This is a genomic window from Actinosynnema sp. CA-299493, assembly GCF_050946825.1.
GTDB lineage: Bacteria > Actinomycetota > Actinomycetes > Mycobacteriales > Pseudonocardiaceae > Actinosynnema.
Window position 1 is genome coordinate 4,176,027 of the sequence record NZ_CP191993.1, and the last position, 922,746, is coordinate 5,098,772.

The 922,746-nt window shown below is 72.2% G+C and carries 683 protein-coding genes, 2 tRNA genes, 15 pseudogenes and 1 riboswitch (2 of these 701 running past the window's edge); of the genes and pseudogenes, 360 read left to right on the plus strand and 340 right to left on the minus strand.

What is annotated here, in order from left to right; all coding sequences use genetic code 11:
- The 6 genes and pseudogenes from ACQPYE_RS17650 to ACQPYE_RS17675 all read left to right on the plus strand — a co-directional run.
- On the plus strand, nucleotides 1–2,514 hold the 3' portion of the coding sequence (locus ACQPYE_RS17650) for an SDR family NAD(P)-dependent oxidoreductase (protein ID WP_498722424.1). It extends 12,105 nt beyond the left edge of the window; only the last 2,514 of its 14,619 coding nucleotides appear in the window; its start codon lies beyond the left edge, outside the window; it ends in the stop codon at nucleotides 2,512–2,514.
- A gap of 41 nt (nucleotides 2,515–2,555) precedes the next feature.
- A complete protein-coding gene (locus tag ACQPYE_RS17655; RefSeq protein WP_498722425.1) occupies nucleotides 2,556–27,245 on the plus strand; it encodes a type I polyketide synthase in 24,690 nt (8,229 codons plus the stop codon).
- A 40-nt stretch (nucleotides 27,246–27,285) separates the two neighbouring features.
- Nucleotides 27,286–42,804 (plus strand): SDR family NAD(P)-dependent oxidoreductase, encoded by a 15,519-nt coding sequence (locus ACQPYE_RS17660; RefSeq protein ID WP_498722426.1) that lies wholly within the window; start codon nucleotides 27,286–27,288, stop codon nucleotides 42,802–42,804.
- A 53-nt stretch (nucleotides 42,805–42,857) separates the two neighbouring features.
- Nucleotides 42,858–56,684, plus strand: a pseudogene (locus ACQPYE_RS17665) (type I polyketide synthase); the annotation flags it as partial.
- Nucleotides 56,685–56,718: 34 nt separating this feature from the next.
- Nucleotides 56,719–62,157 (plus strand): annotated as a pseudogene (locus ACQPYE_RS17670) (type I polyketide synthase); the annotation flags it as partial.
- Between the two features lie 104 nt (nucleotides 62,158–62,261).
- Nucleotides 62,262–63,656 carry an NAD(P)/FAD-dependent oxidoreductase gene (locus tag ACQPYE_RS17675; RefSeq protein ID WP_498722427.1) on the plus strand — a complete coding sequence of 465 codons (1,395 nt, stop codon included), beginning with the start codon at nucleotides 62,262–62,264 and terminating at the stop codon, nucleotides 63,654–63,656.
- An 11-nt stretch (nucleotides 63,657–63,667) separates the two neighbouring features.
- On the opposite strand, the gene ACQPYE_RS17680 is transcribed toward ACQPYE_RS17675, so the two are convergent.
- Together ACQPYE_RS17680 and ACQPYE_RS17685 are read right to left on the minus strand one after the other, a co-directional pair.
- Nucleotides 63,668–64,411 carry an ABC transporter permease gene (locus tag ACQPYE_RS17680; RefSeq protein WP_498722428.1) on the minus strand — a complete coding sequence of 248 codons (744 nt, stop codon included), beginning with the start codon at nucleotides 64,409–64,411 and terminating at the stop codon, nucleotides 63,668–63,670.
- A 31-nt stretch (nucleotides 64,412–64,442) separates the two neighbouring features.
- Nucleotides 64,443–65,348 (minus strand): ABC transporter ATP-binding protein, encoded by a 906-nt coding sequence (locus tag ACQPYE_RS17685; protein ID WP_498722429.1) that lies wholly within the window; start codon nucleotides 65,346–65,348, stop codon nucleotides 64,443–64,445.
- 460 nt (nucleotides 65,349–65,808) lie between these two features.
- On the opposite strand from ACQPYE_RS17685, the gene ACQPYE_RS17690 reads away from it, so the two are divergent.
- Both ACQPYE_RS17690 and ACQPYE_RS17695 read left to right on the plus strand, forming a co-directional pair.
- Nucleotides 65,809–66,564 carry an NAD-dependent epimerase/dehydratase family protein gene (locus ACQPYE_RS17690; RefSeq protein ID WP_498722430.1) on the plus strand — a complete coding sequence of 252 codons (756 nt, stop codon included), beginning with the start codon at nucleotides 65,809–65,811 and terminating at the stop codon, nucleotides 66,562–66,564.
- A gap of 355 nt (nucleotides 66,565–66,919) precedes the next feature.
- Nucleotides 66,920–67,588, plus strand: a complete 669-nt coding sequence (locus tag ACQPYE_RS17695) for a hypothetical protein (RefSeq protein ID WP_498722432.1) — start codon at nucleotides 66,920–66,922, stop codon at nucleotides 67,586–67,588.
- On the opposite strand, the gene ACQPYE_RS17700 is transcribed toward ACQPYE_RS17695, so the two are convergent.
- Complete coding sequence (locus ACQPYE_RS17700) at nucleotides 67,538–68,302, minus strand: ISAs1 family transposase (protein WP_498722433.1); 765 nt, start codon at nucleotides 68,300–68,302, stop codon at nucleotides 67,538–67,540. The genes ACQPYE_RS17695 and ACQPYE_RS17700 overlap by 51 nt on opposite strands.
- On the opposite strand from ACQPYE_RS17700, the gene ACQPYE_RS17705 reads away from it, so the two are divergent.
- The gene (locus tag ACQPYE_RS17705) at nucleotides 68,234–69,520 is read left to right on the plus strand and encodes an ISAs1 family transposase (RefSeq protein ID WP_498722937.1); all 1,287 of its coding nucleotides are present in this window, start codon (nucleotides 68,234–68,236) and stop codon (nucleotides 69,518–69,520) included. The two genes, ACQPYE_RS17700 and ACQPYE_RS17705, sit on opposite strands and share 69 nt — an antisense overlap.
- A 144-nt stretch (nucleotides 69,521–69,664) precedes the next feature.
- Entirely contained in the window at nucleotides 69,665–69,898 is a 234-nt protein-coding gene (locus ACQPYE_RS17710) for a helix-turn-helix domain-containing protein (protein WP_498722938.1), read from the plus strand.
- Between the two features lie 616 nt (nucleotides 69,899–70,514).
- On the opposite strand, the gene ACQPYE_RS17715 is transcribed toward ACQPYE_RS17710, so the two are convergent.
- The 8 genes and pseudogenes from ACQPYE_RS17715 to ACQPYE_RS17750 all read right to left on the minus strand — a co-directional run bounded on the left by ACQPYE_RS17715 (nucleotide 70,515) and on the right by ACQPYE_RS17750 (nucleotide 77,326).
- Entirely contained in the window at nucleotides 70,515–73,820 is a 3,306-nt protein-coding gene (locus ACQPYE_RS17715; RefSeq protein WP_498722434.1) for a tetratricopeptide repeat protein, read from the minus strand.
- Between the two features lie 283 nt (nucleotides 73,821–74,103).
- A complete protein-coding gene (locus ACQPYE_RS17720; protein WP_498722435.1) occupies nucleotides 74,104–74,445 on the minus strand; it encodes a hypothetical protein in 342 nt (113 codons plus the stop codon).
- 118 nt (nucleotides 74,446–74,563) lie between these two features.
- On the minus strand, nucleotides 74,564–74,761 hold the full coding sequence (locus ACQPYE_RS17725; RefSeq protein ID WP_498722436.1) for an IS3 family transposase: 198 nt from the start codon (nucleotides 74,759–74,761) through the stop codon (nucleotides 74,564–74,566).
- Nucleotides 74,762–74,783: 22 nt separating this feature from the next.
- Nucleotides 74,784–75,866, minus strand: a complete 1,083-nt coding sequence (locus tag ACQPYE_RS17730; RefSeq protein ID WP_498722437.1) for an IS110 family RNA-guided transposase — start codon at nucleotides 75,864–75,866, stop codon at nucleotides 74,784–74,786.
- 203 nt (nucleotides 75,867–76,069) lie between these two features.
- Nucleotides 76,070–76,393, minus strand: a pseudogene (locus ACQPYE_RS17735) (transposase); the annotation flags it as partial.
- A 63-nt stretch (nucleotides 76,394–76,456) separates the two neighbouring features.
- The gene (locus ACQPYE_RS17740; RefSeq protein ID WP_498722438.1) at nucleotides 76,457–76,750 is read right to left on the minus strand and encodes an IS3 family transposase; all 294 of its coding nucleotides are present in this window, start codon (nucleotides 76,748–76,750) and stop codon (nucleotides 76,457–76,459) included.
- Nucleotides 76,747–77,049 carry a transposase gene (locus ACQPYE_RS17745; RefSeq protein ID WP_498722439.1) on the minus strand — a complete coding sequence of 101 codons (303 nt, stop codon included), beginning with the start codon at nucleotides 77,047–77,049 and terminating at the stop codon, nucleotides 76,747–76,749. The genes ACQPYE_RS17740 and ACQPYE_RS17745 overlap by 4 nt, the downstream gene beginning before the upstream one ends.
- Nucleotides 77,050–77,182: 133 nt before the next feature.
- Nucleotides 77,183–77,326, minus strand: coding sequence for a hypothetical protein (locus ACQPYE_RS17750; RefSeq protein WP_498722440.1), 144 nt, complete (start codon nucleotides 77,324–77,326; stop codon nucleotides 77,183–77,185).
- Nucleotides 77,327–77,423: 97 nt separating this feature from the next.
- Here ACQPYE_RS17750 and ACQPYE_RS17755 point away from each other — a divergent pair, with 97 nt between their 5' ends.
- Both ACQPYE_RS17755 and ACQPYE_RS17760 read left to right on the plus strand, forming a co-directional pair.
- Nucleotides 77,424–82,364, plus strand: coding sequence for a HEAT repeat domain-containing protein (locus tag ACQPYE_RS17755; protein ID WP_498722441.1), 4,941 nt, complete (start codon nucleotides 77,424–77,426; stop codon nucleotides 82,362–82,364).
- Between the two features lie 1,179 nt (nucleotides 82,365–83,543).
- Nucleotides 83,544–87,401, plus strand: coding sequence for a serine protease (locus ACQPYE_RS17760; protein ID WP_498722442.1), 3,858 nt, complete (start codon nucleotides 83,544–83,546; stop codon nucleotides 87,399–87,401).
- Between the two features lie 227 nt (nucleotides 87,402–87,628).
- Here ACQPYE_RS17760 and ACQPYE_RS17765 read toward each other — a convergent pair whose 3' ends face one another.
- Nucleotides 87,629–89,047 (minus strand): pentapeptide repeat-containing protein, encoded by a 1,419-nt coding sequence (locus ACQPYE_RS17765; RefSeq protein WP_498722443.1) that lies wholly within the window; start codon nucleotides 89,045–89,047, stop codon nucleotides 87,629–87,631.
- A 991-nt stretch (nucleotides 89,048–90,038) separates the two neighbouring features.
- On the opposite strand from ACQPYE_RS17765, the gene ACQPYE_RS17770 reads away from it, so the two are divergent.
- The gene (locus ACQPYE_RS17770; protein ID WP_498722444.1) at nucleotides 90,039–91,319 is read left to right on the plus strand and encodes a hypothetical protein; all 1,281 of its coding nucleotides are present in this window, start codon (nucleotides 90,039–90,041) and stop codon (nucleotides 91,317–91,319) included.
- A gap of 167 nt (nucleotides 91,320–91,486) precedes the next feature.
- On the opposite strand, the gene ACQPYE_RS17775 is transcribed toward ACQPYE_RS17770, so the two are convergent.
- Entirely contained in the window at nucleotides 91,487–94,648 is a 3,162-nt protein-coding gene (locus ACQPYE_RS17775) for an NACHT domain-containing protein (protein ID WP_498722445.1), read from the minus strand.
- Between the two features lie 384 nt (nucleotides 94,649–95,032).
- Nucleotides 95,033–95,767, minus strand: a complete 735-nt coding sequence (locus ACQPYE_RS17780) for a hypothetical protein (RefSeq protein ID WP_498722446.1) — start codon at nucleotides 95,765–95,767, stop codon at nucleotides 95,033–95,035.
- 71 nt (nucleotides 95,768–95,838) lie between these two features.
- Here ACQPYE_RS17780 and ACQPYE_RS17785 point away from each other — a divergent pair, with 71 nt between their 5' ends.
- The 4 genes from ACQPYE_RS17785 (at nucleotide 95,839) to ACQPYE_RS17800 (ending at nucleotide 98,490) form a co-directional block, all read left to right on the plus strand.
- A complete protein-coding gene (locus ACQPYE_RS17785; protein WP_498722447.1) occupies nucleotides 95,839–96,792 on the plus strand; it encodes a hypothetical protein in 954 nt (317 codons plus the stop codon).
- 486 nt (nucleotides 96,793–97,278) lie between these two features.
- Nucleotides 97,279–97,926, plus strand: coding sequence for a hypothetical protein (locus tag ACQPYE_RS17790; protein WP_498722448.1), 648 nt, complete (start codon nucleotides 97,279–97,281; stop codon nucleotides 97,924–97,926).
- Nucleotides 97,886–98,191, plus strand: a complete 306-nt coding sequence (locus ACQPYE_RS17795; RefSeq protein WP_498722449.1) for a hypothetical protein — start codon at nucleotides 97,886–97,888, stop codon at nucleotides 98,189–98,191. The genes ACQPYE_RS17790 and ACQPYE_RS17795 overlap by 41 nt, the downstream gene beginning before the upstream one ends.
- A 167-nt stretch (nucleotides 98,192–98,358) precedes the next feature.
- The gene (locus ACQPYE_RS17800; RefSeq protein ID WP_498722451.1) at nucleotides 98,359–98,490 is read left to right on the plus strand and encodes a hypothetical protein; all 132 of its coding nucleotides are present in this window, start codon (nucleotides 98,359–98,361) and stop codon (nucleotides 98,488–98,490) included.
- Between the two features lie 89 nt (nucleotides 98,491–98,579).
- Here ACQPYE_RS17800 and ACQPYE_RS17805 read toward each other — a convergent pair whose 3' ends face one another.
- A complete protein-coding gene (locus ACQPYE_RS17805) occupies nucleotides 98,580–98,957 on the minus strand; it encodes an STAS domain-containing protein (protein WP_498722452.1) in 378 nt (125 codons plus the stop codon).
- A gap of 433 nt (nucleotides 98,958–99,390) precedes the next feature.
- Here ACQPYE_RS17805 and ACQPYE_RS17810 point away from each other — a divergent pair, with 433 nt between their 5' ends.
- A complete protein-coding gene (locus tag ACQPYE_RS17810; RefSeq protein ID WP_498722453.1) occupies nucleotides 99,391–100,599 on the plus strand; it encodes a serine/threonine-protein kinase in 1,209 nt (402 codons plus the stop codon).
- A 68-nt stretch (nucleotides 100,600–100,667) separates the two neighbouring features.
- Here the strand turns inward: ACQPYE_RS17810 and ACQPYE_RS17815 are convergent, their stop codons facing one another.
- The gene (locus tag ACQPYE_RS17815) at nucleotides 100,668–101,630 is read right to left on the minus strand and encodes an anti-sigma factor RsbA family regulatory protein (RefSeq protein ID WP_498722454.1); all 963 of its coding nucleotides are present in this window, start codon (nucleotides 101,628–101,630) and stop codon (nucleotides 100,668–100,670) included.
- Nucleotides 101,631–102,021: 391 nt separating this feature from the next.
- On the opposite strand from ACQPYE_RS17815, the gene ACQPYE_RS17820 reads away from it, so the two are divergent.
- The 4 genes from ACQPYE_RS17820 (at nucleotide 102,022) to ACQPYE_RS17835 (ending at nucleotide 105,829) form a co-directional block, all read left to right on the plus strand.
- Complete coding sequence (locus ACQPYE_RS17820) at nucleotides 102,022–102,318, plus strand: hypothetical protein (RefSeq protein WP_498722455.1); 297 nt, start codon at nucleotides 102,022–102,024, stop codon at nucleotides 102,316–102,318.
- A 512-nt stretch (nucleotides 102,319–102,830) separates the two neighbouring features.
- Nucleotides 102,831–103,289 (plus strand): PAS domain-containing protein, encoded by a 459-nt coding sequence (locus ACQPYE_RS17825; protein WP_498722456.1) that lies wholly within the window; start codon nucleotides 102,831–102,833, stop codon nucleotides 103,287–103,289.
- A 469-nt stretch (nucleotides 103,290–103,758) separates the two neighbouring features.
- Nucleotides 103,759–104,889, plus strand: coding sequence for a substrate-binding periplasmic protein (locus tag ACQPYE_RS17830; RefSeq protein WP_498722458.1), 1,131 nt, complete (start codon nucleotides 103,759–103,761; stop codon nucleotides 104,887–104,889).
- 151 nt (nucleotides 104,890–105,040) lie between these two features.
- Nucleotides 105,041–105,829 carry an endonuclease domain-containing protein gene (locus ACQPYE_RS17835; RefSeq protein ID WP_498722460.1) on the plus strand — a complete coding sequence of 263 codons (789 nt, stop codon included), beginning with the start codon at nucleotides 105,041–105,043 and terminating at the stop codon, nucleotides 105,827–105,829.
- Between the two features lie 76 nt (nucleotides 105,830–105,905).
- Here the strand turns inward: ACQPYE_RS17835 and ACQPYE_RS17840 are convergent, their stop codons facing one another.
- Nucleotides 105,906–106,382: a hypothetical protein gene (locus ACQPYE_RS17840; RefSeq protein ID WP_498722462.1), complete on the minus strand. Its 477-nt coding sequence runs from the start codon at nucleotides 106,380–106,382 to the stop codon at nucleotides 105,906–105,908.
- 224 nt (nucleotides 106,383–106,606) lie between these two features.
- Here ACQPYE_RS17840 and ACQPYE_RS17845 point away from each other — a divergent pair, with 224 nt between their 5' ends.
- The 4 genes from ACQPYE_RS17845 to ACQPYE_RS17860 all read left to right on the plus strand — a co-directional run bounded on the left by ACQPYE_RS17845 (nucleotide 106,607) and on the right by ACQPYE_RS17860 (nucleotide 109,122).
- Nucleotides 106,607–107,077 (plus strand): hypothetical protein, encoded by a 471-nt coding sequence (locus tag ACQPYE_RS17845; protein ID WP_498722464.1) that lies wholly within the window; start codon nucleotides 106,607–106,609, stop codon nucleotides 107,075–107,077.
- A gap of 572 nt (nucleotides 107,078–107,649) precedes the next feature.
- Entirely contained in the window at nucleotides 107,650–107,997 is a 348-nt protein-coding gene (locus tag ACQPYE_RS17850) for a hypothetical protein (RefSeq protein ID WP_498722466.1), read from the plus strand.
- Nucleotides 107,998–108,084: 87 nt separating this feature from the next.
- Complete coding sequence (locus ACQPYE_RS17855) at nucleotides 108,085–108,906, plus strand: hypothetical protein (protein ID WP_498722467.1); 822 nt, start codon at nucleotides 108,085–108,087, stop codon at nucleotides 108,904–108,906.
- A 30-nt stretch (nucleotides 108,907–108,936) separates the two neighbouring features.
- The gene (locus ACQPYE_RS17860; RefSeq protein WP_498722469.1) at nucleotides 108,937–109,122 is read left to right on the plus strand and encodes a hypothetical protein; all 186 of its coding nucleotides are present in this window, start codon (nucleotides 108,937–108,939) and stop codon (nucleotides 109,120–109,122) included.
- 156 nt (nucleotides 109,123–109,278) lie between these two features.
- On the opposite strand, the gene ACQPYE_RS17865 is transcribed toward ACQPYE_RS17860, so the two are convergent.
- Both ACQPYE_RS17865 and ACQPYE_RS17870 read right to left on the minus strand, forming a co-directional pair.
- The gene (locus tag ACQPYE_RS17865; protein WP_498722470.1) at nucleotides 109,279–109,641 is read right to left on the minus strand and encodes a hypothetical protein; all 363 of its coding nucleotides are present in this window, start codon (nucleotides 109,639–109,641) and stop codon (nucleotides 109,279–109,281) included.
- Between the two features lie 10 nt (nucleotides 109,642–109,651).
- Nucleotides 109,652–113,794, minus strand: coding sequence for a helix-turn-helix domain-containing protein (locus ACQPYE_RS17870; RefSeq protein ID WP_498722471.1), 4,143 nt, complete (start codon nucleotides 113,792–113,794; stop codon nucleotides 109,652–109,654).
- A 39-nt stretch (nucleotides 113,795–113,833) separates the two neighbouring features.
- Here ACQPYE_RS17870 and ACQPYE_RS17875 point away from each other — a divergent pair, with 39 nt between their 5' ends.
- The gene (locus tag ACQPYE_RS17875; protein WP_498722473.1) at nucleotides 113,834–114,079 is read left to right on the plus strand and encodes a hypothetical protein; all 246 of its coding nucleotides are present in this window, start codon (nucleotides 113,834–113,836) and stop codon (nucleotides 114,077–114,079) included.
- Nucleotides 114,080–114,557: 478 nt separating this feature from the next.
- Nucleotides 114,558–118,448, plus strand: coding sequence for a hypothetical protein (locus ACQPYE_RS17880; RefSeq protein ID WP_498722475.1), 3,891 nt, complete (start codon nucleotides 114,558–114,560; stop codon nucleotides 118,446–118,448).
- 3 nt (nucleotides 118,449–118,451) lie between these two features.
- Here the strand turns inward: ACQPYE_RS17880 and ACQPYE_RS17885 are convergent, their stop codons facing one another.
- Complete coding sequence (locus ACQPYE_RS17885) at nucleotides 118,452–119,534, minus strand: IS110 family RNA-guided transposase (RefSeq protein WP_498722437.1); 1,083 nt, start codon at nucleotides 119,532–119,534, stop codon at nucleotides 118,452–118,454.
- 339 nt (nucleotides 119,535–119,873) lie between these two features.
- Here ACQPYE_RS17885 and ACQPYE_RS17890 point away from each other — a divergent pair, with 339 nt between their 5' ends.
- From ACQPYE_RS17890 to ACQPYE_RS17900, 3 genes are all read left to right on the plus strand, one after another.
- Nucleotides 119,874–121,001 (plus strand): hypothetical protein, encoded by a 1,128-nt coding sequence (locus tag ACQPYE_RS17890; protein ID WP_498722477.1) that lies wholly within the window; start codon nucleotides 119,874–119,876, stop codon nucleotides 120,999–121,001.
- Nucleotides 121,002–121,133: 132 nt separating this feature from the next.
- Nucleotides 121,134–122,024, plus strand: a complete 891-nt coding sequence (locus ACQPYE_RS17895; protein WP_498713008.1) for an IS5 family transposase — start codon at nucleotides 121,134–121,136, stop codon at nucleotides 122,022–122,024.
- 640 nt (nucleotides 122,025–122,664) lie between these two features.
- On the plus strand, nucleotides 122,665–124,287 hold the full coding sequence (locus ACQPYE_RS17900; protein WP_498722479.1) for a recombinase family protein: 1,623 nt from the start codon (nucleotides 122,665–122,667) through the stop codon (nucleotides 124,285–124,287).
- A 290-nt stretch (nucleotides 124,288–124,577) separates the two neighbouring features.
- Here the strand turns inward: ACQPYE_RS17900 and ACQPYE_RS17905 are convergent, their stop codons facing one another.
- From ACQPYE_RS17905 to ACQPYE_RS17920, 4 genes are all read right to left on the minus strand, one after another.
- Complete coding sequence (locus ACQPYE_RS17905; RefSeq protein WP_498722939.1) at nucleotides 124,578–125,357, minus strand: transposase family protein; 780 nt, start codon at nucleotides 125,355–125,357, stop codon at nucleotides 124,578–124,580.
- 202 nt (nucleotides 125,358–125,559) lie between these two features.
- Nucleotides 125,560–125,847, minus strand: coding sequence for a hypothetical protein (locus ACQPYE_RS17910; protein WP_498722480.1), 288 nt, complete (start codon nucleotides 125,845–125,847; stop codon nucleotides 125,560–125,562).
- The gene (locus ACQPYE_RS17915) at nucleotides 125,844–126,305 is read right to left on the minus strand and encodes a hypothetical protein (RefSeq protein WP_498722481.1); all 462 of its coding nucleotides are present in this window, start codon (nucleotides 126,303–126,305) and stop codon (nucleotides 125,844–125,846) included. The genes ACQPYE_RS17910 and ACQPYE_RS17915 overlap by 4 nt, the downstream gene beginning before the upstream one ends.
- Nucleotides 126,306–126,319: 14 nt before the next feature.
- Nucleotides 126,320–126,649, minus strand: coding sequence for a PadR family transcriptional regulator (locus ACQPYE_RS17920; RefSeq protein WP_498722482.1), 330 nt, complete (start codon nucleotides 126,647–126,649; stop codon nucleotides 126,320–126,322).
- Nucleotides 126,650–126,898: 249 nt separating this feature from the next.
- Here ACQPYE_RS17920 and ACQPYE_RS17925 point away from each other — a divergent pair, with 249 nt between their 5' ends.
- Together ACQPYE_RS17925 and ACQPYE_RS17930 are read left to right on the plus strand one after the other, a co-directional pair.
- Nucleotides 126,899–127,240, plus strand: coding sequence for a PadR family transcriptional regulator (locus tag ACQPYE_RS17925; RefSeq protein ID WP_498722484.1), 342 nt, complete (start codon nucleotides 126,899–126,901; stop codon nucleotides 127,238–127,240).
- Nucleotides 127,237–128,085, plus strand: a complete 849-nt coding sequence (locus tag ACQPYE_RS17930; RefSeq protein ID WP_498722486.1) for a hypothetical protein — start codon at nucleotides 127,237–127,239, stop codon at nucleotides 128,083–128,085. The genes ACQPYE_RS17925 and ACQPYE_RS17930 overlap by 4 nt, the downstream gene beginning before the upstream one ends.
- Here the strand turns inward: ACQPYE_RS17930 and ACQPYE_RS17935 are convergent.
- Both ACQPYE_RS17935 and ACQPYE_RS17940 read right to left on the minus strand, forming a co-directional pair.
- Complete coding sequence (locus ACQPYE_RS17935) at nucleotides 128,063–128,296, minus strand: hypothetical protein (RefSeq protein ID WP_498722488.1); 234 nt, start codon at nucleotides 128,294–128,296, stop codon at nucleotides 128,063–128,065. The two genes, ACQPYE_RS17930 and ACQPYE_RS17935, sit on opposite strands and share 23 nt — an antisense overlap.
- 354 nt (nucleotides 128,297–128,650) lie before the next feature.
- On the minus strand, nucleotides 128,651–129,430 hold the full coding sequence (locus tag ACQPYE_RS17940; RefSeq protein WP_498722940.1) for a transposase family protein: 780 nt from the start codon (nucleotides 129,428–129,430) through the stop codon (nucleotides 128,651–128,653).
- Nucleotides 129,431–130,457: 1,027 nt separating this feature from the next.
- Between ACQPYE_RS17940 and ACQPYE_RS17945 the strand changes: the two genes are divergently transcribed.
- Nucleotides 130,458–130,955: a helix-turn-helix domain-containing protein gene (locus ACQPYE_RS17945; protein ID WP_498722490.1), complete on the plus strand. Its 498-nt coding sequence runs from the start codon at nucleotides 130,458–130,460 to the stop codon at nucleotides 130,953–130,955.
- 248 nt (nucleotides 130,956–131,203) lie between these two features.
- Here the strand turns inward: ACQPYE_RS17945 and ACQPYE_RS17950 are convergent, their stop codons facing one another.
- From ACQPYE_RS17950 to ACQPYE_RS17960, 3 genes are all read right to left on the minus strand, one after another.
- Entirely contained in the window at nucleotides 131,204–131,596 is a 393-nt protein-coding gene (locus ACQPYE_RS17950) for a GNAT family N-acetyltransferase (protein ID WP_498722491.1), read from the minus strand.
- 333 nt (nucleotides 131,597–131,929) lie between these two features.
- Entirely contained in the window at nucleotides 131,930–133,324 is a 1,395-nt protein-coding gene (locus tag ACQPYE_RS17955) for a competence protein CoiA family protein (protein ID WP_498722493.1), read from the minus strand.
- Nucleotides 133,325–133,671: 347 nt separating this feature from the next.
- Nucleotides 133,672–134,028 (minus strand): hypothetical protein, encoded by a 357-nt coding sequence (locus tag ACQPYE_RS17960; RefSeq protein ID WP_498722495.1) that lies wholly within the window; start codon nucleotides 134,026–134,028, stop codon nucleotides 133,672–133,674.
- 134 nt (nucleotides 134,029–134,162) lie between these two features.
- Here ACQPYE_RS17960 and ACQPYE_RS17965 point away from each other — a divergent pair, with 134 nt between their 5' ends.
- Nucleotides 134,163–135,572: a hypothetical protein gene (locus ACQPYE_RS17965; protein WP_498722496.1), complete on the plus strand. Its 1,410-nt coding sequence runs from the start codon at nucleotides 134,163–134,165 to the stop codon at nucleotides 135,570–135,572.
- Nucleotides 135,573–135,711: 139 nt separating this feature from the next.
- Here the strand turns inward: ACQPYE_RS17965 and ACQPYE_RS17970 are convergent, their stop codons facing one another.
- From ACQPYE_RS17970 to ACQPYE_RS17980, 3 genes are all read right to left on the minus strand, one after another.
- Nucleotides 135,712–136,254, minus strand: a complete 543-nt coding sequence (locus tag ACQPYE_RS17970; RefSeq protein WP_498722498.1) for a hypothetical protein — start codon at nucleotides 136,252–136,254, stop codon at nucleotides 135,712–135,714.
- Nucleotides 136,255–136,596: 342 nt separating this feature from the next.
- Nucleotides 136,597–137,727 (minus strand): tyrosine-type recombinase/integrase, encoded by a 1,131-nt coding sequence (locus ACQPYE_RS17975; RefSeq protein ID WP_498722500.1) that lies wholly within the window; start codon nucleotides 137,725–137,727, stop codon nucleotides 136,597–136,599.
- Nucleotides 137,720–138,379 carry a hypothetical protein gene (locus ACQPYE_RS17980; RefSeq protein WP_498722502.1) on the minus strand — a complete coding sequence of 220 codons (660 nt, stop codon included), beginning with the start codon at nucleotides 138,377–138,379 and terminating at the stop codon, nucleotides 137,720–137,722. Before ACQPYE_RS17980 ends, ACQPYE_RS17975 begins: the two co-directional genes overlap by 8 nt.
- A gap of 270 nt (nucleotides 138,380–138,649) precedes the next feature.
- Here ACQPYE_RS17980 and ACQPYE_RS17985 point away from each other — a divergent pair, with 270 nt between their 5' ends.
- From ACQPYE_RS17985 to ACQPYE_RS18005, 5 genes are all read left to right on the plus strand, one after another.
- A complete protein-coding gene (locus tag ACQPYE_RS17985; protein ID WP_498722504.1) occupies nucleotides 138,650–140,941 on the plus strand; it encodes a hypothetical protein in 2,292 nt (763 codons plus the stop codon).
- The gene (locus ACQPYE_RS17990) at nucleotides 140,934–141,221 is read left to right on the plus strand and encodes a DUF3850 domain-containing protein (protein WP_498722506.1); all 288 of its coding nucleotides are present in this window, start codon (nucleotides 140,934–140,936) and stop codon (nucleotides 141,219–141,221) included. The genes ACQPYE_RS17985 and ACQPYE_RS17990 overlap by 8 nt, the downstream gene beginning before the upstream one ends.
- Before the next feature lie 285 nt (nucleotides 141,222–141,506).
- Nucleotides 141,507–141,842 (plus strand): hypothetical protein, encoded by a 336-nt coding sequence (locus tag ACQPYE_RS17995; protein WP_498722508.1) that lies wholly within the window; start codon nucleotides 141,507–141,509, stop codon nucleotides 141,840–141,842.
- A gap of 133 nt (nucleotides 141,843–141,975) precedes the next feature.
- Nucleotides 141,976–142,389 (plus strand): hypothetical protein, encoded by a 414-nt coding sequence (locus tag ACQPYE_RS18000; RefSeq protein ID WP_498722510.1) that lies wholly within the window; start codon nucleotides 141,976–141,978, stop codon nucleotides 142,387–142,389.
- Between the two features lie 328 nt (nucleotides 142,390–142,717).
- A complete protein-coding gene (locus ACQPYE_RS18005; RefSeq protein WP_498722511.1) occupies nucleotides 142,718–144,274 on the plus strand; it encodes a transcriptional regulator in 1,557 nt (518 codons plus the stop codon).
- Here the strand turns inward: ACQPYE_RS18005 and ACQPYE_RS18010 are convergent.
- The 3 genes from ACQPYE_RS18010 to ACQPYE_RS18020 all read right to left on the minus strand — a co-directional run bounded on the left by ACQPYE_RS18010 (nucleotide 144,263) and on the right by ACQPYE_RS18020 (nucleotide 146,699).
- Nucleotides 144,263–144,613: a signal peptidase I gene (locus ACQPYE_RS18010; RefSeq protein ID WP_498722513.1), complete on the minus strand. Its 351-nt coding sequence runs from the start codon at nucleotides 144,611–144,613 to the stop codon at nucleotides 144,263–144,265. The genes ACQPYE_RS18005 and ACQPYE_RS18010 overlap by 12 nt on opposite strands.
- Nucleotides 144,610–146,178, minus strand: a complete 1,569-nt coding sequence (locus ACQPYE_RS18015; RefSeq protein ID WP_498722514.1) for a transcriptional regulator — start codon at nucleotides 146,176–146,178, stop codon at nucleotides 144,610–144,612. The genes ACQPYE_RS18010 and ACQPYE_RS18015 overlap by 4 nt, the downstream gene beginning before the upstream one ends.
- A 137-nt stretch (nucleotides 146,179–146,315) precedes the next feature.
- On the minus strand, nucleotides 146,316–146,699 hold the full coding sequence (locus ACQPYE_RS18020) for a helix-turn-helix domain-containing protein (RefSeq protein ID WP_106614129.1): 384 nt from the start codon (nucleotides 146,697–146,699) through the stop codon (nucleotides 146,316–146,318).
- Nucleotides 146,700–146,866: 167 nt separating this feature from the next.
- Here ACQPYE_RS18020 and ACQPYE_RS18025 point away from each other — a divergent pair, with 167 nt between their 5' ends.
- From ACQPYE_RS18025 to ACQPYE_RS18050, 6 genes are all read left to right on the plus strand, one after another.
- Nucleotides 146,867–147,061: a helix-turn-helix domain-containing protein gene (locus tag ACQPYE_RS18025; protein WP_498722516.1), complete on the plus strand. Its 195-nt coding sequence runs from the start codon at nucleotides 146,867–146,869 to the stop codon at nucleotides 147,059–147,061.
- Nucleotides 147,058–147,387 (plus strand): WhiB family transcriptional regulator, encoded by a 330-nt coding sequence (locus tag ACQPYE_RS18030; protein ID WP_498722517.1) that lies wholly within the window; start codon nucleotides 147,058–147,060, stop codon nucleotides 147,385–147,387. The genes ACQPYE_RS18025 and ACQPYE_RS18030 overlap by 4 nt, the downstream gene beginning before the upstream one ends.
- Nucleotides 147,384–147,716 carry a hypothetical protein gene (locus tag ACQPYE_RS18035; RefSeq protein WP_498722519.1) on the plus strand — a complete coding sequence of 111 codons (333 nt, stop codon included), beginning with the start codon at nucleotides 147,384–147,386 and terminating at the stop codon, nucleotides 147,714–147,716. The genes ACQPYE_RS18030 and ACQPYE_RS18035 overlap by 4 nt, the downstream gene beginning before the upstream one ends.
- The gene (locus ACQPYE_RS18040; protein WP_498722521.1) at nucleotides 147,713–148,324 is read left to right on the plus strand and encodes a hypothetical protein; all 612 of its coding nucleotides are present in this window, start codon (nucleotides 147,713–147,715) and stop codon (nucleotides 148,322–148,324) included. The genes ACQPYE_RS18035 and ACQPYE_RS18040 overlap by 4 nt, the downstream gene beginning before the upstream one ends.
- Complete coding sequence (locus ACQPYE_RS18045) at nucleotides 148,321–150,414, plus strand: cell division protein FtsK (RefSeq protein ID WP_498722523.1); 2,094 nt, start codon at nucleotides 148,321–148,323, stop codon at nucleotides 150,412–150,414. The genes ACQPYE_RS18040 and ACQPYE_RS18045 overlap by 4 nt, the downstream gene beginning before the upstream one ends.
- Nucleotides 150,415–150,552: 138 nt before the next feature.
- Nucleotides 150,553–152,313: a recombinase family protein gene (locus ACQPYE_RS18050; protein WP_498722525.1), complete on the plus strand. Its 1,761-nt coding sequence runs from the start codon at nucleotides 150,553–150,555 to the stop codon at nucleotides 152,311–152,313.
- Here ACQPYE_RS18050 and ACQPYE_RS18055 read toward each other — a convergent pair.
- Nucleotides 152,295–152,377, minus strand: a tRNA-Leu gene (locus ACQPYE_RS18055). The genes ACQPYE_RS18050 and ACQPYE_RS18055 overlap by 19 nt on opposite strands.
- 335 nt (nucleotides 152,378–152,712) lie before the next feature.
- On the opposite strand from ACQPYE_RS18055, the gene ACQPYE_RS18060 reads away from it, so the two are divergent.
- Nucleotides 152,713–152,955: a hypothetical protein gene (locus tag ACQPYE_RS18060; protein WP_498722527.1), complete on the plus strand. Its 243-nt coding sequence runs from the start codon at nucleotides 152,713–152,715 to the stop codon at nucleotides 152,953–152,955.
- A 551-nt stretch (nucleotides 152,956–153,506) separates the two neighbouring features.
- Here ACQPYE_RS18060 and ACQPYE_RS18065 read toward each other — a convergent pair.
- From ACQPYE_RS18065 to ACQPYE_RS18075, 3 genes are all read right to left on the minus strand, one after another.
- Nucleotides 153,507–154,691: a hypothetical protein gene (locus tag ACQPYE_RS18065; RefSeq protein ID WP_498722528.1), complete on the minus strand. Its 1,185-nt coding sequence runs from the start codon at nucleotides 154,689–154,691 to the stop codon at nucleotides 153,507–153,509.
- An 80-nt stretch (nucleotides 154,692–154,771) separates the two neighbouring features.
- Nucleotides 154,772–156,217, minus strand: a complete 1,446-nt coding sequence (locus ACQPYE_RS18070; protein WP_498722530.1) for a class I adenylate-forming enzyme family protein — start codon at nucleotides 156,215–156,217, stop codon at nucleotides 154,772–154,774.
- A 44-nt stretch (nucleotides 156,218–156,261) separates the two neighbouring features.
- Nucleotides 156,262–158,001 carry a glycosyltransferase gene (locus tag ACQPYE_RS18075; RefSeq protein WP_498722531.1) on the minus strand — a complete coding sequence of 580 codons (1,740 nt, stop codon included), beginning with the start codon at nucleotides 157,999–158,001 and terminating at the stop codon, nucleotides 156,262–156,264.
- Between the two features lie 125 nt (nucleotides 158,002–158,126).
- On the opposite strand from ACQPYE_RS18075, the gene ACQPYE_RS18080 reads away from it, so the two are divergent.
- Complete coding sequence (locus ACQPYE_RS18080; RefSeq protein WP_498722532.1) at nucleotides 158,127–159,092, plus strand: alpha/beta fold hydrolase; 966 nt, start codon at nucleotides 158,127–158,129, stop codon at nucleotides 159,090–159,092.
- 89 nt (nucleotides 159,093–159,181) lie between these two features.
- On the opposite strand, the gene xynA is transcribed toward ACQPYE_RS18080, so the two are convergent.
- The 6 genes from xynA to ACQPYE_RS18110 all read right to left on the minus strand — a co-directional run bounded on the left by xynA (nucleotide 159,182) and on the right by ACQPYE_RS18110 (nucleotide 163,297).
- Nucleotides 159,182–159,859 (minus strand): endo-1,4-beta-xylanase XynA, encoded by a 678-nt coding sequence (gene xynA, locus ACQPYE_RS18085; RefSeq protein WP_498722533.1) that lies wholly within the window; start codon nucleotides 159,857–159,859, stop codon nucleotides 159,182–159,184.
- A gap of 318 nt (nucleotides 159,860–160,177) precedes the next feature.
- On the minus strand, nucleotides 160,178–160,561 hold the full coding sequence (locus ACQPYE_RS18090; protein ID WP_498722535.1) for an STAS domain-containing protein: 384 nt from the start codon (nucleotides 160,559–160,561) through the stop codon (nucleotides 160,178–160,180).
- A 54-nt stretch (nucleotides 160,562–160,615) separates the two neighbouring features.
- On the minus strand, nucleotides 160,616–161,035 hold the full coding sequence (locus ACQPYE_RS18095; RefSeq protein WP_498722536.1) for a response regulator: 420 nt from the start codon (nucleotides 161,033–161,035) through the stop codon (nucleotides 160,616–160,618).
- On the minus strand, nucleotides 161,032–162,126 hold the full coding sequence (locus ACQPYE_RS18100) for a PAS domain-containing sensor histidine kinase (RefSeq protein ID WP_498722537.1): 1,095 nt from the start codon (nucleotides 162,124–162,126) through the stop codon (nucleotides 161,032–161,034). Before ACQPYE_RS18100 ends, ACQPYE_RS18095 begins: the two co-directional genes overlap by 4 nt.
- 53 nt (nucleotides 162,127–162,179) lie before the next feature.
- On the minus strand, nucleotides 162,180–162,575 hold the full coding sequence (locus tag ACQPYE_RS18105; RefSeq protein WP_498722538.1) for an ATP-binding protein: 396 nt from the start codon (nucleotides 162,573–162,575) through the stop codon (nucleotides 162,180–162,182).
- 71 nt (nucleotides 162,576–162,646) lie between these two features.
- A complete protein-coding gene (locus ACQPYE_RS18110) occupies nucleotides 162,647–163,297 on the minus strand; it encodes a response regulator transcription factor (protein WP_498722539.1) in 651 nt (216 codons plus the stop codon).
- A gap of 221 nt (nucleotides 163,298–163,518) precedes the next feature.
- Here ACQPYE_RS18110 and ACQPYE_RS18115 point away from each other — a divergent pair, with 221 nt between their 5' ends.
- Nucleotides 163,519–165,033, plus strand: coding sequence for an outer membrane protein assembly factor BamB family protein (locus ACQPYE_RS18115; RefSeq protein WP_498722540.1), 1,515 nt, complete (start codon nucleotides 163,519–163,521; stop codon nucleotides 165,031–165,033).
- A 196-nt stretch (nucleotides 165,034–165,229) separates the two neighbouring features.
- Here ACQPYE_RS18115 and ACQPYE_RS18120 read toward each other — a convergent pair whose 3' ends face one another.
- The 4 genes from ACQPYE_RS18120 to ACQPYE_RS18135 form a co-directional block, all read right to left on the minus strand.
- On the minus strand, nucleotides 165,230–166,135 hold the full coding sequence (locus ACQPYE_RS18120; protein ID WP_498722541.1) for a GDSL-type esterase/lipase family protein: 906 nt from the start codon (nucleotides 166,133–166,135) through the stop codon (nucleotides 165,230–165,232).
- A gap of 383 nt (nucleotides 166,136–166,518) precedes the next feature.
- Nucleotides 166,519–168,345 (minus strand): S9 family peptidase, encoded by a 1,827-nt coding sequence (locus ACQPYE_RS18125; RefSeq protein ID WP_498722542.1) that lies wholly within the window; start codon nucleotides 168,343–168,345, stop codon nucleotides 166,519–166,521.
- Nucleotides 168,346–168,419: 74 nt separating this feature from the next.
- Nucleotides 168,420–168,806 (minus strand): VOC family protein, encoded by a 387-nt coding sequence (locus ACQPYE_RS18130; RefSeq protein WP_498722543.1) that lies wholly within the window; start codon nucleotides 168,804–168,806, stop codon nucleotides 168,420–168,422.
- Complete coding sequence (locus ACQPYE_RS18135; protein ID WP_498722544.1) at nucleotides 168,803–169,096, minus strand: ArsR/SmtB family transcription factor; 294 nt, start codon at nucleotides 169,094–169,096, stop codon at nucleotides 168,803–168,805. The genes ACQPYE_RS18130 and ACQPYE_RS18135 overlap by 4 nt, the downstream gene beginning before the upstream one ends.
- 189 nt (nucleotides 169,097–169,285) lie before the next feature.
- Here ACQPYE_RS18135 and ACQPYE_RS18140 point away from each other — a divergent pair, with 189 nt between their 5' ends.
- From ACQPYE_RS18140 to ACQPYE_RS18150, 3 genes are all read left to right on the plus strand, one after another.
- The gene (locus ACQPYE_RS18140) at nucleotides 169,286–172,510 is read left to right on the plus strand and encodes a GH92 family glycosyl hydrolase (RefSeq protein ID WP_498722546.1); all 3,225 of its coding nucleotides are present in this window, start codon (nucleotides 169,286–169,288) and stop codon (nucleotides 172,508–172,510) included.
- A gap of 267 nt (nucleotides 172,511–172,777) precedes the next feature.
- Nucleotides 172,778–173,497: an ATP-binding cassette domain-containing protein gene (locus ACQPYE_RS18145; RefSeq protein WP_498722548.1), complete on the plus strand. Its 720-nt coding sequence runs from the start codon at nucleotides 172,778–172,780 to the stop codon at nucleotides 173,495–173,497.
- 16 nt (nucleotides 173,498–173,513) lie between these two features.
- Complete coding sequence (locus ACQPYE_RS18150) at nucleotides 173,514–173,780, plus strand: hypothetical protein (protein ID WP_498722550.1); 267 nt, start codon at nucleotides 173,514–173,516, stop codon at nucleotides 173,778–173,780.
- A 12-nt stretch (nucleotides 173,781–173,792) separates the two neighbouring features.
- Here ACQPYE_RS18150 and ACQPYE_RS18155 read toward each other — a convergent pair whose 3' ends face one another.
- Together ACQPYE_RS18155 and ACQPYE_RS18160 are read right to left on the minus strand one after the other, a co-directional pair.
- Nucleotides 173,793–174,539 (minus strand): thioesterase II family protein, encoded by a 747-nt coding sequence (locus ACQPYE_RS18155; RefSeq protein ID WP_498722551.1) that lies wholly within the window; start codon nucleotides 174,537–174,539, stop codon nucleotides 173,793–173,795.
- 125 nt (nucleotides 174,540–174,664) lie between these two features.
- On the minus strand, nucleotides 174,665–175,324 hold the full coding sequence (locus ACQPYE_RS18160) for a TetR/AcrR family transcriptional regulator (RefSeq protein ID WP_498722552.1): 660 nt from the start codon (nucleotides 175,322–175,324) through the stop codon (nucleotides 174,665–174,667).
- Between the two features lie 82 nt (nucleotides 175,325–175,406).
- Here ACQPYE_RS18160 and ACQPYE_RS18165 point away from each other — a divergent pair.
- The 6 genes and pseudogenes from ACQPYE_RS18165 to ACQPYE_RS18190 all read left to right on the plus strand — a co-directional run.
- Nucleotides 175,407–176,897: pseudogene (locus ACQPYE_RS18165) on the plus strand (MFS transporter); the annotation flags it as partial.
- A 564-nt stretch (nucleotides 176,898–177,461) separates the two neighbouring features.
- The gene (locus tag ACQPYE_RS18170) at nucleotides 177,462–182,831 is read left to right on the plus strand and encodes a type I polyketide synthase (RefSeq protein ID WP_498722553.1); all 5,370 of its coding nucleotides are present in this window, start codon (nucleotides 177,462–177,464) and stop codon (nucleotides 182,829–182,831) included.
- Nucleotides 182,832–182,886: 55 nt separating this feature from the next.
- Complete coding sequence (locus tag ACQPYE_RS18175; RefSeq protein WP_498722554.1) at nucleotides 182,887–192,105, plus strand: type I polyketide synthase; 9,219 nt, start codon at nucleotides 182,887–182,889, stop codon at nucleotides 192,103–192,105.
- Nucleotides 192,102–196,889 (plus strand): type I polyketide synthase, encoded by a 4,788-nt coding sequence (locus ACQPYE_RS18180; RefSeq protein ID WP_498722555.1) that lies wholly within the window; start codon nucleotides 192,102–192,104, stop codon nucleotides 196,887–196,889. Before ACQPYE_RS18175 ends, ACQPYE_RS18180 begins: the two co-directional genes overlap by 4 nt.
- A gap of 55 nt (nucleotides 196,890–196,944) precedes the next feature.
- Entirely contained in the window at nucleotides 196,945–212,883 is a 15,939-nt protein-coding gene (locus ACQPYE_RS18185) for an SDR family NAD(P)-dependent oxidoreductase (RefSeq protein WP_498722556.1), read from the plus strand.
- Nucleotides 212,884–212,940: 57 nt separating this feature from the next.
- Nucleotides 212,941–213,834: a proline iminopeptidase-family hydrolase gene (locus ACQPYE_RS18190; RefSeq protein ID WP_498722558.1), complete on the plus strand. Its 894-nt coding sequence runs from the start codon at nucleotides 212,941–212,943 to the stop codon at nucleotides 213,832–213,834.
- 45 nt (nucleotides 213,835–213,879) lie between these two features.
- On the opposite strand, the gene ACQPYE_RS18195 is transcribed toward ACQPYE_RS18190, so the two are convergent.
- Nucleotides 213,880–214,128, minus strand: coding sequence for an acyl carrier protein (locus ACQPYE_RS18195; RefSeq protein WP_498722559.1), 249 nt, complete (start codon nucleotides 214,126–214,128; stop codon nucleotides 213,880–213,882).
- Between the two features lie 224 nt (nucleotides 214,129–214,352).
- Here ACQPYE_RS18195 and ACQPYE_RS18200 point away from each other — a divergent pair, with 224 nt between their 5' ends.
- Entirely contained in the window at nucleotides 214,353–215,951 is a 1,599-nt protein-coding gene (locus tag ACQPYE_RS18200; RefSeq protein ID WP_498722560.1) for an AMP-binding protein, read from the plus strand.
- 101 nt (nucleotides 215,952–216,052) lie between these two features.
- Here the strand turns inward: ACQPYE_RS18200 and ACQPYE_RS18205 are convergent, their stop codons facing one another.
- From ACQPYE_RS18205 to ACQPYE_RS18220, 4 genes are all read right to left on the minus strand, one after another.
- Nucleotides 216,053–217,588 (minus strand): AMP-binding protein, encoded by a 1,536-nt coding sequence (locus ACQPYE_RS18205; RefSeq protein ID WP_498722562.1) that lies wholly within the window; start codon nucleotides 217,586–217,588, stop codon nucleotides 216,053–216,055.
- A 17-nt stretch (nucleotides 217,589–217,605) separates the two neighbouring features.
- Nucleotides 217,606–218,532 (minus strand): ACP S-malonyltransferase, encoded by a 927-nt coding sequence (locus ACQPYE_RS18210; RefSeq protein ID WP_498722563.1) that lies wholly within the window; start codon nucleotides 218,530–218,532, stop codon nucleotides 217,606–217,608.
- Entirely contained in the window at nucleotides 218,529–219,803 is a 1,275-nt protein-coding gene (locus tag ACQPYE_RS18215) for a pyridoxal phosphate-dependent aminotransferase (RefSeq protein WP_498722564.1), read from the minus strand. The genes ACQPYE_RS18210 and ACQPYE_RS18215 overlap by 4 nt, the downstream gene beginning before the upstream one ends.
- Nucleotides 219,804–219,876: 73 nt before the next feature.
- Complete coding sequence (locus ACQPYE_RS18220; protein WP_498722565.1) at nucleotides 219,877–221,217, minus strand: KamA family radical SAM protein; 1,341 nt, start codon at nucleotides 221,215–221,217, stop codon at nucleotides 219,877–219,879.
- A 445-nt stretch (nucleotides 221,218–221,662) separates the two neighbouring features.
- On the opposite strand from ACQPYE_RS18220, the gene ACQPYE_RS18225 reads away from it, so the two are divergent.
- The 5 genes from ACQPYE_RS18225 (at nucleotide 221,663) to ACQPYE_RS18245 (ending at nucleotide 251,141) form a co-directional block, all read left to right on the plus strand.
- Entirely contained in the window at nucleotides 221,663–222,850 is a 1,188-nt protein-coding gene (locus ACQPYE_RS18225) for a cytochrome P450 (protein ID WP_498722567.1), read from the plus strand.
- A 143-nt stretch (nucleotides 222,851–222,993) separates the two neighbouring features.
- Nucleotides 222,994–244,122, plus strand: a complete 21,129-nt coding sequence (locus ACQPYE_RS18230) for an SDR family NAD(P)-dependent oxidoreductase (protein WP_498722569.1) — start codon at nucleotides 222,994–222,996, stop codon at nucleotides 244,120–244,122.
- Nucleotides 244,123–244,696: 574 nt separating this feature from the next.
- Nucleotides 244,697–247,501, plus strand: a complete 2,805-nt coding sequence (locus ACQPYE_RS18235) for a helix-turn-helix transcriptional regulator (protein WP_498722571.1) — start codon at nucleotides 244,697–244,699, stop codon at nucleotides 247,499–247,501.
- A gap of 305 nt (nucleotides 247,502–247,806) precedes the next feature.
- Complete coding sequence (locus ACQPYE_RS18240; protein ID WP_498722572.1) at nucleotides 247,807–248,574, plus strand: ABC transporter ATP-binding protein; 768 nt, start codon at nucleotides 247,807–247,809, stop codon at nucleotides 248,572–248,574.
- Nucleotides 248,574–251,141, plus strand: coding sequence for an ABC transporter permease (locus ACQPYE_RS18245; RefSeq protein WP_498722574.1), 2,568 nt, complete (start codon nucleotides 248,574–248,576; stop codon nucleotides 251,139–251,141). Before ACQPYE_RS18240 ends, ACQPYE_RS18245 begins: the two co-directional genes overlap by 1 nt.
- Before the next feature lie 85 nt (nucleotides 251,142–251,226).
- Here the strand turns inward: ACQPYE_RS18245 and ACQPYE_RS18250 are convergent, their stop codons facing one another.
- Nucleotides 251,227–251,889, minus strand: coding sequence for a response regulator transcription factor (locus ACQPYE_RS18250; RefSeq protein ID WP_498722575.1), 663 nt, complete (start codon nucleotides 251,887–251,889; stop codon nucleotides 251,227–251,229).
- The gene (locus ACQPYE_RS18255) at nucleotides 251,853–253,145 is read right to left on the minus strand and encodes a sensor histidine kinase (RefSeq protein ID WP_498722576.1); all 1,293 of its coding nucleotides are present in this window, start codon (nucleotides 253,143–253,145) and stop codon (nucleotides 251,853–251,855) included. Before ACQPYE_RS18255 ends, ACQPYE_RS18250 begins: the two co-directional genes overlap by 37 nt.
- 255 nt (nucleotides 253,146–253,400) lie before the next feature.
- On the opposite strand from ACQPYE_RS18255, the gene ACQPYE_RS18260 reads away from it, so the two are divergent.
- The 4 genes from ACQPYE_RS18260 (at nucleotide 253,401) to ACQPYE_RS18275 (ending at nucleotide 257,800) form a co-directional block, all read left to right on the plus strand.
- Nucleotides 253,401–254,444, plus strand: a complete 1,044-nt coding sequence (locus ACQPYE_RS18260; protein ID WP_498722577.1) for a GDSL-type esterase/lipase family protein — start codon at nucleotides 253,401–253,403, stop codon at nucleotides 254,442–254,444.
- 291 nt (nucleotides 254,445–254,735) lie between these two features.
- A complete protein-coding gene (locus ACQPYE_RS18265; RefSeq protein ID WP_498722578.1) occupies nucleotides 254,736–255,077 on the plus strand; it encodes an STAS domain-containing protein in 342 nt (113 codons plus the stop codon).
- Between the two features lie 96 nt (nucleotides 255,078–255,173).
- Entirely contained in the window at nucleotides 255,174–256,037 is an 864-nt protein-coding gene (locus tag ACQPYE_RS18270) for a TIGR03619 family F420-dependent LLM class oxidoreductase (protein WP_498722579.1), read from the plus strand.
- 212 nt (nucleotides 256,038–256,249) lie between these two features.
- The gene (locus tag ACQPYE_RS18275) at nucleotides 256,250–257,800 is read left to right on the plus strand and encodes a S8 family peptidase (protein ID WP_498722580.1); all 1,551 of its coding nucleotides are present in this window, start codon (nucleotides 256,250–256,252) and stop codon (nucleotides 257,798–257,800) included.
- A gap of 239 nt (nucleotides 257,801–258,039) precedes the next feature.
- Here the strand turns inward: ACQPYE_RS18275 and ACQPYE_RS18280 are convergent, their stop codons facing one another.
- Nucleotides 258,040–259,905: an ABC transporter ATP-binding protein gene (locus tag ACQPYE_RS18280; RefSeq protein ID WP_498722582.1), complete on the minus strand. Its 1,866-nt coding sequence runs from the start codon at nucleotides 259,903–259,905 to the stop codon at nucleotides 258,040–258,042.
- Nucleotides 259,902–261,635, minus strand: a complete 1,734-nt coding sequence (locus tag ACQPYE_RS18285; protein WP_498722583.1) for an ABC transporter ATP-binding protein — start codon at nucleotides 261,633–261,635, stop codon at nucleotides 259,902–259,904. Before ACQPYE_RS18285 ends, ACQPYE_RS18280 begins: the two co-directional genes overlap by 4 nt.
- A 162-nt stretch (nucleotides 261,636–261,797) precedes the next feature.
- Here ACQPYE_RS18285 and ACQPYE_RS18290 point away from each other — a divergent pair, with 162 nt between their 5' ends.
- On the plus strand, nucleotides 261,798–262,397 hold the full coding sequence (locus tag ACQPYE_RS18290; protein WP_498722584.1) for a TetR/AcrR family transcriptional regulator: 600 nt from the start codon (nucleotides 261,798–261,800) through the stop codon (nucleotides 262,395–262,397).
- Between the two features lie 335 nt (nucleotides 262,398–262,732).
- Here ACQPYE_RS18290 and ACQPYE_RS18295 read toward each other — a convergent pair whose 3' ends face one another.
- Entirely contained in the window at nucleotides 262,733–264,136 is a 1,404-nt protein-coding gene (locus ACQPYE_RS18295; RefSeq protein WP_498722586.1) for a protein kinase domain-containing protein, read from the minus strand.
- A 356-nt stretch (nucleotides 264,137–264,492) separates the two neighbouring features.
- Here ACQPYE_RS18295 and ACQPYE_RS18300 point away from each other — a divergent pair, with 356 nt between their 5' ends.
- Nucleotides 264,493–265,830, plus strand: coding sequence for a glycosyltransferase 87 family protein (locus tag ACQPYE_RS18300; RefSeq protein WP_498722587.1), 1,338 nt, complete (start codon nucleotides 264,493–264,495; stop codon nucleotides 265,828–265,830).
- Between the two features lie 38 nt (nucleotides 265,831–265,868).
- Here the strand turns inward: ACQPYE_RS18300 and qhpG are convergent, their stop codons facing one another.
- From qhpG to ACQPYE_RS18355, 11 genes are all read right to left on the minus strand, one after another.
- On the minus strand, nucleotides 265,869–267,218 hold the full coding sequence (gene qhpG / locus ACQPYE_RS18305; protein WP_498722588.1) for a flavin-dependent monooxygenase QhpG: 1,350 nt from the start codon (nucleotides 267,216–267,218) through the stop codon (nucleotides 265,869–265,871).
- A complete protein-coding gene (locus ACQPYE_RS18310) occupies nucleotides 267,215–268,546 on the minus strand; it encodes an SPASM domain-containing protein (RefSeq protein WP_498722589.1) in 1,332 nt (443 codons plus the stop codon). The genes qhpG and ACQPYE_RS18310 overlap by 4 nt, the downstream gene beginning before the upstream one ends.
- Nucleotides 268,543–269,409, minus strand: coding sequence for a hypothetical protein (locus ACQPYE_RS18315; RefSeq protein WP_498722590.1), 867 nt, complete (start codon nucleotides 269,407–269,409; stop codon nucleotides 268,543–268,545). The genes ACQPYE_RS18310 and ACQPYE_RS18315 overlap by 4 nt, the downstream gene beginning before the upstream one ends.
- Nucleotides 269,406–270,794 (minus strand): hypothetical protein, encoded by a 1,389-nt coding sequence (locus ACQPYE_RS18320; RefSeq protein WP_498722591.1) that lies wholly within the window; start codon nucleotides 270,792–270,794, stop codon nucleotides 269,406–269,408. Before ACQPYE_RS18320 ends, ACQPYE_RS18315 begins: the two co-directional genes overlap by 4 nt.
- Nucleotides 270,791–272,218 carry a ferritin-like domain-containing protein gene (locus tag ACQPYE_RS18325; RefSeq protein WP_498722592.1) on the minus strand — a complete coding sequence of 476 codons (1,428 nt, stop codon included), beginning with the start codon at nucleotides 272,216–272,218 and terminating at the stop codon, nucleotides 270,791–270,793. Before ACQPYE_RS18325 ends, ACQPYE_RS18320 begins: the two co-directional genes overlap by 4 nt.
- A gap of 349 nt (nucleotides 272,219–272,567) precedes the next feature.
- Nucleotides 272,568–273,092 (minus strand): molybdenum cofactor biosysynthesis protein, encoded by a 525-nt coding sequence (locus tag ACQPYE_RS18330; protein ID WP_498722593.1) that lies wholly within the window; start codon nucleotides 273,090–273,092, stop codon nucleotides 272,568–272,570.
- Nucleotides 273,071–273,574 carry a peptide-methionine (S)-S-oxide reductase MsrA gene (gene msrA / locus ACQPYE_RS18335; protein WP_123741744.1) on the minus strand — a complete coding sequence of 168 codons (504 nt, stop codon included), beginning with the start codon at nucleotides 273,572–273,574 and terminating at the stop codon, nucleotides 273,071–273,073. Before msrA ends, ACQPYE_RS18330 begins: the two co-directional genes overlap by 22 nt.
- A 160-nt stretch (nucleotides 273,575–273,734) precedes the next feature.
- Entirely contained in the window at nucleotides 273,735–275,387 is a 1,653-nt protein-coding gene (locus tag ACQPYE_RS18340) for a glucuronyl esterase domain-containing protein (protein WP_498722594.1), read from the minus strand.
- 204 nt (nucleotides 275,388–275,591) lie between these two features.
- Nucleotides 275,592–277,736 carry a serine/threonine-protein kinase gene (locus ACQPYE_RS18345; protein WP_498722595.1) on the minus strand — a complete coding sequence of 715 codons (2,145 nt, stop codon included), beginning with the start codon at nucleotides 277,734–277,736 and terminating at the stop codon, nucleotides 275,592–275,594.
- Nucleotides 277,699–278,484, minus strand: coding sequence for a protein phosphatase 2C domain-containing protein (locus ACQPYE_RS18350; RefSeq protein WP_498722596.1), 786 nt, complete (start codon nucleotides 278,482–278,484; stop codon nucleotides 277,699–277,701). The genes ACQPYE_RS18345 and ACQPYE_RS18350 overlap by 38 nt, the downstream gene beginning before the upstream one ends.
- Nucleotides 278,485–278,492: 8 nt before the next feature.
- On the minus strand, nucleotides 278,493–279,326 hold the full coding sequence (locus ACQPYE_RS18355) for a vWA domain-containing protein (protein ID WP_498722597.1): 834 nt from the start codon (nucleotides 279,324–279,326) through the stop codon (nucleotides 278,493–278,495).
- Nucleotides 279,327–279,729: 403 nt separating this feature from the next.
- Between ACQPYE_RS18355 and ACQPYE_RS18360 the strand changes: the two genes are divergently transcribed.
- Complete coding sequence (locus ACQPYE_RS18360) at nucleotides 279,730–280,293, plus strand: PadR family transcriptional regulator (protein WP_498722598.1); 564 nt, start codon at nucleotides 279,730–279,732, stop codon at nucleotides 280,291–280,293.
- Complete coding sequence (locus ACQPYE_RS18365; RefSeq protein WP_498722599.1) at nucleotides 280,290–280,910, plus strand: GyrI-like domain-containing protein; 621 nt, start codon at nucleotides 280,290–280,292, stop codon at nucleotides 280,908–280,910. The genes ACQPYE_RS18360 and ACQPYE_RS18365 overlap by 4 nt, the downstream gene beginning before the upstream one ends.
- Here ACQPYE_RS18365 and ACQPYE_RS18370 read toward each other — a convergent pair.
- Nucleotides 280,907–281,803 (minus strand): oxidoreductase, encoded by an 897-nt coding sequence (locus ACQPYE_RS18370; protein ID WP_498722600.1) that lies wholly within the window; start codon nucleotides 281,801–281,803, stop codon nucleotides 280,907–280,909. The two genes, ACQPYE_RS18365 and ACQPYE_RS18370, sit on opposite strands and share 4 nt — an antisense overlap.
- 64 nt (nucleotides 281,804–281,867) lie before the next feature.
- Here ACQPYE_RS18370 and ACQPYE_RS18375 point away from each other — a divergent pair, with 64 nt between their 5' ends.
- A complete protein-coding gene (locus tag ACQPYE_RS18375; protein ID WP_498722601.1) occupies nucleotides 281,868–282,473 on the plus strand; it encodes a TetR/AcrR family transcriptional regulator in 606 nt (201 codons plus the stop codon).
- 308 nt (nucleotides 282,474–282,781) lie between these two features.
- Here the strand turns inward: ACQPYE_RS18375 and ACQPYE_RS18380 are convergent, their stop codons facing one another.
- The 5 genes from ACQPYE_RS18380 to ACQPYE_RS18400 form a co-directional block, all read right to left on the minus strand.
- Nucleotides 282,782–283,411 carry a phosphotransferase family protein gene (locus ACQPYE_RS18380; protein ID WP_498722602.1) on the minus strand — a complete coding sequence of 210 codons (630 nt, stop codon included), beginning with the start codon at nucleotides 283,409–283,411 and terminating at the stop codon, nucleotides 282,782–282,784.
- Between the two features lie 58 nt (nucleotides 283,412–283,469).
- On the minus strand, nucleotides 283,470–284,630 hold the full coding sequence (locus tag ACQPYE_RS18385; protein ID WP_498722603.1) for a hypothetical protein: 1,161 nt from the start codon (nucleotides 284,628–284,630) through the stop codon (nucleotides 283,470–283,472).
- A gap of 74 nt (nucleotides 284,631–284,704) precedes the next feature.
- On the minus strand, nucleotides 284,705–285,205 hold the full coding sequence (locus ACQPYE_RS18390) for a hypothetical protein (RefSeq protein ID WP_498722604.1): 501 nt from the start codon (nucleotides 285,203–285,205) through the stop codon (nucleotides 284,705–284,707).
- Nucleotides 285,206–285,212: 7 nt separating this feature from the next.
- The gene (locus tag ACQPYE_RS18395; RefSeq protein ID WP_498722605.1) at nucleotides 285,213–285,974 is read right to left on the minus strand and encodes an SGNH/GDSL hydrolase family protein; all 762 of its coding nucleotides are present in this window, start codon (nucleotides 285,972–285,974) and stop codon (nucleotides 285,213–285,215) included.
- Nucleotides 285,975–286,043: 69 nt separating this feature from the next.
- Nucleotides 286,044–287,234: a glycoside hydrolase family 3 N-terminal domain-containing protein gene (locus tag ACQPYE_RS18400; RefSeq protein WP_498722606.1), complete on the minus strand. Its 1,191-nt coding sequence runs from the start codon at nucleotides 287,232–287,234 to the stop codon at nucleotides 286,044–286,046.
- 507 nt (nucleotides 287,235–287,741) lie between these two features.
- Here ACQPYE_RS18400 and ACQPYE_RS18405 point away from each other — a divergent pair.
- Both ACQPYE_RS18405 and ACQPYE_RS18410 read left to right on the plus strand, forming a co-directional pair.
- Entirely contained in the window at nucleotides 287,742–288,863 is a 1,122-nt protein-coding gene (locus ACQPYE_RS18405) for an NAD(P)/FAD-dependent oxidoreductase (protein WP_498722607.1), read from the plus strand.
- A 112-nt stretch (nucleotides 288,864–288,975) separates the two neighbouring features.
- Nucleotides 288,976–290,379 (plus strand): amino acid permease, encoded by a 1,404-nt coding sequence (locus ACQPYE_RS18410; RefSeq protein WP_498722608.1) that lies wholly within the window; start codon nucleotides 288,976–288,978, stop codon nucleotides 290,377–290,379.
- Here ACQPYE_RS18410 and ACQPYE_RS18415 read toward each other — a convergent pair.
- From ACQPYE_RS18415 to ACQPYE_RS18425, 3 genes are all read right to left on the minus strand, one after another.
- Nucleotides 290,361–290,909 (minus strand): carboxymuconolactone decarboxylase family protein, encoded by a 549-nt coding sequence (locus tag ACQPYE_RS18415; RefSeq protein WP_498722609.1) that lies wholly within the window; start codon nucleotides 290,907–290,909, stop codon nucleotides 290,361–290,363. The genes ACQPYE_RS18410 and ACQPYE_RS18415 overlap by 19 nt on opposite strands.
- A 121-nt stretch (nucleotides 290,910–291,030) precedes the next feature.
- Nucleotides 291,031–291,495, minus strand: coding sequence for a hypothetical protein (locus ACQPYE_RS18420; RefSeq protein ID WP_498722610.1), 465 nt, complete (start codon nucleotides 291,493–291,495; stop codon nucleotides 291,031–291,033).
- 14 nt (nucleotides 291,496–291,509) lie between these two features.
- Nucleotides 291,510–292,421 carry a hypothetical protein gene (locus ACQPYE_RS18425; RefSeq protein WP_498722611.1) on the minus strand — a complete coding sequence of 304 codons (912 nt, stop codon included), beginning with the start codon at nucleotides 292,419–292,421 and terminating at the stop codon, nucleotides 291,510–291,512.
- 493 nt (nucleotides 292,422–292,914) lie between these two features.
- Between ACQPYE_RS18425 and ACQPYE_RS18430 the strand changes: the two genes are divergently transcribed.
- Genes ACQPYE_RS18430 through ACQPYE_RS18445 form a run of 4 tightly spaced genes read left to right on the plus strand, consistent with a single transcriptional unit; the run spans nucleotide 292,915 to nucleotide 335,754 of the window.
- Nucleotides 292,915–315,216, plus strand: a complete 22,302-nt coding sequence (locus ACQPYE_RS18430; protein ID WP_498722612.1) for an SDR family NAD(P)-dependent oxidoreductase — start codon at nucleotides 292,915–292,917, stop codon at nucleotides 315,214–315,216.
- A gap of 6 nt (nucleotides 315,217–315,222) precedes the next feature.
- Entirely contained in the window at nucleotides 315,223–332,358 is a 17,136-nt protein-coding gene (locus ACQPYE_RS18435) for an SDR family NAD(P)-dependent oxidoreductase (protein WP_498722613.1), read from the plus strand.
- The gene (locus ACQPYE_RS18440; protein WP_498722615.1) at nucleotides 332,345–334,588 is read left to right on the plus strand and encodes a cytochrome P450; all 2,244 of its coding nucleotides are present in this window, start codon (nucleotides 332,345–332,347) and stop codon (nucleotides 334,586–334,588) included. Before ACQPYE_RS18435 ends, ACQPYE_RS18440 begins: the two co-directional genes overlap by 14 nt.
- A 2-nt stretch (nucleotides 334,589–334,590) precedes the next feature.
- On the plus strand, nucleotides 334,591–335,754 hold the full coding sequence (locus ACQPYE_RS18445; RefSeq protein WP_498722616.1) for a macrolide family glycosyltransferase: 1,164 nt from the start codon (nucleotides 334,591–334,593) through the stop codon (nucleotides 335,752–335,754).
- 42 nt (nucleotides 335,755–335,796) lie between these two features.
- Here ACQPYE_RS18445 and ACQPYE_RS18450 read toward each other — a convergent pair whose 3' ends face one another.
- The 4 genes from ACQPYE_RS18450 to ACQPYE_RS18465 all read right to left on the minus strand — a co-directional run bounded on the left by ACQPYE_RS18450 (nucleotide 335,797) and on the right by ACQPYE_RS18465 (nucleotide 342,107).
- Nucleotides 335,797–337,773, minus strand: a complete 1,977-nt coding sequence (locus ACQPYE_RS18450) for a carbamoyltransferase family protein (protein ID WP_498722617.1) — start codon at nucleotides 337,771–337,773, stop codon at nucleotides 335,797–335,799.
- A 374-nt stretch (nucleotides 337,774–338,147) separates the two neighbouring features.
- A complete protein-coding gene (locus ACQPYE_RS18455) occupies nucleotides 338,148–339,614 on the minus strand; it encodes an amidase (RefSeq protein WP_498722618.1) in 1,467 nt (488 codons plus the stop codon).
- A 98-nt stretch (nucleotides 339,615–339,712) separates the two neighbouring features.
- Entirely contained in the window at nucleotides 339,713–340,762 is a 1,050-nt protein-coding gene (locus tag ACQPYE_RS18460; protein ID WP_498722620.1) for a glycoside hydrolase family 10 protein, read from the minus strand.
- A 181-nt stretch (nucleotides 340,763–340,943) separates the two neighbouring features.
- Nucleotides 340,944–342,107, minus strand: a complete 1,164-nt coding sequence (locus ACQPYE_RS18465; RefSeq protein ID WP_498722621.1) for a M20 metallopeptidase family protein — start codon at nucleotides 342,105–342,107, stop codon at nucleotides 340,944–340,946.
- A 104-nt stretch (nucleotides 342,108–342,211) separates the two neighbouring features.
- On the opposite strand from ACQPYE_RS18465, the gene ACQPYE_RS18470 reads away from it, so the two are divergent.
- From ACQPYE_RS18470 to ACQPYE_RS18490, 5 genes are all read left to right on the plus strand, one after another.
- Nucleotides 342,212–343,219 carry an Lrp/AsnC family transcriptional regulator gene (locus tag ACQPYE_RS18470; RefSeq protein WP_498722622.1) on the plus strand — a complete coding sequence of 336 codons (1,008 nt, stop codon included), beginning with the start codon at nucleotides 342,212–342,214 and terminating at the stop codon, nucleotides 343,217–343,219.
- Between the two features lie 32 nt (nucleotides 343,220–343,251).
- Nucleotides 343,252–344,253, plus strand: coding sequence for a glycosyltransferase (locus ACQPYE_RS18475; protein WP_498722623.1), 1,002 nt, complete (start codon nucleotides 343,252–343,254; stop codon nucleotides 344,251–344,253).
- Nucleotides 344,254–344,415: 162 nt separating this feature from the next.
- Entirely contained in the window at nucleotides 344,416–346,629 is a 2,214-nt protein-coding gene (locus ACQPYE_RS18480; protein ID WP_498722941.1) for a GH92 family glycosyl hydrolase, read from the plus strand.
- Nucleotides 346,626–347,894: a glycosyltransferase gene (locus ACQPYE_RS18485; protein ID WP_498722625.1), complete on the plus strand. Its 1,269-nt coding sequence runs from the start codon at nucleotides 346,626–346,628 to the stop codon at nucleotides 347,892–347,894. Before ACQPYE_RS18480 ends, ACQPYE_RS18485 begins: the two co-directional genes overlap by 4 nt.
- A gap of 205 nt (nucleotides 347,895–348,099) precedes the next feature.
- Nucleotides 348,100–349,464 carry an MFS transporter gene (locus tag ACQPYE_RS18490; protein ID WP_498722627.1) on the plus strand — a complete coding sequence of 455 codons (1,365 nt, stop codon included), beginning with the start codon at nucleotides 348,100–348,102 and terminating at the stop codon, nucleotides 349,462–349,464.
- Nucleotides 349,465–349,485: 21 nt separating this feature from the next.
- Here ACQPYE_RS18490 and ACQPYE_RS18495 read toward each other — a convergent pair whose 3' ends face one another.
- Entirely contained in the window at nucleotides 349,486–350,877 is a 1,392-nt protein-coding gene (locus ACQPYE_RS18495) for an FAD-dependent oxidoreductase (RefSeq protein ID WP_498722629.1), read from the minus strand.
- Between the two features lie 264 nt (nucleotides 350,878–351,141).
- Here ACQPYE_RS18495 and ACQPYE_RS18500 point away from each other — a divergent pair, with 264 nt between their 5' ends.
- Complete coding sequence (locus tag ACQPYE_RS18500; protein WP_498722630.1) at nucleotides 351,142–352,119, plus strand: universal stress protein; 978 nt, start codon at nucleotides 351,142–351,144, stop codon at nucleotides 352,117–352,119.
- Between the two features lie 61 nt (nucleotides 352,120–352,180).
- Complete coding sequence (locus tag ACQPYE_RS18505) at nucleotides 352,181–353,503, plus strand: M20/M25/M40 family metallo-hydrolase (RefSeq protein WP_498722942.1); 1,323 nt, start codon at nucleotides 352,181–352,183, stop codon at nucleotides 353,501–353,503.
- A gap of 42 nt (nucleotides 353,504–353,545) precedes the next feature.
- Here ACQPYE_RS18505 and ACQPYE_RS18510 read toward each other — a convergent pair whose 3' ends face one another.
- Complete coding sequence (locus ACQPYE_RS18510) at nucleotides 353,546–354,544, minus strand: hypothetical protein (protein WP_498722632.1); 999 nt, start codon at nucleotides 354,542–354,544, stop codon at nucleotides 353,546–353,548.
- 347 nt (nucleotides 354,545–354,891) lie between these two features.
- Here ACQPYE_RS18510 and ACQPYE_RS18515 point away from each other — a divergent pair, with 347 nt between their 5' ends.
- The 7 genes from ACQPYE_RS18515 (at nucleotide 354,892) to ACQPYE_RS18545 (ending at nucleotide 367,367) form a co-directional block, all read left to right on the plus strand.
- Nucleotides 354,892–356,028 carry a S1 family peptidase gene (locus ACQPYE_RS18515; RefSeq protein ID WP_498722634.1) on the plus strand — a complete coding sequence of 379 codons (1,137 nt, stop codon included), beginning with the start codon at nucleotides 354,892–354,894 and terminating at the stop codon, nucleotides 356,026–356,028.
- A 319-nt stretch (nucleotides 356,029–356,347) separates the two neighbouring features.
- The gene (locus ACQPYE_RS18520; RefSeq protein WP_498722636.1) at nucleotides 356,348–359,263 is read left to right on the plus strand and encodes a glycoside hydrolase family 3 protein; all 2,916 of its coding nucleotides are present in this window, start codon (nucleotides 356,348–356,350) and stop codon (nucleotides 359,261–359,263) included.
- Complete coding sequence (locus tag ACQPYE_RS18525) at nucleotides 359,263–360,540, plus strand: ABC transporter substrate-binding protein (RefSeq protein WP_498722638.1); 1,278 nt, start codon at nucleotides 359,263–359,265, stop codon at nucleotides 360,538–360,540. The genes ACQPYE_RS18520 and ACQPYE_RS18525 overlap by 1 nt, the downstream gene beginning before the upstream one ends.
- Nucleotides 360,537–361,439, plus strand: coding sequence for a carbohydrate ABC transporter permease (locus ACQPYE_RS18530; protein ID WP_498722639.1), 903 nt, complete (start codon nucleotides 360,537–360,539; stop codon nucleotides 361,437–361,439). Before ACQPYE_RS18525 ends, ACQPYE_RS18530 begins: the two co-directional genes overlap by 4 nt.
- Nucleotides 361,439–362,251, plus strand: coding sequence for a carbohydrate ABC transporter permease (locus tag ACQPYE_RS18535; RefSeq protein WP_498722640.1), 813 nt, complete (start codon nucleotides 361,439–361,441; stop codon nucleotides 362,249–362,251). The genes ACQPYE_RS18530 and ACQPYE_RS18535 overlap by 1 nt, the downstream gene beginning before the upstream one ends.
- The gene (gene yicI / locus ACQPYE_RS18540; RefSeq protein ID WP_498722642.1) at nucleotides 362,248–364,545 is read left to right on the plus strand and encodes an alpha-xylosidase; all 2,298 of its coding nucleotides are present in this window, start codon (nucleotides 362,248–362,250) and stop codon (nucleotides 364,543–364,545) included. Before ACQPYE_RS18535 ends, yicI begins: the two co-directional genes overlap by 4 nt.
- Nucleotides 364,542–367,367, plus strand: a complete 2,826-nt coding sequence (locus ACQPYE_RS18545) for a beta-galactosidase (RefSeq protein WP_498722644.1) — start codon at nucleotides 364,542–364,544, stop codon at nucleotides 367,365–367,367. Before yicI ends, ACQPYE_RS18545 begins: the two co-directional genes overlap by 4 nt.
- Here the strand turns inward: ACQPYE_RS18545 and ACQPYE_RS18550 are convergent.
- The gene (locus ACQPYE_RS18550) at nucleotides 367,317–368,324 is read right to left on the minus strand and encodes a LacI family DNA-binding transcriptional regulator (protein ID WP_498722646.1); all 1,008 of its coding nucleotides are present in this window, start codon (nucleotides 368,322–368,324) and stop codon (nucleotides 367,317–367,319) included. The two genes, ACQPYE_RS18545 and ACQPYE_RS18550, sit on opposite strands and share 51 nt — an antisense overlap.
- A gap of 373 nt (nucleotides 368,325–368,697) precedes the next feature.
- Between ACQPYE_RS18550 and ACQPYE_RS18555 the strand changes: the two genes are divergently transcribed.
- The 7 genes from ACQPYE_RS18555 to ACQPYE_RS18585 are packed head-to-tail and all read left to right on the plus strand — an operon-like array spanning nucleotide 368,698 to nucleotide 372,581.
- Nucleotides 368,698–369,033, plus strand: a complete 336-nt coding sequence (locus tag ACQPYE_RS18555) for a hypothetical protein (protein WP_498722648.1) — start codon at nucleotides 368,698–368,700, stop codon at nucleotides 369,031–369,033.
- Nucleotides 369,030–369,983: a DUF3558 domain-containing protein gene (locus tag ACQPYE_RS18560; protein ID WP_498722649.1), complete on the plus strand. Its 954-nt coding sequence runs from the start codon at nucleotides 369,030–369,032 to the stop codon at nucleotides 369,981–369,983. Before ACQPYE_RS18555 ends, ACQPYE_RS18560 begins: the two co-directional genes overlap by 4 nt.
- Complete coding sequence (locus ACQPYE_RS18565) at nucleotides 369,929–370,159, plus strand: ESX secretion-associated protein EspG (protein ID WP_498722943.1); 231 nt, start codon at nucleotides 369,929–369,931, stop codon at nucleotides 370,157–370,159. Before ACQPYE_RS18560 ends, ACQPYE_RS18565 begins: the two co-directional genes overlap by 55 nt.
- Nucleotides 370,160–370,188: 29 nt before the next feature.
- On the plus strand, nucleotides 370,189–370,929 hold the full coding sequence (locus ACQPYE_RS18570; protein WP_498722651.1) for a hypothetical protein: 741 nt from the start codon (nucleotides 370,189–370,191) through the stop codon (nucleotides 370,927–370,929).
- Nucleotides 370,916–371,263, plus strand: coding sequence for a hypothetical protein (locus tag ACQPYE_RS18575; RefSeq protein WP_498722652.1), 348 nt, complete (start codon nucleotides 370,916–370,918; stop codon nucleotides 371,261–371,263). The genes ACQPYE_RS18570 and ACQPYE_RS18575 overlap by 14 nt, the downstream gene beginning before the upstream one ends.
- Before the next feature lie 14 nt (nucleotides 371,264–371,277).
- Nucleotides 371,278–372,003 (plus strand): hypothetical protein, encoded by a 726-nt coding sequence (locus tag ACQPYE_RS18580; protein ID WP_498722653.1) that lies wholly within the window; start codon nucleotides 371,278–371,280, stop codon nucleotides 372,001–372,003.
- Nucleotides 372,000–372,581: a hypothetical protein gene (locus tag ACQPYE_RS18585; protein WP_498722654.1), complete on the plus strand. Its 582-nt coding sequence runs from the start codon at nucleotides 372,000–372,002 to the stop codon at nucleotides 372,579–372,581. Before ACQPYE_RS18580 ends, ACQPYE_RS18585 begins: the two co-directional genes overlap by 4 nt.
- A gap of 43 nt (nucleotides 372,582–372,624) precedes the next feature.
- Here ACQPYE_RS18585 and ACQPYE_RS18590 read toward each other — a convergent pair whose 3' ends face one another.
- Entirely contained in the window at nucleotides 372,625–373,566 is a 942-nt protein-coding gene (locus tag ACQPYE_RS18590; protein ID WP_498722656.1) for an aldo/keto reductase, read from the minus strand.
- Nucleotides 373,567–373,612: 46 nt separating this feature from the next.
- Between ACQPYE_RS18590 and pdxR the strand changes: the two genes are divergently transcribed.
- From pdxR to ACQPYE_RS18610, 4 genes are all read left to right on the plus strand, one after another.
- On the plus strand, nucleotides 373,613–375,022 hold the full coding sequence (gene pdxR, locus ACQPYE_RS18595) for a MocR-like pyridoxine biosynthesis transcription factor PdxR (protein ID WP_498722658.1): 1,410 nt from the start codon (nucleotides 373,613–373,615) through the stop codon (nucleotides 375,020–375,022).
- A gap of 44 nt (nucleotides 375,023–375,066) precedes the next feature.
- Complete coding sequence (locus tag ACQPYE_RS18600; protein ID WP_498722659.1) at nucleotides 375,067–375,801, plus strand: hypothetical protein; 735 nt, start codon at nucleotides 375,067–375,069, stop codon at nucleotides 375,799–375,801.
- 75 nt (nucleotides 375,802–375,876) lie between these two features.
- The gene (locus ACQPYE_RS18605; protein WP_498722661.1) at nucleotides 375,877–376,728 is read left to right on the plus strand and encodes an alpha/beta fold hydrolase; all 852 of its coding nucleotides are present in this window, start codon (nucleotides 375,877–375,879) and stop codon (nucleotides 376,726–376,728) included.
- An 84-nt stretch (nucleotides 376,729–376,812) separates the two neighbouring features.
- Nucleotides 376,813–377,364, plus strand: a complete 552-nt coding sequence (locus ACQPYE_RS18610) for a hypothetical protein (RefSeq protein WP_498722662.1) — start codon at nucleotides 376,813–376,815, stop codon at nucleotides 377,362–377,364.
- A 58-nt stretch (nucleotides 377,365–377,422) separates the two neighbouring features.
- Here the strand turns inward: ACQPYE_RS18610 and ACQPYE_RS18615 are convergent, their stop codons facing one another.
- The 6 genes from ACQPYE_RS18615 to ACQPYE_RS18640 all read right to left on the minus strand — a co-directional run bounded on the left by ACQPYE_RS18615 (nucleotide 377,423) and on the right by ACQPYE_RS18640 (nucleotide 382,491).
- Nucleotides 377,423–377,863, minus strand: a complete 441-nt coding sequence (locus tag ACQPYE_RS18615) for a PRC-barrel domain containing protein (protein ID WP_498722664.1) — start codon at nucleotides 377,861–377,863, stop codon at nucleotides 377,423–377,425.
- 121 nt (nucleotides 377,864–377,984) lie between these two features.
- Nucleotides 377,985–378,620, minus strand: a complete 636-nt coding sequence (locus ACQPYE_RS18620; protein ID WP_498722665.1) for an NUDIX hydrolase — start codon at nucleotides 378,618–378,620, stop codon at nucleotides 377,985–377,987.
- Nucleotides 378,621–378,637: 17 nt separating this feature from the next.
- Nucleotides 378,638–379,867: an adenylosuccinate synthetase gene (locus ACQPYE_RS18625; protein ID WP_498722667.1), complete on the minus strand. Its 1,230-nt coding sequence runs from the start codon at nucleotides 379,865–379,867 to the stop codon at nucleotides 378,638–378,640.
- Nucleotides 379,867–380,847, minus strand: a complete 981-nt coding sequence (locus ACQPYE_RS18630; RefSeq protein ID WP_498722668.1) for a hypothetical protein — start codon at nucleotides 380,845–380,847, stop codon at nucleotides 379,867–379,869. Before ACQPYE_RS18630 ends, ACQPYE_RS18625 begins: the two co-directional genes overlap by 1 nt.
- A 1-nt stretch (nucleotide 380,848) precedes the next feature.
- Nucleotides 380,849–381,856, minus strand: a complete 1,008-nt coding sequence (locus tag ACQPYE_RS18635) for a protein kinase family protein (protein WP_498722669.1) — start codon at nucleotides 381,854–381,856, stop codon at nucleotides 380,849–380,851.
- Nucleotides 381,857–381,960: 104 nt separating this feature from the next.
- On the minus strand, nucleotides 381,961–382,491 hold the full coding sequence (locus tag ACQPYE_RS18640) for an MFS transporter (protein WP_498722671.1): 531 nt from the start codon (nucleotides 382,489–382,491) through the stop codon (nucleotides 381,961–381,963).
- Between the two features lie 153 nt (nucleotides 382,492–382,644).
- Here ACQPYE_RS18640 and ACQPYE_RS18645 point away from each other — a divergent pair, with 153 nt between their 5' ends.
- Nucleotides 382,645–383,343, plus strand: a complete 699-nt coding sequence (locus tag ACQPYE_RS18645) for a GNAT family N-acetyltransferase (RefSeq protein WP_498722672.1) — start codon at nucleotides 382,645–382,647, stop codon at nucleotides 383,341–383,343.
- 7 nt (nucleotides 383,344–383,350) lie between these two features.
- Here ACQPYE_RS18645 and ACQPYE_RS18650 read toward each other — a convergent pair whose 3' ends face one another.
- A complete protein-coding gene (locus ACQPYE_RS18650) occupies nucleotides 383,351–383,536 on the minus strand; it encodes a hypothetical protein (protein WP_498722673.1) in 186 nt (61 codons plus the stop codon).
- Between the two features lie 120 nt (nucleotides 383,537–383,656).
- Between ACQPYE_RS18650 and ACQPYE_RS18655 the strand changes: the two genes are divergently transcribed.
- Both ACQPYE_RS18655 and ACQPYE_RS18660 read left to right on the plus strand, forming a co-directional pair.
- A complete protein-coding gene (locus ACQPYE_RS18655; RefSeq protein ID WP_498722674.1) occupies nucleotides 383,657–385,396 on the plus strand; it encodes a glycoside hydrolase family 13 protein in 1,740 nt (579 codons plus the stop codon).
- Between the two features lie 15 nt (nucleotides 385,397–385,411).
- Entirely contained in the window at nucleotides 385,412–386,260 is an 849-nt protein-coding gene (locus ACQPYE_RS18660; protein WP_498722675.1) for a phosphotransferase, read from the plus strand.
- A gap of 90 nt (nucleotides 386,261–386,350) precedes the next feature.
- Here ACQPYE_RS18660 and argS read toward each other — a convergent pair whose 3' ends face one another.
- The 9 genes from argS to ACQPYE_RS18705 all read right to left on the minus strand — a co-directional run bounded on the left by argS (nucleotide 386,351) and on the right by ACQPYE_RS18705 (nucleotide 396,001).
- Complete coding sequence (gene argS / locus ACQPYE_RS18665) at nucleotides 386,351–388,123, minus strand: arginine--tRNA ligase (protein ID WP_498722677.1); 1,773 nt, start codon at nucleotides 388,121–388,123, stop codon at nucleotides 386,351–386,353.
- Between the two features lie 79 nt (nucleotides 388,124–388,202).
- Nucleotides 388,203–389,615: a family 2B encapsulin nanocompartment shell protein gene (locus ACQPYE_RS18670; protein ID WP_498722678.1), complete on the minus strand. Its 1,413-nt coding sequence runs from the start codon at nucleotides 389,613–389,615 to the stop codon at nucleotides 388,203–388,205.
- Nucleotides 389,616–389,661: 46 nt separating this feature from the next.
- Entirely contained in the window at nucleotides 389,662–390,762 is a 1,101-nt protein-coding gene (locus tag ACQPYE_RS18675; protein WP_498722680.1) for a family 2 encapsulin nanocompartment cargo protein terpene cyclase, read from the minus strand.
- Complete coding sequence (locus tag ACQPYE_RS18680; RefSeq protein ID WP_498722681.1) at nucleotides 390,755–391,618, minus strand: geranyl diphosphate 2-C-methyltransferase; 864 nt, start codon at nucleotides 391,616–391,618, stop codon at nucleotides 390,755–390,757. The genes ACQPYE_RS18675 and ACQPYE_RS18680 overlap by 8 nt, the downstream gene beginning before the upstream one ends.
- Before the next feature lie 228 nt (nucleotides 391,619–391,846).
- Nucleotides 391,847–392,884, minus strand: coding sequence for a medium chain dehydrogenase/reductase family protein (locus ACQPYE_RS18685; RefSeq protein ID WP_498722682.1), 1,038 nt, complete (start codon nucleotides 392,882–392,884; stop codon nucleotides 391,847–391,849).
- A 108-nt stretch (nucleotides 392,885–392,992) separates the two neighbouring features.
- A complete protein-coding gene (locus ACQPYE_RS18690; RefSeq protein WP_498722683.1) occupies nucleotides 392,993–394,042 on the minus strand; it encodes an ABC transporter ATP-binding protein in 1,050 nt (349 codons plus the stop codon).
- Nucleotides 394,039–394,860, minus strand: coding sequence for a molybdate ABC transporter permease subunit (modB, locus tag ACQPYE_RS18695; RefSeq protein WP_498722684.1), 822 nt, complete (start codon nucleotides 394,858–394,860; stop codon nucleotides 394,039–394,041). The genes ACQPYE_RS18690 and modB overlap by 4 nt, the downstream gene beginning before the upstream one ends.
- Nucleotides 394,857–395,603, minus strand: coding sequence for a molybdate ABC transporter substrate-binding protein (modA, locus tag ACQPYE_RS18700; RefSeq protein ID WP_498722686.1), 747 nt, complete (start codon nucleotides 395,601–395,603; stop codon nucleotides 394,857–394,859). The genes modB and modA overlap by 4 nt, the downstream gene beginning before the upstream one ends.
- A complete protein-coding gene (locus ACQPYE_RS18705; protein WP_498722687.1) occupies nucleotides 395,603–396,001 on the minus strand; it encodes a TOBE domain-containing protein in 399 nt (132 codons plus the stop codon). The genes modA and ACQPYE_RS18705 overlap by 1 nt, the downstream gene beginning before the upstream one ends.
- Nucleotides 396,002–396,099: 98 nt before the next feature.
- On the opposite strand from ACQPYE_RS18705, the gene ACQPYE_RS18710 reads away from it, so the two are divergent.
- A complete protein-coding gene (locus ACQPYE_RS18710) occupies nucleotides 396,100–396,591 on the plus strand; it encodes a DUF4383 domain-containing protein (RefSeq protein WP_498722688.1) in 492 nt (163 codons plus the stop codon).
- Between the two features lie 73 nt (nucleotides 396,592–396,664).
- Nucleotides 396,665–396,916, plus strand: coding sequence for a hypothetical protein (locus tag ACQPYE_RS18715; RefSeq protein WP_498722689.1), 252 nt, complete (start codon nucleotides 396,665–396,667; stop codon nucleotides 396,914–396,916).
- A gap of 28 nt (nucleotides 396,917–396,944) precedes the next feature.
- On the opposite strand, the gene ACQPYE_RS18720 is transcribed toward ACQPYE_RS18715, so the two are convergent.
- From ACQPYE_RS18720 to ACQPYE_RS18735, 4 genes are all read right to left on the minus strand, one after another.
- Complete coding sequence (locus ACQPYE_RS18720) at nucleotides 396,945–397,859, minus strand: NAD-dependent epimerase/dehydratase family protein (RefSeq protein ID WP_498722690.1); 915 nt, start codon at nucleotides 397,857–397,859, stop codon at nucleotides 396,945–396,947.
- A 21-nt stretch (nucleotides 397,860–397,880) separates the two neighbouring features.
- Entirely contained in the window at nucleotides 397,881–398,702 is an 822-nt protein-coding gene (locus ACQPYE_RS18725) for a tyrosinase family protein (protein WP_498722691.1), read from the minus strand.
- 33 nt (nucleotides 398,703–398,735) lie between these two features.
- A complete protein-coding gene (locus ACQPYE_RS18730) occupies nucleotides 398,736–399,173 on the minus strand; it encodes a tyrosinase family oxidase copper chaperone (RefSeq protein ID WP_498722693.1) in 438 nt (145 codons plus the stop codon).
- Between the two features lie 200 nt (nucleotides 399,174–399,373).
- Nucleotides 399,374–400,546, minus strand: coding sequence for a metallophosphoesterase (locus ACQPYE_RS18735; RefSeq protein WP_498722695.1), 1,173 nt, complete (start codon nucleotides 400,544–400,546; stop codon nucleotides 399,374–399,376).
- 106 nt (nucleotides 400,547–400,652) lie between these two features.
- Here ACQPYE_RS18735 and ACQPYE_RS18740 point away from each other — a divergent pair, with 106 nt between their 5' ends.
- Together ACQPYE_RS18740 and ACQPYE_RS18745 are read left to right on the plus strand one after the other, a co-directional pair.
- Nucleotides 400,653–400,847, plus strand: a complete 195-nt coding sequence (locus tag ACQPYE_RS18740) for a hypothetical protein (protein WP_498722696.1) — start codon at nucleotides 400,653–400,655, stop codon at nucleotides 400,845–400,847.
- A 136-nt stretch (nucleotides 400,848–400,983) separates the two neighbouring features.
- On the plus strand, nucleotides 400,984–403,128 hold the full coding sequence (locus tag ACQPYE_RS18745) for a putative bifunctional diguanylate cyclase/phosphodiesterase (protein ID WP_498722698.1): 2,145 nt from the start codon (nucleotides 400,984–400,986) through the stop codon (nucleotides 403,126–403,128).
- A gap of 156 nt (nucleotides 403,129–403,284) precedes the next feature.
- Here ACQPYE_RS18745 and ACQPYE_RS18750 read toward each other — a convergent pair whose 3' ends face one another.
- The gene (locus ACQPYE_RS18750; RefSeq protein ID WP_498722699.1) at nucleotides 403,285–403,941 is read right to left on the minus strand and encodes a thiaminase II/PqqC family protein; all 657 of its coding nucleotides are present in this window, start codon (nucleotides 403,939–403,941) and stop codon (nucleotides 403,285–403,287) included.
- Between the two features lie 281 nt (nucleotides 403,942–404,222).
- On the opposite strand from ACQPYE_RS18750, the gene ACQPYE_RS18755 reads away from it, so the two are divergent.
- The 5 genes from ACQPYE_RS18755 (at nucleotide 404,223) to ACQPYE_RS18775 (ending at nucleotide 411,341) form a co-directional block, all read left to right on the plus strand.
- Nucleotides 404,223–406,283: a diguanylate cyclase gene (locus tag ACQPYE_RS18755; RefSeq protein ID WP_498722701.1), complete on the plus strand. Its 2,061-nt coding sequence runs from the start codon at nucleotides 404,223–404,225 to the stop codon at nucleotides 406,281–406,283.
- Nucleotides 406,284–406,288: 5 nt separating this feature from the next.
- Nucleotides 406,289–406,747 (plus strand): pyridoxamine 5'-phosphate oxidase family protein, encoded by a 459-nt coding sequence (locus tag ACQPYE_RS18760; RefSeq protein WP_498722703.1) that lies wholly within the window; start codon nucleotides 406,289–406,291, stop codon nucleotides 406,745–406,747.
- Between the two features lie 255 nt (nucleotides 406,748–407,002).
- The gene (locus ACQPYE_RS18765; RefSeq protein WP_498722705.1) at nucleotides 407,003–409,777 is read left to right on the plus strand and encodes a discoidin domain-containing protein; all 2,775 of its coding nucleotides are present in this window, start codon (nucleotides 407,003–407,005) and stop codon (nucleotides 409,775–409,777) included.
- Nucleotides 409,778–409,924: 147 nt separating this feature from the next.
- Nucleotides 409,925–411,115 (plus strand): esterase-like activity of phytase family protein, encoded by a 1,191-nt coding sequence (locus tag ACQPYE_RS18770; RefSeq protein WP_498722707.1) that lies wholly within the window; start codon nucleotides 409,925–409,927, stop codon nucleotides 411,113–411,115.
- 79 nt (nucleotides 411,116–411,194) lie between these two features.
- Nucleotides 411,195–411,341: a DUF1059 domain-containing protein gene (locus ACQPYE_RS18775; RefSeq protein WP_498722709.1), complete on the plus strand. Its 147-nt coding sequence runs from the start codon at nucleotides 411,195–411,197 to the stop codon at nucleotides 411,339–411,341.
- Here the strand turns inward: ACQPYE_RS18775 and ACQPYE_RS18780 are convergent.
- Nucleotides 411,335–411,799, minus strand: a complete 465-nt coding sequence (locus tag ACQPYE_RS18780) for a helix-turn-helix transcriptional regulator (protein WP_498722710.1) — start codon at nucleotides 411,797–411,799, stop codon at nucleotides 411,335–411,337. The two genes, ACQPYE_RS18775 and ACQPYE_RS18780, sit on opposite strands and share 7 nt — an antisense overlap.
- 58 nt (nucleotides 411,800–411,857) lie before the next feature.
- Between ACQPYE_RS18780 and ACQPYE_RS18785 the strand changes: the two genes are divergently transcribed.
- The 6 genes from ACQPYE_RS18785 (at nucleotide 411,858) to ACQPYE_RS18810 (ending at nucleotide 418,260) form a co-directional block, all read left to right on the plus strand.
- Nucleotides 411,858–413,048 carry an MFS transporter gene (locus tag ACQPYE_RS18785; protein ID WP_498722712.1) on the plus strand — a complete coding sequence of 397 codons (1,191 nt, stop codon included), beginning with the start codon at nucleotides 411,858–411,860 and terminating at the stop codon, nucleotides 413,046–413,048.
- Nucleotides 413,049–413,120: 72 nt separating this feature from the next.
- Complete coding sequence (locus ACQPYE_RS18790) at nucleotides 413,121–414,197, plus strand: hypothetical protein (protein WP_498722713.1); 1,077 nt, start codon at nucleotides 413,121–413,123, stop codon at nucleotides 414,195–414,197.
- Complete coding sequence (locus ACQPYE_RS18795) at nucleotides 414,197–415,348, plus strand: toxic anion resistance protein (protein WP_498722715.1); 1,152 nt, start codon at nucleotides 414,197–414,199, stop codon at nucleotides 415,346–415,348. Before ACQPYE_RS18790 ends, ACQPYE_RS18795 begins: the two co-directional genes overlap by 1 nt.
- Complete coding sequence (locus tag ACQPYE_RS18800) at nucleotides 415,345–416,964, plus strand: substrate-binding domain-containing protein (RefSeq protein WP_498722716.1); 1,620 nt, start codon at nucleotides 415,345–415,347, stop codon at nucleotides 416,962–416,964. The genes ACQPYE_RS18795 and ACQPYE_RS18800 overlap by 4 nt, the downstream gene beginning before the upstream one ends.
- Entirely contained in the window at nucleotides 416,961–417,563 is a 603-nt protein-coding gene (locus tag ACQPYE_RS18805) for a hypothetical protein (RefSeq protein WP_498722717.1), read from the plus strand. Before ACQPYE_RS18800 ends, ACQPYE_RS18805 begins: the two co-directional genes overlap by 4 nt.
- Nucleotides 417,564–417,702: 139 nt before the next feature.
- Nucleotides 417,703–418,260, plus strand: coding sequence for a hypothetical protein (locus tag ACQPYE_RS18810; protein WP_498722719.1), 558 nt, complete (start codon nucleotides 417,703–417,705; stop codon nucleotides 418,258–418,260).
- Nucleotides 418,261–418,747: 487 nt separating this feature from the next.
- Here the strand turns inward: ACQPYE_RS18810 and ACQPYE_RS18815 are convergent, their stop codons facing one another.
- The gene (locus tag ACQPYE_RS18815) at nucleotides 418,748–419,914 is read right to left on the minus strand and encodes an endo-1,4-beta-xylanase (RefSeq protein ID WP_498722720.1); all 1,167 of its coding nucleotides are present in this window, start codon (nucleotides 419,912–419,914) and stop codon (nucleotides 418,748–418,750) included.
- 223 nt (nucleotides 419,915–420,137) lie between these two features.
- Between ACQPYE_RS18815 and ACQPYE_RS18820 the strand changes: the two genes are divergently transcribed.
- Together ACQPYE_RS18820 and ACQPYE_RS18825 are read left to right on the plus strand one after the other, a co-directional pair.
- Nucleotides 420,138–421,370, plus strand: coding sequence for an SGNH/GDSL hydrolase family protein (locus tag ACQPYE_RS18820; RefSeq protein ID WP_498722721.1), 1,233 nt, complete (start codon nucleotides 420,138–420,140; stop codon nucleotides 421,368–421,370).
- Between the two features lie 211 nt (nucleotides 421,371–421,581).
- Entirely contained in the window at nucleotides 421,582–422,244 is a 663-nt protein-coding gene (locus tag ACQPYE_RS18825) for a lytic polysaccharide monooxygenase auxiliary activity family 9 protein (protein WP_498722722.1), read from the plus strand.
- 54 nt (nucleotides 422,245–422,298) lie between these two features.
- Here ACQPYE_RS18825 and ACQPYE_RS18830 read toward each other — a convergent pair whose 3' ends face one another.
- The 11 genes from ACQPYE_RS18830 to ACQPYE_RS18880 form a co-directional block, all read right to left on the minus strand.
- Nucleotides 422,299–423,870, minus strand: coding sequence for a hypothetical protein (locus tag ACQPYE_RS18830; protein ID WP_498722724.1), 1,572 nt, complete (start codon nucleotides 423,868–423,870; stop codon nucleotides 422,299–422,301).
- 118 nt (nucleotides 423,871–423,988) lie between these two features.
- Nucleotides 423,989–424,990, minus strand: coding sequence for a pectate lyase family protein (locus ACQPYE_RS18835; RefSeq protein WP_498722726.1), 1,002 nt, complete (start codon nucleotides 424,988–424,990; stop codon nucleotides 423,989–423,991).
- Nucleotides 424,987–425,982: a pectate lyase family protein gene (locus tag ACQPYE_RS18840; RefSeq protein WP_498722727.1), complete on the minus strand. Its 996-nt coding sequence runs from the start codon at nucleotides 425,980–425,982 to the stop codon at nucleotides 424,987–424,989. Before ACQPYE_RS18840 ends, ACQPYE_RS18835 begins: the two co-directional genes overlap by 4 nt.
- 16 nt (nucleotides 425,983–425,998) lie before the next feature.
- A complete protein-coding gene (locus tag ACQPYE_RS18845; RefSeq protein WP_498722728.1) occupies nucleotides 425,999–427,003 on the minus strand; it encodes a pectate lyase family protein in 1,005 nt (334 codons plus the stop codon).
- Nucleotides 427,004–427,017: 14 nt separating this feature from the next.
- Nucleotides 427,018–428,046 carry a pectate lyase family protein gene (locus ACQPYE_RS18850; RefSeq protein ID WP_498722729.1) on the minus strand — a complete coding sequence of 343 codons (1,029 nt, stop codon included), beginning with the start codon at nucleotides 428,044–428,046 and terminating at the stop codon, nucleotides 427,018–427,020.
- A gap of 309 nt (nucleotides 428,047–428,355) precedes the next feature.
- Nucleotides 428,356–428,429: transfer RNA gene (locus ACQPYE_RS18855), tRNA-Arg, on the minus strand.
- Nucleotides 428,430–429,056: 627 nt separating this feature from the next.
- The gene (gene ahcY / locus ACQPYE_RS18860) at nucleotides 429,057–430,520 is read right to left on the minus strand and encodes an adenosylhomocysteinase (protein ID WP_498722730.1); all 1,464 of its coding nucleotides are present in this window, start codon (nucleotides 430,518–430,520) and stop codon (nucleotides 429,057–429,059) included.
- Between the two features lie 32 nt (nucleotides 430,521–430,552).
- Nucleotides 430,553–434,083, minus strand: a complete 3,531-nt coding sequence (gene metH, locus ACQPYE_RS18865) for a methionine synthase (protein WP_498722732.1) — start codon at nucleotides 434,081–434,083, stop codon at nucleotides 430,553–430,555.
- Nucleotides 434,080–435,051, minus strand: coding sequence for a carbohydrate kinase family protein (locus ACQPYE_RS18870; protein ID WP_498722733.1), 972 nt, complete (start codon nucleotides 435,049–435,051; stop codon nucleotides 434,080–434,082). The genes metH and ACQPYE_RS18870 overlap by 4 nt, the downstream gene beginning before the upstream one ends.
- A gap of 29 nt (nucleotides 435,052–435,080) precedes the next feature.
- A complete protein-coding gene (metK, locus tag ACQPYE_RS18875; protein ID WP_498722734.1) occupies nucleotides 435,081–436,274 on the minus strand; it encodes a methionine adenosyltransferase in 1,194 nt (397 codons plus the stop codon).
- Between the two features lie 145 nt (nucleotides 436,275–436,419).
- Nucleotides 436,420–437,838 (minus strand): MFS transporter, encoded by a 1,419-nt coding sequence (locus ACQPYE_RS18880; RefSeq protein WP_498722736.1) that lies wholly within the window; start codon nucleotides 437,836–437,838, stop codon nucleotides 436,420–436,422.
- Nucleotides 437,839–438,057: 219 nt separating this feature from the next.
- On the opposite strand from ACQPYE_RS18880, the gene ACQPYE_RS18885 reads away from it, so the two are divergent.
- Nucleotides 438,058–438,420: an ArsR/SmtB family transcription factor gene (locus ACQPYE_RS18885; RefSeq protein WP_498722737.1), complete on the plus strand. Its 363-nt coding sequence runs from the start codon at nucleotides 438,058–438,060 to the stop codon at nucleotides 438,418–438,420.
- A gap of 133 nt (nucleotides 438,421–438,553) precedes the next feature.
- Here ACQPYE_RS18885 and ACQPYE_RS18890 read toward each other — a convergent pair whose 3' ends face one another.
- Together ACQPYE_RS18890 and ACQPYE_RS18895 are read right to left on the minus strand one after the other, a co-directional pair.
- On the minus strand, nucleotides 438,554–439,549 hold the full coding sequence (locus ACQPYE_RS18890) for a methyltransferase (RefSeq protein ID WP_498722739.1): 996 nt from the start codon (nucleotides 439,547–439,549) through the stop codon (nucleotides 438,554–438,556).
- Nucleotides 439,550–439,817: 268 nt separating this feature from the next.
- The gene (locus tag ACQPYE_RS18895) at nucleotides 439,818–440,159 is read right to left on the minus strand and encodes an ArsR/SmtB family transcription factor (protein ID WP_498722740.1); all 342 of its coding nucleotides are present in this window, start codon (nucleotides 440,157–440,159) and stop codon (nucleotides 439,818–439,820) included.
- 137 nt (nucleotides 440,160–440,296) lie between these two features.
- Here ACQPYE_RS18895 and ACQPYE_RS18900 point away from each other — a divergent pair, with 137 nt between their 5' ends.
- Nucleotides 440,297–440,776 carry a flavin reductase family protein gene (locus ACQPYE_RS18900; protein WP_498722742.1) on the plus strand — a complete coding sequence of 160 codons (480 nt, stop codon included), beginning with the start codon at nucleotides 440,297–440,299 and terminating at the stop codon, nucleotides 440,774–440,776.
- Between the two features lie 2 nt (nucleotides 440,777–440,778).
- A complete protein-coding gene (locus ACQPYE_RS18905) occupies nucleotides 440,779–441,720 on the plus strand; it encodes a Gfo/Idh/MocA family protein (protein ID WP_498722744.1) in 942 nt (313 codons plus the stop codon).
- Between the two features lie 35 nt (nucleotides 441,721–441,755).
- Here the strand turns inward: ACQPYE_RS18905 and ACQPYE_RS18910 are convergent, their stop codons facing one another.
- Complete coding sequence (locus tag ACQPYE_RS18910) at nucleotides 441,756–442,760, minus strand: alcohol dehydrogenase catalytic domain-containing protein (protein ID WP_498722746.1); 1,005 nt, start codon at nucleotides 442,758–442,760, stop codon at nucleotides 441,756–441,758.
- An 83-nt stretch (nucleotides 442,761–442,843) separates the two neighbouring features.
- A complete protein-coding gene (locus ACQPYE_RS18915) occupies nucleotides 442,844–444,037 on the minus strand; it encodes an acyl-CoA dehydrogenase family protein (protein ID WP_498722747.1) in 1,194 nt (397 codons plus the stop codon).
- A gap of 981 nt (nucleotides 444,038–445,018) precedes the next feature.
- Between ACQPYE_RS18915 and ACQPYE_RS18920 the strand changes: the two genes are divergently transcribed.
- Nucleotides 445,019–446,890 (plus strand): PLP-dependent aminotransferase family protein, encoded by a 1,872-nt coding sequence (locus tag ACQPYE_RS18920; protein ID WP_498722748.1) that lies wholly within the window; start codon nucleotides 445,019–445,021, stop codon nucleotides 446,888–446,890.
- A 128-nt stretch (nucleotides 446,891–447,018) separates the two neighbouring features.
- Here the strand turns inward: ACQPYE_RS18920 and ACQPYE_RS18925 are convergent, their stop codons facing one another.
- Complete coding sequence (locus tag ACQPYE_RS18925) at nucleotides 447,019–449,121, minus strand: PKD domain-containing protein (RefSeq protein ID WP_498722750.1); 2,103 nt, start codon at nucleotides 449,119–449,121, stop codon at nucleotides 447,019–447,021.
- A 187-nt stretch (nucleotides 449,122–449,308) separates the two neighbouring features.
- On the opposite strand from ACQPYE_RS18925, the gene ACQPYE_RS18930 reads away from it, so the two are divergent.
- Nucleotides 449,309–449,446 (plus strand): hypothetical protein, encoded by a 138-nt coding sequence (locus ACQPYE_RS18930; protein ID WP_498722752.1) that lies wholly within the window; start codon nucleotides 449,309–449,311, stop codon nucleotides 449,444–449,446.
- Nucleotides 449,447–449,599: 153 nt separating this feature from the next.
- Here ACQPYE_RS18930 and ACQPYE_RS18935 read toward each other — a convergent pair whose 3' ends face one another.
- Complete coding sequence (locus ACQPYE_RS18935; protein WP_498722753.1) at nucleotides 449,600–450,835, minus strand: amidohydrolase family protein; 1,236 nt, start codon at nucleotides 450,833–450,835, stop codon at nucleotides 449,600–449,602.
- A 109-nt stretch (nucleotides 450,836–450,944) separates the two neighbouring features.
- On the opposite strand from ACQPYE_RS18935, the gene ACQPYE_RS18940 reads away from it, so the two are divergent.
- Together ACQPYE_RS18940 and ACQPYE_RS18945 are read left to right on the plus strand one after the other, a co-directional pair.
- Nucleotides 450,945–451,520, plus strand: a complete 576-nt coding sequence (locus ACQPYE_RS18940; protein WP_498722755.1) for a TetR/AcrR family transcriptional regulator — start codon at nucleotides 450,945–450,947, stop codon at nucleotides 451,518–451,520.
- A 701-nt stretch (nucleotides 451,521–452,221) separates the two neighbouring features.
- The gene (locus ACQPYE_RS18945) at nucleotides 452,222–452,536 is read left to right on the plus strand and encodes a hypothetical protein (protein ID WP_498722757.1); all 315 of its coding nucleotides are present in this window, start codon (nucleotides 452,222–452,224) and stop codon (nucleotides 452,534–452,536) included.
- 548 nt (nucleotides 452,537–453,084) lie between these two features.
- On the opposite strand, the gene ACQPYE_RS18950 is transcribed toward ACQPYE_RS18945, so the two are convergent.
- A complete protein-coding gene (locus tag ACQPYE_RS18950) occupies nucleotides 453,085–454,056 on the minus strand; it encodes a hypothetical protein (protein ID WP_498722758.1) in 972 nt (323 codons plus the stop codon).
- A 216-nt stretch (nucleotides 454,057–454,272) separates the two neighbouring features.
- Between ACQPYE_RS18950 and ACQPYE_RS18955 the strand changes: the two genes are divergently transcribed.
- The 4 genes from ACQPYE_RS18955 to ACQPYE_RS18970 all read left to right on the plus strand — a co-directional run bounded on the left by ACQPYE_RS18955 (nucleotide 454,273) and on the right by ACQPYE_RS18970 (nucleotide 458,669).
- Nucleotides 454,273–455,526 carry a TRAFAC clade GTPase domain-containing protein gene (locus tag ACQPYE_RS18955; RefSeq protein WP_498722759.1) on the plus strand — a complete coding sequence of 418 codons (1,254 nt, stop codon included), beginning with the start codon at nucleotides 454,273–454,275 and terminating at the stop codon, nucleotides 455,524–455,526.
- Between the two features lies 1 nt (nucleotide 455,527).
- Nucleotides 455,528–456,193, plus strand: coding sequence for a hypothetical protein (locus ACQPYE_RS18960; RefSeq protein ID WP_498722760.1), 666 nt, complete (start codon nucleotides 455,528–455,530; stop codon nucleotides 456,191–456,193).
- A gap of 70 nt (nucleotides 456,194–456,263) precedes the next feature.
- Nucleotides 456,264–457,994 carry a sensor histidine kinase gene (locus ACQPYE_RS18965; RefSeq protein WP_498722762.1) on the plus strand — a complete coding sequence of 577 codons (1,731 nt, stop codon included), beginning with the start codon at nucleotides 456,264–456,266 and terminating at the stop codon, nucleotides 457,992–457,994.
- 12 nt (nucleotides 457,995–458,006) lie between these two features.
- Entirely contained in the window at nucleotides 458,007–458,669 is a 663-nt protein-coding gene (locus ACQPYE_RS18970) for a response regulator transcription factor (protein ID WP_498722944.1), read from the plus strand.
- A 451-nt stretch (nucleotides 458,670–459,120) separates the two neighbouring features.
- Here ACQPYE_RS18970 and ACQPYE_RS18975 read toward each other — a convergent pair whose 3' ends face one another.
- The 7 genes from ACQPYE_RS18975 to ACQPYE_RS19005 form a co-directional block, all read right to left on the minus strand.
- Nucleotides 459,121–459,663 (minus strand): Rossmann-fold NAD(P)-binding domain-containing protein, encoded by a 543-nt coding sequence (locus ACQPYE_RS18975; protein WP_498722764.1) that lies wholly within the window; start codon nucleotides 459,661–459,663, stop codon nucleotides 459,121–459,123.
- A gap of 267 nt (nucleotides 459,664–459,930) precedes the next feature.
- On the minus strand, nucleotides 459,931–460,299 hold the full coding sequence (locus ACQPYE_RS18980; RefSeq protein WP_498722945.1) for a CU044_2847 family protein: 369 nt from the start codon (nucleotides 460,297–460,299) through the stop codon (nucleotides 459,931–459,933).
- 19 nt (nucleotides 460,300–460,318) lie between these two features.
- Nucleotides 460,319–461,626 carry an ABC transporter substrate-binding protein gene (locus ACQPYE_RS18985; protein ID WP_498722765.1) on the minus strand — a complete coding sequence of 436 codons (1,308 nt, stop codon included), beginning with the start codon at nucleotides 461,624–461,626 and terminating at the stop codon, nucleotides 460,319–460,321.
- Nucleotides 461,623–462,741, minus strand: coding sequence for a GlnX family signal transduction membrane protein (locus tag ACQPYE_RS18990; protein ID WP_498722767.1), 1,119 nt, complete (start codon nucleotides 462,739–462,741; stop codon nucleotides 461,623–461,625). The genes ACQPYE_RS18985 and ACQPYE_RS18990 overlap by 4 nt, the downstream gene beginning before the upstream one ends.
- Nucleotides 462,738–464,144 (minus strand): VWA domain-containing protein, encoded by a 1,407-nt coding sequence (locus tag ACQPYE_RS18995; RefSeq protein ID WP_498722768.1) that lies wholly within the window; start codon nucleotides 464,142–464,144, stop codon nucleotides 462,738–462,740. The genes ACQPYE_RS18990 and ACQPYE_RS18995 overlap by 4 nt, the downstream gene beginning before the upstream one ends.
- Before the next feature lie 36 nt (nucleotides 464,145–464,180).
- Nucleotides 464,181–466,472, minus strand: a complete 2,292-nt coding sequence (locus ACQPYE_RS19000; RefSeq protein WP_498722770.1) for a tetratricopeptide repeat protein — start codon at nucleotides 466,470–466,472, stop codon at nucleotides 464,181–464,183.
- Complete coding sequence (locus ACQPYE_RS19005) at nucleotides 466,472–468,091, minus strand: S1 family peptidase (RefSeq protein ID WP_498722772.1); 1,620 nt, start codon at nucleotides 468,089–468,091, stop codon at nucleotides 466,472–466,474. The genes ACQPYE_RS19000 and ACQPYE_RS19005 overlap by 1 nt, the downstream gene beginning before the upstream one ends.
- 297 nt (nucleotides 468,092–468,388) lie before the next feature.
- On the opposite strand from ACQPYE_RS19005, the gene ACQPYE_RS19010 reads away from it, so the two are divergent.
- Complete coding sequence (locus tag ACQPYE_RS19010; RefSeq protein WP_498722774.1) at nucleotides 468,389–469,180, plus strand: NlpC/P60 family protein; 792 nt, start codon at nucleotides 468,389–468,391, stop codon at nucleotides 469,178–469,180.
- Here the strand turns inward: ACQPYE_RS19010 and ACQPYE_RS19015 are convergent.
- The 4 genes from ACQPYE_RS19015 to ACQPYE_RS19030 form a co-directional block, all read right to left on the minus strand.
- Nucleotides 469,173–469,517 carry a hypothetical protein gene (locus ACQPYE_RS19015; protein ID WP_498722776.1) on the minus strand — a complete coding sequence of 115 codons (345 nt, stop codon included), beginning with the start codon at nucleotides 469,515–469,517 and terminating at the stop codon, nucleotides 469,173–469,175. The two genes, ACQPYE_RS19010 and ACQPYE_RS19015, sit on opposite strands and share 8 nt — an antisense overlap.
- Before the next feature lie 176 nt (nucleotides 469,518–469,693).
- The gene (locus tag ACQPYE_RS19020; protein ID WP_498722778.1) at nucleotides 469,694–469,888 is read right to left on the minus strand and encodes a ferredoxin; all 195 of its coding nucleotides are present in this window, start codon (nucleotides 469,886–469,888) and stop codon (nucleotides 469,694–469,696) included.
- A gap of 37 nt (nucleotides 469,889–469,925) precedes the next feature.
- A complete protein-coding gene (locus ACQPYE_RS19025; protein WP_498722779.1) occupies nucleotides 469,926–471,131 on the minus strand; it encodes a cytochrome P450 in 1,206 nt (401 codons plus the stop codon).
- 158 nt (nucleotides 471,132–471,289) lie between these two features.
- The gene (locus tag ACQPYE_RS19030; protein ID WP_498722781.1) at nucleotides 471,290–472,255 is read right to left on the minus strand and encodes a ketopantoate reductase family protein; all 966 of its coding nucleotides are present in this window, start codon (nucleotides 472,253–472,255) and stop codon (nucleotides 471,290–471,292) included.
- An 89-nt stretch (nucleotides 472,256–472,344) separates the two neighbouring features.
- On the opposite strand from ACQPYE_RS19030, the gene ACQPYE_RS19035 reads away from it, so the two are divergent.
- Complete coding sequence (locus tag ACQPYE_RS19035) at nucleotides 472,345–472,914, plus strand: TetR/AcrR family transcriptional regulator (protein ID WP_498722782.1); 570 nt, start codon at nucleotides 472,345–472,347, stop codon at nucleotides 472,912–472,914.
- Nucleotides 472,915–472,965: 51 nt separating this feature from the next.
- On the opposite strand, the gene ACQPYE_RS19040 is transcribed toward ACQPYE_RS19035, so the two are convergent.
- Together ACQPYE_RS19040 and ACQPYE_RS19045 are read right to left on the minus strand one after the other, a co-directional pair.
- Nucleotides 472,966–473,325: a hypothetical protein gene (locus ACQPYE_RS19040; RefSeq protein WP_498722784.1), complete on the minus strand. Its 360-nt coding sequence runs from the start codon at nucleotides 473,323–473,325 to the stop codon at nucleotides 472,966–472,968.
- Between the two features lie 466 nt (nucleotides 473,326–473,791).
- A complete protein-coding gene (locus ACQPYE_RS19045) occupies nucleotides 473,792–474,037 on the minus strand; it encodes a helix-turn-helix domain-containing protein (protein WP_498722785.1) in 246 nt (81 codons plus the stop codon).
- A gap of 144 nt (nucleotides 474,038–474,181) precedes the next feature.
- Here ACQPYE_RS19045 and ACQPYE_RS19050 point away from each other — a divergent pair, with 144 nt between their 5' ends.
- From ACQPYE_RS19050 to ACQPYE_RS19060, 3 genes are read left to right on the plus strand one after another with little or no spacing between them, the layout of a single operon-like run.
- Nucleotides 474,182–475,675 (plus strand): PKD domain-containing protein, encoded by a 1,494-nt coding sequence (locus tag ACQPYE_RS19050; protein WP_498722786.1) that lies wholly within the window; start codon nucleotides 474,182–474,184, stop codon nucleotides 475,673–475,675.
- Between the two features lie 32 nt (nucleotides 475,676–475,707).
- Complete coding sequence (locus ACQPYE_RS19055) at nucleotides 475,708–477,210, plus strand: PKD domain-containing protein (RefSeq protein WP_498722788.1); 1,503 nt, start codon at nucleotides 475,708–475,710, stop codon at nucleotides 477,208–477,210.
- A gap of 14 nt (nucleotides 477,211–477,224) precedes the next feature.
- Complete coding sequence (locus ACQPYE_RS19060; protein WP_498722946.1) at nucleotides 477,225–477,896, plus strand: helix-turn-helix domain-containing protein; 672 nt, start codon at nucleotides 477,225–477,227, stop codon at nucleotides 477,894–477,896.
- A gap of 70 nt (nucleotides 477,897–477,966) precedes the next feature.
- Here ACQPYE_RS19060 and asnB read toward each other — a convergent pair whose 3' ends face one another.
- The gene (gene asnB, locus ACQPYE_RS19065) at nucleotides 477,967–479,838 is read right to left on the minus strand and encodes an asparagine synthase (glutamine-hydrolyzing) (RefSeq protein ID WP_498722790.1); all 1,872 of its coding nucleotides are present in this window, start codon (nucleotides 479,836–479,838) and stop codon (nucleotides 477,967–477,969) included.
- 63 nt (nucleotides 479,839–479,901) lie between these two features.
- Complete coding sequence (locus tag ACQPYE_RS19070; protein ID WP_498722792.1) at nucleotides 479,902–481,110, minus strand: MFS transporter; 1,209 nt, start codon at nucleotides 481,108–481,110, stop codon at nucleotides 479,902–479,904.
- 163 nt (nucleotides 481,111–481,273) lie between these two features.
- Between ACQPYE_RS19070 and ACQPYE_RS19075 the strand changes: the two genes are divergently transcribed.
- Nucleotides 481,274–481,819, plus strand: a complete 546-nt coding sequence (locus tag ACQPYE_RS19075; RefSeq protein ID WP_498722793.1) for a TetR/AcrR family transcriptional regulator — start codon at nucleotides 481,274–481,276, stop codon at nucleotides 481,817–481,819.
- A 169-nt stretch (nucleotides 481,820–481,988) separates the two neighbouring features.
- A complete protein-coding gene (locus ACQPYE_RS19080) occupies nucleotides 481,989–482,498 on the plus strand; it encodes a hypothetical protein (protein ID WP_498722795.1) in 510 nt (169 codons plus the stop codon).
- Nucleotides 482,499–482,581: 83 nt separating this feature from the next.
- On the opposite strand, the pseudogene ACQPYE_RS19085 reads toward ACQPYE_RS19080, so the two are convergent.
- Nucleotides 482,582–483,220, minus strand: a pseudogene (locus tag ACQPYE_RS19085) (AfsR/SARP family transcriptional regulator); the annotation flags it as partial.
- Nucleotides 483,221–483,472: 252 nt separating this feature from the next.
- Here ACQPYE_RS19085 and ACQPYE_RS19090 point away from each other — a divergent pair.
- Genes ACQPYE_RS19090 through ACQPYE_RS19100 form a run of 3 tightly spaced genes read left to right on the plus strand, consistent with a single transcriptional unit; the run spans nucleotide 483,473 to nucleotide 486,013 of the window.
- Nucleotides 483,473–484,291, plus strand: a complete 819-nt coding sequence (locus ACQPYE_RS19090) for a helix-turn-helix domain-containing protein (RefSeq protein ID WP_498722796.1) — start codon at nucleotides 483,473–483,475, stop codon at nucleotides 484,289–484,291.
- Complete coding sequence (locus ACQPYE_RS19095) at nucleotides 484,288–485,034, plus strand: thioesterase II family protein (protein WP_498722797.1); 747 nt, start codon at nucleotides 484,288–484,290, stop codon at nucleotides 485,032–485,034. Before ACQPYE_RS19090 ends, ACQPYE_RS19095 begins: the two co-directional genes overlap by 4 nt.
- A complete protein-coding gene (locus ACQPYE_RS19100; RefSeq protein ID WP_498722798.1) occupies nucleotides 485,009–486,013 on the plus strand; it encodes a helix-turn-helix transcriptional regulator in 1,005 nt (334 codons plus the stop codon). The genes ACQPYE_RS19095 and ACQPYE_RS19100 overlap by 26 nt, the downstream gene beginning before the upstream one ends.
- Nucleotides 486,014–486,234: 221 nt before the next feature.
- On the opposite strand, the gene ACQPYE_RS19105 is transcribed toward ACQPYE_RS19100, so the two are convergent.
- From ACQPYE_RS19105 to ACQPYE_RS19120, 4 genes are read right to left on the minus strand one after another with little or no spacing between them, the layout of a single operon-like run.
- Nucleotides 486,235–487,050: a class I SAM-dependent methyltransferase gene (locus tag ACQPYE_RS19105; RefSeq protein ID WP_498722799.1), complete on the minus strand. Its 816-nt coding sequence runs from the start codon at nucleotides 487,048–487,050 to the stop codon at nucleotides 486,235–486,237.
- Between the two features lie 15 nt (nucleotides 487,051–487,065).
- A complete protein-coding gene (locus ACQPYE_RS19110) occupies nucleotides 487,066–487,710 on the minus strand; it encodes a holo-ACP synthase (RefSeq protein ID WP_498722800.1) in 645 nt (214 codons plus the stop codon).
- 1 nt (nucleotide 487,711) lies between these two features.
- Nucleotides 487,712–488,554, minus strand: coding sequence for a class-II aminoacyl-tRNA synthetase family protein (locus ACQPYE_RS19115; protein WP_498722801.1), 843 nt, complete (start codon nucleotides 488,552–488,554; stop codon nucleotides 487,712–487,714).
- Complete coding sequence (locus ACQPYE_RS19120) at nucleotides 488,551–489,420, minus strand: diiron oxygenase (RefSeq protein WP_498722802.1); 870 nt, start codon at nucleotides 489,418–489,420, stop codon at nucleotides 488,551–488,553. The genes ACQPYE_RS19115 and ACQPYE_RS19120 overlap by 4 nt, the downstream gene beginning before the upstream one ends.
- Nucleotides 489,421–489,637: 217 nt before the next feature.
- Between ACQPYE_RS19120 and ACQPYE_RS19125 the strand changes: the two genes are divergently transcribed.
- From ACQPYE_RS19125 to ACQPYE_RS19160, 8 genes are read left to right on the plus strand one after another with little or no spacing between them, the layout of a single operon-like run.
- A complete protein-coding gene (locus ACQPYE_RS19125; RefSeq protein WP_498722803.1) occupies nucleotides 489,638–490,591 on the plus strand; it encodes a 3-oxoacyl-[acyl-carrier-protein] synthase III C-terminal domain-containing protein in 954 nt (317 codons plus the stop codon).
- Entirely contained in the window at nucleotides 490,588–491,934 is a 1,347-nt protein-coding gene (locus ACQPYE_RS19130) for a preATP grasp domain-containing protein (protein ID WP_498722804.1), read from the plus strand. The genes ACQPYE_RS19125 and ACQPYE_RS19130 overlap by 4 nt, the downstream gene beginning before the upstream one ends.
- Entirely contained in the window at nucleotides 491,931–493,199 is a 1,269-nt protein-coding gene (locus ACQPYE_RS19135; RefSeq protein WP_498722805.1) for a type III PLP-dependent enzyme, read from the plus strand. Before ACQPYE_RS19130 ends, ACQPYE_RS19135 begins: the two co-directional genes overlap by 4 nt.
- Before the next feature lie 42 nt (nucleotides 493,200–493,241).
- Nucleotides 493,242–493,502, plus strand: coding sequence for an acyl carrier protein (locus ACQPYE_RS19140; RefSeq protein ID WP_498722806.1), 261 nt, complete (start codon nucleotides 493,242–493,244; stop codon nucleotides 493,500–493,502).
- Nucleotides 493,503–494,300 (plus strand): hypothetical protein, encoded by a 798-nt coding sequence (locus ACQPYE_RS19145; protein ID WP_498722807.1) that lies wholly within the window; start codon nucleotides 493,503–493,505, stop codon nucleotides 494,298–494,300.
- The gene (locus tag ACQPYE_RS19150; protein ID WP_498722808.1) at nucleotides 494,297–494,860 is read left to right on the plus strand and encodes an acyl-CoA dehydrogenase family protein; all 564 of its coding nucleotides are present in this window, start codon (nucleotides 494,297–494,299) and stop codon (nucleotides 494,858–494,860) included. Before ACQPYE_RS19145 ends, ACQPYE_RS19150 begins: the two co-directional genes overlap by 4 nt.
- Nucleotides 494,857–496,017, plus strand: a complete 1,161-nt coding sequence (locus ACQPYE_RS19155) for an acyl-CoA dehydrogenase family protein (protein ID WP_498722809.1) — start codon at nucleotides 494,857–494,859, stop codon at nucleotides 496,015–496,017. The genes ACQPYE_RS19150 and ACQPYE_RS19155 overlap by 4 nt, the downstream gene beginning before the upstream one ends.
- A complete protein-coding gene (locus tag ACQPYE_RS19160; protein ID WP_498722810.1) occupies nucleotides 496,014–496,385 on the plus strand; it encodes a holo-ACP synthase in 372 nt (123 codons plus the stop codon). The genes ACQPYE_RS19155 and ACQPYE_RS19160 overlap by 4 nt, the downstream gene beginning before the upstream one ends.
- A gap of 178 nt (nucleotides 496,386–496,563) precedes the next feature.
- Here ACQPYE_RS19160 and ACQPYE_RS19165 read toward each other — a convergent pair whose 3' ends face one another.
- Nucleotides 496,564–496,941 carry a winged helix-turn-helix transcriptional regulator gene (locus ACQPYE_RS19165; RefSeq protein ID WP_498722811.1) on the minus strand — a complete coding sequence of 126 codons (378 nt, stop codon included), beginning with the start codon at nucleotides 496,939–496,941 and terminating at the stop codon, nucleotides 496,564–496,566.
- A 171-nt stretch (nucleotides 496,942–497,112) separates the two neighbouring features.
- Here ACQPYE_RS19165 and ACQPYE_RS19170 point away from each other — a divergent pair, with 171 nt between their 5' ends.
- From ACQPYE_RS19170 to ACQPYE_RS19200, 7 genes are all read left to right on the plus strand, one after another.
- A complete protein-coding gene (locus ACQPYE_RS19170) occupies nucleotides 497,113–498,777 on the plus strand; it encodes an MFS transporter (protein WP_498722812.1) in 1,665 nt (554 codons plus the stop codon).
- 195 nt (nucleotides 498,778–498,972) lie between these two features.
- A complete protein-coding gene (locus ACQPYE_RS19175) occupies nucleotides 498,973–499,530 on the plus strand; it encodes a nucleoside 2-deoxyribosyltransferase (protein WP_498722813.1) in 558 nt (185 codons plus the stop codon).
- Nucleotides 499,531–499,545: 15 nt separating this feature from the next.
- Nucleotides 499,546–500,421: a beta/alpha barrel domain-containing protein gene (locus ACQPYE_RS19180; protein ID WP_498712996.1), complete on the plus strand. Its 876-nt coding sequence runs from the start codon at nucleotides 499,546–499,548 to the stop codon at nucleotides 500,419–500,421.
- Nucleotides 500,418–501,221 carry a creatininase family protein gene (locus ACQPYE_RS19185; RefSeq protein WP_498712998.1) on the plus strand — a complete coding sequence of 268 codons (804 nt, stop codon included), beginning with the start codon at nucleotides 500,418–500,420 and terminating at the stop codon, nucleotides 501,219–501,221. The genes ACQPYE_RS19180 and ACQPYE_RS19185 overlap by 4 nt, the downstream gene beginning before the upstream one ends.
- Before the next feature lie 21 nt (nucleotides 501,222–501,242).
- Entirely contained in the window at nucleotides 501,243–502,556 is a 1,314-nt protein-coding gene (locus tag ACQPYE_RS19190) for an NtaA/DmoA family FMN-dependent monooxygenase (RefSeq protein ID WP_498712999.1), read from the plus strand.
- A 6-nt stretch (nucleotides 502,557–502,562) separates the two neighbouring features.
- Nucleotides 502,563–503,105, plus strand: coding sequence for an NUDIX hydrolase (locus ACQPYE_RS19195; RefSeq protein ID WP_498713000.1), 543 nt, complete (start codon nucleotides 502,563–502,565; stop codon nucleotides 503,103–503,105).
- 9 nt (nucleotides 503,106–503,114) lie between these two features.
- Complete coding sequence (locus ACQPYE_RS19200) at nucleotides 503,115–503,708, plus strand: NADPH-dependent FMN reductase (protein WP_498713002.1); 594 nt, start codon at nucleotides 503,115–503,117, stop codon at nucleotides 503,706–503,708.
- A 189-nt stretch (nucleotides 503,709–503,897) separates the two neighbouring features.
- Here the strand turns inward: ACQPYE_RS19200 and ACQPYE_RS19205 are convergent, their stop codons facing one another.
- Both ACQPYE_RS19205 and ACQPYE_RS19210 read right to left on the minus strand, forming a co-directional pair.
- A complete protein-coding gene (locus ACQPYE_RS19205; RefSeq protein ID WP_498713004.1) occupies nucleotides 503,898–504,062 on the minus strand; it encodes a winged helix-turn-helix domain-containing protein in 165 nt (54 codons plus the stop codon).
- A gap of 81 nt (nucleotides 504,063–504,143) precedes the next feature.
- Entirely contained in the window at nucleotides 504,144–504,890 is a 747-nt protein-coding gene (locus ACQPYE_RS19210) for an alpha/beta fold hydrolase (protein ID WP_498713006.1), read from the minus strand.
- A gap of 703 nt (nucleotides 504,891–505,593) precedes the next feature.
- On the opposite strand from ACQPYE_RS19210, the gene ACQPYE_RS19215 reads away from it, so the two are divergent.
- Nucleotides 505,594–506,484, plus strand: coding sequence for an IS5 family transposase (locus tag ACQPYE_RS19215; RefSeq protein ID WP_498713008.1), 891 nt, complete (start codon nucleotides 505,594–505,596; stop codon nucleotides 506,482–506,484).
- Nucleotides 506,485–507,340: 856 nt separating this feature from the next.
- Here the strand turns inward: ACQPYE_RS19215 and ACQPYE_RS19220 are convergent.
- Nucleotides 507,341–507,637: a hypothetical protein gene (locus ACQPYE_RS19220; RefSeq protein WP_498713010.1), complete on the minus strand. Its 297-nt coding sequence runs from the start codon at nucleotides 507,635–507,637 to the stop codon at nucleotides 507,341–507,343.
- Between the two features lie 372 nt (nucleotides 507,638–508,009).
- Here ACQPYE_RS19220 and ACQPYE_RS19225 point away from each other — a divergent pair, with 372 nt between their 5' ends.
- Both ACQPYE_RS19225 and ACQPYE_RS19230 read left to right on the plus strand, forming a co-directional pair.
- A complete protein-coding gene (locus tag ACQPYE_RS19225; RefSeq protein WP_498713011.1) occupies nucleotides 508,010–508,624 on the plus strand; it encodes a cysteine hydrolase family protein in 615 nt (204 codons plus the stop codon).
- A 104-nt stretch (nucleotides 508,625–508,728) separates the two neighbouring features.
- Nucleotides 508,729–509,598, plus strand: coding sequence for an isocitrate lyase/PEP mutase family protein (locus ACQPYE_RS19230; RefSeq protein ID WP_498713013.1), 870 nt, complete (start codon nucleotides 508,729–508,731; stop codon nucleotides 509,596–509,598).
- Nucleotides 509,599–509,617: 19 nt separating this feature from the next.
- Here ACQPYE_RS19230 and ACQPYE_RS19235 read toward each other — a convergent pair whose 3' ends face one another.
- Both ACQPYE_RS19235 and ACQPYE_RS19240 read right to left on the minus strand, forming a co-directional pair.
- The gene (locus ACQPYE_RS19235; protein WP_498713015.1) at nucleotides 509,618–509,854 is read right to left on the minus strand and encodes a DUF6343 family protein; all 237 of its coding nucleotides are present in this window, start codon (nucleotides 509,852–509,854) and stop codon (nucleotides 509,618–509,620) included.
- Nucleotides 509,851–510,192 carry a hypothetical protein gene (locus ACQPYE_RS19240; protein ID WP_498713017.1) on the minus strand — a complete coding sequence of 114 codons (342 nt, stop codon included), beginning with the start codon at nucleotides 510,190–510,192 and terminating at the stop codon, nucleotides 509,851–509,853. The genes ACQPYE_RS19235 and ACQPYE_RS19240 overlap by 4 nt, the downstream gene beginning before the upstream one ends.
- 78 nt (nucleotides 510,193–510,270) lie before the next feature.
- On the opposite strand from ACQPYE_RS19240, the gene ACQPYE_RS19245 reads away from it, so the two are divergent.
- The 4 genes from ACQPYE_RS19245 to ACQPYE_RS19260 are packed head-to-tail and all read left to right on the plus strand — an operon-like array spanning nucleotide 510,271 to nucleotide 513,874.
- Nucleotides 510,271–511,728 (plus strand): MFS transporter, encoded by a 1,458-nt coding sequence (locus ACQPYE_RS19245; protein ID WP_498713019.1) that lies wholly within the window; start codon nucleotides 510,271–510,273, stop codon nucleotides 511,726–511,728.
- A 37-nt stretch (nucleotides 511,729–511,765) separates the two neighbouring features.
- On the plus strand, nucleotides 511,766–512,851 hold the full coding sequence (locus ACQPYE_RS19250; protein ID WP_498713021.1) for a M20 family metallopeptidase: 1,086 nt from the start codon (nucleotides 511,766–511,768) through the stop codon (nucleotides 512,849–512,851).
- Nucleotides 512,852–512,879: 28 nt separating this feature from the next.
- Nucleotides 512,880–513,377 carry a metalloregulator ArsR/SmtB family transcription factor gene (locus ACQPYE_RS19255; protein ID WP_498713023.1) on the plus strand — a complete coding sequence of 166 codons (498 nt, stop codon included), beginning with the start codon at nucleotides 512,880–512,882 and terminating at the stop codon, nucleotides 513,375–513,377.
- A complete protein-coding gene (locus tag ACQPYE_RS19260; protein WP_498713026.1) occupies nucleotides 513,374–513,874 on the plus strand; it encodes an SRPBCC family protein in 501 nt (166 codons plus the stop codon). Before ACQPYE_RS19255 ends, ACQPYE_RS19260 begins: the two co-directional genes overlap by 4 nt.
- An 11-nt stretch (nucleotides 513,875–513,885) precedes the next feature.
- Here the strand turns inward: ACQPYE_RS19260 and ACQPYE_RS19265 are convergent, their stop codons facing one another.
- Together ACQPYE_RS19265 and ACQPYE_RS19270 are read right to left on the minus strand one after the other, a co-directional pair.
- The gene (locus ACQPYE_RS19265; RefSeq protein ID WP_498713028.1) at nucleotides 513,886–514,248 is read right to left on the minus strand and encodes a VOC family protein; all 363 of its coding nucleotides are present in this window, start codon (nucleotides 514,246–514,248) and stop codon (nucleotides 513,886–513,888) included.
- A gap of 22 nt (nucleotides 514,249–514,270) precedes the next feature.
- Entirely contained in the window at nucleotides 514,271–514,450 is a 180-nt protein-coding gene (locus ACQPYE_RS19270) for a hypothetical protein (protein ID WP_498723098.1), read from the minus strand.
- Between ACQPYE_RS19270 and ACQPYE_RS19275 the strand changes: the two genes are divergently transcribed.
- The 3 genes and pseudogenes from ACQPYE_RS19275 to ACQPYE_RS19285 form a co-directional block, all read left to right on the plus strand.
- Nucleotides 514,373–514,837, plus strand: a complete 465-nt coding sequence (locus ACQPYE_RS19275) for a class I SAM-dependent methyltransferase (protein WP_498722947.1) — start codon at nucleotides 514,373–514,375, stop codon at nucleotides 514,835–514,837. The genes ACQPYE_RS19270 and ACQPYE_RS19275 overlap by 78 nt on opposite strands.
- Before the next feature lie 208 nt (nucleotides 514,838–515,045).
- Nucleotides 515,046–515,450 (plus strand): STAS domain-containing protein, encoded by a 405-nt coding sequence (locus ACQPYE_RS19280; RefSeq protein ID WP_498713030.1) that lies wholly within the window; start codon nucleotides 515,046–515,048, stop codon nucleotides 515,448–515,450.
- Between the two features lie 426 nt (nucleotides 515,451–515,876).
- Nucleotides 515,877–516,013 (plus strand): annotated as a pseudogene (locus tag ACQPYE_RS19285) (IS982 family transposase); the annotation flags it as partial.
- Nucleotides 516,014–516,034: 21 nt separating this feature from the next.
- Here ACQPYE_RS19285 and ACQPYE_RS19290 read toward each other — a convergent pair.
- Nucleotides 516,035–516,736, minus strand: a complete 702-nt coding sequence (locus tag ACQPYE_RS19290; protein ID WP_498713032.1) for a hypothetical protein — start codon at nucleotides 516,734–516,736, stop codon at nucleotides 516,035–516,037.
- Between the two features lie 486 nt (nucleotides 516,737–517,222).
- Between ACQPYE_RS19290 and ACQPYE_RS19295 the strand changes: the two genes are divergently transcribed.
- Nucleotides 517,223–519,493 carry a catalase gene (locus tag ACQPYE_RS19295; protein WP_498713034.1) on the plus strand — a complete coding sequence of 757 codons (2,271 nt, stop codon included), beginning with the start codon at nucleotides 517,223–517,225 and terminating at the stop codon, nucleotides 519,491–519,493.
- A 48-nt stretch (nucleotides 519,494–519,541) separates the two neighbouring features.
- On the opposite strand, the gene ACQPYE_RS19300 is transcribed toward ACQPYE_RS19295, so the two are convergent.
- Both ACQPYE_RS19300 and ACQPYE_RS19305 read right to left on the minus strand, forming a co-directional pair.
- Nucleotides 519,542–521,827: a PQQ-dependent sugar dehydrogenase gene (locus ACQPYE_RS19300; RefSeq protein WP_498713036.1), complete on the minus strand. Its 2,286-nt coding sequence runs from the start codon at nucleotides 521,825–521,827 to the stop codon at nucleotides 519,542–519,544.
- Nucleotides 521,828–522,028: 201 nt separating this feature from the next.
- Nucleotides 522,029–522,907, minus strand: a complete 879-nt coding sequence (locus tag ACQPYE_RS19305) for a bile acid:sodium symporter family protein (RefSeq protein WP_498713038.1) — start codon at nucleotides 522,905–522,907, stop codon at nucleotides 522,029–522,031.
- Nucleotides 522,908–523,347: 440 nt separating this feature from the next.
- Between ACQPYE_RS19305 and ACQPYE_RS19310 the strand changes: the two genes are divergently transcribed.
- Together ACQPYE_RS19310 and ACQPYE_RS19315 are read left to right on the plus strand one after the other, a co-directional pair.
- Nucleotides 523,348–524,820 carry a family 43 glycosylhydrolase gene (locus ACQPYE_RS19310; protein ID WP_498713040.1) on the plus strand — a complete coding sequence of 491 codons (1,473 nt, stop codon included), beginning with the start codon at nucleotides 523,348–523,350 and terminating at the stop codon, nucleotides 524,818–524,820.
- Between the two features lie 61 nt (nucleotides 524,821–524,881).
- Nucleotides 524,882–526,249 carry a glycoside hydrolase family 43 protein gene (locus tag ACQPYE_RS19315; RefSeq protein ID WP_498713042.1) on the plus strand — a complete coding sequence of 456 codons (1,368 nt, stop codon included), beginning with the start codon at nucleotides 524,882–524,884 and terminating at the stop codon, nucleotides 526,247–526,249.
- Between the two features lie 127 nt (nucleotides 526,250–526,376).
- On the opposite strand, the gene ACQPYE_RS19320 is transcribed toward ACQPYE_RS19315, so the two are convergent.
- Complete coding sequence (locus ACQPYE_RS19320; RefSeq protein WP_498713044.1) at nucleotides 526,377–528,092, minus strand: DUF4082 domain-containing protein; 1,716 nt, start codon at nucleotides 528,090–528,092, stop codon at nucleotides 526,377–526,379.
- Between the two features lie 460 nt (nucleotides 528,093–528,552).
- On the opposite strand from ACQPYE_RS19320, the gene ACQPYE_RS19325 reads away from it, so the two are divergent.
- Nucleotides 528,553–529,110, plus strand: coding sequence for a hypothetical protein (locus tag ACQPYE_RS19325; protein WP_498713046.1), 558 nt, complete (start codon nucleotides 528,553–528,555; stop codon nucleotides 529,108–529,110).
- Between the two features lie 6 nt (nucleotides 529,111–529,116).
- On the opposite strand, the gene ACQPYE_RS19330 is transcribed toward ACQPYE_RS19325, so the two are convergent.
- The 8 genes from ACQPYE_RS19330 to ACQPYE_RS19365 all read right to left on the minus strand — a co-directional run bounded on the left by ACQPYE_RS19330 (nucleotide 529,117) and on the right by ACQPYE_RS19365 (nucleotide 538,667).
- Complete coding sequence (locus ACQPYE_RS19330) at nucleotides 529,117–529,911, minus strand: SDR family NAD(P)-dependent oxidoreductase (protein ID WP_498713048.1); 795 nt, start codon at nucleotides 529,909–529,911, stop codon at nucleotides 529,117–529,119.
- A gap of 37 nt (nucleotides 529,912–529,948) precedes the next feature.
- Nucleotides 529,949–531,349 (minus strand): pyridoxal phosphate-dependent decarboxylase family protein, encoded by a 1,401-nt coding sequence (locus tag ACQPYE_RS19335; RefSeq protein WP_498713049.1) that lies wholly within the window; start codon nucleotides 531,347–531,349, stop codon nucleotides 529,949–529,951.
- The gene (locus ACQPYE_RS19340) at nucleotides 531,346–532,608 is read right to left on the minus strand and encodes an MFS transporter (protein ID WP_498713051.1); all 1,263 of its coding nucleotides are present in this window, start codon (nucleotides 532,606–532,608) and stop codon (nucleotides 531,346–531,348) included. Before ACQPYE_RS19340 ends, ACQPYE_RS19335 begins: the two co-directional genes overlap by 4 nt.
- Nucleotides 532,609–532,735: 127 nt before the next feature.
- Nucleotides 532,736–534,118 carry a cellulose binding domain-containing protein gene (locus tag ACQPYE_RS19345; RefSeq protein WP_498713052.1) on the minus strand — a complete coding sequence of 461 codons (1,383 nt, stop codon included), beginning with the start codon at nucleotides 534,116–534,118 and terminating at the stop codon, nucleotides 532,736–532,738.
- Between the two features lie 16 nt (nucleotides 534,119–534,134).
- Nucleotides 534,135–535,613 (minus strand): beta-N-acetylhexosaminidase, encoded by a 1,479-nt coding sequence (locus tag ACQPYE_RS19350; protein ID WP_498713054.1) that lies wholly within the window; start codon nucleotides 535,611–535,613, stop codon nucleotides 534,135–534,137.
- 24 nt (nucleotides 535,614–535,637) lie between these two features.
- A complete protein-coding gene (locus tag ACQPYE_RS19355) occupies nucleotides 535,638–536,474 on the minus strand; it encodes a carbohydrate ABC transporter permease (RefSeq protein WP_498713056.1) in 837 nt (278 codons plus the stop codon).
- Entirely contained in the window at nucleotides 536,471–537,421 is a 951-nt protein-coding gene (locus ACQPYE_RS19360; RefSeq protein ID WP_498713058.1) for a carbohydrate ABC transporter permease, read from the minus strand. The genes ACQPYE_RS19355 and ACQPYE_RS19360 overlap by 4 nt, the downstream gene beginning before the upstream one ends.
- A 1-nt stretch (nucleotide 537,422) precedes the next feature.
- Nucleotides 537,423–538,667 (minus strand): extracellular solute-binding protein, encoded by a 1,245-nt coding sequence (locus ACQPYE_RS19365; RefSeq protein ID WP_498713060.1) that lies wholly within the window; start codon nucleotides 538,665–538,667, stop codon nucleotides 537,423–537,425.
- Nucleotides 538,668–538,848: 181 nt separating this feature from the next.
- Between ACQPYE_RS19365 and ACQPYE_RS19370 the strand changes: the two genes are divergently transcribed.
- The 6 genes from ACQPYE_RS19370 to ccsB all read left to right on the plus strand — a co-directional run bounded on the left by ACQPYE_RS19370 (nucleotide 538,849) and on the right by ccsB (nucleotide 542,399).
- Complete coding sequence (locus tag ACQPYE_RS19370) at nucleotides 538,849–539,661, plus strand: GntR family transcriptional regulator (RefSeq protein WP_498713062.1); 813 nt, start codon at nucleotides 538,849–538,851, stop codon at nucleotides 539,659–539,661.
- Nucleotides 539,662–539,688: 27 nt separating this feature from the next.
- A complete protein-coding gene (locus ACQPYE_RS19375) occupies nucleotides 539,689–539,853 on the plus strand; it encodes a hypothetical protein (protein ID WP_498713064.1) in 165 nt (54 codons plus the stop codon).
- Entirely contained in the window at nucleotides 539,850–540,200 is a 351-nt protein-coding gene (locus ACQPYE_RS19380; RefSeq protein WP_498713067.1) for a BlaI/MecI/CopY family transcriptional regulator, read from the plus strand. The genes ACQPYE_RS19375 and ACQPYE_RS19380 overlap by 4 nt, the downstream gene beginning before the upstream one ends.
- Nucleotides 540,197–541,078 carry a M56 family metallopeptidase gene (locus ACQPYE_RS19385; protein ID WP_498713069.1) on the plus strand — a complete coding sequence of 294 codons (882 nt, stop codon included), beginning with the start codon at nucleotides 540,197–540,199 and terminating at the stop codon, nucleotides 541,076–541,078. The genes ACQPYE_RS19380 and ACQPYE_RS19385 overlap by 4 nt, the downstream gene beginning before the upstream one ends.
- 69 nt (nucleotides 541,079–541,147) lie before the next feature.
- Entirely contained in the window at nucleotides 541,148–541,528 is a 381-nt protein-coding gene (locus ACQPYE_RS19390) for a hypothetical protein (RefSeq protein WP_498713071.1), read from the plus strand.
- A 61-nt stretch (nucleotides 541,529–541,589) separates the two neighbouring features.
- On the plus strand, nucleotides 541,590–542,399 hold the full coding sequence (gene ccsB, locus ACQPYE_RS19395) for a c-type cytochrome biogenesis protein CcsB (RefSeq protein ID WP_498722948.1): 810 nt from the start codon (nucleotides 541,590–541,592) through the stop codon (nucleotides 542,397–542,399).
- Here the strand turns inward: ccsB and ACQPYE_RS19400 are convergent.
- The gene (locus tag ACQPYE_RS19400; protein WP_498713073.1) at nucleotides 542,381–543,343 is read right to left on the minus strand and encodes a GlxA family transcriptional regulator; all 963 of its coding nucleotides are present in this window, start codon (nucleotides 543,341–543,343) and stop codon (nucleotides 542,381–542,383) included. The two genes, ccsB and ACQPYE_RS19400, sit on opposite strands and share 19 nt — an antisense overlap.
- Nucleotides 543,344–543,455: 112 nt before the next feature.
- On the minus strand, nucleotides 543,456–544,013 hold the full coding sequence (locus tag ACQPYE_RS19405; protein ID WP_498713075.1) for an EF-hand domain-containing protein: 558 nt from the start codon (nucleotides 544,011–544,013) through the stop codon (nucleotides 543,456–543,458).
- Between the two features lie 84 nt (nucleotides 544,014–544,097).
- On the opposite strand from ACQPYE_RS19405, the gene ACQPYE_RS19410 reads away from it, so the two are divergent.
- From ACQPYE_RS19410 to ACQPYE_RS19425, 4 genes are all read left to right on the plus strand, one after another.
- On the plus strand, nucleotides 544,098–545,156 hold the full coding sequence (locus ACQPYE_RS19410) for an SDR family oxidoreductase (protein ID WP_498713077.1): 1,059 nt from the start codon (nucleotides 544,098–544,100) through the stop codon (nucleotides 545,154–545,156).
- Nucleotides 545,153–546,832, plus strand: coding sequence for a fatty acyl-AMP ligase (locus tag ACQPYE_RS19415; protein WP_498713078.1), 1,680 nt, complete (start codon nucleotides 545,153–545,155; stop codon nucleotides 546,830–546,832). Before ACQPYE_RS19410 ends, ACQPYE_RS19415 begins: the two co-directional genes overlap by 4 nt.
- The gene (locus tag ACQPYE_RS19420; RefSeq protein WP_498713081.1) at nucleotides 546,825–547,070 is read left to right on the plus strand and encodes an acyl carrier protein; all 246 of its coding nucleotides are present in this window, start codon (nucleotides 546,825–546,827) and stop codon (nucleotides 547,068–547,070) included. Before ACQPYE_RS19415 ends, ACQPYE_RS19420 begins: the two co-directional genes overlap by 8 nt.
- A gap of 104 nt (nucleotides 547,071–547,174) precedes the next feature.
- Nucleotides 547,175–549,181 carry a neutral/alkaline ceramidase gene (locus ACQPYE_RS19425; RefSeq protein ID WP_498713083.1) on the plus strand — a complete coding sequence of 669 codons (2,007 nt, stop codon included), beginning with the start codon at nucleotides 547,175–547,177 and terminating at the stop codon, nucleotides 549,179–549,181.
- A 5-nt stretch (nucleotides 549,182–549,186) separates the two neighbouring features.
- Here ACQPYE_RS19425 and ACQPYE_RS19430 read toward each other — a convergent pair whose 3' ends face one another.
- A complete protein-coding gene (locus tag ACQPYE_RS19430; protein ID WP_498713085.1) occupies nucleotides 549,187–549,627 on the minus strand; it encodes a DUF6098 family protein in 441 nt (146 codons plus the stop codon).
- Between the two features lie 61 nt (nucleotides 549,628–549,688).
- On the opposite strand from ACQPYE_RS19430, the gene ACQPYE_RS19435 reads away from it, so the two are divergent.
- Genes ACQPYE_RS19435 through ACQPYE_RS19445 form a run of 3 tightly spaced genes read left to right on the plus strand, consistent with a single transcriptional unit; the run spans nucleotide 549,689 to nucleotide 553,265 of the window.
- The gene (locus ACQPYE_RS19435) at nucleotides 549,689–551,197 is read left to right on the plus strand and encodes an FAD-dependent oxidoreductase (protein ID WP_498713087.1); all 1,509 of its coding nucleotides are present in this window, start codon (nucleotides 549,689–549,691) and stop codon (nucleotides 551,195–551,197) included.
- Nucleotides 551,197–552,270: a carboxylate-amine ligase gene (locus ACQPYE_RS19440; RefSeq protein ID WP_498713088.1), complete on the plus strand. Its 1,074-nt coding sequence runs from the start codon at nucleotides 551,197–551,199 to the stop codon at nucleotides 552,268–552,270. Before ACQPYE_RS19435 ends, ACQPYE_RS19440 begins: the two co-directional genes overlap by 1 nt.
- Nucleotides 552,267–553,265, plus strand: a complete 999-nt coding sequence (locus ACQPYE_RS19445; RefSeq protein WP_498713090.1) for an iron-containing redox enzyme family protein — start codon at nucleotides 552,267–552,269, stop codon at nucleotides 553,263–553,265. Before ACQPYE_RS19440 ends, ACQPYE_RS19445 begins: the two co-directional genes overlap by 4 nt.
- A 20-nt stretch (nucleotides 553,266–553,285) precedes the next feature.
- Here ACQPYE_RS19445 and ACQPYE_RS19450 read toward each other — a convergent pair whose 3' ends face one another.
- On the minus strand, nucleotides 553,286–553,477 hold the full coding sequence (locus tag ACQPYE_RS19450) for a CDGSH iron-sulfur domain-containing protein (RefSeq protein ID WP_498713092.1): 192 nt from the start codon (nucleotides 553,475–553,477) through the stop codon (nucleotides 553,286–553,288).
- Complete coding sequence (locus ACQPYE_RS19455; protein WP_498713093.1) at nucleotides 553,461–554,108, minus strand: HemK2/MTQ2 family protein methyltransferase; 648 nt, start codon at nucleotides 554,106–554,108, stop codon at nucleotides 553,461–553,463. The genes ACQPYE_RS19450 and ACQPYE_RS19455 overlap by 17 nt, the downstream gene beginning before the upstream one ends.
- A gap of 94 nt (nucleotides 554,109–554,202) precedes the next feature.
- On the opposite strand from ACQPYE_RS19455, the gene ACQPYE_RS19460 reads away from it, so the two are divergent.
- The 7 genes and pseudogenes from ACQPYE_RS19460 (at nucleotide 554,203) to ACQPYE_RS19490 (ending at nucleotide 560,622) form a co-directional block, all read left to right on the plus strand.
- Nucleotides 554,203–554,964 (plus strand): alpha/beta fold hydrolase, encoded by a 762-nt coding sequence (locus tag ACQPYE_RS19460; RefSeq protein WP_498713095.1) that lies wholly within the window; start codon nucleotides 554,203–554,205, stop codon nucleotides 554,962–554,964.
- Between the two features lie 52 nt (nucleotides 554,965–555,016).
- Nucleotides 555,017–555,535 (plus strand): hemerythrin domain-containing protein, encoded by a 519-nt coding sequence (locus ACQPYE_RS19465; protein ID WP_498713097.1) that lies wholly within the window; start codon nucleotides 555,017–555,019, stop codon nucleotides 555,533–555,535.
- A gap of 150 nt (nucleotides 555,536–555,685) precedes the next feature.
- A pseudogene (locus tag ACQPYE_RS19470) lies at nucleotides 555,686–556,084 on the plus strand (DUF6359 domain-containing protein); the annotation flags it as partial.
- Between the two features lie 93 nt (nucleotides 556,085–556,177).
- Nucleotides 556,178–556,861 (plus strand): annotated as a pseudogene (locus tag ACQPYE_RS19475) (endonuclease I family protein); the annotation flags it as partial.
- 164 nt (nucleotides 556,862–557,025) lie between these two features.
- Nucleotides 557,026–557,900, plus strand: a pseudogene (locus ACQPYE_RS19480) (LLM class flavin-dependent oxidoreductase).
- An 841-nt stretch (nucleotides 557,901–558,741) separates the two neighbouring features.
- Complete coding sequence (locus tag ACQPYE_RS19485) at nucleotides 558,742–559,989, plus strand: nucleotide sugar dehydrogenase (RefSeq protein WP_498713099.1); 1,248 nt, start codon at nucleotides 558,742–558,744, stop codon at nucleotides 559,987–559,989.
- 90 nt (nucleotides 559,990–560,079) lie between these two features.
- Nucleotides 560,080–560,622, plus strand: a complete 543-nt coding sequence (locus ACQPYE_RS19490; protein WP_498713101.1) for an EF-hand domain-containing protein — start codon at nucleotides 560,080–560,082, stop codon at nucleotides 560,620–560,622.
- Nucleotides 560,623–560,682: 60 nt separating this feature from the next.
- Here the strand turns inward: ACQPYE_RS19490 and ACQPYE_RS19495 are convergent, their stop codons facing one another.
- The 6 genes and pseudogenes from ACQPYE_RS19495 to ACQPYE_RS19520 form a co-directional block, all read right to left on the minus strand.
- A complete protein-coding gene (locus tag ACQPYE_RS19495) occupies nucleotides 560,683–561,102 on the minus strand; it encodes a DUF6917 domain-containing protein (protein WP_498713103.1) in 420 nt (139 codons plus the stop codon).
- 2 nt (nucleotides 561,103–561,104) lie between these two features.
- Nucleotides 561,105–562,088, minus strand: a pseudogene (locus ACQPYE_RS19500) (Gfo/Idh/MocA family protein); the annotation flags it as partial.
- Entirely contained in the window at nucleotides 562,085–563,137 is a 1,053-nt protein-coding gene (locus ACQPYE_RS19505; protein ID WP_498713105.1) for an Ldh family oxidoreductase, read from the minus strand. The pseudogene ACQPYE_RS19500 and the gene ACQPYE_RS19505, both read right to left, overlap by 4 nt.
- On the minus strand, nucleotides 563,134–564,369 hold the full coding sequence (locus ACQPYE_RS19510; protein WP_498713107.1) for a M20/M25/M40 family metallo-hydrolase: 1,236 nt from the start codon (nucleotides 564,367–564,369) through the stop codon (nucleotides 563,134–563,136). Before ACQPYE_RS19510 ends, ACQPYE_RS19505 begins: the two co-directional genes overlap by 4 nt.
- An 83-nt stretch (nucleotides 564,370–564,452) precedes the next feature.
- Nucleotides 564,453–565,271, minus strand: coding sequence for a sugar phosphate isomerase/epimerase family protein (locus tag ACQPYE_RS19515; protein WP_498713109.1), 819 nt, complete (start codon nucleotides 565,269–565,271; stop codon nucleotides 564,453–564,455).
- A complete protein-coding gene (locus tag ACQPYE_RS19520) occupies nucleotides 565,261–566,283 on the minus strand; it encodes a Gfo/Idh/MocA family protein (protein ID WP_498713110.1) in 1,023 nt (340 codons plus the stop codon). The genes ACQPYE_RS19515 and ACQPYE_RS19520 overlap by 11 nt, the downstream gene beginning before the upstream one ends.
- A gap of 262 nt (nucleotides 566,284–566,545) precedes the next feature.
- Here ACQPYE_RS19520 and ACQPYE_RS19525 point away from each other — a divergent pair, with 262 nt between their 5' ends.
- The 9 genes from ACQPYE_RS19525 to ACQPYE_RS19565 are packed head-to-tail and all read left to right on the plus strand — an operon-like array spanning nucleotide 566,546 to nucleotide 576,640.
- Complete coding sequence (locus ACQPYE_RS19525) at nucleotides 566,546–567,658, plus strand: DegT/DnrJ/EryC1/StrS family aminotransferase (protein ID WP_498713112.1); 1,113 nt, start codon at nucleotides 566,546–566,548, stop codon at nucleotides 567,656–567,658.
- Nucleotides 567,655–568,782, plus strand: coding sequence for a DegT/DnrJ/EryC1/StrS family aminotransferase (locus tag ACQPYE_RS19530; RefSeq protein ID WP_498713114.1), 1,128 nt, complete (start codon nucleotides 567,655–567,657; stop codon nucleotides 568,780–568,782). Before ACQPYE_RS19525 ends, ACQPYE_RS19530 begins: the two co-directional genes overlap by 4 nt.
- Before the next feature lie 10 nt (nucleotides 568,783–568,792).
- Complete coding sequence (locus ACQPYE_RS19535; protein WP_498713116.1) at nucleotides 568,793–569,716, plus strand: UbiA family prenyltransferase; 924 nt, start codon at nucleotides 568,793–568,795, stop codon at nucleotides 569,714–569,716.
- On the plus strand, nucleotides 569,716–571,017 hold the full coding sequence (locus ACQPYE_RS19540) for an NAD(P)/FAD-dependent oxidoreductase (RefSeq protein WP_498713118.1): 1,302 nt from the start codon (nucleotides 569,716–569,718) through the stop codon (nucleotides 571,015–571,017). Before ACQPYE_RS19535 ends, ACQPYE_RS19540 begins: the two co-directional genes overlap by 1 nt.
- Nucleotides 571,014–572,567: a class I adenylate-forming enzyme family protein gene (locus ACQPYE_RS19545; RefSeq protein WP_498713120.1), complete on the plus strand. Its 1,554-nt coding sequence runs from the start codon at nucleotides 571,014–571,016 to the stop codon at nucleotides 572,565–572,567. The genes ACQPYE_RS19540 and ACQPYE_RS19545 overlap by 4 nt, the downstream gene beginning before the upstream one ends.
- On the plus strand, nucleotides 572,564–573,331 hold the full coding sequence (locus tag ACQPYE_RS19550; protein WP_498713122.1) for a class I SAM-dependent methyltransferase: 768 nt from the start codon (nucleotides 572,564–572,566) through the stop codon (nucleotides 573,329–573,331). The genes ACQPYE_RS19545 and ACQPYE_RS19550 overlap by 4 nt, the downstream gene beginning before the upstream one ends.
- Complete coding sequence (locus ACQPYE_RS19555) at nucleotides 573,328–574,725, plus strand: CoA transferase (protein WP_498713124.1); 1,398 nt, start codon at nucleotides 573,328–573,330, stop codon at nucleotides 574,723–574,725. The genes ACQPYE_RS19550 and ACQPYE_RS19555 overlap by 4 nt, the downstream gene beginning before the upstream one ends.
- A complete protein-coding gene (locus ACQPYE_RS19560; protein ID WP_498713126.1) occupies nucleotides 574,722–576,236 on the plus strand; it encodes a class I adenylate-forming enzyme family protein in 1,515 nt (504 codons plus the stop codon). Before ACQPYE_RS19555 ends, ACQPYE_RS19560 begins: the two co-directional genes overlap by 4 nt.
- Nucleotides 576,233–576,640, plus strand: a complete 408-nt coding sequence (locus ACQPYE_RS19565) for a carboxymuconolactone decarboxylase family protein (protein ID WP_498713128.1) — start codon at nucleotides 576,233–576,235, stop codon at nucleotides 576,638–576,640. The genes ACQPYE_RS19560 and ACQPYE_RS19565 overlap by 4 nt, the downstream gene beginning before the upstream one ends.
- 6 nt (nucleotides 576,641–576,646) lie before the next feature.
- On the opposite strand, the gene ACQPYE_RS19570 is transcribed toward ACQPYE_RS19565, so the two are convergent.
- Complete coding sequence (locus ACQPYE_RS19570; RefSeq protein WP_498713130.1) at nucleotides 576,647–578,233, minus strand: outer membrane protein assembly factor BamB family protein; 1,587 nt, start codon at nucleotides 578,231–578,233, stop codon at nucleotides 576,647–576,649.
- A 247-nt stretch (nucleotides 578,234–578,480) separates the two neighbouring features.
- Between ACQPYE_RS19570 and ACQPYE_RS19575 the strand changes: the two genes are divergently transcribed.
- Nucleotides 578,481–579,704: an FAD-binding protein gene (locus ACQPYE_RS19575; RefSeq protein WP_498713132.1), complete on the plus strand. Its 1,224-nt coding sequence runs from the start codon at nucleotides 578,481–578,483 to the stop codon at nucleotides 579,702–579,704.
- Between the two features lie 38 nt (nucleotides 579,705–579,742).
- Here ACQPYE_RS19575 and ACQPYE_RS19580 read toward each other — a convergent pair whose 3' ends face one another.
- The gene (locus tag ACQPYE_RS19580) at nucleotides 579,743–580,654 is read right to left on the minus strand and encodes a hypothetical protein (RefSeq protein ID WP_498713134.1); all 912 of its coding nucleotides are present in this window, start codon (nucleotides 580,652–580,654) and stop codon (nucleotides 579,743–579,745) included.
- A gap of 88 nt (nucleotides 580,655–580,742) precedes the next feature.
- Nucleotides 580,743–582,545 carry a Crp/Fnr family transcriptional regulator gene (locus tag ACQPYE_RS19585; protein ID WP_498713136.1) on the minus strand — a complete coding sequence of 601 codons (1,803 nt, stop codon included), beginning with the start codon at nucleotides 582,543–582,545 and terminating at the stop codon, nucleotides 580,743–580,745.
- A gap of 388 nt (nucleotides 582,546–582,933) precedes the next feature.
- Between ACQPYE_RS19585 and ACQPYE_RS19590 the strand changes: the two genes are divergently transcribed.
- Both ACQPYE_RS19590 and ACQPYE_RS19595 read left to right on the plus strand, forming a co-directional pair.
- A complete protein-coding gene (locus ACQPYE_RS19590) occupies nucleotides 582,934–586,020 on the plus strand; it encodes an ATP-binding protein (RefSeq protein WP_498713138.1) in 3,087 nt (1,028 codons plus the stop codon).
- A gap of 365 nt (nucleotides 586,021–586,385) precedes the next feature.
- Nucleotides 586,386–587,546, plus strand: a complete 1,161-nt coding sequence (locus ACQPYE_RS19595; protein ID WP_498713140.1) for a S1 family peptidase — start codon at nucleotides 586,386–586,388, stop codon at nucleotides 587,544–587,546.
- 68 nt (nucleotides 587,547–587,614) lie between these two features.
- On the opposite strand, the gene ACQPYE_RS19600 is transcribed toward ACQPYE_RS19595, so the two are convergent.
- The gene (locus tag ACQPYE_RS19600; protein ID WP_498713142.1) at nucleotides 587,615–588,427 is read right to left on the minus strand and encodes an ABC transporter permease; all 813 of its coding nucleotides are present in this window, start codon (nucleotides 588,425–588,427) and stop codon (nucleotides 587,615–587,617) included.
- Nucleotides 588,424–589,368: an ATP-binding cassette domain-containing protein gene (locus ACQPYE_RS19605; RefSeq protein WP_498713144.1), complete on the minus strand. Its 945-nt coding sequence runs from the start codon at nucleotides 589,366–589,368 to the stop codon at nucleotides 588,424–588,426. Before ACQPYE_RS19605 ends, ACQPYE_RS19600 begins: the two co-directional genes overlap by 4 nt.
- A 370-nt stretch (nucleotides 589,369–589,738) precedes the next feature.
- Between ACQPYE_RS19605 and ACQPYE_RS19610 the strand changes: the two genes are divergently transcribed.
- From ACQPYE_RS19610 to ACQPYE_RS19635, 6 genes are all read left to right on the plus strand, one after another.
- Complete coding sequence (locus ACQPYE_RS19610; RefSeq protein ID WP_498713146.1) at nucleotides 589,739–590,809, plus strand: acyl-CoA reductase; 1,071 nt, start codon at nucleotides 589,739–589,741, stop codon at nucleotides 590,807–590,809.
- Nucleotides 590,806–592,182 carry an acyl-CoA reductase gene (locus ACQPYE_RS19615; protein WP_498713148.1) on the plus strand — a complete coding sequence of 459 codons (1,377 nt, stop codon included), beginning with the start codon at nucleotides 590,806–590,808 and terminating at the stop codon, nucleotides 592,180–592,182. The genes ACQPYE_RS19610 and ACQPYE_RS19615 overlap by 4 nt, the downstream gene beginning before the upstream one ends.
- Before the next feature lie 75 nt (nucleotides 592,183–592,257).
- A complete protein-coding gene (locus ACQPYE_RS19620; RefSeq protein WP_498713150.1) occupies nucleotides 592,258–593,838 on the plus strand; it encodes a methyltransferase in 1,581 nt (526 codons plus the stop codon).
- 70 nt (nucleotides 593,839–593,908) lie between these two features.
- Complete coding sequence (locus tag ACQPYE_RS19625; protein WP_498713152.1) at nucleotides 593,909–595,102, plus strand: sugar efflux transporter; 1,194 nt, start codon at nucleotides 593,909–593,911, stop codon at nucleotides 595,100–595,102.
- Nucleotides 595,099–595,257, plus strand: a complete 159-nt coding sequence (locus ACQPYE_RS19630) for a hypothetical protein (protein ID WP_498713154.1) — start codon at nucleotides 595,099–595,101, stop codon at nucleotides 595,255–595,257. Before ACQPYE_RS19625 ends, ACQPYE_RS19630 begins: the two co-directional genes overlap by 4 nt.
- Before the next feature lie 99 nt (nucleotides 595,258–595,356).
- A complete protein-coding gene (locus ACQPYE_RS19635; protein ID WP_498713155.1) occupies nucleotides 595,357–596,022 on the plus strand; it encodes a hypothetical protein in 666 nt (221 codons plus the stop codon).
- Here ACQPYE_RS19635 and ACQPYE_RS19640 read toward each other — a convergent pair.
- The 5 genes from ACQPYE_RS19640 to ACQPYE_RS19660 are packed head-to-tail and all read right to left on the minus strand — an operon-like array spanning nucleotide 595,967 to nucleotide 601,637.
- Nucleotides 595,967–596,800 (minus strand): ECF transporter S component, encoded by an 834-nt coding sequence (locus ACQPYE_RS19640; RefSeq protein WP_498713157.1) that lies wholly within the window; start codon nucleotides 596,798–596,800, stop codon nucleotides 595,967–595,969. The two genes, ACQPYE_RS19635 and ACQPYE_RS19640, sit on opposite strands and share 56 nt — an antisense overlap.
- Nucleotides 596,797–598,398 (minus strand): ABC transporter ATP-binding protein, encoded by a 1,602-nt coding sequence (locus ACQPYE_RS19645; protein WP_498713159.1) that lies wholly within the window; start codon nucleotides 598,396–598,398, stop codon nucleotides 596,797–596,799. The genes ACQPYE_RS19640 and ACQPYE_RS19645 overlap by 4 nt, the downstream gene beginning before the upstream one ends.
- On the minus strand, nucleotides 598,395–599,474 hold the full coding sequence (locus ACQPYE_RS19650; protein ID WP_498713161.1) for a CbiQ family ECF transporter T component: 1,080 nt from the start codon (nucleotides 599,472–599,474) through the stop codon (nucleotides 598,395–598,397). Before ACQPYE_RS19650 ends, ACQPYE_RS19645 begins: the two co-directional genes overlap by 4 nt.
- Entirely contained in the window at nucleotides 599,471–600,301 is an 831-nt protein-coding gene (locus ACQPYE_RS19655; protein ID WP_498713163.1) for a hypothetical protein, read from the minus strand. The genes ACQPYE_RS19650 and ACQPYE_RS19655 overlap by 4 nt, the downstream gene beginning before the upstream one ends.
- A 40-nt stretch (nucleotides 600,302–600,341) precedes the next feature.
- Complete coding sequence (locus ACQPYE_RS19660; protein ID WP_498713165.1) at nucleotides 600,342–601,637, minus strand: peptidase; 1,296 nt, start codon at nucleotides 601,635–601,637, stop codon at nucleotides 600,342–600,344.
- A 91-nt stretch (nucleotides 601,638–601,728) separates the two neighbouring features.
- Nucleotides 601,729–601,841, minus strand: a riboswitch (cobalamin riboswitch).
- A 103-nt stretch (nucleotides 601,842–601,944) separates the two neighbouring features.
- Here ACQPYE_RS19660 and ACQPYE_RS19665 point away from each other — a divergent pair.
- The 5 genes from ACQPYE_RS19665 (at nucleotide 601,945) to ACQPYE_RS19685 (ending at nucleotide 607,671) form a co-directional block, all read left to right on the plus strand.
- Entirely contained in the window at nucleotides 601,945–603,204 is a 1,260-nt protein-coding gene (locus ACQPYE_RS19665) for a cytochrome P450 (RefSeq protein WP_498713167.1), read from the plus strand.
- A 186-nt stretch (nucleotides 603,205–603,390) separates the two neighbouring features.
- Nucleotides 603,391–604,353: a DMT family transporter gene (locus tag ACQPYE_RS19670; protein WP_498713169.1), complete on the plus strand. Its 963-nt coding sequence runs from the start codon at nucleotides 603,391–603,393 to the stop codon at nucleotides 604,351–604,353.
- A gap of 114 nt (nucleotides 604,354–604,467) precedes the next feature.
- A complete protein-coding gene (locus tag ACQPYE_RS19675) occupies nucleotides 604,468–605,649 on the plus strand; it encodes a S8 family peptidase (RefSeq protein ID WP_498713171.1) in 1,182 nt (393 codons plus the stop codon).
- Between the two features lie 369 nt (nucleotides 605,650–606,018).
- Nucleotides 606,019–606,318, plus strand: coding sequence for a hypothetical protein (locus tag ACQPYE_RS19680; protein WP_498713173.1), 300 nt, complete (start codon nucleotides 606,019–606,021; stop codon nucleotides 606,316–606,318).
- Between the two features lie 171 nt (nucleotides 606,319–606,489).
- The gene (locus ACQPYE_RS19685; RefSeq protein ID WP_498713175.1) at nucleotides 606,490–607,671 is read left to right on the plus strand and encodes a cellulose-binding domain-containing protein; all 1,182 of its coding nucleotides are present in this window, start codon (nucleotides 606,490–606,492) and stop codon (nucleotides 607,669–607,671) included.
- 54 nt (nucleotides 607,672–607,725) lie between these two features.
- Here ACQPYE_RS19685 and ACQPYE_RS19690 read toward each other — a convergent pair whose 3' ends face one another.
- Both ACQPYE_RS19690 and ACQPYE_RS19695 read right to left on the minus strand, forming a co-directional pair.
- Nucleotides 607,726–609,660, minus strand: coding sequence for a S8 family peptidase (locus tag ACQPYE_RS19690; RefSeq protein WP_498713177.1), 1,935 nt, complete (start codon nucleotides 609,658–609,660; stop codon nucleotides 607,726–607,728).
- A 304-nt stretch (nucleotides 609,661–609,964) separates the two neighbouring features.
- Nucleotides 609,965–612,226: an ATP-binding cassette domain-containing protein gene (locus ACQPYE_RS19695; RefSeq protein ID WP_498713179.1), complete on the minus strand. Its 2,262-nt coding sequence runs from the start codon at nucleotides 612,224–612,226 to the stop codon at nucleotides 609,965–609,967.
- Nucleotides 612,227–612,303: 77 nt separating this feature from the next.
- Between ACQPYE_RS19695 and ACQPYE_RS19700 the strand changes: the two genes are divergently transcribed.
- Together ACQPYE_RS19700 and ACQPYE_RS19705 are read left to right on the plus strand one after the other, a co-directional pair.
- Nucleotides 612,304–613,092 (plus strand): TetR/AcrR family transcriptional regulator, encoded by a 789-nt coding sequence (locus ACQPYE_RS19700; RefSeq protein ID WP_498713182.1) that lies wholly within the window; start codon nucleotides 612,304–612,306, stop codon nucleotides 613,090–613,092.
- A 148-nt stretch (nucleotides 613,093–613,240) separates the two neighbouring features.
- Complete coding sequence (locus ACQPYE_RS19705) at nucleotides 613,241–614,017, plus strand: putative protein N(5)-glutamine methyltransferase (protein WP_498713184.1); 777 nt, start codon at nucleotides 613,241–613,243, stop codon at nucleotides 614,015–614,017.
- A gap of 197 nt (nucleotides 614,018–614,214) precedes the next feature.
- Here the strand turns inward: ACQPYE_RS19705 and ACQPYE_RS19710 are convergent, their stop codons facing one another.
- Together ACQPYE_RS19710 and ACQPYE_RS19715 are read right to left on the minus strand one after the other, a co-directional pair.
- A complete protein-coding gene (locus ACQPYE_RS19710) occupies nucleotides 614,215–614,667 on the minus strand; it encodes a GNAT family N-acetyltransferase (RefSeq protein ID WP_498713186.1) in 453 nt (150 codons plus the stop codon).
- Entirely contained in the window at nucleotides 614,664–615,821 is a 1,158-nt protein-coding gene (locus ACQPYE_RS19715) for a winged helix DNA-binding domain-containing protein (protein ID WP_498713188.1), read from the minus strand. The genes ACQPYE_RS19710 and ACQPYE_RS19715 overlap by 4 nt, the downstream gene beginning before the upstream one ends.
- Before the next feature lie 83 nt (nucleotides 615,822–615,904).
- Between ACQPYE_RS19715 and ACQPYE_RS19720 the strand changes: the two genes are divergently transcribed.
- From ACQPYE_RS19720 to ACQPYE_RS19730, 3 genes are read left to right on the plus strand one after another with little or no spacing between them, the layout of a single operon-like run.
- Nucleotides 615,905–616,486 (plus strand): PadR family transcriptional regulator, encoded by a 582-nt coding sequence (locus ACQPYE_RS19720; RefSeq protein ID WP_498713190.1) that lies wholly within the window; start codon nucleotides 615,905–615,907, stop codon nucleotides 616,484–616,486.
- A 24-nt stretch (nucleotides 616,487–616,510) separates the two neighbouring features.
- Entirely contained in the window at nucleotides 616,511–619,249 is a 2,739-nt protein-coding gene (locus tag ACQPYE_RS19725; RefSeq protein ID WP_498713192.1) for an SCO1167/SCO6262 family helicase, read from the plus strand.
- A complete protein-coding gene (locus ACQPYE_RS19730; RefSeq protein WP_498713194.1) occupies nucleotides 619,246–620,349 on the plus strand; it encodes an SWIM zinc finger family protein in 1,104 nt (367 codons plus the stop codon). The genes ACQPYE_RS19725 and ACQPYE_RS19730 overlap by 4 nt, the downstream gene beginning before the upstream one ends.
- Before the next feature lie 158 nt (nucleotides 620,350–620,507).
- Here ACQPYE_RS19730 and ACQPYE_RS19735 read toward each other — a convergent pair whose 3' ends face one another.
- A complete protein-coding gene (locus tag ACQPYE_RS19735; RefSeq protein WP_123741564.1) occupies nucleotides 620,508–620,723 on the minus strand; it encodes a DUF5703 family protein in 216 nt (71 codons plus the stop codon).
- Nucleotides 620,720–621,682, minus strand: coding sequence for a YncE family protein (locus ACQPYE_RS19740; RefSeq protein ID WP_498713197.1), 963 nt, complete (start codon nucleotides 621,680–621,682; stop codon nucleotides 620,720–620,722). The genes ACQPYE_RS19735 and ACQPYE_RS19740 overlap by 4 nt, the downstream gene beginning before the upstream one ends.
- A gap of 169 nt (nucleotides 621,683–621,851) precedes the next feature.
- On the opposite strand from ACQPYE_RS19740, the gene ACQPYE_RS19745 reads away from it, so the two are divergent.
- Nucleotides 621,852–622,937: a M48 family metalloprotease gene (locus ACQPYE_RS19745; protein WP_498713198.1), complete on the plus strand. Its 1,086-nt coding sequence runs from the start codon at nucleotides 621,852–621,854 to the stop codon at nucleotides 622,935–622,937.
- A 48-nt stretch (nucleotides 622,938–622,985) separates the two neighbouring features.
- Here ACQPYE_RS19745 and ACQPYE_RS19750 read toward each other — a convergent pair whose 3' ends face one another.
- Nucleotides 622,986–623,951: an aldo/keto reductase gene (locus ACQPYE_RS19750; protein WP_498713200.1), complete on the minus strand. Its 966-nt coding sequence runs from the start codon at nucleotides 623,949–623,951 to the stop codon at nucleotides 622,986–622,988.
- Between the two features lie 140 nt (nucleotides 623,952–624,091).
- Here ACQPYE_RS19750 and ACQPYE_RS19755 point away from each other — a divergent pair, with 140 nt between their 5' ends.
- Genes ACQPYE_RS19755 through ACQPYE_RS19765 form a run of 3 tightly spaced genes read left to right on the plus strand, consistent with a single transcriptional unit; the run spans nucleotide 624,092 to nucleotide 626,668 of the window.
- A complete protein-coding gene (locus tag ACQPYE_RS19755) occupies nucleotides 624,092–625,141 on the plus strand; it encodes an LLM class F420-dependent oxidoreductase (protein WP_498713202.1) in 1,050 nt (349 codons plus the stop codon).
- The gene (locus ACQPYE_RS19760) at nucleotides 625,138–625,962 is read left to right on the plus strand and encodes an undecaprenyl-diphosphate phosphatase (RefSeq protein WP_498713204.1); all 825 of its coding nucleotides are present in this window, start codon (nucleotides 625,138–625,140) and stop codon (nucleotides 625,960–625,962) included. The genes ACQPYE_RS19755 and ACQPYE_RS19760 overlap by 4 nt, the downstream gene beginning before the upstream one ends.
- A gap of 10 nt (nucleotides 625,963–625,972) precedes the next feature.
- Nucleotides 625,973–626,668 (plus strand): histidine phosphatase family protein, encoded by a 696-nt coding sequence (locus ACQPYE_RS19765; RefSeq protein ID WP_498713206.1) that lies wholly within the window; start codon nucleotides 625,973–625,975, stop codon nucleotides 626,666–626,668.
- Between the two features lie 344 nt (nucleotides 626,669–627,012).
- Here ACQPYE_RS19765 and ACQPYE_RS19770 read toward each other — a convergent pair whose 3' ends face one another.
- Nucleotides 627,013–628,167: a site-specific integrase gene (locus ACQPYE_RS19770; RefSeq protein WP_498713208.1), complete on the minus strand. Its 1,155-nt coding sequence runs from the start codon at nucleotides 628,165–628,167 to the stop codon at nucleotides 627,013–627,015.
- 119 nt (nucleotides 628,168–628,286) lie between these two features.
- Here ACQPYE_RS19770 and ACQPYE_RS19775 point away from each other — a divergent pair, with 119 nt between their 5' ends.
- Nucleotides 628,287–628,562 (plus strand): ArsR/SmtB family transcription factor, encoded by a 276-nt coding sequence (locus tag ACQPYE_RS19775; RefSeq protein ID WP_498713210.1) that lies wholly within the window; start codon nucleotides 628,287–628,289, stop codon nucleotides 628,560–628,562.
- Nucleotides 628,563–628,572: 10 nt separating this feature from the next.
- Here the strand turns inward: ACQPYE_RS19775 and ACQPYE_RS19780 are convergent, their stop codons facing one another.
- The 7 genes from ACQPYE_RS19780 to ACQPYE_RS19810 all read right to left on the minus strand — a co-directional run bounded on the left by ACQPYE_RS19780 (nucleotide 628,573) and on the right by ACQPYE_RS19810 (nucleotide 635,570).
- Entirely contained in the window at nucleotides 628,573–628,938 is a 366-nt protein-coding gene (locus ACQPYE_RS19780) for a VOC family protein (RefSeq protein WP_498722949.1), read from the minus strand.
- A 106-nt stretch (nucleotides 628,939–629,044) separates the two neighbouring features.
- On the minus strand, nucleotides 629,045–630,724 hold the full coding sequence (locus ACQPYE_RS19785; RefSeq protein WP_498713212.1) for a hypothetical protein: 1,680 nt from the start codon (nucleotides 630,722–630,724) through the stop codon (nucleotides 629,045–629,047).
- Nucleotides 630,725–630,730: 6 nt separating this feature from the next.
- Entirely contained in the window at nucleotides 630,731–631,639 is a 909-nt protein-coding gene (locus tag ACQPYE_RS19790) for a glycosyltransferase family 2 protein (RefSeq protein ID WP_498713214.1), read from the minus strand.
- A 501-nt stretch (nucleotides 631,640–632,140) separates the two neighbouring features.
- Entirely contained in the window at nucleotides 632,141–632,857 is a 717-nt protein-coding gene (locus tag ACQPYE_RS19795) for an MBL fold metallo-hydrolase (protein WP_498713216.1), read from the minus strand.
- A 31-nt stretch (nucleotides 632,858–632,888) separates the two neighbouring features.
- Nucleotides 632,889–633,863: a hypothetical protein gene (locus ACQPYE_RS19800; RefSeq protein ID WP_498713218.1), complete on the minus strand. Its 975-nt coding sequence runs from the start codon at nucleotides 633,861–633,863 to the stop codon at nucleotides 632,889–632,891.
- Between the two features lie 115 nt (nucleotides 633,864–633,978).
- Nucleotides 633,979–635,199 carry an RNA polymerase sigma factor gene (locus tag ACQPYE_RS19805; protein ID WP_498713220.1) on the minus strand — a complete coding sequence of 407 codons (1,221 nt, stop codon included), beginning with the start codon at nucleotides 635,197–635,199 and terminating at the stop codon, nucleotides 633,979–633,981.
- The gene (locus ACQPYE_RS19810; RefSeq protein ID WP_498713222.1) at nucleotides 635,196–635,570 is read right to left on the minus strand and encodes a YciI family protein; all 375 of its coding nucleotides are present in this window, start codon (nucleotides 635,568–635,570) and stop codon (nucleotides 635,196–635,198) included. The genes ACQPYE_RS19805 and ACQPYE_RS19810 overlap by 4 nt, the downstream gene beginning before the upstream one ends.
- A gap of 107 nt (nucleotides 635,571–635,677) precedes the next feature.
- On the opposite strand from ACQPYE_RS19810, the gene ACQPYE_RS19815 reads away from it, so the two are divergent.
- From ACQPYE_RS19815 to hrpA, 4 genes are all read left to right on the plus strand, one after another.
- Nucleotides 635,678–636,112: a YybH family protein gene (locus ACQPYE_RS19815; RefSeq protein ID WP_498713224.1), complete on the plus strand. Its 435-nt coding sequence runs from the start codon at nucleotides 635,678–635,680 to the stop codon at nucleotides 636,110–636,112.
- 164 nt (nucleotides 636,113–636,276) lie between these two features.
- Nucleotides 636,277–637,035: an isocitrate lyase/PEP mutase family protein gene (locus ACQPYE_RS19820; RefSeq protein WP_498713226.1), complete on the plus strand. Its 759-nt coding sequence runs from the start codon at nucleotides 636,277–636,279 to the stop codon at nucleotides 637,033–637,035.
- Between the two features lie 61 nt (nucleotides 637,036–637,096).
- Nucleotides 637,097–637,519 carry a hypothetical protein gene (locus ACQPYE_RS19825; protein ID WP_498713228.1) on the plus strand — a complete coding sequence of 141 codons (423 nt, stop codon included), beginning with the start codon at nucleotides 637,097–637,099 and terminating at the stop codon, nucleotides 637,517–637,519.
- 49 nt (nucleotides 637,520–637,568) lie between these two features.
- The gene (gene hrpA, locus ACQPYE_RS19830) at nucleotides 637,569–641,486 is read left to right on the plus strand and encodes an ATP-dependent RNA helicase HrpA (RefSeq protein WP_498713230.1); all 3,918 of its coding nucleotides are present in this window, start codon (nucleotides 637,569–637,571) and stop codon (nucleotides 641,484–641,486) included.
- A 22-nt stretch (nucleotides 641,487–641,508) separates the two neighbouring features.
- On the opposite strand, the gene ACQPYE_RS19835 is transcribed toward hrpA, so the two are convergent.
- Nucleotides 641,509–642,192 carry a hypothetical protein gene (locus ACQPYE_RS19835; protein ID WP_498713232.1) on the minus strand — a complete coding sequence of 228 codons (684 nt, stop codon included), beginning with the start codon at nucleotides 642,190–642,192 and terminating at the stop codon, nucleotides 641,509–641,511.
- A gap of 79 nt (nucleotides 642,193–642,271) precedes the next feature.
- Nucleotides 642,272–642,757, minus strand: coding sequence for a MarR family winged helix-turn-helix transcriptional regulator (locus tag ACQPYE_RS19840; protein ID WP_498713234.1), 486 nt, complete (start codon nucleotides 642,755–642,757; stop codon nucleotides 642,272–642,274).
- 469 nt (nucleotides 642,758–643,226) lie between these two features.
- Between ACQPYE_RS19840 and ACQPYE_RS19845 the strand changes: the two genes are divergently transcribed.
- Together ACQPYE_RS19845 and ACQPYE_RS19850 are read left to right on the plus strand one after the other, a co-directional pair.
- Nucleotides 643,227–643,958, plus strand: coding sequence for an IclR family transcriptional regulator (locus ACQPYE_RS19845; RefSeq protein ID WP_498713236.1), 732 nt, complete (start codon nucleotides 643,227–643,229; stop codon nucleotides 643,956–643,958).
- 87 nt (nucleotides 643,959–644,045) lie between these two features.
- Entirely contained in the window at nucleotides 644,046–644,567 is a 522-nt protein-coding gene (locus ACQPYE_RS19850) for an AbfB domain-containing protein (protein ID WP_498713238.1), read from the plus strand.
- Nucleotides 644,568–644,699: 132 nt separating this feature from the next.
- Here ACQPYE_RS19850 and ACQPYE_RS19855 read toward each other — a convergent pair whose 3' ends face one another.
- From ACQPYE_RS19855 to ACQPYE_RS19900, 10 genes are all read right to left on the minus strand, one after another.
- Complete coding sequence (locus ACQPYE_RS19855) at nucleotides 644,700–645,341, minus strand: FHA domain-containing protein (RefSeq protein WP_498713240.1); 642 nt, start codon at nucleotides 645,339–645,341, stop codon at nucleotides 644,700–644,702.
- Nucleotides 645,342–645,345: 4 nt separating this feature from the next.
- Nucleotides 645,346–646,626 carry a vWA domain-containing protein gene (locus ACQPYE_RS19860; RefSeq protein WP_498713242.1) on the minus strand — a complete coding sequence of 427 codons (1,281 nt, stop codon included), beginning with the start codon at nucleotides 646,624–646,626 and terminating at the stop codon, nucleotides 645,346–645,348.
- Nucleotides 646,616–647,584 carry a protein phosphatase 2C domain-containing protein gene (locus ACQPYE_RS19865; protein ID WP_498713244.1) on the minus strand — a complete coding sequence of 323 codons (969 nt, stop codon included), beginning with the start codon at nucleotides 647,582–647,584 and terminating at the stop codon, nucleotides 646,616–646,618. Before ACQPYE_RS19865 ends, ACQPYE_RS19860 begins: the two co-directional genes overlap by 11 nt.
- A gap of 2 nt (nucleotides 647,585–647,586) precedes the next feature.
- Complete coding sequence (locus ACQPYE_RS19870; protein ID WP_498713246.1) at nucleotides 647,587–650,100, minus strand: serine/threonine-protein kinase; 2,514 nt, start codon at nucleotides 650,098–650,100, stop codon at nucleotides 647,587–647,589.
- Nucleotides 650,097–651,158 (minus strand): hypothetical protein, encoded by a 1,062-nt coding sequence (locus ACQPYE_RS19875; protein WP_498713248.1) that lies wholly within the window; start codon nucleotides 651,156–651,158, stop codon nucleotides 650,097–650,099. Before ACQPYE_RS19875 ends, ACQPYE_RS19870 begins: the two co-directional genes overlap by 4 nt.
- A 1-nt stretch (nucleotide 651,159) precedes the next feature.
- A complete protein-coding gene (locus tag ACQPYE_RS19880) occupies nucleotides 651,160–652,119 on the minus strand; it encodes a glutamate ABC transporter substrate-binding protein (protein ID WP_498713249.1) in 960 nt (319 codons plus the stop codon).
- Nucleotides 652,116–653,399, minus strand: a complete 1,284-nt coding sequence (locus ACQPYE_RS19885) for a GlnX family signal transduction membrane protein (protein WP_498713251.1) — start codon at nucleotides 653,397–653,399, stop codon at nucleotides 652,116–652,118. Before ACQPYE_RS19885 ends, ACQPYE_RS19880 begins: the two co-directional genes overlap by 4 nt.
- Before the next feature lie 134 nt (nucleotides 653,400–653,533).
- On the minus strand, nucleotides 653,534–654,037 hold the full coding sequence (ybiA, locus tag ACQPYE_RS19890; protein WP_498713253.1) for a riboflavin biosynthesis intermediates N-glycosidase: 504 nt from the start codon (nucleotides 654,035–654,037) through the stop codon (nucleotides 653,534–653,536).
- 64 nt (nucleotides 654,038–654,101) lie between these two features.
- Nucleotides 654,102–654,677 (minus strand): pyridoxamine 5'-phosphate oxidase family protein, encoded by a 576-nt coding sequence (locus ACQPYE_RS19895; RefSeq protein WP_498713256.1) that lies wholly within the window; start codon nucleotides 654,675–654,677, stop codon nucleotides 654,102–654,104.
- Nucleotides 654,661–655,215: an antibiotic biosynthesis monooxygenase family protein gene (locus tag ACQPYE_RS19900; RefSeq protein ID WP_498713258.1), complete on the minus strand. Its 555-nt coding sequence runs from the start codon at nucleotides 655,213–655,215 to the stop codon at nucleotides 654,661–654,663. Before ACQPYE_RS19900 ends, ACQPYE_RS19895 begins: the two co-directional genes overlap by 17 nt.
- Nucleotides 655,216–655,312: 97 nt before the next feature.
- Between ACQPYE_RS19900 and ACQPYE_RS19905 the strand changes: the two genes are divergently transcribed.
- Nucleotides 655,313–656,356: a threonine aldolase family protein gene (locus ACQPYE_RS19905; RefSeq protein WP_498713259.1), complete on the plus strand. Its 1,044-nt coding sequence runs from the start codon at nucleotides 655,313–655,315 to the stop codon at nucleotides 656,354–656,356.
- Here ACQPYE_RS19905 and ACQPYE_RS19910 read toward each other — a convergent pair.
- From ACQPYE_RS19910 to ACQPYE_RS19925, 4 genes are all read right to left on the minus strand, one after another.
- Nucleotides 656,313–657,551 (minus strand): RNA polymerase sigma factor, encoded by a 1,239-nt coding sequence (locus ACQPYE_RS19910; RefSeq protein WP_498713261.1) that lies wholly within the window; start codon nucleotides 657,549–657,551, stop codon nucleotides 656,313–656,315. The genes ACQPYE_RS19905 and ACQPYE_RS19910 overlap by 44 nt on opposite strands.
- A 1-nt stretch (nucleotide 657,552) precedes the next feature.
- On the minus strand, nucleotides 657,553–657,909 hold the full coding sequence (locus tag ACQPYE_RS19915) for a YciI family protein (RefSeq protein WP_498713264.1): 357 nt from the start codon (nucleotides 657,907–657,909) through the stop codon (nucleotides 657,553–657,555).
- An 81-nt stretch (nucleotides 657,910–657,990) separates the two neighbouring features.
- Nucleotides 657,991–658,185 (minus strand): hypothetical protein, encoded by a 195-nt coding sequence (locus tag ACQPYE_RS19920; RefSeq protein ID WP_498713266.1) that lies wholly within the window; start codon nucleotides 658,183–658,185, stop codon nucleotides 657,991–657,993.
- Nucleotides 658,182–658,622, minus strand: coding sequence for a MarR family winged helix-turn-helix transcriptional regulator (locus ACQPYE_RS19925; protein ID WP_498713268.1), 441 nt, complete (start codon nucleotides 658,620–658,622; stop codon nucleotides 658,182–658,184). Before ACQPYE_RS19925 ends, ACQPYE_RS19920 begins: the two co-directional genes overlap by 4 nt.
- A 227-nt stretch (nucleotides 658,623–658,849) precedes the next feature.
- On the opposite strand from ACQPYE_RS19925, the gene rox reads away from it, so the two are divergent.
- Nucleotides 658,850–660,268: a rifampin monooxygenase gene (gene rox, locus ACQPYE_RS19930; protein WP_498713269.1), complete on the plus strand. Its 1,419-nt coding sequence runs from the start codon at nucleotides 658,850–658,852 to the stop codon at nucleotides 660,266–660,268.
- 46 nt (nucleotides 660,269–660,314) lie between these two features.
- On the opposite strand, the gene ACQPYE_RS19935 is transcribed toward rox, so the two are convergent.
- The 8 genes and pseudogenes from ACQPYE_RS19935 to ACQPYE_RS19970 all read right to left on the minus strand — a co-directional run bounded on the left by ACQPYE_RS19935 (nucleotide 660,315) and on the right by ACQPYE_RS19970 (nucleotide 665,450).
- Complete coding sequence (locus ACQPYE_RS19935) at nucleotides 660,315–661,403, minus strand: winged helix DNA-binding domain-containing protein (protein ID WP_498713271.1); 1,089 nt, start codon at nucleotides 661,401–661,403, stop codon at nucleotides 660,315–660,317.
- Nucleotides 661,400–662,248, minus strand: a complete 849-nt coding sequence (locus tag ACQPYE_RS19940) for an alpha/beta fold hydrolase (protein WP_498722950.1) — start codon at nucleotides 662,246–662,248, stop codon at nucleotides 661,400–661,402. The genes ACQPYE_RS19935 and ACQPYE_RS19940 overlap by 4 nt, the downstream gene beginning before the upstream one ends.
- A pseudogene (locus ACQPYE_RS19945) lies at nucleotides 662,222–662,487 on the minus strand (epoxide hydrolase N-terminal domain-containing protein); the annotation flags it as partial. The gene ACQPYE_RS19940 and the pseudogene ACQPYE_RS19945, both read right to left, overlap by 27 nt.
- A 38-nt stretch (nucleotides 662,488–662,525) precedes the next feature.
- Complete coding sequence (locus ACQPYE_RS19950; protein ID WP_498713273.1) at nucleotides 662,526–662,975, minus strand: GNAT family N-acetyltransferase; 450 nt, start codon at nucleotides 662,973–662,975, stop codon at nucleotides 662,526–662,528.
- A 304-nt stretch (nucleotides 662,976–663,279) separates the two neighbouring features.
- Nucleotides 663,280–663,837 carry a MerR family DNA-binding protein gene (locus ACQPYE_RS19955; RefSeq protein ID WP_498713275.1) on the minus strand — a complete coding sequence of 186 codons (558 nt, stop codon included), beginning with the start codon at nucleotides 663,835–663,837 and terminating at the stop codon, nucleotides 663,280–663,282.
- Nucleotides 663,726–663,980 (minus strand): MerR family DNA-binding transcriptional regulator, encoded by a 255-nt coding sequence (locus ACQPYE_RS19960; RefSeq protein ID WP_498713277.1) that lies wholly within the window; start codon nucleotides 663,978–663,980, stop codon nucleotides 663,726–663,728. The genes ACQPYE_RS19955 and ACQPYE_RS19960 overlap by 112 nt, the downstream gene beginning before the upstream one ends.
- Nucleotides 663,977–664,297, minus strand: coding sequence for a hypothetical protein (locus ACQPYE_RS19965; RefSeq protein ID WP_498713279.1), 321 nt, complete (start codon nucleotides 664,295–664,297; stop codon nucleotides 663,977–663,979). Before ACQPYE_RS19965 ends, ACQPYE_RS19960 begins: the two co-directional genes overlap by 4 nt.
- Nucleotides 664,298–664,319: 22 nt before the next feature.
- Entirely contained in the window at nucleotides 664,320–665,450 is a 1,131-nt protein-coding gene (locus tag ACQPYE_RS19970; protein ID WP_498713281.1) for a SagB/ThcOx family dehydrogenase, read from the minus strand.
- A 374-nt stretch (nucleotides 665,451–665,824) separates the two neighbouring features.
- Here ACQPYE_RS19970 and ACQPYE_RS19975 point away from each other — a divergent pair, with 374 nt between their 5' ends.
- Together ACQPYE_RS19975 and ACQPYE_RS19980 are read left to right on the plus strand one after the other, a co-directional pair.
- A complete protein-coding gene (locus ACQPYE_RS19975; RefSeq protein ID WP_498713283.1) occupies nucleotides 665,825–666,025 on the plus strand; it encodes a hypothetical protein in 201 nt (66 codons plus the stop codon).
- Between the two features lie 206 nt (nucleotides 666,026–666,231).
- Nucleotides 666,232–667,416 carry a hypothetical protein gene (locus ACQPYE_RS19980; protein ID WP_498713285.1) on the plus strand — a complete coding sequence of 395 codons (1,185 nt, stop codon included), beginning with the start codon at nucleotides 666,232–666,234 and terminating at the stop codon, nucleotides 667,414–667,416.
- Here ACQPYE_RS19980 and ACQPYE_RS19985 read toward each other — a convergent pair.
- The 5 genes from ACQPYE_RS19985 to glyA form a co-directional block, all read right to left on the minus strand.
- Nucleotides 667,406–667,870, minus strand: a complete 465-nt coding sequence (locus tag ACQPYE_RS19985) for a hypothetical protein (protein ID WP_498713287.1) — start codon at nucleotides 667,868–667,870, stop codon at nucleotides 667,406–667,408. The two genes, ACQPYE_RS19980 and ACQPYE_RS19985, sit on opposite strands and share 11 nt — an antisense overlap.
- A 34-nt stretch (nucleotides 667,871–667,904) precedes the next feature.
- Nucleotides 667,905–669,032 (minus strand): FAD-dependent monooxygenase, encoded by a 1,128-nt coding sequence (locus ACQPYE_RS19990; protein ID WP_498713289.1) that lies wholly within the window; start codon nucleotides 669,030–669,032, stop codon nucleotides 667,905–667,907.
- A complete protein-coding gene (locus tag ACQPYE_RS19995; protein ID WP_498713291.1) occupies nucleotides 669,029–669,550 on the minus strand; it encodes a TetR/AcrR family transcriptional regulator in 522 nt (173 codons plus the stop codon). Before ACQPYE_RS19995 ends, ACQPYE_RS19990 begins: the two co-directional genes overlap by 4 nt.
- A gap of 30 nt (nucleotides 669,551–669,580) precedes the next feature.
- The gene (locus tag ACQPYE_RS20000; RefSeq protein ID WP_498713293.1) at nucleotides 669,581–670,639 is read right to left on the minus strand and encodes a winged helix DNA-binding domain-containing protein; all 1,059 of its coding nucleotides are present in this window, start codon (nucleotides 670,637–670,639) and stop codon (nucleotides 669,581–669,583) included.
- Between the two features lie 81 nt (nucleotides 670,640–670,720).
- Nucleotides 670,721–672,037, minus strand: coding sequence for a serine hydroxymethyltransferase (glyA, locus tag ACQPYE_RS20005; protein ID WP_498713295.1), 1,317 nt, complete (start codon nucleotides 672,035–672,037; stop codon nucleotides 670,721–670,723).
- Nucleotides 672,038–672,112: 75 nt separating this feature from the next.
- On the opposite strand from glyA, the gene ACQPYE_RS20010 reads away from it, so the two are divergent.
- From ACQPYE_RS20010 to ACQPYE_RS20020, 3 genes are all read left to right on the plus strand, one after another.
- Entirely contained in the window at nucleotides 672,113–672,955 is an 843-nt protein-coding gene (locus tag ACQPYE_RS20010) for a PucR family transcriptional regulator (protein WP_498713297.1), read from the plus strand.
- Between the two features lie 10 nt (nucleotides 672,956–672,965).
- A complete protein-coding gene (locus ACQPYE_RS20015; protein WP_498713299.1) occupies nucleotides 672,966–673,598 on the plus strand; it encodes an AAA family ATPase in 633 nt (210 codons plus the stop codon).
- Nucleotides 673,599–673,664: 66 nt separating this feature from the next.
- A complete protein-coding gene (locus tag ACQPYE_RS20020; RefSeq protein ID WP_498713301.1) occupies nucleotides 673,665–674,093 on the plus strand; it encodes a MarR family winged helix-turn-helix transcriptional regulator in 429 nt (142 codons plus the stop codon).
- Here ACQPYE_RS20020 and ACQPYE_RS20025 read toward each other — a convergent pair.
- The 4 genes from ACQPYE_RS20025 to ACQPYE_RS20040 all read right to left on the minus strand — a co-directional run bounded on the left by ACQPYE_RS20025 (nucleotide 674,074) and on the right by ACQPYE_RS20040 (nucleotide 677,537).
- Nucleotides 674,074–674,967, minus strand: a complete 894-nt coding sequence (locus ACQPYE_RS20025; protein ID WP_498713303.1) for a hypothetical protein — start codon at nucleotides 674,965–674,967, stop codon at nucleotides 674,074–674,076. The two genes, ACQPYE_RS20020 and ACQPYE_RS20025, sit on opposite strands and share 20 nt — an antisense overlap.
- Nucleotides 674,964–675,344, minus strand: a complete 381-nt coding sequence (locus tag ACQPYE_RS20030) for a hypothetical protein (protein WP_498713305.1) — start codon at nucleotides 675,342–675,344, stop codon at nucleotides 674,964–674,966. Before ACQPYE_RS20030 ends, ACQPYE_RS20025 begins: the two co-directional genes overlap by 4 nt.
- An 86-nt stretch (nucleotides 675,345–675,430) precedes the next feature.
- Nucleotides 675,431–676,717: a M20/M25/M40 family metallo-hydrolase gene (locus tag ACQPYE_RS20035; RefSeq protein ID WP_498713307.1), complete on the minus strand. Its 1,287-nt coding sequence runs from the start codon at nucleotides 676,715–676,717 to the stop codon at nucleotides 675,431–675,433.
- Nucleotides 676,710–677,537 (minus strand): M55 family metallopeptidase, encoded by an 828-nt coding sequence (locus ACQPYE_RS20040; protein ID WP_498713309.1) that lies wholly within the window; start codon nucleotides 677,535–677,537, stop codon nucleotides 676,710–676,712. The genes ACQPYE_RS20035 and ACQPYE_RS20040 overlap by 8 nt, the downstream gene beginning before the upstream one ends.
- A 130-nt stretch (nucleotides 677,538–677,667) precedes the next feature.
- Between ACQPYE_RS20040 and ACQPYE_RS20045 the strand changes: the two genes are divergently transcribed.
- From ACQPYE_RS20045 to nikE, 4 genes are read left to right on the plus strand one after another with little or no spacing between them, the layout of a single operon-like run.
- Nucleotides 677,668–679,413 carry an ABC transporter substrate-binding protein gene (locus ACQPYE_RS20045; RefSeq protein ID WP_498713311.1) on the plus strand — a complete coding sequence of 582 codons (1,746 nt, stop codon included), beginning with the start codon at nucleotides 677,668–677,670 and terminating at the stop codon, nucleotides 679,411–679,413.
- Nucleotides 679,410–680,366, plus strand: coding sequence for an ABC transporter permease (locus ACQPYE_RS20050; RefSeq protein ID WP_498713313.1), 957 nt, complete (start codon nucleotides 679,410–679,412; stop codon nucleotides 680,364–680,366). The genes ACQPYE_RS20045 and ACQPYE_RS20050 overlap by 4 nt, the downstream gene beginning before the upstream one ends.
- Nucleotides 680,363–681,247, plus strand: coding sequence for an ABC transporter permease (locus ACQPYE_RS20055; RefSeq protein WP_498713315.1), 885 nt, complete (start codon nucleotides 680,363–680,365; stop codon nucleotides 681,245–681,247). The genes ACQPYE_RS20050 and ACQPYE_RS20055 overlap by 4 nt, the downstream gene beginning before the upstream one ends.
- A complete protein-coding gene (gene nikE, locus ACQPYE_RS20060) occupies nucleotides 681,244–682,833 on the plus strand; it encodes a nickel ABC transporter ATP-binding protein NikE (RefSeq protein ID WP_498713317.1) in 1,590 nt (529 codons plus the stop codon). Before ACQPYE_RS20055 ends, nikE begins: the two co-directional genes overlap by 4 nt.
- Here nikE and ACQPYE_RS20065 read toward each other — a convergent pair.
- The 6 genes from ACQPYE_RS20065 to ACQPYE_RS20090 all read right to left on the minus strand — a co-directional run bounded on the left by ACQPYE_RS20065 (nucleotide 682,788) and on the right by ACQPYE_RS20090 (nucleotide 687,857).
- Nucleotides 682,788–683,609: an SDR family NAD(P)-dependent oxidoreductase gene (locus ACQPYE_RS20065; protein ID WP_498713319.1), complete on the minus strand. Its 822-nt coding sequence runs from the start codon at nucleotides 683,607–683,609 to the stop codon at nucleotides 682,788–682,790. The two genes, nikE and ACQPYE_RS20065, sit on opposite strands and share 46 nt — an antisense overlap.
- A gap of 245 nt (nucleotides 683,610–683,854) precedes the next feature.
- Nucleotides 683,855–684,355 (minus strand): winged helix-turn-helix transcriptional regulator, encoded by a 501-nt coding sequence (locus ACQPYE_RS20070; RefSeq protein WP_498713320.1) that lies wholly within the window; start codon nucleotides 684,353–684,355, stop codon nucleotides 683,855–683,857.
- Between the two features lie 4 nt (nucleotides 684,356–684,359).
- Nucleotides 684,360–685,571 carry an acyl-CoA dehydrogenase family protein gene (locus ACQPYE_RS20075; RefSeq protein ID WP_498713322.1) on the minus strand — a complete coding sequence of 404 codons (1,212 nt, stop codon included), beginning with the start codon at nucleotides 685,569–685,571 and terminating at the stop codon, nucleotides 684,360–684,362.
- Nucleotides 685,571–686,578 (minus strand): phosphotransferase family protein, encoded by a 1,008-nt coding sequence (locus tag ACQPYE_RS20080; RefSeq protein ID WP_498713324.1) that lies wholly within the window; start codon nucleotides 686,576–686,578, stop codon nucleotides 685,571–685,573. Before ACQPYE_RS20080 ends, ACQPYE_RS20075 begins: the two co-directional genes overlap by 1 nt.
- Entirely contained in the window at nucleotides 686,575–687,216 is a 642-nt protein-coding gene (locus tag ACQPYE_RS20085; protein WP_498713327.1) for an HAD family hydrolase, read from the minus strand. The genes ACQPYE_RS20080 and ACQPYE_RS20085 overlap by 4 nt, the downstream gene beginning before the upstream one ends.
- A 116-nt stretch (nucleotides 687,217–687,332) precedes the next feature.
- On the minus strand, nucleotides 687,333–687,857 hold the full coding sequence (locus ACQPYE_RS20090; RefSeq protein ID WP_498713329.1) for a DUF6886 family protein: 525 nt from the start codon (nucleotides 687,855–687,857) through the stop codon (nucleotides 687,333–687,335).
- Nucleotides 687,858–687,920: 63 nt separating this feature from the next.
- Between ACQPYE_RS20090 and ACQPYE_RS20095 the strand changes: the two genes are divergently transcribed.
- Nucleotides 687,921–688,046, plus strand: coding sequence for a hypothetical protein (locus ACQPYE_RS20095; RefSeq protein ID WP_498713331.1), 126 nt, complete (start codon nucleotides 687,921–687,923; stop codon nucleotides 688,044–688,046).
- 37 nt (nucleotides 688,047–688,083) lie between these two features.
- Here the strand turns inward: ACQPYE_RS20095 and ACQPYE_RS20100 are convergent, their stop codons facing one another.
- Nucleotides 688,084–688,518 (minus strand): Hsp20/alpha crystallin family protein, encoded by a 435-nt coding sequence (locus ACQPYE_RS20100; protein WP_498713333.1) that lies wholly within the window; start codon nucleotides 688,516–688,518, stop codon nucleotides 688,084–688,086.
- A gap of 112 nt (nucleotides 688,519–688,630) precedes the next feature.
- Between ACQPYE_RS20100 and ACQPYE_RS20105 the strand changes: the two genes are divergently transcribed.
- Nucleotides 688,631–689,200: an HSP18 transcriptional regulator gene (locus ACQPYE_RS20105; protein WP_498713335.1), complete on the plus strand. Its 570-nt coding sequence runs from the start codon at nucleotides 688,631–688,633 to the stop codon at nucleotides 689,198–689,200.
- Nucleotides 689,201–689,531: 331 nt separating this feature from the next.
- Here ACQPYE_RS20105 and ACQPYE_RS20110 read toward each other — a convergent pair whose 3' ends face one another.
- The gene (locus tag ACQPYE_RS20110; protein ID WP_498722951.1) at nucleotides 689,532–690,440 is read right to left on the minus strand and encodes a S66 peptidase family protein; all 909 of its coding nucleotides are present in this window, start codon (nucleotides 690,438–690,440) and stop codon (nucleotides 689,532–689,534) included.
- A gap of 68 nt (nucleotides 690,441–690,508) precedes the next feature.
- Entirely contained in the window at nucleotides 690,509–692,440 is a 1,932-nt protein-coding gene (locus ACQPYE_RS20115) for a prolyl oligopeptidase family serine peptidase (RefSeq protein ID WP_498713337.1), read from the minus strand.
- 128 nt (nucleotides 692,441–692,568) lie between these two features.
- Here ACQPYE_RS20115 and ACQPYE_RS20120 point away from each other — a divergent pair, with 128 nt between their 5' ends.
- The 8 genes from ACQPYE_RS20120 (at nucleotide 692,569) to ACQPYE_RS20155 (ending at nucleotide 698,974) form a co-directional block, all read left to right on the plus strand.
- A complete protein-coding gene (locus tag ACQPYE_RS20120; RefSeq protein ID WP_498713339.1) occupies nucleotides 692,569–693,135 on the plus strand; it encodes a DUF3090 domain-containing protein in 567 nt (188 codons plus the stop codon).
- 29 nt (nucleotides 693,136–693,164) lie between these two features.
- Nucleotides 693,165–693,938: an SCO1664 family protein gene (locus tag ACQPYE_RS20125; protein ID WP_498713341.1), complete on the plus strand. Its 774-nt coding sequence runs from the start codon at nucleotides 693,165–693,167 to the stop codon at nucleotides 693,936–693,938.
- Nucleotides 693,939–694,048: 110 nt separating this feature from the next.
- The gene (locus ACQPYE_RS20130; RefSeq protein WP_498713343.1) at nucleotides 694,049–694,522 is read left to right on the plus strand and encodes a GNAT family N-acetyltransferase; all 474 of its coding nucleotides are present in this window, start codon (nucleotides 694,049–694,051) and stop codon (nucleotides 694,520–694,522) included.
- Nucleotides 694,522–695,283 carry an aminoglycoside phosphotransferase family protein gene (locus ACQPYE_RS20135; RefSeq protein WP_498713345.1) on the plus strand — a complete coding sequence of 254 codons (762 nt, stop codon included), beginning with the start codon at nucleotides 694,522–694,524 and terminating at the stop codon, nucleotides 695,281–695,283. Before ACQPYE_RS20130 ends, ACQPYE_RS20135 begins: the two co-directional genes overlap by 1 nt.
- 37 nt (nucleotides 695,284–695,320) lie before the next feature.
- The gene (locus tag ACQPYE_RS20140) at nucleotides 695,321–696,127 is read left to right on the plus strand and encodes a DUF3097 domain-containing protein (protein ID WP_498713347.1); all 807 of its coding nucleotides are present in this window, start codon (nucleotides 695,321–695,323) and stop codon (nucleotides 696,125–696,127) included.
- A gap of 41 nt (nucleotides 696,128–696,168) precedes the next feature.
- Complete coding sequence (locus ACQPYE_RS20145; protein ID WP_498713349.1) at nucleotides 696,169–696,594, plus strand: NfeD family protein; 426 nt, start codon at nucleotides 696,169–696,171, stop codon at nucleotides 696,592–696,594.
- Nucleotides 696,595–696,610: 16 nt separating this feature from the next.
- Entirely contained in the window at nucleotides 696,611–697,819 is a 1,209-nt protein-coding gene (locus ACQPYE_RS20150; RefSeq protein WP_498713351.1) for an SPFH domain-containing protein, read from the plus strand.
- 189 nt (nucleotides 697,820–698,008) lie between these two features.
- The gene (locus ACQPYE_RS20155) at nucleotides 698,009–698,974 is read left to right on the plus strand and encodes a hypothetical protein (protein ID WP_498713353.1); all 966 of its coding nucleotides are present in this window, start codon (nucleotides 698,009–698,011) and stop codon (nucleotides 698,972–698,974) included.
- 99 nt (nucleotides 698,975–699,073) lie between these two features.
- Here ACQPYE_RS20155 and ACQPYE_RS20160 read toward each other — a convergent pair whose 3' ends face one another.
- Nucleotides 699,074–700,450 carry an amidase gene (locus ACQPYE_RS20160; RefSeq protein WP_498713355.1) on the minus strand — a complete coding sequence of 459 codons (1,377 nt, stop codon included), beginning with the start codon at nucleotides 700,448–700,450 and terminating at the stop codon, nucleotides 699,074–699,076.
- Between the two features lie 225 nt (nucleotides 700,451–700,675).
- Here ACQPYE_RS20160 and ACQPYE_RS20165 point away from each other — a divergent pair, with 225 nt between their 5' ends.
- Nucleotides 700,676–701,560 (plus strand): pentapeptide repeat-containing protein, encoded by an 885-nt coding sequence (locus ACQPYE_RS20165; RefSeq protein WP_498713357.1) that lies wholly within the window; start codon nucleotides 700,676–700,678, stop codon nucleotides 701,558–701,560.
- Nucleotides 701,561–701,594: 34 nt separating this feature from the next.
- Here the strand turns inward: ACQPYE_RS20165 and ACQPYE_RS20170 are convergent, their stop codons facing one another.
- Complete coding sequence (locus tag ACQPYE_RS20170) at nucleotides 701,595–702,107, minus strand: CGNR zinc finger domain-containing protein (protein WP_498713359.1); 513 nt, start codon at nucleotides 702,105–702,107, stop codon at nucleotides 701,595–701,597.
- 198 nt (nucleotides 702,108–702,305) lie between these two features.
- On the opposite strand from ACQPYE_RS20170, the gene ACQPYE_RS20175 reads away from it, so the two are divergent.
- Entirely contained in the window at nucleotides 702,306–702,974 is a 669-nt protein-coding gene (locus ACQPYE_RS20175; RefSeq protein WP_498713361.1) for a TetR/AcrR family transcriptional regulator, read from the plus strand.
- On the opposite strand, the gene ACQPYE_RS20180 is transcribed toward ACQPYE_RS20175, so the two are convergent.
- Nucleotides 702,879–703,766 (minus strand): ferredoxin family protein, encoded by an 888-nt coding sequence (locus tag ACQPYE_RS20180; RefSeq protein WP_498713363.1) that lies wholly within the window; start codon nucleotides 703,764–703,766, stop codon nucleotides 702,879–702,881. The two genes, ACQPYE_RS20175 and ACQPYE_RS20180, sit on opposite strands and share 96 nt — an antisense overlap.
- A gap of 143 nt (nucleotides 703,767–703,909) precedes the next feature.
- Here ACQPYE_RS20180 and ACQPYE_RS20185 point away from each other — a divergent pair, with 143 nt between their 5' ends.
- From ACQPYE_RS20185 to ACQPYE_RS20195, 3 genes are all read left to right on the plus strand, one after another.
- Nucleotides 703,910–704,608 (plus strand): alpha/beta fold hydrolase, encoded by a 699-nt coding sequence (locus ACQPYE_RS20185; RefSeq protein ID WP_498713365.1) that lies wholly within the window; start codon nucleotides 703,910–703,912, stop codon nucleotides 704,606–704,608.
- Complete coding sequence (locus ACQPYE_RS20190; protein ID WP_498713367.1) at nucleotides 704,596–705,309, plus strand: SDR family oxidoreductase; 714 nt, start codon at nucleotides 704,596–704,598, stop codon at nucleotides 705,307–705,309. The genes ACQPYE_RS20185 and ACQPYE_RS20190 overlap by 13 nt, the downstream gene beginning before the upstream one ends.
- A 100-nt stretch (nucleotides 705,310–705,409) precedes the next feature.
- The gene (locus ACQPYE_RS20195) at nucleotides 705,410–706,030 is read left to right on the plus strand and encodes a class I SAM-dependent methyltransferase (protein WP_498713369.1); all 621 of its coding nucleotides are present in this window, start codon (nucleotides 705,410–705,412) and stop codon (nucleotides 706,028–706,030) included.
- Between the two features lie 154 nt (nucleotides 706,031–706,184).
- On the opposite strand, the pseudogene ACQPYE_RS20200 reads toward ACQPYE_RS20195, so the two are convergent.
- Nucleotides 706,185–706,589: pseudogene (locus tag ACQPYE_RS20200) on the minus strand (alpha/beta fold hydrolase); the annotation flags it as partial.
- A gap of 43 nt (nucleotides 706,590–706,632) precedes the next feature.
- Here ACQPYE_RS20200 and ACQPYE_RS20205 point away from each other — a divergent pair.
- A complete protein-coding gene (locus ACQPYE_RS20205; RefSeq protein WP_498713370.1) occupies nucleotides 706,633–707,100 on the plus strand; it encodes a MarR family winged helix-turn-helix transcriptional regulator in 468 nt (155 codons plus the stop codon).
- 113 nt (nucleotides 707,101–707,213) lie between these two features.
- On the opposite strand, the gene ACQPYE_RS20210 is transcribed toward ACQPYE_RS20205, so the two are convergent.
- Entirely contained in the window at nucleotides 707,214–708,158 is a 945-nt protein-coding gene (locus ACQPYE_RS20210; RefSeq protein WP_498713372.1) for a helix-turn-helix transcriptional regulator, read from the minus strand.
- Nucleotides 708,159–708,249: 91 nt separating this feature from the next.
- On the opposite strand from ACQPYE_RS20210, the gene ACQPYE_RS20215 reads away from it, so the two are divergent.
- The 10 genes from ACQPYE_RS20215 (at nucleotide 708,250) to ACQPYE_RS20260 (ending at nucleotide 717,881) form a co-directional block, all read left to right on the plus strand.
- Complete coding sequence (locus ACQPYE_RS20215) at nucleotides 708,250–708,651, plus strand: VOC family protein (RefSeq protein WP_498713374.1); 402 nt, start codon at nucleotides 708,250–708,252, stop codon at nucleotides 708,649–708,651.
- A 93-nt stretch (nucleotides 708,652–708,744) separates the two neighbouring features.
- Nucleotides 708,745–709,956 (plus strand): glycosyltransferase family 2 protein, encoded by a 1,212-nt coding sequence (locus ACQPYE_RS20220; RefSeq protein ID WP_498713375.1) that lies wholly within the window; start codon nucleotides 708,745–708,747, stop codon nucleotides 709,954–709,956.
- Between the two features lie 864 nt (nucleotides 709,957–710,820).
- Nucleotides 710,821–711,792 (plus strand): tyrosine-type recombinase/integrase, encoded by a 972-nt coding sequence (locus tag ACQPYE_RS20225; RefSeq protein WP_498713377.1) that lies wholly within the window; start codon nucleotides 710,821–710,823, stop codon nucleotides 711,790–711,792.
- A gap of 72 nt (nucleotides 711,793–711,864) precedes the next feature.
- Complete coding sequence (ku, locus tag ACQPYE_RS20230) at nucleotides 711,865–712,656, plus strand: non-homologous end joining protein Ku (RefSeq protein ID WP_498713378.1); 792 nt, start codon at nucleotides 711,865–711,867, stop codon at nucleotides 712,654–712,656.
- Nucleotides 712,657–712,789: 133 nt separating this feature from the next.
- Nucleotides 712,790–713,659: a non-homologous end joining protein Ku gene (gene ku / locus ACQPYE_RS20235; protein ID WP_498713380.1), complete on the plus strand. Its 870-nt coding sequence runs from the start codon at nucleotides 712,790–712,792 to the stop codon at nucleotides 713,657–713,659.
- A 16-nt stretch (nucleotides 713,660–713,675) separates the two neighbouring features.
- Nucleotides 713,676–715,130: a non-homologous end-joining DNA ligase gene (ligD, locus tag ACQPYE_RS20240; protein ID WP_498713382.1), complete on the plus strand. Its 1,455-nt coding sequence runs from the start codon at nucleotides 713,676–713,678 to the stop codon at nucleotides 715,128–715,130.
- The gene (gene ligD, locus ACQPYE_RS20245) at nucleotides 715,120–716,025 is read left to right on the plus strand and encodes a non-homologous end-joining DNA ligase (protein ID WP_498713384.1); all 906 of its coding nucleotides are present in this window, start codon (nucleotides 715,120–715,122) and stop codon (nucleotides 716,023–716,025) included. Before ligD (ACQPYE_RS20240) ends, ligD (ACQPYE_RS20245) begins: the two co-directional genes overlap by 11 nt.
- Nucleotides 716,022–716,615, plus strand: coding sequence for a GrpB family protein (locus ACQPYE_RS20250; protein WP_498713386.1), 594 nt, complete (start codon nucleotides 716,022–716,024; stop codon nucleotides 716,613–716,615). The genes ligD (ACQPYE_RS20245) and ACQPYE_RS20250 overlap by 4 nt, the downstream gene beginning before the upstream one ends.
- A 120-nt stretch (nucleotides 716,616–716,735) precedes the next feature.
- Nucleotides 716,736–717,203, plus strand: coding sequence for a PPOX class F420-dependent oxidoreductase (locus ACQPYE_RS20255; protein ID WP_498713388.1), 468 nt, complete (start codon nucleotides 716,736–716,738; stop codon nucleotides 717,201–717,203).
- 198 nt (nucleotides 717,204–717,401) lie between these two features.
- Nucleotides 717,402–717,881 carry a hypothetical protein gene (locus ACQPYE_RS20260; RefSeq protein ID WP_498713390.1) on the plus strand — a complete coding sequence of 160 codons (480 nt, stop codon included), beginning with the start codon at nucleotides 717,402–717,404 and terminating at the stop codon, nucleotides 717,879–717,881.
- Nucleotides 717,882–717,893: 12 nt separating this feature from the next.
- Here the strand turns inward: ACQPYE_RS20260 and ACQPYE_RS20265 are convergent, their stop codons facing one another.
- The 3 genes from ACQPYE_RS20265 to ACQPYE_RS20275 all read right to left on the minus strand — a co-directional run bounded on the left by ACQPYE_RS20265 (nucleotide 717,894) and on the right by ACQPYE_RS20275 (nucleotide 721,070).
- The gene (locus ACQPYE_RS20265; RefSeq protein WP_498713392.1) at nucleotides 717,894–718,562 is read right to left on the minus strand and encodes a VOC family protein; all 669 of its coding nucleotides are present in this window, start codon (nucleotides 718,560–718,562) and stop codon (nucleotides 717,894–717,896) included.
- Nucleotides 718,563–718,599: 37 nt separating this feature from the next.
- Nucleotides 718,600–720,645 carry a putative bifunctional diguanylate cyclase/phosphodiesterase gene (locus ACQPYE_RS20270; protein WP_498713394.1) on the minus strand — a complete coding sequence of 682 codons (2,046 nt, stop codon included), beginning with the start codon at nucleotides 720,643–720,645 and terminating at the stop codon, nucleotides 718,600–718,602.
- 68 nt (nucleotides 720,646–720,713) lie between these two features.
- On the minus strand, nucleotides 720,714–721,070 hold the full coding sequence (locus ACQPYE_RS20275) for a hypothetical protein (RefSeq protein ID WP_498713396.1): 357 nt from the start codon (nucleotides 721,068–721,070) through the stop codon (nucleotides 720,714–720,716).
- Between the two features lie 67 nt (nucleotides 721,071–721,137).
- Here ACQPYE_RS20275 and ACQPYE_RS20280 point away from each other — a divergent pair, with 67 nt between their 5' ends.
- A complete protein-coding gene (locus ACQPYE_RS20280; RefSeq protein ID WP_498713398.1) occupies nucleotides 721,138–721,914 on the plus strand; it encodes a glycerophosphodiester phosphodiesterase family protein in 777 nt (258 codons plus the stop codon).
- Nucleotides 721,915–722,052: 138 nt separating this feature from the next.
- Nucleotides 722,053–723,450 (plus strand): MFS transporter, encoded by a 1,398-nt coding sequence (locus ACQPYE_RS20285; protein WP_498713400.1) that lies wholly within the window; start codon nucleotides 722,053–722,055, stop codon nucleotides 723,448–723,450.
- A gap of 45 nt (nucleotides 723,451–723,495) precedes the next feature.
- On the opposite strand, the gene ACQPYE_RS20290 is transcribed toward ACQPYE_RS20285, so the two are convergent.
- Both ACQPYE_RS20290 and ACQPYE_RS20295 read right to left on the minus strand, forming a co-directional pair.
- Nucleotides 723,496–724,242, minus strand: a complete 747-nt coding sequence (locus ACQPYE_RS20290; RefSeq protein WP_498713402.1) for a hypothetical protein — start codon at nucleotides 724,240–724,242, stop codon at nucleotides 723,496–723,498.
- Nucleotides 724,239–724,553, minus strand: a complete 315-nt coding sequence (locus ACQPYE_RS20295; RefSeq protein WP_498722952.1) for a PadR family transcriptional regulator — start codon at nucleotides 724,551–724,553, stop codon at nucleotides 724,239–724,241. The genes ACQPYE_RS20290 and ACQPYE_RS20295 overlap by 4 nt, the downstream gene beginning before the upstream one ends.
- Nucleotides 724,554–724,763: 210 nt before the next feature.
- Between ACQPYE_RS20295 and ACQPYE_RS20300 the strand changes: the two genes are divergently transcribed.
- From ACQPYE_RS20300 to ACQPYE_RS20315, 4 genes are all read left to right on the plus strand, one after another.
- Nucleotides 724,764–725,483 carry a thymidine kinase gene (locus ACQPYE_RS20300; RefSeq protein ID WP_123741475.1) on the plus strand — a complete coding sequence of 240 codons (720 nt, stop codon included), beginning with the start codon at nucleotides 724,764–724,766 and terminating at the stop codon, nucleotides 725,481–725,483.
- Nucleotides 725,484–725,604: 121 nt separating this feature from the next.
- Nucleotides 725,605–726,210 (plus strand): helix-turn-helix domain-containing protein, encoded by a 606-nt coding sequence (locus tag ACQPYE_RS20305; protein ID WP_498713404.1) that lies wholly within the window; start codon nucleotides 725,605–725,607, stop codon nucleotides 726,208–726,210.
- Between the two features lie 88 nt (nucleotides 726,211–726,298).
- Entirely contained in the window at nucleotides 726,299–726,769 is a 471-nt protein-coding gene (locus tag ACQPYE_RS20310) for an NUDIX hydrolase (RefSeq protein ID WP_498713406.1), read from the plus strand.
- Between the two features lie 470 nt (nucleotides 726,770–727,239).
- Nucleotides 727,240–727,584, plus strand: a complete 345-nt coding sequence (locus ACQPYE_RS20315) for an RNA polymerase-binding protein RbpA (protein ID WP_344037057.1) — start codon at nucleotides 727,240–727,242, stop codon at nucleotides 727,582–727,584.
- A 70-nt stretch (nucleotides 727,585–727,654) separates the two neighbouring features.
- On the opposite strand, the gene ACQPYE_RS20320 is transcribed toward ACQPYE_RS20315, so the two are convergent.
- Entirely contained in the window at nucleotides 727,655–728,449 is a 795-nt protein-coding gene (locus ACQPYE_RS20320) for a polyprenol monophosphomannose synthase (protein ID WP_498713408.1), read from the minus strand.
- Nucleotides 728,424–730,031 (minus strand): apolipoprotein N-acyltransferase, encoded by a 1,608-nt coding sequence (lnt, locus tag ACQPYE_RS20325; RefSeq protein WP_498713412.1) that lies wholly within the window; start codon nucleotides 730,029–730,031, stop codon nucleotides 728,424–728,426. The genes ACQPYE_RS20320 and lnt overlap by 26 nt, the downstream gene beginning before the upstream one ends.
- Nucleotides 730,032–730,322: 291 nt before the next feature.
- Between lnt and ACQPYE_RS20330 the strand changes: the two genes are divergently transcribed.
- Entirely contained in the window at nucleotides 730,323–730,508 is a 186-nt protein-coding gene (locus ACQPYE_RS20330) for a PspC domain-containing protein (RefSeq protein ID WP_498713413.1), read from the plus strand.
- Here the strand turns inward: ACQPYE_RS20330 and ACQPYE_RS20335 are convergent.
- Together ACQPYE_RS20335 and ACQPYE_RS20340 are read right to left on the minus strand one after the other, a co-directional pair.
- Entirely contained in the window at nucleotides 730,502–731,248 is a 747-nt protein-coding gene (locus ACQPYE_RS20335; protein WP_498713414.1) for a TetR/AcrR family transcriptional regulator, read from the minus strand. The two genes, ACQPYE_RS20330 and ACQPYE_RS20335, sit on opposite strands and share 7 nt — an antisense overlap.
- Nucleotides 731,249–731,258: 10 nt before the next feature.
- Nucleotides 731,259–731,624: a GntR family transcriptional regulator gene (locus tag ACQPYE_RS20340; RefSeq protein WP_123741469.1), complete on the minus strand. Its 366-nt coding sequence runs from the start codon at nucleotides 731,622–731,624 to the stop codon at nucleotides 731,259–731,261.
- Nucleotides 731,625–731,722: 98 nt separating this feature from the next.
- Here ACQPYE_RS20340 and ACQPYE_RS20345 point away from each other — a divergent pair, with 98 nt between their 5' ends.
- Entirely contained in the window at nucleotides 731,723–732,148 is a 426-nt protein-coding gene (locus tag ACQPYE_RS20345) for a hypothetical protein (protein ID WP_498713416.1), read from the plus strand.
- On the opposite strand, the gene kal is transcribed toward ACQPYE_RS20345, so the two are convergent.
- The 9 genes from kal to ACQPYE_RS20390 all read right to left on the minus strand — a co-directional run bounded on the left by kal (nucleotide 732,145) and on the right by ACQPYE_RS20390 (nucleotide 741,562).
- Nucleotides 732,145–732,534 carry a 3-aminobutyryl-CoA ammonia lyase gene (kal, locus tag ACQPYE_RS20350; RefSeq protein ID WP_498713418.1) on the minus strand — a complete coding sequence of 130 codons (390 nt, stop codon included), beginning with the start codon at nucleotides 732,532–732,534 and terminating at the stop codon, nucleotides 732,145–732,147. The genes ACQPYE_RS20345 and kal overlap by 4 nt on opposite strands.
- Nucleotides 732,531–733,370: a lysine 5,6-aminomutase subunit beta gene (kamE, locus tag ACQPYE_RS20355; RefSeq protein ID WP_498713420.1), complete on the minus strand. Its 840-nt coding sequence runs from the start codon at nucleotides 733,368–733,370 to the stop codon at nucleotides 732,531–732,533. The genes kal and kamE overlap by 4 nt, the downstream gene beginning before the upstream one ends.
- The gene (kamD, locus tag ACQPYE_RS20360) at nucleotides 733,367–734,935 is read right to left on the minus strand and encodes a lysine 5,6-aminomutase subunit alpha (RefSeq protein WP_498713422.1); all 1,569 of its coding nucleotides are present in this window, start codon (nucleotides 734,933–734,935) and stop codon (nucleotides 733,367–733,369) included. Before kamD ends, kamE begins: the two co-directional genes overlap by 4 nt.
- Nucleotides 734,936–735,088: 153 nt before the next feature.
- Complete coding sequence (locus ACQPYE_RS20365) at nucleotides 735,089–736,672, minus strand: amidohydrolase (RefSeq protein ID WP_498713425.1); 1,584 nt, start codon at nucleotides 736,670–736,672, stop codon at nucleotides 735,089–735,091.
- A complete protein-coding gene (gene kdd / locus ACQPYE_RS20370; protein WP_498713426.1) occupies nucleotides 736,669–737,685 on the minus strand; it encodes an L-erythro-3,5-diaminohexanoate dehydrogenase in 1,017 nt (338 codons plus the stop codon). The genes ACQPYE_RS20365 and kdd overlap by 4 nt, the downstream gene beginning before the upstream one ends.
- A gap of 215 nt (nucleotides 737,686–737,900) precedes the next feature.
- Nucleotides 737,901–739,448 (minus strand): alpha-amylase family protein, encoded by a 1,548-nt coding sequence (locus ACQPYE_RS20375; RefSeq protein WP_498713428.1) that lies wholly within the window; start codon nucleotides 739,446–739,448, stop codon nucleotides 737,901–737,903.
- On the minus strand, nucleotides 739,445–740,404 hold the full coding sequence (locus ACQPYE_RS20380) for a TIGR03885 family FMN-dependent LLM class oxidoreductase (RefSeq protein WP_498713430.1): 960 nt from the start codon (nucleotides 740,402–740,404) through the stop codon (nucleotides 739,445–739,447). The genes ACQPYE_RS20375 and ACQPYE_RS20380 overlap by 4 nt, the downstream gene beginning before the upstream one ends.
- 50 nt (nucleotides 740,405–740,454) lie before the next feature.
- Entirely contained in the window at nucleotides 740,455–741,000 is a 546-nt protein-coding gene (locus ACQPYE_RS20385; protein ID WP_498713432.1) for an EF-hand domain-containing protein, read from the minus strand.
- A gap of 88 nt (nucleotides 741,001–741,088) precedes the next feature.
- On the minus strand, nucleotides 741,089–741,562 hold the full coding sequence (locus ACQPYE_RS20390; RefSeq protein WP_498713433.1) for an FxsA family protein: 474 nt from the start codon (nucleotides 741,560–741,562) through the stop codon (nucleotides 741,089–741,091).
- Between the two features lie 108 nt (nucleotides 741,563–741,670).
- On the opposite strand from ACQPYE_RS20390, the gene ACQPYE_RS20395 reads away from it, so the two are divergent.
- Together ACQPYE_RS20395 and ACQPYE_RS20400 are read left to right on the plus strand one after the other, a co-directional pair.
- Nucleotides 741,671–743,059 (plus strand): KamA family radical SAM protein, encoded by a 1,389-nt coding sequence (locus ACQPYE_RS20395; RefSeq protein WP_498713435.1) that lies wholly within the window; start codon nucleotides 741,671–741,673, stop codon nucleotides 743,057–743,059.
- 159 nt (nucleotides 743,060–743,218) lie between these two features.
- On the plus strand, nucleotides 743,219–744,436 hold the full coding sequence (locus ACQPYE_RS20400; protein ID WP_498713436.1) for a cytochrome P450: 1,218 nt from the start codon (nucleotides 743,219–743,221) through the stop codon (nucleotides 744,434–744,436).
- A 51-nt stretch (nucleotides 744,437–744,487) separates the two neighbouring features.
- Here the strand turns inward: ACQPYE_RS20400 and ACQPYE_RS20405 are convergent, their stop codons facing one another.
- Complete coding sequence (locus tag ACQPYE_RS20405) at nucleotides 744,488–745,141, minus strand: hypothetical protein (RefSeq protein ID WP_498713438.1); 654 nt, start codon at nucleotides 745,139–745,141, stop codon at nucleotides 744,488–744,490.
- 118 nt (nucleotides 745,142–745,259) lie between these two features.
- Here ACQPYE_RS20405 and ACQPYE_RS20410 point away from each other — a divergent pair, with 118 nt between their 5' ends.
- The 3 genes from ACQPYE_RS20410 to ACQPYE_RS20420 all read left to right on the plus strand — a co-directional run bounded on the left by ACQPYE_RS20410 (nucleotide 745,260) and on the right by ACQPYE_RS20420 (nucleotide 748,166).
- A complete protein-coding gene (locus ACQPYE_RS20410; protein ID WP_498713440.1) occupies nucleotides 745,260–746,105 on the plus strand; it encodes a carbohydrate kinase family protein in 846 nt (281 codons plus the stop codon).
- Nucleotides 746,106–746,181: 76 nt separating this feature from the next.
- Nucleotides 746,182–747,207: a LacI family DNA-binding transcriptional regulator gene (locus ACQPYE_RS20415; protein ID WP_498713443.1), complete on the plus strand. Its 1,026-nt coding sequence runs from the start codon at nucleotides 746,182–746,184 to the stop codon at nucleotides 747,205–747,207.
- A complete protein-coding gene (locus ACQPYE_RS20420) occupies nucleotides 747,204–748,166 on the plus strand; it encodes a winged helix DNA-binding domain-containing protein (RefSeq protein WP_498713445.1) in 963 nt (320 codons plus the stop codon). The genes ACQPYE_RS20415 and ACQPYE_RS20420 overlap by 4 nt, the downstream gene beginning before the upstream one ends.
- Before the next feature lie 413 nt (nucleotides 748,167–748,579).
- On the opposite strand, the pseudogene ACQPYE_RS20425 reads toward ACQPYE_RS20420, so the two are convergent.
- Nucleotides 748,580–748,942: pseudogene (locus tag ACQPYE_RS20425) on the minus strand (carbohydrate binding domain-containing protein); the annotation flags it as partial.
- Between the two features lie 231 nt (nucleotides 748,943–749,173).
- Between ACQPYE_RS20425 and ACQPYE_RS20430 the strand changes: the two are divergent.
- On the plus strand, nucleotides 749,174–751,474 hold the full coding sequence (locus ACQPYE_RS20430) for a helix-turn-helix transcriptional regulator (RefSeq protein WP_498713447.1): 2,301 nt from the start codon (nucleotides 749,174–749,176) through the stop codon (nucleotides 751,472–751,474).
- Here the strand turns inward: ACQPYE_RS20430 and ACQPYE_RS20435 are convergent.
- Both ACQPYE_RS20435 and ACQPYE_RS20440 read right to left on the minus strand, forming a co-directional pair.
- Nucleotides 751,471–752,250 carry a MerR family transcriptional regulator gene (locus ACQPYE_RS20435; RefSeq protein WP_498713449.1) on the minus strand — a complete coding sequence of 260 codons (780 nt, stop codon included), beginning with the start codon at nucleotides 752,248–752,250 and terminating at the stop codon, nucleotides 751,471–751,473. The genes ACQPYE_RS20430 and ACQPYE_RS20435 overlap by 4 nt on opposite strands.
- Before the next feature lie 4 nt (nucleotides 752,251–752,254).
- Nucleotides 752,255–753,478 (minus strand): serine hydrolase domain-containing protein, encoded by a 1,224-nt coding sequence (locus tag ACQPYE_RS20440; RefSeq protein ID WP_498713451.1) that lies wholly within the window; start codon nucleotides 753,476–753,478, stop codon nucleotides 752,255–752,257.
- 243 nt (nucleotides 753,479–753,721) lie between these two features.
- Here ACQPYE_RS20440 and ACQPYE_RS20445 point away from each other — a divergent pair, with 243 nt between their 5' ends.
- Genes ACQPYE_RS20445 through ACQPYE_RS20455 form a run of 3 tightly spaced genes read left to right on the plus strand, consistent with a single transcriptional unit; the run spans nucleotide 753,722 to nucleotide 756,359 of the window.
- The gene (locus ACQPYE_RS20445) at nucleotides 753,722–754,558 is read left to right on the plus strand and encodes a CPBP family intramembrane glutamic endopeptidase (protein ID WP_498713453.1); all 837 of its coding nucleotides are present in this window, start codon (nucleotides 753,722–753,724) and stop codon (nucleotides 754,556–754,558) included.
- Nucleotides 754,555–755,703, plus strand: coding sequence for a sensor histidine kinase (locus tag ACQPYE_RS20450; RefSeq protein ID WP_498713456.1), 1,149 nt, complete (start codon nucleotides 754,555–754,557; stop codon nucleotides 755,701–755,703). The genes ACQPYE_RS20445 and ACQPYE_RS20450 overlap by 4 nt, the downstream gene beginning before the upstream one ends.
- Nucleotides 755,700–756,359: a response regulator gene (locus tag ACQPYE_RS20455; RefSeq protein ID WP_498713458.1), complete on the plus strand. Its 660-nt coding sequence runs from the start codon at nucleotides 755,700–755,702 to the stop codon at nucleotides 756,357–756,359. Before ACQPYE_RS20450 ends, ACQPYE_RS20455 begins: the two co-directional genes overlap by 4 nt.
- 4 nt (nucleotides 756,360–756,363) lie before the next feature.
- Here ACQPYE_RS20455 and ACQPYE_RS20460 read toward each other — a convergent pair whose 3' ends face one another.
- Nucleotides 756,364–757,662 (minus strand): cytochrome P450, encoded by a 1,299-nt coding sequence (locus tag ACQPYE_RS20460; protein ID WP_498713460.1) that lies wholly within the window; start codon nucleotides 757,660–757,662, stop codon nucleotides 756,364–756,366.
- A gap of 513 nt (nucleotides 757,663–758,175) precedes the next feature.
- Here ACQPYE_RS20460 and ACQPYE_RS20465 point away from each other — a divergent pair.
- The 4 genes from ACQPYE_RS20465 to surE all read left to right on the plus strand — a co-directional run bounded on the left by ACQPYE_RS20465 (nucleotide 758,176) and on the right by surE (nucleotide 764,966).
- Nucleotides 758,176–761,964 carry a Pls/PosA family non-ribosomal peptide synthetase gene (locus tag ACQPYE_RS20465; protein WP_498713462.1) on the plus strand — a complete coding sequence of 1,263 codons (3,789 nt, stop codon included), beginning with the start codon at nucleotides 758,176–758,178 and terminating at the stop codon, nucleotides 761,962–761,964.
- Nucleotides 761,961–763,232, plus strand: a complete 1,272-nt coding sequence (locus ACQPYE_RS20470) for a M1 family metallopeptidase (protein ID WP_498713464.1) — start codon at nucleotides 761,961–761,963, stop codon at nucleotides 763,230–763,232. The genes ACQPYE_RS20465 and ACQPYE_RS20470 overlap by 4 nt, the downstream gene beginning before the upstream one ends.
- A gap of 76 nt (nucleotides 763,233–763,308) precedes the next feature.
- Nucleotides 763,309–764,229, plus strand: a complete 921-nt coding sequence (locus ACQPYE_RS20475; protein WP_498713466.1) for a PfkB family carbohydrate kinase — start codon at nucleotides 763,309–763,311, stop codon at nucleotides 764,227–764,229.
- Entirely contained in the window at nucleotides 764,226–764,966 is a 741-nt protein-coding gene (gene surE / locus ACQPYE_RS20480) for a 5'/3'-nucleotidase SurE (protein ID WP_498713468.1), read from the plus strand. Before ACQPYE_RS20475 ends, surE begins: the two co-directional genes overlap by 4 nt.
- Here surE and ACQPYE_RS20485 read toward each other — a convergent pair.
- From ACQPYE_RS20485 to ACQPYE_RS20500, 4 genes are all read right to left on the minus strand, one after another.
- Entirely contained in the window at nucleotides 764,963–765,103 is a 141-nt protein-coding gene (locus ACQPYE_RS20485; protein WP_498713471.1) for a hypothetical protein, read from the minus strand. The two genes, surE and ACQPYE_RS20485, sit on opposite strands and share 4 nt — an antisense overlap.
- Nucleotides 765,104–765,227: 124 nt before the next feature.
- Nucleotides 765,228–767,483, minus strand: coding sequence for a rhamnogalacturonan lyase family protein (locus ACQPYE_RS20490; RefSeq protein WP_498713473.1), 2,256 nt, complete (start codon nucleotides 767,481–767,483; stop codon nucleotides 765,228–765,230).
- Between the two features lie 190 nt (nucleotides 767,484–767,673).
- On the minus strand, nucleotides 767,674–767,994 hold the full coding sequence (locus ACQPYE_RS20495; RefSeq protein WP_053722290.1) for an L-rhamnose mutarotase: 321 nt from the start codon (nucleotides 767,992–767,994) through the stop codon (nucleotides 767,674–767,676).
- Nucleotides 767,995–768,060: 66 nt separating this feature from the next.
- On the minus strand, nucleotides 768,061–769,884 hold the full coding sequence (locus ACQPYE_RS20500; RefSeq protein ID WP_498713475.1) for a DUF6807 family protein: 1,824 nt from the start codon (nucleotides 769,882–769,884) through the stop codon (nucleotides 768,061–768,063).
- Nucleotides 769,885–770,142: 258 nt separating this feature from the next.
- On the opposite strand from ACQPYE_RS20500, the gene ACQPYE_RS20505 reads away from it, so the two are divergent.
- The 5 genes from ACQPYE_RS20505 to ligD (ACQPYE_RS20525) all read left to right on the plus strand — a co-directional run bounded on the left by ACQPYE_RS20505 (nucleotide 770,143) and on the right by ligD (ACQPYE_RS20525) (nucleotide 776,347).
- Nucleotides 770,143–772,416 (plus strand): rhamnogalacturonan lyase, encoded by a 2,274-nt coding sequence (locus tag ACQPYE_RS20505; RefSeq protein ID WP_498713477.1) that lies wholly within the window; start codon nucleotides 770,143–770,145, stop codon nucleotides 772,414–772,416.
- 114 nt (nucleotides 772,417–772,530) lie between these two features.
- Nucleotides 772,531–773,304 carry a carbon-nitrogen hydrolase family protein gene (locus ACQPYE_RS20510; RefSeq protein WP_498713479.1) on the plus strand — a complete coding sequence of 258 codons (774 nt, stop codon included), beginning with the start codon at nucleotides 772,531–772,533 and terminating at the stop codon, nucleotides 773,302–773,304.
- A 342-nt stretch (nucleotides 773,305–773,646) separates the two neighbouring features.
- Complete coding sequence (locus tag ACQPYE_RS20515) at nucleotides 773,647–774,261, plus strand: hypothetical protein (RefSeq protein WP_498713481.1); 615 nt, start codon at nucleotides 773,647–773,649, stop codon at nucleotides 774,259–774,261.
- A complete protein-coding gene (locus tag ACQPYE_RS20520) occupies nucleotides 774,261–775,373 on the plus strand; it encodes an MFS transporter (RefSeq protein WP_498713483.1) in 1,113 nt (370 codons plus the stop codon). The genes ACQPYE_RS20515 and ACQPYE_RS20520 overlap by 1 nt, the downstream gene beginning before the upstream one ends.
- Before the next feature lie 29 nt (nucleotides 775,374–775,402).
- Nucleotides 775,403–776,347: a non-homologous end-joining DNA ligase gene (ligD, locus tag ACQPYE_RS20525; RefSeq protein ID WP_498713485.1), complete on the plus strand. Its 945-nt coding sequence runs from the start codon at nucleotides 775,403–775,405 to the stop codon at nucleotides 776,345–776,347.
- On the opposite strand, the gene ACQPYE_RS20530 is transcribed toward ligD (ACQPYE_RS20525), so the two are convergent.
- Nucleotides 776,344–777,165: a bifunctional DNA primase/polymerase gene (locus tag ACQPYE_RS20530; RefSeq protein ID WP_498713487.1), complete on the minus strand. Its 822-nt coding sequence runs from the start codon at nucleotides 777,163–777,165 to the stop codon at nucleotides 776,344–776,346. The two genes, ligD (ACQPYE_RS20525) and ACQPYE_RS20530, sit on opposite strands and share 4 nt — an antisense overlap.
- A gap of 318 nt (nucleotides 777,166–777,483) precedes the next feature.
- Here ACQPYE_RS20530 and ACQPYE_RS20535 point away from each other — a divergent pair, with 318 nt between their 5' ends.
- The 4 genes from ACQPYE_RS20535 to ACQPYE_RS20550 all read left to right on the plus strand — a co-directional run bounded on the left by ACQPYE_RS20535 (nucleotide 777,484) and on the right by ACQPYE_RS20550 (nucleotide 782,249).
- Nucleotides 777,484–777,969, plus strand: a complete 486-nt coding sequence (locus ACQPYE_RS20535) for a hypothetical protein (RefSeq protein ID WP_498713489.1) — start codon at nucleotides 777,484–777,486, stop codon at nucleotides 777,967–777,969.
- Between the two features lie 10 nt (nucleotides 777,970–777,979).
- The gene (locus tag ACQPYE_RS20540; RefSeq protein WP_498713491.1) at nucleotides 777,980–778,711 is read left to right on the plus strand and encodes a class I SAM-dependent methyltransferase; all 732 of its coding nucleotides are present in this window, start codon (nucleotides 777,980–777,982) and stop codon (nucleotides 778,709–778,711) included.
- Between the two features lie 92 nt (nucleotides 778,712–778,803).
- A complete protein-coding gene (locus ACQPYE_RS20545; RefSeq protein WP_498713493.1) occupies nucleotides 778,804–781,635 on the plus strand; it encodes a DEAD/DEAH box helicase in 2,832 nt (943 codons plus the stop codon).
- A 221-nt stretch (nucleotides 781,636–781,856) separates the two neighbouring features.
- Nucleotides 781,857–782,249 (plus strand): ATP-binding protein, encoded by a 393-nt coding sequence (locus ACQPYE_RS20550; protein WP_498713495.1) that lies wholly within the window; start codon nucleotides 781,857–781,859, stop codon nucleotides 782,247–782,249.
- Nucleotides 782,250–782,298: 49 nt separating this feature from the next.
- Here the strand turns inward: ACQPYE_RS20550 and ACQPYE_RS20555 are convergent, their stop codons facing one another.
- Complete coding sequence (locus ACQPYE_RS20555) at nucleotides 782,299–783,297, minus strand: alpha/beta hydrolase (protein ID WP_498713497.1); 999 nt, start codon at nucleotides 783,295–783,297, stop codon at nucleotides 782,299–782,301.
- A 325-nt stretch (nucleotides 783,298–783,622) separates the two neighbouring features.
- On the opposite strand from ACQPYE_RS20555, the gene ACQPYE_RS20560 reads away from it, so the two are divergent.
- Nucleotides 783,623–784,465: an SAM-dependent methyltransferase gene (locus ACQPYE_RS20560; RefSeq protein WP_498713498.1), complete on the plus strand. Its 843-nt coding sequence runs from the start codon at nucleotides 783,623–783,625 to the stop codon at nucleotides 784,463–784,465.
- The gene (locus ACQPYE_RS20565; protein WP_498713500.1) at nucleotides 784,465–786,633 is read left to right on the plus strand and encodes a putative bifunctional diguanylate cyclase/phosphodiesterase; all 2,169 of its coding nucleotides are present in this window, start codon (nucleotides 784,465–784,467) and stop codon (nucleotides 786,631–786,633) included. The genes ACQPYE_RS20560 and ACQPYE_RS20565 overlap by 1 nt, the downstream gene beginning before the upstream one ends.
- Here ACQPYE_RS20565 and ACQPYE_RS20570 read toward each other — a convergent pair.
- Nucleotides 786,623–788,701: a glycosyl hydrolase gene (locus tag ACQPYE_RS20570; protein ID WP_498713503.1), complete on the minus strand. Its 2,079-nt coding sequence runs from the start codon at nucleotides 788,699–788,701 to the stop codon at nucleotides 786,623–786,625. The genes ACQPYE_RS20565 and ACQPYE_RS20570 overlap by 11 nt on opposite strands.
- A gap of 354 nt (nucleotides 788,702–789,055) precedes the next feature.
- Here ACQPYE_RS20570 and ACQPYE_RS20575 point away from each other — a divergent pair, with 354 nt between their 5' ends.
- Nucleotides 789,056–792,076, plus strand: a complete 3,021-nt coding sequence (locus ACQPYE_RS20575) for a 3-keto-alpha-glucoside-1,2-lyase-like domain-containing protein (RefSeq protein ID WP_498713505.1) — start codon at nucleotides 789,056–789,058, stop codon at nucleotides 792,074–792,076.
- A 47-nt stretch (nucleotides 792,077–792,123) separates the two neighbouring features.
- Here ACQPYE_RS20575 and ACQPYE_RS20580 read toward each other — a convergent pair whose 3' ends face one another.
- Entirely contained in the window at nucleotides 792,124–793,002 is an 879-nt protein-coding gene (locus ACQPYE_RS20580) for an SDR family NAD(P)-dependent oxidoreductase (RefSeq protein WP_498713507.1), read from the minus strand.
- 85 nt (nucleotides 793,003–793,087) lie between these two features.
- Here ACQPYE_RS20580 and ACQPYE_RS20585 point away from each other — a divergent pair, with 85 nt between their 5' ends.
- Both ACQPYE_RS20585 and ACQPYE_RS20590 read left to right on the plus strand, forming a co-directional pair.
- On the plus strand, nucleotides 793,088–793,669 hold the full coding sequence (locus tag ACQPYE_RS20585; RefSeq protein WP_498713509.1) for a TetR/AcrR family transcriptional regulator: 582 nt from the start codon (nucleotides 793,088–793,090) through the stop codon (nucleotides 793,667–793,669).
- A gap of 411 nt (nucleotides 793,670–794,080) precedes the next feature.
- Nucleotides 794,081–797,020, plus strand: a complete 2,940-nt coding sequence (locus tag ACQPYE_RS20590; protein ID WP_498713511.1) for an ATP-binding protein — start codon at nucleotides 794,081–794,083, stop codon at nucleotides 797,018–797,020.
- Nucleotides 797,021–797,023: 3 nt separating this feature from the next.
- On the opposite strand, the gene ACQPYE_RS20595 is transcribed toward ACQPYE_RS20590, so the two are convergent.
- The 8 genes from ACQPYE_RS20595 to ACQPYE_RS20630 form a co-directional block, all read right to left on the minus strand.
- Nucleotides 797,024–797,866 (minus strand): ABC transporter permease, encoded by an 843-nt coding sequence (locus tag ACQPYE_RS20595; protein WP_498713513.1) that lies wholly within the window; start codon nucleotides 797,864–797,866, stop codon nucleotides 797,024–797,026.
- Nucleotides 797,863–798,810 (minus strand): ATP-binding cassette domain-containing protein, encoded by a 948-nt coding sequence (locus tag ACQPYE_RS20600; RefSeq protein ID WP_498713515.1) that lies wholly within the window; start codon nucleotides 798,808–798,810, stop codon nucleotides 797,863–797,865. Before ACQPYE_RS20600 ends, ACQPYE_RS20595 begins: the two co-directional genes overlap by 4 nt.
- Nucleotides 798,811–798,836: 26 nt before the next feature.
- Nucleotides 798,837–799,385, minus strand: a complete 549-nt coding sequence (locus ACQPYE_RS20605; protein ID WP_498713517.1) for an NADPH-dependent FMN reductase — start codon at nucleotides 799,383–799,385, stop codon at nucleotides 798,837–798,839.
- Nucleotides 799,386–799,564: 179 nt separating this feature from the next.
- The gene (gene hisG, locus ACQPYE_RS20610; RefSeq protein ID WP_498713519.1) at nucleotides 799,565–800,428 is read right to left on the minus strand and encodes an ATP phosphoribosyltransferase; all 864 of its coding nucleotides are present in this window, start codon (nucleotides 800,426–800,428) and stop codon (nucleotides 799,565–799,567) included.
- Nucleotides 800,429–800,596: 168 nt separating this feature from the next.
- Nucleotides 800,597–800,896, minus strand: coding sequence for a hypothetical protein (locus tag ACQPYE_RS20615; protein ID WP_498713521.1), 300 nt, complete (start codon nucleotides 800,894–800,896; stop codon nucleotides 800,597–800,599).
- Nucleotides 800,897–800,900: 4 nt separating this feature from the next.
- Nucleotides 800,901–801,611 (minus strand): GNAT family N-acetyltransferase, encoded by a 711-nt coding sequence (locus ACQPYE_RS20620; RefSeq protein ID WP_498713523.1) that lies wholly within the window; start codon nucleotides 801,609–801,611, stop codon nucleotides 800,901–800,903.
- Nucleotides 801,612–801,676: 65 nt separating this feature from the next.
- Nucleotides 801,677–802,261 carry an FMN reductase gene (locus tag ACQPYE_RS20625; protein WP_498713525.1) on the minus strand — a complete coding sequence of 195 codons (585 nt, stop codon included), beginning with the start codon at nucleotides 802,259–802,261 and terminating at the stop codon, nucleotides 801,677–801,679.
- Nucleotides 802,258–803,346: an LLM class flavin-dependent oxidoreductase gene (locus ACQPYE_RS20630; RefSeq protein ID WP_498713527.1), complete on the minus strand. Its 1,089-nt coding sequence runs from the start codon at nucleotides 803,344–803,346 to the stop codon at nucleotides 802,258–802,260. The genes ACQPYE_RS20625 and ACQPYE_RS20630 overlap by 4 nt, the downstream gene beginning before the upstream one ends.
- Nucleotides 803,347–803,486: 140 nt before the next feature.
- Here ACQPYE_RS20630 and ACQPYE_RS20635 point away from each other — a divergent pair, with 140 nt between their 5' ends.
- Nucleotides 803,487–804,581, plus strand: a complete 1,095-nt coding sequence (locus ACQPYE_RS20635; RefSeq protein WP_498713529.1) for an acyl-CoA dehydrogenase family protein — start codon at nucleotides 803,487–803,489, stop codon at nucleotides 804,579–804,581.
- 126 nt (nucleotides 804,582–804,707) lie between these two features.
- A complete protein-coding gene (locus tag ACQPYE_RS20640) occupies nucleotides 804,708–805,250 on the plus strand; it encodes a hypothetical protein (protein WP_498713531.1) in 543 nt (180 codons plus the stop codon).
- Between the two features lie 125 nt (nucleotides 805,251–805,375).
- Here the strand turns inward: ACQPYE_RS20640 and ACQPYE_RS20645 are convergent, their stop codons facing one another.
- On the minus strand, nucleotides 805,376–808,783 hold the full coding sequence (locus tag ACQPYE_RS20645; RefSeq protein ID WP_498713533.1) for a DNA gyrase/topoisomerase IV subunit A: 3,408 nt from the start codon (nucleotides 808,781–808,783) through the stop codon (nucleotides 805,376–805,378).
- Between the two features lie 30 nt (nucleotides 808,784–808,813).
- A complete protein-coding gene (locus tag ACQPYE_RS20650) occupies nucleotides 808,814–810,856 on the minus strand; it encodes a DNA gyrase/topoisomerase IV subunit B (RefSeq protein WP_498713534.1) in 2,043 nt (680 codons plus the stop codon).
- 269 nt (nucleotides 810,857–811,125) lie between these two features.
- Here ACQPYE_RS20650 and ACQPYE_RS20655 point away from each other — a divergent pair, with 269 nt between their 5' ends.
- On the plus strand, nucleotides 811,126–811,497 hold the full coding sequence (locus ACQPYE_RS20655; protein WP_498713536.1) for a hypothetical protein: 372 nt from the start codon (nucleotides 811,126–811,128) through the stop codon (nucleotides 811,495–811,497).
- Between the two features lie 108 nt (nucleotides 811,498–811,605).
- The gene (locus ACQPYE_RS20660) at nucleotides 811,606–813,612 is read left to right on the plus strand and encodes a hypothetical protein (protein WP_498713538.1); all 2,007 of its coding nucleotides are present in this window, start codon (nucleotides 811,606–811,608) and stop codon (nucleotides 813,610–813,612) included.
- 149 nt (nucleotides 813,613–813,761) lie between these two features.
- On the opposite strand, the gene ACQPYE_RS20665 is transcribed toward ACQPYE_RS20660, so the two are convergent.
- Nucleotides 813,762–814,805 carry a polysaccharide deacetylase family protein gene (locus ACQPYE_RS20665; protein WP_498713540.1) on the minus strand — a complete coding sequence of 348 codons (1,044 nt, stop codon included), beginning with the start codon at nucleotides 814,803–814,805 and terminating at the stop codon, nucleotides 813,762–813,764.
- 129 nt (nucleotides 814,806–814,934) lie between these two features.
- Between ACQPYE_RS20665 and ACQPYE_RS20670 the strand changes: the two genes are divergently transcribed.
- A complete protein-coding gene (locus ACQPYE_RS20670) occupies nucleotides 814,935–816,512 on the plus strand; it encodes a putative glycoside hydrolase (RefSeq protein WP_498713542.1) in 1,578 nt (525 codons plus the stop codon).
- Complete coding sequence (locus ACQPYE_RS20675; protein ID WP_498713545.1) at nucleotides 816,509–817,321, plus strand: DUF3152 domain-containing protein; 813 nt, start codon at nucleotides 816,509–816,511, stop codon at nucleotides 817,319–817,321. Before ACQPYE_RS20670 ends, ACQPYE_RS20675 begins: the two co-directional genes overlap by 4 nt.
- Before the next feature lie 96 nt (nucleotides 817,322–817,417).
- On the opposite strand, the gene ACQPYE_RS20680 is transcribed toward ACQPYE_RS20675, so the two are convergent.
- The 4 genes from ACQPYE_RS20680 to ACQPYE_RS20695 all read right to left on the minus strand — a co-directional run bounded on the left by ACQPYE_RS20680 (nucleotide 817,418) and on the right by ACQPYE_RS20695 (nucleotide 822,021).
- Nucleotides 817,418–818,788 carry a GH1 family beta-glucosidase gene (locus ACQPYE_RS20680; RefSeq protein WP_498713546.1) on the minus strand — a complete coding sequence of 457 codons (1,371 nt, stop codon included), beginning with the start codon at nucleotides 818,786–818,788 and terminating at the stop codon, nucleotides 817,418–817,420.
- Nucleotides 818,789–818,964: 176 nt separating this feature from the next.
- Nucleotides 818,965–819,843 carry a carbohydrate ABC transporter permease gene (locus ACQPYE_RS20685; RefSeq protein ID WP_498713548.1) on the minus strand — a complete coding sequence of 293 codons (879 nt, stop codon included), beginning with the start codon at nucleotides 819,841–819,843 and terminating at the stop codon, nucleotides 818,965–818,967.
- A gap of 10 nt (nucleotides 819,844–819,853) precedes the next feature.
- On the minus strand, nucleotides 819,854–820,774 hold the full coding sequence (locus ACQPYE_RS20690; RefSeq protein ID WP_498713550.1) for a carbohydrate ABC transporter permease: 921 nt from the start codon (nucleotides 820,772–820,774) through the stop codon (nucleotides 819,854–819,856).
- Entirely contained in the window at nucleotides 820,774–822,021 is a 1,248-nt protein-coding gene (locus ACQPYE_RS20695) for an ABC transporter substrate-binding protein (protein WP_498713552.1), read from the minus strand. Before ACQPYE_RS20695 ends, ACQPYE_RS20690 begins: the two co-directional genes overlap by 1 nt.
- A gap of 273 nt (nucleotides 822,022–822,294) precedes the next feature.
- Between ACQPYE_RS20695 and ACQPYE_RS20700 the strand changes: the two genes are divergently transcribed.
- Nucleotides 822,295–823,329, plus strand: coding sequence for a LacI family DNA-binding transcriptional regulator (locus tag ACQPYE_RS20700; protein ID WP_498713554.1), 1,035 nt, complete (start codon nucleotides 822,295–822,297; stop codon nucleotides 823,327–823,329).
- Between the two features lie 10 nt (nucleotides 823,330–823,339).
- Here the strand turns inward: ACQPYE_RS20700 and ACQPYE_RS20705 are convergent, their stop codons facing one another.
- The 6 genes from ACQPYE_RS20705 to ACQPYE_RS20730 form a co-directional block, all read right to left on the minus strand.
- Nucleotides 823,340–824,260 (minus strand): hypothetical protein, encoded by a 921-nt coding sequence (locus ACQPYE_RS20705; protein WP_498713555.1) that lies wholly within the window; start codon nucleotides 824,258–824,260, stop codon nucleotides 823,340–823,342.
- A complete protein-coding gene (locus ACQPYE_RS20710) occupies nucleotides 824,257–824,856 on the minus strand; it encodes a hypothetical protein (protein ID WP_498713557.1) in 600 nt (199 codons plus the stop codon). The genes ACQPYE_RS20705 and ACQPYE_RS20710 overlap by 4 nt, the downstream gene beginning before the upstream one ends.
- A gap of 81 nt (nucleotides 824,857–824,937) precedes the next feature.
- Nucleotides 824,938–826,107: a zinc-dependent alcohol dehydrogenase gene (locus ACQPYE_RS20715; RefSeq protein ID WP_498713559.1), complete on the minus strand. Its 1,170-nt coding sequence runs from the start codon at nucleotides 826,105–826,107 to the stop codon at nucleotides 824,938–824,940.
- A complete protein-coding gene (locus ACQPYE_RS20720; protein ID WP_498713561.1) occupies nucleotides 826,104–826,535 on the minus strand; it encodes a hypothetical protein in 432 nt (143 codons plus the stop codon). The genes ACQPYE_RS20715 and ACQPYE_RS20720 overlap by 4 nt, the downstream gene beginning before the upstream one ends.
- Before the next feature lie 71 nt (nucleotides 826,536–826,606).
- Nucleotides 826,607–826,831, minus strand: coding sequence for a hypothetical protein (locus ACQPYE_RS20725; RefSeq protein ID WP_498713562.1), 225 nt, complete (start codon nucleotides 826,829–826,831; stop codon nucleotides 826,607–826,609).
- Nucleotides 826,828–827,553: an AfsR/SARP family transcriptional regulator gene (locus ACQPYE_RS20730; RefSeq protein WP_498713564.1), complete on the minus strand. Its 726-nt coding sequence runs from the start codon at nucleotides 827,551–827,553 to the stop codon at nucleotides 826,828–826,830. Before ACQPYE_RS20730 ends, ACQPYE_RS20725 begins: the two co-directional genes overlap by 4 nt.
- A gap of 198 nt (nucleotides 827,554–827,751) precedes the next feature.
- Between ACQPYE_RS20730 and ACQPYE_RS20735 the strand changes: the two genes are divergently transcribed.
- Together ACQPYE_RS20735 and ACQPYE_RS20740 are read left to right on the plus strand one after the other, a co-directional pair.
- Nucleotides 827,752–828,612, plus strand: coding sequence for a manganese catalase (locus tag ACQPYE_RS20735; protein WP_498713566.1), 861 nt, complete (start codon nucleotides 827,752–827,754; stop codon nucleotides 828,610–828,612).
- 62 nt (nucleotides 828,613–828,674) lie between these two features.
- Nucleotides 828,675–829,907: an Nramp family divalent metal transporter gene (locus ACQPYE_RS20740; RefSeq protein WP_498713568.1), complete on the plus strand. Its 1,233-nt coding sequence runs from the start codon at nucleotides 828,675–828,677 to the stop codon at nucleotides 829,905–829,907.
- Nucleotides 829,908–829,911: 4 nt separating this feature from the next.
- On the opposite strand, the gene ACQPYE_RS20745 is transcribed toward ACQPYE_RS20740, so the two are convergent.
- From ACQPYE_RS20745 to mdlC, 8 genes are all read right to left on the minus strand, one after another.
- On the minus strand, nucleotides 829,912–830,709 hold the full coding sequence (locus ACQPYE_RS20745) for an MBL fold metallo-hydrolase (protein ID WP_498713569.1): 798 nt from the start codon (nucleotides 830,707–830,709) through the stop codon (nucleotides 829,912–829,914).
- Nucleotides 830,710–830,746: 37 nt separating this feature from the next.
- Nucleotides 830,747–833,989, minus strand: a complete 3,243-nt coding sequence (gene icmF / locus ACQPYE_RS20750; RefSeq protein WP_498713571.1) for a fused isobutyryl-CoA mutase/GTPase IcmF — start codon at nucleotides 833,987–833,989, stop codon at nucleotides 830,747–830,749.
- A gap of 82 nt (nucleotides 833,990–834,071) precedes the next feature.
- Nucleotides 834,072–834,968, minus strand: coding sequence for a LysR family transcriptional regulator (locus ACQPYE_RS20755; protein ID WP_498713573.1), 897 nt, complete (start codon nucleotides 834,966–834,968; stop codon nucleotides 834,072–834,074).
- Between the two features lie 100 nt (nucleotides 834,969–835,068).
- Nucleotides 835,069–835,695: a TetR/AcrR family transcriptional regulator gene (locus tag ACQPYE_RS20760; protein ID WP_498713575.1), complete on the minus strand. Its 627-nt coding sequence runs from the start codon at nucleotides 835,693–835,695 to the stop codon at nucleotides 835,069–835,071.
- A gap of 127 nt (nucleotides 835,696–835,822) precedes the next feature.
- Nucleotides 835,823–837,025 carry an IS701 family transposase gene (locus ACQPYE_RS20765; protein ID WP_498713577.1) on the minus strand — a complete coding sequence of 401 codons (1,203 nt, stop codon included), beginning with the start codon at nucleotides 837,023–837,025 and terminating at the stop codon, nucleotides 835,823–835,825.
- Between the two features lie 1,147 nt (nucleotides 837,026–838,172).
- Nucleotides 838,173–838,976, minus strand: a complete 804-nt coding sequence (locus tag ACQPYE_RS20770) for a helix-turn-helix transcriptional regulator (protein ID WP_498713578.1) — start codon at nucleotides 838,974–838,976, stop codon at nucleotides 838,173–838,175.
- A 121-nt stretch (nucleotides 838,977–839,097) separates the two neighbouring features.
- On the minus strand, nucleotides 839,098–839,490 hold the full coding sequence (locus ACQPYE_RS20775; RefSeq protein WP_123741385.1) for a cupin domain-containing protein: 393 nt from the start codon (nucleotides 839,488–839,490) through the stop codon (nucleotides 839,098–839,100).
- A gap of 27 nt (nucleotides 839,491–839,517) precedes the next feature.
- A complete protein-coding gene (mdlC, locus tag ACQPYE_RS20780) occupies nucleotides 839,518–841,302 on the minus strand; it encodes a benzoylformate decarboxylase (RefSeq protein ID WP_498713579.1) in 1,785 nt (594 codons plus the stop codon).
- A gap of 163 nt (nucleotides 841,303–841,465) precedes the next feature.
- On the opposite strand from mdlC, the gene ACQPYE_RS20785 reads away from it, so the two are divergent.
- From ACQPYE_RS20785 to ACQPYE_RS20805, 5 genes are all read left to right on the plus strand, one after another.
- Nucleotides 841,466–842,911 carry an ankyrin repeat domain-containing protein gene (locus ACQPYE_RS20785; RefSeq protein ID WP_498713581.1) on the plus strand — a complete coding sequence of 482 codons (1,446 nt, stop codon included), beginning with the start codon at nucleotides 841,466–841,468 and terminating at the stop codon, nucleotides 842,909–842,911.
- A 43-nt stretch (nucleotides 842,912–842,954) separates the two neighbouring features.
- Nucleotides 842,955–843,263: a muconolactone Delta-isomerase family protein gene (locus ACQPYE_RS20790; protein WP_077008801.1), complete on the plus strand. Its 309-nt coding sequence runs from the start codon at nucleotides 842,955–842,957 to the stop codon at nucleotides 843,261–843,263.
- Between the two features lie 10 nt (nucleotides 843,264–843,273).
- Complete coding sequence (locus ACQPYE_RS20795; RefSeq protein WP_498713584.1) at nucleotides 843,274–843,966, plus strand: EthD domain-containing protein; 693 nt, start codon at nucleotides 843,274–843,276, stop codon at nucleotides 843,964–843,966.
- 65 nt (nucleotides 843,967–844,031) lie between these two features.
- Complete coding sequence (locus ACQPYE_RS20800) at nucleotides 844,032–844,469, plus strand: nuclear transport factor 2 family protein (protein ID WP_498713586.1); 438 nt, start codon at nucleotides 844,032–844,034, stop codon at nucleotides 844,467–844,469.
- 20 nt (nucleotides 844,470–844,489) lie between these two features.
- Nucleotides 844,490–846,187, plus strand: coding sequence for an FAD-binding protein (locus ACQPYE_RS20805; protein WP_498713588.1), 1,698 nt, complete (start codon nucleotides 844,490–844,492; stop codon nucleotides 846,185–846,187).
- Here the strand turns inward: ACQPYE_RS20805 and ACQPYE_RS20810 are convergent.
- Entirely contained in the window at nucleotides 846,184–846,783 is a 600-nt protein-coding gene (locus ACQPYE_RS20810) for a TetR/AcrR family transcriptional regulator (protein ID WP_498713590.1), read from the minus strand. The genes ACQPYE_RS20805 and ACQPYE_RS20810 overlap by 4 nt on opposite strands.
- Nucleotides 846,784–846,985: 202 nt before the next feature.
- Here ACQPYE_RS20810 and ACQPYE_RS20815 point away from each other — a divergent pair, with 202 nt between their 5' ends.
- On the plus strand, nucleotides 846,986–847,771 hold the full coding sequence (locus tag ACQPYE_RS20815; RefSeq protein WP_498713592.1) for an oxidoreductase: 786 nt from the start codon (nucleotides 846,986–846,988) through the stop codon (nucleotides 847,769–847,771).
- Between the two features lie 642 nt (nucleotides 847,772–848,413).
- Here the strand turns inward: ACQPYE_RS20815 and ACQPYE_RS20820 are convergent.
- From ACQPYE_RS20820 to ACQPYE_RS20865, 10 genes are all read right to left on the minus strand, one after another.
- Complete coding sequence (locus tag ACQPYE_RS20820) at nucleotides 848,414–849,664, minus strand: MFS transporter (RefSeq protein WP_498713594.1); 1,251 nt, start codon at nucleotides 849,662–849,664, stop codon at nucleotides 848,414–848,416.
- 167 nt (nucleotides 849,665–849,831) lie between these two features.
- A complete protein-coding gene (locus ACQPYE_RS20825; protein WP_170184916.1) occupies nucleotides 849,832–850,260 on the minus strand; it encodes a GlcG/HbpS family heme-binding protein in 429 nt (142 codons plus the stop codon).
- A 187-nt stretch (nucleotides 850,261–850,447) separates the two neighbouring features.
- Nucleotides 850,448–851,641: a PP2C family protein-serine/threonine phosphatase gene (locus ACQPYE_RS20830; RefSeq protein WP_498713597.1), complete on the minus strand. Its 1,194-nt coding sequence runs from the start codon at nucleotides 851,639–851,641 to the stop codon at nucleotides 850,448–850,450.
- Nucleotides 851,601–852,056: an ATP-binding protein gene (locus ACQPYE_RS20835; RefSeq protein WP_498713598.1), complete on the minus strand. Its 456-nt coding sequence runs from the start codon at nucleotides 852,054–852,056 to the stop codon at nucleotides 851,601–851,603. Before ACQPYE_RS20835 ends, ACQPYE_RS20830 begins: the two co-directional genes overlap by 41 nt.
- A complete protein-coding gene (locus ACQPYE_RS20840; protein ID WP_123741373.1) occupies nucleotides 852,053–852,373 on the minus strand; it encodes an STAS domain-containing protein in 321 nt (106 codons plus the stop codon). The genes ACQPYE_RS20835 and ACQPYE_RS20840 overlap by 4 nt, the downstream gene beginning before the upstream one ends.
- A gap of 6 nt (nucleotides 852,374–852,379) precedes the next feature.
- Entirely contained in the window at nucleotides 852,380–854,428 is a 2,049-nt protein-coding gene (glgX, locus tag ACQPYE_RS20845; protein ID WP_498713600.1) for a glycogen debranching protein GlgX, read from the minus strand.
- Between the two features lie 3 nt (nucleotides 854,429–854,431).
- Nucleotides 854,432–856,258, minus strand: a complete 1,827-nt coding sequence (locus ACQPYE_RS20850) for an AGE family epimerase/isomerase (protein WP_498713602.1) — start codon at nucleotides 856,256–856,258, stop codon at nucleotides 854,432–854,434.
- A gap of 88 nt (nucleotides 856,259–856,346) precedes the next feature.
- A complete protein-coding gene (locus ACQPYE_RS20855) occupies nucleotides 856,347–857,033 on the minus strand; it encodes a DJ-1/PfpI family protein (RefSeq protein WP_498713604.1) in 687 nt (228 codons plus the stop codon).
- A 16-nt stretch (nucleotides 857,034–857,049) separates the two neighbouring features.
- On the minus strand, nucleotides 857,050–858,660 hold the full coding sequence (locus ACQPYE_RS20860; protein WP_498713606.1) for a thiamine pyrophosphate-binding protein: 1,611 nt from the start codon (nucleotides 858,658–858,660) through the stop codon (nucleotides 857,050–857,052).
- Between the two features lie 37 nt (nucleotides 858,661–858,697).
- Nucleotides 858,698–859,522 carry a type 1 glutamine amidotransferase domain-containing protein gene (locus tag ACQPYE_RS20865; RefSeq protein ID WP_498713608.1) on the minus strand — a complete coding sequence of 275 codons (825 nt, stop codon included), beginning with the start codon at nucleotides 859,520–859,522 and terminating at the stop codon, nucleotides 858,698–858,700.
- A 293-nt stretch (nucleotides 859,523–859,815) separates the two neighbouring features.
- Between ACQPYE_RS20865 and ACQPYE_RS20870 the strand changes: the two genes are divergently transcribed.
- From ACQPYE_RS20870 to ACQPYE_RS20900, 7 genes are all read left to right on the plus strand, one after another.
- Complete coding sequence (locus ACQPYE_RS20870; protein WP_498713610.1) at nucleotides 859,816–861,801, plus strand: alpha-1,4-glucan--maltose-1-phosphate maltosyltransferase; 1,986 nt, start codon at nucleotides 859,816–859,818, stop codon at nucleotides 861,799–861,801.
- A 4-nt stretch (nucleotides 861,802–861,805) separates the two neighbouring features.
- Nucleotides 861,806–863,488, plus strand: a complete 1,683-nt coding sequence (gene treS, locus ACQPYE_RS20875) for a maltose alpha-D-glucosyltransferase (RefSeq protein ID WP_498713612.1) — start codon at nucleotides 861,806–861,808, stop codon at nucleotides 863,486–863,488.
- On the plus strand, nucleotides 863,485–864,753 hold the full coding sequence (locus ACQPYE_RS20880) for a maltokinase N-terminal cap-like domain-containing protein (RefSeq protein WP_498713614.1): 1,269 nt from the start codon (nucleotides 863,485–863,487) through the stop codon (nucleotides 864,751–864,753). Before treS ends, ACQPYE_RS20880 begins: the two co-directional genes overlap by 4 nt.
- Nucleotides 864,750–866,876, plus strand: a complete 2,127-nt coding sequence (gene glgB / locus ACQPYE_RS20885) for a 1,4-alpha-glucan branching protein GlgB (protein WP_498713616.1) — start codon at nucleotides 864,750–864,752, stop codon at nucleotides 866,874–866,876. Before ACQPYE_RS20880 ends, glgB begins: the two co-directional genes overlap by 4 nt.
- Nucleotides 866,877–867,014: 138 nt before the next feature.
- Complete coding sequence (locus ACQPYE_RS20890) at nucleotides 867,015–867,182, plus strand: hypothetical protein (protein ID WP_498713618.1); 168 nt, start codon at nucleotides 867,015–867,017, stop codon at nucleotides 867,180–867,182.
- 76 nt (nucleotides 867,183–867,258) lie between these two features.
- Nucleotides 867,259–867,876, plus strand: coding sequence for an alpha-ketoglutarate-dependent dioxygenase AlkB (locus ACQPYE_RS20895; RefSeq protein ID WP_498713619.1), 618 nt, complete (start codon nucleotides 867,259–867,261; stop codon nucleotides 867,874–867,876).
- A gap of 188 nt (nucleotides 867,877–868,064) precedes the next feature.
- Entirely contained in the window at nucleotides 868,065–869,780 is a 1,716-nt protein-coding gene (locus ACQPYE_RS20900) for an LPXTG cell wall anchor domain-containing protein (protein WP_498713621.1), read from the plus strand.
- 123 nt (nucleotides 869,781–869,903) lie between these two features.
- Here ACQPYE_RS20900 and ACQPYE_RS20905 read toward each other — a convergent pair whose 3' ends face one another.
- The 4 genes from ACQPYE_RS20905 to ACQPYE_RS20920 all read right to left on the minus strand — a co-directional run bounded on the left by ACQPYE_RS20905 (nucleotide 869,904) and on the right by ACQPYE_RS20920 (nucleotide 872,361).
- Nucleotides 869,904–870,077: a CsbD family protein gene (locus ACQPYE_RS20905; protein WP_498722953.1), complete on the minus strand. Its 174-nt coding sequence runs from the start codon at nucleotides 870,075–870,077 to the stop codon at nucleotides 869,904–869,906.
- Between the two features lie 50 nt (nucleotides 870,078–870,127).
- Complete coding sequence (locus ACQPYE_RS20910; RefSeq protein WP_498713623.1) at nucleotides 870,128–870,352, minus strand: ATP-grasp domain-containing protein; 225 nt, start codon at nucleotides 870,350–870,352, stop codon at nucleotides 870,128–870,130.
- A gap of 90 nt (nucleotides 870,353–870,442) precedes the next feature.
- Nucleotides 870,443–870,916, minus strand: a complete 474-nt coding sequence (locus ACQPYE_RS20915; protein WP_498713625.1) for a winged helix-turn-helix transcriptional regulator — start codon at nucleotides 870,914–870,916, stop codon at nucleotides 870,443–870,445.
- Between the two features lie 278 nt (nucleotides 870,917–871,194).
- A complete protein-coding gene (locus tag ACQPYE_RS20920; RefSeq protein ID WP_498713627.1) occupies nucleotides 871,195–872,361 on the minus strand; it encodes an AI-2E family transporter in 1,167 nt (388 codons plus the stop codon).
- A 366-nt stretch (nucleotides 872,362–872,727) separates the two neighbouring features.
- Between ACQPYE_RS20920 and ACQPYE_RS20925 the strand changes: the two genes are divergently transcribed.
- On the plus strand, nucleotides 872,728–873,687 hold the full coding sequence (locus ACQPYE_RS20925) for a glutathione S-transferase family protein (RefSeq protein ID WP_498722954.1): 960 nt from the start codon (nucleotides 872,728–872,730) through the stop codon (nucleotides 873,685–873,687).
- Between the two features lie 92 nt (nucleotides 873,688–873,779).
- Here the strand turns inward: ACQPYE_RS20925 and ACQPYE_RS20930 are convergent, their stop codons facing one another.
- On the minus strand, nucleotides 873,780–874,841 hold the full coding sequence (locus tag ACQPYE_RS20930; protein WP_498713629.1) for a LacI family DNA-binding transcriptional regulator: 1,062 nt from the start codon (nucleotides 874,839–874,841) through the stop codon (nucleotides 873,780–873,782).
- Between the two features lie 312 nt (nucleotides 874,842–875,153).
- On the opposite strand from ACQPYE_RS20930, the gene ACQPYE_RS20935 reads away from it, so the two are divergent.
- From ACQPYE_RS20935 to ACQPYE_RS20965, 7 genes are all read left to right on the plus strand, one after another.
- Nucleotides 875,154–877,547, plus strand: a complete 2,394-nt coding sequence (locus ACQPYE_RS20935) for a beta-xylosidase/alpha-l-arabinosidase (RefSeq protein WP_498713631.1) — start codon at nucleotides 875,154–875,156, stop codon at nucleotides 877,545–877,547.
- Nucleotides 877,544–878,524, plus strand: coding sequence for an ABC transporter permease (locus tag ACQPYE_RS20940; protein WP_498713632.1), 981 nt, complete (start codon nucleotides 877,544–877,546; stop codon nucleotides 878,522–878,524). The genes ACQPYE_RS20935 and ACQPYE_RS20940 overlap by 4 nt, the downstream gene beginning before the upstream one ends.
- Entirely contained in the window at nucleotides 878,521–879,456 is a 936-nt protein-coding gene (locus ACQPYE_RS20945) for a carbohydrate ABC transporter permease (RefSeq protein ID WP_498713633.1), read from the plus strand. The genes ACQPYE_RS20940 and ACQPYE_RS20945 overlap by 4 nt, the downstream gene beginning before the upstream one ends.
- A gap of 51 nt (nucleotides 879,457–879,507) precedes the next feature.
- Nucleotides 879,508–881,139 (plus strand): ABC transporter substrate-binding protein, encoded by a 1,632-nt coding sequence (locus ACQPYE_RS20950; protein WP_498713635.1) that lies wholly within the window; start codon nucleotides 879,508–879,510, stop codon nucleotides 881,137–881,139.
- A gap of 101 nt (nucleotides 881,140–881,240) precedes the next feature.
- Nucleotides 881,241–882,773, plus strand: coding sequence for a GH39 family glycosyl hydrolase (locus tag ACQPYE_RS20955; protein WP_498713636.1), 1,533 nt, complete (start codon nucleotides 881,241–881,243; stop codon nucleotides 882,771–882,773).
- A 2-nt stretch (nucleotides 882,774–882,775) separates the two neighbouring features.
- On the plus strand, nucleotides 882,776–883,468 hold the full coding sequence (locus ACQPYE_RS20960; RefSeq protein ID WP_498713638.1) for a glycosyl transferase: 693 nt from the start codon (nucleotides 882,776–882,778) through the stop codon (nucleotides 883,466–883,468).
- The gene (locus ACQPYE_RS20965; RefSeq protein WP_498713640.1) at nucleotides 883,465–885,492 is read left to right on the plus strand and encodes a beta-galactosidase; all 2,028 of its coding nucleotides are present in this window, start codon (nucleotides 883,465–883,467) and stop codon (nucleotides 885,490–885,492) included. Before ACQPYE_RS20960 ends, ACQPYE_RS20965 begins: the two co-directional genes overlap by 4 nt.
- On the opposite strand, the gene ACQPYE_RS20970 is transcribed toward ACQPYE_RS20965, so the two are convergent.
- On the minus strand, nucleotides 885,486–887,477 hold the full coding sequence (locus tag ACQPYE_RS20970) for an alpha-glucuronidase (RefSeq protein ID WP_498713642.1): 1,992 nt from the start codon (nucleotides 887,475–887,477) through the stop codon (nucleotides 885,486–885,488). The genes ACQPYE_RS20965 and ACQPYE_RS20970 overlap by 7 nt on opposite strands.
- 167 nt (nucleotides 887,478–887,644) lie before the next feature.
- Nucleotides 887,645–888,871 (minus strand): SGNH/GDSL hydrolase family protein, encoded by a 1,227-nt coding sequence (locus ACQPYE_RS20975; protein WP_498713644.1) that lies wholly within the window; start codon nucleotides 888,869–888,871, stop codon nucleotides 887,645–887,647.
- Nucleotides 888,872–889,030: 159 nt separating this feature from the next.
- Here ACQPYE_RS20975 and ACQPYE_RS20980 point away from each other — a divergent pair, with 159 nt between their 5' ends.
- The 4 genes from ACQPYE_RS20980 (at nucleotide 889,031) to ACQPYE_RS20995 (ending at nucleotide 891,049) form a co-directional block, all read left to right on the plus strand.
- A complete protein-coding gene (locus ACQPYE_RS20980) occupies nucleotides 889,031–889,900 on the plus strand; it encodes a DUF4082 domain-containing protein (RefSeq protein WP_498713646.1) in 870 nt (289 codons plus the stop codon).
- 207 nt (nucleotides 889,901–890,107) lie between these two features.
- Entirely contained in the window at nucleotides 890,108–890,308 is a 201-nt protein-coding gene (locus tag ACQPYE_RS20985) for a hypothetical protein (protein WP_498713648.1), read from the plus strand.
- Between the two features lie 237 nt (nucleotides 890,309–890,545).
- Nucleotides 890,546–890,722 (plus strand): hypothetical protein, encoded by a 177-nt coding sequence (locus ACQPYE_RS20990; RefSeq protein ID WP_498713650.1) that lies wholly within the window; start codon nucleotides 890,546–890,548, stop codon nucleotides 890,720–890,722.
- Nucleotides 890,723–890,893: 171 nt separating this feature from the next.
- Nucleotides 890,894–891,049, plus strand: coding sequence for a hypothetical protein (locus tag ACQPYE_RS20995; RefSeq protein ID WP_498713652.1), 156 nt, complete (start codon nucleotides 890,894–890,896; stop codon nucleotides 891,047–891,049).
- Here ACQPYE_RS20995 and ACQPYE_RS21000 read toward each other — a convergent pair.
- Together ACQPYE_RS21000 and ACQPYE_RS21005 are read right to left on the minus strand one after the other, a co-directional pair.
- Nucleotides 891,030–895,448 (minus strand): cation-translocating P-type ATPase, encoded by a 4,419-nt coding sequence (locus ACQPYE_RS21000; protein ID WP_498713653.1) that lies wholly within the window; start codon nucleotides 895,446–895,448, stop codon nucleotides 891,030–891,032. The two genes, ACQPYE_RS20995 and ACQPYE_RS21000, sit on opposite strands and share 20 nt — an antisense overlap.
- Nucleotides 895,449–895,471: 23 nt before the next feature.
- The gene (locus tag ACQPYE_RS21005) at nucleotides 895,472–895,666 is read right to left on the minus strand and encodes a hypothetical protein (RefSeq protein WP_498713654.1); all 195 of its coding nucleotides are present in this window, start codon (nucleotides 895,664–895,666) and stop codon (nucleotides 895,472–895,474) included.
- Nucleotides 895,667–895,818: 152 nt separating this feature from the next.
- On the opposite strand from ACQPYE_RS21005, the gene ACQPYE_RS21010 reads away from it, so the two are divergent.
- The 5 genes from ACQPYE_RS21010 to ACQPYE_RS21030 all read left to right on the plus strand — a co-directional run bounded on the left by ACQPYE_RS21010 (nucleotide 895,819) and on the right by ACQPYE_RS21030 (nucleotide 900,469).
- Nucleotides 895,819–896,235, plus strand: coding sequence for a hypothetical protein (locus ACQPYE_RS21010; RefSeq protein ID WP_498713656.1), 417 nt, complete (start codon nucleotides 895,819–895,821; stop codon nucleotides 896,233–896,235).
- Nucleotides 896,236–896,368: 133 nt separating this feature from the next.
- Nucleotides 896,369–896,977: a QsdR family transcriptional regulator gene (locus tag ACQPYE_RS21015; protein ID WP_498713658.1), complete on the plus strand. Its 609-nt coding sequence runs from the start codon at nucleotides 896,369–896,371 to the stop codon at nucleotides 896,975–896,977.
- A gap of 239 nt (nucleotides 896,978–897,216) precedes the next feature.
- Nucleotides 897,217–898,566, plus strand: a complete 1,350-nt coding sequence (locus ACQPYE_RS21020; protein WP_498713660.1) for an alpha/beta hydrolase domain-containing protein — start codon at nucleotides 897,217–897,219, stop codon at nucleotides 898,564–898,566.
- Nucleotides 898,563–899,879: a hypothetical protein gene (locus ACQPYE_RS21025; protein WP_498713662.1), complete on the plus strand. Its 1,317-nt coding sequence runs from the start codon at nucleotides 898,563–898,565 to the stop codon at nucleotides 899,877–899,879. The genes ACQPYE_RS21020 and ACQPYE_RS21025 overlap by 4 nt, the downstream gene beginning before the upstream one ends.
- Before the next feature lie 17 nt (nucleotides 899,880–899,896).
- Entirely contained in the window at nucleotides 899,897–900,469 is a 573-nt protein-coding gene (locus ACQPYE_RS21030; protein WP_498713664.1) for a hypothetical protein, read from the plus strand.
- Here ACQPYE_RS21030 and ACQPYE_RS21035 read toward each other — a convergent pair.
- The gene (locus tag ACQPYE_RS21035) at nucleotides 900,453–900,746 is read right to left on the minus strand and encodes a hypothetical protein (protein WP_498713666.1); all 294 of its coding nucleotides are present in this window, start codon (nucleotides 900,744–900,746) and stop codon (nucleotides 900,453–900,455) included. The genes ACQPYE_RS21030 and ACQPYE_RS21035 overlap by 17 nt on opposite strands.
- Nucleotides 900,747–900,986: 240 nt before the next feature.
- On the opposite strand from ACQPYE_RS21035, the gene ACQPYE_RS21040 reads away from it, so the two are divergent.
- Complete coding sequence (locus tag ACQPYE_RS21040) at nucleotides 900,987–901,481, plus strand: SigE family RNA polymerase sigma factor (protein WP_498713668.1); 495 nt, start codon at nucleotides 900,987–900,989, stop codon at nucleotides 901,479–901,481.
- Complete coding sequence (locus ACQPYE_RS21045; RefSeq protein ID WP_498713670.1) at nucleotides 901,478–902,272, plus strand: hypothetical protein; 795 nt, start codon at nucleotides 901,478–901,480, stop codon at nucleotides 902,270–902,272. The genes ACQPYE_RS21040 and ACQPYE_RS21045 overlap by 4 nt, the downstream gene beginning before the upstream one ends.
- A gap of 111 nt (nucleotides 902,273–902,383) precedes the next feature.
- Here the strand turns inward: ACQPYE_RS21045 and ACQPYE_RS21050 are convergent, their stop codons facing one another.
- The gene (locus ACQPYE_RS21050) at nucleotides 902,384–903,520 is read right to left on the minus strand and encodes an extracellular catalytic domain type 1 short-chain-length polyhydroxyalkanoate depolymerase (protein WP_498713671.1); all 1,137 of its coding nucleotides are present in this window, start codon (nucleotides 903,518–903,520) and stop codon (nucleotides 902,384–902,386) included.
- A gap of 558 nt (nucleotides 903,521–904,078) precedes the next feature.
- Here ACQPYE_RS21050 and ACQPYE_RS21055 point away from each other — a divergent pair.
- The 4 genes and pseudogenes from ACQPYE_RS21055 to ACQPYE_RS21070 form a co-directional block, all read left to right on the plus strand.
- Nucleotides 904,079–905,488 (plus strand): annotated as a pseudogene (locus ACQPYE_RS21055) (endo-1,4-beta-xylanase); the annotation flags it as partial.
- A gap of 351 nt (nucleotides 905,489–905,839) precedes the next feature.
- Nucleotides 905,840–906,124, plus strand: a pseudogene (locus ACQPYE_RS21060) (cellulose binding domain-containing protein); the annotation flags it as partial.
- A gap of 205 nt (nucleotides 906,125–906,329) precedes the next feature.
- Nucleotides 906,330–906,749 carry a YciI family protein gene (locus tag ACQPYE_RS21065; protein WP_498713673.1) on the plus strand — a complete coding sequence of 140 codons (420 nt, stop codon included), beginning with the start codon at nucleotides 906,330–906,332 and terminating at the stop codon, nucleotides 906,747–906,749.
- Nucleotides 906,746–908,044 (plus strand): RNA polymerase sigma factor, encoded by a 1,299-nt coding sequence (locus ACQPYE_RS21070; RefSeq protein ID WP_498722955.1) that lies wholly within the window; start codon nucleotides 906,746–906,748, stop codon nucleotides 908,042–908,044. The genes ACQPYE_RS21065 and ACQPYE_RS21070 overlap by 4 nt, the downstream gene beginning before the upstream one ends.
- Here ACQPYE_RS21070 and ACQPYE_RS21075 read toward each other — a convergent pair.
- Nucleotides 908,028–909,785, minus strand: a complete 1,758-nt coding sequence (locus tag ACQPYE_RS21075) for a serine/threonine-protein kinase (protein ID WP_498713675.1) — start codon at nucleotides 909,783–909,785, stop codon at nucleotides 908,028–908,030. The genes ACQPYE_RS21070 and ACQPYE_RS21075 overlap by 17 nt on opposite strands.
- A 101-nt stretch (nucleotides 909,786–909,886) precedes the next feature.
- Nucleotides 909,887–911,038: a serine/threonine-protein kinase gene (locus ACQPYE_RS21080; protein WP_498713677.1), complete on the minus strand. Its 1,152-nt coding sequence runs from the start codon at nucleotides 911,036–911,038 to the stop codon at nucleotides 909,887–909,889.
- A 215-nt stretch (nucleotides 911,039–911,253) separates the two neighbouring features.
- On the opposite strand from ACQPYE_RS21080, the gene ACQPYE_RS21085 reads away from it, so the two are divergent.
- The 8 genes from ACQPYE_RS21085 (at nucleotide 911,254) to ACQPYE_RS21120 (ending at nucleotide 919,238) form a co-directional block, all read left to right on the plus strand.
- A complete protein-coding gene (locus ACQPYE_RS21085) occupies nucleotides 911,254–911,601 on the plus strand; it encodes a hypothetical protein (RefSeq protein WP_498713678.1) in 348 nt (115 codons plus the stop codon).
- 113 nt (nucleotides 911,602–911,714) lie between these two features.
- Nucleotides 911,715–912,302, plus strand: coding sequence for an LURP-one-related family protein (locus tag ACQPYE_RS21090; RefSeq protein ID WP_498713680.1), 588 nt, complete (start codon nucleotides 911,715–911,717; stop codon nucleotides 912,300–912,302).
- Between the two features lie 98 nt (nucleotides 912,303–912,400).
- Nucleotides 912,401–913,660: a carotenoid oxygenase family protein gene (locus ACQPYE_RS21095; RefSeq protein WP_498713682.1), complete on the plus strand. Its 1,260-nt coding sequence runs from the start codon at nucleotides 912,401–912,403 to the stop codon at nucleotides 913,658–913,660.
- Nucleotides 913,661–913,679: 19 nt separating this feature from the next.
- A complete protein-coding gene (locus ACQPYE_RS21100; protein ID WP_498713684.1) occupies nucleotides 913,680–914,567 on the plus strand; it encodes a TetR/AcrR family transcriptional regulator in 888 nt (295 codons plus the stop codon).
- 47 nt (nucleotides 914,568–914,614) lie between these two features.
- On the plus strand, nucleotides 914,615–915,361 hold the full coding sequence (locus ACQPYE_RS21105) for an IclR family transcriptional regulator (RefSeq protein WP_498713686.1): 747 nt from the start codon (nucleotides 914,615–914,617) through the stop codon (nucleotides 915,359–915,361).
- Between the two features lie 93 nt (nucleotides 915,362–915,454).
- Nucleotides 915,455–916,474, plus strand: coding sequence for an Ldh family oxidoreductase (locus ACQPYE_RS21110; protein WP_498713688.1), 1,020 nt, complete (start codon nucleotides 915,455–915,457; stop codon nucleotides 916,472–916,474).
- Nucleotides 916,471–917,889, plus strand: a complete 1,419-nt coding sequence (locus ACQPYE_RS21115) for an MFS transporter (RefSeq protein WP_498713690.1) — start codon at nucleotides 916,471–916,473, stop codon at nucleotides 917,887–917,889. Before ACQPYE_RS21110 ends, ACQPYE_RS21115 begins: the two co-directional genes overlap by 4 nt.
- Nucleotides 917,886–919,238 carry a mannitol dehydrogenase family protein gene (locus tag ACQPYE_RS21120; protein ID WP_498713692.1) on the plus strand — a complete coding sequence of 451 codons (1,353 nt, stop codon included), beginning with the start codon at nucleotides 917,886–917,888 and terminating at the stop codon, nucleotides 919,236–919,238. Before ACQPYE_RS21115 ends, ACQPYE_RS21120 begins: the two co-directional genes overlap by 4 nt.
- Before the next feature lie 131 nt (nucleotides 919,239–919,369).
- Here the strand turns inward: ACQPYE_RS21120 and ACQPYE_RS21125 are convergent, their stop codons facing one another.
- Together ACQPYE_RS21125 and ACQPYE_RS21130 are read right to left on the minus strand one after the other, a co-directional pair.
- Nucleotides 919,370–919,723, minus strand: a complete 354-nt coding sequence (locus ACQPYE_RS21125) for an ArsR/SmtB family transcription factor (protein ID WP_498713694.1) — start codon at nucleotides 919,721–919,723, stop codon at nucleotides 919,370–919,372.
- Nucleotides 919,724–919,762: 39 nt separating this feature from the next.
- Complete coding sequence (locus ACQPYE_RS21130) at nucleotides 919,763–920,359, minus strand: short chain dehydrogenase (RefSeq protein WP_498713696.1); 597 nt, start codon at nucleotides 920,357–920,359, stop codon at nucleotides 919,763–919,765.
- 70 nt (nucleotides 920,360–920,429) lie between these two features.
- On the opposite strand from ACQPYE_RS21130, the gene ACQPYE_RS21135 reads away from it, so the two are divergent.
- A complete protein-coding gene (locus ACQPYE_RS21135) occupies nucleotides 920,430–921,296 on the plus strand; it encodes a LysR family transcriptional regulator (protein ID WP_498713698.1) in 867 nt (288 codons plus the stop codon).
- 133 nt (nucleotides 921,297–921,429) lie between these two features.
- Entirely contained in the window at nucleotides 921,430–921,861 is a 432-nt protein-coding gene (locus ACQPYE_RS21140; protein WP_498713700.1) for an organic hydroperoxide resistance protein, read from the plus strand.
- Between the two features lie 69 nt (nucleotides 921,862–921,930).
- On the opposite strand, the gene ACQPYE_RS21145 is transcribed toward ACQPYE_RS21140, so the two are convergent.
- Nucleotides 921,931–922,746, minus strand: partial view of a helix-turn-helix transcriptional regulator gene (locus ACQPYE_RS21145; protein WP_498713702.1) — the 3' portion only. 2,028 nt of this gene lie beyond the right edge of the window; the window shows 816 of its 2,844 coding nt (coding positions 2,029–2,844); the start codon falls outside the window, past its right edge — the gene reads right to left on this strand; the stop codon is at nucleotides 921,931–921,933.

The following is a 922,746-nucleotide window of genomic DNA, read 5'->3' on the forward strand; positions in this document are numbered from 1 at the left end:
GGCAGGCTCTCGGTCGACACCCACCCCTGGCTCGCCGACCACGTCGTCGCCGGTCGGGTCGTGGTGCCCGGCACGGGCGTGCTGGAACTCGCGCTGCGCGCCGCCGACCACGTCGGTGCCGACGCGGTGGAGGAGTTGACGCTGCACGCGCCGTTCGTCGTGCCCGGCGGCGGTGCGGACGTCCAGGTGTCCGTCGGCGTGCCCGACGAGCACGGTCACCGGCCGATCTCGGTGCACACCAGGCCGGTCGACGAGGGCGCCGAGTGGACCCGCAACGCCACCGGCACGCTGGCCGACCGCGCCGAGGCGCCCGCACCCGACCTCACCACCTGGCCGCCGGAGGGCGCGGACGAAGTCCCCGTCGACTCCGCCTACGACGACCTCGCCGCCGTAGGCCTGGTGTACGGCCCGGTGTTCCGCGGCCTGCGGCGGGTCTGGCGGCACGACAGGTCCGTGTACGCCGAGGTGGCCTTGCCGGACGGGGTCGAGGCGGCGGCGTTCGGCGCGCACCCCGCCCTCACCGACGCGGCGCTGCACGCCGTGGGCTTCGGCGCTTTCGTCGCCGACCCGGCGCGGGCGTGGCTGCCCTTCTCCTGGCAGCGCGTGACCCTGCACGCCTCGGGCGCGAGCCGCCTGCGGGTGCGCCTCACCCCGGCCGGTGACAACGCGCTGAGCGTGGTCGCCGCCGACGAGACCGGCTCGCCGGTCCTGCACGTGGAATCCCTCGCGCTGCGTCCCCTGGCCTCCCCCGACCACGGCACGGCCTCGGCCGCCGCGCTGTACGGCGTCGACCTGGTCCGGCTGCCCGAACCGGCCGCTCACGACATGCCGCGGATCGGCACGTGGCCATCCGACCCGGCCGACGTGCTCGTGCTCGACGTCCCGCCCGCCGACGCGACGACCGCCCGCGACCGGGTGGTGGTGGTGCTGGACGCGGTGCGGGTCCTGCTGACCGACGACCGGTTCGCCGACAGCCGGCTCCTGGTGCGCACCGGCGGCGACGACCTCGGCGCGGGCGCGGTGCGCGGTCTGGTGCGCGCGGCGGCGACCGAGCACCCCGGCCGCTTCGTGCTGGTGGACGTGGCCGCCGTCCCGGACACCGGCCTGCTGGGGCGGGTCCTGGCCTGCGACGAGCCCGAGGTGCTGGTGCGCGACGGCGCGCTGTGGGCGCCCCGGTTGACCCGTGCGCAGACGCCCGCCACCGCGCCGGCCGCGTTCGGTCCGGACAGCCGGGTGTTGATCACCGGTGGTACGGGGACGTTGGGTGTTGTGCTGGCCCGGCACTTGGTGTCGGTGCACGGTGTGCGGCAGTTGGTGCTGGTCAGTCGGAGTGGTCCGGGTGCGTCGGGTGTGGCGGAGTTGGCGGGTCTGGACGCGCGGGTGGATGTGGTGGCGTGTGATGTCACCGATCGTGACGCGGTGGCTGGGTTGTTGGCTGAGTACCCGGTGACGGCGGTGGTGCACGCGGCGGGTGTGCTGGACGACGGTGTGATCACCGCGCTGACGCCCGAGCGGGTGGACGCGGTGTGGGCGCCGAAGGTCGACGCTGCCGTGCACCTGGACGAGCTGGCCGGCGACCTGGACGCGTTCGTCGTGTACTCCTCCGCGTCCGGGACCTTCGGCAACGCGGGCCAGGCCAACTACGCCGCCGCGAACGCCGCCCTGGACGCCCTGGTGGCCCGCAGGCGCGCCGCCGGTCGGCCCGGCCTGTCACTGGCGTGGGGTCTGTGGGAGCAGGCCAGCGGCATGACGGACCACCTGGACGCGGTGCGGTTGCGCCGTGCCGGACGTGGAGGCGGACGCCCGCTGGCCACCGCCGAGGCGCTGGCGCTGTTCGACGCGGCGCTCGGGTCCGACGCCGCGCTGCTGCTGCCCCTGAACCTCGACCTGGACGCCGTGCGGACCTCGGCCGCCGCCGAAGGTGCCGTGCCACCGCTGCTGCGCGGTCTGGTCCGCGCACCGCGCCGCCGTGCCGCGACGACTGCGACGACTCCGGCGACCCCGACCGCACCGACCGACGACCTCGCCGCGCTCCCACCGCGCAAGCGCGCCGAAGCGCTGGTGGACCTGGTCCGCTCGCACGTCGCCGCCGTCCTCGGCCACGCGTCGCCCGTCGCCGTCGACCCGGAGCGGGGGTTCCTCGACCTCGGGTTCGACTCGCTGACCGCCGTGGAGCTGCGCAACCGGCTCGCCGCGGCCACCGGTCTGCGGCTGCCCGCCACGACGGTCTTCGACCACCCGTCCTCGGTGGCGCTCGCCGCGCACCTGGACGAGCGCATCGGCGGCGGCGCGCCGTCCAACGCCAAGCGGGCGCTGAACGACCTGACGGCGCTGGAGTCGGTGCTGCGCGACATCGCACCCGACGACGCCGACCGGGACCGGGTCACCGCGCAGCTCCGGGCACTCCTGGCGGCTGTGAGCGGCGCCGCGGCGCCGACGACCGACGAGGACCTCGGCTCCGCGTCGGCGGAGGAGATCTTCGACCTGCTCGACAACGAACTCGGGATCTCGTGACATGTGCGGTCGGCTCAGTGGCTGCCTGGAGGTGGCTGTAGATGGCGGATGACGACAAGGTCCTGGACTACCTCAAGCGCGCGACCGCGGACCTGCGGGAGACCCGCAGGCGGTTGCGCGAGGCGGAGGACCGGCGACACGAGCCGATCGCCGTCATCGGCATGAGCTGCCAGTACCCCGGAGGCGTGCACTCGCCGGAGGACCTGTGGCGGCTGGTGGACGAGGGCCGCGACGGCATCGGCCGGTTCCCCACCGACCGCGGCTGGGAGACCGACGCGCTGCACGACCCCGACGGGCACGGCGCGCTGGAGGTGCGCGAGGGCGGCTTCCTGCACGACGCGGGCCTGTTCGACCCCGGGTTCTTCGGCATCAGCCCCCGTGAGGCGCTGGCCATGGACCCGCAGCAGCGGTTGCTGCTGGAGCACACCTGGACGGCGGTGGAACGCGCCGGTCTGGACCCCCGTTCGCTGCGCGGCAGCCGCACCGGGGTGTTCGCGGGTGTCATGTACCACGACTACGCCGTCCGCCTGCACGGCGCGGCGGAGGACGTCGGCGGCTACGTGGCCACCGGCAGCGCCGCCAGCGTGGTGTCCGGCCGCGTCTCCTACACGATGGGCCTGGAAGGGCCCGCGCTCACCGTCGACACCGCCTGCTCGTCGTCGCTGGTCGCGCTGCACCTCGCCGCGTCCGCGCTGCGCCAGGACGAGTGCACCCTCGCGGTCGCGGCGGGCGTCACCGTCATGTCGAACGTCGGCAGTTTCATCGAGTTCTCCCGGCAGCGCGGGCTCGCGCCCGACGGGCGCTGCAAGCCGTTCGCGGCGGCGGCCGACGGCACCGGCTTCGGCGAGGGCGTCGGCGTCCTGCTGCTGGAGAAGCTGTCCGACGCGCGCCGCAACGGCCACCGCGTGCTCGCCGTGGTCCGGGGCAGCGCGGTCAACCAGGACGGCGCCAGCAGCGGGCTGACCGCGCCGAACGGCCCGTCTCAGCAGCGGGTGATCCGGCAGGCGTTGGCGAACGCGCGGCTGGAGCCGTCGGACGTGGACCTGGTGGAGGCGCACGGCACCGGCACCACCCTCGGCGACCCGATCGAGGCGCAGGCCGTGCTGGCCACCTATGGTCAGGACCGCGAGCGGCCGGTGTTCCTCGGGTCGGTCAAGTCCAACATCGGCCACACCCAGGCCGCCGCCGGCGTGTCCGGCGTGATCAAGGCCGTGATGGCGCTCCGGCACGGCGTGCTGCCCAAGACCCTGCACGTGGACGAGCCGTCCCCGCAGGTGGACTGGGAATCGGGCTCGGTGCGGCTCCTCACCGAGCCCGCCGCCTGGCCTGAGCTGGACCGGCCGCGCCGGGCGGCGGTGTCGTCGTTCGGCATCAGCGGCACCAACGCGCACGTCGTGCTGGAACAGGCCGTCGACGAGCCGGCGGAGACCGCGGTCGAGCGGTCGGCGCCCGCGGGCCCGGTGCCGTGGCCGCTGGCGGCGCGTTCCCCGGAAGCGCTGCGCGCCCAGGCGGCCAGGCTGCGTGCGGACTTGGCGAACCGTGCCGACTGGTCGCCGGTGGACGTCGGGTTCTCGTTGGCCACGACCCGGTCTGTTTTCGAGCACCGTGCGGTGGTGGTGGGTTCGTCGCGCGAGGAGCTGTTGGCGGGGCTGGACGCCGTCGACAGCGGCGGCGTCGCGGTTCGTGGTGGGACGGCGTTCCTGTTCACGGGTCAGGGTTCGCAGCGGGTGGGCATGGGTCGTGGGTTGGCCGAGGTGTTCCCGGTGTTCGCCGAGGCGTGGGCTGAGGTGTTGTCGTACTTCCCGGCGGAGGTGCGGGAGGTCTTGTCGTCCGAGGATGCGCGTATTGATGAGACCGCTTTCGCCCAGCCGGGGTTGTTCGCGGTCGAGGTGGCGCTGTCGCGGTTGTTCGCGTCGTGGGGCGTGACGCCGGATGTCGTCGTCGGTCACTCCATCGGTGAGGTGGCTGCCGCGCACGTCGCGGGTGTGTTCTCGCTTGCGGACGCGTGTCGCCTGGTGGTGGCGCGTGGCGCTTTGATGCAGGCCTTGCCCACGGGTGGGGCGATGGTCGCGGTCGAGGCGTCCGAAGACGAGATCACCCTGGTCGACGGCGTATCCCTCGCCGCGGTGAACGGCCCCCGATCGGTGGTGCTCTCCGGCGACGAAGAGCCGGTGCTCGCGGTGGCGGCGGACCTCGCGGCGCGGGGCCGCCGCACGAAGCGGTTGACGGTCAGCCACGCGTTCCACTCGGCGCGCATGGACGCGATGCTGGACGACTTCCGGGCCGTCGTGGCGTCGGTGTCCTTCGCCGAGCCCCAGACGACCTTCTTGTCCACAGTGGATGATGGTTCGATTGTGGACCCGGAGTACTGGGTGCGCAACGTGCGGCAGGCGGTCCGGTTCGCCGACGCTGTCGCGAAGTTGCAGGGTGTCGTGCGGTGCGTGGAGATCGGGCCGGACGCGGTGCTGACCGCGTTGGTGCCGGACCTGCCGTGCACTCCGGCCCTACGAGCCGATCGGGACGAGGCAGTCACCGCCGTGTCCGCCCTCGGTGCCGTGCACGCCACGGGCGGCGTGGTGGGCTGGTCGGGCCTGCACGAGGGCGGCCGGGTCATCGACCTGCCCACCTACCCCTTCCAGCGCGAGAGGTTCTGGCCGGAGCCCACCGCACCCGCGGTCGTGGACGACGGGTTCTGGGACGTCCTCGACCGGCAGGACCTCGACGCGCTCTCCGCCACCCTCGAAGTCGACCGGGCGCAGCTCGAACCGGTCCTGGCCGCGCTCGCCACCTGGCGCCGCACCCGCCACGAGCGCTCCGCCGTGGACTCGTGGTGCTACCGGGACGAGTGGGTCGCCGTCCCGACCGCGCCCCCGGTCGCGCTGGACCGCTGGCTGGTCCTCCTGCCCGAGGACGCCACCACGCCGTTCACCCGGGTCGCCGAAGGCCTCGCCGGTCGCGGCGCGCACGTCCTCCGGGTCGACCCCGCCGCGAACCGCGGTGACCTCGCCGCGGCACTGGCTGACCACGCTCCCGAGGGTGTGCTGTGCCTATGGCCGACCTCGGCCGGGGTGCTGGCCGCGGTGCAGGCCCTCGGCGACTCCGGCACGGCGGTTCCGCTGTGGGCGTTGACCTCGGGCGCGGTGTCCACCGGCTCGGCGGACCCCGTCACCGCGCCGGAACAGGCCGCGGTGTGGGGTCTGGGCCGGACCGCCGCCGTCGAGGTGCCCGAGCGGTGGGGAGGACTGCTCGACCTGCCCTCGGACCCGGACGACACCGCGGTCGACGTGATCGCAGCCGCTCTCGGCTCCGGCGAGGACGAGATCGCCGTGCGGCCGGACGGCGTGCACGCCCGACGCCTGGTGCGGCCGGCCCCCGGCGGTCAGGACTGGACTCCGCGCGGCACCGTGCTGATCACCGGCGGCACCGGCGCGCTGGGTTCCCGCGTCGCCCGCTGGTGCGCGGCCGGCGGCGCGACGCGGATCGTGCTCGTCAGCCGGCGCGGTGAGGCCGCCCCCGGCGCGGCGGACCTGGTCGGCGAGCTGGCAGCCGCCGGGGTCGACGTCCGGGTCGAGGCCGCCGACGTGGCCGACCGGGACGCCATGGCCACGGTGCTGGCCGAGCACGACCCCGATGCCGTCGTGCACACGGCGGGCGTGCTGGACGACGGTGTGCTCGACCGGCTGACCCCGGAACGACTGCGCGCCGTCACCACCGCCAAGGCCGCTGCCGTCCGGGTGCTGGACGAGCTGACCCGCGATTCGGACCTGGACGCGTTCGTGGTGTTCTCCTCGGCTGCGGCCACCTTCGGCGCCGCGGGTCAGGGCAACTACGCCGCCGCCAACGCCGAGCTCGACGCCGTGGTCGCCCGACGCCACGCCACCGGTCTGCCCGGCACCTCCCTGGCCTGGGGACCGTGGGCAGACGAGGGCATGGCGGCGGGCGGCAAGGCCGCGGCCCGCACCGCCCGCGGCGGGTTCACCGCGCTGCCCGGCGAGCGTGCCGTGACCGCGATGGCCGTGGCGGTCGGCTCCGGTCTGCCCGTGGTCACCGTCGCCGACGTCGACTGGGCGGTGTTCGCGCCCGCCCTGCGCTCGACCAGGCCCACCCGGCTGCTCGACGAGCTGCCCGACGCCCGCCGCGCGCTCCCCGCCGTCGGGCGCGGCGACCTGGCGGACCGGTTGCGCACCCTGCCCGCCGACCGCCGACGCCAGGAGCTGCTCACCCTGGTCCGCGACCGGGCGGCGGCGGTCCTCGGGCACACCTCCGCCCGCCAGGTCACCCCCGACCGCGCGTTCCGCGACCTGGGCTTCGACTCCCTGACCGCGATGGAGCTGCGCACCGCGCTCAACGCGGCGACCGGCCTCGCCCTGCCCGCGACCGCCGTGTTCGACCACCCCACCCCGGCGGAGCTGGCCGAGCACGTCGAAGAACTCCTCGCCGGGGCGACCGCTGCCCGCGTGCCGTCGGTCGTCGCCGCGGCCGTGTCCGACGAGCCGATCGCGATCGTGGGGATGGCGTGTCGGTTCCCGGGTGGTGTGGTGTCGCCTGGGGATCTGTGGCGGTTGTTGGTGGAGAGTCGGGACGCGGTGGGTGCGTTCCCGGATGACCGGAATTGGGACTTGGGTGGGTTGTTCGATGCTGATCCGGACAACCTGGGCACGACTTACGCGGTGGAGGGTGCGTTCCTGAGGGACGCGTCGGGGTTCGACGCTGATTTCTTCGGTATTTCGCCGCGTGAGGCGCTGGCGATGGACCCCCAGCAGCGGCTCCTGCTGGAGACGACGTGGGAGGCGTTCGAAAACGCCGGAATTCCCGCGCACGCGTTGCGCGGCAGCGCGACCGGTGTGTTCATCGGCACCAACGGCCAGGACTACGCGCCCCTGTTCACCGGCTCCACCGAAGGCGTCGAGGGCCATCTCGCCACTGGGAACTCCGCCAGCGTGGTGTCGGGCCGGTTGTCCTACACCTTCGGTCTGGAGGGGCCTGCGGTCACGGTCGACACGGCCTGCTCGGCGTCGTTGGTGGCGCTGCACCTCGCCGCGCAGGCCCTGCGCTCGGGGGAGTGCGGGCTCGCCGTCGCCGGTGGCGTGACGATCATGTCGACGCCTGGCGCTTTCATCGAGTTCTCGCGGCAGCGGGGACTGGCCGCGGATGGTCGGTGCAAGGCGTTCGCGGCCGGTGCAGATGGCACCGGTTGGGGTGAGGGTGTCGGTGTGCTGGTGGTGGAGCGCTTGTCGGACGCCCGCCGCAACGGCCACCCGGTGTTGGCGGTGATGCGTGGCTCGGCGGTGAACCAGGACGGCGCGTCCAATGGGTTGACCGCGCCGAATGGGCCGGCTCAGCAGCGGGTCATCCGGGCCGCACTGGCGAACGCGGGTCTCGAACCGTCCGATGTGGACGTCGTAGAGGCCCACGGTACGGGTACCACTTTGGGCGACCCGATCGAGGCCCAGGCGTTGCTGGCGACCTACGGCCAGGACCGCGAAGAGCCGTTGTTGCTGGGGTCGGTGAAGTCGAACATCGGCCACACCCAGGCCGCCGCCGGCGTCGCCGCCGTCATCAAGACCGTTCTCGCGCTGCGCCACGGCGTGCTGCCCAAGACCCTGCACGTGGACGCGCCTTCGCCGCACGTGGACTGGTCCTCGGGTGCGGTGGAGCTGATCACCGAGTCCCGCCCTTGGCCCGACGTGGACCGGCCGCGACGCGCCGGTGTGTCATCGTTCGGCGTGAGCGGCACCAACGCGCACATCGTGCTGGAGCAGGCCGACGAGGACGACGTGCCGGTGGCCGACGACGTCACCGACGCCGTGGTGCCCTGGGTGCTGTCCGCGCGGTCCGATGACGCGCTGCGCCGGCAGGCCGCCCGCCTGCTGGCGGTGGTGGACGGCGGTGCGGACGCCGCCTCCGTCGCCCGCTCGCTCGTCGGCAACCGGACCCTCCTCGACCGCCGGGCCGTCGTCGTGGGTCGTGACGGTCTGCGTGCGTTGGCCGATGGTGTGGAGCATCCCGCGTTGGTGCGCGGAACGGTTGCCGACACCGGCCGTGTGGTGTTCGTGTTCCCGGGGCAGGGTTCGCAGTGGGTTGGTATGGCGTTGGAGTTGGCGGAGCAGTCGCCGGTGTTCGCGGAGCGGTTGAACGAGTGCGCTGCCGCGTTGGCACCGTTCTGCGACTGGTCTTTGCGCGATGCTCTCAATGATCCGCTCGCGTTGGAGCGGGTTGATGTGGTGCAGCCGGTGTTGTTCGCGGTGATGGTGTCCCTTGCCGCGTTGTGGCGTTCGTGGGGCATCGAACCGGCTGCGGTGGTGGGTCACTCGCAGGGCGAGATCGCGGCGGCCTGCGTCTCGGGTGCGTTGTCGCTCGAAGACGCGGCGCGTGTGGTGGCGTTGCGCTCGCGGGTGTTGCGCCGCCTGACTGGTCGTGGCGGCATGGTGTCGATCGCGGCCTCTGAGGCCGAGGTGCGTGCGCTGATCGAGCCGTTCGGTGAGTGGATTTCGATCGCGGCGGTGAACGGGCCGTCAGCGGTCGTCGTCTCGGGTGAGCCGGACGCGTTGGACGAGTTGGTCACGGACGGCTTGCGGGCGAAGCGGATCGCGGTGGACTACGCCTCGCACTCGGCCCAGGTCGAGGAACTGCGTGAGGAACTGGCCGAGGTGCTCGCGCCGATCCGGCCGCAGGTCGGTGGCGTGCCGTTGTACTCGACGCTCACCGGCGAGGTTGAGGACGGGTCGGGGCTGGACGCCGACTACTGGTTCCGCAACCTGCGTTCGACCGTGGAGTTCGCTGACGCGGTCGAGAAGCTGGCGGGTGACGGTTTCGGTGTGTTCGTGGAGTGCTCCCCGCACCCGCTGCTGACCATGGCGGTGCAGGAGCAGGCGGACGAGGTGATCGCGGTCGGCTCGCTGCGGCGTGACGACGGCGGGTTGGACCGGATGCTGCTGTCGCTGGGCGAGGCCGTGGTGCGCGGTGTCGCTCCGAAGTGGACGGACGTCGTCCCCGGCGGTCGCCGGATCGACCTGCCCACCTACCCCTTCCAGCACCGCCGCTTCTGGCCCAAGGGCGTCGCGTTCGGCCCCGCGGGTCCGGCGGGGTTCGGCCAGGGTGCGGCCGGGCACCCGTTGCTGGGAGCCGTGGTGACCCTCGCCGACGGCGACGGCACCGTGCTCACCGGCCGGCTCGGTCTCGACACCCAGCCGTGGATCGGTGACCACGTGGTCGCCGGTCGGCTGGTGGTGCCCGGCACCGCCCTGCTCGAACTCGCCCTGCGCGCCGGTGAGCACACCGCCACCCCGCACGTCGAGGAACTGACCCTCCACCACCCCGTCGTGGTGCCGGACGACACCGCGCTGCGGCTCCAGGTGTCCGTGGGCGCGGCCGACGCCACCGGCCGGCGGCCCGTGTCCATCCACTCGCTGCCCGACGACGCCCCCGATGGCACGTCCTGGACCCGCCATGCCGACGGCGTGCTCACCACGGACGTCCCGGCCGGTCTCGGCCTCGACCTGGACGAGTGGCCGCCGCCCGGCGCCACGGAGCTGGACATCACCGGCCTCTACCCGGACTTCGCCACCCGGGACCTGTCCTACGGCCCGGTGTTCCGCGGCTTGCGCCGCGCGTGGCGGCACGGTGCCGACGTCCTCGCCGAAGTGCGGTTGGACGACACCGAGCACGACGCCGCCGCCCGGTTCGGCATCCACCCCGCCGTGCTGGACGCGGCGCTGCACGCCGCCGGACTCGGTTCCTACGTCGGCGACCCGACCCGCGGCTGGCTGCCGTTCTCCTTCACCGACGTGCGGCTCGACGCCACCGGCGCGGTCGCGCTGCGCGTGCGGATCACCCCGGCCGGACCCGACGCGGTCGCCGTCACAGTCGCCGACCACACCGGCGCGCCGGTCGCGGGCATCGGCTCCCTGGCGTTGCGCCCGCTCGACCCCGCCGCGCTGGCCGGACCGACGACGGCCGTCCTCTACGCGGTGCGGCAGACCGAACTGGCCGAACCAGAGCAGTTCTCCCCGGTGCGCGGCGCGATCTGGCCACTGGGCGTGCCCCTGGCCGAGGTCGACACCACCGCCCCGGTCGTCGTGCTCGACGTCCCGCCCGGCGACACCGCGCAGGACGTGCACGAGCGGGTGCGTTCGGTGCTGGACGCCGTGCGGCAGTGGCTCGACGGCGCCGATGAGACCGGGGCACCGCTGGTGGTGCTGACGCGTGGCGCGGAGGACGGCGACCTCGCCTCGGCGGCCGTGCGCGGGTTCGTGCGGTCCGCCGCGAACGAGCACCCCGGCCGGTTCGTGCTGGTCGACGCTTACCCCGACGTCCCGGCGGACGACCCGGCGGTGCTCCGCGCGCCGGCGTTCGAGGAACCCGAGCTGCTCGTGCGGGACGGCCGGCTGCTCGCGCCCCGCTTGGCCCGCGCCACGACGTCCACGTCCCCCGAGCCGTTCCCGCCGGGCAGCCGGGTGTTGATCACCGGTGGCACCGGCACCCTCGGCGGGCTGCTCGCCCGCCACCTGGTCACCGAGCACGGCGTGCGCGACCTCGTGCTGGCCGGTCGCCGCGGCCCCGACGCGCCGGGCGCGGCGGAGCTGGTCGCCGAACTGGCCGAGCTGGGCGCCACCGCGCACCTACCCACCTGCGACGTCACCGACCGCGCCGCTCTCGGCGCGCTCCTCGCGGAGTTCCCGGTCACCGCCGTGGTCCACGCGGCCGGTGTCCTGGACGACGGCGTGGTCACCGCGCTCACCCCGGACCGGGTCGACGCCGTGCTGGCGCCCAAGGTGGACGCCGCGCTGCACCTGCACGAGCTGACCCGCGACCGGGAGCTGACCGCGTTCGTGCTGTTCTCCTCGGCCGCCGGGGTGTTCGGCAACGCGGGCCAAGCCGGCTACGCCGCGGCCAACGCCGCGCTCGACGCCTTGGCGCGCCGCCGCCGCGCCGCCGGGCTGCCCGGCCTCTCGCTGGCGTGGGGGCTGTGGGCCAGTGCCAGCGGCATGACCGGCCACCTGGGTGCCGTGGAGCTGCGCCGCGCCGGTCGCGGCGGCTCCGGAGCCCTCGGCGACGCCGAAGCGCTGCGGTTGTTCACCGCGGCCGTGACCACGTCCGAGGACGTGCTGCTGCCCCTCGACCTGAACCTGACGACCGCGCGGGCCGCCGCCGGCAGCGGGGTGGTGCCGCCGCTGCTGCGCGCCCTGGTGCCCGCCGCGCGCCGCCGTGCCGCCACCGCCCGACCCGACGTCGAGACCTCCGGCCTGGCCGCGCTGCCCGAGGCGGAACGCGCGACCGCCGTGCTGGAACTGGTCCGCTCCCACGTGGCCGCCGTGCTCGGGCACTCCGACGCCGATGCCGTGGACCCCGAACGCGCGTTCAAAGACCTCGGGTTCGACTCGCTCACCGCCGTGGAGCTGCGCAACCGCCTCGCCGTCGCGTCGGGGCTGCGCCTGCCCGCCACGCTGGTGTTCGACCACCCCCGACCCGTCCTGCTGGCCGCGCACGTCACCGCCGCGCTCGCCGGGCAGGCCACCGCGGTGCGGGCGCCGGTCACCACCGCCGCACCCGCCGACGAGCCGATCGCCATCGTGGCCATGGCCTGCCGCTACCCCGGTGGTGTCGAGTCGCCCGAGGACCTGTGGGACCTCGTCACGGCGAACCGCGACGTCGTCTCCGGGTTCCCCACCGACCGGGGCTGGGACCTCGCCGCGCTGACCGGCTCCGGGCGCTCCGCCACCGCCGCGGGCGGCTTCCTGCACGACGTGGCCGACTTCGACGCCGGGCTGTTCGGCATCTCGCCGCGCGAGGCGCTGGCGATGGACCCGCAGCAGCGGTTGCTGCTGGAGACGTCCTGGGAGGCGTTCGAGCGGGCCGGGATCGACCCGTCGAGCCTGCGCGGCAGCCGCACGGGTGTTTTCGCCGGCGTCATGTACCAGGACTACGCCAGCAGGCTGGTGTCCGTGCCCGAGGGCGTCGAAGGGCACCTGGGCACCGGCAACTCCGCCAGCGTGGTCTCCGGCCGCGTCGCCTACGCGTTCGGGCTGGAAGGCCCGGCGATCACGATCGACACGGCGTGCTCGTCGTCGTTGGTGGCCGTGCACCTGGCGGCGCAGGCGCTGCGGTCCGGTGAGTGCGACCTGGCGCTGGCCGGCGGCGTCACCGTCATGTCCACGCCGGGGCTGTTCGTCGAGTTCAGCCGCCAGCAGGGACTGTCGGCCGACGGCCGGTGCCGGTCCTTCGCGGGCTCCGCCGACGGCACCGGCTTCGCCGAGGGCGTCGGCCTGCTGCTGCTGGAGAAGCTGTCCGACGCGCGCAGGCGAGGCCACCGGGTGCTGGCCGTGGTGCGCGGCAGCGCGGTCAACTCCGATGGCGCGTCCAACGGCCTCACCGCCCCCAACGGCCCCTCCCAGCAGAGGGTCATCCTGGCGGCGGTGGCGAACGCGCGCCTGCGCCCGTCCGACGTGGACGTGGTCGAGGCGCACGGCACCGGCACCACCCTGGGCGACCCGATCGAGGCGCAGGCGTTGCTGGCGACCTACGGCCAGGACCGGGACGAGCCGCTGTGGCTGGGTTCGGTCAAGTCGAACCTGGGCCACACCCAGGCCGCCGCCGGCGTCGCCGGGATCATCAAGGTGGTCCAGGCGCTGGACCACGGGATCGTGCCCGCCACACTGCACGTGGACCAGCCGACCCCGCAGGTCGACTGGTCGGCGGGCGCCGTGCGGCTGACCACCGAGAACCGGCCGTGGCCGGAGGTGGGCCGACCGCGCCGAGCGGGCGTGTCGTCGTTCGGCATCAGCGGCACCAACGCCCACGTCGTGCTCGAACAAGCCCCCGCCGCGACCGAACCGGCCACTCCCGCCGCGTCACGCCCCGGTCCGCACGCGTGGGTGCTGTCCGCCCAGGACGCGGCGGGCCTGCGCGACCAAGCCGTCCGGCTGCGCGCCCTGCTCGACGCCGACCCCGCCGACGTCGCCCGATCGCTGGCGACCACCCGCGCGGCGCTCGACCACCGCGCGGTGGTGGTGGGTTCGTCGCGCGAGGAGCTGGCGGCCGGGCTGGACGCCGTCGACAGCCGGGGTGCTGTGGTTCGTGGTGGAACGGCGTTCCTGTTCACGGGTCAGGGTTCGCAGCGGATCGGGATGGGTCGTGGTTTGGCGGCGTCGTTCCCGGTGTTCGCCGAGGCGTGGGCCGAGGTGTTGTCGCACTTCCCGGCCAAGGTGCGGGAAGTTCTGTCGTCCGATGACGCGCGTATTGACGAGACGGAGTTCGCTCAGCCTGGTTTGTTCGCGGTCGAGGTGGCGTTGTCGCGGTTGTTCGCCTCGTGGGGTGTGACGCCGGATGTGGTGGTCGGTCACTCGATCGGTGAGATCGCCGCTGCTCACGTCGCCGGTGTGTTCTCGTTGGAAGACGCGTGCCGTGTGGTGGTGGCGCGTGGTGCGTTGATGCAAGCGCTGCCCACCGGCGGTGCGATGGTCGCCGTGGAGGCGTCCGAGGACGAAATTTCGCTGCCCGAGGGCGCGTCGTTGGCGGCGGTGAATGGTCCTCGTTCGGTGGTGCTGTCCGGTGACGAGGAGCCGGTGCTCGCGTTGGCGGCGGGGTTCGCGTCCCGGGGGCGTCGTACGAAGCGGCTCACGGTGAGTCACGCGTTCCACTCGGCACACATGGACGCGATGCTGGACGACTTCCGCGCTGTCGTGGCGTCGGTGTCGTTCGCGGAACCGAGCGTCACCTTCATGTCCACTGTGGATGAGGGGTCGATCGCGGATCCGGAGTACTGGGTTCGCAATGTGCGGCAGACGGTGCGGTTCGGCGATGCCGTCGCGCGGTTGCAGGGTGTGGCGCGGTGTGTGGAGATCGGGCCGGACGCGGTGTTGACCGCGTTGGTGCCGGACCTGCCGTGCACTCCCGCCCTACGAGCCGATCGGGATGAAGCGGTCACGGCTGTCTCCGCTCTGGGCGCTGTGTACGCCACGGGCGGATCGGTGGACTGGTCCAGCCTGCACGAGGGCGGCCGGGTCATCGACCTGCCCACCTACCCCTTCCAGCGCCGCCGCTACTGGCTCGACGCCGGTGAGCTGCCCACCGCCGCGGCGGACCCGGCCGAGTCGGGTTTCTGGACCTCGGTCGAGCAGGCCGACGTGGCGGAGTTCGCGGCCACGCTCGGCTTGAGCAGGGACGCCGTGGCACCCGTGCTGCCCGCGCTCACCGCGTGGCGCCGTGCCCGCCGTGAAGCCTCCGCCGTGGACGAGTGGTGCTACCGCGTCGAGTGGGCACCGACGACGATCCGGGCGACCGCGGACCTGCCGGGTAACTGGGTGGTCGTCACCACGCCCACCACCGCCGACGTCCTGGCTCCCGTCGTCGCGAGGGGAGTGCGCCTGGTCGAGGTGGCCGCCGACGCCGACCTGACCGGTCTGCTGGACGACCTCGGGCCGGTGGACGGGCTCCTCCTGGCCGCACCCGACCCCCGCCTGGTCGTGGCCGCGGTGCGCGCGGTGGCCGGTTCGACCGCCCGGATCTGGGCGGTCACCCGCAACGCGGTGGCGGTCGACCCCGCCGACTCCGTCGAGCCGGACCAGGCCGCGGTCTGGGGTGCGGGGCGCGTCGCCGCCCTGGAGCACCCCGACCGGTGGGGTGGTCTGGTCGACCTCCCGTCAACGCCGGACGAACGGACCTGGGACCTGCTCGGCGGTGTGCCGACCGCGGCCGAGGACCAGGTGGCGCTGCGTGCGGCGGGCGCGTTCGCGCGCAGGCTCGTCGTGGCGCCCGACACCCGCACCGGGTGGACGCCTCGCGGCACGGTGCTGATCACCGGTGGCACCGGCGCGCTGGGTGCGGAGGTGGCCCGTTGGGCTGCCCGCGCCGGCGCGGAGCGGTTGGTGCTGGTCGGTAGGCGTGGTCCGGACGCACCCGGCGCGGCCGGGCTGGTCGCTGAACTGGCCGGTGTCGAGGTGCACGTGGTGGCTGCCGACGTGGCCGATCGTGATGCGGTGGCGGCGTTGGTCGCGGAGTGGGAGCCGGATGCCGTGGTGCACACCGCCGGTGTCTCCTCGACCGGGCGGCTGCTCGACGTCACGCCCGCGGACCTGGCCGAAGCCTCGCGGGCGAAGGTGGTTGGTGCGCGGTTGTTGGACGAGGTGACGCGTGAGCGTGGGTTGGACGCGTTCGTGGTGTTCTCCTCGATCGCTGGAGTCTGGGGTAGTGGCGGTCAGGTGGCCTATGCCGCCGCGAATGCGGAGTTGGACGCGATCATGCAGAACCGTCGCGCGTCGGGTCTGCCGGGTATTTCCATCGCGTGGGGACCGTGGGCGGGCGACGGCATGGGCGCGGGCGCGGCGGGTGCCGACCTGGCGCGGCGCGGCCTGCGCGCGCTGGAGCCGAGCCGCGCGGTAACCGCGCTGACCCGCACCGGTGAGCCGCTGCTCGTGGTCGCCGACGTGGACTGGGCCCGGTTCACGGCCACCTTCACCACCGCGCGCCCGAGCCCTCTGCTCGGTCGCGTGACACCACACGGGACCGCGGTCCCGGCGGCTTCACCGCTGCGCGGGCAGTTGGCCGACCTCGCACCGGCGGAGGTCCGCCGCCACCTCGTGGAGCTGGTCCGCGGCAGCGTGGCGTCGGTCCTGGGGCACGACTCCGCGGCCCGCGTCCCGGCGGGCAAGGCGTTCCGCGACCTGGGCATCGACTCGCTGACCGCGGTGGAACTGCGGGACGTGCTCGGCGCGGCCACCGGGTTGGTGCTGCCCGCCACCCTGGCGTTCGACCACCCCACCTGCGAGGACCTCGCCGACTTCCTGCGCGGTGAGCTGCTGGGCGCGGACGACGCCGTCGCCGGCGGGCGGCCGAGGAGCGCGCGGTCCGACGAGCCGATCGCGATCGTGGCCATGGCCTGCCGCTTCCCCGGCGGCGCCGACTCGCCCGAGGCGCTGTGGGAACTGCTCGCCGAGGGCCGGGACGCCGTGCGCGGCTTCCCCGAGGACCGGGGCTGGGACACCAGCGCCCTCTACGACCCCGACCCGGACAACCAGGGCACCTCCTACGCCACCGAGGGCGGTTTCCTCGACGGCGTCGCCGACTTCGACGCCGGGTTCTTCGGCATCAGCCCGCGCGAGGCGCTGTGCACGGACCCGCAGCAGCGGCTGCTGCTGGAGGTGAGCTGGGAGGCGCTGGAGCGCGCGGGGATCGACCCGAACCGGTTGCGCGGCAGCGCCACGGGCGTGTTCGTCGGCACCAACAGCCAGGACTACGGCGCGTTGCTGGCCGCCTCGGTCGAACCCGTCGAGGGCTACCTCGCCACCGGCAACTCCGCCAGCGTCATCTCCGGCCGCATCTCCTACACCCTGGGCCTGGAGGGTCCGGCCGTCACGGTCGACACGGCGTGCTCCTCGTCGCTGGTCGCCCTGCACTGGGCGGCCCAGTCGCTGCGGTCGGGCGAGTGCGACCTGGCCCTGGCGGGCGGCGCCACGATCATGGCGACGCCGACCGCGTTCGTGGAGTTCTCCCGGCAGCGGGGACTGGCCGCCGATGGCCGCTGCAAGGCGTTCGCCGCCGCCGCGGACGGCACCGGTTGGGGCGAGGGCGCGGGCATCCTGCTGGTGGAGCGGCTGTCCGACGCCCGCCGCAACGGCCACCCGGTGCTGGCGGTGCTGCGCGGCAGTGCGGTGAACCAGGACGGGGCGTCCAACGGGCTCACCGCGCCCAACGGCCCCTCCCAGCAGCGGGTCATCCGCCAAGCACTGGCGGCGGCCGACCTGAGCCCGTCCGACGTGGACGTGGTGGAGGCGCACGGCACCGGCACCGCGCTCGGCGACCCGATCGAGGCCCAGGCGCTGCTGGCCACCTACGGTCGGGACCGCGACGCCGACCGGCCGCTGCTGCTGGGGTCGATCAAGTCCAACATCGGCCACACCCAGGCCGCCGCCGGCGTGGCGAGCGTGATCAAGTCCGTGGAGGCGCTGCGGCGCGGCGAGGTGCCCGCGACGCTGCACGTCGACGCGCCCAGCCCGCACGTGGACTGGTCGGCGGGCGCGGTGCGCCTGGTCACCGAGCACGTCCCGTGGCCCCGGACCGACCGGCCGCGTCGCGCGGGCGTGTCGTCGTTCGGCATCAGCGGCACCAACGCCCACGTCGTGCTGGAGCAGGCCGAGGACGTCCCCGACTCGCCGGCGGTCCCCGCCGCGACGACGTGGCCGCTGCTGCTGTCGGCCCGGTCCGAGACGGCGCTGCGCGCCCGCGCCGGCGACCTGGCCGCACGGCTGCGCGCCGACCCCGCCCTGGACCACGCCGCCGTGGCCCACTCGTTGGCCACCACCAGGGCGCACCTGGAACTGCGGGCCGCCGTCCCGCCCTCCGACGACCCGGACACCGTGCTGCGGGCGCTGGACGCCCTCGCGGCCGGCTCCACCGCGGGCGTGCTGACCGGCGACACCGCCACGGCCGGCCGCACGGCCTTCCTGTTCTCCGGTCAGGGCAGCCAGCGGCCCGGCTCGGGCGCGGAGCTGCACCGCGCGGAGCCGCTGTTCGCCGCGGCGTTCGACGAGGTCTGCGCGCACCTGGACCCGCACCTGGACCGGCCGCTGCGCGAGGTGCTGTTCGCCGAGGCGGGCACCCCCGAGGCGGCGCTGCTGGACCACACCGCCTGGACCCAGCCCGCGCTGTTCGCCCTGGAAGTCGCGCTGTTCCGGCTGGCGCAGGCCCGCGGTGTCGTGCCCGACCTGCTGCTGGGCCACTCCGTTGGCGAACTCGCCGCGGCGCACGTGGCCGGGGTGCTCGACCTGCCCGACGCCTGCGCGCTCGTCGCGGCCAGGGGTCGGTTGGTGGGCAGCCTGCCCGGCGGGGGCGCGATGGCGTCCCTCGCCGCGAACGAGGCCGAGGTCCTCGCGGTGCTCGCGGACGTGCCCGGTGCGGGCATCGCCGCGCTCAACGGGCCGGACTCCACCGTCGTCTCCGGTGACGCGGACGCCGTGCACGCCGTCGCCGAGCGGTTCCGCGCGCAGGGGCGCAAGGTGCGGTCGCTGCGGGTGAGCCACGCCTTCCACTCCGCGCACCTGGACCCGGTGCTGGCCGAGTTCCGCCGCGTCGCCGAGGGCCTGACGTTCCACCCGCCCCGCCTGCCGATCATCACCAACGTCACCGGGACCGCGGCCACGGCGGAGGAGCTGACCTCGCCGGAGCACTGGGTGCGCCAGCTCCGCCAGGCCGTCCGGTTCCACGACGGCGTGCGGCACCTGGTCGAGGCCGGCGTGACGGCCGTGCTCGAACTGGGTCCGGACGGCGGGCTCGCCGGGCTCGCCGGCGCGAGCCTGGGCGCCGGCTCGGTGAGCGTGCCGCTGCTGCGCCCCGGCAGGCCCGAACCGCTCACCGCCGCCACCGCGTTCGCCGCGCTGCACGTGGCGGGGGTCGAGGTCGACTGGACGGCGGGCCGCACCCCGTCGCGGCCCGTCGCGCTGCCGACCTACCCGTTCCAGCGCGCCAGGTTCTGGCCACGCGCGTTCGCCGTCGCGGGCGACGTGGGCGCGGCGGGCCTGGGCGCGGCCGGCCACCCGATGCTGGGCGCCGCCGTCGAACTGGCGGGCAGCGACGTCCACGTGTTCACCGCGCGCCTGTCCACCCGCAGCCACCCGTGGCTGGCCGACCACGGCATCGGCGACGCCGTCCTGCTGCCGGGCACCGCGTTCGTCGACCTGGCCGCGCACGTCGGCGCCGAGGTCGGCTGCCCGCTCGTGGCCGACCTGACGCTGTCCGCGCCGCTGGTCCTGCCCGCGCTGGACGCCGTGCAGCTACAGGTGACGGCCGGTGCGCGCGACGAGCACGGCGCCCGCACCCTCACCGTCCACTCCCGGCCCGCCGGTGATCCGGCCGCCGAGTGGACCGCGCACGCCACCGGCCTGCTCGCCCGGGACACCCCGCCGGCTCCCGCGCCGGCGGGGGAGTGGCCGCCGCCCGCCGCCGAACCCGTGCCGCTGGACGGCTTCTACGACCGGCTCGCCTCCGACGGCTTCCGCTACGGCCCCTCCTTCCGCGGCCTGCGCGCCGTGTGGCGGACCGACGGCGCGCTGCACGCCGACGTCGTGCTGCCCGAGCCCTTCGGCGCGGACGCCGCGGCCCACGGCCTGCACCCCGCGCTGCTGGACGCCGCGCTGCACGCGCTGGCCTGCGACCCCGGCAGCGGCGGCGTGCCGTTCGCGTTCACCGGCGTCACCCTCCACGCGGCCGGCGCCGACGCGCTGCGCGTCACCCTGCGCCGCACCGCGTCCGGCGCGGTGAGCCTGGTGGCCGTCGACCCCGCCGGCGCGCTCGTGGCCACCGTGGACTCCCTGGTGCTGCGCCCCGCCGCCACCGCGCGGGCGACCGCCGCGGGCACCGCCCTGCTGCACCTGCGCTGGACCGACCCCACCGGATCGGCCGACACCGACGCGCCCGTGCGCTGGGCCGCGCTGGGCGTCCCGCCGCGCTGCGACCAGAGCCCCGACCTGGTCGCCGAAGCGCTGGACGACCTGGCCGCCGGGGGCGCGGCGAGCGTCCCCGCCCTCGTCGTGGCGAGCATCGCCACCGGCGGGACCGCCCGCACCGCCACCCACGCGGCGCTGGGCCTGGTGCAGCGCTGGCTCTCCGACGACCGCTTCGCCGACTCCCGGCTGGTGGTGCTGACCGAGGGCGCCACGCTCGACGCGCCCGACGCCGCGCACCTGCCCGCCGCCGCGGTGCACGGCCTGGTCCGCTCCGCCCAGTCGGAGAACCCCGGTCGGCTGGTGCTGTGCGACCTCGACCACGCGGGAGCCAACCTGCCGGTCGCCGCGCTGCGCCTCGCGGCCTCGGGCGTCGAACCGCAGATCGCCGTCCGCGACGGCGCGCTCAAGGTGGCCCGGTTGGGCCGCGCCGCCGACACCCCCGTGCTCGCACCGCCCGCCGGGACCGCCGAGTGGCACCTGGCCGCCGGCGAGGAACGCACCGTGGACGCGGTGCGGGTCGTGCCCTCCGACGCGTCCCGCCCGCTGGGGTCCCACGAGGTCCGGCTCGCCGTGCGCGCGGCGGGCGTCAACTTCCGCGACGTCCTCATCGCGCTGGGCATGTACCCCGGTGACGCCCCGATGGGCAGCGAGGGCGCGGGCGTGGTCACCGAGGTCGGCCCGGACGTCACCCACCTGCTGCCGGGGCAGCGGGTGTTCGGCATGGTGCCCGAGGCGTTCGGCCCGGTCGCCGTCGCCGACGCCCGGATGCTCGCGCCGATGCCGCACGACTGGTCGTTCGAGCAGGCCGCGGCCGTTCCGCTGGCGTTCCTGACCGCCTACTACGCGTTGCGCGACCTGGGCGACCTCAAGGCCGGGGAATCCGTGCTGGTGCACTCCGCCGCCGGTGGCGTGGGCATGGCCGCTGTGCAGCTCGCGCGGCACTGGGGCGCGGAGGTCTACGGCACCGCCAGTAGCGGCAAGTGGGACGCGGTGCGGGCGCTGGGCGTGGCCGAGGACCACCTGGCGTCGTCGCGCACGCTGGGTTTCGCCGAGCGGTTCCCGCGGGTGGACGTGGTGCTGAACTCGCTGGCCGGTGAGTTCGTGGACGCCTCGCTCGGCTTGCTGGCCGAGGGCGGCCGGTTCCTGGAGATGGGCAAGACCGACGTCCGCGACGCCGCCGGGCTCGGTGTCGCCTACCGGGCGTTCGACCTGATCGAGGCGGGACCCGAGCGCATCGGCGAGATGCTCGCCGACCTGGTCGCGCTGTTCGACAGCGGTGCGCTGCGCCCGCTGCCGCGCAAGCACTGGGACGTCCGCGACGCCCGCCGGGCGTTCCGGTTCGTCAGCCAGGCCAAGCACGTCGGCAAGGTCGTGCTCACCGTGCCCCGCCCGCGCGACCCCGAGGGCACCGTCCTGGTCACCGGGGCCACCGGCGCGCTCGGCGGACGCGTGGCCAGGCACCTGGCCACCGAGGGCGGCGCACGGCACCTGCTGCTGGTGAGCAGGCGCGGCCCCGACGCCGACGGCGCGCCCGAGCTCCTGCGCGACCTCGCCGAGGCGGGCGCGCGGGCACGGGTCGTCGCCTGCGACCTCGCCGACCGCGCCGCCGCGGCCGCACTGCTCGACGGCATCCCCGCCGAACACCCGCTCACCGCCGTGGTGCACGTCGCCGGCGTCCTCGACGACGGCGTCATCGGATCCCTCACCCCGCAGCGCCTCGACACCGTGCTGGCGCCCAAGGCCGACGCGGTGCTGAACCTGCACGAGCTGACCCGTGACCGCGACCTGGCCGAGTTCGCCGTGTTCTCCTCCGCGGCCGGGGTGTTCGGCGGCGCGGGCCAGGGCAACTACGCCGCGGCCAACGCCTACCTGGACGCGCTGTCCCGGCACCGCCGCGGCCTCGGCCTGCCCGCGACCGCGCTGGCCTGGGGACTGTGGGACGAAGCCGACTCGATGGCCGCCGACCTGGGCTCCGCGGACCGGGAACGCCTCACCCGCGCCGGGGTCGCCGCCCTGTCGACGCGGGACGCCCTGAGCCTGTTCGACACCGCCGTGGCCGCGCCGGAGGCCGTGTGCGTGCCGATGCGGCTCGACCTCGCCGGGCTGCGCGCCAACCCGGACGCCGCGCCGGCGCTGCTGCGCGACCTGGTCGGCGACGCCCGCACCACCCGCAGGCGCGCCGGCCGCGCCGAGACCACCGCCGGTGAGCGTGGCCTGGCCGACAGGCTCGCCGGGACGTCACCGGAGGAAGCCGCACGACTGCTGCTCGACCTGGTGCGGACCCACGTCGCCGGGGTGCTCGGGCACAGCGGTCCCGACGCGGTCGAGCCGCGCCGCGCGTTCAAGGACAGCGGGTTCGACTCGTTGACCGCGGTGGAGCTGCGCAACCGCCTCAACGCCGAGACCGGGCTGCGGCTGCCCGCGACCCTGGTCTTCGACCACCCCACCCCCGTCGCGCTGGCCGAGCACCTGCGCTCCGAGCTGCTCGGCTCGGACGACCGGTCCACCGACGCGGCGCCCGCACGGGCCCGCTCCGACGAACCCATCGCCGTGGTGGGCATGGCGTGCCGGTTCCCCGGCGGGGTGGACTCCCCGGAAGCGCTGTGGCGGATGCTGGTCGAGGGCCGCGACGGCGTCTCCGCGTTCCCCGCCGACCGGGGCTGGGACCTGGCCGCGCTCTACGACCCGACGCTGGAACGCCCCGGCACCACGCACGTCCGCGAAGGCGGGTTCTTGCGCGGCGCCGGTGACTTCGACGCGGCGTTCTTCGGCATCAGCCCGCGTGAAGCGCTGGCGATGGACCCGCAGCAGCGGCTGCTGCTCCAGACGTCCTGGGAGGCGCTCGAACGCGGCGGCCTCGACCCGCACACCCTGCGCGGCAAGGACGTCGGTGTGTTCGTGGGCGTGGCGACCTCGAACTACGGCGCGGGCCTGCCCGCGTTCCCCGAAGGCGTCGAGGGCCACCTGCTGACCGGCAACGCGACCAGCGTCGCGTCCGGCCGGGTGTCCTACGCGCTCGGACTGGAAGGGCCTGCCGTCACTGTCGACACGGCGTGCTCGTCATCCCTGGTCGCCCTGCACCTCGCGGCGAACGCGCTGCGCGGCGGCGAGTGCTCCCTCGCGCTGGCGGGCGGCGCGACCGTCATGGCCATCCCCGGCGCGTTCACCGAGTTCTCCCGCCAGGGCGGCCTGGCGCCCGACGGCCGCTGCAAGCCGTTCGCCGAGGCCGCCGACGGCACGAGCTGGTCCGAGGGCGTCGGTGTCCTGGTCGTGGAGCGGCTGTCGGACGCGCAGCGCCTCGGTCATCCGGTGCTGGCAGTGCTGCGAGGCAGTGCGGTGAACCAGGACGGAGCGTCGAACGGACTCACCGCGCCGAACGGCCCGTCGCAGCAGCGCGTGATCCGGCAGGCGCTGGCCAACGCGGGCCTGGAACCGACCGACGTGGACTTCGTCGAGGCGCACGGCACCGGCACCGCGTTGGGCGACCCGATCGAGGCGCAGGCGTTGCTGGCGACCTACGGCCAGGACCGGGACGAGCCGCTGTGGCTGGGTTCGGTCAAGTCGAACCTGGGCCACACCCAGACCGCCGCCGGTGTCGCGGGCCTGATCAAGCTGGTCCTGGCGCTGCGGCACCGCGTGCTGCCGCGCACCCTGCACGTGGACCAGCCCTCCACGCACGTCGATTGGGAGTCCGGGGCGGTCCGCCTGCTCACCGATGCCGTCGACCTCAACGGAACCGGTCGGGTGCTGCGCGGCGCGGTGTCGTCGTTCGGCATCAGCGGCACCAACGCCCACCTGGTCCTGGAGCAGGCACCGGCGCCTACCGCCCCCGCACCGGCCGTCGCGCGACCCGTCGCGCTGCCGTGGTCGCTCTCGGGCCGCACGGAGAAGGCCCTGCGCGACCAGGCCGCCCGGCTGCTGTCCTCGGTGGACGGGCACGACCCGGCGGACGTGGCCTTCTCGCTGGCCACCACCCGATCGGCGTTCGAACAGCGCGCTGTCGTGGTCGGGCGCGATGGGGCGGAGCTGACGGCCGCGCTCCGGGCACTGGCCACCGACACCGAACACCCCGCGTTGGTGCGTGGTGTGGCGGGTGAGTCGGGTCGGGTGGTGTTCGTGTTCCCGGGTCAGGGTTCGCAGTGGGTCGGCATGGCCCTGGAACTGGCTGACCAGTCGCCCGTGTTCGCGGCGCGGTTGAACGAGTGCGCTGCCGCGTTGGAGCCGTTCTGTGACTGGTCGTTGGATGATGCTTTGCACGGTCGGGTGTCGTTGGATCGTGTGGATGTGGTGCAGCCGGTGCTGTTCGCGGTGATGGTGTCGTTGGCGGCGTTGTGGCGTTCGTGGGGTGTTGAGCCTGCGGCTGTGGTGGGTCACTCGCAGGGTGAGATCGCGGCGGCTTGCGTGTCGGGGGCGCTTTCGCTTGAGGACGCGGCACGAGTCGTGGCGTTGCGGTCGCAGGTGTTGCGCCGTCTGGCGGGTCGTGGCGGGATGGTGTCGGTCGCGGCGGCCGAGGCGGATGTGCGTGCGCGGATCGCGTTGTTCGGTGAGCGGATCTCGGTCGCTGCGGTGAACGGTCCGTCGGCTGTTGTCGTGTCGGGTGAGCCGGACGCGTTGGACGAGTTGGTCGCGGTCTGTGAGGCCGAGGGTGTTCGGGCGAAGCGGATCGCGGTGGACTACGCGTCGCATTCGGCCCAGGTGGAGGAGTTGCGCGAGGAGTTGGCCGGGGTGTTGGCTCCGATCCGGCCGCAGGTCGGTGAGGTGCCGCTGTACTCGACGCTCACGGGTCAGGTGGAGGACGGCTCCGCCCTGGACGCCGACTACTGGTTCCGGAACCTGCGCTCGACGGTGGGGTTCGCGGACGCGGTGGAGAAGTTGGCGGGTGACGGCTTCGGGACGTTCGTGGAGTGCTCCCCGCACCCGATCCTGACGATGGCGGTGCAGGAGCAGGCGGAGAACGTGGTGGCCGTGGGCTCGCTGCGGCGTGACGACGGTGGCCTGGAGCGGATGTTGCTGTCGCTGGGTGAGGCCGTGGTGCGCGGTGTCACTCCGAAGTGGCCGGACGTGGTCCCCGGCGGTCGGCGGGTCGACCTGCCCACCTACCCGTTCCAGCACCAGCACTACTGGATGACCGCGCCGGAGGGAAGCGGTCCGGCCTTGGCCGCCGACACGGTCGAGAGCAGGTTCTGGGACACCGTCGAGCGCGAAGACCTGGAACACCTCGCCGACACCCTCGCGCTCGACCCGGCCGCCCCGCTCAGCGCCGTGCTGCCCGCCCTGTCCGCGTGGCGGCGCAGGGGACGGGCCAGCTCCGCCGTCGACTCCTGGCGCTACCGGGTCGTCTGGCGTCCCGTGCCCGACCCGGCTCCCGCCGTCCTCACCGGCACCTGGCTGCTGGTCGTGCCCGGAGGTTTCGAGGAGGACCCGCTCGTGGGAGCCGTCACGGAGGCGCTGTCCCGGCACGGTGCCGCCGTGCGCGCCCTCGTGACACCCGCCGACGCCGACCGCGCCGTGCTGGCCGGCCTGCTCGGTGGTGGCGAACCCGCGGCGGGCGTCCTGTCCCTGCTCGCCCTGGCCGAGGAGCCCTTCCCCGGTCACCGGTCCGCCCGCCGAGGGGCTGTGCAGACCATCGCCCTGGTGCAGGCCGTCGGTGACGCGGGGCTGTCCGCGCCCGTGTGGTGCGCGACCAGCTCGGCGGTGGCGGTGTCGGACTCCGAGTCGCTCGACGCGCCCGTGCAGGCGTTGGTGTGGGGCCTGGGCCGCGTCGCGGCACTGGAGCACCCCGAGCGCTGGGGCGGCCTGGTCGACCTGCCCGCCGGGTTGGACCGGCAGGCGGGGGACCGGCTGGTCGCGCTGCTGTCCGGAGCCACCGGTGAGGACCAGGTGGCGGTGCGCGCGGCCGGGCTGTTCGGGCGTCGACTGGTGTCCGCCGCCCACACACCCGACCGGCCGGCCGACGAGCGCTGGCGTCCTGAGGGGACCGTGCTGGTCACCGGTGGCACCGGGGCGCTCGGCGCCAACGTGGCCCGCTGGCTGGCCGCGCGCGGCGCTCCGCACCTGCTGCTGGTGTCCCGCCGCGGCACGGGCGCGCCCGGCGCCGAGGAGCTGATCGCCGAGCTGACCGCGCTGGGCAGCCGGGTCACCGTCGCCGCCTGCGACGCCGGTGACCGCGACGCCCTCGCCGCCGTGCTCGCCGACGTGCCGGCGGACGTCCCGCTCACGACCGTCGTGCACACCGCGGCCGTGCTCGACGACACCGTGATCGACACCCTCGACGTCGCCAGGGTCGACCACGTCACCGGCCCGAAGGTCGACGCGGCCCTGCACCTGCACGAACTGACGCTGACCGGCTCGGTGTCGGCGTTCGTGCTGTTCTCGTCCTTCGCCGGCACCTTCGGCACGCCCGGCCAGGGCAACTACGCGCCGGGCAACGCCTTCCTCGACGCGCTCGCGGCGCACCGCCGGTCCCTCGGGCTCCCCGCCGTGTCCGTGGCGTGGGGTCCGTGGGGTGGTGCGGGCATGGCCGACGGCCCGGTCGGCGAGCTGGCCCGCAGGCACGGTGTGCCGGAGATGGACCCCGACCTCGCGCTGGAGGCGCTGCACCGCGCACTGGACGCCGGGGACGCCTTCACCGCGGTGGCCGACATCGACTGGTCCCGCTTCGCCACCGCGTTCACCGCGACCCGGCCCAGCCCGCTGCTCTCCGAGGTGCCGCAGGCGCGGGCGGTGCTGACCGAGGCGCGCCGCCACGCCGACGCGGCGGGTGGTCCCGACGACGGCGCCTCGCTGCCCCGGAAGCTGGCGGGTCTGTCGACCGCCGAACGGGACTCGGTGCTGCTCGACCTGGTCCGCTCGCACGTCGCCGCCGTCCTCGGCCACCGGGGACCCGACGACGTGGACCGCGACCGCGCGTTCCGCGAGCTGGGCTTCGACTCGGTGATGGCGGTCGAGCTGCGCAACCGGCTCGGCGCGGCCACCGGGCTGCGCCTGCCCGCGGGCCTGGTGTTCGACTACCCGTCCCCGACCGCGCTGGCCGCGCACCTGCGGGAAGAACTCGTCGGCGCCGACTCCGCGGAGGCGTCCTCGCCGCTGGACGAGGTCGACCGACTGGCGGACGCGCTGTCCTCGGTGGACGCGGACGCGACCACCCGGACCAGGGTGGCCCAGCGGTTGCAGGCGTTGTTGGCGCAGTGGCGCGACACCGAACCCGAGGCGCCGACCGCCGCGGCCGGCTTCGACTCCGCCACCACCGACGAGATGTTCGACTTCATCGACCGGGAACTGGGGCTGTCATGACCGGTCCGACCGCCGCGCGCGGAACGAAGGGGTGAGCCGGGTGGACGAGCAGGACAAGCTGCTGAGCTACCTCAAGCGCGTGACCGCGGACCTCCAGCAGACGAAGCAACGGCTGCGCGAGGTCGAGGAAGCACGCCAGGAGCCGATCGCCGTCGTGGCGATGGGCTGTCGCTTCCCCGGCGGGGTGCGCACGCCGGAGCAGCTGTGGGACCTGCTGGTCTCCGGCCGTGACGCCGTCACCGACGTGCCCGCCGACCGGGGCTGGGACGTCGAGGCCCTCTACGACCCCGACGCCACGCGCGTCGGGTCCAGCTACGTGCGGCGGGCCGCGTTCCTCGACGGCATCGGCGACTTCGACGCGGCGTTCTTCGGCATCAGCCCCCGCGAGGCGCTGGCGATGGACCCGCAGCAGCGGCTGCTGCTGGAGGTCTGCTGGGAGGCGCTGGAGCGCGCGGGCATCGACCCGCAGTCGTTGCGCGGCAGCGAGGTCGGCGTGTTCGCGGGCACCAACGGGCAGGACTACCCGTCGCTGCTCATGGGCGCGAGCGCGGACGTGATCGGCTACCTGGGCACCGGCAACGCGAGCAGCGTGCTGTCCGGCCGGGTCGCCTACGCGCTGGGGCTGGAAGGACCCGCGGTCACCATCGACACGGCGTGCTCGTCGTCGCTGGTCGCCATGCACCTGGCCGCCCAGGCGCTGCGGTCCGGCGAGTGCTCGATCGCCCTGGCGGGCGGTGTCACCGTCATGTCCACCCCGACGCTGTTCGTGGAGTTCTCCCGGCAGCGGGGACTGGCCGCCGACGGCCGCTGCAAGCCGTTCGCCGCCGCCGCCGACGGCACGGCGTGGGGCGAGGGCGCCGGTGTGCTGGTGCTCATGCGCCTGTCCGACGCCCGTCGCGACGGCCACGAGGTGCTGGCGGTGCTGCGCGGCAGCGCGGTGAACCAGGACGGCGCGTCCAACGGCCTCACCGCGCCCAACGGCCCGTCCCAGCGCCGGGTGATCCGGCACGCGCTGCGGCACGCCGGGCTCACGACCTCGGACGTGGATGTGGTGGAGGCGCACGGCACCGGCACCACCCTGGGCGACCCGATCGAGGCCGAAGCGCTGCTGGCCACCTACGGCCGGGACCGCGACGCCGACCGGCCGCTGCTGCTGGGGTCGATCAAGTCCAACCTCGGCCACACCCAGGCCGCCGCCGGCGTCGCCGGGGTGATGAAGGTCGTCCTCGCCATGCGGCACGGCGTGCTGCCCATGACCTTGAACGTGGACGAGCCCACACCCCACGTGAACTGGTCCGCGGGCCACGTCAAGCTGGCGACCGAGACCGCGCCCTGGCCGGAGGTGGACCGGCCGCGCCGGGCCGGCGTGTCGTCGTTCGGCATCAGCGGCACCAACGCGCACGTCGTCCTGGAGCAGGGACCGCCGACCGCACCCGCGGACCGGCCCGCGCCGGGTCCGGTCGTGGCGTGGCCGCTGTCCGGGCGGGACCGGCAGGCGGTGCTGGACCAGGCCGAACGGCTGGCGGAACTCCTCACCCGGCGACCGGAGCTCGACCCCGCCGACGTGGCCTTCTCGCTGGCCACCACCCGGTCGGCCTTCGACCACCGCGCCGTCGTCGTCGGCGCCTCCCGCGACGAACTGCTGACCGGACTGCGGTCGGTGGGGGAGCGCACCACCACCGCCCTTTCCGGCCGGACGGCGTTCCTGTTCACGGGTCAGGGTTCGCAGCGGGTGGGCATGGGTCGTGGTTTGGCGGCGTCGTTCCCGGTGTTCGCCGAGGCGTGGGCCGAGGTGTTGTCGTACTTCCCGGAGGAGGTGCGTGCGGTTCTCTCCTCGGACGATGTCCGGGTTGACGAGACGGAGTTCGCTCAGCCGGGTCTGTTCGCGGTCGAGGTGGCGTTGTCACGGCTGTTCGCGTCGTGGGGTGTGACGCCGGATGTGGTGGTGGGTCACTCGATCGGTGAAATTGCCGCTGCTCATATCGCCGGTGTGTTCTCGCTTGCGGACGCTTGCCGTTTGGTGGTGGCGCGTGGTGCGTTGATGCAGGCGTTGCCCACCGGTGGGGCGATGGTCGCGGTGGAGGCGTCCGAGGACGAGATCACTCTGCCCAGGGGTGTGTCGTTGGCGGCGGTGAACGGTCCGCGTTCGGTGGTGCTGTCCGGTGACGAGGAGCCGGTGCTCGCGTTGGCGGCGGAGTTCGCGTCCCGGGGGCGTCGTACGAAGCGGCTCACGGTCAGCCACGCGTTCCACTCGGCGCGCATGGACGCGATGCTCGACGACTTCCGGGCCGTTGCGGCGTCGGTGTCGTTCGCCGAGCCTCAGGTGACCTTCCTGTCCACTGTGGATGACGGGTCGATCGCGGACCCGGAGTACTGGGTGCGCAACGTCCGGCAGACCGTGCGGTTCTCCGACGCCGCCGCGAAGCTGTCGGACCACGACGTGGTGCGCTGCGTCGAGATCGGGCCCGATGCCGTCCTCAGCGCGCTGACCGGCGGCCTCCCCTGCACTCCCGCCCTGCGCGCGGACCGAGACGACGCGGTCACCGCCGTCACCGCCCTGAGCGCGGTGCACGCGACCGGCGGCACCGTCGACTGGCGGGCCGTGCACCCCGGTGGGCGGACCGTGGAACTGCCCACCTACCCGTTCCAGCGCAAGCGCTTCTGGCCCGAACCCCGCCGCGGCTGGTTCGGCGACCTCGCCGCCGCCGGGTTGGCCTCCGCCGAGCACCCGCTGCTCGCCGCCGTCGTCTCGCTGGCCGACTCGCACGGCCTCGTGCTCACCGGACGCCTCACGCCGGCCGGCCACCCGTGGCTGGCCGACCACACCGTGCTGGGCACCCCGATCCTGCCCGGCACCGCGTTCGTGGAACTCGCCGTCCGCGCCGGTGACCAGGTCGGTTGCCCGACCGTCGCCGACCTGGCCGTGGAAACACCGCTGGCGCTGCCCACCGACGGCAGCGGGGTGCAGCTCCGCGTCGCGGTGTCCGCCGCCGGGGACGACGGCGGGCGCGCCGTCACCATCCACTCCCGGCCCGAGGCGCTCGCCGACACCGACGAGTGGACCCGGCACGCCTCCGGTTCGCTGGTCCCGTCCGCCCCGGCGCCCGCCGCCGAGACCGAGCCCTGGCCGCCCGCGAACGCCGACGCGCTCGACGTGACCGACGCGTACGCGCACTTCGCCGAGCGCGGCTTCGGCTACGGCGACGCCTTCCGCGGGCTGCGTGCCGCGTGGCGGCGCGGTGACGACCTGTTCGCCGAGGTCGCCCTGCCCGAACCGGTCCGCGGCGACGCCGCGTCGTTTGGCGTGCACCCGGCGCTGCTCGACGCCGCGCTGCACGTCGTGCTGCTGGCCGCCCCGACCGGCGACCGGGCCGGCGCCCCGGCCGGTGGTCCGCTCCTGCCGTTCTCCTGGGGTGGCGTCACCGTGCACGCCACCGGTGCCACCGAGGCCCGTGTGCGCATCTCGCCGGCCGGTCCGGACGCCATCACCGTCACCGTCACCGACGTGGCGGGCAGCGCGCTGGTCACCGCCGAGTCCCTGGTGTTCCGGCCGTTGGCCGCCGAACGGGCGACCGGCGCCACCCGCTCCCTGTTCCGCACCCGCTGGGACCGGTGCGAACTGCCCTCCGCCGCCGAGGCGGTGCACCGGTGCGCCGACCCCGCCGCCGTCCGCGAGCTGCTGACCGCCGAACCGCCCGCGCGGATCGTCGTGGTGCCCACCGCCGCCGGTGCCGAGGCGCACGACGTGCACCGGGTCGTCAACGACGTGCTGGAGCTGGTGCGGGACTACCTGGCGGCGCCGGCCTGGGACGGTGTGCGGCTGGTCGTCAGGACCGGCGGTCCCGACGACCTCGCGGGCGCCGCGGTCCGCGGGTTGCTGCGCACCGCGCAGTCCGAGCACCCCGACCGGTTCGTGCTGCTCGACGCGACCGCGGAGCAGGTCCCGGACGCCGACGTGGCCGCCGCCGTGGCCTCCGGCGAGCCGGAGCTGGCCGTGCACGACGGCGTGTGGTCCGTCCCCCGCCTCGTCCGTGCCTCCGCCACACCGGACGACCGGGCGCCGTGGCGCGCGGACGACCGCGTGCTGATCACCGGCGGCACCGGCGCGCTCGGCGCGGTGATCGCCCGGCACCTGGTGACCGTCCACGGCGTGCGCGGCCTCGTGCTGGTGGGTCGCCGCGGCCCGGACGCGCCGGGCGCCGCCGAACTGGCCGCCGAGCTGCGCGACCTCGGAGCCGAGGTCGACGTGGTGGCCTGCGACGTCGCCGACCGCGACCAGCTCACCGCGCTCCTGCGCGCCCACCGCGTGACGGCGGTAGTGCACACGGCCGGCGTGCTCGACGACGGCACGGTGGAGGCGCTGACCCCGGAGCGGGTCTCCGCCGTGCTGCGCCCGAAGCTCGACGCCGCGCTGCTGCTGGACCAACTGGCGGGCGACCTGTCGGCCTTCGTGCTGTTCTCTTCCGCCGCGGGTGTGTTCGGCAACGCCGGGCAGGGTGGTTACGCCGCCGCGAACGCGGCGCTGGACGCGTTGGCCCGCCGCCGTCGCGCGCGCGGCCTCCCGGCCGTGTCGCTGGCCTGGGGCTTGTGGCAGACCGACGGCGGCATGACCGGCGACCTGGACGAGGTCGACCGGAACCGCATGACGCGCTCCGGCGTGCGGGCGTTCACCGCCGCCGAGGGCACCGAGCTGTTCGACGCCGCGCTGGCCGACGGGCACGACGTGCTGGTGCCCATCCGGCTGGACGTGGGCGTCATCCGCGCCCAGGCCCGCGGTGGCGCGGTGCCGCCGCTGCTGCGGTCGCTCGTGCCGTCCACCGCGCGCCGGGCCGCCGCGACCGGAAGCGACGACGGGTCGTCCTACGCGCAGCGGATCAACGGCCTCGACCCCGACGAGCGGGAACGGGTCGTGCTGGACCTGGTCCGCTCCGGCGTGGCGGGCGTGCTCGGCCACGCCGGGACCGACGCCGTCGCGCCGGACAGCTCGTTCGCCGACCTCGGGTTCGACTCGCTGACCGCGGTGGAGCTGCGCAACCGGCTCGCCTCGGCCACCGGCGTCCGACTGCCCGCGACCCTGGTCTTCGACCACCCCAGCCCGATCCGGCTGGCCGGTCACCTGGTCGAGCGGTTCTCCGACGCCGCGCCCGCCCAGGTCGTCGCCGTGGCCACCGCCACCACCGACGACCCGATCGCGATCGTCGGCATGGCCTGCCGCTACCCCGGCGGCATCACCACGCCGGAGCACCTGTGGCAGGTGGTGTTCGAGGGCCGTGACGCCGTGGGCCCGTTCCCCGACGACCGGGGCTGGGACGTGGCCGCGCTCTACCACCCCGACCCGGACAACCCCGGCACCTCCTACACCGCCGAGGGCGGCTTCCTGCGCGACGCGGGCGGGTTCGACCCGGTGCCGTTCGGGATCTCGCCGCGCGAGGCGCTGGCGATGGACCCGCAGCAGCGACTGCTGCTGGAGACCTCGTGGGAGGCGTTCGAGCGCGCGGGCATCGACCCCCGCTCGGTGCGCGGCACCGCCACCAGCGTGTTCACCGGCGTCATGTACCACGACTACGCGGGCAGGCTGCTCACCGTGCCCGAGGGGGTCGAGGGCTACCTCGGCACCGGCAACTCGGGCAGCGTCGCCTCCGGCCGCATCTCCTACACCTTCGGCCTGGAGGGCCCCGCCGTCACGGTGGACACGGCGTGCTCGTCATCGCTGGTGGCCCTGCACCTGGCCGCGCAGACCCTGCGGTCGGGTGAGTGCTCGCTCGCCCTCGCGGGCGGCGTCGCGGTGATGGCCACCCCGTCCACCTTCGTGGACTTCTCCCGGCAGCGCGGCCTGGCCGCCGACGGCCGGTGCAAGTCGTTCGCCGACGCCGCCGACGGCACCGGCTGGTCCGAGGGCGCGGGGATGCTCGTGCTGGAGCGGCTGTCCGACGCGCGCCGCAACGGCCACCCCGTGCTGGCCCTGGTGCGCGGCACGGCGGTGAACCAGGACGGCGCGTCCAACGGCCTCACCGCGCCCAACGGCCCGTCGCAGGAACGCGTGATCCGGCAGGCCCTGGCCAATGCGGGTGTGCGCGCGTCCGACGTGGACGCGGTGGAGGCCCACGGCACCGGCACCGTCCTCGGCGACCCGATCGAGGCGCAGGCGCTGATCGCCACCTACGGCCGGGACCGGCCCGCCGACCGACCCCTCGCGCTGGGGTCGATCAAGTCCAACATCGGGCACAGCCAGGCCGCCGCCGGTGTCGCCGGCATCATCAAGATGGTCGAGGCCATGCGGCACGGCGTGCTGCCCAAGACGCTGCACGTCGACCGGCCCAGCACCCACGTGGACTGGTCCGAGGGCGCGGTGGAGCTGCTCGTCGAGCAACGCCCCTGGCCGGCCGTCGACCGACCCCGCCGGGCGGGTGTGTCGTCCTTCGGCGTGAGCGGCACCAACGCCCACGTGATCCTGGAGCAACCGGTCCCCGACGCCGAGCCGCCGCGCGCGGAGCCGTCCGGAATCCCCGTGCCGTGGCTGCTGTCGGCGCAGAACGGGGAAGCGCTGCGCGACCAGGCCGCTCGCCTGCTGGCGACCGCGGGCGAGAACGACCCGGTGGACGTGGCGTTTTCGCTCGCCCGCAGCCGTGCCGCGTTCGAGCACCGCGCCGTCGTGGTCGGTGCGACCGGGGACGACTTCGCGGCGGCCTTGCGCGCGCTGGCCGAAGGGGACGTCCCGCGCAACGCCGTGCGCGGCCGGGCCACGCGGGTGGGCCGGCCGGTGTTCGTGTTCCCTGGTCAGGGTTCGCAGTGGGTCGGGATGGCTTTGGAGCTGGCGGAGCAGTCCGCGGTGTTCGCGGAGCGGTTGGCGGAGTGCGCTGCCGCGTTGGACCCGTTCTGCGACTGGTCCTTGCACGAGGCTTTGCGTGGTGAGGTGTCCCTGGACCGGGTGGATGTGGTCCAGCCGGTGCTGTTCGCGGTGATGGTGTCGTTGGCGGCGTTGTGGCGTTCGTGGGGGATCGAGCCCGCTGCTGTGGTCGGCCACTCCCAGGGCGAGATCGCGGCTGCTTGCGTCTCCGGTGCGCTCTCGCTTGAGGACGCGGCGCGGGTGGTGGCCTTGCGGTCGCAGGTGTTGCGCCGCTTGGCTGGTCGTGGCGGGATGGTGTCGATCGCCGCTCCCGAGGCCGAGGTGCGTGCGTTGATCGAGCCGTTCGGTGAGCGGATTTCGATCGCGGCGGTGAACGGTCCTTCGGCTGTTGTTGTGTCGGGTGAGCCGGACGCGTTGGACGCGTTGGTCACGGACGGTCTGCGGGCGAAGCGGATCGCGGTGGATTACGCGTCGCACTCCGCGCAGGTCGAGGAGTTGCGCGAGGAGTTGGCCGAGGTGCTGGCTCCGATCACCCCGCGGGCGGGTGCCATCCCGCTGTACTCGACGTTGACCGGTGAGGTGGAGGACGGGTCGGCGCTGGACGCCGACTACTGGTTCCGCAACCTGCGCTCCACGGTCGGCTTCGCGGATGCGGTGGAGAAGCTGGCGGGTGACGGGTTCGGCGTGTTCGTGGAGTGCTCGCCGCACCCGCTGCTGACCATGGCGGTGCAGGAACAGGGCGATGCGGTGGCCGTGGGCTCGCTGCGGCGTGATGACGGCGGCCTGGAGCGGATGCTGCTGTCCCTCGGCGAGCTGGTCGTCCAGGGCGTCACCCCGAAGTGGGTGGACGTGGTCGCCGGCGGCCGGCTCGCGGACCTGCCCACCTACCCGTTCCAGCACAACCACTTCTGGCTGCCCGCCGGGAAACCGGCCGGTGACGTCGCGTCGGCGGGTCTGCGCCCGGCCGGGCACCCCGTCCTCGGCGCCGCCGCCGTCCTCGCGGACGGCAGCGGCGCGCTGCTCACCGGCAGGCTGTCGGTGGAAACCCACCCGTGGCTCGCGGACCACGTCGTCGCGGGCCGGGTGCTGCTGCCCGGCACCGCACTGCTCGACCTGGTGCTGTGCGCGGCGGCGCACGTGGTCGGCGGGACGCCCGGCGTGCCCGAGCTGACCCTGCACGCGCCTCTCGTGCTCCCGGACCGGGGGGCGGTGGACCTCCAGGTGTCGGTCGGCGCGGACGACGGCGGCACCCGCCCGGTGACCGTCCACTCCCGCCCGGCCGACGCGGACGACGGCACGGCCTGGACCCGGCACGTCGCGGGCGTGGTCGGCCCGGTCGCCCCGTCCGGCGTCGACCTGCGGGAGTGGCCGCCCACCGGCGCGGAGGAGCTGCCGGTGGACGACGCCTACGAGGCGTTCGCCGCCGCCGGCGTGGAGTACGGCCCGGTGTTCCAGGGCCTGCGCCGGGTGTGGCGTCGCGACGCCGAGGTCTTCGCCGAGGTCGCGCTGCCCGGGCAGGTGGACGCGCGCGGCTTCGACCTGCACCCGGCCCTGCTCGACGCCGCCCTGCACGCGGTGGGATTCGGCGACTTCCTGGCCCGCGCCGACGAGTCGCCGTGGCTGCCGTTCACCTTCTCCGACGTGGCCGTGACCGCCACCGGCGCGACCGCGCTGCGCGTGCGGCTGAGCCGGGCGGGCGTGGACGCCGTCGCGGTCGACCTGGCCGACGTCGAGGGCGCGCCGGTGTGCTCGGTCGCGGGCCTGGCCCTGCGACCCCTGGCCACCGAAGCGCTCCCGGCGAGCACCGACGCCCTGTTCACCGTCGCGTGGACGGCGGTGGAGCGCCCGAGCACGCCCGGAGCGGTGCCCGCCGTCCTGGACGCCACGACCGGTGACCCGCGAGACGCGATCATCCGGGTGCTCGCCGCCGTGCGGGACCGGCTCGCCGACGAGTCCGACGACGGCCTCCTGGTCGTGCGGACGCGCGGCGCGGCGGGGCCGCACCCGGTCGACGTGGAGGGCGCGGGCGTCTGGGGCCTGGTGCGCACCGCGCAGTCCGAGCACCCCGGCCGGTTCATGCTCCTGGACACCGACCACGACCCCGCGCCGGCGGAACTGGCCGCGTGGGCGGCCACCGGCGAACCGCAGCTCGTGATCCGCGACGGCGCGGCGCTGGCACCCCGGCTGGTCCGGCCCGCGACCCCGACGCAACCGCTGCCGGAGACGTTCGGCCCGGACAGCGTGGTGCTGATCACCGGCGGCACCGGCACCCTCGGCGGGCTGCTGGCCCGCCACCTCGCCGGCACCCGAGGGGTGCGGAACTTCCTGCTGGTCGGCAGGCGCGGTCCGGAAGCGCCCGGTGCGGCCGACCTGGTCGCCGACCTGGGACCCGGCGCGCGGGCCATCGCCTGCGACGTGACCGACCGCGACGCCCTTGCGGCGTTGTTCGCCGAGCACGCCGTCACCGCCGTGATTCACGCGGCGGGCGTGCTGGACGACGGTGTGATCACCGCGTTGACGCCGGAGCGGGTCGCGGCGGTGCGGGCGCCGAAGCTGGACGCGGCCCTGTTGCTGGACGAGCTGGCCGGTGAGTTGGACGCGTTCGTGGTGTTCTCGTCGGCGGCCGGTGTGTTCGGTGGTGCCGGTCAGGGTGCTTATGCCGCCGCGAATGCCGCGGTGGACGCTCTGGTGGCCCGCAGGCGTGCCGCGGGTCGGCCGGGGTTGTCGTTGGCGTGGGGGTTGTGGGAGCAGGCCAGCGGCATGACCGGCCACCTCGACGAGGTCGCCCACCGCCGCATCGCCCGCTCGTCCACGTCCCTGTCGACGGCCGAAGCGCTGGAGCTGTTCGACCGCGCGCTGGCCCGACCCGAGCCGGTGCAGGTCCCTATCCGCCTGGACCTGGCCGCGGCACGGGCACGAGCACGCACGGACGACGTGCCGGCCCTGCTGCGCGCCCTGGTGCGCGCGCCGGCACGTCAGGCCGCTGTGGCGGTCGCCGCCGACCCGGCGGACCGCTTCGCCGCGCTGCCGCCGCAGGAACGGCTGGCCCGCCTGACCGACCTGGTCCGGGCACAGGCGGCGACCGTGCTCGGCCACGCCGGGCCGTCCGCCGTCGAGACCGACCGGGCGTTCAGCGACCTGGGCATCGACTCGCTCACCGCCGTGGAGCTGCGCAACCGGCTCAGCGCCGCCACCGGGCGCAAGCTGCCCGCCACCCTGGTCTTCGACCACCCCACCCCGCTGGCGCTCGCCCGGCACCTCGCGGGCACGTACGACGGCGCGACGGCGGCGGTGGTCCGGCGGAGCAGCGCCGACGACCCGATCGTGATCGTCGCCATGAGCTGCCGCTTCCCCGGCGGGGTCGGCACGCCCGAGCAGTTGTGGGACCTCGTCGCCGCGGGCGGCGACGCCATCGGCCCCTGGCCCACCGATCGGGGCTGGCCCACCGAGGCCCTGGTGCGGGCGGGCGCCACCGCGACCGGGCTGGGCGGCTTCCTGGCCGACGCCGCCGACTTCGACGCCGACTTCTTCGGCATCAGCCCCCGCGAGGCGCTGGCCATGGACCCGCAGCAGCGGCTGCTGCTGGAAACCGGCTGGGAGGCGCTGGAGCGGGCGGGCATCGACCCGCGCTCGGCCCGCGGCAGCCGCACCGGCGTGTTCGCCGGTGTCATGTACTCCGACTACGCCGCGACCGCGGGCCAGAGCGCGGAGGGCTACCTCGCCGGCAGCTCGGCCAGCGTGGTGTCCGGTCGGATGGCCTACACCTTCGGCTTCGAAGGGCCCGCGGTCACCGTCGACACGGCGTGCTCGTCGTCGTTGGTGGCCGTGCACCTGGCGGCGCAGGCGTTGCGGTCCGGTGAGTGCGACCTGGCGCTGGCCGGTGGCGTGACCGTGCTGGCCAACCCCGGCGTGTTCCTGGAGTTCACCCGGCAGGGCGGCGCGGCCTCCGACGGCCGCTGCAAGGCGTTCGCCGGTGCCGCCGACGGCTCCGGGTTCAGCGAGGGCGCGGGCCTGCTGCTGCTGGAGCGGCTGTCGGACGCGCGGGCCAACGGCCACCCGGTGCTGGCGGTGGTGCGCGGCAGCGCGGTCAACTCCGACGGCGCGTCCAACGGCCTCACCGCGCCCAACGGCCCGTCGCAGCAACGGGTGATCGGCGCGGCGCTGGCCGACGCCGGGCTCGGCGCAGGCGACGTCGACGCGGTCGAGGCGCACGGCACCGGCACCACCCTCGGCGACCCGATCGAGGCGCAGGCCCTGATCGCCACCTACGGGCAGCGCGACCCGGACCGGCCGCTGTGGCTGGGCACGGTGAAGTCCAACCTCGGCCACACCCAGGCCGCCGCGGGCGTCGCGGGCGTGATCAAGATGGTGATGGCGCTGCGCCACGGCGTGCTGCCCGAAACGCTGCACGTGGACGAACCCAGCCCGCACGTCGACTGGTCGGCCGGGCAGGTCCGGCTGCTCACCGAGTCCCGCCCGTGGCCGGAGGTGGACCGACCGCGGCGCGCGGCGGTGTCGTCGTTCGGCATCAGCGGCACCAACGCCCACCTGGTGCTCGAACACGCCGACGAGCCCGCGCCGGCGCCTTCCCCGGCCGCCCTGCCGGGTCCGCTGGCCTGGCCGCTGTCGGCGCGCACCGCCCCGGCGCTGCGCGCGCAGGCCGCCCGGCTGCTCGACCGCCTGGACGCCGCGAACCCGACCGACCTGGCCCGCTCGCTGGCCACCACCCGGTCGGTGTTCGAACACCGCGCCGTGCCGGTCGGACGCGGTGTCGAGGAGCTGCGGACCGCGCTGGAGCGGCTGGCCGACGGCCGCGCACCGGTGCCCCCCGCGCTCCGCGATGGCGGCCTGGCCTGGACGTTCTCCGGGCAGGGCAGCCAGCGACCGGGCATGGGCGCCGCGCTGCGCCGCGACGTGCCCGCGTTCGCCGAGGAGTTCGACCGGGTCGCCGCCGAGCTCGACCCGCTGCTGGACCGCCCGCTGGCCGACGTGATCGGCACGGACCTGGTCCACCACACCGCGCACACCCAACCCGCGCTGTTCGCGCTGGAGGTAGCGCTGGCGGCCGTGCTGCGCCGCTGGGGCCTGCGACCCGACGTGCTGCTGGGCCACTCCATCGGCGAACTCGCCGCCGCCCACGTGGCCGGGATCTTCGACCTGCCCGACGCCTGCGCGCTGGTCGCGGCCAGGGCCCGGCTCATGCGGGCGCTGCCGCCGACCGGGGCGATGCTGTCCCTGGTCGCCACCCCCGAGGAGGCGTCGGCCCTGGCCGACGGCGTGCCCGGCGTGCTCGACCTGGCCGCCGTCAACGGCCCGCGCGCCACCGTGCTGTCCGGCGACCTCGACGCCGTCGAGGAACTGGCCCGGCGCGCGTCCGCCGCCGGGGTGAAGACCCGCAGGCTGCGCGTGAGCCACGCCTTCCACTCCGCGCACCTGGACCCGGTGCTGGACGAGTTCCGGACCGTCGCGGCCGGGCTCACCGCGCACCCGCAGGTCGTGCCGGTGATCTCCGGCGTGACCGGCGCGCCGCTGACCGACGCCGAGGCCGCGGACCCCGAGCACTGGGTCCGGCAGGTGCGCCGCAGCGTGCTGTTCCACGACGCGGCCCGCTCCGCGCACGCCGCCGGTGCGGCCACGTTCCTGGAACTGGGACCCGACGGCGTGCTCACCGCCATGATCGGCGACTGCGTCGGACCCGACGCCGACGTGCGGGCCGCCGCCGTGCTGCGCGACGGCCGCGACGAGGCGGAGACCCTGCTGTCGGCCGTCGCCGCCGCCGCCGAGCGCGGCGCGCCGGTGGACTGGGCCGAGGTGCTGCGCGACCGCGGCGGCCGGGTCGTCGACCTGCCCACCTACCCGTTCCAGCGGCAGCGCCACTGGCCCGCACCGCACCCCGCCCGGGTCGGGGACCTGTCGGCGGCCGGCATCGACCAGGCAGGCCACCCGCTGCTCGGCGGCATCGTGCCGATGGCGGACGGCGGCGTCCTGGTCACCGCCGAGCTGTCCGCCGCCGCCCACCCGTGGCTGGCCGACCACGCGGTGTTCGGCACGACCCTGCTGTCCGGCACCACGTTGCTGGACCTGGTCCTGCACGTCGGTGACCGGGTCGGCTGCGCCGCGGTCGAGGAGCTGACGCTGGAGGCGCCGCTGGTGCTGCCCGCCGCCGACGCGGTCCGGCTCCAGGTCCGCGTCGACCCGCCCGGCCCGGACGGCAGGCGTGCCGTCGACATCCACTCCCGGCGGCGCGACGACGGTGACGGGACGTGGCTGCGGCAGGCCCGGGGTGTCCTGGCACCCACCGCGCCGCCGCCCGCCGCCGACACCGCCGCGTGGCCCCCGGCGGACGCGGAACCGCTGTCGGTGACCGGGTTGTACCCGGCGCTGGCGGCCGGCGGGTTCGGCTACGGTCCCGCCTTCCGCGGCCTGCGCGCCGCGTGGCGCCACGGCGCCGACGTGCTGGCCGAGGTCGAGCTGCCCGAGGCCGCCGGTGACGCCGCCGCGTTCGCGGTGCACCCGGCGCTGCTGGACGCCGCCCTGCACGCCGTCGCCCTCACCGGCGGCGACGCCCGCCTGCCGTTCGCCTTCACCGGCGTCGCGCTGCACCGGCGCGGCGTCGACCGGCTGCGCGTGCGGGTGCGCCCCGGTGACGCGGTGTCGGTCACCGCGCTGGGCCCGGACGGGACGCCCGGGGTCGAGATCGCGGGCCTGGTCCTGCGGCCGGTGTCCGCGGACCAGGTCCGGGGCGCGGACACCGACTCCCTGTTCCACATCGAATGGATCCCGCTCGCCGGCACCCCATCCGACGCGACCCCGTCCGCTGGGACCCCGTCCACCGCGAATCCCTTGGTGGTGAACCCCTCAGCGGCGAACCCCTCGGCCGCGCGCTGGGCGTTCCTCGGCGAAGAGGACTCGACCGCCGACCTGGAGCTGTCCGCCACCGGCACCGTCGACTCCTACCCCGACCTCGCCGGGCTGGTCGCGGCGATCCGCGCGGGCGCGCCCGTCCCGACGGCGGTGTTCGTCCCGCGCGGCCTGGCCGGTCCCCGCGACCGGTCGGCCCGCGCCGAGGTGGGCGGACTCCTGGCGCTGCTGCGCGCCTGGCTCGCCGCCGACGCCCTGACCGATTCCCGGCTGGTGCTGCTGACCAGGGGCACCGCCGCCGCGCTGCCCGGCGACCCGGTCGACCCGGAGCTCTCGGCGGCGGCCGGGCTGCTGCGCTCGGCGCAGGCGGAGAACCCCGGCCGGTTCCTGCTGCTGGACCTCGACCACGAGGAGGCGCTGCGCCGCGTCCTGCCCGCCGCGCTCGCCGCCGGCGAACCGGAGCTGGCGGTCCGCAGTGGACGGCTCCTCGCGCCCCGCCTGGTCCGCACGCCCGTGCCGGACGGACCCTCCGGGTCCTTCACGTCACGGGACGCGGTCCTGGTCACCGGCGCCACCGGGGCGCTGGGCCGCCTGGTCGCCCGGCACCTGGTGGTCGCGCACGGCGTGCGCGACCTGCTGCTGGTCAGCCGCAGCGGTCCCGCCGCCGACGGTGCGCGGGAGCTGCTGGCAGACCTCGCCGACCTCGGCGCTCGGGCCGACCTCGTGGCCTGCGACGTCGCCGACCCCGCCGCCGTCCGCGAGCTGCTCGCCGGGCACCGCGTCTCGGCGGTCGTGCACACCGCCGGTGTGCTGCGTGACGGTGTGCTCGACTCGCTCACCGACGAGCACCTGGACGACGTGCTGCGGCCGAAGGTCGACGGAGCCCGCGTCCTGCACGAGCTGACCGCGGACCTCGACCTGACCGCGTTCGTGCTGTTCTCCTCCGCCGCCTCGGTGCTGGGCAGCGCGGGTCAGGGCAACTACGCCGCCGCGAACTCCTACCTCGACGCGCTGGCACGCCGGCGTGCCGACGCCGGGTTGCCCGCGTTGTCCCTGGCGTGGGGGTCGTGGGCGCTGGGCGGCGGTATGGCCGCCGACCTCGCCGGGACCGACGTGCGGCGGATGAGCCGCGCCGGCGTCGTCCCGCTCGGTGAGCAGGAGGGCCTGGCCCTGTTCGACCTGGCGCTGCGCGGCGGCCACCCGGTGCGCGTGCCGGTGCGCCTGGACCTGACCGCCCTGCGGTCCCTGGCCGCGGTCCCCGCGCCGCTGCGGGCTCTCGCGCCCGCCGCGCCGCGCACCGCCGAGACCCCGGACGTCGTGACGCAGGTGCGCGACCGGCTGGCGTCCCTGCGCGGCGACGAGCTGGAACGCGCGGTGCGGTCGGTGGTGCGCGCCGAAGTCGCCGACATCCTCGGACACGCCGACCCGGGCGTGGTGGACACCGGGCGCGGCTTCCTCGACCTGGGCTTCGACTCGCTGACCGCCGTGGAACTGCGCAACCGGCTCAAGGCGCTCACCAACGTGCAACTACCCGCGACGCTGATCTTCGACCACCCCTCGCCGGACGCGCTGGCCCACCACCTGGCCGGGTTGCTGGCCGACACCGACGCGGGGGCGGCGGACCGCGCCGGTGCGCTGCTGGCGGAGCTGGACCGCCTGGAGGCGGAGCTGACCGGTGCCGCGCTGGACCCGGCGACCCAGCTCGGGGTCGCCACCCGGCTGCGGTCGCTGCTCAAGCGCGTCGGCGCCCGCGACGACGAGGACGACACCGCGGCCGCGGGTGTGGCGCTCGAAGACGCCTCCGACGAGGAGATCTTCGACTTCATCGACAACGAGCTCGGGGGGTCCTGACCGTGCCGACCCCTTCCCACCCTGCGACCGGCGAGGTTCGAATGGCCACTGAGCAGAAGCTGCGGGAGTACCTCAAGCGCGTCACCGCGGACCTGCACCAGACGCGCGAGCGGCTGCGCCGGGCCGAGGCCGCAGCGGGTGAGCCGATCGCGATCGTCGGCACGGCCTGCCGCTACCCCGGCGGCGTCGCCTCCCCGGAGGACCTGTGGCGGCTGGTCGAGTCCGGCGGCGACGCCATCGGGCCGTTCCCCGTGGACCGCGGTTGGGACGTGGCCGGGCTCTACGACCCGGACCCCGAAAACCCCGGCACGTCCTCGACCGCCGAGGGCGGGTTCCTGCACGAGGCGGCCGAGTTCGACCCCGCCTTCTTCGGGATCTCCCCGCGCGAGGCGCTGGTGATGGACCCGCAGCAGCGCCTGCTGCTGGAAACGTCGTGGGAAGCGCTCGAACGCGCCGCGATCGACCCGCGCGGGCTGCGCGGCACCGACACCGGCGTGTTCGTCGGCGTCATGTACTCCGACTACGCCTCGCAGATGCCCTTCATGCCCGAGGGTTCCGAGGCGTACCTGAGCACCGGCGCGAGCGCCAGCGTCGCCTCCGGCCGCATCTCCTACACCCTGGGACTGGAAGGCCCGGCGGTCACCGTCGACACGGCCTGCTCGTCGTCGCTGGTGGCCATGCACCTCGCCGCGCACGCGCTGCGGTCGGGGGAGTGCTCCCTCGCGCTGGCGGGCGGGGTGACCGTCATGTCCACGCCCGGCACGTTCATCGCCTTCTCCCGGCAGCGCGGCCTGGCCGCCGACGGCCGGTGCAAGTCGTTCGCCGACGCCGCCGACGGCACCGGCTGGTCCGAGGGCGTCGGGCTGCTGGTGCTGGAGAAGTTGTCCGACGCGCGCCGCAACGGCCACCCCGTGCTGGCGGTGCTGCGCGGCAGCGCGGTCAACCAGGACGGCGCCAGCAGCGGCCTGACCGCGCCCAACGGGCCCTCGCAGCAGCGGGTGATCCTGCGCGCCCTGGAGAACGCCGACCTCGGACCGTCCGATGTGGACGTCGTGGAGGCGCACGGCACCGGGACCGTCCTGGGCGACCCGATCGAGGCCCAGGCGCTGCTGGCCACCTACGGCCAGGACCGGCCCGGCGGCCGGCCGCTGTGGCTGGGTTCGGTGAAGTCCAACCTCGGTCACACGCAAGCGGCGGCGGGCGTCGCGGGCGTCATCAAGATGATCGAGGCCATGCGGCACGGCACGCTGCCGCGCACCCTCCACGTGGACGCGCCCTCGGCCAAGGTCGACTGGTCCGAGGGCGAAGTGGCCCTGCTGACCGAGCCCCGCCCGTGGGAGGCCGTCGCGGACCGGCCGCGCCGGGCGGGCGTGTCGTCGTTCGGGGTGAGCGGCACCAACGCGCACGTGATCCTGGAAGAGGCCGAACCCGCGGACCTCGTAGCGGACACCACCGAGGCCGCCGTGGTGCCGGTCGTCCTGTCCGCCAGGTCCGCCGCCGCGCTGCGCGAGCAGGCCACGCGCCTGCTGCCCCTGGCCGACGAGCACGCGCCCGCCGACCTCGCCCGCTCCCTGGCGACGACCAGGGCGCTGTTCGAGCACCGCGCGGTGCTGGTGAGCCGCGACCGGGCGGAACTGGCCGCCGGGCTGCGCGCGGTCGCCGCCGACGCCGGGCACCCGGCCGTGGTGACCGGCACCGCGAACGACCCCGGCCGGGTGGTGTTCGTGTTCCCGGGCCAGGGTTCGCAGTGGGTCGGGATGGCTCTGGAGCTGGCGGAGCAGTCACCGGTGTTCGCCGCCCGATTGGCGGAGTGCGCCGCTGCCCTGGATCCGTTCTGCGACTGGTCCTTGAACGATGCTTTGCACGGTCGCGTGTCGCTGGACCGGGTGGACGTGGTGCAGCCCGTGCTGTTCGCGGTGATGGTGTCTCTCGCCGCGTTGTGGCGTTCGTGGGGGATTGAGCCCGCGGCGGTGGTCGGTCACTCGCAGGGTGAGATCGCCGCCGCGTGCGTGTCGGGTGCGCTCTCGCTTGAGGACGCGGCACGAGTGGTGGCGTTGCGTTCGCGGGTGTTGCGCAGGCTGGCCGGTCGCGGTGGCATGGTGTCGATCGCCGCCTCCGAAACGGATGTGCGTGCGCGGATCGAGTCGTTCGGCGAGCGGATCTCGGTCGCCGCTGTGAACGGTCCCTCGGCTGTCGTCGTGTCGGGCGAACCGGACGCGCTGGACGGGCTGGTCGCGGCTTGCGAGGCCGACGGTGTCCGGGCCAAGCGCATCGCGGTCGACTACGCGTCGCACTCCGCCCAGGTGGAGGAACTGCGCGACGAGCTGGCCGAGGTGCTGGGTCCGATCCGGCCGCGGGTCGGTGACGTGCCGCTGTACTCGACGCTCACGGGCCGGGTGGAGGACGGCTCCGCCCTGGACGCCGACTACTGGTTCCGCAACCTGCGCTCGACGGTCGGTTTCGCCGATGCCGTGGACAAGCTCGTCGCCGACGAGTTCGGCGTCTTCGTCGAGTGCTCCCCGCACCCGATCCTGACCATGGCCGTGCAGGAGCAGGCCGACGACGTGATCGCGGTCGGCTCCCTGCGCCGCGAAGACGGCGGTCTCGACCGGATGCTGCTGTCCCTCGGTGAGACCGTGGTGCGCGGCGTCACCCCGAAGTGGACGGAGGTGATCCCCGACGGCCGGCGGGTCGACCTGCCCACCTACCCGTTCCAGCACCAGCACTTCTGGCCGAAGGCGACCGACCTCGCCGCGGCGCCCGCGCGAGCCGTCGAGGACGACGAGTTCTGGCGGACCGTCGACAGCGGTGACATCGACGCGCTCGCCACGGCGTTGGACCTCGATCCGGCCACCCCTCTCAGCGACGTGCTGCCCGCGCTGGCGGGCTGGCGCAAGAAGAGCCAGGACAGCACGACCGTCGCGGGGTGGCGCTACCGGATCGAGTGGAAGCCCGTCACCGGCGTCGTGCCGGCGGCGCCGGCCGGCACGTGGCTCCTGCTCGTGCCCGACACCCATCGCGACGACCGGCTCCTGACCTCGCTGACCGCCGCCCTCACCGCGCGCGGCACCCACTTCGTGCCGCTGGTCGTGGACACCGAGGCCGACCGGGTCGCCTTGGCGGACGCCCTCGACGCCCACCGCGACGTCGACGGCGTCCTCAGCGCGCTGGCGTTCGACGAGCGCACCCACCCCGACCACCCCTCGGCGGTGCTCGGCCACACCGCCACCGCGGCCCTGGTCCAGGCCCTGGGCGACCTCGGCGTGCGGGCACCGCTCTGGTGCCTGACCCGCGGCGCCGTCACCACCGGCCCCGGCGACGTCGAGGGCAACCCGGACCAGGCGCTGGTCTGGGGCTTCGGCCGGGTCGCCGCCCAGGAGTACCCCCAGCGCTGGGGCGGTCTGCTCGACCTGCCGCCCGCACCGGACGACCGCGTCGCCGACCTGCTGGGCGCGGTGCTGGCCGGCCGCACCGGCGAGGACCAGCTCGCGCTGCGCCCCACCGGGCTGCTGGCCCGCCGCATCGTGCGCGCCCCCGTCACCGGCTCCGGCCGGCCCTGGAAGCCGCGCGGCACGGTCCTGGTCACCGGCGGCACCGGCGGCCTGGGCGCGCACACCGCGCGCTGGCTGGCCGCGCAGGGCGCCGAGCACCTGCTGCTGGTCAGCAGGCGTGGCCCGGACGCACCCGGCGCGGCCGAGCTGACCGCCGAGCTGACCGCGCTCGGCGTGCGCGCCACCGTGGCCGCCTGCGACGTCACCGACCGCGCCGCGCTGGCCGACCTGCTCGCCGACGTGCCGCTCACCGCCGTGGTGCACACCGCTGCCGTGCTGGACGACGGCGTGATCGACTCGCTCACCACCGACCAGCTCGCGCGGGTGCTGGCGGTCAAGCGGGACGCCACCACCCACCTGCACGAGCTGACCCGCCACCTCGACCTCGACGCCTTCGTGCTGTTCTCCTCCATGGCGGGCACCTTCGGCGCGTCCGGCCAGGGCAACTACGCGCCCGGCAACGCCTTCCTCGACGCGTTCGCGCACCACCGCCGCGCGCTGGGCCTGCCGGCGACGTCGTTGGCGTGGGGACCGTGGGAGGGCGACGGCATGGCGGAGGGCGGGGTCGGCGCGCTCGCGCGCCGGCACGGCCTGCCCGGCATGGACCCCCGGTTGGCCGTGCTCGCCCTGGGACAGGCCGTCACCCAGCGGGACGTGCACGTGGCCCTGGCCGACATCGACTGGGACCGGTTCTTCGTGGCGATGACCGCCACCCGCACCTCCCACGTCCTGCGCGACATCCCCGAGGTGGCGACCCTGCTGGCCGCGCAGGCCGCGCAGGGCGGTCCCGTCGCCGAGCTGACCCTGGCCGACGAGCTGGCCGGGCTGAGCCGGGCCGACGCCACGGCCCGGTTGCTGGACCTGGTCCGGACGGCCGTGGCGCCGGTGCTCGGCCACGCCTCCGGCGAGGACGTGGGTCCCGACCGGGCGTTCCGCGACCTGGGCTTCGACTCGGTCACCGCCGTGGAGCTGCGCAACCGGCTGGCCGCGCTGACCGACCTGCGGCTGCCGGTCACCCTGGTCTTCGACCACCCCACACCCAGGGCACTGGCCGCCCACCTCAGCTCCGAGCTGTCCGCCGACGCGCGGGGCGACGTGGTGACCGCGGTGACCGCGACCGCCGAGCCGCGCGTGGACGACGACCCGATCGCCGTCATCGGCATGGCGTGCCGCTTCCCCGGCGGCGTGCGCGACCCCGAGCAGTTCTGGCGCCTGCTGGCCGAGGGGCACGACGCGACCGGTCCGTTCCCCGCCGACCGCGGCTGGGACCTCGACGCGGTCTACGCGCTGTCCGACGCCGAGGAGGTGCGGACCTTCCGGGGCGGGTTCCTCGACGACGTCGCCGAGTTCGATCCCGCCTTCTTCGGTATCTCCCCGCGCGAGGCGCTGGCCGTCGACCCGCAGCAGCGGCTGCTGCTGCAGACCTCGTGGGAGGCGCTGGAACGTGGCGGCATCGACCCGCGCAGCCTGCGCGGCACGTCTGTGGGCGTGTTCGCCGGCACCAACGGGCAGGACTACACGTCGCTGCTGATGAGCAGGCCCGCGAACCTCCAGGGGCAGATCGCGACCGGCAACACCGCCAGCGTGCTCTCCGGCCGCGTCTCCTACACCTTCGGGCTGGAAGGCCCGGCGGTCACCGTGGACACGGCGTGCTCGTCGTCGCTGGTGGCGCTGCACCTGGCCGCGCAGGCGCTGCGCAACGGCGACTGCTCGTTGGCCCTCGCGGGCGGGGTCACCACCATGTCCACGCCGGGGCTGTTCACCGAGTTCAGCAAGCAGGGCGGCCTGGCTTCGGACGGCCGCTGCAAGGCGTTCAGCTCCTCCGCCGACGGAACGGGCTTCGCCGAGGGCGTCGGCGTGCTGCTGGTGGAGCGGCTGTCGGACGCGCGCCGCAACGGCCACCCGGTGCTGGCGGTGCTGCGTGGCAGTGCGGTGAACCAGGACGGCGCGTCCAACGGGCTCACCGCGCCCAGCGGTCCCGCCCAGCAGCGGGTGATCCGCGCCGCGCTGGCCGACGCCGGGCTCACCGCGGCCGACGTGGAGTTCGTGGAAGCCCACGGCACCGGCACCACCCTCGGCGACCCGATCGAGGCCCAGGCACTGCTGGCCACCTACGGCCGGGGCCGGGACGAGCCGCTGTGGCTGGGCTCGGTGAAGTCCAACATCGGCCACACCCAGGCCGCGGCCGGTGTCGCCGGGGTGATCAAGGCGGTGCTGGCGCTGCGGCACGGCCGTATCCCGGCCACCCTGCACGTGGACGAGCCGAGCCCGCACGTGGACTGGGCCGAGGGCGCGGTGCGGGTGGCCACCGAGGCGCTGGACTGGCCGGAGACCACCGGCCCCCGCCGCGCCGGGGTGTCCTCCTTCGGCATCAGCGGCACGAACGCGCACGTGATCCTGGAGCAGGCCGACCCGGCACCGCCCGTCCCGGCCGACCGCCCCGCCCCGGCCGCCACGGCGTTGCCGCTGTCCGGCCGCACCCCGGCCGCGCTGCGCGACCAGGCGCGACGGCTCACCGCCGTGATCGACGCGCACGAACCCGTGGACGTGGCGTGGTCGCTGGCCACGACCCGATCGGCGTTCGAGCACCGGGCGGTCGTCGTGGGCCGCGACCGGTCGGACCTCACCACCGCCCTGGAAGCCCTGGCCCGCGACGAGGCGTCACCCGCGTTGGTGCGTGGTGTGGCGGGTGAGCCGGGTCGGGTGGTGTTCGTGTTCCCTGGTCAGGGTTCGCAGTGGGTCGGGATGGCTTTGGAGTTGGCCGAGCAGTCGTCGGTGTTCGCGGAGCGGTTGGCGGAGTGCGCTGCCGCGTTGGGCCCGTTCTGCGACTGGTCCTTGCACGAGGCTTTGCGTGGTGAGGTGTCGCTGGATCGCGTGGATGTGGTCCAGCCGGTGCTGTTCGCCGTAATGGTGTCCCTTGCGGCTCTCTGGCGTTCGTGGGGCGTTGAGCCGGCTGCGGTGGTGGGTCACTCCCAAGGCGAGATCGCTGCCGCGTGTGTTTCCGGTGCGTTGTCGCTCGAAGACGCGGCGCGGGTGGTGGCGTTGCGGTCTCGGGTGTTGCGGCGGTTGGCCGGTCGCGGCGGCATGGTGTCGGTCGCCGCCTCGGAGGCGGATGTCCGGACCCGGATCGCGTCGTTCGGTGAGCGGATTTCGGTCGCTGCGGTGAACGGTCCGTCGGCGGTCGTCGTCTCGGGTGAGCCGGGCGCGTTGGACGACCTGGTCGCGGCTTGTGAGGCCGAGGGTGTTCGGGCGAAGCGGATCGCGGTGGACTACGCGTCGCACTCGGCGCAGGTGGAGGAGTTGCGCGAGGAGTTGGCGCAGGTGCTGGCACCTATCGCGCCCCGCGCGGGTGACGTGCCGCTGTACTCGACGCTCACCGGTGAGGTGGAGGACGGGTCGGCGTTGGATGCGGACTACTGGTTCCGCAACCTGCGTTCGACGGTCGGCTTCGCGGACGCGGTGGAAAGTCTGGTGGGCAACGGTTTCGGTGTGTTCGTGGAGTGTTCGCCGCACCCGTTGCTGACGATGGCGGTGCAGGAGCAGGCGGACGAGGTGATCGCGGTCGGCTCCCTGCGCCGTGACGACGGTGGCTTGGACCGGATGCTGCTGTCGCTGGGCGAGGTCGCCGTGCGCGGCGTCACACCGAAGTGGGTGGCAGCCCTGGCCGGTGGACACCGCGTCGACCTGCCCACCTACCCGTTCCAGCAGGAGCGCTACTGGCCCGACCTGCCGGCGGCGGCTCCGGCGGCGCCGACCGCCTCCGCGGTCGACGCGGAGTTCTGGCACGCCGTGGACTCCGGTGACCTCACCGCGCTGGCGCTCGACCCGGCCACGCCGCTGCACGCCGCGCTGCCCGCCCTCGCGGCGTGGCGACGGGACCGGGACCGGGTCGCCGCGGTGGACACCTGGCGCTACCGCGAGACCTGGCACCACCTGCCCACCGGGCGCGCCGTCGACCTCGCGGGGACCTGGCTCGTCCTCGCCCCGGACGCCGAGGGCGCGCGGGCGTGGACCGACGCCGTGGTGGAGTCGCTGCACGTCCACGGTGCCACCCCGGTCCTCCTCACCTGCGCGGTGGACGTGGACCGGCTCGGCATCGGCGACGCCCTGCGCGACACCGACACCGACCTCGACGCCGTCACGGGCGTGGTGTCCCTGCTCGCCCTTGCCCACCGAGGTGACCACGCCGCGCCTGTCGCGGTGACCATGGCCGCCGTGCAGGCGTTGGGTGACCTGCGCGTCGAAGCGCCCTTGTGGTGCGCGACCCGGGACGCCGTCCAGGTCGGCCGCGGCGAGGCCGTCGCCCCCGAGCAGCACGCCGTGTGGGGTTTCGGGCGCGTGGTGGCGATGGAGCACCCGCAGCGCTGGGGCGGTCTGGTGGACCTGCCCGTCGCGCCCGACGCCCGTGACCGCACCCACCTCGCCCGCATCCTCGCGGGCGAGGAGGACCAGGTGGCGGTCCGCCCGTCCGGGGTGTTCGGCCGCCGGCTGGAGCGCGTGGTCGCCCGCCCGGTGGACGAGACCGACTGGACCGGCGGCGGGACCGTCGTCATCACCGGCGGCACCGGTGGTCTCGGCGCGGCCCTGGCCCGCAGGCTGGCTTCCCGCGGCGCGCGCAAGGTGCTGCTGCTCAGCCGCGGCGGCCCGCACGCGCCCGGCGCGGACGAGCTGGTGGCCGACCTGCGCGCGGCCGGGACCGACGCCCACGCGGTGGCCTGCGACGTCACCGACCGCGCCGCGCTCGCCGCCCTGCTGGACGACGAGCCGGTCACCGCCGTCGTGCACGCCGCCGGGCTGCTCGACGACGGCGTGGTCGACGCGATGACCCCGCACCGCGTCGACCGGGTGCTGAGGGTCAAGGCGCTGGGCGCGGCCCACCTGCACGAGCTGACCCGCGGGCACGACCTCGCCGCGTTCGTGCTGTTCTCCTCCGCGGCCGGGGGGATCGGCAGCGCGGGCCAGGCCAACTACGCCGCCGCGAACGCCTACCTCGACGCGCTGGCCGTGCACCGCCGCGGCCTGGGCCTGCCCGCCACCTCGGTGGCCTGGGGCGCGTGGGCCGACACCGGCCAGGCCGCCGACGGCGCGGTGCGCGAGACGCGCCTGCGCACCGGAGGGTTCCGGCCGATGGCGCCGGACGACGCGCTGACCGCGCTGGACCGGGTGATCACCACCGGTGAGCCGGTGGAGGTCGTGGCCGACGTGGACTGGGCGACCCTGCTGCCCGGCATCACCGCGATCCGCCCCGGACCGCTGTTCTCCGCCCTGCCGGAAGCCGCCGCGCCCGCCGCGCGGGAGTCGGGGGAGCCGGTCGTCGTCGGCCTGGCCGCGGTGCCCGCGGCCGACCGCGCCCGGGTGGCGCTGGACCTGGTGCGGACCCGCGCCGCCGCCGTGCTCCGGCACGCCGACGCGGACGCCGTCGAACCGGACAGGTCGTTCCGCGACCTGGGGTTCGACTCGCTCACGGCGGTGGAGTTCCGCAACGTGCTGGCCGCCGCGACCGGCGTGCGGCTGTCCGCGACCGCGGTGTTCGACCACCCCACGCCGTCGGCGCTCACCCACCACCTGCTGGCCCAGCTCGGCGACACCGGTCCGGATCTCCCGCCGGTGTCCCCGGCGGCCGTGCCGACGGCGGAGCCGATCGCCGTGGTCGGCCTCGGCCTCCGGTTGCCCGGCGGCGCCCACGACCCCGAGGCGCTGTGGCGGCTGCTGGTCGAGGGCCGTGACGCCGTGGGCGCGGTGCCCGCGAACCGGGGCTGGGACCTCGACGCGATCTACCACCCCGACCCCGACCAGCCCGGCACCTCCTACGCCCGCGAGGGCGGTTTCGTGCCCGAGGCGGGCGACTTCGACGCCGGTTTCTTCGGGATCTCGCCGCGCGAGGCCACCTCGATGGACCCGCAGCAGCGGTTGCTGCTGGAGATCTCGTGGGAGGCGGTGGAACGGGCCGGGATCGACCCGCACAGCCTGCGCGGCAGCAGCACCGGCGTGTTCGCGGGCATCAACTACCAGGACTACGGCGCGGTCGCCGGGGCGCAGGAGGGCGCGGAGGGTCACCTGCTCACCGGTGGCGCGGGCAGCGTGCTGTCCGGGCGCGTGTCCTACGCGATGGGGCTGGAGGGTCCGGCGGTCACCGTGGACACCGCGTGCTCGGCGTCCTTGGTGGCGCTGCACCTGGCCGCGCAGGCGCTGCGCGCGGGGGAGTGCGACCTGGCGCTGGCCGGTGGCGCGACCGTGATGGCGACACCCGGCATGTTCATCGGCTTCAGCCGGCAGCGCGGCCTGTCCCCGGACGGCCGCTGCAAGGCGTTCGCCGCCTCCGCCGACGGCACCGGCTGGGGTGAGGGCGCGGGCGTGGTGCTGCTGGAACGGCTCTCCGACGCCCGTCGTCGCGGCCACGAGGTGCTCGCGGTGCTGCGCGGCAGCGCGGTGAACCAGGACGGCGCGTCGAACGGGTTGACCGCGCCCAACGGCCCGTCGCAGCAGCGGGTGATCCGGCAGGCGCTGGCCAACGCCGGCCTGCGCCCGTCCGACGTGGACGCCGTGGAAGCGCACGGCACGGGCACGACGCTGGGCGACCCGATCGAGGCACAGGCGCTGATCGCCACCTACGGCCAGGACCGGGAGACCCCGCTGTTGCTGGGCTCCGTCAAGTCCAACATCGGCCACACCCAGGCCGCCGCGGGCGTCGCCGGGGTGATCAAGGCCGTGCTGGCGCTGCGCCACGGCGTGCTGCCGGCCACGCTGCACGTGGACGAGCCCAGCCCGCACGTGGACTGGTCGGCCGGGCGGGTCCGGCTGCTGACCGAGCACACCGAGTGGCCCTCGACCGGCGGGCCGCGGCGCATCGGCGTGTCGGCGTTCGGCATCAGCGGCACCAACGCCCACGCCATCCTCGAAGCGGCGCCCGCCGACCCGCCCGCGCCCCGGCCCACCCCGGCCGCCGTACCCGTGCCGTGGACGCTGTCGGGCGCCACCGCGGACGCGCTGCGGGCCCAGGCCGCGCGCCTGGCCGAGCACCTGCGCGCCGGACCCGAGCCCGTCCCGGTGGACGTGGCCCTGTCGTTGGCCACCACGCGGGCGCACCTGGAGCACCGGGCCGCCGTCGTGGGCAGCGACCCGGAGGAGCTGCTGCGCGGTCTCGACGCCGTCGCCGGGGGCCGGGCGGCCACCGGGTCGGCGCGGGGCAGGCACCAGGGCACGGCGTTCCTGTTCTCCGGGCAGGGCGCGCAACGCGCGGGTGCCGGCCGTGACCTCTACGCCGGGCACCCGGTGTTCGCCGACGCGTTCGACGAGGTGTGCGCCAGGGTGGACCCGCACCTGGACCGGCCGCTGCGCGAGGTGGCGTTCGCCGCGCCGGGCACCCCGGAGGCGGCGCTGCTGGACCGCACCGACTTCACCCAGGCCGCGCTGTTCGCCGTCGAGGTGGCGGTGTTCCGGCTGCTGGAGTCCTGGGGCGTGCGGCCCGACGTGCTGCTGGGGCACTCCATCGGCGAACTCGCCGCCGCGCACGTGGCGGGCGTGTTCGACCTGGACGACGCCTGCGCGCTCGTGGTCGCCAGGGGCACGCTCATGCGCGACCTGCCTGCGGGCGGTGCGATGGTCGCCGTGCAGGCCGCCGAGCACGAGGTCCGGTCCGCCGTGGACGGCGTGCCGGGGGTCGAGGTCGGCGCGGTCAACGGGCCGGAGTCGGTGGTGCTGTCCGGCGACGAGGACGCGGTGCTGCGCGTCGCCGCCGAGTTCGCCGCGCGTGGCCGCAAGACCTCGCGCCTGGCCGTCAGCCACGCCTTCCACTCGGCGCGGGTGGAACCGGCGCTGGACGCCTTCCGAACCGTCGCGCAGGGCCTGACCTTCACCGCTCCGCAGATCCCGATCGTCTCCAACGTCGACGGCGCCGTCGCGGGCGAGGAGATCGCGACGCCGGACCACTGGGTCTCCCACGCGCGCGGCGCCGTGCGGTTCGCCGACGGCATCGCGACCCTGCTGGCGCGGGACGTGCGGCGGTTCGTCGAGATCGGCCCGGACGGGGTGCTCGCCGCGCTGACCGCGGGCTGCCTGCCCGACGGCGAGAAGGCCGCCGTGGTGCCGCTGCTGCGCCGCGACAAGCCCGAGCGGGAGTCGCTGGTCGCCGGGGTCGCCGCGCTGCACGCGCACGGCGGGACCGTGGACTGGTCCGCGTTCTTCGCGGGCGCCGGGGCCCGCGTGGTCGGGCTGCCCACCTACGCCTTCCGGCACGAGCACTACTGGGCCCGCCCGGCGGTCCCGCCGGCGACGCCCGCCGAGCCGGTCGCGGACGCCGGTTTCTGGGCCGACCTGGAGCGCGCGGACGTGACCGCCCTGGCCGACCGGCTCGACGTCGACCCGGAGCACCTGGGCGGCGTGCTGCCCGCCCTGACCGCGCTGCGCAAGCGGCACACCGATCGCGGAGCCGCCGACGGCTGGCGCTACCGCACCGCGTGGCGGTCCGCCGCCGTTCCCGCGGCGGCGCTCACCGGTCGCCTGCTGGTCGTGCTGCCCGGGTCGGCGGGGGAGTGGGCGCACCCGGCGTGCGCCGCGCTCGCCGGCGACGGCGCCGAACCGGTGCTGTTCGAGCTGACCGGCGCCGAGGACCGCCAAGCGGTCGCGGTCCGGCTCTCGGCACTGCCCGACGTGGCCGGCGTCGTGTCGCTGCTCGCCTCGGGCGACGCGGGGTTCACCTCGACGCTGCTGCTGGCCCAGGCGCTGGACGACGCGGGGGTGGCCGCCCCGCTGTGGTGCCTGACCCGCGGCGCGGTCTCCACCGGCGCCGCCGACCCGCTGCGCGACCCCGACCAGGCGCAGGTGTGGGGCCTCGGCCGGGTCCTCGGCCTGGAGCGGCCCGAGCGGTGGGGCGGTCTGATCGACCTGCCCGCCGACCTCGACGCGACCGCGGCGGCGACCCTGAGGTCGCTGATCGCCGGGGCAGGCCCGGAGGACCAGCTCGCCCTGCGCTCCTCCGGCGTCCACGTCCGGCGCCTGGAGCACGCGCCGTCCCCCGCGGTCGGGCACGACTGGCGCACCAGCGGCACGGCCCTTGTCACCGGGGGCACCGGCGCGCTGGGCGCCCACGTGGCCCGTGCGCTGGTCGCCGCGGGCGCCGAGCACCTGGTGCTCACCAGCAGGCGCGGTCCCGAGGGCCCCGGCGCGGCGGAGCTGGTCGACGAACTGCGGGCGCTGGGCGCCGGGGTCAGCGTCGTCGCCTGCGACGCCGCCGACCGCGACGGGCTGGCCGCGCTGCTGGCCGACCTGGGCGAGGACCTGCGGACCGTGGTGCACACGGCGGGCGTCGGCCAGCTCACCCCCACGCCCCTGCTGGGCCCGGCCGAGGTCAGGACCGTGGTGCACGGCAAGGTGGAGGGCGCGCGGAACCTGCACGACCTGCTGGGCGACCGCGACCTGGACGCCTTCGTGCTGTTCTCGTCCGTCTCGGCCACCTGGGGCAGCGCGGGCCAAGCGGCCTACGCCGCCGCGAACAGCCACCTCGACGCGCTGGCCGAGCACCGACGCGCCCGCGGGCTGCCCGCCACCTCGCTGGCGTGGGGACCGTGGGCGCAGGGCGGCATGGCCGCCACCGGTGGCGCGGTGGACCTGCTCGACCACCAGGGCGTGCGCGCCATGGCGCCCGGCCCGGCGGTGTCGGCCATGCTGACCGCCCTCGCGGGCGGCGACACGCAGGTCACCGTCGCCGACGTGGACTGGGCGCGCTTCGCCCCCGCGTTCACCCTGGCCCGCCCCCGGCCGCTGCTCGACGAGCTGCCGGAGGCGCGGGCCGCGTCGGAGCCCGGGGAACCGGTGGGCGACGGCTCCGAGCTCCGTGCCCGGCTGGCCGGCCTGGACCGGGCCGGTGCGCGCGACCTGCTCACGGAGCTGGTCCGCGAGGAGGCCGCTGCGGTGCTCGGCCACCCCGACGCGGCGGCGGTGGAACCCGACCGGGCGTTCCGCGACCTGGGCTTCGACTCGCTCACCGCGGTGGAGCTGCGCAACCGGCTGGCCGACGCGACGGGGGCGGCCCTGTCGGCGGCCGTCGTGTTCGACTACCCCACCCCGGTGGAGCTGGCCGGGTGGCTGCTCGACGTCGTCGGCGGGCCGGAGGTGGACGAGGTCGGCGCGCTGCTGGCCGAGCTGGGTCGGGTGGAGGACCTGGTGACCGCGGGCGAGGTCGCCGACGAGGACCGCGCCCGCGTGGCGCTGCGGCTGCGCCGGGTGCTGTCGCACCTGGACACCGCCGAGGCGGCCACCGGACCGGACCTGGCGGACGCCACCGACCACGACCTCTTCGACCTGGTCGACAAGGACCTGGGGCTGCTGTGAACAGCCACGCCCGCCTGGAGGCCCCGTGACCGACAACGAGGACAAGCTCCGCGACTACCTCAAGAAGGTGATCGCCGAGCTGCACCGCACCCGGCAGCGCGTGCGGGAGCTGGAGGACGCCGAGCCCGACCCGGTCGCCGTGGTCGGCATGGGGTGCCGCTACCCCGGCGGGGTGCGCTCCCCGGAGGACCTGTGGGAGCTGGTGCGCACCGGCGCGGACGCGGTCGGCCGCTTCCCCGGCAACCGGGGCTGGGACCTGGCCGCGCTGCAGGCCGTCGACCTCGACGCCGGGTTGACCACCGAGGGCGGGTTCCTGCACGACGTGGCCGACTTCGACGCGGGTTTCTTCGGGATCTCCCCGCGCGAGGCGCTGGCGATGGACCCGCAGCAGCGGTTGCTGCTGGAGGTGGCGTGGGAGGCGTTCGAGCGCGCCGGGATCGACGCGCACTCCCTGCGCGGCAGCGCGACCGGGGTGTTCGTGGGGTGCAGCGGACAGGACTACACGCCGCTGCTGCTGGCCTCCGGGGAGCCGGTGGAAGGCCACCTGGCGACCGGCAACGCGGGCTCGGTGGTGTCCGGCCGCATCTCCTACACCTTCGGCTTCGAGGGGCCCGCGATCACCGTCGACACCGCCTGCTCGTCGTCGTTGGTCGCGCTGCACATGGCGGTGCGGTCGCTGCGCTCGGGGGAGTGCTCCCTGGCGCTGGCGGGCGGCGCCACCGTGATGGCCACACCGGGCGCCTTCCTGGAGTTCTCCCGCCAGGGCGGCCTGGCCGCCGACGGCCGGTGCAAGGCGTTCGCCGCCGCGGCCGACGGCACCGGCTGGGCGGAGGGCGCCGGGCTGGTGCTGCTGGAACGGCTGTCCGACGCCCGCCGCAACGGCCACCCCGTGCTGGCCCTGGTGCGTGGCACCGCGGTCAACTCCGACGGCGCGTCGAACGGCCTCACCGCCCCCAACGGCCCCGCCCAGCGCCGCGTCATCCGGCAGGCCCTGGCGGACGCGCGCCTGGAGCCCGCCGACGTGGACGCCGTGGAGGCGCACGGCACCGGCACCAGGCTCGGCGACCCGATCGAGGCGCAGGCCCTGCTGGAGACCTACGGCCGGGACCGACCCGCGGACCGGCCGCTGCTGCTCGGTTCCCTCAAGTCCAACCTCGGGCACACCCAGGCGGCCTCCGGTGTGGCCGGCGTGATCAAGACGGCCATGGCGCTGCGGCACGGCGCCCTTCCCCGCACCCTCCACGTCGACGCGCCCACCCCGCACGTGGACTGGTCGGCCGGTTCGGTGCGCCTGCTCACCGAGCACACGCCCTGGCCCGCGGGCGACCGGCCGCGCCGTGCCGGGGTGTCGGCGTTCGGCATCAGCGGCACCAACGCGCACGTCGTCATCGAGGAGCCACCCGCCCCGCACACCCCCAAACCCGACGACAACCGCGCCGACGACACCGGCACCGTCGCGGACGGCACCCGTGCGGAGAGGCCGGGCGCGGTGCCGTGGGTGCTGTCCGGGCACACCGCGGAAGCGCTGCGCGGCCAGGTGTCCCGGCTCCTGGCGCACGTGGAGACCGATCGCGACCTCCACCCCGCCGACGTCGCCCTCGCCCTGACCACCACCAGGGCCGCGCTCAAGCACCGCGCGGTCGTGGCGGGCTCCGGCCCGGAGGCGCTGGCCGCTGCGCTGCGCTCCTGGGACGGCCCCGTCCTCACCGCGTCCGCGGGCCGCACCGCGTTCCTGTGCACCGGCCAGGGCGCGCAACGCCCCGGCATGGGGCTGGCGCTCGCGGCGGCCCGACCCGAGTTCGCCGCCGCGTTCGAGGAGGTCCTGGCGCACCTGCCCGCCGAGGTGCGCGAGGTGCTGGCCACCGCCGACCCGGTGGTCGACCGCACCCGCTTCGCCCAGCCCGGCCTGTTCGCCGTCGAGGTGGCGCTGGCCCGCACGCTCCAGGCGTGGGGCGTGGAGCCCGACGTCCTGGTCGGCCACTCCGTCGGCGAGATCGCCGCCGCGCACCTGGCGGGCGTGCTGTCCCTGCCCGACGCGTGCCGCCTCGTCGTGGCCCGCGGCGCGCTGATGGACGCGCTGCCCGCCGGCGGGGCGATGGTCGCCGTCGAGGCCACACCCGGCGAGGTGGCGCCGCTGCTGTCCGACGCGGTGTCGCTGGCCGCCGTCAACGGCCCGCGCGCGGTGGTGCTGTCGGGCGACGAGGAAGCGGTGTCCGACGCCGTGCGGACGCTGGCCGGGCGTGGCCACCGGGTCAAGCGCCTGCCCGTCAGCCACGCCTTCCACTCCGCCCACGTCGATCCCGTGCTGGACGAGTTCCGGGCCGTGCTCCGCTCGATCGTCCTGCGCCGCCCGGAGCGGACCCTGGTGTCGTCGGTGACCGGCGGCCCGGTGACCGACGAGGTGACCGACCCCGAGCACTGGGTGCGCAACGCCCGCGACACGGTCCGCTTCGCCGACGCCGCCGCCGCGCTGCTCGCCCACGACGTGGTCCGGTGCGTGGAGGTCGGCCCGGACGGCGTGCTCACCGCGTTGGCGCGCGAGGTGCTCGACACCACCGGCGTGTGCGTGGCGGCGCTGCGGTCCGGGCACGACGAGCCGACCACGGTCGCGCACGCGCTCGGCGTCCTGCACGCCGCCGGCGCCGACGTGGACTGGCGCGCCGCCCTCCCCGGCGCACGACCGGCACCGCTGCCCACCTACGCCTTCCAGCACCGGGCGCACTGGCCGCGCCCGTCGGCGCCCCCGCAGGCGCCTGGCACGCCCGACGCGGACCTGTGGGCGGCGGTGCGCGCCGCCGACGCCGACGCGGTGGCCGCGGTCATCGACGCCGACCCCGCCGCCGTGCGCCCCCTGCTCCCCGCCCTCGCCTCGTGGCGGGAGGGCCGTGACCTCAAGTCCACGGTCGACGCCGTCCGCTACCGGGTCGCCTGGTCGCCGGTGGAACCGGGCGACACCGAGGACGGCCCGCGCGAGTGGCTGCTGGTCGCACCCCGCGCCCTGGTCGAACACCCGTGGGTGAGGACGGTGGCCGACCGCCTCACCGCGGCCGGCCGGGTCGTCACCGTCGTCGGCGTCGAGGACGACGAACCGGCCGCGCTCGTCCGCGCGCTCGCCGGGACCGGCGCGGACGACCCGGCGGTGCTGTCCTTCCTCGCGCTGGGCGGAGGCGACGCCCTGGTCCGGACCGTCGCGCTGGTCGCGGCGCTCACCGAGACCTGGCCCAACTGCCGCCTGTGGGCGGTGACGACGGCGGCGCGCCCGCGTGCCGACCGGCCGCACGGCGATCCCGCGCAGGCGGAGCTGTGGGCCTTCGGGCGCACCGCGGGGCTGGAGTGGCCGCAGGGCTGGGGTGGTGTGGTCGACCTGCCCGCCGTGCCGGACGAGGCCGCGACCGACCGGCTGGTCCGGGTGCTGACCACCCGGCACGACGAGGACCAGCTCGCCGTCGTGCGCGGCGGGCTGGAAGCCCGGCGGCTGGTCCGCGCGCTGCCGCTGGACCCCGCCGCCCCGACCTGGCGCCCGCGCGGCACGGTGGTCCTCACCGACACCGGGTCGACGCGCGCCCACCACGTCGCCCGCTGGCTGGCCCGCGGCGGGGCGTCCCGCGTCGCCGTGCTCGGCACCGTGCCGCCACCCGCCGACCTGGTCGCCGAGCTGGCCGCGCTGGGAGCGGCTTCGACGCACCTGCCGTGCGACCTGGCCGACCCGGTCGCGGTCGCCGCCGCCGTCGCCGAGCTCGACCGCGACGACCCGGTGCGCGCCGTGGTCCACCTGGCCGGGGAGGGGTGGCAGGAACCGGCGCCCGCGGGGATCATCGAGGGCCTGGCCGAGGCCGTCGGCGGCCCGGTGGCGGGCGCCCGGTCGCTCGACCTGGCCCTGGGCGAACGCGACCTGGACGCCTTCGTGCTGTTCTCCTCCGTCAGCACCACCTGGGGAGCGGCCGGCCAGGCGGTCCCGGCCGTGGCCGGCTGCCTGGTGGAGGCGTTGGCCGAGGAGCGCCGCACGCGGGGTCGCACCGCCACCGCCGTGGCGTGGGGACCGTGGGCGGGCGCGGAGCAGGACGACGACGGCGAGGCCGAGGCGCAGCTCCTGCAGCGCGGCCTGCGGCTGATGTCGCCCACCACGGCGTTGACCGCCCTGGGGCACGCGGTCGCGGCGGGGGAGGGCCACCTGGTGGTCGCCGACGTCGACTGGCCGCGCTTCGCCAACGCCTACACCGCCACCCGGCCCGGCACGCTGTTCGCCGAGCTGGCCGACGTGCGGAGCACGCTGCCCGGCGGTGAGGACGACAGCGCCGACGAGGGCGCGGTGCGCGGTTTCCTCGACCGCCTCGACGCGCTGCCGGTCACCGAGCGTGGCGAGGAGATGGTGGAGTTCGTGCGCCGGCACGCCGCCGCCGTGCTCGGCCACGCCGGACCGTCCGAAGTGGACCCCGAGCAGCCGTTCCTGGAAGCGGGCTTCGACTCGCTGACCGCGATGGACCTGCGCAACCGGCTGCGCGACGAGACCGGTCTGGCGCTGGCGGGCACGCTGCTGTTCACCCACCCGACGCCGACCGACCTGGCGACGTACCTGCTGTCGCGACTGGACGGCACGCGCGCCGCCGGTACCGACAGCGGACCGGGGCTGCTGGCGGAGCTGTACGACAGCGCGACCAAGGCGGGCCGCCTGGACGAGTTCCTGCCGCTGGTCAACGACATCGCCGCGTTCCGGCCCGCGACCACCGACCTGGCCCGGCTGCCCGCCGCCGCACCGGTGCGGCTGTGCCGGGGCGACACCCGCCCGACGCTGGTCTGCTGCAGCGGCCTGTCCCCGATCTCGGGCGCGCACGAGTTCGCGAGGGTCGCGGGCGCGTTGCGCGGCGTGCGGGAGGTCGTGGTCCTGACGCTGCCCGGCTTCGTGGAGGGCGAGGTCGTGCCCGCCGACGCCGACACCGTGCTGCGCCTGCTGGCCGACACCGTCGACCGGCACCTGACCGGGCCGATCGTGCTGGCGGGCCACTCCGCCGGCGCGATCCTGGCCCACGCGCTGGCCCGGCACCTGGAGGAGCAGGGCAGACCGGTGGCCGGTCTGGTCCTGCTCGACCTCTACAGCTGGGAGAACGCCGCGCCCATGGTGGAGTGGCGTTCGGAGCTGGTGGAGGGCGTGCTGGACCGGCAGGACGCCTACGTGTCCGTGGACGACACGCGCCTGACCGCGTCGTCCTGCTACTACGAGCGCTTCGTGGAGTGGAAGCCGACACCACTGGCCGCGCCGACGCTGCTGGTGCGCGCCTCGGAGCCGTTGGGCGAGTGGCACGGCGACGACGAGAGCTGGCGCGCTTCCTGGCCGTTCGAGCACACCTGCGCGGACGTGCCCGGCAACCACTTCAGCATGGTCGGCGAGCACGCCCCGCGCGTGGCGGAGGTCGTGGAGGACTGGCTGACCCGACGGACCACCCCGGACTCGGGGCACGGGGGAGGAACCGCATGACCGGCCCAGGAGGAATCGGCCCAGGAGCGGCCGGCCCGGCAGGAACCGGCCCGGTAGTCGGCTCCGAGGAGGTCGTTGCCGCACAAGGCGGCACGCACGCGGTGGTGCTCGGTGGAGGGCTCGCCGGGATGCTCACCGCCGCCGCGCTCGCCCGGCACACCGACCGCGTGACGGTCGTCGAGCGCGACGAGCTGCCGGACCACGCCGCGCCGCGCCGGGGCGTGCCGCAGACCCGGCAGTTGCACGTGCTGATGTCCGGCGGCGCGCGTGCCATCGACACCCTCGTGCCGGGCGCCACCGATCGGCTGCGCGCGCTGGGCGCACACCGGCTCGGCGTGCCCGAGGACGTGGTGACGCTGTCGGCCGACGGCTGGCAGCACCGGTTCCCGGCCACCCAGTTCATGATCACCTGCACCAGGGACCTGATCGACTGGGTCGTGCGCGACCAGGTGCTGCGCGACCCGCGGGTCCGGGTGCGCACCGGTGTGGAGATCGCCGGGCTGCTCGGCGAGGCCCGCCGGGTGACCGGTGTGCGCGTCGAGGCCGTGGACGGTTCCGGTGCGCTGGACCTGGCGGCGGACCTCGTCGTCGACTGCACCGGCCGGGCGTCCCGCTTGGAGCACTGGCTGGGCGCGCTCGGCACGCCGTCGATCCCGACGGAGGTCGTGGACTCCGGCCTGGCCTACAGCACGCGGATCTTCGCCGCGCCCGAGTCGCACCGCACCGGGTTCCCGGTGGTCAACCTGTTCGCCGACTACCGGGCGGGACGGCCGGGGCGCTCGGCGAGCCTGGTCCCGGTCGAGGACGGCCGGTGGCTGATCGGCCTGACCGGCACCCGCGGCGCCCGGCCGCCGGTGGACGAGGCGGGGTTCGCCGAGTACGCGGCGAGCCTGCGCGACCCGCTGATCTCCCGCCTGATGCGCATCGCCCGACCGCTCACCGCACCGCGCGGCTCGCACAGCGCGGCCAACCGCAGGCGGTACTGCGAGCGGGTCGAGCGGTGGCCGGACGGACTGGTGGTGCTCGGTGACGCGCTGGTCGCGTTCAACCCCGTCTACGGCACGGGCATGAGCTCGGCCGCGCGCTGCGCCGTGGTGCTGGCCGGCGTGCTGGCCGGGCACGGGCACGAACCCGGCCTGGCCCGCGCCGCCCAGCAGGCCATCGGCGAGCTGGTCGACACCCCGTGGCTCACCGCCACCACCCAGGACGTGCGCTACCCCGACTGCCGCACGTCCCTGGTCGACCCGAAGGCCCTGGAGGTGTCCGAGGAGCAGGACCGCATCGGGCGCTGGATCGGCGCGCTGTCGCTGCGGCACCCCGTGGTCAACGCGGCGATGACCGAGGTGATCACCATGACCTCGCCGCTGTCGGCCCTGCAGCGCCCCGAGGTGGTGGCGGCCATGGCGGGCGCGGGCAGCCGCCCGGTCCTGCGCGAGGCGCCGCTGCGCCCAGCCGAACGCGCACTGCTCGACGAGCACAGCGACCGCGTGGACGCCTGACCCGCGGTCGCTCACTCCCAGCGGAACGTCTTGGCGGCGATGCCGCTGAACACCGCGGTGTAAGCCGCCAGCAGCACCAGGTGCAGCGGTTCGGGGAACGTCCCGCTCCAGGAGTCGCGGACCGCCTGCAACGCCGCGCCCATCGGCGTCACCTCGCCGATCGTGCCCAGCGGCTCGGGCAGCAGCTCCACCGGCGTCCACACGCCGGCCAGGAACAGCAGCGGGAACATCACCGCCAGGCCGATCGCGGTCGCGGCCTTGCTGCTCGACGCCAGCGCGCCGATCACCAGGCCCAGCGCCAGCACCGTGGTCGCGCTCAGCAGGAACGCCAGCGCGAACCCGACCGCCTCGCCCGGCGGGCGCACGCCGAACGCGATGCGCGCGAACACGATCAGCAGCGCCACCGACGCGACCGCCAGCAGCGCGTTCACCAGGATCTGCGCCACCAGCAGCAGCATCGGCGACACCGGGGTGGTGGCCAGCCTGCGCAGGATGCCGCGCTCGCGGTAGGTGGCCAGGTACACCGGCATCACGCTGAGCCCCAGCACCGACAGCACCACCAGCACCGTCACGCCCGGGATGAAGGTGTCGATCACCGCGGCGCCCCCGAACCCGTCGTAGGGCTTGCGGAAGCCGGGGATGATCCCGAAGATCGTCATCAGGAACAGCGGGAACACCAGCGTCATGATCGCCGTGGACGGGTCCCGCAGCATCAGCTTGGACTCGGTGAAGGTGAGCTTGCCCAGTGCGCTCATCGTCGTGCCTCCTCGTGGTCGGTGGTGGCGGTCAACGCGCCGGTTCGCCGGTCAGGGCGAGGAACGCGTCCTCCAGGTCGGCGCGGTCCACCCGCAGCCCGGTGGGCACGACGTCCCGGCGCGCCAGCGCCGTCGTCAGCACCTGGAGCAGGTCGCCGGTGCCGCGCACCGACACCTCCTCGCCGTTGCGCTCCACCGAGTCGACCCCCGGCAGCGAGGCCAGTTCGGCGTCCTCGACCGGCGCGGAGGGCACGAACGTCACCCGCTGACCGCTGCCGGCGCGCGCGATCAGCCCGGCGGGGGTGTCGATCGCGGCGATGGAACCCTTGTCGAACACCGCGATCCGGTCGCACAGCCGCTCGGCCTCGTCCATGAAGTGCGTGACCAGCAGCACCGTCACACCCTTGTCCCGGATGCGCTCGACCAGGCCCCACGTCTCCCGGCGCGCCTGCGGGTCCAGGCCGGTGGTCAGCTCGTCCAGCACCGCGATGCTCGGGTTGCCCACCAGCGCCAGCGCGATGAACAGCCGCTGCTTCTGCCCGCCCGACAGCTTGCCGAACCGGGCGTTGCGCTTCTCGGCCAAGCCCCACTCGTCCAGCAACGTGCGCCAGTCGGCCGGGTCGGAGTGGAAGGAGCTGTAGAGGTCCAGGGCCTCCCACACCTTCATGTTGTCCGGCAGCGCGCTCTCCTGGAGCTGGACGCCGACCTTCGTGCGCAGCTCGGACGCGTCGCGGTGCGGGTCCTTGCCCAGCACGCTGATCCGCCCGGAGTCCGGTCGGCGCAACCCTTCGATGCACTCCACGGTGGTGGTCTTGCCGGCACCGTTGCGCCCGAGGATGCCGAAGACCTCGCCTTGCTCGACGGTGAAGCTCACGTCCCGCAGGGCGACGTGGTCCCCGTAGCGCTTCTCCAGGTGCTCGACCTCGATGATCGACATCTCGGCTCCTCTCCGGTGCGTGCCCGATCGTTGATCGACACCGTACGACCGGCGCGTACCGGTGCGGAATCCCGGAAGACCCCGTCCGGGGTGGGGCTGGCCCCACCCCGGCGGTGGGCCTGCGGGTGGCCGACCGGCACCCCTAACGGACGTGCGGCGCGACGAATTCACTAGGGGGTGCTCGCCGGTGAATAGGGGAATCGGCTGGCGTCGTTAAAGGCCGATCCTCTTTCGGGGTGGGTGCTCATTCGGTCCTGCCACCCCTCCTCGGGGCGCTGAGCAGTGGTTTCACTGTTCCGGGCACGACCGGCACCTATTTTCGCTTCGGTGGTCGGCAGCCCTTGGTTCGGTCGATCGTCCGGACTTAGCATTTAGCCTGTGTTCGGGGGGCGCGGCACGAACTGACGGGAAGTCACCGGTGGAAATAACGGGTCGCGGATTCATCGCCAGGAACCTGAGCGTGCTGTCCGACCGGCACGAAGACGTGCTGGCGCTGGCGGCGGGCGTGTCCTTCGTGTCCCCGGATGACCCGGACGCCGAGTTCTCCCGCGAGACCGCCCTGGTCACCTGGGCGGCGCAGCGGTGCCGCGCGCAGGGGCGGAAGCTCGTGCTGCTCACCACCGCGTCCGCCGCGGTCTACGGCACCCCGGGCTGCACCGGTGACGAGGAGTGCTCGCACCTGCCGACCACCCCGTACGGCAGGCACAAGCTGGCGATGGAGCGCATCGTCCGCGAGAGCGGCTGCCGGTGGCTCATCCTGAGGCTCAGCCACCTGGTCGGCCCCGACCAGCCACCGCACCAGCTCGTGCCCACCCTGACCAGGGACGTGCTCGCCGGCCGGGTCCGGATCTTCCGCGGCGCGCGGCGCGACATGCTCGACGTCCGGGACTTCGTGGCCATCCTGGACTCCCTGCTGGCCGCGGGCATCTCCGGCGAGGTGGTCAACGTCGCCTCGGGTACGTCGACCCCCGTGGTCGACCTGGTCCGGCACATCGCCGTGCTGCTGGCCGAGGACCCGCAGCACGAGTACGTCGACCGCGCCAGCGACCACCAGGTGTGCATCGACAAGCTCCTGAGCCTGGTCAGCCACCGCGACCACACCGTCGACCAGTACTACAAGCACGTGCTGAACCGCTACGTCCCGGAACTGTCGGCCCGTTGGCGAGCCCCCGGCCGGACCCCGGCGCCACGAGCCGGGGTGCCCTCCGGCGGCTGACCGCCACAGCGGGTACGAGGTGCCGCATCTGTGGCCTTGTTCTGTGCCTTGTGAGGCCACAGGCATCGAGGGCGTGCAGAACACTGTCGATCTTCCGCGAAAGAGCGTCGATCTCGACCCGCCCGACAGCCGCCCGTCCACAGCAGCCCTGATGGGACCGGTCGTCGGCGCGCAGTTGGTCGGCAACGCCTACCGGCATGCCCGAGCACCGCGGCGGTTGCGGGTGTACCGGTTTGTACCTGCCGATAACCTCATCCGAGCAGGTAGAGGACGTACGAAGCCCAAGTCCCCGAAGCGCTCACGGTCACGGCAGCCATCCGCCGTAGTATCGACCAGCGCGGCATGATCACCGGCTGTGCTGCTCCGACTGGCCTGCCTGGGCGTGACCAACGCCTTTGCGTTGCTGCGCCTGCTGCCCATGAGCGATCGGGACAAGGACGTGGAGATCCTGGCGCTGCGGCACCGGATCACCGTCCTGGAACGCCAACTGGGCAGGGACCGTCCGCGGTTCTTTCCCGGCGACCGGGCGTTCCTCGCGGCACTGCTGTACCGACTTCCCGTCGACACGCTTCGCCGGCTCCGACTGCTGGTCCGTCCGGAGACGGTACTGCGGTGGCACCGCAACCTCATCGCACGCCGCCACGCGATCAGATCCCGTCCCAAGCGTCCCGGCCGACCACGAACCATCCGCTCGATCCGGTTACTGGTGCTGCGCCTGGCACGCGAGAACTCCGCCTGGGGGTACCGACGTATCCACGGCGAACTCCTCGTGCTCGGCATCGAGGTCGCAGCCTCCACGGTGTGGCAAATCCTCAAGGACGCCGGAATCGACCCGGCAGCCAAGCGCACCTCGACACCGACACCGGCATCGTCCTGGCCCAGGTCACCGTGGACGCGAAGTCGAACGAGATCCCCGCGTTCACACCGCTTCTCGACGCCGTCCACAAGGTCGTGGGCACCCTGGAGGGCAGGGTCATTGCGTTGTGGGGTAGCTGCTGGTCACGGCGGTGATCAGGTCGTGTGATCGGCGGTTGGCGCGTCGGAGGGCGCGGGCGATGTTGGTGTCGCCGTTGGTGCGGTGCCGGCCGATCGCGGTGTTGCGCAGGGTCGCGATGACGGCGGTGCCGGTGCCGGTGCGGGCTTGGTGTGAGTCTTCACGGAACGTCACGTCGCGGACGTGGTGGACCTGGTTCTCGATGAGCCATTCGCGGCGGATCCAGTCCTGCAGCTCGGCCGGCGCGGCGTCGCCGGCGGGCAGGGACACGGTGAAATAGACCGTTTCGCGAGTCGTCTTCGCGCCGGTGGTGCGGCTGCGGGTGATCCGGACGGCCTGCTCGGCGTGCGGGAACGCGATGCCGCCGGGGGTGCGCGGGGTGACGGCTTTGACGGTGCGGGTCTCGCGGCGTCCGTGGCCGCGGTTTCGGGTGCGGTCCCCGACCGGGATTTCGGGCCAGGGTAAGGATGTGAGTTGGGCGAGGAGCTTCGGTTGGTTGCCTTTGACCGCGGTCATCAGGTGGGCTCCGCGGGCGGTGACCTGCCGGGCGTGGTCGGTTTGGGTGTGCAGTGCGTCGGCGACGAACACCACGCCCTCCAGGGCAGGGCGATTGCGTAGTCGGGCAGCAATACGCTGAGCTGGGAGTTTGCGGTGTGAAGGGCCTTCGTGGAGGCGATGGCGGCGGGTGGGACCGCATCGGTGATCATGGAGTTGCGACGCTTCACGACTCCGAGGAAGACCCACCCGCCGATGACATCATCTCCCATCACCGCACTGACCGTCACGCCGGCCCACGTCGGCAGCCCACCACCGCCCGTCACCGACGGTGAGCACGGTGATCTGCTGGACGCCCTGGCGAAGGTGCCGGACCCGCGTGACCCGCGTGGGATCCGATACCCGTTGTCGGCGCTGCTGATGGTCGCGGTGTGCGCGGTGCTGGCCGGGGCGTCGTCGTTCGCGGCGATCAGCGACTGGCTGCGGGATCTCGACGGCCATGCCCGTGAACGGCTCGGTTTCGACCGCATCCCTTCCGGCACAACGATGTGGCGGTTGTTGACCCGTCTCGACGCCGATCTGTTGGCGACTGTTCTCGCCGGTTGGCTCACCACCCGGGCCCGGCGATCACCACCGGTGCGTCCACGCCGACATCGTCATGTCATCGCCGTGGACGGCAAGACCCTGCGCGGCGCCCGCCTCGGCGACGGCCGACAGGTCCACCTGCTCTCCGCGTTGGACACCGACACCGGCATCGTCCTGGCCCAGGTCACCGTGGACGCGAAATCCAATGAGATCCCCGCGTTCACACCGCTTCTCGACGCGGTCCACACGGCCGTGGGCACCCTGGAGAACGTGGTGTTCGTCGCCGACGCCCTGCACAACCAGACCGGCCACGCCCACCGGGTCGCCGCCCGCGGAGCCCACCTGATGACCGCGGTCAAAGGCAACCAGCCCACGTTGCTCGCCCAACTCACATCCCTGCCCTGGCCCGACATTCCGGCCGGTAACCGTACTCGCGACCGTGGTCACGGACGCCGCGAGACCCGCACCGTCAAAGCCGTCACCCCGCGCACCCCCGGCGGCATCGCGTTCCCGCACGCCGAGCAGGCCGTCCGGATCACCCGCAGCCGCACCACCGGCGCGAAGACGACTCGCGAAACGGTCTATTTCACCGTGTCCCTGCCCGCCGGCGACGCCGCGCCGGCCGAGCTGCAGGACTGGATCCGCCGCGAATGGCTCATCGAGAACCAGGTCCACCACGTCCGCGACGTGACGTTCCGTGAAGACTCACACCAAGCCCGCACCGGCACCGGCACCGCCGTCATCGCGACCCTGCGCAACACCGCGATCGGCCGGCACCGCACCAACGGCGACACCAACATCGCCCGCGCCCTCCGACGCGCCAACCGCCGATCACACGACCTGATCACCGCCGTGACCAGCAGCTACCCCACAACGCAATGACCCTGCCCCGTCTCCCGCTACAACGAACGCCGCGACGACGGCAGACCCGATCGAAGCCGCACCGTCACCGCCCTCGACATCAGCGTCCTGGAACCCCCGGATCCGCAGCCCGCGCTGCCCACCGTCTCTCGGGACGACCGCAATATCACCCCTGCCGAGCGTCGCAGGCATCGGATCCTGGTTCTGTTACAGGAAGATTCCACCCGTCTCTGGCGACCTCGCGACATCGCGGTCCACTTTGGTGACATTACCCTCGACACCATATACAGACAGCTCTCCCGATGGGCCGACAGCGGACTCATCCACAAGATCGGCCCTGGCCTCTACGCCACCACGACGTGGTCACCGACTTCCCTGCAGGAGAACAAAAATCCTTAACTACCCGGCCTTGGGTCAGGGCCCGAGGAGTTCTCCGTGGATGCGGCGGTGGCCCCAGGTGGGGTTCTCTCGTGCCAGGCGCAGCGCCGGGAGCCGGATGGAGCGGACGGTTTGTGGTCGGCCGAGGGCCGGTTGGGGTGGGACTCGATTGCGTGGCGGTGGGAGAGGAGGTGTCGGTGCCAGCGCAGTACCGGCTCCGGGCGCGCCACGAGCCGGGGCCGATGGGGCGTGGCGGCCGGGAGGCGGTGCAGCAGTGCCGCGAGGAATGCCCGGTCGCTGGGGAGAACCGCGGACGGGCGTTGCCCGGTTGGCGTTCCAAAACCATGATCCGGTGCCGCAGCGCCAGGATTTCCGTGTCCTTGTCCCGGTTGCTCATGGGCAGTAGGCGCAGTAGCGCGAAGGCGTTGGTCACGCCTAGATAGGCCAGTCGGAGCAGTACGGTCGGTCATCATGCCATGTTGGCGGACGGCGTGGTGGACCTGCGCCCGCACCCGCAAGCATCTCGGCCCTACAAGCTGTCCAGGGCTTCAACCTGCATGGATGAGGTTTTCGGCAAGCACAAGATCCACTGCCGGATCAGGCGCCGCAAGCGTCACGGCGAGTTTCCCCGACCTGCTCACGAGCCTGCGCGCCCCAGTGCGATTACTTCGGTCGCGACCGCTGCCACGACGTCGGGTAGGTGGGCACCGACCTCTTCCATTACCAGGCTCCACTCGCCGAGCCGCAGGGCCTCGGCGATCAGCGGACTCGCCGTGGTCAGATCACTGTCCCGGAGCGCTGTCGCGGCGACCTGAAGCAGGACGATCGCCCGGTCGAACGGTTCGGCAGGCATGGCGCACAGCTCGAATGCGCCGGCCAGGTCTCCCCACTTGGTCCTAGCTTCGGCGAGAAGACTTGCGAGCATGCCCTGGTTCAGCAAGTCGTCCTGGTCGTTGGTGCGGAGACGGCCGACGACTCGGGCGACGAGGTCTTCGGCTTCGGCGGAGTCTCGCACAACGAGGACGGCTTCGGCTAGGGGCCCGAGGGTGGCGCTGGCGGGTTCCGGCTCGGGTGTCGCGCGGAGAAAAGCCTCAATGTCGGCGACGACGTCTAGTGCGCGCTCGGCCGCACCCACCTCGACCAACCGCCTGACGGTGATCGCGCGCAGCCACAGGCGGTCTTGGAGAGCCGTCACGGTGAAGGCGGACTTCTCGACCCTGAGCACGAGGGCGCGTGCCAGGTCGTGCTCGCCGGCGGCGAGCAGTGCCTCGTACAACGACTCCCAACCGCTCGTCTCGTTCTTGAACACGACGGACATTGCACGAGCCGTGTCGCCCGTGTGTGCCCAGGCCACCGCGATCGCTCCACACGCGTTCGACGGGTTGATGCCTTCATCGTCGGCCAAGCTCTCCGCTTGGTCGAGCAGGTCACGTGCCTGCGCCACATCACCCGACCGTGTGTGCGCTTCGGCGGCCCACGCGAGGACCCGCGCTGCGGCGGTGGGCGGCTTGAGCGCTTCGGCAAGGTCGATCAGTCTCGCGGGCGTGTCTGGGTCGGCGACGCCGGCGGTGACCTCCGCGTGCAGGAGTCGCGCCCGCTGCGCGGCCTCGGGCAGCCTATCCGTGATGATCCTGGCCCGGGTGAGGTCACCGGTCGCGATCAACGCCTGCGCGGTGGCCGCGTACCCGTCGGCTTCCGTGTGCGAGGTCTTGAGGCCGAGCACCGCTGCCTCGGCGTGTTGCAACAACGACTCGGCCCGGTCGGTTTCGCCACGCCGGATCAGGGCTCCCGCCACGACGGTCAGCGCTTCGGCCACGTCGCGCCCCTCGCCGAGGCTCCAGGCGGTGGCCTCGGCCTCGTCGAGATCGCCTATAGCGCAGAAGACGCGCGTCGCCTGGATAATGGTCGGGCCCTGGTTCGGGAAGTCGTGGGCTCGTCTGTCACGCAGGTCGTACGCGATTGCCCTTGCCCGAGCGGAGTTCCCGTTGAGGGCCAAGGCCAGTGCCACGTCGGCCAAGGTGGAGTGCCGGTCGTACGGCCCGATCCACAGCGCGATGACGTTGAGCGCCCACCGGTCTTCGCCCCGGCGGGCGTAGGCGACCGCCACGTGCATCGCGCAATTGGACCGGGCGTAGTCGTCGGCGATGTTCCTGATCACGATCCGCGCACCGATGAGATCTCCGACCTCGACCAGTGCTCGCACGGTGTTCTCAAGAGTGGAGCTGTCGTGCTCGTTGGGGCGCGCCCTGACGAGGAAGACCATTCTCCGGACGTGCATCCGCGCGCGTCGGCGCGCACCGACCGCTATCAGCCCGCGCGCCACAGCTGGCGCGGCATAGGCCCGCTCGACCGCGGTGTCCAAGTCCTGGGCCAGATCACGCGCTCGCCACGCCAGCTTGCGGGCACGCTTGTGGTCGCCGGTCAGCGCCAGCACGCGGGCCGTGTGCGCCAAGTCCACCGCCGGTGGCACCCGGCCGTCCACGAGCGACTCGATGTGGCGGAGCAGATGCCGCGCCCGCTCGTGCGCGCCCGACTCCGCCGGTTCTCCCGCTACCTCCAGCAGCGCCGTGATCGCCCAGGCGGGGCCACCTGCTCTGCGGTGCACCGTGATGAGCCGGTCCCACTCGCCCGCCTTGGCCAGGGTCTGCATGACCGACACCAATCGACTGTCGCGATCCACGAAGAAGGGCTGGGCGAGCGCTTCCACCACGGCCTGGTCGAGCACTTCGTGGGCGTGCTCGGGACGTCCGGCGGCGAACAGGGCCTCGGCGGTCTTCGTCAACGGGTCGTCGACAACCCGCCCGCCGGCCGATCGAGCCAGTGAGACCGCGCGGCCGGGAGATCCCAGAGCTACCCAGAGGGCGGGCAGTTCGGCCGGCAGATCGAAGTTGCGCTGGCGGAGGTAACTGTGATGTAGCGCCAGGCGGGCCAGCGCGGCCAGGTCCGGTGGATCGTGGTCTGCGAGCACGTCGAGCAGAGTGGTGAGCTCGTCCAGTGCTTGCGCGTCACCGCCGGAGAGGTGGAGCATGCGTTGGTGGCGGCCGGGGTCCGTGCTGAGCGCGACCGCCCGGTCGAACTCGCCGCCCGCTACCAGCATGGCGTGGTAGCCCTGCAGCAGGTACTCGGATGTGCCGGGCGGCCAGCCGGCGGCGCGGTAGTGCTCGGCCCACTCATGCAGCCGTCGCCGGTAGCCCGCCAGCCGGTCCTCACCGAACGCGGCCAGGACGCCGGCGTGCAGCTCTTCGTGGCCCAGGAGGTAGACGTCCGGCAGCTCCCTGGGCCGGAACCGGCTGTCGCGCCGGGTGAAGCTGCGACCGCCGACCGTACGCAGCTGGTCGTCGACCTGCTGCCGGGTTTTGCCGGTGAGCTCGGCGAGGTCGTCGCCGGTCAGGCCGCCACCGGCGGCGGCGAGTAGGCCCAGCAGGTCCTGCTCAGTGGCCGAGCCGTGCAGCAGGTGTTCCAGCTCGCGTTCCATGTCCGCCCGCGCCACCCATGCGGCCGTCGACGCGGTGAGCCGGTGGACGACGGCGGGCGAGCGCAGCGGGTGGTGCTCGGGTACGTCGCCCGGGACGGGCGGGTTCGGCCTGCTCGCGACGACCACGCGCATGCCCGCCGGGGGAGCCATCGGCAGCAGCGCGGCGATGCTGCGGTCCTCGCCTGGGCACGCATCCGCGCCCTGGTCCTCGTCGAGTCCGTCGACGAGCAGCACCAAATTCTCGCCGTCGGCCCGGCAGGCGTGGGCGGCGGTGTCGAGCATTCCAAGCAGGCGCGTCTCGCGGGTGGTGTCGGTGACGGCGGGTATCGGCCCGCCGACGAGCGCGTGCAGCTGCTCCAGGACGTTATCGACGAACGCGGCGCGGCTGTTCTGCCCAGCGAGACGGGCTGTCACGAAGAACGACACCACGCGCACGTCCTGCGGTGGGTGCAGCGCGAACCATGCCATCAGCGCCGTCTTGCCCGACCACGCGGGCGCCCGCCACCACGCATAGGCACCCGCCGCGGCCGGGTCGCGGCAGAACGCGGCCAGTTCGGCGAGCTCCCGCTCCGCGCCACCAGCTCGGGTGGTGCGATGCGGCGGACCTGGTGTAGGTACCCGCTGCGCGGCAGGCCGGTGGGCACCAGGTACACGTCGCCGATGTGCACGCCGGTGTTGGCGTACCCACTGGGACCCGCCGTGGCGTCACCGGTGTGGGACGCCTCGATACGTCGGCGACGAACCACGGGGCTCAGTCGAGCCGGACGCCGCTATTGGCATCGCCGTCGTCGGCCAGCGCGTCGCCAGTCCTGTCGACTCGCACGCGGCCCTGCATCCGACCGCGCACACCGCTGTTGGCCGCGCCGCCACCACGCGCTTCCGCCCGTCCGGTACGCCGCACGACCACCGATCGGCTCGCAGCGGAGGTCCGCAGCGCCGCCCAGACGGCCACGCCTACCGCAGCGACGGCGCCCAGTGCCGACGCGATCGCCGCCACCTTGTTCGCGTCGTCCCAGCGGGCCAGCGCAAACCAGCCGCCCAGCGCGGCGACGACCAGACATGTCAGCAGCAGCGCCGCACGCTCAGTGTTCACCCTGCCACGATCCCACAGCGCACCGGGCCGCGGCGGCGGTAACAAGATGGAACAAGCCGGATCAGAGGACCGGCCTGACTGATCCTCACCTCGTTTGACGGAGTCGGGTTACTGGAGTTCAGGCTACTGGAGCGATCCTGGTGTGTCGGAGTTCGTACTCGATCGGCGTGAGCATCCCGAGTGCGGTGTGGCGTCGGCGGTGGTTGTGGAACATCTCGAGGTACTCGAACAGGGCGTTGGCCAACTCGAGCCGAGTGCGCCATCGTCGGCGGTCGAGCAGCTCCGTTTGCACGCGTCCCCAGAAAGATTCGATCATGGCATTGACGCTCCTATAGTTGTCAAGCGGCCTGTGCGGTGCTGGTGGCGAGGGTGCGCAGGGGTCGTATCAGTGCCCAGATTTCCCTGGCCAGTAGGCGTTTGAGGCAGCGGATGATCTCGGCCTTGGTCTTGCCCTCGGTGGTTCGTCGGGCGACGTAGGCGATGGTGGGTTGGTGGAAGCGCATGCGGACGATGACGGCGCGGTAGAGGGCTGCGTTGGCCTGGCGGTGTCCGCCGCGGTTGAGGCGGTGTCGGTTGGTCATGCCGGAGGATGCCGGGATCGGGGCGACACCGCACAGCCGTGCCCAGGCGGGCTCGGAGCGGACGCGGTCGATGTTGTCGCCGGCGACGATGAGCATCTCGGAGGCGGTGTCGGCGCCGATGCCGAACGCGTCGACCAGTTGCGGCACAAGCCGTTCGGTGAGCTCGCCCAACAGTGTCTCGTGGGTCTTGATCTCCTCGTCGAGGTGTTGCCACCGGCGGGCGATGGCGCGCAGGGTGTGTTTGGTCGCGGCGGTGACGCTGTCGACCGTGCCGGGGCGCAGGCCGGCGCAGCGGTGGATCAGCGCCATCTTGGTCAGGGGTTGCAGTTGCTCGCGCAGTTCGGGGTCGGCGGTGACGAGCACGGCTTTGAGGGTGATCATGGCGGAGGTGCGGGCTTTGACCGCGACGTCCTTGGCGACCTTGATCTGGCGCAGCATCTCGACTGTGCCGTCGTTGGTCTTGGGCACGGCGGTGGCGGTGTCGTTGAGCACGGCGCGGGCGGCGTTCTCGGCGTCGATGGTGTCGCTCTTGCCGCGCAGCCTGCGGTCGCGGCGGTCGGTGCGCAGCACCTCGACCGCGCCCAGGCCGCGGCGGCGCACGGCGGAGGTCAGGCCGGCGCCGTAGGAGCCGGTGCCCTCGATGCCGAACACGAGCCGCTTCGCACCGAACCCGGCGGCCCAGTCCAGCAGCTGTCGGTAGCCGTCCTGGTCGGCGGTGAAGGAGCGGGTGTCGAGGCGTCCGCCGATGTCGTCCAGGGCGACGGCGACGTGGACGTGCTTGTGGGTGTCGACGCCGACGACGACTCGACGCAACCTCGGATCGCGCTTCACACTGGGCATCGCGGGCTCCACCTCCGGGACCGGGGACACGGGGTTCGTGACGCCGGCCGGTCGGGTGGACGGGACTGTGACGGGACCTGCTGCGATCAGGCTCCTATGAGGTCACTGCCCGTCCGGCCGGCACCACTGGGTGGTGCACCACCAGGCGGACGACAGATCAACAGCAAGGACACCCGAACCGCGGGGTCAGTCGTAAACAGGAGTCAGGCCGCCTGGTGGCGACTACCAGTCTCACAGTCGTAGCAGTCGCCGATCGAACCCATCGACGGCAGAAGCCCGGATTCCTTGGCACGCCTGGTGAAAGTCCACGACGTGAATTGGACTCCGTGGTTGGAGTGGATCACCGTGTCCGGCAGCGGGGACCGGTTCAAGATGGCCATGCCAAGCGCGTTGGTGGCGAGTGCGGCGGTCTGGCTGGAGTCGATCGACCAGTCGGCGACGCGGCGTGAATGGACGTCGAGCACGACCGCGCAGTACACCTTTCCTTCACGGGTGGGGTGCTCGGTGATGTCGGTGACCCACAGCTGGTTCGGCGCGGGTCTGGGCGAAGTCGCGGTCGACCAGGTCCACCGCGGTGGGCGTGTCGTGCCTCAGGCGCGGTTTGCGCCGGTTGGGCAGGCCTTGATTCCGTTGCGGCGCATGAGAAGCGCGATGGTGTTGTGCCCGACGGTGATTCCGCGGCCGAGGGTGAGCTCGGCGTGCACCCGCGGGGAGCCGTAGACCTGGAACGACTCGACGTGGATCTCACGGATGAGGTCGATGAGCCAAGCTTGGCGGATCGCCCGCGGCGAGGGAGCGCGGCCTCGCCAGTCGTAGAAGCCGGACTCGGACACCCCGAGCACCCGGCAGGCGAGCTGGATCGACCGCCCCTCGGAGGCGATCACCGTGACCGCCTCGTACCGCCTTTTGGGGTGCTGCCCTCCTTGAGCAGTTCGGCGGCGCGGCGGTGGACGGCGACCTCGGCCTCGAGTTCCGCGATCCGTCGACGCGCGGCGACCAGCTCGGCATTGTCCGCGCTGGTCGTCCCGGGCATCTGGCCGCTGTCGATGAGCTCCTGGCGGTGCCAGGCGTAGATCGTCTGGTCGCTGATGTCGAGGTCCGCCGCGACCTGGGCGACGCGGCGGCCGGACGCGACCAGGTCGAGCACCTCGCGCCGGAACTCGGGCGGGTACCGCTTGGGCATCGTGGGCTGTCCTCCGGGCTACTGAGATGAGCGATCATCCAGTAACCCGACTCCGAAGAACCAGGTGAGGATCAAAGACTCCGGGTTACCGGGGGAAGCTCAGTCGCTTCGCTGACCTGGTCCACCGTTCAGGTCAGCGGCCCGTCCGCCAGTAACGGGCGGCCTTGTGGATCGCAACTGCCAGACTGATAACGGCGGCCGTCACCTTGGCGATGGTCGTAATGGTCGGCAGCCACACCCATAGAGTGCGTGCGGCGTCGACGAGGATGATCTGCATCGGGGCCTCCCTGGCTCGATTCTGCGGACACCCCTGACGTTGGCGTTCGATCCGTGCAGGTTGGGGCAGTCTGGAAACGCTGGAAACTGGAGGGCCCGTGACACACGCACCGCTGGACGTGCTGGCCGATCTGCACTCGCTGGTGGGATCACCTGGGTATGAGGTGCTGGCGGGGCACGCCGTGGGGTTGTCCAAGTCGTCGGTGGGCAACCTGCTGACCGGCCGCACCAAGCCGCGGCGTGAAACCGTGGCGGCGTTCATTTCTGCGTGCCTCGCCTACTCCAAAGCCCACCGGTTCCGCGGTCTAGCCGCAGACCAACGTGAACAGAGCTTCTGGCAGAGCCGATACGAAGCGGCGAGGCGGCCTGCTGACCAGGCCGTTGACCGGGTTGTCAGGGATTACCTGGCGGTGGTCGGTGAGAGGTTCGGCAGGTTGGCCTTGGACACCTTGATCCCGCTCAACGACCAGGACGAGCATCCGCCGATGTGGCTGCGACAGGTGTTCGTCGGGCAGGACGTGCGGGCTGACCCGCCACCGGTGGACCTGCCCAAGGACGTGTGGCGCCGCGTCGTAGATGCTGGGTACCTCGCCGCGAGTGATGCGCACGGCGGTGTGGACCGTGAGGTGCTCGATCGGCTGCACCGTAGCTACCAGCAGCGTCCTCGGCGGTCGGTGCTCGGTGTGGTGGCGCACCCGTCCTCGATCAAGACGGTGTTGCTTGGTGACCCGGGTTCGGGCAAGTCCACCCTGGCCAGGTATCTCGCCCTCGCGCTGGCGGGCGGGGTGGCCCTGCCTGCGGAGTTGGAACCGCTGCGCGGCGTGGTGCCGTTGGTTGTCGAACTGCGGGTGTACATCTCGTCGAGCCAAGAGAGGGATTTCCTCGACTTGGTCGCCCACCTTTACGACACCGAGCACTTCGGCCTGCCCAGGGCTACGGTTGAGGCTTTGCTGACTTCCGGCCGCAGCTTGGTGGTCTTCGACGGGCTGGACGAGGTGTTCGACCCGGCCCTGCGGGAGACCATCACCAAGCGAATCATCGGCTTCACCGGCAAGTATCCGCAGGCCAAGGTGATCGTGACTTCCCGGCTGGTGGGTTATCAGCGGGCGCTGTTGGACACCGCCGGCTTCGCCCATCACAAGCTGGAAGACCTTGACCGGGATCAGATTGGCGCCTTTGTCGACCGCTGGTACGGCACGGCGTTCCCGGACGACCCCGGCGAGGTGGCAAGGATGTGCAGCCGACTGCTCTCGGCCGTTGACGGCGCCCGCGCGGTGGGCGACCTCGCGGGCAACCCGCTGCTACTGACCATCCTCGCCATCATCGGCAGGCGCCGCGAACTGCCCCGTGATCGTCGAGCCGTCTATCAGCACGCGGTGACCGTGCTGGTCCAGCATTGGGACATCGACAAGCACCTGGCTGGCATCCGAGTCGATGAGGGCCTATCGACCCTCGTCGAGGAAGACAAGCTCGAACTCCTGCGCCGGGTGGCCCGCCGCATGCAGGACGCACCGGCGGGCTTGGCTGGCAACCACATCCCGGGTACCGACCTGACCGAGGAGTTCGAGCGCTATCTGCGCGACGACCTCGAGTTGCCCGCACACCGGGCCCGCCCGGTCGCCAACGCGATGCTGGAGCAGTTCCGTCATCGCAACTTCATCTTGTCCCGCTTCGGAGCGGGTGTGTATGGGTTCGTGCACCGGGCGTTCTTGGAGTACTTGGCCGCTGACGACGTCGTACGGCGCTTCACCCACGAACGCAGCCTCGACGAGTCCGACCTCGTCGCTCTCTATGCCAACCGATGGAAGGACCCGGCCTGGCACGAGGTCCTGCGACACGTAGCAGGCATGCTCAACGAGAACTTCGCCCGCCTGGTCATCGAGCACCTGCTCAACCTCAATCCCACCTGGCGCCAATCACCGGATTCTCTGCCGCACCATCTGGTCTTGGCCGTGCAGTGCCTGGGCGAGATCAGACGGCTGGGTGCCCTCACACCGCTGAGTCGAGCCGTGGCCAAGGCCGTGACCGACCTACTGATGGTGGCAGGCCACCGTCAACGCAACTTCGACAGCAAGCTGACTAAGCTGATCGAAAGCAGTGTGGTGCCCGCGCTGTCCGAGTTCGGGCCCTATTGGGCCGGGCGCGAGGTGTTCCAGGAGTGGTACACGGCCGAACACGCCGTACTGGTTCGCCAAGCCCGCGACTGGGCCCCCGACGTGCCGACGCTCGCGACCCGCATCGCGGCGCTGCTCGCAGGGAACGATCCCGAGTTCCGCGATACGCTGCGCGAGCAGGCACGGACCGCGCCGGTTGCGACGCTCCGCGTCGCCGCAATCAACGGCTTGGCCTGCGGCAACATCACAATCGACGATGTCAGGCTGCTACGTGGACTCGTGGAGGATGACGAGGACGACACCGTCCGGGCAGCAGCACTCACCCATCTGATCCCCGCAGTCGCCAAGGACGAGCCCACGGCAATCTGGCTACGCGGCCTCACACCGCGCGAAGAGGGCTCCGCGCTGCCAGCCGCGGTGGTCTCCGCGCTGGCGACCGGATGGGCCGACCACCCCGACACCCTCCCGTGGCTCTACCGGCACCACATCGAGACGCCGACTGTGGTTCGAGTGCTGGCGACTGAGTGGAGCGGACACGAGGGCGTGCTGGCCTGGCTCCGCGAGCTGGTGGCGAGCGACGAGCCCATCAGTTCCCGCCGGCAGGCGGTCTGGGCGATCGGCCAGGGTTGGGGCCAGGTGGCGGGCGTCCGGAAGTGGCTGGCCGAACTGGCCGAGCACTCAGGGAGCGACGTGCGCGCGGAAGCGCTGGTCACGATCGGCGCCCGGTGGTGGCACGAGCCGGAGGTGATCAGGTGGTTGCGATCCCAGATCGAGGCCGAACGCGACCAAGGAGTTCGAAACCCCGTGATCGATCAGCTGTGCGAGGTGTGGACCGGGGAGGAGGCTGATGCTCAACTGCGGATATGGGGCCGCACTGATCGCGACGACGGAGTCCGACAAACGGTCATTAACGCCACGGCCGAGCGGGCGTCCGGCCCTGAACTGCGCGGCTGGCTGCGCGAGGTTTTCACCACCGAACACGGCTACCGCCCACGCACTGCGGCCGTGAGGCATTTAATACGGGCGGGCGAGGATTGGGCTTGGGTGGAGGCGCACCTCCTCCGCAACATGGACGCGAGTGTCCGGCTCGCGGCGGTGGCGGCCATCACCGCGCACTCGGCCAAAGACGACCTCCTGGCCTGGTTGAAGGACATCGCCACTAGTGATGCCTCATGGTTCGTACGCGAGAACGTGTTGAAGGTGATCGCTGCGGGGTGGCCGCGGGAACCGGCAACTCTGGAGTGGTTGCAGGAGCAGGCAGCCAGTGGGGATGTGAGAGGGGTGGCACTCACCGCGATCGCGACCGGCTGGCCCGACCAGCCGGGAACACTGGACCGATTGCGTGCCAAGGTCCACGCGCAGGCAAGCCACTCCGCCCGGTGGGCGGCCCTTGAAGTCGTGGTCGAGGACTGGTCGGCGGAGCCGACCACCCCACGTTGGCTGCTCACCCTCGCCGAGACCGACGTGGATCAGGACATCCGAGCCTCCGCTCTCACCGCAGTCATCAACACGCCACCGGAAGGCATTCCCCTGTTGGCATGGCTGTGCGACAAGGCCACCAACGATTGGGGCACGCAGGCGCGGGAAACCGCCATCAAGGCGATCGCCAAGCACTGGGGGGATGGCGCGGCCGTGCGGGACTGGGTAGTGGACCGGTTGCGGTCGATGGATTACCTCGGCTCCTGGCGGAGCAGCGGCACGATCAGGGATGCCTGGCTGAGAGACCCCGCAGTGCGAGCGCACCTAGTGGATCTCGCCGAGCAGGAACCCAACAGCGCATTTCGGAAGTTCGTGGTGGAGGCGGTGACGGAGGGTCGAGCGGATCTGCCTGCCGTCTCCGCGTGGCTGCGCAGCCGTGCGGTCGCTGATCCGGCCCCTGCGGTTCGGATGGCGGCCATGCGGCAGGCAGCGAGGCATACCGCGGACACGGAGTGGCTGGGCGCGATCTCGGCCACCGACCCGGATCCCGAGATCCGCGCCAGCGCGACAGCGTTACTGGCGGCGTCTCCCGAGGAGCTGCAAGAGGCATACCTGGCCGCGACAAATCCCGTCGAACGCCGGACGCTGTTGTGGGAGCTGATGTCCGCTTGGGCAGCGCGAGAAGACGCGCGCGCCTGGGTCCGGCAACTGGCCGAGAGTGCCGGGGACGCACAGGACCGAGCCTCGGCGCTGAATGCACTGAGCGCTTATTGGGAATGGTGGCCGGGAGCGTTTGACTGGTTGTGGGAGCGAGCCTCGGACGACAGCCCATTGGTGCGGCGAACCGCACTGGCGGCATTGGCGAACTCGTGGCAGTACCTACCTGATTTGGTAGATCGACTTACAGCGGTGGCTGACGACGATTGGGAAGTGCGGCTGGCGGTAGTGCGGTCGACCGAAGAATGGCCACCAGGTGCTGGGGCTGAGCAATGGTTGCGGGAGCAGGCCCGGAACGATATCGACCCGGCAGTCCGTGCCGTAGCCGTGACGTACGCAGCTGACGCTGCACCTGAAGACGGCGACTTGATCCCCTGGCTGCGGTCGGTAGTGGCATCCGACGAGGACTGGTTCCCTCGGAGCATGGCGGTGGAGGTGGCGGCAGTGTTCGGGGCGCGGTTGCCTGGGATCGTGGAGTGGCTGCGGGAGGTTGCCATCGGTGACAAAGATGCGCTGGTGCGGAGTGTGGCTGTCGAATGGTGGGCACTGGGGTGGGGGCACGACCCGGCAGTCCGGAACGAGCTGTCACGGCTAGGTGCAGAAGACCCACGCGCCAGCCAGCGACTGGCAGTAACGCGGGCGCTCGCCCAGTCGAGGCCCGGCGATACCGAGGTGACCGCGTGGCTGCGTGAGCAGGCCCAGGATCCCGACCCAGGTGTTGCCGCTGCGGCTGAGCGGGAACTGGGTGATCGGGCCGTAATCCCGGCACTGGTACTGGAGGCGGAATAGAGAAATATCTACTCGGCGGTTGGGGTAAGCAGGCCGTGGCGCGGATGCCGGTACCTGACCGGCGAGCGGAGGTTGCCCGGCAGCATGTCTGACGGTGCGCCGACCACCTCGACCAACTCGTCCTGCACCTGAAGCCCGAGCCGGATGTCCCGCAGACCAGCCCTCCCGGCACGCCCGCCGAGCCACCAGACACCGCCCAATCCAGGGCACGTCGTACCCGACACGCACGTCACTGGACCCGAAAGCGAACCCCGCACCGCGCGCCATCACGCCGCCAATCACCACAGGACAGGCTTTCCCTCGCCACCGGCAACGTCATCCGATCGACGGACACCGTCCGATCCGACACAGAAGGAACACGCGCCGCCGAGCGACCCGACAGTGCGGGGGAGCGTCAGAAGCGGAGACGCGGCGTCTGGCACTGCCGGCACCGACCGCACCCCTACGACGTGCCTCGCGCCGCAGAGGCGGCAGTCCGTCGCACCAGTCGGAGCGACCTGCGGAACACAAAGCCCCACGCCGCCTCCTGATAGACTCAGGAAAGCTTCGTGGGGCAATTGATGTGTCCGATTGCTCGTCCACTTGCTAGTGGGAAATCTCCCACCACCTTCGACAGGTAATGGTCCATGGGTACACCCTACCGGCTAAGATGACTCTATCGCATGCGTGGGAAATTTCCCACACCAGCTTTTGCTCAGCGAAACAGTTGGACGCCTCGGTAAGTACTCCCTGTGATGTCTCGGTGAGTCTGCGGCGCTCCTTCGGTCCACATCAGGCGATATGCTAACTGCGCACAACCGCGAAGACTGGCATGGTGACGGTTGGCCCCAGAGGAACCGTCTCTGCAGGAGGTCCCATCCAGAACCCGATTGCCTGGAAGACTCCGCTGTTCGGCCAGATTTACTGTAAAGCTCCGAGGGAACCGCCTCCGCTGAGTGAAATCATCGGTCGGGAAGATGGTTGATCTCAATTAGCGTGCCACCAACAGTAGCGCGAGAGAAAATTTGGCAAAGAACCGCTTGTAGGATCTCAGGCTGGCCGACGCAGATGCGGATCCAAATACCCGGAGAGGGACTTCTCCGACCTGTTCTACGTGCGATGGAAGGGCTGCTCCTGGATGCCGGGAGATCTGCTCGTGCCCGCCCGCCGCGTCTGGTACCGGCAGTAGGCTCAAGGACTGTGCGCGCGAGCTACCGGGAGCGCCCGCCCTGGTTGGCGCGGGTGGGTGAGGTCGGCTCGGGCGTGCTCATCGCACCGGACCTCGTGCTGACGTGCGCCCACGTCGTGCCCCACGATTCGGTGGACGTGACCCTGGTCCACCTCGGCGTCACGGTCGCCGCGTCGGTCGAGTTCCGTGACCCGGTCGAAGACGGCGACCTGGCCGTCCTGCGCCTGACCACCCCGGTTCCGGGCGCTGTGTGCGCGCCGTTGCGGGCGCCGACCGCGATGAGCGACCACACGTACCTGGTGCAGGGCTTCGCGGGCGGCCACCACACCGAGTCGCGCGGCCGGATCGGCGGGCGGGTCGGTCCGGGCTGGGTGCAGCTGGAACACACCTCCGGTCACCCCATCGCCCGCGGCTTCTCCGGTGCGCCGGTGTGGGACGACGACGTGCGCGCGGTCGTCGGCATCGTCGTGACCGCGCATAAGGCTGTGGGCGGCGGCAACCTCATCCCGGTCGAGGAGATCGTCCGGCGGTGGCCGTCCGCCGCCACCTACACGGGTTGGCGGGTCGACCTGGACGACGCGTTCGACACTCACTGGCTGCCCCGGGCGCGCGGCGTCGAACCGCACGAGCCCACCGACGTCTGGCACTTCGTCGGGCGGCACCGGGCGTTGACGGAACTGGCGTCCTACCTGCAAGGACCAGCCGACGGGCGGGTGCGGGCGGTGGTCGGCAGCCCCGGTTGCGGAAAGAGCGCCGTGATCGCGCGGACCGTCATGCTGGCCGATCGGGCGGGCCGCCCACTCGTGCCCGAGGACAGCCTCCCGCCCGAGGTCGCTCTCCCGCCGGTCGGCAGCGTGACCGTCGCCGTCCACGCCCGCGGCAAGACGTTGATGGACATCGTCCGTGCCATCGCCGACGCCGCCGATGTCGAAGCGGCCGACCAGATCGAGCTGCTGCAACGCTGCGGGCCCATCTCGGTCGTGGTCGACGCGCTGGACGAGGCGGCGGGCGACGCGCCGATGGCAATCGCCACCATGCTCAACCGGCTGGCCACGCACTCGGAGCGGCACGTCGTGGTCGGCACGCGCGTAGGCGCACGCGGGTCGACCACGAACGCCCTGCTGACCAGGCTCGGCAACCCAGTGGTGCTCGACCTCGACTCCGAGGGCTACCTCGACCACCAGGACGTGATCACCTACGTCGAACATCGGGTAGGCGACCATATTCGGGCCGCAGCCATCGCCGAGCACGCGGGCGGGAACTTCCTCGTCGCCCAACTGGCCTGCCTGACCGGCTTGGACCGGCTGCCGACTAGCGTCGGCGCAGCCGTCGACGACTACCTGACCGTGCGGTTCGACCGGCCGCAGTTGGCACGTGACCTGCTCCTGCCGCTCGCCTACGCCGAGGGCTCGGGCCTGCCGGAAGGACCGCTGTGGCTGGCCTTGGCCAACGCTGTGAGCGCCGCTGACTACACCGCCCGCGACCTTCGTGAAGTCCTGACTTATACGACCGGTTACCTGGTCGAGCAGACCGCCGGGACGTTCCGGCTCTTCCACCAGGCCTTGGACGATGCGTTCCGCGCCGAACGGCCGGGCGCGGAACCGGTGGTCTACGAAACCCTGCGCGGGCTGGTAACCAGGTGGGAGGACACGCCCGAGTACGTCCGCACGCATTTGACCCAGCACGCCGTCGCCGCCGGTCGTCTGGACGACCTGGTCGAAGACCTCGACTTCATGCTGGAGGTCGACCCAGAACGAATAGTGCCCCACTTTGCACACGTGACCTCCGAACGGGCCGGCCTGGTCCGCCACATCTATCGCCGCGCGCTGCACACCTTCAAGGACGGCGACCGCGCCCACCGTGCCGCCTGGTTCGCGTTGAAGGCGAGGCAGACTGGCTTCGACTCGCTCGCCGACGAGGTCAGCGGCCCGATCGCATGGCGCGCGGTGGTGTTGGCACAGCGACACCCGGAGGACAGTCACCAGGTGCTCGGCCCTGTTTCACAGCTGACGCGGGCTGGCATGTGGTTGGACTCTCGGGGTAACCCAGCAGTTTTGACCACCGGCCGCGACGGGGTCGCCGTACTGCACCGGTACCGGGATTACCGCCTTATCGAGGTGGACCGTTTAGTCACGGGTGACCCATACATTGAGGTACACGCGCAGGAGGTGCTGACTGACGGGCGAGAGGTGGGGTTGAGCACGAGCCGGGACGGCGTCCTCTTGAGGTGGTCGTTCACCGATCGGCTACACGTCACCGGGACAATCCAGCTCGGCGGGATGCGCGGCGTCGGCGACGTGGACACGACCGTCACCCAGGACGGCAGACTGCTCGCCAGCGTGGTGGACGGCTTCTCGCTGTGGGTCGTCGACTTCACTGACGATGTCCCCTCCCTGTTACACCGGGTGCCGCTCCCGGGCCACACGTGCGCGATCACCGCTGAGGGCGACACCGTCCATCTGGCTTGTGCTGACTCTGATCTCGTGCGATTCGCGGCCCTGACCTCGAATAGGGTCGTCATGCACGCGGCGACCCACCGGGCGGTAGGCACCTTCAGCGTCGTCCGCTTCGCTACCACGGCGGACGGACCAGTGCTGTTAGTCGCATTCACAGACCGGTCGCCGGGCCCGCTGGAGCAGATCGCCGATATACCGTTCCCCGTGGTCGCAGTAGGTATGAGGACCACGTCGCCCCCGCGGACCGCATGGCGGAACGTCCTCGCCACGGGCGTGCTGATGGACGGTCGGGCGGTCGCCGTGACGTCCGGCATGTTCGGCGGAGCCACGTTGTACGAGGTAGGTACCGAAGTTGTCCCGCTCGGCGAGCCCCTGGCCGTGAACCAGCCCATCGCCGGCTCGCTCGCGATCGGCAATGGCCCATACGGCGCTCCTGTAGTCCTCACGCACACTCTTGATCACGTCCAGATGTGGGACGTCGACCGGCCGCCGTCCTCGGCAGCCATACCGCCGGCTATCCCTGCCGACACCAAGGTGATTCGTTTCCTACGAGGTAACGGCACCGAGGTCGTCGCGAGGAACCTGCGAAGCGACGGCATGGAGGTGACAACGGTGACCGACTACCTCGTACAGCACGTCGAGACCGCAGCCGGGAAAGACATCGAAGTCATCACACACGCGCCCAACAGACCGGTGATCGCACTGCGTCGGCGCGCCGGAGCGGTGGAGTTGTGGGAGTACAGCCCGCAGGGATTCCGTAAGACGCGGCCAGCGATCACACCGGTCGGGCATCACGAGGATGAGTCGTACCTGTCCGTGGACGACACCGGGTCGCTAGTGGTCGTGTGGAACCCATACGGCGAGCTGACCTGGTGGAAGTGGGACGGCAACAGGTGGCACGCCACGACAGACCACTTCGAGGCGGACCCAATCGAACAGCGGGAGTGGCCTCAGCCCTACTGGGTGCGCGGTGAACCACGGATGCTCGTCACGGGCGCGGCGACATTCATCGCCCGTCCCGGCAAGCGGTTGGCCGATCTCGACCACGACTACATCGTCGAGGTCGCGATCGGGTACGACGCGGCTGAGCCGGTTGTCGCGTTGGACATCGGCGACCGCATTAGCCTGCTGTCGCTTGCGGCCGACCAGTTCGCTCCGTGGTCACGGCCATGGCACCACGGGCTCGCCTCGGTCCGCCGTGTCGACCTCGTATTTCCCACCGCTGGGCAGGCGCTCATCGCAGCTGGGGGTGCAGGAGGCCGGGTCCGCGTCTGGATGTGCGGTCGCGGCGGAACGGCCCGTGAACTGGCGTCGATCGACATGGAGTCCAAGCTGGAGGACCTGATCTGGACCCGGGACCACCGGCTGGTCGTGTGGCACACGGACGGCGTGTTGAAGCTGGACTTCGGCTAGTCTTTCTTGCTGTCGTCCCCGGTCTTGGGTTCGGTGGCCGCTGGCTTGTCGAAGAACGCGGGAACCTTCTTCAGGTGTTTTTATCGACCCGATCAAGAAGACCACCGCGATGAGGAACAGCACCAGGATCAGCAGGCCCAGCGGGAAAGGGCTTGCCGCATTCCTCCTCGGGATGTCGACTTGCTCTGTCGTTTACTGTCACATGACGCAGGGTCTCCCAGTATTACTCAATTATTCTGCTGTTTAAATTGTTGTGGGAAGCCTCGTTTGAAAGTTGCCGTGTTAGCATGGTGGACTTGGTTGAGTGTAACGCCGAAGAAATCGACCTCGCCTTCGAAGACGGCGTCAGTGAGCCAGAGATCCTGGGCAAACTTTACGCTGCCGTGAAATCGGGCATCGCAGAGGAACTTGACGTGTCGGAGGGTGACGCTTTCCTGGAACCGTGTCGACATGAAGTTAGCCTCGTTACTATTTTTGGGGGGCCACCACTCGATCTCGGTTGTCGGTTTTCCTAGGGCGAGGTGTGGCTTGTTGTGGAAACATGCATGGTCGAAATTTGTCACGCCCTGTACGACCATCAGGGTGAAGTAGGTGTCTCCGTAAAAGTTCGCTCCGCCAAAATGGAGGTCTCCAACCTCGCAGCCATTGAGGCTGAAGTTCATTAGAGTGGCGCCCGTAAGGTCAAGTTCGACCCTAGTGTCGCCGCCCCAGTATTTATGATTGGTTGGCTTACCCTGTTTGTCGCGAAGTGGACTAAGGTGAGTGTTGAGCAGTTTTTGAGCGGTCAGACGGACCTCGCGTTCCCTGATGTTGATCTGATAGTCGGTATGCGTCTTCGATGTCTGGTCTTCTCTGGACGGTGGAGCTTCTAGCAGGGTTGGATCTGGAGGTTCGAACGGCATCCTGAGATAACCGCATACAAGGTCTAGGACAGCCTCCCGCCGCGAGTCGCTTTCTTGGGCAAGTTGTTCCAGGGTGAGCAGACCGGCTAACCTCACTGGTGCCGCGTCTGATCCAAGATGGCTGATGGCTTGGGTAAACTGGTCGGCTTCCCGGCGGGCGGCGGCTTCGATTGCGGTGTCAATGGCAACCTGTTTGGCGAGTTCGCGTGTGCCCTCGGCGGCTTGCTCGGTGTGCTCTTGGGCTCGGTCGCGTTGAGCCAGTTCAGCATGAAGAACGTCCACTTCGGCGCGGCGCGTATCTAGCTCTGCACGGCGGGTCTCCAACTCCTGCTCGTGGGTACGTTGACGACGTACGGCCAGGTAGGCAACGAACACGGCGCCCACGGCGCCCAACGTCGACACCGAGAGGGCTGCCGCCCGCAGTACGGCGTCCACTCGTTTGTCCGAAGGCAGCGGTTGGCTGTCAAGCCAAGCAAGCTGTGCCCATAACGCTCCCGAGGCAAGGAGCAGCCCCACTACGATGTACGAGAGGACCGTCCAGCCTGACAAGGGCTTGTTCGCGGTTCGCCGTGGGGGTAGAGGCGCGGGCGGTGTATCACCGGCAGCACGGTGATTGGTCATGCAGCCAGCGTCCCGCATCCGGCCTTTGCGTGTCTTCGCGCCATAAGGGGGATGCTCGTCCATGGCGTGATTAGGTATGGCGGTGACGGTCGGACCTGCGGTGTCGTACGCGACGGTGAGCATGGGGTTGCGTCCGCCTCGTGTCGTGGTGGTGTTCGACGCTGGGGTGCACTGGCATCACCGTGCTCGGCGGGCGTTGTACGCGGCGGGGCGGGTGTGGGGAGGCGCTGGCTTCGCGTTGGTGCCGCACCGCGATGGTCGTGTCGATCAGCGGTTGCTGCGGGCGTGTCGTGCCTATGACCCCGACTTCGTCGTCACCGTCTCGATGCCCTTGGGGGAATTGGAGCGGCTGTCGCCGGGATCGGTTTGTGTGAACCGGGAGGACGGGGAGCTGCTGAGCGGGGCCGAGCACGAGCAGTGGGTGGCGGAGAACCAGTTGCTTCCGCTGCGGACCCAAGGTGATCAGGTGGCACGTGACATGGTCGCCGCGGTGTGCTCGCCCTACCGCGTCAGGCTGGATGACGATTGGGATGAGGACGAGGACGAACTCCACGACGATGGCGGTCGGGTGCTCCAGTCCGCTCTGTCGGTGTCTGGCACGTTCCCCGGCAGCGAGGGGGTGACGTGTCCGGGCCAGCTGGTGGTTGCGGCCTGTCCGCCAGGATGGGGTGGTTCTGTCGGGCTGCTTGTTACCGATCACGTGGGTTTGGTCGAGTCCCCGGATGTCGACGCTGCTGAGCCGGTGATGGAGGGTCGGACGCTTGATCGGCTGTTGTCCTGGATGTGGGAGGCTTCGACACGGCGGCGCCCGAGGAACTGGTCTGGAGTCCGCCGGAAGGTCCGACCGTGCGGATGGATCGACTCCCGACCGCGTGGACGCGGTCGATGGCGGGGTTGGTGGAGGTGTCGAGCTTCGGCCGACGGCGCACGGGGGTGGTGGTCGTCGGTGACGAGTCCGAGGATTTCGCCTTGGCCCGTTTGTGGCGGTTGACCTATGGTTTCGCCGCCTGGCTGCCCACGTCCCTGGTCGACCGCGGCGCCGATGACCCTGCGGATGATCGGTTTGTCCGGTGTTGCGTACCGGACACGACGTCAAGGTGGTGGGCTACGGGTGGTGTCGACGTCGTTGCCGCCCGAGCGGGTCACGTCGGCATATGATCGATTGTTCCGTGATACGGCGTGGGCGGCCATGAAGGTCACCGCTGCCGGTGACAGTACCCGGTACGGGCCGTTCGTCCGCTTGGAGGCGCTCAAGGTACTCGCGGAGCTGGCCGACAGGATTACACCTGAAGCAGCTGCGGAACTGCTCGACTACCTGCTGCCGTACGTTCCGCGAAAATCCAACACCTACCACCACACCGACGACAGCCATGTCCGCGCTTGCGTGGGCATCGCCGCCGGTCACCCGGCACTGCGTGTCGCTGCGATCGGGCAGCTGCTCGACTTGGTGGCCGCGGACGACTCCGGCGTCTCGCGCAAGGCGGAGTACGAAGCCCACAACCTGTTCTTGGACTACCCCGAACTCATACGCGACCGCCTCGGCACGCTCGCCTCCGATGGCAACCGCTACGCGGCCTCGCTGCTATCCCGGATCACCGACGAACCGACGGAAGCGCAACTGAATGCGGCACAAGCCGCGAGTGCCAACCTCAGCGCAACCCTGAACAACACGGCGACTTCCATCGGTCTCGGCACCGACGCCGAACGTCAGGCGCTGCTGGCGATGCCCTTGCCGAAAGAAGACCGCAAGAACCTGGTCCGCATACAACTGGAACGGGTGCGATCACCGTACGAGCCGGGGTGGAACCGCAGTAACTACTTCCTCGCCGCCGGTCACCTCGCCCACGATCTCGACGACGTGGACGAGTTCTTCGAGCAAGCGATGGAGCATGCCGCCGACTCCACGCCGACAGCAGCCGACCTGGCGCTGAACATGGGCAGCCACCCGCTGGGGCCAGTCCAGGTCAGCGGCATGACCCTGGACACCCGCCCGTACGCGCTGGTGCTGGCCGCATCCCTCGCCCGGACACAGGATCAGCGGGACCGGGTCCGCAACCGTGCGATCAACCTTCTCGGCACGAGCGAGAGCAGCGGCCGACTCGTCGTGCGCGCACTGCGCACAGTCAAGCCGGACGACCTGGCCAGAGACGTACCGCTGCTCGCGGTGCAACAGGACTGGGCCGCTCGCGCACTCGCAGGCATCACCTGGGCGGCCGGTGAACCCAACGACCCCATGATCGGCCTACTCCTCGCCGAGGACCGCGACCAACGAGTCCGGCGCTCCCTCGCAGACGGACTACGCCACGCGGTCACCACACCGACGATCAAGGCGGTCCAGGACAAACTCCGTACCGACCCCCGCTTCAGCGTCCGACGACTCGTGGGGAGCCCTTGACGTGCGGGCCGGTGCCACGCGGCCACCCGCGGTCACGGACTGCACGCCTTCGGCACCAAGATCCTAGATTTGGGCTTGGCCGGCCAAGAGTGCCAAAACCCCGGCCGTTCAGTGTGCAGGTTCGAGTCCCTCTCAGCTCAGTCGGGCGCTCGCCGCCGCGACCGAGTCTAATTGGTGGTCCGCACCGTCGTGGTGCGTTCTCCCACGACAGCCATCACCGCTTCGAAGGCGATCGTCTGAACTCCGTCGCACCCGTCCGTCCGCGCCGGGGACGCCTGCCGGACTGCCGCGTCACAGGCGGCGTGATCGAGTTCGCCACCCTGCTCCGAGGAGTAATGCACGGTGGCCGGGCTGAACTCGGCCATCTCGGCGGCGTCGGGCGTGTAACCGAGCACGACGTGGGTGACTCCGGGGCATTCGTCGAAGAGGTCGAGAGCTGTGAGCCTGTCGGGGATGAAGACTGCTGTCGGCTTGGTCGATCGACAGCTGTCGATCCAGTAGTGGCGAGTGTAGCTGTGCACCGGGGGCGGGCGGTCGCCGTTTAGGGTGCGGGCGTAGCTCCACAGGCGCGCGGCACCTGGCATCAGGCGCTCGTTCCTCGTCGCCGAGCCTCCGAGGAAGAAGTACGGCGCCGACCCGGCGATCCCACCCACGGTGTCGCTGGACCGGTCGGTGGCCTCGTCGAGGACGAGCAGCGCGATCGGCGACTTCTTCGTCCGTTCCATGAATGACATCAGGCGCTGCAGTGCTTCGGTGAACGAGCTGCCGCTGTACTTGTCGTGGTCCGCGTCGGGAACGGAGACCAGGATCGTCCGGAACGGGCGGTGCGCGCGGCTGTGGTGTTGGGCCGCGGTGATGGCGTCGAGCCGGCGCGCGAGGGAGTCGGCCTGGTCGGCCGCGGGCGAGCGCAGGGGGGCGACCACGACGAGCGCGGGCGTGTCGGGTCGGGCCGAGGTTAGCCGATTCCCCTCGCGCATCCGCCGCACCACGTCCGGTGGAAGTGCCAATCGGTCCCATTCGGATTCGGCGACGACACCGACGCACTCGTCACCGCGCGCGGTCGTGGTCAACGTCTGATCGGTCTGGTCCCCGAGGGTGAACAGGGGAGCGCAGCGGAAGCGGTTGTACGTGGTCCACGTGGCGAGGAGGGCCCCGACGAGCGTCAGCACGACTGCCAGCCCGATCAGCCGACGGCGCGGTCTCACGGCCTCGTCGGCCGGCCGGGTGTCGGCGGCACGTGCGTAGAGCTGTTCCTGGAGGCGGACGTGGCGGAACTGGTAGGTGCCGCCGTAGTGGCGCAGCAGGCCGCGTGCGCGGGCGTCCGCGAGGAAGGCGGGCAGCCGTACCGGGAGCCGGCGGCGCGCGGCCAGGGCCAGGCGGGCGAGGAGGAAACGCGGCCAGGCACGGGTGAAGAGGATGAGGATCGCGGCACCGACGCCCGGCAGGACGGCGGCGGTGGTGATCTGGTCGAGCGGTGTGTCGAGGTCGAGCGGACCCAGGTCCATTCGAGGCCCGCCGTGCCGGCCCAACCCGTGGGCCACGACCGCACCGAGCAGTTCGCCGACGATGCCCGCGACCATCAGCAGCGGCAGGCTGGTGATCGCCGCGACGATGCCCGCGAGAGTCGCGCCCACCAGGGACGACCGGCGATCCTGGCGCAGGAGCAGCGCGGGCGTCGACCGGGTCGAGTGCTCGGGCCGGTCACCGAGCCAGTCGTGTGCCGCGACGGAGGCTCCCGCCACGACCGCGAGGCCCGACAACAGCGCCATCACGCCGACCTGATCGCTCACGAACGCGAAGGTGGACGAGTCGTGGGCGAGGATCAGGACGGTCAGGCCGGCGAGCAGGGGCGCTGCGGGCAGCAGGACGAAGGCCGCACCCACCCGGAAGCCGCGGCGGGCGCGGGCAGCCGAGCCGCGCACCCGCAGGTTCATGCGCTCGGGTTCGCGGCCCGTCGTGCCGAACCACAGCGCGGTCGCCAGGACCGTGAGGACGGCACCCGCGCCGAGCCCGAACAGGAACAGGTTCTCGCTGGACCTCACCCCGGCCACCGGTCCCAAGGCGACGATCACCAGGAGCAACGACAGTCCCGCCGCGGCCCCGAAGACCGGCGCGAGCCACGGCGAGACCAGCCGGTCACCCATCCGCCACCACGCCAGGTCGCGTTCGCGGTGGCGGTGCAGGTAGCGGGCGAGAAACGCCAACCAGCGCCGGGCCTGTGCGGCCGACCAGCGGCTCGACGGCACGGTGCCCAACTCGCCCGACGGCAGCGGATCGGGTGCGTAGGCCGCGTCCACCAGCCGGTGCACCAGGTGGTGCTCGACGGCGTCACGACCGGGGAACGCCCGTGCGTCGAGCAGCTGCGCCGGATCGCCCCCACACCGCTGGTAGGTGGTGCGAGCCAGGCTCACCATCAACGGCGTCGACAGGGCCGCGGCGACGGCCGTGGAACGACCGCCGCGGAGGACCTCGAAGACGGGCGCCCACGACGTTCCCGGCGGCCACGGCGCCACCTCGCGCAGGTAGGTGACGGCGTCCTCGCCGGACAAGGGCAGAATGCGTGCGGGCACGGCCTTGCGCAACGGCGGGGCGCCGTTGGCGATCATGTCCTCGTACTCGGCGATCCGGCAGGTCACCACGATCGGTCGATCGCCGCCCAACGCGGCGTTGACGCCTTGCACCGCGTTGCGCCGGTCGATCTCGGGCATCTCGTCCAGACCGTCGAGCACGACCAGGAGCTTGTCGTCCCGCAGCAGCCTCGTCGCGACGTCCCGGCGGCCGTTGTAGTACTCGGCCGCGATGATCCGCACGACCCAGTCGTCGAAGGACTCCTCCACCGGGTCCCACGACCCCGCCGAGAGCAGCACCGGAACCGGATCACCCGGCCGCCGGGCCCGCAGCAGCCCCAGGACGAGCACGATGGCGACGACCGTCTTGCCCGACCCGGGCTCGCCGAGCAGCAGCAGCCGCTTGCCGCGGATCTCCCCGTAGGCGCGCGCGAGCCTGTCGCCGACCTCCTCGACCGGGCCGTCGAGCCGCCCGGTGCCGCGGCCGTCGGTCCACGTCAGCGGCAGCAAGCGCGGTTGGTGGAGACGACGTGCGGCGACCTCGTCACGCCACTGCTCGCGCACCGTGCCGGCCAGGTCGTCGGCGAGGGAGTCGGTGTCGCCGACAGCACGGTCGTCGACCGAGCCGAGCCCGGCGACGGTCAAGGCGGACATCACCATCGCGATGAACGACGCCGACACGCTGCCGAGCTTCTCGCCAGTGTCCAGATCGCCGGTCAGCAACGCCACGACCACGACTGCGAACATAACCGCGAGAAGCATCAGTAGCACCACGCGGACGCCCCGGGAGGGCAACAATCTCATCAAACCGGCCTATCCAGGTCAGCTACACCGCGGCTAATTGAGCGAGGTGACCCGTATATCAGTAACGGGACCGCAAGGCAAACCGTTAGCCGCGTTGATCTGGGCAGATATGCAATGCTGCGGAAAATGTCACCCTAAAGTGGCGATTGGGCTGCTCAGTCTATCGAGGTGATCTCACCAACGGCGCTGCGGTCGTGCTGGTGTTCGGAGAAGCGCTCGGCCGTTCGCCCGACGACCTGCACGGCCTCGGCGAGAAGGACGGGGGTTCTTGGTGCCTTGAACCTTCCCGAATCCCCTGTCCGGTCCCCGAAGAACCCAGGGACCGGACAGGGCGGGTGGATGTCAGCTGGTGACCACGAGGAGCCTGCGATAGCCGATCTCGCCCAGGCGTGGGCCGCCTGATGTGAGGGCCAGGCGGGCGGCCTCGGCGATGTCGGCGGGTTTGAGCTTGATGCATCCCTCAGAACGGTAGTCCGCAGGGCCGTCCCAGCACTGGTTCTCCCGATAGGCGCCGGGGGCGCAGGCCTGGGTGCGGTTCGGGGTCATCTCGCTGTGGATGAACAGATCCGTGCGCATGGTGCCAGCTGCACACTTCTTGTTCTGCAGCCGCCATACCGTGCCGAAAATCAGGCCACCGTCGAAGTTGTCGCGGTAGGAGGTCTCTCGTGGATGGGCGTCGTAGACGCCGTTGGGCAACCAGCCGACGCTCGTGGCGCAGGGGTCCTGTCCCCGGCCGTTACCGCCGATGCCGGAGCCTGCGCGCCAGGATCCGAGGGTGACCCGGCGGACAGGGCCGTCCTTGTACAAGGTCAGCCGGTAGAGGGTCAGTCGGGAGCGGGTCGGGTCCTGGTGGTTCTTGCGGAACTCGAACCGGATCCGCTGGACCGGCCCTGCGGAGTCAAGGGTGGCCTGGTCCTCGGCGATCGCCTGGCTCATCTCCGCCGAGACTTCGCCGGTGTCCTGCCCTGCCGCAGGTGCGGCGGAGGAGGAGACAGGTCCGGTCACGAGGCTCGCGGTGGTGAGGGTGATCAGCAGTCCCAGCCGGAGCCGGGCTCGGAATCGTCGTGGACGGGTCATGAGCGTCCTTTCGTGTTGCATGACGCAGTGGCTACTGTGTGTGCTCGACTGCATCCCCTATGTCACAGTGTGTGAGTGGCGGGCGGCAATCGGCGGCGAGTGTTCCGGAACGTTCCGGTGCTCTGACCGGCCAAAATGTCGCGCCACTGAAACAGGAGACGATCACCGTGCCCATGTCCCCGGCCTCGCCGCAGCTCGTGCCCACCCAAGATCCCCGGAAGCGCCTCGCTGCCCTCATCGACGAATTGCTGTGCGACGCCAGCTCTAGGTTGAGTGCGCGGGAGATCGTGCGGCGGTCGCGTGACGCGCGGTACCCGACGAACTTGTCGAACACATCGATCTCCCGCTACCGCGCGGGTAAGCAGATTCCGATCCCAGAGGCGCTGGACACCCTGCTGGCTGTGTTGGAGGTCGCGGCGGAGGTGCGGCTCCGGGCGCGGCACCTGCGAGAGCTGGCCGCCTATCCACCAGCCGGCATCGAGCACGACCACGCCGATCGGAAGGACTCAACCAACTCCGACCCGCGCCTCCTGTCCGGTTCGCAGTCCGCCGGCTTTTTCGAGGCCGCGCCCTCCGTCGGAGACCGCCCATCCAGACACCGGCACGCTCGACCGGTCAGCGCCGCAGCCGCGATCGTGCTCGCCCTACTTCTGGGTGCGGACATGCCCCCTGTACCGGCTCCAATGCCACTCGGTTCAGCAGACGCGGTTGCGCTGGCCAAGGCCAACCGCGCGCGAGCCGAGTTCTACCGCGAGGCAAACCAGATCAAGCTGTACGACACCCGAAGCGACGGCTACACCACAGCATTGGACCTGCGTGTGGACGGCCGAGGCCAGCCTCCTGTGCACAACCCCAACAGCCAGTACCGCAACAGCCCGCAAGGCAGGGTCCTCAACCCGCCCTTGACCGTCGACCTGGACCCATACGGGCCGTGGACCACCCTGGAATTCCGAGCCTGCGCCACCCAATCGGCACCCTCGACCGGCCGCTGCGGCCCTTGGAACAAGGTGACCTCATCCCGCTGATATCGGTGTCCGGTGTGCACCCAACGCCCACCGGACACCGGACAGCAACGCCCGACACTCGTCCTCGCTCAGATCACCACTTCGGAGCGGATCGGACATGGCGCCCTTCCTTGTCGCCACATGGCGTCACCGGGAACGCCCAGCACGGGCTCCGTCTAACACGGGAGGATCAACCGTCCCGAGTGGTCGGGGAACCCACGGCCCATGTGTGTCGCTGCTCGGCGTCGCAGTGGTGGCGTCGTGGGGGTGTACGGGACATCCGGGTGGTCTGCGGCCGGGACGTCGTCGAGATCCGCCGGGATCACGCCGCCCGCATTCCGCGTGCCTGCGTCGGACGGCGAGAACGTCGGCGACGGCCTACGTCGGGATGGACATCTCGCCCTCTACCGGGTTGGCGGCCCACCGGATCACCTGATCGGGTGTACTTATCCCGTCAGGCGGTCGGCGCAGCCGGTTTTGTCGGTGTCCGCTGGTGGAGTTCCGACCATGTTGACGCTCCAGGATGTGGAGGACGCGGTGGGCGGGTTCGCCGCCGCCGATCGGGACAGCTTGGCCGACCATGCACGACACGTACGCGACACCGCTCGCCGAAAGGGCCTGACGGTGTTGGCGGCGTCGCTGGACGTCGACACCGTCGTGTTCGACGACGAGGTCACCCTGGACCAGGCTCTCGACGCCGCAGCCGCCTGCGGCGCGGTGCTGTTGTACCTCAACCATCGCACCGTGGACGCCGCGGCGGTGCTGGCCGCAGCCGGTGACCATCTCGCCGAAGCCGATCATCGGAGGCTGCGTACCACCTTGGACAGGATCGACGGCTGGACCCGGCAGGTGGAGGTCGGCTTCGCCCACGGTGGTGTGGTCAATCTCTGGTCCGCCGTCGCGGCCTGGTCGGAGCCGCTGGAGCAGTTGACCGACACGGCGGCGGACAGGGTACGCACTGCACGGTGGTCGCCGGAGGACGACGAGGAGGAGGCGTCCGCAACATCTGCCCGAGAACGTCGTGCGGCGGTGGGTGGACACCGTGGCGGCCCATCCGGGATTCCGGCGCGCGAACTGGCGCGGCCACCAGGCTGCGGCACGGGGCGTGCCCGGCTTGGACGAGCTGCTGGGGAACCCACGCCTTCGCTGGTATGAGAACCATATCGTCAGCGTGGCCCTGGAACTCGTGCGTGACCAGGTTGAACAGCAGGAACAGGCGCTGCTGTCACGGAGGGCGGAGCTGGCCGCCCGACTGGCCGCCGACCCGGGCTACGCCGCGTGCATCACCGCGGCGGCGCGCAAGCGCTACGCCGCCGAGTGGATGGTCGAACATGCCGAAGGACTGCGTTTGTCCGCTGACTGGATCGGGGAGCTGGTCGCTGTGGCCAAGAAGACGCCGACAGGCCAGTTGAGCCTATGACCGTCCCTCCTTCCACCACCGTGGTCCCGGCTGGCGACGGTTCGCGGTGATGGTTCCTCGCTTTCCGGTTAACGCGGGAGCGGGGAAGATGCGATACATGAGGTGTGAGAACCCGTCTCCGCGAGCCTGTGGCCGGCCGCCCCGCGACGGTCCTGCGCTGGCTTGCCGTGGTGTTTCTGCTGGTAGCCCTGGTCAACGCCGTGGTGGCGGTGTGTGATCTGGTGGTGTGGCCGGCGGGCGTCGCGATGGTGGCGGTGGCGGTGGCGCTCGGCCTGGAAGGTTCTCGATCGGCACGGTAGCCGGTGAACAATGTTGCCCGCCCCGTCGACGTGTGAGGGACCAGGCGTTGGACGTCGCGGATGATGTCGTCCAGCGGGCGCGCTGTCGGCTATGCGGTGGATCGGGCGAGCTCCACGGCTTCGGCCAGTGTGCGGCGCACTCCGAGCGGTTGCAGCGTGTCGGTCACTTCGAGCGCTCTGCGGGCTTGACGCCTGTTGGCTACGACTGCGAATCCGACGCCGCGGCGTTCGGCGTGCTGTCGGGCTTGCAGGAGGGCGGTGATGCCCAGGGAGCCGAAGAAGTCGACCGCGTCGAGGTCGACGACCACGGCTGTGGGTTGTTGGCGGAGCCGGGTGGCCAGTTCGGTGTCGATCACCTCGACGGTGCTCAGGTCGATTTCTCCGGTGATGGTGGTGACGAGTACGCCCTCGTGCTCGGTGTGGGTGATGCCGACGAGTTGCCCGCTCTCGGTGGTGTGTCCGTTCATGTCGTGCGCTCCTCGCGTGGCTGGGCGGGAACGGTCGTACGGGTGCAGGTCGCATCCCGGGGTTGCGTCCGCCGACGCTCCGCGTGGTCGCCGAGCGCATCGACGTTACGACGTGTCGTCATGGAAGTTCAACGGGTCGCGGGTCGATCGGCTCCGAATATGAGTGATCGCTGTATCGAGGTGTGCGCGCCGGGGGTCGGGGGTGTGCCCCTGGCGCTGACCGGTTCATCGGCGTACGCGCTGTTGGCGTAACACGATCACATCGGCGTCACCCGTTCGGAACAGTGCGGTGGGTACGACGGTGGATTGTTCGGTTGTCGTCGATGTGAATATGTGAAACGGCCTTGTGCTGCTTCGTGGCAGGGTGGCGTTTGAGCTTCCGAAGAAGGGGCACCTGGGAATGTTGGGAGTCTGAGGACCGGAAGGGTCGACGGTGTCACCATCCCACGGCGACGACCTGTTGGCCGGTCGCTACAAGCTGGCCGGAGCGCTGGGTTCCGGCGGCATGGCCGAGGTGTACCGGGCGTGGGACACGGCGTTGTGCCGCGATGTCGCGGTCAAGCTGTTCCAGCCCAGCGCGGACCTCGACGACCGGCGGCGGTTCGACAACGAGGTGCGCACCCTGGCCGGGCTGTCGCACCCCGGTCTGGTGTCGGTCTACGACACCGGCGGCAGCGACCGCGGCGCGTTCCTCGTGCTCCAACTGGTCGACGGGCGCACGCTGCGCACCCACATCGCGCGAGGGCCTCTGGCGGTCGAGGAGGTGCGGCGGCTGGGAGCCCGTCTGGCCGAGGCACTGGCCTACGTGCACGAGCGGGGCGTCGTGCACCGGGACGTCAAACCGTCGAACATCCTGCTCGACCGCGACGGCAGGCCCTACCTGGCCGACTTCGGGCTAGCCCACCTGACCGGCGCCACCCGGTTCACTCGCACCGGGCAGATGGTCGGCACGGCCCCCCACCTCGCACCCGAGCAGGTCCGCGGCGAGGAAGTGGGCACGGCGGCCGACGTCTACGCGCTCGGGCTGGTGCTGCTGGAGTGCCTGACCGGCCGCCGCGAGTACCCGGGCGGCGACGTCGAGGCGGCCGTCGCCCGGCTGCACCGTCCGCCGGCCGTTCCCGCCGACCTGCCCGGCGACCTGGTGCGCCTGCTGTCGCTGATGACCTCGCTGTCACCGCGCCGACGCCCCACCGCTCGCGACTGCGCCCACATACTGGACACGGGCCTTCCTTGCGCCACCAAGGGCCGGCTCGGCGACGCCCACGGACGGGATACGCCGACACCGCTGCCCGAACCCCGTTCACCCGTGAAGGTGCCGAGGAAGACGCTTGCCGCTTCGGCCGCGGGACTGCTGTCTGCCGTGTGCGTCGCCTGGGCCGTATCACCGACCTTCACTCCGGCGACCTCCGCGCCGAGCGAATCCACATCCTCCACCCCGATCACCACCACGCCACCGAGTCCACCGCCGGGCCCCGCTACCGCTCCTGACGCCGATGTCGCTTCCGAGACCGCCACGGTTCCGATCGAGCAGGAAACCGGCGGGCTCGTCGTCCGGCAACCGCCCGCTCCGGAACACCAAGACCAACAGCCGGGCCGGGCGAAGGACAAGACCACAGGCAAGGACAACAAGGCGAAGCCCTGAACCGTGGCGGAGCCGGAGCCACGTGCGGCACGTTCCTCCTGCGCACCGGCCGAGAGGAGTCGTGGTGCTCAGCCGGTGCGGTGGGTGTCGCCCATGGTGAGGCGGATGGTGAAGCCGTCGTCATCGGCCGCGAAGGTGACGTGGTGGCACAGTTGGTGGGCCAGCCACAGCCCGAAGCCGCCGCTGGACCGGTCTGGTGCGGGCAGCAGACCCGCGAACGGGTCGTCCGGTCCGCTGCCGCGGTCGTGCACCGTGACCACCAACTGCCCGGCATCCGACCAGGCCCGCAGCCGGACGGGTGGGCGGCCGTGGCGAAGGGCGTTGGTCACGACCTCGGTCACCGCCAGCAGCAGGTCGTCGACCTCGTCGGGGGACAGGCGGGTCCGGTTGGCGGCCAGCATGGCGTGACGTGCGGCGATCGGAGCGGGGTCGGTCAGGTCGACCAACGGCGGCGTCTGCTGGATCGGGAGGTCGACCAACGCCCGTGGCGCGGACAGGAACGACGGTGGCTCGACGTAATGGTCGTTGCGCAGGTGCCGACCGTCCGCGGTGGCCACGAAGGGATGGGTGCGCGCCACGTCGTCCAGGACGTGGCGTGGGGTGGTGCGGGTGTCATAGCCGCACATGCTGCGCAGCGGGAACTCGTCGTAGATGTGGTTGACCGCCGCTTCGTACCGCGCCCACCAGTCCCACGTGGCGCCCAGGCCCGACCGGGGGACCTCGCCGAAGATGCGGATTCGCTGTGCACCACCGGCCACGTATCCGGCCATCAGCTCGCGGTAGGACTTGATCGCGGCGGCGGGCCGGGCGTAGAGGTCGTCGGCGACGAGGAACGTCACGTCCGCCTCATCCGGCAGGGCGGCGCGCACCAGCTCGGCTTTGTCCGGCTCCAGCGACACCACGGTCGGCTCACCGGCGTCCAGCCCCGCGCGGACGAACGGGAGCACCACGCCGAGCAGTTCATCGTAGGACCCGTAGTACACCGCCGCGTGGTCGTAGCCACGCTCACCTGCATTGACGCTGGTCCTCATGCTGCCCGTTCCACGAACTCGCTCAGCCGACGCTCCCGCGTCGAGGGGATCGGACTGCGGGCTGCCCTAACCGTCCCGGCAGGATAAGGGCCACTGTAGCCCGTGGCGGCAAAAGGGTGTACGGATCGGCGACAGCAACAGGCTGTTTCGCGATCTCGACCACCTGACGCCACTGCGACGGAATTGACGTGGTCGGAGTGCTGACCGGGGCCATCGGTGCCAATCGATCACGAGGTGATGGTCGGGCGTCGCGCAAGTCGTGGCGAGACCACTCCGGTGCGACCGCGCACTTGACACCGGACAGGCGACGCCCGCAGAGACATCATCATCTACGAACCGCTGGTCCGCTCGGCCGACCGAGCGCGATCACACGGTCGGGTGAAACGCAGTGATGCCCGGCATCCTGTACGAACCTCTGCCGTGGGACGACTTGTACCTGCTCGACGGCTTGGTGTTAGTCACCCGTGACCGGTTCTTCGACTCACCTGGACCCGGCCCGGTGGGCCTGGGGAGCGTCCTGACCGAGGACCTGGCCGCCGCAGCCGACGAAGACGGCCTGCTGGCCGGCTTTGACCGGATCAACGTCGGGTGTCTTGCGGTCCTGCGGTATCTCGGGGCTGTCGTCGTCGGCGCCGACCTGCGGGTGGAGTCCTGCCGTTCAGTCGGTGATCACCCGCTCCTATGGTGATCAGATCGGGTCGTCTGTCTGTGTCGGTAGTTCGTTTCGGATAGTCGCCAACTGGGTGCGTAACCTGGTCACGGCGTGGTGAACCGAGGAGCGAACTTCGTTCGGGTCGGGCAAGGTCGGTAGATCCCCCAGGGGCGACCCTGGCTGCTCAAGGTCGTTGTTCACGCCGCTGCCTTACCCCGCCCACCGGCCCGCCAAACAACGTCTCCGGCCTCATCCGCACGTGATGCCCGTGTTCCCGATTGCGCAGGTTCAGCCGACTCCTGTGGCGACACGGGAACGCGTCCTCGCCGTCGCGGGAGTCGGCCGGTAGTCGAGGTCTGCGTGTAGCGATTGGTGCGGGTTCGCGTGGCGGGCGCTGCCGTCAGTGGTGATCAGAGCGGTATACCATCACCGGGTGTGACGAGGCGTCATGGTCACGTCCGGTGGTCCACTGCCAGGTCCTGGCTCGGCGCGGTCGTGCGCGTGTGTGCCGGTCACCTGGCAGCAAGCGTGAAAGGGGCCGGATCCACGTGGGTGCCGCGACCGGGGGCGAGGCGGTGACCGCGCCGCAGGGTGCCAACCTGACCGGCCTTGTCGACGGCATGGGCGTGGTGGCGTGGGAGGTCGACGCGGGGGAGCGGCGGTTCACGTTCGTCTCCAGGTACGCCGAGACGCTGCTGGGGTACCCGCCGGAGCGCTGGTCCGACGACCTGGACACCCTGGCCGAGTTGATCCACCCCGCCGACCGCGCCGAGGTGCTGCACGATGACACCGGCGTGCCCCTGCGGGTGCGCGGCATGTTGGCCGATGTGACCCGGCGTCGGATCGCCGAGCAGCGCAACCGCTTCCTGGAGGCGCTGGAGCAGCGGTTGCGGGGGTGGACGACGCCGAGCAGGTCGTGGTGGCCGCCACCGGGCTGCTGCGGGAGCACCTGGGCGCCGACCGGTGCGCGTTCGCCCTGGCCGAGGCTGACGAGGACCACTTCGTGATCAGCGACGACCGCGCGGGCGTGCTGCCGCCGCTGCGGGGCAGGTTCGCGATGTCGGCGTTCGGGGAGCAGGCGCAGACCTCGACATCGCCAGCGGTCCACTGCCCGAACTCACGTGGAGATCGCTTGAACCCCTGCCGCCACCGCCCGACCGCCCCGCCGAACCTTGACGACCGGTCCGCAGCGGGCTCGCAGATGGTCGCGGAACCGTCAGCCCGGGAAGCGGCAGGCGCAGCAGACGCCGCAACGCGCCCGCGGGGGTGCGGAAGCTCGGTCGGCACGCGTCACCGCAGGTCTGCGGTCTGGCATTGTTGTTCGCGCCGGCTGCGTAACACCGCCGGTCATCCTCACGATCTTGCTGTGAACCGGCACGACGGACCCGTCGTCCACGCATGGCCTTGTCGTCGACCACCAGGTGGTTCTCCATGTCTTCGAGTGCGCGCCCTGACGTCTCGTTACCTTGGTTGCGGGTGCTCCTGCGGGAAGCCGTGTGGCTGGCGCCGACGACGGCTGTGACGGTGTTCCTGGCGGTCGTGCTGCTCACCGAGGACGACGTCGAAGTGCTGGGCGCGGTGGTGGGGACCGTGCTGGCGATGCTGGGAATCGCGATCGCGATCGTCACGTTCCGGATCCAGTCCGCGGGGCAGAAGTCGCCGTGGGTGCTGTCACCGCGGGCGACGTGGGTCTGGCGCGGCGTCTCGGTGGCCGTCACCATCACGCTCGTCGCGCTGACCATGTCGTGGCCGTTGTCCGACGACGACCCGGACACCTACTTCGCCGACGACGAGCTCGTGGTCGGCATCAACGGCGACCTGCCTGGGTGGGGCGAGGACGTCGACGACGTCGCCACGGCCAAGGGGTTCGACGTCGAGCTCGCGAAGTTCCTGGCCCAGCAGTACGAGATCCCCCGGATCAGGTTCGTGCGCCTCACCCAGGCGCAGCGGCTCAACCAGTGGTCGGGTCCCGCCAAGTCGGACGTCGACATCGTCATCTCGGCGTTCTCCATCACGCCGGGACGGCTGCCGTTCATCGACATGGCCGGGCCCTACTACGTCGACCGGTCGATGAGCTTCGGCAACGGCGACAAAGGCCCCGTTCTGCCCGGCGACGAACCACGCGGTTGTGCCGTGGGGACCACCACCGGACAGGACCGTCTGGCGAGCGTGTCGAACATGCTGGCCACGCGGAAGAACGCCAGCCTCAAGACCATGAACTACGACGAGCTGAAGCCCTGCTACGACGCGTTCTTCGATCCCGGCACCGACATGAAGTTCATCGCCTCGGACTGGAGCATCATCAAGGCGTTCCGCAGCGGCACCACCATCACCTACGCCGACGACCCGAACCAGACCCCGGTGACCGACCTCGAGGAGCCGGAGAAGCTATCGGACGGCCGCGAGGAGTACGGCGTGGCCATCCGCGAGGACCATCCCGCGGTCTGTGCGGACCTGGCCGACAAGATCCAGCTCTTCCTCGACACCCGGTGGCAGTCGACGTTCGTCGACACCGTCGGCCAGCACGGCCTCTCACCCCTGTGGCACAAGCCGGAGAAGGTCAACAAGGGCTACTGCGCCAGCGACGGCGTCGTCGACCAGAACTGACCGCGGTGTCCGGCGCGTGCCGGTCGCGGTGGCGGCCTGGAGGGCGCGACCACCGCGACCTCGGTCAGTAGACGCAGTACCAGCTGTACGGATCGCCGCAGACGTCGATACCGCGCTCCCGCCAAGCGTCGAATCGGGTACACCAGGTGTCGTGGAGTTGGCCGACCTGCCTGAGCACCGACGGCGCGCGCTGCTGTGGCGTTATGCGATGGAGTTGGACCGCGAGGGTGTGGCCGATCTGGTGCGCCGGGCGGATCCCAGGTGGTGCCTGGGTCAGGTGACCGTCAGTGCGGAGCCCGATCCCGTATCGGTAGCGGTGCTCGGTGATGACGGGCTGCATCATCTGTGTGTCGGTGACGAGTACATGTGTGCTCAGGCACGGCGGCGTGCTGACGCCCCCGGACTGCTGCGCCACACCAAGAGGTACGGGTGGTGGATCGATCAGGACGGGTTGGTCGTCTCCGAACCGAGAGGTCCTCGGCCGCGAGGATGCGGCAGCCGGTTGGTCCGGGAGCGTGTGTTGACGGTGCGGTGGACGATTCGCCTGACCGACACGGTGACCGAGCCTGATCTGGTGCCCTACCGGATGCGCTGTCACCGTCACTACCACTGGCCGCCGTTGCGGACCACCCGCAATGGACTGGGACGGGTCCGGGCCGCGCTGATCGAGGCTTTCGGGGATCGCTGCCAGACCTGCGGTCGCCGAGGTGAGGTCGTCGACCATGACCACTTCACCGGGTTCGTCCGCGGATGGCTGTGCAAGTTCTGCAACCACATCGTCGACGACTGCCCACACCCGGCGGGCTGCCCGTTCGCCGAGTACCTCAACAACCCGCCCGCGACACCGCTGCGCCTGCGACATCCCAAGGCGGGCGACGACGCCCGGAAACCGGCCAGCCTGGCCCGTATCGAATGGCTCGGCTACACCCCTTTCACGTGACGCGAACACCGCGACTGAGGATGGAGCAGGGAAGCCTCTCGGGTACGGGGTCTGGGCGGGCGTAGGCGCCGGGAGATCAAGTGGAGTAGCGCTCGGCGAGGCGGTCGAAGAGGGTCGTCAGCCGTTGACGGTTGGTGGGGGTGTCGGTGAGTTCGGTGCCGCCGAAGCGGTAGACCTCGTAGCCGCGCAGTCGCAGCTCGCGGTCTTCGGCGACCATCTCGGCGTACCGGCGTGGGTCGGCCTGTCCGGTGGTGGGGTGAGCGAGGCCGAAGCGGGGTTCGAACCGGTCTGGTTCGCCGTCGACGTGGAGCACCTGCCCTTGCCACTCAATGCGGTCGCGGTCGGTGACGGGCTCGTTGGTGAACAGCCGCCACCGGGTGACCGCGGGGCGGCGGCCGGGTTCGGTCGGCTCGGTCGACCCGAGCGGTTGCAGGTGACCCCACATCACCCGGCGGGCGGCGTCGGAGCCGTAGTCGAGGTCGGGCGTGGGGTTGTCGTAGGCGTTGGTGACCGGGGTGGGGGTGACGACGAGGAAGCGGTGGGGAAGCTGCACGGCGGCCTCCGTTCAGTCGGTGCGGATGGAGAACGCGCCGCGCGGTACGGGCGGCGGGGGCGCAGGAGGTCGAGTTCGTCTTCGGTCAGGTACAGCCCGCCGCCCTCGTGCGCGGTCACCCACGAGTGGCTGCCGGTGGTCTCGGACTTGTTGCCGTCCGGCGGCGAGGCCAGCGCGCGCAGCACCGCGGTGGCGATCACGCCGGGCGTGGTCGAGGGCGGCGGATGCGGCAGGTCGGGGACGCGGGCGCGGATGATCGCCGAGGCGTCGCCGATCAGCACCGCCGCGCGGGCCTGCTGTTCGGCGGTCAGCTGTACCTCGGTGCGGGTTTGGACGTCGGCGATGGTCGCCAGCGGGACGGGAGCGGTCACGTCGACCACCTCCCCGATCACAGCGGCCGGTCAGCACCACCCGCATCGCCCGCCACCTCAACGAACAGGCAGCCTTGGCCCTCCGGCGCCGATCCGGACCGCAACCCGCACCGCACCACTCCCGACTGGTCACTGCTCACCATCGCCGAGATCCTGCGCAACTCCCGCTACACCGATGCCTGCGTCATGGAGCCACTGGGCGCCGATGCCTTCGTCGCTGTGGTGGCGGATCGGTGCGTTCTCCGGCACCGCAGTCGAGTTGCCCCGGCGGCGCGTCGTCACCCGCGATCGGGGAACGGGGGTCTGTCAAACAAGCGGCTCTGACGCACTTTCGGTGGTGACGATGAGTAGCCGTTCGGGTCATGATCTTGTGATGGATGCCGATCCCCTTGTGGGGACGGTGTTTCCGGACTGTCGGTTCCGTCGTTGGGTGCGTGGCGGAGGGCGGTGGTCGAGCGGTCCGCACCTGGGTTGTGGCGGTGCGTCCGCTGCCCAGGCTGCGATGACGAAGGCGTCGGCAGCCCGAAAGCACCTTGCCCGGCAAGGGGATCGATTTCCACCGCGAGATCACGACCACGAAGGCTACTCACCGTTACCACCGAAGTGCGCCAGAGCCGACGTTTGTACAGTCCCAGGCACGAAGGTCGAGAGCGGCCTCGTTCTTGATCAGAAGTCATTCGCGAGGCGCTTTACCGCCTCTCCGTCGGCGATAGCCGTGGATCTTTCGAGACGATCCGGATCAAGTCCGCATTTTTGCGCTTGTGCGGCTTGATTCGACTGCTCGGACCAGGAACACCTCCATTCGGCTGTATGTGCGCGAGCCCGTCATTCGGCCGACCGTTCGAATCGTGACACCCTCGGTTACGAAGCTTCCTGCGGTGCGGGATGCTCTCCCGATGACCAAGGGCAGGATGGTACTGATTGTCACTCTTGTCGCGGTGGCCGTGCTTGGTGTCTGGATAACCGTGGTGACGTGGGATGAAGCGAACAAGATCGCTGTTGTGGCATCGGCGCTGGCTTCCGTGACTGCGGTAGGGGTGGCTGTGTGGACTGCGCTGCGAGGAACTCGATCAGCCGACTCGATCGACGTGTCGAGAACCGGCGACGCGGTATCCAAGGGGAACGGGCAGGCGAACACGGGCCTGTCGGGAAAGGTGCGCCGAACCGGTTCCGTGCGCGTCCGCGACACCGGCAGGGCGGAGGCGACGGGTGGCGAGGCGAACTCCGGGTTCCGGGCTGACTGACTTCCCGACCCGGCGCTCTGGTCGACAATGAGGGCCAGCACGTGCGGGGCTCGACTGTAGGTGGAGATGAAATCTGAGAATCACACGGTGTCGAACACCGGGCACGCTACGGCGTCCGGGGATTCATCTATAGGCAACACCGGCTACCTGAAGATCGTCAAGACGTCTATCGTCTTCCACATCAGGGAACTCATCAAGTTCCACGTGGTGATCCCCCTGAAGGGAGGCGCGGCGGACGACCGCCCGGCCCCACCCCTGGAGGATGTCCCGGGCGTCGAGGCAAGCGATCCGTCGGAGTCGGTACACAGGGTGACCGTGTCACCCAAGGTGTTGCTCGCTGCCTTGCTCGCTGCCATTGCGTTGATCGTTCTGTCCTGCCTTCCAGACCCGGACGACAGGTTCACGGAGGATGCCGGGGAGAGGCCGGCCGGCGCTACGGATGACGCCGTCAGAACTGCGGTGCGCAACGCAATCACGGACTGCGCGAAGGCGATGGTCGCGGCACCGGCCAATTGCCCTCAGAGCGAAGCGGTGGTGCCGGGTGAGTCCGTCACCTGGTCCGTGCACGGTGATCCGGTGGACGGCCTCCAGAGTGCTTGGCGTGAGGACAGGTTCAACGTCCGTGGCAACGCGGTGATGTCGATCAATTACGAAGAGACATGGGGGCAGAAGACCAAGACCCGCGTGGTCGGATACTCGGCTGAGGTGTCCTGGTGGGACGGCAAAGCGTCTGTGTCTCCGATCACCGGCCTGCCCGATCCGGTCAAGACTGTTCGGAAGATCGCCCCCGACGTTTCCCTCGATGATGTCCGACCCCTGGTGAGAAGTGTTTTCGACGACTGTGCGAAAGCGGTCCGCCTGCCCTTCCCGGCACGCTGCCCGGAAGTGCACCTGGGTGGCGGAGGGTGAGCTTCCTGGACGTTCAGCGGCGATCCCTTGGTGAACGCCAGCATGGCATTTGAGGAGTCGAGCGGGTTGCTGCACGTGACGGGCAGTTTCGCGTCCGAGATCGAGTACGAAGTCCCGATCTTCGGCTCGGCGAAGTATCCGCTCTCGGGTGACTTCGATGCGCTGGTCGCGGTCGACGACGGCCGGCCGCTGGTTCTGGAGGTGCGGAAGACATGAGCACTTGATCTCGGCCGGACGGGCCTGAACCGGCAACACCCGAGCGGCCGTTTCCACTCGAGTTGCCGACCAGGCCCGCCACGACCGGGACCTCCGCATCCTTGCCGGCAGTCAGCCAAATGCGTTGACTCGCAGGGAGTTTGTGGCGAGAGCCAGTCACCGTCTCCAGCGGAAGTGGTGGACCACCGTGCCGGCGGCGGCCAACGTGGTCAGGACCGCCAGTTTCAGCAGCCGGTGTTGTCTGGTCGCCGGGTCCTGGGCCTGGGCGTACGGGATCGTCGTGTTCGTCACCATCGCGTGCAACGGCATCCACCGGTGGTCCAGGAGCGTGTCGCACGCCCGTTCCAGCCGCACGGCCGGGGAGCGGACGGTGTCGCACAGTTCCGCGAAGTTGTGCCGGGACATGGTCGCCAGGGTGTCGGTGTTGGGCTTGCGGCGGGTACCACCGGGGCCACCCTGGTCTCGAACGGGAAGGACATGGCGGTCCAGTCCCAGCTCGGGGTCGTCGCCCACCTGCATGCTTGATCCTTTACCAAGTACGCCTGTCGTTCAACCGCTCATCCCGGTCGAGCTGCCATCTGATCTGGGACTCGGCGGCCGAGGCGAGCGACGTAAAGAACCGGTGTTCGATGGAGCCGAGGGGCAGACGTGCGGCGACCTGCGTTGCCTTGTCGCGCTGTTCGACGTCCTCTTGGAACGGTTCGCCTGGTGTGCCGACGCGCATGCCGCGGACCGTGGCCGAGTGGAGCGCACCACCGATGGCTTTGACGCAATCCTCGTCGTATCGCTCGGCGATCGTCAAGGCTTCAATCACGAACGCGGTCCTGGTCCAAGCGAAGTCGCGTGGCGCCTCGTTCAGCGCGACGCCCGCGGCCAGCACGTGCGCCCGGCTGCCGGATCGGAGTGCGTCGGACAGGATCTTCAGGACTTGGTCGTGAAAACCTCCGGAGACTGCGGCGAAGATTTGAGAGCCCATGCGTTCGCGGATCCAGGATTTGGGGTGCTCGGCGATCCAGGCCAGGACGTGACGCAGGTGCTGTTCGAAATGCGTGCTGTCGGTGAAGCGAAGCGGCTTGTGCCACCGGAACGGCAAGGGTTCGTAGCGCGAGGTGTGGTCGCTGCGTTCGTAGGTTTCGACGCGGCGGAGGAGCAGCTCCAGCACCTGTTCAGAGTGCTCGGCCGACATCTCGGTCAGCAGCGTGGTGATGTGGTGCTCGTCCAGGGACGGGCAATCGTGCAACTGCTCGAACAGATCGGCTCTGTCGGGGCTGGTCAGTTCCCTCCACGACAGGGGGCCGGGTGTGGCGAGCACGGCCGCGACCTCGCCGGCGAGTGCCTTCGAGTCGGAGAACCGGACGCCGGTCACGAGTTGCCTGGCCAGGTCCCGGTTTTGTTCTCCGAGCATCCGCGTAGCGGACACGGCGAGCCTGCGTACGTCGGGATCGCCGTGGACGGCGAGGGTGCGGAGTAGTTCCGCTTCGCCGTCGAGCAGGGTGGCACGGTTCCCTCGTCCCCAACTGAAGGCGTGCGCGACGGCACGGGCGTTGTGGAGATCGGGGGTGTCGAGGAGCGCTCGTGCCAGGTTCATCGCCTCGTCGGGCAATGACTCGGTCAATGCGCCGAGAACAACCGCGACGAGTTCGCGCAGCACGACCGACGGGTCGGAAGCGCCGATGGTGGCAGCGGCGGAGTCCGAGGCGACCCGTTTCACGAGTTCGACACCGACCTCGGGGTGGTTACGCGCCAACGTCCATACGAACGGGGCAGGTGTCGCCACGCTGTCGCGGTGGGCGTAGTGATCCGCGACCAACCGCTGAAGGATCTGCTCGACAACATCGTCGGGTGGCCACCGGTTGCACATGTCCGCAGCCAGGCTGGTGAAGTAATCTCGCTGGCGTCGGCTGTGTTCGTAGTAGTCGTCCATGTCCGGCAGAGATGGCCCCCACCCGTCGTGCAGGACGTGGGCCAACCGGTATTCGACGTCGTCGGGCAGGGCCGCGATCACTGCCTGTGCCGCCGGATTGGTCCCTGCTTCGGCGTAGTGGGCGTGCGCTGCCACGGCTTTGCGGACGGCGACCGCAACTACCGGTTCCACACCTGGACCAGTGACCAGTTCGGCCATGCGCTCGATGACGTCGACGAACACCGGCATCCAGTTGGAGCGTTCGATGTCGTCGACCGGGCGACCGAACATCCCGATCGGGTAGCGGATTGCGGCTTCCAGGGCTTGCACGCCGCACACGGCGCGTCGCACGTCGTCCGCACGTGCTTCGGTGAAGGCCACGTCGACGACACGGTCCCGGATCGGGCGGACCACGTCGGCGACGACCGCGAGGGGGCGCAGGATCAGGGTGAGCCCATCGGTGTGGCGTTCCTCGGCCTCGGTGGCCAGCATCGGTTCCAGGACCGCGAACGGTGAGTACGGGTGCTCGGCGATGTCGTCCTCGCGGAGCCAGCGTTGCACCGCCGTGATCATCCGGTCCTGGAAGGCAGTGGGCTTGTTGGCGGTGTACTCGGCCAAGTCGGTCAGCACGCGCATGGGATGCTCCGGGTGCTGGTGTGGCGGCCTGGTGTCCCAGCGCGCCAACCACCACAGCAGGTCGACCGCCTCCTGCAAGTGGTCGAAGTGCAAGGCGATGCGGTGCAGGATGCCGGGAAGCTCCCGAATCAGACCGCCGTCGATCGTGGCGGCCGGCACCCAGTCGACGCGACCATCGCCCGCCGGACGCCCGAGTGCGGTGCGAACCATGACCATCGCATGGGCCGGTTGGAAGGCCGCGACCTGGCGCACCATTTCGAGGATGCGGTGCCGATGGTGCTCCGTGCCTGCTTCGAACGCGGCAAGGAGGGCGTTCCACAGAACCTCGACCGCCGGACTGCGGCTGCCGCCCCGGTTCCGGGTCTGCCAGTCCACACGGCTGGCGTTGACCATGGCATGAAGCAGCGGCGCGTCCGCGGTGGCCTGGCACACCCGCTCCAGGTAGCCGGTGGAGAGACCGGAGGGACCGTCCACCGCTGCCTCGGCTAGCACCACATCCCCCAGTAGATCGGGCACGATCCGTACGGATTCGCCGCGACGGATCAGCACTCCCGCCTCCTGCAATGCCCGTACGTGTCGCATGACGTGGTCGAACGGCCTGCCGGTCAGCGTCGAGGCAGCCTGCTGGAAGTCGGGCTGGTCGAGCCTGAACGGCTGTAGCGCGGCGATCGCGTGCAACACCTCCCGCCGCAGTTCCGCATCGACGCCGCCCGGCGTGTCGACCACGACGTCGCGGAACGCGCTCAGAATCTCCTCTCGGACACCCTCGTCGGCTTCCAGGCGCCCTGGATCGAGCATTCCCTTGGCGATCAGGTTGGCGCCGACGACGACCAGCAGCGGGCAGTCCGGAGCAGCCTCCGCCAACCGCCTCGCCACCCAAGACTCGGTATCGGCGCCCAGAATGCAGCGCGCCAGCGCTTCGGCCTCCGGGATGGTGAGGTCGTTGAGCTCCCATGTTGGGATCTCTGACGGATGCACGCCGACCTGTCGGAGGTCGGCGAGCAGGGACGTCCGGCCGTAGGGCCGCAACGACAACAGCACCTTGGCTCGCGGCCGAAACCGGCGCACACCGGCGACGATTGTGGCCATGTCGGTCCGGTCATGGACGTCGTCGACTACGACGACCAAGCCGTCGTCGGGCGGGAGCTGCTCGAAATCACGCATGTCGACGGCGGCGTTCATGGCCAGGAAGCGGACGCTGTTCCTTCCCTGCTCAACGAGTTCGTCGGCCAGGGCACGCAGCAGGCGGGTCTTGCCGATCCCTCCCCGGCCGACGAGCAACGCGATCGTCTCGCGCCGATCGCGGTTACCCGCCCAGCTCAACAGGTCGGCCAGCGCGTCGTCCCGGCCGACGAGTTGCCAGACGTGCGAGTAGATGCGGTCCCGGGCGTAGGGCCGGAAGAACTCCTCGGCCGTCAACCACGAACCGGCGGACGCCACTCCCAGGAACGCCTCGCGCCACCCGGGAAAGTAGGTATCCACCAGCCGAACGGCCGCATCCCGGTCCGGTAGGGACCGCACCGCCGCGGACAGGTCATCGACGTCCCACAGCTCCCATGAGGAGTACTTGCCGATCTCCTGTCGAGCCTGCGGACTGGCGACACGGGTCAGGAAGATCCGGCAACGGTCGACTTCGAGTGTCAGCTTCCCGACGGCTTCGGCGATCTTGACGGGTCCGAACTTCTGTTCACGTTTGCACTGGACTCCGGTCGTCGTGCCGTCCGGATGCCGAACGATGACGTCGATCCCGTGCTGGGTGTGGCCTTGACCGCCGTAGCGGTGCACCTCCGAATCAGGATGGAGAGCGGCGGTCAGATCTGCACTGAACTGCTCGAAGACGTCGGGCGGCAGTTCGTGCAGCGGCAGCTTGATGAGCAGCGGTTTGATCGGCGACCGTACTCCGACCGGGCCGATCGCCTTCTCGTGCGAACCTGCCGTGCCCCGCATCGGGGCGAAATCGACGGGAAGTTCCTCGGCGAGGCGAGCGATGACGGCATCCTCCGGGCGCGCCAAACCGCGCTCCCAGGCGCTGACGGCCTGTTGACCCACGCCCATTCGTCGTGCGAGATCCCGCTGGGTCCACCCCAGCGCTCCTCGCCCCCGCTTGACGAGGTCGCCGAAATCGTCTTCCATGTACCTCACTCTACCATACGCACGGTGTGCGTATGGATCATGGAACGCGACGGCTGGAAGGTCCCGATGCCCGCTCCCGACACCAACCAGCCCGACCCCTCCGAGCCGACCCCACTGCTCGGACTGCGCGCCGCGCTGATTCTTACGCTCGCGGCGCTCAGCGGCATCGGCACCGGCGTGCTCGTCGCCTTCGCGGGCTACCACCCTGCCGAGGCTGTCCTCGGCGGCTGCGGTGCCACCGCCGCGGCAGCCGCTCTGTTCAACTGGGTCATCGCCCGACGCTGACCACGCCGGGGAACCCTGCGCCCCGCACGGATCACGACGCAGCGGGGACGACAGCGGCTGGTCACCGTGGTCGGCATTCGGCGAGCGACTCGGCTATGCCCGCCGTCGGTCTCGCGGTGAAGTGGCCCGTCGACACTTGACCGCCGAAGCCCCGGCCGGGGGTTGCGGCTCGCGGGTCGCGAGGCTAGATGTAGTGGCCTATGAGGTTGGGGACGCGGCTGGCTGATGGTTGGCCTTGGAGTGCGGTGTGGCTGCGGTGGCGATTGTAGGTGTGTAGCCACCGCGGTAGCGCCGCTCGGCGTTCGGTTTCGGAGCGGTAGGATTGGTTATAGGCCTATTCATCGAGCAGGTGCGGTTGAAGCGTTCGACCGGTATGCGTCAACAACGTGTATGAGGTGCGATAACTAGGGCTGCACCGTTCGGAGCACGCCGCTACACTCAGTCATCCTTCGAGAGCGCGATGCCAGCTGAGGAGTACATGAACGAGCCCGTTGCGCCAGACGATGTCGTTGGCTCCGAGGGTAATAGGACGCCTGCGACGGCGGCTGCTCCCCAACACTCGGGCGCCAAGTCCGGCGCGAAGGCAGCCGGTGCGACTGAGCGGGGTTCGAGCACCTACGCGACCGGCGGTGGAGGGGTTTCGTTCGCGCATCGTGTCGCGACAGTCTACCTGGCCAGCATGCTGACCGGGGATCGGCGGGCCGAGGCATCTGAGCTTCCGGTGCGAAGGGTGTCGTTTCAGACCGGTCCAGCGCACCCGGTCGACGACCTTCTTGTCGAGTGCGGTGACGAGGCAACCGAGGTAACACTCGCCGTGGCCTGTCGAGCAACGCCTGACTTCGTCCAGAGCGATGACGAGACGGTGAAGCTGGTCGGGTCGCTGCTCGCCGAGGTCGAGAAGTTCGACACCGATTCCCTGCAGGTGGCGGTCGCGACCGCCGGTTGGTCCAATCAGTGGGAGCAGCTCGCGACGGTGTGCGATATTGCGCGAGCTCATGCGGACCCTGGATCGTTCCAAGCAGCCATGGATGTAGACGGCCGCTGGTCCAAACCGGTGCGTAAGAGGTTTAGCCAGTTTCTGAAGATGGTTGAGCAAGCTGTCGAAGACGGCACCTCGCCCGAGGAAGTTCTGCGGCTGGCGTGGCGGCTACTTGGACGGCTGCACATCCTGGGGTTCGCGGTTCAGAGCCCGGATGTGAGTGACCGCACTGCGGTGGCGACATCGTTGGACGGCGTGGCCTCGGCGCAGGTTGACGGGGCCAAGATCCGGGACCGGCTTGAAGTCGAGGCGACCCGCTACGACCTGACAGGCGCAGTGGTGGACCTCAGTCTCCTACGCCGCGACCTTCACGTCGTTCTGGACTCGGCCGCGACACGAAGTCGGCACGCATGGACCGTCGTCGTTGAACATCGAAAGCTGGCCGTTGCCAGTGTGCGGACTGCCATCGGTGATGAGTCGTCAGGTGGACCGGTCGAAATCGCGTTCGCCGGCCGTCGTGAAGAGCTCCGTGGTGCTCTGCGCGCAGCAGGTACTCCGGGGTCGGCTCTGCTGATATCCGGTGAGTCCGGCACGGGCAAGAGCGCGTTGACGCTGTCGACCATCGCAGAACTTGAAGCCGCGGACCCTGCGGGCTTCGAGGCTGTCGTGGTGAACTTCCGCGGCCTGCCGCAGTTGAGTTTGGAGCTTCGCGCCGCGCTCGGCATGTCGATGGAGGACGTGCTTGCCGAACTTTCGGCACCGAGCCGGGTCCTGGTTGTCGACGCCGCTGATGCCGCACTGGAGCGGTCCTCTGCTCTGTTGAGCGACCTTGTGCTGGCCGCAGTTGCTGCAGGGGTCGGGGTCGTCGCGATCGCCTCCGACGTGGCATCCAGCTTCGTGCGGGAGCAACTGGAGCGGGGCTTCGGGAAATCCATTTCGTCATTCACGATGACGCCGCTGGGAGACGAGGATGTCTCAGCGGTCTCGGACCGCATCCCGCTTCTGCGTGCGGTCCTGCGTGATCTGCCTGCGAACTCGCTGTTGCGACGGCCTGTTGTGTTGGATCTGCTGGCACGGACGGGGTTGGAGCCTGACAGTTCGCTGGGTGAGTGGGAGTGTCTGCTGCTGGTGTGGAGCAAGGTTGTCCGGGGGGATGGGCGCCCGGGAGTGGGCTCGGCGGAGGCTCGCGAACAGACGTTGCTCGCGGTGGCCGCATCGACGATGCAACTGCCCGAGGACCGACGACCTCGTGCCGGCGTGGATGCTGCAGCGGTCGATGCGTTGCGTCGGGACCATCTGCTTGCGCCCGCGAGCCCGTATCAGGACAGGCCGGAGTTCGCGCACGACGAAGTGCGGCGATATGCGACCGCCATCCTTCTGGTCCGTGGCCAAATCCCGACCGAGGTGCTGGGAGCAGCCGGTGTGCCTCGGTGGGCGCTGTCAGCCGCCACGCTGGCGTGCAAGGGCCTGCTGAAAGCCCCAGGCGCTCGACCTGTCCGCGTGTTCGTCCTGCTGCTCTCGCAGTTCACGTCGTTTGCGGCAGCACACGGGTCTCGGTGGGCTGATGTCCCCGTTGAGGCGGTTCTGGAGACGCCGTTCGCGTACGAGTGCCTGGAGGCGGCGTTCAGGGATCAGTCCGTTGGCCTGGTGCTCGGTGATGTGGTTCGGGTGGTTCGGCAGAGGCACAAGGTCAATGTGCTGGTCGACCCTGTCGTCTCGACCCCCCTCGTGCGGATTCTCCTCGATCAAGAAGAGCCGTGGGGCGTGTCGGAGGAGTCGTTCGAACTGCTCGCGGAGTGGTTGCAGGCCCTGTCCTTGGCGGACGTACCGGCGGGAAACGAGCTGCGCATCAGGCTGCGAAGCCGCCTTCTTGTCTACCGGGAGTCGTTCCCGCGGCGCGACACCAGCGGTGGTAATCTGCCCAGCTTGATGTCCGGGCGGCGTCGCCGCCGACGTCAGCTGGACTACCACCTCACCAAGGAAGAGTTCGTCGAAACCTTGGCGTTGCTCGGCCCTGACATCGACGACGCCGTCGAAGCCTGCCTGCGGGCCATCGCCGACGACGCGGCGGCGTTCCTGGCACCGGCTGCCGACTCGCCGTTGAGTGCCCGGGCCTTGGCGCAGAAGAGCCCAGAGCTGTTGGCGGTGTTGATGGAGGCTTACTACGTCGACGACGAGCACAGCTGGCACCGCCATGAGGGCGTCCGGGGGCATCAAGGCCGCTGGACCAGCGTTGGGCCACCGTACTCTCAGTACTACTTCGGCGGATTCTGGCAACTTTTCCAGACCGCACCGTTGCGGACGTCGGCGCGGGTGCTAAACAACATTTTGAACAGCGGTGCGTGGGCGCGGGTTGAAACGTTGTCGCGGCGCAGCCTGTTCGACGTCTCCGCTGGGTCGGCCGCCGAGCTGGGTGAAGGATCCGACGCCGAGACCGACGACACGAACGAAGACAGGCAGGACCGCGGCGCCGTCCTGAACCTCGACGGCACCGCTCGCTTGTACATGGGCGACAGCCACGTGTGGAGTTGGTATCGAGGCACATCGGTCGGCCCGAACTCGGCGATGAGCGCGCTGCAGGCGATGGAACGCCTCGCTGACGAGTGGTTGAGCAGAGGGGTGTCGCCGAAGAAGGTCGTCGAGCTGCTTCTGGCCGGATGCGAGAATCTGGCGGTCCCGGGGATGCTGTTCGGTCTGCTGGTACGCCACATGGAGAACATCGACACCGAACTCGACGCGTTCCTCGCCGAACCGGCAGTCTGGGAACTGGAGTCCGGCCGCCTGCCGAATGAGTACTTCGGGCTGCGTGCAACAACGGAAGGCCTCGTGAACCTGGAACGTCGCCGGTGGCCACCACATGAGGTGGCCATGCGGCTGATGATCCACGGTGGACAGGCGCGTGCCGAGGCGTTGAAGAAGGTCGCCGAACAGCTCGTCGAGAAGGGCAACCGGCTCGGCATCGGCCAAGAGGTTACGAAGAACTGGGCGGCAAGCCTGAACTCCGATCAGTACCGGCTCACGCAGCACGGCGACGACCACTACATCGAAGTCGTTCCACCGCCTGAGGTCCGGGCCGCGCAAGAGACGCACGCGGCGTATCAGCAGGTCGTGCAGACCACCATGCGGCTGCAGAACCGGTACTGGGGTTCGGCCAAGTACGACGCCGACTACGCACCTCCCTCCTCGGAGGAGATCGCCGCGGACCTGACTGTCGGCCGTTCGTTGCTCGAGTCCGATGAAGACGTGATGCCCCCTAGGGCTGCGGACGCGGTGGCCCACGTCGTCCGCGCAGCCGTCGAACGCGCTGCGGCCGGCGACATGGATGCGTTGGGCGACGAGGCGAAGTTCGCGACCGAGTTCGTTCTCGAAATTGCATTGACGCTCCTATAGTTGTCAAGCGGCCTGTGCGGTGCTGGTGGCGAGGGTGCGCAGGGGTCGTATCAGTGCCCAGATTTCCCTGGCCAGTAGGCGTTTGAGGCAGCGGATGATCTCGGCCTTGGTCTTGCCCTCGGTGGTTCGTCGGGCGACGTAGGCGATGGTGGGTTGGTGGAAGCGCATGCGGACGATGACGGCGCGGTAGAGGGCTGCGTTGGCCTGGCGGTGTCCGCCGCGGTTGAGGCGGTGTCGGTTGGTCATGCCGGAGGATGCCGGGATCGGGGCGACACCGCACAGCCGTGCCCAGGCGGGCTCGGAGCGGACGCGGTCGATGTTGTCGCCGGCGACGATGAGCATCTCGGAGGCGGTGTCGGCGCCGATGCCGAACGCGTCGACCAGTTGCGGCACAAGCCGTTCGGTGAGCTCGCCCAACAGTGTCTCGTGGGTCTTGATCTCCTCGTCGAGGTGTTGCCACCGGCGGGCGATGGCGCGCAGGGTGTGTTTGGTCGCGGCGGTGACGCTGTCGACCGTGCCGGGGCGCAGGCCGGCGCAGCGGTGGATCAGCGCCATCTTGGTCAGGGGTTGCAGTTGCTCGCGCAGTTCGGGGTCGGCGGTGACGAGCACGGCTTTGAGGGTGATCATGGCGGAGGTGCGGGCTTTGACCGCGACGTCCTTGGCGACCTTGATCTGGCGCAGCATCTCGACTGTGCCGTCGTTGGTCTTGGGCACGGCGGTGGCGGTGTCGTTGAGCACGGCGCGGGCGGCGTTCTCGGCGTCGATGGTGTCGCTCTTGCCGCGCAGCCTGCGGTCGCGGCGGTCGGTGCGCAGCACCTCGACCGCGCCCAGGCCGCGGCGGCGCACGGCGGAGGTCAGGCCGGCGCCGTAGGAGCCGGTGCCCTCGATGCCGAACACGAGCCGCTTCGCACCGAACCCGGCGGCCCAGTCCAGCAGCTGTCGGTAGCCGTCCTGGTCGGCGGTGAAGGAGCGGGTGTCGAGGCGTCCGCCGATGTCGTCCAGGGCGACGGCGACGTGGACGTGCTTGTGGGTGTCGACGCCGACGACGACTCGACGCAACCTCGGATCGCGCTTCACACTGGGCATCGCGGGCTCCACCTCCGGGACCGGGGACACGGGGTTCGTGACGCCGGCCGGTCGGGTGGACGGGACTGTGACGGGACCTGCTGCGATCAGGCTCCTATGAGGTCACTGCCCGTCCGGCCGGCACCACTGGGTGGTGCACCACCAGGCGGACGACAGATCAACAGCAAGGACACCCGAACCGCGGGGTCAGTCGTAAACAGGAGTCAGGCCGCCTGGTGGCGACTACCAGTCTCACAGTCGTTCCAGGATGCCGAGGACCAGCACCACGAGGGCCAGTACTTCGACCTGGGCGCAGACCGAGCCGTGGCCCAAGCCCTGCCCGCGTTCATCACACCTGCGATGACCGCACCCCTGGAGACTGCAGGAAGCTCGACCGGTGAGGTTGTCGAGGCTGGCCTTGCGGTGGCAGGCAAGGCACCCCTGGAGACGCGGCTACACTTGGCACGCGGATGCGACGTCGTCTGGACGGCGCCCTGCCACGGCGACCCTTGCATTCACCGGATCGCGTTGAACTGGTTGGTCGAGACCGCTCGTAGCGCAGAAATCGGGCCGTGGGACCAGGACGGCCAGCAGCGGTCGAACGTCGAAATCGTCGGCGACATCGCCGAACGCCTTCGAGGGCTGGCTGGAGACTCCATCGACATCGCCATGCTTGACGCAGCCATTCGCGGCCTCGGCGCAGCCGCAGCTGCGGACCACTGCTGCGCCGACGACGCAGCCACGCTGCTCGCCACCCTCCTCGACGCCGAGCGACGTGCCATGGTCGCCCACGAGGAGAAAGGCTGGACGGCGGACGACCGAGGAACACACACCCTCGTCGCCGCACGGGCTCTGCTCCACGGCTTTTCGAAGAACGGCGACGTCGAGCCCGTGCTCGAACACCTCGATGTCCTTCGCGTGGACGCAGGCTTGATGATGAACTTCCTCCACGGTCTCGCGGCAGCAGGCGCGGAGAACGAACGCCTGGCCGAGGCTGCCCGAAAGGTCTGGCCATCGTTGCTGCGCCGCGCCATCGACTACTTGAACGACGACCTGAACCCCTACCAGGACCGCCACTGGGGCGACTGGGCTGCCGATGCCCTTCTGCCGGACCCGCTGCCATGGGCGCAAGGCCCGGACAACGAGGTCACCGGTGCACCCATCGACTGGGTCCGCGCTGAAGACCTCGTCGAACTGATCGACGGCTGGCTACCCGCCGCCCGCCGGAAGGCCAAATGCGTCGACGGGCTCATCTGCATCCTGCGGAGGCTTCCGGTGGAGGTGCAGGTCGCTCGCGGCTTGCGCTGGGTGGCCGATCTGTGTGTCCAAGACGGCCGAGTCACCGTCAAGCAGTCGCAACTATCGAACGACTGGCTCAAGGAGATTCGCAGCACGGCGGAGGAACTCGACCACCTAGCCAAGTGGCAGGTACTCGTCGACTCCCTGGTCGTCGCCGGGAACGAAGGACTGGCACCGTACAGCAGGTGACGCCTGAACATCTCCTGCTCGAACTCTTAGTAGCTGTTTCCGAGCTTGGGCTGGTGGAGGGCCTTTGGTGCGGACACAAGGAACTCCTGGTAGATCGGACGGTGTCTATGCGCCGTTCCACCAGGAGTTCCGTTGTTATCGTGCCCGATCCCCGCGGGCGGTTCCACCGCGGGTACCCCCTGCTGTCGTCTGGCCGCGTCCCACCAGCCCACCCGACGACGGACGGGTCGTTATCCCACCGACGTCACCGACGCCCAGTGGGCCGAGCTGGATCCGCTGTTGCCCGATCCGGCGTGCCTGGCCGGTCGGGGCGGGCGGTGGGAGAAGCACTGCCGACGGGTCATCGTGGACGCCATCCTGTACGTGGTCGACAATGGCATCAAGTGGCGGGCACTGCCCGCGGACTTCCCTCCGTGGCAGACGGTCTATAAGCGTTTCGCCGCGTGGGAGAAGGCGGGTGCGTCGCAGCGGCTGCTCGACGCGTTGCGTGACCGGGTCCGCCTGGCCGAGGGCCGGGTGGCGGCGCCGTCGGCGGCGGTGATGGACTCGCAGTCGGTGCGCGCAGCGGAGACCGTGAGCCGGGCCACGCGGGGTTGGGACGGTGGGAAGAAGGTCCAAGGCCGCAAGCGGCACATCGTCGTGGACACCCTGGGTTTGCTGGTGGCCGTGTTGGTCACGCCCGCCTCGACGCAGGACCGGGTCGCCGCCCGCAGCCTGCTGCGCCGCCTGCGCGACACCGCCGGGAAACGGGCCGCACTGGTGTGGGCCGACGGCGGCTACACCGGCTCGCTCCTCGACTGGGCCCGCAAGACCCTCGGCCTGATGGTGGAGGTCGTCCAACGTCCGCAGGTGCCGTATTTCACCGTGCTGCCGAGGAGATGGGTGGTCGAGCGAAGCCTTGCCTGGATTACCGGACACCGCCGCTGCGCCCGCGACTACGAACGCCTACCCCACCACCACGAGGCCATGGTCCGCTGGTCCATGATCCGCATCACCAGCCGTCGACTCGCCCAACGCCCGTAGCTCGGAAACGGCTACTTATAGGACTTTCGAATCTGCCGCTGACCGATTACGGCAACCGGTTTCGATCAGCCCGGTCACCGCCATGGTGCTCTGGCGAGTGTGAGGCCGTACACGGCAGCGGCTGTGCCGCTCGAAAAGTCATCGCCGCAGGTCAGGTCGCATGGACAGAGTTTCGGCGCCCACGGAGTCACGGCGCGGATCGTCTTCGAGAGGGGAAGGTACACGGCGACTCCTGCTGTTCGGCGCGGCACGCTGCTCCCTGCGGGTGAATCCGGCATGAGGCGCCGTCACCACGGCGGTGGTGCAGGCGTCACCTCGGCGCACATCACCTCTCCGACGTCGAGGACCGACCGCTGATGACCGTGTCCGCCCCTTTCCGGCCTGCGACGCTGGCCGAGTGGATCGCCGCCACCGTTCCACCGGGCATTCCAGCCTTGGATGCCGCCCCGGCGGGGGTGTTGACGTTTCTGTTCTACGGTCGGGCCTCGACCGCCGAGCATCAGGATCCGCGCACCTCCAGGGCGTGGCAGTTCGATGTCGCCGGCAGGCTCACCGCCGGGCACGGCACGATCGTTGGCGAGTACTTCGAGACCGCCTGCTCCCGCCAGGTGCCCTGGCCCCAGCGCCCCAGGCCGCGGCCTTGCTCCGAGCCATTGCCGATCCCGCCAACCGGGTCGACGCGATCGTGGTCGGCGAGTACGAACGGGCCTTCTTCGACAATGCTCAACTCGACGCCTTGCGCGTGGTGCTGGAACGGCACGGTGTGCAGCTGTGGCTGCCGGAGGCGGGCGGGCTCGTGCGGTTCGGCAGTCCTCTGCACGAGGCGCTGCTCACGGTGCTCGCGGCCCGCTCTCAGGCCGAGGTGGTCCGTTCCCGACACCGGGTCACGATCGCCATGCGCATGCAGACGGTCGAGCAGGGCCGCTACCTCGGTGGCCGACCTCCATACGGCTACCGCCTCGTCGACGCCGGAGCCCACCCCAACCGTGCCCTCGCGCGCCGCGGCGTGCGGCAACAGCGTCTGGAACCCGACCCCGCCACCGCACCCATCGTGAAACTGATCTTCGGTTTACGTCTGGCCGGGCACAGCACTGCCCGCATCGCCCGCCACCTCAACGAACAAGCAACCTCGGGGCCCTCCGGCGCCGACCCGGAGCGCAACCCGCACCGCACCGCTCGCGACTGGTCACTGCGCACTATCGCCGAGATCCTGCGCAACCCCCGCTACACCGGGCGCCAGGTGTGGAACCGCACCAGCGCCGACCGCGCCCAGCGCTCGGCGACAGGCCGGCGCGCCAGCGTCCGCAACGACCGCCACGACTGGGCCATCTCCACCAGCATCGCCCACACACCGCTGGTGTCCGAACACGACTTCCTCACCGCCCAGACCGTCGACACCGAGCACCGCGACACCGAGAACGGAAAGCATGTCTACGCCTTGTCCGGCAGGCTCCGGTGCGGACATTGTGGCCGACGTCTGGACGCTCACCGCGTCCACGATCGGCCCGCCTACCGCTGCCGCCACGGACACAACAGCGCCCACACCCGTCCCGAGAACGCGCCACGCAACCTCTACCTGCGCGAGGACCGACTGCTCACCCGCATCGGGCAGCACCTCACCGCCGCGGGCATCGCCACCGACCCCACACCCGAGCAGACCATCCGGCTCCTCCGCGACCTCGACCTCGCCTTCCGCTGCGACACCACCGGCATCACCCTCGTCGACCGGCGCACCAGCCCACCGCGAACGAGAAGGCCGCGCGGACGCACCGCCAAGCCGGCACCACGTCAGTTCGGCGCCGACCAACTCGTCCTGCACCTGAACCCCGAGCCGGATGTCCCGCAGACCAGCCCTCCCGGCACGCCCGCCGAGCCACCAGACACCGCCCAATCCAGGGCACGTCGTACCCGACACGCACGTCACCGGGCCCGAAAGCGAACCCCGCACCGCGCGCCATCACGCCGCCAATCACCACAGGACAGGCTTTCCCTCGCCACCGGCAACGTCATCCGATCGACGGACACCGTCCGATCCGACACGGAAGGAACACGCGCCGCCGAGCGACCCGACAGTGCGGGGGAGCGTCAGAAGCGGAGACGAGGCGTCAGGCGATGTAGGGCACTGCCGGCACCGACCGCACCCCTACGACGTGCCTCGCGCCGCAGAGGCGGCAGTCCGTCACACCAGCCGGAGCGACCTGCGGAAACACAAAGCCCCACGCCGCCTCCTGGTAGACTCAGGAAAGCTTCGTGGGGCAATTGATGTGTCCGAAAACCCCCAAATGTGGGCTTTAGCCCATCCCGGACACCGCCACGGTGCCGCATAAGTCAAGCATAGCAACAACTTCCGCCCACTGCCCAGGTGGGTCAGAGCCCACCTTCGACGCGACGTGAATATCCCGTCCACCATGCATGAGGTCGAACTTCCGGATATTCCACGGTTTACTTGCTTTCAATCCTTTGTGGACTTTCATCAATTCACTCAGCCCAGATCGTGGCATGAAGTCCACCGAGACGACTCCACGAAATCCAGGGCACATCAGTGAGCCTTTTTCATCCTGCGGTGGTCTCGTGGTTCTGTAGGACGTGGATGGCTTTGGCCAGGCGGCCGGCACGGTAGGGGCAGCTGCGTAGTTTGCGCAGGACGCGCCAGGTCTTGAGTTGGGCGTTGGCGCGCTCGCCCGGGCCGCGGAGTCGGGCGTGGGCACTGTTGGCATCCTTCTGCGACTGCGGCTTGTTGCGGCCCTTGTACGGGGTGATCACGTGCCGGCCGGTCTGGTCGTAGCCGTGGTAGCCCTTGTCGCCCAGGGCGATCAGCCCGGCCTCGCGCAGCGCGGCGAGAATCTGCCAGATGCGGGCCGCGGCGGTGTCGTGGGTGCTGCCCGGCAGTTGGCCGGACACCCACAGGATCGTGCCGTCCGGTGAGGCGATGACCTGCAGGTTCACCCCGTGCATCCGATGTTTGCCGGAATAGAAGGGCCGGTCGGCCGCGACGCGGTCGATCGGGATGAGCGTGCCGTCGACGATCACGTAGGCCATGCCCTGACGTTTCGCCCTGCGCAGCGCCTGCCGCAGTTTCGGGGCTCGTTGGGCGAGCAGTTCGACGGTCTCGTTGACGTAGCGCCAGGCTGTCGTGGTGGAGACGCCGAAGCCGGCGCCGATCTCGGCGAAGGTCTCGCCCTTGCCCAGGTACACCAGTACCAACAGGGCCTGCTGCCCCGGGTCGAGCCTGCGCCACACCGAACCCGACCGTCGGCGGTGGGCGCGGACCACGTCGGAGACGAAGGTCAGGGTCCGATGTGACAACGGCAGCGCGGCACGGTAAAACAGCACGTGAAGCCCCTGGGCAAGCTGGACGATCTTGGTCGAGAGTTCTGCTACCAGGGGCTTCGCCATGTCCGGGCACCGACACGCCGACCATGACCGGTATGTGATCGACATCCCTTGCGCACCAACACATCCAGACCAGGATGAAAAAGGCTCACTGTGTTAGCGCTGGTCAAGGACGTGGAGTGGTTCGTGGGGGCGCCGGAGGTCAGCCCGCGGTGGGTGGTTCGCTGATCGCGCGCCGAGGGTTTGTAGTGGCCGTCGCCCGTCGGGGTGTTGTGGTGGTGCCGTGGCGCCAGGTGGTGACGAGCAGGGCGAGTCGTTGCGGTCGGTCGGCGTCGGCAAGAATCCAGCAGATCGCGATGGTCGGCACGACGATGGCGATGATCAGCAGGGCGGCGCCGACCCAGCCCGCTGCGAGGGCGGCCGCTACCGCGCCGCCGGTGCCGCCCGTCACGCCGATGGTCTTGACGGTCTTGGCCGACGGTCGCTTCATCGGTCCACCGCCTGGCGCGCGGCCATCCGGAGCGTGACGGCCAGTCGCGGTACGGCGATCAGCACGATGGAGAGCAAGTGGATCCACCGTTGGATCTGGGGTGTTCCGTCGGTACGCAGGTCCAGCATCCAGGCGGCCCATTCTTCCTGGTATTTGTCCCTGACATCGGCAGGAAGCAACCGGCTGGCGTTCGTGACAGCGCGAGAAGATCGCAAGGGACGCCTTGCCTGGGCGAACGTAGACCTCGTTTCCATAAAGGTCACGAGCGACCTAATGATCAGAGTGGCGACGAGGCCGGTAGCTGTGGTGCTGATGCCCAATCCCAGTAGGAAAGGGGCGCTGATGAGGTCAGGGAAGATGGCCCTGATAGCGAAGGTGCCTGTGGTACTGACGGCGGCGCCGACGGCGATGGCGACGAGGGCGCGGGTGAGCCTTCTTCGTCGCGGGTTGTTCGGCACGGTGATGTCTCCCGTCAGTGTCCGGCTTGGGGACGCAGCGTCGGGAGAGCGCCGGTCGTGATGGCGTCCGCTCGTGCGACGGCCTGGTAGGCGGTGGTGGCGCCGTGTCCGGCGAAGCGGTAGTAGCGGCGCCGGGGACGGCCTTGGTCTTCGTGGTCGGCGGGGTCTTCCCAGAAGCTCTCGATCAGTCCGGCCTGCTGGAGGCGGTTGAGGATGGGGTGCAGGGTGCCGGTCTTGAGCCCGGCTTGGCGGGCGATGTCGAGGCCGTAGCGCGGTGTCGCCGGGTCCTCCAGCAGCACGCGCAGCACCGCGATCGTCTGCGGTGTCATCCGTGGTCCGGTCATGCCCGCTACTCTACCTAACTAGACTTACGAGCGCTACCTAGCTAGACAAGGCTTTGACCAGGTCTTATCGCTTAAGGTCAACTCCGTGCCGTTTGTTGGTAATCCCGGCTATTAGAAGTTGCGGAGTTCGACCTCTGCGGCCCGCCGGAGACGTCCTCCGTCAACCGCCTCTCCTGCTTCGGAGGAGTCCGTGCCTGTCGTGCTGTGGCGTTGCTCTTGAGGCTAATCCGACCTAGGTAAGATAAGAGGATGACAAGCTCCAGGCGGATCACCGGGCCGCTTCTGGACGTGCTGGAGGTCCTCGTCGAGGGCTTCCAGCTGGACCAGGACCCGCACGGTTGGACGATCATGAAGGCGATCAAGCGCTCCGGACCGACGGTGTATGGCGTTCTGGAGCGCTTGGAGGAGTGGGGATGGATCGTCGGCACCTGGGAGGAGCTGCCCGACGGCGAGGTTCGACCCCGTCGCCGGCACTATCGGCTGACGCCGACTGGACGGATTGAGGCGACCGCACTACTGGCCGCTCGCCGGCCAGCCACCGACCGTGCCCCGTCGATCGGGCGGCGGGCACTGCCCGGAGGTGCCCTGTGAGCAGATTGCTGGACGCAGTGGTGGCTGTCGTCTTGGGTGTTCTGGTAAATGAATGCACTGCGGTGTCGCCGTGGCTGGCCCGCAAGGTCGTCCGCAAGGCTGCCGCGATCCGCAGACCCCAGCGGACCGAGGTCTTAGCCGAGGAATGGTCAGCTCTGCTCGATGTGCGCCCAGGAAAACTGTTCAAGTTATTCACGGCCCTCGGCTTCCTACTCGCCGCACTGGCATACCGGGCTGCGAACCCGTATCAACCCGGCCGCCCGAGTTTTCTGTGGAGGGCGCGCGTCCGAGCCCAAGCCGCGGCCCTCGCCGGTGCGCTATACGCCGCAGTCTGGGGCTTGATCGGCCTCTTCGCAGGCGAGTTGCCGTTTCCGGTGATGATCGACGTGGGGGTGCCAGTGTTCGTGATTAGCATGGTGGCGCTCTACCTGCCATCACCGAAGCCCGTGTCGGTTCTGGCCTGGTCGCTGTTGTTCCTCGCGCTGGTGTTGTCGTTCTGGCTGGCCTATCCCGGACTGCCTGGCATGTTCTACCTAGTGGTGATCACCCCGATGTATGGTATCGCGCAGATGGTACGAATGACGATGCAGGGCAGAGCGCCGATTGCGAGGATCGCTTTGTTGTTCGTGATCAGCACCGTGATCACCGGCGCCGTAGGGTGGTGGAGTACGTGGGTCACGGCCGAGTACCTTTATTATCACTCCCTTTACGGTTTCCTCGCACTCATCTACTTTGGTGCCGCTGTGGGCCTGCACATAGGCGTTGCACTACTGGTGTTCGACCGCACCTGTAGGAGTTGGAACACCGAAGTGCCAGGGCGCTTCAGCCGCTCTGCAATGCTGTAACAAGTCTTCCGCTGGACCCATCCGGGTCCAGCGGAGACCGGTGCAATTCCGGGGCGTTGTCGGACCACACGGAGGTGTCAGCGTCCTCGTCCATCGCGTGGACTTTGTCGGGATCGAGGAACAGGCTCAGCGGGAGACCGGGGTGACGCACCCGGTCCGAGAGCGTCAGGAGCATCGTGCGAAGCCGGTCGTGCTTGCCTTGCTGCGTCATCGGCATCCTCACCGGTATATCCGTTATCCGGCGACGGGACTGCACCGGCTCGCGGGCCGAGACGCTCAGGCCGGGTGGGCCCGCTTGTGTAAGGCAGTGAAATCAGCGGCAATAGTTCATCGTTCGTATTCGGGACGCGGCCGGTTCGGCCGGACCGACGCTTTTGCCCATCGCTCAAATTGCACTATTCGAGTGAACCCGCGGCGTCGCGTCCTTCGTCTAGCGTCCACCCTTCGGGACATCTGCGCTGGTAAGAGGCGTTGGCATGCTCGTCATCTCGCACGTGGTCGTCGGAATGGACACCGTGAGACGCAGTCGGGAAAGATTCTGGCCGGAGTTTGGATTGAGCCTTTTTCATCCTGCGGTGGTCTCGTAGTTCTGTAGGACGTGGATGGCTTTGGCCAGGCGGCCGGCGCGGTAGGGGCAGCTGCGTAGTTTGCGCAGGACGCGCCAGGTCTTGAGTTGGGCGTTGGCGCGTTCGCCCGGGCCGCGCAGGCGGGCGTGGGCGCGGTTGGCGTCCTTCTGCGACTGTGGCTTGTTGCGGCCCTTGTACGGGGTGATCACATGGTGGCCGGTCTCGTCGTAGCCGTGGTAGCCCTTGTCGCCCAGGGCGATCAACCCTGCCTCGCGCAGCGCGGCGAGAATCTGCCATATCCGGGCGGCGGCGGTGTCGTGCGTGCTGCCGGGCAGTTGGCCCGACACCCACAGGATCGTGCCGTCCGGTGAGGCGATGACCTGCAGGTTCACCCCGTGCATGCGGTGTTTGCCCGAATAGAAGGGCCGGTCGGCGGCGACGCGGTCGATCGGGATGAGCGTGCCGTCGACGATCACGTAGGCCATGCCCCGACGCTTCGCCGTGCGCAGCGCCTCGCGCAGTTTCGGGGCCCGCGCCGCCAGGAGTTCGACGGTCTCGTTGACGTAGCGCCAGGCCGTCGTGGTGGAGACGCCGAACCCGGCGCCGATCTCGGCGAAGGTCTCGCCCTTGCGCAGGTACACCAGCACCAGCAGGGCCTGCTGACCCGGGTCGAGCCTGCGCCATACCGATCCGGACTGTCGGCGGTGGGCGCGGACCACGCCGGAGACGAAGGTCAGGGTCCGATGTGACAACGGCAGCGCGGCACGGTAGAACAGCATGTGAAGCCTTCGGTAACAACAGGACTGATCTTGGTCGACAGTCCTCCTACCGAGGGCTTCATCCCGTTGCGGCACCGACACGCCGACGATCGCCGGTTTGTGGCCCACATCCCTTGCCTGCCACCGCATCCCTACCAGGATGAAAAACGTTCATTGATTGGACTGGCTGCCCGATGGCTGTTCCTCCACATCGCTCCTCGGGGGTGTTGTGGTATCGGTTTGTGTCATCAGAATGAAGGAGGTCGGCCCTCGTGGCAGAAAAGCGTCATGGGGGCGCCCCCTGGCTCGAAGTCGATGCCGTGCCCACGCTATCTTGGGTTACTTGGCGACATGCCCCGGAACCTCATGTGCGGATCGCGATATCCGCATCTGCTCGACGGCGCACACGGCGAGGCTGTATGGCAGGCTTCCGGCTTTCCGCCCTGTTCACCTGCACTGTGGCCGGTCGGCTACTGGCTCGGGAGTTGATGACCGGTCGGCGGACGATCGCCTCCCAGGCTACCCGTGTCGGTCGTCTGGGCGCTCGGAGCCCTCGGTGAGTCAAGGGATAGGACGTCATAGGACGTAACGGGTGGCGCAGCTGCGCCACCCCAGCCCCGGCATAGCCTTGCCATCCCAGCCCCGGCGCGGCTACGCCACCGGTGGCAATCTGCCGGGGGTGGCATTCTGCCGGGGGTGTGGACAACTCCAGTGTCCGTCAGAAGCCGCTTGCGCAGCGGGAGCGGTTCGGCATGCAGAGTTTCACGCACTGAAATACCGGACCGATTCCGATTTACCTGCACGGTTTCATTCTTTGAAAACTTTGACACTCCGGCCGATCGATGTGACGATGCCCTGCGAAACAAACCGGGGGGTGTGAAGTCGGATGGTGGCCGCAAAGCAACATCGAACCACCGCGGGAAGTTTCGACCGACCGGCTGCGCGCACGAAAACCCGGCATGGATCGGCAGCGGAAGAGTAAATGGCGAACTGCGGTGGTTCCGTCGGTGGCCCATGTGGTCGGTGAGTCCACATGAGTATCCGTGTGATGACCTGGGTGTGGGAACACGCCGAGGCCGCAGGCACCGACCTGCTCCTGCTGCTGGCGATCGCCGACTCGGCCGACGATCAAGGCCGCAACGCCTGGCCGTCGATAGCCGATCTGTCCCGCAAGACCCGACTGGACGAGCGCACAGTCCAGCGCCGCCTCAAACGCCTGCACGACCAAGGACGCATCGCGATAGAGATCGGCGGCGGGCGGCGCCGCAACCGCTACGCCATCCTCATGAACCCGCCACAGATCCCGTCACCAACCACACCATCGCAGGACCGGCCCACCGCACCGGCCGAGCACCCCGCAGCCACCGTGCCTTCCCGCCGGGGTCGTGTCCGGGAGTCGGACCGGAGGTCCGACCGCGCCGACTGGCCGCAATGGTGCGGGCGCTGCGACGGCCCCGCACCGCAGGAACGCTACGTCGACGACGGCACCGGCCTGCTGATCCCATGTCCCCGCTGTCACCTCAAAGGACGCGATCGGAACACTTGATCGTCCACCAGTGCCTCATCCAGCAGTGACGGCCCCCCGGCGGTCCATTGCGCACCGCACCCCGCCGGCGGACGGTCTGGTCGGCCCCGGACCGGACCAGTACCGACGACCGCGCTTGAGGCACTACGGCCGGGAACGCTGAGGCCCGTCAGGCGACCCACGACGACCTCGTCGCATCCTCCCGCAATGTGGCGTCCCAGATCATGCCTGTCTGGCCCGTTCGAGGCACGAGCACGGAGACCCGGTGGTCATCGGCTCACAACGCCGTCGAGTCCCGGTTGCCGTTGCGCGGGACGCTGCAACGACCACACGGTGACCTCCCGACGGCGCGGGTGTGCGCCGGCCCGGACTACCCGCCAGCCCTGCCGCCGGTAGTACCGCAGAAGGCCGCGGTTGTCCTCACCGACAGTCAGGACTCCCTGTCGAACCCACTTGTAGCCCTGCCGGGCGGCGTGGTCCAAGGCCCAGAACGCGATGAGGATGCCGAGCCCAAGGCCGGAGTAGCGCGGGTCGGTGACCGTCGACTGGAGGCACATCGCGCTCCAGGTTCGTTCGTGCTCGCTCCACCCCATCAGTGACGTGTCGTGGGCGGCGGTGGTGATGCCGACGATGCCGTTGTCGATGTCGATGTCGAGCAGCACCCAGGTGGGCATCGCGGGTCGCCGAGCTGGGCGGCGAGTTCGTCGGCGTTGCGCTCCCACCCGGCCCACCGGCGGTGTCCCCGGTCGCGCATCCACGCCACGCGAGCACGGATCATGGCGGCTACCTCGATGCGATCCGCAGTGCGTCCCCACCGGATCGAGTACGCGGCTTTCCTGTTCACGGCAGACGCCTGGGGTGCTCATCTTCCGAGAATTGAGCGATCTGCATCGACCGCGCCGCTCGGCACTGTGGAAGCCATGTCGCCTGGCTGCTTCGGCTTCCTCGCCTGCAACGAACTATCACCACCTAGACGGACGGAGTGCCGGTGCTTGCTAGATCAATGACAGCTGCTCGAATTCCGGCAGGTCGAAGTGGACGACCCTGTCGGCACGGATCTTTCCCGTGTCGATGAGTTCACGGGCTTCGTGTGCGTTGCGCACGAAGACGGGAACACCACGGGGGACGCGGTGCAGCGACGCCGGGCTGGGACGCAGTACCCCGTAGAGCTGGCGGTTGCGGGAGATCGCGATCCCATGGCCGTAGGTGAGGGCGGGTCCCTGGGGATCGAACACCAGACGGATGCCTTCCTGCTTCCACACCGGGTCGCAGACCGCGGCACGCAGCTCGTCGACCTGTGTGGAGGACACCGCGTCCCACCATCGGCGTGCCTGCAGACGTTCCTGCTCTTCCTGCTCAAGCCGCTGTTGCTCGGCGACCAGTGTCTGCTCCTGCCGCAGGCGCTCCTCGGTCTCACGACGAAGCCGTTCCTGCTCGGCCCGGAGCTGCCACTGCCGTTCCTCCTCGATCCGGTACTGCTTGATGCGTTCGCGTGCCTCGGCTTCGCGGATCTCGAGCTGGCGCTGTTCCTCGAGGCGTCGTGCCTCGGCTTCGGCCTCGGCGAGTTGCCGCTCCCGGTGTTCCCGCTCCTGGCGTTCACGCTTCCGCTCGTCCTGTTCCTGGCGCATGACCTCGTGCCGGGCTTCCTCGCCGGCGCTGCGCCGCGTCGTCCAGAAGCTGCGGCGGTGGGCATAGCGCCTGTCGTCCAGCCGGATGAGCCGGTAGCGAGGCAGGGGTTCGTGGACGATCGCCTGCCCGTGCAGCATCCAGCCGATGAACCTGACCAGATCCGCAGTGACGGTGCGCCAAGCGCCGTCGACGTACCGGAATCCGGCGATACCGTCGACGACGGTCCACGCGGACCGGTCGTGGGGTTCGCGGACTTGGACTGCAGGCACCACGCCCAGCCAGGCAGGGCGCTGGTTGGGGGTGAACCAGCACACGTCGATGCCTTCGTGCCGGTAGCGGTCGGTGCGCGCGAGGATGTCGTCGTCGGTGATAGGCGAGAGCTGGGCCTCCAAGGCCACACGGCGATCGCCGTCGTGGGAGGTAGCCAGCACGTCGGCCCGCCAGCTGCCGTCGACGGCGCGAACCTCGAGCTCGGCGTGCCAGCCCACCGCGCGGACAGCGGTGGCCAGCTCCAGCTTGAGCAGGTGGTGCTCCAGCGACTCGCTGAGCCACGCACAGTCGTCCGGGCGACCGGGGTCGTGGGCGAAGTAGCGCAACCCGCGGCGGGAAACCTTGGCGTGAACACCGTGCGCGCACTCCGGGCACCGCAGCGCCACCCGGGGTCGCGCCTTGTGTACCGCGTCCCAACTCAATCCGCGCCCGAGATCGGCTTGGGTGGCGTCGATGCGCCCGGCCTCGGGATGCAGCGCGGCGAAAGCCATACGGGCGGATCACCTCCACGCCGACCGAGTGCCGACCAACCATGCTCTCGTGACGCGACCGCTTCGTGGTATCCCGCTCACGGGGGAAGTGGATCGAGGAGGCGGTGTGCCGGTCCGCGTGCAGAACGACATCGGATTATCCGGTGCGAAGCGGCAGGCTGGTCGAGTGCCTGCGCTCATGCGCGGACGCCACGCATTGCTCAGGGTGCGATGAGGACTCCGAACCTGTGACCTCTTTCTCCGCCGCTGCAGCGAACCGCGCCCAGGTGGCAGCTGGCGTGTCGGGCGAGGTCGGCGGCGATCATGACGGTGCGCCCGTGGGTACCTGGCCGGGTCCGGACAACCGGTCAAGCCTTGCGTTCGGTCCCGGCTGGCTGCGGTCGGCGGTGGAGTTCGGCCAGTACCTGCAGGTCGACGGCGAATAGCGCGTCGTCCAGCAGCTCGCGCAAACCTCCGTGGACGCTGCCGTCGACCGTGACCTCGTCGTCCTCGTCGATCAGCATCTCGGCGTCGGAGTTCACGGTGACGGCCAGGCGCGCGTTGACCGCAGCCCGGTAGGCGGCGGTCACGGCACTCAGGTCGTAGTCCGCGGCGAGCTGGTCGACCACCAACTCCCGCAGTGAAGTACGTCCGTCCAGGTCCACAAAGTCGGCAAGGCTTCCCAGCGATCGCATGGGCGTGATGATCCCGAGCGGGCACTTCACCCTATCGAGACACCCGGACCGCCGGATCGACCGGCCCGGTACACGTCGGCGCAGCGGCTTGGCCCTTCTGCGCTTAACGGCAGGTGACCGTAAGGTTCAGCCCTCGGTTGCCCGCAACCAAGGAGAGGGCGGACGTGGCGGTCGATCTGGAAACGCTGGTCGCGCAGATCTGGAGTCCGGACGTGCGTCCGTTGGCGGACGAGGCGTGGCGCTGTTACAACGCCGGTGCGATCCGCGCGAGCATCGCCGCAACCTGGTCGGCGGTGAGCGCGGACATCATCGTGAAGCTGGTTCGTCTGGCCGACGAGGGAGACAACCGGGCCCAGGACTTCCGCAGGCTGGTCAACGCCGCACAGGACAAGGGGCTGGCAACCGACGGAGTGCGGGCCATGCAGAAGGTCGAAGCCTCGCTGGTCGATAAGGCTCTAGAGTTCGAGTTGATCGACACCATCGGCAAGCGTGAGCTGGACCGCATCCGGGAGGACCGCCACCTGTGCGCGCATCCGTCGCTGCGCGCGGCGGGCGAGGTCTACAACCCGCGGCCGGAGGTCGCCCGCGGGCATCTGGCGGTCGCGTTAGCGACACTGCTGATCCATCCCCCCACGCAAGGTGGCAAGCTGCTGGAGGAGTTCCAGAACTTCATCTGCGATCCGCTGTTCGCCCCGTCGCCTCCCCACATCCGGGCGGCGTTCCATGACCGGGTCCGGCAGGCCACCCGCAGGAGCATCATCAGGGTCGCGGCGAAGGCATCGATGCTGGAGGTCGACCCGGACGGTCGGATGCCAGCGGACATGCATGCCGATCGGATGGCCGAAGCCCTGCGCGCTTTCGCCGAGGTGGCACGGACCACGGTGCGTGATGCCGTGGGGGAGACGAGGGAACGACTGCGGGTGCTCGACGGCGCGACCCAGTTGCGTGTCCTGGTGCGAATGGCCGAGGACGACTACTTCTGGGCGTCGGTCGACCAGCCCTTGATCGACCGGTTCGCAACCCTGCTCGACGTTCCTGCCACGAAAACATCGGCGGACCCGCTGCCACCCGAACTTGTCGCGCGCTTGGCGCTGGTAGGCGACACCCGCGCCAGGCAGCAACTGCCGTTCCTGACTGCCCGTTTCGAAGCCTTGGGCAACCTCCAGCGGCGCACCGTCGTGCTCGGGGCGCGGCCAAGCGAGTTCTTCGTGCCGTACGTCATCGAGTTTCTCCGGAACACTCGCAGCTTCCGCGGTGGTGAGGAGATCGGGCGTCTGCTGGTTCGGCACGCGGCATTCCTCTCGGTCCAGACGCTGACGGAAGCATTGACCGAGTGGTACGACAACGACCAGTGCCACAAGGCTTCGGACATGCCTGAGCTGGCTGTGCAGTTGTTCCACGCCACGGCTCACCTCGGCGCCGCGCGTGGACCTGCGTTCGCCGACTTCGTCACCAGGAGCAGGGAATCAGCGGGACCGGACGACTACTACAGCTACCCGGATCTCCAGGCGACGCTGCACACCACGGGCCTCCTACCCGCCGATTCCAGCCAGACCGGCGAGACGGCGCGTTGACAATCCGCCTGCACTGAGCCCTGCTAAGGCTGCGCGGTGCGGCCGGTGACCGGCACAGCGAGTGGACACGGCCCCCAGCCGCACCACCACCGCGCGCAGATCCGCGGGCCCGGCGAGGCCGTCGACCTGGCCAGGGAGGCTACGGTGCGGCTGGCGATGTAGTCGCGGGCCAGCATGGTACGGCGCGATGGGTGAACGCGGGCAGCCCGCCGCGGCCCACGATCAGCTGGTCGAGGTGGGCGCGCAGAGCGGCGGCTCCGGCCGGCCTGGAGGCCGCGGCGCGGGCAGTGCGGGTGAGGCGTCGGCGTACCGCCGCGCCGCCCAGGTCTTCGACCATGCGTAGCGCCCAGACCGGCAGCGGGCTCATCGTGTGCTCGAAGGGCGGTTCGGTGGTGTTCTCACCGCCGATGGTGGTAGCGGCGGTGAGGTAGTCGTCGATGCCCCGGTCTTCCCAGGGTGGTCGTCCGATCCGGCAGGGTCGGGCGCTGAGTCGGTCGAAAGCCCACAGCTGGGCCAACGCGATCAACCGGTGTAGGGCACGGTCGCGCGCGAACCCGGCGGTCCGGCAGTACAGGCCGTAGCCGTGCAGCACGCCGGTGTCGCAGTCGGCCAGGCGGTACACGCCCCGCTCGGCTAACCTGATCCAGTAGGTGACGGTCTGCGCGATCGTGTCCGCGCTCACGCAGGAGCGCAGCAGGGTGGCGCAGTCGCGCAGGTAGGTTAGAGCGCAGCTCGCTGTTGATCAGGTTCCGGGCCGCCAGCCGAAGCTCGTCGCGGAACTCGACTGGGCAGCGCAGCCAGCTGATGCTGGACGTGCGGGCGTTGGGGTTGCCGATCAGCGGGACCAGCGACCAGACGGGGTCGTCGAAGCGATCGTTGAGATGGACGTGCCGGTCATGGACCACGTGCGGCAGCACGACCGGGCTGCGCGGGCCGGGCAGCGGCAGCGCGTACGGGTCGAAAATGAGTGTTCGCAGAGGGTTGCCCGGCCGCCAACCAACGGCCGGGCAATCACCCCCCCGGACTACAGCGCCTGCGGCGCGACGAGAACCGCCCGCAACGGGTGCTCCTCCACCTCCCCGTATCCGGTGATCGCCAGCGGGTGCCGGATGCCGGTCATGGCCTGCAACGCCGTGGCCACCTCAGCCAGGCTGGCCTTGACGTAGGTGTAGGTCGCGCCGTGCTTGTTCGAAGTGGGCTCGGCGTGCCCGGCGTAGGCCCGCGCCACCGCGAACCCGAAGTTGCGCTCGACCCAGGTCAGCGTGGTATGCCGCAGCCAGTGGGTGCTGATCATCTGGGTGTGCACGGTGTCCAGGTGCTTACCGATGCGCCCCCACAGGGTCTCGTAGCGCTTGCGGGTCAGCGAGGTGCCGTCGTGGTAGCGCAGCACCGGGCTGTCCTCGTCCCGTGCGCCGCGCTGGTGGGCATGGTGGACCAGGGTGTCCATCAGCGTCGGCGACACCGGCTGCCACCGCGACGTCATGCCCTTCTCCCGCAGCAGCACCAGGCACTGCTCCCGGTCCAGATCCCGCAACCGCAGCCCGAGCGCGCCGCCGCGCCGGGCCGCGGTCTCGATGTGAAACCGCAGCAGCAACGCGTCCAACCCCGGATCGTTGCCCGTGGTCGAGGCGACCTCCTGGATCCTCGCCACCAGATCCGGATCCAGGCTGTGGCGACGCGACCGCACCCGCTTCGGTTTCGCCACCCGCAGCATCACGTTCTGCCGGACCGACAGCAACTCCTCGTCCATCGCGTACCGGTACAGGCACAACAACGCGTTGTAGGTGTGCTCAGCCGCACCCTGCCCGCCGTTGCCCGACCGCCGCTTCACCACCCCGGCCTTGACGAACTCGAACAACCCTTGGACGTCGGAGACGGTGACCTCGTCCAGCCGCCGCTCACCCCACACCGCGACGATCTTGCGCCAATAGGTGCCGTACACCCGCCGCGACGGCGCCGGAACCGCACCTTCGACCACCGGCACGAACTCCGCGAACGTCGGCACCCGCCGCACCGTCGGCACCGGCCCACGTGCCTCGACGCGCTCGGCCAACAACGCGTCGAGATCCACCAGGTCCTCGACGCGCAGATTCATCCGCGCCAGCAACTGCGTGGCCATCGCCACGTCGACCGGATCGGGAACAGTCTCAGCCACGACGCGCACCTCCCGACTCGGCGGATCCGACAGCGGGCCGCGACACCGATGTCCCGGCCTGAACCGCCTGGCCGGACGGGTGGCCGTCGGAACCACCGACTTGAACCCCCACGGCGCGGGCCGCGTCGACGACCCGACGCGGATCGGGCAGGGCCTGGTCCAACTTCTCCTGGCCGAAGATCAGCAGCGCCGACAACTCCGGCACCGCCCGCACCAGCACCAGCTCGCGTTCACCGAGGGAACACCAGCGGCGGACACTGGAGGGGATGTGCAGGAACCGTCGACTGTTCAACTCGTACTCGCCGCCACGACCGCCGCGCACCACGATCGTCCCGGCGTGCACGGCGATGTCGATCCGCGTTCCCGCTTCCCAGCCGAGAACGTCGAACAACATGCTGCACGTCAACCGGCCCTTGTGGTCCAGCACCGTCGTGGAATAGCGGCGCAGGTGCCGCAGACGGATCGGCGGCAGTTCACCGGGACCGGGCGGGGGAGTGCGCCGCAGATCCAATTCCCGTGGCTTCACGGGCTCGGCCGGCGGTGTGCCCGCGCCGCCGGGGGAGGTCCTCCGATTCGTCGTCGGCGGGCTGTCGCCGGGAGCGGCGCGGGGGACGCGGCCGGGCACGAGCGGCGGGATGATCCGGTCACTCATCGCGACCACCCCGCACGGGGTTGATCGGCCCTGGGAACGGCTTGAACCCTCGACCGCGTGCTGCGGTCGAGGGTCGGTACTGCCATGATGTGTAGTGGGAGATTTCCCACCTTTGAGTGTCCGAGGAGCGACTTGCGCACTATCCACACGCCTCGCTCTTGCGATTTCGCATGACTGAGATCAACCGCTGGTCCGTCGCATCTGGCCTCCGCGTCTCGTCCATCGCGCGCCTCCCGAGGTCTCCTAGCCCAGTGACGCGCCGTCTATTTGATGTTCGACGGCTCGATCATGGCGATGCGGATCAGTTTGTATCTTGATGCGTCGCGCCAAGATGCACACGCGGTAACACCAGCGGGCTTCGCGTCACAGGTCTATCATGCATGTATGAACGCACTCCATGCCAAACATGAAGATCAGCTCGATCAGATTGAAGCAATACTGAGTCAGTACAGAATTGGTTCGAGGCCTCTATTCATGATCGGAAGTCTCGATAAAGGTGTCACGATTCGAAGTCAACAAGTAAGAGCATTGAATCTGATATGGGCTTTGGTGCATTCGAAGCACGTTGCAACATGCGGATCCACTCCTAGATCACGCATCGCCATTGCGGGAGGGGGCTTTGCTGGACTTACAGCCGGAGCAGCATTGCTTCGTAAAGATGTGAATGCGGACATCGCAGTCTTCGAACGTTGTGATACGCCCATACCATTGCAACACGGGTGCGACACAAGATGGGTGCATCCGCATATCTATGAGTGGCCATTGCCGGGCAGTGAGGCATCCAGTGCCGCACTTCCTGTATTGAATTGGACCGCAGGTCGCGCGTCTGATGTGGTCGTCCAGGTTATGAAGGAGTGGACCGCAACCGTTCAAAGCCATGTCCAAGATCATGAGAACGTCGCTGATCATCAGCGTCTCAGTTTTTATTGCAATACAACAGATTTCCAGGTGAAGGAAGCCGACGACAGTTCTGGTTTCTATGTCGAGTGCACAGGTGATCCGCGAAGGCCGGACGAGCCATGGGTTCCGCTCAATAGTGAGAGACGTAAACTGGTGCATGAAAAGTATGACATGGTGATACTGGCTCTAGGGTTCGGCCTTGAGGTTCCCGAGAGTCGCCAAAGTCATACTGCAGCGCTTGGAAAAGCGTTGAAAACTTCCTATTGGCGGAACGAGCAGCTTGGTCAGCCGAATTTGATGCAAAAGCGGATCAAATACATAGTGTCCGGTGCCGGGGACGGCGCATTGCTCGATCTTTTCCGTTTGCGTATCACGTCGTTCCGGCAGGATAGAATCCTGTCGGAGCTATTTGAGGGTCGAAAAAGCCTGCTAACCTTCTTCCGGACGCAAGAAAAGCTGCAAAAAGATAGATATGAGTCTCTTGATGCCGCATGGCATCGTGATGGCGGCCAGTTGATTGCGATCGGCGATCTACTGAAAGAAAGACTTCGCCATGATACATGTGTCGAGTGGCACAACAGATATCAAGACCTTTCGGATGTACTCCGACGAAAAATATCTTTTCAGAACGGTGTGCTGATTTTCTTGCTAGACAAAATCAGTGGCTTCACTTGGTCTCGAGAGCCTGACATTGAAGTCCTGCGGTGGGAGCTTCGTGTTGATCCTGCCAATGTAATCATGAGATATGGCACCAAACCTGGCAAAACAGTTAATTCTGTACTACTCGATGACAAGCTCAAAAAAGTAGTTAATCAGGCGGTTCTAGATCCACGGGCACTGCGCCAAGACGATACCCCCCATTGGAGTGGGGGGTTCTTCGACTTTGCGGGAACGTGTGAATCAAAAGAACGCCACGATAGTGTCAGGGCACATTGGCGGAAAGAATACCTTCCGGGGCCTACGGAAGCAATCTCAACAGCGTTCTGCTCATCTATCGCAGGTTTTCTTGCGAAAGGCCACCCTGGGGACAAACGGCTTCGGGTCACAATGCACAGGACGCTTCTAATCGGGGATGAAGCAGTTTTGCAGCAATGTTGCGAGTATCAAGGAATAAATCTGAGTACTAAACCTGCAATGTCCTCCGCTCGAACATTCCCTGTAAACGCTGGGACTATAGGGGTGGCCTACCTAACCGGTAAGGTGGTGAGAACAAGAGCGAATGCAGATAAACGCGATTTGCGGAAAGATATGCAAGGTCGCAATCTGAACGATTATTCTCGCACAATGGCTCAGGAGGTAGCTTCCATCGCGGCAATACCCATGGTTTCCGCTATCAGGAAAAAGAAAGCCGTCATTGGGGTGTTGTATGCCGACTCGTACGTGGAAAACTTCTTCCGAAACGAACAGATCGCCCCAATGGTAGAGATGATCAGAGGATTTATGCGCACACTTGAGCGAACATCGTCCGTCGCTGCAGGAACACTTGTTAACAGTGAGTTCTGGCAGACAATGACGATGTGGCCCAAAATGTCTGGCCGTTTTATGCCAGTCGAGCCTCTAAAGTCCCTCGAAATAGGGACCGTTGAAGAACCGCTCGAGCATGACATTCCGTATTTGAATATTGACTTCGCCTCCTTTCCAAGAGTGATCAACTATGAATAAGTGGCATGAGTTGAAGAGTTGGCCCCAATTCTTCCGGTCCATCATTGACGGTCGCCGTACACACGAACTTCGATGCAATGATCGAGAATATTCAATAGGTGACGTACTTTTCCTTTGCGAATACGAGCCGTCCAGTGCCTCCTACACAGGCGCAACATGCAAGGTAGTAGTTACATCGATTACTTCCGATTCCGTGCCGTGCGCCGTTTCAACAAGCGGGTTGACGAAGGGCTACTGCATTATGAGCATCAGAGTCGTTGATCCTGGCATTGCTCAATGACCTGACTGGACTGGGTATGTCAGTCCCCGGTCATTCGCCTCTTTTGGGCCGTTGGCCACGCTGTTGTCAGCGGATCGTCTGAGGTGGTGATGGGTGTGGTGTGGAGTGAATTGGCGAGTGATCTCGGCGGCGTTGCGCTGTTCCTGGTGTGGCTCGTGATCCCTTTGCTCTACCTCGTTGCCGTCGGTAGGCGGTACGTGCGGCAGTGCCAGGAGAACGCACAGGCGGCGGTTTGGGCGCGGGATGAGGTGTGCCTGATCCGTGAGGAGCAGAGGGAAGGCAGTCATGACGGTGACGCTGGTGAGTGAGGGTGACCAGGGAGAGGGTGGGGAGAAGCCCGTCTCGCTGTTTGATGACCTGAAGGTCGTCGGTGAGGTTCAGGAGTTCGTGGACGATCAGGCTCCGCGGGTGTTCGCGGTGGTGCAGGAGACGTTCGGGCCTCCGGAGGATCTGAACATCGTGGCGTGGGGGATGACCACCAAGACGGGGGTCGAGGTGATCAGCGTGCACGGTGGGATGCGTATGGGTCTGCAGTCGGCGGAGAACGCGCTGCTCTTCTACCGGGCCGGTGGGAGTGCGAACCCTCGGATCTTCTGGGTCGGGGGCAAGGGTGACGAGTAACGGGCTGGAGACTGCGCTGGAATGCGTCGGGCGTGGGTGGCCGGTTGTGCCGGGGGCGCTGTGGGTCGGTGACTCCTATGTCGATCCGGTGACGAACGCCGAGTGCGATGCGCTCGCCTTGTCGTCGCCTGCGATGGCGACGCTGGATCCGGAGGAGGTCCGGCGGTTGTGGCCGGTGTCGGACGGCGGGGTCACGCGGTCGGCGTTGGCTGTGCTGGGCAAGCTGATGGCTGCGGTGGTGGTCGAGCCTGAGCCGGCGCGGCGGGTGGTCGAGTCGGAGGCGTTCCGGGCGTCGCCTACGCCGGTGGTGATGCTTCCGGTTCCGACGCTCGGTCTGATGATCGAGTCGGCGGTGTTCGTGGTGTCGTCGGCGGAGGGGTTGGACGAGAGGTTGGTCTTCCCTCGGGGCTCGATGTTGCCGCTGCCGCCCGCCGTGGTGGAAGGGCACAAGGCGGAGTGGCTGGTGTCGCTGGCCGAGTGCGACGGGCTGATGAGCGGGCCGGAGTTGGCGGGCCTGTTGGCGCTGGAGACTTCCAACCGTCGTTGACCGCGCCCTGACGGTTGGGCATGGGGTGCCGGACGCCTCCCCCGGCACCTGTGGGACGGGACGGCCGTGTGCGAACCATCCATTCGGATGGCGTCGCGCACGGCCGTTTCGTGCGTTTGGGACGGGTTGGAGGGTCCCGTCCCAGTCGTCACTTTGGCGTGTTTGCGCTGGTCATCAGCGGTGCGGGAGGTGTCCCGTTGGTCGGGACGGGCTGGCGTGATGGGACGGGGCTCGGGACGGGTAGCGGCTACGTCGTGACAAACTGAAATCAACGGCTTGTCAGCGCAGAATCAGCCGGTGAGAGGTGGTCATGCGGACGGCGCGGACGGTGCTTGAGCAGAAGATCTGGGACCGACAGCAGACGCTGGAGGAGTTCGCCGAGTACGTCGAGGTTTTCGCGCGGGAGGCTGGAGAACCCGGCACGATTAGCTTGCGTCACCTCCACAGGCTGGCGGCGGGGCGGAGGTCGTCGGGGCAACCGCTCGGTCCGGTCCGGCCGGTGACTGCTCGGCTGTTGGAGAAGATCTTCCGGACCAGCATCCACGAGTTGTTGGCGGAACCTTCGGTTGCTGGGTCCGCGGGGAACGACATCGGCAAGTTGGACGTGCGTGCGAACGCCGACTTGGCTGACATGGCGGATTGGTTGGACGAGCGGGCCGGGTGGGCGCCAGGGGAGAGCCGGGCGAAGGTTCACGCGAAGCTCGCCACCTTCGAGGCGGGCACGCTGGTCGATCGGCGGTATCGGTGCGCGAGGGTGAGTCGAGAGCAGATCGTTCGTGCGCTCCGCGCGTACTACCGACGTGGAGTCGCTGAGCACGACATGTACCGCGTGCGTTGTGGTGGTGAAGACGTCAGGACCAGCATCCTTGCTCGTCCCGAGTGGCTTGATCAGCCCGCTTCGTTGACGGCGGAGAACGACCGCCTGGTGCTCGCCGGCCGCCGTGATGGCCCGCGCGCTGCCCTGAGTGAAGCGGCGGCGGAAGCTGCTGTGTCACGGCTCGCGGAGTGGGCCGCTCTGGACGTGCGGGTCATGAACCTGCCGCTCTACCGACTGCTGCGCGTAGACGTCGGCTCGGCCATCGAGGGCACAGTGGGGCTGGTGGACTTCGCCGAGTACGCGTTGACGGCGGACCTGCTCGAAGGCGAGCTGGTCGAGGCGGTGGTCTCTGGTGCGGGAACGGGTGCGCTGCTGCTTCGGGACGAGTTCTTGCCGAGTCTCGATGCCGTGCTCGACCTACCGGGACGCGTGTGCGCAGGCGGTGTGCTGGCGCTGTGTGCGATCGCCCGTCCGCGTGATCCATATCGTGGGGCGCCGGACTATGCGCTTCTAGTGCAGGAGCGGTCCGGGCATGTGCTCAACACGTCCGGGCGGTTGGCTGTTGTTCCGAAGGGCTTCCACCAGCCGTTGACCGATGTGCGGGCGGACGCTCGTGTCAGTGCCACGCTGCTCCGTGAGCTGGAGGAGGAGCTGTTCGGCCGAGACGAGGTGGACACCATGATGGGGGAGAGTCGGGCGGCTTCGCCGATGCACCCTGGTCGGTGGTCTGCGCCGATGAGGTGGCTGCGCGATGATCCGAGCAGGATGCGGACGGAATGCACCGGGTTCGGGTTCAACCTGGTAAGCGGGAATTACGAGTTTGCCAGTCTGGTGGTTATCGAGGATGAGGAGTTCTGGACGCGCTTCGGCGGAGCGGTGGAAGCCAACTGGGAGGCGTCCGGGTTGCGGTTGTATTCGAGCCTTGATGAGGAATTGATCGCTGATTTGGTGACGCACGAGTCCTGGAGCAACGAAGGGCTGTTCGCGTTGCTCCAAGGACTTCGGCGGCTTGCGGAGATTGGAGGCTGGCGGGTGAAGCTGCCGGCGATCGAGGTGTCAGGTCTGTGACGGCCACCGGACCGTGAGGACGGTCGAGTCTTCGAGCGCTTCCCACGAGTGGTCGACGCCAGCGCCCCACATCACGTAGTCGCCGGGTCGAGTCATGGTGGTGTTGCCCTCGGTCGTGTCGACCCGGAAGTTGCCCTGTACCAACAGAACTAGGGTCGTTCGCTGGTCGTCGGAGGTCCACTCGACACGCTTGTCGCCAGCCGGGTGGTCGAACCACTTGACCTCAACGTCCTTCTGGGACCGGACGCCCTCGGACGGGTCGATGAAGTGGCCTACCAGCCAGCCGCGGGTCACCGCGCCGTCTTCGTTGGCGTTTCCGGCTTGCCAGTTGGCGGTCACTCTGTCTCCCATTCGATCGTTGGCAGGTTCACGCGGTTTCCGCCGATTTGCTGTAGACGGCGGAGGCCCTGGAGGAGCGCGAACAGTCCTTCGTTGCTCCACGCTACATCGTTGGCCAGTTCTTCTAGACCCTCGGTGTCGAGGCTGGAGAACTGACGGAGGTTCGCTGCTTCCCAGTTCGCACGGACTTGTCCGCCGAACTCCGTCCAGAACTGTTCGTCTTCGATGACGATCAGGCTGGCGAACTCGAAGTTGCCGCTGACGAGGTTCAGGCCGAACCCGGTGCACTCCATCCGGAGACGGCCAGGCTCGGCGAGCAGCCAGCGCATCGGCTCGGACAGGCGGGTCGGGTGCATCGGGTCCGCGTGGCGCTGGTCGCCGACCGTGTTGTCGATGTCGTCGCGGCCGAACAGCTCCTCTTCCATCTCGCGGCGGAGCGTCGCGCCGATCTGGGCGTCGGCCCGGTAGTCGGTCAGCGGCTGGTGGAAGCCCTTGGGGATCACGGCCAGGCGGCGAGCGGCGTTGATGACGTGGCCTGAGCGTTCCTGGACCAGCAGGAAGTAGTCCGCTTCGCCGCGGAACGTGTCGGCTGGTCGTGCGATCGCGGTCAGGGCGAGAGCGCCACCAGCGCACATGCGGCCGGAGACGTCGAGCACCGAGAACAGGTCGGGTAGGTAGGCGTCGCGGAGAGGCAGGGCACCGGGGCTGATCGGTTGGCCGGTGGTGAGCGCGTCGACCAGCTCGCCTTCGAGCAGGTCCATCGTCACCACGTACCCCACGAAGTTCGTCACGCCGACGCTGCCGCCGAGCTTGTTCCTTTGGACACCCACGTCGAGCAGTCGATACAGCGGCATGTTGACCATGCGGTTGCCGAGCGCCAGGGCTTCGGCCAGCCGTTGGGCCGCGCGTCCGGCGCTCTCCTCGGTCATCGTCTGATGATCGTCCGGGGTTACTGCGGAGAGCTTGAGGCGGTCGTGGGCCGGGATGAGCGGGCAGTCGAGGTCGAGCCAGTCCGGGTGCGTGAACACGGTCGTGGACGCGCGGGTGGTGGAGCCGAAGCGGGCGGCGTAGCGGCCGTGGCCGGTGGTGGTCGTGCCGTAGTAGTCGGCGAGCGCGCGTGCGGTGTCGCTTTGGTTCACCCGGCCTCGGCGGACACCTCGGTCCTGTAGTGCGCGGACGTCGAGGCGAAGGAGACGGGTCGCGACGTCGCGTCGTGCCGTTCCCGGCTCCCAGCCCGCGTGCTGGTCGAGCCAGTCGAGCGCCGCGACGATGTTCGGGTCGGAGCTGAGCCGTAGTTCGGCGTCGGCTGCCGAGCCGTCTGGGAGGTCGAGCTTCGGTGCGATCAGGGCGGCGAATCTGGCTTTGACGGCGGCGTCGGCTTGGTCGTGGGCGGTGTCGAGGAGCTGTTGCATCTCGGACTTCGGCTTGAGGTCCGGTTTCTGATGCCAGCCGGCGACCGTGCGGACGGCGATTCCCAGGTGCTCCGCGAACGCTTCGTTCGTGAGGCGCATGGCTGCCTGGAGTGCGCTGGCGGTTCGGCCGGTCCAGCCCTCGTGCAGGCTCATCTTCTCGCTATCCCCCCGGAGCGATGTGCACTGGTTGTGCAGTGGACGTGCATCGGTGATGCATGGGGTCGAAGGCGCTTCCGCAGTGGAATTGAGCCATGGAAAACAGCTCGCTCTACCAGCGGAAATGCATCGCGCTAGCGGCGGTCGCGGACGTGTTCGATCACGGTCGAGAGGTCCGACTTGAGGTCGTCGAGGCGGTCGGTGATGTCGTTGAGCCGTTGCTCGAAACCGTCCAAACGGGACCAGAGGCTGTCGGTGGGGTTGGTGATCGGCTCGTCGGCTTCGGGTGGCCTTCGACCGTGCAGCACGGAGTCGAGGTGCTGGGGGTGCCAACCGAGGGTTGTCGACAGGGACTCCAAGGTTCGCGGGCTGCGGCGGCGCTCGACTGTGTGGTGCTGGATCTCGCGGACGATCGCCTGCGAGACGTGCGAGCGTTCCGCAAGCTCCCGTTGACGCCAACCCAGCTCATTCACGCGCTGGTTGATGGCCTTGGCGACTGCCGCCCAATCCTCCGACACGTATTCCTCCGCGCTCCGCCTCAGCGCTGAGATTAGCCGTTCTCCGCTGTTCCGTGACGTGACACGGCGCATTTCGCGCCGGGTGCGATCAAACGCGCCTTCCGTTGCGCTGAAATCAGCAATCTAGAGCTGAAATCGTCAGCTCGATTAGTCGAAGGGCATTTCTGATGCGTACTTCTCTGCCTTCTTCCGGCTACACCGTTCGGCAGGCCGCTTGGCTGCTCGGCGTCGAGACGGCCACGGTGCACCGCGCTGTTCGGCTCGGACGTCTGCCGCTGGTGCGGCGGCGCGGCCGGTTCGTCATTCCGGCGAACGTGCTGGTGCGGCTGCTCGGCGAGCCCTGTTCGGGAGGCACGCCGTGAACCTGATCTCGATCGCTTGGGAGCTGGACCGGCTCCGATGGGTGCCGAGCGCGGTGCTGGCCCTGGTCGTGGAACGCGACGGGCTCTGCATGGAGGCGTTCCCGGACCTGCCGCCGTGGGTTGACGAGGAGATGACCGATCGGGAGTTGGCCGCGCGCATGTGCGCCGGCTGCCCGGTGCGGGACGAGTGCTTGGAACTGGCGTTGCGCACGGCCGGTGCGGACACGGTCGGTGTATGGGGCGGGCTGGCTGCCGACGATCGGCGCGAGCTGCACCCGCACTGGCTGCGACGCGGTGAACGGGTCGAGAGGGGGTCGCGTTCATGAACGCTCTCAGCGTCACTTCGACGCAACTGCTCGCTGGGCTCGGCGTGGTCCTGGTGTTGCTGCTCGTCTGGCGGGCTGGTGTTCGGCGAGCGAAGGCCGCAGCGAATGCGGCACGGACGAGTGCGCGGCTGGTGTCGCTCGCGGGTCGGGTGGCCATGAACGCGGTGTTCATCGTGCTCGTGCAGTGGGTGGTGATCACCCATCGCGGTGACGGGTGGTTGCTCCTGGCGGTGCTCGTCGTGCCGGCGCTGTTCGCGTCCTACGCGTTGACGCGGGCGCTGACCGTGACGACGTACGAGCCGTCTCGTCGTGGGGGTGAGCGGCGATGAGCGAGCCGGTCGAGCGGGTGGCTCGGCAGGTGGACCGGCTGTGCTGGACGGGGATCTTGCTCGGGTTGGCGTTCACGATGACGAACGTCCAGCAGTTCGCGGCGGCTGGTGCGCAGGTGTGGTCGCTCGCCTGGTCCGCGGCGTGGCTGCTCGATCCGATGGTGTCGCTGGTGCTGTTGGCGATCCTCCGGGCCGAGCAGGTCACCGCCCGGTATGGCGTCCGGATGGGCGGGTGGGTGCGTGCGGCGAAGTGGTTCACGCTCGCGGCCACGTACGTCATGAACACCTGGAGTGCGTTCGTGGCCGGCTCGGCGGCGCTCGTGGTGCTGCACTCGGTGCCGCCGTTGGTCGTGTTCGTGGCGGCGGAGGCGGTCACGGAGTTGCGGGACAAGCTCGGCGCGGCCGTGAACGCCGCGCCGAGCGCTCCGCCGGCACCGGTGCCTCCGGCTCCGCGGACGTCGTTCGCGGACTACCTCGCGGTGGCACGGGCGGCGCGGACGCCGGACGTGAAGGTGACGCCGGCGTGGGTGCGAGAGGTCACCGGGTGCTCGCGTGGGCTGTCGTCACGGCTCGCGGCGGCGCTCGCCGAGGACGGGGGCCATTCATGAACGGCGACCTGGTGCCCGCTGAGCCGGTGCTCGATGGCGAGTTGGTCAGTGAGCCCAAGACGTTGGTTCGGCGGTGGGGGAGCGGCTGGCGGCGAGCCGGTGTCGTACCGCCTAAGTTGAAGTCGTCACAATTGCTTCAGTGTTGGTTGAAAGACACACTCAGATGGCTTGTGCATCTGCCGAGCCGGTTCGTCGGCGGAATCGGCAGGGGAGTAGTCGTAGCGGCTCGCGCGTGGCGGCGCTGGGTTCGGGTGCGGGACTACCGAGAGGCCGCCGAGCAGTCCGAGAAGTTGGCGGACAAGTTCGTGGAGATCCGCGCGTTGACGCTGTTCCGGTGGAAGGTCACCGGTGCTGTGGTCGGGGCTGTCGCGGCGGTGCTGCTCGTGCTGTACGTGCTCTATGGCGGGATTGTCCTGTGGAGTGCGGCCGGGTTGGCGTCGGTGGCGCTGGCGATCGTGGGGCGTCGGAAGGACGGCTCGCCGGGGCGCAAGGCGGTGTTGGGTGGGCCGCGCACGCTGGCTTGGACGATGGACTCGCAGCTCCTGGTCGACGCGTTCCGGGATGCGAAGCTGATCGGCAAGGACGAGACCTTGCGGTTGGTCGAGCGCGCGGCACGCGTGGGAGAGGGCTGGGCGGTCACGGTCGACCTTCCGGCCACGCGGAAGGCTGCCGACGTCATCAAGCACCGGGACGCGCTCGCGTCGGCGCTGGCGGTGGATGAGGTACAGCTCATCGTGGAGCGGGTCCGTGGTCGCGGTGGGCACGCGGGGCGGGTGGCTCTGTGGGTCGCTGACGAAGACCCGTACGCGGGTCCGCCGTTGAGGACGCCGTTGCTGGATGTGGAGCGGTGGGACGCGTGGCGGCCGGTGCCGTTCGGGCGGGATGCGCGGAACCGGCGGATTGATCTCCCGTTGGTGTGGACGTCGTTGCTTGTAGGTGCGATACCTAGGCAGGGCAAGACGTTCGCGACGCGGTTGGCGGCCGCTGGGCTTGTGCTGGACCCGTACGCGCGGCTGTACGTGTTCGACGGTAAGGGCGGGAAGGACTGGGAGGCTGCTGAGCAGATCGCCTACCGGTACGTGTGCGGGGACGAGCTTGAGCACGCGTACGCCGTACGGGATCACCTCGTGGAGTTGGTGGCAGAGGTCCAAGCGCGCTATGCGCGAATGGCCACTTTGGACGATGAAGTGTGCCCGGAGTCCAAGATAACGCCAGCCATCTCGCGGGATGCGGACCTCGGGATGCCGATCACCGGAGTGGTGATCGATGAGGTACAGGTGTTCCTGGAGAACCCGACGCGTGAGCAGGTCGGTGGCAAGAAGACCACGCTCGGCGCGTACATCGCTGACCTGTTGACCTACCTTGTGCGCAAGGGACCGGCGGCCGGTGTGGTGGTCATCCTGGCCACCCAGCGGCCGGACTCGAACACGATCCCGTCGCGGCTGCGGGCGGTGCTCGGCTCGCGGTTCGCGTTGCGAGTGATGGACTGGCGCGACTCGAACATCGTCTTGGGCGAGCAGATGAACACGCGCGGATACGACGCTTCGACCCTGCTGCCGAGTCACAAGGGTGTCGGCATCCTGCGGCCGGACGGCGAGACGGACGCCGGGGCGGACATGGTCGCCATGACCGTGCGGACGTACTACATGCCCAACGCCGAGTGGCGGGTGATCTGTGCGCGGGGGCGAGCGCTGAGGGAAGCGGCGGGCACACTTGCCGGTCACGCTGTGGGTGATGGTGCGGCACGTCCGATCGACTCGACGTCGGTGGTCAAGGCGATCGTGAGCGGGACGGCTGATGGATGGGTCGTGGACCTGCCGGAACCGTTGGCGGCAGTCGTGGACTACCTCGGCGAGGAGCTGGACGAGCGCGAGTTCGTGCCCACGTCGGAGTTGGTCGAGGCACTGGAGGTCGAGGCGGTCACGTTCGCTCGCGAGATGAGCGAGCTGGGGTGCAAGCCGCTACGGCAGTACGTGCCGGACGGGGAGACCTCACGCCGGGTTCGTGGCTACCTGACGGCCGACATCCGGGCGGCTGTCGAGCGGGCGGCGGCTGATGAAATCGGCTCGCAGGCCGGTGATCAGGCATGACCGATGACGGCCGTGTCACCGTGCGCCTGCCGGATGAACTTCCTGTGCTGACACCCGCTACCAGCCGCATACTGCTTGCCATACTGGTCGAACTGACCGAGGTGGAGGTCTTGGACGGACCTCCGGGAGGAGGTGACAGTGACTGTTGAAATCAGCCGAGACCCGTGGGCGACGCTGGACGAGCTGCTGGGCGTCGAGGTGGTCGAAGCGATCGAGGACGGTATCGGGCCTGTAGCGGTCTACGGGCGGTGCTCGACGGAGGACAACCAAGATCCCGAGACGTCGCGCGGGTGGCAGTTCGGCAACGCGCGGAAGTTCGTGGAACCGCTCGGCGGTGTCGTCGCTGAAGAGTTCTTCGACGTGGGGCAGTCGCGGTCCGTGCCGTGGGAGCGTCGAGAGGAGGCTGCTCGGCTGCTGGCGGCGTTGAAGAACCCGTATCGCGGGTGGAACGCCCTGGTGGTCGGGGAGGGCACTCGGTGTTGGTTCGGCAATCAGTTCTCGCTCGTCGCGCCGAAGTTCGCCGCGTACGGCGTCGATCTGTGGGTGCCGGAGCTGGGCGGGAAGTTCGACGCCCGGAACCCGTCACACAAGATGCTGATGAGCGTGCTCGGCGGTATGAGCGAGTCCGAGCGTCAGCATGTGCAGGCTCGTGTCCGCGCGGCGATGGATGCGCAGGTGGTCAATGAGGGTCGGCACCAGGGCGGACGTGCGCCGTACGGCTACGTGGTCGTGGACGGCGGTCCGCATCCGAATCCGCGGAAGGCGAGTGAGGGCTACCGGTTGCGGGTGCTGGCCATTGACGAGCAGTCGGCGGAGGTGGTCCAGCGGATCTTCGCCGAGTACGTGAGCGGCCGAGGTGACCGGGCGATCGCAACGGGCCTCAATCGTGACGGGATTCCGTGCCCGTCTGCTCGGCGGCCGGACCAGAATCGGCACCGGTTGGCCGATGGTTGGCAGGGGAGCACGGTGCGTGCGATCTTGGACAACCCGAGGTACACGGGGTTCGCGTTCTTTGGGCGGTGGGCTCGGCAGGAGATGTTGCTCGACCCTGACGACGTGGCGGCTGGCTACGTGATCCGCTTCCGGCGGGCGAGCGCCGATCGGATCGTGCGGTCCCGCAAGCCAGCTCATCCGGCGATCGTGAGCGTCGAGGAGTTCACGCAGGCGCACCTACTGCGCAAGTCGAAGTCCGCCGGCGGGCTGAAGACGGCACGCAAGACCGAGCGCGCCGAGCGGCCCACGAAACGGCCGTACCTGTTCCGGGGCATCGTCAGGTGCACCGCCTGCGGTCGGAAGATGGAGGCAAGCCCACGGGCGCGCGGCGTGTACTACCGGTGTCCGGCTCGGACGCTCGCGCCCGGATCACCTGCGCTCGCTACGCATCCACCCACGGTCTACCTCCGCGAAGACGTTCTCCAAGAAGCGGTGAACGGGTGGCTCGGGCGATTGTTCGCGCCGGAGAACCGGGACCGGACTGTTGCGGCTCTCGTGGAGTCGCAGGGAACGAACGGCGCGGCAAACGGCAGGGAGGCGGCGAAAGTGCGGCTCGCCAAGGCGGAGGCTCAGTTGAGCCGGTTCCAAGAGGCCATCAAAGCCGGAATTGACCCGCTGGCGTTGGTCGAGCCGATGAACGAGGCGCAGGCGGTTCGGGCTGCCGCGCGGGCGGAGCTGGAGGGGACACCGGCACTGGACGCGCTGAGCGCTGCCGAGGTGCACGCGATGATCGACTCACTGGGTAACGTCGGAGCGGCCTTGGCCGATGCTGAGATAGAGAGCGTGGCGAGCCTCTACAGGGCGGTTGACCTGCAAGTTCGCTACACGCACACGGCCCACGAGGCTGATGTGATCATCAAACCCGTGGGCCGTGTGAATAGTGCGCGTGTCCGAGGGGGGACTTGAACCCCCACCCCCTTTCGGGGACTAGCACCTCAAGCTAGCGCGTCTGCCATTCCGCCACCCGGACTCGGCTCTCGCCGTGGTGTGGGCATAGATTACATGATCGTCTTCCAGGGTCCAAATCGGGGGGTCTGGTTGGTGGGCTGTGGGGGTTTTGGCTGGTCAGGGGGTTGGGGTGAGTGGTTGGTTGGTGAGGGCTGCTGGGGGGGTGAGGGGATGTTGGGTGGCGGGGTGGGTGGAGTGGTGGCCGGTGGGGGTGGCTGGTCGGGTGTTGGTGGTGGGGAAGGGGCTTGTGGTGGGCGTTGGGAGGGCAGGTGGGGGTAGGACCGGGGGTCGCTGTCCGGTTCATCGTCAGCCTATTGGGCACTGGTATTTGTTGTTCCGACCGGCGACGCTGACGCGGTGACTAATGATGTTCCACCTCTCATCTACGACGACGTGACGGATCTGGTGCCGGTCATGCTTCCGGCCGACGTTGCGACTCGGCTCGACATCGAGACCGAGCGCACCGCGCTCGCACTGAGGAACCGTGTTCCTGTCTCGGTTATTCGCGCCACGCTGCTCGCCGTGGGTCTGGATCGGGCGCACGTTGCGGCCAGTGCCCTTGTTGCGCGAGCTGCGAATACGGATACACAGAACCCCTGATCACGGCAGCGTCACGGCGCTGCTGCTGCCAGCCCCGTGTTCACTTGAACACGGGGCCGGTTCGTGTTGGGTGAGGGGCGACGCTCACGATGTTGCAGGTGATGCCCCTTTTGGGCGTCGCCGAGGAGGCTGATGGGACGCTGCGGACGGTCCATGGTCGTGGTCAACGTCTGAGGGGTGGGCGGGGGCCATGGGGTGCGCAGGCTGTCAGGTTGTGCGGGTGGGGTGGCTGGGCGTATGTGGCGTTACTTTGGTAAAAGGTCTTGGGGTGGTATCCGGTGGTTGAATGCGGTCGCTATTTCGAGGGTTCGTGTGAACGGTCATTGGGGGGGTGTGTGTGGGGGGGTGCGGGTGGGAGAGCGTTGAGGAGTAGAGGTGTGGGGGTGGTGCTTTTTGTGTGGCCAGGGCTTCGTCCAGTTGGTTTCCGTTCGTCGTTGAAGGTGATGCGCCGGCTAGTACAAGGGGTCGGGGATCGCGTTGCCGTAGGGCCAACACGTGGTGACGTCGCCCGATGGGGCACGGCTGGCTTGTCACCCGCAACGGGGGTGGGGTTAGAGGTGGCCGGTGGGGAGGCGGCCGTTGGTGAGGTCCGTGACTTGCTCGGGGGTGAACGGTGGGTTGAGGAGGTCGGGTCGGTGGGCGTGGCAGCGGAACATGTCGGCGATGTAGTGCATCCGGTCGGGTAGGTCCGACCAGTCGCGGGCGGCGGTGTCGAGGAGGCTGTCGGTGGTCGGGTCGACGGTCTTGAGCAGCGCGAGCAGGTCGGGGTCGGTCAGTTCGGTGAGCAGCGGCGGGAACTCGGAGTTCAGGTCCTGGCTGAGGTCGAGCAGTTCGCCGCCCGGCAGCGCCAGCGTCATGAGGTGCTCGGTGATCACCCGACGGGCCAGCGCACGGGCCTGGTCGGCGAGCCGTTCGCTGGCCAGCCGCACGGGCGCGCGGCGGCCGAGCACGGTCAGGAGCACGCGCCGCAGCCACTTGACCACGCGGTTGCCCGGCAGGAGGAGGTCGAGGACCCGGCGTTCGAGGTCGCGCGGGTCGACGAGGGGCGCTTCCAGGGCGGCGGTGATCTCCGGCTGGAGGCGGGTCTGCTCGTGCAGGCCGATCTCGATGTTGGCCAGGAGCAGGAGCTCGGCCCGTTCCTTCGGGTCGACGGCGGACATCGCTCGGTGGTAGTGGGTGAACGCCTGCCGGAGGTAGCGCTGGCCCTCGGGTGGCTCTCCGGGGCGGAGCGTGGCGCAGAACCCGTCGAGGTCGTCGGCGGCATCGGCCAGGAAGCGGGCGAACTCGCGGGCGATCTCCTCGAAGACCTTGAGGTTGCCCCGCGCGGACGCATCACCGGCCGCGTCGAGCCGGGTCGCGGCCACCACGGCTCGGCGCACCGACCGCTCGGCGTGGTCGAGGACGTGGTGGGGCACGGCTCGCCGCAGGCTGCGCACCAGCAGGTCGACGGCGGCGGTCGCCTCGGGCGAGGTCTTCAGCATCCGCTCCAGTGCGCGGGCGGGGTCTTCCTGCCGGATGGTCTGGCCGACCTGCTTGGACGCCCACACGGCGAACGTGCACCAGTTCGCGGACCCGCCGACCCTGTCGGCCAACGCCCGCGACAGCCGGTGGTAGCAGTGGGTGATCAGGAGGTTCCGGACGACCGGGTCGGGGTGCGCGGCGATCTCGTCGACGTCGGCGACCGTGGGCGGGCCGCCGTCGTGGAGTGCCCGCACGTCGCCACTGGTTCGCGTCATGGATCGCCGACCTTCCTGCCCGAGGTGTACACGTGATTCGTCGTCGGGAAGGCGGCGAATGTGACAGCCCGGTTCCGGGATCAGGGCCGCCAGGTCCGCACGACGTGGCGGCGGAGCTTGCCGGAGCCGGTGCGCGGCAGGGAAGGCACGAAGAGGATCTTGCGGGGGACCTTGTACGCGGTCAGGTGGTGGCGGGTCAGGGTGGTCAGGGCGTCGGCCAGCTCGGTGTCGTCGAGCGGGCCTTCGGTGCGGACGACGTAGGCGTGCAGTCGGGACGAGCCGTCGTCATCGGTGACGGCGCAGACGGCTGCCTCGCGCACCAGGGGGTGACCGGCCAGGAGTTCTTCGACCTCCAGCGGGTGGATCTTGATGCCGCCCACGTTCTCGATGTCGTCCAGGCGGCCGGTGACGGTGACGTAGCCGTCGGGGTCGGTCGAGGCCAGGTCGCCGGTGGCGTACCAGTCTGCGGTGCGCTTCGCGGTGCCGTCATCGTGGACGCCGAGCGTGATCGTCGGGCCGCGCACTTGCAGACGGCCGATCATGTTCGGTTCGAGGGGTTCGCCCCGGTCGTCCACCACGCGCACCTCGAACGGCGGGAGGGGACGTCCCGCGGTGCCGAAGCGGCGTGCGGAACGGGTGTTGTGGGTGAACGCCTGGCCGACCTCGGTGGTGCCGATGCCGTTGAGCAGGCGTTCGCCGAGGACCTCCATCAGGCGCTCTTCGAGCGCGGCGGAGAGGACTTCGCCTCCGGTGGCGGCGAGGCGCAGGGTCGCCAGGCGGTCGCTGCCGGGGTGGGCGACGAGCTTGCGGTAGAAGGTGGGCACGGCGAACAGGGCGGTGACGTCGTACTTGTCCACGATCGCCAGCACGTCGTCGACCAGCGGCGCCTCCGGGTTCAGCACCACGCGGCTGCCGCTGAGCAGGGGGAAGAACAGGGAGTTGCTCAGGCCGTAGGCGAAGTACATCTTCGACACCGAGTGCACGACGTCGTCCGGCCCCAGCTCCAGGGCCGGCACGGCGAACGAGCGGTGGTGCAGGATCGGGTCGCCGTGCAGTTGCGGGCACAGGCGGGGCGCTCCGGTCGTGCCCGAGGTGAAGGTCGCGTACACCTGATCGTCCACGGCACGCGGCGTGACCGGGACCGGCTCCCCGCCGTCGAGGGCGGTGAAGGTGGTCACCGGGAACCCCTCCGCCGAGAACCCCGGGCGGCCCACGACCAGCGCCGGTCCGGCGGAACGCAGCACCCGCCGCAGTTCGTCGGGGTGCAGCCGGGGGTTGACCGGCACGGCCACGGCCCCCGCGTGCGCGGCGCCCAGGAACGCCAGGACGAAGTCCGGTCCGTCGTCGAGCACCAGCACGACCCGGTCACCCGGCCGCACGCCCGAACCGGCCAGGGCGCCGGCGACGCTTGCCGCACCGGCGTACACGTCGGCGTGCGTCAGCATGGCGCCGTCGACCTCGTAGGCGGGCCGGTCCAGCCACCCTCCGGCGTCGGCTCCGGCACGCAGCGCGTCGACCAGGTTCATCCAAGGGCTCTTCCTGCTCGGGCCCGCCCGGGGGCGGGGGCACGTCACGGGGTCGCGCGCAGTGCGGCCACGTCCGAACGCCACCGCAGCACCACGTCGAACAGGCCGGCGACCGCGGCCAGCTCGGTCAACGGCGTCGGCCCGCCGCGCAGCGCGGCGACGAAGTCCGCGTACGCGCCGCTCACCGGCGGCACGGCCAGGTCAGCAGCGAGGTCGGCGGTCAGGTCGGTGGCGAGGGCGGCGCCCGTGACCGAGACATGGAACCGGGGTTCGCCCCAGCCGAGCTCGATCGACCCGGTCACCCCGCCGGCCACGGCCACCGCCCGCACCCGGGACCGGGTCGCCGCCACCGTCCGCACGTCGGTCACGGGCACGCCGAGCACCCGTTCGACGGCGTCCAGCGCGTCCGGGCCGAGTTCGGTGACGAGGTCGTGGCCCTCGGGTCGGTCCACGTGCACCGCGAAGCCCTCCGCGCCGCCTTCGGTGACCGCCTTGCCCAGCTCGACCAGTTCCGGGTGGTGCGCCCACGGCAGGTCGACGGAGCACCGGCCGGGCGCCTGCCGCGCGGCCTCGACCAACGGTGCCAGGTCGTCCACGGCCCGCTTGTCCAGCAGCACGTGCAGCCCTCGGCGCAACGCGGTCAGCGCCGCCGCCGTGTCCGGCGCCGACACCACGACACCCTCGGCGGGAACCGTCTCCACGAGCCGCGTGCCGTCCCGCAACGCCCACGGGGCACCGTGCGCGCGTGCGGTGTGCAGCAACGCGCGCACATCGGGATCGGCCACGCCGACCACCCGCACGCCGCGCATTGCCGGCACCGCGTCCGCGCCGACGAGCACGACCCGCACGTCGGCGGGCTCGGCGGTGGCCAGCGCGCGGTCGCTGGCGAAGAAGCTGAGGTCCGCCGCAGCGGAACCCGGGTCGGCGGGCACCGACACCCGCGGCCGGTCCAGGTCGGTGTAGTCCTTCTCGACCGGTACCCACGCCAGGTCCGCCGCCGCGTGCGTCGGCCCCGTCGCGAAGACCTCCGCCCAACGGCTGCGGATCACGCGCGTGTGGCGCTTCCAGATGGGCAGCTTGTCGTGGCCGACGTGGTTGAACGTGGTGCCCTCGAAGTGCCGCATCGCCACCGAGCCGACGTAGCGCAGCCGCTCGCCGTCGGCGCGCAGGCGACAGCACAGGTCGACGTCCTCGCACAGCGACACCGGGTCGAACGACTCGTCGAACCCGCCGACCCGTCGGAACGAGCTGTGCCGCACCATCAGCGCGGCGGTGGGCGCCCACGATTGCTCGCGGTGTTCGCGGTGCTCCGCGCCGAAGGGCTTGCCCCGGCCGACGGGTCCGATGCGGCCGTCGGCGGTGGACGCGCCGCCGGCGCACTGCACCAGTTCGCGGTCACCGGGGTAGAGCAGCAACGGCGACACCGCGCCGAGCCCGGGGTCGGCGGCCAGTTCGGCGGCGAGCACCTCGACGACGTCGGGGTCGTCGACGAGCACGTCGTTGTCGAGGAAGAACAGGAACTCGCCGCGCGCCACCGCCGCGCCGACGTTGCGCCGTTCGCTGCCGCCGCGGTCGTCCTCGTGCCGCAGGACCGTCATCGGGCGGGGGTGTTCCAGCGCGGCCAGGTGCTCGGCGGTGCCGTCGTCGGACCCGTTGTCCACCACGACGACCTCGAACGCGCCGGACGCGTGGGCGAGGGACGCCAACGCCCGGCGGGTGTGCTCCAGGCGGTTGCGGACCAGCATGACGACCGAGACCAGGCCCGGTACCGGGGACGGGTTCACACTGCGCCCTTCACCGAGGGAATCGTGCCGGTGCGGCACGTCGCCGCGTCGGTCGGGCACGACAGGGGGTGGGGTGGCGCCCGTGCGCGGCAATCGGCGTCGCCGCCTCGGTCGGCCATTCCACTATGGTGGAATCCGACCGCGGTGGATCACCGAACGAATTGTTGACCGGCGCTGATCGTAGGGGCTGTCCGACAGGTGTGCCAGCCCTTCGATCGGACTTCCGAAGGGATGCCGTGGACCACGTCGCCGACCTCGGACGATCCGGTTTCACGCGGTACTTCCCGAATGATCGCCGACAATCGGACGAGTCCATCCGGACGGCATTGTTCTGCCATGCGGCGGGCTTTACCGGACGCGTTTGGCGGACGGTCGTGAAAAACCTGCGGACACCGTTGCGCGCCGCCGCACCCGACTTGCGCGGCCACGGTTCCGCGCCGCCGTTGGCCGAGGACGCGGACTGGGGCGTGTTCGCCGACGACGTCCTCGGCGCGGCCCGCGCGTCGGGCGTCGGACCGCTGATCGGCGTCGGCCACTCGTTGGGCGCGACGTCGTTGCTGCTGGCCGAGGCACGGGCGCCGGGCACGTTCGACCTGCTGGTCTGCTTCGAGCCGATCCTCGCGACCCGGCACGACCCGACGTTCGCCGAGGCGGCGGCCCGGCGGCGCGGGGTGTTCCCGTCCCGGGCCGACGCGCTCGCCCGGTGGTCCGCCCGACCGCCGCTGTCCCGGCTCGCGCCGGACGTCCTCGCCGACTACGTCGACTCGGGGCTGGTCGAGGACCCGGACGGCGGGGTGCGGCTGCGTTGCGCGCCGGAGGTGGAGGCGCACCTGTTCCGCACCGCGGTCTCGTGCCCGTGGCGGGAGGCGCTGCCGGCCGTGCGGTGCCCGACGGTGTTCCTGCGCGGCGGCGAGTCCGCGGTGGTGACCGGCGAGTCGCTCGCGGCGGCGTGCGCCGAACTGCCCGCGGGACGGCTGGGCGAGGTGCCGGGCCTGGATCACCTGGGTCCGCTGGTCCGGCCCGACGTGTTCGCGGAAGTGCTCGACGGGCTGTTCGCGGACTTCGGGGTCGGCGCACCGCCGGGTTCCTGACCTGAACGCCGGGTCGCGTGTGTCGGGGTGACCCGAGCACGAAGTGGCGCGGCGGCTTTCATCGCCGCCGCGCCACGGGTTCCGCGTGCTCAGCTCACGGTGATGTTCGAGTTGCCGCTGCTCTGGTAACCCTCGGTCGCCATGATCATGTAGTAGCGGAAGCTGCCCAGCTGCATGCCGGCCCGGCTCCACGCGTCGAAGTGGTTGCCGGTGGTGATGCTGCCGCCGACCCTTCGCTGCTGGCGGACGCTCCAGTACTGCGCGAACGTCTTGTTGCCTTCCACGGACGGGGCGTTGTAGCGCATCGTGTGGTAGATGTCGTACGTGCCGCCGTCGGTGGTGACCGTGCCCCGGTGGGTGCCCGTGGGTCGGTAGTTGCCCCAGCTGTCGACGATGTAGTACTCGACGAGCGGGCCCGACGTCCAGCCGTAGAGGCACAGGTAGCCGTTGCCCGAGGGGTTGAAGCTGCCCGAATAGCGCACCGTCCGGCGGGAGCCGGTGCTCCAGCCCTTGCCGCACACGAAGTTGCCGGTGTTGCGCCACGAGGTGCTGTACTGCCCGCCCGACCCCATGGTCATGGAGACGGTGTTCTGGGCATCGGTCCAGAACGAGAAGTAGTAGCCGTTGTGGGTGCCGGTCTGGTTCGTGGTGACGGTCTGGGCTTGGGCGGTGCCGGGCAGGATCAGCCCGGAGGAGAGCGCCAGGGCTCCGGCGCCGCCGATGAACGTCCTGCGGCTGATCGAATGCGCAGGGGCGTTGTCGTCCATTGTTGTGCTTCCTCCTCGTTGAGGTCAGCGAAGGTCCACCCGATGTGCGGCGAAACCGGCGTGCCGGGTCGGCGGCGGCGAGGCGGCCATGGCACCGCGCGGTGTCGTACACCGCGGCGGGGCACCGTCCGTCGAATTCCACGGCCGGACCCGATCGCGTGGGCGACTCGATCGACATCGGTCCAGGGTCTGTCGATGCAGACAGTGTTCGGCCGGCTCTAACGCGCTGTCAACGATTCTCGTAAGGTTGCGAAAACCTCATCGCGCTATTGCGCAAATCAGTCGAACGCTCGCATGTCCCGAATACATCGGCCCTGGCTAGTCGGCGTGGCGGACGCGCCGGGTCGAGGGGAGCGAGGCCAGCGCCTCGTCGACGGACGGGAACACGGTCAGCAGCGGCCCGAGGGAGGTCAGCTGGATCGGCCTCAGGACGGCACGACTGGTCGCGACGACGGCGAGGGTGCCGACGAGGCGCCGGACCTCCAGCAGCAGCGACAACCCGGCGGAGCTGAAGAACGACACCCCCGACAGGTCGAGGACCAGGGCGGACGGGCGCTCGACCAGGCCCGACACGACGGTGGCGCGGACCTCGGAAGTGGTGTCCATGTCCAGCTCACCCGCCACGCCGACGACGAGGACGTCACCCGCTCGGGTGACACGGATGTCGAGGATCGGTGAGGGCTGCCCCATCGGCTCGGCCACGACGTCTCCCGGGTGTGCTGCGCGGTGTCGATCCACAGTTGTACCAGTCCGACGCTACGCCCCCGGGCGTGGCGACACGCCGGGGTGATCACCTCGCCCCGGTCGTCCCAACCTGCGGACGGCCGCCACGATGTCGCTGTTCGAGACGCCCTTGACCAGGTGCTCGCCGACGCCGACCGACTCGAACTCGCGGAAGGTCTCGCGGTCGGTGAAGGCCGACAGCGCCAGGATGCCGGTGTTGGGCGACCGGAGCCTGATCTCCCGCGCGGCCCGGCCACCGCCGCCGCCGGGCATGCGCACGTCGAGCACGACGACGGCGGGGCTGTGGCGCTCGACCAGCTCGATCGCCTCGTCCGCGTCCCGCGCCACCGCGACGACCTCGAAGTCCGGCTCGGCGTCGAGCACCTCGCGCAGGGCGTCCCGGATCATCGGGTTGTCGTCGGAGATCACCACGCTGAGCCGGTGGTCCGTCACGGCTCACCCCCGGACGAGTCCGGGACCCAGAACCGCACCACCGTGCCACCACCGTCGCCTTCTCCCACCGACCACCAACCGCCCGAGGTCTCCGCGCGCTCACGCATCTCGATCATGCCGAAGTGGTCGACCGCCGGTCGGTCGACCGGCGCGCCCGCCCTGGTGTCGACGCCCGCGCCGATCCCGACGCCGTTGTCCGCGACCTCCACCAGCGTGCCGCCGTCGACCGAGGTCAACGACACCTCGACCGCGGACGCCCGCGCGTGCTTGCGGATGTTGACGAGCGCTTCCTGGCAGATGCGGAAGATCGTGATCGCCGACTCGTCGGACGGCTCGTGGTCCAGCGCGTGCCGCAGCCGGTAGGAGATGCCCCACGGTCCGGCGACGTCGGTGAGGTAGTGGTCCAGGGCCTGGGTCAGGCTGTGCCGGTCGAGTTCGGGCGGGCGCAGCCGGAACACCAGGTCGCGCAGCCGTTCGACGGCCGCCCGCACCGCCTCGTCCAGCTGCCGCACGACGACGGCCTCCGGCTCGGGCAGCCGGTTGGCGAGCAGCTGCAGCCGCATGCCGACGGCGACCATGGACTGGATCGAGTCGTCGTGCACGTCCCAGGCGATGCGCCGCCGTTCCAGCTCCTGCGCCTCCACGAGGTGCCCGACGAGCTTGCGCTGCTCGGTCAACGTCCGCTCGACGCGCCGGCGTTCGGTCATGTCGCGGGTGACCTTGGCGAACCCGCGCAGCCGGCCGGACTTCTCGAACAGGGCCGTGATGATGACGTTGGCCCAGAAGCGGCTGCCGTCCTTGCGCAGCCGCCAGCCCTCGTCCTCGAACCGGCCGACCTCGGCGGCGACCTCCAGCTCGTGCCAGGGCTTGCGCGCGGCGAGGTCGTCGGGCGGGTAGAAGGTCGAGAAGTGCTTGCCGACGATGTCCTCGGCCGAGTAGCCCTTGATCCGCTCCGCGCCCGCGTTCCAGGTGATGACCCGGCCGGTCGGGTCGAGCATGAAGATCGCGTAGTCGACCACGCTGTCCACGAGCAGGCGGTACGCGTCCTCGGCCGGCGGTTCGAGGCCGGGCTCGGTGGGGTGATCAACCATGGCGTCACTGTGCACCACGGTCGGTAGGGGTGCCACGGCCGGCGCGCGGGGCGTCAGGGCGTGGCTTCGACGGCCATCTCGCACCACACGACCTTGCCGCCGGCGGCCTCGGGGTTCGAGCCCCAGACCGTGGTCAACTGCTGGACGAGCTGCAGACCCCACCCGCCGACGGCGGCGGACAAGCGGACGCGCGGCAGGACCGGGCTGCCGTCCTCGACCTCGACCCGGAGCTTGAGCGCGTTGCCCGCCAACCGGACGACGGGGATCGTGGTCGTGTGGCGCAGGGCGTTGGAGACCAGCTCGGAGACGACGAGCACGACATCGCTGTGATCGCCGAGGTAGCCGAGGTCGATGAGGGTCTTGCGGACGAAGTCGCGGGCCAGGCCGGCCGCCCCCCGGTCCAGCGGCGCGCTGAACACCGCCACCGGGCCAGACAGCGAAAGGTCCACGTTCACACTCTCCGGCATCGGGCGGCCGGCGCCCAGACGCACCGACACCGGCCGTGTCTAGTGCAGCTGCACTAGTCGAGCAGGCCGTCGCGGCGGGCGACGGCCACCGCCTCCAGCTTCGACCTGGCGCCCAGCTTCTCCAGCACCCGTTGCACGTGGTTGCGCACGGTGTTGCGGGCGACGCCCATGCGTTCGCCGATCTCCTCCGTGCTCGCGCCCTCGGCCATGAGCAGCAGCGCCTCGCGCTCACGGACCGTGAGCGGCACCCCAGTGACCTTGCCGCGCCCGGTGAGCCTGTCCAGCACGCCCGGGAGCAGCCCGCCGTCGAACACGACCTCACCGGCCGCCACCCGCAGCACGGCCTCGGTCAGCTCCTCCAGGCGGGCGGACTTGAGCACGAGGCCCGCGGCGCCCGACTCGGCGGCGCGGGCGGCGACGGACACGGTCGCCTCGCCGGTCAGCACCAGCACCCGCGCGCCGCACTCCTCGAAGCCGGGGATCGCGTCGAGGCCGTCGCCATCGGGCAGCCGGCGGTCCAGCAGCACGACGTCGGGCCGGTGCTCGCGGACCGCGGCGAGCGCGGCGGCCACCGAGCCGACCGTGGCCACGACCTCGACCTCGCCCGAGTCCGCCCAGGCCAGCCGGAACGCCTCGGCCACCATGCGGTGGTCCTCCACCAGGACCGCGCGGACCGGTCGGGACGGGTGGGATGGGTGCGCCATGCTGTGGAGATCCTCGTCGCTGGTCCGGCCACCCACCCTAGTCCTTCCGGCCCACCCGAACCGATCATCAGGCGCAAAGATCGCCACCACGGGGGATGCCCGCCGTGCCTCAGAAGGCCGGGCCGGCTGCGGGTGCTCGGCAGGTGGCGGGTGTCCGGGGCTGGACGGGCCGCGCGGAACGGGTGGGTGCGCGGTCGCGTCGCAGTGCTGTGCTGCGGTATGTGGTCCTCGCGGGTGCCGGTTGCGCCCTGGTGTCGTTGTTCGTGCCGCGTGAGCGCGCCCGGGTCGAGGTGATCGACTACCCGTACGTGCTGTTCGTGGTCGCGGTCGGAGTGGCTGCGCACCTCGTGATCAGCGGTCGCCGGTGGGTGGGTGTCGCGCTCGCCGGCGTCGTGTTCGGGCTCGTCGCGGTGGCGGTCGGGGTGGACGTCGCGCACGGGCTGCCCGAGGCGGACCTGCCCCTGCTGGCCGTCGGCGCGCTGGCGGTCGCGGTCGGCGGGCCGGCGGCCGGGTCGTGGCGGGTGCGTCCGCTCGGGGTGCTGGGTGCGGCCGTCGTGGTCGTCGCGGCGGTCGTCGCGCCGGGCGCGGTCGAGGCCGCGGCCGTGCGGTCGGAGGTGCGCGGCGCGTGGACCGAGCCGCCGCGACCGGTGGTGGAGCTGGCCGGCGTGAAGCGGTGGGAGTGGCAGCCCCCGGCGCGGTTGGTCGGTGTGGTGGCGGCCGGGCACGGCGTGGCCGTCGGCACGGAGGACGGCGCGGTGGTCGGGCTCGACGGGGCGGACGGTCGGCCGCAGTGGCGCTACGCGAGGTTCGGCGCGTTGCTGCTCTCGGTGTCCGCGTCACCGGACGGGCGGTCGGTGCTGGCGTTGTTCGACCGCGGCCGGCAGCCGCCGCGACGTCTCCTGGTCGGGCTGGACGCCGACACCGGGACGCCGCGGTTCGAGCGGGCGGTGGAGGGACGCGCCTTGGGGCAGAACCTGTTCGTCGGCGCCACCTCGGTGGTGACGGCGGACAGCGGCGGCGTCTCGGCCGACGACCCGGGGACCGGTGAGGAGCGCTGGCGGTGGCCGCGACCCGACGGGTGCACGGCGTCCGTGGCGGGCGCCGGTCCGGTGGGGGTGACCGTCGCGGTGTCGTGCGAGGACCGGCTCGCCGTGGTCGGGCTGGCCGAGGACGACGGGCGCGAGCTGTGGCGGCACACCACTGCCTTCGACCCCGACCGGGAGGCGAACCGCCAGGTGGAGGTCGTGACGACCACCGACGGGTCGGTGGCGCACGTGCGGATGTCCGGCGACGGGCTGCCGCCGGACGCCTTGACCGACGCGCTGGTGGACGTCGCGTCCGGGCGCGTGACCCGGCTGGTCGAGCCGCCCGCGGCGGTGGAGGTCGGGTTGGGCCCGACCCCCGTGCTGCGTGACCGCCGCCGTGACGCGCCGGTGCACGCCGTCGACCCCGCCACCGGACGTGCCGTGTCGCTCGACGTGACGGGCTGCCCGCTGACGCGCGCCGCAGTGACGACCACGACCCGGTTCGTGCGGCTGTGCTCGAACCCGTCGGGCGAGCTTTCCGTGTCCGCGCAGGGCTTGGACGGCAGCGCTCCCATCACCACCGCGCTCCCGCCGATCGGCGGGCTGCCGTTCGGGATCGACGGACGCCTCACACCCGCGCCGGGGGCGCTGGTGATCGGTGTGCCGGGCAGCCGTGACCGTCCCGGACCGGTCGTCGGGTTCGTGCCGTGATGCCTAGAGGGGTTCGTACTCGTCGCCTTCTCCGTTGCGCAGGCGGTAGTCCGGCGACAACTCGGTCACGGCGGCGCGCAGCCTGATCAGCAACTCGTCGACGTCGAGCCCCGTGACGCGCGGCGCCGGCCGCTCGTGTTCTGCGGGGGTGACGTGGCACCGGACGCCGTGACGCCGCGTTCGGCGGACGTCGGGGCTAACGGCCGGTGAGGACGGCGGTGGCGATCGCCTCGTGGCCGGCGGGGGTGGGGTGCACGTCGGTGAGCTCGCAGAAGTACGTCAGCGCGCAGACCTTCGCCACCGGGGTCGGGATCGGGCCGTAGGCGGGGTCCTGGGTGGTCTCCGTCAACGGGCCGTAACCGCCGGTCGTGGCGGTGACGTCGACGAACTCCGCGCCGACCTTCTCGTACTCGGACTTGAGGGCGGCGTTGAAGAAGTCGCGGAACAACGACACCGACAGGCGGGCGAGGTCCTGGCCGTTGGGGAACGCGGGGGACACCCACGCGCCGAGGAACACGTCCGGGTAGGTCAGGCCCACGATCGGGGCGTCACCGGCGGCTTCGCGCAGGGCGGGCAGGGTGGCGGCCAGGTTGGTCCGGACGGCGCCCACGGCCTGGGAGGCGCACGTCAACGCGTCGCGCGCCTGCGCGCACGGCGCCAGGTCGTTGCCGCCGATCACCACCGTCACCAGGCCGATCCGCCCCCGGTGCTCGCGCAGCGCCTGCACGGCCGCGTCGAGCTGGGTGCGGCCGGCGGGGTCGGGCGCGTCGGGGCCTCGGTTGGCGGGAGGGCAGCCGGGCTCGGTCCGCAATTGCTCGGACGTCGCGCCGCTGCACGCCAGGTTGATCAACCGCAGGTCCGACCGCTCGGCGACGAGGTAGGCGAAACCGTCCCGGTCGGTGCCCTCGCCCGCGGCGGCCGGCCGGTAGCCCGTCGCGTAGGAGTCGCCCAACGACACGTACACGCGCTCGGCAGGCGGCGCGGTGGACGGTTCCGTCGTTGCGGCGGAGGTCGCGGTGGGCGTCCCGGTGGGTGTTCCGGTGCACGCTCCGAGCGTCGCCAGCAGCACGCCGATCAGCGCGAATCGCCGAAGTCCCGGCACGTCGACCCCTTCCCTGGTCCCGGCCACCCAGGCTACCCGCCGGCGGAGGGGTCCACCTGTCGTCCACTGTGGACTAGTCGATGGTCGCGGCCCAGGCCCGGACGGCGTCCAGGTGCTCCGGGCACAGGCCCCGGCGCGGATCGACGTGGCACAGGTTGGTCGGCACGCTCCAGACCGGTTTCGTCGGCCAACGCCCGGAGCAGCGCGCCGTGCCCCGGGTTCGACCACACCCGCAGCCCCTTGTGCCAGCGCGCGTCACGGCCGGCGTGCCAGGTCCCGCGCGGGGTGTGCCGGAACGTGCGGTAGCCGTCGGGGCGGCGGTGTCGTTTCGCGGCGTACGGGTTCAGCGGTCCGTCGACGTCGAGCAGCAGCAGGCCGCGCCGTCATGTCGGTTCCGCGGTGGTGCCGGCGAGGTGGGTCAGCAGGAAATCGGCCGTGTCGCCGAGCGCGCGGACTTCGTTCTCCCGGTTGGTGAAGCCGTGCCCCTCGTCGTCGTACACGTCGTACCGCACCTCGACACCGCGTCCTCTCAGGGCGGCCACGATCTGGTCGCTCTCCGCCTTCGCCACGCGCGGGTCGTTCGCGCCCTGGATCACGAACAGCGGCGCGGTGATCGCGTCGGCGTACGTGATCGGCGAGCGTTCCAGCAGGAACTCCGCCTCGGTGTCCGGGTCGCCCACCAGGCGGGCCTTCTCGGCGTGCCAGGTGGCCGGCACCGAGCGGGTCATGGTGAGCAGGTTCGACGGGCCCACGATCGACACGCCCGCCGCCCACAGCGAGGGCAGCTGGGACAGGCAGGACAGCGCGGCGAACCCGCCGTAGGACCCGCCCCACACGCCGATCCGGGCCGGGTCCACCCAGTCCAGGCCGTGCAGGTACCTCACGGCGTGCTCGAAGTCGCCCAGCTCGCCGCCGCCCCAGTCGTGCCGGATCAGCCGCTGGTAGGTCTTGCCGTAGCCGGTCGAGCCGCGCACGTTCGGCGCGAGCACGGCGACACCCCGTGCGAGCAGGTACTGGTAGAGCCCGGAGTAGTTGTAGCGCAGCCGTTCCTGCGACTCCGGGCCGCCGTGGATGGAGACCACCACACCGTGCACGCCGCCGCCGCGCGGCCGGTACAGCCACGCGGGAACTTCGCGGCCGTCGTGCGTCGGGTAGCGGACCAGTTCCGGCTCGACCAGCGCGACGTCGACCGCCGGCGCGGCGGACGTCAGGTACCGCAGCTCGTTCGCGGCCAGGTCGAGCGCGACGACCTCGGCCGGCCGGGTGGCGGTGGAGAGCAGGAACACCAGCACGTCGCCGACCGCCGACAGCGATTCGACCACGCCCGCGGGCAGTTCGGGCAACGGCGCCGGTTCGCCGTCCCGCAGCACGGACAGCCGTGAGACGCCGTCCTCGTTGACGACCCACGCCCGCACCGCGCCGGAGGCCGCCACCTGCTCGACGTCCCACGGCGGCGTCGCCAGGTCGGTGACCTCGCCGGTGGCCAGGGAGTACGCGCCGAGCGAGAGGAACTCGCCGCCGGCGTCGTGCCGCAGGAGGAAGCCCGAGGAGTCGTCGGCCCACGGTCCGCCGACGTGCAGCCGGTGGCCCTCGTGCGCGGTCAGGACCCGGTGCGGCAAGTCCGGGTCGCGCAGGTCGACCAGGCCGAGGTCGGTGTCGGAGAGGCTGTGCTTGCCGGAGGTGAGCAGCCAGTGGCCGTCCGGCGAGACCGACACGGCGTGCAGCAGCGTGCCCGGGACCGACTCGACCCGCCGGACCGCGCCGGTCTCCAGGTCCTGGACCAGCACGTCCTGCACGCCGACGGCACGGTCGTTGCCCGCGTAGACGACGCTCCGGCCGTCCGGGGTGAACGGCGCGGGGCTGTCGAAGGTGAAGAGGGACGACCCGAGCACGTGCTGGCGGTCCGGGGCGTCGGTGAGCTGCCGGGGTGTGCCGCCCTCGGCGTCGACCAGGTACAGCTGGAACTGCTCGTCGCCCCGGAAATCGGCCGTGTAGAGCAGCTTCCGGCCGTCCGGCGACCACGCGACCTGCCGCACGGCGTGCTCGGTGTAGTCGGTGAGCCGGCGGGCGGGACCGCCGGCGACCGGCGCCACGTGCAGGTTGTGCTGCCCGTCGGTGTTGGTGGCGTACGCGACGGACGTGCCGTCCGGCGACAGGGCGACGTTGGCGCGGAACCGCAGCCTCGCCGCGTGGTCGCGGTACTCCGACATGATCCGAACGTAACGTCGCGGATCCGGCCGGTCAAAGGGGAAACCGGCCGGCGTCGCTCGCGTCCGGAGTGGACCTACTTGTACTGGGCGATCTGGATCAGGTTGCCGCAGGTGTCGTCCAGCACCGCGGTGACGACCGGGCCCATCTCCAGCGGCTCCTGGGTGAACCGCACGCCGAGGCCGCGCATCCGGTCGAACTCGGCGCGGACGTCGTCCACGGCGAAGGCGGTGGCCGGGATGCCGTCCGCGACCAGCGCGTCCTTGTACGGCTGCACCGCGGGGTGGCCGCTGGGCTCCAGCAGCAGTTCGGTGCCCTCGGGATCGTCGGGCGAGACCACGGTCAGCCAGCGGTCCTCGCCCACCGGCACGTCGTTCTTCTTCACGAAGCCCAGCACGTCGGTGTAGAAGCTCAGGGCCTTGGCCTGGTCGTCGACGAAGACGCTGGACAGGTGGATCCTCATGGGGTGTTCTCCGGTGCTTCGGGCCTGAGCCATCGAGTCACGATGAGCTCGAGCGGTTCGGTGTTCAACTCGTGGAACTTGTAGCGGCCCTCGCGCCGTGACCGGACCAGTCCCGCGGCTTCCAGCACGGCCAGGTGCTGGCTGACCGCCTGCCGGGTCAGTCCCAGCTCGTACTTGGTCAGCAGCCGTGAGCAGAGCTCGAACAGGGTCTGACCGTCCCGTTCGACCAGTTCGTCGAGGATGCGGCGGCGGGTGCGGTCGGCCAGCGCCTTGAAGAGTTCCTCCGCCACGGCCACCACGATAGGCAAGTGACGGCTTGCCTGCAAGCGGCGGCTTGCCTGTTGCCGTGGTTCGGATCTGTCCGGTCAGGGTCCTGGTCGGGGCTGGACGACCGGGGGAGCGGTGCGCGAGAGTCGAGGCGGTGATCGGGCACGCGGGTCACCTGACAACGTTGTCACCCAGAGAGGGCCACCCTGCCGATGCCGCTCAGACGAGGCAACACGCTCCTGCTCGCCGCCGCGCTGGCCCTCGGGGGAACACCGGCGGTCGCGGCGCCCGACGCCCGGGCCGACGTGGACCCGACCACCCTGGTGAACCCGTTCGTGGGCACGCAGAACTTCGGCAACACGTTCCCCGGCGCGAGCATGCCGTTCGGCATGGTCCAGGTCAGCCCGGACACCGGCGGCCAGGGCGGTTACGACTACCGGCAGCAGGAGATCCACGGCTTCAGCCAGACGCACCTGTCCGGCGTCGGCTGCGGCGTGGCGGGAGAGCTGCCGATCATGCCGACCACCGGCGTGGTGGACAACGTCGACGCCGCCGGTTACCGGTCGAGGTACTCGCACGCCGACGAGGAGGCTCGACCGGGCTACTACCGGGTCGGGTTGTCCCGCTACGGGGTGAACGCCGAGCTGACCGCCACGCCGCGCACCGGCTGGCAGCGCCACGCGTTCCCGGCGGGCGCGCAGGCGAACGTCCTGTTCAACACCGGCAAGGCCAACCAGCAGGTGCTGGACTCCGAGGTGCACGTGGTCGGCGACCGGACCGTGGAGGGCCGGATCAAGGCCGGGCGGTTCTGCGCCGGGCACGACGAGCACACCGTGTACTTCACGGCCACGTTCGACCGGCCGTTCGCGAGCTTCGGCACGTGGCGCGGCACGACCCGCGCGCCGGGCGTGCCGGACGCGGCGGGCCAGGGCGGCAACGGCGCGTGGGTGACGTTCGACGCGACGGCCGACCGGGACGTGGTGCTCAAGGTCGGCCTGTCCTACACCGGGATGGACGGTGCGCGGAAGAACCTCGCCGCCGAGACCGGCGACTCCTACGACTTCGACGCGACGAAGGCCGCGGCGCACCGGGCGTGGGTGCAGCGGCTGGACTCGATCCGGATCGACGGCGGCGCGCCGGAGCGGCGGACCGCGTTCTACACCGCGCTCTACCACTCGCTGCTGCACCCGAACCTGGCCGGCGACGTGGACGGCAAGTACCTGGGCTTCGACGGCCTGCCCCACGTCGCCGACGGCTTCACGCCGTACCAGAACCTGTCGTTGTGGGACACCTACCGGCCGCAGAACCAGCTGTTGGAGCTGCTGGAACCCCAGGTCGCCCGGGACGTGGCGCTCTCGGTGGTCGCGAGCGGCCGGGACGGCGGGTGGCTGCCGCGCTGGGCGCTGGCCAACAGCGAGACCAACATCATGACCGGTGACCCGGTGACGCCGTTCCTGGTCGAGGCGTGGTCGAAGGGCCTGCTCGCCGGGCACGAGGACGAGGCGTACGAGCTGCTCAAGCGCAACGCCACCACCCTCCCGCCGGCCGACTCGCCCTACAACGGGCGGTCCGGGGTGGAGTTCTACCGCGACCGCGGCTACATCCCGTCCGGTCTGGCGCTCGGCGCCGACTGCGCGCACAAGGGCGGTGACAACGACTGCGTGCACCCGGCGTCGGCGACGCTGGAGTACGCGGCGGCGGACGCGTCCCTCGCCGTCATGGCGCGCGGCCTGGGCAAGCACGATGACGCACGCGTGTTCGCCGAGCGCGGGCAGTGGTACCGCAACCTGTGGGACGCCTCGACCGGCCACTTCCGCCCCCGCACGGCCGAGGGCACGTGGGTGACCCCGTACAACCCGGTCGACGCCGGTCACCAGTTCCACGAGGGCGGCGCGTTCCAGTACCAGTGGCTGGTGCCGCAGGACCCGAACGGCCTGGTGCAGCTGATGGGCGGCCGGCGGGCGACCGAGCAGCGGCTCGACGCCTTCTTCGCCTACGACAAGCTGCTCGCCGACCCGGCCGGGACCGTGCGGGAGGACTGGATCACCCAGCCCTACGACTACTACGGCAAGCCCACGTACAACCCGAACAACGAACCCGACCTGCTCGCGCCGTACTTCTACCTGTCCACCGGCACGCCCGCGAAGACGGCGACCGTGGTGCGCGCGGCGATGACGCTGTTCACCACCGGTCCGGACGGCATGACCGGCAACGACGACCTGGGCACGATGTCGGCCTGGTACGTGTTCTCGTCGCTCGGCCTGTACCCGACGATGAGCGGCGGCGACTTCCTCGCGCTGTCCAGCCCGCAGTTCCCGAACGCGGTCGTGCGGACGGGGCAGAAGACGCTGACCATCACGGCGCCGGGCGCCAGCGACGCCAACCGGTACGTCCAGCAGGTGACGTTCGACGGCCGGGACGTGCGCAAGACGTGGCTGGACTGGGACGAGGTGGCCGGCGGCGGCACGCTGGCGCACCGGCTCGGCACCGCGCCGTCGTCCTGGGGCACCGGTCCCGGCGCCGAGCCGCCGTCGATCGACCGCGCGCAGGCAGACGGGCGGCGGCACGTGGACGCGTCGCTGCGGCAGGCGTCGGCGGTCGTGCCGACGGCGGACGCGCCGCAGACCGTCGAGCTGACCCTGGACGTGCTCGCCCAGGCGCCGGGCTCGGTGCCGGTCGGCGTCACGGCGACCGCGCCGGACGGCTGGTCGGTGACGAGCCCGGGGCAGTCGGTGATCAGGTCCGGCCGGCTGCCGACCCAGCGCACGGTGTCGGTGGTGGCGACGGTGCCGGCCGGCACGCCGGTCGGCCGCTACCCGGTGCGGGTCACCGTGACCGGGCCGAACACCGTGGTGCGCGAGGCGGTGGTGGAAGTCCGGCGGGCGGCGACGTGCGCGGTGGCGGGCGCGCAGTGCGCGGTCGACCTGACCGGCGAGCTCGACCACGACGGCACGGCCACGGTCGCCGCGTCCGACCAGGGCGACTTCGACGGCTCGGGCTGGAGCTACGACGCCGCGCTGCTGCCCGCCGCCGGTCCGGTGGTGTGGGGCGGCGTGACCTACCAGGCGCCGGACGCGTCCGGCACGGCGCCGAACTTCGTGGAGGCACGCGGGCAGGCGATGCTGCTGCCCACCGGCCGCTACTCCGCGCTGCGCCTCGTGGCGTCGGCGCACAACGGCCCGGTGACCGCCGCCGTGACCGTCCGGTACGCCGACGGCAGCACGGCGGAGGTGCCGGTGACGGTCGGCGACTGGGCCGGTTCCGGCGGCGCGGTGGTGCTGGAGATGCCGCACCGCATCAAGGCGGGTCAGGGCGTGGACGGCCCGCCGGTGCGCCTGTTCGGCCTGTCCCTGCCGCTCGACCCGGCCAAGGCGGTGCACTCGGTGACCCTGCCCGACGACCCGCGCGTGGAGGTGTACGCGATCACGCTGGCATAGGTGCGCCGGCCGTGGAGGATGCGTGCCGTACGACCGTCGAGGTGGACTCGGTCGTACGGCACGTTTCACTCCACCCAGTGACGATCACCGCCCAGCCAGGTATTGACAGCGCGCCCACCGGCCGGCTTGCGCCGGACAGCGGTCACGCACCGTTGTCGGGCTGCACGATCGGGGGGTGAGGTAGCCCTACCCTCGTTGTGGTTTTAGCGCCATGTTCCCGCCGCCCCGACGCCCCTAGCGTGGAGGCACGTGCCACAGGGAGGGCTCATGGGTGTGACGTTGGCGAGCGAGCAGGTCGGGTGCGGCCAGGTGGAGGTGGCACCCGGGCGCGCGGCCGTGCTGAGGATGTCCGGGGTCGGCAAGCAGTTCGGCGACCGGGTCGTGCTGCGTGACGTCGACCTGGTGGTGCCCGCGGGGACCGTCGTCGGCGTGGTCGGCGGCGCGGGCAGCGGGAAGACGACGGTCGCCTGCCTCGCGGCCGGGTTGCTGCCGCCCGACGAAGGGGTGGTGGAACTGGTCGGACGGGACCCGTGGGGCGGAGGTCGCCGGCCGGTCGTCGGGCTGGTGCCCGACCGCGTGCCGGTGAGCGATCGGCTGTCGTGCCGCGAGGTGCTGCTGCACGTGGCGCTGTTCCGGGGTTTCCCGCCCGTGGTGGCCGCGCGGCGGGTGGACTCGCTGCTGGCGGTGTGCCAACTCGACGACAGCGCCGGCGTGGCGGTGTCGGAGTGCACCGCCGGGCAGCAGCTGCTGGTGCGGCTGGCCGCGACGCTGCTGGGCGAACCGCGGCTGCTGGTCCTCGACGACGCGCTCGACGTCGACCGGTGGGCGCTCGACGTGGTCCGGGCGGTGGCGCGCGAGTTCGTCGCGGCCGGTGGCGGCGTGCTCTGCGTGGTCGGCCAGGCGTGGCAGGCGGCGTGGTGCGACGTGCGGCTGGAGCTGGCGCCGCCCGTGCTGCGCCCCTTGGACGAACGCCCCCGCCGCCGATGAGCCGGGTGAGGTGGCGGTGCGGGTCACCCTGACGAACCCGGTCGCGGCGACGGTCGACCAGCACGGCCGACTGCTGCTGACCGTGTCCGGGACCGGCGCCCGGCACGTGCTGGAGGCGCCGCACACCGCCATGTGGATAGCGCTGTGGCAGCACGACGGCGACGCGGACCGGGCGGGCGACGCGCTGGCCCGCAGCTGGGACGACGACCCCGCTCGGATCCGCGCCGACCTGCGCCGGTGGGTCGCCCACCTGTGCGCGATCGGACTGGCGGCGGAGACGTGACCGCGGGGCGGTTCACCTCGCGGCCGCGGCGAGCCGCGACGTGATCAGCGCGTCGACCGCGGCGGCGTGCTCGGTCAGGAAGAAGTGGCCACCGGGGAACACCTCCCGGGCGAACGGTCCGGTGGTGCACGCCGCCCAGCCCGCCGCTTCCGCCGGGGTGACCTTGGGGTCCGCGTCGCCCACGAGCGCGGTCACCGGGCACGTCAGCGGCTCGCCCGGCACGTGCTCGTAGTCCTCCACCGCCTGGTAGTCCACCCGCAGCGCGGCCAGCGCCAGGTCCAGCAGCTCCCGGTCCAGCAACCGGAGGTCGGTGCCGCCCAGCAGCTCCAGCTCGCGCAGCAGGTCCGCGTCCGGCTTGCTGTGCAGCACCTCGCCCCGGTGCGTCGCCGGAGGCTTGCGGGAGGAGGCGAACAACGCCACGGGGGTCACGCCGTGCCCGCGCAGCAGTCGGGCCACCTCGTACGCCACGGTGGCGCCCATGCTGTGCCCGAACAGCGCGATCGGCCGGTCCGCCAGCGGCAGCAGGTCGGCCACGACCCCCGCCGCCAAGCCGGTGATCGACGGCACGGGAGGTTCCCCGCGCCGGTCCTGCCGCGCCGGGTACTGCACGGCCAGCACGTCCACCCGCGGCGCGTGCCTGCGGGCGAACGGCGCGAACCAGGTGGCCGAGCCGCCCGCGTGGGGCAGGCAGACGAGGCGGGTGGGTGCGTCGGACGTCGGCTGGAACCGGCGTAACCAGGTTCCCGTCGCCGCCCTCACCGCGATGGCTCCCGCCGTGCCATGGAGCCTCCTCGATCGGTGTGCCGGGCAGGTCCGACCCTGCCGGTGCGCCGACCGACCCGACAACCCCTATCGCACCCCAGGCGGGGTAGGGGCCGGCGAGGTCAGGGCTGGGGCACCGGCGCGTCCGGCGCGGGTCCGGTGTCCCCGGTCGGCACGGCGGCGGTCGGGACCCCCTGACCGTCCGGGAACCGGACGTCCAAGCGGTCGGTGATGGCCCGGACCGCCGAGAGCAGGTCCGACGCGGTGGGCATCGCGGTCGGGTCGATGAGGCTCTGCACGGTCAGCCCCATCATCACGGCCAGCAGGAACGACCCGGCCGCCAGCCTGGTCGGGTCCTCCTCGTCACCGTCCGGCACCGCCAAGCCGCCCAACGACGGGCGGGCGCGGCGGTAGGTCGTGGCCAGGCGCTCGCGCAGCTCGGGCATCCGCTCGGCCAGGGCGAACGCCTCCAGGCCGGCCACCCACAGCGGCCGGTGGCTGGTGAACGACTCCAGCACGCCCGCCCACATGGCCTCCAGCCGGTTCGCCACGGTGCCGTCCGAGCCCGCGGCGGCCATCACCCGGTCGATCTCCGTGCCCCACTCCTCGAACGCGGCGACCAGGGCCGCGCTGAGCAGGGCGTCCTTCGACCCGAAGTGGTAACCGATGGACGCCAGGTTGGTGTTCGAGGCGGCGACGATGTCGCGAGCCGTCGTGCTTGCGTAGCCGCGCTCGTAGAGGCACTGCTTAGCCCCGGTGAGCAACTGTTCCCGGTGACCCATCAGGTGATCCTAGCCGATCACCGAACCCCTGTTCATACAAACGTCGTATACAAATGTATAGATCGCCGGGTAGTTTCTCCGCATGACTTCCGGCCCACGTGCAGGCAGGCGCGAGTGGTGGGGACTGGCCGTCCTCGTTCTCGTCACCGTGATCATCAGCATGGACATGACCGTGCTGTCCTACGCCCTGCCGTTCATCAGCGCCGAACAGGCGCCGACGAGCAGCCAGCTGCTCTGGATCACCGACATCTACGCCTTCGCGCTGGCCGGGCTGCTGATACCGATGGGCACGCTCGGCGACCGGATAGGGCGGCGCAAGCTGCTGATCATCGGGGCCGCGCTGTTCGGCGTCGCCTCCGCCGCGTCGGCCTACGCCGCCTCACCCGAGGCGCTGATCGGCACCCGGGCGCTGATGGGCGCCGCCGGGGCCACGCTCATGCCCTCCACCATGTCGTTGATCCGGACCATGTTCCGCGACGAGGGCCAGCGCCGGGCGGCGATCGGCATCTGGGCCTCGGGCTTCTCCGCCGGTGGCGCCATCGGGCTGCTGGTCGGCGGCGGGCTGCTCCAGACGTTCCACTGGGGCTCCGTGTTCCTCATCAACCTGCCGATCATGCTCGTGCTGGTGGTGCTCGCGCCGCTGCTGCTGCCCGAGTACCGCAACCCGCACGCGGGCCGGTTCGACGTGCTCAGCACGCTGCTGGTGTTCGCCGCCGTGCTGCCGGTGGTCTGGGGCATCAAGGAGTACGCCGAGGGCGACGCCTCCGTGCTCGCCCTGGTCGCGATCGTCGCGGGACTGCTGTTCGTGCCGCTCTTCGTCTGGCGGCAGCGCGGGCTCGACGACCCGATGGTCGACGTGCGGCTGTTCCGCAAGGCCGCGTTCTCCGCGGCGCTGGTCACCAGCCTGCTGACCAACTTCGCGCTGGTCGGCTTCCTCTTCTTCACCAGCCAGTACCTCCAGCTGGTGCTGGGGCTGCGGCCGTTCGAGGCCGGGCTGTGGTCGCTGCCCCAGGTGTTCACCGCGACCATCGGCGCGGCGGTGCTCGCCCCCGCGCTGGCCGCGAGGTTCCGCCACGCCGTCGTGATCGTGATCGGCCTGGTCGTCGGCGCCTGCGGTTTCCTGCTGATGACCCGGGTCGGCGTCGACCACGGCCTGGCCGAGGCCGTGATCGGCCAGGCGCTCAGCGCCATGGGCATGGCGATGGTGCTCACCCTGACCGCCGAACTCGTGGTGACCAACGCGCCACCGGAGCGGGCGGGCGCGGCGTCGGGGTTGTCCGAGACCGGCAGCCAGTTGGGCGGCGCGCTCGGTGTCGCGCTGCTCGGCAGCTTGGGCGCGTTCGTCTACCGCTCGGGGTTGGCCGACGTGGACGCGCCGGCCGACGCCGTCGCCGCGGCCCGGGAGACCCTCGGCTCGGCGCTGGAGGCCGCCGGGCGACTGCCCGCCACCGCGGGCGAGGTGCTGGCCGGGGCCGCGCGGTCGGCGTTCGTGGACGAGGTGCACGTGTCGGCCTACGCCGTGACCGGCACGCTGCTGGTCACCGCCGTGGTCGCGTTCGCCCTGCTGCGCAAGGTGGCCCGCCCGACGCCACCGCCCTCCGGGCCGCCGGAGCGGAACGCCGAGGACGACTCTGACGCGGACGACGCCATCAGGCACGACGCTGCCGAGCACGTCACCGTCGAGCACATCGGTGTCGAGCACATCGGTGTCGAGCACGTCGGTGTCGAGCAGGACGCCGTCGAGCAGGAGCCCGTCAAGCAGAGGGCCGTCAAGCAGGGTGCCGAGCCCGAGGGCACGGTCACGGTCTGAACCCCGCTCTTCCCCACGACGACCCCGGCCATCGGTCGGGGTCGTCGTCGTGTGCGCGGGTACGGGTGGATCGGGGTGGGCCGCCGGGCAGCAGGGGGACGCACCCGCCCCTAGGGGGACGCTAAGGGAGGCTAGGGGTGGGTGCGCCCAAGGGGCGACCGTAGCGTCAGGGCGGCTGAGCGAGCCGGAAAAAGCGCAGGCGAGAAGGGCTTCGCACGGCGGCGGGATACCGCGGGGGCGGTCTCGTGGAGGCGTCGCTCATCCCCAATTCCGCGGTGGTGTGCCGCGACCGGTCGGTGCGGCCGGGCGACGGTCCTGGAGGCGTGCGTGGAGAACGAGGAAAAGCTCCTGGGTTACCTCAAGCGGGCCACGGCGGACCTGCGGGAGGCGCGGCGGAGGCTGCGCGAGGCCGAGCGGCGGGATAACGACCCGATCGCGGTGGTCGGGATCGGCTGCCGGTTCCCCGGCGGGGTGACCGGCCCGGACGAGCTGTGGGACCTGGTCAGGGACGGCGTGGACGCCGTGTCGGACTTCCCCGCCGACCGGGGCTGGGACGTCGACGCGCTCTACGACCCGGACCCGGACAACCGCGGCCACACCTACGCCCGCACGGGCGGCTTCCTGCACGACGCCGCCGACTTCGACGCGGACTTCTTCGGCATCTCGCCGCGCGAGGCCACCGCGATGGACCCCCAGCAACGGTTGCTGCTGGAGGTCGCGTGGGAGGCGTTGGAGCACGCGGGCATCGCGCCGACCTCGCTCAAGGGCAGCCGCACAGGCGTCTACGCGGGCTTGATGTACCACGAGTACTCGTCCCGGATCCCCGTGGTGCCCGAGGAGTTCGAGGGTTTCATCGGCAACGGCAACGCCGGCAGCGTGTTCTCCGGCCGGGTCGCCTACGCCCTGGGGCTGGAAGGCCCCGCGCTCACCGTGGACACCGCGTGCTCGTCCTCGCTGGTGGCGCTGCACCTGGCGGTCACCGCGCTGCGCCGCGGCGAGTGCTCATTGGCCCTCGCGGGCGGTGTCACCGTCATGCCCTCGCCCGAGACCTTCGTGGACTTCTCCCGGCAGCGCGGCCTGTCGCCCGACGGCCGGTGCAAGCCGTTCTCCGACGCCGCCGACGGCACCGGCTGGGCCGAGGGCGCGGCGCTGCTGGTCGTCGAACGGCTCTCCGACGCGCGGCGGCACGGCCACCCGGTGCTGGCCGTGGTCAAGGGGACCGCGGTGAACCAGGACGGCGCGTCGAACGGGTTGACCGCGCCGAACGGCCCGTCGCAGCAGCGCGTGATCCGCGCGGCGCTCGCGAACGCGAGCCTGTCGCCCGAGCACGTGGACGTGCTGGAGGCGCACGGCACCGGTACGACGCTGGGCGACCCGATCGAGGCGCAGGCGGTGCTGGCCACCTACGGCCAGAACCGGGAGCACCCGCTGTTCCTCGGCTCGGTCAAGTCCAACCTGGGGCACACGCAGGCGGCGGCGGGCGCGGCCGGCGTGATCAAGGCGATCATGGCGATGCGGCACGGTCAGGTGCCGCCCACCCTGCACGTGGGCACGCCGTCGTCACACGTGGACTGGACGGCCGGCGACGTGCGGCTGCCGGTCGAGGCGCAGGAGTGGCCGGACACCGGCCGCCCGCGCCGGGCGGGCGTGTCGTCCTTCGGCATCAGCGGCACCAACGCGCACGTCGTGCTGGAGCAGGCCCCGCCGGTCGAGGAGACCGAGGACGAGCCCGTCACCCCGGCGACGGTCGACACCGCCGTCGTGCCCTGGCTGCTGTCGGCCCGGACGCCCGAAGCGCTGACCGCCCAGGTGCTGAAGCTGCGCGAGGCCGTGCGGGACCAGCGTGCCGAGGACGTCGCGTTCTCCCTGGCGACCGGTCGCGCGCACCTCGAACACCGGCTCGCGGTCGTGGGCGGCGACACCGCCGAGCTGGCGGCGGCGCTCTCCGACGCGTCCGTGCGCGGCCGGGTTACCCCGGGTCTGACCGCGTTCTTGTTCACGGGTCAGGGTTCGCAGCGGTTGGGCATGGGTCGTGCGCTGGGCGAGGCGTTCCCGGTGTTCAGGGAGGCGTTCGCCGAGGTGTGCGCGGTGGTGGACCCGTTGCTGTCCCGGCCGTTGGTCGAGGTCGTCGAGGACGAGGCCCTGCATCGGACGGAGTTCGCGCAGCCTGCGTTGTTCGCGTTCGAGGTGGCGTTGTTCCGGTTGTTGGAGTCGTGGGGGGTTCGGCCGGATCTTGTCGCGGGCCACTCGATCGGTGAGATCGCGGCGGCGCACGTGGCGGGCGTGTTCTCCCTTGAGGACGCGTGTTCGTTGGTTGTGGCGCGTGGTCGGTTGATGGGGGAGTTGTCGCCGGGTGGGGCGATGGTGGCGGTGGAGGCTTCGGAGTCCGAGGTCCTGCCGTTGCTGCAAGACGGTGTGGACATCGCGGCGGTGAACGGTCCGTCGTCGGTGGTGTTGTCGGGTGTTGAGGCTGGTGTCGAGGCGGTGGTGGCGGGGTTGGCCGGCAAGCGCACCAAGCGGTTGTCCGTCAGCCACGCGTTCCACTCGTCGTTGATGGAGCCGATGCTGGAGGAGTTCCGGCGGGTCGCGGAGAAGGTCGAGTACCGCGCGCCGGCGTTGCCGTTCGCCTCGGCGCTGACCGGTGAACTCGTCACCGACCGGATCGCCTCCGCCGACTACTGGGTGCGGCACGTGCGCGACACCGTGCGCTTCCAGGACGCCCTCGGGCTGCTGGCCGGGCAAGGGGTCTCGCGGTTCGTGGAGGTGGGCCCGGACGCCGTGCTCACCGGCCTGGCCGCCGACGCGGGCGTGGCCGTGCCGACCCAGCGGCGCGACCGCGACGAGGTGGTGTCGCTGACCACGGCGGTCGCGACAGCCTTCGTCCACGGGGTCGAGGTCGACTGGCGGGCGTTCTTCGCCGGCCGTGACGCGCGCGCCACGCCACTGCCCACCTACGCCTTCCAACGCCGCCGGTACTGGCTGGAGTCGGCCGACGCCGGTGGCGACGCCACGTCCTTCGGCCTGGTCGCGGGCGGACACCCGCTGCTGTCCGCCGTCGTGGAGGACCCGGCGACCGGCTCCGTGGTGCTCACCGGGCGGCTCTCCGGCGCGGGCCACCCCTGGGTGCTCGACCACGCGGTGCACGGCACGGTCCTGCTGCCCGGCACCGGCTTGCTCGAACTGGCGGTGCGCGCGGGCGACCAGGTCGGCTGCGACACCGTCGAGGAGCTGACCCTCGAAGCACCACTGGTGGTGCCGGCGGACGGCGCGCTCGCGCTGCGCGTCACGGCGGGCGGCGCGGACCAGGACGGGCGGCGCACCGTGACCGTCCACTCCCGACCCGAAGGCCGTGACGAGCCGTGGACCCGGCACGCGTCCGGCGTGCTCGACTCCTCGGCGGTCACGCCCGAGCCGTTGTCCGAGTGGCCGCCGCCGGGTGCCGAGGCCGTCGACCTGACCGGGTTCTACGACCGGCTGGCGGAGGCGGGCTACGGCTACGGCGAGGTGTTCCGAGGTCTGCGCGCGCTGTGGCGCGGACCGGACGGCGAGCTGTTCGCCCACGCGGCCGTGCCCGAGTCCGCGCACCGCGACGCCGCCCGGTTCGGCCTGCACCCGGCGCTGCTGGACGCCGCCCTGCACGCCAACCTCGCCGACGGCTCGGAGGAGCGCACCCCGCTGCCGTTCGCGTGGAACGACGTGGTGCTGCACGCGTCCGGCGCGACGGAGCTGCGCATCCACGTGCGGCCCGAGGGCGAGGACCGGTTGTCGGTGGTCGTGGCGGACGGCGCGGGCGCGCCGGTGGCCACGATCGGCCGGCTGGTCGCCCGCCCGGTGACCGCCGAGCAGCTGGCCCCGCGCCGGACCGACTCGCTGTTCCGGGTGAGCTGGACGTCCGCGACCACCGGGTCGACGTCCACGCCGGACGAAGGGGCCTGGGCGTCGCTGGGCGAGGTGTCCGCGCCCGCCTTCCGCTACGCCGACCTGACCGCGCTGCTCGCCGCGCTGGACAGCGGCGCCGCGGTGCCCGACGTCGTGCTGGCACCGGTGCCGGCCGGCGACGTCGCCGGCGACGTGCCCGCCCAGGCGCGGGCCGCCACCCACGACCTGCTCGCGCTGGTGCGGGCGTGGCTGGCCGACGACCGGCTGACCGCGTCCCGCCTGGTCGTGCTGACCCGCAACGAGGACCTCACCCAGGCGCCGCTGCGGGGTCTGCTGCGCGCGGCGCAGGCCGAGCACCCCGGCCGGTTCACCGTCGTCGACCTGGCCGACGGTGGCGAGGACCTGCTCGCGGTGGCCATCGGCACCGGCGAACCCGAGGTCGCGGTGCGCGGCGGCCAGGTGCTCACGCCCCGGCTGACGCGCGTGGCACCCGTCGAGGGCCCGACGCCGTGGCGCGCGGACGGCACCGTGCTGATCACCGGCGGCACCGGCGGCATCGGCGGGCTGCTCGCCCGGCACCTGGTCACCGAGCACGGGGTGACCCGGCTGCTGATCACGAGCAGACGCGGCCCGGACGCGCCCGGCGCGGCGGAACTGCGCGCCGACCTGGTCGCGGCCGGCGCGGACGTGGTGATCTCGGCCTGCGACACCGCCGACGCCGATGCCGTGGGCGCGCTGCTGGCCTCGGTGCCGGCGGAGCACCCGCTGACCGCCGTCGTGCACGCGGCGGGTGTCGCCGACAACGCGCTGCTCACCGACCTCACGACGGACCAGGTGGACGCCGTGCTGCGGGCCAAGGTCGACGCCGCCTGGAACCTGCACCGGCAGACCACCGGTCTGGCCGCGTTCGTGCTCATCTCCTCGTCCGCCGCCGTCGTGGCGGGTGCGGGCCAGGCCAACTACGCCGCCGCCAACGCCTTCCTCGACGCGCTCGCCGAGCACCGGCACCAGGCCGGCCTGCCCGCCACGTCGCTGGCGTACGGCCTGTGGACCGGCACCGGGATGGGCGTCCGCCTCGACGCGGCGGACCTGCGCCGGCTGGACCGGCTCGGGCTGCCCGCCCTGTCGCCGGAGGAGGGCGTGGCGTTGTTCGACACCGCGCTGGCCACGGGTGACCCGGCGCTGGTGCCGATGCGGGTGGACCCGCGCGCCCTGGCGGCGCGGGCCGACGAACTGCCCGCCGTGCTGCGCGGCCTGGTCCGCGCCTCCGTCCGGCGCACCACGCCCGCCGCGTCCGGCGCGGACGCCCGCGCGCTGGCCGACCGGCTCGCCGGCCTGTCCCCGGTGGAGCGCGACCAGGTGGTGCTGGACCTGGTGCGCGCGCACACGGCGTCCGTCCTCGGGCACCGCGACGTGGACGAGGTGCCGCCCACGCGCGCGTTCACGGAACTCGGCTTCGACTCGCTGACGGCCGTGGAGCTGCGCAACCTGCTCGGCGCGGCGACCGGGCTGCGGTTGCCCGCGACCCTGGTGTTCGACCACCCGACGCCGCTGGCGCTCGCCCGAGCCCTCCTGACCGACCTCACCGACGACCAGGACGACGCCAAGGCGGTGCTCGCCGAGGTCGACCGGCTGGAGGCCGCGCTCGCGGTCGTCGCCGGGTCGGACGTGCCGCGGGTGACCGCCAGGCTGGAGGCGCTGCTGCGCACCTGGCAGGACGCGCGCGGCGGGACCGAGGACGACGCGCCCGCCGACCTGGGCGGCGCGACCGACGAGGAGCTGTTCGCGGTCCTGGACAGCGAACTCGGCATCTCCTGACCGAGCCCGCACCCCGCACCTCCGCAGACCCCGTTGAAGAGGGTGGACCAGACCGATGGCGAACGACGACAGGCTCCGCGACTACCTGAAGCGGGCCACGGCGGACCTCCAACAAGCCCGCAGGCGCGTGCGCGAGTTGGAGGCACGGCAGCAGGAGCCGATCGCGATCGTGTCGATGGCGTGCCGCTACCCCGGCGGCGTCCGTTCCCCCGAGGACCTGTGGGAGCTGGTCGCCGGCGGCGTGGACGCGATCACCGCGTTCCCGGCCGACCGGGGCTGGGACGTCGACGGGCTGTACGACCCGGAACCCGGCACGCCCGGCAAGACCTACGCCCGTGAGGGCGGCTTCCTGCACGACGTGGCGGAGTTCGACCCGGTGTTCTTCGGGATGAGCCCGCGCGACGCCCTGGAGACCGATCCCCAGCAGCGGTTGCTGCTGGAGGTGGCCTGGGAGGCGTTCGAGCGCGCGGGCATCCCGCCGTCGTCCGTGCGGGGCAGCTCCACCGGGGTGTTCACCGGCTTGATGCACCACGACTACGCCGACAGCACCACGTCGGGCAGCATCGCGTCCGGCCGCGTCGCCTACACCTTCGGGCTGGAGGGGCCCGCGGTCACCGTGGACACGGCGTGCTCGTCGTCGTCGGTGGCGATCCACCTGGCGGCCGAGGCGTTGCGCCGCGGTGAGTGCTCGCTGGCGCTCGCGGGTGGTGTCGCGGTGATGGCGACGCCCCAGCTGTTCGTCGAGTTCTCCCGGCAGCGAGCGCTGTCACCGGACGGCCGCTGCCGCTCGTTCGGTCAGGGCGCCAACGGCGCGGCCTGGTCGGAGGGCGTGGGGTTGCTGGTGCTGGAGCGGCTGTCCGACGCGCGGCGCAACGGGCACCAGGTGCTGGCCGTGGTGCGCGGTTCGGCCATGAACCAGGACGGCGCGTCGAACGGCCTGACCGCGCCGAACGGCCCGGCGCAGCAGCGGGTGATCCGGGCCGCCCTGGCCGACGCGCGACTCTCGCCCGCCCAGGTGGACGCGGTGGAGGCGCACGGCACGGGCACGACGTTGGGTGACCCGATCGAGGCGCAGGCGTTGCTGGCCACCTACGGCCAGGAGCGCGAGCACCCGCTGTGGCTGGGCTCGGTGAAGTCCAACATCGGCCACCCGCAGGCGGCGGCGGGCGTCGCCGGCGTGATCAAGGTCGTCATGGCGATGCGCCACGGCCTGCTGCCCCGGACCCTGCACGCCGACGAGCCCACCGACCAGGTCGACTGGTCGGCCGGGAACGTGGCGCTGCTGACCGAGGCACGTCCCTGGCCGGCGGGCGACCGGCCACGCCGGGCGGGCATCTCGTCGTTCGGCATCTCCGGCACGAACGTGCACACCGTGATCGAGGAAGCCCCGGTCGAGGAGCCCGCTCAGGAGCCGGTCGAGGTCGTGGAGCCGCCCGTGCGGCTGTGGTCGGTGTCCGGTCGGTCGGCTGACGACCTCGCCGCCCAGGCCGCCCGGCTGGCGGCTTTCGCCGCCGCCGACCCGGCGTCCGATGTGGACATCGCCTACTCGCTCGGCGTGACCCGGGATGCCTTGGAACACCGTGCGGTGGTGGTGGGCTCGACGAGGGACGACCTGGTGGCGGGGCTGCGCTCGATCGCGGCGGGTGATCGGCTCGCCGGGGTGGAAGCGGGCGTGGTGCGGTCGGGCCTGACCGCGTTCTTGTTCACGGGTCAGGGTTCGCAGCGGTTGGGCATGGGTCGTGTGTTGGGTGGGGCGTTCCCGGTGTTCCGTGAGGCGTTCGCCGGGGTGTGCGCGGTGGTGGACCCGTTGCTGTCGCGGCCTTTGGTCGAGGTGGTCGAGGACGAGGTGTTGCATCGGACGGAGTTCGCGCAGCCTGCGTTGTTCGCGTTCGAGGTGGCGTTGTTCCGGTTGTTGGAGTCGTGGGGTGTTCGGCCGGATCTTGTCGCGGGTCATTCGATCGGTGAGATCGCGGCGGCGCACGTGGCCGGGGTGTTCTCGTTGGAGGACGCGTGTTCGTTGGTGGTCGCGCGTGGTCGGTTGATGGGGGAGTTGGCCTCGGGCGGGGCAATGGTCGCGGTGGAGGCGGCCGAGGCAGAGGTGTTGCCGTTGCTGGTGGACGGGGTGGACGTCGCGGCGGTGAACGGTCCGACATCGGTGGTGTTGTCGGGCGTCGAGGCCGAGGTCGAGGCGGTGGTGGCGCGGTTGGGTGATCGGCGCACCAAGCGGTTGTCCGTCAGCCACGCGTTCCACTCGTCGTTGATGGAGCCGATGCTGGAGGAGTTCCGGCGGGTCGCGGAGAAGGTCGAGTACCGCGCGCCCGCGATCCCGGTCGTGTCGTCGGTGACCGGTGCTCCGGCCGAGGACGGTGACCTGGTGACCGCCGACTACTGGGTGCGGCACGCGCGCCGCGCGGTGCGCTTCCACGCGGCGGTGGAGGCCCTGGTCTCGCGCGGCGTGACCCGGTTCCTGGAGGTCGGACCCGCCGGTGTGCTCACCGGTATGGCGCGGTCGTTCCTGGAACCCGATGCGGTCGTGCTCGCCGCCACCCAGCGCGAGGACCGCGAGGAGGTGGCGGCGTTCGCGGCGGCCGTCGCCCGGTTGCACGTCCACGGCGCGTCGCCGGACTGGACCGCGGTGCACCCCGGCGGCAAGAAGATCGAGCTGCCCACGCACGTGTTCCGGCGCAAGCGCTACTGGCTGGAGTCGACCGTCGTGCCGACCCGCGAGGCCGCCACGTCGGCGACCGCCGCCGAGGACGCCGAGTTCTGGGCCGCCGTCGCCGACGCGAACCTGGCCGACCTGCTGGGCCTGGACCGCGAGGACGTGGCACGGGTGCAGCCCGCGCTGGCCTCCTGGCGGGAACGCGGCCGGGAACGCGCGGAACTCGACCGGTGGCGTTACCGCGTGCGGTGGCAGCCGACCGCCGGTGGTTCCGGCGCGCCGCTGACCGGGCGGTGGCTGGTCCTGTCCGGCGCGGGCGAGCCGCGCGCGGCAGCGGTGGCCGAGCGGCTCGCGGCACGCGGCGCGGACGTGCTGGAACTGCCGGTCGACGCCGGTCGGGACGAGTTGGCCGACCGGTGGCGGGAGCTGGCGGACCTGTCGGGCGTCGTGCTGCTGACCGCGCTGGACGACACCCCGCACCCGGTGCACGCGACGATCACCGAGGGCGTGGCGCGGACCGTCCTGGCCGTGCAGGCGTTGGGCGACGCGCACGTCACCGCGCCCACCTGGCTGGTCACCTCGGGCGCGGTGGCCGCCGACCCGGGCGAGGAGATCACCTCCGCCGCCCAGGGCTCGCTCCTCGGACTGGCCGGTGTGCTCGCCCTGGACCACCCGCTGACCTGGGGCGGGTTCGCCGACCTGCCCGCCGGGTGGGACGGCGCGCTGCTCGACCGGCTGGTGGACGTGCTGGCCAACCGGGCGGAGGACCAGGTGGCGGTCCGAGCGGCGGGCGTCCTCGGCCGCAGGCTCGTACGCGCACCGCTGACCGGCGCCCCGAAGCGCGCCTGGGTCCCGCGCGGAACGGCTCTGGTCACCGGCGGCACCGGCGGGGTCGGCGCGCACGTGGCGCGGTGGCTCGCGGACCGGGGCGCACGGCACCTCGTCCTGGTCGGCCGGCGCGGAGCGGACACCCCGGGCGCGCGGGAGCTGGCCGCGGAGCTGGAGTCCCTCGGCACGACCGTGACGTTGACCGCGTGCGACGTGGCGGACCGGGACGCGGTGGCCGCGCTGGTCGCCGACCTGCCGCCGGACGGGCCGCTCACCGTGGTGCACGCGGCGGGCGTGCTGCCGGCCGAAGCCCGCCTGGCCGACCTGGACCTCGCCGACTTCGTGGCGGCGGGCCGGGCGAAGGTCGCCGGCGCGCGGCACCTGGACGAGCTGCTCGCCGACCGCGAGCTGGACGCGTTCGTGCTGTTCTCCTCCGGCGCGGCGGTGTGGGGTTCGGCCGGTCAGCCCGGCTACGGCGCCGCCAACGCCCACTTGGACGCCTTCGCGCACCAGCGCCGCCGACGTGGCCTGCCGGTCACCTCCGTCGCCTGGGGCACCTGGGGCGGTGGTGGCATGGTCGACGAGGACGCGCTCGGCGACGAGCTGCGCAAGCACGGCATCCCGCCGATGGACCCGGCGTCGGCGGTGGCCGCCCTCCAGCAAGCCCTCGACCACGACGAGCACCACTTGGTGGTGGCGCACCTGGACTGGGAGCGGTTCGCGCCCACCTACAGCGCGGCCCGCGCCCGCCCCCTGCTGCACGACCTGCCGGAGGTGCGGGAGCTGCTCGCCCTGGACCGGGCGGCCGACGCGCCGAACGTGTCCGCGCTCGCCGAGCGGCTGGCCGCGCTGTCGGCGGCCGAGCGGCACCGCGCCCTCACCGACCTGGTGCGCGACCACGTCGCGGCCGTGCTCGGCTACGACGACGCCTCGGGGGTGGAGCCCGGCCGGTCGTTCGGCGACCTCGGGTTCGACTCGCTGACCGCCGTGGAACTGCGCGACCGGCTCGGCGAGGCGGTGGGCACGCGGCTGCCCGCGACGCTGGTGTTCGACCACCCGACGCCGGTGGCGCTGGCCCGGTTCCTGGACGCGGAGCTGGTCGGCGCCGAGCCGGCCGCGGTCGGTCCCGCGCCCGTCGCGGTCACCGACGACCCGATCGCGATCGTGTCGATGGCGTGCCGCTACCCCGGCGGCGTCCGTTCCCCGGAAGAGCTGTGGGAGCTGGTCGCCGGCGGCGTGGACGCGATCACCGCGTTCCCGACCGACCGCGGCTGGGACACCCGCGCGCTCTACGACGCCGACCCGACCACGCCCGGCACCAGCTACGTCCGGGAAGGCGGGTTCCTGCACGACGCGGCGCTGTTCGACCCCGGCTTCTTCGGCATCTCGCCGCGCGAGGCGACCGCGATGGACCCCCAGCAGCGGGTGCTGCTGGAACTGACCTGGGAGGCGCTGGAACGCGCCGGGATGACACCGGAGTCGTTGCGCGGCGGGCAGGTCGGCGTGTTCGCCGGCACCGGCGGGCAGGACTACGCCGACCTGCTGGACCACGCCCCCGAAGGGGTCGAGGGCTACCTGGCGACCGCCACGTCCTCCGCGGTGTTGTCGGGCCGGGTCTCCTACACGTTCGGGTTCGAAGGTCCGGCGGTGTCGGTGGACACGGCGTGCTCGTCGTCGTTGGTGGCGATCCACCTGGCGGCGCAGGCGTTGCGCAACGGGGAGTGCTCCCTCGCGCTCGCGGGCGGCGTGCTCGTCATGGCCACCCCCGCACCGTTCGTCGCCTTCTCCCGCCAACGCGGGCTCGCGCCGGACGGCCGCTGCAAGCCGTTCTCCGACAGCGCGGACGGCACGGGCTGGTCCGAGGGCGCGGGACTGCTGGTGCTGGAACGGCTGTCGGACGCGCGGCGGCACGGCCACGAGGTGCTGGCCCTGGTCAAGGGTTCGGCGGTGAACCAGGACGGCGCGTCGAACGGTCTGACCGCGCCGAACGGCCCCTCGCAGCAGCGGGTGATCCGACAGGCGTTGGCGAACGCGGGGCTCACGCCCGCCGACGTGGACGCGGTCGAGGCGCACGGCACGGGCACCACGCTGGGTGACCCGATCGAGGCGCAGGCGCTGCTGGCCACCTACGGCCGGGACCGGGACCGGCCGCTGCTGGTCGGCTCGATCAAGTCCAACATCGGCCACGCGCAGGCGGCGGCGGGCGCGGCGGGTGTGATCAAGTCGGTGCTGGCGCTGCGCCACGAGCTGCTGCCGAAGACCCTGCACGTCGGCGAGCCCTCCCGGCACGTGGACTGGGCGTCCGGCCGGGTGGAGCTGCTGACCGGCGCCGTCCCGTGGCCCGCGCGGGAGACCCCGCGCCGCATCGGGGTCTCGTCGTTCGGCGTGAGCGGCACCAACGCGCACGTGATCATCGAAGAGGTGCCCGCGCCCGCCCCCGCACCGGTCGATCCCGACGTGGTGGCGACCGACGTGGTGGCCTGGCCGCTGTCCGCGCGCGGCCCCGAGGCGTTGCGGGCGCAGGCCGAACGGCTCGCCACGTGGGCGGCCGACCTGCGACCGGTCGACGTGGCGTGGTCGCTGGGCGCCACCCGCGCGGCGCTGGAGGACCGGGCGGTGGTGGTCGGCGCGTCCACCGAGGAGCTGGTGGCCGGGCTGCGCGCCCTGGCCGGCCGCGACACCGCCGTCGACGGCCCGACCGCGTTCCTGTTCACCGGTCAGGGCGCGCAGCGCATCGGCATGGGTCGACGGCTGCACGCGGCGTTCCCGGTGTTCCGGGAGGCGTTCGACGACGTGGTGGCCGTGCTGGACGGCGAGCTGGGCACGTCGCTGGCCGAGGTGGTGCTCGGCGACGACCAGGCGGTCCTCGACCGCACGGAGTTCAGCCAGCCCGCCCTGTTCGCGTTCGAGGTGGCGTTGTTCCGGCTGCTCACCGAGTGGGGCGTGACCCCGGACTACCTGGCGGGCCACTCGATCGGCGAGATCGCCGCCGCGCACGTCGCCGGGGTTTTCCCGCTGGCGGACGCCGCCCGGCTGGTGGTGGCGCGCGGCCGGTTGATGCAGGCGTTGCCCGCCGGCGGCGCGATGGTCGCGGTGGAGGCCACCGAGGACGAGGTGCGGCCACTGCTCACGGGCGCGGTCGGGCTCGCGGCGGTCAACGGACCCACCTCGGTGGTCGTCTCCGGCGCGGAGGCGGACGTCGAGGCGGTGGTGGCCGCGATGGGTGATCGGCGGGCCAAGCGGCTGCCGGTCAGCCACGCGTTCCACTCGCCCTTGGTGGAGCCGATGCTCGCCGGGTTCCGGCAGGTGCTGGACGGGATCTCGTTCGCGCCGCCGTCGATCCCGGTCGTCTCGACGGTGACCGGCGCGCTCGCGGAGGGCGGCGACCTGGTGACCGCCGACTACTGGGTGCGGCACGCGCGGGAGGCGGTCCGGTTCCACGACGGTGTGACCGCGCTGGCCGCGCAGGGGGTGCGCCGGTTCGTGGAGGTGGGTCCGGACGGCGTGCTCACGGGCGCGGCTCGGGTCGACGGCGTGCTGATCGCCGCCCAGCGGCGCGACCGGGACGAGGTGGTGGCGCTGACCACCGCCGTGGGCCGGGTGTTCACGACCGGCGGGCCGGTGGACTGGGCGCGCGTGCACGGCGGGCGCGGCGCGGTCCGGGTGGACCTGCCGACCTACGCCTTCCAGCGCACCCGGCACTGGATCGACGTGCCCGAGCGGTCCGCCGCGAGCACCGGGCAGGACGACGCGTTCTGGGCGGCCGTGGCGGACGGCGGGCTGGCCGACCTGTCCGCCGACCTCGCCGTGGACGAGGCGGCGCTGGCGCAGGTGGTGCCCGCGCTGTCGTCGTGGCGGGATCGGCTGCGCGCGCAGTCTGCGGTGGACTCCTGGCGCTACCGGGTGGAGTGGCGCTCGGTGCACTTGGCCGACCGCCGCGCCGAGGGTACGTGGGTGGTCGCCGGCCCGGACGACGAACGGGTCGACGCGGTCGCCGACGGCCTGGCCGGGCGGGGCTTGACCGTGGTGCGCGTCCCGGACGACACCGACCGCGCCGTCGTGGCCGACCGGGTGCGCGGGCTGGAGCCGGCGGGCGTGCTGGTGCTGTCGGCGCTGGACGACCGGCCGCACCCGCTCTCACCCGGCCTGTCGCTCGGCGTCGCCGCGGCCGTGGCCGTGGTGCAGGGCCTGGACGACGCGGGCGTGACCGCGCCGGTCTGGTTCGCCACGGCGGGCGCGGTGGCCGTCGACCGGTTCGACCGGCCCGGCGACCTGCGCCAGACGGCGTTGTGGGGCATCGGCACGGTGCTCGGGCTGGACCGGCCGCGCACGTGGGGCGGCGTGGTCGACCTGCCCGCCGACACGCCCGCCGCCGCCGGGGTGCTCGACCGGCTGGTGGCCGTGCTGGCCGCCGGCGAGGAGGACCAGGTGGCCGTGCGCCGGTCCGGTGCGTTCGGCCGCCGCCTGGTCCGCGCGCCGCAGGGACCGGCGGTGCGCGAGTGGCGCCCGCGCGGGACCGTGCTGGTCACCGGCGGCACGGGTGGCGTCGGTGCGCACCTGGCCCGCTGGCTGGTGGACGGCGGCGCGGACCGCGTGGTGCTCGCCGGGCGGCGCGGCGCCGAGACCCCGGGCGTGACCGGGCTGCTGGCCGAGCTCGGCGACCGCGCGGAAGCCGTGGCGTGCGACGTGGCCGACGAACGGGCGGTCGCCCGACTGCTGGCCGGGCTGCCCGACCTGACCTCGGTGTTCCACGCGGCGGGCACCCTGACCCGGGAGTCCGGTGTGGACGGTCTGACCGGGGCGGACCTCGCCGGAGCGGGCCGGGCGAAGGTGGTCGGCGCCCTCAACCTGGACGCCGCGCTCGGCGACCGTGAGCTGGACGCGTTCGTGGTGTTCTCCTCGGGCGCGGCGGTGTGGGGCTCCGGCGGCCAGGTCGGCTACGCGGCGTCGAACACGCTGGTGGACCAGCTGGTCCGGCACCGCCGGGCACGCGGGCTGACCGGCACGTCGGTGGCCTGGGGCTCGTGGGCGGGCGGCGGCATGGCGGTGGGCGAGGAGGACCGGCTGGCCCGGCTCGGCCTGCGCGTCATGGCGCCGGACACCGCGATCGCCGCCTTGCGGGGCGTCCTGGACCGGGACGAGGCGCACACCGTCGTCGCCGACCTGGACTGGGCGGTGTTCGCGCCGACCTACGCGCTGTCGCGGCGACGCCCGCTGCTGGACGCGATCCCGGAGGCACGCGCGGCCCTCGCCGAGGACGCCGCGCCGGCGCGCTCCGGCGACGCCGACGACCTGGCCGCCCGGCTCGCCGGGCTCACCGAGGCCGACCAGCGCGACCTGCTGCTGGAACTCGTGCGCGAGCGCGTCGCGGGTGTGCTCGGCCACGGCGGGGCGGCCCTGGTGGCCGCCGAACGGGCGTTCAGCGATCTCGGGTTCGACTCGCTGACGGCCGTGGAGCTGCGCAACGCGCTGGTCGCCGACACCGGTCTGCGGTTGCCCGCGACCCTGGTGTTCGACCACCCCACCCCGCTCGCGCTGGCCGAGGTGCTGCGCGGCGAGCTCGCGCCGGACACCGGCCGGTCGGTGCTCGACGACCTCGACCGGCTGGAGGCCGCGTTCGGCGCGGACCTGGACGACGAGGTGCGCGCGCTGGTGGACCGGCGGCTGCGCGCCCTGCTCGCCGGCGGGGCGAACGGCACGGGCGAGGTGGTCGCGGCCCTGCTGGAGGACGGCAGCGACGACGACCTCTTCCGGTTCATCGACGACAAGCTTGGCAACTCGTGAACGGTGGTTCGATGTCCAACGAAGCGAAGCTCCGCGAGTACCTGCGCCGGGTGACGGCCGACCTCCACGAGACCGGTCGACGGCTCAAGGAGGCGCAGGACCGGGCGGCCGAGCCGATCGCCGTGGTCGGCCTCGGCTGCCGCTACCCCGGCGACGTGGCCACGCCCGACGACCTCTGGGCGTTGCTGCGCGACGGCCGCGACGCCACGTCCGACATGCCGGCCGACCGCGGCTGGGACGTGGACGCGCTCTACCACCCCGACCCGGAGCACCAGGGCACGACCTACGTGCGGCGCGGCGGGTTCCTGCACAGCGCGCCGCTGTTCGACCCGGCGTTCTTCGGCATCAGCCCGCGCGAGGCCGCCGACATGGACCCGCAGCAGCGCGTCCTGCTGGAGACCTCGTGGGAGGCGCTGGAGCACGCCGGCATCAACCCGGCGGACCTCAAGGGCACCCGCACGGCCGTCTACGCGGGCATCGTCTACCACGACTACCCCAACAGCTACGGCGCGGGCAGCATGGTCTCCGGCCGGGTGGCCTACCACCTCGGCCTGGAAGGACCGGCGCTCACCGTCGACACGGGCTGCTCGTCCTCGCTGGTCGCGATCCACCTCGCGGTGCAGGCGCTGCGGTCCGGCCAGGTGTCGCTGGCGCTGGCCGGCGGCGCGACGGTCATCGCCACCCCGGCCACGTTCCTGGAGTTCTCCCGGCAGCGGGCGCTGGCGCCGGACGGCCGGTGCAAGTCGTTCGCGGCGGGCGCGGACGGCGCGGGCTGGTCCGAGGGCTCGGGCGTGGTCGTGCTGGAGCGGCTGTCGGACGCCCTGAGGCTGGGGCACGAGGTGCTGGCCGTGGTGCGCGGTTCGGCGGTGAACCAGGACGGCGCGTCCAACGGCATCACCGCGCCCAACGGGCCGTCGCAGCAGCGGGTCATCCGCGCCGCGCTGGCCGACGCCCGCCTCGAACCCGCCGACGTGGACGTGGTGGAGGCGCACGGCACCGGCACCCGGCTCGGCGACCCCATCGAGGCGCAGGCCGTGCTCGCCACCTACGGCCAGGACCGCGAGCACCCGCTGTGGCTGGGCTCGCTGAAGTCCAACCTCGGCCACTCGCAGGCGGCGGCCGGCGTCGCGGGCGTGATCAAGGTGGTGCTGGCGCTGCGCCACGGGCTGCTGCCCAGGACCCTGCACGTCACCGAGCCGTCCACCGAGGTGGACTGGAGCGCGGGCGACGTGGCGCTGCTGACCGAGGAGCAGCCGTGGCCCGCCGGGGAGCGGGTGCGGCGCGCGGGCGTGTCGTCGTTCGGCATCAGCGGCACCAACGCGCACGTCGTGCTGGAGCAGGCGCCCGACGTGGCGCCCGAGGAGCGCGACCCGGAACCGGCTGTCGTGGTGCCCTGGGTGCTTTCCGGGCACACCGCGGGCGCGTTGACGGCGCAGGCCGCCCGGTTGCACGACCACCTGACCCGCACGGACCTCCCCGCACGGGACGTCGCGTGGTCGCTGGCCACCACCCGCGCCGCGCGCGAGCACCGGGCCGTGGTGCTGGGCCGCGACACCGCCGAGCTGACCGCCGGGGTGTCCGCGCTCGCCGCCGGGACCCCTTCGCCCGCCGTGGTCACCGGCACGGCCGACGTCGAGGGCCGCACCGTCTTCGTCTACCCCGGGCAGGGCGCGCAGTGGGCGGGCATGGCCGCCGCGCTGCTGGAGACCTCGCCGGTGTTCGCCGCCCGGATGGCCGAGTGCGGGCGGGCGTTGTCGGCGTTCGTCGACTGGGACGTGGTCGCGGTGGCGCGCGGCGAGGAGGGCGCGCCCACGCTCGACCAGGTCGACGTCGTGCAACCGGCGCTGTGGGCGGTCATGGTGTCGCTGACCGCGTTGTGGGCGCACCACGGCATCCGGCCGGACGCCGTGGTGGGTCACTCGCAGGGCGAGATCGCCGCCGCCGTCGTGGCCGGGCACCTGTCGCTGGAGGACGGCGCCCGCGTCGTGGCGCTGCGCAGCCGGGCGATCCGGGAGAGCCTGGCCGGGCGCGGCGGGATGCTGTCCGTGGCGTTGTCGGCCGCCGGGGTCGTGCCGCACCTGGAGCCCTTCGGCGACCGCGTGTCGGTCGCGGCGGACAACGGCGCGTCGTCGGTCGTGGTGTCGGGCGAGCCAGGTGCCTTGGACGAGCTGGCCGCGCGGCTGACCGCGCTGGGCGTGCGGTGCAAGCGGGTCAACGTGGACTACGCCTCGCACTCCGCCCAGGTCGGCGACATCGAGCAGCGGCTGCTGGCCGACCTCGGCCCGGTGGGTCCCAAGGCGGGCGAGGTGCCGATGCTGTCCACCGTCACGGGGGAGTGGGTGCGCGGCGGCGAGCCGGACGCCCGCTACTGGTACACCAACCTGCGCTCCACGGTCCGCTTCGCCGACGCCGTGCGGTCGCTGGCCGCGCAGGGGCACTCGGCGTTCGTCGAGATCAGCCCGCACCCGGTGCTCCTGCCCAGCGTGGGCGAGACCCTGGACGGCCGCGAGCAGCCCGTCGTGGCCGCCGGGACGTTGCGCCGCGACGAGGGCGGGTTCGACCGGTTCCTGCGGTCGGTCGCCGAACTGCACGTGCGCGGCGTGTCGCCGGACTTCGCGGCGCTGCTGCCCGGGGCGCGTCCCGTGCGGCTGCCCACCTACGCGTTCCAGCACCGGCACTTCTGGCTCACCGAGGAGCCGCGTGCCGCCGCCGACCCGGCCGACGCGGCGTTCTGGGCCGTGGTCGAGGGCGGCGACCCGGCCTCGCTCCCGGCCGACCTCGCCGTGGACGAGGACGCGCTGGGCCGGGTGCTGCCCGCCCTGTCGGCGTGGCGCGCGCGGCTGCGCGAGCAGTCCACCGTGGACTCCTGGCGCTACCGGGTGCAGTGGCTGCCGGTGCCGACCGGAGCCGCGCTGCCCGGCCGGTGGCTGGTGGTGGTACCCGAAGCGCCGCACGGCGACGAGCGGTGCCGGGCGGTGGTCGAGGGCTTCGAGGCGCGTGGCGCGCGGGTGGTGCCCGTCGAGGTGGACGGGGAGGACCGCGACCTGATCGCCGCTCGGCTGCGCACCGCGCTCGCGGGCGAGACCGTCGACGGCGTGCTGTCGCTGCTCGGCCTGGACGCCCGGCCGCACCCGCTGTTCGGCGCGCTGTCCCGAGGGGTGGCGGCCTCCTTCGCGCTGGTGCAGGCGTTGGACGACGCGCGGGTCACCGCGCCGCTGTGGTTCGGCACGTCGGCGGCTGTCGCGGTCGACGCCGCCGAGCGGCTCGCCGACCGGTTCCAAGGCGCGCTGTGGGGGTTGGGCACCGTGCTCGGCCTGGACCGCCCCGACCGCTGGGGCGGGCTGGTGGACCTGCCCGCCGAGGTGTCCGACGACGTCGTGGCGCAGCTGCTCGGCGTGCTCACGGGCCCGGAGGACCAGGTGGCGCTGCGGGCGGGCGGCGCGCTGGCCCGCCGGCTGGTGCCCGCTCCCGCGCCGCCGAGCCGCGAGGCGTGGACACCGCGCGGGACCGTGCTGGTCACCGGCGGCACGGGCGGTGTCGGCGCGCACGTGGCCCGCTGGCTCGTGGCGGGTGGCGCGGACCGCGTCGTGCTCACCGGTCGGCGCGGTCCCGACACACCGGGGATCGCCGGGCTGCTCGCGGAACTCGACGGCCGCGCCGAGGTCGTGGCGTGCGACGTCGCGGACCGGGACGCGCTGGCCGGCCTGCTGGCCGACCTGCCGGACCTGACCGCCGTGTTCCACGCCGCGGGCTCGACGCACCTGGAGTCCGGTGTGGACGGCGCCGGGGTGGCCGACTTCGCCGACGTCGGCCGGGCCAAGGTGGTTGGCGCGCGGCACCTGGACGACCTGCTGGCCGACCGGGAGCTGGACGCGTTCGTGGTGTTCTCCTCGGGCGCGGCGGTGTGGGGCTCCGGCGGCCAGGTCGGTTACGCGGCGGCCAACGCGGCGCTCGACGCCATCGCGCACGACCGCCGCACCAGGGGCCTCGCGGCCACGTCCGTCGCGTGGGGCTCGTGGGGCGGTGACGGCATGGCGTCCGGCGAGGTCGGCGCGCACCTGGCCCGCCGGGGCGTGCGGACGATGGACCCGAAGCTCGCGCTGACCGCGCTGCAAGGCGTGCTGGACCGCGGAGAGGCGCACACCGTCGTCGCCGACCTGGACTGGGCCGTCTTCGCGCCCACCTACGCGTCGGCCCGGCCGCGTCCGCTGCTGGACACCATCCCGGCCGCCCGCGCCGCGCTCGCTCCCGCCGAGCCGACCTCCGACGGCGACGGGCTGGCCGCGCGACTGGCCGGGCTGGCCGACGGCGAGCGCCGGGCCGTGCTGCTCGACGTGGTGCGCGGGCACGTGGCCGCCGTGCTCGGCTACGGCGACTCGACCGAGGTCGACGCCGCGCGGGCATTCAAGGACCTGGGCTTCGACTCGGTGACCGCCGTCGAGCTGCGCAACGGGCTGGCCGCCGCGACCGGCGTGCGGCTGCCCGCGACCGTCGTGTTCGACCACCCGACGCCGCAGGCGCTCGTCGCGGTGCTGCTCGCCGAGCTCGTCGGCGACGACGCGGGCCCCGCCGACACGCTGCTCGCCGGGCTGGACCGCCTGGAGGTCGCCGTCGCGACCGCCGCGCCCGAGGAGATCGCGGCCGGCCACGTGACCACCCGCCTGCGGACCCTGCTCGCGAAGCTGGAACAGGGCGGGGACACCGTGACGGTGGTGGAGCGCCTGGACTCGGCGTCCGCCGACGACGTCTTCGCCTTCATCGACCGCGAGCTCGGCATGGCCTGACCCTCTCCCGCGCGCCGTTTCCCCGACCGCCACCAGCACCGGTGAGGCACCCCCGATGACGAACGAAGACAAGCTCCTCGGCTACCTCAAGAAAGTCACCGCCGACCTGCACCAGACCCGGCAGCGGCTGCACGACGTCGAGGCCGAGGCCCGCGAACCGATCGCGATCGTCGCCATGGCGTGCCGCTACCCCGGCGGGGTGAACTCGCCGGAGGACCTGTGGCGGCTGGTCGCGGACGGCGGCGACGCGATCGGCCCGTTCCCGACCGACCGGGGCTGGGACACCGACGCGCTGTTCGACGCGGACCCGGACCGCGCCGGGGCCAGCTACGTGCGCGAGGGCGGCTTCGTGCACGACGCGGCCGACTTCGACGCGGGCTTCTTCGGCATCAGCCCGCGCGAGGCGCTCGCCATGGACCCGCAGCAGCGGGTCGTGCTGGAGGCGGCGTGGGAGACCGTGGAACGGGCCGGGATCAACCCGGACGCGCTGCGCGGCAAGCCGGTCGGCGTGTACGTCGGCGCCAGCGTGCAGGACTACTGGGACCGGCTGACCGACCTGCCCGAGGCGGTCGAGGCGTACATGAGCACCGGCAGCACGGCGGCGGTCATCTCCGGTCGCGTCTCCTACACCATGGGGCTCGAAGGCCCGGCGCTGACGGTCAACACGGCGTGCTCCTCGGCGCTGGTGGCGATGCACCTGGCTGCGGAGGCGCTGCGCAAGCGGGAGTGCTCGCTGGCGCTGGCGGGCGGGGTCACGATCATGTCCACGCCGGGCGCGTTCGTGGCGTTCTCCCGGCAGCGCGGCCTGTCGGCGGACGGCCGGTGCAAGCCGTTCTCCGACGCCGCCGACGGCACCGGCTGGTCCGAGGGCGTCGGGATGCTGCTGCTGGAGCGGCTGTCGGACGCCCGCCGCAACGGGCACCCGGTGCTCGCCGTGATGCGCGGCTCCGCGCTCAACCAGGACGGCGCGTCCAACGGCCTGACCGCGCCCAACGGGCCGTCGCAGCAGCGGGTCATCCTCCAGGCGCTGGCCGACGCCGGGCTGTCGTCCACCGAGGTCGATTTGGTGGAGGCGCACGGCACGGGCACGACGTTGGGCGACCCGATCGAGGCGCAGGCGCTGCTGGCCACCTACGGCCGGGAGCGGAGCGCCGACCGCCCGCTCTACCTGGGGTCGGTCAAGTCCAACCTCGGCCACGCCCAGGCCTCCGCCGCCGTCAGCGGCGTGATCAAGGCGGTCATGGCCCTGCGGCACGGTGTGCTGCCCAAGTCGCTGCACGTGGGCGAGCCGTCGCGGCACGTCGACTGGTCCGCGGGGCACATCCGGCTGCTCGACGAGTCGCGGCCGTGGCCGGAGCTCGACCGGCCCCGCCGGGCCGCGGTGTCGTCGTTCGGGGTGAGCGGCACCAACGGCCACGTCATCCTGGAGCAGGCCGACCCCGAACCGGAACCCCGGCCCGGTACCGGCTGGCCCGAGGGCGTGCCGGTGCCGTGGCTGCTGTCCGCCCGCACCGCCGACGCGCTCGACGCGCAGGCCGCACGGCTCGCCGACGCCGTCGATCCCGGCTGGGACGTCCTGGACACGGCCGCCGCGCTGGCCACCTCCCGGTCCGCCATGGAGCACCGGGCGGTCGTGCCGGCCGCCGACACCGCCGACGCGGTGCGACGCCTGCGGTCGGGTGACGGTGTCGTGCGCGGTGTGGTGCGGTCGGGTTCGACGGCGTTCTTGTTCACGGGTCAGGGTTCGCAGCGGTTGGGCATGGGTCGTGTTCTGGGCGAGGCGTTCCCGGTGTTCCGGGAGGCGTTCGCCGAGGTGTGCGGCGTGCTGGACCCGTTGCTGCCACGCCCGTTGTCCGGCGTGCTGGACGACGAGGTGTTGCACCGGACGGAGTTCGCGCAGCCCGCGTTGTTCGCGTTCGAGGTGGCGTTGTTCCGGTTGTTGGAGTCGTGGGGTGTGGCTCCCGATTTCGTGGCGGGGCACTCGATCGGCGAGATCGTCGCCGCGCACGTGGCCGGGGTGTTCTCCCTGGAGGACGCCGCCCGGCTGGTGGTGGCGCGGGGGCGGCTGATGCAGGCGTTGCCCTCCGGCGGGGCGATGGTCGCGGTGCAGGCGGCCGAGTCCGAGGTGCTGCCGTTGCTGGTGGACGGCGTGGACATCGCGGCGGTGAACGGCCCGACGTCCGTGGTGTTGTCGGGCGTCGAGGCCGAGGTCGAGGCGGTGGTGGCGCGGCTGGGTGATCGGCGCACCAAGCGGTTGGTCGTCAGCCACGCGTTCCACTCGTCGTTGATGGAGCCGATGCTGGAGGAGTTCCGGCAGGTCGTCGGCCGCATCTCGTTCAGCGCGCCGAAGATCGCCTTCGTGTCGACCGTCGCCGGTGGTGCGACGGGCGATCCGGCCACGCCGGACTACTGGGTGCGGCACGTGCGCGGGGCGGTGCGGTTCGCGGACGCGGTGGCGGTGCTGACGGGGCACGGTGTGTCGCGGTTCGTGGAGGTCGGCCCGGACGCCGTGCTGACCGGGATGGCGCAGGACTCGGCGGAGGGCGCCGTGCTGGTGGCCTCCCAGCGGCGGGACAGGACCGAACCGGAGGCGCTGCTGACCGCGCTGGCCACCGCCCACGTCACCGGCCTGGCCGTGGACTGGGCGACGGTGTTCGCCGGTCGCGCCACGCGACGCGTGGACCTGCCCACCTACGCGTTCCAGCGGGAGCGGTTCTGGCTGGAGGCCACGCCCGGCACCGGCGGGGTCACGGCGGCCGGCCTCGACACCGCCGACCACCCCCTGCTCGGCGCGGCGATCGTGCTCGGCGGCTCGGAGGGCCTGGTGCTCACCGGGCGGCTGTCGCTGAAGTCGCACCCGTGGCTGGGCGACCACCGGGTCGGCGACGCCGTGCTCTTCCCCGGCACCGGGTTCCTGGAACTGGTCACCCGCGCCGGTGACGACGCGCGCTGCGGCGTGGTCGAGGAGCTGACGATCGCCGCGCCGCTCGTGCTGCCGGAGCACGGCGCGGTGCGGGTGCAGGTGGTCGTCGGCGCGCCCGAGGCGTCCGGAGCCCGGACCGCCGAGGTGTTCGCGCGGGACGAGGACGGCGACGCGCCGTGGACCCGGCACGCCGCGGGCCGGCTGCTGCCGGGACGGCGCCGCGCCGGGTTCGACCTGACGCAGTGGCCGCCCGCCGGGGCGGAGGAGCTGCCGGTGGCCGGCCTGTACGAGCGGCTGGCCGAGGGCGGGTTGGCCTACGGGCCGGCGTTCCGCGCCCTGCGGGCGGCGTGGCGGCGGGGAGACGAGCTGTTCGCCGAGGTGGCGCTGCCGGACGCGGACGCCGAGCGGTTCGGCGTGCACCCGGCCGCGTTGGACGCGGCGCTGCACGTCCTGGGCCTGAGCGACCGCGAGGAGCACCGGGGCCTGCCGTTCGCCTGGTCCGGGGTGTCGGTGCACGCGACCGGCGCGGCCGGGCTGCGGGTGCGGCTCGCGCCGTCGCCCGGCGGCGGCACGCTGGTGCAGGCCGCCGACCCCGCGGGAGCGCCCGTGCTGTCGGCGGAGTCGCTGGTGCTGCGCCCCAGTGGCGCGACCCGGTCCGTGGCCCGCTCGCCGCTGCGCGTGCTCGGGTGGACGCCGCTGGAGGTCGCCGACCCGATCGAGCCGGTGTGGGTCGAGTGGGACGCGGTCGGCGACGGGGACGTGCCCGCCGTGGTGGTGCTGCCGGTGCGCGACGGCGTCGAGCCGGCCGCCGTGCGCGCCGAGCTGCGCCGGGTGCTCGGCGTGCTCCAGGACTTCCTGGCGCAGGACCGGTTCGCCGCGTCCCACCTGGTGGTGGTGACCGGCGCGGCGGTGGCGAACCCGGTCGGCGCGGCGGTGTGGGGCCTGGTGCGGTCCGCGCAGGCGGAGCACCCCGACCGGTTCGTGCTGCTGGACTCCGACGCCGCGACGTTCGGCCGGCCGGTCGCGCTCGCCCTGGCCGCCGGCGAGCCGCAGGTCCGGGTGCGGGGGTCGAAGGTGTCGGTCGCCAGGCTCGCGACCACGGCCGAGAGCCCCGACCGGCCGGACTTCGGGACCGGGTCGGTGGTGGTGACGGGTGCGACGGGTGCGATCGGCGGGGTGGTGGCGCGTCACCTGGTGGCGGCGCACGGTGTCCGTGACCTGGTGTTGTTGAGTCGGCGTGGTGGTGGTGCGGAGCTGGTGGCCGAGTTGGCGGCGGCCGGCGCGCGGGTGGTGTCCAAGGCTTGCGATGTCGCTGATCGTGGGGCGTTGGTCGAGGCGTTGGCCGGTGTGGACGTGTCGGCGGTGGTGCACGTGGCGGGTGTCGTCGACGACGGTGTGGTGACGGCGCTGACCCCGGAGCGGGTGGATGCCGTGTTGCGGCCGAAGGTGGACGCGGCCTGGAACCTGCACGAGGTGGTCGGCGAGGTCCGGGCGTTCGTGCTGTTCTCGTCGTTGTCGGGGGTGCTGGGCGCGCCCGGCCAGGCCGGTTACGCGGCGGCGAACGCCTACCTGGACGAGTTGGCGCGGTTGCGGGTCGAGGCCGGTCTTCCGGCGACCTCGGTGGCGTGGGGCCTGTGGGACCTGGACAGCGCGATGACCGGGGACCTCACCGCCGAGGACCGGTCGCGGCTGTCCCGCAACGGCGTCCTGCCCCTGTCGCCGGAGGAGGGCGTGGCGCTGCTCGACGCGGCGCTCACCGCGGCCGTGCCCGCCGTCGTGGCCGCCCGCCTGGACCTGCCCGCGTTGCGCGCCCTCGGCGACGACGCGCATCCCGCGTTCGCCGGGCTCGTGCGCCGTCCCGTCCGCCGTGCCGCCACCGCCTCGGGTCCCGGACCCGTGAACGGGCTCGCCGGGCTGACCGCCGAACAGCGCCACGAGCACCTGCTCACCCTGGTGCGGACCAGGGTCGCCGGCGTCCTCGGCTACGGCTCGCCGGACGCGGTCGACCCCGAGCGCGCGTTCGGCGACCTCGGGTTCGACTCGCTGACGGCCGTGGAGCTGCGCAACGCGCTGGTCGCCGACACCGGCCTGCGGTTGCCCGCGACCCTGGTGTTCGACCACCCCACCCCGCTGGACCTGGTGGCCCGGCTGGACGTCGAGCTGCACGGCGCGGACGGTCCCGCGACCGTGGTCGCCGCCACCGGCGCGAACGACGACGACCCGATCGTGATCGTGTCCATGGCCTGCCGCTACCCGGGCGGGGTGTCCTCGCCCGAGGACCTGTGGGACCTGCTCGCCGACGGCCGCGACGCCATCGGCCCGTTCCCGACCGACCGGGGCTGGAACGTCGCGCGCCTGCACGACCCGACGCGCACCCGCCCGGACACGAGCTACGTCGCCGAGGGCGGGTTCCTCGACGGCGCGGCGCTGTTCGACCCCGGCTTCTTCGGCATCTCGCCGCGCGAAGCGGTCATCATGGACACCCAGCAGCGCGTGCTGCTCGAAACGTCCTGGGAGGCGTTCGAACGCGCCGGCATCGACCCCGCCTCGCTGAAGGGCAGCCCCACCGGCGTGTTCGCCGGTGTGATGTACCACGACTACGTCACCGGCCACAGCTCCGGCGGCGTGGTGTCCGGCCGGGTCTCCTACACGTTCGGGCTGGAAGGTCCGGCGGTGTCGGTGGACACGGCGTGCTCGTCGTCGTTGGTGGCGATCCACCTGGCGGCGCAGGCGTTGCGCAACGGCGAGTGCTCGCTGGCCATCGCGAGCGGTGTCACGGTCATGGCGACCCCCGAGACGTTCGTCGAGTTCTCCCGGCAGGGAGGTCTCGCGTCGGACGGCCGGTGCAAGCCGTTCGCCGACGCCGCCGACGGCACCGGCTGGTCCGAGGGCGTCGGCGTGCTGCTGCTCGAACGGCTCTCGGACGCGCGCCGAAACGGTCATGAGGTGCTGGCCGTGGTGCGCGGTTCGGCGGTGAACCAGGACGGCGCGTCGAACGGCCTGACCGCGCCGAACGGTCCCTCGCAGCAGCGGGTGATCCGACAGGCGTTGGCGAACGCGGGACTGGCCCCGTCCGAGGTGGACGCGGTGGAGGCGCACGGCACGGGCACGACGTTGGGCGATCCGATCGAGGCGCAGGCGTTGCTGGCCACCTACGGCCAGGAGCGCGAGCACCCGCTGTGGCTGGGCTCGGTGAAGTCGAACCTGGGCCACACCCAGGCCGCCGCCGGCGTCGCGGGCGTGATCAAGGTGGTGCTCGCCATGCGCCACGGCGTGCTGCCGAAGTCGCTGCACGTCGACCGCCCCTCCACCTACGTGGACTGGACGGAGGGCGACGTCGAGCTGCTGACCGAGGCGGTGCCGTGGCCGGAGACGGGCAGGCCGCGCCGCGCGGGCGTCTCGTCGTTCGGCATCTCCGGCACCAACGCGCACACGATCATCGAGCAGGCGCCCCCGGTCCCGACGCCCACGCCCGAACCGGTCAGCGTCACGGCCCCCGCGCCGTGGGTGCTGTCCGCCCGCACGGCCGCCGCGCTGCCCGCGCAGGCCGCCCGGCTGCTGTCCGTCATCGACGGCGCCACCGACGTCGACCTGGCGCTGTCGCTCGCTTCCCGCCCCGCGCTGGAGCACCGCGCCGCCGTCGTCGGCGACGGGCACGACGAGCTGGTGGCCGGGCTGCGCGCCCTGGCCGCGGACACCACGTCCCCCTCGGTGCTGCGCGGGACGGCGGGACGCGGCAAGGTGGCGTTCCTGTTCACGGGTCAGGGTTCGCAGCGGTTGGGCATGGGTCGTGTGTTGGGTGGGGCGTTCCCGGTGTTCCGGGAGTCGTTCGCCGAGGTGTGCGGCGTGCTGGACCCGTTGTTGCCGCGCCCGTTGTCCGGAGTGCTGGACGACGAGGTGTTGCACCGGACGGAGTTCGCGCAGCCTGCGTTGTTCGCGTTCGAGGTGGCGTTGTTCCGGTTGTTGGAGTCGTGGGGTGTCGGTCCGGATTTCGTCGCGGGTCATTCGATCGGTGAGATCGCGGCGGCGCACGTGGCGGGCGTGTTCTCGCTGGAGGACGCGTGTTCGTTGGTGGTCGCGCGCGGTCGGTTGATGGGGGAGTTGCCGCCGGGCGGGGCGATGGTCGCGGTCGGTGCGGCCGAAGCCGAGGTCCTGCCGTTGCTGGTGGACGGTGTGGACATCGCGGCGGTGAACGGTCCGTCGTCGGTGGTGGTCTCCGGTGCCGAGGCCGGTGTCGAGGCGGTGGTGGCGGGGTTGGCCGGCAAGCGCACCAAGCGGTTGGTGGTGAGCCACGCGTTCCACTCGCCGCTGATGGAGCCGATGCTGGACGAGTTCCGCGCGGTCGCGGAGCGGGTCGAGTACCGGGTGCCGGCGATCCCGGTGGTGTCGACGGTGACCGGCGCGCTCGCCGAGGGCGGCGACCTGGTGACCGCCGACTACTGGGTGCGGCACGTGCGCGGGGCGGTGCGGTTCGCGGACGCGGTGACCGCGTTGGCCGGCCGGGGCGTGTCGCGGTTCGTGGAGGTCGGCCCGGACGCCGTGCTGACCGGGATGGCGCAGGACTCGGCGGAAGACGTCGTGCTGATCGCGACCCAGCGGCGTGACCGCGGTGAGGTCACCGCGCTCAACTCGGCCGTCAGCCAGGCGCACGCGCACGGGATCGGCGTGGACTGGGCGCGGTTCTTCACCGGCCGGGGCGCGCGGCGGATCGCGCTGCCGACCTACGCGTTCACGCACGAGCGGTTCTGGATGGACGACCCGGCCGTGGTCGGCGACCCGGTCGGCGCGGGCATGGACGCCACCGACCACCCGCTGCTCGGCGGGGCGATGGTGCTCGCGGGGTCCGGTGGCGCGGTGTTCACCGGGCGGCTGTCGTCGCGCACGCACCCCTGGCTGGCCGACCACCGGGTGGGCGGCGCGGTGCTGTTCCCCGGCGCGGGCTTCGTGGAACTCGTGCTCCGCGCGGGGGTCGACGTGTCGTGCGGCACGGTGGAGGAGTTGACGCTGTCGACGCCGCTGGTGCTGCCGGCGGACGGCGCGGTGCAGGTGCAGGTCACCGTGGCGGCGGCGGACCCGACCGGCCGGCGTGCGGTGACCGTGCACTCCCGCGAGGACGCCGCGGGCGGCGAACCGTGGACACCGCACGCGACCGGCGTGCTGGCGCCCGGCGCACCCGACGTGCCCGTCCCGGCCGACGCGGCGCAGTGGCCGCCGGCCGCCGAACCCGTCGCGCTGGACGGCCTGTACGAGGCGCTCGCGGAGGCGGGTCTGGGCTACGGCCCGGTGTTCCGGGGTTTGCGGGCGGCGTGGCGGCGTGGTGACGAGGTCTTCGCCGAGGTCGGGCTGCCCGAGGGAGTGGCGGTCGACGGGTTCGGCGTGCACCCGGCGCTGCTGGACGCGGCGTTGCACGCGATCGCGTTGACCACCGATGCCGAGCGGCCCGCCGAGCTGCCCTTCGCGTGGCAGGGCGTGACCGTCCACGCGACCGGTGCCACGACCGCGCACGTGCACGTCGCGCCCGTCCCCGGTGGCGTGGCCGTGCGGTTGACCGACCCGGCCGGAGCGCCCGTGCTGACCGCGCGGACCTTGTCCCTGCGGCCGTTGGGCACCGGACCGGTGGCCCGCCGCGACCCGCTCTACGGCGTGCGCTGGACACCGGTGGACGTCACCGGCGGCAACCCGGTGCCGTGGGTCGAGTGGGGCGCGTCGGCCGACGACTCGCCCGCCGTGGTGGTGCTGCCGGTCGGCGGCGGCGCGGACGCGGCGACGGCGCGGTCGGAGGCGCACTGGGTGCTCGACGTGCTCCAGGAGTTCCTGACGCAGGACCGGTTCGCCTCGTCGAGCCTGGTGGTGACGAGCCGGGGCGCGGTGCCCGTGGCCGAGGGCGACCCGGTGGACCCGGCCGGCGCGGCGGTGTGGGGCCTGGTGCGCTCCGCGCAGGCGGAGCACCCCGATCGGGCGTTGGTGCTGCTGGACCTGGACGACGACACACCGGTCGAGCACGCGCTCCCGGTCGTGCTGGCGTCCGACGAACCCCAGCTCGCGTTCCGCGCCGGCGTCGCGCACCGGGCCCGACTGGTCCGCACCACGGACGCGGTCGGTCCGGTGGACTTCGGGACCGGCACGGTGGTGGTGACCGGTGCGACGGGCACGCTCGGCGGAGTGATCGCGCGTCACCTCGTGGCGGCGCACGGCGTCCGCGACCTCGTGTTGTTGAGCCGCCGCGGCGGCGGTGCGGAGCTGGTGGCCGAGTTGACGGCGACCGGCGCGCGGGTGGTGTCGAAGGCGTGCGACGTTGCTGATCGTGGGGCGTTGACCGAGGCGTTGAGCGGTGTGGACGTCTCGGCGGTGGTGCACGTCGCGGGTGTCGTGGACGACGGTGTGATCACCGCGCTGACCCCGGAGCGGGTCGACGCCGTCCTGCGGCCGAAGGTGGACGCGGCCTGGAACCTGCACGAGGTGGTCGGCGAGGTCCGGGCGTTCGTGCTGTTCTCGTCGTTGTCGGGGGTGCTGGGCGCGCCCGGCCAGGGCAACTACGCCGCCGCCAACGCCTACCTCGACGCGCTGGCGCAGCACCGGGTCGCCGCCGGCCTGCCCGCCACGTCGTTGGCCTGGGGCCTGTGGGAGCTGGACAGCACGATCACCGGCGAGCTGGGCGCCGAGGACCGGGCACGCATCGCACGGGGCGGCGTGCGGCCGATCTCCGCCGAGGCCGGCGTGGCGCTGTTCGACGCGGGCGTGGCGGCCGGTGCGGCACTCGTGGTGCCCGCCCGGTTCGACCCGGCCGGGTTGCGCGGGCGTGGCGACCACCTCGCCCCGCTGCTGCGCGACCTCGCCGGGCCGGTGCGCCGCACCGCGCAGACCGTCGCGGCGGGCTCCGGCGGCCTGGCCGACCGGGTGGCCGCGTTGCCCCGGGCCGAAGCCCACGAGGTCGTGCTCGACCTCGTCCTCACGCACGTCGCAGGTGTGCTGGGGCACGCGGTCGCGGTCGTGGTCGACCCCGACCGCGCGTTCACCGACCTCGGCTTCGACTCGCTGACCGCCGTCGAGTTCCGCAACGCGCTGGCCGGCGCGACCGGGCTGCGGCTGCCGACGACCCTGGTGTTCGACCACACCTCGCCCCGGTCGCTGGCCGCCCACGTGCTCACCGAACTCGTCGGCGACCGCGGCGACGCTCAGGCCGCCCCGATCGTCGCGGCGCGGTCCGACGACCCGGTGGTGGTCGTCGGCATGGCCTGCCGCTACCCCGGGGACGTGTCGTCGCCGGAAGACCTGTGGCGGTTGGTGGCCGAGGGTCGGGACGCCGTCACCGGGTTCCCGACCGACCGGGGCTGGGACGTGCGCCGGTTGCACGACCCGACGCGCACCCGACCGGACACCAGCTACGTCGCCGAGGGCGGGTTCCTGCACGACGCCGCCGAGTTCGACGCCGAGTTCTTCGGCATCTCGCCGCGCGAGGCGGTGCTGCTCGACCCGCAGCAGCGCGTGCTGCTGGAGACCGCCTGGGAGGCGCTGGAACGGGCGGGCATCGACCCCGCCGCGCTCAAGGGCACGGCGACCGGCGTGTACGCCGGCGCGATGTACCACGACTACATCACCGGTCACAACGCCGGCAGCGTGGTGTCCGGTCGCCTCGCCTACACCTTCGGGTTGGAGGGGCCTGCGGTCACGGTCGACACGGCCTGCTCGTCGTCGCTGGTCGCGATGCACCTGGCCGGGCAGGCGCTGCGCTCGGGCGAGTGCTCGATGGCGCTCGTCGGCGGCGTGACGGTGATGTCGACCCCGGAGACGTTCGTCGAGTTCTCCCGCCAGGGCGGCCTGTCGCCGGACGGCCGGTGCAAGTCGTTCGCCGACGGCGCCGACGGCACCGGGTGGGGCGAGGGCGTCGGCGTGCTGGTGCTGGAGCGGATGTCCGACGCCGTCCGCAACGGGCACGAGGTGCTGGCGGTCGTGCGCGGCACGGCGGTGAACCAGGACGGCGCGTCGAACGGCCTCACCGCGCCGAACGGCCCGGCGCAGCAGCGGGTGATCCGCCAGGCGCTGGCGAGCGCCGGGCTGTCCCCGGTGGACGTGGACGCGGTCGAGGCGCACGGCACCGGCACGGTGCTGGGCGACCCGATCGAGGCGCAGGCCGTGCTCGCGACCTACGGCCAGGGCCGGGCGGAGCCGCTCTACCTGGGCTCGATCAAGTCGAACATCGGCCACACCCAGGCCGCCGCCGGCGTCGCCGGCGTGATCAAGATGATCATGGCCATGCGGGCGGGCGTGCTGCCGAAGACCCTGCACGTCGACCGGCCGTCGTCCCGGGTGGACTGGACGTCCGGCGACATCGCGCTGCTCACGCGGTCGCGGCCGTGGCCCGTGACCGACCGGCCGCGCCGGGCGGGCATCTCGTCGTTCGGCATCTCCGGCACCAACGCGCACGTCATCGTCGAGCAGCCGCCCGCGCCGGTCGAGGTCGCGCCCCCGGCGGACGACCTCCCGGTCCCGGTGCTGGTGTCGGCCAGGTCGGCGGACGGGCTGCGCGCGCAGGCCGCCCGGCTGGCCGACCACCTGGCCGGCCACGACGGCGCGCTGGCCCCCGTCGCCGCCGCCACGGCCACCCGCCGGGCCGCGCTGGAGCACCGCGCCGCCGTGGTGGGCGACCGGGCGGAGGTCGTCGCCGGGTTGCGGGCGCTGGCCGCCGACGCGACGGGACCGGACGCCCTGCGCGGTCGGGTGACCCCGGGCAAGGTCGCGTTCCTGTTCACGGGTCAGGGTTCGCAGCGGCCCGGGATGGGATCGGGGCTCGTCGCGCACCCGGTGTTCCGCGAGGCGTTCGCCGAGGTGTGCGGCGCGGTGGACCCGTTGCTGTCGCGGCCGTTGGCCGAGGTGGTCGCGGACGAGGTCTTGCACCGGACGGAGTTCGCGCAGCCCGCGTTGTTCGCGTTCGAGGTGGCGTTGTTCCGCTTGGTGGAGTCGTGGGGCGTGACGCCGGCCCTGGTCGCGGGGCACTCGATCGGTGAGATCGCCGCCGCGCACGTGGCCGGGGTGTTCTCGCTGGCGGACGCCGCTCGACTGGTGGTGGCACGTGGCCGGTTGATGGGCGAGTTGCCCTCCGGCGGGGTGATGGTGGCGGTGCAGGCTTCGGAGGCCGAGGTGCTGCCGTTGCTCGTGGCCGGGGTGGACATCGCGGCGGTGAACGGTCCGACCTCCGTGGTGTTGTCGGGCGCCGAGGCCGAGGTCGAGGCGGTGGTGGCCCGGTTGGCCGGCAAGCGCACCAAGCGGTTGTCCGTCAGCCACGCGTTCCACTCACCGCTGATGGAGCCGATGCTCGACGAGTTCCGCGCGGTGGCCGAGCGGGTCGAGTACCGGGTGCCGGCGATCCCGGTGGTGTCGACGGTGACCGGCGCGCTCGCCGAGGGCGGCGACCTGGTGACCGCTGACTACTGGGTGCGGCACGCGCGAGAGGCGGTGCGCTTCCACGCCGCCGTGGTCGAACTGGAGGCCCGGGGCGTCACCAAGTTCCTGGAGATCGGCCCGGACGGCACGCTGACCGCCGCCGCGCGCGGCTTCAGCACCGCCGACCTGGTGCCCGCCCAGCGCGCCGGCCGCGACGAGCTGCGCACCGTCCTGACCGGGGTGGCGCGCCTGCACACCACCGGCGTGGCCGTGGACTGGGCGGCGTTGCACGCCGGGCGTTCCGCGGCGGGCGTCGTGCTGCCGAGCTACGCGTTCCAGCGCCGCCGCTACTGGATGGACGGTGTGACCGAAGGCGGCGACGTGTCCTCGGCGGGCCTGACGTCCGCCGGGCACCCGCTGCTGGTGGCCACCACGACGTTGCCCGACACGGACGGGCTGCTGGCGACCGGACTGCTGTCCCGGCACGCCCACCCGTGGCTGGCCGACCACGCGCTGGGCGACGCGGTGGTGTTCCCCGGCGCGGGGTTCGTGGAACTGGCGTTGCACGCCGGTGAGCTGGTCGGGTGCGACGCGCTGGCCGAGCTGACCCTCCACGCGCCCCTCGTGCTGCCCGAGGACGGCGGCGTCGGCGTCCAGGTGTCGGTCGGGGCGCCCGACGACCAGGGCCGCCGGCCGGTCGCCGTGTTCGGGCGGGACCAGGACGACGACGCGGCGTGGACCCGGCACGCGTCGGGCACGCTCACCACGACCGCCGGCGTCCCGGCCGGCGCGGCGTTGACCGAGTGGCCTCCCGCCGACGCCGCCGAGGTCGACCTCGACGGGTTCTACGAGCGGCTGGCCGACGCGGGCCTGCGCTACGGGCCGGTGTTCCAGGGGCTGCGGCGGGCCTGGCGGCGCGGGGACGAGCTGTTCGCCGAGATCGACCCCGTCGACGGCGCGGAGCGGTTCGGCCTGCACCCGGCCGCGCTGGACGCGGCGGTGCAGGCGATCGGCCTGCTGCGCGGCGAGGACGAGCCGCCCGCGCTGCCGTTCGAGTTCGGCGCCGTCACGCGGCACGCGTCCGGCGCGGCCGGGCTGCGCGCGCGGATCGCGATCACCGGCCGGGACGGCGCGGTGATCGACCTGGCGGACCGGGACGGCGTGCCGGTCGCGGCCATCGGGTCGCTGGCGCTGCGCCCGTTCGCCGACCGGCCGAGGCCGCGGGTGGACGGGCTGCACCGGCTCGACTGGACCCCGGTCGCGCTCTCCGCCGGGCCGAGCACGCGCTGGGCGTTGCTCGGCGCGGACGAGTTCGGGGTCGGCGAGGCGCTCAAGGCGGCCGGGCACGTGGTCGAAGCGCACACCGACCTCACCGCCCTGGGCCAGGCGCCCGACGGCGACGTGCCGGAACTGGCGGTGGCGCAGGTCGCGCCGTCCGCCGGGCCGACCGCCGCCGGCGTGCGCACGGTGCTGCACCGGGTGCTGGCGCTGCTGCACGAGTGGACCGGTCCGCGCTTCGACGCCACCCGGCTGGTGGTGCTCACGCGCGGCGCGCAGGACGGGACCGACCCGACCGCCTCGGCGGTGTGGGGCCTGGTCCGGTCCGCGCAGGCCGAGCACCCGGACCGGGTGCTGCTCGTCGACCTCGACGTGCACGAGGAGTCCGCGAGGTCGCTGCCGGACGTGGTGGCCTCGGGCGAGCCGCAGGTGGTGGTGCGCGCCGGAACGGCACACGTCCCGGCGCTCACCCGGGTGCCCGCGGCGGAAGGCGTGCCCGGCAGCGCGTTCGGACCGGACAGCACGGTGCTGGTCACCGGTGGCGTCGGCGCGTTGGGCGGGCGGGTGGCACGCCACCTGGTGACCGCGCACGGTGTGCGCGACCTGGTGCTGGCCGGACGTCGCGGACTCGCGGCGGACGGCGCGGCGGACCTCGCGGCCGAGCTGACCGGCCTCGGCGCACGCGTGGCGGTGGTGGCCTGCGACGCGGCCGATCGCGACGCGGTGGCCGCCCTGCTCGCCGACCACCCGGTGACCGCCGTGGTGCACGCGGCGGGCGTCCTCGACGACGGCGTGCTCGCGTCGATGACCCCGCAGCGGGTGGACGCCGTGCTGCGGCCCAAGGTCGACGCCGTGCTCAACCTGCACGAGCTGACCGGCGAGCTGACCGCGTTCACCGTCTTCTCCTCGGCGGCCGGTGTCGTGGGTGGCGCAGGTCAGGCCAACTACGCGGCGGCCAACGCGTTCCTCGACGCGTTCGCCCTGCACCGCCGGGCGGCCGGACTGCCCGCGCAGTCGCTCGCCTGGGGCTTGTGGGACGCGGCGAGCACGATGACCGGGGGACTCGGCGACGGCGGCCGGGAGCGCATGGCGCGCGGCGGCGTCGTGCCGCTGGGCGAAGCGGAAGGGCTGGCGCTGTTCGACGCCGCGTGCGCCCGGCCCGAGGCGACCGTGGTGCCGATCAAGCTCGACCTGCGCGGCGCCGGCCCGGTGCCGCCGCTGCTCCGGGGCCTGGCGCCCGCGTCGGTCCGCCGGGCCACGACCTCCGCGCCGACCGACCAGGCGGCACTGCGCCGGGACCTGGCCGGTCTGGACGCCGCGGCCCTGGACGCCCGGTTGCGCCTGCTGGTGCGCGAGGCCGCCGCGGCCGTGCTCGGGTTCGGCGGACCGGACGCGCTGGAGGACGACCGGGCGTTCGTGGAACTGGGCCTGGACTCGCTGACCGCCGTGGAGCTGCGCAACGCGGTGAGCGCGCGGACCGGCCTGCGACTGGCCACCACGGCGGTCTTCGACCACGGCACGCCGTCACGGCTGGCGGCGCACCTGCGGGCGGAACTGGCCGAGGAGCCGGCCGGCGGCTCGCGCGCCGGCGCCGACGACACGGTCGGCGCGTTGTTCCGCCAGGCGGTGGGCGCGGGCCGGGTGGCGGAGGCGCTGGCCCTGATCACCGCCGTGTCCGACGTCCGGGAGTCGTTCACGGAGGTGGCGCAGGCGGGGCCGGTCCCCGACCCCGTGGTGCTCTCCCGCGACTCGGGCGGCCCGGTGACGGTGGTGTGCTTCGGCTCGCCGATGGCCTTGGACGGCCCCCAGCAGTACGCCCGGTTCGCCGCACGCCTGCGTGGGCACGCCGACGTGCTGGTGCTGCCCACGCCCGGGTTCCGCGCCGACGAGCCGCTGCCCGCGACCGCCGAGGCGGCCGTGGCGTACTTCGCCGCCGCGCTGGAGCCGGTCGCCCGGCGCGGGCCGTACGCGCTGGTCGGCTACAGCTCCGGCGGGCTGTTCGCGCACGGCACGGCCGCTCTGCTGGCCGCGCGCGGGCACGGGCCGGCCGGTGTCGGACTGCTGGACACCTACCCGACCACCGGCTCCACCACGGCGGACTTCTTCAGCCGGATGCTCGGCGCGTTGTTGGCGAAGGAGTCGACCTTCGGCGAGTTCGGCGGCGCGCGGCTGTCGGCCATGGGACGGTACTCCCGGCTCCTGCCGTCGGTGCCGCTCGGCGACCCGGCGGCGCCGGTGCTGTTCGTGCGGCCGGCGGAGTCCCTGGCCGGGCCCGACGGCGGCGACTCGTGGCGAGCGGTCTGGCAGGGCGAGCACGAGCTGGTGGAGGTGCCGGGCGACCACTTCACGATGATGGAGTCGGACGTCGAGGGCACCGCCGACGCGGTCCTGGGTTGGCTGCGCGGTCTGTGATCAACCGGCGGGGCGCCCGGCGCGTCCCGCCCGACGAAGGTGGAGTGTGGTGTGCCGATGATCCCGCCGTCGAGCGCGAAGGGCACGGTGCCGTTCGGGCCGTACAAGACCTGGTACCGGGTCACCGGGGACCTCGGCGCGGATCGACCCGCGGTCGTCGTCGTGCACGGTGGTCCGGGCAGCACGCACGACTACCTGCTCGGCCTCGCCTCGCTCGTGGAGGAGGGGTGGCCGGTGGTGCACTACGACCAGCTGGGCAACGGCGGGTCGACGCACCTGCGCGACCGGGGCGCGGACTTCTGGACCCCGGAGCTGTTCCTGGACGAGCTGGCGAACCTGCTGGCGGCGCTGCGCGTGCGGCGGTACGTCCTGTTCGGACAGTCGTGGGGCGGCGTGCTGGCCGCCGCGCACGCCGCGCGCGGACCGGAGGGGCTCACCGGCCTGGTCGTCGCCGACTCGCCCGCCTCGTACCCGAGGTGGATCGAGGAGCTGGCCTCGCTGCGCCGGACGTTGCCGCCGGCGGTGGCGGCGGCGCTGGACCGGCACGAGGCCGCGGGCGACTACGAGCACCCCGAGTACAAGTGGGCCACCGGGGTCTTCTACACCACGCACGTGTGCCGGGTCCAGCCGTTGCCGCCGGAGCTGACCGCGTCGTTCCTGGAACTGGGGGCGGACCCGACCGTGTACGGGACGATGAACGGCCCCACCGAGTTCCACATCACCGGCACGCTCAAGGACTTCACCGTCGAGCCGGACCTGCCGAAGATCGCGGTGCCCACGCTGGTCGTGCGCGGCGAGCACGACGAGGTGACCCCGGCCGCCATCGCCCCGTTCCACGAGCTGGTGCCGGACGCCCGCTACGAGGAGGTGCCGGGCGCGAGCCACCTGCCGCACCTGGAGCGGCCCGAGCGGTTCCGGGCGGTCCTGCTGGACTTCCTCAAGGGCCTGTAGGGACGGTGGGAGGGCCGGACCAGCCCTCCCACCACCCCGGTTCGGTCACGCGGTGTGCTCCAACATGCCCGACAGCACGCCCCACAGCGCGTTCGCGGTGCGGAACGTCTCGGCCTTCAGCGCGTCGTCGCGGAACCGGACGCCGTAGCCCTTCTCCAGCGCGGCCAGCAGGTCGACCATCGCCAGCGAGTCCAACCCGAGGTCGCGCAGCTCGGCGTCCGGCGTCAGCTCCTCGTCCGGTTCGATGAACGGCAGGTGCGCGCGCAGGATCTCCTCGAAACGCTCGTCCCACATGGTGGCTGCCCTTTCGGTATTCACGATGGTCCACTGACCGGAACTTCGTGAAAGTAGCACGGAACAAGCCCGCCGAATGGGGGCCGGAAATACGTCGGGGTGACTCGGGGTAGGTCAGGGGGGTGCTAGGGGTGTCGTGGGGGTTAAGGCTTTGAGCTGCGTTGATAGCCTCACTCAAGGCACTTCTGGGTGATGTCGGAATTGGGATGAGGTGCACTCCGGACATGGTCCGTCCTGTTTTCGCACGCGCGCACGACTCGGTGGCGACGCTGCACGAATTCCTGCTCGTCGGTGCGCGGTTGACCCCCGAGGCGCCGGCCGTGGTGGAGACGACCGGCGAGGAGTTCGGCACCATTTCCCACCGGCAGCTGGAACGCCGCGTGGCCGAGCTCGCCGCGCAGCTGGACGACCTCGGCCTGGACGTCGGCGACCGGGTGGTGCTGGAGTCGGACACCACCTCGTGGTCCATCGCCGCGTTCCTCGCCTGCTCCACGCTCGGCCTGACCTACATCCCGGTCAGCCCGGAGACCCCGGCGCAACGGCTGCGCGCGATCGTGGACGCGGTCGCGCCGGCGCTGCACCTCCAGGCCGACACCGGCCGCCGAGACGGGTTACCCGAGGGGATCGGCCTGGCCCGCTTCGGTCCGGACGGCCTGGAAGTCGATCGCGCGCCCGCGCCGCGCCGCAGGCACCGCCGGGAGGTCACCCCCGCCGACCCGGCGTACATGATCTTCACCTCCGGCACCACCGGCCGGCCCAAGGGCGTGGTGATGAGCCACCGCGCCATCCTGGCGTTCTTCCGGGGGATGCTCGCCCACGGCATCGTGTCGGCCGAGGACCGCGTGGCCACCACCTCCCCGCTCCAGTTCGACTTCTCGCTGCTGGACATCGGTCTGGCGCTGGGCAGCGGCGCGGCGGTCGTGCCGGTGCCGCGCGAACTGCTGCGCTGGCCGCGCCGGCTGGTGCGGTTCCTGCACGACGCGCGGGCCACCCAGGTCAACGGCGTCCCCTCGATCTGGCGCCCCGTGCTGCGGCACGAGCCGGAGCTGCTGGCCGAGCTCGGCGGCGGCATCCGGGGCGTGCTGTACTCGGGGGAGAAGTTCCCGCTGCCCGAGCTGCGCCGGCTGCGCGAGGCGGTGCCGGGCGTGCGGATCGTCAACTGCTTCGGCAGCTCGGAGTCGGTGGCGGCGTCGTTCACCGACGTGCCGGACCCGCTGCCCGACGGGGTCGAGGAGCTGCCCATCGGCTTCGCCCACCCCGGCGCGGAGATGACGTTGATCGACGAGGACGGCGGACCGGTGGACGAGCCGGGCGGCCTCGGCGAGATCCACCTGCGCAGCGGCGCGCTCTTCACCGCCTACTGGGACGACCCGGAGGCCACCGCGCGCGCCCTGGTGCCCGACCCGCTCAACCCCCGCTCCGGCCAGGTGGTGTTCCGCACCGGTGACCTGGCCCGGCGGGGCGAGGACGGCGAGCTGTACTTCCGGGGGCGGGTCGACTCGCTGGTGAAGATCCGGGGCAACCGGGTCGAGCTGGGGGAGGTGGAGCGCCGGGTGGCCGAGTTCCCCGGCGTGGCGGCGGCGACGGCGCTGCTGCTGCCGCTCGCCGACCGGGAACCGGCGCTCGGGGTGTTCGTGGTGCTCGCGGCGGGCGTGGACGCCCTGGACGAGCTGGAGCTGAAGGCGTTCTGCATGGAAGCCCTGCCCGACTACATGGTGCCGCAACGGGTCGAGGTGCTCGACGAGCTGCCGACCACCCCGAACGGCAAGGTCGACCGCCCGGCGCTGGCGGCCCGGGTGCCGGGCGCCACCGGCCGCCGCTGACCCGCTCCCGGCCCGGCGGCGTGAGCGCGAGGACTCACGCCGCCGGTCGCCGGTCGTCTGCGGTCAGGTCTTGGCGGTTCGCGCGGTGAGCGTGCCTGCGGTCAGGCTTCGGCGGCCCGTGCCGTGAGCGCGCCGCGGTCGACCTTCCGGTTGGAGTTGAGCGGGAAGTCGTCGACGTGCCGGTACTCCCGGGGCAGCATCCCCGCCGGCAGCACGTCGCGCAGCTCCTTGGACAGCAGCCGCGCGGGCGTCCGCTCACCGGTGTAGAACACGACCAGCTCCAGGCCGTTCTCGGTCGCGCGCGTGACGGCGACCGCGTCCAGCACCCCCGCGCACGCCCGCAACGCGTGCTCCACCTCGGCCAGCTCGACCCGCCAGCCCGCCAGCTGCACCTGTGAGTCCAAGCGCCCCAGGTACACCAACGTCCCGTCGGCGTGCCGGCGCACCCGGTCACCGGTGCGGTACCAGCGCCGGCCGTCGTGCGCCAGGAACCTGCCCTCGTCGTCGGCCGGGTCGAGGTAGCCCCGCGTCATCTGCGGACCCGTGACGCACAGCTCGCCCTCGGTCGCCGAGAACGACCCGTCCTCGGCGACCAGCAGGTGCTCGTGCCCCTCGTGCACCTCGCCGATCGGCGTCAACCCGTTGAGGCACAACGCCGGGGTCGCGTCCGTCCAGCGGTGCCCGGTGATCGTGACGGTCAGCTCGGTGGGCCCGTAGATGTTCTCCAGCCCGGACGCCGGCGCGGCGCCCAGCCAGTCCAGCGCGTCGGCGGCGCGCAGCGCCTCGCCGGCGAACAGGCTCCAGCGCAGGCCCGGCATCGACCCGTGCGCCAGGCCGCCCCGGCGGCGCACCAGCGTGATCGCCGACGGGGTGGAGAACCACACCGTCACCCCGCGCTCCGCGACGAACGCGGGCAGGTCCAGGTAGGCCCCGCCGGGCACGGGGTGCACCTGCGCGCCGTGACCCCACGCGCAGAACAGGTCGAACATCGCGCAGTCGAAGTTCAGGTCGAAGGCCTGGGAGAACCGGTCGTCGGCGGTGAAGTCGAACCGCCGCTCGATCACCGAGAAGTAGTGGTCCGCCGCCCGGTGGGTGATCGGCACGCCCTTCGGCCGCCCCGAGGACCCCGAGGTGAACAGCACGTACGCGGTGTCCTCCGGCGACACCGGCCGGGGCGCGTCGAGCGGCTCGCCGACCGGCAGGCGCCGCAGGTCGCCCAGCGGGTCCGCGTCCGGCGCGAGGACGGCCACGCCTTCGGGCGCGAGCTCGGCCAGCACCGCCAGACCGGCCCGGTCGACCACGACGGCCTCCACGCGGGCGCTGCGCAGCATCCGGCTGGTGCGGGCGGTCGGGAAGCCCGGGTGCAGCGGCACGGCGGTCGCGCCCGCGTACAGCACGGCCAGCAGTCCCGCGTAGGCCTCGACGGTCTTGTCCGCCAGCACGCCCACCACCCCGGTGGTGCCCGCGTCGACCAGCGCGCCCGCCCAGCTCAGCGCCAGGTCGTGCAGCTCGCGGTAGGTGTGGCGGGTGCCGTCCTCCAGGTGCAGCGCCACCCCGTCGGGGTGGGCCGCCAGCCCGCGCAGGAACCGCGAGTGCAGCGCGGGGTCGTCGGCCGACAGCGATTCTCGCGTGGACATGGGTCCTCCCTCGGGTGTCACACCAGCGCGGGCCGCCTGCGCGGGCGCATCGCGAGCCTCGGCGTGGCGGCCAGCACGGTGAAGTTGTCGGTGGTGACGGGAACGCGCCCGAACAGGGCGTCCGGCCCGGCCACGCACAGCCGTTCGACGCCGTGGTCCTTCAACGACCGCACCACCGCCGGCCACCGCACCGCCCGCACCACGCCGTCCAGCAGCATGGTCCGCACGCCGTCGGCGGTGGTGCGCGGCGAGCCGTCCTGGTCGGCGATCACCGGCACGGCCGGGTCGCGGAACTCCAGCGCGGGCAGCAGTTCGGCCGCGATCCGGTCCCGCAGGTCGGTGAACAGGCTGACGTGCAGCGGCGGGTCCATCACGTACAGCGGGAGCCCGCCCGCCGCGCGCAGGCGGTCGGACAGCCACTCCACCCGGTCCCGCTTGATCGACACCATGGCGAGGTCGACGTCGACCTCGCAGGACAGCTCGTGCCAGTCGTCCAGGTCGGCGAGCGCGGCGGCCAGCTCGTCGGGCGGTGTGCGGGCGAACGACAGGGTCACCACGTCGGCGTGCCGGGTGGCGAAGTACTCGGTCTCCAGCCGCACGAGCCGCGCCGTGAGCAGGATGCCGTCGGCCGCGGACAGCGCACCGGAGTGCACGGCCGCGGCCTTGCCGCCGAAGCTCGCGCCGGTCACCAGCAGCGGCGTGAAACCGTGCTCGTGCTCCGCCCACCGGGCCAGCGCCAGGCTGTGCACCAGGAAGGCGACCTGGTCGGCCTCGGCGTAGTCCGACGTGCTGTCGCGCAGCGCGGCGAACAGGTCGTAGCCCAGCACGTCGCCCGCGACCGCGTACAGCTCCCGGGCGAACGGGTTGATCAGCGCGAACTTGGCCACGTCGGCGAACGGGCTCGGCCCCATGCCGGGGAACGCGGTCGCGGTGGGCTGCGTCACGGCCGTCCTCCCGGGTTCGTGCCCAACGCGGTGAACGCCGACTCGATCGCGTCCAGCGCCCGTGCCACGTGCGGCACCGCCGTCGGGTCGGTGGCGTCCATCGCCTGGTGCTGGAGCTCGGGGCGGTCGCCGTAGAGCACGCTCGTGGCCGCGCGGAACCGGAGACCACGCGGGTCGTCGCCGAAGTGGACGCCCGCGAGGACCGCCACGCCGTGCCGTTCCAGCAGGTGCTCCTGGAGCGAGGCGCCGTCGACCACGCCGGTCGCGGCCAGCCGGTCGCGCAGCGGCTCGAAGTCCGGGTACGCGTAGAACCCGCCGGTGGGCGGCCGGACCAGCGCTCCGGCCTTGACCGCGAGGTCGTGCACGGCCCGCGCGAGCGCGCCGTGCAACCGGGCGTCGGCGTCGCGGCGGGCCACCAGCTCGGCGGGCTCGTCGAACGCGTACTCCAGGACCTCCTGCATGGGACCGGCCAACGTGGACCAGACCTCGCTGGCCACCGACGCGACGTCCGCGCGCATCCGCTCGCCGTCCTCCGTGCCGGGGAAGCGCATCACGCCGATCCGCCACCCGCCCAGCGCCAGGCTCTTGCTCAGGCCGGTGACGACGACCGTGCGGTCGGGGGACACCTCGGCCGGGCTCAGGTACTCGAAGTCCGGGTCGTGCACGAGGTCGCGGTAGATCTCGTCGGACACCAGGAGGAGGTCCTCGTCCTCGGCGACCGCGCAGATCCGCCGGATCAGGTCGGGGGTCGCGGTGGTGCCGGTGGGGTTGTCGGGCGCGGTGAGCACGACGACGCGGGGGTCCGCGCCGCCCGCCCGCGCCGCTCGCACCGCCTCGCGCAGGGCGTCGGGATCCGGCACGCCGCCGCACTCGGCCGGGATCGGCACGGTGAACACCTTCTTGCCCGCCAGCACCGCCTGGGGCGCGTAGGTGACCCAGCAGGGCGCGGGCAGCAGCACGTCGCCGGGGACGGCGAGTTGCAGCGCGACCAGCAGGGCCTTGCTCCCGGGCGCGACCACCACCTGCTCCGGCCTGGTCGGCAGTCGGCGTCGGTCGAAGTAGCCGGCGACGGCCCGCAGCGCGCCCGCCGACCCCGGCACCGGACCGTAGGAGTTCCGCCCGGCGCCGGACACCAGCCGGTCGACCAGGCCCGGGAACACGGGCAGGCGGGCCTCGCCGAACCCGAGGTGCACGATCGACTCGCCCGCCGCCTGGCGCAACGCCACCGCGTGGTCGAGCGCCAGGTTGGCCGAGATCCTGCGGACAGCCACAGCGACCCTTTCGTCGTGGGAGGGGGCGGGCGCCCGGTGTGCCGCGCGTGCCCCCGGTGGGTGCCGGCTCCGGTCAGCCGGCCACGGCGGACCCGTTCGCGGTGGCGGCCAGCGCGTCCACGATGTCCGCGGGCGTGCCCGGGTCGATCTCCAACTCGTCCAGCCACGACGCGGTCTCGGAGAACCGGGCGCGGAACGGCCTGCCGACCAGGTCGGGGTTGCGGGACTGGGCCATCCGCAGCCGGAAGTGCTTGCCGTCGGCGGTGTCCTCGACCCCGTCGACCACGACCTTGCCCGGCGTCGCGGACATGCTCGGTCCGCGCACGGTCCGCGCCAGGCCCGGCAGCGTGCGGTAGGCGGTCTGGAAGATGTCGAGCGCCCGGGCCAGCGGCACCTTGAAGTACTCGCGCGGCCCGGTGTCGCGCTCGACGAACATGTAGTAGGGGACCAGGCCCGCCGACAGCTGGTCGCGCCACAGGTCCGTCCACACCCGGGCGTCGTCGTTGACGTGCTTGACCAGCGGCGCCTGGCAGTACACCACCGCACCCGTGGCGCGGATGCGTGCCAGGGCGTGGGAGGCGGCGGCCGTCCGCAGCTCGCGGGGGTGGCTGAAGTGCGCCATCACCGCCATCGTCCGGCCGGACGCCACCACCTGCTCGAACAGCCGCAGGACGTCGTCGGCGTCGGAGTCGGTGGTGAACCGGTAGGGCCAGTAGGCCACCGACTTGGTGCCGATCCGGATCGTGCGCACGGTGTCGACCCGCAGGATGGGTTCGATGTGCGACCGCAGCCGTTCGGTGCTCATGATCATCGGGTCGCCGCCGGTCATCAGCACGTCGGTGACGGCCGGGTGCCGGCGCAGGTAGCGCGTCAGCAGGTCCGGGCCGGGCGCGGCGAACCTGAGGTCCGCGTCGCCGACGAACTGCGCCCAGCGGAAGCAGTAGGTGCAGTAGGCGTGGCAGGTCTGGCCCTGCTGGGGGAAGTACAGCACCGTCTCGCGGTACTTGTGCTGCATCCCCGGCAGGTCGTCGCCCTCCAGGCTGGGCACGTTGAGCTGCTGCTGCCCGGCCGGGTGCGGGTTGAGCCCGGCGCGGATGCGGGAGACGGCCTCCCGCAGGCCGCGGCGGTCGGCGGCCCGCGCCAGCCGGGACAGCTCGGCCTCCTCCGCCTCGGCGAGCATGCCGCGCTGGGGGAACACGAGCCGGAAGATCGGGTCGTCGGGCACCCGGTCCCAGTCCACGAGGTGGGTGAGCACGTACTCGTTCACCCGGAACGGCAGCACGTGCGAGATCGTCCGGACGGCGTCGAGCAGGTCGGGTCGCAGGCCGTGCCGGGACGCGACCTCGGACAGGTGGTGCGGGCCGAACGAGCGGAACCTGGTCGGTTCCTCGGCGAACGCCGCCGTCAAGGACATGCGCGAGCACCTTTCCGTTTCCGGGATCGTGCGGGGTTCGGGCCGGCGAGCGTGCTCGCGCGCCGCGGTGGAACGCGCTCCGGATGGCAGCCGGGAGGTCTGCGGTGGGCCTGGGCCGACCCTAGGACGCAACCCGGTGGGCACAACCCCTACCGCTGCCCCTGCACACCCCCTCACCACGCCTGCCGACCGGGAGGGGTGGCCCCGGACGACCTCTCCGCCGGGGTCCGTCCCGGCCTGGTCGGGCCACCCGCCGGGCAGGGCCCCGATAGGGGAGGCGTAGGGGCTCACGGGGGTGTGATCGGGCCGCCGCGCGTTATTACGCTCCCCCCAGCGTGCCGGGGTGACCCCCACCAGCCCGTTCGCGGCGGTGTTCGTCGATCCACTCCCCGCAGGCCTTCGACGGGACCGGCGCGGCCCGGACGCACACCCGGAGGAGAACCCAGTGACAGCAACCCGGCAGGTCCGCAGGTACCCGTTCAGCGAGGCTCCCGGTGTCGACATCGACCCGCTGTACGGCGCCCTGCGGCGGGACGAGCCCGTCAGCCGGGTCCAGTTGCCGTACGGGGAGGTCGCCTGGCTGGCCACCCGCTACGACGACGTCAGGACCGTGCTGATCGACCCCCGGTTCAGCCGGGCCGCGGCGCAGGGGCAGGACCAACCGCGCACCCGCGAGGAGATCACGTACGAGGGCATCATCGGCGTCGACCCGCCGGAGCACACCCGGCTGCGCAAGCTCGTCGGCAAGGCGTTGACCGCCCGTCGGGTGAACGAGATGCGGGACAACGCGGTCCGCATCGCCAACGCCTGCCTGGACGACCTGGTGGCCAAGGGGCCGGGTGCCGACCTGGTCGAGCACTTCGCGATGCCGTTCCCGGTCACGGTGATCTGCGAGCTGCTGGGCGTGCCGGTCGAGGACCACGTCAGGTTCCGGGTCTGGACCGAGGGCCTGACCAGCACCGCGCACCCGATCATGGATCAGGTCGAGCAGCTGTTCGGCTACATCGGCGGCCTGGTCGCGCAGCGCCGCGAGCAGCCCACCGAGGACCTGCTGGGCGTGCTGGTGCACGCCCGCGACGAGCACGACCAGCTCACCGAGCAGGAGCTGCTGTCGATCGTCGGCGTCGGCCTGCTGCTGACCGGTTCGGAGACGGTGTCCACGCACATCCCGAACTTCCTGTACGCGTTGCTCAAGAGCCCCGAGCACTACGAGCTGCTGAAGGCGGAGCCGGAGCTGATCCCGGCCGCCGTCGAGGAGCTGCTCCGCCTGATCCCGCTCAACCCGGCGGCGATGTTCCCCCGCTACGCCACCGAGGACGTCCGGTTCGGCGACGTCGTGGTCAAGCAGGGCGAGCCGATCCTGGTGTCGCTGCCCGGCGCCAACCGCGACCCGGACATCTTCACCGACCCGGAGGACGTCGACTTCCGCCGGGCGTCGAACCCGCACGTCGCGTTCGGCCACGGGCCGCACCACTGCCTGGGCGCGCAACTCGCCCGGATGGAGTTGCAGGTCGCGCTGGAGACCGTCACCACCCGCTTCCCGGACCTCAGGCTCGCCGGCGGCGACGACGGCGTGGAGTGGAAGAAGGGACTGCTGGTGCGCGGTCCGAAGGTCCTCCGGGTGGAGTGGTGAACCCGGTGCTCGTGAAGTGACCCATCGCCGCCCCCGGCAGCCGCCGGGGGCGGCGCAGCGGTTCCCGCGACCGGGGCAGCGCCCGGTGGCGGGGTGCGTCGTGTCCAGGATCGACCCGAACGGTCAGACCGGTTGGAGCGCCGATGAGCGAGTCGGAGAACGTCGTGCCCGAGTCCACCGCACCGAACCCGGTCGTGGACCGGCTGGCCGGCCTGCACCGGGCGGAGCAGGAGCGCGTGCTGCTGGAGGTCGTGCTCCAGCAGGTCGTCGAGGTGCTCGCGGCGGCCTTGCCGGACGCGCCGCCGACCGTGGACGCCACGCGCCCGTTCCGCGACCTGGGCTTCGACTCGCTGGCCGCGGTCGACCTGCACCGCAGGCTCGGCGCGGCGACCGGCCTCGCGCTGCCGGTGACGCTGGTGTACGACCACCCGACGCCGCTGGCCGTGGCGCGGTTCGCGCTGGAGCGCGCGCTCGGCGAGCACGTCGCGGTCGAGATCGCCGCCCCGGCCGTGGCCGGACGCCGCGACGAGCCGATCGCGGTCGTCGGCGTCGGCGTGCGCTACCCCGGCGGCAGCGACACCCCCGAGAAGCTGTGGGACGTCGTCGCGCAGGGCCGCACCGTGATCAGCGGGTTCCCGACCGACCGCGGCTGGGACCTGGACGCGCTGTTCGACGACGAACCGGGCAAGCCCGGCAAGTCCTACGTCCGGCGCGGCGGGTTCCTCGACGCAGCCGCGGAGTTCGACGCGGAGTTCTTCGGCATCAGCCCGCGCGAGGCGCTGGCCATGGACCCCCAGCAGCGGCTGGTGCTGGAGACGGCGTGGGAAGCGCTGGAGCACGCCGGCGTCGACCCGCTCGCCCTGCGCGGCAGCGACACCGGCGTCTACATCGGGGTGGAGCCCCAGGACTACGGCCCCCGGCTGCACCAGGCCCCCGAGGGCCTGGACGGCTACCTGCTGACCGGCAACGCGCCCAGCGTCGTGTCCGGCCGGCTCGCCTACGCCTTCGGCCTGGAGGGGCCGACCGTCTCGGTGGACACCGCGTGCTCCGGTTCGCTGGTGGCGCTGCACCTGGCCGTGCGGGCACTGCGCGACGGCGACTGCACGACGGCGCTGGCCGGCGGTGTGGCGGTCATGGTGCACCCCGGCGCGTTCACCGCGTTCAGCACGCAGCGCGGCCTGGCGCCGGACGGGGTGTGCAAGCCGTTCGCGGCGGCGGCCGACGGCACCGGCTGGGCCGAGGGCGCGGGTGTCGTCGTGCTCATGCGGCTGTCCGACGCGCTGGCCGCCGGGCACCGGGTGCTCGGCGTGGTCCGCGGCACGGCGATCAACCAGGACGGCGCGTCCAACGGCCTGACCGCGCCCAGCGGCCCGGCCCAGCAGAAGGTGATCCTGCGCGCGCTGTCCGACGCCGGCCTCGAACCGTCCGAAGTGGACATGGTGGAGGCGCACGGCACCGGCACCCGGCTCGGCGACCCGATCGAGGCGCAGGCGCTGCTGGCCACCTACGGCCAAGGGCGCGACGAGCCGCTGTGGCTCGGCTCGATCAAGTCGAACATCGGCCACAGCCAGGCGTCGGCGGGCATCGCCGGCCTGGTGAAGGTCCTGTACGCGATGCGCGAGGGCGTGCTGCCCAAGACCCTCCACGTCGACGCGCCCACCCCGAACGTCGACTGGACCTCCGGCGACATCGAGCTGCTGACCGAGTCCCGCCCGTGGCTCCGTGGCGACCGGCCCCGGCGCGGCGCGGTGTCGTCGTTCGGCGTCAGCGGCACGAACGCGCACGTCATCCTGGAGGAGCCGCCCGCCGCCGAGCCGGCTGTCACCGGACCTGCCGCCACCGGGCCAGCCGCGGCGCCGGAACCGGGACCCGTGGTGCTCGTGGTGTCCGCGCGCGGCGATGCCGCCCTGCGCGCCCAGGCCGACCGCCTCGCCGGGTTCCTGGCCACGCCCGACCCGCGCACCGGCACCGCACCGGACCTGGTCGACACCGCGCGCGAGCTGGCCACCCGCCGTGCCGCGCTGGAGCACCGCGCGGTGATCTTCGCCGACGACCGCGACGACGCCGTCCGCGCGTTGACCGCGCTCGCGCGAGGAGAGGAAGCGCCCGGCCTGGTGCGCGGCGCGAAGGAACCGGGGCTGCTCGCGTTCCTGTTCACCGGCCAGGGCAGCCAGCGGCTGGACGCCGGCAGGCGGCTCTACCGGGCGTTCCCCGTGTTCGCCAAGGCCCTGGACGCCGCGTGCGGCTGGCTGGACCTGCAACTGGACCACCCGCTGGGCGACGTGATGTTCGCCGAGCCGGGCAGCGACCTGGCGGCGCTGCTCGACCGGACCTCCTACGCGCAGAGCGCCCTGTTCGCCCTGGAGACCGCGCTCTACCGACTGGTCGAGTCGTGGGGCGTGCGCCCGGACGTGCTCGTCGGCCACTCGTTGGGCGGGATCACCGCCGCGCACGTCGCGGGCGTGCTGTCGCTGGAGGACGCGGCGCTGCTGGTCGGCGCGCGTGGCCGGCTGATGCAGGAGCTGCCCGCCGGTGGCGCGATGGTGTCCGTGCGCGCCGCCGAGGACGAGGTGCGCCCGCTGCTCGCCGGCCGGGAGCACGAAGTCGACGTCGCCGCGGTCAACGGGCCGCGCGCCGTGGTGCTGTCCGGCGCGGAGGACGCCGTGCTGGAGATCGCCGGCGTGCTCGCCGAGCGCGGTGTGAAGACCAAGCGGCTGCGGGTCGGCCGGGCTTTCCACTCGCCGCTGATGGAGCCGGTGCTCGCCGAGTTCCGGCGGGTCGCCGAGGTCATGACCTACTCGCCGCCGACGATCCCGGTCGTCTCCGACGTCACCGGCCGGCCCGCGACGGCCGACCAGCTGTGCTCGCCGGAGTACTGGGTCGAGCAGGTGCGCCGCGCGGTCCGGTTCCACGACGCCGTGCGGCAGCTCGCGGGCAGCGGGGTGACCACGTTCCTCGAACTGGGCCCGGACCCGGTGCTCACCGCGATGGCGCAGGACACCGTGGACGACGAGGACAGCGCCTTCGCCTCACTGCTGCGCAAGGACCGCGACGAGGTCGCCGACGTGCGCGCCGCCGTGGCGCTGGCGCACGTGCGCGGCGCCGGCGTGGACTGGGCGGCGCTGCTGCCCAAGGGCGTCGGCGACCGCGTGGACCTGCCGACCTACGCGTTCCAGCGCACCCGCTTCTGGCTGGCGCCCGACGCAGCCGGTGCCGACGCCGCCGGCCTGGGCCAGCGCGCCGCCGACCACCCGCTGGTCGGCGCGGTGGTCGGGCTCGCGGGCGGCGACGGCGTGGTGCTCACCGGCCGGGTGTCCCGGCGCACCCACCCCTGGCTCGCCGACCACACCATCTCCGGCGCGGTGCTGCTGCCCGGCACCGCGTTCGTGGAGCTGGCGGTGCGCGCCGGGGACGAGGTCGCCTGCCCGGTGCTGGAGGAGCTGACCCTGGAAGCGCCGCTGGTGCTGCCCGACGAGGGCGGCGTGGTGCTCCAGGTGGTGGTGGACACGCCCGACGACGACGGCCGCCGCACCGTGACCGTCCACACGCGACCGGAGAACTCGCCCGGCGCGGTCGTGTGGACGCGGCACGCGGGCGGTGTGCTGGCCGCCGGTCCCGTGCCGACGCCGCAGTCCCTCGACGCGTGGCCGCCGGTGGGGGAGCGGGTGGACGTCTCCCGCGTCTACGCCGACCTGGCCGAGCGCGGCTACGGCTACGGGCCGGTGTTCCAGGGCCTGCGCGCGGTGTGGCGCCACGGCGACGACGTGTACGCCGAGGTGGCGTTGCCGGACGACGCGCGGGCCGCGGCCGCGGACTTCGGTCTGCACCCCGCCGTGCTCGACGCCGCGCTGCACGCGCTGGACGCGGCGGGCGTCGGCCCGGCGGACGAGGTGCGCATCCCGTTCGCCTGGAGCGACGTCGTGCTGCACGCCTCAGGCGCTTCGGCCGTGCGGGTGCGGATCTCCCCGGCGGGCGACGACGCGGTCACGCTGACCGTCGCGGACCCGAGCGGGGCGCCGGTCGCGACGATCGGGTCGTTCGTGTCCCGCGCGGTGACCGCCGAGCAGCTGGCCGCCGCCCGCCGCGAGCACCACGAGTCGCTGTTCCGGCTGGAGTGGACGGGCAGGCACGCCGCGCCCGCGCCGGCCGGTCGCGCCGTCGTCCTGGGCGCGAGCCGCCCGGGGGTGACCGGGTACGCCGACCTGACCGCGCTGTCGACGGCGCTGGCGACCGGCGCGGCGGTGCCGGAGGTGGTGCTCTACGAGGTGCCCGAGGCGGGCGGCGACCCGCTCACCGCCGTGCGCGCGTCGGTGAACGCGGTGCTGGACGTGCTGCGCGCCTGGTTGGCCGACGAGCGGTTCGCGTCGTCGCGGCTGGTCGTGGTGACCCGCGACGCGGCGGCCGACGACTTGGCGCACGCCCCGGTGTGGGGTCTCGTGCGCGCCGCGCGGGCGGAGCACCCCGACCGGTTCGCCCTGGTCGACCTGGACGGTGCCGCGGAGTCCGCGGCCAGGCTGGTCGACGCCGCCGCCACCGGCGAACCGGAACTCGCGGTGCGCGCGGGCGCGGTGCTGGCGCCGAGGCTGGCCCCGGTGCCGGTCGTCACCGACCCGCCGACCGTCCCGTTCGGTGGTGGGACGGTGCTGGTGACCGGCGGCACCGGTGGGCTGGGCGCGGTGTTGGCGCGGCACCTGGTCGCCCGGCACGGTGTGCGGTCGTTGGTGCTGACCAGCCGCCGCGGGCTCGACGCCACCGGCGCGGCGGAGTTGCGCGAGGAGCTGTCGACGGCGGGCGCGCGGGTCGAGGTGGTGGCGTGCGACGTGGCGGACCGGGACGCGGTGGCGGCGTTGGTGGCCGGCATCACCGACCTGACCGCCGTGGTGCACGCGGCCGGTGTCGTCGCCGACGGCACGGTCGGCACCCTGGACGCCGAGCAGGTCGACACCGTGCTGCGTCCCAAGGCCGACGCCGCCTGGCACCTGCACGAGCTGACCCGCGACCGCGAGCTGACCGCGTTCGTCCTGTACTCCTCCCTCGCCGCGCTGCTGGACAACCCCGGCCAGGGCAACTACGCGGCGGCCAACGCGTTCCTCAACGCCCTGGCCTCCCGCCGCCGTGCCGAGGGCCTGCCCGCGACCGCGTTGACCTGGGGCCTGTGGCTCGGCGACCACGGCATGGGCGCGGTCCTGGACGACGCCGCGCTCCAGCGCGTCGAGCGCTCCGGCATGCCCGGCCTGACGCCGGCGGAGAACTTGGCGCTCCTCGACGCCGCGCTCACCACGGCCGAACCGGTCGTCGTGCCGGTCCGGCTCGACCTGGCCGCGTTGAGCGCCCGCGTCGACGGCGTGCCCGCGCTGCTGCGCGGCCTGGTGCCGGCGGCCCGGCGCACGGCCGGCGGGTCGGTGGCCGGTGGCCCGGCGCCGCTGGCGGGACTCGCCGACCTGCCCGAGGCGGACCGCGACGCGAAGCTGCTGGAGCTGGTGCGCACGCACGTGGCGGCGGTGCTGGGGCACGACAGCCCGCAGGCCGTGGAACCGCGCAAGGCGTTCCGGGATTTGGGCTTCGACTCGTTGGCCGCGGTGGAGCTGCGCAACCGGTTGAACGTGGTGACGGGGTTGCGGCTGCCCGCGACGCTGGTGTTCGACCACCCGACTCCGGTGGCGCTCGTCGCGCACATCCGGGAGAAGGCGCTCGGCGCGGCCACCCCGACGGCCGCGCCGGGCCACCCCGTCGAGCGGGTCGCGGCGGTGATCGACGAGCCGATCGCGATCGTCGGCATGAGCTGCCGCTACCCGGGCGGCGTGACGACGCCCGAGCAGCTGTGGGACCTGGTCGCGAGCGGGACGGACGGCATCACGCGGTTCCCCGAGGACCGCGGCTGGCACGTGGCCGACCTGTACGACCCGGAGCCGGGCAAGCCCGGCAAGACCTACTCCGTGGAAGGCGGCTTCCTCACCGACGCGCTGGACTTCGACGCGGAGTTCTTCGGGGTCGGTCCGCGTGAGGCGACGGCGATGGACCCGCAGCAGCGGCTGCTGCTGGAGACCTCGTGGGAGGCGTTGGAGCGGGCGGGCATCGACCCGACGTCGCTCAAGGGCAGCCCGACCGGTGTGTTCGCCGGCGTGATGTACCACGACTACGCGTTGCGGCTCAAGCACATCCCCGAGGACCTGGCCGGCTACCTGGGCAACGGGTCGTTGGCGTCGGTCGCGTCCGGCCGGGTGTCCTACGTGCTCGGGCTGGAAGGTCCGGCGGTCACCATCGACACGGCGTGCTCGTCGTCGTTGGTGTCGATCCACCTGGCGGCGCAGGCGTTGCGCAACGGCGAGTGCACGCTCGCGCTCGCGGGCGGCGTCACGGTCATGGCGACGCCGGACACGTTCCTGGACTTCAGCCTCCAGCGCGGGTTGGCCGGTGACGGCCGGTCCAAGTCGTTCTCCGCCGACGCCGACGGCACGGGGTGGTCGGAGGGCGTGGGCATCGTGGTGCTGGAGCGGTTGTCGGACGCCCGGCGCAACGGTCACCAGGTGCTGGCGTTGTTGCGTGGTTCGGCGGTGAACCAGGACGGCGCGTCGAACGGCTTGACCGCGCCGAACGGTCCTTCGCAGCAGCGGGTGATCCGCGCGGCGTTGGCCAGCGCGGGTCTGTCGCACACGGAGGTCGATGCGGTGGAGGCGCACGGCACCGGCACCCGGTTGGGTGACCCGATCGAGGCCCAGGCGGTGATCGCGACGTACGGCCAGGACCGTTCGGAGCCGCTGTGGTTGGGCTCGATCAAGTCCAACATCGGTCACACGCAGGCGGCGGCGGGTGTGGCCGGTGTGATCAAGATGGTGATGGCGATGCGCGAGGGCGTGTTGCCCAGGACGTTGCACGTGGGTGAGCGGACTCCTCAGGTGGAGTGGTCGGAGGGGTCCGTCGAGTTGTTGACGGAGGCGCGTTCGTGGCCGGAGACGGGTCGTCCGCGTCGGGCCGGTGTGTCGTCGTTCGGGATCTCGGGCACGAACGCGCACCTCGTCCTGGAACAGGCCACCGACGAGCCGGACGTCGTGCGGTCCGAGGTCCCGCTGCGGGCGCCGATCGTGTTGTCCGGCCGCACGGACCAGGCCGTGCGCGATCAGGCGGCCCGGCTGGCGCAGCGGCTGACCGCCGAGCCCGACCTGGCGCTGCCGGACGTGGCGCGTTCGCTGGCCACCGCCCGTGCCGCGCACGAACGGCGGGCCGCCGTCGTCGCCGCCGACCGTGACGGCCTGGTCGCCGCGCTGACCGATCTCGCCGCCGGTGGCACCGGGTCCGGTGTGGTCCAGGGCGGTCGGGCGCCCGGCGGCTTGGCGATGTTGTTCACGGGTCAGGGTTCGCAGCGGCTCGGCATGGGTAGTGAGTTGTACGCGCGGTGGCCGGTGTTCGCGTCGGTGTTCGATGAGGTGTGCGCGGCGGTGGATGCCGAGCTGGGTCGTTCGTTGGCCGGTGTGGTGTTCGGCGACGATCAGGGTGCTCTGGACGACACGGCGATCAGTCAGCCGGCGTTGTTCGCGTTCGAGGTGGCGTTGTTCCGGTTGTTCGAGTCGTGGGGTGTGAGGCCTGATTACGTGGCGGGTCACTCTGTGGGTGAGATCGCGGCGGCGTACGTGGCCGGGGTGTTCTCGCTGGCGGACGCGGTGAAGTTGGTGGTGTCACGTGGTGCGTTGATGGGGGAGATGCGGTCGGACGGCGGCATGGTCGCGGTGGTCGCCGGCGAGGACGAGATCCGCACGTGGCTCGCGGGTGTCGAGGACAAGGTGGCCGTGGCGGCGGTGAACGGGCCGCGTTCGGTGGTCGTGTCGGGTGATCGTGCGGTGCTGGACGAGTTGGTGATGCGCTGGAAGGCCGAAGGGCTGAAGACTCGCGCGTTGAGGGTGTCCCGCGCGTTCCACTCTCCGCACGTGGAGCCGGTGTTGGACCGGTTCCGCGAGGTGGTGGGTTCCTTGTCCTTTGTTGAGCCTCGGGTTCCGGTGGTGTCGAACGTGACGGGTCGGGTCGCCGGTCCGGGTGAGCTGACCGACCCGGAGTACTGGGTGCGTCACGTCCGGGGTGCGGTCCGCTTCCACGACGGCGTGCGAGCGTTGGAGGAGCGGGGCGTCACGACCTACCTGGAAATCGGCCCGGACGCGGTGCTCACCGGTCTGGGCCAGGACTGCCTGGTCGAACCCGACTCGGCGTGGTTGGTGCCCGCGTTGCGCGCCGACCGGTCCGAGGCGGCGACCGCCGCGCTGGCGCTCGGCGCGTTGTTCGTGCGCGGCGCGGAACCGGACTGGGCCGAGCTGGTCGGCGACTCGCGCGTGGTGGACCTGCCGACCTACCCGTTCCAGCACCGCCGCTACTGGCTGGACGCGACGAGCGGTCCCGGCGACGTCACGGCGGCCGGACTCGGCCCGGCCGGGCACCCGCTGCTCGGCGCGGCGGTCACCACGGCCGACAACGGCGGCGTGCTGCTGACCGGCCGGCTGTCGCTGGGCACCCACCGCTGGCTGGCCGACCACGCCGCGGCGGGCACGACCCTGCTGCCCGGCACGGCGTTCGTGGAACTCGCCGTGCGCGCGGGCGACCAGGTCGGCTGCGACCGGGTCGAGGAGCTGACCCTGGAGGCGCCGCTGGTGCTGCCCGAGCTCGGCGGCGTGGTGCTCCAGGTCGCGGTGGGCGGTGAGGACGCGACCGGGCGTCGCGCGGTGACGATCCACTCGCGGCCCGACGGCGCCGAGGACGCGTGGACGCGGCACGCCACCGGGTTCGTGGACCGCGCACCGCGCACCGCGCCCGAGCGGCTCGCCCAGTGGCCGCCCGCCGACGCGACCCGCGTGGACGTCGAAGCGCTCTACGACGAACTGGCCGCCGGTGATTACCAGTACGGGCCGGTGTTCCGCGGTCTGCGTGCCGCGTGGCGGTCCGACGACGCGGTCTACGCGGAGGTGGCGCTGCCCGACGGCGTCGACGCGGCGGGTTTCGGCCTGCACCCGGCGTTGCTGGACGCCTGCCTGCACGCGACCGGCGCGGGCGGCGACGAGGGTTTCGTCGAGCTGCCGTTCGCGTGGACGGGCGTGTCGCTGCACGCCACCGGCGCGACCGCCGTCCGGGTGCGGGTGACCCCGGTCGGCGACCACGCGGTGGCGCTGCTGCTCACCGACCCGGCGGGCGACCCGGTGGCGACCGTCGACGCGCTGGTCACCCGGCCGGTGCCGGTCGCCGCGCTGACCGCCGCCACCGGCCCGGACGTGCTGTACCGGGTCGACTGGGTGCCCGCGTCGGCAACGCCCACGGCGGGCACGCTGGTCGAGGTGGCCGACCTCGCCGACCTCGCTGACCTGGTCGAGCTGGTCGACGTGCCGGACTGGGTGCTGCTGCGCCCGGCGCCCGCCACCGCCCGGTCCACGGTGGACGCCGTGCTGGCGACCGTGCGGACGTGGCTGGCCGATGACCGCTTCGCCTCCGCGCGCCTGGTCGTGACGACCTCGGGCGCGGTGCCCGCGGGCGGGACGGCCGTGGACGAGTCCGTCGCGCCCGCGTGGGCCCTGGTCCGGGCCGCCCAGGCGGAGAACCCGGACCGGTTCGTGCTGCTGGACCTGGACGACCCGGCCGCCGACCCGCGCCCCGCGCTCGGGCTGGCGGAGCCGGAGGTCGCGGTCCGCGCCGGCGCGCTGCTCGTGCCCCGGCTGGCCCGGGCGACCGGCGGGCCCGCGTTCGAGTGGACCGACGAGGACCGGGTGCTGGTCACCGGCGGGACCGGTGGCCTGGGCGCGCTGGTGGCGCGGCACCTGGTCGGGCGCGGCGTGCGGTCGTTGGTGCTGACCAGCCGCCGGGGGCTCGACGCGGCCGGCGCGGTGGAGCTGCGCGACGAGCTGACCGCGGCGGGAGCGCGGGTCGAGGTCGTGCCGTGCGACGTCGCCGACCGCGACGCGGTGGCCGCCGTGCTGGCAGGCGTCGACGGCCTCACCGCGGTGGTCCACGCGGCCGGCGTGCTGGCCGACGGGCTCGTGTCGGGCATGACGCCCGAGCAGGTGGACACCGTGTGGCGGCCCAAGGCCGACGGCGCGCGGCACCTGCACGAGCTGGCCGGCGACCTGCGCGCGTTCGTGCTGTTCTCCTCCGCCGCCGGCGTGGTGGACGGCGCGGGCCAGGGCAACTACGCCGCCGCGAACGCCTACCTCGATGCGCTCGCGCACGCCCGCCGCGCCGACGGCCTGCCCGCCGTCTCCCTGGCCTGGGGGCTGTGGGAGCAGCGCAGCGGGATGACCGCGCACCTGTCCGAGGCCGACGTGGCGCGGATGGGCCGGGCCGGGCTGCCCGCCCTGCCCACCGCGGACGGCCTGGCCGCCTTCGACGCCGCCCTGGCGGCGGCCGAACCGGCGTTGGTGCCGGTCAAGCTCGACTTCACCGCCCTGCGCGCTCGCGGCGGGCAGCTGCCCCCGCTGTTCCGGGGACTGGTGCGGCCGGCGCGACGTGCGGCGGGCGCGGTCGGCGCGGGCGGGACGCGCTTCGCCGACGAGCTGGCGGCCCGGCCCGCCGCCGAGCGCGACCGCGTGCTGCTGGACCTCGTGCGCGCCCACGTGGCGGCGGTGCTGGGGCACGACAGCCCGCAGGCCGTGGAGCCCGGACGCGCGTTCAGCGAGATCGGGTTCGACTCGCTGGCCGCGGTGGAGCTGCGCAACCGGTTGAACTCGGCGACCGGGTTGCGGTTGCCCGCGACGCTGGTGTTCGACTACGCGACCCCGGCGGCGCTCGCGGCGCACATCGGCGGCACGGTGCTGGGCGACGAGCCTCGGGTCGAGCCGGCGCCGACGCCGGTCCGCCCGGTCGACGACCCGATCGCCATCGTCGCGATGAGCTGCCGCTACCCCGGCGGGGTGACCACGCCCGAGCAGCTGTGGCGGCTGGTCGCGGACGGGGTGGACGCGGTGTCGGAGTTCCCCGGCGACCGGGGCTGGGACGTGGACGCGATCTTCGACCCGGAACCGGGCCGCGCCGGCAAGACCTACGTGCGCGAAGGCGGTTTCCTGCACGACGCGCTGGACTTCGACGCGGAGTTCTTCGGCATCGGTCCGCGTGAGGCGACGGCCATGGACCCGCAGCAGCGGCTGCTGCTGGAGGCGTCCTGGGAGGCGTTGGAGCGGGCGGGCATCGACCCGACGTCGCTCAAGGGCAGCCCGACCGGTGTGTTCGCCGGCGTGATGTACCACGACCACGGCACCCGGTTGCGCGAGGTGCCCGAGGACATCGCCGGGTACATCGGCAACGGCAGCATCGCCAGCGTCCTGTCCGGGCGCGTGTCCTACGTGCTCGGGCTGGAAGGTCCGGCGGTGTCGGTGGACACGGCGTGCTCGTCGTCGTTGGTGTCGATCCACCTGGCGGCGCAGGCGTTGCGCAACGGCGAGTGCACGCTCGCGCTCGCGGGCGGCGTCACGGTGATGGCGACGCCGGACACGTTCGTCGACTTCAGCCTCCAGCGCGGGTTGGCCGGTGACGGCCGGTCCAAGTCCTTCTCCGCCGACGCCGACGGCACGGGCTGGGGCGAGGGCGTGGGCCTGCTGGTGCTGGAGCGCCTGTCCGACGCCCGGCGCAACGGCCACCAGGTGCTGGCGCTGCTGCGCGGGTCGGCGGTCAACCAGGACGGCGCGTCGAACGGTCTGACCGCGCCGAACGGTCCTTCGCAGCAGCGGGTGATCCGGGCGGCGCTCGCGGCGGGCGGCGTGCGGCCCTCCGAGGTGGACGTGGTGGAGGCGCACGGCACCGGCACCCCGCTGGGTGACCCGATCGAGGCGCAAGCGGTCATCGCCACCTACGGCCAGGACCGCGACACGCCGCTCTACCTCGGTTCGATCAAGTCGAACATCGGCCACACCCAGGCGGCGGCGGGCGTCGCGGGCGTGATCAAGATGGTGCTGGCGCTGCGGGCGGGTGAGGTGCCGCGCACGCTCCACGTCACCGAGCCCAGCCCGCAGGTCGACTGGGCGCTCGGCGCGGTGGAACTGCCGACGAGCACGCTGCCGTGGCCCCGGACCGGGCGTCCGCGCCGCGCCGGCGTGTCGTCATTCGGCATCTCGGGCACCAACGCGCACGTCGTGCTGGAACAGGCGCCCGCCGAGTCCCCGGCGGACGCGCCCGAGCCGGTCGAGCCCGACCTGACCGAGGTCGGGCCGGTGCCGTTCGTGCTGTCCGGCCGGACCCGCGCGGCGGTGGCGGAGCAGGCCGCGCGGCTGGCCGCCCACCTGGCCGAGCACACCGACCTGCGTGCGGTGGACCTGGCGCACTCGCTGGTCACCACGCGTGCCGCGCTGGAGCACCGCGCGGTCGTCGTGGGCGAGGACCTGGCCGAGCTGCGGGCGGGTGTCCAGGCGCTCGCCGAGGGCGATGCGTCCGCCACCCCGGTCGAGGGCGTCGCCGGCGCCGATCCCCGCGTGGTGTTCGTGTTCCCCGGTCAGGGCACGCAGTGGGCGGGGATGGCCGTCGAGCTGCTGGACTCCTCGCCGGTGTTCGCCGGGCGGATGGCCGAGTGCGCCGCCGCGCTGGAGCGGCACGTGGACTGGCGGCTGCTCGACGTCGTGCGCGGTCTGCCCGGCACCCCGCCGCTGGAACGGGTCGACGTCGTGCAGCCCGTGCTGTGGTCGGTGATGGTGTCGCTGGCCGAGCTGTGGCAGTCGCACGGCGTGCGCCCGGACGCGGTCATCGGGCACTCCCAGGGCGAGATCGCGGCGGCCGTCGTCGCGGGCGGGCTGTCGGTGCAGGACGGCGCGGCGGTCGTGGCGCTGCGCAGCCTGGCGATCGCCGAGGACCTGGCCGGCAAGGGCGGGATGATGTCCGTGCTGCTGCCCGTGGAACGGGTGCGCGAGCACCTCGTGCCGGGCGTGTCCGTCGCGGCGGTCAACGGCCCGGCGTCGGTGGTGCTCTCCGGCGACCCGGCCGCGCTCGACGCCGTGGGCGAGGCGCTGACGGCCGGCGGCGCGCGGGTGCGGCGGGTGGCGGTGGACTACGCCTCGCACTCGTCACACGTGGAAGCGGTGCGCGACCGGCTCGCCGAGGTGCTCGCGGGCATCGCGCCGCGCACCGGGAACGTGCCGTTCTACTCGACGGTCACCGCCGAGCCGGTCGACACCGCGACGCTGGACGCCGACTACTGGTACACCAACCTGCGCGAGACCGTGGACTTCATCGGCGCCACCCGCGCGGTGGTCGCCGCCGGCCACGCGGTGTTCGTCGAGTGCAGCCCGCACCCGGTGCTCACCGCGGCCGTGCAGGACACGGCCGACGCGGACGGGGTCGAGGTCGCCGCCGTCGGTTCGCTGCGCCGCGACGACGGCGGCCCGCGCCGGGTGCTGCTCTCCCTCGCGGAGGCGTGGACGCGCGGCGCGCCGGTGGACTGGGCGGGACTGCTCGCCGAGGCCGCTCCGCGCACGATCGGCCTGCCCACCTACGCCTTCCAGCGCCGCCGCTTCTGGCTCGACGCGACCGCGCCCGCCGGTGACGTGTCGTCGGCCGGCCTCGGCTCCGCCGAGCACCCGCTGCTCGGCGCGGTCCTCACCGTCGCGGACTCCGACGAGGTGCTGCTCAGCGGCCGGTTGTCGCTGTCCTCGCACGGCTGGTTGGCCGACCACGCGCTGTCCGGGGCACCGCTGCTGCCGGGCACCGCGTTCGTCGAGCTCGCGCTGCGGGCCGGTGACGAGGTCGGCTGCGACCTGGTGGAGCAGCTCACGATCGAGGCGCCGCTGCCGCTGCCCGACCGCGGTCGGGTGCGGGTGCAGGTCCGGGTCGGCGCGGCCGACCGGACCGGGCGCCGTGCCGTGACCGTCCACTCGCGACCGGACGACCGGGACGGCCCGTGGACCCGCCACGCGTCGGGCTCGCTGGCCGCGACCGGCGCGGAGGCGGACTTCGAGCTGACCGCGTGGCCACCCGCGGGGGCCGAACCGGTCGACCTGACCGACGCCTACGACGTGCTGGCCGGTCGCGGTTACCACTACGGCCCGGCGTTGCGCGGGCTGCGCGCCGCGTGGCTGGCCGGCTCCGAGGTCTACGCCGAAGTCGCGCTGCCCGAGGGCGTGGCCGCGACCGGCTTCGGCCTGCACCCGGCGCTGCTCGACGCCGCGCTCCACGCGGCGCTGGTGGTGGAGGACCCGACCGGTCCGCCTCAAGTGCCGTTCGAGTGGACCGGTGTCGGGCTGTTCGCGACCGGCGCGACGGCGCTTCGCGTGCGGTTGACGCGGTCCGGCGCGGACGGTCTCGCGATCCGGGTCGCCGACCAGAGCGGCGCGCCGGTCGCCGCCGTGGCCGCACTGCTGTCCCGCGAGGTGTCCACGCCGACCGGTGGCGTGGCGGACGCGCTGTTCGGGATCGACTGGGTCCCGCTCACGGCCGACCCGACCGGTGGCCGGATCGTGGTCCTCGGCGGGCAGCTCGGCAAGTACGTGCCGCAGGTCGCGGGCCTGCCCGAACTGACCGACGTGCCGGACTGGGTGGTGCTCCCGGTCGTCCCGACGGGCGACAGGTCCACCGTGGACGAGGTGCTGGCGGTGGTCCGGGACTGGCTGGCCGACGAGCGGTTCGCCGCGGCCCGCCTGGTCGTGCTGACCCGGGGCGGCGCCGACGCCGGCGACGCGCCGGTCGACCCCGCCGTGGTCGCGGTGCACGGTCTGGTGCGCGCGGCGGCCTCGGAGCACCCCGACCGCTTCGTGCTGGTGGACACCGACCGGTGGCCGGTCGGGTGGGACGAGCTGACCTCGGCGCTCGGCGCGGGCGAACCCGAGATCGCGATCCGCGACGAGGAGCTGTTCACCCGCCGCCTGGTGCGGGTGCCGGTGGTGGCCGGTGCGCCGACCTCGTCGTTCGGTGGTGGCACGGTGCTGGTCACCGGTGGCACCGGCGGGCTGGGTGCGGTGCTGGCGCGGCACCTCGTGGTGGCGCACGGCGTGCGGTCGTTGGTGTTGACCGGGCGCCGGGGGCCGGCCGCGCCGGGTGCGGAGGAGCTGCGCGAGGAGCTGTCGACGGCGGGCGCGCGGGTCGAGGTGGTGGCGTGCGACGTGGCGGACCGGGGTTCGGTGGCGGAGTTGCTGGCCGGCATCACCGACCTGACCGCCGTCGTGCACGCCGCCGCCGCACTCGACGACGCGCTCGTCACCGACCTGGACGCCGCGCGCTTCGACACCGCGTGGCGGCCCAAGGCCGACGGCGCGCGGCACCTGCACGAGCTGACCCGCGACCGCGACTTGACGGCGTTCGTCGTCTTCTCGTCGGCGGCGGGCGCGGTGGACGGCGGCGGCCAGGGCAACTACGCCGCGGCCAACGCCTACGTGGACGGCCTGGTCCACGCCCGCCGCGCCGCCGGACTGCCCGGCACGTCGCTGGCCTGGGGCTTCTGGCAGCAGCGCAGCGGGATGACCGCGCACCTCACCGACGCCGACGTGGCCCGCATGGCGCGCTCGGGCCTGCTCGGGTTGACCACCGAGGAAGGCCTGGCGCTGTTCGACACCGCCCTGGCCGCCGACCGGGCGCTGCTCGTGCCGATGCGGCTGGACACGGCGGCGCTGCGGGCGCGGGGCGAGGTGCCCGCGCTGTTCCGCGCGCTGGTGCGCAAGCCCGTGCGCCGGGTGTCCGGTCCCGCGGACGCGGACGGGCCGTCGCTCGCCGACCGGCTCGCCGCGCTGCCCGGGGCCGACCGCGACCACCTGCTGCTGGAGCTGGTGCGCACGCACGTGGCGGCGGTGCTGGGGCACGACGGCGTCGAGGCGGTGCAACCGCGCAAGGCGTTCCGCGACCTGGGCTTCGACTCGTTGGCCTCGGTGGAGCTGCGCAACCGGCTCAACGCGGTGGCGGGGTTGCGGCTGCCCGCGACCCTGGTGTTCGACCACCCGACGCCGCTGGTCCTCGCGGCGCTGCTCAAGTCCGAGCTGCTGGGCGACGACACCCCGGCGGAGGCCGCACCCACCCCGGCGGTGGTGTCCGACGACCCGATCGTGGTGGTCGGCATGGGCTGCCGGTTCCCCGGCGGGGTGAGCACGCCCGAGCAGCTGTGGCAGCTGCTCGTGAACGGGCGCGACGGGATGACCCCGCTGCCGTCCGACCGGGGCTGGGACGTGGAGGGCCTGTACGACCCGGAGCCGGGCAAGGCGGGCAGGTTCTGCGCGCTGGAGGGCGGCTTCCTGCACGACGCCGCCGACTTCGACCCCACGTTCTTCGGCATCTCGCCGCGTGAGGCGCTGGCGATGGACCCGCAGCAGCGGTTGCTGCTGGAGACGTCGTGGGAGGCGTTGGAACGGGCGGGCATCGACCCGGCCGGCCTGCGCGGCAGCCACACCGGTGTGTTCGTGGGCATCATGTACAACGACTACGCGACCCGGCTGGACCACGTCCCGGACGACCTGGCGGGTTACGTGGGCAACGGGTCGTTGGCGTCGGTCGCGTCCGGCCGGGTGTCCTACGTCTTCGGGTTCGAGGGGCCCTCGTTGTCGGTGGACACGGCGTGCTCGTCGTCGTTGGTGTCGATCCACCTGGCGGCGCAGGCGTTGCGCAACGGTGAGTGCTCGCTCGCGCTCGCGGGCGGTGTGAGCGTGATGTCCACCCCGGACACGCTGATCGACTTCAGCCTCCAGCGCGGGCTCGCGCCCGACGGTCGGGCCAAGTCCTTCTCCGCCGACGCCGACGGCACCGCGATGTCCGAGGGTGTCGGCGTGGTGGTGCTGGAGCGGTTGTCGGACGCCCGGCGCAACGGTCACCAGGTGCTGGCGTTGTTGCGTGGTTCGGCGGTGAACCAGGACGGTGCGTCGAACGGCTTGACCGCGCCGAACGGTCCTTCCCAGCAGCGGGTGATCCGGGCGGCGTTGGCCAGTGCGGGCTTGTCGCACACGGAGGTCGATGCGGTGGAGGCGCACGGCACCGGCACCCGGCTCGGCGACCCGATCGAGGCCCAGGCGTTGTTGGCGACCTACGGCCAGGACCGTCCGGAGCCGTTGTACCTGGGTTCGGTGAAGTCGAACTTCGGTCACACGCAGGCTGCTGCGGGTGTGGCCGGTGTGATCAAGATGGTGATGGCGATGCGCGAGGGCGTGTTGCCGAAGACGTTGCACGTGGGTGAGCGGACTCCTCAGGTGGAGTGGTCGGAGGGGTCCGTCGAGTTGTTGACGGAGGCGCGTTCGTGGCCGGAGACGGGTCGTCCGCGTCGGGCGGGTGTGTCGTCGTTCGGGATTTCGGGCACCAACGCGCACCTCGTCCTGGAACAGGCCCCGGCGGCGGAACCGGTCCCGGTGGACACCGACGCCGTGACGCCGGTCGCGCCGCTGCTGGTCTCGGCGGTCGGTGAGGCGGCCCTCCGGGCGCAAGCGGCCAACCTGCGCGCGGCGCTGGCCGAGGGCTTGCCCCTGGCGGACGTGGTCCGCGCCGCCGCCACGACCCGGTCGGCGCTGGAGCACCGGGCCGCCGTCTCCACCGCCGACCCGGACGCCGTTCTCACGGCGCTGGACGCGTTGGCGCGCGACGGCGAAGGGCCGGGCGTGGTGCGCGCGGATCGTTCCGCGGGCCGGGTGGCGATGCTGTTCACGGGTCAGGGTTCGCAGCGGCTCGGCATGGGTCGTGAGTTGCACGCGCGGTGGCCGGTGTTCGCGTCGGCCTTCGACGAGGTGTGCGCGGCGGTCGACGCCGAACTGGGCCGTTCGTTGGCCGGCGTGGTGTTCGGCGACGATCAGGATGCTCTGGACGACACAGCGATCAGTCAGCCGGCGTTGTTCGCGTTCGAGGTGGCGTTGTTCCGGTTGTTCGAGTCGTGGGGCATCAGGCCTGATTACGTGGCGGGTCATTCCGTGGGTGAGATCGCGGCGGCGTATGTGGCCGGGGTGTTCTCGTTGGCGGATGCGGTGAGGTTGGTGGTGTCGCGGGGTGCGTTGATGGGGGAGATGCGGTCGGATGGCGGCATGGTCGCGGTGGTGGCGACCGAGGAGGAAGTGCGGCGCTGGCTGGTCGGGTTCGAGGGCCGGGTGGACGTGGCGGCGGTGAACGGGCCGCGTTCGGTGGTGGTGTCCGGTGATCGTGCGGTGTTGGACGAGTTGGTGGTGCGGTGGAGGGCGGAGGGTCTGAAGACTCGCGCGTTGCGGGTGTCGCGTGCTTTCCACTCTCCGCATGTGGAGCCGGTGTTGGACCGGTTCCGCGAGGTGGTGGGTTCGTTGTCCTTCGTGGAGCCTCGGGTTCCGGTGGTGTCGAACGTGACGGGTCGGGTCGCGGAGCCGGGTGAGTTGACCGATCCGGAGTACTGGGTGCGTCACGTCCGGGGCGCGGTCCGCTTCCACGACGGTGTGCGCGCGTTGGAGGGACAAGGGGTCACGACCTACCTGGAAATCGGCCCGGACGCCGTCCTGACCGGTCTCGCCCAGGAGTGCTTGCTCGACCCCTCGGCGGCGTTGTCGGTGCCGGCGTTGCGCGCCGACCGGTCCGAGGCGGCGACCGCCGCGCTGGCGCTCGGCGCGTTGTTCGTGCGCGGCGCGGAACCGGACTGGTCGGCGGTGTTCGCCGGGTCCGGCACGCGGGTCGTGGACCTGCCGACCTACCCGTTCCAGCGCCGCCGCTACTGGCTCGACGTGGTGGACGGGAGCGCGGGGCACCCGCTCGCGGGCGAGGTCGTGGCGCTCGCCGACGACGGCGTCCTGCTCACCGGCCGCGTCTCCCTGGCCGCGCAACCGTGGCTGGCCGACCACGTGGTGGCCGGTCGGGTGCTGGTGCCCGGCGCGGTGCTGGCGGAGCTGGCGGTCCACGCGGGTGACCAGGTCGGCGGCGACCGGGTCGAGGAGCTGACCCTGGAGGCGCCGCTCGTGCTGCCCCGGCGTGGCGGTGTGGTGCTCCAGGTCGCGGTGAGCGGTCCGGACCCGTCCGCGCGGCGGTCGCTGACCGTCCACACGCGGCCGGACGTCCCCGGCTCCGAGTGGACCCGGCACGCCACCGGTGTGCTCACGCCCGGCCTCGCGACCCCGGTCGCCGACTGGGACGAGTGGCCGCCCGCCGACGCGGTGGAGGTCGACCTGACCGGGTGGTACGACGCGCTGGCCGATCGCGGCTACGCCTACGGCCCGGCGTTCCGCGGCCTGGTGGCGGCGTGGCGACGCGGTGACGAGGTGTTCGGCGAGGTGCTGGCGGACGACGCGACGGCCGCCGGGTCGGACCGGTTCGGCCTGCACCCGGCGCTGCTGGACGCGGCTTTGCACACCACCGCGCTCCTGGACAACGGTGACGACGACGGGGTCAGCGTGCCGTTCGCCTGGCGCGACGTCGTCCTGCACGCGTCCGGCGCGTCGGTGCTGCGCGTGCGGCTGAGCCGGGCCGAGGACGGCGGCTACGCCTTCGAGCTGGCGGACGCGGCCGGTGCGCCGGTCGCGTCGGTCGGATCGCTGGCGGTGCGCCCGCTGCCCGCTTCCGGGCCGGGGCTGGACGCGCTGCACCGGGTCGACTGGACCTCGGCGCCCGGTGTGGCCGGCGCCCCGGTGCGGACGGCCGTCGTCGCGCCGGCGTCCCGGTTCGGCGCGGTCGCGTACCCCGATGTGGAGGCAGCCGTGGCCTCCGGCGCGGACTTCGTGCTGTTGCCGCTGGAACCGACCTCGGGCGACGATCCGGCGGACGCCGGTCGCGAGGCGGTGGCGCGACTGGTCGACGTGCTGCGCGACTGGGTCCGCGCCGCGCCGGCGGCGCGGTTGGCCGTGGTCACGACCGGCGCGGTCGCGGTCGCGGAGGACGAGTCGGTGGTGAACCTGGCGCACGCGCCGTTGTGGGGCCTGCTGCGGTCGGCGCAGGCCGAGCACTCCGGCGTGGTCGTGGCGGTGGACGTGGACGGACGCGCCGAGTCCGACCACGCCGTGGCCGCCGCCCTGGCGTCGGGTGAGCCGCAGGTGGCGGTGCGCGGTGGCCGGGTGACCGTGCCCCGGCTGGTGCGGGCCGCCGGCGGTGGCCGCCCCGACTTCGGCGAGGGCACGGTGCTGGTGACCGGTGGCACCGGCGGGATCGGCGCCGTGGTGGCCAGGCACCTGGTGACCGCCCACGGTGTGCGTCGGCTGCTGCTGGTCGGCCGGCGCGGGCCGTCCGCACCGGGCGCGAAGGAGCTGGTGGCGGAGCTGTCCGCGGCCGGTGCGGCGGTCGAGGTGGCGGCGTGCGACGTGGTCGACCGCGACGCGCTGGCCGGGTTGCTGGCCGGGGTCGAGCTGTCGGCGGTGGTGCACGCGGCGGGCGTGGTGGACGACGCGTTGCTGACCGACCTCGATGCCGGACGGGTCGACGCGGTGTGGCGGCCCAAGGCGGAAGCGGCGTGGCACCTGCACGAGCTGACCCGCGACCGCGACCTCAAGGCGTTCGTGCTGTTCTCGTCGCTGGCGTCGGTGCTCGGCGGCGCGGGCCAGGCGGCCTACGCGGCGGCGAACGCGTTCGTGGACGGCCTGGCGCGGGCACGTCGGGCGCAAGGCCTGCCGGCGACGGCCCTGGCCTGGGGTCTGTGGCAGGGGGTCGACAGCGCCATGACCGCGGGCCTCGGTGACCTGGACCTGCGGCGGATGGCGGAGTCGGGTGTGGTGGCGCTGAGCCCCGAGGAAGGGTTGGCGCTGTTCGACGCGGCGGTGGCGGCCGACCGGGCGGAGCTGGTGCCCGCGCGCCTGGACTTCGCGGCGGCGCGCTCGTCCTCGGGCGCCGTCCCGGCCGTGCTGCGCGGTGTGTCGCGCGGTGAGCGCCGTGCCGCGCGGTCCGCCGAACCGGAAGCCGTGCGGCTCGACGCGCTGCCGGCCGCCGAGCTCCGCACGCACCTGTTGGAGCTGGTCCGGGCCGCGACCGCCGCGGTCTTGGGCCACGACGGGCCGCAGGCGGTCGACCCGGCCAAGGGCTTCCTGGACCTCGGCTTCGACTCGCTGGCGGCGGTCGAGCTGCGCGACCGGCTGGGTGATCGGTTGGCCGACCGGCTGGGTGGGCGGCTGGACGTGCGGCTGTCGGCGACGCTGGCCTACGACCACCCCACGCCGGCGGAGGTGGCGGACTTCCTGGTGACCGAGCTGGGCGGCGCGGGCGAGGCGGCGCCGTCGCTGGAGGACGAGCTGGCCAGGCTGGAGGCGGCGCTCGACGTGACCGCGCCGGCCGAGGAGGAACGCGCCCGCGTGGAGGCGAGGTTGCGCGCCCTGGTGGCCCGGCTGGCCCTCGCCACGCCCGAGTCGGGGAACGCGGAGGCGTCGCTCGACGCGGTGACGGCCGACGAGCTGTTCGACATCCTCGACGAGGAGCTGGAGACGACGGACTGACCGGGTGGTGGAGCGTGGTTGCGCTCTCACGCTCCGTGTCGACGGGAGCCGGTCCGGCTCCCGTCGAACACCTCCCGGGGTGAACAGAGGCCACTCACGGCCACTCTGTGGTGTTGATCCGTACGGCCGCACCGACACGCCGAGTCATGGCCGACCGAACCCCGATTAGTGCGGAAATGCTTCGGGGGCGCAGGTGGCCCGTGTCACCAAAATGGGTGGCCCGGTTCGGGCCCGACCAATCGGCTCCGGTGCATTACCGGCAGGGCGAGAGGTGTCCGGGCCGAGACCGATTTCATGATCAACTTCCACTCAAGTCTCTGAACTGTGACTTTATGGGTGATTTACTGAGCAGTAGCTTGCAGGACGGTGTTTCATTTGGGTTCCATTCGGGCGTGGAACGGGCAGGGTGGCGAGCGATTCGGCCTTCGGGGAAAGCTCTGAATGACTTTCCCCGCCGCATCTACACTTCCGTCTTGTACAGTTGTCTAGCCGCTGGCATTGCGCTGGGTAGTCGTGCGGCTGCGCAACGTCGCGCGATTGATTACGGACAGCAACGCGGGACTGGGGAGGAACTGTGCGCCTAGTGGAACGCGACCAAGTCCTCGGGCAGCTGACGCAGTTGATCGCCGCGGCAGTCGACGGCCGGGGTCAGGTCATCCACGTGAGCGGTCCGGGCGCCGGTGGGAAGACCGTGCTCGTGCGCGCGCTCGACGAGCCGGCTCGCGCGGCGGGCGCACTGGTGTTCGCGGCCACCTGCTCGCGTGACGAGCGCGGTCTGCCCGGTGGGGTGCTGTCGCAGTTCGCCACCGGGCCGGCGGACGAGGCGACCGCCCGGTTGGGCGCGGCGCCGGACTCGGACGCCGACACCTCCGACCTGGCCCGGCGCTCACCGCACCTGGTCCGCGAGGCCGGCGAAGCCCTGCTCGACCTCGCCCGCACGCGGCCGGTGGTGCTGGTGGTGGACGACGTGGAGCACGCCGACCCGCTCAGCCTGCAGACCTTGCTCTACCTCATGCGCCGCGTCGGCGGCGCGCGGATCGCGGTCGTGCTCACCGAGTCCGACTACTCGGGCCGGGGCAACGCGCTGGTCCTGGCGGAGCTGACCCGGATGCCGTGGTACACCGGCGTGCGGCTGGCCCCGCTGTCGCAGCGCGGGGTCGCGCAGCTGGTCGCCGACCTGCTCGACCCCGCCACCGCGAACCGGTGCGCGCCGTCCTACCACGCCGTGACCGGCGGGAACCCGTTACTGGTCAAGGCACTCGTGCAGGACCACCGGGCGGCGTTGCACGACGACCCGGACACCGACGTCGCGATCGGTGAGGCGTTCCGCCAGGCGGTCCTGGCGTGCCTGCACCGCTGGGGCCCCGACCTGCTCCACGTCGTGCGGGCCATCGCGGTGCTCGGCGAGAACGCCGCGCCCGAACTGCTGGGCAGGTTGCGCGGCATCCCGGCCGCGGCGGCCGAGGCGGTGTCCGCGCTGGACCACGCCGGCCTGCTGGACGACGGTCGGTTCCGGCACCCGGCGGTGCGGGCGGCCGTGCTGGGCGACCTGCCCGCGTACGAGCACACCCGGCTGCACCGCGCCGCGGCCGACCTCCTCTTCGCCGAGGGGCTGCCCAGCACCGACATCGCCGCGCACCTGGTGGCGGCCGGATCGGCCGACGCGCCGTGGGCGGTGGCGGTGCTGCGCGACGCGGCGGACAGCGCGCTCGCCGAACACCGCCTCGACCGCGCGGCCGAGTGCCTGAAGCTGGCCCGCACCGTCGCACCGGGCGACGACCCGACCGCGACCGCCTCGCTCGTCGCCGCGCTGGCCGCCGTGCAGTGGCGCACCGCGCCGTCCGTCGTCGCGCGCCACCTGCCCCCGCTGCGCCGCGCGGCCCGCGAAGGCCACCTGACCGTGCGGGACACCAGGGCGTTGCTGCGCTACCAGCTCTGGCACGGGCACACCGCCGACGCCGAGGAGACCCTGCGCGCGCTGGAGGACGCCACCGACGTGGCCGTCCGCCCGGCGGGCGCCCCGGCGGTGACCGAGCACCGGGTGCTCCGGGACTGGGTGCGTGCCGTGCACCCCACCGTGGCCGTCGCGGTCCACTCCGGCAGCGGTGACCGCCGCACGGCGCTCGCCCGGGACCACCCCGAAGAGGTGCTGGCCTCCGCCGAGTGGGTCCTGCGCAACCGGTGGATGCCCGACAGCGCGCCCGAACTGGCGGTGCACGCCCTGCTCACGCTCGGCGCGTGCGGCGCGGTCGCCCGCGCGCGTCAGTGGTACGACGCGCTGCGCGAGGAGATCGGCCAGGGTCAGGCGTCGGCCTGGAAGGCCGTGCTCGCCGACGTCCGCGCCCACCTGGCGCTGATGGAAGGCGACCTGGTCACCGCGGAGCGGCTGGCCCGGCTCGCGCTCACCGCGCTGGCGCCGCACGACTGGGGCCCGGCGATCGCCTCGCCGCTGGCGGCCCTGGTGCTGTCCACGGCCTGGCAGGGCAAGCACGAGGACGCCCGCGCGCACCTGCGGCGCAGCGTGCCGATCGCGGCTCGCGACACCGCGCACTGGGCGGTGTACCTGCGGGCACGCGGGCACGCGCACCTGGCGGCGGGCAGGCCCGACGCCGCGTTCGCCGACTTCGACGAGTGCGGCGCCCTGGCCGTGCACTGGGACCTCGACCTGCCGGCGCTGCTGCCGTGGCGCACGGACCTGGCCCAGGCGTTGTTGCGCCTCCAGCGCCCCGAGCGGGTGGGCGAGCTCGCGCTGGCCCAGCTCGACCGGCCCGGCGCGCAGGTGCCCCGGGTGCGCGCCACGTCGCTGCGGTTGCTGGCCACCGCCGCCGAGGCGAAACCGCGGCTGCCCATGCTGCGCGAAGCGGTGACGCTGCTCCAGGAGGCGGGCGACCAGGTCGAGCTCTCGTTGGCCCTGGCCGCGTTGAGCACGACGCACGACGAGCTGGGCGAGACCGGCGCGGCCGAGATCGTCGCCAAGCGCGCGATCCGCGTCGCCGAGGCCTGCGGCGCCGGCGCCCTGTGCCGTCGTCACCTGTTGCCCCAGTTGGACCTCGCGCCCGCCACCGAGGGCGAGGGCGAGCCCGCCGCCGGCGTCGACGAGGAGTCGGACGACCTGGCCACGTTGAGCTCCGCCGAACGCCGGGTCGCGGCGCTGGCCGCGCTGGGGCACACCAACCGCGAGATCGGGCGCAAGCTCTACATCACGGTCAGCACCGTGGAACAGCACCTGACCCGCGTGTACCGCAAGCTCAAGGTCCGCCGCCGCGCCGACCTGCCGACCGGTCTGCTGCCGGGCTCCGCGGACCTGTGGGCGGGGCCGCTACCGGTCCAGACCACGGCGGCCATGACCTCGACCCGCTCCACCTCGGTCCACCGGTGACCGGTCGCCCGGGGCGTCGGACACCGGGCCGACGTCCCGGCGGCGTGCCCATCGCGTGAGGTGTCGGGGCGTCGAGCGCGCTCGCGGAGCCGGGGCCGTCGACGCGGTCCGGCCGACCGCGCCAGGACCGGAGCGGCGGGTAGGTCTAGGCCCACCTCAACTGTGTTCCTAGGGCCATAGGAAGCAATGCCCGCCGCCAATAGCTTTGTCATGAACGACAACCAGGACCGGAACCAGGAGTGATGATGTTCGGCAGGCGCCCTGAGCGAGTGGAGAGCGGCGGCGGGCCCCGAGCTGCAGTCCGCATGGAAGCCGTGCGCAAGACGTACGGCAAGGGGGACAGCGCGGTGGAGGCCCTGCGGGGCATCGACATCCAGTTCGACTACGGCAGCTTCACCGCCGTGATGGGCCCATCGGGTTCGGGCAAGTCCACGCTGCTGCAGACCGCGGCCGGCCTGGACCAGCCCTCGGCTGGCCGGGTGCTCCTGGACGGCGTCGACCTCACCGGCAAGAACGAGGTCGCCCTGACCGAGCTGCGCCGCGAGAAGGTCGGGTTCATCTTCCAGAGCTTCAACCTGCTCCCCGCGCTCACCATCGAGCAGAACGTCACGTTGCCGCTCAAGCTGGCGGGTCGGCGGATCGACCGGAACCGGGTGGCGGACGTGATCCGCCGCGTGGGCCTGGAGCAGCGGCTCAAGCACCTGCCCGGCGAGCTGTCCGGCGGCCAGCAGCAGCGCGTCGCGATCGCCCGCGCCGTGGTGACCGAGCCGGCGGTGGTCTTCGCCGACGAACCCACCGGCGCCCTGGACACCCGCACCGCGGCCGAGGTCCTCGACCTGCTGCGCGAGTCCGTCATGGTGACCGGCCAGACCATCGTCATGGTCACCCATGACCCGGTGGCCGCCTCGTACGCCGACGGCGTGGTGTTCCTCATCGACGGCCAGATCGCCGGGGAGATCCGCAACCCCACCCCGGAGTCGGTGGCCGACCGGATGACCCACCTGACCGCGCTGGTCGAGCAGCCGCGCCGGTCCTACGGCGCCGGCCAGAGCGGCAAGAGGGGTTACTACTGATGTGGGGAGTTGCTCTCGCGACGCTGCGATACCGCAGGCAGAGCTTCGTCGCGACGTTCATCGCGGTCATGCTGGGTTCCGCCCTGGTGGTGGCCTGCGCCGGGCTGATGGAGACCGGCATCCGGATCGCCGTGCCGCCGGAGCGGCTCGCCGCCGCGCCGATCGTGATCAGCGGCGAGCAGGCCTACCTGGTGCCCAAAGAGGACCCGAACAACGTCAAGGACATGAAGACGGTCGCCCTCGCCGAACGCCAGTGGCTGGACCCGGCGCTCGCCGGTGAACTGGCCGGTGTGGACGGGGTGGAGCGCGTCGTCGGCGAGGCGAACGTCGCCGCGACCGTCGTGCGCGACGGTCGACCCGTGGTGGTCGGCGCGCAGTCGTGGGGCCACGACTGGGCTTCGGCCGCGCTCGGACCGTTCGAGCTGACCGAGGGCGGCGAGCCGAGGGACGACCGGGACGTCGTCCTGGACGCGGCCACCGCCTCCGCCGCCGGTGCGAAGGTCGGCGACCGGGTGCAGGTCTCGACCAAGGGCGCGGTCGAGGAGTTCCGGCTCACCGGCCTGGTCCCCGCGGCGGGCGAGGACGCGCAGTCCCTGCTGTTCTTCGCCTCCTCCGCCATGGGCGACCTCGGCGAGCACGGCGACCAGGTCAGCTCCTACGGGCTGTTCCTCAAGCCGGGCACGGATGTCGACGCGCTGGCGGAGACGCTGGAGGAGAAGCTCGACGGCCGGCCGTACACGGTGCTCACCGAAGACGACCGGGGCGTGGCCGAGCACCCCGAAGCCGTCGGCGGCCGGGCGCAGCTGATCCCGCTCGCCGCGGTGTTCGCGGGCATGGCGATCTTCATCGCGATGTTCGTGGTGTCCAGCACCCTGGGGCTCTCGGTGCAGCAGCGCACCCGTGAGCTGGCGACGTTGCGGGCGATCGGCGCGACACCGCGCCAGGTGCGGCGGATGGTCGTCGGCGAGGCCTTCTTCATCGCGATCATCGCCGCCGCGCTCGGCTGCGTGCCGGGGATGCTGATCGGTCCGTTCCTGTTCTCGCTCATGTCGGACAACGGCGTGATCTCGCCGGTGGTGGAGTTCCACCAGGGTTTCCTGGCCTACCTGATCGGTCCGGCGGTCGCCCTGGTGACCACCCTGATCGCGGCGCGCATCACGAGCGCCCGCGCGGCCAAGGTGAGCCCGGCCACGGCGCTGGCCGAGGCGTCCGTGCAGCGGCGGTGGCTGAGCTTCTGGCGCGTGCTGTTCGCTTTCCTGTTCTTCGCCATCGGCGTCGGCCTGTTCATCGTGACCGGCGCGGTCATGTCGGGTCCGGTGGCGTCGGCCACCGCGGGCCCGGCCGTGATGGCCTGGGCGATCTCGTTGGCGCTGCTGGCGCCGGGGTTCACCAAGCTGTTCGCGAAGCTGTTGGCGGGTCCGGTCCGCGCGGCGGCCGGCATCTCCGGCTACCTGGCGAACGCGAACCTGCGGCTGCGCAACGTGCGGATGGCCGCCGCCGTCACCCCGATCATGCTCATGGTCGGCATCGCGCTGGCGAACTTCTACACCTCCTCGACCCAGGAGGCCGCGGCGGCGCGCTGGTTCACCGACCCGCTGCGCGCCGAAGCCGTGGTGTCCTCGACGATCGGCGGCCTCGCGCCGGACGTGGTCGACCGGGTCAGGTCGGTCGAGGGCGTCGAGGCGGCGTCGCAGTACATCACCAGCGCGGGCTGGATCGACAAGCCGTACGACGACTCGCACGAGGCGAGCCCGTGGCCCATCCAGGGGGTGGACGCGCAGAACGCGTCGTTGATCACGGGCATCACCCCGGTGCGGGGAGACCTCGGGCGCCTGTCCGGTGACACGGCCGCGCTGCCCACCGTGCAGGCGGCGGCCATGGGCGTCGACGTCGGGGACTCGGTGACCATGCGGATGGGCGACGGGCGGCAGGCGGAGGTCGAGGTCGTGGCACTCTTCGAGGCGAAGGAGGGCTACGAGATGATCGTCGCCCCGGCGTCCCTCGTCGCGGCGCACGCCACCACCGGCATGGTGCGGCAGATCCTCGTCGCGGGGAAGGACGGCGTCGACCCGGACGACCTGGCCGAGGCGGTGCGCGGGCAGGTCGCGAGCGTGCCGGGAGCGGTCGTCGGCGACCGGGACACCATCGTCGGTTTCGCCGAGGGCACCCGGACCCAGACCTGGGTGAACTACATGCTGATCGGCGTGATCACCGGCTACACGCTCATCTCCGTGACCAACACGCTGGTGATGGCGACCGCGGCGCGCAAGCGCGAGCTGGGCGTGCAGCGGTTGATCGGGTCCACGCCCAAGCAGGTGATGAGGATGCTGGCCGCGGAGGCCTCGGTGGTGGCGATCATCGGCATCGTGCTCGGCACGGTCGCCTCGCTGGCCACGCTGATCCCGTTCAGCGCGGTGGTGCTCGGGCGCCCGGTCCCGTCGGGCTCGGTGTTCATCTTCATCGGGGTCGCGGTGGCGTCGATCGCGCTGGCACTGGGCGCGACGCTGCTCCCGGCGCGCAAGTTGCTCGACGTGCCGGCGGCGGACGCCGCCCGGGCCGCCGACTGACCGACCTGACCCGACCCGGGCCGACAGGACCGACCGACCAGGCAGCGTCCCGCGGGAACCCCCGCCGCGGGGCGCTGCCGCCCGTTCAGGTCCCGGCGTCCTTGGGGGTGTTGAGGTACGCCAGCACGGCCAGCACCCGGCGGTTGTGGTCGTCGGACTGCACGATGTCGAGCTTGGTGAAGATGTTGGTGGTGTACTTGGCGACCGCGCCCTGGCTGATGTTCAGGCGCTGCGCCACCGCCGCGTTCGAGCACCCCTCGGCCATCAGGGACAACACCTCCCGCTCCCGCTGGGTCAGCGCGGCCAGCGGCTCCCGCCGCGCGTTGCCCGCCAGCAGCCGCGAGATCACCTGCGGGTCCATGGACGTGCCGCCGTCGGCGACCCGGCGCACCGCGTCCACGAACTGGTCGCTGTTGAACACCCGATCCTTGAGCAGGTAACCGATCCCGCCCGCACCGTCGGCCAGCAGCTCGCGCGCGTACAGGCTCTCCACGTGCTGGGACAGCACGAGCACCGGCAGGCCGGGCACCTGGCGGCGGGCCTCCAGCGCGGCTTGGATGCCCTCGTCGGTGAACGTCGGCGGCAACCGGACGTCCACCACGGCGACGTCCGGGCGCTCCTCCACCAGCACGCGCAGCAACTCGGGTCCGTTGTCCACGGCCGCGACGATCTCGAAGCCCTCCGCTTCGAGCAGCTGGACCAACCCTTGCCTCAGGAGGTAGAGATCCTCTGCGAGGACGACGCGCACGGCAGCTCCAGGGTGGCGACGGTCGGTCCTCCGACCGGGCTTCGGACGTCAAGGCTACCGTCGAAGGTCGCGCACCTCCGCGCGATCCCCCGCAACCCCGTGCCGTCGCCCATGTTCGCGCCGCCGCGACCGTCGTCCCGCACGACGATGCGCAGCAGGTCGCCGGTGATCCGGGCGGTGATCTCGACGTGCTGCGGATCGGCGTGCTTGGCCGCGTTCGTCAGCAGTTCCGACACCGCGAAGTAGGCGGCCGACTCGATCGGCGGGTACAGCCGGTGCGGCAGTTCGAGCTCCAGCTCGACGTCCAGCGGGCTCTCCAGCGCCAACGCGTGGATCGCCGGCCCCAGGCCGCGTTCGGCCAGCACCGGCGGGTGGATGCCGCGCACCAGGTTGCGCAGCTCCTCCAGCGCCTTCACCGACGCGTCGCTCGCCTCGGCGAGCAGGGTCCGCACCTTGTCCACATCGGACTCCAGGTACCGGTTCGCCGCGCCGAGCTTCAGGCCGATGGCGACGAGCCTGGCCTGGGCGCCGTCGTGCAGGTCGCGCTCGATGCGGCGCAGCTCGGCGGCCTGGATGTCGATGATCTCGTGCCGGGTCTCGGACAGCGCCCGGAGCCGGGCCGCCAGCTTGGACCGCTGCGTGGGCGACAGCAACGCCCGCGTCATCAGGGCGTGCGCCTTGACCGCGAGCGGCGCGGCGCCGAGCCAGAGTCCCAGCACCGCCAGGCCGATCAGCCCGGCCAGCGCCGCGAAGCCCCAGCCGGTCAGCGGCACGAAGGTGTACCAGAGGTCGATGCCCTCGTTCCGCAGCGGCATCCACAGGCCGCCGGCGATCAGCAGGCCCTCGACGGCGTAGCCGAGCACCGTGATCGGAATCATGCCCAGGATGAAGCCGATGAGCGCGTTGAGCAGGGACCACGCCAGGTCACGCCAGGTCGCCGGGTCGGTGAGCAACCAGTGCACGCGGTGCACCAGGCCCAGCATCGCGTGTTCGGCGGGGTCGGGGAGCGGGAGGTAGGGCGTCGGGACGGTCTCGCCGGCGGCCCCGGCCAGCCGGCGGCCCCAGTTCGCGGTCGCGCGCAGGAAACCCAGCGCGGCGGGCAGGAGCACCACGCCCACGCCCAGCAGCAGGAAGGCCAGCGACACCGCCGTGACGATGAACGCGGCCAGGCTGACCATGGCGTTCACGCACAGCAACAACCCGTGCCCGGTCGCGCGCAGCGCCGTGCGGTGGCGGCCGGTGGCCGAGGTGTTCATCGTGCTCCGCCTGTCGGGCCCGGGACGCCACCCCGGAACCGCGGGGGGACAACGCCGAAGCGATCCACTGCGGCAAGCCTAGCGGTGTCCGGCGGCGGTCGTGGGAGGTGCGGCCCCGGTGGTCCCGCGGGCTGCGGTGGCCGACCGTCCGAACGTCACGTTCGGTAGCCGGTGTCCGAGCCGTTCAGCTCCTTGTCGGTGATCGGGAACGTCTCTACCGTCGGTCCTGGGGAGTCGGGGCGGGGGAGGAATGCGTTGCTGCGCGCGGTGATCGGCGTCGTCGTCGGACTGGCGATCGGGGTGGCGGCCGGGATGGCGCTGCTGGCGTCGGAGGTGCCGGCGGTCGCCCCGACGGCGGACGAGCGCCCGACGGCAGTGGTGGCCCTCGGCGACAGCGTGCTGGCGGGCGAGGGCGCGGGCTCGTACGAACCCGGCACCGACGGCGAGAACGGCAACTGGTGCCACCGGTCGACCGAGGCGCTGGTGCACCGGCTGGCCGTGGCCGACCAGGCGGTCAACCTGGCGTGCTCCGGCGCCACCTCCGCCGACGTCGCCCTCGGCGAGGCCGTGCACAACACGGAGGGCTCGCAGGTGCGGCGCCTCGGCGACCTCGCGAAGCGCTACCGCGTGACCACCGTCGTCGTGCAGACCGGGGCGAACGACGACCCGCGCTTCGGGGACACGATGGTGGACTGCGTCATCGCCTGGCTGAACCCGTTCGGCCGGGGCTGCCGCACGTCCCTGCGCGACGAGTGGCCCGCGAGGCTGGCCGCGATGCGCCCGAAGGTCGCCGCCGTGCTGACCGACGTCCGGACGGTGTTGCGCGACGCCGGCTACCGGGACGAGGACTACGAGCTGGTGGTGTTGTCCTACGCGTCACCGGTGACGGAGAAGATGGACCGCGTCGGGCACGGGGTCGACGGCTGCCCGCTGAAGCTCGACGACGCGGCCTACGGCCGGCTCGAAGCCGTTCCCCAGCTGGCGGACGCGCTGCGCGAGGTGGCGAGCGGGGCGGGCGCCCGGTTCCTGGACATGTCCCGGGCCACCGAGGGCCGTGAGGCGTGCAGCGGCGGCGGCGACCGGAGCGGCGAGTGGCAGCGCGGCCTGACGGTGGACCCCCACGCCCTGCACGTCGGCGTGCCCACCGACGTGCTGCCGCGCGTGGTCCAGCAGTCGTTCCACCCCACGGCCGCGGGTCACGCCCGGTTCGCGGCCTGCCTGCGCGAGTTCCTGACCACCGACGCGACGACGGCGAAGTGCGTCCCCACCCCGGAAGGCGCTCTCCGGCTCCACCGGTGACCGAGGGCAAGCGACCTCCGCGGTCCGCGACCTCACGTGCCGGCGTGCCACCGCCGCTCGCCCAGCACCTCGACCAGAGCCTTGCGCAGGGTGGTGGCGAGACCGGCCGGTCGCGCACCCCGCAGGGCCGGGGGTTGGTGACGGCCTTCACCCGGTTGCCGAGGTTTGCCGGTTCACGAAGCAGGGAACCGGTAAGGGGCCGGCGTCCGCCGGCGTTCCGATTCGCGGACGGCACTGCCGTGATGGGCGAGGGGTGGAATGGGTCTGCATATTGCCGATGGCGATGTGGTCGTGTCGTTCAAGCGGCTGGGGTCGGCCTCGGTGCTGGTCGTGCGAGGCTGTGTCGACGCCGGAACCGCTCACGTGCTGCGAGAACGCCTGGACAGCGCGGCGGGGGTGTCGGATGACGTGGTGGTGGACCTGAGCGACGTCTCCTTCTTCTCGTCGGCCGGCGTGGCGGCGCTGGTCGCGGCGAGCCGGGAGGTCGGGCTCCACGTGGTCGTGACGCCGGTGGTCCGCCGGGTCCTGGCCGCGGCGGGGGTGGCCGACTCGCTGCGCCTGCACGACTTCCCCGCGGAAGCCGAGGAGGCGGCCACGGCCGGCTCCTCGCGGCACTTGTTGCTGGTGGGTTGACGACCCTGCCCTGCCGTGCCTCCCCGGCACGGCGGGGCAGGTGTTGCCTTGACGTCCGCGTCAACGCCTACGGTCGGCGTGCATGAGGACCGTCCGATGAAGTTCGCCGTCAGCTACAGCACGCCCTACTTCGGCGTGGACCCCGACCGGCTCGTCGCCCACACCCAACACGCGGAGGACTGCGGCTTCGAGGCGTTGTACGTGCCGGAGCACATCGCGGTGTACCCCGGCGCCGCGGTCGGCGGGCACGAGATCCCGCCCGCGCTGCCCTACGCCGACCCGCTCGACTGCCTGGCCTTCGTCGCCTCGGCGACGCGGCGGATCCTGCTCGGCACGGGCGTGTTGCTGCTGCCGTACCACCACCCGGTCGTCCTGGCCAAGCGGCTGGCGACCGTCGACGTGCTGTCGAAGGGCCGGATGCGGCTGCTGACCGTGGGTCTGGGCACGTTGCCGGGCGAGGCGAGGGCGGTCGGGGTGGACTTCGGCACGCGCGGTCGTCGTGCCGACGAGGCGATCGACGTGCTGCGGTCGTTGTGGGCGGGCGGCGAGGAGGGCGTGAGCTTCTCGGGGGAGTTCTTCGCCTTCGAGGACCTGTGCAGCTTCCCGAAACCACTCGGGGTGGCGCACCTGCCGATCCACGTCGGCGGTTCGAGCCGGGCCGCCGCACGCCGGGCCGGACGCCGTGGTGACGGCTACTTCCCGGGCGGTGTGCTCACGCCCGACGAGCGCGCGCTCCAGTGGGACCTCGCGCGGTCATCGGCGGTCGAGACCGGTCGTGATCCGGACGCGCTGGACTACACGCGGTGGGGCTCGATCGGGATGTCCGCGGACGCGGTGGAGGCGTTCGCCGGGCAGGGGGTGACCCGGATCGTGGTGAGCGCGACCAGCGCCGACCCCGGTGAGCAGCGGGACCAGTTGTCGGCGTTCGCGGAGAGGTTCCGCCTCACCCCCGGGACGTGACGCCCGGAACGGCGTGACGACCATTCGTGCCACGCGCCGCCGGCCGTTCGCACCAGGCGCGCACTGCGGATGACGACGCCGGTGGACGCCCTTCGGCCGTCCCCGGTCACGGCCGCGTGCCGCCGTCCTTCGGGCTGCCGCACCGGTCTGTCCCGCGCACCGGATCGGCGTGTCACGCTCGGTGGTCGGATCTCACCCCTGCGGAGGTTTCGATGAAGCGCAAGGTCTTTGCGGTCAACGGGGTGCTGGGCGCCGTGGCGCTCACCACCGGTCTGCTGGTCGGCGCGCCACCGGCGGGCGCGGCGGAGGGCGACATCGAGCTCGCCGCCGCCGGCACGGCCGTGCCGGGGCACTACCTGGTGGTGCTGGAGGACGCGGCGGGCGCCCAGGCGGCCGACCTCACCGCGAAGCACGGCGGCACGGTCACGGCCACGTGGCGGCACGCGTTGCGCGGCTTCGCCGTCAGCGCCAGTGAACGCGAAGCGAGAAGACTGGCCGCGGACCCCGCCGTGCGGTCCGTCAGCCAGGACGGCCTGGTCGAGGCGGTCGACACGCAGCCGAACCCGCCGTCGTGGGGGCTCGACCGCATCGACCAGCGCGACCTGCCGCTGAACTCCTCGTACAGCTACGACACGCCCGCCGCCACCGTGCGCGCCTACATCCTCGACACCGGCATCCGGACCACCCACTCGACGTTCAGCGGCCGGGCGTCGTGGGGCTACGACGCCGTGGACGGCACCAACACCGACTGCAACGGTCACGGCACCCACGTTGCGGGCACCGTCGGCGGCAGCCAGTACGGCGTCGCCAAGGGGGTGCAGCTGGTCGCCGTCCGCGTGCTCAACTGCGCGGGCTCGGGCACGTTCGCCCAGGTGATCAGCGGGGTCGACTGGGTGACCGCGAACGCCGTCAAGCCCGCGGTCGCGAACATGAGCCTCGGCGCGACCGCCTCCGCGGCCACCGCGCCCCTGGAGACGGCGGTGCGCAACTCCATCGCCTCCGGCGTCACGTACTCCCTCGCGTCCGGCAACTCCAGCGCCGACGCGTGCGGGTACAGCCCGGCGCTGGTGCGCGAGGCGGTCACCGTGAACGCCTCGACGATCACCGACGCGCGGGCGTCGTTCTCCAACTACGGCACGTGCACCGACATCTTCGCACCGGGTCTGGGCATCACGTCGTCGTGGCACACCAACGACACCGCCACCAACACCATCAGCGGCACCTCGATGGCCGCGCCGCACGTCGCGGGCGCCGCCGCGCTGTACCTGGCCACGCACCCCGGTGACGCGCCGGCGACCGTCCAGGCCGCGCTCGTCAACGCCTCGACGCCGAACAAGATCACCGACCCGGGCGCGGGCTCGCCGAACCGCCTGCTCTACACCGGCGCGACCACCGGCGGCCCGTCGACCGTCACCGCGATCCGCTACCTCGGCGGGCGCGGCGACCACCTCACCTCGGTCACCGGCGCGCCCTCGGGCTACGTGGTCGAGGCCTCCCTCGGCCGCCTGCTGACCAGCCAGGCCGCGGGCACCCACCCGCTGTACCGCTGCTCGATCGGCTGGGACAACTTCACCTCGTACGACGTGAACTGCGAGGGCCAGACCCGCGTCGGCCTGCTCGGCTACGCCCACGACGGCCAGGTCGCCGGCAGCCACCCGATCTACCGCTGCCTGGTGCGGGGCAACGGTGACCACATGGAGTCCTACGACTCGAACTGCGAGGGCCAGATCAGCGAGGGCAACCTGGGCTACTTCCTCGACTGATCGAATGACCGCGACCCGGCGGCGGCTCGACCGCCCCATCCGCCGCCGGGACCGGCCGTGACCCGTGGAGATAGGCGTCATCTACCGGCGCGAGATTTCGATGAGCAGGGCGGCGTTCACCGAGCGATCGGGACCGGTGTGGTCAGGGCGGGATCGGCGCCGTCGATGCGGCAACGAGCCCGGCAGGGTGAGGATCTGATCGATCCGCCCTGCCGGGCTCCGCACTGCCGCAACCGCGCTCAGACCGCGGCGGCGAACTGGGCCGCGTAGAGGCGGTGGTAGGCGCCCTCGGTGGCCATCAGCTCGTCGTGGCTGCCCTGCTCCACGATCTGCCCGGACTCCATCACCAGGATCACGTCGGCGTCCCGGATGGTCGACAGCCGGTGGGCGATGACGAAGCTCGTCCGCGACGACCGCAAGGCCGCCATGGCGTGCTGCACCAACGACTCCGTGCGGGTGTCCACCGAACTGGTCGCCTCGTCCAGGATGAGCAACGACGGGTTGGCCAGGAACGCCCGCGCGATGGTCAGCAGCTGCTTCTCCCCGGCGCTGACGTTCGTCGCCTCCTCGTCGATGACGGTGTCGTACCCGTCCGGCAAGGTGCGCACGAACCGGTCTACGTAGGTGGCGCGGGCTGCGGCCATGATCTCCTCCTCGGTGGCCGAGGAGTTGCCGTAGGCGATGTTGTCGCGGATCGTGCCGCCGAACAGCCAGGTGTCCTGGAGCACCATGCCGGTCTGCGAGCGCAGGTCCTCCCGCTTCAGCGCGGTGATGTCCACCCCGTCGAGCGTGATGCGGCCCGCGTCCAGCTCGTAGAACCGCATGATCAGGTTCACCAGCGTGGTCTTGCCCGCGCCGGTCGGGCCGACGATGGCGACCGTCTGCCCCGGCTCGGCCACCAGCGACAGGTCCTCGATCAACGGCTGCTCGGCCCGGTAGGAGAAGCTCACGTGCTCGAACTCCACCCGGCCGCGGCGTTCGGCGGGCAACGACGCCTCCGCCGGGTCCGGCTCCTGCTCCTCGGCGTCGAGCAGCTCGAACACCCGCTCGGCCGACGCCACACCCGACTGCATGAGGTTCGCCATCGACGCCACCTGCGTCAACGGCTGGGTGAACTGGCGGGAGTACTGGATGAACGCCTGCACCTCGCCCAGGCTCATCGAGCCGGACGTGATGCGCAGGCCGCCCACCACCGCCACCGCCACGTAGCTGACGTTCGACAGGAACATCATCATCGGCATGATCAGGCCGGACACGAACTGCGCGCCCATCGCCGAGCCGAGCAACTCGTCGTTGCGGCGCTTGAACTCCGCCTCCGACTCGCGCTGCCGACCGAAGACCTTGACCAGCTGGTGGCCGGTGAACGCCTCCTCGATGTGCGCGTTCAACGCGCCGGTGTGCTTCCACTGCGCCACGAACAACGCCTGCGACCGCTTGCGGATCCGTCCGGTCGTGATCACCGAGATCGGGATCAGCAGCAACGCGATCAGCGTCAGCAGCGGCGAGATGGTCAGCATCATCACCAGCACGCCGATGACCGTCAGCAACGACGTGAGCAGCTGGCTCAGCGTCTGCGTCAAGGTGGTCGACACGTTGTCGATGTCGTTGGTGACGCGGGACAGCAGCTCACCGCGCGGCTGGCCGTCGAAGTAGCGCAGCGGCAGCCGGTGGATCTTGTCCTCGACGTCGGAGCGCAGCCGGAACACGAAGCGCTGCACCACGTTGTTCAGCACGCGGCCCTGCCACCAGCCGAACAGCGACGACACGAGGTACAGGCCCATCACCCACACCAGGACCGTGGCGAGCGCGGCGAAGTCGACGCCCGCGCCCGCCGTGCCGCGCAGCCGGCCCAGGACGCCCTCGAAGATGATGTCGGTGGCCTGGCCGAGGATCTTCGGCCCGGCCACGGCGAACGCCACGCTGATGACGCCGAGCGCGACCACGGCCAGCAGGGCGATCCGCTCGCGGCGCATCCGACCGACGAGCCGGCGCGCGGTCGGGCCGAAGTTCTCCGCCTTGCCCATCGGCATGCCCATGCCGGGCATGCCGCCGCCCATCCGGGCCGGTGGCGGGGTGGCGGGACGGGGAGTGGTCGTGGTGCTCATGCGGCCTGCTCCGAGGTCAGCTGGGACTCGACGATTTCCACGTAGGTGGGGCAGGAGTCCAGCAATTCGTGGTGGGTGCCGATGCCGACGACGCTGCCGCCGTCCAGCACCACGATCCGGTCGGCGTCCAGGATCGTGGACACGCGCTGGGCCACGATCACCACGACCGCGTCCCGCGTGTGCGGTCGCAGCGCGGCGCGCAGCCGGGCGTCGGTGGACAGGTCGAGCGCCGAGAACGCGTCGTCGAACAGGTAGACGTCCGGCCTGCGCACCAACGCGCGGGCGATGGAGAGCCGCTGCCGCTGGCCGCCGGAGACGTTTGTGCCGCCCTGGGCGATCTCCGCGTCGAGCCCGTTCGGCATGGCCTCCACGAAGTCGCGCGCCTGGGCGATCTCCAGCGCCTCCCACAGCTCCTCGTCGGTGGCCTCGGGCCTGCCGTAGCGGAGGTTGGACGCGATCGTGCCGGTGAACAGGTACGGCCGCTGCGGCACCAGCCCGATGCGCGCGCACAGCGCGTCGGTGTCGATCTCGCGGACGTCCGTGCCGTTGACGAGCACGCCGCCGCCGGTCACGTCGATCAGCCGGGGCACGAGGTTGAGCAACGTCGTCTTGCCGGTGCCCGTGCTGCCGATGATCGCCGTGCGGTGACCGGCCTCGGCGCGGAAGCTGATGTCGTGCAGCACCGGCTCGTCCGCGCCGGGGTAGCGGAACTCCGCGCCGCGGAACTCCACCGACACCTGCCCGGGCAGTTCGAGCAGCGGCGCGGCCGGCGGCAGGACCGACGAGTCGGTCTCCAGTACCTCGTTGATCCGCTCGGCGCTCACGGCGGCACGCGGGATCATCATCGAGATGAAGGTCGCGAACATCACCGCCATGAGGATCTGCATCAGGTAGCTCAGGAACGCCGTCAGCGCGCCGATCTGCATCTCGCCGGTGTCCACGCGGAACGCGCCGAACCACAGCACGGCCACGCTGGAGGCGTTGAGCAGCAGCATCACCACGGGGAAGATCAAGGCTTGGAGCCGGCCGACGCGCAGCGTGGTGTCGGTGAGCGCGCCGTTGACGTCGGCGAAGCGCCGGGTCTCGGCGCGTTCCCGGACGAACGCCCGGACCACGCGGATGCCGGCCAGCTGCTCGCGCAGCACGCGGTTGACGTCGTCGATGCGCTCCTGCATCTGGCGGAACTGCGGCACCATGCGGATCACGATCAAGCCGACCGCGATGGCCAGCGCGGGCACGCAGACGACGAGCAGCCACGACAGGCCGACGTCCTCGCGCAGCGCCATCACGATGCCCGCCACGCACATGATCGGCGCGTTGACCAGCATCGTGCAGCCCATCACCACGAGCAGCTGGACCTGCTGCACGTCGTTGGTGGTGCGGGTGATCAGGGACGACGGGCCCAGCGTGGCGACCTCGCGCGCGGAGAACTCGCCGACGCGGTGGAAGACGGCCGCGCGGACGTCGCGGCCGAAGCTCATCGCCACGCGGGCGCTGTAGTACACCGCGCCGATCGAGGCGACGATCTGGATGACCGACACACCGACCATCCAGCCGCCGGTGGACAGGATGTAGCCGGTGTCACCGGCGGCGATGCCGAAGTCGATGATGTCGGCGTTGAGGCTCGGCAGGTACAGCGAGGCGACGGTGCCGATCAGCTGTAGCACGAGCACGACCGTCAGCTCGCGTCTGTACGGCCGCAGGTGGGTACGCAGCAAGCGGCTAAGCAACGGTGTTCCCCCATAAGAAACGGATCGTGTCTAACATGTGCAAAGGTAGACCCGCCCGATAAGAAACGCAACGTATCTAAAGAGTGGGTAAAGGTTTCATCCGGTAGTGGGTTCGTCGGTGACGGGCTCGGCAAGGTTCGCTGAAGGGGCACGGTGACGGTGGTGAAGTCGCGCCGACGTGGGGCGCAGCTGGAGCAGGCCATCCTGGACGCGGCCTGGGACGAGCTGCGCGAAGTCGGCTACGCACGGCTCACCATAGAGGCCGTGGCCGCCCGGGCGGGAACGAGTAAACCGGTCATCTACCGCCGCTGGGGCGGCCGGGCGGAACTGGTGCTGGCGGCGTGGTTCCGCAACCTCCCGGTGGAACCGGAGACGCCCGACACCGGCACGTTGCGGGGCGACCTGCGCACCCTGTTCGACCGCATCGCCCGCCGGGCCGACTCGATGATGAACGAGATGGTGGCGGGCGTGATGGGCGAGGCGTTCCGGCACCCCGAGGTGGCGACCCTGCTGGGCGAGCGCCTGGCCAACCCCACACCGCTGACCGACGCCGTGCGGACCATCGTCGACAGGGCGGTGGCCCGCGCCGAACTGCCACCGGTCGACATGTCGCACCGGGTGCAGCGACTGCCGCTGGACCTGATCCGCAACGAGTCGATGACCTGCGGCGCTCCGCTGACCGAGGAGACCGTGGCGTCGCTGGTGGACGACGTCTACGTGCCGTTGCTGCACGGTTTGGCGACGCTTCGGGACGACGGCTGATCAGGTTCGGGCGACGCGGGCCAGGGCGCCGGTCTCCAGGGCGATCCACAGCGCGCCGTCCGGGCCGGTGGTGATCGGGCACGGGCCGCTGTCGCGATCGGTGACGACGTGGGCTTCGACGGTGCGTGGCAGGCGGGGAGCTCGTCTCCTGGCACTCGGTTCGTGCTCGTACGTGTACGCAGCGTCCGACCGGGGTAGTCCGGGCTGGCCGTGTGCACGCGTGTCTACACGGTAGGTCGGCTCCGGTCGACCGGGTCAGACTGGCGCGGAACGTTGAGCAAACCAGCCTCCGCGCCGGTCTGACCACCTCATTTTCGGCCCCTCCGACCACTTGCTCAGTCGGACGTGCAGGTCAGGTCGGGGTCCGGGACGGACGGGCCGTTGGCGGTGAAGCCGAACGTGGTCGAGCCGTTGACGGGCAGCTTGCCGTTGTGGGCGGCGTTGATGACGGTCATCGAGTCGTCGTTCGTGGTGAGGCCGCCGTTCCACAGGTTGCTGATCGCGTGGCCGTCCGGGCGGGGCCAGGTCACGGTCCACGTGGTGAGCGCGTGGTCGCCGGTGTTGCGCACGGTCACGTGGGCCTGGTAGCCGCCCGGCCAGGAGTTGGTGATCCCGAAGCGGGCGGTGCAGGTGGGCGGTGCGCCGGCCGTCGAGGTGGTGGCGGCGTCGGTGGTGGCGGTGACGTCGGCGGTGGTGGCGGTGTCGGCGGTGGTGCTCGTCGTCGTGGTCGCGGTGGTGGTGTCGTCCGGGGCCGGTTCGGCGTTGCCGGTCGAGTCCGTGCGGGCCAGCGAGTTGCCGATCACGATGCCCGTCGCGACCAGCACGACGGCGCCCGCGATGAGGGCGATCCGGCGCCACGGCACGCGGCGCGGGGCGGGCAGCGGGCGGGTGTCGCCGTTCTGCGCGGCGGCGGGCTGGGGTTCCCCCGGCAGCGGCCGGCCCTCCATCACCGCGCCGAGGAGGCTGTGCAGCTCGGCCATCGTCGGCCGCTCGGCCGGGTCCCGGCGGAGCACGCGTTCCAGGACGTCGCCCAACCGGCCGGAGAAGCGCATCGGCGCGACCTCGCCGTCCGCGATGCGGCGGAGCAGGGCGTACGGGTTGTCGGTCGTGCCGAACGGCGGGTGGCCCTCCATCGCGGCGTAGAGGGTCGCGCCCAGCGAGTACACGTCGGAGGCGAACACCGCCTCCTGGCCCGCCGCCACCTCCGGCGCGAGGAACGCGGGCGTGCCGACGACCACCCGGGCGTCGGTCACGGTGTGCTCGCCGATCGCCCGGGCGATGCCGAAGTCGGCGATCTTCGCGGTGCCGTCCTCGGCCAGCAGGATGTTGAACGTCGTGACGTCCCGGTGCACGATCCCGTCGGCGTGGGCGGCGGCCAGCGCGGACGCCACCTGCCAGCCGACGCCGGCGACCAGCTCCACCGGCAACGGGCCGCGTTCGTCGACCAGCTCGGCCAGCGTCTTCGACGGCAGGTACTCCATCACCAAGCAGGGCTTGCCGCCGTGCTCCACGACGTCGTGCACGGTGACGGCGTGGGGGTGTCGCAGCCGTGCGGCGACCCGTCCCTCCCGGACGATCCGCTCGACCGCGCTCGGCGAGTCGGCCGCGGTGAGGAGCTTGACCGCGACCGACCGCCCCAGGCGCTCGTCGCGCGCTCGCCAGACGACCCCGGCCGCCCCGCGCCCGACCAACTCGACCAGCCGATACCGCCCGGCGATGACCTCGTCCCGTTCCGACACAGCCAGAAGCTACTTGTCCGACCGGCCGGTCGGCCACCTCCCCGTGCCGGCCGCGGCGCGACCCACCCGACGAGCCGCGCCCGCCCGGAACCGGTTGTCACCCGCATTCGGCCCCTATCGGGAAATGCTTCTCCGGGTAGTCACGCAAAGGTAGAAACCGCCCGGGAGTTTCACGCTTGACGGGGAGGTGCTTCACCGCTTCGTGGACGAACACGGCTGGTCAGGGCGTTGTAGGCTCGTGATCGAATTCGATCGGGCACCCGGTGTCGAGGGGATCGAACAATCGACGGGGCAGTTCTTCGCGGCCCCAGCCGGGAAATCGCCCGCTCTTCCGCACCGGTGAAGGACAACCCACCATGATCCACCTCAGCCGACGTCGGCTCGTCGCCTTCGGCCCGGTCCTCGCGGTCGCGGTGGCGCTCGCCGCGCACGCCGTGCTGTTCTCCGGCTTGTTCATCCCCTTCTGGATGATCGACCTCGCGGTCTACCGGGGCGCCGGCCAGGCCGTCCTGGCCGGCCACCGGCTGTACGAGACCGGCTTCCACAACGGCATGCTGTTCACCTACACCCCGTTCGCCGCCGTCGTGGCGGTGCCGACGGCGTTGCTGCCGGTGATGGCCACGCACTTCACCTGGACCGCCGCCGGCTACCTCGCGCTGGGCGCGTCGATCTGGCTGGTCCTGCGCATCACCGGCGCGACGACCGCCCGGCGGAACACGGCCCTGCTGGTGGCCGCCTGCACGGCCGGCGCCTCCCTGCTGGCGCCCGTGCAGCTCAACGTGCTGCTCGGGCAGGTCAACCTGCTGCTGATGGCGCTGATCCTGCTGGACTTCCTGCCGTCGCTGCCCGAGCGCTACCGCGGCATCGCCACCGGCATCGCCGCCGGGATCAAGCTCACGCCGCTGTTCTTCATCGCCTACCTGTTCTTCACCGGCCGCCGTCGTGCCGCCTACCAGGCGCTCGCCGCGTTCGCCGCCACCGTGCTGGTCGGGTTCGCCCTCCTGCTCCCCGATTCGCGCGCCTACTGGTTGCAGGGCACCTTCTTCGACACCACGCGCATCTCGCCCAACAACCTGGTGGTCAACCACTCGCTGTCGGGGTTCTTCGCGCGCCTGGCCGGCGAGGGGACCGCGCCGGGCTGGGCGCTGCCGGTGGCCGCGGTCGTGGCGGTCGGGTGCCTGGCCGGCGCGGTGTGGGCGCACCGCCGCGGCCAGGACGTGGTCGGGGTCCTGGTGATCGCCTTCGGCGCGCAGCTGGTCTCGCCGATCACGTGGGTGCACCACGCGGTGTGGGTGGTGCCTGCCCTGGTCTGGCTGGCCACCGCCACGTGGCGGCGTGCCACCGCGTTGCCGCGCGTGCTCCTGGTCCTGGCGGCGGCGTGGTACGCGATGCCGCTGTGGATCATCGGCATGAACGGGCCGTCCGAGGCCGTGCCGTTCGGCTTCACCCCGTGGGGCAACCTCTTCGTCACCCTCACCGGCATCGTCACGCCCGCCGCGATCGCGATCGCCCTGCTGCCGGTGTGGCTGCCGAGGTTGCGACCGGCCCGGACCGGGCGGGACGAACCGGCGACGGTGGAACCGGCGCGCGTCGAACCGGTGGACGCCGCACGAGGGGACGCCGCACGAGGGGACGCCGCACCGGAGCGGGTCGCACCGGAGCGGGCACGGCCGCGGGCGACGCACACGAGCTGAGTGCCGCCGCGTTCGGCGTGGCCGCGCGGGGGATCAGCTCACCGCGCGGCCACCAGCAGCCCCGCCTCGAACAGCCACTTCGCCGTCGCCTCGGCGCGGTGCGCGGGCAGGTGCGCCGACCAGGCGCGGAGCAGGTCGGCGAGGGACGCGCTGCGCTCGACGCAGTCCAGCAGCGGCGCCAGCTCGGCGCCCCCCACGTGGGCGACGGGGGTGGCCAGGGCCGGGTGCGTAAGCGCCCGGCGCAGGGTGACCAGGTCTCCCACCGGGCACGGGGTGGGCACGACGGCGGCGTCGGGTGCGAGCCGGACCGGGCGGAGCAGGTGCCCGGGGGTCAGCGGGGTGGGTGGGGCGGGCGGCCGGGTCCGGGGGAGCGGGGTGGCCCGGCGGCGCCAGAACGGCTGGTCGCGGTGGGTGCGGTGGCGGTCGTAGTGGGCGGCGGTCCAGGTGGTGTGGCGGGCCGCGGTCCGGTCCCGGCTGTCGCGGTAGAAGGCGAGGGCGGCGGCCCGGTCGCCGTGCGAGAGGACGGTGTGGACGGTGACGGCGGCGGCCATGGCGCTGTGCAGCGCGCTGTCCACTCCGAACGACGTCACCGGGTCGAGGGCGAAGGCCGCCTCACCGATCTTGACGCTGTCCTCGGTGACGGGATCGTCGTCGCGGTACGCGGTGGCATCGCAGACGGCGACGTCGAGCGATCCCGGCCGGTCCGCGAACAGGCCGGTGCTGTCCAGCAGCCGGTGGTAGAGGCGGTCCGGGCGGTGCGCGCGCAGGAGCTCGGCGTCGGTGAACGCCATGGCGCGGACCGTGCCGTCGGGCAGTGGCGCGCCCCAGCACCAGGTCCGCGGTCCGGCGCCGATCCGGGTCGGGCCCGCCCCGGGCCAGACGGCGTGCAGGGCGAGGGTCCTGGGGCCGGCGGCGGTGGTCGTGCCGCCCGAGACGCGGCGCCGCCCGCTCGCGTCGACCAGGAAGCGGGCTCGGAGCGTCCCGTCGGGCAGGGGGACGTCCCAGCCCGTGCCGGTGCGCCCGGGGCGTCCGGCGCGGACCGGTTGGCGGACCTCGACGCCGGCGGCCCGCGCGGCGGTGAGGAGGACGTGGTCGAACTGCCCTCGGTCGACCGTGACGGCACGGGGATCGGGTGCGACCAGGCGGGTCGTGGTGTCCTCCCAGCACACCAAGGCGCCTCGGGAGGGCAGGGCGTCGTCGAGGGCGTGCCGGAGGTCCAGCACGTCGAGCAGCGGCCGGACGCCGGGCGACAGCGCCTCGCCCACGTGCGGCCGGGGGAACGGTCGGCGTTCCAGCAGCACGACGCGGTGGCCGAGTCGGGCCAGGCGCAGCGCGCACACCGAGCCCGCCGGGCCGCCACCGAGCACGCAGACGTCCCAGGTCGTCATCCGGTGAAGTAGTCGGGGCGCGCGGCGAGCAGGCGGCTGTAGACGGACAGGCAGTGGTGCAGCCAGCCCCGGATGTAGTCGCAGGCGGGCCGACCGCGCCGGATCACCTCGTGGTGGCAGCCGCCGCCGCACAGGTACCGGGCCCAGCAGCCGTTGCACGGCTCCTGCCGGTGCACGTGGCGGTCGGTCAGCCAGCGGGCGCGCTTGACGTCGTCCACCCCGCTGGTCAGGTCGCCCATCGCGCCGTCCTCGTCGCCCACGAACCGGTGGCACGCCGAGAGGTCGCCGTCGGCCGACACGCCGAGGTAGCCCGCGCCCGCGCCGCACGGGTAGGGCCGGTGCGTGCCCCGGTGGATCTCGCGCAGCGCGGTGACCAGGTTGGTGAACGGGTAGCGCTGCCCGGCGAGGACCCGGCGGACGAACTCCTCGCCGCACGCGGTCATCTGCTCCAGCATGACCTCCAGGTCCGCCAGCGCCATCTCGCCCTGTCCGGTGGGCGAGCTGAGCATGGGGGAGAAGCCGACGCCGTGGAACCCGGCGGCGGTGAACTCGTCGAGCGTGCGCGGCAGGTCGAGGTTGAGCGGGGTGACCGTGACGCGGGCCGAGACCTGCATCCGGCGTTGCGCCGCCAGCAGGGGCGCGACCCGGTCCATGACGCGCCGGTAGCTGCCGCGCCCGTCGCGGTGCGGTCGCAGCAGGTCGTGCCGCGCGCCGACGCCGTCGAGGCTGACCGTGACCGCGAAACCGTGCGCCTCGAAGAACTCGCCGTCCTCGGGGGTGAGCAGGGTGCCGTTGGTGGTGATGGAGAACGTGACCGGGATCCCGGTCCGCCGCGACACCGTGACGGCGTACCCGGTCGCGGCGCGCACGACCGGCCGGTTGATCATCGGCTCGCCGCCGAGGAACGCGAGGTTGACGCGCTCGCCGGGGGCGGCGTCGCGGAACAGGGTGTCCACGGCGGCGAACGCGGTGGCCTCCGGCATGTTCTTGGCCGGCCCGCCGAAGTCGCCCTGCTGGGCGTAGCAGTAGGTGCAGCCGAGGTTGCACTTCTGGGCGACGGCCAGCGACAGCGCCCGCACCGGCGGCGGGTCGGGCGCGAGGTCGTCCACCTGCCGCGGCGCGTCGAGGCCGATGTCGGCCAGGAGCACGTCCATCGCCCGCGGGTCGGGATCGCGGCGCGCGGCGTCGATCCGGTCGTAGAGGGCTTGGCCGACGCCGAACAGACGGCTGCCGTCGGCGACGAGCACGCGCGGTCCGGCGTCGGTGTCGAGCAGGTGGACGTCGGGGTGGACGGGGGTGGACGCCTCGAACAGCCTGCTCGCGGTCATCGGTCCTCCGGGTCGGCTTCGAGGTGCTCGGGCGCGTCGTCGCCGCCGACGACGAACCGCAGCTTGCCCTGCCAGTCCTGGAACAGGTCGTCGTAGCTGACCAGCCGGGAGTCGGCGCGGCTGTCGAGGACGTACTCGCGCGGCTCGCGGTCGACGGCGAACCAGTGGTTGCCGGTGGTGGTGCCCGCCGCGGTGTCCTCGACGTTGACGTAGTCCGGCCGGCTGGCGGCCCAGTAGTAGCAGGCGCACTCGCGGTAGTCGTTCTGCCAGGGCGAGCACAGGCCGCGGGTCAGGTCGCCGGGCCCGGCCATCTCCTCGGCGATCACGGCGAGCGGTTCGCCGGTCTCCGCGCTCGTCGCGAACAGCGGCCTGACCTCCAGCTCCACCACCTCGAACCCCGGATCGGGCAGCTTCGCGGGCTTGCCGACCGGGTTCGGCGCGGGACCGCTGGTGAACAGGCACGGCACGGTCCGGCCCACGTGCCTGTCCAGCACGTCGGCCAGCGAGTTCGACCACTCCAGCATGGTCACGCCGTCCGGGTTGGTCGGCGAGGTCAGCGGCGCGGACCCGGCGCCGGGCCGGGTCGGGCCGACCAGTCCGCCGATGACGTCGTGGTCGGCGACGGTCAGCAGGCGGCGGCCGACGAGTCCTTCGTACCCCCGGTCGGCGCCCACGACGTAGTTGTCGGACTCGTGCAGCTCGATGCCGACCAGCAGCCTGCGCCAGATGTTGCGGATGTCGAACTCCAGGCCGGGGAAGGCGTTGGAGATCGCCGACTCCGGCAGCGTGCTCGGCGGGTTGCCGGCGGCGTTGTAGTGCAGTTGCGCGGTGAGGTTCATCGGGTCGATGCGGTCGTCGCTCATCGCGGCACCTCGGGGTCGTCTGTGTCCTGCCGGAAGATCGCCTGCCGGGCGGCCAGGCGGACGAGGTCGACCTGGCGGCGGGTCAGGGCCAGCGACCGGCCGTCCGCGCCGCGCATCAGGGCCGGCATCTTGCGCCTGCCCTTGGCGGTGAGGTCGCCCACCTCGTCGTGGTCGCGCAGCACGTCGGCGAACCACGGCGCGGTGCCGCTGCGCAGGGCGGCGAGCACGTTCTGGTGCAGGGCGAGGACCGCGGCGGCGTCCACCAGCGACGGGGCCATGATCGGCTCGAACAACCTGCCGGTGTCGGCCGTGTCCTGCCGCACCATCGTGCTGGCGGCGTCGACCCGGCCGTCCACGGTGTTGCCGTTCATCACCTCGGTGTTCATCAGCCGCACCGTCTCGGTGGCCCGGCGCAGCACCTCCTCGGCCACGGCGCGAGCCTGCTCCAGCGTGTCGTCGGCGGTGGCCCTGGGCCCGAACAACGCCTGGTCGAGCTCGTCCGCGACCGTGCGGATCGGGATCGAGTCCGGCGCGTAGGCGGGTGGGCCCGCGCCGATGCGGCCGAGCGCGGTCAGCTCCCGGCCCGAGACCTGGAGCTTGACGTGGACCAGGCCGTCGCACTCGTCGTCCAGGTAGCCGCGGCTCACCCAGGCGCCGTCCGGCCTGTCGTCGCCGGCGTAGATCTGGGCCGGGATCGTCAGCCTCGGGTCGCCCGCCTGGTCCGCGTGACCGCGCCACGTGCCTCTGGTGGCGTCGTAGAGGAAGTCGACGACGTTGGGGTCCGGGTCGGTGGGGCGGTCGGTGTACGCGGAGCCGTAGACGTGGCCGCCGGCGGGGGTGAACCGCAGGCGGATGCCGGGGAACTCCGGTGTCGGCTTGAGGTAGCGCACGTGGCCCAGCGGCAGGGACCGGTCCTCCAGGAAGTGGGGGCACAGACCGGTCAACGCGTGCGCGTCGTGGTCGCCGAACCACTCCGTGTCGGCGTCGATCCTGTCCCGGTCGTCGTAGGTGCGGCGCTGGATCTTGTGGTTGCCGACCCGCACCCGCCACCGCACGTCGTCCGGCGCCAGGCCGTTGAGGCGCAGCAGGTCGAGGGTGAGGGGCCGCAGCCCGTCGTCGGTGAGCGCCCAGACCTCCAGGAACGGCGCGACGGGGCGGACCTTGCCCCGCCCGTCGGTGAACCGCAGCTGTCCGGGGGTGTCGACGCCGGTGATCGCGCCGGACGAGTGGTCGACGTGGAACGTCGGCGCCGGGCGCAGCCGCCGCGGCGCGAGCGGCTGGTCGGGGTCGGTCTCGGCGGTGTAGTTGTCCATCGGCTCGGCGGCCGCGCCGAGCCGGCCCACGGCCAGCGGGGGCAGGATGCGCAGTTCCCGGATCGTCGTCATCGCGTGCACCCCTTGCGGCTGAGGATGTGCTCGACCTGCTCCAGCGCCCGCTGGTCGGACTCGCGCAGCGCGACCAGGTAGGGGTCGCCGCCGCACGACGGGTCGGTGCTCAGCAGTTGGTCGGTGAGCAGCCGCGAGGCCTGCACGAGGTCGCGTTGCAGCAGCCAGCGGTCGTGGTCGTGGTGCGGCAGTTCGAGGCTGTAGGGCATCTCGAACGGAGGCCCGGCGCGTCGGCCGGTCGGCGCGTCCCGCTCCAGCGGGAGGTCCACCAACCGCCCGGCGAGCGCGCGCAGGTGGTACATCTCGGCGAACGCCCGGTGCACCAGCGCGCCGCGCCCGGTGAGCACGCCGCCGTTGTCCGCCGGGCCGGCCAGCCGGAACGCGTGGGAGATGTCGGTGAGCAGCATCCGGTAGCGGAGGTTGAACAGGTGGCCCCACAACGCCGTGACGGGGTCGGTGATCGGGCTGGTCGTCACCTCCGCGGCGCCGAAGGCCGCCACCTCCGACTCGTTGAGCCGGTGCTCGGTCACCGGGTTCTCCGCGACCGGGCGGGACACCAGCGCCTGGTCGTCACCGGGCCACGCGGTCAGCTCCTCGTAGATGCCCAGGAACCGGTTGAAGTGGGAGGTCGCGTCCTCGAGGTCCGCGCCCGGCGCCTCGCCCTGCTCGCCGATCTCGTGCAGCGCCCGCCGCGCCGAGTCGCGCGAGAACACGCCGAAGATCAGCAGCTCGGGCGACTTGACGTCCGGCACGTTGCCGGAGTCCTGCCCCCGCTGACCCCGGGTGTAACCACGCCCCCACTCGTCCCAGGACGCCTGGTAGGGCAGCGTCTCGGCGTGGAACGACTCGTCCGGCAGGAAGTCCTTGTTCTTCAGGATCGCGTCGACCCGGCCGTAGAGGGCGCCGACCCGGTTGACGTGCTGCCCGGTGGACTCGAAGGCCACCCGCTTGATCTCGTCGGCCTTCGGGCCGGACCACGTCCCCGGGCTCTCCGCGACCACGTAGGCGGCCAGCGACTTCGCGCTGAACGGGCGCAGCGTGAACGGGAACGGGTAGAAGTCCGAACCCCACGGGTAGTCCTCGCGGTCGAGGTTGACGGGCGCGCCGAGGGCGGTGAGCAGGTTCTGCACCGTGACGAGGTGGCCCATCTCCTCCTTCGCGATGCCGAGGATGACCTCCTGCCACCGGCGCACGTCGTCCCGTCGCGCCGCGGGCACCTGCGGCCCGCCCATCGAGTAGGCGGCGAACAGGTACTGCACCATCAGCGAGTGCTCGATCTCGGCGGCGACGTGCAGCAGCATGACGGTGTAGTCGCGCCAGTTGAACTCCGGCGGCAGGACCGGCCGCTTGTCCTCCGCGTCGAGTGACCCCGCCACCGACAGGACCGCCACGGCCGGCGCCTGGTCCTCGAAGAGCTCCGGCACCACCGAAGCGAGATGCCTGTGCACCCTGGACCGCATGCCCTACCCCCGTTCCCGCCCGACTGTGTGGCGCACGGGTGAGAGTGCCGGCGGCGGACACCCCGCGCCCCCGTCGCGGCCAACGCCAGTCGAGCCGGTGAAACCCCTCATCCGGCCGGGTCTCCCGAGCTGACGGACAGTCGCCGTTGACGCCGGCCGCACCACCGTCGAGCGACACGGCCGTGACCGGTCGGCGGTGGGTCGGGGGTCGGTCTCGTCGTTTCGGGCGACGATGTGCAGGAGGTGGCCCTCGAAGCGGGCAGCGAGCGCGGTGGCCCACTGGACGGTGGTCACCGGGCCCACCGCCCTCCGCTCACGTGGTCAGCGTCGCCGGGCCGAGGCGGAGCACGCCGTCGTCGAGCGGGACGCACCGCTTGCCGCCACGGCCGCGCAGCGCCTTCAACGCGCCCGGCGCGATCACGGCGTCCAGCCAACCGCACGGGTTGGCGGCCCGGTGCGCCTCGAAGCGCACCGGGCCGTCGCCCGAGTCGAGGGTGAACACGTCGTGGCGCGCGAGCCCGTCCACGTCGAACCCGCGCAGCACGACGTTGCGCCGCACCACCAGCGGGCTCGGCGTGGTGCGCAGGCCGAGCCCCTCGGTGACGTGCTCCAGCGACTCGACGGCGAAGAACGTGACGGCGGCCGTGCGGTGCGCGGGCTGGTTGAAGTAGCGGTCGCCCACCAGGCCCAAGCCAGCCCGGACCACGACGTCCTCACGCGAGACCGGCCCGGGGTCGTGGCGGGGACCGTCGCCCGGTCGGCCCTCGTAGGCGTGCACGGGCGACACGTGCAGCGCCACGACCTCGACGGCCGTGATCACCGCTCGCCGAGCTGCCACTCAGGTCGCACGTAGTGGCAGGTGTACCCGTTCGGGTAGCGCTCGAGGTAGTCCTGGTGCTCCGGCTCGGCCTCCCAGAAGTCGCCGGCCTGCGCCACCTCGGTGACGACCCGGGCCGGCCACTTGCCGGACGCGTCCACGTCGGCGATCGTCGCCTCCGCGACCCGCTTCTGCTCGTCGTCGGTGTAGAAGATCGCCGAGCGGTAGCTCGCGCCGATGTCGTTGCCCTGGCGGTCACGCGTCGTCGGGTCGTGGATCTGGAAGAAGAACTCCAGGACCTGCCGGTAGCTCAGCTGGGCCGGGTCGAAGACGATCTCGATCGCCTCGGCGTGGCTGCCGTGGTTGCGGTACGTCGCGTTCGGGACGTCGCCGCCGCTGTAGCCGACGCGCGTGGAGACGACGCCCGGGTGGCGGCGGAACAGGTCCTGCATGCCCCAGAAACACCCGCCCGCGAGCACGGCCTTCTCGGTCACGGTAGCCATGTGGCGCTCCACTCCTCAGTTCGGAATATCTCCACCAGCGTGAACGCTCCCACACCCCGCTGTCATCCCGGGGTGGCTGTGACCCGTGGCTCCACGCGGACGAGCAGGCCCGGTGCGGAGGCTCGCGCCCTCCGCACCGGGCCTTGGACGACCGGGGAAACTACCTGGCCGCGCAGGTCGGCGTCATGCCGCTGCCGCTGCCCGTGGCCTGGTAGCCGAACTCGGTCGACTGGCCCGCGGCGAGGTTGCCGTTGAAGCTGACGTTGGTGAAGTTCACCGCACCGGTGTTGCCGCTGCGGTTGACGTTCCACGCGTTGGTGACGGTGGCGCCCGACGGCAGCGTCATGGCGACGGTCCAGCCGCTGACGGGCGAGGAACCGGCGGTGACCTTCACCGTGGCCACGAAACCGCCGGTCCACTGGTTCAGCGACACCGTCGCCGTGCAGCCACCTGGCTGTTGCGACGTCGTGGTGGTCGTGGTGGTGGTCGTCGTGGTCGTGTCGTCGGTGGTGGTTGTGGTCGTCGTGGTGCCGGTGGTCGTTGTGGTGCTGGTGGTGCTGGTGGGGCCGTCGGTGAGGGTGGGGGTGGTCCAGTCACGCCACTGCGACAGGTTGCCGGTGGCTTTGCTGTGCATCTGGATGACGCCGGTGTGGTTGCCGGTCTTGACCAGGTACTTCTGGACGGTCTGGGTGATGTGGGTGCGCCACTCCGACCGGTTGGCGCAGTGGTTTCCGTCGGTGACGTTGGAGTGGTAGGTGATGTTGGCTCCCGCGCCCAGCGCCTTGTAGACCTCCGCGCCACCCAACGCCGCCACACTCGCGGAACGGGGACCCAGGTTGGCGATGTGGGGGTTGTCCATGATGAGCAGGCCGCGTGGGGCGACCATGGCGACGAGGGAGTGGGTGTCGACGGGGGCGGCGTTGGGGTTGCCGGTGTAGGAGCTGAAGGCGTCGCCGAACCAGGGCTGTTCGCCGTAGGCGCTGGACAGGGTCTGGCCGCCTTCGGCGTTGACGCCCCGGTAGATCGGGACGCCGGCGGTGCCGGACTCGATCGGCATGGTCAGGGCGACGCGCTGGTCGAACACGCCGGCGGCGAAGGCACCCTTGCCGAAGCGGGAGCAGCCGGTGACGCCGACGTCGGCGCGCAGGATGTTGCCGCCGGAGGATTCGATGACGTCGATGATGCGGGACACGCCCCAGGCCCAGGCCATGAGCAGCCCGGTGGGGCTGGTGCTGCCGTAGACGCTGTAGAACGCGCCCTGCTTGTTGTTGCGCGGTGTGCCCTCGCGGCCGACCGAGTAGGGGTCGAAGCTGACGATCGCCGCGCCGGCGGCCCGGATGGTGGCGGTGTCGCCGCCGAACCCGCCGTAGACGATCACCGCCGGGAACGGACCCGTGCCCGACGGCAGCTGCACGCTCGCGGAGAAGCTGGAGCTGCGGCCGTTGTTCGACACGTTGACCGTGATGCTGCTGCTGGACACCGTCCCGGTCACGCTGGACGGCTTGGCGGGCTTGTCGCCGTAGACGTGGCGCTCGGCCAGCTCGCGGATCTCCGCCCGGCGGCAGCGCCAGTCCGACTGCGACGTGATCCGCTGCCCGTTGAGCTTGGTGAACGGGTCGGGCAGTCGCGAGTTCGACGGGAACGAGCCGGGCGGGCTGACCGGGCAGTCGGCGCCGTCGTCCTCGACCCCCGCGAGCGCCACGACGTCACCCGTGGCGGCGTTCGTGGTCGTGGACCGCGCCACCGCCGTCAACGTCCCGGCCAACGCCAACACCGCTACCACGAACACGAGCACGGCCGAACGCACTCTCACGCGGCCTGAACTGATGATCACCAGGGCTCTCCTTTGAGACAGGGTGGTGGAGACGGCAGCACCGAACGACGACCGGTGCGAAGCGCCTAAAGTTTCGGGCAGTACCTCGAAACGTGTCAATGAATCCGGGCGTCTCAGTTCAGGTCGCGGTCTCAGTTGGCGCGGCGGACCCGGGACGGCGGAGGCGTCCCGACGGTGGGGCGGTCAGTTCCGGCCGGTCAGGAGGAAGCGGAGGTAGCGGCGGTAGGTGATGGGCCGGAACGCGTCGGCGCGCGTGACGCCCTCGGCGGCGGCCCGCTCGGCGCGTTCGAGCCGCACGGCGGCTTCGGCCACCGCCCGGTCGTGGTCCACGCGGGTGTGCGCGGTGGCCGTGTTGGCGGCTTTCATCTCGTCGGCGAGGGCGACCTGGTCCGCGCGCAGCTCGGCCCGCAGCTCGGCGAACTTCGCCTCGGCCCCGACCAGCGCCTGCCGGTGCTCGGCGTCGAGCCGGGCCCGTTCCGCGGCGAAGCGGATCCTGATCGCCCGCTGCTCCACCGGGGTCACCGCGGTGGGTCGATCGGCCTCGACCTCGGCGGTGCGGCGTTCCCGCCACTGGTCGATGAGCACCGCCGACACCTCGCCGACCCGCGCGGCGCTCACCGAACGCCCGTCGACCAGGACGAAGAGCGCCACCCGGTCGGGGCCGTCCACCTCGTAGCGGACGCCGACGAAGTCGGCCGCGGTGCGGATGCCGACGGCTTCCAGGTTGGCGACCTGCGTCGGCCCGACGCCCTCGACGCCGGCGGTCGCGAGGGGGAACTTCGCGAGTTCCGCGCGCAGGTGCGCCTTCTGCCGCCGGACCAGCAGCCGCTGCTCCTCCAGGTGCATCCGGGCCGCCAAGCCCTGCCGGTCGCGGTCGATCTGGTCCAGGTGCACCTTCACGGTCCGCTGGTGCACGCGGAGGCGCTGGTCGTGCCGCTGGTGCAGGTCCTGCCGCCGCCGTTCCTGCTCCGCCTTGGACTTCCCGGTCGCCTCGGCGACCTTCCTGGCGTCCTGGTCGACCTGCCTGGCCTGCGCGGCGGCGGCCAGGCGGGCATCGGCGAGCCGCTTGCGCTCGGCGCGCGCGGCGCGGGCCGGGGCGGACTCGGGTTGCCGCCGGTAGCCGGCCGCCGTGGCCGCCGCCCAGACCAGCACGGCGGACAGGTCCGCGACCGCCACCGCCTCGTCCAGGAGGACCGCCGCCGGCACGCCGAACGGCAGCAGCACCGCCAGCACCCACGTCAGCGCGGCCAGGGCGGGCGCCCGGCGGTCGAACCGGACCGAGGGCGACGGCGCGGGCACGTGCGGCTCGACGCGTTCCGCCATCCACGACGGCAGGCCGGGGCCGACCGGCTCCACGCCGGCGAAAACTTCCCCGCCCGATAGCTCCACGGCGTCGAGCCGTTCGAGCGGCGGGGGAGCGGCGCGGTGGTGGAGCAGGATCTCCTCGAAGCGCTCGGCGAGCCCGCGCAGGCGCGCGTCGGGGTGACCGGTCAGCGTGGCCAACCGGAACGAGCCGGCCGGGTCGGCGAAGTCCGACTCGGCGAGCAGCAGGTGCTCGGCGTCCTCGTCGCGCAACTGCCGCCACAGCGAGGGGTCGGTCGCCAGGGCCACCAGCGACAGGTAGACCACCCAGGACGAGAACCGGTCGACCTCGGGGCCGAACTCGGCCGCGGTGCGGTCCGGCGACTGGTAGTTGCGGTGCCCGGTCTCGACGGCCGGCCGCCCGGCGAGCGCGGGCACGTACACGCCGTCGTAGTCGACCAGCTTCACCGAGCCGTCGGCGGTGATCAGCAGGTTGCCGTGCTGGAGGTCGCCGTGCCCGACGCCCGCCGCCGCGAGCCGGTCGACCAGGTCGGCGAACCGCTCGGCGAGGCGGGACACGGCCGCGGAGTCGTCGACGTGCCGGTCGAGCCAGCGCAGGAGGTTGACCGCCTCCACCCACTCCATCCGCAGCACCGGGTGCCAGACGCCCTCCACCAGGATGCCCCGGCCGAGGTACTCGAAGCCGACGGTCCAGTCGTCGTCCAGCCGCGCCAGGTGCTCGCCGACGGCGCGGTAGCGGGCGGCCTGCTCCGGCGCCTCACGGGTGAAGCACTTGATCGCGTAACGGGTGCCGTCGGCGACCGTCACCGAGAAGACGCCGGCGAAGTTGCCCGAGATCGCGCGCGGGCGGCCCAGCGCGTCGACCCGCACGTCGGCTCCCGCGAGGTCGGTGCCCCGGAAGCACAGCGCGGTGTCCTGCAACGCCTCCACGTAGGTCGCGCCGGACGGCCACGCCCGCGGCGGCTCGTCACCCGAGGTCGACGTGAACGACGGTGACGTCGTCATCGCGCATCAACCCCTCCGCCCGCGCGTTCGCCGACCAGGCCGCAAACCCGTCGAGATCACCCGCTCGCGTGAACTCCGCCAGCACCCGCCACGGTTGCTCACCCCGTTGCGCCGCGCGCAGGAACCAGGCGGCGAGCGCGTCCGTGCAGAGGAAGAACCCGTCGCCCCCGGACGCGGTGCCCGACACCGTCCGCACGTGCCGCGCCAGCAGTTCGTGGTCGTGGTTGAACGCGTTGACCAGTCCGGGCGCGTTGTCGAACGCCGCCGCCGACTCGATCGGGAACGCGCGCAGCAGCCCGTCGCCACGGGTGTGGAACAGGCAGCTGTCACCCAGCGCCGCGACATCCCACCTGGTTGTCCCGGACGGGTCGGTGTCAAACCGCGCGGCGAGCACGGTGGCGTGCGGTCCCCGTTCCAGCTTGGGCTGCTCGTACCACGCGATCGGGCGGTCGTCGGCTTCGCGCTCGGCCACGTACTCCGTGAGCCACTCGCCCCACGCCTGCCCGGCGCGCACCAGTGCCGCGGCGAAGCGGTCCGCGTCCCGCAGCGCCCGATCGTCGTCCCGCGCGGCGTCGGTGACGGTCCGCGTGAGCAGGTCGGCCCACTCGCCCGCGAGCAGGCTCTCCGAGGCGCCGTCGGCCACGGCGGCGAGCACGGGTCCGCCCGGGACCGCCACGACGTGGGCGGCGTCCTCGCATTCCCGCGGTGTGTGGCCCTGCTTGGGCACGCGGAGGGAAGAGGTGACCATGCCGCCGCTCAGCGCAGGTCCGTGGCACGTGTCCCGATGTCCAGGAACTGCACCAGGGAGGTGATGTCGGCGTTGTAGACGAACCCGCGTGCCAGGTCGCCGGCCGGCACGCCCTGCTGGAGCGCGTAGAAGCGCATGTGCGGCGGCAGCAGGCTGGACATGCCGAACAGGGTGCGGGCGTAGGCGTCCGGGAGCGCGACGTCGGTGTCGGGGAACGTCACCGGCACGGCGTTGGCGGCGGAGACGTGCAGGTTGAACAGCAGCGCGGCGCCGTCGGCGGTGACGTGCGTCTGCACGCCCCACGCGGCGCCGGCCGGGTCGCCGTCGGTGGACTCGCCGTCGGTCAGGTTGAGCACGATCGGCGGGAAGCCGTCCGGGTGCCGGGACACCCAGTCCGACACCAGCGACTCGGCCGAGGCCAGCGCGCGGCACATCGGCGTGGCGCCGTGGGCGACCGGGTCGACCCAGACCGGGAAGCGGGTCGTCGTCTCGACCAGCCCGCCCGCGCCGTCCGGCACCTTCTTGGTCCGCTTCTCCACTCGCGCGGGCTTCTCCGCGACCTGGCTGAGCGGCACGAGGTCGCGTCCCGCGAGCGGGCCGGTGAACGCGGAGCCGACCGCGTGCCCGTAACCGATGACGGCGACGTGGAAGTAGTCGCGGACGCCTTCCTCCTTCGCGCACTTCACGCTGAGCTCGGCGAGCAGCCGGTTGATGGCGTCGGCGACCACGTCGGCCTTGCGCTGCTGCCCGCCGCCGATCGAGTCGTTCATCGACGCCGACTGGTCGACCAGGAACACGAAGCAGGACGGGTTGGCGCGGCTGATCTCGGCTGCGTAGGTCACGAAGGGTGTCCACCTCTCCCACGGACGGCGCGTGGATCACCCGAAAGGCTAGCGCCAACCGGAGCGGGCACCTCGGGGTGTCACCACTCAGTCCCCGTACTCCCGCGCCGACCGGTCCATGCCGCGCTCGGCCTCGTCACCGCGACGAACCGAGTTGTCGCGAGGGGAAGGACGATCAGTCACCGTGGAGTCAGGCCGCGAAGTGCGCCTTCACGCTCGCGATCTCCTGCGCGAAGAGGGCTTCGAGGCCGTCCAGGAAACCGGCGGGCGCGCCGGGACCACCCGGAACTCCGTTCCCCGTCGATGAATCTGCGGCCGGGCTCGTTCCGCACACCGTCCTCGGCGGTGGTGCTCGGTGAACGCGACGGTTCCACGCGTCTTATTCTAGTGCTAGAATAGTAGGGTGCCCGAGGAGCTGACCCCCGCCGAACTGACCCTGCTGGGCCTGCTGGTGGAACGACCACGGCACGGCTACGAGCTGGAAGAGGTGATCACCGCCCGCGGCATGAGGGAGTGGACCGAGATCGGGTTCAGCTCCATCTACTACCTGCTGGCGAAGCTGCGCGACCGCGGCCTGGTGGCGGAGGTCGGCACGCCGATGCCCGGGCGGGGCAAGGCCCGCAAGGTCTTCGGCCCGACCGAGGACGGGCGCCGGGCGTGCGCGCGGGCGGCGGAAGCGGCGGTGGCCGAGCTCCGGCCGGTGTACCCGCCCGTCCTCGTCGGGCTGGCGAACCAGCCCGTGATCCCACCGGAACGGCTCCGCGTCGCGCTCGCCCGTCGTGCCGCCTCGGTGGCCGGGAAGATCGCGGAACTCCGCGCGGCCGTCGCCGCCCAACCGCACGCGCCCCGCTTCGCCCGGGCGATCTTCGACTACTCGCTGGCCCAACTGGAGGCCGAACAGCGCTGGCTGTCCGCCTACCGGGCCGAGCTGACCGACTCACCCGAGCAGGAGGACGGCGGACGATGAGCCTGGACCGCTACGACGTCAAGCGGGAGCTCAAGCAGCTCTACGCGCCGAGGAACACCGACTGGGCGCTCGTCGACGTGCCCGAACAGCAGTTCGTCGCCATCGACGGGCGCGGCGACCCCAACACCAGCGCCGCGCACGCCGACGCCGTCGCCGCGCTCTACTCGGTCGCGTACACGATCAAGTTCGCGAGCAAGCGCGAGGGCCGCGACCTCGTCGTCGCGCCCTTGGAAGGGCTGTGGTGGGCGGACGACCCGGAGGTCTTCACCGCCCGCGCCAAGGACTCCTGGCACTGGCGGATGCTCATCAGCCAACCCGGCTGGATCTCCGAGGAGGCGATCGAGGCGGCCAAGCAGGTCGCCTCGGCCAAGAAGGCTCTCCCCGCCATCGCCGACGTCCGCCGTGAGGTCCTGCACGAGGGGGTCAGCGCCCAAGTGCTGCACATCGGGTCCTACGACGACGAAGGACCGGTGCTGGCCAGGCTCCACGACGAGTGGCTCCAGGCGAACGGCCTGCGGATGAGCGGGCTGCACCACGAGGTCTACGTCGGAGACCCCCGCAAGACCGAGCCCGCGAAGCTCAGGACGGTGCTGCGCCAACCCGTCCGTCCCGGTTAGGCGGCCTGCGGGACGGGCCAGGGGAAGACGGCTCCGGTCAGCTTCTCGGAGACCTCCCACAGGCGGCGGGCCGTCCCGGCGTCCCGCGCCTTCGCCGAGCGGCCGACCAGCTTCGGCGCGCCGCGTCCCTCCAGGAAGCCGCTCGGGCCCGCGTAGCTGTCACCCGGGACGTCCGCCACGGCCGCGTACAACGTCGGCAGGGCGCCGTCGTCCTCGCTCTGCGCGAGGAGACCGGCCACCGCCTTCTGCGCGAGGTCGCGCACGCGTCGACCGTCCGACTTCAGCAGGTTCGTGGTCGCCATGCCGGGGTGCGCGGCGGTCGCGACCACCGGTGAGCCGGCCGCGGTCAGCCGCCGCTGGAGTTCCGAGCTGAACAGCAGGTTGGCGAGCTTGGACTGCGCGTAGGCGGACATCGCCCGGTACGGCTTGCGCTCCCAGTTCAGGTCGTCGAAGTCGATCGAGCCCACCTTGTGGCCGTTGGACGAGACGGTGACGACGCGGTCCCGGATCCGGGGCAGCAGCAGGTTGGTGAGCGCGAAGTGGCCGAGGTGGTTGGTCCCGAACTGCAGCTCGAAACCGTCGACCGTGCGGGTGAGGGGCGGGATCATCACACCCGCGTTGTTGATCAGCACGTCGACGGGGTCGGTGAGGTCGTCGGCGAACGCGCGGACCGAGGAGAGGTCGGCGAGGTCGAGCCGCCGGACCTCCACCTGCCCGGCCATCGCGGCGGCGGCCTCGCGGCCCTTCTCGAGGTCGCGCACGGCCAGCACGACCCGTGCGCCTTTGGCAGCGAGCACGCGGGCGGCGACGCGACCGATCCCGCTGTTCGCGCCGGTGACGACGACCGTGCGGCCGGTCAGGGGAGGAACGTCCGAGGCGCTGAATGTTGTCATGAGCTACAAAGTAGGCACCGGCAACTATGTTGTCAACGAAAACACCGTTCGCTATGGTTGCGCGGTGCCCGAAGCGACCCCCGAGCGGCCCTACCACCACGGGAACCTCCGCACCGCCCTGCTCGACGCGGCCGAGCGCGGCCTGCGCGGGCACGGCGCGGACCAGCTCTCGCTGCGTGACCTGGCCCGGGAGATCGGCGTCAGCCACGCCGCACCGCGCAGGCACTTCCCGGACCGCCAGGCGTTGCTCGACGCCCTCGCCGTGTCCGGGTTCGACCGCCTGGACGCCACGTTGCGCGCCGCGTTGGCGCGTGCGGGCGAGGACTTCCCGTCGCGCGTGCGGGTGACCATGACCGCCTACACCCGGTTCGCCACGGAGAACGCCGCGCTCCTCGAACTGATGTACACGAGCAAGCACCGGCCGGGCGCGGAGCGGATAGTCGAAGCGGCCGAGGCCCCGTTCCGGCTGATGCACGACCTGATCTTGCAAGGCCAGGCGCAAGGCGCACTCGAAGCCGGCGACCCCGAGCGGATCGGGATCGTCCTGTTCGCCACCCTCCAGGGCATCGCCACGATCATCAACGGCAACATCGTCAAGCCGGAACTGCTCGACGACCTGGTGGAAACCGCCGTCACCCAATTCCTGCGCGGCACCCGCCCACTCGGGTAGCGATCTTCGAGGCGACGGAAACGGGGTCGGTCACCTACCACTCAGGACTGACGTCGTGCGACGCCGAACCCGACCCACAACGCCCGCGCTTCGGGGCACCCCTGGTGGCGGGATATCCTTGCTGCCGCCGTCTGCGCTGGTCACGCCTGCTCGCCGCACGGCACGACCAGCCGGACCGCACCTCGGGGGGAACCGTGGAGTTCGACCGCGACGCCGCCTTGCCGACCCCGCCGCACGAGCCCGTCCCGGGACCTGCGCCGACTCCTCCGGCGCGCGTCGGCACGTCGTTCGGCCGGAGCCTGCTGGCGTCACTGGTGTGGGTGGGGGTCGTGCTGGTCGCGGCGGTCGTGATCGGGGGCGGGCCCGTGTCCGGGTACGGGGTCGGGTTGCTCGTCGGCCGGTTGGTCCTGCCCACCCTCGTGTCGGCCTGGTTGGTCCGGCGCTTCTTCGGGCACCGGCGGTTGGCGTTCGGGTGGTTGGTGCTGGCCTCGCTGCCGACGTTCTTCATCAGTTTCGTGGTGCTCGGCGCGATCCTGCTGGCCGGGCAGCGCTGACCCGCTCGGGACCTCGAGGTCAGCCGGCCGGCGCGAGGCCACCAGGCCGCGCAGCGACCACCAGGCGCGGATCACGTCCCGGTCCGCGCCGGCGCCGTAGCCGGCGAGCAGGTCCTCCAGGCGGTCCTCGTGCCCGAGCGTCAGGGTGGCGAGGTCGGCCATGGCGTCGCCGGGCGCCGCCTCGGACCAGTCGATGACGCCGGCGACGTCGTCGCCGACGACGAACACGTGGGTGATCTGCAGGTCGCCGTGCACGAACACCGGTGTCCACGGCCGGAGCGCGGCCTCGGCGATCTCGCGGTCGCCGTCGACCTTCAGGAACACGTCACCGACGCGCAGCGTCACCCGCCGGCTGTGGGCGAAGACGACCTCGACCTCTTCCACGCCGGCCATCCTGGCGGGCCCGGCCGCCGGTGTCGCCGGATTTCCGGGGGCGCGGGACCTAGTACGCGGAGGCGCGGACAGCGAAGACCGAACGGCTGCTGGCGTACTCGGTCAGCGACCAGAGCTGGCCCTTGGCGGGCCAGTACGAGAAGTCCTCCGGCCCGATCGGCAGCACGTCGTGGTGCATCACGACCGAGCCGCCCGGCGTGAACGTGGCCAGGTCGCCCGCGTTGCCGCTGCCGTCGCTGGTGGAGAGGTAGAACTTGCCGTTGACGGCGGTCGCGCCCTGCATGCTCTGCACCGACACGTCGTAGGCCTCGCTCGCGCGGGCGTAGCCGTCGGCACCGGTGGTGAGCATCCGGGTGGTGTAGTCGAGGGGGAAGCGGAACAGCCTGCTGCCCGCGCCGGGGTTGGCGTACTCGCCGACGACCACGCTGTCCGGCGTGCTGGTGCGGTCCAGCGAGGCGAACGAGAACCGGATGGCCGCCTGCCCGTCGGTGGTCGACTGGTTGTAGGCGAAGGCCTGCGGCAGCACGTACTTGTAGCCGTAGGCCTGGTAGCTGCCGTCGCCCTGGCGGCCGATCGCCGAGCCGTCGGTCGTGCTGGTCTGCCACAGGTGCCTCAGGTCGAACACGCGGAAACCGCTGCTCGTCGCCGCGACGTAGAGGTGGTGGCCGTACCAGAACATGCCGCCGGCGTGGAGGTTGACCGGTCGGAACGACGCCTGGCCCGCGCTGGTGGCGTAGGGCTCGACCAGCAGCACGTGGCGGTAGGTCGGCGCGGACGGCGTGGCGTAGTCGACGAACGAGACCCGGATGCCCCGGTCGATCCCGTCCGCGCCGTTGTCGTACCAGCTGACCAGGACCGCGGTCGAACCCTCGTAGGTCGCCTCGCCGTACGCGTCCGCGGTCGTCGTGATGCCCTGCGGCACCCAGTACGCGACGTCGTCGTCACCGCTGTTCCAGCAGAACGCGGCCACGCGGTTGGCCGCGGCGGGGGAGCAGGACGTCGCGGCGCGGTTGCCGTCGCCGACGACGGTCGGCACGCCGACGTTGGGCAGCGCGGCGTCCAGGTCGTCGATCAGGCTCGAGTAGGCGGTGGCCTTGAGCCGGAAGCTCGTCGCGGGCAACGTCGTCGCGGCCTGCGCGGGCACGGCGGGAGCGGTGCTCGCGACCAGCGCCGCCGCGAGCCCGGCGATCACCATCCGGTACTTGTTCACCAGACCACCACCATTGTTGGTTGAGTACTGACGAACCGCCATCATGGCGGGAGTCGGCACCCGGCGCAACGGGCTCAGTCCGCGGCGAGCACCCGGCGGCACAGGTCGGCGAGGTCACGGCCCTCGGGCAGGCGTGCCGCGGCGTCGAGGACCACCGGCACGGCGTCGAGGCAGCCCAAGGACGCCCGCGCGAAGAGCGCGTCCGCCAGTTCGAGGTCTTCGTAGATCGCGTCTTCGCGGTCCTCGGCGAGCAGGGCGACGACCTCGGCCTCCACGTCGCGCTCGGGCAGCGCCATGGCCTCGTGCTCGGCGCGGTGCCCGGGGTGGCAGGCCTCGGCCACGACGTCGGTCAGGAACGCGACCAGCTCGACGCGCAGCCAACCCGGTACCCGGTCGTCGCTCAGCAGCCCGGCCACCCGCACGACCGCGCCCGGCGTCGCGAGCCAGGGCGTGCCCTGGTGGATGATCGCCGAGCCGAGGTGTCGCACCGCGGCCTTCCGGGCGTCGGTGTCCCCCTCCACGAGGGCCGCGAGGTGACCGGGCGTGTCGGTGGCCGGTCCGTAGGCGTGCAGCACCGCGGTGTCAGACCCGCGGCCTGGCCTCGACGGGCACCCAGTCGGGGTGCTTGCCGGTCGCGTCGTCACCGGACGAGATGCCCCGGATCCGGCGGTTCACCCAGGGCAGGACGTGCTCGCGGTAGTAGCGGGTCTCGGCGAGCAGGCTGCGCCGCGCGGCCGGGCCCGGGTCGACCGCGTGCGCCTCCGCGGTGTGCCCGAGGGCCTTGAGCACGAGGGACGCGACCCGCCGGTGGCCGGCGGCGTTGAGGTGCAGCCGGTCCGGTGACCAGTACTCGGCCCGGCGGACCTCGACGTCGTTGAACGCGTCCACGAGCAGCACGTCGTGCCGCTCGGCGACCTTCGCGATCGCGGCCGTCAGCACCTCGCCCCGGCGGTGGACGGTGCGGCCGAACGGCAGCCGCTGCGACGGGTCGGCCCCGCTGAGCAGCACCAACCGCACGCCGGCCGCCACGCACCGGCGCACCGCCTGCTCGGTCAGCCGGACCAGCCGCGCCAGGTCGACGCCGGGCCGCATCATGTCGTTGCCGCCGCCGTTGAGGGTGAGCAGCGTGGGCGCGGGCGACAGGGCCAGCGCCGCGTCGAGCTGGGTGGTGGCGATCGGCTCCAGCAGGCGGCCCCGGACGGCGAGGTTGGCGTAGTGGACGGTCTCACCGAGCCCGACGGCCAGTCCCTCCGCCACCAGGTCGGCCCACCCCCTCGGCGTGCCGTCGGGGCGCTCGTCGCCGACCCCTTCGGTGAAGCTGTCGCCGATGGCCACGTATCGCACTGCGGGTGCCTCCCTGCTGGAAAACGTCACAGCCAGCATATGAGGCGGCGGCGGTGTCCCTCGCGTGAGTCAGCACACCTGCTTGGCCGCGAGCACCCGGCGGGCCGCTTCGTCCACGCGGGCCGGCGGCAGGGCACCCGAGGCGACCGCGCCTTCCAGGTGGTCGAGCACCTCGCCCACCCGGCCGCCCGACGACCACAGCGCGATGTCCGCGCCGGCCGAGAGCGCCTGCGTGACCGCGTCGGGGAGGCCGACCCGGTCCGTCACCGCGCGCATCGCGCCCAGGTCGTCGGTCATCGCGGGGCCCGTGAAGCCGAACTCGCCGCGCAGCAGCGCGTAGGCCTCGGGGCTGAGGGTGGCGGGCACGCCGCCGGTCAGGCCGGGCACGTCGATGTGCCCCAGCATCACCACCACGTCGCCGAACCGCGGCAGGTGCCGGTACGGGACGAGGTCGGTGTCGCGCAGCGCGTCCAGCGGGGGAGAGGTGACCGCGCCCAGGTGCGAGTCGCCGGTCGTGTTGCCGTGCCCCGGGAAGTGCTTGACCACCGGTGTGACGCCGGCGTTGTGCAGCCCTTCGGCGAACGCGAGGGCGTAGCCGAGGGCGGTGTCCGGGTCGGGGCTGAACGAGCGGTCGCCGATGACCGTGCGGTCGGGTTGGCCGCTGGTGTCCAGCACGGGCGCCAGGTCGGTGGTCACACCGCGTTCGCGCAGCGCGAGCCCCCGGTCCTCGGCCACCGCGCGGACCTGGTCCGGTGACAGGTCGGCCGCCATTCGCCGGGCGCTGGGCATCGAACCGTCCAGCGCGTCGAGCCGCTGGACCCGCCCGCCCTCGTCGTCCACGGCGACGGTCAACGGCAGGGACGCCGCCGCGTGCACGGGGGCCAGCGCGCCGGCGCTGAGCAGGCCGACGTCGTCGCCGCCGATGAAGATGCCGCCCACCTGCTCGTTCCGCACCACGGAGAGGGCGTCGGCGGACCCGCGCGGGTCGACCCCGACGACGAGCAACTGCGCGAGCCTGGCCCGCAGCGGCAGCGCGGCGATCTTCTCCGCGCACGGGTCCACCACCGGCGGTGGCGGCTCGACCGCCGTGGACGACGGCGGTGGCGTGGTCGTGGACGCCGTCGACAGGGCCGCGGGCTGCGCCGGCCGTTCGCCGCGCACGGAGGTCACCACGGCGAACGACCCGGCGACCAGCGCGCCGAGCGCCACGAACGCCAGCAGCGCCGACGTCCCCGCCCCGCGACCGCCGGTGCGCCTCACCGGCGGTCGCCCCCGTCGTCCGACGGGTGATTTCCCGCGTGCACAGCGCTCACTCCCACGTCCTCGCCGAGGTCACGTCCACATTCCGCGTCACGAGGCATCACGGCCATGATATCGGTTGCGCGGGCGGTGCGTGAACTGACGCGTTCGACCGGGTGACGGCCGCATTTCCGCGTTGATGTTGAAATGCGGGTCGATCCGCGCACCCGGCGCCAGGGCACGGTCGCCCCGGCGTCCGGCCAGGGATTTGCGCTGATCAGGACGTCCGCGCGAGGCCTGCCCGGGATCCGGGGTCCCGCTCGCCGTCGGTGCGAACGGCATTCACGGGCGACCGGCCGAGCGGTTTCCCGATTCCGCGCGCGGGAATGGCGGCGCCCGAATCGGGAACGGGGCCGCCCGGAAGTTTCCGCGCGGCCCGCACGACCACCCGAAAGCGTCTCAGTCGCGTGCTATACCTGAAGTGCCACAAGGAGAACAGCTCCGGCTGGTCGCGGGAGGCGGGTCGGCATGGTCGTGAACGCGGTCGTCATCGGCGCGGGCGTCTACGGCGCGGCGGTGGCCGCCTCGCTGACGCGCGGAGGGGCCCGGGTCACCGTGGTCGACGCGGGCTCGCCCGGCGGCGGCGCGTCCGGCGCGACGTTCTCGTGGACGAACTCCTGCGGCAAGCAGCCGCGCTCCTACCACGACTTCAACGTCATGGGCATGGAAGCGCACCGGCGGCTGGCGGCCGACGTGCCGCACAGCGACTGGTACCACGAGACCGGCAACCTGGAGTGGGCCGCCGGCGACGCCGACCGGGGAGCGCTGAGCCGGAAGGTTGCGGCCGTCCTCGACTACGGCTACGAGGCGCGGTGGCTCAGCCGGGCCGAGGCGTCGGACCTCGAACCCGACCTGGACCCGGCCGCGCTGCCCGACGACGGTATCGCCTACTTCCCGCGTGAGGGCTGGGTCGAGCCGGCCCGCCTGATCGGCCACCTGCTGTCGACGGCGGTCTCGGCCGGCGCGGAGGTGGCGCCGGACGACGCGGTGACGGGCCTGGAGGTGACGGCCGGCGCGGTGCGCGCGGTCCGGCTCGCCTCGGGACGTCGACTGCCCGCCGACGCCGTGGTGAACTGCGCGGGGCCGCGAGCCGCGCGGATCGCGGAACTGGCCGGGTTGGCGTTGCCGATGCGCAACACCCGCGGCGTGCTCGTCCGCACCACGCCGGTCGCGGTGGCGGTGGGGCGGGTGGTCCACGCGCCGCACGTCCACCTGCGCCCGGACGGCGGCGGACGGCTGCTGCTGCACACCCCGGAGGTCGATGGCGCGGCCCGCGTGTCGGACGCGGGCGAGGTCAGCGTGGACCGGTCGGCCGTGGACGAGGTGGTCGAGGCGAGCCGCGCGCTCTACCCGGGCCTGCGCGCGGCGTCCGTGGAGAGCGTGCGGGTGGGCGAGCGGCCCATCCCCGACGACGGGCTGCCGGTGCTGGGCCGGGTGCTCGGGCTGCCGAACTTCCACTTCGCCGTCTCGCACAGCGGCGCGACCTTGAGCCTGCACGCCGGCGACCTGGTTGCCGCCGAGGTGCTGGGCGAGGACCGCGGCGACGCCCTGGCCCCGTTCCGGTTCGAGCGGTCCGCCGCCGTCCACTGAGGACCGACCGGCTTCGGTCGGCCGTATCGGCGACGCGCCGGGTGCTGGCGTGCGCGCCGGGGGAGTGGCACTGTCGCGCTGCCCGCGGACCGTGCGACCGGCGGAGGACCTCGTGACGGACCACGCGAACGGCGGGCTGCTCCGGCAGTTGACGAGCCGCCAGATCGGCATGATCTCGCTCGGCGGCGCCATCGGGACCGGGTTGTTCCTCGGCTCCGGCCTCGCCATCTCCATGGCCGGACCGGCGGTCGTGCTGGTCTACCTGGTCGGTGCGCTGGCGGCGGTCGCGGTGGCCTACGCGGTCGCCGAGATGGTCGTGGTACACCCGGAGGCGGGCGGGTTCGGCGCGGTCGGCGCGCGGTACGCCGGACCGCTGGTCGGGTACGTCCAGCGGTGGTGCTACTGGGCGACCCAGGTGATCGCGGTCGGCGGCGAGGTGGTCGCGGCCGGGCTCTACGTCCGGTACTGGTGGCCTCAGGTGCCGCTGTGGGCGTCGGTGTGCCTGTTCTCGCTGGCGATCCTGGCGGTCAACTTCGCGGCCGTGCGGCTGTTCGGCGAGGTCGAGTACTGGTTCGCGATGATCAAGGTGACGGCGCTGGTCGTCTTCGTGGTCCTCGGCGTGCTGTGCATCGTGTTCGGGCTGCCGGGGCAGGACGCGGTCGGGCTGTCGGCCTGGACCGACCACGGCGGGTTCATGCCCAACGGCCTGGTGGGCGTGCTGCTGGCGGTCAGCGTGGCGACGTTCAGCTACGGCGGGGTGGAGTCGGTGGCGATGACGGCGGCCGAGTCGCGCAGCCCCGCCCGGGACATCCCGCGCGCCGCCCGCCGGGTGGTGCTGCGGCTGGCGTTGTTCTACGTGCTGGCCACCGGGATCATCGTGGCGATCGTGCCGTGGACGGAGGCGGCGGCGGTCGAGGGGGTGGCGGAGAGCCCGTTCGTGACGCTGTTCGCCTCGATCGGCATCCCCGCCGCCGCCGGCCTGATGAACCTGGTCATCCTCACGGCCGCGCTGTCGGCCGCGAACGCCACGCTCTACCTGGCGTCGAGGACCGTGCACTCGCTGGCGCTCGACCGGTACGCGCCGAAGGCCCTCGCCGCCGTGACCGAGCGGGGCAGCCCGGTGAACGCGGTGCTCGCCTCGACCGTCGGCTTGGCCGCCGCCGCGGTGGCCGCCGCCCTGTCACCGGACGCGGCGTTCCCGGTGCTGCTCGGCATCGCGCTGTTCAGCGGCATGGTGGCGTGGATGCTGATCTTCGTGAGCCACCTGGCGTTCCGGCGCGCCCGCCGGGGACTGCCACCGGCGCCGGTCCGGTTGCCGGGCGCGCCGGTGACGTCGGTGCTGAGCCTGCTGTACGTGGTGCTGGTGCTGGTGGCGACGGCGTTCACCGAGGCGTTCGGCCCGGCGTGGCAGGTCGGTGTGCCGTTCGTGGCGCTGGTGCTGCTGTCCTACCCGCTGGTGCGGCTGCGCCGGTCGGCCCGCGACCGGTCGGCGCAGGACTACACCGAGTCGACGTAGCCGTGCTCGACGATCCGCCGGGCGGAGTCGTGGTACCCCTCCGGGTCGTCCATCGGGAGCGTGCCGAGGCCGTCGACGTACCGGTTGAACATGCAGAACGCCGCCGCGATCAGCACGGTGTCGTGGACCTCCACGTCGGTGGCGCCGTGCGCCCGTGCGGCGTCGACCAGGTCGATGGTGACGTTGCGGCCCGACTGCTGCACCGCGCCCGCGATCCGCAGCAGCGCCCGCAGCTTCTCCGACACCGGCGCGGTGTCGAGGTCGTCCCGCACCTGGTGCACGAGGGTCATGCCCTCGTCGAGCTGCGCGGCGGCGAACGCCGAGTGCGAGTCGCGGCAGAAGCGGCACTCGTTCAACCCCGACACGTAGGCCGCGATCAGCTCGCGCTCGCCGGCGGGCAACGAGTTCGGGGCGCGCAACAGCGCCTCGGCCAACGCGTTGAGGGGTGCGGCCGTCTCGGGCCGGAACCGCATGGGGCCCCGGATGCCGGGGAAAAGGGACTCGTCCAAGCCGAGGTCGATGTGCGCCATGAGAGCACGCTAGCCGTTCACCGACCGCTCGGGGGATGGTCGGTGAACGGCCGCACTGCGTGTTCCCGCAGTAGGACGGCCCGGCCCGCCGCCGTGGGTGCGACGGGACCGGGCGGTGGCCTTACTTGGCGTCGCCGCGCAGCATGAGCAGCACGGCGCCCGTGCTCAGGCCGAAGCCGACCACGTGGCCGAACAGGCTGACCCACTGGGCGCCGCCGACCACGAACACCATGTCGCTCATCATCGGGTCGGCGGTCACGCTCAACCACAGCGGCATGACGACCAGCGCGCCGAGGACCCACCAGACCGCGCCGTAGATCATGCTCAGGGCGTAGACCGGCGGCACGAGCTTCAGGTTGCGGGTCAGGGCGCCGAAGCCGGCGCCGGCGATCGCGGAGATCACCATGTGGACGATGAAGCCGACGACGGCGTTCTCGACGCCGACCAGCATGCCGACCATGGACAGGGAGCCCATCCCGGCCATCAACAGCCCGAACACGAGACCGCCGGCGAGCCCGGCCAACGCCCCGTTCCGGATGGGGGACTCCGACCTCGTGGTCGTCGGGACAGCGATTGTCGTGGACACGAGCAGCTCCTTTGTCAGTTGTAGGGCATGGTCGGGAACCAGCCGAACCCGAAGATCGCCGGGACGCGGACGTCCCAGTACACGAGCAGGAACACACCGAGGGAGATGAGCAGCGCCGCGCTGACCAGGGCCGAACGGCGGCTGTTGGAGCTGAACCACCGCAGGAACCGGCCCTTGGTGCCCAGGGCGAGCGCCGCGAACACGACGGCGACGAGCAGGACGTTGCCGATCGACTGGAGCACGAACGTGCCCGCGCCGAAGAGCGGGTTGCCGGAGTCGACGGCGGAGCGGAACAGCTTGATGAACATCGGGTAGGGCCTGCCGATGAGGAACGCCCCGACCAGCGCGCCGAGCACCACCACGCGGGCCACCGGCCGGCCGCGGAACACGTCGGGCAGCACGCCGAGGGCGGCGAGCCCTAGGTAGGCCATCGCCAGTCCGACGACGCCGAACACGACGGCCGACTGCACCAACCGCACCGGCATGTCGCCGACCATCGCGCTCGACAGCTGCGGCAGGCTCGGCCCGACCAGCACGCCCACCGCGCCGTAGACCGCCGACACGCCGACCATGCCGGCGGTGAAGAAGCCCAACGGGCGCAGCAGTGATCGCAGCGTGCCCTGGGTCGACCCACCGGCTTCGCTCATCGGTCCGATCGACGCCGCCATGGCGATGTTGCACGCGGTGAACGTGCCCGCGAGGCCGGAGACGAACGCGAACACCAGGCCGGCTGCGGTGCCCGCGATCGAGGCGGTCGCGGCGTCCTCGCCGAGCAGGGTGTTGGCCACGTTCGCGCCGATCACGTGGTCGACGAACTCGTAGGACCACAGCACGGACAGCAGCACACCGGCGATGACGCTGCCGATGATCAGCCGTCCTGGTCGGGTGGTGCGGTCGGTCCCGATGACGGGCCGGACTTGGGTCATGGGCGTTCACCTCGTTGCGGTCGAAGCGCGCTTCGGTCGACTCAATGTCCTTGGCCGCGTGCCGGTCCGACAACTTCCATGCTGCTGTCCTGCGCCGCCGTCCCGCCCCACCTGACCGGGGCCACCTCCCGCAGGGACGACAGGGCCGTTCGGCGCGCGGGAAACACCCGGCGGGACCATTGGCCGATCGCGAATGCCCGTACCCCGGATACCGAATGGGGGACGGTGTGCGCGTTGTCGCCAAGCGCGGCGGCATTGAAGCCGAATCGCGTCGCCGGTGCCAGTGGCACGATCGGAATCCCGATGCCTGCTCGACGGAAACGCGATACGCCAGTAGCCGGGCCGTGCGGAACCGAGGTACGTTCGGGTCGTCCTTTTTCCACCGCCGGGGGAACAACTGCTCGACACCGCGGTGGCGCGGGCCGCGTTGCTTTCGTCCGGGAACCGTCCCGAATTCTCGCGAGCGGAACAGGGTGACCCGATGGGTGGGGAAATGTCTCGTGCGGACGACCGGATCGCGATCGTCGGAATGTCCTGCCGGCTGCCGGGCGCACCGGACACCGCCGCGTTCTGGCGGCTGCTGCGCGACGGCCTGGACGCGATCACCGCGCCGCCGCCCGGCCGTGCGGGCGACCTGCCCGCGGGCTTCCTGGACCAGGTGGACGCCTTCGACGCGGCGTTCTTCGGCGTCTCGCCCCGCGAGGCCGCCGCGATGGACCCGCAGCAGCGGCTGGTGCTGGAGCTGGCGTGGGAGGCCCTGGAGGACGCGCGGATCGTCCCCGGCACGCTCACCGGCGGACGCACGGGCGTGTTCATCGGCGCGACCTGGGACGACTACACCACCCTGAGCTACCCGGCGCACGTCACCCCGCACACGATGACCGGCACGAACCGGGGCGTCATCGCCAACCGCGTGTCGCACTTCCTCGGCGTGCGCGGACCCAGCCTCACCGTGGACGCGGCGCAGTCGTCCGCGCTGGTCGCGGTGCACCTGGCGGTGGAGAGCCTGCGGCGCGGCGAGACGGCGCTCGCCCTGGCCGGCGCGGTGAACCTCAACCTCGCCGCCGGTCGCGAGGCGAGCGGGGTCGAGTTCGGCGGGCTGTCGCCGGACGGCCGCAGCCACACCTTCGACGCCCGCGCCAACGGGTTCGCCCGCGGCGAGGGCGGCGGCGTGGTCGTGCTCAAGCCGCTGGCCCGGGCGCTCGCCGACGGCGACCCGGTGCACGCGGTGATCCTCGGCAGCGCGGTGAACAACGACGGCCCGACCCGCAGCCTCACCGTGCCCAGCGCCCACGCGCAGGCCCAGGTCATCGGCGACGCTTTGACCAGCGCGGACGTCCGACCGGACGACGTGCAGTACGTCGAGCTGCACGGCACCGGCACCCCGGTCGGCGACCCGGTCGAAGCCGCCGGCCTCGGCGCCGCGCACGCCGGGCGCGCCACCGAGCTGCTGGTCGGCTCGGCGAAGACCAACGTCGGCCACCTGGAGGGCGCGGCGGGCATCGTCGGCCTGCTCAAGACCGTGCTGAGCATCCGCCACCGCGCCCTGCCGGCCAGCCTCAACCACGTCACGCCCAACCCCGCCATCCCGTTCGACGAGCTGAAGCTGCGCGTGCAGACCGAGCTCACCCCGTGGCCGCGCGCCGACCGGCCGCTGATCGCGGGCGTGTCGGCCTTCGGCATGGGCGGCACGAACGCGCACGTCGTCGTCGCCCAACCCCCGGACCGGGAGCCGGTCGAGACCGAGGAGCCCGGGTCGGGAGCGATGCCGTGGTTGCTGTCCGGCAAGACCGAGCAGGCGCTGCGGGCGCAGGCCAGGCGGCTGCACGACCACCTCGCCGACCACCCCGGACCGACCCCCGCCGAGGTCGGCCACGCGCTGGCGACCACGCGCACGCACTTCACCCACCGGGCCGTCGTCCTCGGCGAGGCCTCGCTCACCGCGCTCGCCGAAGGCCGCCCGGCGCCGGACCTGGTCACCGGCCGGGCCGCCGACCTGGGCCGGACCGCGTTCGTCTTCCCCGGCCAGGGCGCGCAGTGGGTCGGCATGGGCCGCGACCTCTACGCGAGCGAGCCGGTGTTCCGGGACAGCGTCGACGCCTGCGCCGCCGCCCTCGCGCCCCACACCGACTGGTCGCTGGTCGACGTGCTGCACGGCGACGCGCTGGACCGGGTGGACGTGGTGCAGCCGACGCTGTTCGCGGTGATGGTGTCGCTGGCCGCGCTGTGGCGGTCCCACGGCGTCGAACCGGACGCGGTGGTCGGCCATTCCCAAGGCGAAATCGCCGCCGCGCACGTGGCGGGCGCATTGTCGTTGGCCGACGCGGCACGCGTGGTGGCATTGCGCAGCCGCGCCCTCATCTCATTGGCTGGACAGGGCGGAATGATTTCCGTCACACTTCCGGTCGACCAGGCCGAACAATTCACGGCACGCTGGGGCGACCGGTTGACGGTCGCCGTGGTGAATGCTCCCGGCGCGGTCGTGGTGTCCGGTGAGCCCGCCGCGCTGGCCGAGTTGTCGGCGGCGTGCGAGACGGCCGGCATTCGGGCGCGCGCCATTCCGGTGGATTACGCCGCCCATTCGGCGCAGGTGTCCGCCATTCGGCGACGGCTGCTGGCCGACCTCGCCGACGTGCGGCCCCGGCCGGGGGACGTGCCGTTCTACTCGGCGGTCACCGGCGGCCTGCTCGACACCACCGGCCTCGACGCCGACTACTGGTACCGCAACCTGCGCGAGCCGGTCCGGTTCGACCTGGCCACCGCCGCGCTGGCCGCCGACGGCCACGACGTGCTGATCGAGGTGAGCCCGCACCCGGTGCTGGCGCCGGCGCTGGACGTCGCGGTGGCCACCGGCACCCTGCGCCGCGACCAGGGCGGGCGGGAGGAGTTCCTGGCCGCGTTGAGCCGGGTGTTCGTGGCCGGTGGGCACGTCGACTTCACGCCCGCGTTCCCGGCCCGGGTCGAGCCGGTCGACCTGCCCGCGTACGCGTTCCAACGCCGGTCGCACTGGCTGGGCGGCGTCACGCCCGAAGCGCCCGCCGAGCCGACCGCCGACCCCGGCGACCAGGTGACGGCCGCCATCGCGGCCGTGCTCGGGCACGCCGACGCCGACGAGATCGACCCCACCCTGACGTTCAAGGACCTCGGGTTCGACTCGGTCATGGGTGTCGCGCTGCGCGACCGCATCAACAACGCGCTCGGCCTGCGGCTGTCGTCCGGGCTGATCTACGACCACCCGACGCCCGCCGAACTGGTGGCGCACCTGCGTGACGGCGCAGTGGACGAGCCGGCCGGCGTGGCGGTGGTGGCCCGCGCGGCGGCGGTGGACGACGACCCGATCGTCATCGTCGGGATGGGCTGCCGGTTCCCCGGCGGCGTGGCGTCGCCGGAGGACCTGTGGCGGCTGGTGACCGCCGAGGTGGACGCGATCGGCGGCTTCCCGGCCGACCGCGGCTGGGACCTGGGCCGGCTGCACGACCCGGAGCTGCGCAGCGGCGGCACGAGCGCCGTGGCCGAGGGCGGGTTCCTGGCCGACGTGGGTGGGTTCGACGCGTCGTTCTTCGGGATCTCGCCGCGTGAGGCGGTGGCGATGGATCCTCAGCAGCGTTTGGTGCTGGAGACGGCGTGGGAGACGTTCGAGCACGCGGGGATCGACCCGACCTCGTTGCACGGGAGCCGGACGGGGGTGTTCACCGGCATCTGGTCGTCCGGGTACGCGGTCGGCACGCCGGTGCCCGAGGACGTCGAGGGCTACCTGGTCACCGGCACGGCGACGAGCGTGACGTCCGGCCGGGTCGCCTACCACCTGGGTCTGCGCGGCCCGGCCCTGTCGGTCGACACGGCGTGCTCGTCGTCGCTGGTGGCGATCCACCTGGCGGCGCAGGCGCTGCGGTCCGGCGAGTGCGACCTGGCGCTGGCCGGTGGCGTCACGGTGATGGCGACGCCGGTCATCTTCACCGAGTTCTCGCGGCAGCGCGGGCTCGCGCCGGACGGCCGCAGCAAGCCGTTCTCCGCCTCCGCCGACGGCACGAGCTGGGGCGAGGGCGCGGGTCTGGTGCTGTTGGAGCGGTTGTCTGACGCGCGTCGGCTCGGGCACCGGGTGTTGGCGGTGGTGGCGGGTTCGGCGGTGAACCAGGACGGTGCGTCGAACGGTCTGACCGCGCCGAACGGTCCGTCTCAGGAGCGGGTGATCCGGCAGGCCCTGGCGAACGCCGGCCTGCGGCCGTCCGACGTGGACGCGGTCGAGGCGCACGGCACGGGCACCACCTTGGGCGACCCGATCGAGGCCCAGGCGCTGTTGACCACCTACGGCCAGGACCGCGCGGAGCCGTTGTGGTTGGGGTCGGTGAAGTCGAACATCGGCCACACGCAGGCGGCGGCCGGTGTGGCGGGTGTGATCAAGATGGTGATGGCGCTGCGGCACGGCGTGCTGCCCAAGACGTTGCACGTGGACGAGCCGACGCCGCACGTGGACTGGACGGCCGGGGACATCCGGCTGCTCACCGAGCCCGCCACCTGGCCGGACACCGACCGTCCTCGGCGCGCGGCCGTCTCGGCGTTCGGCATCAGCGGCACGAACGCCCACCTCGTGCTCCAGCAGTCCCCCGACGCCGTCGCCACGCCGGTCGACGAGGACCGGGCGGTGCCGTGGCTGGTGAGCGCGAAGACCGAGGCGGCGCTGCACACCCAAGTCGAACGGCTGCGCGAGTACGCGCTCACGCACCCGGACGTGCCGGTCGCCGCTGTCGCCGGTGAACTGGCCACCCGCGCCCGGTTCCGCCACCGCGCAGTGCTGGTCGGCGCGGATCGGGCCGGGCTGCTCGCCACCCCGCCACCGGCCGCCCCTCCGGCCACCACCGGTGACCTGGTGTTCGTGTTCCCGGGTCAGGGTGCGCAGTGGGTGGGGATGGGCCGGGAGTTGTACGCGACCGAGCCGGTGTTCCGGGAGACCGTCGACGCGTGCGAGCGGGCGTTGGAGCCGTACGTCGATTGGTCGTTGGTGGAGGTGTTGGCCGGCGGTTCGTTGGATCGTGTGGATGTGGTGCAGCCCGCGTTGTTCGCGATGATGGTGTCGCTGGCGGCGTTGTGGCGTTCGTTCGGTGTCGAGCCGGACGCCGTGGTCGGCCACTCGCAGGGTGAGATCGCGGCGGCTCACGTGGCCGGAGCGCTCTCCTTGGAGGACGCGGCCCGGGTCGTCGCGTTGCGCAGCAAAGCTCTGGTGGCGATTTCCGGCTTGGGCGGCATGGTGTCGGTGACCCTGCCTCCCGACGCGGAGTTGTTGTCCCGTTGGGGTGATCGGCTGACGGTCGCGGTGGTCAACTCGGCGTCCACGGTGGTGGTGTCCGGCGAACCGGGCGCGTTGGACGAGCTGGTGGCGCTGTGCGAGCGCGAGGGTGTCAACGCGCGGCGGATCCCGGTGGACTACGCGGCGCATTCGGCACAGGTGGAGGCGGTTCGGGAGCGGTTGTTGGCGGATTTGGCGGAGATCAGTCCACAGCCGGCGCGGGTTCCGTTCTACTCCACGGTGGCCGAGGGTTTGGTGGAGGTGGTCGATGCCGCTTATTGGTATCGGAACCTGCGTGAGCCGGTGCGGTTCGATCGTGCCGTCGAGGCGTTGACGGCTGCTGGGCACGGGGTGTTCGTGGAGGTCAGCCCGCATCCGGTGCTGGTGCCCGCGCTGGACGTCCCGGTCGCCACCGGCACCCTGCGCCGTGACCAGGGTGGGACCGGGGAGTTCCTCACGGCGGCCGGACGGCTGTTCGTCGCCGGCGTGGACGTCGACTGGACCCCCGCGCTGCCGCCGGCCGGTGGTGCGGACCTGCCGACCTACGCCTTCCAGCACGAGCAGTACTGGCTCACCCCCACGACGCAGACCGTGGACCCGTGGCGGTACGAGGTCACGTGGACGCCCGTGACGCCCACCTCCGCGCCGGCCGGGCGGTGGCTGGTGCTGCGACCCGACGGCGGGCACCCGTGGGTGGACGCGGCGGTCGAGGCGTTGCGGGACAGCGGTGTCGAGGTGGTCGACACGGCGGAACGGGTCGACGGCGTGCTGTCGTTCCTGGCGCTGGACGACTCGCCGCACCCGGACCACCCGGCCGTGCCCGTCGGCTTGGCGCGGACGTTGGCCGCGGTGCGGGACCTCGGAGCCCCGCTGTGGTGCGTGACCAGCGGCGCGTTCGGCGACCGGCCGCGGCAGGCGCTGGTCTGGGGACTGGGCACCTCGGCCGCCCTGGAGTTCCCCGACCGGTGGGGCGGTCTCGTGGACGTCCCGGCCACACCGGACGCGGTGGGCGTGCGACGCCTGCTTGCCGCGATCGGCGGCCGGGAGGACCAGGTGTCGATCCGCGCCGAGGGCGTCTTCGCCCGCAGGCTGCGCCGGGCCAGGCCGACCCCGCCGGTCCGGACGTGGCGGCCCGGGGGAACGGCCCTGATCACGGGCGGCACGGGCGCGCTCGGCGCGCAGGTGGCCCGCTGGCTCGTCGGCCAGGGCGCCGAGCACCTGGTGCTGGTCAGCCGCAGCGGGCCGGACGCCCCCGGCGCGGCCGAACTGCGGGAGGAACTGGCCTCCGCCGGCGCGCGGGTCACGGTGGCCGCGTGCGACGTGGCGGACCGGGCCGCGCTGGCGGCGTTGCTGGCCGAGGTCGGTGACGTCAGGTCGGTGTTCCACACGGCCGGCGTGATCAGGTCCGGCCGGCTGGCCGACGACGACGTGGCCGGGTTCGCCGACGTGATCACCGCCAAGGTCGCGGGCGCGACGCACCTCGCCGACCTGCTGCCCGACCTCGACGCGTTCGTGCTGTTCTCGTCCACGGCCGGGGTCTGGGGCGACGGGCACGGCGCGGCCTACGCGGCGGGCAACACGTTCCTCGACGCCCTCGCCGCCCGGCACCGCGCCGAGGGCCGGGCGACCACGTCGGTGGCGTGGGGCATCTGGGCCGAGGGCGGCATGGCCGCGCTGGAGTCGGTGCGGCGGCAGCGGCGGCTGCTCGGCCTCGGCGAGATGCCGTCCGGGCGGGCGCTGGCGGCGTTGCGGGACGTGCTCGACCAGGACGTGCCGCACGCCGTGGTCACCCCGGTCGACTGGGCGGAGTTCGCCCCCGCGTACACCCGCCTGCGGCCGAGCAGGCTGCTCGCCGACCTGCCCGAGGCCCAGGTCCGGGAGGAGCGGGCCGAGCCCGCCGCCGTGCCGTCCGACGTGGACGTGCTCGACGTGATCGCCACCCACACCGCCGCCGTGCTGGGCCACGCCTCGTCGGACGCCGTCGACACCGGCCGTGCGTTCAAGGACCTCGGCTTCGACTCGCTGACCGCCGTCGAACTGCGCAACCGCCTCGCCACCGCCCTGGGCCGCCGGCTGCCGTCCACGCTGGTCTTCGACCACCCCACGCCCGAACGGCTCGCCGCACACCTGCGCGGTGAGCGCGCCGCCACCGCCACCACGTCCGCGGTGGCGACCGACGAGCCGATCGCGATCGTCGGCATGGGCTGCCGGTTCCCCGGCGGCGTCGAGTCGCCGGACGACCTGTGGCGGCTGGTGTTCGGGGGAGTGGACGCCATCGGCGGGTTCCCCGACGACCGCGGCTGGGACCTGGACCGGCTGTTCGACCCCACGTCCGCCCGGCCACGCACGTCGTCCACCCGGCACGGCGGGTTCCTGACCGACGCGGCCGGGTTCGACGCGGCGTTCTTCGGGATCTCGCCGCGTGAGGCGTTGGCGATGGATCCTCAGCAGCGGGTGTTGTTGGAGACGGCGTGGGAGGCGTTCGAGCACGCGGGCATCGACCCGACGTCGTTGCAGGGCAGTGAGACGGGTGTGTTCACCGGCATCTGGTCCACCGGGTACGCCGCCGGGCCCATCCCGGACGACCTGGAGGGCTACCAGGTCACCGGCACGGCGACCAGCATCGGCTCCGGGCGGCTCTCCTACCTGCTCGGCCTGGTCGGGCCGGCGCTGTCGCTGGACACCGGGTGCTCGTCGTCGCTGGTCGCGCTGCACTTGGCCGCGCAGGCGCTGCGGTCCGGCGAGTGCGACCTCGCGCTGGCCGGCGGGGTCACGGTCAACGCCTCGCCGTCGTTGTTCACCGAGATGTCCCGGCAGGGCGCGAGCGCGCCGGACGGCCGCAGCAAGTCCTTCGCCGCCGCCGCCGACGGCGCCGGGTGGGCCGAGGGCGCGGGCCTGCTGCTGCTGGAACGCCTGTCCGACGCCCGCCGCAACGGCCACCACGTGCTGGCCGTCGTGCGGGGGACCGCGGTCAACCAGGACGGTGCGTCGAATGGTTTGACCGCGCCGAACGGTCCGTCTCAGGAGCGGGTGATCCGGCAGGCGTTGGCGAACGCGGGTCTGGAGCCGTCCGACGTGGACGCGGTGGAGGCGCACGGCACCGGCACCACGTTGGGTGATCCGATCGAAGCGCAGGCCCTGCTGGCCACGTACGGCGTCGGGCGTGCGGAGCCGTTGTGGCTGGGCTCCGTGAAGTCGAACATCGGCCACACGCAGGCCGCCGCCGGCGCCGCCGGTGTGATCAAGATGGTGATGGCGCTGCGGCACGGCGTGCTGCCCAAGACGTTGCACGTGGACGAGCCGTCGCCGCACGTGGACTGGGAGGCCGGCAACGTCCGGTTGCTGACCGAGTCCGTCGCCTGGCCGGACACCGACCGTCCTCGGCGGGCGGCCGTATCGGCGTTCGGCATCAGCGGCACGAACGCGCACACGATCATCGAGCAGGCGCCCGAGGTGGCGCGGCCGGAGGAGTCCGACCCGCTCTGGCTGTTGTCGGCCAAGACACCGGAGGCGTTGCGGGACCAAGCGCGTCGGCTGCGCGACTTCGTGGCCGAACGTCCGGGCGAGAACGCCGAGATCGGTCGGGCACTGGCTGGTCGGGCGCGTTTTGATCATCGTGCGGTGGTGTTGGATCCGGTGGCTTTGGGTGCGTTGGCGGAGGGTCGTGAGCATCCGGGTGTGGTGACGGGCACGGCGTCTGTGTTGGGGAAGTCTGTGTTCGTGTTCCCGGGTCAGGGTGCGCAGTGGGTGGGGATGGGTCGGGAGTTGTACGCGTCCGAGCCGGTGTTCCGGGATGCGGTGGACGCGTGCGAGCGGGCGTTGGCTCCGCATGTGGATTGGTCGTTGGTGGAGGTGTTGGCCGGCGGTGGGTTGGATCGTGTAGATGTGGTGCAGCCGGCGTTGTTCGCGATGATGGTGTCGTTGGCGGCGTTGTGGCGTTCGCGTGGTGTCGTGCCGGATGCGGTGGTGGGGCATTCGCAGGGTGAGATCGCGGCGGCGTATGTGGCGGGGGCGTTGTCGCTGGAGGATGCGGCGCGGGTGGTCGCGTTGCGCAGTAAGGCTTTGGTGGCGATCAGTGGTCAGGGCGGCATGGTGTCGGTGTCGTTGCCGCCGGACGCGGAGTTGTTGTCCCGTTGGGGTGATCGGCTGTCGATCGCGGTGATGAACTCTGCGTCCACGGTGGTGGTGTCGGGTGAGCCGGGCGCGTTGGACGAGCTGGTGGCGCTGTGCGAGCGGGAGGGTGTCAACGCGCGGCGGATCCCGGTGGACTACGCGGCGCACTCGGCGCAGGTCGAGGCGATCCGGGAACAACTGCTCGCCGACCTGGCCGACATCACGCCGAGGCGTGGCCGCGTGCCGTTCTACTCGACGGTGACCGGTGAGCCGGTCGAGACCGTCGATGCCGCCTACTGGTACCGGAACCTGCGGGAGCCGGTGCGCTTCGACCGGGCGACGGCGGCGCTGCTGGCCGCCGGGCACGAGGTGTTCGTGGAGGTCAGCCCGCACCCGGTGCTGGTGCCCGCGCTGGACGTCCCGGTCGCCACCGGCACCCTCCGCCGCGACCACGGCGACTTCCGCGCCGCACTGGCCACCCTGGTCGTGCGCGGCTTCCCGCTGCCCCGGTCGACCCCGGGGCGGATCGCAGTGCCGACCTACCCGTTCCAGCGGACGCGCTACTGGCTCGTGCCGAGCACGGCGGAGTCCACGCTCGGCCACCCGTTGCTGGACGCGTCCGTGGACCTGCCGGACGACCAGGGCGCGGTGCTGACCGGTCGCCTCTCGACCCGCACCCACCCGTGGCTGGCCGACCACGCCGTCGACGGCACGGTGCTGCTGCCCGGCACGGCGTTCGTGGAACTGGCCGCCGCGGCGGGACGTGCCCTGGGCTGCCCGGTCGTCGCGGACCTCGTGCTGCACGTGCCGCTGACCGTGACCGAACGCCCGACGCACGTCCAGGTGTCCGCAGGCGCGCCGGACCACGCGGGACGCCGACCGGTCGTCGTGCACTCGAAGGTCGACGGTGAGTGGGTCCGCCACGCCTCCGGCACGCTCGACCACGCCCAGGCACCGACCGCCTCCGCGTGGGAGCCCACGGGCGAGCAGGTCGACCCGGACGGGTTCTACGACCACCTCGCCGACCTCGGCTACGAGTACGGCCCGGCCTTCCGGGGCGTGCGGGCGCTGTGGCGCGGCGACGACGAGCTGTTCGCCGAGGTCCAGGTGCCGGACGGGGCCAAGTTCGGCCTGCACCCGGCGCTGCTGGACGCCGCGCTGCAACCGGTGATCCTGCTGCACCCGGACACCCGCCTGCGCCTGCCCTTCTCCTTCACCGGCATCGCCGTGCACACGACGGGTCTCTCGGCGGTCCGCGTCCACCTGACCCGCACCGGCCCGGACGCGTACGCGGTCACGTTGACCGACCTCGCGGGCGCGCCGGTGGCGACGATCGAAGCGCTGACCGTGCGACCCGCCGCCGAGCCCGCGACCACGCTGCTGCGCACCGAATGGGTGCCGCCGGCGGAGTCCGCACCGGTGCCCGTGCGCCTCGCGCCGCTGCTGAGCGGCCCGGCCGACGCCGAGTCCGTGCACGACCTCACCCGACGGGCGCTCGGCCTGGTCCAGGAGTTCCTGGCCTCCGACGACCGGGCGCGGCTGGTCGTGCCGACCCTGGCGGACGACCCGGCGGGTGCGGCGGTTCGCGGGCTGGTCCGCAGCGCCGCCGCCGAGCACCCGGGCCGGTTGGTGGCGGTCGGGTTGGCCGGCGACGCGACGGTGGCGCAGGCGTCGGACGCGGCGGCCGTGGCGGGCGACGAGGTGGAGCTGGCGATCCGCGGTGACGCGGTCCTGGCACCCCGGCAGGTGCCGTTCCGGTCGCGGCCGACGTCGCTCGACGGTCCGTGGCGACTGGTCGAGTCGGGCACGGGCAGCCTGGACGACCTGACGTTCGCGGAGGTGGCCGAGCCGCCGTTGGCACCGGGCCAGGTGCGCCTCGGGGTGCGCGCGGCGGGGGTGAACTTCCGGGACGTGCTCATCGCGTTGGGGATGTACCCGGACGCGGCGTCGCTGGGCGGCGAGGCGGCCGGGACGATCGTAGAGGTCGGGCCCGGTGTCACGCGGTGGCAGGTGGGTGACCGGGTGCTCGGTCTCGCGTCCGGCGCGTTCGGGCCGCGTGCCGTCGCCGACGGGCGGGTGCTCGCCCCGGTCCCGGACGGCTGGTCGTTCACGCAGGCCGCCGCGGTCCCGGTGGCGTTCCTGACCGCGTGGCACGGGCTGGTGGACCTCGGCCGCGTCCGGCCGGGCGACCGGGTCCTGATCCACTCCGGCGCGGGTGGCGTCGGCATGGCGGCCATCCAGTTGGCCCGGCACCTGGGCGCGGAGGTGTTCGCCACGGCGAGCCCCGGCAAGTGGGACGCGTTGCGTGGCTTGGGTTTGGCCGATGACCACATCGCGTCGTCGCGGACGTTGGAGTTCGAGCAGCTGTTCCCGCACGTGGACGTGGTGCTGAACTCCCTGGCCGGTGAGTTCACCGACGCGTCGTTGCGCCTGCTCGCGCCCGGTGGCCGGTTCGTGGAGATGGGCAAGACGGACATCCGGGTCCTCGACGGAGTCGACTACCGGGCGTTCGACCTCAACGACGCCGACCCCGCCCACCTGGGTGACGTGCTGACCGAGGTGCTGCGGCTGTTCGGCGACGGCGCGCTCCGGCTGCCGCCCGTCGCCACCCACGACGTCCGGCGCGCGGTGGACGCGTTCCGGCTGATGAGCCAGGCCGGGCACGTCGGCAAGCTGGTGCTCACCGTGCCCCGGCTCGCCGACGGCACGGTGTTGGTCACCGGCGGCACCGGGACGCTCGGGCGGGCGTTGGCGCGGCACCTGGTCTCCCGCCACGGCGTGCGGCGGCTGGTGCTGGCGAGCCGCAGCGGTGGCGAGGCACCGGAGCTGGACGCGGACGTGCGCGTGGTCGCGTGCGACGTGGCCGATCGCACGCAGGTCGCGGAGCTGCTGGCGTCGATCCCCGACCTGACCGTCGTGGTGCACGCCGCCGGTGTGCTGGACGACGCCGTGGTGCAGGGCCTCACCCCTGAACAGCTGGACCGCGTGCTGCGGCCCAAGGTGGACGGCGCCTGGCACCTGCACGAGCTGACCGCCGACCTGGACGCGTTCGTGCTGTTCTCCGCCGCCGCCGGCGTGCTGGGCAACGCCGGCCAGGCCAACTACGCCGCCGCCAACTCCTACCTCGACGCCCTCGCCCGGCACCGGCACGCCCTCGGCCTGCCGGCCGTCTCGATGGCCTGGGGCCACTGGGCCGAGACGTCGGGCATGACCGCGCACCTCACCGCGACGGACAAGGAGCGCTTCGCCCGCGCCGGCATCGCCCCGATGACGACCGAACAGGCATTGGCCCTGTTCGACGCGGCACTCGCGAGCGGACAGCCCGCGGTGACGACCGCGCACCTGACCACCCGCGCGCCCCGCGCGCTCCCGCCACCCGCCGCGCCCCGGACCGACCTGCTGTCCCTCGTCACCACCCACACCACGGCCGTGCTCGGGCACACCGACGCGTCCGCGATCAACCCCCGGCTGGCCTTCCGCGACCTCGGGTTCGACTCGCTCACCGCCGTGGAGCTGCGCAACCGGCTCACCACCGCGACCGGCCTCCGCCTGCCCGCGACCCTCGTCTTCGACCACCCGACGCCCGAGGAACTGGCCGAGCACCTGCGGCAGGAGCTGTCGGGCACGCGTCCCGAGACCGTCGAGCCGGTCGTGCGCGCCGCGGAGGACGACGACCCGATCGTGATCGTGGGCATGGGCTGTCGGCTGCCGGGCGGTGTCGAGTCGCCGGACGACCTGTGGCGGCTGGTGGTGGACGGGGTCGACGCCATCGGCGACTTCCCGACCGACCGCGGCTGGGACCTGGACCGCCTCTACCACCCGGACCCCGACCACCCCGGGACCAGCTACACCCGGTCCGGCGGCTTCCTGAGCGACGCGGCCGGGTTCGACGCGGACTTCTTCGGCATCTCGCCCCGTGAGGCGTTGGCGATGGACCCGCAACAACGCGTGCTGCTGGAGACCGCGTGGGAGACCATCGAGCACGCCGGCATCGACCCGACCTCGTTGCGGGGCAGTCAGACGGGCGTGTTCACCGGCCTGTGGTCTTCCGGGTACGGGGGCGTGGTCGACCAGGCCCCGCGTGACGCCGAGGGCTACCTGGCGACCGGCATCTCACCGAGCGTCACGTCCGGTCGCGTCGCCTACCTGCTCGGGTTGCGCGGCCAGGCCGTGTCGGTGGACTCCGCGTGCTCGTCGTCGCTGGTGGCGATGCACCTGGCCGCGCAGGCGCTGCGGTCGGGTGAGTGCGACCTGGCGTTGGCCGGCGGTGTGACGGTGATCGTGAACCCGCTGGGGTTCACCGAGTTCTCGCGGCAGCGCGGGTTGGCGGCGGACGGTCGGTGCAAGCCGTTCTCCGCTGCCGCCGACGGCACGAGTTGGGGTGAGGGCGCGGGTCTGGTGCTGTTGGAGCGGTTGTCGGACGCGCGTCGACTCGGGCACCGGGTGTTGGCGGTGGTGGCGGGTTCGGCCGTGAACCAGGACGGCGCGTCGAACGGTCTGACCGCGCCGAACGGTCCGTCGCAGGAGCGGGTTATCCGCCAGGCCCTGGCGAGTGCCGGCGTTCGTCCGTCCGAAGTGGACGCCGTCGAGGCGCACGGTACCGGCACCACGCTGGGCGATCCGATCGAGGCCCAGGCGTTGTTGGCGACGTACGGGGCGGAGCGGTCCGAGCCGCTGTGGTTGGGGTCGGTGAAGTCGAACATCGGTCACACGCAGGCGGCTGCGGGTGTGGCGGGTGTGATCAAGATGGTGATGGCGTTGCGGCACGGTCGGTTGCCGAAGACGTTGCACGTGGACGAGCCGACGCCGCACGTGGACTGGACGGCCGGGGATATCCGGTTGCTGACCGAACCGGTCGCGTGGCCTGAGGTCGGTCGTCCGCGCCGGGCGGGTGTGTCGTCGTTCGGGGTGAGCGGCACCAACGCGCACGTCATCATCGAGCAGGCCCCCGAGACCGTCGCGGAGTTGGCCGGGGACGTCGGTCAGGCCCCGTGGGTGATCACGGGCAAGTCCGAGCGGGCGTTGCGCGACCAGGCTCGCCGGCTGGCCCGGGCCGTCACCGAGGCTGACGCGTCCGCCGTGGCCCGCGTCCTGGCGGGTCGGGCGCGTTTTGATCATCGTGCGGTGGTGTTGGATCCGGTGGCTTTGGGTGCGTTGGCGGAGGGTCGTGAGCATCCGGGTGTGGTGACGGGTGTGGCGTCTGTGTTGGGGAAGTCGGTGTTCGTGTTCCCGGGTCAGGGTGCGCAGTGGGTGGGGATGGGTCGGGAGTTGTACGCGGCGGAGCCGGTGTTCCGGGATGCGGTCGACGCGTGTGGGCGGGCGTTGGAGCCGTACGTCGACTGGTCGTTGGTGGAGGTGTTGGCCGGCGGTTCGTTGGATCGTGTGGATGTGGTGCAGCCGGCGTTGTTCGCGATGATGGTGTCGTTGGCGGCGTTGTGGCGTTCGCGTGGTGTCGAGCCGGATGCGGTGGTGGGGCATTCGCAGGGTGAGATCGCGGCGGCTTACGTGGCGGGGGCGTTGTCGCTGGAGGATGCGGCGCGGGTGGTCGCGTTGCGCAGCAAGGCTTTGGTGGCGATTTCCGGCTTGGGCGGCATGGTGTCGGTGACCCTGCCTCCCGACGCGGAGTTGTTGTCCCGTTGGGGTGATCGGCTGTCGATCGCGGTGGTGAACGCGGCGGACTCGGTGGTCGTGTCCGGCGAACCGGTCGCGCTCGCCGAACTCGTGGCGGTCTGCGAGGCCGAAGGCATCCGGGCCCGCGTACTCCCGGTGGACTACGCGGCGCATTCGGCGCAGGTGGAGGCGGTTCGGGAGCGGTTGTTGGCGGATCTGGCGGAGATCAGCCCACAGCCGGCGCGGGTTCCGTTCTACTCCACGGTGGCCGAGGGTTTGGTGGAGGTGGTCGATGCCGCTTATTGGTATCGGAACTTGCGTGAGCCGGTGCGGTTCGATCGTGCCGTCGAGGCGTTGACGGCTGCTGGGCACGGGGTGTTCGTGGAGGTCAGTCCGCATCCGGTGCTGGTGCCCGCGTTGGACGTCCCGGTCGCCACCGGCACCCTGCGCCGCGATCACGGCGACTTCACCGCCGCCGCTGCCCGCCTGTTCGTCGCCGGCGTGGACGTCGACTGGACCCTGCCCGCCGCCGGTCACGTCGACCTGCCCACCTACCCGTTCCAGCACGACCGCTACTGGCTGGCCCCCGTGCCGGGGTCCGCCGACGTGACCGCGGCCGGCCTCGACGCGACCGACCACCCGCTGCTCGGCGCGGCCGTGGAACTCGCGGCGGGGCACGGGGTGGTGCTCACCGGGCGGCTGTCGACGGCCACCCAGCCGTGGCTGGCCGATCACGCCATCCACGGCTCGGTGCTCCTGCCCGGCACCGGTTTCGTCGAACTCGCCCTGCGGGCCGGCGCCCAGGTCGGCCGGCACGTGCTGGACGAGCTGCTGCTGGAAGCCCCGATGGTGCTGTCCGCGCAGGACCCCGTGCCGGTGCAGGTGGTGGTCGACGGCACGGAGGTCGCCGTCCACTCCCGCGTCGACGGCGACTGGGTCCGGCACGCCACCGGCACGCTCGGCGTCGACGTGCCCGCGTTCCGCCCCCTCCGGTGGCCGTCGGACGCCGAACCCGTCGACCTCACCGGCTTCTACGACGACCTCGCGGCCCGCGGCTACGAGTACGGCCCGGCGTTCGAGGGCGTGCGAGCGGTGTGGCGGCACGGTGACGAGCTGTACGCCGAGGTCGCCCTGGACACCCGTGACGGCTTCGGCCTGCACCCCGCGTTGCTGGACGCCGCGTTGCAGCCGCTCACGCTGGTCGCGGCGGGCCGGCTGCCGTTCTCGTTCGCCGGCGTCGCCGTGCTGAGGACCGACGTGACGGCGGCACGCGTCCGCCTGACGCCGACCGGGCCCGACACCTACCGGGTGCTGCTCACCACCGACGTGGGCGAGCCCGTGGCCGTGGTGGACGCGCTGACCGTGCGGCCGATGACGGCGGACTTCCAGACCCGCGACAACCGGGTGTTCCGGCTCGACTGGGTGCCGGTCGCACCGTCGTTCGAGGACACCGCCGTGCACCACGTGGTCAGCGCGCCGGGAGACGACCCGGTGCGAGCCGCGCACGCCCTGGCCGCCGGGACGTTGGCCGTCCTCCAGGACTTCCTGCGCACCTCCGACGACGGCAGGCTCGCGATCGTCACGCACGGCGCGGCCGGGCCAGGTGAGGTGACCGACCTGGCCGCCGCCGCGGTCTGGGGGTTGGTGCGGGCGGCCGAGACCGAGCACCCCGGCCGGTTCGCCCTGGTCGACGTGGACCACGACGGCGAGGTTCGCGTCCCGGCCGACGAGTTCCAGGTGGCGGTCCGCGGTGACGCGGTGCTCGCGCCCCGGTTGAACCGGGCGCCGGGCTCGAACCGCGCGCTCGACCTGGACGGCACCGTGCTGATCACCGGCGGCACCGGCACGCTGGGCGTCCTGGTGGCCCGGCACCTGGTGGCGCGGCACGGCGTCCGGCGGCTGGTGCTGCTCAGCCGTCGCGGCGGCGAGGTGGCGATCGAGGGCGCGGACGTGTCGGTGGTCGCGTGCGACGTGACCGACCGGGCGGCGCTCGCCGACGTGCTCGCCACGATCCCCGACCTGTGCGCCGTCGTGCACGCGGCGGGTGCGCTGGACGACGCCGTGGTGACCTCGCTGACCCCCGAACGCCTGCACGACGTGCTGCGGCCCAAGGTGGACGCCGCGTGGCACCTGCACGAGCTGACCCGTGACTTGACGGCGTTCGTGCTGTTCTCGTCGGCGGCCGGGGTGCTCGGTGGCGCGGGTCAGGGCAACTACGCCGCCGCCAACGCCTTCCTGGACGCCCTCGCCACCCACCGGCACGCCCTGGGCCTGCCCGCCGTGTCGCTGGCCTGGGGGCAGTGGGAGCAGGCCAGCGGCTTGACCGGTCACCTCACCGAAGCCGACCAGAGCCGCCTGGAGCGGTCCGGCATCGTGCCGATGTCCACCGAGCACGCCTTGGCGCTGTTCGACGCGGCATTGGCCGACGGCGCGCCCGCGGTGGTGCCCGCCCGGCTCGACCTCACCGCGCCGTCGTTGCGCGGGTTGACCCGGCGGGCGCGTCGGGTCGTGGACTCGGACCTGGCGCAGCGGCTCGCTTCGCTGCCCGAGACTGAACAGCACGCCGTCGTGCTCGACCTGGTCGGCACGCACACCGCCGTGGTGCTGGGACGCACCGACGGGGTGGCCGCGCACCGGGCGTTCAAGGACCTCGGGTTCGACTCGTTGACCGCGGTGGAGCTGCGCAACCGGCTGGCCTCCGCGCTGGGCGTGAAGCTGCCCGCCACGCTGACGTTCGACCACCCGACGCCGACCGCGCTCGCGACCCACCTGCGAGGACTCCTGCTCGGCCGGGAACGCGAGACCGTCGCGCCGGTCGCGGTGGCCGTCACCGACGACCCGATCGTGGTGGTCGGCATGGCGTGCCGCTACCCGGGCGGTGTCGCGTCGGCGGCGGACCTGTGGCGGCTCGTCGCGGACGGTGTCGACGCGATCGGCGACTTCCCGGACGATCGCGGCTGGGACCTGGACAGGCTCTACGACCCGGCGGGCGGGCCCGGCACCAGCTACACGCGTTCGGGTGGCTTCCTCCGCGACGCGGCCGGGTTCGACGCGGCGTTCTTCGGGATCTCGCCGCGTGAGGCGTTGGCGATGGATCCGCAGCAGCGGGTGTTGTTGGAGACGGCGTGGGAGGCGTTCGAGCACGCGGGCATCGACCCGACGTCGTTGCAGGGGAGCCACACGGGTGTCTTCACCGGCATCTGGTCGTCCGGGTACGGCTCCGGCGCCCAGCCGCCCGACCTGGAGGGCTACCTGTCGACCGGCACCGCCACGAGCGTGACGTCCGGGCGGGTGTCGTACCTGCTCGGTTTGGAAGGTCCGGCGGTGTCGGTGGACACGGCGTGCTCGTCGTCGTTGGTGGCGATCCACCTGGCCGCGCAGGCGCTGCGGTCGGGGGAGTGCACGCTGGCGCTGGCCGGTGGCGTGACGGTGATGGCGACGCCGTCCGGGTACGTGGAGTTCTCCCGGCAGCGGGGCCTGGCGGCGGACGGGCGGATCAAGTCGTTCGCCGACGCGGCCGACGGGACGAGCTGGTCCGAAGGCGCCGGTTTGGTGTTGTTGGAGCGGTTGTCGGAGGCGCGTCGGCTCGGGCATCGGGTGTTGGCGGTGGTGGCGGGTTCGGCGGTGAATCAGGATGGTGCGTCGAATGGTTTGACTGCGCCTAATGGTCCGTCTCAGGAGCGGGTGATTCGTCAGGCTTTGGCGAATGCGGGTTTGGTGTCGTCGGATGTGGATGCGGTGGAGGCGCATGGGACTGGTACGACGTTGGGTGATCCGATTGAGGCTCAGGCGTTGTTGGCTACGTATGGTCAGGAGCGTTCGGAGCCGTTGTGGTTGGGTTCGGTGAAGTCGAACATCGGTCATACGCAGGCGGCTGCGGGTATCGCGGGCGTCATCAAGATGATCATGGCCATGCGGCACGGCGTGCTGCCTCGCACGCTGCACGTCGACCGGCCGACCACGCACGTGGACTGGGAGACCGGCGATGTCCGGCTCCTCACCGAGCCCACGCCCTGGCCCGACGTCGACCGGCCCCGCCGTGCCGGTGTGTCGTCCTTCGGGATCAGCGGGACGAACGCGCACGTGATCCTGGAACACGTTCCTTCGGCTGAGCCGGTCGAGGTCGAGCGGGTGCCGTGGTTGTTGTCGGCGAAGTCGCCGGAGGCGCTGCGCGCGCAGGCACAGCGGCTGCGCGATTTTGCGGACGACCCGGCGGTCGGTGCCGCTCTGGCGACGCGGGCGCGGTTCTCCTATCGCGCCGCGCTCACCGATCCGGCGACGCTCGCCGCGGATCTCGACGCGCTGGCCCGGGGTGACGTGCCGATCGGCGAAGCTCGGACCGGCAAGACGGCGTTCGTGTTCTCGGGTCAGGGTTCGCAGTGGCGTGGTATGGGTCGTGGTCTTTATGACGCGTATCCGGTGTTCGCGGAGGTTGTGGACGAGGTGTGCGGTCGGCTTGGTTTGTCGTTGTGGGAGGCCGATCTGGATCAGACGGGGTTCACGCAGCCGGCGTTGTTCGCGGTCGAGGTTGCCCTGTTCCGGTTGGTGGAGTCGCTGGGTGTGCGGCCCGACTATTTGATCGGGCATTCGGTGGGTGAGATCGCCGCCGCGCATGTTGCGGGTGTGCTGAGCCTGGAGGACGCGTGCACGTTGGTGTTGGCGCGTGGTCGGTTGATGCAGGGGTTGCCGCCGGGTGGCGCGATGGTGTCGATCCGGGCCGCTTCGGCGGAGGTGGCGGAGACGTTGCCCGATGGTGTCGAGATCGCGGCCGTCAACGGGCCCGAGGCGGTGGTCATCTCCGGTGACGAGGACGCGGTGCTGGAGGTCGCGGACCTGTGGGAGACCTTGGGGCACGAGACGCGGCGGTTGGCGGTGAGTCATGCGTTCCACTCGGCTCACATGGAGCCGATGCTGGGGGAGTTCGGGCGGGTGGTGGAGGGGTTGTCGTTCGGTTATCCCCAGTTCCCGATCGTGTCGACGATTTCGTCGGACGGTTCGGATAGCGTTGAGAACAGGGGTCCCCTGGGCGGGGACCTCTCCGCAGGCACGATCTTCGACGCAGGCTATTGGGTGCGTCAGGCGCGGGAGGCGGTGCGGTTCGAGGATGGCATGGAGTGGTTGCGCGCCAATGGCGTGACCACGTTCCTGGAGATCGGTCCGCATCCCACGCTGGTGCCGACGGGGGTGATGCGTCGGGAGGACGACTCACCCGAACGACTCCTCGCCGCCCTGGGCAAGTTGTGGGTCGGTGGGGCCGAGTGGACGTTGCCTACCGAGCCCACCACGCACGCCGTGCACGCCGAGCTGCCGACCTACGCGTTCCAGCGTGAGCGGTTCTGGCTGATGCCGGCCGCGGCGACGGACGTCACGGGCGCCGGGCTCGCCGCGGTCGACCACCCGCTGCTGGGCGCGGTGGTGGAGTTGGCGGACGACCAGGGCGTGGTGCTGACCGGGCAGCTGTCCCCGGCCACCCAGCCCTGGCTCGCGGAGCACACCGTGCTCGGTTCCGTGCTGCTGCCGGGGGCGGCGTTGGTGGAGCTGGCGTTGCGGGCCGGCGGCCAGGTCGACTGCGCGGCGGTCGAGGAGTTGACGCTGGAGGCGCCGCTGGTGCTGGCGGGGGCGGTCGACGTGCGGGTCACGGTCGGCGCGCCCGACCAGGCCGGACGACGCGCCGTCGCCATCCACTCCAGGTCGGACGACGACTGGCGGCGGCACGCCACCGGTCTGCTGGGCGCGGCCTCGGCGCCGACGCCGTGGACGGAACCGGCCACCGAACCGGTCGACCTGACCGGCTTCTACGAGTCCCTGGCCGACGCCGGGTTCGAGTACGGCCCGACGTTCCGGGGCCTGCGGGCCGTCCGGCGGCACGGCGACGACCTCTACGCGGACGTCCGGCTCCCCGCCGACGGCGACCGGTTCACCCTGCACCCCGCGCTGCTGGACGCCGTCCTCCACGCCGTCACGATCGCCGACGACCGCGCCAAGCTGCCGTTCTCCTTCAGCGGCGTCACGGTCTGGTCGCCCGGTCACACCGCGGTCCGCGCCAAGCTCACCGCGACCGGCCCCGAGACCTACCGGGTCAGCCTGGTCGGCCCGGCCGGCGAGCCCGTCGCAGCCATCGAGTCGCTGACCCTCCGCACCCCGCAAGAGGCTCCGCGCCGGCAATCCCTGTACCGGGTCGCCTGGCACGAGACTGACGCTGCCACCGAACCGACCGGGCAGACCGACCAGGTCCACCACGCCACCGACCCCGTCGAGACCCTGGGCGTCGTGCAGGAGTTCCTGGCCGGGAACGACGGTGCGGCCCGGCTGGTCGTGGTGACGCGCGGCGCGGTGTCGGTGCGGGGTGAGGACGTGACCGACCTCCGGGCCGCCGCCGTGTGGGGCCTGGTCCGCTCCGCCGCGTCCGAGCACCCCGGGCGGTTCGTGCTGGTCGACAGCGACGGGCCGGTCCTGGTGGTCGGCGACGAGCCGCAGCTGGCGATCCGGGCCGGCCGCGCCCACCTGCCCAGCCTGGAACGCGCCGAGTACGCGCCGCTGCCGTCCACCCTCAGCCCGGACGGCGCGGTGCTCGTCACCGGCGGCACCGGCGTGCTCGGCGGCGCGGTCGCCCGCCACCTGGTCGCCGAGCACGGCGTCACGCGGCTGGTCCTGGCCAGTCGACGCGGGCCGGACGCGCCCGGCGTCGCCGAGCTGATCGCGGACCTGGCCGGGGCCGATGTCACGGTGGTCGCCTGCGACGTGGCCGACCGCGACGCCGTGGCGCGCCTGCTGGCCGAGCACCCCGTCACCTCGGTCGTCCACACGGCCGGTGTGCTGGACGACGCCGTGGTGCAGTCGCTGGACGCCGAGCGGTTCGCCGCGGTCTGGGAGCCCAAGGCCGCCGCCGCGCTGCACCTGCACGAGCTGACCGACGACCTGGAGGCGTTCGTCCTGTTCTCCTCCGCGGCCGGCCTGCTGGGCGGGCCGGGGCAGGCCAACTACGCCGCCGCGAACACGTTCCTCGACGCCCTGGCCACGCACCGGCACGCCAACGGCCTGCCCGCCGTGTCCCTGGCCTGGGGCCCGTGGGCGCAGACCAGCGGCATGACGGGCAAGCTCACCGACGCCGACCGGCGCCGGATCGCCAAGGCGGGCGTGCTGCCGATGGCGACCGAGGAGGCCCTGGCCCTGTTCGACGCCGCCCTCACGGCGGGTGAACCCGTGCTGGCGCCGGTCCGGCTCGACCGCCGCACGGCGGACCAGCCGCTGGTCCGGCCACGCCACGCGGCAGACCGGTCCGGCGCCGGTCAGGTCGAACCGACGCACGACGTGCTGGTCCTGGTCCGCCGCGCGGTGGCCCGGGTGCTCGGCCACGCCACCACCGACGCCATCGGCCCGCACCAGGCGTTCAAGGACCTCGGGTTCGACTCGCTGACCGCCGTGGAGCTGCGCAACCAGCTCGACGCGGACACCGGGCTGCGACTGCCCGCCACGCTCACCTTCGACCACCCGACCCCGGGCCGGCTGGCCGACCACCTGCGGGAACGGCTGTCCGCGAGCGCACCCGACCCGCTGCTGGCCGAACTCGACCAGCTCAAGTCCGCGCTGGACCGGGCGGAGGTCGCCGACCACGACGCCGTCGCCGCACGACTGGAAGCGCTGCTGGCGTCGTGGACCGCCAAGCGCGCCCAGCCCGAGGACGACCTGGACGACGCCACCGACAGCGAGCTGTTCAGCATCCTCGACGACGAACACCGCAGGACCCAGGTCATCCGATCGGGCGAGCACCGCACCGCGGGGGAGTAGCTGTTCATGGCCGACGAAGACAAGCTCCGCAGTTACCTCAAGCGCGCCACGGCCGACCTGCGGGTGATGGGCAAGCGCCTGGCCGAGGTGGAGGAAGCCGCCCGCGAGCCGATCGCCATCATCGGCATCGGCTGCCGCTACCCGGGCGGCGTCGAGTCGCCCGACGACCTGTGGCGGCTGGTCGCCGACGGGGTCGACGCGATCGGCGACTTCCCGACCGACCGGGGCTGGGACGTCCCCTACGACCCGGACCCGGACGCGCCCGGCGCGACCTACGCGCGGTCGGGCGGCTTCCTCGCCGACGGGGCCGGGTTCGACGCGGGCTTCTTCGGCATCTCGCCGCGCGAGGCGTTGGCGATGGACCCGCAGCAGCGCGTGCTGCTGGAAACGGCCTGGGAGACGTTCGACCACGCGGGCATCGACCCGACCTCGCTGCGCGGCAGCCGGACCGCCGTGTTCACCGGCGTGTGGTCCTCGGGCTACGCCGCCCAGCCGCCGCCCGACCTGGAGGGCTTCCTCGCCACCGGCATCGCCACCAGCACCACCTCCGGCCGCGTGTCCTACCTGCTCGGCCTGGAGGGCGCGGCGGTCTCGGTCGACACGGCCTGCTCGTCGTCGCTGGTCGCGATCCACCTGGCCGCGCAGGCGCTGCGCGCGGGCGAGTGCACGATGGCGCTGGCCGGCGGCGTCACGGTGATGGCGACCCCGGCCGGGTTCGTGGAGTTCGCCCGGCAGCGCGGCCTCGCGCCGGACGGGCGGATCAAGTCGTTCGCCGACGCCGCCGACGGCACCAGCTGGTCCGAGGGCGCGGGACTGGTGCTGCTGGAACGCCTGTCCGACGCGCGCCGCAACGGCCACCGGGTCCTCGCCGTGGTGCGCGGCAGCGCGGTGAACCAGGACGGCGCGTCCAACGGCCTGGCCGCGCCGAACGGCCCGTCGCAGGAACGCGTCATCCGCCAGGCCCTGGCGAGCGCCCTGCTGGAACCGTCGGACGTGGACGCCGTCGAGGCGCACGGCACCGGCACCACGCTCGGCGACCCGATCGAGGCGCAAGCCCTGCTGGCCACCTACGGCCAGGACCGCGCGGAACCGCTGCGCCTCGGCTCGATCAAGTCGAACATCGGCCACACCCAGGCCGCCGCCGGCATCGCGGGCGTGATCAAGATGGTCCTGGCGATGCGGCACGGCACCCTCCCGCGCACGCTCCACGTCGACCGGCCCACCGACCACGTGGACTGGACGGCGGGCAACGTCTCCCTCCTCACCGAGCCGACGCCGTGGCCGGAGACCGACCGCCCGCGCCGCGCCGCCGTGTCGTCGTTCGGCATCAGCGGCACCAACGCCCACGTCATCATCGAACACGTGCCGGCCGAACCCGAGTCCACAGTGGAGCAAGACCTCCCGTGGCTGGTGTCCGCACGCACCGCGCAAGCCCTCGCCGCCCAGGCCGAACGCCTCAAGGCGGTCGACGCCCCGGCAGCCAACGTCGCCCGAGCCCTCGCGAACCGCACCCGCTTCGAGCACCGCGCCGTCGTCCTGGACCGCGCGGGGCTGGACGCGCTGGCCACCGGCGGCAGCGCACCCGGCCTGGTCACCGGCGAGGTGGGCGTCCCGGGCAAGACCGTGTTCGTGTTCCCCGGTCAGGGCGCGCAGTGGGCCGGCATGGGCCGCGAGCTGTACGAGACGTCCGACGTGTTCCGCGCCCACGTCGACGCCTGCGCCGAAGCCCTGGCGCCACACGTCGACTGGTCCCTGGTCGACGTCCTGCGGGACGGCGCGCTCGACCGCGTGGACGTGGTCCAGCCCGCCCTGTTCGCCATGATGGTGGCGCTGGCCGGGCTCTGGCGCGCCCACGGCGTGGTCCCGGACGCGGTCGTCGGCCACTCGCAGGGCGAGATCGCCGCCGCGCACGTCGCGGGCATCCTGTCGCTGGCGGACGCCGCGAAGGTCGTCGCCCTGCGCGCCAAGGCCCTGGTGTCGCTGGCCGGGCAGGGCGGCATGGTGTCCGTGGCGCTGTCCCCCGAACGCGCCGCCGCCTACCTGGAGCGGTGGGCGGGCAGGCTCACCGTCGCCGTGGTCAACGCGCCCGGGACCGTCGTCGTCTCCGGCAACACCCGGGACCTGGCCGGGCTGCTGGCCGCCTGCGCCGACGACGACATCCGCGCCCGCTCGCTCCCGGTCGACTACGCCGCCCACTCCGTCGAGGTCGAAGCCCTCCGCGACCGGCTGCGGCACGACCTGGCCGGCATCACCCCGCGACCCGGCGACGTCCCGCTGTACTCGACGGTCACCGGCGAGCCGGCGACCGACCTGGACGCCGGGTACTGGTACCGCAACCTGCGCGAGCCGGTCCGGTTCGACCACGCCACGCGCACGCTGCTCGACCACGGCCACGGCGTGTTCGTCGAGGCCAGCCCGCACCCGGTGGTGACGTCGGCGGTGGAGGAGACGGCCGACGGGCGTGACGTCCTGGTCACCGGGACGCTGCGCCGCGACCAGCCGCGCGAGTTCCGCGCCGCGCTGGCCCGCCTGCACGTCCGGGGCGTCGAGGTCGACTGGCCGTTCCCGGCCGGCATCACGCCCGCGCCCCTGCCCACCTACCCGTTCCAGCGGCAGCGGTTCTGGCTGCGGCCGACCGCCGCCGAGACCGGCGACCACCCGCTGCTGACCACGGTGGTGGACCTGCCCGACGGCGGCGCGGCGCTCACCGGCAAGGTGTCGCTGTCCACCCACCCGTGGCTGGCCGACCACGCCGTGCGCGGTTCCGCGCTGCTGCCCGGCACGGCGTTCCTGGAGCTCGCCGCCCATGCCGCGACCAAGGTCGGGGCGCTCGCGGTGCGGGAACTGGTGCTGGAAACGCCGCTCGTGCTGGACCAGGACGCGGTGCGGCTCCAAGTCGTCGTCGGGCCGCCGGACGACTCCGGCCTCCGCCACCTCACCGTCCACTCCCACGCGGGCGAATGGGTCCGGCACGCCACCGGCACGCTCGGCGACGCACCGGAACCGACGTGGGCGACGCCGTGGCCGCCACCGGACGGCGAGCCGATCGACGTCACGCACCTCTACGACGCGTTCGCCGCCCTCGGCTACGACTACGGCCCGGCGTTCCAAGGCGTCACGGCGGCGTGGCGGGTCGGCGACGAGGTGCACGCCGAGGTCGAGGTGCCCGCCGAGGAGCACTTCGCCCTGCACCCGGCGCTGCTCGACGCGGCCCTGCACCCGATCGCCCTGCTGCACCCGGACGGCCCGGCCAAGCTGCCGTTCGCGTTCTCCGGGGTCGTGCTGCGCCCCACGGACGCGACCGTGCTGCGCGTGCGGCTGTCCGGCGGCCCGGACACCTACTCGGTCACGCTCGCCGACCCGGCCGGCGTCGCGGTCGCGTCCGTGGAGTCCCTGTCGGTGCGGGCCTTCGCCGACGCGCCGGACGACCTGTTCGGGCTCAAGTGGTCGCCGGTGACCGGGAACGACACCGCCGAGACCCGCCACTACGTGTCGGACCACCTGGGGGACACCCCCGACGTGGCCTTGGCGGCGGCCCAGGAGGTCCTGGCCGCGATCCAGGGCCACCAGGACCGGCTGGTGGTCGTCACGCGCAACGCGGTCGCCGCCGTGCCCGGTGACGTGATCGACCTGGCCCACGCGACCGTGTGGGGCCTGGTGCGGGCGGCGCAGGCCGAGCACCCGGGCCGGTTCGCGCTGGTCGACGCGGACGACTCGTGGGACGGCACGCTGGCCGACGAGTCGGAGCTGGTGGTGCGCCGGGGAGTCCTGCTCGCGCCCCGGCTCGTGCGGGTGGACCGCGCGCTCACCCCGCCGGACGGCCCGTGGCGGCTGGAGGACGTCGGCACCGGCAGCATCGACGACCTGGCGCTCGTGCCGAGGCCGGAGCTGACCGCGCCGTTGGCGCCGGGCGAGGTCCGGCTCGCCCTGCGGGCCGCCGGGCTGAACTTCCGCGACGTGCTCATCGCGCTGGACGTCTACCCCGGCGAGGCGTTGATGGGCGGCGAGGGCGCGGGCGTGGTGCTCGACGTGGGGCCGGACGTCGACCGGTTCCGGCCGGGCGACCGGGTGTTCGGCCTGGTGCCGGGCGCGTTCGGACCGATCGCCGTCGCCGACCACCGGGTGCTCGCCCCGATGCCGGACGACTGGTCGTTCGCGCGGGCAGCCGCCGTGCCGGTCGTGTTCCTGACCGCCTGGTACGGCCTGGTGGACCTGGGCCGCACCGGACCCGGCGACCGCGTGCTGATCCACGCCGGCACCGGTGGCGTCGGCATGGCGGCCATCCAGCTCGCCCGGCACCTGGGCGCGGAGGTGTTCGCCACCGCGAGCCCCGGCAAGTGGGACGTGCTGCGCGGACTGGGCCTGGACGACGACCACATCGCGTCGTCGCGGACGCTGGAGTTCGAGCAGCTCTTCCCGCACGTGGACGTGGTGCTCAACTCCCTGGCCGACGAGTTCACCGACGCGTCCCTGCGCCTGCTCGCGCCCGGCGGCCGGTTCGTGGAGATGGGCAAGACCGACATCCGCGCCGACACCGGCGTGGACTACACGGCGTTCGAGATCGCCGACGCCGGTCCGCGTCGGCTCGGCGACATCCTGGCCGAGGTGTCGCGGGCCTTCGCCGACGGCGTCCTGACGCCGTTGCCGATCGACGTCCGGGGCGTGCGCGACGCGGTGGACGTGTTCCGGCACATGAGCCAGGCCCAGCACATCGGCAAGATCGTGCTGACCCTGCCCGCCGCCCTCGACGGCACGGTGCTGGTCACCGGTGGCCTGGGCACGCTCGGCCGGGCCATCGCCGCGCACCTGGTCGCGGAGCACGGTGTGCGGCGGCTGGTGCTGGTCGGTCGCGGCGGCGGCGAAGCGCCGGAGCTGGACGCGGACGTGCGGGTCGTCGCGTGCGACGTGTCCGACCGCGACCAGGCGGCGGACCTGGTGGCCTCGATCCCGGACCTGACCGCCGTGGTGCACGCCGCCGGTGTGCTGGACGACGCCCTGGTCACCGAGCTGACGCCGCACCAGGTGGCCGCGGTGTTCGCGCCCAAGGCGCGGGCGGCCTGGCACCTGCACGAGCTGACCCGGCATCTCGACCTGGCCGCGTTCGTGCTGTTCTCCTCCGCCTCCGGCGTGCTGGGCAGCCCCGGCCAGGCCAACTACGCCGCCGCGAACACGTTCCTCGACGCCTTGGCCGTGCACCGGCGCGCCCTCGGCCTGCCCGCCGTCTCGCTGGCGTGGGGGTACTGGGCCGAGGCCAGCGGCATGACCGGGCACCTCTCCGACGCCGACCGGCAACGCCTGACCCGCGCGGGCGTCGTTCCGCTGGCCACCGAGCACGCGCTGGACCTGTTCGACGCCGCGCTGGCCGTCGACCGGGCCGCCGTCGCGCCCGTCGCGCTGAACCTGCCCGCCCTGGCCCGCACGCCCGTGCTGCCCTCGGCCCTGCGCGGGCTGGTGGGCCGCAAACCGGTCAAGCGGCCGGTCCACCGCGGTGTGCTGGCCGACCGGCTGCGGTCGCTGCCGGCGGCCGAGCAGGCCGCCGCGGTGCTCGACGTCGTCACGGCCAACACCGCCACCGTGCTCGGGCACGCGTCACCGGACGCCGTCGACACGCGGCAGCCGTTCAAGGACCTCGGGTTCGACTCGCTGACCGCCGTGGAGCTGCGCAACCGCCTCGGCACGGCCACCGGCCTGCGGCTGCCCGCCACCGTGACGTTCGACCACCCCACCCCGGCACGCCTGGCCGACTACCTGCGCGGCGAGCTCGTCGGCACGCGTCGGGAGATCGCCGCGCCGGTCGTGCGCGCGGTGGACGACGACCCGATCGTGATCGTGGGCATGGGCTGTCGGCTGCCCGGCGGCGTCGAGTCGCCGGACGACCTGTGGCGGCTGGTGTCCGACGGCGTGGACGCCATCACGGACTTCCCCGACGACCGCGGCTGGGACCTGGCCCGGCTCTACCACCCGGACCCCGACCACGCGGGCACCAGCTACACCCGCTCCGGCGGCTTCCTGAGCGACGTGGCGGGGTTCGACGCGGACTTCTTCGGCATCTCGCCGCGCGAGGCGTTGGCGATGGACCCGCAGCAGCGCGTGCTGCTGGAGACGGCCTGGGAGGCGTTCGAGCACGGCGGGATCGACCCGACCTCGTTGCACGGCAGCCGGACCGGGGTGTTCACCGGCATCTGGGCCTCCGGGTACGGCGCGGGCGCGCCCTCGGACGTCGAGGGCTACCTCGGCACCGGCGCGGCGACCAGCGTGGTGTCCGGCCGGATCGCCTACCTGCTCGGGTTGGAGGGCGTCGCGGTCTCCCTCGACACGGCGTGCTCGTCGTCGCTGGTCGCGATGCACCTGGCCGCGCAGGCGCTGCGCACGGGTGAGTGCGACCTGGCGTTGGCCGGCGGGGTCACGGTGATCGCGACGCCGGTGGGCTTCACCGAGTTCTCGCGGCAGCGGGGGTTGGCGGTCGACGGCCGGTGCAAGCCGTTCTCCGCCGCCGCCGACGGCACGAGCTGGGGCGAGGGCGCGGGTCTGGTGCTGCTGGAGCGGCTGTCGGACGCCCGTCGCAATGGTCACCAGGTGTTGGCGGTGCTGGCCGGCACGGCGGTGAACCAGGACGGCGCGTCGAACGGTCTGACCGCGCCGAACGGTCCGTCGCAGGAGCGGGTGATCCGCCAGGCGTTGGCGAACGCGGGTCTGGAGCCGTCCGACGTGGACGCGGTGGAGGCGCACGGCACCGGCACGTCGCTGGGTGATCCGATCGAGGCCCAGGCGTTGTTGGCGACGTACGGGGCGGAGCGGTCCGAGCCGTTGTGGCTGGGTTCCGTCAAGTCGAACATCGGCCACACGCAGGCGGCGGCCGGTGTCGCCGGTGTGATCAAGATGGTGTTGGCGCTGCGGCACGGCGTGCTGCCGAAGACGTTGCACGTGGACGAGCCGACGCCGCACGTGGACTGGACGGCCGGGGACATCCGGCTGTTGACCGAACCGGTCGCGTGGCCGGAGACCGGACGTCCCCGGCGCGCCGCCGTGTCGTCGTTCGGGATCAGCGGGACCAACGCGCACGTCGTGCTGGAGCAGGCGCCGGACCCGACCGGGCCGACCACCGGCGTGGAGCTGCCCTGGCTGGTGTCGGCGAAGAGCGAACCCGCGCTGCGGGAGCAGGTCCGACGGGTGCGGGAGTTCGCCGCCGACCACCCGGACGTGCGCGTCGGCCGCGCGCTGGCCGGTCGGACGAGGTTCCCGCACCGGGCCGCGATCCTCGGACCGGACGTGGTGTCCGGGGTGGCGGGCTCGCCGGACCGGACGGTGTTCGTGTTCCCGGGTCAGGGCGCGCAGTGGGTCGGGATGGGCCGGGACCTCTACGCGGCGGAGCCGGTGTTCCGCGAGGCGGTCGACGCGTGCGAGCGGGCGTTGGAGCCGCACGTCGACTGGTCGTTGGTCGAGGTACTGAACGGCGGTGGGCTGGACCGGGTCGACGTGGTGCAGCCCGCGTTGTTCGCGGTGATGGTGGCGCTGGCGCGGCTGTGGCAGTCGGTCGGCGTCGAGCCGGACGTGGTGGTCGGCCACTCGCAGGGCGAGATCGCCGCCGCGCACGTCGCGGGCGCGTTGTCGCTGGAGGACGCCGCCCGCGTGGTCGCGCTGCGGAGCAAGGCCCTGGTCGCGATCTCGGGCCGGGGCGGGATGGTGTCGCTCGGCCTGTCCGCCGACCGGGCCGCCGGCTACCTGGCCCGGTGGGGCGAGCGGCTGACCGTCGCGGTGGTCAACGCGCCCGGCTCGGTGGTCGTGTCCGGTGACACGGACGCGTTGGACGAGCTGCTGGCGGCGTTCGACGAGGTCCGCGCCCGCCGCCTGCCGGTGGACTACGCCGCCCACTCCGCCCAGGTCGAGGCCATCCGCGACCGGCTGCTGGCCGACCTCGCGGACATCACGCCGACGTCCGCGCGGATCCCGTTCCACTCCACGGTGACCGGCGAGGTGATCGACACCGCCGGGCTCGACGCCGCCTACTGGTACCGGAACCTGCGTGCGCCGGTGCTGTTCGAGCAGGCCGCACGCGCGTTGCTGGCCGAGGGCTCGCCGGTGTTCGTGGAGATCAGCCCGCACCCGGTGCTGGTGCCCGCGCTGGAGGAGCAGGACGCCACGACCAGCGGCACGCTGCGCCGCGACCAGGGCGGGCGTGACGACTTCCTGGCCGCCGCCGCGCGGTTGTTCGTGCTGGGCGTGGACGTCGACTGGGGCGTGCCGTCGCCGGCGGTCGGCCTGCCGACGTACCCGTTCCAGCGGGAGCGCTTCTGGCTGGCGCCGCGGGGCTCCGGCGACGTCTCCGGCGCGGGCCTCGACCCGGTCGACCACCCGCTGCTCGGCGCGTCCGTGGAGCTGCCCGGCGACCGGGCCGTGGTGCTGACCGGCACGGTGTCCACGGCCACGCACCCGTGGCTGGCCGACCACGCGGTGCTGGGGACCGTGCTGCTGCCCGCGACGGTGTTCGTGGAACTGGTCGCGCACGCGGCGGGGGTGGTCGGCTGCGCGGCGGTCGAGGAGCTGGTCCTCGAATCGCCCCTGGTGCTCGACGGCGCCGTGCGGGTGCAGGTGGTCGTGGGCGTGGCGGACGACGCGGGCCGCCACCCGGTGGAGGTGCGGTCCCAGGGGCAGGACGACTGGGTGCGGCACGCCACCGGCGTCCTCGCGGCCGAACCGGTCACCGCACCGGCGTTCCCGGCGAGCTGGCCACCGGCCGGCGCGCGGCCCGTCGACGTGCGGGACCTCTACGACGCGTTGGCGGGCGCGGGGTACGAGCACGGTCCGGCGTTCCAAGGCGTGCGCGCGGTGTGGCGTGCGGACGGCGAGGTGTTCGCCGAGGTGTCGGTGGACGACGCCGCCCGGTACGGCACGCATCCCGCGCTGCTCGACGCGGCGCTGCAACCGCTGGCGTTGTTGGCCGACGCGACCGGCGAGGTGCGGTTGCCGTTCTCCCTCACCGGGATCACGCTCCACCGCGCCGGCGCGTCGACCGCCCGGGTCAGGCTGTCGGGCACGGCGACCGCCGGTTACAGCGTCGCGCTCGCCGACGACTCCGGCTCGCCGATCGTCACGATCGGCTCGGTCACCACCCGCCCGATGGCGCGTCGAGCCGACGACGCCCTGTTCAAGCTGGACTGGATCCGCCGTGACGGCGACGCGGCCACCCCGGACCGCGTCGTGGCGCCGGCTTCGGTCGAGGAAGCGCTGGCGCTGCTCCAGGCCTTCCTCGCCGAGGACGGCGACGGGCGGTTGGTCGTGCACACCCGCGACGCGGTGGCCGCGGCGCCCGGCGACCACCTGGACGACCTCGACGGCGCGGCCGTGTGGGGCCTGGTCCGCGCCGCGCAGGCCGAACACCCCGGCCGCTTCGTCCTGGTGGACACCGACGACTCACCGCCGGTCGTCCTGGACGACGAAGACCAGCTCGCCGTCCGGCGTGGTGTGGTCCACGTGCCCCGGCTCGTCCGGGCCGCCGCGCACGGGCCGGTCACGGGCTCGCTGGTGGAGCCGGGCACCGGCAACCTCGACGACCTGGTGTTCGCCGAGGCCGTCGACACCCCGTTGCGGCCGCACGAGGTCCGGGTCGGGGTGCGGGCGGCGGGGATGAACTTCCGCGACGTGCTGATCGCGCTGGGCGTCTACCCGGTCCCGGCGACGCTCGGCAGCGAAGGCGCGGGCGTGGTCACCGAGGTCGGCTCGGCCGTCACCGGGTTGCGCGTCGGGGACCGGGTGCTCGGCCTGCTGTCCGGCGCGTTCGGGCCGAGCGCGGTCGCGGACCACCGGGTGCTCGCGCCGATGCCCGCCGACTGGACGTTCACCCGGGCCGCCGCCGTCCCGGTGGCGTTCCTGACCGCCTGGTACGGCCTGGTCGACCTCGGCGGGCTCCGGGAGGGCGACCGGGTGCTGATCCACGCCGGCACGGGCGGCGTCGGCATGGCGGCCATCCAGCTTGCCCGCCGGGCCGGCGCGGAGGTGTTCGCCACGGCGAGCCCCGGCAAGTGGGACGTGCTGCGCGGTCTGGGTCTGGACGACGACCACATCGCGTCGTCTCGGACGCTGGAGTTCGAGCAGCTCTTCCCGCACGTGGACGTGGTGCTCAACTCGTTGACCGGCGAGTTCACCGACGCGTCGCTGCGGCTGCTGGCCGACGGCGGCCGGTTCGTCGACATGGGCAAGGCCGACGTCCGCGACGTGCCCGGCTACCGGGCGTTCGACCTGGCCGAAGCCGGCCCGGAGCGGCTCGGCGAGGTGCTGGCGGAGGTCGTGCGGCTGATCGAGGCGGACGACCTGAGCGTGCCGCCGATCACCGCGTGGGACGTCCGGCGGGCGCGGGAGGCGTTCCGGCACATGAGCCAGGCCGGGCACGTCGGCAAGATCGTGCTGACCGTTCCCGCCCCGCTCGGTGTGGGTGGTCCCGATGGCCTGGGCGGCACGGTGCTCGTCACCGGCGGCACCGGCACGCTGGGCCTGCTGGTCGCCCGGCACCTCGTCACCGCGCACGGCGTGCGGAAGCTCGTGCTCGTGAGCCGGTCCGGCGGGTCGTCGGTCGCCATCGACGGCGCGGACGTCACCGTGGTCGCGTGCGACGTGGGCGACCGGGAGGCGCTGGCCGCACTCCTGGCCGGGATACCCGACCTGACGGCCGTGGTGCACGCGGCGGGGGTGCTGGACGACGGCGTGATCGAGTCGTTGACCCCCGAACGGCTCGCCGCGGTGCGCGCCGGGAAGGCCGACGCCGCCCGGCACCTGCACGAGCTGACCCGACACCTCGACCTGGGCGCGTTCGTGCTGTTCTCGTCGGCCGCCGGTGTGCTCGGCAGCGCCGGCCAGGGCAACTACGCCGCCGCCAACGCCTACCTGGACGCCCTGGCCGAGCACCGCCGCCGGCAGGGCTTGGCCGCGGTGTCGGTGGCATGGGGGCAGTGGGCGCAGGCCAGCGGGCTGACCGGGCGGTTGGCCGACGCCGACCAACGGCGCTTGGCGCGATCCGGCGTCGTGCCGCTGTCCACCGAACACGGCCTGGCCCTGTTCGACGCCGCCCTCACCGCGCCCGAGCCGACCCTGGTGGCCGCCGGGCTGCGGGTGTCGGCGCTGGGCGACCGGCCGGTGCTGCGCGCACTGACCCGTCGTCGGCCCGCCCGGACGGCAGGGGTGGCGCGGGACCTCGGCGCACTGCCCGAAGCCGAGCAGCGCGCGGCCCTGCTGGAGCTGATCACCACGCACAGCGCGGCCGTCCTCGGGCGCACGGACGGCGTCGACGTCGACCGGGCGTTCAAGGACCTCGGCTTCGACTCGCTGACCGCCGTGGAGCTGCGCAACCGGCTGGCCGCGGCGGTCGGCGTCCGGTTGTCGGCGACCATGACGTTCGACCACCCCACCCCGGCGAGACTGGCCGACCACCTGCGGGAAGTGCTGCTCGGCGCGGCCCGACCGGTCGTCGCGCCGGTCGCCGTGGCGGTCACCGACGACCCGATCGTGGTGGTCGGCATGGGGTGCCGCTACCCGGGCGGTGTCGCGTCGGCGGCGGACCTGTGGCGGCTCGTCGCGGACGGTGTCGACGCGATCGGCGACTTCCCGGACGATCGCGGCTGGGACCTGGACAGGCTCTACGACCCGGCGGGCGGACCCGGCACCACCTACACCAGGTCCGGCGGGTTCCTGGCCGACGTGGGTGGGTTCGACGCGTCGTTCTTCGGGATCTCGCCGCGTGAGGCGGTGGCGATGGATCCTCAGCAGCGCTTGGTGCTGGAGACGGCGTGGGAGACGTTCGAGCACGCCGGGATCGACCCGACCTCGTTGCGGGGCAGCCGGACCGGTGTGTTCACGGGTAGTTGGGCATCCGGGTACGCGGGCGGCGTGGACCAGGTCTCCCGGGACGTCGAGGGTTACCTGGCCACCGGCACGGCCCCCAGCGTGACGTCCGGGCGGGTGTCGTACCTGCTCGGTTTGGAAGGCCCGGCCCTGTCGGTCGACACGGCGTGCTCGTCATCGTTGGTGGCGATCCACCTGGCGGCGCAGGCGCTGCGGTCCGGCGAGTGCGACCTGGCGCTGGCGGGCGGCGTGACGGTCATGGCCACACCCGCGAGCTTCGTGGAGTTCTCCCGGCAGCACGGCCTGTCCGCCGACGGCCGCTCGAAGTCCTTCTCGTCCTCGGCTGACGGCACGAGCTGGGGTGAGGGCGCGGGTTTGGTGTTGTTGGAGCGGTTGTCGGAGGCGCGTCGGCTCGGGCATCGGGTGTTGGCGGTGGTGGCGGGTTCGGCGGTGAATCAGGATGGTGCGTCGAATGGTTTGACTGCGCCTAATGGTCCGTCTCAGGAGCGGGTGATTCGTCAGGCTTTGGCGAATGCGGGTTTGGTGTCGTCGGATGTGGATGTGGTGGAGGCGCATGGGACTGGTACGACGTTGGGTGATCCGATTGAGGCTCAGGCGTTGTTGGCTACGTATGGTCAGGAGCGTTCGGAGCCGTTGTGGTTGGGTTCGGTGAAGTCGAACATCGGTCATACGCAGGCGGCTGCGGGTATCGCGGGCGTCATCAAGATGATCATGGCGATGCGGCACGGGCAGATGCCGCGGACGCTGCACGTGGACGAGCCGACACCGCACGTCGAGTGGGAGCGCGGCGAGATCCGGCTCCTCACCGAGGACCGGCCGTGGCCGGAGACCGACCGCCCGCGCCGGGCCGGCGTCTCCGCGTTCGGGATCAGCGGGACGAATGCGCACGTGATCCTGGAACACGTTCCTCCGACTGAGTCGGTGGAGGTGGTCGAGCGGGTGCCGTGGTTGTTGTCGGCGAAGTCGCCGGAGGCGTTGAGGGCGCAGGCACAGCGGCTGCGCGACTACGCCGACGACCCGGCGGTGGGCCCGGTCCTGGCGATGCGGACGCGGTTCCCCTACCGTGCCGCGTTCACCGATCCGACCAGGCTCTTGGCCGACCTCGACGCCTTGGCCGACGCCCCGATCGAGGCGGCACGTGCGGGCAAGACGGCGTTCGTGTTCTCGGGTCAGGGTTCGCAGTGGCGTGGGATGGGTCGTGGTCTTTATGACGCGTATCCGGTGTTCGCGGGGGTTGTGGACGAGGTGTGCGGTCGGCTTGGTTTGTCGTTGTGGGAGGCCGATCTGGATCAGACCGGGTTCACGCAGCCGGCGTTGTTCGCGATCGAGGTTGCCCTGTTCCGGTTGGTCGAGTCGCTGGGGATGCGGCCCGATTACTTGATCGGGCATTCGGTGGGTGAGATCGCCGCCGCGCATGTTGCGGGTGTGCTGAGTTTGGATGATGCGTGCACGTTGGTGTTGGCGCGTGGCCGGTTGATGCAGGAGTTGCCGCCGGGTGGCGCGATGGTGTCGATCCGGGCGTCCGAGGCGGAGATCGACCTCACCGAGGGGGTCGAGATCGCGGCCGTGAACGGGCCCGAGGCGGTGGTGGTCTCCGGTGACGAGGACGCGGTGTTGCGGCTCGCCGAGCTGTGGCGGGAACGGGGACGCGAGACGCGGCGGTTGGCGGTGAGTCATGCGTTCCACTCGGCTCACATGGAGCCGATGCTGGTGGAGTTCGGGCGGGTGGTGGAGGGGTTGTCGTTCGGTTATCCCCAGTTCCCGATCGTGTCGACGATTTCGCCGGACGGTTCCGATAGCGTTGAGAACAGGGGTCCCCTGGGCGGGGACCTCTCCGCAGGCACGGTTTTTGACGCAGGCTATTGGGTGCGTCAGGCGCGGGAGGCGGTGCGGTTCGAGGATGGCATGGAGTGGTTGCGTGCCAGTGGTGTGACGACGTTCCTGGAGATCGGTCCGCATCCCACGCTGGTGCCGGTCGGGGTGATGCGTCGGGAGGACGACTCGCCCGAACGACTCCTCGCGGCGCTCGGCCGGCTTTGGGAACAGGGCGCGGACTGGCGTCCGCCGGCCCCGCGCGTCCACCTCGACCTGCCCGCCTACCCGTTCCAGCGGGAGCGGTTCTGGTTGGTGCCGAGCGTGCCGGTGGACGTGACCGGCGCGGGCCTCGACGCGCTGGACCACCCGTTGCTCCGCGCCTCCGTCACGCTGCCCGACGGCCAGGGCGTGGTGCTGACCGGTGTGCTCGCCCGGTCCGCGCACCCCTGGCTGGCCGAGCACACCGTCCTCGACACGGCGCTGCTGCCCGCCACCGGGTTCGTGGAGCTGGCGTTGCAGGCCGGCGGGCACGTCGGCTGCCCGGTGTTGGCCGAACTCGTGCTCGAAGCCCCCCTGCCGCTGCACGACACCGTGCACGTCCAGGTCACCGTCGGCACGCCGGACGGCACCGGGCGACGTCCCGTCACGCTGCACTCGCGCACCACCGCCGAGCCGGACGACTGGACCCGCCACGCCACCGGCGTCCTGCGCCCCGAACCGGCCACCCCGCCGACCGGGCCCGCCACGTGGCCACCGGCCGACGCGACCCCGGTCGACATCGCCACCCTGTACGACACGCTCGCCGACGCGGGCTACGACTACGGCCCGACGTTCCAAGGACTGCGCGCCATCTGGCGGCACGGCGACGACCTGCACGCCGAGGTCGCGTTCCCGGCCGACCACGCGCAGCTGACCGGCTTCGGCATCCACCCGGCCCTGCTGGACGCGGCGATCCAGCCGCTCACCCTGCTCACCGGCATCACCGCCGAGGTCGACGGCCCCGGCCAGGGCCTGGCCAGGTTGCCGTTCTCGTTCGCGGGCGTGTCGATCACCGGCACGGCGGCCACCCTGCGGGTCGTGCTGTCGCCCACCGCGCCGGACACCTACGCGGTCAGCGCCACCGACACCGCCGGCACGCCGGTGGCCACCATCGACTCCCTCGTGCTGCGTCCCGTCGAACTGGGCGGTCTCGCCGTCGCCCGCCACCCCAACTCCCTGTTCACCCTCGACTGGACGCCGTTGCCGGGCACCGACGCGCCGGACGTGGCGGCGGAGTTCCTCGACCTCGCGGCCACCGGGGGAGACCCGGTCGAACGGACCCACGCGCTCACCCGGCAGGTGCTCCACGACGTGCGGCGAGCCCTGGCCGACGACACCCGCCTGGTGATCGTCACCCGTGCCGACGACCTGCCCCACGCGGCGGCCCGAGGGCTGGTGCGCAGCGCGCAGACCGAGCACCCCGGCCGTTTCCTGCTGGTCGAGCACGACGACGCGGAGGCGTCCCGCCAGGCGCTGCCGGCCGCCGTGCGCACCGCGTTCGCCCAAGCGGAACCGCAACTGCGGCTGCGCGACGGCGAAGCGCTGGTCCCCAGGCTCACCAAGTCCACCAAGGACGCCGCGCCACGCCCGCTGCGCGGCACCGCGCTGATTACCGGTGGGTTGGGCGTCCTCGGCGGCCTGACCGCGCGTCACCTCGTCACCGACCACGGCGTGCGGCACGTGGTCCTGGCCGGACGGCGCGGTTCGGAGACCCCCGGCGCGGCGGAACTCCACGCCGAGCTGGCCGACCTCGGCGCGACCGTCACCGTGGCCGCGTGCGACGTCGCCGACCGCGCCGACCTCGCCCGCCTCCTCGCCACGATCGACGACCTGCGCGTCGTCGTGCACACCGCCGGGATCGTGGACGACGCCGTGGTCGACTCCCTCACCCCCGAGCAGCTGGACGCCGTGCTGCGGCCCAAGGTGGACGCGGCCTGGCACCTGCACGAGCTGACCCACGACCTGGACGCGTTCGTGCTGTTCTCGTCCGTGGCGGGCGTGCTGGGCAGTCCCGGCCAGGCCAACTACGCGGCGGCCAACTCGTTCCTCGACGCGCTCGCCCGCCACCGGCACGCGCTCGGCCTGCCCGCCGTGTCGCTGGCCTGGGGCTACTGGGCGCAGGAGAGCGGCATCACCGGCCACCTCGGCGAGGCCGACCGGCTCCGCCTGGCCCGCGCGGGACTGCTCGCGCTGCCGACGGACCGGGCGCTCGCGCTGCTCGACATCGGCCTGGCGACCGGCGAGCCGGTGCTGGTGCCCGCCCACCTCGACCCGGCCACGGCGAAGACGGCGTTGCTGCGCGACCAGGCGCGGTCCCGGCAGGCGAAGGTGCCCGCGGTCACGCCGGCCGACCTGATCGGCCGGCTCGCCGCACTGGCCGAGCCCGAGCAGCGCGCCCTGCTGCTGGACGTGATCAACACGCACGGCGCGGCCGTCCTCGGCCACACCACGCGGCTCACCGCCGACCCGCAGCAGGCCTTCCGCGACCACGGCGTCGACTCGCTCACCGCGATCGAGCTGCGCAACCGGCTCAACGCGGCCACCGGCCTGCAACTGGCCGCGACCGCCGTCTTCGACTTCCCGACACCCGCCCAGCTGGCCAACCACCTCTACGGGCTGCTGCGCGGCACCGCCAACCGGGACGCCGGACCGATGGAGACGTTGCTGCGCAAGGCGATCGACGTCGACCGCGCGCGGGACGGCGTCGAGCTGCTGGCCACCGCGGCTCGGCTCGGCCCGCTCGCCGACCGGCTCGACGTCACGCCGGTCAAGCTCACCACCGGGTTCGTGCCGCCCGCGCTGGTCTGCCTGCCGTCCGCGTTGGCGTTCACCGGCGTGGAGGAGTACGCCCGGTTCGCCGCCGCGCTGGAGGCGATGCGGGACGTGACCGCCGTGCCGCTGCCCGGTTTCGCCGGCGGTCCGCTGCCCGCCACCGCCGAAGCCCTGGTGGACGCGGTGACGGACGCGGTCGTCGACGCGGTCGTGGGCGAGTTCGCGCTGGTCGGCCGGTCGGTCGGGGCGTGGCTGGCCCGCGCCGTCGCCGGTCGCCTCGAAGCCAGGGGCGTGACACCGGCCGCGCTGGTGCTGATCACGCCTGCCGACGACCCGCGCGCGGTGCTCGACGGCGTGCTCGACCCCGAGCACCAGGTCCACCCCGTCGACGACGACCGGCTGGTCGCGATGGGCCGCTACCTCGACCTGGCCGGGCAGTGGGAACCGGACCCGATCGGCGCGCCGGTGCTGCACGTCGGCACGACGCACGAGCGCCCACCGTCCGGGCAGGAGTCGGTGGTGGTCACCGGCGACCACTTCTCCGTGCTCGAACAGCACTCCGCCTCCACCGCACTGGCGATCAGCAGCTGGCTCATGGACTTCCGCGGGTACGGCGCCGGGTTGTCCGAACTCAGGGAAAGGGACGTCCATGATCTGGGATGACGTGTTCATCGGCGGCACCGGGCACCACCTGCCGCCGCGCACGCGGGCGACGGACGCCGTGCCGGACACCGACACCATGCGGCGGCTGCTCGCGCTGTCCGACTTCACCTCCTTCACCCAGTCCGACGACCTGACCGAGCACGCCATGGCGGTGCGGGCGGCGATCGGCGCGCTGCGCCAGTCCGGGCTGACCGGCGCCGACATCTCGATGGCCGCCTACGCGCAGATGGACCACCAGGACCACATGGCGTCCTCGTGCCACCTCCAGCGCGTCCTGGGCCTCGGCCACGCCCTGGTCTACGAGGTGGAGGCGACCAGCAACGGCGGCTCGGCCGCGCTCCAGGCCGCCGCCGCCCACCTGGTGGCCGACCGGTCCGCCACCGCCACCCTGGTCACCGCGACCGCCCGGTTCCTGCCGCCCCGCTGGGAACGCTGGCAGCCCACCGTCGGCATCTTCCTGGCCGACGGCGCCGCGGCGGCCGTGCTCACCCGCGACGGCGGCCGGGCACGCCTGGTCTCCACCGCCAACAGCTCCGCCACCCAGATGGAAGTGCTCGCCACCCCGTCCATCCCCGACCCGCTCGGCCACCGCAACCGCACGCCCATCGAGGTCACCGGCCTCGCGCCCTACCTGACCCTGATGAGCGAGGCGCTGGTCAACGCGGTCGAGCAGGCCGCCAAGGAAGCGAACGTCGCGATCGCCGACATCACCCGGTTCGTCATCACCGGGCTCGGGCTGGCGCAGCTGCAGGTGGTCGTGCTGGAACCGCTCGGCATCGACCTGGACCGCACCACCTGGCCGTTCCTGCGCGAACTCGGCCACGTCGGGCCGTGCGACCAGCTGCTCGGCGTCGACCACCTGCTCAACGACGGCGACCTGGAGCCGGGCGACACGATCATGGTGGTCGGCCTGGGCATGGGCTCCCGGTTCACCGCCGCGCTGCTGGAGGTCACCGAGCCGCCCAAGCGCGGCACGACGTTCGTGACGGAGTCCGTCGAGATCCCGCCGGTCGAGCGGTACACCATCGACCCGTCCGGCGGCGACATCTTCGGCGAGGCGGCGGACCTGCGCGAACGCGGCCACACCACGCCCGTCGAGCTGCCCGGCGGCATCGGCGCGTGGGCGGTGACCGGCCACGAGGCCGTCAAGGCCGTGCTGCTGGACCCGGCCGTCTCCAAGGACGCCAACCGGCACTGGCCCGCGTGGCGCAACGGCGAGATCCCGCCCGACTGGCCGCTGATCATGTGGGTGGCGATGAAGAACATGTTCACCGCCTACGGCGAGGACCACGCCCGGCTGCGCAAGCTGGTGGCCAAGGCGTTCACCGCCCGGCGCATCGACGCCATGCGCCCGCGCGTGGAGGAGATCACCGCCGACCTGATCGACCGGCTGGCCGCCGTGCCGCGCGGCGAGGTGGTCGACCTGCGCGCGGAGTTCGCCTTCCAGCTGCCCATCCGGGTGATCAGCGGCTTGTTCGGGCTGTCCGCGCAGACCGGCGCGGACCTGCGCCGCCTCGTGGAGTCGGTGTTCAGCCTCGACGCCGACCCCGAAGGCGTGCAGGACGCGTCCGCCGAGCTGTACCTGCTGCTGAAGGGCCTCGTGGCGGAGAAGCGCGCGAACCCCGGCGACGACATGACCAGCGACCTGATCACCGCGCAGGAGGAGGACGGCAGCAGGCTCGGCGAGCAGGAGCTGCTGGACACGTTGCTGCTGACCATCAGCGCCGGCTTCGAGACCACGGTCAACCTGCTCGACAGCGCGGTGCACGCGCTGGCCACGCACCCGTCCCAGCTCGGCCTCGTCACGGCCGGGACGAGCACGTGGGACGACGTGGTGGACGAGACGCTGCGCTGGCAGGCGCCGGTGCCGAACCTGCCGCTGCGGTACGCGGTGCGCGACGTCGAGGTCGACGGCGTGCCGATCGCCAAGGGCGACGCGATCCTGGTGTCGTTCGGCGCGGCCGGCCGCGACCCGGCGCGCCACGGCGAGAACGCCGAGGCGTTCGACATCACCCGGCCGTCCCGGCGCGACCACCTGTCGTTCGGCCACGGCGTGCACTTCTGCCTCGGCTCGCCGCTGGCCCGGATGGAGGCCACGGTGGCGTTGCGGGCGTTGTTCGAGCGGTTCCCGAACCTTCGGCTCGCCGTGCCGTCGGCGGACCTGGAACCGTTGGGGTCGTTCTTCACCAACGGGCACAAGTCGCTGCCCGTGGTGCTGGAGGAGGACTGAGAATGGGGCACTTCGCCTTTGTCAGCGCGCCCGCCGCCGGGCACGTCAATCCCACCCTGCCGCTGGTGGAGGAGTTGGTCCGGCGCGGCCACCGGGTCAGCTACGCCACCGGTCCGGCCACCGCCGACGGCGCGGCCAGGGCGGGCGCCACGCCGGTCGTGCTGCCGTCCGAACTGCCGCCGGACCTGGACGCGCGCGGCGAGTTCACCGCCGAGCAGCTGTCGGTCACGCTGGAGTACTTCCTGGACGACGCCGAGGTGTCGTTCCCGGTGCTGGCCGCGCACTTCGAGGCCGACCGGCCCGACGCGGTGTGCTACGACTCGGTGACGTTCACCGGCCGGATGCTGGCCAACCTGCTCGGCGTGCCAGAGGTGGCGCTGGTGCCCACGTTCGCGGAGAACGAGCGGTTCTCGGCGACCCAGGTCTACCTGCCGCCGTCGTTCGACCACCAGCACCCGAAGCTGGTCGCGGCGATCGGGCGGATGGCGAAGTTCGCCTCCGGCTTCAGCTTCCTGGACGACCCGAACCTGATGTTCGGCCACGTCGCGCCGATGAGCGTGGTGTTCGTGCCGCGCTCGTTCCAGCTGTCCGCCGAGACCTTCGACGACCGGTTCCACTTCGTGGGGCCGTCGCTGGGCAGCTGGCAGGACGCCGAGGAGTGGTCGCCGAAGACCGACTCGCCGGTGCTGCTGGTCTCGCTGGGCACCGTGTTCAACTCGCGTCCCGAGTTCTACCGGGCGTGCGTCGAGGCGTTCGCGGACGAGCCGTGGGAGGTCGTGATGTCGATCGGCGACCTGGACCCCGCCCGGCTCGGACCGCTGCCCGCGAACATCTCGGCGCACCCCCGCGTGCCGCAGGTGGCCGTGCTGCGGCACGCGTCGGTGTTCCTCAGCCACGCGGGCATGAACTCGATCATGGAGTCGCTGTACCACGGCGTGCCGTTCGTGACCGTGCCGCAGATCCCCGAGCAGCGGGCCATCGCGGCACGGGCCGCGGAACTGGGCTTGGGCGTCACGCTGGAGGACCGGACGCCGGCCGGGTTGCGCGCGGCGGTGTCGGCGGCCTCCGCCAACCGGGCGGCCGTGGCGGAGATGGGCGAGGTGGTCCGCTCCAGCGGTGGGGCGCCCGCGGCGGCGGACGCGTTGGAGAAGCTGCTGGGCCGGTGACCCGGGAGCCGGTGGCCCCTTCCGGGACCACCGGCTCCGCCGTCAGGCCTTGGGTTCGAGCGAGAAGAACCGCCGCTGCCACAACGACACCAGCTCGTCGCGCACCTCGTCGGTCAGCGTGCCCGCCAACGCGGCCACGGTGCTCTCCCCGTCCGCCGCCGCCAACAGGTCGAACACCGCGGGCGACACCTTCGCCGACGGGCCGAACGAGTAGTCGAGGTAGACCTCGCCGCTCACCTCGTCGCCGGGCCGCCAGTCCTGGCGCAGCCGGGTGTCCGGGCGCAGCGTCAGCACCAGGTCGTCCAGTGCGTGCGCTGCCGGGCCGCGTCGTCGGACCAGGAAGTCCTCGACCACCAGGACGTCGATCTCGGTGGTGAGGTAGCTGGTGATGGCGTCGTGGATCGTTTGCACGATCGGTTCGGCGTTGTTGTTGAACGAGGTGTTGAGCAGTACGGGGGTGCCGGTGAGTTCGCCGAACCGGGTGATCAGGTCGTGGAAGCGGGGGTTGGCCTCGGGCGTGACGACCTGGACTCGCGCGGTGCCGTCGACGTGCGTCACGGCGCCCAACTCGGTCCGCCGGTCTTCCCGGACGTGCACCACGAAGGACATGAAGCTGTGGTCGGCTTCGGTGTCGGTGAGGTCGAAGTAGGTGGCGGCGGCTTCCGGTGTGACGGCGGGGGCGAAGGGGCGGAAACCTTCCCTTTTCTTGACCATGGCGTTGATGCGGTCCCGGTTGTCGATCGGGCGTGCGTCGGCGAGGATGCTCCGGTTGCCCAGGGCGCGTGGTCCGAACTCCGAGCGTCCGTGTGCCCAGCCGATCACCGCGCCGTCCGCGAGCAGCCGGGCCGTCGCGCCGACGACGTCCGGCACGCGTTCCACCTCGACGATCCCGCTCCACCGCGACAACTGCCGCTCCACCTCGTCCGGTGCGCCGAGGTCGGGGCCGAGGCTTGCGCTGACCAGCCGTTCGACGCGGGTGTGGGGTGTGCCGAGGCGCTGGGCGGCCACGATCGCCGCGCCTTCCGCCGCGCCCGCGTCGTGCGAGGAGGGGTGGACGAAGACCTCCTCGAACAGTCCCGACCGCAGGATCAGCCCGTTGAGGCTGCTGTTGTGCGCGACACCGCCGGTGAAGCACAACCTGGTCGCGCCGGTCTGCCGCGCCCAGTGCGTGAGCACGTGCATGGCCAGGATTTCGAGCGTCTCCTGGAGCCCGGCCGCGAAGTCCTTGTGCTCCTGCGTCACCGGTTCACCGGTGCGCCGCGCGACGAACCCCTTCTCGTAGAAAGCGGCCACGGTGGGGTTGATGTCCGGCATCGGCGGGGTCATCGCGTAGTCGCCGTCGGGGAGCAGGGTGTAGAGGCTGCGGAACTGCTCGCGGTAGGTCGCCGGATCGCCGTACGGCGCCAGTCCCATCACCTTGTACTCGTCGCCGAAACCGTAGCCGACGTGCCCGATCGCGTCCTGGTAGAGCTGGCCGAGCGAATGCGCCACCGAGTACGACCGCAGTTCCCGCATTTCACCCGACCCGGCCTGGTAGATCGTGGTCGACGTGTGCTCGCCGCGGCCGTCCATGACGACCACCAGCGCGTCCGCCATGCCCGACCGGGCGAACGACGACCAGGCGTGCGCGAGGTGGTGCCGGGTGAACATGATCCGGTCGGCGGGCAGTTCCCAGTCGAAGTGCTCGCGCAGCCGGTCCTGGAGGAGGTCCACGCCCCAGCGCACCGGCTGGACCGGTGTGGCCACGTGGAAGTTGCCCAACCCGAGGTCGACCAGGTCGCGGCCGAAGTAGTAGCCGAGGGCGTCGACGTCACCCGGCCCGACCCCCGCCAGTTCCAGGCACGCGCGAATGGCGCCGGCCGGGAACCTGTTCGTCTTCTTGATCCGGTTGAACCGTTCCTCCTCGACCGCCGCGACGAGTTCGCCGTCGGCGACCAGGCACGCGGTGGCGTCGTGCATGTAGGTCCGGTACAGCCCCGGCAGCAGGTCGAAATGACCGCTGATGCCCAACGTCAGCATGCCGCTCCACTCCCACGGACGGTGATTATCATTCGTCACCGAACCACGGTCCTCCGAGCTGCCATACCGCTGATCGGTCGGTTTGTCCGGAATGATTATTCCAGTGGTGTTGGAATTGATCGTTGTCAATGGTGATTGCCGAACTGTGAACGGGGTCACGTCCTTGGGTGACGTATTTATTCCGCGTTACCGTGCGGCGGCGGTCGCATTGTCGTATCGCATAATGGCTTTCCGGTGCGCCGGACCTCGCGGAGGGCTTTCATCGCATTCCTCGAAGTTGTGAGATTCCGGACGCGCATGTCCTGTTCGGCTGGACAGGCCTTCCGCCGGACCTGGCGCCAAGCCCGGCGGAATGGAGGAGTGGTCGCGCGTGGTCAGTCCAACGGTGGCCGGCGGTTCGCCCACGGACGAGCCTGTTCGAGCTGGCCGGCCAGCCGCAGCAGCGCGGCGTCGGCGCCCAGCGGACCGACGAACTGGGCGCCGATGGGCAGCCCGTCCGGAGTCCAGTGCAGCGGCACGCTCATCGCGGGTCGTCCGGTGAGGTTGGCCAGCTGGGTGTAGGGCACCCAGCCGAGATTCTCGGAGATCAGCCGTTCCACGATGGGCGTGTGCCGCAGCAGTCCTGCCGACCCGGCAGCGAGCAGCGCACGCTGCACCGCGCGAACTGGGGCCGGGGTGTCGAACGCCCCGATCTTCGGTGGCGGGGTCGCCGTCGTCGGGGTCAGGAGCAGGTCGTAGGACTCGTGGAACTCGGCGAGCCGCCGGGTGTGCACGTGGCGTCGTTCGATGGCGCGCATCAGGTCGACCGGATCGGTGGCGCGGCCCAGCGCGGCCATGGTGCGGGTGTCGAGCTCGAACGCCGCGTCGCCGGCTCCGCTCGCTGCCTTGCACTCGGCCATGGCGTGCGCGCAGCTGACGAACCAAGTGGTCAGGAAGTCCCTGGCCAGCGCGGCGTCGTCGAACGGCTGCGTGGGCAGCTCAACCACCTCGTGCCCGAGTTCTTCGAGCAGATCACCTGCCGCGCGCGCGGCGGCGATGGCCTCGGGGTGCGGCGTCGGGTTGATGGCGCTGGCGGTGCACAGCGCGACGCGCAGCTGGCCCGGTTCGCGCCCGACCTCGTCCGCGAACGGGGTCCGCGGACCGGCGGCCAGGTAGGGCGAGAGCGATGTGGGGCCGGTGAGGACGTCGAGCATGGCGGCGGTGTCCCGGACCGAGCGGGAGATGACGCCGTCGGTGGCGGTGCCGCCGAGCGCTTCGGCGCGGGCCGGCCCGGACGGGATCAGCCCGCGGGAAGGTTTGAGCCCGAACAGCCCGCACGCCGACGCCGGGATCCGGATCGAGCCGCCTCCGTCGCTGGCACCCGCGCACGGCACGACGCCCGCGGCGACGGCCGCGGCCGCGCCACCGGAGGACCCACCGGGGGTGTGGCCGGTGTGCCACGGGTTCCGCGCGGGCCCGAACAGATCCGGTTCGGTGATGCCCTTGGCCCCGAACTCGGGCGTGTTGGTCTTGCCGAACACGACCAGCCCGGCGTCGAGCCAGCGCTGGACAACGGTGCTGGTCTCGGTTGCGGGCACCGCCGTCATCGACCGCGAGCCGCCGGTGGTGGGTATCCCGGCCAAGTCCTGGTTGAGGTCTTTGAGCAGGAACGGGACGCCGGCGAAGGGGCCGTCCGATGCGTTCGTGGGCGGCGGGTCTACCTCACGCACGACGGCGTTGAGCCGGGAGTTCACCCGCGACAGCCGGCCCCGGGCGGCTTCGAGCAGCTCAGCCGGGGTGACCGCGCCTTCGCGGACCAAGGCGGCCAAGCCCACGGCGTCGTGATTCGGGTAGTCGTCCATGCGGTGATCGTGCCGCACGACGCGGGTGCCTACCCTGAGGGGTGCGGACGTGGACCCGGGGCAGGTCATGAACGCGTAACCGACGGCGGCACGGCCGCTCAGGGGCACGGGCCGCCGTTGAGGCTGTCCAGGACGGCGGTGTACGCGGGCTTCTTGGCGCCGGTCGAGTCGAACAGCAGCGGTGTGCCCGAGGAGCGCCACGAGTCGCTGTCGCGAATGCCCCACACCGTGATGCCGGTGCACCGGCTCACCGCCAGGCAGGCCGTCACGGCGCGCCGGTAGCTGTCCGCCTGGGCGGCGCCGGCGCCCTCGACGTCCAGTTCGGTCAGCTGCACGTCCACACCGAGGGCGGCGAAGTCGCGCAGCGTGGTGGCGAAGTCGGCGGGCACCGGGTGGTTGGCGGTGAAGTGCGACTGGAGGCCGACGCAGTCGATCGGCACGCCACGCGCCCGGAAGTCGCGCACCATCCGGTACACGGCCTGGGTCTTGGCGTGCGCCCAGTTCTCGACGTTGTAGTCGTTGTAGCAGAGCTTCGCGCCGGGGTCCGCCGCCCGTGCCGCGTGGAACGCCGCCTCGATCCAGTCGTCGCCGGTGCGCTGGAAGTTGGAGTCGCGCCGGGCGCCGGTCGTGCCGTCCGCGAACGCCTCGTTGACCACGTCCCAGGCGTAGGCCCGGCCCCGGTAGTAGGTGACGACCTGGGTGACGTGGTTGAGCATCGCCTGCCGCAGCGCCGTGCCACTCAGACCCGCCAGCCAGGACGGCTGCCCCGAGTGCCAGAGCAACGTGTGGCCGCGCACCCGCTTGCCCAGCCGCACGGCGTGGTCCACGACCCGGTCGGCCGGGGCGAAGGTGAACCGGCCCTGGGCAGGCTCGGTCGCGTCGAGCTTCATCTCGTTCTCGGGCGTGACCATCGCGAACTCGCGGTCGAGGATGCCCGCGTACGTCGGGTCGGCCAGCTTGCGGCCCTGGACGGCCACGCCGAAGTACCGGCCGCTGCGCTCGGCGGCCGAGGCGAGGGTCGTGGAGGCGGCGGTGGTGGTGGCTGCGGCGACGGTCGTGGCGGGCGCTGCGGCGGCCGGGCCGACCGGCAGCACGACCGCCGCGGCGAACGACGCGGTGATCAAGGACGTGGACAAGAGTTCTCGCACTTCGACGACCCCTTCCGACCGGGTGGCGATCAACGATGGGCGCGACCCGCCGTGCCGGGCAATGCTTGTCGAACATTTTCGAAACCCGTGCGGCCGCAGGAGCCGGCGCGGCAACCATTCGGCCGGACCGGTGCGGTCCGCGCGGCGCAACGCGTCGGCGGAACACCGGCGCGAACCGACCTCAAAGGGCGCAGCGGCGCAGTGCGAGCTCGGCGAGGACGGTGGCGCCGTCGGGCAGCAGCGCGTCGTCGAACCGGACGAGGGGGGAGTGGTTGTCGGTGCCGTTGCCCGCGCCGAACGGGATGAACGCGCCGGGGACCTCCCGCAGGACGCGGGAGAAGTCCTCGCCGCCCGGCATCGGGTTGGCCAGCGGCTGGAAGCGCCCGTCGAACAGGTCGGTGATCGTGCCGGCGACGAACGCGGTCTCCCGCGGGTCGTTGACCGTCATCGGGTACCCGTCGAGGTACTCCACCTCGGCGCGCAGGCCGTGCGCCTGCGCGATCGACCGCGCCAACGTGACCGCCGCGTCCTTGATCCTGGCCTTGGCCGGCGCGGAGAACGTGCGCACGGTCGCCTCGAACCGCGCGGTGTCGGGGATGACGTTGCGCTTGCTCCCGGCGTGGAACGACCCCACGGTCACCACGACCGGGTCGAAGACGTCGGACTGGCGGGTGACCATGACCTGCAACGCCGTGACGATCTCGCACGCCACCGGGATCGGGTCCCGCGCGCGGTGCGGCCGGGCGCCGTGCCCGCCCGAGCCGACGACGGTGACCTCCAGCCCGTCGGACGCCGCCATCGTGGTGCCAGGGCGGGCCGAGAACACGCCGTGCGGCACGCCCGCGCCGAACACGTGCAACGCGTAGGCGGCGTCCGGCCGGCGGCCCGCGGCGTCCAGCACCCCCTCGGCGATCATCGCGGCCGACCCGTCCCACCCCTCCTCGCCGGGCTGGAACATGAAGACCACGTCACCGGCCACCTCGTCCCGGCGGGCGGCGAGCAGGTGCGCGGCGCCCACCAGCATCGAGGTGTGCATGTCGTGGCCGCACGCGTGCATCACACCGTCCACCCTGGACGCGTAGTCGAGCCCGGTGCGCTCCTGGACGGGCAGCGCGTCCATGTCGGCGCGCAACAGCACCACCGGTCCAGGGCGTGCGCCGCGCAGCACGCCGGTCACCGAGGTCAGCGACCGCCCCGGTGTCAGCTCCAGCGGGAGGCCGTCCAGCGCGGCGAGCACCTTCTCCTGCGTGCGCGGTAGGTCGAGGCCGACCTCGGGGTCGGCGTGCAACTGTCGGCGCAGGCGCACCAGGTGGTTCATCAGGGCCGCGTTCTCGCTCTTCGACATGGGTGATCACTCCTCGGGTCGGCGGCGGGGCACTTGCCGAGGATCACGTCGAATGTCACTCTCAACGCTCGAATTGTCAAGATCGCTCACAGAGGCGGCCCGCTGTGCAGGATTCGTTCACACCCGACGAGACCGACCTGCGGCTCGTCCACGCCCTGCAAGCCGCACCGCGGGCGACGTGGCACGAGGTCGGGCGCTCGCTCGGCATCGACCCGGTCACCGCGGCGCGGCGGTGGCAGGCGCTGGCCGACGCGGGGTTCGCGCGCGTCACCGCCTACCCCGAGGTGCGGTCGTGGGCGAAGGACCACTGCAACGCGTTCATCGAGGTCGACATCGAGCCGACGTCCCGCGCGCACGCCGTCGAGGTGCTGTCCCGGGTGCCGCAGGTCGTCTCGATCTCCATCATCAGCAGCGGGCGGGACCTGTTCCTGACCCTGCTGACACCCGACCTGGCGAGCCTGTCGCACGTCGTGCTGCACCGGCTGCACGCGCTGCCCGGGTTGCGCCGGACGCGCACCCACACCGTCACCACCGTCTACGGCGAGGGCAACCACTGGCGGCTCGGCGCGCTCGAACCCCGGCGGCGCGGGTCACCGGGCGGGCCGACCGGCGGCGGCGCGGTCTGGAAGCCGCACCACCGGGAAGTGCTGCGGGCGCTGGACGACGGGCGCAGGCCGGCGGCCGAGATCGCGGCCCGCACCGGCAAGAGCGGGTCGACCGTGCGCCGGTGGCTCAACGAGATGGTGGACGGCAGGCTGCTGTCGCTGAGGTGCGAGGTCGCGCAACCCGTCACGGGGTGGCCGATCGCGGCGACGTTCTGGGCCAGGGTGCCACCGGACGAACTGGACCGGACCGCGACCGCGTTGACCGAACTGCCGGAGGTCCGGCTGTGCGCGGCCGTCACGGGAGCGGACAACCTGGTGATGACGTTGTGGCTGCGGTCCCTCGGCGACGTCCAACGGCTGGAGGCCGAGCTCGCCAGGCGGCTGCCCGCGCTCACCCTCACCGACCGCGCGGTGACGTTGCGCGCCGTGAAGCGGATGGGCTGCCTGCTGGACGAGACGGGGCGGATCACCGACGTGGTGCCCATCGATCCCTGGGCGGCGCCATGACGCCGTGACGCCAGGGCGTAGGTTTCGTGGCCATGCGCGTACTGTTCGCCGGCCTCGCGTCCGTGGGGCACACCTATCCGCTGATCCCGCTGGCGGTCGCCGCCCGGGAAGCCGGGCACGAAGTGCACTTCGCCGCCGGCGAGGAGGTGCACCCGCCGTTGGCCGCGAACGGGCTGCGGCCGTTCCGCCCCGCGGACGCGTTCTACGAGATGTACGCCGAGGACCTGGAGCCGGAACTGGCGCGCCTGCGGCCCGACCTGGTGGTGCACGGGTGGGGTGTGCCGGGTGCGGCGATCGCCGCGCGCCGGGCCGGGATCCCGGGCCTGTGGCACGGTTTCGGCCGCCTGTTCCCCGACGGGATCGGCTTGGAGCTGCCGACGAGGAGCGTGCCCGGCCTGCCGCACGTCGACATCTGCCCGCCGTCCATGCAGGACGAGGACTTCCTGGCGAACGAGGACCGGATCGAGCTGCGCCCGGTCGCGTACTCCGAGCCCGCCGCACCGCCCGCCTGGGACGGCCACCGCGCGTCACGGCCGTTGGTCTACCTGACGCTCGGCACCGCGTTCGGCACCGCGGAGCTGCTGACCACCGCCATCGAGGGCCTGGCCGAGCTGGACGCGCACGTGGTCGTCGCGACCGGCCGGGTGCGGCCGGAGGAACTCGGCGACGTGCCCGCCAACGTGACCGTGCACAAGTGGGTGTCACAAGCCGACCTGCTGCCGCACGTGGACGTCGTCGTGCACCACGGTGGCAGCGGCACCACGCTCGGCGCGCTCACCGTCGGCGCACCGCAGCTGGTCCTGCCCCAGGGCGCGGACCAGTTCGCCAACGCCGACGCCGTCACCGCCTCGGGGGCCGGCGTGCGCCTGCTCCCGGACGAGGTGAGCGCGGAAGCCGTCGCCTCGGCCGTCCGGACCCTGTCGCGGCCCGGCGGGCACTCCGACGCGGCCCGCGCGGTCGCCGAGGAGATCGCCCGGATGCCCGGCCCGGACGAGGTCGCCCGTCGACTCCCCGAGTACGCCGAACGCGGGTAGACCACTTCGCCGCCACACCGACCACGGACCGCCCGCCGCCCTGCCGCTCACCCGGACCGGTGAACGGCGGTCAGGCGTTCCCACCGAGTTCACGTCGCCGAAACCACCGGCGGCCCGGCGCCGACCTACAGTCTCGCCATCCTGTACGAGATCGATCCATTCATCGGAACGGCCGCGACCTCCCTGCCACCGGCGCAGGGTCTCGCGGCCACTTGGTGGTGGCCGAAAGCGCAGATCGGCAACACCCACCCGGGCGCGACGTCACCGCTGGGCATGGTGTCCGCCTGCGCCTACTCCGGCGCCTACCCGACCGGCTACGGCCGGTACACGAAGAACACCGAAGGCCTGCCGGAGGAGATGTTCGACCGGTCGCTCGCCTCCGGGTTCACCCACTTCCAGCAGTCCGGCACCGGCGCGATCCGCAAGTACTACAACTACGTCCGGGTCACGCCGATGGTCCAGCAGCTGGACGCGCTCGGCCAGGCCTGGCCGCTGCACGACGAGGTCGCCGAGGCCGGGTACTACGCGGCCACGCTCGACACCGACATCCGGTGCGAGATCACCGTCGGCGAGAAGGTCGCGGTGCACCGGTACACGTTCCCGGAGCACCGCGGCGCGCGCATCGTGGTGGACCTGTCGTGCGGCGGCCTGGCCATCGACCACGGCCGCACGGTGCCGCTGCGCGCACACGTGGAGAGCCTCGGCCACGGCCGCGCGCAGGGCACCGTCGTGGTGGAGGGCGTGCCGCTGTCGGTCTACCTGGAGGTCGACTCGCCGGGCTGGCGGCAGATGCTCTGGCACGACCGCAGGCTGATCGAGGGCGGCACCCGGCTGGACTTCGACCGCATCCGGCAGACCACCCTGCGCCCGTTCGGGCTGCTGTTCCTCGGGCCGACCGGCGCCGGGCAGAGCGTCGAGGTGCGGATCGGCTTCTCGCTGCGCGGCTGCGACCAGGCCAGGGACAACCTGTACCGGGAGTGCGGCGGGCAACCGCCCGCGTTCGACGCCGTCCGGGAGCGCACCACCGACCGGTGGCGCGACCACGTGGACCGGATCGAGGTGGAGGGCGGTTCCCCGGCCAGGCGGCAGGTGTTCGCCACCTCCCTGTACCACTCGCTGGTCAAGCCGTGCTTCGCCGACGACGAGAGCCCGTTCTGGCCGACGTCCGGACCGTTCGCGTTCGACGTCTGCACGATGTGGGACATCTACAAGACCCAGATCCCGCTGCTCGCGGCGATCGTCCCGGACCGGGCGGTCGACCTGCTGGAGTCGCTCGTGCGGGTGTGCGAGGAGGAGGGCAACTTCCCGATCGGCTACCGGATGGCGCGCGGCGCGGACCGGTTCTTCCGGCAGGCCAGCGCGCTGGTGCACACCGCGTTGGCGGACGCGCACGCGCTGGGCCTCGGCGACCTGGACTGGAACTGGGCGCTGGTGCACATGGAAGCCGACCTGCGCCGGCTGTACGGCGAGGACTTCTACGAGCACGGCGTGGTGCACCCGATCTCGCACACCCTCGACCTGGCCTACGCCTACCACTGCACCGCGGGCGTCGCGCGGGCGTTGAACGACGGCCGCCTCGCCGACGACCTCGCCGCGCGCAGCCTGCTGTGGACCAACGCGTTCGACCCGGCCACGGGCCTGCTGCACGACTCGTCGTTCTACGAGGGCGGCAAGTGGAACTACTCGTTCCGGCTGATGCACGACATGGCCGGGCGGATCGCGCTGGCGGGCGGCGACGACGCGTTCGTCGACATGCTGGACGCGTTCTTCGGCTTCGGCGCGCCGCCGGTGACGCAGCCCGGCAGGCGGCCCGACCCGGCCGAGATGGCGGTCGGCTACGCGCTGAACCGGTTCGAGGGCCTCAACAACGAGCCGGACATGGAAGCGCCCTGGTCCTACCACTACGCGGGACGGCCCGACCGCACGGCCGAGGTCGTGCACGCGGCGCTGACCTGGCAGTTCGGCACCGGCCCCGGCGGGCTGCCCGGCAACGACGACTCCGGCGGCCTCAGCTCCTGGTACGTCTGGGCCTCGCTCGGCCTGTTCCCGATCGCCGGCCAGAACCTGTTCCTGGTCAACGCGCCCGCGTTCGCGCGCGCCACGATCCACCTCGGCAACGGGGACTTCGTGATCGAGACCAGGGGCCACCGGGAGACGCCGATCAGCTCCGACGGGCTGGAACGCGTGCCGCCACCGCAGTACGTGCAGTCCGCCCGCCTCAACGGCGAGCCGCTGGACGTGGCGCACCTGAGCGCCACCGACGTGCACGCGGGCGGGCGGCTGCAACTCGAACTCGGCCCCGAACCCTCGGCCTGGGGCCGCCGGGTCCGGCCGCCGTCACTGTCCGACCCGCCCGATCCGGGAGCGCGCACATGAACAGGACCGACCGCCGCCTCGTCATCGTGGTCCGGGCCGACCCGGTGATCTGCGGCCACTCCGGCGAGGCCCGCAACCTCGCCGAGGTCGCCCTCACCCGCGGCTTCGACGACGTGCGGCTGCTGACGTGGCCGATACCCGCGCTCCAGGCGGCCGGGCTGCCGCTCAAGCCGCTCGACCGGATCACGCCCTACAGCGCGGGCATCACGGTGGAGCGGCCGGAGCCGGTCGGCGACTACCGCGTGCCCGACGGCCGCTACCTGGCCGGGCTCACCGGCCGCCTGGTCGAACTGCTCGCCGAACCGGTGCCGACCACGTGCCTGTCGATGTACCTGATGCCGCACACGGCGGTCGTGAACGAGGCCGTGGCGGTGGCGCGCGCGGCCGGGTTCTCGCCCGACGTCCGCACCATCGCCAAGGCGGTCGGCTCGGACGTCACCAACGTGATCCGCTCGTGCCTGCGCGAGGGGCGGTTCGGCGCGGCGGTGGCCCTGTTCACCACGTTCCTGGCCAACGACCAGGTGATCGCGGTCTCGGAGTACACGCGGCAGGAGATCGTGGCCGCCGCCGAGGCCGTCGACGCGAACTGCGGCACCCGGCTCGCCGACGAGTGCCGCGCGCGGGTCGAGGTCAGCTACCCGCCGATCGACACGTCCGCGTACCTCGACCTGGACCCGGCGCGGGTGGACGCCGCCCTCGCGCGTCGCGGCCTCGAACGCGACGGCTACGTGCTGTTCCTGTCGCGGGTGGCGCGGGCCAAGGGAGTCCACGACCTGGTGACGGCGTTCGCCCGGTCGAGGGCGCGGTCCCGGGTGAAGCTGGTGATCGCCGGGAACGGCCCGGCGCTGGAGGAGGTCCGGGCGCTCACGCGGGACGACGACCGGGTGGTGCTGCTGTCCGACGTGGACGACGAGGAGAAGCCGTCGCTGATGCGCGGCTGCGCCGCCTACGCGTTGCCGACCAAGGCGGAGCCGGACTTCGTGGAGACGTTCGGCATCGCGCTGACCGAGAAGATGCTCGCGGGCGGCGGGCCGGTGATCACCACGATCACCGGCGGCACCGGCGAGGCGGTCGGCGACACCGCGATCATCGTGGCGGCCGGTGACGTCGTGGACCTCGCCGCCGCGATCGACCGGGCGGTGCTGGACCTGTCGGTCGAGGAGCGGCGGTCCATGGAGGACCGGGCCAGGGCGCACGCCCTCTCGTTCGACCGGGCGCGGGTGTTCGACGACCTGTTCGCCACGTCGGTGCCCGTCCGGCGCTGAACCCCGGAGAGGCGCGGTGACCTGCGCTCTTCTTCGGTTTTCGACGCATCGCGGGTGATCCCGGCCCCACCCGCGGGCACGAGTCGACTGCACGGAAGGCAGCCGTGATCGCGCAACGCGCGGGAGGCGCGGAGCCGTCGTCGTTAGTCTGATCATCTGCGACTACGGCGGGGGTGGCGGCATTCAAGGCGACGGTGTCGGTGTGGTGGCCGACGGGGACGGCTCGGAGGAGGGCGAGGGGTCGACGGCCCGCCGCATCCGGGCGGTGCTGTCGATCGGGCCGTTCCGGCGGCTCTGGGGCGTCACGTTCCTGTGCAGCGTGGGCGACTGGCTGTCGCTGCTGGCGTTGACCGGCCTGGTCACGAAGCTGGCCCAGGGGTACGGCTGGGAGGGGTTCGCGCTCAGCGCGGTGGTGCTGACGCAACTGCTGCCGGGCGTGCTGTTCGCGCCGCTGGGCGGTGTGCTGGCCGACCGATTCGACCGGCGCAAGGTGATGGTCGCGTGCGACCTGGCCCGCGGCGGCCTGTTCCTGTCGATCGCGTTCGTCGGCACGGCGTGGTGGCTGTTCGTGGCGAACTTCCTGGTCGGCTGCTGCGCGATGCTGTGGATCCCGGCCAAGGACTCGGCCGTGCCGAACCTGCTGCGCCGACCGGACCAGGTCGACACGGCCAACCAGCTCGGCCTGGTGATGACCTACGGCATCGCCACCGTGAGCGGGTTCAGCCTGTACTCGCTGATCTCGGGCATCCCCGGCTACCTCGGCAGCCGCGACGGCGACCTGGAGTTCCGGATCGCGACCATCGCGGTCGTCGTCAACGGCCTGCTCTACCTGTCGTCGGCGGTGCTGATCGCGGTGCGGATCCCGGAGCTGTCCGGCCGGGTCGCGAAGCGCAGCGGACCAGGCGGCCCGGGCTTCCTGGTGATGATGCGCGACGGCCTGCGGCACGCGTGGCGGACACCGCTGCTGCGTGGCCTGGTCATCGGCATGACCGGCGCGTTCGCCGCGGCCGGCGGGGTGATCGGCAGCGCCCGGCGCTACGCGTCGAGCCTGGGCGGTGGGGAGAGCGCCTACGGCACGTTGTTCATCGCGGTCTTCGTCGGCCTGGCGGCGGGCATGGCGACCGCGCCGAAGCTGTCCCGCCGGCTCACCTACGACCGGCTGTTCGGCGTCACGATCGTGGGCGCGGGAGCGAGCCTGGTCGTCGTGTCGCTCGCGCCGCACCTGTGGTTCGCGCTGATCGCGGTGGCCGTGGTCGGCGCGTGCGCGGGCACCGCGTTCCTCACCGGGCTCACCATCATCGGCACCGGGGTCGAGGACGCCCTGCGCGGCCGGATGGTGGCGCTGGTCCAGTCGCTGATGAAGCTCGTCCTCGGCCTGTCGACCGTCCTCGGCCCACTGCTGGTGACCCTGGTCGGCCCCACGGTCGTGACCGTCTTCCACCGCTCGTTCGACATCGACGCCACCCGGCCCGTGCTGCTCGGCGCGGGTCTGCTCGCCGCCGTCGCCGGGCTGGTGTCGTACCGGCAGATGACCGACCGGCTGCTCGAACCCTCGCCCGACTGCCGTTGACGCGAGCCGCCGCGACGGTCGTCAGCGGAGGTCCTCGACGCGGGCGAGCACCCGCGACTCGGCCTCGGTGAGCGGCACGTCGGTCGTCGGCGGCCGGCCTGGTCCGCGCAGGGCGCCCAGGAACACCCGCGGTGACAGCACCAGCTTCCACAGCGGGGTGGACAACGTGTAGGCGTCGAGCTGCGCCCTGGTGACGGTCGGCCGACCGGTGGACGCCAGCACGAGCCGGTCGAGGTAGCGCTCCCGCAGTCGCGTGAGCCTGCCGCGCGCGGGCCCGATCGTGGCGGGGTAGCGCAGGTCCTGCGAGACGGCGAGGGCCCACGCGTCGTCCATCACGCGCGCGAACTCCCGTTGGAGCCGCTTGGCCGCCGTGCCTCGGGGACCGTGACGGGCGAGCCCGTCGCGCAGCGCCACCGCCTGCCGTGCCACGACCGTCATCCCGTGCCCGTACACCGGGTTGACCGTGCACGCGGCGTCGCCGATCACGACGAACCCGCTCGGCCAGGGGGAGAGGCGCTCGTAGCGGCGACGGCGGTTGACCGTGCCGTGGAACCCGAAGGGCCTGGTGAGCGGTTCCGCGGCGCTGATGAAGTCGGCGATGACGGGGTGCCGCAAGCCGCGCGCGAAGGCGAGGAACCCCTCCGGGCTGACCTCCGGCTCACCACCGCGCCCACCGCCGAGGCTGACGATCCACCGACGGCCCTCGATCGGCACCAGCGCGCCACCTCGGCTGAACCTCGACGTCCGCGGGTCGCCTTGGACGCTGATGCCCGGGAAGCCTTCCCCCGCACCGGGAGGCATGCGGTACAGGCACGTCGCGTAGACCATGCCGGAGTCGACGCGTTCCTCGCGGACGGGCGGCAGGCCCAGGTCGGCGAGCCAGGAGTCGGTCCTGGCGCCCCGGCCGGTCGCGTCCACCACGAAGTCGGCGTCGATCCCGCGTTCCGCCCCCGTGTCGCGGTCGCGCACACGTGCGCCGGTGACCTCCGAGCGGTCGCCGAGCAGCCCGACCACGTCGGTGGCCTCGACCAGCTCGACCCGGCCGAGCACCCGTTGCCGCACGACGGCGTCGAGCAGGGCGCGGCTGCACCCGATCACGAACTGCGCCTCGTCCAGCCGGGGCAACCAGCCCGACTGGGTGAACACGAGCAGCCGGTTCGGCAGCCCGAGGTGCTGCGCGCCGGCGTCGAGCAGGCTCGCGGTGAGGCCGGGCAGCAGCTCGTCCAGCGCCCGGCTCCCGCCGGCCATCAGCACGTGGGCGTGCCGGGCGTGGGGCACGCCCTTGCGGTCGCCGTCGTCGGTGAAGCGGTCCCGGTCCACGACCGTGACGCGGTCGACGTGCGCGGAGAGGGCGGTGGCGGCGAGCATCCCGGCCAGACCGCCGCCGAGGACCAGGGCGTGTGCACCCGGCACGCGGGCCTCCTCTCCGGGCTCACCGCCGAACGCGTGCTCGGCCCGTCTCGATCCGCACGGCTCTCGTCACCGCCCGGACCTCATCTTCGGCCATTCGGAGTACTTCGGCACATCGTCCGCCCGCGCCCGGCCGCTGCCCGACCACCTCCCCGGCCACCGGTCGCGACGGGCGACCACCCCGGAAAACCCGCCGATCACGTGTCGGGTCCGACTTCCTCGGCTACCCCGGTGGCACAGGACCAAGCAGAGAGCCGGAGGTGGGCGATGACCAGCCCCGACATCCTGAAGAGCCCGGAGAGCGCGGTCGGCCGGGGTGCGGTGGTGGTCGGGTTCGACGGTTCCGAGCGGTCGCGGCGCGCCGCGCGCTGGGCGGCGCGCGAGGCGGCGAGCCGAGGGCTGCGCCTGCTCGTCGTGAACGTGATCCGCGGGCCGTTCCCCGAGGTGCTGGTCACGCCCGTGTCCTCGCCGATGCCCCAGCTCGTCGGCGAGAAGGCGGTGCGCGCCTACACGAAGGACCACCTCGCCGAGCTCGCCGCGGAGTGCGCGGGCATCGCGCCGGGGATCGAGGTGGACGCCCGCGCGTTCGACGGGCACCCGGCCGCCGTGCTGGCCGAGGCCGGGCGGGAGGCGGCGCTGCTGGTCGTGGGCGCGTCCGGCGCGACCGGGCTGGCCAGGGTGTTCGCCGGTTCGGTCACGGTCGACTTGGCGCACCACTTCGCCGGACCGCTCGTGGTGGTCCGCGACTCCACCGACGGGACGGACGGGACCGACGACGTCACCGTCGTCGGGCGGGTGGTGGTCGGTGTGGACGGTTCGGGGCCCGGCGACCGGGCGATCGAGTTCGCGGTCGACCACGTGGCGCGGCACGGGGGAACCCTGGTCGGCGTGCACGCCACCACCGGACTGCCGGTGGACGCCCTGACGCCGGGCGGCGCCTGGGGCCAGGGCATGGGCCTCGGTCTGGACGTCGAGCAGCTGGCGGAGTCCGCCGACGCGCTGATCGCCCGGTCGTTCGAGGCGCCGCTGGCCCGCCACCCCGAGGTGCGGGCGGAACGGGTGGTGTCGTCGGCGCGGCCGGCCCAGGCGCTGGTCGAGGCGGCCGAGGGCGCGGCGCTGCTGGTCGTGGGCAGTCACGGGCACGGCGCGGTGCGGCGCGCGCTGCTCGGCTCGGTCAGCCACGCGGTGCTGCACCACGCGCCCTGCCCGCTGGCCGTCGTCCGCGGTGACGACCCCGAGCGGTGACGGCTCCGAGCGCTGACGAACCGCGCCGGGGCCCGGATGGTAGGAAGACCGGGTGAGCAACTTGGATGACGGGGCCGGGCTGCGGCTCGCGCAGGACGAGGTCGTGTCGCTGACCAGCGAGCTGATCAGGATCGACACGACCAACACCGGGGACCCGGCCACGGTCGTCGGTGAGCGCGCGGCGGCCGAGTGGGTCGCCGAGAAGCTGGGCGAGGTCGGCTACGAGACCACCTACGTCGAGTCGGGGGCCAAGGGGCGCGGCAACGTGATCGCCCGCCTGGCCGGCGCCGACCCCTCACGGGGCGCGCTGCTGGTGCACGGTCACCTGGACGTGGTGCCCGCCGACGCCTCCGAGTGGTCGGTGCACCCGTTCTCCGGCGCGGTCCAGGACGGGTACGTGTGGGGCCGCGGCGCGGTCGACATGAAGGACATGGTCGCGATGACGCTCGCCGTCGCGCGGCGGTTCAAGCGGGACGGCGTGGTGCCGCCGCGCGACATCGTGTTCGCCTTCCTGGCCGACGAGGAAGCCGGTGGCCAGTTCGGCGCCAAGTGGCTGGTGGACAACCGCCCGGAGCTGTTCGAGGGCGTCACCGAGGCGATCAGCGAGGTCGGCGGCTTCTCCATCACCCTCAAGGACGACGTCCGGGCCTACCTGGTGGAGACCGCCGAGAAGGGCATCCGGTGGCTCAAGCTGCGCGTGCGCGGCACCGCGGGCCACGGCTCGATGATCCACCACGACAACGCGGTGGCCAAGCTGGCGGCGGCGGTCACCAAGCTGGGGCAGCACCGGTTCCCGGTGATCCTCACGCCGTCCGTGCGCGAGTTCCTGGCCGGGGTGTCGGAGATCACCGGGCTGGACTTCCCCGAGGACGACCTCGAAGGCTCGATCGGCAAGCTGGGCGCGTTGTCGCGGATGATCGGCGCGACGCTGCGCGACACGGCCAACCCGACCATGCTGTCCGCCGGGTACAAGGCGAACGTGATCCCCTCGGTCGCGGAGGCCACCGTGGACTGCCGCATCCTGCCGGGCCGCGAGGAGGCGTTCGACCGCGAGCTCGCCGAGCTGCTCGGCCCGGACGTGGAGCGCGAGTGGCTCGGGCTGCCGCCGGTGGAGACCACGTTCGACGGCGCGCTGGTCGACGCGATGACGGCCTCGATCACCGCCGAGGACCCCGGCGCCAGGGTGCTGCCCTACATGCTGTCGGGCGGCACGGACGCCAAGTCGTTCCAGGAGCTGGGCATCCGCAACTTCGGCTTCGCCCCGCTGAAGCTGCCGGCCGACCTGGACTTCTCCGGCCTGTTCCACGGCGTGGACGAGCGCGTGCCGGTCGACGCCCTGCGCTTCGGCGTCCGCGTCCTGGACCGCTTCCTGCGCAACTCGTGAGCCGACGGGGTGCCGTCCACACCGGACGGCACCCCGCGCGGATCAGCCCGCGTACCAGCGCAGGGCGCGGTTCGGGCCCTGCTGGCCCGAGAACCCGACGATCACGCCCGCCCGGTTGACGGCCCACGCGCTACCCGCGTAGGCGCCCGTCGGCACCCCGAGGTAGAGCGCCTCGCCGCTCGCGCTCCAGCGCGTCGGCTGGTGCTGGCCCGAGGTGTCCTGCGCGTCGCCGACGACGATGCCGTTCTCGTTGATCCCCCGCGCGATGCTGTTGTACGGGGTGGCGGCGCCGAGGTCGATGATCCTGCCCTCGCGGGTCCAGCGCACCGCGTGCTGGTAGCCGTTCGCGGTCATCGCGTAGCCGGCCGTCTGGCCGTACCGGTTCACCGCGATCGCCCTGGTGTTGCCGCCGCCGGACAGCGAGGCCAGCAGGGTGAAGGTGCCGTCCAGGTTCCACCGCACGGCCTTCTCGACCTGCTGGGTGACGAACACGCTGCCCGCCGCGATGCCGTTGGGCGCGACCCCGCCGAGGAGGCTCTTGGTGGTCCCGTTGGGGAGGACGAACGGGGTCAGCACACCGTCGGCGTCCCACTTCACCGCGCGGCGGCCGGCCGTCGACCGGTCCCAGCCCTCGCCGACCACCACACCGGCCTCGTCGACGCCCAGGCCGAAGCTGTCGCTGTAGCCGGGGACCAGGCCCAGGTCGGTGATCGTGCCGTCCGGGTCGAACCGCACCGCGCGGCTGGTCCCGCCGGTCACCTCCGAGTGGCCCGAGGCCACCCCGGCGCCGTTGATCCCGGTCGCGATGCTGTACTGCCCGCCGGGCAGCGCGCCCAGGTCGGTGGTGCTGCCGGGCGCGGTCCACTTCGTCGCGCGTCCCCACCCGTCGCCGACGGAGCGACCCACGACCACGCCGGCGTTGTTCACGCCCATGGCGATGGCCCCGGTCGTGCCCGGCAGCACGCCCAGGTCGGTCATCGTGGTGGCGGCTTGCGCGGTGCCGGTCAGGACCGCGGTCGTGGTCACGGCCACCGTCAACACGGCGCCAAGTCTTCGGTGCAGGTGCACGGGTACTTCCCCCCTGTCGATCCGCGCTCGGGTTCGAGCCCGGCAAGGGTAAGCACGGGTCGCGCCGTCACGGGCGGAGTTTCGCCGATCACCGGTGACCGATCGCGACGAGCGGAACCACCGACCGGTTCCGGGAGCACCGGATCGCGCCCGCACGGCGTGAGGACCGGTCCACCGCAGGGGATTGACGACGGGCAGTCGGTGTTGGCATGGTCTGAACCAGCAGGCTGTGAGAGCGCTCTCTCGCAGCTTGCTCCAGGTGTCCGGCCGACCTGCATCGGACGGGCGCCTCCCTGTGGACGAGGAGGAACCGCGTGCGAATGACAACGTTGACGAAGATCGGTGTGGCCGCCGCGCTGGCGGTGAGCGGGCTGGTGGCCGCCCCGGGCGCCCAGGCCGAGCCGGCGGCGGAACAGCTGTCGCCGGGCCTGGTGTCCGCGATGCGGACCGCGTTCGGGCTGACCGAGCAGCAGGCCAGGACCAGGCTCGACCTGGAGGCGAAGGCGACCCGGCGGGCACCCTCGGCGCGCACCGCGGCCGGGGCGTCCTTCGGCGGCAGCTGGTTCGACCAGGACAAGGGCGTGCTCGTGGTCGGCGTGACCGACACCGCCGCCGCCGAACGGGTGCGGGCCACCGGCGCGCAGGCGCGGCTGGTCGGCCGGACCGCGGCCGAGCTGGACCGGGTCAAGGACCGCGTGGACGCGTTGTCGGCCTCCGGCGCGGTGCCCGCGGCCGTGACCAGCTGGCACCCGGACCCGCGCAGCGGCGCGGTGGTGGTCGACGTCCAGCCCGGCGTGCAGACCGCGGAGGTCGCGCGCTTCCTGGCCGCGGCGCGCGAGCTCGGCCCCATCGAGGTGAACACCGAGGGCGTCACCGCGCCCGTGCCGTTCGCCGCCGGAACCGTCGGCGGCGACCCGTACTACACCGGCAACGTCCGCTGCTCCATCGGCTTCTCGGTGCACGGCGGGTACGTCACGGCCGGCCACTGCGGCGGCACGGGCGCGCAGGTGTACGGCTGGGACCGGTCCTGGCAGGGCCAGTTCGCCGGTTCCTCGTTCCCCGGCAACGACTACGCGTGGGTCCGCACCGGCGGCGGCTGGTGGAACGCGCCCGTCGTGCTCGGCTGGGGCACGGTCAGCGACGCCCTCGTGCGCGGCTCGTGGGAGGCGCCGGTCGGCACGTCCGTCTGCCGCTCGGGCTCCACGACCCGCTGGCACTGCGGCGTGATCCAGTCCCGCAACGAGACCATCCACTACGCGCAGGGCGACGTGCACCAGATGGCGGGCACCAGCGTGTGCGCCGAGGGCGGCGACTCCGGCGGTTCGTTCATCACCGGCGACCAGGCGCAGGGCGTCACGTCCGGCGGCTACGGCAACTGCTCGTCCGGCGGCCGGACCTGGTTCCAGCCGATCAACGAGATCCTGTCCACCTACGGCTTGACGCTGCTCACCGCCTGACCGCGACCGCTGCCCCGCCCGCTCCACCGCGGGCGGGGCAGCGTCGTGGCGGGGCCGTCTCCACCGGCCCGGTGCTGCTCCGCAGGCTCAACGACAGGTGGCTCATCACCCGGCGGTAGCCCGATCCGAAGAACCGGGTGGCGGGCCGCCCCGCGCTGCGACGTGCGTGGACCGAGGTGGCGTCAGATGGATCAGTGTGGTCGGTCTTCACCCTGGCAGCCTGTTGCGCCCGTCACGGCCGGCCCTCTAGGGTCGCCAGTCGAAGCGCTTCGATGGCGAGGGGGCTCCACGGCTTCCCCGAAGACGGAGGGGGACGGTCGTGTCGAGGGTCCGCCGCTCGCTGTTGTTGCCGCTGGTCGGGCTGCTGCTCGCGGCCCCGCTGCCGGCCCACGCCGGTGAGCTCCCGTTCCGCGACCCGGACCTGCCGCGCGCCACCCGGATCGCCGACCTGCTCGGCAGGTTGACGGTCGACGAGAAGGTGTCGCTGCTGCACCAGTACCAACCGGCGGTGCCGAGGCTCGGGATCGGGGCGTTCAAGACCGGCACGGAGGCGCTGCACGGCGTGGCCTGGCTGGGCGAGGCGACGGTCTTCCCGCAGGCGCTGGGCCTGGCCAGCACCTGGCACCCCGGCCTGGTCGAGCGGGTCGGCGCGGTCACCGGGCGCGAGGCCCGCGGCTTCCACGCGAAGGACCCCGCGCTCAACGGCCTCAACCTGTGGGCGCCCGTGGTGAACCTGCTGCGCGACCCGAGGTGGGGCCGCAACGAGGAGGGCTACTCGGAGGACCCGTACCTGACCGGCCGGATCTCCACCGCGTTCGGCCGAGGCGTCCAGGGCGACCACCCCGACTACCTCCAGGCCGCGCCGACGGTGAAGCACTACGTGGCGTACAACGTCGAGGACGACCGCGTCACCGTCGACTCGACCGTCCCGCCGCGCATCCTGAAGGACTACGACGAGGCGGCCTTCAAGCCGGCCGTCTCGGCGGACGCGGCGACCGGCGTGATGGCGTCGTACAACCTGGTCAACGGCCGCCCGACGCACGTCGGCCACGAGCTGGACGAGGTCGTGCGCTCCTGGACCGACGAGGACCTGATGATCGTCGGCGACGCGGGCGGCGCGTCGAACGTCGCCGGCGCGCAGCGGTACCACCCGAACCGGGTCGAGGGCAACGCCGCCGCCCTCCGCGCGGGCCTGGACAGCTTCACCGAGGACAACCGGGACTCCGCCCCCACCACGACGTCGATCAAGGCCGCGGTCGCCCAGGGCCTGATCACGATGGCCGACGTCGAGGACGCGGCGCGGCACGTGCTGTCGATCAGGTTCCGCCTCGGCGAGTTCGACCCACCCGGCCGCAACCCGTACGCGGGCATCACGCCGGACGTGATCGACGCGCCGGAGCACCGGCGGCTCGCCCGCGAGGTGGCCGCCGAGCAGGTCGTGCTGCTGCGCAACGACAACAACACGCTGCCGCTGTCCACGACGGACACGAAGGAGGTCGCGGTCGTCGGTCAGCTCGCGGACACGCTCTACGAGGACTGGTACTCCGGCACGATGCCCTACCGGGTCACGCCGGTGAAGGGTCTCGCCGAACGGGCCGCGGTCACGTCGAGCGAAGGCGTCGACCGGATCCGGTTGAAGGACCTGGCCACCGGCGAGTACGTCACCGCGTCCACCTCGGACTCCGGGGCCGCGCTCACCGCCACCGAGGTGACGCCGGGCGACGCGAGCGGGTTCGACGTGTTCGACTGGGGCGAGGGCACGGTCACGCTGCGGGCCGCCGCGAACGGCAAGACGGTGTCCCTGGGCGACGGGCGGAGCCTCGTCAACAACGCGACGCAGCCCAACGGCTGGTTCGTCCAGCAGCAGTTCCAGCTCGTGGCGCAGGCCGACGGCTCGTCCGTGCTGCGGTACGCGGGCAACGACGTCACGCAATCGTGGTTCGGCCGGACCAGGTACGTGGTCGTCGGCGCGGACGGCAGGCTGGCCGTGACCGCCGAGACGCCGGCGGCGGCGACGAAGTTCGGGCGCGAGGTCGTGCGCAGCGGTGTGGACAGCGCGGTGGAGGCGGCGAAGGGCGCGGACGCGGCCGTGGTGGTGGTCGGCAGCATGCCGTTCATCAACGGCCGTGAGGACGACGACCGCAAGACCACCGTGCTGCCGGCCGGTCAGCGTGCCGTGATCGACGCGGTGCGCAAGGCGAACCCGCGCACGATCGTCGTGCTGGAGAGCGGCTACCCGTACGCGGGCGACTGGGACACCGCGGACCTGCCCGCGGTGCTGTGGACCACGCACGCGGGCCAGGAGACCGGCCACGCGATCGCCGACGTGCTGTTCGGCGACCACAACCCGAGCGCCAGGCTGACCCAGACCTGGTACCGGTCCGACGCGGACCTGCCGGACAAGCTCCGGTACGACATCTCGAAGTCCGGGCACACCTACCAGTACTTCACGGGCAAGCCGCTGTACCCGTTCGGGCACGGGCTGAGCTACACGTCGTTCGGCTACTCGCGGTTGCGGGTGGACCGGGCCGTGGTGGGCGCTTCCGACGAGGTCGAGGTCCGCGTGGACGTGACGAACGAGGGCGGGCGCGCGGGCGCCGAGGTGGTGCGGCTGTACTCGCACCAGGAGAAGTCGCGGGTGCAGCAGCCGATCAAGCGGTTGCGCGCGTTCGACCGGGTGGAGCTGCGGCCCGGTGAGACGAAGACGGTGGAGCTGACCGTGCGCGCCGCCGACCTGGCGTTCTGGGACGTGACCCGCGAGAAGCCGGTGGTGGAGAGCGCGCCGCACGAGCTCTCGGTCGGTCCGCTGACCCGCACCATCAGCGTGCGCGGCGAGACGATCCCCCCGCGCGACCTGCGCAAGACCACGCAGGCGCAGAACTTCGACGACTACTCCGGCGTCACCCTGGTGGACACCACCAAGGAACGCGGCACCGCGGTCGCCTCGACCGCGCCCGGCCAGTGGGTCGCGTTCGAGGACGTCGACCTGGGCCGGTCGTCCCGGTCGCTGACGGCCCGGGTGGCGAACCCGGACGCGCCGACGACCGTCGAGGCACGCCTCGGCGGCCCCACCGGCAGGCTGGTGGGCACCCTCGCGGTGCCGACCACGGCCGACGAGCACTCCTGGACCGCGGTCACGTCGCCGTTGCGCGGCGCGACCGGTCGGCAGGACGTCTACCTGGTCTTCACGGGGAAGGCCCGGATCGACAACCTCACCGTGGAGGGATCATCCTGATGTCCAAGCGTCTCCTGGTGGCCGCGGTCGCGGCCGTGCTGGCCGTGGCCGGCTGCGGTGGCTCCGACGGGGCCTCCGACCCCAACACCCTCAAGCTGTGGCACTACGAGGGCCCGGACAGCGCCATGGGCGTGGCCTGGGCGGAGGCGATCAAGCAGTTCGAGGCCTCGCACCCGGGCGTGAAGGTCCAGTTCGAGGAGAAGGGCTTCGAGCAGATCCAGAAGACGGCCTCGATGGTGCTCAACTCCAACGACGCGCCGGACATCCTGGAGTACAACAAGGGCAACGCGACCACCGGTCTGCTGTCCAAGCAGGGCCTGCTGACCGACCTCAGCGAAGAGGTCGCCAAGCGTGGGTGGGACAAGAAGCTCGGGCCGGGCATCGACACCACGGCGAAGTACGACGACCGCGGCGTGATGGGGTCCGGGAAGTGGTACGGCGTCCCCAACTACGCCGAGTACGTGATGGTCTACTACAACAAGACCATGTTCGACCAGCAGGGGCTGGCCGCGCCGAGGACGCTGGACGAGCTGACCGCCGCGATGGAGAAGTTCGTCGCCGCCGGGGTCACGCCGCTCGCGCTCGGCGGCGCCGAGTACCCGGCCGCGCAACTGTGGTACCAGCTGGCGCTGACCCAGGCCGACCGCGACTGGGTGAACCGGTTCCAGCGCTACACCGGTGACGTGGACTTCCACGACAAGCCGTGGGTGTTCGGCGCGGAGAGGTTCGCCGAGTGGCTGCGCGAGGGCTACTTCTCCAAGGACTCCGCCGGCGTGAAGGCCGAGGACATGGGCCTGTCGTTCATGCAGGGCAAGAACCCGATCATGATCAGCGGCAGCTGGTGGTACGGCCGGGTGCAGGCGCAGGTCAAGGACTTCGAGTGGGCCTCGGTGCCGTGGCCGGGCATGACGGCCGGGTCCAGCGGCAACCTGTGGGTCGTGCCCGAGGGCTCGAAGAACAAGCAGCTCGCCTACGACTTCATCGAGATCACCATGTCGCCGGCGATCCAGGACAAGCTGCGCGACGCGGGCGGCATCGCGGTCGCGCCGAGCGGCACCCCCGCGACCGACCCGAGGACCAAGCAGCTCAACGACGACTTCAAGGCGATCAGCGACGCCGACGAGCTGGCGTTCTACCCGGACTGGCCCGCACCCGGCTTCTACGACGCGCAGGTGTCGTCGGTGCAGAAGGTGATCACCGGGCAGATCGGCGCGCACGAGGCGTTGACCGAGATGGCGGACTACTACAAGGAGAACACGGCGAGCGTAGGCAAATGAGCCTGGTACCCGCCTCGATCCGCGACCGCGGGTCGTACCTGCTCTTCCTCATCCCCGGCGGGCTGCTGCTGCTCGCGGTGATCCTGGTGCCGTTCGGGATGAACATCGGCATCAGCTTCACCGAGTGGTCCGGCGCGGGCGCCCCGGAGTGGGTCGGGCTGGACAACTACACCCGGCTGATGGGCGACGGCACGTTCTGGGCGTCGTTCCGGCACAACGTCGGCCTGGTGGTGGCGATGGCGATCCTGCCGACCCTGGCCGGGCTCGTCATCGCCGCCGCCCTGTTCGACTTCATCGGCAAGCACTTCGGGTCGACGCACGCCGCCGTGCTGCGGGCGTGCGTCTACCTGCCGCAGGTGCTGCCGATCGCGGTGGCCGGGATCGTGTGGAGCTGGATCCTGGCGCCGCAGGACGGCGCGCTCAACGAGGTGCTGCGCGCGGTCGGGCTGGACTCGCTGGCGCGGAACTGGCTCGGCGACCCGGACTTCGCGTTGTGGTCGGTGATGGGCGTGATGCTGTGGATCCAGGTCGGCTACCCGGTGGTGATCTTCATGGCCGGGATGCAGCGCGTGGACCCGTCGCTGCACGAGGCCGCGGAGCTGGACGGCGCGTCGTGGTGGGGCCGGTTCTTCCACGTCACCGTGCCGCAGATCCGGCCGGAGATCTTCGTCGTGCTGCTGACCTGCACGATCGCCGCGTTGAAGGTGTTCGCGCCGATCTACGTGCTGACCAGGGGCGGGCCGGGCGGGTCGACGAACGTGCCGTCCTACTACTCGTTCCAGAACTTCTTCGAGAAGACCCAGGTCGGCTACGGCGCCGCCATCGCCACCGTGCTCACCGTGCTGATCCTGATCCTGACGACGGTGTTCCTGCGCGTGCAGAACCGGGGTGAGCGCTGATGAGGCGGCACGCGGTGCTGTGGTCGATGATCGTGCTGGCCGCGGTGATGCTGGCGCCGTTCGTCCTCGTCGCGCTCAACGCGGTCAAGACACCGGCCGAGTACTCCACCGGCGGCCCGCTCGACCTGCCCACCGGCATCTCGCTGGACGGCATCGTCGCCTTCTGGGAGCGCGTCGACTTCGGCGAGAAGCTGGTCAACAGCGTGGTGATCAGCGGGTCGGTGGCCGTGCTCGCGGTGGTGGTGTCGGTGTTCAACGCCTACGCCCTGGGCATCGGCCGCGTGAAGGGCCGGCTGTGGATCCTGGTCGTGTTCCTCATCGCGAACACCCTGCCGCAGGAGGCGCTGGCCTACCCGCTGTACTTCCTGGCCAACGAGGTGGGCCTGTACGACACGAAACTCGCCGTGATCATCATCTTCACGGTGGTCCAGGCCGCGTTCGGCACCTACCTGCTCACCTCCACGCTCGGCGGCTTCCCACGCGAACTGCTGGAGGCGGCCCGCATCGACGGCGCGAACAAGTGGCAGACGCTGGTGCGGATCGTGGTGCCGATCAGCAGGCCCACCCTGGGCGTGCTGTTCGTGTTCTTCTTCATCTGGACCTGGAACGAGTTCTTCCTCCCGCTGGTGCTGCTGATCTCCAACGAGAACCAGACCGTGCCGGTGGCGCTGGGCGTGCTCCAGGGCCAGCGGATGATGGACGCCACCATGACCAGCGCCTCGGCGCTGCTGGGGGTCGTCCCGGCCATCGTCTTCTTTCTCATCTTCCAGCGGGCGTTGACCCGCGGTATCACGGCAGGAGCGGTCAAGTGAAGTTCAGCGACGGGTACTGGCTGCTGCGGCCCGGGGTCGAGGCCGCCCACCCGGTGGAGGTGCGTGACGTCGCCGCGGGGAACGGGGAGGTCGTCGTGCACGCGTCGACCCGTCCGATCCGGCACCGCGGCGACACGCTCAAGGGCCCGGCGGTCACGCTGGGGCTCACCTCGCCGATGGCCGACGTGATCGGCGTGAAGATCACGCACTTCGCCGGGGGGACGCCCGAGGAGCCGGTGTTCTCGCTGGCCGCCGACGGCGCCCACGAGGCCAAGGTGGTGGAGGACGACGCCGGGGTGGTGATGACCGCCGGCGCGTTGTCGGCGCGGGTGCGCCGCGGCGAGGAGTGGCGGGTCGAGTTCACCGCCGACGGCCGTTCGCTGACCAGCAGCGGCGTCAAGGGCATCGGCTTCATGACGGTGGACGGCGCGCACCACGTCCGCGAGCAGCTGGTCCTGGGTGTCGGCGACACCGTCTACGGGCTGGGCGAGCGGTTCGGGCCGCTGGTCAAGAACGGCCAGACCGTCGACATCTGGAACGCCGACGGCGGCACGAGCAGCGAGCAGGCGTACAAGAACGTCCCGTTCTACCTCACGAACGCGGGCTACGGGATCTTCGTCAACCACCCCGGGCACGTGTCGTTCGAGGTCGGCTCCGAGGCGGTGTCGAAGGTCCAGTTCAGCGTCGAGGGCCAGGAGCTGGAGTACTTCCTGGTCTACGGTCCGACGCCGCGCGAGATCCTGCGCAAGTACACCGCGCTCACCGGACGGCCCGCGCTGCCGCCCGCGTGGTCGTTCGGCCTGTGGCTGTCGACGTCGTTCACCACGTCCTACGACGAGGAGACGGTGTCGGGGTTCATCGACGGGATGCTGGAGCGCGACCTGCCGTTGAGCGTGTTCCACTTCGACTGCTTCTGGATGCGCGAGTTCCACTGGTGCGACTTCGAGTGGGACCCGCGCACGTTCCCCGACCCGGTCGGGATGCTCGACCGCCTGCGCGCCAGGGGCCTGCGGATCTCGGTGTGGATCAACCCGTACATCGCGCAGCGGTCGCCGCTGTTCGCCGAGGGCAAGGCGAACGGCTACCTGCTGCGCAGGCCGAACGGCGACGTGTGGCAGTGGGACCTGTGGCAGCCGGGCATGGCGCTGGTCGACTTCACCAACCCGGCCGCCCGCGCGTGGTACTCGGCCAAGCTGGACGCGCTGCTGGCCCAGGGCGTGGACTGCTTCAAGACCGACTTCGGCGAGCGCGTGCCGACCGACGTCGTCTACCACGACGGCTCCGACCCGGAGCGGATGCACAACCACTACACCCACCTCTACAACCAGACCGTGTTCGAGGTGCTGCGCGAGCGGCGCGGCGACGGTGACGCGGTGGTGTTCGCCCGGTCCGCCACGGCGGGCTCGCAGCAGTTCCCGGTGCACTGGGGCGGTGACTGCGAGGCCACCTACGAGTCGATGGCGGAGAGCCTGCGCGGCGGGCTGTCGCTCGGCCTGTCCGGGTTCGGCTACTGGAGCCACGACATCGGCGGCTTCGAGGGCACGCCGTCGGCCGCGTTGTTCAAGCGGTGGATCGCGTTCGGCCTGCTGTCCTCGCACAGCCGGCTGCACGGCAGCTCGTCGTACCGCGTGCCGTGGCTGTTCGACGAGGAGTCCGTCGACGTGCTGCGGCACTTCACGAAGCTGAAGCTGCGGCTGATGCCGTACCTGGACGGCGCCGCGCGGCAGGCCGCCGCCGAAGGCGTGCCGATGATGCGGGCGATGGTGGTGGAGTTCCCGGACGACCCCGGCTGCACCCACCTCGAACGCCAGTACATGCTCGGTGACGACCTGCTGGTCGCGCCGGTGTTCTCGGATGAGGGCGACGTGTCGTACTACGTCCCCGAGGGCGTGTGGACCCACCTGCTGACCGGCGAGACCGTGCAGGGCCCGCGCTGGGTGCGCGACCGCTGCGACTTCCTCACCGCGCCGGTGCTCGTGCGCCCGAACGCGGTCCTGCCGGTGGGCGCGGTCGACGACCGGCCGGACTACGACTACGCCGAGGGCGTCACGCTGCGGGCGTACCGGCTGGCCGACGGCGACCACGTGACGGTGGTCGGCGGCGCCACGTTCCGCACCCACCGCCAGGGCGACGAGATCCGGGTCGAGGCCGAGGGCGCGCCGTCGAGCTGGGGGCTGCTGCTGGTCGGCGCCACCGCGGTCGACGGGGTCGACGGCGGCGCGGTCGGCTCGCACCCCGACGGTGTGCTCGTCAGCGCCGAGGGCGGCGCCCTGACGCTGCGAGGGGTGCGGTGAGGCTGTTGGCGGCCGTGCTCCTGTTAGCGGGTTCGCTGGCCGCGACCACCCCCGTGGTCGCGGCTCCCGCGTCGGCCGAGGAGCGGCACGTGGTCTCCTACGACCGGTACTCGCTGACCGTGGACGGCGAGCGGGTCATGCTGTGGTCGGGCGAGTTCCACTACTTCAGGTTGCCCAGCCCCGAGCTGTGGCGTGACGTGCTGGAGAAGATCCGGGCGGCCGGGTTCACCGGCGTGTCGCTGTACTTCCACTGGGGTTACCACTCGCCGTCGCCGGGCGTCTACGACTTCACCGGTGTGCGCGACGTGGACCGGCTGCTGGGGATGGCCGACGAGCTGGGCCTGTACGTGGTCGCCCGGCCCGGGCCGTACATCAACGCCGAGACCAGCGGCGGCGGCTTCCCGGCGTGGCTGAAGGCGGTGGAGGGCCGGGCCCGGTCGAGCGATCCGGGCTACACGGCCGCCTACCGCCAGTGGTTGGCGCACATCAACCCGATCATCGCCCGGCACCAGGTGTCGCGCGGCGGCTCGGTGATCGCCTACAACGTGGAGAACGAGTACGCGGTCAACGTCGACCCGGCCTACATGGAGGACCTCCAGCGGCAGGCCCGCGACGCCGGCGTCGACGTGCCGATCGTGCACAACAACTGCTGCGGCGGCGACCTGGCCAACTGGTCGTCCGGCCGCGGCGCGGTCCAGATCCCCGGTGTCGACGACTACCCGCAGTCCTTCGAGTGCGACGACCCGGACGCCTGGGGACCGTGGGGCGACGGCGTCACGCGCCGGCTGCGCGACGACGCGCCGGTGTACGCCGCCGAGTACCAGGCGGGCGCGATCGACCTGCGCGACGCCGGGTACGACAAGTGCCGCGAGCTGACCGGCCCGAACTACATGAAGGTGTTCTACAAGAACAACGCCATCTCCAGCGGCGCCACGATGTACGGCTACTACATGACGTTCGGCGGCACGTCCTGGGGATGGCTGCCGCAGCCGAACGACGTCTACACCTCCTACGACTACGGTTCGGCGATCACCGAGTCGCGGCAGCTCACCGCCAAGTACGACGAGTTCAAGCGGCAGGGCTACTTCATGACCACGGTGGCGCCGTTGACCAAGACCGACGAGACGGCCGCGCCGGCGCCCGCCGACCCCGCCGTGCTGACGCGGGCGCGGGCCAACCCCGACACCGGGACGCAGTTCGTGCTGGTGCGGCAGGCCGAGCTCGCCGGCGTCGACGACGTGTCCACGACCCTGGACTGGTCCACCCCGGACGGCCGCTACCAGGTGCCCGTGCGGGTGAACGGCCGCGACGCCAAGGTCCTCGTCGCCGGGTACGACCTCGGCGGCCAGCGGCTGGTGTGGTCCAGCTCCGAGATCCTCACGCACGTCGACGTCTCGGGTCGCGACGTGGCCGTGCTCTACGGCCGTGCCGGCGAGCAGGGCTCCACCGTCCTGCGCTACGACTCGGCGCCGACCGTCGAGGTCCTCGACGGACAGGTCCGCGGCTCCTTCGCCGACGGCGACCTGCGGCTGGACTACACCCACACCGGGCTGTCCCGGGTGCTGGTCACCGGCGGCGGGCGGCGGCCGGTGCTGCTGCTGCTCGGCACCGACGAGACCGCCGCGCGGTTCTGGCGGCAGGACACCGCGGCCGGCCCGGTCCTGGTCCGCGGCACGTCGCTGGTCCGCTCCGCCGAGATCGAGGGCGACCGGCTGGCGCTGCGCGCCGACACCGACCAAGCGTCCGACGTCGAGGTGTTCGCCCCGGCCCGTCACCTGTCCGTCGGCGGCCGGCCGGTGCCCGTGCGCCGGACGTCGAGCGGTTCCCTGCTCGGCTCGCTGCCCGGCCCGCAGCGGGTGCGCCTGCCCGAGCTGACCGACTGGCGGTACCGCCCCGAAGCGCCCGGCCAGGGCGAGTCGGGCTGGACCACGGCGGACAAGACGACCACGGCGAGCCCGATCAAGCCGAAGACGCTGCCGGTGCTGTACGCCGACGAGTACGGCCACCACAACGGCCACGTCTGGTACCGCGGCCGGTTCACCGCCACCGGCGCGGAGAAGACCGTCGCGGTCAACGCCATCACCGGCCGGCGCGGCGACTACCAGGTGTGGCTCGACGGGCATTACCTCGGCTCGGCCGCCGGCGGTGTCCAGGCCGACTCCGAACCGGTCAACCCCGATCCGGGGCGCGGCGACTTCGCCGTGCCCGCGGGCCTGCTGACCCAGGGGCGGCAGGCGACGTTGACCGTGCTGGTCGGGAACATGGGCCACAACGACGACTGGACCGCCGACGACATCCGCCACAAGCAGCCCCGCGGCCTGTTCGGGGTGGTGGTCGAGGGCTCGACCGCGCCGATCTCCTGGCAGATCCGCGGCTCCAGGCCCGTGGACGGCGAACGCGGCCCGATGAACGCCGGCGGCCTGTACGGCGAACGAGCCGGCTGGCACCTGCCCGGCTCCGGCGGCTGGCAGCAGCCGCCGCCGGGCAGGCTGACGCCGGGCGTGTCCTGGTACCGCACCGACTTCGAGCTGGACCTGCCGCGCGGGCACGACGTGTCGCTCGGCCTGCGGTTCGAGGACACCACCGCGCGTGGTTACCGGGTGCTGGTCTTCGTCAACGGCTGGAACATGGGCCAGTACCTCAACGGCGCCGGCCCGCAGCGGGAGTTCGTGCTCCCGAATGGAGTGCTGCGCGACCGCAACACGCTCACCTTCGCCGTGATCGCGACCGAGGCGGCGCAGGGTGACCCCGGGAAGGTGAGCCTGGTGACCCTAGGCAACCACCGGACCGGTGCTGCCACGGGCAGTCAGCCGGGGCGGTAGCAGCCGGACCTCGGGTTCGGCGGGGCCGTCGAGCCGGCGCATCGCCAGCTCGACGGCCAGCCGCCCGAGCTCGACGGCCGGCAGGTCGATCGAGGACAGCGGCACGGCCTGCGCCTGCGCCACGTCCGGCGGGCAGACGGCCAGCACGGAGATGTCGTCCGGGACGCTCCGGCCCCGCCGGGCCAGCTCCGAGAGCAGCGGGCCGAGGATGGCCTCGTTGTGCACCACCAGGCCGGTGACGGGGCGGTGACCGCCCAGCAGGCCGTCCAGGCACTCCCGGAGGCCGTCGTAGGTCGGTACGCACGCCAGCGCGGTGGCGTCTACGCCGCGGCTCGCGGCGGTCCGCCGGAACCCGCTCAGGAACCGGCCCGCGTAGCTCGTGCCGCGCTGGTAGACGGCGGGGGAGGGGCCGATGAGCGCGATGTCGCGGTGACCGAGGTCGGCGAGGTGGTGCACGCAGTCCGACCCGGCGGCGGTGAAGTCGAGGTCGACGCAGGTGAGCGCGTAGGGGTCGTCCGGCACGCCGATCAGCACCGCGGGGGTGCCCAGCTCGCGCAGCACGGGCACGCGTGGCTCGGCCGCTTCGACGTCCATCACGATGATCGCGTCGGCGAGCGAGGAGGCCACCACCCGGTGCAACCCCTCCGCGCCCTCGTCCGCGGTCAGCAGCAGCACGTCGTGGTCGTGGGAGCGGGCCGCGGTGACCGTGGCGGCGACGAACTGCATGACCACGGGGACGTTCAGGTCGGTGCGCAGCGGCACGACGAGGGCGAGCACGTTCGTGCGGCTGCTCGCCAGCGCCCGCGCGCCCGCGTTCGGCCGGTAACCGAGCGCGCGGATGCTGTGGTGCACGCGCTGCCGGGTGGTCTCCGAGATCGAGCGCTTGCCGGACAGCACGTAGGACACGGTGCTGGGCGAGACCCCCGCGGCTCGGGCGACGTCGGCGATGGTGACCATCGGTGGATCATAATACGCCGCACCCGGGTGCCGGCCCCGGTGTGTTCCATTGTGGACGACCTTTGTGGCGGTGCGGTCCGGGAGTGCTTGTGCGCCGCTGATCGCAGAGCTGTCGCGGGCTGTCCACAGCGGACTGGGAGTGATCCGCTCGCACGTCGGTCGACCCGCCCCGTCGGCACCGCTTTCGAATGGCGCCTACTGTGTTGCGCGGGGACAACTATTGCTCGGCCGCAATGAGGCGGACATCCGAATTGTGTGCCCCGTCCGGCTGACCACCATTCGAGTTAAGCTGACCGAAGCGCATTGTGCGCGCAGTACCCCGACGCTAATGTCGATATCCGCATTGGAGCACGACGCGAGGAGTTGCGCACACGTGTCCACTCCGCCCGCCGCCGGGGGTCAGGGTTTTGTTTTCGATCCGAACGGGATCGAAGTCGTCATCAGCGACTGGATGGCGCTCGCCGACGACTTGGCGGAAGACGACCGGAGGCTGGAGACCCTGCGCGACCTGAACGGTCCCGGTGACGAATTCTCCAGCACCGCTCTGGCGCGCAGGACGGTCGACGCGGTCGCGGCGTTCAAGGGTCACGTGGGCGCGATGTCCTTCTTCGCGGAGGACTGCATCACCAGACTGGCCGCTGCTCGCGACGAGTACCTGGCGAGGGATCGTGGCGCCGCCGACGCGTTCGAGCAGCGGGAGACCTCGTGAGGGGTGCGATCGCCGCGACAACCGTCGGCGTCCTCGCTCTGTCGTTGGCGGCCTGTTCGACTTCGGCAGAGGGGACCGAGGGGCCGGAAAAGACCGGTGTGCCGTCGCGGTCCGCGGTCCCCTCGATCGCACGTGCGCCCGAGGTGGCCGAACCGCTGACGCCCGACCCTTTCCTGTCCGACGCGTGCCGGGCCATCTCCGCGGACACTGCCGCGGCCTTGAACCTCGCCACGCCCGGCAACGGTGATCGGACCCCGGCCAGTTCGGGCTGCGTCTGGCGGACGGTGGACCGGCAATTCACCGTCGCGGTCAGCCGCATGACCACGTTGACGGCCGGGTTGTCGGAGATCTACGCGCAGTGGGCCAAGGACCCCGAGGTTTACCGGTACTTCGAACCGCTGGTCGTCCGCGGCTATCCGGCGTTGTACGCGGACAAGATAGACAAACGTGCGCGGGGTCATTGCACGCTGAACATCGGGGTGACCGACAGCCTTTACGTGAAAATATCGGTCAACCGCTTGGCGAGGGGTGAGAACGTCTGTGAATTGGCCGCTGCGCAGATCTACTGGCGCATCGGCATCGGCATCGGCATCGGCAACGGGCCCGGTAACGGTGACCTGGCCGCGGCGCAGGAGGAGCTGACCAGGCTCGAAGAGCGCTGCTCGGCACGGGAGGGCGTGCTGAGGGATCTGGCCGCCGAGCTCGACGCCGCCTGGCAGGGCAATGCCGCGGATTCGGCCGTCACCACCCTCGCGCCGCTCAACCGGGCGTTCCAGGACGCGACGTCGTCGTTGCAGCAGCTGGTGGACGCGGTCCGGGACCAGATCGAGTCGTTCTCCCGCATCTACCACGCGGTGGAGGAGGTCCCGGCCGAACCCGGACCGGTGCCGGGAACCTGTGCTCCGCGGTCCGCACGCCCGGCGGGCGCAAGCGCATCGAGCGCCCGGTGAACTACGTCGACACCGCGAACGGGCGGTGGCTGGTGCTGCTCGCCGACACCAGTGGTGGGTGGGCGACCGCGGCGCCGGCGACGCCCGCCCTGATCGCGCTGCGACTGCGGGAAGCAGCCGACGCGCTCGAAGCCGGTGGCGCACCGGGTTTTCTCGGCGATCCGCACCGGAAGTAGCCGGATGCCGACTTTCGAGGGGGAGGACCATGCCGCTTGACGACGTGGAGCTGCACGCGCTGAACGTTCCCGACAGCCCGCAGGCGCGGGCGCACTTCGCCGAGCTCACCCGCCCCGGAGGCGTCGAGCTGCGACCGGCCGACGCATACGAGGCCCGCGACCCCACAGGTTCCGTCACCGTCACGGTGGACAAGGCCCGGATGGTCACGAGCGTCCGCCTCCGCGCCCGGTGGCAGGACCACCTGCGGCCGGACGTCTTCCCCGCGGCGCTCTACAACACCTACGTGACCGCGGTCCAACGGGCGCTCGCCGTGGAACTCACCCACCGGTCGTCCGGTCCACCGACGCGACCGGCGCCGCAGGCGGTCCACGTCGACCCCGTGGACCTGCCGATCGAGGACTGGCTGGCTCGCACCCGGTCCAGGCTCGACGCCATCGACGACGCGTACGACGAGATCCGGCGTGGGCAGGGGGCCGTGCCACCGGACGTCACCGAGATCCGCAGCCCACTCGGCTACCTCACCCTGCGCCTCCGAGGTGGGGGGCCGATCGGGATCCACGGGAACGCCCAGGCGCTGAGCCACGCGGCAGACGCCGTCCTGGCCCAGGACGTCCGGCAGCTGTTCGGCCGAGCGGGTCTGGGAACCGGGGCGGGGGTTCCTCCTCGGGCGGTGCGACGCAGGTCCGACAACCGCGACGACGGTGGGGATGACGACTACTTCTCGGGGTTCAACGTCTTGCGGGACAGGGGTGGACATGGGCAACGGTGAGTTCGAGGTGGTCAGTCGGAGATTGCGCGACGAGGCCAAGCTCTGGGACCAGCGCGCGGCGGCCGCGCGGCCGATCGTGGAAGCGGTGGAGGACTCGCACCTGTCGCTGCCCGCGTTCTTCGTCGGTGATCTCTCGACGTTCGCCGCCGGTATCGCCAACGCCGCGCTCGAAGCCGACCAGTACGAGGAGTTCCGCGCGTTCATGGAGCAACTCGTGCAGGGTGCGGTCACCGAGTTCGGCCAGCTCGGCGCGACGCTGAGGAAGATCGCGGACGAGTACGACCGGACCGACAGCCTCAACGAGACCGACCTCGACAAGATCTACCGCGTGTAGGAGGTGGTGACCTCATGGCCGACGCCGGTCAGCTGACAGGGGAGTTCAACCGGTGCTTCGAGGGATTGGAGGACAAGGCTCGTGAGTGCGGCGGCAAGTACAACGCCGCGGTCGACCACATCAACGACTGGCGGTTCGTGCTCGGTCCGGTGCTGCTGGCCGTCCGCCCCGCTCTCGACGACATCCGAAAACACCTCGAGACGGTGTTCAAGCTGATCAGGACCGCGGTGGAGCACCACATGCCCGTGGTGTCGCTGATCGTCAAGTCGTTCGACTGGCTCAACCGGGTGCAGGCCCCCGCGAACGGGCTCGTCCTGCCGAAGACCCACCTGACCTACCACTGGCAAGGTCCGGCCAGCACGGCGTACCAGGACAAGGTCACGGTGCAGAACGAAGCGATCGCCGCCACCGCCGTCAAGGCGGACCAGGTCAGCAAGTGGCTCATGGACATCGCCAAGTACAACGTCGAGTACATGGTCGAGCTGTCCAAGATGGCGACCAGCTTCCTGGGGGCGCTCGTCACCGTCGCGCTCGAGGCGGTGACGGTGGTCGAGATCCCGTTCGCCGTCGACAAGCTCGCCACTGCCATCGGGACGCTGGTCACCCAGTCGCTGGACAACCTGACCGGGATCGCGAAGAGGTTCGTGGAGGCGCTCGGCAAGGTGCGGGACCTCCTCAGCCTGATGAGCGATCCCAAGCTGCTGCCCGGCGGCAAGTGGCCCCAGGCGGTGACGGGGTGAGTCGACGCCTGCTGATCGCCCTGGTGCTGACGGGGGTGGTCGCCGCCGGCTGCGGTGCCGAACCGGGACCGCCGACCACGTCGGGCTCGGGCACGACGACGAACAGCAGTCCGGCCTCAGAGCCGGTGAAGTACGCCTTCGACGCCTTCAAGAGCTGTCCGGAGATACGCCAGGAGGTGGGGGACCTGCCGCCACCCCTGCCGGCCGAGCCGCTGGAGGCCGCCGACCGGTACTCGTTGACCTGCACGTTCACCACGTCGAAGAACAACCAGCCCTTGATCACCTTCCAGGTCGAGCTGTACGGGGACCACGAGGGAGTGCCCGGGGCCGACCGTGCGGCGTCCGGCTTCTCCCTCGGTCCGGCGGGCGCGGAGGCCACCGACGTGGACCTGGGCTCCGCCGCCCGCTGGGCGGATCGGAGCACCGGCGCCAGCTGTCGGCTGGAATTCCTGGACGAGAACGCGGTGATGATCACGTCCTACCACTCCGGTGCGACAGCGCTCGACCCCCGGAGCGAGGAGTGCCGCCGAGGTGCTCGCGACTTCGCGAAGCGGATCCACGACGCCGTGCAGCCGTGACCAGGCCGGGTCCGTCGGCGCCGCTGCGACGGACCCGGCCTGGTCACCGCGCGGTGTCCAGCCGCCGGCGCTGCTCGGCGGTCAGCTCCAGCGACACCCCGGCGACCGCCTCGTCCAGTTGCTCGACCGTGCTGACGCCGACGATCGGCGTGATGTCCAGGTCGCCGCCGGTCAGCCACGCCAGCACGACCTGGTTGCGGTTCGTGCCGGTCTCGGCGGCGACCTCGTCGAGCACGGCCAGGCGGCGCATCGTGCCGGGGTGGTCGTACTCGGCGGGCAACGGCTTGTCCGCGCGGGTGTATCGGCCGCTGAGCAGTGGCGTGTAGGCCCACAGCGCCATGTCGGGGTGGTGCTCCAGGTAGTGGACCACCTCGTCGCCGACGGCGCCGAACCGGTGCACGACGGTCGGCCGCGTGCCCGGACGCGGTTGCAGGTAGGTGTGGTGCTGCTGGACGGCGGTGAAGCCGACGCGACCGTTCTCGCGGGCGATCCACCGGGCTCGGTCGACCTGCCACACCGGGTAGTTCGAGCCGCCGAGCCGGCCGACGACGCCGGCGGACACCAACTCGTCGAACGCGGCGACCGTCTCCTCCAGCGGTGTCACCGGGTCCGGCTTGTGCGCCCAGTACAGCTCGACGTGGTCCGTGCCGAGCCGCCGCAGGCTGCCCTCGATCCCGTTCTTGATCACCCCGGCCGAGAGGCCCTCGGCCGTCTCGGGGAACTTGCCGGCCTCGGTCGGCTCGCACCCCACCTTGGTGCTGATCCGCACCCGGTCACGCATCCCCGGCCGGGCGGCGAGCCAGCGGCCCAGCAACTCCTCGCTCTGCCCGCCGAACCCGCTCGGGGACTCCCAGAACGCGTAGCAGTTCGCGGTGTCGATCCAGACGCCGCCCGCGTCCACGAACCGGTCCAGCAGCTCGAACGACCGGCGTTCGTCGGTGATCGTGCCGAACAGCATGGCACCCAGGGCCAACTTGTCCATCATGCCCTTCACGGTAGGTCGGGTCGGCCCGGCAGTACTCTCCAATCCCGTGCCGGTTTCCCAGACCAATTTCGCGTGGGCGACGCTGGTGGAGGTCGGTGGGCGTGGCCGCCTGCACGACCGCCTGGCCCGCGCGCTGCGCACCGCGATCCGGGAGGGCCGGCTCGATGAGGGCGCGGCCGTGCCGCCGAGCCGGGCGCTGGCGGAGGAACTGGGCTGCTCGCGCTGGGTCGTGACGGAGGCCTACGGGCAACTCGTCGCCGAGGGCTACCTGTCCGCTCGGGTCGGTTCGGCCACGCGGGTGTCGTGGTCGCCCGAGGTGACGCCGAGGCAGCCACACGCCGAGCGCGCCCCGGCCCGGCCCTCGATCCGGTACGACCTCGCGCCCGGTCTGCCCGACCTGCGCGCGTTCCCGCGCCGGCGCTGGGCCGACGCGGTGCGCACGGTCATCGGCTCGGCCGTGCACTACGACCTCGACGTCCCCGACCCGGCCGGGCACGCCGTGCTGCGGTCCACCCTCGCGCGGTACCTGCGCCGGTCACGCGGTGCGGACGCCGGCACCACGTCGGTGTTCGTGTGCGCCGGCGTCACCGACGGCCTGGCCCGCACGTGCCGCGCGCTGCGCGCCGAAGGGATCACGGACCTGGCCGTCGAACACCCGGGGTGGCCGCGCCTGCGTGACGCCGCGACCGGCGCCGGCCTGCGCGTGCACCACGTGCCGGTGGACGACGACGGCCTGCGCGTGGACGACCTGACCCGCACACCGGCACGGGCGGTCGTGGTCGGCGCGGCGCACCAGTTCCCGACCGGCACGGTGCTGTCCCCGGCCCGCCGGGCACGCCTGGTGCGCTGGGCCCGCGAGGTCGACGGCTTCGTCATCGAGGACGACTACGACGCCGAGTTCCGCTACGACCACCACCCGGTCGCCGTCATGCAGGGCATGGACTCCGGCCGGGTCGTCCTGCTCGGCTCGGTCAGCAAGACCTTGTCGCCGGCGCTGGGCCTGGGCTGGCTGGTCGCGCCGACCGCGCTCGTCCCGGCGCTGCGCACCGCCAACCCCGTGGCCGCCGCACCGCCGGTCCTGGACCAACTGGCACTGGCGACGTTCATCGACCGCGGCTGGTACGACGCCCACCTGCGGGCGTCCCGCCGTCGCTTCCGCACCCGCCGGGACCTGCTGCTCGCCACCCTGGCCACCCGCCTGCCGCAGGCCAGGGCGTCCGGCACCGCCGCCGGCCTGCACGTCCTGCTGCACCTGCCGGACGACACCGATACCCGCGGCGCGGTCCGGGCCGCCGCCTCCGCCGGCCTGCGCTTGGCGGACCTCGACGACTACCGCGCGAAGCACGCGCCCGACCGTGCCCTGGTGCTCGGCTACGGCAACATCGGCGACACCGAGATCCCGGCGGCCGTGGCGCTGCTGGAGGAAGCCCTGACGATCACCGTGCGTACCCGATGACCTCGAAACGGTGACGTTACGCTGATGTCGGGAGGTGGTGCGGGGTGCGGTTGCCGTTCGGCGTGCACGAGTCGGTGCGGCCGGAGTTCGAGCGGCGGTGGTCGCGCGCGCGGCCGTCGGTGCGGCTCGGCTTCCTCGCGCCGCCGGCGGTGAGCCTGGTCGTCGCGCTGGTGTCCCGCTGGTCGGGACTGGCCGGGCCGGGCTGGGTCCTGCTGGTGGTCGGTGTCGTGACGCCGGTGCTGTTCCTGGCGCGCCGGGTCTACGTGCACCGGCCGGGGTGGTGGGTCGGGCTGGTCCTGTACGCGGGCGCGGCGCAGGTGCTCGGGATCGGCGCGCTCACCGGGAACGTGCTGCTCGCCCTGCCCGCCGTCGCGGCCACGGCGGTCGCGGGTGTGCTGCTGACCAAGGCGAAGGCGGTGCTGCTGGACGCGGCGGGTGGCGCGATCGCCGGCACCACCCTCGGCGTGCGCAGCGCGTCCCGGCAGGTGCGCAACCCCACCGGGCACCTCGTGCTCGCCCACGCCACCTTCGACGGCGAGTCGCTGCGCTGGCACGTGGGCACCGGACCGTCCACCCCGGACGTCTCCGGCGGCGAGCTGCCGCTGCGCGAGATCACCGACGTCCGGGTGGCCGACACGCGGGACGTGCCGGGCGGCGAGGTGGTCGTGGTCCGCACCTCGGCCGAGCACGCCGCCGAACTGGTCGTCGGGCGCCCGCACGACTTCGCCGCCCTCCTCGACCGGCGGTTGGCGCTGCTGCGGCAGCCCGACTGGTCGTGACGGCCGGCGCGCGTGACGTCCGCCCTTGTTACTCGTTGGTCAAGCAGACGTCCGACGACGGAAGGGGCAGCGGCCATGGCGACCGAACGGTTGCGGCTGGAGGACGGCACGGAGCTGAACGTGGCACGCAGCGGCCCGCCCGACGCCGAGTTGACCGTGGTGCTCGCCCACGGCTACGCGCTGGACCACCGCAGCTGGCACCGGGTGGTGGCGGCGCTGCCGGAGTCCGCGGGGGTGATCGCCTACGACCACCGCGGCCACGGCGCGTCCTCGCCCGCGGACAAGGAGACCGCGACGATCGAGCAGCTCGGCGACGACCTGGGCGAGTTGATCGAACGGCTGGTCCCCGAGGGGCGGGTCGTCGTCGCGGGGCACTCGATGGGCGGCATGGCCGCGATGGCGATGGCCGAACGCCGTCCCCGCCTCTACCGGCAGCGGGTGTCGGGCGTGGTGTTCGTCTCGACCGCCGCCACCGGCTTGGCGGAGACGTCGCTGGCCTGGCCCAAGGCGTTGGGCAAGCTGGTCCGCGAGCTGGAACGCGCGTTCGGGCCGCTGGTGCGGGCGGTGCGGGAGAAGATCGAGCCCGCGAAGACGGCCGGCTTGCGCTGGTGGCTGTTCGGCGACGAGCCGCGCGAGGAGGACGTCTCCCTCACCGCGGACATGGTGTGGGCGCACTGGCCGGAGACCATCGCGCTGTTCCGGCCGGCCGTCGACCGCTACGACCGCGAGGCCGCGTTGTCCGTCGCGGGGGAGCGCCCGGTGATCGCCGTCGTCGGCGACGAGGACCGACTGGTGCCAGAGTCGAACGCCAAGGCGCTGGCAGCGGCGGTCGGCGGCGAGTCGGTGGTGGTCGAGGACGCGGGCCACATGCTGCCGCTGGAAGCACCAGCCGAGGTGGCGGCCCGGATCATGGAGCTGGGCGTCTGACGCCTCACGGCGACCCTCTCCGAGACGTTCGGCGGGCGACCCGAACGGGTACGTGGACGGCAGGCGATCTCGGGGGAGGATTCGGTGGCGCAGCGGATTTCGTACGGCAAGGTGATCCTGGTGGGTCTGCTCGCCGGCGCGGTGTTCGGCGTCTCGCAGGGGTTGGTGCGCGACAACGCGTGGGTCGGTCTGGTCATGGGCGTGCTGTTCGGCGCCGTCATGGTGTTGGTGTTCCGGCGGGCCTTGGGTTCCACGGCGTTGCGCGGCCTGGACCGCGGCCAACGGCGCACCCTGTCCCGCGCGATGCGCCGGGGCGAGCCGGTCGAGGACCCGCGGCTCGCCCGACCGCTGGTGGACCAGGCCGACGCGGTGCTGGCCATGCCCTTCCCGGTGAAGACGATGCGGGTGGTGTTCGCACTGCTCGCCCTGCTCGGGGCGGTGGTCATGGTGCTCGGCTTCGCCGACGAGGGCGCGGCGGGACTGCTCGGCGGGTTGCCGCTGGTGATCATCTCGCTGCTGTTGGTGTTCGTGGTCATCCCGTTGGGCCAACGGCAGCGCGAACGGGTCCGGCGCTCGCGGGAGGCCACGCGGGAGCGGCACCTGCGGTCCGATGTGGCCCCATCCGCGGAGGGGTAGAACGCGTCGTGCCCGGCGGTGATCCGCCGGGCACGACGTCATCGGGTGGGTGAGCCCGCTAGGCGGGCGTGGTCCGGTAGCTCTCGGTGTAGTAGTCGCCGAGGCGTTGTCGGTAGTCGTCGGCGTCGAACGTGTCCGCGTCGTACTCCGGCGCCTGCCGCACCTGGTCCTTGGTGCGGTCCACGAAGACCTTCTTCGCGTCGTGGTCGACCTTCGCCACCGCGCCCACCGGTAGCACCACCTTCAGGTGCGACGACCACGTGCCCGCGTCGACCAGCAGGCAGTCGGCGGGCACGCGGGCGTTGGACTGGTCGACCTCGCCGATCCCGCCGTCGAGTGCCTCCACCTCGTACCCGAGCAGGCCGATGTCCGGGCGGTGGTGGCGGTCGGCGGACCGGGTCGCCTCGTCGGCCTCGGGGGAGTAGGTGTCGCGCCCGTCGAGCAGGTCGCCGACGTTGCGCCAGGCCCACGGCAGGAAGGGGATGGGGAGCGGGTGCATCTCGGCCTCCTTGATCGGATGGACAGCCGGTGAGTACCCGTTCGGGTGACCGCCAAGACCTCTTCTGCTCTCACAGTTACTTCAGTGCTGACCAAAACACACCATCAGGTGGACCTTGCGACTACGAAACCCAGCGCCAGACGGAAGGTGGTCGGCCGCCCTTGGGCAGGGCGGCGGCGTGCTGGGTGGTGCGTTCCAGACCGGGCACCCGTTCCATGGTGCGGCCGAGGTTGGCGGGGTAGGGCCGGTCGCCGGTCAAGGACTCGGTGACGTCGAGCGCCTGGGCCGTGGTGAACTCTCGGCCCAGGAGCCCGGCGGTGAAGGCGGGATCCCGCCAGAGGCGGTCGGCGAGGATCGGGCGGCAGTCGTGGACGATGCGGTCGTGGTCGAACGCCAGCGGCGGCACGTCGGCCAGCGGTGTCCACGTCGGACCGTCGCCGGTGAGCTCGGCGGGGTCGACGGTGGCCCACAGGGCGATCGACAACGTCGGGCCGCGCGGGTCGCGGGACGGTTCGTCGAACGTGGTGAGCTGGCCGGAGGCGGAGATCGCGGCCCCCGGCACGCCGAGCTTGCCGGTGACCGCGCGCCGTGCCGCGTCACGCAGCCGTTCGCCCTTGCCCAGCAGCACACCGGGCAGGGCGAGGACGCCGGCGAACGGTTCGAGCGCGCGGGGCGCGATGCCGAGGAGCACGGTGCGCGCGGTGGGGTCGAAGCGCAGCGCCAGCACGTCCACCGACACCGGGGTCGACTCGATCATGGCCTGATTCTCCCGCATCAGCGAAGTGCCGCCGCCCGCACGGTGTAGTCGCTCCGGTCGGGTCCGGCGCCGGTGACGAGCACCGGCACGTCGAGGTGCTCGGCGAGCCACGTCACGGGGTCCGGCATGGCGGTCAGCGCGGGTGTGCGGTGGTTCAGGAACGTGGTCAGGTCCGTGGCCGGCAGGGGAGCGTCGTACGCGGTGGCGACGTGGAGGTCACGCGCGTCGAGGTGCGTGACGGCCAACGCGTCCACGCCGCGGCAGGCGTCCACCGCGTAGCGCAGCAGCACGGCGTCGAGGTGCCCAGCGCGCCACGACCCCTGGTAGTGGCCGGTGTCGTTGTGGCGTTCCGGGAACCGGGCGAGCACGTGGTCGTCCTCGGTGGGCAGCGGTCCGGCGCCGTGCCGGGTCTGGTAGGTGCGGGTCACGCCGAGGACGGTGGCGCGGCGGTGTCCCAGCAGGCTCCGCGCGTTGTCCGGGGTGACGGTGGACCACGTGGTGTGGGGGTGGAAGCCGCGCCACTGGTCGAGCAGCACGCCTTGGGCGCCTTCGAACACCAGGCGTCCGCGATCGGCCAGGCGGCCCACTTCGTCGCCGGTCGTGACGCGGACCGCGCCCGCGAAGTCCCGGTACAGCGAGACGAGGTCGTCCACCGGTGGCCCGGCGCCGATCAGCGGCTCGTAGAACCTGGCCAGGGCGTCGAGCTTGGCCCGCAGCACGGCGGGGCGGGCGCAGTCGCCGACCGTGGGCGGCGGTCCGGGGTCGCCGATGACCTCCTGGTCCTCGACCACGTCGCCCGGCGCCGCGCCGCCGAGCAGCCCGTACCAGGCGGTCTCGCCGATCCCCTTGCCGCAGGAGCCGTGCCGGGCGTGCCCGCGAGCGTCCTCGCGGGCACGGTTGGCGGCGACGTGGATGGGGGTGGTGAGCAGGGCGTCGGCGTCGATCGACAGCAGCCGCAGCGGGTCGGTGACACCGAGTCGGGCCAGTTCGCGTGCTTCGCCGGCGAGGGCGATGGGTTCGACGAGGACGTGTCGGGAGAGGTGGGTCGGCACGCCCGCGAGCGTGCCGGACCCGAACTGGCTGAAGGTGTGGTGCCGGTTCCCGACGACGACGTTGTGCGCGGCCTGCGCGCCGCCGTTGAACCGGACGACCGCGGTCACCGGGGTGTGGTGGCACAGGGCGTCGACCACGGCGCCCTTGCCCTCGTCGCCGAACCCGAGTCCCACGACGACGACGTGCCCGTCCATCACGTGAGGGTGACGTCGTCGGGGCCGTCCAGCAGCGGGGGAGCGGCGGTGGTGGCGACCGCCTTGCCTCCGACGTGGACGAGGGCCTTGCCGACGGCCCGGCTCTCGGCGACCGAGCCGATCTCGGCCAGGTCGACCATCGCCTGGTCGAGGTCGACGACGCGTTCCTCCATGCCGATGGTGGCGGCGATGAGCTCGCACACCGCGCCGGGGTCGTCGAGCTTGAGGAAGTGCTGGCCGAGGAGGTCGCGCCAGTGGTCGGCGATCTGGGGGTCGTTGTAGTACGACGACTGGTTGGGCAGCACGAAGTAGACGTGCCACTTGCGGCTCAGCTCCCGGTAGACCGAGGCGGGGTCGATGTCCTCCTTGATGTCGTCGCCGATGATGCGGCGGATGTGGCGCGCCTCCAGGCGGGGCTTGTTGAGCTCGTCGCCGATGAGGAACAGGTAGCCCTTGCGGCCGCGCTTGCGCCACGCGTCGGTGACCACGTGCCGGGCGACGAAGTAGGCGGCGAGTTCGTAGGACTCGCTCTTCTGGCCGCCGCCGTTGCCTTCGAGGAAGATGGTGCGCAGTTGCTCGTCCATCCGGTTGTCGGACTCGAACTGGCCGACCTGAAGCGGCACGCGGTCGCTGTCGGCGTCACCGATGCCGCCGAACATCAGCTGCGGGTCGGTGAGGTAGCCCTTGCGCTGCAGCAGGCCGTGCAGCTTGCCGAGCTTGCGCTGCATGATCTGGGGCACTCGGCCCATCGAGCCGGTGACGTCGAACAGCACCGCGATCGGCGTCGAGTCGGCGTGGTCGGGTGAGTCGCGGCACTCGCGCGCGGCGACGTCCTTCGGGTCGAGCGACGGGTCGGCCCGCCACTCCTTCGAGGGGCGCGACCGCATCGTGGCGGTGTAGCCGAAGTCGTCGATGCCCTTGGCGGCGCGGAAGGTCCTGGCCGCCGCGTAGGCGTTGTCGTCCCACTTGCCGTGTCCCATGTCATGCTCCTGTCGCGGGTAGTGCGAACGGGCGGAAGGTCCGTTCGCCGTAGAGGTCTTGGAGGAGGTCGTCGTACTCGGTGAGCAGGTCGACGGCGTCCGGTCGTCGGTTCGGCTCGTCCTGGGTGCAGCCGCGGGCGAACCCGCGTTGCGCGGTTTCGTCCTCTGCCAGGAGGTCCAGCATCAGCGCGTGCGCCTGGTGGACGTCGGTGGCGGGGGTGACGGGTCGTCCGTCGTGGACTTCCGGCGGGTAGGGGATGGTCTTGTCGGTGGCCAGGGGGCGTTCGCCTGCGCTGACCGCGAAGGTCCAGCCGGCCAGCACTACGCCGTGCTGCTCGGGGTGGACGAGCACGTTCTCGGCGACGATCGCGCCGTGCACGAGGCCGGTCCGGTGGGCGCCGGCGATGGCTCGCAGCAGCCTGCGGTGCATCCAGGCGTAGTCGCGGCCGTCCAGGCCGTGGGGGAACGCGCGGCGCACGTCGACGAGCGTCACGAACCCGTCCACGAGCGGTGCGAGCACGGTGAACGCGCGGGATCCGCGGGCGACGTCGCCGGAGGTGTCGGCGAGGTGCGGGTAGTAGGGGCGCAGCCAGCGGTGCTCGTCGGTGAAGCGGGCGAGGCGGCGCAGGGCGTCCCACTCGGCGTGCAGGAGGGGGTTGAGCGCGGGGTTGCGCACGACCTTGACCACGTGGGGGCCGTCGGTGCGGTAGAGGTTGGTGACGCTGCCGACCGCGTGGCGTCCGGTGAGCCGGTAGGCGGCGCGGTCGGTGCGCAGTTCGACCGACGTGCCGTGCAGCCACTGGTGGTGCAGCCGGGTCAGTTCGGCCGACGCGGCGTGCGCGCGGGTGTCGTGCGGTCCGACGCGGTCGGGGTGCAGCACGGCGGCGAGGCCGCGGTAGAGCCGCTGTGCCTCCTTGCGGCGGGCCGGGTCGGGGTCGGCCGGGCCGAACAGGTCGGCCGGGGAGCCTGCCCGTTCGACTCGTTCGAGCGCTTCGTCCCTGGTGAACATGGTTTGAGTCTATACGACTCAAACTGCCCGGCGAAGTGGAATACGACTGTGTCGACGATCACTGACGCGGTGCCGGACCGTTCGGCTAGAGTGTCGGGCTCTTGTCACCAAGAGCCACCACGGCCACGTGGATCAGTGCGTGGCGGTGGCCGGCCGGTGCAGGTCGGTCGCCGCCGCGAACGGCCGCTACGCGACGACGGCCACGCCCGCCACCACCACGCCCGCGAACCAGAACGGCGCGGTGATGCCGAACTGGCGGGCGGCAGGCCGCCGACGAGCGCGCCCAGCGCGGACCCGCCGACGCCGAGCAGGAACAGGCAGGCGTACACGGCGGGCAGCGACACGTGCCCGGTCCAGATCGCCACCGCCAGCCCGGCCACGACCGCGCCCCGGGCCAGGTTCGCCGCCACGGCCAGTCTCCGCCGGTCGAACCGGTCCACGAGCACGCCGCTGAGCAGCGAGAACAGCAACCACGGCAGCTGCTGGGCGAACACCGCGCCCGCCACCAGGGCCGGGTCGTCGGTGAGCGAGGCCGGCAACAGGGGACCGGCGGCCATCGTCATGCCGTCGCCGAAGTTGGACACGGCGGAGGCGAACCACAGCTTGGTGAAGTCCGGTCCCAGTCGACGCGCCACGCCGGCGGACGCTAGCGATCCCACCCACCCGGGGCACGCCGATTTCCGCGCGTCCAGCCCAGAACGGATTCCGCCGAGAGCGATGAGGAGGTGACAGGAGGTCCCGGCGGCACGCATGATCCGACCGATCGCGAACTACTGGGGGTACCGCGCATGACCTCGCCGTTGGACAACCCGGCCTGGACGTCGTTGACCGGGCCGCACGCCCACTTCGCCGAACGGCACGGGCAGGTGCTGCGCTACCCGACGGACGTGGCGCCGTTCGTGGGGCTGCCGGACCGGCCGGACGACCGGGCGTGGTCCGACCTCGCCGCGCTCGCCGGCCCGGCCGCGGTCGTGCCGGTCATCTCGCCGCTCGCGCCGCCCGCCGGCTGGGAGCAGGTCGAGCGGTTCGACGTGGCGCAGCTGGTCGAGGACGGCGTGCGGGTCGCGCAGGACGCCGAGGCGGTCCGGCTCGGCCCGGCGGACGTGCCGGAGATGCTGGACCTGGTGGAGCGCACCCAGCCGGGACCGTTCCGGCCGAGGACCGTGGAACTGGGCTCCTACCTGGGCATCCGGCGGGACGGCGCGCTGGTCGCGATGGCGGGCGAACGCCTGCGCCCGCCGGGGTGGACGGAGATCAGCGCCGTGTGCACCGATCCCGCGCACCGCGGCCAGGGCCTGGCCACCCGGCTGGTGCTCGCCGTCGCGGCGGGGATCCGGGCGCGCGGCGAGCAGGTGCTGATGCACGCCGCCGCCACCAACACCACCGCGATCCGGCTGTACGAGTCGCTGGGCTTCCGGGTGCGCACGCACACCGTCATCACGCTGCTCCGCGTGCCCGCGCACACCGCAGCGGGCTTGTCCGCCTGACCGGGCGTCAGGCGTCGGGCAGCCCGGCCACGAACCGGGCGACGAGCAACGTGCCCGTCTCGGCTGGCACCTGCCGGGCCGGCGGCTCCAGCTCGTCCCACACCTCGGCCCAGCACTCCGCGTCGGGCACGCCGATCGCGCGCGGGTACTTGTCGCCCAGCACGGGGCGGATCGCCGCACCCAGACCGTCCACACAGGACCGGCGGCTTCCTGGTCGGCCCGTGCGCCCGAAGGTCGTCGGAGGTGTCGGGTGCGGCCCGATGCGGGTAGTGGTGGACTGGGACGATCTCCGACGACCGGGTGAGGATGGAACATGGCTCTGGACCGGCCCCTGGCGACAACCCCGACCACGGCCCCGTGGTGGACCTCGGCCGTGGTGTACCAGGTGTACCCGCGCAGCTTCGCCGACTCGGACGGTGACGGTGTCGGCGACCTGGCGGGTCTGTCCTCCCGGCTGGACCACTTGCGACGACTCGGCGTCGACGTGCTCTGGCTGTCGCCGGTCTACGCCTCGCCGCAGGCCGACAACGGCTATGACATCTCCGACTACCAGGCGATCGACCCGGTGTTCGGCACGCTGGAGGACTTCGACGCGCTGGTGGCGCAGGTGCACGCGCGCGGGATGAAGCTGGTGATGGACCTGGTGGTCAACCACACCTCCGACGAGCATCCGTGGTTCGTGGAGTCGCGCTCGTCGACCGACAACCCGAAGCGGGACTGGTACTGGTGGCGTCCGCCCCGCGACGGGTTCGAGGCCGGGCAGCCCGGCGCGGAGCCGACCAACTGGGAGTCGTTCTTCTCCGGCCCCACCTGGACCCTGGACGAGACGACCGGCGAGTACTACCTGCACCTGTTCGACCGCAAGCAGCCGGATCTGAACTGGGAGAACCCCGAGGTCCGCCGGGCCGTGCACGGGATGATGCGGTGGTGGCTGGACCGGGGCGTGGACGGCTTCCGGATGGACGTCATCAACCTGATCTCCAAGGACCCGGACCTGCCCGACGGCGCGACCACCGGCGTCGGCGGCCTCGGCGACGGGTTCCCGCACGTCGCGACCCGCCCCGGCGTGCACGACTTCCTCCGCGAGATGCACCGCGAGGTGTTCGAGGGCCGGGCCGGCGAGTTCCTGACCGTGGGGGAGATGCCGGGCGTGACGTGGGAGCAGGCGCGGCTGTTCACCGACCCGGCGCGGGGTGAGCTGGACATGGTGTTCCAGTTCGAGCACGTCTCGCTCGACCACGGTCCCGGTGGCAAGTTCGACCCGAAGCCGTTGGACCTGCGCGACCTGAAGGCGTCGCTGGGCCGGTGGCAGACCGCGCTGGGCGAGGTGGGCTGGAACAGCCTGTACTGGAACAACCACGACCAACCCCGCGTGGTGTCCCGCTTCGGCGACGACGGCACGTACTGGCGCGAATCCGCCACCGCGCTGGCCACGGTGCTGCACCTGCACCGCGGCACGCCGTACATCTACCAGGGCGAAGAGCTGGGCATGACCAACGCGCCGTTCGCCGGCGTGCACGAGATGCGCGACGTCGAATCCCTCAACCACTACCGCCAGTCCCTCGCCGCCGGCGGCGACCCCGAGTCGGTCCTGCGCGGCCTGCGCGCCATGGGCCGCGACAACGCCCGCACCCCCGTGCAGTGGGACACCACCCCCAACGCCGGCTTCACCACCGGCGAACCCTGGCTCCCGGCCAACCCCAACCACACCTGGCTCAACGCCCAAGCCCAGTACGACGACCCGGACTCCGTCTTCAACCACTACCGCCGACTCATCGAACTGCGCCACAACCTCCCCGTCATCGCCCTCGGCGACTTCCGCATGCTCCTGCCCGACCACCCGCACGTCTACGCCTACGAACGCACCCTGGACGACGACCGGCTGCTCGTCGTGGCCAACCTCAGCGGCACGAGGCAAACCGCCGAACTGGACCGCGAGTGGTCCGCCGCCGACGTCGTCCTGACCAACACCGGAGAGGCGCTGCTCTCGCCCGGCCGGGTCGACCTCCGGCCGTGGGAGGCGCTGGTCCTCACCCGGTCCCGCACGACCTGACCCGCGAAGAGGACCATGAAGACATCCGACGTTCGACGCGCGGTGGCCGCGAGCACCTCCACGGCCGCCGCGCTGGGCCTAGCGGTCGACGACGTGGTCGTGCTCCACGACTCGAACAAGCTCACCCTGCGCCTGCTGCCGTGTGACGTGCTGGCCCGGGTCGCACCCGGGGAAGAGCACGTCGCGCAGTTCGAGATCGACCTCGCCCGAGGGCTCGCCGCCTCCGGGAGCCCGGTGGCCGCTCTCGACCCCCGGGTGGAACCGCGCGTCCACGAACGCGACGGCTTCGCGATCACGCTGTGGACCTACTACGAACCCGCGGCGCGCGAGGTCGCACCGGCCGACTACGCCGAGGCGCTCGAACGGCTGCACGCCGGCATGCGCGAGCTCGACGTCCGCACGCCCCACTTCACCGACCGGGTCGAGCAGGCCCGACGACTCGTGGCGAGCCGTGACCGGACCCCGGCACTCGTCGACGCGGACCGGGAACTCCTCGCCGACGCGTTGCGGAGCCTGGGACGGGCGATCGGCGAGCGCGGCGCCGCCGAGCAGGTGCTGCACGGCGAGCCGCACCCCGGCAACCTGATCACCACCGGGAACGGGCCGCTGTTCGTGGACCTCGAGACGTGCTGCCGCGGACCTGTCGAGTTCGACCTCGCCCACGCTCCCGACGAGGTCGGCGACCACTACCCGGGTGTCGACCACGACCTGCTGCGCGAGTGCCGGCTCCTCGTGCTCGCGATGGTCACGACGTGGCGCTGGGACCGGGACGACCGGTTCCCGGACGGCCGCCGACTCGCCCGGGAGTGGCTCGACCACATGCGGTCCGACCTCACCCGCCACCACCTCGACCTCCGCCGCTGACCGCTCGTTTTCCGCCCGCCGCGCCGTTCGAGGTCAGGGCCGGCGGAGGTGGTGCCGCGTGCGGGGCGAGCCCGGCGCGGCACCACCGGGCTACATCCGTTCGGGCGCGGTGATGCCGAGCAGGTCGAGTCCGTGGCCCAGGGTTCGCGCGGTCAGCCGGCACAGCGCCAGTCGGTTGCCGCGCACCGGCTCGTCGGACTTCAGGACGGGGCAGGCCTCGTAGAAGGAGGTGAAGGCGCGGGCCAGGTCGTAGAGGTAGCCGCAGAGCCGGTGCGGTTCGAGGGTGGCGCCGACCTCGGCGACGACCGCGCCGTAGACGTCCAGCGCCAGGCCGAGCTCCCGTTCGGCGGGTTCCGGCCGGACGGTGCGGTCGACCGTCGTCCCCGGATCGCCGGCGTTGCGCAGGATCGAGCTGATCCGGGCGTGGGCGTACTGCAGGTAGACCCCGGTGTTGCCGGTGAAGGACACCATGCGGTCGACGTCGAAGGAGTAGTCCTTCACCCGTGAGGTCGACAGGTCGGCGTACTTGACCGCGGCGATGCCCGCCGACTCCGCGATCCGGTCGAGTTCGGCCGCGTCGAGGTCGGGGTTCTTCTCCGCGACGATCGCCCGCGCTCGCGACACCGCGTCGTCGAGCAGGTCCATCAGGCGGACCGTGCCGCCCGCCCTGGTCTTGAACGGGGTCCCGTCCGGACCGAGGATCGTGCCGTAGGCGGCGTGTTCGGCGGTGACGCCGTCGGTGAGCCACCCGGCCCGTCGGGCCGCATCGAAGACCAGCTGGAAGTGCAGCGCCTGCCGCGAGTCGGTCACGTAGACCAACCGGTCGGCCTTGAGCTCGCGCAGGCGGTAGCGGATGGTGGCCAGGTCGGTGGCGTCGTAGCCGTACCCGCCGTCGCGCTTGCGGACCATCAGGGTGACCGGCCTGCCCTCCGGCCCGGTGACCTCCCCCGAGTAGAAGACGAGCGCCCCCTCGCTCTGCACCGCCAGACCCGCGTCGACCAGCTCCTCGACGGTGTCGCCCAGCATCGGGTTGTAGAACGACTCCCCGACCGAGTCCTCGGGCGTGAGCAGCACGGTCAGCCGGTCGTAGATCGCGCTGAACGACCGCTCGGACTCGGCGACGATGTCCTGCCAGACCGCGACCGTGGCCGGGTCACCGGCCTGCAGGGCGACGACCCGCGAGCGGGACCGGTCGGCGAAGTCCGGGTCGGCGTCGAACTCCGCCCGCGCCGAGCGGTACAGGCCGTCCAGGGCGGACACCGCCGAGGCCCCTTCGCCCAGCTCGTCCTGGTGCCACGCGGCGTCGGGGTGCTCGTCGAGGTACTGGATCAGCATCCCGAACTGCGTGCCGAAGTCGCCGAGGTGGTTCTGCCGGAGCACGTCCGCGCCGAGGAACCCCGCCACCCGCGCGAGGCTGTCGCCGATGATCGTCGTGCGCAGGTGCCCGACGTGCATCTCCTTGGCGATGTTGGGCGCGGAGTAGTCGACCACCACCCGACGGCCCTGCTCGGTCGCGCCGACACCGAGGCGCGCGTCGGTCAGGCGGGCGGCGACCTGGTCCCAGATCGCGCCGTCGGCCACGGTGACGTTGAGGAAGCCCGGCCCGGACGGCTCCACGGACGTGATCACCGCGTCGTCGTCGAGATCGAGCCCGGCCACGACGCGCGCGGCCAGCTCGGCGGGCCTGGCGCCGACGCGCTTGGCCAACGCCAGGGGAGCGTTGCACTGGAAGTCGGCCCGGTCGGATCGTCGCACCACCGGGTCCGCGCCTGCCAGGTCCTCGCGGACCCGGCCGATCGCCTCCGACATCGTCGTGGCGATCCGTTCCGACAACGACGGCACCTCCCGGTGGTGGGCACTCACCTGACACAGCCTCCTTCGTAGGAGGCGAGTGTCCCAGGCCCACCCGCGCCGCCCGCCCGGGGCGCGCCGCCCACAAGGGTTACTCCCGGGAGACTTCCACGTCCTCCAGCACGCCGAGCGCGTCCGGCACCAGGACCGCGGCCGAGTAGTAGGCGCTGACCAGGTAGGACGTGATCGCCTTCTCGTCGGTGCCCATGAACCGCACGGTCAAGCCGGGCTGGTGCTCGTCGGGCAGCCCGGTCCGGCGCAGCCCGATCACGCCCTGCGCGTCCTCGCCGGTGCGCATCAGCATGATCGAACTGGTCCTGGTCCTGCCGATCGGGATCTTGCCGCACGGGAAGATGGGCACACCGCGCCAACCGGGGACCTGGTGCCCGTCGTGGTCGACGCCGCTCGGGTAGATCCCGCGGCTGCTGCACTCCCTCATGAACGCCGCGATCGCGCGCGGGTGGGCCAGGAAGAAGCTCGGCTCCTTCCACACCACCGCGAGCAGGGCGTCCATGTCGTCCGGGGTCGGCGGGCCGGTGCGGGAGTGGATGCGCTGGGACAGGTCGGCGTTGGCGAGCAGGCCGAACTCGCGGTTGTTGACCAGCTCGTGCTCCTGGCGCTCCCGCAACGCCTCGATGGTCAGCCGCACCTGCTGCTCGACCTGGTCCATCGGCTCGTTGTACAGGTCCGCGACCCGGGTGTGGACCCGCAGCACGGTCTGCGCCACGCTCAGCTCGTACTCCCGGGGCGACACCTCGTAGTCGACGAACGTGCTCGGCAGCGACACCTCGCCCTCGTGGCCCGACGCCAGCTCGATCTCGGCCTCGCCCGCCGCGTTCCGGGCGGGACCGCGGCGGGTGCGGAAGCTCTCCACGTGGGCGCGCAGCGCGTCGGACCGCTCGACCACCGCCTCGAACGCGGACTGCGTCATGCCCAGCACGGTGCACGCCGTGACCGCCTTGACGGTGTACTCCCAGAAGTCGTCCGACTCCACCACGGCGCGGTAGCTGAAGTGGTCGCCGCCCGCCAGCACACCCAGGACGACCTGGTCGCCGTACTCGCCCACGCCGATCTTGTCCGCCCTGCCGTGCGCGATGAGGAAGATGTCCTCGGCGGGACGGCCCCGCTCCACGATCACCTCGCCCGGCTCGAACTCCCGCTGGACGAACCCGTCGGCCAGCGCGGACAGCGCCCCGTCGTCGTCGAAGTCGCGCAGCAGCGGCAGTTCCCGCAGCTCCTGCGGGATGACCCGGGTCCGCGTCCCCACCCGGGTGAACGTCACCCGGCCGTCGCCGATGGTGTAGCTCAGGCGCCGGTTGACCCGGTACGCGCCGCCGGACGCCTCCACCCAGGGCAGCAGGCGCTGCAACCACCTGGAGGAGATGCCCTGCATCTGGGGTTCGGACTTGGTCGTCGTCGCGAGGTTCCGCGCGGCGGCCGTGTCCAGGCTCTGCCGCGGTCGTTCGCCGTTCACGCCCAGGCCCACGGGCTCGGTGACAGTCACTGCCGGAACCGCCAATCATCGGTGACGCGGTCGGGAGGTGGGGGCCTCAGGTCTGGTAACGGGGGTTGGTGCTGTGCCACTCGAACCCGCCCGCCAGCCACGCCCGGAGGCCGCGCAGGAACCGCCGCAGTTCCGGCGACGGCAGGACGTCGAGCTCCCGGTGGCCCGCCTCGAAGTCGCGGACCAGGTTGTTGTGCAGGTCGACGGTGATCTCGGTGGCCTCCTGCGTCGTGCAGCCGCGGTCGGCCACGATCTGCAGCACCATGTTGCAGACCTGCGCCTCGTCGGCCGCGTCCTTGGCCACCGAGTACAGGTCGTTGACCATCACCGAGGCGGTCCCGGCCTGCATGAGCAGGCGGCGCACGCGCGGGTCGTAGTACAGGTTCGCGGGCAGCTCGTAGCCGCCGACGGCGTCGACCACCGTCATCGACGTGGAGAAGCTGTCGTGCTGCCGGGTCGCGAGGTACTTCCACGCGGGCGGGTAGTCGCCGGTGTGCCGCCACGCCGCGTACGCGTTCCAGCCGACGAACATCGCGAACGTGGAGTAGCAGGCCCGATGCACCTGCGCCGGCGTGCCTCGGCGGGCGAGGTGGCCGATCGCCGAGTTCAGGGCGACCAGCACGGGGTCGCCGCGCAGCGCGTCGTCCAGCTCGGCGGTGAACTCGCCGGCGGGCGCGACCGGGTCCATGGCCGCCATCGCGAGCGCGAGCCGCGGCGGCAGCTCCACCGGCACGGCGCCCATCTCGCTGTCGTCGGCGTAGAGGTCGTCGGCCGCCCACCAGGCGGCGTTGAGCCGGGCCGCGATCAACAACTGGTCGGGGTCGTCCGAGTCGGTGTGGGTGAGCATCGCCAACCGCCCGAAGCCCGCCTTGCGCAGTGGTTCGAGGTCGTCGTCGGCGAACCCGCAGTCCTTGCCCCAGGCGACGAGCCGGTCGTCCACCTCCGCGCCGAGCGGCTCGTCGATCCGCTCCACCACCGGGACGTACAGCGGCGACGCCGTTCCGTCGCCCCACGGCCGTTCGACGTACGCGGGGTGGTCGGCGAAGAGCGAGGCGATGCGGGCCGCGGAGGTGCCCAGCCCGGACGGCCCGGCCAGCCTGGCCGCCGCCACCGCGCCGTCGAGCGTCGCGCTCGCCTGCTCAGACACGGTCGGCCGCGATGAGCAGGTAGTGGAAGCTGCCTTCGCGGTACGCGGTCAGGAACGCCTCCTCGATCCCGGTCGCCACGGAGGACTTCTCGCGCAACTCCCAGTAGGGGATCGTCGCCGCGGTCAGGTCGATCACGTTGATCGGCACGAAATCATTGGCCGCCAGCGCCTTGAAGTACGCGCTGCGCGGGTGGATGTTGCAGATGTAGTGCTGGTCGATCTGACTCACCGCGCGCGACCGGCCGCCGGTGACGTCGTTGTAGCACCCGGTGATGGTGACGTAGCGACCACCCGGCGCGAGTTGCCGCGCGTGTTCGGCGAACAGCTCGAACAGATCCACGTACATCGTGCTCTCGTTGTTCCAGATGCCTTTCATCGAACCCGTTTCGAAGCGGGTGTCGAGCATGTTGCGCAGGTGGTACTGGACCTGGTCGGCGACCCCCCGCTTCCGGGCCTGGCCGTTGGCGAACTCGACCTGCTTCTCCGAGATGGAGATGCCGTCGACCCGGCAGCCGAAGCGCTGGTTGGCCATGATGCTGGTGCCGCCCCGACCGCAGCCGGCGTCGAGCAGCCGGTCGCCGGGCCCGATGTCGCCCAGGTTGTCCAGCAGCACGTCGGCCTGCGCGGTCTCGAGCCGGTGCATCTCGGCGATCACGGCCTCGTCGCGCCGCTCGGCCGGCACCTCCAGCACGGCGGGGTCGTAGTCGCCGATGCCGTAGTGGTGGTGGTACAGCCCGTCGACCTCGCCCAGGCGCAGGTTGACCGGATTCTTTTCATTGTTCCAGTACGTGGCGATGGAGCGCTGGTAATCGGTGCGCAGCACCGGCCGGCCCTCGGTGTCCTGGAAGGTCGCCATGTGAATTAACTCCCCGCATCTGTTTCCTGGGACCTGCGCCTGTTTTGGTCCTCGGCGAAACTAACATCACGTTCTGCGCGGCGCAGTCACCCATCTGAGTGGCGTGGGGTGAGTGGAAAAAGATTCGTCCCGGGAAAGTTTCTAACTCATTGCCGCAATCTTCACCCGCACCGGTGATGGGATGGACACCCCTGGTGGGCGTCCCGGCGGACGATTGCTCCGTCCAGGTCAGGGGAGGAGCACCACCTTGCCGGTGACCGTGCCGGACTCGGCCAGGCGCACGGCGTCGGTGACCCGCTCCAGTGGCACGCGGGCCGCGATCGTGGGGGTCAGGGAGCCGTCGGCGAGCAGGGCGAGCACCGAACCGAGGTCACGGGCCAGGCGGGCGCGGAACGCGGTCGGGTTGCGCCTGCCCGCCCAGACGTTGAAGAACGTGGCGCGGCGCCCGTTGGGCAGGGCGTTCCACCACAGCAGTCGCAGGACCAGCTTCAGCACCGGCAGCGTGGACGAGCCGGGCTCGTCCTTCGTGGACGCGCTGCCGTACGCGACCAGCGCGCCGCGCCGGGCGAGCAGGCGGTAGGAGTCGACCAGGCCGGGGCCGCCGACGTGGTCGAACACCGCGTCCACGCCGCCCGGCGCCAGCTCCCGGACCCGGCCCGGCACGTCGGCGTCGCGGTAGTCGACCGGGAGGGCGCCCAGCGCCCGCACCGCGTCGTGGTGCCGCGCCGAGGCGGTCCCGATCACCCGTGCGCCGGCGAGCACGGCCAGTTGCACGAGCAGCGACCCGACGCCTCCGCCGGCCCCCAGCACGAGCACGGTCTGACCGGCGCGGACCCCGGCGAAGCCGTGCAGCATCCGCCACGCGGTGATCCCGTTGACGACCAGCGCCTCCGCCTCGGCCGCGTCGACGCCCGGCGGCACCGGCACCAGGTCCGCCGCGTCCACCAGCGCGTGGCTGGCCCAGCCGCCGGTCTTGGTCAGCGCCGCGAACCGGCCGCCGACCAGCGTCGCGTCCACCCCGGGTCCGACCTCGGCGACCGTGCCGACCAGGTCGTAGCCGGGCACGAACGGGAACGGGGGCTGGTCGAAGTACTTGCCCTTGCGCATCTGCTTCTCGGCGAAGGAGACCCCGGACGCCTCGACCCGCACCAACGCCTGCCCCGGACCGGGGACCGGGCGTTCGCGGCGGCGCAGCTCCAGGCCGTCGGGCTCGACCGCGCCCGGCAGCACGACTTCCAGGACCTGCTCGGCGGACTGCTCGCTCATCGCTTCCTCCAAAGTATGAGTGGTTAGTCACTCACTACGGAGTGAACGCGGTCGCCGAGGGTCCTGTCAAGGGAAGCCAGCATAAGAGTGGTTGGTCACTCACAGAGGTCAGGACGGGTAGACGCGTGCCTCGGTGGCCTTCACGGCGGCCCACAGCTCGTCACCGGGCTGGAGCCGGAGGTCGGCGACGGTCGCGGTGGTGATGTCGGCCAGCACGGGCGGCGCGCCGTCCAGCCGCACGCGCGTGGTGTGCGCGTGCCGCTCGATCCCGGCCACGGTGACGCGCCACGCGTTGCGCGGGCCGCCGGCCGGCTGCCGGGGGTGCAGGCCGACCGCGGTCGGGGGGAACACCACGTGCACCGGCCCGGTCGCCGGCGTCGCCACGGTGAGCGTGCCGCCGGCGTCCAGCGCCACGGTCGTGCCGTGCGCGGTGCCGCGGTACAGGTTGAGGCCGACCAGGTCGGCGACGTAGTCCGTGCGCGGCCGGCGGGCCACCTCGGTCGGCGTGCCCTCCTGCACGACCTCGCCGTGCTCCAGCACCACCAGCCGGTCGGCCAGCACCATCGCGTCCAGCGGGTCGTGCGTCACGAGCAGCGTGTGGCCGGGGAAGTCGCGCAGGTGCCGGCCGAGTTCCGCCCGCACGTGCAGCCGGGTGGCGGCGTCCAGCGCGGCCAGCGGCTCGTCCAGCAGCAGCAGGTCCGGGCCGGTGGCCAGGGCGCGGGCCAGCGCGACGCGTTGCGCCTGCCCGCCGGACAGCGTGCGCGGCTTGGCCTTCGCGTGCGCGGCCAGCCCGACGCGGTCCAGCCACCGTGCCGCCTCGGCCCGTGCCGCCGCGCGTCCCGCGCCCCGCGCGCGCAGCCCGAACGCGACGTTCTCCAGCGCGGACAGGTGCGCGAACAGCAGGTAGTCCTGGAACACCACGCCGATCGGACGCCGCTCGGCGGGCCGGAACACCTCCGGCGGCACGTCCCACGCCTGCCCGCCGAGCCGGATGTGCCCGCCGCTCAACGGCAGCAGCCCCGCCAGGGCGCGCAGCGCGGTGCTCTTGCCCGCACCGTTCGGGCCGAGCAGCGCGACCACCTCGCCCGGCTCCACCACCAGTTCCGCGGCCAGTCGGAACGCGCCGCGGGTGACCCTCAGGTCGGCGTGCAACGTCATGACGGCCCGCTGATCCACCGGTCGCGCAGGGCGGCCAGCACACCGACGGACACCAGCAGCAGCACCACGCTCAGCACGATCGCCGCGTCCGGATCGGTCTCCAGGGCCAGGTACACGGCCAGCGGCATGGTGGTCGTCTCGCCCGGGAAGTTGCCCGCGAACGTGATGGTGGCCCCGAACTCGCCCAGCGCCCGCGCCCAGCACAGCACCGTGCCCGCGACCACCCCCGGCAGGATCGACGGCAGCGTGACCCGCCGGAAGGCCGTCCAGCGCGACGCGCCCAGCGTCGCGGCGGCCTCCTCGTACCGCGGATCGGCCGCGCGCAACGCGCCCTCCACCGAGATGACCAGGAACGGCATCGCCACGAACGCCTCCGCCAGCACCACCCCGGCGGTGGTGAACGGCAGCGAGAGGCCGAACCACGCGTCGAGGTACTGCCCGACGAGCCCGCGCCTGCCGAGCACGAACAGCAACGCCACCCCGCCCACCACCGGCGGCAGCACCAGCGGCACCGTCACCAGCGCCCGCAGAACACCCCGTCCCGGCACGTCGCCACGCGCCAGCAGCCACGCCAGCGGCACGCCCAGCGCCAGGCACACCACCGTCGCCAGGGTCGCGCACACCAACGACAACCGCAGCGCCTCGCCGACCGACGCGCTGAACAACCGCGACGGCAACGTGCTCCACGGCGCGCGGAGCAGCAGGCCGACCAACGGGATCAGCAGGAACGCGAGCCCGGCCACGGCCGGCAGCACCAGCGCCACCGGCAGCCTGCCCCCGGTCCGACGGCGGGCGGCCCGACGACGGGTCGACGTCACGGCGCGTCGAACCCGGCCTCGGCGAGCACCGCCCGACCCCGGTCGGACCGCACGAAATCCACGAACGCCCGCGCGCCGGTCGGGTTGCGCGCCTCGACCAGGGGCGCGATCGGGTAGTCGTTGACCGTCCGGTCGGCTTCCGGGAACCCGATGCCCTCGACCTCGCCGCCGGCCGACCGCACGTCCGTGCGGTACACCAGCGCGGCGTCCACCTCGCCCAGCCGCACCTTGGTCAGCACCGCCTTCACGTCCTGCTCCACCGTGTCCGGTCGCGCCGTCACCCCGGCGGCCTCGAACGCCCGCTTCGCCGCCGCGCCGCACGGCACCTGCTCCGCGCACAACGCGATCTTGGCGTCGGCGTCCGCGAAGTCGGCCAGGCCGGTGATCCCCGCCGGGTTGCCCGCCGGCACCGCGATCGTCAACCGGTTGCGCGCGAACGTCACCGGCTCGGCGGCCGTCCCGCCCGCGTCGGCCACCTGCGCCATGTTGGCGGGCGCGGCCGAGGCGAACACGTCCGCCGGCGCGCCCTGCCCGATCTGCTGCGCCAACGCCGAGCTGCCGCCGAAGTTGAACACGACCTCCACACCGGGGTCGGCCGCCTCGAAGTCCTCGCCCAGCCTGGTGAACACCTCGGTCAACGACGCCGCCGCGAACACCGTGACCCGGTCGTCCGCGCCGGCTCCGGGCGTGCCGCAGCCGGCCACCACCACCAGCAGCAGCGCCGCCGGCGCCAGCGCGCGCATCACGCCTCCGGGATCTCGACCACGACGTGCGTGGACTTGATCGACGCGACCGCCACGCCCCCCACCTCCAGGCCCAGTTCGTCGGCCGAGTCGCGGCTCATCAGCGACACCAGGCGGAACGGCCCGGCCTGCAGCTCGACCTGCGCCATGACCCCGTCCTTGACCACGCGCGTGACGATCCCGCGCATCCGGTTGCGCGCCGACGCCGCCACCGTCACCCCCGGCTCCGGCGCCTCGGCCAGGTGTTGGGCGAACTCGGCCAGCTCGCGGCCGTCGACGCCCTTGCGCCCGTTGTCCAGCTGCACCTCGCTCAAGCGGCCCTGGTCGATCCACCGGCGCACGCTGTCGTCGCTCACCCCGAGCAGGGCGGCGGCGTCACTGATCCGCAGATTCGGCACGCTTTGAAGTATAACTCCGCATCTGCGGAAGGTATGACCGTCGTTTCAGCCGGCACCGGCCGGGTACGCCAAGCGCAGGAGTTGATCGGAGGACTGCCATGACGACCTCGACCGACCGCGTCGGCACCCGCCGCCGTCCCGTCCAGGCGATCGCGCTGTTCGTCGGCGTGGTGTTCCTGGTAGTGGGGGTGTTGGGCTTCGTGCCGGGTGTGACGTCCGCCCTCGACGGCATCCGCTTCGCCGGACCGGGATCCGAGGCCATGCTGTTCGGCCTGTTCCAGGTGTCGGTGCTGCACAACGCGGTGCACCTGCTGTTCGGCGTGGCCGGGATCCTGGCGGCGTCCTCGCGGGGCGCGTCCCGGCTGTTCCTCGGCGCGGGCGGGTTCGTCTACCTGCTGCTGTGGGTCTACGGGTCGGTGGTGCACTCGATCGACCACGACGGTGGCGCGGCGAACTTCGCGCCGTTCAACGCCGCCGACAACCTGCTGCACCTCGGGCTCGGCGTCGGCATGATCATCTCGGCCGTGCTCGCCACGGTCCTCGAACGCGCCCGCGGCCGGTACCCCGGTCGCGAGCAGCGCGGCGCGTGACCGCCCGGTTGATCGCCGTGCCGGACGTGTCGCGTAAGTTCACCCGGGGAGGCGCTTGACTGGGAGGGCGTAGATGGCGAGTTCCGGAGGACGGCGGCATTTCGGGCGTGTGGACCCGTTCTGCCTGTTCATGGTCCTGCCGCTGGTGCTGATCGCGGGCATCCTGATCTGGGGTGGTCTGGGCTGGGTCGGCGTCGTCGTCATCGTCTGCGCCGCCATCGTGGTGCTCGTCGACTCGTGGACCAACCGGCCCCTGCCGTTCGACGTGCCCGAGGACGACGGCTACGACTACGAGCCGCCGCAGACCGGCCGCCGGGCGTACTGACCGGTCCCGACGGCCCGTCCGGTCGGTCCTACCGGTTGCCGGGGAAGGTCTCGGCGATGGCGGCGTCCACCGACACCGGTCGGAGCGGCGTGACGAACAGCTCGCGCAGCAGCAGGCTGCCGGCGTGCGCCGGGTCCAACCCGGACTGCTTGCCCGTCAGCCGCTGCGCGAGCCCGGTCAGCCGCAACGCCACCCGCACCACCGCGCCGGGCAGGCGGCGCACCGCGCGCGGATGACCGGCGGCCGTCGCGATGCGGCCGATCATGTCCGGCCACGTCAGGTTCTCGGCCGCCACCGGGATGTCCTCACCGGACGCCCGCTCCAGCGCGTCGACGGCGATGTCGGCCACGTGCGCGGCCGTCGTGGCAGCGCTGCCACCGGGCGGCGCGAGCAGCGGTGACCGCGACCGGACCCACTTGTCCAACGGGCCCGACCAGTTCGGCAGCCGGTCACCGGCCCGGCCGAACACGAACGGCAGCTCCAGCACCGCCACCGGCAGCCCCGGCCCGGCCGCCACCCGACCCTCCCGCGCCTGCTCGACCCGGCTGCGGATGTACGGGTGGCGTTCGACCAGTCGCCACTCCGGGTGCAGCCGGTGGAAGTGCGTGTAGTACGACCCGAGCACCACGGCCCGGCTCAGCCCTTCCTCGCGCGCGGCGGCCAGCAGGCGCACGACCGGTGCGACGTTGCCCCGGTGGAACACCGGGTAAGCCGGCTTGCGCGGCACCTCCCGGTCGTCCGCGCCGGCCGCGAACACCACGCCGTCGTGACCCGCCAGCAGCGCCCGGAACACCGCCTCGGTGGCCGTCGTCGCGTCGAGGGTGTGGTCCACCCCGTCCCGCGCGGTCCGCGCCACCGACGTCACGTCGTGCCCCCGTGCCCGCAACCGCCCGACGACGTGCTGCCCGACCAACCCGCTCGCACCCACCACGAGAACCTTCACGGGCAGATCATGCCCGCCCGGTCACGCGTAGGTGTAACCGCCGCGGTGGTCCAGGGTCGAGGAGACGGTGACGCCGAACGGCTCCAGCACCTCGTCGACGTCGACGACGTTCGCGACGCCACCTCCCGGCAGGTACTGCCCGGCGCCGAAACCCCAGCGCGCCTGCCAGCGGGACCAGAGCCGGTCGATGTTGCAGTGGTGCAGGAAGAACACCGGGTCGTTCGGCGAGTCGACCTGCGCCATGTGCCCGCCGACCCAGACGTGGACGCGGTTGTGCAGGTTCGGCGACAGGCCGCCCTCCACCCGGTTGCGCATGCCGCTGCCCGACGAGGAGCTCCACGGCGACACGTCGTAGGTCGACACGCCCATGACGGAGTCGACGTCGGAGGTCGTGGGCAGCGAGCCGCGCAGCGTCATCGCCCGTCGCAGGGACGTCGAGCTCGTGGCGCTGACGTTGACGCGCCACCTCGTGGAACCGGCGAACGGGCCGGTGAGGACGGAGCCGTTGCCACCGGAGCCGTTGCCGCCCATGAAGTCGGAGGTGAAGGGCGCGCCGGTGGTGGAGCGGTTGGCCGCCCAGTTCCAGTACGGCAGGTTCACGGCCGGGTTGACCGCCTTCAGGCCGTTCTCGAGCTCCAGCAGGAAGCGCCGGTGCCACGGCAGGAACGACGGCGACATGTGCGCGTAGTTGTGGCTGTTGACGGCGTTGAAGTAGGTCATGTGGGTGCGCACGAACCAGTCGTAGTTACGACCACCGCTCTGCGCTTTCAGCGCCTTCACGGCGGCGACGAAGTCGGACTTCTCGGTGGCCGTCAGCGCGGCCACGCTCTTGCGGGTGCCCATGGCTCGTTCCTCTCGCGGGCGGTCGAGCGCCGATCACGGGTGCGGGTGGTCGGCGTCGTGGGTCAGCTCCTGGTCGCCGAGCTGGTCCACGGCGAGCTTCGCCAGCTTCTTGAGGCCGTCCCGGTTGTCCCCCTCGTCCAAGGGGATGGGGTCGAAGTGGTTGAGCGTGCTGACCACGGCGGTGTAGGTCGCGGTCGACTCGGGCGCCACGGGCAGCTGGACCTGCACGACCCCGAGCTTCTTGCCGTTGACGTGGACCTTGTGCCTGCCGTTGGCCTTGTCGTGCTCGCCCTTGATCTTCTTGCCCTTGTAGTCCTCCTCGAAGTCACGGGGATCGGCGAGGGCGGCGACCCGGCCCGGACCGGCCGCGGCGCCGGAGGAAGCGAGGCCGGCGAAACCGGCCGCGGTGACGGCGACCAGGGCGGCGGTCGCGCCGTGCCGGAAAACGTCTCGTCGGGAGAAGTCGTTCATGGGATTCCTTCGGCGGCGTCGGTGGTGCGAGGTCCCCCAACGGCGTCGTGACTGCGACCGCGACCGACCGTCCCTCTTCACCGAGCGTGCGACCGCGCCGTGCCACCGAACAACGGCACTCACTCGTTCGTGTGGGGCGTACACCTGTGTGGGTAGGGCCGAAATACCCACGGTGTACGCCTAGGTTCACGCAGGGTGGATCAGGCGGCGCGCAGCGTGAGCAAGGAGATCTCGCTCGGCGCGAAGACGCGCAGCGGCGGACCCCAGAAGCCCGCACCCCGGCTCGTGTACAACCGCGTGCGCTCGCCGTGGCGGCTCAACCCCGCCAGCACCGGCTGCTGGAGGCGCACCAGCAGGTGGAACGGCCAGATCTGGCCGCCGTGCGTGTGCCCGGACAGCTGGAGGTCGACGCCCGCCGCCACCGCCTTGGGGATCTCGCTGGGCTGGTGGGCCAGCAGCACCACCGGGTCGTCGGCGCGCGTGCCGGCGAGGGCGGCGTCGAGGTCCGCGCCGTGCCCCGTCTCGCCCGAGTACGCGCCGGTGACGTCGTCCACGCCCGCGAACACCAACCGCGCGTCGCCGCGCTCGATCACCCGGTGCTGGTTGTGCAGGCTCGTCCAGCCCAGCTCGGTCATGTGGTCCAGCCACGCCTGCGCATTGCTGCCGTACTCGTGGTTGCCCGACACGTAGAACAGGTGCCGCGCGCGGACGTCGCCGAGCGCGGCGGCCTGGCCGCGGCGTTGCGCCACCGTGCCGTCCGCGATGTCGCCGACGTGCACGACGACGTCGGGGTCCAGCGCGTTGACCGCCGCCACCGTGCCGACGGACCACTTCGTGCGGTCGATCGCGCCGTAGTGGGTGTCCGCGAGCACCGCGATGGTGAGGCCGTCGAACGCCTCGTCGAGCCGGGGGAGCGGCACGTCGGTCCGCTTCACCCGGGGCACGCGGCGCGCCTCGCGGATGCCGTACCCGACCAGTGCGAGACCGACGACGAGCAGGGTGATCGCGACGAACCGGGCGCGGAACGGGTTCTCCACGCCCGCCACCGCCAGCACGACCCGCAGGACGTGCGTGATCACGGTCCAGGCGAAGAACACCCACGCGACGCCCAGCATCAGGTGCGCGGCCCGTGACGCCCGGTCGGAGTGCCGGCGGCCGTGCGCGCGGACCAGCAGCAGCGGGAACGCCACCGACGTGACGACGAAGAACGCCGTGCCGAACACCTGCACCGGCCACGGCCACCGCGCGCTCGGCGCGAGCAGACCGGTCCAGGGCAGCCAGAACAGCAGCGCGGTCACCGTCAGGAGCACCGCCGTGAAGGTGACGCGCCGCCGCGCGGACGGGCGGGGCGGCGCGGTCGTCGTGCTCGACATCGGATCTCCTCGACGGCTTTACGAACCAGCGGGCTCTTATCGACGGTAGCCCGCCGTGCGGCCGGTGTCCAAGTTTGGCGGCGAGGTGGGCGGAAACCCCGGTCGCATGGCTGACGATCACGAACACGAGCACCGCTCGGCGGAGGACTTCCGGGTCGAGACGCCGGAGGAGGACGCGCGCCTGGCCGCCTCCCGGCGCAAGATCGACGAGGCCAAGGCGGTCGCCGCCGACCTCGTGGAGACCACGCCGGACCCGCTGCCCGACAGCGAACCGCCCAAGGGGTCCACCCCCGGGTCCTGACCGCCGGCACGCGCCCGGGCCCGGTCCATAGTGGACTCACCCGAATGGCGGTTGAGAACGCGAACACCGGTATGGATAGTTCGATCTTCCGCGGGGGTGTTCAGTCGATCGCCGCTTGATCTGGGGGTAACGGGGCGTGGCTCGTCCAAGCCGCACCGTGGTGGACGACGCGCTCTCGTCACCCGGCCAACCCGCGCTGCGCCGGATCCGGCTGCTGACCGGGGCCTACGCCTGGCTCAGCTCCGTCGCGTTCGCGGTCCAGCTGCTCGTCGTCGGCGACGGGCCGGGTCGCTTCGTGCTCCTCGCGCTGGTGCCGCTCGTGCTGGTGTCGTGGCTGCTGCGCCCGATGAGGGACAGCTGGCTGGTCGCGCTGGTGGAGTGCGCGATCGCGCACGGCGCGATCTTCGTGCTGCCCACGCCGCAGCCCGCCCTCGGCTTCGTGTTCGCGGTGACGGTGCAGCGCGCGCTCCGCGGCGCCGACCACGAACGGTTCCCGTTGCGGGCGATGCCCGCGCTGCTGGGGTTCCTGACCGGGTTCACGGTGTGGCTCTCCGTCACCCCGGTCACGGTGACCGGTCCGATGGTCGCCTCGGTCGTGATGCCGTTGGTGGGCCTGGCGGTCGTCGCGACCGCGCTGCACGAGGCGGTGCGCTCGGCGCGGCTCGTGCGCGACGCCCACCGCACCGTCGAGGCGGTGGTGCGGGCCAGCCCGGTCGGACTCGTGCTGGTCGACGCCGAGGGAGTGCCGCTGCTGCACAACGATCGGGCGCGCGAGCTGCTCTCGTGGTCCGAGGCGGCGCCCGGCCGGGTGCCGTGCCCGCACGGTCCCGACATCACCGCCTGTGCTCGCGGCTGCCGCACGGCCGATGACGCGGTGGAGGTCCGCGTGACCCGGGCGGACGGTTCGACCGGCGTGCTCGCGGTGCAGGCGGTGCCGGTCGAGCACGTCTCCGAACCGCACACCCTGGTCACCGCGCTGGACGTGAGCAAGCGCCGTGAGCTGGAGGACGAGTTGCGCACCCGCGCCGAGCGGGACGAGCTGACCGGGCTCGCCGGGCGCGCGCACTTCCTGCACCTCGTGGACGCGGCGCTGCCCGCCGGTGAGGCGGTGGGCCTGCTGGTGATCGACCTCGACGGGTTCAAGGAGATCAACGACGCCGAGGGGCACGAGGCGGGCGACTGGTACCTGGTGTCGGCGGCCGAGCGGATCGGCCGGGCCGTCGGGCCCGTGGCCACCGCCGCGCGGCTCGGCGGCGACGAGTTCGCGGTGCTCGCGCCCGGCCACGACGTGCGTGACGCGGCGCGGCTGGCGACCCGCATCCTGTCCGAGCTGGCGCGGCCGTTGACCGGGCTGGGGCACGACACGGTGATCCGGGCCAGCGTCGGCATCGCGGTGTCGTCGCCGGGGGTCGGGACGGCGGACCTGCTGCGTGACGCGGACACCGCGATGTACGTGGCCAAGCGCGAGGGCGGCGGGCGGATCCGGCTGTTCCGGCCCGAGATGGGCGAGCGGGTGCTGGCCCGGCAACGCGACAAGGCAGACCTGCGCACGGCCGTGTCCGACGGGCAGTTGGTGCTGCACTACCAGCCGATCGTGGACCTGGCGACGTCGGAGGCGGCGGGCGCGGAGGCGTTGGTCAGGTGGCAGCGGCCGGGGCACGGGCTGCTCCCGCCCGGCGAGTTCATCGGGCTGGCGGAGGAGACCGGGCTGATCGTGCCGCTGGGCAACAAGGTGCTGGCCGGCGCGTGCGAGCAGGCGATGCGGTGGCGCGAGCAGGGGCGCGCGCTCGGGGTGACGGTGAACGTCTCGACCAAGCAGCTGTCCGCGCCCGCGTTCCTGCCGTCGTTGGACCGGGTGCTGAAGACCACCGGCCTGCCGCCGGAACGGCTGACGATCGAGGTGACCGAGTCGGTGTGGGCCGACGGCGCCGCGATGCGCGGGCTGATGGAGGTGCGGGAGACCGGCGTGCGGGTCGCGTTGGACGACTTCGGCACCGGGTACTCGTCGCTCAGCTACCTTCAGCGCTACCCGTTCGACGTGGTGAAGATCGACCGGTCGTTCACCAACGCCCTCGCCGAGACCGGCCGCACCGCCGGCGTCGTGCGCTGCATCATCGACCTGGCGGAGGTGCTCGGGGCCCACACCGTCGCCGAGGGCATCGAGACGCAGGCCCAGGCGGACTGGCTGCGCAACGCCGGCTGCGCCTACGCCCAGGGCTACCTCTTCGGCCGCCCCGACCTGGCCGAGAACTGGGACGCCCAACCCTCCGTCCCCCACTAACCCCGAGAGTCCTACGTCCACCGCGCGAGAGTCCTACGTTCACGCACCCCGAGTTGAACGCTCGGCGATGCGTGAACGTAGAACTCAGTGGTCGTGAACGTAGGACTCTCGCGCCGTGAACGTAGGACTCTCGCGGGGGGAGGTAGGACTCTCGGGTCAGGGGAGGTCGGCGAGGGTGTTCCAGAACAGCAGTTCGTAGGAGTGCAGGAGGCGGGCGGCGGGCATCGCGCCGGCGGGGGACCAGCCGGTGGCCAGGACGGCGTCCAACGCGCGCAGGCCCAGCGCGTCCAGTTCCGGCGCGGGTTCGGCGAAGAAGTCGAAGAACGCGCAGCCCGCGTCGTCGAAACCGTAGTGCTCGCGCAGCGCGGCGGCGATCGTCGCGCAATAGCCACCCCATTCCGCGAAGTTCGCCAGAATCGCGAGGAGCGCGTCGTGCGGATTGCCGTCCAACGCCAGCCTGGCCACGTACGACGGATATGCCTGGCACCCCGGCAACGGTCGGTACGCGGCCACGTCATCCGGCGTCAGACCGCTCGCGGCGGCGAAATCGGCCAGTTTGGCCAACGCCAGTCCCTCGCCTCCCGCGACCGTCGCGAAGAACTCGCGCTGCGCTGGCAGGGGAGACTGCGCGGCCAACGTGAGGAACGCTCGCCAATCGCTCTGCACGATGCGGTGCTCTTCCGCCGCCAACGCCTTCACCGCGTCGAGCGGAGCCTCGCCGGATGCGATCAACGGCACCAGCCGGTTCGTCCCGCCCTCGTCTTTCAGCTCCTCCCGAACCCGCTCCAACAGGTCTTTCGCGTCCTTCGCCATCGTTCCCCCTCGTCCGGGCACCGCTCGTCACCGACGACGGCGGCATGACCAATAGGCACTCTATAGAGCCCTCCGACACCGTGGCGACGGGCATGTCCCGCCGGTTCTGTGGATGAAGACTCGGCAACGGGAGTTGACGCGGAGTCCTCTTTGCCGATCTCATAGCCCCGCCTTGTCGAACGTCAGCGTTGCCTCAGTGGGGAGTGCCGGGATTGCGCGTCGCCGGAGCCAAGTCGGTCGAAAACCGCGAAATCCCGATCGGCCGACAACATCAGCTGTGGATGGTCTACCTCGCTTTCGGCCTGTTATCGGTCGGTACCTACTACGCCCTGCCGATCTTCGTCGGCACGATTCCGCTGCGGGTGGTCGTCTACTGCGCGGTCAGCTCGTCCGCCGCGCTGGCCGTGTGGTGGGGCGTGCGGCGCAACCGGCCCGAGCCGCGCGCGCCGTGGCTCGTGCTCGGCCTGAGCCAACTCGTGTACGCCCTGGCCGACACCACGTTCTACATCTCGCACTACGTGCTCAACGACCCCAGCTACCCGGCCGTCGCCGACGCCTTCTACCTCGGCCACTACCCGCTCGTCGTGGTCGGCCTGCTCATGCTGATCCGGCAGCGCCGCTCCGACCGCGACCTGCCCAGCCTGATCGACGCGGTCTCGCTCACGGTCGTCGCGGGCCTGCTGTCGTGGGTCTTCGTGATCGGCCCGCAGACCCGCCTCGGCACGCCGCTGCTGGTCGAGATGGTGTCGCTGGCCTACCCGCTGATGGACCTGGTGCTGCTGCTGGTCTCCCTGCGGCTGCTGTTCGGCGGCGGGCGGCGTGACGCGTCGTTCGTGCTGCTGGCCCTGTGGCTGGTCGCGATCCTCACCGCCGACACCGCGTACGTGTTGCAGCGCCTGGACCTCAGCTACGCGGCGGGCAACTTCCTGGACGCGATCTGGCTGGCGGGCAACCTGGCCCTCGGCGCGTGCGCCCTGCACCCGTCGATGGGGCGGATGGCGCAGGCCGTCGACGTGCCCGCGCTGCGGTTGAGCTGGCCGCGGTTGGCGATCCTGTCCGGCGGCGCGCTGATCGGGCCCGCGTTGCTGCTCGTGCAGAACGCGCACGGCGTGCGCCGGGACGTGCCGGTGATCGCGGCCGGCTGCGCGGTGCTGTTCGCCCTGACCGCCACCCGACTCGCGGGCCTCGCGGTCGACCAGCGCAGGCTCGCCATCACCGACAGCCTCACCCGGCTGTGCAGCCGCCGCTACTTCGAGGCCCGCCTCGCCGAGGACGTGGCACGGGCCAGGCGCACGGGGGCGCCGCTGGGCGTGGTGATCCTCGACGTCGACCGGTTCAAGTCGATCAACGACCGGTTCGGGCACCCGGCCGGCGACCGGGTGCTGGTCGAGGTGGCCAACCGGCTGCGCGCGATCGCGGGCCAGGGCCGGGTGCTCGCCCGGTACGGCGGCGAGGAGTTCGCGCTGATCGCTACCGGTGCGGACGCCAAGAACCTGAGCCGCCTCGCGGAACGGCTGCGGCACGGCGTCTCCCACCATCCGATCGCCGTGAGCGGTCGTAGATCGGTGACGGTTACGCTCTCCGCCGGCACCGCCGCGTTCGCGCCGCACTACGGCAACGCGTCCGCGTTGGTGTCGGCGGCAGACCGTGCGCTGTACCTGGCCAAGGACCTCGGCCGGGACCGGGCGGTCGCCGGTGGCACATCGCTCACCGAGCACCGGGAGGACGTCGCGGTGGACTACCTGAACCAGGTCGCGGACCTGGTCGACCTGCGCATGGCCAGTCCGGGGCGCAGCCTGGCCGTCGCCGAGTGGGCGCGGACCATCGCCGACCACCTGAAGCGGAACCCCGCCGAGGTCCACACCGCGCACCGCGCTGGACGGCTGCTCGACGTCGGCATGATCGTGCTGCCCGACGACCTGCTCTCCGAGTCCGGCGCGCTCACCGACCAGCAGTGGCACCTGCTGAAGGAGCACCCCGACAGCGGCGCGCGCATGGTCGGCGTGCTGCCCGACCACGGCGAGGTGGCGGAGGTCGTCCGCCAGCACCACGAGCGCTGGGACGGCGCCGGTTACCCGAACGGCCTGGCCCGCGACGACATCCGGATCGAGGCGCGGATCCTGTTCGTCTGCGACGCGTGGGCGGCGATGCGCGCCGACCGGCCGCACCGGCGCGCGTTGACCCACGAGCAGGCCGTGCGCGAGCTGCGCTCCGGCCGCGGCGCGCGGTTCGACCCGGACCTGGTCGACGTGTTCCTGGTGTTGCTGGAGCAGGGCGTGGTCGGCGACCTGACCGCCGGACCCGGCTCGGCGGCGCCGCGCGAGGACAGCCGCCTATCCTGACGGTCATGTCGCGCCGGGCGCTGATCACGATGACGACGGACGAGGTGCGCGCGTTCCTGGAGGAGCAGCGCGTGGTCACGGTGGCCACGATCGGCCCGAACGGCAGACCGCACCTCGTGCCGCTGTGGTTCGTCGTGGAGGACGGCGAGCTGGTCGGCTGGACGTACCGGGCGTCGCAGAAGGTCGCGAACCTGCGCCGCAAGCCCGAGGCCACGGTGCAGCTGGAGGCGGGGGAGACCTACGACCAGCTGCGCGGCGTGACCATGGAGTGCGACGCGCGGCTGGTCGAGGAGCGGGCCGAGGTCACCCGCATCGGCGCGGCGGTGGCCGCCCGCTACTCCGGGCACAGCGGACCGGAACTGGACGCGTTCGTGGCCGCGCAGGCGGTGAAACGGGTCGGGCTGCGGTTCGCGCCCACCTCCGTGGTCTCCTGGGACCACCGCAAGCTCAGCGGTTCTTACTAGAGCGTTCGCCCTGCCCGCGCGCGGTCCCGAAGGCGCCGGCCGGCCTCCGAGCAGCCGCGCAAGCGTGCGCAAGTTTCCGCAAACACCCCGCAAGTCGGCGATCCGCCGTGCCGTGATCAGCCGTCGTCGGGATTTTGCGTGTTTAAGTAGACATCTTGCGGACGGCTGATCGTGCTGCTTATGGTGTGCGCCACGCCACACCCTGTGACATCCCTGCCCGCAGTTCGAGGTCCCGTCCAACGAAGGGCTGAACCCATGCGAGTCAACCCCACCCTCCGGCGTCCCCTGGCGCTCGGCGCGGCGGCGGTGGCCACCTCCCTGCTAGCCGCCCTGACGATCGCCGCCGCACCGGGCGAGGTCGCCGCCCAGGTCGCCGCGGCGGCCACGTCGCCGTTCGAGATCCCCGGCCGAGGCGCCGACGTGCCCTTCGTGGAGCACGAGGCCGAGACCGCCGCCACGAACGGCACGAAGATCGGACCCGGCCGACGCCAGGGCACGCTGGAGGGCGAGGCATCCGGCCGCCGCGCCGTGACGCTGTCCGGCCAGGGCAAGTACGTCGAGTTCACGCTCACCGAGCCGGCGAACTCGATCGACCTCCGGTACAGCGTCCCGGACGGGAACAACGGCGCGGGCATCACCGCGCCCCTGTCGCTCTACCTCGACGGCGCGAAGACCACGAGTCTCACGCTCACCTCGAAGTACGCGTGGCGCTACGGCGGCTACCCCTACGCCAACGACCCGAACCAGGGCAAGCCGCACCACCTCTACGACTCGACCCGCGCCCTGTTCGGCCGCACGCTCGCCGCGGGCTCGAAGGTCAGGCTCCAGGTCGACGCGGGCGACACCGCGCCGTCCTACACGATCGACCTGGCCGACTTCGAGCTCGTCGCGCCCGCCGCCACCAGGCCCGCGAACTCGGTCTCCGTCACCGAGCACGGCGCCACGCCGAACGACGGCGCCAACGACAACGCCGCCTTCGACGCCGCGGTCGCCGCCGCCAAGGCGTCCGGCCGCGAGGTGTGGATCCCGGCCGGCCGGTTCACCGTCACCAAGCACATCACCGTCGACCAGGTCACCGTCCGCGGCGCGGGCCACTGGCACAGCGTGGTCACCGGCGACCGGGTCGGCTTCTACGGCCTCGGCGAGCCGTCCAGTTGCGGCCAGGGCGGCAACTCCGGCGCGAGCTCCCGCGTCGGCCTGCACGACTTCGCGATCATCGGCGAGGTCACCAACCGGGTCGACTGCGATCAGACCAACGCCATCGGCGGCGCGCTGGGCGGCGGCTCGGTCATCTCCGGCATGTTCCTGCAGCACACCAAGGTCGGCCTGTGGCTGGACGGCCCGTTCTCCGGCCTCACCATCCGGAACAACAAGGTCGTCGACCAGCTCGCGGACGGCATGAACCTGCACCGCGGCATCAGCGACGTGCTGATCGAGCACAACCTGTTCCGCAACATCAGCGACGACGGCATCGCGTTCTGGTCGGAGCACCAGGCCGACCACGGCAACACCATCCGCCGCAACACGGTGGTCGTGCCGATGAAGGCCAACGGCATCGCGATCTACGGCGGGCGCGACAACGTCGCCACCGAGAACGTCGTGGCCGACACCCAGGACCAGGGCGGCGGCATCCACGTCGGCAACCGGTTCTCCTCGGTGCCCCTGTCCGGCACGACCACCCTGTCGAAGAACACCACGCTGCGCGCGGGCGTGCTCGACTCGAACTGGCAGTTCGGCGTGGGCGCGCTCTGGTTCGACGCCCGCGACGGCGCGATGAACGGCCGGATCGACGTCACCGACACCGACCTGATCGACAGCAACTACGAGGCCATCCAGTTCATCAGCGGCACGATCACCAACGTCCACTTCGACGGCGTGCGCATCAACGGCGCGGGCACGTTCGGCATCCAGCTCCAGTCGCCGGGCGCGGCGACGTTCACCAACGTCACCGCCACCGGTCTGGGCCGCGCGGGCATCTACAGCTGCCTCGGCGAGAACGGGTTCCAGCTCACCAAGGGCGCGGGCAACTCAGGCTGGGACGGCCCGTCGTACTGCGGCCCGTGGCCGGACCCGATCTACACCGATCCGACCAACCCGCCGACCAGCACCAGCACCACGACCACCACGACGACGACCACCACGACCACGACCGTTCCGCCGGGCGGCAACCTGGCCAGGGGCAAGGCGATCAGCGCCTCCACCGCCAACGGCGGCTTCCCGGCCGCCCAAGCCGTGGACGGCGACCCGGCCACCTACTGGGAGAGCGCGAACAGCCAGTTCCCGCAGTCGCTGACCGTCGACCTGGGGCGGTCGGAGAACGTCGGCCGCCTGGTGCTGAAGCTCCCGCCGCCCACCGCGTGGGAAGCGCGCACGCAGACCCTGAGCGTCTCCGGCAGCACGGACGGCGCGAACTTCACCCCACTCGTGGCGTCGGCCGGGTTCCGGTTCGACCCCGCGTCCGGCAACCAGGTCGCCATTCCGGTCTCCGGCACCCATCGCCACCTGCGGCTGACGTTCACCGGCAACACCGCCTGGCCCGCCGCCCAGCTGGCCGAACTGGAGGCGTACGCGTCGAGCACCACGACCACCACGACGACCACCACGACGCCACCGCCGCAGGGCAACGTGGCACGCGGCAAGCCGGTCCAGGCCACGGCCAACGGCGGCTTCCCCGGCGGCAACGCGGTGGACGGTGACGCCACCACCTACTGGGAGAGCCCGAACAACGCGTTCCCGCAGGCGTTCACCGTCGACCTGGGCAGCCGGATCGCGGTGAACCGGGTCGTGCTGAAGCTCCCGCCCGCCACGGCGTGGGCCGCGCGCACGCAGACCCTGAGCCTCTCCGGCAGCGCGGACGGCACGAGCTACAGCCCACTGGTGGCGTCGGCCGGGTTCCGGTTCGACCCCGCGTCCGGCAACCAGGTGAGCATCCCGGTCTCGGCGAACCACCGCTACCTGCGGCTGACCGTCACCGGCAACACGGGCTGGCCCGCCGCCCAGCTCGCCGAGTTCGAGGCGTACGCGGGCTGACGCCTCGGTCGGGGGTGGTCCCGCGGCAACGACGCCGGCGGGACCACCCCTGCGTCACCTCGGACGCCCCGCCCGTCCACCCGGCCCGCCTACCGTTCCGCCGACCGCGCGCCCCGAGCGCGGCGTGCCGAGGCAGAACGGAACACCATGAAGAGACCACTGGTCATCGGCCTGTCCGCGCTCGTGCTGGCGTCGCTGGCGGCGCCGGGCTCGGCCGCGCCGACCGGCCGCCACGACTTCGGCCGCGCCACGCTGACCGGGTTCGCCGCGCTGCCCGCCGTGACGTTCGTGCCCGGCAGCGAGCCGTCCGGCGCGGCCCTGGGCGCCACGCCGGTGAACGGGGTCGTGCCGCCGTTCGCCGACCAGCCGGTGCAGGGCTTCAGCGGTGTGCTGCGCAACGCCGACGGCACGTTCGACGTGCTCTCGGACAACGGCTACGGCACCAAGGCCAACAGCGCGGACTTCACCCTCCGCCTGCACCGGATCGGCCCGGACTTCGGCACGGGCGCCGTCGACGTCCTCGGCGGCGTCGCGCTGACCGACCCGAAGGGCCACGTGCCGTTCCCGCTCACCCGGCCCGACCGGGTGCTGACCGGCGCGGACTTCGACGTCGAGTCGATCGTCCGCGCCGGTGACGGCACGTACTGGGTGGGCGACGAGTTCGGCCCCTACCTGCTGCACTTCGACCGCGCGGGCCGGCTGCTCGCACCGCCCGTGCCGCTGCCGGGGGTCTTCGCGCCGGAGAACCCGGCGGGCACGCCCAACCTGGGCGGCAGCAAGGGCTACGAAGGACTGGCGCTGTCCGCCGACGGCCGCACGCTCGACGCCCTGCTGGAGGGCGCGGTCGCGGGCGACGAGCCCGGCGCGTTGCGGCTGAACGAGTTCGACGTCGCGCGCGGCCGGTACACCGGCGTCCGCTGGACCTACCAGCTCGACAAGCCGGAACACGCGATCGGCGACGCCGTCACGGTGGACCGCAACCGGCTGCTGGTGATCGAGCGGGACGGGGCGCAGGGCGTCGACGCCCAGGTCAAGCGCGTCTACCTGGCCGACAAGCGCGACCGCGACCGGGACGGCAAACTGGACAAGACGCTGGTGGCCGACCTGCTCGACATCGCCGACCCGCGCCGGCTCGGCGGCTTCGGCGAGACCTTCACCTTCCCGTTCACCACGATCGAGGACGTGGTGGTCCTGGACGACCGCACGATCGGCGTGCTCAACGACAACAACTTCCCGTCCTCGTCCGGCCGCACGCCCGGCAAGCCCGACGACAACGAGTTCATCACCCTGCGCCTGGGCGACGACCTCGACGCCGACCCACGCGTGCTGCGCCGGTGACGGCACCGAACTCGGTCGGTCGACAACGTCGTCACGTTCAGTAGAGTCGACGGGGAGAGATCACCAGCGGAGGATTGCGATGAAGCAGAACATCACCTGCCCCTGCGGCGAGCACATCACGGGTCAGGACGAGGACGACCTGGTGTCGAAGACCCAGCAGCACCTCAAGGAGAACCACCCGGGCCACGACTACTCGCGCGACGAGATCCTGTTCATGGCCTACTGAGCCCCTTCGCCCGGGTCGGGGTGCGCCGCGACGAGCAGCAGCGCGTCGAGCAGCCGCAGCCAGTCCGGCTCGGTGAGGTCCCGGCCGGTGAGGGCGGACAGGCGGGCCAGCGCGTCCAGCAGCCGCCCGGCCAGGCCGTCGGCGCTCTGACCGGTGGCCTCGGCCACGGCGTGGACGTCCCGGCGGAACCGGGTGGTGCGACCGAGCCGGACCAGCGCGGCGGGCAGCTCGGCGGGTGGGGGCGCGGGCTGGTCGTCGGTGTCGGCGAACCCGACGGTCAGCCGCGTGCCCAGCGCCTCCGCCAACCGGGTGAGCGCGTCGACGGTCGGGTTGCCCCGACCGTTCTCCAGGTTCGCCACGTACGGCACGGAGAGTCCCGCGTCGGCGGCGACCGCGGCCACCGTCCGCCCGTTCGCGGCGCGCAGCGCACGGAGCCGTTGCCCCAGTTCGTGTCCCACGCGGCCAATCTTGTCAGAACACTACCCGGGATGACTGTCTTCTTGGGATAGTCACCGGATGTTGACCGCTCTGCGCGTGAGGGACTTCCGGCTGCTGTGGGCGGCACGGACCGTCAGCGTGTTCGGCACCTGGCTGCTCGTCGTCGCCGTGCCCGCGCACGTCTTCCACCTGACCGGCTCGCTGATGGCGGCGGGTGCGGCACTGGCGGCGGAGTTCCTGCCGCCGCTGCTGTTCGGGCCGGTCGCGGGGGTGCTGGTCGACCGGTGGGACCGGCGGCGGGCGATGGTCGCGGCCGAGGTGCTGCGCGCCGCCGCCGTCACCCTCCTGCTGTTCGCCCGCGACCCCGGTGACCTCTGGCTGGTCTACGTCGCGCTGGTCGTGGAGAGCACGGGCACGGTGGTGTTCCGGCCCGCGGCCCAGGCGCACACCCCCGTCGTGGTCGGCACCGGCACGGCGCTGAGCGGGGCCAACGCCCTGAACTCCCTCACCGACGGCGTGGCCCGACTCGTCGGCGCACCGCTGGGTGGCGCCTTGACGGCGTTGGTGGGCTTCCCTGCCCTGGTGGCGGCGGACGCGGCGAGCTACCTGGTCGCGGCCGGGTTGATCGCGGCGACGGCCCGAGGCGGCGGTCGCGACCGGGGACCGGGCGTGCGCGAGGAACTGCGGGAAGGGCTCGCGTTCCTGCGCTCGGCACGAACGGCCAAGGCGCTCCTCGTCGTGAGCACGGCCTTCCTGGCCGCGAACGCCTCGCTCAGCGCGTTGCTGGTGCCGTTCGGGATGACCACGCTGGGCGGCGCGGGACCGGTCGGGGTGGTGATGTCCGCGCTGGGCGCGGGCTTCCTGCTGGGCGCTCCGGCGACCCGGGTCTTGGTCGACCGGCTCAGGTCGGGCCCGTTGCTGGCGAGCGCGCTCGTCGCCACCTCCGCCGGATTCGCGCTGCTGTTCAGCTCGACGTCGCTGCCCGCCGCGCTGCCCGCCGCCGCGTTGGTCGGGCTGTCGGGTTCGGCCGTCCTGGTCGTCACGCAGACCGTCCTGCAACGGGTGACGCCGACCGCGGTGCTGGGGCGGGTCGGCGCGGTGCTGTTCACGGGTGAGGCGGCGGCGACGGTCGTCGGCGCACTGGCCGGACCGGCGCTCGCCGAGCTCACCTCTCCGCGCACGACCGCGTACGTGGCGTGCGCGATCACCGTGCTGGCCGCCGGGTACGCGGCATCGTCACCTTCCGTTCATCAACCGTTCGCCCCGTGATCGCCGCTTCGCGCGTCAAACGAGTCGGGCGGCGGAGATGATCGCCGGGGAACACGGGGGTGAGCGGGTCCAGTGAAACGCCGGTTGTCCATCGGCTTGGCCGTGGTGTTGTTGGCGGCGGTCGTCGCGGTGGTCGTGTGGGGTCGTCCGGACGACGCGGAGGGCGGGGCTCCAGGTGGGTTGACCACCGTGCGCGGTGTCATCGGGTCGGAGAAGCTCGCCTTCTTCAGCGACCCGAGGGTGGCCGAGGCGTTCGCGGAGCACGGCCTGGCGGTCGAGGTGGACACGGCCGGCTCACGGCAGATCGCCACGTCCGTCGACCTGGGGAAGTACGAGTTCGCGTTCCCGTCGTCCTCGCCCGCCGCGCAGCGGATCCAGCGCGACCGCAAGACGACCGCCGCGCACACGCCGTTCCAGTCGCCCATGGCCGTCGCGACGTTCGAGCCGATCGTGGCGCTGCTCGAAGCCGCCGGCGTCGTGACCAAGGGCGCGGGCGACTACCGGGTGCTCGACGTGGCCGAGTACCTGGCGCTGACCGAGGCGGGCACGCGCTGGGACCAGCTGCCCGGCAACACCGCCTACCCGGCCCGCAAGAACGTCCTCATCACCACGACCAACCCGGCCGAGTCGAACTCCGCCGCGATGTACCTGTCGATCGTGTCGTTCGTGGCCAACGGCAACACCGTGGTCGGCACGCCCGAGCAGGAGGCGGCCGTGCTGCCCGACGTCGCCAGGCTCTTCCGCGACCAGGGCTACACGCAGAACAGCACCGAGGGCCCGTTCGAGGACTACCTCGCGGCCGGCATGGGCAAGACGCCGCTCGCGCTGATCTACGAGTCCCAGTACGTCGACCGGGTGCTGCGCGCCGACGGCTCGATCCGCGCCGACATGCGCCTGCTCTACCTCGCGCCGACCGTGTACTCCAAGCACACGCTGGTCCCGCTGTCCGACCGGGGCGACCGGGTCGGCCGGCTGCTGAGCACCGATCCCGAGCTGTCCAGGCTCGCCGCCACGTTCGGCTTCCGCACGTCCGACCCGCGCGTGTTCGCCGACGTCGTGGGCGACAAGGCGCCCGCGGACCTGGTGGACGCGGTCGAGCCGCCGTCGTTCGAGACGCTGGAACGCCTGCTCGACGCGGTCGCCTCCTGATGGACGAGTTCGCCCTCACCCCGCCGGAGCCCGTGGCGCCGATCCCGGTCGACCGCGCGGCCGGGCTGATCACGCTCGGCGAGGACGTGCGCGCGGACGTCGACCGCCGGGCCGAGCGGTTCGCCGACCGCCTGCGAGAGCTGGACGTGCGGTCACCGGAGTTCACCGCCGTGCTGGACGACGTGCTCGCCGTCGGCGAGGCGGACATGCGCGCGGCGGCGGGCGTGGCGGGCGCGATGCTGGACCGCTCGGCCCGCGCGCTGCGCGACGACTCGCCCCAGGTGCACGTCACCACGTCGTTGTCGGGCCTGCGCCGCACCGTCGCCGAGCTGGACCCGGCGAAGCTGCCGATCACCGGCCGCAAGCTGCTGAGGGTCTTCCCCGTCGCGAACGCCGCCAAGAAGGCCCTCGACCGCTACCGCGCGGCGGGCGAGCCGGTGAACGCCCTGGTGGGGGACCTGCGCAACCGGCAGGACGTGCTGCGCCGCGACAACGCCACCATCAAGGGCGAGCGGGAGCGGCTGTGGCGGGCCATGGGCAAGCTGGCCGAGGCCGCCGCGTTCGCCGAGGCGGTGGACGCGGCGGTCGACCGGCAGGCCGGGGTGTTCGACCTGACCGACCCGGCCCGGGCGCGGGCGTTGCGCGCGGACGTGCTGCACCCGATCCGGCAACGCCACCAGGACCTGCTGACGCAGCTCGCCGTGAGCGCGCAGGGCTACCTGGCGCTGGACCTGGTGCGGCGCAACAACGACGAGCTGATCCGGGGCGTGGAACGCGCGGTGACCACGACCGTGGCGGCGCTGCGGATCGCCCTGCTGGTGAGCGGCGCCTTGGCGAGCCAGCGCGACGTGCTGGACGAGGTCGCCGCCCTGCGGGCCACCACGGACGGCCTGATCCGCGCCAACACCGAACTGCTGGACCTGCAAGGCGCGGAGATCCGCCGGGCGAGCAGCGACCCGGCCGTCGCGGTGGAGACGATCCGCGCGTCGTTCGACCGCATCTACGCGGCGATCGACGCGGTCGACGGCTACCGGGCGGACGCGGTGCGCACGATGGCGGTCACGGTCGAGTCGCTGTCGGGGGAGATCCGCCGCGCGGAAGAGCACTTGCGCCGGTCGCACGACGCGACGGCGGTCGAGGGGGACCGATGAGGACAGCGTTCGTGCTCGCCGCCGTGCTGGTGGTCGCGGGGTGCACCGGCGAGGCCGAGCCCGATCCGGCGCAGCCCGCGGGTCCGGCGAGACCCGGTGTGCTGCGGGTGCTCGCGGGCAGCGAGCTGACCGACGTGCAGCCGGTGCTGGACGCGGCGGCGAAGGCCACCGGCGTCGAGGTGGAGTTCACCTTCACCGGCACGCTGGAAGGGGCCGAGGCGTTGGCGAAGGGCGAGGTCGACGGCAAGTACGACGCCGTCTGGTTCTCCTCCAACCGCTACCCGGCGGCCATCCCGGAGGCCGCGAGACGGCTCGGCAACCAGGTCAAGGTGATGAGCTCGCCGGTGGTGCTCGGCCTGTCGACGTCGTCGGCGAAGCGGTTGGGGTGGGCCGACCGGCGCGTCGGCTGGGGCGAGATCGCCGAGCAGGCGTCGCACAAGGCGTTCAGCTACGGGATGACCGACCCGTCGGCGTCGAACTCCGGCTTCTCCGCCCTGGTCGGTGTGGCGTCGGCGTTGGCGGGCGCGGGCAACGCCGTCGACGCGGGCCAGATCGCGGCGGTGACACCGCGCCTGAAGGGCTTCTTCGCCGCGCAGTCGCTCTCCGCCGGGTCGTCGGGCTGGCTGTCGGAGGCCTACCAGCGCCGCGCCACCGGCCAGGACCCCGGCGCGCAGGTCGACGGGCTGATCAACTACGAGTCCGTGCTGCTCTCGATGAACGCCGCCGGCGCCCTGCCCGAGCCGCTCACGCTGGTCTACCCGGCCGACGGCGTGGTCACCGCCGACTACCCGCTGACCCTGCTCGCGGACTCCGGCGACGACGCGCGTGACGCGCACCGACGCCTCACCGACCACCTGCGCACACCGGACGTGCAGCGGCAGATCGTGGAGACCACGCACCGGCGGCCGGTCGTGCCCGGTGTCGACCTGGACTCCCGGTTCGCCGTGCGCGACCTGGTGGAGCTGCCGTTCCCGGCCGCGCGCGACTCCGTCGACGCCCTGCTCTCGGCGTACTTCGACGAGATCCGGCGCCCGTCGCGCACGCTGTACGTGCTCGACACGTCCGGTTCGATGGCCGGCGACCGGATCGCGTCGCTGCGGTCCGCGCTGGTCGGCCTGACCGGCGCGGACGATTCGCTCACCGGTCGCTTCCGCCGCTTCCGCAGCCGGGAGGAGGTGACCATGCTGCCGTTCGACACCACGCCGGGCGCGCCGCGGACGTTCACCCTGCCCGAAGGCGACCCGCGGGCCGAGTTGGCGCGGATCAAGGCGTACGCCGAAGCGCTGGAGGAAGGCGGCGGCACGGCGATCTACGACAGCCTGTCCCGCGCGTACGAGGTGATGGAGCCGCTGGTCGCGGCCGACCCGGACCGGTTCACGTCGATCGTGCTGATGACCGACGGCGAGAACGCGAACGGCTCCGGCCTGGCCGAGTTCCAGGCGTCGTTCGGCTCGGTGCCCGCGTCGGTGCGGCAGGTGCCCGTGTTCACCGTGCTGTTCGGCGAGGGCAGCGGCGTGGAGCTGGGCCAGGTGGCCGCCATGACCGGCGGCAAGGTGTTCGACGCCCGCGCCGCCGAACTCGGCGACGTGTTCCAGGAGATCCGCGGTTACCAGTGATCCGCTACCTCGGCTCGACCAAGAACCTCGTCGGCTGCGTCGGCGGTCTCGTCGGCGTGCTGCTGCACCTCGGTGGCGTGGTCGGCGGCGTGTGGCCGGTCGTGGTGGCCGGGCTGTACGCGGTCGGCGCGCTGCTCGCGCCGCCGGAGAGGATCCGGCTGGTGCCGGTGGACGCGGTCACCGAGGCCGGTCTGCTCCGCGTGGAACTGGACGACCTGGTGCGCGAGGTGGGCGCGCGGTCGTCCCGGGTGCCGGAGCCCGCCGTCGCCGCCGTCGGCCGGATCGGCGCGGTGCTCGGCGACCTCCTCGCGCGGCCCGAGGCGCTGGCCGTCGACCCGGACCTGCGGCACACCGTGGTCCGGCTGGCGCGCACCGACCTGCCGCTGTCCGTGCAGACGTACCTGAACCTGCCGTGGTGGTTCGCGGTGAAGCAGCGGGCGGGCGGCGAGCCGAGCCCCGGCGACGAGCTGGTCACCCAGCTCGGCCTGCTGGAGGCCGAGGCCCACCGGCTGGCCGAACGCCTGTACGCGGCGGACGTGGACCAGCAGGCCGACCACACCCGGTACCTCAGGGATCGGGACGCCGGCGAGTCGGCCTGACCTGGCGATGCCACCGACGGTGTGCCGGAGCGGGCGAACGGGTGCACCCCGAACCACCTGAAAGGCCGCTCACGATGGGACAGCCGCCTACCGATTCTCTTCGCGGAAGACGATTGCCCATTCGAGAACGGATCCCGCGATGAAGCGCTCCTCTCCCCTCATGGCGTTCGTGACCGGCTGCGCGTTGCTCTGCGCGGCGCTCGTGACCACGCAACCGGCCCACGCCGACGCCGATGCGCCCCTGGTGGCGTGCCCCGGCTACGTCGAGCAGAGCATCGACCCGGGACTGACGCTGCTGCCCCGCTTGAACGAGGTGACCGTGGCCGGCAGATTCGGCCCCTGCGCGAACCAGGTCATCGATGACGAGCACGTGTTCGCCGACTACACCGCCTCCGCGTCGGGGTTGATCAGTTGCAGCATCAACGCGCCGATCACCAACGCGTCCGGCACGGTCAGGTGGGAGGACGCGGCGGGCCACCACACGGGCACGTCCCACTTCACCGGCGGCATCACGCTGAGCCAGCGGCCCGTCGGGGAGAACGTGGGGATCGTGGTGGCGACGATCAACTCCGGTGAGTTCGCCGGCCGCACCCTCGTGCTCATCAGCGCCCGGTTGACCTTCGACCCCCTCCAGTGCGTGACCGCCGGGGTCCGGCACGTCGCCGGACCGGGCTCGTTGGAGGTCCTGCCCGTCTGAGGCCGCCGACGGCCGGCTCGATCAAGGCCGAGCCGGCCGTCCCGTGCGGCCGGTCAGCGCCCGGTCGGGGGTTTGCGCCGTGCCGCGGGCGAAGTGCTCGGCGAGCGCCGCAGGTCCCAGGGCTCCCGTGACGCGTGCGGTGATGCGGTCGACGTCACCGACTCGGTGGACGTCGCTCCGGGAAGTCGAGGGTCGGCGCGGCGGTCGCCTCTCGGCGAGTGGCTCGACGCGGCTCCAGCCGAACGGTGTTCCGCGAAGGCGCTGGGTGAGGCCCGGGGACACGGACCGCACCGACCGGGTGTTCCAACGGCGTGGCGGCCACCGGTGTTCCCGCCCGCACGTGGCGTGCGTCACCGACCCGGGCTTCCGATGACCCGGGCTCCGGTGACCGCGTTCGGTCAACGGGTGGAATCGGCCCCCGCCCGAACTCCGGGTTCGAACGGGGGCCGACGGTCTCGCGGGGACGCGGTGGAGCGTGCGTCGGGACCTACTTGGCGCAGGCCGGCAGGTGCGGGTGGCGCTCGCCGCGCTCGACCGACTCCTTGGCCAGCGTGCACTGCATGACGTCGTACGCGGGCTTGCGGGTGAAGTCCTCCCACATCACCGTCGCCGCGCCCTCGCCGGCGAAGAACACCGGCACCCAGGAGTACTTGTCGGTGAAGCCCCAGATCGTGAAGGAGTCACAGCCCTCGACGTTGAGGCAGGCGACCAGCGTCCGGTTGTAGTAGTCGGCCTGCTTGGCCAGCATCTCCGGGGTCGGCACGCCGTTCGCCGGCAGGTCCATCCGCACGTCCAGCTCGGTGATGGCGGTGCCGAGGCCGAGGTCGGCGAACCGCTTCAGGTTCGTCTCCAGGTCGCCGGGGAAGCCGTACCGGGTGCTGAGGTGCGACTGGGCGGAGAAGCCGTGCACCGGCACGCCCTGCGCCTTCAAGTCCTTGATCAACGCGAGGTAGGCGTTGCTCTTGGCGTTGACGCTCTCCACGCCGTAGTCGTTGAAGTACAGGTCGGCCTTGGGGTCGGCCGCGTGCGCCCAGCGGAACGCGTCGGCGATGATGCCGGGGCCCAGCTCGCGGATCCAGATGTTGTCGGTGGTGCGCAGCGAGCCCGTGTCCGTGAAGATCTCGTTGGCCACGTCCCACTGCTGGATCTTGCCCTTGTAGCGGCCGACGACGGTGGTGATGTGCTCGCGCAGGATCTGGCGGAGCTCGTCGGCGGTGAAGTCGCCCTGCTCGAGCCACGCCGGGTTCTGGCTGTGCCACAGGAGCGTGTGCCCGCGGACCACCTGCCGGTTGCGCTGCGCGAACTTCACGATGGCGTCGGCCATCCCGAAGTTGTAGCGGTCGCGCTCCGGGTGGATGTACTCCCACTTCATCTGGTTCTCGGCGGACACCGAGCTGAACTCCTTGGCCAGCACGGAGCGGTACTCGAGGTCCTTGGTGAACGGGTCGGGGTAGGGCTGGTCCTCGTGGTGGCCACCACCGGCCGCGGCGGTGCCGATGTAGAACCCCTTCGGCGCCACCCAGCGGAGGCTGTCCTTCTTCGCGTGGCCTGCGGACAGCTCACCCGGGTCGGGCGAGGCCGCGGCCACGAGGGCCAGCGGCGTGGTCAGCGCCATCGCGGCGAGCGCGGCGGTGACGAGGCGGATCGGCTTCATGGCGGTCTTCGCTTTCTCGGACGACTACGACGGCGACGTTCGAAAGTTTCGGTATTGGTCCAGCAATTTTCGAGATGCCGGACCCTAAGACGCCCACCGGGCCAACGTCAAGCCTTCGTCAAGGACCCACCACGACCCGTCGGTGCTGGTCGGAGAGTTTTGTCGGGGTCGACGGATAGCGTGTCGGCGGAACGGGTCAGCGGGCGACTGGGGGAACGCGGACATGAGGAAACTGACAACGGTGCTCGTCGCGGTGCTGGGGGTCGCGCTGGTCCCGGGCGCGGCAGCGGGTTCGGCGGGGGCTTCGGGCCTCGGGTGGAACGCGACGTGGGCCGCTTCGCCGCACCCGCCGACGGACGTGTTCGGACCGGGTTGGGGTACGGCCGGTTTCGACGACCACACCGTTCGCCAGGTCGTGCGGACCAGCGACGGCGGCGCGGCGGTGCGGATCAGGCTGTCCAACGCCTACGGCGAGTCCCCGCTGGTCGTGACCGGCGCGACGGTCGCGCGGACGGCGCAGGGCGCGGCGGTGCGGCCGAACACGGTGCGGCACCTGACGTTCGGCGGTCGGCGCTCGGTGACGGTGCCGGTCGGCGGTGAGGCGGTGGGCGACCTCGCCCCGCTGGCGGTGGCGCCGCTGAGCCAGGTGACCGTGACGCTGTACCTGGCGGGGAAGACCGGGCCCGCCACCGGGCACGCGTTCGCCAGCGCCACGAGCTGGCGGGCGTCCGGCGACCACCGGGCCGACGTGGCGGCGGGGGCGTTCACCGAGACGTCGTCGTCGTGGTTCTACCTCGACGCCGTGGACGTCCTGGACCTCACCCCGCGGCGCGAGGTCGTGGTGGCGTTCGGCGACTCCATCACCGACGGCGTGGGGTCCACTGTGGACGCCGACAACCGCTACCCGGACGAGCTGGCGGAGCGGTTGGCCGGCCGGCGCGGCGTGGTGAACGCGGGCATCGGCGGCAACCGGGTGCTCAACGACTCGTCGTGCTTCGGCGAGAAGGCGACGTCGCGGTTCGAGCGGGACGCGTTGGCGCAGCCGGACGTGCGCACGGTGATCCTGCTGGAGGGCATCAACGACATCGGGTTCAGCCAGTTCCCGATCGACTGCGCCACGCCGAACCCGGTGGTCACCGCGGCCGAGCTGGTCGCCGGGTACCGGGAGCTGATCGGCAAGGCGCACGCGAAGGGCGTGCGGGTCGTCGGCGGCACGCTGCTGCCGTTCAAGGGCGCCATGTACCACACCGAGGAGGGCGAGGCGGTGCGGGACGAGGTGAACGCCTGGATCCGCACGTCCGGCGAGTTCGACGCGGTGGTCGACTTCGACCGCGCGTTGGCCGACCCGGCGGACCCCGACGCGCTGCGGCCCGCCTACGACAGCGGCGACCGCCTGCACCCGAACGACGCGGGTTACCGGGCGATGGCCGAGGCCGTCGACCTTTCGGCGCTGTAGCGGCGAGTTGCCCGAAACGCCCTCCCGGCAGTGGTCGGGAGGGCGTTCCGTCGAATTGCGGTCGAATGCGCGTCGAATGCGGACCCGTTGTCCGCCAACACTTCCCATTTCCGCGCACGCTTGGTTACAGTGCGATTTGGGAGCGCTCCCAGCCCACCCATGGACATTACTCAACATGGTTGTCCTCAACGAGGAGGAGAGAGTGGCGCTCATGTCCGTCCCCGTGAACAAGAACCTGCTCGCCAGAGCCTTCGCGACGCTCGCGGTCGTCGCCGGGCTCATGGCGAGCCTGCTGACCGGCGTCGCCGCCGCGCACGGGTCGACCGTCGACCCGCCGTCGCGGAACTACGGCTGCTGGCAGCGGTGGGGCAGCGATTTCCAGAACCCGACGATGGCCCAGCAGGATCCCATGTGCTGGCAGGCGTGGCAGGCCGACACCACTGCCATGTGGAATTGGAACGGCCTGTACCGCGAAGGTGTCGCGGGCAACCACCAGGGCGCCATTCCCAACGGCCAGCTGTGCAGCGGCGGGCGCACCGGCGGGATGCGGTACGCGGCCCTGGACAACCCGGGTCAGTGGAAGGCCGTGACCAAGCCGCGGCAGTTCACCCTCGACATCTGGGACCAGGCCAGGCACGGCGCGGACTACCTCCGGGTGTACGTGTCGAAGCAGGGCTACGACGCGACGACGACGCCGTTGGGCTGGAACCACCTGGACCTGGTCGCGACGACCGGCCGTTACGCGCCGTCGGACCACTACCGGGTCGCGGTGAACGCGGGCAGCCGCACCGGCCGCCACGTGGTCTACGTGATCTGGCAGGCCAGCCACTCCGACCAGTCGTACTACTTCTGCAGCGACGTGGTCTTCCAGTAGGCGGGCGGAGTTCCGTGCCCACCCGGGTAGCGGTGGGCACGGAACCCGTTGCCGTCACTGGTCGATGAACAGGCCTTGGCCGAGGCCGGAGCCGGAGGAGTCGTTGCCCGGCAGCACGGTCACGCCGTCGCCGCGAGCCGGCACGCCCGCCACCGCCGGCTCGCCGTCCACCACGTAGGTGTCGTCGGTGGTCGCGCGGTCGAGGAAGACGCCGAGGCCCTGGTTGTTGCCGAAGCCGAGGCTGCCCGCCCTGGTGCTCGGGTTCTGGATCGGGCCGACGAACTCACCGGCGAACGCGCCGTGGTAGCTGTCCGCGCCGGAGTCGTCGATCAGGACGCCGGTGGTGCCGGGCAGCACGTTGGCCGTGCCCTGGACGAACCGCGGGATCCGGTCGCACAGTCCTTCGCCCTCGTCGTCCCGCACACCGCCCGCACCCTCGGTCTGGTTGGGCGCGGAGGGGTTGATCGGGGCGGGCATGTAGTAGTCGTAGGTGTCGGCGCCCGACTGGTCGTGCAGCAGGCCGAAACCGCCGACCAGCGCGAAGCCCTGGCTGTTGCGCACGGCGGAGTACGTGTCGTTCCCGCCGTCGTCCGACAGCAGGCCGACGCCGAAGATGTGGCCCGCGCCGAGCGAGCCGGTCTTGCCGGTGTAGACATCGGCCGTGCCGCCCGAGTCGCGCAGGACGCTCACGCCGAGGAAGCCCGCGCCGGCGGTCATCATCCGGCGCACGACCGGGTCGGTGGTGCAGCCGGTGTCGTGGTCCGGGGTCTCCTTGACGCCGTAGGTGTCCTGGCCCGCCAGGTCGAGCAGGACGCCGACCGCGGGCACGCAGTCGAGCGCGGTCAGACCGGGGATGGCGCGCTGGCAGCCCTGCGCGGGGCCGGTGCCGCGCAAGCCGGTGACGGTCGAGCCGGCGGGGGAGAAGTTGAGGTCGACCATGTTGCCGCCGGCGTTGTTGCGGTACGTGTCGTCGCCGCCGACGTCGATGATCAGCATGTAGTCGTGCGCGTAGGTGTTGTCGCCGCACGTGCTGCCGTCCAGTCGGAGCACGGGCCAGAGGTCCAGGTCGGCGGTGCCGGGGACGGCGCACGAGGCGGCGGCCTGGCCGGACGCCAGGTCGTCCAGCGTGAGTTGCAGTTCGACCGTCCGCCGCCACACGGGCTCGGCGCACGCGCGGATGCCCGCGTGCGCCAAGGGGTCCAGTGCGCCGCCGGTCTTGAGCACGAGCGGCAGCAGGCCGGTCGGGATGGCGGCGAAGCGGGTCTCGGTGACCTGCCGGCAGGTGGTCATCGCGGTGAGCAGGTTCGCGACCCGGCCGGCGACCTCGGTGGAGAGGCCCGAGGAGCCGATGGCCGCGGCGGCGTCCTGCGGCAGGCCGACCCCGGCGGAGAGGCCGGAGACGGCGGTCGCCAGCGCGCCGACCGGGTTGGCGGGCAGCGGGGTCGTGATCGTGGTCGGTGCGCTCAGCAGGCTTTGGTGGGGCTGGAGCCGGGCGCCGACCACGGGGTCGACGGCGGCGATCGCCTGCCACGCCGAACCGCTCGCGGACGCCGTGCCGTTCGCGGCGATGATCAGCGCCACGCAGCCGGACAACGAGAGCAACGCTCGTCTTAATCGTCTCGACATCGTCGGAATTCCCTTCGAAACGCGGATCCGGGCGGCCGAACTATAGGATCGGCCGCCCCGATCCGCACCTCGGGGGAGGGCGGTGCGTGCGGAATACCGCTGTTCGTCGCCGCGCAGGTCAGACCTTGCCGGTGCCCGCTCCCTGGGTGACGAGCGCCTTCACGTTCGCGGGCGGGTCGAGGGCGTACTGGTAGTAGGTGCGCGGGTCGGTGACGGTTCCGCCGACGACCGGCTTGCCGCTGTTCACGTAGACGTTGTTCCGCTCGACGATGTTGCCCTTGGGTCCGGAGTAGCTGGTGGTCATGGGCTCCTCGACGTTGTCGAAGTAGTTGCCCTCGATCCAGCAGCCGGACTGGGCCTGGCACGCCGGGCCGGTGTCGCTGTTGTTGAGGAAGTAGTTGTTGAAGATGTGCACCGGGTTGCCGAACCGGGTGCGCGGGTTGCGCTGCGAGGTCCGGTCGTAGAAGTTGTGGTGGTAGGAGACCTTCAGGTAACCGGTGTCCTGGGCGCCGTTGCTGTCGGAGTGCCCGAGCAGCATGTTCTTGGCGTGGTCGTGGACGTGGTTCCAGGACACGGTGATGTAGCTGGACCCGCGCTTGATGTCGATGAGCCCGTCGTAGCCGCGGGACAGGTCGTTGTGGTCGATCCAGACGTGGTGGCTGAACATCTGCACGTTGATCGAGTCGTCGGTGGCGTTGCGGAACACCAGGTTGCGGATGATCACGTTGTGCACGGCGTCCGCCGGGGGAGTGGTCGTCTCGCTCACCGGCAGGCCGATGTTGAGCCCGCCGCCGGTGATGCCCGACGCCGCGCCGACGCCGACGACCGTCTTGTCCGAGGTGACGTCGTACATGCCCGCCGGCAGCGTGATCATGCCCTGCACCCGCACCACGCGCGGCCCGGTGGCCTTGATCGCGGCGATGAGGTCGGCGGCGGTGGACACCGTGACCTCGGGGCCGCCCGCGCCGCCCGTGGTGCCGTTCTGGCCGAGGGCGTTGACGGCGGCGAAGCCGATCGGCGCGGTGTCCGCGGCGACCGCGGGAGCGGCCGTCACAGGTGTGGCGACGGCCAGGCTCCCGATCAGCGTCGCGGCGAGCGCGACAGCGGTGCTCCTCTTCACCGTGCCACCCCCTGGACGCGGCCGACACCGGCGCCGGCCGTGACGAGGCGCGGCACGGACGCCGGGTCGTCCACCGTGTAGCTGTAGTAGGTGCGCGGCTCCACGACGGTGCCGAGCGTCTCCGGCGCACCGGATCCGGCGTAGATGTTGTTGCGCTCGATCACGCGTCCCGGACCGCTCTTGTCGTAGCCGGACAGGATCGGGTGCGCGACGTTCTCGAAGTAGTTCCCCTCGACCACGACCCCGGCGTCCATGGTGGAGGCGACGCCGTAGAGCGAGTTGCCCCGGTAGTAGTTGTTGTAGACGTGCACGGGCTCGCCGAAGCGGACGCGCGGGTGGCGCTGGTCCGTGCCGTCGAAGAAGTTGTGGTGGTAGGTGACGCGCAGCTTGCCCTTGTCGCTGGTGTAGCTGTCGGAGTGGCCGAGCAGGGCGGCCTTGCTGTGGTGGTGGAAGTGGTTCCACGACACGGTGACGTAGTCCGAGTTGCGCTTGATGTCCAGCAGGCCGTCGTAGCCGTCGGACAGGTCGCAGTGGTCGATCCACACGTGGTGCGCGGAGTTGGTGACGCTGATCGAGTCGTCCGAGGCGTTGGTGAACCGGAGGTTGCGGATGATCACGTTGTTGCCGGGGCGGGTGGTGGAGCCGAGCTGCAGGCCGCCGCCGGTGATCTCGGCGGTGGAGCCGACACCGACGATGGTCTTGTTCGCGACGACGGTCAGCATCTCGTCGCCGGTCTGGATCCGGCCGGACACCGAGATGACGTAGGGCTCCTTGCGTCCGACGTAGTCGGCGAGGGCGGCGGCCGTGGTCACGGTGACCGCCTGGCCGCCCGCGCCGCCGGTGGTGCCGTTCTGGCCGAGCGCGGTGACCCCGGCGAACCCGTCGGCGACGTTCAGCGCGTCCACACCGGCCCAGGCGGCGCGTGGCACGGCGGCGGCCACGGCGGCGAGTGCCGTGCCGGCGAGCAACCGACGACGGTTGATGGCGCTCATGCTGGTCCTCCTGGGATCAGATCCGGCCGACGCCGACGCCGGCGGGGACGGTGGTGGGCAGGGTCGACGGGTTGTCGGGGGTGTAGGCGTAGTAGGTGCGCGGTTCGACGACCGTGCCGAGGGTCTGCGGCGTGCCCGAGTTGACGAAGATGTTGTTGCGCTGCACCACGCGCCCCGGTCCGCTCTCGTCGTAGCCGGAGTAGATCGGGTGGGGCACGTTCTCGAAGTAGTTGGCCTCCACCAGCACGCCGGCGTTCTCGGTGGACGCGACCCCGTACAGGCGGTTGTTCCGGAAGTAGTTGTTGTAGACGTGGATCGGCTCGCCGAAGCGGACCCGGGGGTGCCGCTGCTCGGTGGCGTTGAAGTAGTTGTGGTGGAACGTGGTCCGCAGCTTGCCGGTGTCCGGCCCCGCGTTGGAGTCGGAGTGCCCCAGCAGCGCGGTCTTGCTGTGGTCGTGGAAGTTGTTCCACGACACGGTGATGAAGTCGGCGCCCCGGACGATGTCGATCAGCCCGTCCGCGCCGCCGCTGAGGTCGCAGTGGTCGATCCAGATGTGGTGCGAGGACTGCTGGATGCTGATCGCGTCGTCGTCCGCGCCGGTGAACCTCAGGTTGCGGATGATCACGTTCTGCCGGCGGTACATGTCCAGGCCGCCGCCGCGGATCTCCGCGCCGGGCAGGCCGATGACGGTTTTGTTGGACCGCAGGCCCTGCTTGCTGCTGAACGTCATGATCCCGTCCACCTGGATCACGTAGGGCTCGTTGCGGTCGCAGTAGTCCAGGAACGTCTCGGTGTCGCGCACCGTGACCACCGGTCCGCCCACGCCGCCGGTGGTGCCGTTCTGGCCGAGGGTGTTCGTGCCGGCGAACCCGTCGGCGGTCTGGAACGGCGCCGCCCACGCGGGGTTCGTCGTGACCGGGCTGGTGTGGCCGGGCTCGGCCGCCGCGGCGCGTGCGGCCACGGCGGTGAGGGCCGTGGCGGCGGCGCCCGCGAGGAGGCTGCGCCTGCTGATGTCGCTCATCTTCGGTGCTCCTGTCAGATGCGACCGGTGCCCGCACCGGCGGGCACGACCGTGGGGACTTCGGCGGCGCGGTTGAGGGAGTAGCTGTAGTAGGTGCGGGGCTCGACCACGGAACCCCGGAGCTCGATCTCGTGGTTGCACTCGACGAGGATGTTGTCGCGGGCGACGATCCGGCCCAGGTCGCCGCTGAAGTCGACCCGGCCGGGGTTGTTGACGCTGAAGAAGTAGTTGCCCTCCAGCACCACGCCCGCGTTCATCGCCGAGGCCACGCCGTAGCTGTTGTCGCGGTAGTAGTTGTTGTAGACGTGCACCGACTCGCCGAACCGGACCCGCGGGTTGCGCTGGTCGGAGCCGTCGAAGTAGTTGTGGTGGTAGGTGACCCGCAGGCGGCCGATGTCCTGCGCGCCGTTGTCGTCGTCGTGGCCGAGCAGCAGGGTCTTGTCGTGGTCGTGGAACCTGTTCCACGAGACCGTGACGTAGTCGCTGCCCCGTTTGATGTCGACCGCGCCGTCGTCGCCGTTGGAGAAGTCGTTGTGGTCGATCCAGATGTGGTGGCTGAACATCTGCACGTTGATCAGGTCGTCCGTGGCCCCGGTGATCGCCAGGTTGCGGATGATGATGTTGTGCACGGCGTTGGCCGGGGGAGAGGTGACGTCGTCGTCCACCGGCACGCCGATGGTGAGCCCGCCGCCGACGAGCTTCGCGTCACCGCCCAAGCCGATGATCGTCTTGTCGGAGGCGACGCGGTGCATGCCGTCCGTGGTGCCGGTCGGCAGCGTGATCGTGCCCTTGACCTGCACGACCAGTGGTTCCGGTCGGGCGATGTAGTCGAGGAGCTGAGCCGTGGTGGCGGCGGTGACGACAGCGCCGCCCGCGCCTCCGGTCGTGCCGTTCTGCCCTAACGCGTTCACGGAGGCGAACCCGTCTGCGGTGGTCGCGGCCAACGCCGGCGTGGCGCCGGGAACGGTGGCCGCGGTCGTGGCCAACGCGGCGGCCACGACGACCTTCAGCAGGGCGCGCCGGTTCCCGAAAGATGTGGGCATGGCTATTTCCTCTCCCGTATGAGGGGTGAGTGCGGGGGTTATCGGGAAAGCGCTCTCTGATCGCACCGTAGCGCATGTTTCCGGCGTGTCAACGGCCGGTGGCGACCCCGGTTCGAAGTTCACATATGTGGCCGCCCTATTCGACGAACGGTTCACATATGTGTCACCGGAGGCCCATTCCGGCTAACCCGGAATGCTCCACGCGGCTATTCTCGCCCGCCGCGCGCGAAGGCGGTGCTGGTCTGGAACCGCCGACCGCGCCCCGTCGGGCTCGTCCCGGCGAGGCGCGGTGGCACGGGGTTCCAGCGGTGCCCCCACCAGGACTTGAACCTGGGGCCTCGCCGTTCGTAGCGGCGCGCTCTGTCCTGCTGAGCTATGGGGGCCGGTCGTGCGGTAATCACACCGAGGTCGCCAAGAATGACTCACCCGGTCGTCCGACAATCATTTCCGGAGTGCGCCGGAAAGAGAAAGCCGCCCTGGTCGGTTCCCCGACGGACGGCTCCCTGGACCGGACCTTTCAACAGGTCACGGCGGGGAGCACGGGCGGTCCGATCGGCGTCGACGCGTGTTCGGCATGTCAGCTCCTCGGCTCGGTGTGGGCCCATCGTGCCGACCGGCCGGTGGTCGGGTCAAACCATTTTCACGGGCATTCCGGCAATCCGGTGGAGGGCCGTGCGCCGGTTGACCGGAATCACGCCGCGACCACTGCCGCGAAGCCGGATCGAGGCCCTCGACCCACTGCCGCACGGCGCGCGTCAGCGCCTCTTCGCCCGCACCGCTCGCGAGCCGACCGGCACACCGGGGTCGGACGCTTGGGCGAGTCGGACGATCGCGGCCGGCTCGAACGGCGGCCGGCGCAGTGCCTGGCTTTCGCGGCGGAGCACCGCGGGTACGTCACGCGGTGCCTGTCGGCGGAGCGGACCTCGCTGGTCCGCGTGCCGTGCGGTCCTGGTCGTCGAGGGCACGACGAGTCGTCGAGGGCACGACGACCAGGACCTCTCCACCGGGTGTCAGTAGCGGTAGTGGTCGGCTTTGTAGGGGCCGGTGAGGGCCACGCCGATGTACTCGGCCTGGTCCGGGGTGAGGGTGGTGAGGTCGGCGCCGAGGGCTCGAAGGTGGATCCGGGCGACCCTCTCGTCGAGGTGCTTGGGCAGGCGGTAGACCTCGCGGCCGTAATCCGCGTGCTTGGTGTACAGCTCGACCTGGGCGATGACCTGGTTGGAGAAGCTGTTCGACATGACGAAGCTCGGGTGGCCGGTGGCGTTGCCCAGGTTGAGCAGCCGTCCCTCGGACAGCACGAGGATCGAGCGGCCCGACGGGAACACCCACTCGTCCACCTGCGGCTTGATGGTGACGCGCCGGATGCCGGGCACGGCGGCGAGGCCCGCCATGTCGATCTCGTTGTCGAAGTGCCCGATGTTGCCGACGATCGCCTGGTGCTTCATCCGGGACAGGTGGTCGGCGGTGACGACGTCCTTGTTGCCCGTCGTCGTGATGACGATGTCGGCCTTGTCCACGACGTCGTCCAGGCGCCGGACCTCGTACCCGTCCATGACGGCCTGGAGCGCGCAGATCGGGTCGATCTCCGTGACGACCACGCGGGCTCCCTGGCCGCGCAGGGACTCCGCGGCGCCCTTGCCGACGTCGCCGTAGCCGCAGACGACCGCGACCTTGCCGCCGATCAGCACGTCCGTGCCGCGGTTGATGCCGTCGATCAGGGAATGCCTGATGCCGTAGCGGTTGTCGAACTTGGACTTGGTGACGGCGTCGTTGACGTTGATGGCCGGGAACAGCAGGTCGTCGGACGCGGCGAGCTGGTACAGCCGCATCACGCCGGTCGTGGTCTCCTCGGTGACGCCCCGGATGCCGCCCGCGACACCGGTCCACCTGGTCGAATCGGTGGCCAGCGAGGACTTGAGCAGGTCCAGCACGGCGCGCCACTCGGCGGAATCGTCGTCGGTCGCGTCGGGGACCGCACCGGCCTTCTCATACCGCACGCCCTTGTGCACCAGCAAGGTGGCGTCGCCACCGTCGTCGAGCAGCATGTTCGGGCCACGCCCGTCCGGCCAGGACAGCATCCGGTCGGTGCACCACCAGTACTCGGTCGCCGATTCGCCCTTCCAGGCGAAGACCGGCACGCCGACCGGCTCGTCCTCGGTGCCGCCGGGCCCTACCACGACCGCGGCGGCGGCGTGGTCCTGGGTGGAGAAGATATTGCACGACGCCCAGCGGACCTCCGCGCCGAGCGCGGTCAGGGTCTCGATCAGCACGGCTGTCTGCACGGTCATGTGCAGTGACCCGGACACCCGCGCCCCGCGCAGGGGGTCGACGCCGGCGTACTCGCGGCGCAGCGCCATGAGGCCGGGCATCTCGTGCTCGGCGAGCCGGATCTCGTTGCGACCGAACTCGGCCAGTGACAGGTCCGCGACGGCGAAGTCGATGCCGTTGCGCGACTGGAACCTCTCGGTGGACACGGTGCTCCCTGTGGTGAAGGCCGTCGGTCGGATCAGGCGGTGAAGTACTTCGCTTCGGGGTGGTGCAGCACGATCGCGTCGGTGGACTGCTCGGGGTGGAGCTGGAACTCCTCGGACAGCTCCACCCCGATGCGCCCGGGTTCGAGCAGGTCCACGATCTTGGCCCGGTCCTCCAGGTCGGGGCAGGCGCCGTAGCCCAGGGAGAACCGCGCGCCCCGGTAGCCGAGGGAGAAGTAGTCGGTGATGTCGTCGGGGTCCTCCGCGGCCACGGACCTGCCGTCGGCCCACCGCAGCTCGTCGCGGACCCGCCGGTGCCAGTGCTCGGCGAGCGCCTCGGTGAGCTGGACGCCGAGGCCGTGCAGCTCCAGGTAGTCGCGGTAGGCGTCGGCGGCGAACAGCTCCTGGGCGGCGTCGGCGATCGGCCTGCCCATGGTGACGAGCTGGAACGCGACCACGTCGACGTCGCCGGACGCGCGGGGCCGCACGAAGTCCGAGAGGCACAGGTGGCGGTCGCGGCGCTGGCGCGGGAAGGTGAACCGGGTCCGTTCCGGCGCGTCGGGGGCCGGTTCGGTCAGGACGACCAGGTCGTCCCCTTCCGCGACGCACGGGAAGTAGCCGTACACGACGGCGGCGTGCGCGAGGACGCCTTGCGTGGTCAGGCGGTCCAACCAGGCCCGCACGCGCGGCCTGCCCTCGGACTCGACCAGCTCCTCGTACGACGGGCCGTCGCCCTTCTTGGCGCCGCGCAGCCCCCACTGGCCTAGGAAGGTGGCGCGTTCGTCGAGCATGCGCGAGTAGTCGGCGACCGGGATGCCGCGCACGACGCGGCTCCCCCAGAACGGCGGCGTCGGGATCGGCGCGTCGGCGGCCACGGCGGACCGCGCGGGCACGGGGCCCGCCACGGCCGCTGCCTCCGCCTTGCGCTGCCCGGCGATGCGCAGCGACCGTTCCCGCCGGGCACTGCGCTCGGCGGCCTTGGCCTCGGCTCCCGGGTCGGCGAGGGGCGTCTCGCCGCGCTTGGCGGCCATGAGGGCGTCCATGAGCCGGAGCCCTTCGAACGCGTCGCGGGCGTAGCGGACCTCGCCCTTGTAGGCCGCGGCCAGGTCGTTCTCGACGTAGGAGCGGGTCAGCGCGGCGCCACCGAGCAGCACCGGCCACCGGGTGGCGACGCCGCGCGAGTTCATCTCCGCCAGGTTCTCCTTCATGACCACCGTGGACTTGACGAGCAGCCCGGACATGCCGATGGCGTCCGCCTGGTGCTCGGCGGCGGCGTCGAGGATGGCGTTGATCGACTGCTTGATGCCGATGTTGACGGTCTCGTAGCCGTTGTTGGACAGGATGATGTCGACCAGGTTCTTGCCAATGTCGTGCACGTCGCCCTTGACCGTGGCCAGCACGATCCGGCCCTTGCCGCCACCGTCGGCGCGCTCCATGTGCGGTTCGAGGTAGGCCACGGCGGTCTTCATGACCTCGGCCGACTGGAGCACGAACGGCAGTTGCATCCGGCCCGAGCCGAACAGCTCACCGACCGTCTTCATCCCCGCCAGCAGCGTGTCGTTGACGATCTGCAGGGCCGGGCGCTGTGCCAGCGCCTCCTCCAGGTCGGCCTCGAGGCCGTTGCGCTCGCCGTCCACGATCCGCCGCTGCAACCGGGCGGACAGCGGCAGCGCGGCCAACTCCTGCGCGCGCGTCGCCTTGTCCGACGCCGCGGTGACCCCCTCGAACAGCTCCAGGAACCGCGTGAGCGGGTCGTAGTCGGCCGAGCGGCGGTCGTAGATCAGGTCCAGGGCCACGTCCCGCTGCTGTTCGGGGATCCGCGCCATCGGGACGATCTTGGACGCGTGCACGATCGCCGTGTCCAGACCCGCGCGCACGCACTCGTTCAGGAACACCGAGTTCAGCACCTGGCGCGCGGCGGGGTTCAACCCGAACGACACGTTCGACAGCCCGAGGGTGGTCTGCACGTCCGGGTAGCGCTGCTTGAGCAGCCGGATCGCCTCGACGGTCTCCAGGGCGTCCCGCCGGGACTCCTCCTGCCCGGTCGCGATGGTGAACGTGAGGGTGTCGACGACGATGTCGGCCAGGCGCACGCCCCACCGGCCGGTCAGGTCCTCGATCAGCCGCGCGGCGACGGCGACCTTGTCCCGCGCCGTGCGGGCCTGGCCGGTCTCGTCGATGCACAGGGCGACGACCGCCGTGCCGAACTCGGTGACCAGTTCCATCGTGCGGTGGTAGCGCGACTCGGGGCCGCCGCCGTCCTCGAAGTTCACCGAGTTGACCACGCACCGGCCGCCGAGCCGCTCCAGCCCGGCGCGCAGCACGTCCACCTCAGTGGAGTCCAGCATGATCGGCAGCGTCGACGCGGTGGCCAGCCGACCCGCGATCTCGGCCATGTCCGCCGCGCCGTCCCGCCCGACGTAGTCGACGCACAGGTCGAGCAGGTGCGCGCCGTCCCGGGTCTGGTCGCGGGCGATCTCCACGCAGTCGTCGATCCGCCCGTCCAGCATGGCGTCGCGGAACGCCTTGGAGCCGTTGGCGTTGGTCCGCTCGCCGATCATCAGCACCGAGGCGTCCTGCCGGAATGGCACGGCCTGGTACAGCGACGACACGCCGGCTTCGGGGCGTGCCCGCCGCGGGCGCGGAGCGAGGTCGGCCACCGCGGCAACGACCGCGCGGACGTGCTCGGTGGTGGTGCCGCAGCACCCGCCGACCAAGCGCGCGCCGAACTCCGTGACGAACCTCGTCAGCGCCTCGGCCAGCTCTTCGGGCCGCAGCGGGTACACGGCGCCGTGGGGGCCGAGGTGCGGCAGGCCCGCGTTGGGCATCACCGACAGCGGGACCCGGGAGTGGGCGGCCAGGTGCCGCAGGTGCTCGCTCATCTCCGCCGGGCCGGTCGCGCAGTTCAACCCGATCAGGTCGACGCCGAGCGGTTCCAGCGCGGTCAGGGCGGCGCCGATCTCGGTGCCGAGCAGCATCGTGCCGGTCGTCTCCACGGTCACCTGCGCGATGACCGGCACGGTGTGGCCCTCGGCGCGCATCGCGTGCCGGGCGCCGATGATCGCGGCTTTGGTCTGCAGCAGGTCCTGGGAGGTCTCGACGATCACGGCGTCGACGCCGCCTTCGAGCAGACCGCGGACCGACTCGGTGTAGGCGTCGCGCAGGTCGGCGAACCGCGCGTGCCCCAGCGTGGGCAGCTTGGTGCCCGGCCCGACCGAGCCCAGCACGAACCGGGGCCGTCCCGGCGCGGCGAACTCGTCGGCGACGCTCCTGGCCAGCCGCGCGCCGGCCAGCGACAGCTCGCGGATCCGGTCGGCGATGCCGTACTCGGCCAGGTTGGCGTAGTTGGTCCCGAACGTGTTCGTCTCCACCGCGTCCGCGCCCGCCTCGAAGTAGCTGCGGTGCACACCGCGGACCACGTCCGGCCGGGTGACGTTCAGGATCTCGTTGCAGCCCTCGAGGCCGGCGAAGTCGTCCAGAGACAGGTCGTGCTCCTGCAGCGCCGTGCCCATCGCGCCGTCCGCGACGACCACGCGCTCGCCCAGGGTGTCCAGCAGGCCGCTCATAAGGTGTCCGGGAGCGCGGCGACCAGTTGCGGACCGTACGCGTCACCGAGGCGGCGGCGGAACTCGTCGCGGGAGAAGACGTAGTCCTGCGACCCGTTGCTCTCCAGGACCAGCGCCGCCAGCATGCAGCCGATCCTGGCTGCCGAGGGGTTGTCCAGACCCCACCCCATGCCACCGAGGAAACCCGCCCGGAACGCGTCACCGACGCCCGTCGGGTCGACCGTCGACAGCTCGGGCACGGCGGGCACGTGGACCGGCGCCTCGCCGGTGACGTCCAGTCGCGCGCCTTCGGCGCCCAGCGTCGTGACCCAGAGCCCGACCTGGTCCAGCACCTCGGCCTCGGTCCACTTGGACTTGGCCAGCAGCAGTTCGTGCTCGTACTCGTTGGTGAACAGGACGTGCGCCCCCTCGACGAGCGTGCGGATCTCCTCGCCGTCCAGCCGGGCGAGCTGCTGGGACGGGTCGGCGGCGAACAGGTAGCCGCGGTCGCGGCACTCCTGGGTGTGCCGGACCATGGCGCCCGGGTCGTTCGGCGCTATGTGCACCACGTCGACGCCGCCGATGCCCGACACCACGGGGGCGAGCTCGATGGTGTGCGCCTCGCTCATCGCCCCCGCGTAGAACGACGCGATCTGGTTCTGGTCTTGGTCCGTGGTGCACAGGAACCGGGGTGTGAACAGGTGCGGCGCCACGAGCACGGCGCCGGTGCGCACCCCGTGCCGTTCGAGCCACGCGCGGTAGTCGTCGAAGTCGGCGCCGACGGCGCCGACCAGCACCGGCTCGAAGCCGAGCGCGGCCAGACCGAAGGAGATGTTCGCGGCGACCCCGCCGCGGCGCACCTCGAGTTCCTCGACGAGGAAGGACAGGGACACCCGGTCGAGCTTGTCGGCGATGAGTTGCTCGCTGAACCGCCCCTGGTAGGTCATGAGGTAGTCGGTGGCGATAGAACCGGTGATGAGAAGACGCATGGTCGCGCTCCAATCCGTGCGGGAGTCGGTCACTCGGTCGCGGCCTGCTTGAGGGCGTCGGCCCGGTCCACGCGCTCCCACGGCAGGTCGACGTCGGTCCGGCCGAAGTGGCCGTACGCGGCGACCGGCGCGTAGATCGGGCGTCGCAGGTCCAGGTCACGGATGATCGCCGCCGGGCGCAGGTCGAACACCTCCGTGACGGCCCGCCGGATGCGCGCGGGGTCGACCGTCTCCGTGCCGAAGGTCTCCACGAACAGGCCGACCGGGTTGGCGGTGCCGATCGCGTAGGCGACCTGGACCTCGATCCGCTGCGCCAGGCCCGCCGCGACGACGTTCTTGGCCACCCACCTCATCGCGTACGCCGCCGAGCGGTCCACTTTGGAGGGATCCTTGCCGGAGAACGCGCCGCCGCCGTGGCGGGCCATGCCGCCGTAGGTGTCGACGATGATCTTGCGACCGGTCAGGCCGGCGTCGCCCATCGGGCCGCCGATGACGAACCGGCCGGTCGGGTTGACCAGCAGCCGCACGTCGGAGGTGTCGATGTCCAGCCCCGCGAGCACGGGCAGCACGACGTGCTCGCGGATGTCGACCGCGAGCATGCGCTCCACGTCGATGCCGTCGGCGTGCTGGCTGGACACCACGACGGTGTCGAGCCGCACGGGCCGGTCGTCGACGTACTCGACGGTCACCTGCGTCTTGCCGTCGGGCCGCAGGTAGGGGACGACGCCCTGCTTGCGCACCGCCGTCAGCCGGCGGGCGAGGCCGTGGGCCAGCGCGATCGGCAACGGCATCAGCTCGGGGGTGTCGACGCAGGCGTAGCCGAACATCAGGCCCTGGTCGCCCGCGCCTTGGCGGCCGATCACGTCCTCGGCGGCGTCGCCGCGTGCCTCGTAGGCGGTGTCCACGCCTCGGGCGATGTCGGGCGACTGCGCGCCGATGGCCACGTTCACGCCGCAGGAGCGGCCGTCGAACCCCTTGGCCGACGAGTCGTAACCGATCTCGACGACCTTGTCCCGGACCAGGCCGGGGATGTCCACGTACGCGCTGGTGGTGACCTCGCCCACGACGTGGACCTGGCCCGTCGTCACCAGGGTCTCCACCGCGACGCGCGCCGCGGGGTCCTCGGCCAGCAGGGCGTCCAGGACGGTGTCGCTGATCGCGTCGCAGATCTTGTCCGGGTGGCCTTCGGTCACCGATTCGGACGTGAAGAGCCGGCTCGTCATGACTGTCCTCTCGTACGGGGGACCCGGGTGTTCGCGGGCGGCGCCGGGCGGCGTTCGACGAGTGGGTCGGCGGTGCCGGCCCGTCAGGACTCCGCCCCCGGGCGCTGTGTCGCTCCGGGGGCGGAGTCGTGCGGCGGGGGTCCGGTCAGTCGACCTGCGCCGCCGCGGGCGTGGCCACCGCTGGGGGTGCGGCGACCTTCCGCAGCAGGAGCGAGGTCAGCAGACCGACGACCATGCCCGCCGCGGTCAGGAGCACGACGACGAACTCGCCGTCGGCGGTCGCGGCGGTGTCCGGGGGAGCCCCTCCGGATGACGCCGCGAGGGCGGCGGCCGTGGCGATCACGGTGAACACGGCCAAGCCGATGGCGTTGCCGATGTTCAGGGTCGTGGAGGCGATGCCGTTGGCGACACCCTGTTCGTGCGCCGCGGTGCCCATCGCGGCGGCGATCCACATCGACGTCCAGATGATGCCCTGGCCGACGCCGGAGACCACGAGTCCCGGCACCAGTTGCAGGTAGCCCGCGTCAGCGCTGAACCCGAAGGCGAGCCCGACCGTGCCGACCACACCGATGGCGTGGCCGATCACCAGCGTGGTGCGGGTGCCGACGCGGTTGGTCAAGCGCTCGCCCACCTGGGTGCCGGTGGCGATGGCGATGGACGGTATGAGGAACGCGAGACCGGTCTGCAGCGCGGTGTAGCCGTGCACGCCCTGCATGAGGATGGTCAGGAAGTACGGCAGCACGCCGAACGTCGCCATGTAGATGAAGATCACCGTGATGCCGACGCTGAGGTCGCGGTTGCGGAACAGGCGGAAGGGCATCAGCGGGTCAGGGCTGCGCAGCTCGATGAGCGCGAAGACGCCCAGCAGCACCACGGCGAGCACCAGGGCGCCGAGCACCACCGGATCGCCCCAGCCCAGTTCCGGCCCTTGGACGAGGGCGAAGACGAGCAGCGTCACGCCGGCCGTGGCGGTGAGCGCGCCGCCGAGGTCGAACTTGCGCCGCCCGGTGCCCGCCAGGTCGCGCGGGATGACGAACAGGGCGGCCAGTGCGACGAGGCCCGCGAGCGGGACGTTGACGAAGAACACCGAGCGCCAGGTCAGGTTCTCGGTGAGCACGCCGCCGAGCAGCGCGCCGATGGTCAGGCCGCTGGCGCCGGCGCCGCCCCAGACCGCCAGCGCCTTGTTCCGCTTGGGGCCTTCCTCGAAGAGCGTGTTGATCAGCGCCAGCGTGGACGGCAGCAGCAGCGCGCCGCCGATGCCCTGGACGGCCCGGGCGATGATGATCACGACGGAGTTGCCCGCCAGTCCGCCCGCCAGCGACGAGACGGCGTAGAGCGCCAGCGCGAGCACGAAGATCCGCCGCCGCCCGAGCAGGTCGGCGGCGCGTCCGCCGAGCAGCAGGAAGCCGCCCGCGAAGACGACGTAGGCGCTCACCACCAACTGCTGCGTCTGACCGGGGAAGCCGAGGTCCGCGCCGATGTCCGGCAGCGCGACGTACACGATGTTGAGGTCGAGACCGTAGATCAGTTGCGCCAGTGCGAGTAGTCCCAGTACCCAGCCCAACCGCGGCGGTGCACCGCTCGAAGACGCTCCATGCGGTGCGAGTGACGTGGACATAGAAAGGTGCCCTTCTCGGATTCCTGCCGTAGAGCTGACCGGTCGACGAGCTGCCGGACCTGCCGCAGTACGTTTGTACGTATAGTTGCGTACTGTCGTACGGTTTGGCAAGCGGGCCACCCCGCGCGGGTCGCGGATCATCGTTTTCCCGGTTACAGTGGGAACGTGAGGTTTCTCCACCCGACCCGTGACCAGATCAGGGTCGAGAACGTCTTGGCGGCACTGGGGAACCCGCTGCGGATCGCCGTCGTCCGGGCGATCGACAACGGCGGCGAGTACAACTGCGGCAGCATCCTCACCGCGCTCGGCGTGACGTCGAAGTCGACCATGACGCGGCACTGGCGCGTCCTGCGCGAGAGCGGCGTCATCTGGCAGCGGCCCTCCGGGCGGGAGAACCTGGTCACCCTGCGCCGGGAAGACCTCGACGAGCGCTACCCCGGCCTGCTCGACGCCATCCTCGCGGGCTTCGCCGTGGATGGTGACGCCTGGCCGGTCGGCGAGCCGGTGTCGGCCGTGGGCAAGGGCTGAGCGCGACCGCCCGTCGCCGACCCCACCGCACGACCCGCGCGGCGTCGCCTCGCGACTCCGTCACCGGTGGCGGCACGCCCGTTCTCGTGGAGCCCGCCGCCGAGTCGACGGGGCCCACGGGAACGGTGGCGCGTCAGACCTTGCGGGCTACCAGGACGCCGTTCGCGCCCTGGCCGTCGAACGGCGTGACGCCTTCGGGCTTGAGCCCGAACTCCACCATCCACTCCCCGTACTCCGCGACGGTGTAGTTCCGCCCCCAGGTCTCCACCAGCATGTTCAAGCTCATCAACGCGGCGGGCGCGGGCCCACGCTTGTCGTCGTCCACGAAGGACTCGGTGACGAGCAGGACACCGCCGACCGGCAGGGCCTCGGCGCAGGCGCGCAGGATCTTGCGCGCGTCCTCGATGCCCCAGTCGTGCAGGATGTTGGAGAGCAGGATCGCGTCATGGCCCTCCGGGACGCCGCCGACCTCGAAGAAGTCGCCGCTGGCGAAGTCGATCCGGTCCGACAGCCCCGCCGCGGCCACGCGCGGCCTGGTCAGCTCGCAGACGAACGGCAGGTCGAAGACCGTCGCCTTGAGGTGCGGGTGGTGCCGGCACAGCTCGATGTCGTAGGCCGCACCGCCGCCGCCGACGTCCAGCAGGGACTTGATCTCGCTGAAGTCGATGGCCTTCGCCAGCTGTGCGGCGGTGTAGACCGACAGCGAGTGCATCGCGTCCCAGAAGTGCTCCTTGACCACCGGGTCGTTGGGCTCGAACAGCGACTTCTGGGTCTCCACGTTCCAGGTGCTCGGGTGGTTGCCCCGCAGTGAGGTCTCCATCTCCAGGTACGCCGGGTACTCGTGCTTGTCGACCAGGGTGACCCACCCGCCGAAATACCTCGACTTGTTCTTGTCCAGGTACTCCTCGGACAGGGCGGTGTTGGTGAAGCGGCCCTCGTCGTCGAGGTCGAGCAGGTCCAGCGAGACGCAGGCGGTGAGCAGGAGCTCCGCGGGGCGCTCGTCGATCCCGTGCCGCGTGGCGAACTCCGCCAGCGTGGTGCCGCCCCCGTCGGCCAGTTCGGTGAACACCCCGAGCTCGGTCGCCAGGGCGAGTGCCTTGAAGGCGTACACCCCCAGCGTGAGGTCCATGAGAGGAGTGGGAGAGACGGGCGATGTCATCGAATCCTCCAGAGTCTCCGGTGTCCCGGATACCGCGATGCCCGCGCGAAGAGGTCCTGCCGCACCGGGCCGTGACGATCGGCTCTCGCAGTGGCGAGGACGAGGATTCCCTCGACCACTGTATCTATGTACGCGTATATACGTACATGAAGAACGGGTCCGGCGATAGGTGGGTGCGGGTGCGACTACGGGTGCCGAACCACCCGCCGGGTGGTTCGGCATGCCGCACCCCGTCACGTCAGCGGGAGGCGTACTCCTCGACGACCTCCGGGTCGACGCTCACCCCGTTGAGCACGGCGTCGAGCAGGCCGGGGAAGCGCGCGTCCAGGTCGCTCCGACGCAGCGACAGCAGGTTCTCCCGCCCCGACGGCCGCTGCCAGATGACCCCGCTATCGCGCAGCACGCGCCAGTGGTGGGTCAACGTGGACTTCGAGATCTCCTTGCTGAGCACCGTGCCGCACGGGTGCTCGCCACCCGAGGCCAGTCTGCGGACGACGGCCAGCCGCATCGGGTTGCCGAGGGCGGTGAGGACGTGGTCCAGCCTGATCTGCTCCCGCTCCGGGTGGTGGTTGTACGCCATAGTCCCAGGCTAAGGCATAAGTTACGCAAGAACGCGAACTTTCGTACTGATCCCCTGCGCGAAGCCGTGGAGTGCCGTACTATCCAACTGTACGCATTTAGTCGTACTATCCGGCCTCGATGCCCAGGAGGTTCCCGGTGCCCGTCGGACCCGTCGAGTTCACCCGCGCGCTGTCGAGAGTCCTCGGACCGGTCGCGGTGGTCACCACCGCGGACGACACCGGCCGGCGCTGGGGATTCACCGGCAGCGCGTTCTGCTCCGTGTCGCTGACCCCGCCGCTCGTCCTGGTGTGCCTGGCCAAGACCGCGAGCACGCACACCGCGTTCCGCTCCGCCGGGCGGTTCATGGTGAACGTGCTGTCGCAGGAGCAGGCCGACCTGGCCCGGCGGTTCGCGAAGTCCGGCGTCGACCGGTTCGCCGCGCAGGACACGGTGACGTGCGAACTCGGTCTGCCCGGCTTGCTGGAGGCGTCCGCCCGGCTGGCCTGCTCCACCCACCAGCTCGTCGACGCGGGCGACCACAGCATCCTCATCGGGCTGGTCGAGGCGACGCACGCGGCGGACGACGTGCCCCTGGCGTACTGGAACCGCGGGTTCGCCCGCGTCCAGGCGCTGTAGGCGTGGCGTTGCACGCCGCGGCGTTGAAGGTCGCGCTCCTCGGCACGGCGCACGTCCACCTGGCCGACCACCTGGACGCCCTGCGCCGTGACGGCCGCGTCGAGCTCGTCGCGGCGCACCACGGCGACGAGCGGTGGTGGACTTCGCTGCCCGGCGTGCCCGCGGTCGACCTGGACGAGGCGCTGGCCCTCGCCGACGCGGTGATCGTGGCCTCCACCACGGCCGGGCACGCCCGACTGCTGCCCGGCGTCGTGGCCGCGGAGGTGCCCGCGCTCGTCGAGAAGCCGTTGGGCGCCGACGACCTCGCCACCCGGAGCCTCGCGGCCCTCGTGGACGTGGGACGTGCGCCCGTGACGACGGCGATGTTCCTGCGGTGCGCGCCCGCGCTGCGGCGGGTGCGCGCGCTGCTGACCGAGCGGTTCTGCGGCGAGCTGTCCTCGGCGCACGTGCGGTTCACCCACCCCGGCGGCCTGTTCACCGGTCCCGCCGGGTGGATGCTCGACCGGCGGTGGGGCGCCGTCGGTGGGTTCGCCGACCTGGGCGTCCACCTGCTCGATCTGCTGGTGTGGTTGTGCCCGGACGTGCCGCTGCGGGCCTCGTCGTTGACGGTGCGACACGTGCCGGACCTCGCTTTGGACGTGGGTGGTGTGGCGCTGATCGACTGGGGTGGTGTGCCGGTGTCGGTGCACGCGGGCTGGACCTCCCGGCCGGGAGGGCTGCACCTGCACTTCGAAGGAGCCGAGGGGTCGCTCACCGTGGACGGCGGCAGGCTGCTCGCCCGCCGCGCCGGCTCCGGGGGAGAGGTGTCGTGCCACCCCGGCCCGGCCGCGGGCGACGCCGTCACCGCGTTCCTGGCCCAACTGCGCGGTGAGCCGTCGTGGGAGATGCCCACGACGGCGGAGATCGTCACCACCTCACGAGTGCTGGCCGAACTGGGGTCGTGAGCCTTCCGGGCACACCGTCGTGCCCGGAAGGACGATCACCTGAAGTCGACGATCGTCTTCAGGTGGGTCGTGCCGCGGTAGTTCTCCAGCACGTCCACCAGCGACTCGTAGTCGGAGAACTTGCACACCGCGGACAGGAGCCGCCGCCCGTCCACCACACCGGTCTGGAGCATCTGCATGGCGGACGCGATAACGTTGGCGGTCTTGTGCATGGGGAAACTGGTCACGTCGAACGGCGCGGAGCTGATGTTGAGACCCTTGGCCAGCATCAGCCACGTGTCGAACTTCTGCATCTCCTGCGAGGCGCCGTAGAGCACGTAGCGACCCCTGGGCCGCAGCGCCCGCATGGCCAGCCGCCGGGGGTCCCGGTCCTCGTCGCCGCCCATGATCGTCGGCAGCGCGTCGAAGACGTAGTCGAACGTGCTCTCCGGCACCTCCTCGCGCAGCTCTTCGGGCAGGTAGGCCCGCTCGGAGAAGTGCTCCTGCGCGAACCGGTTCCGCATCGGGTTCGCGTCCATGGACACGACCGAGTTCGGCGCGAACAGCCGCTTGATGATGCTCCCCGCGATCACCCCGATCGGCCCGCTGCCCAGGATCAGGACACGGTCGCCCACCTGCGGCGGGTGGGTGAGGATCGCGCGCAGGGCGCCCGTGGTGGGCTCGATGAACGACGCCTCCAGGTCGTCGATCGACTCCGGCACGCGGACCGCGGCGGCGCGCCGGTCATCGAAGAAGTTCCGGTCGGCCGCGAACACGTCCTCGACCACCTCGCCGGAGAAGATCGGCCGCAACGTCCGGTACTCGGCGAAGCCGCCGAAATCCGTCTGTCCCCAGTAGACGATCCGGTCGCCCAGCGACACCCGGTTCCCGATCAGCCCCGACCCGGTCTGCACGACCTCGCCGAGGTATTCGTGCCCCAGCACGATCGGGTACTCCGAGGGGAACAGATGGCCTTCGAAGAACGAGATGTCCGTCGAGCAGATCGACACGCACCGCGTTTTCATCAAGAGCCCGTCGTGCGGCGCCTCCGGAATCGGCATGTCGGACAACATGACCTTGCGCGGTGCTATCAATTGTAACGCCTTCATCATCTCCATCGGATTTCCCCATCATCCTCACGCGATCAACGGCGCATCTGGAGCGGTCCACCCAGGAGGTATTGACCGACGGTTTCGAAGTGCGACGACGACAGGGTCACGTGTTTCGTCGCGGAGTGGACGTCCCGGAAGGCGCGTTCCAACCGGCTCGTCGTGTAGAGCGAGCTCGAACCGGCGAGCCGGTACAGCAGGTCGACTGCGGCGATCGAGTTCTCGGCGACCGAGGCGGCCGTGGCGCGCACCAGCGCGCTCAACGCGTTGCCGCCGTCCGTGCCGTGCTCGACGGTCTCGCGCGCGGCATCGGCCAGGAGCGCCTCGGCCGAGCGGACGAGCATCTGGGCGCGGCCGAACTTCTCCTGCGCGGTGTGGCTCGCGGCAAGCGTCGTCGTGGCCGCCGCGGGCGTCTTGCCGACCGCCAGCTCGCGGAACGACGCCAGCGCGTCCTGCGCGATCCCGAGCGCGGTCGAAGCCGAGGTGAACGGCCCGAAGTCGTAGTAGCTGACGGCGTACGCCCGTGACGCCCGTGCCCGCGGCGCCGTGTGCATGTCGGCGACCGGAACGGTGAACTCCTCCGGGACGAACGTCTCCGCGACCGTGTAGTGATTGCTCCCCGTGCCGCGCAAGCCGAGGGTGTGCCAGGTGTCGAGCAGTCGGCTCTCGGCCTTCGGGATGAACAGCATCCGCGTCTCGCGACCGTACGCCGCGGTGCGCGCGGTGCCGTTCTCCGTCACCACGGCCGCGCAGACCAGCCAGTCCGCGTGCGCGTACCCGCTGGCGAAGGCCCACTGGCCGCTCAACCGGAACCCGCCGTCGACGACCTCGGCCGCGCCGGTCGGGTTCACCCCGCCGACGACCAGGCCGGAGTGGTCCTTGAACAGCTTGCGCGACGTCGGCTCGGGCAGGTAGTCCGACAACCGGCCGATGGCCCCCTGCACCCCCATCTGCCAGGCCACCGAGGCGTCCAGGCGGGCCAGCGCCTGGATCACCGCGGACCCGGTGGCGATGCTCACCTGCCCACCGCCGAATTCCTCCGACACCCACATGCGGTGGATGCCCGCCTGGCGCAGCGCGTCGACGACCTCCGGCGGGGTGACCCGCTCCTCGTCCGCCTTCGCGCGGTTCTCCCGGATCAGCGGCTCGACCGCTTCGAGGCGGCGGAGCCAGGTCTCCCGCTCGTCCGACACGGTCGAGGTGCGTAACAGCTCGTTCCCTTGTGGCACGTGGTTCTCCTCCGGTGGATGACAGCCGCGCACAACAGACAGTTCAACACTACGCAAACAGGCGTACTTTCGTACAGAGTACCGACCGGTGTTCCGATGCGCATGTGATCCAGGTCACCATAAATTTCGATTACCGGCACCGATTAGTTCCTGCGTTTACCGCAGGGCGAAAGCGGCCTACTTGTCGATAGGCCAACCGGGCGCGCTACCTATTGCCGGTGATGCCCGGCAACCCCGGAAAAGATGTGCCCCCTGTCGGAGCGTACCTGCGGAGGTGGGCACTTAGAAACCTTTGACCGATCTTCTGCGGTACCCCGAAGACGGGTGAAGAATTCCACCTTCGCGGAATAGCCGCCTCCGTCGTGGCGATCGTCGCCCGGTGCCGTGCCCGGCCCGGTCGCGTGCGGGTCCGAACGGGCAGGCCAATTATTATGGTCGAGTACGAATATGCGAAAACGCCTCCGCCCGTGCCGGACATGTGCCTCGTACCCCGCCGCCCACAGCCGTGTCCATCCCTGAACAGAGCCGGGAACGACCGCGGTGGGATCGTCCCGGGGTCGGGTCGACCGCCGAACGCGAGGCCCGGCACAGGCGTCAACCGACCAGGACCCGCGCGAGTGGCTGCCATCCCACGCCGGTGCGCGCCCGCATCGACGGACTGCCCGTCGTGCTGGACGGCGCAGTCGACGCGGGCAGGGTTCTCGACCTCCCCATCACCTGGGACAGAGTCTCGACGGTTACCGGGCGATGGACCGGTGCGAAGCCCTCAAGCTCCTCATCCGGCTCTGACGAGCGGGACGTCCTGTCACCGGCAGACCGTTGTGGACGGTCGGTGAACGGCCGCTGCCGCCAACGGGGTGAACATCGACCACGGACCGGCGAACGCAGCGGATCGAGGTACGGCTCGCGGATCGGTCGGTGGCACGCTCCAGCCCACGAGGCGGACCGGCGTGGGCGGTCCACGGGGTCGAGGAGCGACGTATGACCGGGCGCGCGACGGAGCGGAACCCCCGCGATTTCCCCTACGGGCCGGACGACGCGACGTGGTCCACGTTGGTGGCCTCGGCCGGGCTGGGCGACGGGCGCGCGTCGGTCATCGCGGGGCCGGCCCAGGACCCGAGGGAGGTCTACCCGAGCGACCCCGAGCTGGAGATCGGGGAGTTCGAGATCCCCGCCGAGGGGTTGAGCGCCCAGCAGCGCAAGCGAGCCCTCAACCGGCTGGAGACCTACCTGGTCGGCAGGCACGAGACCATGGTGGGGTTCCAGGGCAACCAGGACATGGGCCGGTACCAGCAGGACCTGGGCCGGTTCCTGGAGTTCCACCTCAACAACGTCGGCGACCCGTTCCAGCAGGGCAACTACAAGCTCAACACCAAGATCGTGGAACGCGCGGTCCTCGACCACTACGCGTCGCTCTGGCGGGCGGTGTGGCCCTACGACGCCGACAACCCCGACAGCTACTGGGGTTACGTGCTGACGATGGGCTCCACCGAGGGCAACCTCTACGCGTTCGCCGCCGCCCGCGACTACCTGTCGGGCAAGAAGCTGATCACCGAACCGGGCGACGGAGGCGAGGGGCCGATGTCGCAGATGATGTACGTGCAGGCCGCGGAGCCCACGTCGGCGGCGGCCGGTGGCGGTACGGGCGCGCCGGTGCGGGGCAACGCCTACCGGCCGGTGGCGTTCTACTCCGAGGACACCCACTACTCGGTGATCAGGGCGGTCCGGACGCTGTCGATCGACACCTTCGCGGCGATCGGCAGGCGGGAGCACCCCGGGCAGTGCCCCATCGCCGACGAGTGGCCGATGGAGGTGCCGTCCAAGGGCGGGGCGGACGGCAGCGGCGAGATCGACGTGGACAAGCTGGAGCAGCTCGTCCGGTTCTTCGCCGAACGCGGGCACCCGATCCTGTTGCTGCTCAACTTCGGCACCACCTTCAAGGGCGCGTACGACAACGTCGAGAAGGTCGCCGGCCGGCTCGTCCCGATCTTCGCGGAACACGGCCTGCTGGAGCGCGACATCGAGTTCGAGCCGGGGCGCACCGATCGCCGGCGGGGCTTCTGGGTGCACGTCGACGGCGCGCTCGGCGCGGGGTTCATGCCGTTCCTGCGGATCGCGGCGGCCGAGGAGCGCGGCAGCGACCTGGCCATCGGGCTGCGCCGGGAGATCAAGGGCAAGATCCCCGAGTTCGACTTCGGCTTGGAGGTCCACGGCGTCGACGTGGTCAGCTCCCTGGTGATGAGCGGGCACAAGTGGCCCGGTGCGCCCTGGCCGTGCGGGGTGTTCATGACCAAGAACAAGTTCCGGGTCGAGCCACCGGTGAAACCGGCCTACACCGGTTCACCCGACACCACGTTCGCCGGGTCGCGCAACGGCCTGTCACCCCTGGTGCTGTGGAACCACCTGGCGTCCAAGTCCATCCGCGAGCACGCGGCCGAGGCGGTGCGCGCGCTGCGCGTCACCCGGTACCTGGAGAGCTCGCTGCGCGAACTGGAGGACCGGCTCGACCGGGAGGACAGGCTCCCCGAGGGCGGCCTGCACGTCGACCGCAGCCCGATGGCCCTGACCGTGCGCTTCCGCCAACCCGAGGACCGCGTCATCGAGAAGTGGTCCCTGTCCTGCCAACCGATGCAGATGAACTCCGGCGAGCTGCGCCACTACGCGCACGTCTTCGCCATGCCGTCGGTCACCGAGGAGAAGGTCGACCTGTTCATCGAGGACCTGTTCGCGGAAGGCGCCTTCGACCGCCCCGAACCACTACCCCGACCCGAACGACCGGCGGGCGCGTCGACCTTCGCCACCGACGTGCGGCCCCTGGCGCTGGTGCCCGTCATCGGCCGCGGGTTCCAGTGATCGGAGCCCGGAGCCCGGAGCCCGGAGCCCGGAGCCCGGAGTTCCTGGAGACACGACCACCGTCGATCTGCCACGCGCCGGACCCCGACCGCCTGCGGAGAGCGGTCGGGGTCCGGCGGGTCACCGGCTCAGAAGCCCATCCGGCAACCGGACAGCACGATCTCCTGGCCCAGCAGGGTGACCACGCGCACGGCGTGCTGCGCGAGTTGGCCGTTGGGCCCGACCACCGTCTGGTTCAGGTGGACCGTCGCCACACCGGGCACGCCGATCGTCAGGGGCGCCGTGCCGATCGGCTGGCCGTTCAGCGTGCCGACGCGCGACGAGCCGGACAGACCCTGTTCGTTCGCCACGCAGTTGGTCTCGATGTCGGACACGGTGATCGCACCGCCCAGCAGGCTCGCGCTGGACACCTCGGCGCCCGCGTCGGTGCGACCCGTCGTGGTGTTCAGGTAGCAGTCGGCGTGCAGCGCCTGCACCGAGGCCAGCCCGAGCACGGTGACCGACGCCGTGGTCCTGTCCGACGACGGCGGGCAGGTCGCGTGCGGTGTCTTGGCGACGTTGATCAGGCCGGAAGCGCTGAGCGACCACGCCTCCGCTCGCACGTACGACACGATCGTCACCACGGCCGTGGCTGAACCACCGTCGTCGTCCGTGACCGTCACCAGCACGTTGTGCGAACCGACCCCGGTGTAGGAGTGCGCGGCGGTGCAGGTGCCCGAACCCGCGCCCTGAGCCACGCTGCCGTTCACCACGGGCGTGCCGTCGGCGAAGTCCACGGTGCACGTGTGCGTGTCGTGCGTGGCGATGTCGGTGAACGGCGCGGTGACCGTGACAGGGGTGTTGCGCAGCACTTGGACGCCGTTCGCCGGCGACGAGATGCTCACCTGCGGGGCGACGTTGGCCAGCGTCAGCGTGGTCGTGGCCACCACATCCGGGTGCAGGCTGTCGTTCGCCTTCAGGGTCAACGTCCACGTGCCGTCGTCGTTGCAGGTGACGGTGGTGTTCAGCGACGTGGGCGCGGAGAACGCGCACGTGGTGCCGGGGTCGACACCGGACAGCGGGGTCGCGCTCCACTGCACGGCCAGGGACGGGCCATCAGGGTCGACGACCGTGCCGGCCAGGGCGACGGGAGTGCCTTCCTGACCCGAGTAGGGTCCGCCGGCGCCGACCACCGGCGGGTCGTTGACGATGACCGTGGTGCACTCGATCACCGAGCCCGCCCCGCCGCCGTCGGTGCCGTGAGCGGTCACGCACAGCTGGTGCGTGCCGGAGGACAGGGGAGCGGTGGACGCCGTGTAGGTGACCGAGGCCGGGCCGGTCTCCGGCAGGGCGGGGGTGATGTCGGTGATCTGCGCGGGCGCGCCGTTGTTCACGCTCAGCGTCAGGTCGGTCAGCTGCGAGGCGATCACGCCGGGCACCACGTTCGGCAGGCTCGCCGGGTCGGGCACCGCGGTGCAGGTGCCACCGGTGAGGTCGGCGATGGCCTGGAGGCTGGCGTTGTAGTTGCCGCCGTTGCAGGCCGAGCCGGGGCCGACGGCGAAGGTGAAGTAGTCGACGTTGGCGGGCACCGCGCCCGCGACGCCGGTGACGTCGCCCGAGGCGAAGCCGTCGGACAGGAACAGCACGACCTTGCGGGCCTGGGTCTGGGCCTCGGTGACCGTGGTCGCCGACTGCACGGCGGGTATGAAGGTGGTGCCGGTGCCGACACCCCTGGCGGTGAACAGGCTCACGCCACCCTGGACGGCCGAACCGACGGCCTCTTCCACGTCACGCGTGCCGTTGCCGTTGGCGTCGCCCTCCGGCGTGGTCAGCAACTGGTCGCCCGCAGCCGGGCCCACGTCCACGGTCGCGGCGGAGGAGCCGAACACGACCGCGCCCACGCTGCCGACCACGGTGTTCGGCGCCGCTGCGACGGCGTTGAGATTGGCCACCGCGGCGCGCTCGCAGGACAGGATGTCCCCGCCGGCGCAAGCGCCCGCGGTGCTGCCGGAGACGTCCACGACATAGGTCAGCGCGGTGTCCTTGACCGCGACTCCGGTGCCGACGGAAGCTGTGCCGGTGACCGTGACCGGCCCCTGCGGCACGACGGTGTTCGGTGCCGGACTGGTGATGTCCACGGAGATGCTGGTGCCACCGGGCAGGTTGCCGTCGGTGGCCTGGGCCTGGATCTGACTGGTGATCAGGATGGTGACGGCTAACGCCGCCACCCCGGTCAGGTGCCTCGGTCTCATGTCCTCGTGCCCCTTCGCTCGAGTAATGAGAAATCGTGACTCCTCACTGATTGGTTACTGGGCCATTCCGGCGAGTGACTTTCCGTCGTGATCTCGGCTGGACGGGGCCGCACATCACCGCACACGACTGGTCCGCGCAGGTGCCGGCGCAGCGGGCAGGCCGACCGAAGGTGGGTGTCGTCCCTCGGTGCGCGGGCTGTACCAGGGACGGGTTCCCCCGTTCATGAACCAGAAGGAGCTCGGCGAGTTCCAGTTGTTCTCCGTCGCCGAACCGATGCTGGGTGGCGGACCGCATCCGACGCGAGGCAAGCCCGCGGAACAGTGACAGCTCGGGTGGTGCCTGAGTCCTGGTTGTTCGACTTGCCCCGGCTGGTCCGACGTCGGATCTCGACCGTCACGTTCCTGCGGCAGTGCCGGAACACCGCCGGTAGTCGACAGCCGGGTGCGGCCGACTTCCGGCACCCCGCAGGTCAGCGCACTAGGCAACGGAGGTCGGGTTGGCCGCGCCGAGGCGAGTGCCGCGACGCCAGACTTCGCGGGTGTTGAGGGTGTCGGAGATCGTCGTCGTCGGATCACCGTCCACCAGGAGGAGGTCGGCGCGCTTGCCCTCGGCGATGCGCCCGCGGTCGTCGAGGCTGAACCGACGTGCGGGAGTCGAGGTTGCTGCTGCCAGCGCGTCGGTGGGGGAGAGGCCCGCCTGGACGAGGTGCTGCAGTTCTTGGTGGACGCTGGCGCCGTGGGCCAGGCCGCCGAGGAACGGCAGCGGCATCGAGGCGTCCGTGCCGACGAGGAGGTCGACGCCTGCCTGGTGCAGCGCCCCGACGGAGCGGAGCACGTCGTCGAGCCTGCCTCGCGGATAGCGGTTGAAGCTGCTGCGGAGGGTCTCGTTCCAGGCGGCGTCGAGGCGTGAGGACACACGCGCGTCGTCGGCGAGGGTGTCACCGGTGATGCCCATCATGGACGCGTTGAGCACCACGCAGGGCACGACGAAGACACCGGAGGCCGCGATGAGGTCGACGAGCTCGTCGGTGTGCGGTTGGTCCATGAACAGGTGGACCAGCCCGTCGATGCCCGCGTCGATCGCCATCCTGGTCGCCTCGACGGTGAGGGTGTGGGCGACGGTGAGCATGCCGTGCCTGTGGGCTTCCGCGACGCCTGCGGTCACGGTTGCCCGGTCGAGCGTCGGCAGACCGGGGTGGCCCTCGACGCTGCCGTCGTCGATCATGAACTTGATGTAGTCGGACCCGGTCTCGACCAGTCGTGGGATGAAGCCGGCTGCTTGTTCCGGTGTGGTCGAGAAGGGTTGGACGATCTCTCCGACGGGGCGGCGTCCACCACCGGGGCGGAAGCCCTCGGGGAACAGTTCGCTGGGATGGCCACCGGGCGGCGTGATCCCGAAGCCCGCTGATCGGACGTCGGCGAGACCGTCGTCGGAGGTGATGTGCGTCCGGTTGGGCTTGGTGTGGACGCCCTGCATCTCCAGTTCCGTGGTGACCCCGAACCGCAACGCCAGTGCCAGTGCCTCCTCGCTGGTGTGCACGTGGGCGTCGAACAGTCCCGGCAGCAGGGTGCCGCCTCGAGCGTCGACGATCTCGCTTCCCGGCGGAGCGACGGCGCCGACCGAGGTGATGGTGCCGCCGTCGATCACGACGGTGTCGGCGTCCAGCACCCGCTCGCCGTCGAACACGCGCGCGTTGGTGATCGCAGTCCTCATGTCACTCCTGTCGTCGACTCCCCGCCACCGTGGCGGCCGTACTAGAACCATATCAAACTTAGAACGACTTCAACTTTGGGGCTGTTCTAGGTGCTCTATGCTTCTTGCCGTGGAGACGGTGGGGCGCAGGGAGCGCAAGAAGGCGCAGACGCGTCAAGCGCTCGCACAGGCGGCGATGACGCTCTTCCTGGAGCGCGGGTACGACAACGTGACCGTGGCCGAGATCGCCGCGGCCGCCGACGCGGCCCTGGGCACCGTGTTCAGCCACTTCCCGGACGGCAAGGAATCCCTGATCTTCGACGACGGCGCCGAACGCGCCGCCGCCTTGGTCGCCGCCGTTCGTGATCGCCCGGCCGGGCAGACGATCCTGCGAGCGCTGCGGGAGTTCCTCGCGGGCCGCGGGCCGTTCCGGAGCGACACCTCGGTGGAGTTCCGCCGCAAGACCGAGCTGATCGTCACCACCCCCGCGTTGCGCGGCTACCAGCTCAAACTGTGGCTTCGCGGTCAGGACGTGCTCGCGGAGACCATCGCCGCCGAGTGCGGCAGGTCAGCGGGCGACATGGACATCCGGGCCCTTGCCCGCTACGTCCTGATGGTCCCGGACCTCGCCGGCACGGAGCCCGACCCGCGTGCCGCTCTCGACGTCGTCTTCGACCTGCTGGAACAGGGATGGCGCGAAGTGTGAAGCCCTCCGTCGCGCCGGGTCGCTGTCGTGCCCTCGGGCGTGGAGTTGCCGCACCAGCACCTCGGCGGTGTCCTGGGGCCGGTCGCGGACTGCGGAGCATGGAACCCCGAAGCGACAGCCGACACCTGCCACGTCGACCACGAACACCCACCGGGTCCACTGCCGCGGTCGTCACGCCACCCGCAGGTCGACCCGCGCCGCCCCTCGACCTCGCCCGCACCGGCTGACCGAGGAGCGCTTCACCACGACCACCGGGCGCACGCGACAGACGTCGGGCCGCATGGGCAACCGCATCATCCCCGTAGGCAGCCCCCTGGTGGCGCGGCCCGTGCTCACCAAAGCCGGGACGTTGCTGGCGTTCCAGTGTTCGAGTCCGGTCAGACGCTTCGATCGGTGACTGTTTTCGACAATGCGATGACGGAGTCTTTCTGTGGTCGAATGCAGGCCGAACTCCACCAACAAGGTCCCCGACACCCTCAGGATGGGTAAGACTCCGGACTGCCGGGGAAGCTCAGCCCGTCCGCTCAATCATGTTTAACAGTCCGGGCCTACCCGGGCGGATGGTTGCCGTCATGCGAACGGATGGTGTCCGCGCTGAGGAGGTGGTGGACGCTCGGCGGGCTTGCTGTGCTTGGGGTGGGCGCGTTCGGCGACGGGCCGAGCCTGCCTCGGACACCTGTCATCACCACCAAGGAGGAACAGTGACCGCACACCGATCGATTGGCCGGATCGCCTGCCGGGCCGTCGTGCTGGCTGCCACGCTCGCGGCGGTCGTAGCCGTGCCGCTGTCGGCATCGGCCCACAGCGTCCACCGGCCCGATGTCTTCGTCTGCGACCAGGTGGATGACGAGGATCTGCCGACCGTCAGGGCCAACGGGTGCGGGTGGAGGAGTCCCGTCATTCTTCCGGATCCGTTGATCATCCAACCCGAGTTCGCCAGCTGGCACTACTGGTGCGCGAACGGTCATGCTGTCGGGACCACCGTCACGGGGTACGAGTGCGAACGACGGTACTGATCGGACAAGGCTGCGGGTGCAGCGGTCGACCGGTAGGTCTCGCAGCAGGTCGGGCGGGTTCCGGCACCCGCCGCTGCACCCGCGTCGAGCCGGAAGCAGCCCTGGACCGGTGACGGTCACCGGTTCACGGCCCCGCCCGAGTGGAGTCCTATGATGTCCTTTCCTTGACAGACCTGTGGGCTCAGAGGGTCGAGGAGACCGGCACGGGCACCCGGAAGGCGATCGTTCGCCGACCGGTCACCAACCCCTGAGGTGGTAGCCGACCGGCCACAACGCGGCCGAACAGAGCGGACGCCGGACGCCTCCGCGCAGCCTCGTCGTGTGCGCAGTCGGCGCAGATGCGGATGCCGCGATTCGCTCGTGAGGTTCCGGGAATGTCGCCAAGTGGTCCAAGTGGCGCACGACGGCGTGGAGGATCAGCCCTGCGCGAGGGCTTGGGGTGCGGCGGAGCTCGGTGCAGATCGCCTGGGCGACGGAGGCGAGGGTGACGTGGCAGTGCGCCACCGGGATGCGCGACCTCCCCGCCTTGCTCGCCGGCCCGGACCTGCTCAGCAGCCGCTGCTGATTTGCAGGTGGAAGGGCAGGTCGGTGAGACCGCCGCCCATGTTCTTGGTCTCCACGTACACCGCGTTGACGGTCGAGTGGCCGGTCGCGGTGAACACCAGGCCAGGCCCGTACACCAGCCCGTTTCGGGTGTCGCCGACGGTGGCGACGAACGAGCACCAGTAGACGCTGCGGTGCAGGTAGACCTCGTACCGCCCGACGCCGAGCCGGGTGGAGCCGGAGATCATGTTGCCGCGGACCGCGTTGCCCGCCGCGTCGATCACGCCCCACTCGGCGTACCCGCCGTCGTAGCACTGGACCTGGAGGTGGAACGAGTAGTCCTGCAGCCCGTACCCGAGGTTCTTGGTCTCCACGTAGACGCTTGTCGCGCCCGCGTGCCCGCCCGCGGTGAAGACCAGCCCCGGCACGATGTCCACGCCGCTGTACGGTCGGCCGACGGTGGCCACGAAAGAGCAGTTGGTCAGGTACTTGTCGAAGTACACCTCGTACCGACCGGGTCCGTACCGCTGCACCGCGGTCGCGCTGTTCCCGCGGGCCAGCACTCCGCCGCCGGTGACCACCGCGTAGTCGCTCTCGCCCGGGCAGACCACCTGGAGGTGGAACGGGAAGTCCTGGAACCCCTGACCGAGGTTGCGGGTCTCCACGTGCACCGCCCACGTGCTGTCCCGACTGCGCGCGGCGTACACCAGGCCGGGGTTGTAGACCAGCCCCGTTCCCGGGTCTGCGATGGTCGCGGTCCAGGAGCAGTAGACGATGTCCCGGTTGAAGGTGATCTCGTAGCGCCCGGCGCCCTGGCGCGCGTAGCCGATCACGTTGTTGTTGCGGACCAGGTTGCCGCCGTAGTCCACCACCGCCCAGTTGTAGGGCGCCGACCTGGTGGACACGTCGCCCGCCGGCCCGACGTCCGGGGCCGCCGTGGCAACGGCGGACTGCGTGCCACCCGTCAGGAGCAGCACGGCGAAGCCGGCGCTCCCGCACCACCTCGCGAGTCGTCTTCCCGATCTCCCGTGGATTCCCATGCCCGTGATCCCCTCTCGGCCCGCTTCCTCGGGAACCACACTGCCGTGGCGGCGCCTCGATTCCATCAGGGCTGGCACTGATGTCACGGGCGCTGCGCGGCGCGACCATTGCCGGGTGTCGACGGGTGCGGGGCTGAGCACAGGGGAGAAGCCATGGGTGGTGTGGCGGGGATCTTGGTCCTCGGATTGGTGGTGCTGCTGGTGATCGCGTTGTACAAGCGGAGGCGTGCGCGCCGCGAGAGCGTGCCACCGGACCCGCCGTCGGTGCCGAGGTTCCGGGTCGTGGCGCTGGGGGTGCAGGGATCGGGCAAGACGTTGTTGCTCACCGCCTTGTACCGCAGGTTGCAGGTGCCGGGCGACCGCGGCTTCTACCTGAAGGTGCCCTTCGCCCAGCTGATCGAGCTGAACCGGTGGTACCGGGAGGTGGCCAGCACCGACGACGACTGGCCGAGCGGCACCACCAGGAAGGAGATGCGGGAGTTCGACTTCAGCGTTGTGACGAACGTCGGCGACGGCGACGCGACCGTGTTCGACCTGGGCTACCTCGAGTACCCCGGCGAGTTGCTGACCGACCCCGAGGCGCCGGGGTCCGACGCGCAGCAACGACTCCTGACCGCCGTCCAGCAGGCCGACGCGCTGGTCGGGATCATCGACGGCTTCCAGCTCCGGCAGGCGTACGACGGGGACCGCCGCGCCGTGTCGATCCTCCAGACCACGCTCGGCGCCATGGTGCACTGCCTGTTGACGGCCCGCGCGCCGGTGGTGTTCGTCATCACCAAGTGGGACCTGCTCGACCACCTGCACGCGGACGAGAACACCAGGCTGCGGATGGCGCGCGACGTGCTGATGGGGATCGACGGGTTCCGCGACCTGGTCGCCGCGCACGGCGCACGGCGCGTGGTGCGACTGGTCCCGGTCACCGCGGTCGGGCACGATTTCGCGTTCCTCGACCACGGTGTGATCCGAAAGAAGCCGGACGGCCGATTCCAACCGGCCAACGTGGAGGTCGCGCTGTCCGCGGTGGTGCCGGACGTCCTGCTGCGGGTGGAGCTCTCGCTGGACACCGCGACCCGTCGGGCGATCATGGCCGAGGCGCAGCGCCGGACGGCGATGGGACCGGCGGAGGCGCTGCGGACGCTCGGCGCGTTCCTGGCGCAGCGGGTGGGGAAGGCGCTCGTCTCCTCGATCGACGGCGGGATGATCAGCGGTGCCGCCTTGGCGCTGTTCCTGGAGTCGCGCACCGAACCGCAGCCGGGCGTCGATCGGCGGGGAGCCGCGCTCGGCGACGCCGACCGTCGGGCGGAGGGGTTCGTCCAGGCCAGGCGACGGGTCGTGATGGCGCTCCAGCACCAGGTGGCGGTGTTGGAGGCCAGACTCCCGGCGTCCCGCGTGCGGAGCGGGGACTGACGTGGCGGCCCCGGATCGAGGGTGGCCGTTCCTGGTCGCGAGAGGCCGTCGCCGGGGGTACTCGGTGCTGCTCGCGCCCTCGTTCCTGATCGATGACCACGGCCTCCTGGAAGAGGTAGTCGGTCCGGTGCCGGACGTGCGGGTCGCCTCGGTCAGGAACGCCGGAGGCCGGTGGCTGTGCGTCGTCTGGGCTGCGCACACCGCCACCGAGGCGGAGATCGGCAACCCGCGCGACGAGCACAGCAGGCCGTTGCGCCTGCTGTACGGGTTCGTCTGTCCCGACGGGGTGGTCGAACGGCCGTCCGAGGCGGGTATGACCGCGTCGCTGGCCGGCGCGCTCGACACCTACCGCCGGTTCCTGGAGGACGAGGAGCGGTTCACCGTCGAGGCGTCGACGCCGATCGACTTGGGTCCACCCGTCCTGGCGCGGGCGCAGCCGAGGACCATCGCGCCGCCCCCGGCTCCGCAGCACCCGTGTCCACGGCGTTGGCAGGACACCGTCCTGGTGCTCCTGGCCGGGCTGGTCGTCGCGATCATCGGCATCCGGGTCCTCGCCGACGACTCGTCCGACCAGGGGCCGCCACCGCCGTGCCTGACCTTCGACACCCGGGTGACCGGCACGACCACCGCACCACCGTCGACACCGATCCCTGCGCCGCCGTGCTGACCGTTCGGGGGCGAAACGGTTCGCCTTGGCCGAGCGACTTCCCTGGTGGGATCGGCGAACCGGGGTGGTCATGGACAGCACCCACCGGCGCGAAGGCGGCTGGGCGCCGCTGCTCGTCGTGGTGGCGACGGGAATCGGCGTGCTGACCGGGTCCGTGGCTGTCGTGCTCAAGGTCGTGGACGGGTCGCACCCGCTCTCCGACACGCTGCTCAGCGGGCTGAGCGGGTCGCTGTTCCTGCTGGCGGGCCTGGTGGCGCACACGAGGAGGCCCGGCAACCGCACCGGGTTGCTGATGGTGCTGGTGGGTGTCGCCTTCTTCGCGGAGGACCTGCAACTGTCCACCGACCCCGCGGTGTTCAGCGTGGGTCTGCTGTTCGTGCACGCGTCGACTCCCCCGATCGTGCACCTCGTGCTGGCCTTCCCACGAGGATCGCTGCCGACGCGGTCGGCGCGGGTCCTCACGACCACCACCTACGGGGCGGTGTTCGGGTACTCGCTGGTCGAGGCGCTTTTCATGGACTGGTCGGTGATCGGGCGGCCGACGAGCCTGCTCCTCGTCGCGAACCTGCCCGGGGTGGCGTCGACTGCGAAGCAGGTGCTCGACATCGTCGGCGTGGTCCTCGCGGCAGGTGTCGTGGTGTCGCTGGCGCGGCGGTACCTCGACGCGCAGCGGGACATCAGGGCCGCGCTCACGCCGGTGTTGCTGATCGGCACGATCGGTGGCGTGGCCTCCGCGCTGGGCAGCGCGGCGGGATCGGACCACCCGCTGTACCCGGTGCTCGCGCCGTGCTACCGCGTGGCGTTCTGCCTGTGGCCGATCGCGTTCCTCGTCGGGGTGCTGTGGACCAGGCCACGCCGGACGGTGATCGCGGACCTGCTGATCGCGGCCCGGCACCCCGGCACGCTGGAAGGGGTGCGCGACACCCTCGCGGTCGCGCTGCGGGACCCGTCGCTGCGGTTGGGCCGATGGGACGCGGGGTCCGGGACGTTCCTCGACGCCGAGGGGCGACCGGTCCCGGTGGGCACGCTGCTCGGCGACCGCGAAGGCGAGCCGCTGGGCGTGTTGTCGCGCCGCGAGGTGCCGTGGGAGGACACCCGCACCGCCGAGGCGGTGGCGGCGCTCGCCGGGCTGGTGCTGGACAACCAGCGGCTGGCCGAGCAGGCGGGTGCCCGGCTCGTGGAGGTGCACGCGTCGAGGGCCCGGCTCGTCACGGCCGCCGACGACGAGCGCCGTCGGGTGGAGCGGGACCTGCACGACGGCGCGCAGCAGCGGCTGGTCGTGGTCGCGCTGGGCATCGAACTGGCCCGTGAACGGGTCCAGCGAGCCGACGACCCCGAGCTGGTGGCGCTGCTCCGGAGCACCGCGGAGGGAATCTCCGCCGCCATCACCGAGCTGCGCGAGCTGGCGAGGGGCATCCACCCGGCGTTGTTGGCCGACGCCGGGTTGGGCCCCGCGGTGGCCGAGCTGGTCGACCGCACCCCGTTGCCGGTCGACCTGGTCACCGACGATCTGCCGTCCATGCCGGCGGCGGTCGAGGCGACGGCGTACTTCGTGGTCGCCGAGGCGTTGACGAACGTGCTCAAGCACGCGAACGCGAACAAGGTCCAGGTGCGGCTCTCGGCGGGCGGTGACCGGCTGCGCGTCGAGGTGGTCGACGACGGGGTGGGCGGCGCCCACCTGGCCGAGGGCTCGGGCCTGGCCGGGCTGCGCGACCGGGTGCGGGCACTGGACGGAGAACTCGATGTGGGGGATGTCGGGGGCCGCGGCACCGCGGTCGTGGCCGACATCCCGAAGGGGTGATCGAGCGTGGAACTGACCGTCGTGCTGGCCGACGACGCCGTCCTGGTGCGCGAGGCGCTCGCCGACCTGCTGTCGGGTCGCGGGTTCCGCGTGCTGGCGCAGGTGGGTGATGCCGAGGAGCTGCACGCGGCGGTGGCCGAGCACCACCCGGACGTGGTCGTGGTGGATGTCCGGATGCCGCCCGGGTACCGGCTCGAAGGGCTGCGCGCCGCCGTCGAGATCCGGGCGCGCCACCCCGGGACGGGGGTCTTGGTGCTGTCCCAGCACGTGGAGTCGCATTACCTGCCCGCGCTGCTCGGCGGCGACGCGCGGGGTGCCGGCTACCTGCTCAAGGAACGGGTCGCCGGCGCCGCCGCGTTCGTCGACGCGGTCCGCCAGGTCGCGGAGGGAGGGTGCGTCCTGGACCAGGAGGTCGTGACGAGGATGATGCGGACGCGGCGGCGGAAGGACCCGCTGGACGGGCTGAGCGACCGCGAGCGGGAGATCCTCTCGCTGATGGCGCAGGGGCGGTCGAACCAGGCGATCTGCCGCCTGCTCGTGGTGACGAAGAAGACCGTGGAGACCCACGTGCGCAACATCTTCACCAGGCTGGACCTGCTGCCCCAGCCCGACGACAACCGCCGGGTGCTTGCGGTGCTGGCCTACCTGCGCCCGGACGGTGGGCGGGCTCCGTAGCCCGCCGACCGGAACCCGCGGCCAGACCGGGTCCTGGCCACTGTGCCGCCCGGGACGGTGTGCGGGAGTGCCGGCAGGCCTCGATGCGGTTCTGCGGGAAGGCCAGGCGCCGGTTGCCGTGGTGGCTGCGCCACGGCTCGCCGTCGACGCCCGGCCCAGGCACCGGAACTGGCCGGCCGCCTCGTCGGAGCGCTCGAGCAGCGGGTTCATGCCCGCTGGACTCCGGTCGGAGCGCAGGTCCCGGGTGGCCGCGCCCTCGGCGGCCAGTCGCGGCAGCAGGACGTCCCACGCCTCGCGCACCATCGACCGTGCACCGACTTCAGGTCTTCAACGGCATGGATTGCCGACAAGGCCTCTCCGGTCGAAGAGGATTCAATTCCGGGTTTGATCACAATGGGGATTGTGATCTGTTGCCACTCGCCGGACTCGTTGCGATCCGGGACCGCTGTCGTCAGCGGGCGGTGATCAGTGCGTCTGCGGGTACGCTCGCGGCGGGCAGGCCCAGACGGCTGCCGATGGCCTCGGCGATCTCGCGGAGCGGGATGGCTCCGTCCCCGATCGCGTGCCAATACCTGCCGGCCGGACCCTTCTCCAGCGCCAGGCGGAACAAGGAGGCGGCATCGCGGATGTGCACGGCGTTCCACAGGTTCGCGCCGTCTCCGGGGTAGCCGACGAAGCCCTTCTCCTTCGCGAGCGCGATCAGTTGCACGAGGAAACCGGCGCGATCGGTCGTGCTGTGCGCGATGTTGGCGATCCGCACGACCGAAGACCGCACTCCCCGCTCGGCGAGGCCGACCACGGTGGTTTCCACGATGTTGCGAACCCGCAGGGTTCCCTTGTGCTCATCCCCGCCGGGAAGGGCCGGGTCCTCCTCGGTGGCAGGTCGGCCCAGGTTACCGGGCGAGCCGATGCTCCCCGCTGTGACCAGCGGCTTTCCGGTTCCCGCGAGTGCATCGCCGTACGCGAGCATGATCGGGAGCTCCGCGGTGGCCACGGCGTCGATCCCGCCGGACGGAAGCAGGTCTTGCCTGTCTCGCGGTGGCGGCGTCAAGCACCTCGCCGCTGGTCGACGACTTCTTCACCGCGGCACAGGCGACGGCCGACATCACGGCAGAATGCGGGAGCTACAACCTGGGTGCGGCTCTTCCGGAGGGACGCTGAGCCGCGCTGTATGCGCGACCCACCAACCGCGTAGCCGGAGTGAAACAGCGCTCGAACGGGTGGATTGCCGACGTGGCGATGCCCGGCAGGGCGAGTGCCGCTACCCGGCGGGATCGGGCTTCGTCGGTTGCGGCTCGGGTTCCTCCGGAGCCGGCACGGCCGTCGGGTCGCGCAGCCACTTCATCTTGATCTCGAACTGGCCGTCCACCGCGGTCTTCGCGATCACCGCCCCGGCCGTCGCGGACAGCTTCACGGCGAACTTCAGCTCCACCTCGTCGGGTTGCCGGCTCATCGACCGCAGCTGGCCGAGTGCCGCGGCTGCCGCGTCGCGGATGCTCTCCAGCGCCTTCTCGAAGGACACCTTGGCGTCGGCGATCAGGTCGTCGCGGCGCGACACGCGGGTCGTGTGCGGGACGGGGTCGACCTCCACCACGACTTCGCCGCCGTCCTCCAGGACGAACCGGGCCATCTCCTGCACGCGTCGCTCCTCACTGTCCACAAGGGACGTCAAGCCACTGTCCGGGGTCGTTCAGGCTCGCCCGGACCTCGTCCAGGTCGGCCAGCAGGGCGTCCAACCGCGCCGGGGCGTGCAGGTACTCCAGCACGGCGCGGTAGAACGCGTCGGTCATCCGCGCGGGCATCAGGTCGGACGCGTCCAAGCACAGCGGGTCCGTCGTGAGTCTCCGCGCGATCCGGCGGCTGAGGTCGTCGTCGTAGACGTCGGTGACGGTCTTGTTCGCCGAGAACACGCTGCCGCCGCGCATTTCCGGCCAAATGCGCTGTGCCTCGTCGGACGCGAGGAACTTGATGAGCGCCCTCGCCTCCGGGGTGTCGTGGAACATGCCCGCGAGGTCGGCGGACACCGACGACACCCGGCCACCGGGGAAGGGGAAGAAGTCGAAGTCCGCCCCCGGCCGCGGGGTGCTGCCGCCCTCGCGCTCCACGGCCTGGTAGCCGCCCATGGCGAACGAGGCCTGGTACTCCAGCAGGCACCCCGGCGGGTTCGCGAACAACGCCCGGCCCGCGTCGTCGAAGTCGGTCAGCAGCGCGGCCTGCGCGCCGCCCCGCACCGCGCCGGGCGAGGCCACGAGCTCGCCCCACGCCTGCCAGGCCTGGCGGACCTGCGGCGACGTCCACGCGAGCCGCCCGGAGGCCCACTCCCGGTGCACCTCGGGCCCGGCGGAGTGCAGCAGGATGTCCTCGACCCAGTCGGTGCCCGGCCAGCCGGACACGGGTGGGGAACCCATGCCCAGGCACCACGGCGTGCGGCCCTCCGCGCCGAGCCGGCGGCTCAACGCGACGAGTTCCTCCCAGGTCACCGGCGTCGGCCAGTCGGCGTTCGCGGTGGCGTACCAGATCGTGCTCTTGACGTCGGCCTTGACGGCCACCGCGTACTGCCGGTCCCGCCCCACCCGTTGCAGCGTCAACCACTGAGGTCCGTACGACCCGCTCTGGTCGCCGAGCACCTCGTCCAACGGGTGCAGCTCGCCCTGCCTCGCGTATGCGGCCAACACGCTCGGGTTGGGCAGGACGGCCACGTCCGGCGCGGCGTCGCGCTGGACATCGGCGGCGAGCACCTGGTCGACGGCACGCGTGCCCCGGTACTCGTAGCCGATCCCGGTGGCGGCCTCGAACCGGTCGAGCACCTCGCGGAAGGCGTCTTCCTCGGAGCCGGTCCACGACGCCATCACGGTGACCGTGCCGCTCGATGTCGTCGCGCACGCGCCGGATGCCAGCAGCGCGACAGCCAGCACGAGCCGCACCGCCCGCGTCCGGGCTTTCCCTCGGATTCTCATGTTCGGTACCGGTATTCGTTGAGGCGGCGCACCATGCCGATGACGACGAGCACGAACGCGAGCACGGCCGCCAGCGGCACGAGCCAGCCGCGCCCGCCGGAATCCGTGGCAGCCCGGGTCTGCGCGGTGACCTCCTGGGCATCGGTGTCGTGCTCGTTGGTCACGTCGGTGACCTGTGCGGGCAGCCCGGCCCGGAACTCGTCGACCGTGGGCCCGCACCCCTGCGCGCCGCACAGCCCGGAGAGCAGGTCGGCCAACGCCCGTTGACCGACGGCTTCGTCGGCGGAGACCGCCGCCTGCCGTTCGGCGAGCAGGGTGTCGACCCGGTCACCGACCTGGACGAGCTGCTGGCGCTGGGAGGCGGTGAACAGCAGGGCGACCGCCACGAAGAGCGTGAGCACGGTCGCGACGGCGAGCCAGACGTTCAAGACTCGGCGGAACCGCTTGAAGAACTGCCACTGCACCGCCAGCAGCACAAGTCCGAACAAGGCGGGCAGCAGCGGCGAGGCAGGCTGCGACCACAGCAGCGGAGGCCACAGGGTCCCGTCGTCGAGCTGCTCCGCCAACGCCGCCCGCTGGTCGGCCTGCAAGGTCTCCAACTGCTCCAGGACGCCACCGGGGGCGTGCAGCAGTCGCGACGCGTACCACAGGTCGGCCGCGCCCAGACCGGTCGCCTCCGGGACGCGGTAGTGGGCGTCGGCTTGGCCGACCGCGCCCGAGTAGGCGGCGACCAGGCCGGCGATGACCTGGAGCCTGCCCGCGCCCGCTGCCGCCTGGTTGGCCTCCGCGACCTTGGCCAGGCTCTGGTTGGCCGCGGCCAACCGGTTCGTGTAGTCCTGCCCCGGGCCGGTGAGCGCCGCGTGCCCGGACGCGAAGGACGTGATCACCGCCCGGTCGGCGGCGGTCAGCGCGAGGCGGGCCGCGGCGGTCTCCAGCACCGCTTCGGTCGTCCGGTCGCGGACGGTCCCGGCGGTGTCGGCCACGGCCCACACCGCCCACGGGGCGGTCGCCAGCGTCAGCACTGCCGCGCCGAGCAGGAACCACAGCCGCCGCACCAGCCACGTGCGCGTGCCGCCGCCGACGTGCGCGGGGAGCGGCCTCTCGCGGACTGTCACGTCGCGACCTCGGCCATCGGGCCGCCGCAGCTCTCGCAGAACCTCACGGTCGGCCTGTTCGGCTGCTCGCAGTGCGGGCAGGGCCGCGGCGGCCCCGCCTCAAGGACCGGGTCGGCGGCGGACGGGCGCGGTCCTCCGATGCCCGACGGGGCGATGAGCACGCTGCCGATGGCGCTGCGCGTGACGTCGGGGCGAAGCCGGACGTCACCGGTCCGCGCGTCGCGGATCTCCACGATGCGCGCCAGGCGTTCCAGGTAACCGTCGTTGTGCTGCTCGGTGGCCAGTCGCACGGCCTTGCCCCAAGCCCGCTCGGCCGCGTCGAACCGGCCCTCGCCGTGCGCGTCGCCGCCGTCCGCCATCGCCGCGTTCAGCTCGGCCTGCGCCAGGTACTGGCTGACCACCGGGTGGACGATCGTCGGCTGCACCGGGTCGTGCGTCCAGCGGGCGACCACGGCGACCGTCTCGGAGACCGCGCCGTCAGCCTCCAGCTCCGCCCACGCCAGCTGGCGGTCGACGTCGTGGCTGGGCGGCGTGTCCGGGTCGATGTCGAGGCACAGGTGGTAGTCCTTCGACTCGTCGGCCGACCACGATCCCAGCGACAGCACGTGCTCGTCGTCGCCTTCCCGGCGCATGCGGTCGGTGAGGTCGTACTCGTTGGGCATCACCTGGGTCACGAACCGCACCCTGCTGTAGGGCATGGTGCCGATGCGCAGCCGCACCTCGGGCAGCACCTTCGTCAGCGCCTGCTCCACCAGTCGTCGGAAGTCGGCCGCGAGCAGGTGGTCCTCCACGACGGAATCAGCCTCGCCACGCAGGACCTTGACGATCTCGGCCAGCTCCCGGGGGTCCCAGCCCTCCCCGACGCCACGCGCGTCGCAGACGAACCGGCCCTCGCAGGCGTTCAGCTCGGTCACCAGGGCCTGGTGGCTCTCGGACTCGTTGTTGCCGTCGGTGAGCAGGATCGCGTGGCGCACGGTGTCCGGGTGGGCGGCGAACAGGAGCCTGGTCTTGGCCAGCCACGTGCCCATCGCGGTACCGCCGTACGCGCCGAGGCGTGCGACGGCCTGCTGCGCGGCCCGCCGCGTCGCGTCCGACGCGACAACCAGGCCGTCGTGCTCCGGGTAGACGACCCGAGCGTCCTCCGCACCCCGCACGACGCCGAACAGCGCGCCGTCGGGGAGCGCCGCGACGGCGGCGGAGGCCGCCCGTTTCGCCTCCTCGATCTTCGTGTGCGGGTGCCGCATCGAACTGGAGCAGTCGATCATCAGCACCTCGGCCGAGCGGGTCGGCGGCGTGGCGGCGCCACCACGTGCGCTGACGGTCAGCACCGCGTGCATCGCGGTGTCACCCTGGGCCAGGAACTTGTTCTGGTGCACCGTGATGCCCAGCTCCACCCCTGTCATGGCGTTCCGTTCCCCCTCTGCGGTGCTCGGCTGGGATCAGACCAACGTGATCGGGCGTCGCTCGTTGGCCAGGTCGATCAACACGTCGTGCTCCTCCCTGCTCGACGCCTGCCACGCGAGGTGGCGCAACGTCTTCTCCATGCGCTCGCGCAGGGCCCGTTCGGTCCGCTGGTCGCCCAGCAGCGCCCCGGCCGGCGGCGTGACGTCGTGCTCGACGCACTTCAGCGCCGTGTCCAGCACCGCGGCACGCAGCCGGTCGGCCCGGATGTCGTCCACGCCGAGCGCCGTCAACCGTTCCTCGGCCTCGGCGAAGTCACCGGGGCCCGGCAGCAGCACCTCGCCGCCGGACCTGCGCAGCGGACCGGTGAGCACCCGGACACCGGCGATCCGCGCGGCCTCGTCGTGGCGGGAGAACTCGGGCACCTGGTCGAGCACGCGAACAGCGCCGGCCCGGTCGCCACCGCGCAGCGCGATCCTCGCCAACCCGAACGCCGCGCTGACCTGCGCGCGGTGCAACCACACCGCGCCGTAGTAGCGCCCGGCGTCCTCATCGAGGTGTTCCAGGCACAGCCCGAGCGCCAGTTTCGGCGTCTCCTCGCCCGGGATGTCGTGGTAGACGGAGGTGAACTTCCCGACGGCCGCGGCCACGCGGCCGGAGGCCAGTTCGATCAACCCCTCGTGCCAGCGGACCCGCCAGTCGTGCTCGGCCCGCGTGCCGAGCAACCGGATGGCCTCGCGCACGCTCGCCGTCGCCGCGGCCACGTCGGCCAACTCCAGGAACGCCCGGCAGCGGCGGAACTCGACCTCCACCGACGGCGCCGCCTGCGCGAGCTTCTTCAGCAGCCGTGCCGCGTCGGGGGCGCGGACCGTGCGGAGGAACGCGACCTGCCCGTCGTCGGGGTCCTCGCGCGGCGCCGGCAGCCCCAGGGCGACCTCCTGCGGTGTGGGGCCGCGGACGAGCGCCGACACGTCGCCCGCGATCAGGTCGCGCACCGACGGCACGTCACCCAGACCCGCGTCGAGCAGTGCGGTCGGTTCCGCGAACAGCGTCGAGAACGCCGGCCGGGAACGGCCGTCGCGCAAGGACAGGATCTCGTTGAGCACGCCGTCGAGCTGCACCAGCATCTCGTCGGCGCTGGCCAAGCGGCGCTCGTACGGCGCGACGGCCCGCCGCAGGACGTGGACGAACGACTCGATGCCGAACGCGGCCGGGTGCGCCGGGTCGACGGCGAGCTCCGAGGTGCCGGGCTTCCAGCCGTCGCTCGCGTTGTACAGCTCCCGCAGGGTCATCCCCACCGTGTGGACGTCCGAGCGCACGGTCAGCCCGCGCTCGTGCACTTCCGCCCGGCGGGCTCTCGGGTCGTCAGTGCCGAACTGGTAGTGCTCGGTGATGACCCACGGGCTCTCCCGGTCGCCGATGCGGCGGATGCCGCCGAAGTCGATGAGCTTGACCCGTTGGTCGCCGTGGATCACGTTGTCCGGCTTCATGTCGCAGTAGAGCAGGCCCTGCCCGTGCAGGTAGGACAGCGCGGTGAGGATCTCGCGGCCGTAGGCCACGACGTGCTCGACCAGCAGCATGCCCCGCTCGGGGCTGAGGCTCGCCCGGCCGCGGTTCTTCACCTCGCGCAGTGACAGCCCGTCGACGAACTCCATCACGATGTAGCCGGCGTCGTCGTGCGTGACGACGTCGCGGATCCGCACGATGTTGGGGTGTCCGAGCGCGATGAGGACCTGGCTCTCGTTCTCCGCGATCCGCACGGCCGCGGTGTTGTTGACGTCGATGAGCCCTTTGAGCGCCACGTGCTGGCCGAGTCGGACGTCCTTCGCCAGGTACACGAACCCCAGTCCGCCGCGCGCGATGCAGCCGCGCACCTCGTAGCGCCCGGCCACCACGTCGCCAGGGCCGAGCTTCGGCTTGAACGAGAAGGGGCTGCCGCACTCGCCGCAGAACCCCTCGTCGCGCGGCGGACCGCCGTCGACCGGCCGGCCCACGGCCGCGCCGCAGCCCTGCTTGCCGCAGAACCGCTCCTCTTCCGCGACGCCGGGGACCGGCTGGACGCGGCTGTCCGGCTCGGGCAGCTCCACCACCGGCAACGGCACGTGCGCGCCGCCGCTGCCCTGCCCGGTGGTCTGCGGCGGGCGGGTGACCGTCGTGCTCGTGACCCGGGTGGGGCGTTCCCCGGCGGGTTCGAGGCGTGCCGGGCCGGCGGCCGGGCCCTGGGAGCCGACGAGTGCCGTGGTGGGGCTCTTCGGCGGAAGGCCGCACCGGCGGCAGTACCCGGTCCGCGCGATCGTGCCGGTGCACCCGTCACGTTCACACGCGATCATCACCGACCCCCGATCCCGTGGCGCACCGCGTTCATGTAGTCGACGACCGCCTGCCCGGCGGCCCCGATGTCGCACGGGCCGTCGTAGAGCAGCCGCCACGCCCGGCCGTACGCCTCGTCCAACCCGCGCTCCTCGACCAAGCCGTGGTCGCGCGCCATCTCGGCGTAGGAGTCGAGCCGGGCTCGCAAGGCGACGCGCCGGTCCACCAGCTCGTCGAGCGCGGCGCGGCGCCGCCTGCCTTCGTCGAGCGCCCCGGTCACCGCGCGTTCGCACTCGCCGACGTGCCGCTCCACCCACGCGGTGTCGCCCGCCGCCCACGCCGATCGAAGCTGGTTCACCGCGCTGCGCAGGCGCCTCGCCCGCGGGGCCGGCAGCACGACCCCGGTGAACCGGGGTCCGACCGCCAGCTGGTGCTCCTCGATCGCGGCGAGGTCGGCGACCGACTTGTCCAGTGCCGCCAGGCGGACCGGGAAACCGGGTTCGACCGGCTTCCCCGCCTCGGACGTCGACCGCACGACGCTGGCCCGCGGCGAGATCTCACGACGGAACCCGAGGACCAGCCGGTCGCCCAGCTCCGCCGCGCGGTCGGCGAGAGGGACCAGCACGTCCTCGACCAGCCGATCCGGTTCGGCGGCGTCGTCGATCCCGTCGACCACCACGGTGCGGCCCGCCGTGGCGCCGACCGCGAACCGCTCCTCGATGCGCCGCCGGACCTCGTCGGCGGTCTTGCCCGAGGCGTCCACGGCGAGGTCCACGCTGCCGACGCGCGGTCGCTCGTCCACCCCCTCGGGCAGGCCGGGCAGCCGCACGGACCGCTCCCGGTCGGCGGAAGCCACGACCAGCCGCAACGCGCGCGCCGTCGCCGACTCGTACTCCCCGGTCACCACGACCCACACCGCGCCGGCCCCGGCGGTCGCGAACCACTGGGAGAGCTTCCGCGCGAATGCCACGTCGACCACGTCGGTGCGGTGGTCGACGAAGCTGTCGTCGACCGCCGGGCCGTCCGGCACCCACGCACCCAGCCGTGGCAGGTGGCCCAGCATCGTCTCGACGGGGATCATCCAGCCGACGCGGCCACCGTCGCCGGTGTAGCGGCTGACGACCATGCCGATGACGTGGCCGGTCGCCTCGTCGAGCACCGCGGTGCCGCTGTAGCCCTGCCCGATCGGCTCCGCTTCACCGGTGCGCTGCAACTGGACCCACTCACCGGCCGGTCCGCCCTCGCCGACGAGACGAGCGAGGGTCCACATGCCGTCGTCGGCACCGAACGGGAAGCCGTAGGCACGGACGAGCTGGTGGTCGCGCAACGGCATGCGGTGCAGCGGCGCACCGTACGCCGCGGGCTCCGGCTTCTCCAGCCGCAACAGGGCGATGTCGCCCCGCTCCTGCTCGGTCTGCGGCACCCAGCCCCCGTCCACGACCGACGCGACACCGGGCGACGCGTCCGGCACGCCGACGAAGTCGACCACGACCTTCCCGTGCGGCCCGTTGATGCTCTCGACCACGTGCGCGCAGGTCAGCAGGTGCCACTCGTCGAGCATCGTGCCTGCGCCGAAGACCCGCCCCACATCGTCGGACAACCGAACCCGCCAGCGTCGCCGCTCGCGTTCGAACCCCATTGAGCGGATGCTACGCAGACCGTGGAGGCGGCTGACCGCACTTCACCGGACCAACCCCGATCCCGTCCGCGATCCCACCCGATCGGCGCAACAGGCCACATCCCGGGCCGAGGCCGCACCGCTCCCCGTTCGGCGCTCGCCGAGCCGACCGGCGGTTGCGGAACTCACCCCTGGGCAAGCGTCCACAGGTTGTCGCAGCGGTTCTGCAGGGTCGAACGACGGCGTTCTACAGTCGTTTTGCAGTGCGTGGCCCGACGGTTCCCCTGATGGGCAAGTGGCCCGACAGGAGGACCCACGATGAGAACGCCCCGATCGTCCCGGCGGCTGCGAACCGTGCTCGTGCTGGCAACCGCTGCTGCCGTCGCGCTGGGCGCGGGTGTGCCCGCCACCGCGGCGGCGCCCGCGGGCGTCGTGCAGGAGCAACCCGACCCGGGCACGGCACAACGCGAAGCCACGTACGACCTTCCCTTGCCGGGCGACTACTCGCGGGCGGCCGTTGACGCCCCGATCACCCGCGAGGAGGTCCTGGCCCGCGCGAAGACCTGGGTGGACGCCAAGGTCCCGTACAGCAACTACGACTACCGCGACGGCTACCGCCAGGACTGCTCCGGTTTCGTGTCGTTCGCGTGGGCCCTGGGCGCCAGCCGGACCACGGACTCGCTGGACGAGGTCGGGACCCCGATCGCCAAAGCCGATCTGCAACCGGGCGACGTGCTGCTGTGGCAGAACCCGAACTGGCCCGCCGAGATGGGCCACGTGCGGATCTTCGGCGGCTGGTTGACCGCCGACGAGTCCACCTACTGGGTGTACGAGCAGACGCCGCCCAACGCGGTGCGCGACGAGTACAGCTGGGCCGCCACGTACCCGACCTACAAGCCGTACCGCTACAAGAACATCATCGCCACGTCCGCCACGCTGACGGGAACGACGTCGGACGTGACCGGTGACGGCCGTCCGGACGTCATCGCCCGTGATGGTGGCGGGAACCTCTGGGTCTACCCGCACGACGGCCGAACCGGCGTCTACGCCGCCTTCACCCCGCGCTACTCGGCGGGCAACGGCTGGAACCTCGCCACCGCGCTCACCTGATCGACGTGCCGGCCGCCGCACCTGCGCCGGCCGGCACGCTCGCGGCCGTCCGCCGCCGTCCGTCGAACTCGTCGCGGTCGGTGGACGAGGACGCCGGCACCGACGTGATCAGCGTGGTGACGCGGTCACCGACGCCGAGTTCACGCGCCACCTCGACGGACCGCGCCAAAGCGCCGGTCTCCACCCGCAGCCAGTCGGCCGGGTGTCGTCCGACCTCGGCGACCAACCGCGGATCCGGGGTCGTCCCGGTCTCGGTCCGCGGCCCGGGCATGCTGCCGGGCAGGTGCTTCCACCCCGCTTCCACCAACGTCGCCCACACGCCCAGCACGCGGACCACGGCCGCGGTGACCAGGTCGTCCGGCTCGCCGCAGGGCCGGGATGCGGTGGCCGAATCGTGTTTGGTTCTCCGCGAGGTGCACGCGAGTTCGCCCTGTTCGAGCGAAGACGCGGCGTTCAGCGCCCCACACCGACCGGCATGATCGTTTCAGGCTGGTCGGCGGTCTGCGGATTGACTTACTCCTCCAGCGAGAGGGCCTGGCTGGGGCACACGTGCGCCGCTTCGCGTGCCTTGTCGACCAACTCGCCCTCCGGCGTCTCGTTCAGCACGATGATTGTGCCGTCGTCCTCGCTCTGGTCGAACAGCGCGGGCTCAGTGAGCACACACTGTCCGGCACCGACGCACCTGCCGGTGTCCACGATGATCTTCATGGCCCTCTCCTCCTGAGGTGGGACAGCAGTTCGTCCTCTACCAGGTCACCGGGAGCTGGTAGAGGCCGTAGATGTTCGCGTCGTCCTTGAACGGCAACTCGTCGACATCCACCGCGAGCTCCAGGCTGGGGACGCGGCGGAACAGCGTGTCGAACACGATCTGGAGCTCCATCCGGGCCAAGTTCTGACCCAGGCACTGGTGCGGCCCGAACCCGAACGCGACGTGGTGGCGCGCGCCACGCTCGATGTCGAGCTCGTCCGGGTTCTCGAACGCCCGCGGGTCCCGGTTGGCCGAATAACCCAGCGCCAGCACTCCTTCGCCGGCGCGGATCAGCTGCCCGCCGACTTCGATGTCCTCGACGCACAGCCGGGCCGTCGCCACGTCGATGATCGTGAAGTACCGCAGCATCTCCTCGACCGCGTTGAGCGTTTTGGCCGGGTCGGCCTTGATCATCGCGAGCTGCTCCGGGTTGCGCAGGAACGCCATGGTCGACAGCGAGATCATGTTCGCCGTCGTCTCGTGGCCGGCCACGAGCAGCAGCAAGCCCATGCCGGCCAGTGCCGTCCGCCGGTAGGTGCCGTCCGCGCGCAGCTTGACGATCTGTCGCCCGAGCAGGTCATCCGGCGGGTTCTCTTCCTTCTCCGCGATGAGATCGGCCATGTAGCCCTGGATGGCCTCCATCGCCGCCCACCGCTCCTCGGGCGGCGTCGACTGCTTGATCACCTTCACCGTGTTCTCCTGGAAGAACTCATGGTCGGCGTAGGGCACACCCAGCATCTCGCAGATCACCAGTGACGGGACCGGCAGCGACAGCGCGTCCACCAGGTCACCGGGCCGTGGCCCGGCCAGCAGCGCGTCGATCCGCTCGTCGACGATCTCCTGGATCCGCGGCCGCAGCGCCTCCAACCGGCGCACCGTGAACTCGCCGAGCACGGCCCTGCGCGCCGGCCCGTGCTCGGGCGCGTCCATCGCGATCAGGAAGCGCTCCTCGTCCGGCCGCCGGGACGCCGCCTCGCCCTCGACCAGCGCCGGGAAGTCCGGATGCTGCCTGTCGGCGCTGAATCGCCGGTCGTTCAGCACGGTTCGCACGTCCTCGTGACGGCTGACCACCCAGGCCCACCCGCCGTCGGGCAGACGAACCCGCGAGACCGGCTCTTCTTCGCGGATCTCTTCGTACGCGGGCGGCGGCGCGAACGGGCACGTACGGGCCATGGGGAACTCGTGCTTCTCGGCGGTAGTCATGACTTTCCTTCCACGACGTCACGGACAGGCGGTAGAAGCTGGACGGCGAAACCCGTGTATGAACGGCAGTTGGTCGACCGGTGCGACCGGCTTCGGCTCGGGGATGCGGCGGACCAGGCGACCGCGACGGACCACCGGGACCGACAACGTCGGTAAAGTCAGACTCGACCCGTCTCCTCGCGGGCGAAGTGCGGTTCCGCCGCTTCCAAACGCGGTACGGAGATGCCCGACCGTCGTGCTTCGGCCAGGGTGTCCCGGCAGACTTCGCGTGGTTCTTCGGCGTCGGGGTCGGAGTGCGTCGCGAAGTTCACGCGTATCGGCGTGACGTGGGCGGTCAGCCAGGCCAGCGCGGGGGCCGTCAGCCAGGTGGGCGCCCGGAACGGCAGCACACCGCCCCGGTGACGTCGCAGGTCGACGCCGCGCGCCTGGAGGAGTGGCAGCAGTTCGCGACCGGCCAGCAGCGCTTCGCGGAAGTCGCGCGTCGACCCGGCCAGCTTGGACAGGGAGCCCAACCGCAAGCCCTGCGAGAACATGCCGGCATCCGAGGCGAAATGGACCCACAGCCAGCCGCGGAAGTCAGGCCGCTCCTTGATCCGGAGCCCGGCTTCGCGAAACGCCTGGCGCACGGCGAGTTCCCGGTCGGTCGGGGACCGGCCGAGGGTGCCGAAGACGACCGAGGGCAGCAGCGCTCCGCGGAGCACGCCGTCCGCGTCGAAACCGCCACCGGCCTGGGGGAAGCCCCAGGCGATCCGGTCGAGGGGGAGTGCGCCGATCGCGGCTGTCGGCTCGGTCCAGAGGTTCCCGAAGACCAGCACCGTGGCCTGGCCGACGCGCGGGGTCAGGAAGGTCGCCGCCTCGGTGAGGCGGTGGTGCGGCACGCTGAGCACGATCAGGTCGAAGTCGTGGTCTGGCCCCAGGGCCTCGCGGTAGCGCACCGGCCACTTCTGGGTGACGCGCTGTCCCCAAACCCGGCGCCGCACGTCGAACAGGTCGAGGTCCACCGCGTCCCCGTACGTCGCCGCGCGGCCCGGCCGGACGTAGAACTCGACGTCGTGGCCCGCCTGGTGCAGGACCCAGCCGTAGACGGTGGCGATCACGCCGCGTCCGAACATCAGGATCTTCACACTGCACCTCGTGGGGTAGAATCGAATTGGAGATCATCTCCACTTTCAACATATGGAGGTAATCTCCATTTGTCAACGGGAGGGAGCGCATGACCGCCGACAAGCCGCTGCGGGCCGACGCCCAGCGCAAGCGCGAGGCCCTGCTCGCCACGGCCCGGGAGGTCTTCGACGCCGGAGGCTTCTTCGACCTGCGCTTCGACGACTTCGCTCGCCTGGCCGGGGTGGGCACCGGCACGCTGTACCGCCACTTCCCCACCCGGGAGGCACTGGCCGAGGCGGTCTACCACGGAGAAGTCGCCACGCTGTGCGACCGCGCCCGCCAACTACAGGCCACGCTGCCCGCAGCGGAGGCTTTGGCGACCTTCCTCCGCGACATGGTCGACCACATAGCCGCCCACGAAGGCCTGGCCCGGACGCTGGCCACGCTCATGGCCACCCGCTCGGCTGCCCTCGCCGAGGGCAGCCGAGCGCTGGAGCAGTCCGTCACCGACCTGGTGGCCGCCGCCGTGCAGGACGGCACCGTTCGCGACGACGTGGACGCCGGTGCCGTGATGATGGCACTGCACGGCATCGGTGCGGCCCATGACCGCCCCGGTTGGCGGGCCGAGGCCGACGATGTCATCACCCTCGTGCTGGACGGGCTGCGCCGCCCGCTATGACCCTCTTGGCCAGACCGCTGTGAGGCACCTCGTGTGATCGAGGGTTCGTGATCAGGGGCGGAATCGAAGATCCTTGTGCTCGTGTCCACCCCATCCCACAAGCAGTCCCGGCGTTCCCCCGGTGGGACGTCCGCCGTTCCGGCCGCGCATCCGTCCCGGCGGACGTTCATCGCCGAGTACGAGTTCGCCCCTGGTCGCGGAGTACGAGAACGCTCCGAACGGGTCGAGAGCGCGGACGAGGACAGGCTGCCCGGGAGGTGACGGCAGCACGCCGGCGACAATCCGCGCGGGCGTGGGCAGGAACGGGAACAGCAGCGTCGCCAGTCGGGCGAGTGCGCGCGGGACGGACTTCGCGCCGATGATCGGCGTGGTGGGGGCGACGGCCTGGTCGGCTGCGTCGGACGTGCTCATGCGGTTCCGTTCACCAACTCCTCGAACGTGGACATCGTGCGCGCGGCCAGACCCTCCAGCAGGTCCTGCGGTGTCAACCGCAGCCGCTCCGGCAGGTGCAACGCGGTCGCCGCGTCGCCCCGCCTGCGAACGGCCGCTGGCCGCCGGGCACCGGGGCCTCAGCGTCGCCGTGCGGGTCGGAAGGGTTCCGGTGGGGCGTCGCGGGGACGCGTCGGGGTGACCGCCGAACGCGAGACCCGGCACTATTGAGCCGAAAGTGTTGAGTTGCTTACATGATGGTGTAGCGGACGTGTGGGGCGTGGAAGTAGCCGCAGACGATGTGGGGTTGGTGTTGGCGGCGTCGTGCGTCGGGTCTCGTGGGCGGGGCGGCGCAACCACAACCCGACGCCCTGCTCGGTCATGGCCACGCCGACGACCAGGCGGATCAGTTCGACCACCGCCGGGCGGGTCCACAGTGGGCCGCCGATCAGCAACTCCTCGGGGTGTGGTCGGCCATCGCCGCGAACAGCGTGCCCCGGTCCTCCGCACTGATCAGCTCGGCGGGACCGGGACGCCCCCGGCGGGTCGCCAGGCCGTCGCGCCCCTCCTGTCGGTAGGTGCGCCACCAGGTGCCCACCGACCGCACCGAGACCCCGAACACCTCCGCCGCCTGCTCCCGCAGTCGGACAACACCCCCCGCCGCGTCCAGGCCGTCCTGGCCTACCTGAACCACTGATCCGCCGGCGGATGACGCAACCCGGCGGTCCGGACGGCCCAATTCCGGCGGTTGCCGGTGACGCTGTGCCCCCGGCCACCGATGTAGTGATCACAGGGGCCGTCCGCCACCAGGCGGCGGGTGTTCAGGGGGTTTCACACGATGCTGTCCTTGCGACGGCGCGCGTCCGCGCGCGCCCGCATCACCGCGGTCGGCGCCGTCACGGCGCTGTTCGCCGTGCTGACGACCGGGGTCGCGCACGCCGAACCACCGTCGAACGACGACTTCGACCACTCGACGGCCGTCACGGCCTTGCCGTTCACCACGACGCAGGACACGAGCGAGGCGACCGGGGCGGATGACGACCCGTCCTGGTGCCAGTTCTACGAAGTCGAAGGCGGCGTCTGGTTCCACCACACCGCGACCGAGGACGGTTACCTGCGCGCCACCACGGTGGGCAGCGACCACACCACCGTCCTGTCGGCCAACACCGGCGAGCGCGGGAACCTGCGCGCCGCCGACCAGGCCTGCGATATCGGCTCCGACGCCACGATCACGTTCCGCGCCACGGCGGGCACCACCTACTACTTCTTCGTCGCGGGCTACTCCGTCACCGGAGGCGCGCTGTCGTTCGCCCTGCACCCCGTCCCGGCTGCGGCCAACGACGCGTTCACCGCCGCCGAGCCGGTCACCGCGCTGCCGTTCACCGCGCGCCCGGACCTGTCGACCGCCACGTTCGAGGCCGACGAACCCGAGTCCAGCTGCATCTACACCGAGACCGTGCCGTCGGTCTGGTACTCCTACACGCCGTCGGCGCGGACGTCGGTCACCGCGCGGGTCGAGCACAACGACGTCGTCGTCAGCGTCTACACCGGCGCGTCACTGCCCGAGCTGACCGAGGTGACCTGCAAGTCCTACTCCCATGACGAGCCGACGACCTTCGGCGCCACCGCGGGCACCACCTACTACCTCAGGGTCACCGGCCCGCGGCAGAGCTTCCAGCCCACCGCCCTGCACCTGGCCGAGGCGCCACCGCTGCGGCCCTACATCAGCAGGTCGACGTCCGAACCGTCGGTGTACGACAACATCCACTTCACCGCCGAGTCGAACAACTGGAACGAGGAGCCGCTCAGCGCCACGTGGGACTTCGGCGACGGCGCCACGGCCCCGGCCACGACCGAGGGCGTCCAGCACCGCTACACCGCCGACGGCGTCTACACCGTCACCATCGTCACCACGTCGCCGGACGGCCGCACCGCCACGGCGAGCTCCCAGGTGGAGGTCGAGACGCACGACGTGGGGATCACCCGGTTCGACGTGCCGTCGTCTGCGCGGCAGGGCGAGACCAAGACGATCAAGGTGTACGTGGCGAACACGCGGTACGCCGAGACGGCGACCGTCGTGCTCTACAAGCGCACCAGGGACTACTGGACCGAGGTCGGCACGACGACCCTGCACGTGCCCGCGCACCCGACCCGCAAGGTGCAGTTCCCGTTCGCCCACACCTTCACCCCCGACGACGCCCTCGTCGGCAAGGTCGCCTTCCGGGCGCAGGTCACGCTGCCGTACCCGGTACGCGATGCCCGCCCGATGGACAACGAGGTCATCTCCATCGCCACGACCGTGACCGGTCCGGCCGCGATGGCCGCCGCCTGACCGCCACACCACCACTCCCGGGGGAGATCAGAATGACGCTGCCCACCCGGCGGCGGGCGTTCACGCGCCTGCGCACGCCGATCATCGGCCTCGTCGCCGCCGCGATCGCGGTGCTGGCACCGGGCGTCGCGCACGCCGCGCCGCCCGCGAACGACGACTTCGACCAGGCCACCGCCATCACCGCGCTGCCGTTCTCGGCCACGCAGGACACCACGGAAGCCACCAAGGCCGCCGACGACCCGACCGACTGCTACTACTGGGGCACGCGCAGCGTGTGGTTCCGCTACACCGCGACCGAGGACGCCCTGCTCAGGACCACCGTGTCCAGCACCGGGCAGTCGCCGGTCGTGGCCGTCTACACCGGCGAGCGCGGCGCGCTCACGCAGGTGCCAGGGAGCTGCACGAGGGACTTCCCGAGGAGGGCGTTCCCCGTAACCGCGGGCACGACCTACCACATCGAGGTGTTCGAGTACTACTACGGCGGGCAGGTCGACTTCCGGCTCGCCACCGTCCCGCCCGCGCCGAACGACGACGTCGCCGCGGCGGCCCCTGTCGTGCTGCCGGCCGAGCTCACCGGCGACCTGAGCCTGGCGTCGACCGAGCCGGACGAGGTCCCGTCCAGCTGCGAGCAGGGCCTCGACCGCTCCGTCTGGTACAGCTACACGCCGGAGCGGACCCGCTCGGTGGCCGTGATGACGGGGTACGGCTCACCCTCGATCACCGTGTACCAGGGTGCCACGCCAGACGCGCTGACCGAAGTGGACTGCTTCGACTCCTACTCCGGGTACAGCGCCGTGTTCACCGCCACCGCGGGCCGGACCTACTTCATCAAGTTCGCCAAGAGCGCCGAGCGGGCCTCGGAGTTCAGCCTGTCCCTGCTGAACGCGCCGGCGGTGCGCCCGGTCGCGTCGCCCTACCCGAACACCCCTTCCACCTTCGACGACGTGCGGTTCACCGTCTACTCCGGAGACCCCCTGAACCGCCCGCTGGTCAGCGGCGAGGTGAAGTTCGGCGACGGCACGTCCGCGCCGATCACCGGCGACACCCTCGTGCACCGCTACGCCGCCGACGGCGAGTACCGGGTGGAGGTGACCGGCACGACCTCCGACGGACGCACCGGCACCGGCGCGCAGACCCTGGTGGTCGAGACGCACGACGTGGGGCTGTCCGGCTTCACCGTGCCCGCCTCGGCCCGCGCCGGGCAGACCAAGCCGATCAAGGTGACGCTCGCCAACGGCACGGCCCGCGCCGAAACGGTCGAGGTCGACCTGCTGCGCCTGTCGGAGAGCGGGTACTACACCACCGTGGGCACGCTCAAGCAGTGGCTCGCCGGCGGGTCGCGCGTGGAGCTGCCGTTCGCCTACACCTACACCGCTGCGGACGTCGCGGCGGGCAAGGTGACGTTCAAGGTCCGGGTGGACGTCGACGGCCGGTACGACGGCGACGACAACCCTGCGGACAACGAGGTGGTGGCCGTGACGACGACCGTGCGCGCCGGCGCGACCACCGCGGACGACCCGCTCTGCTGCCGCTAGTGCTGCGTTCCTCAATGAGGCCGTATGTTGATCGTCGATCAAGGTCGGTCGACGAGGAGCTGTACGTGCCGAAAGTGCTGGTAGCGCGATTACCGATCGACGTGGCGGAGGAGCGGGCAATCCGGAAACTGGCCGGAGCCCGACACGCCCCCGGTGACTGGATCCGGCGCACGCGGATCGTGGTGGCCAGCTGGAAGGGCGGGTCGACCAAGGACATCGCTGTCGAGGTCGGATGTCACCCGCAGACCGTGCGTGAGTGGCTGCACCGGTTCAACACCAACGGATTGGACGGCCTGGGCGACTGTTCCGCCGTGAAGCACTGGCCGGACAGAGCTTCGCCGACCCCAAGGAGATCGACCAGGCCACCCGACAGGCCACCGCAGCCCTCAACGCCCGCGCAAAACCTTGGATCTGGGGTCGCCCGGCGCACAAACCCAGGAAGCTGCGACGCCGTTTTATCTACCACCTTTGAGGAACGCCGCACTAGGCAGCTCGGCGTCCTGGCGTCGTGTGGAGCGGGCCCGAACCGCAGTCGCGGGGCAGTGCTCGTACTCCGGCTCGGTGCTGTTGGTCCAGGACCGGCCGCAGCTCGCACACGTCCCCAGGCCCAACAGGAACGCCTCGGTCTGCGGATGCAGGGTTGGGATGCCGTTCGCCCATCGGGTCCGCGCGCCCAGCGTCCGTAGCATGAGCGCGCCGAGCTTGACCGCGTGCCGCACTGTGCACGCATCCGGCCCCGAGGAGATCCGGGGCCGATCAGGGGAGCAGGTCGACCATGCGCACCTCGTGCAGGTTCAGCCAAGCGTTGAGCCGCACCGGCACCTCGGTGTGGATCGACCGCGCCATCATCGAGTACGGGCTGTCGATCGGCTTGGCCAGGTGGGTCTGCACGGCGTCCAGGTCGAGCAGGGGAAGCACGGGCGAGGACGGCTCGGCCAGCACCTTGCCCAACTCCTCGTTGATCGCCCGGTCGTAGCTGGTGTCCTGAGTGGAGGGGTAGGGCGCCTTGCGGCGCTGCACGATCGACTCGGGCAGCAGGTCCGCGGTGGCCGCGCGGAGCAGGCTCTTCTCACGGCCGTCGAACGTTTTCATCGACCACGGCGTGTTGTAGACGTACTCCACCAGCCGGTGGTCGCAGAACGGGACCCGCACCTCCAGGCCGGTCGCCATGCTCATCCGGTCCTTCCGGTCCAGCAGCATCGGCAGGAACCGGGTGATGTTGAGGTGGCTTGCCAGCCGCATCCGGCGTTCCAACGGGTCGGCGTCGGGCAGGTGGTCGACCTGGCGCACGGCGTCGGCGTAGAGGTCCGCGATGTAGGTGTCGAGGTCCAGCGCGGCAGTGAGGTCGTGGTTGAGGAAGCTGGTCGCCTGCGCGCTGACCGGCACCGTGTTGATGGCGTGCCACGGGAACGTGTCCGCCTCCGCCGCACGCGGTGTGTGGAACCACAGGTAGCCGCCGAACACCTCGTCGGCGGACTCCCCGGACAGCGCTACCGTCGACTCCTCGCGCACCGCCTTGAACAGCAGGTACAGCGACGGGTCGTGGTCGCCGATGCCGTAGGGCAGATCCCACGCCCGCAGCACCGCGTCGCGCACTGACGGCTCGACCATCGCGGCGGTGTCGAGCAGGACCACCCGGTGGTCGGTGCCGACGTGCCGCACCAGTTCCGCCGCGAACGGCGCGTCCGGAGCCTCCCGGAACTCCTCCGGTTGGAACGACTCGGTCTGCCCGACGAAGTCCACCGAGAACGTGCGCACCGGTCCCTGCCCGGTGCGGTTCGAGGTGCGCTGCGCGAGGGCGGTCAGGGCGCTGGAGTCCAAGCCACCGGACAGCAGCGCGCACAACGGCACGTCGGACACCATCTGCTGGTCGACGATCTCCTCCAGCAACTCCCGGACGTGCGCGACGGTCTCCTCGACGGAGTCCTCGTGCGGGCTGGTCTCCAGCGCCCAGTACCGGTCCTCGCGGATGCCTTCGCGGCGGACCCGGACGATGTGTCCGGGCTTCACCTCGTAGACGTTGCGCAGGGGGGTGCGGCCCGGCACCCTGGCCAGCGCCAAGGCGTCCCGCAGGCCGTCCAGGTCCAGCTCGGCGCGGGCGTGCGGGTTGACCAGGATGGCCTTCGGCTCGGAGCCGAACAGCACCCCGCCCGGCGTCGGGTGGAAGAACAGCGGCTTGACCCCGAGCCGGTCGCGGACCAGCAGCAGCTCCTGCCGGCGGGAGTCCCACAGCGCGAACGCGAACATCCCGGTGAGCCGGGTCACGAAGTCCGCACCCCACTGCAGATAGGACCTCAGCACGACCTCGGTGTCACTGCGGGTGCGGAACCGGTGTCCCGCGCCCTCAAGCTCGGCGCGCAGCTCGGCGAAGTTGTAGACCTCGCCGCTGTAGCTGAGCACCGCGACCGGGTTGCCGTCCGGGCCGGGCTCGGGAGAGGCCATCGGCTGCGTCCCGCCTTCGATGTCGATGACGGCCAGCCGCCGGTGGCCCAGCGCCACGTGCCGGTCGGTCCACAACCCCTCGGCGTCCGGTCCGCGACAGGCCATTGTGTCGGTCATCCGTCCGGCCACTTCGGTTTCCGCGCGCAGATCGCGGTCGAAGTCGACCCAGCCGGCGATTCCGCACATGAGCAGCCCTTTCGTCGAGTGCCGAAATTTTTGCGGAAGTTCCGCGTTATTCCGGTTTCGACGCTAGGGCTTCGGCGAGAGAGGGGCAACGGTGCTTTGTGCGGGTTTGTTCGTCGCCAGCCGGTGCCCGAATTCGGACAAGACCAGGGCGAGCAGGGCGATCCCGGCCGCGATGATCGGCAGCGCGTTGGCGCCCACCGTGCCGATGCCGACCGCGCCGATCACGCCGGACAGCGAGATCGCCAGGTACAGGAACGCCGCGTTGAGCGAGATCAGCAGCGGGGCGTCGGCAGGAGCCAGCGTGATCAAGCGGTGCTGTTGCGGGGTGGTGATCGCCCAGGCGGCGATGCCGTAGACCACCATGACGAGCAGTGACAGCACGTAGGAACCGGTGACCAGGGGCATGACGAGCAGGCTGATGCCCAGCAGCACCACCGCTCCGCCGACGACCACGCGCGAGCCCAGCCGGTCGGCCAGCGCACCGGCGCCGAAGTTGCCCACGGTGCCGACCAAGCCGAAGACGAACATCAGCACGGCGAGCCGGGTGCCGTCACCGCCGGTGGCGGGCTCGAACACGACGGCGATGTAGGTGTAGACGATGTACGCCGAGGTGAACGCCACCAGCGTGGTGGCCAGCACGACGACGATCCGCCGGTCGCGCAGCGGGGCGAGGCGCTGCTTGAGCCCGGCCGGTGCGGACACCGCGACGTTCGGCACCGCCAGGACGATCGCCGCTAGGGCGATGACGGCCAGCACCGAAACGAACCACATGGTGGCGCGCCAGCCCAGGAAGCTGCCCACGACGGTGCCGATGGGCGCGCCCAGCGCGGTGGCCGCGGTGAGCCCGGTGGTGACCGCCGCGATCGCCCGCCCGCGTCGTTCCGCGGACACCAAGGCGGACGCGGTGACGCTGGCCGCCGGGATGAACAGCCCCGCGCCGGCGGCGGCGACGATCTGCCCGAGGAGCACGACGGCGAACGACGGCGCGACGGCGGTGATGGTGTTGCCCACCAGGTACACCAGCAGCGCAAGGAGCAGCACGCCCCGGCGTGACCAGGCGGCGGTGGCGGTGGCCAGCACGGGGGAGAGCACCGCGCAGGTGAGGGCGAAGACCGTGACCACCTGGCCGGCGGTGGTCACCGACACGTTGAGCGAGGACCCCAACTGGGGCAGTACTCCGGCCAGCACGAACTCGGTGGTGCCGATGGCGAAGGTCCCGAAGCCGAGGATGGGCAGGCCCCAACGGGCGGCGGCGTGGCCGGTATTTGTCATGCGTTGTTCCCGGAAGGTGTGGGCGTGGTGGACGGCGCGGCCGTGGGACCCGGCGGGGGTCGTGGACGCCAGGAGCACAGGAGCCGCATTCGGTACCAATCGGTACCGTCCGGAACGGTACCGATCTTTTCCGTTTGGGGCAAGCTGGTCTACCCTCGCGGGTATGGCCAACCGCGCCCGCGAACGCCTCCTGTCGGCCGCTGAGGAACTCTTCTACGCCGAAGGCGTGCGCGCGGTGGGTGTAGAACGCCTGCTGGAGGTCTCCGGCGTCGGCAGGGCTTCCTTTTACCGGCACTTCAACAGCAAGGACAACCTGGTCTTGGAGGTGCTGCGGGACCGCGACCTCCGGTGGCGCGCCTGGCTCGACGAGGCGGTCACCGCACGCGGGCGTGCGCCCCTGTCCGTGTTCGACGCGCTGGCTGAGCAGTTCGAGGCGGCCGACTTCCGGGGCTGCGCGTTCATCAACATCATGATCGAGGACGCCGACCCCGACAGCGAGGTTTACCGGCTGGCCGACGACCACAAGCGGGCCGTCACCGATTTCATCACCGGGCTGCTCTCCGACGCGAGGTTCGCGGACGCCGACGTGCTGGCCGAGCAGTTCGTCCTGCTGATGGACGGCGCCCAGGTCACGGCGCTGCGTGCGCGCAGCGCCGAGCCCGCCTACCGCGCCAAGGCGGTGGCCGCGGCCCTGCTCGCCTCGGCCTGAGCCTCCGCGGGGGCCGGTCCGCCCATCGAGGGACGGCGGTTCGGTCCGGACGGCAGGTGGGGAACCTCTTCCCCCGCCTCGGGCCGGGCCGGCGGCCTGCGCGCCGTGCCGGCGGCGCCGCTGCGGGACGGAGACCCGCGAGCCGTTGCGGTGCACCGAGTACACCAAGGTGAGCCTGCGGGTGGCGGGGTCGCGGGTCAGTACCGGCACGCCGGTCCAGAACGCGGACGGCCGGAGGTCCAGGCCGAGCCCGTCGCCGTGCAGCTCGGCCGGCGCGTTGGTGAGGATCTCCACGGTCGCACCGTGCATGTGCACCGACGGGTGCAGCGCGGTGACCGTGGAGGCCAGGCCCGCGCCCGCGAGCATGCCGGCGCGGTTGGCGATGTCACGGCGGATCAGCTCGTCGGTGGCCCGGCGGCGGGGCGCCACAGTGGTGGCGTGCACGACCCGCAGCTCCCGCTCCAGGGCGAGGTCGGGCTCGGAGCGACCTTCGGTCAGCCTGTGCAGCCAGCTCAGCGCGTCCGCGGCGGTGGGCCTGCCCTGGTTGCGCAGCTCGGCCAACGCGATCGCCGCGTCCAGCCCGTGCGCGGGTGAGTCCACGAAACGGACCTTGGCCAGGTCGTCCGAGGTCAGGTGCAGCCGGGTGCGCGGCTGCCCGCCGACGGGCCGTCCCGCGTGACCGGGCCGGGGGGCGTACCTCTCCGAGACCGCCCGGTGCGGCCGTGGAAGGCGGTCGGTGCGGTCGGAGCGCGCCTCGGCCAGCACCCGGCGTGCCTCGGCCACCACCGCGTCGGCCTCGGCGGAGCGCCCGCAGCGGCGCAAGGTGGCCACCAAGTGCCGCCACGGGCCCTCGCGCAGCGGCTCGGTGGCGACGAGTTGCCTCAGCAGCCCCAAAGGTCGGTCGGCTCGGCCCATCGCTGTCGTGACGGCCACGTAGTCGCCGATCACGTTGATCCGGCGCTCGACGATCCGGCTCAGTTCGCCCCGCATCGCCGCGCCCAACTCCAAGCACGCTAACGGGTCGCCGTGCCACAGCGCGAGCGCGTGCTCGTACGCCTCGGCCGCCTTGTCGTGCTCGCCCGCCGCGCGGGCGCGGTCGCCCTCGCGGGCCAGCTCCTCGAACGTGGTCAGGTCGAGTTCGCCGGGGCGCACGGTCAGCCGGTACCCGCCGGGCAGGGTCGCCAGTCGGTGTTCCTCGCCGATCGCGCGCAGCTTGGTGCGCAGCCCGGCGATGTAGGTCCGGAGGTTGGACTCCGGCGCGGCCGGGAGCTGGTCCCAGACCGCGCCGGCCAGATAGGTGGTCGAGACGACCGCGTTGGCCCGCAGCAGCAGCGCCGCGAACACCGACCGCTGCCGTGCACCACGCAACGGCAGCGGCCGGTCGCCGTCGGAGACCAGCATGCAACCGAGAACGTGAAATCGCACCGGATTCTCCCAATGCTCATCATTGACCCCGCTCCATCCTGCGCAGTGAATACCCGGCGCCGCACTCGTCCGATGGTGTGACGTCTGTGCGGGATCTGTGCGCGTGCTCTGCAAAGCTGTCCGCAGGCTCGGAAAAACCAGGAAATGGCAGTTCACCAGGTTGGGGAGAAGATGGGGCGAAGGCAGATTCCGCTTGACGGCGAAAATCCGCGTATACGATTGGCGCAATTGCTGCGGGACACCCGGTGCGCCGCGGGTCTCACGCTGCGGGAACTGGCACTGCGCTCGGGCTACGCCTACAGCACGCTGTCGTCGGCGGAGCAGGGCCGGACGGTGCCCTCGTGGCCGGTCGCCGAGGCGTTCGTCCAGGCGTGCGGCGCGGACACCGCGCAAGTCCGGTGGGCGTGGGAGATCGCGCGGGACAGTGCGTGGCACACTCCGATCGCGACCATCACCGGCATCTCCGGGCCGGTCGTGACGTGGCCTCCGCAGGCGGCTGCCTGCCCGGACCGGGCGGCCGAGCTGGACCTGTTGCTGGACTTGTTGGACCCGGCGGGCACGGCCGACGCGCCGTGGCCGGTCGAGACGATCGTCGTGACCGGGAAGGCCGGGGCAGGCAAAACCGCGCTGGCGGGCAGGCTCGCGACGCTGGTCGCCGACCGGTACCGCGGCAACGCGCGGTACATCGACCTGTGCGGGTCCCGCGAGGACCTGTCGATCGGCCCGCTGCGCGCGCTGCGCGGCCTGCTCGTGTCGCTGGGCGTGCCCGCGAAACGGCTACCCGCGTACGAGGAGGAGCGTATCGCGCTGTACCGGGAGGTCACCGCGGGCAGGCGGATGCTGCTGGTGCTCGACGACGCCCGTGACGCGGAGCAGGTCCGCCCGCTATTGGCCGCCGGGCACGGGTCGCTGACCGTGGTGACCAGCCGCGCCACGGGCACGGCGACCGTGCTGAGCGAGCGCGGCCTGCACCTGCGGCTGGCCGAACCGGGCGTGGGACTGCGCCCGACCGTCCCGCTGTACGCGCTGTGCGGGACCACCCCGTGACCGCGACGGACACGTGCGTGCGGGTGCTCGACCCGAGGCCCGACGCAGACGTGCGGTTGATCCTCTGCCCGCACGCCGGGTCGTCGGCAGGTGCGGTCACCGCACTGGCGATGGCCCTGCCGCCGCAGGTCGAAGCGTTGGCGATCCAGTACCCCGGCCGGCGCGGCGCCGCGCCCGGACCCGGGATCCCCGACATCGGACGCCTCGCGGCGCACATCCGGGACGGCGTGCTGCCGTGGCTGGACCGGCCGGTCGCGGTGCTGGGGCACAGCATGGGCTCGGTGGTGGCGTTCGAGGTGGTGCGCGAGCTGGAATCCGCCGGGGTGCCGCCACTGCGGCTGATCGTCTCCGGTCGGCGCTCGCCGTCGGACGGGCTGGGCATCACACCCCCGCGCGACGACGAGGACATCGTCGCCGAACTCCGGCAGCTCGGCGGGGTCCCGGTGCGACTGCTGGAGAAACCCGCGTTCCGCAAGTCGATCCTGGACGTGGTTCGGGTTGATTACCAGGCCAACTCCACGTACCTGCGCTCGCCCGACGACCGGGTCCGCGCGCCGATCACGTTCCTGCTCGCCGACCGCGACCCGTACCTGACCCCCGCGTCAGCACTGAAGTGGGCCGGGCACACCTCCGGCGGGTTCCGGCTGGTGGAGCTGTCCGGCGGGCACTTCTTCATCAACGATCAACTGGATGCGGTCGTGGCGGAGGTGACGGCCGATGTCCGTGTCGGCGCGCGCGACTGAGCCGGTGGAGAGCGTGATCCAGGAGGTCTACCGGCACGCGTTGGCCAAGCCCTCGGTCACCGTGGCCGAGGTGGCCACCGACCTGGACCTGTGCCCGAGGCGGGTGGAGCGCGCGGTGGTCGAGCTGTGCCGGTTGCGGTTGCTCGTGACGGCCGACACGTACGACCGGTTCTTCGCGGTCGGCCCGGAGGAGGCGCGGGTCGACCTGGTCGTGCCGATGGAGCGCCGGATCAGCGAGCTGCGGGAGGAGCTGACCGAGGTGGACCGGCGGCTCCAGACGTTCGGCGCGGTGTTCGCGGAATCGCGCCGGGACCGCGGCGGACCGGAGTCGGTCGTGGTGTGCGCGGACTACCGGCGCGCTCGGCACCTGGTGCGCGAGGCGACCATCCGCAGCCGGGACGAGGTGCTGGCGTTGCGCCCCTGCCGCAGCGGGGACTTCCCGCCGGCGCACAAGCTCGCCACGGTGGAGGAGCTGGAGTTGCTGCGTCGCGGCGTGCGGATGCGCACGGTCTACCCGCACACCGCCCGTGCCGACACCAGGGTGTGCGACTACGTCCGGCTGGTCGCTGCGCACGGGGCCGAGGTGCGCACCACCGAGGACGTGGGCCACCGGGTGCTGGTCTTCGACCGCGAGCTGGCGATCATCCCCGCAGGACAGGGGATCGCGTTGGTGCGCGCGTCGTCGGTGGTCGTCTTCCTCAGCGAGGTCTTCGAGGACGCTTGGGCCGCCGGCCGGGAGTTCGACGCGGACACCGCCCCCGCCGGGGAGCCGGTGGACGACGTCCGGTCGCTGGTGCTGGAAATGCTGGTGGCCGGTCATAAGGACGACGTGATCGCGCGCCGGCTCGGCATCTCCACCCGGACCTGCCGCCGGCACGTCGCGGCGATCATGGCTGAGCTCCGCGCGGAGAGCCGGTTTCAGGCCGGGTTCGCAGCGGCCCGCTCCGGCCTGCTGGACCTGGACGCTCTCGTGGACTGACGCCCAGACCCGGGGATCGTCCAGGCGGTGTGCTCCGCGACACCGGGTCCGGTTCGGCGTCTCGCGCCTGGACGCGGTGAGCGGCACCGGCTTGGCTCTTGCCGCGTGCTCCGCGATCACCGGCCCGGCCGGCCCGGCCCTGCACGGTCGCGGCACCGGTTGGGCCGGTGCCCTGTGTACCGCGAACGCTGGGCCGGTCGGGCGTCGGCAAGCCCGGCGTGTCACACCGCCTGCGCGCGGATCAGCCAACTGCGCGACGCGCCACGCCGCGACCTCGGGTGGACCTCGTAGGGCCAGCGCCCCTCTCCCGCGCCCTCCTGGCCGGGCTCCTTCAGCTCGTGCACCTTCCAGCCGTGCGCGTCGAGGAACTCCTCCGGTTCGTTGGTGCCGAACAGCCACGGTGTCCCGTCGTCCCGCAGCGCACGCAGGAACGACGCCGAGATCGGGCTCTTCAGCAGCGCGCGACTGACGATGTCCACCGCCAGCTCGCTGCCCGGGGCGGACGCCGACCGCAGCACGTCGAGCAGCCCCGCCGCCTGCTCCTCGGTGAGGAAGAACAGCAGCCCTTCGACGATCCACAAGGTCGGCTGCCCGGCGTCGAAACCGGCGGAGGCCAGCTCCGGCAGCCACTCGCCGGCGAGGTCGGCCGCCACCTCGCGGCGCGGCGCGGTCGAGGTGGCGTCCAGCGCCGCAAGCCGGGCGCGCTTCTCCTCCAGCAGCGGGCCGTGGTCGACCTCGTAGACGACCACGCCGTCCGGCCAGTCCAGCCGGAACGCCCTGGTGTCCATGCCCGCGGCCACCAGCACCACCTGCCGGATGCCCGGCGGCAGCGCGGTCACGCTGTCGTCCAGGAAACGGGTGCGGATCGCGATGAACGGGAGCAGCCCGCCACCCCCGTACTTGTCCAGCAGTTCGAACCCCCGCGGTGCGGCCAAGGCCCTGGCCAGCGGGTCGTGGAACAGGGCGTCGCCGTCGCGCTCGGATTCCACCGCGCGGGCGGCGGCGGTCCACTGCGCGGTGTAGGAGACAGGGTCCATGGCGGTTCCTCCGGTTCAGGCGAAGAACGCTTGCTCGATGGTGGACAGGGTCTGGAAGTCGGCGACGTCGATCCGCTCGAAGTCGATCTCGACGCCCGCGGCGGCCTCGATCGTGTAGATCAGGTCCACGAAGGACAGCGAGTCGACCAGCCGGTTCTCGATCAGGTTCTCGTCGTCGGCAATCGAGGTGCGGCCGGGGTTGCGGGCCAAGACCCAGCGGCGCACCTCGTCGATGCCGGTGGAGACAGTCGAACCCATGGCGTTGCTCCTGACGTGGGTGAGGGCCGGCGTGAGCAGCAGCCCGAAGGCCACCGCGATCGCGCACGGCTCGTCGTGGGAGATGCTGATGTCGATGTGGCACAGCCCGGCGGCCTCGGCCAGCCCCCGGGCCCGTCCACGCAGCCGGACCTGCGGCCAGCCGCCGGCCGCCGTCACGATCTCGGTGCTCAGCCAGGGCAACGGCCCGGCGGCGTGGAACAGCTTGAACACGGCTTCCTTGGCCGCGAGGCGACCTGCCAGACCGGGCACGTCCACGCCGTCGCGCCCGCGCACGGCGGCCAGTTCAGCCGGGGTGAGCAGACGCGGCAGGGTCCGCCCGGCGGCCAGGTCCGCGGCCCGGCGCAACGGCACGATGTCGACGCCGACGCGCCCGGGGTACACCTCAGGCCACCTGGCGGGCTGCCGCCCGCACCCGCTCCAGGGCGAGCACGGCGTCGCCATCGGAGGCCTCCAGCAGCACCGCGACCCAGCGTTCGAGGCCGAACGCGAGGCAGCTGGTGAACGCCGGCTCGTCATCGTCCAGCCGGATGTCACACCGTTCGCCGAAGAAGTTGCGGTGCGTGTTGACCGACGCGATGGCCAGCCCGTCGACGCTGAACTCGTGCTTGACCGGACTCAACTGGGCGAGCAAGGCGCGTGCGCCGTCGCGGTGGAAGAACGGGTCCGTGGCGGGTGCCTTGTCCAGCCGCAGCCCGAGTTCACCGGCGAACGCGGTGACCCGCTCCGACCCGGCCTCCAGCAACCGCTGGGTGTGCTCGTACGAGCCGAGCGCCACCACCTCGCGCATCTGGAAGCTGAGCAGCCTGCGCAAACCCTCGTAATGGTCCTCGTTGCGGAAGCACCGGTTGACCAGGGTCACCAGCACGTCCCCGGACAGCCGGGTGCGCTGGTGGTAGAGGTAGGCCCCGTAGCAGGTCGCGGACGGCAGGCCCAGGTGCGCCCCGATCAGCCCGTCCGGGTCGAACCGCCCGTCCACCGGTTCGCGCACGCCGTCCGCGTCCAGGCGCAGCGGGCCCGCCACCAGCGACAGGTGCGGGAAGTTCGCGTAGACGTCCAGCTTCGCCAGGTCCGAGACCTGGTACACCGGCGGCGGGATCAGCTCCCGCGCCCCGGAGGCGAATCCCCAGCCGGCGAACGTGCGGTCCAGTTCGCGCAGCAGGTCGCTCTCGTCCGGCCCGAGGATGAGCAGGGCGGCTGCCTGTGCGCTGTCCACGTTCGAGGTCACTTGACGATCCCCGTCTTCTCGAGGTACTTGCGGGTCTTGCGGAAGACCTGGGACTCCAACGCGGCCCGAGCGGGCGACTCCAGCAGCTCCCGCCTCACCGCGAGCGGGTCGGGGATGCCCGCGTCCCGATAGACCTGCGGGTTGTACAGCGACTCGAAGCTGTAGGTGAGGTACCGCTTGATGTAGTCGGAGACGGCGCGCAGGTCCTCGGCCGAGGAGTTGCGCTTGACGTCCTCGAACAGCACCGCCACCAGTTCCCGGCCGAACGCGATGTGCCGGGACTCGTCCTGATGGTGGATCCGGTTGATCTGCCGGATCGTGTCGTGCAGCCGCTCGTCGGCCGCCATCGCGGCGTTGAAGTGGTCCACCAGCTCCTCGAAGATCAGGATTCGGGTGAACACCAGCAGGCTCTCGGTGTTCGCGGGCAGCGTCCCGCTCGCGCCGCCGGCGGGCTGCCGGTAGATCTTCTTTCCGTACCTCAGGCAGAACTCGGCGAAGAACCACATGTGCTCGTTCTCCTCACCGATGAAGTGGTGGAAGAACTGCGACGGGATCTCGAAGCCGGTGGTGTGAATGCGTCGGGTGACCTCGATGAGCAGCTCGCGGATGCCGTGCACGTTCAGGCTGTAGAAGTTGACGCTCTCGTGCTTGGAAAGTGCGTGGAGCTGCTCCTCCGTCAGTCGGTCGGCCACCGCCGAACCGTACGTTGTGGTGAGCTCCGGGCTCATCCACCACATTTCTTCCGGCAGCGTGTCGGGCCACTGGAACATCCGGTACGGGTTGTAGTAGTCATCGACCGACATCGAGCTGAGTCGATTGAGGATGCCGATGAACCGTTCGTTCTGCTCGATCAGCGAACTAACCATGGGGGCCGGGTCCGTTCGGGTCGAAGGGAAGGAGGTGATTCCAACAGTACGATCCCCAGTGTCGTGCCGACACGTCCGAAAAGGGCGTGGCAGCTAGTTGACACTTGTGGCGGACAAACGCTGGACAAAGCCGCACAAAAGAACGTTGAAGCACATTCAACGGGTGGCTTACGGTGGACCGGCGTCGATATCCCGGCGACGAAGGGAAGCACGCGAAATGTCCGGCGTGACGACATTGGAACGGGTCGAGTCCCACTTGCCCGACGGCGACACCCGAATCGAGGAACTGGCCGGCCGGTTGCGGTTGCGGCGGGCCGAAGTCGGGGTGTTCCGCAAGATCTACGGCCTGGACCGGCTCCGTCACGAGCCCGGCGGCGACCTGTACGACCTGGTGCTGCCCGCGGCACGGCGGGCGCTGACCGCCGTGCCCGCTGGGAAGCACGTGTCCTACGTGGTCTACGCGCACACGACCCAGATCGTCACCGCCGCGGACACCGAGGCGGCCCAGGTCATCCGGGACCGGCTGGACCTGCCGGGTGCGACCGCGTTCGCGGTCAACCAGCAGGCGTGCGTGAGCAGCCTCGGCGCGGTCGACCTGGTGGCCGAACTGCTGCGCGTCGACGGCGACCCGGACGCCCGCGCCCTGGTGGTGACCGGAGAACGGGCATTCTCGCCGACCGTCCAGCTGATCCCGCGCACCGCGATCATGGCGGAGGCAGCGGCGTCATGCCTGGTCGCGGTGGACGGCGAAGGCGACCCGGTGCTGTCCTACGTCACGCGGACGCTCGGCCAGTTCGCAGACGGGCTGCTGCTCGACGCGGAGGGCATCCACCAGTTCGGCCTGGTGTACTCCCGGACGCTGGCCGAGGTGATGCTGCTCGCGGTCGAAGAGGCCGGATTGACCTTCGGCGACATCGCGCTGGTGTTGCCGCACAACGTGAACGTGGTGTCCTGGAAGCAGACCATCCGGGAGATGGGAGCCGACGTGGACCGGTTCTACCTGGACAACATCCCCCGCTACAGCCATTGCTACTCCGCCGACGTCTTCCTCAACTACACCACCGCGCGTGCCGAGGGCAGGCTCGTCGAGGGCGCACACTACCTGTTGGTGTCGGTCGGTCTCGGCGCGACCTTCGGCGCGATGGTCATCACCCGGCGCGGCGAGCGATGACCGACTACATCGGACAGATGAAGCGCGCCCTCACCGGCTCGCCGGACACGCCGTTCGTCTGGCTGTGCAACTTCGAGGTGGAGAACCAGTGGGCCCGCGGGTACCGCGGCCTGCCCGCGGCCAACCTCTCGGTCACCACGGAGACCGTGCGGCGGATGGAGGAACTCGGCGCGCTGCTGGCCGGGCCGGACGACCACCTGCTGCTCGGCCGACCGCTCGACCCCGCGTTCCGCGCCCACCTCGACCGCTACGGCCTCGGCCTGCCCGCCGAGCTGGTCGCGCGGTCGACCGAACCAGGCACCAGCGCCGCCGTCTTGTCCGACCCTGAGCTGCTGCGCACGCTCAGCGACCTGGGCGCGCGTGGTGCGCGGCTGATGCCGATGGGCATGTCCGCCGACGAGCAGAAGATCGCCGACGCCACCGGGTTGCGTCCCGCCGTGTCGGACGCCACCGTGTTCGAGCGCGTCAACAGCAAGATCTACAGCCGCCGGCTCACCGCACGACTGGGTCTGCGTCAGATCCCGGGCGCGTGCTGCGAGACCGTCGACGAGCTGGAATCCGCGCTCGTCCGGCTCACCGAGGACGACTCGCCGGTGATCGTCAAGGACGCCTACGGGGTCTCCGGACGCGGTCTCGTCGTGCTCGACACCCCGGTCAAGGTCGGCAGGCTGGTGCGCACCTTGCGCCGCCGCGTCGAGCGTACGGGCGACGACGCGCTGCACGTCGTGGTGGAACGCTTCCTGCCCAAGCGGTTCGACCTCAACTACCAGTTCACGGTGGGCAGCGGTGGCCGGGTGACGTTCGACTTCGTCAAGCGGGCGTTGACCCGTGACGGGGTGCACGTGGGACACCTGATGCCCCCGGGGCTGTCCGACGAGCAGGAGGACGGTTTGCGCGAGGCCGCGGCCCTGCTGGGCGCAAGCCTGCACACGGACGGCTTCCGCGGCGTGGCCGGCGTGGACGCGCTGCTCGGCGCGGACGACCTGGTGTACCCGGTACTGGAGATCAATGCCCGGCTCAACATGTCCAGCTACCAGGGCCGCGTCACCGAGCGGTTCGGGTCCGGTGACGGGGTCGCGCTGGCCCGGCACTACTCACTGCGCCTGACCGAGCCGCTGCCGTTCGCCGACCTCCTGGCCGCGCTCGGTCCGCTGGCCGACCCACCCGCCGGCGGCGAGGGCGTCGCGCTCACCTGCTTTGGCACCATGAACGCCCAAGCGGGCGGTTCGGTGCCATTCGTCGGCCGGCTCTACACCGTCCTCTTTGCCGCCGACCAGAACCGCCTGACCACATTGGACGACCAGGTCGCCGCCGCCCTGCACACCCTTGAGGAGCGCCCATGACGAGCACCGAGCTGACCGTGCAGGGCCTGCCGATCTCGGAAATCGCAGCCGAGTTCGGCACGCCGTTCTACCTCTACGACGGCGACGTGCTCCGGGACACATACCTGGGCCTGCGCGGCTCGCTGCATCCCGCGGTCGACGTCTTCTTCTCCCTCAAGGCGAACCCGAACGTCGCGGTGTGCCAGTACCTGGGCGGGCTCGGCTCGGGCGCGGAGGTCTCGTCGCTGACCGAGCTGACCACCGCCCGGCGGGCCGGAGTCCGGCCGGAGGACACCATCTTCCTCGGACCCGGCAAGTCCGCCGCCGAGCTGGACGCCTGCGTCGCCGCTGGGCTGCACGCCGTCGTCGTGGAATCGCTGGCCGAGCTGGACCTGCTCGACCGCGCCGCAGAGGACGCCGGGCGCACGGTGGACGTGCTGCTGCGGGTCAACCCGGACTTCCACACCAAGGGTTCCGGGCTGGCCATGGGCGGCAAGCCGCGCCAATTCGGGGTGGATGCCGACGTGCTGCGCGGCGCCAGGTCGCGGATCTCGGCGCTGAGCCGGGTGCGGGTTCGCGGTTTCCACGCCTACATGGGCACCAGGTTCCTCTCCCACCAGGACATCGTGCACAACACCGCGCGGATCCTGGCCGTCGTCACCGAGCTGTCCGCCGCGCTGGACGTGCCGCTGGAGACCGTCGACTTCGGCGGTGGGTTCGGCGTCGCTTACTTCGACAACGAGAAGGACCTGGACCTGCCCGCGCTGCTGTCCGGGCTCAACGAGGTGGTCGAGCCGTTCGCCGCAGCCCACCCCGACTGCCGGCTGATCACCGAACTGGGCCGCTACCTGACCGCGTGGTGCGGCACGTACGTCGTGCGTGCGCTGTACGTGAAGGACTCGATGGGGGAGCGGTTCGTGGTGGCCGACGGCGGCACGAACCACCACATGGCCGCCGTCGGCGTCGGCAGCTTCGTCAAGCGCAACTTCCCGATCCGTTCGCTGACCCGCTACCACGAGGCACCCGCCACCGAGCACACCGTCACCGGTCCGCTGTGCACGCCGAACGATGTGATCGGCAAGAGGGTCGCGCTGCCGCCCGTGGAGGCCGGCGACTTGTTGGGCGTGCAGCGCTCCGGCGCGTACGGGCCGACTGCGTCACCCGGGTTGTTCCTCAGCCACGGCTACCCCGCCGAGGTGCTGGTGCACGACGGCCGCGCGCACCTGGTGCGGGAGCGCGACACACCGGAGGACCTGCTCGCCAAGCAACGCGTGCTCGCGTACTGAACGCCCCGCTGACCGGGCTCACTGACAAGGAGGACCAACGACATGGACCGCCAGACCGTGATCGTCGCCGTGCAGGCCGCGTTGAGCGAGGTGCTGGAGCGGGACGTCTCCGGGACCAGCGACAGCACCAGGCTGTTCGACGAGCTGCACCTGGACTCGACGTCGGTGTTGGAGCTGCTGATGGCGCTGGAGGACGCGGTCGGCATCTCGGTGGACCCCGAGAACCTGGACATGGACGACTTCGAGTCCATCGGCACGCTTGCCGACTACGTGCTCGCCCAGCACACCCCGGCGGGGGCGTAGGTGCCTGCCCTCCTGGACGCCGCGACCGTGACGGGCCCGATCGTCGCGTCCGAGGAGATCGGGCGGCAGATCGTGGACTTCCACCGCGACGTGCTGGCGCTCACCGGGGCCGAACCCGACCTCGACCTGCTGCGCGCCGGACCGGGTGTGACGCACCGCGACCTGGTCGACGCACTGCTCGACGGATCGGCGGTGGGCGAGGCCCGACCGGAGCTGGTGGTGATCGCGCACTCGTTGCCCGACCTGCACCCGTTCACCACCGTGGGGCCGCACCTGACCCGGCGGTTGGGCGGTGGGGCCGAGCACAGCTTCGGCATCTCCCAGCAGGGCTTGGCCGCCCCGTTCACCGCGTTGCGGCTGATCGCGGCGTTCCAGCGGCGCGACCGGGCCACCGAGGCGGTGCTGGCCGTGCTGGAGCAGACCACGCTGCCTGCCCACCACCACCGCGTCCACGGAACACCCCTGGTCGACTCGGGCGTGCTGCTGCGGTTCGGCGTGCGCGGTGGCCCGCGGGTGACGGAGATCGCCGAACTGCCCGACCCGGCGGCGACCGGCGCACGCCTGGACGACCTGGCCGGGCCGGGCACCCTGCTGGTCACCGGCCCGAACGTGGAGCGGCGGCCGAACGCGCCGGACACCCACCGGGTCGACCGGGGCAGCCACTGCACCAGCGTGTGGCTCGCACTGGGCCGATGGTGGCGGGAATGGCAGGCCGACTACCGGACCGTCGTGCTCTGCGATGTCGACCCGGACACCAGGCGGGGCTACCTGGCCGTCCTGACCACGGAGGACGCATGACCACGGCCGTCCAACCGACCAGGACCGCGGTGTTCGCCGAGGCCCTGGACACCCACCACGACCACGCCGCGCCGACCGGTCTGGTGGTGGCGCCCAGCGGACACGCGGTGGCGTCGGTCCACCGGATCCCGGACGGCACGGTCCTGTCCGACGGGTCAGGCCTCTTCGCGGCGACCCCGACCGGCGTGCCCAGCACGGACACCGAGCTGGCGACATTCCGAGAGGGACTGGCCCGGCTGCACCTGCAGACCGTGCGCGAGATGCTGTCCGACGCCGTCGCCCGGCTCGGCGGTCGCACCTCCGGCGGCGCGGACTTGTTGCACCGCCAGCTGGTCCAGGGCTCTGTCGCGGACATCGCGCTGGCCATCGCGGAGGCGGCGGGAATGCTGGACCTGCCCGGCGGACCGCGCTGGGACGTCGCGGAGCGCGGGCTGGCGGAGGCCGGCCGCGCGCTGCTCAAGCTGTACGGGGCGAGCAGCATGGCCGCGGACGGGCCGGGCGGAGTGCTGTACGTGTGCGAACTGCTGGGCCGCGTCTACCTGACAGGGGAGCAGCCGTGACCGACACCCGCCGCGTCATCGCCCTGCGTGCGCACTGCGTGGACATCGCCAAGCCGTTGCGCGAGATCGGCCTGGCACTGGACCGCGCGCCGCGGCGCATCGACCCGTGGATCGACCAACCCGCCGTCGCGCTGATGAGCGGGTGCGGCATCCCGACCGAGCACCTCGCCGAGCCGTACGCGATCGACGGCGAGGTCTACGACATGACGTCCTGCCTGGAGCACACCGTCGCGATCGAGGAGCTGAGCTACGGCGACGCCGGGTTCGTGCTGTCCTGCCCCGGACCGTTGATGTCGGGGGTCACCGTCGCCGCGCTGGGCGACGAGCAGCAGCGTCACGACTACTTCGACCGCGTCGCGGTCCGCCCCACGTGGACGTTCTTCGCGCTGACCGAGCCCGCCAAGGGCTCGGCGGCGGCGGAGCTGGAGACCCGGTTGGTCCCCGACGGGGACGATTTCGTCCTGCACGGGGAGAAGCGCTGGGTGGGCAACGCCGCGTACTCCCAGCTGGGCGTGGTGTTCGCGCGCCGTGCACCGGGTCCGCTGGGCATCGAGGCCGTCCTGGTCGACACGTCCGCGCCGGGTTTCCACGCCGAGACGATCCCGCTGGTGGGACTGCGCGGCTCGGCCATCTCCGCCATTACGTTCGACGGCGTCAGGGTGCCCCGTGAGCAGGTGCTGGGTCTGGACCGCCGCCCGACCCGACGCGGGTTGATCGGCGCGATCAAGACGTTCCAGCGGTTCCGGCCGGTGCTGGCGGGCATGGTGCTCGGCGTCGCCCGCGCCGCGCTCGACCACGTCGCGGACGTCCGCCCGACGCTCACCAGGTGGGGGCGGCTGCGCCTGGCCGAAGCGCGGGACCGGGTCGAACTGGCCCGCCGACGCACCTACGCGGTCGCCGCCGACGTCGACGCGGGCACCGTGCGCGCCGACCACGTCGCGGCGGTGAAGGTCGCCGCGACCGAGCTGGCCGAGGACGCCACCCGGTTGGCCGCGGACCTGCTGGGTCCGGCGTCGCTGCTGACCGACCCGCTGCTGGACAAGCTCTACCGCGACGCCCGCGGCTTCGAGTTCATGGAGGGAACCGGCAACATCCAGCGGTTGGCGGTCTTCCAGGGCGTGCTCAACGGCGGTTACCCCGGGGTGTCGGCGTCGTGATCGGCATCGACCTACTGAGCGTCACAGACCTGACCCGCCTGCTGGACCGTGCGTGGTTTCGCTCCTACGCCTACACAGAGGTCGAGCTGTCCGCCGCGCTGCGGCTCGGGCCGACCCGGTCCGCCGAGTTCCTGGCGGGCCGGTTCGCGGCCAAGGAGGCCGTGGCGAAGGCCTTGGGTTCGGGCTTCGCGGGAGGCGTCCGACCCTGCCAGATCGAGATCCCGCCGGGCGCGCCACAGGTCCGCCTGTCCTCGGTGGCCGCCCACCGCGCCGCGGAGGCGTGCCTGGACGGCATCGCCGTGTCCATCACGCACAAGGCCGACTTGGTGGTGGCGGTGGCCTTCGCCGTGCCGGTCAAACCCTGCTGACCTGCCGGCGCCCACCCAGGCGGACCGGCCGAATCCCCACCACCAGGCCGCGACCCGGTCAGAACGTGCTCGCGCTCGACGCCGCCGCTCAAAGCCGGCCCACGCCTGAGCCGACCGATCAAGGCGCGGAACGGTCCCGGCTTCCCGCAGTCCCCGTCGACCGGGACTCGAACGGTCATCAGCTCGTCGCTCGGAGCTGTGGGGCGCCGGCCTCATCGCGGTAACGCCGGCCCCACTCGTCAAGGCCCTCGATGATCGGATCCAGCGAACGCCCCAGCTCGGTCAACTCGTACTCGGTGCGCGGCGGCACCTCGGCGTGCACGGTGCGGCGGATGAGACCGTCTTCTTCCAGTTCGCGGAGTTGTCGGGTCAGCATTCGCTGGGTCACCGACGGCATGGCGCGGCGAAGCTCGCCGAAGCGCAGCGGATTCGGGAGGAGGTATTTGACGATCAGCATCTTCCATTTGCCGCCGACGACGGCGAAAGCCACTTCGACGTTGCAGAACTCGGCTACGTCGTCGACTTTTTCGCGAACCCTCACCCGTACCTGCCTCATGTCCTCAGTGTAGCGCGGCGATCGTCTTGCCTCGGGTCGTTCCCGCGCGCTGGCGTTCGTTGAGCCGTAGGCAATACTCGACGGTGTCGCTGTGTGATGACAGGTGCCACGGTTCGAGTGATCGGGCGCCACGTTCGGAGTAAGTCACATCCGTTGTCTACCGCTTACGATGTGAATGAGATCCGGTTCACACCGCTTCCCTGCGTCGGTTCCCACCAGCGGTGGTATACCGGTTGTAACTTAGGCACAACAAGTCCACTACTTGACCCGTGCCGCATTTTCCGTGAGAACAGGACGGTGACTCCAATCAGTCCTTCCGCGGTCAGTCCCCCGCGAGAGGGACGGCGCTGGCTCGTCCTGGCCGTCCTGTGCACGAGCCTGCTGCTTGCCGGCCTCGACCTGACCGTGCTGCACGTCGCGGTGCCCGATCTGGCTCGGGACTTGAATCCCAGCGGACCGGCGCTGCTGTGGATCGTGGACGTGTACTCCCTGGTCGTGGCCGCGTTGCTGATCGTGTGCGGCTCACTGGCCGACAGGTTGGGCCGCAAGCGGATCGCGCTGAGCGGGTTCGCGTTGTTCGGCGCCGCGTCGCTGGCCGCGTCGTTCGCGCGGACGACGGGACAACTGATCGGGGCGCGGGCGCTGTTGGGCGTGGGCACCGCCCTGATCATGGCGGCGACGGTCGCGATCATCCGCAACGTCTTCACCGATGACCGACAGCGCGCCTTCGCCATCGGCTTGTGGACCGCCTCGCACAGCGTGGGCACCACCCTCGGTCCGTTGATCGGCGGCCTGCTGGTCGAACACTTCCACTGGAGCTCGGTGTTCCTGGTCAACGTGCCGGTGGTCGTGGCCGTGCTGGCCGTGGGCATGTGGGTGATCCCCGAGTCGCACAACCCGATGCCGCGCCGGTGGGACGCGCTGAGCGTGATCCTGTCGGTGATCGGCCTCGGCGGGTTCGCCTACGGCTTGAAGCAGGCCACTGCGCCGGACGGACTGACTCCCGTGGTCGTGGTCGGCGGTCTGGCGGGGGCGGCGGTGCTGGTCTGGTTCGTGCTGCGGCAACGGCGCATCGCGCACCCGCTGCTGGACCTGTCCCTGTTCCGCAACCGGCGGTTCAGCGTGGCGGTGGTGGCGGTGTTCGCATGCTTCGGTTCGTACGTCGCGATGTTGTTCCTGCTGATGCAGTGGTTGCAGGAGTCTCGGCACCTGAGCCCGCTGACCGCAGGTCTGGCGATCGTGCCGTTGGCCGTCGCCAACGCCGTCGGGGCTACCGCCGCGCCGTGGATCGCGGCCAGGCTCGGCCATCGCGCGACGATGACCTCGGCACCCGTGGTGTTCGGCCTCGGCCTGGCGATTTTCGCGCTAGGTCCAGTCGAGGCTCACTACGCGGTTCTGGCAGGGGTCCTGGTGGTCGCCGGGTTCGGCGCGGGGATCGTCATGACCACGGGCGCGGACTCGATCACGGCTGCGGTGCGGCCCGAGCGGGCGGGTGAGGCCGCAGCGATCCAGGAGACGTCGTTCGAACTGTCCTCGGGGATGGGCGTCGCGGTGCTGGGCAGCGTGGTGGCTCTGGTCTACCGGTTGTCCCTGCCCGTTCCCCAGTCCCTCGACCCCGATCAGGCCGCGGCCGCCCGGTCGTCCGTCGCCGCTGCGGAGCAGGCCGCCGCGGAGCTGCCCGACGATGAGGGGATGACCCTGCTCGCCTCGGCGGCCGAGGCGTACGAGCTCGGCATCAGGTTCGCCTTCGGCGCCGGTGCGGTATTGCTGCTGGGTGTGGCGGCGCTGACTTTCGCGTGGTTGCGGGCCGGGCCCGGCCGTACGATCCGCACCTGATCGCGATGTATTCGCTCCCGTCGTCCCCGTGGCGACGGGAAATTGGTGTGCCCATTTCCGTGCCGGATTCGAAGTTTATATCACTCTAACGGTGGCTGTCCGGTGCGCGGGCTCCCTGGTCAACTTGATTGAGAAAGCAGTGTGAACAAAGAGTCGACCCATGCGACCGGTTGAACCTGTGCTGAAAGGCGGATCGTGTCACACGAAATCGGGAACGGATCCGAAGTCCTGGACGGACTGGACTTGTTCGTCGGGGGACCGATCCAACACGCGTTGTCCCCGGGCGGATTCACGTCTGATCTGGAGAAAACGCTGACGCTCGTCATGGAAACGCTCCGGGATTATGGGGCGAACATCTACTCCGCGCACACCGTCGAGCACTTCGGCGACCGCACCGCCCACTACACGCCCGAGCAGGTCGCTGCCCGCGACCTGCGCTGGATGTCCAAGTGCGATGTATTCATCCCGGTGCTGCCGGTGGCCGAGGACGGCGTGCTGATGCGCACCGACGGCACCCACGTCGAACTGGGCTGGGCCACCGCGTTGGGCAGGCCGATCGTGCTGCTCACCCGCCAGCCGATCGTCGAGTCGGCCAGCCACCTGCTCAAAGGGCTGCACCGGGTCGGGGACGTGCAACTGCTCGACGTCGAACGCTTCACGCGCACCCCGTTCCTGCTCGTCGAGCACGTCCTGCGCGCCACGAAGCGCCAGCGTGAGGCCGTGCGCAGCAGCGTCGTCTTCGCCCGCGCCTGACCGAGAGCCGAGGAGATGCGAACCGTGCACACCAACGACGAGGTCGACGTGCTGGGCCTGCGCCTGCGCAACCCCGTGGTCGTCGGCTCAGGCCTGCTCACCGACCAGGCGCGCAACATCCGCAAACTCCTGGAGGTCGGCGCGGGCGCGGTCGTCACCAAGACCGTTCACCCCTCACCGCCCCGCGACCTGGATGAACGCATCCTGCGGCTGCCCACGGGGATGCTCAACAGCACCACCTACTCCAAGCGTCCGGTCGACGACTGGCTGGACCACTTGCGCGACTTCGCCGACGACGGCCTCCCGGTCATCGCCTCCGTCCACGCCGACTCGCCCGCCGAACTGGGCGAGCTGGCCGCGGCTGTGGCGGGCACGGGGTGCGGCGCGCTGGAACTGGGCATCTCCTGCCTGAACGAGGAGGACGGCTTGCAGGACACGCCGGAACGCGTGTTCGCGTACGCCGACGCCGTGCGCGCCGCGACGACGGTCCCGTTCTCGGTCAAGCTCGCCGTCGGCGAAGGCCTGCGCGACCGGGCGCTGGCCGCGCTGGACGGTGGTGCGGCGGCGTTGAGCATCAGCGACACCATCCCCGCTGCGGCCGTCGCGGTGGGTGGTGGACTGGAGCTCGGCGGCGTGTTCGGCTACTCCGGTCCTGGCATCAAACCGCTGGTCCTCGGGGCGATCTGGACACTGCGCACCAGCGGCGTCACCGCCCCGGTTCTGGGCATCGGCGGCGTGCAGTCCGCCCAGGACGTGCGGGACTACCTCGCTGTGGGCGCGTGCGTCGCGCAGGTCTACACCGCGCTGCACACCGACATGTACGGCACGCTCGACCGGATCGTGCGCGACGTTGCGGCGCTGCCTGATGCGGCGGCCGGGGTCGGTCGGTGAGCCCTCGCCGGGGCCGCCAGTACGCGGAGTTGACCAGTGCCGAGGTCCATGACGCCCTGCGCGGCGCGACGCTCGTGTGGCCGATCGGCAGCACGGAGCAGCACGGGCCGCACCTGCCGTTGGCCGTGGACTCACTGCTGGCCGAGGCGTTCGCCCACGACCTCGCGGCCAGACTGGACGGCTTCATCCTGCCCACCGTCCACATCGGTGCCCGTTCGCTGCCCCAGAGCGGGGGAGGGCTCGCCTTTCCCGGCACTCTCTACGCCACGGGCGCCGAGCTGATCCACTACCTCGCGGCGGCGCTGCGTTCGCTGGCGCCGCTGCCCTTCGCCCGACTGGTCGTGCTCAACGGGCACTTCGAGAACGAGGCGCTGCTGCTGGAGGCAGTGGACGAGGCGTGCGTCTCCGGTGCGCTGCGCGACCGCGAGGTACTGGCGTTCAGCTGGTGGAGCGTGGTCGACGAGGCGTGGGCACGCGAGCAGGACGAGCACTTCCCCGGCTGGCACGCGGAACACGCCGGCCACACCGAGACCAGCCTGGTGCTGCACCTGCGCCCGGACCTGGTGCGAGCCGATCGGCCCGATCACGAGAACCCGCCGCCCGCGGGCATCTACGCCCACCCCCTCGACACCGCCGCCGCGAGCACCCGCGGTGTGCTGTCGCGAACCTCGGGCGCCTCGGCGGAGGCAGGGGAGCGGCTGTTCGACCACGTCGCCGAGCGGGCCGCCGCTGAGGTCCGCCGCGGGTTCGGCCTGACCAGGGCGACCGGTGCGGGCGACCACTCCCGACCACGTCCATGACCGCATCGGAAGGACACCGTCATGGCAACCCCCTTTCACCTGGCCTTCATCCTGAACTTCACCACCGATGACTGGCAGGGGCCATTCGGCAACGGCGGCGATCCCTGGGACGGAGAGTTCCACATCGGCGTGGCGCAGGCGCTGGAGCGCGCCTGCTTCGACTACGTGATCATCGAGGACAAGCTGATGGTCCCCGAGACCTACGGCGGCAGCGCAGCCGCAGCCCTGCGCCAGGCCGCGATCGCGCCCAAGCACGACCCGGTGCCGCTCGCGGCGGCGATGGGCAAGGCCACCACGGAGTTGGGCATCGTCGCCACGCTGTCCACTATGGCCTATCCACCGTTCATGGCGGCCCGCCTGTCATCCACGATGGACAGCCTGCTGCGCGGACGGTTCGGCTGGAACATCGTGACGAGCGCGGAGGACCTGGCCGCGCAGAACTTCGGCATGGACAGGTTGCCGCCGCGCGAGCAGCGCTACGAGATGGCCGACGAGTACGTGGACCTGGTGCGGCAGCTGTTCGACTCGTGGGACGCGGACGCCGTGGTGCTCGACCGCGAGCGCGGGGTGTTCGCCGACCCGGACAAGGTGCGGCCGATCCACTTCCGGGGCAAGTACTTCGCCAGCCGCGGTCCGCTCAACACGGTGCCCTCGCCGCAGCACCGGCCGGCGTTCGTGCAGGCGGGCGCGTCACCACGGGGACGGGCGTTCGCCGCTCGCAACGCCGACTCGGTGATCGCCATCGCGAACGGTCCGGAGGAGATGAAGCTGTTCCGCGACGACGTGCGCGCCAAGGCCGCCGAAGAGGGACGCGACCCGGACTCGGTCAAAGTGCTCTTCTGCGTCACCCCGACTCTGGGCGATACCGACGCCGAGGCCCGGGAACGCCACGAGCGCATGGTGAACGCGCCCGCGTTCATCCAGGACGTCCTCGTCCAGGTGTCCGCGCTGACCCAGATCGACTTCGCGGAGTTCGACCTGGACCAGCCGTTGCCCCGCCGCCTGGAGACCAACGGCGAGAAAGGCACGCTGGACCAGTTCCAGCAGTGGGGCAGCGGCAAGACGCTGAGGCAGTTGGTGGTGGAGAACGCGGGTGGCTTGGTGTCGTCGGTCGAACTGATCGGATCGCCGGACACCGTGGCCGAGCGGATGGGCGAGGTGATGGCCGAGGTCGGCGGCGACGGGTTCATGCTGACCACGCCGCTGCTGCGCCTCAACCGCCGGTACATCGCCGACGTCACCGAAGGGCTGGTTCCCGCGCTCCAGCGCCGCGGCTTGGCGCGCCAACGCTACGAGCCGGGGCAGACGTTGCGCCGGCGGCTCCTGGAATTCTGACCGGTGATGAGCACCGCACACGCGGTCACGGCGTCACCGCTGCGCGCGGCCGACTGGCGCGGCGACCCCCGCTACGGGTCGATCATCCCGGCGGCGGTCGTGGTGGTCCGCGGACCCGACGGGACCACGACGTTCGTCCGGCAGAAAGGAGGACCGTTCGCGGGGCGCTGGATGCTTCCCGGTGGCGGTGTCGAGCCCGGTGAGTTCGTCCGGGACGCCGCCGCGCGGGAGGTCTTCGAGGAAACCGGCATCGAGGTTCTGCCGCACCTGCTCGAACCGATCGGCAACTACGAGGTCGTCGCCTTGGCGCCGGACCCAGGTGCCTACCACGTGCTGCTGTTCGCCTTCCTCGCTGACGGCTCACACCTGTTGCCCGAGGGGTTCGCGGGAGACAACGGCGGCGGCACGACCCAGGTCCGGCCAGACCTGCTGGACGTGCACTCCACCGACCGGCGCATCCTCGCCGACGCCGGCCTGCTGGACGACGGGGAGGGGGTCATCGACACGGCCGTCGCACGGGACCAGCTGAAGATCGGGACACTGGGATGAGGAGCACCCATGAATGACGACCCGCTGGTGCTGACCGTTCTCACCAGCAGCACACGCACCGGCCGCTTCGGGCCCGTCGTGGCGGACTGGTTCGTACGCCAGGCGCGCGAGCACGACGAATTCACCGTGACGTGCGTGGACCTCGGCGAGGTGATCACCCCGCAGCTGTGGTCCAACCCGTCCCAAGGACCGCGGTGGCGGCGCGTCGTCGGCAGCTCGGACGCCTTCGTCGTCGTGACGCCGGAGTACAACCACAGCTACCCCGGCTTGCTCAAGCACGCCATCGACAGCCTCAACCAGGAGTGGCACCGGAAGCCGGTCGGCTTCGTCAGTTACGGCGGCCTGTCCGGCGGCCTGCGCGCCGTCGAAGCCCTCCGGCTCGTGTTCGCGGAGCTGTACGCGGTGTCCGTCCGGGACACCGTGAGCTTTCACGGCGGCCGAACCTGCTTCGACGAGGTCGGCGAACCGCTGGAGCGGATCACCGCCGAGACTGCGGCGCAGCGGATGCTCGGCGAACTGACCTGGTGGGCCCGCGCCCTGCGCACCGCGCGAGCGGAAGGACTGCCGATCGAGCCTCAGGCGGCTGGCGTTCCCACCGGCTGAGGTTCCGGACCGACGTCCTCCCAGTCTGGAATCGCGGAACTGGCTGCGGCGCGTGTTCCCGGCGTGCGCCCGACCGGCTCCGCCTCCGGCTGCCCATGCCCGAACTGTGCTGGCCGCGTCCTGCCTGCGGACGCCTGTCGTTGGGCGGTCGGATGGTGGGGCAGGGAGGTCTGGGTGTGGACGAAGTGGTTATAGGGCTTGAGGACCGTGACGGCGCAGCCACAACCCCACGCCCTGCCCGGTCATGTCGACCCCGACGACCAGCCGGATCAACTCGACCACCGCCTGACGGGTCCACAACGGCCCGCCGATCAACAACTCCTCCGGGGCGTAGTCCGCCGTCGCCCCGAACAACGTGCAACGGCTATGAGCAAAGCAATCCAGTGCAGTGGTGTCCGCTCGGTGTCGGCGATGAGCGGATCACCACTGCCGCGTTCAGCGGATGGTGTTGAGCACGTCCTGGACCGCGTCCGCGATGATGTCCGGGCGTTCGGTCACGATCCCCTCGTGCGAGGTGTCCTCGGCGACCACGTGCTTCCGATCCGGTCCGGCCTGCGCGAAGCGGGCCTGGCCGTCCCGCCACAGTTCCGCCGCGGCGGGGGAGTCCGCGAACGGGGTCCGGGACGCCACGATCGCGGTCACCGGCACGTCCTTCGGCCAGGACAGCTCGTGGAAGACGCGGTGGACGGCGGCGTAGTCGACCATCACCGCGAGCATTTGGCGGTTCTTCCTGGTCGAAGGCTGTGCCATCAGGGCGGTGCGCTGCTGCTCGACGAGCGGTGCGAACGCCGTCAACATCTCATCGGTGAAGAAGTCGGGGACGTTCGCGTCGACGAGGACCGCGCCGGACACCCAGCCGGGGTTCTTGTTCACGAAGGTGGTGGCGACCTCACCCGCGATCGAGTGCGAGACCAGCACCACGTCCTCGGTCACCCCCAACGACGTGAGGCCGGCCTCCAGATCCGAGACCGCGTTCTCCACCCGCCACGGGCCCGAGACCTCGTCGCTCTCACCCTCGTTCGCCCGGTCGTAGGTGATGATCTTCGACCCCGTGGCTTCCGCCAGTCGCGGCGCCAGGTCCTTCCAGTACGACGAGTCCAGGCCGCCGCCCGCGTCCAGGACTAGAGCCGGCAGCTTGCCGTCCACGACGTGGAAGACCAGGTCGTGCTCGGCGTTCGTCACCTTGCGCGTCTCGGACGCGAACGTAGACGCGCCGGTCGGCGTGCTGGACGGGGAACTGCTCGCGGCGGTCTGCGTAGAGCACGCCCCGATCGACGCCGCGAGGAGAACTGCAGAAGCGAGTGCGATCGCTTTGCGATGCAGGAGGATCAAGTGTTCGGCCACGACAAGAAGCCTAGGAATTTTCCACTCAGTCAACGATCAGGCCAACCATCGACTTGTGGTGGTGCCGGCTCCACTGTGAACCCTGCGGCTGGCCCTATTGTCGAGAATGGTCCGATCGTCCTACTTCGCGGCGGTACTGGTCCGGTGGCGCGTCGAGGGCCTGGGCCGGCTTGGCGACCGGGTGCTCGAGCCTGGGAATTTAGCGAGCTGGGCGGTCAGTGCTTTAGGATGAAAGTCCGGGCCGACGGGTTGGATGGCAACCTTCAGGTCACCTTGCACAGCAGGGACACGACCACCAAGGCACGCTCGCATGCTGGCCGCGATGAACCGCCACACCTGCTGCGCCCCCCGTGGCAGCGCCAGCCCTCCGGGACTGGCGAGGATCGAACCTGATCGCGGACGCCGGCCCGAACCTGGCCGACCCCAGCGACAGCCTTAGTAGCTGTTTCCGAGCTTGGGCTGGTGGAGGGCCTTTGGTGCGGACACAAGGAACTCCTGGTAGATCGGACGGTGTCTATGCGCCGTTCCACCAGGAGTTCCGTTGTTATCGTGCCCGATCCCCGCGGGCGGTTCCACCGCGGGTACCCCCTGCTGTCGTCTGGCCGCGTCCCACCAGCCCACCCGACGACGGACGGGTCGTTATCCCACCGACGTCACCGACGCCCAGTGGGCCGAGCTGGATCCGCTGTTGCCCGATCCGGCGTGCCTGGCCGGTCGGGGCGGGCGGTGGGAGAAGCACTGCCGACGGGTCATCGTGGACGCCATCCTGTACGTGGTCGACAATGGCATCAAGTGGCGGGCCCTGCCCGCGGACTTCCCTCCGTGGCAGACGGTCTATAAGCGTTTCGCCGCGTGGGAGAAGGCGGGTGCGTCGCAGCGGCTGCTCGACGCGTTGCGTGACCGGGTCCGCCTGGCCGAGGGCCGGGTGGCGGCGCCGTCGGCGGCGGTGATGGACTCGCAGTCGGTGCGCGCAGCGGAGACCGTGAGCCGGGCCACGCGGGGTTGGGACGGTGGGAAGAAGGTCCAAGGCCGCAAGCGGCACATCGTCGTGGACACCCTGGGTTTGCTGGTGGCCGTGTTGGTCACGCCCGCCTCGACGCAGGACCGGGTCGCCGCCCGCAGCCTGCTGCGCCGCCTGCGCGACACCGCCGGGAAACGGGCCGCACTGGTGTGGGCCGACGGCGGCTACACCGGCTCGCTCCTCGACTGGGCCCGCAAGACCCTCGGCCTGATGGTGGAGGTCGTCCAACGTCCGCAGGTGCCGTATTTCACCGTGCTGCCGAGGAGATGGGTGGTCGAGCGAAGCCTTGCCTGGATTACCGGACACCGCCGCTGCGCCCGCGACTACGAACGCCTACCCCACCACCACGAGGCCATGGTCCGCTGGTCCATGATCCGCATCACCAGCCGTCGACTCGCCCAACGCCCGTAGCTCGGAAACGGCTACTTACAGGACTGCCGTGGCCACCGCGGTAACGGCTGGGCCCGGCTCGATGCTGTCGGACCTCACGAGGAGGGCTCATCCGGGCCATCGAGGGTCAGCGGGAACGCGCACCCACCGGATCGGGGTCGTCCGTCCATGTGGCTTTGTCAACACCCACTACAGTCGACATGATTATTTCAGTGTCGACCACAACCAATATCAGGCCTACGAGCCTGTCCCAAGCAGACGTTCCACCTTGAAAGCCGTCAATGCGACCCTCATCCGTGTGCCGCAACCAGTGAGTGCTGATCCCCCTCACCCGCACCGTCTCCACACGCGTCCCGATCCGCGCCCACAGGTTGTGATAGTGCTGCCGATGCACCGGCGTGCCGTTGCGCTGCGTCCAGACCGTGACGCTTGGCCTGCCCACCCTCGGCCTGCGCACCTGCGGCATCACGTTCTGCCGCGCACCGACCAACCCGTGATCCACCGCGTAACGGAACAACCAGGACAACGCGCAATGCGCACCGCGCGCCGCCACCGGTACTCGACACCCGCACCTCCGCGGTCTCGCGGACGAACCCCAGGAACCCGACCACGTCCTCGGCGTCCACCTCGTCGAGACGACGCGAACCGTGCACGGCGACGAACCTCCTCAGATAGGAACGATGACCAACCCTCGACCCTTCCGGTATCGCCTCCACCACGGTCGGCACCAACTCCTCGAACGTGGGCACCGAGCGCGGACAGACCCTCCAGCAGGTCCTGCGGCGTCAACCGCAACCGCTCCAGCAGGTGCAGCGCGGTCGCCACGTCGTCCCGGTCGGCGCGACGCGTCCCCACGACGCCGTCGGAGGCCTCCACCTCACCCACCGGCCACCTCCGCGCCGTATCCGACCTCCACCGCGGGTCTGCCTGTGCGTCCGACGCCGCTCACCAACCGCTCCGGGTCCGGCAGCAGGCGTTCCAATACCTCCTGACCGGGGATCACCAGCGCCGACAGCGATGGCACCGCCACCAACAGCACCCTCTCGCCCGCCTCGAACCCGCACCAGCGCCGGATCGGGGCAGGAACCGCGACCATGGCTCGCTCGGTCAACACCGACCCGCCGGACGGAGCACGACGCACCACCAGCACGCAGCCGTGCACCCCGATCGACACGGGCATACCACCCCAGGACCGCGAACAGGGACGGGTCGCCCAGCCGGGACTTATCGTCGAAGGTGCGCATGGTGTGCTGGCCTTGATGCGGAGGTGTTGTACCGACAGCACGCCCGGGTCCGGGGCCTCGGTCTGCCGCAGGTCCAGCGTCTGCCTGCTTGGGCACGACCATCGTGGCCGGGTCACCGATGTTGCCATGCGGGTCGGAAGGACGCTGGCGAGGTGTCGCGGAGGCGCGTCGGGGTGACCGCCGAACGTGAGGCCCGGCATTAGGTGTCCACCGACGAGGAGTGAACCCGTACGTCCCATTGCGGGCGGCGGTGGGAGGCCGTTGAATCGGGTCCGCACGTCGCCGAGGAGTTGGAGCACGCCATGACCGAACTGGTGTTGGACCCCAAGACCACCGCGTTGGTGCTGATCGAGTACCAGAATGACTTCACCAGCGAGGGCGGTGTGCTGAACGGTGCGGTCAGCGAGGTGATGGGGAGCACCGGCATGCTGCCCAAGACCGTGGCCCTGGTGGAGGCGGCACGTGCGGCCGGGGTGACGGTGATGCACGCGCCCATCACGTTCGCCGAGGGCTACCACGAGATCTCCTCCCACCCTTACGGCATCCTCAAGGGCGTCGTGGACGGCAAGGCGTTCGTCAAGGGCAGCTGGGGCGCGGCGATCGTGGACGACCTCGCGCCCCGCGACGGCGACATCGTGATCGAGGGCAAGCGCGGCCTCGACACGTTCGCCAGCACGAACCTCGACTTCATCCTCCGCAGCAAGGGCATCAAGACCATCGTGCTCGGCGGGTTCCTGACGAACTGCTGCGTCGAGTCGACCATGCGCAGCGGCTACGAGAACGGCTACCAGGTCATCACGCTGACCGACTGCGTCGCCGCCACGTCCCAGGAGGAGCACGACAACGCCCTGCGCTTCGACTTCCCGATGTTCTCCGTGCCGGTCACGTCCGACGACGTGCTGGCCGCCTTGTCCTGACAGCGTCACGGCCGAGCGGCGGCCGGAAGGCGTAGGCGGATCGGTGTGGATCTCATCCTTCCGATACCTCGACCACGTTCGGCGCCACCCCTACGGTTCGTCGCATGGCTCACGGCAAGGCACTGCGCGAGGCGGTCGCGGCTCCTGGGACGACGCCGCTGATCGGCGTGTTCGACATGGTGTCGGCGTTGATCGCGGCCCGGCACTACGACGGGCTGTTCGTCTCCGGTTTCGGCTTCTCCGCGTCGTACTACGGCCTGCCCGACGTCGGCTTCATCGCCTGGCCGGACGTGGTCGGGTTCGTGCAGCGGCTGCGCCTGGCTCTGCCGGACAAGCACCTGCTGGTCGACATCGACGACGGGTACACCGACCCGGAGGTGGCCTGCCACGTGGTCCGCGCGCTGGAGCAGGTCGGCGCGTCCGGCGTGGTCCTGGAGGACCAGCAGCGGCCACGTCGGTGCGGGCACGTCGAGGGCAAGCGGGTGCTGCCGCTGGAGCAGTACCTGGAGAAGCTGGACCTGGTGCTGCGGACCAGGACCGACCTGGTCGTCGTGGCGCGCACCGACGCCACCGACGAGGACGAGATGCTGCGCCGGGCCGCCGCGTTCGCCGAGACGGACGCCGACGTGGTCCTGGTCGACGGCGTGCCGTCGGTCGACGTGATCAGCCGGGTCCGGCGGGTGGTCGGCGACAAGGCGCTGCTGTTCAACCAGATCGCGGGCGGCCGGTCGCCGAAGCTGTCCCTCGGCGAGCTGACCGAGCTGGGCGTCGACGTGGCGATCTACAGCACACCGTGCCTGTTCGCCGCGCACGCGGCCATCGAGGACGCGATGGTGCGGCTGAAGGAACACGACGGCGTGCTGCCGGACGACTCGATCACCGTCGCCGAGTCGCAGGCCCTGCTGAAGGCGAACACCGGCCGTCACCACGACGTGCCACCGCCGCCCGGGTCCCGATCCGCCCTGATGGGTTAAGAGTGGGGTTAAGAGCAGGTCAGCCCGGGTCGCCGCGCCGCTTGCGGTGCACCACCCAGCCGAAGTCGACGACCAGCGCGACCGCGAGCGCGCCGAGCAGCACCGCGAGCCACGTGAGGCCCGCGCGCCAGCACAGCACGGCGGCCACGCCGTTGAACACGACGCCGAACCCGGCCAGCCACAACCGCAGGGTCAACGCGCTGCGCGGCGGCGCCCGTGGCGGCAGGTCGTCGTCCGGGTGACCGGGTCCGGTCACGTCCGCCACTCCTCCTGCCAGCCGTGGTGGGTGTCGTAGGCGGCGGCGAGGAGCAGGAGCACGGACCGGTCGGACCCGCCCTCGACCTCCTCGCGCAGCCATCGCGCCTTCTCCTCGAACGGAACGGGCACGCGTTCGTCGGCGGTGCGCGCCTCACCGGGCACGATGAGCAGCTCACGGCCGTCGTCCGACCGCAGGACCGCCAGCCGTCCCCGGCGTTCGGCCTCGTCCAGCAGCGGCAGCTCCTCGCGCGCCAGCCGCTCGGCGTCCTCGTCCAGCCGGTCCAGCACGAACCGGCGCAGGTCCACGTCCGACAGGGTGTTCGGCTCCACGTCCATGCCCGGTGGGTATCCACTCCGGACCCGGCCACACGTCGTGGGCGTGCGGGTGATCGCGCCGGGAGGTAGGAATAGCTGATGACCAGCGCGTACGAGCCCGACCCACGGCGGTGGAAGGCGTTCACGGTCACGCTCGTCGCCGGGTTCATGAGCCTGCTCGACGTGAGCATCGTGTCCGTCGCCCTGCCGTCCATCCAGCACGGCCTCGGCACCACGCCGGCGGGCGTGCAGTGGGTCGTCTCGGGCTACGCGCTGGCGTTCGGCTTGGCCCTCGTGCCCGCTGGACGTCTCGGTGACGCCATCGGGAGACGGACCATGTTCCTGGTCGCGTTGGGCGCGTTCGTGCTGTTCAGCGCGTTGGCCGGGCTCGCGCCCACCACCGAGGTGCTGATCGTGGCGCGGCTCGCCCAGGGCATCTCGGCGGGCGCGCTGGCGCCGCAGAACTCGGCGTTGATCCAGCAGTTGTTCCGCGGTGCGGAACGCGGCCGGGCGTTCGGGTTCTTCGGCTCCACGGTCGGCATCTCGACTGCCGTCGGCCCGGTGGTCGGCGGCGTCCTCCTGGCGGTGGCGGGCGAGGACGAGGGTTGGCGGTGGATCTTCTACGTGAACGTGCCGATCGGCCTGGTGGCGCTGGTGCTGGCGGCCCGGCTGCTGCCCCGTGCCCGCGGCGGGCCCCGTGGCCACCTGGACCTGGTCGGCGCGGCGCTGCTGGGCACGGGCGTGCTGGCGGTGATGCTGCCGCTGGTGCTGGCCGAGGCGGGTGGGCTGGCGCGGTTGTGGTGGCTGTTCGGGCTCGGCGCGGCGCTGTTGGTGCTGTTCGTGAGGTGGGAGCGGCAGGTCGCCGCGCGTGGCCGAAGCCCGATGCTGGACATCGCCCTGTTCACCGGCACGCCCGGCTACGGCACGGGCGCGTTGCTGGGGATGGTGTACTTCGTCGGCTTCGCCGGGATCTGGCTGGTGTTCGCGCTGTACTTCCAGAACGGCCTGGGTTACACGCCGTTGCAGTCGGGGCTGGCCGTGACGCCGTTCGCGGTCGGGTCGGCGGCGTCCGCGGTGACCGGTGGGCGGATGGTCGAGAAGTGGGGGCGCAAGCTGACCGTCACCGGGTTGTCCCTGGTGGTGGCCGGTCTCACGGTGACGGCCGTGGTGCTGCGGTTCGCGCCGCCGCACGTGGCGGGGTGGGCGGTCGCGCCCGCGCTGCTGGTGGCGGGCATCGGCGGCGGGTGGGTGATCTCGCCGAACACGACGCTGACGTTGCGGCACGTGCCGGTCTCGATGGCGGGAGCGGCCGGCGGGGCGTTGCAGACCGGGCAGCGCATCGGCTCGGCGATCGGCACGGCGGCGTTGACCGGTGTGTTCTACCTGGTGCTGACCTCGACCGGACGGGACTTCCCGATCGCGGTGTCGGTCGCGGTGGGCGGCGCGACCGTGGCCGTGGCGCTGGCCCTGGTGGTGGCGATCCTGGAGATGCGCGCCCGACCTCGTTGTCCGTCCGCTGTGGACGGTGCGGAGGAGGCGATCCCGGACGCGCCGTGAGCTGTGCCGACCCGTGCGGTCGGGGCACGATGGCGGGATGGACCTGCTACCGCTGACCGAACAGCTGCTGGGCATCCGTTCGACGGCCGACCGCCCGGACGACCTGCGCCGGGCGTTGGACTTCGTGCTGGACGTGGTCGGACCCGGTTTCACCGTCGAGCGGTTCGAGGCGGGCGGCAAGCCGAGCGCGCTCGTCTACCCGGGTGAACGCCGGCCGCACTTCCGGGTGATCTTCAACGCTCACCTGGACGTGGTGCCGGGCGCGGACGAGCAGTTCCGGCCACGCCGGGACGGCGACCGGCTCATCGGCCGCGGCGCGCAGGACATGAAGCTGTCCGCGCTGGTGCTGGCGTCGGTGTTCCGGGACCTGGCCGGACGGCTCCCGTACCCGATCGGGCTCCAGCTCGTGACCGACGAGGAGGTCGGCGGGCGCGACGGCACGCTGCACCAGTTGGAGCAGGGCGTGACGGGGTCGTTCGTGGTGATCGGGGAGCACAGCGCGCTGCGCGTCGTGGCCGAGTCGAAGGGGCTCGTCACCGTGCGGCTGCACGCGGTGGGACGTGCGGCGCACAGCGCGTACCAGTGGCTCGGCGACAACGCGTTGGTGAAGGTGATGCGCGCGGTGGACGGAGTGCTCGCCGCGTACCCGGTGGCGGGGGAGGAGGAGTGGCGGACCACGGTGAACGTCGCCCGGATCTCGTCGGGGAACGAGGCGCTCAACCAGGTGCCCGCGGACGCGACCGCGTGGCTGGACGTCCGGTTCCCGCCCGAGGACGCCGACTTCACCGGCCGCACGCGGGAGGAGGTCGCCGCCCACTTCACCGCGCTGTGCCCGCCCGGCGTCACGGCCTCGGTCGACCACCTCGAACCGCCGCACCGGGCCGATCCGGACGGGCCGGACCTGCTGGCGTTGCAGCGTGCCGCCCGGGACCAGGGGTACTCGGGCGACCTGCTGCGCAAGCACGGCGCGGCCGACTCGCGGTTCTACTTCCAGCACGGCATCGAGGCGGTGATCTTCGGCGTCGGTGGCGACGGGCAGCACGGGCCGGACGAGCACGCCGACCTGACCACCGTCGAGCCGTACCGGCGGGCGCTGGTCGCGTTCCTGGAGGGCATTGCCTAACGTGTAACCCAGTGGTTACGCTTCAGGGGTGGACGACGTGGCGGGTGCGATCGCCGACCCCGTGCGGCGGGAGATCCTGGAGATGCTGCGTGCCGACGCGCGGCTGTCGGCCGGGCAGATCGCCGAGCGGTTCGCGATCAGCCGTCCGGCGGTGAGCCGGCACCTGCGGGTGTTGCGGGAGAGCGGGCTGGTGCGCGACGAGCTGGTGGGCCGACAGCGGTTCTACGTGCTGGACGCCTCCCGGCTGACGCCGCTCGCGCGGTGGCTGGCCGGGTTCGACGTGCCCGACCGGTCCTCGGGGTGGGCACACCACCTCGACGCGCTGGAAACCGAGGTCTACCGCACCCGGCGGGAACGCCACACCGGCCGGCCTGGTGCGGACGGGCCACCGGCCGACCAGCCGACCGGCGTTGGACTGCCTGCCGACCGGCCGCGCGCCGGCCGCTCACCCGCTGATCGGCTGCGCGTCGACCAACCGTCCGCCGAAGAATCCCCTGCCGATGACTCGAAGGAGCACACCGCATGACCCCGATCCCCACCGGCCGTCTGTTCCGCACCGACGCGGGCAGCGACCTGGTGCTCACCCGGACGTTCCGCGCGCTCGCCGACGACGTGTGGGCGAGCCTGACCGAAGCCGAGCGCACCGCCCGGTGGTTCGGCCCGTGGGAGGGCGAGGCCGCGCCGGGCCGCACGGTGAAGGTGCAGATGGTGTTCGAGGAGCAGGAGCCGTGGATGGAGGTCCGCGTCGACGCCTGCGACCCGCCCCGGCGGCTGGCGCTGTCGATGGTGGACGAGGCGGGCACGTGGCTGCTGGAGCTGCTGCTGTCCGAAGTGGACGGTGTGACCGAGCTGCGCCTCGTGCACCACCTGTCGACCGAGGAGGGGATGGGCGAGGTCGGCCCGGGGTGGGAGTACTACCTCGACATGTTGGTCGCCTCCCGCGCCGGCGCACCCCTGCCCCGCTTCGACGACTACTACCCGTCCCAGAAGGAGTACTTCGAGGGCCTGGCCACGGCCGACTGACGTTCCCGCCGTCAGCTCTCCCCGGTGGTCACCTCCCCGGTGTTCACCACGCAGAACACGTTGCCCTCGGTGTCGGCCAGCACCACGAAGTCGGCTCCCGGCGGGTAGGTCCACGGCACGCGCACGGCGCCCAGCCCGATCAGCCGCTCGACCTCGGCCCGCAGTTCGGCCTCGCCGGCGACGTGCAGGTCGAGGTGCGTGCGGTCGTCCTCGTCCAGCGTGATGGTGGGCCCGTTGCCGTCCTTCGGTGCCAGGACCGGGCTCTCCTCGCCGATCGGGCCGTTGACCAGGTCGTAACCGAGGGTTCGGGTCCAGAACTCCGCCGCTCGGCGGACGTCCGAGACTGTCAGGACCACGCTTCCGATGTGTGCCACCGGCCCATTGTCGGTGATGGCGTCAGTCGGGGATGCGCGCGGTGACCTTGGCCTGGAAGTCCGGGCACCGGGCGATGTCCTCGGCGTCGCAGCCCATCGCGTGTTCCAGCACCGACAACGACGCCTGGAGCGCGGCGATCCGCTCGTCCCGCCCGGCGGCGTGGTGCTCGACGTCGGCACCGGTCCCGGGCGGCTCCTGCACGCGGTGGCGGCCCGACGTGCGGACCTGGTGCTGGGTGGTGTCGACCTGTCCGCCGACATGATGGCCATCGCCGGCTCTCGTGCGGGGGCTTGGTCGTCGCGCATCACGTTCCAGGTCGCCGATGTGGCGTCGCTGCCGTACCCGGACGACAGCGTGGACGTGATCGTCTCGACGTTGAGCATGCACGAGTGGCCGGACCAGCGTCGTGCGGTGGCCGAGCTGGGGCGCGTGCTGCGGCCCGGCGGCGTCCTGGCGGTGTACGACTTCCGCTTCGCCCGGCTCGATCGCGAGTCGTTCTCAGGGTTCGTTGACGTCCACCGCGTCGCCGTGCGCCCGAAGCGGTGGCCGGTCGCACTGTTCACCAAGATCACCGCTTCGGTGGGGTGACTCGATTCTTGTCACTCGATCGAGGGGTTCCGTGACGTCCCGGATTCGCCTGCTTTCCGGTGGGCGGCCTGCACTGCTGCGGTGAAGCGCGGTTGTCCTTGGCATGCCTTTGAGCTGCGTATTTGAGCGGGTGCGAGTACGGTCGGCTGACGCAGCGGGTTGAGTCAGCAGCCACTGCCTTCTTCACCCCCTGAGGAGGCTGCGGACCGTGATTACCGAACCTTTCGGCCACTCGTTCAGGGTGGACCGCCAAGTGCACGGCTATGCCGTCGTGGTGCGCGTCGCCGGCGAGGTCGACGCGATGACCGTCCGCGAGCTGAAACACGAGATCGCGATCGGCCTGGCCCTGGCCACCCCACCCGCCCCGGTCGTGGTCGATCTCAGCGAGGTGGACTTCTTCGCCGCCGCGGGCCTGAACGAACTCCACCGCGGTCACTTGGCGGCCAAGGCGGCAGGCGTGCAACTGCGCGTGGTCGCCAGCCACCGCCACGTCCTGCGACCGTTCGAGATCAGCGGCCTGGACCAGGAGATCACGCCGTGCCCGACACTGGCCGAAGCGTTGATGGTCCGCACACCCAACGACGTCCGCCGCTTCGCCCTACCCGCCACCTGACCCACCTGCCCCTCACCGCCCACTCTGCCCAGGAGACGGCTGCCGCGACTCAAAGCCATCGGCCTGCCCGCGACGGGCGAGGTCCTCACGGCCGAGAACAACGGCGGCGAAATGCCGAACACGATCCTCACACCCTCCTGTCGCACATTCTCGCTTCGGGAACGCTCCCAGCCCACCGCCCGTGGCTCCCGTCGAGTGGCAACCTCGTGACATCACTGCGGAGATCACGTGCCGACAACTGAATCGCTGATTAGGCGACGGAGTGTCTGAACCGTCAAGATTCGGGACGGGTGGGTGGTCAACCGTCCGCTCTGCATCGCGCGATGGCGGTGACTGCGGCAGGCAGTGCGACATTTCGGGCTCTGAGCGAGCGACGGCGTGAAGTACTGGCCGCGGTGCGCGCTCCGGTCGAGTGGGGATGTCCCGCGCCCTGCGGTCAAGCGTTCGGAGCTGGCCGGTTGGGCGAAATACAGCTACTGCCGATCGCACTCCCGCTGGTTCTGAGGGCAGTGCCGCACTGGGTTCGCACGCCGGCCGGGTTACCGATCGCCTGGGCATCGGCTCAACGGTGGGCGGTGGGTGGGTTAGCCCAGGGTGCTCGCGTAGGCCAGGGCGGTGAGGCCGGGGATGGTGGTGAGAGTGAGGAGGAGTGATCTGCGGCTGGGGCGGGGGCCGTTGAACGCTTGGCGGAGGCCGGTGGGGAGGAAGGCGGCGCACAGGCCCGCTACCGCGATCACCGAAGTGATCTCGGTGCCCTTCAGCACGCCCAACGGGAGCAGGCACATCAAGGCCAGGGCGACGGCGCGAACGGGGCCCAGGACGCGGCTGCGGTAGGCGGCGAAGGCCAGCACCGGCCAGCCGAAGAAAATGGTGAACGAGAGGAAGCTGAACAGGTGTAAGTCCTGATAGGACTGGCTGACCAGGTCGGTGGCGAACGTCGCGCCCCGCTGTCGGACCAAGCCGTGGGCGGCTTGGTTGATACCCGCGTGGAACGTGCGTTCGAATAGGCCCACGAGCACCAGGGCGGCACTCCAGGTAGCCAATGCCGGGCGCGTTTGCCCGATCCGGTGGGCCAACGCGAGCACCGCGGGAGCGAGCAGCACGGTCCCGGCGATCACCAAGGTGTGCGCTGCGGTCATCCGGGCAGGTTGCTCCGCCACGGCGACCAACTGCTGCGGGAAGAAGTAGTGGAACGGCCACCGCAGCAGCGTTCCCGCGAGCAACAGCACGGGGCCGAGGATCATCGCGGCGGCTCCTGGCCACCGACCGGGGAAGGTGTAGGTCATGGCGTAGACGATCCCAAGGGGTGACTTGGGGGACATCGGTCCACGGTCCGGAGTTCGGGGTCAGACCGGGGTCCTATGCCGCCGCACGAACGGTCGGTCGGACACCGCCACCACCGCCACGTCGCCGATCGGCCCCACCGCACACAGCACCACGTCGAGTGCCCGCGCGTCTCCCACCACAGGGCACGCCGTCGAGCGATTACCCGGCCAATGCGGCGCCACCAACGCGTCGGCCGGATCCGCACGCTTCGCGAGTGATCAACTACGAGTGGCGCGGCCTGTTCGGGAACCCCGAGATGCGCGAGCCGCCGGCTGCGAGTGGCTGCACGTCGACTTCGACGACCACCTCGAGAGGTTCTACTTCGACGGCTGCGGGTTCCGGCCGACCAGGGCGGGCCTCATCGCTCTCTGATCGACCGGGGGCCACCGCGTGTAGGACGCGCCGGTGCGGGTAGTCGGCGGAAGACTGCCGACAAGGAGGAGCACGTGGACGCGTTCAAGCCGGCCAAGGTCGTGAAGGAAGCTCTCGACAAGGCCGCCGAGAAGGTCGCCGACCTGGCCACGCCGCCGGTGCCCGGCACGCCGGGCAGCGCGCCGCCCCCGCTGGACCCGCCGGACGAGCCGCAGGGGCCGCTGCCGCGCAAGCCGGACCAGGCGTCGCCCCAGACGCGGACCGCGACCGGCGCGGAGACCGGCGCCCCGGCGGACGCGCGTGAGCAGCAGGGCGAGTACCTGACCACGTCGACGGGCACGCGCCTGTACGACACCGACCACTCGCTCAAGGCCGGTGCGCGCGGACCGACACTGCTGCAGGACCACCACCTGCGCGAGAAGATCACCCACTTCGACCACGAGCGCATCCCCGAACGGGTGGTGCACGCCCGAGGTGCCGCCGTGCACGGTGTCTTCGTCGGCTACGGCAACGCCACGAACGTGTGCAAAGCCGGTTTCCTGGCTGAAGGCGTGACCACCCCGGTGTTCACCCGGTTCTCCACGGTCGTGGGTTCACGCGGCTCGGCCGACACGGTGCGTGACACGCGCGGCTTCGCCACGAAGTTCTACACCGCCGAGGGGACCTTCGACCTGGTCGCCAACAACATCCCGGTGTTCTTCATCCAGGACGGCATCAAGTTCCCGGACATCATCCACGCCGCCAAGCCGCACCCGGACCGCGAGATCCCCCAGGCGCAGAGCGCGCACGACACGTTCTGGGACTTCGTCTCCACCCACACCGAGGCCACTCACCACGTCATGTGGCAGATGTCCGACCGGGGCGTGCCGCGGTCCTACCGGATGATGGAGGGCTTCGGCGTCCACACGTTCCGGCTGGTCAACGCCGAAGGGCGGACGTCGCTGGCCAAGTTCCACTGGAAGCCGAAGCTCGGCGTGCACTCCCTGCTGTGGGAGGAGGCGCAGCTGATCGCGGGCGTCGACCCCGACTTCCACCGGCGCGACCTGTTCGACGCGATCGAGTCCGGCGCGTACCCGCAGTGGGAGCTGGGCATCCAGGTCTTCCCCGACACCCCCGAGCAGACCTTCGAGGGCATCGACCTGCTCGACTCGACCAAGATCGTGCCGGAGGAGCTGGCGCCGGTCCAGCCGATCGGCATGCTCACGCTCAACCGCAACACCACCAACTACTTCGCCGAGACCGAGCAGGTCGCCTTCCACCTCGGCCACCTGCCGCCCGGCATCGACGTGACCGACGACCCGCTGCTGCACGCGCGCCTGTTCTCCTACATCGACACGCAGCTCAGCAGGCTCGGCGGGCCGAACTTCAACCAGATCCCGATCAACCGGCCGCACGCCCCGGTCAACGACATGCTGCGCGACGGCTTCCACCAGCACGCCGTGCACAGCGGCGTGGCGCCGTACAAGCCGAACACCCTGGACGGCGGCTGCCCGTTCATGGCGGGCCTGGAGACCGGCGCGTACGTGGAGTTCCCGGCGCCGGTGGCCGAGGGGGTCAAGGAGCGCCGCGCGCCCGCGTCGTTCGCCGACCACTTCACCCAGCCCCGGCTGTTCTACCGGAGCCTGAGCCCGGTGGAGAAGGAGCACCTGGTGCGGGCGTTCACGTTCGAGCTGGGCAAGTGCTACGAGCAGGCCGTCAAGGAGCGCGAGCTGCGCGTGCTCGCCAACGTGGACGCCGAGCTGTGCGCCCTGGTGGCCGCCGGTCTCGGACTGCCCGTGCCGGCCGCCGCCGAGCCCGCCGTCGAGGTCACGCCGAGCCCGGCGTTGTCGCAGGTCGGTCAGGTGTGGCCGCCGGACGGCAGGCTGATCGGCATCGTCGTGGACGCGGACGACCCGGCGAGCCTGGACGGCCTGCACACCCTGCGCCAGACGATCAGCGCGGCGGGCATGGTCCCGCTGGTCATCGCCGCGCGCGGTGGTCAGCTGGACGAGGGCCTGGTGGCGCAGAGGACGTTCCTCACCGCCCGCTCGATCGAGTTCGACGCGCTGCTGGTGGCCGCCGCGCCGCCGCCCGCCCCGGACGCGATCCCCGCCCGGGACGACAAGGCCGGCGCGCCCGGCGTGGCCGTCGACCCGCGCGTGGTGCTGATGGTCCAGGAGTGCTACCGGCACGCCAAGGTGATCGGCGTGTGGGGCAACGGCGAGGCCGCGCTGGTGGAGGCCGGGTGCTCGGCCGGTGACCTGGGCATCGTGGTCGGCGAGACCCCGGCGGACGTGTTCACCGAGGTGCAGTCGCTGCTCGGCGCGCACCGGGTGTGGGACAGGTTCCCCGCGACCATCGCCTGACCCGACGACGACCGGCCGCGGACGGGTGTCCGCGGCCGGTCTTTCACATCAGCACAAGCACAGCGAGTAGTTCGCCTGGTACGTCGTCGCGGTCGCGGGCGCGGTCACGTTGTGCGTCTGCGCCCCGCCGTCCGACCAGCTGCCGTACCGGTAGCGGAAGATCAGCGCGCCGCCTTGCGGGCTCGGCGCGCTGACCGAGTTGTTCGATCCGGCGATCACCGTCCGGGTGAACGGTGTGGTCGACGCCGTGCCGCCGACGCTGAGCTGCAAACCGCTCGGGTTCGACGTGAACGTCAGCGCGACCGTGCGCGGGTCGAGCTTCGTCGTGGTGCTCTTGGTGCGCCCCGACGAGTCCGTGGCGGTCAGCGTGAGGTCCAGGTACGACGGGTACTCGTGGTCGGGCGCGATGAACGAGCCCGACGCCACGCCCGCCCAGTTCTGCACCACGTGCTCGTGGCACGAGCCGCCGGTCGCGCAGTGCTGGATGCTCAGCTTCCAGCTCAACGCGGACGCGGGCAGCGCGCCGTCCTGCGGGTCGGTCGCGTGGCCCGCGAACGGCACCTGCTGACCCACCGACCAGTTCAACGGCGAGGTCGGCGTGTCGATCACCGGCACGGGGTCCTCCGCGACCGGTGTGCCGACCGTGACGGTCACCGAGGCGGTGCCCGACGCGCCGGACTGGTCGGTCACCCTCAGCCTGACCGTGACCGCTCCCTGGGCGGTGTAGGTGCGCGTCGGGGTGGCGGAGGTGGAGTCGTCGTACTGGCCGTCGCCGTCGAGGTCCCACGCGTAGCTCACCGTGTCACCGGGGTCCGGGTCGGTCGAGCCGGTCCCGCTGAACTGCACGGCCAGCGGCGCGGCCCCGGACTGCGGGGTGGCCGTGGCGACGGCGGTCGGCGCCTGGTTGCCGGTCGGGTAGGCGACCCGGCGCAGCTGGCCCGCGCCCAGCGCGAGGTAGAACAGGTCGCCGCCGGGGCCGGTGGTGATCTGCACCGGGACGTTCACCCCGGTGACGAACGGCACCAGCTTCGCCGGGTCCGGCAGGCCCGCGGTGGTCTGCATGGCCCAGATGCAGCCGCGCGAGCTGTCGGCGAAGAACAGCGCGCCGTCGTAGGCGGGCGGGTAGTTGCTGCCGGACTCGAACGCGATGCCGGAGATCGACGAACCGCCGGTGGGGCACGGGTCGGTCGCCACGACCTTCGCCGAGTGGCTGTAGGCGTAGTACGGCGTGGTCTGGCCCGCTCCCGTGTACAAGGACTCGCACAGGGTCAGGTTCGCGCCGTCGTAGCCGCCTTGGCGCGCCGAACCCTCGTAGCAGGGCCAGCCGAAGTTCTCCGCCGTCGCGTCGTTCACGTCGGGGATCCGGTTGACCTCCTCCCAGGTGTTCCAGCCGACGTCGCCCGCCCACAGCTCCTCGGTGCCGGGGCGGAACGCGAAGCGGAACTCGTTGCGGAAGCCGTGGGCGATGATCCGCCGGGCGTTGGCGTCGGCGCTGCCCGCGAACGGGTTGCCGGGCAGGCCCGCGCCCGTGTCGGGGTCGATGCGGATGATCGAGCCGTCGAGGCTGACCGGCTCGCCTGCCGGACGGCGGATCGACTGCGAGCGCAGTGCGCCGCCACGCGCGGTCGGCGAGGTGAGGTTCGTGCCCGCGGGCGACGGCGGGTCGGCGCACGGGTTGCCGACCTGGCCGTAGTCGGTGAAGTTGAAGCTCGCGCCGTCACCGCCGCCGACGTAGAGGCCGCCGTCGGGACCGAAGACGACCGTGCCGATGGAGTGGCTCGGGTACTGCTGGCACCAGTCGGTGACGAGCGGCTGCTCGGCGGTCATCGTGCCGCCGGCGCCCACCGTCAGCTTGGAGACCCGGCCGGTCACCACGCAGCCCTGGTCGGTGGCGCCGGGCGGGGTCGGGCACTGGTCGCCCCAGCGCGGGTGCGTGCCGCCGGGCACGGCGTCGTAGGTGTAGGCGACGTAGACGTACGGGCGCGTCGGGAACTGCGGGTCGACGGCCATGCCGAGCAGACCGCGGTCCCAGAAGTCCTGGGTCTGCGGGCGTAGGTCGGCGAACACGGTCGCGGTGGTGTCGGCGACCGAGTCGAAGACCTTGATCAGGCCGCTCTTCTCGGCGATGAACACGCGGCCGTCCGGCGCGAACGAGACGGCGGTGGGGGCGGTGAGGCCACCGATGGCGAGGGTGTCGGTGAAGCCGGCCGGCACGGCGGCGGAGGCCGTCGGCGGGAGCGCCACCGTGGTGGCGGCGACCACGAGGGCCGCGGCGGCCACGGCGGTCACGCGTCTCGAGCGCGGCTGGAATTGTGCGCGGCGGAGTAATTGCATAGCCCGATTTGGTCCCTTCGTGACACTTTTGGGTGAGCACGGAAGGGTGACATGCGGCTGCCGATTACGCACTGTTTTGACGGGCCGGTATTGGAGGTACCGCGCGGTCTCATCCGAGCGGACTATCGATCACCCCGATAAATCGGCCCAGGGCTGGTCCGTCCGGCGTACGCGCTTTCGGCGTTCAGTCGATCACGGCGTTCAGTCGAGCGCGGCGTCGCGCTCGGTCCGTCCCCGGGTCAGGAGGAACCCGGCCACCGCGGCGAGCGGGAACATCACCACCGCGTAGACGGCGGCGGGCACGGCCAGCCGCTCGCTGCCGAGCACGCTCACCGCCACCGTGATCGCCAGGGTGCTGTTGTGCACGCCGACCTCGAACGCCGACGCGATCGCCTGCCGGTGGCCGATCTTGCCCAGCCGGGGGAGCAGGTAGCCGACGGTGAGGCTGAACGCGCAGAACACCGCGCTCACCAACCCGACGGCGGCCATGTACTCGGCGGTGTTCTCGATCTCGGCGACGATCGTGCCGACGATCACGACCACCAGCACCACGCCCGAGACGATGCGCACCGGCCGGTCCGCGCGGTCGGCGAACGTCGCGGACGCGCGGCGCACCGCCATGCCGAGCACCACCGGCACCAGCACGAGCGCGAACACCTGCACCACCTTGCCGAACTCCAGCCCGACCACGCCGTCCGCGGTCGGCTCGAAGTAGTCCAGGGCGAAGTTCACCACCAGCGGCAGCGTGATCGCCGCCACCACGGAGTTCACTGCGGTCAACGTGATGTTCAGCGCGACGTCGCCGCGGAAGAGGTGGCTGAACAGGTTCGCCGTCGTGCCACCGGGAGAAGCGGCGAGCAGCATCATCCCGACCGCCAGCAGCGGGTCCAGGTCGAACGCCAGCACCAGTCCGAAGCACACCACCGGCAGCAGGACCAGCTGGGTGGCCAACGCGATCGCCACCGCGCGCGGCGTCCGCGCGACCCGGGCGAAGTCGGCGACCGTCAGCGACAGCCCGAGCCCGAACATGACCACGGCCAGCGCGATCGGGAGTCCGACGCTCGTCAGGGCGGAATCCACGGCGATCACCTGCGTCTCTGCGTCGAACCCGGAGCCGGAAGGGGAATCCTGCCCCACAACGGCGCGGATCGGGAGAGCCAATCTTGCGGTTCGGACCGCGATCGGCCGGTGGCCGCGCACCCGGGCCGCGTCTGCCGCCGACCAGTCCAGGCAGGCGTGAACGTGACACTTGTTATCGCTAACAGATTTCGACCATGCGACCGAACGGCCCAAAGCGGTGACGCTGCCGACTCCAGGGGGCTGCGACAAGAGTGAAGACGCGTGGCTATTGAAACGTCGCCGATCGTGCTGTTAGCGTTAACAGACACGATGCCCCGGTAGACGGCGACCCCGTCCGCCCGCACCCGTTCCCGCCGCCACGCCGTCCCACCGGCCCGCACCGGCTGCCACGCCGGCGGGTCGACCGTGTTCGTCCATGCAGCGTCGCAGGGAGAGCAACCATGAGATCGACTTATCGGAGCGCGCGCCGCGGCGGCCTCGTCCTCGCCACCGTCACCACGCTGCTCGGTGCGGTCACCGCGGCCCTGCCGCCCACCGCGTCGGCCGCCGTGGTCGACACCAACGCCTCGTACGTGCTGGTCAACCGCAGCAGCGGCAAGGCGCTCGACGTCTACGACCTGGCCACGAACGACGGCGCGCGGATCTCGCAGTACACGCGCAACGACGGCGCGTGGCAGCAGTGGCAGTTCGTGGACTCGGGCAGCGGCTACTACCGGCTGAAGTCGCGGCACAGCGGCAAGGTGCTCGACTTCGCCGACACCGCAGACCGCACCGGGCTGACCCAGTGGACCGACCGCAACGGCGCCAACCAGCAGTTCCGGCTGGTCGACTCGGCGGGTGGGTACGTCCGGCTGCTCAACCGCGCCAGCGGCAAGGCCGTGGACGTGCTGGACTTCTCCACCGCCGACGGCGCTCAGCTGATCCAGTGGCCGGACACCGGCGGCACGAACCAGCAGTGGCAGTTGGTGAAGCTGGGCGCGTCCGCGCCGGGCACGTTCACCAACCCGATCAAGCGCAACGGCCCGGACCCGTGGATGCAGTACCACAACGGGTACTACTACCTGGCCACGACGACGTGGAACTCGACGGTCACGATGCGCCGGTCGACGACGCTGGCCGGCTTGTCGACCGCGTCGGACCAGGTGATCTTCACCCTGTCCCGGCCCAACGGGTGCTGCAACATGTGGGCGCCGGAGTTCTTCCTCCTCAACGGCCGCTGGTACCTGTACTACGTGGCCGGCCAGAACGTGTCGGACTACAACCCGACGCAGCGGCTGCACGTGCTGGAGTCCTCGGGCTCCGACCCGATGGGCCCGTACTCGTTCAAGGCCGACCTGGGCAGCACGTGGGAGCTCGACCCGAGCATCCTGCAGCACAACGGCAAGCTGTACCTGATGGGCAGCGCGATGGACGGCACGCAGTCGCTGACCATCACCCCGCTGTCCAACCCGTACACGATCAGCGGCGCGCGGCGCACCATCTCGCAGCCGACGCTGTCCTGGGAACGGCAGACCGCGCCGGTCAACGAGGGCGCCGAGCCGCTCTACCACAACGGGAAGACGATGATCGTGTACTCGGCCAGCGCGTGCTGGGGTCCGGACTACAAGCTCGGCCTGCTCACCCTGACCGGCTCCGACCCGCTCAACCGGGCGCACTGGACGAAGTCGCCGAACCCGGTGTTCCAGCGCAACGACGGCAACGGCGTGTACGCGCCGGGCCACAACGGGTTCTTCAAGTCGCCCGACGGCACCGAGGACTGGATCGTCTACCACGCCAACGACTCCGCCGGCGGTGGTTGCGACATGAACCGGTCGACCCGCGCGCAGAAGTTCACCTGGAACTCCGACGGCACCCCGAACTTCGGCACGCCCGTCCGGCTCGGCACCACCCTCACCGCGCCCTCCGGCGAATGAGACTCCCCCGGGGCGGGTGTCTCCCGCCCGCCCCGGGGATCCCCCGAAAGGCACACGGCTGATGCTGCAACGACGCACCCTGCTGGCCGGCGGCCTGGCCTCGCTGGCGCTGGCCCGGACCGGGATCGCCACGGCGGCGCCCGGCGACTCCGCCTACGTGATGGGCTACTTCACCGAGTCGCCGAACAAGGTCGCCGACCGGTACGCGCTGCACCTGGCGGTCAGCGCCGACGGCCTCACCTGGACCCCGCTCAACCAGGGCAACCCCGTCGCCACGCCCACGGCCGGCACCGGCGGCCTGCGCGACCCGTTCATCCTGCGCAAGCAGAACGGCGGGTTCGTCGTGCTGGCCACCGACCTGACCGGCACCGACTTCACCCGCCAGAACCAGTACATCCACGCCTGGGACTCGGCCGACCTGCGGTCGTTCACCGGCTACCGCAGGCTCAAGATGCACTCGATGCCGACCCACACGTGGGCGCCGGAGGCGTTCTGGGACGCCGCGCGCGGCCAGTACGGCATCCTCTACTCGGCCAACAGCGGCGGCCGTGACGCCTTCTACGTCAACTACACCACCGACTTCGTCACCGTCGGCGCGCCGCAGCTGTTCTTCGACCCGGGCTTCAACGTCCTCGACGCCACCGTGCACATCGGCAACGGCGTCAACTACCTGTACTACAAGAGCTTCGCCGACGGCCGCCTCTACGGCGCCCGCTCCAGCACGCTCACCCCGCGCAGCTTCGACCGCGGCACCTACACCAGCGGTGTCGTCAGCGGCGGCATCGAGGCGCCCATCGTCGTGAAGGCGCACAACCGCGACGAGTGGTGGTTGTGGGGTGACTCGTTCTCCCCGGTCAACGGCGAGCTGTACGCGTGGCGCAGCGGTGACGTCAACGCCAACTCCTGGACACCGCTGACCAAGGCCCAGTACACCCAGCCGATCAACGCCAAGCACCCCACCATCTGCGGCATCACCGCCACCGAGCACGCGAACCTGCTGTCCCGCTGGGGCGCGCCGACCTGGCACCGGATCAAGTCCTACAACTTCCCCGACCACCTGGTCCGGCACGCCGGCAACGCGGCCCGCATCGACCCGTACCCGTTCGACCCCTACCAGGACTCCCAGTGGCGCCTGGCGCCCGGCCTCGCCTCCTCGGCCGGGGTGTCGTTCCGCTCGGTCAACTACCCGGACCGCTACCTGCGGCACGTGAACTACGCGCTCACGCTGGCGGTCGACGACGGCAGCCCGACCTTCGCCGCCGACGCCACCTTCCACCGCGTCGCCGGGCTGGCGGACTCGACGTGGACCTCGTTCCGGTCGCACAACTTCCCCGACCGCTACCTCCGGCACGCCAACTACGTCCTGCGCATCGACCCCGTCGGCACGGCGGCGGACCGCGCGGACGCCACGTTCCAGGTCGGTCACTGACCCACAGGTCAGCCCGACCGGGCTGTGGGCGCGGCACCTCGGCGGCGTGCCGCGCCCACAGAGCCCTACCCCGGCGACTCGGCCGGTGGTGTGATCGACAGTCGGCCGTGCGCGTCCTCGAACGAGCTCAGCCGGTCGTGACGACGACGTCCACCCAGTAGTTGTTGCCGATGTAGTGCTGGTCCGGGAACCCGGCGTCGGTCCGGTACCTGCCGTTCGCGTACGGCCCCGGCGCCGTCCACAGCGGGGCCGAGACGACCTGCGGTCGGGTGCCGAAGTAGTGGTTGGTGGCGGAGTGGCGCCCGGTGGGCGAGTAGTAGGAGGCCACGTAGACCTGGTCCGCCTCGATGGCGACCGGGGTGGCGAAGGTCAGGGTCTGCCAGCCGGTGTCGGTCTCGCCGGTGAACGTGCCGGTGGCCAGCAGCACGCCCTGGTCGGTCCACAGCGAACCGGTGTGGGCGCCGGTGTTGCCCGCGGCCTTGTAGAACTTGACGCCGGTGACGGCGCCCGCGGTGGAGGAGCCGAACCGCACGCCCAGCTCGACCGGGATGCCCTGGCCGAACGCCGTCGGTCCGGGTGAGGTCGCCTCGCTGAACAGCGAGCACGGGCACGACGTCACGGCGCCGGTGGTGAACGACCACGTCGAGGGGGAGGCCATGGCGTTGCCGTTGACGTCGGTGACGAGCACCCGGGCGGTGTAGTGGGTGCCCGGTGCGAGCGGGCCGTTCGGCGTCCACGTCACGGTCCGGCCGTCGGCGGACAGCGCCGAGGTGCCGTACAGGCTCTCCTGGCCGTCGTCGACGAGCCGGACCTGGGTCATCGCGAGGTCGATCGTCTCGTCGAACTCCAGGGTCACCGCGCCGTCCACCGCGACGTCGGCCTCGTCGGGAGCAGGGTCGCGCGCGCCGAGCACCGGTCGGGTGTGGTCGCCGTTGGTGCCGTGCCGGTAGACCACGTCCACCCAGTAGTTCGACGCGCGGTACCCGGTGGTCGGCATGCCGCCGCCGTAGCGGAACACCCCGTTCTGGTTCGTCTGGCTGTTCACCACGCCCTCGATGTGGTTGTAGCCGATCACCCTGCCGTAGGTGCCGAAGTAGTCCTGGTTCATCGAGTAGCGACCGCTGGGCGCGAAGTACGACACGACGTAGGTCGCGTCCGGTTCCACGACCACCGGCGCGTCGAACAGCAAGGTCTGCCAGCCGGTGGTGGTCTCGCCGGTGAACGTGCCGGTCGCCAGTCGCTGCCCGGCGGCGGTCCAGAACGAGCCGGTGTGCGTGCCGGTGTTGCCGGGCCCCTTGTGGAACCGGACGCCCAGCACCTCGCCCCGGCTGGTGAAGTAGACCTTCATCCCCAGTTCCACCGCGGCGGTGTCGGTGGTGGCGGCCGTGTCGGGCGTGGTGAAGTCGTCCCAGATCGTGCACGGGCAGTCGGCCGGCCTCGGCGAGCCCGTGGTGAACGTCCAGGTGTGCGCCACCGGCGCCTCGTCGGCCTGGACGGAGGCGGTGTAGGCGGTGCCGGGCGAGAGCGGCGCGGTCGGGACGAACCGCGCGGTCCGGTCGGCGCCGGTGAGGGACACCTGTCCCGGCACCGCGCCACCGGGTCCGGTGACCGTGAAGTGGAGGGACGGCTCGGTGATCGTCGCGTCGAAGGTGGCGCTGACCGCCGGGGTGAGCCCCACGCTGCCCGCGCCGGAGAGCGGTGAGGTGCCCACCAGGGTCGCCTGGGCGGCGACGTCGGCCTGGGCGGGGGTGACGAGCAGCATGGGCACAACCGCGGCGACGACCAGCGCGAGCAGTCGTGCCCTCGGTCCGACCGGCCGCCGGTCGATTCCTGGCGAAGACATGTTCCCGCCTTTCCGCACGGACCGCGGTGGCCCGCTCATGTCAGCGGAATCGGTGTCGGACGATCTCCCGTTACGCTCTTTTTCGCGAGCGTTTCGGTATTTCGCCGAGAGCTTCGGCATTCGCGTACCGAACCGCCACCGATCCGATCACGGCAGGTAGGGCGAATGCCGAGGCGCGACGACGCGATCGGTCGGGCCGCCACCGGATTATTCGAAGCCTCCGGGAATAGGCCGGTATTCGGCCCGTCCGGTCATTGCCGTGTCGAACCTCGCGGATGCCCGCAGAGCCCTATTCCAGTAGTGGGGCCGGCGTGCGGGCGAAGTAATGCTCCACGGCATCCGCCAGCCCGGCGCGTTCGGGGAAGCGCGAAGCACGATCACGCGCGGGCGGCTGGGTCGTCGCCGGGTTCTGGCCTCGTCGGCGGCCGTGATCGGGCATGATCGGAACCGGGGGTGGCGAATGGCTCGGGTTGTCACGTGGTCCGTCTGCGGGGTCGTCGTCGTCTCGGCCCTGGCGTGGGGTGTGGTGGCGCGGCCGACGTCGGTGGCCGGTCAGGCCCACCCGTGGTCGGGCAACACGTCGTCGGCCGACGCGACGGCGGCGTTCGAGCGGTGCGTCGAGAGCGTCGGCGACCGGACGTTCGTCATGGGTCCCGCCCACCTGCGCGACGACGGCCTGCTCGTGGTCGGTGCGATCTCGGGCGACAGGCTCATGAAGTGCGGCGTCTACAAGTTCGGCATCAGCACCAGGACCACGGATCCCGTCCGGTACCCGGTCCGCGAGAGCGGGTTCGGCCCTCCCATGGTCACCGGTTACGACGACAGGCCCGGGGCGACCTGGGTCGGGTACGCGGGCGACGACGTGGCGGCGGTGACCTTCCGCGCCCCGGACGGCCAGGTGATCCCCGCGCGGGTGCGGGAAGGCGTCTACCTGGTCGAACTGCCGGTCACGGCGGACTACGACGACCTCACCCACGAGGCGTTCGACGCGACCGGAGCGGTGATACCCGGCAGGTGAGCCGGGTCACGGCAGGATCGAGTCGACGTAACCGCCGTCCACGCGCACGGCCGCGCCGGTCGTCGCCGACGCCTGCGGTGAGGCCAGGTACACCACCAGGTTGCCGATCTCCTCGGGCTCGATGAGCCGGCCGAGCAGGGACTGCGGCCGGTGCGCGCGCATGAACTCGCGCTGCGCTTGCTCCCACGGCAGCGAGCGGTCCACCAACTGGTAGACGAAGTCCTCCACACCGCCGGTGTGCGTCGGCCCCGCGATCACGCAGTTCACCGTGACGCCGCTGCCCGCCGCCTCCTTGGCGAACCCGCGCGACACACCCAGCAGCGCCGTCTTCGACACGCCGTAGTGGATCATCTCCGCGGGGATGACCACGGCCGAGTCGCTGGCGATGTACTGCACCCGGCCCCACCCGCGCTCGCGCATCCCCGGCAGGTAGGCGCGGGTCAGCCGGACCGCCGCCAGCACGTTCACCTCGAAGTACCGCCGCCACTCCTCGTCGGTGATCTCCAGCGCCGGGCGCGCGCCGAAGACACCGACGTTGTTCACCAGCACGTCCACCTCGGGCAACGCCGCGACCAGCGACGCCGCGCCGTCCGCCGTCGACACGTCCGCCGCCACGCCGACCACGTCCGACCCCGGCGCCACTTCCCGCAGGCGCGCCACCGCCTCCTCGACCACGTCGGCGCGGCGGCCGTTCACCGCCGTCCGGGCGCCGGCCCGCGCCAGCGCCACCGCGATCGCCTCGCCGATGCCCTGCGTGGAACCGGTGACCAGCGCCGTCTTCCCGCTCAGATCCAGGTGCATGGCGACCATGATCGCGCAAACGGCGCAACGTCGCCGTTCACGAGTACAGCGCGCCCAGGAACTCCACCAGCAGCCGCTCCCGCAGCGCCGGGCTCGCCGCCGCGAGCAGCGTGTTCACCGTCGCCATCCGTTCGGGCAGCGCGCGGTCGCCACCGCCCATGCCCGCCGCCGCGAGCAGCCCGCCGAACTCCTCGGGCGTGAGCGAGTCCGGCTCCAGCCCGCCGACGAACGCGACGACCTCCGGCGCCACCCGCACCGGCCCGGCCTCGACCGCGGCCTCCACCGACGCCCGCAGGTCGGCCAGCAGCTCCGACTCGTGCCCCGCGTTCGCCGCCGTGACGGTGAGGTGCAGGTTCGCGGGGGAGGAGCGGTGGGCGAACTGCGGCTGCACGTACCAGTTCCGCGCCTTCATCTCGTCGGCCACGGTGAACACGTCGAAGTCGTCCCGCGAGGCCGTGACCGCCAGCAACGTCGACGACGGCCGGCCCAGCACCCGCAGGCCGTCGATCTTCTCGATGCCCTCGCGCACCACCCGGGTGCTCTCCAGCGCCTGGCGCGCGAGCGTGCGGTACCCGTCGTCACCGATGTGCCGCAGCACCGCCCACGCGGCGGCCAGCGGTCCGCCCGACCGGGTGGACTGGGTGGTCGAGTTCAGCATCGTGTAGCCGGGCCACGCGGCCGACGCGAAGTACTGCGCCCGGCGCAGGTCGGCCGACGCGTGCAGCAGCACGGACGTCCCCTTCGGGCAGTACGCGTACTTGTGCAGGTCCACCGAGACGCTGGTGACGCCCGGCACGGAGAAGTCGAACGGCGGCGCGTCCGGCGCGTGCGGCAGCACCCACCCGCCGATGCACGCGTCCACGTGGCAGCGCACGCCGCGCTCGAGAGCGGCTGCGGCGATCTCGACCACCGGGTCGACCACCCCGTGCGCGTACGACGGCGCACTGGCCACCACCAGCACGGTGGTCTCGTCGATCGCCGCCGCCATCGCCACCGGGTCCGCCCGGAACGTCTCCGGGTCGACCGGCACCGCGACCACCCGCACGCCGAAGTAGTGCGCGGCCTTGTGGAACGCGGCGTGCGCCGTCTCCGGCAGCACCATGGACGGCCGCGTGACCTCCGGCCGCGAGTCCCGCGCGGCGACCACCGCGAGCAGGCACGACTCCGTGCCGCCGGACGTGACCGTGCCGACCGCCGCGGCACCGCCGCCCAGCAGCCGTGCCGCCGTGCTCACCACGTCGTTCTCCAGCCGCAGCAGGCTCGGGAACGCGGTCGGGTCGAGCCCGTTCACCGACGACGCCAGCGCGTGCGCGGACGCCGCCAGCTCGTCCAGACCCGGCAGCGCGCTGTCGTACACGTAGGCCAGCGTCCGGCCGCCGTGGGTGGGCAGGTCGCCGGCACGCAACGCGCGCAGTTCGGCCAGGACGTCGTCGGTCACGCGGTCTCCTCACGAAGCAGGGGCAGGGCCGCCAGCGCCAGCACGGCCGGGATGACGGTGAAACCGAGGAGCGCGGCCGTCACCGCGCCGGAGGGCTGCACGGCCGCGCCGTCGGTGCTGGCGACGTACCCGCCGAACGCCAGGACCAGCCCGTACACGCCGGGCCCGAGCGCGAGTCCCAACGTCTCACCAGCCGTCCACACCCCGGAGAACAGGCCCGCGCGGGTCGCGCCGGTCCGCCGTTCCTCGGCGGTGATCACGTCCGGCAGCATGGCCAGCGGGAACACCTGCATGCCCGCGTAACCCACGCCGATCACGGCCATCAGCGCCAGCACCGCCGCCACCGGCAGCACCCGTGACGCGGTCAGCCCGGCCACCGCCACGGCGAACAGCACCGACGCCGCGACCAGCCCGACCCGCTTGCCGTGCCGCCGTCCGACGCGTTGCCACAGCGGCATCACCAGCAGCGCCGGCCCGACGAAGCCGGCGAACAAGGCGGTCTGCAACCCCTGCTCGCCCAGCACCAGCCGGGCGAAGTAGTCGACACCGGCGAGCATCGTGCCCAGGCCGACGGCCTGCACCACGAACACGGCCAGCAGCAGCCGGAACGGCCGCGAGCCGCGCACCGCCGCCACCGACTCGCCCAGGCCGGCCGCCGCGGGCACCCGCCGTGACGCCGGCGCGCCGCGCGTGCCCGCGACCGTGGCCAGCGTGCCGATCACCATCAGCGCCGCGACCGCCACGCCCATGCCCGGGTAGCCGATCGCGTCGCGCACCGCCGGCGCGCCCGCGCCGCTGACCAGGATCGCCAACGCCAGGAACGCCATCCGCCACGCCATCAGCCGGGTGCGCTCGTCGTAGTCCTCGGTGATCTCCGCGGCCATCGCCACGTACGGCACCTGGAAGAACGCGTACGCCGTCGCACAGGCCAGGAACACCAGAGCCACGTACACGACCGCGCCCGTCCCGGTGAACGGCCCGGCGAACAGCAGCGCGAACAACACCGCCGTCGCCAGGCCGCCGCGCAGCAGGAACGGTCGCCGCACCCCGGCCCGGTCGCTGAGCCGGCCCGCCACGGGGTTGAACAGCACGTCCCACGCCTTCGGCACGAGCACCAGCAGGCCGGCCACGGCGGCGGGCACGGCCAGGCCGTCGGTCAGGTAGGGCAGGAGCAGCAGACCGGGCACGGTGCCGAACGCGCCGGTGACGAAGGACCCGGTCGCGTAGCCCGCGCGGGTGCCACGAGTGATCTGCCGCATAGGCGGAAGAGTTTCGCATTCGACCCCCTGCTCGCGCGAGGGCCAGTTCCGGCGCCCGGATGGCGGGATCGGGCGGACCACTGCGGCGCCGAAGAGGTGTTCGACGCCGCAGCGACCGGTGGTCGGGCTAGCTCGCGGGCACCGTGTCGACGTGGGCCACGCCGGACGTGCGGTAGCCGGTCACGCGGGACCGCACCTCGGCCGGGCTGAGCACCTGGTCCTTGGCGAAGTACACGTAGTCCACGTGCTGCTGGTAGGCGCGGTCACCGGGCGCGCCCGCCAGGCCGCCCGAGATGAACCACAGGTTGAAGTTGATCGACATCGGCGTCTCGGGGTAGTACTTGTCGCCGTGGTCGGCCACCTGCGCGCCGTCGACGAAGTACTTCACCCGGCCGCCCGACACCTGGATCACCAGGTCGTGCCAGCCGGCGAAGCTCTGCCGCTGCTCGGTGTGGACGTTGTCGGCGACCCACGGCTCGTTCTGGTAGGTCTCCCAGGTCGTCTCGTACAGGATGTTGGCGGGCTCGCCCCACCCGCCGTTGGGCAGGTACTCGAAGTCCAGCTCGCCGTAGTTCGGGTCCATGTTGCTGTTGAGCGGCGTGATGGTGAAGAACGTCTGCACCACGTGGTCGCCGTCGGGGCCGTAGACCGGCGCGTCGGAGAACTTCACCCGCGCCGCGTACGTGCCCTCGAAGAACTTCCGCTGGTGGAACAGCTCGGTCTGCCGCGCGGACGACCCGTTGTTGGACGACTCCAGCCGCATCGACTTCTGGCCGTCCACGGTCGGGAACGTCACCATCGCCGGATCCCATACCGCGCCCGGCACGCCCGGACCGCCGCCGCCCGAGCGGACCGTCCAGCCGCGCTGGGAGATCCGCGAGTCGCCGGAGCCCGTGTAGTCGAAGTCGTCGAACAACGCCGGGCCGTTCGGGTTCGGCGGTGTCGAGGACGTGGTGGTCGTGGTCGGACCGGTGCCACCGGGCGGCGTGCCCCACAGCAGGGTCGCGCCCCGGTGCACGGTCACCCGCGACCACGCCGAGTAGGCGCTCGCCGCGCGGAACGAGTAGTCGTCGGACTGGGTGATCGGACCCCAGTTCGACCGGTAGAACCGCAGTTGCAGGTCGCCGCTGTCGGCGCCGGGAGCGAGCGTGCCCGCGCCCGCGGTGAACCCGACCTCCAGGTACCGGTCGGCCGGACCGCCGGTCAGCGTGCCGAACGTGCCGGTGACGTTGCCGCAGCCGCGCACCGCCCACGAGCAGGCGAAGCGGTAGCCGACGTCGGGCGTCTCGGACTTGACGTAGTAGCGGACCTTCAGCTCGGACAGCGGCACGGTCGTGCCGCCGGTGTTGACCAGCTTCAACCACGGTTCGACCTGGTCGGTCGTCGCACCGGACGCGCTGGTCCGGTGCTGGGCGGTGACCACGTCGGCGGCCAACGCCATCGGTGCGGCCACCAGCGCGGCGACGGACACCGCGGCGGCTCCGATCGCGGCGATCATGCGTGCGGACACTTCGTCTCTCCTCAAGTCAGCAGGGTGGGACAGGGGAGCGGGCGTCGTCCTCCTTCCTCGACAGGGGCACGGACAGCGCGCTCAGGCGGCCGGTGTGCGCGCGCATCCGTTCGGTGAAGTCGGTCCAGGACGGGCGTTGCGCCCAGAGCGCGTCGGCCAACGCCGCCAGCCGGGGGTACGCCAGCCGTTCCAGGTGGCGCGCGGTCGGCGCGTACTCCGTCCAGAGCGCGCACTGGGCGCCGAGCACCCCGTCCGGCAACGGCAGGTGGTAGACGTCCCGCGCGGTCACCACCAGGCTCGGCTGCCCGGCGGGCTCGTCGGGGTCGGCGGACTGCGGGTAGTCCAGGTAGGTCGACCGGTGCGGCGCCATCACGACGTCGTGGCCGAGGTCCAGCGCGGTGCGCGCGTCCGCCGCGTCACGCCACGGCATCACCACCACGCGCGGGTCGCCGATCGGCTCCCACGACACCGGCACGCGCCCGCGGCCCACCACGTGGTCGGCCATCGCGCGCAGGAACCAGCCGTGCAGCTCGTGCGGCCCGGCCAGCCCTTCCTCCCGGACCCGCCGGAACGCGCCCGGACTCGACTCCCACTCCGCGGTCGGGCACTCGTCGCCGCCGAGGTGCACGTGCGGGCCGGGGAACACGTCGACCACCTCGTCCAGCACGTCCCGGCAGAACTCGAGCACGGCGTCGTCCACCCCGAACACCGCCTCGCTCACGCCCCACCGCGTCCACACCGGCAGCCGCCGGCGGGGGAAGTTGCCCAGGTGGGGGTAGGCGGCCAACGCGGCGCGGGCGTGTCCGGGCATCTCGATCTCCGGCACGATCCGCACGCCGCGCTCGTCGGCGTGCGACACCAGCCCGGCCAGCTCCGCGCGCGTGTACGAACCCCCGTGCGGCACGCCGTCACCCATGCTCTCCGCGCGCCGTCCGCCGACCGAGGTCAACCGCGGGTGGCGCGGCACGGGCATCCGCCAGCCCTGGTCGTCGGTGAGGTGCAGGTGCAGCACGTTCAGCTTGTGCACCGCCATCAGGTCGACGAACCGGCGCAGCACCGCGACCGGCTGGAAGTGCCGTGCCACGTCCAGCAGCACGCCCCGCCACGGCAGTCGCGGCGCGTCCCGGACGTCCACCCCGGGCAACGCCCAGTCCACGCCGGGCACGGGCCGCGAACCCATCGCCGTCGGCGACACCAGCTGCCGGATCGTCTGCACGCCGTGCGCGAGCCCGTGACGCGTGGCCGCGCGCAGCACCACCGCGTGCTCGTTCACGGTCAGCGCGTAGCCCTCGTCGCCGAGGCCGACGAGCCGGTCGTCCAGCGCGAGCACCACCCGCCCGTCCTCGTGCAGCGGCAGCGGCAACCCGGTCGCCGGGCGCAGCAGCCCGCGCAGCAGCCGGGCCGCGCCCCGGGCGCCGGGCGTGGCCCGGATCGCCGTGTCGCGGTCGAGCGCGAACCGCCCGTGCCGCCGGATCAGCCGCGTCGGTCTTGGCACGATCACGAGACCCCCCACGAAACGTCAGCCCTTGACCGCGCCGCCGACGATCCCGGTGGTCACCCGGCCCTGGAGCACGAGGAACACCAGCAGCACCGGCAGCATGAACAGCGTGGAGGCGGCCATGGTCGCGCCCCAGTCCGTGCCGAACGTGTTGCCGAACGACGACAGCCACACCGGCAGGGTGCGGTCGTCCTGGTTCTTGATGATCAGCACGTTGGCGAAGGCGAACTCGTTCCACGCGGTGATGAACCCGAACAGCGAGGTCGCCAGCAGCCCCGGCGCGAGCAGCGGGAACACCACCCGGCGGAAGGCCTGCGCCCGCGAGCAGCCGTCCACCAGCGCCGCCTCTTCGAGGTCGACCGGGATGGCGGCGAGGAACCCGCGCAGCGTCACGACGGTGAACGGCAGGGTGATCATGAAGTAGACCAGCGTGAGCATCCAGAGGGTGTCGAGCATCCCGGTGTCCCGCGCGATCACGTAGATCGGGATGAGCAGCGCCTCCCACGGCGTCATCTGCGCGACGAAGACCATCAGGATGAACCCGCGCCGCCCCTTCCACCGCAACCGGGCGACCGCGAACGCCGCCAGCAGGGCCACCACCAGCGACAGCAGCACCGCGCCGCCCGCGACCACGATGCTGTTGCGCCAGAACGACCAGAACCCCTGCGCCGACACCGCGGTGCCGAAGTGCTCGAACGTCGCGGACAGCGGCAGGAACGTCGGCGTCTCGGCCTGGATGTCCCGGGTCGGCTTGAACGCCGTCAGCACCATCCAGTACACCGGGAACACCGACACCGCGAACACGACCACCGCCGCGACGCCGCGCAGCACCCCGCCGGTCGTGGGACGGCCGGTCACGAGAGCCCCTCCTGCCGGTACATCTGCCGGAAGTACGCCAGCAGCACCAGCACGAGCAGCAGCACCATGAGCATCGACACCGCCGCTCCGAGGTCATAGCGCTGCAACGACTGCGCGACCTGGAACGCGTACACCGGCAACGTCGTGGTGGCCCGCCCCGGACCGCCCTGGGAGATGACCCAGATCTGCACGAACGCCTTGACCACCCAGATCACCTCCAGGCAGGTGATCAGCCCGAACATGGCCCGCAGCACCGGGAACGTGATGGAGGAGAACACCCGCCACGCGCCCGCGCCGTCCATGCGCGCCGCCTCGTGCAGCTCGGACGGGATCGTCACCATCGCCGCGTACAGCGACAGCGCCGCGAACGGCACCGACTGCCACACGATCAACGCGACCAGGATGGCGAACGTGGCCGGACCGTCGGCGAACCAGGTGTAGTCGCGGTAGCCGTCGAACCCCAGCCCGACCAACACCCAGTTGACCACCCCGAGCCGGGACTGGAACAGCCACTGGAACACGGTGGTCGCCGCGATCACCGGCGTGGCCCAGACCAGCACCAGCCCGGACATCACCAGCAGTCGCGCCCACTTGCCGAGGCGCACCAGCAGCAACGCGACCAGCGTGGACAGCACCATGATCAGCACGACGTTGACCGCGGTGAACACCAGCGTCCGCCGCACGACCGCCCAGAACTCCGGGTCGGTCAACACCCGGGTGTAGTTCGCCAGGCCGACGAACCGCGCGTCGCCGCGCACGAGCTGCGGCAGGCCGAACTCCTGCACCGAGATGACCACGTTGCGCGCCAACGGGTACAGCAGCAGGAACCCGGTGGCCAGGACGGTCGGCGCGATCAGCAGGTACGGCCACCAGGACGTGCGGCGGCGCGGCGGGGGAGGGGTCGACGGCGGGCGGCGTTCGACCGCCCGCGTCAGCGTCGTCGTCATGCTAGGCGCCCGAGCTGAGCGCCTGGGTGATCACCTTGTCCGCCTCGGCCGCGGCCGTCGCCGGATCCGCTCCGGTCAGCACCGCGGTCAGGAACTCCTTGATCGGGTTGCGCGCCTCGACCGCCGCCCAGTTCGGCGAGTTCGGCGTGGCCCGGCCGTTGACCGCGCCCGCCGCCATCGCCGCGGTGCCGGGGTCGTCGCCGACCGCGCTCGCGAGCGACGTCCGGTTGGGCACGTAGTGCATCGCCTTGGCCAGCTCGACCTGCCACTTCTCCCCGGCCAGCGCCTTCACCACCTGGTAGGCGCCGTCCTGGCGGGTCGACGCGAGCGGGATGATCAGGTCGGAGCCGCCGGTGAACACCGAGCCGGGCGTGGCCGCGGTCTTGCCGGGGATGGGGAAGAAGCCGAGTCGGTCGGCGAGCGCGGGGTTGGCCTTGGCGACCAGCTCGGCCGCGCCGGGCACCGCGATGAACTGCGCGACCCGACCGCCCGCGACCACGTCGGTCTGCTGCGGCTTGGCCTCGTCGGAGTCCTTCGGCCCGTCGCCCAACGCCTGCAAGCGGCGGTAGAAGTCCGCGCCCGCCAACGCCTCCGGCGTGTTCACCGTGCCGGACCACTTCCCGCCGTCCTGTTCGGCGAGGTCGCCGCCCTCGTCCCAGACGAAGCCGGCCAGCACGTACCAGTTCTGGCCGGGCAGGTAGATGCCCTGCGTGTCGCCCTCGTCGAGCTCGTCGGTCGCGGCCAGCCACTCGTCGCGCGTCTTGGGCGGCGTCACGCCGGCCGCCTCGAACAGGTCCTTGCGGTAGACCACGACCCGGTTGGCCGCGTAGAACGGGATGCCGAACTGCTTGCCGCCGACCGCGCCCGGCTCGGCGAGCCCGGGGATCCAGTCGTCGCCGCCGAGCTCGCCGACCTTGGCGGACAGGTCGGTGACGCCTTCGCTGGACGCGTACCGGGCGACCTGGGTGTTGCCGACCTCGATCACGTCCGGCGGGTCGGTGCTGGCCAGCGCGCTGGTCACCTTCTGCGTGATGCCGTTCCACTCCTGGACCTGGATCGTCAGGTCCAGGTCGGGGTGGTCGCGCTCGAACTCGGTCTCGAAGCGGCTGACGAAGTCGTCGGTGGCCGAGTCCTTCATCAGCCAGACGGTGACGTCCTGCTCGCCGCCGGACGCGCCCGGGTCGGAACCACAGGCGGACAGGGCGAGCAACGACGTGAGAATCAAGGCGACGGGGCGGTTCGGCACGTCTCACCTCTCAGCTGACCAATTGGTAAACCTCGGTGGGCCTGTCCGAAGATGGCATAGACCAATGTGACAGTCAACACCCAGTTCACAGCCGTGAGAGCGCTCTCGATCTTGATCGGAACCGACCTGACCACTGGTCTGACATACTGGTCGACGACCGGGCAAGACGAAGCGAGGCGGCATGGCCGAACCGATCCTCAAGCGCGAACGGGTGCGCGACTACCTGCTCGAACTCATCGAGACGCACCCGCCGGGCGCGCCCATCCCGGCCGAACGGGCGCTGTGCCGGCAGCTGTCGGTGTCGCGGCCCACGCTCCGCTCGGCGGTGGACGAACTGGTCAACACCGGCCTGCTGATCCGCCAGCACGGCCGCGGCACGTTCGTCGCGCCCGCCAAGATCACCCAGGAGCTGGTGTCGGCCGACCGCGCGATGACGGTGCCGCAGGCCGGTGGCGCGTGGACCAGCCGGGTGCTGGAGCACGCCCGCGTCCCGGCCGGCGCGCGCGTCGGCCGCCGGCTGCGCGTGTCGCCGGCGGCCGAGATCACCTACATCGCCCGGCTGCGCCTGGTCGACGGCACGCCGATGGCGATCGAGCACCTGCACGTCCCGGTGGCCGTCGCGCCCGGCCTCACGGTGCAGGACATGGAGTCCGGCAACTTCTACGACCGGCTCGCCGACCACGGCGTGCACGTCAGCGACGCGGTGCAGTCCATCGAGCCGACCGTCACCAACGATGCCGAGTCGGAACTGCTCGGCGTGCCGGTGTTCGCGCCCGCGCTGCTGTTCGAGCGGCTGACCAACGACACCACCGGCCGTCCCGTCGAGTACGTGCACTCGCTGTACCGGGGCGACCGCTACCGGATCGTCTCCAGGTTGTCGCTCGCGCCGTCCGCGCCCGCGCCCGGCGCGCGTGCCGGCCACCACCCCGGCATCCCGCCGGGCGACCTGTCCTCGGGCCAGGTCCGCTCGGCCACCACGGGTGACGTGCAGTGACGCGGGGCCGTCCCGACCCCGCCCGGGATGCCGCACAACCCCGGCGACAACACCACCGTGAGCCTCGGCGGTGACGACGCCGCCGAACCGCGCGGCTACTTCGAGGAGCTGTCCGACGGCGGCAAGGCGCGTGAGCCCGCCCGTCGCCGCGCCTCGTACGATCGCCACGTGACGGGTGGAGGGTGCCGGTGAACGGGCTTGGCGAGCTGGAACGGGCCGCGATGGACGTCCTGTGGGACCGCGACGAGCCGGTCGCGGTGCGGGACGTCGTCCGCGCGCTCGCCGACCGCGACCTCGCCTACACGACCGTGATGACGGTGCTGAACCGGTTGGCGAAGAAGGGTTTCGTCCGCCGCGAGGCCGGTGAGGGGCGGGCCTGGTACTACGCGCCGGTGGCCAGCCGCGAGCAGTACGTCGCGCGGCTGATGCTGGACGCGTTGTCGCTGACCGGCGACCGGGAGACCGCGCTGGCGCACTTCGCGCAGTCGATGACCGAGCCCGAGGCGGAAGCGCTGAGCCAGGCGTTGGACGAGCGGTGAACGCCGCGCTGCACCTCGCGGCGACGTTGGTGCTGTGCGTGGCGGCGGCCGGTCCGCTCGCCCGTGCCCGGTGGGTGTGGCGCGCACCGCGCACCGGGATCCTGCTGTGGCAGATGCTCGGCCTGTCGTGGGCGCTGTCCGCGGTCGGGCTGCTGCTCGCCCTCGGTCTCGCGCCCTACGACGCGCCCATCCCGATCGCGTTGGGACGGTGGGCGAACGACGCGGTGCGCGGCGACGTGACACCGCTCGCCCTGCTGGTGGTGCTTGGGCTGCTGTCCGCGCTGGACCTGGCGATCGGCCTGCTGTGGACGTGGGCCTCGGTGCTGAGGGTGCGGCGGCGGCACCGGGACGTGCTGGCGCTGGTGGCCCGCCGGGACGAGGCCGCGCCCGGCGCGTTCGTGCTTGACCACCCGACCGTGGTCGCCTACTGCGTGCCCGGCGCGCGCTCTGCCGTCGTGCTCAGCTCGGGCGCGCTGACCGCGTTGACCCGCGACCAGGTGGACGCCGTCCTCGGCCACGAGCACGCGCACGGGCGTGAGCGGCACGACCTGGTGCTGCTGCCGTTCAGCGCGTTGTGCTCGGTGCTGCCGAAGGTCCGCCTGGTGCGGTCGGTCGCGCGGGCGGTGGCGTTGCTGGTGGAGATGCGGGCCGACGAGAGCGCGAGCCTGCGCCACGGCGCCCAGTCGCTCGCCTCGGCGCTGCGCCGGTTCGGCTCGGCGCGTCCGCCCGAGGGCGCCCTGGGCGCGGCCGACGTCGCGGTGGCGGCACGGCTGGTCCGCCTGGCCGGACTGCCGCCGCTGCCCGCCGCGCTGCGGTGCTCCGCCCTGGTCGGGGGGCTGGTGCTGGTCGGGACCCCGCTCAGCTTCCTGGTGTGGTGACCCCCTCCGACACGACTACTACAACGTGTAGTGCTACGTTGCGTAGTAGTCGTGTCGGAGGGGTTTTCGATGATCCAAGTCTTGGCGACCGCGTTGACGGTCGTCGCGTTGGCAGCCGCGGCCTGGGCCCTGGCGTTGGCCGTGCTCGACCGCCCGATCACGTTGCGCACCAAGCCGACGCTCGGGTTGGCGGCGGTCGTCCTGCTGCTGGAGGCGGGACTGCTGGTGCAGGCCGTGGCCGGGGTGGTGGCGATGCTCGGCTCGGACCGGGAGCTGGACCGGGCGACGTTCGTCGGCTACCTGGTCGGCGTGGCGGTCGTGCTGCCGCTCGGCGCGGTGTGGTCGGTGGCGGAGCGGTCCCGGTGGGGCGCGGGCGTGCTCACCGTGACGTGCCTGAGCGTCCCGGTGATGATCCTGCGGCTCGACCAGCTGTGGGCCGGCCGTGGGTGACCGCCTCGCCGCGCCCGCGCTGCTCAGCGACTGGCTGTTCACCAGCGCGTTCGGCGTCTACATGCTCGCCGCCCTGCTCTGCTCGGCCGAGTACGCCCTGACCCGCCACGCGGCGGACCCACCCGCGTTCGCCGTGCGGCTCGGGCGTTCCGGTGTCGCGTTGACCGTCCTGGGTGGACTGCTGCACCTGGGCTCGGTGGTGCTGCGCGGCGTCGCGACCGGCCGCGTGCCGTGGGGCAACATGTACGAGTACCTGTCGGCGGTCGGGTTGATCGCCGTCGGCGCGTGGCTGTACCTGGTGTTCCGGCACGACCTGCGCCGCATGTCGGTGTTCGTGCTGCTGCCGATCGCGTCGCTGCTGTTCCTGGCGGGCAACCGGCTCTACGTCGAGGCCGCGCCGCTCGTGCCGCCGCTGCGCTCGTACTGGATCATCATCCACGTCGCCGCGGCGATCATGGCCAGTGGCGTGTTCCTGCTGTCGGGTGTGGTCAGCGCGCTGCACCTGGCCGGTTCGGGCGAGTTCTCCCGGAAGGGCAAGTCGCGCCGTCGGCTGCCGCCCGTCGAGGACCTGGACAAGATCGCCTACCGCACCGGCGCGGTCGGGTTCCTGACGCTGACGTTCGCGATCATCACCGGCGCGGTGTGGGCGGAGCAGGCGTGGGGCCGGTTCTGGGGCTGGGACCCGAAGGAGACCGTCGCCTTCGTGTCGTGGGTCTGCTACGCCGCCTACCTGCACGCGCGCGCCACGGCCGGCTGGCGCGGCCGGCGCTCGGCGTGGCTCAACGTCATCGGCATGGTCGTGGTGCTGTTCAACCTGTTCTTCGTCAACCTGGTCGCGGTCGGCCTGCACTCCTACGCGGGGGTCGACTGAGCCGGTGCGCGGAAGGCGGAGCGGTAGGCGTGGGGGTTGGTGCCGACGACCCGCTTGAACCGGTCCCGGAACGCGGTGGGCGAGCCGAAGCCGACCCGTGCGGCGATCCGGTCCACCGGGTGGTCGGTGGCCTCCAGCAGGTGCTGCGCCCGGCGGATGCGCGTGCGGTGCAGCCACTGCAACGGCGTGGTGCCGGTCTGCTCGCGGAAGCGGCGGTTGAGGGTGCGGGTGCTCATGCCCGCGTGCGCGGCGATGTCCGCCAGACCGAGGTCGCTCGCGCAGTTGTCCTCCATCCACCGCAGCACGGGTTCGAGCACGGAGCCGCGGGTCGTCGGCGGCTGCTCGTGCACGATGAACTGCGCCTGCCCGCCTTCGCGCTCCAACGGCATCACGGAGAGGCGGGCGGCGTCGGCGGCGACCGCGGAACCGTGGTCCTGGCGGATCAGGTGCAAGCACAGGTCCAGCCCGGCGGCGGCGCCGGCCGACGTGAGCAGCTGCCCGTTGTCCACGTAGAGGACGTCGGGGTCGACGTCGATTGCGGGGTGGCGGGCCGCCAGCTCGGGGGCCGCCGACCAGTGGGTCGTGGCACGCAGCCCGTCGAGCAGGCCGGTGGCCGCGAGGATGAAGGCGCCGGTGCAGATCGACGCGAGCCGCGCGCCGCCGGCGGCCGCTCGCCGGAGCACGTCCAGCACCTCGTCCGGGATCGGCGCGGTCGCGTCGGCGCAACCGGGCAGGATCACGGTGTCCGCGTCGGCCAGGACGTCCAGGCCCCACGGCGGCTGGAGGGTGAACGCGCCCGCGTCGACCGTCGGCGTGGCGCCGCAGACCAGCACGCGGTAGGCCGGTCCACCTCCGGGCAGGCGGGTGCGGGTGAACACCTCGATCGGCGTGGACAGGTCGAACGGGACGACCCGGTCGAGGGCGAGGACGGCCACCGTGCGCATCCCGGAACCGTAGCCGCGCGGTCGGCGCCGCGGGCGGAGTGCCTCCGCTCGCGGCTGCTGCCGGGTGCGGCTCCTCTCGGGCCGCACCCGGCAGACCGGGGTCGGACAGGGGTCAGACCGCGATCGGCCCGAAGATCCAGTTCCCCTTGGCGTTCTCCTCGGTGCCGCGGAAGAACTGCTCGTTGGCGATGTGCAGCTCGGCCCGGTCGAGCGAGCCGTTGCCGTCCAGGTCGAGCTTGTCGAACGCCGCGTTGCCGGCCTCCTCGGACAAGCGGAAGGCGCTGGCCGCCATGCGCACGTACTCGGTCCTGGTGATCCGGCCGTCGCCGTCGACGTCCATCAGGTCGTAGAAGGCGTCGGCGACCGGTGCGATGTGGGTCCGGTAGCCCTCCTCGGAGGTGGTCACGAACCGGTCCATGCCCGAGGAGTACTCCTCGACGTCGACGCGCTCGTCCCCGTCGGTGTCCATGGGGAGCGTGACCGCCTCCCACAACCTGGTGTAGCGGTCCCGGACGCGCTCGCTCTCGGGCGACCCCGGCGCGTACCCGAACGCGGTGACGAGCCGGTCGGCGGAAGCCGTGTAGTCCATCCTGTCGATGGTGCCGTCGTCGTCCACGTCCAGCAGGGCGAAGAGGTGTGCGAGTTTCCGTTTCAGAAGTTCGTTGAGCATGGGACGTGCCCCTTTTTTCAGTGGGGTATTACGCTGGCGACGTGAACGCTACTGCCCGCGATGCGATCGCGGTAAGGTTGCCCAATGTCTGATCATGTGGTAGACGGAGCCAATGGTTTTGTCGCTTCTCACCTGATCGGTGCGCTCGTGGCACGTGGTGACGCGGTGATCGCTTTGGCGCGAGCCAGTGGGGAAGTCGTCCGGAGGAAGGTCGCCGACGCCCTGGCCACGCTGCACCTGGACCCCGACATGGCGAGGAAGGTGCAGGTCAAGGAGTTCTCGCTGGCCGAAGAAGGGTTGGGGATATCAGCCTCCGAGGTGTTCTCCGGCCCTTGCACGTATTGGCACAGCGCCGCCCTCATAACGTTCTTCCCGCGTCGCGAGGCCGAGTTGCACGCGGTCAACGTGGTCGGTTCGGCCAACACCGCCGCCGCGTTCGCCGGGCACGCGAAACCCGGTTCTCGATATGTCCACGTCAGCACCGCCTACCAACACGGGACCACTGACGGTAGAGCGTTCGAGCAATGGCCCGACTATGGCCACCCGTCCGAGTTCAGAAATGACTACGAACACTCCAAGAGGGTGGCCGAAGTAGCACTTTCGCAGACCGGATTAGCACAGAGGGGTGACGTGCTCGTCGCCCGATTGGGCGTCATGGTCGGTCACTCCGGGACCGGTCGGGCGTTGACCGACCTCGGCATGTACGACTTCCTCAGGGTCATCGCGCTGTTCGCGAGGCGCACCCCCGGCGAACGCGTCCGCTTCGTCTGCCACCCGAGGGCGGCGCTGCACCTGACACCGGTCGACGGCACCGTGGACCGGCTGCTGGCGTTGGCGAGCGGCCCGCTCGACCGGCCGGTGCGGCACCTCGTGCCCTCGACCGCGGTGCCGGTGGCCGACCTGTTCGCCGCGATCTCCGCGCACCTGCCCGTCGAACTGGTCGCCGTCACCGCCGCGGACGTCGAGGCCGAGCCCTTCAGCAGGTTCGAGGCGATCGTCAACATGCGGTGCAAGTTCACCTCGCCCTACTTCCGGTACGAGTACGGGTTCGAGTCCCACGAGGACGCCGAGCCGCCACCCGTCACACCTCGGATCCTCGACCTCCTCATCTCCTGGTACACCCGCGAAGGGCTCCCCGAATGACGGACTTCGTCACCCGCTTCCGAGCCCGCCCGCCCTCCGACCGGAAGGTCACCTACCTCGCCGACGGGCGACCGGCGGTCGAGCTGACCCACCTCGAACTCGACCGGAGGGCCAGGGCCGTGGCGTCCTGGCTGACCGGATCGGGGATGGCGGGCCGACCCGTGCTGCTGCTCTACCCCGCCGGACTGGACTTCCTCGTCGCCTTCCTCGGCTGCCTCTACGCGCGCGCCGTGGCGGTGCCCGCGCCCCTGCCCCTGTCCGGGGCCTCGCGGGTGGACCGGGTGGACCGCCTGGTCGAGGACTCGGGTGCGCGAGTGGTGCTCACCGACGAGGCGCACGTGGCCGTGCTGGAGAACCTGTCGGCGCGGACCTTCGACGAGACCTCCGACCCCGACTCCTTCGAGCCGCCGGAGGCGGGCGCCGACACCGTGGCCTACCTCCAGTACACCTCCGGGTCGACCAGCCGGCCGCGTGGCGTCGAGGTCACCCGCGGCAGCCTGACGCACAACCTGGAGCTGTTCGCGCAGATCAGCGGTGACGTCCCGGTCCGCCGGATCGGCGGCTGGCTGCCGCACCACCACGACATGGGACTCGTCGGGCTCCAACTCCAGGCCCTGCACGCGGGGGCCGACCTGGTCCTGCTCTCGCCGGAGGCGGTCGTCGCCCGTCCGATCCGCTGGCTGCGCGCGATCAGCGAGTACCGGGTGGACTGGACCGTGGCGCCCGACTTCGGCTACGCGTGGGCGACCCGCCGGATCGGTGACGAGGAGCTCGGCGGGCTGGACCTGTCCTGTCTGACGATGGCGGTCAGCGGGGCGGAGCCGATCCGGATCGCCACGCTGGACGCGTTCGCGGAGCGGTTCGCGCAGGTCGGGTTCCGGCGCACCGCGCTGAACCCGGGGTACGGGCTCGCCGAATCCACCCTGGTGGTCACCTGCACGTCACGGGGACTCGGGCCGACCGTCCGCTCGTTCACCCCGGCGTCGCTGGCCGCCGGCGAGGTCGTGCCCACCTCGGACGAGGACGGCGTGCCGCTGGTCGGGTGCGGCGAGCCGGGCGGCATGGACGTGCGCATCGCCGACCCGGCCACGGGCGTCGAGGTGGGCGACGGCGCGATCGGCGAGATCAGGGTGGCCGGGCCCAGTCTGGCCGCGGGCTACCACGGCGACCCCGCCGCGACGCGCACCACGTTCGTCACCGACCTGACCGGCCGGTGGCTGCGGACCGGCGACCTGGGGTTCCTCCTCGACGGGCAGCTGTACGTCACCGGGCGGTTGAAGGAGCTGATCATCGTCCGCGGCCGGAACCTGTACCCGCACGACGTCGAGTTCTCGGCGCGGGAGGCGCACCCGGACGCGGGCCGGGGCGCGGCCTTCGGCGTGCGGGACGCCGAGTCCGGGGAGCACGTCGTGCTGGTGCAGGAGGTGCGTCGCGCTTCGCAGGTGGACGCCGGCGAGTTCGCCGGCGCCGTGCTGGACGCCGTGACCAAGCAGTTCGGCGTGTCCGTCAGCCTGGTGGTCGTCCGCTCGAACACGATCCGCCACACCACGAGCGGCAAGGTGCGTCGGGGGCACATGCGCGAGCTGTTCCTCGACGGTGGGCTGTCGGCGCTGCGCCGCGAGCTGACACCCGCGGTCGCCGCCATCGTCACCGCCTCGGAGGGAAGCCATGTCTGACGAGTCGTTGCGGGCCTGGCTCGTCGACGCCGTGGCGGGGTACCTGGAGCTGCCCCCGTCGCGGGTCGGCACCGAGGTGGCACTGCGTTCGCTCGGCTTCGACTCCGTGCACGCCATGGGGCTGTGCGTCGACATCGAAGAACGCTGGGGGATCCTCGTGGAGCCCACGCTGGCCTGGGACTTCCCGACCATCGACACCATCGTGGCGCACCTCGGGGGGCAGATCGACCGAACGTGAGCTGTGCCAGGCGGGGGATTGCCCGGGTGGGCCCGATCACCTACCGTCGAGTAAAGGTGAAGACGTTTCGCGTATGGCGAACCGAATCGGGTCGGGGAGTGCGGATGCGGGTCTCGCGACGGTCGTTGGCGGCAACGGCGCTGGTCGGCGCGCTGGTCGTGGTCGGGTTGCCGGTCGCGGACGCCGCGCCGCAGCCGTACCTGGTCGGGCGGGGTATCTCCGACGTCACCGGTCCCGCTGCCGAGAACGGGATGATGGGCTACTCGGCGTTCGACCAGAAGACCACCGGCATCCACCAGCGGCAGCGCTCACGCGCGTACGTCGTGGTCGACCAGGCCATCGGCAAGCGCGTCGCGTACGTCAACGCGGACCTGGCGATGATCTTCCGGGCGGTGCAGGAAGCGGTGCTGGCCAAGCTCCAGACCCGCTACGGCTCGCTCTACACCCGCGAGAACGTGCTGCTGTCCGCCACCCACACGCACGCCGGGCCCGGCGGCTACTCGCACAACCTCGCCTACAACCTCTCGATCCTGGGCATGCAGCCGCAGACGCTGGCCGCGATCACCGACGGCATCACGGAGTCGATCGTCCGCGCGCACGAGGACCTCAAGCCCGGTGAGTTGACCCTGGGCCGCGGCGAGCTGACGGACGCCAGCGTGAACCGCTCCCGGGTCGCGTTCGAGCGCAACCCCGACAAGGGCCACTTCCCGCGGGCGATCGACCCGGCCATGACGGTGCTGAAGTTCCGGCAGAACGGCGCGGACGTCGGCGCGATCAGCTGGTTCGCCACCCACAACACCTCGATGACCAACAAGAACACGCTGATCAGCCCGGACAACAAGGGTTACGCGTCCTACCAGTGGGAGCACGACGACCGGGGCGTGCGGTACCTGGAGGACCGGCCCGGGTTCGTCGCCGCGTTCCCCAACACCAACGCGGGCGACATGTCGCCGAACCTGAACCTGCGGCCCGGCTCCGGCCCGACCGAGGACGAGGTGGAGAACACCCGGATCATCGGCGAGCGCCAGAACCGCAAGGCGCAGCAGGTGTTCGCGGGCCCGCAGACACCGGTCACGGGCGCGGTGGACTACCGGATGCGGTTCGTGGACATGGCCGCGGTCACCGTCGACGGCCGGCACACCACCGACGGGAAGCCGGGCACGACGTGTCCCGGCGTGGTCGGCGCGTCCACCATGGCGGGCAGCGTCGAGGACGGCCCGGCGATCCCCGGCTTCGACGAGGGCATGACCAGCCCGTGGAAGGCGTTGTTCGAGCCGCTGGACGTCGAGGTGCCGCAGTGGCTGCGGGACTGCCAGTACCCGAAGGCGTCGTTGGTGCCGACCGGCCTGGTGCAGGCCACGCCGAACGTGCTGCCGCTGCAGATCGTGAAGATCGGTCCGCTGCACCTGGTCGCCGTGCCGGGCGAGGTGACGATCGTGGCGGGCCTGCGGATCCGGCGCGCGGTGGCCGCCGAGGCGGGCGTGCCGCTGGAGAACGTGCTGGTGCAGGGCTACGCCAACGACTACAGCCAGTACGTGACCACCCCGGAGGAGTACGACCTGCAGCAGTACGAGGGCGGCTCGACGTTGTTCGGCCGCAACACCCTGCCGGCCTACCAGCAGGAGTTCGGCAAGCTCGCCGCGTCACTGCGCGCCGGCACGCCCCTCGCGCCGGGCGCGACGCCCGCCAAGCCGCCGTTCACCGAGATCAACCTCCAGACCGGCGTGGTGTTCGACGACAAGGCACCGTGGCACTCCTTCGGCCAGGTGCTCACCCAACCCGCCACCACCTACGCCCGCGGCCAGACCGCCACGGCCGTGTTCGTCACCGGGCACCCGAAGAACGACCTCCGCCGCAACGGCACGTTCCTGGAGGTCCAGCGCCTGGTCGACGGCGCCTGGACCAGGCACGCCGACGACGGCGACTGGTCCACCCGCTACCGCTGGCAGCGCGACGGCGTGGCCAACTCGAACGCCACGGTCACCTGGGCGATCCCGGCCGACACCCCGGCGGGCACGTACCGCATCGTGCACCACGGCGACTGGAAGAGCGGCTGGACCGGCGCGATCACCCCGTTCACCGGCGCCACGAGGACGTTCACCGTCGGCTAGGCCGGCTACCGGCCCTCGCGGTCCAGCGGGCCCCAGTTCGTGGCGGCGTGCTCTTCGACCAGGCGCTCGCACTCGAGGAGCACGTCGTCCGCGATCCACCCGATCGGGTGACGGCATTTCACCAAGGGCTCGTTGTCCGGCCCGCGGCCGACCTCGGTGCCCTCCAGGATCCACGGTCGCGTGCCCGGACCCCGGCGTTCCCGCAGGTGGCGGTAGTCGTGCAGGCGGCGGGCCACCCAGAGCCTCAGTGGTCGGTCGCCCCACCACGGTTCGACCGCGAGGGAGTTGGCGGACAGACCGGGCAGCCGCACGCCGCTCAACCCGTCCCGGCTGCGCCGGTCGTTGTCCGCCTCCGGTCCCCGCGACCAGCGCACGTACAGCTCGCGCGCGGGACTGCGGTCCTCGACCAGGTCGACGAGGTCGGTGAGATCGGCGAAGGTCAGCATGCGCCGGGGTTACCTCGTGGACGGAGGTTCGAACACGGAACGCCCGGGTATCAGCTACAACATGACGGAAGCGACCACGACCGCCCGCCACTCGCTGTGGTCCGAGGCGATACCGCACGGCCGGTTCCCCGTGCTCACCGGCGAGACAGCGGTGGACGTAGCGGTGATCGGCGGTGGCATCACGGGTGTCACCACGGCCTTGCTGCTCAAGCGCGCGGGCCTGCGGGTCGTGCTGGTGGAAGCCGACCGGGTCGGCAGCGGCGTCAGCGGCAACAACACCGCCAAGGTCACCGCCCTCCAGTCCACCGTGTACTCGACCATCGAACACCGGCACGGCGTCGAAGCCGCGGCCGACTACGCCTCCGGCAACGCCGCCGCCGTCGAACGGGTCGCCGCGCTGGTGTCCGAAGTGGGCGTCGCCTGCGACCTGCGCCGGATGCCCGCCTACACCTTCGCGCTCGACGAGGGTGAGCTGGCCGCGGTCGAGCAGGAGGCCGAGGCCGCCGCGCAGGCGGGGCTGCCCGTGGTGCGCGACCGCGGCGAGCTGATGGGCGTGCCGTTCCCGATCGCGGGCGCGGTGCGGCTGGACGACCAGCTGGCGATCGACCCGGTCAAGTACGTGCGGGGGCTGGCGGAGGCCGTGGACGGCGACGGGTCGCGCGTCTACGAGGCGAGCCGCGTGCTGCGCATCGAGGACGGCACGCCGAGCCGCGTCCACACCGACCAGGGCACGGTCGTGGCCGAACGCGTGGTGGTCGCCACGCACTACCCGATCCTGGACCGCGGCCTGTACTTCGCCCGGCTGGAGCCGGTGCGGTCCTACTGCGTCGCGGTCCGGCTGGTGTCGGGCACACCGCCGACGGGCCTCGGCATCAGCGCCGGCAGCCCCTCGTGGTCGCTGGCGAGCTCGGGCGACCTGCTGATCGTCGCGGGGTGCGGCCACGCCACCGGCTCGTCACCGGGCGAGCCGTACGAGGAGCTGACCAAGTTCGCCGCCGAGCGCTGGGACATCGCCGAGGTCACCCACCGCTGGTCCGCGCAGGACCCGACGTCCTACGACAACCTGCCGATGATCGGCCCCTACCTCCCCGGCTCGTCCACGTTGTACGGCGCGACCGGGTTCATGAAGTGGGGCCTGAGCAACGGCACCATGGCCGCGGAGCTGCTGACCGACCTGATCGTGGGCCGGGAGAACCCGCTCGCGGCGCGGTTCAGCCCGCACCGGCTCACCCTGGGCGCCACGCCGAAACTGGCGAAGTTGAACGCGAAGGTGGCCGTCGACCTGGTCGGCGACCGGTTGAAGTCCGCCGAGGTCGACTCGGTCGCCGACGTGCCGGCCGGCGAGGCGCGCGTCGTGCGCGACGGCAAGGGCAAGGCAGGCGTGTACCGCGACGAGGCGGGTGGCGTGCACGGCGTGTCCTTGCGCTGCACGCACCTGGGCTGCCTGGTCCGGTTCAACTCCGCCGAACGCAGCTGGGACTGCCCGTGCCACGGATCGCGGTTCGACGTGGACGGCGCCGTGCTGGAAGGTCCGGCGACCAAGCCGCTACCGCGCCGCGAGCCCGCCTGATGACGATCGGTGTGGAGGAGGAGTTCCTCCTCGTGGACCCGTCGACGCGTCGCCCGGTGGCACGGGCGACCGACGTGCTGGCACGCGTGCGCGACCTGCCGCCGGGCGCGCGAGCCCAGCGTGAGCTCAACGCCGCGCAGGTGGAGTTCGCCACCGGTGTGTGCGCGGACCTGGACGAACTGCGCGACCAGTTGGCGGCCGGTAGGCGTGCGCTCGCCGCCGCCGCCCACGCCGAGGGGCTGTGGCTGGTCGCGTCGGGGTCGCCGCCGCTGGCCGACCCGCGGCCGGTCTTGAGCGCGGGGGAGAGGTTCGAGCGGATCGAGTCGATCTACCGCGGTCAGGTGGCGGCCTACCAGTGCTGCGGCTGTCACGTGCACGTCGGCGTGCCGGACCGGGAGACGGCCGTGCACGTGGTCAACCACCTGCGGCGGTGGCTGCCGACGCTGCTGGCGCTCGGCGGCAACTCGCCGTTCGACCGGGACCGCGACACCGGCTACGCGAGTTGGCGGATGCTGGACCAGGCGCGGTTCCCCGGCTCGGGCGTGCCGCCGTTCTGCCGCACGGCCGCCGAGTACGACGCCCGGCTCGCCCGGCTGGTGGACTGCGGCGCCCTGGTGGACGCGAACCAGACGTTCTGGCTGGCCAGGCCGTCGCCGCGCTACCCGACCGTCGAGGTGCGGGCCGCCGACACCGCCGCCACGGTGGACGACGCCCTGCTCCAAGCGGGCCTGACCAGGGCGCTCGTCGACACGGCGCGTGCCGCCGGAGCCGCGCCCGACCTGGACGACCAGGTGTTGTCGGCGGCCGTGTGGTCGGCGGCCCGCCACGGGTTGTCCGGTCCCGGCGTCGACCCGGTCACCGAGCGCGAGGTGCCCGCGGTCGAGCTGGTGGAAGCGTTGCTGGAGCACGTGTCCGAGGCGCTGGGCGACGACCGCGACCTCGTCCACGCGCTGGTGCGCGACGTGCTCGACCGGGGCACGGGCGCGCAACGGCAGCTGAGGGCGGGATCACCCGAGTCCGCCGTGGAGCTGCTCGCGTGCGCTCCCACCGGAGCGGGTAGTCCACGGTCATGACCACTGTGGACCCCGCTGTCGACCGAGCGGTGCTGCCCGCGCCGCGCGGCCCCCTGTCCGCCGCCGTCCTGGACGCCCTGCGCGGCGACCCGCCGGCGGCCGGGCTGCCGTCGCACGTGTCGGCTGACCCGTACGGCGACGACCTGCAACTGGCCCTGCACGTCTGCTACGAGCTGCACTACCAGGGCTTCGCTGCGGTGTCGGACGCCTGGGAGTGGGATCCGGGGCTGCTGGGGTTCCGCGCTGGGCTGGAACAGGTGTTCCTGGACGCGCTGCGCGCCGACGTGCCCGGTGGCGCGGACATCGACGGCGTGCTGGACGAGCTGCTGGTCGAGCCGGTCGACGGTGTCGGCGTGAGCCACTTCCTCAAGGACCAGGGGGAGTGGTGGCACATGCGCGAGTACCTGGCGCTGCGCTCGATCTACCACCTCAAGGAGGCGGACCCGCACGCGTGGGTGATCCCACGCCTGCGTGGCACCGCGAAGGCGGCGCTGGTGGCCGTCGAGTTCGACGAGTTCGGCGGTGGCCGCGGCGACCGGATGCACTCACGGCTGTTCGCCGACCTGCTCGTGGGCGCCGGACTGGACAACGGCTACCTCCGGTACCTGGAGCACGCGCCGGCGGTGGTGCTGGCCACGGTCAACCTGATGTCGTTGTGCGGTCTGCACCGGTCGTTGCGCGGCTCGCTGGTGGGGCACTTCGCCGCCGCCGAGATCACCACGGCGCCCAGCGCCACCCGCATGGCGAAGGCGTTGCAACGGCTGGACGCGCACCCCGACTGCGTGGAGTTCTTCACCGAGCACATCGAGGCGGACGCGGTGCACGAGCAGGTGATGCGCCGGGACGTGATCGGCGACCTGCTGGCCCGCGAACCGGAGCTGACCGGTTCCGTGGTGTTCGGCGTGCAGGCCACGGAACTGCTCGAACAGCGGCTCGGCGACCACCTCTTGGGCGCATGGCAAGAGGGGCAGACGGCGTTGCGCCTGCCCCTCTGACGTCCTCTTCGCCGGTTCGGCTAGCGTCGTTTGCGGTGGCTCGTGTCGCACAGCGGGTAACGCTTGCTGCGGCGGCACGCGCACACCGCGACGACGAACCGGTCCGAGCACACCACCGTCCCGTCGTCCAGCCGCACCTCCACCGGCCCCTCCACGAGGACCGGCCCACCGGGCACGACGGTCACCACCCTGGCGTCACGCGGCGTCGGCACGGATCACCACCAACTCCTCGTGCTCCTGGCCGTGGTCGATGAGCCCGCGCCGGGCCAACCACTCCGCCCGCCCGCGCATCACCGGCCCGAACGCGACCGTGCGGCGGGCCACGACGGACGCCTTCAGGCCGCCGCCGCGCAACTGGCGCAGGGTGACGTCCGGGTCGCACAACCCGGAGTGCACCACCAGCCCCATGCCCTTGGCCGCCAACAACAACGGCATCACCGCGCACAGCCGGTCGAGCACGGACCGGCCGTCCATCCCGGCGTCCCAGGCCCGCGCGGGCCCCCGGTCCGGCACGCCGACGCTGGGCACGTACGGCGGGTTGGCCGTGACGACGTCGAACTCGCCGCGCCCGACCAGGTCGCCGAAGTCGCCGCGCCACACGCGCGCCCGCATCCCGCGCAACCGGGTGTTGACCCAGGTGGCGAGCAGGGCTCGTCTGCTCAGGTCCACCGCCGTGACCTCGGACGCGCCGGCCAGGGCCGAAGCGACCGCCAACGCGCCGGTGCCGGTGCACACGTCCAGCACCCGGCCGCCTCGCGGTATGCCGGCGTCCTTCAACGCCTCGGCCATCAACCACGTGTCTTCTTGGGGCCGGTAGACGCCCGGCGGCCTCAACAACCACATAGGACTGTTGTTCCCGACCGCTTCGCCGACAAACCGGAGGAATGGTCCGCGCGGAACGGGGAATCCCTAGTACCCCGCGACTCAGGGAGGTCGGATGGGCGTGGTGGAGGCGACCCGTGCGGTGGCCCGTGAACAGGTGTTGGTGGCGCTGCTCGACATACCCCGCCTGCTGAGCCACCCGGCGTGGCGTGCGGCCGACCGCGACGAGGGACGCGGGCTCGGCGTGCTGCTGGTGCCGGGGTTCGGCTTCGGCGACTGGAGCCTGCGAATGGCCAGGACGTGGCTGCGCAACCGGGGCTACGTGCCGATCGGCGCGCGGATCGGGATGAACGTGGGCTGCACGTCCGACCTGGTCGACCGGCTGGAGCGCAGGCTGGAGGAGCACGCCGAGGCGACCGGCGGCCCGGTGGTGCTGTTCGGCCAGAGCCGCGGTGGTGGCCTGGCCCGGCTGGTGTCGGTGCGCAGGCCGGAACTCGTGCGCGGGCTGGTGATGCTCGCCAGCCCGGTGCTGGACCAGCTCGGCGCGCACCCCAGCGTGGTGCGGGTCGCGCGGAAGATGGCCCGCCTGTCACGGGCTGGCGTTCCCGGCCTGCTGAACGAGGACTGCTTCGCGGGCGCGTGCTACGACACCAACTCCGCCGCCATGGCGCAGCCGTTGCGGGTGCCCGCGGTCGCGGTGTTCTCCCGCAACGACCTCATCGCGCCGTGGGAGCTGTGCGCCGACCCGTGCGCGGACTGCGTCGAGGTGGACAGCTCGCACACCGGGATGGGGCTGGACCCCGAGGTGTACCGGCTGCTGGCGCCGCGACTGGCCGCGTGGGCGCGGAGCCGGGAACCGGTCGCGGCGTCGAGCTGACCCGCCGCGGCTCGATCCGCCGCGGCCCTCGGCGGTGAGCGCTTCGCCGACCGTGGGAAGATCGTCCGGCGGGTGCGGTCTGGTCGGAGGTGGGCACGTCATCGAACCGTCGTCGCGCCTGGTGGCGTTCGGGAACCAGCTCGTGCAGGCGCACATCGCGCTGCGCGAGCGGCTGGAGGCGGTGCGGGACGGCCTGGTCGACGGCGTCGGGGTCGCCGACCTGCGGTCGCACTGCCTGTCGTTCTGCGCCGCGCTGGAGCGGCACCACACCGCCGAGGACGAGGGCGTGTTCCCCGTGCTGGCCCGGGAGCACCCGGAGCTGCGCCCGGTGCTGGACGAGCTGGGCCGTGATCACCGGATCGTGTCGGACGCCTTGACGGCGCTGGGGCGGTTGGGCGACGTCGACCCGGTGGTGCTGGGGCACGAGCTGGACAGCGTGGCCGCGTTGATGGAAACGCACTTCACGTACGAGGAGCGCAAGATCGCGGACGTGCTGTCGGCCTTGACCGGGCGGCTGGGGGAGTCCGACGCGGAGCTGATCACCCGCGCCACCACCGGCTACGAGGATTGAGTAGCCTCAATAGCTTCAGTGTTTACTGAAAGATTGCCTCATCCTGTTACGAAGGTTCGGTAATCATTCACTCTGACGTGTGATCTTTCGTGCGATCCTGCCTGCGTGCGGCCACCCTGCGCCGCCGCACCCGGGAGGAGACACCCCATCGTGCGACTACGACCCCTGCTGAATCCCCTTGCCGTTGTCGTTTCCGTCATCGCCGTCGCAGCGGCCCTGCTGATCCCCACCGCTGCCGCCGGCGCCACGCCGATCACCGTCGCCCAGGCCATCGGGCAGCAGAACGGCGCGTCCGCGACCGTACGCGGTTACGTCGTCGGGCAGCCGACCGCCACCACCACCGTGGTGCGGTCCGACTTCCCGTCCGACTACGCGCTGGCGCTGGCCGACTCGCCGACCCAGACGAGCACGAGCCAGCTGCTGTACGTGCAGATCACGTCGGCGTTCCGGGCCCAGTGGGGCCTGCGGACCAACCCGGGCCTGCTCGGCGCGCGGATCGACGTCACCGGCCCGTTGAGCGCGTACTTCTCGCACGCGGGCCTCACGTCGCCCACCGCGTTCGCCAACGCCGGCACCTCGCCGACGTCCACCACGACCCGGCCCACCACCACGTCCACGACGACACCGGGCGGTGGCTACGACGACACGTACTACCGCAACGCGCTCGGCAAGACCGGTGCGTCGTTGAAGACGGCGTTGAACGGGATCATCCGGACCAACACCAAGCTGTCGTACGACCAGGTGTGGGAGGCGTTGAAGGTCACCGACCAGGACCCGAACAACAGCGCCAACGTGATCCTGCTCTACACCGGGCGTTCGCAGAGCAAGACCACCAACGGCGGTGACCCGGACGACTGGAACCGCGAGCACGTCTGGGCCAAGTCGCACGGCGACTTCGGCACCGCGACCGGTCCGGGCACCGACATCCACCACCTGCGGCCGACGGACGTGTCGGTGAACGCGGAGCGGGGCAACAAGGACTTCGACCTGGGCGGTTCGCCGGTCGGGGAGGCTCCCGGCAACTACACCGACGCCGACTCGTGGGAGCCGCGCAACGCGGTGAAGGGCGACGTCGCGCGGATGCTGTTCTACATGGCGGTGCGGTACGAGGGCGGCGACGGCTACCCGAACCTGGAGATGAACAACAACGTCAACAACGGCACCGCGCCGTACCACGGCAGGCTGTCGGTGCTGTTGCAGTGGAACGCGCAGGACCCGCCGGACGCGTTCGAGAAGCGTCGCAACCAGGTGATCTACGACAACTACCAGCGCAACCGCAACCCGTTCGTCGACCACCCGGAGTGGGCGGCGTCGATCTGGGGGTAGTGAGGCGCCCGGACGCCCGGTTTCGACTCCTCGGTCGAGGGGCTCGGGACCGGGCGTCCGTGCGTCTGCGCGCCCGCCGGAAGCGGATCACCCGATACGGTGTTGACCGTTCACGCCACCTCTGTTCGAATGAACGCAGTACCTGTTCAGACGGAGGGGGAGCAATGCGTGCCGGGATCACGATCCTGCCGGAGTACCGCTGGGCCGAGGCAAAGCCGCGGTGGCTGGCGGCGGAGGCGTACGGGTTCGCTCACGCGTGGACGTTCGACCACCTCGGCTGGGGGCCGCTGGTCGACCACACGTGGTTCGGCTCGGTGCCGACGTTGAGCGCGGCGGCGTTGGCGACGTCGCGGATCGAGCTGGGGTTCATGGTCGCGTCGCCGAACTTCCGCCACCCGGTGCCGTTCGCGCGCGACGTGCTGGCGTTGGACGACCTGTCGGACGGCAGGGTCGTGGTCGGCATCGGCGCGGGCGGGCTGGGCGGTTACGACGTGGAGGTGTTCGGCGGGACGACCGGGCGGCGAGCCCGGCGCGTCGCTACGAGGAGTTCGTCGAGCTGTTGGACGCCTTGCTGACCGAGGAGCGGGTCGACTACTCCGGTGACTACTACACGGCCGTGGCCGCCCGGAACGCGCCGGGCTGCGTGCAGCGGCCTCGCACGCCGTTCATCCTGGCCGCGAACGGGCCGAGAGGGCTGGCTCTGGCCGCGAAGCGCGGCGAGGGGTGGGTGACGTTGGGTACGGCGCGGGATTCGCTCGACTCGTGGTGGAAGTCGCTGGCCGAGCTGTCGGCGCGGTTCGACGAGGCACTGGCCGCCCGGCCTCGCGGCCGTGCGCCGGTCCGGCGCTTCCTGCAGACCGACGCCGCGCCGGTGTTCTCGCTGTCGAGCGTCGAGTGCTACCGGGACTTCCTGGGCAGGGCGGACGAGCTGGGCTTCACCGACGTGCTGGCGCCGTGGCCGAGAGCGGAGGGCCCGTTCGCCGGCGACGAGGCAATCGTGGAGGCAGTGGCCGCCGACGTGCTGCCGACGTTGTCCTGACCGCCGACCAGCCGATCCTCGCGCAGCCGGTTGGTGACCTGATCCCGCCGCTGGGATCACCGCCTCGAACCTCCTGCCTGGTGCCCGCCCGTCTGGCCGGGCGTGACGCGGATCCGGCTCCCTTTGCGGGCGCCGGCTGCGTGCTGGTGGACGCGCACGATCGTGGAGCCGGCTGGCGCGTCCCGGTCGATGTCGCCCTTGGCCTCGGCACGGCATTTGACCAAACCTCATGATCGGCCTTCCGACGGGCACGCCCTGGCCACAGGCCGCTTGCCGTTCCCGGCTGTGCCCAGTCAGTGCACCCCTGGGCGGTGGATCTGGTTACTCGTTGTAAGACCATTGTGGACCGCGCCTCATGGTCCCATCACTTTAAGTAACTGTTAGTCGGTGGTCGCCGAAGCGATGCCGGGCTCCTCGTGGTCGCCGGGTGCGGGCGCTCGTCCGTGCGTTGGTGTGCGCCTGCCGTGACCGTCACGGTGCGGGTTGGTCACCGCGTGCGTCTGACATTCCTCTTAACCAACCGGAAAGACCGGTGGGTGTCGCTCGAACTCGTGAACTCGGACGGTGGTCGGGCCACTGGCAACCACTCCCGTCGCGGGTTCGGTGACCATCCGGATGAACGGCCGTCGAAGATCGCAACCTGCCCGAGTGGTGTTCGGTTCAGCCGCTGCTTCTTGCTCTGGGTGACTGTTAACTTGAGGCAGTGATTACGTCCAGTGAGGAGGCAATGGTGAAACTCGGCAAGTCGCTCCCGGGCGGCGCGCACGTGTCCCCGCACGGCGCGATCTCCAGAGCCTGACCACCGTGCTCGTCAACCCAAACCGATGTGGAAAGGGCGCACGTGTCCTTCGATCTGGTCGTGGTCGGAGTCGGTTATGTAGGGCTGCCGCTGGCGGCGGCGGCCACCGCCGCGGGCATGGTGGTGGCGGGGTACGACATCGACCCGGACGTGGTGCGCTCGCTGACCGAAGGTCGTTCGCACGTGCTGGACGTGTCGCACACCGAGTTGCACGCCATGCGCGCCAAGGGCTTCACCCCGACCACCGACCCGGCCGTGATCGCCGGCGCCGACACCGTGGTGATCTGCGTGCCCACCGGTCTGGGGCCTGACGGGCGACCCGACCTGGGCGCGGTCCGCGCCGCCGCCGAGATCGTCTCCGACCACCTGCGCCCGGGCACCTTGGTGGTCCTGGAGTCCACCAGCTTCCCCGGCACCACCGACGAGGTGCTGCGACCGATCCTCGAGCGGCACGGCCTGGTGGCCGGTGAGGACTTCCCGCTCGGCTACTCGCCGGAGCGCATCGATCCCGGCAACCGCAGCTTCGGCGTCCGCAACACGCCCAAGGTGGTCAGCGGCCACACCCCGTTGTGCGCCAAGCACTGCGCCACCTTCTACTGCCGGTTCGTCGACTCGGTCGTGGTGGCCCGCGGCACCCGCGAGGCCGAGATGGCGAAACTGCTGGAGAACACCTACCGGTACGTGAACATCGCGCTGGTCAACGAGATCGCCGTGTTCTGCGACCAGCTCGGGGTCGACGTGTGGGACGTGCTGCACTGCGCGGCCACCAAGCCGTTCGGCTTCCAGCCGTTCACGCCCGGACCGGGGGTCGGTGGCCACTGCATCCCCGTCGATCCCCGCTACCTGCTGGAGAAGGCCCGCCGTGAGGGCGCGCGGCTGGGAGTGGTGGAGGCGGCCCGGCGGGTCGACTCGGCGATGCCGTCCTACGTGGTCGAACGGGCGGTGCGGTTGTTGGCCCGCTCGGGCGTGCCCGTCGACGGCGCGCGGGTCCTCTTGCTGGGTGTGTCCTACAAGGCCGACGTGCCGGACACCAGGGAGTCCGCCGCGTTCCGGATCGCGGACGAGCTGAGGGCGCTCGGCGCCGTCGTGACCTACCACGACCCGGTGGCCGGTGAGGTGCCCGCGCTCGGGCCGCCGGCCGCCGACCTGGACTCCGCGCTGCGCGCGAGCGACGCCACCGTGCTGCTCGTCGCGCACAGCGGTTACGACCTGGGCCACCTGGCCAGGAACTCGCGGCGGTTGCTCGACGTCACGGGCAGCGTGCCGGGAGGGGAGGTCATGCGTCTGTGAGATTCCCCTGACCGGGGATCCGGTCCGCGAACCGGATCAGCACGTCGGGTTTCGCCGAAACCACCTCATCACCTATTTAGGAGTGTCCGAATGGTCATGTCCACGGCGGTCAAGAGCGATCGGCTCAAGAAGCGCTTCGAGAAGTGGGACGTCAACGGCAACGGTCGCATCGAGAAGTCCGACTACCGAGCCGAGGCGCACCGCATCATCGAGGCGTTCGGCGAGGACGCCTCATCGCCGCAGGCACGCGCCCTGGTCGACGCCTACACCTCCATGTACGAGTTCCTGGCGGCGAAGGCCGGTGTCGGCGCGGACGGGACGATGACCGAGGACCAGTTCCTCAGCGTGGTCGAGGCGCAGGTGTTCGCGGAGGGCGACGCCGGGTTCAACCGCGTGGTGCGGCCGACGGTCGCGGCCATGGTGGGCCTGTGCGACACCGACGGCGACGGCGAGGTGAGCCCGTCGGAGTTCCGCAGGTGGTTGGAAGCCATCGGTGTGGACGCCTCGTCGGCGGTCGAGTCGTTCCGGACGATCGACACCAGCGGCAACGGGACGTTGACCGTGGACGAGCTGGTGGCCGCGGTGCGCGCGTACCACTTCGGCACGTTGGACGTGCCGCTGCTCGGTCACTGACCTGACTCGCACGACGGGGCCCCGGGACGATCTCCTGGGGCCCCGTCGTCGTCGGTCAGGTCAGCGCGCGGGCACCGCCACGATCGCCGGGCTGAACACGACGTCCATCTCGGGGCGCAGACCCAGTTCCGGGCCGGTGCGCGGGGTGGGGCTGGTGATGAGGATGTTGTAGTGGTTCGGGTGGTGGCAGGCGTCGAAGCCGAGCACCGAACCGACGAACTCGCCGTCGCACCACACCTCGTCGCCCCGGTCGATCACGCCGGCGTTGCCGATCTCCACGAACCCGAGGAACGCCACCCGGTCGATCCGCGCGCCCGCGGCCGTGTCCTCGTGGTCGGTGGTCACCAACTCGTGCACCTCGCCCTGGCGCACGCAGCGGCTCGCGAACGGCTCCAGGCTCATCCCGCGGTCGTCGCGGCGGTGCACCAGCACCTTGACGACCCGGCCGCCCACCGCCCGCTTCTCGCCGTCCTCCACCATCAAGCACCCTCTCGTCGGTACACTTCGTCCACCAGGTCCAACGCGGCCAACCCGCCGTCACGCCACGCCGACCGCGCCGCCACGGCCGTCGCGAAGTCCCGCAGCACACCCTCGTACTCGTGCCACAGCGAGCCCTTGAACTCCTGGTAGCCCTCCAGCAGGTCCGCCCGCAGCACGGTCCCGTCGGCCAGCCGCGCGGTCACGTCCTTGGTCTCGCCGGGGTGCGACCAGTCCAGCTCCACCACCGCCGGCGCGGAGCCGCGCACGTGCAGCACGGCCTGCCGGTCGATGCCCACCACCCGGGTGACCCGCGCGGACTCCAAGGTCAGCTCGCCCAGGAACAGCCGGGCCAGGTCGAGCGCGTTCGGCCCGTTGTCGGCCACGCACCCGCCGCCGGACCGGGCCGGGTCGAGGTACCAGCGGTCATCGCCGACGTGCTCCTCGATCCGCTCCAGGTAACGCACGGTGAGTGCCACGATGGGCGCGTCACCGGCGAGCTTGTCCCGCAACGCCAGCGCGTTCGCGTTGTAGCGCCGGTGGAAGGCGGTGAACAACGCCACGTCCCGCTCCCGCGCCGCTTCGGCCACCGCCAACCCGTCACGCAGCGTCATGGCCAACGGCTTCTCCACGCACACCGGCAGGCCGCGCTCGACGGCGTCCGCCGCGACCCCCGCGTGCACGTCGTTGGGCGCGGTCACCACCACCGCGTCCAACCCGCCCGCGTCGAGCATCGCCCGGTGCGACCGGAAGGCGGGCACCCGCCGGCCCGCCAACGCCCGCTCGTCGAGATCGCACACGGCCGCCAGCTCGAAGCGCGGCGAAGACGCGATCGCGGCCAGGTAGAACCGCGAGATCACACCCAACCCGACCACACCCAGCCGAATCACCGGCAACGCACCCACCGCCGGCCTGCTCGGCTCCGGCTCGGCCGCCCGCGATCCACTCACCCGCGAGGCGGCCGGCTCGGCCGGCTCCGGCCCGGTCATCCGGCGGTTCGCAGAGCAGGTGAGATCGAGCGCAGCTCCTCGTACAGCTCGTCCGGCACGGGGACGCCGTGCACCCGGCGCCACCGGGCGCGTTCGCCCTCGTGCCACCCCGGGTAGCTCACCGGTTTGCGGGGGTCGATCGGTTTGGCGCCCGACACCGCGCCGAACAGCGCCGCCGCGTCCTCCCCGAACCCCGACCGCAGCGCCGCCGGCGCGAACACCAGCGCCATCACCCCGATGTCGTCGTCCCGCGACACCGACGACAGCGGCCCCGTCGTCGCGCCCGGCACCAGTGCCGCCAGCACCTCCACCAGCAGGCCCAGGCCGAAACCCTTGTACGCGCCCGTCTCGGTCTCCCCGCCCAGCCACAGCAGCCGCCCGTCGCCACGGTCGAACGCCGCCGGGTCGGTCACCGGTGTGCCGTCGTCCGCCGCCAGCCAGCCCGGCGGGATCTGCTCGCCGGCGCGCGCCGCCGCCCGCACCCGACCCGTCGGCACCACGGTCGTGCTCATGTCCAGCACGAACGGCGGCCGGTCGCCCGCCGGGCAGGCCAGCGCCAGCGGGTTCGTGCCCAGCAGTGGTTCCCGGCCGTCCGGCGCGGGCGCGATGCGCTGCCCGCCGCAGTTCGACGCGATCAGCCCGACCATCCCGTGCGCCGCGGCCCGCGCCGCGTGGTACCCGGCGCAGCCGATGTGCGTCGCGCCGCGCAACGTCACCATCCCGATCCCGTACCGCGCCGCCCGCGCCGAGGCCAGCTCCACCGCCTGGGACGCCGACCACAGCCCGAGCGCCCGGCGCGCGTCGGCCAGCACGGACGCGCCGAGGTCGGCGATCACCACCATGTCGGCCGCCGGGTCCGTCCGCCCGGAGTCGAACAGCGGCAGGTACAGCCGGGTCAGGTTCACCAGCCCGTGCGTGCTCATCCCGGTCAGGTCGCCGTGGCACAACGCCTCCGCCGCGACCGCCGCCCGGTCCGGCGGCACGCCCCGCGCCCGGAAGACACCGGTGACGGTGTCGAGCAGGGTCGGGTAGGGCACCAGGACGGTCATGTTCCTCCGTTCCGCGCGAACTTCACGACGATGTCCCGCACCACGTCGGCGAACCGGTCGAGGTCGGCGACGTCGGCGTGCTCGCCGCGCGCGTGGGCGTTGTTGGCCTCCAGCGATCCGGGGCCGAGGACGGCGGTGTGCGCGCCGGGCACGTCGGCCAGCCAGATCGCGTCGCAGGTGAACGCGGGCTCGTGCGCGGGCCAGCGCGGCACGATGCCGTCCAGCAGCGGCACGTCCTGCGGCGGCAGGGCGGGCAGCCCGCGCTTGCGCCACACCAGCCGGGTGATCAGGGCCGCGTCGGCGGCGGTGCGGTCGAACGGCGGCACGCCGCGGAAGCGGGCGGTGAACTCGGCCAGCCCTTCCCGCAACGCGGCGTCCAGCGCCACGGCCAGCACCCGCGCGGACGCCGTGCTGCCGTAGGAGAGGTTCAGCAGCAGTTCGCCGCCGCCGTACACGCGGTTGTGCATCCGGCCCGTGTGCAGACCGGCCACGCACACCTGGCCGTCCGGCACCCGTCCGGCCAGGGCGCCCGCCAGGTGCTGGGCGAGGAACCCGAGCAGCACCGTCGCGTTGTGCCCCGCCTGCGGCTGGTCGTCGATCGCGTCCTCGCCGCGCACCTGCACGCACGCCGTCATCGCGGCCGTGGACCGGGGCAGGTAGCGCATCCCGGTCGGCTCGCAGAACACGTTCAGGCCGCCGTGGTACCCGGCCTCGACCAGCGGACGGGTGCCGAACACGCCCATCGCGCCGCCTTCCTCGCCGGACACCGCCTGGATCAGCACGCTCACGTCCCTCCCCACCGCTGGTTCGGTCATCGCGGCCCGGACACCGGCCAGCAGCGCCACCGCCGGTCCCTTCGCGTCGATCGCGCCGCGGCCGTGGAACCGGACGCCGTCGAACCCGGCCGGTTCGAACGGCGCGACCGTGTCCAGGTGCACGTTGAACATCACCACCGGCTCGTCGTGGCCGACCCGCAGCACCAGGTTCGGCTGCCGGGCCAGGAAGTCCGGGTCCTCGGCGATCGCCTCCCGCACCGCGGCGGGCACGTCGTGCCGCAGCACGTCGGCCTCCCGCGCCGGCCCCAGGTGCACGGTGCGCATCCCGAAGGACTCGGCCGCCTCCGAGTACGCGCGCACCGCGTCCCACAGGCACACCTCGTCGGTGGTCTCCAGCGGACCCGCGGTCGGCAGCGCGAGCAGCCGCAGCAGCAGGTCGCGGTCCTCGCCGATCACCGCACGACTCCGATCACCGCAGACTCCGAATCACCGCACGACTCCGCCCGCCACCCGGGGTCCGAGCGCCGCCCAGGGTTCGATCACCGCACCAGCCCGGCCATCGCCCGGCCGGCCGCCACGAACGCGGGTGACGCGTCCGGGGCGAGCGCGCCCGACTCGTGCGGGCGCAGCGACACGTGCGGCTCCAGCGACCACGCGCCCCGGTAACCGTGGGCGCGCAACAGCTCGACGCAGTCGGCCACCCGGGCGTCACCCGAACCGGGCAGCACGAACCGGTCACCCGACGCGTCCTTCACGTGCACGTGCTCGACGTGCGCGACCACCTCGCGCAACATCGCGTACCCGTCGTAGCCGTGCGCGACGCCGTTGCCGGTGTCGAACAGGAGCCGCAACGCCGGGTTGTCCACTGCGGCGAGCAGGTCCAGCGCCCGCTCCGCGCTCGTGCCCGCCCACCCGGAGCAGTTCTCGTGCAGCAGCACGACCCCGGCGGCACCGGCGAGCTCGGCCAGCATCGACACCCGCGTGATCACCCGGTCGCGCCACCGCCGTTCGGACAGGCCGGCGTTCGGGTAGGACATGATCCGCACGTACCGGGTCCCCAACGCGGCGCAGCGGCGCAGCAGCACGTCCAGCTCGGCCAGGTCCTCCTCGAACGGCGTGCTGATCGGCCGGGCCCACCCGCCGATCCGCGAGGCCAGGCACACCACCCGCACCTCCCGCGCCGCCAGGTCCTTCGCCACCACCGCGAACTCGCCGTCGTCCAGGTCCGCCACCGCCCGCCCGTCCACGGTGCGCAGCTCCAGGTGCGACCAGCCCAGCTCGGCGAGCACCGCCAACTGGCCCGGCAGGTCCGGCGCGGCCTCGTCCGCGATGCCCGCCAGCACCGGCTCAGCGGACATGCGCGGCCACCGGGCCGGGCGACGCCTCGCCACGAGCGGCGGGTATCACCGGCTCGGCGCAGATGTTCTTGGCCACCGACAGCAGCTGCACCACGTCCGTGGCGAACGCGAACCCCCGCGCGTGCTGGTCGCCCGCCGCGTGGAACAGCCGGTAGGCGCGCAGCACCCACTCGGTGAGCGAGTCGTCCCGCAGCACCTCGTGCTCACGCCGCCCGTTGAGCGTGACGGTGAGCTGCGCGTGGTCGTCGTCGTCGCTGACCGCGTAGTGGCCGACCGCGCTGCCCTTCTCGAACTCCACCGTGATCCGGCGCTCCCGCACCGGCGAGGTGAGGTCCGAGCTGATCTCCGTGCGCACGCCGCTGTTGTGCCGCAGCCCGATCCGCGCGCCACCCATCCGCGGCACGACCACGTCGCCCACGGTCAGGTCGTACCCGGCCGCGTGGGTGACCCGCGCGCTGCCCGCGAGCCGCAGCGCCAGGGCCACGCCGTGCGGCAGCTCCACGTCGAACGCGGTCAGGTGGCTCGGCCTGGTCAACGACCGGCGGAAGCGCGGCTTGTTCTGCACGATCGAGATCGACTTCGGCTCGCCGAGCGCGCCGCCGCGCACCAACTCCATCAGCCGCACCGTGAGCGAGCTGGTCAGCCACGGCTCGACCACCGCGATCCGCAGCCCGTGCTTGCGCCGCAACCGGATCACCCGCGCCAGGTCGTCGGTGTCGGCGGCGAGCGGCTTCTCCGCGATCACGTTGCGGAAACCGCGTTCGGCGAGTTCGGCCATCACCTCGGCGCGCACCGACGGCGGCGTGCACACGTGCGCCACCGTGTCGCCGGGGTCGAGCAGGGTGGCGGCCTCGGCCAGGCTGCCCACCATCGACAGGCCCGGTCGTTCCGGGGGCAGCCGCCGGGGGTCGCACGCCACGATCGGCCGGTCGTCGAACAGCTGTCGGACCGAGGTCCGCGCCCTGGCCAGCACCGGCAGGTGCAGGTCCGCACCGGCTCGGCCCAGTCCCACGACGAGTGTGCGCACTATTGAGCCCCGTCTTGTCTCGTCCGGTCGGGAATGAGCGATGTCAGCTCTCAATTGACGGCCCCGACGTTGTCCCAATCGCGAAGGTCTGTCAACTCCGGGAGAGTGAGTTGACCAGGAAGAGTGAACTGACCGGTGGTCGGCCGCCGGCCCGGTGACCTGCCATACGCTCACCCCGGAAGCGGTGACCGCGGAGGTGAGTGCGCTGACCGTGCCATTCTTCACGCAATCGGCGACATTTTCTGGATTGTGGCCGATAACGCGACGGCACATTGTTGAAGTAATCCACGACGGCAAGTACTCGCACGGGCGGAAAGTCCTGGAACTGGAACGGGCGCTGGCCGCGTACACCGGGGCCGCGCACGTGATCGGGGTGAACAGCGGCACCGACGCGCTGGTGCTGCTGCTGCGGGCGTGCGGGCTGCGCCCCGGCGACGAGGTGGTCGTGCCCGCGTTCTCGTTCATCGCGTCGGCGTCCTCGGTGGTGCTGGCGGGGGGTGAGCCGGTGTTCGCCGACATCGAGCCGGACGGCTACGGCCTCGACCCGGCGTCGGTCGCCGCCGTCGCCGGCCCGCGCGCCCGGTTCGTGATGCCGGTGCACCTGTTCCACCACCTCGCCGACCTGACCGGCCTGGCCGAGGTGGCGCGCGGGCTGGGCCTGACCGTGGTGGAGGACAGCGCCGAGGCGATCGGCATGCGCCACAACGGCGTGCACGCGGGCCTGGTCGGCGCCGGGGGAGTGCTGTCGTTCTTCCCGACCAAGACCCTCGGCGCGCTCGGCGACGCGGGCGCGGTGATCACCGACGACCCGGTGATCGCCGAGACGGTGGGCGCGCTGCGCCACCACGGCCGGTTCGGTCGCACGATCGACAACTTCCCCGGCATCGCCACCGGCACCGGCGCGGTCGGGGTGAACAGCAAGATGGACGACGTCCAGGCCGCCGTGCTGCTGGCCAAGCTGGACCGGCTCGAAGCGGACATCCGTCGCCGCGCGGTGCTGGCGCGCCGGTACGCCGACGGCCTGGCCGGCGTGCCGGGGGTGCGGAAGCTGCCGTCCGTGCTGCCCCGGCGGGCGAGCGTGCGCGGGGTCTTCTACGTGTACGTGGTCGAGGTCGACCGGCGCGACGAGCTCGCCGCGCACCTGGCCGGGCTCGGCATCGGCACGGAGACCTACTACCCGACGCCGCTGCACCTGCAACCGTGCTTCGCCCACCTCGGCCACCGGCCCGGCGACTTCCCCCGCGCGGAGGCCGCCTCCCGCCGCACCCTCGCGCTGCCGCTGTACCCGGACCTGCCGCTCGGCGACGTCGACCGGGTGTGCGCCGCGATCCGCTCCTTCTACCTCGGGGAGCGCGCGTGAGCATCCCGTTCTTCCCGCCGGACCTGTTCGACGGCGACCTGCTGCTGGAGGTGGTGCGGGACGTCGGCCTCGCGCCGGACCAGCGGTTCATCCTGGGCGCGCGCACCGCGGCGTTCGAGGCGGTGCTGCGCGACTCGCTGGGCGTCACCGACGTGGTGGCGTGCGGCAGCGGCACCTCGGCGCTGACGCTGGTGCTGCGGGCGATGGGCGTGGGTCCGGGTGACGAGGTGATCGTGCCCGCGTACGGGTGCGCGCCGCTGGCGTCCGCGCCGTCGACCCTGGGCGCGACGCCGATCTTCGCCGACGTGGACCCGTGGACGATGGTGGTCGACCCGGCCGAGGTGGACAAGCTCGTCACCGGGCGCACCAAGGTGATCGTGCCCGCGCACGTGTTCTCGGTGATGGCGGACATGCCCGCGTTGCGGCGGATCGCCACCGAGGCGGGCGTGCGGCTGCTGGAGGACTCGGCGGTCGGCCAGGGCGGTGTGCTCGCCGGACGCGCGGCCGGTACCTGGGGCGACGCGGGCGTGTTCTCGTTCGTCCAGGTCAAGACGTTCGGCATGCCCGGCGAAGGCGGGGTGGTCGTCACCGGCGACCCGGTGCTGGCCCGCGAGGTGCGGATGCTGCGCAACCACGGCCAGGACGGCGTGCACCGGTTCGTGCACCACCGGATCGGCTACAACAGCCGGTTCGACGAGGTGATGGCCGCCTTCCAGCTGCGCCGCTTCGCCACGCTGCCCGACCGGCTGGCCCGGCGGGCGCGGATCGGCGAGTACTACACCTCGCGGTTCGCCGACCTCGCCGGCCGCGGCGTGCTCGCCCCCCCGCCGGGGCGCGACGGGCGCTGCTTCTACGTCTACTCGCTGCTGGCCGGCCGGCGTGACGCGTTGCGCGACCACCTGACCGCGCACGGCATCGGCTCGCACGTCTACTACCGGGCGCCGCTGCCGTGCCAACCGGCGTTCGCCGGGCACGCCCAGCCGGGCCGCGACTGGCCCGCCGCGGTGTCCGCCGCACGACGCCAACTGGCGATCCCCATCCACCCCCACCTGACCGACGCGCAGGTGGAACGCATCGCCGACGAGGTGTGCCGGTTCGCGGCCACGTCCGGCGCACACGGCTGAGGAGAGTCCGATGACCACCGTCATCGCGCCCGGGTCCACGGGCGCGTACGTGAAGCTGGCCAAGCTCGACATCGTCGACTACTACCTCGGCGTCCTGGTGGTGTGGGCGCTGCTCGCGCCCGCGCTGCGGCTGGACGTCGGCGTGCTGACCACCACGGGCGTGTTCCTGGTCGGCGAGGTCTTCGTGATCGTCGCCATGGTCGCGCTGGACGACCTCACCGGCTACCGCGACGGCAGCGACACCGCCAACTACGCCCCGGACGCGCCTGCCCGCAAGCTCGACCGCAAACCGCTGGTCGCGGGCACGCTCACCGAACCGCAGGTGCTGCGGTTCGCGCTGATCACCGCGGTGGCGGGCGCGGCGGCGTGGCTCGGCGCGCTGGCCGTCGCGCCGCACCGTCCCGTGTGGACGATCGCGCTGGTGGCGGTCACCTACTCCTTCGCCCTGCAGTACTCGTGGGGCGTGCGGTTGAGCTACCGCGGCTTCCAGGAGTTCTTCCTGGCCGCGCTGGGCTGGGCGCTGGTCCTCGCGCCGTACGGCCTGGCGACCGGTCGGCTCGACGGCGTGGTCGTCGTGCAGGCGCTGATCTTCGGCCTCGGGCCGCTGCTGTTCGGCGTCTACTCCAACACCAACGACGTCGAGGGCGACCGGCGGGTCGGCCGGCCGACGGTGGCGGCGCTGACCTCGCCGAGCGGCAACCGGCGCTTCGTCCGCGCCGTCTCGGCGTGCGAGCTCCTGCTGATCCTGGCACTGCCGCTGGTCGGCGGTCCGTGGTGGTTCCCGCTCGCGCTGCTGCCCACGATCCTGCTGCGGGCCAGGCAGTTGCGCGTCGGGTTCGGGGCGGGCGACGTGCTGCGCGCCCGGCGGATCGGCATCCACGCGCACCGGGTCACCGTGGTGGCGCTCGTCGTGGTGAACCTGGTGGTGCGGTGATGGACCTCGACGTGGCGGTGATCGGGGCGGGCGTCGCCGGCCTGGCCGCGGCGCACGAGCTGGCGCTGGCGGGACGGGAGGTGCGGGTGTTCGAGGCGGCCGACCACGTCGGCGGCCGGATGGCCACGCGCCACGTGTCCGGGTTCGTGGTCGACACCGGCGCCGAGCAGATCTCCACCCGCGGCTACCCGCACACCTGGGAGCTGCTGCGGCGGCTGGGACTCGACGACGTGCCCGGGATCGGCCGGCGGCTCGGCGTGTGGCGGGGCGGCCGGGCGCGGCCCGGGCTGGCGCACCCGTCGGGCCTGCTCACCGGGGCCGGGCTGGGCGTGCGGGCACGGCTGGACTTCGTGCGCGCGACCCGCGGCCCGGCCAGGGGCGGCGTCGACACCGAACGGCCCGAGGCGTCCCGGGCGGGCCGGGCCACCGTCGCCGAGTTCTGCGCCCCCTACCACCGCGACGTGCTGGAGTACCTGTGCCAGCCGGTGGTGTCGGGGTTCTTCGGGTGGCAGCCGGAACGCTCGGCCGCCGCGCCCTTCCTGGCGCTGCTCGGCGCGATCGGCCCCTCCACGGCGTGGCGCGCCTACGACCGGGGCATGGACGTAATGGCCCGCGCGCTGGCCGCGCGGCTCGACGTCGCCACGTCGTTCCCGGTGCGGGAGGTCCTGGCCGGCCCGGGCTACGCCCGGATCACCGGCGGTGGCGCGGAGCTGCGGGCCCGATCGGTGGTGCTGGCGGTGCCCGCGCCCGTCGCGCGGCAGGTCTACGTGAACCCGCCGGAGCACGAGCGGCCGTTCCTGGACGCGTGCACGTTCACCCCGATGGTGAAGGTCCACCTGATGCTGGACCACCGCCCCGAGCCGGACGTGTACCTGCTGGCCGTGCCGCGCTCGGAGAGCCCGTCGGTGTCGGTGGTGCTGTTCGACCACCTCAAGCACCCCGACCGCGCGCCCGAGGGCCGCGGCCTGGTCACCGTGGTCGCGAGCCCGGCGGTCGCGCCGGCGCTGCTGGACGCGACCGACGACGAGGTGGTGTCCACGCTCGCCGCCGAGGCCGAGCGCTTCGTGCCCGGCCTGCGCGCCGCCGTGACGGGGTCGCTGGTCCACCGGTTCCGCCACGGCCTGCCCGAAGCCACACCGCACGCCCTGGCGCTGCGCGGCGAGTTCGCGTCCCGCCTCGGCGGGGTCGTGGACTACGCGGGCGACTGGGTGTCCCTGACCCCGTACAGCGAGGCGGCGGTGCGATCCGGCCGCCGTGCCGCCGCACGGGTCCGCGAGGTGCCGAGGAGGCAACACGCATGAGGCCGCACGACATGGGCACGCTGTTCGACGAGGTCGCGGCGCGCGGCACGCACACCACCGTGCACCTGGACCGGCCGTTCGACATCCTCCCGGCCGGGTACGGGCCGGGCGTCGACTACACCGTGCCGCAGCTGGCCGGGCTGGTCCGCGAGGCCGCCGGCTGGCTGTACGAGGCGGGCGCCCGGCGCGGCGACCGGGTGGCGGTGGTGAAGCGCAACCACTACGACTACGACCTGCTCGCGTGCGCGGCGGTGCGGATCGGCGCGGTGCCCGCGCTGCTGTCCGACCACCTGCCCGACGACGTGCTGGAGATCCTGCTCAAACGGCTCGACCCGGCGGTGCTGGTCACCGACCGCGTGCCACCCGCGGGCCTGGCCCGGCGGGTGCTGTCGCTGGGCCCGCCCGTGGCCGGCGCGTTGACGCTGGACGACGTGCGCGGCGCACGGGTGCCCGCGCCGCGGCGCAGGCACGACGACGAGCCGCTGGTCGTCAACCACACCTCGGGCACGACCGGTGTGCCCAAGCTCGTGGTGCACACGACCCGCACGATCGTGCACCGGCTGGCCCGGTTCGAGGCGGTGCGCTGGCCGGTGGTCGGGGTGCGCCGCGACGACGTGGTCGCCAACACCGGCTCTTACGCGCACGGCCGCGCGTTCTGCTGGACGGCCAGCGTGTTCTGCCTCGCGCCGCGCAAGGTCGTGCTGCTCGCCGACCCCGCCTCGGCCGCGCCGGTGCTCGCCGTGCACCGGCCGACGGTGCTGGAGGCGCTGCCGTCGGCCTACGTGCGGTGGCGACCGCTGGCGGCGCGACCGGACAACCCGTTCCGCGAGGTGCGGCTGTTCGTCAGCACCTTCGACGCGGTGCACCCGCCCACGATCCGGGCGATGCTGCACGCGTCCCGCCGCAGGCGCCCGCTGTGGATGCAGGGCTGGGGCCAGACCGAGACGGGCCCGCTGACGTTCCGCTTCCTCACCCGCCGCTCGGTCGACCGGTCGACCGACGCCCGTGACCTGGGACGTCCGGTGCCGGGCCGGACCAGGCTGCGCGTGGTGGACCCGGTGACGCTCACGCCCGTGCCGCGCGGCCACAGCGGTCTGGTGCTCGCGCGCACGGCGGCCCGGTGCGCCGGGTACGTCGGCGAGCAGGACCGGTGGCACGCCAAGACCGCCGGGCCGTGGTGGAACACCGGCGACCTCGGCGTGCTGACCCGCGGTGGCGCGGTGCGGCTGCTGGACCGCGAGGTCGACGCCGTGCCGGGCCTGAGCTGCCTGTGGGTGGAGGACGTGGTCGAGGACCGGCTGCCGGAGGTGGTCGAGTGCGTGGTGCTCGGCACGCCGGGCCGGCCGCCGATCCCGGTGCTGGTGACATCCGGGCGGCTGGACCCGGCAGCGTGGCGGCAGGCGGTGGCCGACCTGCCGCCGATGGCCGACCCGCACCTGCTGGCCTGGGACGACGTGCCGCGCACCGCCACCGGCAAGGTGCGCCGGCTCGACCTGCTCACCCGGCTGACGGGCACCGCCGAGACCCACGGCAGCGGGAGGTGGACGTGACCACCTACGTGTTCGACCGCGCGCACGTCGCCGAACAGCACCGGTGCCTGGCCGCCGCCTACGACCCGGTGACCTTCGCCCGGCTCGCGCAGACCGGGGTGCGGGCCGGCTGGCGGTGCCTGGACGTCGGCGCGGGCGGCGGCACCGTGGCGCACTGGCTGGCCGGGCGCGGCGCGACCGTGCTGGCGACCGACGTGCAGCCGGACCACGTGCCGCCCGCGCCCCGGCTCACCGTGCTGCGGCACGACGTGGTGTGCGACCCGCTGCCCGACGCCTCGTTCGACCTGGTCCACGTGCGGCTCGTGCTGCGGCACCTGCCCGAGCGCGACGCCGTGCTGCGCAAGCTCGTCGCCGCGCTGAAACCCGGCGGGTGGCTCCAGGTGGACGAGTTCGACAACTCCTACGGCCCGGTGCTGCTCGCGCCCGACCGGGAGGCGGCCGAGCTGTACGAGACGTTCCTGGCGGTCAAGGAGAGCGTGTTCGACGCCTACGGCGTGGACGGCGCGTGGGGGCGCAAGGCGGCCAGCGCGATGGCCGAGGCCGGGCTCGTCGACGTGGACCCGAGGATCGTCGTGCACCCGTGGCGGGCCGGGTCGCCGGGCGTGCGGCTGCTCTCGCACACCACCCACATGTTGCGCGACCGGCTGCTGGAAGCGGGCCTGAGCGACGCGCACCTGGCCGCGGTGCGCGAGTTGCTGGCCGACGAGCGGTTCCTGGCCACGTCGCCGGTCGTCTACTCCGTGCACGGGCGGCGGCGCGCATGACCACGACGTTGCCGGCCGCGCGGTGGTCGGGGCCGGTGGACCTGCCGCTGGGCGGCGAGCTGGACGTGCAGGCGGCGTGCGGCCTCATGCACGTGCACGGCCGGCGGTTCGGGCGGCCCACGGCGCTCGGCCTGGACTACGCCTCGATCGTGGCCGCCGAACTCGACGCGATCGGCGCGTCGGCGCTGGAGGTGGCGCGGTTGCGCGGCGTCCCGTTGACGGCGGTGACCACGTCGGTCGCGCAGGCGGCGCTGCTGGCGGTGTCGCAGTACCTGGCGGCGGCCACCGCCGACGAGCCGGACCCGGTGCCGACGGGGGTCGGCGGGCCGCCGTTCCTGTCCGCCGACGGGGTGGCGTTCGAGGTCGAGGCGCTGGACGCCGAGGTGTGGCGGCGGTTCTGGGCGGCGCTGGACGCCGATCCGGGTGCGGTGGCGTCGGCGTGGCGGCCGTTCCAGCACCGGTTCGCCACGGCGACGTGCCCGCTGCCGCCCGAGCTGACCGGCCTGACCGCGCGGCTGCCCGTCGTGCGGCTGGAACGGGTCGCCGAGTCGACCGGGATGACGTTGGTGCGGGTGGCGCACCGGGCGGTCGACGACGTGCCGACCTACGTCGTGCGGCCGTTGGGCGCGGGCGCGGGACCGGTCGGGGCAGGCGCGCCGGACCTCCGGGCGCTGCCGTTGTCCGGGCTGATGGTACTGGAGTCGTGCCGCCGGGTGCAGGGGCCGGTGGCCGGGCACCTGCTGCGGCAGTTGGGGGCGACCGTGGTGCGGGTCGAACCGCCCGGGGGCGACCCGCTGCGCGGCGTGCCGCCGATGGCCGGTGACGTGTCCGCCCGGTTCCACGCGGTGAACCGGGGCAAGCAGGTGGCGACCGTGGACCTCGGGACCGTGGCCGGGCGGCGTGAGCTGCTGGAACTGGCCTCGGGCGCGGACGTGTTCCTGCACAACTGGGCGCCGGGCAAGGCCGCCGCGTGGTCGTTGCGGGCCCGGGACGTCGCGCGGGTGCGGCCCGGGATCGTGTACGCGCACGCGTCCGGGTGGGGCGACGCCCTGGGCCCGCGACCACCGCTGGGCACCGACTTCGTGGTGCAGGCGCACGCCGGGGTGCCGCCGTCGTTGATGACGACCGTGGACGTGTTCGGCGGCGTGGTGTGCGCTCGCGGTGTCGTGGACGCCATCGGGGAGCGGATCCGTTCGGGGACGGGGCAGTCGGTGTCGTCGTCGTTGCTGTCGGCGGCGTCGCGGCTGAACGCGCGGGCGACGCGGCGGTGCACGGCGCCGTTGAGCGTGCCGGTGTGCACGGACCTGGCGGAGTTGGCGCGGGACCGGCGGTTCTCGCGGGCCCTGGTGTCGGACGGGTGCGTGGTGCCGGGACCGGTTTGGGGGTTCGGATGACGTGGACGTCGTCGACCGGGGTGGTGGTGCGGGACCTGGTGCCCGCCGCGCTGCGCCGGTCCTGGGTGGCGGCCGGCCACTGCCCGGACCGGGACCTGTACTCGCTGTTCCGGCAACGGGTGGCCGCGCACCCCGCACGGGCGGCGGTGATCGACTCCGCCGGGTCGGTGGACTACGCGTGGTTGGACCGGGCGGTCAGGTGGCAGGCGAGCCTGCTCCGCGGCCGCGGCCCCTCCGACATCATCGGCATCCAGGCGCCGAACGGGCGGGAAGGGGTGGTGGCGGAACTGGCGGTGGCGGCGGTCGGCGGCGTGGCGGTGCACCTGCCCGACGGCGGTCCGCCGGTGACGGGCACGGGATCGCCGGTGGTGAGCACCGTGATCACGGACGTGTCGGAGGCCCTGGCCGCGGCCTCCCACCCGACCCGGCAGGCGCCGCCGTGGTCGCCGGTGGCGGTCGACCCGGAGGCTCCGGCGCGGATACTGGTGTCGTCGGGGTCGGAGGCCGCGCCGAAGCTGGTCGCCTACTCGCACAACGCGTTCGCTGGCGGCCGGGCGAACTACGTGCGGGCCGTGCACGGCGCCACGGCGGTGCCGCGCGACCTGGTGCTGGCGCCGCTGGCGTCGGCGTTCGGGTCGTTCGGGGCGGCGATCACGCTGTGCCGGTGGGGCGGCACGGTGCTGCTGATGCGGCGGTTCGACGCGGCGGCGGCGCTGCGCGTGGTGGCGGAGCACCGGCCCACGCACGTGTTCGGCGTGCCCACGATGCTGCGGCGAATGGCGGCCCTGGCGTCCACCGCGGACACCTCGTCGGTGCGTGCCCTGGTGTCGAGTGGCGACGTGCTGACACCGGGGACCCTGGCCGTGCTGCGCTCGGCGTTCGACCGCCCGGTGATCAACGTCTACGGGTCGTCGGACGGCGTGAACTGCCACACGTCGACGCCGGAGCACGGGGTGGGCCGGCCGGACCCGGCCGTCACCGACATCCGCGTGGTGGACGGCGAGATCTGCGCGCTGGGGCCGATGACGCCGCTGTGCTACGTCGACGCGCCCGAGCTTGACCGGCGGCACCGCCTGCCCGGCGGCTGGGTGCGGACCGGCGACGAGGGCTCCTTCGACGCCGACGGCACCCTGCACGTGGTGCGCCGGCTCAAGCGGGTGGTGATCCGCGGCGGCTACACCATCAGCCCGGCCGAGGTGGAACGGGCGCTGGACGGGCACCCCGAGGTGGCCGAGGTGGCGTGCGTGCCCGTGCCGGATCCCGACCTGGGCGAGCGGCTGTGCGCGTGCGTGGCCGTGCGACCCGGCCGGCCGGCGCCGACGCTCGCGCAGCTGACCGCGTTCCTGCGCGACCGCGGCCTCAGCCGCCGCAAGCTGCCCGAGCACCTGGTGGTGGTGCCGGAACTGCCGCTGGGCCGGACCGGGAAGGTCTGCCTGCCCACGGTCACCCGACTGGCGGTCGACCGGCACGCGGGCGGGAGTCGGGATCGCGCGGGAGGTGGTGGGTGGTGAGGCTCGATCCGTTCGCCGGGCCGGGGTTCGCGGCGCTGGGCGCGTTGGCCGAGGCCGTGGACGACGTGGACCTGCCGGTCGGGTTCGTCGAGCTGCTGCGGTTGCGGTGCTCGCAGATCAACGGGTGCTCCTACTGCGTCCGGCTGCACGGCGACGCGGCCGTGGCGGCGGGGGAGACGCGCGACGTCGCCTCCTGGCGGACCGACTCCGCGTTCACGGAGCCGGAACGGGCGGTGCTGGCGTTGGCCGAGGCGGTGACCCTGGTGCACGACGGGCACGTGCCGGACACCGTCCTCGACGCGGCGGTCCACGCGGTGGGCGAGGCGCTGACGCAGCAGGTCGTGTGGCTGGCGACCGTGGTCAACGCCTACAACCGGCTGGCGATCGGCGCGCGGCTCACCTGACGGTGGTCAGCCCGTGAGGCCGACCACCGGCGCGGGCGTGCCGCCGAACGTCGTGCGGGTGACCACGATCGCGCCGGACGCGGCGACGAGGCGGACGTCCGAGCGTCCGCGCGAGCCCGAGCCGTCCAGGCGGACCGGGGTGGACGTGGGCGACGAGCCGTCCAACGGCTGCGTCACCACGGTCAGCTCACGGCCGTTGTCCTCGCACGCGCGCACGTAGGTGGTGCGCGTCGTAAAGTCCGCCGTGCGCCGGGGGCAGGCCTCGACCGACAGCCGCGTGGTCGCGCCGGTGGTCGGGTCGAGCGCGAGGAGGCCGGTGACCCGACCCCCGTCCGCTTCCTCCACCAACGGCGTGACACCGGCGTCGGCGCGCACGGTCCACGGCCGTTCCGGCCTGGTCAGCACCCGCCCGGTCTCGGCGTCCAGCAGTCCGTCCGGCACCGCGTCCGGAGCGGTCCGCGCACCGAACGTCCGGAAGAGGACCGCGGTCCCGTCCGACGTGGCGTCGAGCCGGACGTCCTGCCGCTCGCCGTTCGCGTCACCGCGCCGGACCTCGTGCCGCCACCGCTCCTGACCGGTCACCTCGTCCAACGCGGTGACGCCCAAGGTGTCCGCGCACTCCACGGGCACCAGGACGGTCGTGCGGCCCCAGGCCACCTGCCCGAACCACGACGTGCAGCCGGCGGGCGGCGACCAGTGCCACCGCGACCCGCCGCCGTCGAGGTCGTAACCGGTGACGACCTCCTGGTCGCGCATCGTCAGCACGCCCGCGCCGGGCCTCAGCTCGTCGGTCTCCACCAGCGCGGACCGGACGACCACCTCGAACCGGGGCGCGCCGGTGTCCGCGTCCAGCACCACCACCGACTGAGCCCTCGTGTCGTGCGCGGACCGGAAGGAGACCACGACGCTGCGCCGGTCCGCCGACGCCACCAGCGAGCCGATCGGCGCGCCCGGCCGCGCGTACCGCCACTCCACCCGCCCGTCGACGCCGTGCAACGCCACCACGGCCCCGTCCCGGGTGGCCACCGCGACCCCGTGCAGGACCGGCACGACGTCCACCACGTCCGCGGGCGGCTGCCACGCCCACTGCCGCGTTCCGGGCCGCTCCACCACGGGCTCGGGCGGGAAGTCCCGGGCGTCCCGGGTCTCGGACCGGACGATCACCGCCCGCGCGGCGACCGGCGCCAGGAACGCCGCCACCACGACCAGGACCACCGCGAGGACGCCGACGGGACGCACCCGCCGGCCACCCGACCGGCGCCCCGCCTCGTCGACCCCCGACCTGGCCGAACCCATCGCGCCGACCGCCACCGCCACCGAACCCACCGCCAACACCGGCAGGTCGTCACCGGTCAGACCGATCAGCAGGTCCGACACCAGGAGCCACCCCACCGCGACCGCCAGCCCGACCCCCGCCACCGCCGCGAACACCCGGACCGCGCGTCCGCCACCGACCGCCAGCACGGCCGCGAGCACCACGCTCACCGCCAATCCGATCACCGTGACATCCGCCTCCGGCCGGGGCACGCCACCCGACCGGAACGGCGCCCACGCGGCGCACAACGCACCCACCACGGTCATGTAGCGCAGCATCTCCGCACCTCCCCGCGTGGGACGGCGAGCACCGGGAATCCGTTCCACCACATCACCGCAGACCGGCGTCCCCTCGACGTGGGGCCGGCCGCCGGAACAGCCGGACCTCCACGATCTGCTCGCCGACGACCCCGCGGCGCGGGAGGGGATCGCCCGCCGAGAGCCGGACCGGGTGGTCCGCGAGGAGAACCGGACGGTGGTCGCCGGTCCGGTCGCCCGCTGCCGGCGATGGGGCAGAATCGGCCGGGTGAGCACCAACTGGGCAGGCAACTTCACCTTCTCCGCCGCGCGCACCGCGCACCCGACGTCCGTCGAGGAACTCCAGGACGCGGTCAGGACGGCCGAGTCGGCGCGGGTGGTCGGCGCGGGGCACTCGTTCAGCACGATCGCCGACACCGACGGCACGCTGATCAGCCTCGACCGGATGCCCGAGGTGTTCGAGGTCCGGGACGGGTCGGTGCGGGTGGGCGCCGGGACCCGGTTGGCCACGCTCGCGGAGCGGCTGCACGCCGCCGGCCTCGCGCTGCCCGCCATGCCGTCGTTGCCACACATCACGATCATCGGCGCGTGCGCCACCGCCACCCACGGCTCGGGCAACGACATCCCGTCGCTGGCGAGCCTGGTCCGCTCGCTCGACCTGGTCGCGGCCGACGGCTCCATCCGCACCCTGACCAGGGGAGACGCCGGTTTCGACGGTGCCGTGGTGGCGTTCGGCTCGCTCGGTGTGGTGGTGGCCGTCGAGCTGGACGTCGTGCCGACCTTCGACGTGGAGCAGCGGGTCTACCAGGACATGCCGTTCGACGCCCTGGTCGAGAACGTGGACGCGGTGTTCTCCAGCGCCTACAGCGTCAGCGCCTTCACCACGTGGCAGGGCGTGGCCCACGTGTTCGCCAAGCACCGCACGACCGACACCAGGCACGACCTGACCTGGACGGGCGCGACGCCCGCCACCGGACCGGTGCACCCGGTGCCCGGCCAGCCCGCCCGGCACTGCACGACCCAGCTCGGCGTGCCCGGCCCGTGGCACGAACGGCTGCCGCACTTCCGCGCCGACTTCACCCCGAGCGTCGGCCGTGAGCTCCAGTCCGAGTACTTCGTGGCCCGCGAGCACGCGGCCGACGCGCTGCGGGCGCTCGACGACCTGTCCGCCGAGGTCACGCCCGTGCTGCTGACCTCCGAGGTGCGCACGATCGCCGCCGACGCGCAGTGGCTCAGCCCGGTGCACGACCGGCCGAGCGTGGCGTTCCACTTCACCTGGCGCCCGGACGACGCGGCCGTGCGCGCCGTGCTCCGCAAGATCGAGGCGGCGCTGAGCCCGTGGCGCCCGCGTGCGCACTGGGGCAAGTTGTTCGAGCTGGCCGACCCCGGCGAGCGCTACCCGGACTGGGCGCGATTCGCCGAGTTGCGCGACCGGCTCGACCCCGCCCGCACCTTCCGCAACCCCTTGATCGACGGCTGGTTCACCGGATGAGCGCACCCCGGCCGCCGGCACCGGCGGCGTGAGGGGACCTACTTCAGACCGGGGACGACGACGCTGAGCACGCTGACCGCGAGCGGCGCGAGGAGGCCGAAGGCGGCGGTGAGGCTCTTGCCGACGGTCAGGTCCGCGCCGAGGACGCCGATGAGCCGCGTCCGCCCCTCGACCCACGCCGCGGTGGGTTGGGCGTCGGCGGGCAGTGGGTAGCACTGGTCCACGAACAGCAGGCAGCGGGTGCGCCAGGCGACGAACGTGGGCACGTAGAGCAGCAAGGAGATCGCGGTGAACAGCGCGCCGTAGAGCAGCACCCACTCGGGCGGGAACTTCTCCGGCGGGACGCCGGTGGCGAGGAACGCCTTGCGCTGGGCACCCGAGTCGACCACCGCGATGGTGATGATCGTCGCCAGCACGGTCAGGCAGACGCCGATGGCGCGACGGCAGTCGATCAGGTCCGCGAGCACCGCGTCCGCACGTGTCGGCGGGGTGGTCGGCGCCGACAGCGCCGCCGAGATCAGGCGCAGCCGGGTGGCGACCAGCCACAGCCCGAGCACCGTCGGCGCGGCGGCGGTCAGCGCGAGCAGGACCAGCCCGCGGGACACCGGCAGCACCGCGGCCGGCGGCAGTTGTGCGATCGGCCCGCCGCCCGCCCACAGGAAGGCCAGGATCGCCGCGGCGAACGCGACGTAGCACAGCAGCGGCCCGCGGCCGTTCGCCCCGGCTCCACGCCATCCCCTCGCCAGCGGGAGGGCGTGGAAGAACAGCAACGCGAAGACCACCGCGGAGGCCGCGACCAAGGCCGACCACACGCCGAACTCGAAGGTGCCCGCGCCGCGGGGGACCACGAGTGCCTGCACGAGGAAGGTCAGACCGGTGAACGCGCCGAGTCCGACCACGGCGGTGACCGCGGGCCACGACCAGTGCTTCCGCAACCGGCCCCCTCTCATCCGGGTCATCGCACCGCGTGTTCCGCGGCGGCGCACCCCGACACGCACCCCGACACGCGTCCTGGCACGGACACCGGCACCACCGTGCTCACAACCGCGCGAATCGCCGCAACCCCTCCAGGTCGGGCACGACCACGTCCCGCCGCAGGTGGCTGACCACCACACCGGCCTTGCGCAGGTCGGCGAACGCCTTCTCGGCCGTGCGCGGCTTCATCCCGGCGATCGAGGCCAGCTCCACCTTGGTCAAGGGGATGCCCAGCACCCACCCGCCGACCTCCTGGCGGCCGTGCGCGCCGACCAGCTCGGCCAGCACGCGTGCCACCCGCTCGGCGGCGGTGTGGGACAGGAAGTCGCGCCGCCGCCGGTTGGCCCACCGCAGCTGGTCGTCGATGACGCCGATCAGCTCGACGAACCCGTCGTTGCGGCGGTGCAGGAACCCGTGCAGCTCGGCGCTCGTGATCAACTTCGCCGACACGTCACCACAGGTCACGACGGTCGCCGAGCGCGGCTTGTGGTCCAGCGCGGCCAGCTCGCCCACCAGGTCGCCCGCGACCCGCACGGTGAGCACCGCGGTGTCCCCGCTCGCGTCGTTGACCAGCACCTTCACCACGCCCTCGAGCAGCAGGAACACGTGCGTGTCGGTGGCGTCCTGGACGATGAGCTCCCGGTCGGCGGCGTAGCGGACCGCGGTGCCGAGCGACATCAGCTCCTGCCGGCTGCTCTCCCGCAACCGTGCCAGCAGCGTGCCCGGCGGCCACTCCGGCATCGTCACGTGCTGCCGCGCCGTGGGCGTGCTCGGCTTCGTCGTGGCCAGCGACCGGCCCGCGTCGGCGAACGACGCGAAACCCCGCTCGAACGACGGGTCGGGCCCCACCCCGGACAGCAACGCCTCGCACGCCCGCCGCTGCTCGTCCAGCGCCCGCACGGCGGGGTGGTCCGCGCCCAGCGCCGACACCGCCCGCATCGACGCGTCGCGCACCACGTCCAGCAGCCGTTGCGACTGGCCGCGGGTGCCGTCGAGGTGGGCGAGCTCCAACTCGGCCGACGCCAGGTTCGCCGTCGCGATCACCGAGTGCGGGTGGTCCGCGCCGAGCCGGGTGGCGGTGCGGTCCGCGGCGGAGCGCAGGCTGGGCAGGGCGAGCCGGGCCCGTTCGGCGGACCGGCGCACCCTGGCCAGCTCGAACTCCGCGGACGCCAGGTTCGCCTGCGCCACCAGAGCCCGGGGGTGGTGCGCGCCCAGCGCGTTCAACGCCCGGTCGGTCGCGTCGCGCAGGTCCGTCAACGACTCCGCGACCTCCTCGGCGTCACCGTGGTCGCGGGCGATCCGGAACCGCGCGCACATCAGGTTCAGCCGCAGCACGCACGTCTGCGGGTGGTTCGACCCGAGCACCGCCGCGTTGCGCTGTAACGCCAGCTCCAGCGCGCCCGTCTCGCTCGGTTTCGCCAACTCCACGGCCACCGCCACCGACCCGACCGCGACCGGGTCGGCCACCGGCAGCGGGTCGAGGAAGTCGCCGACCACTTGGCGCAGCGGCGCGCCTCGACCGAACGCCGCGGTCGGCGGCCTGCGCCGCACCTGGCGCGGCGCGGTCATCCCCGGTTCGCGCCGACCGCGCGCCACCGACGCCAACGCCTGCAGGTCACGCACCCGTGACGCCTCCGGACCGGTCGGGTCCACCAGCGCCAGCATGGCGATGAGCAGCGCGTCCGCGGCGTCGGCGGAGCCGATCCGGGTCAGCGCGGCGGCGCAGCGCAGCAGTCGGTCCACGTCGCGGCGCGCGCTGAGCGCGTCCAGCGACCGCGCCAGGTCCACGGCGAGGCGGCGGGCCGCCTGCCGGTCCGGCGCGGACCGGGCCAGTACTGCTTCGAGTTCGACCATTCGGCTGTTCATCCGGCACCCCAGGTGGTTGCTCGGTCCGCGACGGCGCGGTTCCGGCGTTCGGACGCCGTGTTCCGGCGTTCGGGCGCGGGGACTCGTGCCGCCGGAGTGGAATCCTCGTCCATAGCGGCGATATCGGTTGCTCCGGGCATTCGTTAGCTCATGCCTGACATTGTTACGTTATGAATGGTCGGATGTCCGAACGTTATCCGCACTATTGCGGAAAACCGTGCAAGTTCTTTGTCGTAGTGAACCCCTTGTGACCGGTTCTTGGCGAGATCGACCCGCCGCACGGGAGGAACCCTCGGATTCTCGCCCGTGCGGACGCGCGGCCGGCGCCGGGGGAACGGCCGGTGGGGTGACGACCCGGCCGGCGCGGTCGCCGTGGCACAGTGACCGCATGCGGGTGGGGGTGTTGGGGCCGCTGGAGGTCACGGCGGACGGCACGGTGGTCGAGGTCGGCGGCGCCAGGGTGCGCGCGCTGCTGGTCCGGTTGGCGGTGGCCGCCGGCCGGGTCGTCACCACCGAGGAGCTGGCCGACGCGCTGTGGCCCGACGACCGGCCGGCGGACGAGCCCGCCGCGGTCCGGTCGCTGGTGTCCCGGCTGCGCCGCGCCCTGCCCGCCGACGTGCTGCGGTCCGCGCACGGCGGCTACCGGCTCGACCTGCCCGCCGACGCGGTCGACGCGCTCCGGTTCGACCGGCTCGCCCGCGAGACCAGGGCCGCGCTGACCGCGGGCGACCCCGGCGCCGCGAGGCGGCTGGCGGCGGAAGCGGCGGCGTTGTGGCGCGGACCGGCGTTGGCCGACGCGGCGGGCGCGCCGTTCGCGGTCGGCTACGTCGCCGGGCTGGACGAGACGCGGCTGGCCGTCGTGGAGGACGGCGCGGCGGCCGACCTGGCGTGCGGCCGGGCCGGGCACCTGGTCGCCGAGCTCACCGACCTCGCCGCCCGGCACCCGCTGCGGGAACGGCTGCAAGCCCTGCTGCTGCGCGCCCTCGTCGCGACCGGTCGCCCGGCGGAGGCCCTGGTCGCCTACGAGGGGGTCCGCCGCCGCATCGCCGACGAACTGGGCGCCGACCCCGGCCCCGACCTGCGCGAGACGCACCGGGAGATCCTCCGCGCCGCACCCGCCGACCAGCCGCGCGCCGGGAACCTGCGGATGCCGTTGACCAGCCTGGTCGGCCGGTCCGCCGACGTCGAACGGGTCACCGGGCAGCTCGCGGGCCACCGGCTGGTCACCCTCGTCGGACCGGGCGGCGCGGGCAAGACCCGCCTGGCCACCACGGTCGCGGCCCGGCTGCCCGGCGGCGCGTGGCTGGTCGAGCTGGCGTCGGTGACCGACCCGGACGACGTCGCCCCCGCCGTGCTCGGCGCGCTCGGCCTGCGCGACCAGCGCACCGTCGACCGGCCCGTGGCGCTGGTCGACACGATGACCCGGCTGGTGGACGTGCTGTCGCGCACCGAGGCCGTGATCGTGCTGGACAACTGCGAGCACCTGGTCGACGCGGCGGCCCGGTTCGCCGACGAGCTGCTCGGCCGCTGCCCCCGGCTGCGCGTGCTGGCCACCAGCCGGGAACCGCTCGGCGTGTACGGGGAGGTGGTCAGCCCGGTGCCCCCGCTGGACGGCGACGCGGCCGTGCGGCTGCTCGCCGAACGCGCGGCGGCGGTGCGACCCGGCTTCACCGTGACACCGGACGACGCCGGGGCCGTCGCCGAGGTGTGCCGGCGGCTGGACGGCCTCCCGCTGGCGATCGAGCTGGCCGCCGCCCGGCTGCGGTCGCTGTCGGTGGCGCAGCTGGCCGCCCGCCTCGACGACCGGTTCCGCCTGCTCACCGGCGGCAGCCGCACCGCCATGCCGCGGCACCAGACGTTGCGCGCGGTGGTGGCGTGGAGCTGGGACCTGCTGTCGGAGCCGGAACGGGACTTCGCCGAGCGGCTCGCCGTGTTCCCCGCGGGCCTCGACCTGGAGGCCGCCGAAGGGCTCGCCGGCGCCGACGCGTTCGACCTGCTCGCCGCCCTGGTCGACAAGTCGCTGGTGCAGGTCGTCGACGGGGCCCGCTACCGGATGCTGGAGACGATCCGCGAGTACTGCCTGGAACGGCTGGCCGAGGGCGGCCGGGTCGCCGCGGCCCGGGCCGAGCACGCCGAGCACTTCCGCGACCTCGCCGAGACCGCCGAACCGCACCTGCGCGGCAAGGAGCAGCTGACCTGGATCGCCAGGCTGGAGGCCGAGCGGGACAACCTGATCGCCGCGCTGCACTTCGCCGCCGACAACGGCGACGCGGACACGGCCGTGCGGCTGGCCGCCGCGATGGGCCTGTTCTGGACCATGCGCGGCAACCGGGCCGAGTCGGTGCCCTGGCTGCGCCTCGCGCTGGCCGCGCCGGGGGAGGCGCCCGCGACGGCACGCCGGGTCGTATCCGCGTTCCTGCTGGTCAACAACGCGGTCACGGGCGGTTTCCGGGACCTCGACGACCACATCGCCCGGCTCGCCGAGCTGGTCGCCGAGTCCGCCGACGACGACCACCCGGTGCTCGTGCTGCTGGAGCCGATGCTGGGGTTGTTCCTCGACGACGCGGAACGGGCGCTGGCGGCGGTGGACCGGCGGCTGGACGTGCCGGACCCGTGGGCGCGGGCCGTGCTGTGGATGGTGCGCGGCGCGGTGCGGGAGAACGAGGGCGACCTGCGCGGCGCGCGGGACGACATCACCACCGCGATCACCGGGCTGCGCGAGGTGGGCGACCGGTTCGCGTTGGCCCAGGCGTTGACCGGCGTGGCCGAGGCGCACCTGCGCTTCGGCGACCCGGACGAGGCGATCGCGGCGCTGGAGGAGTCGATCCGGCTGCTCGCCGAACTGGACCCCGACGACGACGCGGCCCACGAACGGATCCTGCTCGCCACCGCGCGCATCCACCTGGGCGACGTGGCGCGGGCCCGCGCGGACTGCCTCGCGTTGACCAAGCCGATGTCGTCACAGCCGTGGGCGGCGCGCGGTGTCGCGTTCGCCTGGCTGGTGCTCGGCGACCTGGCCCGCTACGAGGGCGACCTGGCCGACGCGGAACGGCACTACGAGGCGGCCCGGGTCTCGCTCGCGGGCGAGCCGTTCGTCGTCCCCCAGTTCCACGCGCAGATCGAGGCCTCACGCGCGCACCTCGCCGTGGAGCGCGGTGACCGCGCGGTGGCCACTCAAGCCGTCCGCGCCGCCTACGACCACGCCATGTCGGCCAAGGACATGCCGGTCCTGGCCAGGGTCGCCGTCGCCGAGGCGGCGGTGCGCACCCACTTCGGCAACCCGACCGACGCGGCCAGGGCACTGGGCGCGGCCGAGAATCTGCGTGGCGCCGCCGACCCCCGCAACCCGGAGGTGACCCGCCTCGCCACCCACCTGCACGCCGACATCGGCCCCGCCGCCTACGACCTGGCCTACGCCACCGGCCTCGCCCTCTCCCGCACCGACGCCATCGCCCTGATCCTCCCCACCTCCTGACCTACCGCATCCGCCCGCCACACGTCGGAGAGTTGTCCAGGGCCGGGCATATCGCTTGAACGCGGCTTGGGGCGGGTTGGACCCGGAATCGCGTGACGTGCTCCGGCGAGGGTTGTCACTACGGGAAAGCGAATCCCAGAATGAGGTGTTCGCGGGTGTGTGACTGCGTCATTCCACCCGTCGTGAACTGCGGAAACAGTTATCGCGACGCCACCGGCTCGGCGGTATGGGAGCTTCGATCGGGAATGTATCGTTTCGAATCCGTCGGTTCTCCGACGGTGTGCCGACCGGTTCCGGGCGTCGTGTTCCCAGCCCGGTCGCCGACGGCGGACATCCCTGCATCCTTTGTGTGAAAGGGCTGCCGAATGACTTCTTCCCGCACTGCCCGATTAGCCGGCGCGGTCGTCCTCTCGATCGGTCTGGCCATCCCGTCCCTGCCCGCGGCCGCCGCGCCCACCACCGCGGTCACCACGTCCCCCGACTCCGCGGCGCGCGTCTCCCTCGGCATGGCCGAGGCGATGAAGCGCGACTTCGGCCTCTCCGCCGAAGGCGTGCGCACCCGCCTGGCCCAGGAGGAGAAGGCCCGCGGCGCCGAGACCGTGGCCCGCAAGCTCTACGGCTCGTCCTACGCGGGCAGCTGGTTCGACCCCGCGACCGGCAAGCTCGCCGTCGCGGTGGCCGGTGACGCCGCCGCCGGCAGCACCGGTCTCGACGTGACCGTCGTGCCCGTCGCGCACAGCTACGCCCAGCTCGACGCCGCCAAGACCGCCATCGACCGGCAGGCGGGCAAGGCCGCGCCGGCGGGCGTGAACGGCTGGTACGTCGACGTGAAGACCAACACGGTCGTCGTCACCGTCAACCGGCACGAGGTCGACGCCGACGTGACCGCGTTCGTCGACGAGGCCACCTCCCGGCACCCCGCCGTGCGCGTGGTGCAGGAGGACCACTCGCCGCGGCTCTACGCGGACGTGGTCGGCGGTTGGCCGTACTGGATCAACAACGCCGGCCGGTGCTCCATCGGCTTCGCCGTGCACGGCGGGTTCGTGAGCGCGGGCCACTGCGGCACCCCCGGTTCCCAGACCACCGACCAGTACGGCGCGCTCTACGGCTACTTCGCGGGCTCCACGTTCCCCTACTACGACTACTCGTGGGTGCAGACCGTCGCGGGCGTGAACCTGTGGGGCTACATGGAGGGCTACAACGGCTACTGGTACTACGTGCGCGGCTCCGCGCAGGTCCCGGTGGGCTCCGGCGTGTGCCGTTCCGGCTCCACCACCGGCATGTGGTGCAACTACATCCAGGCCCGCGGCCAGACCGTGAACTACCCGCAGGGCGTCGTCTACAACCTGACCCGCACGAACGTCTGCGCCGAGCCGGGTGACTCCGGCGGTTCCTGGCTCAGCTCGAACCAGGCCCAGGGCGTCACCTCGGGCGGCTCGGGCAACTGCTCCAGCGGCGGGACCACGTACTACCAGGAAGTCAACCCGATCCTGTCCGCCTACGGCCTCTCGCTGATCCTGAGCTGACCACCGCGGCAACCCGGGCCGCCCGGCCTTCATCGTGCGTGAAGACCGGCCGGCCCGGCCGGGCCCCGTCAGGCGCGACGGCGGTAGGCGTGCACCGCCAGCGGGGCGAACACGGCCACGAACAGCGCCGACCAGGCCAACGTCCACGCCACCGGACCGGCCACCGGGCCGCCCACCATCAGGCCCCGCGACGCGTTCATCACGTGCGTCACCGGGTTGATCTCGACCCACGACCGCAACCAGCCCGGCAACGTCTCCGCCGGCGCGATCATGCTCGTGCCGAACGTCAGCGGGAACATCACCAGGAAGCCGATGCCCTGCACCGCGCCGGAGGTCCGCACCAGCATCCCCACCAGCACGAACGCCCAGCTCACCGAGAACGCGAACAGGATCGCCAGCAGGCACGCCGCCACCGCGGGCAGCACGCCGGTCTCCACCCGGAACCCCATCAGGGCGCCGAACACCAGCAGCGACACCACCGCCACCACGTACCGGATCAGGTCGCCGAGCACGGACCCGACCAACGGCGCCGACCGGCCGATCGGCAGGCTCCGGAACCGGTCGAACACGCCCTTGCCGATGTCGGTGTTCAGGTTCACCCCGGTCGCCATCCCGCCGAACATGGTCGTCTGCACCATGATCGCGGGCAGCAGCAGTTGCAGGTACTCGTGCGTCGACCCGGCCACCGCGCCGCCCAGCAGGTACACGAACAGCACCACGAAGATCACCGGCTGCAACGTCACGTCCAGCAACTGCTCCGGCGACCGCATCGTCTTGATCAGGCTGCGCCGCGCCAGCGCCAGGCTGTGCCGCACGAGGGCGAACGGCCGCGGCGCCTCCGCACCACGAGCCACCACCGGTGAAGCCGTCACCGTCGTCATGCCGCCACCTCCGTGTGCTTGCCGGTCAGCGTGAAGAACACCTCGTCCAGGCTCGGCAACCGCAGCGACAGCTCGGTCACCGAGATCTGCCGCTGGTCCAGCCTCCGCACCACCTCGGTGAACGCCGCGTCACCGTCCACCGGCACGGTCACCACACCCCGCGCGGTCGACTCCGGCTGGTGCCCGGACACCTCGGCCAGCACCGCGGCGGCGTCCGCCAGCCGGGCCGGGTCCGCGGGCCGCACCAGCACGGTCTGCCCGCCGACGATCCGCTTGAGCGACGCGGGCGTGCCGTGCGCGATCACCCGTCCGTGGTCGATGACCGAGATCTCGTCGGCCAGCGCGTCCGCCTCCTCCAGGTACTGCGTGGTCAGCAGCACGGTCGCGCCGTCGGCCACGAGCGTGCGCACCACGTGCCAGATGTCGTCCCGCTTGGCGGGGTCCAGCCCGGTGGTCGGCTCGTCCAGGTAGATCACGTCGGGCCGCCCGACCAGGCTCGCGGCCAGGTCCAGCCGACGCCGCATGCCGCCGGAGTAGGTCTTGACCTGCCGCCCGCCCGCCTCGGTGAGCTCGAAGTCGCGCAGCAGCTCCGCGGCCCGCGCCTTGGCCTGCGAGGTGCGCAGGTTGAGCAGCTGCCCGATCAGCACGAGGTTCTGCACGCCGGTCAGGTCTTCGTCGACCGAGGCGTACTGCCCGGTCAGCCCGATCAGCCGGCGCACCCGCGCCGCGTCCGACACCACGTCCAGCCCGCCGACCGCCGCGCGTCCGCCGTCCGGCCGCAGCAACGTGGCCAGGATCCGCACCGCGGTCGTCTTGCCCGCGCCGTTCGGCCCGAGCACCCCCAGCACGGTCCCGGGTCGCGCGGCGAGGTCGACACCGGCCAGCGCGGTCGTCCTGCCGTACCGCTTGACCAGGCCCTCGGCCTCGAATGCGTACTCCATGTCCGTTCCTCCCTGTCGTTCGGGGACGACGGTCCGGGACGGGCATGTCATCGGACGTGCAGATGCGTGTCAGAACCCGTGTCGACGGCCGTGTCAAGGCCGTCGTGGTGACGTGCCGGGGCGTTCACGGACGTTCGCAGGCGTTCCGGGTCGTTCCGCCTCCGCCCACGAGCACCGACCGGACCGGTCGACGTTCCGTTTCCCGAAGCGGAACGCGCTCGTTCGGTGCTGCGCCGGCCGTCGCTGAGTCATCCTGTGCCCCTCGGAAAACCCCCGGTCAGCCGAGCCCGTTCCGGGGACGGACCTTGTCCGACGCGTCCGCCGCTGCTGACCTGTCCCGAGCCCGACGTCACCGCAGGAGGATTTCTCGATGACCGTTGCCCACGACGATCCCCACGTCGCGCGGCTCTTCGAACACATGGCGCGGCTCGTCTGCGACGGTGTGGGCGATCCCCTCGACCTCCACGAGCAGTTGGTCGAGCTGGCCGTGGCGAACTCACCGGACGTGGCCCGGTACTGGAAGCAGGTCGGCGTGGGCGTCGGCGTTCCGGACACGGCCTACAAGGACGGAGGTCCGAACCTGTTCCCGGACGCGCCGGTGGTCCGCGTGTTCCGCACCAGCGGAACGACCGGGAGCACCCGCGGCACCGTCCGCTACTCCAAGCTCGGGCTGGAGCTGAAGGGGCTCGCCATCGAGGCCAACGCCCGGCGGCACCTGCGGCCGGACGACGGCGTCCGGCCCGTCGTCCTCCCGTTCGCGCCCTCGGAGGAGGTCGCGCCGGAGATGGCGATCGCGTTCGACATGGCGCGCATCGCCGCGTCGTGCGGCGACCCCGCGCTCAGCACGGCCGTCGTCGGCTCCGGCGGAGTGGACTTCGACCTGCTGGAGCGACGCCTGGACGCGGCCGTGGCCGAAGGGCTGCCGGTCGTGCTCGTGGGCGCCACCTTCGCCTTCGTCAACATCTGCGACGCCCTGGAGGAGCGGGGCAAGAGCTGGGAACTGCCGCCCGGCTCGCGGATGTACGACGGCGGCGGGTTCAAGGGCCGCTCGCGGATCATGCGCGTGGACGACCTGCGCGCCGCCGTGCGCCGGGTCTTCGGCATCGAGCGGCACGGCAACATCTTCGGCATGACCGAGCTGGCCAACATGCTCTACGACGCCTCCGACACACCGGTCGGCCCGCTCGGCGAACGTCCCAAGGGCAGCCACCCGGCGGGCGGCCCGAAGGTCCGCGACCCCCGCACGCGCGAGTACCTGGCGGAGGGCCGCGGCCTGCTGGAGGTCACCGACCTGTCCGTGCTGGACCGGCCGCACGTGCTGCTCACCGGCGACATCGGCATCGCCGGGCCGGACGGCGTGGCCATCGCGGGCCGGATCGCGGGCAGCTCCAGCCGCGGTTGCTCGCTGACCCTGGACGAGATGACGGGAGGCGCGGCATGAGCGTGTCGTGGACGCCCGGGTGGCTGGCGGCCGAAGGCGTGCCGTTCACCCTGAACGCCGGCGCGCACGAGTGGCGTGGCGTGCGACCCGCCGACTGGGCCGCCGTCGGCGACGGACTCCGGACCGCGCACGAGAACCTGCGGCGACTGCCCGTGCGGCGCATCGTCGAGGCCGTCGACGCGGCCGTGGACCTGTGGGGCAAGCGGGACTTCACCGCCCGCCGCGCCACCGTGCGGGACGCGGCGCTGGTCACCGGCATGTCGGAGGAGACGATCGACCGCGCGCTGGACGCCGAGCTGGGCAACCTGCGCGCCGAGTCGCTGCTGGCCGCGCTGACGCGGGAGCTCGGCGACCCGGAGGTGCTCGACGGCTTCCGCGGCGGCACCACGGCGGTCGGGCCGCGCACCGTGCTGGCGGTGTTCTCGGGCAACGTCCCGGGCCTGCCCGCGCGGTCGCTGGTGCGGTCGCTGCTGGTGAAGGCCTCCGTGATCGCCAAGATCCCGGCCAAGGAGCCGCACTTCACCGCCGCGTTCCTGCGCACCCTGCACGACGTGGAGCCGGCGCTGGCCGACGCCGTCGTGGCGACCTACTGGGACCGTGACGACGAGGCCTCGCTGGAGGCCGCGCTCGGCCAGGCCGACGCGGTGATCGCCTACGGCGGCGACCAGGCGTGCGCGGCGATCCGGGCCAAGGTCGGCCCGCACCAGCTCTACGAGGAGCACGGCCACAAGCTGTCGTTCGGCATCGTCAGCGGGGAGTACGCGGCACAGCACGGCCCCGCCGAGGTGGCACGCCGGATCGCCGCCGACTGCAGCGACTTCGACCAGCACGCGTGCCTCTCGCCGCAGGTCTACCTGGTGCAGCGGGAGCACGCCCGCGCCGTCGCCGAGCACCTGGCCGCGGCGATGCGGCGGGAGGCGCGGGACAGTCCACCCGGGACGATCGACGCGCAGGACGCCACCGTGCTGCAACACCGCCGCCTCGTCGCCGAGTGGCGGGCCGCCACTTCGGACGACAGCGAGGTGTGGTCGCCCGACGGGCTGGAGTGGACGGTCGTGCTGGACGACGCGCTGATGCCGCTCAGCGGCTCGGGCAACCGGGTCGCGCGGATCGTGTCCGTGCCGGACGTGGCGGCGGCGGTCGACGCGATGCGCCCGTTCGCCGCGCACCTGCAGAACGTCGGCCTCGGCGCGGTCGGCGAGGAGTTCCGGCGGACCGCGCGCGACCTGGCCGTGCTCGGCGCGAGCCGGGTGTCCGCGCCCGGCGAGATGACCAAACCGTCCATGGTGTGGCGGCACGACGGGCAGCCACGCATCGCCGGCCTCGTGCGCTGGTGCGACATCGAGCTCCACCCGGAGCTCGACAGACCTTAGCCCCGCCCGGGGTGACGAGTCCGCCGTGCCCCACCCACGCGGTGGGGCACGACCATCCTCTGGAGAGGATCAGCAATGTCCGTGACGGTGAGCGGCGTGCCCGGCGCGCTGGGGGAGAAGGACCTCCGCCGGTTGGCGGCGGCCGTGGCCTTCGTGCGGGACCTGAGCACCGGCGACGCACTGGCCGCCGTGGCGGGCGGTCGGCCACCCGCCTGCCTGGTGCGCCACCTGGAGGTCGGGCACGCGGCGGTGTTCGTGGCGGCGGCACGACCGGCGGGCCTGATCGGGGTGCTGGCCGGGCTGGGGGTGGACGCGCCGCAACCGCGTCCGGACCAGGTGGTGCGCGGGCGTGCCGGGCAGGAGCGCGACGTGCGGGTCCTGCGTGGCGCGGTCGGGCCGCGTGAGGTGCGGCTGCTCGTGCCGCGGGCGGACATGTCCGAAGCCGAGCGGGAGGCCGAATCGCACGTCGCGTTCCGCGTCGCCGACGACGACGTGGTGTTGCGCGGGGTGTGCGCGACGTTGCGGGAGTCGGGCCACGCACCCGACGGCGGCGGCTACGACGGGCAGGACACGACCCTCTACTTCCGCGGTGCTACCCGGCTCGCGCTGCAGGCGCGCGGCCACCACACCGAGGTGTTGGAGCACCACGTCGGCCGGCCCGACCAGCCGCGCCGCTCGATGCTCGACCTGATGACCGGCGCGTGGCGCACCCGCGCGGTGGCCGTGGTCGCCGAACTCGGGATCGCCGACCTGCTCGCCGACGGCCCGCTCGACACCGCCGAACTGGCCGGGCGCACCGGCTGCCGCGCGGACAAGCTCCGCCGCGTGCTCGCCTTCCTGGCCGCGCTCGGCGTGTTCCGCTGGGAGGGGGAGCGGTGGTCGTTGACCGAGGTCGGGGCGGTGCTGCGCGGTGACGTGACCGGGTCGCAACGCGACCTGGCGCGCATCTACGGCGGCCTGTTCTACCGGTCGTTCAGCGGGCTGGAGCACACCGTGCGCACCGGCGAGAGCGGGTTCGGCCACGTGTACGGCGCGCAGCCGTTCGAGCACTTCGCCGCCCACCCGGCGGACGCGCGGCTGTTCGAGGGCGCGATGGCGGCGGGCACGAGCTTCCTGGAGCTGGTGCCCGGCCTGCTGGACCTGCCCGCCACCGGCACGGTGGTCGACGTCGCGGGCGGCGACGGCCGACTGCTCGACCTGGTGCTGACCGCCGCGCCCGGCCTGCGCGGGGTGCTGTTCGACCGGCCGCACGTGGTCGGCGCGGCGGCCGACGTGCTCGCCCGTCACAGCGCGCGGGTGTCGGTCGTCGCGGGTGACTTCTTCCACGACCCGGTGCCGTCCGGCGGCGACCTCTACCTGCTGTCGAGGATCCTGCACGACTGGGACGACGAGCGGTGCTCGGTGATCCTGCGCAACGTGCGCGCGGCGATGGAGGAGGGCGCGGCGCTGGCCGTGGTGGAGCGCCCGATCCAGGACGACCCGCGCACGCTGCTGCCGCTGGCGTTCAACGTCCACATGATGGTCAACACGGTGCAGGGCGGTGAGCGGACCACGGAGGAGCACCGGAGGTTGCTGGCGGCCAACGGATTCGCGCTGGACGACATCCGCGAGCTGCCGCTGGACATGGCGGTGCTGGTCGCGCGTGCCACTGTGTGAGCGCTCTCACCGGTCCGGATGCTGGAAATCGGCTTCCTCGTCACCCATTCGGGCGACGAGGATCGCCGGTGTGCCCGCCCTGAGTGAAACCCCCGCCCGACCCCGGTCCCGACCCTTCCTGCCGCTGCTGTCGGTCAGCCTGCTGACGGGGGTCGGGTACGCGCTCGCGGGCCCGTTCCTGTCGTTGTTCCTGATCAAGGAAGTCCAGGCCGGGCCGGTCGCGGTCGGGGCGTTCCTGCTGGTCAGCGCCTTGGTGTCGATGGTGGTGAGCACGCTGCTCGGTCGGTTCTCCGACTCGCGGGCGATCCGTCGCACGTTGCTCGTGGTGGCCGGGGTGTCGGGCGCGCTGGCGTGGGTGCTGTTCGCCGTGCTGCGGGACTACTGGCTGCTGCTGGTCGTCGCGGTGACGGTGTGGGCGATGGCGTCCGCGCAGATACCGCAGATGTACGCCTACGCGCGGCAGCTGCTCGAACGCAGCGGCTCGGCCAAGGCGCCGTTGGCGATGAGCGGCCTGCGGACGACGATGTCGATCGCGTGGGTCGGCGGTCCGCCGCTGGGCGCCTTGCTGCTCGCCGGCGGCGGGTTCACCGGTCTGTTCGCCGTCAGCGCCGCGGTGTACGTGCTGGCGGTCGTCGTGATCCTGGTGTGGTTGCCCGAGCTGGGGCCGTCCGCGCCGCCGTCGCCCGAGGTGGCGCGCCAGTCGGGGCTGCGGCGGGAGGTCGTGCTCGCGGCGGCGGCGTTCGTGCTGCTCCAGTGCGCGACCTCGCTCGGCGTGACGGCGATGCCGCTGTTCGTGACCGAGAGCCTGGGCGGCACGACGCGTGACGCGGGCCTGGTGCTGGGGTTGTGCGCGGCTCTGGAGATCCCGCTGATGCTCGGCTTCGGCGCGTTGGCGATGAGGTACAACCTGCGGGTGCTCGTGCTGGCGGGCGGCGCGGTCGCGCTGGCGTACTACTCGATCATGCTCCTGACCCAGGCGACCTGGCAGGTCATGGCGGCGCAGGTGCTGCACGCCGTGGTCATCTCGGCGGTGATGGGCCTGGGCATCTCGTACTTCCAGGACCTCGCGCCCGACCGACCCGGGTACGCCAGCACGCTGTTCACCAACACCTACAAGACCAGCGCGATGCTCGTCGGACCGTTGCTGGGCCTCGCGCAGCACCTCGGCTACCGCACCGCCTACGGCATGGGGCTGGCGATGTCGGTGCTGGGGTTGGCGCTGCTGCTGGCCGCACGTCCCAAGTCGGCGGTACCGGCGGCGTGATCGACGAGCTGCTGCGACGTCAGGGCGAGTTGCAGGCGCGGGCGGACGCCGTCGTGGGGGTCGCCGCCCGGCACGACGTCTACCGGTCGGTGCTGGACGACGGGGTGCGCACGCCGGAGGACTACGACCGGTGGCGGGTCACGCACGGTCAGTGAACCGACCGTCTGGTTTGCGCTCTTCGAGGGGTTCTCCGCGAAATTCGGGTCTCGGGACCCTTGGCGTTGCTAAACCTTCCTCAGGGGGAGGAGGTCAGGGTGCCAAAGGGTTTCTACACCGACGACCGCGGCCGGGTTCGGCCGGTCGCCGGCGGGGGCGGGCGGAGCAGGTCGGCGCTGTTGGCCGGGTTGATCGCGCTCAGCGCGGTCGGGTACGGGGGAGCGGTCGGCCTCAGCGCGGGCGGCTCCGGTGGCGGCGGCGGTCCGGGGCCGGGCGTCGAGGCGCGCAAGGACGAGGGCGGCGACCTCGCCCGACGGGGTGACGCCGATGGCGCGTGGCGGCGGATGGGGCTGCACGGCCTCAAGCGGACGGAGAAGCAGCAGGTCGCGTGCGTGGACGCGGCGTTCGGCGGTGTGCGGGACTTCCTCCGGGAGAACGCGTGCACGTCGATGGAGCGGGTGTTGTTCACGGTCGGTGACGACGCGGGCAACTCGGCGGTGATCGCGGTGGCCTGGGTCGAGTTCGCCTCGCGCGGCGACGCGCAGGAGTTCCAGGACATCGTGGACGCGCCCGGGACCGGGGACGTGCAGGCGCTGGGCGCGGCCCAGGTCGGTCTGGCGGACGTGGTGTTCACCGGCGCCAACTACGGCTCGGACCGGGACCGGACCACGGTCACCGTCGCCGAGGCGGAGATCGCGACCGGCTACGTCACGCCGGAGGTCCTGGACGCGGTGGCGGAGGTGGCGGCGCAGCTGCCCCGGTGAACACCGGATCGGCGAACGACGCCCTGCGGGCGGCCCGGCGCAACGTGCGCAGCAGCACCGGGCCGGTCGCGAGCACCAGGATCGTGGTGGTGACCGCGCGGCCGACGTCCCAGCCGAGGGACGTGGCCAGGCTGAACGCCACCACGCGCGCCAGGTTGTCCAGGACCGGCGCGCCCGGCTGGAACGACAGCGAGGTGCTGCCCGCGCTCAACGCGAACGGCCAGAACGACAGGTTCAGCAGCAGCCCGTAGACCAGGGACGCGGCGGCGCTGTACGCGGCGAGCACCGCCAGTTCGGCCTTGCCGCGCGCCGACGGCAGCAGACCGGCGCCCAGCGCCACCCAGGCCGCGCCGAGCATCTGGTACGGCAACCACGGCCCGACACCGCCCGTGAGCAGGGCGGACGCGAACAGCATGGTGTTGCCGAGCACGAACCCGAACCCGGGCCCGAACACCCGGCCGCCGAGGACGAGCAGGAAGAACACCGTCTCGATCCCCGCCGTGCCCGCGCCGAGGGGGCGGATCGCCGCGCCCAACGCCGACAGCACGCCCAGCATCGCCACGGCTTTCGCGTCCAGCCCGCCCTCGCTGATCTCGGCCAGCACCACGGCCAGCACCAGGGGGAGGAGGAGGGCGAACGTCCACGGCGCGGTCGCGCCCCGCGCGATGACGGAGTCCGCGGAGACCAGCAGCGGCCACCCGAAGGCCACGACGCTGATCGCCGCCGCCACGGCCAAGGCGAGGGCGGCGCGGGGTCGGACGCGGACCGGCGCGTTCACCGCGCCGCCAGGGCCGCGCGCACGTCCGCCACCGTCAACCACGGCAGCGGCGCGAGAACCTTGGCCACCTGGGGCGAGAAGACCGGGGAGGCGGTGACCACCTCGGCGGTCGGGCCGTCGGCCACCACCTCGCCGTCGGCCAGCACCACGACCCGGCTCGCGTACTCGGCGACGAACTCCACGTCGTGCGTCGCCAGCACGATCGCGTGACCGTCGTCGGCGAGCTCGCGCAACGCCGTCGCGAGCCGCGTCTTGGCCGGGTAGTCCAGGCCCCGGGTCGGCTCGTCCAGCAGGACCGCCCGCGGCGAGGGGGTGAGCGACACGGCCAGTGCCAGCGCCAGCCGCTGCCCCTCCGACAGGTCACGCGGGTGCCGGTCGTCCGGGATGCCCGGCGCCAACCGGTCCAGGAGCTCGCGGCACGTGCCCCCGACCTTGCCCGACTCGCGGTCCGCCTGCGCGCACTCCCCGCCGACGGTGTGCAGGTACAGCAGGTCGCCCGGTTGCTGCGGCACCAGGCCGATGACCTCGCGCCGCGGACCGGGCTTGAGCGTCGCCGGGTCGACACCGGCCACCGCGACGTCACCGCCGGACCGCTTGCCCGTGCCCTGCACCGCCCACAGCAGGCTCGACTTCCCCGACCCGTTGCGACCCATCACGGCCACGCGCTCGCCCTCGCCGACGCTCAACGACACGCCGCGCAAGGCGTCCACAGCGGAGTAGCGCACCCGCAGGTCGTGCGCGACGACCAACTCCGCCGACCGCGCCGACGACGCCACCGGCGGCTCGGGCAGGCGGTCCCGCAGCGGACCGGCCAACCGCCGCGCGTCGCGGATCGACACCGGCACCGGCGTCCACCCGGCCAGCTGCGCCAACCGCACCACGGGCGGCGCGACCGGGGCGTCCGCCAGCACCGGGCCCGGCTCGCCCGCGACCGGCGGCAGGCCACCGCCGGGCAGCCACACCACGCGGTCCGCGTACTGCGCGACCCGTTCCAGCCGGTGCTCCGCGATCAGCACGGTCATGCCCAGGTCGTGCACCAGCCGGTGCAGCGCGGCCAGCACGTCCTCCGCCGCGCCGGGATCCAGCGCCGAGGTCGGCTCGTCCAGCACCAGCACGCGCGGGTGGGCGGTCAGGGCCGCGCCGACGGCCACGCGCTGCTGCTGCCCGCCCGACAACGTCGCCAGCGGCCGGTGCCGCAGGTCCGCGAGGCCCAGCAGGTCCAAGGTCTCCTCGACGCGCTTGCGCATCACCGGCTGCGACAGCGCCAGCGACTCCATCGAGTACGCCAGCTCCTCCTCGACCGAGTCGGTGACGAACCCGGCCTGCGGGTCCTGCGCCACCAGGCCCACCACGTCGGCCAGCTCGCGCGGCGGGTGGGTGCGGGTGTCACGCCCCGCCACGAGCACGCGGCCGGTGAGCGTGCCGCCGGTGAAGTGCGGCACCAGGCCGTTGACCGCGCGCAGCAACGTGGACTTGCCCGACCCGGTCCGCCCGACCACGAGGCACAGCTCGCCTTCGGGCACGTGCAGGTCCACCGACGCCAACGCGGGCGCGTCGGCGTCGCGGTAGGTGACGGAGACGTTCTCGAACCGGATCACGGGTTCACCCTGCCCCTGGCGATGACGACGTTCCTGGCGATGACGACGGGCGCGAGCGCGCACAGCAGACCGACCGCGGGCAGCAGCGGCAGTTCCGGCACGGTCAGCGGCACCGTGCTCGGCGTCAGCGCGCCGCCGCCCAGGCCCTCCGGCGCGAGGAACGTCGCCAGCGCCGCGACCAGCCCGGACCCGGTGATCGCCAGCTCGCGCGGCCCCCACCGGTCCGGCCGGTAGCGGCTGCGACGCACCCGTCGCGACCCCGTCCACAGGCCCGCGACGGCCAACACCGAGCCCACCACCAGCATCGGCACGCCCACCACACCGGGTGTGGCGCCACCGAGCAGCCCGTACGCGCCGACGCACAGCCCCAGCAACCCGCCGAGCACCAGCGCCCCGGTCACCACCCTGGTCCGCTTCGGCAGCCCCGCCGTCCGGCCGTAGCCGCGCGAGTCCATCGCCGCGGCCAGCACCAGCGACCGCTCGAACGCGTCCTCCAACACCGGCACCATCAGCACCCGCACCGCCTTCACGCCGCGCACCACGTCACCCCGCAACGCCCGCGCCCGGCGCACCGACCGCGCGCTGGCCACCAACTGCGGCGCGACCGTCAACGCCACCACCACCGCCACGCTGACCTCGTACAACGCGGCCGGCAGCGACCGCAGCAGCCGCTTGGCGTTGGCGAGCGCGTTCGCCGCGCCGACACAACACAGCAACGTCGCCAGCTGAAGCCCCTGGTACACCGCGAACGCGAGCCCCTCGGCGCTGACCGGGCCGCCCAACCGGACGCCCCTGGTCCACTCCGGCAACGGGACCTCCGGCAGCGTCACCAGCACCGTCGGCCCGCTCACCCCGCCCAGCAGCACGTGCAACACCACCCGGACGGCGAGCACCACCAGGGCGAACTTGAGGAACACCCCGTAGGCGCCTGCCCACGGGGTGTCCTCCCGGCACGACACGGCCACGTATCCCGCGACCGCGATCACCAGCGCCAACAGGACCGGGTTGGTGGTGCGGCCGGCCACGGCGGCGAGGCACAACGCCCACAGCCACCACGAGCCGGGGTGCAGGCTCACGCCGCGGCCTTGGCGCGCCGGCGCGCGGTCCACAGCCCCAGACCGGCCAACGCGGCGATCACCACGATCCCGACGACCAGGCCGACCGTGCCGCCGGAGGACGTGCCCGCCGTCGGCTCCACGGCCACCGGCGTCGAACTCGTCGCCACGGCGGAGCTCGACGCCGTGCCGACGACCGTCGTCGCCGCTGATGACGGCGGTGCGGACGTCGTACCGGCGGTGGGGGACGCGGACGTCCCGGTCTGCTGGGTGGTCTGCTGCGTCGGCTGACCCGGTTGGGGCGCGGGTGGTGCCGGTTGCCCGGGTCCGACCGGCTGTCCGGGTTGCGCGGGCTGGCCGGGCTGGTCGGGCGCGGGTGGTGGCGGCGCGGGCCGGGTCGGTTCCGGCGCGGGCGGCGCGATGCCCGGCTGCCCGCCCGCGCCGAACGACCAGCCCTCCACGCTGCCCGGAGCCGGGTCGTGCGCACCGGCGCTGCTGCCGGCGTAGACCCACGCACCACCGGGCCGACCGTGCCAGTAACCCCAGTACGCCGTGGTGGGGGAGGTGTTGACGCACGGGTCGCTGCTCGGCCGGCCGTTGATCCGGCAGACGAAACCGGGCTGCCGGGCCGCGAACGTGTAGCCGAACCCGGCGGCGGTCAGCGCGGCCGTGCCCGTGGCCGGATCACCCGGCGCGCACCCCGTCTGCACGCCGCCGCCCAGCGGGCCGAAGTCCACGACCACCGTGACGCCCGCGCAGTCGGCCGCCTGGGCGGTGAGCGGGGCGGACGTCAGGGCGAGCCCGACGACGGCCAGGGTCGTCAGGGCTCGCCGGAACCGGCCCGTCATCGGGTGCCGAGCACGGTCGGCGTGCCGCGATCACGTGCCGTCACTTCCGTGCCTCCGCGTGCCGCCGGCGTGCGAGGACGACCGCGAGCACGCCGCCGAACAGCAGCAACGCGCCGATCCACAGCATCGGACCGACCTCCGCGCCCGTGCGGGCGAGGTTGCCGCGGTTGCCCGCCACTACTACTACGGCAGCGGTCGTCGTCGTAGTAGTAGTGGCGATGTCGGAGGTGGTGGTGGCCGCGGTGGTGGTCGTCGTCGTGTCCGAAGTGGACGACGAGGTCGAAGTCGGCGTCGTCGTGGTGGTCGGGCAGTCGAGCACCGGCGCCGCCGGCGTGCCACCCTCCGCCGTCAGGTCCGCGAAGTTCACCCCCACCAGGCCGAGGACGCCCTGCGCGCTCGCGCGCAACGACGTGGCCTGCGTGAACCCGCTCTTGTCGAACGCGATCGCACCCCGGTTCGCCTCGTCCGCCGCGCAACCGACCTGCAACGACGTCAGGAACCTCGCCGCCCGGTCCGCGGCGGCCGTCCGACCGCCGGCGCGCAACGCCTGCGCGGCCAGACCGGTGCTGTTGGCGTTGCCCTCACCGGCCGCGCCCTCGTCCCGGAACCCGCCACCGGGCTGCTGCACGCCGGTCAGCCAGTCGAGCGCCTCGGCGGCCTCGGTGTCCTCGTCGACGGCCAGCAGCGCCTGCACCACCATGGCGGTGGCGTCCACGTGCGACACGCAGGTCGCGGCCTCCAGGACCAGCGGGAACCCGCCGTCCAGGCACTGCGTGCCGACGAGGTAGTCGACGGCGGTCCGCGGCGCGCCCTCCCACCGGTCCAGCGCGAGCACCGCGAACGCCTGGGTGAAGCCGTTGGAGTAGTCGCCCCACTCGGACTTGTCCTGGAACCGGCCGGACGGCGCCTGGAGCGCGGTGAGACCGGCGATCAGGTCCTCGCCGCCGAAGGCCGTCGGGTCCTGGCCACGCACCTGGACCGCCAACGCCAGCTTGGCGTGCGCGCCCGCGAACGACTCGGCGGGGTTGCCGAAGTGCAGGTAGTTGGCGATGATCTCGGGTTCGGCGAGCCAGGCGGCGGCCTTGTCCGCGCTCGCGGACGCCACGCCCGCCGCGGTGAACGCGAACAGCGCGTCCAGCGTGAGGCCCTGGTCGGGGTAGCCGACGTTCTCGAGGTGGTCGCCGTCGACGAGCTGCCGGGAGAGCCAGCCGGCGGCCGTGTCGCTCACGTCCGGCGTCGTCGGCGCCGCCCACGCCCGGCTCTGGGCTGCGGGTGTCGCCGCGAGCGCGGCCACAGCGGCGGCGGCGATGACGGCGGCGGTCCGTCTCAACGACATGTTCGGCCTTTCCGGGGGCAAGGCGTGAGCGGACCCCGGACAGCCGTGACCGACTTCCCCCGGGCTCCGACCCGTTGACCTCGACGGTGTCAGGAGCGTGGCACGCGCGACGGGTGTTCGGACTCGTCCCGGGTGGGACCTACCGTTGCGGGTCAGCGCCGGATTTCGACCGGCTTCCCCCGTATCGCGCGCGATTGCCGATCGTCTGTCACGGGCCCTGGTGTGTCAATCCGCCTCTAGCGCGATGCTGCTCACCCCCGCGTGCGGTTACCGTCGGGCGATCCAGTCTGGGGAAGAGGGGTGTTCGATGACGACTCTGGCGTCCGTGCGCGACGGTTTGGTGGCGTGGGTCGCACGGCGTTCGGCGGCGCGGTGGGTGTTGGGCAAGATCGGTTCGCGGGCGTTCGCGCTGCTCCCGGACCGCGCGCTGGTCCCGCTGAAGCGGGACGGGGTGGTGCCGGTCGCCGAGTTGGAGCGGATGCGGGAGAGCGGCGCGGTGCACCGGATCCCGATGCCGTTCGGCTTGCGGGTGTGGTTGGTCACCGGTCAGGACGAAGCGAAGAACGTGCTTTCCGACACAGGTGCGTTCAGCAACGACTACGCGCGGCTCGGTGCGGCGGTCGGTCGGCTGGAGCAGTCGCCCGGCGGCCTCGGCTTCGCCGACCCGCCCGACCACACGCGGCTGCGCAAGCTGCTCACGCCGGAGTTCACCATGCGCCGGCTGTCGCGGCTCGTGCCGCGCATCGACGCGATCGTCACCGAGCGGCTGGACGCCATGGAGGCCGCCGACGGGCCGGTGGACCTGGTGCGGGAGTTCGCGCTGCCCGTACCGTCGTTGACCATCTGCGAGCTGCTGGGCGTCCCCTACGCCGACCGCGAGCGGTTCCAGGAGCTGGCGGCGGCGCGGTTCGACGTGTTCGGCGGCGCGGGGCAGGCGTTGGGCGCGATCTCCGAGTCGCTGTCGTACATGGAGGAGATCGTGCGCCGCGAGCGCCGGTCGCCGGGTGACGGCCTGATCGGCTCGATCATCCGGCAGCACGGCGACGACGTGAGCGACGTCGAGCTGGCCGGCCTGGCCGACGGCGTGCTGACCGGCGGGTTCGACACCACGGCGTCGATGCTCGCGTTGGGCGCGATCGTGCTGCTGAAGGACGACGCCGCGCGTGCGGCGATGCGTGACGACGACGCGGCGGCGGCGCCGCTGGTCGAGGAGCTGCTGCGGCACCTGAGCGTGGTGCAGGTGGCGTTCCCGCGCTTCGCCCGGCACGCGCTGCGGGTCGGCGAGCAGCGGATCGAGGAAGGCGACGTGGTCGTGGTGTCGTTGTCGGCGGCCAACCGCGAGGGCGCGTCCGAGTTCGACGCGGGCCGTTCGGCGTCGTCGCACCTGGCGTTCGGCTACGGCGCGCACCGGTGCGTCGGCGCGGAGTTGGCGCGGCTGGAGCTGCGCGCCGCCTACCCGGCCCTGCTGCGCCGCTTCCCGAACCTGCGCCTGGCCGATGAGCGGCCCGCGTTCCGGACGGCGTCGATCGTGCACGGCGTCGAGTCGCTGTTCGTCCACACCCGCTGACGCGAGCGTTGAACTCGGGGGTCCTGAACGTAGGACACGGTCGTTCTGAACGTAGGACTCGCGCGAGGTGGAGGGAGGACTCTCGCGCGAGTCCTGGGTTCGGGGCTGGTGATGTTGTAGCGCTGCTTAACGTAGTGTCATGAGGTTTCACTTTTCTTGAAGTCGGTCGTGGGGGACGGTGAGCCCATGACCGGACGTGGTGTGCTGCGGATGGGGGCGCTGGCCCTGTTGTGGGGCTCGGTGTTCCTGTGGATCGAACTGGCCCTGACCGGACTGTCGCCGATCCTGATCACGGTGGTCCGCTGCACCCTGGGCGCCGCCACCCTGCTCGTGCTGGCCCGCGTGAACCACGAGGAGCTGCCCCGCCGGTTGTGGGGGCACCTCGCGGTCGCCGCCTTCTTCTGCAACGCCCTGCCGTTCCTGCTGTTCGCCGTCGGCCAGCAGACCGTCGACTCCGGCGTGGCGGGCGTCCTCAACGCGACCACCCCGCTGTTCTCGCTCCTCCTCGGCTTCGCCCTGGGCACGGACGGCCCCGTCACGCCGGTGCGCGTGCTCGGCCTGGTCGTCGGCTTCGCGGGTGTGACGCTGATCTTCGCGCCCTGGCGGCAGCAAGGCCTGCTCAGCCCGGGGGCCTTCGCCCTGCTCGGCGCGGCGGCGAGCTACGCCGTCGCGTTCGCCTACATGGGACGGAAACTGGTCGGCAAGGGCGGACCGATCGCGATGTCCGCGGCGCAGCTCACCGCGGCCACCGGCCTGAGCGCCGTCATGCTCCCCTTCGACCGCACCCCGACCACGCCCACCGTCACGGCGATCGTCGCGGTGGTGGTGCTCGGCGTCCTCGGCACCGGCGCCACGTTCTTCCTCAACTACCGGATCATCGAGGACGAGGGCCCGACCAGCGCCGCCACGGTCGGCTACCTCCTGCCGGTCGTCTCCGTCGGGCTGGGCGCGCTCGTGCTCGACGAGCCGCTGACGCCGCGGATCGTCGCGGGCATGGCGGTGGTGCTCGCCGGTGTCGCGCTGACCCGACTGGCACTGGCCCGGTCGGCCGCGGGCAAGCGCCCGGCCGGGCGACCCGGGCATTACCAGTTGTCCGTTATGTCCACCGAGCGTGACGGTGGGGACGGCCGTTCGGCCGACCTCCGTTGACCATGGCATAACCGCTGGTCAGGCTGCTGGTCTGGACCTCGGACGAGTGACCGTTCGCCCCGTCAACCCTGCGTCGGGGCGCACTCGCCCGGGTTCACCCGAAGGAGCCAACCCGTGCGTCCTTTCCGTCGAACGCTCACCGTCCTGGCGGTCGCGACCACCGCCGTCGGCCTCACCGCCACCACCGCCTCGGCCGAACCCCGGCACCAGGCCGACCTCGTCACCGCGACGGCGTCCGCCACCGTCCACCCGATCAAGGACTCCTACATCGTCACCCTCGGCGCGTCGGCCCGCGGCGGCGCGAGCGTGGCCGCCACGGCGGGCGTCACGCCGACCCACGTGTGGGACGCGGCGTTCCACGGCTTCGCCGCCAAGCTCACCCCGGCGCAGCTGCGCAAGCTCAGCCGCGACCCGGCGGTCACCACGATCGAGCAGGACGTGCTGGTCACCGACGCGCTCGACGCCACCCAGGCCAACCCGCCGTCGTGGGGCATCGACCGGATCGACCAGGCCGCCCTGCCGCTGTCGAACAGCTTCACCTACAACCAGACCGGCGCGGGCGTGCACGCCTACATCATCGACACCGGCATCACGCCGGGGCACGCGGACTACGGCGGTCGGGCCACGTTCGACTACAACGGCTACGACACCAACAACACCGACTGCCACGGCCACGGCACGCACGTCGCCGGCACGATCGGCTCCGCCACCTACGGCATCGCCAAGGGCGTGCGGCTGCACGGCGTGAAGATGATGAACTGCTCGGGCAGCGCCACCACCACGTCGGCGCTCAACGCGATCAACTGGGTCACGGCCAACCACACCAAGCCCGCCGTCGCCAACACGTCGTGGAACTTCACCGCGTCGGCGAGCCTGGAGACCGCGATCCGCAACATGATCGCCGCGGGCGTCTTCCTGGCCACCTCGGCGGGCAACACCGGCGGCAACTCGTGCGACCGCCTGCCGCGCAAGGTGGAGACGGCCAGCGTGGTGGCGTCCTCCACGAACACCGACGCCCGGTCGTCGTTCTCCAGCACGGGCGCGTGCGTCGACCTCTACGCGCCGGGCACCTCGATCGTCTCGACCGTCCGCACCGGCGGCTCGGGCGCGATGAGCGGGACGTCCATGGCGACGCCGCACGTGGCGGGCGTGGCCGCGCTCTACAAGCAGCGGTTCGGCGACCAGCCGTCGGCCACCGTGCACAACTGGCTGAACTCCGGCGCCACGCCGAACGTCGTCAGCGGCGGCGCCACCGGCGGCACGGTCAACCGCCTGCTGTTCACCAACGGCCTGTGAACGTCCCCGGCGCGCGGGGTTCACGCCCTCACCCCGCGCGCCGGGGAACCCCGCGAACAGCTCGTGCCCGGCGTGTGGGCGGCGCACAACCCCAGGCAGCGCGAACCGAGGCTCTGGACCTGGCCGCGCGCACCCGTTCGGCGCGTTCCCGCCACGGACGCAACCGCCGGTGCGAGGATCGGCGGATGGGGACCACCGCGCTGGTGCTGCCGCTCGCTGATCCCGCCGCCGACCTGGAGACGGTCGGCGGGAAGGGCGCCTCGCCGGCCAGGCTCGCCGCCGCGAGCCTGCCCGTGCCGGCCGGTTTCCACCTGACCACGCACGCCTACCGCGACGCCCGGCGAGCTCCTCGCGCTGTGGAAGTCCGATGTGGACGACGTGCTGCACGTGGAGGCCAAGGTGTTCGACTCCGGCGCACGGGCGGGCGCGATGTCCTCGGTACGGCTTCGCCGCCGCAAGCCGGCCGGGCTCGTCGGCGAGGACGACACCACCGCGTTGCTGACCGGCGCGCACGGCGCGGCGGGGGAGTTGGCGAGCTCGGCCCGGTGCTCGGCCTGGCCCGGCTCAGGCCCGGCGAGATCACCCGTGAGGCGTACGCCCGGCAGTACGTCCACCGGTGACCGCCTTCGGGTGGACGGCGGTCGCGGCACGGTGACCGTGCTGGACTGATCACTCCCGCCGCCGGCCCGGTCCGTTGTCGATCAGGCGGGGGATGACCGGCGGCCCGGCGCGCCTTCGTCCGAACGGCCGTTGCGGCGAGCGGGCTATTCCATTGAGGTGACGGAATCGTTACAGTCTGTTTCTGGGAACGCTCCCAGAGACGACAACGAAGGGGTTGTTGTGCGAAATCTGCTGGCGGCGGTGGCCGCTGTGGTGTCGATAGCCGGGTTGGTGGTGATCGGCGGGACCAGCACGGCGGGAGCTGCTCCCGTCTGCGCGGTGGACTACAAGCTCAACCAGTGGGCCACCGGGTTCACCGCCAACGTGACCGTGACCAACCAGTCCGCTCCGGTCACTTCGTGGAAGCTCACCTGGACCTTCGGCGGTAACCAGTCGGTCAGCTCCGGCTGGAGCGCCGACGTGAAGCAGTCCGGCGCCGTGGTGACGGCGTCCAACATGCCGTGGAACGGCTCGCTGGGCACGGGCGCGAGTGCCCAGTTCGGCTTCCAGGCCACCTACAGCGGCTCGAACGCGACGCCGACCGACTTCGCGTTCAACGGCGTCTCGTGCAGTGGCGACGGTCCGACCACGACCACCACGTCGACCACCACGTCCACGAGCACGTCCACGAGCACGTCCACTACGACTACGACGACCACCACCACGACGACCGGTGTGCCCGGCGACTGCGGCTCGGCGACGCTGTGCGACGGCTTCGAGCAGCAGACCGGGACGTCGCCGAGCGGTCGGTGGACCGTCGGCGCGCCCAACTGCACCGGCCAGGGCGCGGTCAGCATCGACAACTCGGTCGCGCGCAGCGGCTCGAAGTCGGTGCGGGTCAACGGCGCGGCGGGCTACTGCAACCACATCTTCTTCGGCACCCCGCTCACCGGCTCGAGCGTCGTGCACGGCCGGTACTACGTGCGCCACACCACGGCCCTGCCGGCGTCGCACGTGACGTTCATGGCCATGAAGGACTCCGCCGACGGCGGCAAGGACCTGCGCATGGGCGGCCAGAACGCGGCCCTGCAGTGGAACCGCGAGTCCGACGACGCGACCCTGCCCGAGCAGAGCCCGGTGGGCGTGTCGAAGAGCAAGCCGCTGCCCACCGGCCAGTGGAACTGCGTGCAGTTCACCGTGGACCCGGCGGGCAGGCTGTCGACCTCGTTGAACGGCTCGGTGGTCGAGGGCCTGGTGGCCGACGGCGTCTCGACGCCCGACGTCGACGGCCAGTGGCTGCGCAAGACCAACTGGCGGCCCGCGGTCACCGACCTGCGGCTGGGCTGGGAGAGCTACGGCGAGGGCTCGAACACGCTGTGGTACGACGACGTCGCGATCGGCTCCTCGCCGATCGCCTGCTGAGCGAGGACGCGAGGACGTGGGGAGGGCCGGTCGCCGGCCCTCCCCACGTTCGGCTCAGGCCGCGTTCACCGAGACGTCGTCCAGCACGAACGAGGTCTGGTAGGACCAGTCCTCCGTGCCGGTGAAGCTCAGGGTGACGCTCTGGCCCGCGTACGCGCCCAGGCTGAAGGTGCGCGCCGCGTAGCCGGACGGGTTGAGGTTGGTGTAGGTCGCCAGCGTGGTGCCGGCCACCGACACGGTGAAGGTGTCGAACACCGCGGGCTCGTACTCCTCGGTGCTGATCTTCAACCACAGCGACAGCGTGGTGTTGACGCAGCCCGCCGGGATGGTGACGGTCTGGGTCAGCGTCTCGGTGTTGCTGTAGCCGTAGCCGCTGATCCACGAGGAGTGCGTGCCGGTGCGGGGCGCGCCCTCACCGGTCCACTGGGCGATGGAGTGGGTGGCGTTGGCCCAGCCGGTGGTGCCGCTCTCGAAGCCGCCGTTGACCGCCTTCTCACCGGGTGCCGCGCACGAGCCGCCCGGGGGGTTGACGGTCCAGGTGAACGTGGTGGCCCCGATCTGGCCCGCGCTGTCGGTCACCGTGGTGGTCACGGTGTAGGACCCGGCGGTGGTGGGCGTGCCGGAGATCAGGCCGGTGGTCGACGCGATCGTCAGGCCGGGCGGCAGGCCGGTGGCCGTCCACGTGTACGGCGGCGTGCCGCCGGAGACCTTGATCTGCAGGCTGGTGGCGGTGCCGACGCTGCCGGTCTGGTTGCCCGGCGGGGTGACCGACGGGCGGCCCGGGTCGGGGTTGCCGCCGGTGTTGACGAACAGCAGCCGGTTCGGCGAGCCCGTGCCCGGGCTGGTGATCTTGTTCGGGGTGGAGTTGGCGATCATCGTGCTCTGGACCTGCGCGGGCGTCAACGACGGCGTGGCGCCGAGCAGGACCGCCGCGCCGCCGGCCACGTGCGGCGACGCCATGGACGTGCCGCTGATGGTGTTGGTGGCGGCGTCGTCGGTGTTCCAGGCCGAGGTGATGTTCTGGCCCGGCGCGAAGATGTCCGTGCACGTGCCGTAGTTGGAGAACGAGGCCCGCGCGTCGGTGTTGGTCGAGGCGTTCACCGTGATCGCCTCGGCGACGCGGGCCGGGGTGAAGTTGCACGCGTCGGCGTTGGAGTTGCCCGACGCGATCGCGAAGGTCACGCCGTCGGAGATCGCCCTGCGGACCGCCGCCTCGCCGGTCGCGTCGCTGCCCTGGCCCCCGAGGCTCATGTTGGCCACGGCGGGGCCGGACGTGTGGTGGTTGGTGACCCAGTCGATGCCCGCGGCGACGCCGGCGAACGAGCCGGAGCCGGCGCAGTTGAGCACCTTGACCGCGATCAGCTGCACGCCCTTGGCCACGCCGTACGACGTGCCGCCGACCGTGCCGGCGACGTGGGTGCCGTGGCCGTTGCAGTCGGTGTTGTTCGTGTCGACCGTGTTGGTGCCCCAACTGGCCTGGCCGCCGAAGTCCGAGTGCGTGGTCCGGATGCCGGTGTCGATGATGTAGGCGGTGACGCCGGCCCCGTCGCTGGGGTAGGTGTAGGACGAGTCCAGCGGCAGGTCGCGCTGGTCGATCCGGTCCAGGCCCCACGACGGCGGGTTCGGCTGGGTCGCGGTGGCCTTGACCTCGCCGTTCTGCTGGACGTAGGCCACGCCCGGCTCGGCGGCTAGGCGGCGGGCGTCCCGTTCGGACAGCGTCCCCGCGAAGCCCTTGAGCGCGTGGCGGTAGGTGTAGTCGACCTTGGCACCGTACTTGGCGCTGAGGTCGGCGGTGAGCGCGTCGACGCTCTGGGTGGACAGCTCGTTGTAGACGACGATGTAGCTGTCCTTGATGGCGGTCGGGTTGGTCGTGCCGAGGATGTCGCCTTCGGCGGCGGCGGGTGTGGTGCCGGAGGCCAGGGCCAGGGCGGTCACCGCGACCGTGCCCAGGGCGATCAGGGCGCGTCTGGATCCGCGAACGTCTCCCATTGCAGGGTTCTCCCTCGTGCAGGGTTTCCGGCGGACCCGTGCGGGACGGGTCGGCCGGGGAGCGGAGGTTCTGCGATCACGTTCGCGCGGACGTGATCGGCAACGTTAGAGGAACGCTCGGAACCGGACAATCGGCCGGCAGTGGGAACGACCTGCGGTATTCCGAACGACGCCGAGCCCCCGATGGGGTGACGCCCGCCCCACTGGCCAATACTCTTGATAACTTCAGTGTTGACTAAAATTAGTCCTCCTCCGGCATCACAGTGACACCGGAGGAAGACTTCACCAAAAACAACCAGGACGGTCAGCCACCGACGTAGGCGCGGAGGTGTTGGGCGGTCAGGGTGGAGGCGTTCTCGACCAGGTCGGCGGGTGTGCCGGTGAAGACGATCCGGCCGCCGTCGTGGCCGGCGCCGGGGCCGAGGTCGATGATCCAGTCGGCGTGCGCCATGACGGCCTGGTGGTGCTCGATCACGATGACGGTGTTGCCGTCGTCCACGAGCCGGTCGAGCAGGGCGAGCAACTGGTCGACGTCGGCGAGGTGCAGGCCGGTGGTCGGCTCGTCGAGGACGTACGTGGACGCCTTCTCGGCCATGTGGATGGCGAGCTTGAGCCGTTGCCGCTCGCCGCCGGACAGCGTGGTGAGCGGTTGGCCGAGGGAGAGGTAGCCGAGGCCGACGTCGACGAGCCGGTCGAGGACCGCCTTGGCCTGCTTCTCGGTGAAGAAGTCGCGGGCCTCGGTGACGGACATGCCGAGGACTTCGCTGATGTTGCGCCCGCGCAGGGTGTGGGTGAGGACTTCGGCGGTGAACCGCTTGCCCTCGCACTCCTCGCAGACGGAGGCGACGCCGGCCATCATCGCGAGGTCGGTGTAGACGAGGCCGATGCCCTTGCACTTCGGGCAGGCACCTTCGGAGTTGGCGCTGAAGAGGGCGGGCTTGACGCCGTTGGCCTTGGCGAAGGCGGTGCGGATGGGGTCGAGCACCCCGGTGTAGGTGGCGGGGTTGGAGCGCCGTGAGCCGCGGATGGGCGCCTGGTCGACGGTGACGACGCCGTCGCGACCGGCCAGGGAGCCGTGGATGAGGGAGCTCTTGCCGGAGCCGGCGACGCCCGTGACGACGGTGAGGACGCCGAGGGGGACGTCGACGTCGACCTCCTTGAGGTTGTGGAGGGTGGCGCCGGTGATGGGCAGCAGGCCGGTGGGCGTGCGCACCTGGTCGCGGAGTCGGGCGCGGTGGTCGAGGTGGCGGCCGGTGAGGGTGTCGGAGGCGCGGAGCTGGTCGACGGTGCCGGTGAAGGTGATGTGGCCGCCGTTGGCGCCCGCGCCGGGACCGAGGTCGATGACGTGGTCGGCGATACCGATGGTCTCGGGCTTGTGCTCGACCACCAGGACGGTGTTGCCCTTGTCGCGCAGGCGGAGCAGCAGGTCGTTCATGCGCTGGATGTCGTGGGGGTGCAGGCCGACGGTGGGTTCGTCGAAGACGTAGGTGACGTCGGTGAGGGCGGAGCCGACGTGGCGGACCATCTTGACGCGCTGAGCCTCGCCGCCGGAGAGGGTGGCGGCGGGTCGGTCGAGGCTGAGGTAGCCGAGGCCGATCTCGACGAGGTTGTCGAGGAGTTCCTTGAGGGTGGTGAGCATGGGGCCGACGGACGGGTCGGTGATCTTGGCGACCCAGTCGGCGAGGTCGCTGATCTGCATGGTGGAGCAGTCGGCGATGTTCCGGCCGTCGATCTTGGCGCTGAGGGCGGCGGCGTTGAGGCGCGCGCCGCCGCAGGAGGGGCATTCGGTGAAGGTGACGGCGCGGTCGACGAAGGCGCGGACGTGGGGTTGCATGGACTCGCGGTCCTTGCCGAGGTAGAGGCGTTGGACCTTGACCAGGAGTCCTTCGTAGGTGACGTTGGTCTTGCCGATCTTGACCTTGGTGGTGTCGCGGTTGAGGAAGGCGTCCCACTCTTCGTCGGTGAAGTCCTGGAGCTTCTTGCCCGGGTCGTAGAAGCCGGAGTGGACGTAGGTCTGGACGTACCAGTTGTCGACGGTGAAGCCGGGGACGGTGATGGCGCCCTCGGTGAGGGATTTGGTGCGGTCGACGAGCTGGTCGACGTCGACGGTGGAGACGCGGCCGAGTCCTTCGCAGGTCGGGCACATGCCTTCGGGGAGGTTGAAGCTGAAGGCGCCGGAGGTGCCGACGTGGGGTTGGCCGAGGCGGCTGAAGAGGATGCGGAGCATGGTGTGGGCGTCGGTGGCGGTGCCGACGGTGGAGCGCGAGTTGGCGCCCATGCGTTCCTGGTCGACGATGATGGCGGCGCTGAGGTTGCGCAGGGCGTCGACGTCGGGGCGGCCGAGGCTCGGCATGAAGGACTGGATGAACGCGGTGTAGGTCTCGTTGATGAGTCGTTGGGACTCGGCGGCGATGGTGCCGAAGACGAGGGAGGACTTGCCGGAGCCGGAGACGCCGGTGAAGACGGTGAGTCGTCGTTTGGGGATGTCGACGGAGATGTCGGCGAGGTTGTTCTCCCTGGCGCCGCGTACTTGGATGACGTCGTGGCTGTCTGCTGGTGCGGCCATCGCCTGGCTTTCCCCCTGCTTTGTTTATGGCGTAAAGTACTCGCGGCACCGTACTTTACGCTGTAAGGGGTGGGCAAGTGGCCGTCTTCGCCGGGCAGGGTGACGCGGGTCGGTCGATGCGACTGCTGTGGCGTGCGCCGGGTGGTGGCGCGGGGTCGGGTCTGTCGGTGGACGTGATCGTGGACGCGGCGATCGAGGTGGCGGACCGGGACGGCATGGCGGCGTTGTCGATGCGCGCGGTGGGTGAGCGGTTGGGGCGTTCGGCGATGGCGTTGTACACGTACGTGCCGAGCAAGGCGGAGTTGGTGGACCTGATGTACGACCGGGTGCTGGGGGAGTTGCCGTCGGAGTACGCGTTGGACGACGGCTGGCGGGTGGCGTTGCGGGCGTGGGCGGAGGACGCGCGGGTGTTCTTCCTGGCGCACCCGTGGGTGTTGCAGGTGTCGCAGGCGCGGCCGGTGCTGGGGCCGAACGAGTTCGTGCTGCTGGAGGTGTTGTTGCGGATCCTGCGGCCGACGGGGTTGGACGTGTCGGTGCTGCGGGGTGTGGTGGGCGCGGTGGTGCAGTTCGTGCGCGGTGCGGCGGGGGTGATCGCGGAGGCGCGGCGGGCGGCGCGGGAGACGGGGATGACGGACGAGGAGTGGTGGTTCTCGCGGTCGGAGCTGTTCGAGGAGGTGGCGCCGGACTTCGCGGAGCGGTTCCCGCTGTCGGCGTGGTTGGGCGCGGAGGAGCCGCCGGTGGTGGCGGGGGAGGAGGACGTGCCGTACCTGGAGCGGGACGCGGTGGGGAACTTCGTGACGGGGTTGGAGGTGTTGTTGGACGGTGTGGAGGCGGCGGTGGCGCGTGCGCGCGCCGGCGGGGGCTGAGTGCGGGGCGCGGTGATATACGGTGTGGCGGTTGGCGCGGACGAGGGAGGTGGGACCCATTTCTGCTGGTGTGCATCGGGTCGCTCCCGACCGCGTCGTGGCGGTGTGAGGGGCGCCCTCGGGTTTCACGCGAGAGGCGTTCGTTCCCATGGATGTTGATGTTGTCGCGCGGTTGCGCGCGGCCGGGTGTGTGTTCGCCGAGGACGAGGCGCGGTTGTTGGTGGCCGCCGCGCGCGGTCCGGAGGAGTTGGAGTTGTTGACGGCGCGGCGGGTGGCCGGGTTGCCGTTGGAGCACGTGGTGGGGTGGGCGGAGTTCTGCGGGTTGCGGGTGGCGGTGGACCCGGGGGTGTTCGTGCCTCGTCGGCGCACCGAGTTCCTGGTGCACCTGGCGGTGGGGGTGGCGCGGCCGGGTTCGGTGGTGGTGGACCTGTGCTGCGGTTCGGGCGCGGTGGGCGCGGCGGTGGTCGATCGGGTGGCCGGGGTGGAGTTGCACGCGGTGGACGTGGATCCGGCGGCGGTGGCTTGTGCTCGTCGCAACGTGGGTGTCGGCCGCGATGGGCGGGACCGGGTGTACGCGGGTGACCTCTACGAGCCGTTGCCGGTGTCGTTGGTGGGTCGGGTCGACGTCCTGGTGGCGAATGCGCCTTACGTGCCGACGGAGGCGATCGGGTTGATGCCGCCGGAGGCGCGTGAGCACGAGCCGCGGGTGGCGTTGGACGGCGGGGCGGACGGTCTGGACGTGCAGCGGCGGGTGATCGCGGACGCGGCGCGGTGGTTGGCGCCGGGCGGGCGGTTGCTGGTGGAGACGGGTGCGCGGCAGGCGGCGGGGACGGTGGAGGCGTTCGCGGCCGGTGGGTTGCGCGGTGAGGTCGTGTCGGACGAGGAGTTGTCGGCGACCGCAGTGATCGGTTCGGTCTGGCCCTAGAACCGCGTTCGTGGACGTGGTGCAGGACCTCGGGCCGGTCGCCCGACGCGCGCGCTGCACGCCAAGCTCCGCAAGTCCGCCACGTGACGGACCGGGTCCTCAGGTCCCGGCCGCGAGGAGGCGTCGTGTCGCACGACCACCGGGCTGTCGATCACGCGCGGCAAGGCCTCGCGGAAGTCCTCGGCGGCTCGGGGGAGTCAGGCGGGGTCCGGTGGCGGTTCGACGGGCACCGTGATGCGCGCGACCACGCGGGCGCCGTCGACGTCGAGGGTGGCGCCGGCCTTCCGCAGGACGGTCATGGCGGCGATGTTGTCGGCGGTGGTGTCGGCGACGATCGTGGTGACGCCGCGTCGTGGCGCCTCCTCGATCACGCGGCGCAGCGCGGCGAGGCCGACGCCGTTGCCGCGGGCGCAGCGGGCGACCCAGATGCCGGTCTCGCCGCCGGCGGTGAGCCGGACCATGCCGACGGTGCGGTCGTCCTCCACGATCTCGTAGGCGTCGTCCTGGAAGCCGCGGTAGAACTCGCGGAACTCGTCGGACCGGTCGACCGTCCAGCCCGGTGGCATCACGTCGCCGGGGTCGGTGTCGGCCACCGCGAGCCCGAGCAGCCGTTCGACCGCTCCGTCGTCCACCCTCCGCAACAGGATCATCTCGCCAACTCCTTCTCCAACGGTGTCCGGAAGCGGGGGATCACGCGCACCCCGCCGAGCCAGGACGCCAACCGGTCCGCCTCGCGGGCGATCGCGGCCTCCGCGTCCGCGCCGACGTCCTCAAGGAGTTCCCACACCAGTCCGCCGTCGGCGCGCTGGGACCACCCGCCGACGACCGCGCCGTTCCACCACACGGTCGGGCCGACGTTGCCCATGGTGTCGAACAGGCGTGGTCGGTGCCGGTCGGGGAGGTACCAGCCGCGAGCCTGCCACCCCATCGGCGTCGGATCCAGTGCCGGCAGCAGCGCGGCCCGCGGCTCGGGCTCCTCGACCGGCTCGATGTCGTCGGGCAGGACGTAGCCGGCGCCGGTGGACAGCTCGACCGCGACGGCGCCCGCCGCGGCGAGGGCCGCGCGGGTGTGACCGAGGTTCCAGCCGGTCCACCACTTGAGGTCGGCCTCGGTGCCGGGGCCGTAGGAGGCGAGCCAGCGGCGGGCCAGTTCGGCGCGGGCGTCGGCGGGGTCGAGCTCGGGCCACGGCGTGGCGGGTGCCCAGCGGAACCGGGTGCTCAGCCACGTGCCGAGGGGACGGCCGCGGCGAATCAGGCCGTCGGCGGCCAGGACTCGGATGACGCGGCTGGACACGTTCTGGCGGGTCTCGTAGGGCTTGCCTGCCGCGACGACGACCTGTTCGAGCAGCGCGGGCACGTCGCGGGTGAGGTCGACGGCGGTGGCCTCGCCGCGCTGCCGCAGCGCCTCCAGGGTGGCCCGCTCGACCTCGGCGAGGCGGTCGGCGTCCCAGCCGACGCCCTCGGCGAGGTAGGCGAGCAGCTTCTGCCGTTCCTTCGCGGCGACGGCGGCGCCGGCGGCGGCCCGCACCACGGGCGCGGTCGCGGCGGTGACGGCGAACATGGTGCGGCGCATGCACAGCAGCCGGACGAGCGTGCGCCGGTCGTAGAACGCGGCCTCCACCTCCGCCACCGAGGGCCGCTCCAGGCGGGCGCACGCGGACAGGAACACGGTGGCCGGGTCGGTGGCGTGCAGGCCGACCAGCGCGTCGACCACGTCCTCGACGGCGGTGGCACGGGTGGTCGGCAGGTGTCGGACGCCGAGGCGGGCCCGCCGCTGGGCGTCGTCGATCTTGGCGAGCGTCACCGGCCCATCCTCGGCGATCTACCCTGATCGGCGAAACCGGGATCGCGGAACCCGGATACCGCCGGACGAGGACGCAGGACGCGATGTCGGCAACACGGCTGCTGGTGCTCGGGGTGGTGCGCGGCTACGGGCGCGCCCACGGCTACCTGATCGGCAACGACCTGATGTCGTGGGGCGCGGGTGAGTGGGCCAACGTCAAGTGGGGCTCGATCTACCACGCGCTCAAGCAGCTCACCAAGGACGGCTGCCTCGCCGACCACTCCGTGCCTCCGGGCCGCACGGACTACGAGATCACCCCCGTGGGGGAGGCCGAGTACCGCAAGCTGCTGCGCGACGCGCTGCGCCGCCCGGAGACGCGGCCCGACCTGCTGGCCGCCGGGCTGGCGCTGCTGCCGTCGCTGTCGCGGGAGGAGGCCGTCGGCCTGCTCACCGAGCGGTTGGCGGCGTTGGAGGCGCGGCGTGACGCGGCCCGCGAGCAGGCGGGGGAGTGGGGCGAGCCGTCGCACGTCAAGGAGCTGTACGGGCTGTCCGAGCACATCGCGTCCAGCGGGGCGGAGTGGACGCGGGGCCTGGTCGACCGCCTCGAAGCGGGGGCCTACCCGATGGCGGGCGAGCCGGGATCGCCCGGCACGCCCGGCAGCTGGGTTATACTCAAACTTGAGTAGCGAGGGGGAGCGCTGAACACAGGGTTGGAGCGGTACGCGGCCGTCTTCGAGGCAGCCGACCCGCCACGCACGTCCACCATCGCCTTCTACCCCGCCCAGGACCCGACTCCCGCCGCCGGCGCCGCGCCCGACCAGCGGACCTCCGCCGCGGTCGGCACCCCCGGTCCCGACCGGCTCACCATCGCCGCACCCGACGGGACCCGGCGGACGGTCCCCGCCCTGCGGTTGCCCGTGATCGAAGCCGTGCCGCTGCTCAGCCGCGCCCGCCGCGCACCCCACGCCCACCCCGCCACCGCGTTCTGGGGCGCGGCCGTGGTGGTGGCCTTGCAGCTGGTCGCCCGCGGCCGGGTGCGCCCGGCGGTCACCGACGGCGACTTCGACGCGTGGCTGCTCGGCCCGCTCGACGCCGCCGACCACGCCCGCGTGCGCGACCTGGCCGACGCGATGCCCGCGCACGCCCGGGCCGTCCCGCTGCCGGGTCGCGAGCCGCTCGAACTGCCCGACGCCGAACCGCTGCTGCGCGCGTTCCTGGACGCCGTCGCCGACACCATGCCGCGCGGCGCGGCGGCCGTGCACGCCGCCGGCGCGCCCGCGTTCGCCGCGATGGCTCCCCAGCGGGTGCCGCACCTGAGGGACTGGGCCGACCAGGGCGTGCGCATCTCGCTGCGCGTCGAGGGCTTCGGCCCGTTCCGCGCCGTCGTGCAGGTGCACAGCCTCGCCGACCCGGCCCGCGTGGTCGACGCCGCCGAGCTGTGGGCCTCGGCCAACCAGCGGTCCCGGGCCGACGCCATGATCGCGCTGCGCCGCGCCGCCCGCGCCTGGACGCCCCTGGAGCGGCTGCTCGACCAGCCCGTGCCCGACGAGGTCGTCCTGCTGGACTCCGACGTGGAGCACCTGCTCGTCACCGGCGCGGTCCGCCTGGCCGGCGCCGGCGTGGACGTGCACTGGCCCAAGGACCTGGTGCGCGACCTGTCGGCCAAGGTCGTCATCGGCGAACGCCCCACCGACGTGCCCGCCTCCCCCGGCCACGCGTTCTTCGGCCCCGACCAGCTCACCTCGGTGAACTGGCAGCTCGCCCTGGGCGACGACCCGCTCACCCCCGACGAGCTCGACCGGCTCGCCGAGGCCACCCGGCCGGTCGTGCGGCTGCGCGACCGCTGGACCCTGGTCGACCCCGAACTGGCCCGCCGCGCCCGCGAACGCGCCCTCAAGCCCGTCACCGCGATCGACGCGCTCGGCGCGGCCCTGACCGGCACCACCCGCGTCGACGGCGTCGAGGTCGAGGTCGCCGCCACCGGCTGGCTGGACGAGCTGAGGTCCCGGCTCGCCGACCTCGACGACGACCCCGTCCCCGCGCCGCCCGCGCTGCGCGCCACCCTGCGCGACTACCAGCTGCACGGCCTGCGCTGGCTGGACCGCATGACCTCGCTCGGCCTCGGCGCGTGCCTGGCCGACGACATGGGCCTGGGCAAGACCATCACCCTCATCGCGCTGCACCTGCACCGCGCCGACCGCGACCCGGGACCCACCCTCGTGGTCTGCCCCGCGTCGCTGATGGGCAACTGGCAGCGCGAGATCGAGCGCTTCGCGCCCGGCGTGCCCGTCCGCCGCTTCCACGGCCCCCGCCGCGACGTCGCGCACGAGGGCTTCGTGCTCACCACCTACGGCACCATGCGCCTGGACGCCGACCGGCTCGCCGACGTCGACTGGGGCCTGGTCGTCGCCGACGAGGCGCAGCACGTGAAGAACCCCGCCTCCGACACCGCCAAGGCACTGCGCCGCATCCCCGCCCGCGCCCGCGTCGCCCTCACCGGCACCCCCGTGGAGAACACGCTCTCGGAGCTGTGGGCGATCCTCGACTGGACCACCCCGGGCCTGCTCGGCACCAGGCCGGAGTTCACGGCGCGCTGGGCCGGCCCCATCGAGGGCGACCACGACCACGAGGCCGCGCGGCGGTTCGCCCGGCTCGTGCGGCCCTTCCTGCTGCGCCGCCGCAAGACCGACCCCGGCATCGCGCCCGAACTGCCGCCGAAGACGGAGACCGACCAGCCCGTCGCCCTCACCCGCGAACAGGCCGCGCTCTACGAGGCCGTCGTGCGGGAGCTCATGGCCGAGGTCCGCGAAGCCGACGGCATCGCCCGCCGCGGCCGGATCGTCAAGCTCCTCACCGGCCTCAAGCAGGTCTGCAACCACCCCGCCCAGTACCTCAAGGAGACCTCGCCGAAGCTCGCCGGCCGGTCGGGCAAGCTCGAACTGCTCGACGAACTGCTCGACACCATCCTCGCCGAGGACGGCGCGGTGCTCGTGTTCACCCAGTACGTCGCCATGGCCCGCCTCATCGAGCGCCACCTCGCCGGCCGCGGCATCCCCAGCCAACTCCTGCACGGCGGCACACCCGTGCCCGCCCGCGAGGACATGGTGCGCCGCTTCCAGGACGGCGAGTGCCCGGTGTTCCTGCTCTCCCTCAAAGCCGCGGGCACCGGACTCAACCTCACCCGCGCCGACCACGTCGTGCACTACGACCGCTGGTGGAACCCCGCCGTGGAGGACCAGGCCACCGATCGCGCCCACCGCATCGGCCAGACCCGGCCCGTGCAGGTGCACCGGCTCATCGCCGAGGGCACCATCGAGGACCGCATCGCCGCGATGCTGCGCGCCAAGCGCGACCTCGCCGACTCCGTCCTGTCCCGCGGCGACGCCGCGTTCACCGAACTGTCCGACGACGAACTGGGCAACCTGGTCGAACTCCGGAGCGGCACATGAGCGACCGCGTCAAGGGCTTCCCCGCGTTCGGCAAGGGCGTGCGCCAGGCCCGCTCCTGGTGGGGCAAGGCGTGGCTGCAGGCCCTGGAGGACACCTCGTTGGACCAGGCGCCGCTGCGACAGGGCCGCAAGTACGCCCACGCCGGGCTCGTCGGCACCATCACCGTCAGCCCCGGCCGCATCGCCGCCACCGTCTACGACACCGAGGACACCTACCGGACCTCCGTCCACCTCACCCCGCTCAGCGACGCCGAGTGGAACCGGTTCCTCGGCCAGATCGCCACCAAGGCCGGGCACCTCGCCGCGCTGCTCGACCACGAGATGCCCCGCGAACTCGCCGACGCCGCCGCCGACGCGGGTGTGCCGCTCCTGCCCGGCATCGGCGACCTCGACCCCGAGTGCACCTGCCCCGGCTGGGAACTGCCCTGCCGCCACGCCGCCGCGCTGTGCCACCAGGCGTCCTGGCTGCTCGACGCCGACCCCTGGGTCCTGCTGCTCCTGCGCGGACGCGACCAGGACGAAGTCGTCGCCGGCGCCCGACCCACCGCCGGCGTCCTCGCCACCGCCGCCTACGACCGACCCGTCGCCGACCTGCCCGAGGACCCGCCGCCCGCCGACCTCGGCCCGCTGCCCGAGTTCGAACCCGCGCCCGGCCTCGACGTCGACGTGCTGCGGCTGCTCGTCGCCGACGCCGCCGCCAAGGCCCGCGAGGTGCTCGCCACCGGCCAGTGGCCCGCGCCCGACGACCGCCGCGACCACATCCGCATGGCCGCCGCCCACCCCGCCCTGCGCGACCGCCTCGACGCCGACCCGCGAGCCGTCCGCGCCTGGCGACAAGGCGGCGGCACCGCCCTCGACGTCCTCGAACAACCCTGGACCCCCGGCAAGGCCGACACCGCCCGCGCCCGCGCCGCCTGGGACAGCGGCGAGCTGCCCGAACCCACCGTGTGGCGCAACCGCTGGACCGTCCACAACCGACAAGTCCGCTACGGCCGCGACGGCCGCTGGTACCCCTACCGCGCCACCGACGGCGACTGGTGGCCGACCGGCACACCACACCGCGACCCCACCGCCGCGCTCACCGACATCGACACCGACTGACCCGACACCGCTGACCGGAGCACGCGGAAGAGGTCGCCGCCGACCTCCGCAACCATCCACAACGGACGGATCAGGGGAAGTAACCGCAGTTCGAGCCCGCTCCACCACACCTGTGGTACCACAGGTGTGGTGGTCGTCTGCCGGGATCGCACCCGGCCCTAGGTGATCACGCCCGGCATCACGGCGGCCGTCCGCTTGCGGCGCAGCCACACCTTGCGCGAACCGTCGCCGAACAGCAACGTCCGCGACAGCTCCCACCCGGCGAACTCCGCGTGGATCGCCAGCTGCGTCGTCGCCGTGCGGCGGGAGACACCGGCCGGCAGCCGCAGCGGCCGGTACTCCCAATCCCCGTCGACCACCCCGTCGCCCGTCATCCGATCACCTGCATCCCCGCGCCGTCCCCGGACGCGACGAACACGCGCCCGCTGCCTGGATCGACCGCCACCGAGTCCGGCTGGCGGACCGTGGCGAACCGGTGCTCCTCCACCGGCTCCGCGCCGGCGACGTCGAACGCCACCACCTCGTTGCGCTCCGTGAGCGTGATCCACACCAGGTCACGCGTCTCGTCGTAGGCCATCCCGTACGGGCCACCCGGCACGGGGTAGCGCAACCGCATGATCAACGGACCGGTGGAGAACGCCATCAGCTCACCACCGCGCGTGTCCACCACCAGCACCCGGCCGAACCGGTCGGCCACCGCGTTCGTCGCGCCCTCGCCGGCGCGCAACCCCGCGCCCGGGCCGTCGGCGGTCGGGTCCAGGTCGAACACCGCGCTGCGCGGCCGGTCCAGCACCACCGCCGCGCCGTCCACCGCGACCAGCCGGTCCGGGCTGGAGATGCCGCGCACGACGTGCCCGTCCACCGACACCTGCCGCAGGTCGCGCTGCGCCACCAACGTCCGGTCGCCCACCCGCGCCACGTCCACCGGGGCGCCGTCCACCGCGCGGTGCGACGTCGTGCCGTCCGGCCGGATCGTCACCACGACACCGGCGGGCACCACCGCCTCCACCGCGTCACCGACGGTCACCAGCCGTTCCGCCGGACCGGGCAACGGCACCACCACCGGATCACTCAGCGTGTCGACGGGGTAGAAGGCCACCGAGGGCGGATCGGCCACCGCGACCGCGACCCGACCGCCCGCGACCGCGACCGCCGTCGCCCGCCCCGAAGGCAGCACCCGGCCCTGCGGGGCGCCGGCCTGCTCGGGGGAGGCGGCGGGCCGCGCGGGCTCCAACGTCGCCGCGAGCTGCAGCGGATCGGCCGGGTTCTCCTCGGTCGCACAGCCCGAGACCAACGCGACCCCGGTGAGCACTACCGCCGCCAGTCGGCGCAACGTCGGACCTCCCAGTCGACCCCGTTCAGCCCTCCCAGCATCCATCACCGGACCGCCGTCGTCACGCAGGGGGCGGGTGTTGTCGTTGGTCTGGGCAGGTGATAGTCGCGCTCCTCCCGTACCTCCGGGCCTTTCCCGACGACTATCCCAGGGGAACGGAGGCGTCGCCATGACGGTCGAGGAGCTGCGGAACCGGCACGTGCAACTGCTGCGGGACCGGCGGGTGGCCGACCACCTCGACCCGCCGGCGCGCCCCGCCGACACCCCCGCGCGCTACCACACGTGGACCCAGGTGGCCGCCGAGCCGCTGTCCGCCCTGCTCACGCGGCTGGTCGACGTGCGGGTCCGGCCCTCCGCCTACCGGCCCGCGCACCTGCGCGACCAGCAGCGCACCCTCGACGCGCTGCAACCCGAGGTGCTGCACCTGGCCCGCGCCACCGGCCGGGACACCGCCACCCCGGTGCTCGCGGGCGTGTTCCCCACCGGCACCCTCGACGCGCTCAGCGTGCCCGTGCCCGGCCGCGGTGTGCTCGTGCTGGTCAACACCTCGCTGCTGGACCTGCTCGACACCGTGCTGAAGATCATGACCGGGGCGCTGCCGAACTACGGCACGCCGCCGCTGCTGACCCCCGAGCAGGCGACCTACGCCCTGGCCGAGGCCGTCAACGCCCACCTGTACGGCAACGGCGCGGTCCAGGCGCGGCGGCTGCCCGAGCTGTCCGGGCAACGCGCCGCGCTGGTCTCGCTGATGGTCCGGCGCGGCACCCAGTTCGTGCTGGCGCACGAGGTCGGGCACGTGCTGTCCGGGCACCTGGTGCACGCCCGCCGCCGCACCGACCCACACACCCCGGTCGGCCCGCTCGACGCCCAGTCCGTCGGCTGGCCGCGCGAGCACGAGGCCGACCGCGTCGCCGCCACGATCATGCTGCGCACCCTGGACGACCTGGGGCACCGCGAGCTGGAGGCGCACGAACCGTGCCTGGTCGGGGCGGTGCTGCTGGTGCTGTTCCTGCACGAGGTCACCGACCGGCTCGCCGACGAGCTCGGCCTCACCGTCCCGTTCGCGGGCAACCACCCGCCGCCCGTGCGGCGCATCCAGACCCTCGTCGAGCACCTCGCCGGCCACGTCCGCACACCCCGCGCCCTCGACCTCGCCGCCGACGTCGCCACCTGGCTCGAAGACCGGCTCGGCGGGGTGCGCGAGTGGTTCCGGCTGGTGGACGACCAGCTGCTCGACGGCCCCACGTCGCGCTGATGGCCCGGCACCACGACCCCGCCGACCTCCGTCGGCACGACGACCGGGTCAGACCAGCGGCCGTTCGGGATAGCCGAACTCCACCGCGCTCACGTCGTCCAACGCCGCCCGGATCGCCGGCGGCAACGTCAGCTCCTCCGCCGCCAACGACCCCAGCAGCTGGCCCGTGTCCCTCGCGCCCACCACCGGCGCCACCACGCCCGGCCGGTCGCGCACCCACGCCAGCGCCACGCACAGCGCGCTCGTGCCCAACCCGTCCGCCGCCGTGGACACCGCCTGCACGATCCGCGCCGCCCGCTCCGTGCGGTGCTGCTCCACGTACCCGGCGAAGTGCGCCGACGCGCCCCGCGAGTCCGACGGCGTGCCGTTGCGGTACTTGCCGGTCAGCACGCCACGCCCCAACGGCGCCCACGGCAGCAGCCCGACACCGTGGTGCTGCGCCGCCGGCGCCACCTCGCGCTCCACGCCCCGCTCCAGCAGCGAGTACTCCACCTGCGTCGACACCAGCGGCGTGTGCCCGGGCAGCGCCGCCGCCGTGCCCAGCTGCCAGCCGGAGTAGTTCGACACCCCCGCGTAGCGGACCCGGCCCGACGCCACCGCCGTGTCCAACGCCGACAGCGTCTCCTCCAGCGGCACGTTCACGTCCCACGCGTGCAGCTGCCACAGGTCGACGTGCTCCACGCCCAACCGGCGCAGCGACCCGTCCAGCGCGTGCAGCAGGGCGCCGCGCGACGCGCCGCCGCCGAACGGGCCGTCGTTGCGCCGCGCCACCGCCTTCGTCGCGATCACAAGCTCGTCGCGCGGCACGACCTCGCCCAGCAGGCCGCCCAGGATCCGCTCGCTCTCGCCCTCCACGTACACGTCGGCGGTGTCCACCAGCGTGCCGCCCGCCTCGGTGAAGGCGAGCAGCTGGGTGGCCGCCTCGTCCGCGTCGGTGTCCCGGCCCCAGGTCATCGTGCCCAGTGCCATCCGGGAGACCCGCAGTCCGCTGCGCCCGAGGTATCGCTGTTCCACGCGGGGGAGCCTAAGGGGTGATCGACAGTCCGGCGGCCCGTGGCGCGCGCTTGTCAAGGCCGAATCCCATCACGATCGGGGACACCCCGCCGGGTGGGTCGCCCTGGCCAACCAGGTTACCGACCGGTAGGGTCCGGGTCGTGCGACTGGGACTGAACCTCGGGTACTGGGGCGCGGGCAACGACGCCGCGAACCTCGAACTGGCCAGGGAAGCCGACCGGCTCGGCTACTCGGTGGTGTGGGCCGCCGAGGCCTACGGCTCCGACGCGCCCACGGTCCTGGCGTGGGTGGCCGCGCAGACCACGCGCGTCGACGTGGGCAGCGCGATCCTGCAGATCCCCGCGCGGACGCCGGCGATGACCGCGATGACCGCCGCCACCCTGGACTCGCTGTCCGGCGGCCGGTTCCGGCTCGGCCTCGGCGTGTCCGGACCGCAGGTGTCGGAGGGCTGGCACGGCGTGCGGTTCGACAAGCCCCTGGGCCGCACCCGCGAGTACGTCGACATCGTCAACGCCGCCCTGCGCCGCGAGCGGCTGTCCTACGACGGCGAGCACTACACGCTGCCGCTTCCCGACGGCCCAGGCAAGGCCATCAAGCTGACCGTGCACCCCGTGCGCGAGCACATCCCGGTCTACCTGGCCGCCGTCGGCCCGAAGAACGTCGAGCTGGCCGGCGAGATCGCCGACGGCTGGCTCGCGCTGTTCTTCTCGCCCGAGCACTCCGGCGACGCGCTCGCCTCCCTCAAGGCCGGCCGCGAGAAGGCGGGCAAGACCCTCGACGGGTACGACATCGCCGCCACCGTGCCGATGGTCGTCGGCGAGGACTGGCGCGCCTGCGCCGACCGGATCCGGCCGTACGCGGCGCTCTACGTCGGCGGCATGGGCAGCCGGAAGAAGAACTTCTACAACGACAACGCCGCGCGCATGGGCTTCGCCGCCGAGGCCGCCGAGGTCCAGGACCGCTACCTCGCCCGCGACCACGACGGCGCCATGGCCGCCCTCCCGCTGGGCTTCCTCGACGGCACCTCCCTGCTCGGGACCAAGGAGCGCATCGCCGACCGGATGCGCGCCTACGCCGAAGCGGGGGTCACCACGCTCACCCTTTCGCCCATGCTGCAAGATCTCGAGCAGGGGATCGCCGCGCTCCGCACGGCGACCGAAGCTCTGGATCTGGCAGGAGTGGGTAGTTGAGCTGGTTGCAGGCCATCGTCCTCGGACTCGTCCAAGGACTCACGGAATTCCTGCCCATTTCCTCGTCGGGTCACATCAGGATCGTCTCCACGCTCTTCTTCGGCAACGACGCGGGCGCGTCGTTCACGGCGGTCATCCAGCTGGGCACCGAAGTGGCCGTGCTGATCTACTTCGCCAAGGACATCGGCAACTTCATCGGCGCCTGGTTCAAGGGCCTGTTCAGCAAGGCCGCCCGCGCGAGCGAGAACTACCGGATGGCCTGGTACGTGATCATCGGGTCCATCCCGATCAGCGTGCTGGGCTACCTGTTCAAGGACGAGATCCGGTCCTCGCTGCGCAACCTGTGGATCACCGCGACGATGCTGATCGTGTTCGGCCTGCTGCTCGGGCTGGCCGACCAGTTCGCCTCGCACGTGCGGGACAAGTTGCAGCTCAAGGACGCGGTGGGCATGGGTCTGGCGCAGGCCATGGCGCTGATCCCCGGCGTGTCCCGCTCCGGCGGCACGCTCACCGCGGGCCTGTTCCTCGGCCTGGACCGCGCCGCGGCGGCCCGATACTCGTTCCTGCTGGCCCTGCCCGCGGTGTTCGGCGCGGGCATCTTCAGCATCCCGGACGTGCTCGAACGCGCCGAACCCAACGCCGCCTCGGTCCCGCAGATGATCGTCGCCACGGTGATCTCGTTCGTCGTCGGCTACGCCACCATCGCCTGGCTGCTGCGCTACGTCTCCAAGCACAGCTACTCGGCGTTCGTGTGGTACCGGTTGCTGCTCGGCATCGTCCTGATGGGGCTGCTGTCGATGGGGCTCATCAACCCGACATAGGGTTGGCCCCGTGGCTACCGTGATCCTGCTGCGACACGCCCGCTCCACCGCCAACGGAGCGGGCGTCCTCGCGGGCCGCCAACCCGGTGTGGCGCTGTCGGACCGGGGCGTGGAGCAGGCTTCCGCACTGGTCGACCGACTCGCCGGCGTGCCCGTCGCCGCCGTGGTGACCTCGCCGCTGGAACGCTGCCGGCAGACCCTCGCGCCGCTGCTCGACCGGCTGGGCCTCGACGCCGTGGTCGAACCGGACCTCGCCGAGGTCGACTACGGCCAGTGGACCGGGCGCGAGATCAGGGAGCTGCTCGCCGAGCCCCTGTGGTCGGTCGTGCAGCAGCACCCGTCCGCCGCGGTGTTCCCCGACGGGGAGGGCCTCGCGACCGTGCAGGCACGTGCCGTGGCCGCGATCAGGGCGCACGACGCCCGCGTGACCGCCGAGCACGGACCCCGCGCCGTGTGGCTCGCGTGCAGCCACGGCGACGTCATCAAAGCCGTCCTCGCCGACGCGCTCGGCGTGCACCTCGACGGGTTCCAGCGCATCGTCGTCGACCCCGCGTCGGTGTCCGTCGTCCAGTACACCGAGACCCGGCCGTTCGTGCTGCGCGTGAACGACAACGGCGGCGACCTGTCCGTGCTGGCGCCGCCGCCGGAGAAGACCGAGGAGCCGCCGTCCTCCGATGCCGTCGTGGGCGGCGCGACCGGCGGCTGACACCGGTGCCGCGAGCAGCGCGTGGCCCCCGGACAGTGCAGGGTAGTCCGGGGGCCACGGTGCGCTTGGCCGGGGCGGTCGGCCTCGTGGGGACGATCGTATTGGCGTCAAAGCGCGGGTAAACGTCCTCTTGCGGGCTGGACGCCCGGCGACGCCACGCCCCTTGCGCAGGTCAGCCCGCCCGCCCGTGCCCTCGAAGCGACCATAATCGCAGCTCAACGCAGGTGGAAACACCGCGGAAACAAACCGCGCAAGCGGTCTGACGCCCTAACCCGCTGGGCCGTTCGGTTCCGCCCGGAAGGACCGGAGGTGTTAGAAGTTAATGACCCACCGTGCGCTCTTGATCACAGTCCGAGGCGGGTGACCGCGTTGTCCTCCAACGGGTTCGCGGTGCGGATGTAGCGGTGCACCGTGCGCGGGTTCGTCCAGCGGCCCTGCCGCATGATCTCCCGGTCGCTCGCGCCGCCCAGCGCCGCCTGCGTGGCGAAGCCCGCCCGCAACGAGTGCCCGCCGAACAGCGCCGGGTCCAGCCCGGCCCGCGCCACGTACCGCTTCACCACGTCCGACACCGCCCGGTCCGACATCGACCGGCCGCCCAACCGCCCGTGCCGGCTCACCGAGGGGAACAGCGGGCCCCGCGCCGGGCCGGGCCGGTAGGAGTGGCAGCGGTGCGTCGCCGACGGCTCGCCCTCGTCCTGCAACAACGCCCGCGGCTCCGGCACCGTCAGCACGTCCACCCAGTCCGCGTACGCGCACACCGGGCACGTCGGCCGCCGAGCGCCGCGGGGGAGCACCACGCGCTGCCGGTGCGCGCCGGTCTGGTCGGTCTTCGTCACGCCCAGCTCGACCAGGAGCAGCGGCTCGTGCGTGCGCGGGTCCACGTCCACCGTGACGTCCTGCAACGCCACCGCCGCCAGCTCGCTGCGCCGCAACGCGCCCGCGAACCCCACCAGCAGCAGCAGGGCGTCACGCCGTCGTGCCACCCCGGTGGGCCAGCCCGGCGGCGGCAGTTCCGCCAACAACGCCTCCAACGTGCCCAGCAGCACCGGCCGCTTGCGCTTCGGCTGCGCCTGCCGGGTGCGGCGGATGCCGCGCAACGTCAACCGCACGACGTCCGACCGGGTGGGGGAGGGCAGGCCGCCGGCCGCGTGCACCGCGGCGATCGCCGCCGCCTTGCGCTCCAGGGTGGACGGGCCGAACGCGGGGGAGCCGTCGGTTTTCGTCGTGTCCGCCGCCACCGCCAGGTACACCGCCACGTCCACCGGGTCCGCGGGCAGCGCCACCCGCCCCTCGGCTTCGCACCACGCCGCCCACCCCACCCAGTCCGAGCGGTAGGCCCGCAGGGTGTTGGCCGACTGGGCGGCGCGCAGGTAGCCCGACAAGGCGTCGGCCTGCTCCGCGTCGAAGCGGCGGCGCACCTGCTCCAAGGCGGCGAAGTCCACCAACGCCGCGTGCCGCACGCGGTCGAGTTCCGCGCGCACCGGCTCCGGCAAGGTCACGCGGTCATCCTAACACTGTTCATAACCTTAATATCTTCAGTGTGGACTAATAGACCACCTGTCCGAAGTCGGTACTATGCGAGACCGTGCGCGCTCTACAACACCCGGACGTGGAAGACATGCGTCTCGCGACCGTGCTCAGCGCGCTCGCGGATCCGGTCCGATTGCGGATCGTGGCCGAGTTGGCCCGGTCGGGCGGGATCGTGTGCGGGCAGTTCGACGTGCCGGTCGGCATGTCGACGCTGTCGCACCACTTGAAGGTGCTCCGCGAGGCCGGGGTGCTGCGCGTGACGCCGCAGGGCAGCTACCGCACCCACGAGCTGCGGCGCTCCGAGATGGAGCACCGGTTCCCCGGCGTCCTGGACTCCATCACCCGGGCGATCGGGCCGCCCTGACGCCGGACGGTCACCAGCCCTGGAGGAAGAGGCAGAACGGGTGGCCCGCCGGGTCGAGGTAGACGCGCACGCCTTCCTGCGGCTGGAAGTCGGCGAGCGTGGCGCCCGCCGCGACCGCCCGTGTCCCGGCTGCTTCGAGGTCGTCCACCTTGATGTCCAGGTGTGCCATCATCCGCTGGTCGCCGTCGGAGGCGGGCCAGGTGGGGCGGCGGTAGTCGGGCTCGGTCTGGAACGACAGCCCGGCGCCACCGTCGGACGGGCGCAGCGTGGCCCAGCCCGGCTCGTCGTCACGGAGGGGCCAGCCGAGCAGCTCGCCGTAGAAGCGGGCGAGGGACTGGGCGTCGGGCGCGTCGAGGACGGTCGCGGTCAGCTTCATCACGGTCTCGATCTTCCCCCGGCCGGGGGACCCGCGCACGTCCGGCCAAGACGGCGGTGGGGGCGGCCGGATGTCTCCGACCGCCCCCACCGTCACGCGCTCGCGGTCACTCGTCCGCGGAGCTGTGGTGCGGCAGTTCGCCCGGCTTGGGGCTGAACTGGGCCAGTTCGCGCAGCGCCAGGTGGTAGCGCGGGTCGTTCTTCGTGTAGCAGCCCTTGCCCAGGGTGTGGTTGTAGGCCGGGCAGTTGCCGTCGGTCTGCCTGGTCAGGTGGGAGGCGGTCGCCAGGATGCCGAGCGAGTTGTCGACGCGGGGCATGTAGCGGTCGCCGATGGAGGAGCCCGCGGAGGCCAGGAGCAGGAACACCGCCACGAGCGCGCCGAGGCCGAGCGAGGGTGAGGAGAGCGCGGTGCGGACGCGGTCGACGGTGTCGAAGCGGCGCACGCCGTAGTAGGCGGCGAAGCCGGTGAGCAGGAGCAGGCAGTAGAGGAGTTCGGCGGTGCTGCGGGGGTAGAGCTGCACGGCGTCGGCGGCGTACATCTGGGAGCCGAAGTGGAAGCGCAGCAGCCAGGCGCCGGCGAAGACGCAGGTGAGGGTGATGACGATGGTCCGGCTGCGTGCGACGGCGATCGCGGTGGCCAGGCCGACGAGGGCGAAGATGGTGAACAGTCCGACGCCGCCGATCTCGCCGGGTGGTGGCCAGGGGCCGGTGGTGCCGGGGAGGTCGGTGCGCCACATGGCGATGTAGGCGGGTTCGGACCAGGTGTCCCAGTAGAAGTAGCGGTCCTTGACCGAGCCGGAGGCGTTCAGGAGGCCGAAGAGGTGGCGGGAGGACACGGCGACGAAGACGCCGGTGGTGATGGCGAGGAGGGTGAGGCCCTTGGCCCAGCCGGTGCGCCAGGGGAACAGCACGAGCGCGGCGACCACGATGCCGGGTGCGGACCAGACGAACCAGCCGGAGTAGGTGAGGAAGATCAGGCCGAGGGCGAGTCCGAAGCCGATGGCGGGCAGGACGATGCCGCGCCAGGTGGTGTCGCCGGCGCGGCGGAGCCGGCGGAGCAGGGCGAGCAGGACGGGGACCATCACGACGAGCATGATCGTGGTGTAGGGCTTGTACGGCTCGATCAGCACGATGGCGGGGAGCACGCCGAGGGCGAGTGCCCACAGGGGGGACAGCAGCAGTCGCCAGGCCAGGTAGGCGACGGGGCCGAAGAGGGCGGTGCCGACGATCTGCAGGGGTTTGAGGGCGTTCTCGGGTGCGGTGTCGGTGAGTTCGGAGTACCAGGCGATCACGTGGATCCAGCCCGGTGGGTAGTCGGGTTTCATGGTGCCGGTGTCCATGAGGACGTGTGCCCAGTCGCTGAGGGTGCCGGCGTCGCCGTAGAGGGCGAACAGGCCCCATGAGGTGCCGCGCAGGGCGATGGTGATCGCGCCGGCGACGAGGCCGCTGAACAGGCCTGCGGCGGCGGCGGCGGCGAGTCGGCGGGCGGTGGGTGCGTGGGCGGCCCAGCGGACGCGGGTGGTGATGACGACGAGCGTCAGCAGCACGAGGGCGATGAGGGCGTAGCGGAGTTGGAGTCCGGCGAGGCCGCTGACCTGGCCGATCCGGTCGAGCGGGTTGACTTCGACGCGGCGGGCGAGCACCACCGTCAGCGCCGCGGCGGCCACGGACACGACGGCTTCGGCGGCGAAGAGCCGGCCTCGGCGGGGTTGTGCGGTGGTGGGCGGCGGTGGCGGGGTGGGCTCGGAGCTGGTCCGCGGCGGTTGTTCTGGCGCGGTCGACAGCACCGTAGATCACTTCCTCACGGGTTTGGTGGTTCCGAATGCGTGGCGGACGAGGAGTTTGGCGCTGGCGGTCTGCCTGGCGGTGACGGCGCCGGGCAGCATGAGCAGGGCGTGCAGGCGGGAGGACAGGTGCAGGCGGGCGGCTTTGGCGGCGCGGTGCCAGCCGATGTGCTCCATGTGCTGGGCGACGTCGAGGAAGAAGTCGTGTTCTTCGGTGAAGCGTCCGCCGAGGGTGGCCAGGGAGGAGGACACGCTGGCGTCGTGGCGGCGGTACTGGAAGCAGAGGTCGGGGACGACGACGAGTTGTCCGCCGCGTTCGAGGAGGTCGAGCATGAGGGCGAGGTCGAGCACGACGCTGAGGCCGGGGCGGAAGCCGAGGTCTTTGAGGGCTTCGCGGCGCCAGCACAGGGAGGGGAAGTAGGTCCAGTTGCCGCGCAGGAGGCTGACCACGAGGTCTTCGCCGCCCATCACCTTGGGGGTGGAGGTGTCGGGTGCGTAGAGGTTGCGCTTGACGCGGTCGGTGAGGGGTTTGACGACGTGGCCGTTGTTGTCGATGACTTCGACGCCGGCTTGGACGACGTCGGCGTGGGGGTAGCGCTGGGCGGTGCGGCGGATGGTGCTGACGTAGTTGGGCAGCAGGGCGTCGTCGGAGCCCATGACGACGAGGAAGTCGCGTTCGGCGAGGTCGAGGCACTGCTGGAAGTTGGCGTTGATGCCGAGGTTGCGGTCGTTGCGGCGGTAGCGGACGCGGTGGTCGCGCAGTGCGTCGAACCAGGTGGGGAGGTCGTTGTCGGTGACGCTGTCGTCGATGACGGTGAGGCGCCAGTTGTCGTCGTCCTGGGCGATGACGCTGCGCACGGCGGTCTTGAGGTAGGAGATGTCCCCGTAGTGGGGGAGCATGATGTCGATGCCGTTCATGGTTGCCTCGTGCGACCGGCGATCAGGCTTCTGCCGTGTGGTGCGCCCATCCCCTTGCCACGCCCTTCCCCTTGCGTGTTGGCCCCGCTGTGGTTCCACCCGTGCACCGGGGATTCCGGCTATCCAGAGGTGGCGACGACGCAGCCTACTGTGTGCGTGGTGAGGGCGGACATCTTGCCCCCGCGTGGGGTTGGGTGTGGTGGGGCGTGGTGTGTTGGTCGTGGGTGCGTGGGTTACGTGTTCGTGGCGGTCGTGGGTCATTCGTGGTCGGTGGTGGTGGGGTGAACGGCCTGGTGGGGTGGTGGGTCGTTCGTTTGAAAGGTGGTGGTGTTGTGCGTTGTGGTGGCGGTGTGGTGACTTTCGGCTGCGATTTACCCGGTGTGTGTTGCGGGTAATGCAACCTTGTCGGGTTATGCGGCGTCTTGGTCGTGGGGGATTCTTCGTTGTTCGCGGATGGTGTCGGTGTCCGAGGTGTGCGGTGTGCGGATTCCACCTCGTGGGTCATCTGATCGTGAAGGTTTCGCCGGGTCGTGCGACGGCGGCGCGGGCGCGTTCGGCGGCTTCGACGGTGCCGACGGTGTGGCCGACGTGGGTGAGCAGGAGGCGGCGGGCGCGGCGGCCGGCCGCGGCGGCGTCCTCGGGGGAGCAGTGGTGTGGTCCGCCGCCGTCGGCTTCGCACAGGAACAGGCCGGCGCCGTCGGCGAGGTCGTCGAGGGCGCGGCAGGGGCCGGTGTCGCCGGAGTAGGCGAACACGGCGTCGTCGTGGGTGGCGCGCAGGCCGAAGGCGGGCAGTCCGTGCTCGACGGCGCGGCTGGTGAGGGTGAGGTCGCCGATCTCGGCGCGGTGGCCGTCGTGGAGTTCGTGGACGTCGAACGCGGCGGAGGCGGGGTTGGGTGACGCGCCGGCGAGGAAGGTCTCGAGTCGGTCGGCGAGTCCGGGTGGGCCGTAGAGCGGGATGGGTGCGTGGGGTTGGTGGTCGGCGAACAGCAGCGCGTAGTAGTAGGGCAGCAGGTCGGCGGCGTGGTCGGCGTGGGTGTGGGAGATCCAGACCGCGTCGATGAGGTCGGGGCGGTGGTGGCGTTGCAGCTCGGCGAGCGTGCCGGGGCCGGCGTCGACCCACACGGCGGTGTGCTCGCTGCGCAGCAGGTAGCCGGAGCAGGGGTTGCCGGGGCGGGGGTAGGGCGTGGCGGTGCCCAGGACGGTGAGGCGGAAGGTCACGCGACAGTGTGACGCAGCGGGTGGGGGCGGGTCACGGGAGCGTGTGGCGCAGCACGTGCACGCCGGCCGCTGTTTTGAGGTAGGCCCAGGTGGTGGTGCCGGTGGTGGCGAGGCCGAGGTGGGAGGCGGAGGCGTCGGCGAGGTCGTCGGGCAGTGCGACGGGGGTCCAGCCGGTGTCGGTCCAGCGGTGGTAGGCGGGTCTGGTCTCGAAGGAGCCGCGGGTGGCGCGCACGCCCCAGGTCCAGCCGGCGGCGACGCCGTGCAGGCTGAGGCGGTCGGTGTCCTGGGGTGCGGGGATGCTGTTCCACTGCCGGCCGTCCCAGCGGTGCACGCGCAGTCCGTCGGTGTGGCGGGCTTGGCCGAGCCACACGTCGTCGGGTGCGGTGGCGGCGAGGCGGGCGACGTGGCCGCGTTCGAGGTGTGGTCCGGGGACTTCGGTCCAGGTGTCGCCGTCCCAGCGGACGAGCACGGGGTACTCGTAGGTGGCGGGTCCGGCGCCGGCGAGGCCGCCGCCGCCGGCCCACACGTGGTGTCGTCCGGCGGTGGTGATGGTGTGGAGGCTTTCGCGGGCGGAGGAGGCGGCGGCGCGTTGTCGCCAGCGGACGCCGTCGAAGTGCAGGGCGTCGCGGCCGGTGCCGACCACGTGCACGTCGTCGCTTCCGACGGCGGTGACGGCTTTGGCCCAGGTGATGTGCGGTGTGGGGACGACTTGCCAGGTCGTGCCGTCGTAGTGCAGCACGAGGGGGCGGCCGGCGCTGTTGCCGACCGCCCAGACGTCGTCGGGCGCGGCGGCCGAGACGCCGGACAGGCTCGCGGCGGCGGGCAGGTCGGGCAGGTGTTCTTCGCGCCAGGTCTCGCCGGTCCAGCTGAGCACGAGCGGTGTCGACGCCTGGCTGGTGAACACGCCGGTGGTGCCCGCCAGCCAGGCGTGGTGCTCGCCCGCGGTGGTCAGGTCGGCCAGTGCGGTGCTGGGCGGCAGCACGGGCACCGGCACGGGTAGGAACAAGCCGACTCCCCCTCGATGGGTCGTCCCCCGACTCATCGTGTGGTCCAGCTCATCGGCCGGGGTGCCGCCGCGCCAGCCGCCGAACGGCGGGTTGTGGTTGCGCTGCCGGGTGCCGTCAGCCGGGTCGGGCGCGTTCTTCTCGGGCGCGTTCTTCGAGGTAGCGGCGTTCGGGCAGGCTCAGCGTGGTGCGGGCGGCGCGGGCGTAGTGGGTGCGGGCGGTGTCGTGGTCGCCGGCCAGGTCCAGCAGGTGGGCGCGCACGGCGTCGACCCGGTGGTGTCCGGCCAGGGCGGGGTCGGTCGTCGCCGCGTCCAGCCGGTCGAGGCCGGTGGCGGGTCCGTGCACCATGGCGGTGGCGACGATGCGGTTGAGCGCCACCATCGGGCCGGGGGTGATCGAGTGCAGCAGGTCGTACAGGCCGAGGATCTGCTTCCAGTCGGTGTCGGTGGCGTGGCGGGCCTCGGCGTGCAGGGCGGCGATCGCGGCTTGCAGCTGGTAGGGGCCGATCGTGGTGGTGGTGAGGGCGTGGCGCACCAGTCGGGTGCCTTCGGCGATCAGGTCGGTGTTCCAGCGGGAGCGGTCCTGCTCGGCCAGCGGGACGAGTGAGCCGTCGGGTCGGGTGCGTGCGGGTCGGCGGGCGTCGGTGAGCAGCATCAGTGCCAGCAGGCCGGCCGTCTCGCCGTCGTCGGGCAGGCGGGTGGCGAGGTCGCGGGCGAGGCGGATGGCTTCGCCGGAGAGGTCCACGCGGTGCAGGTCGGTGCCGGAGCTGGCGGTGTGGCCTTCGGTGAACACCAGGTACAGCACGTGCCGCACGGCGTCGAGGCGGTCGTCGCGTTCGGCGTGGGGTGGCGGGTCGAAGCGGGCGCCGGCGGCTTTGATCCGCTGCTTGGCGCGGCTGATGCGCTGGGCGACGGTGGCTTCGGGCACGAGGAAGGCCCGTGCTATCTCCGCCGTGGTCAGTCCGCCCACCGCGCGCAGGGTGAGGGCCACCCGCGACGGTGGGGTCAGCGACGGGTGGCAGCACAGCACGAGCAGTGTCAGCGTGTCGTCCGCGTCGGGGGTGGGCTCCGGGTCGGGTGGGGTGAGCGCGAAGGCCGTTTCCTCGCGTCGTCGTCGTGCGGTGTCCGCCCGCCACAGTTCGATCCGCCGTCGTGACGCGACGGTGATCAGCCATCCGGCGGGGTTGTCCGGGACGCCGTCGACGGGCCAGCGGGTGGCGGCGGCGAGCAGTGCTTCCTGCACGGCGTCCTCGCACGCGTCGAAGCCGCCGTGGTGGCGTGTCACGGCGCTGAGCACGCGTGGGGCGAGTTCCCGCAGCAGCGGGCCGATCGGGGTCACCGGAGGAAGTCGTCCAGGCCCGACAGCGCCGGCCGCACCTGCACGAGGCCGAGTTCGGCTTCCGGGATGCGGGCGGCGATCTCCACCGCCCGATCGTGCGTGCCGACGTCGACGAGGTAGAAGCCGGCGAGCAGTTCCTTGGTCTCGGCGAAGGGCCCGTCGGTGGTGAGGGTCTGGCCGTCGCGGACGGTGATCCGCGTCGTGCGCGCGGGGTCGGCCAGCGCCTCGGAGACCACCAGTTCGCCGGAGGCGGCCAGTTCCTCGTCCAGCGCGGCGTAGGCGTCCAGGCCGGAGGTCCGGTCCTCGGCGGCCAGCCGTTCCCAGATCGCGCGGGACTCCGGGTTGCTGTAGATCAGGACGAGGTACTTCACCAGAACCTCCGAAGAAGGGTCGTCCGGGGATGTCGAGAACGGGCGTCCAGCTTCTACGTCTCCCGTGACGGGCGCCCGACGGGGGTGCCCAACCGGAGGGGACCACCATGACCGAGCACACCGACATCGCCGACCTGCTCGACCGGCGGGCGGCCGCGATGCGCGCCGGCGACGCGGACCGACTGGTCGCCGACTACCTGCCCGACGTCGTCACCTTCACTCTCGCGCCGCCGCTCGCGCACACCGCGCCCGAGGTCGTCGACCCGGCGGCGATGCGCGCCTGGTTCGCCGGGTTCGACTCGGCCGTGGACTACGAGGTCCGCGACCTGGACATCACCGCGGCGGGCGATCTCGCGTTCTGCCGCAGCCTCAACCGGATGTCCGCCGTGCCGCGCGGTCACCAGGAGGCGTTCGACCTGTGGTTCCGCTCCACGGTGTGCCTGCGGCGGGTGGACGGCGCGTGGCGGATCGCGCACGAGCACACCTCGATCCCGTTCCACATGGACGGCGGTTTCAGGGCGGCGTCGGACCTGGAGCCGTGAGGGCGAGGGCGCGGGTTGTGCGGACCGGTGGGGCACGGTGGTCGAAGCCGGTGTTCCGGGTGGGCGGAACTGGCAGTATTGGCGCGGGTGATCATCGTGGTCACCACGCCGTACGGGGTCGGGGTCGCGGTGCGGCCGCGGCCCCTGTCGTGACGGGAGTCGACGTGACCAAGACCGATGTGTCCGAGGCGGCCAAGGTGCTGCGCGCGCTGCACGTGCCGGGCAGCCCGCTGGTGGTGCCCAACGCGTGGGACGTCTCGTCCGCGCGGGTCATCGCCGAGGCGGGGCACCCGGTGGTGGCGACCACCAGCGTCGCCGTGGCGGCCTCCCTGGGGTTCGAGGACGGGCACGACATGCCCGCCGACGTGGCCTTCGACGCCGCGCGCCGCATCGCCGCCGCGGTGGACGTGCCGGTGACCACCGACATCGAGCGCGGCTACGACCTGCCGCCCGCGCGGATCGGCGAGCGGCTGGCGGAGATCGGCGTGGCGGGCTGCAACCTGGAGGACTCCGACCCCCGTGCCAAGACGGTGGTCGGCCTCGCCGAGCAGGTGGACTTCCTGGCCGCCGTGCGCGCCGCCAACCCCGACCTGGTGATCAACGCCCGGATCGACGAGTACCTGTTCGGCGGGCAGTCGTTCGACGAGGCGGTGCGGCGTGCGCTGGCCTACTTCGAGGTGGGGGTGGACTGCGTCTTCCCGATCCGGCTGCCGGGCGACCGGGTGGCCGCGTTCGTCGAGGCCGTCGGGCGGCGCCCGGTGAACGTCGGCCACGGTCCGGGCACGCCCACGCCGAACGACCTGGCCCCGTTCGGCGTGGCGCGGGTCAGCTTCGGGCCCGGGCTGCACAACGTGCTGATGGGGAAGCAGCTCAAGAAGATGGCCACGGCCATGCTCGACGGCGGGAGCCCCTACACCGGCTGAGCTACCCGCCGGTAACGCCCATTGGGGTGATCCCCTGCACCAGTGGGACGCCGACACGCGGGTGGACGCGACGGGGGACGGGCGGTTCACCGCCCGCCTCACCGACCGGTGGGCCAGTGCCGGCGACCGGCCCGACGGCGGCTACCCCGTCGCGTTCTGCCTGCGGGCGCTCGGCGGGGTGCTGCCGCACCCCGACCCACCCGTCGTCGCGCACCACCTGCGCCCCGGCGTCACCGTCGCCGACCGCGTCGACCTGCGCGGCACCGAACCCCACGGCTGGGCCCGGGGCCGGCCGACCGGCACGCCGCGCGCCGAGTTCTGGATCCGCTCCGCCGACAGCCGCCCCGCCGACACCGCCGACACCGCCGACACCGCGAGCCTGGCCACCCTGGTCGGCACCGCCGCGCCCGCCGTCCTGGAGCTCGGCGTGCCCTGGCGGTTGGTCGCCCGGGCACGCCGACTCGCCGTGTCCGCCGGCCGATAACCCGATAATCGGCAGCCCCACTGGCCCACCCTCGATATCCTTGACCCAAATGAACCAGATGTCGCACGCTGACCTGCGCAAACGCCTGTCCGAACTGATGTCGCGGGACCAGCGGAGGCTGGCACGCAGGCTTGAGGGCGCCCGCAAGGTCCGCGACGACGCCGCCCGCGCCGCCGTGCTCGCCGAGGTCGAGGCCGAGCTGGAGGCCGCCGAGCTGCGCGTCGCCCTGCGCCGCGAGGCCGTGCCGAAGATCACGTACCCGGCCGAGCTGCCCGTCAGCGCCCGCAAGGACGACATCGCCGCGCTCATCCGCGACCACCAGGTCGTGATCGTCGCCGGCGAGACCGGGTCCGGCAAGACGACCCAGCTGCCCAAGATCTGCCTCGAACTCGGCCGCGGCGTGCTCGGCCAGATCGGGCACACCCAGCCCCGCCGCCTCGCCGCGCGCACCGTCGCCGAACGCGTCGCGCAGGAACTGGACACCAAGCTGGGCAGCGCCATCGGCTACAAGGTCAGGTTCAGCGACCAGTCCGGCGAGGACACCCTGGTCAAGCTCATGACCGACGGCATCCTGCTCGCCGAGATCCAGACCGACCGGATGCTGTCGCGCTACGACACGATCATCATCGACGAGGCGCACGAACGCAGCCTCAACGTCGACTTCCTGCTCGGCTACCTCAAGCAGCTGCTGCCCAAGCGGCCCGACCTCAAGGTCGTCATCACCTCCGCGACCATCGACCCCCAGCGGTTCTCGCGGCACTTCGGCGACGCGCCGGTCATCGAGGTCTCCGGCCGCACCTACCCCGTCGAGGTCCGCTACCGCCCGATCGTGGACCCCGACGACCCCGACGCCGACCCGGACCGCGACCAGACCCAGGCCGTCTGCGACGCCGTGCGCGAACTGCAGGCCGAAGGACCCGGCGACGTGCTGGTCTTCCTGTCCGGCGAACGCGAGATCCGCGACACCGCCGACGCCCTCGCCGCCCTGGAGCTGCGCAACACCGAGATCCTGCCGCTGTACGCGCGGCTGTCGTTCGGCGAGCAGCACCGCGTGTTCCAGCCGCACACCGCCCGCCGCGTCGTGCTCGCCACCAACGTCGCCGAGACCTCGCTGACCGTGCCCGGCATCAAGTACGTCGTCGACCCCGGCACCGCCCGCGTCTCCCGCTACAGCCACCGCCTCAAGGTGCAGCGGCTGCCCATCGAACCCGTCTCGCAGGCGTCGGCCAACCAGCGCAAGGGCCGCTGCGGACGCGTCTCCGAGGGCATCTGCGTCCGCCTCTACGGCGAGGACGACTTCGACGCGCGCCCGGAGTTCACCGACCCGGAGATCCTGCGCACCAACCTCGCCTCGGTCATCCTGCAGATGACCTCCATCGGCCTGGGCGACATCGCCGCGTTCCCGTTCATCGACCCGCCCGAGGCGCGCAACATCGCCGACGGCGTGCAGCTGCTGCAGGAGCTCGGCGCGATCCTGCCCGCCGAGCAGAAGCTCACCCCGCTGGGCCGCAAGCTCGCCCAGCTGCCCGTCGACCCCCGCCTGGCCCGCATGGTCATCGAGGCCGACCGCAACGGCTGCGTCCGCGAGGTCATGGTCATCGCCTCCGCCCTGTCCATCCAGGACCCCCGCGAACGCCCGTCGGACAAGCAGCAGGCCGCCGACGAGTTCCACGCCCGGTTCAAGGACCCGGACTCGGACTTCACCGCGTTCCTCAACCTGTGGCAGCACGTGCGCGACAAGCAGAAGGAGCTGTCGAGCAACCAGTTCCGCAGGCTGTGCCGCGCCGAGTTCCTCAACTACCTGCGCGTGCGCGAGTGGCAGGACATCTACCAGCAGCTGCGGCAGGTCGCGAAGACCCTCGGCGTGCACGTCAACGACGAGCCCGCCGACCCGCGCAACGTGCACCTCTCGCTGCTGTCGGGCCTGCTGTCCCACATCGGCGTCAAGGACGTCCCCAAGCGCCAACCCGGGAAGAACGAGCCGGGCAGGCGCGCCGCCACCGAGTACCTGGGCGCCCGCAACGCGAAGTTCGCGATCTTCCCCGGCTCCTCCCTGTTCCGCAAACCACCCCAGTGGGTGATGGCCGCCGAACTGGTGGAGACCTCCCGGCTGTGGGGCCGGACCGTGGCGAAGATCGAACCCGAGTGGGCCGAGAAGCTCGCCGGGCACCTGGTCAAGCGCACCTACAGCGAACCGCACTGGGAAGCCCGGCGCGGCTCCGTCGTCGCCCTGGAGCGGGTCACCCTCTACGGCGTGCCGATCGTCGCCTCCCGCAAGGTCGACTACGGGCGCATCGACCCCGGGCTGTCCCGCGAGCTGTTCATCCGGCACGCCCTGGTGCAGGGGGAGTGGACCACCCACCACACGTTCTTCCAGCACAACCGGGACCTGCTCGCCGAGGTCGAGGAACTGGAGAACCGGGCCCGCCGCCGCGACATCGTCGTGGACGAGGAGACCGTCTACGACTTCTACGACCGGCGCGTGCCCGCCGACGTCGTGTCCGTCCGGCACTTCGACACCTGGTGGAAGAAGACCCGCCACACCGAGCCCGACCTGCTCACCTTCGACAAGGCCATGCTGGTCAACGACCGCGCCGCGGTCACCCCCGACGCCTACCCCGACGAACTGCGCCGCGGCGGCCTCACCCTGCCGCTGACCTACCGGTTCGAACCCGGCACGGCCGTCGACGGCGTCACCGTCAAGCTGCCCCTGCCCGCGCTGACCGCCCTGCCCGACGACTCGCTGTCCTGGCAGATCCCCGGCCTGCGCACCGACCTCGTCGTCGCGCTCATCCGGTCGCTGCCCAAACCGGTGCGCCGCAACTTCGTGCCCGTGCCCGACGTGGCCGCCGCCGCCCTGACCGGCATCGACCCCGACGAACCCCTGCTGCCCGCCCTGGAACGCCAGCTGCGCACCCTCACCGGCGTCGTCGTGCCCCGCGAGGAGTGGCAGCTCGACCAGGTGCCCGAACACCTCAAGCTCACCTTCGAGATCGTCGACGAGGACGACCGCGAGCTCGCCCGCGGCAAGGACCTCGCCGCGCTCAAGGCCCAACTGCGGGGACAGCTGCGCGAAACCCTCGCCGCCGCCGCGAGCAACCTCGCCCGCACCGGCCTGACCACCTGGGACGTCGGCGACCTGCCGCGCACCGTGCAGCGGCAGCGCTCCGGCATCGTGGTCACCGCCTACCCCGCCCTGGTCGACAAGGGCGACACCGTCGCGGTGGAGATCCTCGACACCCCCGGACGGCAGCGGCAGGCCATGTGGCGCGGCACCCGCCGGCTGCTCCTGCTCACCACCCCGTCCCCGGTCAAGACCCTCCAGCGGGGCCTCACCAACGCCGAGAAGCTCGCGCTGACCCGCAACCCCCACGGCGGCGTGGCGCCGCTGCTGGCCGACTGCATCTCCGCCGCCGTCGACAAGCTCCTGCGCGACGCTGGCGGACCGGTGTGGACCCAGGCCGCGTTCGCCAAGCTCACCGAGCACGTCCGCCGCGGCGTCGGCGAGACCACGTTCGACGTCGTGCACAAGGTCCGCCGCGTCCTGGAAGCCGCCCAGGACGTCGAGCTGCGCCTCAACGGCGTGCGTGGCGCCGTGTTCGACGAGTCCGTGGCCGACGTCCGCGCTCAGTTCACCGGCCTGGTACACAAGGGGTTCGTCACCGAGGCCGGCGCCGACCGGCTCGGCGACGTGCACCGCTACCTGCAGGGCATCGCCCGCCGGCTGGAGAAGCTGCCCGAGAACGTCCGCCGCGACCAGGAGTGGATGGACCGCGTGCACGCCGTGCACGCCGAGTACCGCGAACTGCGCGCCGCCCTGCCCGCCGACGAACCGCACGAGGAGCTCGACGAGGTGCGGTGGATGATCGAGGAACTGCGGCTGAGCTACTTCGCCCAGACCATCGGCACCCGCTACACCGTCTCCGACAAGCGCATCTTCAAAGCCCTCGACGCCGTGCCCCGCTAGTCCTCCGCCGCCGGGACGACCGCTAGTCCGACACCGAGTTCCAGCCGAAGGCGCACATCGTGAAGCCGTAGCGGGTGGCGCCGTTGACGAACGCCGTCGTCGACGCCCGGTACCGCTCCAACTCCGCGTCGAACGCCGCGGAGTCGTGCGCCAGCAGGGCGTCGGCCATGTAGTTCCAGAACGTGCTCGCGTGGTGGAAGTCGTTCCACAGCTGCTGGATGCGGCTGTAGTTGCCCGCGTCGCGCGGCTCGACGACCACCGACCCCCAGTCCTGCGCCATCCGGTTGCGCGACTCCAGCACCGACATCATGTAGCCGTAGTCGAGCGTCGCCACCCGGGCGGGCCGGCTCTCGATCGCCGGCGCGCACGCCGCGTCGGCCTGCCTGATGTAGGCCTGGCGCAGCTCCTCCGGGGACGGCGTCTCCGTGGTCGTGGTCGTCTCGTCGGTGGTGGTCTCGTCGTCGGTCGTCGTCTCCTCGGCGGTGGCGCCGGCGACCTCCGGCAGCCCCGGCTGGGCCGCCGCCGGGATCGGCGGCGCGATCGGCGCGGTGGTCGTGGTGTGCGCGAACGGGATGGCCTTCTTGATGTCGTCGTCCCACCCCAGGAACACGGCGATCGCGATCAGCGACGACACCGCCGAGATCACCGTCCCGTACAGCTTGACCTTCTCGGGCCCGGCCTTCGACCCGTTCCCCTCGTCCGCCACGCTCCGCCCTCCGGAGATCGCCCGACTACCCTGTGTACACCACCAGCAGCCTCGGCGCGGCCGGATCAGGGGAACGGCGTTACTCGCACTGCTCCAGCAACGCCCGCAGCGCGTCGGCGACCACCGCCTTCGTGTCGTCGTCCAACGGCTCCAGCAGCCGCGCGTACTGCCGCATGTGCTCGGCCAGCATCCCGTCCACCAGCTCGCCGCCCCGGTCGGTCAGCTTGATCCGCACCAGCCGCCGGTCCGTGGCGTCGGGCACCCGCTCCACCAGGCCCTTGGCCTCCATCCGGTCGATCCGGTTGGTGATCGCGCCCGCCGTGACCAGCGACGCGGACAGGAACGCGCCCGCCGTCATGCCCTGCGTCGACCCCGCCCGCCGCAACGTGGTCAACACGTCGAACTCGCCCGGCTCCAGCTCGAACCGGCCCACGAACTCCCGCAACTCGCGTTCCAGCAGCCGCGCCAGCCGCGTCACCCGCGTCAGCACCGCCATCGGCGAGGTGTCCACGTCCGGGCGCTGCACCGACCACTGCGCCAGCACCCGGTCGACCGCGTCCGCCATCACCCCTCCTGACGCACCGGCCGCCGTCCCGCACGACCCGTCGCCCGCCCCACCCGACGCCACACCGGCGGCAGGCCCCCTTCGCTCCGCACGACACCCACCGTATTCGTGATCGACAACGCGCGCGGGCCCTCGGGCGAAAACCCGTGCGACGGCCCACCCCCGCCCGCGCGCCCGGCCCAGTCCCGGACTCCGGACGCCCGGGCCACCCTGCGCCGACTCACCGGTCACCGTTCGTCCCCATGCCGCGATCCGCCCCAGGAATCCGCCGGCAACACCGGCTCCGCCCCGGCGTTCGAGACTGGTGAGGTCGCGTATTCCACTGTCGCGGTGTCGGCATCGAGCTGACGGTGTGTGATCGCCGAGGGCGTGCCGGGTCCAGGTGGCACCGGTGTGCGTGGCGAACCGTGTGCGCTCGACGGGTAACGGTCGTTGCCCGGTCGGCGAGCTTGCAGAGGGAGGTGGACCGTTGCACAGCCATGACCGGCCGGAGCTCGGCGCGGCACGTGGGCGTGGCGTGCTCGAAGGCAGCTTCCGGCTCCTCGAGCTCCTCTCGCTCGCGGAGGGCGGGATGGGGTTGTCGCGACTGTCCCGCGAGTCCGGCCTGCCCAAGGCCACCGTGTACCGGCTGGTGGAACAACTGGTGGGGCTGGGCGCGGTGCAGCGGTACCGGGAGCGCTACTTCGTCGGGCACCTGCTGTCCCGCCTGGGCGGCGCCTGGCAGCCGATCCCCGGACTGCAGAACGCCGCGCGCGGACCGGTGCGGACGCTGTCGGCGCTGACGTCGACCGCCGTCGTGGTGACCGTGCTGCACGACGACCGCGTCCGGGTGGTCGTCGGCACCCGCGGTCTGGTGACGGACCTGCCCCGGATCCACCCGGCCGACGAGTTCCCCATCACCACGGCGACCGGCAAGGTGCTCCGGTTGGCCGGAACGCCGGCGGGCGACGCGCCCACCGGATTCACCCCCGGTGAGTGGCGCCGGGCGTGCGAGGAGTTCCGCCGCGCCGGATCGGTGGTCGTCGACCGGCACGAGGTCATCGCCGGGGTGTGCTGCGTGGCCGCGCCGGTCCGCCGCGCGGACGGCACGCTCGTCGCCGCGGTCGGCGCGATGGCGGTGACCGGGCACGTGCCGCAGGGGCTGGACCAGCTGGTGCGGCGGGCGGCCCTGGAGATCACCCGCAACCTCTCGATCGGGTGACCCGGTCCGTTCAGCGGACCGTCCGGTTCCCCCGGCACGGCGCTGCGACGGACCCTTCCGACACCCCTGGGTGAAGGGAGAACTCCGATGGCACACCGCGGGAACTACCCGTCGCTGTCCCTCCAGTCGTACAACTACCCGACCAGGTACATCCGCCACCGGGACTTCCTCGGCGAGCTGACCGAGATCTCGACCGACCTCGACAAGAGCGACGCCACGTTCTACGGAGGGCGCGGTGACCGCAACCCCGGCGTCGGTGAGGGCGTGGTGTTCCGGGCGTCCAACTGGCCGCAGTTCCGACTGCGGCACCAGGACTACGTCGTCAAGCTCCACGAGGACCACGTCGTCATCGACCCTGATCGGCCGCCGACCTACCTGAGCCCCGAGTCCGAACTGTTCCAGGCCGACGCCGCCTTCCACTTCGTTCCCGGCCTGGCGGACGCCTCCTGCGTGTCGATCCGATCGGTGAACCACCCGGACCTCCACATCCGCCACCGCGACTTCAAGCTCTACCTGGAACCCGCGCACGATGAACTGGCCCGCGCCGACGCGACGTTCCGCATCACCGACGGATGGGTCCCCGGACCGCCCCGCCCCGACATCCGGTGACCTCCCGACCGGCTGCGTGACCACCCCAGCGGCCCCGCAGCCGGTCGTGGCCGTGGTCGCCATGCCGATCCGGGAGGCGCGCAGGCGGGTGGTCACCCCACGCGGGTCGCCCCGGCGTCCGGGCCGCTCGAGCTAGGGCTGCCCGCCGTCCGAGCGGTGCAGGGTGATCGTGGTCCAGGCGCCCAGGTGGATTCGGTCGCCCGGCTCCAGCGGGTGCGGCCGGTGGGGTGGTAGCGGGGTGTCGGCTTCGTTGACCGTGGTCCCGTTCGTCGAGTCCAGGTCCACCACCGCCCACCCGTCGCCCGACGCCACCAGCACCGCGTGGTGGTGCGAGACGCCCGGGTCCTCCGGCGGGCCCACCAGGTCGATCCCCGGGAAGATGCCCCGCGACCGGCTCCGCCGCCCGATCGACACCTGTGGCCCCGCCAACCCGAACCGGCGCGGCGGGCAGAACTCCGGGAACGCCATCGCCCCCGCGTCCGGCCCGCCCGCCGCCACCACCCGCTCGAAGTACGCCCGGTCCGCCTCCACCGCCACGTGCCACGACACCGGCCGCACCGCCACCGGCTTCGACGCCACCGGGGCCAACGAGTCCTGCCCGCACTCCTCGCAGAACCGGCCCACCCGCACCGCGCCGCACGCCGCGCACGTCTCCTGCACGATCCGCGCCGGCGAAGACAGGGAGGACGGCCCGTGCCCGGACGGCATCGGCGTGCCGCACACGTCGCAGTAGTCGTCGGTCGCCGAGTCGTGGCCGGCCGGGCAGGTCGCCATCGCCCTAGCCCCGCCCGACCCGCTTGGTCACCGTCGAGCGGCTGTCCAGCGTCATCTCGTCCTCGTCGGCCACCCGCGGGCGCAGCTTGACCGTCCCCGTCCGCGGGTCCCGCACCTCCACCACCTTCGCCAGCAGCTTCGCCGTGTCGGTGTTGCCCGACTCGTGCGCCAGCCGCACCGCCCGGCCCAACCTCGCCGTCGCCCGACCCACGTCACCGGACTTGCGCGCCTCCAGGCCGTCCTGGATCGCCTCCGCCAGCTCCGCCTGCCCTGTGTAGTGGGCGACCTCGGTGCTGATCCGCGTCGACAGCGCCGAGTCCTCGGTCCACACCGCCATCACCCGGCCCTGCCCCAGCACGTCACCCGACGGACCCACCAGGCTCACCCGCGACGCCAGCATCCGGTCGCGCACGTCCGCCGGCCGCACCCGCACCCGCAGGTGGTAGTCACGGCTTTCCGCGCCACCCCACGCGCCCGTGGGGTAGTCACCCGTGCGCGGCCCCGACTCCACCCGCCGCCCCGTCAGGTCCCGCAACCCCGGCGCCACCTGCTTGATCGACAGCACCCGCGCGCCCTCCGGCGTCCACAGCCGCAGCGACACGTCCGCCAGCGCCTTGCCCATCGCCGCCGCCGCCATGGACCGGAAGTCCTCGGCCAACCCGTCCGGGTCGGCCACGATGTCCACCGTCCCCAACATCGCCTCGGCGATCCGGCGCAGCTCCGCCACCTGCCAGTTCGTGCCCACCCCGCGGCAGTCGCAGGTGAAGCGGCCCGCCACCTCGTGCAGCACCTCCGTCAACCGGCGCGGCGACTCGTGCTGGTTCTCGCCGTCGGTCAGCAGGATCGCGTGCCTCGGCCCGCCCTCGAACCCGGCGAACAGGTCGTCGGCCAACGCCAGCCACCGGCCCATCGCCGTGCCGCCGTCCGCCCGCAGCATCCGCACCGCCTGCTTCGCCGCGGCCCGCGACCGCGAGTCCGCCACCACCAGCTTCCGCGACCGGGGGTACACCACGCGCGCCGTGTCCGTGCCCGCCACCACCGCGAACGACACCCCGTCGCGCAACGCGTCGATCGCCGCCACCGTCGCCTGCTTCGCCGCCGCCAACTTCGACGGCGGGTAGGACATCGACGCCGACGTGTCCACGATGACCACCTCGGCCGCGTCGGTCGACACCACCTCCGCCGCCGGGCCCGTCGCGGTCACCGTGACGATCGCGTCGACGTCGGCGGCGCCCTCGGGCAGGTACTCGTTCTGGAACACCTCGACCGCGAACTCAAGCGCCATGCCCACCCCGCAACTGGACGACGACCACCGTGATGTTGTCGTGCCCGCCCGCCTTCAACGCGACCTCCACCAGCTCCCGCGCCACCTCGATCGGCGGCACGCCGCGCGGCAGCACCCCCAGCAGGTCCTCCGGCTCCGGCACGTAGTTCCACAACCCGTCGCTGCACAGCACCAGCAGCCCCGGCGTCTCCACCTTGAACGTCACCGTCTGCGGCGCCTCGACCCCGGAGTCCGCGCCCAACCACCGCGACAGCACGTGCGCCCGCCGGTCGGTCAACGCCTCCTCCTCGGTCAGCACGCCCTCCGCGACCAGCTGCGCGGCCCACGTGTCGTCCGTGGTCAGCCGCGCCGCGCCCGCCCCGGCCACCAGGTAGGCGCGGCTGTCGCCGACCCAGCCCACCGTCGCCGAGTCGTCGGTCACCACCGCCGACACGAACGTGCAGGACGGTGCCACCTCCGCCGCCTCCGGCCGCGCCAACCGGCCCACCGCGTCGTTCGCCGCCACCACCGAGTCCGTCGTCGACGACTCGGCGTCCATCCCCGCCTGCAAGCCCGTCAGCAGCACGTCCGCCGCCGTGTCCACCGCCGTCTGCGACGCCTGCTCGGCCCGCTCCGACGACGCCACCCCGTCGCACACCACCACCGCGACACCACGCCCGCGCACCCGGCCGAACGCCATCGAGTCCTCGTTGCGCCGCCGCCGCTTGCCCCGGTCGCTCACCCCGGCCACCCCGGGCAGCACGAACTCCACCCGGTCCCGCGCCGACGGCCGCGCCCGACCGCACCGCTCGCAGAACCCGTCCGCGTCGAACTCCTCGCCGCCGCACGCGCACATCGGCGGCCACTGCGACCCCGGACCACCCACCGGTGTCCGCTGCACCCGCAGGTTGCGCCCGCACGCCTCGCAGAAGCGGTCCTGCGCCGCCACCGGCGACGAGCACTCGGGACAGGATTCCATGATCACACCAACGTCCTGGGCCGGACCGCGTTCGCGCGGTCGACGAGAGCGATGCGTTCCTCCGGGGTGTCGGCCAGCCGCGCCAACTGCCGGTAGCAGCGCTCCAGGCCCGACCTCAGCCCCGACTCGCTCACCTCGCAGTCCAGCAGCGTCCCGCCGGGCGGCGCGCCGGCGCCCGGCAACGACTCCAACGCCACACCCAACAACTCCACGGTCAACCCGGCCCGCCTCGCCACGTCCAACTCCAACCCCGACAGCCTCGCACCGGCCGCCATCACCTCCGCCAACGCCTCCGCCCCGTGCCCCTGCGCGCACTCCCGCGCCGCGCCGAGCTGCGCCCGCACCGCCGCCACCTGCGCCGCCACGTGGTGCACCGACGTGTCCGGCACCGAGTGCAGCACACCCACCGCCGCCTCGCGGTCGCCCCGCGCCACCAGCACCCTGGCCAGCCCGAACGCCGCCGACACGAACGCGTGGTCGGTGCGCCACACCACCTCGTACCCGGCCGCCGCCGCGTCCGCGTCGCCCGAGGACTCCGCGCACACCGCCACCGCCAGCTTCGGCGCCGCCTCGCCCGGCAGCACCTCACGCACCCGCTCGAACGCCGCCCGCGCCTGCTCGGCCCGGGCCCGGTCGTCGCGGCCGTCCACCAACGCGGCCACACCCCGGTACCAGCCCGGCCGCCAGTCGTCCGGCGCGGTCGTCCGCGGGTCGTCCGGGTCGAACGGCGAGGCCAACGCGTCCAGCTCGCCGACCGCCTCCCGCACCCGGCCCGCCTCGATCAACGCCCGCACCACCTGCAACCGCACCTCCACCGTCTGCACCGGCGCGGCCCGCAACGCCGCCACCACCTGGTCCGGGTCACCCGTCGTCGCCGCCGTCGCCAGGAAGCCCGCCGCCGCGTCGGAGGTGTCCACCTGGGGCACCGGCAGGCCCCGCGCCGCCGCTCGCACGTCCAACCCGCCCTCCGTGCCGAACGCCCGCCGCTCCGGCGTGAACTGCCGCGACACACCCGGCCGCGGCGTGCCGTCCTGCTGCGCCAGCACCTCCCGCAGCACACCGGTCAACTGCTCGGCCATCTCCTCCGCCGTCGCGAACCGCTGCTCCGGGTCCCGGTCCGTGGCCCGCAGCAGGAACCGGTGCAACGAGTCGTGCCGGCGCAGCAACGGCTGCTCCGCCGGCTCCGGCAACGACTCCTTGTGCCGGCCGCGGAAGTCGAACTGGAAGCTCATCACCGCCAACGCCCGCCCCACCGTGTACAGGTCGGAGGCCACCGACGGGCCGTCCGTGCCGATCTCCGGCGCCTGGTAGCCGATCGTGCCGTAGATGGGGGAGTGCCGGTCGTCGATGCGCCGCACCGCGCCCAGGTCGATCAGCTTCAACTGCTCCTCGGTCTGGATCACGTTGTCCGGTTTGAAATCGCAGTACAGCAGGCCCACGTCGTGCAGGTAGCCCAACGCGGGCAGCACCTCCAGCGCGTACGCGATCGCCTGCGCCACCGGCAGCGACCCGGTGCCCGTGCCCGCCGCCCGCAACTGCTTGATCATGTCCTTGACCGAGGTGCCGCCCACGTACTCCATCACGATGTAGTCCACGAGCTCGCCGCTCACCCGGTCGGCGTGCCGCACGAAGTTGTGGATCTTGACGATAGTAGGGTGCTCCACCTCGGCCAGGAACCGGCGCTCCGCCATCGCCGCCGCCATCGCGTCCGCGTCACCGGAGTCCAACAGGCCCTTCAGCACCACCCACCGGTCGCTGACCGCGTGGTCGGCGGCCAGGTAGATCCAGCCGAGCCCGCCGTGCGCCAGGCACCCCAGCACCTCGTACTGCTCGTGCAGCACCTCGCCCGGCTCCAGCTTCGGCGTGAACGAGTAGTGGTGCCCGCAGTGCGCGCAGAACCCCTCCACCCGACCGGGCCCGCCGTCCCGGCCCCGCCCGACCTCCTTGCCGCAGCTGGAGCAGAACCGCTTCGCCTCCGGCACCTCCGGATCGGTCAGCACCGCGGTCTTCGGGTCCCGGTAGGGCACCCGGGGCACCTCGACCAGGCCCGCGCCCAACCGCCCCCGCCCGGACGACCGGGTGGACGCCGACGCCCGCCGCGAACGCCCCGCCGACGCCGTCGCCGGCGACCAGGGAGCCGTGCCCGGCCCCGTCGAGGGACCGGTCGCGCGGTACGCGCCCGTGGCGGGACCGCTGTCGGGACCGCTGTCGGGACCGCTGTCGGCACCCGGTCCGGGGTGCGCGCCGGTGGCCCGCCCGCTGCCCGCACCGACCCCGCCGGCCGATCCCGGCCCACCGGATCGACCGGTCGCCACACCGCCGGCACCCGCGCCCGTCGCACTGGTCGCACCGGCCCGTCGCCCGGCACGGCCGCCCGCACCCGCGTCACCGGACCCGGACCCCGGCGCGGCGACCGGCGCGGTGGGCGCGAGCACCGGAGCCTCCACACCGCACACGTCGCAGAAACCGTCGTCGTCGATCGCCCCGCCGCAGCCGGACCGCGGACACGTCCTCATCGGGCCTCCGTCCTGGCCAGCACCGCCCGCTGGTACCGCAGCACCGCCACCGTTCCCGCGTTCAGGTCGCACGGCGCCGCGGACAGCACGTCACGCGCCCGCCGGTGCAGCACCAGCAGCTCCGCGTCCTCGGCGAACCCGCGCCCGGCCGCCTTCGCCCGGTAGGCGTCCAACCGGCCGCGCAGCTCCGCGCGCCGGTCCAGCGACCCGGCCAGGTGCGCCGCCACCTCCCGCGCCCGGGCCGACGCCGCGCGCACCGCCGCCTCCACGTCCGCCAGGTCCGATTCCGCCACGTCCGGGAAACGTCCCCGCAGCCCGTCCAGTGCCCCGGCCACGTCCTCGACGGGCACCGGCGGGTGGTCACCGGCGATCTTCGCCACCACCTCCACCCGCACCTCCGCCGCCCGCGCCCGCACCGACTCCACCTCGACGACCAGCCGCGACAAGGCCGCCACCCGGGACGGGAACGTCCGGTGCAGCGCGCTCGCCGACGCCACCCGCGCGACCAGGTCCGCCACCGCCGGATCGGGCGTCAACGGGTCGGCCACCGCGCGGGCGTGCGCCCGCGCCACCTCCGCGCGCAGCCCCTCCGCCGCCGACGAGCCGATCCCCGCGACCTGCCCGGCCAACGGGTCCAGCACCGCCAACCGCCGCGCCCACGCCTCGTGCGCCTCCGCCAACACCGCCGTGACCCGCGCGTACTCCGACTTCATCCGCGCCACCAACGCGCGCAACGTCACCCGCCGCGCCACCGGCCCGGTCAACGTCCGCGCCGACGCCTCCGGCAGTTCGACCGCCGGTCCGCGCAGCAACCGCGCCAACTCCACCGGGTCGCGCGTGTCCGACGCCTGCCGCAGCAACGCCCGGTAGGCGTCGAACCACTCCCAGAGCCGCACCATCCCGGCGTTCGCCGCCTCCCACCGCCGCGCCGACGCTCCCGTCAGCACGGCGCCCCGCAGCAACCGGTGCCCGGGGTGGTCCTCCATCACCAGCAACGACTCGGCCACCCGGTCGCTCTCCCGCCGCAACGCCGCCAACTCCTCGTCCAGGGTGTCCACGTCAGTCCCGGTACACGGCGACGGGCGGAGCCGGGGGGTCGCCGAGCCACCGCTGGTGGATCCGCGCCCACGTGCCGTCCGCCCGCAGCCGCTCCAGCAGCGCGTTGACGAACCGCACGAAGTCCTCGTCGGCCTTGGGGAACGCCATCCCGTACGGCTCGGCGGCGAACTGCGGACCCACCACCTTCGTGTAGGGGTCCTGCGCGGCGAACCCGGCCAGGATCGTGTCGTCGGTGGAGATCGCGTCCACCTGGCCCTGCTGAAGCATCACCAGGCAGTCCGTCCAGTGCGCCACCGACACCGGCACCGGCCTCGACGCCGCGGTCGCCACGTTGGCCAGGGAACTGGACCCCTTCGTCGCGCACACCCGCTTGCCGCCGAGCGACCCGATGCCCTCGACGTCGGAGTTCGACGGCACCAGCACCCGCTGCCCCGCCTGCAGGTACACCGTGGAGAAGTTCACCTTCCGCCACCGCTCGCAGGTCGCCGTCATGGTCCGCACCACGATGTCGACCTCGGCCCGCTCCAACGCCGGCACCCGCTGCTCGGAGGTCACCACCTTGAACTGGATCGCGCCCGGGTCGCCGAAGATCGCCCGCGCGACCTCGCGCACCAGGTCGACGTCGAAGCCCTCCAACTCGCCGGAGACCGGGTTGCGGAACCCCATCAGGTACGTGTTCTGGTCCACGCCCGCGATCAGCCGCCCCCGCGCCCGGATCTCCGCCATGGTCGACCCGGCCGGGGCCTGTCCCGGCGGCGGCAGCGGACCGGTCGGGCGCAGGCTCGCCGTCGGGTCGCACGACGCCGGCGGCACGTCCGCCGTGCTGGGCGGCTCGGTCAGCTCCGCGGCCCCCGCCGGGCGCGGCGGCGCGGGCGAGCCACCGCCGATCGGCGGCGCGCCGCTGGGCACCGGGGCGCACGCCGCCAGCACCAGGACCAGCACCGCGAGCAGCCGTCTCATCGGTACTCCTTCAGCCGCTGCCACAACCCCGACACCGAGGCCGCCGCCGTCAGCAACGCCAGCACCACCACCGCGGGCACCACGCCGCCCAACGCGGCCCGCGCCCGCCCGATCGCGTCGGTCAACTCCGCCCGCGCCGTGCCGATCGCCCCCACCAGGTCCGAGTCCAGCGCGTCGAACGCCGTGGCCGCGCCCTGCGCGTCCTGACCCAGCGCCAGCTCCACCGCCGTCGTGAAGTCGCCGGCGTCGTCGGCCTCGCGGATCCTGCGGTGCGCCTCCTGCCACCGCGCGTGGTGCCGCACCGCCTCGGCCACCGGCGGCGCACCCTCCACCACCCGCGCCCGGCCCAGCAGGTCCTCCAGCACCTCGTCGGCCTCGACGTACTCCGCCTCGTAGGTCGAGCCGCTGCCGCGCGCCACCAGCGTCAACGTCTCGTCGCCGCGCGCGGTCAGCGTCGCGATCCGGGCCCGCGCGAGCAGGTCGACCAGCGTGGCCTCGTTCTTGCTGGCCGAGGCGTTGTAGACGACCAGCACGCTCGCCGCCAGCACCCACAGCAGCGAGATCGCGGTCAACGCGGTCGCCATCACCAGCCCCGGGTTGAGCACCCGGTTCGTCCGGCGGGTCAGGTACCGCTGCGCGAGCACCAGCACCAGCAGCGCGAGCACGCCCAGCAGGAACTCCAGCCACGGCAGCGAACCCGCGTCCTCCAGGTCGCGCACCACGCTCCCGGTCTCCACCCCGTACAGCGCGCGCGCCGCGGGCAGCAGCCGCGTCTGCATCAACGCCGACGCCTCGCGCAGGTACGCCGCGCCCACCGGGTTGCCCTGCCGGTTGTGCGCGCGGGCCGTCTCGACCAGACCCGTGTACACCGGCAGCTGCCCCGACAGCGTCGACAGCGCCTCGGTCAGCTCGGGGGAGCGGGTGAGCTCGCTGGTCGCCGCCGACAACGCCGCCGCGGCCTTCGCCACGTCCGCCTCGTACCGGCCGCGCAGCGTGGCCGACTCCACCCCGCCGGACAGGAACGCGCTCGACGCCGTGGCGTCCGCGTCCGCCATCGCCCGGTAGACCTCCTGGGCGGCGAACGCCAACGGCTCGCTGCCGTCGGCCAACGCCTCCAGCGCGGTCGACCGGCGCTGCACCGACGCCGCGGTCACCGCGCCGACCAGCAGGCTCATCACCACCAGCAGCAGGGCCAGCAGGCTCAGCCTGCCCGGCGTGCTGCGGGCAAGTCCCGTCACCCGGCGCAGGGCGCCGCGGTTCCGCTGAGCCTCGACCAGCACGACCGCCCCCTTCCCGAGGTGATCGGCGTCACTCGCCGCTCCGACAGCGTAGATCGAAAATCCACCTGTCGGGACGGGAACGGACCCGACCGGCGGCTACCGGTCCGCCGGTTCGAGCTCATCGGGTGACGCGGTCATTCCGGGCGGAGCCGTGCGCGCACCTCCATCAGGGCCTCGCCCAGCAGGTTGAGCCCCGCCCAGGACGCCGGGTCGGCCGCCCGCTCGTCGTCGGCGGCCAGCCCGATGCCCCACACCCGGTCCAGCGGACTGGCCTCCACCAGCACCCGGTCGCCGGTGGCCAGCAGGAACCCGCGCGCGTCGTCGTGCGCGCCGAACTTCGCCAGGTTGCCCCGCACCACGATGTCCAGCCGGTGCGCCACCCACTCGTCCTCGACGAACCCGCGCACCTGCCGGCCCAGCGCCTTCGCCTCACCGGGCGTGGGCGCCGCCAGGACCCGCTCCGCGGTGTCCGCGTCGCCGAACAGCAGCGCCTTGCCGCACATCATGAAGTGCTCGGCGGTCCGGTAGACGCGCCCGTCGACCGTGAACGGCGCCTCCCACCACTGACTCAGGCACTGCTTGCCGACCGGCGCGCCCGGCCGCGCCTCGTGCCCCCAGAAGAACAGGTACTTGGTCACGGCGCAGACCGTGCCACAACCCCGTCCGGGGAACGGCACGGTTTTCGGCGGCGGGCGACGCGGGCTAGCGCGACGGCAGGGGGAGCGGCAGCGCGGGCAGGCCGTCCATGCTGACCCCGACGAAGTCCTTCTTCTCGCAGTACGCCGCGAACTCCTCGTCCGTCTTGCGGGCGAAGTACTCCTCGTGCAGCGACCGCTCGTCGCGGTAGTCCATCAACGGCACGGCGAAGCCGCACGTGTCGCTGATCAGCTTCGCCGTCACCACCACGACCGCGCGCAGCGAGGGCCCGTCCGCCTCGCCGAACCCGGCCACCAACTCCGCGAACCTCGGGTCGTCCCGGAACACCGGCTCGCCCGTGCCGTGCACGCGCACGATGTTCGGCGGACCGTCGAACGCGCACCACATGAGCGTGATCCGCCCGTTCTCCCGCAGGTGGGCGATGGTCTCGGCGTGGCTGCCGCCGAAGTCCAGGTACGCCACCCGCCGCTCGTCGAGCACCCGCCACGTTCCCCGCCGGCCCTTCGGCGACACGTTCACGTGCCCGTCGGCGGCCAGCGGCGCGGTGGCCGTGAAGAACACCGGCTGCGCCTCGATGAACTCGCGCAGGCGTCCGTCGATCCGTTCATAGGTCTTCCCCATGGCCGCCAGTATCGCCGACGACCCGGTAGCGCCGGACGTCGCTGCCGACGAGACCGGTGAACGTGTGCACCCGCCGCCACGCCGCCGACCGGCCCACCGACCCGCCGCCGCGCGCCATCGCGTCCTCGTGCGCCTGCGCCGACGTCCACTCCGCGTAGTTCAGCACCCGCAGCCCGTCCACGCTCACGTGGAAGTGCGCCGAGATCCCGCCCGGGTGCGGCTCCTCCTCGGCGGCCAACGCGGAGAACACCAGGTCGACCCACTCCTCGGCGATCCCGGGCCGGTCGAACTCCACCGACACCAGCACCACGCACCCCACCGCCCGATCGACCCCGGCCTCGCGACCGGACCGGTACCGGCGGTAGGCGACCGCGCCGTCCGCCCGCACCGCGCGCGACCACTGCGAATAGGTCACCACGCCGCCGCCGTCCACGTGCTCCAGCCACCGCACGTCCACCAACCCGTCCGGCCGCGGGTCGAACGGCAGGCGACCGGGGTGGACGAGGACGAGTTCGGCGTCAGGTCGGGTCAGCTCCATGCCGGCGACGCTAGGCGCGGCGCGTCACCGCCCGAATCAGTCAGGCGACTGGAGAAGTTTGTTGCACATTACTTGCGACAACCCCCAGACTCACGCCATGACACTCGAGATCCGGCGTTCCCTGGTCCAGCACTCCCGGCTCCGCCGGGACCCGCACGCGGTGCTGCGCCGCCTGCTCGACCACGTCCGGCCCGGCCTCCGCCCGGACGAGCCGACCGAACAGCTGGAACGACGGATCGCCGACCTGCTGGGCAAACCCGCCGCCCTGTTCTTCCCCACCGGCACCATGGCGCAGCAGACCGCGATGCGCGTGCACGCCGAGCGCACCGGCCGCCGCACGTTCGCCGCCCACCCCCAGTGCCACCTCGCGGTCTGGGAGGAGGAGGGCTACAGCGCGGTGCACGGCCTGCGCCACCACGCCGTCGGCGACCGCGAGGGCCTGATCACCACGGACGACCTCGCCGAGGTCCGCGAACCGATCGCCGCCCTGCTCCTCGAACTGCCCCAACGCGACCTCGGCGGCCTGCTGCCCACCTGGGAGGACCTGGTCGCGCAGACGACGTGGGCCCGCGACCGCGGCGCCGCCGCGCACATGGACGGCGCCCGGCTGTGGGAGGCGCAGCCCTGCTACGACCGGCCGTTCGCCGAGATCGCGGACCTGTTCGACACCGTCTACGTGTCCCTCTACAAGAGCCTCGAAGGCGTGCGCGGCGCGGTCCTCGCCGGCGACCGGGAGACCATCGACGCCGCGTCGGTGTGGCGGCGCAGGCTCGGCGGCGCGACCCCCGACTCCTGGCCGGCCGCCGTCACCGCCCTGATGGGGCTGGACGAGGTGCTGCCCAGGATGGCCGAGTTCCGCGACCACGCGGTGGCCGTCGCCGCCGCGATCAACGCCGACGGCTACGCGACCACCCGCCCGCACGTGCCGCAGACACCGATGTTCCACGTCCACATCCCCGCGCCGAAGGACGTCGTCGCCGCCGCGGCCGAGCGGATCCTCGCCGAGACCGGCGTCGAACTCCCGCGGCGCCCCAGGTCCTCGCCCGACCCGACGCGGTGCAGCATCGAGCTGACCATCGGCGTCGTGTCCCTCGACTTCACCCCGCGGGAGGCGGCGGACCTGATCCGGCGACTGCGCTGAGCCCACGGCGCAACAGGTCGCGCTCGGCGTCGTTACCCGCCAGCTCCAACGCCCGCCGGTAGGCCCCCGCCGCCTCCGCACCCCGGCCCGAGCGGCGCAGCAGGTCCGCGCGCACGGCGTGGAACAGGTGGTAACCCGCCATCGACCCACCCGAGGCCAGGGCGTCCACCAGCGCCAACGCCGCCGCCGGCCCGTCGACCTCGGCCACCGCGACGGCCCGGTTCAACGCCACCACCGGGCTCGGCGTCAACGCCAGCAGGTGGTCGTAGAGCAGCACGACCTGCCGCCAGTCCGTCGGCGGCGGGTCGCTGTGCACCGCGTTGATCGCCGCCTGCACCTGGTACGGGCCGGGCCGGTCGCGACGCAGGCACCACCGCACCAGCTCCCGCCCCTCGGTCACCACCGCCCGGTCCCAGCGCGACCGGTCCTGGTCGGCCAACCGCACCAGGCCGCCGTCCTCGTCGGTGCGCGCCGGGCTCCGGCCGTGCAGCAGCAGCATCAACGCCAGCAGCCCGACGACCTCCGGCTCGTCGGGCATCAGCTCCACCAGCACCCGCCCGAGCCGCACCGCCTCCGCGCACAGCTCCCCGCGCACCAACGCGCCACCCGAACTGGCCGAATACCCCTCGTTGAACACCAGGTACACCACCGCCAGCACGGCGCGCAGCCGGTCCGGCAGCTCCGCCTCGCCCGGCACCCGGTACGGGATCCGCGCGTCCCGGATCTTCGCCTTCGCCCGCACCAACCGCTGCGCCATCGTCGGCTCCGGCACCAGGAACGCCCGCGCGATCTCCGCCGTGGACAACCCGCCGAGCAGCCGCAACGTCAACGCCACCCGCGCCGCCTGGTTCAACGCCGGGTGACAGCACGTGAAGATCAACCGCAGCCGGTCGTCGCCCACCGCGTCCACGTCCTCCCAGGGGTGCTCGTCACGGGCGTGCAGCGACGCGGCCTGGGCCTGCCGGGAGTCCCGCGTGGACTCCCGGCGCAGCCGGTCGATCGCCCGGTTGCGGGCCGTGGTGATGATCCAGCCCGCCGGGCTCGGCGGCACACCGGCCTCCGGCCACCTGCGCACGGCCTCGGCGAACGCGTCCTGGACCGCCTCCTCGGCGACGTCGATGTCACCGAAGACGCGGACCAGGACCGCCACCGACCGGCCGTACTCCGCCCGGAAGACCCGCTCGACCGCCGTCACGTCAGCCCGGGAAGTCCTGGAACGGCCGCACCTCGACCGGCAACGTGCACGCCACGCCCATCCGCCGCCCCCACTCCAGCGCCGCGTCCAGGTCCGGCACGTCGATGATGTTGAACCCGCCGATGTGCTCCTTGCTCTCGGTGAACGGCCCGTCGGTCACGACCAGTTCGCCGTTCGCGCCCGGGCGCAGCGTGGTCGCCGTGTCCGGTGCGTGCAGACCGCCCGCGAACACCCACACACCGGCCTGCCGCATGTCGGCGTCCACCGCCTGGACGTCCTTCTCGATCCGCTGCATGACCTCCGGCTCGGGGATGTCGTAACCGGCCGGCTCGATCACGCTGATCAGGTACTGGGTCATCTCGTGCTCCTCGGTTCGGGTTCCTCCGCACCCCCTACACGAACGGCGGAGCACCACATCGACACGACACCGGAAAAATCCTCAAGACCCACTCCCGGGCAGGACTCCCCAGAGCGGAACTCCTCCGGGCAGCAGCTCGGACCGGTTCACCCCGAACGCGCCCACCTTCACCCGCACCCACCCCGGCGAGGGCTGAGGCACCGGCAACTCCACCACGGCCAGGTTCTCCACCGGACCCGGCCCGCTCAACACGACCGCGCGCATCGACCCGGTCATCCCTGGTGCTCCAGGACCACGTTCAGCACCCGCACCAACTCCTCCCGCTCGGCCGCCGACAACGGGGCGAGCAACGACTCCTGAGCCTGCCCCAGCACGCGGTCCAGGTGCCGCAGGTGCGCCACCCCCGACGGGGTGACGGTCACGATGTTGCGCCGCTTGTCGTCCGGGTCCGGTCGGCGTTCCACGAAGCCCTTCTCCGCCAACTCGTTCACGGTGGCCACCACGTCGCTGCGGTCCAGCCCGCCCCGCCGCCCGAGCTCCGCCTGGCTGGCCGGTCCGAACTCCTCCAACGCGGCCAGCAGCGAGTAGTGGTAGCGCCTCGCGCCGACCGCGCCCAACGCCTCCGACACCAATCGTGCCGCGTGGGTCGTGGCCTGACCGAGCAGCCAGGTCGTCGTGCCGCGCAGCCGCTGGGGCGCGCCCGAGGTCTCCATGCGACCGCAGTCTACCGACTTGTTGGTCCGGCCAACGATGGCGGTCGTCGGACCCCGCACACGACGAAGGCGAGGAGGGAACGCACTCCTCGCCACTCCCAACGTATAGCGCACCGGGGGTCTTGCCACAAGACCCGGGTCGTGCCGCACACTCTCCCCTCGAAGCCGGGACCTGCGAAAACGCGAGGCGACCGGCCGAAAGCGACAGTGATCCACCAGGGGGTTCCATGATCGACGTGATCGTCGTCGGCGGCGGGCCGACCGGCCTGATGCTGGCCGGAGAACTGCGGCTGCACGACGTGCACGTGCTCGTGCTGGACAAGCAGACCAAGCCGACCGAGGTCGTCCGCGCGCTCGGCCTGCACGCCCGCAGCGTCGAGGTGATGGACCAGCGCGGCCTGCTGGAACGGTTCCTCGCCCACGGACGGCAGCACCCGATCGGCGGCTTCGCCGGCATCCCCCAGCCCCCACCTCGGCTCGACACCGCCCACCCGTACGTCCTCGGCATCCCGCAACCCACCACCGACCGCCTGCTCGCCGAACGCGCCACCGAACTCGGCGCCGAAATCCGACGCGGCGCCGAACTGGTCGGGCTGACCCAGGACGACGACGGCGTGACCGCCGACCTGGCCGACGGCGCCCGGCTGCGCGCCCGCTACCTCGTCGGCTGCGACGGAGGCCGCAGCACGGTGCGCAAGCTGCTCGGCGTCGCCTTCCCCGGCGAGCCCAGCCGGACCGAGACGCTGCTCGGCGAGATGGAGGTGACCGCGTCACCCGGGACGGTGACCGCCGTGGTGGCCGAAGTCCGCAAGACCCAGGTCCGGTTCGGCCTCATGCCCCTCGGTGACGGGCTGCACCGCGTCATCGCACCCGCCGAAGGCGTCTCCGAGGACCGCGTCCCGCCGACCCTGGAGGAGATCAAGCACCAGCTCAGGGCCTACGCCGGCACCGACTTCGGCGTGCACTCGCCGCGCTGGCTCTCCCGCTTCGGCGACGCCACCCGGCAGGCCGAGCGCTACCGGACCGGCCGGGTGCTGCTGGCAGGCGACGCGGCGCACGTGCACCCGCCGGTCGGCGGGCAGGGCCTCAACCTCGGCGTCCAGGACGCGTTCAACCTGGGCTGGAAACTGGCCGCCCAGGTCAACGGCTGGGCGCCGGACGCGCTGCTGGACAGCTACCACGCCGAACGGCACCCGGTGGCCGCCGCCGTGCTGGACAACACGCGCGCGCAGATGCAGCTCATGTCCCCCGAACCGGGGGCACGGGCGGTGCGCCGGCTGATCGCGGAACTGATGGAGTTCGACGAGGTGAACCGCCACCTCGCCGAGAAGATCACCGCGACCGCCGTCCGCTACGACTTCGGCGAGGGCCACGACCTGCTCGGCCGACGACTGCGCGACGTGCGGCTCGGGCACGGCCGCCGCCTCTACGGGCTGACGCACCAGGGACGCGGCCTGCTGCTCGACCAGACCGGCCGGCTCTCCGCCGCCGGCTGGGCGGACCGGGTCGACCACGTCGTCGACGTCAGCGAGGAACTCGACGCGCCCGCCGTGCTGCTGCGGCCGGACGGCCACGTGGCGTGGGTCGGCGAAGACCAGGACGACCTGACCGGCCACCTGCCCACGTGGTTCGGCGCCGCCGCCTGAGCACGCGGCCGTCGGGCAGGCGCGGTCTGCCCGACGGCCGGACGTCTCAGGCGTGCCCGCCGACCGACACCGTCCCGACGGTCAGCTCCGGCCGCCCCTCCAGGAACTCGCCGACCCGCGCCACCTCCCGGTCCAGCTCGGCCGAGTGCGCCCGGGACAACGCCGCGAACGGCTCCACCGTGACCACGATCCGCCGCCCCGACCGCTTCTGGTGCCACACCCCGGCCACCACGCCGTCCACCAGCAGCACCGGGAAGTTCCCCGCCTGCCCGCCCGACAGCGCCCGCTCGAACGCCCGACCCGGGAACACCACCTCACGCGGGTGGCTGCCCACCACGTACGCGTCGAAGTAGGGGAGCAGCCGCACCCCGGCCGGCGGCTCCTCCGGCCACGACGTGTCGCCGCGCACCACCCACCCGCCGTCCACCCGCTCCAGGTCCGCCCGCTCGAACAGCCCGTTCACCCATCGCTTCGGCGCGGCCAGCCACTTCGCGAAGTGCGCCTGCGTCGCCGGCCCGTAGGACCGCAGGTAGGCGTGCAGCAGCTCCACCGCCCCGTTCGCGGCCAGCGCGAAACCCGGTGACCACCGCTGCGGGCTCGTGTACGCCACCTTCCGGCCCTTGTTCGGCGCGAAGCACATCGCGCCCCGGTCCGACGCCACGCCCATCGCCTCCACCCACCGCGGCCACGGCGTCCCGCCGAACGCCTCCACCACCCGCTCGCCCGCCCACGCGCCGGTGCGCGCCACCACCGCCCCGGTCAACTCGTCACCGGTCAGCTCGTCGTCCCGCAACGCGTCCGCGATCGCCGCCACCACCTGCGCCGCCTGCTCCTCGGTGAGCAGCCGCAGCCGGTGCGGCAACTCCGCCAAGGCGCCCGTCCACATCGGCAGGTCGGCCGTCGGCAGCAGGTGCACCGTGCCACGCGGCCCTCGCGTCTTCACCAACGTCCGGTCCACCCACACCGCGTCCCGCACCTGCTGCCGGGTCAGCGTCGTGCGGAGCCCGATCGACAACTCCGCCGCCGACATCACCTGGGCGTGCGCGCCGCACATCGCCCGCACCACCGCCGCCGGGTCGGCCGACGGCTCCAGCAACGAGTGCCGGCGCAGCCGCCGGCCGATCACCCGGTTCACCGCACCTTCCCGAAGAACGCGCGCACCTCGTCCGCGAACAGCCCGGGCACCTCCAGCGCCACGAAGTGACCGCCCGGCTTGGCGTCCGGCCAGTGCACGATGTCGTTGTGCCGCTCGGCCAGCCGTCGGATCGCGGGCGGACCGCTGTAGACACCCGTCGGCACCAACTTCTGCCCCTCCGGCCACGCGAACCGCTCGGTGTCGTACATGAACCACGACGACGACCCCGCCGTCCCGGTCACCCAGTACAGGGTCGCGTTCACCAGCAGCAGGTCCCGGTCGATGGCCTGCTCCGGCGAGTCCACCGTGATGGTGAACTCCTGGAACTTCTGCACCAACCAGGCCAGCAACGCCACCGGCGAGTCGTGCCAGCCCAACGCGAAGGTCTGCGGCGCGGCGCGCAGCAGCGCGTGGTGGTCCACCCCGGCGCCCGCCCACTCCCGCATCCGCCAGTAGAACTCGCGCTCGTCCTCGGTCAGCACCGGCAGGTCCGCCTCGGTCGGGAACCCCAGACCACCGTTCACGAACACCCCGACCACGTGCTCCGGCGCCGCCTTCGCCACCTCCGGCGCGATGTACGCGCCCAGGTCACCTCCCTGCACCCCGTACCGCCCGTACCCCAGCCGCCCCATCAGCCCGGCGAACACCCGACCGGCCCGGGCGACGTCGAACGGCCCGGTCGGCTTCCCGGAGAACCCGAACCCCGGGATGCTCGGCACCACCACGTGGAAGTCCCGCAAGTGGCCGATCGCGTCCACGAACTCCACGAACGTGCTCGGCCACCCGTGCACCAGCAGCAACGGCAACGCGTCCGGGTTCTCGCTGCGGACGTGCAGGAAGTGCACGTCCACCCCGTCGACCTCGGTGACGAACTGCGGGAACGCGTTCAGCCGAGCTTCCTGCGCCCGCCAGTCGAACCCGCTGCGCCAGTACTCGGCCAGGTCGCGCAGGTAGTCCACCGGCACCCCCGCTGCCACCCGTCACCGGGCAGCGGCTCCACCCAGCGGGCCCGGGCGAGGCGGTCGGCGAGGTCGTCCAGGTCGGCCTGCGGCACGGCGATGCGGAACTCTTCGATCTCGGTCACGACACCGACCGTAGGAGCCGACTAGGTCAGATCCCGTCCTAGATCAATCCGGGATGCCCGAACTGGGCGATCCGCAGCCCGCCTTCGACCACCACCGTGTCCACCAACCGGAACCCCAGCCCTTCGTACAACGCGATGGCGGGCGCGTTCGCCGCACCCGTCGCCGCGATCGCCGGCCCACCCTCGGCCAGCACCTGCTCCACCAGCCGTCTGGCGAACCCGAGCCGGAAGTGGCTCGGCGCCACGCACAACCGGTCGATGTCCAGCACACCGTCCACCTTCGCGTAACCGACGAAGGCCACCATGTCGTTGTCGACGTACCCGCCCAGCCACCGCAACGGCGATCTGCGGATGTCCTCCACCGACTCGTTCAGCCCGGGAATCGCCGTGCTCCCGATCAACTCCGCCTCGACCGCGTACGACTGCGCCGCGATCCGGTGCACCGCCGCCACCGTCTCGTCGTCGGCCAGGTCCAAGGGCACGATCATGAGGCCATCCTTTCCCACGAGGTGATCCGCCGGTTACCCGTCCGGCCACCCGCGGAACCCACCAGGTCAGCCGAGCTCGGCCCGCTCCGATCTTCTCCACATCTCGCGCGTCCGGACCAGACCCTCGACGGGCGGGCCGAGGCACGTGGGGGAGGTGCGCGACCAGATCGAGGTGGTGTAACGCCCCCTCCAATCGGCGGGCATCGATCACGTCGAGGCGGCGGTGGGTTCCTTCCTCCACGCCCAGACCACGCTGAACCGGCACCGGGTGGATGCGGACGCGCCGCCGGTGCCGTTCGAGGCGCTAGTGGGGCTGACGCTGGAGTGGGTGCGGTGGTGGAACACCCGACACCGCATGCCGACGCTGGGCGGGCAGACCCCGGAGCAGGCGTGGTTGGACGATCCGACCCCGTCTACACCGATGTGCACGCCGCGCACGGCACTTCCGCGCCCGGGCCAAGATCACCTCCCACGTGGTGAGGGCACTGGTCCGGTTGGATCGCGACACCGTGGACCGGGAGGTCCTGCACTGGGTGTTCGGCAGACTCGGCGGCCGTCGTGGCTGACCAGGGCCCCGTCTCGGTCCCAGCGTGGCCGCGACGATGGCGTGGGTGCCGCACTCGGCCACCGCCACCACCCGCACCTGCGGAAACGTCAATGCGGCCAGCGCGGTGCGCAGGGTGTCGCGGATGACCCCGAGGTCGGTGATGCGGGCCTCGACGTCGGCCAACTTCGTCGTGACACGCTCGGTCAGCCCCGCCGGTGCGCGGTTGCCATGCCGGTGGCGGCCGGCCTCCAGCAGGTCGGCCACCTCGTCCAGGGTGAACCCCAGGCGCTGCGCGGCCTTGACCACCCGCAGCACAGTGACGCCTCCGGCGGGTACAGCCGGTGCCCGCCCAGGGTCCGTTCCGGCTCGGCGAGCAGTCCGATGCGCTCGTAGTAGCGCAGCGTCTGGGGGTTCACCCCCGCCGCGTCGGCCAACTGCCCGCTGCGCAGGCCGCTCACGCCGCCGGCCCGCCCGCCGCGGACACCCGGACGGCCAACGCGTCCAGCACCTCGACGTGGGCCGCCGGCACCGCGACGCTCAACTCCAGACCACCCCCGGCGGCCGTGAGAGTGAAGGCGAAAAACGAGCAGCACCCGTTCTCCCGGACCATCAGCTCCGCCACCCGCGCGGCCGTCTCCGCGGTGCGTTCCAGCTCCAACAGCAGCGTGGTGCGATCCCGCCGCTCCACCCTGGTCACCGCCGTGGCGAACAGGCCGTCGAACTCCGCAACCCGCGACGGCCGCTCCGCCGTGGGCAACGTGCACGCCTGCGGCACCCCCCGCCCCGGACTGTGGGGTTCATCGCAGGGTGGTGGTCCTGAAGGTGTCCACAGTCGCCTGCGGGGCTGATTGGGCCGGGTGGGGGTGGGGCACTCCGGCGGCGAGGACGTAGAGCGGGATGTGGCCGATGTTGTCCAGTCCGAGGCGTTGGGCGACGGGGGTGTCGCTGAAGGCGCCGGTCTGGGCCGGGCCCAGTCCCAGGGCGGTGGCGGTGAGGGCGAAGGTCTGGCCGAGGTGGCCGGCGTTGAGCAGGCAGACGCGGTAGCAGCGCGGGATGTGGTACTTGCTGCTCATCCGGTCGATGACGGCGGTGAGCACCACCAGGAACGCGGCGCCGCCGACCCACTCCTGGCCGGCGCCCAGCAGGACCGCCTCGTCGCGGTCGAGTCCGGGCGAGAGCAGTTCGAGTGAGTGTTCGCGCAGGTTGTAGTGGTACATGCCGGGCTCGACGCCGGCGACGTTGAGGATGCCGAGGTAGGCGTCGAGTTCCTGGCGCGCGCCGCCGGCGGGGCTGGTGCGGCGGAACAGCGCGCCCGAGCCGGAGTCGATGTAGCCGACCGGGCCGAACACCGTCGACAGCAGCGTGGCCAGGGTCGCCAGCGGCACCGGGTCGTCGGTGAAGTCGCGGTGGGTGCGGCGCGCGTAGAGCACCTGGTCGTAGGGCAGGCGCAGGTCGGCGTGCGGGCGGGGCAGCATCACGCGGTCGGCGTCGGGGTATTCGGTGAACATGGTGTGCCGCGGTCCGTCCTCGGCCGGCACCGCCGTGTCCGACTGCTCCACCGGGTCGGTCTTCCCACCGTCGCCGTGGACGTACCGGTTGTCCAGGGTGGCGTAGTGGAAGAACGACGCCTCGGGCGCCCACGTGCGCCACTGGCGGGCCACCTGCTCGTCGCGGGCGGCCTCGTCGCCGCCCTCGGCCAGCAACGCTCCCGCCTCGTGCAGAACCTGCACCGCCTCGGCGACGGTGTCCGGGGTGAGGTGGTCCAACTGCTCGGCGGCCTTGACGGGCTCGATCCAGTCGTCGAAGGCGGCCAGTATCTCCGCCGCCGCCGGGTGCAACGCCGTGGGCGTCCCGCCGGGATAGGGGTGCACGACGAACTCCCCCTCGAGCCAGTAGCAGGTCAGACAACTCGCACGACGCAGACGCACGACGACTCCAAAGGGGCGCGCGGAACAGGACTCCGGCGGGGACACGGTGCGAGCGCCACGCGATGAGGGGCCGGGCCCGCGTGCACGGGCCCGGCCCACCGGACTGGTCGACTCGACACCAGCCGTTACTTCCTCTTGAAGTTGAAATCGGCCCACGAGTGTGCACCAGTGACCCGTTCCGGGCGGACAACCGGACGGGCCTTCATCGAAATCCTGCGCACGATCCTCACCTCCCCCCTCGTCACATCGAAATCGAAGACGTGTACCGCAGGGATTCCCGCCGCCACCGACGACATCCCCACACCCACCCGACACAACCCGATCCAGTGACAACCGACGCCCGTCTCGACATGCCGGCACGGGGTAGGTCCTCGGTGAGGGCCTGGGACTTCCCCTTGCCGAAGGAAACCTCCCGCTGCGCCCTCGACCAGTTCACCGCGACCGCCGGCACCGCGACGACGTCGCCGGACACGAACCCTGAGCACGGCAACATGCATAACCGGGCGGAAGAAGACCAGCGGGCCACTGATATTCGGCCGGCACATCCGCTGACAGTTCGCGTGCGCACGCGCTGACACGTTGCTGCGTATGCCCAGCTCAGGCGCTGTCAGTTCCGCTGCGCGTCACACAAGTGCCGCGCGGCTTGAACCGGTCGCTCACCTCTGCCCGGATCCCAACTTCCGATAAGTGAACCTTATCGGAAGCCAGGGTCGAGCCGCCTTATAGCGTTGCGTTGCACCCTATAACGTTTGTTTCAACGTAATTCTGCTACGATATTGCCGTGACGACGACGGAAGCCTCGGCGCTGACCTGCAACTACCCCGGCTGCACGCGGTCGGTGTTGAGAGGTGGGGGGCCGGGGCGGCCTGCGGAGTACTGCGACCTGCCGGAACACACCCGGTGGCGGGCGTGGCGGGAGCGGCAGCGGCTCGCGCAGGCGGTGGAGGCCGAGCAGGAGGTCGTCACCGTGACGAAAGGGCCGCAGGGGATCACTGCGGGCAAGATCAGGGCCGAGGAACTGCTGGAGCGGTTCCGGGTGTTGGCCGAGCAGATGTCGACGACGTTGACCGGGGCCGTGGCGGAGCTGACCGCGATCGCCGACCCGAGCGTGGCCGAGAGCCAGGTGCAGGCGGTCGAGGCCGAGGCGGCACGACGGGTCGCCGAGGCGGAAGCGGCGGTCGCGAAGGCGGAACGGCGGCGGCGCGACGCCGAACAGGCACGTCAGGCCGCCGAAGCCACCACCGAGGACGCGGTGCGTGCCGCCGAACAAGCCGAACAGGACGCCGAGGCCGCCTACGGGCAACGTGACGCCGCACGCGCCGAAGCCGACGCCGCCGTCGCCCGGGCCGAGGACGAGATCGCCGCCATCCGCGTGGAAGCCGCGGCAGCCGTGGACGAGATCCGGCGGGACGCGCAGACCCAGGTCGAACAGGCGAAGGCCGACGCGGTCACCCACGCCGAACAGGCCCGGCGGCAGGCGGTGCGGGAAGTCGACCAAGTCCGCGCGGACGCCCAAGCCCAGATCGACCAAGCCCGGCACGACGCGCAGGCCCTGGTCGAACGCTCCCAAGCCGAAGCCCGAGCCCACGTCGACCAAGTGCGAGCGGACGCGCAGACCCGAGTCGAGCGGGCCGTCGCCGAAGCCAGGGCGAGCGTCGAACAGGCCCAGGCCGCCGCACGTGCCGAAGCCGACGCGGCGAACGAGGCGCGGATCAAGGCCGAACGCGCCGAGCAGTCCGCCCACGACGCCCGCACCGAACTGGACCGCGCCCGAGCCGAGCTGACCGACCAGCGCGACACCCACCGCGCCCAACTCGACCAGGTCGAACGCGCCGCCCGCGAACGCCTCGACGCCCTCGAGGAAGCCCGCGCCCAGACCCTGGTCCGAGCCGAACGAGCGGAAAACCAACTCGACCGGCTGCAAGCCGAACGCACCGCCGCGCCGCGGCCCGAGGTCAGTGGATGACGGCCCAGGCGCGGGTGGTCGGGTCCACGATCACCGGTCGCGAAGTCGCGGACGCCCGGGTGGCGGCGGCACAGGTGTGGTGGCTGCACCGGTGTTCGACGTCGAAGGTGGCGCCGTCCGGCAGCGGGACGCGCAGCACGATCTCGTAGACCACGTCGTCCGCACCCTCGACCCGTTCCGCCTCGACGACCTCCGCTCGGACGCGCGTCCCGACGGCTTCCAGCGCGGCGGTTCTCGTGGCGTCATCGGCGATGGAGGCCATCATGCCCACGACGACGAGACCCACGAGCCCGACGCTCACGCCGATGATCAGGGACAGCCACCAGGAGTCGCTCACCACGATCCCGTAGACGGCGATGCCGACCATGGACAGGACGGACAGCACGCCGACGAGTTTCGCGCCCGTGCCCGCCCTTCCGCTGGTCCACGACACCTCGGGCGTGGTCTCCGTCATCCCGTGATCGTAGGGCGGGTGGCGCGGCTCCGGTTCAGCCGAGCGTGACCGGCTTGCCGACCAGGGTCGTCGCCACCACCCGGTTCGCCCCGGGCAGGTTCGACAGCCTCATCGCCACCCGCCGGGCCCGCAGTCGCGACGGCGACGCGGGCAGGAACCAGCGCGCCCCCGACCGTGCCACCTGCTGCTTCGCCACCACGACCGGCCGCCACGCGTGTTCGTAGGCGGCCGGGTCGTCGAGGTGCCCGGCCAGCACCCACGCGCCGCCGATCCCGAGCGACGCGCCCTGCCCGGCCAGCAACGACACCGCGCCGCACGCGTCCCCGACCAGCACCACGCGCCCGGACGACCACCTCGGCAGCTCCACCTGCGCGACCTGGTCGTAGTAGATGTCCTCCGGGCACCGCGCCAACGCCCGCGGCACGACCCAGCCCAGCGACCCGTAAGCCCGGACGACTTCCGCACGCGGGTCGGCGGGCAGGTCCGCGGACGGCGTCCGGTGCACGGTGAACGCCGCCACCCGCCCGTCGCGCAGCCCGTAGAACCCGACCTGGCGGCCCGCGGTGTCGGTGACGCAGAACCGGTCGGCCACCAGCGCGTGCACCGACGGGTCGTCGAACGTGAACGCCGCCGTGTGGAACCCCAGGTACCGCACGTGTCCGTCGCCGAACACGAGCCTCCGCACCGCCGAGTGCACGCCGTCCGCGCCGACCAGCAGGTCACCGGACACCGTCGACCCGTCGGCCAACCGCACGTCCACCCCGGTCGGGCCGTCCTCGACGCCGACGACGCGGGCGCCGAACCGCAGCACCACCCCGACGGGCAGGTCCTCGCGGAACGCGCGTTCGAGGTCCGGCCGCATGATGCTCAGCAGCCGCCCGTTCACCGCCCGCGCCATCCGGTCGAACCGCAGCCCCGCCACCCGACGCCCCCGCGGGTCGACGTACACGGCCTCCGCCACCCGGTAGCCCAGTTCCAGCAGGTGCGGCAGCACGCCCATCCGCTCGGCCGCGTCGTAGCCCGGCCCGAAGAAGTCGATCATGTAGCCGGAGGTGCGCGGCCCGTCGGCCTGTTCCAGCACGACGACCTCGTGCCCGAGCGTCCCCAACCGGTGCGCGAGGGCCAGCCCGGCGATCCCCGCCCCGCTGATGAGCACCTTCACCGCAGCACCCGCCCCAGCACGGGCACGACGACGTCCGCCGGTAGATCCGGCGACAGGGCGCGGTGCAGCAGCACGCCGTCCACGGCCGCCGCCAGCACCGCGGCCGTCTCCGCCGGGGTGGGTACGTCGTGCGACTCCAGCCAGGAGGCGAGCGTGCGGCGGAATTCGACCAGCACCTCGCCGACGGCCTGTCGCAGCTCGTCGTTGCGGGTCGCGGCGAGGAACGTCTCGGTGAACAACTCCTGCCCGCCGTGCTCGTCCAACGCGCCCAGCAGCAGCGCCAACGCGTCCGTCGGCGTCGAAGCGCGCTCCAGCACCGGGGCGAGGCCGTCCACGGCGGTTCGCAGCGCGCCGACGGCGGCCTGCACCAGCACCGCCTGCGTGGAGTCGAAGTGGTAGTGCACGACGCCGGATCCGACGCCGGCGCGGTCGGCGAGCATCCGCGTGCTGACTGCGCCCCAGCCCTTCTCGGCGATGAGTTCCGCGGCCGCGCGCAGCAGTCGTTCTCGAACCGTCATTGGACGATCGTACTGGACGATCGTCCAAATCTAGAGCCGGACGTCGCCCTCCACGCCCGCGAACCGCAACAACCGGGTGCCTTCGGCCTCCACGTCGGCCTTCTGCGCACGGGTCAGCGGCCGGAACACCGCGACGTCCAGCCCGTCGCGGGCGATCTTCCAGGTGCCGTGCACGAAGCCGTCCACCAGCAGCGTCGGCTTGCCGCCGATGATGATCCCGCGCCGGTAGTCCTCGTCGGAGATGACGCGGGTGCGGTCGTCGTGGCCGAGCAGCACGTTGTCGAACTCGGGCAGGAACCGCGCCGGGGCGGGCGTGTCGGCGTCGGGCAACGGCGCGTCGGGCAGGTCGTACAGCGTCCGGCCGCGTTCGTCGGTGAAGACCCGCAGGTCCATCGCCTCCACCACGGCCTTGAGCCGGCTCATGCCCGCCCAGGTCTGCACGTCCTTCACCGACGCGGGGCCGAACGCGGCCAGGTAGCGGCGCACGAACTCCTCGATCGACGCGGCGGGGCCGGCCGGTCCGAGCCAGTGCGCGGCGGTGGTCCACGCCGCCGCGCCCGACCTTCCCCAGACCGCGCGCGGCGTGACCTGCACGGACGGCACGAGGAAGCTGCCCGCGTGACCCAAGGAGCCGGCGTCGCGGTCGGGCCACCGCGAGCCGAGGACGTCGCTGATCTCGCGCCGGGTGCGGGGCTTCTCCTCCAGCAGGGCGGTGACGGCCGCGGTGAACTCGTCGACGTCGAGGCCGTCCATGACGGAGCCGAACGGCGAGGACGCGAACCGGCGGTGCAGGAACGGCCGCAGCAGCGGTTCGAACCGGGCGTGGTCGGCCGCGGTGACCAGGTGGATCGTGGCGCGGTGCAGCGACGCCCGGACCACGTGCCGGTCCAGCAGCAGCGATCCCAGCTCGTCGGCCTGGAACGACCGGATCCGCGACCACAGGCCGTAGTAGGGCGAGAACGGCTCCTGCGCCTGCATCCCGACCAGGTGCTCCACCACGTCGCGGGCGGTCCGGTCCGCCCGTTCGAGCAGGAACTGGCGGTGCAGGGTCGCCCGGTTCAAGGCCCGGGTCGTCAGCTTCTCGATCACCACGTCAGCCTAGGCGTCAACGAGGACCACTACGGTCCTCAATTGCCTCGGTCACGCGTCCTGAACAGCTCCGATCGACGGTCAGGTGGTCGCGTTGACCTCCCGGCGCAGCGCGACGGCGTCGGCCCGGACGCGCTCGGGCGGTTCGCGGTCGATCAGGGCGCGGCGGAGGAGGGCGGCGACGGCGGGCTGGTGCGCCGGGGTGAAACCGCGTCGGGTGATCTCCTGGGTGCCGATGCGCAGGCCGCGCAGCCCCTCGTCGATGCGCTGCCACGGCAGGCCGATGCCGCTGAGGTAGACGCCCGCCTCGCCGAGCAGCACGGCCGCCGCGTCGCCGCCGCCGAGGGTGAGGGCGTCGATCGCGAGGTGGTGGGAGCGGGTGAAGACGCCGTCGTGGCGGGCGACGTCGAAGCCGTTGTCGGCCAGCGCCGCGCCCAGCGCCTGGGCGTTGGCGATGCAGGCCCGCGCGTAGTCGGGGCCGTGTTCGGCCAGTTCGGCGGCGGTGACGGCGAGGGCGCCGAGGCGTCCGGCGTCGTAGTTGGCGAGCATGCCGGGGTAGGCGACGTTCGAGACGCGCTCGGCCAGCTCGGGGTCGCGGGTGACGACGCAGCCACCGGACGGGCCGCCGAAGGACTTGTAGGTGGAGAACGTCATCAGGTGCGCGCCCTCGTGCAGTGGCCGCTGGAACTCCTTGCCGGCGACGAGCCCGGCCATGTGGGAGGCGTCGTAGACGAGGATCGCGCCGACCTCGTCCGCCGCCGCGCGCACCGCGGCGACGTCGTGCGGGAACAGCATCAGGCTCGCGCCGATCACCACGATCCGCGGCCGGTGCACCCGCAGGAAGCCGGGCAGCTTCCCGTAGTCGAGGTCGAGCTCGTCGGGCAGGTAGGGCAGGTCGACCACGGTCAGGCCGCGGATCGCGGGCACGCCCTGGGCGTGGTGGCTGGCGTGGCCGCCGGCGAACTCGGGCAGCACCGCGATCTTGTCGCCGGCGCGGGCGAACGCGGTGTAGACGGCGAGGTTGGCCAGGGTCGCGCTCTGGAGCCGGACCTCGGCGAACCGGCCTTCCATGAGGGAGGCGACGAGCATCGGCGCGAGGACTTCGAGGGTGTCCAGGTGGTCGAGGCCGACCTGGTACTTCTCGCCGGGCCAGCCCATGCTCGGCCGGCTGGACACGGTGGCCCGCACGGCCTCGGCGGCGGTGGGGCTGAGCACGTTGGTGCCCGCGTAGAGCACGATCCCGTCGTCGTCGACCTGGGCGGTGTGCGCTTCGAGGGCCTTGCGGACGGTGCCCGCGACACCGGTCGCGGACAGGTCGGCGGAGACGGCGGCCTCGACCTCGGCGAGCCTGCGTTGCGCCTGCGGTGAGGCCCAGGGTGCGATCCTGCTGTTCGTCACGGTCGATCACGCTAGGGCGTCGGCGTCGGGTGGGGCGACCGTCCGGCGACTGGAGTTGTTCCTACAGTTGTCGGAATGCAGGAGCTGCTGGACGAGCTGTCCCGGGTGCTGGGGCGCGGGGTGTCGGTGGACGACGTGGCGGGCCGGGTGGTGGCGCACAGCGCCCAGACCGACGACGTGGACCGGGCGAGGGTGCGGGCGATCCTGACCCGGCGGGTGCCCGCGGACGTCGCGGCCTGGCAGGAGCAGCACGGCGTGGCGACCGCGACGGGGCCGGTGCGGGTGCCGGCGAACGCGGCGTTGGGGTTCCAGCAGCGGGTGGGTTTCCCGCTGCGGCACAACGGGGTGCTGGTCGGCTACCTGTGGGTGCTCGGCGACGTGCCGGAGCTGGACCTGGGTGAGCGGTTGGCGGCGTTGGCGGCGCAGGTGCCCGTCGGTGAGCGGGCGCCGGTGCGGGTGGTGGTGGCGGTGGAGCCCCGGGTGGTGCGCACGGTGCCGGCCGCGGACGCCCTGCCGGACCTGCCCGGTCACGTCGGGGTGAGCGACCCGCACCCGCCCGACCGGACCGGCGCGGCGTACCAGCAGGCGTTGGCGGCGGCGGAGCTGGCGCGGCTGGACCCGGCGTTGCCGGATCGGGTGCGGTGGTCCGAACTCGGCGCGTACCGGCTGCTGCTGGGCGCGTCGCCGGACGAGGTGCTGGCGGGGCTGTCGGAGGTGCTGCTGCGGACGCTGGAGGTGTACCTGGACTGCGGCTGCGAGGTGCGCGCCGCGGCGGAACGCCTGCACCTGCACCGCACCAGCCTGTACTACCGGTTGGGTCGGATCGCCGAGCTGACCGGCCGCGACCTGTCCGACGGCGGCGCCCGGCTGGAGCTGCACCTGGCGCTCAAGCTCGTCCGGTTGGCGCGGCGTCCGTAGGGTCGGTGTCGTGCTCCTGTGGATCAACGGCCCGTTCGGCGGCGGCAAGACCCAGACCGCGCACGAGCTCCGGCGGCGGTTGCCGGGCAGCTTCCTCAGCGATCCCGAGCACGTCGGGTTCGCCCTGCACCGGATGACGCCGCCCGCGCTGCGCGGCGACTTCCAGGACCTGGTGTCGTGGCGGCGGGGTGTGGTGGAGGTGCTGGACCGGGCGGCGACCGGGCACGACGGGGTGGTCGTGGTGCCGATGACGGTGGTGGAGCCCGCCTACTTCCGGGAGATCGTCGGCGGGTTGCGCGACCGGGGCCACGACGTGCGGCACTTCGCGTTGCTGGCCGAGCGGGAGACGGTGGTGCGGCGGCTGCGGGAACGCGTTCTCGGGCACGCCGCGCAGGTTGTGCTCGGCAAGGACGTGCCGCTGCGGCGGGAGAGCTTCGCGCTGCGGGTGCTGGACCACTGCCTGGAACGGCTGCGCGAGCCGGAGTTCGCCGAGCACGTGTGGACCGACCACATCACGGTGGCGCAGGTCGCGGACCGTGTCGCCGCGTCGGCCGGGCTCACGCTGGCGCCGAACACCGACGGCAGGCTGCGCGGCCGGGTGCGGCGGACGTGGACTTCGGTGAAGCACATCCGTTTCGACTAGCGGCGTCACCCGAGGGGCGCGACACGATAGGGTGATCGACTTCTCTGACCGATGTCAAGGAGTGACGTGCCCGACGACCTCGGCCTGTTGCTGTACCTGCCGCACCGCGAGCTCGAGAACCGGGTGTTCGCCGCCCTGGCGCGGGCGGGGTTCGACGACGTGACGCCCGCGCAGGCACGGGTGTTCCACCGCATCGACCGGCACGGGTCGCGGCTCACGGAGCTCGCGGAGGCCGCCCGGGTCACCAAGCAGACCGCCGGTTTCCTGGTCGACCAGCTCGAACGGGCCGGTTACGTGGAGCGCGGCCCGGATCCGACCGACGCGCGGGCCCGGCTGGTCCGGGTGGCCGCGCGCGGGCGCCGGGCGATCCCGGTGTGCCTGGACGCGATCGCCGAGGTGCAGCGGGAGTGGACCGCGCACCTGGGCAGGCCGCGGATGGTGGCGCTGCTCGACGCGCTGGCCAGGTTGCGCGAGATCACCGACCCGGACCGGTAGCGCCCGGGCAGTGCGGCGGGCGGGCCCGGTCGCCGCGGCCCAGTTCGACGCGGATGTCGTCGTTGTCGGCGAGCACGACCACGGTGCCGCGGTCGCGGGTCCAGCCGTCGGAGACGAGGAAGTACTTGGCGCCGACCTTGGCGAGCAGCCGCAGGCCCACGTGGCGGAACCGGTAGCGGGAGCCGTCGGCGGGCAGGGGCTCCTCGCAGGCGCCGGGCGCGGTGATGTGCAGTCGTTCCCGGGTGTAGACGACGACGGTGGTCTGCCGGTGCAGGTCCTCGGCGTAGTCGCGGGCCAGTTGGACGCCCCGGACCTCGGCGTAGTTGCCCGCCGACCAGAACAGCGAGAGCGACACGACGGCGAAGCCGAGCACCCTGGTCCACGCCGGGTGCGCGTCCGGTCGGCGCAGGCCGCTCGCGTGCAGCGACAGCAGGATCCCGCCGCCGACCGCGAGCGGGAACGCGTAGAAGCTGGTGACCGGGAACAGCAGCCCGAGGGCCACGGTCAGGGCCGGCAGGACCAGCCACGCCGCCGACAGCACCACCGAGAACGCCCGCGCGCGGTGGCCGGGCCGGTCGGTCGCCGCGCGGACGCGGGGTTCGAGCCACCGGCAGACCAGGGCGATCCCCACGACGACCGCCAGCAGCAGGAACACCGGTCCGACGCTGCGCAGCACGTAGTCCGTGGTGGACATGCCCAGCACGGCGCTGTCGATGCCCAGCTCGCGGGCCTGCACGTCGCTGCGCCGCCAGCCGAAGTAGACCAGCAGGCCGGTGAGCACCGTGACGTTGGCCAGCGCCTCGCCGACGCGTCGCACCGCGTCCGGCTCGTCGGAGCCCTTGCCTGGCGCGTCCCGGCCGGGCTGGGCGGTCATGCGGTGGTGGTCGTGGTCATCGTGCGAGTGGTGGTGGTCGTCTGAGGGGTCGTGGTGGTCGGGGCGGTGCGGGTGCGCGGGTCGACCTCCAGGGTGGACTGCGCCTGCGCGCAGGCTCGCGAGACCGACCACCGGTGCACGTCGTCCTCGGGGAAGCTCGGCGAATCCGGTCCCTCGGGGAGGAACCAGCCGTACCGATCCCCGGTCTTCGACCCTGTGGTGGTGTTCCCGCCCGACCCGGTGCCGGTGGTCGGGGCGGTGGTCGTCCGGTCGGTCCCGGTGTCACCGCCCGGGTGGTCGAACACCCCGCTCTCGCACGAGGTGACGCCCACGACGATCGCCACCGCCACTGCCCCCCTGGTGATTCGCGCCCACACGATCCGGCCTCCTTCACCATCACTCCCCGAGCTAGGAGGGTGTGGCGGAGGGTGGGGATACGCGGGCCGACCCACCCGATCGGGTGTTACGAGGACAGGAACCGGTCGAGCACGCGGGCGCCGAAGCGGAGCCCTTCCACGGGGACGCGCTCGTCCACGCCGTGCGGCATGGCGCGGTAGTCGTAGCCGGGCGGCAGGAACAGCGGGGCGAAGCCGTAGCAGTCGATGCCCAGCCGGCTGAACGCCTTGGCGTCCGTGCCGCCGCCCATGCAGTAGGGCACGACCACGGCCTCGGGGTCCTCCGCGCGCAGTGCCGCGGCCATGGCGTCGAACCACGGCGAGTCGATCGGCGCCTGCACGGGCGGTTCGTCGGCGATGGACTCGCGCCGCACGTCCGCGCCGAGGGCTTCGTCGATCGCGGCCAGCAGCTCGTCCACGGTGCCGGGCAGGGTGCGCACGTCCAGTTCGGCGGTGGCGCTGCCGGGGATCACGTTCACCTTGTACCCGGCGTCCAGCACGGTGGGCGTGACGCTGTTGCGGACGGTGTTCTCGACCAGCCTCGCGGCGGCGCCGAACCGGGCGATGGTGGCGTCGACGTCGGACAGGTCGACCGGCACGTCGAGCGCGGCTCCGACCCGTTCGATGAACGCCCGCACGGTGGGGGTCAGCCGCACCGGGTGCCGGAGGGCGGTGACGCGGGTGAGCGCGGCGAGGAGCTTGACCACGGCGTTGTCGTCGTTGCGGCGTGAGCCGTGCCCGGCGCGCCCGGTGGCGGTGAGCCGCAGGTGGGAGGTGCCGCGTTCGGCCGTGCCGATGGGGTAGACGCGCCGGTCGCCGACGGGGTAGGAGTAGCCGCCGGACTCGCCGATCGCGGTGGTGCAGCCGGCGAAGAAGTCGGCGTGGTGCTCGACGAGCCAGTGCGCGCCGAACTCGCCGCGGTCCTCCTCGTCGGCGACGAACGCGAGCACGATGTCGCGGCGCGGCCGGCGGCCCTCGCGGGACCAGTCGCCCAGCACGGCCAGGACCATCGCGATCATGTCCTTCATGTCGACCGCGCCGCGACCCCACAGGTAGCCGCCCTGCTGGATCCCGGCGAACGGCGGCACGCTCCACTCGGCGGCGTCGGCGGGCACCACGTCCAGGTGCGCCTGCACGAGCAGCGCGGGCAGGCCGGGGTCCGCGCCGGGCACGCGGGCCAGCACGTTGCCCCGGCGTGGCGCCGGTTCGAGCACGGTGGCGGGCACGCCGATGGCGTCCAGGTGCGCCGCGACGAACTCGGCGGCCTCCCGTTCGCCGGCGGACTCGCCGCCGCCGCGGTTGGTGGTGTCGAACCGCAGCAGCGCCGCGCACAGGTCGACGACATCCTCAGCCATATATCCCCTCAACTGCGGACGCCGCGATCGCGGTGACGACCTTGAACGCCTGCATCGCCAGCGTCATGGACGCCGCGTCGAACCCGACCCGGCGCGCTCCGACCTGCTCCACCGTAGGGACCACCGCCGCGGCGGCGGCCAGGTGGGTGGCGTCGAACTCCACTTCGACCCGGTGCGGCGCGACCGCGCCCGGCGCCCGGCCGGCACGGCTCATGGCCGCGCGGGCGGCCTCGGCGATCAGTTCGGAGGTCACCGAGGGGGGCGAGCAGACGGCGGCGTAGCGGCTGACGCACTCCTTGACGGCGACGAACCCGGCGCCCGGCGCGTAGTCGCGGGCGTCGTCGCAGGCCTTGTCGTCACCGGTCACGAGCAGCACGGGGACTCCGTGCTCGGCGGCCAGCGCGGCGTTGAGCCTGCCCTCGCTCGCGGGCACGCCGTCCAACCACACCCCGGTGATGGAGTTCTCCAGGTAGGTGTGGGCGAGGACGCCCTCCTGGCCCGCGCCCGCGTGGTAGCCGAGGAACACCACGCCGGCCACGCCGGAGTCGACGCCCTGCATCATCGACAGCGGCTTGTGCCGCCCGGTGAGCAGCCGGGCGCGGGTGTCGAGGTCCTCCAGCAGGAGGTTGCGCTGCGACGAGTGGGCCTCGTTGACGAGCACGTCGGTCGCGCCGCCCGCGTGCAGGCCCGCGACGCAGGCGTTGACGTCGCCGGTGAACAGCCGGCGGAACCGCTGCCACTGCTCGGTCTGCGGGACGACGTCGGCGGTCCAGGTGACCCCCGTCGCCCCTTCCATGTCCGCCGAGATCAAGATCCGCATGCGCTCACCGTACCGAGGTGATGTCGGTTCTTGACGTGTGCCACGGCGCAGTGGTTACTTCTTGACTTCCACTCACGGGCAGGAGGCGGTCACTGTGGGTATCCGACGATTCGGCGCGGTCACGGCGGCGATGACTTTGGTGGTTCTGCTCGCGCCGACCCCGGCGCAGGCGCAACAGGCGGTGACCTTGCGGGTGGCGATCACCCAGCAGGTGGATTCGCTCAACCCGTTCCTGTCGATCTTCCAGGCGGGCACCGAGGTCGGCAGGCTGATGTACGACTACCTGACCGCCTACGACGTGAGGGACCAGCGCCCGGTGGCGGGCCTGGCCGACCGGTGGGAGTCCTCCGAGGACCGGCTGACGTGGACGTTCCACGTGCCGGAGGGCAGGAAGTGGTCCGACGGGCAGCCGATCACCGCCGAGGACGTCGCGTTCACCTACGACCTGATGATGCGCGACGAGACCGCCGCCACCGCCAACGGCAGCTTCACCGCCGAGTTCGAGTCGGTGACCGCGACCGACGACCGCACGCTGGTGATCAGGACCAAGCAGCCGCAGGCGACCATGCTCGCGCTGGACGTGCCGATCGTGCCCGAGCACGTGTGGTCGCAGGTCGCCGACATCGGCGAGTACCGCAACGACCACACCCCCGTGGTGGGCAGCGGGCCGTTCGTCCTGACCGAGTACCGGGCCAACGAGTTCATCCGGTTCAAGGCGAACAAGGACTACTGGCGCGGCGCGCCCAAGTACGACGAGCTGACGTTCAGCTACTACAAGACCGCCGACGCCGCCGTGCAGGCGTTGGGCAAGGGCGAGGTCGACCTGGTCAACCGGATGGGGCCCGCCCAGTTCGACTCGCTCAAGGACGAGGACGGCATCACCCGCAACCAGGCGCAGGGCCGCCGCTTCAACGAGATCGTGATCAACTCGGGGGCGGCGACGCGCACCGGCGAGCCGATCGGCGACGGGCACCCGGCGTTGAAGGACGTCGTGGTGCGCCGGGCGATCGCCAAGTCGCTGGACCTGGACGCGATCATCGCCAAGGTCAACGGCGGCTACGCGCAGCGCGGCACCGGACCGATCCCGCCGGTGTTCCCCGACTACCACCTCAAGCCCGAACCGGTGCGCCCCCACGACCCGGCGGCGGCCAACGCCGACCTCGACCAGGCGGGCTACGCGCGCGGCGCCGACGGCATCCGCGTCTCGCCGCAGGGCAGGCGGATGGAACTGCGGCTGCTCGGGCACGCCGGCCGCGCCTACGACGAGCAGACCGGCGAGTTCGTCAAGCGGTCGCTGGCCGAGCTGGGCATCGTCGTCGACGTGCGGATCGTGTCGGACAACCAGCTCAACGAGGCCGGCACGGCCGGGACGTTCGACCTGCAGTTCTCCGGCTGGGGCACCAACCCCGACCCGGACTTCATCCTCTCGCTGCACACGTGCGGCCAGCGTCCCAACGCCGACGGCAAGGGCGGCACCACCGACACGTTCTTCTGCGACCCGGAGTACGACGCCCTGTACGCGCGGCAGCGCACCGAGTTCGACCCGGCCAAGCGGCGCGAGCTGGTGCTGAAGATGCAGCAGCGGTTCTACGACCAGGTGCCCGCCGTGGTCCTGGGCTACGACAACGCGCTGGAGGCCTACCGCAGCGACAAGTTCGCCTCGTTCCCCGTGCAGCCCGACCCGGGCGGCGTGATCATGGCCCAGAACGGCGTGTGGGGCTACTACGGCGCGACGCCCGTGACGGCGACGGGCGGCGACACCGGGTCCGGCACCGGGCTCGTGCTCGGCGTCGTCGGCGGCGCGTTGATCGTGCTGGTCGGCGGCGCGTGGCTGATGGGCCGGCGGCGCGGGCTGCGCGCGGAGGACCGCGAGTGATCCGGCACCTGGCGGGCAAGGTCGGCGGCGCGCTGGTCAGCCTGCTGTTCGTGGTGACGCTGGGGTTCCTGCTGTTCCGGGTGATCCCCGGCGACCCGGTGGTCGCGATGACGCGGGGCCGCCCGGTGACCGGCGACCAGCTCGCCGAGCTGCGCGCGCGGCTGGGCGTGGACGAACCGCTGGACGAGCAGTTCGTCGACTACCTCGCCGCGGCGCTGCGCGGCGACTTCGGCACCTCCTACGTCTACAGCAGGCCGGTGCTGGAGCTGATCGGCGAACGGCTGTGGCCCACCGTGCTGCTGACCGGCACGTCGACCGTGCTGGCCGTGACGATCGGGCTGTGGCTGGGCATCCGGGGCGCGTGGCGGCGCGGGTCGCGGTCGGACCGGGTCTCCACCGGGCTGGCGCTGGCGCAGTGGGCGATGCCGACGTTCTGGCTGGGCATGCTGCTGTCGCTGGCGACCGGCGACCTGTTCCCCAGCGGCGGGATGCGGTACCCGGACACGCCGCCGGACTTCCCGTCGCAGGCGTTGGACGTCGCCCACCACATGGTGCTGCCGTGCCTGACCATGATCGCGGTGGTCTACGCGCAGTACCTGCTGGTGATGCGGTCCTCGTTGCTGGAGGAGATGCACGCCGACTACCTGACCACGGCGCGGGCGAAGGGGCTGCGCGACGACCTGGTGCGTCGGCGGCACGCGGTGCCCAACGCGCTGCTGCCGACCGTGACGCTGGTGTTCCTGCACCTGGGGCTGGTGGTGTCGGGCGCGATCACGGTGGAGACGGTGTTCTCCTGGCCCGGGCTGGGGCTGTTGACCTACGAGGCGCTGACCGGGCCCGACCTGCCGCTGCTGCAGGGCACGTTCGTGGTGCTGGCGGGAGCGGTGATCGCCATGAACGTGGTCGCGGACCTGCTCTACCGGGTCCTGGACCCGCGGGTGCGTGCGTCGTGACGGCCATCGCGTGGCAGCGGCGACGGGCCGCGGCGCGGGCGACGTGGCGGGAGTTCGCCTCCCAGCGCGGCGGCCTGGTCGGGCTGATCGGGTTGGCGGTGATCGCGGCGCTGGCGGTGCTGGCCCCGCTGGTGACCGACACGTCGGGGCTGGACGTGACGCGGGTGACCGCCCGGCCGTGGCAGCCGCCGTCCCCGGAGCACTGGCTGGGCACGGACCACAACGGGCGCTCGGTGCTGCTGCTGACGTGGTGGGGCACCCGGATCTCGCTGGTCGTGGGACTCGCGGCCACGGTGTTGTCGGTGCTGATCGGCACCGTGGTCGGGATCGTGGCGGCGCACTTCGGCGGGTGGGTGTCGGCGGTGCTGATGCGGTTCACCGACTTCTTCCTGGTGCTGCCGTCGTTGGTGCTGGCGATCGCGCTGTCGACGGTCCTGCCGCGCGGGCTGGGCACGATCGTGCTGGCGATCGGGGTGACGTCGTGGCCGGCGACGGCGCGGCTGGTGCGGGCGCAGACCCTGGCGGTGGAGGCGCGCCCGTTCATCGAGCGGTCCCGCGCGCTGGGCGGCGGGCACGCGCACGTGATCGGGCGGCACGTGCTGCCCGCGGTGCTGCCGCTGGTGTTCGTGAACACGACGTTGACGGTGGCCAGCGCGATCGTGGCCGAGTCGACCCTGTCGTTCCTGGGGTTGGGCGACCCGACCCGGGTGTCGTGGGGGTCGCTGCTGCACGCGGCGAACATGCACGGCGCGGTGTCGCAGCGGGCGTGGTGGTTCCTGGTGCCGCCGGGGCTGGGCGTGGTGTGCGTGGTGCTGGCGTTCACGCTGTGCGGGCGGGCCCTGGAGACGGTGCTCAACCCGCGGCTGAAGGGGGAGCGGTGAGCAGCCTGCTGGAGTTGCGCGACCTGAGCGTGCACTACCGGACCGCGCGCGGCGAGGCCACCGCGGTGCGGTCGGTGTCGCTGGCGTTGCAGGCGGGGCGGACGCTGGGGCTGGCGGGGGAGTCGGGGTGCGGCAAGTCGACCGTGGCCATGTCGGTGCTGCGGTTGCTGCCGCGCAACGCCCGGGTCGAGGGTCAGGTGCTGCTCGACGGCGAGGACGTGCGGGACATGTCGTGGGGCCGGCTGCGGGCGGTGCGGTGGGCGGCGGCGTCGGTGGTGTTCCAGGGCGCGATGCACGCGTTGAACCCGGTGCACCGGGTGGGCGAGCAGATCGCCGAGCCGATGCGGCTGCACGGCGTGAGCGGGTCGGTGTCGGCGCTGCTGGAGCAGGTGGAGCTGCCCGCCCGGACGGCCCGGGCGTACCCGCACGAGTTGTCGGGTGGGCAGAAGCAGCGGGTGATGATCGCGATGGCGCTGGCGTGCGAACCGCGCCTGGTGATCGCGGACGAGCCGACCACGGCGCTGGACGTGGTGGTGCAGGCGCAGGTGCTCGACGTGCTCAAGCGGCTGGTGTCCGAGCGCGGGATCGGGCTGGTCATGATCAGCCACGACCTGTCCGTGCTGGCCTCGACGTGCGACCGGCTGGCCGTGATGCGGCACGGGCAGGTGGTGGAGGAGGGTCCGGCGCGGGAGGTGATCGCGTCGCCGGCCCACCCGCACACGCAGGCGTTGGCGGCGGCGTTCCCGACCGTGGGCGATCCGGCGTCGCGGCACGTCACGCCGTCGGAGGTCGCCCCGGACGGGCCGGTGCTGCTGCGGGCCGAGGGCGTGCGGGTGTCCTACGGCGCGACGGAGGCCGTGGCCGGGGTGGACCTGGAGGTGCGGGCGGGCGAGATCGTCGCGCTCGTCGGCCAGTCCGGTTCGGGCAAGACGACGCTGGCCCGCACGTTGCTGGGCCTACGGCGCCCCACTGCCGGGCGGGTGCTGTTCGACGGCGTCGAACTCCCCCGGTCGGCGTCGGGGCTGCGCGCGTACCGGCGGCAGGTGCAGCTGGTGCTGCAGGACCCGACCAGCGCGTTGAACCCGCGGCACTCGGTGTACGAGGCGGTCGCGGAGGGGCTGCGCATCCACCGGGTGCCCGGCGACGAGGCCGCGCGGGTCGCCGAGGCGTTGTCGCAGGCGGAACTGCGGCCGCCGGAGCTGTTCTTCCCGTCGTTGCCGCACGAGCTGTCGGGTGGTCAGCGCCAACGCGTGGTGATCGCGGGCGCGTTGGCGCTGGGCCCGCGGCTGCTGGTCGCCGACGAGCCGGTGGCGTCGCTGGACGCCTCCGTGCGCGGCGAGATCCTGGCGTTGCTGCTGCGGTTGCGCCGCGAGCTGGACCTGGCCGCCCTGGTGATCACCCACGACCTCGGCCTGGCGTGGACGATCGCCGACCGGGTCGCCGTCATGTACCGGGGCGAACTGGTGGAGCAGGGCACGGTGGAGCAGGTGCTGCTGTCGCCGCGGCACGACTACACGCGCACCCTGCTCGCGGCCGTGCCTCACGACCAGCGCAGCACCCGGCCGAACTGGACCAACTCGCCGTAGTGCTCCCGGCGGCGCGCCCCGAGCGCCAGGTCGAGCAGCCGTTCCGCCGCCTCGGCCGGTTCGGCCGCGCCGCTCATCCCGGCGAACCAGGGCCGTGAGGCGTCGGTGTCGACGAGACCGGGGCAGACGGCGGCGATCAGCGTGCCGGTGGCCGTGTCGGTGTCACGGCGACCGGCCGCGACCGCGCGCACGGCGGCGACCTGGCCGATCTTGGACGGGATGTTGATCCAGTCCGGCCAGCCCCGGTCGGTCGCCGTGCCGTCGAGGACGGCGTCGCGCCAGGCGAGCACCGTGGCGTCGACGTCGTCCAGAGACCGTGCGGCGAAGTGCTCGTGCAGGTGCGGGGGCAGGTGGCGGACGGTGCCGAAGGAACTGGCCACCACCAGCAACGCGCCGCCCGGGCGCAGCAGTGGCGTGAACGCGCGGAGCACGTGCGTGGTGCCCAGGTTGTTGACGGTGACGAAGGGGTCGACCTGGTCGCTCCACGGCGTGCCGGGGCTGAGCCGGGCGGCGGCGTTGGAGAACACCACGTCCACACCTCCGTGCCGTTCGCGCAGGTCGTCGGCGAAGGAGGCGACGGCCTGCCCGTCGCCGACGTCCAGCACGCGGGTCCGGACGGCGTCGTGGCCGAGACGTGCCGCGGCAGCCTCGACCCGCCCCTCGTCGCGACCGGTGAGGTAGACGAAGTCGGATGGGCCGGCTCGGCGGGCGAGCCCTTCGACGAGGGCGAACCCCAGGCCCTGGTTGGCTCCGGTGACGACGGAAACGCGACTCATGTCAGTCATGATCACGCAGGCCCAGGAACCAAACGGTTCCCACACCTCATCGCCCTGACCTGCGCCTTTCTTGACCACCGACTTCACGATCGAGTGATCCTGCATCCGACCATCAACGAAAACGGCGTTACCGTCGACCTGAAACGTCGGTTGAAACAACGAGGCCGGCAACCAACCCCTGCCTTGCCCCGACCTCCGCACCGATCCCGACCTGATCTGACCTGACCTCCAGGCCAGCAGCCGACCTATCCGGCAGCCCTCGACCCCGCTGCGTGCTGCCGGTCATCCCGCGGCCGAACTGTCGGCTCGCCCTGCGGCTGAGCCATGGGTCCGCCCTGCGGCCCGGCCTGACGCCCCGGATCGGGCACACCGGCGCCATCGAGCACGTCACCGCCATCGAGCACGTCGGGGTCCCGGCTGTCGGGGTCGCGCCTGGCGTCGAGCAGCTCGCCGGTGTGCTCCTCCGCCCACGCCGCGAGCGCGCGCACGGGCGTGAGCAGCGATCGGCCGAGACCGGTCAGCTCGTGGTACCCGTCCGCGCTCGTCAGCAGCCCGTTGCCGCGCAGCCGGGCCAGGGTCTGGGTGAGCATCTTGTTGCTGATGCCGCCGATCCGGTCCAGCAGCTCCCCGTACCGCAGCGGCCCGTCGCCGAGGGCGACGACGACCACCACCGACCAGGTGTGGCCGACGACTTCGAGGGTCGTGCGGGCGGGGCAGTCGGCGAGGAACACGTCGAAATCGCTCACCCCGTCACAGGTACCGCTTCAGCTCCCGCTTCGCCAACGACATCCGGTGCACCTCGTCCGGGCCGTCGGCCAGGCGCAGGGTCCGCGCCGCGGCCCACAGCTCGGCCAACGGGAAGTCCTGGCTCACGCCGCCCGCGCCGTGCGCCTGGATCGCCTTGTCCAGCACCCACTCGGCCATGAGCGGCGTGCCGATCTTGATGGCCTGGATCTCGGTGTGCGCGCCCTTGTTGCCGACGGTGTCCATCAGCCACGCCGTCTTGAGCACCAGCAGCCTGGCCTGCTCGATCCGCACCCGCGACTCGGCGATCCACTCCTGCACGACGCCCTGGCGCGCGATCGGTTGGCCGAACGCGACGCGCGAGATCGCGCGGCGGCACATGAGTTCCAGCGCGCGTTCGGCGATGCCGATCAGCCGCATGCAGTGGTGGATGCGGCCGGGGCCGAGGCGGGCCTGGGCGATCGCGAAGCCCTCGCCCTCGCCGGCGATCAGGTTGTCGGCGGGCACCCGGACGTTGTCGAAGACGATCTCGGCGTGCCCGCCGTGGGATGCGTCGGTGTAGCCGAACACGTGCATGCCGCGCTTGACGTGCACGCCCGGCGTGTCGCGCGGGACCAGGATCATCGCCTGCTGGCGGTGCCGTTCGGCGTCGGGGTCGGTCTTGCCCATCACGATGAAGATCGCGCAGTGGGGGTTCATCGCGCCCGACGACCACCACTTGGTGCCGTTGACGACGTACTCGTCGCCGTCGCGGGTGACGCTGGTGGCGATGTTGGTGGCGTCGGAGGACGCGACGTCCGGCTCGGTCATGCAGAACGCCGACCGGATCTCGCCGTCGAGCAGGGGCCGCAGCCACTGCTTCTTCTGCTGCTCGGTGCCGAACATCGCCAGCACCTCCATGTTCCCGGTGTCCGGCGCGGCGCAGTTGAGCGCTTCCGGCGCCAGGTGCGGGCTGCGGCCGGTGATCTCGGCCAGCGGCGCGTACTGCAGGTTCGTCAGGCCGCCGCCGTGCTCGGGGTCGGGCAGGAACAGGTTCCACAGCCCCTGCCTGCGCGCCTCGGCCTTCAGCTCCTCCAGCACCGCCGGGCGCGCCCACGGGTCCTCGGCGTCGGCCAACTGCCGTTCGGCGACCGGCTCGGCGGGGTAGACGAACTCGTCCATGAACCGCAGCAGCGTGGCACGCAGTTCCTCGGTCTTGGCGTCGTAGGCGAAGTCCATCAGTGCTCCCCTGAGCTCGCGGCGAGTCCCTGCCGGACCAGCGGCAGGGTGAGTTGGCCGATCTGGTCGAACCCCGCTCCCACGGTCTTGCCGTGGGTGAAGCGGAAGTGGATGCCTTCGAGGATCACGGCGAGCTTGAAGTAGGCGAACGCCGTGTACCAGGCCAGACCGCCGGTGTCGGCGCCGCTGCGCTCGGCGTAGCGGTGGACCAGCTCGTCGGTGCCGGCGAACCCGGGCAGCGTGGGCACGGTGCCGGTGATCGGGTCGTCGTCGCGCGCGCCGATGCCGTTCCAGTAGACGCACAGCAGGCCGACGTCGGCGAGCGGGTCGCCCAGCGTGGCCATCTCCCAGTCCAGCACCGCGCTGATGTCCAGCGGGTCCTCGGTGACCAGGACGTTGTCCAGCCGGTAGTCGCCGTGCACGATCGTGGCGCGGGCGGAGTCGGGCACGCTGTCGGCCAGCCGGTCGCGCAGCTCGTCGATACCGGGCAGCTCACGGCTGCGGGAGGCGTCGAGCTGCTTGCCCCAGCGGACGACCTGGCGCTTGAGGAAGCCGTCCGGTCGGCCGAAGTCGGTCAGGCCGACGTCCTCGGGGTCGACGGCGTGCAGGTCGGCGAGCACGTCGACCAGGCGTTCGGACAGGACGCGGGCCTTGTCCGGGCTGAGCCACGGGCACTGGTCGCGGTGCCGCAGCGCCACGCCGGGCACCTCTTCCATCAGGTAGAACGGCGCGCCGATGACGTCGGTGTCCTCGCAGAGCAGCTCCACCCTCGGCACCGGCACGGCGGTGTCGGCCAGGGCCTTGATCACCCGGTGTTCGCGGGACATGTCGTGCGCGGTGGCCAGCACGTGGCCCAGCGGCGGGCGGCGCAGCACCCAGCGCTCGCGGCCGTCGGTGACGCGGTAGGTCAGGTTGGACCGCCCGCCGGGGATCAGTTCGCCGGTCAACGGGCCGGTGCCGAGGTGCGTGGCGAGCCGGTCGAGGTCCAGGCCGGGTAGTTCGGTCATGCGGCGACTCCCCTGAGCTGGGCGATCACCGCGCGGGTCGTGTCGGCGTCGGTGTGCCGGTGGGCGTGCAGGCCGACCGCCTGCGCCGCTTCGACGTTGACCGGCGCGTCGTCGAAGAACACGCACCGGTGGGCGGGCAGGCCGATCTGGCCCAGAGTGTGCTGGAAGATGCGCGGGTCCGGCTTGCGCAGCCCGATCCGACCGCTGATCACGATCGTGTCGAACAGCTCGAGCAGCAGCTCTTCGGGATAGCCCTCGCCCCAGCTGTTGGACAGCAGCACGGTCCGCAGGCCGTCGGCGCGCAGTTCGCGGACCAGGTCGACCATCTCCGGGTCGGGGTGGGCGCTGCCGAACATGCGGCGCAGCAGGCCTTTCGACGCCACCTCGCGTCCGTCGAGGGTGATCAGCTCGGCGGCCAGGAGCGCCTCGAACTCGTCGGGGGTGAGCTCGCCGGTCTCCAGGCGTGCCACCGGGTTGTCGGGGACCGCGTCGCGGCCCATCCAGGTCCGGATGGTCCGGCCGTAGCGGTCCCGGTCGATGTTCTCCGAAGTCAGCCAGTCCTCGATGAAGGCAGGCACGGAGACCGTGAGCACGCCACCCCAGTCGAACACCACCGCGTCGATGCGCCGTTCGTCCACGTCGCGAGGGTACCGACCGGTCGGTATGTGGGCAACCCTGGTCCGCCCCCACTGCGGCGATCACGGCGACGGACCGGCACCGCTCGGGTCGGGCCAGATCGGTCAGGTCAGGCGGTTCAGGTCGGTTCGGGCAGGGCGTTGCGCAGGCGGATCCCGCTGAACCCGAGGGTGCTCGCGACCACCCGTCGCCAGAACGGCCACAGGTTGGGCATCAGCCGCAGTTCGATGCCGGCGGCCTCGTGCGACGCCAGCAGGTCGCCGGCCGGTTCGGGTGGGCCGAGCGGTTCGACCGGTTCGGTGGCCACGTGGGCGTTGGGCGGTTCGCCGAACGGCCGGAACGACCGCGCGTCGAACCGGTAGGCGTACAGGCGCGCGGCCTGCATCCGGCGCAGCCAGCCGAACTCGACCGCGTGGAGCCGCTCGACGCCCAGCCACGCCCGGTCTTCGGCGCTGGTGGTGGGCTCGACCCACGCCATCGCGCGTGGGCACTGGCGCGGGAACCAGTAGTCGGGCGCCCGTGCGTGGTCCACGGCCCACACGTACGCCTCGGGTTGTCGGGCCGTGGCGGCGACGTGCGGTTCGAACCGGGTGATCGTGGGGTCTTCGGAGAAGTGCAGCACTTCTCCCGGCGCCGGTCGCATGGTCGGCGATCCTGTCGGACGTCGACCGGCGCGCTCCACCCACTTCCGCTCGGTTCACGCCGGGTGCCGTCCGCGGTCGGCGGCGCGACGTTCGTGGACCGTCGTCGGTGGACCGTCGTCGGTGGAGCGGGTGCGGTGGGCACGACGTCGTGGTCGGTGGACGACGTGCACCGGGCCTACCTGCCGTAGACCCGGTGCACATCCGGTATCCGACGGCGTGGATGCGTCAGGCGTTGATCTCCTTCGGTGTGCCGTCGGTCTGGCCGATGGTGATCTTGCGCGGCTTCGCCTTCTCCGCGATCGGGATGCGCAGGGTCAGCACGCCGGAGTCGTAGTCGGCCTTGATCCGGTCGACGTCGAGCGAGTCGCCGAGGAACAACTGGCGCGAGAACACGCCGAGCGGCCGCTCGGACAGCTGCATCTCGACGTCGTCGGTGCGGTTGGGGCGGCGCTCGGCCTTGACCGTGAGCACGTTGCGCTCGACGTCGAGGTCGATGGCGTCCGGTGCGACACCGGGCAGGTCGAACTCCACCACGAACTCGTCCCCGGCGCGGTAGGCGTCCATCGGCATGGACGTGGGCCGCGACCAGGTGCCCGGTCCGGTGAAGAACTGCTGCGCCAGCCGGTCAAGCTCCCGGAACGGGTCCGTGCGCATCAACATCGGGAACACCTCCTGGTCTGTGTGGTCAATGCGCTGGTCATCGCGCTGTGCTTCAGTTCTACCATGTCGTCATCCGGTTGACAAGCTTTGATGTCATCGGTAAGTTGACGCCATGGCGATCGGGGATTACGAGACCGTCCGAGCGGCGGCGACCGGGGAAGAACTCAGTGCGGGGCAGGTGTTGTCCGCGCTGGTCCTCCTGCGGCGCTTGCGCGATGAGCTGGCCGGATGGGAACCACAGCTGATCGCCGCGGCACGTGAGCTGGGCACGAGCTGGGCCGAGCTGGCACCCGCCCTGGGGGTGGCCAGCAGACAGGCGGCGGAGCGCCGGTACCTGCGGCTGCGTCCGTCGGAGCTGGGCGCGACCGCCGAGGGCCGGGTGCGTGCCGAACGGGACAAGCGGGCGGCCGACCGCGCGGTGTCGCAGTGGGCGCGCGACAACGCCGCGTCACTGCGAAGCCTGGCCGGTCAGGTCGGTCGGATGGACGTCGTGGTGCGCGAGGCGTTGGCGGCGGACGACGCAGTGGCGCTGTTGGAGCCGTTGATGGCGGCGCTGGGCAAGATGCGGGCCAGTCACCCGCAGCTGGCCGAGGAGATCCAGGCCGTCGGCTACCAGGCGGAGGAGGTGCGACGCGACACCCAGACACTGCGGGACAACCAGACGCTCCGCGACAACCACTGACCACCACTGACCGGTCGCCCACGGCCTGATGGCGGGAGGCGCGGGCAGCTGCTCCGATGGCTCGGCCAACCCCGCCGAGCGCGCCAGGGAGCCTCGCGGGGTCGCGGGTCGCGCCCTTCGCCGGGCGACCTGATCGACTCGCCGGTCGGAGTCGTCGGTCCGGACGTCTCCGGTCCGACTGTCTTTGAACGTGGGTCAGGCGTGGGTCGGTTCGGTTGCCGGGGTCGGTGACGGGTCGGCTGTAGGCCCGGTCGTGGCCGACGGGATGGTGTGCGTGCCGGCAGGCGCGGTGACACGCGGGGCCGGCGGACGCGCGCGGCCTTCGGGTGGCCTATCCCAGGACGGTGACCACCCCGGAGTCGCCGTCGATCTCGACCGGCACGCCGAGTGGCACGGTGAGCTGGCCGTGGCAGTGCCCGAACCCGGCGTCGGCGACGATCGGCACGCCGAGCCCGCCCAGCCGGTCGGCGAGCACGGCGGACGGGTCGCCGCACCCCGTCCACGAGCCGAGGACGAGCCCGGCGACCTGGTCGAACCACCCGGATCGCAGCAGGCCGGTGAGCATCCGGTCGAGGCGGTAGGGCTCTTCGTTGACGTCTTCGAGCAGCACGACCGCACCGGGCGGTGGTGGTGGCGCGTCGAGGAGGCTGAGGTTGCCGCCGACGGCGACCCCGCGGGCGACACCGGGCGCCATGCCGACCCCTTGGTACGACGACACGCCGGTGAACAGGGCGGCGCGGAGCCGTTCGCGGGCCTCGGTGTCCTCGACGAACGCCCTGGTGCCGATCATCGGCCCGAACCAGGTGGGCACGCCGTGCGCCCAGAACCGCTCGTGCAGCACGGTGGTGTCGCTGGAGCCGAGGAACACCTTGCGACGCGCGCCACCGGCCGCAACGCCACCGCCGGCACCACCGGCCGGACCGACAGCGGCCGGACCGACGGCGACGGCCGCGATGGCGGTCCAGTCGACCAGGTCGACCATGCGCAGGCTGCCGTAGCCGCCCCGGGCGCACAGCACCCCGGCCACGGCCGGGTCCAGCCAGGCCCGTTCGAGCGAGTGGGCGCGGTCGGCGTCGTGGCCGGCGAGGTAGCCCAGCGTCGGGTGGACGTCCAGGGCGTGGGGGTCGATCCGCACGTCCAGGTCCCACGTGCGCAGCCACGCGGCGCCGGCGTCGAGGAGTTCGGCCGGGCACGGTCCGGCCGGGCTGACCACGACGACCCGGTCGCCCGGCCGCAGCAGCGCGGGTCCGGAGGCGGCGAGCCCGGAGACAACGTGCCCGGAGGCGGCGGCGTCCGGGGCGGAGGGCGTCACCGGCGCAGCTCCAGCACCGCGATCCCCTCGGGGGTGAAGCCGAACACCTGCCCGTAGAACGACAGCTCGGCCTCCAGCGCGGCGACGATGGTCTCGGCCTTGCGGAACCCGTGCTGCTCGCCCTCGAACGTGAGGTAGGCGTGCGGGATGCCGGTGCCGTCCAGCGCGGCGGCGAACCGGTCGGCCTGCTCGGGCGGGCAGATCTCGTCCTCCAGGCCTTGCAGCAGCAGCACCGGCCCGGCCAGCCGGTCGACGTGGTTGGCCGGCGACCGCTCGGCGTACCGGTCGGCCGCCGCGGGCCACGGCCCGACCAGGCCCTCGACGTAGCGGGACTCGAAGTCGTGGGTCTCCCCACCCTCGCCGGTCCACCCGGCCAGGTCCAGGATGGGGAACGCGACCATGCCGCACCGGTAGGTCTTCACCGAGGTCAGCGACGCGGCCGAGGTCCAGCCGCCGGCGCTGCCGCCGCGGATGGCGAGCCGGTCGCCGTCGGCGGCGCCGGAGTCGGCCAGGGCCTGGGCGACGGCGGCGCAGTCGTTGACGTCGACCACGCCCCACTGCTCGCGCAGCCGTTCGCGGAACGCCCGGCCGTAGCCGGTGGAGCCGCCGTAGTTGACCGCGACCACGCCGATGCCCCGGCTGGTCAGGTAGGCCAGCTCGGCGTCGAGCACGGGCGCCGACCGGCCGGTGGGCCCGCCGTGGACGTGCACGACGTAGGGCGGTTTCCCACCGTCGGGTCCGCTGAAGTCGGGGTTGCGGGGCGGGTAGACGTAGGCGGGGACATCGCCGTCGGGGCCGCGGAACACGCGTTTCTCGGGCACGGGCAGGTAGTCGACGGGCAACGGCGACTCGCCGGAGGTGTGCTCGGTGAGGACGCCGGTGGACAGGTCCAGCGACACCACGGCGGACTCGGCGAGCGGTCCGGCGGCACCGCTGACGACCACGCCGTCGTGCACGGCGAGGTGCGCGTGCCAGACGGGCAGGTCCACGTCGACGTCGGTGACGGTGCCGCTGCGCTCGTCGAGCACGGCCAGCGCGCCGGAGCGGAGCACGGCGTAGCGGCCGGGGCCGATGGCGGCGAACCAGCGGTTGCCCAGCCGCCACATCGGCCCGCCCAGCTCGGCGTCGCACGGCGCGAGGTTCTTGCGGGCGCCGTCCAGGCCGATGCGGAACAGGTTCCACCAGCCGTCGGGGTCGGTCAGCGCCAGCAGCGACGGCGGCCCGCCGTCCGCGGGCGTCTCCCACTCGACCTGGCACACGGCCTCGGTCACGCCGCCGGCCAGGACGCGGTGCTCCGCGGAGCCGACCTCGGCGACGCACAGCTCGGCGCCGTCCCACGGCAGGCGGGGGTGGTCCCAGCCGATCCAGGCGTAGTGGCGGCCGTCGGGCGAGAGCCGGGGCCCGGTCATGAAGTGGTGGCTCGCGGCGAGCACCCTGGGCTCGGAGCCGTCCAACGGCAGCGCGACCAGTTCGCGGCGGACGTCGGTGCGGGCGTCGCCGGTCACGGTCTCCCGCACGCACCACACCTCGGCGTGGTCCGGCCCGGCGGTGAGGTCGGCGTAGCGGTAGCCGTGCCGGCGCGGGGGCTCGGGGCTGAGCGGGACGGGCCGCGGGTCGTCGGGGTCGAACAGGTGGACGCGCTGGTCGTCCCAGTTGGTGAACGCCACGCGCGTCCCGTCGGGGGTGTCCAGCACGACCCACGGCCGGCCGCCGTACTCGTGGACGCGGTTGCGCGCGTTCCACGGCGGGGGCAGCAGGTCCTGCCCGTCGCGCACCAGCGCGACCCGGCCGCCCTCGGCGGGGCGTCCCTCGGCCCACCAGGGGCGACCGTCGTGCAGGTCGACCCAGTGCAGGCCCCCGCCGGCCGCGGCGGCGTCGGCCGCGTCGATGGGCGATGTCCACGTTCCGTACGGTGCGATCTTCACCACGCGGCGACCTTATCCGGGTGCGTGGTGGCCGGTCGGCGCCGATCGACCGGGAGTCGTGTTCGCCGGTCGTGGAAAAACGGGGGGCAGGGCTGCCGATCTTGCTCGCGTGGCCTAGGGTCGTCGTTGTCATGGCACGCGTCATCCACGTATTCCGCCAGCCCGACCGGTTCGTCGCCGGCACAGTCGGGCAGCCTGGCGAGCGCACGTTCTACCTGCAGGCCTCCGAGGAGGCCCGGCTGGTCAGCGTGGCGCTGGAGAAGCAACAGGTCGTCGTACTCGCCGAGCGCATCGGCTCGCTGCTGGAGGAGGTGCACCGGCGGTTCGGCGCGGAAGTGCCCGACGGTGTCCCCGAGGACCTCCGGGACACCGAACCCCTGGCGGTGCCGGTCGAGGAGGAGTTCAAGGTCGGCACGATGGGGCTGGGCTGGGACGCCGAGTCCAGCGCGGTGGTCATCGAACTGCTCGCGATCACCGAGGAGGAGGTCGACGAGGCGGTGGTGCTCGACGACACCGAGGAGGGTCCGGACGCGGTGAGGGTGTTCCTGAGCCCGGCGGAGGCGCGGGCGTTCGCCGAGCGCGCCGAGCGGGTGGTGCGCGCGGGCCGCAAGCCGTGTCCGCTGTGCGCCGAGCCGCTCGACCCCGAGGGGCACGTCTGCCCGCGGCAGAACGGCTACCGTCGTTCGGACGAGGGCTGAGCGCGGCGGTGGGTCCGGCTGACGACGGGGTGCTCGACTTACTGCGGCGTGGTCGCATCGAGGTCGAGGGCCGGCTGGTGGACGCGTCGAACGCGACGTTGTTCTGCGGCATCAGCCTCGACGGTGTGACCGCGCAGTGCGTGTACAAGCCGGTGCGCGGCGAGCGGCCGTTGTGGGACTTCCCCGACGGCACGCTGGCGGGCCGCGAGGTGGCCACCTACCTGGTGTCGGAGGCGTCCGGCGTGCACGTGGTGCCGCCGACGGTGCTGCGGGAGGGCCCGTTCGGGTCGGGCATGGTCCAGCTGTGGGTGGAGACCCGCGAGGACGACGACCTGGTGGACATCGTGCCGGTGGACGAGGTGCGGTCGGGGTGGCGTCCGGTGTTGCGGGCGCACGACCGGTACGGGGAGCCCGCGGTGCTGGCGCACGCCGACCACCCGCGGGTGCGGTTGATGGCGGCGTTCGACGTGGTGGTGAACAACGCCGACCGCAAGGGCGGTCACGTGCTGCACGCGCTGGACGGCGCGGTGTACGGGGTGGACCACGGGATCTGCCTGCACTCCGACGACAAGCTGCGCACGGTGTTGTGGGGCTGGTTGGGCGAGGAGCTGCCCGCGGAGGCGGTGGAGTCGCTGCGGCGGCTGCGGTCGCGGCTGGACGGGGAGCTGTCGGACCGGCTGCACGAGCACCTGACGCGCGCGGAGGTGCGGGCGTTGACCGAGCGGGTGGAGAAGCTGTTGGCGGCGGGGCTGTACCCGGCGCCGTCCGACGACTGGCCGGCGATCCCCTGGCCCGCGTTCTGACCTGGCCCGCGATCCCGTCGGGTGATCGCGCGGTGACCCTGGGCCGACCCGGTGGGCGGATCCGCGCCGGGACCTTCTGACGTCGCGGGTGCGTGCTGTCTACTTGCCGCGTGGACGTGGAACTGCGCGAGGTGACCGCTGCCGACGTGTTGGTGTTCTTCGATCACCAGCGCGATCCGGAGGCGGTGCGGATGGCCGCGTTCACCTCGGCGGACCCGTCGGACCGGGGGGCGTTCCTGGTGCGGTGGGCGCGGATCCTGGCCGACGACTCGGTGGCGGCGCGGACGGTGGTGTTCGGTGGCGACGTGGTGGGCCACGTGGGCAGGTTCCGCCGGTTCGGCGGGCCCGAGGTGACGTGCTGGATCGACCGCGAGCACTGGGGCAAGGGGTTGGCGACGGCGGCGTTGCGGCTGTTCCTGCTCGAGGAGCCGCTGCGTCCGCTGTACGCGCGGGCGGCGGTGGACAACCTGGGATCGCTGCGGGTGCTGGCGAAGTGCGGGTTCGTGGCGGTCGGCGAGGACGTGGGGTTCGCCGAGGGGCGTGGCGAGGACGTGGAGGAGTTCATCTTGAGGTTGGACGGCTGATGGCGTCGTTGCGGGAGCGCATGACGCGCCGCTTCGGCCCCGGTGTGGAGTCGTGGCTGGCCGGGGTGGACGGGCTGGTGGCGGGCTTGTGCCGGGACTGGAGCCTGGAGGTGGTGCGGCCGTTGTCCGGTGGCACGTCGCACGCGCTGCTGTGCACGCGCGGCGGGGAGCCGGTGGTGTTGAAGGTGACGCCGGAGCCGGCGATCGCGGCGCAGGAGCACGCGGCGCTGCGGGCGTGGGAGCCGTCGCCGAGGGTGGTGCGGGTGCTCCGGGCGGATCCGGCGCGGGGCGCGTTGCTGCTGGAAGGGCTGGTGCCGGGCACGCCCGCCTCGGACGGTCCGGGGTTGGTCGAGGTGCTGCGCGAGCTGCACGTCCCGCCGCGGGAGGGTTTCCCGCCGTTGAGCGAGCGGGTGGACTTCGTCTTCGGTGTGCTGCGCAGGCGGCACCCCGGCGATCACGACGCGGCGCACGCGCGGGCGGCGGAACTGGCCCGCGATCGGGTGACGGCGACGTTGCTGCACGGCGACCTGCACTTCCACAACGTGCTGGACGCGGGCGAGCGGGGGTTGGTGGCGATCGACCCGCGTCCGTGCGTGGGCGACCCGGCGTCGGACGCGGTGGATTTCGCCTACGCCTCGGACGACCTGCGCGCCGGTGTCGAGCGCTGGTCGGCGGTGGTGGACGGCGACCGGTTGGCGGCGTGGTGCGAGGTGTTCGCCGGGTTCTTCCCCGGGCACCCGTCGGTCCTCGGCACGGCGTAGCCGCGCCCGTCGGCGCCGGGAGGTAACGTCGCCGGCCGTGCGATCACACGACTACGGCCGCGACGTGCTGTCGGGCCGCAAGCGCAGGACGGTGCCCGAGGTGGTGGCCGAGGTCGGGCTGGTGGCGGAGGACCCCGCGTCGGGGTTCTGCGGCGCGGTGGTGCGGTTCGAGCACGGGCAGGTGGTGCTGGAGGACCGGCAGGGCCGGCGCCGGCTGTTCCCGCTGCGCCCGGCGGGGTTCCTGGTCGACGGGCAGCCGGTGACGCTGGTGCGGCCCGCCCCGGCCGCGGCGAGGCCCGCGCGGACGGCGTCGGGGTCGGTGAAGGTCGAGGGGCTGCGTGCCCGCACGGCCCGCGACAGCCGGATCTGGGTGGAGGGCCTGCACGACGCGGAGCTGGTGGAGCGGGTGTGGGGGCACGACCTGCGGGTGGAGGGCGTCGTGGTCGAGCCGCTGGACGGGGTGGACGTGCTGGCCGACCGGGTCGCGGAGTTCGGCACGGGGCCGGGCCGGCGGCTGGGTGTGCTGGTGGACCACCTGGTGGCGGGCAGCAAGGAGTCGCGGCTGGTCTCGGCGATCCGGGACGAGGCCGTGCTGGTCACCGGTCACCCGTACGTGGACGTGTGGCAGGCGGTGAAGCCCGCGTCGGTGGGGATCGCGGCGTGGCCGGTGGTGCCGCGCGGGGTGCCGTGGAAGGAGGGCGTGTGCGCCGCGCTCGGCTGGGGTGAGCCGTACGAGGGGTGGCGTCGGGTGTTGGCGGGGGTGTCGGGGTTCCGGGACCTGGAGACGCCGTTGATCGGCGCGGTGGAGCGGTTGATCGACTTCGTGACCGAGCCCGTGGCCTGAAAAGGGCACCCCGCGCACGCCGGAAGTGCGAGGATGGGGGTGTGGCCGCGCTGATCTGGTTGGTCCTCGGGGTCGTCCTGGTGGCGGCCGAGATCCTGTCGGGCGACTTCGTGCTGGTCATGCTGGGTCTGGCCGCGTTCGGCGCGGCGGGGGCGTCGGCGTTGGGCGCGGATGTGGTGATCAGCGGGATCGTGTTCGGCCTGGTGTCGTTGGGGCTGGTGGTGGGCGCGCGGCCCGCGATCAGGCGCCGGATGGCGCTGGGCCAGGGGCACAGGTCGGGCGTCGAGGCGCTGGTGGGCAGCACGGCCGTCGTCGTGTCCACTGTGGACGCCCACGGCGGTAGGGTGCGGATCGGCGGCGAGGTGTGGTCGGCGCGGTCGTTGGACCGCGAGACGATCGAGCCGGGTGCCGAAGTCACTGTTGTCGAGATCTCGGGCGCGACCGCAGTGGTGCTGTCCGGGGCCTGAGTGGAGGCTGGGAGAGTTGACCACCACGTTGATCGTCATCGCGGTCCTGGTGCTGTTCGTGCTGGTAGTCACCGTGAAGTCGGTGCTGGTGATCCCGCAGGCCACGGCCGCGGTGATCGAGCGGCTGGGCCGGTACCGCACGACCGCCGCGCCGGGGTTGAACATCCTGGTGCCGTTCTTCGACCGGGTGCGGGCGCGGATCGACCTGCGCGAGCAGGTGGTGTCGTTCCCGCCGCAGCCGGTGATCACCCGGGACAACCTGACGGTGTCGATCGACACGGTGGTCTACTTCCAGGTGACCGATCCGCGCGCGGCGGTGTACGAGATCTCGAACTACATCGTGGGTGTGGAGCAGTTGGCGACCACGACGCTGCGCAACCTGGTGGGCGGGATGAGCCTGGAGGAGACGCTGACCTCCCGTGACCAGATCAACAACCAGTTGCGCGGTGTGCTGGACGAGGCGACGGGCCGTTGGGGCATCCGGGTGGCGCGGGTGGAGTTGAAGGCGGTCGACCCGCCGCCCTCGATCCGGGACTCGATGGAGAAGCAGATGCGCGCGGACCGGGAGAAGCGCGCGATGATCCTCAACGCGGAGGGTCAGCGGGAGGCGGCGATCAAGTCCGCGGAGGGGCAGAAGCAGGCCCAGATCCTGTCGGCGGAGGGCGCGAAGCAGGCCGCGATCCTGGGCGCGGAGGCGGAGCGGCAGGCGGCGATCCTGCGGGCGCAGGGTGAGCGGGCGGCGCGGTACCTGCAGGCGCAGGGCCAGGCGAAGGCGATCGAGAAGGTGTTCGCGGCGATCAAGGCGGGCAAGCCGACGCCGGAGGTGCTGGCCTACCAGTACCTGCAGACGTTGCCGCAGATGGCGCAGGGCGACGCGAACAAGGTGTGGCTGGTGCCGTCGGACTACGGCAAGGCGCTGGAGGGTTTCGCGAAGATGCTGGGCGCGCCGGGCGAGGACGGTGTGTTCCGCTACGAGCCGCCCGCCTACGAGCAGCCGGTGACGTCGTCGCCGGAGCAGGACGACGCGTCGGTGGCGGAGTGGTTCGACACGGCGCCGGACCCGGCGGTGGCCGAGGCGGTGCGCGCGGCGGAGGCGGTGGCGCGCAAGGAGGTGCCGGGTCCGTTGGAGCACGGCGCGGTGCAGCGCGGGGTGGAGCGCGGCACGCTGGGGTCGGGTCCGGTGGCGCGCGAGGTGGGGGCCGGGGAGCCGGGGCCGCTCGGGTGATCGGCTGTCGGTGATCGGCTGTCGGCGGGTCCGGGCGTGCCGGGTTCGGCCGTAGTGATCTTGGACGCAGTGGTGGGGCGTCGGCGGTGGTCGCTGGCGCCCCTTTCGCGTGGTCGGGGCGGGTGATCGCGCCGACGGCGGTGCGGGCGGGGTCTCGTCGGGCGGGTGGGTGTGCGGTTGGATGTCGCGGTGGACGCTTTACCCGGTCGTGCGGCGGCCGCGCTGGCCCGTGTCGACGTGCCGTGGCCGGCGCGGTGGGACGAGTTGGCGTCGGTGGTGGCGGAGCTGTCGGAGCTGGTGCGGGGTGGGCCGGGCGCGCGGGTGGTGGCGCGGGAGCTGGCCGAGGTGCTGGTGGGCGCCGCGCAGGGTGGTGCGCAGCGGGCGGCGTTGGCCGGGTTGGTGGATCGGGTGTTGGACCTGCACGCGGTGGCGTGCGCGGCCGAGCCGTCGGTGGACGGCCGGGAGTTGGCGGCGTGGTTGTTGTGGTTGCAGACGGGGTTCGCCGAGCCGCCGGAGGTGCGGTTGGCGGCGTACGCGTCGGCGTTGGGCGAGGACGGGTTGGCGTTCTACCGGGCGGAGGCGGTGGCGCGGTTCGAGCGGTTGCCGGTGATCGGGTTCGGGGAGACCGGCCGGTACGACCGGGAGCGGTGGGCGTTGCTGCGGGTGGTGGAGGAGTTGGCCGAGCACAGCGGTGACGTGGACCTGCAGGTGTTGGTGTTGTCGCGGGACCTGTCGTCGGGGTGGCACTACCTGCAGGTGGCGACCGTGCTGCGGGACGCGGGGCGGTCGGCGGAGGCGGTGGCGTGGGTGGAGCGGGGTCTGGCGGCGACGGGCGGGCGTGGCGCGGCGACCCGGTTGGTGGACCTGGGGGTGGACGAGTGCCTGCGCGCGGGGTGGGCGGAGCGGGCGGTGGGGTTGCGGCGGCGGGCGTTCCTGGCGCACCCGACGTGGGAGTCCTACACGCGGTTGCGGTCGGTGGCGTCGTCGTCGGGTGGGTGGCCGGCGGTGCGCGAGGAGGTGCTCGGGCTGGTGGCCGAGGCCGGGGACGACGTGCTGCGGCAGGTGGTGGCGGGTGAGTCGGCCGAGGTGTCCGGTGGTCCGGCGCCGGAGTGGCTGCGGCGGTTGCGGGCGGAGTTGGCGCGGCGGGAGCGGTGACCGGCATGTCCCGAGCGTTGAACTCGGGGTCCTGAACGTAGGACACGGTCGTTGCGAACGTAGGACACGCGGGCTCTGAACGTAGGACTCGCGCGGGGGTCAGGGGTGGGCCGGTGGGCGGCGGTCGGCCCAGGGGCGGGCGCGTTCGAGTTGGCCGGCGGCGGTGAGGATGGTGTGGTCGTCGTCGGTGGTGGCGACGAGCTGCACGGCCAGGGGCAGGCCGGTGCGGGTGTGGCCGGCGGGGACGGACGCGGCGGGATTGCCCGTGATGTTCCACAGGGGCAGGAACGTGGTCATGCGGGCGGCGGCGAGCAGCGCGGCGAGGGCGGGGCGGCGGCGCCACTCGCCCACGCGCAGGGGCGGCCGGGTGAGCACGGGGGTGAGCAGCAGGTCGTGGTGGTCGAAGAGCCGGTTGGCGTGGTCGGTGAGCTTCGCGGTCCGGGCGAGGGCGGCGCGCACGGCGGGCGCGGGCAGGGAGCGGCCGAGGGCGGCGACGGCGCGGGTGCGGGCGTCGAGCCGGTCGGGTCGGTCCAGGGCCTGTTCGGTGGTGGCGGCGCTGTGCAGGTAGCGGGCGGCGAGCACGGCGGGTCCGGTGACGTCGTGCAGGTCGGGGTCGACGCGGGTGACGTCGTGGCCGAGGTCGGCGAGCAGGCCGGCGGTGTCGAGGACGGCGTCGCGGACTTCGGGGTCCACGGGGATGCCGCGGCCCCAGGGGCGCAGGGACACGGCGACGCGCAGGGTCCGGGTGGCGGTGACGGCGGCGGTGTGGTCGTGGCCGGGCGCGAGGACGTCGAGGAGCAGGGCGGCGTCGGCGACGTGGCGGGTGATGGGTCCGGCGGCGACCAGGCCGTGCCAGACGTCGCGGTCGGGGGCGAGGGACACGTGGTCGCGTTGCGGTTTGAGGCCGAACAGCCCGGTGCAGGCGGCGGGGATGCGGATGGAGCCTGCGCCGTCGGTGCCGATGGCGGCGCCGACGAGGCCGGCGGCGACGGCGGCGGCCGATCCGCCGCTGGACCCGCCGGGTGAGTGCTCGGCCGACCAGGGGTTGCGGGTGGCGCCGGCCCAGGTGGACTCGGTGTAGGGCCACAGGCCGAGTTCGGGCATGCGGGTGCGGCCGACGATGACGGCGCCGGCGGCGCGCAGGCGGCGGACGATCTCGGAGTCGTCGGGCGCGGTGGTGTCGACGGCGGCGGTGCCCTTGGTGGTGGGCAGGCCGGCGATGGCGAGGTCTTCCTTGACCGCGACGGGCACGCCGAGCAGGGGCGCGTGCTCGCCTCGGGCGAGGCGGGCGTCGGCGTGGTCGGCGTCGGCGAGGGCGCGGTCGGTGAACACGAGCCGGAACGCGTTGAGGGTCCGGTCGTGCCGGTCGATGCGGCGCAGGCACTCGGCGACGAGGGCGCGTGAGGTGAGCGCGCCGGAGCGCAGCAGTTCGGCCTGTCGGGCGGCGCCCGCGAAGCACGCGTCGGTCAGGTCCATGAGCGGACTCTAGGGCAGGAGCGGGAGCAGGAGGATCGCCGGCCAGGGTCGGTCGGCGTCCCGCGGCCGGCGCGGGTGGTGCGGGGTGGGAGCCGGTGCGGGTGGCGCGTCGGGGGTCGGTTCCCGGTGTCCGATGCTCCGCTCGGGCGCGGGTCCCGGCGTCGGCCACGAAGCGGTGACGGGAAGTACGTCCGTGGACGTACGCGGGACGGGCATGATCGGGGTATGTCGTCGTGGCTGATGCCGGTGGCGGTGGCGGTGGTCATCGTCTGGATTGGCGTGCGTCATGTGCGCGCGTCGCGTTCGGAGACGTTGTTGGACGAGCACGCGCGACGGCGGGTGGGGCCGGAGGCGGGTGCGGTCCCGGCTCCGGTGTCGGTGTGGCGTGAGGCGAACCGGCTGTTCCGGGCCGGTGAGGAGGAGGGGTTGTTGCTGTTGGCCGAGATCGGCCGGCAGGCGCCGCGGCGGCGGCAGGCGGTGGTGACGTCGTGGTTGGCGGCGTTGCGCGGCGGGGTGAGCATGGGGTTGGACGCGCCGTGGCGCACGGCGGTGCAGCGGGAGCTGGTGTCGCACCTGCGGCCGGGCGCGGATTTCTGGCCGGGGATGGACGTGGTGGCGCCGGGGGCGATCCTGGTGGACTTCGACCTGTCGGGGTGCCGGGTGAACCGGGTGGACCTGGTGGGCGCGGTGTTCCTGGGCGACGCGCGGTTCGAGGCGATGACGGTGACGGGTGACGCGAACTTCGCGGGCGCGCGGTTCCTGCGGCACGCGGTGTTCACCGACGCGCTGTTCGCGAAGTCGGCGTCGTTCGGGTTGGCGGTGTTCGCGGGCAACGTGTCGTTGCGGTCGGCGCAGGTGGCCGACCAGTTGGTGTTCGCGCGGGCGAAGGTGTCGGGCCGGGCGGACCTGCGGCGGGCCGAGGTGTCGGGTCGGGCGGACTTCCGGCACGTGCGCTTCGGCGGGCGGGCGTTGTTCGGCGAGGTGGTGTTCCACCAGGACGCGTGGTTCCGGCACGCGTGGTTCCGGGGCCGCACGGACGTGGGGTCGGCGTTGATCGGCGAGGCGGCGGAGTTCGGCAACGCCCGCTTCGGCCGCCGCGTCCTGCACTGAGCGCGCTGACACCGGCCGCCCCGGACCAGGCGGGTCAGGTGCTGCGGGTGCGGTGCTCGGCCACGTGGACGCGGTTGGCGCAGCGGGTGGTGCAGAAGCGGCGGCGGCCGTTGCGGGAGGTGTCGACGTAGACGGTGCGGCAGCCGGGTCGCGCGCAGCGGCCGAGGCGTCCGGGGTCGTCGCAGACGACGTGGGCGAGGCCGGCGGCGGTGAACGCGCGCAGCCGTTCGGGCGTGGGCGCGTGTTCGGGGGCGAAGTGCAGGTGGGGCCGGCGGTCGTCGTGGGTGGAGATGTAGGGCTTGGCGGCGGCTTCGGCGAGCAGGTCGTTGACCAGGGCGACCTGGTCGGGGGTGTGGTCGAAGACGGGCGAGAGGCGGGCGGCCCAGGCGGCGAGTTCGCGGGCCTGGTGCTCGTCGAGGGCCCCGGCGGGTCTGTAGTCGTGCGCGCGCAGCAGGTCGAGCAGCTCGTCGGCGGTGCTGCGGGGGTCGGCGTTGACCAGGGCGGCGGCGAGTTCGGCCGCCGCCCCGCCGTAAGGGTTGAAATGCACTGAACCATGACATCACGCTGGTGGGGTGAACACCAGGTGTCCTTGTTGCGGGTGGCCCAGCGCCGAGCGTGTGTACCAGGTCTCGTCGCACGGCGCGGTGGACTACGTGCGCTGCGTGTGCGGGGTGTGGTTGGTGCTGGAGGCGGGCCGGGTGGTGGCGACGGCGGGCCGGCCGCGATCGGCTAGTGTCCCGTCCCCGTGACGAGCCGTCGGGACCTGCTGTGCGACTGTGCGATCTCGGTGTTGGCGGCGGAGGGTGGCCGCGGTCTGACGCACCGCGCGGTGGACCGGGCGGCGGGTGTGCCGGAAGGCACCACGAAGAACTACTTCCCGTCGCGGGACGCGCTGTTGGGTGCGGCGGCGGCGCGGATGACGGCGTTGCACGCGGCGGCGGTGCGGCGGCTGCGGGAGACGACGCCGGCGGGGATCTCGCCGGCGGAGGTGGCGCAGCTGTACCCGGCGCTGTTGCGCCGCGCGGTGGTGGAGGACCCGACGCAGCTGCTGGCGATGGTGGAGCTGTACCTGGAGGCGGTGCGCCGACCGGGGGTGCGGGAGGCGCTGGGCCGGATGGCGGTGTCCAACGCGCAGGCGGGCGCGGGGTTGCACGCGGCGGCAGGGTTGCCGAGCACGGCACGCGACGCGGGGTTGTTGGACGCCTACTTCCTGGGTGTGGCGGTGTCGTTGTTGGCGTTGCCGGCGGAGGCGTTGCGGGCGGTGGGCCTGGACGACGCGCACGCGGTGGGGCTGGGCCTGTTCCGCGCGGCGGTGCCGTCAGCCGACGGGGACCAGGCGGCGCACGGCGGTGGCGACGAGCCCGGTGGCCGGGGTGGGCACCGCGCCGCAGCTGGCGGGTCGGGCGGCCGGTAGGTCGACGTCGGCGACGGTGACGTGCCAGGCGCTGCCGTCGGCGTGGCGGACGGTGTCGCCGTGGACGGTGAGCACGTCGCGGCGCTCGCCGGTGAGGTCGCGGACGGCGAGTTCGGCGACCTGGCCGCGCGGCGCGTGGGTGGAGCGGCCCCGGCAGCGGTCGGTGACGACGTGGCCGCGGTCGGCGTGGTCGAGCAGACGGGCGGCGAAGTCGGTGTCGAGGCGGCCGTAGGTGTAGCCGGTGGGCAGCAGCACGCCGGTGGGCGCGAAGCGGTGGCCACCGGTGTGGGTGCACTCCCAGACGGTGTCCGGCCGTGCGGCGGCGAGAGCCTCGGCGAGGGGCCGGCCGCGCAGGGCGCAGCACACGTCGCGGCGGCTGTTGGCGCACACCAGCAGCACCGGCCCGGCGACGGGCGTGCCCAGGCCGGTGGGGTGACCGGCGGCGAGGGCGGCGAAGTCGAGGTCGAGCAGGGCCGCGGGGTCGGCGAGGTCGGCTCGTTCCAGCCGCGGCCGGCCGGGGGTGGTGGCGGCGAGGTACACGCGGCGGGGCGCGTCGTGGTGGGTGTCGGCGTGGCGGCCGGGGCGGCGGATGAGCAGGACGCGGACACCGGTGTCGGCGGCGCGGCGGGCGAGTTCGGCGCCGAGCGCGGGGTCCAGGCGGCTCTCGGTGAGGGCGTCGCGTCCCCAGGGCCCGGGTTGTTCGAGGCAGATCCAGGCGGCGGCGGTGGCGGCGGTGCCCGCCTGGGGTTCCTCGAGGTCCGCGGAGATCGCGGCACAACGCGGCTCGGTCACGTCCCCAGGGTGCCCTGGCGCGGCCGTTCGAGTGACACCGGGGTGCGGGTTCACGCGTTCGGGCGGCTTGCGGTCGCGGTGGGTGTGCGCTGTTCGCGATGGGTGGACGCCGTGCGGACCTGTCGGGACGTAGGTTCGGGGTCATGACGATCACGGGTGAGGCGGCGGGCGTGCGGTTCGTGGCGACGCCGCCGGCAGGGGGCTCCCGGCGGCTGGTGGTGGTGTGGCACCTGCTGGGCGAGCCGGGGACACCGGAGGCGATGACGCAGGCGTTGCCGTTGACGGGGGTGGACGCGTGGCGGCTGTACGCGGCGCTGCCCGCGTGGGGCGAGGGCCCGGACCAGGTGGTCGACGGGTACGCGGCGATGGTGCAGACGGCGGTGGCCGCGATGCCCGCGCTGGTCGCGGCGGCGCGGGCGGAGCTCGGGTGCGACGACGGGCCGGTGGACCTGGTCGGCGGTTCGGCGGGCGGGCACATCGCGCTGCTCACGGCGGCGCGGCGCGTGGTGCCGGTGCGGCGGGTGGCGGTGGTGAACCCGGCGGTGCGGGTGCAGGCGGTGGTGGAGGCGTCCATCGAGGTGGGCGCCGTCGACTCCTACACCTGGACGGACGCCTCGCGGGCGGCGGTGGAGCCGCTGGACGTGCTCGCCCGGGCCTCGGAGCTGGACGTTCCGCTGCTGGTGGTGCGGGGCGAGCAGGAGTACCCGGCGTTCCGGCCGGTGCAGGCGCGGTTGTGCGCGGCGGTGCCGGGCGCGCGGCTGGTGGACGTGCCCGGGTTGGCGCACATGCTGGTGACCGCGCGGGACGTGGTGGACGCGGAGGTGACGGCGTGGCTGGCCTGATCGTCGTCACGGGCGGGAGCCGGGGCATCGGCGCGGCCGTGGTGCGGCGGGTCGCCGCCGACGGGCACCGGGTCGTGATCGGCTACCGGGCCGCGGCGCAGCCGGCGGAGGCGTTGGCGCGGGAGGTGGGCGGCGTCGCGGTGCGGGCGGAGGTGTCCGACGCGGCGGACGTGGACGCCCTGTTCGACGCCGCCGCCGCGCTGGGGCAGGTGACCGGGGTGGTCATCAACGCCGGCATCACCAGCCCCGTGGGCCCGCTGGCGCGGCTGCGGGTCGAGGACCTGCGCCGGGTGGTCGACGTCAACGTGGTGGGCGCGTTGTTGTGCGCGCGGCGAGCGGCGCGGGACCTGGTGGCGGGCGGAGCGATCGTGTCGCTGTCCTCGGCCGCCGCCACGCTGGGATCACCGGGGGAGTACGTGCACTACGCGGCGAGCAAGGCGGCCGTGGACGCGATGACGGTGGGGTTGGCGAAGGAACTGGGTCCGCGGGGGATCCGGGTCAACGCGGTGGCGGCGGGCACGGTCCGCACGCGGATCCACGAGCTGTCCGGGGTGCCGGACCGGCCCGACCGGGTGGCCTCGGCCATCCCGCTGGGCCGACCCGGCGAGCCGGAGGAGGTCGCGGAGGCGGTGGCCTGGCTGTTGAGCGGGGCGGCGTCGTTCACGACCGGCGCGGTGCTGCGGGTCGCCGGAGGCCTGTGAGCACACCAGGCCCGCCCGTCCCCCGACCGCGAGGACCGGGCCGGCACTACTGTCACGGCATGCTGCGACGGCCGCCCACCCGGCACAGGACGTCGGCCAGGTGATCACCGGCCCGGTGGAGGACTTCGTCCGCTCGGTGACCAGCGCGCGTCCGGTGCCGCTGACACCGGACATCGTGCTGCGCACCGCGGACGACGTGACCGCGCTGTGGGAACGCACCGGCACCCCCGAGCCGCCGTTCTGGGCGTTCCCGTGGGCCGGCGGCCAGGCACTGGCCCGCCACGTGCTCGACCACCCCGAACTCGTGGCGGGCCGCCGGGTGCTGGACCTCGCGTCGGGCTCGGGACTGGTCGCGGTCGCAGCGGCCCGCGCCGGCGGCCTGGTCACCGCCAACGACATCGACCCCGTCGCGGTGGCGGCGATCGGCCTCAACGCCCGCGCCAACGACGTGACCGTCACGATCGCACCCGGCGACCTGCTCGACACCGAGCCGGACGTCGACGTGCTGCTGGCCGGCGACGTCTTCTACGACCGCGACATGGCCGCCCGGGTCGAGCCGTTCCTGCTCGCCGCCCACCACCGCGGCGTGCTCGTGCTCGTCGGCGACCCGCAGCGGTCGTTCCTGCCACGCGGCTGGACACGCGTCGACGCCTTCCCGGTCCCGGTGCCACCGGACCTGGAAGGCGTCGCGGTCAGGACGACCAGCGTCTGGCGCCCCTGACGGACCGCGCCACCTCGGCCGCGTGAGCACCCGGGCCGGACAGGGGGAGCACGCACCCGACCCGCCGCTAACGCCGGGCGAACCGGTCCGTCGCGGCCACCACCGCGTCCGCCATCCCCGGATCCGACAGGGCGTGCGACGCGCCCCGCACCACCACCAGCTCCGCGTCCGTCACCCGCCGCGGGAACAGCTGCGCGTACCGCAGGCCGAGCGTCGAACCCCACGACCCGCCGAACACCATCCACCGCTCGACACCCAGGTGCTCGCGCAGCCGCTCGACGTCGGCCACCAGGTGCGCCGTCGTGTTCACCGACAGGTCCGTCGAGTACTCGCTCGCGTGCGGCCGACTGCGCCCGCTGCCGCGCTGGTCCAGCAGCACGATCCGGTAGGCCTCCGGGTCGAACTGCCTGGTCATGCCGGGGGAGCAGCCCGTGCCCGGCCCGCCGTGCAGGCACACCACCGGCTTGCCCTCCGGGTTGCCGCACACCTCCCAGTACACGAGGTTGCCGTCACCGACGTCCAGCATCCCGTGCTCGTACGGCTCGATCTCCGGGTACATCCACCCCTCCTCACAAGTACAACAGCGCTGTTACATTAGGGGAGTGGATCACACACCCGCCGGCCATTACCTCGGCACCCGACTCCGCCACCTGCTCGACCTCCTCGAAGGCGACGTCGGCCGCGTCTACACCGACCTCGGCCTACCGGGCTTCCGGCCCCGCTACACCCCCGTCATCCACCTGGTCCACACCAGAGGACCGCTGTCCATCCGCGACCTCGCCGACACCATCGGCATCACCCACTCCGCCGTCAGCCAGACCGTCAACCAGATGCGCCGCGACGGCCTCGTCGACCTCAAACCCGGCGACGACGCCCGCAGGCGCATCGTCCACCTCACCGACCAGGCCCGCGCCATCCTCCCCACCCTCGACGCCGAGTGGACCGCCACCACCGCCGCCGCCCACGACCTCGACGCCGACCTGCCCTACCCCCTCACCGCCCTCGTCGACGCCACCCTGCGCGCACTGCGCGACAAGCCCATGAGGGACCGCATCCACGACCGGATGTGACACCACCCCCACATGACCACCCCGTGCCGCCACCCCCACCGGAACCCGCCTCGCCCTCGACCCCTGACCACCGGCCAGACCACCCCAGGACCCGACAACCCGGGGGAGCGGCGTCACCCCACCGCGTTACCCGCCACCAGCTCCGCACCCAACCGCGCCAACTCCGCCCGCACCGCCTCCGACTCCACCACCTCCACCAACCCACCCCACCCCGCCAACACCTGCGCCACCATCAACGCCGTGGTCGCCGACAACCGCAACCGCACCCGACCACCCACCTCCTCCAGCACCTCGCACTGCCGCCCGAACTGATCACGCAACACCGGCACGAATCGCGCCCGCACCGACACCACCGCCGACACCGACCCCCGCCGCCGCTCCACCTCCGACACCACCCGCTCCCACGCCACCGACAACTCGAACCCCTCCGGCCGCACGAACACCTCGTCCGTCACCCGCGCCGACACCACCCGATCCACCCGGAACGTCCGCTCACCCGCCCCCGTACCCGCCACCAAGTACCAAACCTCGTCCTTGTCCACCAACCCCCACGGCTCCACCACCCGCTCCGACCGCACCCGCCCACGCCCCTCGTACACCAACACCACCCGCCGACGCCCCACCACCGCCTCCTGCAACACACCCACCAACCCCGGCCGCACCCGACCGACACCACCCCACCCCGCCACATCCACCACCACCGCGTCCGCCGCCGCCAACGCACCCTCCCGGAACGTCTCCGGCAACGCCCGCACCAACTTCCGCAACGCCGCCCGCACCTCCGGCGACCCCGACGCCGCCGGACCCACCAACAAGAACAACGCCCGCGCCTCCGACGACGTCAACCCGCTCAGATCCGTCCGCGCACGCCCCACCAACCGCCACCCACCACCACGCCCCGGCTGCGGGTACACCGGCACACCCGCCGACGACAACGCCTCCAGATCCCGACGCGCCGTCGCCACCGACACCTCCAACTCACCCGCCAACTCCGCCGCCGTCACCCGCCCCCGCGCCTGCATCAACAACAGGACAGCCACCAACCGGTCCGCGCGCATGAACCCAGTCTCGCCCCCAAAGTGCTCACTCGGTGAGCACTTTGGGCACCAAGCTGGGGGACAAGCGACCACCACCGGAAGAGGACCCACCATGCTCCGCGGACTCACCACCACCAGCTTCTTCGCCGACGACCTCGACGCCGCCACCACCTGGTACACCGAACTGTTCGGCATCGAGCCCTACTTCACCGTCCCCGGCGGCTACGTCGAATTCCGCATCGGCGACTACGAACACGAATTCGGCATCGTCAAGAGCGACTACGCACCCCACGACACCCACATCGGCCCCGCCGGCGCCATCACCTACTGGGCCGTCGACGACCTCCGGGCAACCCTCGACCGCCTCACCGAACTCGGCGCCACACCCCACGACGACCCCAAGGTCCGCGGCGAGGGCTACGTCACCGCCAGCGTCGTCGACCCCTTCGGCAACGTCCTCGGCATCATGGCCAACGCCCACTACCACGCCACCCTCAAGCGCCTGACCACCTGACCGACCCCGAAGTGCGGGGGCTGTACCGATTCCGCCGACCCGATACAGTCCGCTCCTTCCCAGCGCCCGCCACCAGCGCCCCAAGGAGCCCGGATGCCGCCGCGCATCTCCGTCGTGATCCCCACCTACAACCGCGCCGAACTCCTCCGCCGCACCCTCGACAGCCTCGCCGACCAAACCCTCCCACCCGACGACTACCAGGTCATCGTCTCCGACGACGGCTCCGACGACCACACCGCCGACGTCGCCAAGACCTTCGAACACCGCCTCCGCCTGCACTACCACTACGAACCCGACCTCGGCCGCCGCGTCGCACACGCCCGCAACGCCGGCGCACGCCACGCCACCGCACCCGTCCTCGCCTTCCTCGACTGCGGCACCCTCGCCGGACCGGACTTCGCCCGCGCCCACGTCGACGCCCACACCGGCCACCCCACCCTCAACCTCGGCTACGTCCACGGCTACCGCCCCTGGGACCCCACACCCGGCCTCGCCGAAGCCATCACCACCCGAACCCCGAAGCAAGTCCACCAGGACTTCAAAGACCACCCCGGCTTCCGCGACATCCGCCACGAACCCCTCGCCGACGTCGACTTCGACCCCGACCGGCTCGCCTTCCCCTGGCTCTTCGCCTGGGGCATGAACCTCTCCCTGCGCACCACCGACTTCCACGCCGTCGGCGGCTTCGACGAACGCTTCGTCACCTGGGGCACCGAAGACATCGAACTCGGCTACCGCGCGCACAAGCACGGCCTCGCCACCCACTTCGACCTCACCGCCTGGGCCGTGGAACCACCGCACGAACGCGACACGGGGGAGATGCTCGCCAGCGCCAAGCGCACCATGCGCCAGTTCCTCGACAAGACCCACGAACCCGGCGTCGAACTCGTCTGGGCCTCCCTGGAACTCGACGACCCGCTCATCGCCGAGACCGAACACCGCACCCTGACCACGTGGACCGGCCAGGCACGCGACCTCGACGTCCGGGCCGAGATCGAACAGCACACCGCGGACGCCGGGGGACCGGTGTGCGTCGTCGGCTGCGGCGGCGACATCCCGGACACCCTGCCCGAGGGCAGCGTCCTGATCGACTTCGACGCGGAGCTCCTGGCGAAGGCGAGCGGCACGCACGCGCGCCACCACGCGATCGGCCTGCAGATCCCGCTGCCGGACGACGCGGTGCAGCGCGTCGTCGTCACGTCACGGCTCGACGGCATGTGGCGCACGTGGGGCGACGTCATCACCGCGGAGGCGAGGAGGGTGGGCAGGGAAGCGCCCCGGACGCCTTCCGAACGTTCTACTTAACATAATGTAGATTATCGGCGTTACGGACAGGCTGGTCAGCAGGGGTCATGGGCACCCGAAAGCCACAGGCCGGCCACGTCGATGCGACACGTCGTCCACATGCGACGGCCGCCCGCGCACGCCGTTCGCGTCGCGTCCGCCGCAGTCCGTCCGCCGTCGCCCATGCGGACGACGCGCGGCGGGGTGCGGCCTCGGCACGAGGACTCCCGAGACGGGAAGTCCGAGACGGCTCCGGGCCGCCGCGCACCGGACAACACCACCGTAGAAACGTCACAGTGACGGATCACCGGTGGTGTCAGCGGCTGCCGGACCGAAGCGCACGTCGACCGCACGCCGATCTGTTGATCATCGAGGGCCGAGCCCCAAGGGCGTCATCGGCCACCCACCGGAGGCTCACCGGGTCGACCGGGCGGCGCGTCACGTGTGCGCGTGCAGCACGCGCACACGTGCGTTCAAGGGACGGATCGGTCGACGGCGGAGCGTCCGAGAGAGGCATCCCCCATCCGGGGCCCGAACCCCTTCCGGACCCGCTTATGATGGATAATGGCAATTATCCATCAATTACCACCGCGCATCGCCCGGATGTGCGTTCCACGGCGTCGACCGGGGACGGCGACGTCGTCCTCCGGTCGGCTGGATCTCGGTCCCCCGCGCCCCGGGTCGTCCACGACGCCGTGGAGCGCACCTCGTGCGGCCCTTGCCGGTTCCACGTCGAAGTGACCTCCTCCCCCGGGTCGGCTCAGCTGTCGCGGAACGACGAGGCCGGAGTCGGGTGCTTCGCTGATGCGCGAGAGCGGCTCCATCGGGGTGGTCCGCTCCCCCGGTGCTCGGAAATTGTCGGTGGTGTGCGGTAGGAAGATCGACATGTTGGTGCTTGACGCTCAGGAGTCGTTCTTCCTCGCTCGTCGGCCGCGGAAGGATTCGCCGCACACGACGGCGGCGTACCGGCGGGACCTGGCGGGTGTGACGGCGTTGTTGTCGGAGGTGGCGGGCACTGTCCCGGAGCGGTTGGAGATGTCGGTGTTGACGACGCGGAACCTGCGGGAGGCGTTCGGGGTGTTCGCGGACTCGCACGCGAAGTCGTCGGTGTTGCGGGCGTGGTCGACGTGGAACCAGTTCTTGACGTTCTGCGTGGCGGAGGAGTTGGTGGCGGGTAATCCGATGGGGGCGGTGGCGCGGCCGAAGACGCCTCCGCTGGTGCCGAAGCCGTTGCGGGGCGAGGACACGCCGGAGCGGTTGTTGGCGGCTGCGGCGGAGGGCGCCCGGCAGGGTCGTGACCCGTGGCCGGAGCGTGATGTGCTGGTGTTGGCGTTGGGCCTGGTGGCGGGGTTGCGGTCGGCGGAGATGCGGACGTTGACGCACGCGTCGGTGGTGGGTCGGCCGGGTGAGCGGCGGTTGCACGTGGCGGGCAAGGGCAACCGGGATCGGTCGGTGCCGATCGAGCCGGCGATGGATCGGATCATCGAGCAGTACGTGGTGTCGTGCCGGCGGCGTTTTCCGCAGGGGCGGTTCGACCGGGGTTCGGCGTTGTTGCGCGATCGGCGTGGCGAGCCGATCGGGCGGGGTGGGTTGGAGTACTTGGTGCGGTCGTGCTTCCGGTGGGCGGGGTTGCACGACCGGGTGCCGTCGGGGGCGAACCTGCACGCGTTGCGGCACACGTTCGCGACGCGGTTGGCGGAGGACGGCGCGTCGGCGTCGGAGATCATGGCGTTGTTGGGGCACGCGTCGTTGGCGACGTCGCAGAACTACATCGAGGCGACGGCGCGGGAGCGGCGGGCGGCGGTGGCGGGTAGTCGGACGTACGTGTCGTTGGCGCGGTTGCCGCAGCGGGAGTAGTGGTGGTGTGGGCGGTTGGGCTGTGCGGGTGACTTGGGTGAGTCGATGTTCGCACGGGTGTACGCAGGTGTCATGAGGGCTTTGTGGCGTGGTTCGGTGTCGTTCGGGTTGGTGGTGTTCCCGGTGCGGTTGTTCGGGGCGACGCGGGATCGTGGGGTGCGGTTGCACGAGGTGCACCGGGTGGATGGTGGGCGGGTTCGGCATCGGCGGGTGTGTTCGGTGTGCGGTGCCGGGGTGGGGTCGGCGGAGGTGGCGAAGGGGTTCGTGCTGCCGGATGGCCGGTTGGTGGTGGTGGAGGCTGAGGAGCTGGCGGGGTTGTCGGCCGGGGTGGAGCGGACGATCGAGGTGGTGCGGTTCGTGGGTGCGGACGAGGTTGATCCGGTGTTGTGGGGTCGGTCTTATTTCGTGGAGCCGGAGCGGGTGGCGGTGGGGTCTTATGTGGTGTTGCGGGATGTGTTGGTGCGGTTGTCGCGGGTGGGGGTGGTGCGGGTGGGTTTGAGGGGGCGGGAGGTGTTGGGTGTGTTGCGGCCTCGGGGTGGGGGTTTGGTGTTGCAGACGTTGGTGTGGCCGGGTCAGGTGGTGGAGCCGGGTTTTGATTTCTCGGGTGTGGTGTCGGGTGGTGCGGAGTTGGCGGTGGCGGAGTCGTTGGTGGAGTCGATGACGGCGCCGTTCGACGGTTCGGTGTTCTCGGACGGGTATGGGGAGCGGTTGGCGGGGTTGATCGAGGCGAAGGCGGCGGGTGCGGTGGAGGTGCCGGTGGCGCGGGGGCCGGAGGAGACGGGTGGCGGGGTGGATTTGTTGGGTGCGTTGCGGCGGAGTGTGGAGCGGGTGCGGTCGGGGCGGTTGCGACGGGAGGGTGGTTGAGGGTTGCGGTGTTTGGTCGCCGGGCCTGGTGATTGTTAGCCCGTTCGAGTGATGCCCTGGTGCGGATCGTGCTGTTCGCGGGTAGTCACGTGGCATGAGGTCCGTGTGGCGTGGGGCGATTTCCTTCGGGTTGGTGACGATCGGTGTCCGGTTGTACACGGCCACGGAGGAGCACGACTTCCGGTTCCACCAGGTGCACCGGGAGGATGCCGGGCGCATCCGGTACAAGCGGGTGTGCCAGGTGTGCGGTGAGGAGGTGGCCTACGCCGATATCGCGAAGGGTTACGAGCTGGACGACGGTCGGGTCGTGGTGATGGATGCCGAGGACTTCGACAAGTTGCCGGTGAACACCGATCACGCGATCGAGGTGTTGGAGTTCGTGCCGGTCGCGGAAGTGGATCCGATCTATTTCCAGAAGACCTATTACCTGGAGCCGGACAAGGCGGCGACGCGTCCGTACGTGTTGCTCCGGACCGCTTTGGAGCGCAGTGGGCAGCTCGCGGTGGTGAAGATCACGATCCGTCAGCGGGAGACGTTGGCGATGGTGCGGGCGCGTGATGACCTGTTGGTGATGCACACGATGTTGTGGCCGGATGAGGTGCGGAAGCCGGATTTCGAGTTCTTGGATTCGGATGTGGAGGTCCGGCCGCAGGAGTTGAAGATGGCGTCGTCGTTGGTGGAGAGCATGGCGGGGTCGTTCGATCCGGGTGATTTCTCGGATGACTACACGGTGGCGATGCGGAAGGTGATCGAGGCGAAGGCGGAGGGTGCGGAGGTGCCGGATCGGCCGGAGGCGGAGGAGGCCGGTGAGGTGATCGACCTGATGACGGCGTTGGAGCGGAGTGTGGAGCAGGCGAAGTCGGCGCGGGGTGGGCGGTCGGCGGCGCGGAAGCCCGCGGCGAAGAAGACCGCGGCGTCCTCGTCCTCGTCCTCGTCGTCCGGGTCGTCGTCCGGGTCGTCGTCGCGGAAGGCTCCGGCGAAGAAGAAGGCGAAGCCCGCCTGAGGGCGTGGCGGCGGGGATGGGCGGGGATCTTTCGGAGTACCGGCGCAAGCGGGTTCCGGGGCGGACGCCGGAGCCGGTGCCGGGTGACGAGGCGGTGTTGCCCCGTGGTGGGGATGACACGTTCGTGATCCAGGAGCACCACGCGTCGCGGCTGCACTGGGACGTGCGGTTGGAGCGGGGTGGGGTGTTGGTGTCGTGGGCGGTGCCGAAGGGGTTGCCGCCGGAGCCGGGGACGATCCGGTTGGCGGTGCGGACCGAGGATCACCCGTTGGAGTACGCGTCGTTCTCGGGGGTGATCCCGAAGGGCGAGTACGGCGCGGGTGAGATGGTGATCTGGGACCGGGGTCGGTACGAGACGGTGAAGTGGTCCGACCGCGAGGTGGACGTGGTGTTGCACGGTTCGCGGGTCGAGGGTGAGTTCGTGTTCTTCCGCGGCGGGTCGGCCGGTGGGGGCGGGGACTGGATGGTGCGGCGGCGGCACGGTGCGGTGCGGGCGGACTGGGTGTCGTTGCCGGAGTCGCTGTCCCCCATGTTGGCGACGCCGGCGGTGGAGTTGCCGGGGCCGGGGGCGAAGTGGGCGTTCGAGTTCAAGTGGGACGGGGTGCGGGCGATCGCCCGGGTGGAGGGTGGTCGGGTGCGGTTGACGAGCCGGTTGGGCAATGACGTGACGGGCACGTACCCGGAGTTGCAGGGGTTGGGTGCGCAGCTGGGTGCGACGCAGGTGTTGTTGGACGGGGAGATCGTGGCGTTGGAGGGCGGGCGCCCGAGTTTCGGGGCGTTGCAGCGGCGGATGCACGCGTCGGCGGCGCAGGCGCGGCGGTTGGTGGCGGGGTCGCCGGTGACGTTCCTGGTGTTCGACGTGCTGCACCTGGACGGCTCCCCCACGGTGGACCTGCCGTATGCGCGGCGTCGTGAGTTGTTGGAGGGGTTGGGGGTGAAGGGGGCGCACTGGTTGACGCCGAAGGCGTTCCCGGGTCAGGGGGCGGCGGTGTTGGCGGCGAGTCGGGAGCAGGGGTTGGAGGGGGTGGTGGCGAAGCGGTTGGACTCGCGGTACGTGCCGGGTCAGCGGTCGCCGTCGTGGGTGAAGGTGACGGCGGTGGCGACGCAGGAGGTGGTGGTCGGGGGGTGGCGGCCGGGTGAGGGCAAGCGTCGGGGTCTGGTGGGCGCGTTGTTGCTGGGTGTCCCGGACGGTGAGGGCGGGTTGGTGTTCGCGGGGTCGGTGGGGACGGGGTTCGACCAGGCGGAGTTGGAGCGGTTGACGGCGCGGTTGGCGGAGTTGGGGGTGGCGGAGTCGCCGTTCGGGTCGGGGGTGCCGCGGGCGCGGGCGCGGGGTGCGCGGTGGGTGCGGCCGGAGTTGGTGGGCGAGGTGGCGTACCGGCAGTGGACGGCGGATGGCCGGTTGCGGTTCGCGACGTGGCGGGGGTTGCGGCCGGATCGGGCGCCCGGGGAGGTGCGGCGCGGTGACGGGTGACGCGGTGGTGCGGGTGGAGGGTCGTCTGGTGAAGCTGACGAACCTGGACAAGGTGCTGTACCCGGAGGTGGGGTTCACCAAGGCGGAGGTGATCGACTACTACACGCGGATCGCGCCGGTGTTGTTGCCGCACGTGGCGGGGCGGCCGATGACGGTGCGGCGGTATCCGAACGGGGTGGACGGGAAGTCGTTCTTCGAGAAGAACGCGCCGTCGCACGCGCCGGAGTGGGTGCGCACGGTGCGGGTGTCGACGCCGGGGTCGTCGCGGGGCGCGGCGTACGCGGACTTCGTGGTGGTGGACGATCTGGCGACGCTGGTGTGGTTGGCGAACCTGGCGGCGTTGGAGTTGCACGTGCCGCAGTGGGCGGTGGGTGCGCGGGGTGGGCGGCACTCCCCCGACCTGCTGGTGTTCGACCTGGATCCGGGTGAGCCGGCGACGGTGGTGCAGTGTTGCCGGGTGGCGTGCCGGGTGCGGGAGGTGTTGGAGGGTGACGGGTTGGCGCCGGTGGTGAAGACGTCGGGGTCGAAGGGGTTGCAGGTGTGCGCGGCGGTGTCGGTGTCCTCGCCGGAGGCGACGTCGGAGTACGCGAGGGGTGTGGCGCGGCGGTTGGCGGATGAGTGGCCGCGGGAGGTGGTGTGGCGGATGGCGAAGGCGCAGCGGACGGGGAAGGTGTTGATCGACTGGTCGCAGAACAACCCGGCGAAGACGACGGTGGCGCCGTACTCGTTGCGGGCGCGGTCGCGTCCGTCGGTGTCGACGCCGGTGTCGTGGGAGGAGGTGGAGGCGTGCCGGGTGGTGGAGGACCTGGTGTTCCTGGCGGACGAGGTGCGGGAGCGGGTGGACGCGGCGGGTGACCTGTTCGCGGTGGGAAAGCCGTCGACGCTGCCGCGGTGAGCGCTCCGGCCTGGTCGGCCGGTCGGGAGGAGGTGCGGGTGGTGGGGTCGTCGGAGGAGCGGATCCGGGCGGCGTACGTGGGTGTGCCGCCGCGGCGGGGTGGTCGGGTGGTGTTGGTGGAGTACGACCCGGCGTGGCCGGGGTTGTACGAGCGTGAGGCGGCGCGGATCCGGGGCGCGTTGGGCGCGGGGGTGGTGGGGTTGGCGCACGTGGGGTCGACGGCGGTGCCGGGGTTGGCGGCGAAGCCGGTCGTGGACGTGGTGGTGGCGGTGGCGGATTCGGCGGACGAGGCGTCGTACGTGCCGGCGTTGGAGTCGGTGGGGTACGTGCTGCGGTTGCGGGAGCCGGAGTGGTTCGAGCACCGCATGTTCAAGGGTCCGGACACGGACGTGAACGTGCACGTGTTCACGGCGGGCGAGCCGGAGGTGGCGCGGATGGTGGCGTTCCGGGACCGGTTGCGGGTGTCGGAGGCGGATCGGGTGTTGTACGAGCGGACGAAGCGGGAGCTGGCGGCCCGGGACTGGGTGTACGTGCAGCAGTACGCGGACGCGAAGGCGGACGTGGTGGCCGACGTCCTCGGCCGCGCCTGAACCTCTCCCGCCTGAACCCTCTTGGGCGTGTCCCTCTCCCCCGGTCCGGTGGTAGGCCGGGGTGGTGCCGTCGTGGGCGGTGGAGCGCGGCGTGGGGTGTCTTCTCCTAGGCTGGGTGGCATGCCGAGAATCGCCACCGCCGACCGCGTGTCCCGTGACGAGCTGGTCGGGTTCCTGCGGCCGCGCCACCGTGCCCTGCTGGTCACCGCGCGTGCCGACGGGCGTCCGCAGGTGTCCCCGGTGACGTGCGGGGTGGACGGCGAGGGCCGGGTGGTGGTGTCGACGTATCCGGGGCGGGCGAAGTCGCGCAACGCGCGTCGGGACGAGCGTGTGACGCTGTGCGTGTTGTCCGACGACTGGGACGGTCCGTACGTGCAGGTCGACGGGCGGGCCGAGGTGGTGGACCTGCCGGAGGCGGTGGAGCCGCTGGTGGACTACTACCGGTGCGTCGCCGGTGAGCACCCGGATTGGGACGAGTACCGCGACGCGATGCGCCGGCAGGGCAAGTCGTTGATCCGGGTCACGATCGACCGTTGGGGTCCGATCGCGACGGGTGGTTTCCCGCCGGAGCTGGTCGCGGGGGCGTAGTAGGCCCCGTCCAGGTCGTGGCGCGGGGGCGTGGGTGGTGTCCCCCGCTGTCGTGGTGCCCGATTCGTCGCGACGGTGTGATCGGGTCCGTTATATTCCGCCTGTGCCTGGACCTGCGCGAGGTGGTGCGGACTTCTCCGCCGGTGGTGGGCGGGCCGTGCCGTGACGGGTGGCGACGTCCCGGAGGCGGTGGGTCCGGTGACCCGCCCGACGGGCTGGTTCGAGCAGCCGGTGTGGACGCTGCTCGGGTTGCTGGTGGTGTGCGCCGGTCCGCTGGTCCTGCTGGCGGGTGTCGGCGGCTACGTCCCCGACGACGACCGGACGGCCGTGGTCGTGACCGGTCTGATCTGGACTCCTCTCACCGCGCTCGTGCTGGGGTTGGCGGTGGTCGGCACCGCGCGGGACCTGCGGGTGTGGCGTGAGCTGGACCGGGCCGGGGTGCGCGTGGCGGGTGAGGTCACGTCCGCGCAGCGCGTGTGGTGCGGCGAGGACGAGCGCTGCACCAGGATCCGGATGCTGGTGTCCGTGCCGGGACGCCCGCCGTTCACCACGACCCACCTCGTCGCCGGCGAGGAGGTCGTCGAGGTGGGGACGGGCATCCCGGTGGACGTGCACCCGACGCGCGACGTGTTCCGGCTGGCCGCCGACCCGTCGTCCCCGGGTGGGGTGTCCCGCTAGTCCCGGCGGCGGTCAGGCGTGTGCCCGGTGGGTGGCGCACCAGGCGCCGCCCCAGCCGGGCGGGTTCTCCAGCAGGGCGAACACGGTGCCGGCGGGGTCGGCGACGGCCGCGACGACGCCGGTGGGGACGGTTTTGGGTCCGATGAGGACGGTGCCGCCCATGTCGGTGGCCTCGGTGAGGGCCGCGGCGATGTCGGGGACGGCGAAGTAGCAGGTCCAGCCGCCCGGGGCGGTGAGGCGGCCCGCCACGGGGCGGCGGTCGTCGCCGGCGCCGGCGTCGTAGAGGGTGAACCCGTCGTCGGGGTCGCGGACCTGCCAGCCCAGTTCGCCGGCCCAGTAGTCGTCGTCGGCGGGACTGCCCATGAGTTCCACCCAGCACGGTTCGCCGGGGCGGGGCTGGGGTGCCCAGGGGCCGTGCAGGACGCGGCCGGAGTCGACGGCGGCGCCGAGGTCCAGGTCGCGGGGTCCGGCGCCGGCGAACACGACGCGCCAGGCGGGGTCGCCGGGGTGCACGCGGGCGGCGAGGCGGTCGCCGACCCAGCCGGTGAACGCGCCGTCGGGTTCGGCGATGAGCACCCAGCCGAGCAGGTGGGCGTAGAACTCGGCGATCGGTTCGGGGTGGGTGGTGCTCAGCTCGACGCGGCGGACACCGCGTGCGGGGCTGTCGGGGGTACCGGGCACGGAGGTGGCTTCCCATCGGGGGGCGGGGCGGCGGTGATCAGGAACGCGCCCCATCCTCCGCACCGGCCAGGCGTGGCGACAATGCGCCGTTCGGTGGCTGCGACTGGGCCGAGAGGACGTGCTCGAGGGGTTGGGGTCGGCCGAGGTGGAAGCCCTGGCCGATCCGGACGCCCAGGCGGGCGAGGGCGTCGACCTGGGCGGGGCGTTCGACCCACTCGGCGACGGCGGTGAGGCCGAGGCCTTGGGCGATCTGCACGATGCCGGCGACGAGGACGGCGTCGGTGGAGCGTTCGTCGATGCCGCGCACGAACTCGCCGTCGATCTTGATGCCGGTGATGGGCAGGTGTTTGAGGTGGACGAAGGAGCCGAAGCCGGAGCCGAAGTCGTCGAGGATGATGCGGCAGCCGAACGCGCGCAGTTGCAGCGCCAGGGCGCGGGCGGCGTCGAGGTTGGTGACGGCGGCGGTCTCGGTGATCTCCAGGCCGAGGCGGCCGGGTGCGACGCCGGCGGTGGCGAGCCGGTCCAGGACGAACCCGCCGAAGTCCTCGTCCTCGAGGGTGCGGCCGGAGATGTTGACGTTGAACCGCAGTCGCGGGTCGGGGTGGCCGACGAGGGTGTCGATCGCGGTGGACAGCACCCACCGGTCGATGTCGAGGACGAGGTCGGAGCGTTCGGCCTCGGGCAGGAACTCGGCGGGACCCAGGTAGGGGTCCTGTCCGTCCTCCAGGCGCAGCAGCAGTTCCTGGCCGAGGACGGTACCGGTGGCCAGCTGCACCATGGGCATGGCGTGCAGGGCGAGTCCGCCGTCGTCCAGCGCGGCGCGCAGCCGGTCCAGGACGGAGACGCGTTTCGCGGTGTCGGCGTAGTGGCCGGGTTCGTAGACGGTGACCCGGTTGCGGCCGGCGGCCTTGGAGGCGTAGAGGGCGAGGTCGGCGTTGGCGAGGACGAGTTCCCACGTGTCGCCGGGCCCGTACTCGGCGACACCGGTGGACACGGTGATGCTGCGGGCGGCGCCGACGAGCGGCATCGCGGCTACGGCATCGCGCAGTCCTTCGGCGACGCGGGCGGCGTCGGCGGAGGTCGCGCCGGGCAGCACGACGGCGAACTCGTCGCCGCCGAGGCGGCCGATCAGCTGCGCCGGCGACAGGCGTGACCGCAGGGTCGAGGCGAGGGCTTTCATCAGCCGGTCGCCCACGGCGTGGCCGCGCAGGTCGTTGACGTCCTTGAAGTTGTCCAGGTCCAGCAGCAGCATCGCGCCGGGGCCGCCGCCGGCGAGCTGCCGTTCCAGTTCGCGGGTGACGGCGCGGCGGTTCGCCAGGCCGGTGAGCGGGTCCTGCTCGGCCAGCGCGAGCAGTTCGTCGTGCACGCGGCGGGCGCGGGTGATGTCGTGGGCGGTGCCCAGCACGCGCAGCGGGGAGCCGTCCTCGTCGGCCACGACCTCGCCGAAGCACTCGAACCACCGCTCGACGCCGTCCGCGCCGAGCAGCATGCGGTGGGTGTAGGAGAACCCGGCGCCGGACCGCATGGCCTCGTCGAGGGTGGCCTGGATCATGGACAGGTCGTCGGGGTGCACGAGGGCGGCGTAGCCGTCGAAGTCCAGTTCGGTGCCCGGGCCGAACCCGAACATCTCCAGCAGCGTGTCCGACCACACGACGCGGTCCTCGGCGACGTGCCACTCCCACGTGCCCATGCGGCCCAGCACCTGGGCGCGGCGCAGCGCGTCGGCCTCGTGGGTGGCTTCCAGCTCGCGGTCGCGCCACGCGGTGACGTCCACGACCCGGTACAGCAGCCGCTCGGCGGTGTCGTGGTCGGTGGCGGGCAGGGTCTGGCAGGTGACCTCCAGCCAGCGGTGCCCCTTGCGGTAGGCGCTGGGTGTGAGCAGCGCCAGGCCGGCGCGGGGCCGTTCGGGCGCGCCGGGCAGCAGCGCGGGCAGCGACCGGCCGACCACGTGGTCGACGGCCACGCCGAGGATCTCCGCCAGCGCCGGGTTCACCCAGGCCAGCGTTCCGTTCGCGTCCGTCACACCGAAACCGACGTCGGCCCGGTCGAGCACCTCGTGGTGCAACGCGCCGTTGCCGTTCACGCGCCCCTCCTCGCCCACCCGCGCGTCATGATGGTCGAGACCACACGCGGGGGGCAAGCCGACACCGGTCAGCGCAACCGCTCCAGACCACGCGCGGTGTCCACCAGTTCCGCCGCCAGCCGCCGCAACTCGGCCGCGTCGGCGCCGTCCGCGGCGGCGGTGGCGACGTCCTCCGCGGCGCACCGCAGTTGGAACAGCCGGTCCTGCAGGTCGGCCAACTCCCCCGCGGACAGCACGACGGCGTCCTCGGGCAGGCCGCCGCGCTGCACGGCGGCACGGCGTTCGTAGGCGCGTTGGCGGCAGGGTTGCGCGCAGTAGCGGCGAGGCCGGCCGATCCGGCCGCTGTCGGGCAGGCGGCGTCCGCACCAGGCGCAGTGCCTGGCTTCCTCCCGGCGTGCCGCGACGGGCTCGGTCACCAGCTCCATGGCGGGCGACGGTATCCGGCTACCCACCGGTCACCGCCGCGCCACGCCGCCAGGGCAGACTCCGGGTGTGACCGCGACGCACCCGTACCTGTCCGGACCGCTCCCCCGCGCGTTCGCCCACCGGGGCTGGCACCTCGACGAGCTGTCGGGGATGGAGAACTCGCTGGCCGCGTTCCGCCGCGCCCGCCAGGAGGGCTACCGGTACCTGGAGACCGACGTGCACGCCACCTCCGACGGCGTGGTCGTGGTGCACCACGACGCGACGTTGGACCGCACGACCGACGGGACGGGCCCGGTGGCCGGGCAGCCGTGGTCGGCGGTGCGGCGGGCCAACGTGGGCGGGCGGGAACCGGTCACCAGGCTGGAGGACCTGCTGGAGGACCTGCCCGACGCGTGGGTGAACATCGACGTGAAGGCCGACTCGGCGGTGGTGCCGGTGCTGGAGGCGCTGCGCCGCACCGACTCGCTGCGCCGGGTGTGCCTGGCGTCGTTCTCGGAGAAGCGGCTGGCCCGGTTGCGGCGCCTGGGCGGCCCGGGGCTGCTGACGTCGATGGGGCCGCGGTCGGCGGGCGCGCTGTGGGCGGCGGGGCGGGTGCCGCTGGTGGGGCTGCCGGTGCGGGGCATGGTGGCGCAGGTGCCGGTGAGGCAGGGCCGGCTGCTGGTGGTGGACGGCCGGTTCGTGGCCGCCGCGCACCGCCGGAGCCTGGAGGTGCACGTGTGGACCGTCGACGACGGGGCGGAGATGCGGCGGCTGCTGGACCTGGGCGTGGACGGGCTGGTCACCGACCGGCCCGACCGGCTGCGGGACGTGCTGGTCGACCGGGGGGCCTGGGCGGACCGCTGACGGTGGCCGCCCTGCCGTGGCCGCCCTGCCGCCGACCGTGGAGGGCCGGGCACGCCGCGTGACGTGCGGACGGCCGGTTGGCAACAGCTTGGTGGTGATCACCACCAACGGGTGGCGGGCGATATACAGTCCGCCCCCATGAGCGTGGCCGACAGCACCGCACCCGCCGTGGACCGCAAGCGGGAACAGCGCGGGTGGACCTGGTACGACTGGGCGAACTCGGTGTTCCCCACCTCGGTGGTCACCGTGTTCCTCTCCGGCTACCTCACCGCCGTGGCCAAGGAGGCGGCCGTCGCCGACACCGCCCGCAACGGCCCGGACGCCTGCGCCGACGGGTCGCTGCGGCAGTGCGACATCTCCCTGTTCGGCGCCTACTTCCCGGCCGGGTCGCTGTGGGGCTACCTGCTGTCGATCGCGACCCTCGTGCAGGTCGTGGTGCTGCCGGTGATGGGCGCGATCGCCGACCGCACCCAGAACAAGCGGCGCATGCTCGGCGGGCTGGCGTTCACCGGCTCGGTCGCGACGGTCGCGCTGGCCGCGGTCGGCGGCGACAACTGGCACCTCGGCGTCGCGCTGTTCGTCCTGGGCAACATCTGCTACGGCGCGTCCGTCGTCGTGTACTACGCGTTCCTGCCGGAGATCGCCGCCCCCGACGAGCGCGACGCGGTGTCCACCCGCGGCTGGGCGTTCGGGTACCTCGGCGGCGGTCTGGCGCTGGCGGTGCAGCTGGCGCTGTTCGTCGGTCACGACGCGATCGGGTTGAGCGAGGGCGCGGCGGTCCGCGTCGGGTTCGTGTTCTCGGGCCTGTGGTGGGCGGGGTTCACGCTCATCCCGCTCAAGCGGCTCAAGCGGCACCAGCCGCCGCACGGCTCCGAGTCGGGCGCGTCGGTCGTCACCGCCGGGTTCGCCGAGCTGCGCCAGACGGTCAAGCAGGCCCGCCTGTTCCCGCTGACGCTGGCGTTCCTGGGCACCTACCTCATCTACACCGACGGCATCGCCACCGTCGCCAACGTCTCGGCCCAGTACGGGCGCGACGAGCTGCTGCTCGACGAGACGGTGCTGATCACCACGATCCTGATCGTGCAGTTCGTCGCGTTCCTGGGCGGCATGCTGCACGGGCGGGTGGCGAGGTCGTGGGGCGCGAAGCGCACGATCATGGTGAGCCTGTGCGTGTGGATCGTGGTGGTCGCGGCGGCGTTCTTCGTGCAGGCCGGGCAGCAGGTCCAGTTCTACGGGCTCGCGGTGGGCATCGGCCTGGTGCTGGGCGGCACGAACGCGTTGTCGCGGTCGCTGTTCAGCCAGATGATCCCGCCCGGCCGGGAGGCGCAGTACTTCTCGCTCTACGAGGTCGGCGAGCGGTCCACGTCGTGGCTGGGTCCGCTGGTGTTCGCCGGGGTCGGCCAGGCGACCGGGTCGTTCCGGCTGGCGATCGTGTCGCTGGTGGTGTTCTTCGTCGTCGGGTTCGTGCTGATGATCTTCGTGCCGGTGCGCAGGGCGATCGCCGCGTCCGGCAACCCGGTGCCCGCCAAGGTGTGACCGGGCCCCTCCCGCCCGGGTCCCCCGACCCGGGTGGGAGGGCCGTCACGCGGCGGGCACGGGCGTGCGGGCCCTCCAGGGCCGCGCCACCGCCACCACGACCGCGGTGATCAGCCACGCCACCAGCATCGTCCTGGTCGACAGCGCCGGGGCGGACACCACCGACGCCACGCCCGCGACCATCCCGACCGGTGCGACCGCCCACCACAGCCGCGGCGCCGGCGGCGCCTCCCGGTGGAACCCCGCCACCACCGCCGCGGCCGTCAGCAGCGCCGGGGCGTGCCACAGCGCCGCCACCCACGGCGGGAACCCGGCCGCCACCGTCCCCACCGCCGGCGCCAGCGACACCGCCCCCAGCAGCCCGCCCGCGACCCGGCCCCAGGCGCGACGGCCCGCGACCAGCGCCGCGAACGCCATCGCGGCCAGGGCGTCGTACCACCAGCCCGGCACGTCGCCGGCGACACCGACCCGGGCGGTCACCGTCCACGACTGCGACGCCGCCACCAGCTGCCCCAGCAGCCCGGCCAGCGCCAGCACCCTCAGCGCGGTGCCCGCCGCGCGCCGGTCGCCCAGCCGCACCCGCACGGCCAGCGCCAGCGTCGCGCCCGTCTCGCCCCACCCCGGCCAGCCGTGCTCCCGGTCCAGGTCGTCGGTGCGGTCGGCCAGGAAGATGCCGACCATCTCCTCCTCGCGCCCGGCCCGGTACCAGGCGGGCAGCACCCGCAGCAGCGCCCGGTAGCGGCGTTCCAGGTTCGAGCCCCCGGCGTCGGGTCCCCCGGCGTCCGACCTCACAGCGCACCCCTCGCCTGGAGCACCGACGACGCGGCGCGCACGTTCGCCGACAACCGGGCCACCTCCGCCGACAGCACCCGCACCCCGGCGTCGGTCAGCCGGTAGTAGCGGCGCAGCCGACCCTGGTGCACCTCCTCGCGGTCCCGCTCGGCCAGGCCCTCGGCGACCAGCCGGTCCAGCACCCCGTAGAGGGTGCCGACCCGCAGCCGCATCCGGCCCTCCGACAGCCCGTCGACCGCACGCACGATCGCGTAGCCGTGCAACGGCTCCTCCGCCAAGGCGGTGAGCACCAGGAACACCTGCTCCGACATAGCTCTCACACCGCAGGTTATACCGCTTCGCGATATATCTCGGCAACAATTCTGGATACTTGATGTCCAGGACACGCCGTCACCCTCATCGACGTCGTCACGGCCGTCGAGGGCGCCGACCCCGCGTTCCGGTGCACGGAGATCCGCGCGGGCCCCCCGGGGCAAGGCCGGGACACCGGCGGCCGGCGCCGCGCATTAGGGTGGCCCGCCGTGGAACCGATCATCACCTCCCCGGACCCGACCGACGCGCTGTCCTCCGTGCCCGCCGCCGGGGCCGGTCGCGGGCTGCCGCCCACGGGGCGGCTGCGGTTCTTCTTCGGGCCGATGGACTGCGGCAAGTCGACGCTGGCCCTGCAGATCGACCACAACCAGGCCCGGCAGGGCCGCCGGGGACTGCTGCTGGTGCGCCACGACCGCTCCGGCACGCCCACCATCTCCAGCCGCATGGGCCTGGTCCGCCACGCCCTGGAGGTCCACGAGGACATGGACCTGTGCGCGCTGGTGCGGGAGCACTGGTCGCGGGGCAGCCGGGTGGACTACGTGATCGTCGACGAGGCCCAGTTCCTCTCCGCCGAGCAGGTCGACCAGCTCGCCGAGCTCGCCGACGACGCCCACCTCGAGGTCTACTGCTTCGGCCTGGCCACCGACTTCCGCAGCGCCCTGTTCCCGGGCTCGCAGCGGCTGTTCGAGCTGGCCGACGAGCTCAACGCCATCCAGGTCGAGGTGCTGTGCTGGTGCGGCCGGCCGGGCCGGTTCAACGCCCGCGTGCACGACGGCGACGTGGTGCGCGCCGGGGACACGGTGCTGGTCGCCGACACTGTCGCCGCCGACACCGCGGAGGTCCGCTACCAGGTGCTGTGCCGCACCCACTACCGCACCGGCGACCTCGGGCCGCACCCGGTGGACGACCGGCAGCTCAGCCTCACCTGACCCGGCCGGACCGGACCCGGTCGGACGCGCCGGCCCGGCTGGACGCGCCGGCCCGGCTGGACACCCGCGACCCCGGCGTCCCACACTGGGCAATCCGAAGTTGCCGATTCCGGGACGGGACATGACCGACGCCGACGACCTGCCCGACATCCCCGCCGACGACCCGACCGACGAGGTGCTGGACAAGGTCGGCGAGCGGCTGCGCCACATCCGCACGAGCCGGGGCGCGACGCTGGCCGACCTGGCGGAGGCGACGGGGATCTCCAAGAGCACCCTGTCGCGCCTGGAGTCGGGGCAGCGGCGGCCGAGCCTGGAGCTGCTGCTGCCGATCGCGCGGGCGCACCGCGTGCCGCTCGACGAGCTGGTGGGCGCGCCGCCGGTCGGCGATCCGCGAATCCGGCCGGTGCCGGTCCGCCGCAACGGCATGACGGTGCTGCCGCTGACCCAGCAGCCGGGCGGCCTGCAGGCGTTCAAGATGATCATCCCGGACCGGGGCGAGCCGGATCCGCGCACGCACACCGGCTACGAGTGGCTCTACGTGCTGTCGGGGCGGCTGCGGCTGGTGCTGGCCGACCACGACGTGGTGCTGGCGGCCGGCGAGGCGGCGGAGTTCGACACGCGGCTGCCGCACTGGTTCGGCCCGGCGGGCCCGGAGCCGGTGGAGATCCTGAGCCTGTTCGGCAAGCAGGGCGAGCAGATCCACATGCGCACCCGGCGCCGGACGTGACGCGCCGGGGCCGTCACACTGTGCGCATGGGCACAGGGCGGGCGGGGACCGGACGTGTGGCGGGCGGGCGTGGGACGGGGTGTCGGGCGTGACGGGCGGGCGCAGCGCCGGGATCCTGTTGCACCGGGTGGTCGACGGGGAGCCGCAGGTGCTGCTGGGGCACATGGGCGGCCCGTTCTGGGCGCGCAAGGACGAGGGCGCGTGGTCGATCCCCAAGGGCGAGCCCGACGACGGGGAGGACCTGGAGGCGACCGCGCGGCGGGAGTTCGCCGAGGAGCTGGGGTTGCCGGTGCCCGAGGGCGAGCTGGTGCCGTTGGGCGAGGTCCGGCAGTCCGGCGGCAAGGTGGTGACCGCGTGGGCGCTGGAGGGCGACCTGGACCCCGGACGGGTGGTTCCGGGGACGTTCACCCTGGAGTGGCCGCGCGGGTCCGGGACGGTGCGGGAGTTCCCCGAGGTGGACCGGGTGGCCTGGTTTCCGCTGGCCCAGGCGCGGGTAAAAGTGGTGAAGGCCCAACGGGAGCTGCTCGACCGGCTCGCCGAGATGCACTCTTTCGGGTGACACTGACGTTATCGAACGGATAAAGCGTCCGAGTGGACGTTTGGGTGCGGTCCGGACGGGTGATTCATCCTCATGTCCGCCACCGAGCACACTCGCCCGGCCACCCTGAGTGGCGGGAAGCCGTTACACCCGCGAAATAACTTTGCGTGACCGTAACCATGACGGACGTCACTACCGGCCAGTTAAACCCGCCGTAACGTCGCCCTGTGTGGTCGGTCTAAGCTGTCGCAGCCGCACGTCTTCTGCCAGGACTGCTCCATCAGTGTGATGGGGTCGCCCGGCAGCTTGATAACGCGTCACGATCCGGCCGCGATTGCATCCCTTAGGAGGAAGCCTTCGTTGACGGGTGAAAGACGTCACTGTGGGCGACGATGACCGTGAAGCCGGGAACGAACGGAGCAGTCCGATCGTTGCACTCGGTGAGCAACAAGCCTGGGCCCCGGCCCTGAGCCGAGCGAAAGGACACCGCCATGGCCGACCGCGTTCTACGGGGTAGCCGGCTCGGAGCAGTCAGCTACGAGACCGACCGCAATCACGACCTCGCCCCGCGCCGGTCGGTGCGGTACGCCTGCCCCAAGGGCCACGACTTCGAGGTCCCGTTCTCCGACGACGCCGAGATCCCGCACACCTGGGAGTGCCGTCTCCACGGCCAGGAGTCGAAGATCATCGACGGCGCCGAGCCGGAGGCGAAGAAGATCAAGCCGCCGCGCACGCACTGGGACATGCTCCTGGAGCGGCGCACGATCCCGGAGCTCGAAGAGCTGCTGGACGAGCGGCTCGAGGAGCTGAAGGGGCGGCGCACCCGCACCGCCTGACCGCGTCGACGTGCGAGGGGCCCGCCGGAATCCGTTCCGGCGGGCCCCTCCGCGTTCGCGCGGGTCGTGCTCAGCGGCTGCTGGGGGTCTTGGCCTTCTTCGGGATGATCAGGTCCCGCAGCTGGGTGCCGCGGCGCCGCAGACCCCACTTGGTGACCCGGATGAGCGCCTCGCGGACGATGTCGCCGCTCATCTTGGACACGCCGATCTCACGCTCGGTGAACGTGATGGGCACTTCGACGACCCGGTAGCCCAGTTCGATCGTGCGCCAGCCGAGGTCGATCTGGAAGCAGTAGCCGGCCGAGGCGACGTTGTGCAGGTTGAGGTTGCGCAGCACGTCGGTGCGGTAGGCGCGGAAGCCCGCGGTGATGTCCTTGACCGACGCGCCCAGCGCGAGCCTGGAGTACAGGTTGGCGCCGCGGGAGAGGAACTCGCGCTTCTTGGGCCAGTTCACCACGGTGCCGCCGGGCACGTAGCGGGAGCCGATCACGAGGTCGGCGTCCCGCAGGGCGTCGAGCATGCGCGGCAGGTCCTCGGGGGCGTGGGAGCCGTCGGCGTCCATCTCCACGAGCACCTGGTAGCCGCGTTCCGTGCCCCAGCCGAACCCGGCGATGTAGGCCGCGCCGAGCCCTGCTTTCTCCGTGCGGTGCAGCACGTGCACGCGGTCGTCGGCGGCGGCCAGCTCGTCGGCCAGCTGTCCTGTGCCGTCGGGGCTGCCGTCGTCGACCACGAGGGCGTGCACGTCAGGCAGCGCGGTGTGCAGCCGCCGCACGATCTTCCCGATGTTGTCCCGCTCGTTGTAGGTCGGGATCACCACCAGCACCGGCCCGAGCTCGCGGTCAGGCTGCGCCTGCTGGTCCGCCATCCGTGTCCTCCTCGCCGACCCCCGCACCAGGGGTCGGACGCGTCCGTCGTCGTGTCGTTGTCAAGGCGATCGCCACGGCCATCAGGCCCAGAGCGGTCATCACCCACTCGGGCCATGCGCCGAGCCGGGTGGCCAGCGTAGCCTCCCCCCGCAGCGGGACGGTGGCCACCAGCGCGTCGGCGGTGAACATGCCGGTCCGCTGCGTGACGGCCCCGTCGGGCGCGACGATCGCGGACACGCCGCTCGTCGCGGACACGATCACCGCTTTGCCGTGTTCGACGGCGCGGACGCGGGACATGGCCAGCTGCTGGTAGGTCATCTCGGTGTAGCCGAAGGTGGCGTTGTTGGTGGGGATGGCGATGAGGTTCGCGCCCTCGGTGACGGAGTCGCGGACGACGCCGTCGAACGCGACTTCGTAGCAGGTGTCGATGGCGACCTTCGCGGGGCCCATGGTGAAGCCCTCGGGGTCGGTGCCGGGTTGGAAGGTGCCGGCGCGGTCGACGGCGTCGGTGAAGATCCGGAAGAACCCGCGGTAGGGCATGGTCTCGCCGAAGGGCTGCAACTGCCGCTTGGTGTAGGTGTCGGTGGGGCCGACGCCGGGTTCGTAGAGCACGACGGTGTTGCGGGGCAGCTTGTCGTCGGGGTCGATGACGACGGCGCCGACGGCGATGGGCGCGCGGATGGCCTCGGTGGCGCGTTGGATCTGGTTGGCGGCGTCGACGTTGCGGAAGGGGTCGATGTCGGAGGAGTTCTCCGGCCAGATGACCAGGTCGGGCTGCTCGGCGCGGCCGGCGCGGATGTCGTCGGCGAGCTTCAGGGTGCGGGCGACGTGGTTGTCGAGCACGGCGCGGCGTTGGGCGTTGAAGTCGAGGCCGGCGCGGGGCACGTTGCCCTGGACGGCGGCGACGGTGGCGACGCCCTGGTCGGGGTCGGTGTGCACGAGGGCGGTGGCCGCGAGACCGGCGGCGAGGGGCAGCACGAGCGCGGGCGCACCGACCCGCCAGTCGCGGACCAGGTGGGCGGCCCCGAGGCCGGTGAGGGCGACGGCGAACCCGATCAGGGGCGCTCCGCCGATCGAGGCCAGCGGCAGGTACCAGCCTTCGGGTTGGCCGAAGGCGATCTTGCCCCAGGGGAAGCCGCCGAAGGGCACGACGGCGCGCAGGGCCTCGTCGGCGACCCACACCAGCGCCATCCACAGCGGCGCGAGGGGCAGGCGGGACACCGCGGCCATCGCCGCGGTGCCGACGGCGACGAGCAGCGCGCACAGCAGGGCCAGGGGCAGCCAGGCGATGAGGCCGACGAACTCGCCGGTCCAGCGCAGCAGGGGCGCCATGAACGCCAGCCCCCACACCAGGCCGAGGCCGAACCCGGCGCGGGCGCGGCGTCCGTGCAGCAGCAGGCCGAGGACGGCGAAGCCGAGGGGCGCGAGCCACCAGGTCGTGCGCGGGGGGAAGCTGAGGAACACCGCGGCCCCGCCGGCGGCGGCGAGGAGCGTCCGCAGCAGCGTGCCGCGCACGTCCCGGCGGCGGGCGGGGGGCGTGTCGGCGACGGGTTGATCCGGCGTCACGGGGGCTGCGACCACCGGTTCAGCCTACGAGCCGCCGGTCGCGCCCCCACCGCCGACCCGTGCCGCCACCTCACCCGACGCGGTACCGGTAGGCGATGACCGTGAGGTCCTCCCCCCGCCGGCGACCAGGGGCGCGTGAGGTCGTGCTCGCCGTGCCCAGGTGTGTGCACGGACGGGTGACGGCGTGGTGGGGGTGGACGTGCGGGGCGGGGTGGGGTTGCCCTGGGGTTGGGTTGTGGCTGGTGGGGGTAGGAAATCAGGGTTCCCACCGATGTGGTGGTGTTCGGGCGCGGGGAAGGTGGAGGTATGACCACGTTGACCAGGCCGCAGGACCGGAAGATGATCGCGGGTGTGTGTGCGGGGCTGGCGGCCCGGTACGGGTGGAAGGCGAACACGGTGCGGTTGGTGTTCGTGCTGTCCTGCCTGCTGCCGGGGCCGCAGTTCCTGATCTACCTGGTGTTGTGGGTGATGATGCCCAAGCGCCCCTACTGACGGCTCTCGACGAGGGCCTGCACGCCGTCCAGGACGCGGTCCAGGCCGAAGGTGAACGCGTGGTCGCCGTCGTAGGCGGCGCCGTGGGTCTGGCCGGCGGCGGCGCCGACCCGGGTGGCCAGGGGGAACCGGGCCGGGTCGAGGACCCGGGCGAGCAGCGGCGCGGCGCTCTGCCACCACTGCTCGTCGGTGAGGCCGGTGCGGGCCCGGGTGCGGGCGGCGTCGACGGTGACGCGGGCGGCGGAGCGGACGTGGGCCAGGACCAGGGTGAGGACGGAGTCCATCTCCAGGTCGGTGAGGCCGATGCCGTCCACGGCGCGCAGCTCGTAGTCGTACTTGGCGATGACGTGGGGGCCCAGGACGGCCCGGTCGGCGGGGAGCTGCAACAGCCAGGGGTGGCGCAGGTGCAGGTCGCGGTTGTCGCGGGCGATGCGGGCGAGACGGCCACGCCACCCGCCGGGCACGTCGTCGGGGCGGGGTGTCTCGCCGTGCACGGCGTCGACCATGGCGTCGAGGAGCTCGGCCTTGCCCGGGACGTGGGTGTAGAGGGACATGGTGCCGACGCCGAGGGTGTCGGCGACACGGCGCATGGACAGCGCGGAGAGCCCCTCGGTGTCGGCGAGGTCGACGGCGGCGGTGACGATGCGGTCCACCCCGAGGTCCTTGCGGGCGGCACGGCCGCCGGTGCGCCACAGCACGGCGAGGGTGCGGGCGGGGTCGCCGTCGGGTTCGGTGGCCACGGGCCTCACCCTACGGGTGGTGGGTGTCGGTGAGGGCGGCGCGGACGATGTCGAGGGCTTCGTCGCCGGTGAGGCCTTGCTCGCGGGCGGTGGCGGCGTAGGCGCGGGCGGCGCGCAGGACCCGTTCGCGACCCCGTTGCCCGGCGGCGCTGACGACGGTGCCGGCGCGGCCGCGGGTTTCGATGAGGCCCGCTTCCTCGAGTTCGCGGTAGGCGCGGGCGACGGTGTTGACGGCGAGACCGAGGTCGGCGGCGAGGGCGCGCACGGTGGGCAGGCGGGTGCCGACGGCGAGGTCGCGGTCGGTGATCCGGCGGGCGAACTGGGACCGCACCTGCTCGTAGGGCGGCACGGGTGAGGCCGGGTCGATGCTGATCACGCGTCGATAGTGGCAGAGGACGGCGGGCGCGCGCGCCAGGACCCGGGGAGGTGACGTCGGGTCGCCGGTCGGGCACCGGGCGTGGCAGGGTGGTGGTCGTGTTCCGCCGATCGTTGCTGCTGACCGTGGCTTTGGCCCTGGTCACGGGCGTGGTCGCGGCGGTGGTGCTGTTCGCGCCGGGCCGCCGCGTCACGGGCACGCCCGTCCCGCACTGCACGGTGCTGCAGGTGTTGTCGGACAGCGACGCGCAGATGCGGCGGGTGGCGGAGGGGCTGCGCGGCGACCCTCGGGTGCGGGAGGTGCGCGACGAGCGGACGCAGGCAGACAACCACGCCCGGTTGACGCAGCAGCTGCGGGACTCCGGTCGTGACGACCTGGCCGACGCGGCGCGGGTGGAGCGGACGCCGGCGTCGTTGCGGGTGGTGGAGGCGTTCGGGGTGGACGTCTCGGAGCTGGCCGGGGAGCTGCGGCGGGAGCACCGGGTGAACCTGGAGGACGTGTGCGAGGACCCCGGGGACGGCTAGCGGCGCGGGGGTGCGACGACGGTGCCGCGGGCGCGGGTGACGACGAGGGGCGGGTCGAGGACGTCGGCGGCGGAAGGGCCCCGGTGGGGGGCGCTGCGGCACACGACGCGGGCCTCGAAGTCGATCTCGCGGGAGCGGGTGCCGACGCGGACGAGGGTGGCGGTGGCCTCCACGACGTCGCCGGCCTGCAGGGGTGCGAGGAACTCGACGGCGGAGTAGGCGGCGAAGAGACCTTCGTCGCCGTCGGTGCGGATGAGCAGTTCGGTGGCGACGTCGCCGAACAGGCCGAGCCCGTAGGCGCCGTCGACGAGGTCGCCGCCGTAGTGGGCGTGGGAGTGGGGCACGTAGCGGCGGTGGGTGACGGCGAATCCCTCGGTGAGGCTCACGCGTTCTCCTTGCGGGCGGCGGCGGTCCTGGTCCCGGTGGTCTTGGTTCCCGTTCCGGTGCCGGCGCCGGTCTTCCTGGCCTTGGCCTTGGTGGGCGTGGCGGGGTGGGTGGTGGCGCGGATGGCGTGGGTGAGGTAGCTGGCGACCTCGCCGGGGGTGGTGCCGCGGCCGAACACGCGGTCGACGCCGAGTTCGGCGGCCATGAGCGGGTCGAAGCGGGGTCCGCCGGCGATGAGCAGCGGCCGCCGCTCCCCCATGGCCTCGCGGAACGCGGCGGACATCTCCTGGGTGTTGAGGATGTGCGCGTCGCGTTGGGTGACGACCTGGGAGACCAGGACGGCGTCGGCTTTCTCCGCGCGGGCCCGGCGGACGAGTTCGGGGACGGAGACCTGCGCGCCGAGGTTCACGACGGTGAGCTCGCGGTAGTACTCCAGGCCCTTCTCGCCGGCGAAGCCCTTGATGTTGAGGATGGCGTCGATGCCGACGGTGTGGGCGTCGGTGCCGATGCAGGCGCCGACGACGACGAGTTTGCGGCGCAGCAGCTTCCGCACGGTGGTGTTGATCTCGGCCGGGGACAGCAGCGGGTAGTCGCGTTCGACGACGCGCACGTCGTCGAGGTCGACGAGGTGGCGGACGGAGCCGTAGACGACGAAGAAGGTGAAGTCGTCGCCGATGGGGTGGGAGTGCACGACCATGGCGGGGTCGATGCCCATCTTGTTGGCCAGTTGCTGGGCGGCCCCGTCGGCGTGGGGTCCGGCGGGGATCGGCAGGGTGAAGGAGGTCTGCACCATGCCGTCGCCGGTGGTGTCGCCGTAGGGGCGGACGTGGCGTGTCACGGGTGTGCCTCCAGCAGGTCCGCGGCGGGGTTGAGGTAGTCGTCGGCTTTCACCACGACGCCGTCGGCGCCCTTGCCGCCGGTGGCGGGGCGTTTCATGAGGCCGAAGGTGCCGTCGGCGATGGCGTCGAGCAGGCCGTCGTCGACGATGCGGGCGAGCAGGTCGACGGCTTCGCCGAGGACCTGGTGGGCGCGGGTGACGATGAGGCCGTCGGGCGCGGGCCGGAAGTCCTCGCGCAGGCCGCCGGCGGCGTCCAGGACGTAGCGGACGTTGCGCAGGGCCAGGTCGCGGTCGGACAGGAACGGGGTGACGACGGCTTCGGTCATCATGCCGACGAGCAGGATGGACTGGCCGGTGAGCAGACCGGCGAGGGTGAAGAACCCGTCGAGCAGGTAGCCGTGGAACACGTCGCCGGTCATGTGCTTGGTGGGCGGCATCCACTTGAGCGGCGCGTCGGGGAACAGCTCGCGGGCCAGCAGGGCGTGGGCGAGTTCCAGGCGGAACGACTCGGGCACGGCCGGGTTGATCTCGAAGGCGTGACCGAGGCCCAGGAGGTGGTCGGGCAGGCCGGCTTCGTGGGCGAAGTGCTCGTTGAGCAGTTGGGACACGGTGACGGTGTGCGCGGCGTCGACGGCGTCGGCGGTGGTGAGGTAGTTGTCCTCGCCGGTGTTGATGACGATGCCGGCGCGGGCGTGGACCTGCCGGGAGAAGCGCTGGTCGACGAACGTGCGGATCGGGTTGATGTCGCGGAACAGGATGCCGTACATGGAGTCGTTGAGCATCATGTCCAGGCGTTGCAGGCCGGCCAGGACGGCGATCTCGGGCATGCACAGCCCGGAGGCGTAGTTGGTGAGCCGCACGTACCGGCCGACCTCGTGGGACACCTCGTCCAGGGCGGCGCGCATGATGCGGAAGTTCTCCTGGGTGGCGTAGGTGCCGGCGAAGCCGTGGTGGGTGGCCCCCTCGGGGACGTAGTCGAGCAGGGACTGCCCGGTGGAGCGGATGACGGCGATGATGTCGGCCCCGGCGCGGGCGGCGTTGCGGGCCTGGACGACGTCCTCGTCGATGTCGCCGGTGGCCACGATGAGGTAGATCCAGGGTCGTCGGGGCGGGTCGCCGAGCTTGGCGACGAGCTTGTCGCGCCGGGCGCGGTTGCGGTCCACGGCGCGCAGACCCCTGGTGACGGCGGCCGTGCCGGCCCTGCGCGCCCGCTCCCGGTCGCGGCCGGTGGGCACGGTGTACCGGACCTGCCCGGCGGCGGTGGCCTCGGCCAACTCGGTGAGACCGGCCAGGTCGTGCTCGAGCAGGGCGTGGAAGACGGGCAGCGTGACGCCGTGCTCCAGGCCGCAGTGCTCGCGGACGGTGTCGACGACCCGGTTGACCCAGGGCACGTCGCCGGCGCGGTGGGTGGTGTCCGCGCCGGCGATGCCGGCCAGGCGGAGCGTGGCGCGCTCGACCGCCACCGTGGTGTGGGCCTTCGCGAGGGCCACCACCGGCTCGGCGGCCTTGGCGGCGAGCTCCCGCGCCGTGGCGACCACCTTCGGGTCGAGGTCGAGCAACGCCATCGGGTTCACTCCTGGTGCGTCGGGAAGCGGATGTCGGTGGTGTCGGTGCTGTCGGGCTCGCGGCGGCGGACGCGCGCCGGGCCCGCCTCGGCGTTCACGTCCCGGCCCGACCGCGGCGCGCGATCACCCGTCGCCGGACCGGGAGAGGGACCGTCACCCGAGGTCGCCCCGCTCGTAGACGATCCGGCCGCGCAGGACGGTGCGCAGGCACGTGGGAGCCGGGCCGTCCAGGGCGGGCAGGGCCGGGACGCGGGAACGCGGGTCGGTGGACCAGCGCTGCACGCGGCTGTCGGGGGCGGCGACCTCCAACTCCCCCGCCTCCCACACGGCGTAGGTGGCGGGCGCGCCGGGTTGCAGGGTGCCGGTGACACCGTCGTCGACGCCGGCGGCACGCCACCCGCCGCGGGTGTGGGCGTTGAACGCGGCGCGCGGCGAGATGCCGTGACCGTCGGTGCGGTGCCGGACGGCGGCCTTGACCGCGGCCCACGGGTCGATCGCGGTGACGGGGGCGTCGGAGCCCAGCGCGAGGATCATGCCCGCGGCGGCGAGGCGGGAGAACGGGTTGAGCGAGGTGCCCCTCGCGGCGCCGAGACGCCGGGAGTACATGCCGTCGGGGCCGCCCCACTCACGGTCGAAGAGGGGTTGCACGGAGGCGACGACACCCCAGGAACCCAGGCGCGCGGCCTGCTCGGACGTGATCATCTCCAGGTGCTCGAGCCGGTGCCGGCGGGCGGCCAGCGCGGGAGCGCCGACCACGTCGGCGGCACGGGCGAAGCCGTCGACGACCGCGGCGACGGCGGCGTCGCCGATCACGTGGAACCCGCCCTGGATCCCGGCCCGGGTGCAGGCGATCAGGTGCTCGGCGACGGCGTCGGCATCGAGGTAGAGGGCGCCGGTGGTGTCGGCGTCGGCATAGGGCTCGCACAGGGCGGCGGTGCGGGAACCCAACGCGCCGTCGACGAACAGGTCGCCCGCCAGACCCCGCACGGGCAGGTCGACCGGGTCGAGACCGCCCCAGTAACCGGCGACGTCGAGCAGGTCGGTGGCGAGCAGGTCGGCCAGGTCGTCGCGGCTGGAGATGTCGGGTCCCGCGCATTCGTGCACCGCCGCGATACCGCGCGACGCGGCGTGCTCCAGGAACGCCCGCTGGGCGGCGCGACGCCGGTCCACGGGGATCGCGTCCTTCGCGGCCCGCCGCACGTGGTGGTGCGCCGCGCGCGACAGCGGCCCGTCGGGCGTCCACCCGTCGGCGGCCCGGGCCTCCGGGGCGAGGTCGAGCAGCGCGGTCGACACCACAGCGGAGTGCACGTCGATGCGGGACAGGTAGACCCGCGCGCCCCGGGCCGCGTCGTCGAGTTCCGCGCGGGTCGGCGGCCGGTTCTCCGGCCACCGGGTCTCGTCCCACCCGTGGCCCCAGACCACCGGGCCCTCCGCGGCGCGCACGGCGTCGAGCAGCTCGGCCAGACAACGGCAACCGGTGAGGTCCAACCCGGTGAGCAGCAACCCCGCGGACGTGGCGTGCACGTGGGCGTCCACGAACGCGGGGGCGACGAACGCGCCGCGCAGGTCGGTCACCTCGGCGTCGGGGTGCAGGGCACGGCCGGCACCGTCCTGGCCCAGCCACACGACGGTGCCGCCGCTGATCGCCATGGCGGTGGCGTCGGGGGCGGTCGGGGAGTGGATGCGTCCCCCCACGAGCAGGCGCGTCGCCTCGGGGGCGCCGTTCACGGTAGTCACGCCTGCTGAGTCTGCCGGTGCTCGAACAACGCCCGCACGGCAGGTTCACCACGCAGCAGGTCCAGGGCGAACGCGGCGTGACCTGGCACGTAGCCGTTGCCGACGAGCATCTCCACATCCGCGGCGAGACCTTCGGCGCCCAGCGCGGCGGCCGGGAACGACGTCGCCATGGAGAAGAACACGACCGTGCCGCCATCGGCGGTGGCCAGGATCGCACCGTGCTCGCAGCCGGGCACGTCCACGCACACCACGGTCACGTCCACCCGCTCGCCGACCGCCTCGGCCACGGCGAGCGGATCGCGGGCGTCGGCGACGACCACGCTGTCCGCCAAACCCGCGGAGCGCACCGCGGCGGCCTCACCCCCGGTGGGCACCAACGCCACGAGCCGGGACGCCCCGGCACGACGCGCCGCGGCCAACGACAACGACCCCGACTTGCCCCCGCCGCCCAGCACCAGCACCGACGACGCGTGACGACGACGGACGACCCGATCGGTCAACGCGGGCGCGCCGCACACGTCCAACACCGACAAGGCGAGCTGCTCGGGCAGGTCGTCGGGCAGCACGGCGGCGATGGAACGGCCGAACAGCACCGCCGTCCCCTCGCACGGCACCTGCTCGTCCGCGCCGTCCCACGCGGCCAAACCGTCGGTGATGCGCAGCGGGGTGAGGGTGAGCGACACCAGGGTCGCCACCCGGTCGCCCACCCGCAGCCCCAGCGGCGAACGGGGCCCGACCTCGCGGACGGTGCCCAGCAGCATGCCGCCCGAACCCGTCACCGGGTTCTGCATCTTGCCGCGGTCGGCGACGATGTCCAGCACGGCCCGCCGGACACCGGCGACACCGTGCTCCTCGCGCAACTGCCGGTAGGACGCGGCGTCGAGGTTGAGCCGGGAGACGTCGACCAGGACCTCGTCCGGCCCGCACACCGCGGTCGCGTCCAACCGGCGGGCCTGCTGCGGCAGCACCCCGGCGGGTTCGAGGACGCGATGCAGACCGTACGGCGACGTCATGGAAATCCTCCGGTCGAAAGGCTCTGGACCGGGATATCTTCACGTGAACGGGCAAGATTCCGCAAGGGACGCACTACGAACGACGAAGGTGCCCGGCCCGGAAGATCACCCGGGCCGGGCACGAGGACGACCGGTCGAGCCGGTCGGACCCTGCGGCACCACCGACCGGCCCGACTGCGGCTACCGGCTCACCGCTACCAGTCACCGGCCCAGGACTACCGGCTCACCTGACGGAACCACCGACACCCGTACGGACCCAACTCCACCACCGCCGTGCCGTCCTTCTTCGGCGTCACCGTCCCGTCCACCAGCAGATCGGTCAGCACACCGTCCACCTTCGGCACCTCCACCACCACGTCCCGATCGGCGAAGTTGTGCACCGCCACCACCACACCACCGTCGATCTCACACCGGTGCGCGAACACCGACGGCTCCGCCGTGTCGATCGTCGAGAACGTCCCCCACGCCAACTCCGGACACTCCCGATAACGCTCCACCAACAACCGCGTCCACCCCAACAACGAGTCGGGATCCCGACGCTGCCCGTCCACCGCGTCCCACCACATCGGCGTCCGCACCGCCAACCGGCCCTCCAACGACAAGTCCTCGGTCATCCCGACCTCCTCGCCGTAGAACAACACCGGCGTACCCGGCAACGAGAACAACAAGCTGTACACCATCTTGATCCGACCCAGGTCCCCCTCCAACATCGACGGCAACCGCCGACGCAGACCCCGCCCGTACAGCTGCATGTCCTCCTCCGGACCGAACGCCGCGAACACCTCCTGCCGCTCCGGCTCCGTCAACTTGTCCAACGTCAACTCGTCGTGATTGCGCACGAACGTCGCCCAATGACAATCACGCGGCGGAGCCGGCCGCTCCTTCAACGCATGCGTCAGCGGACTCGCGTCCATCCGCGCCAACGACAAGTACATCTGCTGCATCCCGATGAAGTCGAAACACATGTGCAACTCGTCGCCCACACCATCGGACCCGCCGAAGAACGCCATCGCCTCCGTGTACGGCAGGTTCACCTCACCCAACAGGATCGCCTCACCGTTGCGCCGCGACAAGAACGCCCGCAGATCCGCCAGGTAGTCGTGCGGATCCGGCAACGCCTCCACCGGCGCCTCCAACAAGAACGGCACCGCGTCCACCCGGAACCCCGACAACCCCAACTCCATCCAGAACCCCATCACCCGCGCGATCTCATCCCGCACCGCCGGGTTCGCCACGTTCAGATCAGGCTGGTGCCGGTAGAACCGGTGCAGGTAGTACCGCTTCGCCTTCCGGTCGTAAGTCCACAGCGACGTCTCCTTGTCCGGGAACACCACACCCTCGTGCGCGTCCGCCGGCGGCTTGTCCGCCCACACGTACCAGTCGTGGAAATCACTCCCCGGATCACGCGCCGCCTGGAACCACGGGTGCTGATCCGACGTGTGGTTCACCACCAGGTCCGCGATCACCCGCATCCCCCGGTCCCGCGCCGTCCGCACGAACTCCGCGAAATCACCCAACGTCCCCAACCGCGGATCCACGTTGTAGAAATCCGTGATGTCATACCCGTCATCCCGATCCGGCGTCGGGAAGAACGGCATCAACCACAAACACGTCACACCCAACCGGTGCAAGTGGTCGATCTTGTCGATCAACCCCCGGAAATCACCGTGACCGTCACCGTTCGAATCGTGGAACGTCTCCACGTCCAAGCAGTACACCACAGCGTTCTTCCACCACAGGTCCGCCGTCCGGGTCAGCTTCACGCCCGCACCTCCGACAGAACCCGCTCACCGAACGCGTCCAGGAAACGCTCCTGCTCCTGACCCACGTGGTGCAGGTAGATCTCCTCGAACCCCAGATCCGCATAACCCCGGATCGTCTTCGCGTGCCACCCCAGATCCGACGACACGTTCACCACCTCCGCCACCCGCTCCACCCCCACGTGCTCCGACACCACGTCGAAGTGCTCCGCCGTGTCCAAGTCCCAGCACACCGGCGGCCCGAACACGTTGCTCCGCCACTGCTCGTGCGCGACCGCCCGCGCCTCCTCGTCCGTCCCCGCCCAGCTCAAGTGCACCTGGAGGTGCAACTTCCCCCGACCACCCGCGTCCCGGTAAGCCGCCACCATCCGCTCCAACCGCGCGGGCGGCGCGTTCACCGTGATCAACCCGTCCGCCCACCCCGCACACCACCGCGCCGTCTCCTCGCTGACCGCCGCGCCGATCAACAACGGAGGCTCAACCGGTCTCGTCCACAACCGCGCCCGATCCACCCGCACCAGACCGTCGTGACTGACCTCCTCCCCCGCCAACAACGCGCGGATCACCTCCACGCACTCCAACAACCGCGCGTTCCGCACCTCCTTGCGCGGCCACCCACCACCCGTGATGTGCTCGTTGCTCGCCTCACCACTGCCCAACGCCGCCCAGAACCGACCCGGGTACATCGCACCCAACGTCCCGATCGCCTGCGCGATGATCGCCGGGTGATACCGCTGACCAGGCGCGTTCACCACCCCGAACGGCAACCCCGTCGCCTCCAGCGCCGCACCCAACCACGACCACGCGAACGCGCTCTGCCCCTGCCTCGCACTCCACGGCGAGAAGTGGTCCGAACTCATCGCCGCGTCGAACCCCACCTCCTCCGCCCGCCGCACCGCCGCCAACAACGCGGAGGGGTGGACCTGCTCATGAGACGCGTGCACACCGATGACGGTCATGCCGTCTCACATACCCAGGCCACCCCCCGGCGACACCCCGACCGACCCGCTCAGCCCCCGCTCAACATCCGCGCACCCTTCACCGACGCGTCCTCAGCCGTGAAGAAACCCCGCACGTGCGCCTGGAACTCCGCCCGATCCACCCGACCATCGCCATCCACGTCCATCCCCGCGAACGCGATCGCCGCCACCTGCGGATCCGTCACACCCGAACCCCGATAGATCCCCGCGAACTCACTCCCGTCCAGCGCACCGTCACCATCACGATCCGCCAACTCGAAGTTCCGAGCCGACGCCACCAACCACCTCTCCACCAACTCACCCGCCGACAACCGCCCCGACTCGTGCGCCTCCCGGAACTCACCCCGGCTCACCACACCGTCCGCGTCCAGATCCGCCCCCGCGACGTACTCCCACACCTCCCGGTACGCCGCCACCAGATTCCTCACCTCCGGCGACTCCACCCCCAACCCGAACTCCCGACCCACCCCACGAGCCGTCGCCGAGAAGTCCTCCCAACCGACCACACCGTCACCGTCCACGTCGAACACCGCGAAAGCCCGGTCGACGTTGTCCATCCGCAGATCGCCCGACATGACCACACCTCTCCCTGGGAACGAAACCAGGGCGAAGCGTAGGAACCACCCCACCACCCGGCAGCGCGAAACCGCCGGCCACACCCGATCAGGTCAACTCCGGCCGATCCGACGACGACTCCGGCCGCACGTCCACCACATCACCGTCCACCACCACACCACCCGCCATCGGATGCTGCCCGTACCGCACGTTCAACACCATCGCCCGCTCGCGCTCCTCCGCACGCCGCGCGATCCGCCTGCTCAGCAACCGCCGCGTCGGCGTGAACAACAGGAACAACCCCACCACGTCGCTCACGAACCCCGGCAAGATGATCAAGAACGCCGCCGCCGCGATCAACACCCCGTCCGCGAGCTCCTGGTGCGGCGCCCGACGCGTCCGCACCGCCTCCGAGAACGCCGCCACCGCCCGCGCGCCCTCACGACGCATCAACACCAGACCCACCACCCCGCCCAGCAGCAGCAGACCCAGGGTCGGCAGCAGACCCCACGCCCCGAACGCCGCCACCAGGACCGTGACCTCCACGGCCAGACCGACCAGCAGTACCGCGAACACACGCATACCCATCCCAACGCACGAACACCCCGAAACGCTCCCCGCCGAAATATTTACGGCCAAGAGGTCATCTGGCAGCATATCTTCACGCCACTCGACCAACAGGGAGCATGGATGACTGCGCTGCACGAGGTCACCCCCACGCCACACCGGGCCGACCTCCAGCCCTACACCTACGTGCGCCAAGAGCTGGTCGAACCCGACTGGCGCCGCTTCCCCGGCTGGCGCGACACCACCGACGCCCAGTGGCGCGACGCCCAGTGGCAACGCGCCAACTGCGTCAAGAACCCCAAGCAGCTGCGCACCCTCATGGGCGACCTGCTCACCGACCGGTTCTACGACGAACTGGCCGCCGACCAGCAGCACTCCGCCACCATGTCCATGCTCCTGCCACCCCAGATGCTCAACACCACCGCACCGGACGCCCCACTCGACCCCGAGGCGTTCACCGAAGCCTTCTTCGCCGACCCCATCCGCCGCTACATGCTCCCCGTCCGATCCGACCGCGACCCCCACTGGCCCAGCCACCCCCACTCCGCCCGCGACTCCCTCCACGAAGCCGAGATGTGGGTCGTCGAAGGCCTCACCCACCGCTACCCCACCAAGGTCCTCGCCGAACTCGTCTCCACCTGCCCCCAGTACTGCGGCCACTGCACCCGCATGGACCTCGTCGGCAACTCCACCCCCCAGGTCCAGAAGCACAAGCTCGCGCTCAAACCCGTCGACCGCCAAGACCAGATGATCGACTACCTCAAGCGCACACCCGGCGTCCGCGACGTCGTCGTCTCCGGCGGCGACGTCGCCAACGTCCCCTGGCCCCAACTCGAGTCGTTCCTCATGCGACTGCTCGACATCGACACCGTCCGCGACGTCCGCCTCGCCACCAAAGCCCTCGCCGGACTACCCCAGCACTGGCTCCAGCCCAAGGTCGTCGAAGGCCTCGAACGCGTCGCCCGCACCGCCGGCCGCCGCGGCGTCAACCTCGCCATCCACACCCACGTCAACCACGTGCAGTCCGTGACACCCCTCGTCGCCGAAGCCGCCCGCACCGCCCTCGAAGTCGGCGTCCGCGACGTCCGCAACCAAGGCGTGCTCATGAAGGGCGTCAACGCCACCCCGGAAGACCTGCTCGACCTCTGCTTCGCGCTCCAGGGCGAGGCGAACATCCTGCCGTACTACTTCTACATGTGCGACATGATCCCCAACGCCGAGCACTGGCGCGTCGCCGTCTGGGAAGCGCAGGAGCTCCAGCACGCGATCATGGGCTACCTGCCCGGCTACGCCACGCCGCGCATCGTCTGCGACGTCCCCTACGTCGGCAAGAGGTGGGTCCACCAGCTCCACGAGTACGACCGCGAGCTCGGCATCTCCTACTGGACCAAGAACTACCGCACCGGCATCGAGCTCGAGGACCCCGAAGCCCTCGACCGCCGCTACCCCTACTACGACCCGATCTCCACCCTGCCCGACACCGGCCGCAACTGGTGGTCCGACCAGGCGTAGCCGGATGCTCGGCTCCTTGCTGTTTTTGGTGTGTCGCTGTCAGCGTGACATGATGTGTGATGGTTTGTTTTAGTCAACACTGAAGTTATTGAGATAAGAAAGATAGCCTGGTCGGCCGGTGGTCGCCGGCCGACCAGGCCTCGGGACAGACTGGCAGCCATGAGCGACTCAGCCGTTGCCGTCCAGTCCTACGACCTGTTCACCCCCGAGGCGGTGGCGGACCCGATGCCGCTGCTGCACCGCATCCGCGCCGAGAGCCCCGTCGGCCACCTCCCCCAGCTCGACGCCTACCTGCTCACCCGGCACGCCGACATCGTGGCCGCGCTCAAGGACCGCCGCCTCTCCCCCGCCAACATGGCCCAGGGCCTGTCCACGTTCAGCCAGGCCGAGCAGGACGAGCTGCTCCCGCTGCGCCAGTCCATGCACCTGTGGATGGGGCACACCGTCGAAGCCGACCACGTGCGGTTCCAGCAGCTGCTCAAGCGCTACTTCACCCCCGCCACCGTCAACGGCTTACGGCCCAGGATCCGCGAGCTCACCACCGAACTGCTCGACGCCGTGGCGCAACGCGGCCGGATGGACGTCGTCACCGACCTCGCGTACCCGTTGCCCGCCAACGTGATCGCCGAGATGCTGGGCATGCCCACCTCGGAACGCGAACAGCTCCAGGCCTGGTCGCGCGACATCGTGGCGATCTTCCAGCTCGCCGACTTCGACCGGCTCCGGCAGTCCCAGCGCAGCGTGCTGGAGATGGAGGAGTACGTCCGCGGCCTCGTCCGGCAACGCCGGGCCGAGCCGCGCGAGGACCTGATCAGCATGTTCGTCGGCGCCGAGCGCGAGGGCCTGGTCACCGAGGACGAGATCGTGGCCAACTGCGTGCTGCTGCTGTTCGCAGGCCACGAGACGACCGCCGGGCTCATCGCCAACGGCCTGGTGCTCCTGCTGGAGCACCCCGACGAGCTGGCCCGGCTCAAGGCCGACCCCGACCTCACCCCCGCCGCGATCGAGGAGATGCTGCGCTGCGACGGGCCGGCGTCCCTGATCGTCCGCGAGAGCACCGCGCCCGTCGAGGTCGGCGGCCACGACCTGCCCGCGGGCACGCGGTTCTACCTGGCGATGATGGCCGGCAACCGCGACCCCGAGGTGTTCGCCGACCCCGACCGGTTCGACATCACCCGCAGGCCCAACCGGCACACCGCGTTCGGGCTCGGCGCGTTCTACTGCCTCGGCGCGGCCCTGGCCCGGACCGAGGCCGACGAGTGCTTCCGGGTCCTGCTCGACCGCTTCCCCGACCTGCGCCCGGCGTACGACGCGCTCGACCGCTCCCCCGTCCCGCCGCTCGGGCACCGGCTGAACTCGCTGGACGTCGAGTTCTGACGTGGTGACGTCCCGTGCCCGACCGGTGATCGCGGTCGGGCACGGGACGGACTACCCCGCCGTGACCGACGCGGCCCGGGCCGCGCGGGTGAGACCTTCGACCCGGAGGTCGCGACCGGCGGCGGGGTCGGCGCGCTGGGCCCGGGCGACCGGGACGTTGACGCAGCCGGGCACGTCGGCCGCGGAACCGCAGTTGTCCGGCCGGTTCCCGGTCACCACGGTCCCGTCGACCACCGTGACGCGCGCGTCCAAGGTGTCGATGCCGCCGCCGGAGCCCGGCCAGGGGGACCACCCCGCGCCAGCCGCGCCCGCGGCGTTGGCGCTGACCCAGCTGCCGCCGAGGGTGAGCGTCTCGCTGTACACGGCGATCCCGCCGCCGCTGCCGCCGAACCCGGCCCGACCGGTGTAGCCGCCGGGCCCGGCGTCACCGCCCCGGCCCGCCCGGTTGGCCGTGATCCTGACGCCGGTGACGGCAGGGCTCAGCGACTGACCTGCCCGGCCACCGACGTCCACACCACCGCCGGTGCCACCCACGCCACCGTCGACGCCACCGGAACCACCCACGCCACCGTCGACGCCACCGGAACCACCCACGCCACCGTCGACGCCACCGGAACCACCCACGCCACCGTCGACGGCGGCGTTCCCGGTGACGGCGCCGCCGCTGATCCGCAGCGCGGTGCCGCCGAATATCGCGAAGCACATGAGGATCGCTCCTTATTTTCGGTCAACACTGAAGCTATAGAGATAGGTAAGACAGAACTTGCGGCGGGGCACTCCTCGTCGTTGGCCGGCTTGGTGATCACCGCGCACACTGGCGCGCATGCACAAGCCGAAGGTGTTCGTCGCGGGGCCGGTGTCGTGGAACCGGCTGGTCGCGCTCGACCGGTTGCCGCCGGCGCGGCCGCACACCGCGTTCGCCACCGGCCACCGCACGGCGGTCGGCGGCACGTCGGCGGGCAAGGCGCTGAACCTCGCCTCGCTCGGCGCGGACGTCACGCTGCGGACCGTCGTCGGTGACGACGAGGCCGGGCGGTCGGTGCTCGACGTGCTCGACCGGGCCGGGGTGCGGGTGATCGCCGAGGTGGTCGACACCCCCACCGAGCAGCACCTCAACCTGATGGACCCGCACGGCGGGCGGGTGTCGATCTACCTCGAACTCCCCCGGCTCCCCCGGGCCGGGCACGACGGACGCGCGCTGGCCGCGCTGGCGGCGGCCGACGTGGCGGTGATCGACCTCGCCGACCACGCCCGTCCCCTGCTCCCCGCCGCCCGCGCGGCCGGCGTGCCGGTGTGGTGTGACCTGCACGACTACGACGGCGTCGCCGAGTTCCACCGGGACTTCCTCGACGCGGCCGACCGCGTGTTCCTCAACGACGACGCCTTCACCGATCGCGACGCGCTGCTGGTGTTCCTCGAGTCGCTCGACAAGCCCGCGGTCGCCACGCTCGGTGCCGAGGGCGCGGTGGCCGTGGTCCACGGGGCCGTCCACCACGTGCCGGCCGTGCCGATCGAGGAGGTCGTGGACACCAACGGCGCCGGTGACGCCTTCTTCTCGGGCTTCCTGGTCGCCCACCTCGCGGGGGCCGACGTCGCCGGTGCGATGGCCGCCGGAGCCCGCCAGGCCGCCCTCTGCCTCGGTTCGGCGGGGTTGGCCCCCGAACCGTGACTGTCAAGGTCTTGCTGAAAGGCTTTGCAAGGACTTTCCTTCTTGTGCGCGTGCCGCCGCGACGGAAGGAACCCGCATGGAGGGCGTGACCGCCCGGTTGAGCGACATCGCCGCGCAGGCCGGGGTGAGCGAGGCGACCGTCAGCCGGGTCTTCAACGGCAAGTCCGGCGTGTCGGCGGCCACCCGCCAGGCGGTGGTGGCCGCGATGGACCTGCTCGGCTACGAACGACCACCGCGCTTGCGGCAGCGCAGCGCCGGGCTCATCGGGCTGATCACCCCCGAGCTGGGCAACCCGATCTTCCCCGCCCTCGCGCAGGTCGTGGAGCAGGTGCTGACCAGCGCGGGCTACACGCCGCTGCTGTGCACGCAGACGCCGGGCGGGTCGACCGAGGACCAGCTGACCGACATGCTGGTGGACCGGGGCGTGGCCGGCATCGTGTTCGTCTCCGGCCTGCACGCCGACTCCACCGCGGACATGGGCCGCTACACCAAGCTGGCCGGGCGCGGCATCCCGTTCGTCATGATCAACGGCTACACGGAGAAGATCTCCGCGCCGTTCATGTCGACCGACGACCGCGCGGCCATGCGGCTGGCGGTGTCGCACCTGGTGGAGCTGGGGCACGAGCGCATCGGCCTGGCCGTCGGGCCGCGCCGGTTCGTGCCGGTGCTGCGCAAGATCGAGGGTTTCGTGCAGCACGTGCGCACCGCGCTCCCCTACACCGCCGAGCAGGCCGAGGCGCTGGTGCAGCACTCGCTGTTCACCGTCGAGGGCGGGCAGTCCGCGGCGACGGCGTTGCTGGACAAGGGGTGCACGGCGATCGTGTGCGGCAGCGACCTGATGGCGTTCGGCGCGATCCGGGCGGCACGGCAGCGCGGGCTGAGCGTGCCCCAGGACGTGTCCGTGGTCGGGTTCGACGACTCGCCGCTGATCGTGTTCGCGGACCCGCCGCTGACCACGTTGCGCCAGCCCGTCGAGGCGATGGGCCAGGCCGCGGTCAACGCGTTGCTGGAGGAGATCGGCGGCACGCCCGCTCCGCACGCGGAGTTCGTCTTCCTGCCCGAGCTCGTGGTGCGCGGCTCGACGGGCGCGGGGCCGAGGTGACCGCCGGTCGGGCGAGGGCGCTGCGCATGCGGGCGCAGCGCCTGACGACCCCCGCCCGGTCGCTGCCCGACCTGCTGCGCGACGTGCTCGCCGTGCAGGCGCAGGACACCACGGCCGCGGGGCTCGCCGTGCGGGCCCGCACCACCGGCGTGACGCCCGCCGACCTGCGTGCCGCGCTCGACGCCGGTGACGTCGTGCGGACGTGCGCGATGCGGGGTGCGGTGCACCTGCTGCGCCGGGAGGACGCCGGCTGGCTGGTGGCGCTGCTCGGCCCGGTGAACGTGGCCCGGTCCCGGCGTCGGCGGCTGGAGCTCGGCCTGACCGACGACGTGTGCGCGCGGGCGCTGGACGCCTTGCGGGACGTGCTGACCGAACCGCTGACCAGGCCGCAGGTCGTCGCCCGGCTCGCCGGCGCCGGCGTGGCGCTCGACCCGGCCACCCCCGCGCCCGCCTACCTGCTGGCCTACGCCGCCAACATGGGCGTGGTCGGCGCGGGCGAGTCGACCTACCGGCTGCTCCCCCTCGCCGACGACGAGCCGCGCGGCGTCGCCGAGCTGGTCCGCCGCTACCTGCGCGCCTACGGCCCCGCGACGGTCGAGGACTTCACCGCGTGGAGCGGCCTGCCGGAGGTCGAGGTGCGCGCCGCGTTCCCCGCCGACGAGCTGGTGCAGGGCGAGCACGGCTGGCAGCTGCCGACCACCGACGCCGCCGACCTCGACGGCACGGTCCGCCTCCTCGGGCCGTTCGACACGTTCCTGCTCGGCTACTCCGACCGAACCCTGCTGCTCGACCCCCGGCACGCGCCCCTGGTGCGGACCGTGGGCCCGCACGTCGTCGTGGACGGCGAGGTGCGCGGCACGTGGCGGCGCCGTGATGGCCGGGTCGTGGTGGAGCAGTTCGGCCACATCCCGGTGTCCGAGCTCGACGTCGAGGTGGAGTCGGTGCTGGCCTGGGCCTGACCGGGGCCGCGGGGCACGGTGGCGGGGCGACGGGCCCGGAGCCGGCGGTGCGGAGCCCGGGGATGGCGCACGACGTGGCTCCGCCGGTGCACGACCGCGCCCGTCTCCGGGTTGCCCGGCAGGTCCAGCACGTAGACCCGCGCGTTGCCCTTCCCGCCCGGGTTCGCGGTCAGCGAGCCGGTGGTGACGGTCCTCGTGCCACCGGTGACCGCGTCGCGGTACGTGCCGTCGGGCACGCCGGTGAACGTCGCCGAACCCGAGATCGCGACCAGCGCGAAGCTGTCCACCGAGCCGGCTGGTAGTGGATCCGGGCCCCGGTCCAGGCGCGGGTCTTGGTGGAGTAGTAGACCTCCGTGTTGTTCGTCGGCTCGGGGGTCCGGGCCGGGATCGGGCCCGGGACCGCACGGGTCGCCGACGCCGACCACGCCGGCGGCGACCGTGACGTCACCCGTGCCGAGGCCGTAGTTCCGCCCGTCGTTGTTGTCCCGGGTGCCGGAGCCGTTGGTGAACACCGCGACCAGACCGGTGGCGTCGCCCAGCGGCACGGTTCGGCGCGCCCAGCCCGCGCACGCCGCCGGTGCCATGCGCTCGCCCGGCACGGCGGTCCACGGGCCGTTGCGCGGCTGGTAGTGCACGTTGGCGACCGGCCACCCCGAAGGCAGGCGGTAGAAGACCGTAGTGCTGCTCGCCGCCGTGGCGGCGGCCGGCGTGGTCGTCCCGCCCTCGGCGGAACTGCCCGGCGCGGTCCACGCCGCCCCGGTCAGGCCGAGGACCACGAGGAAGGCGGTCGGTCGTCGCGATCTCGCTCGCAATCACTGCTCCCGTCGCGCTTCGTTGCGCAAGGTCGTGCAATTGTCTGCAGGCCAGACCCGGCCGGAGGAGGGTGTAAACGGCTTGACGTGGCCGGATGTCGGGCGGCCTTTGCAAGTCTTTGCACAGCGGTTCGCCCGTACGTCGCTTCGTCGAGCTCACGGGACGCGCACACGCCGATGTCGTACGGTGTCCGGATGACCGAGCGGGCAGCGGGAGTCGGTGTGGTGCCGCGGGCGCTGAGTTCGTTCGTCGGCCGCAAGGATCTGCTGGCCGAGCTGCGCCGGCGGATGGGGCTCGCACCGCTCATCACGCTCACGGGCGTGGGCGGCGGCGGCAAGACCCGGCTGGCGCTGGAACTCGCGGCGCAGGTGCAGCGCGCGTACGACGACGGCGTCCGGGTGATCGAGCTGGCGTCCGCGCGCGGCGGCGACCCGGAGTTGTTGGCGCAGGTGGTGCTGAGCGCCGTCGGCGTGCCGGACCAGGCGACCACGACGCCGTTGGAGACGTTGGTCGACTACCTGCGGCCGCGGCAGGTGCTGCTCGTGCTGGACAACTGCGAGCACCTGGTCGAGCCGGTCGCGCGGCTGGTGCGCGCGGTGCTCGGCGCCGCGCCCGGCGTGCGGGTGCTCGCCACCAGCCGGGCCCGGCTGCGGGTGCCCGGCGAGGTGCTGGTGATGGTGCCGCCGCTGGACGTGCCCGCCGAGGACGCGCCGATGGACCTCGACCACGAGTCCGTGGCGTTGCTGGTGGACCGGGCCGAGGCGAGCGTGCCGGGCTGGCAGGTGACGCCGGAGAACTGGCCGGACGTGGTGCGCGTGCTGCGCCGCGTGTCGGGCATCCCGCTGGCCATCGAGCAGGCCGTGGTGCGGATGCGCTCCATGCCGGTGTCGTTGCTGGCCGACCGGCTCGACGACGTGATGCGCGTGCTCACCGCCAACGACACGACCGCGGTCGAGCACCACCAGACCATGGCCGCGCTCATCGACTGGAGCCACGCGCACTGCACGTCCGCCGAACGCCTGCTGTGGGCGCGGTTGTCGGTGTTCGAGGGAGGGTTCAGCCTGACCGCCGCGGAGGCCGTGTGCGCGGGCGACGGGCTGCCCGTCGACCAGGTCGCCGACGCGCTGGCCGGGCTGCTGGACAAGTCGATCGCGCTGCCGTCCGCCGACCGCAGCCGCTACCACCTGCTGGAGCCGTTGCGGCAGCACGGCGCGGCCCGGCTGCGCTCCGCCGGCGAGGTCGACGACGTGCGGCAGCGGCACCAGGACTACTTCCGGCGCGAGGCCGCCCGGCTGGCCGAGTCGTTCGCCGGGCACAACGAGGCCGCGCTGCTGGCGGCGGTCGACGCGGACATGGCCAACCACCGCGTGGTGCTCAACGACCTGATCCGCGACCCCGGCACCGCGCACGCCGGCCTGCTGATGAGCGTCGACCTGGCCCGCACCCGCTGGTACACCTACGCCGGTCGATTACCCGAAGAACGGCTGTGGCTGGGACGCGCGCTCGCCGCCACGCCGCCGACCGCGGACCCGTTGCGGGCCAGCGCCATCGCCCTCGACGCGTGGATCGCGCTGTGCCTCGGCGTGGAGCGGGAGCTCGTCGCGCGGCGGGTGGACGAGGCCGACGCCATGGCCCGCGAGGTGGGCGGGCCGGTGCCGGCGGTGACGTTCGTGCGCGGCGCGTACGCCGTGCTGGCGCTGGGCGCGGTCGACGGTGTCGAGTTGTTGCGGCAGGCGCACGAGGAGTTCGGCGCGCTCGGGCCCGCGTTCGCGGTGGACCACCACCTCGCGCACATCATGCTGACCGTGTCGCTGGTGCTGCTCGGTTCCCGCGAGCAGGCCGAGAACGCGGCCGAGGAGTTCCACGCCGAGTGCGAGCGGCTCGGCGCGCTGTGGGGCATCAGCTGGGCGCACTGGTGCCGCGGTGTGGTGCAGACGCGGTGGGGCGACCCGGTGGGCGCGCTGGACGTGCTGATGGAAGGCCTGCGGGTGCAGCGGGAGATCCGCGACAAGTGGGGTCCGCTGTGGTCGATCGAGGCGTTGGGGTGGGCGCACTCGCGGGCCGGCGACGGTTCCGCCGCCGCCCGGATGCTGGGGCTGGCGCACGGGTTGCACCGGGTGACCGGAGTCCGGGTGGACGGCCTGGTGCCGTTCGCGTGGGTCACCGCGCAGGCCGTGGCACGGGCCAAGGCGGTGCTCGGCGACGACGAGTACGCGCGGGCGTACGCGGGGCCGGCGGAGTCGGTGGAGCAGGCGCTGGCCGTCGTGCTCGACGAGGTGCCGACGCCGGAGCCCGACCGCCGTCCGGGCGGCCTGACCCCGGCCGAGTGGAACGTGGCCAAGCTGGTCGGCGACGGCCTGTCCAACCCGGAGGTGGCCACCAGGCTGGTGATCTCCCCCGCGACCGTGCACACGCACCTGACCCGGATCTACCGCAAGCTCGAGATCAGCAGCCGCCACCAGCTGATCTCACTGCTGGCGAGCATGGCCGACTAGCCCGGTCGGGGGATCTGGACGCCGGCCGCGCGGAGCTTCGCCTCGAACAGCGCGGTCAGCCGTGCCGCGGCCGGTGTCGGCTCCTCGCCGTGGTGGGCGATCAGCGCGTACCGGGTCGCGGCGTCGGTGCGGGCGCGCAGGCCGGTCACGGTCTTCAGCAACGCGGGGTCGGCGAGGTAGTGGTCGGCCACGGCGGTGGCGAGGTCGGCGATGCGGGGGTCGTCGGGCGCCCAGGTCGCGGCGTCGGCCGCACGCCTGGTCAGGTCGACCAGCCGGGTGTCGTCGAGGGCCTGCTCGAAATCGGTGAGGTAGTCGTCGAAGCCCTCCGGCACCAGGGCCCTGGCCAGCACCCAGCCCTCCCTGGTGGCCGCCACCTCCGCCTCGGGGAACCCGAGGCCGCCCATCCGCTCCAGCAGCGCCACCGCCCGGTCGGGCAGCAGCGCGCGGTCGCCGTCGGCGAGCCGGTGCACGGTGTCGCGCCGCGCGGTCAACTCCTCGATCCGCTCGGTGAGCTGCCGCTCGACGGCGACGAGCGCGGCGGCGAACACCGCGGCGTCGGCGTCGAGCAGGGGTCCGATCCCGGCCAGCGGCACCCCGGCGGCGGCCAGCGTCCGGACCTGCACCAGCCGCAGCAGCTCGGCCGACCCGTACCGCCGGTAGCCGGAGCCGTCCCGCGCCGGCTCCTCGACCAGGCCGAGCTTGTGGTAGTGCCGCACCGTCTTCACCGTGACGCCGACGAAGGCCGCCGCCTGCCCGATCGTGACCCTGCTCGTCATCCGCTCAGCCTGCCTGACGGCCCGGGTCGCTCTGCTCGCGGCCGAACACCTCGTCGACGAGCCGCCGCTGGGCGGTCCGGAACGCGGTCGCGATGGACAGCCGGTCGTCGTCCACGCAGTTCAGCGCGGCGGTCAGGGTCCTGCTGCCGTCGGGTGTGCCGTACATCAGCGCCGCGTGGCCGGCGGCGGCGCCGTTGTGGGAGATGACGGTGCCGTGGGCCGTGTCCAGCACGAACACGCCCAGGCCGTAGTCCATGTCGGGGATGCCGGTCGGGTGCGGCTCGCACATCTCGGCCAGCAGCGGGGCGGGCAGGAGATCGCCGCCCAGCAGCGCGGAGAGGAACTTCCGGAGGTCCCGGGTGGTCGAGATCATGTCGCCGCCGGCGGAGATCCAGGACGGGTTCTGGCGCGTGACGTCGACCGTCTTCGACTCGCCGGCGTCCTCGTACCGGTAGTAGGCGTGGGCGTGCGGCTCGGGGAGCTCCGGCGAGGCGCCCGGCAGCACGGTGCCCGACAGCCCGAGCGGACCCACGATCAGCCGGTGCGTCTCCTCCGCGATCGAACGGCCGGTGACGTTCTCGACCAGCAGCCGGGCCAGCACGTAGTTGGTGTTGGAGTAGCTCCAGCCCGCGCCCGGCTCGAACCGCGCAGGCTTGGCCAACGCCGACTCCACCAGCTCGTGCGGGTGGTAGGTCCGGAACCGGTTGTCCAGCCACTCCCCGCCGGTGGTGCCGTACGGGATGGCGATCCCCGGCACGATCGTCCCGTCGTCGTAGACCTCGCCGCTGAAGTTGAACAGCCCGCTGGTGTGCCGCAACAACATCCGCACCGTGATCCGCTCGTCCAGCCCGAAGCCGGGCAGGTAGTCAGCCGCCGGGCGGTCCAGCCCGACCCTGCCCTCGGCCACCAGCTCCAGCACCACGACCGCGGTGAAGGTCTTCGTGGTGCTGCCGATCCGGACGTGCCCTTCGGTCGAGGGCTTCGCGGCGCCGCCCAGCTCGGCCGCCCCGGCGCTGCCGACCCACTCGCCGCGCTCGTCGCGCACGCGCACCGACACCCCGACGAACCCGGACTCGACGATCTCCTCCATCGCCTTGCGCAACTCCGGGCGATCCTGCCCGGTGGTGGTCGGACCGTCCGAAGTGGTCACGGCCGGGCCGTCCGAAGTGGTCTCGTCGGCGGCGTCGTGCAGGGTGCTCGTGTCCTGACCGGACCGGGTGCCGGGCATGGTGGTCGCTCCTTCGCGTCGTGGTGGTGAACGGCGTCGTGCCGCTGCGGCGAGCCTGCACCCCGACCTCGGGTCAACCTCCACCATGATCCGGGTCACAGCAGTGCGCGCGGGCGGACCGCCTTGTCCCCCGCGCGAGCTACAAGCGGATGTCCACTGCGCGGTGACGATTCGACGACGCCACATCCGTAGCGTCCGTCCGGTGCGCGGCCGAACGGTCGCGCACCGGACGGAGGAGTCGTCATGCGCGTGGTACCGCAATTCTTGGCCGTCGCCGCGGTCGCCCTCGTCGGCAACCAGGCCGTCGCCGCCGGGCAGGGCAACCCCTGGCTCACGCTGGTGCTCGGGGTCGCGACGGCGGTGCTCGCCGTGCTCGTCTACGCGTGGGTGGTGCGGCGGACCGAGCACCGCGCGCCCTCGGAGGTGGGCCGGGACGGAGCCGCCGCCGCGACCGGTCGGGGGCTGCTGATCGGTGTCGTGATGTGCGGGTCCGTCATCGCCACCATCGCCGGGCTCGGCGGCTACTCGATCGCCGGCCTCGGCTCGGTGACGGGCATGGTGGGGTTGTTCGGCTTCATGGCCGCCGCCGCCGTGACCGAGGAGCTGCTGTTCCGGGGCGTCCTGTTCCGGGTCGTGGAGGAGCGCGTCGGCACGTGGATCGCGTTGGTGCTGACCGGCGTGGTGTTCGGCCTGGCGCACATCCCCAACCCGAACGCGACGCTCTGGGGCGCGACCGCCATCGCGATCGAGGCCGGCTTCATGCTCGCCGCCGCCTACGCCGCCACCCGCACCCTGTGGCTGCCGATCGGGCTGCACTTCGGCTGGAACTTCGCCCTCGGCGGCATCTTCGCCGCGGAGGTCTCGGGCAGCGGCACGACGGAAGGCCTGCTGGACTCGACGCTCTCGGGTCCGACCCTGCTCACCGGCGGCACCTTCGGTCCCGAGGCGAGCGGGTACGCGGTGGCGGCCGGCGCGGCGCTGACGGTCGTGTTCCTGTGGCTGGCCCACCGCCGCGGCCACCTCGTGCCGCGCCGCCGTCGCGCGGACCGCGCCCTCGCGACCGCTACGCTCGCCGGGTGATCGGCGTCCGCGGGGCTCAGGACCTGTGGCGGCGCTGCGACGTCGTGGTGCGGGACCTCCCGTTCGCCCTGCTGATCGCCGCCACGGCGTTCCTGCCGGGGCTGACCGACTACGGGACGCAGCTCGGCGCCCTGCCCCACCGCCCCTTCGACGCGCTGACCGTCGTGGTGATCGCGCTCGAATCCCTGCCGATCGCGGTGCGCCGGCGGTGGCCCGCGGTGTGCCTCGTCCTGGTGTCGGTCGGCTTCGCCGTCGACCAGCTCCGCGGCTACCACACCGTCGCCGGCACCGCGCTGCCCATCGCGCTGCTGAGCGCGGGCGCGCACCTGGAACGTCACCGGAGGACCACCGCGGTCCTGCTGTCCGCGGCGTACGTGCCGCTGGCGGTCGCGGTCGAACGGCTCGCGCCGGGCGAGGGCGTGCTCGGGTACGCGACGTTCTACCTCACGCTGGCCATCGTGTGGGGCGCCGGGTCGTGGCTGCGGATGTTCCGGGCGACCGAGGCCGAACGCCGCCGCCACGTCGCCGAGACCACCCGGGTCGCCGAGCGCACGCGCATCGCGCGCGAGCTGCACGACGTGGTGACCCACCACGTCACGGCCATGGTCGTCCAGGCGGAGGCCGCGCGCTACCTGACCGCCGCCCCCGAACGCCTCGACCAGGCCCTGACCGCCGTGACCGACACCGGCCGAAGGGCCATCGGCGACCTGCGGCACCTGCTCGACCTGCTCAACCCGGATCACGGCGTCGACCCGGGCACGGGCCCCGTCGGTGAGCTCGACGCCCTCGTCGAGCGGACCCGGCGGGCCGGTCAGCCGGTCGAGTTCAGCCGGGAGGGCGCTGCGCCCGAGACGACCGGCAGCGCCGAGGTCACGGCCTACCGGGTCGTGCAGGAGGCGCTGACGAACGCGCTCAAGCACGCCCGCGGCAGCCGCACCGCGGTCCACGTCCGGCACCACGAGGGGGAGATCGCCGTGGAGGTGACCACCGAGGGTCCGCGCACCACGTCACCGGGCGGGAGCGGGCGCGGGCTGATCGGCCTCCGCGAGCGGGTCGGCGTGCTCGGCGGCGAGTTCGACGCGGGCGGTCGACCCGGCGGCGGCTTCGTCGTGCGGGCCCGCATCCCCGCCGGCCGGACGTCGTGACGGCGCCGCTCCGGATCCTGGTCTGCGACGACCAGGCGCTCATCCGCACCGGCTTCGCGACGATCATCGACGCCCAGCCCGACCTCGAGGTGGTCGGCGAGTGCGGTGACGGGCGGGCCGCGGTCGACCTCGCCGGCCGGTTGCGCCCGGACGTGGTGGTGATGGACGTGCGGATGCCGGTCCTCGACGGCATCGAGGCCACCCGCCTGCTGGCCGGCGCGGGTGTGGCGGATCCGGTCAAGGTGCTCGTGGTGACGACGTTCAACCTGGACGAGTACGTGTACGAGGCGCTGCGCGCGGGAGCGGGCGGGTTCCTGCTGAAGGACGCGCCGCCCGCCCAGCTGCTGCACGGGATCCGCACCGTCGCCGCCGGCGCGGCGCTGCTGGACCCCGAGGTGACCCGGCAGCTCGTCGGCCGGTACGCCACCCGGATCCGGCCCGCCGAGGGCGCCCGCGGCGACGTGCCGCTGGCGCCGCGTGAGCTGGAGGTGCTCCGGCTGATCGCCGACGGCCGGTCCAACGGCGAGATCGCCGCCGCGCTGGTGATCAGCCACGAGACCGTCAAGACGTACGTGTCGCGCATCCTCACCAAGCTCGACCTGCGCGACCGCGTGCAGGCCGTGGTCTACGCCTACCGCCGGGGCCTGGTGGACTGAGGGGTCACGGCTCCAGCAGCGCGGGCACCGAGGCGAACGTGTTGGGCACGACCTTGTCGCCGCGCTCCAGCTCGGACGGGTCCACCACCAGCCGGGCCCGGGGCGCCCGCGTCCGCAGTGCCACCAGCGCGGCCCGTGCCTCGATCCGCGCCAGGAGGTGGCCCAGGCAGTAGTGCACGCCGTGCCCGAACGCCGCGTGCCCCAACGCCGCGTTGCCGCCGACCTGCGCCCGCGTCGGGTCGAACCGGTCCGCGGTCGGGCCGTGCACCAGCGGGTCGCGACCGGCCGTGCCGAGGCCGATCATCACCACCGCGCCCTCCGGGATCACGCCGCCGGGCAGCTCGATGTTCACCTTGGCGCGGTAGTGCGGCGTGACGCGGACCGGCGGGTCCCAGCGGGCCGCCTCCTCGACCGCGGCGGCGACGGTGTCCTCGTCCACCGCGTCCCACGCGCCCGGCGTGGCGAGCAGCGCGACAGCGGCGTTGCCGATGAGACCGGTGGTCGTCTCGTGCCCCGCGACGACCAGCAGGATCGCCGTGGTCAGCAGTTCCTCGGGCGTCAGCCGCTCGCCGTCGACCTGCGCCTGCACGAGGCCGCTGAGCAGCGCGTCGTCCGGCTGGTCCCGCTTGTACTCGATCAGGCCGGCCAGGTAGCCGAACATGGCGTCGGAGGCGGGCACCACGAGCTCGGGCCGTTCGGTCATCATCGCCGCGGTCCAGTGGTGCAGCTGGTCGCGGTCCTCGACGGGCACGCCGAGCAGGTCGCAGATCACCGCGAGCGGCAGCGGGAACGCCAGGCCCTCGATCAGGTCGGCGTCGTTCGGCAGGGCAGCGACCAGGTCCCGCGCGGTCTTCTCCACCACCGGCTGCAGGGCGGTGACGCGGCGCGGCGTGAACGCCTGCGACACCAGCGCGCGCAGCCTGCGGTGGTGCGGCGGGTCGGTGTTGAGCATCGACGGGCCGATGATCCGCGACAGGTCGGTCGGCCTGCCCTTGCGCGCCAACTGGTCCTGCATCGCGGCGCGCAGCCCGGCGGCGTCCTTGGCCAGCCGGTCGTCGCCCAGCAGCGCCCGGGTCGCCTCCAGGCCCATGGTGGTGACCAGGACTTCCAGCCCGTTGGGCAGCTCGGCGAGGTGCACGGGGCCGCGGCGGGCCAGCTCGTCCTCGTGGGCGTGGTGTTGCCATCCGCGCAGCGGGCCGCCGACGAGGGCCTGTCGGTCCGGGGCGAACTCCGCGGTCAGCTGCACGTCTTCTCCTCGTGGTGCGATCAGGTTCTGCGGCGTCCACTTTCGTGTGAGCGCCACCCGCCGCGCATCCACCGCTCTCCGTATTACCGGTGACAGCGTACGGAGATCGGTGGACATGATCACGCAATCGCGGATACGGAGGCACGTACGGAGGTTTGCCGATGCGGACTTCCGCACGTGTGCGCGAAGCTGAGAGGTGTTCGGCACCCCGACGACCGAACGCCGGGCGGGTCAGGCGGGTTGGCCGCCGCCCGGCATCCCGGGGGGGGGGACGACGGGGAGGGGCCGCACCCCCGAGCGGCTCCTCTCCTCCCGGCTCCGGAACGCGGCGGCGGTCTGCTCGGGCACGTTGGGCGGAGCCGCTGTGCCCACCCGCCAGTCGTTCGTGGACGAGGAGCACAGCTCAGTCTACTGTGGACTGACAGGCCCGACCTGGTGCCGTTACTCGGTGTGACACCACCCACTCGTGGTCACGACGGCGCGACGCACGCGTGAATCCCCGGTAAAGTCGCAGGTCGGCGTTTTCTTGGAGGACTTCACAGTGCGACTTCGCCCCATCGGTGCCCGTCGGTGACCATCGCCCCCGACACCGCATTCCCCACGCTGACCGACACGCCGGCGCTGTTCCGCGCCGGCACCGCCGCCCCCGAGCGCACCCTCGTCGCGATCCTGGCCGACACCGCGCGCCGGCACCCCCACTCCCCCGCGTTGGACGACGGCACGACGTCGCTGACCTACCGGGAGCTCCTGGACGAGGTCGACGCGCGGAGCCGGGAGCTGGCGGCGGCCGGCATCGGGACCGGCGACCGGGTCGGCATCAGGGTCCCGTCCGGGACCGCGGACCTGTACGTGGCGGTGCTGGCGGTCCTCACAGCCGGCGCGGCGTACGTGCCCGTCGACGCCGACGACCCGGACGAGCGCGCCGAACTCGTGTTCGCCGAAGCCGCCGTGTGCGCGGTCATCACCGGGGAGCTGGAGCTGCGCGGCACGCCGATGGGCCTCGTCGGCGCTCCCTCGCCGGACGACGACGCGTGGATCATCTTCACGTCCGGCTCCACGGGCAAGCCGAAGGGTGTCGCGGTCTCGCACCGGGCCGCCGCCGCGTTCGTGGACGCCGAGGCCCGACTGTTCCTCCCGGACGACCCGATCGGCCCGGACGACCGCGTGCTCGCGGGCCTGTCCGTCGCCTTCGACGCCTCGTGCGAGGAGATGTGGCTCGCCTGGCGCCACGGCGCGTGCCTGGTCCCCGCCCCGCGCGCCCTGGTCCGCACGGGTTTCGACCTGGGACCGTGGCTGGTCGAGCGCGAGGTCACGGTCGTGTCCACGGTGCCGACGCTGGCCGCGCTGTGGCCGGTGGACGCCCTGGACGACGTCCGCCTGCTCATCTTCGGCGGCGAGGCGTGCCCGCCGGAGCTGGCCGAACGGCTCGCCGTCGACGGCCGCGAGGTGTGGAACACCTACGGCCCGACCGAGGCGACCGTCGTGGCCTGCGCGGCACGGCTGACCGGTGACGGTCCGGTGCGGATCGGGCTGCCCCTGGACGGCTGGGAACTGGCCGTGGTGGACGCGACCGGCACGCCCGTGCCGATGGGTGGCTCCGGTGAGCTGGTCATCGGCGGCGTGGGCCTGGCCCGCTACCTCGACCCGGCCAAGGACGCCGAGAAGTTCGCGCCGCTGCCGGCGTTGGGCTGGGACCGCGCCTACCGCAGCGGCGACCTCGTCCGCGCGGAGCCCGCGGGCCTGCTGTTCCTCGGCCGGGCGGACGAGCAGGTCAAGCTGGGCGGCCGGCGGATCGAGCTCGGCGAGGTGGACGCGGCGCTCCAGGCGCTGCCGTCGGTCGCGGGCGCCGCCGCGGCCGTGCGCACCACCAAGGCGGGCAACCAGGTGCTGGTCGGGTACGTGGTCGCGGACGAGGACTTCGACCAGGCCGACGCGCTGGCCCGGTTGCGGACCGCGTTGCCCGCGGCGCTCGTGCCCCTGCTGGCCGCCGTCGGCACCCTGCCCACCCGCACGTCCGGCAAGGTGGACCGGGCCGCGCTGCCGTGGCCGCTGCCGGAGCTGGACGTCGCGGCGCCGGTCGGGAACCTCACCGGCACCGAGCGGTGGCTGGCCGAGCAGTGGTCGGAGCTCCTGGGCGCCCGGGTCGCCGGCCCCGACGCGGACTTCTTCGCCAACGGCGGCGGCAGCCTCGCCGCGGCCCAGCTGGTCTCCACGATCCGGACCCGCTACCCCAGCGGTTCGGTCAACGACGTCTACCAGCACCCCACGCTGCGCGCGCTGGCCGCGCGGCTGGACGAGCTGAGCGGCCACCAGGGCGTCACGCGCGAGGTCGCGCCGACGCCGCGGTGGACCGGTGTGCTCCAGTCGCTGCTGCTGGTGCCGTTGATGAGCCTGGTGGGCCTGCGGTGGTCGGTGGGGCTGGCCGCGGTCGGCAACGTCGTCGGCTTCACCACACCCGTGTCGTGGTGGTGGATCGCCGCCGGGTGGCTGGCGTTCGTCAGCCCGCCCGGCAAGGTAGTGATCGCGGCGGGTGGCGCGCGGCTGCTGCTGCGCGGCCTGCGTCCCGGCACCTACCCGCGCGGCGGCGGCGTGCACCTGCGGGTGTGGACCGCCGAACGGCTCGCCGAGTTCAGCGGCGCGACCAACCTGGCCGGGTCCTGGCTCACGCACTACGCCCGCGCGCTGGGCGTGCGGGTCGGGCCGGACGTGGACCTGCACTCCGCGCCGCCGGTGACCGGCCTGCTCAAGCTCGGCAAGGGCTGCGCGATCGAGCCCGAGGTGGACCTGTCCGGGCACTGGGTGGACGGCGACCGGCTGCACGTCGGCCGCCTCCGGGTCGGCGCGGGCGCGGTGGTCGGCGCCCGCAGCACCCTGTTCCCCGGCGCCCGGGTCGGCAAGCGGGCGGAGGTCGCGCCCGGTTCGGGCGTGCTCGGCTCGGTGCCGACGGGGCAGCGCTGGGCAGGCGTCCCGGCGCAGCGCCACGGCAAGGCGGCCCGACCGGGACCGCGTCCGCCCCGGTCGGCGTGGTGGAAGCTGGTCTACGCGGTGACGACGTCGGCGCTGGGCCTGCTGCCGGTGGCGGCGGCGGTGCTCCCGGTGCTGCTGGTCGTCCGCGAGCCGTTGACGCTCGGTTCGGCGCTGCTCGCGGTGCCGTTGGCGACGGTGGCGTGGCTGGGCTCCTACGCGCTGCTGGTGCTCGTGTCCGTGCGGCTGCTCGGCGTCGGGCTGCGGGCGGGCACGTACCCGGTGCACAGCCGGATCGCCTGGCAGGCGTGGACCACGGAACGGCTGATGAACACCGCCCGGGTCGTGCTGTTCCCGCTGTACGCGAGCCTGCTCACGCCGGTGTGGCTGCGCGCGCTCGGGATGAGGGTCGGTCGCCGGGTCGAGGCGTCGACCGTGCTCGCTCTGCCGAAGATGACCACCATCGGCGACGGCGCGTTCCTGGCCGACGACACCATGGTCGCCACCTACGAGCTGGGCGGCGGCTGGTTGCGCATCGCCGCCGCGCGGGTCGGCAAGCGCGCGTTCCTGGGCAACTCGGGCATGACCGCGCCGGGCCGTTCGGTGCCGAACCGCGGCCTCGTGGGCGTGCTGTCCTCGACGCCGAAGCACGCCAAGGCGGGCAGCTCGTACCTGGGCATGCCGCCGATGAGGCTGCCGCGCGCGGCGGAGCAGGGCGACCAGAGCCGCACGTTCGACCCGCCTCGACGGCTGGTGGTGGCGCGCGCGGTGGTCGAGCTGTGCCGGATCGTGCCGGTGATGTGCCACGTGGCGCTGGTCGTCGGCGTGCTGTTCGCGATCCGCGAGCTGGGACCGCTGCTCGCCGGGCCGGTGCTGCTGGCGGCGGGCGTGCTGGCGTGCGCGGTGTCGGCGGCGGCGAAGTGGCTGCTGGTGGGCCGGTTCCGGGCGCGGGAGCACCCGCTGTGGAGCGGGTTCGTGTGGCGCAACGAGCTGGCCGACACGTTCGTCGAGGTCCTGGCGGTGCCGTGGCTGGTCGGTCGGGCCGGCGGGTCGCCGGTGATGGCGGTCTGGCTGCGGTCGCTGGGCGCGCGGATCGGGCGCGGCACGTGGGTCGAGTCGTACTGGTTCCCGGAGTCCGACCTGGTCCGGCTGGGCGACGGCGCGACGGTGAACCGGGGGTGCGTGGTGCAGACCCACCTGTTCCACGACCGGATCCTCCGCATGGACCGGGTGGAGCTGGCGGACGGGGCGACCCTCGGCCCGCACGGGATCGTGCTGCCGGGCGCCACGGTCGGCGCGCACGCGACGGTCGGCCCGGCGTCGTTGGTGATGCGCGGCGAGCACGTGCCCGAGAGCACGCGCTGGCTGGGCAACCCGATCTCCGCCTGGCGATGACCGGCCAGTACCTGCCGGACCACGGCGACGGCGACTACCGGGTCGCGCACTACGACCTGGAACTGGACTACAAGCCGCACACCGGGCGGCTGGCCGGGCGGGCGACGCTGTCCGCCGTGGCGGCCGGCCCGTGCGCGCGGGTGGTGCTGGACTTCGGCACGCTGACCGTGAACCGGGTGCTGGTGGACGGCCGACCGGCCCGGCACGTGCACGGCGGCGGCAAGCTGCGCGTCCGGCCGGCACGCCCGGTGGACGGACCGTTCACCGTCGAGGTGCGGTACTCGGGCGTGGTCCGCCCGGTCCGCTCCCGGCACTGGGGCGAGCTCGGCTGGGACCAGCTCACCGACGGCGCTCTGGTGGCGAGCCAGCCCATCGGCGCGCCGTCCTGGTTCCCCTGCAACGACCTGGTGCGGGACAAGGCGACGTACCTGCTCTCCGTGACCGCGCCGTCGCCGTACGCGGTGCTGGCGAACGGGGTTCCGGTCGACCGCCGGACGGGTGGCAGCAGCACGACGTGGGTCTACGAGCAGGCCGAGCCGATGGCGACCTACCTGGCGTCGGTGCAGATCGGCCTCTACGAGCGGCTGCCGCTGGCCGAGGGCCAGGACGTGGCCGCGCCCGCACGGCTGCTGCGCGCCGCGAAGCACGACTTCGCCCGCCAGCCGCGGATGATGACCGTGTTCGAGGAGCTGTTCGGCCCCTACCCGTTCCGGACCTACCAGGTCGTGGTGACCGACGACGAGCTGGAGGTGCCGGTCGAGGCGCAGGGCATGTCGGTGTTCGGGGCCAACCACGTGGACGGGCGGCGCGGGCACGAGCGGCTGGTCGCGCACGAGTTGGCGCACCAGTGGTTCGGCAACAGCGTGGGCCTGGCCGACTGGCGCGACATCTGGCTGAACGAGGGCTTCGCCTGCTACGCGGAGTGGCTGTGGTCCGAGCGGTCGGGCGGCCCCACCGCCCAGGCGCACGCGGCACGCGCCCACGCCCGCCTCGCCCGGCTGCCGCAGGACCTCCGGATCGGCGACCCCGGCGTGGCGGACCTGTTCGACGACCGGGTCTACCAGCGGGGCGCGCTGACCGTGCACGGCGTGCGGACCCGCCTGGGCGACGCGGCGTTCTTCCGCGCCCTGCGCGAGTGGACCACGACCCACCGGCACGGCACCGCGACGACGAGCGACTTCGTGGCCCTCGCCCAACGCCACGCCCCCGAACCGCTGACCGCGTACTTCCGCGCCTGGCTCGCCGAGCCGCGGCTGCCGCCGGTGTGAAGCTCCGGCTGACGGCGTGGGCACGCACCGGCGCCGACCGTGGTTCGATCACGACGGAATCGGGTAGATGTCCGTTATGCCCGATCGAGTTGCGGTGTTCGCGCCGTCCCCTGAGTTGACCGTCACGGTGGAAGAGCTGGACGGCACGCCCGACATCCACATCCACGCCGGAGGGCAAGGGGTGTGGATGTCGCGCATGATCGAGTCCCTGGGTGCCGAGGTGGTGCTGTGCTCGGCGTTGGGCGGTGAGACCGGGCAGGTGCTGCGGCACCTGATCGGGGTCGAGCTGAAGGCTCGCGACGTCGCCGCCCGCAACGGCGGGTACGTGCACGACCGGCGTGACGGCGGGCGCGACCAGGTGGTGCGGATGCCCGCCGACGCGCTGTCCCGCCACGAGCTGGACGACCTGTACGAGATGACGCTGGTGGAGGCGCTGGACGCGGGCGTCGCCGTGCTCAGCGGACCCGCGGCGGAGGACACCCCGGTCCCCGACTCCGTCTACGAACGGCTCGCCAAGGACCTCGGCGGCAACGGCTGCCGCGTGGTCGTGGACCTGTCCGGCGACCGGCTGGCCGCCGCGCTCGCGGGCGGACCGGCGGTGGTGAAGGTCAGCCACGAGGAGTTGGTGTCCGACGGGCTCGCCGGGTCCGACTCGCTGCCCGACCTGGCCCAGGGCGCCCGGAAGGTCGCCGAGTGCGGCGCGAGCGCGGTCATCGTCTCCCGGGCCGCCGAGGAGACCCTGGCGTGGCTCGACGGCTCGTTCTACCTGGTGGAGGTGCCCGAGCTGAGCCCGGTCGACACGCGCGGCGGCGGCGACTCGATGACCGCCGGACTGGCCGCCGGGCTCGCCCTGGGCAAGTCCCTGGAGGACTCGCTGAAGTTGGGCGCGGCGGCGGGCACGGTCAACGTGACCAGGCACGGGCTCGGCACCGGCAGCGGTGACGTGGTGCGCGAGCTGGTCGAGCGGGTGCGGCTGCGGCCGTGGGAGGACTCATGAGGGTGCTCATCACCAACGACGACGGCATCGACTCCCCGGGGCTGGCCGCCCTGGCGCGCGGCGCGGTGGCGCACGGCTGGACGACCGTGGTCGCCGCGCCCGCGCGCGAGGCCAGCGGCACGAGCGCGGGCCTGACCGCCACCGGGGACGACCAGCGCGTCCAGATCGAGCGGCGTGAGCTGCCCGGCCTGCCGGACGTGCCCGCCTACGCCGTCTCCGCGCACCCCGGCTTCATCGCCCTGGTCGCGTCCCAGGGCGCGTTCGGCGACCCGCCGGACATCGTGCTCTCCGGCGTGAACCGCGGTGCGAACGTCGGCCGCGCCGTCCTGCACTCCGGCACCGTCGGCGCGGCCCTGACCGCGGGAATCAACGGTGCACGTGCCTTGGCGGTGTCCCTCGACGTGGGGCTCGACGCGGACGTGACGCACCACTGGGACACCGCGGTCGCGGTCGCTTCGAAGCTGTTCGACCGGGTCGCGGCCCTGCCCGCGGGCTCCGTGCTCAACTTGAACGTGCCCAACCGCCCCGAGGTGGGCGAGCCCGAACGGGCCGGGCTCGCGGAGTTCGGCGCGGTGCGCACCAGGATCAAGGACAGCGACGACGGCACCATCAGCCTCGTCGCCGTCCTGGTCGAGGACGAACTGGCACCCGGCACCGACGCGGCGCTGCTGGCCGGAGGCCGGCCGACCCTCACACCGCTCCACTCGGTCGCCGAGGACCCGGGGATCGAGGTCTAGTCGTCTTCCACGCGCTCCGCCGCGGGCTGCTCGGACTGCTCGCCATCCGACCGGCCCAGCGCGTCCTCCGCGCCGTTGACCAGGTCGGGACCGCCCCACTGACGGCCTTCGGCCTGGCCCAGTCTGTGCTTGCCCATGGTGTGACCTCCCTCGATCCCCGGACTAGTACCCGCTGAACGGACGATTCACACCCCCGAAACGCCGATGGCCTACCCCGGGTGAGGTAGGCCACGGCAGCGGAGCGTGATCAGCGGCTGGTCGTCAGCCGGCGTAGTGCACGTCCGGCCACGGCGGGGTGGCCATACCGCCGCCGATGTGGAAGCTCGGGTGCGGTGGCTGGTTGTAGGCGGTGTTCTGCCAGGCGATGGCGACCCGGTACTGGGTGTCGTGCATCAGCGTGGGGATGCGCCGGTCGGTCTGGCTGGGGGTGGAGTAGATGCGCAGTGCCCGGTTGTCGCTGGTGCGCCAGACGACCTCCTCGCGCCAGTCGCCGAACAGGTCGGCACTCAGCGCGGGCGTGGACTTGGTCCCGTTGTTGGACGCCACATCGGCCCCGGTGAGCAGCCGCGTGTCGCCGCTCGTGCCGTACTTGTCGACGTGGGTGCCGTCGAGCAGTTCGCGGCTCGGGTCGCCGTCCCACCAGAGCAGGAAGTTCATCGACGACGGCTTGCGGCCGACGTTCTGACCGGCCGGGTTGCGCAGGCTGCCGTCCTGGGCCGACCAGGACTCCGCGCCGGCGCTGCCCGCGTAGATGTCGCCCGCCACACCGCGCCCGTTGTCGCCACCGCTCGCGGTGGTCCACCGCCGGGCGCCGGTGCGGGCGTCCGCGAACCACGACCCCGGCTTGGAGCTGTCCTCGGACACCTTGAAGTACTCCAGGCCCGGCCGGGACGGATCGAAATCGCCCAGGTGGGCGGCGTCACCATGGCCGAGACCGGTGGTCCACAGACCGCGACCGTCGTCGTCGATGGTGGCCGCGCCGTAGACGATCTCGTCCCGGCCGTCCTGGTCGACGTCGCCGACGGTGAGCGAGTGGTTGCCCTGGCCGGCGTAGGTGCCGTTGCCGGAGGCGTTGGAGTCGAACGTCCAGCGCTTGGTGAGCGTGCCGTTGCGGAAGTCCCAGGCCGCGATCACCGCGCGCGTGTAGTAGCCGCGCGCCATGATCAGGCTGGGCCGGGCCCCGTCGAGGTAGGCGGTGCCCGCGAGGAACCGGTCGACGCGGTTGCCGTAGCTGTCGCCCCAGGAGGAGACGGTGCCGCGCGGCGGGTCGTAGTTCACCGTCGACATCGCCGCGCCGGTCTGGCCGTTGAACATGGTCAGGAACTCCGGCCCGGTCAGGACGTAGCCGCCGGAGTTGCGGTGGTCGGCGGAGGCGTTGCCGATCACCGTGCCACGACCGTCACGGGTGCCGTCGGCGGTCTTCATCGCGACCTCGGCCCTGCCGTCGCCGTCGTAGTCGTAGACCTGGAACTGGGTGTAGTGCGCACCCGCCCGGATGTTGCGACCCAGATCGATACGCCACAACCGGGTGCCGTCGAGCCGGTAGGCGTCGATGAAGACGTTCCCGGTCACACCCGACTGCGAGTTGTCCTTCGCGTTGTCCGGGTCCCACTTGAGGACGAACTCGTAATCGCCGTCGCCGTCCAGATCGCCCACGCTCGTGTCGTTCGCGACGTAGCCGGAGCCGGGCGACTGGATCGGCACGTCCCGGTAACCGGACCCGAACGCCAGCGACGCCGGAGACGATGCCTGCTCGGTCCCGTTCACCACGGCCCGCACGGTGTAGGAGGCGTCCGCCGCCGCACCACCGTCCAGGTAGTTCGTCGAAGCCGTGACCGGCGAGGCATTGACCTTCGTGCCACCCCGGTACACGTTGAACGCCACATTCTGCGGATCACCGGCCAGCAGACGCCAACTCACCAGGTTGCCCGACCCCGAACGCACGCTGACCACACCGCGGTCCAACCGCTCCACCTGCTTGCGACCCGTCGGATCACCCGGCTCCGACCCGGGATCGGTCGTGGTCGTTGTAGTAGTCGTCGTGGTGGTCGTGGTGCTTGTGGTGGTCGACGTCGTGGTGGTCGACGTGGGGTCGACACCGCCCGTGCACGTGGTGCCGTTGAGCGTGAACGTCGTCGGCACGCCGACCACGTCCCCGGTCATCGTGCCGTTGAAGCCGAACGACGCCGTGCCGCCGGTACCGATCTGCCGGTTGTAATCCACGTTCGAGGCCGTCACGCTCGCGCCGGAGGCCGCGAACGTCGCGTTCCACCCCTGGCCGAAGCGCTCCGAGCCGGGGAACGACCAGGCCAACGTCCACCCGTCGACCGGGTCGCCCAGGTTCTTGATCGTGACGTTCGCGGAGAAGCCGCCCTGCCACTTGTTCTGCACCGCGTAGTCGACCCCGCAGCCCGGGGCCGCCGAGGCCACACCGGCGACCAGCAGTCCTCCGGTCAGTGCGCTGATCGCAGTGGCGGCGGCGATCGCTCGCACCCTGAACGAGTTGATGAGCACCATTGCTCCTTCGTCGCTGATTCTGGGAGCGCTCCCAGAAGTGATCCGGGTAACGCCCTCGCCCGGCACATGACAGCACCACCACCGGCACGCCGTCAACCATGAAACGATTCATAACCGGCCCGACCCAGGCGATCCACCTGGCTGGCTCACCTGCTCAGAGACATTCTGAAAAGGTTCAACCAGTTCCCACTCAATCGAGGTGGAAGACCTCGGTCAGCGGCCTCATGGCCTCGTCGGGCTGCCTGCCGTCCAGCGCGGTGAAGAACTCGGCCATCTCCGCCTGCCACCGGTCGTTCACCTCGCGGTCGCGCATGCCCCGCTGGGCGGCGTCCCAGTCCGGGGTCTCCAGGTAGCCGACGAGCAGCCCGTCGTCGGCCAGGAAGAGGCTGTAGTTGCCCCACCCGGTCTCCCGCAACGCCTCCCGCATCTCCGGCCACACCTCGCGGTGCCGCTCCCGGTACTCCTCCAGCCGCTCCGGGCGCACCCGGAGCAGGAAGCAGACACGTCGCACGTCGACCTCCGAGATCGATGGTCCGGGCTGTTCGCCCAGGTCTGAACCGCTCACCGGGTGGACTGCTCACGGGTGACGCACACCGTCGTAGAACGCCACCCGCACGACGATCTCCCGCTCCTGCCCCGCCTCTATCACCACCGGCTCGTCCCAGGCGAGCGCCGAGCCGATGCCCTGGTACTGGCCGACCCGCACGAACCACGGGTCGGTCGGACCGGACACCACGGCCGTCCACGGGCGAACGGGATCACCGACCACGACCGCCAGCCACGGCGCGGCCCGGCCGTTGACCTCCGCCTCGCCCACGCCGTCGGGACCGTAGACCCGCACGGACAGCGGGTCGAGGTCGGGCAGCCGCCAGAACCAGCCGCCGTAGCCCGCGCCCTCCCGGCCCTTGCTGCCCGGGCTGTGCAGCACCACGTCGTCCGCCGCGGTGAGCACGCTGGTCCACTCCAGCTCCCAGCCGTCGGCGACCACGCGGCGGCGCACACGACGGCGTTCCCTCAGCAGGACCGCGCCCGCCGAGTCGCACCAAGCCAGCTCGCCGGGCCCGGTCTCCTCGACCCGGCCGAGCTCGCCCGGCACGTACCCCCGGCCGGGCACGTAGTTGCGCCCGCCCCACAGGTTGACCCCGTTGACGTCGGGCAGCGCGAGGCCGATGCCCCGGTGCCACGGGTGGTCGTCCGGGTGCTCGCCGGTGACGACCACCCCGCCGAGCGTGCGCACCGGGTGCAGCGCCGGCCGCGGCACGACCAGCGGCAGCCGCACGCCGTCCCAGCCGTACCGGGCCACGCGACCCAGCGGCGACCACGGCACTTCGAGCTCGGCGAACGTGCGCAGCTGCTCGGCGGCCTTGGCCACCACGTGGTCCACGCCGTCGACGTCCACCCGCTTGCCGTTGCGGCGCAACCACGCGGGGTCGATCGGCTCGGGGTCCGGCGCGGTGCGGACGGCCTCCAGCACCCGCGTGAACGCCCCGGTCGCGGCCAGGGGCGCCTGCAGCGGCACGGCCGGGTCCTCCAGGTGGTCCAGCAGGTTGCGCAGCGGCGAGTCGTGCCGGTGCCGCTCCTCGATGCCGTCGATCACCAGCCGGTGCTCGGTGTAGTGCAGCTCGGCGCGCTTGCGGCTGCCGTGCACGACGAGCACCGGTTCCCGGACCACCTCGGCGCACAGCGTCACCGCGACCACGACGGTGGTGCCGTTGCGGGTGCGCAGCCGCAGGCACGAGGTGTCGTCGGCCTCGATGTCGCGGGAGCGCAGCAGCTCCAGCTCGATGTCGTGCACGTCGTCCACGCCCGTGCTGCCGTCCAGCGCCAACGCGGTCGCGACGCCGTGCGCGAACGGGTTGGTCAGCGCGCCGTCCACCACCGGCACGCCGTCGAGCGTGCGGCGGCCGGCCCACGGCGCACGGGTGTAGTAGGTGTCGTCACGCGACCACGTGCCGCGCACGCCGATACCCCGGACCTCCCCCAGCGCGCCGGACCGCATCAGCAGCGCCAGCCTGCGCACCGCGTGCGAGCCGAGGCTCTGGAAGCCGACCTGGACCAGCCTGCCCGCGGACCGGTCGACCAGGTCGTGCCAGTCGGCCAAGGTCGGCGTGGGCGGTTTCTCCAGCAGGAGGTGCGCGCCCGCGTCCAGCACCTGGCGCGCCAACGGCACGTGCGTGTGCATGGGCGTGGACACGATGCCGATGTCCGCGTCGCGCAGCAGCTCCGACAGGTCGGCGTCCACCGGCCGGTCGCCGACGAGCCGCCGCGCCTCGCCGTCGAGCGGGTTCACCTCGCACACGCCGGTCAGCCGCACCCGACCCTCGGCTTCCAGCGCGGCGATCTCCCGCAGGTGCAGCCGCCCGTAGCCGGCCGCGCCGGCGAGCACGACCCGCGGCGTCACCGGCGCTCCAGGTCCGGATGAACGTGAAGATCGCCGCGGCGAGACACTCGTCCCATGACCCTCACCTTTGGATTGAATCGGTTCAACCACGCTAGGTGAGCGCCACCACGGCGTCAAGCTTGATTCTCCAGCGCCGCAACGTCAACGACATGAGGTCTACATCCGGCCGACCTCAGACCTTGCCTTTCCTGTTGAAACGGTTCATCGTGTGGCGTCGTCACGCACCTCGCGCAACGTCGCGCCCATTGGAGGCCGCAGATGACCCGCGTCAGACCCCTGCCCGCCGTACTGGCGGCCCTAGCGCTAGTCCTGAGCACGTCTTCCGTCTCCTCCCCCGCCTCGGCCACCCCCGACGGCCCGCGGCTCGAACGCCTCGACCGAGGCCTGGTCGCCGCGCGCACCGAGGCCGGGGTGTTCCTGAGCTGGCGGCTGCTGCGCCACGAGGTCACCGGCCACACCGCCACGGGCCTGGCCGGGCCGGCGTTCGCGGTCTACCGCGACGGCCGCCGCATCGCCACGGTCACCGACAGCACCAACTACCTCGACACCGAGGGCGGCTCGGAGTACCGGGTGGCGCCGGTGGTGCGCGGTCGGCAGGGCGAGGCGAGCGAGCCCGTGTCGCCGTGGGCGGGCGGGTCCCACGACCTGCCGCTGCGCAAGCCCGCCGACGGCGTGACGCCGGCCGGCGAGGCGTACACGTACCGGGCCAACGACGTCAGCGTCGGCGACGTGGACGGCGACGGCAGCTACGAGTACGTCGTGAAGTGGGACCCGTCCAACTCCAAGGACGTGTCCCAGGTGGGCTACACGGGCCCGACCTACGTCGACACCTACCGGTTCGACGGCACGTTGCTGCACCGCGTGGACCTGGGCGTGAACATCCGCTCCGGCGCGCACTACACGCAGTTCCTGGTCTACGACTTCGACGGCGACGGCCGCTCGGAGATGATGATGAAGACCGCGCCCGGCACGAAGGTGACGACGTACGACCGGCGCGGCAACGCGGTGTCCGAGCGGCACGTGACGATGCCGCGCGAGGACGTGCGCGCGGGCTACTCGCACAGCGACGACTACCGGCTCAGCGGCGCGGGCTACTACGAGCACGTGGTGAAGATGTTCCGGGGCTGGCACGCGCACCCCGAGGTGGTGGCGGGGCGGTGGCCGGCGACGTTGGAGCAGGCGTTCGGCATCCCGGTGCGACACACCTACCCGCTGTCCGACGCGGACGCGCGGGCGCTGGCCGACTACTTCGTCGACGTCTACGCGCCGGCCCGCAGCACGCGCAACGCCCTGCGGGCCTTCGCCGGGTTCATCGTGGACGGCCCCGAGTACCTGACCGTGTTCGACGGCAGGTCCGGCCGGGAGCTGGAGACGGTGCGGTACGAGCCGGGGCGGCACGACGACGGGCTCATGTGGGGCGACTACGCGTACTCCCGCATCGAGCCGGGCAACCGGGTGGACCGGTTCCTGGCCGGTGTCGCCTACCTGGACGGCAAGCGGCCGTCGGCGATCTTCGCCCGCGGCTACTACACCCGCACGACGCTGGCCGCGTACCGGTGGAACGGCCGCAAGCTGGTCAAGGACTGGTTGGTGGACAGCGGCTGGGTGCCGATGAGCAACCCGTTCAACTCCGCGGTGCACGGCAAGGACGGCACGTCACCGACGCACGGCGGCCTGGCCACGCAGGGTGCGCACTCGTTGAGCGCGGCGGACGTGGACGGCGACGGCAAGCAGGAGATCGTCTACGGCGCGTCGACCGTCGACCACGACGGCGACGTGCTCTACAACTCCTCGGCCGTGCTGCCGCCGGGCAGCGCGAACCCCGGCGTGGAGGCGCGGCTCGGGCACGGCGACGCGTTGCACGTGACCGACATCGACCCGGCCCGACCGGGCCTGGAGATCTACATGGTGCACGAGGGCGCGACGTCGGCGCCCTACGGCTACTCGCTGCGCGACGCGGCCACCGGCGAGGTGCTCTACGGCGGGTACACCGGCCGGGACACCGGGCGCGGCATGGTCGGCGACGTGCTGCCGGACGAGCCGGGGCTGGAGACGTGGGCGTCGTTGCCGGGTGGCGTGGACGCGGCGGGGCTGTGGTCGGCCGACGGGCGACCGCTGTCGACGACGATCCCGGGCACGAACGCGAGCATCCGCTGGGCGGCCGACCTGACCACCCAGGTGGTGGACGGCGCGATCGACGTGACGCCGACGATCCAGGACTGGCGGCGCGGGACGCTCCTGACCGCCGGGGGCACCCTGACCAACAACCACACCAAGGGCAACCCGTCGCTGGTGGCGGACGTGCTGGGCGACTGGCGGGAGGAGCTGGTGGTGCGCACGGCGGACAGCTCGGCGTTGCGGATCTACCTGAGCACGGAGGTCACCGGCCACAAGCTGTACTCGTTGATGCAGGACCCGCAGTACCGGGTGGACGTGGCCCGGCAGCAGACGGCCTACAACCAGCCCGCGTACACCAGCTTCTACCTGGGCTCGGACGTCGACTGGGCGAAGGTGCCGCGGCCGGGGCGGTGAGGTCCGTGCCGGGGGCGAGGTCGCTGACGGAGGCGGGGCCGTGACGGAGGCGGGGGCCGTCCGGGTTCGGTCGGGCGCGGTTCTCGTCGGGGTCGGGTTCGTTAGGGTCGGCGGGTGATCACGATCGCCGTAGCCCAGCCGCGTTGCACCCCTTACGACGTGGCCGCCAACGTGGCGGCCCACGTCGAGGCGGTGCGCGCGGCTGGGTCGCGGGTCGTGGTGTTCCCGGAGCTGTCGTTGACGGGGTACCACTTCGACGCGCCGGTGGTGCCGTTCGAGCTGGTGGAGCCGTTGGCGCGGGCCTGCGCCGAGACGGGGACCGTGGCGTTCGCGGGCGCGCCGGTCGGCGGGTCGTTCGGCGGGCGCGGTGGCGGCTCGGGTGGCGGATGGGCCGACGGGTCCGTCGGCGGGCCGGTGGGCGGGCCGAACATCGGCGTGCTGGAGGTGTCCGGCGCCGGTGTGCGGGTGGCGTACCGGAAGATGTGGCTCGGCGGTCGGGAGGCGCTGCGCTTCCGGCCCGGTGACGCGCCTGCGGTGGTCGAGGTGGACGGCGTGCGGCTCGGGTTGGCGGTGTGCAAGGACACCGGCGTTCCCCGGCACGCGGCGGACACCGTGGCGTTGGGCGTGGACGTGTACGTGGCCGGCGTGTTGGAGCACGCCTGGGATTCGGGTGTGGTGCGGGAGCGAGCGCGGCGGATCGCGGTCGGGCACGGTGTGTGGGTGGCGATCGCGAGTTTCGCGGGCTCGACCGGCGAGGGGTACGAGTCGGCGGCGGGTCGTTCGGCGGTGTGGGACCCGTCCGGTGGGATGATCACCTCCGCCGGCACCGACGTGGACGCCGTGGTGCGGGCGGTGGTCCCGGGCCGCGCCGCCGAGGGAGGGGCATGATCGACGCCGACTTACCCGGCTTCTCCCACGACGCCGAGAACGCGTCGCGGCGGGGGCAGCGGCTGTGGTTGGCCTCGCGGCCGGTGGAGAGCTGAGCGGGCCGGGACTGAGGACCGGGGCGTCGTAGGGCGGGGCCGTAGGGCGGGGTCGGTGCGGCCGACCGGGGCAGCGGCGGGTCACAGGTGTGAACCGAGCCGACCTCATCTTGTCCACAGTGGAATGAATGCGCGATCTTCTACGTCACCCGACCGATGTCTCCGCATCAATGCGGCCTCATCGTGGTGTCCATCGCACCGACGTCCGCACGACGCGTTGTGCGGCCTCACCGGAAGGTGCACCCCGATGATCCACTCAGCACCCGCCGAACACGCGGATGAGGCAGGCGCCCGGGCCGAGACCATGGCCAGGTTCCTGCGCGACGTACCCGTCCCCTTCACCCGCGTGCTGTCCCTGTGGGTGGGCTACCGCCTGCGCCGCGACCCCCGGCAACCCGACACCCGACACCACCTCACCCCCCGACAGGCCCACCTGCTCGGCTTACCCCCGCACACCGCAGTGACCCGGCGCGAGGGCTACCTAGTCCCCCACCTGGGCGGCCACGGTCCGCGCCTCGCCGCGATCACCGCGCTGGTGCACCAGCGCGGCCTCGAACTGGACGAACCCGGCCGCGACGAACTGGCCCGCGGTTACACCCCGCTCGGCATGCTGGTCACCGGCGCCCACCGGGCCACCCACTACGCGAGCACCACCCGTGCGCCCGACGACCCCGACTTCGCCGACCCGCTGCCCGACGACCCGGGCGACGTGCCCGCCCTGTGGTGCCAGGCCACCCTGCTCAGCGCGGGCAGACCGGTGGCCCTCGTGCGGGAGATCGTCTACCGGGTGGCGTTCACCGGCCGCCGCCCGCCCGACCTGACCGCCCACCTGACCCCGGCGCCGCCCCGACTGGTGTCCTGATGCGCGCCCGGACCGCCGCGCTCGCCGCGACGACGGTGGCGGCGGGATCCAGCGGGTACGTGGTCGCGGCGGTGCTGACCGAGGTCGCCGCCGACCACGGCGTCACCACCGCCGCGGCCGGTCAGACGATCACCGCGTTCGCCCTGGCCTACGCGGTCGGCTCGCCGGTGCTGGCGATGCTCACCGCGCGGTTCGAGCGGCGGGCGCTGCTGGTGGCCGCCCTGTCGGTCGCGGCGCTGGGCAACGTCGGCGCGGCGCTGGCGCCGACGTTGGACCTGCTGCTGGTCGCCCGCGTGCTCACGGCGTTCGGGGCGGCGCTGGCCACCCCGGCGGCCACGGCGGTCGCCGCCCAGCTGAATCCCGGGCACAAGGCCAAGGCGATGGCGGTGGTGACGGCGGGCCTGACCGCGGCCACGCTGCTGGGCGTGCCCGCCGGGCGGTTCGTCGCCGACCGGCACGGCTACCGGGCGGCGTTCGTGCTGGTGGCGGTGTTGTGCGTGGTCGCGGCGCTGGTGGTGCGGTCCGCCGTGCCGCCGGTGCGCCCGGGACCGGCGGTCGGGTTCCGGCAACGGCTCGCGCCGCTGGCCGACCCGCCGGTGCGGCGGCTGCTGGCCGTGTCGCTGCTGGCCTGCCTGGCCACGTTCAGCGTCTACGGCTACCTGGGTCCGATCACCGGCCACCCGCCCGACGGCGGGCACCTGCTCGCCTACGGCGTGGGCGGTGTGCTGGGCAACGCGGTCGGCGGCGTGGCGGCCGACCGCCACGGGACGCGCACGCCGTTGTTGGTGGCGCTGGGCGGCTGCGCGGCGGTGCTCGTGGTGCTGCCGACCATGGTGGCCGGGCCGATGGCGCACGTCGTGATGGCCGCGTGGGGCGCGTTGTTCTGGGCGTTCAACCCGCCCCTGTTCGCGGCGCTGGTGGCGGTGGACCCGGACCGGGCGAACCTGCTGCTGGCCCTGAACGCGTCCGCCATCTACACGGGCATCGCGGGCGCGGGTGTGCTCGGCGGCGCGATCGCCGCACCGGCCGTGCCGCTCGTGGGCGCCGCCGTCGCCGTCGCGGCCGTCGTGATCGCCGCCACGAACCGCGAGAGGAGGCTGGTGACGCGCTGATCGACGCGATCCGGGTTAGGTTTGCCCGCATGGCCGGAAAGGTGCCTTCGGTGGAACTGGAGGTCGGGGACCGCGTCGTGCGGATCTCGAACCCGGATCGCGTCTACTTTCCCGCCCGCGGGGAGACCAAGCTCGACCTCGCCCACTACTACCTCTCGGTCGGCGACGGCATCGTGCGCGCGTTGCGCGAGCGGCCGTGCATGATGCACCGCTTCCCGTCCGGGGTGGCCGGGGCGAAGGTGCACCAGAAGCGGCTGCCCGGCGGCGCGCCGCCGTGGGTGCGGACCGTGCGCGTGCACTTCCCCAGGTACGACCGGCATGCCGACGAGCTGTGCGTGACCGACGTGGCGGACGTGGTGTGGGCGGTGCAGATGTCGACGGTGGAGTTCCACCCGTGGAACTCGCGCAGCGCCGACACCGAGAAGCCCGACGAGTGGCGCATCGACCTCGACCCGATGCCGGACTGCCCGTTCGACCGGGTGCGGCGGGTCGCGCACGTGGCGCGCGAGGTGCTGGCCGAGTTGGGCGCGGTGGGCTGGCCGAAGACGTCGGGCGGGGCCGGGCTGCACGTCTACGTGCGGATCAAGCCGGAGTGGGGTTTCGCCGACGTGCGGCGGGCGGCGCTGGCGTTCGCCCGCGAGGTGGAGCGGCGCGCGCCCGACGATGTGACCACGGCGTGGTGGCGACGCGACCGTGACCCGCGCAGCCTGTTCGTCGACTATAACCAGAACGCGCGCGACCACACGATCGCCAGCGCGTACTCGGTGCGCGGCGTGCCGGAGGCGACCGTGTCCACGCCGGTGCGGTGGGACGAGATCGACTCGCTGGACCCGCGTGACTTCACCATCGCCACGGTCCCGGCGCGGTTCGCGGAGCTGGGCGACCTGCACGCCGGGATCGACGACGCGGTGTTCTCGCTGGAGCCGCTGCTGGCGTGGGCCGACCGCGACGGGCTGGAGGTGCCCGAGCCCTAGCGCAGCACGCGGGGCTGCCGGCGGCCCAGCGCGATGCCGTTCTCCACGTGGTGCAGTGCCTCGCGTCCGGTCCAGCCCTCGACGCCGTCGTGCCGCGCCGCGGCGGACAGCAGCACCGCCATCGCGGTGGCCTGGTCCAGCCAGCCCGCGCCGACCAGCTCGCCGAGCCGGCACGCGGCGGTGAACACGATGTGCGCGCGTGCGCCGGGACGTGCTTCGCGGACGCGTTCCGCCTCGCCTTCCACCACGGCGGCGCGGTAGGCGTCGACCCGGCGCGGCGAGGGCCGTTGGGCCGGGATCGGCAGGTCCTCCCGCGGCGGCGGGGTCAGCACGGCGACCAGCCACTCGGGCGCGGGCGCGACCGGCGCGTCCCGCACGACCCGGTACCGGTCGTGGCCGAGCAGGGAGCCGGCGGCGACCACGTACCCGCCGACGCCCCGCGTGTCGACGTGCGGCGCGATCCGGCCGGCGGTGTTGCCCAGCGGCACGTCCGGCGCGCGGAAGTAGCGGTGCTCTCCCCCGCTGGGCGTGGCCACCGTGTAGGTGTCGCGCGGGTCCTCGTCGCCGTGCTGCCAGGCGCGGCGGGCGAACGCCTCGCGGCCGTGCGGCACGTCGAGGTCGACCACGAGCAGCCCGGCCGGGCCGCACGAGATGCCGACGTTGTAGGCCCGCCGCGACCACCACCGCCTGATCCGGTCGGGGTCCAGGGTCGCCTCGTCGTCCCAGCCGCGCAGCGCGGGCGTCTTGCCGTGCGGGCGCAACGGCATCACGGGCCAGCCCCGCTCGGCGGCGGCCAGCGCCGCCCGGTACCTGGTCATGCGCGTTCCCCCTCGTGTCGGGCGAACGGGGGAAGCGTCGCCGGTCTCCAGTGTGCCGGGGTCGGGGCCGCCGGTACAGGGCCACCAGGACGGAAGTGCGCCGGTGCTCGGCAAGGTCGACGCGGCGGTCGCCGAGGGGACTCGCGATCGTCGCCGAGGAGATCCGTGATCATTGAGGCGGGTAAAACGGCATTCATCCCATCGGGTAATGGTAATGACGTCCCGGTGCCATAGCATGGATCCAGGGGGCGCGCTATGAATCGCATCGAGGTCATGGCAGGCGGTGACCTCGGTGAAAGATTCGCTCGCCGACTCCGGTTGTTCGATTCCAACGCCGACGGCATCGTGCGCCGGCGGGACGTGGTCGGGGTCGCCGAACGGCTGATTCACGCGTTCCGCGTCGACACCCACTCGATCGGGGCCGAACGGATCCGCGCCGCGTACGAGATGTTGTCGTTGGCGCTGCTGGCGGACTTCGGCGACCGTGCCCGGGACGAAGTCCCGCTGCCGGGGGTCACCGCGGCACTGGCGGCCGACCCCGCCCGGATGGCCGGCCTCGGCCGCCGGATCGCCCGCACCGACGCCGCCGCCGTGCGGGAGTGCCTCGCGCCCATCGGCGAGGTCGTGAAGGCCGAGCACGTCGCCGAGGTGGTCGTGGTGCTCGGCGCGCACCCCGGCCACCAGCCCGTGATCCAGCAGGCGCTGGAACGCGACGGCGCGCTGATCCGGCTGACCGCCACGATCCGCCCGTTCGCCGACCACTTCACCGGTTCCGGCTATCCGGGGCTCTACGGCGGGCGGTGAGGTCGCGGACATGGCGGAATCGGACGACCAGTACGACGCGCTCGGCGAGCTCTACGAGCGCACCAAGCACATCCCGACCGGGTTGGCCGAACGCGCCACGCTGCTGGCCGCGTTGCCCGACCTGCGCGGGAAGTCGGTGCTCGACGTCGCCTGCGGCACCGGTTTCTACCCGCGCGAGTTCCGCCGCCTCGGCGCGGACCGGGTCGTCGGCGTCGACTCGGCGAACGAGATGGTCGCCCACGCCCGCGAGGCGGAGAGCCGCGCGCCGCTCGGCATCACCTACCACCGGCACGACGCGGACGCACTGCCGGTGCTGGGCGTCTTCGACGTGGTGACCGCGATCTGGCTGCTCGGGTACGCCGAGGACGAGGCCGCGCTCGACCGGATGATCGGCAACCTGCGCGCCAACCTCGCGCCCGGCGGCACGCTCGCCGTGCTGGTGCCCAACCCGGATGCGGACTGGGACGCGCTCGCCGACTACGCCCGCTACGGCTACGAGGTGGTCCGCACCGGGCCGGCCGGCCCGCGGCAGCCGGTGGTGGTGCGGGTGCTCGGCGACCCGCCGTTCGACTTCGACTCCTTCTACTGGCTCGGCGACGTGATCGAGGCCGCGTTGACCCGCGCCGGGCTGCACGACGTGACCCGGCGAGCCGCGGTGGTCCCGGAGGACGGGCGCGGTGAGGAGTTCTGGGGTCCGCTGCGCCGCAGCCCGAGCTTCGCGCTCTTCACCGCTCGCGCCTGATCCGGCTCCGCACCTGCGACCCGCTCGCACCTGATCCGGGTCGCCACCGGATCCCGGTCCCGTTGTCGGACCCGGATGGCAGGATTTCCGCCGTGACCGTTCCCGCCGTGCTGCGCACGCTGGCCCGTCTCAGCGCCTCCGAGCAGCCGCAGCGGGTCCAGCTCGACCTGACCAGGACGGCCGGGCTGCTGTGGTTCGGCGCCGACGAGTCCGCGTGGCGGACCCTCACCCAGACCCTGGAACCGCCCACCTGGACGCCGGCGCCGTGGACGGCCCGGCCCGACCAGCGGGCGACCGTCGACCGGTTGGCCTCGTTCGACGCGTTGCACCAGGAAGAACGGCTGCTGAGGCTGGGCTGGGCCTTCCTGTGCGGACCCGCCACGGTGAACGGCCGGCGCAGGCGGGTGTGCCTGCCGCTGGTGTCGCGGCCGGTCCGGCTGCACCCGGCGGGGCGGCGCGGCCACGTGTTCCACGTCGCCGGCGACGTGGGCGTGTTCCCCCTGCTGACCGACTGGACCAAGGCGGCGGAGCTGGAGACGCGGCTGGCCAGGGGCGCGGAGTGGATCAGCGCGACGTTGACCGCGAGCGGGTTCGCCGACGTGCCGGTGCTCGGGCCGGACCACGACCCGCGCCGGTTGGTCGGCGGTGACGAGCTGGTCGTGGTGGCCGGGGCCGGGCTGCACGCGGGCGAGCCGGTGGTCAGCACCGAGCGGGGCGCCTCGCTCTACACGTGGGCGCGACGCGCCGGCGTGGAGCAGACCGCGCTGGCCGGGCTGTACTCGTCGACCGAGGACTCCCCGATCGACGACGACGACGTGGTGCACGGCCCGCTGCCGTTGAGCCCGAGCCAGCGGGCGGCGGTGCTGGCGGCCCGCGCCGCGCCGGTGACCGTGATCGGCGGGCCGCCGGGCAGCGGCAAGACGCACACCCTGGCCGCGGTGGCGCTGGACGCGGTGGCGTCGGGTCGGTCGGTGCTGCTGGCCGGCCGGACCCGCAACGCCGCCGATGTGCTCGGCGAGGCGTTGCGGCGCGCGGGTGGGCCGGTGCCGGTGCTGTTCGGCGACTCGGAGCTGCGGCAGGAGATGGCGCGCGAGCTCGGCTCCGGACTGACCGCCACCACCGCGAAAGGCGAGCTGGACCAGCTCGACCGGAACCGGCGCAGCGCCGTCGCGGCGGTGGCCCGGGTCGAACGCGCGGTGCGCGAGGCGTTGCGGGACGAGGAGCTGGTCGAGGCGGCGGTGCGGTTCGAGGCGCTGATGCCGGCGCACCGGGTCGTGGCGCCACGCGCGTTCGACGAAGGCGTGGACTTCGAGCGGCTGCACGGGCTGCTGCGCCCGCGTCACGGGCCGTTCGGCGGGTGGCGGACGCGGTGGGCGCTCCGGTCGGCACGGCGGACGACGGGCGCGGCGGGCGACGTGGCCGTGGCGGATCTGGAGGCGGCGGTGCGGGCCGCCGAGCAGTCCGCCGCGCAGGTCCGGGTCGCCGCGAACGGCGGCACGTCGCTGGACGCCCTGCGCGGGCTGCTGGCCGAGGAGGACGCGCGCGGCCACGCCGCGATCGCGGCGTGGCTGGCCACCTTGGCGGTGAGCCGTCGTGGCGCCGGGCCTCGGCGCGCGGTGGCGGCGTTGGCGACGGCGCTGAGGTCGGGCCGGGCCGCCCGGCGGCGGGCGTTGGCGGACATCTCGCCCTCCGACCTGGTGCGCGCCCTGCCGTTGTGGGTGGGGACGTTGGCCGACGTGGAGGACATCCTGCCCGCCGTGCCCGGCGCGTTCGACCTGGTCGTGATCGACGAGGCGAGCCACGTCGACCAGCCGTTGGCGGCGCCCGCGCTGCTGCGCGGCAGGCGGGTGGTGATCGGCGGCGACCCGCGCCAGCTGCGGCACGTGTCGTTCGTCGGCGAGCAGGCCGTGCGCGAGGCGGTGGCCGCGGAGGGCACGGAGTCGTTGGCCGACCGGCTGGACGTGCCGAAGGTCAGCCTGTTCGACGCGGGCGTGGCGGCGGCCGGCGTGCACTGGCTGACCGAGCACCACCGGTGCGCGCCGCACCTGATCGGGTTCGCCGCGACCCGGTTCTACGAGGGCCGGATCGCGCTGCTGACCACGCACCCGTCGATCGCGGACGTGGACTGCATCGACGTGGAGCACGTCGAGGGCGTCCGTGACGACAAGGGCGTCAACGAGGTCGAGGTGGACGCGGTGCTCGCGCACCTGCGCCGCCGCATCGCCGCCGGTGTCCGCTCGATCGGCGTCGTGACACCGTTCCGGGCGCAGGCCGACGCGGTGGAACAGGCCCTGCTCGACCGGCTCAGCCTGGACGAGATCACCACGGGCGGGGTGCGGGTGGGCACCGTGCACGGCGTGCAGGGCTCGGAGTTCGACGAGGTCGTGATCAGCCTGGCGTTGACCGACGCCGACCGGCCGGCCGCCTGGCGGTTCGCCAACGACCGCAACCTGCTCGCCGTGCTGACCACGCGGGCGCGACGGCTGGTGCACGTCATCACGTCGGCCGCCGAGCCGGTCGGGCTCATCGGCGAGTACCTGCGGCACGCCGAGGCGCCGCCGAACGAGACCGGGGGCGTCGCGCCGTCCGACGAGTGGACCTCGTGGTTGGCGGCGGAGCTGACCGGGCTCGGCCTGGCGGCGCGCACCGGCTACCCGGTCGGTCGGTGGCGGGTCGACCTGGTGGTCGGCGAACGCGGGTCGGCCGTCGCCCTGGACACCCGGCCGCACCCGGACGGCGCGGTGGCTCACCTGGCCCGGTGGCGTGCTCTGCGCGGCGCGGGCTGGCAGGTGCGCGACGCGTTCCCCAGCCGGTTCGGCGGTGACCCGGCGCGGGCCGCGGTGGAGCTGGCGCAGGAACTCGCGCAGGTCCCGACTGCGCCCGCTCACGCGGTCACGTCGACGGGGTCGAACCCCCACGGGTGACGTAGGCGAGGTCGTCGACGAACACCGCTCGATGGCCGGCGCGCCGGCGACGGCGGCAGAGGTGTCGGCCCACCCGCCGCGCTCGTCACGCGGAGCCGGTTCGCTACGCAGCGTGAATATTTCGTCGCCGAAAAAGTGGTGGAGATCGTGGTTTGAGACGTCCGTCAAACGGTTACCTCGTGCGTGCGCCTTGAGCAGACAGGGTGCCGAAGGAGCGTGCGATGAATACGGTGGACCTGCCTGACGACGGGCTCGACCTGGCGCTGGGCGGCGTCCAAGCATCCGACGCCATCACCGGTTGGGTGCGGCAGGTCGCTTACGAGTTGAACGGGAAACGCGTCGCCGAGCTCGCGTCGATAGCCACCGAACTGGTGGGCAACGCGCGGCGGCACGCGCAGGGGCCGTGGCGGATGCGGTTGCGGCGGGTGGACGACCGGCAGGTCGTGCGGGTGGAGGTGGAGGACCGCAGTCCCAGCCTGCTGCCCGTGCTGGGCAGACCGGACGACCCGACCGGGGGCAGCGGGTTGCTGCTGGTCAACCGGCTGTCCGTGCGCTGGGGTTTCGACCACCACGAGGACCGCAAGGTGGTGTGGGCGGAAGTGCCGATCGGGTGACGGCGCGGTGGTGCGGGGCCCGCGGCGCGTGCGGGCCCCGCACCACCGGTCAGCGGCCCACCTCCTGCGAGACCCAGGAGGAGACCGCCGAGTAGTAGTCCCGCGCGTTGGGCGCGAGGTTGATCGAGTGGCCGTAGCCGGGCAGCGCGTAGGCCCGCAGCGGGGCGCGGAAGTACGGCGCCTCGGCCGCGTGCAGCGTCTCCGACGTCGAGCAGTCCGTGGCGAGCAGGCCGCACACCGCCGGGTCGCGCGAGCCGACGGCGGTCATCACCGGCACGTCGATCAGCAGGCTGTACGGCAGGAGCACGGCCACGCCGAGCCCGTCGGCGGCCTCGGTCGGCGAGAAGACGTCCTTCGTGGCCTCCTCGATCTCCATGGTGTCCGGCACGAGTTCCCCCGGCGCGTGGAAGCCGGCGTACCGGGTGCCGGGCGCGGTGGTCAGGTAACCCGGCGGGTGGAGCAGGCCGAACTTCGGGTCCAGGTTGGCCGGGCGGAAGTTCGCGAACGCCGTCGCCACGCCGACCGGGTTCACCCGGTGCGTCATGCCGGTCAGCAGCACGCCGTCCACGTCGTGGTAGGTGCCCGCCTCCACCACGGCGATCGCCGCGCCGAGCGAGTGGCCGCCGATGACGACCCGGCTGAACCGCGGCCCGTGCGCGCCGGCCCGCAGGCCCGGCACGACCTGGTGCACGGCATCGGCCTGCGCGAACGCGGTCAGCGTCACGGCGGGGGGTCGCGAGCTGCGGCCGGTGCCGAGCCGGTCGACGGCGAAGGTGGCGACACCGGCGGCGTTCTGCGCGGCGCGGAACGAGTGCCTGCCGTCGGGGAAGTCCCAGTAGGAGCTGTTGTAGGTGGAGCCGGGGATGAGCAGGAGGAGGGTGGCGGCGCCGGTCGGCGCGCACAGCGTGCCGTGCACGACTTCGCGGTGACCCAGGACGGTCACCGGCACGTCGACGTCACGGCAGGTGGTGGAGGTCGAGGCGGACGCGGGGGTCGGCGACGACGCCATCACGAGCGCCACCAGGCAGGCGGCGAGTGGGTACCGCAAGAGGACGGCCTCCATCAGTGGGCGGAACGGGCGTGCCGAGCGGTCATCGGCGGCCGACTCCGGGATTTGTCCATCCCGGCAGGAATTCGCCGAATCGGCGTCCGGTGCGGTAATCGCCCCGGAACCGTGGGTGACTCGCTTTTACCGGCGTTACCGGCATTTGCGCGGGAGTTCATCGGCGTGCACTCTATGCGCCGTTCGGAGCCCAGCGGGATCGCGCATTGGAGTTAAATCGTCGAATCCACTGGTGCGTGCGTGGCACAAGGGGTTGGATGTCATGGTCCGCCCGTCCCCCCGACCTGTTCACGAAAGCCCGGAGCGCGCCATGAGCGACCTGGACTGGATTCCTGAAGGCGTCGACACCACGGTGCCGAGCGTGGCCAGGACCTACGACTACCTGCTCGGCGGCGCGCACAACCTCGCCGTGGACCGGGCGATGGGCGACGAGATGCTGAAGGTGCTGCCCGGCGCGCGCGACCTGGTCCGGCTGAACCGGTCGTTCCTGCGCCGCGCGGTCACGCACCTCGCCGAACGCGGCGTGCGGCAGTTCCTCGACATCGGCTCGGGCATACCCACCGCGGGCAACGTGCACGAGATCGCGCAGGAGGTGTCGCCGGACTGCCGGGTGGTCTACGTCGACAAGGACCCGGTCGCGATCGCGCACAGCCGACTGCTGCTGGCCGACAACGGGAACGCCGCGGCCGTGCAGGCGGACCTGCGTGAGCCGGTGGACGTGCTGAACCGGCCCGAGGTGACCGGCCTGCTGGACCTCGACGAGCCCGTGGCGCTGCTCCTGCTGCTGGTCGTGCACTTCGTGCGGCCGGAGGAGGAGCCGGGCAGGCTGCTCGCCCGGTACCGCGACCGGTTGGCCCCGGGCAGCTTCATGGTGATCTCGCACGCCACCGCCGACGACCGCGCGGAGACGATGCGACGCGCCGCGGCCGCGGTGCGCGAGAGCAGGTCGAAGGACAACCTGGTGTACCGCACGCACGCCGAGGTGACGGCGTTGTTCGACGGCTACGAGCTGGTCGAGCCGGGGGTGGTGGGGCACGCGCTGTGGCGGCCCGGCGGCGCGGGCGACATCGCCGACCAGGCCGAGGACAACAACCAGGTCTGGGCGGGTGTCGGCCGCAAACCGGGTCAAGAGCCGGTGGTCGGGGGCCGTTGATGACCGCTGCGCTCCCCCAGGACGCGGACGGGCCGCGGGTCCGGACGAAGCTCGCCAAGAAGTGGGCGTACCTGCTCAGCTCCCGCACGTTCGTCCCGCTCACCAACGTCGAGCTGGAACGGCAGCTGCTCGGGTTGGTCGAGAGGTTGTGCGCGGGCGTGGCGGGCGAGTCGCCGGCTCAGCGCGCCGGCCGCGAGGTCGGCGACGCGCTGGTCGACCTCAACTGCACCACCGCCGAGGCGCTCCAGGTCTCGGTGGAGGTCGTGAGCAAGGGTCTGCTCGGCATGCCCGCCCTCGCCCCGCCGGACAAGCTGCGCGAACGCGTGGTCGACGTGATCGCCGCGCTCTCCGCCGGTTTCGTCGACAAGGTCCGCGCCACCGTCCTGGCCCAGCAGGAGCAGCTCGGCCGCTCGCTCTACAAGGCGATGCGCGAGGCGCAGGTGGAACTCCAGTACGGCGAAGCCAGGTTCGAGCTGCTGGAGCACCACCTGTCCACCGGCATCGCGACCGCCGACCCGGACGGCAGGCTGGTGCGGTCCAACGGCGCGCTGGCCCGGATCGTGGACCGGCCGCCCGCCGAGCTGGCCGGGTTGTCGCTGTTCGAGCTGGCGCACCCGGACGAGCGGACGGCGTTGCGCGCGGACTTCGCGCAGCTCGCCGACAACGGCACGGCGTCGCTCACCCAGCCGCGCCGCCTCCTGCGCGGTGACGGCGAGCCGGCCTGGGTGGTGCTCACGCTGGCGCCGCTGCGCCGGGTCGAGGGCCGCGCCCAGGTGATCGTGCTCGCCGAGGACGCCACCGACGTCAACCTCCTGCAAGGCCAGCTCAACCACCAGGCGCTGCACGACGTGCTGACCCGGCTGCCCAACCGCCAGTACTTCACCAGCAGGCTGGAGCAGGCGCTGCGCACGGCCGACCCCGGCACGGGTGTCAGCGTGTTCCACCTCGACCTCGACGGCTTCTCCCGGATCACCGGCGGCCTCGGCCGCGAGGTCGGCGACCACGTGCTCAAGGTCGTCGCCGGACGGCTGCGGGCGGTGGTGGCCGAGGAGAATGCGATGGTGGCCAGGTTCGGGCACGACGAGTTCGCGATCCTGGTCGAGAACAGCCCGACCACGCCCGACGTGGTGACCACCATCCGGCGGATCAACAACCTGCTGTCGGCGCCGTTCCACGCCGACGGCAAGCGGGTGGCGGTGTCGGCCACGATCGGCGTGGTGCACCTTCCGTCGCGCGACTCGACGCCGTCGGACCTGCTCGACTCCGCCGACCTCGCCCTGCGGCGCGCCAGGGGCAACGGGCGCAGGCAGTGGGAGCCGGCCGACCCGGTGCGGGACGGCCGGGACCGGCGCGCGTTCAGCCTGGCCGCGACCATGCCCGGCGCGTGGGAGAACGGCGAGCTCCGAGTGCTGTACCGGCCGGTGGTACGGCTGGCGGACGGGCGGGTGGAGTCGGCCGAGGCGGTGCTGCGGTGGGACCACCCGACGTTGGGCCCGCTGCCGCACGAGCAGTGCCTCGCCCTGGCCGAGGACACCGGGCTGATCGTGCCGCTGGGCACGTGGGCGCTGCGGACGGCGTGCGCGCAGGCCCGGTCGTGGCGGCGGGAGACCGGCCGGGACCTGCCGGTGCGGTGGGCGTTGACGCCGAGCCAGGCGGCGGACCCGGAGCTGCACGGCGTGGTGCGCGAGGCGCTGTCCGGCGCCGGGTTGCCCGCGTCGTCGTTGCGGCTCGGCGTGCCCGGTCAGGCGTTGTTCGGTGAGCCCGGCGACGCGTTGCCCGGCGGGGCCTTGTCCGGTGGGGCATTGTCCGGCGAGGCGTTGTCCGACGAGCGCGGAGAGGCGGCCGACACGTTGAGGTACCTGGCCGAGGACGGGGTGGGCGTCGAGGTGGAGGACTTCACCGCCGCGCCGGGCGACTTGGCGCGCCTGCTCGACGGCGTGCCGGTGCGGGCGGTCCGGCTGGCGCAGTCGCCCGCGTCCCGGCCTGGGTCGGCGGTGGCGCGGGCGTTGGCCGGTGTGCTGGAGGTGGTGCGTGACGCCGGCGTCGGCGTGACCGCCGCCGACGTCACGACACCGGAACAAGCCCGGTGGTGGCGGGAGGTGGGTGCGGACACCGCGTCCGGTCCCCTGTTCGCTCCCGCCGGTCCACCGGACGTGATCACCCGATAGCGCAAGTCAAGGCAGGCGCTGTCGGGGAGCCACTGGCGAGGTAGCCGAAGGTGGTGCTCTCCCCCGGCTTGACGGCCGCGTTCCACGACAGGTTCTTCGCCGTCGCGGTCGTGCCGTCGGTGGCGATGGTCGCGCCCCAGACGTGCCGGATGCCCTGCCCCGCGGCGAGCGGCCAGGTCACCCGCCAGCCCGCGGACGGCGAGTTCTCCTGGTGCCGCAGGGTGATCTCGACGTGGTAGCCGGTGCCCCACTGCGTCACCACCCGCATGGTCGCGGCGCAGTCGCCCTGGGTCGTCTTGAAGTCGGGCAGCTCGTCGAGGGTGAGGACGTCGGGGTGGTCGTACACGCGTTGCACGAAGTCGCGCGGGTTGACCACGCCGTCCTGGATGAACGAGCCCGACCAGGTGACGAACCAGGACCAGCGGGCCTCGTAGGCGCGGACCAGGTCCGGGTCGGGGATGGAGCCGACCTCGCCCAGCGCCACCAGCTTGCGGTCACCACCGAGCTCGACCAGCTTCTCGTACGGGCCGATCACCGGGCCGTGGTCGCCCTGGGGCGGGTACGAGTCCATGCTGACCACGTCGACCACGTCGTCGCCGGGGTACCAGTCGGGTGAGACGGAGTTCCAGACCCAGATCAGGTTGTGCAGCCCGTGGTGGCCCACCAGGCGGTCGTGCAGCAGCCGGTACAGCTCCTTGGCCGGGCCGGGGCCCTTGGCGCCCCACCAGAACCAGCCGCCCTCGGCCTCGTGCAGAGGCCGCCACAGCACCGGCACCTTGGCGTCGGCGAGCCGCTTGAGCTGCACCGCGATGGCGTCCATGTCGCGGATCAGGAGCCGGTGGTCGGCGGAGGACGGGTCGGCCAGCGCGGCGGCGAGGTCGAACGTGGTCGCGTCGGTGTAGAAGCCGCGCCACCACTCCTTGCCGGGCTGGTCGATCAGGCCGGACGGCGCGTTCCAGTGCCAGGCCAGGGTGACCACGCCGCCGCGCCGGTCGTAGGCGATGGCGTGGTCGACGTCCCGGCCGACGGTGCCGCGCTCGACCCGGCTCGGCGAGTAGTCCATCAGGTCGTAGCCGCCGATGGCGGGCGCCTCGCCGATGTTCTGCTCGACCCAGTCGATGCTCGCCTGGTCCTGCTGGCCGGACAGGATGCGCTCGCCGTAGTTGTCGGCCAGGTAGCGCATCAGGCCCTTGGCCTCGGCGGTGGCGGCCGGGTCGGTCAACGCGCCGGTGACCTGGTGCGGACCTCGCGGCGCGCTGGGCGTCACCTTGATCGCGTCGATCAGGTACCAGCCCCAGTTGTTCGTGACGGTGACGGTGTTGTCGCCGGCGCGGAGGAGGACCTTGCCCGCCGGGATGGACGTGAAGGTGGGGTGCTCGGGGAACCGGACGTCGCCCAGGCCCGCGCCGTTGAGCGAGAGGGACGCCGTCTTCGCCCCGTGCGGGGTGGCGTAGAAGATCGTGAGGTCGTGCAGGCCGCCGGGGCTGTCCGGGATCGTGATGGTCACGTTGTCCGTGCCGGTGTCGAAGCCCGCCACGTAGCCGCGACCGGAGAACCCGGCCACGGCCGACTCGACGACGGTGCCGTTCAGCACGCCGTCCTCGGCTTCGTGGACGCCGGGCGCGGGAGGCGCGCTGGGGGTCACCTTGATCGCGTCGATCAGGTACCAGCCCCAGCCGGTGGTGAAGGTGACGGTGTTGTCGCCCTCGGCCAGCACCAGCTTCGCGCCGGTGGCCTCGGTGAAGCCGGGGTTCTCGGCCAGCGCCACGTCGCCGACGGAGGCGCCGTTGAGGGAGACGGCCGTCTGCTTCGGGCCGTGGGGCGCGGCGTAGCGGACGGTGAGGTCGTGCAGCCCGCCGGGGCTGTCCGGGATCGTGATGGTCACGTGGTCGGCGGCCTCGTCGAACCCGCCGACGTAGCCGGCGCCGGAGAAGCCCTCGACGGTCGTCTCGACCACGACGCCGGACAGGGCGCCGCCCTCCGCCTCGATCCACTCGCCCGGCGCCGCGGCCGCGGCGGGTGGGGCGAGGGTCAGGGCCATCAGCGAGACGAGCAGTAGCAACCTCACGTCGTTGGTCCCTTCACCGCCGTTGGCAGGGGCACGAGCAGGGGTACGGGCAGCGCGACGCTCTGGGAGCGCTCCCAGAATCATAGGGCGGCAACCGGCCAGGAGAAAGGGTCGAATGTTCTTGTCCGAACTTATGCATGAACCAGACAAAAGTCCGGTCAGGATCAGCGAAAGTACTGGACTAGACCACTGCCGTCGACCTACGGTTCCTCACGTTCCTCACGTTCCTCACGTTCCCCTGTGACCGGACACGGCTCTCCCTGTCTCACCCCGCCACGACGTGCGGACCCTGCAACCGTGCGACGACGACGTCGGACAACGCGTGGTCGTCCTTGCCCTCCTGGAGCATGGATCATGAGATGGACAGCACGACGGACAGCGCGACGAACAGCACGACGGGCGCGTGACTCCGCCCTCGGCTTGTCGGTGGCGGCCCTGCTGCTCAGCGGCCTGGGCCAACCGGCCACGGCCGATCCCGAGAGCGACGCCGTGCCACCCCAAGAGCCCGGCGTGACGTTGCGGGTCTTCGACGTCCAGGTGTCGTTGGACCGGCTCTGCGCGCTCAAGCCCGCCCAGACCCCCAACGTCGACAAGCTCATGCCCACCGTCGACTGGACGTCCACCGCCGACTTCGGTTTCGCCGACCGGTTCGTCGCCCAGGTCACCGGCAACATCAACGTCACGCAGGCGGGCAGCTACGCGTTCCGGCTGCTCAGCGACGACGGGTCGCGGTTGTCCGTGGACGGCAGCGTGGTCGTCGACCACGACGGGCTGCACGGGCCGGACCCCAAGGACGGCTCGATCACCCTGTCAACCGGGTACCACTCGCTGCTGATCGACCACTTCGAGCGCGACGGCGGGCAGCAGCTGACGTTGCAGTGGAAGCCGCCGGGCGCCACCGCCTTCGCGGTCGTGCCGAACTCGGCGCTCAGCACGGACAGCGGGGTGGTGCGGGTCACCGCGCCCGGTCGCAAGGACTGCGCGACCGGCGCCGACTCGCCCGGTGACGGGCTGCCGCTGAACGCCGTGCACCCGGACTACACGGTGACCAACCTGCGCCCGACCGGATTCCAGCCGCGGGTCAGCGCGATGGACTGGTTCCCCGACGGTCGCCTGGCCATCGCGACCTGGGACGGCAAGAGCACGAACACCGGCGAGGTGTGGGTGCTGGGCAACGTCACCGGGGCCACTTCGCCCGATCGGGTGACCACCAAGCGGATCGCGGCGAACCTGCGCGAGCCGATGGGCTTGAAGGTGCTCGACGGCAGGATCTACGTGTCGCAGAAGCACCAGCTCACCGAGCTGACCGACACCAACGGCGACGACGTGATCGACCAGTCGCGCGCGGTGGCGTCCTGGCCCTACGGCGGGAACTTCCACGAGTTCGCGTTCGGCCTGCTGTACCAGGACGGGGCGTTCTACCTCAGCCTGTCCGTCGCGATCAACGAGGGCGGCGCGACCACCAACCCGCAGCCCGCCGCCAACCGCGGCACGACGGTGCGGGTCGACCGCGCCACCGGGCAGGTCACCTACCTCGCGGGCGGCCTGCGCACGCCCAACGGGATCGGCTGGGGTCCCGAGGGCGGCATCTTCGTCAACGACAACCAGGGTGGCTACCTGCCCGCGTCGAAGATGGTGCACATCAAGCAGGACCGGTTCTTCAACCACTACACCACCCCGGCCGGCCCGTTCGACGAGCGGCCGGTCACCGCGCCCGTGCTGTGGTTGCCGCAGAACGAGATCGCCAACTCCCCCAGCACCCCCGTCCAGCTCACCCAGGGCGCCTACGCCGGGCAGATGGTCTTCGGCGACGTCACCTACGGCGGTCTCCAGCGCGCGTTCCTGGAGAAGGTCAACGGCGAGTTCCAGGGCGCGGTGTTCCGGATGACGCAGGGCCTGGAGGCGGGCGTCAACCGGATCACCCTCGGCCCCGACGGCGCGATCTACATCGGCGGCATCGGGGACGGCGGTAACTGGGGACAGAACGGCAAGCTGCTGCACGGCCTGCAGAAGCTCGCGCCCAACGGCGGCCGGACGTTCGACGTGCTGGCGATGCGGGCCATCGCGGGTGGGTTCGAGGTGGAGTACACCCAGCCGCTGTCGGCGGAGACGGCGGCCGGGTTGGCCGGTCGGTACCGGGCCACGCAGTGGCGGTACGCGGCGGCGCCGACGTACGGCGGGCCGAAGGTGGACCAGGAGAGCCTGACGGTCGCCTCGGCCGCGTTGTCGGCGGACGGGCGGAAGGTGACGTTGAAGCTCAACGGCCTGAAGGCCGGCCGGGTGGTGCACCTGCGCTCGCCGCGCCCGTTCTCCTCGAACACCGGTGTTCCGCTGTGGAACACCGAGGCCTGGTACACCCTCAACAACCTCGTCGGCAGCGCGCCGTCGGCCACCCAGTCGTTCGAGGCCGAGAGCGCGGCCCTGTCCGGCGGCACGGGGGTGAACACGGACCACACCGGCTACTCCGGCTCGGGGTTCGTCGACGGGTACGGCGCGGCGGGCGCGAGCACCCGGTTCGCGGTGAACGCGGCGGCGGCCGGGTCGCACAACGTGGGCCTGCGCTACAGCAACGGGCCCAACCCGTCGTCCGGGACCAAGACCGTGAGCGTGTACGTCAACGGCGCGAAGGTCAGGCAGGTGGCGTTGGCCGACACCGGGACCTGGGACACGTGGGCCACGCACACCGAGGCGTTGACGCTGCGGGCGGGTGCGAACACCATCGCGTACAAGGTGGACAGCGGGGACGTCGGGCACGTCAACCTCGACTCCTTGACGGTCACCCCGGCCCAGCGCGTCGTCCTCTACGGCGGTGGCGGCACGGAGAACTGGCGCAACGGCGACGGCAGCGCCCCGTCATGGCCGGTGTCGGGCGGGTCGGTGGAGGCGCTCGGCGGTGACATCCGCAGCAGGCAGGGGTTCGGGGACTTCAAGCTGCACCTGGAGTTCTGGCTGCCGAACCTGCCGTCGAGCGTGACGGGGCAGCAGCGGGCGAACAGCGGGGTGTACCTGCAGGACCGGTACGAGTTGCAGATCCTGGACAGCTACGGCAAGAACCCGCTGGGAGCGGATGACGCGGGGAGCATCTACCTGAAGCGGGCGGCTGCCGCCAACGCGGGCACCGCGCCGCAGACGTGGCAGGCGTACGACGTCACGTTCCGGGCGGCTCGCTTCGACAGCGCGGGGGTGAAGATCGCGAACGCGCGGGTCACGGTGGTGTGGAACGGGGTCACGGTCCACCAGGACCTCGTGGTCGACGGGCCGACGGGTGGCGGCGCGGCCGAAGGGCCGACCGCGGGGCCGTTGAGGTTGCAGGACCACGGTGATCCGGGTGAGAACGTGAGGTTCCGCAACATCTGGGTCGAACCGCTCGGTTGACGCGCGTCGCGCCGGGCCGCCCCCGAGGGGTGGCCCGGCGTGGGCGGTCATCGGAGAGGGAGGCCGCACAGTTCGTCGGCGGTGGACCACAGTTCCTCTTCGCGCTGGTCGTCGTAGGACTCCGGGGAGGACGGGATCACCTCGCCCTTGCTGATGTACGAGCCGCTCTCGCCGGGGCGGGGTCCCGCCATCGTCTCCGCCAGGAGTCGACCCGCCTTGGCCGAGGTGGTCGCGAACGGCATGGTGACCAGGACCTTGCCGACCGCGCGGAACGCGGCCCGACCGAACCGGCCGGCGTCGCGCGCCAACTCCGTGTCCGGGACCAGGCCCGGGTTGTAGGAGTAGACGTCCACGCCCTCGGGCAGCCTGCGCCGGAGCGCGTGGACGAGGTAGATCACGCCCAGCTTGCTGGTGGCGTACGCCCGCCTGCCCTCCTTGGCGGAGTCCTTGCCCGGCTTGACCAGCTCACGCGGGTGGTCCCAGCGCGGCGGCGGGATCAGGCCCATGGTGTTGAGGTCGGAGTCGTGCACGTCGCTGCCGACCACGACGATCCGCGCCGGGTTCGTGAAGCGCGGCAGCAGCAGGTTCAGCAGCAGGTGGTAGGCCAGCACGTTCACGCCGAAGGTCATCTCGAACCCGTCGGCGGTGAGCTTGCGGGTGGTCGCCATCTGCAGGCCCGCGTTGCCCAGGAAACCGTCCAGCGGTTCGTCCACCTCGGCGGCGGCACGGCGGATGTCGGCGAACGACGCCAGGTCGCAGACCACCTCGGAGACGTTGCGGTTGCCGGTGACCGCGGTCAGTTCGGCGGCCAGGCCGGGCTTGCGGTTGAAGACGAGCAGGCGCCGGTCCGGGTGGCGGCGGAGCAGGTGTTCGGCGGCCTCGCGGCCGAGGCCCCGGCTCGCGCCGGTCATCAAGGTCGTGCCCATGGTCCCCACGGTCGCTCCCGGTACGTAGTTCGAAGTGGTACTCAGTACCGTACCGCACTTCGTACCGGGCCGTTATGCTCGGCGCATGTCGGAACGGATGCCGCTGCGCGAGCGCAAGCAGCAGCGCGCGCGGGAGCAGATCGTGGCGGCGGCGTTCGAGCTGTTCGCCGAACGCGGGTTCGCCGCCGTGACGGTCACCGACATCGCCGAACGGGCCGAAGTGGGCCGCACGACGTTCTTCCGCTACTTCGGCGACAAGCAGGAAGTCGTCTTCTCGGACGAGCAGGCGATCGTCGAGGAGCTGACCGAACGCCACCGGGCGTTGCCGCCGGTCACCGACCTGGCGGGCGCGGTGGCGCAGCTGCGCGCGGTCGCGACGCGGCTGTGCCGGGAGCTGACGGCGGACGGTGAGCACTACCGCATGCACGAACGGCTGCTGCGCGAGAACCCGGAGCTGAAGGATCGCGCGGCGCGCAAGTTCGCCAGGTTGGCCGAGGTCTTTCGCGCCACCCTGCTCGAACGCGGCGCGTCGGCCGAGGTGGCGGCGCTCGCGCCGCAGCTGGCGCTGGCGTGCTACACGGCGGGGAACGCGTTGGCGGATGGGGATCCGGAGGTGTTGACGGAGGCGGTGGAGGGGGCGTTTGCGCGGTTGGGTGAGTTGGGTTAGGTGGGTGAGTTGGGTGTTTTTGAAGATTAAGAGAGTCCTCGCCGGACGGGCAGATCAGCAGGATGACGGGCTGGTGGGCGGTTCTGTGCCGGGTCCGTTGTGGGGCAGGGTTTCGTGTCATCCCACCGACCTCCCTACGGGCTACCACACGTATCAAGGGGGGCGGCCCGCAGTCGACGCCGTGGGTATCGGTGCACTCGCCCCCCTTGACACGCGCGGTAGGGCGGAGCCAGGTCGGCGGGATGACACGAAGCCCTTCCGTTGAAGGGAGGGGGTGAGAGGCGAGGAGTGAGAGGGGGTGGGGGTGAGGGGGTTGGGGGTGAGGGGGTCGCACAGGTGAGCGAAAGAGGGTGGGTGAGATCGCCTGAATGCCGGGACGGTGTCGGTGGGATGGGTTAGGTTTTAGCCGCTATGCGACTCATCGGACGTGATCATTCGGCTGGGGTGCTGCGCGCGGAGGTTGAGCGGGCGGTTGGTAGTCACGGTGGGTTGGTGTTGGTCGCTGGTGAGGCGGGGATCGGCAAGACGACGTTGGTGACCGGTGCGGCTGAGCAGGCGCGGCGGGTGGGGGCGTTGGTGCTCGGTGGGGCGTGTTGGGATTCCGACAGCGCGCCCGGGTACTGGCCGTGGGTGCAGGTGATCCGGGCGTTGCGGCGGGCGGCGACGGAGGTGGAGTGGGAGTCGGTGGACCGTGGTCCGCTGGCGGTGCTGCTCGGTGAGGCGCCGGCGGAGCACACGCCGGAGAGCTTTCCGCTCTACGACGCGGTGACGACGGCGTTGGTGGCGGTGTCGCAGCACCGGCCGGTGGTGGTCGTGCTGGAGGACCTGCACTGGGCCGACGCGGCGTCGGTGAAGTTGTTGGAGTTCGCCGCGCAGCACACGTGGTTCGAACGCGTGCTGCTGGTCGGCACGTATCGCGACAACGAGGTGGACGCCGAGGACCACGCGCTGCGGCCGTTGATGACGCCGCTGCTCAGTCGGGCGGCGACGGTGGCGTTGACCGGGCTGACGCCGGTCGAGGTCGGTGAGTTGATGGCGCGCACGGCGGGTCGTGAGCCGGAGCCGGAGTTGGTGGCCGAGGTGCACCTGCGGACCGGCGGCAACCCGTTCTTCGTCGAGCAGACCGCGCGGTTGTGGCACGGGGGTGGGCCGGTGACGGCGATCGCGCCCGGTGTGCGGGACGCGTTGCGGCGGCGGTTGTCGTTGTTGCCCGCGCAGGTCGGCGACCTGTTGACGACGGCCGCCGTGCTGGGGCACGAGTTCCACCGCAAGGTGGTGGCCGCCACGGCGTCGTTGCCGGTGCCCGTGGTGGACCGGTTGCTCGACCAGGCCGTGCAGGCGCGGTTGGTGCTGGGGCTGGGCGGTGGTCGGTTCTCGTTCGCGCACGACCTGGTGCGCGAGGCGCTGTACGGGTCGCTGTCCGATGTGGACGCGCGGCACGCGGCCGTGGTGCGGGCGTTGGACGGAGAGCCGGCCGGCCAGGTGGCCCCGGTGGAGCTGGCCCGGCACGCGCACCTGGCCGGTGACCGGTTGGCCGCGGACCGCGCGGTGGACCTGATCGTGGCGGCGGCGCGGGACGCGAGTCGTCGGATGGCGGTCGAGGAGGCCGCCGGGCACTACCGGCGGGCGTTGGAGCGGGCCGAGGGCGCCCGGCGGCGGATCGCGGTGGCGTTGGAGCTCGGCAACGAGCTGTACCACTGCGCGGAGCCCGTCGAGGCTCGTCGGGTCTTCCACGAGGCGGCGGGGTGGGCGCGGGAGCTGGCCGATCCGGCGCCGTTCGCCCTGGTCGCGCTGGCGGTGTACCGGTTCGCCGAGGAGGAGGGCCAGGCGTCGGCCGTGGTGCGGGAGGCGTACGCCCGGCTGATCGGGCCGCCGCCGGACGTGCCGACGGAGGTGCTGGCGCGGGAGATCAGCTTGCGCGCCACCGAGGCGGCGCGGGGTGGTGACGATGACGACGTGCTGGCCTCCGGTCTCTGGGCGGTGCACGACACGACGGTGGGGATCGGCAACGCGGAGCAGCGGCTGGCGTTGATCGACGAGCTGCTCACCGTGTCGCGGCGCAGCGGCGACCACAGCGTCGAGCACTTCGCCACCTCGTTCCGGTGGGTGGCGCTGGTGGAGCTCGGTGACCCGCGCTACGTGGACCAGGTGCACGCGTTCGTCGCGCTGTCGGAGCGGCTGGGCATGAGCCGGTTCAACTTCTCGGCCGCGATCGACCAGTCGATCATCGCCGTGATGCAGGGCCGGTTCGCCGAGGCGGAGGCGTTGCTGGCCAAGGCGATCGAGCTGGGCGCGAGCAGGCACACCGGGTTCCGGATGATGTACCTGCACCTGCGGTGGGCGTTGCTGCTGCCGCAGGGCAAGTTCGCCGAGCTGGACGAGTTGGCGCCCGAGATCCTCGCGAGCGACTACCCGGTCCCGGGGCTGCCGGCCGGTATCGCCGCCATCGAGCGCGGTGACGTGGCGACCGCCCGGGTCCACGTCGAGCAGGACGATCGGTCCCAGTCGTGGTTCGAACCGCTGTGGCTGCGGTTCCGGGCCCAGTACGCCCACGCGGCGGGTGACCGGGAGTTGGCCGCGCGGGTGCGCGAGGAGTTGGCGCCGCACCGGGGAAAGTGGCTGGTGTCGGTGTACGGGTGCGACATCAGCGGGCCGGTCGATCTGTGGCTCGGCCTGGTGGACTTGGCGCTGGGCCGGTGCGACGAGGCGGTGGAGGAGTTGACCGCGGCACGGCGGTCGGCCGAGCGGATGCGTGCCCGGCCGTGGGTGGCGCGGGCGCGGCGGCACCTGGAGGAGGCGTTGCGGGCGCAGGGCGTGCCGGGTGAGCGGACCGTGCGCGAGTTCCGGCGGGACGGCGAGGTGTGGGCGTTGTCGTACGACGGCGTCACCGTGCGGGTGCCGGACTCGAAGGGGCTGCGTGATCTGCACGTGCTGCTGAGCAGCCCGGGCGAGCCGGTGGCCGCGGTGGTGCTGCTCGCGCCGGAGGCGGTGGCGTCCGCGCGGCTGGGCGGTGACCCGGTGCTGGACGACGAGGCGAAGTCGCGCTACCGGCGTCGGCTGGCGGAACTGGACGACGAGATCGACCGGGCGTTCGACGACGACCGCGCCGCCGCCCTGGACCGCGAACGCGCCGCCCTGCTGGAGGAGCTGCGTGCCGCCGCCGGGCTGGCCGGCCGCACCCGCAGGCTGGGCGACGAAGCCGAACGGGCCCGCAAGACGGTCACCGCCCGCATCCGCGACGCGCTGCGCAAGCTGGACGCACGCCACCCCGGTCTCGCGGCCCACCTGCGGGAGACCGTCTCGACCGGGGCGACGTGCGTCTACTCGGGAGAGCAGAGCTTTCGCCTCTAGTCGCTACTTGCGGTTGTACAGGCGCATGGTCCAGGCGCCGAACACGACGGTGAAGACGACGCCGTAGCCGAGGGTCCAGAGCATCGCGTCGCTGTCGAAGCCGCCCGCCATGAGGGCGCGCACGGCCTCGACCAGCTTGCTGATCGGGTTGACGTTCACGAACGCCTGCAACCAGCCCGGCATCGTGGCCGGGTCGACGTAGACGTTGGACAGGAACGTGAGCGGGAACAGGAAGAGCATGCTCACGCCCATCACGGACTTCTCGCTGCGCATCAGCAGGCCGAACATCGTCCACACCCACGAGAACGCGAACGAGAACGCCACCAGCACCGCCACGCCGAGCACGACGCCGACGAACCCGCCGCCGGGCCGGAAGCCCAAGACCAGGCCGACCACCATGATCACGGTGGACGCCAGCACGTACCGCAGCAGGTCGCCCAGGATGTAGCCGACCATCGGCGCGGGCCGCCAGATCGGCAGCGTGCGGAACCGGTCGAAGACGCCCTTCTCGATGTCGGTGTTCACCGCGACGCCCGTGTACATGGTGATCATCACGACGCTGGTCACCGTCACGCCGGGCAGCAGGTACTGGATGTACTCCCCCGGCGAACCGGCCAGCGCGCCGCCGAACAGGTACGTGAACATCAAGATCATCATGATCGGGAACGCGGTGACGTCGAACAGCTGCTCGGGCACGTGCTTGATCTTGAGCACGGCGCGCCAGCCGAACGTGAGCGACGCCGACAGCGCACTCGGTCGGCGCGGCTGCACGGTCTCCAGCAGCACCGCCGCCAAGTCCTCCGCCTTGGGTGCGGGCAGGAGCTCTGCTTCCTTGGTGACGGTCACGCCGCCGCCTCCTTCTTGTCGGTGAGTGCCAGGAAGACCTCGTCCAGGCTGGGCTGGCCGAGGGAGAACGTGTCGACGGTGATGCCCTCGCGGGCGAGCTGGGCCAGTGCCTCGGCGGCCTGCTCGGTGGCCCGGCCGGACAGCCGGGCGGTCAGCGCGACCGGGTCGGGGTCGAGCAGCACGTCGATCTCCAGGGCGCGGGCCAGGACCTGCTGCGCCCGGGGGCGCTGGTCGGCGTCACGCAACCGCAGGTGCACCGCGCCGACGCCGACGGACGCCTTCAGCTCGCCCTTGGTGCCCTCGGCGATCACCTTGCCGCGGTCGATCACGGCGATGCGGGACGCGAGCTGGTCGGCCTCGTCCAGGTACTGCGTGGTCAACAGCACCGTGGTGCCGTGCGCGACGACCGCGCGGACGATGTCCCACACCTGGTTGCGGCTGCGCGGGTCCAGGCCGGTGGTCGGCTCGTCCAGGAACAGCAGCTTCGGCGTGTTGAGGATGCTGGCCGCGATGTCCAACCGGCGGCGCATGCCACCCGAGTAGTGCTTGACCTGCTTGGACGCCGCCTCGGTCAGGCCGAACGCCTCCAGCAGCTGCCCGGCCCGGGCGCGGGCGTGCGGGCGGGTGTGGCCGAGCAGCCTGCCCAGCAGGATCAGGTTCTCGGTGCCGGTCAGGTCCTCGTCGACGGAGGCGTACTGCCCGGTGAGGCTGACCAGTCGGCGCACCGCGTTCGGGTCGGCGCGCACGTCGTGACCGAACACCCGCGCCTCCCCTTCGTCCGGTCGTAGCAGGGTGGCCAGCATGCGGACCGTCGTGGTCTTGCCCGCGCCGTTCGGGCCGAGCAGGCCGTACACCGTCCCGGCGGGCACGGTGAGGTCGACGCCGTCCACCGCGCGGGTGTCGCCGAAGACCTTGACCAGGCCCGACGTTTCGATGGCGTTCATGGGATTCCCTTCTTGGTGGGACACGGCTAGGAGACGTAGGGGCGTCGGGTGCGGGCATCCTTGAGGGCCGACGCCCACCAGGTGAGCTGGTCGAACATCGCCTCCGCGGCACGGCGGCGGTGCTCGGTGTCGAGCGGTTCGTCGGCGAGCAGGTTCACGCTGACGCCCGTTCGCACTGTCATGACGTGCAACTCGGTGAATACTGTTCGGAGCTGCTCGACGGCGTGGAAGCCCTCCGAGCGGTAGCCGTAGGAGACGAACCCGGCGGGCTTGGCGTGCCACTCGTCGTAGGCGTAGTCGATCGCCTGCTTGAGGGAGGCCGGGAAGCTGCGGTTGTACTCGGGGGTGACGACGACGAACCCGTCCGCTTCGGCCACGTGCCCGGTGAACCGCCGGGTCTCGGGTGTCGGCCGGCCGGGGTAGCACGGCGGGAAGTCGTAGTCGGCCAGGTCGAGCACGACCGGCTCGACGTCGTCGCGCCGTGCCGCGACCTGGGCGACCCACCGGCCGATGCCGTCGCCGACACGTCCTTCGCGGGTGCTGCCGATGATCACGGCGATGCGCAGCGGCTCCATGCGCCACCTCCTCTCACCCAGGAGGCGCGAGACGGCCCGCTAGACCGGATCTAGCGGCACGCGAGAGTCCTACGCCCACGTCACGAGAGTCCTACGTCCGGAACGCGTGAGTTGAACGCTCGGAACGCGAAACTCCACGTTCCCCGGCGGGAACGTGGAGTCCGAGGTGTGCGCTTCGGCTAGATGCGGCAGGTGTCGAGGGAGCTGACCAGGATCGCGCGGGCGCCCACGCGCCACAGCTCGTCCATGATGAACGGCGCGTCGTCGCGCGGCACGAGCGAGCGGACGGCGACCCAGCCCTCGCGGGCCAGCGGGGAGACGGTGGGCGACTCGATGCCGGGCACCAGCTTGAAGGCCTCCTCCTGCGCCTCCGCCGGGCAGTCGAAGTCGAGGATCACGTAACGGCGGGCGATCAGCACGCCCTGGAGCCTGCGGTGCAGGATCTCGACGGCGCGCACCGCGTCCGGCGCGTCGGCGACCGTGTCGCCCTGGATCAGCACCGCCTCGGACTTGAGGATCGGCGAGCCGAACGTCTCCAGGCCGGAGGTCTTCAGCGTGATGCCGGTTTCGACCACGTCGGCGATCGCGTCGGCCACGCCGAGCTCCACGGCGGTCTCCACCGCGCCGTCGAGCCGCACGAGGTGCGCTTTCACGCCGAGGTCGGCCAGGTGGTGCTCGACCAGGTTCGGGTAGCTGGTCGCGATCCGCTTGCCCGCCAGGCCCGCGGCGTCGTGGATGCCGCCGGGCTTGGACGCGAAGTAGAACGACGCCCGACCGAAGCCGAGCGGCAGGATTTCCTTCGCCGACACGGTGGAATCGAGCAGCAGATCACGGCCGGTGATGCCGACGTCCAACGACCCCTCGCCCACGTACACCGCGATGTCGCGGGGACGCAGGAAAAAGAACTGCACATCATTCGCCGGGTCCGCCACGATCAGCTCACGGCCGGACCTGTTCACCCGGTAACCGGCTTCGGCCAGCATCTGCGCCGCGGGAGCACTCAACGAGCCCTTGTTGGGCAGGGCGAAGCGAAGAGGAGCCATGGCGCGAAGTCTCCCACACGCGGGAGCGCCCCCGTGTCCCGGGTATGCCCAGGTGTCCCACGGTGTGGAAACCACGCGGTGTCGCGCCGGCGTCACCCGTCCGGGGCTTCCCAGTAGGTGAACACGAGACCACCGGGGCATTGCTGATAACCCATTGAATGGCCACAGTCAAACGGATTGGAGAAAGCGACCCGACCGGGTTCGCGCGGTCAATAGCCGACCCGCCCCGAAGGACACCGCGATCGCGACCGCGGCCACCAGGAATGCTTTCAGCTCGGCCGCCACCGCCACCACGATGAGCGCCGACCCCTGGATGAAGAACGCGGCGAACGCGCCGCGCGAGAGCGCCGCCAACGGGCCGTCCCGGGTCAGCCGCCGTTGCGCCAGGCCGAGCAGCCACACCGACTCGCCGACCACGGCCTCCACGACGGCTCCGGGCCGGGAGGAGAGCGGCCGATCCGGCGTCACGCGGTCAGTCCGCGTTCGACCACCAGGTGGCCCGGGTGATGGTGGCGAAGCCCAGCGACTCGTACAGCGGCAGGCCCTGCTCGGTCGCGCTGAGGGTCATCGGCAGCGTCGGGAACTCGGTGAGCGCCGCGGCCAGCAACGCCCGGCCGACGCCGCGTGAGCGGTGCGCGGGCAGGGTCGCCACCCAGTACAGGCCGGCCGCGTCGTCCGTCTCGACGGTCAGGCACGCGCCGGCCGGCACGCCGTCGCGCCACGCCACGCGCACCCGGAAGCCCTCGCGGTCCTTCAACGCCAGGGGCAGCGCGTCGCCGGCCGGGAAGCCCGGCAACGGGAAGCCGTCGACCACGACCCGCTCGGCGACGGCCCACTCGGCGGCCGTGCGCGCGGGCTCGACCTCCAGCGCGGGACGTGGCGCGGGCGCGGGCGGGCGGATCATCACCGGCAGGTGGCGCGCGGTGAGCCCGAGCGCCGCACCGTCGACCGTGCCGAACGAGTCCTCGACCACGACCCGCGCCTCGGCCCGCTTGACCAGCAGCGCCAACTCGGCGACATCGGCCGGGTCGGGGTCCGGCCGCACCACGAGCACCCGCAGCAGGGTCGGCCCGCTCATCGCGAGGAACGCGTCACGGCTGGTCAAGACGTGTCCCCGGGTGTGGGCGAGGCCGGTCGTCAGGGCGGCGGCGTTGCGCACCGCGAGGCGCAGCGAGGCGGACATGGGCCGAATCTAGTCGGCGTCCCGACCGCGGTCAGGTCCACGTCCGCCTCGCTCGCGCCTGCTGCTCACCGCCCGGCGAGCAGTTGGTCGAAGGGCACGAACCCGGCGTCGGCGGGCTTGGCCGGCGCCCGGCCGACGAGCAGGTCGGCCAACTCGCCCGCGGCCCGGTCGACGCGGCCGGGCAGCCCTTCGGCGCCCCAGTCGGACGACGCGGCGTACACGCCGGTCGGCACCACGATCGCCCGCAGGTAGGCGAACAGCGGGCGCAGCGCGTGGTCGAGCACCAGCGAGTGCCGCTCGGTGCCACCGGTCGCGGCGATCAGCACCGGCTTGCCCGCCAACGACTCCGGCTCCAGCACGTCCACGAAGGACTTGAACAGCCCGCTGTAGGACGCGTTGAACGTCGGCGTCACGGCGATCACCGCGTCCGCGCCGACCACCGACTCGACCACGTCGCGCAGCCGCGCGCCGGGGAACCCGGTGACGAGGTTGTCCGCGATGTCGCGCGCCACGTCCCGCAGGTGCACGGTGCGCACCTCCAGGTCGGGCACGAGCCGTTGGGTGGCCTCGGCCAGCCGGGTCGCCAGCAACTGCGTGGACGACGGCGACCCGAGCCCGGCCTGCACCACCGCGACGGTCGGGTTCGTCATCGTGCGTTCGCCTCCGAGGTGGCCGCCTGGAGCATCGACCGGTGGGTGGGCGCGTCCGGCACGTCGGCCGGGCGGCCGACCGCGAACTCGCGGCGCAGCGTCGGCACGATCTCGCCGAGGAGGTCCAGCTGCTCCAGCACCGTCTTCAGCGGCAGGCCCGCGTGGTCCATGAGGAACAGCTGGCGCTGGTAGTCGCCGAAGTGCTCGCGGAAGGTCAGCGTCTTGTCGACGACCTCCTGCGGGCTGCCGACGGTCAGCGGGGTCTGCTCGGTGAACTCCTCCAGCGACGGGCCGTGCCCGTACACCGGCGCGTTGTCGAAGTAGGGCCGGAACTCGCGGACGGCGTCCTGCGAGTTGCGGCGCATGAACACCTGGCCGCCGAGTCCGACGATCGCCTGGTGCGCGGCGCCGTGCCCGTGGTGCTCGTAGCGCTCGCGGTAGAAGGTGATCAGCCGCTGGAAGTGCTCCTTCGGCCAGAAGATGTGGTTGGCGAAGAAGCCGTCGCCGTAGTACGCGGCCTGCTCGGCGATCTGCGGGCTGCGGATCGAGCCGTGCCACACGAACGGCGGCACGTCGTCGAGCGGGCGCGGGGTCGAGGTGAACGACTGCAGCGGCGTGCGGTGCTTGCCCTCCCAGTCCACCACGTCCTCCCGCCACAGCTTGCGCAGCAGGGCGTAGTTCTCGATGGCCAGGTCGATGCCGTCGCGGATGTCCTTGCCGAACCAGGGGTACACCGGGCCGGTGTTGCCCCGACCCATGATCAGGTCGACCCGGCCGTCGGCCAGGTGCTGGAGCATCGCGTAGTCCTCGGCGATCTTCACCGGGTCGTTGGTGGTGATCAGCGTGGTCGCGGTGGAGAGGATCAACCGCTCGGTGCGCGCCGCGACGTAGCCGAGCATGGTCGTCGGCGACGACGGGACGAACGGCGGGTTGTGGTGCTCGCCGGTCGCGAAGACGTCCAGGCCGACCTCTTCGGCCTTGAGCGCGATGGCGACCATGGCCTTGATGCGCTCGGCCTCGGTCGGCGTCCGCCCCGTCGTGGGGTCGGGCGTCACGTCGCCGACGGTGAAGACACCGAACTGCATGGCCACTCCTCGTTCATGTAGTTGCACTTTCAACTAACTGGCACAACGGTACCGGGTCGCCGGCTATTCCGGTGTTGTCTGGTGGCGCAGAGCACGCCAAGGTGTGTGTCACGGGTCACCGATGGGGGAGGCACGGCACGGTGGTGCACGGCACGGGGACGCACGGCTCTGAGCACGGCACGCGACGGCACGAACTGGTGCGACGCGCCGCGCGGGTCGTCCCCGTCCTGCGCGCCCACGCCGCCTGGGGCGACGAGCACCGCAGGCTGCACGAAGCCTCGTTGGAGGCGATGGCCGACGCGGGCGTGCTGCGACTGCGGGTGCCCGCCGCGCACGGCGGCCACGAAGCGGACCTGGCCACGGTGGTCGGGGTGATCGCCGAACTGGCGCGCGGCGACGGGTCGGCGGCGTGGACGGCGGCGGTGTGGGCCATCTCCACGTGGGTCGTCGGCCAGTTCCCCGAGGACGTGCGGCGCGAGGTGTTCGCCAAACCGGACGTGCGGGTGACCGGCATCCTCAGCCCCACCGCGACGGCCGAGCCGGTCGGCGGCGGGGTGCTGGTCAACGGGCGGTGGGCGTTCACCACCGGCGCGTCGCAGAGCCACTGGACCACCAACGCCGCGATGCTGCTGCCCGACCGGGCGCCGGTGGCGCTGGCGATCCCGCTGGTCGACTTGTCGGTCGTGGACGACTGGCACACCACCGGGCTGCGCGCGACCGGCAGCGTGACCACGGTGGCGAAGGACGTGTTCGTGCCCGCCGAACGGGTGCTGCGCCTCGACCCCGTGCTGCGGGCGCACCCGCACGCCGCCGCGCCGATGTTCCGCGCGCCGTTCGTGCCCGCGGCCTGCGCCACGGTCAGCGCGCCCGCGGTCGGCCTGGCCCGTGCGGCGGTGGACGCGGCCCGCGGGTCGGCGCCCGCGTCGGGGCTGCGGGAGGCGACGGTGCTCGCCGACGAGGCCGAGTTCCACGCCCGCCGCACCGCCGCCGTGGTCGACCTCAAGGCCGTCGACGGCGAGGAGTGGACGCCCGAGGACCGCGCCGGCGTGCGCCGCGACCTCGGCGAGGCGTGCTTGCGCGCCCGGGACGCGGTCGACGTGCTCGGCGGTGACAGCCCGACCCGGCAGCGCATCCAGCGCGACGTGCACGCGCTGAACCTGCACGCGATCCTGCACCCCAACGCCAACCTGGAGCGCTACGGCCCGGTGTTCCAGGGCAGCCGGCGGGAGGGCTGATGTCGCGGCTGCCGGCGGTTCCACGGCCGGCGGCTCGTCACGCGCCTCACCGAGGGCGGTACGGCAACCATCACCGCATACCGCCTGGGCTCATTGCGGAAACTGTGCGACCCGAGGGGATTCGTCATGCCACGTATCGCCAACACGCTCGCCGCGGTTCTGATCACCGTCGCGTCCACGGCCTTCATCGCGCCCGGCAACGCCGGTGCGGACGGGCTCGACCTCACGTGCACGCCACCCAGCAGCGCCGTCCTGCGGTACGCCCCGGCGGCGACGAACTCACCGCAGGACCTCACGGTCACGGCATCCAGGCAGTACGGTCCTTGCGCTTCCACCACGCACCCGGACATCACCTCCGGCACCTCCAAGGCCACCGGCACGTACCCGGGCGCCACCTGCTTGACGCTGTTCAGCGCGAATGCGATCACCATCCACGTCACCTGGAACAACGGGCAGACATCGGCCTTGTCCGGCAACACCGCCTCCAGCATGGCCGGCGCCACCCTGACGGTCGTGACGACCGGCACGGTCACCGCGGGGGTGTTCACCGGCGCGACATTCGTCCACACCGTCGTCTACCCCAGCACCGACGTCCTCCTGTGCAACCTCGGCCTCGGCACGGTGCCCGGCCTCTACGGCCAGGTCGTCCTGGAGGTCCTCACCCCCTGAGCCGGGGCCGTCACCGCGACGCCGCCCGGCCCGGCCTCGCGCGCAACGGCCGCGCGCCACGACGCGAGCGGGTGGAAGTCGGCCGGCTCGTCCCACCCGGTCGCGCGCGGCTCCGGCCGAGGTTGTCAGTCGCGTTCGACCAGGTGACCCACCACGTCCGGACCCGGGTGGGCGTGCCCCGAACCGTCGCGGCGCTCGTCGGCCGCCGGCAGCTCCACCGGCGACCCGTTCCGCGCCGCGCCCGCCGGCCTCGGCCCCACCCAGGCCAGCGCCAGCGCCGTCTCCCCCTTCAGGAACCGGTGCGCCCGCACACCACCCGTCGCCCGGCCCTTCGCCGGGTACGCCGCGAACGGCGTCACCTTCACGCTCTGCCCGGTCGACGTGACCACCATGGGCTCACCGTGCTCGTCGTCGTCCGTGCGCACCGCGCCGAAGAACACCACCCGCCCGTCCGACCCCACGTTGATGCCCGCCATGCCACCACCGCGCAAGCCCTGCGGCCGGACCAACGAGGCGGGGTACCGCAGCAGCGACGCCTCCGACGTCACGAACACCAACGTCTCGTCCCCGCCGGCCAACCACGTCGCGCCGACCACCTCGTCACCCTCCTTGAGGGTGATCACCTCGAACTCGTCCGACCGCACCGGCCACTCCGGCGCGCACACCTTCACCGTGCCCGACCGCGTGCCCAGCGCCAACCCCGGCGACTCGGTGTCGGTCAGCGGCGCGATGCCCACGACCTTCTCACCGGCCGTCAGCTCGACCAGCTCACCGGCCGCCATGCCACCGCTCAACGACACCGTGCCGCTCTGCTCCGGCAACACCGGCAACGGCAGCACGTCCGTCTTGAACGCCCGACCCCGGTTCGTCACCACCAGCACCTGGCCGCGCGCCGTCGTGTGCACGGTCGCCGCCACCGCGTCGTGCTTGATCCGCCCGTTGCGGCGACGCGCCTCCGACGACTCCTCCGACTCGGCCGCCGTCCGCGCCACCAGGCCCGTCGCGGACAGGATCACCTGGCACGGGTCGTCGGCCACCTCCAGCGGGCCGGCCGGCTTCGACGCCGCCAGCACCTCCTTCAGGTCACCGTCGAGCAGCACGGTCCGGCGCTCCTGCTGGAGGTCCTTGGCCACCTTCGCCAGCTCGGTGGACACGACCTTCTTCAACACCGCCGGGTCGTCCAGGATCTTGCTCAGCTCGGCGATCTCGTTGCGCAGCTTCTCCTGCTCCGCCTCCAGCTCCACCGAGTCGTAGCGGGTCAACCGGCGCAACGGCGTGTCCAGGATGTAGGTGGCCTGGACCTCGGAGAGCGTGAACTTCGCCATCAAGCCCTCCTTCGCGGCTGCGGCGTTGTCGCTGCCCCGGATGAGCTTGATCACCTTGTCGATGTCCAGCAGCGCCCTGAGCAGGCCCTCGACCAGGTGCAGCCGGTCCTCGCGCTTGCGCCGCCGGAACCGCGTGCGCCGGGTGACCACCTCGTAGCGGTGCTTGAGGAACACCTCCAGCAGCGCCTTGAGCCCCAACGTCCGCGGCTGGCCCTCCACCAGCACCAGGTTGTTGATGCCGAACGACTGCTCCATCGGCGTGAGCCGGTACAGGTCGGCCAGCAACGCCTGCGGGTTCACCCCGACCTTGCACTCGATCACCACGCGCGTGCCGTTCTCGCGGTCGGTGAGGTCCTTGACGTCGGAGATCCCGGTCAGCCGCTTGGACTTCGTCACCTCGTCGGTGATCTTCTCGATGATCTTCTCCGGGCCCACGCCGTAGGGCAGCTCGGTGACCGTGATCGCCTGCCTGCCCCGGCTGCCCTCCAACAACCCGGTCTCGACCTTGGCCCGCATCCGCACCACGCCGCGCCCGGTCTCGTACGCCTTGCGCACCTCGTCCAACCCGAGCAGCACGCCACCGGTCGGCAGGTCCGGGCCCGGGATGAATCCCATCAGCTCGTCCAGCGTCGCGTCCGGGTGCGTCACCAGGTGCCGCGCCGCCGCCACGACCTCGCCCAGGTTGTGCGGGATCATGTTCGTCGCCATCCCGACCGCGATCCCCGACGTGCCGTTGACGAGCAGGTTCGGGAACGCCGCCGGCAGCACCGTCGGCTCCTGCAACGAGCCGTCGTAGTTGGGCCGGAAGTCGACCGTGTCCTCGTCCAGCTCACCGACCAGCAACATCGCCGCCGGCGACATCCGGGCCTCGGTGTAGCGGCTCGCGGCCGGTCCGTCGTCTGGGGAACCGAAATTTCCGTGCCCGTCGACCAACGGGGTGTTCAGGGAGAAGTCCTGGGCCAGGCGGACCATCGCGTCGTAGATCGCGGTGTCGCCGTGGGGGTGGTACTTGCCCATGCAGTTGTGCACGACGAAGCCGCTCACCACGAACGCGTGCTCGGGGCTCGACACCTGGATGTCGTAGGTGGTGTCCGACGCGGCCGGTTCGACCGACACCACGTGCGGGAACGGCTTGTCGGCGGCGTGCCTGGCGTTGCGGATGACCTGGACCAGGGCGTCCTGGCGCGGGCCGACGCCGGTCCAGCGCAGCAGCGCCACGGCGAGCGCGGCGGCGTCACGGCCGGTGACCGTCAGGGTCGTCTCGTCACGGAGGGTGCGCAGGCCCGCGTCGGCCAGCACGGCGTGCTCGGCGTCGCCGCCGGGCAGGACGATGTCGCGGCCGTCGCGGACCCGACCGGACGCGATGAACAGGCCCGCGATGAACGGCGTCCACGCCGACCGGTCGCGCAGCACGGCGTCCAGCCGGCCGGTCGCCGCCGCTTCGAGCCCGGCGTGCCGGGCGAAGGTGAGGGTGAGCCGGTCGCCGTCCTTCTCCCGGGACACGGTGACGTCGTGCGCGATGGCCCAGCCGTGCGCGATGTCGACGGCGTCGACGTCCGCGGACTCCAGCCGCACCCGCCGGTCGGCGAGCACGTCACCGGACGCGGCCACCAGGCCGAGCACGAAACCGGACGCGTCGCCGTCGGCGAGCAGGTTCGCGTGCCGCTCGGAGCCGAAACCGGTCGTGCGGGAGCCGACGAGGTCGCGGGCGGCGGTCCAGTCGTCGTCGGCCCAGCCGTCGCCGGTGTGGAACCGCTGACCGGGCGTGACGAGCATCGAGTGGCCGTCGGACCAGGTGACGCGCACCAGCTCCGACACCGGGTTCTCGTAGACGGCGTCGACCGCGACCGGCTCGCCACGCCCGTCCAGGACGAGGTCGCCGACCTCCAGCTCCTCGATCGGCCGCAGCCCTTCCGGGGTGGAGACGAGCGCGCCGCGCACGAAGCAGTCCCCGACCACGCGGGACGACTTCACGTACGAGCTGGTCGGCCGGTAGCCCTGCTCGTTCATCGAGAACAGGATGCGGCGGTGCACCGGCTTGAGGCCGTCGCGCGCGTCGGGCAGGGCGCGGGAGTGGATCACCGAGTAGGCGTACTCCAGGTAGGAGTCCTCGATCTCGGTGGTCAGGGAGTTGTCGAAGACCTGGGCGCCCGCGCGGTCGAAGGCGGACGGGTCGACCCTGGTCGTGGGGGTCTTGCGGCGTGCCATGGTCGGTCGTTCCCTCGTGTGTCAGGCGGGTCAGATGTCGATCGCGGACTGGTCGACCCGGGCGGAGGACTCGACGAGCCACGCCCGGCGCGGCTCGACCTTCTCGCCCATCAGCAGCTCCAAGGCGGTCTCCGCGGCCTCCGCGTCGTGGATGGTGATGCGGCGCACGGAGCGGGTCGCGGGGTTCATCGTGGTGTCCCACAACTCGTCCGCGTCCATCTCGCCGAGGCCCTTGAACCGGGGCACGGGCTTGACCACCGTCTTGCCCGCCTTCTCCAGCCTGGCGACCTTCTGCTCCATCTCGCGCTGGCTGAAGGTGAAGTGGGTCTCCGGGTTGCGGCCCTTGGTCATCACCTTGTGCAGCGGCGGCATCGCCGCGTAGAGCCGCCCGTCCTCGATCACCGGCCGCATGTACTTGGCGAACAGGGTGATCAGCAACGTCCGGATGTGGGACCCGTCGACGTCCGCGTCGGCCATCAGGATCACCCGGCCGTAGCGCATGGTGGCGAGGTCGAACGTCCGCCCGGTGCCCGCGCCGAGAACCTGCACGATGCTGGCGATCTCGACGTTGCGCAGGGTGTCGGCGAGGCTGGCCTTCTGCACGTTGAGGATCTTGCCGCGCAGCGGCAGCAACGCCTGGTACTCCGACACGCGGGCCATTCGCGCCGAGCCGAGGGCGCTGTCGCCTTCCACGAGAAAAAGTTCGCTACGCGAAACACCTGTGGTGCGGCAGTCGACCAGTTTCGCGGGCATCGCGGCGCCTTCGAGGGCCGTCTTGCGGCGGGCGGCGTCCTTCTGCTGCTTCTGGGTCAGGCGGACGCGGGAGGCGTCGACGACCTTCTGCAGGACGACCTTGGCCTCGGCCTTGGTGCGGCGGTCCTCGGTCCACGCCTTGATGTGCTTCTCGACGAGGGCGAGCGCCACCTTGGTGATGCCGGCGGTGGAGAGCTCGTCCTTCGTCTGGGAGGTGAACTGCGGTTCCGGGATGCGGACGTGGACGACGGCGGTCATGCCTTCGAGGACGTCGTCCAGGGTCGGCGGGTCTTCCTTGGGCTTGAGCAGGCCCCTGGTCTTGCCGATGGCGTCCTGGACCGACTTGAGCACGGCGCGCTCGAAGCCCCGGCGGTGGGTGCCGCCGTGCACGTTGCGGATGGTGTTGGTGAAGCACTCGACGACGCGCTCGTAGCCGGTGCCCCAGCGCAATGCGATCTCGACCTCGGCCTGGCGCTCGACCTTGGACCGCATGACGCCGTTCTCGTCGGCCGCGTTCTCGTGGTAGACGCCGGTGCCGGTGATGAGCAGCGTGCCGGTGACCGGCTTGTCGCTGGAGGGCGCGAGGTGGTCGACCATGTCGACCAGGCCGCCCGGGTAGTGGAAGGTCTCCTCGCTGATCCCCTCGTCGGTGGCGACGCGCAGGGTGTAGGTCACGCCGGGCACGAGGAACGCGGTGTTGCGCAGCTTCGCGCGGACGGCCTCGACGTCGAGCGCGGAGCCGTTCTCGAAGTAGCGCGCGTCGTACCAGTAGCGGGTGGAGGTGCCGGTGCGCTTGGTGCGGCCGGTGACGCGCAGGCCGGACTGGCGGGTGAAGCCGGCCTGGGGCCCGGGGCCGTCGAACACGCCGGGGACGCCGTGCGCGAACGACATCTCGTGCGTCTTGCCCTCGCGGCGGACGGTGACGTCGTAGCGGAGCGAGAGGGCGTTGACGGCGGACGCGCCGACGCCGTGCAGGCCACCGGAGGTCTTGTAGCCGGAGCCGCCGAACTTGCCGCCGGCGTGCAGCCGGGTGAGGACGAGTTCGACGCCGGACAGGCCGGACTTGGCGTGGGTGCCGGTGGGGATGCCGCGGCCGTCGTCGTCGACCTGGACGCTGCCGTCGGCGTGCAGGGTGACGACGATCTTGGTGGCGTGGCCGGCCACGCCCTCGTCGGTGGAGTTGTCCACCACCTCGGTGAACAGGTGGTTGATGCCCCTGCTGTCGGTGGACCCGATGTACATGCCGGGGCGCTTGCGCACTGCCTCCAGACCCTCCAGGTGGGTCAGGTCGTCGGCCCCGTACAGGATCTCAGCGGTCACCGGGTCGTTCTCCCCAGGTCGTGGCGTGTGTCGAGCGGCGTTCACGGTAGCCGAGCGAGGCGGGCGATCCGCGCGGTCCCCGGTGACCGGATGCGGTCGGGCACGTCGTCGTGCGGTTCACCCGCGATCTTGTCATACTCGAACACAGGTTCGAACATGGAACCACACGGAGCAAGCGCGATCGAGAGGCTCCCGCCGTGCCGGGTACCCGATGCAGGTCCGGTCCACGCGCGGTGCGGGCGTGGGTGGTCGCGTCGGCGCTCAGCGGCGTGCCGTCGACCGTACACGCGCTGTGGACCGACGGTGACGTTCTGCGGTCGACGCGGGCGGCGGCGTCCTTGCTGGGCGGCACGGGTGTGATCCGCGGCGCGGTCGCCCACCTCGGCGTGTCGGCCTTCTGGACCGCCGTGCTGGCGGCCGTGGACCGGCGGTGGCCGCTGGACGCGCGCACGGGCGCGGTGGCGGGGGTGGTGATCGCGGTGGTGGACCTGGGGCTGCTCGGACGGCGGTTCCCGGCGGTCCGGGAGCTGCCGCGGGCGGCGCAGTGGGCGGACCACGTGGCGTTCGGCGCACTGGTCGGAGCCGTCCTGAGGTCCACAGTGGACGAGCGTGGGGCAACGCGCCGACACTCGATCGGGTGACATCCGCGTAGAGTGCGGACGTTCCCGCGCAGTCGTGCCTGGAGGTGATCGGGCGCCTTGATGTTCCGACGTGCCGCACCGAAGGAGCGTGCCCCGCAGGTGGAGCCGGTGGTCGAGCGAGAGCCCGTCGCGCCGCCACCGGCGCCCGCACCCGCGCCCGCGCAGTTCTCGGCCTCGTTCGCCGGGGCGACGCTGGTGGTCGGGCCGCCCGGTGGCGCGAGCCCCGCCGCGGTCGCGGTCGGCCGGAGCCTGCCGGTCGACCGCGGTCGCACGGTGGTCGTCGTCGAACCGCCCGGTGGTGACGAGACGTCGTTCTGGCCGGCCGTGGCCGCCGCGTTGCACGGCCGGGGGCCGGTGCGGCTGATGACGCCGCACTCCGGCTCGATGCGCCCGACGGCGCCCGCGCAGTGGCTGAGCGAGCAGTTGCAGGCGGAGGTGGTGGCGCCGGACGGCGCGGTCACCACGGTGCCGGGCGCGGCGTTCGTCGCGGGCAACGGCGGGTACGGCTGCTGGCTGCGGTTCCTGCCTGGCGCGTCGCCGGTGCCGATGGGCCGGCGGTTCCCGGTGCCGAACTGGGAGGCGGTCGACCCGAACACGCCCTGGCCGACGGGCGAGGTCGGCATCTCCGAGCCGATCCCGGCGGGGCTGTGGCTGCGGGCGCAGCGCGCGCAGTTCGACCCGCAGGCGCCGGACGCGCGGGCGGTGATCGGGCTGCCGTGCCGGGACAACGTGCTGACCGTCGTGGTCGGTGGTCCCGCCCAGCCGCCCATCCCGACCGACGAGGTGTGCCGCCTGCTGGGCGGGCTGCCGTCGGTGGCGCGGTCGCGGGTGCGGCTGGTCTGGTACGGCGGCGAGCACCAGGCGCAGGCGGTGGCGGACCAGCTCGGTGAGCCGATCTCGCTGTACACGGGGTTGCCGGTGGGTTCGCTGCGCAGCGGCGCGGCCGTGGTGGCGGTGAACCCGCGCGGTCAGCAGACGTGGCGGCCGTACGTGACCGAGGTCCGCTACGCGCCGGGTGGCACGCCGGTCGTCTCGGGGTACCGGATGCCGGTGCAGGGGCTGGTGGAGCGCACCCCGGGCATCTTCGACCTGGGTGGCGGCGTGGTGCTGGAGGTCGTGCCGTCCGGGCTGTGGGTGCGTGACGCGGAGGACAACGGGCCGGAGGTGCGGTCGCTGCCGGTGGACCCGGAGTGGGCCCGGCTGACCGTCGGCTCGCCCGGCCGCACGACGGCGGGCGCGGTCGCGGTGGCGGGCGCGTCGCTGGTGGAACGGCTGGAGCCGGAGGTGCGGCGGCTGCTGAAGGTCGTGTTCTGCGACCCGGCGCCGATGCCGCGACCGCCGGTGGCCGAGGAGCCGCCGCCGCCCGTGACGGTCGACGAGCCGGTGCCGCTGAGCGTGGACGGCCCGCTGGCGGACTCCCCCGCGCCGGTGTGGGGCGAGCAGGTGGGCGAGGAGGTCGTGCCGGTCGACCACCGCAGCACGGAGCCGGAGCGCGACGCGTTGCGGCGGATGCTGGGTGAGCGGTACGGCGAGCACGCGGCGGTGGCGTGCCGGCACATCGTCGAGCGGCCGGACGACCCGGAGGCGTTCGAGGCGGTGGTGACGGATCTCGCGGCGGTGTCGGCGTGCCTGCGGAACGACGAGGAGGTCCTGGTCGAGGCGCTGCGCAGCGGGAAGCTGGGCCGGTTGTGGCCGTACGCGGCGTCGGTGGTGTCGGGGTTGCGGCGGCTGCCGACGCACCAGGGCGTGACCGTGTGCTGGGGTGACGCGCGCCGGTTCCGCACGGGTGACGTGCTGGTGGAGCACGGTCTGCTCAACACCGTGGCGGGGCCGGAGGTGCCGGTCGACGGTCGGGTGGAGTTCCTGCTCTGGTCGGCGACGGGTCGGCGGGTGTCGGTGGTCGACTCGTTCGGCAGCGTGGTCCAGGAGCGGGTGCTGTTCGCGCCGGGCACGGCGTTCAAGGTGCTCGCGGTGGTGGAGGCGGAGGAGTCGGCGCCGATGCAGGTCATGGCGCAGGAGGTGGTGGGCCGGCACCACGAGCTGCCGCCGGGTGTGCTGGGCAGCCTGGAACGGGCCGCGATCGCCCTGCGCAACCACGCCCGCGCCACGGCGTGAGCGGAGGGCGCGTCCGAGGCGTCCGAAGTGCGGCTCGGCTGCGTCAAGGGGGCGGACCAGGCGCGACCCGGCCACCGGTGGCCCCGGCTCGACCGGCGGCGGACCGGGCGTGGGCAGCGGTGGCGGTGGCGTGGGTCGGCGGGCTCGGCTCAGTAAGCGACCGCCCGGTCGGCGAACCCGGGCGCGGGCGCGAGCCCGGCCGAGGCCGGGTAGGAGATGCGGTCGAGGACGCCGTCGGACGTGTAGCGCCGTGCCGGCGCGGCGGCCAGTTGGTCGAGCCACACCGCGGAGCCGTACCGGGCGTCCTCGCCGGTCGGGTCCTGTGAACGGATGCGTGGCGTGAGCGCCGGATCGAAGTCCGCCGCGTAGGGCGACGGCGCCGGGCCCGCGCCCACCATCAGCACGCACGCGTAGTCGTAGGACGTCCCCCCGGAGCCGCCGCGCCGGGCGAGCGCGCCGTTCGCCGGGATCGCGCCGAACGGCAGCGCGAGGCTCGACACCGGGTAGTCGGGCACGGCCCGCTGGATCTCCCGCTGCTCGGCCGCGATCGCCTCCTGCACTCCCCCGTCGTCGGCCGACGCCAGGTTGGTGTGGTCGCGGGTGTGGTTGCCGATCTCGAACCCGTGGTCGCGCAGCCAGCGCAGGGCCGCGCCGTCCGGCGACCCGAACGGCCCGGCGTTGACGTACAGGCTCGCCACCGGCCGGAAGCCGGGGTGCCGCGCGGCGACGTCCAGCAGGATGGCGATGGCCGTGCCGGCCGCGGGCTTCCCCTCGGCGTCCAGCGCGAACTGGGTCGCGTCGCCGTCGTCGAAGGTCAGCACGACGGGGTGCGCGCCGGCCGGGAGGTCGACGCGCCCGGTCGCGTACTCGGCGGTGGTCACCGGCACGTACCCCTCGGCGGCGAGCCGTTCCAGCTCGGCGCGGAACGCCGTCGGCGTCCGGTCGTAGACGGACGTGGGCTGCTCGACGAGCCGGTGGTACATCAGGATCGGCACCTGGCCGAGCTCGTTCGCGCCCACCGCCGCCGGGTCGGGCGGCGTGCTGGACGACGGAGGGGCGGACGAGGCGGGCGCGGGCAGCTGCGCGGCGGCACCGTCGGGCGCACCCGCGCCGGGGTGGCCGGCGCAGCCGCAGCACAGGGCCGCGACGAGCGCCACGACGGTCCGGACCGGGGTCCACGACGTGGTGTTCACGGTCGAATGGTTCCTTGCCGGAACCGGGTCGACACGGTCGTACACCCCATCGGATGACCTCCGGTTTGGCGCTCCGCCACCCGGTCAAGTCGCTGGTAACCGATGCCCCGCCCAGATCGGAGTCACTCGATGTCGGATTCGCCCCGGAAGCTCAAGCGCGTGCTGATCCCCGTCGTCGGCGTCGTGGTGCTGCTGCTGGTCGTCGGGGTCGTCACGACGATCGTGAACGGGCGCGGGGTGGGCCTCGCCGTGGCGGAGTTGGGCGACGGCACGGCTGTCACTCCTTCGGGTGTAGAGCGCGTGTCCATCACCACCGCGGAGGTCAGTGGGCTCGACCGTGTCACCGTGCACGTGGACGGACAGCCGGTGGAAGCGCGACGCGCCGACGGCCGCATGACGTTGACCGGGGTCAAGCTCGCCGAGGGCAGGCACACGCTGTCCGTGCGGGCGGCCAACCCGTTGCCCTGGATGCCCGACGTGGAGGTGCAACGCGAGTTCACGGTGGACGCCACGCCGCCCGCGCTGAAGGTGGACGTGGCGGAGGCCGGGTCGCCGCGCGGCCCGGTGACGGTGAAGGGCAGCGCGGACGGCGCGGACGTGGTGCTGGTGGGCGACCAGCGGGTGCCGGTGCGCGACGGGAAGTTCGAGGTCTCGCTGGCGTCGGCGGCCACCACCGTCCGGGTCGAGGCCAGTGACGCCGCCGGCAACGCGCAGCGCCAGGACGTCGCGATCAAGGTCACCCACCCCGGGATGCGGGGGGTGCACATGAGCGCCGCCGCGTGGGCCACGGCGTCGTTGCGCGACCCGGTGCTGGCGTTGGCGCGCGAGGGCCGCATCGACACCGTGCAGCTCGACATCAAGGACGAGAGCGGCGAGATCGGCTACGACTCGCAGGTGCCGCTGGCCAGGCAGATCGGGGCGACCCGCAACTACTACGACGCCCGCGCGGCGGTGCAGGAGCTGCACGGGCTGGGGCTGCGGGTGGTCGGCAGGCTGGTGGCGTTCCGCGACCCGGTGCTGGGCAAGGCGTCGTGGGACTCGGGCGCGCGTGACCGGGTGGCGCAGAACACGGCCGGCGCGCCCTGGTCGGCGCACTACGGCGAGTACGCGTTCACCAACTTCGCCAACCCCGACGTGCGGGCGTACAACATCGCCATCGCCGAGGAGGCCGCGTCGCTGGGCTTCGACGACATCCTCTACGACTACGTGCGGCGGCCGGACGGCCCGATCGGGCAGATGGTGTTCCCCGGCCTCGCCACCAGCCCCGAGCAGTCCATAGTGGACTTCCTCAAGGACAACCGGGCCGCGGTCCGGCCGCTGGGGGCGTACCTGGGCGCGTCGGTGTTCGGCATCGCCGCGCACAGCCCGGTGGACGTGGCGCAGGACATCCCGGCCATCGCGGCGCACGTGGACTACGTCGCGCCGATGGTCTACCCGTCGCACTGGGGTCCGGGCGAGTACGGCGTGGACAACCCGAACGCGAAGCCGTACGACATCGTGCGGGCGTCGGTCGCGGACTTCGTCCGGTTGACCGGGGACAGCGGCGCGACGGTGGTCCCGTGGTTGCAGGCGTTCTCGCTGGGTCACACCTACGGCCCGGCCGAGGTGCAGGCGCAGGTGCGTGCCACGGCGGAGGCGGGCGCGCCGTCGTTCCTGCTGTGGAACGCCGCCTGCGCGTACGGCTCGGCCGGTTTGGAGCCCGCGTGAAACCGGTCGCCGTGGTGCCCTACCTGGCCGGCGTCTGCCTGGCGGCGACGACGGTGGTGGCGTTGGACGTCGGGATGGAGGCCCGGCCCGCGACGGTGACGTGGCCGCAGTCCGGTGTCGTGCCGGCCGCGCCCACGCCCTCTTCGGAGCGCGGCGCGCCCTCGGTGGAGCGCAACGCCCCGCCGGTCGGCGCGTTGCGCTCCGGCGCGGACCTGCCGACCGGTCCGGCGTTCCCGGAGGAGGGCACGGGCACGTGGCACGTCGTGCCGCCGGCGGGCCCGGCCCGCACCGCCGGCACCGCGTACTCGGTCGAGGTCGAGGACGGGGTGGTGCTGCCGCACGGCGACGACTCGTTCGCCGCCGTCGTCGACCACGCGCTGCGGCACCCGCGCGGGTGGGCCGGCAGGCACCCGTTCCGGCGGGTGGGCGGTGACGTGGAGCCGGAGCTGCGGATCCGGTTGACCTCGCAGCGCACCGCGCGGTCGTTGTGCGGGTTCGAGCTGCCCTACGACACGTCGTGCCGGGTCGGGTCGACGGTGCACCTCAGCTCGGCGCGCTGGTTCCGGGGCGCCCACACCTACGGCGACGACCTGCGCGGTTACCGGGTCTACGCGGTCAACCACGAGGTCGGGCACTTCCTCGGCCTCGGCCACGAGGTGTGCCCGGCGGACGGCTCGCCGGCGCCGGTGATGATGCAGCAGACGCTGAGCGTGGACAACGACGGGCTGGCGTCGATCACGACCGGCAGCGACCAGGGTGTCGCGATCGTCCCGGACGGGAAGTCGTGCACGCCGAACCCGTGGCCGTGACGGTCGGGCCGCGGCGCGGGCAGGTGGTGGGAGTCGGGAGGGCGGGAACGGCTGCCGTCGCGCGGACGCGCCTGCGCGCGACGGCAGCCACGCGGGTCACCCCGCCGCGGCCGTCCTGGCGCGCTGCTCGGCGACCAGGTCGCGGTACCAGTGGTAGCTCGCCCGCGGCGTGCGGACCAAGGTCTCGTAGTCCACGTGCACCAGGCCGAACCGGTGCTTGTAGCCGTGCGCCCACTCGAAGTTGTCCAGGAACGACCAGACGAAGTACCCGCGCAGGTCGACACCGGCGGTGATGGCGTCGTTGGCCGCCGCGAGGTGCGTGCGCAGGTACTCGATGCGCTCCTGGTCGACGAAGCCGGGGTGGTCCGGGTACACGCACCCGTTCTCGGTGACGTACACCGGCGGCAGGTCGGGGTAGCGCTCCTTCAGCCCCACCAGCGTCCCGGTGAGCCCCTCGGGCTCGACCGGCCAGTTCATCGCCGTGCGGGGGACGTCCGGCAGGCGGGTCGTGTCGATGCCGATGTCGATCGACGTGCGGGTGGCCGGGTCCGGGTCGCGGTGCGGCGCGTCGGCCACGTGCTGCCGGTAGTAGTAGTTGATGCCCACGTAGTCGAGCGGCGTGGAGATCAGCTCCAGGTCCCCGTCCTGCCGGAACGACAGGTCGGTGACGCCCGCGAACGTCTCCTCGTAGTCGTCCGGGTAACGGCCCGCGAACAGCGGTTCGGTGAACTGGCGGCGCAGCAGCAGGTCGTGCCTGCGCGCCGCGGCGACGTCCGCGTCCGAGGAGGTGACCGGGGTCGACGGCGACTGGTTGAGCACGATCCCGAACTCGTGACCGGGCGTGCCGCGCATGGCCCGCACCGCGAGCCCGTGCGCCACCATCAGGTGGTGCGCGGCGGCGAGGGAGCCGTGGCCCTCCCGCGCGCCCGGCGCGTGCCTGCCTTCGCCGTAGCCGACGATCGAGGACACGTACGGCTCGTTGAACGTCGTCCACTTCGACACCCGGTCGCCCAGGGCGTCGTGCACGACCACGGCGTACTCGGCGAACCGCTCGGCGGTGTCCCGCGAACGCCAGCCGCCCAGTTCCTCCAGCGCCTGCGGCAGGTCCCAGTGGTAGAGGGTGAGGAACGGCTCGATGCCGCGTTCCAGCAGCCCGTCGACCAGCCTGCGGTAGAAGTCCAGCCCGCGCTGCTCGACCCGGCCCGCGCCGGTCGGCACGATCCGCGGCCACGCCACCGAGAACCGGTACGCGTCCACGCCGAGCTCGCCGAGCAGCGCCAGGTCCTCGGGCATCCGGTGGTAGTGGTCGCACGCGACCGCGCCGGTGTCGCCACCGGCGACCGCGCCCGGCACCGCGCCGAACGCGTCCCAGATCGACGGTCCTCTCCCGTCGGCGTCCACGGCCCCTTCGATCTGGTAGGCCGAAGTGGCGACGCCCCAGCGGAATCCTCGGGGGAAGTCGGTCAACTGAAACTCCTAGGCGCGCTGTCGATGTGTGGAAGGTGGGAGGAACTTGGTGAAGCGGGCGTTCAACCTGCTCACCGCGTGGCCTCGTGGGTGGAAGAACGGGAACCGCAGGGCGTGGGCCTGGTGGCACCCCGGCTTCGGGGTCGGGGGCGGACGTCGAGCGGGGAGCGCTCGAATCAGCCCTTGAGCGCCCCCTGCATGATTCCGCCGACGATCTGCCGGCCGAACAGGAGGAACACCGCGAGCACCGGCACGGTGCCGATGGTCGCCGCGGTGAGCACGAGGGTGTAGTCGGTCGTGTAGCCGCTGGCCAGGGTGGACAGGGCGGTCTGCACGGTGGGGTTCTCGGGGGTCAGCACGACCAGCGGCCAGAAGAAGTCGTTCCACGCCTGCATGAACGTGAACAGGCCGAGGACGGCGGCGGCCGGGCGGGCGGCGGGCAGCACCACGTGCCAGTACAGGCGCAGGGAGCTGCACCCGTCCATCCGGCCGGCTTCGAGCAGCTCGTCGGGCACGGCGCGTTCGAAGTACTGGCGCATGAAGAACACGCCGAACGCGGTGACCAGGCCGGGCACGATGACCGCGTGGATCTCCCCCGCCCAGCCGAAGTCGCTCATCATCATGTACAGCGGGATGACGCCGAGCTCGGTGGGCACGGCCTGGGTGGCGACGACGAGCAGCATGAGCGCCGACCGGCCGCGGAACTTCAGCTTGGCGAAGGCGAAGCCCGCCAGGGTGGAGAAGAACACCACCGACACGGTGATGGTCCCCGACACGATCAGCGAGTTCATCATCGCCAGCGCGAAGTCCGACTGGTCGAACACCCGCGCGATGTTGGCGAACAGGTGGCCGCCCGGCACCAGGACCGGCGGCACGCTGTCGACCTTGTCCGGTGTCTGCGACGACACGACGAGCGACCAGTACACCGGGAACGCCGACCCGGCGAGCACCGCGATCAACGCCGCGTAGGTCCACGGTCCGGGCATCCGCAACGCGCGGCGCCGCCGGGACGGCGCGGGCGAGGCCGGAGCCGGCCGTTCGAGCGTGGTGGTCATGTCCAGCCCTTCAGTCGGTCCGGATGCGGCGCGCGGCCAGGTAGCTCAACCCGGTGATGAGGACCGTCGCGATGACCAGCAGCCAGGCGATGGCCGACGCGTAGCCGAAGTCGAACTTCGAGAAGCCCTGCTCGTAGAGGTAGAGCGCGGCGGTCTGGAACTGGCGGTCCGAGCCGCCGGTCGCCGCGCCCGCGCCGGGGTTGAACAGCAGCGGCTCGGCCAGCAGCCGCATGTTGCCCGCGGTGGCGATCACCGTGGAGAAGATGATCTGCGGGCGCAGCATCGGCACGGTGATCCGCCAGAACTGCTGCCACGCGGACGCGCCGTCCAGCCGGGCCGCCTCGTACACGCTGGTCGGGATGGCCTGCATGGACGCCAGGAAGATCAGCGCGTGGTAGCCGGTCCAGCGCCACACCACCATCGCGGCGATGGCGGTGTGGGAGCTGCCGGTGCCGGCCTGCCAGTCGATCCGGCCGGCGCCGAACAGCTCCAACCCCCAGTTGATCAGCCCGAAGTCGCGGCCGAACAGCTGCGCGAAGATGATCGTGACCGCCGCCACCGAGGTGATGTTCGGCAGCAGCACGCCCATCCGGAAGAACGTCCGGCCGCGCAGCCGCCGGTTGAGCAGCTGCGCGATGCCGAGCGCCAGCAGGATCTGCGGGACGGTGGTGAGCAGCCACAGGCTCAGCGTGTTGCCCATCGCGTTCCAGAAGTACGGGTCCGCGGTGAGCAGTTGGACGTAGTTGTCCACGCCGATGAACGTGGCCGCGTCGCCGTCGAGCAGGTTGCGGTCCTGCAGCGACACCCACGCGGTGTAGAGCAGGGGGAACAGGCCGAACACCGCGAACAGCAGGAAGTACGGCGCGATGTAGGCGTACGGCGCGTACCGGATGTCCCACCGGTGGCGGCGTTCGCGCCAGTCCGTCTTCATCAGTCCTCAAGCCTCTTGACGTCGCCCACGAACTGGTTCCACGACTCGTCCGGGCTCTGCTTGCCCTGCTCGACGCGCTGCATGGCGTTGCCCAACTCGGTCTGCACGTCACCGGCCTTCGGGCCCTGGTACTGCGGCTTCAGCGCGCGGGCGGCGTCGGTGAAGACCTTGCCGACGGGAGCGTCGTTGAAGAACGGGTCCTGCTTCTTGGCCACCGACTCCTCGCTGTACAGCTTGGGCGTGGAGGGCAGCAGGCCGGCGCTGGCGAAGACCTTGGCCTGCTGCTCGGGCGCGGTCAGCCAGGCGGCGAGGGCGACGGCCTTGTCGACGTTCTTGCCCTGCTTGGGCACGGTCAGATAGGAGCCGCCCCAGTTGCCGCCGCCGCCGGGCACGGCCGCGAGGTCCCACTTGCCCGCGGTGTCGGGCGCCTGGTCCTTGATCTTGGCCATCATCCAGGCCGGGCAGGCGAGGGTGGCGAACTGGCCCTGCTTGAAGCCGGTGTTCCACTGGGGGGTGCTGTGCAGCAGCCCGGCGGACAGGCCGTCGGCGACGCCCTGCGCGACGAGGTTCCAGCCCTTCTTGATCTCGGCGTTGTCACCCACGACGATCTTGTCGCTCTTGTCGTAGTAGCCGGTCGGGGCCTGGCCCACGATCGCGTTGAGCACGGTGGGGCCGCCGTCGAAGAACTTCGCGCCGGCCGGGGCGTTCGCGGTGAACTGCTTGCCGGTCGCCATGAACTGCTCCCAGGTGGGCCACAGCGCGGAGACCTGGTCGCGGTCGGAGGGCAGGCCGGCGGCCTCGAACAGGTCGCGGCGGTAGCAGATGGCCAGGCCGCCGATGTCGGTGCCGTAGCCGATCTGCTTGCCGTCCTTGGACAGCGAGCCCTCCCACTTCCAGTCCAGCCAGCGGTCCTTGACGTCGGACTTCAGCTCGACGAACTGGCCGGGGTTGGCCTTGAACTGGTTGACGTAGCCGACGTCGACGGCCTCGATGTCCGCGGCGCCGTTGTTCGTGGCGAGGTGGGCGGCGAGGTTCTTGTGGTGGTCGGAGTAGGAGGCGGTGCGGTCGGTGATGTCGACGTCCGGGTGCGCCTTCTCGTACTCCTCGAACAGCTGCTGGTAGCCGAAGTTGCCGAACAGCCCGATGGTGATCCTGGTCTTGCCGTCGCTCGCGCCGCCGCTGCAGGCGGTGGCGACCAGGGCGGCGGCCAGCAGGCCGGCGCCGACCAGGGTCGGAGTTCGTTTCATGACGCGGCTCTCCCTCTCCATCACTAAGCGGGCCGATTTCGGGCACGCCGGACCCGCGCAGGGTCCATCCGGGGGTTTCCGGCGAATTCGACCGGGGGTCCGCGCCCGGCCGGTGTGGTGTACATGACAGCCCCGGGCCGCGACACCGTCAAGTAACGAAGCGATAACCTGCCTGTTTCCCAGCTTCGACGTTTCCGCAGGTGGTACCGTGTCCACCCTGGTCAGAAGGCACGGTCGGAGCGACTGAAACCGGTTACAAAGAAAGGGCGGGAGATGCCCACGATCCGTGAGATCGCCCAGCTGTGCGGGGTGTCGGTGGCGACGGTTTCGCGCGTTTTCAACCAGCCGCTGACGGTCAGCAAGGAAAAGCGCGAAGTGGTGGAGCGGGTCGCCCGCGAGCTCGACTACCGGCCCAACGAGTCGGCCCGCGCGCTGGCCACCAAGCGGTCCGGGCTGATCGGCCTGGTGTGGGACACCGACCACCGCCGGCCGGGCTGGCGGCACCCGTACCTGCAGGAGCTGCTGATCGGGTTGAAGTCGGCGCTGAGCGCGCACGGCTACCACCTGCTGATGCTCGCCACCAGCGGGTCGGCGGCGCTGCGGGCGGTCGGCGCGTCGCTGGCGGACCCGGTGGCGTACGTGAACATGACCCGGCGGCACCACCTCGGCGGGCTGGTGCTCATCGACAGCGGGTCGGACGCCTCGGCGTTCACCGCGTTCGCCCAGTCCGGGTTGCCGTGCGTGGCGGTGGACGTGGACGTCGACGGGCCGCGGGCGACCTACGTGACGTCGGACAACGTCGGCGGCGCGGCGATGGCGGTGCGGCACCTGGTCGGCGCGGGGCACCGCCGGATCGCCACGATCACCGGGCCGCGCGCCAACCGCCCGGCGGTGGACCGGCTGGACGGCTTCCGCGCGGCCATGGCCGAGGAGGGGCTGGCGGTGCCGCCGGAGTACGTGGTGGAGGGCGACTTCTACCGGCCGAGCGGCCAGGCGGCGATGCGGTCGCTGATCGCGTTGCCCGAGCCGCCGACGGCGGTGTTCTGCGCGAGCGACGAGATGGCGGTCGGCGCGTTGCTGGCGGCGCGGCACGCGGGGCTGCGGGTGCCGGAGGAGCTGGCGGTGGTGGGGTTCGACGACATCGAGCTGGCCGCCCTGGTCGACCCGCCGTTGACCACGTTGGCGCAGGACAAGGCCGGGATCGGGGTGGCCGCCGCGCGGGCCGTGCTGACCATGGTGCACGGCGGCGAGAAGCCGGCGCCCGCGTTCCTGCCGACCAAGCTGGTGGTGCGCTCCTCCAGCCGGTGAGCCGCCCTGGTCAGCAGGTCCGCGGCGGGGCGCTGTCCGGCGGGCCGAACTCCAGGCGGAGCGAGTCGGTGCGGGGCACGACGAACGCGGTGCCGGACGACGTCCGCCACGTCGCGGGCACGAACACGTACTGCCCGCCGGAGTGCAGGAGCAGCTTCAGGCCGTCGTAGCGGTACTTGTACGCACCGTCCGGCAGCCCGCACGCGACTTGGCGCACGCCCTCGCCGGTCAGGCCCAGGCCCTTCCCGCTGTAGACGACCACGCCGGGCATGTCCGGTATCCGGGCCTCGACCTCGAACCCGCGCCGCGTGCCGACCGCGGCCGAGTAGTCGCCAACGGCCCAGAACAGGCCGATGCTGACCAGCAGGAACGCGGCCACCGACTCCGCGACGCCGAACCCCGCACCCTTGCGGCCACGTCCCCCGGTGACGCTCCACCGCCGCCAGGCGAACGCCAGCAGGACGATGCCGACCGCGAACCCCAGGCCCGGCAGACCGGGGTGGGCGCGGGACGACTCGGGGCGGACGGTGATCGGCACGGTCACCGCGAGCAGCGCGAGGCCGAGCACCGCGGCGACCGGCGCGCAGACCCGCAGGACCGCCGCCCACCTCCGCGTGGACAGCCGCGAGCGCAGGTAGCGGGTCAGGAAGGTGACGGCCAGGACGGCGATCGCGGTGCCCGCCAGCGGCATGAACAGGCCGTCCGCGCCGCGCGCCAGGATCTCGTCGGAGGTCTGGCCGAGCAGCGTGTAGTGCACCCGGAAGTGGGCGAAGAACACCTGCGTGGCGACCAGGCCGAAGAAGTACAGCAGCGCGGTGAGCAGGGTCGTGTTGGCGACCACCGAGGCCAGGACCCGCAACGCCCTCGCCGGCCCGGTCCGCGGCTCGCCGGGGTCGGGCGCGGCCGACCGGCGCGGGCCGGCGGTGCTCATCCCCCGCTACCCGTCCTGGCGGTGGTCGGTCCGGCCGGTTCCTCGGGTCCCGGCTCCTCGGGCCCCGGCTCCTCCGGCGCGGGTTCCTCCGACGTGGACTCTTCCGGGACAGGTTCGTCCCGCTCGGGCTGGTCGCACTCGGTCCCGACGAACAGCGTGATGGTGTCGCCGGGGTACACGGTTCCGGGAGAGGCCGACCTGAAGCACTTCCCGTCGTCCTGCACCGAGAACACGAACTCGATCCCGCACAGGTCCGCCCGGCAGTGCGGCGGCAGTTCCGCCGCCAACCGCTCCCCGATCACCCTCTTGACCCGTTCGGGGTGCAGGCCCTGCAGGTTGGTGACGTCGTAGGTGATCGGACTGCCCGGCACGCCGGGCTGGTCGGTCTGGCGCGGTGGAACCGGGGGCGCCGGTCGCGTCCCCGGTTCCTGCGCGGGTTCCCCGACCGCTTCACCGGATGCGTGACCCGGCGCCACCGATTCCGCGGACCCGGTCGAGTCCGCCCGCGGCGAGGTCCGCTCTTCCGGCACGTCGCCACAACCGATCACCACCGCGCACGCCACGATCGTGGACAGTCCTCCGGTCAGCCACCTCATCGGGCCTCACCACCCCTGTGCTCCTTGTGGGTTCACTCATTAGGAGATTCGGGGCAGCGCCTGAATACACCGGGTGTGCTATCAGGGGCGGAAGACCGCGCGCACGCAGTCGTCCTCCTTGTCCTTGAACAGCTGGTAACCGCGCGCGCCTTCCTCCAACGGCAGGACGTGCGTCGCCAGGTGGGTGGTCGTCAGGTCGCCCGAGGCCATCCGGTCGAGCAGCATCGGGATGTAGCGCTGCCCGTGCTGCTGCGCGCCGCGCAGGGTGAGGCCCTTGTTCATCACGGCGCCGAGCGGGAACTTGTCGACCACGCCGCTGAACACGCCGAGCACGAAGACCGTGCCGCCCTTGCGGCAGTTGTGGATCGCCTCGCGCACCGCGATCGGACGGTCGGTCTCCAGCTTCAGCTTGCTCTTGACCTGGTCGTAGGCGTGCTGCGGGCCGTAGCTGTGGGCCTCGCAACCCACCGCCTCGATGCACACGTCCGGGCCGCGACCGCCGGTCATCTCGCGCAACGCGGCGCCGACGTCGACGTGCTGGTAGTTCAGGGTCTCCAAGCCGAACACGTTCTCCGCCTGGCGCAGCCGGTAGTCGAAGCGGTCGACCACGACGACCCGCTCCGCGCCGAGCAGCTGGGCCGAGCGGGCGGCCATCTGCCCGACCGCGCCGCTGCCCCACACCGCCACGACGTCACCCGGTCGCACGCCGCCGAGATCCGCGCCCATCCACCCGGTGGGCGCGGAGTCGGAGGCGAACACCGCGCTCAGGTCGTCCACGCCTTCGGGGATCGGGATGGCGTTGTAGTCGGCGAACGGCACGCGCACGTACTCGGCGTGGCTGCCCTTGAAGCCGCCCATCGCGTGCGAGTAGCCGAAGATCCCGCCCGGGTCGGCGCCCCACAGCGCCTGCGTGATCCCGGGGTTGGTGTTGGTGTTGTCGCACAGCGACCACAGGTCGTTGCGGCAGTAGTAGCACTGCCCGCAGCCGATGAACGAGGCCACGACCACCCGGTCGCCGGGCTTGTGGCGGGTGACGTCGGGGCCGACCTCGACCACCTCGCCCATGAACTCGTGCCCGATCACGTCACCGGCCTGCATGAACGGGATGTGGCCGGTGAGCAGGTGCAGGTCCGAGCCGCACGCGGTGCTCAGCCGCACCTTGAGGATGAGGTCGCCGTCGTTGAGGATCTTCGGGTCGGGCACGTCCTGCACCCGCACGTCGTTGACGCCCTCCCAGCACAACGCCCTCACAGCCGCCCCTCCCCCGCCGACTTGCCGATCACCGCGCGCAGCACCTTCCCCGCCGGGCCGGGGTGGGTGGTGGACGGTGTGTCCGGCCGGATCACCGTGCCGGTCTCGATCAGCGACTTCGTCTTCCGCAACGCCACGCGCAGGTCCTCTCTCGACACGTCGTCGTCCTTGGGCACGGCCAGCACCTCGGTCCCCCGGTCGCCGGGAGCCGGGCGGAAGCGCACGTCGACGCGCCCGCGCAGCTCACCCATGGGCCCGGGCAGCTCCTCCAGCCCCGCCACGGCGTCCAACGGCCGGTCGACGGTCACCGCGAGCCAGTGGTCGGACCGGCCGCGGTGGAGTTCGCGCCGACGGGCCGTCATCCGTCGGCCGACGGCCACCGCCGCGCCAACACCCGTGGCGGCGACGGCTTTCATGGCTCCGTTCATCGCTTCACCTCTCCTCGGAAGCCAGCGGGTACCCGTGACGCGGCGGGTCATCCCGGCAATGCGAGAACAGCTCACCGCGGGTACGCCACCAGCAGGGCCGCGCCGGTCGCCGCCAGCAACGCGCACGTGGCCAGGACGTGCGGGCTCGCCCGCTGCCACGCGGCGATGCGGCGGGCTGCGCGGGCCCCTCGCGGCTCGGCCGCCGACCACCGGCAGGCCAGCGCGAACACCCCGAGGCCCAGCAGCCACACCAGTCCCGTCCACAGCAGGAGCGTGCCGAGGGCGCCGCCGCTCACGGCCGACCGCCCAGCAGCGGCCCGACCAGGCGGCGGATCTCCGGTGACGGTTCCAAGCCCAGCTCGGCCCTCAGCCGCACGCGGTAACTGGTGTACTGCCGCACGGCCTGCGCCGGGTTGCCGTCGGCCAGGTGCAGCTCCACGAGCGTGCGGTGCGCGCTCTCCCGCAACGGGTCGGTCTGCACTGCCGCCAGCGCGGCCTGGTGCGCCCGGTACCGGTCCCCCGTCGACCGGAACCGCGCGCTCAACGTTTCCAGGGCGCGCAGCCTCGCCTGGTGCCACCAGTCCCGTTCGGCGAGCAGCCAGGACTGGTCCCAGCCCGGCAGGAGATCGGCCTTGAGCACGACGACGGCCCTCGGATCGGGCACGTGGTCGGGCGCGGCGACCGTCGCGGCGAGTCGGCACGCGCGGTGGAAGTCGACCTCGACCTGCGGCACGAGCCGCAGCACGTCGTCCGAGGACTCCACGAGGGGCCCGGCCGGGACGGCCAGTCTCCACAGCGTGGACCGCAGGCTCGCTGCCGCCCGGCGCGCCGTCGTGTCCGGCCACAACGACGCGGCCACGACGGTGCGGCTGACCGGCGCGTCCCGCAGCGCGAGCAGGGCCAGCAGCTTCCGCGCGACGGGTATGACGTGCACCTCCGCGTGGCCGCACGCCAGTGCGAAGCCGTCGAGCAGGCGGATGGTCGGCGTGGGCACGGGTCGTGCGTGGGTCACTGACATCGGCTACTACCCATCGGCTTCATGGCATCCAGGTCGCACGGGTGCCCGGGAATCCGCCCGGCACACCACCGGTCGCGTGTTTTTCCACCTCCCGACCAGCGGTGGTGACGGGACGGTGACACCGCTGTGCCGCGACCGCGGCGCCGCGGTCATGCGCGGTCCCTAACGTCGGGGTCCTCAGCCGACCGAGGAGGCGCGATGTTCCTGCACACCAGCAAGCTGCAGTTCGAAGCGAAGCCCGCGCAGCCGGACGCGCTGTTCGCCCGCAAGCTCCAAGAGCTCATCGGCGGCGCGTACGGCGAGATGACCGTGACGATGCAGTACCTGTTCCAGGGCTGGAACTGCCGGATGGAGGGCAAGTACAAGGACCTGATCATGGACGTGGCCACCGAGGAGATCGGCCACGTCGAGATGCTCGCGACGATGGTGGCGAGGTTGTTGGAGGGCGCGCCGTCGGAGGTGACCGCGACCGCGGTGCAGGACCCGGTGATCGCGGCCGTGGTCGGCGGCATGGACGTGCAGCAGGCCATCGTGAGCGGCGGCGGCCCGACGTTGTCCGACAGCAACGGGGTGCCGTGGAACGGCCGGTACATCGTGGCCAGCGGCAACCTCATGGCCGACTTCCGGGCCAACGTCGCGGCCGAGGCCCAGGGCAGGCTGCAGACCGCGCGGCTGTACAACATGACCGACGACCCGGGCGTGCGCGACATGCTCAAGTTCAACCTCGCCCGCGACACCGCGCACCAGAACATGTGGCTGGCCGCCATCGAGGAGTTGCAGGAGGACGGGCTGGAGGGCCCGATCAGCCCGAGCGCCCTGTTCGAGGAGGAGCACCAGGAGCACGCGGGCACGATCTGGCACAACTCCGACGGCACGGCCGGGCCCGAGGGCCGCTGGGCGGCGGGGACCGCACCGGACGGCGCGCACGAGTTCTCCTACGTGATGGACCCGGAGCCGCTGGGCGGGAAGGCGTCCGCACCCAAGCCCGACCCGCTGCTGTACGCGACCAGCCCGGCCAACCTCGGTCTGATCGAGCAGGCGATCCGCAAGCTCACCTGATCACCCGGCGTGGCGGTCACCCGATCGGGTGACCGCCACAGGATCGTCGAAGGGGCGGTGGAATGGTCGGCATCTCGTTGAGCGCGCCGGTGGTGGCGCGACTGCGCTCGGCCGCGGTGGTGATGGGTCCGGCGTTCGTGGTCGCGGTCGCCTACGTCGACCCCGGCAACTTCGCGACGAACATGGCCGGCGGCGCGGCGCACGGCTACCTGCTGCTGTGGGTCATCGTCGGCGCGAGCGCGCTGGCGATGTTCATCCAGTACCAGTCGGCCAAGCTCGGCGTGGTCACGGGCCGCAACCTGCCGCAGCTGTGCCGGGAGCACTACTCCCGGCCGGTGACCGGCCTGCTGTGGGCGCAGGCCGAACTGGTGGCGATGGCGACCGACCTGGCCGAGTTCGTCGGCGCCGCGGTGGCGTTGAACCTGCTGTTCGGGGTGCCGCTGCTGCCCGCCGCGCTGATCACCGCCGTGGTGTCGGCCGGGGTGCTGGCGCTCGCGCCGCTGCGCAGGCGCCGGTTCGAGTCGGTGATCATCGGGCTGCTCGCGATCGTGCTCGGCGGGTTCCTCTACCAGGCGCTCCAGCTGGGGCCGCCGACCGGTGCGGCGGCCGGGCTGGTGCCGGGCTTCGCCGGGGTGGACAGCGTCCTGCTGGCCACGGGGATGCTGGGCGCGACGGTCATGCCGCACGTCATCTACCTGCACTCGGCGTTGACCCAGCACCACCACACCGAGGACCCCGCGGCACGGCGGCGGACGCTGCGGGCCAGTCGCGTCGACATCGTCGCGGCGCTGGGGGTCGCCGGGCTGGTCAACGTCAGCATGCTGGTGGTGGCGGCGGGGGCGTTCCACGGCGGCGGCACGCCCCGGGAGTCGCTGGAGGACATGCACACCGGGCTGGGCGACCTGCTCGGTCCCGGCGCCGCGCTGGCGTTCGCACTGGCGCTGCTGGCCTCCGGCCTGGCCGCCTCCAGCGTGGGCACCTACTCCGGCCAGGTCGTCATGGAGGGCTTCCTGCGCCGGCGCATCCCGTTGGCGTTGCGCAGGCTGCTGACCATGGCCCCGGCGCTGGCCGTGCTCGCGCTGGGCGTCGACCCGACCCGGGCGCTGGTGCTCAGCCAGGTGGTGCTGTCGTTCGGCATCCCGTTCGCCCTGGTCCCGCTGGTGCTGCTCGGTCGGCGACACGACGTCATGGGCAGCGCGGTGAACCGGCGGGCCGCCACGCTGTTCGGCGCGGCGGGCGCGGTTGTCATCTCGGCGCTGAACGTGTTCCTGCTGGTCCGCACCGTGTGGGGCTGAGCGGTCACCCCGGCAGGGTGAACGACCGGCCCCGCTCGACGCAGGCGACGGTGACCGGCGGGCTGCGGCGCTCGACCTCGGCGACGAAGTCCGACAGCGGGGACTTCATCACGCTGTAGTCGTCGAAGTGCACCGGCACGGCTTGCCGGGGGCGCAGCAGCTCCAACAGGTCGACGCCCTGCGCGCCGTCCATGGTGAGCAGCACGCCGAGCACCTTGGTGCCGCCCAGGTGCAGCACCGCGACGTCGATGGACGGGTAGCGCTCCCGGATCTCCCGCAGGTCGTCGTGCACCAGCGTGTCACCGGAGACGTACAGGCGCAGCGGCGGCGCGGCGGGGGTGGCCCGGTACTCCACCATGCTCCCCATCACCGGCGGCAGCAAGCGGGCCAGCCTGCCGCGGGCGTGACGACCGGGCAGCGCCGTCACGGTCACGCTCGCCCCGCCCTTGGTCAGGCTGAGGTCCTCCCACGTCGACAGCGCGACCGGGGCGCGGAATCCCCGCTTTCCCAGCCTGCGGGCCGCGTGCGGGGTGGTGAGGACCGGCAGGTCGCGGTCCAGCTCGCGGGCGGCGATCCGGTCGAAGTGGTCGCCGTGGAAGTGCGAGAGCACCACGGCGTCCAACGGCGGCAGCTCGCCGATCCCGATGGCCGGGTCCTTGAGCCGCCGGGCCAGGACTCCCTGCCCGATGTGCGTCCACTGACCCCGGTGCAGGAAGTTGGGGTCGGTGAGCAGCGTGAACGGTCCCAACCGCAGCACGGTGGTCGCGTTGCCGACGAAGAACAGCGAATTCTGCCCGGTCATGGCGGCGGGGTAACCCACCCGCCGCCGTCCAACCGCCTCAGACGTTGCGCCGGTACTGGCCGCCCACCTCGAAGAACGCGTCGGTGATCTGGCCCAGCGTGCACACGCGGGCGGCGTCCATCAGCACCTCGAAGACGTTCTCCCCCGACGCCGCGGCCTCCTTCAACCGCCGCAACGCGGGCTCCGCCTCGGCCGCGTGGGCGGCGGCGAAGGCGCGGGTCCGCTCGACCTGCGACCGCTTCTCCTCCTCCGTCGCCCGCGCCAGCTCGATGGTCACGTCCTCGCGCTTGCCGTCGCCCGGCAGGAACGTGTTCACCCCGATCAGCGGCAGCGAGCCGTCGTGCTTGCGCTGCTCGTAGAGCATCGACTCGTCCTGGATCCGACCACGCTGGTAGCCGGTCTCCATCGCGCCCAGCACGCCGCCGCGCTCGGAGAGCCGGTCGAACTCCGCCAGCACCGCCTCCTCGACCAGGTCGGTCAGCTCCTCGATCACGAACGAGCCCTGCAACGGGTTCTCGTTCGCCGACAGGCCCCACTCCTTGTTGATGATGAGCTGGATGGCCATCGCCCGGCGCACCGACGACTCCGTCGGCGTGGTGACCGCCTCGTCGTAGGCGTTGGTGTGCAACGAGTTCGTGTTGTCGTAGAGCGCGCACAACGCCTGCAACGTCGTCCGGATGTCGTTGAAGTCCATCTCCTGCGCGTGCAGCGACCGGCCGGACGTCTGCACGTGGTACTTGAACTTCTGCGACCGCTCGTTGGCCCCGTACCGCTCGCGCATCGCGACCGCCCAGATCCGCCGCGCCACCCGGCCGATCACGCTGTACTCGGCGTCCATGCCGTTGGAGAAGAAGAACGACAGGTTCGGCGCGAAGTCGTCGATCGCCATCCCCCGCGCCAGGTACGACTCGACGTAGGTGAACCCGTTGGCCAGCGTGAACGCCAGCTGGCTGATGGGGTTCGCCCCGGCCTCGGCGATGTGGTAGCCCGAGATCGACACCGAGTAGAAGTTGCGCACCTTCCGCCGGATGAACCACTCCTGGATGTCGGCCATCATCCGCAGGGAGAACTCGGTGGAGAAGATGCAGGTGTTCTGCCCCTGGTCCTCCTTGAGGATGTCCGCCTGCACGGTGCCGCGCACGGTCGACAGCGCCGACGCGGCCAGCTCGTCCGCCTCCGCCCGGGACGGCTCGCGCCCGTGCTCGGCGCGGAACTCGTCGACCCGCTGGTCGACCACGGTGTTGAGGAAGAACGCCAGGATCGTCGGCGCCGGGCCGTTGATCGTCATCGACACCGACGTGGTGGGCGAGGTCAGGTCGAAGCCGTCGTAGAGCGCCTTCATGTCGTCCAGCGTCGCGATGGACACGCCGGACGTGCCGACCTTGCCGTAGACGTCCGGCGGGGTGTCGGGGTCGCGGCCGTACAGCGTCACCGAGTCGAACGCGGTCGACAGCCGGGTCGCCTCCGAGCCCTGCGACAGGTACTTGAACCGGCGGTTCGTGCGGAACGCGTCGCCCTCGCCCGCGAACATCCGCGCCGGGTCCTCGCCGTCCCGCTTGAACGGGAACACCCCCGCCGTGTACGGGAAGTGGCCGGGCAGGTTCTCCTCGCGCAGGAACCGCAGCAACGTGCCCTCGTCGTCGTAGCGCGGCAACGACACCCGCCGCACCTTGTTGCCCGACAACGTCTCGCGGGTCAGCTCGGTGCGGATCTCCCGGTCCCGCACCCGCACGACCATCTCGTCACCGCCGTAGTCCTCCACCACCCCGGGCCACGACGCCAGCAGCTCCGCGGACACCGCGTCGACCTGGCGCTCCGCCGACTCCAGCACCGACGTGATCGCCGCCGTGTCGTGCCCGGCGGCTTCCAGCTCCGCCCGCGCGGCCCGCAGGTGCGCGACCCGCCGCACCGCGTCCACGTGCGTCTCGGTGGCCCGGTGGTAGCCGCGCACCGTCTCGGCGATCTCGGCCAGGTAGCGCACCCGCGTGGGCGGCACCACGGTCGCCGCCGCCGTCGACACCTTCCCCGTCACCACCGGCAACGCGCCCTCGGCCACGTCCAGCCCGTGTCGGGCCAGCTCACCGCGCAGGTTCTGGTACAGGGCGGTCACGCCGTCGTCGTTGAACGTGGCCGCCGACGTGCCGTAGACCGGCATGTCCTCCCACGACGCGCCGAACGCCTCCCGGTTGCGCACCAGCTGGCGGGCCACGTCGCGGCGCGCGTCGTCCGCGCCCCGCCGCTCGAACTTGTTGATCGCCACCGCGTCCGCGAAGTCCAGCATGTCGATCTTCTCCAGCTGCGACGCGGCGCCGAACTCCGGCGTCATCACGTACAGCGAGAGGTCGACGAACGGCACGATCGCCGCGTCGCCCTGGCCGATGCCCGGCGTCTCCACCACGATCAGGTCGAACCCGGCCGCCTTGCACGCCAGGATCGCGTCACCCAGGCCGTCCGGCACCTCCGAGCCCGCCCGACGGGTCGCCAGCGAGCGGAAGAAGACGCGGTCGCCGTCCAGGCAGTTCATCCGGATCCGGTCACCGAGCAGCGCGCCGCCGCCGCGACGCCGGGTCGGGTCGACCGCCAGCACCGCCACGCGCAGCTTGTCCTGCTGGTCCAGCCGGAACCGGCGCACCAGCTCGTCGGTCAGCGACGACTTGCCCGAACCACCCGTGCCGGTGATCCCCAGCACCGGCACCGAGCGCTCGCCCGCGACGTGGACCATCCGGTCGCGCACGTCCGCGGGCAGCACACCCGCCTCGATCAGCGTGATCGCCCTGGCCAGCACGTCCTCGCCGCCGGTGAACAGGCCGTCCCACGACGACGGCGGGCGCTCGGCCAGCGACTCGTCGCACGCCGCCACCATCGTGTTGATCATGCGGGCCAGGCCGAGCTCCTGCCCGTCGGCCGGGGAGAAGATCCGCGCCACGCCGCGCGAGTGCAGCAGCTCGATCTCCTCCGGCACGATCACCCCGCCACCACCGCCGAAGACCTTGATGTGCTCCGCGCCGCGCTCGGCAAGCAGCTCGACCAGGTAGCTGAAGTACTCGACGTGCCCGCCCTGGTAGGCGCTGATGGCGATGCCCTGCACGTCCTCCTGCACGGCCGCGGCGACGACCTCGCGCACCGACCGGTTGTGGCCGAGGTGCACGACCTCGGCGCCCTGGGACTGCAGGATCCGACGCATGATGTTGATCGCGGCGTCGTGCCCGTCGAACAGGCTGGCCGCGGTCACGAAGCGGACCGGGTGCTCTGGGGTGTGCAGCGGACTGGCGGCGGTCACGACAGCTCCTCGGGCATCGGCGACTGCCACCAGATTACTAGGACATCCGTCTATCGGAAGTACTAGGGAGTTGTGCGCCGGGTCACCCCTCGGCGCCCAACGTGCGCAGGCACGCCTCCACGAACACGCGGACGGTCTCCCGGTGATCGCCCGTGCGCCACACGACGGCCAGCTCGCTGGGCGGGATGCCCGAGACGGGCAGGCAGACCACGTCGTCGCGGCGGTACACCTCCGCGTTGCCCGCCGAGAGCAGCACCACGCCCAGGCCGGACGCCACCGCCTCGAACGTCTCCTCGGCGGTGTCGGCCTCGGCCGCGACGCGCGCCGGCGTGCGGCGCTGCTCGACGGCGAGCCAGAAGTCCCGCCGGGCGCCCGCCGCCGACGGCAGGGCGATGAAGGGCTCGTCCACCAGGTCGTCGAACGACACCTCGTCCGCGCCCGCGAGCCGGTGCCCGACCGCCAGCGCCACCCACCGCTCCTCGGTGCTCACCACCCGCCAGGACAGCGTGCCGTCGTCGGGCACCGGTAACCAGGCGATGGCCACGTCCACGTCACCGCCCGCCAGCCCGACCGTGGGGTCGCCCCAGGAGACCTGCCGGAACTGGAGCCGCCAGCCCGGCATCACCTCGTCCAGCCGGGCGGTCACCCTGGGGATGAGCCCCCGGCCGATCCTGGTGTGGAAGCCGACCGTCAGCGTCATCTGGTGGGTGGCCACGACCTCGGCGACCGCCCGCGCCGCCGCGTCCCACCGCTCGACGATCTGCCGCGCCCTGGGCAGCAGCGCCCGGCCGGCCGGGGTCAGCGTGACCGTGCGCCGGTCGCGCTCCAGCAGCGTCGCCTTGAGCATCGACTCCAACTGCCGGATCTGCTTGCTGAGGGCGGGCTGGGAGACGAACAGCCGGTTCTTCGCCGCTCTCGTGAAGCTGAGCTCCTCGGCCACCGCGACGAAATAGCGCAACTCCCTGACGTGAACGTCCACAACCGTTGGTTATAACAGCGGGTCATGGACTGGAGACCCGTCGTGGCCCAGGATTACCCGTATGAGGTTCGGTGTTGCCCAGCCAAAACAGGCGATGACGTCACAGCGCTTGCGCGGAGCGGCTGCCGGCACCTACCTCTTCCCCGCGGACCCCGCCGGGCAGCAGCAACGCCACCAGCGCCTGGGCCTGCCGGGCCGGCCCCTGGTCGCCCAGCGCCTGCACCGAGGCGTAGACGCCCTCCATGACCAGCGCCAACTGGTCGGCGAGCGCGACCGGGTTCGTCACCCGCTCGACCGCGGCCAGGTCGTCCACGAGCGCGCCGAAGCGCGACCGCATCCACGCCTTGGTGGCCACCGCGGCGCGCGAGGCGGGCAGGTTGAGGTCCGGGAACTCGGACAGCACCATCAGGAACGGGCAGCCGCGGCAGTTCTCCGGCCTGACCTGCTCGGCCAACGCCTCGAAGCCGGCCAGGATGCGGTCGCGCGGGTGGCGACCGTCGTCGGCCGTGGCCTCGCTGAACCACTGCCGGTAACGGTCGCCCGCCCGCTCGGTGTACGCGGCGACCAGGTCGTCCTTGGAGGCGAAGAGCCGGTACAGGGTGGTCGGGCCGATGCCGGACTCGGCGGCCACCCGGTCCACGCCGATCGCGCGGATGCCGTTCCAGTAGAACAGCTCGTGCGCGACATCGAGCACGTGCTCCCGGGTTTCCGCCGACTTGCGACGCATGAGAACCCCCTTGCCCGGCGTGGCTGACCCCGTTTCCGGTCACCAGCGTACGTCGGGAACCCGTCGGGGTCTCGAAGCACCCGTTCGAGGTCGGGGTGGAACGACGTTGGTCCACCCGACGTCGGGATCAGGCGTAGGGACGCAGGCGCTCTTCGGTGAAGCCCTGCCGCTCCAGCTCACGCACGAGGTTGAACCCGTGCGCGGCCGACACCAGGGTCACGTGGTGGTGCCAACCCTGGAACGAGCGTCCCTCGAAGTGGCGGAGACCGACCTCCTCGGTGAGCCGGTTCACGTCCACCTCGACCTGCGCGCGGGCGCGCAGCAACCCGACCATCTCCCGGACACCGGTCGCGCCCAGGTTCGTCAGCCACACCGACCGCGGCCTGGCGTGCCCGACCGGCCACTCGGCCAGCACGTGCCGGACCCTCGGCAGGCCCCGCCCGTGCGGCCCGGCCACCGGCCCCGTGTGCCCGGGCATGGCGGTGACGACGAAGTCCGAGCCGACCAGCTCGCCGGTCTTCTCGTCGCGCCAGGACAGCTTCGTCCGCCCGCGCTTGGCGGCGGCGGCCACCAGCTCGCCGATCGTGCGCCCGCCGCCGGCCGAGCCGACGATGTTGACCGGGAGCGCCGGCATCGCCGCCGACACCTGGGCCAGGTACGGCAGCCGCCGTTCCTCCAGCCCACCCAGCAGCGGGAACGCGCCGGGATCGCTGCTCAGGTCGACCACCACCGGTGCGGCCGGCATGCCCCAGTCGCCGATCGTCTCGTCGAACAGGTCGAGCAGGTACTGCCAGGTCGGCTTCGACCTCTCCTGCTCGGGCAGCCGACTGCGCACCCGGCGCTCGGCGTCGTCGTCCCACGCCTTCGGCAGGACGAGCCGCCAGTTGACCGGCGTGCTGCCGTGGTCACCGGCGAGGAACACGCCGATGGCCCGCTGGCAGTTGAGCATCCGCCCGGCTACGGGCGCGTACTGCCGGGCGACCCCGACCGAGCTGCCGCCGTTCTTCGGGAACACCACCTCCCGCACCACCCAGGCCCGCGGGCGCATCGCCTGGGCGACCTGCTCGGCCAGGCTGCGCCGCACCTGGTTCCAGTCCCACGGGCTCTGGTTGACGAACTGCTGGAGCGACTGGTCGGCGTCACGGCCGACGACCTGCTCGGAAATCCGGCGGATGGACTTGCGGCCCGGCACGGTCAGCAGACCCCGCACGTAGACCTCCGCCCAGCGCCGTTGGTCGGAACGACCAAGAGAAGCGAACAGCTCATTGCAAAAATCGGACAGTTCGGACACGTCCGATGGTTCAACCCCCAGTTGAACTGCTTGCCACATACTCACTATCCCCCTCCAGCTTTCCTGGATAATCGCAAGTTGACCCTCCTGAGGCCGCGCGGCACGGCCGGCGCCTAGAACACGCGCCGGCCTGTATCGACGTACCCCTATTTCCGCTTCGACCCGTCGACGACCGCGGACCGCCGGGCCGCTATGGCCGTCGACCCGTCGAGCGGTGAGACGCGGTGGCTCCCCATAAGCCGACCCGCCTCAATCCAGCGAAATTACCTTCACTTCATGTCCCCATCCCCAGTCGGCCGGGCTTTCCGCCCGGCGCTCGACGTGACGCAGCGGCGTCAATCAAGCGAACACAGACTTTCAAGGTTTCCAGCCGGCTGTCTAGACCGGAGTTGTGGTGGCATCACCGGTTCCACCACCGGCGCACGGCCGTTCGCCACTCCGGACTCCCCCTTTCGGGCATGCCGCAGTACGTCGATCGGCCGACCGGGAATACGACCGGAACGCCGTCGACTTTCGTTAAAAACGCATAGCGACATACCGGTGAGCGATGACGTCGCCCACCGGGAAGTGATGTCGATCTCCCCTGCCCGCACACCGCGTCGCATTTGTCGAGGTAGCGCGACGGGCCGCCGCGTGGATACCGGCCGGGACCGTTTATCCCGGGGATCTCCCACGAGGGCGCGGCCCGCTCGACGTGCGGTGGACCGCGATACGCCGGAGCCGGGGCCAATACGTGGGACCTCTCACCGGACAGTCGACAGGCCGGTGACGTGGATCACACGCCATTGCCGACCCGGACTTGACGAAGTGCCGAACCCGCGAGTGCGGTGAGTGGGATTCACTGCGTGTGCACGAGGAACGTTGGGACACTCGAGCTCCCTTCACACCCGACTGGGCCACTCCGGTAACCGTCGCGACGCTACCCAAACTCGGTGACGCGGACACCGGGAAGGCCGCGGCGCACGATTGCGCGATAGCCGCGATACGGGTTGCCGATGGCTCGACGGCCCGCTGCGACGCCTCCGGGAGGGGGTGCGACCGCCGCGTCGGCGTGACGCCGGACGCACCCGGCGCGGTGGCGGCCGAGCGCGGCGAACCGGGCGGCGCGGAGGCGGTCGAGCGGGGCGGACCGGACGCCACGGAGGCGGTCGAGGGCAGCGGGCCGGGCGGCGCGGAGGCGCCGACGTCACGCACCGGGCACCGGCGTGTGGAAGACCAGCGTGACGGAGAACTCCGCCATCCGCGTCGGCACGAGCAACAGCGACCGCTCGCCCAGCCGGGGGTGCCGGAACCCGCGCACCCGCGACCGCGCCTCCCGGACGTCCCGCTCGCGCCACCACTGCGCGAAGCCGCCGCCGTCGCGCTCCAGCTCCGCCACCCGCCGTCGGAAGTCCTGGTCGTCGAGCCGGTGGGCGCTCTCGGCCCTCATCCGGGCCACCTGGTACCTGGCCTCGCTCTCCCAGTCCACCAGGCGTGACCTGGCCCGCGGCGAGGTGAGCGTCCAGCGCGGGAGGTTGCGCTCCGGCGCGGGCAGCGCACCCCAGTCGTCGTACCACTCGACCGCGGCGGGGTTCCACGCCGAGACGTCGGACCGCCAGTCCAGCGCGTACACCGGGTAGGGGCTGTCCTCGTGCAGCGCGACGACCTGCCGGACCACCTCGCCCGCCGACGCGTCGTCGTCCAGCGGCCTCGGGCCGATCACGTGGCCCAGCGCCAGGGTGTGCACGTAGCGGCGCTCGTCCTCGGTCAGGCACAGGGCCTCGGCGAGGCGGTCGAGCACGTCCGGCGACGGGCGGATCTCCCGCCCCTGCTCCAGGTACGTGTACCAGGTCGGGCTCACCCCGGCGAGGACCGCGACCTCCTCGCGCCGCAATCCCCGGGATCGGCGGCGCGGACCGGTGGGGAATCCCACCATCGCGGGCCGCAGTCGTTCCCGGCGGCTGCGCAGGAAACCCGCCAGCTCGCCCCTCCTGGTGCCATCGGCTTTCATCAACGAGCCCCTGTCGATCGACGAACGTTCCCTCTGAAACGCGAAGAACCCCGCGGCGGGTCCGATAGCGGACCCACCACGGGGCGTGTGCCTTCCGGCCGGAGCCGACGTGCCCGGCGCCTCAGCGCACGTTGTAGCGGTAAGTCGGGTCGCCGGGCCTGCCGTCCTGCACGAATTCGGTGGAGACGTCCGCGGCGGCGTGCACGTTGACCATTCGCGCGCGTCCCGGACCGACGTTGGTGAACGCGTGCGGAACGCCCGCGCGCACCACGCAGATCTCCTCGGGCGTCGCCTCGACGGTCTCGCCGTCGGCCTCCAACCGCACCGTGCCCTCGACCACGACGAAGATCTCGTCGTACGGGTGGGTGTGCAGGCCCGGACCGCGGCCGACCGGCACGTCCACGATGAACGCGGACGACTCCAGGTTGCCGTGCGAGCGCCCGTCGAAGATGTAGGCCGCGACCTCACCGTCCATCTGGATGGTGGGCAGCGTGCCCCTCTTGATGACCTCCATGAGCCAGGTTCCCTTCAGCGTGGTGGTTCAGAGCCGGAACAGGCCCGGGTCGTCGACGACGACGTCCAGCAGGACGGGGCCGTCGGCGCTGAGCGCGTCCTTGAGCGACGCGCGCAGGTGTTCCGGTGACTCGATGCGCTCGGCGCGGCAGCCGAAGCCGCGGGCGAGCTGGGCCATGTCGACGCCGCTGAGGTCCCAGCCGATCTGCCACGCCTTCTGGCTGGTGTCGTCCAGGTAGTACTTCAGCGACAGATAGCCGGCGTTGTCCGGGATCACGAACGTGATCGGCAGGTTGTGCTTGGCGGCGGTCCACAGCGCGTGCAGCGTGTACTGCGCCGAACCCTCGCCGACCACGACCACCGTGCGCTGGTCGGGCCGGGCGATCGCGTAGCCGACGGCCGCCGCGAACGGGAAGCCGAGGGCGCCGCTGGCGGTCGCGAAGTAGCCGTTGTCGGCGCCGAGCGGGATCTGCTCGTGGAAGTCGGCCCGGGCGATGGGCAGCTCCTCGAACAGCTGGGCGTCGGCGGGCAGCTCCTGTGACAGCAGGTGGAACAGGTACGCCTGGGTCAGCGGCTCGGACGGCTGCGGCACCGGCACGGGCTCGCGCAGGGCGGGCAGCGGCACGCGCTGCCGCTGCGGGAGCAGCGGCACCAGGTCGCGGGCGAACCGCGCGGGCGGCGCGACGAACGCGTGGCCCGCCGCCGACCACGCGGCCGCCTCGGGGTCGTCGGTCACGTGGTAGAACGCCGTGCCCTCGGGCAGGGCCGGCGAGTCGGTGCCGTCCAGCGGCGCGGGCGCGTTGCTGAACAGGTCCGCCGTGGTGAACAGGGTGAAGGCCGGGCTGCCCAGGATGACGACGACGTCGTGCTCGCCGAGGCGCTGGTTGATCAGCTCGGGCATCGGCGCGAGCACGCCGCCGAACAGCGGGTGGTTCTCCGGGAAGCTGCCCCGCGGCCACACCGGGCTGCCGTAGACCCGGGCGTTGAGCCGCTCGGCGAGCTTGATGAGGTCGCGCCGCGCGCCGCCGATCTCGACGCCCGGTCCCGCGACGATCGCGGGGCGCTCGGCCGAGTTCAGCGCGTCGGCGACGGTGGCCAGCACCTCCGGGTCCGGCACCACGGCGGACCGCACCGAGCGCACCTTGTGCGGGGTGGACTGCGCGGGACGGATCCAGTCGTCCTCCGGCACGCCGACGAACACCGGACCGGCCGGCGCCTGCTTGGCGATGTGGTAGGCCTTCTCGATCAGCGCGGGCACGTCCTGCGGACGGGCCGCCTCGCCCGCCCACTTGATGAAGGGCCGGGGCAGCGAGGTCGCCTCGGGCGCGTCGAGGAACGGCGCGCCCAGCTGGAGCTTGCGGGCCTGGAGCCCACCGATGATCACCATCGGCGTGTGCGCGCTGGCGGCGGTGTAGATGGAGCCCATCGCGTTGCCCACGCCGGGACCGCCGTTGATGATCACCAGCGACGGCTCGCCGGTGGCCTGGGCGTGGCCGTCCGCCATGCCGACGACGGTGGCCTCCTGCAGGCCCATGATGAAGCGGAAGTCGTCGGGCCATTCCTCGAAAAGCTTCATCTCGGTATGGCTGGGATTGCTGAAGATGGTCGTCATACCGAGCTGCCGGAACACTTCCAGCGTTTCTTCCCGGACAGTTCGGGAATTGGTTCCATCCGCGCTCACGGGGCACACACTCCTACGGTGGGTGGAAGGAAGAATTCGCCTGGTCTGACCGCAATGCTGCCCACGCGACAGGTCGCCGACAAGTCGGACGGAATTGCCGGAGGGCACTTCGTGAGCTACCCCGGGGAACATCACGCAGTCCCGTCACAGCGGTCTGGACGGCTTGCCGCCGGTGAGGTCCCGTGAACTACTGAATCGGCGGCCCGGCCACTACCGCGGCACGCCTGACAAGGCACTTCGTCATTCGGCGACGCCGGCCGCGAGGAAAGCGGAACACAACCAGCGAGGATGTGCGATGAGCAGTGAGCGGACCCGCGAGGTGGTGGAGAAGTACTTCGCCGACCTGGAGCGGGGCGATCTGGGGTCGGCGCTGTCGGCCCTGGCGCACGACATCGACTTCGAACTGCCGGTAGACCGGTGGAACGAGGTCATCCCGTACCTGGGCCGGCACCTGGGCATCGACGCGGTCAAGGCGGCGTTCGCGGTGCGCGGCGACACGACGGAGATCCTGGACTACGCGGTGCGCGACCTGCGGGCCGAGGGCAACACCGCCTACGCGGTGATCTACACCCGGGCCGCGCACACCCGCACCCGCCAGGAGTTCGAGATCGAGGACGTGCACAAGCTCGTCGTCGACGACGGCGGCCGGATCGTCACGTGGAAGGTCTACTTCGACCCCAACAGCGAGGTGGCCGCGTTCAACGCCGACCGCGAGGAGCGGCTGGTCCGGGCGTGCTGGGCCGGTGACCGGGAGACGGTGGCGGAACTGCTGCGCTTCGGCGCCGACGTCAACCACCGCGACCACGAGAGCGGCCTGACGCCGCTGCTGATCGCGGCCGGCCGGGCGGACGCCGACCTGACCCGCCAGCTCATCGCGGCGGGCGCCGACGTCCACGCGGTGGACAGCGGCGGTGGCGCGACCGCGCTGCACAAGGCCTGCCAGGGCGGTGACCTGGCGGTGGTGCGGGCGCTGGTCGAGGCGGGCGCGTTCATCGACGCGGTCACCCCGAACACCGGCCACACGCCGTTGATGGACGCGGTGTGGTTCAAGAACCCGGAGATCGCCAAGTACCTGCTCGACCGCGGCGCCGGGTTGAACCTGGGCACCCACTACGGCTTCTCGTTGCAGCAGCACTTCGAGTACGAGCTCAACGTCAACACGATGGGCAAGGACAAGATCCTGCTGGCGCACCAGTACATCCAGGAGCGTCAGGCGGCCGACGAGCGCCGTGCGGCCGACCAGCTGCTGATGGCCGCGGTGACCCAGGGCGACGTCGACGGCGTGCGCAAGCTGCTGGGCGACGGCGCCGAGGTCGACGAGCGGTTCCCGATCGTCAACGGCTTCAACGACGCGCACACGCCACTGCTGGTGGCCTCGCGCGACGGGCACACCGAGATCGCGCGGCTGCTGCTGGAGGCGGGCGCGGACGTCAACGCCGTCGAGCCGACGTTCGGCGCGGTGCCGCTGCACAAGTCCGTCTACAACGGACACGTCGAGCTGACCCGGCTGATCGCCAACTGGCCCGGCGTCGACCTCGACTTCCAGGGCGCCACCAACGGCTACACGCCGCTGCACGACGCCCTCTGGCACGGGTACGAGGAGTGCTCCCGCATCGTCATCGACGCCGGGGCGCGCCTGGACCTGGTCGGCCACGACGGCAAGACCCCGCTGGCGCTGGCGATCGAGGAGTTCGGCGCCGACCACCCCCTGACCGAGCTGATCCGCGCCAAGGTCAGCTGAGCGGCACGTCGGCCGAGCCGACAGTCGGAGGAGGAGACCCGCAATGCTGTTCTACGTCCAGATGAAGTGGAACCACGAGGGCCGCATCACGCTCGACGAGCTGTGGGAGATCGAGCAGGAGGAGGCGGAGCACGCCCAGGAGACCCTGGACTCCGGGTTCGCCGTCGGCCTGTGGAAGGTGGCCGCGCAGAAGCGGGTCATCGGCATCATCGACGCGCCCAACGCCGAGGAGCTGGACCGGACCGCGCTCGGCCGGCTGCCCATGCGCGAGTACCTGGAGTTCGAAGAGGTGTGGCCGCTGCGCGACTACCTCGGGTTCGCCGAAGACGTCATCAAGCGCTACAAGGTCTGAGGGGGGAAGGATGATCCACCAGCTCATCTTCGCCGCGCCCAAGCCGGGCATGACGGTCGAGGAGTTCCAGCGGTACTGGGTCGAGGTGCACGCGGTGCAGTACGCCTCGAAGATCCCCCAGATCCGCAAGTACATGATCGACACCACGTTCGACTTCGACCTGGGCAACGGCGACCCGAAGTGGCAGGGCGTCGCGGAGATCTGGCTGCGCCCCGAGGAGCAGATCGCCTCGTTGCAGACCGAGGAGTTCCTCCAGGGCGCGCGACTGGACGAGCCGAACTGGGCCGCGTTCTGGCAGTCCCTGGTGCTGGACACGACCGCGCACGAGCTGAAGTCGGGCCCGGCGCTGTTCAAGGGTCAGAACTGGGTCAAGCTGATGATCCTGGTCAAGCGCAAGGAAGGCGTGTCCCTGGAGGACTTCCGCGCCTACAGCCTGCACCAGCACGGTGAGCTCGGCCTGAAGCTGCCCGGCCTGCGCCGGTACATCCAGGGCCACACCGTCGACGGCTGGTACGGCATCGGCGAGCCCACCCTGGACGCGGCCTACCAGCTCTGGTTCGACGACGTCGACCAGCTGCGCACGGCGCTGGAGTCCCCGGAGTACAAGCAGATGACCGAGGACTTCGACGCGTTCGTGAACACGCGGTACGTGCACCGCCTGGTCACCCGCGAGCACTGGATCATCGGCCCGCAGGCCCGCTGAGGCCCGCAGACGCGGACACGACCCCGTGGCGGGGTCGTGTCCGCCGACCACACAGGGAGAGCCAGATGGCCCGGTCCCAACCGCCGGAAGCCCAGCGACGCAACGTCGAGACGGTCCGCGCCTTCCTCCGCCTGCTGGAGGAGAAGGACATCGACGCGTGGATCGAGCTGTGGGCCGAGGGCGCCGACCACTTCTACCCCTTCGGAACCCGGATGTTCCCCGCCCACTTCATCGGCAAGACCGCGGTGTACGACCGATGGAAGGCGACCCCGGACCTGTTCGAGAGCTGGACGTTCCCGTTGGTCGAAACCTGGGCGGACGGGGACACGGTGCTCGCCCGGTTCGACGGCGACTGCGTGTTCGCCACCGGCAGGCGCTACCGGAACCACTACCTGTCGATCTTCAAGTTCACCGACGCGGGGCTGATCTACGAGTACCACGAGTACTTCGACCCGATCATCGCGGCCGAGGAGTTCGGCCTCGCCCGGATCACCTACCTCTGACCGAGTTCAGGAGCGAACCCATGACTTCCTCGACTCCCGGGGACCTGTCCGCCGCCGCGCGCCACCTGCGTTCGTCGTTGCGCGGCGGTGTTCTCGTGCCCGCGGACGAGCAGTACGACGGCGCGCGCCGGGTCTGGAACGGCGCGGTGGACCGCCGGCCGGGGCTCATCGTCCGCGCGGCCGACGAGCAGGACGTGCAGACGGCCGTGCGGGTGGCGCACGACCACGGGCTTCGGCTGTCGGTGCGCGGCGGCGGCCACGACTGGGGCGGCCGGGCGATGGCCGAGGGCGGCCTCGTCGTGGACATGTCCGCGCTGCGGCGGGTGAACGTCGACCCGATCCTGGGCACCGCGGACGTCCAGGGCGGCGCCACCTCCGGCGACCTGGCCGACGCCGCGGGACGGCACGGCCTCGCACCGGTGACCGGCACCGTGCAGGCGGTCGGCATCGCGGGCCTGACCCTGGGCGGCGGGTACGGCCTGCTGCTCGGCAAGCACGGCCTGGCCGCCGACAACCTGATCAGCGCCAGGGTGGTGCTGCCCGACGGCCGCCGCGTCATCGCCAGCGGCTCGGAGAACCCGGACCTGTTCTGGGCGCTGCGCGGCGGCGGCGGCAACTTCGGCGTCGTGACGAACCTGCGCTACCGGGTGCACGCCCTGCAGTCGCTGGCGGCCGGCCTGATCCTGTTCCCGGCCGCCGAGGCGGCGAGCGTGCTGCGCGGCTACCGCGAGCTGATCGCCGAGGCGCCCGACGAGCTGACCGTCATGTCCGGCTTCTTCGGCGGACCGGACGGCACCCCGATGCTGTTCATGCTGCCGACCTGGGTCGGCGCGCTGGGCGGCGCGCAGCGCCACGTCACCCGGCTGGAGTCGCTGGGCACGCCGATCATGTCGCAGGTCCGCCAGATGACCTTCCCGGAGCTGCACGGCATGTTCGCCGACTCGATCGTCGACGGCAGGCACGTGGAGATGCGCACCCGCTGGGTGCCGGAGGTCTCCGACGACATCGCGTCGGTGATCGCCGAGGGCATGGCGCGGATGACCTCGCCGTTCTCGGCGATGTTCCTGCACCACTTCCACGGCGCGGCCACCCGCGTCCCGGTCGCCGAGTCGGCGTTCGCCACCCGGCGCGAGCACGTGCTCGTGGAGATCGCCGCGCAGTGGCTGCCGACCGAGGACGCCGCGCCGCACCAGCGGTGGGCGCGGTCGCTGTCGGAGGAGCTCGCGCCGCACGCACTGCCGGGCGGCTACCCGAACTTCCTCGGCCCCGACGAGCAGGACCGGGTCCTGCTCGGCTACGGCCCGAACGCCGACCGGCTCGTCGAGCTCAAGCGGCGCTTCGACCCGGCGGGCGTGTTCACCGCCGTGCCCCAGATCGACGTGGCGGCGCACGAGGCCGCCGGACGAAAGGCGAACCAGATGACGGCCACCGTCGAGACCATCCGCTTCAAGCTGCGCCCGGGAGTCACCGACGCCGAGTTCCAGCAGCGCAACCTGAAGATGCAGCGCGAGTACATGGAGCTGCGGCCCGGCTTCGTCGCGCGCGAGACGTCCCGCAGCGAGGAGGGCGAGTACCTCGTCGTCGTGCACTGGTCGAACGCGGAGGACGCCGACGCGACCATCCAGGCGTTCTTCGGCGCGCCCGAGACCCAGGACTTCCTGGCCTCGGTGGACGTGACGACCGTGGCGTCGGGCCGCTACGAGGTCGTGAAGTACTAGACCTCGACCGGCGCCCGGCCGGTGCAGGCCAGCAGGATGCGCTCGGCGAGCAGCCTGCCCTGCCGGGCCGGACCGTGCGAGCCGAGGGCCTGCGCCGAGGCGTGGACGCCCTCGATGACCAGCGCGAGCTGGTCGGCCAGCGCCCTCGGGTCGTCGACCTCCGTGTCGGCGGCCAGGGCGGCGGTCAGCTCGCCGAGCGTGGCCCGCACCCAGGTCTTGGCGGCCACCGCGTTGCGGTGCGCCGGCAGGTCCGGGTTCGGGAACTCGGCCAGCGCCATCATGAACGCGCAGCCGCGGCAGTCGTGCTCGATGTGCTCGGCCACCGCGTCGAACAGGGCGAGGATGCGGCTGTGGGCGTCGCGCCCGTCGGCCTCGGTCGCCTTCCGGAACCACTCCCTGGTCTGCTGGTCGACGCGGTCGACGTACGCGGCGACCAGGTCGTCCTTCGAGGCGAACAGCCGGTAGAGAGTGGTCGGCGCGACGCCTGCCTCGGCGGCGACCTTGTCCACGCCGGTGGCTCGGATCCCGTGCCAGTAGAAGAGGTCGTGAGCCACCTGCAGCACGTGCTCGCGGGTCTCGGCGGCGGTTCGGGTCATAGCACCCCCCTTTGCTCCGTTGAAGTCGACTGTACTACGTCAGGAAAACGATAGGGATGGTTCCCTTTCGTTGTAGGGTCTGACCAGGACACCTCCTCGGTGCCCAGTCGGAACGACGTAGGGGTCGGCCGGAGCAGCAGCGCCCGGCGGTCGACCGCCGCGGCGCTTCCAGAAGATCCGCATTGGTAGAAGGGTGTAAGGGATGTCTTCCAACAACTCAGGACTGCTGCGCGGCAAGCGCGCACTGGTCACCGGTGGCACCAAGGGCATCGGTGCCGCCGTGGTCCGCAAGTTCGTCGAGGAGGGCGCCACGGTCGTCGCCTCGGCCCGCAACGCCGTCTCGGACCTCCCCGAGGGCGCCCGCGTCATCACCGCCGACCTCAGCTCGCAGGCCGGCGCCGAGGAGCTGGCCGAGAAGGTGCTCGACGCCCTCGGCGGCATCGACATCCTGGTGAACAACGCCGGTGGCGGGGCGCTGCCGAACCTGGAGGGCCCCACGGCCATCCCGGACGAGGTGTGGGTCAACGAGCTCAACCTCAACTTCCTCGCCGCCGTGCGCCTGGACCGCGTGCTGCTGCCGCACATGATCAAGCAGGGTTCCGGCGCGATCGTCCAGATCGGCTCGAACGCCGCACGCCGCCCGATCGCCCCGCTGCTGCCCTACACCGCGGCCAAGGCCGCGATGGCGAACTACGCCAAGGGCCTGGCCACGGACGTCGCGCCCAAGGGCGTCCGGGTCAACAGCGTGCTGCCCGGCCTGACCCTCACCCCGAGCTCCGAGGCGGTCATGTCCGGCATCGCGGCGGCCACCGGCATGAGCTTCGAGGAGGCCAAGGAGATGCTGATCGCCGGTGAGGCGATCCCGCTGGGCGGCCCCGGCCGTCCCGAGGACGTCGCCGAGCTGGTGGCGTTCCTGGCCTCCGACCGGGCGTCCCGGATCGTCGGCGCGGCCTACGTGATCGACGGTGGCGCGCTGCCGGAGGTCTGATCCGCGGGAGGGAGGGGCACGTCCGGGTGGTGGACACCCGGACGTGCCCCTTCGGCATGTCCGGGGCATCCGCGGCCCTGGTCCGGGCGGGTCGCGGGCTCGGTCCACGGCCTCGTTCAGCGAGCCGGCCCGCAGGGGAAACGGGCGGGCGGTGGGAGGACCAGGCCGGCGCGCGGGCGGAAGAGCCGGGTGGGTGGGCGGTCTGCGGGTGGAAGGGCCAGGTGGCGGCCCGCAGGGGGAAGGACCGGCGGCCTGCGGGCGAACGAACCGGGGCGGCGCACGGGTGGGAGGGGCTCGGGTGGGAGGGGCTCGGCGTGCGGTCTGCGGGTGGAGAGGGCCGGGTGCGGGGGTGGAAGAGCTCGGCGTGCGGTCCGCCGGTGGAAGGGCCGGGGGTGCGGGCGGGCAGGGCAGCGCGGGCCATCCCCTGTCCACAGTGGTCGGTTCGGCCCGGTGGGCGCACGAGGAACCCACCGGCCCGCCCGCCGCGCGAGCAGCTCGGTGGAGCACTCCCCCGGCGCGACCACCGGCACCGGGCAGCCAGGCGTCACCACCGCAGGTCACCACCGCGGTACGGCAAAGAACGAGGCCCGATCGCCCGGGGGGTGGCGATCGGGCCTCGACGGGCCGGCGGTACGGGGGGCGTTAGTTCGACGCCGGCACGCTGGGGGAAGCGGTCGTGTCGTCGTCCGAGGACGAGGACTCGGCCTCTCCGAAATCGGGCACCTTGAGGAACGAGATGGCCCAGACGCCCGGGAGGGCGATGGCGAAGGCGATCAGACCGGTGATCACCGCGGCGGGCGGGCCGTAGGCCTCCACGGCCAGACCGCCCACCAGGGCGCCGATGGCGATGCCCGCGGTGACCGCGGACTGCGGCAGCGTCGCGGCCAGGTCGCGACCCGGTCCGGCGAGCGTGACCACCCGGTGCTGCAGCGACGGCACCAGGCCGAAGCCCACCACGCCCCAGACGAACAGCGCGATGGCGACCATGACCGGAGCGTCGCCCATGAGCCACAGCAGGCCCAGCGCCAGGATCAGCACGATGTTCGCGATGATCAGCGTCCGGCTGGGGTTGCGGTCCGCGGCCCAGCCGCCGCCGAACGTGCCGATCGCGTTGGCGATGCCGTACGCCAGCAGGAACGCGCCGATCAGCGAGCCCGAGATGCCGGTGACCTCCTCGAGGAACGGCGTGATGTAGGTCAACGCGGCGTACTGGCCGCCCAGCAGCAGGAAGCCGACCGCGAGCACGGCGAGGACGCGGGGCGCCAACGCGTGCTTGGCCTGGGCCCCGATGCCGCCGGTGCCCGCGTTGGGCACCTGCGGGATGAAGGCCACCGCCGCGATCAGCGCGATGACGCCGAGGATGATGACCGCGACGAACGCGGCCTGCCAGCCGAAGCCCTGGCCGATCAGGTTGCCCAGGGGCAGACCGAGGGCGGTGGACACGGCGAAGCCGCCGAACACCACCGCGATGGCGCGGCCCATGCGCTCCGGCGGGACCAGCGCGCCCGCCACGGCGAACGCGACACCCATGAACAGGCCGTGCAGCGCGCCGGTGATGATGCGGGCGGTGACCAGCATGCCGAAGTTGACCGCGAAGGCCGCGGCGACGTTGCCCAGGACGTAGGCCAGGAACGACAGCCACAGCAGGAACCGGCGGCCGAACTTGATGGTGAGCGCCGCGAGGACCGGTCCACCGATCGAGATGCCCAGCGAGTAGGCCGTCACCAGGGTGCCGGCCGTGCTGATGGACACCCCCATGTCCTTCACGATGATGTTCAGCACGCCGACGACGACGAGTTCCGCGGTCCCGACGACGAACGCACCCAGGAACAAGGCGAGCATCGCCCAGTTGCTGCGCGCCTGGCTTAGCCCTGATCGCAGGGTCGTACTCATGTGCACCTTCCTCAGCTGATTTGGTTGTGAAGCGTCGATCCGGCCAGCCGTCCGGCCGCCCTCCCACCGGGTCCGGACGCGTCGGGTGAGACGTCCGGACCCGGTGGGTCGCGGGGCGACCGATCCCGCGTCGATCAGCGGTTATCCGCCGTCACCCGCGTGGGCGTTCAGCCGGCGACCGTGTCGCCGACGAGGGCCGCGAGGCCCGCGTTGGCGATGGGCTCGTCCTCGCCGCCCTGTCCTCCCGCGACGCCGACGGCGCCGACGACGACGCCGTCGACCACGATCGGCACGCCGCCCGGGACCACGGCGATCCCGGGCTGGGTGGACAGACCGGCCAACAGGACCGGGTTGCCCGACAGGAACTGGGCCAGGCCATCGGTGGGCAGCCCGAGACCGGCGGCGGTGACCGCCTTGCTCGTGGCCAACGTCGTCTGGAGGAACGACGCGCCGTCCATGCGGGCCAACGCCTTCACGTTGCCGCCTTGGTCGACCACCGCGACGCCGACGTTCACGCCGAGGTTCTCGGCGTGCTCGAGGGCCGCGTCGACCAGTCGTCGGGCGTTCCGGATAGAGATCGTCGGTGCAGTACTCACAATCACTCCACTCCGCTGAGTCTCGATCGCCGGTACGCCTTCAGCCAGGACTACGCGCCGCACCGGACAGGACATGTTGCGTCGTCCGTGCGTCACCATATCGAGGTCAGGGAACCATCCCTATCATGTGCGTAACGTAGTACAGGCCAGCTCGTCCCGGCAAGGGGGGTACTCCTTATTCCAGCCATCACGATCCGGTCGACCCCGCCGCGTCGTCCGGTGCGCCCTGCCTGCGCAGGGCGAGCATCGTGATGTCGTCCGACTGCTCGGCGCCGTCCACGTGGCCGCGCAGGGCCTCGTCCACGCCGTCGAGCAGGGCCGCCGCCGAACGGCCGGGCACGACGGCCGCCACCAGCGCCTCCCGGCCGAACTGCCTGCCGTAGAGGTCGCGGGCCTCCAGCACGCCGTCGGTGTAGGCGAGCAGGACGTCCCCGGGCAGCAGGACGTCGTGCCCCAGGTGGTACTCGCTGTCGGGCAGCAGCCCGATCGCGGGCCCGGTCGGCGGCAGCGACGTGCGGGAACCGTCCGCGCGCGCCAGCTCCGGCGGGAGGTGGCCGCAGTTGATGTAGAGTAGCGAGCCCGACCGCGGGTCGAGCACGCCGAAGAACATCGTGGCGAAGTAGCCCTGGCGCAGGTGGTTGCGCGCCAGGTAGCGGTTGGTGTCCACGACGGCGTGCACCAGCGGCCCGGCGCCGTCCTGCCACGGGTCGTCGGGGAAGCGCTCGGCGGTGTGCCGCACGAGGGTGCGGATGAGCGCCACGAACAACGCCGCGCTCAGGCCCTTGTCGCACACGTCGGCCACGACGAACCCCAGCCGGCCGTCCGGCAGCTCGAACGCGTCGTAGAAGTCGCCCGACACCAGCCGCGCGGGCCGCAGCCGGGCGGCCAGCTCCCAGCCGGGCGGGCGCGGCAGCGCCTCGGGCAGGAACCCGGCCTGGAGGTCGTGCGCCAGGGACAGGTCGCGCTCGTACTCGCGCACCGTCGACTCGACGGCCAGCAACTCGACCGCGCCGACCAGCTCGCGCCGCTCCCACGCGGCGGTCAGCCGGCTGCCCACCAGGCTGGGCGAGTACGGCGGCGCGACGTAGTCGAACCCGGCGCGCACGCACGTCTCCAACGCGGCCAGGTCGCCGTCGGCGAACACCAGCACGCTGCGCCGGGCGCTGGTCTCGGCCAGCCGCCTGCTCAGCAGCGCGACCCGGCGCAGGCCCAGCGACGCGGACAGCAGCACCACGTCGGGACGGCCGACCAGGGACTGGTCGGCCTCCAGGTCCGCGGCGGCCACCGACCGCACCCGCAGGCCCGCGCCGCGGACGGCGTGGACGAGGTCGGGCCGCACGTCAGCCGTGCGCCCGACCACCAGCGCCGTGGCCGGGACCACCGCCGCCTCCGTTCCGGCCGCGCCGAACAGCCATCGTGATGCGGTTGCGGTTGCCGACGCGCTCGTACTCGAACTCGTCCAACGACTCCAGCGCGAGCACCAGGCCGAGGCCGCCGGCCGCACGGGTGATCGGGTCCTGGGCCAGCAGCGGCCCGGGGTCGTGATCACGCGGGTCGAACGGCGGCGCCTCGTCCTCGGTGCGCACCCACACCCGGTCGGGCTCGACCCCGCCGCACAGGTCCAGCAGGCCGGGGCCGCGGTAGCCGTGCTGGAGGACGTTCGTGGCGATCTCGTCGGTGGCGAGCCTCAACCGGTACGCCTGCTCGCGGGTCAACCCGCCGTACTCGGCCAGGCCGCACACGAACTCGGCGACCCGCGAGCTCACCCCCTCCGGGGTGGACGCCTCGTCGGTCATGCCCCGGTCGGCTCCTGCATCACCACGCTGCGGTCGAACCCGGTGAGCCGGATCGTCTCGGCCACCTCGGGCCGGGCGCCGACCAGCACGATCTCCACGCCCCGGCCCAGCTTCTGGTGCGCGTACACCAGGCTGCGCAGCCCCGCCGACGACAGGTAGGTCAGCTGGTCCATCAGCAGCACCAGCCGCCGCAGCTCCTGGGTGGCCACCTCCTCGATCGCCCGGTTGAGCTGACCGGCGGACTTGGACTCCAGCTCGCCGCGCAACCGGATCGTGGCGATGCCGTCCCACACGTGGCTCTTGGCTTCGAAACTCATCGTCCCTCACTCCTGTAGCGTCGGACGGGAGGTCAGCACCACCACCGACCGCGGTCCCGCCCACAGCCGCGACCGGTCGGCCAACGGCGGTTCGTGCCCCGGTTCGGCCACCACGCCCGCGCCCGTGTCGGCGAACAGGCGCCAGTCGTGCCCCTCCGGCAGCGCCAGCTCCACGCCCTCCCAGTGCGCGTTCGCCGCCACGTACACGTGGTCGTCGCCCAAGCGCACGGACGCGGCGAGCAGCCTGCCGTCCGGCGACCAGTCGGGTTCGCCGACCCGGGCGCCGTGCCACGTGACGTCCTGCCCGCCGACCAGGTGCCCGCGCCTGCGCAGCGCCGGGTGCGCGGCGCGGAACGCGATCACCCGCCGGGTGAACTCGAACAGCTCCTCGTTGCGCTCGACCAGGTCCCAGTCGAACCACGACAGCTCGCTGTCGTGGCAGTAGGCGTTGTTGTTGCCGTGCTGGGTGCGGCCGACCTCGTCACCGGAGAGCAGCATCGGCACGCCCTGGCTGGTGAGCAGGAGCAGCAGCGCGTTGCGCACCTGCCGGTCGCGCAGCGCCAGGACCTCCGGGTCGTCGGTCGGCCCTTCGACGCCGCTGTTCCACGAGTTGTTGGCGGGGTCGCCGTCGCGCCCGTCCTCGCCGTTGGCCTCGTTGTGCTTGTCGTTGTAGGCGACCAGGTCGGCGAGGGTGAACCCGTCGTGCGAGGTGACGAAGTTGACCGACGCGGCGGGCTCGCGGTCGCCGTACAGGTCGGGCGAGCCGACGAACCGGGTGGCCATCTCCCCCACCACGTCGTCGTCGCCCTTGATGAACCGGCGCAGCGCGTCGCGGTAGCGGCCGTTCCACTCGGCGAACCGCCGGTAGCCGGGGAAGGTGCCGACCTGGTACAGGCCGGCGGCGTCCCACGCCTCCGCGATCAGCTTGCAGTCGCGCAGCACCGGGTCGCCCGCCAGCGCCTCGACCAGCGGCGGGTTGGCCAGCACCGAGCCGTCGGGGCCGCGGGACAGGATCGCGGCCAGGTCGAACCGGAACCCGTCGACGTGGAACTCCGAGGCCCAGTACCGCAGGCAGTCCAGCAGGAACCCGCGCACCACCGGGTCGTTGCAGTTGACCGTGTTCCCGGTGCCGCTGAAGTTGTGGTAGGCGCCGTCCGGGGTGAGCATGTAGAACGTGCGGTTGTCCAGCCCGCGGAACGAGATCGTCGGGCCCCACTCGTTGCCCTCGGCGGTGTGGTTGAACACCACGTCGAGCACGACCTCGATGCCCGCCCGGTGCAGCTCCTTGACCAGCGTCTTCAGCTCGTCCACGGCGGACGGTCCGGCGGCGAAGGACGCCTTGGGGGCGAAGAAGCCCACGGTGCTGTAGCCCCAGTAGTTGTACCACCAGGTGTCGGTCCCGGGGTCGTGCCGGGAGTTGGTGAACTCGTCGAACTCGAACACCGGCATCAGCTCGACGCAGTTGACGCCCAGCCGCTTGAGGTACGGGATCTTCTCCACCAGGCCCGCGTACGTGCCGGGCCGCGCGACCCCGGAGTTCGGGTGCCGGGTGAAGCCGCGCACGTGCGCCTCGTAGACGACCAGGTCCTCCTGCGCGATGCCGGGCCGTCGGTCGTCCTCCCAGTCGAAGTCGTCGCGCACGACGCGGGAGCGCCACGCGGTCTGCGCGTACCGCACCGGCCGCACGCCCCACTCCTCGGCGCCCGCCAACGCCTTCGCGTACGGGTCGGCGATCACCACCGTCGGGTCGAACCGGTGCCCGGCGTCCGGGTCGAACGGCCCGTCGACCCGGTAGCCGTAGTCGACGTCGTCGGCGTCCACGCCGAGCACGGTCATCGCCCACGCGCCGCCGACCCGGAAGTCCTCCGGGAACGGCAGCTCGGCCAGCACGTCGGCCGAGCCGCGCCGGAACAGCACCAGGGTCACCGCGGTGGCGTGGTTCGACGACACCGCGAAGTTCACGCCGCCGGGCACGGGGGTCGCGCCGAACGGCAGCTGCCGCCCGGCGCGCACCTCGAAGCCGGCGATCCACCGGGTGGACAGGTCCGCGGTCACCGCTCAGCCCTCGGCGGGCGCCAGGTGCGCCCGCACGGTGAGGTCGTGGTCGGAGTCGGGCAGGTTGACCGTCATCGCGACCGGGTCGAAGTCGGCGTAGGGCCGCCCGTCGACCTCCACCCACTCCAGCCGGGCGGAACCAGGGGGCAGCGCGTCCGGCGCGACCCGCAGCACGCGGTCCTTGAACCCGTCCGCGCGCGGCTTGAACCACAGCGACAGGGGCCCGCCGCCGAGCAGGAGCCGCCCGTAGACGGTGGACAGGAACGCCAGCTCGGCCGCGTGGTACATGGACATGGAGTGGCTGCCCTTGAGCCGCTCGGTGCCCAGCAGGTACGGGTGGCCGTCGGCGAGGACGTTGAAGTAGACGCCGCCCTCGTCGTGGTCGAGGAAGAACGCGTTGTAGAACGCCTGCGCCTCGCGGCCCTGCTTGAGGAACTCCGGGTCGCCGGTGGTGCCGGCCAGGATCTGGTAGGCCAGGATCGCCTGCTCCTGCTGCCACCAGGCCTTGCGGTCGTGCCACACCAGCCGGTGCCGGTCCTGGCCGACGCCCAGCACCCGCTGCACCACGTCGTACCAGCCGCCGCGCTGCCGGTCGGCGCCGTAGGCGGGCAGCGACCGGGCGATCCGGTCGGCCAGCACCGAGTACGAGTCCTTGGACTTGATCGCGTTCATCCTGGTCAGGTTCCAGGCGATCTTGAGGTTGTGGCCGACCACGGCGCGGTCCTGCTGCCAGCCGTGGGTGCGGTCGGGCGTCCAGTCGCCGTGGAAGCGCTCCTGCACGAACGGGCTGGTGGCGTCCGGAAAGTGGTCGACGATCAGGTCGAACGTCTCCTCCAGCATCCGCGCGTGCCGCTCCTCGCCGGTGGCCAGGTAGAGGTTGATCAGGTACGCGGGCGCGTGGTCGCCGATGGAGTTCCAGTTCTTCCGCGACCGGTTCGGGCCGAGCGACTCGTGGTGCGGGCTGAGCAGGATCGGGTCGATGTGCGAGTAGTAGCCGCCGCGCACCGGGTCCTTGAAGAACCGCTCGAACAGCCGCAGCGTGCCGTCGATGTCGGACGCGATCCGCGGGTCGCCGGTGATCCGGTACGTCTGCGTCGGCCCGACCAGGGCGTAGATCTGCTCGTAGGCCGGGATGGACTGCGAGTCGTCGCTGAACTCCGACGCGAAGCACCGCGACTGGATGCCGTCGCGCACGTCGATGCCGTGGTACCAGTACACGACGTTCTCGTCGCGGTCCACGAACCGCATGTTGTCGCGCAGGTACTCGGTGCCGCGCTCGGCGACGCCGAGGAAGTCCTCGTCGCCGGTGAGCATGTAGGCGCTGGCCATGCCGTACACCAGGCGGGAGACGGTGTCGGTCTCCTGGACGTGGTCGTCGGCCTTGTCGCCGCCCAGGCGCAGGATCGTGCGGTAGTCGGCGAAGTCGACCGGGTCGGCGGAGCCGAACTGGGCGTGCCGGTAGAACCGGGCCAGCTCGGCGAGCTGCCGGGGCCACCAGTCGGTCTCCTCGAACCGGTAGTTCTCGCCGGGCCCGACCAGCACGACCCGCTTGGCGTCGAAGGTGGTGGCGCCGCGCTCGGGGTAGAACAGGCCGTAGACGAACACGTGCCGTCCGGGCCGGAGCAGGTCGACCATCGGCTCCGACACGCCGACGGGGTGCTCGCCGAGGTTGCGGATCATCTCCGCGTAGGTGTCGCGGGTGATCTTCGCCCGCACCGGCCGGCCGTCGCTGGTGCGCAGGTCGAGCGCGCCCCGAGTGGGGTCGTACCCGACCACGTACCCGGCGACCAGGTCGGAGAACACGAAGTCCATCTGATTTTCAGCGACCATCGGTCGTAGTCCAATCGGCTCGAATCGGTTCGGGGGCAGCGCCGGTGGACCCCGGGGTGGACCAGGCGGTCCACCGGCGCGTCCCCCGCTACACGCGGTCTTCCGCGGCGTGGCGGGGCGAGGGCGCCATCCCGATCCCCCGCAGCATGCGCTGCCGGCTGCGCATGCTGCCGACCGGTGTGCGGGCGGCGATCAGGTCGATCAGGGTGCGCGCGAACAGGTGCGCGGCGTCGGCGCTGCGGCCGGTGACGAGGTCGCCGTCCACCACCACGTCCTGGTCGGTGTAGACCGCGCCCATGTTGCGCACGTCCCCGATCAGGTTGTTGTGGCAGGTGACCCGGCGACCGGCCACCACCTCGGGGATCGGCGCCACCAGCCACATGCCGTGGCAGATGATCCCCTTGAGCACGCTCGGCGTGGCGAACGCGCGTTCCAGCAGCCGCACCGCCGGGGCGTTGGTGGTGACGTCCTCGCTGTAGCGCAACCGGTCCGACACCATCCCCGAGGGCACGATGATCGCGTCGTAGCTCTTCAGCCGGGCGTCGTCCACCGCCTCCAGGTCGCCGCTGACGGTCATCGGCACCTGGTACTCGTGGCCGGTGAAGGTGATCGACTCCTGGCCCCACAGCCGGGTCAGGTACTCGATCGTCGCGCCCTCCTCGGCGAACCTCCGCTCGTAGTAGGCGATTTCCGGTTCGACGTAGTCGGTCTCCATCAGGATCGCGATGGTCCGGCCGGACAGCTGGCCGTTCTCGCGGCGGGGAAGGGTCGGCATCGGTCGCGCTCCCCCGCTACTTGGTGACCAGGTCGATCAGGAACGGACCGGTGGCGGTGAGCATGCGGCGCACCGCGCCCGCCACCTGGCTCGGCTTCTCCACCCGCATGCCGTCCACGCCCAGGGCGCGGGCCAGCTCGACGAACCCGATCTCCGGCTTGCCCAGGTCGAAACCGGACGGGTACTCGTGCCGGTCGATGCCGCGTTCGCGCCAGTACTGCTCGATGTTGAGGTCCAGCAGCTCGTAGCGGTGGTTGTTGCAGATGACGAACTTGGCGTTGACGCCTTCCCGGGCCGCGGTCCACAGCGCCTGGATGGTGTACATGCTGCCGCCGTCGCCGGTGAAGCCGATGACCTCGGCGTCCGGCCTGGCCATCTTGGCGCCGATGGCGCCGGGGATGCCGATGCCCAGCGAGCCGCCGCGGGTGGAGAAGTAGTTGCCGGCCACCCTCGGCGGCAGGTACTTGGTCAGCGCCGGCGAGGCGGTGAGCGCCTCGTCGAAGATGACCAGGTCGCTGCCGCCCTGCTCGGCGAGCTCGACCGCGAACAGCTCCATCATCGGCGCGTTGGGCCCCGGCCGCGGCCTGCGCCAGAGGGCGGAGGAGCGCGCGGTCGGCCTGCGGCCCGCGTCGAAGAGCCGCTCGGCCAGGACACCCAGGGTGTGCTTGGGATCGGCGGCCAGGGCCACGTCCACCGGGTGGTTCTTGGCGATCTCGTAGGTGTCCAGGTCGATGTGGACGATCTTGGCGTCGGCCCGGAACGGGTTGTGCAGGGAGGGGAACACCTCGGGGAACACGTAGGTGCCGACGATCAGCACGGCGTCCGCGTCGGCGACCTGCCGTTCGCTGTTGGCGCCGAACATGTGCCCCAGCTGCCCCTGCCACAGCGGGTGGGTGTTGTCCATGTTGAGCTCGGAGGAGTCCAGGCCCCACACCGGCGCGTCGAGCAGCTCCGCGACGCGGGTCAGCTCGTCCTGGGCACCGGAGACCGACACGCCGTCACCCAGGAGGATCACGGGGTGGTACGCGCCGGTCAGCGCGGCGGCCGCCCTGTCCAGGTCCTGCGGGACAGGGACGACCGCCTGGCTGGGGATGGTGCTGGGACGGGCCTCTTCGGTGTTCTCCGCGTCGAGCACGTCCATCGGCAGCGCGACGAAGACCGGGCCGCGTGGCGCGGTCATGGCGGTCTTCACCGCGCGGCGCAGGGTGCGCAGCAGCGACGACGGGTGGGTGACCCTGGTGGCCCACTTGGTCACCGGCTTCGCCATGGCGACGAGGTCGGTGGCCATCTGCGAGTCCATCGCGTCGTACTGCACCCCCGCCTCGCCCGCGATGACCACCAGCGGTGAATGACCGCGCATGGCCTGGTACAACATGCCGATGCCGTTGCCGAGCCCCACGCCGGTGTGCAGCTGGACCAGTGCGGGACCCGCCGTAGCCCTGGCGTAGCCGTCGGCCATCGCGATCGCGACGGTCTCCTGCAACGCCAGCACGTACTCGAAGCCCGGCACGCCCTCCAGGATGTCCAGGAAACCCTCTTCCACCGTTCCCGGATTTCCGAACATCCGGGTAAAGCCATCCGCGACGAACTGCTCGAAGATGGCTACCTTTCCCGGCCTTGCGGTCATGACCGATTTCCTTCCCGGTTCACAAGTGGTTAGCGGGTCACCAACCGGATCGGCGCAGACCCGATTCGAGGACTTCGACGAGCTTCTGGCCGGCGGGGAACGAGTCCGGCGTGGAACGGGCGGTGATGAACGGGTAGTCCACGATCACCGACACCTCCTTGCCCACGTTTCCGTGGTAGGCGCCGTCCGGGCCGGTGGCGTCGCGGAGGATGTACTCCAGCGGGTACGGCGGCGGCCCCATGTTGAAGTCGACGCCGATGAAGCCGGTGCCGTCCTTGTAGTCGTACTCCTTGCAGTGGCCGGTGACGTGCTTGCCCCAGATGATCGACTTGCGGTCCTCCCAGTCGCGGGCGAAGGCCAGCGGCGCGACGCCGTAGCACTCGCCGACGATGGGCTTGTCGGCGCGCACGAACGCGAGGATCAGCTCGTGCAGGCGCTCGTTGTTGGCCAGGTCCACGATCGGGCCGGAGCCGCCGACGATCACCAGCGCGTCGAACTGCCTGATGTCGTCTTCGAGGTTGCCCAGCTCGCGGTTGTAGGCCTCGATCTTGCGCAGGAAGTCCGGCTCGCTGAAGTACGGGCGGTCCGGGATCCACTCGGCCAGGCTGATGGGGTTGTCGAGCCGGGACGACTCGTCCAGCTCCTTGGCCGCGACCGCGACCTCCGGCGTGGTCACCGACCGGCCCAGGGGCGGGTCGATGTAACCGGGGTCCAGGCTCGGCGGCAGAGCGCGGGCCCGCGCGCCCGTGGGCGTCGCGAAGACCGACTGGTAGCCCTGCTCGTCGAACGTGGCGACCGGGCCGAGCAGTTCCTCGCCCCAGTAGCCGTATTCCGAGAGGACGATCAGAATCTTCTTCGTCATCGTTTCTCCGTCGCTGGTGTCGGCAGGCGTGGTTAATTCGTCTGCCGGGAGCAAGTTGACCAGCGCGCCCCGTTCGCAACAAGGCGCGGGCTGACCTGCGGCGGCACTCCGTGCAGTAGGCCCGGAAGTTAACGCGAAACCCCGGCCGGACGGCACGCGCGCACTTCGTCAGCTCACCACTGGACAACGGCATAGCCGCTGGTCACGAACTTTCCGAACCGATCGAGCAGAGCTTATCGCCGGTCAGGCGGTGCGGCATCCTTTTGTTTGATCCACGAGAAAGGACGGCAGCAATGTCCGGCCGAATCTATGTCGAAGATGTGATGCCGGTAGTCGCCGCAGGACGCTATCCCGCGAAAGCGGTGGTGGGGGAGCACGTGCCAGTCACCGCGGCGATCTGGCGCGAGGGGCACGACGCGGCGGGCGCGACCGTGGTGTGGCGGGGTCCGGGGGACCGGGCGGCGCGACGGTCCCGGATGGCGCTGGTCGACCCGGGCGCGGACCGCTGGGCGGCCTCGATAGCGCCGGACGCGCCCGGCGCGTGGACGTTCCGCGTGGACGCGTGGTCGGACCCGTGGGCCACCTGGACGCACGCGGTGCGGGCCAAGCTCGACGCGGGCCAGGGCGCGGCGGAACTGGCGAACGACCTGGCCGCGGGCGTGGACCTGCTGCGGCGGGCGACGCTGGTGAAGCGACCGCGCGAGGAGCGCACCGCGCTGCTGGACGCGGCGCGGGTGCTCGCCGACCCGTCGTTCCCGCCCGGCAGGCGGGTGGCGGCGGCGCTGGCGGACGGGGTGACGCGGGCGATGCGCGAGCACCCGGTGCGCGACCTGGTCAGCCGCGGCGAGACGCACGAGCTGTGGGTGGACCGGACCCGCGCGGTGTTCGGCTCCTGGTACGAGTTCTTCCCCCGCTCCACCGGGGGCCGGGACGCGGACGGCGAACCCGTGCACGGCACGCTCGCCACCGCCGCCGACGCGTTGGACCGCATCGCCCGGATGGGGTTCGACGTGGTCTACCTGCCGCCGATCCACCCGATCGGCGAGGTGAACCGCAAGGGCCGCAACAACACCCTGACCGCCGAGCCCGGTGACGTCGGCTCGCCGTGGGCGATCGGCTCCCGCCACGGCGGCCACGACGCCGTGCACCCCGACCTCGGCACGCTGATCGACTTCAAGGCGTTCGTGGACCGGGCGCAGGAGCTCGGTCTGGAGGTCGCCCTGGACCTGGCGCTGCAGTGCGCGCCGGACCACCCGTGGGTCACCGAGCACCCCGAGTGGTTCACCACCCTCGCCGACGGCACCATCGCCTACGCGGAGAACCCGCCCAAGAAGTACCAGGACATCTACCCGCTCAACTTCGACAACGACCCCGAGGGGCTGCGCGCCGAGGTCCTGCGGGTGGTGCTGCACTGGGTCGAGCACGGCGTGAAGATCTTCCGGGTCGACAACCCGCACACCAAGCCGCCGGACTTCTGGCACTGGCTGATCTGGCGGGTCAAGCACCAGCACCCGGACGTGCTGTTCCTGGCCGAGGCGTTCACCCGGCCCGCGCGCCTGTACGGGTTGGCGCGACTGGGTTTCGACCAGAGCTACACGTACTTCACCTGGCGCGACACCAAGGCCGAGCTGACCGAGTTCGGCGCCGAGATCGCCGCGCACGGCCACGAGGCCCGCCCCAACCTGTTCGTGACCACGCCGGACATCCTGCCGACGAGCCTTCAACTCGGTCTGCCCGCGATGTCCGCGCTGCGCGCGACCCTGGCCGCGACCCTCGCGCCGACGTGGGGCGTCTACTCCGGCTTCGAGCTGCACGAGCACGAGGCGCTGCGCGAGGGCGGCGAGGAGTTCCTCGACTCCGAGAAGTACGAGCTGCGCCCGCGCGACTTCGAGAGCGCTCTCCAGCAGGGCCGCTCCCTGGAGCCGTGGCTGACCAGGCTCAACGAGCTGCGCCGCGCCCACCCCGCGCTGCGCCAACTGCGCGAGCTGCGCTTCCACGACATCGACAACGACGCCCTGATCGCCTACTCCAAGACCGACCCGGCCACCGGCGACACCGTCGTGTGCGTCGTGACGCTCGACCCGCGCGAACCCCAAGAGGGCACGTTGCGGCTCGACCTGACCGCCCTCGGGCTCGAAGAGCAGTTCACCGCGCACGACGAGGTGACCGGGCAGACCTGGCGCTGGGGCCGGGAGAACTACGTCCGGCTCGACCCCGCCGCAGCCGTGGCCCACATCGTCGACGTCGGTCACCCCGCGCGTCGCACCGAAGGAGCGTGACCCCGTGACCCGCAACAACGACAGAGCCCTGACCGACCCCGGCGCCGCGGACTGGTTCAAGCGCGCGGTCTTCTACGAGGTGCTGGTCAGCGCCTTCTCCGACGCCAACGGCGACGGCATCGGCGACCTGGCCGGCCTCGAGTCCAAGCTGGACTACCTGGAGTGGCTGGGCGTGGACTGCGTCTGGCTGCCCCCGTTCTACGCCTCGCCCATGAACGACGGCGGCTACGACATCAGCGACTTCCGCGCCGTGCGCCCCGAGTTCGGCGAACTGGGCGACTTCGTCCGGCTGCTCGACTCCGCGCACCGCCGCGGCATGAAGGTCATCACCGACCTGGTCATGAACCACACCTCGTCGGCGCACCCGTGGTTCCAGGAGTCGCGCCGCGACCCCGAAGGGCCGTTCGGCGACTTCTACGTGTGGAGCGACACCGACCAGCGCTACGACGAGACCCGCATCATCTTCATCGACACCGAGAAGTCCAACTGGACCTGGGACACCGAGCGCGGCCAGTTCTACTGGCACCGCTTCTTCTCCCACCAGCCCGACCTCAACTACGACAACCCCGCCGTGCAGAGCGCCATGCTCGACGTGCTGCGGTTCTGGCTCGACCTGGGCATCGACGGCTTCCGCCTGGACGCCGTGCCCTACCTGTTCGAGCGCGACGGCACCAACAACGAGAACCTGCCCGAGACCCACGACTTCCTCAAGCTCGTCCGCAAGGTCGTCGACGACGAGTACCCCGGCCGGGTCCTGCTCGCCGAGGCCAACCAGTGGCCCGCCGACGTCGCCCACTACTTCGGCGACCCCGAGGTCGGCGGCGACGAGTGCCACATGGCGTTCCACTTCCCGCTCATGCCACGCCTGTTCATGGCGCTGCGCAAGGAATCCGCCCTGCCCGTGTCCGAGATCCTGGCCCGCACGCCGGACATCCCGACCGGGGCTCAGTGGGGCCTGTTCCTGCGCAACCACGACGAGCTCACCCTCGAGATGGTCACCGAAGAGGAACGCGACTACCTGTACGCCCAGTACGCCCCCGAACCCCGGATGAAGGCCAACGTCGGCATCCGCCGCCGCCTCGCTCCCCTGCTGGACAACGACCGCGCCCAGCACGAGCTGCTCACCGCCGTCCTGCTGTCCATGCCCGGCTCCCCCGTCCTGTACTACGGCGACGAGATCGGCATGGGCGACAACATCTGGCTGCCCGACCGCGACGGCGTGCGCACCCCGATGCAGTGGACCCCCGACCGCAACGCCGGGTTCTCCGCCGCCGACCCCGGCAAGCTGTACCTGCCCGCGGTCAGCGACACCGTCTACGGCTACCAGGCCGTCAACGTCGAGGCCCAGCGGCCCGTCCAGGCGTCCCTGCTCAACTGGACCCGCCGGATGCTCGCGGTGCGCCGCGAGCACGAGACGTTCGGCCTCGGCACGTTCGCCGAAGCCGACGTGTCCAACACCGCCGTGCTCGCCTACCTGCGCCGGCACGGCGACGAGACGCTGCTCTGCGTCTTCAACTTCTCCGGCCACCCGCAAGCGGTGGACGTCAAGCTGCCCGGCCTCGACGGCGCCGTCCCGGTCGAGCTCACCGGCGGCGCCCGGTTCCCCGCCGTCGGCGGCGAGCGCTACCAGCTCACCCTCCCCGGGCACGGCTTCTACTGGTTCCGACTCGAAGGCGGTGCGTCATGACGACCGCGGTGGACACCCTCGCCGGCGCGCTCACCGACTGGCTGCCCCGGCAGCGCTGGTACGCGGCCAAGGACCGGGCGCCGCGAGCCGTGCGCCTCGAACGCGTCACCCCGCTGCTGCACGGCGACCCGGCACTGCTGCACGCCCTCGTGTCCGTCGACGGCGAGCAGTACCAGGTGCTGCTGGGCAAGCGGCCGTCGTTGCCCGACGGCCTGGCCGACGCCGCCATCCTCGACACGCCCCACGGCGTCGTCTACGCGGCCACCCACGACGACGAGCTGATGTCCCGGCTCCTCGAACGCCTCCACGGCGCCACCGAAGGACCCGTGCTCGAAACCGAACCCGGCGCCCGCGTCGCGCTCGACCTGCCCGCCCGGCTCCTCCCCGTCGAGCAGAGCAACACCTCGCTGATCCTCGGCGACCGGTACATCCTCAAGCTGTTCCGCCGGGTGCTGCCCGGCCCGCACCCCGACGTCGAACTGCACCGCGCCCTGCACGCCGTCGGCGCCCACCACGTCGCGCGGATGCTCGGCGCCCTCACCACCGAGGTCGACGGCGTCCCCACCGCGCTCGGCATCCTGCAGGAGTTCCTGCCCGACGCCCAGGACGGCTGGACCCTCGCCACCACCGACCGCGCCGCGTTCGCCGGGGAGGCCGCCGAGCTGGGCCGGTCCGTCGCCACCGTGCACAGCGCCCTGGCCCGCGCGTTCCAACCGCGCAACATCGCCGTCGACGACCTCTCCGACACCGCCGACCGGCTGCACGCGCGGTTCGCCGCGCTCGCGGCCGGCATCCCGGAACTCGCGCCGCACGAGCAGGCGCTGCGCGAGGCGTTCGACCGCGTCCGCACCGCACGCGGGCCGTTCACCCTGCAACGCGTGCACGGTGACCTGCACCTGGGGCAGGTGCTGCGCGCGGGCGGGCGGTGGACCCTGATCGACTTCGAGGGCGAGCCGGGACAACCCCTCGCGGAGCGCAACGCGCTGCGCCACCCGCTCCAGGACGTCGCCACCATGCTGCGCTCGTTCGACTACGCCGCCCACCACGGCGGCGCGTCCGACGGGGAGTGGGCGCAGCGCATGCGCGACGCGTTCTGCGACGGCTACGCCGAGGTCCTCGACGACCCGCGCGACCACCCCGTGCTGCTGCACGCCCTCGAACTGGACAAAGCCGTCTACGAGGTCGCCTACGAGCGGGCGCACCGCCCTGACTGGGTCTCCATCCCCCTCGGCGCGATCACCCGCATCCTCGGAGCCGCGTCATGACCTCCGTCCTCCCGACCCTCGAAGAAGTCGACCGGCTCCTGGTCGGCGACCACCGCGACCCGCACGCCCTCCTCGGCGCGCACCCCGCCGGACCCGGCACCGTCGTCCGCACCCTGCAACCCGGCGCGCACACCGTCACCGTCGTCGCCGACGGCGTCCGCCACCCGCTCACCGACGTCTCGCACGGCCTGTTCTCCGGCCTGCTCCCCGGGCCGGTCACCGACTACCGGTTCGAAGTCGGGAACGACCGCGGCCTGCGCGTCGTCGAGGACCCCTACGCGCACCCGCCGACCGTGTCGCCCACCGACCTGGACCTCATCGCCCGCGGTGAGCACCCCAGGCTCTGGGACGTGCTCGGCGCGCACCCCCGTGACGACGGCGTCGCCTTCGCGGTGTGGGCGCCCAACGCCCGCGGCGTCCGCGTCACCGGCGACTTCGACGCGTGGGTGGGCCGCGGCACGCCCATGCGCCACCTCGGCGCGGGTGTCTGGGAGCTGTTCGTGCCCGGCGTGCGGCCCGGCTGCCGGTACAAGTTCCGGGTCCTCGGCGCCGACGGCGGCTGGCACGAGCACGCCGACCCCGTGGCCTTCGCCACCGAGGTCCCACCCGCCACCGCCTCCGTCGTGACCACCACCGACCACGAGTGGCACGACCACGACTGGGTCGCCCGCCGACGCGCCGTCGACTGGCGCCGCGCCCCGATCAGCGTGTACGAGGTGCACCTCGGTTCCTGGCGCGCCGGCCTCTCCTACCGCGAGCTGGCCGTCGAGCTCGGCGAGTACGCGCGGGAGATGGGCTTCACCCACGTCGAACTCCTCCCCGCCACCGAACACCCGTTCGGGGGATCCTGGGGCTACCAGGCCACCTCCTACTACGCGCCCACCGCCCGCTTCGGCACGCCCGACGACTTCCGGCACCTGGTCGACCACCTCCACTCCCTCGGCATCGGCGTCATCCTCGACTGGGTCCCCGCCCACTTCCCCCGCGACGCCTGGGCGCTGGCCCGCTTCGACGGCGCACCGCTCTACGAGCACCCCGACCCGCGCCGGGGCGAGCACCCCGACTGGGGCACCCTCGTGTTCGACCTGGGCCGTCCCGAAGTGCGGAACTTCCTCGTCTCCTCGGCCCTCTACTGGCTCACCGAGTTTCACCTGGACGGGTTACGGGTCGACGCGGTGGCCTCCATGCTCTACCTCGACTACTCCCGCCCGGACGGCCACTGGCTGCCCAACGAGCACGGCGGGCGGGAGAACCTGGAGGCCGTCGCGTTCCTGCGCGAGCTGAACGGGGCCGTGCCGGACGACGTGCTGGTCTTCGCCGAGGAGTCCACCGCCTGGCCCGGCGTCACCGACGACGACGGCCTCGCGTTCGACTTCAAGTGGAACATGGGCTGGATGCACGACGCGCTGCGCTACCTGCGCAACGACCCCATCCGGCGGGCGCACCACCACCACGAGATCATTCACTCGATCGAGTACGCGTGGAGCGAGCACTACCTCCTGCCCCTCTCCCACGACGAGGTCGTGCACGGCAAGGGCTCGCTGTGGCAGCGGATGCCCGGCGACGACGCGCGGAAGGCCGCCGGCGTCCGCGCCCTGCTCGCCTACCAGTGGGCCCACCCCGGCAAGCAACTGCTGTTCATGGGCGGCGAGTTCGGCCAGCCGTGGGAGTGGGACGCCGACGGCTCGCTGCCCTGGTGGCTGCTCGCCGAGCACGGCGGGATGAACTACCACCGCGGCATCCAGCGGATGGTCGCCGACCTCAACGAGGTCTACCGGCGGGAACCGGCCCTGCACACCCTCGACACCACTCCCGACGGGTTCTCCTGGATCCGCGCCGACGACGCGACGAACAACGTGATCGCGTTCCAGCGGCACGGCGCGGACGGCTCGGTGCTCGTCTGCGTGGTCAACTTCGCCGGCGTGGCCCACCACGACTACCGGTTGGGCCTGCCGCGCACCGGCCCCTGGCGGGAGGTGCTGAACACCGACCTGCCCGGGTACGGCGGATCCGGCGTGGTCAACGGCGTGGTGGCGGCGGTCGGCGAACCGCTGGACGACCTGCCCGCGTCGGCGGCGCTGCGGTTGCCGGCGGTCGGCGTGGTCTGGCTGACGCCGGCGTGACCTCGCGGGGGCCCGGCCCGGGATCTCCCCGCTCGGGCCGGGCCCCCACCCGTTCGCCGTCGATCGTTTCGCAACCCTGGCCGCGCCCCGCTCCGAACAGGCGTGTAACTTCCGTCCAAACGGGGTAGAGGATCTTCCATGAGCAGCACACCTATCTACGACGAGCTGGCCGCCATCCTGCTCGCCGACCACCCGGGGACCGCCGACGCGGCCGTCTCCGGGCAGCAGCAAGACGAGTCCACCGACGAGCCGTCGAAGCAGGTCCGCTCCGGTGGTCGTCGTCGCAAGCCCGAACCGGATGCCTAATTATTTTAGTCAGCACTGAAGCTATAGAGCGCGTTAGGGTCGAACGTGTGTTCGACCCTCGGGTTAAGCTGACCTCATGCAGGTGTCGCTGTTCGACGACGGCGCCGAGGCGCCCGCGCTGCGCCCGCTGACCGGCGCGCGGCGGTCCGAGCTGGGCGACGGCGCGTGGGTCGACGTGCTCCCCGGCTGGCTGACCGGCGCGGACGCGGTGTTCCGACGCCTGGTCGCCGAAGTGCCCTGGCGGGCCGAGCGCAGGCAGATGTACGAGCGCGTGGTCGACGTGCCGCGCCTGCTCTGCTTCTACGACGAGGACGCGCCGCTCCCCGATCCCGTGCTGACCGCGGCGCGGGACGAGTTGAGCGCCTGGTACGCCGACGAACTCGGTGAGCCGTTCCGCACCGCCGGCCTCTGCTACTACCGCGACGGCCGCGACTCCGTGGCCTGGAACGGTGACACGATCGGGCGAGGTTCCACTGAGGACACGATGGTGGCGATCGTGTCCGTCGGGACGCCGCGCGCGTTGGCGTTGCGCCCGCGTGGCGGCGGTGCGACCGTCCGGTACGCGCTCGGCCACGGCGACCTCATCGTGATGGGCGGGTCGTGCCAGCGGACGTGGGAGCACGCGGTGCCCAAAGCGGGCAAAGCGGTCGGCCCCCGCGTGAGCATCCAGTTCCGGCCGCGCGGCGTGCGCTGACCATCCCAAGGTCACCGGCGGGGTCGGACAGCTGATAGACGTCTGAAATGACCCGGGGTTCCGACACGCGGACGATCGTGGCGAAATCGTGCCGAATTACCGTGCCATCGACTCGGAATGGTCACGTTTTTTGCCCGAACTACAAAAACGGCGCGGCGTGGCGATATCTCCCAGAGAGGAGAAATGCCATGTCGCGATTAAACCGATCCATTGGCGCGCTGTTGCTGACGGTCGTCGCCTGGGCGGGGGCGTCGGCGGGACCGGCGTTCGGTGGCACGTCGGCTCCGACCGGGTCCACCACGGCCGGGTCCACCACCGCGCAACCCCCGGCAACCCAGCCCACCGAGACCGAACCGAGCACCGCGGACCCGACGGTCGAGCCCACCGTTCCCGGGGAGCCGTCAGCCCCCGAGGTGCCCGCCGACCCCGCGGAGGGATCGGTCGACCTGACGATCTCGGTCACCTTCGACAAGCCCTCCTTCGTCGCCGACGAGCACATCCGCGCGCGAGCCCGGGTGACCAACACGGGAACCGCCACCGCGACCGATGTCGAGGTCAGCTCGACCGCGATCGTGGACAGCAACTACTGGCACGGATTCAGCCGCGGCCTGTCGATCGAGCCCGGCCAGACGGTGGAGGGCACGCTCAGCGCGCGCCTGAACTCCCGGGTCGACCTGCTGGTCCTCGAAGTCACGACCCGGTCCGGGGAGCCGGACGCCGACCCGGCCGACAACACGGCCACGGTCACCGTCCCGATCACCTACGTCCGGGGCACCGTCAGCGGAACCGTGTACGCCGACTGGAACGGCAACGCGGCCAAGGACTCCGGGGAGGAGTTCACGGGACTCACGGTCACCGCGACCGGGGGTCACGTGTCGCAAGGCACGTACGCCACGGTGACCGACTCGGCCGGGCGTTTCGCGTTCGGAGGACTGCCCCGCGGCGATTACCGGATCTCCTTCGCCGCGCAGGACTGGGCCTTCCCGGCGACTTCCGTCGAAGTGGACGGCGAGGACGACCCGGACCTCTTGTTCCGGGCCGCCCGCCTGCTGGACCCGGTGCTCACCGCTTCGGCGGCGTTCGACCGGCAGGGCTACCAGGTGAACGACACCGCCCTGCTGACGCTGACCCTCACCAACAGCGGTGCGGCGCCGATCCCCGGCATCACGGCGTCGTGCTCGACCTCGGTGTGGTCCACGCTCGAACTCGGGGAGCTGACGCCCGGCGGTCCGGGCGCCACCGTGCCCGCGAACGCCGGCCGTGCCTTCGGCGTGCGGATCCCGATCGACCAGCGGATGGCCGGTCAGGGATACCTGAAGGTCCAGTGCGAGTTCGGCGAACAGCACTACTCCAACGGTCACGTCGCCGCGAGCACGATCGCGCGGATCCCCGGAGCGACCGCGGAGAAGGTCTCCGGCCAGGTGACGTTGCCGCGGCAGGCGGGGCCCCCCGGGCCGTGGTGCGGTTGTTCCGGGCCGCACCCGGGCCTGCCCGTGCCCGACTTGAAGATCTACCTGAAGGACCAGTTCACCGGCGCGGTCCTCGCCCGTGCGACGACCGACACCTCGGGCAGGTTCGAGTTCCACCACATCCCGACCGGACTGCACACCCTCGGCGTGGTCGGACCGTGGAAGATCACCTCGGGTGGGCCGGAGTTCTCCGTCGTCGCCACTGAGGAGCGACCCCGCCTGGTGTACGTCGAACCGGGCCCGGACCAGGCGGACCCCGACCCGCCGCAAGCGGGCGGCCCACCCGCGCCCGCCCCCGGCGCCGGCGCGGGGCAACAACCCGTGGACCGACTCGCCTCGACGGGCGTGGACGCGACCTGGCTCGCGCTCGGTGGGCTGCTCACGTTGCTCGCCGGCGTCGGCCTGGTGTTCCACGCCCGACGGCGGGCGACCTGAGATGAAGCCGGGCACCCGGACGACGGGATTGTGAAGGCAGCGTCTTCCCGCTGCCCAGGGCGTGGCAGAAGGCGCGGCGGGTGCCCGGGGTTCTCCCGGACACCCGCCGCGCCACGCGTCGGATCAGTTCTTGAACGCGTCCTTGACCTTCTCGGCCGCCTGCTTGAGGTTGCCCTTGACCTGCTCACCCCGGCCCTCGGCCTCCAGGTCGGGATCGTCGGTCGCACGACCGGCCGCTTCCTTCGCCTTGCCCTTGAGTTCATCGGCCTTGGCGTCGAACTTGTCGTCGATACCCATGACGTCCGGGTACCCGTCCGGGACCTGGCCAAACCGAGCGAGGATCGTGATCATCGCTCGGCGGGGACCGTGCCGGGGCGGTCGCTCACCTGGCCGTCGCCGAGCTCCACCACCCACCACGTGCTGACCTCGGCGTAGGTGAACGACTCGAAGCGCCGCAGCACGACACCACCGGTCGCGTCGTCGTCGCGCAGCTCGGTGAAGCGGCGGGCGACGGCCCAGGCGGCGTCGGCGAGGTCGGGGATGTGGGCGGCTTCGTGCCAGTGGTGCTTCATCGACTTGGTGCAGTCGCGATCGACTTGGTGCAGTCGCGGAGGAATCAATCCTCTAGCGGTTCCTCGCCGTGACGTGACCGGCGGTCGGGTTCATCGCGGCTGCGGTCGCGGTGGTGCGTCGGCGCCGCTCGGCCGCCGGAACACCACGTCGGGCGCGACCTCCTGCTCGCAGCAGTCGCAGACCATCCGCGTGCGGACGACTCCGGTGCAGCCCGCGTGCTCGGCCACGGCGGGCGGTCCGGCCTCCGCGGGCATGTGGTCGTCGCCCCACGCCATGAGCGACAGCACCACCGGTGTCAGCTCACGCCCTCTGGCGGTGAGCCGGTACTCGTGGCGCGGCGGCCGGTCCTGGTAGAGCACCCGGTCCAGCACGCCGAACTCGACCAGGCTGTTGAGCCGGTCGCTGAGCACGTTGCGCGCGATGGGCAGTCGGTGGAGGAACCCGTCGAAGCGGGTGACCCCCGAGAGCGCGTCCCGCACGATCAACAGCGTCCAGCGCTCGCCGACGACCTCGAGGGCGCGCGCGATGGAGCAGACCTGGTCGTCGTATGTGCGTCGGAGCATCCGCGCATGATAACCGCGCTGTTCACGGCCAAATCCGATCGTCTGCGGGCCGATCGCGCGCCGTCACGGCGTGATCGCGGCCGGCGGCGCGGGCGAACCCGGACGTCATCGAGCTGGGAACGCTCTCACCATCCGGGGTCGCGCCGGCCGACCGCCGAAGGCGGCTCGCTGCGGCTTGCCGATGCCACCGCGAGCCGGGTGTTCAGCCGTGAACCCGCGTCCGGCCGTGACCCGCGTGCCGGACACGACGCCGCGCGTCCGGTCGCGAAGTCGGGTGGTCAGTCGCGGTCCGTCGGACGTGGCGGCTCCACGTCCGGCACGCGGTCCGGTTCGTCCGGTCGGTCCGGCACGGCCGGCTGCGCCGAGGTGCGTTGGTCGATGACCTCACCCAGGTAACGCAGCACGACCGCCACCGCGGCCACCACCGGCACGGCGAGGAACGCGCCCGCGATGCCGTAGAGGGTGCTGCCCGCCGTCACCGCGAGCAGGACGACGGCGGCGTGCAGGCGCAGGCTCCGCGACTGGAGCACCGGCTGGAGGACGTTGCCCTCCACCTGCTGCACCACCACGACGATCACCAGCATGATCAGCGCGGTGGTCGGTCCGTTGCTGACCAACGCGACGAGCACGGCCAGGGCGCCCGCGATGAACGCGCCGACGATCGGCACGAAACCGCCGAGGAACGTCAACGCCGCCAGCGGCACGGCCAGCGGCACGCCGAGCACGACCAGGCCGAGGCCGATCAGCACCGCGTCCACCAGGCTCACGATCGCCTGGGTGCGGATGAAGTCGCCCAACGTCGTCCAGACCCGGTCCAGCACGACGGTCACGTGGCCGCCGGCGCGCTCGCCGATCACGCCGCGCAGCCACGGCGTGAACCGCGGCCCGTCCTTGACGAACAGGAACGCCAGCAACAGCGCGACGATGCCGGTGACGAGGCCGGAGGTCACCGTGCCGACGCCGGTGAGCAGGCTGTTCGCGATCGACCCGACGCTGGACCGCAACTGGTCGATGCCCTGCTGCAACAACTGGTCGAGCTGGCTCTCGCCGATGTTGAGCGGCGGGCCGGCCGCCCAGTCGAGCGCCTGCTGCAGGGCGCGGGTCGAGCTGTCGGCGATCTCGGGCACGCCGGACGCGATCGACGTCGTGATCAGCGCCACCACACCGCCGAGCACGACCAGCCCGCCGAGCAGCACGATCGTCGCGGCCAGCGCGGCGGGCACACCGCGCGAGCGCAGCCACCGGGCGGGCGGCCAGAGCACGGTCGTGATCAGCAGGCCCAGCAGGACCGGCATCACCACGACCCACAGCCTGCCGATCAGCGTCCACAGCAACCAGAAGCCGATCGCGACCAGCGCCAGGCGGGCGCTCCACCGCGCCAGCCAGGTCACCCCGTGCCCGACGGCCTGACCGCGATCGGTCCAGCGGCGGTCCTCAGCGCTCACGTCTCCCCATCCCCTCCACCGCGTCGCGCCCTGCGGCGCCTGTGCGGCAGCCTGCCAGAACCAGCCACGCCGAGCGTGCCCCACGCCGTGCCGAGGCCCGCACCAGCCCAGAACCCGTCCACTCGACGACCTCGACCCGCTCGCACCCCGACAACGATGTCATCACTCCGCCACGTCACCACGGTCCGGCCAGGTACGCCGCCGTGACCACCCTTGCCCTGGACCCCGCGTGAGAGGCCGGGGACGGGAAGGCGACGTAGGCTCGGGAACGTGAGCGAGACTTCGACGGCCGGTGGGAAGCCCGAGCACCAGCGGGGTGGGACGTACTCCGTCAAGGGGAAGGAGTACACCCGCGACACGCGGTACATCACGACGCGGGTCACCGCCGATGGGCGTGACGGGTTTCCGGTCGTCCCGGGGCGGTACCGGTTGGTGGCGGCGCGGGCTTGTCCCTGGGCGAACCGGTCGATCATCGTGCGGCGGTTGTCGGGGTTGGAGGACGCGCTCTCGCTCGGGTTGCCCGGACCCACGCACGACGAGCGGTCGTGGACGTTCGACCTCGACCCCGGTGGGCGGGATCCCGTGTTGGGGATCGAGCGGTTGCAGGAGGCGTACTTCAAGCGCGACCCCGACTACCCGCGCGGGATCACGGTGCCGGCCATCGTGGACACGACGACCGGCGCGGTGGTGACCAACGACTTCGCGCAGATCACGCTCGACCTGTCCACCGAGTGGCGCGACCACCACCGCGACGGCGCGCCGGACCTGCTGCCGCGGCGGCACCGCGACGAGATCGAGGCCGTCAACCAGCGCGTCTTCACCGAGGTCAACAACGGCGTCTACCGGTGCGGGTTCGCGGGCACGCAGGAGGCGTACGACGACGCATACGGCCGGCTGTGGACCGCCCTGGACTGGCTTGAGGACCGATTGGGCGAGCAGCGGTACCTCGTCGGCGACACGATCACCGAAGCCGACGTGCGGCTGTTCACCACGTTGGTGCGCTTCGACCCCGTCTACCACGGCCACTTCAAGTGCAACCGGAACAAGCTGGCCGAGCTGCCGGCGCTGTGGGCCTACGCCCGCGACCTGTTCCAGACGCCCGGCTTCGGCGACACGGTCGACTTCGCCCAGATCAAGCGGCACTACTACGTCGTGCACAAGGACATCAACCCGAGCGGGATCGTGCCCGGCGGGCCGGACCTGTCCGGCTGGGTCACGCCGCACGGCCGTGAAGCGCTGGGCGGGCGGCCCTTCGGGGACGGCACGCCGCCGGGCCCCGTCCGCGACGGCGAACGGGTCGACCCGGCGCACACGCCACTGCGCTAGGGCCCGAGCGCCCACGCCCGCACCCATCCTGAACGGAGAACTCGGGGTACCCGGACGTTCGACTCGGGGGACCGGAAGGTTCGACTCGCGGGTCAGGGTGAGCGTGGTGGGCAGGTGCTCTCCCGCACCACGAGCTCGGTGGCGAGGTCTATGCGCTCGTTCGGCGGGCGTTCGCCACGCGCCAGGCTGAACACCATGTGCGCGGCCGTGGTCGCCATCTCGCGCAACGGCTGCCGCACGGTGGTCAGCGGAGGCCCTATCCACTCGGTCACCGAGAGGTCGTCGTAGCCGACGATCGACAGGTCGGCCGGCACGGACAGGCCGAGTTCCCGCGCCGCCCGCATCACGCCCAGCGCCTGGAAGTCGGAGCCCGCGAAGATCGCGGTCGGCGGGTCGGGCCTGCTGAGCAGCTCCATGCCGTGCCCGTACCCGCCCTGGACGTAGAAGTCGCCGTACCGCACGAAGTCCTGGTCCACGACGACGTCCGCGTCCTCCAACGCGCTGCGGTACCCGTCGACCCTGGCCCGGCTGCACAGCATGGTCGTCGGCCCGGAGATGACCGCGATCCGGCGGTGGCCGAGGCCCAGCAGGTGCCGGGTCGCGGCCAGACCGCCCGCCCAGTTCGCCGATCCCACCGTCGGCACGCCGGGCGGCGGCTCGCCCGCGGTGTCCACGAACACGAACGGGATGTTGCGCGTGGTGAGCTGGCGGCGCTGCTCGTCGTCCAACCCCGCCAGCACGAGGATCACGCCGAGCGGCCGGCGGGCCAGCAGGTCGTCGAACCACTCGCGACGCGGGCGGTGCTCGCCGCCGAGCTCGGACAGCACCACGGCGGCGCGCTCGTTCGCCGCGGCCAGCTCGACCCCCCGGATGATCTCGGTCGACCACGCCGAGTGCATCTCGTGGAACACGAGGTCGATGAGCGCGGGCCGGGACGACTGGCGCGCCCGCCGTCGCCGGTACCGGTGCTGCTCGATGATGCTCTCCACGCGGGCACGCGTGTCCGGCGCGACGTCCGGCCGTCCGTTGAGGACTTTCGAGACCGTCGGGATGGACACCCCCGCCTCGGCCGCGATCGACGAGATCGACGCCGCGGCCTTCACCGTCTTCCCCGGCACGGCGCCGGCGGCGTCCCGCTCGGTCGACGAACTCATGCTGCCCCCTGTCCGCGTCGCGGTCCGCGCACCGCACACCGGCTCTAAAGTTTCGACGGCCGAGCGTAAAGGTTCGACCTTCCGACCACCAGCATGACAGCTCCAGGCGTGGATCTTTGACGTAATCAGGCTGGTAACCGGGTGCAAATCTGCGGCGGTTCATACCTGTGAACTGCGAAGACACAGGAAGGACACGGACTGTTGACGTCGTGCGGAGATCCTCCTACGGTCTCCCCACCAGATCGGCATGTCGGAAAGTACTTCGATAGTTTCGGTCTTCACGAGGACGTGAGCGGGGGTACCTGGTCGATGATGAACAGGACGACGGAGGTCGTGACGACGCCGCCGGGCGACGCCGCCCCGACTGCCGCCGACCGGCCCGGCCCGACGTGGCGGGACACCTCCCGGCCCGTCCCCGAACGGGTGGACGCGCTCGTCGAGGCGATGACGCTCGACGAGAAGCTGGCGCAGCTCGTGGGTGTCTGGGTCGGCGCGGACCCCTCCGGCGCCGGCGTCGCACCGCACCAGCACGACCTGACCGGCGACCCGGTGATCTGGGCGGACGTCATCGCGCACGGCCTCGGCCAGCTCACCCGCCCGTTCGGCACCCGGCCGGTCGAACCGGTGGCGGGCGCCCGCTCGCTCGCCGCGTCGCAGCGGCAGGTGGCCGAAGCCAACCGGTTCGGCATCCCGGCGTTGGTCCACGAGGAGTGCCTCACCGGTTTCGCCGCCTGGCAGGCGACCGCCCACCCCGCCCCGTTGGCGTGGGGCGCGTCGTTCGACCCCGACCTGGTGGCCGAGATGTCGGGCCTCATCGGCGCCTCGATGCGCGCGGCGGGCGTGCACCAGGGGTTGGCGCCGGTCCTGGACGTCACCCGCGACTACCGCTGGGGCCGCACCGAGGAGACCATCGGCGAAGACCCGTACCTCGTCGGCACGGTCGCCACGGCGTACGTGCGCGGCCTGGAGCGATCCGGGATCGTCGCCACGCTCAAGCACTTCGCCGGCTACTCGGCCTCCCGCGCCGGTCGCAACCTCGCGCCGGTGGCCGTCGGACCGCGCGAGTTCGCCGACGTCATCCTGCCGCCGTTCGAGATGGCCGTGCGCGACGGCGGCGCGCGGTCGGTCATGCAGTCCTACACCGAGGTCGACGGCCTGCCGTCCGCGGCCGACGCCGGGCTGCTCACCACCCTGCTGCGCGACACCTGGGGCTTCGACGGCACGGTGGTCGCCGACTACTTCGCGGTCAAGTTCCTCCAGACCCTGCACGGCGTGGCCGAGGACGAGGCGCACGCCGCCGCGCTGGCCCTCGCCGCCGGTGTGGACGTGGAACTGCCGACCGTGCGCTGCTACGGCACGCCGTTGCGCGAGGCGGTCGAGCGCGGCGACGTGGACGAGGGCCTGGTCGACCGGGCGTTGCGCCGGGTGCTGCGCCAGAAGGTCGAACTCGGCCTGCTCGACCCGGACTGGTCTCCCCTGCCCGAGGACGTCGACGAGCTGCGGCTCGACTCACCGCAGGCGCAGGACGTCGCGCTCCGCCTCGCCCGCGAGTCCGCGGTGCTGCTGGCCAACGACGGCGTCCTGCCGCTGCGGCCGGACGTCCGGCTCGCCGTGGTCGGCCCGCTCGCCGACGACCCGATGGCGATGCTGGGCTGCTACTCGTTCCCGGCGCACATCGGCGTGCACCACCCGGACGCCGGGCTCGGCCTCGACATCCCGACCGTGCTCTCCGCCCTGCGCGACGCGGTGGGAGGCGACATCGCCCACGCGAAGGGCTGCGAGGTCTCCGCCGAGCCCGACGCCGACGACATCGCGGCCGCGGTGGCGGCGGCACGGGACGCGGACGTGTGCGTCGTCGCCGTCGGTGACCGGGCGGGGCTGTTCGGGCGCGGCACGTCGGGCGAGGGGTGCGACGCGACCGACCTGCGGCTGCCCGGCGCGCAGGCCGACCTGGTCCGCGCGGTCCTCGACACCGGCACGCCGGTCGTGCTGCTGCTGATCACCGGCCGGCCGTACGCGATCGGCGACCTGGCCGACGACGCGGCGGCGGTCGTGCAGGCCTTCTTCCCCGGGCAGCTCGGCGGCCGGGCCCTCGCGGACGTCCTGACCGGTGCGGTCACCCCGTCCGGCCGACTGCCGGTCGGCATCCCGAACGACCCGTCCGGGCAGCCCGGCACCTACCTGTCCGCGCCGCTCGGCCGGCGCACCGAGGTGTCGAACGTCGACCCGACGCACGCCTTCCCGTTCGGCCACGGCCTCGGCTACGACACGTTCACCTGGTCGGCCGTGCGGCTGACGTCCGGCGACGGGCCGTGGGCCACCGACGGCGAGGTCGAGGTGGAGCTGGACGTGCGCAACCCGGGCACGCGCGCCGGCGCGGACGTGGTGCAGCTGTACCTGCACGACCCCGTCGCGCAGGTGACCCGCCCGGTCGTGCGGCTCATCGGCTACGCGCGGGTGGAGCTGGCCGGCGGCGCGTCGGCACGCGTCGCGTTCCGGGTGCCGGCCGACGTCACGTCGTTCACCGGCCGGGACGGCAGACGGGTGGTGGAACCGGGCGCGGTGCAGCTGCGCGTGTCCCGGTCGAGCGCGGACGTGCACGAAGCGGTGGACCTCAGGCTCGTCGGCCCGCTGCGCGAAGCAGACCACACGCGGCGTTGGCTCACCGCCGTGTCGGTCACCCACGAGGAGGTGGACCGGACATGACCACCCGGATCGGCGAACCGGCGGCCGAGGCGGCGCCGGCCCCGCCCGGCAAGCCGCCCAGGACACCCCGGTACAAGTCCACGTGGCGCAAGGCGTGGAAGCGGGACTGGCAGCTCTACACGCTCGTCATCGTCCCGCTGCTGTTCTTCCTGGTCTTCCGCTACGCGCCGATGCTCGGCAACGTGATCGCGTTCCGCAAGTTCGTGCCGGGCGGCAGCATCTACGGCGAGACGTGGGTCGGCCTGCGCTACGTCAAGATGTTCGTCAACGACCCGAACTTCTGGGAGGTCTTCGGGAACACGATGGCGCTCGGCGCGCTGTCGCTGGTCTTCACCTTCCCGCTGCCGATCGTGCTCGCGCTGCTGCTCAACGAGGTCCGCTCGCGGTACTTCAAGCGGTTCGTGCAGACGGTGTCCTACCTGCCGCACTTCCTGTCGATCGTGATCGTGGCCGGCATGGTCATGCAGCTGGTGTCGCTGGAGGGCACGGTCAACCAGATCGTGCGCGCCCTCGGCGGCGACGCGGTCTCGTTCATCCAGGACCCGAGCTGGTTCCGCACGATCTACGTCTCCTCCGAGGTCTGGCAGACCGTCGGCTGGGGCACGATCCTCTACCTGGCCGCGCTGACCACGATCGACTCCCAGCTCTACGAGGCGGCCCGGATCGACGGCGCGAACCGCTGGCAGCAGACGTGGCACGTGACGCTGCCCGGCATCCGCCCGACCATGATCACGCTACTGATCCTCAACATCGGCACGTTCATGGCGGTCGGGTTCGAGAAGGTCCTGCTGCTGTACAACCCGCTGACCTACCCCACCGCGGACGTCGTGTCGACCTACCTCTACCGGGTCGGCCTGGTGTCCAACAACTTCAGCTACGCCGCCGCGATCGGCCTGTTCGAGTCGATCATCGGCCTGACGCTGGTCCTGTCCGCCAACGCGATCTCGCGCCGCACAGTGGGGACGAGCCTGTGGTGACCACCGACCCGACACGCCTCGCGCAGCGGCTGGAGCGGCCCGCCGGTCCCCGCCGCACCTCGCTGGACGACTCCCCCGGCTACCGGATCTTCCGCGTGGTCAACGCGGTCGTGCTGCTCGGCGTGGTCGCGGTGACGCTGTACCCGTTCGTCAACATCGTGGCGCAGTCGTTCAGCAGCGAGGTCTACATCCGCACCGGCCAGGTCAACCTGGTGCCGCGCGGGTTCAACCTCGACACCTACAAGCTCGTCGCGTCCGACCCGGCGTTCTGGAACAGCTACCTCAACACCGTCATCTACACCGTGACGGCCACCGCGATCTCGATCGTGCTCACCACGGTCTACGCGTACGTGCTGTCGAAGCACCGGCTCAAGGGCCGCGGCCTGCTGGTCGGCGTCGCGGTGTTCACCATGTTCTTCAACGGCGGCCTGATCCCGAACTACGTGCTGGTCAACGGGCTCGGCATGACCAACACGATCTGGGCGGTCGTGCTGCCGAACGCGATCAGCGTGTTCAACCTGCTGGTGATGAAGGCGTTCTTCGAGAGCCTGCCGGCGGAGCTGGAGGAGGCCGCCGCGATCGACGGCCTGAACACCTACGGCATCCTGCTGCGCATCGTGCTGCCGCTGTCGAAGGCCGTGCTCGCCACCATGATCCTGTTCTACGCGGTGGCGAACTGGAACTCCTGGTTCCAGGCGTTCCTCTACCTCGACCGGTCGGACCTGTTCCCGGTCACCGTGTACCTGCGGAACATGATCGCCGGCGCCACCTCGGCGACGTCGGTCGGCGCCGTCGAGACCAACGCGGTGGCCATCTCCGCGAACATCAAGGCGGTGACGATGGTGCTGACCGTGCTGCCCATCATCGCCGTCTACCCGTTCATCCAGCGCTACTTCGTGTCGGGCGTGATGCTCGGCGCGGTCAAGCAGTAGCGCATCCGCTCCAGTTGACGACGGCGTCAATCACTTGAGGAGACAAGCTCGATGCGAACCAGATGGAAGCGAACGCTCCTGACTGCCGTCGCCGGCAGCCTCGTGGTCAGCCTGGCCGCGTGCAGCGAGGAGGGCGGGGACGCGGGCAGCGGCGTCAACCTCGACGGCAAGAAGACCGCGTCGATGGCCGACTACAAGGCGGGCGCGCAGTTCAAGGCGAGCGAGCCGCTCGACGTCAGCCTGCTCTACCTCGACCAGTCGCACTACCCGATCAAGGACGACTGGCTGCTGTGGAAGGAGATCACGCAGCGGACCAACATCACGATCAAGCCGACGGTCGTGCCCTACAGCGACTACGACCAGAAGCGCGGTCTGCTGATCAGCTCGGGCGACGCGCCGACGATCATCTCCAAGACCTACCCGGGTCAGGAGGAGCAGTTCGTCTCCTCCGGCGCGATCCTGCCGGTGAGCGACTACATCGACCTGATGCCGAACTTCAAGGACAAGGTCGAGAAGTGGAAGCTCCAGCCTGAGCTGAACACGCTGCGCCAGGAGGACGGCAAGTTCTACGTGCTGCCCGGCATGCACGAGAAGATCTGGCAGGACTACACGCTGGCGTTCCGCACCGACGAGCTGAAGCGGCTGAACCTGAAGGCGCCGAAGGACTGGGACGAGGTCTACACCGTCCTCAAGGCGATCAAGGCCGCGAACCCGGACAGCTACCCGCTGTCGGACCGCTTCGAGGGCAAGTCCATCCTCAACTACGCCGGCCAGACCTTCGGCACGCAGGCCGGCTGGGGCTACGTCAAGAACACGATCTGGAACGAGTCCGGCCAGAAGTACGAGCTCACCGGCGCGACCCCGGAGTACAAGCAGCTCGTCGAGTACTTCCGCAAGCTCGTCGCGGAAGGGCTGATGGACCCGGAGAGCTTCACCCAGAAGGACGACGCGGCGATCCAGAAGTTCGCCAGCGGCAAGTCGTTCGCGATCAGCAGCAACGCGCAGAACATCGTGAACGACTACCGGCCGAACGTCTCCAAGATCCCCGGCGCGACCGTGGCGAAGATCCCGCTGCCCGCCGGGCCCAAGGGCGACGTCATCCGCGGCACGCGGCTGGAGAGCGGCCTGATGGTGTCGGCGAAGGCCGTCGAGAGCGACAAGTTCGTGGCGACCATGCAGTTCATCGACTGGCTCTGGTACTCCGACGAGGCGCAGGAGTTCACCAAGTGGGGCGTGAAGGGCGCGACCTACGACAAGGACGCGTCGGGTAAGCGGAAGCTCAAGCCCGAGGTGGCGTTCGGCGGCATGAACGTCGGCGCGCCGAAGAACCTCCAGCGCGACTTCGGCTTCCAGGGCGGTGTCTTCTACTACGGCGGCGCCACCGAGCTGCTCCAGTCGATGTTCACCGAGGAAGAGGTCGCCTTCCAGAAGACGATGGCGGACAAGAAGGTCGAGGCGCTGCCGCCGCCCGCGCCGCTGAACGAGGAGGAGCGCGAGCGCGCCGCCCTGCTGGAGAGCCCGCTCAAGGACTTCGTCACGCAGTCGACGCTGCAGTTCATCCTGGGCCAGCGCGACATGTCCACGTGGGACGCCTACGTCAAGGAGCTGGAGGCCAAGGGCTCGAACGACCTCGTCGAGCTGGTCAACGGCGCGCACAAGCGCTACAAGGAGAAGAACGGCTGAGTCGACCGCCGCGGTCCGGTCACGGCGTGACGTCGTGACCGGACCGCCGGTGTCGACCGCCGCCGCACCACGGGCGGCGGGCCGTTCGGTCTGGAGGGGTTTTGAACCGCGTCACCGTTCCCGGCGAGCCGATCGGCCGCCTGTCCGAGTCGTGGCGCCACTGCGTCGGCACCGGCCGGCTCAACCTCGCGCTGCGCGCCGACTACCAGGAGTCCCTGGCCCGCGTGCAGCGCGACATCGGTTTCCGCCACATCCGCGGCCACGGGCTGCTGTCCGACGACATGGGCGTGCACCGCCGGTCCGGCGACGGGGTGACCCGGTACTCGTTCACGTACGTGGACCAGGTGTTCGACCGGTTCCTGGAGCTGGGCATCCGGCCGTTCGTCGAGCTGGGGTTCATGCCGACCGCGCTCGCCTCGGGCGAGGACACGGTGTTCTGGTGGAGGGGCAACATCACCCCGCCGAACGACCGGGACGAGTGGGCCGCGCTGGTCCGCGCCGTCGTCCGGCACCTGGTCGACCGCTACGGCCTGGCCGAGGTGCGCACCTGGCCGATCGAGGTGTGGAACGAGCCGAACCTGGTCAACTTCTGGAAGGACGCCGACCAGGAGGCCTACTTCCGCCTGTACGAGCTCACCGCGCGCACGGTCAAGGACGTCGACGCCGGGCTCCAGGTGGGCGGCCCGGCGATCTCACCGGGCTCGGACGAGTGGTGGGAGCCGTTCGCCGAGTTCGTCACCCGCCGCGACGTGCCGATCGACTTCGTCAGCAGGCACGCCTACACGTCCGGCCCGGCGCAGCACGTCCCGTTCGGCACCTACCAGACGCTCGCCGCGCCCGGGTCGCTGCTGGAGCAGTTCGACGCGCCGCGCAAGCACCTGGCGGGCACCGCGCTGGCCGGGCTGCCGGTGCACATCACCGAGTTCAACAGCTCCTACCGGCCGGACAACCCGATCCACGACACGGCCTACCACGCCGCGTACCTGGCCCCGGTGCTCGCCGGCGGCACGGATCTGGTGGACTCGTACTCCTACTGGACGTTCTGCGACGTCTTCGAGGAGGAGAACGTGCCCACCTCGTTGTTCCACGGCGGGTTCGGCCTGCTCACGCACCGGCAGGTGCCGAAGCCGACCTACCACCTGTACGCGTTCATGGCCCGGATGGGCGCCCACGTGCTGGCCCGCGGCGAGGACCACCTGGTGTGCGCGACCGACGACGGCCGGATCACCGTGCTGGCCTGGCAGCCGGTCGGCGGCACCGACGGACCGGACGCGCCCGAGCGGCACGAGGTGCGGCTGTCGGTGCCCATGACCGGTCCGCGCGCGTTCGTCCGCCGGGAACGGGTCAACGAGCACGACGGCAACGCGTTCGGCGCGTGGCGTGAGCTGGGCCGGCCGCGCTCGCCCGACCCGCGGACGCTCGACGTGCTGCGCGACTGCGCGCGTCCCGCCCTGGAGCACCGGTCGACCCCGGTCGTGGCCGGGCGGGTCCCGCTCGACCTGGCGCTGGCACGGCACGAGGTCACGTTCGTCGAGCTCACGCCCGTGCACGCCGAGGAGCACGAGGGGCTGGACGACCGGCGGCTGCTCGGCGCCTCCGACGACCGGCTCGTGGCGCCGCACGAGAGGCACTGACCGTGGCGGTCGAACGACGGGGTGATCCCGCCGCCGAGATCGGGGCGGGCATCCTGTCGCGCGTCGCGTCCGTCGTGCACTGGTTCGTCGTCATCGAGGCCATGCTCGTGCTGACGACCGCGCCGGGGTTCCTCGCGCTGCTCTTCCTGGACCGCAGCGCGGGCAACGCGCCCCTGATCGGGCTGTGCTTCGCCCCCGCGGGCCCGGCGCTGTCGGCCGCCGTCTACGCCTGGCGGGTGTTCCTCGGCGACCGGGACCTCTCCCCCGCCCGGCACTTCCGCCGCGGCTACCGGCTCAACTGGCTCGACGTGCTGCGCTGGTGGCTGCCCGCGCTGGCGGTGCTCACCGTGATCGGCTTCAGCCTGGCGAACCTGGAGCTGGCCGGCGTGCCCGCCGGGTACGGCCTGGTGCTGGTCGTGGTCGCGGTGGCGGTGCTGGTGTGGTCGACCCAGGCGCTGGTGCTGTCGTCCACGCTGTCCCTGCGCACCCGTGACACCGCGCGCCTGGCGTCCTACTACCTCGCCGCCCGGCCGGCGAGCGCGCTCGGCGCGTTGTCGCTGCTCATCGCGGCCGGCGGGCTCGTCGTGCTCACGTCCGACTGGGTGCTCGCGCTGCTGGCCTCCCCGTTCACCCTCCTGCTCCTGCGCAACGCCGAGCCGGTGCTGCGCGACGCCACCGAGAGGTTCACCGCGTGACGTCACGGATCGTGCCCACGAGGATCGGTTACGGCGGCGACTACAACCCCGAGCAGTGGCCCCGCGAGGTCTGGGACCAGGACTACGCCGCGTTCAAGCTCGCCGGCATCGACACGGTCACGGTCGGCGTGTTCGCGTGGGCCCACCTGGAGCCCTCCGCGTTCCGCTACGACTTCTCGACGTTGGACGCGATCGTCGAGCGCGCCACGGCCGAGGGCGTGCGGATCGTGCTGGCCACCCCCAGCGGCGCGATGCCGCCGTGGCTGGCCCACCAGAACCCGGAGGTGTGCCGGGTCGATTTCGAGGGACGGCAGCACGTGTACGGGCAGCGGCACAACGCCTGCCCGTCGTCGTACGTCTTCCGCAACGCGGCCGTGGCACTGGCCCAGCGGCTGGCCAAGAGGTACGGCGACAACCCGGCGATCGTGGCGTGGCACATCGGCAACGAGTACGGCGGCGCGTGCTGGTGCTCGAACTGCGGCGAGGCGTTCCGCAAGTGGCTGCGCAAGCGCTACGGCTCGCTCGACCGGCTCAACGACGCGTGGAACACCACGTTCTGGTCGCACACGTTCACCAAGTGGAGGCAGATCCAGCCCCCGAACGCGTTGTCCGAGCACTGGCGCGGGCCCGACCACACCGCGTTCCAGGGCATCACGCTCGACTACAAGCGGTTCATGTCCGACGCCATGCTGGACGGGTTCCTGGCGGAGAAGGCCGCCATCCGCGAGCACTCGCCGGACACCCCCGTGACGACGAACATGATGGGCCTGTACCAGCCGATCGACTACCACCGGTGGGCGCCGCACCTGGACTTCGCGTCGTGGGACAACTACCCGCCGGAGGACCGGTCGTCGACGCGCACGGCCGCGCGGATGGCGTTGGCGCACCGGCTGATGCGCGGGTTGCGCGACGGCGAGCCGTTCTGGGTCATGGAGCAGACGCCGTCGGTGACCGCCTCGCGCGACGTGAACCCGGTCAAGCGGCCCGGTGTGCTGCGGCTGTGGTCGTGGCAGTCGGTCGCCAACGGCGCGGACGCGGTGCTGTACTTCCAGCTGCGGCAGTCGCGCGGCGCGTCCGAGAAGTACCACGGCGCGGTGCTCGACCACGCGGGCCGCACGGACACGCGGGTGTTCCGGGAGGTCGCCGAGCTGGGCGAGGAGTTCGCCCGCGTCGGTGACGCGCTGCTGGGCGGACGCACGCCCGCGCGGGCCGCGCTGCTGGTCGACTGGGACAGCTGGTGGGCGGTCGAGATGTCCGACGGCCCCAACCGCAACGTCCGCTACCTCGACGTGCTGACCGCCTACCACCGGGCGTTGTGGCAGGCGAACGTCCCGCTGGACGTGGTGCCGGTGACGGCCGACCTCTCCGGGTACGACGTGGTCGTCGCGCCGTTGCTGCACATGGTGAAGGGCGACTTGGCGGACCGGGTGACGGCGCTGGTCGAGCGCGGCGGCACGTTCGTCACCACGGCGTTGTCGGGTCGGGTGGACGAGGACGACAACGCGTTCCTGGCCGACGTGCCGGGGCCGTTCGCGTCGCTGCTCGGGCTGCGGGTCGAGGAGACCGACGCCCAGCAGCCCGACGTGGTGAACCCGGTGGCGTTGTTCGGCGAGGAGCACGAGGCCCGGCACGTGTTCGAGGTGGTCGTGCCGGACGACGCGGAGGTGCTCGGCACCTACGGCGCGGACTTCTACGCCGGGACACCCGCCGTGACGCGGGCGGCACGGGGGCGTGGGCACGCCTGGTACGTGGCGACGTTGCTGGACGACGACGGCGTGGCGGCCGTCGTGCGCACGGCGTTGGCGGAGCACGACCTGATCGGGCCGCTCGGGGACGTGCCGGACGTCGAGGTGACCGAGCGCGTCGCGCCGGACGGCACGCGGCACCTGTTCGTGCTGAACCACGGGCCCGCTCGTCGGGTGGAGTGCCCGGTCGACGGGACGAGCCTGCTGGACGGGCGGGTGCTGCGAGCCGGTGAGCCGCTGGAGCTGGCCGCGACGGCGGTGGTGGTGATCCGTCAGTAGATCCGGCGGCCACGGGCGTCGGGCACGCCCGACTTGCGCCAGAAGTACGTGTTCACCTGGTCGCGCCACTCCGTCGCGCACCGCAGCTGCTCCGACAGCAACCCGGTGACGCGGTCGAACACCTCCGGCGGCACGCCGCCTTCCAGCCGGGCCCACGAGGCGGCCATCCGCCGCACCTCGTCGTGACCGGTGAAGTGCGTGTCGTAGATGTGCTGGATCACGGTCGTCCCCGAGTGCAGGACGTGGCCGTAGGGCACGTGGTGGAAGAACAGCAGCAGCTCGTCCGGGCAGGTGTCGGTCGACTCGTACCGGTCGCGCCACGGCGCCGGGTACTGGCCGGCGAAGCCCGTGCCCGTGGCGCACGTGCGGTCGACGCCGACGCCGTCCCGGTCGGCGAAGTGGTAGGTGCCCCACCGGGAGTACTCGTAGCCGTCCACGTCGGGCCCGTAGTGCAGGCCCGGCCGCACCATGAAACCGACGCCCAGCGGCGCGGTGTACCGCTCGTAGGTCAGCCACGAGCCGTCCATCACCTCGTGCAACGCCTCGCGCACGGCCGGGGCTGCCGGGAACGTGAGGTCGATCCACTCGTCCAGCACCGCCTCCGGCGCGAGCCGCTCGTCCCACGCGAGCCGGCCGAAGCCGAACAGGTTGGCCTGCGCCAACGGGTGCCCGGTCCAGAACGGGTCCTCGCCGACGTTCGACACCGCGACCACGCCACCGGCCGGTGCGGCGGCCCGGCCCGCGGCGACGTCCGCGACCGTCGGCCCGCCCTCGCCCCACGGCTGGAAGCCGAGCATCTCGCGCCACTGCGGCACGAGGTGGCACACGTGCTTCTGGTGCCCGGTGTACTCCTGGGTCACCTGGAACTCGACCGCGAGCCTGGTGCGCGGCATGGCCGCGATCACCGGCGACAGCGGCTCGCGCGCCTGGAAGTCCATCGGACCTGCCTTGACCTGCACCACGACGTTCGGGTCGAACGCGCCGTCCAGCGGGGCGAAGTGGTCGTGGGCGGCCCGGGCGCGGTCGGTCGAGCGGTCGCGCCAGTCCTGGTGGTGGTCGTAGACGAACGCGCGCCAGAACACCGTGCCGCCGAACGGCGCGAGGGCGCGGGCCAGCACGTTCGCGCCGTCGGCGTGGTCGCGGCCGTAGGCGAACGGGCCGGGTTGCCCCTCGGAGTCGGCCTTGACCACGTACCCGCCGAAGTCGGGGATCGCCGCGTACACGTCGGCCGTCGTGCGCGCCCACCACTCGCGCACGGCCGGGTCGAGCGGGTCGGCCGTCGGCAGGCAGCCGAGGGTGACCGGCGCGGCGAAGCTCACCGACAGGTGCACCCTGATCCCGTGCGGACGGAACACCTCGGCCAGCCGCACCACGTCCGGCAGCAGGTCGGTCAGCAGCCGGGCCTCGGTGCGGCCCACGTTGACGTTGTTGAGCCCCACCCGGTTGACGCCGATCGAGCCGAGCAGCCGGGCGTAGGCACGGGCCCGGGAGAGGTCGGCGCGCACCACGCCGTCGTCGTAGAAGATCGAGCCGCCCGAGTAGCCGCGTTCGACCTGGCCCATCACCGGGTGCACGGCGACGTTGTCCCAGTGGTCGAGCATGCGGACCGGCTGGCGCGGCGCGTGCCGCTGTGGCCACGCCTCACCGGTGAACGCCGCTTCGGTGAACGCCGCTTCACCCTGCCGCACCAGGTGGTGGAAGCCGTAGAGCAGGCCGGCGCCGTCGATCGCGCGGACCGCGGTGGTGGCGCCGGCCCGGCCCACCACGAACGCCTCGGGGTCCGTCTCGCCGTCCTCCGGCGCGCAGACCAGCTCCAGGTCCGCCGGACCGTCGTCGACCAGCGCGCCACCGTGCTCGGCCACCGCCGTCGCGACCTCGGCGCGCACCGTGCCGACCACCGGGCCGTCCCCGATGACGCGGACCCGCCGTGAGCCGACCGACCGGAACGCGGAAGCCGGGAGCCACGCGGGGTGCACGTCGAGCATGGAGAAGTCCTCCTGGTCCGGGGATCGGTGACATCGCCAAACTATGTCGCCTCCGGTTCCCGGGCAAGGAAGACCACCCGTCCACTGTCGACTTTCACGTGGGTGAACCGCCGCGAAACTTTTGCGTGGCAACGGTTCCCGCGCCGGTCCGTCTCAACTGGACACGTTCACGAGCGCTGCTCGAACAGCTCCAGCGGCACGGCGTCCGCCAGCGCCTGGTAGCCGGCCGGTGTCAGGTGCAGGTGGTCGCCGTCGTCGTGGGCCGCGAGCAGGCGGCGGTGGTCGTGCGGGTCACGTGCCGCCGCGTCGAAGTCGAGCACCGCGTCGAACGCGCCCCGGGCGCGGATCCACTCGTTGACCGCCTGACGTGACGACTCGCGGTGGCCGTCCGGGTCGTCGTAGGCCTCGTTGCCGCCCAACGGCGCCAGTGTCGCCCCGCACACCGCGATGCCGTGGGCGTGCGCACGCACCACGATCTGCTCGTAAGCCGCGCACAGGTCCTCCACGACCCGCTCCTGCGCCTCGGCCGTCGCGTCGGTGGTGCAGATGTCGTTGATGCCCTCGAACACCACCAGCCACGCCACGCCGGTCTGCGCCAGCACGTCGCGGTCCAGGCGGGCCAGCGCGCTCGGGCCGATCCCCTCGCTGAGCACCCGGTTTCCGCCGGTGCCCTGGTTGAGCACGGCGACGTCCGCGGTGGCGGGGTGGGCGCGGAGCCGGGCCGACAGCCGGTCGGGCCAGCGGTCGTTGCCGTTGGTGGTGGAGCCCCGGCCGTCGGTCAGGGAGTCGCCCAACGCGACCAGCGCCGAGGCGGCGCGCTCCGACCACACCTCGACGCCGCTGAGGAAGTACCAGTGGTCGGTGGTCGTCGCGCCCGGCAGGTCGTCGGCCTCGACGTGCTCACCCGCCAGCAGGTGGGAGGTGGTGCGGGAGCCGGGGTGGGAGGTGACGAGGTCGGACGCCTGCCCGTCGGCCAGGAACACCGTCACGGTCAGGTTCGCCTCCGGCTCGACCGGGAAGTCCAGCGGGTCCGACACGACCTGCGCCCCGACCGGCACGGCGACGCCGGCCCGACCGCGGAACGTGACCGGGCGGACCGAGCCCGGCTCGACCGCGGCCACGCCGGCCCGCCCGCCCGCCGGGAGCGCCACGGTCACCGCGGTGATCGGCAGCACCGCGCCGCCGAACGCGTTCGAGAACCGCAGCCGGAGCCGGTCGCCGCCGATCGTGACGCGCGCGGTCTGCCGCAGCGTGGCGTCGGCCAGCACCACGCCCGGCCTGGTGAACGGCGCGGGCGGCAGGTTGTCCGGCTCGGCCGTCTGCGGTGCGGACACCCACGTGTGCACCCAACGACCGGACGGGCGGGGGTCGTCGGGCGACGCGTCGCGGCTCATGCGCCCGATTCTGGCGCAGCGGGCCGGCCGCGGTCAGTCCCCGGGTCTCAACTGGGACACCGCCGTCGACCGAAGGCATTCGGCGCGCGGGCGTAGCGAAACCGGGGGTCGGTGACGATCTCCCTGGCGGTAGGTCCGCACAATGCCCGAGGAGGGCGCATGCCCCGCTTATCCAGGTTGTTCGCGGCGGTCGCCGCCGCGACCCTGGTCCTGTCGTCCGGCACGGCTCACGCCCAGGACGACATCAGGCTGTACATCAACCACCCGACCCCCCACTCCGCCGCCGAGGTCGGTGTCCCGTTCCTGATCACCGGCGTCTCGACCGCTCCGGACACGGTCCCGGTCACCGCCACGGAGCTGACGTTCGACGGCGGGGTCACCTGGGTGACCGCCGAGGTCCTCCGCGACTTCTACCCGTCCCGGGTCGACTGGCGGTACGTCTACACACCCACCGCGGCCGGTGACGTCGGGGTGTCCGGGCGGGTCGTCACCGCCTCCGCCACCGGCCCGATCAGCGCGCCCATCGTCATCCACGTCGGTGGCGTGGCCGTCACCCAGCCGCTGGACTGCGCGACCCGGTGCGAGCTCGGCGTCTACCACAAGGACGAGTTCGACGATCCCGACCGGGAGCCGGTCGAGGTGGGCACCCGCGTCCAGGTCGACCGGCCGGGGCTCATGGTGGGCGCGTCCCTCGGGCGTGGCGCGTACCGGGGGCCGATCACCCTGCGGATGTGGTCGGACACGGGCGTGCTGCTCGCCGAGCGGCTCTGGGAACACCCCGGCCGGATGGCCGAGATCGACTTCCCGACGCCCGTCCCGGTCGAGCCGGGCCGCGACTACGTGGTCTCCTACTACACGCCCGAAGGCGGCTACCTGACCTCGGAGGACTTCTTCATCGGCACGCTGGTGAAGGCGCCGTTCATCGTGTCGCGGGGCGCGGGCGTCTACCACTACGGCGCCGGCGGCGGGTTCCCGACCGAGAGCTGGCACGACAGCACCTACTGGGTGCTGCCGGAGTTCCGCAGCTGACCGCTTGCGCCGACCCGGCGACCCACGTGTGAACCCGGGGCCGGGCGGGAACCGTCCCGGTGACGTCCGGCCCGGGGAGGCGGGCATGCGGTGGCTCCCGGTCGTGGTGGTGCTGGTGGTCTCCGGGTGCGGCGGGCTGGGATCGGACCACTCCGACGCGCTGGTCACCATGGGTTCGGCCTCCCGGACGAGCACGCCACCGCGCGCGTGGCGGTGTTCCGGGAGGCCAACCCCGGCGTCGACCTGCGGATCAGCGAGGGCGCGCTGGACGAGCAGCAGTTCCTGTCCGCCGTGGCCGCGGGCGACTCCCCGGACCTGGTCTGCGCCGAGCGCCGCAAGCTCGGCGGGTACGCGGCGCGCGGCGCGGTGCAGAGCCTGGACGCGTGCGCGCGCACGACGTCGACGTGACGATCACGCCGTTCACCGACGCGACGGGCGGGTGCTGACCGAGTCCGGCGGGCAGGCGTGGGCGAGACCCGAGGGCGCCCGGCACCCCGAGTCGGCGTACCGCTTCCTGGTCACGATGACCGGCACGCAGACCCGGGTCACGGCGGCGACCGCGCGGCGTGACGCGTTGGCCAAGGCCGGCCCTACGGCGGCACGTTCACCGGCAACCGGGCCGCCAACGAGCGGATCTTCCGCGAGGTGTTCGCCCCGCTGGGCAACCCGGTCCTGACCGAGGGCGTGCCGGTGGCGCTGTCGTTGCAGGACGAGGCGTTCGCACTGCCGCCGAGCCCCGCCACGAGCGACCTGGTGCGCGCCTGGGAGGGCGCGGTGAAGCGCGAGGCGGAACGGGCGCTCGATCGGGTGAGCGGGAGGTAGTGCCGTGACGGTGAGCGGGTGCGAGTCGCGGGCGGGGTTGCTGTTCCTGCTGCCGTGGGTGATCGGGTTCCTGGCGTTCACCGCCGGCCCCATGCTGTTCAGCCTCTGGCTGTCGCTGTGGACCACGGTGTTCTTCACCGGGCCGCTGCGGATGGGGTACGCGTCGGCGCGGTGCTCGACCGGTTCGGCGAGGGCGGCGAGGGCGGCGAGGAGCAGTGGGAGCTGGTGCTGGCCGCGAGCGTGGTCGCGACCGTGCCGATGGTCCTGCTGTTCCTGGTGGCGCAGCGGCACTTCGTGCGCGGCACCGTCACCCAGCACGTCGAGTGAGCAGCGGGTTCAGCGCCAGGCCCAGCACGTTCGCGGCGGTGGCGCCGGCCAGGGCGATGCCCCAGCCGACCGGGCCGAGCGGCGTGCAGCCGAAGAACTGGCTGACACCGGGTGTCTGGATCACCACGCCGAGCGCGACGGCCGACCCGAGGCTCGCGGCGAGCACCGACCGGTCCAGGCCGCCGGTCACCAGGGTCTGGCCGAGCTGGGTGCCCACCAGCGCGGCCAGCGCCACGGTGCCCGCCCGGCGGGAGCGGCCGGTGAGCCGGGCCGCCGTCCACGCCGCCGTGGCGCCGAGGGTGGTGGTGATCGCGCGGGCGGTGATGTCCTCGGTCAACGCGTGGCCCAGCGACGACGTCGGTCCCTCGCGCAGCAGGTCGGGCACGGACTCGCGGGCGGGGCGGCTCAACGCGATGGCCAGCGCGGGCGCGAGGTCGGTCAGCAGGTTCACCAGCAGCAGCTGCCGCGCGGTCAGCGGCGACCGGCCGGTCAGCGCCGAGCCGAGCACGCTGAACGCGATCTCGCCGAGGTTGCCGCCGAGCAGGATCGCCAGCGCCTCGCGCACCGACGCCCACATCGCGCGGCCCTCCACCAGCGCCGCGATGATCGTCTCCAGCCGGTCGTCGGTGACCACCAGGTCCGCGGCGGCGCGGGCGGCCGGCGTGCCGCGCCTGCCCAGCGCGATGCCGACGTCGGCGAGCCGGATCGCGGGCGCGTCGTTCGCGCCGTCGCCGGTCATCGCGACCACCCGGCCGAGCCGCTGGTAGGCCTCGATGATCCGCACCTTCTGCGCCGGCGTGCAGCGGGCGATCACGTCCGCGGTCGGCAGCAGGGCGTCCAGCTCGTCGTCGGTCAGCCCGTCGAGCCGGGCCCCGGTCACCACGGTCAGGTCGTCGCCGCCGCCGATCTCGCCGGCGATCGCCTCACCGGTGGCCGGGTGGTCGCCGGTGATCATCACGATCCGCACGCCGGCCTCGCGCAGCTTCGCGGCGGCCGGTGGCGCGCCGTCGCGCACGGGGTCGGCCAGCGCGACGAACCCCAGCAGGGTCAGGCCGCGGACGTCGTCGTCGGTCACCGTGTCGTGGTCGACGCCGGTGCGTTCGGCGACGGCCAGCACCCGGTGGCCTCTACCGGCCAGGCGCTCCACCCGCTCGCCGAGCCGCCGCAGCTCGCCCGGGTCGGCGACGCAGCGCGGCAGCACGGTCTCCGGCGCGCCCTTCACGCTCAGCACCAGCCGCTTCCCGACCTTGCCCACGGTCGCGTGGTAGCCGCGGGAGGGTTCGAACGGCAGCGCCTCGACCGGGGTCCAGCCACGGGCGCCGGTCGTGGGTCCGACCCGGGCCCGCCGCGCGCCCGTCAGCACGGCCCGGTCGGTCTGGTGCGCGAGGTCGTCCGGGTCGTCGGCCGCCAGCGTGGCGCGGACCGCGGCGGCCATGACCCGGCGCAGCTCGTCGGTCAGCTGGTCGAGGTCGGCGCCGCGCCGGCCGTTGTCGACGCGGCTGACGGTCAGCTTGCCCTCGGTCAGCGTGCCGGTCTTGTCGAAGCACAGCACGTCCACCCGGCCCAGCGCCTCGACGGTGCGCGGGTTGCGGACCAGCGCGCCGTGCTCGGCCAGCCGCCGCGCCGCGGCCAGTTGGGCGGCGTTGACCAGGAACGGCAGTCCTTCGGGCACCGAGGCGACGGCGAGGTTCACCGCCGCGCCCATGCTCTGCCGCAGCGGCACGCCCCGCAGCAGCCCCGCGCCGGTGACGGCCGCCGCCGAGCCGAGCGCGACGGGCAGCGTCTTGCGGGTCAGTTCGGCCAGCCGTGCCTCGACGCCCGTGGTCGGCGTGGTGCGGCGGGCCGCCGCCATGCTCCGGCCGACCTCCGTCGCGTCACCGGTCGCGACGACCACGGCCAGCGCCCGCCCGGCGGCGATCGTGGTGCCCTCGTAGAGCATGGACGCCCGGTCGGCCAGCTCCGCGGCCACCACCGGGGCGGGGTCCTTGGTCACCGGCAGGGACTCGCCGGTGACCGACGACTCGTCGGCCTCCAGCCCGTCGCCGTCGAGCAGGCGGCAGTCGGCGGGCACCACGTCACCGGCGGCCAGCCGCACCACGTCGCCCGGCACCAGCTCGTCCGCCGTCACCTCGCGGTCCCGGCCGTCGCGGACCACGGTGGCGCGCACCGCCGAGCGGCCGAGCAGGGTGGCCAGCGCCCGGTCCGTGACGACCTGCTGCGCGCTGCCGATCAGCGCCGACACGCCGATGACACCGGCCACCAGCGCGGCGTCGACCGGTGAGCCCACCGCCGCCGACACCGCCGCGCCACCCGCGAGCACCGGCGTCAGCGGGTTGGCCAGCTCGGCCAGGAAGGCGCTGCCGAGGCTCGTGCCGACGGCCCGCCGCCCGGCGGACGTGCGCTGCCTGCCGTGCGCCACGCGTTCGGACAAGCCGTCGCGGCCCGAGCCGAGCCGGTCCAGCGCGGTGGCCACCGGCATCAGGTGCCACGGCTGCGAGGTGGCCGGCGCGACGACGGCACGGCTACCGGGCAGCCGCTTGGCCCGCCACACCCCGTCCGCGAACGCGAGGGCGGACGCGGCCTCGACCGCACGCGCCGCGCTCCGGGCCGGGGCGGTGCCGCGCGTGCTCAACGCGCCGACCGCGCCGATGCCGCTCGCCGCCTGGGCGAGCATGATCGCGTCCCGGGTCAGCCGGCGCGCGGCCGGGACCGCCTCGACCAGCAGCACGGCCGCTTCCAGGTCGCGGACGACGATGTGCGCGCCCCACGGTGGCGGCGCGCCGTCCCGGTGCACGCCCACGCCGCAGTCCGCCGAGCCGAGCGCGCGGCGGTTGTCCGACACGAGCAGCACCACGTGCCCGTCGCCCTGGAGCTCGCGCACCGCGCCGACCAGCCCGGCGCCGGACGGGACGACGTGGTCGGCGAACCGGGCGGACCGGTGGTCGCGGTCCGTGGCCACGACCACCCGCAGCCCGGCCTCCCGGGCGGCCGACGCGATGGCGTCCACCGCGGGCGGTGTCTCGACGTCGACCGCCAGCACGGCTCGCAGCCGCCGGTCCTCGGTCAGGCCGAGCACCGCCGCGTGACCGGCCAGCCGGCGTTGTTCCCGCACGCCCTTGCGCCCCTTCGGTTGGAGGCGGTCGATCGGGCCGATGGCCCAGCCGCCTTCCTCGCGCACGGCGGTCGGGTCCTCGGGGTCGAACAGGGCGAACGCCCGCTCGGCCGCCTCCGCCGGCCCGGAGTTCACCGGCCCGGAGTTCGACAACCCGGTGTCCGGCAGCGGCACGAGGTCGCAGAGCACCGACCGGCCCGACCCGAGCGCGGTCTCGTCCAGCACCAGCACGTCGACCGCGTCCAGGCGGCGCAGGACCGAGCGCTCCATCACCAGCGCGTCGCGGGTGGCCAGGACGCGGCCCAGCTGCGCGGCGAACGCGGCCTGGCCCACCGACGGCGCTTTCGGCAAGCTCGCCACGCCCAGTGCGGCGGCGCGGCGCAGCCCGGTGAACGGGATCGCGCCCACCGTCGCCACCGCACCCGCCGCCAACGCCCGTCGCGCGTAGCGGTCGGCCGGCCCCTCCGGGAATGGGCGTGGCCGTTCGACCGCGATGGGCTCGGCCTCGGCGTCGTCCGGGCCGTGGATCAGGTCGGCCTCGGCGGCGCACCACGCCTGCTCGTGCGCCTTGACCTCACGCCACTGCTGCACCCGTTGGGCGATGTCCAGCAACGTGCCCTCGCCGCGTGACGCCAGGCCCTGCACCAGCGCGCCGACCACCGACGTGGCGGTGTCGGCCCGTTCCCGGCCCTGGAGCCGGCCGGCGGCGAGTTCGCGCAGCCCGGGGTGCAGGTCGACGGCGGCGATCAACGCGCCCAGCTCACCGGGGACCGGGGCCCACGGCGCGACCTTCGTGATGGCGGCCAACGCCAGGCCCGCGGCGTCGGCGGCGAGGGTGGGCAGCAGTCGGGTGCCCTTGAGCCCGTCCGCCGGGTGGTGCAGCTCGTCCTCGACCAGGCGCTCGTCGTCGGTGGCGGGCCCGGTCTCGGCCCGACGCACCAGCGCGACCAGGTCGTCCGTCGCCGGCGCGGGGTCCTCGACGGCGACGATCACCCGGGCGGACGGCGCGTTGACCCGGGCCCACGACACACCGGGATGACCCTCCAGTGCCCGTTCGATCCGCTCGGCGACCTGCTTGCCACGCGGCCCGTGCACGCCGTGCGCCTCGATGTGCAGGCGTCCCGGGCACGACCACACCTTGCGCCGGTCGCGGCGCAGGGTCTGCTCCAGCGGGGCGAGGGCGAGGCCGACCAGTCCCTTGGCGAGGCCGCCGGCGACGCGCACGGGATCGATGCCGAGGAGTTCCACCGTGCCTGTTTTCCCGATCGAGCCTGGCCTAAGCGCCACGATCGGGCGGTAGCCGGGTGCGGTCAGTCCTCGAAGACCGGTTCGACCCGCACCGTGGTGAACGCGCCCTGCGCGAGCACACCCACCGCGTCGTTGCCGGCCGTCACACCGATGAGCGTGCCACCACACCACTCGACCGCACCTGACGACTGCCTTGCGATCGCCGAGCGGTCTGCCCGGTGGACGTCGGGTGGGCCGAGGGACGCGGAGGGAGCCACGAGCCGTTACGGGACGAGGTCGCTTCGAACCCGGGACGTGTCCGAGCGATGTCCGAACGTCACTGGTGCCCTAGGGCTGACCTCGAAAAACGAGAGCTTGATAACATCGTGTCACGGCCACCGCGAGCCGTCCGCTCGACAAGGATGGCACCGTGACCAAGGCACAGAGAATCGCAGCGGCGTGGGCGGGCCTGCCCGCGCCGGAGTTGACCGACCAGGTACGCCTCCTGGTCAAGGCCCGTGACGCCGGCGCCCGCGCCGTCTGGTCGGCCGTGCGCGAGGACAACGTGATCGCCGCACGCGTGCGGGGCGCGTTGGCGGGTCTGAAGGCCGAGTACCGCGGTCACCGCGACGAGGCCATGTGGCTGATGTGGATCGGCCAGGCCCAGCAGCAGCTCGCCGTGCAGGCCGCCGCGCCGGTCGTGGAGACCGTGGTCGAGGACGTCACGCCCGAGCTGGAGCCGGTCGTCCCGCAGGAGTGGGCGCCCCGGCCGGAGCCGACCTCGCCGCGTCCGGCCAACGACGCGCCGCCCGTGCTGTTCCAGGAGCCGGCCTCGTCCTCGAAGTAGGCCGTCAGCTCCCGGACGCGGAGCGTCGCGCGCGGATGACGCCGACCACCGCCGACGCGACCGCCGCGCGGGAGTGACGTGGCGCACACCGATACGGGCCTCGCGGACGGCCGGGCCGGGCGCGATGATGCGGGTGGGGCCGGACGGGCTGGCCGGCGGGAGCGAGGCGGCGGTGGGTTCGACCGGCATCCGGCGGGTGGTGAGCCAGGACCAGGTGCTGCGCGGCGCCTGCCGGTTCTTCCTGCGGCACGGTCGGGTCGACATGGACGCGCTGGCGACGAGCCTCGCCATCAGCCGCGCCACGCTCTACCGGGTCGCGCACAGCCGGGACGGGCTGCTGGCCGACGTGCTGTGGGTGCTGGCCGACCGGCTGCTGGCCCGTGCCCGGCAGGAGCGCACGAACGGCGGCGTGGAGGGTGTCCTGGAGGTCACCCGGCGGTTCGTGGCGGAACTGCGCGCGGACGAGCCGTTCCGGGCGTTCCTGCGCGGTGAGCCGGAGACGGCGGCGCGGGTGCTGTTCAACGCGGCCGGCGGCGTGCACCGGCGGGCGGTGTCGGCGCAGAAGGAGATCCTGCTCGAAGTGGACGGCGGGCCGTGGTCGACCACCGCCCTGGACCAGGTGGCGTTCCTCTACGTGCGGATCGTGGAGTCCACCCTCTACGCCGAACTGCTCACGGGCGCACCGCTGGACCCCGACCTGGCCGAAACGGCGGCCCGCACCCTCCTCCTGCGCCACCGCTGAGATCGGCGACGGCCTTCCGCAACCGCCGGCCCGACCGCTCCGCGACGCCACCGCTGAGGTCGGCGACGTCCCTCCCCTCGCTGCGTGACGCCACCGCCGAGGCCGGCGATCCACCTCGCGCACCACCGCCGACCCGTGCTGCGACAGCGGTCTCACGATGGGCTCGCGTCCTGGTGCGGGCTGTGCGCGGCCGGCTACGGTCGGCGAGATCCCCATCCCCCATCGCTGTGGGAGCCGGTATGTCACCTTCCCCCTGGCGCCGCCTCGGCCTGGCCGCGGCCGTGCTCGGTCTGCTCCTCCCGACGTCCGTCCCCGCCTCCGCCGCGCCCGGTCCCCTGCCGCGCGTCGTCGGCCCGCTGCCCGGGACCGTGCCGGGTGACCGGCTGGCCGACCGGATCGAGGACACCTACCCGTTCTTCGCCACGCCCGACGACCTCGCCGCCGTCGGTTACGTCGAAGAGGAGTTCCACGTCTCCGGCACGGCCGACGGCTGGGCGGTCGACGGCACGAAGGTCGCCACCGGCGTCCCGTACACGACCCGGGTCGTCGTGCGACGGCCCGCGCACGCCCGGCAGTTCACCGGCACGACGCTGGTCGAGTGGCAGAACGTCACCGCCGGGTACGACCTCGACGCCTTGTGGAACGCCGAGTCCGTCGTCCGGGCGGGCCACGCGTGGGTCGGCGTGTCCGCCCAACGCGTCGGCGTCGACCAGCTCAAGACCTGGAGCCCGGCCCGGTACGGCACGCTGGACGTGACCGGCGGCGGCCGGTTCACCGCCGACGAGCTGTCCTACGACGTGTTCACGCAGGCGGGCCGCGCGGTCGAGGCCGGCGCGGTCATGGGCGGGCTGCGGACGAGGACGCTGCTGGCCATCGGCGCCTCGCAGTCCGCCGGCCGGATGACCGTGCTGTACGACCGGGTCCTGCCGCAGCAGCAGCCGGTGTTCGACGGCTACGGCTTCATCGTCGGCGCGGCACCGACCCGGGTCGGCGCGGAACCCGTCTTCCAGGTGCTGTCGGAGACCGACGTGCGGACCGCGCAACGCCCGGCCGACACCGACCGGTTCCGCCGCTGGGAGGTCGCCGGCGCGGCGCACTCCGGCCACGAGGGCCAGGTCTACCGCCGGCCGATCTCCGAACGCGACCTCGGCGGCGCGCCCCAGTACGACTGCGACCGGCCGCCCTTCAGCCGGATCCCGCTGCACCACGTCACCGCCGCCTCCTACGACCACCTGCGCCGCTGGGTCGAACGCGGCACGCCGCCGCCGACCGCCCGGCCGCTGGAGTTCGAACCGGACGGCGTCACCAAGAAGCGCGACGCGCTCGGCCTCGCCCTCGGCGGCATCCGGTTGTCGCAGCTGGCCGCGCCCCGGGCGCTGAACACCGGCGACAACTCCGGCGAGACGTTCTGCCGGCTGTTCGGCACGCACGTGCCGTTCGACGCGGCGACGTTGACCCGGCTCTACCCCTCGCGCGGCGACTACGTGCGGCAGGTGGTGACCACCGACGCCGCCAACGTGCGCGCCGGCCACCTCCAGCCCGCCGACGCGCGGCAGAACCTGGCGGACGCCCTGGGAGGCACGCAATGAGGATCCCGTTGGTGGCACTGGTCGTCGCACTGGCGGCGACCGTCGCGGCGGCGCCCGCCCAGGCCGACATGCCCACCCCGATCGTGTTCGTGCACGGCCAGCAGGGCTCGGCGCAGCAGTGGCAGTCCAACGCCAAGCGGTTCTCCGGCAACGGCTTCCCGGACGCGTTGCTCCACGCCTACGAGTACGACACGAGCATCCCGACCAACGACCACGCCATCGCCGGCCTGGAAGCCTTCATCGCGGGCGTCCGGGCCCGGACCGGCGCGGCCCAGGTCGACGTGATCGCGCACTCGCGCGGCACGACCGTCATGCACACCTACCTATCCGTCCCCGAACGGGCCGCGGCGGTGCGGAAGTACGTCAACGTGGACGGGCGGTCCAGCGCCGCGCTGCCCGGCGGCGTGCCGACGTTGGCGCTGTGGGGAAGCCTGCAACCCAACGGCTCCATCGGCGGCGCGACGAACGTCTACCTGACCACCCTGGGCCACACCGAGACCACCACGTCGGCCGACGGTTTCGCCCACGTGCACCGGTTCCTGCGCGGCAGGCCCGCGTTCACCACGCGGGTGGTGCCCGAACTGCCCGCGCTGGTCCGGATCGCGGGCCGGGCGACGTACTACCCGCAGAACGCGGGCGTCGAGGGCGTGGTGCAGGTCTGGGAGCTGGACAGCCGCACCGGCGCGCGGGTCGGCACGCCCCGGCACAGCGTCCGGACCGGCTCGGACGGCTCGTTCGGGCCGCTGCCCGTCAACGGCCGCAAGCACTACGAGCTGGTGGTCCTGCGCGACGGTCAACCACCGCACCACAACTACTTCGAGCCGTTCGAGCGCAGCGACCGGTTCCTGCGGCTCCAGGTGTCGCGCCCGGGCGGCATCACCGACAACATCGACCGCTGCCCGACGCACACCGCCCTCACCGTCATCCGCAACCGCGAGTGGTGGTCCGACCAGCCCGACCGCGACCGGCTCGAGCTGAACGGCGTCGACGTCCTCGAACCGGCCGTCTCGCCCCGGTTGCGGCAGGTGCTCGCCGCGTTCGCGTTCGACGACAACTGCGACCTGACGTCCACGCCGGGCGTCGCGCTGCCGCCGTTCGCCACGCTGCCGTTCCTGACCGGTGTCGACGCGTACCTGCCCGCGCGGGCCGACGGGGGCGGCACGATCCACGTCACCCAGACCGCGCGCGGCAGCGGTGGCGCGACGCGGACGATCGCGGTGCCGAACTGGCCGTCGGACGCGCACGCGGTGACCGTGCAGTTCAAGGATTACCTCGACGGTGGAACCGGGGGTCTCGGGCGAACGTCCCCCTGATCGGTGAAGGGGGTTCGATGGTCGGACGCACGTCGTGGTGGTGGTCGCCGTGGTGGACCGTGATCGCGTCCTCGGTGCCGGTGGCGCTGCTGTTCTGGGCGATCACCCCACCCGGCGGCTACCTCACGCTGTCGCTGCTCGCGCACCTGTCCGCGCTCGGGGTGGGCACGGCGTGGCTGGCCACGGGCGGGATCGCGGTGATCAGGCTGCCGCAGCCCCGGCTGCGGCACGCCGTGCGGCTGTGGCCGTTCCTCCTGGCGCCGGCGCTCCTGGTGGCGGCCGAGGTGGTGGCCGGCAGCGACGTGGTGCCGCGGGCGGTGTTCGACGCGCACCGGTCGGGGCTCGAAGCGCTGGTCGCGGAAGCGGCGCCGGGCCGGCGGATCGAGGACCGTCGGGTGGGGTTGTTCACCGTGGACGTCGGCGGCGACCGGCCGGACGGGTGCACCTTGATCACCGTGGCGGACGCGGGCGTGCTCACCACCACGGGATGGGCCCACTGCCCGGACCGCGTGCCGGTCAGCGCCACGGGGGACGGTTACCGGTTCACACCGTTCGACAGTCCCTGGTACGAATTCACCTTTGAGTGGTAATCGCCAGTGCCCGGACGCGGGTCATGCCCGGCTCGGTCCCCGCGGCGGGCTCAGGGCGGCGAGCGCGGCGTGGACCACGGTCCGCACGCTGGAGCATCGCGGTGCTCTCCGGGTCGTTGTCCACCACGGGCACGGCGCGGAGGTGGTCGAGCTCGAACCGGACGCCCGTGGGGCGCAGCAACGAGCCGACGATCTCCTGCGCCAACGCGGGCAGCCGGTCGTCGGCCGCCGGGGAACCGGCCGAGGTCGGCGGCAGGTCGCTCACGACAGGGGTCATGGTGGCTCGCCGTTCGTGCCAGGGCGTCAGGCCGCCCTGGGTGCGACACGCCGCTCGTGTCGGGACACGTCCTCGCCCACGCCACGTGCAAGATCCACTGCGCACCCGGCCCGGACGAAGACGTCACGGGAGGTGATCATGTCGCCCTGGCGGGTTCTTCGCCACGGCGTGCAACGGATCGGCGGGGTTCCCCGTTGAGGGGCGTGATCACAAGCCAAGTGGCCGATCGGGAGAGAGCCGATGGAGTTCGGTGAGTACGTGGTCGGGCGGCGTCCGGCGCTGATGCGGTTCGCCACGGTGCTGACCTGCCAGACCTGGCTGGCCGAGGACATCGTCAGCGACGTGCTCGGCCGCGCCTTCGAGCGGTGGGACCGGATCTCGGTGATGGCCGAGCCGCACGCCTACGTGCGGCGGATGGTCGTCAACGAGTACCTGTCCTGGCGACGGCGGCTGGCCCGCACCTCGCCGAGGGCCGAGGTCCGGCCGGACACGTCGCTCGGCGACGGCGCCGACGAACGGGCGCAGCGGGACGCGATGATCCGCCGGTTGGCCCGCCTGCCCCGGCGGCAGCGCGCGGCGGTCGTGCTGCGCTACTACGCCGGCCTGCCCGACGCCGAGATCGCCGTCGAGCTGGGCTGCCGGGAGACGACGGTGCGCAGCCAGATCTCCCGGGCGCTCGCGACCCTCCGCGTCGACCTGACCGCCAACCCCCACACCTACCAGGAGACGAGATGACCGACCTGCGCGCGCTCCACGACGCCTTCGAGGAGCTGGAACGACGGGCCGACGCCGTGACCGCGCGGATGCCGTTCGACGGGCCGAAGCGCGCGCGGGCCGAGGGACGCGGGACCGGCGCCCGGCTGGTGCCGATCGCCCTCGCGGCGGCCGTGGTGGTCGGTGTGGCGACCGGCGCGGTGCTGCTCGTGCCGGACGACGACCCCGGCACGCGGACCGCCCAGCCCGGCGCGTCCTCGACCCCGCCGCCGATCACCACCACGTCCACGCCACCTCCCGCGCACGAGAGCCCCGAGGTGCTCGCGGAGCGGTTCCGGGCCGTGCTCGGCGACCTGGCGACGTTCGAGGTGACCGGGACCGGACCCGGCGCGTCGATCATGACCCTGCCCGCGGGCCCGCTCACCGGCGCGCCGGGCGCCCACGACCCGGAGCCGCCCGTGCGGGTCGGCTCGTCGATCGTCGGCACGCTCACCGCAGCCGGCGTGACCGGCGGTTTCGACCTGCTGATGTACCCGGGCCGGGCCGGCGGGGAGGCCGGGTGCGACCTGCCCGACGAGCCGAGCTGCACCGTGCGCGACCTGCCCGACGGCTCGTCGCTGGCGACCAGCCAGTACGGGCTGGAGGGCTCCGGCGTGACCTACCAGCTCACGCTCATCCGCCCGGACGGCCTGGTGTTCGGCCTGCACGTCAGCAACCGGCAGTCACCGAAGGGCCTCGGCCCCGTGCTCGCCGACCACCCGCCGCTGACCGTCGAGCAGCTGGTGGCGATCGCCACCTCCGACCGCTGGTGACGGCCGTGGTGCCGATCGGCCGACGCTGAACGCCGGTGGGGACCGCGGACCGGGGAGGGGCGCGGTCCCCATCGGCGTTCTCAGGCCCTGAGGCGGATCGGGTCGGGTCGCTCAGATCGCGGAGCAGTCGGCCTTGTCGGTCCAGTCGGTGCCGCACCGGTAGAGCGCGAAGGGCGTGGTGTAGCCGTAACGGGCGCCCAGGGTGTTGTACTCGCCGACGTCGACCCGCTGTGCCACGTAGTGGTCCGTCGCGGTGGCGGTGACCGCGTCGGTGTACGGCGGGCGAACGGTCGTCGTGGTGGGGTTGGTCGGGCCGGCGCCGCCGCCGTCGATGCCCCAGAAGCGGGCCAGGTGGTAGGCGGCGCACACGTTGACGTCGAGCATGTACGCGGCGGTGCCGCCGCACTGGGTGGCGCCCGTGCCGGGGTCGACGGGCTGGCCGTGGTTCATGCCGGTGATCGAGTAGTGCTCGACCGTGCCGCCGTAGACGCGGTGCGGGTAGCCGGCCACGGTGTCGCTCACGTCCGGGGTCTGGTCGGTCCCGTTGACGTCGGTCCACTGCTCGACCAGCTCCGTGCCGTTGAGCGGTCGCACGGTGGTGTCCGCGGCGCCGTGCCAGATGGACACCTTGGGCCGCGGACCGGGGTGGGAGTACGCCGCGCGGACCTTGTCGCCCCACTGGGCGGGCGTGAGGTTCGTGCCGGGGTTCATGCAGCTGTACGCCGTCAGCACCGAGGTGGCGCACTGGTACGGCAGCCCGGCCACGATGCCGCCGCCGGAGAACACGTCCGGGTAGGTGGCGAGCATGACGGCGGTCATCGCGCCGCCCGCGGACAACCCGCTGGCGTACGCCGACGTGGCACCGTTGTCCTGCTTGGCCTTGTCCACCATCTGCTTGATCGACAGCGCCTCGCCCGAGCCCCGGCGGGTGTCGCCCGCCTCGAACCAGTTGAAGCAGGAGTTGGCGTTGTTCTGCGTCTTCTGCTGCGGCACCACGACGGTGAACTTCCAGCGGTCGGCCAGCTGCGGCCAGCCGGTGGCCGAGCCGTAAACCGCGGCGTTCTGCGTGCAGCCGTGCAGGGCGACGACGACCGGGCGTCCCGCGGGCAGCCCGACGGGCACGTAGCGGAACATCTGCAGGTTGCCCGGGTTGGTCCCGAAGCCCGTGACCTCCTGGAGGGTCGCGGCGGCGGCGGGTCGTGGTGAGGAGACGAGGTGGACCGCGGCGGCCAGCACCACGGCCAGCACGGCGACGAGTGTGGTGACGGGACCGTGAACGGCCGGGACAGGACGACGATCCGACATGGCGCATCCTCCACGTTGAGTGATGGCGTCTCGGGCGATACCCCGACGCTAGGAGTTCCGCCGACCGCTCGTCGCTGGTGGACCGCGCCACTGTTCACCCGGCGCCGGTGTGGCGCCGCCACATCCGTCGACCCGCGCCGGCCAGGACCACCCCCGCGACTTGGACCGCCACGTACTTCATCCGCTCCCCTCGCTCGTCGTGGCGCGAAGGGTGGCCGACATGCCCGACAGGTGGACCACGACCTCCATCACCGCCAGATCGCCGAGGCCGTGTGGCAGCCGACCACCGGTAGCGAGACCGATACTTTCGTAAGCCGCAGAAGCTAGTGCCACCGGCCGCCGTTTCGGCTCTACCTGCGCTCTTGCGTCTCTATAGGTGAAGTTCAATTCTTGACTCGGGCGATCATCCGCTTTAGTTTTCGAAAGCATCAACATGCTGTATCGCAACTTTCGGCCCGAATCCGGCGCAGTACCGGTCCGGTCGACCCCTTGGAGGAAGTGATGTCCAGAACTGCTGTCACCGCTGCCGGCAGGCCGGTGGCGCGAGGAGGGTCGCGACGCGTCGCGGCACTGGCCGGTGCGGTCGGGCTGATCGGCGCGTTGGCCGTCGTCCTGCCGAGCGTGGCCAGCGCCGGCACCACGTTGGGCGCGTCCGCCGCGGAGAGCGGTCGGTACTTCGGTACCGCCGTCGCGGCCAACAAGCTCGGTGACTCCACCTACGTCGGGATCCTCAACCGTGAGTTCGACATGGTCACGGCCGAGAACGAGATGAAGATGGACGCCACCGAACCCAACCAGAACCAGTTCAGCTACGGCAACGCCGACCGCATCGTCAACCAGGCCCGCGGCCAGGGCAAACGCGTCCGCGGCCACGCCCTCGCCTGGCACTCCCAGCAACCCGGCTGGATGCAGAACATGTCCGGCACCTCCCTGCGCAACGCCATGCTCAACCACGTCACCCAGGTCGCCACCTACTACCGCGGCAAGATCTACGCCTGGGACGTCGTCAACGAGGCCTACGCCGACGGCTCCGGCGGCGGACGACGCGACTCCAACCTCCAACGCACCGGCAACGACTGGATCGAAGCCGCCTTCCGCGCCGCCCGCGCCGCCGACCCCGCCGCCAAACTCTGCTACAACGACTACAACACCGACAACTGGTCCCACGCCAAGACCCAAGGCGTCTACCGCATGGTCCAGGACTTCAAGTCCCGCGGCGTCCCCATCGACTGCGTCGGCTTCCAAGCCCACTTCAACAGCGGCAACCCCGTCCCCTCCAACTACCACACCACCCTGCAGAACTTCGCCAACCTCGGCGTCGACGTCCAGATCACCGAACTCGACATCGAAGGCTCCGGCACCACCCAAGCCCAGCAATACCAAGGCGTCGTCCAAGCCTGCCTCGCCGTCACCCGCTGCACCGGCATCACCGTCTGGGGCATCCGCGACACCGACTCCTGGCGCGCCTCCGGCACCCCCCTGCTCTTCGACGGCTCCGGCAACAAAAAAGCCGCCTACACCTCCACGCTCAACGCCCTCAACGCCGGCGGCACGACCGGTCCGACCACGACTACTACTACGACCACGACGCCGCCGAACAACGCCAACTGCTCCAGCGGCTACGTCGCCCTGACCTACGACGACGGACCCAAGGCCGCCACCACCACCGCACTGCTCAACGCACTGCGCTCGGCCGGACTGCGCGCCACGTTCTTCAACCAGGGCAACAACGTCCAAGCCAACCAGGCCCTCACCCGCAGCCAACGCGACGCCGGCATGTGGGTCGAGAACCACAGCTGGTCCCACCCCCACATGACCCAACTCAGCCAAGCCCAGATGACCTCGGAGATCTCCCAGACCCAACAGGCCATCCAAACGGCCACCGGCGCCGCACCCAAGCTCTTCCGCCCGCCCTACGGCGAGACCAACAGCACCCTCAAAACCGTCGAAGCCCAGTTCGGCCTCACCGAAGTGCTCTGGAGCGTCGACTCACAGGACTGGAACAACGCCAGTACCGCCCAGATCGTGCAAGCCGCCTCCACCCTGCAAAACGGCGGCGTCATCCTCATGCACGACGGCTACCAGACCACCATCAACGCCATCCCGCAGATCGCCGCCAACCTCGCCTCCCGCAACCTCTGCGCCGGCATGATCTCCCCCTCCACCGGCCGGGCCGTCGCACCGACCGACACCCCGCCGACCAGCACCACCACCACGACCACCACCACGTCCCAGCCGGGCGGCGGCTCCTGCACCGCGACCTACCGCACGAGCCAGCAGTGGGGTGACCGCTTCAACGGCGAGGTGACGATCCGGGCCGGCGCCTCGGCGATCACCAGCTGGACCGCCACCGTCACCGTCACCTCCCCGCAGAAGATCTCGTCGACCTGGAGCGGCACGCCCAGCTGGGACTCCAGCGGCAACGTGATGACCATGAAGCCCAGCGGCAACGGCAACCTCGCCGCGGGCGCCTCCACCACGTTCGGCTTCACCGTGATGACGAACGGCCAGTCGGCCGCGCCGACCGTCAGCTGCCGGACCCCGTGACGCACGCCGGTGTGCCCCTCACAGCGAGGTGAGGGGCACACCGGTGTGCCTTCCCCCTCCGTCGCCGGCACGTTCACCGAAGTAAGCTGCCCGCGCTCTCTCGGAAAGAAGTTCGGCGGGCGTGTCGATCCACGACGTGGCCGTTCGACCTTGGCGTGACGGGGGCCGAGAGAGGGCCCGGACGAACGGCCAGGGAGACGGAACCATGAAGTACATGCTGATCATGCGCGCGACCGACGAGGCCTACGCCCAGATGGGCGACTTCGACTTCGACGAGATGTTGGAGACGGTCGGCAAGTTCAACGACGAGCTGATCCGGGCCGGCGTGCTGGTCGCCGCGGAAGGGCTCGCCGAGGCGGAGGAGGGCGTCGTGGTCGACTACTCGTCCGAGCCGCCCGTGGTCACCGACGGCCCGTACGGCGAGACGAAGGAGCTGTTCAACGGCTTCTACATCCTCAACGTGGCGTCGAAGGAGGAAGCCGTCGAGTGGGCCAAGCGGTCCCCGATCTCCGGGCCCGGTTTCAAGACCGAGATCCGCCGGGTCAGCTCGATCGACGAGTTCCCGCAGGACAACGAGTGGATCAAGAAGGAGCGGGCGTGGCGGGAAGCCACCGGCCAGCTCTGAGCGGGTCGACGACCGGCGACCCGACGGGTCGCGGGGCCGTCGCCGCCGTCTGGCGGATCGAGTCGGCGCGGATCGTCGGCGCGCTCGCGCGCTACACCGGCGATTTCGCGCTGGCCGAGGACCTGGCCCAGGAAGCGCTGGCCGAGGCGCTCGTGACGTGGCCGCGCGACGGCGTGCCGGACAAACCGGCGGCGTGGTTGCTCACCGTCGGCAGGCGGCGCGCGATCGACGCGTTCCGCCGGCGGTCCGCCCTCGACCAGAGGTACGCCGCCCTCGCGCACGACCTCGGCGAGGGCGGCGCGACCTCGGGCGGCGGTCCCGTCGACCCCGACGACGTGCCGTGGGACCCGGACCAGATCGACGACGACGTGCTGGCGCTGATGTTCATCTCCTGCCACCCCGTGCTGTCGCGGGAGGCGCGGGTGGCGTTGACGCTGCGCGTGGTCGGCGGCCTGACCAGCGACGAGATCGCGAAGGCGTGCCTGGTGCCGACCGCGACCGCGCAGGCCAGGATCACCCGGGCGAAGAAGACCCTCGGCGCGGCCGGCGTGCCGTTCGCGGTGCCGACGGCCGAGGAGCGGGCCGCGCGGCTCAACTCGGTGCTCAACGTGATCTACCTGATCTTCACCGAGGGTTCCACGGCCAGCTCCGGCGACGACCTGATCCGGTTCGACCTCGCGGGCGAGGCCCAGCGACTCGCCCGCGTGCTGAGCCGGTTGGTCCCCGACCAGCCCGAGGTGTTCGGCCTGCTGGCGTTGCTGGAGCTGACCGCGGCGCGCTTCCCCGCCCGCACGCGGCCGGACGGGGAGCCCGTGCTGCTGGAGCACCAGGACCGCCGCCGCTGGGACCGGGCCGCGATCCGGCGTGGACGTGCCGCGCTGGCCCGTGCCGAGGAGGTCGGCCGGGGTCTCGGCGCCTACGGCTTGCAGGCGGCCATCGCCGAGTGCCACGCCGTCGCGCCCTCGGTGGAGGAGACGAGCTGGGCGCGGATCGTGCTGCTGTACGAGGCGCTCGGCCGGCTGGCGCCGTCACCGGTGGTCGACCTCAACCGGGCGGTGGCGGTGTCCATGGCCAGCGGACCGGCCGCGGCGCTGCCGATCGTGGACGGGTTGGCGGGCTCGGACGCGCTGGCGAACTCGTACCTGCTGCCCAGCGTGCGCGGTGAGCTGCTCAGCAGGCTGGGACGTGCGGACGAGGCGCGGGTCGAGCTGGCACGGGCCGTGCGGTTGTGCGGCAACGAGCGGGAACGGGCGGTGTTGGAGCGCAAGCTCGGCGGGCTCAGGACATCTGGGTGAGGATCATCGAGTTCCACCAGTAGCCGAGCTGGTCGAGCGAGTCCGGGTCGAGTGCCGTCGAGGACCGCAGCTGGCCCGTGACCGAGGTCCGGGTGTCGACCCACCACACCTGGCCGACGCCGTCGGCCACGAAGCAGGTCACGTACTCGCCGGCGGCGGGACCGCTCTCGGACCGGTAGTACAGGGAGTAGTGCACGGGCTGGGTCAGGGGGCGGCAGCCGCCCTGGCTGTCGTCGCGCGGGATGCCGTTGGCGTCCACCACGGCTTTGAAGTGGGCGTCCTGCGCGGCGCGGTCGGTGAACAGGCGGAACACCGCCTGGTCCGGTGGCGGGAAGCGGAAGTGCACCGAGTTGGCCTTGGCGCACGTGACGGTCGCGACGACTCCCCCGCTCGACAGCGCGGGCGCGCAGGTCGGGTTGTCCCGGTAGACGGTGGGCAGCCGGCCGAGCAGGGCGACCACTTGGTGGTCGACGGTGGTGGCCGGGGTCGTCGTGGACGTCGTAGAGGTGGTCGCCTCGGACGTCGCGATGGTGGTGGTGGACGCCGTGGTGGTGGTCGTGGCCGAACTCGCGAGCCTGCCACCGCCCGTCCAGTCCGAGGCCCAGACCAGCACCACCGCCACGAGCACCAACGCCACCGCGCCGGCGACGATCGGGGCGACCGGCGCCTTGCGCCCGGACGTCCGCCGGACCGGACCCACCACCGGGGAGGACGCGAACGGCGCCGAACGCGGCACCGCGCCGTGTGGCGGGGAGGGCGGTGTCGGGGCGAGTGGCACGCGGACGCCCTGGGTCGGGGTCCGTGGCGCGGGTCCGGCTTGGGCGGGTGGTGCGGAAGGGCGGGCTTGGGCACGAGCAGGCGGGGCGGAAGGCCGGGTCTGGACAGGAGCCAGCGGGGGCGTAGACGGTGTCCTGGCACGAACGGGCGGGGTGGTGAGGGCTTCGGCCGCGGCCGAAGCCAGCGCGCCGGCGGTCGGGTAGCGGTGGGCCGGGTCCTTGGCCATGCCGCGCCGGATCACGTCGTCGAGCGCGCGTGGCACGGCCGGGTTGGTGGCCGAGGCGGCGGGCGGTGGTTGTTGGAGGTGGGCCCAGAGCAGGGCGGCGGCGCTGTCCGCCTCGAACGGCCGGTTGCCGGTGACGCACGCGTGCAGCACGCAGGCCAGGGCGTAGACGTCCGCGCGGCCGTCCACCTGCCCGTCGCCGAACCGCTCGGGCGCCAGGTAGTCCAGGGTGCCGATCACCGCGCCGGACGCGGTCAGGTGCGTGCCGGCGGGCAGGACGCTGCGGGCGATGCCGAAGTCGACCAGGTACACGAAGTCGTCCGGTGTGACGAGGATGTTCGACGGCTTGACGTCCCGGTGCACCAGGCCGTCCGCGTGGGCGGCGTCGAGCGCGCCGGCGACCTGGGCGACGAGCCGCACGGACCGCGCGGGGTCGAGCGGGCCGTCCGCGACGAGTTCCGCCAAGTCACGCCCCTCCACCAGGCGCATGTCCAGGTAGAGCCGGCCGTCGATCTCGCCGTAGGCGTGGATCGGGATGACGTGCGGCTCGCGCAGCCGTGCCGCGATCCGCGACTCCCGCCGGAACCGGGCGCGGAAGTCCTCGTCGTCGTTGTGCACGGCGGAGAGCCGCTTCAACGCCACCACGCGGTCGTGCGCCGTGTCGTGGGCCCGGTGCACCTCGCCCATGCCGCCGCGCCCCAACAGCTCGCCGACCCGATAAGGCCCGAACTCCTCCGCCATGACTCCCCCGGGTCCGCCACGTCACCACTGCAGGACCGACGCGGATCAACGCCGAAGGGTTCCACGAACGTGGTCGGATCCGGCGGAGAGGGGGTGCCGGCTCAGGGCTTGCCCTTCCCGTCCTTGCCGGCCGGCTTCGCCTTCCCGTCCTTGGCCTGACCGGGCGGGGGTCCCACCTGCGGACCGGCGGGCTGCTCCTCGACCACTGGCTGCTCCTCGACCACCGGCGGCGTGGTCGTGCCCGTGTCGGTCACCGGCTGGTTCGGCGTCGTCGTGCCGGTGTCCTGGACGACCGCTCGCGCCGAGGACTCCACGGGCGCGGACGTGGCCGGGGAAGAACCCGGCGACACCGCCCAGGCGATGCCGAGCGCACCCACCAGACCGGCCGCCGACGTGGCGAGCGCCATCAGCTGCCGGCGTGAGCGCGGCACGGCGGCGACCACGGTCGGGTCGTCGTCGGGCAGGTCCCGCAGCACGTGGGCGCAGCGGTGGGCGGTCGGCCGGCGGCGTGCCGACAGCGAGGTCGTCAACGACAGCAGGCGCACCAGGTCGTCGGGCAGGTCGTCGGGCACGACCGGCGGCCGGTGCAGCCGGGCCACGGCCGACTCGACGTCACCACCCGGGTACTCGCGGCGACCGGTCAGGCACTCCAGCAGCACCAGCCCGAACGAGTACACGTCGGCGGCCGGTCCGACCTCGCCGCCGCGCACCTGCTCCGGCGACAGGTAGGCGGCCGTGCCCACCATCTGGTTGGTGCGGGTGAACCGGGTGCTGTCGGCCAGGTGCGCCAGCCCGAAGTCGGCGAGGTAGGGCGTGCCGTCGTCGTCCAGCAGGATGTTCGACGGCTTGACGTCCCGGTGCACCACACCCTGCTCGTGCACGTAGGCCAACGCCTCGGCCAGCCGCGCGCCCAGGTCCCTCACCTCGGGCACCGACAGCGGTCCGTCGGCGATCCGATCGCGCAGCGTGCGGCCCTCGACCAGCCGCAGCACGACGAACGCCGTGCCGTCGCTGCGCCCGGCGTCGTACACGGAGACCAGCCCGGGGTGCGACAGCCGGGCGAGGGTCCGCGCCTCGTTGTCGAACCGCCGGCCCGCGTCGGCGTCCGCGGTGGCGTCGAACAACTTGACCGCGACGGCCCGCCGCAGCACCGTGTCCCACCCCCGGCGCACCTCGGCCATCCCGCCGGTCCCCAGCGTCCCGGCCAACTCGTACCGACCTGCCAAGAGCTCGCCACTGCCGGGAAGCGACACCACTACCACCCTCTGGAGGGAACACAGGACCTTCTCAAGTGCCCCGTCCCCGCCGATCACAAACACGCGGACTTCGTGGTCGGCGCCACCGAACCCGGCGTCCGCTCCCGTTCTCCTCCGTTCTCACCCGTTCGCCGGAAACGCCCGGGCGTTGCGCTGAGTAATTTTCACATCACGGTCCCTGCCGTTGATCGACCCACGAGGGGTGGAAGATCATGAACCGTGCCGTGAAACGCCTGGTCACCCTGGCGAGCGCGCCGGCCTTGTCGGTGATCACCGTCCCGGCGGCGCAGTCCGCCGCCGCGCCGTACAACGGCACGAAGCTCGTCCACTGCGGCGGTCGGACGTTCAACGCCTTCCTCAGCGACGGCATCGGCATGACCTGCAACATGACCGGCGGCGCCGGCGGCGGCTCCTGGTTCCGCGCGTTCTCCGAGGCGACCGGCGCCGGCACGGTCAACTCGGTGAACAGCTACAAGATCAACCTGTTCCCGAACTGGATGTTCGGCCCGCACTTCGGCGCCGACGCCCAGAACCTCCACACCCGGGCGCAGGCCGCCTGACGCCGGGGTCGACGGGCCGGGCCGCGCGCCCGGTCCGTCACCGGCCCCCTGTGGTGATCTTCATCCGGTCGGGTGACAAACTCCGAGCTCACCGGAACCCAGGGGGAACGCCCATGCTCTCGCAGGCGACGAACGTGCTGCACATGCACCAGAAGGTCACCTTGATGGTGAACCGCTACGAGGTCTTCGCCGACAACGGCGGCGAGCCCGGTGCGCTCGTGGCGTTCGTCGAGCAGAAGCGGATGGCCTTCAAGGAGCAGGTGACCATCTACACCGACTCGAGCAAGAGCCAGGTGCTCGCGGGGTTCCGCGCGCGCAAGGTGATCGACCTCGGCAGCGGCTACGACGTGCTCGACGGCGCCGGGCAGCCGATCGCCCTGTTCCGCAAGGACTTCGGCAAGTCGCTGACCAACTCCACCTGGCACCTCGACCAGCCGAACGCGCCGACCACGACGGGTCGCGAGCGCAACCAGGGCATCGCCATCCTGCGCCGCCTCTGGGGCTTCCTGCCGCTGGTCAACAACATCCCGTTCCCGTTCCGCTACCACTTCGACTTCGCCCGCGACGGTCAGCCGGTGTTCAGCGTGGACAAGAAGACGTGGGTCCGCGACCACTACCTGATCCAGATCGCCGACCCGTACGTCGACCGCCGCGCGGTGATCGCGCAGGCCGTCGCCGTGGACGCCCTCCAGTCCCGGTAGGCGACGGCCCGGCCCGCTGGTGCGGCTGCACTAGTGCACAGCGGGGCATGTGCCGTCACGGCGAGGGATCCGGCCGATCCCCCGCCTACGTTCGTCACATGAAGTACCTGGAAGGGCCTTTCGCCCCGGTCACCGAAGAGATCACCGCGCACGACCTCGCCGTCACCGGGCGGATCCCGGTCGAGCTCGACGGCCGCTACCTGCGCAACGGGCCCAACCCGTTGGGCGTCGAGGACCCCTCCGTGCACCTGTGGGGCATGGGACAGGGCATGGTGCACGGCGTGCGGCTGCGCGACGGCCGGGCCGAGTGGTACCGCAACCGCTTCGTCCGCGCACCGGGCTTCGCGCCCATGGTGCACGTGTTCGAGCACGCACGGCGGACGTTCGCCCTGGCCGAGGGCGGCCTGCCGCCCACCGAGCTGGACGCGGAGCTGAACACCGTCGGCGTGTGCGCCCTCGGCGCGACCGCGGAGGGCTTCACGGCGGGCGCGCACTCGAAGCACGACCCGCTCACCGGCGAACTGCACTCGCTGTCGTACGTGCCAGGCCACGAGTTCGTCCAGCACATCGTGCTCGACGCGGCCGGGAGCGTCGTGCAGACCACCACCGTCCCCCTCGACCGGACACCGTTCATGCACGACTTCGCGCTCACCGAGAACCACGTCGTCCTGTGGGACACGCCGATCGGCTTCGACGGTTTCGAGTGCCGCTGGCTCCCGGAGCACCCGACCAGGGTCGGCGTCATGCCCCGGACCGGCGGCGACGTGCGCTGGCTGGACATCGACCCGGTCCACGTCAGCCACACCCTCAACGCCTACGACGACGGCGGCGCGGTCGTGGTCGACCTCGTCACGGCCGAAGGTCCGTTCGACCCGGCCGACCCCGGCGCGATCCGGCCCGCGCTGGACCGCTGGACCATCACGCCCGACGCGGTCCACCAACGCCGCCTCGACGACCGGCCGCAGGACTTCCCACGCGTCAACGAGTCCCGAGCCACCCGCCCGCACCGGTACGGCTACTCCGCCGCGACCGCCCTGTACGGCGTCCCGTTCACCCCCGGGGGCACGCCGTCCGACGACGCCTTCACGAACGCCCTGGTCAAGCACGACCTCGATCGCGGCACGTCCGAGGTGCACGGGTTCGGCAGGCACGAGGCGGTCGGCGAGGCCGTGTTCGCCGCCGCGGGCCGGGACGAGGACGACGGGTACCTGCTCACCTACGTCCACAACCCCGAGCGGGGCGCGAGCGACCTCGTGATCCTCTCGGCCCAGGACTTCACCGGCGAACCCGTCGCCAGGGTGCACCTCCCGGCCAGGGTGCCGCTCGGCCTGCACGGCAACTGGCTGCCCGAGCGCTGAGGCCTGGCACGATGACGCCGTGAACGACCCGCAGCCGCCGCCGTACGCCCGGATCGTCGCCGACGTCGAACGCCGCATCGCCGACGGAGAGCTGCGGCCCGGCGACCCGGTACCCACCACCAGGGCGATCATGCGCGAGTGGGGCGTCGCCATGGCCACCGCCACCAAGGCGTTGGCAGCGCTCAAGCAGGCCGGCGCCATCGAGTCGACCTCCCGCGTCGGCGCCGTGGTGGCCCGTCGCAGGCTGCCGTCGCGGTCGACCGGCGGTCTCGACCGCGACCGCGTCGTCCGGGTGGCCATGGGCATCGCCGACGCCGACGGCTTGGCCGCGCTGTCCCCCCGGGCGGTCGCGGTCAGGCTCGGCGTCGCCACCGAGACCCTGCGCCGGCACCTGGACACCGACCTCGCCCAGCTCATCGCCGACGCCGCGTTCGCCGAGATCGACTACCCGCAGCCGCCGCCCGGCTGGCGTTCCCACCTGAGGGTCGCCGCCCGGCTCCAGTGGGAGGCCTACCAGCGCCACCCCTGGCTGCCGCGACTGGTGTCGATCGTCCGGCCGGCCACGCTGCCGGGACTGCTCGCGTACGCCGGGTGGACGTTGCGGGCGCTCGACGGCCTCGGGCTGGACCAGCGCACCCGCCTGCACGTCTACGCCGCGTTGGTCAACCACGTGCGCGGCACGGCGGTGAACATCGAGAACGAGGCCGGCGCGGAGCTGGACACCGGGATGACCAGCAAGCAGTGGATGACGGCTCGGCTCTCCGTCGACGGCCCGCTGGTCGCGCACATCGCGCGGGTCGCCGAACCGGGCGCGGAAGTCGACCTCGAGTCGCTGTTCGACTTCGGCCTGGAACGCCTCCTCGACGGCCTGACCACGGTCGTCACGCCGCGCAAGACCCACCGCTGACCAGCGGGCACCGGTCGCGGTGATCGAACCTGGCCTACATTGAGGCCATGAGTGGCGACGCACCGCTGTCCGCGGCCGAGAAGACGCTGAGCGTCCTGGAAGCGCTCGCCGACCACTCGCGCATCGCCGACATCGCCGACGCCTCCGGCCTGCCCAAGCCCACCGTGCACCGCATCCTGCAAACCCTCGTCCAGCGCGGTTTCGCGCGGGCCGACGGGCGGGGCGGCTACGTCGGCGGCCCGCGCATCCTCAGCCTCGCCGGCCGGTTCCTCCAGCGCCTCGACGTCGCCGAGCACGTCCGGCCGACGCTGCGCGACCTCCAGGAGCGGACCGGGTGGACGGTCCACTTCGCGCTGCTGTCCGGCGACGAGGCGGTGTACGTGGCCAAGGTGGAGGGCGCGCGGCCCTACCACCTGGCCTCCCGCGTCGGCATGAGCCTGCGCCTGCACTGCACGTCCATCGGCAAGGCGATCCTGGCCTCCCTGCCCGACGACGAGGTCCGGGCCCTGGCCCGGCGCACGGGCCTGCCCGCCCGCACCGGGCGCACCATCACCGACGAACGCGCCCTGCTCGCCGAGCTGGCCGCGGTCCGCGAACGCGGTTACGCCGAGGACCACGAGGAGAACGAGGCCGGCGTGCGGGCGGTCGGCGCGGCCGTGGTCAACCACACCGGCGAGGTGGTCGGCGGTCTGTCGGCGGCGTCCCTGGTCGACCTCGCCGAGGCGCCCGAGGACTTGCCGCGGCTGGTCGTGCGCGCGGCCGCCGAGGTCTCGCGCGCGCTGGGCGCCGACTGAACCGAATCACCCTGTGACTCGCTTCACAAGGCGGGTAGAGCCGTGACATGGTGGTGCCATGTCGATGGAACCCCATTCCGTCAGGCGGAACGCATGAAGGTCACGTCGAGCGAACTCGGGAAGCTCGCGGTCCGCATCCTGCTCGACGCCGGGACGAACCTCGTCGACGCCAAGGCGGTCGCCGGCTCGCTGGTGGAGTCGAACCTGACCGGCCACGACTCGCACGGCGTGCGCAGGCTCGTCGACTACGTGGCCCGCATCCGCACCGGCCGGATCGACCCGCGCGCCCGCCCCGGCGTGGACCACCCGCGCCCCGGCACGGTCGTGGTCCGCGGCAACCGCGCGCTCGGCCGCATCGCCGCCGGCGTCGCCACCCGCGAGCTGCGCGCCCTGACCCGCACGCACGGCAGCGGCGTCGCGGTGATCCAGGACTGCAACCACGTCGGCAGGCTCGGCGAGTACGTCGGCTTCCTGGCCGAGCACGACCTGGTCGCGCTCGCGTTCGGCAACGCCGACGCCACCGTCGCGCCCTACGGCGGCCGGGAACGGCGGCTGGGCACCAACCCGCTCGCCTGGGCCGCGCCACGCGCGGCGGACCGCCCGCCGATCGTGGTCGACTGGGCCACCTCCGGCGTGGCCGAGGGCAAGCTCGCGGTGGCCCGCGACCGCGGTGAACGCGTGCCGGAGGGCTTGGTGCTCGACCCGGACGGACGGCCGACCACCGACCCGGGCGACTTCTACGCGGGCGGGGCGCTGCTGCCGTTCGGCGGGCACAAGGGCTACGGCCTGAGCGTGCTGATCGAGGTGGTGGGCGGCCTGCTCACCGGCATGGGCATCGGCAGCCTCCCCGGCTACCGAGGCGGGTTCGGCACCGTGCTGGTGGCCGTCGACATCGGCTCGCTCACCCCCGTCGAGCGGTTCCGCGAGCAGGCGGAGCTGTTCTGCCGCGAGCTGGCCGGCACCCCGCCCGCCCAGGGCGGCGGCGAGGTGCTGGTGCCGGGCGAACCGGAGGCCCGCACCCGCCGCACCCGGTTGCGCGACGGGATCCCGATGCCCGAGGAGACCTGGCGCGAGCTGCACGGCCTGCTCAAGGCGAAGGAGGGAACGCCATGACCGGAGCCGCCGACCACACCGCGGCCGAGCACGCAGGCGCCGAGCACGCGGAAGCCGAGCACACGGCCACCGGTCGCACCGCCGCCGAGCACGACGCGGTGCGCGACGAACCCGCGAACGGCGAGCAGTTGCGCCGGGTCGTCGCCGCGTCCGTGGTCGGCACCGCGTTGGAGTGGTACGACTTCTTCATCTACGGCTTCGCCGTGACGCTGGTGTTCAACGAGCTGTTCTTCGTCACCGAGGACCCGGCGACCGGCGTGATCGTGGGGTTCGCGACGTTCGGCGTCGGCTTCGCGGTCCGGCCGCTGGGCGGCTTCGTGTTCGGCCACCTCGGCGACCGCATCGGCCGCCGGTCGACCCTCGTCATCACGACCCTGGTCATGGGCGTGTCGACCGGGTTGATCGGCCTGCTGCCCACCTACGCCTCCATCGGCGTCGCCGCGCCGATCCTGCTGACCGTGCTGCGGATGTGCCAGGGCCTCGGCGCGGGAGCGGAGTTCGGCGGCGCGTCCACGCTGCTGGCCGAGCACGCGCCGGCGCGCAGGCGCGGGTTCTTCACGTCGTTCGCGCAGACCGGCGTCCAGCTCGGCCTGCTGTCGGGCACGCTGGTGTTCCTGCTGGTCGAGACGCTGCCCCGGCAGAGCGTGCTGGACTGGGCGTGGCGCGTCCCGTTCCTGTTCAGCTTCGCGCTGATCGCGGTCGCGCTGTACGTTCGGCTGCGGGTCGCCGAGTCGCCCGTGTTCCAGCGCATGGCCAGGCAGCGGACCACGGTGGAGCTGCCCGTCTTCGACGCGCTGCGCCGCTACCCGCGCAACTTCCTGATCGGCATCGGCGCGCACATCTGCGACACCGCGGTCGTCTACATCTACGCCACCTACAGCCTCGCCTACGTCACCAAGTCGCTCGCGCTGCCCCGCTGGGTCGGGCTGACCGGCGTGGTGGCGTTCGGTGTGGTCGTGATCGTGCTGCAACCCGTGTACGGCGCGTTGTCCGACCGGATCGGGCGGCGACCGCTCAACCTGTTCAGCGTGGTGTTCACGGCGGCGTTCGCGTTCCCGTTCTTCCTGCTGCTCGACACGCGCGAGCCGGTGCTGATCTGGGTGGCGCTGGTGGTGGCGACGGCGTTCGGCCTGGCGCCGATGATCGCGGTGCAGCCCGCGTTCTACGCCGAGCTGTTCGGCGCGCGCGTCCGCTACACCGGGTTCGCCGCGTCCCGCGAGATCGGGGCGGCGCTGGCCGGGTTCTCGCCGCTGGTGGCCGCCGCGCTGGTCGCGCAGGCGGGCGGGAAGGGCTGGCCGGTCGCGCTGTGGATGATCGGCACGGCGATCGTGTCGTTCGTGGCGTTCCTGCTGTCGGCGGAGGGCAAGGACGTCGACATCGCCGCCGCCGACGCCCCGGGGGTGGCGCGGCGGTGACCCGACCCCGCCTGTCGGCGGCCCGGCTGCCCGGGTGGCTGGCGGCCGACCTGCCGAGCGCGCCGGTCGGCATCGTCCACATCGGACTCGGCGCGTTCCACCGGGCGCACCAGGCGGTGCTGACGCAGGAGGCCATGCGCGTGTCACCCGGGCCGTGGGGCATCTGCGCCGTGGCGCAGCGCAACGGACGGCTGGTCGACGCGCTGGTCGAGCAGGACCACCTGTTCACCGTGACCGAGCGGAGCGCCGCGGACGACCGGCTGCGCGTGGTCGGCAGCGTGCGCGAGGTGCTGCTGGCCTCGGAGCAGCCGGACCGGTTGGCGACGGTGCTGTCCGAACCGGACACCCGCGTGGTCACGCTGACCGTCACCGAGGCCGGCTACCGGCACGACCCGGTCACCGGTCGGTTGCGCGCCGGCGACCCGGACGTGGTGGCCGACCTCGCGGGCGGACCGCCGCGCACGCCCGTCGGGCAGCTGGTCGCCGGTCTCCGGCGCCGCCGTGACCGCGGGCACCCCGGGCTGACCGTCGTCTCCTGCGACAACCTGCCCGACAACGGTCGCCTGGTCGCGCGCCTGGTGGGCGAGTTCTGCGCCCGGCGCGGCGAGGGCGACCTCGCCGAGTGGGTCGACGAGCACGTGCGGTTCCCGTCCACCGTGGTGGACCAGATCGTGCCCGCCACCACGGCTGCCGACTTCGCCCGCGTGGCCGAGGTCCTCGGCTTGGCGGACCTGGCCGCGGTGGTCGGCGAACCGCACCGCCGGTGGGTGGTGGAGGACGACTTCGCCGCCGGGCGCCCGGCCTGGGACGAGGCAGGCGCGGAGCTGGTGGCGGACATCGCGCCGCACCAGGCCGCGAAGCTGCGGCTGGTCAACGGCACGCACTCGGCGCTGGCCCACCTCGGCCTGCTGGCCGGCTGCACGAGCACCGCCGACGCCCTGGGCCGTCCCGAGTTCGCGCGCTTCGCCGAACGGCTGCTGCGCGCCGAGACCGGCCCGTCGCTGCGCCGGTTCGACCGGTGCCCGGACGAGCGGGAGGTCGAGGCGTTGCTGACCCGGCTGGCCAACCCGCGGCTCACCCACCGGCTGGACCAGATCGCCGGCGACGCGCTGCGCAAGCTGCCCCAACGGCTGCTGGACCCGGCGGTCGACCTGCTGGTCATGGGCATCGAGCCACGCCTGATCTGCCTGGCCCTCGCCGGTTTCCTGCACCAGCAGGACTTCCCGGTGCTCACCTTGCCGCTGCCGCTGCGCGAGTCACGCGTGTTCCGCGCGCTGCTGGCCGACGCGGTGCGCCGGATCGACCAGGACGGGGTGACGGCCACCCTGCGCGACCTCGGGAAGAGCTGAACGGACCCGCACGTGCACGCCACCGCCACCGATGACCACACCGCTACCGGCCGCGCCACCACCCGGCCCCACGCATCCTCACCGCCCGCCGCCCGCCGCCTGTCCGCCCGTCACGCGCGACGACGCGCGCGTCAAGAACTGCGCGCGTCCCGCTCCGCCGCCTCGGCGATGCGCTTGATGGTCGCCAACCGCCGGTCCCAGTCGGCCGCCAACGAGGCCATCCACCGCGCCGTCGCGTCGAGCGCCGCCGGTCGCACCGAGTAGCGCACCTCACGCCCCACCCGGCCGCCGGAGACGAGCCCGGCGGCGTCCAGGACGGCGAGGTGCTTGACCACCGCCTGCCGCGTCACGGGGAGCTGTTCGGCCAGCTTCGTCGCGGTCGCCTCCCCCTGCGCCGCGAGCAGGTCGAGCAGCTGACGGCGCGTCGGATCGACCAGCGCGGTGAGCACGCTGTCGACCTCTCCGGCGGCATCACGGTCGTTCATCGCGCGCATATGATCGCACGACCGTTGCTCCGAACGCTCCTACAACACGTAGACCTGACCCGTCTGCGCACCTTCGACCGACCGGACGTAGGCCCGCGCGACCTTCGCCAGGTCGACCGCCTCCATGCCGGGGAAGAAGTCGCCGTAGTCGTCGAGGCTCTCGGTGAACACGGTCGGGCTCACGGCGTTCACGCGCTGTGGTGCGATCTCGATCGCCGCCGCCCGCACGAACGCCTCCACCGCGCCGTTCGCCATGGACGCCGCGCTGCCGGTCGGCACGGGCTCGCGCGCCAGGACACCGGTGATGAGCGTGAACGAGCCCCGCTCCGCGATCCGGCCCACGCCCTGCCGGACGAGTTCCAGCTGGCTCAGCACCTTCCCCCGGAACGCGTCCAGGTAGTCCTGCGCGGTCATCTCGGTGATCGGCTTCCACGGCACGTCGCCCGCCGCGCTCACCACCGCGTCGACGCGGCCCGCCCGCTCGTACAGCTCGGTGATCTGCGCCGGGTCGGTGAAGTCGTGGCGCAGGTCGCCGCCGGAGCGCCCGACGGTGAGGACCTCGTGGCCGCGCTCGGTCAGGGTCGTGTGGACGGCCGTGCCGAGCGTGCCGCCGGCACCGATGAGGAGGATCTTCATGACGATCACGCTAGAGCCGATCGCCACCATCCGTGAAATGCCGTCTGCGCAGCACTTATGCTCCACGGTCATGAATGTGGAGTTGCGGCACCTGCGGGCGTTCGCGGCGATCGGCAACGAGGGCACGATCACCGGTGCGGCGGCCGTGCTGCACATCAGCCAGCCCGCGCTGTCCCGCACGTTGGAGCAGTTGGAGAGCAGGCTGGGCACCCGCCTGGTCGAGCGCACCACCCGCAGCCTGGCGCTGACCGAGGCCGGCGCCAGGCTGCTGGCGCACGCCACCCGCATCCTCACCCAGGTGGACGACGCGCTGGCCGAGGTCGCGGCCGGGCAGCGGGCGCTGCGGGTCGGGTTCGCCTGGGCGGCGCTCGGCAGGCACACGGTGCCGTTGCTGCGCGGTTGGCGGCGCGCACGGCCCGACGCGGAGCTGCGGGTGTTCCGGCCGGACGACCCCGAAGGGGCGCTTCGGCGGGGTGAGATCGACGTGGCGTTCGTGCGCTCGCCGTCGGCGCCGGATCGTGAGCTGGCGTCCGCCGACCTCTACCTCGAACAGCGCGTGGCCGCCGTGCCCGAAGACCACCCGTTCGCGCGAGCACGCGTGGTCCGGTTGGACGACCTCGCCGACCGGCCCGTGGCGATCTGCGCCACCGCCTCCAGCACCAGCGTCGACCTGTGGCCGACCGCGCACCGCCCTGACGCGCTCGACGTCGCCAACGCCGACGAGTGGCTCACCGCGATCGCCACCGGTGACGCCATCGGGGTCACCACCGAGGCGACCGCGCACAGCCAGCCGCACCCCGGCGTCCGCTACGTGCCCATCGCCGACACCGGGCCCGTGGCGGTGCGGGTGGTCTGGCCACGCGATCCGACCCACCCCGCCACCGACGCCTTCCGCGAGCACGCGCGCGAACTGCTCCGGGCACGGCCCTGGGGATGACGTACGCGCATGACGTCGTCCGACGGTCGCCGGGGGCCGCACCGCGTTCCTAGTGTCGGTCCGGGCGCCGCGGTGAAGTCCGAGCACCGCGGTTCCCGACGCACGAACCTCCCGAGACCGCAGAGGAAGTCCGATGTCCGAAGTCACGTACACCGCAGTCGCCACGTCCACCGCGGAAGGCCGCAACGGGGGCCGTGCGTCCTCCGACGACGGCGTGCTCGACGTCGCCCTCGCCGTGCCGAAGGAGCTCGGCGGCGCGGGTGGCGCGACGAACCCCGAGCAGCTGTTCGCCGCCGGGTGGGCGTCCTGCTTCGTCGGCGCGGTGCGCCGGGTGGCGGCGGAGAAGGAGGTCCGCCCGACGGACCTCGCCGTCGTCGCCGAGATCACGCTGCACCACGACACCACCGCGGGCGAGTTCGAGCTCAGCGCGGTGCTCCTGCTTGAGGTGGCGGGCGTCGACCAGGCGACCGCCGAGGAGCTGGTCGACGGCGCGCACCAGGTCTGCCCGTACTCGAAGGCGACCCGCGGCAACATCGAGGTCACCCTCGCCGCCACCGCGGTCTGACCTCCGCCGTCGCACCACAGTGGACGCACGCGCCCGGCCGGGGATCGGGCGCGTGCGCCGGGGTGGGGCTCAGCCTCCGGCGGTAGTCGCGGACAGGGCGTCGAGCGCCTTGCCCAGGTCGACGCGGGAGGTCACGCCCAGCTTCGGGAAGATCCGGTGCAGGTGGGTGCCGACCGTCCGGTGCGACAGGAACAGCCGTTGCCCGATCTCCCGGTTGGTCAGGCCCTCGGCGGCCAGCCGCGCGATGCCCAGCTCGTGCGGTGTCAGCCTCTCCCGCGCGTCCGGGTCCCGGTTCGGGCTCGACTCCCCCGCGCCGCGCAACTCCCACCGGGCGCGTTCGCCCCACGGGGTCATGCCCAGCGCGTCGAAGGTGTCCCTGGCCGTGCGCAGGTGGGCCCGGGACTCGACCACCCGCCGTTGCCTGCGCAGCCACTCGCCGAACGCCAGGTGGACGCGGCCCCGTTCGGCGGGCCACCCGATCAGGTCCGCCCGCAACGCGAGCGCGAACAACGGCTCGGCCTCGTCGGTGGGCGCGAGCACGGCACGCGCGTACCGCAGCCCGATGTGCAGCGCCGGCGAGGGCGTCGCCGCGGCCGTCGGCTCCAGGTCGCGCACGACGTCCCGCACGGCGTCGGTCCGCCCGGCCCGTACGGCGGCCTCGGTCAGCTCGGGGAGGCAGTAGGCGCGCAGGGCCAGGTGGTAGGCCGGGTCGGCGGGGTCGTGCACCCGGCTCAGGTCCGCGAACGCGTCCTCGAAGCGGCCCTCGCCCAGCGCCGAGATCCCGGTCGCGAGCCGCACGGTGGCCAGCACCGGGCGTGCGCCCGCGGCGAGGCCGACCCGTTCCGCCTCGCCGGCCAGCTTCGCCGCGCGGGCGTGATCACCGCG

Excerpts from the sequence above, each read along its gene's own strand:
- ACQPYE_RS20430 (WP_498713447.1), top strand. The coding sequence starts at position 749,174 with ATGACCGAGCGGGCAGCGGGAGTCGGTGTGGTGCCGCGGGCGCTGAGT.
- ACQPYE_RS17730 (WP_498722437.1), bottom strand. The coding sequence starts at position 75,866 with ATGCCCAGTGTGAAGCGCGATCCGAGGTTGCGTCGAGTCGTCGTCGGC.
- ACQPYE_RS20475 (WP_498713466.1), top strand. The coding sequence starts at position 763,309 with ATGCCCGATCGAGTTGCGGTGTTCGCGCCGTCCCCTGAGTTGACCGTC.
- ACQPYE_RS18895 (WP_498722740.1), bottom strand. The coding sequence starts at position 440,159 with ATGGCGTACAACCACCACCCGGAGCGGGAGCAGATCAGGCTGGACCAC.
- ACQPYE_RS20760 (WP_498713575.1), bottom strand. The coding sequence starts at position 835,695 with ATGCGTCGCAAGTCGGCGGAAACCCGGGAGCACGTGCTCGATGTCGCG.
- ACQPYE_RS20490 (WP_498713473.1), bottom strand. The coding sequence starts at position 767,483 with ATGGTGCTCATCAACTCGTTCAGGGTGCGAGCGATCGCCGCCGCCACT.
- ACQPYE_RS20900 (WP_498713621.1), top strand. The coding sequence starts at position 868,065 with ATGTCGCGATTAAACCGATCCATTGGCGCGCTGTTGCTGACGGTCGTC.
- ACQPYE_RS20080 (WP_498713324.1), bottom strand. The coding sequence starts at position 686,578 with ATGACCGAACTACCCGGCCTGGACCTCGACCGGCTCGCCACGCACCTC.
- ACQPYE_RS20540 (WP_498713491.1), top strand. The coding sequence starts at position 777,980 with ATGGCGGAATCGGACGACCAGTACGACGCGCTCGGCGAGCTCTACGAG.
- ACQPYE_RS19375 (WP_498713064.1), top strand. The coding sequence starts at position 539,689 with ATGCCGCACAACCCCGGCGACAACACCACCGTGAGCCTCGGCGGTGAC.
- ACQPYE_RS18230 (WP_498722569.1), top strand. The coding sequence starts at position 222,994 with ATGAGCGAGTCGGAGAACGTCGTGCCCGAGTCCACCGCACCGAACCCG.
- ACQPYE_RS20120 (WP_498713339.1), top strand. The coding sequence starts at position 692,569 with ATGGCACGCGTCATCCACGTATTCCGCCAGCCCGACCGGTTCGTCGCC.
- ACQPYE_RS20065 (WP_498713319.1), bottom strand. The coding sequence starts at position 683,609 with ATGAGTCGCGTTTCCGTCGTCACCGGAGCCAACCAGGGCCTGGGGTTC.
- ACQPYE_RS19300 (WP_498713036.1), bottom strand. The coding sequence starts at position 521,827 with ATGCAATTACTCCGCCGCGCACAATTCCAGCCGCGCTCGAGACGCGTG.
- ACQPYE_RS20895 (WP_498713619.1), top strand. The coding sequence starts at position 867,259 with ATGCAGGTGTCGCTGTTCGACGACGGCGCCGAGGCGCCCGCGCTGCGC.
- ACQPYE_RS19790 (WP_498713214.1), bottom strand. The coding sequence starts at position 631,639 with ATGAACGGCATCGACATCATGCTCCCCCACTACGGGGACATCTCCTAC.
- ACQPYE_RS19620 (WP_498713150.1), top strand. The coding sequence starts at position 592,258 with ATGTCCGTGACGGTGAGCGGCGTGCCCGGCGCGCTGGGGGAGAAGGAC.
- ACQPYE_RS20025 (WP_498713303.1), bottom strand. The coding sequence starts at position 674,967 with ATGACCGCCCAGCCCGGCCGGGACGCGCCAGGCAAGGGCTCCGACGAG.
- ACQPYE_RS19560 (WP_498713126.1), top strand. The coding sequence starts at position 574,722 with ATGACGTGGACGTCGTCGACCGGGGTGGTGGTGCGGGACCTGGTGCCC.
- ACQPYE_RS20100 (WP_498713333.1), bottom strand. The coding sequence starts at position 688,518 with ATGTTGATGCGCACGGACCCGTTCCGGGAGCTTGACCGGCTGGCGCAG.
- ACQPYE_RS18035 (WP_498722519.1), top strand. The coding sequence starts at position 147,384 with ATGAACGCTCTCAGCGTCACTTCGACGCAACTGCTCGCTGGGCTCGGC.
- ACQPYE_RS20010 (WP_498713297.1), top strand. The coding sequence starts at position 672,113 with ATGCAGGAGCTGCTGGACGAGCTGTCCCGGGTGCTGGGGCGCGGGGTG.
- ACQPYE_RS18245 (WP_498722574.1), top strand. The coding sequence starts at position 248,574 with ATGTGGGGAGTTGCTCTCGCGACGCTGCGATACCGCAGGCAGAGCTTC.
- ACQPYE_RS20045 (WP_498713311.1), top strand. The coding sequence starts at position 677,668 with ATGACTTTGGTGGTTCTGCTCGCGCCGACCCCGGCGCAGGCGCAACAG.
- ACQPYE_RS17815 (WP_498722454.1), bottom strand. The coding sequence starts at position 101,630 with ATGAGGACCAGCGTCAATGCAGGTGAGCGTGGCTACGACCACGCGGCG.
- ACQPYE_RS20705 (WP_498713555.1), bottom strand. The coding sequence starts at position 824,260 with ATGAGCACCGCCGGCCCGCGCCGGTCGGCCGCGCCCGACCCCGGCGAG.
- ACQPYE_RS20550 (WP_498713495.1), top strand. The coding sequence starts at position 781,857 with ATGAATACGGTGGACCTGCCTGACGACGGGCTCGACCTGGCGCTGGGC.
- ACQPYE_RS19815 (WP_498713224.1), top strand. The coding sequence starts at position 635,678 with ATGACCGAGCACACCGACATCGCCGACCTGCTCGACCGGCGGGCGGCC.
- ACQPYE_RS18190 (WP_498722558.1), top strand. The coding sequence starts at position 212,941 with ATGATCCCGCCGTCGAGCGCGAAGGGCACGGTGCCGTTCGGGCCGTAC.
- ACQPYE_RS19545 (WP_498713120.1), top strand. The coding sequence starts at position 571,014 with ATGAGGCCGCACGACATGGGCACGCTGTTCGACGAGGTCGCGGCGCGC.
- ACQPYE_RS19895 (WP_498713256.1), bottom strand. The coding sequence starts at position 654,677 with ATGGGGAAGACCTATGAACGGATCGACGGACGCCTGCGCGAGTTCATC.
- ACQPYE_RS19660 (WP_498713165.1), bottom strand. The coding sequence starts at position 601,637 with ATGTCGTTGAGACGGACCGCCGCCGTCATCGCCGCCGCCGCTGTGGCC.
- ACQPYE_RS19985 (WP_498713287.1), bottom strand. The coding sequence starts at position 667,870 with ATGACGGAGACCACGCCCGAGGTGTCGTGGACCAGCGGAAGGGCGGGC.
- ACQPYE_RS18130 (WP_498722543.1), bottom strand. The coding sequence starts at position 168,806 with ATGAGGATCCACCTGTCCAGCGTCTTCGTCGACGACCAGGCCAAGGCC.
- ACQPYE_RS18445 (WP_498722616.1), top strand. The coding sequence starts at position 334,591 with ATGGGGCACTTCGCCTTTGTCAGCGCGCCCGCCGCCGGGCACGTCAAT.
- ACQPYE_RS20935 (WP_498713631.1), top strand. The coding sequence starts at position 875,154 with ATGAACAGGACGACGGAGGTCGTGACGACGCCGCCGGGCGACGCCGCC.
- ACQPYE_RS19400 (WP_498713073.1), bottom strand. The coding sequence starts at position 543,343 with ATGCGCACGGTGGCCGTCCTCGCCCTCGACCGGGTCGTCCCGTTCGAC.
- ACQPYE_RS17940 (WP_498722940.1), bottom strand. The coding sequence starts at position 129,430 with ATGCTGTTCTACCGTGCCGCGCTGCCGTTGTCACATCGGACCCTGACC.
- msrA (WP_123741744.1), bottom strand. The coding sequence starts at position 273,574 with ATGGCTACCGTGACCGAGAAGGCCGTGCTCGCGGGCGGGTGTTTCTGG.
- ACQPYE_RS18315 (WP_498722590.1), bottom strand. The coding sequence starts at position 269,409 with ATGAGCGACGACCGCATCGACCCGATGAACCTCACCGCGCAACTGCAC.
- ACQPYE_RS18525 (WP_498722638.1), top strand. The coding sequence starts at position 359,263 with ATGTCCAAGCGTCTCCTGGTGGCCGCGGTCGCGGCCGTGCTGGCCGTG.
- ACQPYE_RS18405 (WP_498722607.1), top strand. The coding sequence starts at position 287,742 with ATGGTCGTGAACGCGGTCGTCATCGGCGCGGGCGTCTACGGCGCGGCG.
- ACQPYE_RS18475 (WP_498722623.1), top strand. The coding sequence starts at position 343,252 with ATGCGCGTACTGTTCGCCGGCCTCGCGTCCGTGGGGCACACCTATCCG.
- ACQPYE_RS20470 (WP_498713464.1), top strand. The coding sequence starts at position 761,961 with ATGACCGGCCAGTACCTGCCGGACCACGGCGACGGCGACTACCGGGTC.
- ACQPYE_RS19655 (WP_498713163.1), bottom strand. The coding sequence starts at position 600,301 with ATGACGGGCCGGTTCCGGCGAGCCCTGACGACCCTGGCCGTCGTCGGG.
- ACQPYE_RS18435 (WP_498722613.1), top strand. The coding sequence starts at position 315,223 with ATGGCCGACGAAGACAAGCTCCGCAGTTACCTCAAGCGCGCCACGGCC.
- ACQPYE_RS17865 (WP_498722470.1), bottom strand. The coding sequence starts at position 109,641 with ATGCAGGTGGGCGACGACCCCGAGCTGGGACTGGACCGCCATGTCCTT.
- ACQPYE_RS18110 (WP_498722539.1), bottom strand. The coding sequence starts at position 163,297 with ATGGCGCACCCATCCCACCCGTCCCGACCGGTCCGCGCGGTCCTGGTG.
- ACQPYE_RS19455 (WP_498713093.1), bottom strand. The coding sequence starts at position 554,108 with ATGTGGTTGTTGAGGCCGCCGGGCGTCTACCGGCCCCAAGAAGACACG.
- ACQPYE_RS18630 (WP_498722668.1), bottom strand. The coding sequence starts at position 380,847 with ATGGGACACGGCAAGTGGGACGACAACGCCTACGCGGCGGCCAGGACC.
- ligD (WP_498713382.1), top strand. The coding sequence starts at position 713,676 with ATGGGCGGGGATCTTTCGGAGTACCGGCGCAAGCGGGTTCCGGGGCGG.
- ACQPYE_RS19370 (WP_498713062.1), top strand. The coding sequence starts at position 538,849 with ATGGCCGAACCGATCCTCAAGCGCGAACGGGTGCGCGACTACCTGCTC.
- ACQPYE_RS19880 (WP_498713249.1), bottom strand. The coding sequence starts at position 652,119 with ATGAGACGGCTGCTCGCGGTGCTGGTCCTGGTGCTGGCGGCGTGCGCC.
- ACQPYE_RS17875 (WP_498722473.1), top strand. The coding sequence starts at position 113,834 with ATGGAACGCGACGGCTGGAAGGTCCCGATGCCCGCTCCCGACACCAAC.
- ku (WP_498713378.1), top strand. The coding sequence starts at position 711,865 with ATGAGGGCTTTGTGGCGTGGTTCGGTGTCGTTCGGGTTGGTGGTGTTC.
- ACQPYE_RS19580 (WP_498713134.1), bottom strand. The coding sequence starts at position 580,654 with ATGAGAGGGGGCCGGTTGCGGAAGCACTGGTCGTGGCCCGCGGTCACC.
- ACQPYE_RS19200 (WP_498713002.1), top strand. The coding sequence starts at position 503,115 with ATGAATGACGACCCGCTGGTGCTGACCGTTCTCACCAGCAGCACACGC.
- ACQPYE_RS20210 (WP_498713372.1), bottom strand. The coding sequence starts at position 708,158 with ATGCGCGCGGACCGGTTGGTGGCTGTCCTGTTGTTGATGCAGGCGCGG.
- ACQPYE_RS20950 (WP_498713635.1), top strand. The coding sequence starts at position 879,508 with ATGCGAACCAGATGGAAGCGAACGCTCCTGACTGCCGTCGCCGGCAGC.
- ACQPYE_RS20035 (WP_498713307.1), bottom strand. The coding sequence starts at position 676,717 with ATGGCTGAGGATGTCGTCGACCTGTGCGCGGCGCTGCTGCGGTTCGAC.
- ACQPYE_RS21140 (WP_498713700.1), top strand. The coding sequence starts at position 921,430 with ATGTCCGAAGTCACGTACACCGCAGTCGCCACGTCCACCGCGGAAGGC.
- ACQPYE_RS20620 (WP_498713523.1), bottom strand. The coding sequence starts at position 801,611 with ATGTCCGCCTCGCTGCGCCTCGCGGTGCGCAACGCCGCCGCCCTGACG.
- ACQPYE_RS18690 (WP_498722683.1), bottom strand. The coding sequence starts at position 394,042 with ATGACGTTGCACGCCGACCTGAGGGTCACCCGCGGCGCGTTCCGACTG.
- ACQPYE_RS18450 (WP_498722617.1), bottom strand. The coding sequence starts at position 337,773 with ATGCTGACGTTGGGCATCAGCGGTCATTTCGACCTGCTGCCGGGGCTG.
- ACQPYE_RS19905 (WP_498713259.1), top strand. The coding sequence starts at position 655,313 with ATGACACTCGAGATCCGGCGTTCCCTGGTCCAGCACTCCCGGCTCCGC.
- ACQPYE_RS18270 (WP_498722579.1), top strand. The coding sequence starts at position 255,174 with ATGAAGTTCGCCGTCAGCTACAGCACGCCCTACTTCGGCGTGGACCCC.
- ACQPYE_RS20870 (WP_498713610.1), top strand. The coding sequence starts at position 859,816 with ATGTCCGGCCGAATCTATGTCGAAGATGTGATGCCGGTAGTCGCCGCA.
- ACQPYE_RS20315 (WP_344037057.1), top strand. The coding sequence starts at position 727,240 with ATGGCCGACCGCGTTCTACGGGGTAGCCGGCTCGGAGCAGTCAGCTAC.
- ACQPYE_RS20390 (WP_498713433.1), bottom strand. The coding sequence starts at position 741,562 with ATGCGTGTGTTCGCGGTACTGCTGGTCGGTCTGGCCGTGGAGGTCACG.
- ACQPYE_RS19430 (WP_498713085.1), bottom strand. The coding sequence starts at position 549,627 with ATGCTGACCTTCGCCGATCTCACCGACCTCGTCGACCTGGTCGAGGAC.
- ACQPYE_RS19290 (WP_498713032.1), bottom strand. The coding sequence starts at position 516,736 with ATGACCTACACCTTCCCCGGTCGGTGGCCAGGAGCCGCCGCGATGATC.
- ACQPYE_RS19460 (WP_498713095.1), top strand. The coding sequence starts at position 554,203 with ATGGGCGTGGTGGAGGCGACCCGTGCGGTGGCCCGTGAACAGGTGTTG.
- ACQPYE_RS19180 (WP_498712996.1), top strand. The coding sequence starts at position 499,546 with ATGCGAACCGTGCACACCAACGACGAGGTCGACGTGCTGGGCCTGCGC.
- ACQPYE_RS20090 (WP_498713329.1), bottom strand. The coding sequence starts at position 687,857 with ATGCGACCGGCGCCGGGAGAAGTGCTGCACTTCTCCGAAGACCCCACG.
- ACQPYE_RS20185 (WP_498713365.1), top strand. The coding sequence starts at position 703,910 with ATGACGATCACGGGTGAGGCGGCGGGCGTGCGGTTCGTGGCGACGCCG.
- ACQPYE_RS18465 (WP_498722621.1), bottom strand. The coding sequence starts at position 342,107 with ATGTCGAAGAGCGAGAACGCGGCCCTGATGAACCACCTGGTGCGCCTG.
- ACQPYE_RS19035 (WP_498722782.1), top strand. The coding sequence starts at position 472,345 with ATGACCGCCGACAAGCCGCTGCGGGCCGACGCCCAGCGCAAGCGCGAG.
- ACQPYE_RS17655 (WP_498722425.1), top strand. The coding sequence starts at position 2,556 with ATGGCGGATGACGACAAGGTCCTGGACTACCTCAAGCGCGCGACCGCG.
- ACQPYE_RS21025 (WP_498713662.1), top strand. The coding sequence starts at position 898,563 with ATGAGGATCCCGTTGGTGGCACTGGTCGTCGCACTGGCGGCGACCGTC.
- ACQPYE_RS19540 (WP_498713118.1), top strand. The coding sequence starts at position 569,716 with ATGGACCTCGACGTGGCGGTGATCGGGGCGGGCGTCGCCGGCCTGGCC.
- ACQPYE_RS17870 (WP_498722471.1), bottom strand. The coding sequence starts at position 113,794 with ATGGAAGACGATTTCGGCGACCTCGTCAAGCGGGGGCGAGGAGCGCTG.
- ACQPYE_RS18830 (WP_498722724.1), bottom strand. The coding sequence starts at position 423,870 with ATGTCGAGACGATTAAGACGAGCGTTGCTCTCGTTGTCCGGCTGCGTG.
- ACQPYE_RS18140 (WP_498722546.1), top strand. The coding sequence starts at position 169,286 with ATGCCGCTCAGACGAGGCAACACGCTCCTGCTCGCCGCCGCGCTGGCC.
- ACQPYE_RS20565 (WP_498713500.1), top strand. The coding sequence starts at position 784,465 with ATGACCGCTGCGCTCCCCCAGGACGCGGACGGGCCGCGGGTCCGGACG.
- ACQPYE_RS17750 (WP_498722440.1), bottom strand. The coding sequence starts at position 77,326 with ATGCAGATCATCCTCGTCGACGCCGCACGCACTCTATGGGTGTGGCTG.
- ACQPYE_RS18440 (WP_498722615.1), top strand. The coding sequence starts at position 332,345 with ATGATCTGGGATGACGTGTTCATCGGCGGCACCGGGCACCACCTGCCG.
- ACQPYE_RS18575 (WP_498722652.1), top strand. The coding sequence starts at position 370,916 with ATGGGCAACGGTGAGTTCGAGGTGGTCAGTCGGAGATTGCGCGACGAG.
- ACQPYE_RS18570 (WP_498722651.1), top strand. The coding sequence starts at position 370,189 with ATGCCGCTTGACGACGTGGAGCTGCACGCGCTGAACGTTCCCGACAGC.
- ACQPYE_RS20810 (WP_498713590.1), bottom strand. The coding sequence starts at position 846,783 with ATGACCCGAACCGCCGCCGAGACCCGCGAGCACGTGCTGCAGGTGGCT.
- ACQPYE_RS20440 (WP_498713451.1), bottom strand. The coding sequence starts at position 753,478 with ATGCCCGGCACCCGGTCCGGTCAGGACACGAGCACCCTGCACGACGCC.
- ACQPYE_RS20330 (WP_498713413.1), top strand. The coding sequence starts at position 730,323 with ATGACCACGTTGACCAGGCCGCAGGACCGGAAGATGATCGCGGGTGTG.
- kamD (WP_498713422.1), bottom strand. The coding sequence starts at position 734,935 with ATGGCGTTGCTCGACCTCGACCCGAAGGTGGTCGCCACGGCGCGGGAG.
- ACQPYE_RS20600 (WP_498713515.1), bottom strand. The coding sequence starts at position 798,810 with ATGAACGCCATCGAAACGTCGGGCCTGGTCAAGGTCTTCGGCGACACC.
- mdlC (WP_498713579.1), bottom strand. The coding sequence starts at position 841,302 with ATGTTCCCCGGGGTAGCTCACGAAGTGCCCTCCGGCAATTCCGTCCGA.
- surE (WP_498713468.1), top strand. The coding sequence starts at position 764,226 with ATGAGGGTGCTCATCACCAACGACGACGGCATCGACTCCCCGGGGCTG.
- ACQPYE_RS20445 (WP_498713453.1), top strand. The coding sequence starts at position 753,722 with ATGCGCGTGGTACCGCAATTCTTGGCCGTCGCCGCGGTCGCCCTCGTC.
- ACQPYE_RS18730 (WP_498722693.1), bottom strand. The coding sequence starts at position 399,173 with ATGAACGACTTCTCCCGACGAGACGTTTTCCGGCACGGCGCGACCGCC.
- ACQPYE_RS20320 (WP_498713408.1), bottom strand. The coding sequence starts at position 728,449 with ATGGCGGACCAGCAGGCGCAGCCTGACCGCGAGCTCGGGCCGGTGCTG.
- ACQPYE_RS20735 (WP_498713566.1), top strand. The coding sequence starts at position 827,752 with ATGTTCCTGCACACCAGCAAGCTGCAGTTCGAAGCGAAGCCCGCGCAG.
- ACQPYE_RS20970 (WP_498713642.1), bottom strand. The coding sequence starts at position 887,477 with ATGCTCGACGTGCACCCCGCGTGGCTCCCGGCTTCCGCGTTCCGGTCG.
- ACQPYE_RS18965 (WP_498722762.1), top strand. The coding sequence starts at position 456,264 with ATGGACAGCACCCACCGGCGCGAAGGCGGCTGGGCGCCGCTGCTCGTC.
- ACQPYE_RS18765 (WP_498722705.1), top strand. The coding sequence starts at position 407,003 with ATGCGAGTCAACCCCACCCTCCGGCGTCCCCTGGCGCTCGGCGCGGCG.
- ACQPYE_RS18065 (WP_498722528.1), bottom strand. The coding sequence starts at position 154,691 with ATGACGCGAACCAGTGGCGACGTGCGGGCACTCCACGACGGCGGCCCG.
- ACQPYE_RS18645 (WP_498722672.1), top strand. The coding sequence starts at position 382,645 with ATGACCTCGCCGTTGGACAACCCGGCCTGGACGTCGTTGACCGGGCCG.
- ACQPYE_RS20710 (WP_498713557.1), bottom strand. The coding sequence starts at position 824,856 with ATGAGGTGGCTGACCGGAGGACTGTCCACGATCGTGGCGTGCGCGGTG.
- ACQPYE_RS19720 (WP_498713190.1), top strand. The coding sequence starts at position 615,905 with ATGTCGGCAACACGGCTGCTGGTGCTCGGGGTGGTGCGCGGCTACGGG.
- ACQPYE_RS19780 (WP_498722949.1), bottom strand. The coding sequence starts at position 628,938 with ATGAAGCTGACCGCGACCGTCCTCGACGCGCCCGACGCCCAGTCCCTC.
- ACQPYE_RS17745 (WP_498722439.1), bottom strand. The coding sequence starts at position 77,049 with ATGCCCAAGCGGTACCCGCCCGAGTTCCGGCGCGAGGTGCTCGACCTG.
- ACQPYE_RS20855 (WP_498713604.1), bottom strand. The coding sequence starts at position 857,033 with ATGCCGACCCTTCCCCGCCGCGAGAACGGCCAGCTGTCCGGCCGGACC.
- ACQPYE_RS19855 (WP_498713240.1), bottom strand. The coding sequence starts at position 645,341 with ATGGCGACCTGCCCGGCCGGCCACGACTCGGCGACCGACGACTACTGC.
- ACQPYE_RS18985 (WP_498722765.1), bottom strand. The coding sequence starts at position 461,626 with ATGAGAATCCGAGGGAAAGCCCGGACGCGGGCGGTGCGGCTCGTGCTG.
- ACQPYE_RS18845 (WP_498722728.1), bottom strand. The coding sequence starts at position 427,003 with ATGAGCGACATCAGCAGGCGCAGCCTCCTCGCGGGCGCCGCCGCCACG.
- ACQPYE_RS19490 (WP_498713101.1), top strand. The coding sequence starts at position 560,080 with ATGGTCATGTCCACGGCGGTCAAGAGCGATCGGCTCAAGAAGCGCTTC.
- ACQPYE_RS20940 (WP_498713632.1), top strand. The coding sequence starts at position 877,544 with ATGACCACCCGGATCGGCGAACCGGCGGCCGAGGCGGCGCCGGCCCCG.
- ACQPYE_RS19615 (WP_498713148.1), top strand. The coding sequence starts at position 590,806 with ATGAGCGTGTCGTGGACGCCCGGGTGGCTGGCGGCCGAAGGCGTGCCG.
- ACQPYE_RS18870 (WP_498722733.1), bottom strand. The coding sequence starts at position 435,051 with ATGCGTCTTCTCATCACCGGTTCTATCGCCACCGACTACCTCATGACC.
- ACQPYE_RS20225 (WP_498713377.1), top strand. The coding sequence starts at position 710,821 with ATGTTGGTGCTTGACGCTCAGGAGTCGTTCTTCCTCGCTCGTCGGCCG.
- ACQPYE_RS20405 (WP_498713438.1), bottom strand. The coding sequence starts at position 745,141 with ATGTGCTTCGCGATATTCGGCGGCACCGCGCTGCGGATCAGCGGCGGC.
- ACQPYE_RS19670 (WP_498713169.1), top strand. The coding sequence starts at position 603,391 with ATGACCGGACGTGGTGTGCTGCGGATGGGGGCGCTGGCCCTGTTGTGG.
- ACQPYE_RS17920 (WP_498722482.1), bottom strand. The coding sequence starts at position 126,649 with ATGACCGGACCACGGATGACACCGCAGACGATCGCGGTGCTGCGCGTG.
- ACQPYE_RS19240 (WP_498713017.1), bottom strand. The coding sequence starts at position 510,192 with ATGGACGTGGAGCCGAACACCCTGTCGGACGTGGACCTGCGCCGGTTC.
- ACQPYE_RS19590 (WP_498713138.1), top strand. The coding sequence starts at position 582,934 with ATGCGGGTGGGGGTGTTGGGGCCGCTGGAGGTCACGGCGGACGGCACG.
- ACQPYE_RS18775 (WP_498722709.1), top strand. The coding sequence starts at position 411,195 with ATGAAGCAGAACATCACCTGCCCCTGCGGCGAGCACATCACGGGTCAG.
- ACQPYE_RS19055 (WP_498722788.1), top strand. The coding sequence starts at position 475,708 with ATGACGCTGCCCACCCGGCGGCGGGCGTTCACGCGCCTGCGCACGCCG.
- ACQPYE_RS20380 (WP_498713430.1), bottom strand. The coding sequence starts at position 740,404 with ATGACCGTCATCGGTGTGCACGCGTCTCATGAGCAGGTCCACCCCTCC.
- ACQPYE_RS19105 (WP_498722799.1), bottom strand. The coding sequence starts at position 487,050 with ATGGACCCTGTCTCCTACACCGCGCAGTGGACCGCCGCCGCCCGCGCG.
- ACQPYE_RS18910 (WP_498722746.1), bottom strand. The coding sequence starts at position 442,760 with ATGCCGATTCCGGAGGCGCCGCACGACGGGCTCTTGATGAAAACGCGG.
- ACQPYE_RS21030 (WP_498713664.1), top strand. The coding sequence starts at position 899,897 with ATGGTCGGACGCACGTCGTGGTGGTGGTCGCCGTGGTGGACCGTGATC.
- ACQPYE_RS20560 (WP_498713498.1), top strand. The coding sequence starts at position 783,623 with ATGAGCGACCTGGACTGGATTCCTGAAGGCGTCGACACCACGGTGCCG.
- ACQPYE_RS20295 (WP_498722952.1), bottom strand. The coding sequence starts at position 724,553 with ATGTCGGAGCAGGTGTTCCTGGTGCTCACCGCCTTGGCGGAGGAGCCG.
- hisG (WP_498713519.1), bottom strand. The coding sequence starts at position 800,428 with ATGGCTCCTCTTCGCTTCGCCCTGCCCAACAAGGGCTCGTTGAGTGCT.
- ACQPYE_RS18620 (WP_498722665.1), bottom strand. The coding sequence starts at position 378,620 with ATGATCGAGTCGACCCCGGTGTCGGTGGACGTGCTGGCGCTGCGCTTC.
- ACQPYE_RS20165 (WP_498713357.1), top strand. The coding sequence starts at position 700,676 with ATGTCGTCGTGGCTGATGCCGGTGGCGGTGGCGGTGGTCATCGTCTGG.
- ACQPYE_RS18275 (WP_498722580.1), top strand. The coding sequence starts at position 256,250 with ATGAAGCGCAAGGTCTTTGCGGTCAACGGGGTGCTGGGCGCCGTGGCG.
- ACQPYE_RS18815 (WP_498722720.1), bottom strand. The coding sequence starts at position 419,914 with ATGAAGCCGATCCGCCTCGTCACCGCCGCGCTCGCCGCGATGGCGCTG.
- ACQPYE_RS21085 (WP_498713678.1), top strand. The coding sequence starts at position 911,254 with ATGAACCGTGCCGTGAAACGCCTGGTCACCCTGGCGAGCGCGCCGGCC.
- ACQPYE_RS18345 (WP_498722595.1), bottom strand. The coding sequence starts at position 277,736 with ATGACGACGTCACCGTCGTTCACGTCGACCTCGGGTGACGAGCCGCCG.
- ACQPYE_RS20585 (WP_498713509.1), top strand. The coding sequence starts at position 793,088 with ATGTCGGAACGGATGCCGCTGCGCGAGCGCAAGCAGCAGCGCGCGCGG.
- ACQPYE_RS19730 (WP_498713194.1), top strand. The coding sequence starts at position 619,246 with ATGAGCGACCGCGTCAAGGGCTTCCCCGCGTTCGGCAAGGGCGTGCGC.
- ACQPYE_RS20285 (WP_498713400.1), top strand. The coding sequence starts at position 722,053 with ATGAGCGTGGCCGACAGCACCGCACCCGCCGTGGACCGCAAGCGGGAA.
- ACQPYE_RS18310 (WP_498722589.1), bottom strand. The coding sequence starts at position 268,546 with ATGACCGCGAGCAGGCTGTTCGAGGCGTCCACCCCCGTCCACCCCGAC.
- ACQPYE_RS20730 (WP_498713564.1), bottom strand. The coding sequence starts at position 827,553 with ATGTCAGTGACCCACGCACGACCCGTGCCCACGCCGACCATCCGCCTG.
- ACQPYE_RS21075 (WP_498713675.1), bottom strand. The coding sequence starts at position 909,785 with ATGGCGGAGGAGTTCGGGCCTTATCGGGTCGGCGAGCTGTTGGGGCGC.
- ACQPYE_RS20590 (WP_498713511.1), top strand. The coding sequence starts at position 794,081 with ATGCGACTCATCGGACGTGATCATTCGGCTGGGGTGCTGCGCGCGGAG.
- ACQPYE_RS20980 (WP_498713646.1), top strand. The coding sequence starts at position 889,031 with ATGCCCCGCTTATCCAGGTTGTTCGCGGCGGTCGCCGCCGCGACCCTG.
- ACQPYE_RS19060 (WP_498722946.1), top strand. The coding sequence starts at position 477,225 with ATGAGGCCGTATGTTGATCGTCGATCAAGGTCGGTCGACGAGGAGCTG.
- ACQPYE_RS20645 (WP_498713533.1), bottom strand. The coding sequence starts at position 808,783 with ATGGCACGCCGCAAGACCCCCACGACCAGGGTCGACCCGTCCGCCTTC.
- ACQPYE_RS19535 (WP_498713116.1), top strand. The coding sequence starts at position 568,793 with ATGACCACCGTCATCGCGCCCGGGTCCACGGGCGCGTACGTGAAGCTG.
- ACQPYE_RS18240 (WP_498722572.1), top strand. The coding sequence starts at position 247,807 with ATGGAAGCCGTGCGCAAGACGTACGGCAAGGGGGACAGCGCGGTGGAG.
- ACQPYE_RS19695 (WP_498713179.1), bottom strand. The coding sequence starts at position 612,226 with ATGGCCGCACCAGCAGACAGCCACGACGTCATCCAAGTACGCGGCGCC.
- ACQPYE_RS17805 (WP_498722452.1), bottom strand. The coding sequence starts at position 98,957 with ATGAACGGACACACCACCGAGAGCGGGCAACTCGTCGGCATCACCCAC.
- ACQPYE_RS17775 (WP_498722445.1), bottom strand. The coding sequence starts at position 94,648 with ATGCTTCTCGCGGTTATGTTCGCAGTCGTGGTCGTGGCGTTGCTGACC.
- ACQPYE_RS18145 (WP_498722548.1), top strand. The coding sequence starts at position 172,778 with ATGGGTGTGACGTTGGCGAGCGAGCAGGTCGGGTGCGGCCAGGTGGAG.
- ACQPYE_RS19315 (WP_498713042.1), top strand. The coding sequence starts at position 524,882 with ATGCTGCAACGACGCACCCTGCTGGCCGGCGGCCTGGCCTCGCTGGCG.
- ACQPYE_RS20795 (WP_498713584.1), top strand. The coding sequence starts at position 843,274 with ATGATCCACCAGCTCATCTTCGCCGCGCCCAAGCCGGGCATGACGGTC.
- ACQPYE_RS18785 (WP_498722712.1), top strand. The coding sequence starts at position 411,858 with ATGTTGACCGCTCTGCGCGTGAGGGACTTCCGGCTGCTGTGGGCGGCA.
- ACQPYE_RS18100 (WP_498722537.1), bottom strand. The coding sequence starts at position 162,126 with ATGGTTGATCACCCCACCGAGCCCGGCCTCGAACCGCCGGCCGAGGAC.
- ACQPYE_RS20215 (WP_498713374.1), top strand. The coding sequence starts at position 708,250 with ATGCTCCGCGGACTCACCACCACCAGCTTCTTCGCCGACGACCTCGAC.
- ACQPYE_RS19195 (WP_498713000.1), top strand. The coding sequence starts at position 502,563 with ATGAGCACCGCACACGCGGTCACGGCGTCACCGCTGCGCGCGGCCGAC.
- ACQPYE_RS19745 (WP_498713198.1), top strand. The coding sequence starts at position 621,852 with ATGACGGTCGAGGAGCTGCGGAACCGGCACGTGCAACTGCTGCGGGAC.
- ACQPYE_RS18850 (WP_498722729.1), bottom strand. The coding sequence starts at position 428,046 with ATGCCCACATCTTTCGGGAACCGGCGCGCCCTGCTGAAGGTCGTCGTG.
- ACQPYE_RS21090 (WP_498713680.1), top strand. The coding sequence starts at position 911,715 with ATGCTCTCGCAGGCGACGAACGTGCTGCACATGCACCAGAAGGTCACC.
- ACQPYE_RS18980 (WP_498722945.1), bottom strand. The coding sequence starts at position 460,299 with ATGGCCCGGTTCGTCCTGGAGGACGGCGGCGAAGTCGTGGTGGAGGTC.
- ACQPYE_RS18430 (WP_498722612.1), top strand. The coding sequence starts at position 292,915 with ATGTCTCGTGCGGACGACCGGATCGCGATCGTCGGAATGTCCTGCCGG.
- ACQPYE_RS17985 (WP_498722504.1), top strand. The coding sequence starts at position 138,650 with ATGTTCGACGGCTCGATCATGGCGATGCGGATCAGTTTGTATCTTGAT.
- glgB (WP_498713616.1), top strand. The coding sequence starts at position 864,750 with ATGACCTCCGTCCTCCCGACCCTCGAAGAAGTCGACCGGCTCCTGGTC.
- ACQPYE_RS19075 (WP_498722793.1), top strand. The coding sequence starts at position 481,274 with ATGGCCAACCGCGCCCGCGAACGCCTCCTGTCGGCCGCTGAGGAACTC.
- ACQPYE_RS21035 (WP_498713666.1), bottom strand. The coding sequence starts at position 900,746 with ATGACCCCTGTCGTGAGCGACCTGCCGCCGACCTCGGCCGGTTCCCCG.
- ACQPYE_RS18660 (WP_498722675.1), top strand. The coding sequence starts at position 385,412 with ATGAAGACATCCGACGTTCGACGCGCGGTGGCCGCGAGCACCTCCACG.
- ACQPYE_RS19050 (WP_498722786.1), top strand. The coding sequence starts at position 474,182 with ATGCTGTCCTTGCGACGGCGCGCGTCCGCGCGCGCCCGCATCACCGCG.
- ACQPYE_RS19515 (WP_498713109.1), bottom strand. The coding sequence starts at position 565,271 with ATGTCCGCTGAGCCGGTGCTGGCGGGCATCGCGGACGAGGCCGCGCCG.
- ACQPYE_RS20075 (WP_498713322.1), bottom strand. The coding sequence starts at position 685,571 with ATGGACTTCGCCTACGACGCCAAGACCGAGGAACTGCGTGCCACGCTG.
- hrpA (WP_498713230.1), top strand. The coding sequence starts at position 637,569 with ATGAACCAGATGTCGCACGCTGACCTGCGCAAACGCCTGTCCGAACTG.
- ACQPYE_RS18800 (WP_498722716.1), top strand. The coding sequence starts at position 415,345 with ATGAGGACAGCGTTCGTGCTCGCCGCCGTGCTGGTGGTCGCGGGGTGC.
- ACQPYE_RS19495 (WP_498713103.1), bottom strand. The coding sequence starts at position 561,102 with ATGGTGGAGGACGGCGAGAAGCGGGCGGTGGGCGGCCGGGTCGTCAAG.
- ACQPYE_RS18550 (WP_498722646.1), bottom strand. The coding sequence starts at position 368,324 with ATGGTCACCATCGCCGACGTCGCCCGAGCCGCGGGGGTCTCGCCCAGC.
- ACQPYE_RS18635 (WP_498722669.1), bottom strand. The coding sequence starts at position 381,856 with ATGTTCACCAGGGACGAAGCGCTCGAACGAGTCGAACGGGCAGGCTCC.
- ACQPYE_RS18625 (WP_498722667.1), bottom strand. The coding sequence starts at position 379,867 with ATGGACGGGCACGTCGTCGTCGTGGGACTCGGGTTCGGCGACGAGGGC.
- ACQPYE_RS18740 (WP_498722696.1), top strand. The coding sequence starts at position 400,653 with ATGGCTGACGATCACGAACACGAGCACCGCTCGGCGGAGGACTTCCGG.
- ACQPYE_RS21135 (WP_498713698.1), top strand. The coding sequence starts at position 920,430 with ATGAATGTGGAGTTGCGGCACCTGCGGGCGTTCGCGGCGATCGGCAAC.
- ACQPYE_RS20135 (WP_498713345.1), top strand. The coding sequence starts at position 694,522 with ATGGCGTCGTTGCGGGAGCGCATGACGCGCCGCTTCGGCCCCGGTGTG.
- ACQPYE_RS19860 (WP_498713242.1), bottom strand. The coding sequence starts at position 646,626 with ATGGCGCTTGAGTTCGCGGTCGAGGTGTTCCAGAACGAGTACCTGCCC.
- ACQPYE_RS19025 (WP_498722779.1), bottom strand. The coding sequence starts at position 471,131 with ATGACTACCGCCGAGAAGCACGAGTTCCCCATGGCCCGTACGTGCCCG.
- ACQPYE_RS17685 (WP_498722429.1), bottom strand. The coding sequence starts at position 65,348 with ATGTCGATCATCGAGGTCGAGCACCTGGAGAAGCGCTACGGGGACCAC.
- ACQPYE_RS17850 (WP_498722466.1), top strand. The coding sequence starts at position 107,650 with ATGACCAAGGGCAGGATGGTACTGATTGTCACTCTTGTCGCGGTGGCC.
- ACQPYE_RS19585 (WP_498713136.1), bottom strand. The coding sequence starts at position 582,545 with ATGAACAGCCGAATGGTCGAACTCGAAGCAGTACTGGCCCGGTCCGCG.
- ACQPYE_RS20790 (WP_077008801.1), top strand. The coding sequence starts at position 842,955 with ATGCTGTTCTACGTCCAGATGAAGTGGAACCACGAGGGCCGCATCACG.
- ACQPYE_RS19405 (WP_498713075.1), bottom strand. The coding sequence starts at position 544,013 with ATGCTCAACGAACTTCTGAAACGGAAACTCGCACACCTCTTCGCCCTG.
- ACQPYE_RS17880 (WP_498722475.1), top strand. The coding sequence starts at position 114,558 with ATGAACGAGCCCGTTGCGCCAGACGATGTCGTTGGCTCCGAGGGTAAT.
- ACQPYE_RS19425 (WP_498713083.1), top strand. The coding sequence starts at position 547,175 with ATGCGGGTCTCGCGACGGTCGTTGGCGGCAACGGCGCTGGTCGGCGCG.
- ACQPYE_RS18455 (WP_498722618.1), bottom strand. The coding sequence starts at position 339,614 with ATGGACGACTACCCGAATCACGACGCCGTGGGCTTGGCCGCCTTGGTC.
- asnB (WP_498722790.1), bottom strand. The coding sequence starts at position 479,838 with ATGTGCGGAATCGCCGGCTGGGTCGACTTCGACCGCGATCTGCGCGCG.
- ACQPYE_RS20255 (WP_498713388.1), top strand. The coding sequence starts at position 716,736 with ATGCCGAGAATCGCCACCGCCGACCGCGTGTCCCGTGACGAGCTGGTC.
- ACQPYE_RS19505 (WP_498713105.1), bottom strand. The coding sequence starts at position 563,137 with ATGACCGTCCTGGTGCCCTACCCGACCCTGCTCGACACCGTCACCGGT.
- ACQPYE_RS21130 (WP_498713696.1), bottom strand. The coding sequence starts at position 920,359 with ATGAAGATCCTCCTCATCGGTGCCGGCGGCACGCTCGGCACGGCCGTC.
- ACQPYE_RS20385 (WP_498713432.1), bottom strand. The coding sequence starts at position 741,000 with ATGTCGGGCGATCTGCGGATGGACAACGTCGACCGGGCTTTCGCGGTG.
- ACQPYE_RS18185 (WP_498722556.1), top strand. The coding sequence starts at position 196,945 with ATGACGAACGAAGACAAGCTCCTCGGCTACCTCAAGAAAGTCACCGCC.
- ACQPYE_RS17725 (WP_498722436.1), bottom strand. The coding sequence starts at position 74,761 with ATGATCGAATCTTTCTGGGGACGCGTGCAAACGGAGCTGCTCGACCGC.
- ACQPYE_RS20670 (WP_498713542.1), top strand. The coding sequence starts at position 814,935 with ATGTCGGATTCGCCCCGGAAGCTCAAGCGCGTGCTGATCCCCGTCGTC.
- ACQPYE_RS20890 (WP_498713618.1), top strand. The coding sequence starts at position 867,015 with ATGAGCAGCACACCTATCTACGACGAGCTGGCCGCCATCCTGCTCGCC.
- ACQPYE_RS20530 (WP_498713487.1), bottom strand. The coding sequence starts at position 777,165 with ATGACCAGGTACCGGGCGGCGCTGGCCGCCGCCGAGCGGGGCTGGCCC.
- ACQPYE_RS18515 (WP_498722634.1), top strand. The coding sequence starts at position 354,892 with ATGACAACGTTGACGAAGATCGGTGTGGCCGCCGCGCTGGCGGTGAGC.
- ACQPYE_RS18530 (WP_498722639.1), top strand. The coding sequence starts at position 360,537 with ATGAGCCTGGTACCCGCCTCGATCCGCGACCGCGGGTCGTACCTGCTC.
- ACQPYE_RS17715 (WP_498722434.1), bottom strand. The coding sequence starts at position 73,820 with ATGGCATGGTTCGCGCTGCACCCACCGCAGGACGTGCGCGTGGTGTCG.
- ACQPYE_RS21040 (WP_498713668.1), top strand. The coding sequence starts at position 900,987 with ATGGAGTTCGGTGAGTACGTGGTCGGGCGGCGTCCGGCGCTGATGCGG.
- ACQPYE_RS20820 (WP_498713594.1), bottom strand. The coding sequence starts at position 849,664 with ATGAGTACGACCCTGCGATCAGGGCTAAGCCAGGCGCGCAGCAACTGG.
- ACQPYE_RS19995 (WP_498713291.1), bottom strand. The coding sequence starts at position 669,550 with ATGACGGTTCGAGAACGACTGCTGCGCGCGGCCGCGGAACTCATCGCC.
- ACQPYE_RS19005 (WP_498722772.1), bottom strand. The coding sequence starts at position 468,091 with ATGGGGTTCGAACGCGAGCGGCGACGCTGGCGGGTTCGGTTGTCCGAC.
- ACQPYE_RS19445 (WP_498713090.1), top strand. The coding sequence starts at position 552,267 with ATGACCACTGTGGACCCCGCTGTCGACCGAGCGGTGCTGCCCGCGCCG.
- ACQPYE_RS19320 (WP_498713044.1), bottom strand. The coding sequence starts at position 528,092 with ATGTCTTCGCCAGGAATCGACCGGCGGCCGGTCGGACCGAGGGCACGA.
- ACQPYE_RS17680 (WP_498722428.1), bottom strand. The coding sequence starts at position 64,411 with ATGAGCGCACTGGGCAAGCTCACCTTCACCGAGTCCAAGCTGATGCTG.
- ACQPYE_RS18735 (WP_498722695.1), bottom strand. The coding sequence starts at position 400,546 with ATGTCGAGCACGACGACCGCGCCGCCCCGCCCGTCCGCGCGGCGGCGC.
- ACQPYE_RS18125 (WP_498722542.1), bottom strand. The coding sequence starts at position 168,345 with ATGTCGGAGTACCGCGACCACGCGGCGAGGCTGCGGTTCCGCGCCAAC.
- ACQPYE_RS17990 (WP_498722506.1), top strand. The coding sequence starts at position 140,934 with ATGAATAAGTGGCATGAGTTGAAGAGTTGGCCCCAATTCTTCCGGTCC.
- ACQPYE_RS19735 (WP_123741564.1), bottom strand. The coding sequence starts at position 620,723 with ATGACGGGCGACGGGGTGGTCGACGGGGATTGGGAGTACCGGCCGCTG.
- ACQPYE_RS18890 (WP_498722739.1), bottom strand. The coding sequence starts at position 439,549 with ATGGACCTCACGCTGGGGGTGTACGCCTTCAAGGCACTCGCCCTGGCG.
- ACQPYE_RS19390 (WP_498713071.1), top strand. The coding sequence starts at position 541,148 with ATGATCCAAGTCTTGGCGACCGCGTTGACGGTCGTCGCGTTGGCAGCC.
- ACQPYE_RS19040 (WP_498722784.1), bottom strand. The coding sequence starts at position 473,325 with ATGAGCACGTCCGACGCAGCCGACCAGGCCGTCGCCCCCACCACGCCG.
- ACQPYE_RS19840 (WP_498713234.1), bottom strand. The coding sequence starts at position 642,757 with ATGGCGGACGCGGTCGACCGGGTGCTGGCGCAGTGGTCGGTGCAGCGC.
- ACQPYE_RS19920 (WP_498713266.1), bottom strand. The coding sequence starts at position 658,185 with ATGACCGGGTCGATGCGCGCGGTCGTGTTGAGCGGGCCGGGTCCGGTG.
- ACQPYE_RS18605 (WP_498722661.1), top strand. The coding sequence starts at position 375,877 with ATGGCGACCGAACGGTTGCGGCTGGAGGACGGCACGGAGCTGAACGTG.
- ccsB (WP_498722948.1), top strand. The coding sequence starts at position 541,590 with ATGCTCGCCGCCCTGCTCTGCTCGGCCGAGTACGCCCTGACCCGCCAC.
- ACQPYE_RS19415 (WP_498713078.1), top strand. The coding sequence starts at position 545,153 with ATGACGGACTTCGTCACCCGCTTCCGAGCCCGCCCGCCCTCCGACCGG.
- ACQPYE_RS20580 (WP_498713507.1), bottom strand. The coding sequence starts at position 793,002 with ATGGGCACGACCTTGATGACCGGCGCGAGCCGGGGCCTCGGCCGCGAG.
- ACQPYE_RS18320 (WP_498722591.1), bottom strand. The coding sequence starts at position 270,794 with ATGACGACGATCCGGGAACTGCGCATCCTGCCCCCGCTGGCCGTGGGC.
- ACQPYE_RS17885 (WP_498722437.1), bottom strand. The coding sequence starts at position 119,534 with ATGCCCAGTGTGAAGCGCGATCCGAGGTTGCGTCGAGTCGTCGTCGGC.
- ACQPYE_RS20765 (WP_498713577.1), bottom strand. The coding sequence starts at position 837,025 with ATGTGGCAAGCAGTTCAACTGGGGGTTGAACCATCGGACGTGTCCGAA.
- ACQPYE_RS20395 (WP_498713435.1), top strand. The coding sequence starts at position 741,671 with ATGACTGCGCTGCACGAGGTCACCCCCACGCCACACCGGGCCGACCTC.
- ACQPYE_RS20685 (WP_498713548.1), bottom strand. The coding sequence starts at position 819,843 with ATGACCACCACGCTCGAACGGCCGGCTCCGGCCTCGCCCGCGCCGTCC.
- ACQPYE_RS18840 (WP_498722727.1), bottom strand. The coding sequence starts at position 425,982 with ATGAGCGCCATCAACCGTCGTCGGTTGCTCGCCGGCACGGCACTCGCC.
- ACQPYE_RS17910 (WP_498722480.1), bottom strand. The coding sequence starts at position 125,847 with ATGAAGCGACCGTCGGCCAAGACCGTCAAGACCATCGGCGTGACGGGC.
- ACQPYE_RS17925 (WP_498722484.1), top strand. The coding sequence starts at position 126,899 with ATGACAAGCTCCAGGCGGATCACCGGGCCGCTTCTGGACGTGCTGGAG.
- ACQPYE_RS19570 (WP_498713130.1), bottom strand. The coding sequence starts at position 578,233 with ATGCTGCGCTACATGACCGTGGTGGGTGCGTTGTGCGCCGCGTGGGCG.
- ACQPYE_RS19555 (WP_498713124.1), top strand. The coding sequence starts at position 573,328 with ATGACCACGACGTTGCCGGCCGCGCGGTGGTCGGGGCCGGTGGACCTG.
- ACQPYE_RS20700 (WP_498713554.1), top strand. The coding sequence starts at position 822,295 with ATGCCCACGATCCGTGAGATCGCCCAGCTGTGCGGGGTGTCGGTGGCG.
- ACQPYE_RS19150 (WP_498722808.1), top strand. The coding sequence starts at position 494,297 with ATGACCACGGCCGTCCAACCGACCAGGACCGCGGTGTTCGCCGAGGCC.
- ACQPYE_RS18485 (WP_498722625.1), top strand. The coding sequence starts at position 346,626 with ATGAACAGGACCGACCGCCGCCTCGTCATCGTGGTCCGGGCCGACCCG.
- ACQPYE_RS19140 (WP_498722806.1), top strand. The coding sequence starts at position 493,242 with ATGGACCGCCAGACCGTGATCGTCGCCGTGCAGGCCGCGTTGAGCGAG.
- ACQPYE_RS19950 (WP_498713273.1), bottom strand. The coding sequence starts at position 662,975 with ATGATCGTGCCCTTGGACCTGGCCGACGACGAGACGGTGGCGGCGGTG.
- ACQPYE_RS18770 (WP_498722707.1), top strand. The coding sequence starts at position 409,925 with ATGAAGAGACCACTGGTCATCGGCCTGTCCGCGCTCGTGCTGGCGTCG.
- ACQPYE_RS20800 (WP_498713586.1), top strand. The coding sequence starts at position 844,032 with ATGGCCCGGTCCCAACCGCCGGAAGCCCAGCGACGCAACGTCGAGACG.
- ACQPYE_RS20220 (WP_498713375.1), top strand. The coding sequence starts at position 708,745 with ATGCCGCCGCGCATCTCCGTCGTGATCCCCACCTACAACCGCGCCGAA.
- ACQPYE_RS17765 (WP_498722443.1), bottom strand. The coding sequence starts at position 89,047 with ATGCTCACCGTCGCGTACGACACCGCAGGTCCGACCGTCACCGCCATA.
- ACQPYE_RS18615 (WP_498722664.1), bottom strand. The coding sequence starts at position 377,863 with ATGCACCCGCTCCCCATCCCCTTCCTGCCGTGGGCCTGGCGCAACGTC.
- ACQPYE_RS20505 (WP_498713477.1), top strand. The coding sequence starts at position 770,143 with ATGACCCGCGTCAGACCCCTGCCCGCCGTACTGGCGGCCCTAGCGCTA.
- ACQPYE_RS20040 (WP_498713309.1), bottom strand. The coding sequence starts at position 677,537 with ATGCGGATCTTGATCTCGGCGGACATGGAAGGGGCGACGGGGGTCACC.
- ACQPYE_RS20975 (WP_498713644.1), bottom strand. The coding sequence starts at position 888,871 with ATGAGCCGCGACGCGTCGCCCGACGACCCCCGCCCGTCCGGTCGTTGG.
- ACQPYE_RS18755 (WP_498722701.1), top strand. The coding sequence starts at position 404,223 with ATGGTCTACCTCGCTTTCGGCCTGTTATCGGTCGGTACCTACTACGCC.
- ACQPYE_RS18175 (WP_498722554.1), top strand. The coding sequence starts at position 182,887 with ATGGCGAACGACGACAGGCTCCGCGACTACCTGAAGCGGGCCACGGCG.
- ACQPYE_RS18045 (WP_498722523.1), top strand. The coding sequence starts at position 148,321 with ATGAACGGCGACCTGGTGCCCGCTGAGCCGGTGCTCGATGGCGAGTTG.
- ACQPYE_RS19310 (WP_498713040.1), top strand. The coding sequence starts at position 523,348 with ATGAGATCGACTTATCGGAGCGCGCGCCGCGGCGGCCTCGTCCTCGCC.
- ACQPYE_RS17995 (WP_498722508.1), top strand. The coding sequence starts at position 141,507 with ATGACGGTGACGCTGGTGAGTGAGGGTGACCAGGGAGAGGGTGGGGAG.
- ACQPYE_RS18015 (WP_498722514.1), bottom strand. The coding sequence starts at position 146,178 with ATGAGCCTGCACGAGGGCTGGACCGGCCGAACCGCCAGCGCACTCCAG.
- ACQPYE_RS19850 (WP_498713238.1), top strand. The coding sequence starts at position 644,046 with ATGGCACACCGCGGGAACTACCCGTCGCTGTCCCTCCAGTCGTACAAC.
- ACQPYE_RS19260 (WP_498713026.1), top strand. The coding sequence starts at position 513,374 with ATGACCCCGATCCCCACCGGCCGTCTGTTCCGCACCGACGCGGGCAGC.
- ACQPYE_RS18425 (WP_498722611.1), bottom strand. The coding sequence starts at position 292,421 with ATGACCCAAGTCCGGCCCGTCATCGGGACCGACCGCACCACCCGACCA.
- ACQPYE_RS19690 (WP_498713177.1), bottom strand. The coding sequence starts at position 609,660 with ATGGGAGACGTTCGCGGATCCAGACGCGCCCTGATCGCCCTGGGCACG.
- kdd (WP_498713426.1), bottom strand. The coding sequence starts at position 737,685 with ATGACGTCGCCGTACGGTCTGCATCGCGTCCTCGAACCCGCCGGGGTG.
- ACQPYE_RS18590 (WP_498722656.1), bottom strand. The coding sequence starts at position 373,566 with ATGATGGACAAGTTGGCCCTGGGTGCCATGCTGTTCGGCACGATCACC.
- ACQPYE_RS19165 (WP_498722811.1), bottom strand. The coding sequence starts at position 496,941 with ATGAGGCAGGTACGGGTGAGGGTTCGCGAAAAAGTCGACGACGTAGCC.
- ACQPYE_RS18300 (WP_498722587.1), top strand. The coding sequence starts at position 264,493 with ATGATCCACCTCAGCCGACGTCGGCTCGTCGCCTTCGGCCCGGTCCTC.
- ACQPYE_RS19190 (WP_498712999.1), top strand. The coding sequence starts at position 501,243 with ATGGCAACCCCCTTTCACCTGGCCTTCATCCTGAACTTCACCACCGAT.
- ACQPYE_RS19330 (WP_498713048.1), bottom strand. The coding sequence starts at position 529,911 with ATGCACCTGGATCTGAGCGGGAAGACGGCGCTGGTCACCGGTTCCACG.
- ACQPYE_RS21110 (WP_498713688.1), top strand. The coding sequence starts at position 915,455 with ATGAAGGTCACGTCGAGCGAACTCGGGAAGCTCGCGGTCCGCATCCTG.
- ACQPYE_RS20605 (WP_498713517.1), bottom strand. The coding sequence starts at position 799,385 with ATGGAGCCGCTGCGCATCGCCGTGATCATCGGCAGCACCCGCGAAGGA.
- ACQPYE_RS18000 (WP_498722510.1), top strand. The coding sequence starts at position 141,976 with ATGGCGACGCTGGATCCGGAGGAGGTCCGGCGGTTGTGGCCGGTGTCG.
- ACQPYE_RS21065 (WP_498713673.1), top strand. The coding sequence starts at position 906,330 with ATGAAGTACATGCTGATCATGCGCGCGACCGACGAGGCCTACGCCCAG.
- ACQPYE_RS19360 (WP_498713058.1), bottom strand. The coding sequence starts at position 537,421 with ATGACGACGACGCTGACGCGGGCGGTCGAACGCCGCCCGCCGTCGACC.
- ACQPYE_RS20400 (WP_498713436.1), top strand. The coding sequence starts at position 743,219 with ATGAGCGACTCAGCCGTTGCCGTCCAGTCCTACGACCTGTTCACCCCC.
- ACQPYE_RS18685 (WP_498722682.1), bottom strand. The coding sequence starts at position 392,884 with ATGAGCGAGCAGTCCGCCGAGCAGGTCCTGGAAGTCGTGCTGCCGGGC.
- metH (WP_498722732.1), bottom strand. The coding sequence starts at position 434,083 with ATGAGCGGCCTGCTGGACACCCTGGGCGAGCGCGTGGTCGTCGCGGAC.
- ACQPYE_RS19245 (WP_498713019.1), top strand. The coding sequence starts at position 510,271 with ATGACCAGCGCGTACGAGCCCGACCCACGGCGGTGGAAGGCGTTCACG.
- ACQPYE_RS18825 (WP_498722722.1), top strand. The coding sequence starts at position 421,582 with ATGTCCGTCCCCGTGAACAAGAACCTGCTCGCCAGAGCCTTCGCGACG.
- ACQPYE_RS20815 (WP_498713592.1), top strand. The coding sequence starts at position 846,986 with ATGTCTTCCAACAACTCAGGACTGCTGCGCGGCAAGCGCGCACTGGTC.
- ACQPYE_RS20305 (WP_498713404.1), top strand. The coding sequence starts at position 725,605 with ATGACCGACGCCGACGACCTGCCCGACATCCCCGCCGACGACCCGACC.
- ACQPYE_RS18365 (WP_498722599.1), top strand. The coding sequence starts at position 280,290 with ATGAGCCTGGACCGCTACGACGTCAAGCGGGAGCTCAAGCAGCTCTAC.
- ACQPYE_RS19705 (WP_498713184.1), top strand. The coding sequence starts at position 613,241 with ATGGATGTTGATGTTGTCGCGCGGTTGCGCGCGGCCGGGTGTGTGTTC.
- ACQPYE_RS17935 (WP_498722488.1), bottom strand. The coding sequence starts at position 128,296 with ATGACGCAGCAAGGCAAGCACGACCGGCTTCGCACGATGCTCCTGACG.
- ACQPYE_RS18710 (WP_498722688.1), top strand. The coding sequence starts at position 396,100 with ATGACGACCTCGACCGACCGCGTCGGCACCCGCCGCCGTCCCGTCCAG.
- ACQPYE_RS17705 (WP_498722937.1), top strand. The coding sequence starts at position 68,234 with ATGGCGGCGGGTGGGACCGCATCGGTGATCATGGAGTTGCGACGCTTC.
- ACQPYE_RS20930 (WP_498713629.1), bottom strand. The coding sequence starts at position 874,841 with ATGAGTTCGTCGACCGAGCGGGACGCCGCCGGCGCCGTGCCGGGGAAG.
- ACQPYE_RS19340 (WP_498713051.1), bottom strand. The coding sequence starts at position 532,608 with ATGCGGCAGATCACTCGTGGCACCCGCGCGGGCTACGCGACCGGGTCC.
- ACQPYE_RS18655 (WP_498722674.1), top strand. The coding sequence starts at position 383,657 with ATGGCTCTGGACCGGCCCCTGGCGACAACCCCGACCACGGCCCCGTGG.
- ACQPYE_RS21045 (WP_498713670.1), top strand. The coding sequence starts at position 901,478 with ATGACCGACCTGCGCGCGCTCCACGACGCCTTCGAGGAGCTGGAACGA.
- ACQPYE_RS18070 (WP_498722530.1), bottom strand. The coding sequence starts at position 156,217 with ATGAACCTGGTCGACGCGCTGCGTGCCGGAGCCGACGCCGGAGGGTGG.
- ACQPYE_RS20520 (WP_498713483.1), top strand. The coding sequence starts at position 774,261 with ATGCGCGCCCGGACCGCCGCGCTCGCCGCGACGACGGTGGCGGCGGGA.
- ACQPYE_RS19135 (WP_498722805.1), top strand. The coding sequence starts at position 491,931 with ATGACGAGCACCGAGCTGACCGTGCAGGGCCTGCCGATCTCGGAAATC.
- ACQPYE_RS17780 (WP_498722446.1), bottom strand. The coding sequence starts at position 95,767 with ATGACCCGTCCACGACGATTCCGAGCCCGGCTCCGGCTGGGACTGCTG.
- ACQPYE_RS19915 (WP_498713264.1), bottom strand. The coding sequence starts at position 657,909 with ATGACCCAGTACCTGATCAGCGTGATCGAGCCGGCCGGTTACGACATC.
- ACQPYE_RS19010 (WP_498722774.1), top strand. The coding sequence starts at position 468,389 with ATGAGAACGCCCCGATCGTCCCGGCGGCTGCGAACCGTGCTCGTGCTG.
- ACQPYE_RS19410 (WP_498713077.1), top strand. The coding sequence starts at position 544,098 with ATGTCTGATCATGTGGTAGACGGAGCCAATGGTTTTGTCGCTTCTCAC.
- ligD (WP_498713485.1), top strand. The coding sequence starts at position 775,403 with ATGGCCGGAAAGGTGCCTTCGGTGGAACTGGAGGTCGGGGACCGCGTC.
- ACQPYE_RS19420 (WP_498713081.1), top strand. The coding sequence starts at position 546,825 with ATGTCTGACGAGTCGTTGCGGGCCTGGCTCGTCGACGCCGTGGCGGGG.
- ACQPYE_RS20575 (WP_498713505.1), top strand. The coding sequence starts at position 789,056 with ATGAGATGGACAGCACGACGGACAGCGCGACGAACAGCACGACGGGCG.
- ACQPYE_RS19120 (WP_498722802.1), bottom strand. The coding sequence starts at position 489,420 with ATGGTTAGTTCGCTGATCGAGCAGAACGAACGGTTCATCGGCATCCTC.
- ACQPYE_RS20740 (WP_498713568.1), top strand. The coding sequence starts at position 828,675 with ATGGTCGGCATCTCGTTGAGCGCGCCGGTGGTGGCGCGACTGCGCTCG.
- ACQPYE_RS20160 (WP_498713355.1), bottom strand. The coding sequence starts at position 700,450 with ATGGACCTGACCGACGCGTGCTTCGCGGGCGCCGCCCGACAGGCCGAA.
- ACQPYE_RS18415 (WP_498722609.1), bottom strand. The coding sequence starts at position 290,909 with ATGGCGCACATCGACCTCGGCTTGGACGAGTCCCTTTTCCCCGGCATC.
- ACQPYE_RS20805 (WP_498713588.1), top strand. The coding sequence starts at position 844,490 with ATGACTTCCTCGACTCCCGGGGACCTGTCCGCCGCCGCGCGCCACCTG.
- ACQPYE_RS20720 (WP_498713561.1), bottom strand. The coding sequence starts at position 826,535 with ATGAACGGAGCCATGAAAGCCGTCGCCGCCACGGGTGTTGGCGCGGCG.
- ACQPYE_RS20695 (WP_498713552.1), bottom strand. The coding sequence starts at position 822,021 with ATGAAACGAACTCCGACCCTGGTCGGCGCCGGCCTGCTGGCCGCCGCC.
- ACQPYE_RS17890 (WP_498722477.1), top strand. The coding sequence starts at position 119,874 with ATGACCGCACCCCTGGAGACTGCAGGAAGCTCGACCGGTGAGGTTGTC.
- ACQPYE_RS19925 (WP_498713268.1), bottom strand. The coding sequence starts at position 658,622 with ATGGAGACCTCGGGCGCGCCCCAGCGGCTGCGCGGCACGACGACCTGG.
- ACQPYE_RS19225 (WP_498713011.1), top strand. The coding sequence starts at position 508,010 with ATGACCGAACTGGTGTTGGACCCCAAGACCACCGCGTTGGTGCTGATC.
- ACQPYE_RS17980 (WP_498722502.1), bottom strand. The coding sequence starts at position 138,379 with ATGAGTGACCGGATCATCCCGCCGCTCGTGCCCGGCCGCGTCCCCCGC.
- ACQPYE_RS19610 (WP_498713146.1), top strand. The coding sequence starts at position 589,739 with ATGACCGTTGCCCACGACGATCCCCACGTCGCGCGGCTCTTCGAACAC.
- ACQPYE_RS19125 (WP_498722803.1), top strand. The coding sequence starts at position 489,638 with ATGTCCGGCGTGACGACATTGGAACGGGTCGAGTCCCACTTGCCCGAC.
- ACQPYE_RS17820 (WP_498722455.1), top strand. The coding sequence starts at position 102,022 with ATGCCCGGCATCCTGTACGAACCTCTGCCGTGGGACGACTTGTACCTG.
- ACQPYE_RS18715 (WP_498722689.1), top strand. The coding sequence starts at position 396,665 with ATGGCGAGTTCCGGAGGACGGCGGCATTTCGGGCGTGTGGACCCGTTC.
- ACQPYE_RS18920 (WP_498722748.1), top strand. The coding sequence starts at position 445,019 with ATGACCGGGCGCGCGACGGAGCGGAACCCCCGCGATTTCCCCTACGGG.
- ACQPYE_RS19000 (WP_498722770.1), bottom strand. The coding sequence starts at position 466,472 with ATGATCGCGTGTGAACGTGACGGGTGCACCGGCACGATCGCGCGGACC.
- ACQPYE_RS20910 (WP_498713623.1), bottom strand. The coding sequence starts at position 870,352 with ATGAAGCACCACTGGCACGAAGCCGCCCACATCCCCGACCTCGCCGAC.
- ACQPYE_RS19130 (WP_498722804.1), top strand. The coding sequence starts at position 490,588 with ATGACCGACTACATCGGACAGATGAAGCGCGCCCTCACCGGCTCGCCG.
- ACQPYE_RS20850 (WP_498713602.1), bottom strand. The coding sequence starts at position 856,258 with ATGGTCGCTGAAAATCAGATGGACTTCGTGTTCTCCGACCTGGTCGCC.
- ACQPYE_RS19710 (WP_498713186.1), bottom strand. The coding sequence starts at position 614,667 with ATGATCCTGTTGCGGAGGGTGGACGACGGAGCGGTCGAACGGCTGCTC.
- ACQPYE_RS20485 (WP_498713471.1), bottom strand. The coding sequence starts at position 765,103 with ATGGGCAAGCACAGACTGGGCCAGGCCGAAGGCCGTCAGTGGGGCGGT.
- modA (WP_498722686.1), bottom strand. The coding sequence starts at position 395,603 with ATGCGCGCGCTGGCGCCGGCGGCGCTGCTGCTGGTGGTGGTGGCCGGC.
- ACQPYE_RS18370 (WP_498722600.1), bottom strand. The coding sequence starts at position 281,803 with ATGACAACATTCAGCGCCTCGGACGTTCCTCCCCTGACCGGCCGCACG.
- ACQPYE_RS21125 (WP_498713694.1), bottom strand. The coding sequence starts at position 919,723 with ATGAACGACCGTGATGCCGCCGGAGAGGTCGACAGCGTGCTCACCGCG.
- ACQPYE_RS20640 (WP_498713531.1), top strand. The coding sequence starts at position 804,708 with ATGCCACGTATCGCCAACACGCTCGCCGCGGTTCTGATCACCGTCGCG.
- ACQPYE_RS18280 (WP_498722582.1), bottom strand. The coding sequence starts at position 259,905 with ATGAGCACCACGACCACTCCCCGTCCCGCCACCCCGCCACCGGCCCGG.
- ACQPYE_RS18205 (WP_498722562.1), bottom strand. The coding sequence starts at position 217,588 with ATGTCCACGCGAGAATCGCTGTCGGCCGACGACCCCGCGCTGCACTCG.
- ACQPYE_RS19775 (WP_498713210.1), top strand. The coding sequence starts at position 628,287 with ATGCGTCTCGCGACCGTGCTCAGCGCGCTCGCGGATCCGGTCCGATTG.
- ACQPYE_RS19440 (WP_498713088.1), top strand. The coding sequence starts at position 551,197 with ATGACGATCGGTGTGGAGGAGGAGTTCCTCCTCGTGGACCCGTCGACG.
- ACQPYE_RS21095 (WP_498713682.1), top strand. The coding sequence starts at position 912,401 with ATGAAGTACCTGGAAGGGCCTTTCGCCCCGGTCACCGAAGAGATCACC.
- ACQPYE_RS17790 (WP_498722448.1), top strand. The coding sequence starts at position 97,279 with ATGTTGACGCTCCAGGATGTGGAGGACGCGGTGGGCGGGTTCGCCGCC.
- xynA (WP_498722533.1), bottom strand. The coding sequence starts at position 159,859 with ATGGACGACAACGCCCCTGCGCATTCGATCAGCCGCAGGACGTTCATC.
- ACQPYE_RS19070 (WP_498722792.1), bottom strand. The coding sequence starts at position 481,110 with ATGACAAATACCGGCCACGCCGCCGCCCGTTGGGGCCTGCCCATCCTC.
- ACQPYE_RS18500 (WP_498722630.1), top strand. The coding sequence starts at position 351,142 with ATGACCAGCCCCGACATCCTGAAGAGCCCGGAGAGCGCGGTCGGCCGG.
- ACQPYE_RS18195 (WP_498722559.1), bottom strand. The coding sequence starts at position 214,128 with ATGTGGGACGAGCGTTTCGAGGAGATCCTGCGCGCGCACCTGCCGTTC.
- ACQPYE_RS20865 (WP_498713608.1), bottom strand. The coding sequence starts at position 859,522 with ATGACGAAGAAGATTCTGATCGTCCTCTCGGAATACGGCTACTGGGGC.
- ACQPYE_RS18925 (WP_498722750.1), bottom strand. The coding sequence starts at position 449,121 with ATGAGACCGAGGCACCTGACCGGGGTGGCGGCGTTAGCCGTCACCATC.
- ACQPYE_RS20745 (WP_498713569.1), bottom strand. The coding sequence starts at position 830,709 with ATGACCGGGCAGAATTCGCTGTTCTTCGTCGGCAACGCGACCACCGTG.
- ACQPYE_RS19900 (WP_498713258.1), bottom strand. The coding sequence starts at position 655,215 with ATGGAGCTGACCCGACCTGACGCCGAACTCGTCCTCGTCCACCCCGGT.
- qhpG (WP_498722588.1), bottom strand. The coding sequence starts at position 267,218 with ATGACGACCTGGGACGTCTGCGTGCTCGGTGGCGGCCCGGCGGGCTCG.
- ACQPYE_RS19600 (WP_498713142.1), bottom strand. The coding sequence starts at position 588,427 with ATGACGACGGTGACGGCTTCACCGGTGGTGGCTCGTGGTGCGGAGGCG.
- ACQPYE_RS18160 (WP_498722552.1), bottom strand. The coding sequence starts at position 175,324 with ATGGGTCACCGGGAACAGTTGCTCACCGGGGCTAAGCAGTGCCTCTAC.
- ACQPYE_RS18580 (WP_498722653.1), top strand. The coding sequence starts at position 371,278 with ATGGCCGACGCCGGTCAGCTGACAGGGGAGTTCAACCGGTGCTTCGAG.
- ACQPYE_RS18750 (WP_498722699.1), bottom strand. The coding sequence starts at position 403,941 with ATGGCGAAGGACGCGAAAGACCTGTTGGAGCGGGTTCGGGAGGAGCTG.
- ACQPYE_RS18255 (WP_498722576.1), bottom strand. The coding sequence starts at position 253,145 with ATGAACACCTCGGCCACCGGCCGCCACCGCACGGCGCTGCGCGCGACC.
- ACQPYE_RS18080 (WP_498722532.1), top strand. The coding sequence starts at position 158,127 with ATGGTGGAATCCGACCGCGGTGGATCACCGAACGAATTGTTGACCGGC.
- rox (WP_498713269.1), top strand. The coding sequence starts at position 658,850 with ATGATCGACGTGATCGTCGTCGGCGGCGGGCCGACCGGCCTGATGCTG.
- ACQPYE_RS20690 (WP_498713550.1), bottom strand. The coding sequence starts at position 820,774 with ATGAAGACGGACTGGCGCGAACGCCGCCACCGGTGGGACATCCGGTAC.
- ACQPYE_RS20860 (WP_498713606.1), bottom strand. The coding sequence starts at position 858,660 with ATGACCGCAAGGCCGGGAAAGGTAGCCATCTTCGAGCAGTTCGTCGCG.
- ACQPYE_RS18535 (WP_498722640.1), top strand. The coding sequence starts at position 361,439 with ATGAGGCGGCACGCGGTGCTGTGGTCGATGATCGTGCTGGCCGCGGTG.
- metK (WP_498722734.1), bottom strand. The coding sequence starts at position 436,274 with ATGACGAGCCGGCTCTTCACGTCCGAATCGGTGACCGAAGGCCACCCG.
- ACQPYE_RS20630 (WP_498713527.1), bottom strand. The coding sequence starts at position 803,346 with ATGCAGTTCGGTGTCTTCACCGTCGGCGACGTGACGCCCGACCCCACG.
- ACQPYE_RS19435 (WP_498713087.1), top strand. The coding sequence starts at position 549,689 with ATGACGGAAGCGACCACGACCGCCCGCCACTCGCTGTGGTCCGAGGCG.
- ACQPYE_RS18200 (WP_498722560.1), top strand. The coding sequence starts at position 214,353 with ATGGTCCGTCCTGTTTTCGCACGCGCGCACGACTCGGTGGCGACGCTG.
- ACQPYE_RS19865 (WP_498713244.1), bottom strand. The coding sequence starts at position 647,584 with ATGGAATCCTGTCCCGAGTGCTCGTCGCCGGTGGCGGCGCAGGACCGC.
- ACQPYE_RS20880 (WP_498713614.1), top strand. The coding sequence starts at position 863,485 with ATGACGACCGCGGTGGACACCCTCGCCGGCGCGCTCACCGACTGGCTG.
- ACQPYE_RS18760 (WP_498722703.1), top strand. The coding sequence starts at position 406,289 with ATGTCGCGCCGGGCGCTGATCACGATGACGACGGACGAGGTGCGCGCG.
- ACQPYE_RS19100 (WP_498722798.1), top strand. The coding sequence starts at position 485,009 with ATGTCCGTGTCGGCGCGCGCGACTGAGCCGGTGGAGAGCGTGATCCAG.
- ACQPYE_RS18935 (WP_498722753.1), bottom strand. The coding sequence starts at position 450,835 with ATGAGGACTGCGATCACCAACGCGCGCGTGTTCGACGGCGAGCGGGTG.
- ACQPYE_RS20410 (WP_498713440.1), top strand. The coding sequence starts at position 745,260 with ATGCACAAGCCGAAGGTGTTCGTCGCGGGGCCGGTGTCGTGGAACCGG.
- ACQPYE_RS21105 (WP_498713686.1), top strand. The coding sequence starts at position 914,615 with ATGAGTGGCGACGCACCGCTGTCCGCGGCCGAGAAGACGCTGAGCGTC.
- ACQPYE_RS21020 (WP_498713660.1), top strand. The coding sequence starts at position 897,217 with ATGTCACCTTCCCCCTGGCGCCGCCTCGGCCTGGCCGCGGCCGTGCTC.
- ACQPYE_RS18350 (WP_498722596.1), bottom strand. The coding sequence starts at position 278,484 with ATGGTCACCTCTTCCCTCCGCGTGCCCAAGCAGGGCCACACACCGCGG.
- ACQPYE_RS19870 (WP_498713246.1), bottom strand. The coding sequence starts at position 650,100 with ATGAGGACGTGTCCGCGGTCCGGCTGCGGCGGGGCGATCGACGACGAC.
- ACQPYE_RS19325 (WP_498713046.1), top strand. The coding sequence starts at position 528,553 with ATGGCTCGGGTTGTCACGTGGTCCGTCTGCGGGGTCGTCGTCGTCTCG.
- ACQPYE_RS20770 (WP_498713578.1), bottom strand. The coding sequence starts at position 838,976 with ATGAAAGCCGATGGCACCAGGAGGGGCGAGCTGGCGGGTTTCCTGCGC.
- ACQPYE_RS19230 (WP_498713013.1), top strand. The coding sequence starts at position 508,729 with ATGGCTCACGGCAAGGCACTGCGCGAGGCGGTCGCGGCTCCTGGGACG.
- ACQPYE_RS18955 (WP_498722759.1), top strand. The coding sequence starts at position 454,273 with ATGGGTGGTGTGGCGGGGATCTTGGTCCTCGGATTGGTGGTGCTGCTG.
- ACQPYE_RS20275 (WP_498713396.1), bottom strand. The coding sequence starts at position 721,070 with ATGGAGCTGGTGACCGAGCCCGTCGCGGCACGCCGGGAGGAAGCCAGG.
- ACQPYE_RS18680 (WP_498722681.1), bottom strand. The coding sequence starts at position 391,618 with ATGGCGACCTTCCAGGACACCGAGGGCCGGCCGGTGCTGCGCACCGAT.
- ACQPYE_RS20835 (WP_498713598.1), bottom strand. The coding sequence starts at position 852,056 with ATGACCGACGAGGCGTCCACCCCGGAGGGGGTGAGCTCGCGGGTCGCC.
- ACQPYE_RS18795 (WP_498722715.1), top strand. The coding sequence starts at position 414,197 with ATGGACGAGTTCGCCCTCACCCCGCCGGAGCCCGTGGCGCCGATCCCG.
- ACQPYE_RS17945 (WP_498722490.1), top strand. The coding sequence starts at position 130,458 with ATGACCTGGGTGTGGGAACACGCCGAGGCCGCAGGCACCGACCTGCTC.
- ACQPYE_RS20905 (WP_498722953.1), bottom strand. The coding sequence starts at position 870,077 with ATGGGTATCGACGACAAGTTCGACGCCAAGGCCGATGAACTCAAGGGC.
- ACQPYE_RS19605 (WP_498713144.1), bottom strand. The coding sequence starts at position 589,368 with ATGGAGTACGCATTCGAGGCCGAGGGCCTGGTCAAGCGGTACGGCAGG.
- ACQPYE_RS19665 (WP_498713167.1), top strand. The coding sequence starts at position 601,945 with ATGACGACTCTGGCGTCCGTGCGCGACGGTTTGGTGGCGTGGGTCGCA.
- ACQPYE_RS20840 (WP_123741373.1), bottom strand. The coding sequence starts at position 852,373 with ATGAGTTTCGAAGCCAAGAGCCACGTGTGGGACGGCATCGCCACGATC.
- ACQPYE_RS19250 (WP_498713021.1), top strand. The coding sequence starts at position 511,766 with ATGGACCTGCTACCGCTGACCGAACAGCTGCTGGGCATCCGTTCGACG.
- ACQPYE_RS20775 (WP_123741385.1), bottom strand. The coding sequence starts at position 839,490 with ATGGAGGTCATCAAGAGGGGCACGCTGCCCACCATCCAGATGGACGGT.
- ACQPYE_RS18810 (WP_498722719.1), top strand. The coding sequence starts at position 417,703 with ATGAAGCGCTCCTCTCCCCTCATGGCGTTCGTGACCGGCTGCGCGTTG.
- ACQPYE_RS18040 (WP_498722521.1), top strand. The coding sequence starts at position 147,713 with ATGAGCGAGCCGGTCGAGCGGGTGGCTCGGCAGGTGGACCGGCTGTGC.
- ACQPYE_RS20515 (WP_498713481.1), top strand. The coding sequence starts at position 773,647 with ATGATCCACTCAGCACCCGCCGAACACGCGGATGAGGCAGGCGCCCGG.
- ACQPYE_RS17955 (WP_498722493.1), bottom strand. The coding sequence starts at position 133,324 with ATGGCTTTCGCCGCGCTGCATCCCGAGGCCGGGCGCATCGACGCCACC.
- ACQPYE_RS20435 (WP_498713449.1), bottom strand. The coding sequence starts at position 752,250 with ATGACGAGCAGGGTCACGATCGGGCAGGCGGCGGCCTTCGTCGGCGTC.
- ACQPYE_RS17845 (WP_498722464.1), top strand. The coding sequence starts at position 106,607 with ATGCGGCAGGTCGGGGACGCGGGCGCGGATGATCGCCGAGGCGTCGCC.
- ACQPYE_RS18025 (WP_498722516.1), top strand. The coding sequence starts at position 146,867 with ATGCGTACTTCTCTGCCTTCTTCCGGCTACACCGTTCGGCAGGCCGCT.
- ACQPYE_RS19020 (WP_498722778.1), bottom strand. The coding sequence starts at position 469,888 with ATGAAGATCATCGTGGACACCGGCAGGTGCGTCGGTGCCGGACAGTGT.
- ACQPYE_RS19595 (WP_498713140.1), top strand. The coding sequence starts at position 586,386 with ATGACTTCTTCCCGCACTGCCCGATTAGCCGGCGCGGTCGTCCTCTCG.
- ACQPYE_RS20105 (WP_498713335.1), top strand. The coding sequence starts at position 688,631 with ATGGCGATCGGGGATTACGAGACCGTCCGAGCGGCGGCGACCGGGGAA.
- ACQPYE_RS21115 (WP_498713690.1), top strand. The coding sequence starts at position 916,471 with ATGACCGGAGCCGCCGACCACACCGCGGCCGAGCACGCAGGCGCCGAG.
- ACQPYE_RS20785 (WP_498713581.1), top strand. The coding sequence starts at position 841,466 with ATGAGCAGTGAGCGGACCCGCGAGGTGGTGGAGAAGTACTTCGCCGAC.
- ACQPYE_RS18995 (WP_498722768.1), bottom strand. The coding sequence starts at position 464,144 with ATGACAGGGGTGGAGCTGGGCATCACGGTGCACCAGAACAAGTTCCTG.
- ACQPYE_RS20625 (WP_498713525.1), bottom strand. The coding sequence starts at position 802,261 with ATGACGAACCCGACCGTCGCGGTGGTGCAGGCCGGGCTCGGGTCGCCG.
- ACQPYE_RS18220 (WP_498722565.1), bottom strand. The coding sequence starts at position 221,217 with ATGTCCTTGACGGCGGCGTTCGCCGAGGAACCGACCAGGTTCCGCTCG.
- ACQPYE_RS18725 (WP_498722691.1), bottom strand. The coding sequence starts at position 398,702 with ATGGGCACCCGCAAGAGCGTGGCCGCGCTGACGGCCACCGAGAAGTCC.
- ACQPYE_RS20915 (WP_498713625.1), bottom strand. The coding sequence starts at position 870,916 with ATGCTCCGACGCACATACGACGACCAGGTCTGCTCCATCGCGCGCGCC.
- ACQPYE_RS20415 (WP_498713443.1), top strand. The coding sequence starts at position 746,182 with ATGGAGGGCGTGACCGCCCGGTTGAGCGACATCGCCGCGCAGGCCGGG.
- ACQPYE_RS18820 (WP_498722721.1), top strand. The coding sequence starts at position 420,138 with ATGAGGAAACTGACAACGGTGCTCGTCGCGGTGCTGGGGGTCGCGCTG.